The 918080-nt window shown below is 72.6% G+C and carries 837 protein-coding genes, 5 tRNA genes, 1 other RNA gene, 13 pseudogenes and 2 riboswitches (1 of these 858 only partly in view); of the genes and pseudogenes, 355 read left to right on the forward strand and 501 right to left on the reverse strand.

Translation table 11 applies throughout. The features are described 5' to 3' along the window. The first annotated feature begins 67 nt into the window (after window positions 1-67). The 5 genes from MICAU_RS19905 to MICAU_RS19925 are packed head-to-tail and all read left to right on the forward strand — an operon-like array spanning window position 68 to window position 5614. Window positions 68-1465, forward strand: coding sequence for an activator-dependent family glycosyltransferase (locus tag MICAU_RS19905; protein ID WP_244879630.1), 1398 nt, complete (start codon window positions 68-70; stop codon window positions 1463-1465). Window positions 1466-1510: 45 nt separating this feature from the next. Beyond that, window positions 1511-2131: a dTDP-4-dehydrorhamnose 3,5-epimerase family protein gene (locus tag MICAU_RS19910; protein ID WP_174361802.1), complete on the forward strand. Its 621-nt coding sequence runs from the start codon at window positions 1511-1513 to the stop codon at window positions 2129-2131. Beyond that, window positions 2128-3054, forward strand: a complete 927-nt coding sequence (locus MICAU_RS19915) for an NAD-dependent epimerase/dehydratase family protein (RefSeq protein ID WP_013287153.1) — start codon at window positions 2128-2130, stop codon at window positions 3052-3054. Before MICAU_RS19910 ends, MICAU_RS19915 begins: the two co-directional genes overlap by 4 nt. Window positions 3055-3088: 34 nt before the next feature. Further along, a complete protein-coding gene (locus tag MICAU_RS19920) occupies window positions 3089-4333 on the forward strand; it encodes a cytochrome P450 family protein (RefSeq protein ID WP_013287154.1) in 1245 nt (414 codons plus the stop codon). 18 nt (window positions 4334-4351) lie between these two features. Then, a complete protein-coding gene (locus MICAU_RS19925) occupies window positions 4352-5614 on the forward strand; it encodes an activator-dependent family glycosyltransferase (RefSeq protein ID WP_013287155.1) in 1263 nt (420 codons plus the stop codon). On the opposite strand, the gene MICAU_RS19930 is transcribed toward MICAU_RS19925, so the two are convergent. After that, the gene (locus tag MICAU_RS19930) at window positions 5595-6902 is read right to left on the reverse strand and encodes an activator-dependent family glycosyltransferase (protein ID WP_013287156.1); all 1308 of its coding nucleotides are present in this window, start codon (window positions 6900-6902) and stop codon (window positions 5595-5597) included. The genes MICAU_RS19925 and MICAU_RS19930 overlap by 20 nt on opposite strands. Before the next feature lie 112 nt (window positions 6903-7014). On the opposite strand from MICAU_RS19930, the gene MICAU_RS19935 reads away from it, so the two are divergent. From MICAU_RS19935 to MICAU_RS19945, 3 genes are read left to right on the forward strand one after another with little or no spacing between them, the layout of a single operon-like run. Beyond that, entirely contained in the window at window positions 7015-7824 is an 810-nt protein-coding gene (locus tag MICAU_RS19935; protein ID WP_425311433.1) for an SDR family NAD(P)-dependent oxidoreductase, read from the forward strand. An 18-nt stretch (window positions 7825-7842) separates the two neighbouring features. Then, window positions 7843-8775, forward strand: coding sequence for an aromatase/cyclase (locus MICAU_RS19940; RefSeq protein ID WP_013287158.1), 933 nt, complete (start codon window positions 7843-7845; stop codon window positions 8773-8775). A 2-nt stretch (window positions 8776-8777) separates the two neighbouring features. Then, entirely contained in the window at window positions 8778-10073 is a 1296-nt protein-coding gene (locus MICAU_RS19945; RefSeq protein ID WP_013287159.1) for an activator-dependent family glycosyltransferase, read from the forward strand. Window positions 10074-10116: 43 nt separating this feature from the next. On the opposite strand, the gene MICAU_RS19950 is transcribed toward MICAU_RS19945, so the two are convergent. Next, window positions 10117-11334 carry a class I SAM-dependent methyltransferase gene (locus MICAU_RS19950; protein WP_013287160.1) on the reverse strand — a complete coding sequence of 406 codons (1218 nt, stop codon included), beginning with the start codon at window positions 11332-11334 and terminating at the stop codon, window positions 10117-10119. Window positions 11335-11399: 65 nt separating this feature from the next. Then, window positions 11400-12605 carry an aromatic ring-hydroxylating oxygenase subunit alpha gene (locus MICAU_RS19955; RefSeq protein WP_013287161.1) on the reverse strand — a complete coding sequence of 402 codons (1206 nt, stop codon included), beginning with the start codon at window positions 12603-12605 and terminating at the stop codon, window positions 11400-11402. 204 nt (window positions 12606-12809) lie between these two features. On the opposite strand from MICAU_RS19955, the gene MICAU_RS19960 reads away from it, so the two are divergent. After that, window positions 12810-13571 (forward strand): phytanoyl-CoA dioxygenase family protein, encoded by a 762-nt coding sequence (locus MICAU_RS19960; RefSeq protein WP_232236803.1) that lies wholly within the window; start codon window positions 12810-12812, stop codon window positions 13569-13571. Here the strand turns inward: MICAU_RS19960 and MICAU_RS19965 are convergent. The 7 genes from MICAU_RS19965 to MICAU_RS19995 all read right to left on the reverse strand — a co-directional run bounded on the left by MICAU_RS19965 (window position 13561) and on the right by MICAU_RS19995 (window position 19740). Further along, window positions 13561-14301 carry an NAD-dependent epimerase/dehydratase family protein gene (locus tag MICAU_RS19965; protein ID WP_030275177.1) on the reverse strand — a complete coding sequence of 247 codons (741 nt, stop codon included), beginning with the start codon at window positions 14299-14301 and terminating at the stop codon, window positions 13561-13563. The two genes, MICAU_RS19960 and MICAU_RS19965, sit on opposite strands and share 11 nt — an antisense overlap. A gap of 14 nt (window positions 14302-14315) precedes the next feature. Next, window positions 14316-14600: an acyl carrier protein gene (locus tag MICAU_RS19970; protein ID WP_240638514.1), complete on the reverse strand. Its 285-nt coding sequence runs from the start codon at window positions 14598-14600 to the stop codon at window positions 14316-14318. Then, window positions 14597-15796, reverse strand: a complete 1200-nt coding sequence (locus MICAU_RS19975) for a ketosynthase chain-length factor (RefSeq protein WP_013287165.1) — start codon at window positions 15794-15796, stop codon at window positions 14597-14599. The genes MICAU_RS19970 and MICAU_RS19975 overlap by 4 nt, the downstream gene beginning before the upstream one ends. Beyond that, complete coding sequence (locus tag MICAU_RS19980; protein WP_013287166.1) at window positions 15793-17064, reverse strand: beta-ketoacyl-[acyl-carrier-protein] synthase family protein; 1272 nt, start codon at window positions 17062-17064, stop codon at window positions 15793-15795. The genes MICAU_RS19975 and MICAU_RS19980 overlap by 4 nt, the downstream gene beginning before the upstream one ends. 110 nt (window positions 17065-17174) lie before the next feature. Next, window positions 17175-18437 (reverse strand): activator-dependent family glycosyltransferase, encoded by a 1263-nt coding sequence (locus tag MICAU_RS19985; protein ID WP_013287167.1) that lies wholly within the window; start codon window positions 18435-18437, stop codon window positions 17175-17177. 54 nt (window positions 18438-18491) lie between these two features. Next, window positions 18492-19232, reverse strand: coding sequence for an SDR family NAD(P)-dependent oxidoreductase (locus tag MICAU_RS19990; RefSeq protein WP_013287168.1), 741 nt, complete (start codon window positions 19230-19232; stop codon window positions 18492-18494). A 67-nt stretch (window positions 19233-19299) separates the two neighbouring features. Then, window positions 19300-19740: a nuclear transport factor 2 family protein gene (locus MICAU_RS19995; RefSeq protein WP_013287169.1), complete on the reverse strand. Its 441-nt coding sequence runs from the start codon at window positions 19738-19740 to the stop codon at window positions 19300-19302. Window positions 19741-19893: 153 nt separating this feature from the next. Between MICAU_RS19995 and MICAU_RS20000 the strand changes: the two genes are divergently transcribed. Together MICAU_RS20000 and rfbA are read left to right on the forward strand one after the other, a co-directional pair. Further along, window positions 19894-20673 carry a cyclase family protein gene (locus MICAU_RS20000; protein ID WP_013287170.1) on the forward strand — a complete coding sequence of 260 codons (780 nt, stop codon included), beginning with the start codon at window positions 19894-19896 and terminating at the stop codon, window positions 20671-20673. A 16-nt stretch (window positions 20674-20689) separates the two neighbouring features. Continuing rightward, the gene (gene rfbA, locus MICAU_RS20005) at window positions 20690-21562 is read left to right on the forward strand and encodes a glucose-1-phosphate thymidylyltransferase RfbA (RefSeq protein ID WP_013287171.1); all 873 of its coding nucleotides are present in this window, start codon (window positions 20690-20692) and stop codon (window positions 21560-21562) included. A 58-nt stretch (window positions 21563-21620) separates the two neighbouring features. Here the strand turns inward: rfbA and rfbB are convergent, their stop codons facing one another. Beyond that, window positions 21621-22610 (reverse strand): dTDP-glucose 4,6-dehydratase, encoded by a 990-nt coding sequence (rfbB, locus tag MICAU_RS20010; RefSeq protein ID WP_013287172.1) that lies wholly within the window; start codon window positions 22608-22610, stop codon window positions 21621-21623. A 142-nt stretch (window positions 22611-22752) separates the two neighbouring features. On the opposite strand from rfbB, the gene metK reads away from it, so the two are divergent. Further along, window positions 22753-23943 carry a methionine adenosyltransferase gene (metK, locus tag MICAU_RS20015; protein ID WP_013287173.1) on the forward strand — a complete coding sequence of 397 codons (1191 nt, stop codon included), beginning with the start codon at window positions 22753-22755 and terminating at the stop codon, window positions 23941-23943. A 49-nt stretch (window positions 23944-23992) separates the two neighbouring features. Continuing rightward, window positions 23993-24690: pseudogene (locus MICAU_RS20020) on the forward strand (response regulator). A 91-nt stretch (window positions 24691-24781) separates the two neighbouring features. On the opposite strand, the gene MICAU_RS20025 reads toward MICAU_RS20020, so the two are convergent. The 6 genes from MICAU_RS20025 to MICAU_RS20050 all read right to left on the reverse strand — a co-directional run bounded on the left by MICAU_RS20025 (window position 24782) and on the right by MICAU_RS20050 (window position 31014). Beyond that, window positions 24782-25345, reverse strand: coding sequence for a dihydrofolate reductase family protein (locus MICAU_RS20025; protein WP_013287174.1), 564 nt, complete (start codon window positions 25343-25345; stop codon window positions 24782-24784). Then, entirely contained in the window at window positions 25333-25659 is a 327-nt protein-coding gene (locus MICAU_RS32955; RefSeq protein WP_013287175.1) for a helix-turn-helix domain-containing protein, read from the reverse strand. The genes MICAU_RS20025 and MICAU_RS32955 overlap by 13 nt, the downstream gene beginning before the upstream one ends. 517 nt (window positions 25660-26176) lie before the next feature. Further along, window positions 26177-26818, reverse strand: coding sequence for a hypothetical protein (locus tag MICAU_RS32010; protein ID WP_083791335.1), 642 nt, complete (start codon window positions 26816-26818; stop codon window positions 26177-26179). A gap of 151 nt (window positions 26819-26969) precedes the next feature. After that, complete coding sequence (locus tag MICAU_RS33180) at window positions 26970-27452, reverse strand: HAD domain-containing protein (protein ID WP_369830069.1); 483 nt, start codon at window positions 27450-27452, stop codon at window positions 26970-26972. 508 nt (window positions 27453-27960) lie between these two features. Then, on the reverse strand, window positions 27961-29334 hold the full coding sequence (locus MICAU_RS20045; protein WP_013287178.1) for a DUF4303 domain-containing protein: 1374 nt from the start codon (window positions 29332-29334) through the stop codon (window positions 27961-27963). Between the two features lie 363 nt (window positions 29335-29697). Then, the gene (locus tag MICAU_RS20050) at window positions 29698-31014 is read right to left on the reverse strand and encodes a DUF808 domain-containing protein (protein ID WP_244879632.1); all 1317 of its coding nucleotides are present in this window, start codon (window positions 31012-31014) and stop codon (window positions 29698-29700) included. On the opposite strand from MICAU_RS20050, the gene MICAU_RS31535 reads away from it, so the two are divergent. Further along, window positions 30980-31426: a hypothetical protein gene (locus tag MICAU_RS31535; RefSeq protein ID WP_030275198.1), complete on the forward strand. Its 447-nt coding sequence runs from the start codon at window positions 30980-30982 to the stop codon at window positions 31424-31426. The genes MICAU_RS20050 and MICAU_RS31535 overlap by 35 nt on opposite strands. A 133-nt stretch (window positions 31427-31559) precedes the next feature. Beyond that, complete coding sequence (locus MICAU_RS20060) at window positions 31560-31883, forward strand: pentapeptide repeat-containing protein (RefSeq protein WP_049794834.1); 324 nt, start codon at window positions 31560-31562, stop codon at window positions 31881-31883. A gap of 213 nt (window positions 31884-32096) precedes the next feature. Here the strand turns inward: MICAU_RS20060 and MICAU_RS20065 are convergent, their stop codons facing one another. The 5 genes and pseudogenes from MICAU_RS20065 to MICAU_RS32015 form a co-directional block, all read right to left on the reverse strand. Next, window positions 32097-32435, reverse strand: a complete 339-nt coding sequence (locus MICAU_RS20065) for a hypothetical protein (protein ID WP_013287181.1) — start codon at window positions 32433-32435, stop codon at window positions 32097-32099. A gap of 92 nt (window positions 32436-32527) precedes the next feature. After that, complete coding sequence (locus tag MICAU_RS20070) at window positions 32528-33523, reverse strand: hypothetical protein (protein WP_013287182.1); 996 nt, start codon at window positions 33521-33523, stop codon at window positions 32528-32530. 96 nt (window positions 33524-33619) lie between these two features. Continuing rightward, complete coding sequence (locus tag MICAU_RS20075) at window positions 33620-35149, reverse strand: tetratricopeptide repeat protein (RefSeq protein ID WP_013287183.1); 1530 nt, start codon at window positions 35147-35149, stop codon at window positions 33620-33622. A gap of 345 nt (window positions 35150-35494) precedes the next feature. After that, window positions 35495-36622: pseudogene (locus tag MICAU_RS20080) on the reverse strand (IS630 family transposase). After that, window positions 36592-37418 (reverse strand): IS5 family transposase gene (locus MICAU_RS32015; RefSeq protein WP_085985943.1). Its coding sequence is split into 2 segments (ribosomal slippage): window positions 36592-37055 and window positions 37055-37418, totalling 828 coding nucleotides; the frame shifts between segments, so codons are not numbered across the junction. The pseudogene MICAU_RS20080 and the gene MICAU_RS32015 overlap by 31 nt, the downstream one beginning before the upstream one ends. Before the next feature lie 97 nt (window positions 37419-37515). Between MICAU_RS32015 and MICAU_RS20095 the strand changes: the two genes are divergently transcribed. Then, window positions 37516-37974 carry a DUF3592 domain-containing protein gene (locus tag MICAU_RS20095; RefSeq protein WP_013287184.1) on the forward strand — a complete coding sequence of 153 codons (459 nt, stop codon included), beginning with the start codon at window positions 37516-37518 and terminating at the stop codon, window positions 37972-37974. A gap of 178 nt (window positions 37975-38152) precedes the next feature. Then, window positions 38153-38979 (forward strand): IS5 family transposase gene (locus MICAU_RS32020; RefSeq protein ID WP_085985943.1). Its coding sequence is split into 2 segments (ribosomal slippage): window positions 38153-38516 and window positions 38516-38979, totalling 828 coding nucleotides; the frame shifts between segments, so codons are not numbered across the junction. A gap of 115 nt (window positions 38980-39094) precedes the next feature. On the opposite strand, the gene MICAU_RS20110 is transcribed toward MICAU_RS32020, so the two are convergent. Further along, the gene (locus tag MICAU_RS20110; RefSeq protein ID WP_041799053.1) at window positions 39095-40096 is read right to left on the reverse strand and encodes a hypothetical protein; all 1002 of its coding nucleotides are present in this window, start codon (window positions 40094-40096) and stop codon (window positions 39095-39097) included. A gap of 356 nt (window positions 40097-40452) precedes the next feature. Here MICAU_RS20110 and MICAU_RS20115 point away from each other — a divergent pair, with 356 nt between their 5' ends. After that, window positions 40453-45564: a hypothetical protein gene (locus tag MICAU_RS20115; protein WP_013287186.1), complete on the forward strand. Its 5112-nt coding sequence runs from the start codon at window positions 40453-40455 to the stop codon at window positions 45562-45564. Between the two features lie 47 nt (window positions 45565-45611). Here the strand turns inward: MICAU_RS20115 and MICAU_RS20120 are convergent, their stop codons facing one another. From MICAU_RS20120 to MICAU_RS20145, 6 genes are all read right to left on the reverse strand, one after another. Continuing rightward, window positions 45612-46757, reverse strand: coding sequence for a DUF4238 domain-containing protein (locus tag MICAU_RS20120; protein WP_013287187.1), 1146 nt, complete (start codon window positions 46755-46757; stop codon window positions 45612-45614). Between the two features lie 196 nt (window positions 46758-46953). Continuing rightward, complete coding sequence (locus MICAU_RS20125) at window positions 46954-48123, reverse strand: hypothetical protein (RefSeq protein WP_157547414.1); 1170 nt, start codon at window positions 48121-48123, stop codon at window positions 46954-46956. A gap of 96 nt (window positions 48124-48219) precedes the next feature. Beyond that, window positions 48220-48819 (reverse strand): hypothetical protein, encoded by a 600-nt coding sequence (locus tag MICAU_RS20130; RefSeq protein ID WP_013287189.1) that lies wholly within the window; start codon window positions 48817-48819, stop codon window positions 48220-48222. Continuing rightward, window positions 48750-49310, reverse strand: coding sequence for a hypothetical protein (locus MICAU_RS20135; protein ID WP_145824182.1), 561 nt, complete (start codon window positions 49308-49310; stop codon window positions 48750-48752). Before MICAU_RS20135 ends, MICAU_RS20130 begins: the two co-directional genes overlap by 70 nt. Then, entirely contained in the window at window positions 49307-50305 is a 999-nt protein-coding gene (locus MICAU_RS20140; RefSeq protein WP_013287190.1) for a hypothetical protein, read from the reverse strand. Before MICAU_RS20140 ends, MICAU_RS20135 begins: the two co-directional genes overlap by 4 nt. 456 nt (window positions 50306-50761) lie before the next feature. Beyond that, window positions 50762-52273, reverse strand: a complete 1512-nt coding sequence (locus tag MICAU_RS20145) for a hypothetical protein (protein ID WP_145824183.1) — start codon at window positions 52271-52273, stop codon at window positions 50762-50764. 71 nt (window positions 52274-52344) lie between these two features. Between MICAU_RS20145 and MICAU_RS20150 the strand changes: the two genes are divergently transcribed. Next, the gene (locus MICAU_RS20150) at window positions 52345-53799 is read left to right on the forward strand and encodes a tyrosine-type recombinase/integrase (protein ID WP_013287192.1); all 1455 of its coding nucleotides are present in this window, start codon (window positions 52345-52347) and stop codon (window positions 53797-53799) included. Window positions 53800-53980: 181 nt separating this feature from the next. Here the strand turns inward: MICAU_RS20150 and MICAU_RS20155 are convergent, their stop codons facing one another. After that, a complete protein-coding gene (locus tag MICAU_RS20155) occupies window positions 53981-55045 on the reverse strand; it encodes an LLM class flavin-dependent oxidoreductase (RefSeq protein WP_013287193.1) in 1065 nt (354 codons plus the stop codon). Between the two features lie 31 nt (window positions 55046-55076). After that, window positions 55077-55223 (reverse strand): annotated as a pseudogene (locus MICAU_RS32250) (SCO5389 family protein); the annotation flags it as partial. Between the two features lie 212 nt (window positions 55224-55435). On the opposite strand from MICAU_RS32250, the gene MICAU_RS20160 reads away from it, so the two are divergent. After that, on the forward strand, window positions 55436-56479 hold the full coding sequence (locus tag MICAU_RS20160; RefSeq protein WP_013285064.1) for an IS110 family RNA-guided transposase: 1044 nt from the start codon (window positions 55436-55438) through the stop codon (window positions 56477-56479). Between the two features lie 2 nt (window positions 56480-56481). Here the strand turns inward: MICAU_RS20160 and MICAU_RS20165 are convergent. From MICAU_RS20165 to rpmB, 13 genes and pseudogenes are all read right to left on the reverse strand, one after another. Further along, window positions 56482-56748 (reverse strand): annotated as a pseudogene (locus tag MICAU_RS20165) (SCO5389 family protein); the annotation flags it as partial. Between the two features lie 264 nt (window positions 56749-57012). After that, window positions 57013-57666, reverse strand: coding sequence for a choice-of-anchor M domain-containing protein (locus MICAU_RS20170; protein WP_085985945.1), 654 nt, complete (start codon window positions 57664-57666; stop codon window positions 57013-57015). Beyond that, window positions 57663-58310 carry a choice-of-anchor M domain-containing protein gene (locus tag MICAU_RS20175; protein WP_013287195.1) on the reverse strand — a complete coding sequence of 216 codons (648 nt, stop codon included), beginning with the start codon at window positions 58308-58310 and terminating at the stop codon, window positions 57663-57665. Before MICAU_RS20175 ends, MICAU_RS20170 begins: the two co-directional genes overlap by 4 nt. Before the next feature lie 747 nt (window positions 58311-59057). Beyond that, window positions 59058-59996 (reverse strand): anchored repeat-type ABC transporter permease subunit, encoded by a 939-nt coding sequence (locus MICAU_RS20180; RefSeq protein ID WP_013287196.1) that lies wholly within the window; start codon window positions 59994-59996, stop codon window positions 59058-59060. Then, window positions 59996-60709, reverse strand: coding sequence for an anchored repeat-type ABC transporter ATP-binding subunit (locus tag MICAU_RS20185; RefSeq protein WP_174361803.1), 714 nt, complete (start codon window positions 60707-60709; stop codon window positions 59996-59998). The genes MICAU_RS20180 and MICAU_RS20185 overlap by 1 nt, the downstream gene beginning before the upstream one ends. A 26-nt stretch (window positions 60710-60735) precedes the next feature. After that, entirely contained in the window at window positions 60736-61716 is a 981-nt protein-coding gene (locus MICAU_RS20190) for a choice-of-anchor M domain-containing protein (protein WP_013287198.1), read from the reverse strand. After that, entirely contained in the window at window positions 61713-63317 is a 1605-nt protein-coding gene (locus tag MICAU_RS20195; protein ID WP_013287199.1) for an anchored repeat ABC transporter, substrate-binding protein, read from the reverse strand. Before MICAU_RS20195 ends, MICAU_RS20190 begins: the two co-directional genes overlap by 4 nt. Continuing rightward, the gene (locus tag MICAU_RS20200) at window positions 63314-64912 is read right to left on the reverse strand and encodes a TIGR03773 family transporter-associated surface protein (RefSeq protein WP_013287200.1); all 1599 of its coding nucleotides are present in this window, start codon (window positions 64910-64912) and stop codon (window positions 63314-63316) included. The genes MICAU_RS20195 and MICAU_RS20200 overlap by 4 nt, the downstream gene beginning before the upstream one ends. A 106-nt stretch (window positions 64913-65018) precedes the next feature. Beyond that, entirely contained in the window at window positions 65019-66233 is a 1215-nt protein-coding gene (locus MICAU_RS20205; protein ID WP_013287201.1) for a WxL protein peptidoglycan domain-containing protein, read from the reverse strand. Window positions 66234-66358: 125 nt separating this feature from the next. Then, window positions 66359-67831 (reverse strand): choice-of-anchor M domain-containing protein, encoded by a 1473-nt coding sequence (locus tag MICAU_RS20210; RefSeq protein ID WP_013287202.1) that lies wholly within the window; start codon window positions 67829-67831, stop codon window positions 66359-66361. A gap of 49 nt (window positions 67832-67880) precedes the next feature. After that, window positions 67881-68186, reverse strand: coding sequence for a 30S ribosomal protein S14 (gene rpsN / locus MICAU_RS20215; protein ID WP_013287203.1), 306 nt, complete (start codon window positions 68184-68186; stop codon window positions 67881-67883). Next, window positions 68186-68353, reverse strand: coding sequence for a 50S ribosomal protein L33 (gene rpmG, locus MICAU_RS20220; RefSeq protein ID WP_013287204.1), 168 nt, complete (start codon window positions 68351-68353; stop codon window positions 68186-68188). The genes rpsN and rpmG overlap by 1 nt, the downstream gene beginning before the upstream one ends. Next, window positions 68353-68589 carry a 50S ribosomal protein L28 gene (gene rpmB, locus MICAU_RS20225; RefSeq protein ID WP_013287205.1) on the reverse strand — a complete coding sequence of 79 codons (237 nt, stop codon included), beginning with the start codon at window positions 68587-68589 and terminating at the stop codon, window positions 68353-68355. Before rpmB ends, rpmG begins: the two co-directional genes overlap by 1 nt. A 303-nt stretch (window positions 68590-68892) precedes the next feature. Between rpmB and MICAU_RS20230 the strand changes: the two genes are divergently transcribed. From MICAU_RS20230 to MICAU_RS20250, 5 genes are all read left to right on the forward strand, one after another. Then, entirely contained in the window at window positions 68893-70194 is a 1302-nt protein-coding gene (locus MICAU_RS20230; protein ID WP_013287206.1) for a CobW family GTP-binding protein, read from the forward strand. Beyond that, the gene (locus MICAU_RS20235) at window positions 70191-70451 is read left to right on the forward strand and encodes a type B 50S ribosomal protein L31 (RefSeq protein ID WP_013287207.1); all 261 of its coding nucleotides are present in this window, start codon (window positions 70191-70193) and stop codon (window positions 70449-70451) included. Before MICAU_RS20230 ends, MICAU_RS20235 begins: the two co-directional genes overlap by 4 nt. After that, window positions 70448-71317 carry a class I SAM-dependent methyltransferase gene (locus MICAU_RS20240; RefSeq protein ID WP_013287208.1) on the forward strand — a complete coding sequence of 290 codons (870 nt, stop codon included), beginning with the start codon at window positions 70448-70450 and terminating at the stop codon, window positions 71315-71317. Before MICAU_RS20235 ends, MICAU_RS20240 begins: the two co-directional genes overlap by 4 nt. A gap of 6 nt (window positions 71318-71323) precedes the next feature. Then, window positions 71324-71833: a Fur family transcriptional regulator gene (locus tag MICAU_RS20245; protein WP_013287209.1), complete on the forward strand. Its 510-nt coding sequence runs from the start codon at window positions 71324-71326 to the stop codon at window positions 71831-71833. Between the two features lie 158 nt (window positions 71834-71991). Continuing rightward, window positions 71992-72876: an ATP-binding protein gene (locus tag MICAU_RS20250; RefSeq protein WP_244879635.1), complete on the forward strand. Its 885-nt coding sequence runs from the start codon at window positions 71992-71994 to the stop codon at window positions 72874-72876. 64 nt (window positions 72877-72940) lie between these two features. On the opposite strand, the gene MICAU_RS20255 is transcribed toward MICAU_RS20250, so the two are convergent. Then, window positions 72941-73345, reverse strand: coding sequence for a Fur family transcriptional regulator (locus tag MICAU_RS20255; protein ID WP_013287210.1), 405 nt, complete (start codon window positions 73343-73345; stop codon window positions 72941-72943). A gap of 656 nt (window positions 73346-74001) precedes the next feature. Here MICAU_RS20255 and MICAU_RS20265 point away from each other — a divergent pair. Then, entirely contained in the window at window positions 74002-75225 is a 1224-nt protein-coding gene (locus tag MICAU_RS20265; protein WP_013287212.1) for an IS110 family RNA-guided transposase, read from the forward strand. Between the two features lie 41 nt (window positions 75226-75266). On the opposite strand, the gene MICAU_RS32740 is transcribed toward MICAU_RS20265, so the two are convergent. The 10 genes from MICAU_RS32740 to MICAU_RS20315 form a co-directional block, all read right to left on the reverse strand. Then, window positions 75267-75602: a (2Fe-2S) ferredoxin domain-containing protein gene (locus MICAU_RS32740; RefSeq protein WP_041799056.1), complete on the reverse strand. Its 336-nt coding sequence runs from the start codon at window positions 75600-75602 to the stop codon at window positions 75267-75269. Next, a complete protein-coding gene (locus tag MICAU_RS20275) occupies window positions 75599-76333 on the reverse strand; it encodes a class I SAM-dependent methyltransferase (protein ID WP_013287213.1) in 735 nt (244 codons plus the stop codon). Before MICAU_RS20275 ends, MICAU_RS32740 begins: the two co-directional genes overlap by 4 nt. Continuing rightward, on the reverse strand, window positions 76330-77556 hold the full coding sequence (locus MICAU_RS20280; protein ID WP_013287214.1) for a GTP-binding protein: 1227 nt from the start codon (window positions 77554-77556) through the stop codon (window positions 76330-76332). The genes MICAU_RS20275 and MICAU_RS20280 overlap by 4 nt, the downstream gene beginning before the upstream one ends. Then, on the reverse strand, window positions 77553-77732 hold the full coding sequence (rpmF, locus tag MICAU_RS20285; RefSeq protein ID WP_013287215.1) for a 50S ribosomal protein L32: 180 nt from the start codon (window positions 77730-77732) through the stop codon (window positions 77553-77555). Before rpmF ends, MICAU_RS20280 begins: the two co-directional genes overlap by 4 nt. A gap of 423 nt (window positions 77733-78155) precedes the next feature. Continuing rightward, window positions 78156-78800, reverse strand: a complete 645-nt coding sequence (locus MICAU_RS20290) for an IS3 family transposase (protein ID WP_083791336.1) — start codon at window positions 78798-78800, stop codon at window positions 78156-78158. Next, window positions 78778-79704 carry an IS3 family transposase gene (locus tag MICAU_RS20295; protein ID WP_013285608.1) on the reverse strand — a complete coding sequence of 309 codons (927 nt, stop codon included), beginning with the start codon at window positions 79702-79704 and terminating at the stop codon, window positions 78778-78780. Before MICAU_RS20295 ends, MICAU_RS20290 begins: the two co-directional genes overlap by 23 nt. After that, complete coding sequence (locus tag MICAU_RS20300; protein ID WP_013283497.1) at window positions 79701-80012, reverse strand: transposase; 312 nt, start codon at window positions 80010-80012, stop codon at window positions 79701-79703. The genes MICAU_RS20295 and MICAU_RS20300 overlap by 4 nt, the downstream gene beginning before the upstream one ends. Before the next feature lie 23 nt (window positions 80013-80035). Next, entirely contained in the window at window positions 80036-80410 is a 375-nt protein-coding gene (locus MICAU_RS32495) for an IS3 family transposase (protein WP_049794835.1), read from the reverse strand. Then, window positions 80407-80724: a transposase gene (locus MICAU_RS32500; RefSeq protein ID WP_013287216.1), complete on the reverse strand. Its 318-nt coding sequence runs from the start codon at window positions 80722-80724 to the stop codon at window positions 80407-80409. The genes MICAU_RS32495 and MICAU_RS32500 overlap by 4 nt, the downstream gene beginning before the upstream one ends. Window positions 80725-81438: 714 nt before the next feature. Continuing rightward, entirely contained in the window at window positions 81439-82095 is a 657-nt protein-coding gene (locus tag MICAU_RS20315) for a hypothetical protein (RefSeq protein WP_218917873.1), read from the reverse strand. 534 nt (window positions 82096-82629) lie between these two features. Here MICAU_RS20315 and MICAU_RS20325 point away from each other — a divergent pair. Beyond that, window positions 82630-83301 (forward strand): IS5 family transposase, encoded by a 672-nt coding sequence (locus MICAU_RS20325; RefSeq protein WP_013287219.1) that lies wholly within the window; start codon window positions 82630-82632, stop codon window positions 83299-83301. Then, window positions 83298-83705, forward strand: coding sequence for a hypothetical protein (locus MICAU_RS20330; RefSeq protein WP_013287220.1), 408 nt, complete (start codon window positions 83298-83300; stop codon window positions 83703-83705). The genes MICAU_RS20325 and MICAU_RS20330 overlap by 4 nt, the downstream gene beginning before the upstream one ends. Here the strand turns inward: MICAU_RS20330 and MICAU_RS33685 are convergent. Further along, entirely contained in the window at window positions 83686-84258 is a 573-nt protein-coding gene (locus MICAU_RS33685; RefSeq protein ID WP_425311434.1) for a DUF6283 family protein, read from the reverse strand. The two genes, MICAU_RS20330 and MICAU_RS33685, sit on opposite strands and share 20 nt — an antisense overlap. On the opposite strand from MICAU_RS33685, the gene MICAU_RS20340 reads away from it, so the two are divergent. Together MICAU_RS20340 and MICAU_RS20345 are read left to right on the forward strand one after the other, a co-directional pair. Further along, the gene (locus MICAU_RS20340) at window positions 84169-84864 is read left to right on the forward strand and encodes a pentapeptide repeat-containing protein (protein WP_041799059.1); all 696 of its coding nucleotides are present in this window, start codon (window positions 84169-84171) and stop codon (window positions 84862-84864) included. The genes MICAU_RS33685 and MICAU_RS20340 overlap by 90 nt on opposite strands. Further along, window positions 84861-85493: a pentapeptide repeat-containing protein gene (locus MICAU_RS20345; RefSeq protein WP_013287223.1), complete on the forward strand. Its 633-nt coding sequence runs from the start codon at window positions 84861-84863 to the stop codon at window positions 85491-85493. Before MICAU_RS20340 ends, MICAU_RS20345 begins: the two co-directional genes overlap by 4 nt. Here MICAU_RS20345 and MICAU_RS20350 read toward each other — a convergent pair. The 4 genes from MICAU_RS20350 to MICAU_RS32505 all read right to left on the reverse strand — a co-directional run bounded on the left by MICAU_RS20350 (window position 85468) and on the right by MICAU_RS32505 (window position 90016). Next, entirely contained in the window at window positions 85468-87171 is a 1704-nt protein-coding gene (locus MICAU_RS20350) for a carbamoyltransferase C-terminal domain-containing protein (protein ID WP_013287224.1), read from the reverse strand. The two genes, MICAU_RS20345 and MICAU_RS20350, sit on opposite strands and share 26 nt — an antisense overlap. Further along, window positions 87164-88537: a B12-binding domain-containing radical SAM protein gene (locus tag MICAU_RS20355; RefSeq protein WP_013287225.1), complete on the reverse strand. Its 1374-nt coding sequence runs from the start codon at window positions 88535-88537 to the stop codon at window positions 87164-87166. Before MICAU_RS20355 ends, MICAU_RS20350 begins: the two co-directional genes overlap by 8 nt. Beyond that, entirely contained in the window at window positions 88525-89748 is a 1224-nt protein-coding gene (locus tag MICAU_RS20360; protein WP_013287226.1) for a radical SAM/SPASM domain-containing protein, read from the reverse strand. Before MICAU_RS20360 ends, MICAU_RS20355 begins: the two co-directional genes overlap by 13 nt. A 91-nt stretch (window positions 89749-89839) precedes the next feature. Next, entirely contained in the window at window positions 89840-90016 is a 177-nt protein-coding gene (locus MICAU_RS32505) for a hypothetical protein (protein WP_013287227.1), read from the reverse strand. A gap of 162 nt (window positions 90017-90178) precedes the next feature. On the opposite strand from MICAU_RS32505, the gene MICAU_RS20370 reads away from it, so the two are divergent. Further along, window positions 90179-91504 carry an NsdA family TPR-like regulatory protein gene (locus tag MICAU_RS20370; RefSeq protein WP_013287228.1) on the forward strand — a complete coding sequence of 442 codons (1326 nt, stop codon included), beginning with the start codon at window positions 90179-90181 and terminating at the stop codon, window positions 91502-91504. A 75-nt stretch (window positions 91505-91579) separates the two neighbouring features. Here MICAU_RS20370 and MICAU_RS31540 read toward each other — a convergent pair whose 3' ends face one another. The 13 genes from MICAU_RS31540 to MICAU_RS20435 all read right to left on the reverse strand — a co-directional run bounded on the left by MICAU_RS31540 (window position 91580) and on the right by MICAU_RS20435 (window position 104477). Further along, window positions 91580-92086 (reverse strand): hypothetical protein, encoded by a 507-nt coding sequence (locus MICAU_RS31540; protein WP_013287229.1) that lies wholly within the window; start codon window positions 92084-92086, stop codon window positions 91580-91582. Window positions 92087-92250: 164 nt separating this feature from the next. Then, window positions 92251-92889 carry a GNAT family N-acetyltransferase gene (locus tag MICAU_RS20380; RefSeq protein WP_013287230.1) on the reverse strand — a complete coding sequence of 213 codons (639 nt, stop codon included), beginning with the start codon at window positions 92887-92889 and terminating at the stop codon, window positions 92251-92253. A 131-nt stretch (window positions 92890-93020) separates the two neighbouring features. Further along, window positions 93021-93935 (reverse strand): hypothetical protein, encoded by a 915-nt coding sequence (locus MICAU_RS20385; RefSeq protein WP_013287231.1) that lies wholly within the window; start codon window positions 93933-93935, stop codon window positions 93021-93023. An 11-nt stretch (window positions 93936-93946) separates the two neighbouring features. Next, window positions 93947-94702, reverse strand: a complete 756-nt coding sequence (locus MICAU_RS20390) for a class I SAM-dependent methyltransferase (protein ID WP_013287232.1) — start codon at window positions 94700-94702, stop codon at window positions 93947-93949. A 31-nt stretch (window positions 94703-94733) separates the two neighbouring features. Beyond that, window positions 94734-95162 carry a hypothetical protein gene (locus tag MICAU_RS20395; RefSeq protein WP_013287233.1) on the reverse strand — a complete coding sequence of 143 codons (429 nt, stop codon included), beginning with the start codon at window positions 95160-95162 and terminating at the stop codon, window positions 94734-94736. 136 nt (window positions 95163-95298) lie between these two features. Beyond that, complete coding sequence (locus tag MICAU_RS20400) at window positions 95299-96819, reverse strand: ATP-binding cassette domain-containing protein (protein ID WP_013287234.1); 1521 nt, start codon at window positions 96817-96819, stop codon at window positions 95299-95301. Beyond that, window positions 96816-97694 (reverse strand): branched-chain amino acid ABC transporter permease, encoded by an 879-nt coding sequence (locus tag MICAU_RS20405; RefSeq protein WP_244879636.1) that lies wholly within the window; start codon window positions 97692-97694, stop codon window positions 96816-96818. The genes MICAU_RS20400 and MICAU_RS20405 overlap by 4 nt, the downstream gene beginning before the upstream one ends. Window positions 97695-97810: 116 nt before the next feature. Continuing rightward, window positions 97811-98689 carry a branched-chain amino acid ABC transporter permease gene (locus tag MICAU_RS20410; RefSeq protein ID WP_013287236.1) on the reverse strand — a complete coding sequence of 293 codons (879 nt, stop codon included), beginning with the start codon at window positions 98687-98689 and terminating at the stop codon, window positions 97811-97813. A gap of 31 nt (window positions 98690-98720) precedes the next feature. Further along, the gene (locus MICAU_RS20415) at window positions 98721-99536 is read right to left on the reverse strand and encodes a class I SAM-dependent methyltransferase (protein ID WP_013287237.1); all 816 of its coding nucleotides are present in this window, start codon (window positions 99534-99536) and stop codon (window positions 98721-98723) included. Window positions 99537-99555: 19 nt separating this feature from the next. Next, the gene (locus tag MICAU_RS20420) at window positions 99556-100896 is read right to left on the reverse strand and encodes an ABC transporter substrate-binding protein (RefSeq protein WP_013287238.1); all 1341 of its coding nucleotides are present in this window, start codon (window positions 100894-100896) and stop codon (window positions 99556-99558) included. Further along, window positions 100893-101522, reverse strand: coding sequence for an FAD-binding protein (locus MICAU_RS20425; protein ID WP_013287239.1), 630 nt, complete (start codon window positions 101520-101522; stop codon window positions 100893-100895). Before MICAU_RS20425 ends, MICAU_RS20420 begins: the two co-directional genes overlap by 4 nt. Before the next feature lie 16 nt (window positions 101523-101538). Next, window positions 101539-101949, reverse strand: a complete 411-nt coding sequence (locus MICAU_RS20430; RefSeq protein ID WP_013287240.1) for a roadblock/LC7 domain-containing protein — start codon at window positions 101947-101949, stop codon at window positions 101539-101541. Beyond that, complete coding sequence (locus tag MICAU_RS20435; protein ID WP_396854297.1) at window positions 101949-104477, reverse strand: sensor histidine kinase; 2529 nt, start codon at window positions 104475-104477, stop codon at window positions 101949-101951. The genes MICAU_RS20430 and MICAU_RS20435 overlap by 1 nt, the downstream gene beginning before the upstream one ends. Window positions 104478-104976: 499 nt before the next feature. On the opposite strand from MICAU_RS20435, the gene MICAU_RS20440 reads away from it, so the two are divergent. The 7 genes from MICAU_RS20440 to MICAU_RS20465 all read left to right on the forward strand — a co-directional run bounded on the left by MICAU_RS20440 (window position 104977) and on the right by MICAU_RS20465 (window position 110037). After that, complete coding sequence (locus MICAU_RS20440) at window positions 104977-105864, forward strand: helix-turn-helix domain-containing protein (protein ID WP_013287242.1); 888 nt, start codon at window positions 104977-104979, stop codon at window positions 105862-105864. Further along, complete coding sequence (locus MICAU_RS20445) at window positions 105861-106079, forward strand: DUF397 domain-containing protein (RefSeq protein WP_013287243.1); 219 nt, start codon at window positions 105861-105863, stop codon at window positions 106077-106079. The genes MICAU_RS20440 and MICAU_RS20445 overlap by 4 nt, the downstream gene beginning before the upstream one ends. Before the next feature lie 204 nt (window positions 106080-106283). Then, entirely contained in the window at window positions 106284-106712 is a 429-nt protein-coding gene (locus tag MICAU_RS32510; protein ID WP_157547416.1) for a hypothetical protein, read from the forward strand. A gap of 62 nt (window positions 106713-106774) precedes the next feature. Continuing rightward, complete coding sequence (locus tag MICAU_RS20450) at window positions 106775-107746, forward strand: IS481 family transposase (RefSeq protein ID WP_013287244.1); 972 nt, start codon at window positions 106775-106777, stop codon at window positions 107744-107746. Continuing rightward, on the forward strand, window positions 107650-108765 hold the full coding sequence (locus MICAU_RS20455) for an NsdA family TPR-like regulatory protein (protein WP_490387453.1): 1116 nt from the start codon (window positions 107650-107652) through the stop codon (window positions 108763-108765). The genes MICAU_RS20450 and MICAU_RS20455 overlap by 97 nt, the downstream gene beginning before the upstream one ends. 2 nt (window positions 108766-108767) lie before the next feature. Next, entirely contained in the window at window positions 108768-109346 is a 579-nt protein-coding gene (locus tag MICAU_RS20460) for a GNAT family N-acetyltransferase (protein WP_145824159.1), read from the forward strand. Window positions 109347-109578: 232 nt separating this feature from the next. Continuing rightward, the gene (locus MICAU_RS20465; RefSeq protein ID WP_013287247.1) at window positions 109579-110037 is read left to right on the forward strand and encodes a PPC domain-containing DNA-binding protein; all 459 of its coding nucleotides are present in this window, start codon (window positions 109579-109581) and stop codon (window positions 110035-110037) included. A gap of 21 nt (window positions 110038-110058) precedes the next feature. Here the strand turns inward: MICAU_RS20465 and MICAU_RS20470 are convergent, their stop codons facing one another. The 3 genes from MICAU_RS20470 to MICAU_RS20480 all read right to left on the reverse strand — a co-directional run bounded on the left by MICAU_RS20470 (window position 110059) and on the right by MICAU_RS20480 (window position 113716). Then, a complete protein-coding gene (locus MICAU_RS20470; protein ID WP_167545752.1) occupies window positions 110059-111300 on the reverse strand; it encodes an IS701 family transposase in 1242 nt (413 codons plus the stop codon). Window positions 111301-111608: 308 nt separating this feature from the next. After that, a complete protein-coding gene (ribD, locus tag MICAU_RS20475) occupies window positions 111609-112496 on the reverse strand; it encodes a bifunctional diaminohydroxyphosphoribosylaminopyrimidine deaminase/5-amino-6-(5-phosphoribosylamino)uracil reductase RibD (RefSeq protein ID WP_013287248.1) in 888 nt (295 codons plus the stop codon). Further along, on the reverse strand, window positions 112496-113716 hold the full coding sequence (locus MICAU_RS20480) for an NsdA family TPR-like regulatory protein (protein WP_145824154.1): 1221 nt from the start codon (window positions 113714-113716) through the stop codon (window positions 112496-112498). The genes ribD and MICAU_RS20480 overlap by 1 nt, the downstream gene beginning before the upstream one ends. 375 nt (window positions 113717-114091) lie before the next feature. On the opposite strand from MICAU_RS20480, the gene MICAU_RS32030 reads away from it, so the two are divergent. The 11 genes from MICAU_RS32030 (at window position 114092) to MICAU_RS20535 (ending at window position 128499) form a co-directional block, all read left to right on the forward strand. After that, window positions 114092-114226 carry an FxLD family lanthipeptide gene (locus tag MICAU_RS32030; protein ID WP_013287250.1) on the forward strand — a complete coding sequence of 45 codons (135 nt, stop codon included), beginning with the start codon at window positions 114092-114094 and terminating at the stop codon, window positions 114224-114226. A gap of 102 nt (window positions 114227-114328) precedes the next feature. Further along, on the forward strand, window positions 114329-117349 hold the full coding sequence (locus MICAU_RS20490; protein ID WP_013287251.1) for a lantibiotic dehydratase: 3021 nt from the start codon (window positions 114329-114331) through the stop codon (window positions 117347-117349). Next, complete coding sequence (locus MICAU_RS20495) at window positions 117346-118602, forward strand: lanthionine synthetase C family protein (protein ID WP_013287252.1); 1257 nt, start codon at window positions 117346-117348, stop codon at window positions 118600-118602. Before MICAU_RS20490 ends, MICAU_RS20495 begins: the two co-directional genes overlap by 4 nt. Window positions 118603-118616: 14 nt before the next feature. After that, a complete protein-coding gene (gene fxlM, locus MICAU_RS20500) occupies window positions 118617-120698 on the forward strand; it encodes a methyltransferase, FxLD system (protein ID WP_013287253.1) in 2082 nt (693 codons plus the stop codon). A gap of 52 nt (window positions 120699-120750) precedes the next feature. Then, window positions 120751-121926 (forward strand): hypothetical protein, encoded by a 1176-nt coding sequence (locus tag MICAU_RS20505; protein WP_013287254.1) that lies wholly within the window; start codon window positions 120751-120753, stop codon window positions 121924-121926. Window positions 121927-122201: 275 nt separating this feature from the next. After that, window positions 122202-123443: a methyltransferase, FxLD system gene (gene fxlM / locus MICAU_RS20510; RefSeq protein WP_013287255.1), complete on the forward strand. Its 1242-nt coding sequence runs from the start codon at window positions 122202-122204 to the stop codon at window positions 123441-123443. Continuing rightward, on the forward strand, window positions 123440-124045 hold the full coding sequence (locus MICAU_RS20515; RefSeq protein ID WP_013287256.1) for an AAA family ATPase: 606 nt from the start codon (window positions 123440-123442) through the stop codon (window positions 124043-124045). The genes fxlM (MICAU_RS20510) and MICAU_RS20515 overlap by 4 nt, the downstream gene beginning before the upstream one ends. A 141-nt stretch (window positions 124046-124186) precedes the next feature. Beyond that, complete coding sequence (locus MICAU_RS20520; RefSeq protein ID WP_013287257.1) at window positions 124187-125512, forward strand: MFS transporter; 1326 nt, start codon at window positions 124187-124189, stop codon at window positions 125510-125512. Next, the gene (locus MICAU_RS20525) at window positions 125509-126153 is read left to right on the forward strand and encodes a 3'-5' exonuclease (RefSeq protein WP_013287258.1); all 645 of its coding nucleotides are present in this window, start codon (window positions 125509-125511) and stop codon (window positions 126151-126153) included. The genes MICAU_RS20520 and MICAU_RS20525 overlap by 4 nt, the downstream gene beginning before the upstream one ends. Window positions 126154-126319: 166 nt before the next feature. Continuing rightward, window positions 126320-127357, forward strand: coding sequence for a protein-L-isoaspartate O-methyltransferase family protein (locus MICAU_RS20530; RefSeq protein ID WP_013287259.1), 1038 nt, complete (start codon window positions 126320-126322; stop codon window positions 127355-127357). A gap of 341 nt (window positions 127358-127698) precedes the next feature. Beyond that, window positions 127699-128499, forward strand: coding sequence for a hypothetical protein (locus tag MICAU_RS20535; protein WP_013287260.1), 801 nt, complete (start codon window positions 127699-127701; stop codon window positions 128497-128499). A 113-nt stretch (window positions 128500-128612) separates the two neighbouring features. Here MICAU_RS20535 and MICAU_RS20540 read toward each other — a convergent pair whose 3' ends face one another. Continuing rightward, a complete protein-coding gene (locus MICAU_RS20540) occupies window positions 128613-129137 on the reverse strand; it encodes a DUF5956 family protein (RefSeq protein ID WP_145824215.1) in 525 nt (174 codons plus the stop codon). Window positions 129138-130139: 1002 nt separating this feature from the next. Here MICAU_RS20540 and MICAU_RS20545 point away from each other — a divergent pair. Genes MICAU_RS20545 through MICAU_RS20555 form a run of 3 tightly spaced genes read left to right on the forward strand, consistent with a single transcriptional unit; the run spans window position 130140 to window position 132069 of the window. Continuing rightward, the gene (locus MICAU_RS20545) at window positions 130140-130562 is read left to right on the forward strand and encodes a hypothetical protein (protein ID WP_013287262.1); all 423 of its coding nucleotides are present in this window, start codon (window positions 130140-130142) and stop codon (window positions 130560-130562) included. A 35-nt stretch (window positions 130563-130597) separates the two neighbouring features. Continuing rightward, entirely contained in the window at window positions 130598-131719 is a 1122-nt protein-coding gene (locus MICAU_RS20550) for a Mom family adenine methylcarbamoylation protein (protein ID WP_145824214.1), read from the forward strand. After that, on the forward strand, window positions 131716-132069 hold the full coding sequence (locus MICAU_RS20555) for a hypothetical protein (RefSeq protein ID WP_013287264.1): 354 nt from the start codon (window positions 131716-131718) through the stop codon (window positions 132067-132069). The genes MICAU_RS20550 and MICAU_RS20555 overlap by 4 nt, the downstream gene beginning before the upstream one ends. A 61-nt stretch (window positions 132070-132130) precedes the next feature. Here MICAU_RS20555 and MICAU_RS20560 read toward each other — a convergent pair whose 3' ends face one another. Next, window positions 132131-132973, reverse strand: a complete 843-nt coding sequence (locus tag MICAU_RS20560; RefSeq protein ID WP_244879637.1) for a hypothetical protein — start codon at window positions 132971-132973, stop codon at window positions 132131-132133. Between the two features lie 164 nt (window positions 132974-133137). Between MICAU_RS20560 and MICAU_RS20565 the strand changes: the two genes are divergently transcribed. The 8 genes from MICAU_RS20565 to MICAU_RS20600 all read left to right on the forward strand — a co-directional run bounded on the left by MICAU_RS20565 (window position 133138) and on the right by MICAU_RS20600 (window position 142263). Continuing rightward, the gene (locus MICAU_RS20565) at window positions 133138-134016 is read left to right on the forward strand and encodes an IS5 family transposase (RefSeq protein ID WP_396854300.1); all 879 of its coding nucleotides are present in this window, start codon (window positions 133138-133140) and stop codon (window positions 134014-134016) included. Between the two features lie 381 nt (window positions 134017-134397). Continuing rightward, window positions 134398-134904: a hypothetical protein gene (locus MICAU_RS20570; protein ID WP_013287267.1), complete on the forward strand. Its 507-nt coding sequence runs from the start codon at window positions 134398-134400 to the stop codon at window positions 134902-134904. 598 nt (window positions 134905-135502) lie between these two features. Then, complete coding sequence (locus MICAU_RS20575; protein WP_013287268.1) at window positions 135503-136642, forward strand: hypothetical protein; 1140 nt, start codon at window positions 135503-135505, stop codon at window positions 136640-136642. Window positions 136643-136780: 138 nt separating this feature from the next. Continuing rightward, a complete protein-coding gene (locus MICAU_RS20580; RefSeq protein ID WP_013287269.1) occupies window positions 136781-137317 on the forward strand; it encodes a hypothetical protein in 537 nt (178 codons plus the stop codon). 17 nt (window positions 137318-137334) lie between these two features. After that, a complete protein-coding gene (locus MICAU_RS20585; protein WP_244879638.1) occupies window positions 137335-139179 on the forward strand; it encodes a ParB/RepB/Spo0J family partition protein in 1845 nt (614 codons plus the stop codon). A gap of 623 nt (window positions 139180-139802) precedes the next feature. Further along, the gene (locus tag MICAU_RS20590; protein WP_013287272.1) at window positions 139803-140648 is read left to right on the forward strand and encodes a cytochrome c biogenesis CcdA family protein; all 846 of its coding nucleotides are present in this window, start codon (window positions 139803-139805) and stop codon (window positions 140646-140648) included. A 146-nt stretch (window positions 140649-140794) separates the two neighbouring features. Continuing rightward, a complete protein-coding gene (locus MICAU_RS20595) occupies window positions 140795-141217 on the forward strand; it encodes a PadR family transcriptional regulator (protein ID WP_013287273.1) in 423 nt (140 codons plus the stop codon). Next, on the forward strand, window positions 141214-142263 hold the full coding sequence (locus MICAU_RS20600) for a GlsB/YeaQ/YmgE family stress response membrane protein (RefSeq protein WP_013287274.1): 1050 nt from the start codon (window positions 141214-141216) through the stop codon (window positions 142261-142263). Before MICAU_RS20595 ends, MICAU_RS20600 begins: the two co-directional genes overlap by 4 nt. Window positions 142264-142279: 16 nt before the next feature. Here MICAU_RS20600 and MICAU_RS20605 read toward each other — a convergent pair whose 3' ends face one another. Continuing rightward, on the reverse strand, window positions 142280-142924 hold the full coding sequence (locus MICAU_RS20605) for a hypothetical protein (RefSeq protein ID WP_013287275.1): 645 nt from the start codon (window positions 142922-142924) through the stop codon (window positions 142280-142282). Window positions 142925-143324: 400 nt separating this feature from the next. Here MICAU_RS20605 and MICAU_RS32035 point away from each other — a divergent pair, with 400 nt between their 5' ends. Beyond that, on the forward strand, window positions 143325-144149 hold the full coding sequence (locus tag MICAU_RS32035) for a hypothetical protein (RefSeq protein ID WP_244879639.1): 825 nt from the start codon (window positions 143325-143327) through the stop codon (window positions 144147-144149). Window positions 144150-144431: 282 nt separating this feature from the next. Here MICAU_RS32035 and MICAU_RS20620 read toward each other — a convergent pair whose 3' ends face one another. Beyond that, window positions 144432-145406: a hypothetical protein gene (locus tag MICAU_RS20620; RefSeq protein ID WP_013287277.1), complete on the reverse strand. Its 975-nt coding sequence runs from the start codon at window positions 145404-145406 to the stop codon at window positions 144432-144434. Between the two features lie 469 nt (window positions 145407-145875). Between MICAU_RS20620 and MICAU_RS20625 the strand changes: the two genes are divergently transcribed. Continuing rightward, window positions 145876-146754, forward strand: a complete 879-nt coding sequence (locus MICAU_RS20625) for an IS5 family transposase (protein ID WP_396854300.1) — start codon at window positions 145876-145878, stop codon at window positions 146752-146754. A gap of 230 nt (window positions 146755-146984) precedes the next feature. On the opposite strand, the gene MICAU_RS32040 is transcribed toward MICAU_RS20625, so the two are convergent. Beyond that, a protein-coding gene (locus tag MICAU_RS32040; protein WP_085985943.1) for an IS5 family transposase occupies window positions 146985-147811 on the reverse strand; the annotation gives its coding sequence in 2 pieces (ribosomal slippage) (window positions 146985-147448 and window positions 147448-147811; 828 coding nt in all). A 111-nt stretch (window positions 147812-147922) separates the two neighbouring features. Between MICAU_RS32040 and MICAU_RS32515 the strand changes: the two genes are divergently transcribed. The 4 genes from MICAU_RS32515 (at window position 147923) to MICAU_RS31550 (ending at window position 151497) form a co-directional block, all read left to right on the forward strand. Further along, on the forward strand, window positions 147923-148162 hold the full coding sequence (locus tag MICAU_RS32515; RefSeq protein ID WP_041799071.1) for a hypothetical protein: 240 nt from the start codon (window positions 147923-147925) through the stop codon (window positions 148160-148162). Beyond that, on the forward strand, window positions 148155-148760 hold the full coding sequence (locus tag MICAU_RS20645) for a sigma-70 family RNA polymerase sigma factor (protein ID WP_013287278.1): 606 nt from the start codon (window positions 148155-148157) through the stop codon (window positions 148758-148760). Before MICAU_RS32515 ends, MICAU_RS20645 begins: the two co-directional genes overlap by 8 nt. Before the next feature lie 14 nt (window positions 148761-148774). Beyond that, window positions 148775-149512 (forward strand): hypothetical protein, encoded by a 738-nt coding sequence (locus MICAU_RS20650; RefSeq protein ID WP_013287279.1) that lies wholly within the window; start codon window positions 148775-148777, stop codon window positions 149510-149512. Window positions 149513-150633: 1121 nt separating this feature from the next. After that, window positions 150634-151497, forward strand: coding sequence for a hypothetical protein (locus MICAU_RS31550; RefSeq protein WP_013287280.1), 864 nt, complete (start codon window positions 150634-150636; stop codon window positions 151495-151497). Between the two features lie 834 nt (window positions 151498-152331). Here the strand turns inward: MICAU_RS31550 and MICAU_RS20660 are convergent. The 3 genes from MICAU_RS20660 to MICAU_RS20665 all read right to left on the reverse strand — a co-directional run bounded on the left by MICAU_RS20660 (window position 152332) and on the right by MICAU_RS20665 (window position 156785). Next, on the reverse strand, window positions 152332-154521 hold the full coding sequence (locus MICAU_RS20660) for an nSTAND3 domain-containing NTPase (RefSeq protein ID WP_013287281.1): 2190 nt from the start codon (window positions 154519-154521) through the stop codon (window positions 152332-152334). Between the two features lie 327 nt (window positions 154522-154848). After that, entirely contained in the window at window positions 154849-155418 is a 570-nt protein-coding gene (locus tag MICAU_RS32045; protein WP_244879640.1) for a site-specific integrase, read from the reverse strand. A gap of 122 nt (window positions 155419-155540) precedes the next feature. Further along, window positions 155541-156785: an IS256 family transposase gene (locus MICAU_RS20665; RefSeq protein WP_013284934.1), complete on the reverse strand. Its 1245-nt coding sequence runs from the start codon at window positions 156783-156785 to the stop codon at window positions 155541-155543. A gap of 507 nt (window positions 156786-157292) precedes the next feature. On the opposite strand from MICAU_RS20665, the gene MICAU_RS32520 reads away from it, so the two are divergent. After that, window positions 157293-157499, forward strand: a complete 207-nt coding sequence (locus MICAU_RS32520) for a hypothetical protein (protein WP_157547418.1) — start codon at window positions 157293-157295, stop codon at window positions 157497-157499. A gap of 387 nt (window positions 157500-157886) precedes the next feature. On the opposite strand, the gene MICAU_RS20670 is transcribed toward MICAU_RS32520, so the two are convergent. Next, window positions 157887-157973 (reverse strand) — tRNA-Leu (locus tag MICAU_RS20670). A gap of 200 nt (window positions 157974-158173) precedes the next feature. On the opposite strand from MICAU_RS20670, the pseudogene MICAU_RS33690 reads away from it, so the two are divergent. From MICAU_RS33690 to MICAU_RS20705, 6 genes and pseudogenes are all read left to right on the forward strand, one after another. Then, window positions 158174-158347: pseudogene (locus tag MICAU_RS33690) on the forward strand (hypothetical protein); the annotation flags it as partial. A gap of 2958 nt (window positions 158348-161305) precedes the next feature. Next, complete coding sequence (locus MICAU_RS20685) at window positions 161306-162136, forward strand: fibronectin type III domain-containing protein (protein WP_244879784.1); 831 nt, start codon at window positions 161306-161308, stop codon at window positions 162134-162136. A gap of 206 nt (window positions 162137-162342) precedes the next feature. Next, window positions 162343-164907 carry a fibronectin type III domain-containing protein gene (locus tag MICAU_RS20690; protein ID WP_174361805.1) on the forward strand — a complete coding sequence of 855 codons (2565 nt, stop codon included), beginning with the start codon at window positions 162343-162345 and terminating at the stop codon, window positions 164905-164907. Window positions 164908-164931: 24 nt separating this feature from the next. Further along, entirely contained in the window at window positions 164932-165927 is a 996-nt protein-coding gene (locus tag MICAU_RS20695; RefSeq protein WP_013287288.1) for an AAA family ATPase, read from the forward strand. 2 nt (window positions 165928-165929) lie between these two features. Then, window positions 165930-167084, forward strand: coding sequence for a DUF58 domain-containing protein (locus MICAU_RS20700; protein ID WP_013287289.1), 1155 nt, complete (start codon window positions 165930-165932; stop codon window positions 167082-167084). Then, window positions 167078-169432, forward strand: coding sequence for a transglutaminase domain-containing protein (locus MICAU_RS20705; protein WP_013287290.1), 2355 nt, complete (start codon window positions 167078-167080; stop codon window positions 169430-169432). Before MICAU_RS20700 ends, MICAU_RS20705 begins: the two co-directional genes overlap by 7 nt. Before the next feature lie 82 nt (window positions 169433-169514). On the opposite strand, the gene MICAU_RS20710 is transcribed toward MICAU_RS20705, so the two are convergent. Together MICAU_RS20710 and MICAU_RS20715 are read right to left on the reverse strand one after the other, a co-directional pair. Beyond that, a complete protein-coding gene (locus MICAU_RS20710) occupies window positions 169515-170315 on the reverse strand; it encodes an SDR family oxidoreductase (protein ID WP_013287291.1) in 801 nt (266 codons plus the stop codon). A gap of 1 nt (window position 170316) precedes the next feature. Beyond that, the gene (locus MICAU_RS20715) at window positions 170317-171291 is read right to left on the reverse strand and encodes an LLM class F420-dependent oxidoreductase (protein ID WP_013287292.1); all 975 of its coding nucleotides are present in this window, start codon (window positions 171289-171291) and stop codon (window positions 170317-170319) included. Between the two features lie 144 nt (window positions 171292-171435). Here MICAU_RS20715 and MICAU_RS20720 point away from each other — a divergent pair, with 144 nt between their 5' ends. Both MICAU_RS20720 and MICAU_RS20725 read left to right on the forward strand, forming a co-directional pair. Beyond that, window positions 171436-172647: a low temperature requirement protein A gene (locus tag MICAU_RS20720; RefSeq protein ID WP_013287293.1), complete on the forward strand. Its 1212-nt coding sequence runs from the start codon at window positions 171436-171438 to the stop codon at window positions 172645-172647. 46 nt (window positions 172648-172693) lie between these two features. Beyond that, window positions 172694-173533 carry a DUF1028 domain-containing protein gene (locus MICAU_RS20725; protein ID WP_013287294.1) on the forward strand — a complete coding sequence of 280 codons (840 nt, stop codon included), beginning with the start codon at window positions 172694-172696 and terminating at the stop codon, window positions 173531-173533. Between the two features lie 2 nt (window positions 173534-173535). Here the strand turns inward: MICAU_RS20725 and MICAU_RS20730 are convergent, their stop codons facing one another. Both MICAU_RS20730 and MICAU_RS20735 read right to left on the reverse strand, forming a co-directional pair. Beyond that, entirely contained in the window at window positions 173536-174207 is a 672-nt protein-coding gene (locus MICAU_RS20730; protein WP_013287295.1) for a maleylpyruvate isomerase N-terminal domain-containing protein, read from the reverse strand. Between the two features lie 3 nt (window positions 174208-174210). Continuing rightward, window positions 174211-175092 (reverse strand): phosphatase PAP2 family protein, encoded by an 882-nt coding sequence (locus MICAU_RS20735; RefSeq protein WP_013287296.1) that lies wholly within the window; start codon window positions 175090-175092, stop codon window positions 174211-174213. A gap of 93 nt (window positions 175093-175185) precedes the next feature. Here MICAU_RS20735 and MICAU_RS20740 point away from each other — a divergent pair, with 93 nt between their 5' ends. Beyond that, entirely contained in the window at window positions 175186-175875 is a 690-nt protein-coding gene (locus tag MICAU_RS20740; RefSeq protein ID WP_013287297.1) for a DUF3159 domain-containing protein, read from the forward strand. A 288-nt stretch (window positions 175876-176163) separates the two neighbouring features. Here the strand turns inward: MICAU_RS20740 and MICAU_RS20745 are convergent, their stop codons facing one another. After that, window positions 176164-179061, reverse strand: coding sequence for a glycoside hydrolase family 48 protein (locus MICAU_RS20745; RefSeq protein ID WP_174361806.1), 2898 nt, complete (start codon window positions 179059-179061; stop codon window positions 176164-176166). Window positions 179062-179914: 853 nt separating this feature from the next. Between MICAU_RS20745 and MICAU_RS20750 the strand changes: the two genes are divergently transcribed. Further along, a complete protein-coding gene (locus tag MICAU_RS20750) occupies window positions 179915-181408 on the forward strand; it encodes a GH1 family beta-glucosidase (protein WP_013287299.1) in 1494 nt (497 codons plus the stop codon). Between the two features lie 46 nt (window positions 181409-181454). Here MICAU_RS20750 and MICAU_RS20755 read toward each other — a convergent pair whose 3' ends face one another. Genes MICAU_RS20755 through MICAU_RS20765 form a run of 3 tightly spaced genes read right to left on the reverse strand, consistent with a single transcriptional unit; the run spans window position 181455 to window position 185933 of the window. Then, entirely contained in the window at window positions 181455-181877 is a 423-nt protein-coding gene (locus MICAU_RS20755; protein ID WP_013287300.1) for a roadblock/LC7 domain-containing protein, read from the reverse strand. Then, window positions 181874-184531, reverse strand: a complete 2658-nt coding sequence (locus MICAU_RS20760; RefSeq protein ID WP_013287301.1) for a sensor histidine kinase — start codon at window positions 184529-184531, stop codon at window positions 181874-181876. Before MICAU_RS20760 ends, MICAU_RS20755 begins: the two co-directional genes overlap by 4 nt. A 31-nt stretch (window positions 184532-184562) precedes the next feature. Then, window positions 184563-185933 (reverse strand): FGGY family carbohydrate kinase, encoded by a 1371-nt coding sequence (locus MICAU_RS20765; protein WP_013287302.1) that lies wholly within the window; start codon window positions 185931-185933, stop codon window positions 184563-184565. A gap of 259 nt (window positions 185934-186192) precedes the next feature. Between MICAU_RS20765 and MICAU_RS20770 the strand changes: the two genes are divergently transcribed. Next, the gene (locus tag MICAU_RS20770; protein WP_013287303.1) at window positions 186193-188112 is read left to right on the forward strand and encodes a chorismate-binding protein; all 1920 of its coding nucleotides are present in this window, start codon (window positions 186193-186195) and stop codon (window positions 188110-188112) included. A gap of 66 nt (window positions 188113-188178) precedes the next feature. Here MICAU_RS20770 and wrbA read toward each other — a convergent pair whose 3' ends face one another. Then, entirely contained in the window at window positions 188179-188796 is a 618-nt protein-coding gene (gene wrbA, locus MICAU_RS20775) for an NAD(P)H:quinone oxidoreductase (protein WP_013287304.1), read from the reverse strand. Window positions 188797-188881: 85 nt separating this feature from the next. Here wrbA and MICAU_RS20780 point away from each other — a divergent pair, with 85 nt between their 5' ends. Together MICAU_RS20780 and MICAU_RS20785 are read left to right on the forward strand one after the other, a co-directional pair. Further along, window positions 188882-189373: a GNAT family N-acetyltransferase gene (locus MICAU_RS20780; protein WP_013287305.1), complete on the forward strand. Its 492-nt coding sequence runs from the start codon at window positions 188882-188884 to the stop codon at window positions 189371-189373. A 202-nt stretch (window positions 189374-189575) separates the two neighbouring features. Beyond that, window positions 189576-190679 (forward strand): winged helix DNA-binding domain-containing protein, encoded by a 1104-nt coding sequence (locus tag MICAU_RS20785; RefSeq protein ID WP_013287306.1) that lies wholly within the window; start codon window positions 189576-189578, stop codon window positions 190677-190679. A gap of 104 nt (window positions 190680-190783) precedes the next feature. Here MICAU_RS20785 and MICAU_RS20790 read toward each other — a convergent pair whose 3' ends face one another. Genes MICAU_RS20790 through MICAU_RS20805 form a run of 4 tightly spaced genes read right to left on the reverse strand, consistent with a single transcriptional unit; the run spans window position 190784 to window position 195121 of the window. Then, window positions 190784-191992 (reverse strand): ABC transporter ATP-binding protein, encoded by a 1209-nt coding sequence (locus MICAU_RS20790; RefSeq protein ID WP_013287307.1) that lies wholly within the window; start codon window positions 191990-191992, stop codon window positions 190784-190786. A gap of 9 nt (window positions 191993-192001) precedes the next feature. Beyond that, window positions 192002-192838: a carbohydrate ABC transporter permease gene (locus tag MICAU_RS20795; RefSeq protein WP_013287308.1), complete on the reverse strand. Its 837-nt coding sequence runs from the start codon at window positions 192836-192838 to the stop codon at window positions 192002-192004. Between the two features lies 1 nt (window position 192839). Then, a complete protein-coding gene (locus tag MICAU_RS20800; protein WP_013287309.1) occupies window positions 192840-193841 on the reverse strand; it encodes a carbohydrate ABC transporter permease in 1002 nt (333 codons plus the stop codon). Then, the gene (locus MICAU_RS20805; protein WP_013287310.1) at window positions 193838-195121 is read right to left on the reverse strand and encodes an ABC transporter substrate-binding protein; all 1284 of its coding nucleotides are present in this window, start codon (window positions 195119-195121) and stop codon (window positions 193838-193840) included. The genes MICAU_RS20800 and MICAU_RS20805 overlap by 4 nt, the downstream gene beginning before the upstream one ends. Window positions 195122-195518: 397 nt before the next feature. Here MICAU_RS20805 and MICAU_RS20810 point away from each other — a divergent pair, with 397 nt between their 5' ends. From MICAU_RS20810 to MICAU_RS20820, 3 genes are all read left to right on the forward strand, one after another. Continuing rightward, window positions 195519-195950, forward strand: a complete 432-nt coding sequence (locus tag MICAU_RS20810) for a RusA family crossover junction endodeoxyribonuclease (RefSeq protein WP_013287311.1) — start codon at window positions 195519-195521, stop codon at window positions 195948-195950. Window positions 195951-195997: 47 nt separating this feature from the next. Continuing rightward, window positions 195998-196273: a hypothetical protein gene (locus tag MICAU_RS20815; RefSeq protein WP_013287312.1), complete on the forward strand. Its 276-nt coding sequence runs from the start codon at window positions 195998-196000 to the stop codon at window positions 196271-196273. Between the two features lie 71 nt (window positions 196274-196344). Then, a complete protein-coding gene (locus MICAU_RS20820; RefSeq protein WP_225319692.1) occupies window positions 196345-196626 on the forward strand; it encodes an SCO0607 family lipoprotein in 282 nt (93 codons plus the stop codon). Window positions 196627-196664: 38 nt separating this feature from the next. Here the strand turns inward: MICAU_RS20820 and MICAU_RS20825 are convergent, their stop codons facing one another. The 3 genes from MICAU_RS20825 to MICAU_RS20835 form a co-directional block, all read right to left on the reverse strand. Next, window positions 196665-197366, reverse strand: a complete 702-nt coding sequence (locus MICAU_RS20825; protein WP_013287314.1) for an AMIN-like domain-containing (lipo)protein — start codon at window positions 197364-197366, stop codon at window positions 196665-196667. A gap of 389 nt (window positions 197367-197755) precedes the next feature. Continuing rightward, window positions 197756-198541: a DUF4184 family protein gene (locus tag MICAU_RS20830; protein WP_013287315.1), complete on the reverse strand. Its 786-nt coding sequence runs from the start codon at window positions 198539-198541 to the stop codon at window positions 197756-197758. A gap of 22 nt (window positions 198542-198563) precedes the next feature. Then, window positions 198564-199262, reverse strand: coding sequence for an HAD family hydrolase (locus MICAU_RS20835; RefSeq protein WP_013287316.1), 699 nt, complete (start codon window positions 199260-199262; stop codon window positions 198564-198566). A gap of 138 nt (window positions 199263-199400) precedes the next feature. Between MICAU_RS20835 and MICAU_RS20840 the strand changes: the two genes are divergently transcribed. Then, on the forward strand, window positions 199401-200726 hold the full coding sequence (locus MICAU_RS20840) for a hypothetical protein (RefSeq protein ID WP_244879642.1): 1326 nt from the start codon (window positions 199401-199403) through the stop codon (window positions 200724-200726). Window positions 200727-200827: 101 nt separating this feature from the next. Here MICAU_RS20840 and MICAU_RS20845 read toward each other — a convergent pair whose 3' ends face one another. After that, on the reverse strand, window positions 200828-203548 hold the full coding sequence (locus MICAU_RS20845) for an MGH1-like glycoside hydrolase domain-containing protein (protein WP_013287318.1): 2721 nt from the start codon (window positions 203546-203548) through the stop codon (window positions 200828-200830). A 42-nt stretch (window positions 203549-203590) separates the two neighbouring features. Here MICAU_RS20845 and MICAU_RS20850 point away from each other — a divergent pair, with 42 nt between their 5' ends. From MICAU_RS20850 to MICAU_RS20865, 4 genes are all read left to right on the forward strand, one after another. Then, entirely contained in the window at window positions 203591-205534 is a 1944-nt protein-coding gene (locus tag MICAU_RS20850) for an amylo-alpha-1,6-glucosidase (RefSeq protein WP_013287319.1), read from the forward strand. Window positions 205535-205661: 127 nt separating this feature from the next. Further along, window positions 205662-206987: a glycosyltransferase family 4 protein gene (locus MICAU_RS20855; protein WP_232236721.1), complete on the forward strand. Its 1326-nt coding sequence runs from the start codon at window positions 205662-205664 to the stop codon at window positions 206985-206987. Between the two features lie 80 nt (window positions 206988-207067). Next, the gene (locus MICAU_RS20860) at window positions 207068-209557 is read left to right on the forward strand and encodes a serine/threonine protein kinase (RefSeq protein WP_013287321.1); all 2490 of its coding nucleotides are present in this window, start codon (window positions 207068-207070) and stop codon (window positions 209555-209557) included. A 118-nt stretch (window positions 209558-209675) separates the two neighbouring features. Beyond that, on the forward strand, window positions 209676-210485 hold the full coding sequence (locus MICAU_RS20865; protein WP_013287322.1) for a metal-dependent hydrolase: 810 nt from the start codon (window positions 209676-209678) through the stop codon (window positions 210483-210485). A 1-nt stretch (window position 210486) separates the two neighbouring features. On the opposite strand, the gene MICAU_RS20870 is transcribed toward MICAU_RS20865, so the two are convergent. Then, window positions 210487-210972: a hypothetical protein gene (locus MICAU_RS20870; RefSeq protein ID WP_013287323.1), complete on the reverse strand. Its 486-nt coding sequence runs from the start codon at window positions 210970-210972 to the stop codon at window positions 210487-210489. A 376-nt stretch (window positions 210973-211348) separates the two neighbouring features. Here MICAU_RS20870 and MICAU_RS20875 point away from each other — a divergent pair, with 376 nt between their 5' ends. From MICAU_RS20875 to MICAU_RS20910, 8 genes are read left to right on the forward strand one after another with little or no spacing between them, the layout of a single operon-like run. Beyond that, window positions 211349-212395: a LacI family DNA-binding transcriptional regulator gene (locus MICAU_RS20875; RefSeq protein WP_013287324.1), complete on the forward strand. Its 1047-nt coding sequence runs from the start codon at window positions 211349-211351 to the stop codon at window positions 212393-212395. A 40-nt stretch (window positions 212396-212435) separates the two neighbouring features. After that, window positions 212436-214031 (forward strand): FAD-dependent oxidoreductase, encoded by a 1596-nt coding sequence (locus MICAU_RS20880; RefSeq protein ID WP_030272743.1) that lies wholly within the window; start codon window positions 212436-212438, stop codon window positions 214029-214031. A 21-nt stretch (window positions 214032-214052) separates the two neighbouring features. Beyond that, window positions 214053-215336, forward strand: coding sequence for an ABC transporter substrate-binding protein (locus MICAU_RS20885; RefSeq protein ID WP_013287326.1), 1284 nt, complete (start codon window positions 214053-214055; stop codon window positions 215334-215336). Window positions 215337-215347: 11 nt separating this feature from the next. Continuing rightward, window positions 215348-216295, forward strand: coding sequence for a carbohydrate ABC transporter permease (locus MICAU_RS20890; RefSeq protein ID WP_013287327.1), 948 nt, complete (start codon window positions 215348-215350; stop codon window positions 216293-216295). Beyond that, window positions 216285-217127 (forward strand): carbohydrate ABC transporter permease, encoded by an 843-nt coding sequence (locus MICAU_RS20895; protein WP_013287328.1) that lies wholly within the window; start codon window positions 216285-216287, stop codon window positions 217125-217127. The genes MICAU_RS20890 and MICAU_RS20895 overlap by 11 nt, the downstream gene beginning before the upstream one ends. Next, window positions 217124-218044: an ROK family protein gene (locus tag MICAU_RS20900; protein WP_013287329.1), complete on the forward strand. Its 921-nt coding sequence runs from the start codon at window positions 217124-217126 to the stop codon at window positions 218042-218044. Before MICAU_RS20895 ends, MICAU_RS20900 begins: the two co-directional genes overlap by 4 nt. Further along, a complete protein-coding gene (locus MICAU_RS20905; RefSeq protein WP_013287330.1) occupies window positions 218041-218754 on the forward strand; it encodes an N-acetylmannosamine-6-phosphate 2-epimerase in 714 nt (237 codons plus the stop codon). The genes MICAU_RS20900 and MICAU_RS20905 overlap by 4 nt, the downstream gene beginning before the upstream one ends. Beyond that, on the forward strand, window positions 218751-220394 hold the full coding sequence (locus tag MICAU_RS20910) for a DUF4127 family protein (protein ID WP_013287331.1): 1644 nt from the start codon (window positions 218751-218753) through the stop codon (window positions 220392-220394). Before MICAU_RS20905 ends, MICAU_RS20910 begins: the two co-directional genes overlap by 4 nt. A 36-nt stretch (window positions 220395-220430) precedes the next feature. On the opposite strand, the gene MICAU_RS20915 is transcribed toward MICAU_RS20910, so the two are convergent. The 9 genes from MICAU_RS20915 to MICAU_RS20955 form a co-directional block, all read right to left on the reverse strand. After that, a complete protein-coding gene (locus tag MICAU_RS20915; protein ID WP_013287332.1) occupies window positions 220431-221147 on the reverse strand; it encodes a VOC family protein in 717 nt (238 codons plus the stop codon). A gap of 94 nt (window positions 221148-221241) precedes the next feature. Further along, complete coding sequence (locus tag MICAU_RS20920) at window positions 221242-221574, reverse strand: TfoX/Sxy family protein (protein ID WP_013287333.1); 333 nt, start codon at window positions 221572-221574, stop codon at window positions 221242-221244. A gap of 39 nt (window positions 221575-221613) precedes the next feature. Continuing rightward, window positions 221614-222207, reverse strand: a complete 594-nt coding sequence (locus MICAU_RS20925) for a nucleotidyltransferase family protein (protein ID WP_013287334.1) — start codon at window positions 222205-222207, stop codon at window positions 221614-221616. Window positions 222208-222347: 140 nt separating this feature from the next. Further along, window positions 222348-224021: a bifunctional 3'-5' exonuclease/DNA polymerase gene (locus MICAU_RS20930; protein WP_244879643.1), complete on the reverse strand. Its 1674-nt coding sequence runs from the start codon at window positions 224019-224021 to the stop codon at window positions 222348-222350. Between the two features lie 134 nt (window positions 224022-224155). Continuing rightward, window positions 224156-225112 carry a carbohydrate ABC transporter permease gene (locus MICAU_RS20935; RefSeq protein ID WP_013287336.1) on the reverse strand — a complete coding sequence of 319 codons (957 nt, stop codon included), beginning with the start codon at window positions 225110-225112 and terminating at the stop codon, window positions 224156-224158. Between the two features lie 13 nt (window positions 225113-225125). Next, a complete protein-coding gene (locus MICAU_RS20940; RefSeq protein WP_013287337.1) occupies window positions 225126-226067 on the reverse strand; it encodes a carbohydrate ABC transporter permease in 942 nt (313 codons plus the stop codon). A gap of 22 nt (window positions 226068-226089) precedes the next feature. Continuing rightward, a complete protein-coding gene (gene ngcE, locus MICAU_RS20945) occupies window positions 226090-227502 on the reverse strand; it encodes an N-acetylglucosamine/diacetylchitobiose ABC transporter substrate-binding protein (protein WP_013287338.1) in 1413 nt (470 codons plus the stop codon). A gap of 23 nt (window positions 227503-227525) precedes the next feature. After that, window positions 227526-228275, reverse strand: a complete 750-nt coding sequence (locus MICAU_RS20950; RefSeq protein WP_013287339.1) for an SIS domain-containing protein — start codon at window positions 228273-228275, stop codon at window positions 227526-227528. Further along, a complete protein-coding gene (locus MICAU_RS20955) occupies window positions 228272-229219 on the reverse strand; it encodes a MurR/RpiR family transcriptional regulator (RefSeq protein WP_013287340.1) in 948 nt (315 codons plus the stop codon). Before MICAU_RS20955 ends, MICAU_RS20950 begins: the two co-directional genes overlap by 4 nt. 157 nt (window positions 229220-229376) lie before the next feature. Here MICAU_RS20955 and MICAU_RS20960 point away from each other — a divergent pair, with 157 nt between their 5' ends. Next, on the forward strand, window positions 229377-230366 hold the full coding sequence (locus tag MICAU_RS20960; protein ID WP_013287341.1) for an N-acetylglucosamine kinase: 990 nt from the start codon (window positions 229377-229379) through the stop codon (window positions 230364-230366). Between the two features lie 169 nt (window positions 230367-230535). Here MICAU_RS20960 and MICAU_RS20965 read toward each other — a convergent pair whose 3' ends face one another. The 4 genes from MICAU_RS20965 to ngcE (MICAU_RS20980) form a co-directional block, all read right to left on the reverse strand. Continuing rightward, window positions 230536-231228: a polyadenylate binding domain-containing protein gene (locus tag MICAU_RS20965; protein WP_013287342.1), complete on the reverse strand. Its 693-nt coding sequence runs from the start codon at window positions 231226-231228 to the stop codon at window positions 230536-230538. An 85-nt stretch (window positions 231229-231313) separates the two neighbouring features. Beyond that, complete coding sequence (locus tag MICAU_RS20970) at window positions 231314-232258, reverse strand: carbohydrate ABC transporter permease (RefSeq protein WP_013287343.1); 945 nt, start codon at window positions 232256-232258, stop codon at window positions 231314-231316. After that, window positions 232255-233163: a carbohydrate ABC transporter permease gene (locus MICAU_RS20975; RefSeq protein ID WP_013287344.1), complete on the reverse strand. Its 909-nt coding sequence runs from the start codon at window positions 233161-233163 to the stop codon at window positions 232255-232257. Before MICAU_RS20975 ends, MICAU_RS20970 begins: the two co-directional genes overlap by 4 nt. Beyond that, a complete protein-coding gene (ngcE, locus tag MICAU_RS20980) occupies window positions 233163-234578 on the reverse strand; it encodes an N-acetylglucosamine/diacetylchitobiose ABC transporter substrate-binding protein (protein WP_013287345.1) in 1416 nt (471 codons plus the stop codon). The genes MICAU_RS20975 and ngcE (MICAU_RS20980) overlap by 1 nt, the downstream gene beginning before the upstream one ends. 163 nt (window positions 234579-234741) lie before the next feature. Here ngcE (MICAU_RS20980) and MICAU_RS20985 point away from each other — a divergent pair, with 163 nt between their 5' ends. Then, on the forward strand, window positions 234742-236166 hold the full coding sequence (locus tag MICAU_RS20985; RefSeq protein WP_013287346.1) for an acyltransferase family protein: 1425 nt from the start codon (window positions 234742-234744) through the stop codon (window positions 236164-236166). A 3-nt stretch (window positions 236167-236169) separates the two neighbouring features. Here the strand turns inward: MICAU_RS20985 and MICAU_RS20990 are convergent, their stop codons facing one another. Further along, window positions 236170-237465, reverse strand: a complete 1296-nt coding sequence (locus MICAU_RS20990) for an aspartate aminotransferase family protein (protein ID WP_013287347.1) — start codon at window positions 237463-237465, stop codon at window positions 236170-236172. A gap of 103 nt (window positions 237466-237568) precedes the next feature. On the opposite strand from MICAU_RS20990, the gene MICAU_RS20995 reads away from it, so the two are divergent. Then, window positions 237569-238531, forward strand: coding sequence for a hypothetical protein (locus MICAU_RS20995; protein WP_013287348.1), 963 nt, complete (start codon window positions 237569-237571; stop codon window positions 238529-238531). Window positions 238532-238588: 57 nt separating this feature from the next. Here the strand turns inward: MICAU_RS20995 and MICAU_RS21000 are convergent, their stop codons facing one another. After that, window positions 238589-239275: a hypothetical protein gene (locus MICAU_RS21000; protein ID WP_013287349.1), complete on the reverse strand. Its 687-nt coding sequence runs from the start codon at window positions 239273-239275 to the stop codon at window positions 238589-238591. A 349-nt stretch (window positions 239276-239624) separates the two neighbouring features. On the opposite strand from MICAU_RS21000, the gene MICAU_RS21005 reads away from it, so the two are divergent. The 3 genes from MICAU_RS21005 to MICAU_RS21015 all read left to right on the forward strand — a co-directional run bounded on the left by MICAU_RS21005 (window position 239625) and on the right by MICAU_RS21015 (window position 241725). Continuing rightward, window positions 239625-240380 carry a TetR/AcrR family transcriptional regulator gene (locus MICAU_RS21005; protein ID WP_013287350.1) on the forward strand — a complete coding sequence of 252 codons (756 nt, stop codon included), beginning with the start codon at window positions 239625-239627 and terminating at the stop codon, window positions 240378-240380. A 183-nt stretch (window positions 240381-240563) separates the two neighbouring features. Further along, window positions 240564-241193, forward strand: coding sequence for a DUF6230 family protein (locus tag MICAU_RS21010; RefSeq protein WP_013287351.1), 630 nt, complete (start codon window positions 240564-240566; stop codon window positions 241191-241193). Window position 241194: 1 nt separating this feature from the next. Beyond that, window positions 241195-241725 carry a DUF6114 domain-containing protein gene (locus tag MICAU_RS21015; protein ID WP_013287352.1) on the forward strand — a complete coding sequence of 177 codons (531 nt, stop codon included), beginning with the start codon at window positions 241195-241197 and terminating at the stop codon, window positions 241723-241725. A gap of 1 nt (window position 241726) precedes the next feature. On the opposite strand, the gene murD is transcribed toward MICAU_RS21015, so the two are convergent. After that, a complete protein-coding gene (murD, locus tag MICAU_RS21020) occupies window positions 241727-243073 on the reverse strand; it encodes a UDP-N-acetylmuramoyl-L-alanine--D-glutamate ligase (protein WP_013287353.1) in 1347 nt (448 codons plus the stop codon). 83 nt (window positions 243074-243156) lie between these two features. Here murD and MICAU_RS21025 point away from each other — a divergent pair, with 83 nt between their 5' ends. Then, on the forward strand, window positions 243157-244506 hold the full coding sequence (locus MICAU_RS21025) for a MurL-like N-terminal domain-containing (RefSeq protein ID WP_013287354.1): 1350 nt from the start codon (window positions 243157-243159) through the stop codon (window positions 244504-244506). Window positions 244507-244649: 143 nt separating this feature from the next. Here MICAU_RS21025 and MICAU_RS21030 read toward each other — a convergent pair whose 3' ends face one another. From MICAU_RS21030 to MICAU_RS21040, 3 genes are all read right to left on the reverse strand, one after another. Further along, the gene (locus tag MICAU_RS21030; protein WP_041799304.1) at window positions 244650-246449 is read right to left on the reverse strand and encodes a PucR family transcriptional regulator; all 1800 of its coding nucleotides are present in this window, start codon (window positions 246447-246449) and stop codon (window positions 244650-244652) included. A gap of 145 nt (window positions 246450-246594) precedes the next feature. Continuing rightward, window positions 246595-248046 (reverse strand): argininosuccinate synthase, encoded by a 1452-nt coding sequence (gene argG, locus MICAU_RS21035; RefSeq protein ID WP_041799074.1) that lies wholly within the window; start codon window positions 248044-248046, stop codon window positions 246595-246597. A gap of 57 nt (window positions 248047-248103) precedes the next feature. Beyond that, on the reverse strand, window positions 248104-248916 hold the full coding sequence (locus MICAU_RS21040; protein WP_221488565.1) for a TrmH family RNA methyltransferase: 813 nt from the start codon (window positions 248914-248916) through the stop codon (window positions 248104-248106). A gap of 102 nt (window positions 248917-249018) precedes the next feature. Between MICAU_RS21040 and MICAU_RS21045 the strand changes: the two genes are divergently transcribed. Continuing rightward, window positions 249019-250851 (forward strand): thiamine pyrophosphate-requiring protein, encoded by a 1833-nt coding sequence (locus tag MICAU_RS21045; protein ID WP_013287358.1) that lies wholly within the window; start codon window positions 249019-249021, stop codon window positions 250849-250851. A 4-nt stretch (window positions 250852-250855) separates the two neighbouring features. On the opposite strand, the gene MICAU_RS21050 is transcribed toward MICAU_RS21045, so the two are convergent. Beyond that, window positions 250856-251416, reverse strand: a complete 561-nt coding sequence (locus MICAU_RS21050; protein ID WP_013287359.1) for a dihydrofolate reductase family protein — start codon at window positions 251414-251416, stop codon at window positions 250856-250858. 121 nt (window positions 251417-251537) lie between these two features. Between MICAU_RS21050 and MICAU_RS21055 the strand changes: the two genes are divergently transcribed. Beyond that, window positions 251538-252200 carry a nucleoside/nucleotide kinase family protein gene (locus MICAU_RS21055; protein WP_013287360.1) on the forward strand — a complete coding sequence of 221 codons (663 nt, stop codon included), beginning with the start codon at window positions 251538-251540 and terminating at the stop codon, window positions 252198-252200. A gap of 14 nt (window positions 252201-252214) precedes the next feature. On the opposite strand, the gene MICAU_RS21060 is transcribed toward MICAU_RS21055, so the two are convergent. The 4 genes from MICAU_RS21060 to MICAU_RS21075 form a co-directional block, all read right to left on the reverse strand. Continuing rightward, window positions 252215-254416: a transglycosylase domain-containing protein gene (locus tag MICAU_RS21060; protein WP_222947726.1), complete on the reverse strand. Its 2202-nt coding sequence runs from the start codon at window positions 254414-254416 to the stop codon at window positions 252215-252217. A gap of 102 nt (window positions 254417-254518) precedes the next feature. Then, window positions 254519-255322: a hypothetical protein gene (locus MICAU_RS21065; protein ID WP_013287362.1), complete on the reverse strand. Its 804-nt coding sequence runs from the start codon at window positions 255320-255322 to the stop codon at window positions 254519-254521. Window positions 255323-255451: 129 nt separating this feature from the next. After that, entirely contained in the window at window positions 255452-256558 is a 1107-nt protein-coding gene (locus MICAU_RS21070; protein ID WP_013287363.1) for an SPFH domain-containing protein, read from the reverse strand. A gap of 5 nt (window positions 256559-256563) precedes the next feature. Further along, the gene (locus MICAU_RS21075; protein WP_013287364.1) at window positions 256564-257037 is read right to left on the reverse strand and encodes an NfeD family protein; all 474 of its coding nucleotides are present in this window, start codon (window positions 257035-257037) and stop codon (window positions 256564-256566) included. 98 nt (window positions 257038-257135) lie between these two features. Here MICAU_RS21075 and MICAU_RS21080 point away from each other — a divergent pair, with 98 nt between their 5' ends. Beyond that, window positions 257136-258446 carry a serine hydrolase domain-containing protein gene (locus MICAU_RS21080; RefSeq protein ID WP_013287365.1) on the forward strand — a complete coding sequence of 437 codons (1311 nt, stop codon included), beginning with the start codon at window positions 257136-257138 and terminating at the stop codon, window positions 258444-258446. Between the two features lie 438 nt (window positions 258447-258884). On the opposite strand, the gene MICAU_RS21085 is transcribed toward MICAU_RS21080, so the two are convergent. Continuing rightward, the gene (locus tag MICAU_RS21085; protein ID WP_013287366.1) at window positions 258885-259697 is read right to left on the reverse strand and encodes a DUF3097 domain-containing protein; all 813 of its coding nucleotides are present in this window, start codon (window positions 259695-259697) and stop codon (window positions 258885-258887) included. A 161-nt stretch (window positions 259698-259858) separates the two neighbouring features. Here MICAU_RS21085 and MICAU_RS21090 point away from each other — a divergent pair, with 161 nt between their 5' ends. Beyond that, on the forward strand, window positions 259859-260653 hold the full coding sequence (locus tag MICAU_RS21090) for an Rv1486c family protein (RefSeq protein WP_013287367.1): 795 nt from the start codon (window positions 259859-259861) through the stop codon (window positions 260651-260653). Between the two features lie 104 nt (window positions 260654-260757). After that, on the forward strand, window positions 260758-261729 hold the full coding sequence (locus MICAU_RS21095; protein WP_013287368.1) for an IS481 family transposase: 972 nt from the start codon (window positions 260758-260760) through the stop codon (window positions 261727-261729). Between the two features lie 17 nt (window positions 261730-261746). Here the strand turns inward: MICAU_RS21095 and MICAU_RS21100 are convergent, their stop codons facing one another. From MICAU_RS21100 to MICAU_RS21135, 7 genes are all read right to left on the reverse strand, one after another. Then, entirely contained in the window at window positions 261747-262526 is a 780-nt protein-coding gene (locus tag MICAU_RS21100; protein WP_013287369.1) for an HAD-IIA family hydrolase, read from the reverse strand. A 33-nt stretch (window positions 262527-262559) separates the two neighbouring features. After that, the gene (locus tag MICAU_RS21105; RefSeq protein WP_013287370.1) at window positions 262560-263591 is read right to left on the reverse strand and encodes a ferrochelatase; all 1032 of its coding nucleotides are present in this window, start codon (window positions 263589-263591) and stop codon (window positions 262560-262562) included. Window positions 263592-263726: 135 nt separating this feature from the next. After that, a complete protein-coding gene (fabI, locus tag MICAU_RS21110; RefSeq protein ID WP_013287371.1) occupies window positions 263727-264494 on the reverse strand; it encodes an enoyl-ACP reductase FabI in 768 nt (255 codons plus the stop codon). Between the two features lie 23 nt (window positions 264495-264517). Next, the gene (fabG, locus tag MICAU_RS21115; protein ID WP_013287372.1) at window positions 264518-265222 is read right to left on the reverse strand and encodes a beta-ketoacyl-ACP reductase; all 705 of its coding nucleotides are present in this window, start codon (window positions 265220-265222) and stop codon (window positions 264518-264520) included. A gap of 567 nt (window positions 265223-265789) precedes the next feature. Next, entirely contained in the window at window positions 265790-266740 is a 951-nt protein-coding gene (locus tag MICAU_RS21125) for a VWA domain-containing protein (RefSeq protein WP_013287373.1), read from the reverse strand. After that, a complete protein-coding gene (locus MICAU_RS21130; protein ID WP_041799075.1) occupies window positions 266737-267684 on the reverse strand; it encodes a DUF58 domain-containing protein in 948 nt (315 codons plus the stop codon). Before MICAU_RS21130 ends, MICAU_RS21125 begins: the two co-directional genes overlap by 4 nt. Next, window positions 267663-268769 carry an AAA family ATPase gene (locus MICAU_RS21135; RefSeq protein WP_013287375.1) on the reverse strand — a complete coding sequence of 369 codons (1107 nt, stop codon included), beginning with the start codon at window positions 268767-268769 and terminating at the stop codon, window positions 267663-267665. The genes MICAU_RS21130 and MICAU_RS21135 overlap by 22 nt, the downstream gene beginning before the upstream one ends. A 254-nt stretch (window positions 268770-269023) precedes the next feature. On the opposite strand from MICAU_RS21135, the gene MICAU_RS21140 reads away from it, so the two are divergent. From MICAU_RS21140 to MICAU_RS21150, 3 genes are all read left to right on the forward strand, one after another. After that, window positions 269024-269233 (forward strand): hypothetical protein, encoded by a 210-nt coding sequence (locus MICAU_RS21140; protein ID WP_013287376.1) that lies wholly within the window; start codon window positions 269024-269026, stop codon window positions 269231-269233. A gap of 73 nt (window positions 269234-269306) precedes the next feature. Beyond that, window positions 269307-269834 (forward strand): PH domain-containing protein, encoded by a 528-nt coding sequence (locus MICAU_RS21145; protein ID WP_013287377.1) that lies wholly within the window; start codon window positions 269307-269309, stop codon window positions 269832-269834. A 332-nt stretch (window positions 269835-270166) separates the two neighbouring features. Continuing rightward, window positions 270167-271531, forward strand: a complete 1365-nt coding sequence (locus tag MICAU_RS21150; protein ID WP_049794889.1) for a PH domain-containing protein — start codon at window positions 270167-270169, stop codon at window positions 271529-271531. Window positions 271532-271607: 76 nt separating this feature from the next. On the opposite strand, the gene MICAU_RS21155 is transcribed toward MICAU_RS21150, so the two are convergent. Further along, window positions 271608-272678, reverse strand: a complete 1071-nt coding sequence (locus tag MICAU_RS21155; RefSeq protein ID WP_013287379.1) for a phosphatase PAP2 family protein — start codon at window positions 272676-272678, stop codon at window positions 271608-271610. Window positions 272679-272793: 115 nt separating this feature from the next. On the opposite strand from MICAU_RS21155, the gene MICAU_RS21160 reads away from it, so the two are divergent. Then, window positions 272794-273198: a thioesterase family protein gene (locus MICAU_RS21160; RefSeq protein ID WP_013287380.1), complete on the forward strand. Its 405-nt coding sequence runs from the start codon at window positions 272794-272796 to the stop codon at window positions 273196-273198. Continuing rightward, window positions 273195-274022 (forward strand): MBL fold metallo-hydrolase, encoded by an 828-nt coding sequence (locus tag MICAU_RS21165; protein WP_013287381.1) that lies wholly within the window; start codon window positions 273195-273197, stop codon window positions 274020-274022. The genes MICAU_RS21160 and MICAU_RS21165 overlap by 4 nt, the downstream gene beginning before the upstream one ends. Window positions 274023-274035: 13 nt before the next feature. On the opposite strand, the gene MICAU_RS21170 is transcribed toward MICAU_RS21165, so the two are convergent. Next, the gene (locus tag MICAU_RS21170; protein ID WP_013287382.1) at window positions 274036-274938 is read right to left on the reverse strand and encodes an aminoglycoside phosphotransferase family protein; all 903 of its coding nucleotides are present in this window, start codon (window positions 274936-274938) and stop codon (window positions 274036-274038) included. Window positions 274939-274945: 7 nt separating this feature from the next. Next, entirely contained in the window at window positions 274946-275455 is a 510-nt protein-coding gene (locus MICAU_RS21175) for a MarR family winged helix-turn-helix transcriptional regulator (protein ID WP_013287383.1), read from the reverse strand. 82 nt (window positions 275456-275537) lie between these two features. Here MICAU_RS21175 and MICAU_RS21180 point away from each other — a divergent pair, with 82 nt between their 5' ends. After that, complete coding sequence (locus MICAU_RS21180) at window positions 275538-276764, forward strand: multidrug effflux MFS transporter (protein ID WP_013287384.1); 1227 nt, start codon at window positions 275538-275540, stop codon at window positions 276762-276764. A gap of 98 nt (window positions 276765-276862) precedes the next feature. On the opposite strand, the gene MICAU_RS21185 is transcribed toward MICAU_RS21180, so the two are convergent. Further along, window positions 276863-277792, reverse strand: coding sequence for a carbohydrate kinase family protein (locus MICAU_RS21185; protein ID WP_013287385.1), 930 nt, complete (start codon window positions 277790-277792; stop codon window positions 276863-276865). Window positions 277793-278120: 328 nt separating this feature from the next. On the opposite strand from MICAU_RS21185, the gene MICAU_RS21190 reads away from it, so the two are divergent. Continuing rightward, a complete protein-coding gene (locus MICAU_RS21190) occupies window positions 278121-279254 on the forward strand; it encodes a lytic polysaccharide monooxygenase auxiliary activity family 9 protein (protein WP_174361809.1) in 1134 nt (377 codons plus the stop codon). Window positions 279255-279313: 59 nt separating this feature from the next. Here MICAU_RS21190 and asnB read toward each other — a convergent pair whose 3' ends face one another. Continuing rightward, window positions 279314-281275, reverse strand: coding sequence for an asparagine synthase (glutamine-hydrolyzing) (asnB, locus tag MICAU_RS21195; protein WP_036311876.1), 1962 nt, complete (start codon window positions 281273-281275; stop codon window positions 279314-279316). A 113-nt stretch (window positions 281276-281388) separates the two neighbouring features. On the opposite strand from asnB, the gene MICAU_RS21200 reads away from it, so the two are divergent. From MICAU_RS21200 to MICAU_RS21210, 3 genes are all read left to right on the forward strand, one after another. Then, complete coding sequence (locus tag MICAU_RS21200; protein WP_013287388.1) at window positions 281389-282864, forward strand: aminopeptidase P family protein; 1476 nt, start codon at window positions 281389-281391, stop codon at window positions 282862-282864. 267 nt (window positions 282865-283131) lie between these two features. Further along, on the forward strand, window positions 283132-284892 hold the full coding sequence (locus MICAU_RS21205; protein ID WP_013287389.1) for a hypothetical protein: 1761 nt from the start codon (window positions 283132-283134) through the stop codon (window positions 284890-284892). Between the two features lie 284 nt (window positions 284893-285176). Next, window positions 285177-287063, forward strand: a complete 1887-nt coding sequence (locus MICAU_RS21210) for a collagen-like domain-containing protein (RefSeq protein ID WP_013287390.1) — start codon at window positions 285177-285179, stop codon at window positions 287061-287063. A gap of 69 nt (window positions 287064-287132) precedes the next feature. Here MICAU_RS21210 and pulA read toward each other — a convergent pair whose 3' ends face one another. Beyond that, window positions 287133-292628: a pullulanase-type alpha-1,6-glucosidase gene (pulA, locus tag MICAU_RS21215; protein ID WP_013287391.1), complete on the reverse strand. Its 5496-nt coding sequence runs from the start codon at window positions 292626-292628 to the stop codon at window positions 287133-287135. A gap of 142 nt (window positions 292629-292770) precedes the next feature. Then, window positions 292771-293460: a cellulose binding domain-containing protein gene (locus tag MICAU_RS21220; protein ID WP_013287392.1), complete on the reverse strand. Its 690-nt coding sequence runs from the start codon at window positions 293458-293460 to the stop codon at window positions 292771-292773. A gap of 153 nt (window positions 293461-293613) precedes the next feature. On the opposite strand from MICAU_RS21220, the gene MICAU_RS21225 reads away from it, so the two are divergent. Next, window positions 293614-294213, forward strand: a complete 600-nt coding sequence (locus tag MICAU_RS21225; protein WP_013287393.1) for a GNAT family N-acetyltransferase — start codon at window positions 293614-293616, stop codon at window positions 294211-294213. Window positions 294214-294252: 39 nt separating this feature from the next. Here the strand turns inward: MICAU_RS21225 and MICAU_RS21230 are convergent, their stop codons facing one another. Then, on the reverse strand, window positions 294253-294906 hold the full coding sequence (locus tag MICAU_RS21230; RefSeq protein ID WP_013287394.1) for a GOLPH3/VPS74 family protein: 654 nt from the start codon (window positions 294904-294906) through the stop codon (window positions 294253-294255). Window positions 294907-295104: 198 nt separating this feature from the next. On the opposite strand from MICAU_RS21230, the gene MICAU_RS21235 reads away from it, so the two are divergent. Next, window positions 295105-296616: an APC family permease gene (locus tag MICAU_RS21235; protein WP_013287395.1), complete on the forward strand. Its 1512-nt coding sequence runs from the start codon at window positions 295105-295107 to the stop codon at window positions 296614-296616. A 52-nt stretch (window positions 296617-296668) separates the two neighbouring features. Here MICAU_RS21235 and MICAU_RS21240 read toward each other — a convergent pair whose 3' ends face one another. Together MICAU_RS21240 and MICAU_RS21245 are read right to left on the reverse strand one after the other, a co-directional pair. Further along, on the reverse strand, window positions 296669-297058 hold the full coding sequence (locus MICAU_RS21240; RefSeq protein WP_013287396.1) for a DUF6841 family protein: 390 nt from the start codon (window positions 297056-297058) through the stop codon (window positions 296669-296671). Window positions 297059-297098: 40 nt separating this feature from the next. After that, the gene (locus MICAU_RS21245; protein WP_013287397.1) at window positions 297099-297860 is read right to left on the reverse strand and encodes a hypothetical protein; all 762 of its coding nucleotides are present in this window, start codon (window positions 297858-297860) and stop codon (window positions 297099-297101) included. On the opposite strand from MICAU_RS21245, the gene MICAU_RS32530 reads away from it, so the two are divergent. Further along, a complete protein-coding gene (locus tag MICAU_RS32530; protein ID WP_139135452.1) occupies window positions 297859-298050 on the forward strand; it encodes a hypothetical protein in 192 nt (63 codons plus the stop codon). The genes MICAU_RS21245 and MICAU_RS32530 overlap by 2 nt on opposite strands. 41 nt (window positions 298051-298091) lie before the next feature. Continuing rightward, window positions 298092-298856, forward strand: a complete 765-nt coding sequence (locus tag MICAU_RS21250) for a hypothetical protein (RefSeq protein WP_244879645.1) — start codon at window positions 298092-298094, stop codon at window positions 298854-298856. Window positions 298857-299355: 499 nt separating this feature from the next. Here the strand turns inward: MICAU_RS21250 and MICAU_RS21255 are convergent, their stop codons facing one another. Both MICAU_RS21255 and MICAU_RS21260 read right to left on the reverse strand, forming a co-directional pair. Then, window positions 299356-300009 carry a DedA family protein gene (locus MICAU_RS21255; RefSeq protein WP_013287400.1) on the reverse strand — a complete coding sequence of 218 codons (654 nt, stop codon included), beginning with the start codon at window positions 300007-300009 and terminating at the stop codon, window positions 299356-299358. A gap of 24 nt (window positions 300010-300033) precedes the next feature. Further along, entirely contained in the window at window positions 300034-300390 is a 357-nt protein-coding gene (locus tag MICAU_RS21260; RefSeq protein WP_013287401.1) for a VOC family protein, read from the reverse strand. A 156-nt stretch (window positions 300391-300546) separates the two neighbouring features. On the opposite strand from MICAU_RS21260, the gene MICAU_RS21265 reads away from it, so the two are divergent. Next, window positions 300547-303402 carry an aconitate hydratase gene (locus tag MICAU_RS21265; RefSeq protein ID WP_041784228.1) on the forward strand — a complete coding sequence of 952 codons (2856 nt, stop codon included), beginning with the start codon at window positions 300547-300549 and terminating at the stop codon, window positions 303400-303402. A 66-nt stretch (window positions 303403-303468) separates the two neighbouring features. Here MICAU_RS21265 and MICAU_RS21270 read toward each other — a convergent pair whose 3' ends face one another. Further along, window positions 303469-303783 (reverse strand): hypothetical protein, encoded by a 315-nt coding sequence (locus MICAU_RS21270; protein WP_013287403.1) that lies wholly within the window; start codon window positions 303781-303783, stop codon window positions 303469-303471. 88 nt (window positions 303784-303871) lie between these two features. Here MICAU_RS21270 and MICAU_RS21275 point away from each other — a divergent pair, with 88 nt between their 5' ends. Next, entirely contained in the window at window positions 303872-304639 is a 768-nt protein-coding gene (locus MICAU_RS21275; RefSeq protein ID WP_013287404.1) for a DUF5753 domain-containing protein, read from the forward strand. Then, window positions 304630-304815 carry a DUF397 domain-containing protein gene (locus MICAU_RS21280; protein WP_013287405.1) on the forward strand — a complete coding sequence of 62 codons (186 nt, stop codon included), beginning with the start codon at window positions 304630-304632 and terminating at the stop codon, window positions 304813-304815. The genes MICAU_RS21275 and MICAU_RS21280 overlap by 10 nt, the downstream gene beginning before the upstream one ends. Window positions 304816-304821: 6 nt before the next feature. Here the strand turns inward: MICAU_RS21280 and MICAU_RS21285 are convergent, their stop codons facing one another. Then, the gene (locus MICAU_RS21285) at window positions 304822-305337 is read right to left on the reverse strand and encodes a GNAT family N-acetyltransferase (protein ID WP_013287406.1); all 516 of its coding nucleotides are present in this window, start codon (window positions 305335-305337) and stop codon (window positions 304822-304824) included. 278 nt (window positions 305338-305615) lie between these two features. After that, on the reverse strand, window positions 305616-306398 hold the full coding sequence (locus MICAU_RS21290) for an IS5/IS1182 family transposase (protein ID WP_013285023.1): 783 nt from the start codon (window positions 306396-306398) through the stop codon (window positions 305616-305618). 138 nt (window positions 306399-306536) lie between these two features. Between MICAU_RS21290 and MICAU_RS21295 the strand changes: the two genes are divergently transcribed. Together MICAU_RS21295 and MICAU_RS21300 are read left to right on the forward strand one after the other, a co-directional pair. After that, a complete protein-coding gene (locus MICAU_RS21295) occupies window positions 306537-307502 on the forward strand; it encodes a trypsin-like serine peptidase (protein WP_013287407.1) in 966 nt (321 codons plus the stop codon). 82 nt (window positions 307503-307584) lie between these two features. Continuing rightward, window positions 307585-307791, forward strand: a complete 207-nt coding sequence (locus MICAU_RS21300; protein WP_013287408.1) for a hypothetical protein — start codon at window positions 307585-307587, stop codon at window positions 307789-307791. A 64-nt stretch (window positions 307792-307855) separates the two neighbouring features. Here the strand turns inward: MICAU_RS21300 and MICAU_RS21305 are convergent, their stop codons facing one another. Further along, the gene (locus MICAU_RS21305) at window positions 307856-308260 is read right to left on the reverse strand and encodes an SRPBCC family protein (RefSeq protein WP_013287409.1); all 405 of its coding nucleotides are present in this window, start codon (window positions 308258-308260) and stop codon (window positions 307856-307858) included. Window positions 308261-308348: 88 nt separating this feature from the next. Here MICAU_RS21305 and MICAU_RS21310 point away from each other — a divergent pair, with 88 nt between their 5' ends. Together MICAU_RS21310 and MICAU_RS21315 are read left to right on the forward strand one after the other, a co-directional pair. Then, window positions 308349-308819: a YfbM family protein gene (locus tag MICAU_RS21310; RefSeq protein WP_244879647.1), complete on the forward strand. Its 471-nt coding sequence runs from the start codon at window positions 308349-308351 to the stop codon at window positions 308817-308819. Between the two features lie 111 nt (window positions 308820-308930). Further along, window positions 308931-309710 (forward strand): hypothetical protein, encoded by a 780-nt coding sequence (locus tag MICAU_RS21315; protein WP_013287411.1) that lies wholly within the window; start codon window positions 308931-308933, stop codon window positions 309708-309710. A 10-nt stretch (window positions 309711-309720) separates the two neighbouring features. Here MICAU_RS21315 and MICAU_RS21320 read toward each other — a convergent pair whose 3' ends face one another. Next, window positions 309721-310452, reverse strand: coding sequence for an SDR family NAD(P)-dependent oxidoreductase (locus MICAU_RS21320; protein WP_013287412.1), 732 nt, complete (start codon window positions 310450-310452; stop codon window positions 309721-309723). Window positions 310453-310547: 95 nt separating this feature from the next. On the opposite strand from MICAU_RS21320, the gene MICAU_RS21325 reads away from it, so the two are divergent. Then, window positions 310548-311396: a LysR family transcriptional regulator gene (locus tag MICAU_RS21325; protein WP_013287413.1), complete on the forward strand. Its 849-nt coding sequence runs from the start codon at window positions 310548-310550 to the stop codon at window positions 311394-311396. Between the two features lie 9 nt (window positions 311397-311405). On the opposite strand, the gene MICAU_RS21330 is transcribed toward MICAU_RS21325, so the two are convergent. The 8 genes from MICAU_RS21330 to MICAU_RS21365 all read right to left on the reverse strand — a co-directional run bounded on the left by MICAU_RS21330 (window position 311406) and on the right by MICAU_RS21365 (window position 319720). Next, window positions 311406-311885, reverse strand: coding sequence for a GNAT family N-acetyltransferase (locus MICAU_RS21330; RefSeq protein WP_013287414.1), 480 nt, complete (start codon window positions 311883-311885; stop codon window positions 311406-311408). Window positions 311886-311914: 29 nt separating this feature from the next. After that, window positions 311915-312523 carry a GTP-binding protein gene (locus MICAU_RS21335; protein WP_013287415.1) on the reverse strand — a complete coding sequence of 203 codons (609 nt, stop codon included), beginning with the start codon at window positions 312521-312523 and terminating at the stop codon, window positions 311915-311917. Next, complete coding sequence (locus MICAU_RS21340; RefSeq protein WP_013287416.1) at window positions 312504-312893, reverse strand: DUF742 domain-containing protein; 390 nt, start codon at window positions 312891-312893, stop codon at window positions 312504-312506. Before MICAU_RS21340 ends, MICAU_RS21335 begins: the two co-directional genes overlap by 20 nt. Then, window positions 312890-313315, reverse strand: coding sequence for a roadblock/LC7 domain-containing protein (locus MICAU_RS21345; protein WP_013287417.1), 426 nt, complete (start codon window positions 313313-313315; stop codon window positions 312890-312892). The genes MICAU_RS21340 and MICAU_RS21345 overlap by 4 nt, the downstream gene beginning before the upstream one ends. Before the next feature lie 66 nt (window positions 313316-313381). Beyond that, complete coding sequence (locus tag MICAU_RS21350) at window positions 313382-315874, reverse strand: sensor histidine kinase (protein WP_013287418.1); 2493 nt, start codon at window positions 315872-315874, stop codon at window positions 313382-313384. A gap of 80 nt (window positions 315875-315954) precedes the next feature. Further along, the gene (locus MICAU_RS21355) at window positions 315955-317514 is read right to left on the reverse strand and encodes a prenyltransferase/squalene oxidase repeat-containing protein (protein ID WP_013287419.1); all 1560 of its coding nucleotides are present in this window, start codon (window positions 317512-317514) and stop codon (window positions 315955-315957) included. Beyond that, window positions 317511-318386, reverse strand: coding sequence for a terpene synthase family protein (locus MICAU_RS21360; protein WP_013287420.1), 876 nt, complete (start codon window positions 318384-318386; stop codon window positions 317511-317513). Before MICAU_RS21360 ends, MICAU_RS21355 begins: the two co-directional genes overlap by 4 nt. Then, complete coding sequence (locus MICAU_RS21365) at window positions 318383-319720, reverse strand: cytochrome P450 (RefSeq protein ID WP_030274215.1); 1338 nt, start codon at window positions 319718-319720, stop codon at window positions 318383-318385. Before MICAU_RS21365 ends, MICAU_RS21360 begins: the two co-directional genes overlap by 4 nt. 311 nt (window positions 319721-320031) lie before the next feature. On the opposite strand from MICAU_RS21365, the gene MICAU_RS21370 reads away from it, so the two are divergent. Beyond that, entirely contained in the window at window positions 320032-320280 is a 249-nt protein-coding gene (locus tag MICAU_RS21370) for a DUF2630 family protein (RefSeq protein WP_013287422.1), read from the forward strand. Between the two features lie 51 nt (window positions 320281-320331). On the opposite strand, the gene MICAU_RS21375 is transcribed toward MICAU_RS21370, so the two are convergent. The 3 genes from MICAU_RS21375 to MICAU_RS21385 form a co-directional block, all read right to left on the reverse strand. Beyond that, window positions 320332-321261, reverse strand: coding sequence for a serine protein kinase RIO (locus tag MICAU_RS21375; protein ID WP_013287423.1), 930 nt, complete (start codon window positions 321259-321261; stop codon window positions 320332-320334). 212 nt (window positions 321262-321473) lie between these two features. After that, the gene (locus MICAU_RS21380; RefSeq protein ID WP_013287424.1) at window positions 321474-322118 is read right to left on the reverse strand and encodes an HAD family hydrolase; all 645 of its coding nucleotides are present in this window, start codon (window positions 322116-322118) and stop codon (window positions 321474-321476) included. Between the two features lie 59 nt (window positions 322119-322177). Next, window positions 322178-323023, reverse strand: a complete 846-nt coding sequence (locus MICAU_RS21385; RefSeq protein ID WP_013287425.1) for a carbon-nitrogen hydrolase family protein — start codon at window positions 323021-323023, stop codon at window positions 322178-322180. 104 nt (window positions 323024-323127) lie between these two features. Between MICAU_RS21385 and MICAU_RS21390 the strand changes: the two genes are divergently transcribed. From MICAU_RS21390 to mug, 6 genes are all read left to right on the forward strand, one after another. Then, a complete protein-coding gene (locus MICAU_RS21390; protein WP_013287426.1) occupies window positions 323128-323700 on the forward strand; it encodes a TetR/AcrR family transcriptional regulator in 573 nt (190 codons plus the stop codon). 104 nt (window positions 323701-323804) lie between these two features. Next, window positions 323805-324722, forward strand: coding sequence for a TIGR04222 domain-containing membrane protein (locus tag MICAU_RS21395; protein WP_013287427.1), 918 nt, complete (start codon window positions 323805-323807; stop codon window positions 324720-324722). Next, window positions 324719-325537, forward strand: coding sequence for an MbnB/TglH/ChrH family RiPP precursor modification enzyme (locus tag MICAU_RS21400; RefSeq protein ID WP_013287428.1), 819 nt, complete (start codon window positions 324719-324721; stop codon window positions 325535-325537). Before MICAU_RS21395 ends, MICAU_RS21400 begins: the two co-directional genes overlap by 4 nt. Continuing rightward, window positions 325534-325980, forward strand: a complete 447-nt coding sequence (locus tag MICAU_RS21405) for an SCO6045 C-terminal-like domain-containing protein (protein ID WP_013287429.1) — start codon at window positions 325534-325536, stop codon at window positions 325978-325980. The genes MICAU_RS21400 and MICAU_RS21405 overlap by 4 nt, the downstream gene beginning before the upstream one ends. Window positions 325981-326011: 31 nt before the next feature. Continuing rightward, a complete protein-coding gene (locus MICAU_RS21410) occupies window positions 326012-326773 on the forward strand; it encodes an SDR family oxidoreductase (RefSeq protein WP_013287430.1) in 762 nt (253 codons plus the stop codon). Between the two features lie 58 nt (window positions 326774-326831). Further along, a complete protein-coding gene (gene mug / locus MICAU_RS21415; protein WP_013287431.1) occupies window positions 326832-327452 on the forward strand; it encodes a G/U mismatch-specific DNA glycosylase in 621 nt (206 codons plus the stop codon). Here mug and MICAU_RS21420 read toward each other — a convergent pair. The 3 genes from MICAU_RS21420 to MICAU_RS21430 all read right to left on the reverse strand — a co-directional run bounded on the left by MICAU_RS21420 (window position 327449) and on the right by MICAU_RS21430 (window position 330602). Beyond that, window positions 327449-329431: an ABC transporter ATP-binding protein gene (locus MICAU_RS21420; RefSeq protein WP_041799076.1), complete on the reverse strand. Its 1983-nt coding sequence runs from the start codon at window positions 329429-329431 to the stop codon at window positions 327449-327451. The two genes, mug and MICAU_RS21420, sit on opposite strands and share 4 nt — an antisense overlap. A gap of 132 nt (window positions 329432-329563) precedes the next feature. Further along, the gene (locus MICAU_RS21425) at window positions 329564-330331 is read right to left on the reverse strand and encodes an enoyl-CoA hydratase/isomerase family protein (RefSeq protein ID WP_013287433.1); all 768 of its coding nucleotides are present in this window, start codon (window positions 330329-330331) and stop codon (window positions 329564-329566) included. A gap of 43 nt (window positions 330332-330374) precedes the next feature. Then, complete coding sequence (locus tag MICAU_RS21430; protein ID WP_007072022.1) at window positions 330375-330602, reverse strand: helix-turn-helix domain-containing protein; 228 nt, start codon at window positions 330600-330602, stop codon at window positions 330375-330377. Window positions 330603-330893: 291 nt separating this feature from the next. On the opposite strand from MICAU_RS21430, the gene MICAU_RS21435 reads away from it, so the two are divergent. Then, window positions 330894-331496: a cadmium resistance transporter gene (locus MICAU_RS21435; RefSeq protein ID WP_230650820.1), complete on the forward strand. Its 603-nt coding sequence runs from the start codon at window positions 330894-330896 to the stop codon at window positions 331494-331496. Window positions 331497-331612: 116 nt separating this feature from the next. Here the strand turns inward: MICAU_RS21435 and MICAU_RS21440 are convergent, their stop codons facing one another. Further along, window positions 331613-333220, reverse strand: a complete 1608-nt coding sequence (locus MICAU_RS21440; RefSeq protein ID WP_013287435.1) for an ABC-F family ATP-binding cassette domain-containing protein — start codon at window positions 333218-333220, stop codon at window positions 331613-331615. 247 nt (window positions 333221-333467) lie between these two features. On the opposite strand from MICAU_RS21440, the gene ypfJ reads away from it, so the two are divergent. Next, window positions 333468-334382 carry a KPN_02809 family neutral zinc metallopeptidase gene (ypfJ, locus tag MICAU_RS21445; RefSeq protein ID WP_013287436.1) on the forward strand — a complete coding sequence of 305 codons (915 nt, stop codon included), beginning with the start codon at window positions 333468-333470 and terminating at the stop codon, window positions 334380-334382. Window positions 334383-334452: 70 nt separating this feature from the next. Here the strand turns inward: ypfJ and MICAU_RS21450 are convergent, their stop codons facing one another. The 12 genes from MICAU_RS21450 to MICAU_RS21505 form a co-directional block, all read right to left on the reverse strand. Next, the gene (locus tag MICAU_RS21450) at window positions 334453-335670 is read right to left on the reverse strand and encodes an RCC1 domain-containing protein (RefSeq protein ID WP_013287437.1); all 1218 of its coding nucleotides are present in this window, start codon (window positions 335668-335670) and stop codon (window positions 334453-334455) included. Between the two features lie 163 nt (window positions 335671-335833). Beyond that, a complete protein-coding gene (locus tag MICAU_RS21455; protein ID WP_049794838.1) occupies window positions 335834-336472 on the reverse strand; it encodes an acVLRF1 family peptidyl-tRNA hydrolase in 639 nt (212 codons plus the stop codon). Between the two features lie 85 nt (window positions 336473-336557). After that, the gene (locus MICAU_RS21460) at window positions 336558-340262 is read right to left on the reverse strand and encodes a reprolysin-like metallopeptidase (protein ID WP_157547419.1); all 3705 of its coding nucleotides are present in this window, start codon (window positions 340260-340262) and stop codon (window positions 336558-336560) included. 350 nt (window positions 340263-340612) lie between these two features. Then, window positions 340613-341284 carry a LysE family transporter gene (locus MICAU_RS21465; protein ID WP_013287440.1) on the reverse strand — a complete coding sequence of 224 codons (672 nt, stop codon included), beginning with the start codon at window positions 341282-341284 and terminating at the stop codon, window positions 340613-340615. Window positions 341285-341736: 452 nt separating this feature from the next. Beyond that, window positions 341737-342183: a metal-sulfur cluster assembly factor gene (locus MICAU_RS21470; protein WP_013287441.1), complete on the reverse strand. Its 447-nt coding sequence runs from the start codon at window positions 342181-342183 to the stop codon at window positions 341737-341739. Further along, window positions 342180-342653, reverse strand: coding sequence for a Fe-S cluster assembly sulfur transfer protein SufU (gene sufU / locus MICAU_RS21475; protein ID WP_013287442.1), 474 nt, complete (start codon window positions 342651-342653; stop codon window positions 342180-342182). The genes MICAU_RS21470 and sufU overlap by 4 nt, the downstream gene beginning before the upstream one ends. Beyond that, window positions 342653-343957, reverse strand: a complete 1305-nt coding sequence (locus tag MICAU_RS21480) for a cysteine desulfurase (RefSeq protein WP_013287443.1) — start codon at window positions 343955-343957, stop codon at window positions 342653-342655. Before MICAU_RS21480 ends, sufU begins: the two co-directional genes overlap by 1 nt. Before the next feature lie 8 nt (window positions 343958-343965). Further along, window positions 343966-344739, reverse strand: a complete 774-nt coding sequence (gene sufC, locus MICAU_RS21485; protein ID WP_013287444.1) for a Fe-S cluster assembly ATPase SufC — start codon at window positions 344737-344739, stop codon at window positions 343966-343968. After that, entirely contained in the window at window positions 344739-345083 is a 345-nt protein-coding gene (locus MICAU_RS21490; protein WP_013287445.1) for a non-heme iron oxygenase ferredoxin subunit, read from the reverse strand. The genes sufC and MICAU_RS21490 overlap by 1 nt, the downstream gene beginning before the upstream one ends. Continuing rightward, window positions 345083-346225, reverse strand: coding sequence for a Fe-S cluster assembly protein SufD (gene sufD, locus MICAU_RS21495; RefSeq protein WP_013287446.1), 1143 nt, complete (start codon window positions 346223-346225; stop codon window positions 345083-345085). The genes MICAU_RS21490 and sufD overlap by 1 nt, the downstream gene beginning before the upstream one ends. Window positions 346226-346284: 59 nt before the next feature. After that, window positions 346285-347715: a Fe-S cluster assembly protein SufB gene (gene sufB / locus MICAU_RS21500; RefSeq protein ID WP_013287447.1), complete on the reverse strand. Its 1431-nt coding sequence runs from the start codon at window positions 347713-347715 to the stop codon at window positions 346285-346287. Further along, window positions 347712-348488: a helix-turn-helix transcriptional regulator gene (locus MICAU_RS21505; RefSeq protein ID WP_013287448.1), complete on the reverse strand. Its 777-nt coding sequence runs from the start codon at window positions 348486-348488 to the stop codon at window positions 347712-347714. The genes sufB and MICAU_RS21505 overlap by 4 nt, the downstream gene beginning before the upstream one ends. Window positions 348489-348586: 98 nt before the next feature. On the opposite strand from MICAU_RS21505, the gene MICAU_RS21510 reads away from it, so the two are divergent. Next, window positions 348587-349549 carry a COX15/CtaA family protein gene (locus MICAU_RS21510; protein WP_174361723.1) on the forward strand — a complete coding sequence of 321 codons (963 nt, stop codon included), beginning with the start codon at window positions 348587-348589 and terminating at the stop codon, window positions 349547-349549. 73 nt (window positions 349550-349622) lie between these two features. Beyond that, window positions 349623-351290, forward strand: coding sequence for a right-handed parallel beta-helix repeat-containing protein (locus MICAU_RS21515; RefSeq protein ID WP_013287450.1), 1668 nt, complete (start codon window positions 349623-349625; stop codon window positions 351288-351290). 25 nt (window positions 351291-351315) lie between these two features. On the opposite strand, the gene MICAU_RS21520 is transcribed toward MICAU_RS21515, so the two are convergent. Beyond that, window positions 351316-352032, reverse strand: a complete 717-nt coding sequence (locus MICAU_RS21520) for a CPBP family intramembrane glutamic endopeptidase (RefSeq protein WP_013287451.1) — start codon at window positions 352030-352032, stop codon at window positions 351316-351318. A 62-nt stretch (window positions 352033-352094) separates the two neighbouring features. On the opposite strand from MICAU_RS21520, the gene MICAU_RS21525 reads away from it, so the two are divergent. Further along, entirely contained in the window at window positions 352095-352688 is a 594-nt protein-coding gene (locus tag MICAU_RS21525) for a TetR/AcrR family transcriptional regulator (RefSeq protein ID WP_013287452.1), read from the forward strand. A 42-nt stretch (window positions 352689-352730) separates the two neighbouring features. Here the strand turns inward: MICAU_RS21525 and MICAU_RS21530 are convergent, their stop codons facing one another. From MICAU_RS21530 to MICAU_RS21540, 3 genes are all read right to left on the reverse strand, one after another. Continuing rightward, window positions 352731-353648 (reverse strand): ATP-grasp domain-containing protein, encoded by a 918-nt coding sequence (locus MICAU_RS21530; RefSeq protein ID WP_013287453.1) that lies wholly within the window; start codon window positions 353646-353648, stop codon window positions 352731-352733. Window positions 353649-353658: 10 nt separating this feature from the next. Then, the gene (locus MICAU_RS21535; protein WP_013287454.1) at window positions 353659-353991 is read right to left on the reverse strand and encodes a hypothetical protein; all 333 of its coding nucleotides are present in this window, start codon (window positions 353989-353991) and stop codon (window positions 353659-353661) included. A gap of 219 nt (window positions 353992-354210) precedes the next feature. Beyond that, window positions 354211-355170: a heme o synthase gene (locus MICAU_RS21540; protein WP_013287455.1), complete on the reverse strand. Its 960-nt coding sequence runs from the start codon at window positions 355168-355170 to the stop codon at window positions 354211-354213. 263 nt (window positions 355171-355433) lie between these two features. Between MICAU_RS21540 and tkt the strand changes: the two genes are divergently transcribed. From tkt to pgl, 6 genes are all read left to right on the forward strand, one after another. Beyond that, window positions 355434-357572 (forward strand): transketolase, encoded by a 2139-nt coding sequence (tkt, locus tag MICAU_RS21545; RefSeq protein WP_013287456.1) that lies wholly within the window; start codon window positions 355434-355436, stop codon window positions 357570-357572. A gap of 16 nt (window positions 357573-357588) precedes the next feature. Then, entirely contained in the window at window positions 357589-358767 is a 1179-nt protein-coding gene (tal, locus tag MICAU_RS21550) for a transaldolase (protein WP_013287457.1), read from the forward strand. A gap of 101 nt (window positions 358768-358868) precedes the next feature. Then, window positions 358869-360437, forward strand: coding sequence for a glucose-6-phosphate isomerase (locus tag MICAU_RS21555; protein ID WP_013287458.1), 1569 nt, complete (start codon window positions 358869-358871; stop codon window positions 360435-360437). A 50-nt stretch (window positions 360438-360487) separates the two neighbouring features. After that, window positions 360488-362002 carry a glucose-6-phosphate dehydrogenase gene (gene zwf, locus MICAU_RS21560; protein ID WP_013287459.1) on the forward strand — a complete coding sequence of 505 codons (1515 nt, stop codon included), beginning with the start codon at window positions 360488-360490 and terminating at the stop codon, window positions 362000-362002. Then, on the forward strand, window positions 361999-363015 hold the full coding sequence (locus tag MICAU_RS21565; RefSeq protein WP_013287460.1) for a glucose-6-phosphate dehydrogenase assembly protein OpcA: 1017 nt from the start codon (window positions 361999-362001) through the stop codon (window positions 363013-363015). Before zwf ends, MICAU_RS21565 begins: the two co-directional genes overlap by 4 nt. A gap of 69 nt (window positions 363016-363084) precedes the next feature. Further along, complete coding sequence (gene pgl / locus MICAU_RS21570) at window positions 363085-363855, forward strand: 6-phosphogluconolactonase (RefSeq protein ID WP_013287461.1); 771 nt, start codon at window positions 363085-363087, stop codon at window positions 363853-363855. Window positions 363856-363921: 66 nt separating this feature from the next. On the opposite strand, the gene MICAU_RS21575 is transcribed toward pgl, so the two are convergent. The 8 genes from MICAU_RS21575 to rapZ all read right to left on the reverse strand — a co-directional run bounded on the left by MICAU_RS21575 (window position 363922) and on the right by rapZ (window position 371013). Continuing rightward, entirely contained in the window at window positions 363922-364266 is a 345-nt protein-coding gene (locus tag MICAU_RS21575; protein ID WP_013287462.1) for an RNA polymerase-binding protein RbpA, read from the reverse strand. A gap of 130 nt (window positions 364267-364396) precedes the next feature. Beyond that, window positions 364397-364657 carry a preprotein translocase subunit SecG gene (gene secG, locus MICAU_RS21580; RefSeq protein WP_013287463.1) on the reverse strand — a complete coding sequence of 87 codons (261 nt, stop codon included), beginning with the start codon at window positions 364655-364657 and terminating at the stop codon, window positions 364397-364399. Window positions 364658-364752: 95 nt separating this feature from the next. Then, window positions 364753-365544 (reverse strand): triose-phosphate isomerase, encoded by a 792-nt coding sequence (gene tpiA / locus MICAU_RS21585; protein WP_013287464.1) that lies wholly within the window; start codon window positions 365542-365544, stop codon window positions 364753-364755. After that, window positions 365545-366744, reverse strand: a complete 1200-nt coding sequence (locus MICAU_RS21590) for a phosphoglycerate kinase (protein ID WP_013287465.1) — start codon at window positions 366742-366744, stop codon at window positions 365545-365547. It abuts the gene before it with no gap. 52 nt (window positions 366745-366796) lie between these two features. Then, complete coding sequence (gene gap / locus MICAU_RS21595; RefSeq protein ID WP_013287466.1) at window positions 366797-367801, reverse strand: type I glyceraldehyde-3-phosphate dehydrogenase; 1005 nt, start codon at window positions 367799-367801, stop codon at window positions 366797-366799. Between the two features lie 264 nt (window positions 367802-368065). Continuing rightward, the gene (gene whiA / locus MICAU_RS21600) at window positions 368066-369046 is read right to left on the reverse strand and encodes a DNA-binding protein WhiA (RefSeq protein ID WP_013287467.1); all 981 of its coding nucleotides are present in this window, start codon (window positions 369044-369046) and stop codon (window positions 368066-368068) included. 54 nt (window positions 369047-369100) lie between these two features. After that, complete coding sequence (locus tag MICAU_RS21605) at window positions 369101-370105, reverse strand: gluconeogenesis factor YvcK family protein (protein WP_013287468.1); 1005 nt, start codon at window positions 370103-370105, stop codon at window positions 369101-369103. Further along, complete coding sequence (gene rapZ / locus MICAU_RS21610; RefSeq protein WP_221488539.1) at window positions 370102-371013, reverse strand: RNase adapter RapZ; 912 nt, start codon at window positions 371011-371013, stop codon at window positions 370102-370104. The genes MICAU_RS21605 and rapZ overlap by 4 nt, the downstream gene beginning before the upstream one ends. Window positions 371014-371213: 200 nt before the next feature. Between rapZ and recQ the strand changes: the two genes are divergently transcribed. Continuing rightward, window positions 371214-373070 carry a DNA helicase RecQ gene (gene recQ / locus MICAU_RS21615; protein WP_013287470.1) on the forward strand — a complete coding sequence of 619 codons (1857 nt, stop codon included), beginning with the start codon at window positions 371214-371216 and terminating at the stop codon, window positions 373068-373070. Window positions 373071-373228: 158 nt separating this feature from the next. Here the strand turns inward: recQ and MICAU_RS21620 are convergent, their stop codons facing one another. From MICAU_RS21620 to rsgA, 5 genes are all read right to left on the reverse strand, one after another. Then, window positions 373229-373879, reverse strand: coding sequence for a C39 family peptidase (locus MICAU_RS21620; RefSeq protein ID WP_013287471.1), 651 nt, complete (start codon window positions 373877-373879; stop codon window positions 373229-373231). Window positions 373880-374638: 759 nt separating this feature from the next. Next, window positions 374639-376591, reverse strand: a complete 1953-nt coding sequence (uvrC, locus tag MICAU_RS21625) for an excinuclease ABC subunit UvrC (protein WP_013287472.1) — start codon at window positions 376589-376591, stop codon at window positions 374639-374641. 83 nt (window positions 376592-376674) lie between these two features. Beyond that, window positions 376675-377163 (reverse strand): Rieske (2Fe-2S) protein, encoded by a 489-nt coding sequence (locus MICAU_RS21630; protein WP_013287473.1) that lies wholly within the window; start codon window positions 377161-377163, stop codon window positions 376675-376677. Between the two features lie 118 nt (window positions 377164-377281). After that, window positions 377282-380224, reverse strand: a complete 2943-nt coding sequence (gene uvrA, locus MICAU_RS21635; RefSeq protein WP_013287474.1) for an excinuclease ABC subunit UvrA — start codon at window positions 380222-380224, stop codon at window positions 377282-377284. Between the two features lie 207 nt (window positions 380225-380431). Then, window positions 380432-381511: a ribosome small subunit-dependent GTPase A gene (rsgA, locus tag MICAU_RS21640; protein ID WP_013287475.1), complete on the reverse strand. Its 1080-nt coding sequence runs from the start codon at window positions 381509-381511 to the stop codon at window positions 380432-380434. Between the two features lie 237 nt (window positions 381512-381748). On the opposite strand from rsgA, the gene MICAU_RS21645 reads away from it, so the two are divergent. After that, the gene (locus MICAU_RS21645) at window positions 381749-382465 is read left to right on the forward strand and encodes a maleylpyruvate isomerase family mycothiol-dependent enzyme (protein WP_013287476.1); all 717 of its coding nucleotides are present in this window, start codon (window positions 381749-381751) and stop codon (window positions 382463-382465) included. Between the two features lie 8 nt (window positions 382466-382473). Next, window positions 382474-383127, forward strand: coding sequence for an MBL fold metallo-hydrolase (locus MICAU_RS21650; protein ID WP_041784581.1), 654 nt, complete (start codon window positions 382474-382476; stop codon window positions 383125-383127). Between the two features lie 45 nt (window positions 383128-383172). Here MICAU_RS21650 and MICAU_RS21655 read toward each other — a convergent pair whose 3' ends face one another. Together MICAU_RS21655 and MICAU_RS21660 are read right to left on the reverse strand one after the other, a co-directional pair. Continuing rightward, the gene (locus tag MICAU_RS21655; RefSeq protein ID WP_013287478.1) at window positions 383173-383781 is read right to left on the reverse strand and encodes a DedA family protein; all 609 of its coding nucleotides are present in this window, start codon (window positions 383779-383781) and stop codon (window positions 383173-383175) included. Window positions 383782-383880: 99 nt separating this feature from the next. Further along, complete coding sequence (locus tag MICAU_RS21660) at window positions 383881-384555, reverse strand: class I SAM-dependent methyltransferase (protein WP_013475868.1); 675 nt, start codon at window positions 384553-384555, stop codon at window positions 383881-383883. 180 nt (window positions 384556-384735) lie between these two features. Between MICAU_RS21660 and MICAU_RS21665 the strand changes: the two genes are divergently transcribed. After that, complete coding sequence (locus MICAU_RS21665; protein ID WP_013287480.1) at window positions 384736-384939, forward strand: cold-shock protein; 204 nt, start codon at window positions 384736-384738, stop codon at window positions 384937-384939. Window positions 384940-384988: 49 nt separating this feature from the next. Here MICAU_RS21665 and MICAU_RS21670 read toward each other — a convergent pair whose 3' ends face one another. The 5 genes from MICAU_RS21670 to MICAU_RS21690 form a co-directional block, all read right to left on the reverse strand. Next, window positions 384989-386263, reverse strand: a complete 1275-nt coding sequence (locus MICAU_RS21670; protein WP_013287481.1) for an MFS transporter — start codon at window positions 386261-386263, stop codon at window positions 384989-384991. Next, window positions 386260-386835 carry an ArsR/SmtB family transcription factor gene (locus MICAU_RS21675; protein ID WP_013287482.1) on the reverse strand — a complete coding sequence of 192 codons (576 nt, stop codon included), beginning with the start codon at window positions 386833-386835 and terminating at the stop codon, window positions 386260-386262. Before MICAU_RS21675 ends, MICAU_RS21670 begins: the two co-directional genes overlap by 4 nt. 97 nt (window positions 386836-386932) lie before the next feature. Next, window positions 386933-387841 (reverse strand): hypothetical protein, encoded by a 909-nt coding sequence (locus MICAU_RS21680; RefSeq protein ID WP_013287483.1) that lies wholly within the window; start codon window positions 387839-387841, stop codon window positions 386933-386935. Window positions 387842-388011: 170 nt separating this feature from the next. Continuing rightward, complete coding sequence (locus MICAU_RS21685) at window positions 388012-389661, reverse strand: CocE/NonD family hydrolase (RefSeq protein ID WP_013287484.1); 1650 nt, start codon at window positions 389659-389661, stop codon at window positions 388012-388014. Between the two features lie 2 nt (window positions 389662-389663). Continuing rightward, window positions 389664-390182, reverse strand: coding sequence for a MarR family winged helix-turn-helix transcriptional regulator (locus MICAU_RS21690; protein ID WP_030274141.1), 519 nt, complete (start codon window positions 390180-390182; stop codon window positions 389664-389666). Between the two features lie 136 nt (window positions 390183-390318). Between MICAU_RS21690 and MICAU_RS21695 the strand changes: the two genes are divergently transcribed. After that, window positions 390319-392445, forward strand: coding sequence for an MMPL family transporter (locus MICAU_RS21695; RefSeq protein ID WP_013287486.1), 2127 nt, complete (start codon window positions 390319-390321; stop codon window positions 392443-392445). Window positions 392446-392499: 54 nt separating this feature from the next. Here MICAU_RS21695 and MICAU_RS21700 read toward each other — a convergent pair whose 3' ends face one another. Both MICAU_RS21700 and MICAU_RS21705 read right to left on the reverse strand, forming a co-directional pair. Beyond that, the gene (locus MICAU_RS21700; protein ID WP_013287487.1) at window positions 392500-393369 is read right to left on the reverse strand and encodes a lytic transglycosylase domain-containing protein; all 870 of its coding nucleotides are present in this window, start codon (window positions 393367-393369) and stop codon (window positions 392500-392502) included. A gap of 32 nt (window positions 393370-393401) precedes the next feature. Next, entirely contained in the window at window positions 393402-394874 is a 1473-nt protein-coding gene (locus tag MICAU_RS21705; protein ID WP_013287488.1) for a DedA family protein, read from the reverse strand. 131 nt (window positions 394875-395005) lie between these two features. On the opposite strand from MICAU_RS21705, the gene typA reads away from it, so the two are divergent. After that, complete coding sequence (typA, locus tag MICAU_RS21710) at window positions 395006-396874, forward strand: translational GTPase TypA (RefSeq protein ID WP_013287489.1); 1869 nt, start codon at window positions 395006-395008, stop codon at window positions 396872-396874. Window positions 396875-397106: 232 nt separating this feature from the next. On the opposite strand, the gene MICAU_RS21715 is transcribed toward typA, so the two are convergent. After that, the gene (locus MICAU_RS21715; RefSeq protein WP_013287490.1) at window positions 397107-397772 is read right to left on the reverse strand and encodes a class I SAM-dependent methyltransferase; all 666 of its coding nucleotides are present in this window, start codon (window positions 397770-397772) and stop codon (window positions 397107-397109) included. A gap of 73 nt (window positions 397773-397845) precedes the next feature. Between MICAU_RS21715 and MICAU_RS21720 the strand changes: the two genes are divergently transcribed. Further along, a complete protein-coding gene (locus MICAU_RS21720) occupies window positions 397846-398712 on the forward strand; it encodes a serine hydrolase (RefSeq protein ID WP_013287491.1) in 867 nt (288 codons plus the stop codon). A 5-nt stretch (window positions 398713-398717) separates the two neighbouring features. Here the strand turns inward: MICAU_RS21720 and MICAU_RS21725 are convergent, their stop codons facing one another. Beyond that, window positions 398718-399515: a tyrosine-protein phosphatase gene (locus MICAU_RS21725; protein WP_013287492.1), complete on the reverse strand. Its 798-nt coding sequence runs from the start codon at window positions 399513-399515 to the stop codon at window positions 398718-398720. 44 nt (window positions 399516-399559) lie between these two features. Here MICAU_RS21725 and MICAU_RS21730 point away from each other — a divergent pair, with 44 nt between their 5' ends. Next, complete coding sequence (locus tag MICAU_RS21730) at window positions 399560-400657, forward strand: mandelate racemase/muconate lactonizing enzyme family protein (RefSeq protein WP_013287493.1); 1098 nt, start codon at window positions 399560-399562, stop codon at window positions 400655-400657. A 57-nt stretch (window positions 400658-400714) separates the two neighbouring features. After that, window positions 400715-401755 carry a C40 family peptidase gene (locus MICAU_RS21735; RefSeq protein WP_013287494.1) on the forward strand — a complete coding sequence of 347 codons (1041 nt, stop codon included), beginning with the start codon at window positions 400715-400717 and terminating at the stop codon, window positions 401753-401755. A gap of 59 nt (window positions 401756-401814) precedes the next feature. Here the strand turns inward: MICAU_RS21735 and MICAU_RS21740 are convergent, their stop codons facing one another. Next, window positions 401815-402813 (reverse strand): TerC family protein, encoded by a 999-nt coding sequence (locus MICAU_RS21740; RefSeq protein WP_013287495.1) that lies wholly within the window; start codon window positions 402811-402813, stop codon window positions 401815-401817. A gap of 390 nt (window positions 402814-403203) precedes the next feature. On the opposite strand from MICAU_RS21740, the gene MICAU_RS21745 reads away from it, so the two are divergent. Continuing rightward, the gene (locus tag MICAU_RS21745; RefSeq protein ID WP_013287496.1) at window positions 403204-403497 is read left to right on the forward strand and encodes an antibiotic biosynthesis monooxygenase family protein; all 294 of its coding nucleotides are present in this window, start codon (window positions 403204-403206) and stop codon (window positions 403495-403497) included. Window positions 403498-403605: 108 nt separating this feature from the next. On the opposite strand, the gene MICAU_RS21750 is transcribed toward MICAU_RS21745, so the two are convergent. From MICAU_RS21750 to uvrB, 4 genes are all read right to left on the reverse strand, one after another. Beyond that, window positions 403606-404505 carry a DUF5753 domain-containing protein gene (locus tag MICAU_RS21750; RefSeq protein WP_013287497.1) on the reverse strand — a complete coding sequence of 300 codons (900 nt, stop codon included), beginning with the start codon at window positions 404503-404505 and terminating at the stop codon, window positions 403606-403608. An 85-nt stretch (window positions 404506-404590) separates the two neighbouring features. Continuing rightward, window positions 404591-404959, reverse strand: a complete 369-nt coding sequence (locus MICAU_RS21755) for a VOC family protein (RefSeq protein ID WP_013287498.1) — start codon at window positions 404957-404959, stop codon at window positions 404591-404593. A 25-nt stretch (window positions 404960-404984) separates the two neighbouring features. Continuing rightward, window positions 404985-405821 (reverse strand): helix-turn-helix domain-containing protein, encoded by an 837-nt coding sequence (locus tag MICAU_RS21760; RefSeq protein ID WP_013287499.1) that lies wholly within the window; start codon window positions 405819-405821, stop codon window positions 404985-404987. A 25-nt stretch (window positions 405822-405846) separates the two neighbouring features. Continuing rightward, window positions 405847-407952: an excinuclease ABC subunit UvrB gene (gene uvrB, locus MICAU_RS21765; RefSeq protein WP_013287500.1), complete on the reverse strand. Its 2106-nt coding sequence runs from the start codon at window positions 407950-407952 to the stop codon at window positions 405847-405849. A 296-nt stretch (window positions 407953-408248) separates the two neighbouring features. On the opposite strand from uvrB, the gene MICAU_RS21770 reads away from it, so the two are divergent. Further along, complete coding sequence (locus MICAU_RS21770) at window positions 408249-409868, forward strand: hypothetical protein (RefSeq protein WP_244879648.1); 1620 nt, start codon at window positions 408249-408251, stop codon at window positions 409866-409868. Window positions 409869-409919: 51 nt separating this feature from the next. On the opposite strand, the gene coaE is transcribed toward MICAU_RS21770, so the two are convergent. Next, window positions 409920-411098 carry a dephospho-CoA kinase gene (coaE, locus tag MICAU_RS21775; RefSeq protein ID WP_013287502.1) on the reverse strand — a complete coding sequence of 393 codons (1179 nt, stop codon included), beginning with the start codon at window positions 411096-411098 and terminating at the stop codon, window positions 409920-409922. 161 nt (window positions 411099-411259) lie between these two features. Next, on the reverse strand, window positions 411260-412786 hold the full coding sequence (gene rpsA / locus MICAU_RS21780; protein ID WP_047893869.1) for a 30S ribosomal protein S1: 1527 nt from the start codon (window positions 412784-412786) through the stop codon (window positions 411260-411262). A gap of 312 nt (window positions 412787-413098) precedes the next feature. Here rpsA and MICAU_RS21785 point away from each other — a divergent pair, with 312 nt between their 5' ends. The 7 genes and pseudogenes from MICAU_RS21785 to MICAU_RS21815 all read left to right on the forward strand — a co-directional run bounded on the left by MICAU_RS21785 (window position 413099) and on the right by MICAU_RS21815 (window position 417268). Next, window positions 413099-413902: a class I SAM-dependent methyltransferase gene (locus tag MICAU_RS21785; RefSeq protein ID WP_013287504.1), complete on the forward strand. Its 804-nt coding sequence runs from the start codon at window positions 413099-413101 to the stop codon at window positions 413900-413902. A 107-nt stretch (window positions 413903-414009) separates the two neighbouring features. Next, a complete protein-coding gene (locus MICAU_RS21790) occupies window positions 414010-414561 on the forward strand; it encodes a Uma2 family endonuclease (protein WP_013287505.1) in 552 nt (183 codons plus the stop codon). A gap of 41 nt (window positions 414562-414602) precedes the next feature. Further along, window positions 414603-414821, forward strand: a complete 219-nt coding sequence (locus MICAU_RS21795) for a hypervirulence associated TUDOR domain-containing protein (RefSeq protein ID WP_013287506.1) — start codon at window positions 414603-414605, stop codon at window positions 414819-414821. Beyond that, window positions 414808-415152 (forward strand): annotated as a pseudogene (locus tag MICAU_RS21800) (DUF3140 domain-containing protein); the annotation flags it as partial. The gene MICAU_RS21795 and the pseudogene MICAU_RS21800, both read left to right, overlap by 14 nt. A gap of 44 nt (window positions 415153-415196) precedes the next feature. Next, window positions 415197-416063, forward strand: coding sequence for a CPBP family intramembrane glutamic endopeptidase (locus tag MICAU_RS21805; RefSeq protein WP_013287508.1), 867 nt, complete (start codon window positions 415197-415199; stop codon window positions 416061-416063). A gap of 40 nt (window positions 416064-416103) precedes the next feature. Next, a complete protein-coding gene (locus MICAU_RS21810; RefSeq protein WP_013287509.1) occupies window positions 416104-416853 on the forward strand; it encodes an SDR family NAD(P)-dependent oxidoreductase in 750 nt (249 codons plus the stop codon). Between the two features lie 7 nt (window positions 416854-416860). Further along, entirely contained in the window at window positions 416861-417268 is a 408-nt protein-coding gene (locus MICAU_RS21815) for a MerR family transcriptional regulator (RefSeq protein ID WP_013287510.1), read from the forward strand. Window positions 417269-417309: 41 nt separating this feature from the next. On the opposite strand, the gene polA is transcribed toward MICAU_RS21815, so the two are convergent. Continuing rightward, window positions 417310-420009, reverse strand: a complete 2700-nt coding sequence (gene polA, locus MICAU_RS21820; protein WP_013287511.1) for a DNA polymerase I — start codon at window positions 420007-420009, stop codon at window positions 417310-417312. A 624-nt stretch (window positions 420010-420633) separates the two neighbouring features. Here polA and MICAU_RS32535 point away from each other — a divergent pair. Further along, entirely contained in the window at window positions 420634-420894 is a 261-nt protein-coding gene (locus tag MICAU_RS32535; protein ID WP_167545743.1) for a hypothetical protein, read from the forward strand. A gap of 66 nt (window positions 420895-420960) precedes the next feature. Here MICAU_RS32535 and MICAU_RS21825 read toward each other — a convergent pair whose 3' ends face one another. The 10 genes from MICAU_RS21825 to MICAU_RS21870 form a co-directional block, all read right to left on the reverse strand. Further along, entirely contained in the window at window positions 420961-421713 is a 753-nt protein-coding gene (locus MICAU_RS21825) for an amino acid ABC transporter ATP-binding protein (RefSeq protein WP_167545759.1), read from the reverse strand. A gap of 53 nt (window positions 421714-421766) precedes the next feature. Next, window positions 421767-422744, reverse strand: a complete 978-nt coding sequence (locus MICAU_RS21830; RefSeq protein ID WP_013287514.1) for an amino acid ABC transporter permease — start codon at window positions 422742-422744, stop codon at window positions 421767-421769. A 4-nt stretch (window positions 422745-422748) separates the two neighbouring features. Then, window positions 422749-423654, reverse strand: a complete 906-nt coding sequence (locus tag MICAU_RS21835) for an ABC transporter substrate-binding protein (protein WP_013287515.1) — start codon at window positions 423652-423654, stop codon at window positions 422749-422751. Window positions 423655-423681: 27 nt separating this feature from the next. Continuing rightward, entirely contained in the window at window positions 423682-424392 is a 711-nt protein-coding gene (locus tag MICAU_RS21840; protein WP_013287516.1) for an ABC transporter ATP-binding protein, read from the reverse strand. Next, complete coding sequence (locus tag MICAU_RS21845) at window positions 424382-425227, reverse strand: ABC transporter ATP-binding protein (protein ID WP_013287517.1); 846 nt, start codon at window positions 425225-425227, stop codon at window positions 424382-424384. Before MICAU_RS21845 ends, MICAU_RS21840 begins: the two co-directional genes overlap by 11 nt. Next, entirely contained in the window at window positions 425220-426359 is a 1140-nt protein-coding gene (locus MICAU_RS21850) for a branched-chain amino acid ABC transporter permease (protein ID WP_013287518.1), read from the reverse strand. Before MICAU_RS21850 ends, MICAU_RS21845 begins: the two co-directional genes overlap by 8 nt. Then, window positions 426356-427306, reverse strand: coding sequence for a branched-chain amino acid ABC transporter permease (locus tag MICAU_RS21855; protein WP_013287519.1), 951 nt, complete (start codon window positions 427304-427306; stop codon window positions 426356-426358). Before MICAU_RS21855 ends, MICAU_RS21850 begins: the two co-directional genes overlap by 4 nt. Window positions 427307-427411: 105 nt before the next feature. Further along, window positions 427412-428572: a branched-chain amino acid ABC transporter substrate-binding protein gene (locus MICAU_RS21860; protein ID WP_013287520.1), complete on the reverse strand. Its 1161-nt coding sequence runs from the start codon at window positions 428570-428572 to the stop codon at window positions 427412-427414. A 257-nt stretch (window positions 428573-428829) separates the two neighbouring features. Beyond that, complete coding sequence (locus tag MICAU_RS21865; protein WP_013287521.1) at window positions 428830-430047, reverse strand: hypothetical protein; 1218 nt, start codon at window positions 430045-430047, stop codon at window positions 428830-428832. A gap of 37 nt (window positions 430048-430084) precedes the next feature. Further along, window positions 430085-430705, reverse strand: a complete 621-nt coding sequence (locus MICAU_RS21870) for an ANTAR domain-containing response regulator (protein ID WP_013287522.1) — start codon at window positions 430703-430705, stop codon at window positions 430085-430087. Between the two features lie 104 nt (window positions 430706-430809). On the opposite strand from MICAU_RS21870, the gene MICAU_RS21875 reads away from it, so the two are divergent. Further along, window positions 430810-430883 (forward strand) — tRNA-Leu (locus MICAU_RS21875). Window positions 430884-430918: 35 nt separating this feature from the next. Further along, window positions 430919-431668, forward strand: coding sequence for a helix-turn-helix domain-containing protein (locus tag MICAU_RS21880; protein ID WP_013287523.1), 750 nt, complete (start codon window positions 430919-430921; stop codon window positions 431666-431668). Between the two features lie 36 nt (window positions 431669-431704). On the opposite strand, the gene MICAU_RS21885 is transcribed toward MICAU_RS21880, so the two are convergent. Further along, entirely contained in the window at window positions 431705-432880 is a 1176-nt protein-coding gene (locus MICAU_RS21885; protein ID WP_013287524.1) for a trans-sulfuration enzyme family protein, read from the reverse strand. An 83-nt stretch (window positions 432881-432963) separates the two neighbouring features. Here MICAU_RS21885 and MICAU_RS21890 point away from each other — a divergent pair, with 83 nt between their 5' ends. Further along, the gene (locus MICAU_RS21890) at window positions 432964-433443 is read left to right on the forward strand and encodes an Lrp/AsnC family transcriptional regulator (RefSeq protein ID WP_013287525.1); all 480 of its coding nucleotides are present in this window, start codon (window positions 432964-432966) and stop codon (window positions 433441-433443) included. Between the two features lie 61 nt (window positions 433444-433504). Beyond that, the gene (locus tag MICAU_RS21895; protein ID WP_174361724.1) at window positions 433505-434500 is read left to right on the forward strand and encodes an LLM class flavin-dependent oxidoreductase; all 996 of its coding nucleotides are present in this window, start codon (window positions 433505-433507) and stop codon (window positions 434498-434500) included. A 167-nt stretch (window positions 434501-434667) separates the two neighbouring features. Here the strand turns inward: MICAU_RS21895 and MICAU_RS21900 are convergent, their stop codons facing one another. The 6 genes from MICAU_RS21900 to MICAU_RS21925 all read right to left on the reverse strand — a co-directional run bounded on the left by MICAU_RS21900 (window position 434668) and on the right by MICAU_RS21925 (window position 442076). Continuing rightward, the gene (locus MICAU_RS21900) at window positions 434668-436950 is read right to left on the reverse strand and encodes a rhamnogalacturonan lyase family protein (protein ID WP_013287527.1); all 2283 of its coding nucleotides are present in this window, start codon (window positions 436948-436950) and stop codon (window positions 434668-434670) included. A gap of 433 nt (window positions 436951-437383) precedes the next feature. Further along, window positions 437384-438427, reverse strand: a complete 1044-nt coding sequence (locus MICAU_RS21905) for a sulfite exporter TauE/SafE family protein (RefSeq protein ID WP_013287528.1) — start codon at window positions 438425-438427, stop codon at window positions 437384-437386. Between the two features lie 132 nt (window positions 438428-438559). Then, a complete protein-coding gene (locus MICAU_RS21910; RefSeq protein WP_013287529.1) occupies window positions 438560-439030 on the reverse strand; it encodes an RrF2 family transcriptional regulator in 471 nt (156 codons plus the stop codon). Between the two features lie 71 nt (window positions 439031-439101). Beyond that, window positions 439102-439971, reverse strand: a complete 870-nt coding sequence (locus tag MICAU_RS21915; RefSeq protein ID WP_013287530.1) for an acyl-CoA thioesterase — start codon at window positions 439969-439971, stop codon at window positions 439102-439104. Between the two features lie 11 nt (window positions 439972-439982). Further along, entirely contained in the window at window positions 439983-441431 is a 1449-nt protein-coding gene (gene pyk, locus MICAU_RS21920) for a pyruvate kinase (RefSeq protein ID WP_013287531.1), read from the reverse strand. Between the two features lie 279 nt (window positions 441432-441710). Further along, a complete protein-coding gene (locus tag MICAU_RS21925) occupies window positions 441711-442076 on the reverse strand; it encodes a YciI family protein (protein WP_013287532.1) in 366 nt (121 codons plus the stop codon). 164 nt (window positions 442077-442240) lie between these two features. On the opposite strand from MICAU_RS21925, the gene MICAU_RS21930 reads away from it, so the two are divergent. Next, on the forward strand, window positions 442241-443107 hold the full coding sequence (locus MICAU_RS21930; RefSeq protein ID WP_013287533.1) for an aldo/keto reductase: 867 nt from the start codon (window positions 442241-442243) through the stop codon (window positions 443105-443107). A gap of 91 nt (window positions 443108-443198) precedes the next feature. After that, the gene (locus tag MICAU_RS21935; RefSeq protein WP_013287534.1) at window positions 443199-444791 is read left to right on the forward strand and encodes a GMC family oxidoreductase; all 1593 of its coding nucleotides are present in this window, start codon (window positions 443199-443201) and stop codon (window positions 444789-444791) included. A gap of 59 nt (window positions 444792-444850) precedes the next feature. Here MICAU_RS21935 and MICAU_RS21940 read toward each other — a convergent pair whose 3' ends face one another. The 4 genes from MICAU_RS21940 to MICAU_RS21955 all read right to left on the reverse strand — a co-directional run bounded on the left by MICAU_RS21940 (window position 444851) and on the right by MICAU_RS21955 (window position 449530). Further along, on the reverse strand, window positions 444851-445654 hold the full coding sequence (locus MICAU_RS21940) for a lipase family alpha/beta hydrolase (RefSeq protein ID WP_013287535.1): 804 nt from the start codon (window positions 445652-445654) through the stop codon (window positions 444851-444853). 168 nt (window positions 445655-445822) lie between these two features. Continuing rightward, window positions 445823-446086, reverse strand: a complete 264-nt coding sequence (locus MICAU_RS21945) for a DUF6244 family protein (protein WP_013287536.1) — start codon at window positions 446084-446086, stop codon at window positions 445823-445825. A 151-nt stretch (window positions 446087-446237) separates the two neighbouring features. Then, window positions 446238-447017, reverse strand: coding sequence for a hypothetical protein (locus MICAU_RS21950; RefSeq protein WP_013287537.1), 780 nt, complete (start codon window positions 447015-447017; stop codon window positions 446238-446240). Continuing rightward, window positions 447014-449530: an FtsK/SpoIIIE domain-containing protein gene (locus tag MICAU_RS21955; protein ID WP_013287538.1), complete on the reverse strand. Its 2517-nt coding sequence runs from the start codon at window positions 449528-449530 to the stop codon at window positions 447014-447016. Before MICAU_RS21955 ends, MICAU_RS21950 begins: the two co-directional genes overlap by 4 nt. Window positions 449531-449713: 183 nt before the next feature. Between MICAU_RS21955 and MICAU_RS21960 the strand changes: the two genes are divergently transcribed. Next, window positions 449714-451126 (forward strand): alkaline phosphatase PhoX, encoded by a 1413-nt coding sequence (locus MICAU_RS21960; protein WP_013287539.1) that lies wholly within the window; start codon window positions 449714-449716, stop codon window positions 451124-451126. A 271-nt stretch (window positions 451127-451397) separates the two neighbouring features. Here MICAU_RS21960 and MICAU_RS21965 read toward each other — a convergent pair whose 3' ends face one another. Continuing rightward, window positions 451398-451979: a TetR/AcrR family transcriptional regulator gene (locus tag MICAU_RS21965; protein WP_030271987.1), complete on the reverse strand. Its 582-nt coding sequence runs from the start codon at window positions 451977-451979 to the stop codon at window positions 451398-451400. 274 nt (window positions 451980-452253) lie between these two features. On the opposite strand from MICAU_RS21965, the gene MICAU_RS21970 reads away from it, so the two are divergent. Further along, window positions 452254-453714, forward strand: a complete 1461-nt coding sequence (locus MICAU_RS21970; RefSeq protein ID WP_013287541.1) for an MFS transporter — start codon at window positions 452254-452256, stop codon at window positions 453712-453714. A gap of 175 nt (window positions 453715-453889) precedes the next feature. Here the strand turns inward: MICAU_RS21970 and MICAU_RS21975 are convergent, their stop codons facing one another. Continuing rightward, a complete protein-coding gene (locus MICAU_RS21975; RefSeq protein ID WP_013287542.1) occupies window positions 453890-456568 on the reverse strand; it encodes a type 1 periplasmic-binding domain-containing protein in 2679 nt (892 codons plus the stop codon). A 113-nt stretch (window positions 456569-456681) separates the two neighbouring features. Next, window positions 456682-457467 carry an SGNH/GDSL hydrolase family protein gene (locus MICAU_RS21980; RefSeq protein ID WP_013287543.1) on the reverse strand — a complete coding sequence of 262 codons (786 nt, stop codon included), beginning with the start codon at window positions 457465-457467 and terminating at the stop codon, window positions 456682-456684. A gap of 197 nt (window positions 457468-457664) precedes the next feature. Between MICAU_RS21980 and MICAU_RS21985 the strand changes: the two genes are divergently transcribed. Beyond that, window positions 457665-459200: a M1 family metallopeptidase gene (locus MICAU_RS21985; protein ID WP_013287544.1), complete on the forward strand. Its 1536-nt coding sequence runs from the start codon at window positions 457665-457667 to the stop codon at window positions 459198-459200. Between the two features lie 107 nt (window positions 459201-459307). Here the strand turns inward: MICAU_RS21985 and MICAU_RS21990 are convergent, their stop codons facing one another. Together MICAU_RS21990 and gltB are read right to left on the reverse strand one after the other, a co-directional pair. Beyond that, window positions 459308-460813 (reverse strand): glutamate synthase subunit beta, encoded by a 1506-nt coding sequence (locus MICAU_RS21990; protein ID WP_013287545.1) that lies wholly within the window; start codon window positions 460811-460813, stop codon window positions 459308-459310. Then, window positions 460806-465473 (reverse strand): glutamate synthase large subunit, encoded by a 4668-nt coding sequence (gene gltB / locus MICAU_RS21995; RefSeq protein ID WP_013287546.1) that lies wholly within the window; start codon window positions 465471-465473, stop codon window positions 460806-460808. The genes MICAU_RS21990 and gltB overlap by 8 nt, the downstream gene beginning before the upstream one ends. A gap of 145 nt (window positions 465474-465618) precedes the next feature. Between gltB and MICAU_RS22000 the strand changes: the two genes are divergently transcribed. Then, the gene (locus tag MICAU_RS22000; RefSeq protein ID WP_013287547.1) at window positions 465619-466461 is read left to right on the forward strand and encodes a GNAT family N-acetyltransferase; all 843 of its coding nucleotides are present in this window, start codon (window positions 465619-465621) and stop codon (window positions 466459-466461) included. Window positions 466462-466582: 121 nt separating this feature from the next. Here the strand turns inward: MICAU_RS22000 and MICAU_RS22005 are convergent, their stop codons facing one another. Further along, complete coding sequence (locus MICAU_RS22005; RefSeq protein ID WP_013287548.1) at window positions 466583-467770, reverse strand: FAD-dependent oxidoreductase; 1188 nt, start codon at window positions 467768-467770, stop codon at window positions 466583-466585. Window positions 467771-467781: 11 nt separating this feature from the next. Then, window positions 467782-469023: a prolipoprotein diacylglyceryl transferase gene (lgt, locus tag MICAU_RS22010; RefSeq protein ID WP_036310935.1), complete on the reverse strand. Its 1242-nt coding sequence runs from the start codon at window positions 469021-469023 to the stop codon at window positions 467782-467784. Between the two features lie 102 nt (window positions 469024-469125). Between lgt and MICAU_RS22015 the strand changes: the two genes are divergently transcribed. After that, window positions 469126-469677: an NUDIX hydrolase gene (locus MICAU_RS22015; protein WP_013287550.1), complete on the forward strand. Its 552-nt coding sequence runs from the start codon at window positions 469126-469128 to the stop codon at window positions 469675-469677. A 202-nt stretch (window positions 469678-469879) separates the two neighbouring features. Here MICAU_RS22015 and trpA read toward each other — a convergent pair whose 3' ends face one another. The 3 genes from trpA to trpC are packed head-to-tail and all read right to left on the reverse strand — an operon-like array spanning window position 469880 to window position 472752. Continuing rightward, window positions 469880-470683: a tryptophan synthase subunit alpha gene (gene trpA / locus MICAU_RS22020; RefSeq protein WP_013287551.1), complete on the reverse strand. Its 804-nt coding sequence runs from the start codon at window positions 470681-470683 to the stop codon at window positions 469880-469882. A gap of 4 nt (window positions 470684-470687) precedes the next feature. Continuing rightward, window positions 470688-471914: a tryptophan synthase subunit beta gene (gene trpB / locus MICAU_RS22025; protein ID WP_013287552.1), complete on the reverse strand. Its 1227-nt coding sequence runs from the start codon at window positions 471912-471914 to the stop codon at window positions 470688-470690. 34 nt (window positions 471915-471948) lie between these two features. Beyond that, window positions 471949-472752 carry an indole-3-glycerol phosphate synthase TrpC gene (gene trpC / locus MICAU_RS22030; protein ID WP_030271968.1) on the reverse strand — a complete coding sequence of 268 codons (804 nt, stop codon included), beginning with the start codon at window positions 472750-472752 and terminating at the stop codon, window positions 471949-471951. A 445-nt stretch (window positions 472753-473197) separates the two neighbouring features. Between trpC and MICAU_RS22035 the strand changes: the two genes are divergently transcribed. Beyond that, a complete protein-coding gene (locus tag MICAU_RS22035) occupies window positions 473198-473473 on the forward strand; it encodes a hypothetical protein (RefSeq protein WP_013287554.1) in 276 nt (91 codons plus the stop codon). Here MICAU_RS22035 and MICAU_RS22040 read toward each other — a convergent pair. The 5 genes and pseudogenes from MICAU_RS22040 to MICAU_RS22055 form a co-directional block, all read right to left on the reverse strand. Continuing rightward, a complete protein-coding gene (locus MICAU_RS22040; protein WP_013287555.1) occupies window positions 473466-474023 on the reverse strand; it encodes a Trp biosynthesis-associated membrane protein in 558 nt (185 codons plus the stop codon). The two genes, MICAU_RS22035 and MICAU_RS22040, sit on opposite strands and share 8 nt — an antisense overlap. Then, complete coding sequence (locus MICAU_RS22045) at window positions 474020-475573, reverse strand: anthranilate synthase component I (protein ID WP_013287556.1); 1554 nt, start codon at window positions 475571-475573, stop codon at window positions 474020-474022. Before MICAU_RS22045 ends, MICAU_RS22040 begins: the two co-directional genes overlap by 4 nt. Continuing rightward, a complete protein-coding gene (hisI, locus tag MICAU_RS33195) occupies window positions 475570-475983 on the reverse strand; it encodes a phosphoribosyl-AMP cyclohydrolase (protein WP_041799308.1) in 414 nt (137 codons plus the stop codon). The genes MICAU_RS22045 and hisI overlap by 4 nt, the downstream gene beginning before the upstream one ends. 189 nt (window positions 475984-476172) lie before the next feature. Next, window positions 476173-476814 (reverse strand): annotated as a pseudogene (locus MICAU_RS33200) (phosphoribosyl-AMP cyclohydrolase); the annotation flags it as partial. A 162-nt stretch (window positions 476815-476976) separates the two neighbouring features. Beyond that, on the reverse strand, window positions 476977-477366 hold the full coding sequence (locus MICAU_RS22055; protein WP_013287558.1) for a MerR family transcriptional regulator: 390 nt from the start codon (window positions 477364-477366) through the stop codon (window positions 476977-476979). A gap of 110 nt (window positions 477367-477476) precedes the next feature. On the opposite strand from MICAU_RS22055, the gene MICAU_RS22060 reads away from it, so the two are divergent. Genes MICAU_RS22060 through MICAU_RS22070 form a run of 3 tightly spaced genes read left to right on the forward strand, consistent with a single transcriptional unit; the run spans window position 477477 to window position 479544 of the window. After that, window positions 477477-478199 (forward strand): ABC transporter ATP-binding protein, encoded by a 723-nt coding sequence (locus tag MICAU_RS22060; protein ID WP_013287559.1) that lies wholly within the window; start codon window positions 477477-477479, stop codon window positions 478197-478199. Then, window positions 478196-478951, forward strand: a complete 756-nt coding sequence (locus MICAU_RS22065) for an ABC transporter permease (protein ID WP_013287560.1) — start codon at window positions 478196-478198, stop codon at window positions 478949-478951. Before MICAU_RS22060 ends, MICAU_RS22065 begins: the two co-directional genes overlap by 4 nt. Then, window positions 478948-479544 (forward strand): TetR/AcrR family transcriptional regulator, encoded by a 597-nt coding sequence (locus tag MICAU_RS22070; protein WP_013287561.1) that lies wholly within the window; start codon window positions 478948-478950, stop codon window positions 479542-479544. The genes MICAU_RS22065 and MICAU_RS22070 overlap by 4 nt, the downstream gene beginning before the upstream one ends. Window positions 479545-479584: 40 nt before the next feature. Here the strand turns inward: MICAU_RS22070 and MICAU_RS22075 are convergent, their stop codons facing one another. Next, window positions 479585-480316: a DUF2470 domain-containing protein gene (locus tag MICAU_RS22075; protein WP_013287562.1), complete on the reverse strand. Its 732-nt coding sequence runs from the start codon at window positions 480314-480316 to the stop codon at window positions 479585-479587. Between the two features lie 67 nt (window positions 480317-480383). On the opposite strand from MICAU_RS22075, the gene rpsD reads away from it, so the two are divergent. Beyond that, window positions 480384-480992, forward strand: coding sequence for a 30S ribosomal protein S4 (rpsD, locus tag MICAU_RS22080; RefSeq protein ID WP_013287563.1), 609 nt, complete (start codon window positions 480384-480386; stop codon window positions 480990-480992). 80 nt (window positions 480993-481072) lie between these two features. Here rpsD and MICAU_RS22085 read toward each other — a convergent pair whose 3' ends face one another. After that, complete coding sequence (locus tag MICAU_RS22085; protein ID WP_013287564.1) at window positions 481073-482854, reverse strand: ABC transporter ATP-binding protein; 1782 nt, start codon at window positions 482852-482854, stop codon at window positions 481073-481075. After that, a complete protein-coding gene (locus tag MICAU_RS22090; protein ID WP_041799077.1) occupies window positions 482851-484701 on the reverse strand; it encodes an ABC transporter ATP-binding protein in 1851 nt (616 codons plus the stop codon). Before MICAU_RS22090 ends, MICAU_RS22085 begins: the two co-directional genes overlap by 4 nt. 217 nt (window positions 484702-484918) lie before the next feature. Between MICAU_RS22090 and MICAU_RS22095 the strand changes: the two genes are divergently transcribed. From MICAU_RS22095 to MICAU_RS22105, 3 genes are all read left to right on the forward strand, one after another. Continuing rightward, complete coding sequence (locus MICAU_RS22095) at window positions 484919-485548, forward strand: TIGR03085 family metal-binding protein (RefSeq protein ID WP_013287566.1); 630 nt, start codon at window positions 484919-484921, stop codon at window positions 485546-485548. A 129-nt stretch (window positions 485549-485677) separates the two neighbouring features. Further along, complete coding sequence (locus MICAU_RS22100) at window positions 485678-486628, forward strand: terpene synthase family protein (protein WP_013287567.1); 951 nt, start codon at window positions 485678-485680, stop codon at window positions 486626-486628. Between the two features lie 138 nt (window positions 486629-486766). Next, window positions 486767-488593 carry an AMP-dependent synthetase/ligase gene (locus tag MICAU_RS22105; protein WP_013287568.1) on the forward strand — a complete coding sequence of 609 codons (1827 nt, stop codon included), beginning with the start codon at window positions 486767-486769 and terminating at the stop codon, window positions 488591-488593. Between the two features lie 63 nt (window positions 488594-488656). Here the strand turns inward: MICAU_RS22105 and MICAU_RS22110 are convergent, their stop codons facing one another. Next, on the reverse strand, window positions 488657-489928 hold the full coding sequence (locus MICAU_RS22110; protein WP_013287569.1) for a low temperature requirement protein A: 1272 nt from the start codon (window positions 489926-489928) through the stop codon (window positions 488657-488659). Between the two features lie 111 nt (window positions 489929-490039). Then, on the reverse strand, window positions 490040-491491 hold the full coding sequence (gene yczR / locus MICAU_RS22115) for a MocR-like transcription factor YczR (protein WP_013287570.1): 1452 nt from the start codon (window positions 491489-491491) through the stop codon (window positions 490040-490042). Window positions 491492-491550: 59 nt separating this feature from the next. Here yczR and yczE point away from each other — a divergent pair, with 59 nt between their 5' ends. Then, the gene (gene yczE, locus MICAU_RS22120; RefSeq protein ID WP_013287571.1) at window positions 491551-492186 is read left to right on the forward strand and encodes a membrane protein YczE; all 636 of its coding nucleotides are present in this window, start codon (window positions 491551-491553) and stop codon (window positions 492184-492186) included. Between the two features lie 116 nt (window positions 492187-492302). Beyond that, window positions 492303-492764: a hypothetical protein gene (locus tag MICAU_RS22125; protein ID WP_013287572.1), complete on the forward strand. Its 462-nt coding sequence runs from the start codon at window positions 492303-492305 to the stop codon at window positions 492762-492764. A gap of 8 nt (window positions 492765-492772) precedes the next feature. Here the strand turns inward: MICAU_RS22125 and hisF are convergent, their stop codons facing one another. The 12 genes from hisF to hisD all read right to left on the reverse strand — a co-directional run bounded on the left by hisF (window position 492773) and on the right by hisD (window position 501013). After that, the gene (gene hisF / locus MICAU_RS22130; RefSeq protein WP_013287573.1) at window positions 492773-493540 is read right to left on the reverse strand and encodes an imidazole glycerol phosphate synthase subunit HisF; all 768 of its coding nucleotides are present in this window, start codon (window positions 493538-493540) and stop codon (window positions 492773-492775) included. An 86-nt stretch (window positions 493541-493626) separates the two neighbouring features. Beyond that, window positions 493627-494634, reverse strand: a complete 1008-nt coding sequence (locus MICAU_RS22135) for an NADP-dependent oxidoreductase (RefSeq protein WP_013287574.1) — start codon at window positions 494632-494634, stop codon at window positions 493627-493629. Window positions 494635-494686: 52 nt separating this feature from the next. After that, a complete protein-coding gene (locus MICAU_RS22140) occupies window positions 494687-495112 on the reverse strand; it encodes an organic hydroperoxide resistance protein (protein WP_013287575.1) in 426 nt (141 codons plus the stop codon). Between the two features lies 1 nt (window position 495113). Continuing rightward, the gene (locus MICAU_RS22145; protein ID WP_013287576.1) at window positions 495114-495560 is read right to left on the reverse strand and encodes a MarR family winged helix-turn-helix transcriptional regulator; all 447 of its coding nucleotides are present in this window, start codon (window positions 495558-495560) and stop codon (window positions 495114-495116) included. Window positions 495561-495641: 81 nt separating this feature from the next. Further along, window positions 495642-496067: a Rid family hydrolase gene (locus tag MICAU_RS22150; protein ID WP_013287577.1), complete on the reverse strand. Its 426-nt coding sequence runs from the start codon at window positions 496065-496067 to the stop codon at window positions 495642-495644. After that, window positions 496064-496792: a bifunctional 1-(5-phosphoribosyl)-5-((5-phosphoribosylamino)methylideneamino)imidazole-4-carboxamide isomerase/phosphoribosylanthranilate isomerase PriA gene (priA, locus tag MICAU_RS22155; protein WP_013287578.1), complete on the reverse strand. Its 729-nt coding sequence runs from the start codon at window positions 496790-496792 to the stop codon at window positions 496064-496066. The genes MICAU_RS22150 and priA overlap by 4 nt, the downstream gene beginning before the upstream one ends. A 19-nt stretch (window positions 496793-496811) precedes the next feature. Beyond that, entirely contained in the window at window positions 496812-497132 is a 321-nt protein-coding gene (locus tag MICAU_RS22160) for a hypothetical protein (RefSeq protein ID WP_013287579.1), read from the reverse strand. Between the two features lie 31 nt (window positions 497133-497163). Further along, window positions 497164-497784: an imidazole glycerol phosphate synthase subunit HisH gene (gene hisH / locus MICAU_RS22165; RefSeq protein WP_013287580.1), complete on the reverse strand. Its 621-nt coding sequence runs from the start codon at window positions 497782-497784 to the stop codon at window positions 497164-497166. Then, entirely contained in the window at window positions 497784-497951 is a 168-nt protein-coding gene (locus MICAU_RS32750; RefSeq protein WP_013287581.1) for a hypothetical protein, read from the reverse strand. The genes hisH and MICAU_RS32750 overlap by 1 nt, the downstream gene beginning before the upstream one ends. A 58-nt stretch (window positions 497952-498009) precedes the next feature. Further along, window positions 498010-498621: an imidazoleglycerol-phosphate dehydratase HisB gene (gene hisB / locus MICAU_RS22170; protein WP_013287582.1), complete on the reverse strand. Its 612-nt coding sequence runs from the start codon at window positions 498619-498621 to the stop codon at window positions 498010-498012. After that, complete coding sequence (locus MICAU_RS22175; RefSeq protein WP_013287583.1) at window positions 498618-499691, reverse strand: histidinol-phosphate transaminase; 1074 nt, start codon at window positions 499689-499691, stop codon at window positions 498618-498620. Before MICAU_RS22175 ends, hisB begins: the two co-directional genes overlap by 4 nt. Further along, window positions 499688-501013: a histidinol dehydrogenase gene (gene hisD / locus MICAU_RS22180; protein WP_013287584.1), complete on the reverse strand. Its 1326-nt coding sequence runs from the start codon at window positions 501011-501013 to the stop codon at window positions 499688-499690. The genes MICAU_RS22175 and hisD overlap by 4 nt, the downstream gene beginning before the upstream one ends. A gap of 108 nt (window positions 501014-501121) precedes the next feature. Here hisD and MICAU_RS22185 point away from each other — a divergent pair, with 108 nt between their 5' ends. Continuing rightward, window positions 501122-501826 carry an LON peptidase substrate-binding domain-containing protein gene (locus tag MICAU_RS22185; protein ID WP_013287585.1) on the forward strand — a complete coding sequence of 235 codons (705 nt, stop codon included), beginning with the start codon at window positions 501122-501124 and terminating at the stop codon, window positions 501824-501826. Here MICAU_RS22185 and MICAU_RS22190 read toward each other — a convergent pair. From MICAU_RS22190 to mraZ, 25 genes are all read right to left on the reverse strand, one after another. Further along, entirely contained in the window at window positions 501792-502652 is an 861-nt protein-coding gene (locus MICAU_RS22190; RefSeq protein WP_013287586.1) for a DUF2567 domain-containing protein, read from the reverse strand. The two genes, MICAU_RS22185 and MICAU_RS22190, sit on opposite strands and share 35 nt — an antisense overlap. A gap of 48 nt (window positions 502653-502700) precedes the next feature. Further along, on the reverse strand, window positions 502701-504242 hold the full coding sequence (locus MICAU_RS22195; protein ID WP_013287587.1) for an ATPase: 1542 nt from the start codon (window positions 504240-504242) through the stop codon (window positions 502701-502703). Between the two features lie 140 nt (window positions 504243-504382). Continuing rightward, on the reverse strand, window positions 504383-505228 hold the full coding sequence (locus tag MICAU_RS22200) for a hypothetical protein (RefSeq protein WP_013287588.1): 846 nt from the start codon (window positions 505226-505228) through the stop codon (window positions 504383-504385). A gap of 1 nt (window position 505229) precedes the next feature. Next, window positions 505230-506174 carry an RluA family pseudouridine synthase gene (locus MICAU_RS22205; RefSeq protein ID WP_013287589.1) on the reverse strand — a complete coding sequence of 315 codons (945 nt, stop codon included), beginning with the start codon at window positions 506172-506174 and terminating at the stop codon, window positions 505230-505232. After that, window positions 506171-506773, reverse strand: a complete 603-nt coding sequence (gene lspA, locus MICAU_RS22210; RefSeq protein ID WP_013287590.1) for a signal peptidase II — start codon at window positions 506771-506773, stop codon at window positions 506171-506173. Before lspA ends, MICAU_RS22205 begins: the two co-directional genes overlap by 4 nt. A gap of 66 nt (window positions 506774-506839) precedes the next feature. Further along, window positions 506840-507259: a TraR/DksA family transcriptional regulator gene (locus MICAU_RS22215; RefSeq protein ID WP_013287591.1), complete on the reverse strand. Its 420-nt coding sequence runs from the start codon at window positions 507257-507259 to the stop codon at window positions 506840-506842. A gap of 224 nt (window positions 507260-507483) precedes the next feature. Next, window positions 507484-508989 (reverse strand): potassium/proton antiporter, encoded by a 1506-nt coding sequence (locus MICAU_RS22220; protein ID WP_013287592.1) that lies wholly within the window; start codon window positions 508987-508989, stop codon window positions 507484-507486. A gap of 22 nt (window positions 508990-509011) precedes the next feature. Next, a complete protein-coding gene (locus MICAU_RS22225; RefSeq protein ID WP_013287593.1) occupies window positions 509012-509317 on the reverse strand; it encodes a DUF167 domain-containing protein in 306 nt (101 codons plus the stop codon). A 2-nt stretch (window positions 509318-509319) separates the two neighbouring features. Then, window positions 509320-510156 (reverse strand): chromosomal replication initiator protein DnaA, encoded by an 837-nt coding sequence (locus tag MICAU_RS22230; RefSeq protein WP_013287594.1) that lies wholly within the window; start codon window positions 510154-510156, stop codon window positions 509320-509322. A gap of 72 nt (window positions 510157-510228) precedes the next feature. After that, entirely contained in the window at window positions 510229-511032 is an 804-nt protein-coding gene (locus MICAU_RS22235; protein ID WP_013287595.1) for a DivIVA domain-containing protein, read from the reverse strand. A gap of 41 nt (window positions 511033-511073) precedes the next feature. After that, window positions 511074-511379 carry a YggT family protein gene (locus MICAU_RS22240; protein ID WP_013287596.1) on the reverse strand — a complete coding sequence of 102 codons (306 nt, stop codon included), beginning with the start codon at window positions 511377-511379 and terminating at the stop codon, window positions 511074-511076. A gap of 28 nt (window positions 511380-511407) precedes the next feature. Then, a complete protein-coding gene (locus MICAU_RS22245) occupies window positions 511408-512109 on the reverse strand; it encodes a cell division protein SepF (protein WP_013287597.1) in 702 nt (233 codons plus the stop codon). Between the two features lie 193 nt (window positions 512110-512302). Next, window positions 512303-513049 carry a YggS family pyridoxal phosphate-dependent enzyme gene (locus MICAU_RS22250; protein WP_013287598.1) on the reverse strand — a complete coding sequence of 249 codons (747 nt, stop codon included), beginning with the start codon at window positions 513047-513049 and terminating at the stop codon, window positions 512303-512305. A gap of 9 nt (window positions 513050-513058) precedes the next feature. Further along, a complete protein-coding gene (ftsZ, locus tag MICAU_RS22255; protein ID WP_013287599.1) occupies window positions 513059-514174 on the reverse strand; it encodes a cell division protein FtsZ in 1116 nt (371 codons plus the stop codon). A 246-nt stretch (window positions 514175-514420) separates the two neighbouring features. Beyond that, complete coding sequence (locus MICAU_RS22260; protein ID WP_013287600.1) at window positions 514421-515239, reverse strand: cell division protein FtsQ/DivIB; 819 nt, start codon at window positions 515237-515239, stop codon at window positions 514421-514423. After that, window positions 515236-516717, reverse strand: coding sequence for a UDP-N-acetylmuramate--L-alanine ligase (murC, locus tag MICAU_RS22265; RefSeq protein WP_013287601.1), 1482 nt, complete (start codon window positions 516715-516717; stop codon window positions 515236-515238). The genes MICAU_RS22260 and murC overlap by 4 nt, the downstream gene beginning before the upstream one ends. Before the next feature lie 31 nt (window positions 516718-516748). Then, a complete protein-coding gene (gene murG, locus MICAU_RS22270) occupies window positions 516749-517855 on the reverse strand; it encodes an undecaprenyldiphospho-muramoylpentapeptide beta-N-acetylglucosaminyltransferase (RefSeq protein WP_013287602.1) in 1107 nt (368 codons plus the stop codon). Further along, window positions 517855-519270 (reverse strand): FtsW/RodA/SpoVE family cell cycle protein, encoded by a 1416-nt coding sequence (locus tag MICAU_RS22275; RefSeq protein WP_174361812.1) that lies wholly within the window; start codon window positions 519268-519270, stop codon window positions 517855-517857. Before MICAU_RS22275 ends, murG begins: the two co-directional genes overlap by 1 nt. A 231-nt stretch (window positions 519271-519501) precedes the next feature. Next, entirely contained in the window at window positions 519502-520629 is a 1128-nt protein-coding gene (gene mraY / locus MICAU_RS22280; protein ID WP_013287604.1) for a phospho-N-acetylmuramoyl-pentapeptide-transferase, read from the reverse strand. Further along, window positions 520626-522035, reverse strand: coding sequence for a UDP-N-acetylmuramoyl-tripeptide--D-alanyl-D-alanine ligase (locus tag MICAU_RS22285; RefSeq protein ID WP_013287605.1), 1410 nt, complete (start codon window positions 522033-522035; stop codon window positions 520626-520628). Before MICAU_RS22285 ends, mraY begins: the two co-directional genes overlap by 4 nt. Beyond that, complete coding sequence (locus MICAU_RS22290; RefSeq protein ID WP_174361726.1) at window positions 522032-523594, reverse strand: UDP-N-acetylmuramoyl-L-alanyl-D-glutamate--2,6-diaminopimelate ligase; 1563 nt, start codon at window positions 523592-523594, stop codon at window positions 522032-522034. The genes MICAU_RS22285 and MICAU_RS22290 overlap by 4 nt, the downstream gene beginning before the upstream one ends. A 52-nt stretch (window positions 523595-523646) precedes the next feature. Beyond that, entirely contained in the window at window positions 523647-525860 is a 2214-nt protein-coding gene (locus MICAU_RS22295; protein WP_013287607.1) for a peptidoglycan D,D-transpeptidase FtsI family protein, read from the reverse strand. 3 nt (window positions 525861-525863) lie between these two features. Then, window positions 525864-526445: a cell division protein FtsL gene (gene ftsL / locus MICAU_RS22300; RefSeq protein ID WP_013287608.1), complete on the reverse strand. Its 582-nt coding sequence runs from the start codon at window positions 526443-526445 to the stop codon at window positions 525864-525866. Then, on the reverse strand, window positions 526442-527551 hold the full coding sequence (gene rsmH / locus MICAU_RS22305; RefSeq protein WP_030271908.1) for a 16S rRNA (cytosine(1402)-N(4))-methyltransferase RsmH: 1110 nt from the start codon (window positions 527549-527551) through the stop codon (window positions 526442-526444). Before rsmH ends, ftsL begins: the two co-directional genes overlap by 4 nt. 204 nt (window positions 527552-527755) lie before the next feature. Further along, window positions 527756-528187, reverse strand: a complete 432-nt coding sequence (mraZ, locus tag MICAU_RS22310) for a division/cell wall cluster transcriptional repressor MraZ (protein ID WP_013287610.1) — start codon at window positions 528185-528187, stop codon at window positions 527756-527758. Between the two features lie 355 nt (window positions 528188-528542). Between mraZ and MICAU_RS22315 the strand changes: the two genes are divergently transcribed. Genes MICAU_RS22315 through MICAU_RS22325 form a run of 3 tightly spaced genes read left to right on the forward strand, consistent with a single transcriptional unit; the run spans window position 528543 to window position 531209 of the window. Beyond that, the gene (locus MICAU_RS22315; protein ID WP_013287611.1) at window positions 528543-529790 is read left to right on the forward strand and encodes a MurT ligase domain-containing protein; all 1248 of its coding nucleotides are present in this window, start codon (window positions 528543-528545) and stop codon (window positions 529788-529790) included. Continuing rightward, entirely contained in the window at window positions 529780-530502 is a 723-nt protein-coding gene (locus MICAU_RS22320) for a type 1 glutamine amidotransferase (protein ID WP_013287612.1), read from the forward strand. The genes MICAU_RS22315 and MICAU_RS22320 overlap by 11 nt, the downstream gene beginning before the upstream one ends. Further along, window positions 530499-531209, forward strand: a complete 711-nt coding sequence (locus MICAU_RS22325; RefSeq protein WP_013287613.1) for a TVP38/TMEM64 family protein — start codon at window positions 530499-530501, stop codon at window positions 531207-531209. The genes MICAU_RS22320 and MICAU_RS22325 overlap by 4 nt, the downstream gene beginning before the upstream one ends. Window positions 531210-531255: 46 nt before the next feature. On the opposite strand, the gene leuS is transcribed toward MICAU_RS22325, so the two are convergent. Then, on the reverse strand, window positions 531256-534096 hold the full coding sequence (leuS, locus tag MICAU_RS22330) for a leucine--tRNA ligase (RefSeq protein WP_013287614.1): 2841 nt from the start codon (window positions 534094-534096) through the stop codon (window positions 531256-531258). 397 nt (window positions 534097-534493) lie between these two features. On the opposite strand from leuS, the gene MICAU_RS22335 reads away from it, so the two are divergent. Genes MICAU_RS22335 through MICAU_RS22345 form a run of 3 tightly spaced genes read left to right on the forward strand, consistent with a single transcriptional unit; the run spans window position 534494 to window position 539331 of the window. Further along, window positions 534494-535549, forward strand: a complete 1056-nt coding sequence (locus tag MICAU_RS22335) for an AAA family ATPase (RefSeq protein ID WP_013287615.1) — start codon at window positions 534494-534496, stop codon at window positions 535547-535549. Between the two features lies 1 nt (window position 535550). Continuing rightward, the gene (locus MICAU_RS22340) at window positions 535551-536849 is read left to right on the forward strand and encodes a DUF58 domain-containing protein (RefSeq protein WP_013287616.1); all 1299 of its coding nucleotides are present in this window, start codon (window positions 535551-535553) and stop codon (window positions 536847-536849) included. A 16-nt stretch (window positions 536850-536865) separates the two neighbouring features. Further along, window positions 536866-539331 carry a transglutaminase TgpA family protein gene (locus tag MICAU_RS22345; protein WP_013287617.1) on the forward strand — a complete coding sequence of 822 codons (2466 nt, stop codon included), beginning with the start codon at window positions 536866-536868 and terminating at the stop codon, window positions 539329-539331. Between the two features lie 984 nt (window positions 539332-540315). Here the strand turns inward: MICAU_RS22345 and MICAU_RS22355 are convergent. The 9 genes from MICAU_RS22355 to MICAU_RS22395 all read right to left on the reverse strand — a co-directional run bounded on the left by MICAU_RS22355 (window position 540316) and on the right by MICAU_RS22395 (window position 550886). Continuing rightward, complete coding sequence (locus tag MICAU_RS22355; RefSeq protein ID WP_013287618.1) at window positions 540316-540717, reverse strand: SCO2097 family morphological protein; 402 nt, start codon at window positions 540715-540717, stop codon at window positions 540316-540318. 115 nt (window positions 540718-540832) lie between these two features. Then, complete coding sequence (locus MICAU_RS22360; RefSeq protein ID WP_013287619.1) at window positions 540833-542092, reverse strand: DNA polymerase IV; 1260 nt, start codon at window positions 542090-542092, stop codon at window positions 540833-540835. 102 nt (window positions 542093-542194) lie between these two features. Then, window positions 542195-543406 carry an alkaline phosphatase family protein gene (locus MICAU_RS22365; RefSeq protein WP_013287620.1) on the reverse strand — a complete coding sequence of 404 codons (1212 nt, stop codon included), beginning with the start codon at window positions 543404-543406 and terminating at the stop codon, window positions 542195-542197. Beyond that, window positions 543403-544134 (reverse strand): methyltransferase domain-containing protein, encoded by a 732-nt coding sequence (locus MICAU_RS22370; RefSeq protein WP_013287621.1) that lies wholly within the window; start codon window positions 544132-544134, stop codon window positions 543403-543405. Before MICAU_RS22370 ends, MICAU_RS22365 begins: the two co-directional genes overlap by 4 nt. 31 nt (window positions 544135-544165) lie before the next feature. After that, complete coding sequence (locus MICAU_RS22375; RefSeq protein ID WP_013287622.1) at window positions 544166-544345, reverse strand: hypothetical protein; 180 nt, start codon at window positions 544343-544345, stop codon at window positions 544166-544168. A gap of 96 nt (window positions 544346-544441) precedes the next feature. Next, complete coding sequence (locus tag MICAU_RS22380) at window positions 544442-547792, reverse strand: error-prone DNA polymerase (RefSeq protein ID WP_013287623.1); 3351 nt, start codon at window positions 547790-547792, stop codon at window positions 544442-544444. Between the two features lie 18 nt (window positions 547793-547810). Then, window positions 547811-549484 carry a DNA polymerase Y family protein gene (locus tag MICAU_RS22385; RefSeq protein ID WP_013287624.1) on the reverse strand — a complete coding sequence of 558 codons (1674 nt, stop codon included), beginning with the start codon at window positions 549482-549484 and terminating at the stop codon, window positions 547811-547813. Further along, entirely contained in the window at window positions 549481-550242 is a 762-nt protein-coding gene (gene imuA' / locus MICAU_RS22390; RefSeq protein ID WP_013287625.1) for a DnaE2-dependent mutagenesis accessory factor ImuA', read from the reverse strand. Before imuA' ends, MICAU_RS22385 begins: the two co-directional genes overlap by 4 nt. A 140-nt stretch (window positions 550243-550382) precedes the next feature. Continuing rightward, window positions 550383-550886 carry an SAV_6107 family HEPN domain-containing protein gene (locus MICAU_RS22395; RefSeq protein ID WP_013287626.1) on the reverse strand — a complete coding sequence of 168 codons (504 nt, stop codon included), beginning with the start codon at window positions 550884-550886 and terminating at the stop codon, window positions 550383-550385. 545 nt (window positions 550887-551431) lie between these two features. On the opposite strand from MICAU_RS22395, the gene MICAU_RS22400 reads away from it, so the two are divergent. From MICAU_RS22400 to MICAU_RS22425, 6 genes are all read left to right on the forward strand, one after another. Next, on the forward strand, window positions 551432-551920 hold the full coding sequence (locus MICAU_RS22400; RefSeq protein ID WP_013287627.1) for a YbaK/EbsC family protein: 489 nt from the start codon (window positions 551432-551434) through the stop codon (window positions 551918-551920). Continuing rightward, a complete protein-coding gene (locus tag MICAU_RS22405; RefSeq protein WP_013287628.1) occupies window positions 551917-552645 on the forward strand; it encodes a monooxygenase in 729 nt (242 codons plus the stop codon). The genes MICAU_RS22400 and MICAU_RS22405 overlap by 4 nt, the downstream gene beginning before the upstream one ends. Further along, window positions 552642-553196: a GNAT family N-acetyltransferase gene (locus tag MICAU_RS22410; RefSeq protein ID WP_013287629.1), complete on the forward strand. Its 555-nt coding sequence runs from the start codon at window positions 552642-552644 to the stop codon at window positions 553194-553196. Before MICAU_RS22405 ends, MICAU_RS22410 begins: the two co-directional genes overlap by 4 nt. Before the next feature lie 239 nt (window positions 553197-553435). After that, a complete protein-coding gene (locus MICAU_RS22415) occupies window positions 553436-554242 on the forward strand; it encodes a carotenoid biosynthesis protein (protein WP_013287630.1) in 807 nt (268 codons plus the stop codon). Then, window positions 554239-555366, forward strand: a complete 1128-nt coding sequence (locus MICAU_RS22420) for a glycosyltransferase family 2 protein (protein ID WP_013287631.1) — start codon at window positions 554239-554241, stop codon at window positions 555364-555366. Before MICAU_RS22415 ends, MICAU_RS22420 begins: the two co-directional genes overlap by 4 nt. A 12-nt stretch (window positions 555367-555378) precedes the next feature. After that, window positions 555379-556866, forward strand: a complete 1488-nt coding sequence (locus MICAU_RS22425) for a phytoene desaturase family protein (RefSeq protein ID WP_013287632.1) — start codon at window positions 555379-555381, stop codon at window positions 556864-556866. A gap of 96 nt (window positions 556867-556962) precedes the next feature. Here the strand turns inward: MICAU_RS22425 and MICAU_RS22430 are convergent, their stop codons facing one another. Together MICAU_RS22430 and metF are read right to left on the reverse strand one after the other, a co-directional pair. Further along, window positions 556963-557652: a CDP-alcohol phosphatidyltransferase family protein gene (locus MICAU_RS22430; RefSeq protein ID WP_013287633.1), complete on the reverse strand. Its 690-nt coding sequence runs from the start codon at window positions 557650-557652 to the stop codon at window positions 556963-556965. A gap of 44 nt (window positions 557653-557696) precedes the next feature. Next, entirely contained in the window at window positions 557697-558614 is a 918-nt protein-coding gene (gene metF, locus MICAU_RS22435) for a methylenetetrahydrofolate reductase [NAD(P)H] (RefSeq protein ID WP_013287634.1), read from the reverse strand. 226 nt (window positions 558615-558840) lie between these two features. Between metF and MICAU_RS22440 the strand changes: the two genes are divergently transcribed. Both MICAU_RS22440 and MICAU_RS22445 read left to right on the forward strand, forming a co-directional pair. Then, window positions 558841-560289, forward strand: a complete 1449-nt coding sequence (locus MICAU_RS22440) for a helix-turn-helix domain-containing protein (protein WP_013287635.1) — start codon at window positions 558841-558843, stop codon at window positions 560287-560289. 62 nt (window positions 560290-560351) lie between these two features. Continuing rightward, window positions 560352-561434 carry a polyprenyl synthetase family protein gene (locus MICAU_RS22445; protein WP_013287636.1) on the forward strand — a complete coding sequence of 361 codons (1083 nt, stop codon included), beginning with the start codon at window positions 560352-560354 and terminating at the stop codon, window positions 561432-561434. A 136-nt stretch (window positions 561435-561570) separates the two neighbouring features. Here MICAU_RS22445 and MICAU_RS22450 read toward each other — a convergent pair whose 3' ends face one another. Next, on the reverse strand, window positions 561571-561951 hold the full coding sequence (locus MICAU_RS22450; RefSeq protein WP_013287637.1) for an Rv2175c family DNA-binding protein: 381 nt from the start codon (window positions 561949-561951) through the stop codon (window positions 561571-561573). Window positions 561952-562093: 142 nt separating this feature from the next. Between MICAU_RS22450 and pknB the strand changes: the two genes are divergently transcribed. Further along, the gene (gene pknB, locus MICAU_RS22455; protein ID WP_013287638.1) at window positions 562094-564079 is read left to right on the forward strand and encodes a Stk1 family PASTA domain-containing Ser/Thr kinase; all 1986 of its coding nucleotides are present in this window, start codon (window positions 562094-562096) and stop codon (window positions 564077-564079) included. Then, entirely contained in the window at window positions 564076-564945 is an 870-nt protein-coding gene (locus tag MICAU_RS22460) for a deoxyribonuclease IV (protein WP_013287639.1), read from the forward strand. Before pknB ends, MICAU_RS22460 begins: the two co-directional genes overlap by 4 nt. A 43-nt stretch (window positions 564946-564988) precedes the next feature. On the opposite strand, the gene MICAU_RS22465 is transcribed toward MICAU_RS22460, so the two are convergent. From MICAU_RS22465 to MICAU_RS22480, 4 genes are all read right to left on the reverse strand, one after another. Next, window positions 564989-565963, reverse strand: a complete 975-nt coding sequence (locus tag MICAU_RS22465; RefSeq protein ID WP_049794891.1) for a threonine aldolase family protein — start codon at window positions 565961-565963, stop codon at window positions 564989-564991. A gap of 104 nt (window positions 565964-566067) precedes the next feature. Then, complete coding sequence (locus MICAU_RS22470; RefSeq protein ID WP_013287641.1) at window positions 566068-567474, reverse strand: class II 3-deoxy-7-phosphoheptulonate synthase; 1407 nt, start codon at window positions 567472-567474, stop codon at window positions 566068-566070. 57 nt (window positions 567475-567531) lie between these two features. Then, window positions 567532-568062 carry a hypothetical protein gene (locus MICAU_RS22475; RefSeq protein WP_013287642.1) on the reverse strand — a complete coding sequence of 177 codons (531 nt, stop codon included), beginning with the start codon at window positions 568060-568062 and terminating at the stop codon, window positions 567532-567534. Between the two features lie 173 nt (window positions 568063-568235). Then, window positions 568236-569870 (reverse strand): glycosyl hydrolase family 18 protein, encoded by a 1635-nt coding sequence (locus MICAU_RS22480; RefSeq protein ID WP_013287643.1) that lies wholly within the window; start codon window positions 569868-569870, stop codon window positions 568236-568238. A gap of 143 nt (window positions 569871-570013) precedes the next feature. On the opposite strand from MICAU_RS22480, the gene MICAU_RS22485 reads away from it, so the two are divergent. Beyond that, window positions 570014-570502 (forward strand): glutathione peroxidase, encoded by a 489-nt coding sequence (locus tag MICAU_RS22485; RefSeq protein WP_013287644.1) that lies wholly within the window; start codon window positions 570014-570016, stop codon window positions 570500-570502. A 73-nt stretch (window positions 570503-570575) separates the two neighbouring features. Here MICAU_RS22485 and MICAU_RS22490 read toward each other — a convergent pair whose 3' ends face one another. Next, window positions 570576-571379, reverse strand: a complete 804-nt coding sequence (locus MICAU_RS22490) for an SGNH/GDSL hydrolase family protein (protein ID WP_013287645.1) — start codon at window positions 571377-571379, stop codon at window positions 570576-570578. A gap of 215 nt (window positions 571380-571594) precedes the next feature. Continuing rightward, a complete protein-coding gene (locus tag MICAU_RS22495) occupies window positions 571595-571945 on the reverse strand; it encodes a DUF2203 domain-containing protein (RefSeq protein WP_041784221.1) in 351 nt (116 codons plus the stop codon). 215 nt (window positions 571946-572160) lie between these two features. Between MICAU_RS22495 and MICAU_RS22500 the strand changes: the two genes are divergently transcribed. Both MICAU_RS22500 and MICAU_RS22505 read left to right on the forward strand, forming a co-directional pair. Continuing rightward, window positions 572161-573849: an anti-phage phosphoesterase gene (locus tag MICAU_RS22500; RefSeq protein ID WP_013287647.1), complete on the forward strand. Its 1689-nt coding sequence runs from the start codon at window positions 572161-572163 to the stop codon at window positions 573847-573849. Beyond that, on the forward strand, window positions 573846-574772 hold the full coding sequence (locus MICAU_RS22505) for an HAD family hydrolase (protein WP_013287648.1): 927 nt from the start codon (window positions 573846-573848) through the stop codon (window positions 574770-574772). The genes MICAU_RS22500 and MICAU_RS22505 overlap by 4 nt, the downstream gene beginning before the upstream one ends. On the opposite strand, the gene MICAU_RS22510 is transcribed toward MICAU_RS22505, so the two are convergent. The 12 genes from MICAU_RS22510 to MICAU_RS22560 form a co-directional block, all read right to left on the reverse strand. After that, window positions 574730-575350, reverse strand: a complete 621-nt coding sequence (locus MICAU_RS22510) for an SLATT domain-containing protein (RefSeq protein WP_013287649.1) — start codon at window positions 575348-575350, stop codon at window positions 574730-574732. The two genes, MICAU_RS22505 and MICAU_RS22510, sit on opposite strands and share 43 nt — an antisense overlap. Before the next feature lie 245 nt (window positions 575351-575595). Beyond that, window positions 575596-577236: an ammonium transporter gene (locus MICAU_RS22515; RefSeq protein WP_013287650.1), complete on the reverse strand. Its 1641-nt coding sequence runs from the start codon at window positions 577234-577236 to the stop codon at window positions 575596-575598. Window positions 577237-577249: 13 nt separating this feature from the next. Continuing rightward, the gene (yut, locus tag MICAU_RS22520; RefSeq protein ID WP_013287651.1) at window positions 577250-578284 is read right to left on the reverse strand and encodes an urea transporter; all 1035 of its coding nucleotides are present in this window, start codon (window positions 578282-578284) and stop codon (window positions 577250-577252) included. An 18-nt stretch (window positions 578285-578302) separates the two neighbouring features. Next, window positions 578303-579220 (reverse strand): urease accessory protein UreD, encoded by a 918-nt coding sequence (locus MICAU_RS22525; RefSeq protein ID WP_013287652.1) that lies wholly within the window; start codon window positions 579218-579220, stop codon window positions 578303-578305. Beyond that, window positions 579217-579846, reverse strand: coding sequence for an urease accessory protein UreG (gene ureG / locus MICAU_RS22530; protein ID WP_013287653.1), 630 nt, complete (start codon window positions 579844-579846; stop codon window positions 579217-579219). Before ureG ends, MICAU_RS22525 begins: the two co-directional genes overlap by 4 nt. A 29-nt stretch (window positions 579847-579875) precedes the next feature. After that, window positions 579876-580553 carry an urease accessory protein UreF gene (locus tag MICAU_RS32260; RefSeq protein WP_244879650.1) on the reverse strand — a complete coding sequence of 226 codons (678 nt, stop codon included), beginning with the start codon at window positions 580551-580553 and terminating at the stop codon, window positions 579876-579878. A gap of 18 nt (window positions 580554-580571) precedes the next feature. Further along, the gene (locus MICAU_RS32265; RefSeq protein WP_013287655.1) at window positions 580572-581135 is read right to left on the reverse strand and encodes an urease accessory protein UreE; all 564 of its coding nucleotides are present in this window, start codon (window positions 581133-581135) and stop codon (window positions 580572-580574) included. A 59-nt stretch (window positions 581136-581194) separates the two neighbouring features. Continuing rightward, a complete protein-coding gene (ureC, locus tag MICAU_RS22545) occupies window positions 581195-582583 on the reverse strand; it encodes an urease subunit alpha (RefSeq protein WP_244879651.1) in 1389 nt (462 codons plus the stop codon). Beyond that, on the reverse strand, window positions 582580-582912 hold the full coding sequence (locus tag MICAU_RS33205; protein WP_244879652.1) for a hypothetical protein: 333 nt from the start codon (window positions 582910-582912) through the stop codon (window positions 582580-582582). Before MICAU_RS33205 ends, ureC begins: the two co-directional genes overlap by 4 nt. Window positions 582913-582953: 41 nt before the next feature. After that, window positions 582954-583457: an urease subunit beta gene (locus MICAU_RS22550; protein WP_013287656.1), complete on the reverse strand. Its 504-nt coding sequence runs from the start codon at window positions 583455-583457 to the stop codon at window positions 582954-582956. Between the two features lie 43 nt (window positions 583458-583500). After that, window positions 583501-583803 carry an urease subunit gamma gene (locus tag MICAU_RS22555; protein WP_013287657.1) on the reverse strand — a complete coding sequence of 101 codons (303 nt, stop codon included), beginning with the start codon at window positions 583801-583803 and terminating at the stop codon, window positions 583501-583503. Window positions 583804-583897: 94 nt separating this feature from the next. Then, complete coding sequence (locus MICAU_RS22560) at window positions 583898-585313, reverse strand: sugar porter family MFS transporter (protein ID WP_013287658.1); 1416 nt, start codon at window positions 585311-585313, stop codon at window positions 583898-583900. A gap of 137 nt (window positions 585314-585450) precedes the next feature. On the opposite strand from MICAU_RS22560, the gene MICAU_RS22565 reads away from it, so the two are divergent. After that, window positions 585451-586179, forward strand: coding sequence for a YoaK family protein (locus tag MICAU_RS22565; RefSeq protein ID WP_244879653.1), 729 nt, complete (start codon window positions 585451-585453; stop codon window positions 586177-586179). Window positions 586180-586214: 35 nt separating this feature from the next. On the opposite strand, the gene proC is transcribed toward MICAU_RS22565, so the two are convergent. The 4 genes from proC to MICAU_RS22585 form a co-directional block, all read right to left on the reverse strand. Then, on the reverse strand, window positions 586215-587033 hold the full coding sequence (gene proC, locus MICAU_RS22570; protein ID WP_013287660.1) for a pyrroline-5-carboxylate reductase: 819 nt from the start codon (window positions 587031-587033) through the stop codon (window positions 586215-586217). Between the two features lie 78 nt (window positions 587034-587111). After that, entirely contained in the window at window positions 587112-588140 is a 1029-nt protein-coding gene (locus MICAU_RS22575) for a 6-phosphofructokinase (protein ID WP_041799310.1), read from the reverse strand. A 178-nt stretch (window positions 588141-588318) separates the two neighbouring features. Further along, window positions 588319-588822, reverse strand: coding sequence for a pyridoxamine 5'-phosphate oxidase family protein (locus MICAU_RS22580; protein WP_013287662.1), 504 nt, complete (start codon window positions 588820-588822; stop codon window positions 588319-588321). A gap of 58 nt (window positions 588823-588880) precedes the next feature. After that, entirely contained in the window at window positions 588881-589384 is a 504-nt protein-coding gene (locus tag MICAU_RS22585) for a polyadenylate-specific 3'-exoribonuclease AS (protein ID WP_013287663.1), read from the reverse strand. A gap of 247 nt (window positions 589385-589631) precedes the next feature. Here MICAU_RS22585 and MICAU_RS22590 point away from each other — a divergent pair, with 247 nt between their 5' ends. After that, on the forward strand, window positions 589632-590324 hold the full coding sequence (locus MICAU_RS22590; RefSeq protein ID WP_013287664.1) for a Crp/Fnr family transcriptional regulator: 693 nt from the start codon (window positions 589632-589634) through the stop codon (window positions 590322-590324). A 78-nt stretch (window positions 590325-590402) separates the two neighbouring features. Here the strand turns inward: MICAU_RS22590 and MICAU_RS22595 are convergent, their stop codons facing one another. Further along, the gene (locus MICAU_RS22595; RefSeq protein ID WP_013287665.1) at window positions 590403-590645 is read right to left on the reverse strand and encodes a hypothetical protein; all 243 of its coding nucleotides are present in this window, start codon (window positions 590643-590645) and stop codon (window positions 590403-590405) included. A 139-nt stretch (window positions 590646-590784) separates the two neighbouring features. On the opposite strand from MICAU_RS22595, the gene MICAU_RS22600 reads away from it, so the two are divergent. Continuing rightward, window positions 590785-594252 (forward strand): ATP-binding protein, encoded by a 3468-nt coding sequence (locus MICAU_RS22600; protein ID WP_083791340.1) that lies wholly within the window; start codon window positions 590785-590787, stop codon window positions 594250-594252. 2 nt (window positions 594253-594254) lie between these two features. Here the strand turns inward: MICAU_RS22600 and MICAU_RS22605 are convergent, their stop codons facing one another. Then, a complete protein-coding gene (locus MICAU_RS22605) occupies window positions 594255-594950 on the reverse strand; it encodes a lysophospholipid acyltransferase family protein (protein ID WP_013287667.1) in 696 nt (231 codons plus the stop codon). Window positions 594951-595136: 186 nt separating this feature from the next. Here MICAU_RS22605 and MICAU_RS22610 point away from each other — a divergent pair, with 186 nt between their 5' ends. Both MICAU_RS22610 and MICAU_RS22615 read left to right on the forward strand, forming a co-directional pair. Continuing rightward, window positions 595137-595976 carry a DUF308 domain-containing protein gene (locus tag MICAU_RS22610; protein ID WP_013287668.1) on the forward strand — a complete coding sequence of 280 codons (840 nt, stop codon included), beginning with the start codon at window positions 595137-595139 and terminating at the stop codon, window positions 595974-595976. A gap of 170 nt (window positions 595977-596146) precedes the next feature. Next, complete coding sequence (locus tag MICAU_RS22615; RefSeq protein WP_013287669.1) at window positions 596147-597565, forward strand: alpha,alpha-trehalose-phosphate synthase (UDP-forming); 1419 nt, start codon at window positions 596147-596149, stop codon at window positions 597563-597565. Between the two features lie 15 nt (window positions 597566-597580). On the opposite strand, the gene MICAU_RS22620 is transcribed toward MICAU_RS22615, so the two are convergent. The 6 genes from MICAU_RS22620 to MICAU_RS22645 form a co-directional block, all read right to left on the reverse strand. Continuing rightward, window positions 597581-598408 carry an alpha/beta hydrolase gene (locus MICAU_RS22620; protein ID WP_013287670.1) on the reverse strand — a complete coding sequence of 276 codons (828 nt, stop codon included), beginning with the start codon at window positions 598406-598408 and terminating at the stop codon, window positions 597581-597583. Then, complete coding sequence (locus MICAU_RS22625; RefSeq protein ID WP_013287671.1) at window positions 598405-599811, reverse strand: flavin-containing monooxygenase; 1407 nt, start codon at window positions 599809-599811, stop codon at window positions 598405-598407. The genes MICAU_RS22620 and MICAU_RS22625 overlap by 4 nt, the downstream gene beginning before the upstream one ends. A gap of 488 nt (window positions 599812-600299) precedes the next feature. After that, on the reverse strand, window positions 600300-600998 hold the full coding sequence (locus MICAU_RS22630; RefSeq protein ID WP_013287672.1) for an endonuclease/exonuclease/phosphatase family protein: 699 nt from the start codon (window positions 600996-600998) through the stop codon (window positions 600300-600302). A gap of 1 nt (window position 600999) precedes the next feature. After that, window positions 601000-601947: an ROK family glucokinase gene (locus tag MICAU_RS22635; RefSeq protein ID WP_013287673.1), complete on the reverse strand. Its 948-nt coding sequence runs from the start codon at window positions 601945-601947 to the stop codon at window positions 601000-601002. A gap of 73 nt (window positions 601948-602020) precedes the next feature. After that, on the reverse strand, window positions 602021-602656 hold the full coding sequence (locus MICAU_RS22640; protein ID WP_013287674.1) for a hypothetical protein: 636 nt from the start codon (window positions 602654-602656) through the stop codon (window positions 602021-602023). 41 nt (window positions 602657-602697) lie between these two features. Beyond that, window positions 602698-603153 (reverse strand): SRPBCC family protein, encoded by a 456-nt coding sequence (locus MICAU_RS22645; protein ID WP_013287675.1) that lies wholly within the window; start codon window positions 603151-603153, stop codon window positions 602698-602700. Between the two features lie 166 nt (window positions 603154-603319). Between MICAU_RS22645 and MICAU_RS22650 the strand changes: the two genes are divergently transcribed. From MICAU_RS22650 to MICAU_RS22670, 5 genes are all read left to right on the forward strand, one after another. After that, window positions 603320-605122, forward strand: coding sequence for an AMP-dependent synthetase/ligase (locus MICAU_RS22650; protein ID WP_013287676.1), 1803 nt, complete (start codon window positions 603320-603322; stop codon window positions 605120-605122). Between the two features lie 14 nt (window positions 605123-605136). Further along, entirely contained in the window at window positions 605137-606831 is a 1695-nt protein-coding gene (locus tag MICAU_RS22655; RefSeq protein ID WP_013287677.1) for a sensor histidine kinase, read from the forward strand. Between the two features lie 7 nt (window positions 606832-606838). After that, window positions 606839-607507: a response regulator transcription factor gene (locus MICAU_RS22660; RefSeq protein WP_013287678.1), complete on the forward strand. Its 669-nt coding sequence runs from the start codon at window positions 606839-606841 to the stop codon at window positions 607505-607507. 196 nt (window positions 607508-607703) lie between these two features. Beyond that, on the forward strand, window positions 607704-608516 hold the full coding sequence (locus tag MICAU_RS22665) for an SAM-dependent methyltransferase (protein WP_013287679.1): 813 nt from the start codon (window positions 607704-607706) through the stop codon (window positions 608514-608516). 76 nt (window positions 608517-608592) lie between these two features. Continuing rightward, on the forward strand, window positions 608593-610269 hold the full coding sequence (locus MICAU_RS22670; protein WP_225319615.1) for a putative bifunctional diguanylate cyclase/phosphodiesterase: 1677 nt from the start codon (window positions 608593-608595) through the stop codon (window positions 610267-610269). A 98-nt stretch (window positions 610270-610367) separates the two neighbouring features. On the opposite strand, the gene MICAU_RS22675 is transcribed toward MICAU_RS22670, so the two are convergent. From MICAU_RS22675 to MICAU_RS22690, 4 genes are all read right to left on the reverse strand, one after another. Further along, a complete protein-coding gene (locus MICAU_RS22675; protein ID WP_013287681.1) occupies window positions 610368-611492 on the reverse strand; it encodes a glycosyltransferase family 4 protein in 1125 nt (374 codons plus the stop codon). After that, window positions 611489-612748: a M48 family metallopeptidase gene (locus MICAU_RS22680; protein ID WP_013287682.1), complete on the reverse strand. Its 1260-nt coding sequence runs from the start codon at window positions 612746-612748 to the stop codon at window positions 611489-611491. The genes MICAU_RS22675 and MICAU_RS22680 overlap by 4 nt, the downstream gene beginning before the upstream one ends. A gap of 315 nt (window positions 612749-613063) precedes the next feature. Next, complete coding sequence (locus MICAU_RS22685) at window positions 613064-613285, reverse strand: hypothetical protein (protein WP_013287683.1); 222 nt, start codon at window positions 613283-613285, stop codon at window positions 613064-613066. A gap of 210 nt (window positions 613286-613495) precedes the next feature. Further along, entirely contained in the window at window positions 613496-614893 is a 1398-nt protein-coding gene (locus tag MICAU_RS22690) for an NYN domain-containing protein (RefSeq protein WP_013287684.1), read from the reverse strand. Window positions 614894-615020: 127 nt separating this feature from the next. Between MICAU_RS22690 and MICAU_RS22695 the strand changes: the two genes are divergently transcribed. From MICAU_RS22695 to MICAU_RS22715, 5 genes are all read left to right on the forward strand, one after another. Further along, a complete protein-coding gene (locus MICAU_RS22695) occupies window positions 615021-616775 on the forward strand; it encodes a DEDD exonuclease domain-containing protein (RefSeq protein WP_013287685.1) in 1755 nt (584 codons plus the stop codon). A gap of 130 nt (window positions 616776-616905) precedes the next feature. Continuing rightward, window positions 616906-618693: a RelA/SpoT family protein gene (locus tag MICAU_RS22700; RefSeq protein ID WP_013287686.1), complete on the forward strand. Its 1788-nt coding sequence runs from the start codon at window positions 616906-616908 to the stop codon at window positions 618691-618693. 39 nt (window positions 618694-618732) lie between these two features. Next, window positions 618733-619260, forward strand: a complete 528-nt coding sequence (locus MICAU_RS22705) for an NUDIX hydrolase (RefSeq protein WP_013287687.1) — start codon at window positions 618733-618735, stop codon at window positions 619258-619260. Continuing rightward, entirely contained in the window at window positions 619257-620132 is an 876-nt protein-coding gene (locus tag MICAU_RS22710; protein ID WP_049794840.1) for a nucleotidyltransferase family protein, read from the forward strand. Before MICAU_RS22705 ends, MICAU_RS22710 begins: the two co-directional genes overlap by 4 nt. Before the next feature lie 52 nt (window positions 620133-620184). Next, entirely contained in the window at window positions 620185-620472 is a 288-nt protein-coding gene (locus MICAU_RS22715) for an Lrp/AsnC family transcriptional regulator (RefSeq protein ID WP_013287689.1), read from the forward strand. 61 nt (window positions 620473-620533) lie between these two features. On the opposite strand, the gene MICAU_RS22720 is transcribed toward MICAU_RS22715, so the two are convergent. The 5 genes from MICAU_RS22720 to ctaE form a co-directional block, all read right to left on the reverse strand. After that, on the reverse strand, window positions 620534-621202 hold the full coding sequence (locus MICAU_RS22720) for a DUF4142 domain-containing protein (protein ID WP_013287690.1): 669 nt from the start codon (window positions 621200-621202) through the stop codon (window positions 620534-620536). A gap of 210 nt (window positions 621203-621412) precedes the next feature. Next, window positions 621413-623044 (reverse strand): cytochrome bc1 complex cytochrome b subunit, encoded by a 1632-nt coding sequence (gene qcrB, locus MICAU_RS22725; protein ID WP_013287691.1) that lies wholly within the window; start codon window positions 623042-623044, stop codon window positions 621413-621415. Beyond that, complete coding sequence (gene qcrA, locus MICAU_RS22730; RefSeq protein WP_013287692.1) at window positions 623041-624129, reverse strand: cytochrome bc1 complex Rieske iron-sulfur subunit; 1089 nt, start codon at window positions 624127-624129, stop codon at window positions 623041-623043. The genes qcrB and qcrA overlap by 4 nt, the downstream gene beginning before the upstream one ends. A 67-nt stretch (window positions 624130-624196) precedes the next feature. Then, window positions 624197-625030, reverse strand: coding sequence for a cytochrome bc1 complex diheme cytochrome c subunit (qcrC, locus tag MICAU_RS22735; protein ID WP_013287693.1), 834 nt, complete (start codon window positions 625028-625030; stop codon window positions 624197-624199). Window positions 625031-625102: 72 nt separating this feature from the next. Continuing rightward, window positions 625103-625702, reverse strand: a complete 600-nt coding sequence (gene ctaE, locus MICAU_RS22740; protein WP_013287694.1) for an aa3-type cytochrome oxidase subunit III — start codon at window positions 625700-625702, stop codon at window positions 625103-625105. Window positions 625703-625810: 108 nt separating this feature from the next. Here ctaE and MICAU_RS22745 point away from each other — a divergent pair, with 108 nt between their 5' ends. The 4 genes from MICAU_RS22745 (at window position 625811) to MICAU_RS22760 (ending at window position 628750) form a co-directional block, all read left to right on the forward strand. Continuing rightward, window positions 625811-626764, forward strand: coding sequence for a cytochrome c oxidase assembly protein (locus tag MICAU_RS22745; RefSeq protein WP_013287695.1), 954 nt, complete (start codon window positions 625811-625813; stop codon window positions 626762-626764). A gap of 104 nt (window positions 626765-626868) precedes the next feature. Continuing rightward, window positions 626869-627267, forward strand: coding sequence for a response regulator (locus MICAU_RS22750; protein ID WP_013287696.1), 399 nt, complete (start codon window positions 626869-626871; stop codon window positions 627265-627267). A gap of 81 nt (window positions 627268-627348) precedes the next feature. Continuing rightward, complete coding sequence (trpD, locus tag MICAU_RS22755; protein ID WP_013287697.1) at window positions 627349-628395, forward strand: anthranilate phosphoribosyltransferase; 1047 nt, start codon at window positions 627349-627351, stop codon at window positions 628393-628395. A gap of 145 nt (window positions 628396-628540) precedes the next feature. Then, entirely contained in the window at window positions 628541-628750 is a 210-nt protein-coding gene (locus MICAU_RS22760; RefSeq protein ID WP_013287698.1) for a hypothetical protein, read from the forward strand. A 937-nt stretch (window positions 628751-629687) separates the two neighbouring features. Here the strand turns inward: MICAU_RS22760 and MICAU_RS22770 are convergent. Beyond that, a complete protein-coding gene (locus tag MICAU_RS22770; protein WP_013287699.1) occupies window positions 629688-630116 on the reverse strand; it encodes a cytochrome c oxidase subunit 4 in 429 nt (142 codons plus the stop codon). A 10-nt stretch (window positions 630117-630126) separates the two neighbouring features. Then, the gene (gene ctaC, locus MICAU_RS22775; RefSeq protein ID WP_013287700.1) at window positions 630127-631098 is read right to left on the reverse strand and encodes an aa3-type cytochrome oxidase subunit II; all 972 of its coding nucleotides are present in this window, start codon (window positions 631096-631098) and stop codon (window positions 630127-630129) included. A gap of 171 nt (window positions 631099-631269) precedes the next feature. Between ctaC and MICAU_RS22780 the strand changes: the two genes are divergently transcribed. Both MICAU_RS22780 and MICAU_RS22785 read left to right on the forward strand, forming a co-directional pair. Further along, the gene (locus tag MICAU_RS22780) at window positions 631270-632421 is read left to right on the forward strand and encodes a cysteine desulfurase family protein (protein ID WP_013287701.1); all 1152 of its coding nucleotides are present in this window, start codon (window positions 631270-631272) and stop codon (window positions 632419-632421) included. Then, entirely contained in the window at window positions 632418-632636 is a 219-nt protein-coding gene (locus tag MICAU_RS22785; protein WP_013287702.1) for a sulfurtransferase TusA family protein, read from the forward strand. Before MICAU_RS22780 ends, MICAU_RS22785 begins: the two co-directional genes overlap by 4 nt. A 66-nt stretch (window positions 632637-632702) precedes the next feature. Here the strand turns inward: MICAU_RS22785 and MICAU_RS22790 are convergent, their stop codons facing one another. The 4 genes from MICAU_RS22790 to MICAU_RS22805 all read right to left on the reverse strand — a co-directional run bounded on the left by MICAU_RS22790 (window position 632703) and on the right by MICAU_RS22805 (window position 636073). Continuing rightward, window positions 632703-633254 (reverse strand): P-loop nucleotide/nucleoside kinase family protein, encoded by a 552-nt coding sequence (locus tag MICAU_RS22790; RefSeq protein ID WP_013287703.1) that lies wholly within the window; start codon window positions 633252-633254, stop codon window positions 632703-632705. Next, window positions 633251-634225 (reverse strand): carbohydrate kinase family protein, encoded by a 975-nt coding sequence (locus tag MICAU_RS22795; protein WP_013287704.1) that lies wholly within the window; start codon window positions 634223-634225, stop codon window positions 633251-633253. The genes MICAU_RS22790 and MICAU_RS22795 overlap by 4 nt, the downstream gene beginning before the upstream one ends. A 178-nt stretch (window positions 634226-634403) precedes the next feature. Next, window positions 634404-634772, reverse strand: a complete 369-nt coding sequence (erpA, locus tag MICAU_RS22800) for an iron-sulfur cluster insertion protein ErpA (RefSeq protein WP_013287705.1) — start codon at window positions 634770-634772, stop codon at window positions 634404-634406. A 140-nt stretch (window positions 634773-634912) separates the two neighbouring features. Then, window positions 634913-636073, reverse strand: coding sequence for a glycerate kinase family protein (locus tag MICAU_RS22805; protein WP_013287706.1), 1161 nt, complete (start codon window positions 636071-636073; stop codon window positions 634913-634915). Between the two features lie 43 nt (window positions 636074-636116). On the opposite strand from MICAU_RS22805, the gene nadA reads away from it, so the two are divergent. The 3 genes from nadA to MICAU_RS22820 all read left to right on the forward strand — a co-directional run bounded on the left by nadA (window position 636117) and on the right by MICAU_RS22820 (window position 639582). Beyond that, window positions 636117-637292 (forward strand): quinolinate synthase NadA, encoded by a 1176-nt coding sequence (gene nadA / locus MICAU_RS22810; RefSeq protein ID WP_030273033.1) that lies wholly within the window; start codon window positions 636117-636119, stop codon window positions 637290-637292. A 214-nt stretch (window positions 637293-637506) separates the two neighbouring features. Next, the gene (murA, locus tag MICAU_RS22815; RefSeq protein WP_030273035.1) at window positions 637507-638862 is read left to right on the forward strand and encodes a UDP-N-acetylglucosamine 1-carboxyvinyltransferase; all 1356 of its coding nucleotides are present in this window, start codon (window positions 637507-637509) and stop codon (window positions 638860-638862) included. Between the two features lie 114 nt (window positions 638863-638976). Continuing rightward, entirely contained in the window at window positions 638977-639582 is a 606-nt protein-coding gene (locus tag MICAU_RS22820; protein ID WP_013287709.1) for a DUF3043 domain-containing protein, read from the forward strand. A gap of 70 nt (window positions 639583-639652) precedes the next feature. Here the strand turns inward: MICAU_RS22820 and MICAU_RS22825 are convergent, their stop codons facing one another. Both MICAU_RS22825 and MICAU_RS22830 read right to left on the reverse strand, forming a co-directional pair. Then, window positions 639653-639961, reverse strand: a complete 309-nt coding sequence (locus MICAU_RS22825; RefSeq protein ID WP_013287710.1) for an AzlD domain-containing protein — start codon at window positions 639959-639961, stop codon at window positions 639653-639655. Then, the gene (locus tag MICAU_RS22830; protein WP_013287711.1) at window positions 639955-640743 is read right to left on the reverse strand and encodes an AzlC family ABC transporter permease; all 789 of its coding nucleotides are present in this window, start codon (window positions 640741-640743) and stop codon (window positions 639955-639957) included. Before MICAU_RS22830 ends, MICAU_RS22825 begins: the two co-directional genes overlap by 7 nt. A 67-nt stretch (window positions 640744-640810) precedes the next feature. Here MICAU_RS22830 and MICAU_RS22835 point away from each other — a divergent pair, with 67 nt between their 5' ends. Beyond that, window positions 640811-641371, forward strand: coding sequence for a helix-turn-helix domain-containing protein (locus tag MICAU_RS22835; protein ID WP_013287712.1), 561 nt, complete (start codon window positions 640811-640813; stop codon window positions 641369-641371). On the opposite strand, the gene MICAU_RS22840 is transcribed toward MICAU_RS22835, so the two are convergent. From MICAU_RS22840 to MICAU_RS22855, 4 genes are all read right to left on the reverse strand, one after another. Beyond that, the gene (locus MICAU_RS22840) at window positions 641355-642332 is read right to left on the reverse strand and encodes an ABC transporter ATP-binding protein (protein ID WP_013287713.1); all 978 of its coding nucleotides are present in this window, start codon (window positions 642330-642332) and stop codon (window positions 641355-641357) included. The genes MICAU_RS22835 and MICAU_RS22840 overlap by 17 nt on opposite strands. Next, a complete protein-coding gene (locus tag MICAU_RS22845) occupies window positions 642329-643129 on the reverse strand; it encodes an ABC transporter permease (protein ID WP_013287714.1) in 801 nt (266 codons plus the stop codon). The genes MICAU_RS22840 and MICAU_RS22845 overlap by 4 nt, the downstream gene beginning before the upstream one ends. A gap of 28 nt (window positions 643130-643157) precedes the next feature. After that, window positions 643158-644009 (reverse strand): ABC transporter permease, encoded by an 852-nt coding sequence (locus tag MICAU_RS22850; RefSeq protein ID WP_013287715.1) that lies wholly within the window; start codon window positions 644007-644009, stop codon window positions 643158-643160. A gap of 1152 nt (window positions 644010-645161) precedes the next feature. Further along, on the reverse strand, window positions 645162-645746 hold the full coding sequence (locus MICAU_RS22855; RefSeq protein WP_157547420.1) for a hypothetical protein: 585 nt from the start codon (window positions 645744-645746) through the stop codon (window positions 645162-645164). Window positions 645747-648242: 2496 nt separating this feature from the next. Between MICAU_RS22855 and MICAU_RS22860 the strand changes: the two genes are divergently transcribed. Further along, window positions 648243-650108 (forward strand): WG repeat-containing protein, encoded by a 1866-nt coding sequence (locus MICAU_RS22860; RefSeq protein ID WP_013287718.1) that lies wholly within the window; start codon window positions 648243-648245, stop codon window positions 650106-650108. 80 nt (window positions 650109-650188) lie between these two features. On the opposite strand, the gene MICAU_RS22865 is transcribed toward MICAU_RS22860, so the two are convergent. Continuing rightward, on the reverse strand, window positions 650189-650668 hold the full coding sequence (locus MICAU_RS22865) for a cupin domain-containing protein (protein ID WP_013287719.1): 480 nt from the start codon (window positions 650666-650668) through the stop codon (window positions 650189-650191). Window positions 650669-650748: 80 nt separating this feature from the next. Here MICAU_RS22865 and MICAU_RS22870 point away from each other — a divergent pair, with 80 nt between their 5' ends. Together MICAU_RS22870 and MICAU_RS22875 are read left to right on the forward strand one after the other, a co-directional pair. Next, on the forward strand, window positions 650749-651408 hold the full coding sequence (locus MICAU_RS22870) for a TetR/AcrR family transcriptional regulator (protein WP_013287720.1): 660 nt from the start codon (window positions 650749-650751) through the stop codon (window positions 651406-651408). Between the two features lie 44 nt (window positions 651409-651452). Then, entirely contained in the window at window positions 651453-652451 is a 999-nt protein-coding gene (locus tag MICAU_RS22875; RefSeq protein WP_013287721.1) for an aldo/keto reductase family protein, read from the forward strand. A gap of 52 nt (window positions 652452-652503) precedes the next feature. Here the strand turns inward: MICAU_RS22875 and MICAU_RS22880 are convergent, their stop codons facing one another. Together MICAU_RS22880 and MICAU_RS22885 are read right to left on the reverse strand one after the other, a co-directional pair. Then, window positions 652504-653298, reverse strand: coding sequence for a site-2 protease family protein (locus MICAU_RS22880; protein ID WP_013287722.1), 795 nt, complete (start codon window positions 653296-653298; stop codon window positions 652504-652506). Further along, window positions 653295-653495 carry a hypothetical protein gene (locus MICAU_RS22885; RefSeq protein WP_013287723.1) on the reverse strand — a complete coding sequence of 67 codons (201 nt, stop codon included), beginning with the start codon at window positions 653493-653495 and terminating at the stop codon, window positions 653295-653297. Before MICAU_RS22885 ends, MICAU_RS22880 begins: the two co-directional genes overlap by 4 nt. Window positions 653496-653764: 269 nt before the next feature. Here MICAU_RS22885 and MICAU_RS22890 point away from each other — a divergent pair, with 269 nt between their 5' ends. From MICAU_RS22890 to MICAU_RS22900, 3 genes are all read left to right on the forward strand, one after another. Then, window positions 653765-655813: a bifunctional adenosylcobinamide kinase/adenosylcobinamide-phosphate guanylyltransferase gene (locus tag MICAU_RS22890; protein WP_013287724.1), complete on the forward strand. Its 2049-nt coding sequence runs from the start codon at window positions 653765-653767 to the stop codon at window positions 655811-655813. Beyond that, window positions 655803-656576, forward strand: a complete 774-nt coding sequence (cobS, locus tag MICAU_RS22895) for an adenosylcobinamide-GDP ribazoletransferase (protein ID WP_013287725.1) — start codon at window positions 655803-655805, stop codon at window positions 656574-656576. Before MICAU_RS22890 ends, cobS begins: the two co-directional genes overlap by 11 nt. 63 nt (window positions 656577-656639) lie before the next feature. Continuing rightward, window positions 656640-657929: a DUF2314 domain-containing protein gene (locus tag MICAU_RS22900; protein ID WP_013287726.1), complete on the forward strand. Its 1290-nt coding sequence runs from the start codon at window positions 656640-656642 to the stop codon at window positions 657927-657929. A 10-nt stretch (window positions 657930-657939) separates the two neighbouring features. Here MICAU_RS22900 and gcvT read toward each other — a convergent pair whose 3' ends face one another. Beyond that, window positions 657940-659064: a glycine cleavage system aminomethyltransferase GcvT gene (gene gcvT, locus MICAU_RS22905; RefSeq protein WP_041799083.1), complete on the reverse strand. Its 1125-nt coding sequence runs from the start codon at window positions 659062-659064 to the stop codon at window positions 657940-657942. A gap of 166 nt (window positions 659065-659230) precedes the next feature. Here gcvT and MICAU_RS22910 point away from each other — a divergent pair, with 166 nt between their 5' ends. Further along, a complete protein-coding gene (locus tag MICAU_RS22910) occupies window positions 659231-660799 on the forward strand; it encodes a leucyl aminopeptidase (protein WP_013287728.1) in 1569 nt (522 codons plus the stop codon). Between the two features lie 74 nt (window positions 660800-660873). Here MICAU_RS22910 and MICAU_RS22915 read toward each other — a convergent pair whose 3' ends face one another. After that, window positions 660874-661203, reverse strand: coding sequence for a hypothetical protein (locus MICAU_RS22915; protein ID WP_013287729.1), 330 nt, complete (start codon window positions 661201-661203; stop codon window positions 660874-660876). Window positions 661204-661382: 179 nt separating this feature from the next. Here MICAU_RS22915 and lpdA point away from each other — a divergent pair, with 179 nt between their 5' ends. Then, window positions 661383-662774 carry a dihydrolipoyl dehydrogenase gene (gene lpdA / locus MICAU_RS22920; protein ID WP_013287730.1) on the forward strand — a complete coding sequence of 464 codons (1392 nt, stop codon included), beginning with the start codon at window positions 661383-661385 and terminating at the stop codon, window positions 662772-662774. 66 nt (window positions 662775-662840) lie between these two features. Further along, window positions 662841-664703 (forward strand): 2-oxoglutarate dehydrogenase, E2 component, dihydrolipoamide succinyltransferase, encoded by a 1863-nt coding sequence (gene sucB / locus MICAU_RS22925; RefSeq protein WP_013287731.1) that lies wholly within the window; start codon window positions 662841-662843, stop codon window positions 664701-664703. A 62-nt stretch (window positions 664704-664765) separates the two neighbouring features. Here sucB and MICAU_RS22930 read toward each other — a convergent pair whose 3' ends face one another. Further along, window positions 664766-665701, reverse strand: coding sequence for an SDR family NAD(P)-dependent oxidoreductase (locus tag MICAU_RS22930; protein WP_013287732.1), 936 nt, complete (start codon window positions 665699-665701; stop codon window positions 664766-664768). 147 nt (window positions 665702-665848) lie between these two features. On the opposite strand from MICAU_RS22930, the gene MICAU_RS22935 reads away from it, so the two are divergent. The 5 genes from MICAU_RS22935 to MICAU_RS22955 all read left to right on the forward strand — a co-directional run bounded on the left by MICAU_RS22935 (window position 665849) and on the right by MICAU_RS22955 (window position 670861). Beyond that, window positions 665849-666415, forward strand: coding sequence for a TetR/AcrR family transcriptional regulator (locus MICAU_RS22935; RefSeq protein ID WP_013287733.1), 567 nt, complete (start codon window positions 665849-665851; stop codon window positions 666413-666415). Window positions 666416-666460: 45 nt separating this feature from the next. After that, window positions 666461-667792 (forward strand): low temperature requirement protein A, encoded by a 1332-nt coding sequence (locus MICAU_RS22940; protein ID WP_013287734.1) that lies wholly within the window; start codon window positions 666461-666463, stop codon window positions 667790-667792. An 83-nt stretch (window positions 667793-667875) separates the two neighbouring features. Then, window positions 667876-668823, forward strand: coding sequence for an LLM class flavin-dependent oxidoreductase (locus tag MICAU_RS22945; protein ID WP_013287735.1), 948 nt, complete (start codon window positions 667876-667878; stop codon window positions 668821-668823). 11 nt (window positions 668824-668834) lie between these two features. Next, window positions 668835-669845, forward strand: coding sequence for an aldo/keto reductase (locus tag MICAU_RS22950; RefSeq protein ID WP_013287736.1), 1011 nt, complete (start codon window positions 668835-668837; stop codon window positions 669843-669845). 116 nt (window positions 669846-669961) lie between these two features. After that, entirely contained in the window at window positions 669962-670861 is a 900-nt protein-coding gene (locus MICAU_RS22955) for a TIGR01777 family oxidoreductase (protein ID WP_041799084.1), read from the forward strand. Window positions 670862-670889: 28 nt separating this feature from the next. Here the strand turns inward: MICAU_RS22955 and MICAU_RS22960 are convergent, their stop codons facing one another. After that, window positions 670890-672131: an extracellular catalytic domain type 1 short-chain-length polyhydroxyalkanoate depolymerase gene (locus MICAU_RS22960; protein ID WP_013287738.1), complete on the reverse strand. Its 1242-nt coding sequence runs from the start codon at window positions 672129-672131 to the stop codon at window positions 670890-670892. 173 nt (window positions 672132-672304) lie between these two features. Here MICAU_RS22960 and MICAU_RS22965 point away from each other — a divergent pair, with 173 nt between their 5' ends. The 3 genes from MICAU_RS22965 (at window position 672305) to MICAU_RS22975 (ending at window position 675230) form a co-directional block, all read left to right on the forward strand. Further along, window positions 672305-674116 carry a DUF6311 domain-containing protein gene (locus MICAU_RS22965; RefSeq protein ID WP_041799085.1) on the forward strand — a complete coding sequence of 604 codons (1812 nt, stop codon included), beginning with the start codon at window positions 672305-672307 and terminating at the stop codon, window positions 674114-674116. A gap of 74 nt (window positions 674117-674190) precedes the next feature. Beyond that, window positions 674191-674832 carry a lipoyl(octanoyl) transferase LipB gene (gene lipB, locus MICAU_RS22970; protein WP_030273076.1) on the forward strand — a complete coding sequence of 214 codons (642 nt, stop codon included), beginning with the start codon at window positions 674191-674193 and terminating at the stop codon, window positions 674830-674832. A 5-nt stretch (window positions 674833-674837) separates the two neighbouring features. Continuing rightward, entirely contained in the window at window positions 674838-675230 is a 393-nt protein-coding gene (locus MICAU_RS22975) for a VOC family protein (RefSeq protein WP_013287741.1), read from the forward strand. 438 nt (window positions 675231-675668) lie between these two features. Here the strand turns inward: MICAU_RS22975 and aspS are convergent, their stop codons facing one another. Further along, window positions 675669-676955 carry an aspartate--tRNA(Asn) ligase gene (gene aspS, locus MICAU_RS22980; RefSeq protein ID WP_013287742.1) on the reverse strand — a complete coding sequence of 429 codons (1287 nt, stop codon included), beginning with the start codon at window positions 676953-676955 and terminating at the stop codon, window positions 675669-675671. A gap of 412 nt (window positions 676956-677367) precedes the next feature. Between aspS and lipA the strand changes: the two genes are divergently transcribed. Next, window positions 677368-678357 carry a lipoyl synthase gene (lipA, locus tag MICAU_RS22985; protein ID WP_013287743.1) on the forward strand — a complete coding sequence of 330 codons (990 nt, stop codon included), beginning with the start codon at window positions 677368-677370 and terminating at the stop codon, window positions 678355-678357. A gap of 60 nt (window positions 678358-678417) precedes the next feature. Continuing rightward, window positions 678418-680148, forward strand: coding sequence for a DUF423 domain-containing protein (locus MICAU_RS22990; RefSeq protein WP_167545744.1), 1731 nt, complete (start codon window positions 678418-678420; stop codon window positions 680146-680148). 144 nt (window positions 680149-680292) lie between these two features. On the opposite strand, the gene MICAU_RS22995 is transcribed toward MICAU_RS22990, so the two are convergent. Both MICAU_RS22995 and MICAU_RS32755 read right to left on the reverse strand, forming a co-directional pair. Beyond that, a complete protein-coding gene (locus tag MICAU_RS22995; RefSeq protein ID WP_244879656.1) occupies window positions 680293-683217 on the reverse strand; it encodes an ATP-binding protein in 2925 nt (974 codons plus the stop codon). Between the two features lie 212 nt (window positions 683218-683429). Continuing rightward, window positions 683430-683600: a hypothetical protein gene (locus tag MICAU_RS32755; protein ID WP_013287746.1), complete on the reverse strand. Its 171-nt coding sequence runs from the start codon at window positions 683598-683600 to the stop codon at window positions 683430-683432. Between the two features lie 213 nt (window positions 683601-683813). On the opposite strand from MICAU_RS32755, the gene MICAU_RS23000 reads away from it, so the two are divergent. Next, window positions 683814-684503, forward strand: coding sequence for a DUF4191 domain-containing protein (locus MICAU_RS23000; protein ID WP_013287747.1), 690 nt, complete (start codon window positions 683814-683816; stop codon window positions 684501-684503). Between the two features lie 61 nt (window positions 684504-684564). On the opposite strand, the gene MICAU_RS23005 is transcribed toward MICAU_RS23000, so the two are convergent. Then, window positions 684565-685020: an RDD family protein gene (locus MICAU_RS23005; RefSeq protein ID WP_013287748.1), complete on the reverse strand. Its 456-nt coding sequence runs from the start codon at window positions 685018-685020 to the stop codon at window positions 684565-684567. A 129-nt stretch (window positions 685021-685149) separates the two neighbouring features. Here MICAU_RS23005 and glnA point away from each other — a divergent pair, with 129 nt between their 5' ends. Both glnA and MICAU_RS23015 read left to right on the forward strand, forming a co-directional pair. Further along, window positions 685150-686574 carry a type I glutamate--ammonia ligase gene (gene glnA / locus MICAU_RS23010; protein WP_013287749.1) on the forward strand — a complete coding sequence of 475 codons (1425 nt, stop codon included), beginning with the start codon at window positions 685150-685152 and terminating at the stop codon, window positions 686572-686574. A gap of 164 nt (window positions 686575-686738) precedes the next feature. Then, a complete protein-coding gene (locus MICAU_RS23015; protein WP_013287750.1) occupies window positions 686739-687278 on the forward strand; it encodes an ATP-binding protein in 540 nt (179 codons plus the stop codon). Here MICAU_RS23015 and mptB (MICAU_RS23020) read toward each other — a convergent pair. Both mptB (MICAU_RS23020) and mptB (MICAU_RS23025) read right to left on the reverse strand, forming a co-directional pair. Then, on the reverse strand, window positions 687268-688749 hold the full coding sequence (mptB, locus tag MICAU_RS23020) for a polyprenol phosphomannose-dependent alpha 1,6 mannosyltransferase MptB (protein ID WP_013287751.1): 1482 nt from the start codon (window positions 688747-688749) through the stop codon (window positions 687268-687270). The genes MICAU_RS23015 and mptB (MICAU_RS23020) overlap by 11 nt on opposite strands. Window positions 688750-688760: 11 nt before the next feature. Continuing rightward, window positions 688761-690173 carry a polyprenol phosphomannose-dependent alpha 1,6 mannosyltransferase MptB gene (gene mptB, locus MICAU_RS23025; protein ID WP_013287752.1) on the reverse strand — a complete coding sequence of 471 codons (1413 nt, stop codon included), beginning with the start codon at window positions 690171-690173 and terminating at the stop codon, window positions 688761-688763. 36 nt (window positions 690174-690209) lie between these two features. Here mptB (MICAU_RS23025) and MICAU_RS33695 point away from each other — a divergent pair. Together MICAU_RS33695 and MICAU_RS33700 are read left to right on the forward strand one after the other, a co-directional pair. Continuing rightward, window positions 690210-691118: pseudogene (locus MICAU_RS33695) on the forward strand (hypothetical protein); the annotation flags it as partial. A 150-nt stretch (window positions 691119-691268) separates the two neighbouring features. Beyond that, a pseudogene (locus tag MICAU_RS33700) lies at window positions 691269-691973 on the forward strand (hypothetical protein); the annotation flags it as partial. A gap of 185 nt (window positions 691974-692158) precedes the next feature. Here the strand turns inward: MICAU_RS33700 and MICAU_RS23035 are convergent. Further along, window positions 692159-695182: a bifunctional [glutamine synthetase] adenylyltransferase/[glutamine synthetase]-adenylyl-L-tyrosine phosphorylase gene (locus MICAU_RS23035; protein WP_013287754.1), complete on the reverse strand. Its 3024-nt coding sequence runs from the start codon at window positions 695180-695182 to the stop codon at window positions 692159-692161. A 2-nt stretch (window positions 695183-695184) separates the two neighbouring features. Further along, on the reverse strand, window positions 695185-695952 hold the full coding sequence (locus MICAU_RS23040; RefSeq protein ID WP_013287755.1) for a type 1 glutamine amidotransferase: 768 nt from the start codon (window positions 695950-695952) through the stop codon (window positions 695185-695187). A gap of 112 nt (window positions 695953-696064) precedes the next feature. On the opposite strand from MICAU_RS23040, the gene MICAU_RS23045 reads away from it, so the two are divergent. Further along, window positions 696065-696946 (forward strand): S66 peptidase family protein, encoded by an 882-nt coding sequence (locus MICAU_RS23045; RefSeq protein WP_221488452.1) that lies wholly within the window; start codon window positions 696065-696067, stop codon window positions 696944-696946. Window positions 696947-697012: 66 nt separating this feature from the next. Here MICAU_RS23045 and MICAU_RS23050 read toward each other — a convergent pair whose 3' ends face one another. Next, window positions 697013-697906, reverse strand: a complete 894-nt coding sequence (locus tag MICAU_RS23050; RefSeq protein WP_013287757.1) for a Vgb family protein — start codon at window positions 697904-697906, stop codon at window positions 697013-697015. 181 nt (window positions 697907-698087) lie between these two features. Here MICAU_RS23050 and MICAU_RS23055 point away from each other — a divergent pair, with 181 nt between their 5' ends. Beyond that, the gene (locus tag MICAU_RS23055; RefSeq protein ID WP_013287758.1) at window positions 698088-698636 is read left to right on the forward strand and encodes a hypothetical protein; all 549 of its coding nucleotides are present in this window, start codon (window positions 698088-698090) and stop codon (window positions 698634-698636) included. 133 nt (window positions 698637-698769) lie between these two features. On the opposite strand, the gene MICAU_RS23060 is transcribed toward MICAU_RS23055, so the two are convergent. The 5 genes from MICAU_RS23060 to MICAU_RS23080 form a co-directional block, all read right to left on the reverse strand. Further along, entirely contained in the window at window positions 698770-701796 is a 3027-nt protein-coding gene (locus tag MICAU_RS23060) for a carbohydrate binding domain-containing protein (protein WP_013287759.1), read from the reverse strand. A 207-nt stretch (window positions 701797-702003) separates the two neighbouring features. Beyond that, complete coding sequence (locus tag MICAU_RS23065; protein ID WP_013287760.1) at window positions 702004-702369, reverse strand: VOC family protein; 366 nt, start codon at window positions 702367-702369, stop codon at window positions 702004-702006. Window positions 702370-702466: 97 nt separating this feature from the next. After that, on the reverse strand, window positions 702467-703159 hold the full coding sequence (locus tag MICAU_RS23070) for a helix-turn-helix transcriptional regulator (protein WP_013287761.1): 693 nt from the start codon (window positions 703157-703159) through the stop codon (window positions 702467-702469). A 32-nt stretch (window positions 703160-703191) separates the two neighbouring features. After that, on the reverse strand, window positions 703192-703617 hold the full coding sequence (locus MICAU_RS23075) for a DUF350 domain-containing protein (protein ID WP_013287762.1): 426 nt from the start codon (window positions 703615-703617) through the stop codon (window positions 703192-703194). Window positions 703618-703697: 80 nt separating this feature from the next. Then, the gene (locus MICAU_RS23080; protein ID WP_013287763.1) at window positions 703698-705047 is read right to left on the reverse strand and encodes a glutamine synthetase family protein; all 1350 of its coding nucleotides are present in this window, start codon (window positions 705045-705047) and stop codon (window positions 703698-703700) included. A gap of 204 nt (window positions 705048-705251) precedes the next feature. On the opposite strand from MICAU_RS23080, the gene MICAU_RS23085 reads away from it, so the two are divergent. Continuing rightward, a complete protein-coding gene (locus tag MICAU_RS23085; RefSeq protein WP_013287764.1) occupies window positions 705252-707012 on the forward strand; it encodes an NAD+ synthase in 1761 nt (586 codons plus the stop codon). A 119-nt stretch (window positions 707013-707131) separates the two neighbouring features. After that, complete coding sequence (gene panB, locus MICAU_RS23090) at window positions 707132-707977, forward strand: 3-methyl-2-oxobutanoate hydroxymethyltransferase (RefSeq protein WP_013287765.1); 846 nt, start codon at window positions 707132-707134, stop codon at window positions 707975-707977. Between the two features lie 86 nt (window positions 707978-708063). On the opposite strand, the gene npdG is transcribed toward panB, so the two are convergent. The 4 genes from npdG to MICAU_RS23110 form a co-directional block, all read right to left on the reverse strand. Then, the gene (gene npdG, locus MICAU_RS23095; protein WP_013287766.1) at window positions 708064-708762 is read right to left on the reverse strand and encodes an NADPH-dependent F420 reductase; all 699 of its coding nucleotides are present in this window, start codon (window positions 708760-708762) and stop codon (window positions 708064-708066) included. A 66-nt stretch (window positions 708763-708828) separates the two neighbouring features. Further along, window positions 708829-710265, reverse strand: a complete 1437-nt coding sequence (locus MICAU_RS23100; RefSeq protein ID WP_013287767.1) for an RNB domain-containing ribonuclease — start codon at window positions 710263-710265, stop codon at window positions 708829-708831. 62 nt (window positions 710266-710327) lie between these two features. Further along, the gene (locus tag MICAU_RS23105) at window positions 710328-711077 is read right to left on the reverse strand and encodes a histone (protein ID WP_244879657.1); all 750 of its coding nucleotides are present in this window, start codon (window positions 711075-711077) and stop codon (window positions 710328-710330) included. Between the two features lie 77 nt (window positions 711078-711154). After that, window positions 711155-711358 (reverse strand): hypothetical protein, encoded by a 204-nt coding sequence (locus MICAU_RS23110; protein ID WP_244879658.1) that lies wholly within the window; start codon window positions 711356-711358, stop codon window positions 711155-711157. A 143-nt stretch (window positions 711359-711501) separates the two neighbouring features. On the opposite strand from MICAU_RS23110, the gene MICAU_RS23115 reads away from it, so the two are divergent. Beyond that, on the forward strand, window positions 711502-712170 hold the full coding sequence (locus tag MICAU_RS23115) for a M48 family metallopeptidase (RefSeq protein ID WP_049794841.1): 669 nt from the start codon (window positions 711502-711504) through the stop codon (window positions 712168-712170). Window positions 712171-712187: 17 nt separating this feature from the next. Here the strand turns inward: MICAU_RS23115 and MICAU_RS23120 are convergent, their stop codons facing one another. Together MICAU_RS23120 and MICAU_RS23125 are read right to left on the reverse strand one after the other, a co-directional pair. Further along, the gene (locus MICAU_RS23120; RefSeq protein WP_244879659.1) at window positions 712188-713153 is read right to left on the reverse strand and encodes a hypothetical protein; all 966 of its coding nucleotides are present in this window, start codon (window positions 713151-713153) and stop codon (window positions 712188-712190) included. Beyond that, window positions 713147-713473, reverse strand: coding sequence for a PadR family transcriptional regulator (locus MICAU_RS23125; RefSeq protein WP_013287771.1), 327 nt, complete (start codon window positions 713471-713473; stop codon window positions 713147-713149). Before MICAU_RS23125 ends, MICAU_RS23120 begins: the two co-directional genes overlap by 7 nt. A gap of 238 nt (window positions 713474-713711) precedes the next feature. Here MICAU_RS23125 and MICAU_RS23130 point away from each other — a divergent pair, with 238 nt between their 5' ends. Then, window positions 713712-714083 (forward strand): hypothetical protein, encoded by a 372-nt coding sequence (locus MICAU_RS23130; protein ID WP_013287772.1) that lies wholly within the window; start codon window positions 713712-713714, stop codon window positions 714081-714083. Continuing rightward, the gene (locus MICAU_RS23135) at window positions 714080-714565 is read left to right on the forward strand and encodes a roadblock/LC7 domain-containing protein (protein WP_013287773.1); all 486 of its coding nucleotides are present in this window, start codon (window positions 714080-714082) and stop codon (window positions 714563-714565) included. Before MICAU_RS23130 ends, MICAU_RS23135 begins: the two co-directional genes overlap by 4 nt. A gap of 147 nt (window positions 714566-714712) precedes the next feature. On the opposite strand, the gene MICAU_RS23140 is transcribed toward MICAU_RS23135, so the two are convergent. From MICAU_RS23140 to MICAU_RS23165, 6 genes are all read right to left on the reverse strand, one after another. After that, the gene (locus MICAU_RS23140) at window positions 714713-715669 is read right to left on the reverse strand and encodes a threonine/serine dehydratase family protein (RefSeq protein ID WP_013287774.1); all 957 of its coding nucleotides are present in this window, start codon (window positions 715667-715669) and stop codon (window positions 714713-714715) included. Window positions 715670-715848: 179 nt separating this feature from the next. Next, entirely contained in the window at window positions 715849-716244 is a 396-nt protein-coding gene (locus tag MICAU_RS23145; protein ID WP_013287775.1) for a VOC family protein, read from the reverse strand. A gap of 68 nt (window positions 716245-716312) precedes the next feature. Beyond that, entirely contained in the window at window positions 716313-716657 is a 345-nt protein-coding gene (locus MICAU_RS23150; protein ID WP_013287776.1) for a DUF6331 family protein, read from the reverse strand. Between the two features lie 83 nt (window positions 716658-716740). Further along, the gene (locus MICAU_RS23155) at window positions 716741-717859 is read right to left on the reverse strand and encodes an IS630 family transposase (RefSeq protein ID WP_244879660.1); all 1119 of its coding nucleotides are present in this window, start codon (window positions 717857-717859) and stop codon (window positions 716741-716743) included. Window positions 717860-717945: 86 nt separating this feature from the next. After that, on the reverse strand, window positions 717946-718917 hold the full coding sequence (locus MICAU_RS23160; RefSeq protein WP_013285819.1) for an IS481 family transposase: 972 nt from the start codon (window positions 718915-718917) through the stop codon (window positions 717946-717948). Window positions 718918-719156: 239 nt separating this feature from the next. Next, a complete protein-coding gene (locus tag MICAU_RS23165; RefSeq protein WP_013287779.1) occupies window positions 719157-719495 on the reverse strand; it encodes an immunity 51 family protein in 339 nt (112 codons plus the stop codon). A gap of 99 nt (window positions 719496-719594) precedes the next feature. Between MICAU_RS23165 and MICAU_RS23170 the strand changes: the two genes are divergently transcribed. Beyond that, complete coding sequence (locus tag MICAU_RS23170; RefSeq protein WP_013287780.1) at window positions 719595-719972, forward strand: hypothetical protein; 378 nt, start codon at window positions 719595-719597, stop codon at window positions 719970-719972. 199 nt (window positions 719973-720171) lie between these two features. Here MICAU_RS23170 and rnpB read toward each other — a convergent pair. Beyond that, window positions 720172-720580, reverse strand: an RNA gene (rnpB, locus tag MICAU_RS31610) — RNase P RNA component class A. 233 nt (window positions 720581-720813) lie between these two features. Here rnpB and MICAU_RS23175 point away from each other — a divergent pair. Next, window positions 720814-721575: a sulfite exporter TauE/SafE family protein gene (locus tag MICAU_RS23175; protein WP_013287781.1), complete on the forward strand. Its 762-nt coding sequence runs from the start codon at window positions 720814-720816 to the stop codon at window positions 721573-721575. Window positions 721576-721599: 24 nt separating this feature from the next. On the opposite strand, the gene MICAU_RS23180 is transcribed toward MICAU_RS23175, so the two are convergent. Next, window positions 721600-722823, reverse strand: a complete 1224-nt coding sequence (locus tag MICAU_RS23180) for an MFS transporter (RefSeq protein ID WP_013287782.1) — start codon at window positions 722821-722823, stop codon at window positions 721600-721602. Between the two features lie 56 nt (window positions 722824-722879). Here MICAU_RS23180 and MICAU_RS23185 point away from each other — a divergent pair, with 56 nt between their 5' ends. Beyond that, a complete protein-coding gene (locus tag MICAU_RS23185) occupies window positions 722880-723347 on the forward strand; it encodes a MarR family winged helix-turn-helix transcriptional regulator (protein ID WP_013287783.1) in 468 nt (155 codons plus the stop codon). A gap of 55 nt (window positions 723348-723402) precedes the next feature. Here MICAU_RS23185 and mctP read toward each other — a convergent pair whose 3' ends face one another. The 7 genes from mctP to MICAU_RS23220 all read right to left on the reverse strand — a co-directional run bounded on the left by mctP (window position 723403) and on the right by MICAU_RS23220 (window position 730080). Beyond that, window positions 723403-725055 (reverse strand): monocarboxylate uptake permease MctP, encoded by a 1653-nt coding sequence (mctP, locus tag MICAU_RS23190; protein ID WP_013287784.1) that lies wholly within the window; start codon window positions 725053-725055, stop codon window positions 723403-723405. Beyond that, window positions 725055-725297, reverse strand: a complete 243-nt coding sequence (locus MICAU_RS23195; protein ID WP_013287785.1) for a DUF3311 domain-containing protein — start codon at window positions 725295-725297, stop codon at window positions 725055-725057. The genes mctP and MICAU_RS23195 overlap by 1 nt, the downstream gene beginning before the upstream one ends. A 127-nt stretch (window positions 725298-725424) precedes the next feature. Next, a complete protein-coding gene (locus MICAU_RS23200) occupies window positions 725425-726573 on the reverse strand; it encodes a bifunctional RNase H/acid phosphatase (RefSeq protein WP_041799089.1) in 1149 nt (382 codons plus the stop codon). A 5-nt stretch (window positions 726574-726578) separates the two neighbouring features. Beyond that, entirely contained in the window at window positions 726579-727316 is a 738-nt protein-coding gene (locus MICAU_RS23205; RefSeq protein ID WP_013287787.1) for a zinc ribbon domain-containing protein, read from the reverse strand. Continuing rightward, the gene (locus MICAU_RS23210; RefSeq protein WP_013287788.1) at window positions 727306-728178 is read right to left on the reverse strand and encodes a Nif3-like dinuclear metal center hexameric protein; all 873 of its coding nucleotides are present in this window, start codon (window positions 728176-728178) and stop codon (window positions 727306-727308) included. The genes MICAU_RS23205 and MICAU_RS23210 overlap by 11 nt, the downstream gene beginning before the upstream one ends. A gap of 94 nt (window positions 728179-728272) precedes the next feature. Beyond that, the gene (locus tag MICAU_RS23215) at window positions 728273-728854 is read right to left on the reverse strand and encodes a flavoprotein (RefSeq protein WP_013287789.1); all 582 of its coding nucleotides are present in this window, start codon (window positions 728852-728854) and stop codon (window positions 728273-728275) included. Next, entirely contained in the window at window positions 728851-730080 is a 1230-nt protein-coding gene (locus tag MICAU_RS23220) for a helix-turn-helix domain-containing protein (protein WP_013287790.1), read from the reverse strand. The genes MICAU_RS23215 and MICAU_RS23220 overlap by 4 nt, the downstream gene beginning before the upstream one ends. A gap of 217 nt (window positions 730081-730297) precedes the next feature. On the opposite strand from MICAU_RS23220, the gene MICAU_RS23225 reads away from it, so the two are divergent. Then, window positions 730298-730969, forward strand: coding sequence for a bifunctional DNA primase/polymerase (locus MICAU_RS23225; protein ID WP_013287791.1), 672 nt, complete (start codon window positions 730298-730300; stop codon window positions 730967-730969). A gap of 570 nt (window positions 730970-731539) precedes the next feature. Here MICAU_RS23225 and MICAU_RS23230 read toward each other — a convergent pair. The 5 genes from MICAU_RS23230 to MICAU_RS23250 form a co-directional block, all read right to left on the reverse strand. Continuing rightward, window positions 731540-732265, reverse strand: coding sequence for an FAD:protein FMN transferase (locus tag MICAU_RS23230; RefSeq protein ID WP_013287792.1), 726 nt, complete (start codon window positions 732263-732265; stop codon window positions 731540-731542). Between the two features lie 74 nt (window positions 732266-732339). Continuing rightward, the gene (locus MICAU_RS23235) at window positions 732340-732933 is read right to left on the reverse strand and encodes an FMN-binding protein (protein ID WP_013287793.1); all 594 of its coding nucleotides are present in this window, start codon (window positions 732931-732933) and stop codon (window positions 732340-732342) included. A gap of 14 nt (window positions 732934-732947) precedes the next feature. Beyond that, on the reverse strand, window positions 732948-734363 hold the full coding sequence (locus tag MICAU_RS23240; protein WP_013287794.1) for a ferredoxin reductase family protein: 1416 nt from the start codon (window positions 734361-734363) through the stop codon (window positions 732948-732950). Beyond that, on the reverse strand, window positions 734360-735733 hold the full coding sequence (locus tag MICAU_RS23245) for a DUF1501 domain-containing protein (protein WP_244879787.1): 1374 nt from the start codon (window positions 735731-735733) through the stop codon (window positions 734360-734362). The genes MICAU_RS23240 and MICAU_RS23245 overlap by 4 nt, the downstream gene beginning before the upstream one ends. A gap of 14 nt (window positions 735734-735747) precedes the next feature. Further along, window positions 735748-737793, reverse strand: coding sequence for a DUF1800 domain-containing protein (locus MICAU_RS23250; protein ID WP_013287796.1), 2046 nt, complete (start codon window positions 737791-737793; stop codon window positions 735748-735750). Window positions 737794-738243: 450 nt separating this feature from the next. Between MICAU_RS23250 and MICAU_RS23255 the strand changes: the two genes are divergently transcribed. Further along, entirely contained in the window at window positions 738244-738501 is a 258-nt protein-coding gene (locus tag MICAU_RS23255; protein ID WP_013287797.1) for a DUF3040 domain-containing protein, read from the forward strand. Window positions 738502-738552: 51 nt separating this feature from the next. Here the strand turns inward: MICAU_RS23255 and MICAU_RS23260 are convergent, their stop codons facing one another. Together MICAU_RS23260 and MICAU_RS23265 are read right to left on the reverse strand one after the other, a co-directional pair. Continuing rightward, window positions 738553-739689, reverse strand: coding sequence for an SWIM zinc finger family protein (locus MICAU_RS23260; RefSeq protein WP_013287798.1), 1137 nt, complete (start codon window positions 739687-739689; stop codon window positions 738553-738555). After that, window positions 739686-742922, reverse strand: coding sequence for a DEAD/DEAH box helicase (locus MICAU_RS23265; RefSeq protein WP_013287799.1), 3237 nt, complete (start codon window positions 742920-742922; stop codon window positions 739686-739688). Before MICAU_RS23265 ends, MICAU_RS23260 begins: the two co-directional genes overlap by 4 nt. 86 nt (window positions 742923-743008) lie before the next feature. Between MICAU_RS23265 and MICAU_RS23270 the strand changes: the two genes are divergently transcribed. Then, window positions 743009-743869, forward strand: a complete 861-nt coding sequence (locus MICAU_RS23270; RefSeq protein ID WP_013287800.1) for a carbohydrate kinase family protein — start codon at window positions 743009-743011, stop codon at window positions 743867-743869. Between the two features lie 4 nt (window positions 743870-743873). Here the strand turns inward: MICAU_RS23270 and MICAU_RS23275 are convergent, their stop codons facing one another. Then, window positions 743874-744395, reverse strand: coding sequence for a DinB family protein (locus MICAU_RS23275; protein WP_013287801.1), 522 nt, complete (start codon window positions 744393-744395; stop codon window positions 743874-743876). Window positions 744396-744480: 85 nt separating this feature from the next. Here MICAU_RS23275 and MICAU_RS23280 point away from each other — a divergent pair, with 85 nt between their 5' ends. After that, complete coding sequence (locus tag MICAU_RS23280) at window positions 744481-744687, forward strand: DUF8847 domain-containing protein (RefSeq protein WP_013287802.1); 207 nt, start codon at window positions 744481-744483, stop codon at window positions 744685-744687. Window positions 744688-744696: 9 nt separating this feature from the next. Here MICAU_RS23280 and MICAU_RS23285 read toward each other — a convergent pair whose 3' ends face one another. Both MICAU_RS23285 and MICAU_RS23290 read right to left on the reverse strand, forming a co-directional pair. Continuing rightward, window positions 744697-745842: a polysaccharide pyruvyl transferase family protein gene (locus MICAU_RS23285; protein WP_013287803.1), complete on the reverse strand. Its 1146-nt coding sequence runs from the start codon at window positions 745840-745842 to the stop codon at window positions 744697-744699. 74 nt (window positions 745843-745916) lie between these two features. Beyond that, window positions 745917-746495, reverse strand: a complete 579-nt coding sequence (locus MICAU_RS23290; RefSeq protein ID WP_013287804.1) for a TetR/AcrR family transcriptional regulator — start codon at window positions 746493-746495, stop codon at window positions 745917-745919. A gap of 92 nt (window positions 746496-746587) precedes the next feature. On the opposite strand from MICAU_RS23290, the gene MICAU_RS23295 reads away from it, so the two are divergent. Both MICAU_RS23295 and MICAU_RS23300 read left to right on the forward strand, forming a co-directional pair. Next, a complete protein-coding gene (locus tag MICAU_RS23295; protein ID WP_013287805.1) occupies window positions 746588-747163 on the forward strand; it encodes a dihydrofolate reductase family protein in 576 nt (191 codons plus the stop codon). Between the two features lie 40 nt (window positions 747164-747203). Next, complete coding sequence (locus tag MICAU_RS23300) at window positions 747204-748145, forward strand: phosphotransferase (RefSeq protein WP_013287806.1); 942 nt, start codon at window positions 747204-747206, stop codon at window positions 748143-748145. 161 nt (window positions 748146-748306) lie between these two features. On the opposite strand, the gene MICAU_RS23305 is transcribed toward MICAU_RS23300, so the two are convergent. Continuing rightward, window positions 748307-749521: an ROK family transcriptional regulator gene (locus MICAU_RS23305; protein ID WP_013287807.1), complete on the reverse strand. Its 1215-nt coding sequence runs from the start codon at window positions 749519-749521 to the stop codon at window positions 748307-748309. A gap of 149 nt (window positions 749522-749670) precedes the next feature. Between MICAU_RS23305 and MICAU_RS23310 the strand changes: the two genes are divergently transcribed. Further along, a complete protein-coding gene (locus tag MICAU_RS23310; protein ID WP_049794842.1) occupies window positions 749671-749955 on the forward strand; it encodes a sigma-70 family RNA polymerase sigma factor in 285 nt (94 codons plus the stop codon). A 307-nt stretch (window positions 749956-750262) separates the two neighbouring features. On the opposite strand, the gene MICAU_RS23315 is transcribed toward MICAU_RS23310, so the two are convergent. Then, window positions 750263-751138, reverse strand: coding sequence for a universal stress protein (locus MICAU_RS23315; RefSeq protein WP_013287808.1), 876 nt, complete (start codon window positions 751136-751138; stop codon window positions 750263-750265). A 104-nt stretch (window positions 751139-751242) separates the two neighbouring features. Here MICAU_RS23315 and MICAU_RS23320 point away from each other — a divergent pair, with 104 nt between their 5' ends. Further along, window positions 751243-751701, forward strand: a complete 459-nt coding sequence (locus tag MICAU_RS23320; protein ID WP_013287809.1) for a MarR family winged helix-turn-helix transcriptional regulator — start codon at window positions 751243-751245, stop codon at window positions 751699-751701. Window positions 751702-751775: 74 nt separating this feature from the next. Continuing rightward, a complete protein-coding gene (locus MICAU_RS23325) occupies window positions 751776-753203 on the forward strand; it encodes an MFS transporter (RefSeq protein ID WP_013287810.1) in 1428 nt (475 codons plus the stop codon). 1 nt (window position 753204) lies between these two features. Here MICAU_RS23325 and MICAU_RS23330 read toward each other — a convergent pair whose 3' ends face one another. Continuing rightward, complete coding sequence (locus MICAU_RS23330) at window positions 753205-754002, reverse strand: alpha/beta fold hydrolase (protein ID WP_013287811.1); 798 nt, start codon at window positions 754000-754002, stop codon at window positions 753205-753207. A gap of 56 nt (window positions 754003-754058) precedes the next feature. Next, window positions 754059-754643, reverse strand: a complete 585-nt coding sequence (locus MICAU_RS23335) for a helix-turn-helix domain-containing protein (protein WP_013287812.1) — start codon at window positions 754641-754643, stop codon at window positions 754059-754061. Between the two features lie 80 nt (window positions 754644-754723). Here MICAU_RS23335 and MICAU_RS23340 point away from each other — a divergent pair, with 80 nt between their 5' ends. The 7 genes from MICAU_RS23340 to MICAU_RS23370 all read left to right on the forward strand — a co-directional run bounded on the left by MICAU_RS23340 (window position 754724) and on the right by MICAU_RS23370 (window position 762113). Next, a complete protein-coding gene (locus MICAU_RS23340) occupies window positions 754724-755680 on the forward strand; it encodes an NAD(P)/FAD-dependent oxidoreductase (RefSeq protein ID WP_013287813.1) in 957 nt (318 codons plus the stop codon). A gap of 75 nt (window positions 755681-755755) precedes the next feature. Continuing rightward, window positions 755756-757603 carry a glycoside hydrolase family 15 protein gene (locus tag MICAU_RS23345; protein WP_013287814.1) on the forward strand — a complete coding sequence of 616 codons (1848 nt, stop codon included), beginning with the start codon at window positions 755756-755758 and terminating at the stop codon, window positions 757601-757603. 200 nt (window positions 757604-757803) lie between these two features. After that, window positions 757804-759516: an ABC-F family ATP-binding cassette domain-containing protein gene (locus tag MICAU_RS23350; protein ID WP_244879661.1), complete on the forward strand. Its 1713-nt coding sequence runs from the start codon at window positions 757804-757806 to the stop codon at window positions 759514-759516. 328 nt (window positions 759517-759844) lie between these two features. Further along, window positions 759845-760303, forward strand: coding sequence for a hypothetical protein (locus MICAU_RS23355; protein WP_013287816.1), 459 nt, complete (start codon window positions 759845-759847; stop codon window positions 760301-760303). Window positions 760304-760361: 58 nt separating this feature from the next. Then, window positions 760362-761174: a hypothetical protein gene (locus MICAU_RS23360; RefSeq protein ID WP_244879662.1), complete on the forward strand. Its 813-nt coding sequence runs from the start codon at window positions 760362-760364 to the stop codon at window positions 761172-761174. A gap of 131 nt (window positions 761175-761305) precedes the next feature. Next, complete coding sequence (locus MICAU_RS23365) at window positions 761306-761659, forward strand: hypothetical protein (RefSeq protein WP_013475631.1); 354 nt, start codon at window positions 761306-761308, stop codon at window positions 761657-761659. A gap of 55 nt (window positions 761660-761714) precedes the next feature. Beyond that, on the forward strand, window positions 761715-762113 hold the full coding sequence (locus MICAU_RS23370) for an Imm32 family immunity protein (protein WP_013287819.1): 399 nt from the start codon (window positions 761715-761717) through the stop codon (window positions 762111-762113). A 230-nt stretch (window positions 762114-762343) separates the two neighbouring features. Here the strand turns inward: MICAU_RS23370 and MICAU_RS23375 are convergent, their stop codons facing one another. Continuing rightward, the gene (locus tag MICAU_RS23375) at window positions 762344-762574 is read right to left on the reverse strand and encodes a hypothetical protein (RefSeq protein ID WP_221488010.1); all 231 of its coding nucleotides are present in this window, start codon (window positions 762572-762574) and stop codon (window positions 762344-762346) included. Window positions 762575-762677: 103 nt separating this feature from the next. Between MICAU_RS23375 and MICAU_RS23380 the strand changes: the two genes are divergently transcribed. Together MICAU_RS23380 and MICAU_RS23385 are read left to right on the forward strand one after the other, a co-directional pair. Beyond that, the gene (locus MICAU_RS23380) at window positions 762678-763010 is read left to right on the forward strand and encodes a hypothetical protein (protein ID WP_244879663.1); all 333 of its coding nucleotides are present in this window, start codon (window positions 762678-762680) and stop codon (window positions 763008-763010) included. A gap of 359 nt (window positions 763011-763369) precedes the next feature. Next, window positions 763370-764236: a hypothetical protein gene (locus MICAU_RS23385; protein WP_013287821.1), complete on the forward strand. Its 867-nt coding sequence runs from the start codon at window positions 763370-763372 to the stop codon at window positions 764234-764236. Between the two features lie 309 nt (window positions 764237-764545). Here the strand turns inward: MICAU_RS23385 and MICAU_RS23390 are convergent. The 5 genes from MICAU_RS23390 to MICAU_RS23410 all read right to left on the reverse strand — a co-directional run bounded on the left by MICAU_RS23390 (window position 764546) and on the right by MICAU_RS23410 (window position 768748). Further along, a tRNA-Val gene (locus tag MICAU_RS23390) sits at window positions 764546-764620 on the reverse strand. An 83-nt stretch (window positions 764621-764703) separates the two neighbouring features. Beyond that, window positions 764704-765171, reverse strand: a complete 468-nt coding sequence (locus MICAU_RS23395; protein WP_013287822.1) for a peroxiredoxin — start codon at window positions 765169-765171, stop codon at window positions 764704-764706. 81 nt (window positions 765172-765252) lie between these two features. Beyond that, entirely contained in the window at window positions 765253-765687 is a 435-nt protein-coding gene (locus tag MICAU_RS23400) for a DUF3052 domain-containing protein (protein ID WP_013287823.1), read from the reverse strand. Between the two features lie 110 nt (window positions 765688-765797). Further along, window positions 765798-768215, reverse strand: a complete 2418-nt coding sequence (locus MICAU_RS23405; RefSeq protein WP_041799090.1) for a transketolase C-terminal domain-containing protein — start codon at window positions 768213-768215, stop codon at window positions 765798-765800. A 62-nt stretch (window positions 768216-768277) separates the two neighbouring features. Next, entirely contained in the window at window positions 768278-768748 is a 471-nt protein-coding gene (locus MICAU_RS23410) for a MarR family winged helix-turn-helix transcriptional regulator (protein WP_013287825.1), read from the reverse strand. A 186-nt stretch (window positions 768749-768934) separates the two neighbouring features. On the opposite strand from MICAU_RS23410, the gene MICAU_RS23415 reads away from it, so the two are divergent. Beyond that, on the forward strand, window positions 768935-770578 hold the full coding sequence (locus MICAU_RS23415; protein WP_013287826.1) for an alkaline phosphatase D family protein: 1644 nt from the start codon (window positions 768935-768937) through the stop codon (window positions 770576-770578). A 41-nt stretch (window positions 770579-770619) separates the two neighbouring features. On the opposite strand, the gene MICAU_RS23420 is transcribed toward MICAU_RS23415, so the two are convergent. Continuing rightward, window positions 770620-771024: a secondary thiamine-phosphate synthase enzyme YjbQ gene (locus MICAU_RS23420; RefSeq protein ID WP_030271630.1), complete on the reverse strand. Its 405-nt coding sequence runs from the start codon at window positions 771022-771024 to the stop codon at window positions 770620-770622. A 189-nt stretch (window positions 771025-771213) separates the two neighbouring features. Here MICAU_RS23420 and aceE point away from each other — a divergent pair, with 189 nt between their 5' ends. Beyond that, window positions 771214-773958 (forward strand): pyruvate dehydrogenase (acetyl-transferring), homodimeric type, encoded by a 2745-nt coding sequence (gene aceE / locus MICAU_RS23425; RefSeq protein WP_013287828.1) that lies wholly within the window; start codon window positions 771214-771216, stop codon window positions 773956-773958. A 138-nt stretch (window positions 773959-774096) separates the two neighbouring features. Here the strand turns inward: aceE and MICAU_RS23430 are convergent, their stop codons facing one another. After that, window positions 774097-774543: an SRPBCC family protein gene (locus tag MICAU_RS23430; protein WP_013287829.1), complete on the reverse strand. Its 447-nt coding sequence runs from the start codon at window positions 774541-774543 to the stop codon at window positions 774097-774099. A 202-nt stretch (window positions 774544-774745) separates the two neighbouring features. Between MICAU_RS23430 and MICAU_RS23435 the strand changes: the two genes are divergently transcribed. The 3 genes from MICAU_RS23435 to gltX are packed head-to-tail and all read left to right on the forward strand — an operon-like array spanning window position 774746 to window position 778792. After that, entirely contained in the window at window positions 774746-776059 is a 1314-nt protein-coding gene (locus MICAU_RS23435; protein WP_041799091.1) for a GH1 family beta-glucosidase, read from the forward strand. Further along, window positions 776056-777333 carry an MFS transporter gene (locus tag MICAU_RS23440; RefSeq protein ID WP_013287831.1) on the forward strand — a complete coding sequence of 426 codons (1278 nt, stop codon included), beginning with the start codon at window positions 776056-776058 and terminating at the stop codon, window positions 777331-777333. Before MICAU_RS23435 ends, MICAU_RS23440 begins: the two co-directional genes overlap by 4 nt. 49 nt (window positions 777334-777382) lie before the next feature. Continuing rightward, complete coding sequence (gltX, locus tag MICAU_RS23445) at window positions 777383-778792, forward strand: glutamate--tRNA ligase (protein ID WP_030271635.1); 1410 nt, start codon at window positions 777383-777385, stop codon at window positions 778790-778792. Window positions 778793-778961: 169 nt separating this feature from the next. On the opposite strand, the gene MICAU_RS23450 is transcribed toward gltX, so the two are convergent. After that, window positions 778962-779564: a copper resistance CopC family protein gene (locus tag MICAU_RS23450; protein ID WP_013287833.1), complete on the reverse strand. Its 603-nt coding sequence runs from the start codon at window positions 779562-779564 to the stop codon at window positions 778962-778964. 192 nt (window positions 779565-779756) lie between these two features. Here MICAU_RS23450 and MICAU_RS23455 point away from each other — a divergent pair, with 192 nt between their 5' ends. Then, entirely contained in the window at window positions 779757-780419 is a 663-nt protein-coding gene (locus MICAU_RS23455) for a hypothetical protein (RefSeq protein ID WP_013287834.1), read from the forward strand. 36 nt (window positions 780420-780455) lie between these two features. Here the strand turns inward: MICAU_RS23455 and MICAU_RS23460 are convergent, their stop codons facing one another. Further along, a complete protein-coding gene (locus MICAU_RS23460) occupies window positions 780456-780785 on the reverse strand; it encodes a hypothetical protein (RefSeq protein WP_013287835.1) in 330 nt (109 codons plus the stop codon). 105 nt (window positions 780786-780890) lie between these two features. On the opposite strand from MICAU_RS23460, the gene MICAU_RS23465 reads away from it, so the two are divergent. The 5 genes from MICAU_RS23465 to fabF all read left to right on the forward strand — a co-directional run bounded on the left by MICAU_RS23465 (window position 780891) and on the right by fabF (window position 785929). After that, window positions 780891-782165: a PucR family transcriptional regulator gene (locus MICAU_RS23465; RefSeq protein ID WP_280512920.1), complete on the forward strand. Its 1275-nt coding sequence runs from the start codon at window positions 780891-780893 to the stop codon at window positions 782163-782165. Between the two features lie 97 nt (window positions 782166-782262). After that, entirely contained in the window at window positions 782263-783432 is a 1170-nt protein-coding gene (locus MICAU_RS23470; protein ID WP_013287837.1) for an acyltransferase domain-containing protein, read from the forward strand. Further along, window positions 783433-784377 carry a beta-ketoacyl-ACP synthase III gene (locus MICAU_RS23475; RefSeq protein ID WP_013287838.1) on the forward strand — a complete coding sequence of 315 codons (945 nt, stop codon included), beginning with the start codon at window positions 783433-783435 and terminating at the stop codon, window positions 784375-784377. Window positions 784378-784460: 83 nt separating this feature from the next. Beyond that, window positions 784461-784700 (forward strand): acyl carrier protein, encoded by a 240-nt coding sequence (locus MICAU_RS23480; RefSeq protein ID WP_007072348.1) that lies wholly within the window; start codon window positions 784461-784463, stop codon window positions 784698-784700. Between the two features lie 2 nt (window positions 784701-784702). Further along, window positions 784703-785929 carry a beta-ketoacyl-ACP synthase II gene (fabF, locus tag MICAU_RS23485; protein ID WP_013287839.1) on the forward strand — a complete coding sequence of 409 codons (1227 nt, stop codon included), beginning with the start codon at window positions 784703-784705 and terminating at the stop codon, window positions 785927-785929. A 101-nt stretch (window positions 785930-786030) separates the two neighbouring features. Here the strand turns inward: fabF and MICAU_RS23490 are convergent, their stop codons facing one another. The 3 genes and pseudogenes from MICAU_RS23490 to MICAU_RS23500 form a co-directional block, all read right to left on the reverse strand. Continuing rightward, window positions 786031-786252, reverse strand: coding sequence for a hypothetical protein (locus MICAU_RS23490; RefSeq protein ID WP_013287840.1), 222 nt, complete (start codon window positions 786250-786252; stop codon window positions 786031-786033). A gap of 71 nt (window positions 786253-786323) precedes the next feature. Then, window positions 786324-788058 (reverse strand): annotated as a pseudogene (locus tag MICAU_RS23495) (glycoside hydrolase family 3 protein). 24 nt (window positions 788059-788082) lie between these two features. Beyond that, on the reverse strand, window positions 788083-788574 hold the full coding sequence (locus MICAU_RS23500; protein ID WP_013287841.1) for a DUF3145 domain-containing protein: 492 nt from the start codon (window positions 788572-788574) through the stop codon (window positions 788083-788085). A 327-nt stretch (window positions 788575-788901) separates the two neighbouring features. Between MICAU_RS23500 and MICAU_RS23505 the strand changes: the two genes are divergently transcribed. Then, window positions 788902-789231, forward strand: a complete 330-nt coding sequence (locus tag MICAU_RS23505; protein ID WP_013287842.1) for a hypothetical protein — start codon at window positions 788902-788904, stop codon at window positions 789229-789231. A 37-nt stretch (window positions 789232-789268) separates the two neighbouring features. Here the strand turns inward: MICAU_RS23505 and MICAU_RS23510 are convergent, their stop codons facing one another. After that, complete coding sequence (locus MICAU_RS23510; protein ID WP_013287843.1) at window positions 789269-789892, reverse strand: carbonic anhydrase; 624 nt, start codon at window positions 789890-789892, stop codon at window positions 789269-789271. Between the two features lie 148 nt (window positions 789893-790040). Between MICAU_RS23510 and MICAU_RS23515 the strand changes: the two genes are divergently transcribed. The 4 genes from MICAU_RS23515 (at window position 790041) to MICAU_RS23530 (ending at window position 795565) form a co-directional block, all read left to right on the forward strand. Next, window positions 790041-790955 (forward strand): alpha/beta fold hydrolase, encoded by a 915-nt coding sequence (locus MICAU_RS23515; RefSeq protein ID WP_013287844.1) that lies wholly within the window; start codon window positions 790041-790043, stop codon window positions 790953-790955. Window positions 790956-791078: 123 nt separating this feature from the next. Further along, the gene (locus MICAU_RS23520) at window positions 791079-793193 is read left to right on the forward strand and encodes a HelD family protein (protein ID WP_013287845.1); all 2115 of its coding nucleotides are present in this window, start codon (window positions 791079-791081) and stop codon (window positions 793191-793193) included. A 104-nt stretch (window positions 793194-793297) separates the two neighbouring features. Further along, window positions 793298-794212, forward strand: a complete 915-nt coding sequence (locus MICAU_RS23525) for a cation diffusion facilitator family transporter (RefSeq protein WP_013287846.1) — start codon at window positions 793298-793300, stop codon at window positions 794210-794212. A gap of 144 nt (window positions 794213-794356) precedes the next feature. Then, window positions 794357-794487, forward strand: a riboswitch (cyclic di-AMP (ydaO/yuaA leader). A gap of 4 nt (window positions 794488-794491) precedes the next feature. Beyond that, on the forward strand, window positions 794492-795565 hold the full coding sequence (locus MICAU_RS23530) for a coiled-coil domain-containing protein (RefSeq protein WP_013287847.1): 1074 nt from the start codon (window positions 794492-794494) through the stop codon (window positions 795563-795565). 25 nt (window positions 795566-795590) lie between these two features. Here the strand turns inward: MICAU_RS23530 and MICAU_RS23535 are convergent, their stop codons facing one another. Further along, the gene (locus MICAU_RS23535) at window positions 795591-796043 is read right to left on the reverse strand and encodes an SRPBCC family protein (protein WP_013287848.1); all 453 of its coding nucleotides are present in this window, start codon (window positions 796041-796043) and stop codon (window positions 795591-795593) included. A 103-nt stretch (window positions 796044-796146) separates the two neighbouring features. Continuing rightward, window positions 796147-796506, reverse strand: coding sequence for an STAS domain-containing protein (locus MICAU_RS23540; RefSeq protein ID WP_013287849.1), 360 nt, complete (start codon window positions 796504-796506; stop codon window positions 796147-796149). Between the two features lie 418 nt (window positions 796507-796924). On the opposite strand from MICAU_RS23540, the gene MICAU_RS23545 reads away from it, so the two are divergent. The 4 genes from MICAU_RS23545 to MICAU_RS23560 all read left to right on the forward strand — a co-directional run bounded on the left by MICAU_RS23545 (window position 796925) and on the right by MICAU_RS23560 (window position 799272). Beyond that, the gene (locus MICAU_RS23545; protein WP_013287850.1) at window positions 796925-797329 is read left to right on the forward strand and encodes a hypothetical protein; all 405 of its coding nucleotides are present in this window, start codon (window positions 796925-796927) and stop codon (window positions 797327-797329) included. 160 nt (window positions 797330-797489) lie between these two features. Then, entirely contained in the window at window positions 797490-798164 is a 675-nt protein-coding gene (locus MICAU_RS23550; RefSeq protein ID WP_013287851.1) for a BON domain-containing protein, read from the forward strand. A 59-nt stretch (window positions 798165-798223) separates the two neighbouring features. Next, complete coding sequence (locus tag MICAU_RS23555) at window positions 798224-798721, forward strand: redoxin domain-containing protein (protein WP_013287852.1); 498 nt, start codon at window positions 798224-798226, stop codon at window positions 798719-798721. Continuing rightward, complete coding sequence (locus MICAU_RS23560) at window positions 798718-799272, forward strand: DsbA family protein (protein WP_013287853.1); 555 nt, start codon at window positions 798718-798720, stop codon at window positions 799270-799272. Before MICAU_RS23555 ends, MICAU_RS23560 begins: the two co-directional genes overlap by 4 nt. Before the next feature lie 3 nt (window positions 799273-799275). Here the strand turns inward: MICAU_RS23560 and MICAU_RS23565 are convergent, their stop codons facing one another. Further along, on the reverse strand, window positions 799276-802071 hold the full coding sequence (locus MICAU_RS23565; RefSeq protein ID WP_013287854.1) for a winged helix-turn-helix domain-containing protein: 2796 nt from the start codon (window positions 802069-802071) through the stop codon (window positions 799276-799278). A 155-nt stretch (window positions 802072-802226) separates the two neighbouring features. On the opposite strand from MICAU_RS23565, the gene MICAU_RS23570 reads away from it, so the two are divergent. The 5 genes from MICAU_RS23570 to serS all read left to right on the forward strand — a co-directional run bounded on the left by MICAU_RS23570 (window position 802227) and on the right by serS (window position 807889). Continuing rightward, a complete protein-coding gene (locus MICAU_RS23570; protein ID WP_013287855.1) occupies window positions 802227-802670 on the forward strand; it encodes a hypothetical protein in 444 nt (147 codons plus the stop codon). Next, window positions 802667-803803: an alcohol dehydrogenase catalytic domain-containing protein gene (locus MICAU_RS23575; RefSeq protein ID WP_013287856.1), complete on the forward strand. Its 1137-nt coding sequence runs from the start codon at window positions 802667-802669 to the stop codon at window positions 803801-803803. The genes MICAU_RS23570 and MICAU_RS23575 overlap by 4 nt, the downstream gene beginning before the upstream one ends. Window positions 803804-803834: 31 nt before the next feature. Continuing rightward, a complete protein-coding gene (locus MICAU_RS23580) occupies window positions 803835-805010 on the forward strand; it encodes a saccharopine dehydrogenase family protein (RefSeq protein WP_013287857.1) in 1176 nt (391 codons plus the stop codon). A gap of 31 nt (window positions 805011-805041) precedes the next feature. Further along, window positions 805042-806178, forward strand: a complete 1137-nt coding sequence (locus tag MICAU_RS23585) for a DNA polymerase III subunit beta family protein (protein ID WP_013287858.1) — start codon at window positions 805042-805044, stop codon at window positions 806176-806178. A gap of 427 nt (window positions 806179-806605) precedes the next feature. After that, entirely contained in the window at window positions 806606-807889 is a 1284-nt protein-coding gene (serS, locus tag MICAU_RS23590; RefSeq protein WP_013287859.1) for a serine--tRNA ligase, read from the forward strand. Here serS and MICAU_RS23595 read toward each other — a convergent pair. The 4 genes from MICAU_RS23595 to MICAU_RS23610 are packed head-to-tail and all read right to left on the reverse strand — an operon-like array spanning window position 807876 to window position 812625. Beyond that, a complete protein-coding gene (locus tag MICAU_RS23595) occupies window positions 807876-808862 on the reverse strand; it encodes a cytochrome c biogenesis CcdA family protein (RefSeq protein WP_013287860.1) in 987 nt (328 codons plus the stop codon). The genes serS and MICAU_RS23595 overlap by 14 nt on opposite strands. Then, window positions 808859-809446, reverse strand: a complete 588-nt coding sequence (locus MICAU_RS23600; RefSeq protein ID WP_013287861.1) for a TlpA family protein disulfide reductase — start codon at window positions 809444-809446, stop codon at window positions 808859-808861. The genes MICAU_RS23595 and MICAU_RS23600 overlap by 4 nt, the downstream gene beginning before the upstream one ends. 15 nt (window positions 809447-809461) lie before the next feature. Continuing rightward, window positions 809462-810928 (reverse strand): NADH-quinone oxidoreductase subunit NuoF family protein, encoded by a 1467-nt coding sequence (locus MICAU_RS23605; RefSeq protein ID WP_013287862.1) that lies wholly within the window; start codon window positions 810926-810928, stop codon window positions 809462-809464. Further along, window positions 810925-812625 (reverse strand): hypothetical protein, encoded by a 1701-nt coding sequence (locus MICAU_RS23610; RefSeq protein WP_013287863.1) that lies wholly within the window; start codon window positions 812623-812625, stop codon window positions 810925-810927. Before MICAU_RS23610 ends, MICAU_RS23605 begins: the two co-directional genes overlap by 4 nt. 290 nt (window positions 812626-812915) lie before the next feature. Between MICAU_RS23610 and MICAU_RS23615 the strand changes: the two genes are divergently transcribed. After that, window positions 812916-814361: an alpha-amylase gene (locus MICAU_RS23615; protein WP_013287864.1), complete on the forward strand. Its 1446-nt coding sequence runs from the start codon at window positions 812916-812918 to the stop codon at window positions 814359-814361. A gap of 73 nt (window positions 814362-814434) precedes the next feature. Further along, window positions 814435-815325 (forward strand): L,D-transpeptidase, encoded by an 891-nt coding sequence (locus tag MICAU_RS23620; protein WP_013287865.1) that lies wholly within the window; start codon window positions 814435-814437, stop codon window positions 815323-815325. A 40-nt stretch (window positions 815326-815365) separates the two neighbouring features. On the opposite strand, the gene MICAU_RS23625 is transcribed toward MICAU_RS23620, so the two are convergent. Continuing rightward, window positions 815366-816109 carry an SDR family NAD(P)-dependent oxidoreductase gene (locus tag MICAU_RS23625; protein ID WP_013287866.1) on the reverse strand — a complete coding sequence of 248 codons (744 nt, stop codon included), beginning with the start codon at window positions 816107-816109 and terminating at the stop codon, window positions 815366-815368. A gap of 139 nt (window positions 816110-816248) precedes the next feature. On the opposite strand from MICAU_RS23625, the gene MICAU_RS23630 reads away from it, so the two are divergent. From MICAU_RS23630 to MICAU_RS23640, 3 genes are all read left to right on the forward strand, one after another. Next, window positions 816249-817100: an alpha/beta hydrolase gene (locus MICAU_RS23630; protein WP_013287867.1), complete on the forward strand. Its 852-nt coding sequence runs from the start codon at window positions 816249-816251 to the stop codon at window positions 817098-817100. 88 nt (window positions 817101-817188) lie between these two features. Continuing rightward, window positions 817189-817398 (forward strand): type II toxin-antitoxin system VapB family antitoxin, encoded by a 210-nt coding sequence (locus MICAU_RS23635; protein ID WP_013287868.1) that lies wholly within the window; start codon window positions 817189-817191, stop codon window positions 817396-817398. After that, entirely contained in the window at window positions 817395-817814 is a 420-nt protein-coding gene (locus MICAU_RS23640) for a PIN domain nuclease (protein ID WP_013287869.1), read from the forward strand. The genes MICAU_RS23635 and MICAU_RS23640 overlap by 4 nt, the downstream gene beginning before the upstream one ends. 182 nt (window positions 817815-817996) lie before the next feature. On the opposite strand, the gene MICAU_RS23645 is transcribed toward MICAU_RS23640, so the two are convergent. Together MICAU_RS23645 and MICAU_RS23650 are read right to left on the reverse strand one after the other, a co-directional pair. Next, on the reverse strand, window positions 817997-818251 hold the full coding sequence (locus MICAU_RS23645) for a hypothetical protein (protein WP_013287870.1): 255 nt from the start codon (window positions 818249-818251) through the stop codon (window positions 817997-817999). After that, on the reverse strand, window positions 818248-818562 hold the full coding sequence (locus tag MICAU_RS23650) for a DivIVA domain-containing protein (RefSeq protein ID WP_013287871.1): 315 nt from the start codon (window positions 818560-818562) through the stop codon (window positions 818248-818250). The genes MICAU_RS23645 and MICAU_RS23650 overlap by 4 nt, the downstream gene beginning before the upstream one ends. A gap of 367 nt (window positions 818563-818929) precedes the next feature. On the opposite strand from MICAU_RS23650, the gene MICAU_RS23655 reads away from it, so the two are divergent. Together MICAU_RS23655 and MICAU_RS23660 are read left to right on the forward strand one after the other, a co-directional pair. Continuing rightward, entirely contained in the window at window positions 818930-819808 is an 879-nt protein-coding gene (locus MICAU_RS23655) for a helix-turn-helix domain-containing protein (protein ID WP_174361729.1), read from the forward strand. Next, entirely contained in the window at window positions 819801-820001 is a 201-nt protein-coding gene (locus tag MICAU_RS23660; RefSeq protein ID WP_013287873.1) for a DUF397 domain-containing protein, read from the forward strand. The genes MICAU_RS23655 and MICAU_RS23660 overlap by 8 nt, the downstream gene beginning before the upstream one ends. A 55-nt stretch (window positions 820002-820056) precedes the next feature. Here the strand turns inward: MICAU_RS23660 and MICAU_RS23665 are convergent, their stop codons facing one another. Both MICAU_RS23665 and MICAU_RS23670 read right to left on the reverse strand, forming a co-directional pair. Next, a complete protein-coding gene (locus MICAU_RS23665; protein ID WP_083791345.1) occupies window positions 820057-820338 on the reverse strand; it encodes a type II toxin-antitoxin system RelE family toxin in 282 nt (93 codons plus the stop codon). After that, window positions 820335-820604 carry a type II toxin-antitoxin system prevent-host-death family antitoxin gene (locus MICAU_RS23670; protein WP_174361730.1) on the reverse strand — a complete coding sequence of 90 codons (270 nt, stop codon included), beginning with the start codon at window positions 820602-820604 and terminating at the stop codon, window positions 820335-820337. Before MICAU_RS23670 ends, MICAU_RS23665 begins: the two co-directional genes overlap by 4 nt. A 94-nt stretch (window positions 820605-820698) precedes the next feature. On the opposite strand from MICAU_RS23670, the gene MICAU_RS23675 reads away from it, so the two are divergent. Further along, the gene (locus tag MICAU_RS23675; protein WP_013287876.1) at window positions 820699-821838 is read left to right on the forward strand and encodes a site-2 protease family protein; all 1140 of its coding nucleotides are present in this window, start codon (window positions 820699-820701) and stop codon (window positions 821836-821838) included. Window position 821839: 1 nt separating this feature from the next. Here the strand turns inward: MICAU_RS23675 and MICAU_RS23680 are convergent, their stop codons facing one another. Continuing rightward, window positions 821840-823066, reverse strand: a complete 1227-nt coding sequence (locus tag MICAU_RS23680; protein ID WP_013287877.1) for an FAD-binding protein — start codon at window positions 823064-823066, stop codon at window positions 821840-821842. 67 nt (window positions 823067-823133) lie between these two features. Here MICAU_RS23680 and MICAU_RS23685 point away from each other — a divergent pair, with 67 nt between their 5' ends. Further along, on the forward strand, window positions 823134-823589 hold the full coding sequence (locus MICAU_RS23685) for a hypothetical protein (protein WP_013287878.1): 456 nt from the start codon (window positions 823134-823136) through the stop codon (window positions 823587-823589). A 192-nt stretch (window positions 823590-823781) separates the two neighbouring features. Here the strand turns inward: MICAU_RS23685 and MICAU_RS23690 are convergent, their stop codons facing one another. Then, window positions 823782-824711: an LLM class F420-dependent oxidoreductase gene (locus tag MICAU_RS23690; RefSeq protein WP_013287879.1), complete on the reverse strand. Its 930-nt coding sequence runs from the start codon at window positions 824709-824711 to the stop codon at window positions 823782-823784. 87 nt (window positions 824712-824798) lie between these two features. On the opposite strand from MICAU_RS23690, the gene MICAU_RS23695 reads away from it, so the two are divergent. Beyond that, window positions 824799-825107: an ArsR/SmtB family transcription factor gene (locus MICAU_RS23695; protein ID WP_174361732.1), complete on the forward strand. Its 309-nt coding sequence runs from the start codon at window positions 824799-824801 to the stop codon at window positions 825105-825107. A 3-nt stretch (window positions 825108-825110) separates the two neighbouring features. Continuing rightward, on the forward strand, window positions 825111-825641 hold the full coding sequence (locus MICAU_RS23700; RefSeq protein WP_013287881.1) for an SRPBCC family protein: 531 nt from the start codon (window positions 825111-825113) through the stop codon (window positions 825639-825641). Between the two features lie 9 nt (window positions 825642-825650). Here the strand turns inward: MICAU_RS23700 and MICAU_RS23705 are convergent, their stop codons facing one another. Continuing rightward, entirely contained in the window at window positions 825651-826034 is a 384-nt protein-coding gene (locus tag MICAU_RS23705) for a hypothetical protein (protein WP_013287882.1), read from the reverse strand. A gap of 106 nt (window positions 826035-826140) precedes the next feature. Between MICAU_RS23705 and MICAU_RS23710 the strand changes: the two genes are divergently transcribed. Further along, window positions 826141-826833 carry a hypothetical protein gene (locus MICAU_RS23710; RefSeq protein ID WP_013287883.1) on the forward strand — a complete coding sequence of 231 codons (693 nt, stop codon included), beginning with the start codon at window positions 826141-826143 and terminating at the stop codon, window positions 826831-826833. A gap of 31 nt (window positions 826834-826864) precedes the next feature. Here MICAU_RS23710 and MICAU_RS23715 read toward each other — a convergent pair whose 3' ends face one another. After that, window positions 826865-827626 carry a GNAT family N-acetyltransferase gene (locus MICAU_RS23715; protein WP_013287884.1) on the reverse strand — a complete coding sequence of 254 codons (762 nt, stop codon included), beginning with the start codon at window positions 827624-827626 and terminating at the stop codon, window positions 826865-826867. 158 nt (window positions 827627-827784) lie between these two features. Here MICAU_RS23715 and MICAU_RS23720 point away from each other — a divergent pair, with 158 nt between their 5' ends. The 3 genes from MICAU_RS23720 to MICAU_RS23730 are packed head-to-tail and all read left to right on the forward strand — an operon-like array spanning window position 827785 to window position 829055. Beyond that, the gene (locus MICAU_RS23720) at window positions 827785-828252 is read left to right on the forward strand and encodes an SRPBCC family protein (protein ID WP_013287885.1); all 468 of its coding nucleotides are present in this window, start codon (window positions 827785-827787) and stop codon (window positions 828250-828252) included. Between the two features lie 50 nt (window positions 828253-828302). Continuing rightward, window positions 828303-828611, forward strand: coding sequence for a hypothetical protein (locus MICAU_RS32870; protein WP_013287886.1), 309 nt, complete (start codon window positions 828303-828305; stop codon window positions 828609-828611). A gap of 9 nt (window positions 828612-828620) precedes the next feature. Continuing rightward, window positions 828621-829055 (forward strand): hypothetical protein, encoded by a 435-nt coding sequence (locus tag MICAU_RS23730; RefSeq protein ID WP_013287887.1) that lies wholly within the window; start codon window positions 828621-828623, stop codon window positions 829053-829055. Between the two features lie 148 nt (window positions 829056-829203). On the opposite strand, the gene MICAU_RS23735 is transcribed toward MICAU_RS23730, so the two are convergent. Both MICAU_RS23735 and MICAU_RS23740 read right to left on the reverse strand, forming a co-directional pair. Continuing rightward, window positions 829204-829635, reverse strand: a complete 432-nt coding sequence (locus MICAU_RS23735; RefSeq protein ID WP_013287888.1) for a hypothetical protein — start codon at window positions 829633-829635, stop codon at window positions 829204-829206. Further along, entirely contained in the window at window positions 829632-830138 is a 507-nt protein-coding gene (locus MICAU_RS23740; RefSeq protein WP_013287889.1) for a SigE family RNA polymerase sigma factor, read from the reverse strand. The genes MICAU_RS23735 and MICAU_RS23740 overlap by 4 nt, the downstream gene beginning before the upstream one ends. 136 nt (window positions 830139-830274) lie before the next feature. Here MICAU_RS23740 and MICAU_RS23745 point away from each other — a divergent pair, with 136 nt between their 5' ends. After that, window positions 830275-831066 carry an AAC(3) family N-acetyltransferase gene (locus MICAU_RS23745; RefSeq protein ID WP_013287890.1) on the forward strand — a complete coding sequence of 264 codons (792 nt, stop codon included), beginning with the start codon at window positions 830275-830277 and terminating at the stop codon, window positions 831064-831066. A gap of 132 nt (window positions 831067-831198) precedes the next feature. Here the strand turns inward: MICAU_RS23745 and MICAU_RS23750 are convergent, their stop codons facing one another. Next, window positions 831199-831639 (reverse strand): DUF732 domain-containing protein, encoded by a 441-nt coding sequence (locus MICAU_RS23750; RefSeq protein ID WP_244879665.1) that lies wholly within the window; start codon window positions 831637-831639, stop codon window positions 831199-831201. A 73-nt stretch (window positions 831640-831712) separates the two neighbouring features. Here MICAU_RS23750 and MICAU_RS23755 point away from each other — a divergent pair, with 73 nt between their 5' ends. Further along, on the forward strand, window positions 831713-832183 hold the full coding sequence (locus MICAU_RS23755; protein WP_244879666.1) for a hypothetical protein: 471 nt from the start codon (window positions 831713-831715) through the stop codon (window positions 832181-832183). A 379-nt stretch (window positions 832184-832562) separates the two neighbouring features. Here the strand turns inward: MICAU_RS23755 and MICAU_RS33210 are convergent, their stop codons facing one another. Continuing rightward, window positions 832563-832817, reverse strand: coding sequence for a hypothetical protein (locus MICAU_RS33210; protein WP_244879667.1), 255 nt, complete (start codon window positions 832815-832817; stop codon window positions 832563-832565). Between the two features lie 4 nt (window positions 832818-832821). On the opposite strand from MICAU_RS33210, the gene MICAU_RS33215 reads away from it, so the two are divergent. Then, window positions 832822-833202, forward strand: coding sequence for a hypothetical protein (locus MICAU_RS33215; RefSeq protein ID WP_244879668.1), 381 nt, complete (start codon window positions 832822-832824; stop codon window positions 833200-833202). 883 nt (window positions 833203-834085) lie between these two features. Here MICAU_RS33215 and MICAU_RS23765 read toward each other — a convergent pair. From MICAU_RS23765 to MICAU_RS23780, 4 genes are all read right to left on the reverse strand, one after another. Beyond that, window positions 834086-834162, reverse strand: a tRNA-Ile gene (locus tag MICAU_RS23765). Window positions 834163-834282: 120 nt separating this feature from the next. After that, entirely contained in the window at window positions 834283-835518 is a 1236-nt protein-coding gene (locus MICAU_RS23770) for an NAD(P)/FAD-dependent oxidoreductase (protein WP_013287894.1), read from the reverse strand. Beyond that, window positions 835511-837646, reverse strand: a complete 2136-nt coding sequence (locus MICAU_RS23775; protein ID WP_013287895.1) for an MMPL family transporter — start codon at window positions 837644-837646, stop codon at window positions 835511-835513. The genes MICAU_RS23770 and MICAU_RS23775 overlap by 8 nt, the downstream gene beginning before the upstream one ends. 176 nt (window positions 837647-837822) lie before the next feature. Then, window positions 837823-837895: transfer RNA gene (locus MICAU_RS23780), tRNA-Asn, on the reverse strand. A gap of 267 nt (window positions 837896-838162) precedes the next feature. Between MICAU_RS23780 and MICAU_RS23785 the strand changes: the two genes are divergently transcribed. Together MICAU_RS23785 and MICAU_RS23790 are read left to right on the forward strand one after the other, a co-directional pair. Then, the gene (locus MICAU_RS23785; protein WP_013287896.1) at window positions 838163-838549 is read left to right on the forward strand and encodes a hypothetical protein; all 387 of its coding nucleotides are present in this window, start codon (window positions 838163-838165) and stop codon (window positions 838547-838549) included. 96 nt (window positions 838550-838645) lie between these two features. Further along, on the forward strand, window positions 838646-839830 hold the full coding sequence (locus MICAU_RS23790) for an ROK family transcriptional regulator (protein ID WP_013287897.1): 1185 nt from the start codon (window positions 838646-838648) through the stop codon (window positions 839828-839830). Window positions 839831-839834: 4 nt separating this feature from the next. Here the strand turns inward: MICAU_RS23790 and MICAU_RS23795 are convergent, their stop codons facing one another. From MICAU_RS23795 to MICAU_RS23875, 17 genes are all read right to left on the reverse strand, one after another. Continuing rightward, window positions 839835-840845 (reverse strand): sugar phosphate isomerase/epimerase family protein, encoded by a 1011-nt coding sequence (locus tag MICAU_RS23795; protein WP_013287898.1) that lies wholly within the window; start codon window positions 840843-840845, stop codon window positions 839835-839837. Window positions 840846-841017: 172 nt separating this feature from the next. Next, the gene (locus MICAU_RS23800; protein ID WP_013287899.1) at window positions 841018-843126 is read right to left on the reverse strand and encodes a ThuA domain-containing protein; all 2109 of its coding nucleotides are present in this window, start codon (window positions 843124-843126) and stop codon (window positions 841018-841020) included. Window positions 843127-843143: 17 nt separating this feature from the next. Continuing rightward, the gene (locus MICAU_RS23805) at window positions 843144-845978 is read right to left on the reverse strand and encodes an RICIN domain-containing protein (protein WP_013287900.1); all 2835 of its coding nucleotides are present in this window, start codon (window positions 845976-845978) and stop codon (window positions 843144-843146) included. 275 nt (window positions 845979-846253) lie between these two features. Continuing rightward, the gene (locus MICAU_RS23810; RefSeq protein ID WP_013287901.1) at window positions 846254-847321 is read right to left on the reverse strand and encodes a polyprenyl synthetase family protein; all 1068 of its coding nucleotides are present in this window, start codon (window positions 847319-847321) and stop codon (window positions 846254-846256) included. After that, window positions 847318-848712, reverse strand: coding sequence for an alkaline phosphatase family protein (locus tag MICAU_RS23815; protein WP_013287902.1), 1395 nt, complete (start codon window positions 848710-848712; stop codon window positions 847318-847320). The genes MICAU_RS23810 and MICAU_RS23815 overlap by 4 nt, the downstream gene beginning before the upstream one ends. Beyond that, the gene (gene eboE, locus MICAU_RS23820; RefSeq protein WP_013287903.1) at window positions 848709-849896 is read right to left on the reverse strand and encodes a metabolite traffic protein EboE; all 1188 of its coding nucleotides are present in this window, start codon (window positions 849894-849896) and stop codon (window positions 848709-848711) included. Before eboE ends, MICAU_RS23815 begins: the two co-directional genes overlap by 4 nt. Then, window positions 849896-850747, reverse strand: a complete 852-nt coding sequence (locus MICAU_RS23825; protein ID WP_013287904.1) for a TatD family hydrolase — start codon at window positions 850745-850747, stop codon at window positions 849896-849898. Before MICAU_RS23825 ends, eboE begins: the two co-directional genes overlap by 1 nt. A 1-nt stretch (window position 850748) precedes the next feature. After that, entirely contained in the window at window positions 850749-851354 is a 606-nt protein-coding gene (locus tag MICAU_RS23830; RefSeq protein WP_013287905.1) for an EboA domain-containing protein, read from the reverse strand. Window positions 851355-851388: 34 nt separating this feature from the next. Next, window positions 851389-852285: a sugar phosphate isomerase/epimerase family protein gene (locus MICAU_RS23835; RefSeq protein WP_013287906.1), complete on the reverse strand. Its 897-nt coding sequence runs from the start codon at window positions 852283-852285 to the stop codon at window positions 851389-851391. Further along, window positions 852282-853190, reverse strand: coding sequence for an SCO3242 family prenyltransferase (locus MICAU_RS23840; RefSeq protein ID WP_013287907.1), 909 nt, complete (start codon window positions 853188-853190; stop codon window positions 852282-852284). The genes MICAU_RS23835 and MICAU_RS23840 overlap by 4 nt, the downstream gene beginning before the upstream one ends. Then, on the reverse strand, window positions 853187-854335 hold the full coding sequence (locus tag MICAU_RS23845) for an inositol-3-phosphate synthase (RefSeq protein WP_013287908.1): 1149 nt from the start codon (window positions 854333-854335) through the stop codon (window positions 853187-853189). Before MICAU_RS23845 ends, MICAU_RS23840 begins: the two co-directional genes overlap by 4 nt. Window positions 854336-854545: 210 nt before the next feature. Further along, window positions 854546-855718: a Gfo/Idh/MocA family protein gene (locus MICAU_RS23850; protein ID WP_369752285.1), complete on the reverse strand. Its 1173-nt coding sequence runs from the start codon at window positions 855716-855718 to the stop codon at window positions 854546-854548. Between the two features lie 53 nt (window positions 855719-855771). Further along, a complete protein-coding gene (locus MICAU_RS23855) occupies window positions 855772-856824 on the reverse strand; it encodes a substrate-binding domain-containing protein (RefSeq protein ID WP_013287910.1) in 1053 nt (350 codons plus the stop codon). 93 nt (window positions 856825-856917) lie between these two features. Continuing rightward, on the reverse strand, window positions 856918-858006 hold the full coding sequence (locus MICAU_RS23860) for an ABC transporter permease (protein ID WP_013287911.1): 1089 nt from the start codon (window positions 858004-858006) through the stop codon (window positions 856918-856920). Next, window positions 858003-859571: a sugar ABC transporter ATP-binding protein gene (locus MICAU_RS23865; RefSeq protein ID WP_013287912.1), complete on the reverse strand. Its 1569-nt coding sequence runs from the start codon at window positions 859569-859571 to the stop codon at window positions 858003-858005. The genes MICAU_RS23860 and MICAU_RS23865 overlap by 4 nt, the downstream gene beginning before the upstream one ends. A gap of 58 nt (window positions 859572-859629) precedes the next feature. Then, window positions 859630-860808: an ROK family protein gene (locus MICAU_RS23870; protein ID WP_013287913.1), complete on the reverse strand. Its 1179-nt coding sequence runs from the start codon at window positions 860806-860808 to the stop codon at window positions 859630-859632. Window positions 860809-861016: 208 nt separating this feature from the next. Further along, window positions 861017-862108, reverse strand: a complete 1092-nt coding sequence (locus MICAU_RS23875) for a YihY/virulence factor BrkB family protein (protein ID WP_013287914.1) — start codon at window positions 862106-862108, stop codon at window positions 861017-861019. A gap of 1026 nt (window positions 862109-863134) precedes the next feature. Between MICAU_RS23875 and MICAU_RS23880 the strand changes: the two genes are divergently transcribed. From MICAU_RS23880 to MICAU_RS23900, 5 genes are all read left to right on the forward strand, one after another. Next, window positions 863135-865426: a TRAP transporter fused permease subunit gene (locus tag MICAU_RS23880; protein ID WP_013287915.1), complete on the forward strand. Its 2292-nt coding sequence runs from the start codon at window positions 863135-863137 to the stop codon at window positions 865424-865426. Next, window positions 865402-866421 carry a TAXI family TRAP transporter solute-binding subunit gene (locus MICAU_RS23885; RefSeq protein WP_013287916.1) on the forward strand — a complete coding sequence of 340 codons (1020 nt, stop codon included), beginning with the start codon at window positions 865402-865404 and terminating at the stop codon, window positions 866419-866421. The genes MICAU_RS23880 and MICAU_RS23885 overlap by 25 nt, the downstream gene beginning before the upstream one ends. A 64-nt stretch (window positions 866422-866485) precedes the next feature. Further along, complete coding sequence (locus MICAU_RS23890) at window positions 866486-868822, forward strand: sensor histidine kinase (RefSeq protein ID WP_013287917.1); 2337 nt, start codon at window positions 866486-866488, stop codon at window positions 868820-868822. Further along, window positions 868819-869211: a roadblock/LC7 domain-containing protein gene (locus tag MICAU_RS23895; RefSeq protein ID WP_013287918.1), complete on the forward strand. Its 393-nt coding sequence runs from the start codon at window positions 868819-868821 to the stop codon at window positions 869209-869211. Before MICAU_RS23890 ends, MICAU_RS23895 begins: the two co-directional genes overlap by 4 nt. Further along, complete coding sequence (locus MICAU_RS23900; RefSeq protein WP_013287919.1) at window positions 869208-870176, forward strand: TAXI family TRAP transporter solute-binding subunit; 969 nt, start codon at window positions 869208-869210, stop codon at window positions 870174-870176. The genes MICAU_RS23895 and MICAU_RS23900 overlap by 4 nt, the downstream gene beginning before the upstream one ends. A gap of 15 nt (window positions 870177-870191) precedes the next feature. Here MICAU_RS23900 and MICAU_RS23905 read toward each other — a convergent pair whose 3' ends face one another. Further along, complete coding sequence (locus tag MICAU_RS23905) at window positions 870192-870731, reverse strand: GNAT family N-acetyltransferase (RefSeq protein WP_013287920.1); 540 nt, start codon at window positions 870729-870731, stop codon at window positions 870192-870194. A gap of 78 nt (window positions 870732-870809) precedes the next feature. Here MICAU_RS23905 and MICAU_RS23910 point away from each other — a divergent pair, with 78 nt between their 5' ends. The 5 genes from MICAU_RS23910 to MICAU_RS23930 are packed head-to-tail and all read left to right on the forward strand — an operon-like array spanning window position 870810 to window position 873729. Further along, complete coding sequence (locus tag MICAU_RS23910) at window positions 870810-871733, forward strand: ABC transporter ATP-binding protein (protein WP_013287921.1); 924 nt, start codon at window positions 870810-870812, stop codon at window positions 871731-871733. Between the two features lie 36 nt (window positions 871734-871769). Continuing rightward, on the forward strand, window positions 871770-872561 hold the full coding sequence (locus MICAU_RS23915) for an ABC transporter permease (RefSeq protein ID WP_013287922.1): 792 nt from the start codon (window positions 871770-871772) through the stop codon (window positions 872559-872561). Next, window positions 872558-873070, forward strand: coding sequence for a TetR/AcrR family transcriptional regulator (locus MICAU_RS23920; protein WP_013287923.1), 513 nt, complete (start codon window positions 872558-872560; stop codon window positions 873068-873070). The genes MICAU_RS23915 and MICAU_RS23920 overlap by 4 nt, the downstream gene beginning before the upstream one ends. Window positions 873071-873103: 33 nt before the next feature. Beyond that, a complete protein-coding gene (locus MICAU_RS23925) occupies window positions 873104-873358 on the forward strand; it encodes a type II toxin-antitoxin system Phd/YefM family antitoxin (RefSeq protein ID WP_013287924.1) in 255 nt (84 codons plus the stop codon). Then, a complete protein-coding gene (locus tag MICAU_RS23930) occupies window positions 873355-873729 on the forward strand; it encodes a type II toxin-antitoxin system VapC family toxin (protein ID WP_013287925.1) in 375 nt (124 codons plus the stop codon). Before MICAU_RS23925 ends, MICAU_RS23930 begins: the two co-directional genes overlap by 4 nt. A 3-nt stretch (window positions 873730-873732) precedes the next feature. Here the strand turns inward: MICAU_RS23930 and MICAU_RS23935 are convergent, their stop codons facing one another. The 10 genes from MICAU_RS23935 to ppdK form a co-directional block, all read right to left on the reverse strand. Further along, window positions 873733-874275: a hypothetical protein gene (locus MICAU_RS23935; protein WP_013287926.1), complete on the reverse strand. Its 543-nt coding sequence runs from the start codon at window positions 874273-874275 to the stop codon at window positions 873733-873735. Further along, window positions 874275-876170, reverse strand: coding sequence for a DNA primase (dnaG, locus tag MICAU_RS23940; RefSeq protein WP_013287927.1), 1896 nt, complete (start codon window positions 876168-876170; stop codon window positions 874275-874277). The genes MICAU_RS23935 and dnaG overlap by 1 nt, the downstream gene beginning before the upstream one ends. Before the next feature lie 72 nt (window positions 876171-876242). Beyond that, window positions 876243-876488 carry a helix-turn-helix transcriptional regulator gene (locus MICAU_RS23945; protein WP_013287928.1) on the reverse strand — a complete coding sequence of 82 codons (246 nt, stop codon included), beginning with the start codon at window positions 876486-876488 and terminating at the stop codon, window positions 876243-876245. Between the two features lie 10 nt (window positions 876489-876498). Then, window positions 876499-877350, reverse strand: coding sequence for an ABC transporter permease (locus MICAU_RS23950; protein WP_013287929.1), 852 nt, complete (start codon window positions 877348-877350; stop codon window positions 876499-876501). Further along, entirely contained in the window at window positions 877347-878321 is a 975-nt protein-coding gene (locus MICAU_RS23955; RefSeq protein WP_013287930.1) for an ABC transporter ATP-binding protein, read from the reverse strand. Before MICAU_RS23955 ends, MICAU_RS23950 begins: the two co-directional genes overlap by 4 nt. Before the next feature lie 44 nt (window positions 878322-878365). Then, complete coding sequence (locus MICAU_RS23960; protein ID WP_013287931.1) at window positions 878366-880000, reverse strand: BCCT family transporter; 1635 nt, start codon at window positions 879998-880000, stop codon at window positions 878366-878368. 57 nt (window positions 880001-880057) lie between these two features. Then, entirely contained in the window at window positions 880058-880894 is an 837-nt protein-coding gene (locus tag MICAU_RS23965; RefSeq protein ID WP_013287932.1) for a siderophore-interacting protein, read from the reverse strand. Between the two features lie 48 nt (window positions 880895-880942). After that, the gene (locus MICAU_RS23970; RefSeq protein ID WP_013287933.1) at window positions 880943-882169 is read right to left on the reverse strand and encodes a deoxyguanosinetriphosphate triphosphohydrolase; all 1227 of its coding nucleotides are present in this window, start codon (window positions 882167-882169) and stop codon (window positions 880943-880945) included. Window positions 882170-882218: 49 nt separating this feature from the next. Beyond that, a complete protein-coding gene (locus tag MICAU_RS23975; RefSeq protein ID WP_013287934.1) occupies window positions 882219-882572 on the reverse strand; it encodes a VOC family protein in 354 nt (117 codons plus the stop codon). A 115-nt stretch (window positions 882573-882687) separates the two neighbouring features. Beyond that, window positions 882688-885396, reverse strand: a complete 2709-nt coding sequence (ppdK, locus tag MICAU_RS23980; protein ID WP_013287935.1) for a pyruvate, phosphate dikinase — start codon at window positions 885394-885396, stop codon at window positions 882688-882690. A gap of 310 nt (window positions 885397-885706) precedes the next feature. Between ppdK and MICAU_RS23985 the strand changes: the two genes are divergently transcribed. After that, entirely contained in the window at window positions 885707-887449 is a 1743-nt protein-coding gene (locus MICAU_RS23985; RefSeq protein ID WP_013287936.1) for a beta-N-acetylhexosaminidase, read from the forward strand. Window positions 887450-888296: 847 nt separating this feature from the next. Then, a complete protein-coding gene (locus MICAU_RS23990) occupies window positions 888297-888944 on the forward strand; it encodes a C39 family peptidase (RefSeq protein ID WP_013287937.1) in 648 nt (215 codons plus the stop codon). A 71-nt stretch (window positions 888945-889015) separates the two neighbouring features. Here MICAU_RS23990 and dusB read toward each other — a convergent pair whose 3' ends face one another. Beyond that, a complete protein-coding gene (gene dusB / locus MICAU_RS23995; protein ID WP_013287938.1) occupies window positions 889016-890179 on the reverse strand; it encodes a tRNA dihydrouridine synthase DusB in 1164 nt (387 codons plus the stop codon). Window positions 890180-890357: 178 nt separating this feature from the next. On the opposite strand from dusB, the gene MICAU_RS24000 reads away from it, so the two are divergent. Then, window positions 890358-891320, forward strand: a complete 963-nt coding sequence (locus tag MICAU_RS24000; protein WP_013287939.1) for a type IV toxin-antitoxin system AbiEi family antitoxin domain-containing protein — start codon at window positions 890358-890360, stop codon at window positions 891318-891320. Between the two features lie 65 nt (window positions 891321-891385). Here MICAU_RS24000 and MICAU_RS24005 read toward each other — a convergent pair whose 3' ends face one another. From MICAU_RS24005 to MICAU_RS24015, 3 genes are all read right to left on the reverse strand, one after another. Further along, entirely contained in the window at window positions 891386-892765 is a 1380-nt protein-coding gene (locus tag MICAU_RS24005; protein WP_013287940.1) for a glycine--tRNA ligase, read from the reverse strand. 113 nt (window positions 892766-892878) lie between these two features. Then, complete coding sequence (locus MICAU_RS24010) at window positions 892879-893352, reverse strand: hypothetical protein (protein WP_013287941.1); 474 nt, start codon at window positions 893350-893352, stop codon at window positions 892879-892881. 94 nt (window positions 893353-893446) lie between these two features. Then, a complete protein-coding gene (locus MICAU_RS24015) occupies window positions 893447-893788 on the reverse strand; it encodes an antibiotic biosynthesis monooxygenase family protein (protein ID WP_013287942.1) in 342 nt (113 codons plus the stop codon). A 27-nt stretch (window positions 893789-893815) separates the two neighbouring features. On the opposite strand from MICAU_RS24015, the gene MICAU_RS24020 reads away from it, so the two are divergent. From MICAU_RS24020 to MICAU_RS32760, 7 genes are all read left to right on the forward strand, one after another. Then, on the forward strand, window positions 893816-894079 hold the full coding sequence (locus MICAU_RS24020) for a DUF6703 family protein (protein ID WP_013287943.1): 264 nt from the start codon (window positions 893816-893818) through the stop codon (window positions 894077-894079). An 88-nt stretch (window positions 894080-894167) separates the two neighbouring features. After that, window positions 894168-895115, forward strand: coding sequence for a metal ABC transporter substrate-binding protein (locus tag MICAU_RS24025; protein WP_013287944.1), 948 nt, complete (start codon window positions 894168-894170; stop codon window positions 895113-895115). Beyond that, on the forward strand, window positions 895112-895876 hold the full coding sequence (locus tag MICAU_RS24030) for a metal ABC transporter ATP-binding protein (protein ID WP_013287945.1): 765 nt from the start codon (window positions 895112-895114) through the stop codon (window positions 895874-895876). The genes MICAU_RS24025 and MICAU_RS24030 overlap by 4 nt, the downstream gene beginning before the upstream one ends. Before the next feature lies 1 nt (window position 895877). Further along, window positions 895878-896753: a metal ABC transporter permease gene (locus tag MICAU_RS24035; RefSeq protein WP_013287946.1), complete on the forward strand. Its 876-nt coding sequence runs from the start codon at window positions 895878-895880 to the stop codon at window positions 896751-896753. 43 nt (window positions 896754-896796) lie between these two features. Continuing rightward, the gene (locus MICAU_RS24040; protein ID WP_013287947.1) at window positions 896797-897099 is read left to right on the forward strand and encodes an ArsR/SmtB family transcription factor; all 303 of its coding nucleotides are present in this window, start codon (window positions 896797-896799) and stop codon (window positions 897097-897099) included. A 52-nt stretch (window positions 897100-897151) separates the two neighbouring features. After that, complete coding sequence (locus tag MICAU_RS24045; protein WP_013287948.1) at window positions 897152-897757, forward strand: hypothetical protein; 606 nt, start codon at window positions 897152-897154, stop codon at window positions 897755-897757. A gap of 9 nt (window positions 897758-897766) precedes the next feature. After that, window positions 897767-897934: a hypothetical protein gene (locus MICAU_RS32760; protein WP_013287949.1), complete on the forward strand. Its 168-nt coding sequence runs from the start codon at window positions 897767-897769 to the stop codon at window positions 897932-897934. 51 nt (window positions 897935-897985) lie between these two features. Here MICAU_RS32760 and MICAU_RS24050 read toward each other — a convergent pair whose 3' ends face one another. The 4 genes from MICAU_RS24050 to MICAU_RS24065 all read right to left on the reverse strand — a co-directional run bounded on the left by MICAU_RS24050 (window position 897986) and on the right by MICAU_RS24065 (window position 902242). Continuing rightward, on the reverse strand, window positions 897986-899959 hold the full coding sequence (locus MICAU_RS24050) for an acyl-CoA dehydrogenase family protein (protein ID WP_013287950.1): 1974 nt from the start codon (window positions 899957-899959) through the stop codon (window positions 897986-897988). A gap of 108 nt (window positions 899960-900067) precedes the next feature. Further along, window positions 900068-900568 carry a DUF6328 family protein gene (locus tag MICAU_RS24055; RefSeq protein ID WP_013287951.1) on the reverse strand — a complete coding sequence of 167 codons (501 nt, stop codon included), beginning with the start codon at window positions 900566-900568 and terminating at the stop codon, window positions 900068-900070. 91 nt (window positions 900569-900659) lie between these two features. Beyond that, on the reverse strand, window positions 900660-901409 hold the full coding sequence (locus tag MICAU_RS24060) for a sugar isomerase domain-containing protein (RefSeq protein WP_013287952.1): 750 nt from the start codon (window positions 901407-901409) through the stop codon (window positions 900660-900662). Beyond that, the gene (locus MICAU_RS24065) at window positions 901406-902242 is read right to left on the reverse strand and encodes an alpha/beta fold hydrolase (RefSeq protein WP_174361733.1); all 837 of its coding nucleotides are present in this window, start codon (window positions 902240-902242) and stop codon (window positions 901406-901408) included. Before MICAU_RS24065 ends, MICAU_RS24060 begins: the two co-directional genes overlap by 4 nt. A 76-nt stretch (window positions 902243-902318) precedes the next feature. Then, window positions 902319-902425: riboswitch (TPP riboswitch) on the forward strand. A 75-nt stretch (window positions 902426-902500) separates the two neighbouring features. Between MICAU_RS24065 and MICAU_RS24070 the strand changes: the two genes are divergently transcribed. The 3 genes from MICAU_RS24070 (at window position 902501) to MICAU_RS24080 (ending at window position 905418) form a co-directional block, all read left to right on the forward strand. Further along, a complete protein-coding gene (locus tag MICAU_RS24070; protein WP_013287954.1) occupies window positions 902501-903091 on the forward strand; it encodes an ECF transporter S component in 591 nt (196 codons plus the stop codon). Window positions 903092-903187: 96 nt separating this feature from the next. Further along, window positions 903188-904621, forward strand: a complete 1434-nt coding sequence (locus MICAU_RS24075; RefSeq protein ID WP_013287955.1) for an ABC transporter ATP-binding protein — start codon at window positions 903188-903190, stop codon at window positions 904619-904621. After that, the gene (locus MICAU_RS24080) at window positions 904618-905418 is read left to right on the forward strand and encodes an energy-coupling factor transporter transmembrane component T family protein (protein WP_013287956.1); all 801 of its coding nucleotides are present in this window, start codon (window positions 904618-904620) and stop codon (window positions 905416-905418) included. The genes MICAU_RS24075 and MICAU_RS24080 overlap by 4 nt, the downstream gene beginning before the upstream one ends. A 253-nt stretch (window positions 905419-905671) precedes the next feature. Here MICAU_RS24080 and MICAU_RS24085 read toward each other — a convergent pair whose 3' ends face one another. Continuing rightward, complete coding sequence (locus tag MICAU_RS24085) at window positions 905672-905968, reverse strand: hypothetical protein (RefSeq protein WP_013287957.1); 297 nt, start codon at window positions 905966-905968, stop codon at window positions 905672-905674. A gap of 365 nt (window positions 905969-906333) precedes the next feature. On the opposite strand from MICAU_RS24085, the gene gnd reads away from it, so the two are divergent. Next, on the forward strand, window positions 906334-907776 hold the full coding sequence (gene gnd, locus MICAU_RS24090; RefSeq protein ID WP_013287958.1) for an NADP-dependent phosphogluconate dehydrogenase: 1443 nt from the start codon (window positions 906334-906336) through the stop codon (window positions 907774-907776). Between the two features lie 27 nt (window positions 907777-907803). Here the strand turns inward: gnd and MICAU_RS24095 are convergent, their stop codons facing one another. The 4 genes from MICAU_RS24095 to recO form a co-directional block, all read right to left on the reverse strand. Next, window positions 907804-908028: a hypothetical protein gene (locus MICAU_RS24095; RefSeq protein WP_013287959.1), complete on the reverse strand. Its 225-nt coding sequence runs from the start codon at window positions 908026-908028 to the stop codon at window positions 907804-907806. A gap of 121 nt (window positions 908029-908149) precedes the next feature. Continuing rightward, a complete protein-coding gene (locus MICAU_RS24100) occupies window positions 908150-908335 on the reverse strand; it encodes a hypothetical protein (RefSeq protein WP_013287960.1) in 186 nt (61 codons plus the stop codon). Between the two features lie 68 nt (window positions 908336-908403). Continuing rightward, complete coding sequence (locus MICAU_RS24105; protein ID WP_030274649.1) at window positions 908404-909180, reverse strand: isoprenyl transferase; 777 nt, start codon at window positions 909178-909180, stop codon at window positions 908404-908406. Between the two features lie 32 nt (window positions 909181-909212). Beyond that, window positions 909213-910085, reverse strand: coding sequence for a DNA repair protein RecO (recO, locus tag MICAU_RS24110; RefSeq protein ID WP_013287962.1), 873 nt, complete (start codon window positions 910083-910085; stop codon window positions 909213-909215). A 195-nt stretch (window positions 910086-910280) separates the two neighbouring features. Here recO and MICAU_RS24115 point away from each other — a divergent pair, with 195 nt between their 5' ends. Further along, the gene (locus MICAU_RS24115; RefSeq protein ID WP_232236785.1) at window positions 910281-911039 is read left to right on the forward strand and encodes a DUF4097 family beta strand repeat-containing protein; all 759 of its coding nucleotides are present in this window, start codon (window positions 910281-910283) and stop codon (window positions 911037-911039) included. Window positions 911040-911104: 65 nt separating this feature from the next. Here MICAU_RS24115 and MICAU_RS24120 read toward each other — a convergent pair whose 3' ends face one another. The 9 genes and pseudogenes from MICAU_RS24120 to MICAU_RS24150 all read right to left on the reverse strand — a co-directional run. Continuing rightward, window positions 911105-912280, reverse strand: coding sequence for an acyltransferase family protein (locus MICAU_RS24120; RefSeq protein WP_013287964.1), 1176 nt, complete (start codon window positions 912278-912280; stop codon window positions 911105-911107). Between the two features lie 151 nt (window positions 912281-912431). Next, window positions 912432-913328, reverse strand: a complete 897-nt coding sequence (era, locus tag MICAU_RS24125; protein ID WP_013287965.1) for a GTPase Era — start codon at window positions 913326-913328, stop codon at window positions 912432-912434. Continuing rightward, a complete protein-coding gene (locus MICAU_RS24130) occupies window positions 913325-913711 on the reverse strand; it encodes a hypothetical protein (protein WP_013287966.1) in 387 nt (128 codons plus the stop codon). The genes era and MICAU_RS24130 overlap by 4 nt, the downstream gene beginning before the upstream one ends. Beyond that, window positions 913704-915113 (reverse strand): hemolysin family protein, encoded by a 1410-nt coding sequence (locus MICAU_RS24135; protein ID WP_174361814.1) that lies wholly within the window; start codon window positions 915111-915113, stop codon window positions 913704-913706. The genes MICAU_RS24130 and MICAU_RS24135 overlap by 8 nt, the downstream gene beginning before the upstream one ends. Next, entirely contained in the window at window positions 915089-915562 is a 474-nt protein-coding gene (ybeY, locus tag MICAU_RS24140; RefSeq protein WP_013287968.1) for an rRNA maturation RNase YbeY, read from the reverse strand. Before ybeY ends, MICAU_RS24135 begins: the two co-directional genes overlap by 25 nt. Window positions 915563-915601: 39 nt before the next feature. Continuing rightward, a pseudogene (locus MICAU_RS33220) lies at window positions 915602-915964 on the reverse strand (PhoH family protein); the annotation flags it as partial. Between the two features lie 264 nt (window positions 915965-916228). Further along, window positions 916229-917047, reverse strand: a pseudogene (locus tag MICAU_RS33585) (LAGLIDADG family homing endonuclease); the annotation flags it as partial. After that, window positions 917036-917731, reverse strand: a pseudogene (locus MICAU_RS33230) (PhoH family protein); the annotation flags it as partial. The pseudogenes MICAU_RS33585 and MICAU_RS33230, both read right to left, overlap by 12 nt. Window positions 917732-917865: 134 nt before the next feature. After that, window positions 917866-918080, reverse strand: partial view of a serine hydrolase domain-containing protein gene (locus MICAU_RS24150; RefSeq protein ID WP_013287970.1) — the end only. Its footprint extends 1162 nt past the window's final position; the window shows 215 of its 1377 coding nt (coding positions 1163-1377); the start codon falls outside the window, past its right edge — the gene reads right to left on this strand; it ends in the stop codon at window positions 917866-917868.

Genomic DNA, 918080 nt, shown 5'->3' on the forward strand with positions numbered 1-918080 from the left:
CAGCCTAGCAGGATAGTGGCCCAGAGCGGAACATGGGTGCAACTAATTTGGAGATCGTACTCCACGATTGGCACATCCTGATCCCACTTCTCCGGCTCGAAAGCGGAGACGGAGTCATCGAGTCCGACTCGAGCGGATCGCAAGCGCCCGGTGCGAATCTCTGGGCCTGAGGCAGCCGCCGTCCGCATTCGAGGAGACCTTCATGCGGGTCCTGTTCACGACGTTCGCTGCCCCCTCGCACCTGCAGATCCAGGTGCCGATCGCGTGGGCGCTGCGCGCAGCCGGGCACGACGTCCGGATCGCGGGCCAGCCGGATCTCGCCGACGCCGTCGCGCGGACCGGCCATCTGTTCGTGCCCGTCGGCGAGCCGCTCGCCCTGTCCGAACAGATCGACCGGCCCGACGACGGCTCCGTCGACTTCACGGCACTGGCCGACCTGAGCTGCCGGCGGCCCGACCGGCGCACGCGCGAATACCTGCGCACCGCCCTGGCGATATCCACCGACGTCTACCGAGCACTGAACCCGGAGCCGATGATCGCACAGCTCGTCGACCTCGTCTTCGACTGGAGGCCCGACCTCGTCGTCTGGGACACGATGACGTTCGGCGGCGCCGTCGCCGCGATGGCCGGCGGCGCCGCGCACGCGCGGCTGCTGTTCGGACTCGACCTGATCGCCCGCGCACGGATGGAGTACCGGCGTCACGACGCACCCGACGACCCGTTCCGCGACTGGCTCGGCAGCGCGCTCGACAAGTACGGCGTCGCGTTCGCCGAGGAAGCCGTGGTCGGGCAGTGGACGATCGATCCCGTGCCACCCTCGGTCGGGCTCGCCACCGACCAGCTTCGCGTGCCGGTCCGGTACGTGCCCTACAACGGCGCGGCCACGGCGACGGAGATGACGTGCGCCCCGGCGCACCGGCCACGCGTGTGCCTGACGCTCGGTCAGAGCGGACGCGACGTGCTCGGCCGCGACCGCACCGCGAGCGCCGAACTGCTCGCCGCCGCGGCCGACATCGACGCCGAGATCGTCGCTACGCTCGACGCGCGGCAACTCGCCGGCCTCGGCCCGGTGCCGTCAAACGTCCGGGTCGTCGATTTCATGGCCCTTGACGTGCTGCTGCCAACCTGCTCGGCGATCATCAACCACGGCGGCTCCGGCTCGATGCAGACCGCGCTGCTGCACGGCGTACCGCAGGTCGTCGTGCCCGACCTGATGTGGGACACCGAATACAAGGCCGAGCTGATCGAACGTGCGGGTGCCGGGGTGTGGATCCGGGACCCGGACTTCCCCGCGCCGGCCCTGGCCGCGGCCGTCCGCCGTGTCTTGATCGATCCGTCGTACCGCGAGGCGGCGGCGCGGCTGCGACGCGAGGTGCTCGGCGCCCCGACACCGGCCGACATCGTTCCCGCCCTCGAACTGCTCACCGAGCAGCATCGTCGGCCGGTCACCGCCGGTCCGAACTGATCGTCCATCGCCCAACCGATTCGGGAGCACCGAATGTCATCCACCATGCAGGCCCGCGCACTGAAGGTCGAAGGCGCCGTCGAATTCACCCCACGGGTCTTCCCCGACGACCGCGGGATCTTCGTCTCACCCTTCCAGGAGACCGCCTTCGTCGAGGCGCTCGGCCACCCACTCTTTCCGGTGGCCCAGACCAACCACAGCCGCTCACGCAAGGGCGTGGTCCGGGGCGCGCACTTCACCCTCACCCCGCCCGGAATCGCCAAGTACGTGTACTGCGCGCGGGGCAAGACGATCGATTTCGTCGTGGACATCCGAGTCGGTTCCCCGACCTTCGGGCAGTTCGATCAGGTCCTGCTCGACCAAGAGGCGTTCCGGGCCGTCTACCTGCCGGTTGGCGTGGCCCACGCCTTCGCCGCGCTCGAGGACGACACCGTCGTGTCGTACATGCTCTCCGACGGCTACGTCGAGGCGCACGAAAAGGCGGTCAACGTGCTGGACCCGGCGCTGAATCTGCCGCTGCCGACCGGCGTCGAGCGGGTGCTCTCCGATCGGGACAGGTCCGCGCCCACGATCGAGGAGGCCCGCAGACTGGGCCTGCTACCGGACTACGCACAGTGCCAGAAGCTGGAGAGCGAACTGTTCGCCGCGCCCCGGGGTCGCGAGTGAGCACCGCGGTCGCGGTACTCGGGGCCACCGGTGGCGTCGGGCAGCACGTGTGCTCGGCGTTCCGTGCCTCCGGTGACCACGTGCTCGGCATCGCCCGGCGCCCATCCGCGGCGGGCTCCGCCCTCCGCCTCGACCTCGCGGAGGCTGCGCCGGCGCAGCTCGCCGCAGCGTTGACCGCACACCGCACCGAGATCGTGGTGAACGCGACGGGGGGCTGGGTCCTCAGCGCCGAGGCGATGCACCTCGCCCACGTCCAGATCGTCGAACGGCTGGTCGCCGCCAGCACACTCATGCCCGATCCGCCGCGCATCGTCCACATAGGCACCATCCACGAGTACGGCCCGGTGCCGGCCGGGACACTGATCGACGAAAGCCGCACGCCGGAGCCGCAGACCGGATACGCCCGGACGAAGCTGGCCGGTTCACAGGCGCTTCTGAACGCGACCGCCGCCGGCACCGCACGGGGCGTGGTCCTGCGCGCGGTCAACGTGTGCGGGCCGGGCACGACTTCCGCCAGCTTCCTCGGCGCGGTCCTCGACCGGATCCGCGACGTCCGGCCGGGCGACCGCGTGCCGATGACGATTGCCGACGCGCGCCGCGACTACCTCGACGTGCGGGACCTCACCGACGCGGTCGTCCGGGCGGCCCGCGCGCCCGAGAGCACGGTGGGTCAGGTCATCAACGTCGGCCGCGGCGAGGCGGTCGCCATGCGGCAGCTCGTCGACTGGCTCCTGGCCGCGGCCGGACTGCCGCCCGACACGATCGACGAGCAGGGCGCCGCGGTGCAGAGCAAGGGCGGAGACTGGACCCGGGCGGACAACCGCCGGGCGGCGCGGCTGCTCGGCTGGCAGCCGCGGACCGCGCTCGACGCGTCGCTGCGCGACATGTGGCACGACGCGGCAAGGCGGTACAGCGAAGCTTGAGGGCACCACGAGCGCGCGTTCCTAGCTTGTCCGCATGACGGCGACCAGCACAGACGACGCCCTCGGCTCGACCCTCATGACACTGCGCGGCTTCCAGTGGGTGTACGGGGCCCGGCAGGACCCCTACGCCCTCCTGCTCCGGGCAGAGAGCGACGACCCCCACGAACTCGGCCGGCGCGTACGCGCGAACGGTGCGCTGACCTGGAGCAGTGCCGAGGCCTGGGTCACCGCGACGCACGCCTTGGCCGTCCGGCTCCTCCGCGACGAGCGGCTCGGGCTGCGCAAACCGCCGCCCACCGACAGCGCACCGTCGTGGGCCATGCCGACCCTCGACGACGTGCTGCCCCTCGACGACGTGGGGCTCCAACTCGACCGGACGGACTGCGAACGCTTCGGGCGAAGCGTCGCGGCCGCACTCGCCGCACCACGCCTGAAAAAGGCACACACGGAGATCACCGTCCGGATCGACCGGCTGGCCGCCGGCCTCAACGGCACGTTCGACCTGACCTCGGACTACGCGGTGCCCGTCGCCACCATGGCCACCTCTGTCCTGCTCGGCGTGCCGGCAGCGCACCAGGAGGAGTTCGCGCGGCTGTGTGCGGGCGCCGCGACCGCCCTCGACGCCACGCTGTGCCCGCCGCGGTTGGACACCGCCCGGCTGCTGCTCGACTCGATCGCCGGGCTGCGGGAACTGCTCGTCTCGCTGCCGACCGGCGCCGGTGACGACCTGCTCGGCGAGCTGACGCGCACCGAGCCGGACAGCGTCCTGCCGGTGGCGCTGCTCCACTGTGCCGTCGGCGCCGACCTTACGGCGACGCTGATCGCCAACACCATGAGCGCGCTGCTCGCCGAGCCTGGGCGGTGGACAGCCGTGGCGACGGATCCGGGTCTCGCTGCCGCCGCGGTACGCGAAACCCTGCGCTTCGCGCCGCCCGTCCGGCTGCAACGCCTCGTCGCCCGCACCGACCTCGATCTGGACGGCACCGCGATCACGGCGGGCAGCGAGGTCGTGGTCCTGCTCGAAGCTGCCAATCGCGACCCCGCCGCGTTCGCCGACCCGGACCACTTCGATCCGGGACGCGAGCCGGCTGCCGAGATCCTCTGGGCGCACCCTGCGATGCCGGCCGGCGTCGTCGCCGAGACGGTACGCCGGCACGCCACCGTCGCCGTGTCCGCCCTCGCGGCACACCTGCCCACGTTGCGTGCCGCCGGCGAGGGCTACCGGCGGCTGCGGTCCCCCGTGACCGGCAGCCCGCTGTCGCGGCCCGTCGTTGCGTGAGCGAGAGGAGGCGCGGACATGCGAGTACTCATCACCTGCTTTGCCGTCGACAGCCACTTCAGCGGATGCGTGCCCCTCGCCTGGGCCCTGCGCACCGCCGGGCACCAGGTTCTCGTCGCCGGACAGCCGGCGCTCATCGAGGCCGTCGTGCGTGCCGGACTCACCGCGGCGCCGGTCGGCGTCGACCACGCCCACGATCAGATGCTCGCCAAGGTCGGCGCTGACATCCTCGCGCTGCACGACGACCGCGACTACCTGGAAAAGCGCCACGACAGGCTGGGCCTGGAGTTCCTCAGGGGCCACGAGACCGTGATGACTGCGCTGTTCTACTCCAAGGTGAACAGCGACTCGATGATCGACGACGTCGTAGACCTGGCCTACGGCTGGCAGCCGGACCTGGTGCTGTGGGAGCCGTTCACGTTCGCGGGTGCGGTCGCCGCCCGGGTCACCGGCGCGGCGCACGCCCGGCTGTTGACGATGCCGGACATGTTTCTCAGCACCCGTGAGCGACACCTGTCCATGCTCGACCGGCTACCTGCCGGGCGGCGCGACGACGTGCTCGCGTCCTGGCTCGACTCGACCCTTGCGCGCTACGGTCACGGCTTCGACGAGGAGATCGTCACCGGGCAGTGGTCCATCGACCCGATGCCCGAGGGCATTCGGATCGACACCCGGCAGCCGACCGTGCCGATACGCTACATCCCCTACAACGGCCAGGTGCCGTCGATCGTGCCGGACTGGTTGCGCGAGCCGCCCGGCAGGCCGCGTCTGTGCGTGACGCTCGGCATGACCGCCCGTACCAGCAACTGGTCGAACATGATCGCCATCGAGGACCTCTTCGAGGTCGTCGCGGAGCTCAACGTCGAGGTGGTCGCCACGCTCTCCGCCGAGGAGCAGGCCCTCGTGCCGGACGTGCCGGACAACGTCCGGCTGGTCGAACACGTGCCGCTCGACGTTCTGCTGCCGACGTGCGCCGCCGTCCTGCACCACGGGGGCCTGGGCACCTGGGCGACTGCTGCAGCGCTGGGCGTACCGCAGTTGTCGCTCGGATACATGTGGGACGCGGTCTACCGGGCCCAGCGCACCGAGGCGCTCGGTGCGGGACTGGCCCTGCACTCCTCCGACCTCACCCCGGCGAGGCTGCGCGGCCTCCTGGCCCGAATCCTCGACGAGGGCTCGTTTCGGCACCGGGCCGGACAGCTGCGCGAGGCCATGAGTGCGATGCCCTCGCCGAACGACGTGGTTCCAATGCTGGAGAAGCTCACCGCAGAGCGCGGGTGAGGCGCCGCAGCGCCGGCACCAGTTCGGCCGGTGCCGGCGCGGCGAGCATCTCGACCCGCAGCCGGGCGGCCGCGGCCGCGAAAGACGACTCCTCGAGCACTCTCGACAGCAGTGCGCGCAGCTCCCGCGCCGTGCACTTCTCGGCGCTGCCGCACAGTGCCGCTCCCGCCTCCGCCACCCGCCACGACTTCAGGTGGTTGTCGAGCAACACCGCCGGCACGATGACCTGGGGTACGCCGTGGATGAGTGCGGTCTGGGAGGTGCCTGATCCGCCGTGGTGGATGATGGCGGCGCAGGTGGGCAGGAGCACGTCGAGGTTGACGAACTCGACGGTGCGGACGTTGTCCGGTATGGGGTGGCCGGGCGGGATCTGGCTGTTGCTCAGGGTGGCGATGACGTCGACGTCGAGGGTGGCGACGGCGTCGAGGAGTTCGGTGACCGCGGTCCGGTCCCCGCCGAGGGTTTCGCGGAACGAGCGGCCCAGGGTGAGACAGACCCGGGGCCGGGTCGGTGGCTCGCGTAGCCAGTCGGGGACGGTCGCGGGCCCGTTGTAGGGGGTGTAGCGCATCGGCAGGTAGTGGTGGTCGACCGGCAGCCGGAGGGAGGCCGGGACGGGGTCGATGGTGAACTGTCCGAGGACGGCTTGCTCGGTGAACGGGTGGCCGTGTCGGGCCAGGACGTCGCCGAGCCACTCCTGCAGCGGGTCGTCGCGCAGGGCCGGCACCCGCCCTCGCAGCAGTTCGAGGTAGGTCGACCGCATGTGCCCGAAGACGTCGAGACCGAACAGCAGCCGCGCATGGGCGGCGCCGCTGGCGATCGCCGCGACCGAACCGGCGAAGGTCACCGGGTCGCGGACGACGAGATCCGGACGCCAGTCCTGGGTGAACGCAACCAGATCATCGATCATCCCGGCGGAGCAGGACAGTTGGTGGTCCAGCGACGTCCAGGCGGTCAGCACGGACTGGACGTAGTCGTACGTGAGCCGCTGCCGGCGCAGCTCGCACAGGTCGAACAGCTCCCAGCGCATCCGGCCGCCCGGGCCCCACAGCTCGTCGCCGGTGAACTCCCACCGCTCGGCCACCTCTTCCACGACGTCCTGTGACCACCGGTCCGCGCCGAGCGGCGGCCCGACCGCGACGGCTGTGAGCCCGGCGCCGGTGATCGCCTCCGTGAGATCCGGCTGGCTCGCCACCCGCACGTCGTGGCCGGCCGCACGCAATGCCCACGCCAGGGGCACCTGCGCGTGCAGGTGCGTCGGCGCGGCGATGGTCGTGAAGAGCACCCGCATGCCGGACACCTTGGACGTCACGGCTCGTGCCGGCCCTGAGCCCCGATGGAGCAGCGGGTTCAGCGCCGGTCCACCGATCGTCGACCGCCCCGACAGCGGCGATCGCCACGATGTGGCTCGGCACGAAGGACGGGAGAGAACATTGACGCAGGACAGCCTCGCTGTCGTTACCGGCGCGACGAGCGGCATCGGACACGCGGTCGCGACGTTGCTCGCCGAACGCGGATCGGCGGTCTACATCTGCGCCCGCGACGGCCACGCCGTCGACCTGACCGTCAAGGAGCTGCGCGCGAAGGGTCACGACGTCGACGGCCAGGCGTGCGACGTCCGCGACGCCGGCCAGGTGCGGGCGTTCGTCACCGCGGCCGTCGAACGGTTCGGACCAGTCGGCGTACTCGTCAACAACGCCGGCCGCAACGGCGGCGGGGTGACCGCCCAGATCACCGACGAACTGTGGCTCGACGTGCTGGAGACCAACCTCACCAGCGTGTTCCGGATGACCCGCGAGGTGCTCACCACCGGCGGCATGCTGGAGCGCGGGTGGGGACGTGTCATCAACATCGCGTCGACCGGCGGCAAGCAGGGTGTCGTGCTCGGAGCGCCGTACTCGGCGTCGAAGCACGGCGTCGTCGGCTTCACCAAGGCCCTCGGGTTGGAGCTGGCCAAGACCGGCGTGACGGTCAACGCCGTCTGCCCCGGGTACGTGGAGACACCGATGGCCGAGCGGGTCCGACGGGGGTACGCCGAGGTCTGGGACAGCACCGAGGACGAGGTGCTCGCCCGGTTCCAGGCGAAGATCCCGCTCGGCCGCTACAGCACTCCGCAAGAGGTCGCCGGCCTCGTCGGCTACCTCGTCACCGACACTGCCGCCCCGATCACCGCGCAGGCGCTCAACGTCTGCGGCGGACTCGGCAACTACTGACCCGAGGGGAGCGACGACATGTCGGAACAGCACACCGATCACCGGGTGACCGTGGCCGCACCCGTAGCGGTGATCTACGACCTCGTCGCCGACGTGAGCTGCTGGCCGGTGGTGTTCCCACCGACCGTGCACGCCGAACAGATCGAGCGCAGCGGCGACGGGGAGCGGATCCGGATCTGGGCCACCGCGAACGACGAGGTCAAGAACTGGACCTCGCGGCGGATCCTGGACCGGGCGGCACGCTCGATCACGTTCCGGCAGGACCGGCCGGCTCATCCGGTGGCGGCCATGAGCGGCGAGTGGCGGTTCGAACCGGCCGGACCCGACAAGACGGTCGTGCGGCTGCTGCACACCTACCGGGCGGTCGACGACGATCCAGGTCACCTCGACTGGATTCGGCGCGCCGTCGACCGCAACAGCGAGGCCGAACTGAGCGCGCTGGCCGCTGCGGCGGGGCGCGACGACGAGCTGCTGCTGTCCTTCGAGGACGCGGTGTCGATCAACGGAAGGGCCGCGGACGCGTACACCGTCATCGACGAGGCCGGGCTGTGGCCGCAGCGGTTGCCGCACGTCGCCCGGGTCGTCCTCGACGAGCGCGTACGCGGTGTCCAGAGCCTCGCCATGGACACCCGCACCGCGGACGGATCGGTGCACACGACCGTGTCGATCCGCATCTGCCTGCCGCCGGACCGCATCGTGTACAAGCAGCTGCAGACGCCGAAGCTGATGAGCGCGCATACCGGGTTCTGGTCGTTCCGCGAGCACAACGGCGACACCGAGATGGTGGCCGGACACACCGTCGTGATCAACGAGTCGGCGATCGCCGGCGTTCTCGGTGAGGATGCCACGGTCGCCGACGCTCGCTCGTACATCCGCGCCGCGCTCGGGCGCAACAGCGGCACCACGATGCGGCACGCGAAGGCGTACGCGGAGCAGGCCCGCCGAGGCTGACGATGCGGGTGCTCTTCACAACCTTCGCCCAGCCGACGCACCTGCACGCGCAGGTGCCCCTGGCGTGGGCGTTGCGTGCGGCCGGCCACGACGTGCGGGTGGCGAGCCAGCCGGATCTCACGGAGGCGATCACCGGCGCCGGGCTCACCGCTGTCGCGGTCGGCGAGCCGCTGAACCAGCAGGAGCAGGTGCGGGAGTTGGACGAGCAGCACCGGCGCGAGGTCGAGGAGGCGCCCGACGACGAGCCGGCGCCGGCGGACTACATCGAGTTGACCGACATCAGCGAGCTGCGCGACGAGATCCTCACCTACGAGTACGTGCAGAGGCAGCTGACGGCTGTGACGATGTTCGGCTTCCGGACGCTGTGCCCGGATCGGATGATCGACGATCTCGTCGCGTTCGCGAGGGACTGGCGTCCGGATCTCGTCGTGTGGGACTCGGTGACCTTCGCCGGTTCGGTCGCGGCGATCGCGAGTGGGGCGGCGCACGGGCGGCTGCTGTTCGGCCTGGATCTGGTCGGCCATGTCCGGCAGCGGCACCTGGAGCTGCTGCGAGGGCGGGTGCCGGCCCTGCGCGACGACCCGCTGCAGGAGTGGCTCGGCGACGTCCTGGCCCGACACGGCCACCCGTTCACCGAGCAAGCCGTCCTCGGACAGTTCACCATCGACCCCGTCCCGGCCTCCCTCCGGCTGCCGGTCGACCACCACTACCTGCCGATGCGCTACACCCCCTACAACGGGCCCGCGACCGTCCCCGACTGGCTACGCGAGCCACCGACCCGGCCCCGGGTCTGTCTCACCCTGGGCCGCTCGTTCCGCGAAACCCTCGGCGGGGACCGGACCGCGGTCACCGAACTCCTCGACGCCGTCGCCACCCTCGACGTCGACGTCATCGCCACCCTGAGCAGCAGCCAGATCCCGCCCGGCCACCCCATACCGGACAACGTCCGCACCGTCGAGTTCGTCAACCTCGACGTGCTCCTGCCCACCTGCGCCGCCATCATCCACCACGGCGGATCAGGCACCTCCCAGACCGCACTCATCCACGGCGTACCCCAGGTCATCGTGCCGTACAAGCTGTGGTGCAACGGCCCGCGGGCCGAACGCATGGAGCGTGCCGGGGTGGCGGTGTGCGGGGTCGCGGGACGGTCCGCGGCGAGCGAGGTGCGGGCGTTGATCCGACGCGTCCTCGACGAGCCGTCGTTCCGGGCCTGCGCCGGCGACCTGCGCCACGAGATGCTCGCCGCTTCGACCCCGGCGGAGCTGGTACCGGTGCTGCGGCGGCTCGCGCAGACCTGAACCGGCCGCCTCCCTGTCGGCTGCGGCCGGTTCACGGCCGGGCTCAGACCACCCGGACTTCCGGCACATACAGGATCCACTTGCCGCCGGCCTTCCGGAACTCCTGCTCCTTGGCGATGATCTCGTCGGCGTGGTTCCAGGCGAACAACAGCGCATAGTCGGGGTACGGGGCGGCGAACGCATCCCGCGACCGCACCGGGATGTGCGAACCGGGGGTCAGCCGGCCCTGCTTGTTCGGCGTCGTGTCGGAGATGAAGGAGATCAGGTCGGGTCCGATGCCGCAGTAGTTCGTCACCGTCGCGCTCTTCGCGGTCGCGCCGTAGCCGACCACCGTCTGGCCGTTGGCCTTCAGCTGCCGCAGCAGCGTGGTCAGTTCCTCCCTGGCCTGCTCCACCCGGCCGACGAACTGCTTCAGCGTACCTTGCCCGGCGAGGTCACGGCCGTGCTCCTCGGCCACCAGCGCGGCGACCCTAGCGGAGGCTGGACGGGCGCCGCGCCGCGCGATCGTGTACCGCACTTCGCCGCCGTGCACTGGCAGCCGCTCGACGTCGACCAGTTCGAACCCGAACCGTGCCGCCATCGCCTGCACCGACACGGCCGAGAAGAAGTAGAAGTGCTCGTCGTAGATCTGATCGAACGAGGTGCGGTCGACGATCTCGGCGAGGTACGGGTCCTCGAACACGAAGATGCCGTCGGGTGCCAGCAACTCGTCGACGCCGCGGAAGATCGAGTCGAGGTACGGGATGTGGCAGATGGTGTTCGCGGCGTAGATCACCTGCGCCGGCCCGGACGCGGCCCGGATCTGCTGTGCGGAGGACTCCTGGAAGAATTCGGTGGTCACCTGTACGCCGTAGGCGCGGGCGACCGCGGCGACGCTCTGCGAGGGCTCGACGCCCAGGTGCCGGATCCCGGCGTCGGCGATGACCTTCAGCATGACGCCGTCGTTGCAGCCCAACTCGACCAGAAACGCGTCGTCGCCGGTCAGCTCGGTGTCGATGAAGTGCTTGGCGGTCTGCTCGAAGTGCTTGCGCATGGTGGCCGAGCCCGACGACAGGTACGGGTAGTGCCCGTTGAACATCAGGTGCCGCGGAACCTCCTCGATCAGCTGCACCATCGAGCACTGCCCGCACACTCCGACGGCCAGGCGGAAGAAGAACTCGTCGCCGACGTAGTCCGGCTCCAGAAAGCCGCTGGACAGCGGCTGCGGGCCGAAGTCACAGAACTCGCGCAGTTCCCCACCGCACGTCCGACAACTCAACATGACCGGTATCCCCATTCTCGTGCGGCTGCTGTCGATCCGGTTACCGTCGGCCAAGGCGCTGGTCGTCAGCTCAACGACGACTGGACGGCGGCTAGCGGGCCGGCCTCCGCCGGTTCCCGGTACTCCTCGGCAAGCAGCGCGGCGGCGAGCTTGCGGTAGAAAACCGGCACCGCCGGCTCCTTCGGACTGAGGTGACCGCGTCCGGCAAAACGGGATCCGGCGGCCCGCTGCACCTCTTCGAGGCCACGCTGGTCCTCGCCGTTGATCACCGCGGCGTAGGCCTCGTTCCCCTCGCGGATCTGCTGAAGCTGCTCGGCGTCGGTGCCCTCGACGGTCTGACTCGGCGCCAGGATCCCGCCGCGCACCTCGGTCCGGTCGATCGCGGTCGGGATGAAGCTGAGCCAGATCACCGTCTCGCCGGCCGCGGCGAAACTCGTGCAGGGAAAGACCGAGACGTTGTAGACCTGGCGTCGCTCCTGTTCGGTCAGCCGGAGGAACTCCACATCCTGCGGCTCCTTGAACGGCACCGTGAACCGCAGCACCAGGGGTGAATCGTCGCGCACGTCGGTGTCGGAGCCGCCCGGCGTCGACGGCTGGATCGTCTCCGGGTGGAAGCCCATGACGTGATAGTTCTCGTGGACGTTCTCGACGGCGACCTTCCAGTTGCAGTGCCAGTCCTCGACGAACGAACCCACCTGCGTCATGGCGCCCAGCTCGTAATTACCCAGGTCCTCGCCGATGCGGCTCAGGTGGGTGCGCAGCGGCGGTGCGCCGCTGTCGAGGTTGACGAAGACGAAACCCTGCCACTGTTCGACGGCGAACCCGGGAAGCCGGCAGGTGCCGGGGTCGAAGGCGGGGTTCCCCCGCATGTGCGTCGCAGCGATCAGCTGGCCGTCCAGGCCGTAGCGCCACAGGTGGTACGGGCAGGTGAAGTGCTCGGCCCGCCCGGCACCGGCCGCGACGACCGGCATCATCCGGTGCCGGCAGATCGGCGACATCGCGTTGAGTGCGCCGGTGCGGTCGCGGGTCAGCAGCAACGGCTCCCCCGCGATCGTCAGCGCGAGGTAGTCGCCGGGCCCGGCGAGCTGGTCCGCCCGGGCCACCATGATCCACGAGCGGCGGAAGATCCGGTCCAGTTCCAGCTCATACAGCTCGGGCGAGGTGAACGCTCGTGGCGGCAGGCTGATCCACGGCGGCTGCGGCGTCACGTACTCACGTAACTGGTCCAGCAGGGCGTCGAGCTCGCCGCTGCCCCGGTTCGGTGTCGTCATCAGAACCCGACTCTCTTCCCGGTCGTAGGGCTGGAACTCCGGACGATCCCAGGCTGCGCTCGAAACGGACTCGGGCAGCGAGCACGCCGGGCCGGTGCGGGTCTACCGGCTGACGCGAAGGACTCGAGCGGCGCGCCGCACCCTGTGGGCGGCAGTCACCGTGACGGGAGGACGTAGTCCATGGGAGACACAGGCGCGCGAAGCATGATCGATCCGATTTCTGACGAGACCATCCGCCGCTACCGGGAACAGGGCTTCGTCCACGTGCCGGGCGTGCTCGACGCCGACGAGGTGGCCCGGTATGCCGAGGCGGCCGCCCAGCTCCTCGACAGCCACATGGAGATCTGGGACGGCGTCAACGGTGTCGAGGTCAACTACGTCGCGCAGGCCTGGCGCAAGAGCGACACGATCCGGGAACTGGCCCTTCACCCGGCGATCGGTTCGATCGCGCTGCAGCTCGCCGATGGCCCGATGCGGCTGTACACCAGCGAGGTGCTCGCGAAGGAGCCGCACAAGGCGGCGCCGACGCTCGTACACGACGACGAGACCGGGCTGCCGTTGTCGTCGTTGTCGCGGGCCTTGACCGCCTGGGTGGCGCTGTCCGACGTCCCGGTCGAGCGCGGTTGCCTGTCGTACGTGCCCCGTTCGCATCTGCGACCGCCGGAGCACCGGCAGGAGCACATGACGAGTTTCGAGGAGTTCGCCGACATCACCGACATCTGGCCGGAGTTCCCGTGGCAGCCGCGGGTGACCGTGCCACTGCGCGCCGGTGACGTGACGTTTCACCACTGCCGTACCGTGCATCTGGCCGGTAGCAACACGTCCGACGCACGTCGGATGGGCCACGGCATCGTGTACGTCAATGCTGACGCCACCTACCGCCCCGGCGTCCAGGACGGGCACATGGCGGGATTCGAGCCCGGCCAGCCGCTGGACGACGAGGGATTCCCGCTCATCACCCTGTAGCGCGGAGGGAGGAGAGGTAGCGGGCCAGGGCTACGCGATGGTAGCCCGGCCCGAAACCCAACGCCGTCACCTCCGGTACGAGCGTGCGCAGCTTGGCGATCGACGGGCAGTGCGACACTGTCGAGTCGAGGAGCACCCGCTCGGCCGTCACGCCGAGATGCCGCTCCAGCACGTCGATCACGGCCGCGATCTCAGCGCAGTCGCCCGACGCCACGTTGACGACCTCGTCGGTGACGCCGGTGGCGAGCAGCCGGTCGACGACCGTCATCCAGTCCTCGACGTGGACGATGTCGCGCCGGGCGCCTGGTTGGACCGTGACGCGTCCGGCGCGAAGCTGCCGGATGATGGCGGGCACGAGCCGGAACTCCGGTTCTCCGGGACCGAGCACGTACCCGAGGCGCAGGATCAGGTACGGAACGCCGCAGTCGCGGATCATCCCTTCCAGATCCAGCTTGTGCCGTCCGTACGGGAGGGCCGGCTCGACGGGGTCGTCTTCGCGTCCCTGGCAACCCGGCCCGCCGTACATGCTGACGGTCGAGAAGAACACCAACTGCCGGCCGTCGCGCACACAGTCCCGGAGTGTGTCGGCCACCAGCCGAGCCTCACGCTCGTGCTCGGCGTCCGGCAGCGGGTGCCTCGGTACCCCGGCAGCGAGCACGGTGACGCCGGGGTACGCGTCCGCGAGCGGCCGCAGATGCCGGGCGAGGAAACCGCTGCCGATCAGACGCATCGGGTCGGCACCGGTCACCGGACCTGGGCGAGGCGGTCATTGACCAGGTCGCCTAGCTGATTCAGCGTCCGCACCTCGGCCACCTCCTCCTCGGGCAGCGAGATACCGAACCGCCGTTCGACGGCGCTCGACGCTTCGAGCAACGCGAGGGAGTCGTAGCCCAGGTCGGCCAGCGGGACCTCGCCGAGGTCTTCGGCGGCCGCGTCGACGGGCTCCGCTTCGCCGGCGCAGGTGGCCAGGATGGTCAGCAGATCGGGAACGCTCAATCGGACGGATTGACTCATCAGCTTTCCTTTCATGGGGCACGTACAACCAGTGCGCTGTTGAAGCCCTGCCGGCCGCGGGCCAGCACCAGGGCAACCGACGCCGTCAGGGGCCGGGGGGCCTCGACCAGGTCGAGGGCGTAGTCCGCGACGACGTTCACGGTCGGCGGGATGACCTTGTCGCGCAGCGAGAGCAGCGCGGTCGCCACGTCGAGCGGGCCGGCGCCGGAGTACAGGCGACCGGTCATCGTCTTGGGCGCGGTGACCGGGACGCCACGCGGGCCGAAGAGGTCGACGATCACCTCGGCCTCCGCCCGGTCGGCGTCCGCATCGCCGGCTGCGTCGGCGAAGACCACGCCGACCTCGTCCGGGCCGACCCCGGCGTCGGCGAGGGCCGCCCGCACGGCACGCCCGAGGTTGCCCGGACGACCCGAGCCCGGTGAGGGATCGAACGTGGCGGCGTACCCGGCGATCTCGCCGTAGACGTGGGCACCACGCTCGCGGGCACAGTCGCCGTCCTCGACGGTGAGGATGGCGCCGCCCTCGCCGGGCACGTGGCCGTTCGCCTTGCGGTCGAAGGGAAGGTAGGCATGGCGCGGGTCGTCGGCGGTGGACAGCATGCCGCTGGAGATCAGCGCGGCCAGCCCGTACGGGGACAGCGCGGAGTCCATCCCGCCGGTGAGCACGAGCGGCGCGCCCTTTCGGACGGAGCGGCGGGCGTGCGCGATGGCGTCGAGACCACCGGCCTGGTCGGCGACGAGTACACCGATCGGGCCGCGCATGTCGTGCCGGATCGAGATCTGGCCGGAGTTGACGGCGTAGAACCAGGCAAACGACTGGTAGACGCTGACGTGGCTCGGTCCGTCGGCGCACAGGTGCTCGAGCTCTTTCTGTCCGAACGCGAATCCGCCCGACGCGCTCGCGGTCGACACGCCGAGGTCGGTCGCGGCCAGCGCCGACCGGTCGATGTCGGCGTCGGCGACCGCCCAGTCCGCGGCGGCCAGCGCGAACCTGGTCATGCGATCGGTCTGCGGCAGCAGCCGGCTGGGCAGGTGGTTCCCGGCGTCGAAGCCGGTGACCACGCCGCCGAGGCGGCTCGGGTAGTTCTCGACGTCGAACAGGTCGATTCTCCCGATCGCGCTGCGGCCCCGCAGGGTCGCCGCCCAGTAGTCCCCGGCACCGACGCCGTTGGGCGCGACGACGCCGAGCCCTGTCACCACGGCGGTGCTCATGCTGCCACCGCCTCGGGCGCGGCGAGCACCATCGCGCTTTGGAAGCCGCCGAAGCCGCTGCCCACGGTCAGCACTGTGGAAAGCTTGCGCTGCCTGGCCTCGCGTGGCACGTAGTCCAGGTCCAGCTCCGCGTCGGGGTGGTGGAGGTTGGCCGTCGGCGGCACGACGTCGAACTCGATCGCCATCGCGCTGGCGGCGACCTCGATCGCTCCGACGGCGCCGAGCGAGTGTCCGATGACCGGCTTGATGGAGCTGATCGGCACGTCGTAGGCGTGCATGCCGAGGCCCCGCTTGAGCGCCTCGGTCTCGTGGCGGTCGTTCTGTCTGGTCGCGGTGCCGTGCGCATTGACGTAGTCGACGGCGGTGGCCGGGATGCGGGCGGTGTCGAGGGCGGCTCGGATCGCCGCGGCCATCTCCTGCCCGTCGGGCCGCAGGCCGGTCATGTGGAAGGCGTTGCCACGGGAGGCGTACCCGCGGATCTCGGCGTAGATGTGCGCGTCGCGGCGGCGCGCGCTCTGCAGTTCCTCCAAGACCAGGACCGCCGAGCCCTCGCCGAGCACGAACCCGTTACGCGTACGGTCGAACGGCCGCGCGGCGGTGCCTGGATCGTCGTTGGTGTTGGACGTGGCCTTGATGGCGTCGAAGCAGGCAACCGTGATCGGCGCGATCGGCGCGTCGGTGGCGCCGGCGATCATCATATCGACCGATCCGTCGCGGATGAGGTCCCAGGCGTGTCCCACCGCGTCGATGCCGGAGGTGCACCCGGCCGACACGACGGCGTTGGGTCCTTCCGCGCCGGCGGCCCAGGCCACCTCGGCCGCCATCGAGCTGGGCACGAAGTAGTCGTACAGGTCGGGGCCGGCGAGCCGGTGGTCGACGAGCCAGTCGCGCCCTTCGTGGCTGACCGCGCGGTAACGCTCCTCCAACCGCAGCGTGGCGCCAACGGCGGTACCGAGACTCACCCCGACCCGGTGCGCGTCGTCGCGGTCGACGACGAGGCCGCTGTCGCTCATCGCCTCCCGCGTGGCGGTGAGCGCGAACAGGGCGGCCCGGTCCAAGCGCCCGATGTCGTGCTCGCTGAAGCCGTACTGGAACGGATCGAAGTCACACTCGGCAGCGATCCGCGACCGGAAGTCGGCGGAGTCGAAGGCGGTGATCAGGCGGGTCATCGGGGTGCCCGCCACGATGCGTTCCCAGAAGGCCTTCGCTCCCAACCCGCCGGGCGCGACGACGCCGATCCCGGTGATGACGACCCGACGTTGACTCACGCAGACTCCCCCGCTCTTGCGGACCTGCTCATTGGTGCCGGTCTCCTACGATCGACGATGGAGTCGCGGGCTCGAGCCGAGGTCGAGCGTGTCTGGAGCGGGTGTCTCTCTCAGCCCGCTGCCGTTGGCCGGTTCGCTGCCGTGAGTCGTTCGAGGAGAGCTACGACCTCGCTCGGCGCGGGCATGGCGAGCGCCTCCGATCGCAGGCGTCGGGCCGCCGCCGCGATCCCCCGATCGTGAAGCGCCCGGCCGACCAGGTCCCGCAGGCCGGTCAGGTCGTTGGCGTACAGGCCGGCACCGGCCCCGGCGAGACGGCGTGCCTTCAGACCGGTGTCCCACAGCATGTCCGGCACGACGACCTGCGGAACGCCGTGCACCAGCGCGGTCTGGAAGGATCCCGCTCCACCGTGCGACACGACCGCCGAGCACAGCGGCAGCAACACGTCCAGCGGCACGAAGTCCACGACCCGCACCCCGTCGGCCTCGACGTCGTCGAGGGTGGCGATCACCTCGACGCCGAGGTCCGCGACACCCTGGAGGATCCGGCCGACGGAGAGCCGATCGGTGCCCCACACCTCGCGATGCGCCATGCCCAGCGTGATGCACACGCGTGCGGTGCCGGCCTCCAGTTCGCCGATCCAGTCCGGCACGACGGAGGCGCCGTTGTAGGGCACGTACCGCACACCGACGCGCGGCAGTCCGGTATCCAGCGCGAGCGAGGACGGAACCGGGTCGAGGGTCCACTGACCGACCACAAGGTCCTCGGTGAACCCGGATCCGAACCGGCCGAGCCACTCGGCGAGAGGGTCCTCGCGCAGGATCGCGGGACGGGCCGCGAGAGCCGCGAGGTAGTGCCGGCGCAGGTTGCCGAGGACGTCGAGGCCGAACAGGAAGCGGGCGTGCGCGGCACCGCACGACTTCGCGGCAATCGCGCCGGCGAAGTACATCGGGTCCCAGATCACCAGGTCGGGGTGCCAGTGCGCGGTGAAGGCGACGAGTTCGTCGAGCGCCCGGCGCGGCATGGTGTTCTGCAGGACGACGTTCGTCCAGGCGGTCAGGGTGCCGTGGAGATAGTCGTAGGTCAGCGACTCGGTGCGGGTTTCGCTGATGTCGAAGGTGTCGAGCCACGACCCGGCCTCGCCGTCGGCGGGCGGGCGTTCCTCCTCGCGGGCCTCCGCGTCGCGAACGTGCTGCGCGACGTCGAGCATGTCGCCAACCGGCACGGCGGTCAGCCCTGCACCGAGGATGTCCTCGGTCGCGTCGGGTTGGGTCGCCATGCAGACCTCGTGCCCTGCGGCACGCAGCGCCCAGGCGAGCGGCACCTGATTGTTGACGTGGGAACTGGACGGAAACGGCGTGAACAGCACTCGCATGCGCGCACCATGCGGCCGCACGCTCGACGTGACGCTGAGCGACGCTGGAGCCGGTCAGGCCTCCAGGGGCTCCCGGATCGGCGGATCGGAGAGTCCCGCGATCTCCAGGATCCGGGCCGCCGACTTCCTGGTGCTGGCGACCGGTCCCAGCGGCGGGGCCTCGGCTGCCAGGCGGCGCCGCGTCCGGTCGTACACGTCCAGGCGCGGCGTCGACTTCATGGCGTTACCGAGAGTCGTCGCGTGCGGGCCGGGTTCCAGCATCGTGACCCGGACCCCGAAGTCGCGGCTCTCGTCGGCCAGGGCCTCGCTGAGGGCCTTCAGGGCGGCCTTGCCGGCGCCGTAGAGACCGTAGCCGCCCCGCCCCTCACCGGCTCCCTTCGATGTCACCTGGAACAGGTGACCGGCGCCACGGGCGCGCAGCCGCGGCAGCACCGCCTGCGACACCCACAGCGCGCCGAGGAAATTCACGGCGAGGTGATCATGCACCTGCTCCTCGGTGTACTCCTCGACCATTCCGGCGAGCAGCTCGCCGGCGTTGTTGAACACGACATCGAGGCCGCCGAGCTGGGCGACCGCGCGATCCACCGCGCCGAACACCGCCGCTCGGTCGGACACGTCGGTCGGCAGGGCGAGCAGCCGGCCCGGATACTTCCGGTCGAGCGCGGCCAAGGAGGTCACGTCGCGAGCCAGGCCGGCCACCCGGTCACCGGCTTCGAGGGCCGCCTCGGTCACCGCCCGGCCCAACCCGCGCGATGCGCCCGTGACGAGCCAGACGCGTTCCTCGTGTCGTGTCACATGACGACCCTGTCACACGCGGCCGGTGCCGCGCTCGCACCGCGCTCGACGACGACGGCCACGGCGCTCAGGGGAGGTCGTCGCGGGTGACCCGACGGTGCCGCACCAGCAACTCGTCGCCCGCGGCAACGAGTTCGTCCTCGCACACGCACATGATGTCCAACCGCGGCTTACCGCCCTGCGGCGTCACCACGACCTGCGTGTAGCTGCGCACGAAGAGCACACCGTCGGCGCGCGGCTCAACCGCCGCCATCGTCAGCAGGTGCCTGACCTGTTCACCCTTGTCCGCGAGCGCCGCGGCGGCGCTGCGCACGCCCGCCTCCAGCGCTTGGCGACCACGGATCGGCTCGGGCGCCGACGGCGGGACGAACACACCGTCCGGAGTGAACATGGCGGCCCACTCGGCCGCCTCGCCGGCATCGAGCAGGTGCATGTGCCGGGCGTAGAAGTCTTGGACCCGGGCGTACGTGTGGGTCGCACCCGCGGTCTGATCGGTGTCCAGCGGCATGGAGTCCTCCATCGGCTTTCTCGGCTTCCGCTCGACGGTGCCCGGTACACATCGAACTTCACTGGTTCCGGCCGCAAGCGACGCTCGACCGCCGTTCCGGCCGCCGCGCGCAGCATCGAGGCCATCCGACTGACGCGACCGCGGAGGTGCTGTGTGCGGCTGATCGACCTATCCTCAGCGATCGACGCATCGTCTGCCGAGCCCGACCCGGTGGTGCACAAAGTGCTCACCCCGCGCGAGGGCGCCGAACACATGTGCGCCGAGATGCGCAAGCACTTCGGTGTCGACTTCGACCCGCACGAGCTGCCCGACGGCGAGTTCCTGTCCCTCGACCGCCTCTCGCTGACCAGTCACACCGGCACACACGTCGATGCGCCGTCGCACTACGGTTCCCGTACCACGTACGGCGACGGGACGCCGAGGCACATCGACAGCATGCCGCTGGACTGGTTCTTCCGGCCCGGCATGGTCCTCGACCTCACCGACGCCGGGACGGGCGTGATCGACGTGGCCCGCATCGAGAAGGAGTTCGCGCGCATCGGCCGGCGTCCCGACCCGATGGACATCGTGCTGCTGCACACCGGTGCCGACGCCCGGGCGGGTACCCCGGAATACTTCACCCGGTTCGCGGGCCTCGACGGGCCCGCCACCCGGCTGCTGCTCGACCTGGGGGTGCGCGTCATCGGCACCGACGCGTTCAGCCTGGACGCGCCGTTCGGCGACATCATCGACCGCTACCGCAGGACCGGTGACCGGTCGGTGCTGTGGCCGGCGCACATGGTCGGGCGCGAGCGCGAGTACTGCCAGATCGAGCGCCTGGCCAACCTGGGCGAGCTACCCACGCCGTACGGCTTCCGGGTCGCGTGCTTCCCCATCCGCATCGCCGGCGCCGGTGCCGGCTGGACGCGCGCCGTCGCGTTGATCGACGACTGAGGACCGAGGTGGACCAGTGAAGGGCATCATCCTTGCCGGCGGCTCCGGAACCCGGCTGCGACCGCTGACGCTGGCCGTGTCGAAGCAGTTGCTGCCGGTCGGTGACAAGCCGATGATCTACTACCCGCTGTCGGTGCTCATGCTCGCAGGCATCACCGAGATCCTGCTCATCTCGACCCCCGCCGACCTCGTGCAGTTCCGGCGGCTGCTGGGTGACGGCGCGCATCTCGGGCTCCGGTTGAGCTACGCCGAGCAGCCGCACCCGGGCGGCATCGCCGAGGCGTTCCTGATCGGCGCCGACCACATCGGTGACGACGAGGTCGCCCTCGTGTTGGGCGACAACATCTTCCACGGGCTGCGCTTCTCCGACCTGTTGCTGGAGACTGCGCGCGAGGTGGACGGCTGCGTCCTCTTCGGCTACCCGGTACACGATCCGGAGCGCTACGGCGTGGCCGAGACCGACGGGGACGGCCGACTCGTGTCCATCGCGGAGAAGCCGGCGAAGCCACGTTCCAACCGGGCCGTCACCGGGCTCTACTTCTACGACAACGACGTCGTCAACATTGCCAAGAACATCGGACCGTCGCCGCGCGGCGAGTTGGAGATCTCGGGCGTCAACCAGGTCTACCTCGAACGCGGGCGGGCCCGGCTGGTCGACCTCGGCCGGGGCTTCGCCTGGCTGGACACCGGTACGCCGGAGTCGCTGCTCCAGGCGAGCCTCTACGTCGGCACGCTGGAGGCCCGGCAGGGCGTGCGGATCGCCTGCATCGAGGAGGTGGCGCTGCGGATGGGGTTGATCGACGCCGCCGCCTGTCACCGGCTGGGCGAGGCGATGGCTGGTTCGAGCTACGGCCGTTACGTGATGGACATCGCGGGTGAGCTGGCCTGAGCACGCCTGAGCCGGCCCGTTCCCGGGCCGGCTCCGCCAGGCGTCAGGACGGAGCCGGTCAGCGACCCAGTCGTCGGTAGCGCTCCTCCGTCGCGTCCTTCTGCGGCTTCCACCACCACCCGTTGCGGCGGTACCAGTCGATCGTGCCGGCCAGGCCGGCGGAGAGATCGGCGTACCGGGGCTTCCAGCCCAGCTCGGTCCGCAGCTTGTCGCTGTCGTTGGCATAGCGCGCGTCGTGCCCGGGGCGGTCCGTGACCAAGTCGAAGTCGTCCGCGGGCCGGCCCATCAACTCGAGGATCAGGCGCACGATCTGTCGGTTGTCGCATTCCTGCCCGGAGCCGACGAGGTAGGTCTCACCCATCCGGCCGGACCGCAGGATCGCGTCTATCGCCGTGTTGTGGTCGTCGACGTGGGTCCATTCCCGGACGTTGTCGCCCCGCCCGTAGACCTTCGGCCGGTCACCGGCGAGGACGTTGGTGATCTGCCGGGGGATGAACTTCTCGACGTGCTGGTAGGGACCGTAGTTGTTCGCGCAGTTCGAGATGGTGGCTCGCACCCCGTAGGAGCGCACCCAGGCGCGCACGAGCATGTCGGAGCCGGCCTTCGTGGCCGCGTAGGGGCTGGAGGGGTCGTAGCGGCTCAACTCGGTGAACCGCTCGTCGGAGTCCAGCGGGAGATCACCGAAGACCTCGTCGGTGGAGATGTGGTGTAGCCGCCGATCGTAGCGGCGTACCGCCTCGAGCAGGTTGAACGTGCCAACCAGATTCGTCTGCACGAACGGCGCCGGATCCAGCAGCGAGTTGTCGACGTGGGATTCGGCCGCGAAGTGCACGACGGTGTCGCTGGCCGCGACCAGCCGATCCAGCACTTCGGCGTCACGGACGTCGCCGTGCACGAACTCGATGTGATCGAGGATCGGCCGGAGGGAGCTGCGGTTCCCTGCGTAGGTGAGCGCGTCCAGCAAGATGATCCGGTATCCGGGATGACATCGGCGGACGTGGTGCGCGAAGTTCGCGCCGATGAAGCCCGCTCCGCCGGTGATCAGCATGGTCGTCATACGGGCACGCTAACGATCCCGGCCGCGACATCACTGGAACGCCGATGGACGCATCGTCCGCCCGCTCTTGAGCCTTCCTTGAGCCGGTGCCGCCAGGCTTCGGCGACCGAGTCCGCCACCCCCGAGGAGCACCGTGACACGTCGCCTCTTCACCTCCGAGTCGGTGACCGAAGGCCACCCGGACAAGATCGCCGACCAGATCAGCGACGCCGTCCTCGACGCCCTGCTCGCGCAGGATCCCCAAAGCCGCGTGGCGGTGGAGACGCTGATCACGACAGGTCAGGTCCACGTCGCCGGTGAGGTGACCACGCGGGCCTACGCGGACATCCCCCAGATCGTCCGGGACACCATCCTGAACATCGGGTACGACTCGTCGCGGAAGGGCTTCGACGGTCTGTCCTGCGGCGTGAACCTCTCCATCGGCGCGCAGTCGCCCGACATCGCACGCGGCGTGGACCGGGCGATCGAGCGGGTGGCCGGCGGCTCGGTGCACGCCCTCGACGCCCAGGGCGCCGGCGACCAGGGGATGATGTTCGGCTACGCCTGCTCGGAGACACCCGAGTTGATGCCGCTGCCGATCGCGCTGGCGCACCGGCTGGCCCGCCGGCTCGCCGCCGCGCGCAAGGATCGGACGATCCCCTACCTGCGGCCCGACGGCAAGACCCAGGTCACCATCGAGTACGACGGCTCGCGCCCGGCCCGCCTGCACACGGTGGTGGTGTCGTCCCAGCACGCCGCGGACATCTCACTCGATTCACTGCTGGCCCCGGACGTGCGCGAACACGTGATCGAGCCGGAGCTGACCGGCCTGGGCGTGGACGTCGAGGACTACCGGCTGCTGGTGAACCCGACGGGTAGATTCGAGATCGGCGGGCCGATGGGCGACGCAGGCCTGACCGGCCGCAAGATCATCGTCGACACCTACGGCGGATACGCTCGCCACGGCGGTGGCGCGTTCTCCGGCAAGGACCCCTCCAAGGTGGACCGCTCGGGGGCGTACGCGATGCGCTGGGTTGCCAAGAACGTGGTGGCGGCCGGCCTGGCCGAGCGTTGCGAGACGCAGATCGCATACGCGATCGGCAAGGCGCGCCCGGTGAGCTTCCTCGTGGACACGTTCGGTACCGAGAACGTCCCGACGCACCGGATCGAGCGCGCGATCGACGAGGTGTTCGACCTGCGGCCGGCCGCGATCATCCGCGACCTGCGCCTGCTCCGCCCGATCTACCGGCAGACCGCCGTCTATGGCCACTTCGGCCGGGAACTGCCCGATCTGCTGTGGGAGAACACCGATCGTGCGCAGGACCTCAAGGACGCCGCGGCCTGAACACAACGGCGGGAAAGCCTGCCACGCTTCCTCGGACGGCGCGCGCGTCATGACCATCCGCGTGCTGGTCGCTGACGACCAGGACATCGTCAGAGCAGGGCTCTGCATGATCCTGAACGCCCAACCGGGCATCGCCGTCGTCGGCGACGCCGCCGACGGCCGCCGGGCGATCTCCATGGCCCGTTCGCTACGTCCCGATGTGTGCCTGCTGGACATCCGCATGCGCCCGAGGTCGACGGGATCGAAGCCACCCGCCAGCTCGCCGGGGCCGACGTCGCCGATCCTCTGGCCGTCGTCGTCATCACCACCTTCGACCTCGACGAGTACGTCTACGGCGCGCTCAAGGCAGGCGCCCGAGGCTTCCTCCTCAAGGACGCCGGCGCCGAGATGCTCACCCAGGCCATCCATGCCGCCGCCCGCGGCGACGCCCTGATCGCACCGAACATCACCGCGAGGCTCCTGTCCTCCTTCGCGAACAGCCGCCCGCGCTCGGTGCCACCTGAACCTGTCGAGCCGCTGACCGCTCGCGAGGAACAGGTCCTGCTGGCTGCCGCTCGCGGGCGGACCAACAGCGAGATCGGCGATGAGCTGTCCATCAGCCTCAGCACCGTCAAGACCCACATCGCCGCCCTGATGCGCAAGCTCAACGCCCGCAACCGCGTCGAGATCGTGATGTGGGCCTACGAGACACGCCGCGTCGGCACCTGGTCGGCGCCCGCAGGCTCGAGTTGCGGAAACCAACGCTGACCACTTCGGTCTTCTCTGGGAGGTCTCCGGTCGGATCAGTAGTCAGCGCTCCGCCGTCATGCAAGCGCTGGCGATCGGGCGGGGCCGTCGTTCACTGCCCGAGAGGGCGGTAGCGGAGGTGTACGACGCCGTTTCGGAATCGGCGCTCATCGAGGAGCTCGAGGTCGACGCGCATGCCGGTCGGCAGGCCCGGCTTTCCCCCGCCGACGACCACGGGCCAGACGAACAGCTGGCACTCGTCGACCAGCCCGGCCTCAAGAGCCTGCGCCGCGAGGTTTGCACCTCCAACGGTGAGATCGCTGCTGGCCGTGGCCTTCAGTTCGTGTACCGCCTCGGGGTCGAAGCGGCGTTCGAGTCGGGTGTCTGCGGTCGACACCGCGGCGAGAGTCGTGGAGTACACGACCTTTCTCGCTGCCTGCCAGGCGCTTGCGAAGTCGGCCATGAGATCGGACTGCGCGGCCAGAGCGGCGTCGGTCTCCCAGACGGCCATCGCCTCGTACAGCCGCCGCCCGTAGAGGAACGTGCCCACGGACCGCAGGAGATCGGTGTAGAGAACGAATAGTTCGTCGTCCATCGGCAACCAGGCGAACGCGCCGCGTTCGTCCTCCATGTAGCCGTCAAGCGACACGTTATTCACGTAAATCAGCTTTGCCATGTCCCTACCTCTCGATGATCAACCGCAACAGCCTGGACGCTCATCAGCGTGGTGAACGCCTGGAGCCGGGCCACCGGCTCCTCCGGCCCAGCCAGCGCCCGGAGCCGGCAAACAGAGCCCGGCCCGCGGTCGGCGCGCTGACCGCGGCCCAGGTGGCAAGGCCGATCGGCCACCCGCACATTGCCGAAAACCGCGTGCATCACCTGCGCCGGTGCCAGCCCCAGCAGCGCGGCCCGGCCCGCGAAGTAGCCGCCCCAGCAGTCGCGCATACCGAGGGCCAGGAACGCCTCGTTCGGCACCTCGGAAAAGGTCACGGTGGCAATGGGCCGACGAGATCGAACATGCAGCGGACCTTGACGCACGGGCGCATCACCCATCACCTCCTGTGACCGCGACAGCACCCTCGTAGGCTGTCCCTCACACTGACTACGAACGCCCCTGCCCGAATCCGACAGCCGCTGCCCTACCTGTCAAACTTCCCGCGTCCGCCACCCTGCAAGCCAAGCGGGCCAGACGACCCCGCCTACCCGGCGAAAGTGCACGCTGAGCCCAGGCCGTGGCCCAGCACAGGGCCAAAGCACGGCAACTGGTGCCCCGGCTGGCGTCGACCAGCACACGAGGCCACCGACCTGACCGCAGACCACCCGCGGGCAGTCAGCCGGGGCGGAGGCGAACGCCAACCCCTCGCCGTCCTCTGCGTCTCTACGGTTCCCACACTCAGGGTGACGTCGCGCTGAGTGCGAATGCGGCGCGACCGATCGTCGTACAGGCGCCAGCTGGCGGCGGTCATCGAGACGGCGAAGAACAACGTCTTCGGGTCCGCGGTGATCTTCAGGTGGGCGAGGCCAGAGGGTGCGCCCGGGATCTCCTCCTGGCTGACCACGTTGATCGTGGCCCAAGAGTCGCCGTGGGCGATAGCGCTGCACATCTTCCACGTGTGCACGAACGGCACTCTGCCGCCCGGCATGGTGTCGCCAGCTGCTTCGACGATTTCCCGTACGTCAGCCGGCGCACAGCGGTCTTCGGATCGACACCTCTCCGCCGCGCGATTTCGCGCAGCTGCTCTATGCGGGCCTCCGCGGGTTTGCGTCCCTCCGGCGCACCGAGCAGTTCCCTGACCGCCTCGCCGCCCTTGATGTCCAGCGCAGCGAAGCGCAACCGCCGGCGGACTCGCTCGGCCCGGTCTTCCGGCGCGAGCAGCCATACCGCCGCGCTTGCGTTCTCCAAGGCGGCTCGGGCCAGCGAGTACGGGGCGTACATGTGCATGACGTGCGCGTCTTTCAGGACGGTGCGCAGGCAGTGCAGGTGGTCGACGGCGTGCGAGAGGGCGTGCCAGGCAGCCTGGCTGAGCTGGTACGGATGCATCTCCTTGTTGTCGCGGCTCAGCGTGCTGCGCTCCTGGGGGCGTTCGTGCGGCCCGGCAGGGTCCATGCGCTTCAGCCAGGGATCGATGCGGTCGAGGTGCCGGAACATCTCGGCGGACGGTGGCCCGCTACTGCCGGGCGACGGTGCGGGCCGAGTCGCCGGACGCATCGGCGGCGATCATGGGGCGGGCCACCGCGGTTACTCAGCGACACGACAACCGACTGGAGCCTGAGGTGGCTGGCACACCCTCTAGAGCGTCCTAGGACGTGGTCTCCTCGTTCATGCATGTGGAGCCGTCTTTCATCAGCCATCCTGCGATGGTGTTGTAGTCCGCATCGGTGAGGCCATGGCGTGGGTCGACACGATGCAGGAGCGCGGGAGAGCTGTGGTTCGCGGCCACCCAGGACCGGTCGGCGTCGGTGATCTCGTCGTCGACCCAGACGAACCGGCGTCCCGCGGCCCATTCGACGAGGTGGCGGGTCTTCCAGTGCAGCCGACCGTCGTCGTCATCTTCGTCCGGCCAGTCGACGATGGGCAGCTGAGGCAGGCCGAGCCGCGGCGCGAGTACCTCGTTCGCTTCGGCCATCCAGGTCGTGGCCCAGACCAGGTCGCACGGCAACGCGGCCAGGCGACGGCCGTGTTCAGGGCTGAGTCCGGCCAGCAACGGGTTGGGTTCGTCGTCCATCTGCCGCGCGGCGCCGGCGAACGGCAGGAGTGTTCCGTCCACGTCCAGGAACAACAGCGGACGCGTACCGATCCCGTGTGCGGCGAGGCGGCGTACGCTCGCCTCACCGAAATCCTCATCCGGCCAGATCTGGTCCGCGGCCCAGTCCAGCCACTGGTGCGGCGGCTCGTCGGCCTGGAAGTACGCGATCCGCGCCGCCTGGTCCATGGGGGCGGACTCCCACCAGTGCCACCAGAGCATCAGGTGCCATTCGCCGTAGCCCATGCGCCAGCCGATGCTGTACCGCTCGATCTCCGGGTGCGCTCGCCATGGCGGTAGAACCCGGCTGTGAGTGTCAAGCTGTTCGCGCACCGCGGCGTCGAGAAGTCCGCGGGTCCGTTCGTCCACTAATTAACGCTCCTTCACGGTCCGGCAGCTCAACCCGGCTCCACCCCATGGTGGGGGTCATTGCTTATCCGACGTCCGCGAGGGCCAGGTCGCGATTCAGCAGCTCTCACGAGTTGGCCGCGGCAGCCCAGGCATGGGCGCGCCAACGGCTGCCCACCCCACGTGAGCACATACGCGGTCACGCGGGTCGCCCGTTCTGTTCCCGTAGCCAGTAGGCGGCGGTTTCGCGGACGTCTTCGTTTGGGTCGTTGAGCGCCTCGCTGATCACGTTCGCGTGCCGGTAAGACTCCTTGCGCCAGCCACGCAGGGAAAGGATCGCCAGCCGTCGCACGGTGGCGTCCGGGTCCTGGCTGACCGTCTGTCCGAGTAGCGGAAGGACCCGCCTCGCGACGGCGGCACCGAGACGCCGTTCGCCGAGCACGCACACCGCGTGCCGGCGGATGACGACGTACGGCGAGGCCAGTCCGCGGATCGCTTCGTCGACCTCGCCGACGGTGATGTCGCAGTACCCCCGCCCTGGCTTGAGCTCCTCGGCCAGCGCCGGCACATACGCCGGCCGGCGCTCGATGACGTCCTGCAAGGGCCGGTAGTCCAACCGCCGTGCGATGACCGCCTGGTTGCGGAAGCTGGTGTACGGGGCGGCGACGGCGGTGATCACAACCTCCTGCGGAAGACGGTGGATCTGGTCGAGCACGAGATCGAGGCGGCCCAGCCGCGCCAGCGCACGGCCCGCCCACGACTGGTCCGGTCCTTCCCGCTCGGTCAGCGCCTCGTGCAGTGCCCGCAGGACGCCGCCGTCGGGTTGGCCGATGTCGGCTAGCAGCTTGGCGGCCCGCCACGCCCGGTCCTTGGCAGAGAGCAGGGGGATCAAGGCGGGAAACGCGGCCAGCCCGAGATCACGCAGCGCCACCTGGGCGTCCTCGCCGCTGATCGGGCCGTCAAACGCGTCCAGCCGGGCGACGTAGTACGCGGCGCGTCCGGCCTCCGGTAGTGCGGCGACCCGGGCCATCACGACCGCCCGCTGGTCGTACTCAGGGATGTGCCGGCTCACCTCACGTTCGGTGAGGACGCGTTTGATCAGCGTCTCGTGGTACTCGTCGTCGAGCAGCAGCACCACGAAGTCCCGGTCGGTGACGCCGCTGGTGCGAAGTGCGACCCTGGCTCGCTTACACACGCGCACGAGCATCGACAGGTACCGGCGGAACGTCGCCTCCCACTGCCGGGTCGTCCCTCGGCAGGCCTCCGCGGCCAGCTGCCGTTCCCAATCCCGGGTCAGGCCCTCGGCGAGCCACTCGTCGTCGTAGTGGTCCCAGTCGGCGGCGTTCCACCGCACATCCGTCTGCTCCTCGGCGGGAAGCTGCGCCAACGCTTCGACACTGTTCATCGCGAGGCTGGGCAGGGTGATCTGGCCATCGGTCTCGCGGTAGATCCGGTCCAACGCCGCGGCGTAGAACCGCTCGTCAGGATGTTCGGCGATGGTCGACCGGACGGCTTGCACCAGGGCGTCTACCAGCACGCGCTCGAAGCTCGCCCAGTCCAAGCCCACCGCCACCCCGCTATCCTGCCCGAAACGGCCGCTCCCCTCCCCGATGGCTGCCCCGCCAATCCCGTCCGGCCCGAGAACCGCCCGGGCCGAACCCGATGTTGGTAGCGCCCTGGCCTGGTCTTGCATCGCTCGGGATGCGGGCAGTAGGCGCGCGTGGAGTCAGTTAGCCGTTGGTCTTGGTGGCTGCGGGGACGCGGCCAAGGGCGCGGTCTTTGTGTCGGTAGGTCACGATGGCGACGACGACACCAATACCGCGTCAGAACGGCCCACTACCAGTGAAGACTCTGGCTCCACCAGGTGCGGCTGGAGTACTGAGCGGTTCAGCACCAGAACGCCTGACCCCCTGGTCGAATTGCGATGATTTTGCGGTCACCCGCGCGGCGCTCGGTCCACAGGAGCGTCGCGACGCTGAGCTGCACGGCTCGGCGGAGCGGGGATGATGCCGTCAGTACGAGTCGCGGCCGCCGCAGTCGCAGTCGCAGGCTTGGATTTGCGGCGGTGGAGCGTGAGAGTCATGACCAGCACGACCAGCGCTCCGACGATCAGCCCGAGGATCGCGCTGGCCACCGTGTTGACGAGCCAGCCGACGAGCCCGCCGAGAACACCCGTGGCGTCGTGGACGGCCACCTCCACGTGGTGCACGGCCTCGTACAGGAAGTGCAGGTTCAGCTCGTTCGTGCCCAGCAGCAGGATGTGCCCGCCCACCCACAGCATCGCCGCGGTGCCGACCACCGTCAGCACGGTGAGGACTACCGGCATCGCCCTCACCAGACCGCGGCCGAACGTGGCGACGGCGCCGGAACGTTGCGACAGGCGCAGTCCGGCGTCGTCCATCTTTACGATCAGGGCCACCACGCCGTATACCAGGACGGTTATGACGACGGCGACGACAGCCAGGATCGCCAGGCGGGACCAGAACGCCTCATCGATCACCTCGTTCAGGGTGATGACCATGATCTCCGCCGAGAGGATCAGGTCGGTCCGTACCGCCCCGGACACCAGTGTCGTCTCGTCCTGCACCTTCTCCTCGCCCGCGCCGTGGGCATCGTGATGGGCGATCTTGGCCCACACCTTCTCCGCGCCTTCGTAACAGAGGTAGGCGCCGCCGAGCATGAGGATCGGAGTGAGCAGCCAGGGCACGAACTGACTGAGCAGCAGCACCGCCGGCAGGATGATGAAGAACTTGTTGCGCAGCGACCCCAGGGCAATGCGCTTGATAATCGGCAACTCACGCTCGGCCGCCAGGCTCCGTACGTACTGCGGCGTGACGGCAGCATCGTCGACGACGACGCCCGCAGCCTTGGCGCCGGCCTTCGCGGCGGCCGCCCCGATGTCATCGATCGACGCGGCAGCGGCTCGGGCCAGCACCGCCACGTCATCCAGCAGGGCTACGAGTCCACCGGCCAAGGGAGGGGTCCTTCCAGGGTTGCGCAGAGTTCGAACTGGCCCATTCTCGCTCAGGTCCTTGCGCGCGGCACGCCACCGCCCGGGTCTTATATCGGGCGAGAGCTCGACCCAGTACGTGGCCGTAGAAGTACCTGCGTGTACTTCTGCCTCCAGTTCGCGGGTAAGGCCGTGTTCGGCGAGCAGTTCGGCGAGGTCTCCGGCGGCGAGTTCGTTGCCGGCGTCCAGGCGTTTGCGGTGCAGGCCGATGGCCTCCTCGATGCGACCGTGTTCGGCGAGCAACTTGGCCACACTTGCGGCAGCGCCCACCGCCGCCCCGACGGCGCTCGAAGGACCCACAATCGCCGGGTGCGACGCCAAACTGGCGCGCTACCGGGCGGCGCTCGACGCCGACGCCGACCCAGGCGTCGTTGCCGGCTGGATCGCCGAGACCCAGGCAGAACGCGAACACGCCGAACGGCACCAGCACACGCCAGCCGAAGAGAAGACCAACGCCCCTGCCCGCTACAGCGAGGAGCAGATCATCGCCGTCGTCGAGGAACTCGGAGACCTCGTGGCCGCCCTACGGAACGCACAGCCGGAACACAAACTGGAGGTCTACCGCAGCCCGTTACAAGATCATCCGTTGCTTCAGGCTCCGCCGGAGGCGGATCGCAGAGAAGAGACTCTGTGGCGGCCTGAGGTCTACGACTAACGGTCAAGCTCGGGTTGGCGCCCGCGCGTCACGACGTGCGGGCGAAGTAGCGGTCCTGCGCTACGGACTGCCCCGCAAGTGAGTGGGCAGAAACCGCTGGTTCGGCGACGGGCGACCACGCTACGGTTCGCGGGTGAGCACCCCGCTCCGCGCGACGAGGCAATCGTTCGCGGGTCGCGATCTTCGGCACCGCACCCTGGATGGGCACTCGTTCAAGTTGTGTGACTTCCGTGGCGCCGACCTTCGGGGCGCGTCTCTTCGCGGTGTCAGCTTTGCCGGCTGCGATCTGCGGGGCGCCGACCTGCGTGACACCGACCTGTCCTACGCGCGGTTCGGCTACGTCAGGACGCACGATCCGGAGTACGGACGCACGGACGTCACCGGGGCACGGTGGGACGGAGCCGACCTTCGAGGCGTCACCGCCGAGCGCGTCATTGGGTGGCCGAACGATCTCTAGATTCCGGGGTTACGTCCAGTTGATGTTGGGCCACCGAGCTGTCATCGCGTTCACCCGCCTAACCGCGCTACCCCAGCTAGCTGGCCCTGTTGCTGGACGTGCGCATCGTTGGGTGGCGTTTGACGGCCTAGAACGGATTGAGTAAGGGCTCAGCAATCTCGTGCTGGCTTGGCCGTGACGCCAGCGCGTGGACGCCATCCGCGATGGCCGTCACTACAACTCACGCCATCCTCCTGCCCGGCCAGGGTCGCCCGTCCGGACGAACTCCTCGACGACCTGCCAGGCGCCTTCGAGGTCGAGAATGAAGTCCGCGGCGAACTCGACCAGGTCGTCCAGCACCAGTACCTGCGCATTCATGCTCGCAGGTTCGTCGGCGGCCAGCAGGGATATGGCGTCCTCGCCTGTCATCAGATGGACGACCGCCGCGGACTCCGTGAACCCGAGCGTGAGCACAGGGAAAACATCGCCGGCCCGCACTTCGACGTACCCGCGCCCCTGGGTCCGCAGTCCATCGAACCGCTCGATGAGGCCAGCGATGCCCGAGCGCTCCACCGCTGCGAACGTCCCTGTCGTCGGAGACGTAGCACTCCACGAAATGTTCACCCGGCAACCCCCTCGATGATCACGACGACCCGCGCCCGTAGCTATTTCTCGTAGGGGTCCCAGTGAGCGGCGTAGTGCAGCAGCGAGCGTGCCAGCTCGGGATGGGTCGCCGCCCAGCGATTGTCGAACAGGATCCACTGGTCGAACCCGAAGAAGCCGTCGATGTATCGGGCGACCTGCGCGATGTGCGCATCCAGCCGTATCAGCGATTCGGCGAGACGCTCCGTGTGCAGCAGGTCGGTTATCTCCTGAAGAACGGCTTCATGCGCGGGGGCTCGGTCGAGACTGGCAGGTGATGGGGCGTAACCTGGCAGCTGGGCGTAGCGCTCCAATGCCCGACCCATATCGTGTTCCCCGGGAGCGACAAGCGCCCGTAGCAGCCGGACGTCGTGTGGCCATCGGTGGCTGCCGGGGCCATCGACGGCCAGGTGGGTGGCGAGGTCCGGCAGGCTCACGCCGGGAAACTGGATGGCACCGGTCAGATCCAGGTTCCGGTATAGGTCAGGCGACTGCCAGCACAGGCGGACCGAGAAGGTGCAGTCCGTGCCGGGCGGGGCGAGCCGGACGCTGCGGACGGGAACGCTGTGGCGGAAGACGGTCTCCGACCCGCCCGCGCCGGTGGGCAGCGGCCACGTGTCGTGCAGGAGGAACGCGAGCCGGTCAGGTGAGGCAGACGCCGCGTCGTCATCGACGAAGTAGTACGCGAGATCCACCTCGTCGTCATCGGTGCGAACCCTCAGGGCGTGCTCACCGAGCCGAATGAAGTCGCCCTTGTCGTCGCCCTCCACCCACAGGTACTCGGTCAGCAGCTGCCGCAGCTCGTCCACCGACTCCGGCGGCGGCAGGTTACGCTCCCCGGCCGCCTCAAAGATCGACTCCAAGCCGTACACATCGCCGCCCAGCTCACTGTCGATCCACCCCGTCGGGTCGTCGTGCTTCCAGCCGCGGCGAAACCAGTCGAGCACGTTCGCATCAGGCAGGGTGACAACGCGCTTACTGTATGGAGAATCCTCTCGCCAACGGCACACGAAGTACATGCGCTGACCCTAGGCAGCGGATCCGACAGGATCTTCCCGACCGCACCGAACGGCCGCTCCGGAACCACCACGCGATGACGCACGCTGTGGCGTCGCTTAGCCGGAGGCCGACGCACCTTGCTGGTACTCCGCCCACAACTCCTGCGCCTCGCGCGCCATCACCTGCGCACGGCGCGCCTTCTTCTTGCTGAAGCTTGGCGTGCCCCCGGGCCGTCGCGTCTGCCGCGATCCGCGACCGGACAGTTTCTCGAGCCGTGCCGCCTGATCCTCCAGCGCATACGACAAAATCTTGAGATTGGCGGCCCGGTTACCGGCGACGGCCTCGCGAGCGACCGCGATCGCTTCCTCGCCGAGCGCCAGCGCCTCGACCGTACGGCCGGCGTCGTCCAGCCACACCGCCTGCCGCCGCAGCATCTCCGCGTGTCGCGACAGGATTGCAGGCCGGTCGACCGTCGCTACCTCACGCTGCAGTTCAAGGGTCTCCTCGCCAACGGCCAGGGCCTCGTCGAGCCGGCCGGACCTGGCCAGGCCGTTAGCCAGGTTCAACAGCGACAGCGCCAGGTCCCGCAGGTGTCCGGCCCGGTTGTCCGCAACGAGTTCCCGACGCAACTGCACTGCCTCTGTCGTAAGGGCGAGGCTGGCCTGTCGATCCTCGGTGACGGCTCCCTGATTGCCCACCGCCTCGGCCAGCCTCGACAGGTATACCGCCCGGTCGACAGCGGCCAGAGCGCGATACAGCTTCACCGCCTCATCGGTCGCGGCCGCGGCCTCCGCCCGCCGGTCCATCTCGCTGAGCCGCCCGCCGTACGTGTCCAGACACGAGGCGAGGAGCGGATGATGCACCTCGGGCTGGGCTGCGACAAGTTCACGACTCAGTTCGACCGCCTCCGCGGCCGCCGCCAGAGCCTCCGCCGTCCGTCGTACTCCCGCCAGACAAACCGCCTGGTTCTTCAGAGCAGTCGCCAGGTAGCCGAGACGCCGCGGCTGGCTGCCCGTCATCGACTCACGGAAGTGCGCGACCGTCTCGGCGCCGACGTCGACCGCTTCCTCCCACCGCCCTGCCTCGAACAGCCGGTTCGCGTGCAGGCTCAAGACCCTGCCCAGGGCGTCGTGCATTTGCGAGCCGACCGGTTGATCCACAGCCAGCCTGCGCAGCAACTGCAGGGCACGGTCGCTGACCTGCAGCGCCTCGGCGTGCTGGCCGGTCGCCGCCAACGCCATCGCGTAGGGCTCAAGCAGGCGCGACAGCAGGACGTCAGGACATACGTCCATCAACGCCAACGCCTCACGGCCAGCAGTCAGCGCCTCCGGCGTTCGGCCACAACTCATAAGTCGCCTGGCGAGCGCGTCCAGGGCCTCCGCGAGCTGCTCCTCGTGACGGCGGTCGATGGCGTAAAGCTCCCGGGCCAGCCGGACCGCCTCCTCCGCACACTCCAGCGCCTCCGTCGGCCGGCCAGCGTCCGACAAGTAATAGGACAGGTTGCTGCATGCCAGGACGAGAGTGGGCAGAACCGTGCCACGGTCCCGTGCTGTCAAGCCAGACAACATCTCCACAGCCCGGCGGCCCGTCTCGACCGCATCGTCGAAACGACCAGCGCGCGACAGCTCCACCGCCTCATCGACCACCGCCCCGACCTGGCGCAGCGAAGCGTCAACCCGCGTCCCCCGCCGCAGCCATCTACGCCAACCCGTCGACTTCACTAGGGCGAATATAGGCCCAAATGATCAGCCCGTCGGCCCCCGTATGCCGAGCCGCAGACACTTCGGGCACGCCGAAGAGGTCACCGAGCAAGTGCCCTAGCCAGCAGGTATCCGGTGGGATTCGAGTCTCAGCGCGGACTACCACCCTTCCGCCATCTACGAGTTGACGACTCTCCGCGCGGAACAGCCGCCCCGATCCGCGGCCGGGGGGCGCCAGTCGGGTTCCACCAGCCCACCTAGTGCTCTGACCACAAACGTTGGCCGGGTTGGTCATGCGGCTCGGGTGGCGCGTTGGCCCCAGCGGCGTTGTCGTTCGCTGCGGATTTCGGCACGGTGGCGGCGTTGGGCGGTCAGGACATCGGGGTGGCGTGCGTTGGCGTTGCGCCAGCGCAGGTAGGCGTGCAGGTTGCGGGCCAGGACGGTGTGGTTGGGGTGATCCGAGCCCGCAATGACGAAGGTTCGTAGCGGCCCGAAGTGCGCCTCGATGGGGTTGGCACAGGAGGCGTAGGTCGGGGTGAAGCACATCTCGACCTTGTTCCGGGCCGCCCACTGCCGGATCTTGAACCCCTTATGGGCGGACAGGTTGTCCAGGATGCCGTAGATCGGTGCGCCGTCCGGGCGAGCGGCCCGGATCGACTTCAACGCGGCCAGGGTGTTCGCCGCGGACTTGCGGGTGCGAATGACGCCCCACAACTGGTCGTCGCCGATGCTGTAGCAGCCGTGGGACTGCCGCACGCCGTGCAGCTTGTGGTAGTTAGCCGGCAGCCTACGCGGGCGACCTTTCGGCGCCCAGCCGACGCCGCCGTGCGGTCGGACCGCCAGCGGCCCGAACTCGTCGAAGGCGAACGTGCGGTGCGGAAACTGCTCGATCACCTGCTCGATACGGGCCAGCTTGGCCTCGCGGTCGGGGTCGGTGGACTCCTTCCACGTCTTGGTGCGCTGGAAGGTGATCTCGTGTTTGCGCAGTAGTTGCCGCAGCCGCTCCCGGCCGACGACCACCCGCCGGTCCGGGTTGTGCGCCAGGTGCTCGGCGAGCTTGCGCACGCTCCATCAGGTGAAGGGCCGCCCCAGCTTCGCGGGGCGGGTGTTGGCCGTCACGACGATGAACGCCTCGTCGTCGCTACTGATCCGGCGGGGACGGCCACCCGCCCACTGAGGGTCCAGGCTGGCCATGCCGATCTCGTTGAACCGGTGGATCACCTGCCGCACGGAGTCCTCGTCGGCCTGCACGAGCCGGGCGATGACTGGCACGCTGTTGCCTCCCGCAGAGGCAAGCACGACCATCGCCCGCCGCAGCCGCACGGCCGAGCCCGTGCCCCGGCGCACAAGCCGTTGCAGCCGCTGTCCTTCTTGATCACTTAGAGCTCCTAACTCTTTAAGCGTTGGAGTCGGCGCCAGCAGATGATGGCGCAGGCGAGAGTGAGGAACGCTTCGTGGATGTCGTCGCGGATCTCCCAGCGGATGCGCAGGCGGCGGAACCAGTGCAGCAGGGCGATGGTCTGCTCGACGACCCAGCGTCGGGTGCCGAGCCCAGAGCCGTGTGGGACGCCGCGTCGGGCGATGACAGGTGTGATGCCGCGGGTCCGTAGCTCGCGGCGGTACTTGTCGAAGTCGTAGCCGCGATCGGCGTAGATGCGGTCGGGTCGCTGCCGGGGCCGGCCGCGGATGCCCTTGATGCGGGGGATCTTGTCGACCAGGGGCATGAGCTGGGTGACGTCGTGGCGGTTGCCGCCGGTCAGTGCCGTGGCGAGGGGGATGCCGCCCGCGTCGGTGATGACGTGGTGTTTCGAGCCTGGCTTGCGGCGGTCGACCGGGCTCGGACCGGTTTTGGGCCGCCCTTGAGCGCCCGGACGTGGGAGCCGTCGATCACCGCCCGGGACATGTCCAACTGGCCCGCGGCGCGGAGTCTGCCGAGCAACACCTCGTGCAGGCGCTGCCACACGCCAGCGTCGTTCCAGTCCCGCAACCGGCGCCAGCAGGTCATTCCTGAGCCGAAACCCAGCTCTTGGGGCAGGTACTCCCACGGGATCGCGGTGTAGAGCACGAACAAGATCCCGCACAGCACCTTGCGGTCATCGAGAGGCTTGCGGCCCGGGAACCGTCGCCGCCGGGGCGGACGGGGCGGCAGCAGCGGTGCGACCTCGGCCCAGAGTTCGTCCGAGACGACCCACGGCGGCTGCTCACCCCTCCTCACGTTCAGACAGAACGATCCTCGCGTCCCGAGGACACGCCCAACATCATTTCGTTAGGAGCTCTAAGCCAGGCCGCCGGACGAGACGCGAGGAGGGCCGGTGGTGGAGAGCCCGTTCGGCTGGCGAGAGTTGAAGCTGGTCCTCGCGGTTGTCCTCGGCACCCTTCTGATCGGCGTGGGGATGCTGCTCACCGTTCGGCTGAACGAGGCGATCGACGAGCGGGTTCGCGTCGGCGCCGAGACGACAGGCCAAGTGGTCCACGTCGAACGGTTCAGGATCACGCGTTCGTTCTCCGCCACGAGGCTGACTGTGGACTACACGTTCGACGGCGTGCGGTATCGGGAGCGGTTCTCCAGCGAACTCGACGAGAGTGAGTTCCGCGTCGGGGAGTTACTCGACGTACGCGTCGACAGGACGGATCCGACCCGGGCTGCCACGCCCGACGGGTACGCGACGGAGGATCTGCTCCTGCAGGCGCCGACTGTCCTGGCTGGCCTCGGCCTCGTCATGATCGTGATCTCGCTCGCGCTTATCAGAACGGGCCCTCGGCGCGGCTAGTGCTCGGACCACAAACGTTCGCGGTGTTGGTGACACGCCGGGCCTGGGTGGCGGTCGGGCTGGGGTTGCGGCGTCAGGCTGTCGGGGTGGCAGAGCCGGTTCGGGTACGTCGATTAAGAGCTCCTAACGAAATGATGTTGGGCGTGTCCTCGGGACGCGAGGATCGTTCTGTCTGAACGTGAGGAGGGGTGAGCAGCCGCCGTGGGTCGTCTCGGACGAACTCTGGGCCGAGGTCGCACCGCTGCTGCCGCCCCGTCCGCCCCGGCGGCGACGGTTCCCGGGCCGCAAGCCTCTCGATGACCGCAAGGTGCTGTGCGGGATCTTGTTCGTGCTCTACACCGCGATCCCGTGGGAGTACCTGCCCCAAGAGCTGGGTTTCGGCTCAGGAATGACCTGCTGGCGCCGGTTGCGGGACTGGAACGACGCTGGCGTGTGGCAGCGCCTGCACGAGGTGTTGCTCGGCAGACTCCGCGCCGCGGGCCAGTTGGACATGTCCCGGGCGGTGATCGACGGCTCCCACGTCCGGGCGCTCAAGGGCGGCCCAAAACCGGTCCGAGCCCGGTCGACCGCCGCAAGCCAGGCTCGAAACACCACGTCATCACCGACGCGGGCGGCATCCCCCTCGCCACGGCACTGACCGGCGGCAACCGCCACGACGTCACCCAGCTCATGCCCCTGGTCGACAAGATCCCCCGCATCAAGGGCATCCGCGGCCGGCCCCGGCAGCGACCCGACCGCATCTACGCCGATCGCGGCTACGACTTCGACAAGTACCGCCGCGAGCTACGGACCCGCGGCATCACACCTGTCATCGCCCGACGCGGCGTCCCACACGGCTCTGGGCTCGGCACCCGACGCTGGGTCGTCGAGCAGACCATCGCCCTGCTGCACTGGTTCCGCCGCCTGCGCATCCGCTGGGAGATCCGCGACGACATCCACGAAGCGTTCCTCACTCTCGCCTGCGCCATCATCTGCTGGCGCCGACTCCAACGCTTAAAGAGTTAGGAGCTCTTAGCTACGGCTTTGGAGTTCGATCAGCGACACTGGGCGACCGATGGTTGGCAGTGTGATGTGCTGCTCTCCCGGCGGCTGATCGAGCCACTGCCCCGCCGCAGCTTCCTCATGAGGTGATGAGTTGCCACGGCTTGCCGAGGGCGATACGACGGAAGGCGTCGATCTCGCGCAGGTGGGCGTCGTGTACGTACGGGACGAGAGCGGCCTCGCCGGCGTGCAGGCAGGCGCGGTAGCCGATCTCGCGTAGCGGGTGCCCGTCGGGCGGTGCCGGGCTCTCGGGGTCCCAGCCGACGATGGCGCAGATGCTCTGCGCGGTGCGCCGGGTGTGCGGGCGGGCGATGGCCCAGGCCGGCTCGGGGTACATGCCGCGCAGGCTCCACAGGTCGCTGCGGTCGGGGATGGTGGGGATCTGGTCGTGGTCGGTTCTGGTCCCGGCCAGCCTGTCGAGCCGGTTGCGTAGGCTCTCGCGGCGTCCGGCGATCGCAATGTTGTCGGTCAGGGCCGACTCGGTCAGCCACGAGACCGCGTCGCTGTGCTCAGACGGGCCGAGCCCGGCGGCGGCGACGGCCTGCGCCGCGGCGGCGTCGAAGTCCTGCCAGAACTCGTGCGAGCCGACCCCGCACGGCCACCAGTCGAGGTAGCTGTCCTGGTCGGTGATCGGCTGCCGCTCGCTGATAAGCGAGGCCACCTCGGGGAAGCCGGTCGAGGTGTACCAGTCGGCCAGCTCGACGCGGCCGAGCCAGTCAGTCAGTCGCCACCACGCGTCGCGCTTTGGGCGGGAGCAGGCCGCCGCGAGGGCCAGCTGCAGCACTACGGGACGTAGGTCGTCGGCGACGGTGTCGTACAGGTCCACACCCCAAGCCTCGAGGACCGGCGAGTGGTGCAGGTCGCCGGAGTGCACGCCGACGGGCAGGCTCAGCGCCTCGGCGTAGGCGGCCACGAACGGATGGGCATCACCGGGTGTCTCGTCGTCGTCGAGTACGACCAGGCGGCCAGTGAGGGTGCGGTGGATCGGCACGTTGAGCTTGCCGTTCTTGGCCCAGTTGTAGGCGGTACGGCGCGGCACACCGTTCTGGTCGGCCCATTGGGACAGCGGGATCGGAGTCATGAACTGACGATGGCACAGATGGCACAGTGCCACCCGGGAAAGCTGTGCCATTTGTGCTATCCGCAGCAATGGGCATATCCGACAGCCGACTTTGCGGCCGGGGTGGCCAGCGGTGCTCGCCAGCGACTGCGGGCCGCCGACGCGGCCGACCTATCCCTGGTACACCTCGCCGCCGCTCTCGGCTTCCAGGCCGCGCAAAGAGCGACGTCGGCCTGGGTCGCTACCGGGTGCGTCGCAATTAGGCTGGTACCGCCGCAACGCCCGCTAAGTGTCCCAACACCACGGTGGTCCTGAGGGGGTGGCTCGTCTCGGGCAGTGGAGCGGCCGGGTGGGATGCGGGCCGGTAGCCTCAGGCGATGTCGAGCAGAGAGGCGTCGGACGGGCGGTCGGTGGCGACGGCGTTCATCACGGGCGGTGGCGGCTTCACTTTCGAAGACCATGTTGGTGCGTGGCTCGTCGCTGCGATGGCCGCTGGCGAGATGCCGCTGGGCCTCGGGGTCGCGGTCCCGGCGGAGGTGCGGTTCCAGGGCAGTGCGTCGGGGTTCTTCCTCGATGACATGGTCGTCACCGGTGACGCCACCGGTGGGCCGCGGTGGTCGGCGTCGGTCAAGTCGTTCGACATGCTGACCGGAGCCAGGCTGCACACGGAGTTCGTGGAGGCCGCCTGGCGCGACATCCTTACCGACAGTTTCCGGCGCGCTGCAGACCGGGTCGGTCTCGTGTCAGGGTCTGCGGCGCAGGGCACCTGGGTCGAGCTCGCGGAGCTGATCGGGGAAGCCGCCGCCGACCAGGCTGGCATAGCCTCGCGGATCGGCGTGCCTGGCGCGTTCAACGAGACGAAGCGCTCGCTGTGGGAGTCGGCGAAGTGTCCGACGGCGCTCGCCGAGCAGCACGGGGTCAACGTGGACTCCTCTCCCGCCCGGCTGCTGGCCCTGCTTCTGCCTCTGCGCCTAGACTTCCTCACCCCTACCTCCCAGGCGATCGCGGACGCGATCCGGCGGTGCCGCGCCGCGCTCGTCCCGCAGCAGGCCGGGAGGGCTGTGGACCTGTGGACGGCGCTGCTCCAGGTGGTCGCCGACCTGCGACCCAAAGGCGGGGCAGTCACCTGGCAGCTTGTGGCTGACCGGCTGGGCGGTCAGTTTGCGTTCCAGCTGCGCCCGGATGTAGCCCCTGACTGGAGCCTGCTCACCGCCCACACCACCAACATGACGGCCCGGGTCCGGGACCGGCTCGGCGACGACGTGATCCTGGTCCGTGAGGACGTGACCGCCGTGCTCGCCAACGCCGGGGCGGTCAACGTGCTGTCCGGGCCGTCGGGCTGCGGCAAGACCGTGGCCGCCAAGAGGTGGCTGACCGCCTCGGGCACGCACCGGGCGGTTTGGCTGTCGGCCGCGGGCCTCGAGGCCGGCGTCGGCGCGCGACTCGGGCTGACCCGGCGCCTGGAGGAGGTGCTGACGCTTGCCCCCGGAGAGGTCCGCGTCGTCGTCGACGGCCTCGACCGGGTCTACACCGACGAGCCGTTCGCCGCGACGGCTGCCCTGGCACGCCTCGCGGCCGCCACCGGCGACCGGATCCGGTTGCTGATCACTTCGCAGCAGTCGGAGTTCCCCCGAGTGTCGGAGCGCTTGGTGCAGGCCAACGGCCCGCAGGCCGCCCCGCTCGTGATGGGGGACCTGTCTGACGCCGACATCAATCTGGTGTTACGCGGGCACCCGGACCTGGCCGCGGTGGTCGTCGCCGGTGGGCTCCGTGGTGTCCTACGACGCCCGAAGGTCCTCGACCTGGTGCTGCGGATGCCCGGGGCTACGGTTGCCGCTATCCGCGACGAGCCGTCAATCGCTGGTTTGTGGTGGCAGCGCCTGGCCGGCGGGGGCCCGAACGGCGCAACCCGCCAAACGTTGCTGCGGCGGATCGCCGTCGAGCAGGCCGACCGTTTGCGGGCCCACACTCTCCTGGACGACCTGCCGGTCGACTCCGTTGGGCTCGTCGACCAGCTGCGCGTCGACGGGATCCTCTCCGAGGTCGACGGCCGGGTCTCCTTCGCCCACGACCTGTTCGACGACTGGACGCTGTTGCATCACCTGCGCTCCCGTGACGACGTCATCGGCGTGATCGCGGAGAAGTCGGCGCTGCCGTCGTGGCACCGAGCGATCCGCCTGCACGCCGCCGGCGTGCTCCGCGAGCACGGTGTCGACCGGTGGGAGGCCGACCGTTCTGCCCTGGACGCCGCCGACCAGCCGCTCGTGGCGGACTTGTACCTCGATGCAGTGTTCTACGCTCACGACGCCGACCGGCTTTTGGGCGAGCTGTGGTCGCGCCTCGCCGCCGACAGCGCTCTGCTGGCACGGCTGTTGCGCAGGTTCAGGTTCTCCGCGACCGTTCCGGACTCAGGTTGGATCACTGTGTTTGCCGACATGCCGGACGTGGCGGTCTACGCCGCCGCGCAGTCGCGGCTGCCCGTGTGGCCGCTGTGGCTTCCCGTCCTACGCGTCCTCGCGGCGGAGCATGAGACCGCAGTCGCCTCGGCCGCCCCGGAGGTCGCCGCGATCGCCGACCTGTGGCTGCGGCACGCCCCCGACACGTGGCCGGCCCGCGATCAGGCTGCCGTGATCGGCCTGGCGGTCGGACGGCACATCGTCGCGCACATCGACGGCGGAGGCTTTTTCGACGACACGGTCGAGCCGGCGCTGTGGCGGTGCGTCATCGCCGCCGGCGCGGTCGAACCCGACGCCGTCGCCAGCTTCCTCGATACGCTGCTGCCCCCTATTGACAGCCAGCTCGAGCGCAGCGGCCAGATCAGTGGCCGCCAGCGTCGCGGCCATACAAGACTCCGTGCAGCCTTGCTGGACGTCGACACCGTGATGCCGTTGCTGCCGGCGTCCGCGCAGATGGCCCGGGACCTGGTGCTGCGGGCATCCATCGACTCCGACCGCCATCACCGCCGTTACGTCCATCACCGGCTGCGTGACGGCCTCGGCATCGCCAGCGCCCCGCGCTCCTTCGATCCGATACACGAGTGCGGTCCGTTCCGCGCAATGCTCATCAACGCTGAACCGCAGGGCGTCGACGTGGTGCTCGCCCTCATCGAGCACGCGACCACCCATTGGAGACGCACCTGCAACGCCCCGGTGTCAAGCGGCCAGGAACCCACGCAGGAGCGGCCGGCGTTCGAGCTGCTCATCGACGGCGCCCCTGTCGCGCTGGTCGGTGACGCCACCGTCCTGGCCTGGAGCCACGGTGGCCACCGGGTTCCGGACATCTTGGCGGCGGCGGTGATGGCCCTGGAGGCCCACCTCTACAAGGCCCTCGACGACGGCCGCGACATCACCGCGCTCCTCGTCCAGCTCACCGGCAGCCGATCGGTCGCGACATGGGGGCTGCTTGCCGATATCGCCCGCCACACTCCTGCACTGCTGGAAGGCCCGCTTGCTCCCCTGGTCACCAGCGCCGACCTGCTCGACGACGACCGGATGAGTGTCCAGATGCGCTCCTTCAGCGTGCTCCCGCTCGTCATGGATCCCACCCGAGCTGAGCGAGCCCGCAAGTGGCACACCATGGACCACCGCAAGATCCCGCTCCTGGACCTGGTGCACCTGGGCGCATTCGTCACTGGCCGGCTCACCGAGCAGCTCACTACCGCCCGAGAGCACTGGGCCGCGACAGACGCACACCGGTGGCGGGTGATGCTCGCTGCGACCGACATTGCGAACTACCACGCCGTCCGCGCCACGGACGGAAGGACCTACCTCGTGTACAACCCGCCGGCGGCCCTTGAGGAAGAAGCCCGCGAGATGCGGGATCACCTCGACCGCGACCGCGCCTGGATGATGTTCGCCCACACCATGCGCCGCAACATCACCGACCAGGTCCGCCCCAGCGACACCGAGCTCGAGGAACAGTGGGCCACCGTACAGCCCCAACTCGACGCTCTCGCCCCAGACGCTGAGTCGCCGAGCTCCATCAGCAGTGTGGAGGACCTCCGGTGCGGGTACGCGGCGTGGCTGGTGCTGTGCGCCCGCGACTGGCTGCAGAACCACCCCGACCGCGATGAGTGGTGCCGGGCCGTACTAACGCGCCCCCTTACCGACCCGACCGCCACGCGGTCCGACGCATACCCCGACAGCCCCTCCGACGATGAATGGGACGTCTTCTGCGCCGAAGCGCTCACAGCCCTGTGGGCCGAGACCCCCGACGACGTCACCGTGCGCGCGGCCATCGCACGGCTGCTGCTCGTTCCCCGCCGCCTCACCCTCACCACCGTGATGCGACTCGCCGCCGCACACCCCCACCTCACCGACGATCTGCGCAAGCTCGAGCACCTGACGCTGCACCGCGCGCGGCTGCCGATGTCGCACTACGACATCGACCCATACTTTGAAGAAGCCGACAACCTCGACTTCGACACCGACCCGGAGGAAGCCGATGGACTCGACGTGAACCAAGAGGACGACGAACCCGGCCACGGCCCGATCGACGGCCTCCCGGAGCTGGAGGCGGCCGCGGAGGCCGCATTCGACGCCTTTGCCAACGGCGGCCTGCCCGCCGAGGTGCCCCGGCTGGCGGACTGGATCGCCACCACCCTCACGATTAGATTCCCCGACGCCCGCGAAGCCCGCTCCCGCACACCGGGCACCCTCGACCTCGGCTACCTCGTCGCCTCCCGCCCGCACTTCACAGCCCTTGCTGCTGCGGCGGATACGCTCACGCGAGCACGAGCGGTCGAGTTCGCCGCCGACCTCGCGACGTTCCTCGCCTCCGGGCTGACCCCGACCGAGGCCGCCAATCGTTCCCCCCGCTACCCCAACGACGAGGAACGTAGCGCTCTTAAGCTACTCGCTGAGATCACGATCAGCGCCAACGCCACCCAGGCCCGGACGATCTGGGAGCCGATCCTCACCCTCGGCGCCACCGCACGTTCCTGGGTGGAGAACTACCTCAGCCAGGTCTGGAGAACCGCCTGCGCAAAGGACCCATGGCCAGAAGCCTTTCCCACCCTAGTCGCAGACATGCTCCACTTCGCCACCACCGCCAGCACTTGGCAGGGCCACTCCGGCAGAGGCGTCCTGGCGCTCGCCGTCGCCGGCCTCGGCGAGTGGGGGCACTCGCCGGTCAGCGAGCAGCAGACAGCCGCCCTCCGCGCAGCCGTGCCGACGTGGTCGACGTGGTTCGGCGAGCACATGGGCCACGACGACTTCGCCTACGCGGCCGTCCGCTTCTTCCAGGAGCCGGCTGCGGCAGCGTTCGTCCAGGACGCCGTCGGCTGGCTCGCCGCCCGCGAATGTTCTTCCAACCCCACCAGTGAGCGGATGGATACCGCAGTCACCGAGTTCCTGGTCACCATCTCCACTCGCACCCCGAACCCGCTGCGCGGCTCCGGCCCCACCGCAGACAATGGACGGCAAATCCTCGCCCGCCTCCACGGTCGAGGCAACGCCGTGGCCGGCCAGCTCCTCAGCAGCCTGACCTGACCACATCCCACCACCGGCCAGCTACATTGGCGTTCGTGGCCCTCCCCTCAACGACCACGGCGGCCCAGCAGCTCGGGTTGTCGAGGTGCGGGTGGCTGTTGCAGCTCACGGGCGAAGGTCGTGCCGCCGTCGCAGGCGTGGACGATGGGCCCGGGTTCAGGAAGTTCCATGTCCGTGAACGTCGGGTGGGCGGGGTGGGCAGCGACCCATTGGTAGGCGTGGGTGAGGAGTCTCGAGTTCACGTCGTTTGCGAGGGCGACGGCCGCTCCACCTTGCAAACGACGATGTGGTACGACGTGGGCGACGTGGGGCGGGCCGATGATGAGCAATGCTCGCGGTGTGAGCGGGAGGGCTACCTCGTGCGCTTGGGCCACGCCGGGTCGGCTGGGGTACACGTGGACCGTGTCGGCGTTGCGGGCGCGGCTTCTGCTGGGCTTACGTGCGTCCTTCTTCCGCCGCCGCTCGGGCTTGGCGCAGCTCGGCAGGTGCTGGACGTGGCTGACGTCGCCGCGGGTACGCAGGATCACCGGCTCGTCGCAGGTGATGAACAGCGGTTGGTCGATCGTGATGAGCGTCGTCGGGCGGCCGAAGAACACCTCGGCGACTTTGGGGGCGTTCTTGGTCAGGTAGTCGAGGTGCAGGTTCGGGTCCGGAACCACCCGCACCTCGGTGATCCCGCGGATGTCCGGCCGCGACGAGCGGATGAGGTAGTCGCCCATCAACTCGACCTCACGACGGTGTCGGGGCGTACGCAGCAGTTGAAAGCCGATGAAGATGCTCAGGTGCAGTGATTCCTCCGGCGTGAGCGGTCGCGGTGTCCGGAAGGGGTCGAGGATGCGGTCGACGACCGCGGTCGCCCCGTCCTCGATCACGCCGAGGATCCGTTCGAGTCGACCGTCTCGCTCACCGTCGAGGTTGATGAAGGTGTAGAAGTCGCGGATCGCGCCAACGTCCTTGATGTTGCGCACGCTCGCCCGTCCTGTGATCCGGTCGCGGACACGGATTTGACCTGAGGCGGAGAAGCGTTCGAGATAGCGGCGCGGGACGGTGTGGTGCCGGCTGCCGACCATCAGCACCGGCGAGGTCGTGTCCCACCACTGCTGGATCTCGTCGAGGATGCTCGGATCCGAGTCGATCATGTCGTCGACCCAGCACCGCCACGGCTCGTCATCCCGCCCGTTCTCGCCGATCATCTCGCCCTTCTCACCGCACGTTTCGCCGCGACGTGTTGGCCACTATCCCGATGGTCTACCTCGCGTCCGACATTCTCGGCCCGCTCACCGCCGCGCGCCTTGGCGCTGCTGGCAGTAAGCACCTCCCGTCGGTATCCGCCGGCCATGGTCCGCGGGACGGTCTCGACACCACCACCGACATCTGGGGCGGTCCAGCTCAGGACGTCGGCGTCGAACGTGTGACGAACGTGATTTCGTCCAAGCCCCGAGGATCGGTGCTGCCACGGTCGGTCAACTCCTGCAGGATCAGGGTCCGCAGGACGGCGCGCAGTTGGGCGGCGCTCAGGCGTGGACTTTCGCCAGCGGGTCGGTCCGTAGCCACGACAGTCGCGAACACGTCACCGGCGAACGAGATCGCCCGCTTGCCCGCGTGCAGGAACTGGGAGCGGAGCTTGTACGCGGTCTTAAGCGCCGCCTTCAGGACCGCCGGATCGTCGGCGAATACTGAGCCGCGCGGCTGCGGATCAGACCAGGAACCCTCCCGCGGGCGGGCGCTCATCGCGTCCACGCCCCAGGTGTAGGAGCGCACCGGCTCCTGCCAAAAACCGGCCGGCAGCCGCGTCACGGCGTACGTCGCGAAGGTCTCCGCGAGCTTGATGTGCTTGTCCTTCATCAGGCGGGCACGCAGGGCCGCGGCCTGGGCCTGGGTGAAGCCCTGGCGGGCGATGAACTTCTCCCAACTCGCCGACTCGTCCCAGTCCGCACACTCCGTCGGGGGACTGCCGAAGTGCTGCGCGAGGCACTCGATGCCCCCGACCATCAGCGCGTACGCACCGACAAGATCACGGGTGGTCAGCAGCGAGGCGCAGTAATGCATATGGATCGCCGCGCTGAGGGCCCGCATGTCATCGTCGGGGAGGCTGGTGAGCCGGGCTACCGCGTTGCGGAACCCCACGTCGACCTGCAGCCAGTCAGGCATAGGCGCACCGAGACGGGTATCCACCGCCCCGGCCAGCGGCAGCGCGACGGAATGCTCCTGCCCCTCGGCCCTCGCCATGACCTCCGGAACGACCTGGCAGCGACGGTCGGTCACCAAGGTCAGCAGGGCGCCGAACATCGCGTCCCAGCCGACGACGTCGAACTGCTCCGACGGTGAACCCGCGCGCATGTAGTGCAGGACCGACACCGACTGGATGTGCTCACCCGGAACCTCCAGCAGACCCTGACCGTCCGCGGCGAGCAACCCGTCCCCGTCCGCCGGCACCATCCCGGGGTGGATCATCCGCTGGAACTCGAACGTAGGCGGCGCGCCCGGCGGGAGTCCCCGCAGGCCGTCGGCCCATTCCTTCAGCCGCGCAGCGCCGGTCGGGTCCTTGTCGTCAAGCACTCCCACGTGTCCCCCGAAGGTCAACTCGCCACGGAGTACCCATCGTCGCGGTGTACAGGTCCCGCGGACAAGCCGAATACGCCGCCCGCGCCACGTCTATCGCTCTTCGCCTTCACCGGTCGCACGAGGAATCTGCGGTTGGTCGCTGTTGGCGGTGGGGAGGGTGGGCGCGCGGCGAGTTCGGTGTCGTCGCAGGGCTTCGCGCATCGTGGAGATGCAGGCCCCTCGGGCGGCATCGATCTGATCTCGGGGGTAGCGGACCTGCAGGTTCATGTCGGCGTCCGTGGTGAGCAGAGGCTGTTCCCACGCTTGCCGCATCTGCCCTCCAGCTTGAATCTTGGCGGCGCGGACGAGCGCGGCGTAGCTGGCGGCGACCTCGGGTGCCTCGATCTGCAGGAGTGCCTGGTGATACGCCAGCCGGGACTGAATCTTGCTGACTTCGTCGGTGAGGTCGTAGCGGGCCTCGGGGGTGTCTCGACGGCGGCGGATCCGGTACGGCATCTCGGCGTAGTCCTCGACGGCGTTGAGGGCTTCGGCGAACGCCTTGGCCTGCCGTTCCCGGCGGGTCGCGCGCTGGTTGAGCGTGTAGGTGACGGAGGCGGAGACGACGCCACCGAGGATCGCGATCACGGCGACGATGACGATCGCCGTCTGGGCGGCCGTCCAGCCGCTCTGCGCGGCTTGGGCGTAGGCCATGTGCTGTCACCTCCCTGGGTTCGCGGAAGACCGTGGGGTGCGTCTTCGAGCAGCCACACCCCGTCGTTCTGGCGCCAGTAGTTCTCGAGGAACAGGTGCTGGCGGATCAGCTCGACGAGTTCGAGCAGCCCTTTGTCGTGGGTCCACCGCCGCTGCGGCGGGTCCAGGGGCATCCACATGCACAACGCCCCGTCGGGCATGCGGTGCTTGGAAGTGGCGCCCGGCCTGGCGAAGACCCGGGGATAATCCTGCGGGGGCAGCCCGTACGTGTCGTACGGCGGCAGCTTGTGGAAGCGGATCGTCACGTCGACCGGCTCCGGGTCGCCGACCACCTCCAGCGCCTCGACGCGGTAGACGAGGATCTCACACTCCCTGCCGTAGCAAGCCGGCTCGAAGACGTACTGGTGGGACAGGGTGGGCCCAAGCCGCCGCCGGGCGGCGGCTTCCAGCGGGACCCACCACGACGCTCGCCGGCCGTACCAGTCGATCACCGCGGCGACCACGCCCGCGCGGAAGTCTCCGGCGCGGGAACGATCAGGCTGGCGGCCGACGCGCCGGTGGTCAGCAGCGCCTGCTCGGCCATCTGCGCGCCCTGGTCGCTGTCAGCAACCACGTGCGGCAGCACGCTGTGCAGGGCGTGCTGAGCCAGGGCGTGCCGGCCGGCCTGCTCGTGCTCGATGGCCGCCGCCACCTTGTCCCGCGCCAACCCCAGCCGCCAGGCCGCACCCTCGCGGGTCATCCCGGACGGCAGCTTGATCGTCCCCGCCACGTCCGCAGGGTCGTCGGTAAGTCCGACGGCCATCTCGTCGGCGGCGTAGGTGAAGAAGTCGTGCAGCGCCTGCAACAGGGGCCGCTTCTCGTCCGCGATGCAGCCCAGGGCCAAGGCCTTGATGTTCCACGAGCACAGCGGCTTGCCGTGGTGGGTGCGCCAGTGCTTGAGCAGCCGCACGGTGCGAGCGAACACGTTGCCAGTGTCCTCGTTGGCCTGCAGGACCAGCTCGGTGTGCTTCTCCGGGTGCGCCCGGTCCCACCCGGCCGCCATCGTGGTGTTCGGGATCCACAACCCCTTGTTCGGGTGGTCCAAGGCCACGATCACGTCGGCGGTGAAGTCCGTTTCGGGGGTGACCGGGGCGCCGAACCGCACCAGCACGGACCGCTTCTGACCCTCGACGGTGACCGTCAGGTTGTCGAACTCGTCCTCGAGGTGCTCCCGAATCGCGTCGCGGGCCTGCTCCATCAGCGGCAGCGGCCCGGAGCCGTCCGGCCCGTATCCGGCCACGTCGACCACGACCCCGAGGTCGACGTCGGTCAGCGGCGTGTTCGCGTCGCCGTGCGCAACCGATCCGTTGATGTAGGTACGGGAACCGGGGAACGCGTCGAGCAACGCAGCCGCCAGCAGCCCTCGCCGTCTGCGGGCCTCGCGCAGTTCCTCCAGCGTGACCTCGAGGGCCTTACGACCCTCTTCGAGCTGGTCCTCCAACGACATCGCGTCTTCCTCTCGGACCGGAGTCCGGCCGTGGCGTACCCGCAGGCACAGCACGAAGGAGGCGCGCGTGAGCAGGTTCGCCCGGCGGCGACATCATCTGCCGCCGGCAACCTTCACCGGGTATGTTCCTGAGTGCGAATCAAGAAACGACCCCGTAGCCCGTCGCCCCCGTGCGCCAGTGGCTGCGGGGTCTTCTGGTGACCGTCACCCTAACCAGCACCCCCGACACTCCCCCGTTGACGCAACGCGAGCGACCATCGCGCACCACGGCAGATCTGCCGGAGGCGGAGGCGGAGCACCGCGCCGATCATCAACCGCGGCGGCAGCGGCCCCAGGACTCCAAGGCACCCGTGACCGGTGTGGAGGCAATTCATCGGCACGGGTGGAGCTCTCAAGAACGATCGGCCCGGACCTCGCTGCACACGGTCCGGGCCCCGCTTTACATCCTCGCCGTGGTCAGGCCGTGACTGCCGTGTTGTTGTGGGCGGCGCGGGACGCGGCGATCAGTGACGCTCCGAGTTCCGCCGCCTTCTGTGGGGTGAGGCGCATTGTCGTGCGGTCCCAGCAGCCCGACAGTAGCGACGCGGCCAGGTTCCGGACCGTGCCGTGGTCCATCCCGTCGGTCTTGGCGATGTCGGCGGTGCGCGGTTCCGGGTTGTCGATGGCCAGCGTCACTGATGGCGGCTCGTCGTATCCGTCGGGCGAGTTGAACGCGGCAAGGTCGACGGTGACCACCTTGATGTCGTTGGCGTCGTCGCTGTGTTGCCCATGCACGATGGCCACGTGCCGGTCGTGCAGACGGACGCCGTCGTCGGCGCGGCAGTTCCCGGTGCACCACGCCGGGCACTCCGGATCGGAGGGCCGCGCGGGTGGGAGCAGGTAGCCGGCGTGCGACCACATCGCGAGGTCCACCACCGCGTCCATTGTCTGCTCCTCGGTGCAGTGCAACCGCGCGGCCTGCTCAGGGACGCTCAGGCCCTGCTCGGTCATCCTGGCGGCGACCGCGCCGCGAAGCACTCTGATCTTCTGTGCAGCCGTCAGGCCCTGGTCGTCAATCACTCGGTCGACCAGGGCCGGGTCGAGGCTGGGCCGGTCCGGCACCGGAATCGCCGGGGCTTGAGTGGCCTCGGTCGCTTGGCTGTCTGCGTCGTGCGCCATGGTCACCACTCGGTCAACGGCCGTCCGTACCTGCTCGGCCTCGTCGAGGGTGAGGCGCAACACCGCCGTGGCACCCTCGACCACGAACTTCACCACCGGCTCGACCGCGTCGGCGTGCTGTTCCAGGTCGATCTCCAACTGCGGCGGCCGGTACGCCTGACCGCGGCACGACTCACCGGCCGTACTCACCGCATCGTGCAGCGACAGCAGCACCGGTGGTGTGTCGTCTGGCCAGTGGAGTCGGTCATCGAGGTGGTCGCCGTCGAGGTGGGTCGCGTTGCACCAGGACGGACACGCCCGCTTCAGCCAGTACGGCCGGTGTGTCTGGCGGGCCAATGTGACCGCCGTGCGGATGGAGGTAGCGAGGTAGCTGGCGTCGGTGAGGTTGAGCGGCTCCCGGGCGGACACGAGCACCACCGTCGGTGCGCTCTCCTCGGGCCGCTCAAGGTACTCCAGTGCGCGGATCTCCACTGCTGTCCCGCCGGCCCCGCCGTCGAGGGTCTCCATGAACGTCCGGGAGTGCCGCCGGGTCCGCCCGCCCGTAGCACTCACCGCCTCCCCGGCGTGCACCTCGACGCACCACGGCGGGCAACCGTCGAGGCGTGTCGCCATGTGCGAACTGACGGTCGGTTTCAACAAGTCAACCATCCCGGAATGGTCACGCACGTTTCTCGCCCAACGACGGACAGCGTGTGCACGACCCTCGCAATGGGCCGGTTCGGTGGCGGACCGTTCGAGGGTCCGCGGACCATCGATCTGCTGCAGGCGCCTTTCAGCCCATTTCATCTCTACTCGGCGGATGCCGAACATCGAGACCGAAAGCGTCCCTCGTCATCGACGGTGTCGCGACGATGAGCCCACACCAGGTCAAGGGAGAGACCATGAACAGTCAGGGCGTCATCGGCAAGCGGTGCGGGTGCCTCGACACGGCGACGGGCCGCCGCCGGGGTAGTTCCTGCCCGCGGTTGTCGGAGCGTGAGCACGGCAGTTGGTACTTCCACTGCTCCACCCGCAACCTGCTCGGCCAGGCCGAGCGGATACGCCGGGGCGGTTACCCGTCGCAGGCGGCAGCCCGCCGAGCACGCGACGAGTTGCTGGCGCTGTCCCGGGAGGAGCAGGCCGGCCGGTCGTGGACGGTCACTCGCTGGTTGCGGTACTGGTTGTCGACCAGGACCCGGATCCGGCCGACCACACGGATGCACTACACCCGCGACATCGAGCAGTTCCTCATCCCGCATATCGGCCAGCTGATCCTCGGTGAGTTGACCTCGCGGCAGCTCACCGCCGCCTTCGCCGCGATCGCGGCCACCCGCAACCGTGCCGGGCAGCTGCGGTCCGCCTGCACCCTGCAGCACCTGCACACCACGCTGCGGGCGGCACTGACCGGCGCGGTCCGCGAAGGGCTGATCCGGGACAACCCGGCACGTCGCATCGAGCTACCCGCCCGCCCCCGCCCGCAGGCCCAGGTGTGGACCGAAGCTCGCGTCGCCGAGTGGCAGGCCAGCGGCGAGCGTCCCACCATCGCCGTGTGGACGCCGACGCAGCTTGCCGCCTTCCTCGACTACGTCCGCGACGACAGCCTGTTCCCTTTCTGGTGGCTGGTCGCCCTACGGGGGCTGCGCCGCGGTGAGGCCGCCGGGCTGCGCTGGACCGAAGTCGACCTGCACACCGGCCAACTATCGGTGGTACGGCAGCGCACGACCGCCGGCTACGACGTGCACGAAGGGCCACCCAAGTCACAGGCCAGCCGCCGCACCGTGGCGCTGGACCAGCACACCGTTCGGGTGCTGCGCCAGCACCGCGAGCGGCAGCGCCAGCGACGCGCCGCGCGAATCGACGCCGGGAAGGTGGGCCACGACAGTGGCTACGTGTTCACCGGTCCCGACGGGCTACCGATTCATCCCGGCTACCTCACCCAACGCTTGCGGCTGCTCGTCGGCCGGGCAGGGCTACCTCCGATTAGGCTGCACGACCTGCGGCATGGAGCCGCGACCCTCGCCCACGCCGCCGGCGCTGACCTCAAGACCGTCCAGGACCAGCTCGGGCACGCCACCATCCACCTGACCGCCGACACCTACACCAGCGTCCTGCCCGACACCCAACGCGAAGCGGCCGAGGCCACCGCGCGCCTCGTCCTCGACGCCGCCGCATCGGGCGATGAGATCCGACGCCAGGTCAGTGACCTGCGGGCTGAGTCGCCGGAGCAGGCCAAGCCTTCGGGTGTACGGGCTACGCGGGGATGCCAAGCCAGGTGGAGACTCGGCCGGACGGCAAGCGATGCCCGAATCCGGCGGGTCTCCAGGCGACTCATCGGCAGGGACCGCAGGTCGCTCTAGCCGCCGCACGACAGTCTGGTGTGCTCAGGCGGCGTGTGGTCGCGACTGTTGAGGTGCGGCGGCAGGGACGGGATTCACCTCTGGGGGGCGTAGGGGTGTCGGGTACCCGCCCCTGCCGCACGGACGCTCACAGCCGCATCCCTTCTGTAGGCGCCGACATGCGCTGCCCCGTTACAGACGTTCAGCGGCATGTGGCGGTTGAAGCCGCCGCCTGCGTTGTCGGCGCCGTCGGCTGGCTTCGAGACCGCTCGGGTGACAGGCCGAGCACATCCTGGGCGATGCGGTGGATCGTGCCGAGCGTACGGTCGCGTCCGCCGGCGCCTTCGACCATCAGCAGCAGGTGCCGCATGCCGGGCAGGGTGGCGGCCTGCTCCAGCGTTTCCGTGCAGCGGCGGGGCGAGCCGACGGGGTGGATGGCGACGAGCCGCTCCACGTACGAGGCCAGGTCCGAGGGACCGGCTGGAGTGCCGTCGAGGCGGACGTACTCGCGGGTGCCGGCCAGCAGCGCCGGGAGTCCGGCGCGTACGGCGTCGGCGGCGTGGGCGTCGTCGTCCTCGACGTGCGCTAGGTGCGCGCTGGCATGGTCGATGCGGTGCACGTCGTGGCCGTGCGCGGCGGCGGCCCGGGCGTAGCGGTCGAGGAGGCCGGCCTTCTCGTCAAGGTCGGCGTGCAGGCCGAGCAGCAGCGGCATGCCGTGCCGGGCGGCGAGGTCGACCGTCTGCGGTGAGGTCGCCGCGACCCACACCGGTATCCGCCGCGCGGGCCGTGGCACCACGGGCACGGGCCGGAACGGGAACCGGTCGTTGCCGGCGACCGTCGGGGCGCCGGACAGCCACCGGCCCAGAAGCTCCAGCGCGTCGTGGAAGCCGGTGTGGAAGCGGTCTAGGCCGGTGCCGAACACTTCCAGGTCGACCCACGGGCCGCCCCGGCCGACGCCCAGGCGGAACCGTCCGCCGGACAACTCGTCGAGCAGCACTGCCTCCTCGCCGAGGGCGACCGGGTGGCGGTTGGACAGGATGCAGGCGGCGGTGCCGACCGTGATGGTGCGGGTGGCGCCGAGCAGATGCGCGGCGAAGGTGATCGCCGAGGGGCACACGCCGTAGGAGATGAAGTGGTGCTCGGCGATCCACACCCCGGAGTACCCGGCGACCTCCGCGGCCCGGCCGTAGGCGTGGGCGTCGGCGAGAGCCGTGGCGTGGGTTGCGCCCGGGCGGTGCCCGGCGAGCAGGAACAGGTGGACGTCCACGTCGCGACCTGCTCGCCGGGCGGTGACCGGATCAGCAGTCACGCAGCTCGGGCGACTGGTTGAGCAGCTGACCACGGGTGGACACGAAGCGGCGGTAGGTGTCGGAGTCGACGGCGGCCAGCCGGAACGCCGCGACGCGGTGGCAGTTCTGGAAGGCCAGCTTCACACCGACTTGTTTCATGGTGGCCGGAGATCACGGTCTGCAGCCAGGATCTTCGAGGCGGTGGTCGGGGTCGCTCGCTTCACACCTGCCGCCTGTGGGCTGGCTTTTCTTCGGCCTGCGTCCCGGCCATCGCCGCTGGCGGGGAGTGGCTTGAGAGAGGCCTGTGGTGCTGAAAGTCGGTGTGCCCTCCTCGCTCGTCACAGGTTGTGGACGAGGAGAGGATACGGATGGCTGGCAAGGTCGTTATCGGCATCGATCCGCATAAGGCGAGTTGGACCGCGGCGGCGGTGGACAGCTCCCAGCGGGTGCTGGCTGTGGTGCGGGTAGAGGTTAATCGCGACGGCTACCGGCAACTACGCCGCTTCGCCCGCCGATTTCCTCGTGCTGTGTGGGCGATCGAGGGTGCTGGTGGACTGGGTGCGCCGCTGGTGACGCGGCTGGCAGCCGATGACGTCCAGGCGGTCGATGTGCCAGCCAAACTCGCTGCCCGGGTGCGCCTGTTGTCCACCGGCCACAACCGTAAGACCGACCAGGCGGACGCCGTCTCCGTCGCGATCGCCGCGCTGACCGCGCAAGGCCTGCGTAGCGTCGAGACAGACCAGACCACGGCGGCGCTACGGGCGTGGACCGAGCACCGGGAGGACCTGGTGCGCACCCGCACTCAGACCGTTAACCGGCTGCACGTCTTGCTCGCTCAGCTGCTGCCCGCCGGTGGCGCAGCCAACCTCACGGCCGACAGCGCCGCCGCCTTGCTGCGAACCGTGCGTCCCCGCGAGCTGCTGGCCCGCACGCAGCGCCAGATCGCGGTCGACCTCGTCGCCGAGATCCGGCGCCTGGACCGACGCATCAGCGCGGCCGGTGACGCCATCACCGCTGCCGTCGCCGCAGCCGGCAGCACTCTGACCCGCCTCTACGGCGTCGGCGACATCGTCGCCGCCATCGTGCTCGCGCGCACCGGCTCGGTCAGCCGGTTCGCCTCCTCAGCACACTTCGCGTCCTTCGCCGGCGTCGCCCCGATCGAAGTCTCCTCCGGCGACGTCGTTCGCCACCGACTCTCCCGGGCAGGGGACCGGCAACTCAACCGTGCTCTGCACGTCATCGCCATCACCCAAATCCGCGGCGACACCGCAGGCAGGGCTTACTACCAGCGCAAACGACAAGCCGGCAAAAGCCACCGAGAAGCACTACGCTGCTTGAAGCGCCGCCTCGCGGACGTGGTCTATCGAACCCTGCTCCACGACGCCAACACCTCCTTCGGGACTCCCTCTTGACACAGAGAGGCGCCGAAGTGGCGCTCAAGGCTGGACCGGATGGCGTCGCTGGCCAGGGCGCGCAGGAGCTGGCCCCGCTCGGTCTCGCTCGGCGGTGGCACGACGTTGTCGGCGAAGTCGGCGTCGGACGACTCCAGGTCGGCCGCCACGCGGCTGACGACCTGCCAGGCGTACGGCAGCGAGTCGCGGACACAGGCCACGAACGCCTCGTCGTCGACGGGACCTGCTTCGGCGGCTTGCAACAGGTTCGGTGGCACGGCGAGAGACATGCTCCTCCTCACACGATAACGATCACTGTTGTCGTTAGCGGCGCGTCATGAGCACACCACGCACCGTCTGTTGCGTCAATGGCCCCCGTCGGTCTCGACGACGTGGACCACTGTGTTCTTTCTGGTCGTGCAGACCGGCAGAGGTGGGGGTCGGCCGGCGCGAGGCCCGGGTGGGCGGTGGGCTCGCGCCGGCCGGGTCCGCCGGTTGCAGGTACCCCCTACCTCGGCGGACGGCTGTGTTGGACCACTACGGGGTGGCGGTGGTCAGGGGAGGACGTCGAAGGTCCAGGTCTTGGCGCCGGAGCTAATGGTGCTGCCGTTGGAGGCGAGTACGCCGGTGACTTCGAAGGTGACGCTGTAGGTGCCGGCGGCGTCGAAGCCCCAGTTGAGGTGGGCGTGGGTGTTGCGGTTGACGTTGAGGTTGTCGGGCAGTCCGTTGCCGCTGTCGAACAGCACGGTGGGGGTGCCGCCGGAGACGGTGTAGACGCTGAAGCCGGCCGGTCCGGTGACTTTGGTGAGTTTGAAGGTGACCCGGTTGTTCTGGAACACGCCGCTGGGCACCTCGGTGGTGTTCCAGCCGCCCCAGAGCAGTCCGGTGGTGCTGGCCTGGGGTAGCACCCAGGCCTGCCCGCTGGTGCCGAGGAACGACCAGGCGCTGCCGCTGGGGACGGTGAGCTTGGCGGTGTTGGGCACGCGCAGGACGACGTCGGCGGGGTTGCGCTCCACCGACGGGCTGACGGTGTCGTCGAGCAGGTTGACGCTCAGCGCGCCGCCGGCGTAGTCGACGTCGATGACGTCGACGTGGCCGCTGGACAGCACGATCGGCACCGCGGCGGCGGGGGCGGCGGTGCCGGCGAGCAGGGCGGCGGTCAGGGCGAGGCCGGCGAGGATACGGTTGCGGGTACGCATGGCGATCACGCCCTGACCACGACGTGGAGGGTGGCCGGCTCGCTGGTGACCTGCTGCCCGGTGGCGGCGAGGGTGCCGGTGGCCCGGAACGTGATGCAGTAGGTGCCGGCGCGGTCGAAGGCCCAGTTGGCGTGCAGGTGGTCGCCGGCGGTCAGGGCGATGGTGTCGGGCAGGCCGTCGCCGCTGTCGGCGAGGACGGTGGGCTGCCCTACGGCGTTCTCGGTGTAGATGGCGAGCTGTCCGGGCCCGCTGACCGACTGGACGCCGAGGGTGAGTGCGTCGGCGGTGAAGGTGCCCGGCTCGATCTCCTCGGCGGCGATGCCGGGCCAGATCAGGTCGGTGTTCTGGATCTCGGGCAGGATCCACACCTTCGACACCCCGGGGGTGCCGAGGAAGCCGAAGGCGGGATCGCTGGGGACGGTGACCTTGGCCTGTCGCTTGACGACGATCTTGACCTGGTCGGTGGCGTACTCGACGTCGTTGTCCTCGTCGTGGATGCCGAGTTCCAGCTCACCGGCCTCGTAGGCGATGTCGACGAGGTCGAGGTGTCCGGAGCTGAATGTCACGACGGTGGCCTGCGCCGGTGGCGCTGCCGCGAGCAGCGCCGCGGTCACCGCCCCGGTGGCGAGCAGCAGGCGGATGGGCTTGCGCACGAAGGACTCCTTCCCGCGATCCCCTGTGGACCGCAGTTATTGGAAATGATAGTCGTTAGCGATAATGGGGGGAAGGGCTGATCGGTGGAGGCGGTGACGGCCGCACCGGCGGTGCGCTTCCGGCGAGGCGTCACGGTGCGGCTGCGGCGGCGACCGCGGCCATGGTCGGCCCGCCCGCCGCTGTCGGCCTGCGTTGCCTTCCGGTACGTGATCGGTACGTGTCCAGGCGCAGGTACTCGCCAGCGCCGCTGGAACACCGGCCAGACCGTCTCAGCCTCTTTGTCCGGCGCCGCCGTCGCGGCATGCGAGGTGTGCGGGATGTCCGGCGCTACGCGGCTCGCACCTGGTCCGAGGTGACGAGGCGGCATGTCTGTAGGCGCGGCGGCGCGAAACAACGGAATGGGAAGCACGCGTCCTGGCGATGGCATTCGCAGCAGGCGGCCGGTTCATCTGGGTCGGCACCGGTACCGACGTGGCGGCCTCGTCACCGAGACCGCCACGTCTCCCCAGATCCGCCCACCGGAGGTACCACGCTCCTCGACGGATCACAGAAATGATAACCGGGTTCATGTAGCCCACGGTGGCTGGGCCACCGGACGGTCGTGCCGGGCAGGACACTGGAGGTCACCCACGCTCTGTTCCTTGAGAAGCCGCCCGGGCGCACCCCACGGGCCACCGGCGGGGAGGTCCGCTTCACGGGAAGCGTTGCCGGCTCCGGCGACCGGGTCACCCACCGGCGCCCGGCTTCTATCGCACGGCCGGTGACGGGTCCTGCGGGTGTGCGAGGTCAGACAGCGGCGCGGGTCGGGTGAGGTCAGCGGGATCCTGCCCACTCGGACGTCGCCGCCGTCTGGTCAGCAGGCCGTGTCGTGGGGCGATCAGCCAGGCGGCGAGGAAAACAGTGGTGGCGACCAGGACGATGGTGCCGCCGACGGGTGTGTCGTAGCTCCAGGACAGGTACAGCCCGACGGTCGCCGACGTGCCGCCGATCATGGGGGCGAGCAGCATCATCACGCCGAGCCGGTCGGTGAGCAGGCGGGCCGCCGCGGCGGGGGTGATCAGCAGGGCCAGGACGAGGATGGTGCCGATGGTCTGCAGGGAGATCACCACGGCGAGGGTGACCAGGACGTAGAGCACGATGTCGAGAAGGAAGACCGGCAGCCCCATCGCCCGGGACATCTCCCGGTCGAGGCAGACGGCGACGAATTCCTTGTGCAGGGCGAGCACCAGGCCGAGGATGACCAGGCCGGCGCCGCCGACGACGTATAGGTCCCGGTCGGGGATGCCGGTGATCGAGCCGAACAGGAACTGTTGCAGCGACCCGGCGTACCCGGGGGCCTGCGAGATGATCACGATGCCGAGGGCGAACGCGCCGACCAGGAAGACGCCGATGATGGAGTCCTCCTTGACGCGCCGGTTCTGCGCGAAGATCGCGATCAGCAGTGCGGTGGCGACACCGGCGACGGCGCCGCCGAGGACCAGGCTGCCCTGCAGGACGAAGGCGAGCGCGATGCCGGGGAAGACCGCGTGGGCCACGGCGTCGCCGATGAACGCCATGCCGCGCAGGACGACGTAGCAGCCGACGACGCCGCAGACGATGCTGGACATGACCGCGATGGCCAACGCCTTGGGCAGGAACGCGAGGTCGGGGTTGAGCAGGTCGGTGAGGAAATCGGTGATCGACATCAGGTCGCCCTCACGAGTTTCAGCAGGGGGGAAGTGGCGCTCACCCCGAAGGTCTTGGTCCACAGCTCGGCGTCCTGCAGGTCCGCCGGGTGTCCGTCGGCGATGATCCGGCCGTTGAGCAGCACCAGGCGGCTACAGGTGTCCACCGCGGCGACGAGGTCGTGGGTGGTCATCAGCACCGCGTGCTCCTCGCCGGCCAGGCTGGTGAACAACTGGCCCAGCAGTTCCTGGGTGGGCATGTCGAGGCCGGTGAACGGCTCGTCGAGCAGCAGGATGCGCGGCGCGAGGGCGAGGGCCCGGGCGACCAGGACGCGTTGGCGTTGCCCACCGGACAGCTCGCCGACCGGTCGGTGGCGCAGCTCGGTGAGCTGCACTCGGTCCAGCGCGTCGCCGACGGCCCGCCAGTCGGTGACGCCGGGGCGGCGCAGCAGCCCCATGCGGCCGGCCCGACCGGTCATGACGGCCTGCTCGACGGAGATGGGAAAGTCCCAGGTGAACTCGTGGCGCTGGGGAACGTAGCCGATGCCGGACCGGCCGGGCCGCGACGGCTTGCCCTCGACGAGCACCCGACCGGCGCGGGTGCGGGTCAGGGCCAGGATGGCGCGCAGCAGGGTGGTCTTGCCGGCACCGTTGGGTCCGAGCAGCCCGACCATCTCGCCCCGATCCAGCGTCAGGCGTATGTCCCGCAGGACCGGCCGGCCGCCGAGCTCCACGTCCAGCCCTTCGATGTCGAGCGCTCTCACAGCTTCTCCTTCGACGGTGAGGCGGCGCGTTCCCGTTCGGCTCGCCGCTTCGCGCCGCGCCCGCGCAGGAGCAGTAGGACCAGACCGACGGCCAGCAGGGCGGCTGCGACCGTCAGCCCCACCATCAGTGGCCTGTCGGAGCCGTCGGTCCGCTCGGCGGCTCCGGTCCGATCGCCGGCGGGCGATGCCTGCCCCGCTGGCACGGGGATGTCCGCGGTGGCGGCGTACGCCTCGTCGGTGCTGGTGGCGTCTCCCACGGCGAACCGCAACGTGCGGGTCGCTGTCACCGTCTCGCCGCTGATCAGGTCGGCGGAGACCTGCACCGCGATCAGGTAGACGCCAGGTGCGGTGAAGACCCAGTTGGCGTGGGTGTGGGTGTTGACCTCGGCCCAGAAGGGTTGCGCCTTTGGCTCGGTGGAGCGCCACAGCGGCTGCGGGGCGGCGAAGGTGCCCGACTGCAGGTACGTCGTGAGACTGCCTGGCCCGCGTACGCCGAGCAGGGTCAGGGTGACGCCGCGGTCGATGCTCTGCATCACCCGCGGGTCCTGGGTGTTCCAGCCGAGCCACACGACGTCGGGGTTCTGGACCTGCGGCACCACGTACACCCGTTCGCCGGCGTCGACGCCGAGGAAGGCGTACGCCGGGTCGTCGGGAACGGTCTGTAGCGCGGCGTCGGAGACCCGCAGCACGGTCTCGTCGGGGTTGCGCCACACCGGCCGGGCCTGGGTGCCGTCGTGGATCAGCAGCGTCCACTGGTTGTCGACGTAGCGGGGGCCGAGGTCGACGTGCCCGGCGGACAGTTCCGCCCGGTCGGTGGCGAGGGGCTGGTCGGCGGCGATCGACTGGCTCAGACCGGGGGTGGGCTCCTTGGCCGTCGCGGGCGTCTGCGTCATCGTCACTGCGATCAGCGTCGCCAGCGCGCACTGCGTCATCAGCTCGGTCGCGCGGGTGCGGTGTCGCGGCCGTCCTGCCGTCACTGGGTCCTCCCCTGCTTGTCGGTGGTCAGGCACTCGTGCAGCGACTCGGCGTTGAACCGCATCATCTGGACGTAGCTGGTGATGTCGCCGTCGAGGGTGTCGCCGTAGATCGCACACACGCGCAGCCCTTCCTCGCGGGCGACTTCATTCAGGGTGGTGGACCGGGCGGCGAGGCCGGGTTCCAGGAACACCGCGGGGATCCTCAGGTTGCGGATGGTCTCGACCAGGCGGCGCCGGTCGGCCAGGCTCGGCTCGACAGCCGGGTTCGGGGTGACGAACCCGGAGATCTGGATGCCGTACGCCTGTCCCAGGTAGCCGAACGCGTCATGGGTGGTGATCAGATGCCGCCGCGACGGCGGGATCCGGGCGATGGTGTCCCGGACGTAGGAGTCCAGTTCTTCCAGCTCCCGGATGTAGGCCGCGGCGTTCGACCGGTAGACCGGCGCGCCCTGGGGGTCGGCTGCGATGAGGGTGTCGCGGATGAGTTCGGTGTAGGAGATGGCGTTGCGGACGTTCTGCCACAGGTGCGGGTCGATCTCGCCGTGCACGTGCTTGCCAAGGACCGCCTGCGGAAGCTGGTAGACCTGGGTGCCGGGCCGGCCGAGGAACCGGAACCTTCGGTCACCGGGCACCTCGAGCAGCGCCTTGCTCGGGACCTCGATGACGGTGCGGGCCGGGTCGTAGACCCGCTGGCTGGCCTCGCCGCTGCCCTCGGGATCGGCGAACAGGTAGAGCCGCCGCTGGTCGAGGTCGACGGTGAGGTCGGCGTGCCCGGAGTTCAGAACCGCCGCGCCCGTCATGCCCGGCACCGAGTGCGGATCCACCCCCACGGCGAACGTGAACACCTGCTCGCCCATCGCCACCGGCGGCGACTGCGCATCGACGGCCAGCTGCGCCCGCATGGTCAGCCGGTAGACACCGGGCTTGGTGAACGCCCAACTCATATGCGTGTGCGCATCGGGCGGCAGCGTGGCGGTGTCGTCGCGGAAGCCGTTTGCGGGATCGAACCCGTCGGTGGAGTCGACGTAGAACGACGGGTTGCCGAACGACTCGGTCAGGTACGCGACCACCTCGCCCGGGCCGTCGGTGGAGGTGGCGCTGACCAACACGTCCGAGGCGCGGTTCGCCCCGAGCATCGCGCCGGTGCCGCGTACCCGCATGCCCAGCCAGATGGTGTCCAGCGACACGTCCTCCACCAGCGGGATGATCTCCGCGGCGTACTTCACCGCTCCCTCGGCCAGCGAGATGTTCGGGACGCCGTCGCGCAGGTTCGCATCCAGCGCCTTGATGATGGCCTGCTCCTCCAGCAGCAGGTAGTTGCTGAACGCGACGTCGGCGTAGACGACGTCGCGGATGTCCCGCAGCGACGGCTCGTAGCTGTGCGGATCGGCGCCGTCGGGCACCAACGAGCTGACCGCTACCCGGTCGCCGCCGACGTTGCTCACCAGGTCCCGCAGGATTCCGGTGGTCGTGATGACCTGCAGGCGCTCGTCGTTGGCGCTCAACGCCACCTCCGACCGGCAGCCGGCGACCAGCCCCACGATCAGCAGCGGCAGGATCGCCCGCCGCAGCCACAGCCGCGGCGCGACCAGCGGGCTCACGTGTTCACCGTCTCGGTGTCGGCGAGGCCGGCGCGGCGCCGACGGGTGAGCATCACCAGCACGGCCCCGGCGGCGACGAGGACCACGCCGGCCGCGCCGGCCGACAGCACCCACCCGGTGCCGGTACGCGGCAGACGGCCGGCACCGCCCTGCTCCTTCCCGTCGTTGTCTCCGCCGCCTGCGGAGCCGCTGCCCGGCCCGAAGCCACTAGTCGGGTCGGTGCTGTCGCCGACGGCGATGGTGAGCGTCCTGGTGTCGGTGACCGCCTTGCCCGCGGTGGTGGTGCCGCTCATCTGCACTGCGAGGCGGTACAGGCCGGGCTTGGTGAACGCCCAGTTGCCGTGCGCGTGGGTGTTCAGCGGGACGCTCAGCTGCTGCGGGAAGGGCTTGGCGGAGTCGAACAGCACGTCGGCCTTGCCGAAGGAGCCGGTCAGGAACAGGGCGTACCGGCCGGGCCCGGTGACGCCCTTGAGCGTCCAGGTAACGGTGCCCTTGATGCCGGACACGACCGACGGGTGCTGGGTGTTCCAGCCGGGCCAGACGATGCCGGCCTGCTGGGACTGCGGTAGCAGCCACACCGTGTCGCCCTGCTTGCCGAGGAACTCCGCGCCGGCCGGAACGGTGATCTTCGCGTTGTCCTTGACCTGCAGAACCACGTCGGCGGTCTCCCGCCACACGGCGGGGCTGGTGCGGTCGTCCTTGATCCGGATCGTCCACGCGTCGCCCGCGAGTTGCGGGCCCATGTCGACGTGCCCGTCGGCGATCACCTGCCGGGCGCCGGCCGCCGTGGTCGCCGCCTTCGCGGCCGGCGGTGGCGCGGCGGCGGGCGTCGGTGCCGCAGCCGGCTTCGCCTCAGCGGGAGCGGCGAACGTGCGCGCCGTCGGCTGCTCGTCCGGCGTCGTCCGCTGCGGCGCCGCCGGTGGCGGTACCTGCCCGGCCGGGACGATCGCCGGTACACGGATCCGGTAGGTCGCCTCCGCGTTGACCGTTCCACCGGAGCGCAGGGCCGCCGATGCGGCCAGGGTGAGCCGGTAGTCGCCGGCGGCGTCGAAGGCCCACACCACACCGGCGGTGCGCGTTGCCGCTGGCAGCTTCACCGACCGGGTCACCGTCGCGCCGCTGCCGAAGAGCGGGCTCGCCGTGCCGAGACCGGACAGGGTGTAGGCGGTGAACGTTCCCGGCCCCTCGATGTTGCCCAGGGTGAGGGTCACCGTGGCGTCGGCGAGGGCGTCGGGGCGTACGCCGGTGGTGTCCAGGGCCGGGAACCCAGTGTCCCCGGCGGACAGTGACCACACCGGCTGGCCCGCCGGTCCGAGGAAGGCGAAGGCCTTGCCGGGCGGTACCCGGCCGGCCAGGCCGCCTTCGGGGCCGAGTATCACCTCGGCCGGGTCATGCCCGGGCACGTCGCGAGCTACCTGCGCGGCGTCCCGGATGCGCAGCGACAGCGCGTCACCGTCGAGCGCCACCGAGACCAGGTCCGCGCCGACAGTGGTGATCGCGGCCGGTTCCGCGGCCGCCTGCGTCGTCCCTGCGGTCAGGGCCAGCACGGCCAAGGCGAGGCCGGCGGCGCCGGCACGCATGCTTCTCATCGTCATTGCTCGCTCCCCAGGCAACGTGGTGGTGTGTCGTCGTGCCCCGTCGCGACGGCGTGGCCGGTGCCGCTGCCCGACGCGGTCCGCAGGCAGATAGGGCGTGACCGGGTCACGGCGTGTCCCTCCCCGTGTGGTCGATGTCCGGTCGTCGGTTGTCGCGGCCCTGGTCGGGCCGATCGACCCGCGGCGTCGAACGGTCCGGCGTCGTCGCGTCGTCGCCGCCGGACGGGGCGCTCGCACCGATCGCGGCGGGAACCGCGGCGTCCCGGCCGCCGGAGGTCCGGTCGGTGTCCCGGCTGGCCTCCATGCGGCCCTGCTCCCGGGCCGTGGCCACCGCCCGCGCGATCTGTCGCGCCCGCCGCCGGCGAGCGGCGATCAGCGCCCAGACCGCGAGGGCGAGCAGGGCCAGCAGGACCAGCTGCGACCAGGGCACCGCCCAGACCGAGGCCCGCGCCGTGTCGACCCCCGGCGGCGGGTCGAGGACCTGGTCGCCCACGGCGGCGGGCGTGACAGCGCCGCTCGCGGTCAGCCGGAACAGCGGCGGGACACCCGTCATGCGTACGGTGGTGGTCAGCTCACCGCCAGGCAGGATCTCCGGCAGGGCCGCCGCGTCCACTGAGCGCCGGCCGAGACCGAAGAGACCCGCCACGCCGAGCGTTGGCCGGCCGGTGAGCCGGACGTTGCCGGTGTTCCGGACGGTGAAGGTGGCGGTGAGCGTGCCACCAGCCAGGGGGTTGAGCGAGCCGCTGTGCCGCACCCGCAGGTCTTCGACGGCCAGCGCCGGTTGCAGCTCACCGGTCACCCGCAGGTAGATCCGCGCGCCGACGCGGTGGTCGACGGCGACCTGGTTGCCCTGGGCGTCGGCCGTCGTGGCGGCCAGTGAGGCAACGATCCCTCCGGCGTGGTCACCCGGGGTGGCGTTGTCCGGCACCGTGAGGGTGAACGGAACGATCAGGCGGGACGTCGACGGAATGGTCACGCGGCGTTGCTTGAGGCGGACCCAGGCGCCGACATCGGTGGGCTGCCGGCCGCCGGCCAGCAGGTCAAAGCCGCCCTGGGCGGTGGTGAACGCGTCGCTGGCGTAGAGGTTCAGGGTGAGCGGGCGCGCCGAGTGGTTGGTGACCGCGACGTAGTCGGTCAGGGTGGCGCCCGGGTCAAGCTTGTAGGCGAACGCCGGTCGGCCATTCGGACCCTTCGCGCTCGACGGCGCCACCCCCCAGGTCACGGCGGACGGCGCCGACGATGCGCTCGGCGTCGGCACGGGCGGAGCAGGCGCCGCGCCGAGCAGGGCGATGCCGGTGGCGATGGCGGCGAGCAGGCGCATGGTGCAGACGGTTTCCGTTCCTGAGTGAGGGATGGGGCGGGGTGGGCGGCGCGGCAACGCCTCGCCCACCCCGCGGCCGTCCGGTGACGCGGCTCAGCGCCGGGTCACCGGACGGGTTCGGGCGATCAGATTGCGGTGAGGGTGAGGGTCGCGGTGTAGGTTCCCGCGGCGGTCTCCGTGGGCAGGCTCAGCCGCAGCCCCGCACCCAGCTGGGCGGTGCCACGCCCGGCGCCGGCCGGCGCTGAACCCAGCACCGCGCTGGTGCCGAGGCCACCGCCGCTACCGACGACGTACGGGGCCACCTGCGGGCCGGCGACCACGCCCTGCGCAGCGCCCTGGGTCAGGACCTGCGGGGTCCAGCCGAGGTAACCGGCGCTGAACGTCACACCGTCCGGGCCGGTGAAGTCGGCCGGGATCTGCCCGGAGGCGCTCCATCCCGGCTGACCGGCGCGGGTGTCGGTCACCGTGACCGGCCGCAGCTCCCCGGTGCTCTCCCACCGGTCGCCGCCTGCGGTGAGCTGCGCGGGCGGCAGCACCACGGCCCGGTCGTCCGGGTTGACGCTGATCACCAGCGCACCCTGCGTCTCGTCGATCGACGCGGTGATCGTCTGCGACGTGCCCGGCTCCTGCGGCGGGAACGCCACCCAGAGGGTCACCGGCTCGCTGGTCGCGGCCACGCCGTGGTCGTTGTCGTAGAGCTTGGCCACGTACTCGCAGGCGTTTAGCTCCCGGGTCGCGGTGAACGAGTAGCTCGCGCCCGCCTCGCCCGCGATGACCGTCCAGTCCGCCGCGCCCGGACACTTGCTGAACCAGTGGTAGTGGTCCAGCTCCGTCTGCGGCGTCTGCACCGCGGTGAGCGTCACCGTGTCGTTGGGCTGGTACTCGTCGGCCATGCCGCTGACCGACAGGCTCACCTCCGGCCCACCGCCGGACAGCTCGCCGACGACGAACGTGTAGTCGACCGGCCCGGTGCTGACCGTCGTGCCGTCGGTCAGCGTCGCATCGGCCTGGAACTTCAGGGTGTAGCTGCCCTGCGTGCTGAACGCCCAGTTCGAGTGGGCGTGGGTCTTCACTGGCACGTCGATCGCGTCGGGCAGCCCGTCGTCACCGCGGAACTTGACGATCGGACCGCCGAACGAGTCCTGCGTGAACAGCGTGACGTTGCCCGGCCCCTGCACGCCGACGAGGCTCAGCCGCACCTTGTTTCCCTCGAATACACCCGAGTCGAGCGTCGTGGTGTTCCAACCCGGCCACAGCAGATCCGGATCCTGGGTCATCGGCAGCAGCCAGACCTGGCTGCCGGCCGGCCCGAGGAAGGCGAACCGGGGATCGTCCGGAACGGCCATGGCCGCCTCCGGCAGGACCTGGAACGTCACATCCGCCGGGTCCCGCTTCATCGCGGGGCTGACCGTGTCGTCGTTGACCTTCAACGACAGCTTCCCGTCGCTGTAGTGCACGTCGACCGCATCGGTGTGCCCCTTGGACAGCACCACCTTCTCCGCCGCCGACGCAGCGGTCGGCGCGAGCACCGTGCCGGCGACCACCACCGCCCCGGCGAGCAGGGCCGCGAAACCGCGAGCCCTCACTGTCGCATTCATACCTCCCCTTTCACACCGCGCGCCTGGCGCGGTGGTTCATGTGGTGCCTTCACCACGAGGCCTTGCGCACTCCTGGCATCTCGCCGCGCAGGGCCAGCTCGCGAAACCGCACCCGGGACAGCCCGAACCGGGTCAGCACCCCGCGCGGGCGCCCGTCAATCTGGTCGCGTGACCGCAGTCGCACAGGGCTGGAGTCGCGCGGGAGTCGGCTGAGCCGGCGGACCGCCTCGGCGCGTGCGTCCGGGTCGGTGTCCGGATGGGCGACCAGCCGCTTCAGCGCCGCCCGCGCCTGCGCGTGCCGAGCGACCAGTTTCTCGCGGCGCGTCTGCCGGTTGACCAGGCTCTTCTTGGCCATCAGCGGGCCTCGCGGAACTCGACGTGGCGGCGTACGACCGGGTCGTACTTGCGCAGGACCAGGCGGTCGGGGTCGTTGCGGCGGTTCTTGCGGGTCACGTACGTGTAGCCGGTGCCGGCGGTGCTGCGCAGCCGCACGATCGGGCGGACGTCGGTCTGGCGGGCCATCAGAGCGTCACTCCCCGGGCGCGCATCTCGGCGACGACCTTCTCGATGCCCTTGCGGTCCACGGTCTTCAGCGCCTTGGCCGTCAGGTTCAGTCGCACCCAGCGGCGCTCCGAGGGCAGCCAGAAGCGGTGGTTCTGCAGGTTGGGGTTCCAGCGGCGGCGGGTGCGCCGGTGGGAGTGGGACACGGCGTTGCCGAAGCTCGGCTTCGCGCCGGTGACGTCACAACGTCGGGACACAGTGATGACTCCTCACTCAACTCGGTAACGGTAACGAAAACGGTTTTCAGTCTTACATCAGCTGTTCGGCCAGTTCCACGCCGGGGTCGTCGGCGATCTCGGCCGAGCGGTCGGCGCCCAGGCGGTAGCCCCAGCCCCGCAGCGTCGTCGCCACCGGTATATCGACACCGTGCCGACCGTGACGGTGGGAACGTCGTCGGCTCGTGGCGCCCTCGTCCGCGCACACCGGCACATCCCTGTCCCCGTCGCCACCTCGCATATGCTTAAATGACAATCATTTTCAACTGAGTCGAGGGGAAGCCGATGTCGTCCTCACCACAGGCACCGACCCGCGCCGTGACCGCCGACGCCGATACCCGCCCGTCGTTGACCGTGCTGTCCGGGTTCTGGCCGGCGGCGACCTTCGCCGTCGCGCGCACGCTGCTCGCCGCCGATGCGTCGCTGCTGCTGGTGCGGCACGACCTCGCCGGCATCCGCGACGGCGTCGTCCGCCGGGTGATCCGCTCCGGCACCGGCGTCATCGAGGACGAGCAGGTCGCGCTGCGGCACGGCTGCGCCTCCTGCACCCTGCGTGAGGACGTGCTGCCCACCCTCGCCCGGCTCACCCGCAGCCACCCCGGCCGGGACCTGGTGCTGATGCTGCCCGAGGTGGTGGAACCCGAGGCGGTCGCCGCCGCCTGCGCCCACTGCCTCGTCGACGGCGCACCCATCACCGACCTCATCCGGGTCGACTCCTACGTCACCGTCCTCGACGCCGAACACCTGCTCGACGGCCTGGCCACCACCGACGACCTGAGCACGCTCGGCATCCAGGCCGCCGACGACGACCACCGCGCGCTCGCCGACGTCGTCGTCCGGCAGATTGAGTACGCCGACACCCTGGTGCTCTGGGGACAGTCCCGCGGCGGAGAGTTCGACACCGGGCGGTTGGCCGTCCTGCTCCAGCGGATCGCCCCCTGGGCGACCCACCTGCGGGTCGACGGCGACCTCATCGATGCCGTCGCGCTGACCCGTCAGCTACGTCACACCCACCGGCACCGGCCGGAAACTCCGGGGGTGCTCGCCCGCGGCCTGCAGGGCTACACCCTCGGCGCGCACGAGCCGGAGCCCGACTGCGGTGTCGTCTCCGCCGCCTTCCGCGCCCGGCGCCCGTTCCACCCGCAGCGCCTGCACGACGTGCTGGAAGAGGTCAACGCCGAGGTGATCCGTTCGAGAGGTCACCTCTGGCTGGCCAGCCAACCCGACACCGTCATCGCCTGGGAGTTCGCCGGTGGCGGCCTGTCCATGGGATCCCTCGGGCACTGGCTGGTCAGCCTGCCCGAGGACCGCTGGGAGCACGTCGAGGACCAGCGCCGACTCGCCGCCGCCCTGGACTGGGACCCCTACTACGGCGACCGCCACCAGCATTTGGTCTTCATCGGCCTCGACGTCGACCCTGTCGAGCTGCACCGCACCCTCGCCGGCTGCCTGCTCACCGACGCCGAACTCGCCGACGGCGAGGACACCTGGCGCACCTACACCGACCCGTTCGCCGGCTGCTTCCCCCTCGTCGTGGAAGAACCGGCCGACACCGACACCAACACCGAAGGAGTACGACCCGTATGAAGCCCGGCATCCACCCCGAGTACCGGCCCGTCGTCTACCGCGACAAGGGCGCCGACTTCGCCTTCCTCACCCGCTCGACGGCCACCAGCGACCAGAGCATCGAGTGGACCGACGGCAACACCTACCCCGTCATCGACGTCCAGATCTCCTCGGCCAGCCACCCCTTCTGGACCGGCAAGCAGCGCCTGCTCGACACCGCCGGCCGGGTCGAGAAGTTCCGCGCCAAGTACGCCCGCCGCGGACCACAGGGCGGATGAGCACCGACCCGCCGGTCGACTGGACCGGACTGGCGCCGCAGCTGGTCGACGCCGCCCAGCAGGACCGGGCCTGGTACCTGACGATCGCCCGCGAGCTGGTCGCCCCCGGCGACCGGCTCGCGGTCGACATCGGCTGCGGCGCCGCCGGAATGGCCCTGGCCATCGCCCGGATGATGACCTGCGGCCGGGTCGTCGCGGTCGACGCGCATCCGGCAGTGCTCGACGCCGCACGTAGTCACATCCGCGCCGAGTGGGCGGATCCACGCGTCCGCGTCGAGCCGCTGCGCGCCGACATCCCCGCCCAGACGGACGCCCTACGCGAGACGCTCGGCGCTCCCGCCGACCTGGTCTGGGCATCGGCCTCGGTCCACCACGTCGGCGACCAACAGGCCGCGATCACCGCCCTCGCCGGACTGCTCGCCCCCGGCGGACGCCTCGCGCTCGCCGAGGGCGGACTACCGGAGCGCCACCTGCCCTGGGACGTCGGCCTGGGCGAACCCGGCCTGGAAGGCCGGCTGCACGCAGCCCAGGACCGCTGGTTCGCCCGGATGCGGGCAGGACTTCCCGGCAGCCGGCGGATGCCGTACGGGTGGACCGAAGCCCTCCAGCGGGCTGGTCTGTCGCCGGTCACGACCCGCACCACCCTCGACGAGCAGCCACCACCGCTGCCCGACAGCACCCGACGGACCGTCCTGGAAGCCCTCGCCGAACGGGTCGGCAGGCTGCGGCCCACCGGACTGCTCACCGCCGCCGACCTCGGCGCCTGGGACCGCCTCCTCGACCCGGCCGACGAGGAGTGGCTGGGCCACCGCGGCGACCTGTTCCGGCTGTCGGCCCGCAGCGTGCACCTCGGCGTCCGCCCCTGAGCCGCCATGACCACCTTCCTCGTGGCGGACGCGCAGCTGCGGGTCGTGGGTCTGGCGCCCACCGCGCAGCGCCGCGCCGTCCTGGCGCTGCTGGCCGGACGTTCCCGCCCGCTCACCGCCCAGCAGGTGCACGCCGAACTCACCAGTACCGTGCGGCACATCGGCCTGACCACCGTCTACCGCGCGCTGCACAGCCTCGCCGATGCTGGACTGCTGCACACCTTCGACCTCGACGGCCAACGCGCCTACCGCCACTGCGGAACGGCACCGCACCAGCACCTGATTTGCACCGGGTGCGAGACGGTGACCGAGTGCCCACCCGAGGTCGTGACGAGCTGGCTCACCGAACTGCACCAGCACACCGGTTTCACCCCGCACCCGGACCGACTCGACCTCAGAGGAATCTGCGCGACCTGCGCCAAACGTGACCATGGGTGCCGTGGCGCAGCCCGAGCAACGTCCCGACCGCGACACGCCGCCGAGCCACGATGGCCACAGGCCAGTCTCGGCACGTAGCACAGCCTTGGCCGCTACAGTGTCGTCAGTGGAAATGGTTTCCACTTACATCATCGTGGAGCAGGCTGAATGAAGATCGCGTTCGTCGGCAAGGGCGGCAGCGGCAAGACCACGCTGGCGGCCTCTTCGCTCGCCACCTCGCCGCCGGGAACCGGCCGGTGCTGGCCATCGACGCCGACATCAACCAGCATCTCGCGGTGGCGCTCGGCGCCGGCGAGGAGGTCGCGGCGCAGCTGCCAGCACTCGGTGACGCCCTGCCGCAGATCAAGGAGTACCTGCGCGGCGACAACCCGCGCATCGCCTCGGCGGCGGAGATGGTCAAGACCACGCCACCCGGTGCCGGTTCCCGGCTGCTGCGCGTCGTAGAGAGCAACCCGGTGTACGACCGGTGCGTCCGCGAGGTGGGCGGGGTGCGGCTGGCGGTCACCGGCGCGTTCCGGGAGGAGGACCTGGGGGTGGCCTGCTACCACTCCAAGCTCGGCGCGGTGGAACTGCTGCTCAACCACATGGCCGACGGCCCGGCCGAGTACGTGGTGGTGGACATGACCGCCGGCGCCGACTCCTTCGCCTCCGGCCTGTTCACCCGCTTCGACCGCACCGTCCTGGTCTGCGAGCCCACCGTGCGCAGCGTCGGCGTCTACCGCCAGTACGCCGGCTACGCCCGCGACTACGGCGTCGCCCTGTCGGTGGTCGGCAACAAGGTCGAGGACGCCGCCGACGTGGACTTCCTCCGCGAGCACGTCGGTGCGGACCTGCTCACCTGGGTCAGCCGGTCGGCGTACGTGCGCCGCGCCGAACGCGGGATCATCGGCGCCCTGGACGACCTGGAGCCCGCCAACCGTGCGGTACTGGCGCAACTGGCCGACGCCGTCGACGCCACCGACCAGGACTGGGAGGCGTTCACCCGCCACGCCCACGAGTTCCACCGCCGCAACGCCCACGCCTGGGCCAACGAGCGGGCCGGCACGGATCTCACCGCTCAGATCGACCCCGACTTCGTGATGGGGCCTGCGGCACGGCTTCCGGTACGGGCTCTCGGCTGAGCCGGCAGCGCGGTCGCGGATCGGGTCGGGGCAGTACCTACCGGCTTTCCCCGGCCGGCGTCGATCAGCGGGCGCACTCCGCGCAGACGCCGAAGATTTCCAAGGTGTGGCCGACGTCGGTGAAGCCGTGCTGGGCGGCCACCTGGTCGGCCCACCGCTCCACGGCGGGTCCGGCGACCTCCACCGTGCGTCCGCAGTCGCGGCAGACCAGATGGTGGTGATGTTTGCTCTGGCTGCACCGGCGGTACAGCTGCTCGCCGCCGGGCAGCCGGGTGGAGTCGATCTCGCCGGCGTCGACCAGTAGCTGCAACGTCCGGTACACGGTGGTGAGGCCGACCCGCGCCTTCCGGGACAGCAGCATCTGATGCAGGTGCTGCGCCGAATGAAACCCCTCCACCTCGCGCAGCAGCGCCAGCACCTCGCCACGCTGGCGGGTGTTACGTGTCGCATTCGGTATCACCTGGGTCACCGTGGTCGCATCCTTTTGTGTTGCCCGTCGCCTGACGTCTCACCATTCGTGTGCCGTACGGCTGTGCGTCGTGCGAGCACTTCCGCGCCCCCAGGCCTGCTCGGGAGCAGGCGGCACGCCGGACCGGGCCAAAGCCATCCACGGCCTGCGACTGGTGAGATCCCTCGGCAATTATGCCCGGTGTGCGGTACCGGACGGCAGCGCCGCTACTGCCACCCGGATCAGAGTGGTCGCGGTCGAGCTGGCGGACGGGACAACCGGGCTGCTCAGCGCCGCCGGCCATCGGCCGGGCCGGTGCAAGTAGCGTCCTCAGCGATACGCGCCACCATGGCCGCAGCGAGGTCGGCCCCGGTGACGCGGCCGTTCGGCCCGGTGGCGATCGGTGGCGCGTTCAAGGAGATCCAGAGTTCGCCGTCGCACCCGCCGGCGCTGGTCCCCCCCGTTACCTTTTTGATCGTCCCCAGCCGGGGAATCCTCGGTCGCCCGGCCCGGTATGACTTCCTGCCCCTGTCGTTCGGATGATCCGGGGGGTGTTGTCGCCGGGTCGGGTGGCGTCGGCGGACCGCTGATAGGGACACGGCCACCCGTATTGGGGTAGGTCTCTTCGTAACGTGGCTGCCGGCAGTCCGACGCCCTGACTGCGGCCGAGGGCCACGATGCGATGCGTGGAGGCGGGTCTGGTGCACGACGGATATGGCGTCTTCCTGGGCTTGGACGTCGGTAAGGGTGATCACCACGCGGTCGGGCTGGCTCCGGACGGCAAGCGGCTGCACGACGCGGCGTTGCCGAACACCGAGGCTCGGCTGCGGCAGCTGTTCGACAAACTCGCCCGCCATGGCCGTGTCCTGGTGGTGGTCGACCAGCCGGCCTCGATCGGCGCCCTGCCGGTCGCGGTGGCTCGGGCGGCCGGGCATCAGGTGGCCTACCTGCCTGGCCTGGCGATGCGGCGGATCGCCGATCTGCACCCCGGCAGCGCGAAGACCGACGCCCGCGACGCCTACGTCATCGCTGATGCGGCCCGCACCCTGCCGCACACGCTGCGCCGGGTCGACACCGGCGACGAAACTCTGGCCGAACTGGAGATCCTGGTCGGCTTCGACGACGACCTCGCCGGCGAAGCCACCCGCGTGTCCAACCGCATCCGAGGACTGCTCACCCAGATCCACCCCGCCCTGGAACGAGTCCTCGGCCCCAAGGTCCACCACAAGGCGGTCCTGGAACTGCTGTCCCGCTGCGGCGGCCCGGTCGGCCTGCGCAAGGCCGGCCGCCGCAAACTGCTCTCGATCGCCGCCGTCCACGCACCTCGCATGGGTGACCGGCTCGTCGAGCAGATCATGGCCGCTCTCGACGAGCAGACCGTCACCGTCCCCGGCACCCAGGCCGCGGAGACGATCCTGCCCCGCCTGGCCGACAGCCTCCGCGACATCCTGCGGCAACGCGACCAGGCCGCCGCCCAGGTCGAAAGGATGCTTGATGCGCACCCTCTTGCCCCGGTCCTGACCTCGATGCCCGGCATCGGCGTCAGGACCGCAGCCCGGATCCTGCTCGAAGTCGGCGACGGCACCGCCTTCGCCACCCCAGGCCACCTCGCCGCCTACGCCGGCCTCGCCCCCGTCACCCGACGATCCGGCAGCAGCATCCGTGGCGAACACCCACCCCGCGGCGGCAACAAGAACCTCAAACGCGCGTTCTTCCTCGCCGCGTTCGCAGCCCTGGCCGACCCCGTGAGCAGGGCCTACTACGACCGCAAACGCGCCGAAGGCAAACGCCACAACGCCGCCCTCATCTGCCTCGCCCGCCGTCGCTGCGACGTCCTATACGCCATGCTCCGCGACAAGATCCCCTACCAACCCCGCCCCACGACGCCGATCGCCGCTTGACGAACCCATAGGGACACCCCCCCGGGAACCCGCTGGTGGAGTCAGGGGTGCGGTCTGTCCGGGTGCCGAATGAGTTCGACAACCTCATCCATGTGCTGCGGATCCTCGATCGGGCCGAACAGTATTCCGCGTCGCCCCGCCGGTTCCGTTCCGCTGAGGAGCAGGACAGCGGGTGCGCGATGACAGGCGCCGAGGCACTCCGCCCGGATGAGGACGCCGCCCTGGCTGGAGCGCACCGCCTGCCGGAGGACGTCGGCGAGGTCCTCCGACTCGCCGTCAGCTTCTCCAGGGCGGCCACGGTGACGCAGGGCGCGGCACCGGTGGCCGTCGCAGTAGACGACGGTGACATCGGCATCGCGGAACGTGGGGATGCTCATTGGTCGTCGGGAGGCTCGAGGAACGCCATCAGGGCGTGGCCCGCCCGCCGGCGGACCACCGTGGCGTCGGTGAACCCGGCTGCCAAGGCCGTCTCGCGGTGCCAGTCGGGCGGCGCGACGAACTCCGCGCAGCCCAGATCACTCAGCGCGGCCGTTCGCTCGTGCAGCAGCGATGCCATCGCCGGATCCCGGGCCAGCATCGTCCACCAGGCGGTCCACGGGTCGCTGCCGCTGCGGTGCGCCCGCGCCGCGGTGGGGGCGTCAGGCATGGCGTCGCTGACGAGGAGCAGCGCGTTCGGGCTCAGCAGCCGGCGGGCCTCGGCGTACCAGTCGCGCACCCGGTCCTCGGGCAGGTAGTGCAGGGCCATCAGGGCCAGCACCAGGTCGTACGGGCCGCCGGCCGACGCAAGCCACCCTGCCGAGGAGATGTCGGCCCGCACGGCGCGTACCTGCGGCAGTGCGACGTCGGCCAGGGCCAGCAGGGCCGGGTCGACGTCGAGCACAGTGACATGCGCATCGGGCCACCGCCGCAGCACCGCCTCGGCCGTGGTACCCGGGCCGCCCCCGACGTCGAGCATCCGTTCGGGTTGACGACCGCGGATCTGCTCGGCGGCGGCAAGGCCGGCAGCGAGGAGATCGTCGCGGTCGGGGTGGTAGTGGCGCATCATGGTGTCCCAGTCGCGCCGCCACCGCGCGACGTCTTCCGGGTTGAGGGTGCTCGGCCTCGTCACGCCGGGACCGCTTCGGCATGGTCGTGGACGTCCCCAAGATCCCACTCCGGAAACGGGTCGGGCAGCGCCCGCCAGGCAGTCTCCCCGGCGGCGACCTCCGCGTCGGTGAGCAGGCACCCGTGCAGGGCGTCCCGCAGGCCGGCGCTATCCAGGCCGACGCCGATGAGCACAAGTTCCTGCTGCCGGTCCCCGAAGGTCGGATGCCAACGGGACTCCAGTTCGGCTCGCTCGTCCGGGTCCTGCGGCCACTGCCCGGATACCGCGACGGGCACGCCGACCGGGTCGCACCGCCCGGACGGGCCGGCCTGCGACCACAGTGCCTGCACGTCCGGACGGCTGGCCAGCCACAGGAACCCCTTCGAGCGCACCACGCCATAGCCGTCCAGGCCGCCGGTGAGCAGGTCCCACAGCCGCTGCGGGTGAAACGGCCGGTGGTCGCGGAAGACGATGCTGGAGATGCCGTACTCCTCGGTCTCCGGCACATGCCCGCCGTTGAGCTCCGCCACCCAGCCGGGCGCGGTCTCCGCCCGCTCCAGGTCGAAGCGTGCGGTGTGCAGGATCTCGGCCGGCGCAACCCGGCCGTGGACGGCACGGCCCTGCCGGGCGGCCGGGTTCAGGCGGGTCAGCAGCGCCTCGACCACGGCCAGGTTCTGCGAGCTGATCAGGTCGGTTTTGTTGACCACCAGCACGTCGGCGAACTCGATCTGGTCCACCAGCAGATCCGCGATACCGCGGTCGTCACCCTCGTAGGCCGCCAGGCCGCGCGCCTCAAGGCTCTCCCCCGCCTCGATCATGGCGAGCAGACCGGCCGCGTCGACGACGGTGACGGTGGTGTCCAGCCGGGCCAGGTCATCGAGGACCTGCCCGTCCTCCACGCCGAAGGCGAACGTCGCCGCGACCGGCATCGGCTCGGAGATGCCGCTGGACTCGATCAGCAGGTAGTCGAAGCGGCCCTGCCGGACCAGCCGGGCCACCTCGTCGAGCAGATCATCGCGCAGGGTGCAGCAGATGCAGCCGTTGGTCAGCTCGACCAGCCGCTCCTCGGTCCGCGACAACGCGCCGCCGTCGCGCACCAGCGCGGCGTCGATGTTGACCTCGCTCATGTCGTTGACGATCACCGCCACCCGCAGCCCGTCCCGGTTGGCCAGCACATGGTTGAGCACGCTGGTCTTACCGGCACCGAGGAACCCAGACAGCACGGTCACCGGCAGCCGGACGGTCACGGCTGGTCCACCACCTGACGACCCTTGTACAGGCCGCAGTGGGTGCAGGCCCGGTGCGGCACCACCATCTCCTTGCGCGGGCAGGGGCACGGGGTCAGCGGCGGAACGCTCGCCTTCCACTGCGCCCGCCGGTGCCGGGTGTTCGACCGCGACATCTTCCGCTTCGGTACGGCCATCACGCTCTCCTTCTCAAGGGGTCACGCCACAGCTTAACGATATTGATTTTCGTTTCGCTGTTCGGCCTGCGCCTGAGCGAAGGTGCCGCGCAACGGTGTCGATCACGCCCGGCCACCGCACGCCGCGTCCTCGACGCCGCCGCACCGGGCGACGAAATCCGACGCGAGGTCCGGTGCAGCCGACCAACGCCGCGGGATGATGCCGCTACCGCGAGAACACTGCCAACTGGGAGACGTCCACTGCAGCGGGGCGGGGAGGGAAGCCGCGGGCTTCGGAGAGTTGCAAGGTGCGAGCGTCGAAGCGCCGGCGCCTCGAACGCCGACAAGCTCCTTGGTCACGGATCACGGGTTACGGGCAAGCTTGGAAAGGCTGGCGGGAGGTTCCCAGGCATCTGTCAAGCCCCGGGTTTGATGGAGAGTTGGTTAGCTGGTTTTCAGGGGTGCGGTGACCGGGTGGGTGATCGCGTGTAGGGCCTCGTGCTCGGCCGGCGGGATGTGCCCGAGCTCGCCGTGTAGGCGGCGGTTGTTGTACCAGTCGATGTACTCGACGGTGGCCATCTCCAGGTCGTCGAGTCCACGCCACGGGCCTCGGTTGCGCACGAGTTCAGCCTTGTAGAGCGAGTTGAACGCTTCGGCCATCGCGTTGTCGTAGGAGTCGCCCTTGGACCCGACGGAGGCGACGGCGCCGGCCTCGGCGAGGCGCTGGGTGTAGCGAATCGCTCGGTATTGGACTCCCCTGTCCGAGTGATGCACGAGTCCGTCCAGGTCAGCGCCCTGGTTCTGACGACGCCAGATCGCCATCTTCAACGCGTCGAGCGCCAGATCCGTGTAGAGCGACGTGGACACCTGCCAGCCGACGATCATGCGGGAGTACACGTCGAGGACGAACGCGGCGTATACCCAGCCCACACTGGTACGCACGTAGGTCAGGTCAGCGACCCACAGCTGGTTCGGATGTTCCGCGGTGAAGTCCCGTTTGACCAGGTCAGCGGGTCGGCTGGTCTCGGCTGCGGGCTGAGTTCCCCCCGCTTTGATGGAGCGGTGGTTACCTGCTGCCGGCTGGCGCAGGGGTGGCGATAGGTGGCTCGGCTGGTTGCGTCTGGCGGGTGTGCCAGGCGGTCTCGTACTCGTTCGGGCTGAGGTAGTCCAGTTCCTTCTGGATGCGGCGGGTGTTGTACCAGCCGTCGATGTAGGCGAAGATCGCGTTCTCGGCCTCGTCGCGGGTCCGCCAGCTCGTGCGGTAGACGAGTTCGATCTTCAACGTCGACCAGAAGTTCTCCATCAGCGCGTTGTCGTAGGAGTCGCCGACGGATCCCATCGAGGGCAGGATCCCGTTGTCCTGTAAGCGTTCCGCGAAGCGAAACGACGTGTAGTTCGACCCGCGATCTGAGTGGTGGATCAACTGGCCGTCGCGGACGTCGCGCGACCAGATGCCGTATTCGAGGGCGGCGAGGATCAGGTCGGTGTCGCAGCGGTCGGAGGTCTTCCACCCAACGATCCGGCGGGAGAACGCATCGCGGACCGCAGCCAACCAGAACACGCCCTCACCGCAGGGGATGCGGGTGGCGTCGGCGACCCAGAGCCGGTTCGGCCCGTCGGCGGTGAACTGCCGGTTGACCAGATCCGGCGCCGGCGTGTGCCGGGGATCCTGCTTCGTGGAGCCGCCGCGCCAGCCTCGACGCAGGAACGCGCCCTGCCAGCCCTGCTGCGCCATCAACCGCTCGACCCGCTTACGGCCCACGCGGATGCCGTCACGGCGTAGCTGCCGGTGGACCCGGTCAGCGCCGTAGGTGCGCCCCGATGTCTCCCAGATCTCGTGGATGTTGGAGACCAGACCCAGGTCGACCACGTCGCGGTCGCAGGGCTGCTCGACCTGCTTCACCCACGCGTAGTAGGTCGAGGCGCCGATGTTGAGGACCCGTAGCAGGAGCGCGACCGCGAACTGGTCACGGTGTTCGTGGATGAACCTCATGACCGTCGCCGGGTCGGGTCGAGCTCCGCCGCGAAATACGCGCTCGCGGCCTTCAGGATCTCGTTCGCCCGCCGCAACTCGGCGACCTCCCTGCGCAGCCGGCGGTTCTCCTCCGCCATCTCGCTGGTCGGCCGGTCGTGACGCTCGTCGGCGTCGGCCTCGGCTTGGCGGATCCAGTTCCGCAACGCCTCGTGATGCACACCAAGCTGCTCGGCCAGGCGCCGGATCACCGGCTTCGGATCCGACTCGCGGTACAAACGCACAGCGCGCTGACGTAGCTCATCGGGGTACTTCTTCGGTGCTGCCACGGACAACTTCCTCCCCACGGCCATCAGACCATGATCAAGAAGCTCCATGAAAGCGGGGGTAGCTCAGGCCGGGTCGTGCGCGGCGACTTGTCACGCAGCAGCCCGCGCAGCCCGGACTCGCGCATCAGCCGCTCGACGGTGCACCGGGCCACCGGCACGCCTTGGCGGTGCAGCTCGTGCCAGAGCTTGCGGGCGCCGTAGACGCCGTAGTTCTCCGCGTGGATCCGCTCGATCATCGCGGTCAGCTCCTCGTCGCGCCGTGACCGGGCCGAGACCGGGCGGGTCTTGGCGGCGTAGTAGGTCGACGGTGCGATCGCCGCGGGCGTGTCTTGCAGCGCCTGCAGGACCGGCTGGACACCGTGTTCGGCCTTCTGGGAGTCGACGAAGTCGACCTTCATCGCGACGGGCGGTCCAGCTCCGCCGCGAAGAAACTCGCCGCGGACTTCAGGATCTGGTTGGCCCGCCGCAGCTCACGATTCTCCCGTTCCAACGCGGCGAGGCGTTCCGCGTCGCTGCTGCTCGTGCCCGCACGCTCCCCGACGTCGGTCTCGGCCTTCTTCACCCAGGTGCGCAGCGCCTCCGGGTGGATACCGAGCTGGCCGGCAATCCGGCGGATCGCGCCCACCGCGCTGGCCGGGTCCCGGCGGGCCTCGACCGCCAACCGGGTCGCACGCTCACGCAGCTCATCGTTGTACTTCTTCGGTGCGGGCATCGCTGGTGTTCCTCCCAGGTTTCGATGTCTCCATCAAACCCGGTGCGGGACAACGTCCGAGGCGGGGACGACACAGTCTGGCTGGCCGTGGAGCGTCTGCGACACGGCTCCCGTTCGGGCCGTGGCCCCTACGTCTCCAGAGCCGCCCCGGTCTGCGCGCAAGTCCTCCCTACCGGTGGCCGCTTCAGCTACCGGCTTCCTGGCTTGGTGTGAAACCAGAGGATTACGGTCGCGGCGAAGAACAGCAACACAAAAAACGCGCAGGGGCACAGCAGGAGCCACGCCAATCCTTGCATGCTGCACAGCCTAGGCTCGCCGGGAAACACGCCGAACTCGGCAACCTGCGAACGGCAGTAAGCCTTCTTGGATCGGTACTGGCAGCATCCGCACCTGCCGCTGTTAGCCTCCGTCTTTCGTTAGTTGTTGATCAAAGCGGTGGCCCAGGGCAGCTGCTCTGTCCGGTGGACCGTCAGGACGCGCGGGCATGCTGATTGGCCGGCGTTGCCCGACGTGGCGCAGGACGGCCCGGTCACCGACGCGGTAAGCGGCGTCCTCCAGTGCGGTGCTCGTCGTGGTTGGGGCGGGTGCAGGTGACTAGCTGAGGTAGCGCGGACAGGCGGGCGAACGCGGTGCCAGGTCGGTTGGTCCAACGTCAGCCGGACGTATCCGCGGATTCCGAGAGATCGTGCAGCCACCCAATGACGCGCTCGGCGGTTACGCCTCGAAGGTCGGCTCCGTTCCACCGGGCCCCGGGGACGTCCGTGCGAACGCGGGGTCCTCGAAGCCCAGGTCGCGCATCTTCTCGGCGGAGAAGACCACCATGATTTCGTCGCCGGGGATGAAGACGCCCTGAGGGTCGGGCAGCTGCGGGATGGCAGCGACGAACCAGATCGAACCTGCGGCGAAGTCCAGGCGCAACGCGACGGGCACGTCGACCGAATGCGCCGCCGCGGCGATGCTGCCGTTCGCCCGCCGGCTCGGCCCGATCTGGAGCTGCTCCCAGTGGCAGGCCGTGCTGTGCACCCTTGATCCGAGAAGTGGAGCCCAGCGGCTCTGGCCCTCGACCTCCGGGCCGACGCGGGCCGGACCGGATTCGCCGAGGACGAGGTGATGTCCGATCGGCTCGTGGAAGACCTCGACGCCATAGGGGTAGAACGTGTCGGTCCAGGTCACGGTCACGGCGCCGAGGTCGGTGCCGAGTTGCACGCCCATGACGGCGTGATGCCAGTCGCCATAGTCCCATGGCGCGCGTTCCGGGCCGAAGTTGTGCACGTCCCAGTAGTCGACCGACGTTAGGCGCCGCCCCCGCAGGTCGCGCAACGCGCCCTCGAAACGGCCGCGCAGACCATCGACCCCGCGCACCTTTCCCACCGACCGATCATCGCTGGTCATACCTGTGACCGCATCGTCTTTAGTTCGATCCTGTATCGCTACGCCGGCCGCTCATGCTGCGAGGCGCTCGTCACCCAAGTGCCGTCGGCGCCGTTCGACGGCGTCCGGATGCGCCGATGAGTGGATATCCGGTGACCCTGCCGCGGCAGTGATCACACCTGTGGGCAGGATGCTCATACTGGGGCTTATGGCCCCGGATGTTTCGTCGGTTGACGCTGTGCTGCGCTTCGCCGCTGCCCTGCACGGGATACGTGGTCGGCTGCTCGCCGGCTTGTCTCCCGTCGCAGACATCGCGAATCTTCTGGCAGCGGTCCGGTCGCGCCGGGAGTTGCCCCGGGAGGGCCTCACCCGTAGCGGCATCGAGTACACCGCGGTTCGCGGGCCTTCTGGTTGATCTATGCCTTGAGTCCGATTGAGTAGCCTTCGGTGGTCTCGTTTGTAGGTTGATGTCTCTCGATGCGGGAATGTGAGGGGCGGTCGTGACCGCCGAGCGGTAGCGGCGTTGGGTCGGTCATGGGTGATCGGAAGCCGTACCCCAGTGACGTCACCGATGCGCAGTGGGCGCTGATCGGGCCGTTCCTGCGGGCGTGGAAAGCCAGGCGGGTCTCAGCGTCGGGGCATCAGGGTGACTACGACCTGCGGGAGATCGTGAACGCGATCCTCTACCAGAACCGGACGGGTTGTCAGTGGACGTACCTGCCGCATGACCTGCCGCCGAAGTCGGCGACCTACTACTACTTCGCGCTGTGGCGCGACGACGGCACGGACCAGGCGATCCATGATCTGCTGCGGTGTCAGGTGCGGGAGAAGGCCGGCCGTCGTGAGGATCCGACCGCGGTCGTGTTGGACAGCCAGTCGGTGCGGGCCGCGAATCATGTGCCCGCGGCCACGACCGGCAAGGACGTCGGCAAGAAGGTGTCCGGCCGCAAGCGTGGCCTGGCCGTGGACGCCCTGGGGTTGATCATCGCGGTCGTGGTGACCGCGGCGTCGGTCACCGACTTCGTGCCGGTCCGCAAGCGGTGGATCGTAGAACAAACCTGCGGCACTTTGATGCTGCACCGTCGTCTCGTCCGCGAGTACGAGAGCCGCCCAGAATCGGCGGTATCCCGGACGTTGTGGGCGTCGATGGCGACCATCGTGCGTCGGCTGACCGGCTCCAGCACCCCGTCCTGGCGGCACCGGTGAACCTCACCGTGATTCTCGACCTGATCACCGCACGCGAAGCCACCGCCAGTCAGGCCGCCGGCCGGCTGCGCGAGCAGATCACCGCCCTCACCGCCGACCTCACCCGCATCGAGGGCGAACTGGCCGCACTGACGACCACCCGCACCACCCTGAACGCCCTCACCGCCGCCGAGTTCATCGCCGACGACCCGACCATCGCCAGCGCCCCCTACCAGCAGATCCTGGACGTCCTCACCACCGCGCCCGCCGGCATGCGAGCCAAAACCATCTGCATCGCACTCGACGTCGAGCCCTCACCGAACCACGTCGAGAGCACCCGCGCGAAGCTGAAACGAATGGTCAGCCGCAACATCCTGACTGAAGACGAACCCGGCGTATTCACCCTCATCTCGAAACGGACCTAACCCTGCGAACCGCCCTCTGACGCGGCGTCAGGGCGGCCGGGTCGATCAGGCCCCAGGCGATGCCGAGCCGGGCGATCGGGTGCTCCGCCCCGTGCGCCGCGAGCCACCCGGCGCACAGGTGCGCGTTGTCGTTCGGGATGCGGTGGCAGGCGAACATGGTCCCGAGCGCTGAGAGCGGGTCACCGTCGACCGGCTTCCCGAAGTCGGGCTCCCCCGGCACGGTCCCGGCTAGGTACTCGCGGAGGTTGGGATATCGGTAGCGGCGCGCGTTGTCCTTCCGCCACGGGCAGGACGGGCACGGCCACGAGCACGCCTGGACCGCGACGAGTGCGCCGACGCGGACCCGGGCCACCGTCGGCGCGGTGTGTGCCCCGTACGCCAGGCCGTCGCGGGTTGTACCTGACGTTCGACTCGCGGTCCAGCGGTGCCTGCAGATCGACCGAGGGTCTTTAGAGTAGGGGGCATGGCTGCGCGTCGATCGTCTGTGACACGTTCCTCTGCTGTTCGTGCTCGCGAGCCGCGAAAGCCGGTGCCGCCTGCGGAGGTGCGCCATTTTGAGGCGGCGGAGTTGGAACCGGAGGCGGAGCTGGAGGCGTCGGCGTTCTACGGTTCCCAGCTTGCGGGACAGGATGCGTTGTCGGTGTCGTTTTCCCAGTGCCGGTTTCAGGGCGCGGACCTTTCTGAGTGCCGGTTGGATCGGGTGTCGTTGACCGATTGCCTGCTGAAGGATTCGAATCTGGCGAATCTGCGCGCTGATGGTGGCGGGTTGACGCGGGTGCGGATCACGGAGTGCCGGCTGACGGGCCTCGTGTGGGCTGACGGCGTGGTGCGGGATGTGTCGGTACGCGAGTGTCGCGCTGACCTGTCGGCGTGGCGGATGACGACGTTCGACGCGGTGGAGTTCGTGGGCTGCAACCTCACTGGCGCGGACTTCACGAATGCTGATCTGCGCGGCGCGTCGTTCCGTGATTGTGATTTGACCACGGCGGTATTCCATCACGCCGACATGGCCGGTACGCGGTTCCGGGGCTGCAACCTCGCAGGCGTCGGTGATCTGTCAAACTGGCGGGGCGCGATCGTTCATTCTACTGATCTGATCAGTTTGTCTTTCGGCCTTGCTCGGGCGGCAGGCATTTCCATTGAGGATGAACAGTCATGACGTCGACCCGACGGGTATCGGCCCGGCAGGTGGTTACGGTTGCTGATTGGCCGTCGCCGAACGCGGATGCGGATGGGGCGGATTCGTTCGTGGGTCTGCGGTATGAGCAGGCCACCATCCGGGAGATCGATCTGTGCGGCGCGAGGCTCAAGGACTGCGTTTTCGAGTCGTGCACGTTCACCGCTGTCCGGTTCAATTGTGTCCGCGCTGAGGGTGTGGCATTTACCGGCTGCCGGTTCGCGGGCTGCAACTGGTGGGATGCGGAGTTGCCGGACTGCACGCTGACCGGGTCGGTGTTCGACCGGTGCAACCTGTCCGGTGTGGAGGTTACGGGCGGGGACTGGTCGGACGTCGAGCTGCTGGGCGCGGACTTGAGTACCGCGGAGTTCGTCCGGGTGCGGATGCGGGGAGCGAATCTCAGCGGTGCCCGGTGTCAGGGTGTGGTGATGCGGGATGTGGACCTGTCCGGTGCGAGCGTGCGGGAGGCGGACTTCGCTCGCGCGGACCTGCGGGGCAGCGTGTTGACCGCGTTCGACCCGCGGGAGGTGCAGCTGCGAGAGGCGATCATCACGGCCGATCAGGCGGTGGATATCGCGATGAGCCTCAGCATGTCGATACGGGTTTCGTGACGAGGTACGGGCCGAGTTGGAGGCAGGCCAGGTCGGAGCGCAGGAGCACGGTGACGGCGTCGGCGGCGGTGCGGGCGATGGGGTGGCCGTGCAGGTTCAGCGAGGTGTTGAGCAGCACGGCCCGGCCGGTGCGGGTGTGGTAGGCGCGCAGGATCGCGGCGAGGCCGGTGGCGTTGTCGTCGTCGACGATTTGGGGGCGGCAGCTCAGGTCGGCTGGGTGGATCGCGGCGATCATGTCGGTGGCGGCGTCCGGTTGGGTGTCGAAGCCGAGCATCATGTGGGGGCTGCGGAGCCCGTCGGGGTTGCGGATGTAGCGGTGCTGGTGGCTGCGCAGGAGCGCGGGCGCGAACGGCATCCAGAAGTCCCGCTGTTTGATGAGCTGGTTCAGTCGTCGGGGGATGTCGGCGTCGGCGGGGTTGGCGAGGATGGAGCGGTTGCCGAGGGCGCGGGCGCCGTATTCCATGCGGCCGGCGCAGCGGGCGACGATCTGTCCGTCGGCCAGCAGTCCGGCTACCACGTCCTCGATGCGGCCGGGTTCGTGCAGGTGCAGGCCGGTGCCGGCGACCGCCTGCTGGGCGTCGTCGCGCGTGATGTCGTCGCCGAGGTAGCAGTCGGTCAGCGGGCGCACGCTGTGGTGGCCTTGGGTGGCGGCGAGGTGGTGGTAGACGGCGCCGAGCGGGAGGCTTTCGTCGCCGCAGGACGGGAACGCGGCGAAGGTGTCGACGCAGTCCAGAGCGGCGATGCGCTGGTTGAGCTTGATGTTCATGAAGACGCCGCCGCCGGCGAGGACGTCTCGGATGCCGGTGGCGGTGACGGCGTTGCGGACCCATCGGGTGAGCAGGTGCTCGGTGAACAGTTGCAGGCCGGCGAACAGGTCGTCGAAGCGTCGGCCTCGCAGGTGTTGTTCGATGTCGGGCCAGGCCCGCTCGATGCTGACGGTGGTGGTGCGGTGCAGCCGCAGGCCGGTGGGGTCGAGACGGAGGTAGGTGTGCAGGATGTCGGCGACCTGCCGGGCCCGGTCGGGGCGGGCGTAGGGGGCCATGCCCATCAGCTTGTACTCGTCCTCGTGCGGGGTGAACCCGGCGGCGTGGGTGAACCAGAACCACAGCAGGCCGATGGAGTTGCGCATGTCGGTGCGGGCGATCTCGGTACGGTGCCCGGCGGTCCAGGTGGAGACGGTCGCGCAGGCGCCGTCACCGAACCCGTCGCAGGTCAGCACGAGATAGGGCCGGTCGGGGTCGGTGCGCAGCCCGTAGTAGGCGGCGGCGCCGTGCGCGGTGTGGTGGTCGACGTAGGTGACCCTCGCGCCGGTGAGGCCGTCGCGGCGCAGCAGCTCGGTGACCCGCTGCGGCAGCGCGCCGGGCGCGGCGGCCAGCAGGTGGTCCTCACTGTCGGCCAGGGCCGGCTGCCGGTGGAAGGCGGCGAGGCGGCGCAGCCATTCGTCGCGGGGGCAGTGGTCCACCGGTCCGGAGCGGCTGCCGTAGACGACTTCGGTGACGTCGCCGGGGTCGGCGCCGACCGCGTGCAGGCAGGCGGCGACGGCGTGGTGCGGGAAGCCCATGTAGCCCTTGATCCCGGTCAGGCGTTCCTCCTGCACGCAGTGCGTGAGGTGCCCGTCGACAGCGATGGCGGCGGTGGCGTTGGCGCCGCCGTGGATGCCGAGCAGCAGATCACCCATGGCAGGCGGCCTCCCGGTTGACGGTGTCGGTGAGCCAGGCCCACTCGGCGATCTTGAGTTGGGCGAGCCGGTCCAGGCTGCCGGGGTCGGCTTCGTGCAGGCCGGCGAGCACCGGCGCCGCGGTGGTGGCGAACCAGTCGGTGAGGGCGTCGGCCACGGCGGCGGCGGCCGGGTCCGCGATGGTGAACGCGCGGTGGAACGGCGCGGTGATGAGCAGCCCGTCGGCGGCGGTCTGCCGTTCGATGACGGTGCCGGGGATGACCTCCAGGCGGCTGCGGGCCATGAAGTGCGGGATCCGGTGACGGCCGAAGCGGTCCAGGGCGTCCAGCTCGGTGCGAAGCCCGTCGAGGGTCTGCCAGGGATGCCACAGGATGTAGCTGGCCACGGTCGTGACCGCGGCGTCGTCGGCGGCGGCCACCACCTCCCGCAGGTGGGTGAGGTCCTGACGTTTGCCGTAGATGCGGTGCAGGGTGTCCGGGTTGAACGACTCCACGCCGATGAGCATGGTGCGGACCCCCGCGTCGGCGAGCACGCCGACGGTGTGCGGGTCGAGGGTTTCCGCGCGCACGCTGATCGCGAACGTGAGCGTGCCCGCGAGCCCGGCCGCCCGCAGGCGGTCGCGTAGCTCGGCGGCGCGGCGGGCGCACTCTCGGCGGGTGCCGCCGAAGTCGGAGTCCGAGAACGCGAACGTCGTCGCACCGATGGCCTGGTGCAGGTGGGCGATGTCGTCCACCACCTGGGCCATGGGCAGGTCCCGCCAGCCACCGCCGGGCAGGTCGGCGTTGTAGGCGCAGAACGTGCAGCGGGACCGGCAGCCGCGGCTCGCGGCCACGGACACCACCGAGTCGGCGCCGTAGGGCAGGTCGGCGGCGGTGAGCGACCGCAGCGACGTGTAGACCGCCAGGTGCGCGCGCAGGTGCGTGAGGAGCCCGGCGACGAACGGGTCGGCCGCGACGGTGGTGGGACCGGCGACGACGTGGTCGACTGCGCCGTGCGCCATCAACTCCCCGGCGGCGGACACCGCCAGAGGCCCGACGCCGATGACGGTCAGCCGAGGGTGCCGCAGCCGGGCGGCCACTAGTTCGTCGGCGATGCCTCGCAGCCGGGGCCCGTACGCGTCCGAGGTGAACAGGTGCACCACGAGCACGTCGAACCCGGCGGCGTCGGCGAGGGTGCTGGCCAGGGTCGCGGCGGGCCGGCCCCGGTAGTAGGCGTCCAGCACGACGCTGTCGTAGCCGGCGGTGCGCAGGGACGCCTGCACCGCGAGGGCGTCACCGTCGACGTGGCGCTGTTTGAACCCGGACTCGTACAGCGTCGGCGCCCACACCAACACCCGCGCCTGGCCGGGGCCGGTCACCGCGGGCATGGCGCCTCGCATCGCCGGCACGGCGTGGCCGTCTCGCCGCGGAACTGCTCCCATACCGCCGCGCCGAACCACATGGTGTCCAGGTCGTCGGTGAGGAGGTTCCCGGCCCGCAGGGACCGGTTCTCCACGCCGAAGATGCACGGGTAGACGTCACCGCGCTGGTCGACGGCGAAGCCGATGCTGCCGCTGCCGCACCCCTGGTCCGGACTGATCGTCTCGATCTCCACCGCGTACGCCTCGGCCAGGCGCTGGCACTGCGGCAGCAGCACGGTCAGGATCGTGGCGTCGTCCAAGGTCACCGCCGGGTTGGAGCGCCCGACCGGTTTCTGCGGGAAGAACTTGAACCGGCGTACCCCGACGCCGAGCCCGGCCTGCACGACCTGTTCCAGTTCGCCCAGGTTGACGCGGTTGACCACGGTGTTGATGACGACCTCGGTGAACTCGCCGAGCGCCCGGATGCCGGCGAGGGTCTTGGGCCAGGAGCCGGGCGCGCCCCGGATCATCTCGTGCGTGGCGGCCTGCCCGCCGTCCAGCGACACCTGCACCGGGGACACCCGCAGATCGCGTAGCCGCTCCAGCCGGCCGGCGTTGAGCACCGTGGCGTTGGTCGACACCCCGAAGCCCAACCCCCGGCCGATGATGTCGGCCGCCAGGTCGAAGAACCCCGGCAGGAGCAGACTCTCCCCGCCGGTGATGTAGACGTCCGGCACGCCGTAGTCGTCGAGCCGGCGGATGATCTCGTGCCACTGCTCCACGGGCAGCAGGAACGGGTCCGCTTTCGGCCCGCCGGAGCAGTAGCAGTGCAGGCACTTCTGGTTGCAGACCGTGAACGGTTGCAGGTGCACCCAGAACGGCTTGAGCACCGGTGACCGGGGCCGGGCCGCCTCCGCTTCGTCGGCGACCGCATGGACACGCGCGTCGGTGAGCGGCTCAGCCGGCGCGTCGGCCGAGGTGAGCACGCCGGCCGCATGCAGCTCCCCGAGGATGGTGTGCCACCGGGAGGCGTCGAGACCGAAGCGATCGGCCAGCGCGGTCTGCGCCTGCTCCGGGTACTGCGGGGTGAGCGGCTCGCGGGCCAGCAGTGCGACCCCGGCCGCCGCGCCGGGCAACTCGAAGAAGCGTCGGGGCTGGGTGGTGCTCCACGCGAGAGCGCCGAAATGCTCGTGGCGAAACCGCAGGTCCGCCATCCGCAGCGCGGAGGGAAGTGTCATCACCAGGTGCCTCCCAGAGTGAGGGCTGCCGGCCCGCGGCGGGGCCGCGAGCCGGCAGCCATCTCGGACCGTCGATCGGGAACGGACGGTTCTACTGCGCCGGCGTCACGGTGGGGATCTCGCCGCCGCCCTGGGCGATGGTGCCGGTGTAGGTCTTGCAGCCCAGCGCGAGCGTCGCCTGCGCCACGGAGGAGAACTGCCGGACCTGGTCGGAGCGGCCGGTGGTCGGAACGCCCGCCGCGGAGGCGGTGGAACTGGTGGAGGCCATAGCCCTGCCTTCCTGAGAGGATTGCAACGACAGGAGCCACTACATCCCAGCCAACCCGCGGCGCGTAACCCTACGAGGGGGGCACCACTACGGGGGGTCACGCGGCCGGGGTGATCGGCGGTATATTCCATCGATTAGCGTCCGCGTCCATTGAGGAGCCTCGTGGAGTCGTCGGCGGCAGGTCGTGTCCTACCCCGCCGGCTGCTCCGCGACCCCATCGTGGTGCGCGCCCTGCGGGACCGCTCCTTCGACGCGGTCTTCGCCGCCGCGAAGGCCGCCGGCATGAGCTTCAACGCCATCGCCGGTGCGACGGGGCTGAAAGCCGAGCGCATCAGCCTGGTCGCCCGCGGAGAAGCGCGCATCACCGCCCTCGACACCATCGAGCGCATCGCCGACGGCCTGCGCATCCCGGGTGCCATGCTGGGCCTTGCCGCGCGATCCTGGGAAAGCGGCACCGACGCCGAGCCGCAGACCGCGAGGGAGGATGAATCCATGCATCGACGTGAACTCCTGCGGACCAGCCTCGCCGCCGGCCTGACTGCCACGCCCCTCAACCATCTCACCGACGTGCTGGCCAGGGCCGACCACGCGCTGGCCGCCGCAGGCCCGGCCGACCTCGGACGGCTGGAAGCGGCGACCGAACAGCACAGCTACGGCTACGGCGGGCGAGCACCCACCGACGTCCTGGCCGACCTGATCGCCGACTTCGCCGACGCCGTCCCCCTGCTCCAACGCCCTCAGCCAGCCGCGGCCCGCATCGCCCTGACGCGGATCATGGGGCAGCTCGGCGGCATGGCAGCCGTCGTGCTGCACGACCTCGGCAACCGCCGCGAAGCCGACAGCTGGTTCGCCACAGCGGCACGCTCAGCGCAGGAGTCCGGCGACCGGACCCTGCACGCCTGGATCCTCGCCCGCAAGGCCATGGTGCCCCTGAACTTCGGCGCCCCCCACGCCGCCGCGGCCCTCGCCGAACAGGCCCGGCACATCGCCGGCACCAGACCCACCGCCGCCGCCACCCTCGCAGCCGCGGTCACCGCACGCGCCTACGCACTGGCCGGCCGCCGCGACAAGGCAGACTCCGCGCTACGCGACGCAGACCACCTCGCCGGCAAGCTGCCCGAGAGCGAACGCGCCGACACCTGGTTCGGCCACTGCGAACAGAAACACCACGTCCACCTCTCCCACGCCCTGACCGCCCTCGGCGAAACACACCGCGCCCGCGAAAGCCAAGCCCACGCCCTTGCCCTATCCGCTCCCACCAGCACCCTGACCCGCACCCTGCTCCGACTGGACGCCGCTACCTGCCAACACCGCGACGGACACACCATCGACGCCTGCCACGCCGCCACCGCAACCCTGCTGGACGTCCCCGCTCGCTACCGCACCGGCCTCACCCGCCGCCGCGCCGTCGACCTCTACCGCAGCATCCCCGCCGACCTACGCACGACATCAGCAGCACGACGACTCGCCGACGCCCTCGCCGCATGACCTCCTGCCACATCCCGTGAAGCTCAGCCAGGTTGGCTCGACCGGCTGAGCACCGCATCAGCCCCGTACCAGCGGTCACCACGGCGCGTCCAGGTCGGACAGCAGCAAGATCCGGTCGCCCAGGCGCAGGCCGCCGGCGGGACCGCTGGTGGTGGTGAGCGCGGCGACCAGGTTGCGGTAGCGGGCGGCGGATTGGCGGGGACGGTGGTCGGCGAGCAGCGCGGCGGCGGCGACGCCGAGCGCGCGGATCGTCGTCGGATGGCCCGGGCCGCGGTCGCGGTGGCGGTGGCTGCGGGTGTGCGCCCAGCCGGCCCAGGCAGCCGCGACCGCGGGGTGGCCGGTGCCGGTGAGGGCGTGGGCGTAGAGGACGGCGGCGTCGAGAGCCTCGGCGGTGACCGCGTGGCCGCTCAGCTGCGCCAGCGCAGGCCGCAGCAGCGTGGCGACGTCGTGGAGACGGCCGGCGGCGGCCAGGTCCTCGGCCCGGTCGATGATCGCGCACACCGGCTTCTCTGCTGGTGCCGCCGCACTGCCGCCGGCGGCAGCGGTGACGGTGGTGCGGGCGCGCTGGTGCCCGGCGCCCATGGTGGTCCTCTTCGTCAGGGCGGGGGTGTGGCAGGCGGCGACGGAGCGGGGACGCGCGGATCGCCGCCCGCGACGCCGGCGGTGCGCCCTTCCCGGTGCGGAGGGACGGTCGCCCCGACTGACTGGTGGCCGCGCCTGGTCCATGGTGGCTGCGGCACCCGGCGTCAGACCTGTGAGCATCGCTGGCGACCGACCGGGTGGAGCACGGCGGCGGCCTCGCGTCGGCCGGGGCGCCGGATCATCGGTTGAATGGCCACGCCGCCGGCCGGGCGCACCATGCTGTGGTCAGTGTGGTAGCCGGCCTGGGTGAGGAGGCGTTGCCCGGCGGGGAGGGTGAGAGTCCAGGACGGCAGATCGATGAGGTCGAGCCGGCAGCGCAGGTGTTCCATCAGCGCCCGGCCCCGACCGGTCCGCTGGTGGGTGGGGCGCACAGCCAGGTAGGCGAGGTGGTAGTGCGCCGTGGTCGGCTGCCGGCTGTCCATGATGTCGTCCAGGACACGGAAGCGTTCGACGTGCGGGCCGGCGGCCGTGGCCAGGCGCGTGCTGTAGTCGGCCGGTGGTGGCACCGGCCCGTACTGGTGGAAGCAGACGGCCGCGGCGGTGACGTCGCTGGTGACGTGCACGTCGCCGTAGAACAGGGCGTGTTCGACCCAGATGGCGGCGACATCGGCCAGGACCCGGCCGCGCTGCTCCTCGTCCGGGACCAGCCACGCGGCGATGGCAGTGGGCTGCAGGGCCTCGGCGATCACCGCGGCGACAGCGTCTTTCTCCGCCCATCGGGCGCCCCGGATTCGATCCGTCACCTCATGCTCCTTGCTGCTGGTCGTCGTGCGGGGTGGGGTGGCCGGCGGCAGGGAACGGGGAACCCGCTGCCGCCGGGCCACAAGGGATCGGCCGCCGCCCCACCCCCTGGGCGCGGCGGCCGGCCGGCTTGTCAGCGCGGGCGGGTCACGGCTGCGGCGGTGCTGGATGAGACAGAGCTGCCGGTGCTGCGCGTGCGGCCGTGCTCCAGCACGAGGGTGGAGGAGTGCAGGCCGGGTCGGCGCCCGCCGTTGATCCATTCGGTCGCGGCGAGCAGGTCGCCGGTGGCCGGGTCGATGAGCAGCGTCGAGGTGGATCCGTCCGCGACGACCTGGAAGGCGAGTCCGGTCCGGCCGGCGAGGTCAGTGGTCGTGCCCTGGTAGGTGAGGTGGGCAACCGCCGCCAGGACGCGCAGGGTCGTCGCGCGCTGCCGCGGATCGAGGTGTTGGCTGGCGGCCAGCCCGACGATGCCGCTGGTCAGGATCCTCGGGTAGGCGGGCTCGCCGGCCAGCGCGGGCGGCGCGAGCAGTCGGGTCAGCTCGCGGGGGTCGGCCGGGATGTCTCCGGGCAGGTAGGGGTGCAGTTGACCGATGCCGTGTTGCACTGTGTGCGGCGTGGCCCGGCTGAGTTCCTGGCGGTCCCCGGGGGTGGGCTGGTGGTCGAGGCCGCGCAGGTCCGGTGCCCGGCGGATGGTCTCGCGGCCGGAGCCGTCCGCGTCGAGCCGCCAGCGCCGCACGTCGGTGCGGACGATCGTGGTACTCGCGCGTGCCCAGCACTGGAGATGCAGGTAGGTGTAGGGCAGTCCGTCGGTGGTGTCGGCGGGGGCGGTGCTGATGGTGTCGGCGATCAGGTTCAGGCGCTGCTGGGCGGTGAGCCCGGCAGCGGTGGCGGCCGGAGCTGGTGCGGCGGCCGGCGGCGAGGAGGCGGGCGGGCTGGCGTCCGGTCCTGCAGTGGCGGTGTCGGCGGGCTGGCAGGCGGTGAGCAGGATGAGGGCGGCACCGAGGAGCGCGGCACAGCGGCGGCGGGCGGGCAGGTGCGGGTGGGTCATGGTTCGTGCCTTCAGCAGGTGCCCTTGCGGGCGTGGATGGCCCTGCGCTCATACGAGGCCAGGAGTACACGGGTGTCGGTCATGAGATTGGCGAACCGGTCGGCGTCGGCGTCGCTGATGCTCAGGCGGGGCCGCAGGTGGGTGACGATGTCCGCGAGCAGGCGGCAGCCGGCGCCGCCTCCGGTCCAGGTTTCGGTGGCGGTGTGGGTGCAGTGCTGCACCATGCGGTGGCTCATCAGCAGGGTTTCGGGGTCGGCGGTCCAGGTCGTTCCGTCGGGGCCGGCGACAGTGCGGTGGACCTGCTGCATGACGGAGCGGATCAGGGCTGCGGACTCGTCGTCGGGGGCCCGGTAGATGCGGGGTGGGGTGGGGGTGATGTCGGCGAGGACGAGCCAGCCGCCCAGGCTCAGGCGGGTGATCATCTGTTCGATCAGGTCCGCCGGGTCCCGCAGGCCGCCGTGGGGCCAGCGGGCGAGGATGTAGTCGTAGCCGCCGGCGTGGCCGGGCACCGGGTCACGGTTGACGTCCAGCTGGTGGACGGTGATGACGGCGGTGCCGGTGAGGTGGCGGGTGTCGGCGTCGACGGCGGTGACGGACCCGTAGCGGCCGACGATGTCGGCCAGGCGGGCGGTGATCTCGCCGATGCCGGCGCCGATCTCCAGCACCCGCTGGTTGGTTCTGATGGCGAGCCGGTCCAGCTCCGCGTGGATGCTCGGGTTGAGCAGCTCGTGGATCGGCCCGGGATGGCCCGGCAGCGTGGTGGTCATGGTGTTCCTCCGGGTTGGCGCGGTGTCTCGGTCAGGGCTGGTAGACGGCGGTGGCGGCGGGTTGGGGATGCCAGCGCAGATCAACGCGGCGTGGTGTGTGGACCAGGGCGTGGTCGACCAGGCGGAGCAGGTGTTGGCGCAGGTCGGCCCGGGTCGCTTGGTGCCACCGCTGGTAGGTGATGAAGGGTCGTTCGGTGGCGGTGCGCCGGTCGTGGGCGGCGGCGTGTCCGACGACGAGGGCCTCCAGGTGCTGCGCGTCGTTGAGGGTGAAGCAGAAGCAGACGTAGAAGCGCCGGCGTGCGCAGGTGTAGGGCTGGAGTGTCAGCCAGCAGGTGGTGCAGGCGGCCAGGTCGGTGAGCAGCCACAGGCTGGTGTCATCGTCGCCGGTCACGGTGTCACCGGCCGGTTGGTGGCGGGTGGGGTGGTTGGCGACGGTGTTCGGGTCAGCGTCGCCAACCACCCACCACCGCCGCCGGCAGCCGGATTGGTGGTGCGGGCGGCGGTGTCCACCCGGTGCGGCCGGGCCGCCGCGGCGGGTGGACGGTGGCGAGGCTCGGGGGCGGCCTCGCCGGGTCGGTGCTGACCGCTGGTCGTGGTCATGACGGTGCCGGTGTGGTGGTCGGGACGGTGAGCAGGTCGTGCAGGTCGGTGGGGTACTCGCGGATGTCGGCGGTGGCGATGCGGCGGATGATGCGGGCCCGGTCGAGCACCGCGATGTCGTGCGCGACCTGGCAGGCCAGGGCGAGGTTCTGCTCGGCGAGCAGGACCGCGGCGCCGTCGTCGGCTAGGGCGGTGATGATCGCCGCGAGTTGCCCGACGACGGCGGGGGCGAGTCCTTCGGACGGCTCGTCGAGCAGCAGCACGTCCGGGGTGGCCAGCAGCGCGCGGGCCAGGGCGAGCATCTGCTGTTCGCCGCCGGAGAGCTGGTGGGGCTGGTGGTGGCGTCGCCGCGCGAGGGCGGGGAACAGGTCGAGCACCTGGCGGGCGTCGACCGTGCGGGGGCGGGTGGGGTGCGGCCGGGGCAGGGCGAGGTGTTCGTCGACGGTGAGTCCGGCGAACAGGCGGCGGCCCTGGGGAACGAGGCCGATACCGGCGCGGGCGCGGCGGCGGGTGTCACGCCCGGCCAGGTTCTGCCCGTGCAGGAGGATGCCGGTGCCGGGCTGGCTCGGGTGCAGGCCGGCGATGGTGTTGATCAAGGTGGTTTTGCCGGCGCCGTTGCGGCCGACGACCGCGGTCACCCGCCCAGCCCGCACGTCGAGGGTGACGTCGGTGAGCACCGGCGCCCCGGTGTAGCTCGCTTGCAGGTGGCGCACGCGCAGGACCGGCGTCCCGGCCACGGCCGCCACGTCCGCCGTGGTGGCCGAGTTGTCCGATGGGAGGCTGGTGGGTGCGTCGGCACCGAGGTAGACGCGGCGCACGTCGGCGTGCTCGCGGACCTGCGCGGGAGTGCCGGTGGTGATGTGCTGGCCGTGGTGCAGCACGGTGACGGTGTCGGCGACCGAGGCGACGAAGTCGAGGTTGTGGTCGACCAGCAGCACGGTGATGTCGTCCGGCAGCGTCCGGATCAGCTCGGTGAGGCGGGTGATCTCGCCGGTGGCCAGGCCGGCGGAGGGTTCGTCGAGCAGCAGCAGCCGCGGCCGGGCGGCGAGCGCGACGGCAATCTCCAGGCGGCGTTGGTCGCCGTAGGCGAGCTGGCCGGCGGTCCGCTCGGCGTGGCCGGTGAGGCCGACCTGGGCCAGCGCCGTGTGAGCGGCGGTCACCGCGTCCGGCTGCGGGCGTAGGGCGGTGAGGCGTTGTCCGGGCACGGCGAGCAGCACGTTCTGCACGGCGGTGAGCGGCCTGGCCAGGGCCGGGTGTTGCCAGGTGCGGGCGATCCCGGCGCGGGCCCGGCGGTGCGCCGGCCAGCGGCTGATGTCGTGGCCGGCGTAGAGGATGCGGCCGGTGGTGGGGCGCAGGGTTCCGGCGACGAGGTGCAGCAGCGTGGACTTGCCGGCGCCGTTGGGGCCGATGACCGCGTGCCGGACCCCGGCCGGCAGGTCGACGCTGACGTCGTCGACCGCCCGTCGGGCGCCGTAGGCGCGGCTGAGCGCTTCCAGGCGCAGGAGCGCAGCGGTCATGTCCGCCTCCCGGGCAGTCGGGTGGTGAGGCCGGCGAGGCGGTGCCGGGGCAGGTAGGCCAGCAGCAGGAACGCCAGGCCGAGCAGGGTGGGGCCGTGGCCCCCGAGCAGTCCGCCGGCCCAATCCCGGGCCGCGACGAGGAGGACCGCTGCGGCGCAGGCGCCGGTCATGCTCCCGGAGCCGATGAGCGCGGCGGCCAGGGCCAGGGCGGAGACGCCCATGGCCGCGTCGGCGGGCGACACGTACCGGGTGACCGCGATCAGCAGGGCTCCGGCCGCGCCGGCGATGCCACCGGCGAGCACGTAGGCGGTGAGCAGCAGCCCGCCGGTGTGGTGCCCGGTCGCCTGCACCCGGGGTTCGTGGGCGGCGATACCGCGCAGCAGCAGCGCGAAGCGGCTGCGGACGGCAACGGCGACGGCGACGCCGATGAGCAGGGTGCAGGCCAGCACGTACAGGTACACCCAGCCGGGCTGCACCATCGACGGCAGACCGGGCAGCGCCACGACGGGCGGGGCGTGGACGCCCTCGCTGCCGCCCGGTGCCCACTGGTTCGCCGCGGCGTGCACGAGTTCACCCAGACCGAAGGTGACCATGAGGAAGGTGGTGCCCCGGGCCCGCACCGCCAGCAGGCCGGTGACCGCGGCGGCGATCGCGCCGGCGGCGGCAGCCGCGAGCAGTTGGACCGGGCCGAGGCTGGTCAGCGCCGCGACGCTCGCGGCGGTGTAGGCGCCGACGGTCAGGTAGGCGGCCTGGCCCAGCGGCGCCAGCCCGGCGAGCCCGGCCAGGAGCTGGGTGCTCATCGCGAGCACGGCCATGACCAGGGCGGTGGCGGCGAGCGAGATCAGGTAGGCGTTGACCAGCCACGGCAATCCCACCGCCGCCGCCAGAGCACCGGCCGCCGCCGTAGGCAACAGCCACGCTGGCCCGAACCGGGAGCGGCGGATCGGCGTCTGCGCAACGGCCGTGTCGGGGCTTGAGGTGAGGGTGGTGGTCATGCGGGCCGTCCCGGCAGGGCGGTGCGCCGGCGGATGGTGAGCGCGGCGAGCATCGCGGCAGCGAGAATGAACGCGGCAGCCCCAGGGACGAGAGCGACGCCGAGGGTGAGGATCTGCCCGACGCCGAGCGCGGCGAGCAGGGCGCCGCGGATGCTGCCGAGGCCGCCGACGACGCAGACGATCAGCGAGTAGACCAGTATCGTGGTGTCCACCCCCGGCGATGGGCCGATGACCGGAGCGCCGAGCGCCCCGGCGGTCACGGCGAGGACTCCCCCACCGACCACCACCCCGGTCCGGACGGCGCTGGTACGCAGGCCGGCGGCGGCGGCCATGCCCGCATCGGCGACCACCGCCCGCACGACCGCCCCGACCCGGGACCGCTCCACGAACCAGAACAGGGCCGCCACCACGGCGAGGCCGACGGCGATGAACCCCAGCCGGTAGACCGGGTACTGGTAGTCGCCCAGGGTGACCGACCCGGCGGCTGCCTGGGGCGGGTCGACCGAGCGCGGTTCGGCGCCGAAGATCGTGGTGAACTGGTCGGCGGCGATGTAGGCGATGCCGAGGGTGGCCAGCACCTGATCGAGGGGCCGGCCGGTCAGCGGGCGCACCGCCGCGGCCAGAACTGTACCCCCGAGCACGCCCACCAGCACGGCAGCCGCGAGGGCGAGGGCGAGGCCGGTCCAGCCGCCGTCGGCGAGGCGCCAGGCGAGGTAGGCGCCGGCGAGGTAGAGGGTGCCGTGGGCCATGCTGAACACCCCGGCCACGCCGACGATCAACGTCAGGCCGGCGGCGATGGTGAACAGCAGCAGCCCGTACGCGACACCGTTCAGCGCGGTGATCGTGTAGGCGTTGACGAGCCCGTTCACGCCCACGGCACTCCTCCTTCTCGTCTACAGGGGTTGGTCAGGCCGTCGTGGGGCGGCGGCCGACGGTGGTGTGCATCAGGTAGCCCGACAGCAGCAGCTCCGGGTCCATCAACACCTCCCGCAGCTCGGCCAGGTCCTCGCGGGTCATCCCGGCGTCGAGCAACTCGGCTTCGCGCTGCAGGGAGTTGGAGCGGTGCAGCAGGCAGATGCCGGTGCCGCCGCGCCACGACCGGGACTCGATATGACTCTCGACGTCGACCAGGCCCGCGGCCTGCATCGCCGCCGGCGCCCGCTTGGCCCAGCCCATGTCCGCCCCCCGCGATTCACCGAAGGCGAGCAGGCCGTCGTGGAAGCGCTCGATCAGCTCGGTGGCGCGGGGGCTGGGGCTGTGGCGGATCATGTCCCGCCAGGTGCAGTCCCAGTCCGCCACCACGAGCACCCCGCCCGGAGCGAGAGCCTCCACCAGCCGGGCGAGAACCTGCTCCCGCTCGGGCAGGTGCATCAGCACCAGCCGCGCCACCACCGCCTGCTGCGAACCCTCCAGCGTGAGGTGGCGGATGTCGCCGGCCCGGACGGTGATGGTGGGTCCGGCCGGGAGGTGGCGGGGGTCGAGGTCCACGGCGGTGACGTGCCCGCCCGGGGCCACCTGGTCGGACAGCCAGGCGGTCAGCGTGCCCGCCCCGGCGCCGACATCCGTGACGGTCCAGCCCGGCGCCACACCGGCGTCGGTCAGAACCCGGCGGGTGCCGGGGTCGAGGATCTCCCCGAGGAACCGCAACTGGTTTCTCGCCTCGTCGGTGGCGTTGTCGAACATGTACCCGGCGGTCTGCTTGCCGGTGGTGGTCGTGGTCATCGTGTCTATCCCTTCCGGGTCAGGAGCCGAGGGTGGTCAAGGTCTGTACGGTGCGGTTGACCCACACCTGCCCGTCCTGAGCGACCTCGCGCAGGTAGTACGCCTGCACCGGGGTGTGATTCGTCTGCCCGAACTGCCAGGCGCCCCGGGGCGAGTCGATCGACCCAACCCGCGACAGCGCCGCCGTCAGCGACCGCCCGGTCAGCCCCCCGCTCCCCCCGCCCACCGCGGCAGCCGAGGAGGACGCGGCGGTCGGGCTGGCCGTCGTGGAGCTGCTGGGCACCGGCGAGCCCGTGGTGGAAGGTGTAGCCGCCGGGGCGTCCGGGCGGGCGAGCGCCTCGGCGATCGCCTTGTCCAGCACGAGCGCCGCGTCCCACGCGCACACGTGGTAGAGATTCGGCAGCTTCCCGTCGTTGGCCGCCGTGTAGCGGCGCACGAAGTCCCGGTTCGCGGCGTTGTCCAGCGTGGTGGAGTAGTTCAGGGCGGTGTAGATGCCCTTCGCCTGCGGCCCCAGTGCCGTCAGTGGCGCGCCTTCGGTGAGGAACCCGGAGGCGTACAACGGCACGTCCACGCCGTACTGCCGGTACTGCTTGACGAACTCGACCGCGGAGGCGCCGGCGTAGAAGGTGTACACCGCCGCCGGAGCGGCCTGCTTGATCTTCGTCAGGTACGGGGAGAACTCCGTGGTCGGGGCCGGCGCCCACGGCGTCCACGTCGGCTTCCCGCCGGGGTTGGCCAGCTGGCCGCCGGCCTTGCGGAACGCGTCGACGAACCCGCCGATCTGGTCGTGGCCGCCGATGTAGTCCGGGCCGATCACCCATACCCGGCCCTCGCCCACCGTCTGCCGCAGGTAGCCCGCGATCGACGCGCCGGTCTCCTGACTCAGCCACGACGTCGACCACAGGTACGTCGGATCGGCGACCGTGGAAGGCCGGCCGCCGGTTCCGATCAGCGGCACCCGGGACTCCTTCAACAGCGGATACAGGGTCTGCACCGTGTCCGCGGTTCCCCCGCCGACGAGGGCGAGGACCTTGTCCTGCTCGATCAGCTTCCGCGCCGATGCCAGGGCGGTCGCCTTGCCTTCGCCCTCGTCGCCCTCGATCACCTTCACGGGTCGGCCGCCGAGCTTGCCGCCCAGCTTGTCCAGGGCCAGCCGCCACCCGGCGGCCTGGTCGTCACCGATCGCCTTGTAAGGGCCGGATCTCGGCACGATCAGGCCGATGCGGATCTCCTCGCCGCTGGTGTCCGCGCCGTCGAGGCTGGAGCCGGAGCATCCGGTGACGGCGAGCAGCACGGCGGTGACGGCGGCGGCGAGAGCCAGTCGCCATCGGGATCGGCTGGTGCTCTGGTGAGGGGTCACAGGGTTCCTTTCGTCGATCGGTTCTGAGGGATGCGCCGGCGCTGGCCGGCGTGGTCGGGGGCGATGAGGTGGCTCCGCGCGGTCAGGGGTGATGCCGGCGGCACAGCGTGAGGGAGGCAGCCGGTGTGCACGGCAGTGATGAGGTGCTCCAGGACAGCCAGGACGGAGGCCGGCTCGGTGGCGTCGCACGTCAACACCGGCACCTGCACGCTCACCCGCAGGGCATCGCGGATCTCGCGCCGGTTGCGCGCCCCGCCCAGCGGCCGGTTGATCGCGACCAGATACGGCAGACCGCAGGCGTCGAGCCAGTCCAGCACCGGATACGAGGCGGACGGCCCGGTCATGTCGACCAGCACCACGGCACCGACCGCGCCGCCGGCGAGCCGGTCCCACATCCACCACCAGCGCCGCTGATCGGGAGTGCTGCGCAGGGCGACGGTGACACCGCTGGACAGGGTGGCAAAGCCGATCTCCCACGCGCTGCCCGGCTGGCCCGCCAGCACCGCCTGGCCGTGACTGGCGGCCCGCAGGAAACAGGTCTTGCCTGCTCCCGGGCCGCCGGCCACCAGGACCGTGCCTACCGAGGTCCGGCTGCCGGTCACACCGGTGTCCTGATCCACGCTCATCACCGTCCGCATCAGGTCAGCCGGCTGCGCGCGGTCCCGGCTTGACCTGCTCACCGATCCGCGCCGCGAGCGCCGCCAGCTCATAGGCGACCTGGGACGGGTCACAGTCGGTGCGGGCCAGGGCCGCCAGCGAGGTTCCGTCGGGCACCTGCTGCACGACGAGGATCCCCTCGTTCATGGTGAGCATCTGGAACTGCACACCGCCGGTCTCCAGCAGGTCGGTGGCGCCGCGGGCCAGGCTGACCAGACCGGACACGATCGCGGCGAGCTGATCGCCCCGGTTCCGGTCCAGACCGGCGGTGCTGGCCAGCAGCAGCCCGTCGCCGGACACCGCGACGACGTGCGCCACGGCCGGCATCTGCCTGGCCAGACCGTCCAGCACGACCGACAGCTGGGGATTGCGGGGGGTGGCAGTGGTGACGCTCATCAGCGTTCTCCTGTCGAAAGGGGGGATATAGGAGGGGCAACAGACGCAGCCCGCAGACCGCGTAACGTGCCGGCGACCTGCGCCCGGATCGCCGCAGGATCGATCGGCGCGGAAGGCTCGGAGCCGGTGCGCTGCGTCGGCGACCCGCCTGGCACCACGTGCGCCTGCGGGCGACGTCGTGGCAGCCCGGACGCGGTACGCCCGTCAGTGGCCGGCTCGGCAGTGGACGCTGCGGCCTGCCATCCGTCGTCGGCCGCGGTACGGAACCCGCCGGGGCCCTCGTCGTTCTGCGGCCACAGCCACGGTGACCGGGCCGCCATCTCCCGGAACATCGGTGTGTCCGCCGGCCGGGCGCTGCCCGCGGGCAACGGGAGCGGCCGTCGCTCGCGGCGCACGAGCGGCAGCTCCATCGTCGCGTCCACCGGCGGTGACGGCACCACCGGGGACGGCTGGGTCGGGCCGGTCCAACCGGTGCCGGTCCGGGGCATCGACGGCGGCGGCGCCGGGGTGGGAGCCGGGCCGGCCGGCGGCCCGGGGGCCGGCTGGACGCGTCGCTGGATCTGGCTGGGCACGACGATCTCGCGCACGTGCACCCGGGTCACATACTCCGCTGGCACGGTCACCTCGGCTGTGATGCCGGTCGGCCGGGTCGGGGTCAGGCGCACCCGCACGCCGAACTCCGCGGCGAGGCGGGAGATCACGACCAGGCCCATCTGGTCGGTGACCGCGACATCCACCTCCGCGCTCGCCAGCAACGCGTTGGCGCGCTCCAACTGCGCGGAGGGCAGCCCCAGGCCGGCGTCCGCGACGAGGATCTGCACGTCACGCCCGGCCCACTCGGCGAACACCCGCACCTGGTCGGCGGAGAACCGGGTCGCGTTGTCCAGCAACTCCGCCAGGATCGACTTGACCGCGTCGACCGCGCGGGCGTCGATCTCAACCTCGACCAGCCGCCCCAGACTGATCCGGGCGAAGCCCTCGGTCTCCGACAACGCCGCGTTGATGAGGTCGCCGAGCTCCACCGGCTGCCGCTGCGTCTGGCCCGGGCCGCCGCCAGCCACGATCAGCAGGTTCGCGCCGTACCGCCGCAGCCGGGTCGCCTGCTGATCGGCGGCGAACACCCGCGCCAGCCGATCCGGGTCTTCCTCGTCGCGCTCAAGATCGTCGATGCTGCCCAGCAGTTGCTCCGTCAGCGCCTGTACCCGCCGCCCGACCGACGTGATCATCGCGCTCACCAGGGCGCGGCCCCGCGCCTGATCCACCGTCGCGTCCACCGCCGACCGCAGAACCCCATTGAAGGCATCCGCGACTCGGCCCACCTCATCCCGGCCGACCACCGGCACCGCCACGCCGCCAGCACCCTCGGCTAGCCGCTGCGCCTCCGCGGGATCCGACGTCGCCCGCAGCCGCCCGACCAGCGCCGGCAGCTCGACGTCGGCGACCCGCCGCGCGCCCTGCTCCAGCGTTGACAGCTGCCCGACCAGCGACCGCGCCACCCGCAACGCGGTGAACACGGCAACCACGAGCATCACCGTCAGTACACCGGCCTGGAGCACGGCAGAGCGGACCTGCTCCATCCACAGGTCATCGGCGGCATTCCCGATGTCGTCGTTCACGGCTGCCTGCACCTGGGCCAGCAGGTCCGCCCGGCTGGTCATCACCCGGCTCCACTGCTCGGCGCCACCCGCCAGCCGCACTGGCTCGTACACGCCCGTGCCCGACACCGCTCCGTCCAACCGCACGCCGGCCAGCACGTCCGGGCCGGTCAACGTCCGGCCCAGCAGCGCCCGCCACGACGGCCGCGCGAGACCATCAAACTCGCGTAGCGCCTCGTCCTGGCTCGATCGCGCGGCAACGACTTCGGCATGCAGCGCCGGAGTCAACCGGCGTGCCGCCACCGCCTGCAACACCGCCACCTGCTGCTGACCCACCGACTCGCGGGCCCGCGACAACGCCGCCGACGCCCGAATCTCATCCGCGAGTTCAGGTGTCACCCCGCTCTGCGCCACCGCAGGAAGCACGCTGTCGAGGTCCGCGATCACGATCCGGTAGCCGAACGCGACTGCCGACAGCGATACCAGCCCGTCGCCGCGCACCCGCTGCCGCTGAGCGGCCACATCCGCCAAGCTGGCGTCTGCTCTGACTAGCACCGCCCTCACGGACTCCGGGACGTCGTCAAGCCGGTCGCGCTGCTCGTGGAACCGCGATACCGCGCGATCCGTGTCCTGAACCGCACGCTCGAAGGCAGCTGGAGTGACTTTCGAGCCGGGCAGCAGCAGACCCACCGCAGCGTTCCGCTCGGCCTGAAGCCGCTGCGTCACCTCCGCGCCGGCCGTACTCGCGGCAAACATGTCACCGGCGCGCTGCGCAGCTCCAGCCTCCCGGACAGAAGCCCAGAGGCCGAACCCTGTCGAGAGCACCGCGGCCAATACGGTCGGCACGACAATCAGTGCCGCCTTGAGCCGAACAGGAAGGTCCGCCAACGGACGCGTCCTCGCGGCGATGCCTCGTCTCGCAGCGCTTTCCAAACCCGTCACCTCTGCCCTGATTCTGCTGGTATTCCAACGTGCTGCTGACCTTCACGAATCAGCCGGCCACTGCCAGAGTCCGGTTCGCAGGTGGCGCAACGAAGAGAACCACCGCACCGGCCACACCACCGTCGGGAAGTCCGATAAGTGACCATCCCGGCCAGCCAGCCGATAGCCAGACTGACCAGGACGGCAATCGCCGATAGCAACACAGCGGCACCGCCCGTCTGAGTGACCGTCAATACCGATCGGCAGTGGAACGCTCTAGCTGAACCATTAGTCATTCACCGAAATCATGCCGAGCAGAGGTCAGCGCTGGGAATACCCACTTCCGGTCCGACTTGGCATACCGACTTGCGGTCCGACCAGCACCTGGCCTGCGCAAACAGCGGCGGACCGCGCGCTAGCTCAGAGTCCACCAAGCGATAGCGGGGTTACAGTGAGCACACCCGACCGACTGCACCGTCGACCGGGGTTGCGTGGTCCCTGGAGGCTGCCGGTGAATCGCCCTAGTCCGTATGTCCGCCGACAATGGCTCGGACGTGAAGTCCGCCGACTGCGGGAGGAGCATGACATCACGAGCGAGTCGATCGCCCGTGCGCTGAGATTTTCGCGGCAGCAGATCAGCGCGCTGGAGAACGGGCATCTCGGCCCGGACATCGATCTTGTCAGCGGAATCTGTGACTACCTCGCGGTCGGTGTGAATCGGCGGGCCGCGATTATGGACGCCGCCGCCGATGGTTGGGCGCGTGGGTGGTGGGTGGCCGACGCACAACGGATGGGAAGCCGACAGGCCGTCTACGCGGATCTGGAAAGCGGCACCAAGACGCTAACCGAGTACGCCATTTCACTGATCCCCGGCCTACTTCAGACTCCCGCCTACGCCGCTGCGCGGCTTCGCAGCGAACCGGCCCGCCACGGCGACGGGTTCGATCCCGCTACCGCAGTCGCCGCCCGCGCTCGCCGTCAGAGCCTGGTGCTCGCTGCCGGCGGGCCGCGCTACGAAGCCGTCATCGACGAGAGCGCGATCCGGCGACGCGCCGCTGACCCCGTCGTCGTCGCGGAACAGCTTCGACACGTCATCGCCGTATGCACGAACCACCCATCCGTGGTCGTCCAGGTGCCGCCGTCCGACACGTCGATCACAGGTCACAGCGCGCCCCGGTCGGCGTACTCGCTCTACCGCTATCGCGATCCGCAGGGCTCACAGGCTGTCGCGGTCGACACCCTGACCCGCGACATCATTCACACCGATCCGGATGAACTGGACCCCTACGTGAGCCTGCACAGCCGACTCAAGGCCGCAGCGCTCGATCCCGCGTCAAGCATCCGTCTCCTCCGCGCCGCGGCAGAGAGTCTGGCACCCACCGAAGGAGCCTCGATATGACCACCCGGCCCAGCACCCAGTCCAGCTGGCGCAAGTCCAGTCACAGCGACGAGGGCAACTGCATCGAAGTCGCCGACACCCACGAACCGATCCTGGTACGCGACTCCAAGAACAGCGCCGGACCGGTACTGCGATTCGCCCCCGAGCAATGGCACACCTTCACACAGGCCGTACGTGATCACGGCTTCTCTACTCCGACGGCAAGCAAGCAGTAGCAGAGCACCTCGCGACACTGCATCTCGGGCGGCCGAGGCCGGGCCTTCCGGTCTCGCGACGCCACTCAAGGCCGCCTTGACTCTGCGTGATCCTGACGCCACGATGGCAGCAGCCAGCCGCGCGATGTCTACGGCCTCGACTGAGGGACGCCCGGTGAGTTCGCACGTCTACTTGAGTCCGGTTGGGTCCACGGGAGGGTGTCGGTGCCTCGTCATCCGGACACGCAGATCACGCCGAACGCACAGCTCGCCGACAAACGCGCGGGCTTGCCGTCACCGCGGCGCCCCGGACAGCGCATGTCCCGGACCGAGCTGGCCGACGCCGTGAACACCGCCCTGGATCAGCTCTACCCAGACCGCGACCTCACCGCCCAATGTGTCGACCACCGGTGGATCGGCAAGCTGGAACGCGGAGAACACCGATGGCCCAGCGAAGAACGGCGTGCCGCGCTACGACTCGTCCTCGGCGCCGCACGTGACACCGATCTCGGCCTCTACAGCCCACGGCGCACCAGTGCACCGGCTTCTGCCGACCACGCCCGCGAGGTCCCGAACACCCCTTCACTCACCGATGAGACTGCCGAGCCGCTAGCTGTAATGCCCATGAGGGTTGTTGACGGCGTGGCGGCTTGAGACGAGGCGAGACCTCCGGCGAGGTGTGAGGTGCTGACGCCCACACGGAACCGGAGGTCTCCATGGCCCACCGTAATGCCCGGCTGACCATCCACGGCCGGCGGCTGCTCATCACGCGTGTCGTTGACCAGGGTCGGCCGGTGGCCCACGTCGTGAAGGAACTGGGCTGTTCTCGGGCCACCGGCTACAAGTGGCTACAGCGGTGGCGGGCCGAGGGCGACGCTGGTCTGCGGGATCGATCCAGCCGGGCTCACCACCAGCCGCACAAGACGCCCGCCCAGTTGGAGGCGCGGGTCTGCCAACTGCGCCAGGAACGCAAACTCGGAGCTCGCCGGCTCGGACCGTTGCTCGGGATGCCGGCCTCGACGGTGCACGCCGTTCTGACGCGGCACGGTCTACACCGCCTGGCCTGGCTCGACCGGCCCACCGGTCAGCTCATCCGCCGCTACGAGCGCGACCGGCCCGGCGAGCTGATCCACGTCGACGTCAAGAAACTCGGCCGGGTTCGCGACGGCGGCGGCTGGCGCATCTTGGGCCGCGACAGCCTGGAACACCGCCGTGCCCGCACCGCCGGCCGTGTCGGCTTCGACTACGTGCACTGCGCCATCGACGACCACACCCGTCTCGCCTACGCCGAGATCCACCCCGACGAGAAGACCGACACCTGTGCCGGCTTCCTCCGCCGCGCCGCCGAGCACTTCGCCACCCACGGAATCACCCGCGTCGAACGCGTCACGACCGACAACGCATTGACCTACCGCCGCGGCCGAGCCTGGCACCAGACCCTGACCGACCTCGGTGCCACCGCCCGCTTCACCCGCCGCTACCGACCACAGACCAACGGCAAAGCCGAACGCTTCAACCGCACCCTGTGCGACGAATGGGCCTACGCCCAACCCTTCACCAACAACCAGCAACGCGCTGACGCTCTACCCGCCTGGCTGCACACCTACAACCACCACCGCAACCACACCTCGCTCGGCGGCAAACCACCCATCAGCCGCGTCAACAACGCTGCTGGGCATTACAGCTAGCGCAGCCGCAGGGCGTAACGTCCGATGATGTGAGGCGAAGGACCGTGGTGGCGTTAGGTGTGATGGCCGCTCTCGCAGGCGCCGAACAGCGCCTACCAGACTTCACCAACGGCAGGGCACGCAAGATCGGTGTCGGCGACGTGGTGCCGTTGGAACACAGTGTGAGACATCTGTACAGCCTCGACTATCAGATCGGCGGCGGCAGCCTGTGGCAGGCCGCCGCCGCCAAAGTTCGCGACGGCTACTCGATGCTGGAACAAGGCTCCTACTCCCCTCCAACCGAGAGCCGGCTCCTCAGGGCCACCGCCCGACTGGAGATGTGCACCGGATGGCTCGCCCTCGACGCGGGCGAGCATGTCGTCGCACGCACACGCTTCACCGAAGCGCTGATCCTGGCGCGACAGGCGCAGGATCCAGAGGTCGAAACGGCAGCCCTTACCTACCTGGCAGGTCAGGCCAACTCACTCAACCGACCGCGAGAGGCCCTCCGCTTCGCCTCATCCGCCGCGCAGGTACCAACGATCAATCAGCACCCGCGCTTGGCCGCCATCCCCTGGCTGCGTCTCGCCGTCGCGTCATCGCTTACAGGCGATGCGCGCGCCTCCGAAACTGCCATCACGAACGCACGGAGGATCGTCGACCGCGACAGCGAGAAACCAGCCGCAGAATGGTGCTCCTTCCTGGGCCACACCGAGATCGATGGACTCCACGGCACATGCGAACTGACACTCGGCCGACCGGCCCGCGCGGAGAAGTTACTCGACAAAGCTGTCAGCGGCTACAGCGACGGTTACGCCCGAAACCGGGCGTTGTACCGCGTTCGGCTCGCCCATGCACGCCTCCTGCAGGGTGAACCGGTGGGTGCGGCCTACGCAGCGAAAGCCGCACTGGACGACATGGTTGGGGAAGTGGAAAGCTGGCGAGTCTCCACAGAAATGGCTAAGGTGTCACACCTTTTCGCAGCCCACCACGGCGTTGCCGGGGTTGACTCCTTTCTCGACCGATACCGAAAGACGTGACCATGGAGATAGACGAGCAGATCCATACCGTGCGAATCCGAAGGCTGAAACAAGATTCCTTCCACGAATACCGGGATGAGCTGATCGAGGTTTATGAAGAGGTATACGCGGAACAGCTGGATGATCCGTTCTTCTCGCCAGAGAGGTACTGGAGCCGGCTCAGGGCCTACGCGGCAAGGGACGGGTTTCGGGCTGTTGTCGGCGAGGTCGACGGAACGCTGATCGGATATGCCCTGGGATACAGGTTGCCCGCGGAGACGCGGTGGTGGCAAGGGCTGCGATCCGACGTGGACGTCAAGGCACTCGTTGAAACCGGCACCAGGACGTTTGCCCTCAACGAAATCATGGTGCGTAAGAGATGGCGGCGTCGTGGGATCGCACGACAGCTGCATGATTCCCTCATTGAGGAGGCTAGCGAGGAGAGAGCAACGCTACTCGTACTGCCCGACAATGTTGCCGCCCAGGCGGCATACCGCAGTTGGGGGTGGCAAAGGATCGGCGAACTTCAGCCCTTCGACGACGCCCCCGTATACGATTCGATGATTCTCGACTTCACTGAGTCGCGACCTGCGGCGGACTGATTGTGGCCGCGCCATCGACGTCTGAAAAGAATGCTGCTACTGTCTGCCATGGTGTTGATGGAACCCGCCGGAATCCACGCCGCGCTACCGATTGCCCCGGGGTACATCGCGCTGCCCGGGCTTGCTATGAACGAGAGGCGCCCGATCGCCATGACCTGGATTCCCGGTGGCGACATCTGGCACGGCGGTGTCACATCCTGGGCTGGCGATCGAGCGAAGGTCCCAGCAGCGCATGCGTAGCCACAATCTGACCCCAGGACGAATGATCAGTGTGGTTTTCGACCACAGTGACGACTTCTTCACCGCCCTCGCCGAAGCCTGCCGCGCCCACGACATCAAGCAGGGCTACATCCCGATGTTCATCGCCGGCTTGTCCACCGCCAAGATCGTCGGCACCTGTCAACGCCTCGACAATCCCAACGCCCCCGTCTGGACCCACGTCGACCTCACCAACGTCGAAGCACTCGGTGGCGGAACCATCGCCTGGGACGACACTAACCAGAAGATTCTCCCCCACATCCACATCACCGCCGGACTCAAGGAATACAGCGCTACCGCTCACACCAGCCATCTACTGGATGCCACCGTTCAATTCCTTACCGAAATGCTCATTATCGAGGTGGTCTCACCCGCCAGGCGTCGACTACCCAACAGCACCCTCTACGACGTGCCACAACTGCATCTCGACTAGTACTCCAGCCGGGGATTGTGATCACGGCTCGGTGAGGGCTTGCCGGGCGTAGTGGCTGGTCATGGCTCGTTGTTGGTGACGGCGTCGGCGTACGGACCAGAGCAGTGGGTCGCAGTGGCGGCGGGTGGGTTCGATGATCAGGATGTTGAACAGGTGGCGTAGTTCGTTGGCGGTCAGCGCGATCAGCCCGGCCGGGTCGGGACGGCTGCGGTGGGTGGTCGCGGCGGCGAGGAAGGCGTGGGCGAGGATCGCCAGGGTGGTCCAGCGGTGCCAGGACGTCCAGCGGCGGTTCTGGTGCTGGTCCAGGCCGAGTCCGGTCTTCGCGGCTTGGAACGACTCTTCGATCTTCCAGCGGCGGCCGGCCACCAGGACGAGGCTGCGTAGCGGGACGGTCTCGGATGCCCAGCAGCGGTAGAAGGCCAGCTCACCGGTGCGGCGGTTGCGGCGGATCAGCAGCCAGTGGTGCCCGCCGTGGGCGTCGGCGGCGTGTGGCAGTGCGGTGAAGGACCAGTCGTAGTAGCGGTAGCCTTTCGCGCCTCGACCCGCGGAGAGCCGCTGCCAGGCGGTGGCGGGAAGACCGGCGGCGAGGGCGTCAGCGCGGTAGACGCCAAGGCCGGTGGTCACCTGATGAGAGCAGGCCACGGCCAAGACGTAGCCCAGTCGCAGCTGTCGGAGCTGGGCTGCCAGGCGTGGATCGTTGCCGTAGGCCTCGTCGCCGGCTACCCATCGACACGGCAGCCCGGCGGTGACCGCTGCGGTGATCATCCGAGACGACAGCTGTGGCTTGGTCGCGAACCGCACCTGCTCAGGGACGCCGGCCTCGGCGCGGCGCTCAGGGTCGTCGCACCAGGATTTGGGGAGGTAGAGCGCCGTGTCGAGCATCGCGTGACCAGCATCGGTGGCGTAGACGAGGTGCACGGCCACCTGACAGTTCTCGATCTTCCCGGCGGTGCCCGAATACTGCCGCTGCACGCCGACGGTGTGCCGGCCCTTCTTCAGATCGCCCGTCTCGTCGATGACCAGCACAGCCTCAGCATCACCGAGGTGGTGGCCGACGAACTCACGGACATCGGCACGGACCTCGGCATCGTCCCACTTCACCCGGGTCAGCAGGTCCTGCATCCCATCCGGACCCGCGTCACCGGCATGCTCCGCGATCGTCCAGCAGTTTTTCCGCGGTAACGGCGCCAGCAAGCCCCGAACGAAGTCACACACCCGACGGCGAGGCTCTGGCCTGCGGAAACGCTGCCCGATCGTCAGCATCAGGTCGTCGAACAACACCCGCCACCGCTGGGCGTCTACCCTGTATCCGGCAGCCACCGCTGCATCATGGTCAGTCCACACAACCGCCCATGATCGACGGTGGCTGCCCTCGTTCCCGCACCACACCGAACCGCAGCTCAGCCAAGGTCAACAACCCCGGCTGGAGTACTAGCGCTCCCGGACCGGGCTTCGGATGGAGGCAGAGGCACAGGATGGCCCGCAACCTGGACACCATCATCACGCCCAACACGCTGCTCACGGAGGCCGGCGAGGGGCTTCCATCACATCGGCGGCCCGAGCAGCCGGGCTCAGGCGGAAGACGGCCTCTGTCGGCGGAGGCGAACACGCACGCCCGGACTTCCGGGGGAGATATCGGCCAACTCGAAGCCCGCGTGCGCGAGGTCTGCGGTGACTGCCGCGAGACCGCATCCCGGTGGTGCCTTTTCGACAGCAACCACGAGCTCGTCAACGCAGTTGAGGTTGTCTCGTAGTACACCGGCATGACGTCCGCCAGTGACGATGGCCGTGCGCGAGCCGGTGGCGTAGCAGGCCGACAGCCACCGTTGGAGATCGTCGCTCGGCTCCCCTGGCAGGGTGAAGTGTTGAGGGGTGTGTCCGCCCGGGGTGCCTTCTTCGATCGTCTTCTCGCCCAGAACGAGATCCGTCCCGCTGCGCAACTCCGCGGTTAGTTGCTCACAGCTGATTTGGCTGTCCTGGCCCTCGAGAGCGTAGGCCCAGGTCAGGTAGGGGCGGCGTCGGCGGATGGCGGTGAGCCAGGGACCGAGGACGGTAAGTGTCTCGTCGGGGAGCACGTTGGTTTCGACGTCGATGCCGTGGGCGGTGAGTACCGCGGCGCCGCCCTCGCCTCGGGAAGTCGGGTCGATGAGGCTGATGACGACTCGCGCGATGCCGGCGTCGATGAGTTCCTGACGGCAGGCTGGAGTGACGCCGACGTGGTTGCAGGGTTCGAGCGTGACGACAGCGGTGCCGCCTAGCGCGGCGGGGCCTGCTGCGCTTAGCGCGTTGACCTCGGCGTGTGCCTCTCCTTTGCGTCGGTGGTAGCCCGCGCCGACGGTCGCGCCGTGGCGGTCGAGGATGACGCAGCCGACGGGCGGGTTGGGGCTTGTGGTTCCCAGACCGAGCGACGACAGAATGATCGCTTGGCGCATCGCCGCGAGTTCGACGTTGGATGCCATCAGGTGACCTCCTGGAGATCATTGAGGAAGGCGTGGACCTCTGGCAGCTGCTGGTGCCCGCTGACTGTGGCGCCGAGTTGCGCGAGCTGATGCAAGACCCGTCGTGATCCTGCCCGGCGCGCGATGGGCAGCGCTTGGTGTGCCGCTGCCGCTGCCTGATCCGGTTGGTGTGCTGCGGCATGAGCCATCGCCTTGATCAGCAAGGCTGATGCGAAGTCCTGGCGGTGCCGGCGCGGAATCGCCGGAAGGGCTCGGTCGAGTACCTCGATCGCATCCTGGGGCTTGTGTGCCAGCCGAAGGCATGCCCCGCGGTGTACTTCGATATATCCGCTGGTGCAGTAGGAGCCGTGCTCGCCTTCCGGCTTTCCCGGGTAACGGTCCGCTGCCCAGCGGTGCGCGGCGTCCAGCAGACGCATGGCCGATTGGTGCTCGCCCGTCGCAGCGAGGGCGTGCGCGTGCTGCACGCGCAGCGCTGCACGCATTGGACGAGGGAGCTTCGGGTCGTGCAGCAGCGCGGCCTCTGCCTGCTCAACGGCTCGGGCGGCGCACCCCGATGACAACCATTGTTGACTGCTGCGGTACGTGGCCCAAGCGGTCATCGTCGAGTCCGCGATCTCGTCCGCCCAGGCGAGTGCCTGTCGTGTTCGGCGGTGGCCGGCGGCGTGGTCGTTGAGAGATTGGTGGAGCCATGCCGCGGATTCGGCGTACTGAGCGGCGAGGCGGATGACGGCGGGCCGAAGTGCTTCGGGCACCCTGGACAGGGTGTCCTCGATCGTGGCCAGTTGCCTCTTGACACCCATCAGTGTGTACTCGGGACCGAACATCTTGTCGTTCTGTACCAACAGATGCCACTGCTCGCGCAGGAGGTAGATGGCCTCGTCCCAACTACCCGGCTGAGGCTCGACCACCGGCCCTTGAGCTTCTACGCCGTCGCTGCGTCGAGGGCTGTAGAGATCGAGGTCTGCATCGGTGAGAGCACCGAGCACCTGGCGCAGAGCTTTCCGCCGCGCTTCGCTGGGCCAACGATGCTCGCCGCGTTCGAGCTTGCCGATCCAGCGGGAGTCGACGTATTGGGCGGTGACGTCGCGGCTGGGGTATATCCGATCGAGCGCCGCGTTGACCGCATCGGCCAATTCGCTACGGGACATGCGCTGGCCGGGCCGCACAGGTGAGGACAGCCGATGCCGGGCTTCGCTGAGCACGGTGTTCGGACTGATCATGGTGTCCGGATGACGAGGCACGACTTCCCCTTACCCAGCCTGCTGAGCCCTGCCGACTATGCCACCGGTTGTCTCGATCATCCAGCCTTCACACTGTCGCGCCGCGAGGGGGCGCGAAGTCGGACCGCAAGTCGGTATTCCCGCACTGTTAACCATGAGTGATCGTGTCATGTGTAGCTGGTAAGGCTTGGGGCGGCAGCCAGCCGCTTCGGAGCCGTCGTGGAGGTCACGGAAGACAAGTGTCGCTGCTCGGCCGGCAGCGGCAGCTCCCGCTACCCGATCCCGGCTGCGGAGGAAGCGCGAAGTAGCCGACGGGCTGGTGGCCGCGAGGTCTGCCTGCCCATCCACCCCGAAGTCTCGTTGGAGGGACCAGTCATGGAGAACCTGCTCGCCGTCAGCGGTGACCCGTTCCAGCTCGACGTGGAGATCGTCACGGAGGGCCCGGTCGCTGCCGCGTTGCTGGCCGACACGGACGACGGCTGCGACACCGTGAAGGGCAGCGACTGCTAGTTCGACGTACCGGCCGGTTCCGGTGGGTGGTCCCAGCCGCCCGCTGGAGCCGGCACCACGAGGCAGGTCCGCGGCAAGAAGACTCGACGACTGGAGGGCGGCATGTTTCGTATAGTTGATGCCGCCACCATTCGCATCGCGGCTCGCGTCTCGCCGGATCGTGAAGTGCCCTGGCCGCAACGGCATGATCCTGCCGGTGTCGAATCTTGGCTTCGAGCGACCTGGCGTCAGATAGGCGTCGCGGAAGCGGTCTGGGTAGCAAGTCCCGACTTCGCCGACCGTGTCGAGGCGACTCTCGCTGGCGCGAGGTTCGACGCCCGCCAGGCGTGGCGGACGGCGTTGGCATTGGCGCGGTACCTGGTCCGCGCACGCGGTCGAGCTACGCCGTTCGGGTTGTTCTCGGGAGTCGCGCCACTACGCCTCGACGCGGTAGCCGCAGTGACGCCGTCGGAGCAGTCAGCGATTTGTGTGCGGCCGGACGCAGAATGGCTTGCGTCGTTAATCGCGCGCCTTGAGACCGACCCGAACGTGCGCAACGGGCTGTTCGTCCAGGCCAACAACCTGGCGCGGGTGTCGGGGCTTCGGATCATCGTGCAGTGTCGGCCCCACGCCTCCGCGCCCGTCGACGGGGTTTCTTCGGTAAGGCGTACCGAGGCGGTGCGGCTGGCGATGTCTCTGAGTGCCGAGCCGGTGCGGTGGACCGAGCTCGTCGAGAAGATCGCTGTCGGCTATCGGGAGTTCCCGCGTGCGTCGGTCGAGGCTTTGGTCGCCGGCCTGGTCGAGCAGGGTGTATTGATCTCGGCCCTTAAGCCGCCGTCTACCTGCACCGACCCGATCAAGCATCTCCTGGACCAGCTGGACGCAGCCCCCCACATCGGATACGTCGGGCAGACGGTTGAGCAGCTTCAGGCGCTGCAGCGTCGCCTCGGTGCCACCGCAGGCCAGGCGATAGATCTTCGTGGGCTGGCCGCTCGGATGCGGGAGATGGCGGTAGGTACTCAGCCGTTGGCGGTGGATCTTCGGCTCGCGGATGAAGTCGTCGTGCCGCATCAGGTCACCGCGGAGGTCGTCGCATCGGTGGAGGTTCTGCGGCGGCTGACGCCACATCCAGAAGGGCGGCCGGAGTGGCGTGGATACCATGCTCGGTTTGTCGATCGGTACGGGATGGCGGCGGTGGTGCCGCTTGCCGAGGTGGTCGATCCGGTGGCCGGTCTGGGCTACCCGGAGCACTTCGACGGTGCCGACCGGGCGACGCCGTTGTCCGGCCGGGATGAGCGCTTGTTGGTGTTGGCGCAGCAGGCGGTGCTCGACGGCATCCGTGAGGTGGTCCTCGATGATGCGGCCGTGCGGGCGCTCGCTGGCCCAGATCACGACGAGGACAGTGTCAGTCCGCATGTCGACGTGTCGGCGGAGGTGCGTGCGGTGTCGTTGCGCGCACTGGAGGAAGGCCAATTCCTGGTCGTGGTGACGGGTATGGGCCGGTCGGCGATGGCGACGAGCGGACGCTTCCTCGACGTGCTGCCATATGCCGAGCGGGAGTTGATGCGCGGGAAGTTCGCGCGCCTTCCGGTCGCCGTGGAGGGGGCCATGCCGGCACAGGTGAGCTTCCCCCCGAGGAGGCTGCACGCCCAGAATGTACTCCGGTCCCCGCAGATTCTTCCGTGGCTGGTGAGCATGGCCGAGCACCGCCCGGTTGCCGGGGATGTAATTGGCCTCGATGACCTCGGCGTGGCGGCTGGTGCCGACAGGTTGGTCCTGGTGTCGATGTCACGGCGGCGGGTGGTCGAGCCGACTGTGGCGCACGCTGGCGCCGTGCACACCATGCCGCTGCTCGCCCGGTTCCTTGTCGAGCTGCCGCGGGCTTTGGACGCCCGGCTCAAGCCGTTCGATTGGGGCGCGGCGTCCTGTCTGCCGTTTCGGCCCGCCGTGCGGTACGGCCGGGTTGTCCTGTCTGCGGCGCGGTGGCGGATCGACCCGGCGCGGCTGCCCGGCGCCGACGCGAGCGACGGGGAATGGTCGGCGGCGTGGGCGGCGCTGCGGGAGAGGCTGCGGCTGCCGAGGTGGGTGCAGGTCGGCAGCGGCGACCAGCGGCTGCGGCTCGACCTCGATCAGGCCATGGACCGGTCGCTGTTGCGCGCCCACCTGGACGCCACCAGCGACGGGGCGGTCACCATCGTTGAGGCGGCGGGGCTGGAGGACTTCGGGTGGCTGTCCGGCCGCGCGCACGAGATCGTCGTACCGGTCGCCTCCACCGCGGCTCCGGCTGCGGTGCCGGCCGCGGTCGCGGCCCGGGGCTCGTGGCCGCCTCCGGTGCCCGCGGGCCCGGTTCTGCCCGGGTCGAGCGGCTTGTTGTCCGGATCTCTCGCTGTTGAGCCGTCGATGGTGGAGTTGGTGTTGTGGCGAGGGCTGCCGGCGCTGTTCGCCGACTGGCCTGAGTCTCCGATGTGGTGGTTTGTCCGGCTGCGCCGTCCGTACTCGCACGTGCGGCTTCGGCTGCACACCGACGACTACGGCGACGCGGCGGTCAGAGTCGGCCGGTGGGCTGCGGCGCTGCGGCGGCAGGGACTCGCGGGTGATCTGCGCCTCGACAGCTACCGACCCGAGACCGGCCGGTACGGCGACGGCCGGGCCATGTCCGCCGCCGAGGAGTTGTTCGCTGCGGACTCCCGCGCCGCCGTGGCCCAGGTAGCGGCGAAGGACGACTCTCCGCTCGACCGGCGGGCGCTGACCGCCGCGAGCATGCTCGACCTGGCCGCCGCGATGCTCGGCAGCCGCGACGACGGGTGCGAGTGGCTTGTCGCCCGGCCGGCACACCCCGGCCGAGCACCGATCGACCGAGGCGTCCTGCGGCAGGCGGTCACCGTCGATCCGACGTCCGTGCCGGAGCTGGTTCAGCGCGCATGGCAGGAACGATCGCGGGCCGCCTCCCGGTACGCCGCTGCGCTGTCCGCCTCCGGCAGCCCGCTGACTCCCGCGCAGGTGCTCACGTCGCTGGTGCATCTGCACTTCGTTCGCGCGCATGGTCCGGACGATGCTGCCGAGCAGGTCACGTATCGGCTTGCCCGCCACATCGCGCTGGCGGCGGTCCGCCGCCGTGCTCGCACCGCAGGAGCTGGCCGATGACTGTCACACTGCTCGCCACGCCGCTGCTCCGAGCGGCCGAGACGATGGCCTCCTGCATCACCGACACCCTGCTCCAGCCGCCCGCGCAGCCCACCGGTGTCGACTACGGGCCGCGGAGCACGCGTTGGTACGGCCAATCGCTGTCCAAAGGGGCCGCCGGCGTGGCGATCCTGCACGGGGTGCGCGCTCAGACGGAGCACGGGGGGTGGGAGCCGGTCCGCGCCTGGCTGCGCCGCGCGAGCGCGGAAACGCTGAACAACGGCACCGGAGCGGGCCTGTGGTTCGGCGCACCTGCTGTCACCCACGCATTGACCACGGCCATGCCGCACGCCCAACCGGCTGACCTGGACGCCCTGGATCACGCCGTCGCGGACCTGGCCGAGCGTCGGTTGGCCGCTGCCGAGGCACGCCTCGCGGCCGGCGCCCGGCCTGCGCTGTCGGAGTTCGACCTCGTCCGCGGGCTGACCGGCCTGGGCGCCCACCTGGTACGCCGTTTCCCGGACGGTGACCTGCTGCGCCGAGTGCTGGCGTACCTGGTGCGGCTCACCGAGCCGGTCGACGCCGACGACGCCGCCGGCCGGCTCGCGCCCGGTTGGTGGAGCGCGGACCCACCCGACGACGGAACGGAGCGGGGCGGACAGGCCAACGTCGGCATGGCGCACGGCATCACCGGCCCTCTGGCCCTGCTGGCGCTGGCCCTGCGTCAGGACATTCGGGTGCCGGGACAGACCGAGGCGATCGGCCGGATCTGCTCGTGGCTGGACAGGTGGCAGCAGACGAGCCCGGCCGGCCCGTGGTGGCCGGAGAAGATCACCATGGCGGAGTTGCAGGCCGGGCAGCTCGCCGTGAGCGAACCGGCGCGGCCGTCCTGGTGCTACGGCACTCCGGGGATCGCCCGCGCCGGGCAGCTCGCCGGGATCGCCCTCGGCGACCCCGGCCGGCAGAAGGCGGCAGAAGACGCGCTGTTCCGCTGCCTGACCGATCCCGTCCAGCTCGGCCGGATCATCGATCCATCGTTGTGTCATGGCTGGGCGGGGGTTGCCGCCACGCTCTGGTACGCCGCCGCTGACGCCCGCGATACCCGCCTGCCCGCCACCGTGCCCTACCTGATGCGCCTGCTGGTCCAGCACGCCACCAACGCGACTCCCGCGCCATCCGGTTTGATCTCTGGCCCGGCCGGCATCGCCCTCGCCCTGCACACCTTCGCGACCGGCACCGATATCCATTGGTCCACGAGCCTGCTGATCACCTAGACGAGGAGCACGTCATGGACCTCGATCCCGAACCCGACGCCGAGCGGCCATCGGGCGCAGGGCCGGTCAGTCGGTGGCGCCAGGTCAACCTGACCTTCACGAGCTGGCGGACAGCTGAGGAGTACGCCGCAACCCGGCTTGCCCCGGCGCTCGCCGTCGCCGAGGACGACGGTGCGATCGCCGCATTCTGGTTCATCCGCAAGGCCGAGACGTGGCGACTGCGGCTGCTGCCCGGTAGCCGGCTCGCTCTGGTCTACGCTCTGCTCGCCGACATCACCGCCGACGACCGCATTCGCGATGTCGCCGAGCCGATCTACCGGCCCGAGGCGTACGCCTTCGGCGGCGACCAGGCGATGACGATCGCTCACACCTTCTTCCACGCCGACAGCCGCCACGTCCTCGGCCACCTCGCCGCCGGCGGCGACCACCGACGAGAGCTTGGTGTGCTGCTCGCCACCCGCCTCATGCGCGCCGCCGGACTGGAATTCTCCGAACAAGGCGATGTCTGGCGGCACATCGTCACGCGTCGGCACCAACCCCACGCGCCCACGCCGAGCCCCGGGCTGATCGCCGCTGTGCAGCGTCTGGTCACCGCCGGCGACGACACGCCGCGCAGCCCGTTGAGCGTCAATCCGTCATGGTCGGAGGCTCACGAGCAGGCCGGCCGAGACCTCCGGTTCCTCGACCGGCACGGAACACTGACCCGCGACCTGCGCGGCGTGCTGACCCATCACGTCCTGTTCCTGTTCAACCGGCTCGGCATCTCGGCCACCGATACCTGGCTCCTGGCCACGGCCGCCGTGCACGTCACCTTCCACGCGTCCGACATCTCACCCGGCGACCGCTGCGCCGGGATCACCGACAGTAGGGTAAAAGCAGTGAAAACCTCCCAAACTGGGTATGAAGGTTCCCACGCAGCCGCGCTGCGCGAACAACTCGTCACCATCCTCAAGCAGCGCGGCCACATCCGTTCCGCCCCTGTCGAGAAGGCCTTTCGGACGGTGCTCCGCGAACAGTTCCTTCCCGGCGTCGACCTGGAGACCGTCTACACCCGCCGCCAGATCGTCACCAAACGCGACCCCGACGGCGCCGCGCTGTCGTCGGCATCGAGCCCCAGCCTCGTCGCGGACATGCTCGAACAACTCGACCCGCAACCCGGCGACCACGTCTTGGAGATCGGCGCGGCCACGGGCATCAACGCCGCCCTCCTCGCCGAAATGACCAGTCCTGGCGGCACGGTCACCACGATCGAACTCGACCAGGACCTCGCCGACGGCGCCCGCGCCGGCCTCGATCGCGCCGGCTACCACACCGTCGAGGTGATCTGTGGCGACGGAGCCCTCGGCCACCCCGAATCCGCGCCCTACGACCGGATCATCGTCACCGCTGGCGCGTGGGACATCTCCGCGGCCTGGTGGGACCAACTCGCCGAGCAGGGCCGCGTCGTCGTGCCCCTGCGGGTGCACGAGAGCGGCCTGACCCGGTGCTTCGCCTTCGACCGCACCGGCCCCACGACGCTGGTCAGCACCACGACGCCGCTGGTCTGCGGATTCGTGCCCATGCGCGGCACGGCCGAGCACACCGACCAGCACGTACGCCTCGACAGTGACGTGGTCCTCAAACTCGACGCCGGCGACAAGCCCGACCGCGCCGCTCTCGCCCGCGCCCTCAGTCACCCCAGGCACGTGCGCTGGACCGGCATCCAAGTCACCGACGACGACGCCATCGGCCACCTCGACCTGTGGCTCCTCAACCACACCAGCACACCGTTCGGCCGCCTCCGCGTCGGTGACACCGCCCGCGCCAGCGGGCTGGTTGCCCCCGCCTACCGCTGGGCCGGAGCCGCCATCTACCACGGCAGCACGATCGCCTACCTCGCCTTCCGAGAGACCGGCGACCGCCGCCTCGAAGTCGGCGCCATCGCCTACGGGCCGGACGCCGACAATCTCGCTGTGGAACTGACGGATCTACTCGGCCAGTGGGACGAGGCGGGCCGCCCCAACCAGCCCACCCTCACCGCTCACCGTGCCGGAACCCGCCCGGTCCGGACCGGCGACATCAGCCGGCCCGACACGGTCTTTGCCCTCTCCTTCTGACTGGGATGCCGGGGCGTTGCCCGGCCCGGCATCCGAAGGGGGCGCGGCCGGCATGCGGAGCACCACCGACAGCCGTCTGTTCCCCCTCGTCGCCCACGGCACGGCCCTTCCGCAGCAGATGAGGACACCCATGCCTCTGTCCCTCGCGCCCACCATGGCCACCCGATTCCCCCTCGTCGCCCGCAAACGCCCGCCGGCCAAACCGCTCGACGCACGGGTCACGCGCCTCGCCGGGCTCGCCGAGGCCGCCCACCGCGAACACGACCCGGAGAAGGCGTCCATGGTGTTCAACGGAGCCGCACTGGTTGCCTCCGACTGCGCCGACGCAGAACTCGCCGAACTCTGGTGTCACCGTCACGCGAACCTCTACCTCGACCGCGCCCCCCTCAACGGATACACCACCCGGTTTGCTCTCGAACCAGTCGTCAATCTCGCCCGCCTGCACATTCGCGCCGGCGACGGAGAACGCGCGTACCTGCTGCTCACCGGGCTCCACGATGCGGTCATCAACAGCGCCCCCATCGTCATTGGCCGATTAGAGATACAGCCTCGACAGCTCCCCGAGGAGGCTGAGGAACGCCAACAGATCAGCAACTGGCTCCGCAACGTCCTGCTTGCCGATGGAACCCGCGCCCTCACCGTCGCCGGCCACTGGACCGACGCCCTGACGCATGTCCAACGCTTCGACGGAATCGGGGCCGCTCTGCACGACGGGCGACAGGTCGCGGTCGTGGCCCACCTCGTCGACGGCAACATCCCCGCAGCTACCGCCGTCCTCGACCGGACCACGAGCGAGCAACCGTGGGAGGAACTGGTACGCGATCTGCTCTACATCTGGAGCGCAGCCATCGCCGGTGATCGAAGTCGAGCCGACCACTTGGAATTAATCGGCCGAGCATCAAAGTTGGCACCAGGTTCCGGACGTTCGGTATTTCGCACCCGGCTAATCCTCACCGCCCTCGACCTCGCCCCTAACCTTCCCACGACCGCCGCAGCCGGCCTGATCGATCGTCTAGCCGCAGAGGTAATCCAGGAACAGGACGCCAACGCGGCGCGTGATCTCCTCAACCACCCAGCCGTTGACCCCGAACACTACCGAATGCTTAGACAGATGATCAGCGCAAGCGGCCTCGGCATTGGACAACTCCCGAAAACCGCCCACCGCACCCTCTCGTCGGCACTCAACCTCGCCGAAACCGTGATACGCAACAACCAAGCCAACCGTTGAGTCCTTTTCCGAGAACACTGCCAACATGACGCACACCTTGCAGGAGCGCTATCGAAATTCTGGGCCATGCACGGAATGCCGAAGTTCCCACCGACTTCACATCCTGCGCGACGGCAAGGCTCGTGTTGGCAGCCAGCCTTCCCGGTAGGGCGACGGTGCAGGGGCCGACGCCTTCCAAGAGCGACTCCATGCCCGGCATGTTTTGTCGCATGCGCCCAATATTGTCGGTCCGCGCCTTCACATCCCCCTGATGCCTACCTACAGGAGGTCAGACCATGGTTGGTTCCGTGCTCGACACCAGCTCCGCCGATGAGGCCCGTGCCCGGCTCGCCGACCGGCTCGTTGCCGGCCGGAGGATCACCTCGCCGGCGGTGGAGGCGGCGTTTCGCCGGGTGCCTCGACATCTGTTCGCCACCGACGGCGTCAGCGTCGACGCCGCGTACGCCGATGATGTGGTCATCACCAGACGCGACCGGGACGGGCGGGCGACGAGTTCGATCTCCGCGCCGTGGCTGCAGGCGTACATGCTGGAACAGGCCGGGCTGCGGCCCGGCGCCCGGGTTCTTGAGATCGGCTCCGGTGGCTACAACGCCGCGCTGATCGCCGACGTCGTCGGCCCGGACGGCATGGTCGTCACCGTCGACATCGACGCCGACGTCATCGACCGCGCCCGCACCGGCCTGGACCATGCCGGCTACCGGCAGGTGACGGTCGTACACGGTGACGGCGAGTACGGACACCAGCCCGGCGCCCCGTATGACGCCATCATCGTCACCGTGGAGACACCGGATGTTGCACCGGCCTGGCTCGACCAGCTCGCCCCGGCCGGTGCGCTCCTCGTGCCGCTGCGGATACGCGGCATGACCCGGTGCCTCACCCTGCGACGCCACGAGGATCATCTTCGGGCCACTGCGGCGCTGCAGTGCGGGTTCGTGCCGATGCAGGGCGACGGACGCCATCCCACCCGCCGCCTGGCCCTGCGCGGCGACGACATCGTCGTGCACCTGGACGACACCAGCACCGAGGTGAGCCGGGACGCCCTCACCGCGGCGCTACACACGCGCCGGCTGGACGCCTGGTCGCCGGTCACCATCGCCATCAGTGACGGGTCTTCGTTCGAGTCGCTGCACCTGTGGCTGGCCAGCCAGCCCCGGCCCTTCGGCACGCTCACCGTCGACCGCGAACGCGCCGCGGGCCTGGTCGACCCGCAAGACCGGTTCGTCTGCCCGACCCTGCTCACCACCGGCAGCTTCGCCTACCTCGCGATGCGCACACTCGACGACACCACCTGGCAGTTCGGCGCCCACGGCTTCGGACCCGACGCCGACACCCTGACCGCCGACATGCTCGACCTCATCACGGTCTGGGACCACCACCACCGACACGGCCCCGGCCCGACCATCACCGTGCACCCCACCGGCACCCACCCGCCCACACCCGATGGATCCCAACTGCTCGTCACCCGCCGCCACGCCGCGATAACCGTCACCTGGTCCGCTCCGGAGCAGCCGCAGTGACCGCCGATCTGTCGCGCATCCAACGCGATTCCCCGGGGCCGCCGACGTTGGTGATCATTCGGGGTAACTCCGGCAGCGGAAAGACCACGGCCGCCCGCGAGACTCGGCGGCGCTTCGGTCGCGGAGCCGCCCTCTTGGAGCAGGACTACCTGCGGAGAACCCTGCTCAGGGAACACGACAGCGCCCACATCCAACCGGTCGCCCCGACGTTCATCACCGCAACCGCCCGCACCGCCCTCGACCTGGGCTACCACGTCATCGTCGAAGGCATCCTGCACACCGAGCGCTACGCCACCGTCCTGCACCACCTCATCGACTGGCATCCCGGACCGGTAGCCGTGTTCTACCTGGACGTGTCCTTCGACGAAACCGTCCGCCGCCACCTCAACCGCGACGAGCCCATCCCCGTCACCCCCGACGAGATGCGCCGCTGGTACACCCACCGCGACCTGCTCGACGTTCCCGGCGAAACCGTCATCGGCGAAACCAGCACCGTCGAGCAAACGGTCACCACCATCCTGCACACCAGCGGCCTCACCACCGCGACACCGCAGACGCCCTGCCCACAGCGTTGCCGGCACTGCGCCCGCAAAACCAACTAGGCCGCTGCCCCCACCGCAGCGGTCTGCTGACATCACGTGCGGACTCAGGCCGTGCCTCAACACGCTCAGACCCGCCCACGGGGACAGACCACAGCCCGGCGGCTGGCTGGTGCCTGGGCGGCACGGGCGTGGGGCGCGGATGTGCGTCGCCTGTGGCAGGCGTACTCGATCAGTGAGCTGGGCTCCGCCGTGGGTGCCGGCGCCCTGCCGCTGGTCGCGGTTGTGCTGCTGGACTGCTCCGCGCTGCAGGTGTCGCTTCTCGCGGTGGCGTCCGGTGTCGCCAGCGCCGTCGTCGCGCTGCCCCTGGGGCCGTGGGTGGAGTTTCGCCCGAAACGGCCGGTCATGATCGGCGCGGACGTTCTGCGGTTCGCGGCCCTGGCCAGCGTTCCCGCTGCCGCGCTGCTCGGCCGGCTCACCTACGGGCAGTTGTGCGTGGTCGCCGTGGCGCAGACGGCGGGCGGCATCGTGTTCGCCGCTGCCAGCGGCGCCCACCTGCGGGATCTGGTGCCCGCCGCGCATCGGGTCACCGTCTACGGGCGGTTCGAGACGTCTCAGTGGATGGCCCATAGCGCCGGCTCGCCCGCCGGCGGTGTCCTGGTGTCGTGGCTCGGCGCCACCGCGTCCGTCGCCGTGGACGCCGGCAGCTTCCTGCTGTCCGCCGTCGCTGTTCGCCGGCTGCGCAGTCCGGAGCCACCGCCACCGGTACGGCCCGCGAGGGCAAGCCGGGCGCGGGAGGCCGTCAAGGGCTGGCGGTACATCCTCGGTCATGGCGGGCTGCGTGCGCTGCTGGTCAATGCGGTGATCTTCGGGGGTGGCATCATGGCCGCCGCCCCGGTCGTCGCGGTGTACATGCTCCGCGACCTGCACCTGCCGCCATGGCAGTACGGTCTGGCGTTCGGACTGCCCTGCCTCGGCGGCATCCTCGGCTCCCACGCCGCCGGACCGCTGGTGCGCCACTACGGTCTGCGGCCGGTCCTGCTGGCCACCGGAGCCGGCCGCGCCCTGTGGATGGGCCTCATCCCCGCCGCCCCGCCCGGCACCCCCGGGCTGGTCGTGATCGTGATCGCGGAGACACTGCTGCTGTTCTTCGCCGGCTCATTCAACCCCGTCTTCGCCGGCTACCGCGCGAACCACACCACCGCGCAGCGGATGTCACGGGTGATCACGGCCTGGTCGATCACCTCGAAACTGACCCAGCCCGTCTTCGTCCTGGCCACGGGCATCATCGTCGCCGCTACTGATGCCCGCACCGCCATCACCGCAACCGCCGCGCTCACCCTCACCAGCGTGGCGTTCCTGCCCTGGCGGCGCGCCCCGGACCGACTCGACCAGACCGACCCGCCGCCCTGCGCCTCCGCCGAGCGCACACCCGCCATACGCCAGCCGCCCGCAGTCACCGCCCCCGTGCAGGGCGGGGAGCACGAAGGACCGCCGACCGCATCTCACCGGAACGAGAACCGCCGATGAGCGACACCGCGACCTGCTGGACCAACGCCGCTCTGGTCGGTGTCGACCTGGAAGGCACCGGAGGGCAGGACCGGGACGAGGAGGCCATCCTCGAAATCGCTCTCGTCCCCCTGCACCACGGCACGCCACAACCAGACGCGGCTCTCGCCACGCTGGTCAATCCCGCCCGCCCACTGGATTACCGGACCCGGCTGCCACCCGGCGTGAGCCGGGCCGCCCTGCGCGCGGCACCGACCCTCGCCGACCTCGAACGTGACGTGACCGACCGGGTTACCGGCCGGTACCTCATCGGCCATCACGTGGCCGTCGACTGGCGTCTGCTGCGGCGACAGCTACCCCGCCTGCGCCCAGCCGGCCTCCTGGACACCCTGCGCCTGTCGCGCGCAATCGCCGCCGGCGCCGGGCACAGCCTGACCACCGTCATCGACCGGCTCGGCCTGACAACCCGCGTCGACACGGCCGCGGCCGGTAGCCGGCCGCACCGGGCTTTATGGGACGCCACCGCAGCCGCCCTCCTGCTGCCAGAACTCGCCGCCCGGCTGTGGGACACACCACCGTCCCTGGCACAGCTCATCCGGCGAGCCGGAATCCCGGTAACTCCCGGCACCCGCCACACCGACGTACAGCCTCGCCTGTTCTAACCGGGCACCGACACCCGGGCGGGCCGCCGACGCGGTCGACCACCGCAGCGACCTACGCCGGTCAAAGGCCAGCCCCTCGACCCGGCACGGAAGTCGGACCAGATCCGCACCCCGATCAATTGAAACCGCCCGGCCCACGCCATCGTCCATTCCGGAAGGAGTACCTGTGACCATCACCGATCCGCCGCTCAGCAGCGTCTCCGAGTCCTACTACGTTCACAACGAGGAGCGCGGTGAAACCCTGCACCGGTCCGCGCCGGAAGCCATCCAACGCGACGTGACCGCCCTGAAGGTCCGCGACGGCGACCACGTGCTGGAGATCGGCACCGGCACCGGATACTCCGGCGCGCTGCTCGCCGCCCGAGCCGGCGCGTCGGGGCGCGTCACCAGCATCGACATCAGCGACCACCTCGTCACATGGGCGAACCGGCTGCACGGCCGACGCGGCGTCACCACGATCACCTGCCACCCCGCCGACGGCATGAACGGCTACCCGCCGCACGCCCCCTACCAGCGCATCGCAGCCTGGTGCGCACCCCCACGGCTGCCCCGGGCGTGGGTGGATCAACTCACCCCGGACGGCCGGATCGTGGCCTGCCTGCCCATCGCCGTCCAGCCGTCCACCACCCTGATCGCCACCATCACCCTGACCGCGGCACAACCGCACGTCGAGACCGTCACCTTCGGTGGCTACGCCCAGAGCACCACCATCGCCGTCGACGACGCCCTGACCCTGCCCGGACGCTGGGTGGACCACCACACCGACCAGCCGCAACCGGCATGGATATCCATCGGCTGGCGCGAGCACGACGACCCGCACCACACCGGCGCCCGCACCGCCCTGCACCTGCTGCTCAACCCCGGCCACACCGAGACCTACCACCGCGCGCCCCTGGACTGGCTGTCCTGGACGGCCTACTCCGTCATCGCCGGCGGCCCGCACCGCACCTTCGTCGCCCTGCGCGACGGCGCACGCGGCATCGGGCACACCACCGCGACCACCGCCGCGGTCGTCCTCACCGACGGCACGATCCTCGCCGACGCCCCGGGATCCCCGTCCCTGACCGCGCTGCGGACCTGGCTGCACCACTGGGAACAGGCAGGACGACCCGACGCCGCATGGTTCGACACCAGACTCGTCCCCAACGACGAGGACGACCCGCCCGGCTGGGACCTCCGGATCACCGCCGGCGCCCGCCGATGACCGGATTCCGGCGCCGACGCACGGTGTGCGGCGAAGCCTTCGCCGTCCCGGTCGCCGCGGTCCTGGTGCTCTGCCCGTGGTGCATGACCCGGCAGGCCGGGCCTGGTCGCAGCCCGGGGCAGGCGACGTAGTGACGGGTGGCTGTTTAAGGCAGGCGTGAAACACCTGGTCCGGGCAGGTGCCGGCGTGACGGACGGATCGGCATATGTCAGCGCGACGACCCGCTCGGTCGTCGGTGGTGAAAGTTGCAGGATCTGCCGCTATCGATCCTTGTTGTCGATCGGCACCGATGGTTACGGTGCGGTGTCTGGTTGTAACCGAGGAGCCTTAGGGGAGGTCTCATGAGGATCACCAGAGCACTACTCGCCGGCGGGCTAGCCGTCGTGTCGATCGCGGCGGTCCCGCCCGGCGCGGCGTCGGCCGCGCCGTCGTGGCAGGGCCTGACCGGCCCGGCCGGAACCGGGTTGCAGTCCTGCGTGGCGCAGGCCAAGACGCAGCGCCCGGCGTCCTGGACGTGCATGGGTGGGGCGTTGACCACCGCCGGCGCGAGCGGCAAGCCGACCACCACGGTCGTGGCCGACGACTTCCAGCAGACCACGTCGGTCGCCGACCGGGTGGGCATCGCCGCCGACGACTACGACAGCTGGTGCGAGTCCGGATCGGTGTGCGGGCGCACCGTGGGCGGCAACTACATCGCCGAGGTCAAGGGCAACGCCGCCTACGGCAACGCCGCCGGAGTCATCGGCGCGTTCGACTTCATCGTCCGCCAGGCGTTCGAGGGCACCCGGCCGCGGTGGCGCAACACACTGATCTGGGACTACGGCCCGCAGATGCAGCCGCAGGAGTTCACCAACAACTGCCGGACCAACGTCACCGGCCCGGACGGCTACTGCGGGCAGAACCCGTTCTACTTCGCCAACGTCAGCTCCGGCAGCTGGCGCAGCGACAAACCCAGCACCACCGGCTACTACTACAACAGCCAGCTCACCGCCGGCAGCGGCAAGTACCACGACGACAACTACGGCTCGTTCTTCGCCTTCGGCTACTCGCAGCTGTTCTACGCCCCGACCATCCATACCGGCCGCTGGAACCAGTGCACCGTCAGCCCCGGCTGCCGCTACTACCAAGTCCCCTGGGCCTGAACCATCACCGACGCAGAGCCGGGTGCCGCCTTCGCGGCCACCCGGCTCTGCATGATGCCGGCGGCATCACACCAGCAAGATGACGCCTCCTGCCGCAAGGCACACGGCGTTAGTCATGGCGGCGGGGCCTCGCCGCGCACGGTGCGCCCGGTCAACTGCACGAACGGCTCGCTCAGCGTCAGCTCGATGCCCTGCTGCTGCGCGCGGTGCCACACCTGGTCGAGGACGGCGTCCACGCTGTCGTACCCGGGCGGCGGCTTGAGCAGCCAGAGACGCCCCCGGGGGCGCCCGCTGATACCGACCCTGGCCAAGGCCCAGTCATGGTCGTCGTCGATCTCCGCCATCATCGCCGGACCGGCCTCGCGGGTTTCCGTACGCAGAACGGCGTGCGTCTTCGGCTCCTGCTCGTACCACGTGTCGTAGCGGGTGGCCCGGTCCGGCACCCAGGTACGCAGCTCGCGCGGCCACACCGCCGGCAGGAACGCGTACAGCGGCGCGTCGGGGGCCAACTGCCAGCCCCGCGCGACCAGCTCCCGCACCTCCGGCAGCTCCTCCGGGCCGAGCCCAGCCGCCGCGCCCGCATCCTCAGCGGCCGGATCTGGCGGCTGGTCAACGCCCCAGTCGTAGGCGATAGTCACCCCCGCACTGTACGACCGGTCCGCCCGGCGGCGTCGCTGTTGAACCAGTTCAGGCGACGTCAGTCAGCGGGTTCGGGCAGGCGCAGGGGCCGGCCTAGATCAACTGCTAGAGTTGTTTGGTCGGTCGGGCGGGCTGCGTCGGAGCCCCCACCAGGCCGGTCCGGACATCGCCCGGATGATCCGCCGCTGGTCCGCCGATCCCGGCCAGGTCCGCGCGGCGGTCAGCCTGGAACGCAACGCCCGGGCCATCAACCCGCGCACGATGCTCTTCGGCGACCGCACCGCCGAGCAGGTCGCCCGCAGCGCCGGCCCCGGGCGAGGCCGTCGCGCAGGCCGCCGCCTAGCTGGACGCCGCCCGGCCGAGCTGTACGAGGTGCGGTGCATCTACCGCCGTCGCGGCGACCGGCGCCTCAGCACCGGCCGCGGCTGGAGGGCTCGGCCCCGACCCGGCCGACAAGGGCCGAGACGTGTGGCGGTCGCTACGCGCGATCGCCGCCGGATCCCCTGCCGAGATGTTGGAGCCGCTCACCGCCCAGCAGGCACCCGGGGCGGCACCATCGAGACGGTCGACGGCGCGCCCCGCCTCGTGCTGCAGCGCGCCGCGCCGCCGTATCCCACGACCGAGTTCTACCTCGCGGTCGCCGTCGCCGGCGCCACCAAGCGGCGCCCCCACCTTCGACGAGCTGTGGCGCTGGGTTCCCCACCTCGACCTGCCCCGCCAGCTCGACGCCCTCGGCGCGCGGTGAGCGTTTGCCCAGGTTCGTAGACCCTTCGAGACACCTTTCACGCAGCTTAAGGGGTATCATTATGGGTGTGCGAGGGTCGACAACCCGGACTCCACCAGAAACCTGACGCACCCCGAGGAGAACCCTTGATCGCGCACCCCATCCCACCGGCCGGATCCTCCCTGGTCGTGCACCCGGCGGCGTCGTCGACATCGGACACCTGGTCGACCTCTCCCGCCCGGCTGGCTACCGACTACACGTCACCAACCGCCTCGCCGTGCCGGACGCCACCGGGTTCACCGCCCTGCGCGGCTGGGTCCTCAACCGCTCGGGCGCCCGACGGCGCACCCGCGACGGGCAGCCCCGATCCTGCTGGGTGCCGCTGGACCGTCTCGTCCTGGCCACGATCGAGGTGCTGATCGCCGGTGAGCTTCGGCCGGCGCCGCTGGCCGTCGGCCCCGGTGAGGATCTGCCGCTGCCGCTGCTACCTGTCCTGTCCTGTCAGGAGTCCATCGCCGTCTTCGGCTCGGGCGGCGCCTACCTCGACGCGCACCTGCACCGGCGCGAGCAGTGCGGACACCTGAGCCGGTGCGGCTTCCCCGACCGGGACGAGCCGTGCCAGGCGGTGGAGTGCTACACGCCGCTGTGCGGGGACTGCCCCGCCACCCCGGCCGAGATCCCGGCGGACGTCGCGATCTGAACGGGCCTCGCCCGTTGCCCGCGTCGGCTGGTCGGATGCGTGATCAGATTCCGCCCGACCAGCCGGCCGCACCTTCCACCCCGCGCCCCCGCCGCCGTCCTGCGGCCCTGCCAGACCTGGTGATCCCTGTGGACCAACTGACCATCCCCATTCCTCTGGCCGACCCGACCCCGACAGCGGCCCCGGCCGCCGCGCCCCGCAGGGCGCGCCGTCGCCGCCCGGCCCGACAGCCGATGCTGGAGTTCGACCCGTCGTCGCTGTGGTGCCAGCGCTGGACCGCCACACGCCAGCAGAAGTGGAGCCTCGCCGCTCCCGAGGACCGGCTGCGCACCGACCGCTACGAGGTGCGGCCCATCGACCGGTCCACCGCCGCGGCCTTCGTGATCCCGCGCCACTACAGCGGGTCGCACGTCGCCTGCCGCCGCCGCTTCGGGCTCTACCGCGCCGACGCCCTGGTCGGCGTCTCCGCCTACTGCGTCACCAGCAAGGACGCTCTGCGGCTGGCCTATCCCGAGCTGGAGCCGGGCGTCGAGTCGCTGGAATGCGGCCGGTTCGTGATCGCCGAGGACGAGCCCGGGAACGTCGAGAGCTGGTTCGACGCCCGCTGCCGCGAACTGCTGTTCGCCGCCGGCGTGCAGGCCGTGCTGTCCTTCGCCGACCCGTGCCCCCGCGTCGACGCGACCGGGCGGGTGATCTTCCCCGGGCACGTCGGCTACATCTACCAGGCCGGCGGCTACCTGGTCGCCGGGCGAAGCGAACGCCGCACCCAGTGGCAACTGCCCGACGGCACGTTCCTTAACGGCGTCACGATGCAGAAGATCCGCCGGCAGCGCTCCGGGCACGAGGCGGCCGAGCGGCGCCTGGTCGACCAGTACGGCGCCCGCCCGATGCGCGCCGGGGAACGGCCGGCGGACTGGCTGCGCGACGCGGTCCGCGACGACCCCACCGTCGGCGTCAGCCTGATCCGCCACCTCGGCTGCCTGCGCTACCTCAAGCCCCTCGGCACCCGCAAGCAGGCCAAACAGTTCAAGATCGAGCTGAAGCCGGTGACGATCAACCGGGAGCTGCGGGCGGACTGGGCCGACCTCGCCGACGACGCGGTCCTGCCGTTCGGGCCGTACCCGAAGGTCCCGGACCTCACGAGGGCCCCCGCATGAGCCCGCTGCGCACCGCGGCGGACCTGCTGCGCACGCTGGAGTCCGGCTGCTACCGGCTGCCGGAGCTCTACCAGCTCGCCGAGCAGGCCGGCCTCGCGGACCGGGCCGACGGGCGCCGGGTCATCCAGGACGGGCAGGAGCAGTACAAGCGGCGGATCCGCTCGGCCCTGCAGGCGCTGCGCCGCCAGGGCCGAGCCCGCCCGCACGACGACCGGCGGGCCGCCTGGCTCATCGAGGGCGTCGCCGCCACCGTGCTCGCCCGCGCCGACCACCGGCCACCAGCCGGCCCCGTCTGCCCAGCCGCAACACCCATCCCGGTCGAGGCGCGGCAGCCGCCCGCGGAAAGTTGACCCGGCCCAGCTCACACTGTTCGACGGGTGAATCGCCCGGCCGGCGAGGCTCCGAGCCGGCTCAGTCCTCGCCGGCCGGCCGGGCCGGCAGCCCGCGCAACCGGCGCTGCACAACCTGAGGGCTGACCTCACCGAACCGCTCCGACAGCGCCGCAGCGATCGCCCGCACCGTCGGCCGGCGCCCCGGCCCGGCGTCGTCGATGACCTGCTGCACATCCGCGGCGGTAGGACGCGGACCCGCCGTGCGACCACCCTTGCGCCGCGGCCTCGCCGCCGCATACGCGCTCGCCCTGGACTGCCGCCACCGATAGGTCGTGCGCTGCGGCCCGACCCTGATCTCGTCGGGCCGCAGCAGGTAACCGTCCTCGCCACGGTCCCAGGCGTCCCTTGAATCCTGCGCGTAGCCCTTGACAGTGTCCGGCTGCAGGCCGAGCATCCGGGCGAACGCGCCAACACCGATCAACGCGTCCTGGCTGACGCTGCTGTCGGCGTCGACACCGAAGTCACCGCCGGTCGGCTCCTTCTCGACCTGCGCGAGCGGCGGCCGACCCGGGCGGCCCCGCTCGGCCGTGAACGCGTCGAGGTCGGCCAAGGCGTACACCTCCTGGCCGTCCACCCGCTCCGGCAGTGGATCCGGCCAGCCGTAGCGGGCCCGGCCGTACGGCGAGGCGTACTCGGCCACCGTATTGACCGACAGGCCCGTACGCTCGGCGGCCCCGGCACGGTTGGTGACCGTCACGCCGTCCACGGTCCAGGTCTGCACGGCCCCTCCGGCGGTCACATAGCGATGGCCGGGGCAATCCACCCGCAGAACGAGTGGCGGCAAGCCCCGGCCACCATCCAGAAGCCCGACCCGGAACAAGCCCGTGTCGGCAACGACCACTGTAGCGGTGCCGCCGTACATCCGCCGATGACCAGCCGTGAGCCCGCCTAAGGCGTGTTTCGTAAGTCAGGCTGGCGGTGTCGAGGCCACGGCGTGGCGGTGATCGATAGCTGAAGAGGTCTCCGGTATCTGGTTCTGCGACCAAGCAAGAACTTCATACCGGAGACCTCGTGGCCAGCGTAGCGGTGACGAGGCGGCATGACCTGACCGACGGGCAGTGGGCTGTTCTGGCTCCCCTGTTGCCTGCACCGTCGGCCACGGGTCGTCCGCCGAAATGGGAAAAACGGCAGCTCATCGACGGGATCCGGTGGCGGATCCGGATCGGCGCCCCGTGGCGGGACGTGCCGGCCGAGTACGGGCCCTGGCCGACCGTCTACGGCCTGTTCCGGCGGTGGCAGCGCGACGGCACGTGGGACAAGATCCTGTCAGCGTTGCAGGCCGCCGGTGACAGGCAGGGCCGGATCGGTTGGACGGTCAGCGTGGACTCGATGACCAGCCGCGCGCACCAGCACGCCGCGGGTGCCCGCACCGACGGGCATCTGCAGAAGGAACCGCCCGGCGGGGTGCACGACGAGCCCGCGGACCACGCGCTGGGCCGATCACGCGGCGGCCTGACCACCAAAACCCACCTGGCCTGCGAACAGGGCCAGAAAGTCCTCTCCCTGACCGTGACCGCCGGGCACCGCGGTGACAGCCCGCAGTTCATCCCCGTCCTGCGCCGCATCCGCGTGACCCGCCTCGGCGTCGGCCGGCCCCGCACCTGCCCCGACCTGGTCCTGGCCGACAAGGCCTACACCAGCCGCGGCAACCGCCGATACCTGCGCTCACGCGGGATCAAGACCTGCATCCCCAGCAAGAGCGACCAAGACGCCCACCGCAAAGCCAAAGGATCCAAGGGCGGACGCCCACCCGCCTTCGACAAGGATCTCTACCGGCTACGCCACGCCGTCGAGAACGGCATCAACCGACTCAAACGCCACCGCGGCGTCGCCACCCGCTACGAAAAGCTCGCAGTCCGCTTCCAAGCCGTCCTAACCATCACGATCATCACCGAGTGGCTCTGACCGGCTTATGAAACACGCCTTAGCAGTCAGGCCGAGCGAAGGCGGTGCTGCTCGCACGGGGGAACGAGCAGCACCACTCCAACAACGGTAGCCCCAACCTTCGCCCGTCCGCTGCCCCGCCGATACGGCCGGCGAAGGCCACGCGAGCGGTCACGCCCTGATGTAGCTGAGCGGCGCCGACGATGTCGCTCCGCTACGGAGCCCAGTGACCCGGCAGCCACAGAGCCGGCTGCTAGCATCAGAATCTCTTCGGCCTCACGGCGTCCGCGACGTGGGGTGGGGATTGTGGGTTGTTTCAGGCGACCGGGGGGTTGCCACTTCGTCCACCGATGAAGTCCCCCGGTCGTTTCAACCGCCGGTCAGTCGCGCGCAGGGACAGCCATGGAAATCCGGAGCATCGGTGGCCAGCCGCACACCGACATCGCCGGGGCGGCTGAGTTCACTCGTCGGTCCGAGGCGACAGTTCGGCTCAAGACCTCGCCCAAGCAACGACGACAGGGCTCGGGCTGGCCCGCGCCGGTCAAGCTAGACAAGAAGTCATGGTTTCCCCTCGAAGAGTTGAAGCGCGTCCGAGACGTCCTCTTGCCGCAGATCGTCGAGTCCGCCAGAGCACGCGTCCATCACGTGGACCTCGCCGGCGATCCGGATGAACTGATCTCCGCCACCGAGTTTCGAAAGATCCTAGAGGTCAGCCAAGGCGCATGGGATAGGTACGTTGACCTCAGCCGAATGGCATGGCGTCGCCACGAGGACGGCTACCTCCCCTTCTTCGATCACGAGGAACCGGCGGCCGGGCCGGGCATGGTTCGTTACTGGAAGCGCCGTCGCGTGCAGGAGTGGATCAACAAAAGAGGCACGGGCGATCGGGAGCACGCGCAGTGCGAGTGACAGCGGCAGCTCCCGGGGGCCCGCCCATCGCCGGTCCGCGACCCCGGCTGCTTGACGAGCCAACGGTGATCGTCCGTCGCAGCCCCGTCCGCTACGGGCGCGTTCCCGCTTCCGCCAGCTGAAATCGGCCTGCGGCCGATGGCCTCCGGCCCGGTCAGCGTCCCGCCGCTGAACCGCGGCGCCTCGCCGGCGAGGCAGGCTCCGGGAAGGAACAGAGCAGCGTCCGATTCTTCCCAGCAACCTGCCCAAGGGCAACCATTTTTTGTGGTGGGGGGAAAGCCACACACCAGCTTGCCCCCCACCACAAAAAATGGTCGATCGCAGATCAGGCCGCCGGGAAGAATCTCCGAGCCGCAGGAATATGCGCGGACCGCGCCGCACTCGGCAACATGCAACGACCGAGCTAACTCCCGGTCACTTGCGCATCACTCGCCATGACGGAGATGAACCTGGATCAAGGTCGGACCACTTGTCGCCAGCGCCCACAGATTGAGCCATCCGACTAGACATCAAAGGCGACGTCATGTACCATTAAATACATGAGGGAGGGGCGGCAACCCCCGACCGAATAGCCAACAACCCAACCGAAGGAATCATCGTGAGTGACACGATCAGCGCTATTCCTCTGACTGCTCGGAACGCCTCGCTGGCGGACCTGACCACCATCCTCAACCAGCAGCAGGGGCACAAGCTCGACATCGTCGCCGGAACGGGAATGTTGCGAGCCGAAGCCGGTAACCTGCGTATCACCGGCGCAGAGCCGATCCTCACCGACACCGGGGTCACCTCCTCCGACGGGCTGTACCTGCCCACCGAAATCGGTGATAACGGGCTCGGCGAGAAGCTGGGCATCCCCACTGGCTACCTGCGCAAAACCCGCACTCAGGCCCTGCACCTCTACGACGCCAACGTCAACGGCTGGCTCGACCTTCAGCACGGCAAGCGATTTCTTGCCCGCTGCCTGTCCGACGGCAACGGCAGCGGCATTCTGCGCGCCTTCCTCAGCGACGGATACAAAATCATCGACCACCTCGACGTTCTGATGTCCGTGCTGTCCGGAATCCGTGAGTCCGGGCTGCGGGTAAACCTTGCGTGCGACCTGAGTGAACGGCGCATGGTCGTCCGGGTTCACTCCGAGGCCATTAAGACCCTCGCTCCGACTCTGCTGCGCAATTACCGCAGCCCCTTCACCGGAGCGACCGGCGCGGACAACCCGGTTGTCTTCGCCGGTCTCGTCTTCACCAACAGCGAAACCGGCTCGGGCGCGATGACCATCACTCCGCGCATCGTTGTTCAGGTCTGCGACAACGGCGTCACCATCACCAAGGATGCCCTGCGCGCGGTGCACCTCGGCGCGAAGATGGACGAGGGCACGATCCGGTGGAGCAACGACACCCACGAGGCGAATCTCAGCCTCATCGGCAAGCAGGCCCGCGACGCCGTACGCCGCTTCCTCGACGTTCACTACGTCCGCCGGAAGATCGAGGAGATCGAGGAGAAGGCGGGCCGCCGCATTCCCGACCCCGACCACACCATCCGAGTCGTCGGGCAGCGACTTCGCTTCACCGAGGACCAGCAGCGCCTGATCCTCAACCACTTCATCGACGGCGGGGACCGCACCGCCGGGGGCATGCTGCACGCAGTCACCAGCGCCGCGCAGACCTTCAGCGACCCCGACACCGCGTTCGACATGGAAAACGTCGGCATCCGCGCCATGGAGATCGCTGCCACGCTCTGACCGCTGGCCGGGTGCCGCCACCAGCGGCACCCGACCCGCAGCGGCCCGAACCGGCAAGACCTCGCCGGTGCCCCCGCCGGACACGCTCGATCCTCGCGTGCCGTCTCATGCCGATCCCCTTCGATCGATGGAGCAACCATGTCCATGTTCATCGGGCTGCCTCACGGCGTATCACTGCCGCGACACCTCGCGGAGCCCGACGCACGACACCTCGTATCCGTACTCGCCCGCACCTTCCAATGGACCGGCCCCCTGTTCGGCCGCGCAGAGGTCGAGGCTTACCTACACGCCCAGGCCGACGACCCCGCCACCCTGCCCCGTCCCGCCCTGAGCGACGAGGACTGGCAGCGCCTGCAGAAGACCGCCGCATGGAAGGGCCTCGCCGCCGACGCCCGCCGCGCAATCGCCACGGCGGACGTCATCGGTCAAGCCCTCCGACAGGCTGGCTGCCGCTGCGGGCACTGCGACACCCCGATCTCCGGCCCGCCAACCGCCAATTGGGGTCTCTGCCCCGTCTGCCTCAACCGCGCACACCTCGCTGACCTCCAGCTCCTGCCCTGCCCGGCAGGCGACGGTGCCAGCCCTCACCGATGGAACGGCGGAACCTGCACCGACTGCACCATGCCGTCACCGCCCGGTCGGCCACACCTCACCGCTGTCGCCACCGCCGCCTAACTGATCAGCACCGTTCCTTGACAACTCCACAGCGATCCGCGCGAAAACCGCCGCTACCGCTATCGACAGCGGCCCCACGAACCACCGGAGCGCTCTGGACGGCAACCCCAGACACGCCCCGGACAACCAACAACACCCGCAACCCGAAGGGAACACGAACCGTGCTTACGGAAACCGCACCCGCACCGCAGATCGACAGCGAGGCCCCCGACGACTCCCCGGAAGCCACCAACCTTCCCGAGGCCGCCGAGGCAGTCACGACCGACACCGACACCGACGCCAGCGCCCAGGCCACCGACGACGCCCAGGACATGCCCGAGCTGCCCGGTCGGCACCGCATGGTCGAAGTCAAGAACATCAAGCCGAATGCCAACAACGCCCGCGACGACGCGCAGGCCCTGCCCGGCATCGTGCAGAACCTGCACCAGGACGGCGTTCGCGGCCTCCTCTCGCCGCTCATCGTCACGCCGCTCGGGCTCGTCGACGAAGGCCCGTACCTCATCATCGACGGCGAGCAGCGGTACTGGTCCGCCGTCGAGGCAAAGCAGAAGTGGATCCAGGTCATCATCCGTGACGACCTGGCCGCCAACCGGGAACAGCTCATCAGCATGCTCCGGCAGGTCCACCGCACCGAACTCACCGCAGCCCAGCAGGCCCGAGGCATCCAGCAACTCGCCCTCGACGGCATGGATGACGAGGACATCGCCCGGCGCACCGGCTACCAGCCGGAACAGATCAGGGCTGGGCGGCAATTCGCCACCCTGGACAAGCGCTCTGCCGAGCGCACGCAGACCCTCGGGCTCGACCTCACCCAGGTCGCGGTGCTCGCCGAGTTCGCCGACGAACCCGAATGCGTCGAAATGCTGCTGGACGAGGCCGAGAACGGGCCGTTCGCCTTCGCCCGTGCCGTCGAGCAGTATCGCGGCACGCGCGCCGCGATCGCAGCAGAGGCCGCCCGACGCGCCGAGCTTGCCGACGCCGGGGTCACGCTGCTGTCCGAGCACCCCGGGTACAACGACCCCAAGATCAAGGAGGTCAGCGACCTACGCGACGCCGAGGGCAACCGCCTCGACGCCGAAGGGCACAGCGGCTGCCCCGGACACGCCGTGCGGCTGTTCCTCACCTACGACGACCGGCTGACCGAAACCTACTACTGCACCGACTGGCGCGCGCACGGCCACGCCCTGCCCTCCTACGCCGTGACCCCCACTCGCGGCGGCTCCATGACGGAGCAGGAGAAGGCCGAACGGCGACTGGTCATCGAGAACAACAAGGCCATGGAGGTCGCCAACACGGTCCGCCGTGAATGGCTGACGACGTTCCTGACCGCCAAGACCCCGCCGAAGGGCACGGCGAAACTGATCGCGGAGATGCTGGCCGACTCCGGCTACACCCTTTCGACCTGGATCAACGGCGGCCGGAAGATGCTCGACGAACTCCTGTCGCCGGGCAAGACCAAGCGGCCCGGCACCAAGCGCGTCCCCGCACGCGGTGTCAGCGACGGCCGGTACTCGGTCATCTCGCTCGCCGCCATCGCCGCCGCCAACGAAAGCGCCATCACCCGATCCTCCTGGCGGGCACCCGACCCGGCGGTCGCCAAGTGGTTGCAGTGGTGCGTCTGCAACGGCTTCCAGGTCGGCGACGTCGAACAGCTCATCATCGACGCCGTCGCCAACCGCACCAAGCAGCGCGCCGACCTGACCGTCATCACCGCCCCGAAGCCCGACGAGCCACTGTCCGGACTCGACACCGACACCGCCGACAACAAGACCGAGCCCCGACCGGACGAGGGGACGCCCGGCACCTCGGACAACACCGACGAACCCGCCGGGTCCGAGCCCGAAAGCCGTCTCGCCGCCTGATCCAGCCGGTCGGGGGCCACACCAGGCCCCCGACCGGCATCCCCCTACACCCCAGGCACGCCCGAATCTCGCCTCCAGGCCCCACCGCCCGACGAAGACCACCAGCCCTCCGACGAGCAATAGCCAAACAGCGACGACGACCGCCGTCCTCGACCACCTACCAGCCAGCCATCACCGCTCGCCCGCGCGCGGTGCCCGGATCAGGGCGCATCGAGCGCCCGGCTCCGGACGAGGGGCGCTCACGCGCCGCCCCCTCGCCTCCCCCGGCTCGCCACTCACCCTCCGTCCGCCCCGAGAGGCACGACGAACACCCACCCCATCAGGATCCACCGCCGACGACCCCGAAGCGGAGCCCCATGCCCACACACGCCCCGAACCCGCGGCGAGCACACAGCCCCGACGAACACCTGCACGTCGTTCAATACTCCGGAGGCATCGGGAGCTGGGCCGCCGCCCAACGCGTCGCCGCCCAGCACGGCACCAAACGGCTCGTGCTCCTCTTGTGGGACAAGACGTGAGTTCATACGCACTGGTCGCGTCGCCGTGGTGTTCCGCACAGCGCTGGTGCGAACGGAACTCGAACCTGTCATCACGGACCTCGCCGCCGAGAAAGCCTGACAACAGTGGGATCCACCCTCGCCGACATTGCCGCGACCGGCCCGCTGCTGCTCGCCGTCCTGGTCGCCGCCACCGCTGGGCTGGTCAGTTTCCTGTCACCGTGCGTGCTACCCCTGGTACCTGGCTACCTCTCCTACGTCACCGATCTCGCTGCCGACGACCTCCGCGCAGCCCATCAACGCGACACCGCACCACCGGACCCCGGCTCAGCGCCCGCCGGCACCGTCGCCACCGCCAAGGCGACCGGCACCAAGTCCCCCTCAGCGGCCCGACGCCAGGTCCTGCTCGGCACCGCCGGCTTCACCGCAGGGTTCACCATTGTGTTCGTCACCATCACTATCGCGTTTACCGCCGTCGGCCGGACGCTGCTGGTCAACGCCCGCACCATCGAAATGATCGCCGGAGCCATCGTCATCGTCCTCGGCGCCGGCTACCTCGGACTCATCCCCGCCCTGCAACGCCAAGCCCGCATCAACCGGCTACCCGCCGCCGGCCTGGCTGGCGCCCCCCTGCTCGGCGCCACATTCGGGCTGTCCTGGACCCCGTGCGTCTCACCGACCCTCGGCGCGGTACTGGCCCTTGCCGTCACCGACGGCACCACCGGCCGCGCCGCCGCGCTCGCCACCGCCTACTGCCTCGGCCTCGGCCTCGGACTGCCCTTCGTCGGCGTCGGCCTCGGCCTACGCCGCGTCCTGACGCTGACCGCCACCGTGCGGCGTCACCACCAATGGATAACCCGCATCGGCGGACTACTACTCATCACCATCGGACTCGCCCTGCTCACCGGCGGCTGGACCACCTTCATCAACTGGCTACGCGCCATCGTCGGCCCCGCCCAGATCGGTATCTGAAATCAGGAGCTTCAGGCTGTGACCGGAGCTGGGCAACCCCTCCGATAACCAGCACAAAGGATCTCCATCCCCTGCAAGCTAGGACTGGGGCGGCGTTTCTCACCGCCTGGCCACCGATATAGCTTCATCACCGGTATATTGAGGCCATGGCCACACCCACGCCGCTTCGGGAGCCCACCTTCCTGATTCTTACCGCGCTTGCGCGAGAGCCCATGCACGGTTACGGCATCATCAGCGACGTCGCCGCGCTCTCCGGCGGTCGGCTGGCGCTGCGGCCCGGCACCCTCTACGGCGCGCTTGATCGCCTCACCGACGAAGGGCTGGTCGAGCGGGACCACGAGGAGGTCGTCGAGGGACGGCTGCGCCGCTACTACCGGCTCACCGAAGCGGGCCGGTCCGTGCTCACCGCGGAGACCGAGCGACTGCGCCGCAACGTCGAGGCCGCCAGCCAACGGCTACGGATTCGGCCCGCAGGCATCCCCGCCGCCGGCGGCACCTCACGCGCCCCTGTCAACCTCCCGGGGGCGATCGCCCGCCCCACCCTACGACCGACCGGAGGCCTGGCATGAACCAGCCCAACCCCGCGCCGGAGCAAGCCGGATCACCGCTGGAGTCCCGCTACCGGCGACTGCTGCGGGCCTACCCGGGTGACTACCAGGCCGAGCGAGGCGACGAGATCGTCGCAACGTACCTCGACACGGTCAGACCAGGGCGACGCTGGCCCTCCCCACACGACGCCCTCGACCTCCTCGGTGCCGGACTCCGGGAGCGACTGCGCGGGTACGGCGCCTTTGGGCTGGCCGCGGCCTTCCCCCTAGCCGCGACCGCCGCGCTGAACACCCTCGTCGCGGTCGCGACCTTCCTGCTCCTGCAGGTCGAGTTCGAAGACCCCTACTTCGCCAGGCTGGACCCGGTTGGTCCCTTCCAGACTCTCGGCGCTGCCATCTGGCTGGGCTGGCTGATCGTCGGCCTCACCGCCACCGCGCTACCCGGGGCCTGGACCCGCACCGCTGCGGCCGGTGGTCTCCTGCTGACTGTCGCCGTGCCACTCGTTGCTGCTCTCATCGGACAACCCCGGCCGCCGCTGTTCGTGCTGCTTCCCGCCGTCGCGCTTGGCCTGGCCACCCTCGCGCTGCCCTCCCACCCCGGCTGGGTAGCACGTAGCCTGCCGCTGCTCACGGCCGGCTGTGTAGCAGCCTTGTCCGTGGCATTCAGCGCCGCTGAGAACGGCGGAAATATGTTCACCTCGTACAGCTCGACTCCCGAGCTGTTGGCGATGGCCGGTGGGCTGATGTTCGCACTGGTCCTACTCGTCGGCATCGGCCGCGCCCTGCGAGCCGACGACGCCGGCCTCTGGGCGACCCTGCTCCTCGCCACACCGGCCGGCCTGCTCGGCGCCAACCAGCTCAGCCAGGGAATCTGGGGCAGCCACGGCGGCGGGCCTACTCCGGCGGCACTCGCCGCCACGACCGGTTCGATCATGCTGGCCGGTGCGGCGCTGCTAACGGCAGCCCTCGCCGGGCAAGCCTCCCGACACCGGACCATACGCCGACGAGTACGCGGCAACGCCTGCCCGACCTGCGGACACCAGCCGGAGGCGACAGCAGAGGCCTGACCATCCCACAACCTGGCTACCCCCGGAGGTGATCAGGCGGTGTCGGCGGGTTTGGGTGCGGATAGTTGGTCGTCTCGTCGGTGTCGGGCCAGAGCCGGACCGCCCGCGCGGCGGCGTCCAGAATCACCTGGGCACTGACCTGCACCCGCGACTCGGGGATGTCATACGCCGGCCACTCGCAAACGAAGGCCACCGGCCCGGCCGGCGGTAGCGGCCAAACCCAGTAGTGGGCCACGTGCCGCCGGGCGTCCGACTCCGCGCTGCCCGGAAACAACAACGGACCAGGTGGCTCGGTGTCCAGCGGTGTGAACGCGTGCCGGTCCATGTTGGTGACGCTGCTCCCGTCGGCGAAAAGCACACCGACCCGGAGGAACTCGGCCGGCAAGGGCGTACCCGCCCAATACCCGATCCGGTGGTGGTGCGAAAGATCGGCCCGGTGGTCCGGCGTACGCAGAACCGCAGTCACGCTGAACTCCAAGCCTGTGGGGTAAGCGAGTAAGCCGCTGATCGCGACCGCCGCGCGGTCGGTGTGGACCAGCAGATGGTTTTCAGCCACGACACCGGGGATCACGTCCTCGGGTTTCATCCAGGCAGGACGGGGCGGTCTGAGCGGTTCTGGCTTGACGTCCGGTGCCGCTACCCGGCGATCGAAGAAGCCCATACGGCCCACCTTCGCACAAACCCACGCCGTCGTCGGACCGTCGTGCACCACCGAAGTCAGTTCCGGCACACACCCGACGGCGCCCCGAACGGGCACCCATCGGTGGCCGGCAGGGCGTCAGCAGGCGTCGACTGATCTGCGATGCGTCGGTCACGAAGTGATGCCTCGCGTGCATACGCGGACACCCTGACATCTCAACTGGCCGCCAGGAAGCGCCAACGCAATCGACGCACCACGTAGGCAAACCCCTGCGGGACCGAGTCTGCAGAACTCTCCTGGCTCCCTCGCCGCCCTGAAGCTCCAGAGCCAAACAGAGAACACCTAGCCCATCACCACCCAGTACCAAGCGCCTCTGCCACCCGGCAGGGGCGCTTTTGCATGCCCGGAGAATGAGGAATCAGTGCAAGACCACCAAAGCCATTCAACTCGACCCGCCCATCAACACTCTCAACCTGTCGACCAAGCCGCTCACGTGGTTAGCTCTCGGCCGCCGGCTCCCGCGAACCCGACGCACAACCGCCCGGCCGATGTCGAACACACTCCCCAGTTCGCCAAACGAGGCCTTCAGAATTCCCGAACTCACGGCGGACTCGCCGACGTCCTCACCGAAGACCCCGACCTCTACCGCTGGCTGGGCGACAGCAGCGCACAACTCGGCGTACCCATCACCCGCGTCGCGGACGGCCGCACTCCCTGGCAGCTCTTCCACGACGTCCACTACCTCGGCAACAGCCGCATCGCGCCCTGCACCGTCACGCTGAAGATCCGGCCATGCCGACGATGGCTCGACGCCCACGCCGACCCCGCATCCACCACCCTGTACATCGGCCTCGACGCCTCACCCCGCGACCGCCGCCGCGCCCCCGCCATCGCCACCGGCTGGCGCCCCTGGACCAGCCGCTTCCCCCTGCTCGACCCGCCGCAACTCACCAAGCAGGAACAGTTGGACTACGCCCGGCAACTCGGACTACACCCACCACGGCTCTACGACCTCGGCCTACCACACAACAACTGCGGCGGAGCATGCGTCCGCGCCGGCAAACACCACTGGGCGCGGCTGCTCCACGTCCTCCCCGACCACTACGCCGCCGCCGAAGCAGCCGAAAACCAGCTACGCAACCAACTCGGCAACGTCACAATCCTCACCGAACAACGCCAACGACAACGCCACCGGCTCCCCCTGTCCGAACTGCGCCGCCGCCTCACCAGCGGACACCAGCCATGACCTCAACCACCGACACCATCGAAGATCCGACGAATGGCACCGCCACTGGCGCATACCGCGCCCAGCAGCGCGCGACAGCTCCGGCCTAAGCCTGACCGCTACAACGCCACACCGACCGCCTCTATCGCCCACCAATTCGCCCTTGCGGGGAAAATCAAGATGCGGCGGCCGCGCCAAATTAGCCTGACTTCGTCGCACATGTCCCACACTCGACTCAACGACAAGTCGCGGTCGGCTTCCAATCCCTCCTCGACAAGCTGGGCATCATCGACACCATCGCTCTCAGGACCGCAGCACCCACTCCCCGCCGCCAGGCTCCCGTTCGCCCGTCCTAAGGATTCGTCCGTGAGCGCCAAGAAAATCGATCATCACCTGCACCGCACTACCGACATCCCAATCGCCTGGTGCCGCACCACGATGCACAGCGTCGTTGCGAAGGGTATTCAGCCACCGCAACCGGTCGACCGGAACAGCGACCTGAAGGCCCGAGTCCTCAACGATCGCGATGTAGCCGCCGAGAGCTGTCCGCTCGCCGATGCGTCTTTGCTGCCCTTCGGGCAGTTGGTCTCTGTGGCTGCGGACGTGCCGGCCGAGAGCAATCTCAAGAGCGATGGCTGCGTCGATAATCGCGCGCCGATTAGCGCCGCGCCGCTGCGCAGCCCGCGCATCACGGCTGAGCACCTCCTCCAGCGGCGGCTCCAAGCCGTCACGGACGAACCCGAGAATGGCAGCCCACTCCTGCGCGCGCAGTGGACGGACGCGAGGTGTAGTGACCTTGACGCCTAATGCACCATCGTGAGGTGGTTCGATGAATCTCAGCCCTTCGCCGACCGACTCTGCGTCGTAGACACGGTGATTGGGGTCGAGGTCCTGGCCAGTCAGGATCTCAGTCCAGGTACGCACGTCGTCGAACCACTTGTTGATGTATTCACCGAGCTGATGCTCAGGAGTAAACCACGACATGTGGTCGTAGCTCGGGCCCTCGACGTCGGTCACAACCACGCGATGCAGCGCGGTGGCTGGCCGAAGCGACTCGGGAATGAAGGCGCTGTACTCCTGCACCCAGACGACCTGCTCACCGACGTCAGACCGCGACTCGACGCCAGGCACGGGAGGAGGCCCACCCACGGGCGGCCGGCCGTCGGGCATCACGACATTGAACCGGAGCTCACCATAGCCAGTCGGACACGTCGCATCGAGCGCGTCGCACATCACCCAGATGTGCACCGGCAGCTCAAAGATCGCCGTCACCTCCATGCCAATCTCCTTACAACACACCTGGCTGTGGCCCGGTCGCCTCAGCCTGGCCGCCCATTCTCATAGGTCGGGCAGGGTGAGGCAGACCGCCTGCACCGTAGTCGGCTCTGCAACGACAGTTCATCGGAGTACCCGTAACGTCCAATGGCCGGCCCTCACCGTCGGCGATTCGAGACGAGGCGGCTTCCGGAAACAACGCGAACCGGCGAGCTTCACCTGCCCGCTGACGAACTGGACAGCGCGTGGACCAGGCCGTCGAGCACGCAGAGCCGCCAGGACGGCAGCGCTATAGGCTGGTACCGGCAGCCGACAGATACGGTCCCGGCATGAACTAAGGCGTGTTTCGTAAGTCAGGCTGGCGGTGTCGAGGCCACGGCGTGGCGGTGATCGATAGCTGAAGAGGTCTCCGGTATCTGGTTCTGCGACCAAGCAAGAACTTCATACCGGAGACCTCGTGGCCAGCGTAGCGGTGACGAGGCGGCATGACCTGACCGACGGGCAGTGGGCTGTTCTGGCTCCCCTGTTGCCTGCACCGTCGGCCACGGGTCGTCCGCCGAAATGGGAAAAACGGCAGCTCATCGACGGGATCCGGTGGCGGATCCGGATCGGCGCCCCGTGGCGGGACGTGCCGGCCGAGTACGGGCCCTGGCCGACCGTCTACGGCCTGTTCCGGCGGTGGCAGCGCGACGGCACGTGGGACAAGATCCTGTCAGCGTTGCAGGCCGCCGGTGACAGGCAGGGCCGGATCGGTTGGACGGTCAGCGTGGACTCGATGACCAGCCGCGCGCACCAGCACGCCGCGGGTGCCCGCACCGACGGGCATCTGCAGAAGGAACCGCCCGGCGGGGTGCACGACGAGCCCGCGGACCACGCGCTGGGCCGATCACGCGGCGGCCTGACCACCAAAACCCACCTGGCCTGCGAACAGGGCCAGAAAGTCCTCTCCCTGACCGTGACCGCCGGGCACCGCGGTGACAGCCCGCAGTTCATCCCCGTCCTGCGCCGCATCCGCGTGACCCGCCTCGGCGTCGGCCGGCCCCGCACCTGCCCCGACCTGGTCCTGGCCGACAAGGCCTACACCAGCCGCGGCAACCGCCGATACCTGCGCTCACGCGGGATCAAGACCTGCATCCCCAGCAAGAGCGACCAAGACGCCCACCGCAAAGCCAAAGGATCCAAGGGCGGACGCCCACCCGCCTTCGACAAGGATCTCTACCGGCTACGCCACGCCGTCGAGAACGGCATCAACCGACTCAAACGCCACCGCGGCGTCGCCACCCGCTACGAAAAGCTCGCAGTCCGCTTCCAAGCCGTCCTAACCATCACGATCATCACCGAGTGGCTCTGACCGGCTTATGAAACACGCCTTAGTCTTCTATCCTCGCGTCCGGGTCTGGTTGCCGCCGTCGCGACCGCGCTCATCAACGGCCTCACGGCTTGGCAACGGCTTCGCGCCGAGGCGAGAGATCGGAAGACCGCATCCCAAGACGAGCACCTTCGTACGGCTGTGGCGGACTTCCTCACCGCCGGTTCCGGCACGACCGGGAGGCCCGGCATGTCATCGACGACTTAGAGCTCCTAACTCTTTAAGCGTTGGAGTCGGCGCCAGCAGATGATGGCGCAGGCGAGAGTGAGGAACGCTTCGTGGATGTCGTCGCGGATCTCCCAGCGGATGCGCAGGCGGCGGAACCAGTGCAGCAGGGCGATGGTCTGCTCGACGACCCAGCGTCGGGTGCCGAGCCCAGAGCCGTGTGGGACGCCGCGTCGGGCGATGACAGGTGTGATGCCGCGGGTCCGTAGCTCGCGGCGGTACTTGTCGAAGTCGTAGCCGCGATCGGCGTAGATGCGGTCGGGTCGCTGCCGGGGCCGGCCGCGGATGCCCTTGATGCGGGGGATCTTGTCGACCAGGGGCATGAGCTGGGTGACGTCGTGGCGGTTGCCGCCGGTCAGTGCCGTGGCGAGGGGGATGCCGCCCGCGTCGGTGATGACGTGGTGTTTCGAGCCTGGCTTGCGGCGGTCGACCGGGCTCGGACCGGTTTTGGGCCGCCCTTGAGCGCCCGGACGTGGGAGCCGTCGATCACCGCCCGGGACATGTCCAACTGGCCCGCGGCGCGGAGTCTGCCGAGCAACACCTCGTGCAGGCGCTGCCACACGCCAGCGTCGTTCCAGTCCCGCAACCGGCGCCAGCAGGTCATTCCTGAGCCGAAACCCAGCTCTTGGGGCAGGTACTCCCACGGGATCGCGGTGTAGAGCACGAACAAGATCCCGCACAGCACCTTGCGGTCATCGAGAGGCTTGCGGCCCGGGAACCGTCGCCGCCGGGGCGGACGGGGCGGCAGCAGCGGTGCGACCTCGGCCCAGAGTTCGTCCGAGACGACCCACGGCGGCTGCTCACCCCTCCTCACGTTCAGACAGAACGATCCTCGCGTCCCGAGGACACGCCCAACATCATTTCGTTAGGAGCTCTAAGAGACGGAGCGGCGCGACGGGCGTCGGCGGGAGCAGAGCGAGGTGCAGTGGAAGACATCAGCTGGGGGTGGATCGCCACGGCGGTCATCGTCAACCTCACCGGGCTGGCTGGCCTGTGGATCCGCGCTCGGTGGCGTGCCCGCGCCGAGAAAGCCCGCGGTGACTCTCTCATCGCGATCGCCGAGGCACTGCCCGGCGGCGGCCGGCTGCGCGACCAGCGTGCCGACGGGTCGTGCACCACACTGACGGTGCCCGTTGCCGCTGGCCAGGGAGCCCGTCGTGGATGAACGAACTGCCGACCAGGCGAACCGCCCAGAAGCCAAGCAGCTCCTCGGGATCGTGAATCAGTTCAGGGGTCTCAACAGCGACGTTCCCCCGGCGCTCACCGAAGCGGTAGCGGTCGTCGACCGGCGCCAGATCGTCGAGGAGTTCAGCGCCTTCTACCGCGACTATGCAACCCGCCTGGCGGCCTTCCTGATCAGCATCGGCGTGCCCCAGTCCGACGCTCTGGACATCATGCAGGAGACGATGCACAAGGCGTACCAGCGTTGGTGCAGGATCGAGCACCCGAAGGCATGGGTGAAAGCGACCGCGTCCAAGGCCTATGCCGAGCGCCTCGCCAAGCTGGACCCGGTGCCAGTCGAGGACATCGCCGATCGGCTGCCAGCCGTCCCAAGCGGCGCCGACGTCGCCGACACCAAACACGCCATCCTCACGGCGCTGCGGCAGCTGCCGATGCGGCAGCGGCAGGTGCTCGCCTGGTCGTTCGAGGGCCACACGCCAGCAGAGATCGCCGACCAGTTGCGCATGACCGCCGAGGCGGTCCGCAGCAGTCTCTACAAGGGCCGCAAAAAGCTCGACGAGCTTCTGGGCGGCGACCAGTGAGCGAGGGGGCGATCATGAACGACAACGCCACGGAGGCCCTGGACCAGCTCACTGCGGCTGCTCGCGCCGAGCTGGACGACATTCAGCGCCGGATCAAGGCGACATGGGACGTTGAGGCGGGTCTCCGGGAAATCCTTCTTGATGAGCACTACCACCGATTCACCGAACAGCCCGTGAGCGGATTCGACGTTGAGACTGGCTTGGCCGCCGTGCTCGCCGGCGACGCCCACCACGACACCCCGGATAATGTCGACAGCACCCCCTTTGTTCGGCACGATGCTCTGATCAATCAGCTCTTCGCCCACGCCCACGCTGATGTCCTGAGGCCTCCGCAGGAGACCACCTTCGACCGGGTACGCCGCATCGGGCACGAGGTGAAGCAAACCGCAGCGATCCTCGTCCTGCAGGCGATCGAGGGGCTCCTACCCGACGACGACGGTCTCAAGGGACAGCTGGCACAGGCGATGATTCATGGAAACTTGCTCACCGCGCTGGCCGACGACCTCGCGGACGGGCTGGTAGGACTGAAGGACGCCCTCCAGGTGGTAACCGAGGCGGCCGACGTGCTGATGGCGACCTACGAGACTCTGATTGACCTGCGGACCACGCGCAGGACGAAGGGCGGGGGCGCAGTTCAGCCACCGGCGACCAGAGCCAAGGTCCTTGATCTGGCGATCGCCGTGAGCAGGCTGCAGCAGCCGATCAGGCGCCTGTTCGATCCGTCGGAGGAAACGGTGGGTTCGCTGCTCTGACCGGCCGGAGCGGGAAGGCATGCCCCGCTCCGGCCGATCCCGGCTACCCGACCTCGAAGCCCTTGCTGGCGTCCCTGTCAGGGGCGCTACATAGGTGTCGCCGTCCTCCCAATCGGCGGCCCAGTCGTCCATGCTGCTGGTGTGGTCCTGCACCGCCTCCAGGGCGCTCCGCGTCCTCGACGAGTGCTGTGCTCGATCGAGCCATTCGAAGAGCTCACCGAAAAGCGCGGTGCCTCTTGATTCTCCGTGGCCCAGCGAGAACCATGACCTACTCGGGCTCCGGCGGCGGCGGGTCGGCGAGGTCAGGGGAATCCATGGCGCGCCCACGGGATCCGGGCTGTCCGACGAGAACTGGCCCATACCACACAGAGCAGCTGCTAGTTCCTGCTTGAGGGCTTGTCGCCGGCGGTACCGCCGGTCTGCCGGGCACCAGGCTTGCCCGGGACGGGCGGTGTGGTCGCGGGTGAACGCAGCGGCGACCGAGAGCACCTTCCTGCCGGTGGCGGGGTCGATGCGGGCTTCTCGCTCCTGCCGCGCCCGTGCGGCGCGGGCGACCAACTGCTGGTGCTCGTCGCGCGGCAGTAGCAGTTCGGAATCGTGGCGGCGGCCACGCAGGCGCTTGACCTCAGCGCGCTGGGCGAGGGTTTAGCGAGCGGCATGGCCGGCCGATAAGGCCCCGCCCGTCTGGTTGCGGCATGGCCTGCCGGGGCCCGCCAGGCACCTGGACACGTCAGAGCCCGGACCTGCTCGATGGTGACCCTCACGTCCGGGGTATAGCGCCCTCGCCACTCGGTCGGCTTGGCCTTGCGCACCCCGCCCCGGTTCGCCCCGGCGCCGCCGGCCGCGCCACCCGAGCCCCCCGGCTTCGGTACCTTCCCGCCGGCCGGGATACCCAGCACCTCGCGCCACACCGCAACGGTCCCGCCGCGGCTCGCCGCCCGCTGCTTCTTCCCCTTGCTCACCCCGCGCAGCGTACGGCTCGACCAGCCCGTGACGGTGCTACGACGCGTCAGCCGCGCACCTGCAGCGTGCCGGGCTTCCATCGGCGGCAGCAAAGGTTGCGGAACCGTGCATCCAGCCCCACTCGGATGGCCTGACCGGCAGAGTTCTAGCCTGCCGGAGTGGTGGACGAGGAGGCGCGACCGGAGTTCAGGCAGTGGTACGACCGGGTGCTCGACGTTGGCCTGGCCGGCAACCAGGCATTCTTCGGCCGTGACGTGCTGGCAGGCCTGGTGCAGGGAATCCGGGACTTCCGGGAACACCGCCAGCAGCGGTGGCAGCAGTACCGCGGGCACGGGACCACGCTGCTGGGCTGCGCGATGTGGATGGACGACCCAGAGCTGCTCGACGAGCTCGATGCGTTGGAGGCGGCCTGCGTGGTGGTCAGCAAGCAGTCCCGTGACAAGCACGTGCAGCCGCCGGACCTGCCGTACAAGCTGCGCCGCCTGGACGACCTCAACGCCCGCACGCCCGGCCTCCCGGTCTGTTACTTCCCTCCGCTGGAGCAGCTGACCTCCCTGGTGGACGGCAAGGCCCCGGTGATCGGGCCCGGGTGGTCACTGCCGGACCGGGATGAGGTGATCCCCACCGTACGGACGATCGGCTTCCGCAAGGGCGCGGGCACCAACGGCTCGATGCCGCCGATCCTGCACGCCAAGCTCGCGCTGCTCGGCCGCCTCTGGGAGCACGACGAGGACGACTTCGGGCCGGCCGACGTCACCGCGTTCACGCCGAAGCGGCTGTGGATCGGATCGGCAAACTTCACTGCATCGTCACGGCGCAGCCTCGAGTTCGGCTTCTGGACCGAGGACCCGGTGCTGCTGCGCGGCGCCGAGGAGTTCCTGCTGGACCTGATCGGCAACTCCGAGGGCATCGACCCGGACGCCGACGTGCACATGCCAGAGCGGGTGCTGCCAGACTACGACGACGCGGCCATGGCGGAGGCGGCGGCCGAGCTACGGTTCGCCGACCTCGACGACGACTGACGGATCCGCGCACGACGGGCCTCAAGCGGGGCACGAGCCCGGGAGCCACCCAGGACCAGCATCGTCCTGGCCATACCAGAGCCGGCGCGTTGGGCCGGAACAGAGGGACGAGGACGAGATCCCACCAGCGGCGCGTCTGGTCGAACAGCCCGTCGAGGTCGTCGTGGCGGGCGGGTAAGAGCTGCTGCATCTCGCGGATCACGTCCCCGGAGATCCGGTCGAATCCGCCGGTAGCCTCGTCGAGCCGTCGACGGGCAGCGGCGATCTTGTCGACGGCGCCGTCCTTGTAGCCCGTGTCAGCCGGCCGCGGTCGGCTGACACCCGGACGTCCGACCGCCGGCGGCAGAGCACGCTGCTCCTGCCGGGCGGCGGCAACCGCGCCCTTCGCCTGGCTGACGGCGACGCGGCCGTGCAGATCGGCGGCCTCGGAGTCGCGGGTTGTGACCAGCGCGTCGAGGTCCGGCCGGGTCGTGGTGACAGAGGGCCACACGACCCCGTCGTCACCGATCCCGGTGTCGGCTGGTTGGACGTGCTCAGCTTCGTACAGCCCGAACGAGCTCAAGTCAGGCGGAGAGGCATGGGTGGACCGCTGCACAGGTATCGGCCTTACTTCGGTCGATTCCGTCCTCCCTCAGGCACGGCCCTGACCCCAGGGCACACAGGTCGCTCACATCGACCCGCATAAGGCTGTGTGGTGGCACATGGGTCGCTGCGCTTTCGATCTCTGGTGCCCGCCGCTGGAAATCATCTGCCTTCTGCAACGTCGTCGAACTCGTCTCGCCGGCCGAGCGTACTGAGATCTGAGATTGAGCGTTCTGCAAGTCGCGAGGACGCCTACGGCTCGAAATCACTTTCGGCCATGTCGATTCGTTCCGCCAAGTATCGTTCTGCGTCGTCGAGCAACGAACCAATCCGCGGGTCGCCCGAAAACTCCCGCCTGTAGGCGGCGATTGCGTCCTTGGCTTTTGAGTACCGGTGTTCTGGTTCGACATCATCCGAGTAACCGTCGCCCGACATGTCAATTTCGTATTCAAGGTTTGGCAGGACCTCGTCACGAATGCGTTCAAGCAGATCTTCACGCTCAGTGTCGGTGAAAAGCCGACAGACCGGCTCTTTCACCCACCCACTGTCGAGCATATCGAGGGCCAGCTCCTCAAGTCGCTCGACCGCCTTCCTGCGGACCGATTCAGGTAGCGCCCCTGCCTCCTGCATCCGGCCAAGGACCCGTGGCTCCCAGTGGGCGTCGATATATCCACCGAATCGCGTCAGGTGATCGAGATCCTGCTCGTGCTGTGCTGCCCACGCGCGCAAGAAGGCCGGTGAGCACCTGTTCAACAAGAACTCAGCAAATGGGTTAGTGAAGGACACTGTAGTTGCAGCCGGGACAGTCACTCGAGGGATAACACGCGCGTACAGGCTGGCGGGCACACGGACGAGCGTGCCCCGTGTGGGTGCGCCGCCGCAGTCGACCTGCTGCAACAACTCGTCGTTATCAAGGCCATCAAGAAATACGCTTACGGCGTTAACATCTTCGGCGATGACAGCGGCGAACCCCTCACGGATTGTCGGGTGACGAAATCGCCAGACCGGGTCGCCGTGCGTGTCGGCAGCCTGTCGTAGGAACGTGGTGTCCAGTGTTGGGAAAGCGCGCAAGACGTCGTGTTCAGTTGCGCCGAGCCGAGTCACGGCCTCCGCAAGCGCTGGTGTGAAGTGGACCGGCGCTGGGAGTTGGTTACCTGAGAGGTAGACGCACGCGAGTGCCGCACGGGGGCCGGGCTCCAGCTGGCGGAGGACATCACTCAGGAACGCAACCGGACGCTCGACGTACCGGACAAGGTCGTCTTCGGTGGTCAGACGTATACGGCGGGTGAAGGCACGCCACGCGAGGCGGCGGGCGACTTCTGGCTGGAACCGCGCGACCGCTGCGGCGCGACGCAAATGAGGACGCCACTGTTCGAGGATCTGCCGGGGTTGGTCACCCGCACGAAGGTGGTTATAGAGAATCTGCCGTTTCTCCGCGGCCGTAAGGTCCGTGACGTCGATGACCACCTTGCGTTCCCGAAGCCGTGGGTAAGAGTACTCCTTTAGGTAGGGTCGAGCGTCGCGATAGATGTAGTCGCGGCTGGTCAGAATCACGCGAGCACCCTGACCCACGGCCGTCATCACCTGATCCATCCGGCGCGACCAACCGTCGGTGAGGGCCGCATCGTGGCGAATGCCACCGAAGGCGTCATCGACCCAGAACAGTTGGCGAGGTTCGTCCGGATCCCACGCGGCGACAAGTTCATCCGCTGAGTCGACCCGGCGGACGCTGCACCCCCAGTTGTCAAGAGCGGCCATCGCAAGCGTCGCCGCGATTGTCGACTTGCCGCACGCCGGCTCGCCCAGTAATAGAACAAACCCGTGTTCGGCCACCGCGTCTGCGGCACGTCGGTACGCCTCCGTCGGCACGAATGTCGCGAGGTCCGCCTCCAGCCGACTCAATAAGGCGCGAGCTTGGCGCAGGCGCCGGTCGTCCAGGATCTTGCCGAGATCGCCCAGCCCATAAACGCGCGGCACATACCGTCGAAGGTCTGGACGCTGACTGATTTGCTGGCAAACCCATCGACCGTCGAGGACAAGGCACTGCTGCACACCATAGGTGTGGAGTTGTTCCTTCAGCCATGCCTCTGTCTGCCCCGTAACCGCGAGGTTAGTAAGGAGTAGATAGGCGTCACACAGGCCCCGTGCTCGCAGCTTCCTGACCTTGGCGATCTCGTCTTTGAGCATCGACGGCGTGAGCGTCCCGGAACCGTGAACGCTGAACTTGCACTGCGCGACTGTCGCGGTGCTCGCGCCGATCCCCGACAGCCCGATCGTCGCCTGAGTTGCCCAATGACCATGGAAAGCGCCGTCACGGCCGGCATCGTTGCTATCGGCGAATGTGTGGAATGTCTGCCCGAGAACGTGCTGCAAGATCACCGCACACAGATCCTGGAAGGCGCGCCAACCCAGCTTGTGCAAGTCGTAGTCGAGGAGGGCCACGTCGCCATCATCCCGTACCGGCTTGCGTCGCACCGCTTCGCGTAGCCATGCGCCCGCAGCGTCACCAGCATCGGCCGCGCCAGGCCCGGTCGAGACCTGTGGGCGAAGTCTGTGGAACTCCCGGCCGTGGTTGAGTCCCGGCGCTCGTCGATGCGCGACGTTGGGGCACGTTCGGTGTCGTCGCACCCACCTGCGCACGCCGATCTGAGCACGACAGCCAGCGCGATGCCGTCGACCTCGCTCATCGTCTGCAGTATGAGAAGGCGGTGGGCTCAACCGCGGTGGGACCCAGCCTTACGGACGGACTGAGCCCCACCCACCCAAAGATCAGCTCAAAGGATGGGGCTCGTTGGTAAGCGCCGACAGAGCCGTGGCAATCTCCTGCAATGTCGCTCGCACGTAGGTAGCCGTAGTACCAGCATCACCGCCACCTTCCGAATGACCGGCGTAGGCTCGTGCGATAGCATAGCCGAAGTTTCTTTCGACCCACGTCAACGTTGTGTGACGCAACCAGTGCGTGCTGATCTGTTGCACATAAACCCAGGGCAGATGCTCGCCGATGCGTACCCATAGATAGTCGTATCGCCGGTACGTGATGCGCTGGCCATTCCGGTAGCGCAGCAGCTGCCCTGTCTGTGTCGCCCCCCGCTCCTCAGCATGCCGCTGCAGATAACGCATTAGTGTCGGCGAAACTGGCTGCCAACGCATTGTGTCCGCCTTCTCCCGAAGCAAGATCAAGCATTGGTCGGGGTCCAGATCAGCTGGACGAAGCGCCAGCGCCCCACCGCGCCGACACGCTGTCTCGGTGTGCAGCCGCAAGAGCAAGGTGTCGAGCGCCGGATCGTCGCCTGTGCTGGCTGCGACCTCGTTGATCTCGGCCAGGCGCGTATCCGCCACCGCCCGTCGTGTACTCGGGAGGCGCCGTGGCTTTGCCACTTTCGACGCAGGGTTGTCCGCAGCGGCGGGTCGCGTCCGCGCTGGTGGTGTAGGAGACGGCCATCGCGTGATCCGGTCTGATGTTATGCGGCGATCGAGGTCGGGTCGGTCTGGTCGGTGGCGTGTTGGTCTGTGTCGATGGTGATCAGGCGGGCTTTAGCGAGTAGTTCGAGGCCCATGTAGCGGCGTCCTTCGGTCCACTCGTCGGTCTGCTCGGCCAGGACGGCGCCGACGAGGCGGATGATCGCCGCCCGGTTCGGGAAGATCCCGACGACGTCGGTGCGACGGCGGATTTCCTTGTTGAGCCGCTCCTGTGGGTTGTTCGACCAGATCTGGCGCCAGATCTCGCGGGGGAAGCCGGTGAACGCCAGGAGGTCGTCGCGGGCGGCGTCGAGGTGCTCGGCCGCGGCCGGGAACTTCGCTTCGATCGTGGTCACGACCCGGTCGAACTGGGCGCGGACAGCGTCGGCGTCGGGCTGGTCGAAGATCGTGCGGACCAGGGTGGCGATCCACGGCTGCGCCGACTTGGGCACCTTCGTCAGCAGGTTGCGCAGATAGTGGGTCCTGCACCGCTGCCACGAAGCTCCCGGCAAAGCCGCCCCGATCGCGGCCACGAGGCCGGCGTGGGCGTCGGAGATGACCAGGCGGACACCGGACAGGCCTCGGGCGGTCAGGCTGCGCAGGAACGCCAACCAGCCGGCGCCGTCCTCGTCGGAGGCCACGTCCAGGCCCAGCACTTCACGGCCGCCGTCGGCGTTGACCCCAACCGCGATCAGGGCGTGGACGTTGACGGTCCGGCCGTGCTCGCGGACCTTCATCGTCAGGGCGTCCATCCACACAAACGTGTAGTGGGCGGCGTCCAAGGGTCGGTTGCGGAACGCCTCCACCTGCGCGTCCAGATGCGCGGCCATCTCCGAGACCTGCGACTTGGACAGCTGCCGGATCCCGAGCTGCTCGACCAGCTTCTCCACCCGCCGAGTCGACACCCCCAGCAGATAGCTCGTGGCCACGACCGAGACCAGGGCCTGCTCGGCCCGACGCCGGTGGGTCAGCAACCACTCCGGGAAGTAGCTGCCGTGTCGCAGCTTCGGGATCGCCAGGTCGATCGTGCCGGCGCGGGTGTCCCATTCCCGAGGCCGGTAACCGTTGCGCGAGTTGACCCGCTCATCGCTGCGCTGCCCGTACCCGGCGCCGCAGATCGCGTCGGCCTCGGCGGACATCACCGCCTGCACGAACGTCTTGATCATCGCTTGCAACACGTCCGACGACGCGCCCTCGATCTGCTCGCGCAGCAGGTCAACAGGGTTCACACTCTCTGAAGCGGCCATCGCGTCCTCTTCTCCTTCTCTGACTTGGTCGTCTTGAAGGATCGACGCGATGGCCGTCTCTCATCTACGCAACACGCCCATCACGGGCAAGTCGTACACCACTCCCGTGGACGCAACCCAGCGGCGATCAACCCATCGGCGACCGCTCTCTTATACAGGCAGCGCAAGGCGGCAATCAGGTGCTCCGCCGCGCTCCGACCTCCACGGGCATTCCGTCGAGATACGACATGCGCCTTGACGTACTCCGCTAACTGCTCGATCTCCGACGGCGTGGGCTCATCGAGCCTTCGCTGCCCCCAGTGCTCCACCACGCGCTTCCAGTAAGAGCCGTAGGCACGCCGAGTACCTGCCGTAACCGCTGCAGCCACCACGGGGACGTACTCTGCGAAGGTCGGCGCCGGAGGCCGAGCCACGGCAGCTTCCAAGAGATCAGCAGGCGATATACCCATCCGAGCAAGAAGCAGCCGAGCAGCGTCCACCTCAGCACGATTCGCTGCGCCATCACTCATGACCGCTCCCGAACGCCGCGCCATGGGCCTGCGTGATCATCTCGTCGAGCTTCGCTGGCGGGTGTACAACCAATCGACGGTAAGCCGGCTCAGCCACGATAAGAACCCGGTCGCCGGCGGCAAGGCCACACCACTGGCGAACCACTGCGGGCAACCGAAGGTGTCCTTCTTTTGTGACACTGAAGACGCCCTGCTCATCAGCTGACACGACGATCAGCCCATGGCGCTCCCGGATACTCACTCGTAGCCCGGGAGCCCAATCGAGAACCTTCATCGTGGCCTGATCGGCGATCCGACCCCGCGAATTGAGGGTCACGAGGCCATAGACGTCTGCACGGCTGCGTGCGACGGCAAGAGTCGGAAGTGGCAGCGGAGGCCGCCTCATGGCCGCTGCGGGAGAGTCAGGCGTGCTGCGTACGCGAGCCGCTTGGCCGGGCATCACAACGGCGGGGATCACTAACGAGGTACGGCGCGTCGCCGTACCTCGCGACCCGTCACTGGGAGTAACGCCGGAGGCGGCGTAGGAGGGATTTGACAGGTGGTCAAGCATGCTTGACCACCGCTACGTTGTTGTGCCACACATGACACGTACTGGTGTCCGAGGGGGGACTTGAACCCCCACGCCCTATACGGGCACTAGCACCTCAAGCTAGCGCGTCTGCCATTCCGCCACCCGGACCTGCACGTACCAGCCTACCCGGTCGACCAATGTGAGCTACTCACCGCATCGGTCGGCCCGGCGGGCCGCACGGGGCATTACTGTACACGGCCCGGAACGATCATGCACATCAGCTCCAGCGCGGCACGTTTGCGCAGGTCAGCGGCCACAACGATCGTGTGGGTAGCGCGCAACAGGCGATTCCGGGCAGCATTGCTCACGTGTCCCACCCCTCCCCGTTGATCGCCACTCAACACCAGGCCCTCGCGCTACGCGCCGCGGGTGACCTGACAAGCGCCCGCCGCCTGCTCGCCGACGCGATCATCGCGGCCCGCCCGGCGTACGGCGAGGACCACCAGGACGTCCTGGCCACCGGTCACCTGCTGGCCCGGCTGCACCGCGAGGCCGACGACCCGGCCGCCGCCCGGCGCGTACTCGAGGAGGCCTACGCGGCCGGAGAGCGCCGCCGCGGCGAGGCCGACCCGCTGATGCTCGCGCTCAGCTTCGACCTCGCCGGGGTCTCCGAGGAGCTGGGCAACCGGCACGAGGCCCGCCGCAACTACAGCCGCGTGGCGACCGCCGGGTCCGCCGTGCTCGGTCCGGACCACCCCGCGGTACGCGCAGCCCGCCAGTACCTCGGCGGCTCCGCCGCCGCTCCCGCAGGCTATGGCCCCTCCCCCGGCGGCTCCGCCGCCGCTGCCGCACCGCATCCCGCTCCGCCCCCGCCCGGATACCCGAATGCGGGCCGTCCCGGGCACCCCCATCCGTCAGTGCCCGGACATGCCGATCCGGCGTTGCCCGGGAGCCCCGGCCCGGTCCGGCCCGGCCAACCCGGTCCCGCCTCCTCCGGGTACCCCGGGCACGGAGTGTCCGAACCCACCGTCTCGCTGCGGCCTGTCCCACCGCAGCACCCACACGCTCCGGCACCGCCCCGGCCCGTCGCCCCGGGTGCGCCCGCAGCGAATCCGCCGGTACCCGGCTCACAGTGGGCTCCCCACCCGGGCCCGGCACCGCATGCGCCCCACGCCGGGCAGCCACCTCAGTCCGCGCCGATCATCCCTCCGCCCCCGGTGGCGCCTGCCCCGCCGCACCACCCTCCCGCCGCCGGGCCGAGCGGACCCGCGAGTCCGTGGGCGCCGCCCTCGCCGGCTGCCTCGGAGGCGACGACCCGGTTCGCGCCCATCACGGAGGAGGCCACCTCCCGGTTCCCGGTAGTTCCCGTCGAACCCACCGCACCAGCGACGCCGCCGACTGCCGGGACAGCCCCGCAGATTCCCGGTGTCCGCCCGCTGGCCCCGGCTCAAGGCGTCATCCCGGTTCCGCCGGCTCAGGGCGTGACCGCGGTTCCACCGGCCCAAGGTGCGACCCCGCTTCCGCCGGGAACCTACGGTCGACCGGCCGTCGCTCCCGGCGTGACGCCGGTACCGCCCCGCGTCCCCGTTGCCGCACCCCTGGACCCGGCGACCTCCGGCATGTCCGTGCCCCCGCCGCCCCCCGGAGCCCCGGCGGCAACCCCGGGAACACCGCGAACGCCGGGAACGCCGGGAACGCCGGGAACGCCGACGACGGCACCCACGGCCGGCGCGCCGGTACCCGCGAGGCCGGCGGTGCCTCCGATGCCGGGCCCGGCGTCCTCGGCCGCCGCAGCGCGTGTCGCGCCCGTCTCGGCGCCGTCCGCCCCCGCACGTCCGGTCCCGCCACCACCGAGCGTGGCCGGCGCGCCTCCAGTCCCGCCACCACCGGCGCCGAGCGTGGCCGGCACGCCTCCGATTCCGCCTCCGCCGGTGCCGGGCACCGCTGGGAGACCGCTACCGTCCCCGCAGACACCCGGCACTGCCGGCGCCCCGCCGCAGACGTCCGGCACTGTCGGCGTCTCGCCGCAGACGCCGGGTAAGGCGGTTACGCCGCCCTCACAGATGCCCGGGACAGTCGGCGCGTCTCCGCTACCGCCCCCGCCGGTCATCCCGCCCCCGCCCGCAACGCCGGTCGTCGAGACGCCGCCCTCCACCGGAGGCACTCCGCCTGCGTCACGGACGCCATCGGGAGTCCTGCCACCGCCACCTTCGACCGTCCTCCCGCCGGCGCCGCGCGTGCCGTCGACGGAGCGCGGTGTCCTGCCACCACTGCCGGCCGTTCCGGTCGCCCCGCCGGTCCCCGCGCCGGGGTCGACCCCGTCCGCCCCGCCACCGGGCACCACTGCGGGCTCGACGGCGCCTCCGGTGCCGGTTTTCCAGCCGGTGGCGGAATCCGCTGCGGCTACTGCCACCCCAGCGGCACCCCCCGTGGCGCCCCGACCGGCACCGGCCCAACGGGCGACACCGACGACCGAGGCCGTCCCCGCTCCCCCACGCGCCGATACGAGCCGAGCCGCCGATATGGATCGGACTGCCGATACGGACCCGGCCGATACCGAGACGAGCAGAGCCAGCGCCACTACTGTGCCGCCCGTCCCCGGTGGACCGGGCTGGGACAAGCCGACGATCCAGGTGCAGCAGATCGGCCCGCTGCTGGAAGAGGAGGCGGAACGCAACGCCGCAAAGGCAGCACGCGACGCTTCGGCGAACCCCGCAGCGACCGCTTCCGCCGACGAACCCCCTGTCAGCGCACCACCGGCCAGCAAATCCCCTGCTAACACGCCCTCGGCCGGCTCAACCGGGATGATCGCGCCCGCAGCGAGCGCGCCACCGCTGAGCACGTCCCCGGTCAGCGGACCGCCGGTGAGCCCGTCGGATACGAGTGAAGGCGGCTCGGATGGTGCACCGGTCACCGACGCCGCCGCGAGCGTGAAGCATCCGGGCGCCCCCTCCGCAGGCGCGTCGGGCACCCTCGGCACGCCCGACGCCGGTGCGCCTCCGGCAGGCCGAGCACCGCTGCCCGCCGCACCCCACATCAGCCCACCGCCCACCAGCGCCGTGCCCGTCAGTGCCGCACCCGTCAACCCAGCACCCATCAGCGCACCGCCGGTCAGCACACCGCCCGCCGGATCACCCCCGACGTCGCCGGTCAGCGCGCCGCCCACGCACCCGGTCAGTGGCCCTCCCGGACAGCCGGTCAGCGGACCGGCCGACTACCCGGTCAGCGGAGTTCCGGTAAGCGGTTACCCGCCACCGGTCAGCGGCCCGCCCGCCGCGCCGGTCAGCGCCGCACCGGCAGTGGGTTACCCGCCACCGGCCGGCGGACCCGCGCCCGCCTATCCGCCGCCGATCAGCGCACCACCCGCACCCGGCTACCCGATGCCGGCAGGCGGACCACCCGCCCCACCCGTCAGCGGGCCTCCGGGCCCTCCGATCAGCGGACCACCCGGACCCGGCTACCCACCGCCGGTCAGCGCGCCGCCCGCCGGACACCCACCGGTGAGCGCTCCCCCCGGCACCTATCCACCGCCGGTCAGCGGACCACCCGCGGCACCGGTCAGCGCGGCACCCGTCAGCGGTTCCTCCGTACCGCCGTGGGGCATGGTCGCGCCGCCGTGGAGCAGCGCCGCCCCGTCCCAGCCGGTCGACCGGCCCACCGACCCGGAGCCGGAGGATGACGAGCCGGCGCCCGCCGACGCGGCAGGCGAACCGGAGCAGGACGCGCCGGAGCCGAACCGGCCGATGACGATCTACGAGGACCTGCTGGACTTCCCCGAGTCCACCCGACCGGAGCCGCCGGCCCAGCCGGATCAGGGCGCGTGGCCGGCGACCCCGCCGATGTTCCACCAGCCGCCGACTGCGTACCCCGAGACGGAGGAACCGGAGCACGGCCGCAACCGGACGGTGCTGGCCCTGGTGGTCGGGGGTGCGGTGCTCGCGGTGGTCGCTGCGGTCGGTGTCGGCGTGGTGTTGCTGAACCGGGAGGCGGCGCCGCCTCCGGCTCCCGTGCCCGCGTCCGGCGCCGCGTCGCCGAAGGTGGCCGGGCCGCCGCCGGGGGACCTGAAGCTACGCGACGACACCACCACAGTGACGGTGACCTGGACCGACCCGACGAACGGCGGGGTGCCGTTCGTGGTGGCGGGTGGCCGGGCCGGGCAGAAGCTCGGGGTGATGGCGACTGTGGACGCCGGACAGACCCGGTACACGGTGAACGGGCTGAGCGCGAAGCTGGACTACTGCTTCACGGTGCTGGCTGTCTACTCGACCGACTCGTATGCCACCTCGGGTCAGGTCTGCACGGACCGGGAGGGCGGCGGCACGCCGAACTGAGCGTCCACGGACGACACGCTCGGTGTCCACAGGAGGACGGTGCGGGTTTCACCGGCTCCGGACGGCACCTATGATGGCTCCCGGCTCTGGGGAGGGTCGGCCGTGCTCGGCGTCTCTCCCCCACCGACACGGGGAGGCAGCCGGCAGTGACCACCATCGAGGACGTCACGGGCACCGGGCCGGAGCAGGCTCGTCCACGGTCGCGGATGCGGGGCGGGCTGGTCACCATCGGCACGGTGGCCGCGCTGCTGGCCGCGATGGGCCTCACGGTGCTCGGGCTGGGCGCGGCCGACAACGCGGTGGCGAGCTTCGACGCGTCGTCCTGGTTGTGGAGCACCACCCGCAGCGAGCTGGCCCGGGTCAACGGCGTCACCGCGCGGGTGGACACCCGGATGGAGGTGCCGGGTGGGCGGCGGCACCAGATGCAGGTGGCGCAGACCGACCGGCTGCTGATCCTGCGCGACCTCAACACCGGCCGGGTCAGCTCGCTGGACCTGGCGACGTTGCAGATCACCGCGACGACGCCGACCGCGCCGGGGTTCGGGGTGAGCGTGGCGCTGCACGAGGATTCCGCGTTCGTGGTGGACGCGGTGCAGGGCATCGTCCGGCAGCTCGACCCGCGGGCGCTGACGCCGGTGGGCGAGCCGGTCCGCTACCCGCCGGGCATCACCGGCGGCACGTTCGACGGTGCCGGCAAGCTGTGGGTCGCGGTGCCGAGCGAGGGCACCGTCTCGGCGGTGACCGCCGCCGAGCTGCCGGAGACGCCCGGTGACGCGCCACCGGCCGGGATCAGCCCGAAGCTGGTCGAGACGTACGACGTGGCCGAGCCGGCGCACGAGCTGGTGGTGTCCACGCTGGACGAGGGTGTCGCCGTGCTGGACCGCACCTCGGCGTCGCTGGTCACTGTGGTCGGCGGTCAGACCCAGCGGGCGGAGCTGAGCATGAGCGCGCCGGGGAACCTGCCGACGCGTACCAGCGGGCCGCAGGTGCCGGTCACGGTCCCCGGTGACCGGTCGGTGCACGTGGTGCGGGACAGCCGCGAGGTGAAGCGGTTCACGGTGCCCGGCACCGGCGCGCGGCTGAGCCCGGCGGTGGCCTGGGCAGGCCGGTTCTACTGCGCCGACGAGACCACCGGCACGGTGTACGCCTTCGACGCCGAGGGTCAGCTCGTGCAGACCGTCAAGGGCTCCGGCCGGCCCGGCCCGGTCGAGCTGGAGGTGCGAGAGAACCACCTGTTCATCAACCCGCCGGACTCGTCCACCGCGCAGGTGGTCGACGACCGCAACCAGGTGCGTGAGGTCGACAAGTACGCCAACGACGTGCTGGGCGGCGACCCGCCGCCGGTGGCTCCGCCGCCGCCCCCGCCGAAGAAGCCGAAGGTGTCCAAGCCGGGTGCACCGAAGTCGGTCACCGCCGCCGCCGGTGACGCGTCGGCGCGGGTGAGCTGGCAGGCCGCCGCGTCGAACGGCGCCGAGATCACCCGGTACGTGGTGGAGGGCGCCGGTCAGACCCACCAGGTCGGCGCGAACCAGCGCGCGCTGGAGGTCACCGGTCTGACCAACGGTGAGACGTACACGTTCTCGGTGCACGCGGTGAACGCCAAGGGTGAGGGGCCGCCGCGGCGCAGCAACCCGGTGGTGCCGACCGCCGAGGTGCCGGACCCGCCGGCGTCGGTGACCGCCGAGGCGCGGCCGGACGGCACGGTGCGGGTGAGCTGGCCCGAGGCCGACGGCCAGGGCAACACGATCGCGAAGTACGCGGTGACGGCGACCTCGGCCGGTGCGAGCGCCCCGGCCGGCGAGTCGGCGAAGACGGAGCTGGTGGTGCCGGCCGGGCAACTGGAGTACGGCACCCAGTACGCGTTCACGGTGACCGCGGTGAGCGACAAGGGCGCCGGGTCGAAGGCGTCTCCGGTGAGCAACACTGTGGTGCCGTTCACCGTGCCGAAGGCACCGACCGAGCTGCGGGCGTCGACTGTCGCCGACCAGCCGGGCACGATCGCGGTGCAGTGGTCCCCGGCGGTGGACAACGGCCGGCCGGTGACGAAGTACGTGGTGGAAGCCGCCGGGAAGTCGGTCGAGGTGACCGACGTGCAGGCCACTGTGGGCGGCCTGGGCAACGGCCAGAACGTGACGGTGAAGGTCAAGGCCGTGAACGAGGCCGGGCCGGGACCGGAGGCGAGCACCACCGCGCGGACGGTGGCCGAGCCCCGGATCACGGTGACCGGCTCGTCGGCGGACGCCACGTCGGTGACTGTGACGTTCACTGTGGACGCGGGCGGCGGGCGCGCCTCCTGCACGGCGGCGACCGGCGGGAAGACGGCGACCGGAAGCTGTTCCAGCCTGCGGGTGACCGGGCTGACGCCGGGTACCGCGTACACGGTGACGCTGACCGCATCAAACGCCGCCGGCAAGGGCACCGCCTCCCGCGCCCAGACCACCGACCCGGTGTACGGCGTCGCCACGTGCAAGAACGGTCCGGACGGCGACCAGCGGACGTACTGCGACAGGGACGTGCCGGGCCGCAACGGCAACGAGATCTTCGAGGTCCCGCGGCAGGACAACGACCGTCAGGCCGGCTGGGTGCCGGACGGCCGGCGGCTGCGCACGTACTGCAAGGTGAAGGGCGAGGACGTGGACGCCTGGATCTACAACAACAACAAGCAGAGCACCTGGTGGGTCCAGGTGGAGTACAAGGGCAAGACGTACATCCCGTGGGCCTGGCTCAACCTGGAGGGCGGCGACGACCTCAACGTGCTGCCCGCCTGCTGACCGCACCGTCCGAGAGGCGCATCCGTGAACACGCACGAACCGCTGAGCCAGCCGGAGGTGCAGGGCTTCGCCGCCCTGGCCGCCCGGCTGGCCGACAACGTCAACGCGGTCGTGCTGGGTAAGCCGCAGGTGGTGCGGCTGGCGCTCACCGCGCTGTTCGCGCAGGGGCACGTGCTGCTGGAGGACGTGCCGGGCGTCGGCAAGACCACGTTGGCCCGTGCCGTCGCGGCGACGGTGAAGGGGCAGTGGCGGCGCATCCAGTTCACGCCGGACCTGCTCCCCTCCGACGTGTCGGGGGTGACCATCTTCAACCAGGCCAGCCGGGGCTTCGAGTTCCACCCGGGGCCGGTGTTCGCCAACATCGTGATCGCCGACGAGATCAACCGGGCGTCGCCGAAGACGCAGTCGGCGCTGCTGGAGGTGATGGAGGAGCGGACCGTCACGGTGGACGGCGTACGGCATCCGGTGCCGCAGCCGTTCCTGGTGGTGGCCACGCAGAACCCGGTGGAGATGGACGGCACGTACCGGCTGCCCGAGGCCCAGCTCGACCGGTTCCTGGTGAAGCTGTCGGTCGGCTACCCGGACGAGGCGGTCGAGGTGGAGGTGCTGCGCGGCGCCACGGTCCGCTCCCCCGACTCGCTGACCGCCGTCACCGACACCGCCACCGTGGGCGAGATGGTGAAGATGGCCCGGCGGGTGCACATCGCCGAGCCGCTCTACGCGTACGCGGTGCGGCTGGCCGCGGCGACGCGTACCCATCCGCAGGTTCGGGTCGGGGTGAGCCCGCGCGGGGTGATCGCGCTGACCCGGGCGGCGTGCGCGTACGCGCTCATCGACGGCCGGGGCTGGATCATGCCGGAGGACCTGAAGGCGCTCGTCGAGCCGGTGTTCGCGCACCGGCTGCTGCTCACCCCGGACGCGCAGGTGCGTGGTGTCACACCCGCCGAGGTGCTGCGGCAGGCGGTCGCGTCGGTGCCGGTGCCGCTGCCGTCGGGCCAGGCCACAGCGGTGCACGGCTGAGCGTGGGGATCACCGCCCGTGGCATCGGGCTGCTCGTCGCCGCCCTGGTGCTGCTCGGCGTGGGGTTCCGGTACGCGTACCCGGAGCTGACGGTGCTCGGCGCGGCGGCCGCGGTGGCGGTCGGCTACGCCGTGGTGAACGCGGCCTGGCGGCCCCGGCTGAGCGTTCAGCGGCGGGCCGACCCGGACCGGGTGGCCCGGGGTGAGCCGGCGGCGATGGAGCTGACGGTGCGAAACAGCGCGCGGCTGCGGGCGGCGAACCTGGTGGCCGAGGACCGCTGCGCCGGGGCGCTGGTGCCGGTGCCGCTGCTGCGGTTGCGTCCGGGCCGGGACACTGTGGTGCGGTACGACGTGCCGACGCACCGGCGTGGGGTGGTGCCGGTGGGGCCGCTGCGGGTGGTGCGCCGGGATCCGCTGGGCCTGGTGGCGTTGGCGCGCGGCTACGGCGGCACCGTGCCGGTGTGGGTGCATCCGCGCATCCACCCGCTCTCCGCGGTGCCGACGGGTGCCGGACGCAGCCTGGACGGGCGTACCGACAGCGTGCCGCACGGGTCGATCACGTTCGACTCGCTGCGGGAGTACGTGGTGGGCGACGAGTTGCGCCGCGTGCACTGGCGCACCAGCGCCCGGGTGGGTGAGCTGATGGTGCGGGAGAACGTGGACACCAGCCTGCCGCGCCTGGTGGTGGTGCTGGACAACCGTGCGTCCGCGCACCCGGACCGCGCGGGCGGTGTCGCGGAGTCGTTCGAGTCGGCGTGCGAGGCGGCGGCGTCGGTGGTGGCCGCAGCGGTGCGGGAGGACCTGCCGGTGCAGATGCTGCTCGTCGTACCGGCCGAGGTGGAGCCCGCCGGTGCGGCCGGGCCACTGGACCGGCTCGCCGCGGTGGAGCTGGCGGACGCCGGGCCGGACGTGCTGCCCGCCGCGACCGGGCGACTGCGCCGGGACCGGCTCGGCGACACGCTCGTCTTCCTGACCGGGCCGGGTGGCCGCGACGACCTGGGGCACGTCGGCGCGCTGCGCGGCGCGTACCCGTCGGTGGTGGTCGGGATGTTCGGCGCGGACGGGCCCACGGCGGCCGGCGCGGCGGGCCTCACGGTGCTGGACGCCGCGGACGGCGCGGCGTTCGCCGCCGAGTGGGACGGGGTCCGCCGGTGGTGACGCCGCCGCGGACCGGAGCGGCGGCGGAGCGGGCGGTCCGGGCGTTGCGGGCCGCGCCGGTCCCGGCCGCGCTGATCGTGCTGGTCGCGCTCTGCGGCGTGGTGCTGGGCCGGGTGTACGCGGACCCGCTGCTGACCCGGCTCATGGCCGGTGCGGCGGCCGGGTCGGTGCTGGTCAGCGTGGCCGCGCGGCGGCTGCCGTCCTGGCTGGTGGCGCCGCTGTCGGTGGCCGCGCTGACCGGATGGACGCTGCTGTCGCTGCGGCTGGCCGCCGCGCACGCGGCGCTACCGGGCGGGCTCGGCGAGGTGGCCGCCGACGCCGCCCGCAACGCGATCCCGCGGCTGCTCACCGCGATGATCCCGGTCGAGCCGGCGCCGGACACCGTGCTGGTCCCGGTGGTCGCGGCGTGGCTGGCCGGGCTGACCGCCGCCGAGGTGGCGCTGCGGACCGGGCGGGTGCTGCTGGGCTACCTGCCGCCGGCGCTGCTGTACGCCGGCGCGCTCTACGTGGTGGGGCCGAACGCGGATCCGGCGATCGGCCCGACGGTGCTGTTCGCGGCAGTCGCGGCGGCCGGCCTGGCGACGCCCGCGCGCCGCGACGGCCCGGCGCCCGATCCGGTCGCCGGTCTCACTCCTGCGGTACGCGCGGCGGTGCGGCTGCGGCTGGTGGCGGCGAGCGCGGCCGGGCTGGCAGTGGTGGTGGCGCTGGCGGCGCTGCTCGCCCCGGTGGTGGCCGCCCAGGTCGACGAGCGGCCGGTCGACCCGCGCCGCTACGTGGAGCCGCCCCGGGTGGAGTCGCTGGACGAGAACCCGCTGATCCGGATCTCCGGGTGGGCGCTGAACCCGGACCAGCGGCTGCTCGACGTACGCACGGTCGCGGGCGCGGGTGACGGCGGGTCGCCGCGGATCCGGCTGGCGGTGCTCAGCGACTACGACGGGGTGACCTGGCGGGTCGGCGCCACGTACCGCAACGCGGGGCGGATCCTGCCCGCCGCCGAGCCCGCCCCGGACGCGGCCACCGACGAGGTGCGCCAGGAGATCACCGTCGGCGACCTGACCGGGCGGCTGCTGCCGGCGGTGCCCACGCCGCGCGAGGTGACGGGCGCGCGGGTGGCGTACGACCCGGCGACCGGGACGCTGATCCGCCCGGAAGGGCTCGCGCCGGGGCTGCGGTACGAGGTGTCGTCGGTGCGGGAGCGCCCGGACGCGAACCTGCTGCCCACCGCGAACGTGCCCGCAGGGGACGAGGTGGCCCGGGTGCTGCGGGTGGCCGACGGGGCGCCGGAGCCGGTGCGCCGGCTCGCCACCCAGCTCGCCGAGTCGAACGGCGCCCCGTACGCGCGCGCCGACGCGATCGCCACGTTCCTGGCCGAGCACTACCGGGTGACAGCCGACGCGCCGAGCGGGCACGCGTACCCGAACCTGGCGTTCTTCCTGTTCGGACCGCGTAACGGCGGCGGGCAGAGGGGCACCTCGGAACAGTTCGCCGCCGCGTTCGCCGTGCTCGGCCGCCTCGCCGGCCTGCCGACCCGGGTGGTCGTCGGGTTCGAGCCCAAGGGCGACGGTCCGGTGCGGGCCGCCGACGCGTACGCCTGGCCAGAGGTGCTGTTCGACGGTGTCGGCTGGGTGCCGTTCGACCCGATGCCCCGTCCGGATGAGGAGCCCCGCCCGGTGGAGGAGGACTTCCGGCCGCAGCCGGAGGACCCGCCGCCGTCGGAGGTGCCCGCGCCCACCGAAGAGCCGAGCGTCACGCCCCCGGCCGCCGCGCCCGCGCCCGGCCGGGCCGACGGCGGGCTCGGGACGCCGGTGCTGGTCGCCGGCGGCGTCGGCGGGCTGGCGTTGCTGGTCGGCACGGTGCTGGCCGCCCTGTACGCGGCGCGCCGCCGGCTGACCCGCTCCCGTCTGGACGCCGCCGACCCGGGCGAGCGGGTCGCGGGCGCGTGGCGGGAGCTGACCGACGCACTGCGGCTGGCCGGGCACCCGGCCGGGCCGGACCTGGCGGCGGCGGAGGTGGCCGAGCGGGCCCGCCGCACGCTCGCCGAGGCCCGCGCGGCGCGGTCCGGAGACGGTGCGGCCGGACCCACGGACCGGCCCGGGGACGGCGCGGCCGGTCCCACGGACCGGGCCGGGGAGGGTGCGGCGGCCGGCGGCCCGGACGAGGCGGCGGTCGACGATCTGGCCGCCCTGCTCAACCAGGCGGGATTCGCGCCGGGCAGTGTCACCCCGGAACAGGCGGAGCGGGCCGCACGGCTGAGCCAGGGCTTCGGCGACGCGCTGCGCTCGGCCCGCTCCCGGTGGGGGCGACTGTTGTGGACGGTCCACCCGGGGCCGCTGCGGTGGCGCCGCTGACCGGACCGGCCGGGCCTCGGCGCGCGGCCCGCTGCCGCGGTGCTGCCCGCCACGCCCGAGGGAACCGCCGCGACGGCCGGGCTCAGCGGTCGGCGGCGCGCAACTTCCGGACGAGCTTGCGCAGCCCGGCCTGCCAGCCGTCCGGGTCCTCGGCGCGGCGCCGCGCGTAGTCGGCCACCTCTGGGTGCGGCAGGATCAGGAACCGCTCCTCGGCCAGCCCGGCCACGACCACGTCGGCGACCTGGTCCGGCGTGAGGATCGCCCCGGACGCGGCGATCACCCGGGCGCCCAGGTGCCCCTCGGCGAGGCCGTCGGCGAGCATCGGGGTGTCCACGCCCTGCGGGCACAGCGCGCTGACCCGGATGCCGGCGTCCCGGTAGGTGATCGCCAGCCACTCGGCGAGACCCACGGCGGCGTGCTTGGTGGCGGTGTACGGGGCGTCCCCGACCGCCGTGAGCACACCCGCCGCCGAGCAGGTGAGCAGCAGGTGCCCCTGGCCCCGGCTGAGCATTCCCGGCAGCACCGCGCGGGCGCTGTGCAGGTGCCCGAGCACGTTCACCCGCCACGCCCGGTCCCAGTCCGCGTCGGGCGCGTCGATGCCGCCGCCGGTGGCGACGCCCGCGTTGGCGCAGAACAGGTCGATCCGGCCGTGGCGGCGCTCGGTCTCCTCGACGAGCGCGCGTACCGCCGCCTCGTCGGTGACGTCGAGCCCGACGCCGCTGGCCACCGGGCCAATCGCGTCGGCTGCGGCGCGGGCCGCGTCGGCGGCCAGGTCGGCCAGGACGATCGCGGCGGCGCCCTCGGCGGCGAACCGTCGGCCAAGGGCCGCCCCGATCCCACCGGCCCCGCCGGTGATCACCACCACCCGGTCGGTCAGGTTCATCTCAGGCCGCCTTTCCGGGGGCGAGCCGGGGCAGCAGGTCCATCCAGGCCGCCGCGCCGCCCTCGGTGATCTCGGGCGTGGGCAGCACCGCGATGACCGGTACGTCGACGCCGTTGTCGGCGTACCGGCGGACGGCCGCCACGCACTGCTCGGGCGAGCCGTGCAGCACCAGCGCGTCGACCACCTCGTCCGGTACGGCTGCGGAGGCGCCCCGCCGGTCCCCCGCGGCCCACGCCTCCCACATCGGGCCGAGCGAGTCCTGGCGGCCCAGCCACCTGTGGAAGGCGGCGTACGCGGGCACCGTGAGGTAGCCGGTGATCATGCGGCGGCCCAGCGCACGGGCGTAGGCGGTGTCCTCGGTGGGGCAGACGAAGATGCGGGCGGCCACGTCGAAGCCGGGCCGCCGCTCGCCCACCTCGGCCAGCGCGGTCGGCACGTCGTCGGCGGCCAGCCAGTTGAGGATCACCCCGTCGGCCTCGGCGGCGGCCAGGCGCAGCATGCCGGGGCGCAGCGCGGCCAGCAGGACCGGCGGCGGCACGCTGGGCGGGCGCTCCAGCGTGAACCGCCGGACCGCGAACGTGTCGAACGCGCCGTCGACTGTCTCGCCGCGCAACGCGGCCCGCAGGAAGCGCAGCACGTCCCGGGTCCGCTTGAACGGCTCGTCGAATCCGATCGCGTTCCAGTCCCGCACCAGCACCGGCGACGAGGCGCCGACGCCGAGCGCGAAGCGGCCCGGCGCGGCCTCGGCCAGTGCGGCGGCGCTCATCGCGAGCAGTCCCGGCCCCCGGGTGAACACCGGCGTGATCGCAGTGCCGAGGCGCAGCCGCGGCGACCAGGCGGCGGCCAGGGCCAGCGGGGTGAACGCGTCGGCGCCGGCCACCTCCGACGACCACACGTCGGTGAACCCGGCGTCGTCCAGGGCCGCGTAGACGGCGGCGTGGTCGGCGAGCGGGATACCGCCCAGCGGCACGGTCATGCCCCATCGGTTCGTCACCCGTCGATGGTGCCCGTCCGGCACCGCCGGGAGCAAGATCCAGGCGGATATGGGTGATCCGCACCGAGACGCCGGGAAAGAGTGTTACGACTGCCGCATGAGTCGGACCGGGGACGGGGCTCGGCGGTGAGGACCGCCGAGCCAGCCGCGCTGCGCTCGTCCGGCGGCGGACCCGACCGGGCCACGTTCCTGGAGCTGTTCTTCGACCTGGTGTACGTGTTCGCGCTGACCCGGATCTCGGCGCGCGCTTTCGAGGACCTGGTGCTGGAGGGCGGGCAGACCGGCTGGTCGGCGGTGACCGGCGGCGGCAAGACGCTGCTGTTGCTGCTCGCGCTCTGGGCCGTGTGGCAGGGCACGGCGTGGACGACCAGCCGCTACGACCCGCATCACCTGTGGTTGCAGGTCATCGTGATCACCGCGTTGATCTCGGCGATGGTGATGGGGGTGGCGATCCCGCGCGCGTTCAGCCACAGCGGCCTGATCTTCGCCACCGCGTACGTGGTGGCCCAGGTGAGCCGGCCGGCGATCCTCGTGCTGGTGCTGCACAAGCAGCAGTACCGGCGACTCAAGCTGCGCATGCTGATCACGTTCTGCGCCACGGGTGTGCTCTGGCTGGCCGGCGCGCTGCTGCCGGGCAGCGCCCGGGTGGTGCTGTGGACCACGGCGCTGCTGCTGGAGTACCTCGCCGCCCGGTTCGGCTGGCCGCTGCCGGGCCTGGGCCGCTCGACGGTATCCCGGTGGGACATCCACGGCGAGCACCTGGCCGAGCGCTACCAGCAGATCTTCCTGGTCGCGCTCGGCGAGACGATCCTGCTCGCCGGCCTGTCGTTCACCCGCTCCTCCACCAGCCCGGGCATGGTCGTCGCGTTCGCCGTCGCGCTGGCGACCTCGGTGCTGCTGTGGCGGATCTACGTGCAGCGGGCCGGGCAGATCCTCGGGGAGGCGGTGACCCGGGCCGCGCACCCGGCCACCATCGGGCGGTCCGCCGCCGACACCCACCTGGTCATGGTGATCGGCGTGGTCGCCACCGCGATCGGCTACGAACTGGTCATCGAGCACCCGGCCGGGCACAACGAGCTGCCCTGGATGGCCGTCGTCCTCGGCGGGCCCGCCGTGTTCCTGGCCGGCCGGGCCCGCTTCGAGTACGAGGTGTTCGGCCGCGTCTCCCCGTCCCGGCTGGTGGGGATCGCCGCGCTGCTGCTGCCCGTACCGCTGCTGGTGCGCCTCGCGCCGCTGGTCGCGGCGATCCTCGCCGCGGTGGTCCTGACGGCGGTGGCGGTGGCCGACGCACGCCGCGCCTGGGGCCGCCCGCCGGAGGAGGCGGCGACGCCGTTCTGAGCGGCGACGCCGGTGCGGCACACCGCGACCGGGCTACGATCCGCGCGTGACCTTCTCGCTCGTCGCCCGCTCCGCCGACGGGCACCTGTACGGGGTGGCGGTGGCCAGCCGGTTCCTCGCCGCCGGGGCGCTGGTGCCTGCGGCCGAGGCACTGGTGGGCGCGGTCGCCACCCAGGCGCACGCCAACCTCGCCTACCGGGCGCAGGCGCTCGCGCTGCTGCGTACCGGCGTCACCGCCGGCGACGCGGTGGCCGGGCTGGTCGCCGCCGATCCCGGCCGCGACGACAGGCAGCTCGCCGTGGTGGGGGCGACCGGCGACGGGGCCACCTGGACCGGGCCGCGCTGCCATCCGTGGGCCGGCGGGCAGGCCGGCGACGGCTGGGCCGCGCAGGGCAACATCCTGACCGGCCCGCAGGTGATCGACGCGCTGCGCGACGCCTGGCTGGCCCGCGACGACCTGCCGTTCCCGCAGCGCCTGCTGGCCGCACTCACCGCCGGTGACGCGGCCGGCGGCGACCGGCGCGGCCGGCAGAGCGCCGCGATGCTCGTGGTGCAGCGCCACGGCGGCTACGCCGGCACCGGCGACGAGCTGGTGGACCTGCGCGTGGACGACCACGTCGACCCGGTCGCCGAGCTGCGCCGCCTGCTCGGCATCCACCACATGCTGTTCGGCCGCCCCGACCCGGCCACGCTGCGTGACCTCACCGGCCCGCTCGCGGCCGAGGTGACCGAGCTGCTCGCCGCCACCGGCCACCCGGTCGGCCCGGCCGGCCTGGACGACGCGCTGGCGGCCTGGACCGGCCTGGAGAACCTGGAGGAACGCTTCGTGCCCGGCCGGATCGACCCGATCGTGCTGGAGCACCTGCGGCGGTGCGCCGGGCGCTGAGGTCAGCCGCCGAAGGCCAGCCGGCCGATGCCGGCCCGCGTCAGCTCGGCGCGCTCGTCGCCGGTCAGCGGCAGCCGCCCGGTGGCCTTGCGCAGCACGGTGAGCGCGTCCCACCGCAGGCCCGGCGGCACCGGCACGCCGCCGGTGAGCACGCCCACCACCACGTCCGCCGCGGCCGGGGTCAGCCACGGCGGCCGGTCCAGCGCGTCGGCCAGGTCCAGGCCGTGCACCGCGACCTCCACCACGCGGGTACGCAGGAACTCCGGCAGCGCCATCGCGTCACCGTGCCGGGTGCGCACCACCCGGCCGGGCGGCGCTGCGGCGACCGCCTCGTCGGTGGCGCGCCAGGCTCGGGCGAACTCGTCGGCCACCTCGGCCGCGCCCGGGTGCTCCCGCGCGGCCCGGCGGGCCGAGTCGATGCGGTCCCGGTCGACCGGCGGGCTGAACTTGGCCGCGCCGAAGTAGGCGGCGGCGTCGACCTCGGCGCGGGGCGGCGCGGGTTCGGCGAGCATCCCGGCCAGGCGACCGGCTCCGGTGCTCACATGCGCGATCAGGTCGCGCACCCGCCAGGGCGGGCACGGGGTGGGCCGGTCCAGCGCCGCGTCGTCCAGGTCGCGCAGCACCCGTTCCAGGCGTTCGCACTCGGCCCGGAACGCCTCCCGTACGGTCCGCACCGGTCAGCCCTTCCAGCGGGGCACCAGCCGGTGCACCACGACCAGCACCAGCGCCGCCACCACGGCGATCGTGCCGACGATGCCGGCCGCGCTGCCCGCGTACCCGATGAACAGCGGACGGCGGCCGAGGCTCTCGACGGGGATGGTGGAACGGTCCACCAGCCAGGACAGCGCCACCGCGGAGGCCAGCAGGGCCACCACGCCGACGCCGCCGAGCACGGCCCCGGCCACCCGGTGCGCGTCGCCCGGCTCCACCACCGCCTGCTCCCGCTGGAAGAACAGCAGCACCAGCCCGGCGACAGCGGCCCACGCGCCCACCACCAGGTACGCGGCGACCGCGTCGCTGGGCCGGTGCCAGCCGGCGGAGAGCGTGGCGACACCGGCGGCGGCGGCGTACCCGGCACCGAGGAACGCCCCGGCGACCCGCAGCTTGCGCGGCAGCACCAGGATCAGCGCGATCGCCACCGAGGCGGCCACTGCGGTGTGCCCGCTGGGCAGGCTGTTGCCGGCGGCGGCCCGTTCCGGGTCGATGCCGAAGTCGGGACGGACCAGGTAGTACTTGAGCAGCTGCGTGGTCACGTTCGCGCCTGCGATGAGCAGCGTCGCGGTGACGGCGAGCGCCTTGCGCCCCCGGATCAGCGCGATGAAGCCGATCACGGCGGTCGCGGCCAGCAGCGACACCACCGACATGGCGTTGAGGATCGTGTCCACCGGACCGTCGATGCGGTCCTGGCCGATCCGGTTGCCGGTGAGCGCCACCGTGTCCAGCCACTGGCCCAGTTCGGTGTGTACGGCGAAGCGCCACACCAACCCGAACGCGGCTGTCTGGATCAGGGCCAGTACGACCAACCAGACTGCCGTCCAACCCCTCGCCGTCTCCCGCACCCGGACAACTTAACGGTAGGTCCGCTCCGGCGCGCGGCGGAGCGCCATCGGCGGCGGCGTACGGTGAGGCGGGCGATTTCGAGGAGGTGGCGCGTGACCGGCACGCCACAGCGGCAACCGGAGGACGGGCCGCGGCCGGAGTCGCTGGCCGACCTGCTCGGCGGCCGGCGCGGGGCGGTGGACGCGACGCTTCCCCCACTGGCGTTCGGGCTCGGCTGGGTGCTCGGCGGGCTGGGCGGCGGCGTGCTCGCGGCGGTGCTGACCGGCACGGCGGTGGCCGGCTGGCGGTGGCGGCGCGGCGACCGTCCCCGCTCGGTGCTGGTCGGGCTGCTCGCGGTCTGCGTGGCAGCGCTCATCGCGTTGCGCACCGGCAGGGCCGCCGACTTCTTCCTGCTCCAGATCGCCGCCAACACGGCAAGCGCGCTGGCCTGGGCGGTGAGCATCGTGGTGCGGTGGCCGCTGCTGGGTGTGGTGGTCGGCACGGCGCTGGGCCAGCGGACCCGGTGGCGGCGTGACCCGGCGCTGCTGCGGGCGTACGGCCGGGCCAGTTGGGTGTGGGCGGCCACCTACGTGCTGCGGGTCGCGGTGTTCGTCCCGCTGTGGCTGTACGGGCAGGTGGTCGCGCTCACCGTGGCGCGGGCGGCGCTGACCTGGCCGCTGATCGCGGCGGCGCTGGCGGGGAGCTGGGTGGTGATCCAGCGCTCGCTGCCGGCCGGTCATCCGGGGCTGCGGCACCCGATGGACCCGGCGGGCACTGACGGTGTGGCGGCGAGCACAGAATAATGGAGAGGCCGCCACGGGGGGAGCGGCCTCTCCGTCAATTACGTTACTCCGTCCAGGGCCCGGATGTGATCCCGTGGACCGCTGAATTTTCCGTGCCTTTTCGCGCCATGGGTCGTCACCGGGCGGAGTGGTGGGCCGGCCGGTCCGCTGCGTCGGCCGGACGGCCGGCCCACCCGGCCTGACCGTGGGCGTCAGGCCGTTCGCCGACCCGGCCGCTCCGTTCCCCCATCGGCCGGGTCGGCCTCCTCCGCAGGCGGGCTCTCACCCGCCTGCGGAGGAGGGGTCACCTCACCCCTGCGGGAAGTAGGTGCCGTAGTCGGCGTACGCCATGGCGATGTCCGCCTGCGCCCAGAACCGGTGGTAGTTGAAGACCGGCTCGGGACCGCCGTCCAGGTACGCCTGCACCTTCGGCCAGTCCGGGTCGTTCTTGTAGAACGAGCGGATGTCCAGGAAGCTCTTGCCCGGGGCGATCGCGTCGCCGTTGGGCATCTTCCCGGTCCAGCCGTTGGGGATGTAGAGACCCTGGCCGTCGGCGGCGTTGTAGACGTCGTCGAAGCGCTTGTAGTCGCCGCGCTTCTCCGGCGTCGAGACGCCCTTGCTGTCGGCGGACGCCGAGAGCGCGTCCAGCAGGCCCTTGGCGGTGTTCTTCGCCGCGGTGTTGCCGGACTTGGCCGCGTACGCGATGAGCGTGCGGGCGTAGGCGCCGGCGACGCCGACGTCCTGACCCTTGACCGTCACCTCGACGTGCAGGTTGGTGTTCGGCTGCGGGCTGCTCGGGTTCCAGTTGGCCGGCTGGCCGGTCCACTTCATGTCCGACGGGATCGACCAGTTGGTGCCGACCGTGGTGTTGGCGATGGCCCACGGCACCCACTTGTCCAGCAGCGCCTTGGCCTTCGCGTTGCCGGTCTCCAGGTAGAGCTCGGCGATGCGCTGCATCGACCAGGCCTGCATGCCGAACCACTGGTTCGACGGCGGGTCGTTGTAGACCGGGTCGACGTCGTAGTACATGCCGTAGAAGGTGGCGGTGCCGGCCGGCGGCTGGGCGTAGCTGCCGTCCCAGCTGTTGGTGGCGCCACCGGCGATGCCGCCCTCGGCGGACTGGAGCCAGGTGTAGAACTCCAGCTGCCGGTCGAGGCTCTTCTGCCAGTCGGAGACCGCGGTCGGCGACTTCGGCTTCAGCTCCGCGACGTTGGTCATGGCCCAGGCCGCGAACGGATTCTGGTAGCCGAAGTGGCTGTGGCTGGAGCCGATCCGCCACGACCAGTTCTGCGAGGCGTCGTACGCGCCGCCCCAGGCGTAGTACCAGGAGAGCAGGTAGTGCGCCGAGTCACGGCCGCTGCCGGCCGGGCAGGTGGACGCCCCGACGCAGTTGCCGATCTTCTTGAAGTACTTGTCGAACAGCGCGTAGCGCAGGTAGTCGCCCATCTTGGCGGCCTTCGCCACGGTGGCCGCCACGTCGGCCTGCTTGCCCTGCGCCTTGGCCCAGGTCAGCGCCCAGTAGGCGGCCTGGACGGCACGCGCGTCGGCGTCCGGAGCGTTGGTGTACTTCCACTGCTTGGCCGGGGCGCTGGACTCCTTGACGAACAGGTCCAGGTAGCCGTTCGGGCCGCCGTGCTTGAACGTGTCGCAGGACGGCTGCGGCACGGTCTCCCACACCGACTCCTGGGTGCCCCGCTGGAAGGTGTTGATGTACGCGGGCCGGGTGGTGCCGTCGCCGCAGCGGCCGTAGCCGTAGGTGTTGTCCACGTCGAGCAGCCAGTGCATGCCGTAGATGTCACCGGTGCCGTAGGTGGACTGCAGCTCCGAGCGCAGCGGGTCCTGGCCGACCGGGACGCTGGCCTCCAGCGCCGACGGGTACTGGCTGGGCAGGTTGTGCTCGGCGGCGTACTGCGGGGTGCCGGGCGAGCCGGCGGTGGCCTGGTCGGCGTGCGACGGGATGATGTACTTCTCCATCACCGTCCAGGCGTTGTTGAACGGGGCCCAGTTCTGGGTGACCCGGCCGTACTGCGCCTCCAGCCAGAGCCAGAAGCTGAACGCCTCCGAGGTGGTCTCGTGGCCGTGGTCGGGCGCCTCGACGATCAGCGTCTCGATCGAGTGGTACGGCACGCCCTCGGGGCTGAAGTAGCCCGAGTTCTTGATCTTGCCGTACTGGTCGAGGAACTTCTTGATGTAGGCGTTGTCGCCGCCGGGGGTGTCGTTGTCCGCCTCGGTGGCGACGACGGAGATCGGGGCGTAGCCGGTGGCCGACGCGGTGATGGTGGCGGTGCCGCCGACCGTGTCGGAGTCCTCCGCGGCCGAGACCGTGGCGGTGACGCCGGTGCTCCAGTTGCTCGACGTGAGCGTCAGCGTGGACGGCGAGACGGTGATGTCGCTGTCACCGGTGACGGCGAGGGTCACCGGCACGCTGGCGGTGGGCGCCGCGCTGAGCGTGTACCGGACCGTGGCGCTGCCGCCCTCGGCCACGGTGACCGCCGACGGGCTGGCGACCAGCTTCGGCCCGCTCGCCGCGGTGACCGTGAACGACTTCTCCGAGACGGCCGTGCCGCCCGCGTTGTCGTACGCCTTGGCCTGCACGGTGTAGCTGCCGGCAGGCAGGTCGAGCAGGTCGTAACCGTACGGCGCGGTGGTGTCGGTGTTGACCAGCAGGCCGTTGCGGTAGAACTCGACCTTGCTGATGGTGCCGTCGGCGTCGCTCGCGGTCGCGGTCAGCGGCACGTCCGCCGGCGCCTCGAACGGGCCGGACGGCACGCTCAGGGAGACCGTCGGCGGCTGGTTGGTCTGCGCGCCGTTGCAGGCGACCCCGTTGAGGGTGAACGCGGTGGGCTTCGGGTTGCTGCCGCTGTAGCTGCCGTTGAAGCCGATGCTGGTGGACGCGCCGGTGGGCAGGCTGCCGTTCCACGACTCGTTCGTCGCGGTGACCTCGCTGCCGGACTGGCTCCACCGGGCCGACCAGCCCTGGGTCACGCGCTGGCTGCTGTTCGGGAAGGCGAACTTCAGCGACCAGTTGTTCAGCGCGTCACCCAGGTTCTTGATGGTGACGTTGGCGGTGAACCCGTTGTTCCAGTCGCTCGTCGCATAGGTCACGTCGCAGGCGGGCGCGGCCTGTGCGGCGCCCGCGGGCAGGGCCACCCCGCCTATGACGAGGGCGGTGGCGGCGACCATCGCCGTACGGCGACGTCTGGCCAGAAGTCTCATGTGGGCGGTGTCTCCTCGGACCGGGCCGGGGACCGTGGGCCCCGGCAGGGCGCCTCCACGCGCCGACGGGGCGTACGCGGGGGGACGGAGGCGTCCGGAAAGGTGGTCGTCCCGGCCGTGCCGGGGATCGGGGCGCCGCACCGGTTCGTCACCGGGTGCCCTCGGCGGCCCGCGCTCGCGTTCACTGGCTCCGCGTGGCGTGACGAGAGTGTGACATGGAAGCGCTCCCACCACAACGGCCAGCGCAGATACGCGCTTCCATGTTTCGATCTCGTTTAGGGGCTTTTCCAAACCCGTGACGGGCGTTACAGTCGCAGCATCGCCGATGGGAGCGCTTCCATCGACGGTGATACAAGTACTGGATCGCCGGGTGCACCCGTGCCCGGCGCGGCCCAGAGGCCGACGGCGGACCAGCCCGGACGCCGCCGCCGGCCGTCACCCGCCAGACGGAGGGAGGTGGAACCAGAGCCACTCGCGTGGCCCGGCTCCCGCGCGACGCGCACGACGGACGCCAATTCCACTTCGTGCGTGTGTGCACCATCGTTGGGGACGGGGGTTGCCCTCCCCCGTCCCCACACTAAACCCCCGTTGTCGACGGCAAAAGAGGCCGACGGGACAGGCGTGACACGCCACCCGGACGGCCTTTCTCGCTATCCGCCCCACCCCTCGCCGCTCACGCCGCCGCGAGCGACGTTCCCGAGCGACGCCCCCGCCCACCCACTTTCCGGCCGCCCGCCGGCCGCGCCGCACCTCGCCGCGACCGCCGGATCGGGGCCGGCCGCTCCCTGGCTATGATGGGAGCGCTCCCGGCCCAGGGCGGCCCGTCACTCCGAGGAGAAACCTCATGTCGTTACTCACCCGACGGCGCCTGCTCCGCCGCGCCGCCCTGTCCGCGACCGCGGCCGGCGCGGCCCGGACCGGGCTCGCCGGCACCACCGCGGCGGGGGTCGCCGCAACCACAGTCGCGCTCGGCGGCTGCGACAGCCCGCCCGAGCGCACCACCGACCCGGAGCCGGACCGCGGGCTGCGTTTCCCGGACGGCTTCGCCTGGGGTGCGGCGACCTCGGCGTACCAGATCGAGGGGGCCGCGAAGGAGGACGGGCGGGGTGAGTCCGTCTGGGACACCTTCAGCCGCACGCCGGGCCGGATCCGCAACGGCGACACCGGCGACGTCGCGGCCGACCACTACCACCGGTACGCGCAGGATCTGGACCTGATGCGCGACCTCGGGCTGCGCAGCTACCGCTTCTCCATCTCCTGGCCCCGCATCCAGGCCGACGGCTCCGGCCGCCCCAACCAGCGCGGCCTCGACTTCTACCGCCGCCTGGTGGACGGGCTGCACGAGCGCGACATCGCGCCGATGGCCACGCTGTTCCACTGGGACCTCCCCCAGGCCCTCCAGGACGCCGGCGGCTGGGAGAACCGGGACACCGCCGAGCGCTTCGCCGAGTACGCCGACGTGGTGTTCCGCGCCCTCGGCGACCGGGTGCCGGTCTGGCTGACCGTCAACGAGCCGAAGACCGTGGTGCAGAACGGCTACATCTGGGGCCACCATGCGCCGGGCATCCGCGACGAGGACGCGGCGTACCTGGTCGCCCACCACCTGCAGCTCGCCCACGGCCTCGCCGTGCAGGCGCTGCGCGCCACCGGCCTCACCGGCCGGATCGGCCCGGCGCTCAACCTGCACCCCTGCTACCCGGCCGACGACTCCGCCGAATCGGCCGCCGCGACCCGGCTCCACGACGGCTACGAGAACCGCCTCTACCTCGACTCGATCTTCAAGGGCGCGTACCCGCAGGACGTGCTGGACGACCTCGGCCCGGACAGCCGGATGGTCCGCGGCGTCCGCGACGGCGACCTGAAGATCATCTCCAGCCCGGTCGACCTGCTCGCCGTGCAGTACTACACGCCGATCTACGTCACCGGCGACGGCGGCACGGTCCGCAAGTGGCCCACCTCCGAGGCGGAGTGGCAGCAGATCTACCCGGAGGGCATGTACGACATCCTGACCCGGGTCACCCGCGACTACGGCCGGGTGCCGATCACCATCACCGAGAACGGCCTGCCCTGCCCCGACGTGCCCGGCCCGGACGGCAACGTCGACGACGCCGGGCGGGTCGCCTTCCTGCGCGACCACTTCGCCGCCGCGCACCGGGCCGTCGGCGACGGGGTGCCGCTGGAGAGCTACCACGTCTGGTCGCTGCTGGACAACTTCGAGTGGGCCGAGGGGTACGAGCAGCGCTGGGGCCTGGTCTACGTGGACTACGCGAGCCAGCGGCGGGTGCTCAAGCGCAGCGCCCACTGGTACCGCGACGTGATCCGCCGCAACGGTCTGTAGGCCACGGCTGCCCGGCCGGCGCGACGCCGGCCGGGCACCGGTCACCTCAGCGCGGCAGCGCCTGCTGGAGTTCGGCGCGCAGCGCCGGGGTGAGCATCTCGCCCGCCTGCTTGGCCAGCCGCGCCATCTCGTAGCCGACCACGCCGATGTCGGCGTCCGCCCCGGCCAGCGTGGCCAGGATCGAGCCGTCCCGGATCTGCATCACCAGGAAGTAGCCGCGCCCCATCTCGACCACCGTCTGCTTGACGACGTCACCGTCGAACATCTGGGCCGCCCCGGCGGTGATGCTCATCAGGCCGGAGGTCACCGCGGCGAGCTTGTCCGCGTGGTCGCGCGGCAGGTGCGCCGAGATCGCCACCAGGAGGCCGTCGGAGGACACCACCACCGCGTGCGCCACCCCCGGAACCCGCTCGGCGAACGCGTTCACCAGCCAGCTCAGGTCGCGTGCCTCCTGGCTCAACGTCGTCACTGTCGTCGTCCTCCTTCATCGCGCGGCAGGTACATCTCGGTGGTCTCCTCGGCCTCGGCCCGCCGTACCCCGCTGTAGAGGCGCGACAGCATGCCGCCGACCGCCTCCGGGTCCGGCTCGTGCCGCACCGCCGGACGGTCGGCCGGGGCGGCCGAGGCGAGCTGGGCCATCGGAACGCGTACCGGCAGGCCCCGCTCGTTCATCCCTCCGGTCACCGGCGTCGCCGCCGGTGCCGGCGTCACACCCGGCGCCGGCGCGGCCGGCCCCTGCCGGCTGAACCACCCGCCGCCGGCCGCGCCGGCGTCCGGCGTGAGCACGTCCTCGGCCCGCCCCGGGCGCGGACGCGGCACGGTCACCGGCGCGGCGGCCGGTACCGGCGCGGCGGCCCCGGCATCCGTCCCGTCGCCCAGCGGCCGCCCGGTCAGCGGGGACATCGGCAGCGCCGCGGGCCGGCCCGGCGCCGGACGCCAGCCGGCCACCGGCAGCTCGGCCGTCGCCGCGGCGAGCGCACCGGACGCGGCGACCGGGCCGGTGAGCGCCGGCTGCGACGTCCCGCGCGCGAGCCGGGCCGGCGTCGCCTGGACCACCTCCGGCGCGGGCGCCTCGGCCAGCAGCTCGACCGGGATCCGCACCCGGGCCACCAGGCCCTCCCGGCCCGCGCTCAACCGCACCCGTACGCCGTGCCGGGCGCTGAGGTGGCTCACCACGAACAGACCCATCCGTTCCGAGGCCGACACGTCGGCGGCCGGCGGCTCGGCGAGCACCGCGTTCGCCTCGGCCAGCGCCGACGGGCTCATGCCCAGCCCTTCGTCGACGATCTGCACGAGCGCGCCCCGGCCGTCGGGCTCGACGACCACCCGCACCGCGGTGTCCGGGCGGGAGAAGGCGGTGGCGTTCTCCAGCAGCTCCGCGAACAGGTGCACCAGGTCGCCCACCGCGTGCCCGACGACGTGCAGGTCGGTCCGGTTCTCGTGGCGCACCCGCTGGTACTGCTCGATCTCCGCGCTCGCGGCCAGCAGCACCGCGCCCAGGCCCACCGGGCGGTTCCACCGCCGGGTCGACTCCGTGCCCGCGAGCACCAGCAGGCTCTCGTCGTTGCGGCGCATACGGGCGGCGAGGTGGTCGAGCTTGAACAGGTTCTCCAGCTGTTCCGGGTCGCTCTCCTCGCGTTCGAGTTCGTCGAGCAGTTCCAGTTGCCGCTCGACGAGCACCTGGCTGCGCCGGGCCAGGTTGACGAACATGGCGTTGACGTTGCGCCGCATCATCGCCTGCTCGACCGCCACGTCGACGGCGCTGCGGTGCACCGCCACGAACGCCTCCGCCAGCTCGCCGATCTCGTCCTGCGAGTCGATCACCGAGGGCGGTACGTCGATCGCGCCGATCGGGCGGTCCACAGTGCGCAGCCGTTGCAGAGTCAGCGGCAGGTCCACCTGCGCGATCCGCAGCGCCTGGCCGCGCAGCTGCCGCATGGCGCGGGCCACCGACCGGCCGACCAGCAGCGAGATCAGCACCGCGACCAGGAGCACAGTGGCGATCCCGCCGGCCACCAGCAGCGTGTCGCGCAGCTGGCGGGCGCTGGCGTCGTCGGCCTGGCGTACCGCGTCGGCCACGATCTCGCTCTCCAGCTGGCGGAACAGCTCCTGCCGCTGCTCGCTGGCCGCCCACCACTGGGTCGCGTCGAGCAGGACCGGCTTCGCGTCACCGCCGGGCAGCGTCCGCTCCTCCAACCGGGTCGCGGCGACGAAGGCCGGGTCGACCGAGGTGCGGTCGTAGCGGCGGATCTGGTCGGCGGTCGCCGCGACCCGGAACGCGCCGAGCGCGGTGAGCTGCTGGGCCCGCAGGTCGCTGAGCGTCACCTGGTCGTCGGCCTCGTACCGGCCGGACCGGGCGGCGGCGTAGAGCTCGGCGCGGATGCGGGAGGACAGCTCCTTCACCCGGGACAGCTGCACGTACCGCAGCACCGCCTCGGTCAGCTCCTGCCGGCCGCTGCCGGGCGACGGCTCGGCCAGCAGGCTCAGCAGCGCCGCGATCGACCGGTGGTAGTTGCTCAGCACGGTGTCGCTGGAGAGCACCGCCGGCGCCACCGCCGCCCGGATGTTCACCACCTGGTCGTACGCCTCGAGCGCCTCGGAGTAGGAGACCCGCCAGGCGGCGTCCGCGTCGGCCAGCGGCGCGGCGGCGGCGCGCAGCTCGGCCATCGCCCGGTCGGTGGCCTCCTGGAGCGGCTTGAGCGCGGCGACCGCGGCGTCCCGGTCCGCGCCGGTGCCGGCGCGGCGCAGCGCGGCCAGTTCGCCCGCGGTGCGGTCCCGTTCGTGCTGGAGCCGGTCGACGGCGGTGGAGATCTGCCGGCCGATGCCGACCTGCTCGGCGAAGGCGCTCAGCGTGGTGGTCTGCCCGACCAGCCCTCGGGTCTGGATGCCGGCCAGGACGAGGAACGCCAGAGAGGGGATCACCAGCACCGTGGCGAGCTTGGTTCCCATCCGCCAGTCCCGCAGCCGGAACCCGGAGCGCCGCCGGTGCGGCGCAGGGGCCGCACCGCGAGCCGGGTCGGGAGCTGCGCCCACGGTTGCCTCCTCGTCCCGCCCCACCACGTCGGGGAGCGGAGTCCATCCAATCAGGCCGTCGGTCGGTGTCAACGGCCGCCCGGACGGCATGACCAGGACGGTCAGCGCCTCGGGTGGACGGTCACGCGTGCGAGGCGGCCTCGTCCGTCCGGCCGATCCCGGCGATCTCGTCCGCCTCCGTGAGCCGGCCGAGCGCGACGAGCGCGGCGCCGGTGGCGCCGATCTCCGGGTTGCGTTGCCAGCACACCCGGCGGGGCGCGAGCACGTCGAGGAACGCCCCGCGCCACCACGGCGAGGCGGTCAGCGCCCCACCGCCGAGGATCACCTCCATCGGCTCGCCGATACCGGCCTCCAGCAGCGTCAGGTCGTCCGCGACGAGCCGGCACAGGCCGCTCATCAGCCCGGCCAGGATGTCCACGGCTGTGGTGCCGAAGCTGAGCCCGCGCAGCTCCCCCGAGCCCGCCGGGGCGACCCCCGGTGGCCGGTCGCCGCCGAAGCGGGGGTTCGCCCGCACCGAACCGGCGACGCGATCGAGCGCCGCCTCCAGCTCCGTGCCCTCCGGCAGCCGCAGCTCGCGCGCCGCCCAGGCGAACAGGTTCCCGCCGCTGGAGTACGCCGCGCCGGTCACCACGTGGTTGTGGTCGACCCGGTACCGCCAGAGCTGCTCCGGCAGCGGCGGCGGCTCCGCACCGGCCGGCACGGCCTGGATCATGCGGACCGCCGCGGAGGTGCCGACTGTCACCGCCGCGCGGGTCGGGTCGACGCAGCCCGAGCCGACGTTGGCGGCCGCGCCGTCGCCGACCGGCGGCGCCCACCGCGCGCCGGCCAGCTGCGGCCAGCGCCGCGCGTACGCCGCGTTCAGCCGGCCGTGCCAGCCGTCCGGGGCCAGCCGCAGCATCTGATCCGGGCGTACGCCGGCCAGCTCGCACGCCTCCGGATCCCAGTCCAGGCGGCGCAGATCGAGCAGCCCGGTGCCGGAGGCCAGCGAGATCGACATCGGCGCGTCGTCGAGCAGCGTGCCGAGCACGTACTCGGCGAGCCCTGTGAAGCGGGCGGACCCGTCGACGCGCTCACGCAGCCAGGGCAGCCGCACCGACCAGTAGCAGCGGTGCCACCAGGTGCCGGTACGCCCGTGGAAGTCCGCCGGGTCGGCCGGCCCGGTCGCTCCGGGAAGCGGCTCCGGCCGGGTGTCCAGCCAGGTCAGCACCGGCCCCGACGGTGTGCCGTCGGGCGCCACCGGCAGCACCGAGTGCCACTGCGCGGAGGTGGCCACGAGGTCCACGTCCCGCAGGTGCCCGCCGGCGGCCAGCTCGTCCAGGCACTCCACCAGGCACGCCAGGTAGGCCGGGCCGTCGAGCGTCCCGCTGCCGTCGTCCCCGGTGACCAGGCGCACCCGGCGCCGGGCCAGCGCGCCCGGGCGCGGCACGGCGTCCGCGTCGAGCACCAGGCCGCGCACCGAGGAGGTGCCCAGGTCCAGAGCGAGAATGTCCATCGCCGGTCAACCTACCCGGCGGGACCGGCGGTCACGCCAAGATCCGTACCCGGTGACGCGCGATCGGGTTCCACGGCGCCTGCCGATCGCGTACAGTGATCGTCATGCCCGCGCACCTGTCCTGCTGGTGGCCCGCCGACCCGGCGGCCCACCCCCGCGCGTAGCTTCCCCACGCGGCCGCCCGACGAGGCGGCCGCCGGTCTTCCCCGGCATCCCGGGTCGCCTTCACCGGCGGCCACCGGCCCACCGAGGAGACCCGATGACCCGCCTGTCCGACCCGCTCGCCGCCGTCGCGGCCGGCCGCGACCCCGGCCCGTTCGCGCTCGTCCGCCGCGAGGGCGCCGACCACGTCGACCTGTTCACCGGCCCGGTACGCACCGCCGGCCGGCTCGCCGACCTGCCGCTGCCCGAGGACGGCGCCGGTCCGCACACGCTGGCCCTGGTGCCGTTCCGGCAGGTCACCGAACGCGGTTTCGAGTGCGTCGACGACGGGCTGCCGCTGGAGTTCCTGGCGGTCGAGGCGCACCGGCGGATACCGCTGGCCGAAGTGCTCGACGACCTGCCCGACGCCGAGGTGCGCACCCGCGACGCCGGCTTCGACATCGCCGACGACGAGTACGCGGCGATCGTGGAACGGGTGCTGGCCGACGAGATCGGCCGGGGCGAGGGGGCGAACTTCGTCATCCACCGCACCATGCGCGCCACAGTGCAGGGCGACCCGCTTGCGGCGGCCCTGGCCGCGCTGCGCCGGCTGCTGCTGCGCGAACGGGGCGCGTACTGGACGTTCCTGGTGCACACCGGCACCCGCATCCTCGTCGGCGCCAGCCCCGAGCGGCACGTCAGCGTCGCCGACGGGCTGGTCGAGATGAACCCGATCAGCGGCACGTTCCGGCACCGGGGCGAGACGGTCGACCGGGCTGAGCTGCTGCGCTTCCTACACGAGGAGAAGGAGGTGGAGGAGCTGTACATGGTGCTGGACGAGGAGCTGAAGATGATGGCCGTGGTCGCCGAGCACGGCGGCCAGGTGGTCGGGCCGTACCTGAAGGAGATGGCGCACCTGGCGCACACCGAGTACCTGCTGGCCGGGCGCTGCTCCCGGGACGTACGCGACGTGCTGCGGGAGACCATGTTCGCGCCCACCGTCACCGGCAGCCCGATGGAGAACGCCTGCCGGGTGATCGCCCGGCACGAGCGCACCGGCCGGCGCTACTACGCCGGGGTGCTCGCACTGCTGGGCCGCGACGAGCAGGGCCGGCAGATGCTGGACGCGCCGATCCTGATCCGTACCGCCGAGATCTCCCCCACCGGCGCGCTGCGGGTGCCGGTCGGCGCGACGCTGGTCCGGCACTCGACCACCGCCGGGGAGGTGGCCGAGACGCACGCGAAGGCCGCCGGTGTGCTGGCCGCGCTGGGTCTCGGCCCGGACGCGCCGCGCTCCGCCGGCGAGCCGGCCGTCCGGTACGCCGACGACCCCGAGGTACGCGCCGCGCTGGCCGCCCGCAACGCCCCGCTGGCCCGGTTCTGGCTGGAGCAGCGGGAACCGGGCGCGCTCGCGCTGCGCGGGCTGGCCGGGCGCCGGGCGCTGATCGTCGACGGCGAGGACACGTTCACCGGCATGCTGGCCCACCAGCTCGGCGCGCTGGGCCTGGCGGTGACCCGCCGGGACTGGCCGGACCCGGGCCCGCTGGACGGCTACGACCTGGTGGTGGTCGGCCCCGGGCCGGGTGACCCGCGGGACGCGACCGCGCCGAAGATGGTGGCGCTGCGGACGCTGCTGACCGAGCTGCTCGCGTCGGGCCGGCCGACGCTCGCGGTGTGCCTGGGCCACCAGTTGCTCGCCGGGCTGCTGGGCCTGCCGCTGCACCGCCGCGACGCCCCGTACCAGGGGTTGCCGCGGGACGTGCCGGTGTTCGGGACGACCCGCCGGGTCGGGTTCTACGCCAGCTTCACCGCGCTCGCCGACGCCGACCGGGTGGCCGGCCCGTACGGCCCGGTCGAGGTGTCCCGCGACCCGGCCGACGGCGCGGTGCACGCGCTGCGCGGCGCGGGCTTCGCCGGGGTGCAGTTCCACCCGGAGTCGGTGCTGAGCCAGGACGGTACGAGGGTCCTGGCTGACCTGCTCGGGCATCTGCTCGACCGGCCGGCGCTGAGCGCGCATGGAGCGGCCGATCGCGGGTAGGGCTCTGGCGACCGGTGGTCCGGACGGGTTCGAGAGCCCCCGTCCGGCCACCGGTCGCCAGTCGGGTCAGCCGGCCATGCCCCGCTTCAGCGCGGCGCCCATCAGCACGGCCCGCTTGGCGGTGAGCGCGGTGGCCGCCAGTGCCACGTGGTCCGGTGCGACCTCACCGTTGTTGCTGGTGTGCGAGGCGCCGTACGGGTTGCCGGCGACGAACTGGCTCGGGTCGGTGTAGCCGGGGGTCACCACGATGCCGCCCCAGTGGTAGAAGACCGTGTACAGCGACAGCAGCGTCGCCTCCTGACCGCCGTGCAACGTCGCGGTCGAGGTGAACCCGCTGTAGACCTTGTCCGCGAGCGCGCCCGCTGCCCAGAGCGGGCCGGTGGTGTCGATGAACTGCTTGAGCTGGGCGGCGATCATGCCGTACCGGGTCGGCGAACCCATGATGACCACGTCGGCCCAGGACAGGTCGTCCGGCTGCGCCTCCATCACGTCCTGGGTCTCCAGCCGGTGCGCCTGCCAGCCGGAGTTGGAGCGGATCGCCTCGTCGGGCGCCAGCTCACGTACCTTGCGCAGACGCACCTCGGCGCCGGCCTCGCCCGCCGCCTCGACCGCCGCCTGCGCCATCTGGTAGGTGATGCCGGTCGCGCTGTAATAGATCACCGCGACCTTGACCTGGCCATCCATCAGACGTTCCCTCCTCGTTTCGGGTCAGCTCCGGCGACTACCCGTTACTTGTTCCGTCAAACTCCGGGCGTGGCATGCTCTCCGGGTGGAGATCCGCACCGCCACGCCGGCCGACTGGCCGCTGATCTGGCCGTTCCTGCGTGCGATCGTGGCGGCCGGCGAGACGTACACCTGGCCCCGGGACGTCACGGAGCAGCAGGCCCGCAGGCTCTGGATGCCGGCCCCGCCGGCGCGGACGGTGGTCGCGGTGGCGCCGGACGGCGCGGTGCTCGGCTCGGCCAAGCTGGCGCCCAACCAGGGCGGTCCCGGCGACCACGTGGCGAACGCCTCGTTCATGGTCGCCCCGGCCGCCGCCGGGCGCGGCGTCGGCCGGGCGCTGGCCGCGCACGTGCTCGACGCGGCCCGGGCCGACGGCTACCGCGCCATGCAGTTCAACGCCGTGGTGGCCACGAACACACGGGCCGTCGAGCTGTGGCGGTCGCTGGGCTTCGAGGTGATCGGCCGGGTGCCGGAGGGCTTCCGGCACCCCACCCGGGGGTACGTCGATCTGCTGGTCATGTACCGGCGCCTGGACTGAGCCGGCTCAAGATTTGCGCAAGTTCCGCCGGCAACCGCTGTACCGGCCCAGCTCACACGGGATGCTGGTCGAACCGGCGTCGGCCGCAGCGGCCGCCCCCACGCCGGGAACCTGAACGGGGGATCGCGCTGGTGTCGGCAGCGCCGCCGGCGCAGCGCGATCAGGGGCCGCGTTGTCGTACCCCGGGCCTACGCTGACGCCCGTGACCGTACGCCTCAACCGCGCCGAGGCGCTCGCGCTGCGCATGACCGGCCTGCTGTTGCGCCCGCACCCCACCACCCGCCCGCAGGGCGTCGCCGACGTGGTCGAGTGGTTCGGCGCCATGCAGGCGCAGGACGCGGCGAGCGGGCTGTGGTCGCTCGGCGTACGCCTTCCCGGCGCCACCCAGGACGACGTCCGCGCGGCGCTGGAGCGGCGCGAGGCGCTGCGCACCTGGCCGATGCGCGGCACCGTGCACCTGGTCCCGGCGCGCGACGCGCGGTGGATGCTGGAGCTGACCGGGGTGCGGACGCTTGTGGGCATCGCCGGTCGGTGGCGGCAGCTCGGGCTGACCGTCGCCGACGGCGAGCGGGCCTGTGACGTGCTGGGCGCGGCGCTGACCGGGGGCGGCCGGCTCACCCGCGCCCGATGCGTTGCCGCGTTGCGCGCCGCCGGGCTGGACACGGGCGATCAGCGCGGCTACCACCTGCTCTTGTTCACCAGCCTGCGCGGCGTCACCTGCATCGCCCCGCACGTCGGCACCGAGCAGACGTTCGCGCTGCTCGACGAGTGGGCGCCCGAGCCGCACCGCCCGGAGCGGGACGAGGCGCTGGCGTTGCTGGCGCACCGCTTCGTACGCGGCCACGGCCCGGTGAGCCGGCACGAGCTGGCCCGCTGGACCGGCCTGACCGTCACCGACGCGACCCGGGCGATCACGCTGGCCGGTGACCTGCTCGCCCCGGTCGAGGTCGACGGCGAGCCGGCAGTGGTCGACACCGCGCTGCTCGACGCGCCCCGCGCGCCGGTCGACGACCTGCACACGCTGCCCGGCTTCGACGAATACCTGCTCGGCTTCAAGGACCGCTCGCTGATGCTCGACCCGGCGCACGCCGCCGCCGTGGTCCCGGGCAACAACGGGGTGTTCCGGTCGACTGTGGTGCGCGGCGGGCGGGTGGTCGGCACCTGGACGCGGACGCTCGGCGCGAGGGCGGTGACGGTGAAGGTGCAGCAGCTCGTGCCGTTCGACGCCGCGCTGCGCGCCCGGGTGGACGCCGCGCTCAACGCTTACGCCCGCTTCCTCAGCCTGGAGCTGCGCCACTCCTGGTGACCACGCCCCGCGGACCGGGCACGCTGAGCGGAACGCCATGGGTGTCAAAGCGGTGCCGAAGCACCCATGGCGTTCCACTCAGCCCGATGAGGGGCGGGGGCGGATCAGTCGGCCAGCGCGCCGGCGGAGCGGCCCTCGTGCAGCGTCAGATTGCGGCCGCTGCCCGGGTCGAACAGGTGGATCTTCTCCAGGTTGAACCAGACCCGGCGGGACTCGCCCTCGCGTACCGGCGACTCCGCCGACAGCCGGGTGACCAGGTTCGACCCGGCGCCGGCGAAGTCCGCCGCACCCGTGTCGGCGGCCAGCTCCTCCAGCTCGGCGGCGGTGGCCCGCTCCCCCTCGACGGTGAAGTAGACGTACTTGTCCGAGCCCATCGACTCGACGATGTCCACCGGCGCCTCGAACTCCATGCCCCGGCGGCGGGTCTCGTCGTCGATCAGCGCCGCGTCCTCGAAGTGCTCCGGGCGGATGCCCAGGATCAGCTCCCGGGGCGCGTCGCCGCCTTCCAGCTCGCGGCGGATCCGGTCGCCGACCGGCACGTCACCGAGCGCGGTCCGCAGCCGGCCGTCCTCCACGACGGCGTGCACGAAGTTCATCGAGGGCGAGCCGATGAACCCGGCGACGAAGAGGTTGCGCGGGTGGTCGTACAGCTCCTGCGGCGGCCCGACCTGCTGCACCGCCCCGCCCCGCATGATGACCACCCGGTCGCCGAGCGTCATCGCCTCGGTCTGGTCGTGGGTGACGTAGACGGTGGTGGTGCCGAGCTGCTTCTGGAGCCGCGACACCACGGTGCGCATCTGCACCCGCAGCTTGGCGTCCAGGTTCGACAGCGGCTCGTCCATCAGGAACGCCTTGGGCTGCCGGACGATCGCCCGTCCCATCGCCACCCGCTGCCGCTGGCCGCCGGACAGGTTGGCCGGCCTGCGGTCCAGCAGCGCGGTCAGCTCCAGCACCTTCGCCGCCTCGTCGACCTTCTGGTTGATGGTCTCCTTGTCCATCTTCGCCAGCCGCAGCGGGAACGCCATGTTCTCCCGCACGGTCATGTTCGGGTAGAGCGCGTACGACTGGAAGACCATCGCGATGTCGCGGTCCCGGGGCGCCTTGTCGTTGACCCGCTCGCCGCCGATGCGCAGCTCACCGGAGCTGATGTCCTCCAGCCCGGCGATCATGTTGAGCGTGGTGGACTTCCCGCAGCCGGACGGGCCGACCAGGATCACGAACTCGCCGTCGGCGATCTCCAGGTCGACGTCCTGTACGGCGGTGGTCCCGTCCGGGAACCGCTTGCTCACCTTGTCCAGCACGATGTCGGCCATTGCTACCACCTATCCCTTGACTGCGCCGGAGGTCAGACCGGAGACGATGCGGCGCTGGAAGAAGAGCACGAACAGGATGATCGGCACGGTGATCACCACGGCGGCGGCGCAGATCGCCCCGGTGGGGTCCTCGAACTGCGACTCGCCGGTGAAGAACTGCAGCGCCACCGGGACCGTGCGGGACCGCTCGGTCGAGGTGAGCGTGATCGCGAACAGGAAGTCGTTCCAGCAGAAGATGAAGACCAGGATGGCCGTGGTGAACACGCCGGGCGCGGCCAGCGGGGCGATCACCCGCCGGAACGCCTGTCCCTGGGTGGCGCCGTCCATCTTCGCCGCCTTCTCCAGGTCCCACGGGATCTGCTTGAAGAACGCCGACAGCGTGTAGATCGCCAGCGGCAACGCGAACGTGATGTACGGCAGGATCAGTCCGGGCCAGGTGTCGAACAACCCGAGCTGCCGCTCGATCTCGAACAGCGGCGACACCAGCGACACCTGCGGGAACATCGCGATCAGCAGCGAGACTCCGACCAGCAGCTTCTTGCCGGGGAAGTCGAGCCGGGAGATCGCGTACGCGGCCATCGTCCCGAGCACCACGGCGATCGCGGTGGCGATCAGCGCGATGCCGATGGAGTTGACCAGGGCCCGGACGAACTGGTCGGTGTCGAAGATGGTCCGGTAGTTGTCGAGCGTCCACTCCCGCGGCCAGAACTTGCCGTCGGTGAGCGTGGCCGGGGTCTTGAACGACAGCGAGGCGATCCAGAGCACGGGGACCAACGCGAAGACGACGACCACGACGTCCAGCAGGCCCCAGCGCAGCTTCGCCCGCGTGGTGGTTTCCACTGCCATGTCAGCGCCTCTCCCCATCGTCGCTGCCCGGGGCAGCGGTGCCGAACAGCTTCACGAACACGAAGGCGATGATCGCCACGGTGATGAAGATCAGCACCGACATCGTGGAGCCGATGCCGAGGTTCAGGCCCCGGATCAGGTTGTTGTAGGCGAGCATCGACACCGACGACGTCTCGTTGCCGCCGTTGGTGAGCACGAAGATGTTGTCGAAGACGCGGAACGCGTCGAGCGTGCGGAACAGCAGCGCGACCAGGATGGCCGGCTTCATCACCGGCAGCATCACCTTGGTGAACCGCTGCCACGCCGTCGCACCGTCGGTGGAGGCCGCCTTGAGCAGGTCCTCCGGCACCAGCGCCAGCCCGGCCATCAGCAGCAGCGCCATGAACGGGGTGGTCTTCCAGATCTCCGCCAGCATGATGATCGCCAGCGAGCTGGCCCGCTCGGTCAGCGGGGCGCTGCCGTCGAACAGGTTCGCCAGGTAGCCGGTGCCGGGCGTCCAGGCGTACCGCCAGGAGAAGGCCGCGACCACCGTGACGATGCCGTACGGGATCAGCGCGGCGGTGCGGACGATGCCGCGGCCGACGAGCGTCCGGTGCATGATCAGCGCCAGGCCCATGCCGAGCACCAGCTCGACCGCGACGGTGACCACCGTGATCAGCGCGGTCACCCCGAACGCGGTCCACCAGAAGTCGTTGGTCAGCACGGTGACGTAGTTCTCCAGGCCGACGAACTCCCGCTCGTCGGGGAAGCGCAGGTCGAAACGCTGCAGCGACAGCCAGACCGAGTACAGAATCGGGTACGCGGTGACCAGCACCATGACCAGCGCGGCCGGCGCGCACAGCAGCAGGCCGAGGCGCCGCTCGGCGCGCTTGTTGTCACTCAGCGGGGCGCGGGAGCCGCGCCGGGACCGCTGCTCCGGTACGGCGGCGTGCCGGCCGCCGGGCTGCTCGGCCTCGGCCTCGGCGGCGGCCTGCGCGCCGGCCGGGGTGGCGTTCACGCTCATGGCAGAACCCCCTTGGACTCCAGCGCGTCGGAGATCGCCTTGCGCAGCTCGTCAGCGGTCTGCTCGGGCCGGATCGCCGACGGCGGCGACAGGATCGCCGACATCACCGTGGAGATGCTCTGGTACGCCGGGGTCAGCGGCCGCACCGCCGGCTCCTTCAGCTCCTCCAGGATGGTCTCCTTCATCGGGTACGCCTCGGTCATCTCCGGGTCGTCGTAGACGGCCTCGATGGTGGGCGGCACGCCGTCGTTGACGGCGGAGAACTTCTGGTTCTCGGCGTTACGCAGGCAGCGGGCCGCCTCGAACGACTCCTCCGGGTGCTTCGAGTAGGTGCTGACCGCCAGGTTGACCCCGCCGATGGTGACCTTGCTGGGGGTGCCCGGGTCGATGCCCGGCACCCGGGCCCACTTGACGTTCTTCGCCAGCTCGGGGTTGGCCTCCTGGAGCGCCGGATAGACGAACGGCCAGTTCACCTGGAACGCGCCCTTGCCGGACTGGAACTCCAGCCGCACCGGGTCCTCCAGCGCGTTGCTGAACGACGGCGAGGTCACGCCCGACGTGGCGAACTTCTTGAGCTGGTCGAGTGCGCGTACCGCGCCGGCGTCCATCTCCGCCTTCTTGCCGTCGTCACTGAGGATCTTGCCGCCGGCGCTCTCGGCGAGCGTGTTGTAGAGCACCACCAGGCCCTCGTACTGGGCGCCCATGGTCAGCACCTGGTACGGCTTGCCCTGCTCCTTGAGCTGCTGGGCGGTCGAGATCATCTCGTCCCAGGTCTTGGGCGGCTGCGACACCAGGTCGGACCGGTACCACAGCAGCTGCACGTTGGTGTTCTTGGGCGCGGCGTAGAGCTTGTCCTCGTACCGGGCGGTGTCCAGCGGGCCGCCCAGCGTGCCCTGCTCGACCTCGGCCTTGTCCTGGCCGGTCCACTCCCGGATCCACTTCGCGCTGGCGAACTCCTGGGTCCACGTGACGTCCAGGCCGAGCACGTCCATCCCGTTGTCCTGCGCGGCGAGCCGCCGCACCATCTGCACCCGCTGCTCGTCGGCCTCGCGCGGCAGCACCCGGTAGTCGATCCGGTACCGCCCCTGGGCCTGCGTGTTGCAGGTGTCGACGACCTTCTGCAGGTTCTGCTCCGGCGGGTAGTACAGGTTGATCGTGGGGACGCCGCCGTCGCCGCCGGTTCCGCAGGCGGCCAGCGGGGCCACCAACGCGAGCGCGGCGGCCGCTGCCGCCGCGCGTCCGGCCGGCCGCCGTGCGGCCGTGTCGGGGACTGTCGTCATCACCCTCCCCCTCTCTTCGGCGAAGATCCGGGGAGTGAGCCGCGCCCCGGTGCACGGCGAGACGACCGGGGCATCGGCCCGATCGCCCGACGCCCCGGGCGTGTCGTGCGGCTGAACGTGCCCGACCTGCGACGGAGCGAAACATCACGGACATGTGACGGCGACGGCACGAACCGGGCCGGGGCGATCGACACGTCGTCCCACGTAGTGAAACGGCGAGGCTACCCAGCGTCAGCGGTCTGCACTAGCGTGGGGCTGGCTCCGTAGCCGGCGCGTCGCCGTCGACGCCGATGCGCCTCCGGCCGTCCCCCATCGCCCGCCCGATCGGTTGGTTCTGACGGGAAGTGCCGTGCGCGCGTTCCCCGGTTGGGCAGGATTCCCCCGAGGAGGTGCCGTCGTGCAGGACACCCGCGCTCTCGCCCTGACGTTCGAGGTGAGCGGCCTGCCCCCGGTCAAGACCGAGGCCCTGTCCATCTTCGCCGCCGGGCACCGGCAGGCGACGAGGGTCCGCACCCTGCTCCAGGCCGCCTGCACGGCGGCCCAGCGCACCGGGTGGACCCCGCTGACCGGGCCGGTCGAGGTGGACCTGACCCTGCGCTGTCCGCCCGGGCACCGCACCTCCGACGCCAGCACGCTGCTGGGCGGCGTGTGCGCGGTGCTCCAGGACAAGAAGCGGGTCTCCAGCATCGGTCTCGCCCACCTCGGGGTGCTGGTCGACGTCGCGCTCTGGTCCGACGACCGGCAGATCCGCCGGCTGTCGTACGTCGAGGAGCCGGCGGAGGATTTCTCGTATCGGGTCCGGGTGTCGGCCGTACCGACGATGGTTTGACCGACGTCCGCGGTGGGGTACCGCGGACGACGAGGAAGGGAGTGCCGATGTCGGAGCCACACGTCACGCTCGATCCGAGCGGGCTCGACCCTGTGCAGCAGAAGCTGCGCGGCCCGCTTGAGGATCAGCTGACCTCGGCCCTCCAGGCGGCCGCCGACCGGGTCCGCGCCGGCTACGCGGGCGAGCCGGTGGAGGACGTCTGCCGTCGGTTGCTCGACGAGACCCGCTCCGGCCTGCACCCGGACATCGCGGCCGGCTTCCAGCCGGACATGGACGAGTTCTGCCGGGTGGCGGTGGCGATCGTGCGGGGCGAGCTGACCTGAGTCACCGACGTCACGAGAATTGAGTACCCGTACCGATGGCGGGGCCGCCCGCGGCGACGACAATTCTCCCCGTGCGAACTCGAATCATGGTCGTTCTTGCCGTCCTCGGGCTGGCCGGGCTGATGGCGACCACCGGTTGTTCCCTGCGGCAGAGCATCTGCGGCAGCGACGAGTACCCGGTGATCGCGGTCGGCCCGCAGGGCGGCAGCTCCTGCGTGCCGGACGGTGAGGAACCGACGCCGCCGTACGTGCGCTACCCGGAGGGCAAGGTGCCGAAGCACGTCGACGACGAGTGGGACGTCTACTGGCGTACCCACGGCATCGACGAGAACAACAACATCATCGACCGCTGACCCGTCGGCCCGCACCGGTCCCGCCGGTGCGGGCCGCGTCAGCTCCGCCGCACGTCGACCGAGACGACGTGCGTGCCGTCCGGGCGGTCGCCCTCCCCCAGCCGCACCGGCAGCCGGCCGCCCTCGGGCGGTCGCAGGCCGAGCCCGAAGCTGAGGTGCCCCTCGAAGTCGCCGGCCACGGCCCATCCGCGCAGCGTCGGGAAGCGGATGGCCGCCGGTGGCAGGTCCGCCGTACCGCCGCCGCGGGCGTCGTGCGCCTGGGCCGGCTCGAAACGCACCGACAGGTACGCCGTGCCGGGCAGCGCGACCGGTGCTCCACGCCCCTCGGTCACCACCTGCGGCACGTAGGCGACCTCGTAGGACGGTGTGGGTCCGCGGAAGGCGAACGTGATCCGGCTGAACCCCTCCGCCGGGTGGTCGCCGACGTCGACCGCCACCAGGACGGGCAGCGGTTCCCCGGGCGGCGGGGTGACCGGCACCCGTACCCGATGGGTCACCCGGGCGGGGCCGCCGGGCACCGCCCAGCCCCAGGTGACGCGCCAGGATCCGGCGGTCGACGCGGCCTCGGTCGGCACGGGCGGGGTGGGCGTGGCTTCCGGCGCATCGGTCCCGGCCGGCGCGGACGCCGCCGCGACCGTCGGGGTGGGCGCCGGGGACGCGCCGTCGTGGCCGGTCGCCGTGCAGGCCGCCGCGAACAGCACGACCAGGCCGGCGAGCAGCGGTACGCGCTGAGGTGTCATGACTCAGTGTCGCTCCGTGACCGGCCCGCGCACCAGAGGTGTCCCACCGGCAATCCGGGCGGCGGTGAGGGGTGCCGGACGGGTCAGGACCGGGTCCGCAACTCCCCGGTCCTGACCCCGGCCGTCCGGTTCGGTAGCGGTCTGCGCCGCGGGAACGCGGCAGGCGTGGCACGACGCCTTCCGCCGGGCTCCGCACGGCGAGCCGGTATGCCCGCACTCAGCTCCACGGTGCTCTTACCACCGGACTCCGGTGCGCCCCCGTCTCACCCCGACGAGACGTGGGCGCCGGCTCAGGTTAGGCGCGTCCGCGCAGGCCGGACAAGCGATGACCGGCGACCGCGCTTGTGATTGATGTCTATGCCGAATTGCGGCATGTCGGCGTAACGGGGTCAGCCGGTTTCGCGCTGTTCGACTTCGAGACGCGGACTGCGCCCGGCCGGTCGCGGCGGGACGGTCCGGGCCGCGACGGCCCCGGCGACGAGCGCCAGCGCGGCCACGTGCAGCGCCCGGATGCCCGCCGGGGCGGGGACGCCGGCCGCCGGCAGCGCGGGCATCAGCAGCGCGCCGAGCCCGGTGACCGCCAGCGCCACCCGCCAGAACACCAACGGGTTCGCCTCCGGCACGGGTTCGCGTACGCCACCGGTCCGCACGCCGCGGCGGGCCTCGGAGACGGCCAGGACGACCACCAGCAGCGCACCGGCGAGACCGGCCACCACGTCCACGAACCGGTACCAGTACACGCCGGTCACGGCGTGGAAGTCGGCGATCCCCAGCAGCCGGGGCAGCCGCTCGCTGTCGCTGACCCGGTCCCACGCCACGTGGCTGAACGCGCCGATGAGCACCGAGCAGACGGTGACCTGCCAGGGGTGGCGTACCCGGGCCAGGCTCGCGTACCAGGGCCAGCCGAACAACCGCTGCCCGGGCAGGTGCACCGCAATGCCGGCGATCACGCGGCGCACCACCCAGGCGTACACGAGAGCGACCGGCAGGCACCACCAGAGCAGGCCGCCGAGCGTATGCGTGCGCAGGTTCTGGGCCGGCGCCGTGCCGGTGAACAGGTACGCGACGTCCGGCGCCACCGCGCCGGTGCACAGCGCCACCCCGTCGAACCAGCCCGGCCGCCACAGCTTCAGCGGCAGCACCGGCGCCAGGTGCGACGGGAAGGTCAGCGGCACGTCCCGGACGTTACCGGCCCGGTCAGAAGTGGTGGACCAGGTCGGGGAACGCGGCCAGCCGGATCACCCACTGGTCGGACGGGTCCAGCTCGTCGTGCTCCAGGACCCACGTGTTCTCGTTCGGGATGAAGACCGCGTTCATCCCGGCCGCCCGCGCGGGCAGGATGTCCGAGCGCGGCGAGTTGCCGATCATCCAGGCGGCGGCCGGGTCGAAGGCGTGCTCGCGGGCCAGCCAGCGGTAGGTGTCCGCGTCCTTCTCCGGCACGATGTGCGCGGCGCGGAAGTGGTGCAGCAGCCCGCACGCGTCCAGCTTGCGCTGCTGCTCCTCGCGCTCGCCCTTGGTCAGCAGCAGCAGCTCGTGCCGCCCGGCCAGGTCGTCGAGCGTCTCGGCCACGCCCGGCATCAGCTCCACGTGGTGCCCGACCAGCGCCGCGGCGAGCTGCTCGATCTCGGTGCGCTCCCGCGCGGTGGCCGGACGCTCGCGCAGCTTCTCCAGGCACTCGCCGAGGCTGCGCAGGAAGACCTTGCTGCCGTAGCCGTGCGCAACGGCGTTCGCGCGCTCGATGTCGTCGAGCACCGCGCGGATCCGGGCCCGGTCCAGCGTGGGGTGGTCGAGCCAGGTGAGGAAGTCGTCGATGACGCGCTCGAACAGGACGTTGTTCTCCCAGAGCGTGTCGTCGGCGTCGAAGACCAGCACGGCGGCGTCCCGGCGCGACGGCATCGCGTCCCCCTCCCCCTCGCGGACCTCGCACACCGTACTGTCCGACCGCCGGACGGGCCACGCGGATTATCCGGTCGGCGGCCCGTTACCGGCGGCTACCCGACTGCGGAATCCCTGGTCCGACGGCATGCTTCGGCCATGACGATCTCACCCGATCATCCACCTGGACGACGGCGCCGGCGGCGCGCCGCCGTCGCGGTGGCCGCGACGCTCGCCGTCGCGGGCGCGGCGCTGCCGGGATCCCCGGCGCTGGCCGTCAACGCCTCACACACCACAGAGGTCGGCACCAACCCGGTCGACTGGACGCCGCACGCGCTGGACGGCACCGTCCACCGCATCCTCCAGATCGGCACCCGCGTGTACGTGGCAGGCACGTTCACCAAGGTGCGCAACGCCGGCCAGTCGGCCCAGCTGGCGATGCCCCGGCTGGTGGCGCTGGACGCGACCACCGGCCGGATCGACACCACGTTCCGGCCGCAGGTCAACGGCGCGGTCAAGGCGCTCGCCGCCGCGCCGGACGGCCGCTCGCTCTACATCGGCGGCGCGTTCACCACTGTCAACGGCACGGCGGCGTCCCGGCTGGCCCGGATCGACGCGGCCACCGGCGCCCGGGTCGCCGGTTTCACCACGCCGGCGCTGAACAACCAGGTGAACGACGTACGCCTGGTCGGCAACCGGCTGATCGTCGGCGGCGCGTTCCAGACCGTCGGCGGGGTGACCCGGCGTGCCCTGGCGGCGGTGAACGCCACCACCGGGGCGGCCGACGCGTCGGTCAACCTGAACCTGGCCGGCCCGCGCAAGACCACGTCCGGCGCCACCGCGCCGGTGAAGGTCGAGGCGCTGGACGTCTCCGCCGACGGCACCCGGCTGGTGTTCGCCGGCAACTTCAGCACGGTGGCGGGGGTGGCCCGGCACCAGCTGGCGGTGGCGAACCTGTCCGGCGCGGGCGCCACGCTCTCCGGCTGGGCCACCGACCGCTACCAGCCGCAGTGCGCGCGGTCGATGCCGTCGTACCTGCGCGGGGTGGACATCTCCCCGGACGGCACCTGGTTCGCGGTGGTCACCACCGGCGCGGCGTTCCCCGGCACGCTCTGCGACGCCGCGGCACGCTTCGAGTTCGGTACGGCCACCGGCGGCAAACAGCCGACCTGGGCCAACTACACCGGCGGCGACACGCTGCTGTCGGTGGCGGTGACCGGCACGGCGGTCTACGTCGGCGGGCACCAGCGCTGGCTGGACAACCCGCAGGGCCGCAACTCGGCCGGCCCGGGCGCGGTGTCCCGGCCGGGCATCGGGGCGATCCACCCGACCACGGGCAAGGCGCTGCCCTGGAACCCGACCAAGGACCGCGGGGTGGGCACCGGCGAGCTGTACGCCACCGACCGGGGTCTGTGGGTCGGCAGCGACACGGTGACGGTGGCCGGCGAGTACCACGCCCGGCTGGCGTTCCTGCCGCTGCCGTGAGCGTGCGGGGCTCGGCGGGGCTTCCCGTCGCGCCCCGCGCGTCAGCGACGCAAGGTGAGGGTTCGGCCGCGTCAGCGACGCAAGGTGAGGGTTCGGCCGCGTCAGCGGCGCAAGGTGAGGATCAGGTCGGCGACCAGCGCGGTCCACCCGGTCTGGTGCCAGGCGCCCAGGCCGGCGCCGTTGTCGCCGTGGAAGTACTCCGGGAAGCAGATCAGGTCGCGCCAGTCCGGGTGCGTCTGGAACAGCTGGGCGGCCCCGTAGATCGGCCGCCGACCCCAGCCGTCGCGGGTGAACAGCGAGATCAGCCGCGCGGACAGGTCGTCGGCGATCTCGTCGAGCGTGCGCTTCACGCCGGACCGGGTCGGGTACTCGACCTGGAGGTCGTCGCCGAAGAACGCGGCGTAGTCGCGCAGCGCGCTGATCAGCAGGAAGTTCGTCGGCATCCAGATCGGGCCGCGCCAGTTGGAGTTGCCGCCGAACAGGCCGCTGGTCGACTCGGCCGGCTCGTAGCCGACGCTGAACTCCTGCCCGCCGAGCGTGACGGTGAACGGCTTGTCCAGGTGGGCCCGGGACAGCGTGCGCAGCCCGTACTCGGAGAGGAACTCGTCGGTGTCGAGCATCCGGGCCAGCAGCCGTACCACCTGGTCCGGGGCGACCATCGACAGCAGCCGCTGCTGACGGCCGTCGGGCCCGATCCGGCGGGCGCCGATCACCTCGGCGTACTCGGGGCGGTTGGTGAGGAACCAGCGCAGCCGGGCGCCCAGCTCGGGCAGCCGCCGCATGGTCCGGGCGGTGAGCCGGGTGACGGCTGCGAGCGGCAGCAGCCCGACCACCGAGCGCACCTTCAGCGGCACCTTCGTCCCGTCGGCCAGGCGCAGCACGTCGTAGAAGAACGCGTCCTCGGCGTCCCACAGCCCCTGGTGGTACGCCGCCGCGGCGATGTACGCGAAGTGCTCGAAGAACTTGGTGGCGGTGTCCACGTACGCACGGTCGTGCTCGGCCAGCACGATCGCCATGTCGAGCAGGTTGAGCGCGTACATGGCCATCCAGCCGGTGCCGTCGGACTGCTCCAGCACCCCGGCGACCGGCAGCGCGGCCGAGCGGTCGAACGGGCCGACGTTGTCCAGCCCGAGGAAGCCGCCCTCGAAGACGTTGTTGCCGCCGGTGTCCTTGCGGTTGACCCACCAGGTGAAGTTGAGCAGCAGCTTGTGCATCACCCGGGCGAGGAACTCGTGATCCCGGGAGCCGTCGATCTCGAAGACCTTCAGCGCGGCCCAGGCGTGCACCGGCGGGTTCACGTCCCCGAACGCCCACTCGTACGCCGGGATCTGCCCGTTGGGGTGCAGGTACCACTCGCGCAGCAGCAGGAGGATCTGCTCCTTGGCGAAGCCCGGGTCGACCCGGGCGATGGTGACGCAGTGGAAGGCCAGGTCCCAGGCCGCGTACCAGGGGTACTCCCACGGGTCCGGCATGGAGATCACGTCGAAGCTGTTCATGTGCCACCAGGCGCTGTTGCGCCCGTGCCGGCGGCCGGACGGCGGGGGCGCGGAGCCGGGGTCGCCGGCGAGCCAGCGTTCGACGTCGAAGTGGTAGAACTGCTTGCCCCACATGAGCCCGGCGATGGCCTGGCGCGCGACCAGGGCCTCGTCGGCGGTGGCGGCGGCCGGGATGACGCTGTCGAAGAACCGGTTCGCCTCGGCCCGGCGCGCCCAGAGCACGGTGTCGAACCCGTCGCCCAGGTCGGCCGGGGCGGGTGGCGCGGCGGCCGGCGGCGGCGCGGTACGGGTCAGCCGCAGCCGGATCTGCCGCTGCTCGCCAGCCGGTACGTCCAGCACGTAGTGCAGCGCGCCCTTGGTGCCGGTGCGGTCCGGGTTGACGGTGGCCGCGCCGGCCACGACGTGGTCGTTGATGCCGTCCTTCGGGTACGCCGACCGCCCGGGTAGCCCCCAGAGCCGCTCGGCGTTGGTCTCGTTGTCGCACAGCAGCGGCACCGGGTCGCCGTCGCCCTCCAGCAGGATCTGGCCGAGCACCCAGTGGTCACCGACGAGCCGGGCGCCGCCCCGCTCCCCGGCCTCCTCGCCGGTCAGCTTCGGCATCCGGTCGGTGCCCGGCAGGCCCCACGCCCAGGTGTTGCGGAACCACAGCGTCGGCAGCACGTGCAGCGTCGCGTCCTCGTCGCCCCGGTTCGCCACTGTGACCAGCACGCACATGTCCGTCGGCGACGCCTTGGCGTAGTCGACAGTCACCGCCCAGTACCTGTCGTCGTCGAAGATGCCGGTGTCCACCAGCTCGTACTCGGTGTCGTCCCGGCCGCGCAGCGCGTTCACCGCGACCAGCTCGTCGTACGGGAAGGCGGCCTGCGGGTAGTGGTAGCGCCAGCGCATGAAGGAGTGCGTCGGCGTGCTGTCGAGGTACCACCAGTACTCCTTGACGTCCTCCCCGTGGTTGCCGCCGTCGCCGCCGAGGCCGAACATCCGCTCCTTGAGGATCGGGTCGCGCCCGTTCCACAGCGCGAGCGCGAAGCAGAACGTCTGCCGGTCGTCGCAGACGCCCGCCATGCCGTCCTCGTTCCACCGGTACGCTCGGGACCGCGCGTGGTCGTGGGGGAAGTAGTCCCACGCCGTGCCGTGTTCGCTGTAGTCCTCCCGGACCGTCCCCCACGCCCGCTCGGACAGATAGGGGCCCCATGCGCGCCAGTCCTGCTCCCCGGCGTCGGCCTGGGCGAGCCGGTGCCGCTCGGGGTCGGGGGACGCGGAGGTCGACCGGTCGGTGATCACTGGCACATCTTCGACGCCGCCGGGGTACATCTCCACAGCGGCCATTGTCGCCGTGGCATGTCACACCTCGCTGCCGGTGGAGGAAAGTTGATCGACATCCGTTTCGGGCCGCGGGTCTGCGGCGAGCTGTCCGCCGCCGCCGCGCGGGAATGGCTGGTCACGGACGGGCGCGGCGGGTACGCCATGGGCACCGTCGCCGGACTGCGTACCCGCCGGTATCACGGGCTGCTCGTGGTGGCCGGTGACACGCCGGCGTCCCGCAAGGTGGGACTCGTGAGCCTCGACCCGGCGGTGACACTGCCGTCGGGGCGGCAGGTCCGCCTCGGCGCGCACGAGTGGTCCTCCGGCGTGGTCGACCCGCGCGGCTTCGAGCTGCTGGAGCGCTTCGACCTGGCCGACGGGGTGCCCCGCTGGCGCTGGCGCATCGGCGACGTGGTGATCGAGCGGGAGATCGCCATGACGTACGGCCGTTCCTGCGTGGCGGTGGTGCACCGGCTGATCTCCGGCGGCCCGGTGCGGCTGGACCTGGCCGCGGCCTGCACCTGGCGCGACGCGCACGGCGAGCGGCGCGCCGACGGCCCGGCGCCCCGGCTGGAACCGGCGGCCGGCGGCGCGGTGATCGACGGCGCGTACCGCCTGGCCGGGCCGGACTGGACCCCGGAGGGGCAGTGGTGGCACGGGGTGCGCCACCGGACGGAGGCCGAGCGCGGCCTGCACCCGGACGAGGACCTCTGGTACGCGGGCCGGTTCACCGGCGCGCTCGACGAGCCGGGCGCGACCGTGTCGGTGCTGGCCTGGGCGGACGAGCTGGCCGAGGAGCCGCCACCGGCGACCGCCGTGGTCGAGGCGGCCCGGCGGCGCAGCCGTGCGGTGGTCGCGGCGGCGGAACCCGGCGACGCGGTCGAGGCGACGCTCGCGCTGGCCGCCGACGCGTTCGTGGTACGCACCGCCACCGGCCCCGACGTGGTCGCCGGCTACCCCTGGTTCGGGGCCTGGTCGCGGGACACGATGATCTCCTACGAGGGCCTGTTCCTGTGCACGAACCGGGCCGACGAGGGCCGGGACCTGCTGCGGGCGTACGCGGCCACGCTGAACGAGGGCATGCTGGCGAACACGGCCGACACCGGCCGGGTCGAGTACAACACCGTCGACGCGACGCTGTGGTTCCTGCACGCGGTCCACCGCCACGTCACAGTCACCGGCGACACCGACCTGGGCGACGAGCTGCTGCCCGCGCTGCACGGCGTGGTCGAGGCGCACGTGGCGGGCACCCGGTACGGCATCGGCGTCGACCCGGCCGACGGGCTGCTGGCCCAGGGCGGCCCGCCGGACGTGGCGCTCACCTGGATGGACGCCCGGGTGTACGGGGTGCCGGTGACCCCGCGTACCGGCAAGCCGGTCGAGGTCAACGCGCTGTGGATCAACGGGCTGGCCGGGCTCGCCGAGCTGACCGAGCTGGCCGGACGCGACGCCGCCGGGCTGCACGCCCTGCACCACCGGGCCACCACCGCATTCCGGGAGCGGTTCCCCGCCCCGGCCGGCTGGCTGCACGACGTGGTCGACGCCCCGGCGCCCGCGTACCCGCTCGGCGGGGCCGCGCACCACGACGACGACCTGCTGCGTCCCAACCAGCTGCTCGCCTGGTCCCTTCCGCACGCCCCGCTGGAGCCGGACGAGGCCACGCTACGACGGATCACCGAGGCGCTGTTCACCCCGCTCGGACCGCGCAGCCTCGCCCCGGACTCCCCCGGCTACACCGGACGGCACCGGGGCGGGCCCGCCGAGCGGGACTCCGCGTACCACCAGGGCACCGTCTGGCCGTGGCTGACCGGGCCGCTGCTGGACGCGTACCGCCGGGCCGGGCTGCCCACCGACGACCTGCTGGTGGGGCTCGTGGGCCACCTCGCCGAGGACGGCCTGGGCTCGGTGAGCGAGACAGCCGACGGCGCGGCGCCGCACGCGGCCACCGGATGCCCGTTCCAGGCGTGGTCGGTGGCCGAGCTGCTACGCGCCCGGCGGATGCGCCGGTAACGCGTTACAGACCGGCAACCGGCGCGTCGCCGCCGGTTATCGACCCCTCGGCAGGATGGGCGGCGACCCCACCCGGCACCGCGGCGACGCCGCCGGGGTGGGGACGCCACAACTCAAAGGGGGCCGCGTGTCAGCTGACGCCGAAGTGATCGACATCCAGCCCGCCCGGCGCCTGCGGTTGCTGCTGCTCTCCTGGGAGTACCCGCCGGTGCTCGTCGGTGGCCTCGGCCGCCACGTCCACGCGCTGTCAGTGGCGCTTGCCGCCGCCGGGCACGAGGTCACAGTCGTCACCCGCCACGCCGAGGGCGCTCCCCTGGAGGAGTACGCCGACGGCGTCCGCGTCGTCCGCGCCGCCGAAGATCCGGTCCGGTTCCCGCTCGCCACCGATTCGCTGCTGGCCTGGACGATGGCGTTCAACCACACCCTCACCCGGGCCGCGCTGCGCGCCGCCTCCTCCGGCACCTACGACGTGATCCACGCCCACGACTGGCTGGTCGCGCACACCGCCGTCACGCTGGCCGAGCACCTGGACGTGCCGCTGGTGACCACCATCCACGCCACCGAGGCGGGCCGGCACCAGGGCTGGCTGCCGGAGGAGATGAACCGCACCATCCACGGCGTCGAGCACTGGCTGAGCAACGCCTCCGGCCGGGTGATCGCCTGCTCCGGGTACATGCGTGACCAGGTGGCCCGGCTGTTCGGCGTACCGGCCGGACGCATCGACGTGGTCGCCAACGGCGTCGACGACCGGGCCTGGCGGGCGCGGCCGCACGCGGTCGCCTCCGCCCGGGCACGCTTCGCCGCGGGCGGGCCGCTCGTCGGGTACGCCGGTCGGCTGGTCTACGAGAAGGGCGTGCAGCACCTCGTGCACGCCGTGCCGCACCTGGCGAAGCGGCACCCCGGCCTGCGGGTGGTGATCGCCGGGGACGGGCCGTACCGCGACGAGCTGGTCGACCAGGCGCGGCGGCTGCACGTGGGAGACACGGTCCGGTTCGCCGGTTTCATGGACGCCACCCAGCTTCCCGCGGTGCTCGCCGCCACCGACGCCACGGTGATCCCCAGCCTCTACGAGCCGTTCGGCATGATCGCGCTGGAGGCGGCTGCGGCCGGAGCGCCGCTCGCTGTGGCGCGTACCGGCGGGCTGGCCGAGATCGTCGAGCCCGGCGTCACCGGGGTGACGTTCCCGCACGGCGACCCGGACGCGCTGGCCGGCGCCGTCGACCGGCTGCTCGGCGACGAGGTCTTCGCCCGGCGGGTGGCGCGCAAGGCGCGCAGCATGGTCAGCCGGCGCTACACCTGGTCGGCGATCGCCGCCCGGACCGCCGCCGCCTACGCCACCGCCCGCCGCGACCACGACGCGTTCCAGACCCGCCGGGCCACCGCCCTGCTGGCCGGTGACCGGTCCCCGATCGCCGTCCCCGAGGGGAACCTGCTCGCCGGCGCGGCGAGTTAGGAACAGGACGCGCTGACATGCGATAGGTACCGTCCGATCCGTTGGCTATTGTGGACCACTGACCAGCGGTGAGGAGTGCGGTGCAGGAGGTAGTGATCGCCGGGCGGTACCGCCTGCTCGAACTGGTCGGCCGCGGCGGGATGGGCCAGGTCTGGCGGGCGCGCGACGAGGAGCTGCAACGCGAGGTCGCGGTGAAGCAGGTCGTGCCGCCGAACTGGCTCGCCGAGAACGAGCAGGACGAGCTGCGCGCCCGTACGCTGCGCGAGGCGCGGACGTCCGCGCGGCTCAACCACCCCAACGTGGTGCGGGTCTACGACGTGGTCCGGGTCCAGGGCGAACCCTGGCTGATCATGGAGTACGTCCCGTCGCGCTCGCTCCAGGAGATCATCGAGACCGACGGGCCGCTGCCGCCCGGCCGGGCCGCCGAGATCGGCCTGTCGGTGCTCGCCGCGCTGCGCGCCGCGCACGACGCCGGGGTGCTGCACCGGGACGTGAAGCCCGCGAACGTGCTGCTGGCCCGGGACGGGCGGGTGCTGCTCACCGACTTCGGGCTGGCCGTGTTCCAGGGCGGCGACGGCGCGATGACCCGGCCCGGCCTGGTCCTCGGCTCCCCCCAGTACGTCGCACCGGAGCGGGCCGCCGAGGGTGTGTCGAGCGTCGAGGCGGACATGTGGTCGCTCGGTGCCACGCTGCACGCCGCGGTGGAGGGCCGCTCCCCGTACGCCCGCAGCACCGCGATGGCCACGCTCGCCGCGCTCGCCACCCGGCCGCCCGACCCGGCCCCGCACGCCGGCCCGCTGGCGCCGGTGCTGGCCGGGCTGCTGCGGCGCGATCCGCGTACCCGCCTGGGGCACCGCGAGACGGCCCGCCTGCTCGGCGTCGCCGCGGTGTCGGAGGCCGACGCGGAGGCCGCCGGCTCTGCGGGCCGTACCACCGCTGCGTCGTCCGACCGGCCGGCCGGCGGCCGCGATGCCGACGTCCCGGCGGGTGACGAGCCGGGGTCACCGGGGAACCCGGCGGCTCCGGGCGGCATCTACCCGGACCTGATGCCGCCGGCCGCCGCCGCCCGCGCGTGGAGCCGGGCGGCGAAGCGCAGCGAGTGGGCCCCGCCCGCCGAGGGCGACCGCGCGCCACCATCCGGGGACGCGGCCGGCGCGGCTGGTCCGGCCGGTCCCTCCGGTACAGCCGGGCGCTCCGTCCCGGCCGCCCGCGCGGAGGCAGGGAGGACGTCGTCCCCGGCCGGCGGCTCGGGGGCGGTCGGGCGCGTGGACGCAGGCGGTCCCCCGTCCCCGGGCAGCCGGTCGGATGCGATCAGCCGTCCGGACGCGAACGGCGGCTCGGGTGCGGTCGGCGGCTCGGGTGTCATCGGCGGCCCGGCCGCGGCCGATGGCTCGGGTGCGGCCGATGGCTCGGGTGCGGTCGGCGGCTCGGGTGCGGTCGGCGGCTCGGGTGCGGTCGGTCGCTCGGCGGCGGTGGGCCGGGCGGCGCCACCGGGCCGCGCCCGGACCGGTGACCCGGAGCGGAGCCGGACCGGTGACCCGGAGCGAGGCCGCACGGGTGAGCCGGAGCAGGGCGCCCCGGACGCGACCCCGGACCCGCGCCGGAGCGGGCCGGCCCGCCCGGGTCCGATCAGCCTCGGCCCCACCGTCCTCACCAGCTTCGTCGACCCGGGCAGCCCGGCCGGCCCCGAGTCGGCGCCCCGCGCCGACGCCCTCAGCCCGGTGCACATCGTCGGCCACGGCGCCGCGCCGGTCGCCAAGCCTCCGCCGGTCGCCCACAGCGGACCGGTCGACAGCGGCGCGGTACATCCCGCCCCGCCCCGGCCCGCCGGGGTACCCCGCCCCGCCGATCCCCCGCTCACCTCCGGGGACGGGAACCCGCTGCACCGCTGGGGACTGGTGCTGGGAGCCGTGCTGCTGGCCGTGGTGACGGGTGTGGGCACCGCGCTGGCGATCACCAGTGGTCGCGACGAGACGCCGCAGGCGGGCAGTTCCACCGAGGCCGTCGCCCGCCCCTGGGACCGCCCGCCCGGGCCGGGCGTGCCGCCTCCGCCGTTCCCCTGCGTCCGGCCCGACGTGGCTGGCACGCCGGTCCGCAAGGGGCCGCCACCGGACGACCCGCCGGTGACCGTTCCGACCGGCTGGGTCTGGCCCGCCGACACCGGCGGCTTCCGCATCGCCCTGCCCGCCGGCTGGCTGCAACTGCGCTCCGGCGACACCACCTGCTTCCAGGACCCGGAGACGCGGCGCATCCTGGGCGTCGAGCCGTACCCGGGCGGTGATCCGGTGGGCCGGCTGAAGTCGTCCGAGCGGGATCTGACCTCGGCCGGCCGGCTGCCGCATTACCAGAAGGTCCGGCTGGAGTCCGACGGTCCCGGCGCGGCGTGGGAGTGCCGCTGGACCGCGCCCTACGGGGAACGGATGCGCGCGTTGCGTGTCCTGCCCGGCGAACGGGCCGGCTGGACGCTCGGCTGGACCACCTCCGACGCCGACTGGCCCGCCGCCTCGAAACAGTTCGCCGTCATCCGCGCGAGCCTCGGCACGGTCCGGCCCACCCGTACCGCGGGCTGATGCGGCGGCCGCGGCGCGCCTTCCCCAGTGGACCGTCCGGCTGATGCCCCGCTGTCACACGGGCTGACTACAGTGGCGTAGTTTTCTGGATCAAGATCTTCGGGAAGGGCGAGCCGAGATGATGGGACCGTCCCACGCGCTCTCGGGCGCGGCGGCGTGGCTGACCGGCTCCTGGGCGATGGCCCAGTTCGCGGACTACCACCAGACACCGCTGGCCCTGGCGGTGGGCACCGCGGTCTGCGCCGGTGGGGCGCTCTTCCCCGACCTCGACCTGTCCGGGAAGGTCACCCGCAACCAGGGCGGCGCCACCGTGGCCCGCACGTTCGGTGTGGTCAGCCTCTTCGTCGCCGAGGTGATGGAGAAGATCTCGCTCGGCGTCTACTACGCCACCAAGCTCAGCAAGGATCCCCGCCGCAACAACGGGCACCGCACGCTGACCCACACCATCCCGTTCACCGTGCTCGTCGGCTGGGGCACCACCGCGCTCTGCGCCCACTACGGCAAGTGGGCGGTGGTCGGCATCCTCTTCTTCATGATCGGCCTGGCGCTGCGCGGGCTGTTCGACCAGTGGGCCGAGCGCGCCGGCTGGGTGGTGGTCACGCTGGTGTCCGCCGCCGCGGCCTGGTTCACGTTCGCCAACCTGCCCGGCGACCGGGGCTATCCGATGATCGGGCTCGCCGTCGGCGTGGGCTGTTTCGTGCACATCCTCGGCGACATGATCACCCGGGCCGGGGTGCCGATCCTGTGGCCCATCCCGATCAAACGCCGGATGTGGACGATGATCGGCCTGCCCAACAAGATCGCCCTGCGTACCGGCAGCAAGGCCGAGACGGTGGTGCTGCGCACCGCGATGACGATCCTGGCCGTGCTGGCCGCGGTGGGGCTGGTCGCCCCGTCGGTGCTGCAGCGCTTCGACATCCAGGTGTAGGTCAGCCCGCCTCGGCGCGTACCGGGCGGGCGGTGGCCGTCCGGCGCCGGATCAGGCAGGCGGTCCAGCCCACGCCGCGGGCGGTGAGCGCGTACGCCGCCGTCGGCGGGAGGACCAGCAGCGCGGCGATCCCGGCCACCAGCGGCACCCGGGCGCCGGGCACGTCCGTGGCGACCGCCACCGCGGCTGCGTACCCAGCGGCCAGCACGACCGCGACGAGCCCGGCGAACGCGAGCGCCGGACCGGTCCGCCGCCTGCCCGCCGCCTCACCGAGCGCGACGGCCGGCGCGAACAGCAGCGGCAGCGCGGCCACGCCGAGCAGCGCCGCGATCAGCACCAGCAGCGGCCCGGCCAGCGGGCCACCCGGGTCGGCGCCGGTGACCAGCGCGTACGCCAGCAGACCGAGGTAACCGGCGACCGCCTCCGCGACGACGACGAGCCAGGCCGCCGTGGCTCCGGCGAGATGACGAGCGACAGTGGTGCCCACGTTGTCCCCTCCCCCGTGCGGACGGCGCCCGTCCCATGGGAACGGTAGCGCCCGGGGTGGCAGCAGGAAGGGGCCACCCAGCATCACTCTGGGTAGGGAAGCAGGCATCGTCGATCACCCGGGCGGACGATCGACGACACGCTAATGCGCATTAGTGCCGAGGTTCGCCTACTGTCGCTCGCCCGGTCGGCCCTTGTCAAGATCCCCGCCCGAACAGCTGCCAGAGAGAGTCGAGCGCGGCTACTAATGCGCATTACTCCAGGGAGTTCATCGAACGGAAATCTTCCGGCCACCCCTTGACAGGACGCCGGGACAGCAGAGAGGCTCCATCCCGACCCGATCGCTAATACGCATTAGCGGAAGTGGAAGGACCGACGTGACCCCTCCCCCCAGGCGTGTCACCCAGCGTGACATCGCGCGAATGGCCGGCGTCAGCCAGGCGACCGTGTCGCTGGTGCTCAACAACCGCACCGACGCCGACGTCCGGATCGCGCCGGAGACACGGGACCGGGTGTTGCAGGTCATCGCCGAGACGGGGTACGCCGCCGACCCGGCCGCCCGCCGCCTCGCCTCCGGGTTCAACCGGATCATCGGCGTCTTCACCTACGAGCCGGCCTTCCCCAGCGGCAGCCGGGACTTCTTCCACCCGTTCCTGCTCGGCATCGAGGAGTACGCCGAACGGGTCGGCTGCGACCTGCTGCTGTTCACCAGCGCCCCGGTGGTGGACGGCCGGCGGCGCATCTTCCACCAGGACAACCGGCTGCGGCTGGCCGACGGATGCATCCTGCTCGGCCGGGAGATCGACGGCGCGGAGCTGCTCCGGCTCAACCGCGACGGGTTCCCCTACGTCGCCGTCGGGCGCCGCGACGACGCCGGCGGGCCGGTGCCCTACGTCGGCGCCGACTACGCCAGCGCGGTCCACCGGCTGGCGGAGCGGGCGCTGGACCTGGGGCACCGGCGCCTGACGTACGTGGGCATGGGCACCGCGGCCGAGTCCTCGCACGACCGGCGCAGCGGTTTCCACGCCGGCGCGGCCGGCGCGGAGAGCGCCCGCCAGATCACCGCGACGGCGGAGACCGCCGACGCCACAGTGGACGACCTGCGGGCCGACGGCAGCACCGTCGCCTTCGTGGAGGACTTCGCCACCGCTGTCGCGCTGGAGTCGGCCGCCCGCCGCAAGGGACTGACGGTGCCCGGTGGCCTGTCCGTCGTGACACTCGGCGACCCGACCGTCCCGGTGCCCACCGACATCACGTTCACCGGGTTCCGCATCCCGCGCGAGGAGATGGGCCGCCAGGCCGTCGAGGTGCTGACCGGCGTCATCGACGGCAGCGCCGGCGGCCTCCAGCAACGGCTCCTGCCCTGCGAACTCGTCGAGGGCGACACCCTCGGCGTCCCTGGATCGGCGGCCGACCGGCGCTGACACGCCCGGCCGCGCAACTGGAAGGAAGCAAGTGGTACTAATGCGTGCGGACGTCCTCGTCGTCGGGGGCGGACTGGGCGGTGTCGCCGCGGCGCTGGCCGCGGCCCGTGCCGGCCGGTCCGTCATCCTGACCGAGGAGTTCGACTGGCTCGGCGGGCAGCTCACCAGCCAGGCGGTCCCGCCGGACGAGCACTCCTGGATCGAGCAGTTCGGCGCCACCGCGAGCTACCGGGAGCTGCGCGACGGCATCCGCGACTACTACCGCCGCCACTACCCGCTGACCGAGCGGTCCCGGGCGTGGACCGACCTGAACCCGGGCGCCGGCTGGGTGAGCCGGCTCTGCCACGAGCCCCGCGTCGCGGTCGCCGTCCTGGAGCAGATGCTCGCGCCGTACCGGGGGTCCGGGCGGCTGACGGTGCTGCAGCCGTACCGGCCGGTCGCGGCCGAGACAGACGGCGACCGGGTCACCGGCGTGACGCTCGCCCACCGGGACCGCGACGAGCGGATCGAGGTGGAGGCGCCGTACGTCCTGGACGCCACCGAGACCGGTGAGCTGCTGCCGCTGACCGGCACCGAGTACGTGACCGGGTTCGAGTCGCAGGCGCAGACCGGTGAGCCGAGCGCGCCCGCCGAGGCGCAGCCGCTGAACATGCAGGCGGTGTCCGTCTGCTTCGCGCTGGACCACGTCGACGGCGACCACACCATCGACCGTCCCGCCGGTTACGACTTCTGGCGCGACTACAAGCCGGACTTCTGGGGCGACCGGCTGCTGTCCTGGCGGTCGCCGCACCCGCGCACGCTGGAGATCGTGGAGCGCAGCTTCACGCCGAACCCGGACGACGACCCGCTGGGCGTCAACGCCGACCAGCGGCTCAACCCGGGCGACGGCAACCTGTGGACGTTCCGGCGCATCGCGGCGCGGCGCAACTTCGTCGACGGCGCGTACGGCAGCGACATCACGCTCGTCAACTGGCCGATGATCGACTACTTCGAGGGCCCGGTCATCGACGTGCCGAACGCGTCCTGGCACCTGTCCCAGGCGCGCGAGCTGTCGTACTCCGTCCTGTACTGGCTGCAGACCGAGGCGCCCCGCCCCGACGGCGGCACCGGCTACCCGGGGCTGCGGCTGCGCGGCGACGTGACCGGCAGCCCCGACGGGCTGGCGCAGGCGCCCTACATCCGGGAGTCGCGCCGCATCCGCGCCGAGTACACGGTGGTCGAGCAGGACCTCTCCCTCGCGGTACGCGGCGAGCACGGCGCGGTGAGCTACCCCGACTCGGTCGGCGTCGGCATGTACCGCATCGACCTGCACCCGTCGACCGGCGGCGACAACTACATCGACGTCGGCTCCTGCCCGTTCGAGATCCCGCTCGGCGCGCTCATCCCGCAGCGGATGGAGAACCTGCTGCCGGCCGGCAAGAACATCGGCACCACGCACGTCACCAACGGCAGCTACCGACTGCACCCGGTCGAGTGGAACGTCGGTGAGGTCGCCGGCCTGCTGGCCGACTTCTGCCTTGCGCGGGGCGAGTCCCCGCGCGCGGTCCGCGGCACCCCCCGCCTGCTGGCCGAATTCACGGACCGCATCTCGGCCGCCGGCGTGGAATGCCGCTGGCCGCAGATCGCGGGCTACTGAACCCCCGGTGAGGAGAAGAAAGTGAGATACGGAAGACTGTCCGGCCTGGTCGCGGCGACCATGACCGGTGTGCTCGCCCTGACCGCCTGCGGCGGTGGCGGCGACGCCAAGGACGACGGTCCGGCGAGCCTGCGGATGACCGTCTGGTCGGCGAACGAGGCGCACCTCAAGCTGTTCAACGAGATCGCCGACGAGTACCGCAAGAACAACCCGGACGTCGCGGAGATCAAGTTCGACCCGCTGCCGTTCGAGAACTACACCACGACGCTGACCACGCAGATCGCCGGCGGCAACGCGCCGGACCTCGCGTGGATCTTCGAGAACTCGGCGCCGGACTTCGTCGCCTCCGGCGCGCTGCGCCCGCTCGACGACACGCTGAAGAAGGCCGACGGCTACCAGTACGACGACCTCTCCCCCGCCACGCTGAAGCTCTGGCGAAACGACGGGAAGCTCTTCGCGTACCCGTTCTCGACCTCGCCGTTCGGCGTGTTCGTCAACAACGACATGCTCAAGAAGGCCGGGCAGAAGACCCCGGCCGAGCTGATCGCGGCCGGGCAGTGGAACTGGGACACCGCGCTCGCCGCGGCCGGCGCCACAGCGGCGAAGTCGGGCAAGGCCGGGCTCGTGGTCCGCGACTTCGACTACAAGGGCTGGGACAACCTGGCCACGTTCTGGACCGGCTGGGGCGCCCAGGCGTGGAGCGAGGACGGCCGCAGCTGCGGGTTCAACAGCCCGGAGATGGTCGAGGCGATGACCACGCTGCACAAGGCGATCTTCACCGGCAAGGCGCTGCCCGGTCCGGGCACGACCGCCGACTTCTTCGCCGGTGACGCCGCCATGACCGTCACCCAGATCTCCCGCGCCTCGCTGCTGAAGGAGAACGGCTTCGACTGGGACCTGGTCCCGCTGCCGGCCGGCCCGAAGGGCCCGTACGCGGTGGTCGGCCAGGCCGGCATCGGCGTGATGAAGAAGAGCCCGCACGCCGAGCAGGCCGCCGACTTCCTGGCCTTCTTCACCAACCCCGCCAACTCGGCGAAGCTGGCCCAGTTCTTCCCGCCGCCGCGGCAGTCCCAGCTGACCGCCGAGACGCTGGCCAAGACGAACCCGAAGCTCAAGCCGGAACAGCTGCAGAAGGTCGTCATCGACGGCATCACCAACGGCACTGTCAAGCCCAGCCACTCCGGGCAGGCCGAGCTGAGCCAGCAGGTGCGCGCCGCGCTCGACCCGCTGTGGAAGGCGGACGCGGACGTCAAGGGCGTACTCGACGGCGTCTGCTCCAAGATCCAGCCGCTGCTGGCGAAGTAGGGCCGAGGATCATGACCCAGACGGACACCAGGGTGGGCCCGGCTGCTGCCGGGCCCGCCCCGGGCCGGGCCCGGCCGTTCTGGACCACCCGCCGCCGGGACCAGCTCACCGGATACCTGTTCATCACCCCGCAGCTGCTCGGCAGCGTGGTCTTCGTGATCCTGCCGCTGGTCCTCGTGGTCTGGTACAGCCTGCACGAGTGGAACGTGCTGGCCGGCAGCTTCGACTACATCGGCACCGACAACTACGCCGCGCTGGCCGACGACCCCAACCTGGGCCCGGTGCTGCGGTCGACCGGCCTGTTCTCGGTCGGCCTGGTCGTGTTCAACCTCGGCCTGGCGTTGCTGCTGGCCGTCCTGCTCAACCAGAAGCTGCGCGGGACCATCGTGTTCCGCACCCTGTTCTTCTCCCCCGTGGTGGTCTCGCTGGTCGCGTGGACCATCGTCTGGGGCTTCCTGCTGCAGGACAACGGCGGCATCAACGGCCTGCTCGACACCATCGGCGTCGACGGCCCCAACTGGCTGCGCGGCGAGGGCACGGCGATGCTGTCGGTGATCGTCGTGCAGGTGTTCAAGAACGTCGGCCTGAACATGGTGCTGTTCCTGGCCGCCCTGCAGGGCGTGCCGGCCGAGCTGTACGAGGCCGCCGAGGTCGACGGCGCGAGCCGGATGCGCCAGTTCTGGCGCATCACCGTGCCGCTGATCAGCCCCACGATCATGCTCACGTCGATCATCACGGTGGTCGGCTCGCTGCAGGTCTTCGCGCAGATCGCGGTGCTCACCCAGGGTGGGCCCGGCACCTCGACCACTGTGCTCGTCTACTACCTCTACCAGCAGGCCTTCCAGTTCCATCACTTCGGCTACGGCGCCACGCTGTCGATCCTGCTGTTCGTCATCGTGCTCGCGCTGACAGTGCTGCAGTGGCAGATGCGCAAGAGGTGGGTCTTCCATGAATCGTGACCTGTCCCGGCGGACCAAGCTGGTGCTCTACGGGGTGCTGATGGTCCTGGCCGTCCCGTTCGTGTTCCCCACCTGGTGGATGGTCACCTCGTCGCTGAAGCCGGTGGCGGACATCTTCTCCTTCCCGCCGCAGCTGCTGCCGACCGACCCGCGGCTGGACGCGTACCAGCGGGTGTTCGAACTGCAGCCGTTCGGGCAGCAGTACCTGAACAGCCTCTACATCGCGCTGCTGGTCACCGTCGGCACGCTGGCCGTGGCGTCGCTGGCCGGGTACGCGTTCGCGCGGATCCGGTTCCGGGGACAGAACGTGCTGTTCCTGGTCGTCCTCGCGGGCCTGCTCATCCCGAGCGAGGTGACGATCGTGCCGCTGTTCCAGATGTTCTTCAAGCTCGACCTGATCGACACCCACTGGCCGCTGATCCTCGTGCCGATCTTCGGGGCACCGAGCGTGCTGGCGACGTTCATCATGCGGCAGTTCTTCATCAGCCTCCCCGGTGAGCTGGAGGAGGCGGCGCGGGTCGACGGGCTGGGACGCTTCGCCACGTTCTGGAAGATCGCGCTGCCGCTGTCCCGGCCCGCGCTCGGCGCGGTGGCCATCTTCACGTTCCTGCACAGCTGGAACCTGTACCTGGAACCGATCGTGTTCCTCTCCTCGCCGGACAAGTTCACCCTGCCGCAGGCGCTCACCCAGTTCGTCGACGCGTACGGCGGTCCGATGTGGGACGTCCAGCTCGCGGCGGCGTCGATGACCGCGCTGCCGGTGCTGGCGGTGTTCGTCATCGCGCAGAAGCAGTTCGTCGAGGGCCTCGCGCACACCGGTCTGAAGGGATGACCGGTCCGGTCGTCGGGATCGACATCGGCGGCACCAAGACCGCCGCCGCCCTGGTCGGTCCCGGTGCGCGGGTGCTCGGCCGCCGCGAGGCGCCCACCCCCGCGCGCGGCGGGCCGGCCGCGGTGCTGGACACCGCCGCCGGCCTGGCCGCGGACCTGCTCGCCGCCGCCGGCCCCGGGCCGGTCGGGGTGGGCACCGCGGGCACCGTGGACCCGGCGACCGGCGTCATCCGGTACGCGACCGACAGCCTGCCCGGATGGGCCGGCACCCCGGTCGCGGACGAGCTGGCCGCGCGGCTGGGCCGGCCGGTGCGCGTCACCAACGACGTCGCCGCGGCGGCGCTCGGCGAGTGCTGGGCCGGCGCCGGACAGGGCCGGGGGCACGTGCTGCTGGCCGCCGTCGGCACCGGCCTGGGCGGCGCGATCGTCAACGACGGGCGGGTCGAGGGCGGCGCCCGGGGCGCGGCCGGCCAGCTCGGGCACCTGCCGGCACCGGGCGCACAGCGGCTGCGCTGCGGCTGCGGCCGGTACGGGCACCTGGAGGCGATCGCCTCCGGCACCGGCCTGGCCGCCGCGTACGCGCTCGCCGGCGGTGACCCGGTCACCGGCCGGGAGGTGGCGCGGCGCGCGGCGGCCGGTGACGCGACAGCCCGGCAGGTCGTCGACCGGGCCGGCGCCGCGCTCGGCGCGGCCCTGGCCGGGCTCGTCGCCCTGCTCGACCCGGACGCGGTGGTGGTCGCGGGCGGCGCCGCCGCCACAGTGCTTCCCGCCGCGACGGCCGCCTACCGGGCGGAGCTACCAGGCGGCTGGGCGCACGTGCCGCTGCTTTCCGCGGCGCTGGGCGCCGACGCGGTGGTGGTCGGCGCCGCCCGGCTCGCCACCGCACCGATCCACCACGACGGAGGAACAAGCACGTGAGTGTCCTGGACGAACTGGCCGGCGGGCTGGTCGTGTCCTGTCAGCCCCTGCCCGACGACCCGGACGACCCGATGCGCGACCCGTACGTCCAGGCCCGCGTGGCGGCCGCCGTGGTGCGCGGCGGCGCGGTGGCGGTCCGGGTCAACGGTCCCGACGACGTGCGGGCGGTACGCGCCGCCGTCGACGTGCCGGTGATCGGGTTGTACAAGCACGGCACGCAGGGCGTGTTCATCACCCCGACCGCCGGGCACGCGCTGGAGGCGGTGCGGGCCGGGTCGCACGTCGTCGCGGTGGACGCCACCGACCGCCGCCGGCCCGACGGGCGGACCTTCGCCGACACCGTCCGCGCGGTGCACGAGCAGAGCGACGCGCTGGTCCTGGCCGACGTCGCCACTGTGGCCGAGGGTGTCGCCGCCGTCGAGGCCGGCGCGGACGCGGTCGCCACCACGCTGTCCGGCTACACGCCGGCCGGCCCACCGATCGACGGGCCCGACCTCGGGCTCGTGGCGCGACTCGCCGCGCTGCTGCCCGTACCGGTGATCGCCGAAGGGCGCTACCGGACCACGGAGCAGATCAGCCGGGCCTTCGAGGCGGGCGCCCACGCGGTGGTGATGGGCAACGCCGTCACCTCACCGCTGTGGATCACCCGCCGGCTGGTTCCGGCCACCCCCCGGGCGGCGAGCGCGCCGGAGAAAAGGGAGCATCGATGAAGAGAAGAACCCTTCTTGCGGCCACCGGCGCGGCCGGCCTGGCCACAGTCGCCCTCGGCGGCCCCGCGTTCGCCCGGCCCGCCGGCCGGCGGCCGAGCGTGGCGCTGGTGCCGCTGGACGACCGGCCGGTCAACACGTACTGCGCGGAGATGACCGGTGCGAGCGCCGACGCCGAGGTGCTGCTGCCGCCGCGGAACCTGCTGGGCCGTTTCTTCACCCCCGGTGACGGCGCCGGCATCGCCCGCTGGCTCGACGGCACCGACGGCACCGACGGGTACGTGATCTCGGTGAGCATGCTCGCGTACGGAGGGCTGATCGCCTCGCGTACCGCCGCACCGGCCCTGGCCGACGCGTTGCGCAACCTGGAGGCGATCCGGCGGCTGCGCGCACGCCGGTCCGACGCGGTGATCGAGGTGCACGACACGATCCAGCGGCTCGCCATCACCAGCACCGGCACCGACCTGGACAACTACCGTGACCTGCTGGTCCAGTGGGCCAAGCTGTACGACCAGGTGGTCAACCTGGGCCAGGAGTCGCTGCGCGGCCAGCTCGACGCCGTGCGGGCGCGCATCCCGGACGCCGTGGTCGAGGACTACCTGGCCGCGCGGGCACGCAACCACCAGGTCAACCGGCTGATGGTGGAGTGGGTCGCGGACGGGACGATCAGCCACCTGGTGCTCTCCGAGGACGACACCGCGCCGGTCGGCCTGGCCCGCGCCGAGCGGGTCGAGCTGGAGGCGCTCGTGGCGCGGCTCGGCGTCGGCGACCGGGTGGAGATCTTCCCCGGCGCCGACGAGGTCAACGCGCTGCTCGTCGCGCGGGTCGTCGCCGCCGGCGCCACGCCCACCTACCGGGTGGAGTACGCCGGGGTGTCCGGCGAGGGCTGGACCGCAGCGCTGGAGGGCATCCCGTTCGCGGAGAACATCCGCCGGCACGTCACCTCGGTGGGCGGCCGGATGGTGACCGGCGACGCGGACATCGTCCTCGCGGTGAACACCCCCTCGGCGGCGGCCGGACAGCGGGCCGCCGACCTGGACGCCTTCGTCGGCCGCATCGGTGAGCTGCTGGCCGCCGGCACCCCGGTGATCGTGGTGGACCCGCTGATCGTCAACAAGGGCGACCACGACCTGGTGTCCCGGATGGAGGCCCGCCTGGACCTGCCGGCGCTGCTGTCGTACTCGGGATGGAACACCGGCGGCAACGCGCTCGGGCTGGCGCTCGCGCACGGCACCGCGCGGTGGGCGTACCTGCGCTCGTCCGGCAGCGGCTTCGGCGTGCCGGAGCTGCGCGGACCGGCCCAGGCGCACGCCGAGTACCTGCTCTACCGGTTCGTCAAGGACGACCCGTGGAAGAACGTGGTGCAGGTCGAGGCGTACGCGCACGCCCGCGCGCAGGGCTGGGATCCGCTGGCGCTGACCGCCGAGCAGAAGCGCTACTTCGACGGCTGGGTACGTGACCGGCTGGTACCGCTGACCGAACGGTACTTCGCCGACCACTTCGCCGGGCGCGAGCTGGTGCTCGGGGTACGCGGACGCAGGACGTTCACCGCGACGCTGGACCGGGTCACCGCGGTGCGGGTCGAGCTGCCGTGGGACCGGCTGTTCGAGGTCACGCTGGAGCCGAGCCTGCGACTGCGCTGATCGGTGCGGGTGCGGTCCCCCGGGGCCGCACCCGCCTCAGCGGGGCGTCAGGAGGCAGAACTCGGTGCCGTCCGGGTCGGCCAGCACCACGTCGTCAGCGGTGTGTTCTCCCATACCGACCCGGGCCGCGCCGAGCGCCAGCAGCCGGTCGACCTCCGCGTCCCGGTCACCGTCCGCGACCAGATCCAGGTGTACGCGGTCCCGCCCGCCGCTGGGCATCAGCGGCGGGCCGCTCCAGGTGACCTTCGCGCCCCCGCGCGGCGACTGGATCGCTGTCTCCTCGTCCTGGTCCCAGACCAGCGGCCAGCCCAGCGCCTCGCTCCAGAAGAGGCCTGCCGCCCGGGTGCCGTCGCAGTTGACAGCGCCGACCGGGCCGCAGCCGGCGAGGAAGTTGTTGCCCGCCTCGATGACGCAGAACTCGTTGCCCTCCGGGTCGGCGAGCACCACCTGGTCGTCGTCCGGCCCCTGGCCGATGTCGATGTGCTGCCCGCCCAGCGTCAGCGCCCGGTCGACGGTGTCCCGCTGGGCCTGCGGCGAGGCGCTGGTCAGGTCGAAGTGGATCCGGTTCTGCACTGTCTTCGGCGCAGTGCTGGGCAGGAACCGGATGCGGAAGTCGCTGTGGGCGTCGCCGCCCAGCGCCACGCCTTCGCGCGGGTCGTCGAGGATCTCCCGGCCGAGCACCCCGGACCAGAACCGCGCGAGCCGCCGTGGGTCGCCCGCGTCGAGGCTGACCGCGTAGAGGTGAACCGCCATCCGCCCGTCTCCGATCCGCCGCCGTCGTCGGCGGCAGGTCAGGAGCGTAGGCCGGGCGGCCCGGCCGCGCAGCCGGATTTCCCCCGCTGTCGCGTTACTTCGCCGGGAGGGTGCGCGCGAAGCGGACGCCCCTGCCGACCCAGCGGGTCAGGTCCGGGTCGCGCTCGCAGGCATCGGGCGACACGGTGACCCAGCCCCGCATCTCCCGGCCCCGCATGACTGTCGCCTCGGCGCCGGGCTCGGCCAGCGCGCGCTCGGCCTCGGCCGGGTCGACCCGGACCATCAGGCCGCCCGCGCCGCGCACGACCACCGCCATGTTGCCGCGCAGCATCATCGCCAGGCCGCCGAACATGCGCCGCTCGGTGATGCCGGGCTCGTGCCCGAGGGCTTCCCGTACCCGGTTCGCCAGGTCCTCGTCGTAGGCCATGACGGCATCGTGGCATCCGGGTCCGACAGCGGGCGCGCCTCAGGCGCCCACGCGCTGTTCGGGGATGGACAGGCCGTACAGCGCCATCAGCTCCGGGCTGTCGATCCGGCTGCCGTCGGCCACCGCGTCGCAGGCGATGTCGACGATCTGGTCCTTGTGCGCCAGCAGGTACGGCCGCGCCCCCACGTCCGCGCTGGCCAGCGTGGCGATGCCGGACCAGTGCCGGCGGCCGAACAGCATCGGGTAGCCGCGCAGCCCGTCGTAGGTGGCGCAGACCAACACGTCCGGGTACGGCAGCGCGGTCACCCGGCGGACCGCCGCCGCGGTGAGCCCGGGCATGTCCACAGGCACCACGACGACCGCCTCGATGTCGTCGTCGGTGAGCGCGGCGAGCCCGGCCCGGATCGAGGAGCCCACCCCGGTGCCCCAGGCACGGTTGACCACCACAGTGGCGCCGCTCAGGTCGGTGGTCTGCCGCACCTGCTCGGCCGCCGCGCCCAGGACGACCACGACCTGTGCGCAGCCCGCCTCGGCCATCGTGTCGATCATCTGGCTGACCAGCGGCTTCTCGCCCTGGTGCAGCAGCGCTTCGGGTCCGCCGATGCGGCGGCCGCCACCGGCGGCGATGATCATTGCAGCGATCCGGTTCAGCGGTGCCCCCTCGATCAGGGGACGGACCGGGCACAGCCGCCCGGTCCGTCCCGTCGTACGCACACCGGGCCCAACGAGCGCGGCCGGGGGCGGGTAGCGGGGCAAAACGGAAAATTGCGTGACTATGCCGCGTCCGCGTAGCAGTCCACTGTCGACAGGTCGAGCGGGAACCGGACCGGGGTGTCGCCGAACAGCAGGCGGGTGGCCCGCACGCCGGCAGCGGTGACCGCCTCGGCGACGGTTGCCGCCTGCCCGGCCGGGCAGTGCACCATCACCTCGTCGTGCTGGAAGAAGACCAGCTCCGCCTCCGTGCCGGCCAGCTCGGTGCGCAACGTGGCCAGCAGCGTCGAGGCCCACTCGGCAGCAGTGGCCTGGATGACGAAGTTGCGGGTGAAGCGCCCCCGCGAGCGGGCCGCCCGAGCCGACGGGCTGTGCGGATCGGCCCCGCCGTCAGGCATCGCCTCCTCCCCCTCGGCGAACCCCGCCGACCCGGGCGGGCAGGTACGCCCCAGCCAGGACCGGACCAGCCCGCCCGCCTCACCGGTGCGCGCCGCCGCCTCGACGTAGCCGAACGCGGTCGGATAGTTCTTCCGCAGCACCGCCAGGGCCGGCACCGCCGCCCCGCCGGTCTGCCCGTACATCGCCCCGAGCAGGGCCACCTTGGCCTTCGCCCGGTCACCGGCGAACGCGTCCCGGGCCAGCGCCGCGTACAGGTCACCGGCGCCGCCCGCCGCCGCCAGCCGCTCGTCCTCGGAAACCGCCGCGAGCACACGCGGTTCGAGCTGACCCGCGTCGGCCACCACGAACGTCCAGCCCGGGTCCGCCACCACTGCCTGCCGGATCACCTTCGGGATCTGCAACGCCCCACCGCCCCGGGTCGCCCACCGGCCGGAGACCACGCCGCCCGGTACGTACTCCGGGTGGAACCGGCCGCCGGAGACCCAGGCGTCGCGCCAGGCCCAGCCGTGCGCCGTCCAGATCCGGTACAGCTCCTTGTATTCGAGGACCAGCGGCGCCGCCGGGTGCTCCACCCCGCGCAGCACCCAGGCGCGCGTGTTCGGCAGATCCACGCCCACGCGGGCGAACGCCCGCAACAGCTCCGCGGGCGAGTCGGCGTGCACCTGGCGTACGCCGAACGCGTCAGCGATCCGGGCCTGCAACTCGGCCAGCCGGCGCGGCGGCCCACCGACCGGGGACGGCTCGCCGAGCAGGTCGGCCAGGATGGCGTCGTGCACGTCAGCGCGCCAGGGCAGACCGGCCGCACCCATCTCGGCGGCCACCAGCGCGCCCGCCGACTCGGCGGCCACCAGCAGCCGGAACCGGCCGGGGTGGGTGGTCGCGGCGATCCGGGCGAGCTGGTCTGCGTACACCCGGGTCAACGCCGTGATGCCCGGACCGGGCGGGCCCGACGGCGGCTCGAAGAGCGCGGCCTGGGCGTGGCCCGGCGGCTCCGGCGGGCGGGGCGCCGGGTCCGGCGGGACCGGCGCGCCGGTGACCCGGGCCCAGGCGGCTGGTAGCGCGCGGGGCTCGCCCCACCGGCCCGCGTGCCCGAGCAGCAGCGCCTCGGTCAGCTCGACGTCGTGGCAGCGGTCGAGCCGCACCCCGGCGCGCAGCAGCGCCGGGTAGGCGCCCGCCCAGGCGGCCCAGACCCAGCGGGGGTGCCCGGCGCCCTCCCGGGCGGCCACGGCGGCGGCCAGGTCGGTGACCTCCTCGGCCGGGCCGGACGGGGTGCCGTCGGCGTGCAGCGGTTGCAGCACGCCGCCGCCCCGCTCGTCCGCCACCACCGCCACCAGCACGGACGCATTCTGCCCCCTCCCCCTGACACGCTCCGCGTGTAAGGAAGGGCCCCCTCTTAACGCCTGCGGTAGAGGAAGGGCCCCTTGTTAACGCTGCGCGTTAACAAGGGGCCCTTCCTTACACCCCCGGAGGGTTACTTGCCGACGCCGGCGGTGAGGCCGGACTGCACCTGGCGCTGGAAGACGATGTACACGATCAGCACCGGAAGCATCGCCATGGTGACACCGGCGAAGAGTCCGGACCAGTCGGACTTGTAGCCCTGGTTGACCGACAGCTCGATCAGACCCTGGGCGATCACCTGGTTCTTCGGCTCGCCGGACACCGACTGCATGAGCAGCGTCGGGAGGTACCACTGGTTCCACTGGCCGAGCACGTTGAAGATGCCGATGCTGATCAGGCCCGGCTTGGCCATCGGCAGCATCACGCTGAAGAACGTGCGGGTGTGCGAGGCCCCGTCGACCTGGGCCGCCTCGGCGATCGAGTCGGGCAGCGTCCGGAAGAACGAGTGCATGAAGAAGATCGTGAACGACAGCGACCAGGCCACGTAGACCAGGATCAGCATGAGGTGCTTGTTCGGGCCGAGCAGCGGGAGGCTCACCCCGGTGTTGTAGACGCCCTTGAACAGCGGCACAGCGGCCAGGTAGATCGGCAGCGTCAGCCCGGACAGGAACATCCAGTAGATCAGCCGGTTGCCGCGGAACTCGTAGCGCGCCAGGGCGTACGCGGCCATCGAGCCCAGCAGCATCGTCAGCGTCACGCTGAACACGAGCACGAGCAGCGTGTTCAGGAAGAAGCTGTCGATCCCGGCGGTCCAGGCGCGGGCGAAGTTGTCCCACTGCAGGGCGTCGGGGATCAGCGACAGCGGCTCGCGGATCACCTCGGAGTCGGTCTTGAGCGCCGACATCACCACCCACAGCAGCGGGTAGACCACCATGATCGCCCAGACCGCGAGGAACAGGTGCGAGAAGCCGTTGAAGATCCGGCCGCCGAAGCCGTTGCCGACGTCCTTCGGCCGCCGGTCCGCGGGCGGCCGGTCCGGCGGTGCCGTGTCGGACCGGGCCGGGCCGGAGGTGTGGGTCACAGTGCTCATCGTCCAGACCTCCTCAGTACTCGATCCGCTCACGGCGGGTGATCCTCAGCTGGAGCGCGGCCAGCAGGATGGTGAAGATGGCCAGCGCGACGGCGATCGCGCAGGCGTAACCGAACTGGCCCTTCTGGAACGCGTTGAACTGGATCACCGAGGCGAAGATCTCGCTGGCGTGGTTCGGCCCGCCCTGGCTCGGCGTCATGACGAAGACCAGCGCGTACATGTCCAGCGCGATGAAGCCCAGGTAGACCCAGGCGACCGAGATGCTGTCCCGCAGCAGCGGCAGGGTCACCCGGAAGAACGTGTGGAACCGGCCCGCGCCGTCGAGGATCGCGGCCTCGTAGATGTCCTTCGGGATGGACTGCATCGCGGCGGAGAACAGCACCATGTAGAAGCCGGCGCCGCTCCACACCGCGATGAACAGCAGCCACCAGAGCACCGCCGGCACACCGAGGAACGGCTCCGGGTCGGCGGTGAAGGCGATCGGGTTGTCCGCGTCGACCAGCCCGATCTTGATGAGCAGGCCGTTGATCAGGCCCTGCCCGTCGGTGCGGTAGATCTGCTGCCACATGACGGCGATGACCACCAGCGACAGCACCTGCGGGAAGAAGAAGATGACCTTGTAGAGCCCGGAGCCGAACACCCCGCGGATGCCGGCCCTGTCCTCGCGTCCGCCCACGTTGAGCAGGAACGCGAGGAACAGGGCCAGCGCGATCGTGAACAGCGGCACGGTGACCAGGAAGAACACGTTGTGCCAGAACGCCTTCCGGATCAGCTCGTCGGAGAACAGCCGGACGTAGTTGTCCAGCCCGACGAAGCGCTGGGAATCGGAGTACCCGCCCCAGTCGGTCAGCGAGTAACCCGCCGCCTGGGCGAACGGCCACACCACGTAGAACAGGTACAGCGCGACGGGCAGGGCCAGGAAGCCCGTGACGAAACGCGCGACTCCGTGCCGCATTGGACTCACTTCCTCGCGGTGATCAGGCGGTGCGGGTCTGCTTCTTGATCGACGAGTCCTTGGCGACCTTGTCGGCGGCCGCCTGCATCTTGTCGACGAACTGCTGCGCGGTCAGGCGGCCGGCCATCAGCTCCTCGGAGAGGTTCTGGCTCTCCTTGTCCAGGTCGGCGTAGAAGTCCGGGAACTTCACCGAGATCAGGTCCGAGCTGCCGTTCTTCATCAGCGAGTTCGCCGACGCCAGCGCGGTGTCCTGGACGTTGTCGCCGGAGCCCTTGGTGGAGGCCAGCGACTTGGTCAGCTCGGCGAACTTCGCCGAACCGGCCTTGGAGAGGATGGCCCGCAGGAACTCCTTCGCGGCCTCCTTGTTCGGTGCCTTGCTCGGCACCACGAAGCCCTCGCCGGAGGAGGCGAAGACGTCCTTGGCGGCCTTGTCCCCGCTCTTGCTCCAGTAGTCGGAGATGGTCATCTCGAAGCCCGGCGGGATGGTCGCGGCCATCTCGTTCTTCAGCCAGGTGCCGACCTGGATGAAGGCCGCCTTGCCGTCCAGGAACGCCTGCTGCGACTGGGTGTGGTCGAGCTTGCCCGGCAGCAGCAGCTTGTCCTTGACCAGCTTCTCCCACGGCTCCAGCGCCGCGACGATGCCGTCGGCCTTCCAGGCGCCGTCCTTCAGGTTGTCGATGTCGACGACGGCCTGCTTGCCGACCGCCTTCCAGATGCTGGCGAACAGCGCCCAGCGCGGGTAGTAGCCGTGCACCGCGTCGTGCACGTACGGCGCCATGCCCTTGGCCTTGATCTTCGGCGCGAGCGCGAAGAACTCGTCCCAGGTGGTCGGCGCCGTCCAGCCCTCCTTCTTGAACAGCGCGGCGTTGTACCAGTTGCCCCACACCGTGTACGCGACGTTCACGACGTAGAACTTGCCGTTCTGCGTACCGTCGGCGACCGTGCCCGGCAGCAGGCTGTCGGCCACAGTCCCCTCGCTGTCCCAGGCCGGCGCGGTGAGCAGGTCGTCCAGCGGCTCGATCGCGCCCTCGTTGATCAGCGTGCTGCGGTCCATCATGTCGGCGCCCGAGTTCATCACCAGATCGCTCGGCTGCGTCGCCATCTTGGGCTGCTCTTCGGTCTTGATCTTCTGGGTCGAAGACATGTTGACCGTGATGTTCGGGTGCTTGGCGTTGAAGATGACCTTGTCTTCCTTGGCCCACTGGTCACCCAGGCCACCGTTGAAGACGACCACCTTGACCGCGCTGCCGTCCTTGACGCCGAACGGGTTGTCCTTGCTCTTGGCCGCGCCGCCGCCGTCCGACTTGCTCGGCTCGCTGCCGGCGCACGCGCTCAGCAGACCCGCCGCCGGTACGGCCAGCAGACCGGCCGCCGCGGCGCGCCGCAGCAGGGTCCGACGGCTGACGTCGCCGAACTTCTCGGGGGAAACCGACATCTTGTCTCTCCTTGTGGGTCGGGTCAGGCGGTCCGCCGGAGACGCCCGGCGTACCGCGACTCGAGGGCGAGGTTGTGCTCGTCCCCACCGGGGACGTTGGCGGAGAGGTAGACAGGGGGTACCTCTCCGGCCTGGTGGAACCGTCGTACGACCTCGGCGGTCAGCAGCTGCGCCAGCAGCGCCGCGGTGACCGACGAGACCGCACAGACCGCGCCGCCGCCCTCGAGCGGCAGCAGTGCGTCGCCGTACGGCGCGCCGTTGTCCAGCACGACGTCGGCGAGGTCGGCGAGCCGGTGCCCGGAGGGGTGCCGAGGAGCTACCCGGGCGGTGTGCTCGACCGAGGTGACAGCGATCAACGGATGGCCGCCGCGCTTGACCAGCGTCGCCAGCTCGACCACCGAGCCGTTGATGCCGGACTGCGAGGCGACCACGAACACGTCCCCCGGCTGCGGCGCCGCCAGGGCGTAGAGCTGGTGCGCCACGGCCGGGTCGCGTTCCAGCTTCGGGTCGGCGAGCACGTCGCGGGGCGCGTCGCCGTGCAGCACGAGGTCGTGCAGGGAGAGCCGGTTGGCGGGGACCAGGCCACCGGCCCGGGCGACCAGCTCGGCGGCGAACGCCTCCGAGTGGCCGGCGCCGAACGCCTGGAGCACGCATCCTGCGCGCAGCCCGGAGGCGATCAGGTCGGCCGCGCGATCCACCGCCACGGCCTGGCTGTCCACCAGCCGGTCGAGCACCGGGCGGACCGCGTCGGCGTACCGCTGGGCACTGATCATGAGAGGGCCCCCTTCGCGGCCTTGTGCCCGTCGACGGCCTGGGCGGTACGCCGGAAGGCCGCGTGGGCGCGGTCGTGGGTGCGCTGCGCCACCGCGATGTAGAGCAGGTCGAGCACGACGAGCTGCGGGTGCCGGGCGGAGAGCGCGTCCGGCCGGAACGTGGTGGCCTGGCTCGCGGTCACCAGCACGATGTCGGCCAGCTCGGCCAGCGGCGAGCGGGGGAAGCCGGTCAGCGCGACTGTGGTGGCCCCGCGACTGCCCGCCTCGGCGAGCAGCTCGATCGTCTCCCGGGTCTGCCCGGTGTGCGAGATGCCGAGCGCCACGTCCCCGGCGCCCAGCAGCGCGGCACTGGCGAGTCCCTCGTGCACGTCGCTCCAGGCCCACGCGGCGACGCCGATGCGGTGCAGGCTGAACTGCATCTCCTCGCCGACGAGCGCGCTGCCGCTGGCCCCGAAGATGTTCACCCGGCTGGCCCCGGCGATGGCGACCGCCGCGCGTTCCACCTCGGCCAGGTCGAGCAGCGCGGCGGTGTCGTGCATGGCCCGCGTGTCGGCGGCCATGATCTGGTCGAGCACCCGGGACAGCGGGTCGCCGGGCTGGATCTCCCGTCCGATGTCGACGGTCCAGCCGGCCGAGCGGGCCCGCCCGGTCTCGGCGGCGATGCCGAGCCGCAGGTCGGCGTATCCCTCGAAGCCCATCGCCCGGCAGAACCGGGTGATGGTCGCCGGTGACGTGCCGCTGCGCTCGGCCAGCTCGACGATGGTGGCCCGGGCCGCCGCCTCCGGGTCGCTGAGCACGTGCTCGGCGACCCGGCGCAGCGCCCCGGTCAACTCCCCCGTACCGGCCCGGACCCTGGCCAGCACCCCGTCGGCGCCCAGCCGGTCGGCCGGACCGGCATCGACCACCGCGGTCGCCGCGGAAGTCTCCACCTCGTGCTCGACCATCGGCGGAAGCCTTTCGGAAAAGAGTGTTAACTGTTAGTGGTAAAAGTTCTTACTGAAGGGCCCTCCGTGTCAAGGGCGTGGGCGAAGTTTTCAAACTGTTACCTGGCGCACCGGCGCGATCTTGCGCCCGGCGACGCGGCCGACCAGCATGAGGACCATGTCGGACACCGTCGTGCTCGGCCTCGATGTCGGGGGCACGTCCACCCGCGCGACCGCGCTGAGCCTCGACGGCACGCGTCTGGGCGCCGGCCGGGCCGGCGGCGGCAACCCCACCAGCCACGGCGCCGAGCGGGCCGCCGCCGAGCTGCTCGCCGCCCTGCGTGCGGCGCTCGCCGACATCGACCCCCATCGGGTACGCGCCGGCGTCATCGGCCTCGCGGGGGCCGGCCGCCTCCTGGCCGACCCGCGCGGCCGGGACGCGTTCGACCACGCGTGGGCCGAGGCGGGGCTGCGATGCCCGTACGCCGTGCACGGCGACGCTCTCGTCGCCTACGCCTCCGGCACCGCCGCCCCGGACGGCACGGTGCTCGTCGCCGGCACCGGCGCCATCGCCGCCCAGGTACGCGACCTGCGGCTGGACCGCACCGCCGACGGCCACGGCTGGCTGCTCGGCGACGCGGGTTCCGGGTTCTGGCTCGGCCGCGAGGCGGTCCGGCGGCTGCTGACCGACCTGGACCGCGCGGAGACTCCCGGTGAGCTGGGACGCCGGGTGCTGGCGGAGCTGACCGGCACGACCGCTGTGGACGCTCAGCCGCGCGCGACGGCCGGAGCCGTGGTGCAGGCGGTGACCCGGCGGCCGCCTGTGGAACTGGCCCGGCTCGCGCCGCTCGTGGTGTCGTCGGCACGGGACGGGGAACCGGCAGCCGCCGCGCTGATCGCCGAGGCCGCGGCGCTGCTGGCGGAGAGCGTGTCCCGCATCCGCCCGCCGGGCGCGGCCGATCCGGTGGTGCTCGGCGGCGGGCTGCTCACCGGTGACACCCCGCTGGCCGGCGCGGTACGCGCAGAACTGGCCGAACGGTGGCCCGGCGCACCGCTGCACAGCGCCGGGGACGGTGCGGCAGCCGCAGCCTGGCTCGCCGCCCGGGACCTGCCCGAGGTGACCGACCCGACCGCACTGCACACCCGCCTGGTGCCCCCGCCCACCTGACCCGCCCTGCTGGCCGCCCCGCCGCGCTGGCCCTGCCGCGCTGGCCGCCGCGCTGCGGCGGCCGCTGTTGGGTGGAACGCCATGGGTGTCAAAACGGCGGTTTGACACCCATGACGTTCCACTCGCGGCTTCCGGCAGTTCTCGGCGTGAGCCGGGGCGCTCCGGCTGATCAGTATCGGTCCTGCGAACCCGGCTGAGCCTGGTGCCAGCCCTGCGGCGCGGGCTGACCCGGGTGCCCCTGCGGCGCGGCGCCGTACTGCGTGGGCTGACCAGGGTGGCCCTGGGGCGCGCTGCCCTGAGGCGCGGGCGGATTCGGGTACCAGCCCTGCGGGGCGGGCTGACCCGGGTGCCCCTGCGGCGCGGCGCCGTACGGTGCGGGCTGACCCGGGGCGTGCTGGCCCTGGGCGGGCGGGAACGCCGGGCCGGGCTGACCGTGCCCCGCCCCCGGGTACATGCCGGGCTGCTGCTGCCCACCCGGGTACTGCGGCGCGCCCGCGAACTGCTGCTGCCCGCCCGGGTGCTGCTGACCACCCGGGAACGACGGTCCGCCCGGGTACTGCTGGCCGCCCGCGAACTGCGGTCCGCCCGCGAACTGCTGCGCCGCGGCCTGCTCGCGCGCTTCCTTGCGTGCCTTCACCGCGCGCACGATCAGCAGGATCGGCAGCACGAAGACGTAGAAGAAGATCCGGTAGCTGTCGCCGTCGAAGAGGAACAGCAGATAGAAGCCGTACCCGAAGAAGGCCAGGCCGATCACCACGTTGAGGATCCGGGAGCCGGTCCCCTGTTCCTTGACCGCCACACCGACGGCGATCATCGCGATGCCACCGAGCAGCAGCAACAGCGTGTAGAGGAGGAAGAACATGAGATTCCTGTCGATAGATGAGCGTGCCGGCCCACCCTAGGTCAGCTCGATCTTCCCCACTGTCCCGTTGCCTGTGGCAACCACCTCACTTGAGCTGCCCGGCGGTCAGTCCGGACTGGACCTGACGCTGGAACGCCACGTACACCACGAGCACCGGCAGCACCGCGATGGTCAGGCCGGCGAACAACTGGGCGTAGTCACCGGCGTAGCCCTGGCTCACCGCGAGCGAACTCAGCCCCTGGGCGAGCATCCGGTCCTGGCCGTCGCCGGGCAGGAGCACCTGCGGCAGCAGGAACTGGTTCCAGTGGCTGAGGAAGTTGAAGATCCCGACACTAATCAGTCCCGGTCTCGCCATCGGCAGCATCACCCGGAAGAACAGCCGGAAGTGCCCACACCCGTCGATCAGCGCGGCCTCCGCCACCGACGTCGGCAGCGTCCGGAAGAACGCGGTCAGGAAGAACACGGTGAACGGCAGCGAGTACGCGGTGTAGACCAGGATCAGGCCCGGCCAGGTGCCGAGCAGACCGACGCTGCGGACCACGAAGAACAGCGGCACCAGCGCCAGGAAGACCGGGAACATCATGCCGCCGACGAACAGGTAGTAGACGACCTGCCGGCCGCGGAACTCGTACCGCGCGAAGACGTACGCGGCGGTGGCGCCGAGCAGCATGGTCAGGCTCAGCGAGCCGGCCACCACGACCAGGCTGTTGAAGAAGAACCGGCCGATGTGGGCGCTGGTCCAGGCGCGCGACCAGTTGTCGAACCGCAGCGCCTCGGGCAGCCCCCACGGCTCGGCGATGATCTCGCCGTTGCTCTTCAGCGAGCTGAGCACCATCCAGGCCAGCGGCAGGACGGTCATCGCCGCCCAGAGCAGCAGGAAGCCGTGCGAGAAGACGTTCGCCACGCCCAGCTCGCGGCGCGGCGGCCGGTCGGCGGATCGGCCCGCGCCGGCCGGGTGGGTCGCGTCGTCCGGGCGGGTCGTGCCGGCGGTCGTGGCGCCGGTCGCCGCACCGGGGTCCACTGTGGTCACGAGTACTCGATCCGATCACGCCGGGCGGTGCGCAGCGCCAGCACCGCCACCGAGAGGGTCAGGAAGAACATCGCCACGCCGATCGCCGAGGCGTACCCGAACTTGTTCTCGCTGCCGAACGACGTGTCGTACATCCGCAGCCCGATCACGTCGGAGGAGAAGTTCGGTCCGCCGTTGGTCATGAGCTGGACCAGGATGAAGCCGTCCAGCGCGGCGATGGCGAGGTAGATCCAGGCCACCTGGATGGTGTCCCAGAGCAGCGGAATGGTGATCTTCCGCAGCATCGTGGTGCGGGACGCGCCGTCGAGCAGCACCGCCTCGTAGATGTCACGCGGGATGGCCTGCATGGCGGCGCCGAAGAGCACCACGTAGAAGCCGACGTTGCTCCACACCATCACCGCCAGCACGCACCAGAACGCGAAGCGCGGGTCGCCGAGCCAGGCCGGGGTGGCCAGCCCGACGGCGCGCAGGGCGCCGTTGAGCAGGCCACTCGTCGGACTGTAGATCTCCTTCCAGAGCAGCGCGATGATCACCACCGAGAGCACCTGGGGGAAGAAGTAGACGAGCCGGTAGACCGAGGTGCCGCGCACCCCGGTCACACCGGCCCGGCCCTTACGGCCGCCCATGGTGAGCATGCTGGCGAAGAACAGGCCCAGCCCGATCGTCACCACCGGCACCACGGCGAGCAGGATCGCGTTGTTCTTCAACGCGTTCCACACGTACCCGTCGTGCAGCAGCGTGCGGAAGTTCGCCATGCCGACCGGGTCGGCCTGCGCGGAGTAGCCCATCCAGTCGGTGGTGGAGATCTGAAAAGCCTGGAGGTACGGCGACAGCACGAAGATGCCGTACAACGCCAGTGGTGGCAGCAGGAACGTGAGGATCAGGGGGAGGCGGCCCTGTCGCATCACGCGGACCGCTTGTACTTCTTGACCGAGTTGTCCTGGGCGATCGAGTCGGCGCCCTTCTGGCACTGGTCGAGGAACTCGGCCGGGGAGATCCGGCCGCTGAAGAACTCGCCGCAGGCCGCGTCGACCAGGTTGCGCTCCAGCTTGCGGTAGTAGTTGTTGTAGACCCAGTTGAAGCCGTTGGACCCGGACGCGTCGAGCGCCTTGACCACGGTGCTGAGCCCGTACGGCAGGTCGATGCCCTCGGTGGCGCCGGCGACCACGGGCAGGCTGGCGACCTTCTTGGTGAAGTCCTGGGCGCCCTTGCGGGACAGCATGGTGCGGAAGTACTCCAGGCCGCCGGCGACGTTGCGCGCCTTCGCCGGCACCATGAACGGCTCGCCCGCGGTGCCGCGGATCGCCTCGTACGGCAGCTTGTCGCCGCTGCCCAGGCTCGGCGTCGGCGCGACCGTCATGTTGAAGCCGGCCGGCGTGACGTCCTTCTGCTCGCTCTCCAGCCAGGAGCCGCAGGAGATGAACGCGGCCTTGCCCTGGCACCACGCGGTCTGCGACTGCTTGTGGTCCAGGCCCGGGGATCCGTCGAGGATGAACTTGTCCTTGACGATCTGGTGCCAGGCGTCGGCGGCGGTCTTCATGGCGTCCGACTTCCAGGCGTTCGGCTCCAGGTTGTCGATCGCCAGCGCCACGGACGGGCCGCCGAGCTTGATCGCGGTGGAGATCAGCGGCCAGCTCATGTAGCGGGGGTGCACACCGGCGTACGTCCAGGGGGCGATGCCCGCGGCCTTGATCCGGCGGCAGAGCGCGATGTGGTCGTCCCAGGTCTTGGCGTCCTCCCAGCCACGGTCGGCGAACAGCTTGGTGGAGTGCCAGATGCCGTACACCGTGTAGGTGTAGTTGAGCACCAGGAACCGGCCGTCGTAGGAGCCGACCTCGACGGTGCCGGGCAGCAGCGTGTCCTTGACCGTCTTGCCGGGCGTGTCGAGGCTCGGCGCGGCGAGCAGCTCGCCCAGGTCGGCGAGCGCGTTCTGGGAGACCAGGCCGTTGAAGTCGATCTGGCCGGCGCCGGAGTTGTTGACCACGTCCGGCGGGCTGCCGTCGACGAAGCGGGGCTGGAGCGTCTTGCTGATCTCCGCGGTGGCCGAGTGCTTGATCTCCGCCTTCGGGTAGCGCTCCTTGTACATGGCCTCGTGGGCCTTGGCGTAGTCCTCCCCGAACCCGCCGTTGAAGATCACCACCTCCAGCGGGGCGTCCTCGGCCACGCCGAGCGGGTTCTGCTCGCTCTTGGTGCCCTTGTACGCGCCCTTGTCGCCCTCATCGCCCCCACCCGACGTGGCGCAGCCGGCGAGCAGCCCGGCGGCGGGGGTGGCCAGCAGACCGGCGGCGGCGCTGCGCCGTAGGATCTCACGCCTGTTCATCGCATCTCCTCGGTCCGGGTACGCGCGGTGAGCACCCTGTCGCTTGTCTTCACAAGACGCATTTCCAATGAAGAATTTCTACGACAGTGCGACGGGGACCACAAGACCTCTCGACCGATCCGTTATCCGTACCGGTCGGGCCCGGCTGGCCTAGCCTGAGCCCATGCGCCGCCTGCGGCAGCTCGCGCAACGCACGCCGCCGGGGCGGGAGCGCTACATCGACCTGCTCCGGGCGCTGGCCATCACCATGGTCGTGCTCGGCCACTGGGGTGTCACAGCCATCGGGTACGACAACGGCCGCCCCGCCGGCCACTCCGCGCTGGCCGACCTGCGCTGGGCCTGGCCGCTGACCTGGGTGGCCCAGGTGATGCCGGTGTTCTTCCTGGTCGGCGGCTACGCCAACGCCGCCTCGCTGGCCGCCCGCCGGCGCCGGGGCGGGTCGGCAGCCGGGTGGCTGGTGGACCGCAGCGCCCGGCTGATCCGCCCCACCACCGTGTTGCTGCTGGTCCTGTCAGCGGGCGCGGGGATCGCCACGCTGCGCGGCGCCGACGCGGGGCAGGTGCGCACAGTGGTCTGGTTCGCCACCATCCCGCTGTGGTTCCTGGTCGCCTACGTCGCGGTGGTGGCGCTGACCCCGCCGATGTACGCGCTGCACCGCCGGTTCGGGCTCGCCGTGCCGACGGCGCTCGTGGTGCTGGTCGCGCTCGGCGACCTCGGCCGGCTCCTCGGCCCGGCCGCGCTCGCCGACGGCAACTACCTGTTCGGCTGGCTGGCCGTCCATCAGGTCGGTTTCGCCTGGTACGACGCCGCCCGGGCGGACGCCCGCCGCACCGGCGACGCGGCCGGCGCCGACGCGGCCGATGCTGGTGAAGCCGGACCTCGGGGCCTGTTCCGCCGCGGGCTGCCGCTGTCCGGCCGGGCCGGCGCGGTCCTGCTGGGCGGTGGCCTGGTCGCGCTGGTGCTGCTCACGGTGGCCGGGCCGTACCCGGTGGCGATGCTCCACGTGCCGGGTGAGCGACTGGACAACGCGGCACCGCCGAGCCTGGCGCTGATGGCCGCGGCCGCCGCCCAGCTCGGCCTCATCCTGCTGCTGCGACGCCCGGCCGGGCGCTGGCTGCGCCGGTCCGGCCCCTGGCAGGCGGTGCTCGCGGTCAACGCCGTGGTGCTCACGCTGTTCCTCTGGCACCTGACCGCCGCGGTGCTGCTCGTCGGCCTGCTGGACGCGCTCGGCGTGCTGCCTGCTCCCCCGGTCGGTTCGGCGGCCTGGTGGGCGTGGCGCGTACCGTGGCTGCTCGCGCTGGCCGCGGTGCTGGCCGTGTTGGTCGCCGTCTTCGGTCCGGTCGAGGCCCGCACCCGCCGCCCGGCCGCGACCGGGCCGGCCGGGGCGGGTGGCCGGCGGCTGCGCGCCGGTCTGGCCGTCGCCGGGTACGCGGGCGTGCTGGTCGGCCTGCTGCTGAACAGCCTCGCGCCCAAGACGGCGCCGGAGCCGCTGGGCCTGCCCGCCCCGGCGCTGGTGGCGTACCTGGCCGGGGCGGGTCTGCTGCGGCTGCTCAGGTCCGGACGGGCGGGACCGCGCCGGCCGGGTTGACGCTCACGCCTCGATCGAGGCGCGGATCGCGTCGACCATGATCGCCAGACCCTCCCGGGCCTCGTCCTCGGTGAGCGTCAGCGGCGGGCCCATCCGGATCACGTTGCCGTACAGGCCGCCCTTGCCCACGAGCAGGCCGCTGGCCCGGCACGCCTCGAAGACGCGGGTGGTCAGCTCCGCGTCCGGCTCGACGGTGCCCGGGTGGACGAACTCGACGGCGAGCATCAGGCCCTTGCCGCGTACCTCGGCGACCTGGTCCAGTCCGGCGACGGCCGCGCGCAGGCCGTCGCCCAGGATCGCGCCGACCCGGGCGGCGTTGCCCTGCAGGTCGTGGTCGAGCAGGTAGTCGAGCACCGCGTTGCCGGCGGCGGTGGAGACCGGGTTGCCGCCGAACGTGGAGAAGCTGATCGCCGGCACCGACTCCAGCACCTCGGCCCGGCCGACCACCCCGGCGAGCGCGAACCCGTTGCCGATGCCCTTGGCGAACGTGAGCAGGTCCGGCGTGACGCCGTGCGCCTGGTAGCCCCAGAAGTGCTCGCCGGTACGCCCCCACCCGGTCTGCACCTCGTCGCTGATCAGCAGGATGCCGTGCTCGTCGAGCACCTTCTTCCAGGCGGCGAAGAGCCCGTCCGGTCCGTGCACGAAGCCACCGACACCCTGGACCGGCTCGGCGATCAGGCAGGCCACGTCGCCCGCGGTCTGGGTGGCGAGCACCTCGCGCAGGTCCTCGACCGCCGCGTCGACCCGGTCGGCGGCGTCGAGCCGGGCCAGCAGTCCGCGCAGCCGTTCACCGGAGTGCAGCCAGGCCACCTGCAACGGGTTGAGGGCGCTGGCCGACCAGCCGCGGTTGCCGGTGACGCCCATCGTCGCGTACGACCGGCCGTGGTAGCTGTTGCGCACCGCGAGGATCTGGTGCGAGCGCCGGTGGTTCGTGGCGACCAGCAGCGCGGCCTCGTTCGCCTCGGTGCCGGAGTTGGTGAAGAACACGCGGGCGTCCGGGATGCCGGAGAGCCGGGCGATCTTCTCGGCCAGCTCGACCTGCTGCCGGATCAGGTAGAGCGTCGAGGTGTGCACGAGCCCGGTCCGCAGCTGTTGTTCGACCGCCTCCCGGATCTCCGGGATGTCGTGGCCGACCATCGTGGTCAGCACCCCGCCGAAGAAGTCCAGATAGGTCCGGCCAGCCGCGTCGGTGACCCGGCGGCCGGAACCGGCGACGAGTTCCAGCGGTTCGGCATAGTAGAGCGGCATCCAGGAGGGGAGCACGGCCCGGTGCCGGGCCAGCAGGTCGTCGGAGGTCATCGGCGCACCCTTCAGCGGAGGTGGATCCCCGCACGCTCCCACCGCGACCGGGGCAGAAACAACTGTCCCGGGCGGTAGCATCCGCCGGGTGCGGACGGATCAGGTGACGCTGCCGGGCGGCGCGGCGGGCACGACGCGGGCGCAACTCCTGGCCGGGGTCCGGTCCTGGGTGGAGTCGGCGCCGGTGCGGCGTCTCGTGGCGCACTTCGGCGGCGACTGGCCCGGCGGCGACCTGGCGGCGGTGCTGGCCGGGCTGGACGCGTTCTCCGCCCACCGCTGGGACTTCCGGCAGGGACGGGAACGCCCGGACGCCCGGGAGCCGGCGTTCGACCCGGCCACCGCCGGACTGGTGCTGAGCGCCGCCGCCGCGCTGGGCCTGGTCCGCGCCGTCGCGCCGGCCCGATCCGGGTACGCGCACCTGCTGGTGCTCGGCGGGCTGGCGCACGCCTGCCTGCGGCGTACCGCGTACGCGGCGAGGCTGGCCCGGACGGCAGCCGAGGTGACCGGCGAGGTGGCCGTGCTCGGCAGCTACCGGCCGCTGTCAGCGGCCGAGTCCCGCACGCTCGACGCCGCCGGCCTGTCCGGCTGCGACACCGAGGTGGACGTCCTCGACGCCGGGGTGCGGCTGGCGTTCGGGGTGGACGAGCCGGACGACGAGCGCGGCGAGCCGGCCGATCATCCGCATCGGGCCTGGTCCTCGCGCACCTACCGGCCGGCCGGGCTGCCCCCGGTACGGGTGCTCGCCGCGCCGTCGAGCGAACCGGACCGCCGTCGCGCGCACACCGCCGACACGCAGCGGTTCTGGGCCGAGCATGTGCGGCTGCGCGCGGACGACCCGGTGCTGATGGTGACCGCCCCGATCTACGTGCCGTTCCAGCACTGCGACGCGCTGCGGACGCTCGCCGTGCCGTACGGGTGCGGCATCGAGACGGTCGGGGTGGACCCGGCCGCGCGTGCCGCGGTGGCGGTACCGGAGCCGACCCTGACTCCGGGCCGCTACCTCCAGGAGATCCGGTCGGCGCTGCGGTCGATGCGCGCGCTGCACGCGACGCTGACGGCCGGCTGAACCGGCGTGCGGGCCGGCGCCCGGCGAATCGCCGCGCACCGGCCCGAGAGCCGGGTGTCAGTTGACGTAGACCGCCGGGCTGCCGGTCTTGCTGGTGTCCTTCACCGGCGAGTACGACGCGGTGAAGTACGCGGTGCCGAAGCACAGCGACGGGCCGGAGAACTTGGTCAGGGGCTGGTTGGTGAAGCTGATCGAGTTGGTGGCGTTGGACGCCGTGCCGGTCAGCGAGTTCGTGCTGGTGCGGTAGACGCAGGTGATCGCGCCGAGCAGCGAGTTGAGCACGACGGTGCTCTGGATCGGCGCCGCCGTCGTCCCGGAGATCTTGACCACGCCGGCGCTGGTCACCGAGGTGGTGTACGGCAGGTTGTTGACCGTGACGCTCTGCACGCCGGTGGTGCCGAAGACGTTCGTCGTGCAGCTGGTGAACGACTGCGCGGTGAGGCTCTCGGTCGCGGTTCCGGGTGCGGTCGGGTTGGTCAGCACCTTGGCGCTGAAGCTGGACGCGGCGCACTTGATGCCGGTGGTGCCGCTGGTCGAGGAGTAGAACGTGGCGTTGGTGCCGCTGCGCAGGCTGGCCTGGATGACGTCGCCCACCGACACGGCGGTGCCGGCGACGGTCGGGTAGGTCAGCACGGCGCTGGCGAGCGAGGTGGAGGGTGCGGCGGTGGCGGGGGCGGCGCCGACCAGACCGGTCAGCAGCGCCAGGGCGGCGAGGCCCGCGCCGATGCGTCCGTACCTGGGCATGGTTGTTCCTTCCGGCGGTGGGACAGGAAACGGTGCCGGCGGCGTCCGGCATGGACGGAGCCGGTGGGTGCGGCGGCCGGGATCGGGCCGCCGCAGGTGGTGGTGCGCCGCTGCGGCCTCAGCGGGCCGGGCGGCGTGGCGCAGTGCGGCGACGCCGCGTCACCTGGATCTCTCCGGCCTTGGGGGGACGGGTTCGCGCGGCGATAATGGCAGCCATCCGGCCCTCCTTCGACGCGTTCGGGTGACCGACGAGAAGAGATCACCAGCGGTGACGAGGCGTGAACTGAGCGTGTCGAAAGTTATAAACCTCGGAGGGTCGTAAAGTCAACGCATCAAGAAAGGTCGATGAGTGACAGTCCCGAGCCCGCCGTCGCCGGCGCCCGTACCCCTGCCGGGTGCCCGCCACGGCCGCGACCCGGACCGCGCCATCAAGCGCGGCCCGCGACGCGTGCCGGCCGAGGAGGTGGCGGCGACCCAGCGCGACCGCCTCTTCGACGGGCTGGTCCGGGAGGTCGCCACCCGGGGGTACGACAACGCCCGGGTCAGCGACATCTGCCACGCCGCCGGGGTCACCCGGCCCGCGTTCTACGCGCTGTTCAGCGGCAAGCAGGACGCGTTCCTGGCCGCGTACCGGCACGGCATCGCGGTGGTGTCGCACCTGATGGAGGACGCCTACCGCGACGCCGGCCCGGACTGGCCGGAGGCCGCCCGGGCGGCGCTGCGCACGCTGCTCGACGTGCTGGCGAGCGTGCCCGCCTTCGCCCGGATGGCGCTGGTCGAGGTGGACGCGGCCGGCCCCGACGCACGCCGGGAGCGCGACGCGCTGCTGAGCAGCTTCCGCCGGTTCTTCGCCGACGCCGGGCCGGATCCGGCCGGCGTGGACCGGGACGCACTGTTGTCCATTGTGGTCGGCGGCATCCACGCCACCATCCGTGAGCGGGTGGCGCAGGGGCGGGCCGAGGAGCTGCCGCTACTGCTGCCGGCGCTCACGTACGCGGCCACCGCGCCGTTCCTCGGCCCGCGGGAGGCGGGCCGCGTCGCCCGGGCGGCCCGGGCGGACGACGGCCCGGCCGCGACCGCGCCCTGCGCGCCCGGCCAGCCCTGAGCGGTGGAAAACCGCAGCGGTTTTTCACTTTGGCCGCTTTTGGCAAATACCGCCCAACGATCTGCTACAGGCAGTTGACCGCCCCTTTACTCAGCGGTAACTTCGGCCTGCGCCCCTCGGCGCGCACATCCTGCGAAGCCAATTCACATCGTCGCAGATGAATTGATCTCGAAAGGGGCCGGCATGTCGGAGCAGATCGAGCAGATCGAGACCGATCAACCGAGAAGCGGCGTACGCTGGCGCCGGTTCGCTGTCACGTTCGGCGCCGTGGCGGCCGGCGCGGCCGGCATGGTGGTGCTGACCGCGCAGGGTGTGCTCGGCGCGCAGTTCGCCATCTCGGGCATGCCGTTCACTGTCACCGCCGACAAGCTGGAGGGCACCGGGTTCGAGCAGTTCGCCACGCTCGACCAGATGATCCCGGACAGCCCCAACCAGGGCGACACCGGCGGGCAGGTGCTCGTGATCGTCTCGGCGATCGACAAGGCCGAGCTGACCAATCTCTGCCAGAGCATCAACCTGGGCGGGACCAACCTGCGGATCACCGCCGGCAATTCCGGCAAGCCGGTGACCGCCCGCACGCTCGTGGTCGACGGCGACGAGATCGCCGGTAACGCCTCCTTCAAGAACATCGACGTCGGGCAGGACGCCAGCACCGTCGACAAGGTCCCCGGAGTCAAGGGCAACCCGGGCGTGTTCGCCCAGCAGGCCGACACCGTGACCATCACCAACCTGCGGCAGAACAACTACGCCACCACCGCCGCCGTCTTCACGCTGCCCAACCTGCGCATGGGCTTCAGCTCCGAAGGGTGCTGACGTGACCGCAGGACAGCACTCGGCGCCCGCCGCCGGCGTCCGTACACGCTGGCGGCGCTGGCGCCGGGCGCGGCCGTTCACCGCCGGGCTGCTCATCGCGCTCGGCGGCGCGGAGATGCTCGTGACGCTGCGCGCGCCGCTCGGGGTGCTGCTGCACGTCGGGCCGCAAGGGCTGGCCGCGTACCTGGTCCCCCTGGTCCTGGTGATCTGCGGCGTGCTGCTGATCACCACGCCGCAGCAACGCGTCTTCTACGCGGTGCTCTCCCTCGTGCTCGGGCTGGTCTCCTGGCTCACCTCGAACCTGGGCGGGTTCCTGATCGGCATGCTGCTGGCGCTCGTCGGCGGCGCGCTCGCGTTCGCGTGGACGCCGGTCAAGCGGCGGGCGACCGACGTCGGCCCGGCGGCCGCGCCCACCGAGGTCGCGCCGGCACCGCGCGAGCCGGTCGACAGCTCGGCGCCCACCGAGTCCCTCGACGCGATCCTGTCGGCCGAGCCGGGGCCGCCGCGGCACACGCGGGCGGAGCGCGGCTGACTCAGCGGGCGGTGTCGGCGACCGCCTGCGCGAACACCTCGGATCGGTGCTCGAAGTTGCGGAACCGGCCGTAGCTCGGCGCCGCCGGGGACAACAGCACCACCCCGCCGGCCGGGGTGAGCTTGCGGGACAGCCCGACGGCGGCGACCAGGTCGTCGGCCAGTTCGGTACGCACCGACGGCAGCCCGGACAGCGCCTCCACGATGCGGGGGCCGCTGTCCGGCACGCCGATCACTCTGATCTCCCGGCCGGCCAGGTGTGCACGCAGCGGGCTGTAGTCCAGCCCTCGGTCGGCCCCGCCGACGATCACGGTCAGCGGCCGTCCCTCGTACGCGTCGATCGCGTGCATGGCCGCGTACGGGCTGGTGGCGAGCGTGTCGTCGACGAACGTCAGCCCCGACGGATCGGCGATCTCGGTGAGCCGGTGCGCCAGGCCCTGGAACTCGGCGACCGCCACGGCGAGGCTGTCCTTGCGCGCCACCACGTCCACGCCGAGCGCGTCCAGCACTGCGAGCGCGACGCAGAGGTTGCCCTCGTTGTGCCGCCCGACCAGCGGCAGCACGGCGCGCGGGAACAGCGGCGTGTCCCGCAGGTGGAACCACTGCGTGCCGTCCGGCCCGGTGGCCACATGCGTGGTGTCCGGCGAGCCGGCGCGTACCGCCGCACGGTCGCCCAGCTCCGCCGCCAGCCGCGGGTCGGCGCCGTTGACCACCACGGCGTGCGGGCCGTGCGCGATCAGGTTCAGCTTGTCCCGGTAGTACTCCCGCTCACCGCCGTGCGCGTCCAGATGCTCCGGGAACAGCGCGGTCACCACCGCCACCCGCGGCGAGTCGGTCAGGTCGGAGCACTGGTAGCTGGACAGCTCCAGCACGTACAGCTCCGCCTCGGGCAGGTCCAGCAGCGGCACCCCGATGTTGCCGCCGAACACGTTCGGCCGGTCCATCGCGGTGAGCAGGTGACTGATCAGGCTGGACGTGGTGCTCTTGCCCTTGCTGCCGGTCACCCCGACGGTCCGGTCCGCGTGGTCGGCCATCCACAGCGCGCTGCCCTGCGTGACGGGCGCTGACCGGCGGCGCAGCTCCACCATCCACGGGTGGGTGTTCGGCACACCCGGCGAGCGGACCACCACGTCGGCGGCTGCGAGGCGTTCGAATCCCTCCTCGCCGGTGACGAGCGGCGCGGCGGCGGCCAGCGGACCGTCCCAGGGCAGGGTGAGGAAATTGGCGCTGTCGTCGACGACGACCAGGCCGGCCGGCCCGTGCGCGGCGATCGCGGTCACCGCGGCCCGGCCCTCGCGGCCGGCGCCCCAGACGGCGACATGACGTCCGCGCAGATCAGACAGGCGCACGGGCTCTCCTCGGACTCGGTCGACGGCGGGCAGGGTCCGGCCCAGCCGGACACGGACGGACGAACCAGGGCCTAGTATGGCGTGTGCCCAACGAGCAGCTGCGGCGGATGGACGCCTTCACCTTCCCGTCCTACTCGATCGACTTCGCCACCGGTGAGGTCCTGTTCGACTACGCCCTGACCGGTCCCGACGGCGAGCAGCGGTTCACCGAGGTGATCACGCTTCCGCTGCCGGCCGAGCCGGTCTCCGACGCCACAGCGGCCACCCTGGCCCGGGTGCTGGAGCTGCTGCACGTGGTCGCCGGCGTCAGCTACTACAAGGCCGCCGCGCCGCCCCGGCTGGTGCTGCCCGCACCGCTGGGCGCCGCCGCCGTCGCGCTGGTCACCGCCGTCTACACCAAGGGCCTCGCCGAGTACGCGTACCGCAACGAGCTGCCGCACGTGCTGGAACTGCGTCCCGAGGTGCCGTCGGGCACCGTGGACCCGGCGGTGCCGGTGGACAACTCCGACCGTCGTCCGCTGTCGGCGGTGGGCGGCGGCAAGGACTCCATCGTCACGCTGGAGGCGCTGCGCCGCGCCGGCCTCGACCCGGTGCCGTTCTCGGTCAACCCGAACCACGTGATCGTGTCGGTGAACGAGGCGTCCGACCTGGTGCCGCTGGCCGCCCGGCGGCGGCTCGACCCGGTGCTGTTCGAGCTGAACGCGGCAGGCGCGCGCAACGGGCACATCCCGGTCACCGCGATCAACTCGCTGATCGCCGTGGCCACCGCCGTCCTGCACGGGCTCGGTCCGGTGGTGATGTCGAACGAGCGTTCCGCGTCCGACCCGAACCTGATCTGGAACGGCCACGAGATCAACCACCAGTGGTCGAAGGGCGTCGAGGCGGAAGGGCTGCTGCGCGCGGCGCTGGCCGAGCACGCCGGGCTCACCGAGCCGTACTTCTCGTTGCTGCGCTCCCTGTCCGAGCTGCACATCGCCCGGCTGTTCGCCGAGATCGACCGGTACGACGCGGTGGTGACCAGCTGCAACGCGGCGTTCAAGCTGCGCGACGCGAGCGAGCGCTGGTGCCGCGACTGCCCGAAGTGCCGGTTCGTGTTCCTGGCCATGGCGCCGTTCATGCCCCGGGAGCGGCTGACCGGCATCTTCGGCGGTGACCTGCTGGCCGACGAATCCCAGATCCCCGGCTACCGGGAGCTGCTCGGCATCGACGGGCACAAGCCGTTCGAGTGCGTGGGCGAGGTGGAGGAGTCGGTGGTCGCGCTGAGCCTGCTCGCCCAGCAGGACCAGTGGCGCGACGTCCCGGTGGTCCGCGCCCTGGTGGCGGCGCTGCCCGACACCGCCTGGCAGGCGGCGGCCACCTCCGACGTGTTCACCCCCGGCGGCGACAACTTCGTCCCCGCCCTCTACGCCAAGACCCTGACCGCCCTGACCTGACCGCCCACACGTCATCGATCTTGGAGTTGTGGCACCGCGCAGACCTCGCTTCAGGGGCATTACGGGCGCCACAACTCCAAGATCGGCGCGGGACAGCGCGGAGGGACGGAGGGCGGGACGGGCAGGGTTTGGCCCGGGCGGCGTCAGGGGGTGCGGATGGCGTCCAGGGCGAGCAGGGCCACGTGCAGGGACAGGCACCTGTCCACCGAGTCGAGGTCGGCGTCGAGGATGCGGCCGATGCGGGCCAGCCGTTCGTAGAACGCCGGCCGGGACAGGTGCGCGGCGGCCGCGCCGGCCGACTTGTTGCGCCCCTGCTCCAGGTACGCCCGCAGCGTACCGAGCAACTGCTCCCGCGGGTGCTGGGCGTCGTAGGCGAGCAGCGGCCCGAGTTCACGCTCGACGAACGTCTGCAACCGGGGCTCGTCACGCAACAGGTGCAGCAGTCCGGCCAGCCCTACATGCGGCAGCCGGTAGCAGGGCAGATCCCGGGGATCCCGCCGCGCCGCCTCCGCCACCTGCCGCGCCTCGATCAGTGACCGGCGTGCCTCGCGCAGGCTGCTCACACCGGACCCGGCCGCCACCACGATCGCGGCCCGGGGCGGCGCGTCGACCGGCCGTGCGCTCCCCGATGTCACGGCCCGTCCGGCGGGCCGGTCAGGTGACTCCGACGGGCGGGACGCCGGGCGGGCGGCGGGGGCGGCGTCGAGGCGTACCCGGCGCAACGCCGCGGCGAACGCGGACAGTGCCTTCTCCTCGGCGGCCGGGTCGGGGAGCGCCAGCAGCGCGCCCACGGCCTGGTCGTCGAGCGGGCTGGTCAGCGCGGTGAGCTTGGCGTCCCGGACGGCCTGGCTGACCGCCTCGGCGAGGTCGCGCAGCCGGGCCGGGCCGGTTTCCGGGTCCTCGGCGTCGGTGTCGCGGCGTCCGCCGCGCCGGGCGGCGGCGGACTCGTCGTCGGGGGCGCCCGCGTCACCGGACGGCTCCTCGGCGCGGTGCCGGACCACGACGCCGACCAGGTGGCGGCGGTCCAGGACGACGCCGAGCGCCTTGGCGCGCAGCGCCACCTCGTCCACCGGACGGGTGTGGTCGATCAGGGCGGTCAGCAGCGTACGGTGGATCTGCCGTTCCAGGCCCTCGGCGTCGCGCCGGATCAGCCGGCCCAGCGCCAGCGTGGAGGCGGCCCGTTCGATCAGGATGGTCAGCCGGGTCGGCGGGGTGGACTCGGTCGCCGGCCAGCGCAGCAGCAGCCGTCCCCAGTCCTGTCCCCGCGCGCCCACTGTGGTGACGAGCCAGCCGCTGTCCGGGTCGTACGCGGTGCGCCCGGGCGGGCGGATCTGCCGCGAGTGCCGCTCCCAGCCGTCCAGCAGCAGTTGGGCGTTCTCCCCCGCCGGGTCGTACGCGAGCACCTGCCGGGACAGGTTCTCCAGCACCATCGGGCAGCCGGCCAGTTCGGCGGCCTGCCGCAGCACCTCGGCCGGTTCGGCGCCCTCCACCGACAGTTCGGTGAACCGCTGGTGGATCTCCTCGGTGGCGCGCAGCTCGGTGAGCTGGGCGTCGACGATCAGCGCGTGCACCGCCTCGGTGATCCGGACGAACGGTGTGCCCCGGCGCAGCTCGATCAGGGGCAGGCCACGTCGCTCGGCGGCGGCGGCCATCACGCGTGGCACTCCGCTGACGTAGCGGCGGCCCAGTTCGACCACCAGCCCGGAGACGCCGACGTCGGCCAGCGCGCCGATGAACTCGCGGAGCCCGGCGTCGTCGCCGGGAAGGCCGATCCCGGTGGTGAGGACCAGTTCCCCGCCGCCGAGCAGGGTGGCGATGTCGGGCACCTCGGCGATGTGCACCCAGCGCACCGACCGGTCCAGCCCGGCGTTCCCCGCGACCAGGCGCGGCGCGCCGTGGCGCACGGGCACCAGGTCCAGCACCTCACGCACGGTAGGGAACACGGGCGACACGCTACCCTGCGTCACCACCGTTGCCGAAAGCCACACCGCCCGCCGGCCCGCGGGGAGGCGGGACCGGCGGGCGGTCACAGGTGAGACGAGCCGCGGACCGCTGCCCGGAGGGACGACGGTCCGCGGACGGCGGCGATCAGTCGACGCCGAACTCCATCGCGGCCCGATCGAGCGCCTCGTCCTCGGCGGTGGGCACGCCCCGGGAGGCGATGGCCTCCGCGCCGCCCTGCGGCATGGCGCCGATCAGCCCGGTCGAGGCCGCCTGGGCGGCGCCGACGATCCGTTGCGGGGTGCCGCCGCCGACCATGCCGACGGAGGCGTACTGCTCCAGCTTGGCCCGGGAGTCGGCGATGTCGAGGTTGCGCATGGTGAGCTGGCCGATCCGGTCGGCCGGGCCGAACGCCGAGTCCTGGGTGCGCTCCATCGACAGCTTGTCCGGGTGGTAGCTGAACGCCGGGCCGGTGGTGTCCAGGATCGAGTAGTCCTCGCCCCGGCGCAGCCGCAGCGTGACCTCGCCGGTGACCGCCGTGCCGACCCAGCGCTGCAGCGACTCGCGCAGCATCAGCGCCTGCGGGTCCAGCCAGCGGCCCTCGTACATGAGGCGGCCGAGGCGGCGGCCCTCGTTGTGGTAGTTCGCGAGCGTGTCCTCGTTGTGGATCGCGTTGACGAGCCGCTCGTACGCGGCGTGCAGCAGCGCCATGCCGGGGGCCTCGTAGATGCCGCGGCTCTTGGCCTCGATGATCCGGTTCTCGATCTGGTCGGACATGCCCAGGCCGTGCCGGCCGCCGATGGCGTTGGCCTCCAGCACCAGGTCGACGGCGCTGCCGAACTCCTTGCCGTTGATCGTCACCGGGCGGCCCTGGTCGAAGCCGATGGTGACGTCCTCGGTGGGGATCTCCACGGACGGATCCCAGAACTTCACGCCCATGATCGGCTCGACGGTCTCGATGCCGGTGTCCAGGTGTTCGAGCGTCTTGGCCTCGTGGGTGGCGCCCCAGATGTTGGCGTCGGTGGAGTACGCCTTCTCGGTGCTGTCCCGGTAGGGCAGGCCGCGCTCCAGCAGCCACTCCGACATCTCGGTGCGGCCGCCCAGCTCGGTGACGAAGTCGGTGTCCAGCCACGGCTTGTAGATCCGTAGCTGCGGGTTCGCCAGCAGGCCGTACCGGTAGAACCGCTCGATGTCGTTGCCCTTGAACGTCGAGCCGTCGCCCCAGATCTGCACGTCGTCGGCGATCATCGCGCGGACCAGCAGCGTGCCGGTCACGGCCCGGCCCAGCGGCGTGGTGTTGAAGTAGGCCCGCCCGCCGGAGCGGATGTGGAAGGCGCCGCAGGTCAGCGCTGCCAGCCCCTCCTCGACCAGGGCGGCGCGGCAGTCGACGAGGCGGGCGACCTCGGCGCCGTAGCTGAGCGCGCGGCCGGGCACCGAGGCGATGTCGGGCTCGTCGTACTGGCCGATGTCAGCGGTGTAGGCGCAGGGGACGGCGCCCTTGTCGCGCATCCACGCGACGGCCACCGAGGTGTCGAGGCCGCCGGAGAAGGCGATGCCGACACGTTCGCCGATGGGCAGGGAGGTGAGAACCTTGGACACAAGGAAGATTATGCACACCATCGCATGGTCATGCAAGCCGGTCGGGAGAGCGGGTCGTCAGAGCGCGTCGTCCCGCCCCAGCTCCCAGAACGCCACCGCCGCGGCGGCCGCCACGTTCAGCGAGTCCACGCCGCGCCGCATCGGGATCACCACCCGCACGTCGCTGGCGGCCTGCGCCGCCGCGGTCAGCCCCGGCCCCTCCGCCCCGAGCAGCAACGCCGCCCGCTCGCGCTGCGCCGGGGTCAGCCGCTGCATCGGTACGGCATCAGGCGCCGGCGTCATCGCGAGCACGGTGAACCCGGCCGCCCGGACCTGGTCCAGCCCGCCGGGCCAGCTGTCGAGCTTGGCGTACGGCACCGCGAACACCTCGCCCATGCTGACCCGTACGCTGCGCCGGTACAGCGGGTCGGCGCAGGTCGGGGACAGCAGCACCGCGTCGACGCCGAGCGCTGCGGCGCCCCGGAAGATCGCGCCCAGGTTCGTGTGGTTGTTGACGTCCTCCAGGATCACCACCCGCCGGGCGGCGGCGAGCACCTCGTCGGCGGAGCGCAGCGGCTTGCGGTGGAACGAGGCGAGCACGCCCCGGTGCACGTGGAAACCGGTGGCGCGCTGGAGCACGTCCGGCGTCGCCGCGTACACCGGCGCGTCACCGGTGTCCAGGTCGGCGAGCTGGTCCACCCGCTTGGCGTCGACCAGGTACGACCGGGCCGGGTAGCCGGCCCGCAGCGCCCGCCGCAGCACCAGCTCCCCCTCGGCGATGAACAGCCCGTGCGGCGGTTCCCAGCGGGTACGCAGCTCCACGTCGGTGAGCGCGCGGTAGTCGGCGATCCGGTCGTCGTCGGGGTCGGTGATCTCGTGGACGGGCACCAGGCGATTCTGCCCGGCCCGCCCGGTCGCTCCGGCGCGGGCCGGGTTTCCGTCGTCCCGGGCGGGGAACGGAGCCGGAAGGCCGACGGTGACGGAGGGACCACGATGGGCGCGGATCACGACGGCAACCTCCCCCGCGACGCCACCGTCTCCGACTACCTGGTGGCCCGGCTCGCCGAGTGGGGCGTGCACCGCTACTACGGCTACCCGGGCGACGGGATCAACGGCATGACCTCGGCGTTGCAGCGGGCCGAGGGGCGGGCCCGGTTCATCCAGGTCCGGCACGAGGAGACGGCCGGTTTCGCGGCCGGCGCGCACGTCAAGTACGGCGGCGGCCCGCTCGGATGCGTGGTGGTGACCAGCGGCCCCGGCGCGATCCACGCCCTCAACGGCCTCTACGACGCGAAGCTCGACCACCAGCCGGTGGTGGCGCTGCTCGGGCACACCGCGCTGCCCGCCGAGGGCGGCGGCTACTACCAGGAGGTGGACCTGCTCTCCCTCTACAAGGATGTGGCGTCGGCGTTCCTGGCCCAGCTCGACGACCCGTCGCAGGCCCGGCACCTGGTCGACCGGGCCTGCCGGACGGCGCTGGCCCGGCGTACCGTGACCGCCCTGGTCCTGCCCTCCGACGTGCAGGACCTGCCGGCGGTGCCGCACCCGCCGCACGCCCACGGCTACTACCACACCAGCGCGGTGCCGAGCAGCGAGCCGACGGTGCCGCCGGAGGCCGACGTGCGCCGCGCCGCCGAGGTGCTGCGCGGCGGCGAGCGGGTGGCGATGCTGGTCGGGCAGGGCGCGCTGGGCGCCGAGGACGAGGTACGCCGGATCGCCGACCGGCTCGGCGCCGGGGTCGCCACCGCGCTGCTCGGCTTCACCGCCGTCGACCACCGGCAGCCCTGGGTGACGGGCGCGATCGGCCTGCTCGGCAGCCGCCCGAGCTGGCAGCTCATGCGCGAGTGCGACAGGCTGCTGATCGTCGGCAGCCAGATGCCGTACTCGGAGTTCTACCCGCCGGAGGGCCAGGCCCGGGCGGTGCAGATCGACATCGACGGCACCCGGATGGGGTTGCGGTACCCGACCGAGGTGAACCTGACCGGTGACGCCGGGCCGACGCTGCGCGCCCTGCTCAAGGAGCTGGGCCCGGGTCCGGGCCCGACCGCCTGGCGGGCCACCCTCGCCGACGCCACCGGCAAGTGGCGGGCCTCGCAACGCGAGGTCGCCGCCCAGCCGGCCGACCCGGTCAACCCGCAGTCGCTGTTCACCTCGCTCGACGACGCGCTGCCGGGCGACGCCATGCTCGCCGTGGACTGCGGCACCGCCACCGCCTGGTACGCCCGGCACGTGCGGGTCCGTCCCGGCATGCTGGCCAGCCTCTCCGGCACGCTGCTCTCAATGGGCGGCGGCATGCCGTACGCGCTGGCGGCGAAGTTCGCCCACCCGGACCGCCCGGTGATCGCGCTGCTCGGCGACGGCGCGATGCAGATGAACGGCGTCAACGAGCTGATCACGGTGGCGAGGTACTGGCGGGAGTGGGCCGACCCCCGGTTCGTGGTGCTGGTGCTCAACAACCGGGATCTGGCCTTCGTCAGCTGGGAGCAGCGGTCCGGCGAGGGCACGCCGATGTTCCCGGACAGCCAGGACCTGCCGGACGTCGCGTACCACAGGTGGGCCGAGGTGCTGGGCCTCGGCGGTGAGCTGGTCGACTCCCCCGACCGGGTGGACGGCCTGTGGCAGCGGGTGCTCGACGCGGACCGCCCGGTGGTGGTGAACGCCGTGGTGGACCCGGCCGAGCTGATGCTGCCGCCGCACTTCACCGTCGAGCAGGCCCGCAAGACCGCCGCCGCGGTGCTGCGCGGGGACAGCGACCGGGCCGGCATCATGCGGCGCGGCGTGCCGGCCGCGCTCGCCACGTACCGGCCCCGCCGCCGGGGCCGCTGAGGCGTCAGGCCCGCCCGTAGCGCAGCAGCACCGACCGTCCGTCGAACGTGCGCGTCTCGACCAGCCGCAGGCTCTGCCGGGCCAGGCCGGGCAGCACCTGCCGTCCGCCGCCGAGCACCACCGGGTGCACGATCACCTCGTAGGTGTCGACGAGCCCGAGCGCGGCCAGCGCCGTCGCCGCGCCGGTGCCGCCGGTGACCAGCAGGTCGCCGGGGAACCGCTCACGGACCTCGGCGAACTCCTTCGCCAGGTCGCCGCCGCCGACCACCACGGCGCCGTGGGAGGCCTCGGCGAGCGTGCGGGAGACCACGATCTTCGGGGTACGCCGCCAGATCGGCGCGAACGCCAGGTCGTGCGGGTGGTCGGAGATCGACTCGACCTGCGGCCAGTAGGAGGACATCATCTCCCACACCCGCCGCCCGTAGACGAAGGCGTCGGCCCGCTCGGCCAGCCCGATCGAGTACGCGGACAGCTCCTCCCCCATCTCCGGCCAGTCGAACTCGCCGTTCGGGCCCTCGATGAAGCCGTCGACCGACGTGTGCACCCCGTAGACGACGTTGCCCATGCGCTGCTCCTCCGCGTATCGGCGCGTCCCGGTCGGACACGCTCACCGGTGGGTCGGAGCCGCCGGGCCGGATCCGACACGTCGCGCGCATCGTTGTCCGGGTGCGTTAGCGTCCGGGCCCATGGGCCGCCCCGTGATGATCGCGCTGATCGGCGTCGACGGCTCCGGCAAGACCACCCAGGCCAGGGCTTTGGCGGCGCGGCTGCGCGAGCAGGGCATCCGGGCGCGGTACTTCGAGAACGCCGGTGGGCGGCCGCTGTGGAACCGGCTGGCGCAGGCGCTCGGCCGCGCCGACGGGACGGCGCTGTTCGGCCGTACCGTCTATCCGGCGCTGGAGGCGACGGTGCGCGCGGCGGCGATGGCCCGGACCGTCGCGGTGGCCCGCCTGACCGGACGGGTGGCGGTGCTGGACCGGTGGACCTGGTGCCAGGACGTGATCATGGCGGCCCGCGGCGACCGGGGGCGGCGCGCGGTACGCGCCGTCTACGCGGTCTTCCCGCGCCCGGCGGTGGTGTGTTTCCTCGCCACCTCGCCCGGGGTGGCGCAGTGGCGGGTGGCCGCGCGGGGCATCGACACCGAGGAGCTGGCGCACCTGCGCGCGCTGGACGCCGCCTACCGGGCACTGCCGGAGTTCGGCTCGTTCGTCACGCTCGACGGCGACGGCACCCCGGACGAGGTGGCCGCCGCCCTCGACGCGGTCGTGGACGCGGCCGTCGACGCGGTTGCGGGTCCGGCGCCGCGGCGCGGCGTTAAGAAGGGGCCCTTCCTCTACCGGAGGCGTTAAGAAGGGGCCCTTCCTTACCCGCGGCCGCGCAGCCAGCGCAGCACGTCGGAGGGCAGCTCGCTCTCCTGGCGCTGCTCGCGGCGGTCCGGCTCGGTCCGGCGGGGCGGCTGCGGGCGCTGCGGGTCGCCGACCAGCGCCCGGCTCGGCGCGGTGAAGTCGGCCACCGGCTTGCCGGCGAGCGCCGTCTTGATGGTCCGGGCCACCGCGTCGATCACCTTGGCCTGCACGGCGGAGCCGACCAGGTCGGTGACGTCGTCCGGGTTGGCGGCGATGCCGGCGACCGCGACCTGCGGGGTGTAGCCGACGAACGTCTCGGTGGCGTTGCGCTCCGAGCTGCCGGTCTTGCCGGCCACCGGGCGGCCGACGATCCGGTCGACGGCGGTGGCGGTGCCGCCGTTGCACTGGTCGAACGCGGACTGCTGGCCGACCGGGCAGCGGGCCGCGTCGGTGGCGGCGCGGGCCACGTCCGGTTCGAGCACCCGCTTGCAGGACGGCTGCGCCACGTCGACGGCGCCGCCGTCCGGCGCGGTCACGGAGACCACCGGCAGCGGCGTGCAGTACGTGCCCTCGGCGGCCACCGTGGCGTACGCGTTCGCCAGGTCCAGCGGGGTGGTGGCGGCGACGCCGAGCGTGAACGCGCCCCAGTTGGCGGCGTTGTCGCGGGCGAACGCGGCGTCGGAGTCGGCCCGGAAGGTGATGCCGAGGCGCTGGGCCATCTCCACCACCTTGTCCTCGCCGACCTGCTCGGCCAGCCAGACGAAGTACGTGTTGACGGAGCGGCCGAAGCCGTCCCACATCATCCGGTAGCCGTCCATCCACTGCGGGTTGGCGTTCGCCGGGCACCACGTGCCGTCGCAGTTGCCCTCGTCGTCCGAGGCGTACCGGGTGGGCAGCCTGCTGGGGGCGTCGAAGCCGGTGGACAGCGGCTTGCCGGCCTCCAGCGCGGCCAGCATGGTGAACATCTTGAACGTCGAGCCGGCCTGGTAGCCGTCGACGCTGGCGCCGCCGGAGATCAGCGGGTTGACCGTGTTCGGGTGGTTGGCCTGCCCGTCCGGGTTGGCGTCGAGGCTGTAGTGCCGGTTCACCGCCATGGCGAGCACCCGGCCGGTGCCGGGCTCGACCGCCGCGATCGGCAGCGCCCGCTTGTTGCCGTACCCGTAGACCTTGGTGGCCTGCTCCTGCGCGGTCTGCTGGATCTCCGGGTCGAGCGTGGTGACGACGCGGTAACCGCCCCGGCGCAGTGCCTGCTCCCGCTCCTCGGGCGTGCTGCCGAAGGCCGGCTGGGTGAGCCACCAGCGGCGCAGGTAGTCGCAGAAGAAGCCCCAGTCGTCGTGCCCCTGGGCGGTGGCGGTGCAGCCGTTGGGCTGGGCGGTCGGGCGCAGCGTCAGCGGCTCGGTCTTCGCGGCCGCGGCCTGCTGCGGGGTGATCGCGCCGGTCTCGGCCATCGCGTCGAGCACGTACCCGCGCCGGGCCAGCGCCTGGTCCTTGTCGCCGTCGATCGGGCTGTACGCGTCGGGCGACTGCACCAGGCCGGCGAGCAGCGCCGCCTCGCCCAGCGTCAGGTCGGCCGGGGCCTTGCCGAAGTAGCGCTGGCCGGCGGCGGCGACGCCGTACGCGCCGGAGCCGAAGTACGCGATGTTGAGGTAGCGGTTGAGGATCTCGTCCTTTGAGAGCGACTGCTCCAGCGCGTTCGCGTACCGGATCTCCTGGAGCTTGCGCCCGACGGTCTGCTCGGTGGCGGCCTGCCGCTCCTCCGGGGTGCGGTTCGGGTCGGTCTTGAGCACGTTGCGGACGTACTGCATGGTCAGCGTGGACCCGCCCTGCTCGGTGCCGCCGCCCTTGACGTTCGCCACCAGCGCGCGGGCGATGCCGCGCAGGTCAGCGCCGCCGTGCGAGTAGAACCGCCGGTCCTCGGCCGCGATGATCGCCTGCCGCATCACCGGGGCGATCTCGTCCAGCGACACGTCGGTGCGGTTCACGTCGTAGAACGTGGTGATCAGGGTGGTGCCGTCGTTGGCGTAGAGGTAGGAGCGCTGCGGCTGCACGGGGGTGCGCAGCGCGTCGGGCAGGTCCGCGTACGCGCCGAGCGCGGCCCGCGCGGCGAACCCGCCGAGCAGGCCGCCGGGAAGCGCGGCGAGCGCGAGGACGAGCCCGGCGAGCAGGCCGGCCAGCAGCACGGTGAACAGCCGCGACAGCGGCGACCTGGGAGACGGCATGGACTCCAGGATTGCCACGAAAGCCGCCTACCGGCCACCTCGCCAGGCAACTGTCAGTTACCTCACGGCAACCGTTCAGCTCCCGGCGGCCGGACGAACCGGTCATCCGGCGCCGAGTGGGCCCTTCGGTGACGTCGGCGGCACCGGTGCGGCGGCGACGCTGGCGGCTGCGGCGTCCCGGGCGATGGTCTCGGGCACCAGGCGGCCGCTGCGGTAGCCGATGCCGATGCCGGCGACCAGCACGAAGATCACGCCGAACGTCTGGAGCGAGCCGATCAGCGCGCCGCCCAGGCCGAGCAGCGGGGCGGCGATCATCAGCATGGTCCCGTCGCCGTAGGAGAACATCCCGGACCGGGCGACCGACCAGCCGGTCAGGAACCAGCCCACGCTGTAGAGGGTGGCGCCGAACAGCACGATGCCGCGCGCGGTCACGCCGAACACCGGCGTCTGCTCGGCCAGCCCGGCGAACGGCAGCATCAGCACCATCCCGCCGATGCTCGCCAGCAGCCCGGCCAGCGCGACGCGGCGGCAGCGGGTGGCGGCGAGCAGGCCGGTGAGCGCGAGCAGGGCGAGCAGCCCCAGCCACACCGAGGCGACCCAGCCGACCAGGTAGAGCGGCCGGCCGTCGGCCGGATACGGGTCGTTGCCCACACCGCCGTCGCTGGCCATCGCCACCAGGCCGTAGAGGACCGCGTACGCCGGGAGCAGCCAGACCGCCGCGCGGGCGAACCGGCGGATCGACCAGGCCCAGGTCGCGTCGGTCGCAGGCGCTCCCGGGCCGGGTTCGGAGACGAACGGCAGGACCCCGAAACCCCCTCCGGTACGCCGGGAGCCGATCGGACCGGCGGGGTCGTGCGCGCCGGGGACCGGGGTACGGGAGAACAGCCGGTTCGCCGGGTCCTTCATGCCTCACCTCGTTCGCGCCACGGGCGGCCCGGGACGCGCAAACGGCGCTCCGGCCCTGCTCACCACCCGTCCTGGAACCGATGGTGGCAGTCGCCGGAGCGCCGTATGAGGGATTCTCGGATTTGCCGGTCAGCCCCGCTCGCGCTGGTCCGCCGGGTCGTTCACCAGGCTGGCCGGGGACACCGGCTCCGGCGCGGGCAGACCCTTCGGGTTGTTGCCGCCGGTGGCCTGCGCCTCCGCCACGCGTACCTCGTCGTGGATCTCCTGGGCCGCGACGGCCGCGGCCTGGGCGGCCTCGGCGGCCTCCCGCTCGACCTCGCCGGCGCTCTTGGCGGCCTCCGGCGACGGCACGTCGCCAGCCATGTTCGCGAGCCCGCCCAGCGCGCCGCCCATGCCCTCCAGGGCCTTGGTCAGCTCGGTCGGGACGATCCAGACCTTGTTGGCGGTGCCGTTGGCGATCTGCGGCAGCGCCTGGAGGTACTGGTACGCCAGCACCTTCTGACTCGGGTTGGCGGTGTGGATCGCGTCGAAGACGGTACGGATCGCCTTCGCCTGGCCCTCCGCCTGGAGGATCCGGGCCTGCCGGTCACCGTCGGCACGCAGCACCGCGGCCTGCTTCTCACCCTCGGCGGTGAGGATCTGCGACTGCTTGTGCCCCTCGGCGTTGAGGATCGCGGCACGGCGGTCCCGCTCGGCGCGCATCTGCTTCTCCATCGAGTCGCGGATGCTCGGCGGCGGCTCGATCGCCTTGATCTCGACCCGGGTCACCTTGATGCCCCAGCGGCCGGTGGTCTCGTCCAGCACGCCGGACAGGTGCCGGTTGATCTCCTCGCGGCTGGTCAGCGCGCGCTCCAGGTCGAGCGAGCCGATCACGTTACGCAGCGTGGTGACGGTGAGCTGCTCGATGGCCTGGAGGAAGTTGGAGATCTCGTAGGTGGCGCGAACCGAGTCGACCACCTTGAAGTAGAGGACCGTGTCGATCGAGACGACCAGGTTGTCGGAGGTGATCACCGGCTGGGGCGGGAAGCTGACCACCTGCTCGCGCATGTCGACCTTGGTGCGCACCGCGTCGACGAACGGCACCAGCAGGTTGAGGCCCGGGTTCAGCGTGCGCTTGTACCGGCCCAGCCGCTCCACCACGTCCTGACGCTGCTGCGGCACGATCCGCACCGCCTTGAACAGCGTCACCACACCGATCAACGCCACCGCGATCATCAGGATCGCCAGAAACTCCATACCGTTCACCTTTTCGCTTCGGGCAGCTCACCCGGGGTGGAAATGTCGTCCTGCCATACCAGGGCGGTAGCGCCCCGGACCTTGATCACCTGCACCCGCTCACCCTCGGCGTACGTGCGCGTCGCGTCGTACGAGCGGGCCGTCCACAGCTCACCATCGATCTTGACCATGCCCCGGTCGGCGTCGACCGGCTCCAGGACCACAGCGGTGGCCCCCTCCAGCGCCTCGACCCCGAACGGCTGCTCCCCGGTCTCCAGCGTCGGCCGGGCGTGCCGCCGGACCACCGGACGGACCACCGCCACCGACAGCGCCGACACCGCCGCGAAGACCACCGCCTGGAGCGCCACCGGCGCACCGAGCGCCGCGGCGCCGGCGGCGGCGAACGCCCCGACCCCGAACATGATCAGGAAGAGCGTCGTCGTGAAGATCTCGGCGACCGCTAATACCACACCCAGAACGATCCAGAACACGGCGTCCACGAGAACAATCCTGACACGTCAACGCACGTGTCATCGAACTGTCATGATCGCTAGGCTCGGCACGGCGTACCGCGGCACCCGCCGACGAGGAGGACGACATGCCCCTGCTGCCCGAGACCGCGCGTCAGGTGGACCTGCTGGTCGCCCGGGCCCAGGCCGAGGGGCGTGGTCCCTCGCTCGCCCTCGGCGTGGTCCGCGACGGCCGGCTGGCGCACCTGGCGGTCGCCGGTGCGACGCCCCGCCCGGACGGCGACCTCCAGTACCGGGTCGGCTCGATCACCAAGACCATGACCGCGGTGCTGGTGATGCAGCAGCGCGACGCCGGCCGGCTGGCGCTCGACGACCCGCTCGACGCCCACCTGCCCGGCACCCCGGTCGGCACGGTGACGGTGCGCCACCTGCTCGGGCACGTCAGCGGCCTGCAACGCGAGCCGGACGGCGACTGGTGGGAACGCGCCGAGGGCACGGACCTGGACACGCTGCTGGCCGGGCTGACGCCGGACAAGATCGCCCATCCGCCGCACTTCGTCTACCACTACTCGAACCTGGCGTACGGGCTGCTCGGCGCCGTGCTGGAACGGATCACCGGCACCCCGTGGGCGGACCTGCTGACCGAGCGGCTGCTGACACCGCTGGGCATGCGCCGCACCACGTACCACCCCACCGAGCCGTACGCCCCCGGTTACGTCGTGCACCCGTGGCACGAGACGCTGCGGGAGGAGCCGCGTACCGACACCGGGGCGATGGCCCCGGCCGGGCAGCTCTGGTCGACGGTCGAGGACCTGGGCCGCTGGGCGGCGTTCCTGGCCGACCCGGACCCGGCGGTGCTCTCCCCCGCCACGCTCACCGAGATGTGCGCCCCAGTGGTGATCAACGACCTGGACTCGTGGACCGGCGGCCACGGCCTCGGCGTGGAGCTCTACCGGGTCGGCGACCGGGTGTACGTCGGGCACGGCGGCTCCATGCCCGGGTACGTCGCCGGCCTGGCCGTGCACCGGCCCACCCGCACCGCCGTGGTCAACTTCGCCAACGCGTACGGGCTGCGCGGCCACCACGTCGGCGCGCTCGGCCGGGAGGCGCTCACGCTGGCGCTGGACGCCGAACCGGCCGCGCCCGCCCCCTGGCGCCCGGCCGGCCCGCCCGCCGCCGACGTGGCCGCGCTGACCGGCCGCTGGTGGTGGATGGGCGGCGAGTACGAGTTCCGCGTCGACGCCGCCGGTGACCTGGTCGGCGGTCAGGTGGGCAGGCCGGTGCTCCGGTTCACCCCGGAGGGCCCGGAGCGGTGGCGGGGCCGCTCCGGCTCCCAGGACGGCGAGATCCTCACCGTCATCCGAGACGGTTCCGGCACCCCGACAGCCCTGGACATAGCCACCTTCGTCCTGACCCGCACCCCCGACGAACTCCCCTGACAGCCCCACCCGCCCCGCCCGCGGCCGCCCCCACCCGCGCCCGCCCCACCCCGCCCCGCCCAGCCCCGCCTCGCCCCCGTCGATCTTGCACTTGCGGCCCGCACTTCGCCCCATATGCCCGATCCACGCGGACCGCAACTGCAAGATCGACGCACACTCCGGCCACCCCCACCCCGGTGATCAAGGAGTTTGTGTCGGCGTTGATCTCCGATACGCCCACAAATTCCTTGATCAACCAGGCGAGAGGCGCCCGGGACCGGGACGGGGGTTCGGGGCGGGCGGCGTTGGTGCACGGCGGGTCCGGGGGCGACCGTGACCGGCGCAGGGATCAAGCCTGACCGCCCGGAGCCGGGCACGGTCGCCCCCGGACCCCAACCGCAACCACAACCCTGACAGCAAGCACAGCCCGGAGAGCGACCACGACCGGGCAGCGACGGATCACCCGGGCTCGGTGACGAAATCGATCAGGCGCTCCATCGCGTTGATCAGCGGCGTCTCAACGTCGGCGAAGCTGTCCACCCGGGACAGGATGTGCCGCCACATGTCGGCCGGCTCGCCCACCCCGAGCGCCGCGCAGACGCCCTCCTTCCAGGGCTGCCCCGGAGGCACCACTGGCCACACCGCGATGCCGAGCGCCGCCGGGCGTACCGCCTGCCACACGTCGACGTACGGGTGCCCGGTGACCAGCACGTGCGGCGAGTTGACGCGGGCCACGATCCGGCTCTCCTTCGAGCCGGGCACGAGGTGGTCGACGAGCACGCCGAGCCGGCGCCCCGGGCCGGGGCCGAACGCGCGTACCTCGTCGGCGAGCGCGTCGATGCCGTCCAGCGGTTCCACCACCACGCCCTCGATGCGCAGGTCGTCGCCCCAGATCCGCTCGACCAGCGCGGCGTCGTGCACGCCCTCCACCCAGATCCGGCTGGCCTTGGCGACCTGCGCCCGTACGCCGTCCACAGCGATCGACCCGGACGCGGTACGCCGGCGCGCGGCGGGCACCGGGACGCGGACCGGCCGTCGTAGCGTGACCGGCTTGCCGTCGAGCAGGAACGCGGCGGGCAGCAGCGGGAAGTTGCGCCGCCGGCCGTGCCGGTCCTCCAGCACCACCGCGCCGGAGTCGAAGCCGACGACGGCGCCGCAGAATCCGGAGTCGGCGTCCTCGACCACCAGGTCGGGTTCGGCGTCGACCTCGGGGGTCACCTTCCGTCGTCGCCAGTCGCCGGCCAGCACGTCCCCGTCGTATCGCCCCGCCATGCCGCTGACGCTAACCAGTGCCCCGGCGTGTCGCCCGGCGACGCGCCGACCGGGCCGTCATCCGTCGGCACGAAACGGTGCGAAGGGGGTAGTTGGGGCCAGGTCGCGCCGCCGGTGCGGCAGCCGAGACAGCAGCGGCGCGGAGCACGTACCCTTTCCGCATGTCCTCCCCCGCAACGGGCGCGGCCACGCTGGCTGCGCGCCGGTCGAGCCGGTTCGTCGCCTGGGTGCGTGCCTGGCGCGCCGGCCTGGTGCCGTTCGACGAGGTGGCCGACGCCGTCGCCGGCGACGAGGAGCACCTCGTCGCCGACGCCCCGGGCACCTGGACCGACGTGTCGCTGCGGGAGGCCCTGCCCAGCCTCGCCAAGCATTCACCCGACGACATCCGCCTGGTGCTGCCCGCGCCCGGCGACCCGCGCGGCCTGCCCGGCCCGGGCGCATTCGCCGGGGCGGCGCTGGTGGCGGGCGAGGCGGTGGTGGCGAGCGGGATGGGGCTGGTGCCCGAGGTCCGTACGCACACGTCCGGCTCGGGGATGACCTGGGAGACGGTGCTCTGGCGGGTCCATCCGCTGCCGGCGGACGCACCGAAGGCGTCTCTGGCCACGCCGGGTGCGGCGGAGGCCGAGGCCGAACTCGCCGCCGTGCTGGCCGAGACCACCGCGACGCTGACCCGGCTGGACGTCGCGCAGTGGCGGCCGGAGCTGGCCGGTGCGCTCGCCGCGCTGCGCCGCCCGGACGGCGCCACCGACCTGCCGCCCGGCTTCGATCCGCGGGCCCGCCGCCTGTTCGCCCGCGCCGCGGTGCTGGACCGGGTGCTCGCGCTGGCCGGCGAGAGCGCACCGGGCGGCGCGGTCAACACCTACGAGGCGCAGCAGCGGGACGCGGCGCTGCGTCCGCTCACCACCGCGTGCCGGCAGGCCCTGGTGGCCGCCTGCAACGCGCCGCTGCGGCTCTAGCTGTAATGCCCATGAGGGTTGTTGACGGCGTGGCGGCTTGAGACGAGGCGAGACCTCCGGGCGAGGTGTGAGGTGCTGACGCCCACACGGAACCGGAGGTCTCCATGGCCCACCGTAATGCCCGGCTGACCATCCACGGCCGGCGGCTGCTCATCACGCGTGTCGTTGACCAGGGTCGGCCGGTGGCCCACGTCGTGAAGGAACTGGGCTGTTCTCGGGCCACCGGCTACAAGTGGCTACAGCGGTGGCGGGCCGAGGGCGACGCTGGTCTGCGGGATCGATCCAGCCGGGCTCACCACCAGCCGCACAAGACGCCCGCCCAGTTGGAGGCGCGGGTCTGCCAACTGCGCCAGGAACGCAAACTCGGGGCTCGCCGGCTCGGACCGTTGCTCGGGATGCCGGCCTCGACGGTGCACGCCGTTCTGACGCGGCACGGTCTACACCGCCTGGCCTGGCTCGACCGGCCCACCGGTCAGCTCATCCGCCGCTACGAGCGCGACCGGCCCGGCGAGCTGATCCACGTCGACGTCAAGAAACTCGGCCGGGTTCGCGACGGCGGCGGCTGGCGCATCTTGGGCCGCGACAGCCTGGAACACCGCCGTGCCCGCACCGCCGGCCGTGTCGGCTTCGACTACGTGCACTGCGCCATCGACGACCACACCCGTCTCGCCTACGCCGAGATCCACCCCGACGAGAAGACCGACACCTGTGCCGGCTTCCTCCGCCGCGCCGCCGAGCACTTCGCCACCCACGGAATCACCCGCGTCGAACGCGTCACGACCGACAACGCATTGACCTACCGCCGCGGCCGAGCCTGGCACCAGACCCTGACCGACCTCGGTGCCACCGCCCGCTTCACCCGCCGCTACCGACCACAGACCAACGGCAAAGCCGAACGCTTCAACCGCACCCTGTGCGACGAATGGGCCTACGCCCAACCCTTCACCAACAACCAGCAACGCGCTGACGCTCTACCCGCCTGGCTGCACACCTACAACCACCACCGCAACCACACCTCGCTCGGCGGCAAACCACCCATCAGCCGCGTCAACAACGCTGCTGGGCATTACATCTAGCGCCGCAGACCCCCGGCTCAGACCTCGTCGATCAGGTCGGCCACCGAGTCGACGATCCGCGACGGACGGTACGGGTACCGCTCCGCCTCGGTCCGGCTGCTGATGCCGGTGAGCACCAGGATCGTCTCCAGCCCGGCCTCCAGGCCGCACAGGATGTCGGTGTCCATCCGGTCGCCGATCATCGCGGTCGACTCGGAGTGCGCGTCGATGGTGTTCAGCGCCGAGCGCATCATCATCGGGTTGGGCTTGCCCACGAAGTACGGGTCGACGCCTGTCGCCTTCGAGATCATCGCCGCCACCGAACCGGCAGCCGGCAACGCGCCCTCCACCGACGGGCCGGTGGCGTCGGGGTTGGTGCAGATGAACCGGGCGCCGTCGTTGATCAGCCGGATCGCCTTGGTTATCGCCTCGAAGCTGTAGGTGCGCGTCTCCCCCAGCACCACGTAGTCCGGGGCGAAGTCGCTCAGGATGTACCCCACCGCGTGCAGCGCCGTGGTCAGGCCGGCCTCACCGATCACGTACGCGGTGCCGCCCGGCCGCTGGTCGGCCAGGAACTGGGCGGTGGCCAGCGCCGAGGACCAGATCGCCTCCTCCGGCACGTCCAGCCCCATCCGGGCCAGCCGGGCCTGGAGGTCGCGCGGGGTGTAGATGGAGTTGTTCGTCAGCACCAGGAACGGCTTGCCGGAGGCGCGCAGCTTCTTGACGAACTCCGGGGCGCCGGGCACCGGCTGCCCCTCGTGCACCAGCACGCCGTCCATGTCGGTGAGCCAGCTCTGCACCGGCTTGCGGTCAAGCATCGTGTCGTCCCCAGGGGTGTCGTCGGGTCGGGCTCAGGGCCGGCGGGCCGGGGGCACGCAGCACAACGCCGGGCAGGTGTCCCAGGCGGGCAGCTCGCCGAGTCGGCGGCGCAGCCGCTCCCCGTCCGGGGCGGTGCGCTCTCCGACCAGCTCGCGGACCATCGCCACGAACCGCGGGTCGACCCCCGGGGTGCCGGCGCGGACGAAGTCCAGGCCGAGCTGCTTGGCCGTCTCCAGCGCCTCGGTGTCCAGGTCCCACACCACCTCCAGGTGGTCGGAGACGAACCCGATCGGGCTGACCACCACGCTCGTCACGCCCTGCTCGGGCAGTGTGGCCAGGTGGTCGTTGACGTCCGGCTCCAGCCACGGCACCTGCGGCGGCCCGGACCGGCTCTGCCAGACCAGGTCGTACGCCAGGTCGGGCGCGGCTGCGGCGTGCACCAGCCGGGCGACCTCCTCGAGCTGGGCGGTGTAGCGGCCGCCGTGCGGGCCGGCGGTGGCCGCCGCCGACATCGGTACGGAGTGCGCGGTGAAGACCAGCCGGGTGCTGTCCCGCTTCGCCGGGTCGAGCTGGGCCAGCGCGGCGCGGACCGCGTCGGCGTGCGGCTCGATGAAGCCGGGGTGATCCCAGAACTGGCGCAGCTTCTCGATCAGCGGGGCGTCCGGGCCGACCGCGGCGCGGGCCGAGGCAATGTCCTCCTGGTACTGCCGGCAGGACGAGTAGCCGCCGTACGCGCTCGTCACGAACGCCAGCGCCCGGGTGATCCCGTCGTCGCGCATCCGCGCGACGGTGTCGGCGAGCATCGGATCCCAGTTGCGGTTGCCCCAGTAGACCGGCAGGTCGACGCCGTTGGCGGCGAAGTCCTCGCGGATCGCGGCGAGCAGGTCGCGGCACTGCTGGTTGATCGGCGACACCCCGCCGAAGTGCAGGTAGTGCTCGGCGACCTCGGCGAGTCGCTCCGGGGGCACCCCCCGCCCCCGGGTCACGTTCTGCAGGAACGGGAGAACGTCCTCGGGCCGCTCCGGGCCACCGAAGGAGACCAGCACCAACGCGTCGTACGCCATGAGGCCATTCTTCCTCGCCCGCCGTCACGGCGTGGCGACGCCCCCTGGTCGGTGTGGTGACCAACCGGGCCGCGACGTGTTAAGAAGGGCCCCTTCCGCTGCACGAGGCGTTAAGAAGGGGCCCTTCCTTACATCTCAGGCGCCGATGGCGTGGTAGCCGCCGTCGACGTGGACGATCTCGCCGGTGGTGGCCGGGAACCAGTCGGACAGCAGCGCCAGGCAGGCCCGCGCGGCGGGCTCCTGGTCGGTGAGGTTCCAGCCCAGCGGGGCGCGCTCGGTCCAGGCGTCCTCGAACCGGTCGAAGCCGGGGATGGACTTGGCCGCGATGGTCCGCAGCGGGCCGGCCGCGACCAGGTTGCTGCGGATGCCCTGCTTGCCCAGGTGCAGCGCCAGATAGCGGGAGGCGGACTCCAGCCCGGCCTTGGCCACGCCCATCCAGTCGTAGACCGGCCACGCCTTGGTGGCGTCGAACGTGAGACCCACCACGGCGCCCCCGGCGGACATCAGCGGCAGCGCTGCCATGGCGAGGGACTTGTACGAGTAGGTGGAGACCTGGAGCGCTGTCGCCACGTCCGCCCAGGGGGCGTCGAGGAAACCGCCGCCGAGGCAGCTCTGCGGGGCGAACCCGATCGAGTGCACGACGCCGTCCAGGCCGTCGACGTGCTCGCGCACCTTGTCGGCCAGCCCGGCCAGGTGCTCCTCGTTGCTGACGTCCAGCTCGATCACGGGCGCCGGCTCGGGCAGCCGCTTGGCGATCCGCTCCACCAGGGAGAGCCGGCCGTAGCCGGTGAGCACGACCTGGGCGCCGTTCTCCTGGGCGAGCTTCGCCACCGAGAAGGCGATCGACGCGTCGGTGATGACGCCGGTGACCAGCAGCCGCTTACCGGCGAGAAGTCCGGACATTGCGTGTCTCCTCCGTGCTCTGCTCAGTGGCCCATGCCGAGGCCGCCGTCGACCGGGATGACGGCGCCGGTGACGTATCCGGCCGCGTCCGAGGCGAGCCAGGTGACGACGCCCGCGACCTCGTCCGGGGTGGCCATCCGGCCGGCCGGGATCGACTTGCGGATCTCCGCCTTGCGCTCCTCGGGCAGGCCCGCTGTCATGTCGGTGTCGATGAAGCCGGGCGCCACCACGTTCGCGGTGATGTTGCGGGTGCCCAGCTCGCGGGTGATCGAGCGGGCCACGCCGACCAGGCCGGCCTTGCTGGCCGCATAGTTGACCTGGCCCGCGCCGCCGGAGAGGCCGACCACCGAGGAAATGAAGATCATCCGGCCCCAGCGGCCGCGGAGCATCTTCGTCGAGGCCCGCTTGGCGACCCGGAACGAGCCGGTCAGGTTGGTGTCGAGGACGCGCGCGAACTGCTCCTCGGACATCCGCATGATCAGCGTGTCGTCGGTGATGCCGGCGTTGGCGACCAGCACCTCCACCGGGCCGAGTTCGGCCTCGATCGCGGTGAACGCGGCGTCGACCGACTCGGCGTCGGTCACGTCGCACCGCACCCCGAACAGGCCGTCGGGAGCCTCGCCGCTCCGGTACGTCACCGCCACCCGGTCGCCCTGCTTGGCGAACGCCTGCGCGATGGCCAGGCCGATCCCCCGGTTCCCGCCGGTCACCAGCACGGTTCGGGCCACGGATCCCCCTCTGCTCCAGTGATCTCTCGGTCGGTCGGAGCCTAGGGGTTACCGACAGGTAAGCGCTAACCCGCGCAGGTCACAGGGCCCACCCCGGCCGACGTCGGCGGGGGTCCGCGGAGACTGCCGGCCGCGCGCGCGACACCCACACCCCCGGTGTACGATGATCGCGTCTACGGGCCGCTCCGTGCCCGCTCCGGGCCCCGCCGACCGCAGGAGGTGATCGCTGTGCGAGATAGCGATCCTCCCAGTCGTGGCCGGGCCCACCGTCAGCCCCGCTGAGCCACGGCTCGGTCCACCCGGCTGACCCGCTTCCCGCCCTCCGCACCGCATCCGCTTCCCGGCGACCACGCCGGGGTGTGGCCTGCCGCGCGGCGGAGCACCCGGTCACGACTTCGTGCGCGTACGCCCCGACCCCCCACGGCCCTCACCGGCCGACCGTCGCCACGGAGCACACTCATGAGCCGTTACGTCGCCCCGCTGGGCTTCACCCTCGCCGCCGTCTGGGTGGCCGTCCTGTTCGTGCTGGCCGGCGGCGGTCACTGACCACCGCCGGCCGGTTCCGGCTCAGACCAGCCGGGACGTCCAGAGCAGACTCAGCCCGCCCGCGCACAGCGCCAGCAGCAACGCGATCCCCGCGTACCACTGGGTGATCTCGCGCGGCTCGGTCCGGTAGCCGATCGAGCTGCCCATGTCCTGGTAGACCTGCTTCAGTTCGCTGGCCGACGCGGCCTCGTAGAAGAAGCCCTGCGTGGTCTCCGCGAGCTGGGACAGCGCGGTGCGGTCCACCGGCACCCGCTGGAGCTGCCCGCCGATGTCGACCTGCCCGGAGTCGGTGCCGAACGCGATGGTGGACACCGGCACGTTCGCCGCCTGCGCCGCCGCGGCGGCCTCCTCGACCGAGCGGCCCGACGTGCGGTAGCCGTCGGACAGCAGCACGATCCGGGCCGGCGGGATGCCGGCGGCGCCGTCGGCCGGCACCGAGCGGATCGCCTCCAGGCAGGTGAAGACCGCCTCGCCGGTGGCGGTCGCCTCGGCCAGCACCAGCCCGTCGATGGCGGTGGTGACGGCGGCCCGGTCCTTGGTCGGCGGCACCAGGACGTTCGCCGACTTGGCGAACGAGACGAGCCCCAGGTTGTAGCTCTCCGGCAGCTCGCCGACGAACTGCTTCGCAGCCTCCTGGGCCGCCTCCAGGCGGTTCGGCGACACGTCGTCGGCCTGCATCGACAACGACACGTCGATGGCGAGCATCACCGTGGCCCGCTCCAGCGGCTCCCGGGTGTCGATCGCCGGCCGGGCCAGCCCGGTCGCCAGCACCAGCAGGCAGAGCAGGAACGCGGTGGCCGCGACGTGCCGCCGCCAGCCCAGTCCCTTGGGCGCGACGGTACGCAGCAGGTCGACGTTGGTGAACCGCAGCGCGTACTGCCGGCGGTGCAGTTGCCGCCAGACGTACGCGGCGGCGAGGGCGAGCACCGGCAGCACGGCGAGCAGCCACCACGGTTGCAGAAAACGGATCATCGCGTCGTCCCTCTGGTGCGGGCGTGCCGCTGCGCGGCGACGAAACGCACCATGTCCAGCAGCCAGTCTCGGTCGGTACGCAGGCGCAGGTGGGCCGCGCCCGCGGCGCGCAGCTCGGCGGCGATCGCCCCGCGCTGGGCGGCCGCCGCCTCGGCGTACCGGCGGCGCAGGCCCGGGTCGGCGGTCTGCACCTCGTGCAGTTCACCGCTCTCCGGGTCGACCACCGGCAGCACCCCCACGTCGGGCAGTTCCAGTTCCCGCGGATCGACCACCTCGACGGCCAGCACGTCGTGGCGGACCCGCAGCTTACGCAGCGGCCGGCCCCACTGCTGCGGCGGCGCGAGGAAGTCGGAGATCACCACCGCCACGCCGCGCCGCCGGGGCGGGCGGTTGAGCATGTCGACGAGCGCGCCGAGGTCGCTGCGGCCGGGCCGGATCTCGGCGCCGGCGACCGCCCGCAGCAGCCCCTGGGCCTCCTTGCGGCCGGAGCGGGCGGGCAGCCGCAGCATCGTCCCCGGCCCGCCGGTGCCGACCACCGCGCCGATCCGGTTGCCGCCCCGCACGGTGAGGTGGGCCAGCGCGGCGACCGCGGCGACCGCCACGTCCCGCTTGAGCCACCGGCCGGTGCCGAAGTCCAGGCTGGCCGACATGTCCACGGCCAGCCAGGTCTCCAGTTCGCGGTCGGCCACCGTACGCCGGACGTGCGGCATGGTGGTGCGGGCGGTGACGGGCCAGTCCATCCGGCGCACGTCGTCGCCGGGCCGGTACTCCCGGGACTCCCCCGCCTCGCTGCCCGGTCCGGGCAGCAGCCCGGCGTAGTCGCCCTGGAGCAGCCCGTCCAGCTTCCGGGTGACCATGAGCTGGAGCCGGGCCAGCACGGCCCCCGAGCGGTCGCCGGCGGCGCTCAGCGGGGTGGGCGAGGTCACGGCCGCTGCCCGGGCCATCCGTTGTGCGGGACGGCCGGTGGCGGCGGTGTGGCCTGCTGACGGGGCGCGACGGCGGGCAGCGGGATGGTCGACATCACCCGGTGCACGATGTGGTCGGCCGGTACGTCGTCGGCGAGCGCGTCGTAGCTGAGCACCAGCCGGTGGCGCAGGATGTCCGGCGCGATGTCCTGCACGTCCTGCGGCAGCGCGTAGTCCCGCCCGCGCAGCAGCGCCAGCGCGCGGGTGGCCCGGACCAGGCCGAGCGAGGCGCGCGGGCTGGCGCCGTACTGGATGAGCTGAGCCACGTCGGGCATGCCGTGCTCGGCCGGCGCCCGGGTCGCGAGCACCAGCCGGACCGCGTAGTCGACCAGCGCGTTGTGCACGAACACCTGGTCGGCCTTGTGCTGGAGGGCGACCAGGTCCGGGGTGTCGAACACCCGGGCCGGCTCGGGCGGTGCCACGCCCATCCGGTAGACGATCTCGCGCTCCTCGGCGTCGGTCGGGTAGCCCACGACGATCTTCATGAGGAACCGGTCCCGCTGCGCCTCCGGCAGCGGGTAGACGCCCTCCTGCTCGATCGGGTTCTGGGTGGCCATCACCAGGAAAGGGTCCGGCACCCGGTGGCTCTCGCCGCCGATGGAGACCTGCCGCTCGCTCATCACCTCCAGCAGCGCCGACTGCACCTTGGCCGGCGCGCGGTTGATCTCGTCGGCGAGCAGGAAGTTGACGAAGACCGGGCCCAGCTCGACGTCGAACTTCTCGCTGGACTGCCGGTAGATCCGGGTGCCCATGATGTCGGCGGGCACCAGGTCGGGGGTGAACTGGACCCGGGCGAACGAGCCGCCGACGACCCGGGCCAGGGTCTCCACGGCGAGCGTCTTGGCCACACCCGGCACGCCCTCCAGCAGGCAGTGCCCCCGCGCCAGCAGCGCGACGAACATCCGCTCGACCATCCGGTCCTGGCCGACGATCACCCGCTTGGTCTCGAACAGCGCCCGCTCCAGCAGCGTGGCGTCCTGTGCCGGGGTGGTGCCCGCCGGGGGCGGCGCGTCCGGCGCCACCTCGGTCGGGTTCGGCACGTCGGGTGTGGTCGGCTGGGCCACCGGTCCTCCACAGCAGGTTCGTCGTCGCGGCGTGGTGCGTATCAAGACTGTCATGCCTCGCTGAGAGCCGAGGGTGGGAGAGGCACGATTTTCGCCGCGCCGTCCGGCCACGCCGTCCCGCCGCGCGGGAAACGCTGAACACGGGTGGACAACAAGGGGTCCGCAGTGTGTACGATTCACCCCGTCGCCGGGCGGCTCCCCCCGTGGCCGCCCGGCGCTAAAACTCCCGGCGTGCGGCCTCTAGACTCGCCCCGGTGACGACTCCCACCACCCCGGACGAGACGCTGATCTGCTCGGCACGGGGGTGTCGCGCGCCCGCCGCCTTCCAGCTCCGCTGGCACAATCCCCGCCTGCACGCGCCCGACCGGCGCAAGACCTGGCTGGCCTGCCCGGACCACCGGGGCTCCCTCGGTGACTTCCTCGACGCACGCGGCTTCCTCCGCGAGGTGGTCCCGCTGCCCTGATCGCCTACGCTCGAAGCGTGAGCGAGCAGATGACCCGAGCCCGTACCGGCGGCGAGCACGGCAGGTCCTCCCGGTGAGCGGTGACGGCCCGGCCGGCCTCCCGCCCGCCTCGCGCAGCGCGTTGGAGCCCTGGCCGGACACGGTCCGCTGGCAGCCGATCTCCCGCGACCTGATCTGGGTGGAGCTGATCCGGCTCGGCATCGGGCTGGCCGTGGCGCTCGTGGTGCTCGGCGTGGCCTGGGCGCTGTCCGGGCACTGGCTGCTCGGCGCCGCCGTCGGCGTGGCGGTGCTGATGGGCGTCTGGCGGTCGGTCACCATCGTGCGGGCGGTCCGCGCCTGGGGGTACGCCGAGCGCGACGACGATCTGCTCGTGCGGCACGGCCTGCTGGTGCGGCGGTTGTCCATCGTGCCGTACTCGCGGATGCAGTTCGTCGATGTGAGCGCGGGTCCGCTGGAGCGCGCCTTCGACCTCGCCACCGTGCAATTGCATACGGCCGCGGCCGCGAGCGACGCGCGGGTGCCCGGGCTGCGTCCGGCCGAGGCGTCCCGGCTGCGCGACCGGCTGACCGCTCTGGGCGAGGACCGGGCGGAGGGCCTGTGAGCGAACGGAGCGACTCCGGCGCCCCGCCGCCCCACGACGACCGGCCCGAGCCGACGCCCGGCCCGCCCACGCCGGCCGACGCGGCGCACCCACCGGCTCCGGGTCAGCAGCCCAACGGGTATCCGTGGCCGCCCGCGCCGGGATACGGACCGCCGCCCGTCCCCGGACCACCATCCGGGTACGGGCCACCTCCCGGCTACGGACCTCCGACCGGGTACGGGCCACCTCCCGGGTACGCACCGCCACCCGGCTACGGGCCGCCCGGCTCGGCGGCACCCGGGTACGGGCCGCCGCCCGGACCCGACACGGCGCCCGGGCCGTGGCCCGCGCCGCTGCCGCCGTACCCGGGACCGTGGGGTCCGGCGGCCGGGCCGCCCGCCGGTGGTGAGGAGCCCCGGCAGCGGCTGCATCCGCTCAGCCCGGCGCTGCACGGCGCGAAGTCGCTGTTCGTGGTGATCGCCGGGCTCTCCTGGTCGACGCTGTCGCGGGTCGGGTTCGGCTGGTTCGCGGTGCTGGTCACCGTCTTCGTGCTCGGCGCCACGGTGCTGTCGGTGGTGAGCTGGTGGAACACCGGCTACCACCTGGTCGGCCGCGAGCTGCGGGTCTACGAGGGCCTGCTGTGGCGGCGTACCCGGGCCATCCCGCTGGAGCGCTTGCAGGCGGTGGAGGTGGTCCGGCCGCTGCTGGCCCAGCTCACCGGCCTGGCCGAGCTGCGGCTGGAGGTGGTCGGCGGGGGCAAGACCGAGGCGCCCCTGGCCTACCTCAGCGTCGCCGAGGCCACCGCGCTGCGGCAGCGTCTGCTCGCGGTGGCCGGTCGCTCCGCCCCGGCGCCGGTTCCGGCGGCCGAGCCCGGCGCGCCGGTCGCGCCCGTGCCGGAAGGGCGCCGGCTGCACGCGGTACGCAACCAGGACCTGCTGATCAGCCAGTTGCTCACGCCGCAGGCGTTCCTGCTGCCGTTGGGCCTGGCGTTCGTCGGCGCCCAGTTCCTCTCCGAGGGCTCGTGGTCGTTCATCGCGGTGGCGAGCACGCTCACCGCGATGGCGGGCGTGGTGCTGCAACCGATCCGCCGGGTGCTCGACGACTGGAGCTTCCGGCTCGACCGGGACGACGGCACGCTGCGCGTGCACAACGGGCTGCTGGAGACGCGGATGCAGACCGTGCCGCTGCACCGGGTGCAGACCGTACGGGCGACCTGGCCGCTGCTCTGGCGGATGAAGGGGTGGTTGCGGCTGCGGCTGGAGGTGGCCGGCTACTCGGCCGGTGAGCCGGACGACCGCAACCGCCCGGACCGGCTGCTGCCGGTCGGCGACGCGGGCACCGGCGCGATGGTCGTGGCGGAGGTGCTGCCCGGCGTACGGCTGGACGCGCTGCCCGCCACGCCGCCCCCGTCGCGGGCCCGGTGGCTGCGCCCGCTGAGCCGCAAGGTGGTCGGCGCCGGTCTCGACGAGCGGGTCTTCGTGGCCCGCTCCGGGCTGCTGACCAGGCAGTTGACGCTGGTGCCGTACGCCCGGATCCAGAGCGTGCGGGTCACCCGCGGTCCGGTGCAGCGGCTGCTGCGGCTGGCCACCGTGCACGCGGACACCGCCGGTGGGGCCGGGGCTGCGGCTGTCGACCGGGATCTGGCCGACGCGTGGGAGCTGGCCGCGGAGCTGACCGAGCGGTCGCGCGCCGCCCGCCGTACCGACAGCGGCCGCTGACCCCGGCGGCCGCGACGCCACGGCGAACCACGGCGGCGCGCAGACGACCCGGCCGCCCGTGACGGCGGCGGGGGGCCTACCGGCGCTCGGCGGGCACCGCGTCCCGGTCGTCGGCGGCGCGGTCCGGGGTGTCGGCGGCGGTGTCGCCGTCGGCGGACGGGGCACCTGCGGCGACGGCGGGCTCACCGGCACGCCGGGCCTGCCGCGCCGCCCACCAGCGCTCGGCCAGGCCGACCACCAGGAACGTCATGCCCACGTACGCCCAGCCGACCAGCACGTCGATCAGGTAGTGCTCGCCGCTGTACATCAGCGTGAACGTCATGGCCAGCGGATACGCCAGCATCAGCGGCCACCAGCGCTTGCGCACCGACCGCATGAAGAACAGCACCACGAACAGCGCGAACGCGGTGTGCAGCGACGGCATCGCGGCCACCGGGTTGGAGGCGATCTGCCCGGCGTTGAGCAGGTTGCCCGCGCCGTGCATGCCGATCTCCTTCCAGCCCCGGGTGGAGATCCGCGCGACCTCGGTGAGCAGGCCGTTCTGCGCCGCCCACCACGGCGGCGCGGCCGGGTAGGCGAAGTAGGTGACCAGGCCGGCCGCGCACAGGAAGCCCCAGCGCGACATGTACGCGATCCAGCGCCGCCGGTTGCGCATCCACAGCACCGCGGCGGCGGCGAACGTCGCCACGAAGTGCGAGAAGTAGATCCAGCTCACCAGCACGTCCCACCAGCGCACCTCGGACGCGTCGTACAGGCGCTCCTGGAGCCAGATCGTCGGCACCTCGCCGCCGGTGAGCCACCCGGTGAGGAAGCGGTCGGCGACGATCAGCTCCATCGCGTGCGGGGTGGCGCCGTTGTCGGCGAACCCGCGGGACAGGTTGTACGCGGCGAGCAGCAGCACCACCGGGATCCAGTCCCGGGCGAAGCGCAGGTGGCTGCGCCACGGGCGGGCCGAGTTCCACGCGACGGTGCCGGCCCAGATCCACAGGAACGCGTACGCCGGGTCGGTGGGCAGGCCGATGGCGAGCCAGGCGACGACGAAGGCGACGCCCCAGATGGTCATCGCGATCACACGGCGGCGCCCACCGTCGGGCGATTCGGTGGTCGCGTCGGGGGCGGGGGTCGGAGATTGTGTCAGCTCGGCCATCGCGGACAAGGTTAACGGCGGGCGACGGGCGGGCATGCGGGCGGGCGGTGGCGACCGGACCGGCGGCGGCCCGGACGCCGGACGGCCGCGGGTCGGCTGCACTAGGCTCGGCCGCATGCAGGAGCAGCCGGAGTCGCCCTTCACGCCGGGCCTGACCGCCCGGGTCGAGCTCACAGTGACCGACGCCGACACCGCGCAGGCGGTCGGCTCGGGGGACGTGCCGGTGCTCGGCACACCCCGGGTGCTGGCGCTGGCCGAGGCCGCGACGGTGGCCGCCACCGCGACCCGGATGCCGTCCGGGTCGACCACTGTCGGCGTGCGGGTGGAGCTGGAGCACCGCGCGGCCACGCCGGTCGGTCGTACCGTGGCCGCCCACGCCGAGCTGGTGAAGGTCGACGGGAAGCGGCTCGTCTTCGACGTGACAGTCACCGACGGGCCCACCGTGGCGGCGCAGGGCCGGGTCGAGCGGGTGCTCGTCGACCGGCAGCGCTTCGTCGAGCGGGCCGTGCGCCAGTCATGACGGCCGGGTTCTCCGAGGTCGCCGCCGGGGTGCACGTGCTGCGCGAGCCGACGCTCGCGGTGAACGTCGTGCTGGTGGCCGGTGACGGCGCGGCGCTGCTCGTCGACACGCTCTCGACCGCCCGGCAGGCCCGGGAGCTGGCGGAGGCGGCGCGGGCGGTGACGCCGTACCCGTGGACGATCGTGAACACGCACCACCACTTCGACCACTGCTTCGGCAACGCCACGCTGGCCGGGCCGGACACGGCGATCTACGCGCAGGCCCAGGCCGCGGCGGCGCTGCGGGACCGGTCCGACGCGGTGCGCCGCGCCGCGTACGAGGAGATGCGTGCCGGGCACCCGGCGCTGGCCGAGGAGCTGGCGCGTACCGAACTGCGGGCGCCGACGCACGAGGTGCACGAGGAGACGGTGCTCGACGTCGGCGGCCGGCGGGTGGTGCTGCGCCATCCCGGGCACGGGCACACCGACGCCGATCTGGTGGTGCACGTGCCCGACGCGGACGTGCTGGTCGCCGGCGACCTGGTGGAGCAGAGCGGGCCACCGGCGTTCGAGGAGTCGTACCCCCTGAAGTGGCCGGACGCGCTGGCCGACCTGCTGCGGCTGACCACGCCCGCGACGGTGGTGGTGCCCGGCCACGGCGAGCCGGTCGGCGTGGACTTCGTCCGCGAGCAGCACGCGCAGCTCGCGCGGCAGGCGTGGCTGATCCGCGCCGGGCACACCGGCAGCGCCCCGCCGGAGCGGGTGGCGGCCGAGTCGCCGTTCGGCGCCCGGCCGGGCCTGATCGCCGCCCGCCGCGGCTACGCGGAGCTGGACGGCACGGCCTGACCGGCGGCCGCGCTCAGCCGGCGTCGGCGAGGATCTCGCGGAGACGGTTGCGGCACTCGGCGACGAACGCCGGGAACGTGTCCCAGTAGTAGGAGACGCCGCTGGCCGCCACCCCGAGCGCCCAGGCGCGGGCCCGTGCCCAGGTCACGTCGTCCACGCCGAGCGCCTCCCGGTAGGCGTGCCGGGCCCGCGGCGGAAGGTCCCAGATCGGCGCGTGTTCCGCGTCGGGGTGCCCGACGGTCAGGCCGCCGAAGTCGATGACCGCCCGCAGCCGTCCGCCGTGCACCAGCAGGTTGGTGGGCTTGAGGTCGCCGTGCAGCCAGACGTGCGGCCCGGCGGGTTCGGGCAGGGTGAGGGCGTCCCGCCAGAGCCGGACCAGGGTGTCGACGTCCGTCTCGTCGCCGATCCGGCTCCGGCAGTCGTCGAGCGCCGCGGAGATCCAGGCGTCGCAGGGGTGGAGGCTGCCGCCGCGGTATCCGCTGAGCGGGCCCGCGCGGGTCGCGCCGAGCAGGTCGGTCGCGTGCAGGCGCCTGACGAATACGGCCAGGTCGGCGCCGAGGGCGGCCCAGTCCTCGACCGTGCCGGACCGGACCTCGTCGCCCGGTATCCACCGCTGCACCGACCACGGCAGCGGGAAGGCGTCGGCCGGGACGCCGGCGTACACCGGTTCCGGCACCCGGTACGGCAGCAGCGGCGCGAGCCGGGGCAGCCACTGCTGTTCCTTGCGCAGGGCACCGGCCTTCTCGGCGGTGCGCGGCAGCCGGACGAGCAGGTCGGCGCCGAGGCGGTACATCGTGTTGTCGGTCCCGGCCCCGGCCGGGGTCAGCGGCAGCGCGGCCCACTCGGGGCGCTGGTCGGCCAGCAGCGCCCGGACGACCTGCTCGTCCACGGGTATCTCGTCCTGGTGCAGGGCCATCCGGTGATCATGCGGGGCGGGACGGCGCGACGGCCACCGGGTTTCCGGGGGCCCGTCCGGGCGGTTCCGGCCGGGCATGGCCCCGCAGTGCGCCGAGCAGCGCGTCGAGGTGCGGGGCGGCGGCCAGGATCGCCTCCCTCGCCGCCGGGTCCAGCTCGGCCAGTGCCTCGTCGAGCAGCGCGGCGCGGTTGGTCTCGTAGTCGGCCATCCGGGCCCGGGCGGCCTCGGTCACGCGCAGCCGCAGCACCCGGCGGTCGCCGGGGTCGCGGTCACGGGCCAGCAGCCCGGCGTCGGTGAGGTCGCGGACCAGCGTGCTCACCGTGTTGGGCGCGGTGCAGAGGCGCCGGGCCACCTCCTTGCCGCTGATCCCCGGCGTCTCCCGGACCAGCAGCAGCAACTCCACCTGCGCCTCGGGCAGCGGGTCTCGTCCGACGCGCGCCCCGGTCCGGCGGCGCAGGAGGCGGTGCAGCTCCCCCACGACCGCTCCGACGCGCGCGACCTGCTCGTTCGTCGCCACGGGGTCACCCGCCTCACATCGCAATAGTTCTGACTACAGATGTAAGGTACCCGGACGCACCGGATCCAGGGGGTACCCACTCGTGAGCAACGCCGCGCCGACCGCCGCGCGCCCGGCCGCCGACCGCACCACCGCGTCCACCGGCGGCGTGACGCTGCTGGTGCTGCTCGGCACGCTCACCGCGATCGGTCCGCTGTCGCTGGACATGTACCTGCCGGCGTTCCCGGCCATGACCCGCGACCTCGGCGCCGACCAAGCCGGCATCCAGCTCTCGCTGACCACCTGCCTGATCGGCCTCGCCCTGGGCCAGCTCGTCACCGGTCCGCTCAGTGACCGCTGGGGGCGCCGCCGCCCGGTGCTGGTCGGCGTGGTCGCGTACACCGTGCTGGCGCTGGCGTGCGCCGCGGCGCCGAACGCCCCGCTGCTGGCCGCCGCGCGGTTCGCCCAGGGCGTCGCCGGCGGCATGGGCGTGGTGGTCGCCCGCGCGGTGGTCCGCGACCTCTACTCGGGACGGGACGCCGCGAAGTACTTCTCCCGGCTCACCCTGGTCTTCGGCGTGGCACCGGTGGCGGCGCCGGGCGTGGGCAGCCTGGTGCTGCGGTTCGGCTCGTGGCGGGCGGTCTTCGTGGCGCTCGCCGTCATCGGGGCGGTGCTCGCCGTGGCCGTCGCGCTGCGCCTGCCGGAGACGCTGCCGGCCGAGCGCCGCAGCACCGGTGGCCTGGGGGCCACCGTCCGGACCATGCGGTCGCTGCTCGCCGACCGGGTCTATCTCGGGTACGCGCTGACGCAGGGCTTCGCGTTCGCCGGGCTGTTCGCGTACATCTCCGGGTCGTCGTTCGTGTTCCAGGACGTCTTCGGCGTCTCCGCGGCCGTGTTCAGCGTGATCTTCGGCGTCAACGCGCTCGCCCTGGTCGCGGTCGGGCAGGCCAACGCCCGGCTGCTCGACCGGTTCACGCCGCGCCGGCTGCTGGTCACCACGCTCGTGGTCGGCCTGGTCACCGCGCTCGGCGTGCTGAGCGGCGCGCTGGCCGGCAGCCTGGCCGTGACGGCGGTGGCGCTGTTCGCCTTCGTCGGCTCGCTCGGCATGGTGATGCCGAACAGCACCGCGCTGGCGCTGGACGCGCACGCCCGGCACGCGGGCACCGCTGCGGCGCTGATGGGCGGCATCCAGTCGGTGGTCGGCGCGCTCGCCGCGCCGCTGGTCGGGCTCGGCGGCGAGGGCAGCGCGCTGCCGATGGCTGTGGTCCTGGCCGGCGCCGCGTTCCTGTCCCTGACCGCCGTCCTGACGATGACCCGTCCGCGCGCCTGAGCTCGCCCTCCGCGCGTGACGCCGGCCTCCGCGCGTGGGGGCGGGTGTTAAGAAGGGGCCCCTCCTCTACCGGAGGCGTTAAGAAGGGGCCCTTCCTTTCACGCGAAGCGGGCTTCGACCGCGGTGCGGGTGGGCATGGCGGTGGCGCCGCCCGGTGACTCGCACACCACCGCCGCCACCCGCAGCGCGAACGCGACCCGCTCCCGCCACCCGGCCGGGTCGGCCGGCTCGCCGGCGGCCAGCAGGTCGGCCACCAGCGCGCCCATGACCGAGTCGCCCGCGCCGGTGGCGTCCACCGCGTCCACCTTCGGCGCGGGCACGCGTACCACGTCGTCGGCGGCGGCGACCAGGGCGCCGTCCGCGCCGAGCGTGACCACGACGGTGCTCGCGCCCAGTTCCCGCAGGTACGCGGCGACGCCCTCAACCGGCTCGTCCGGGTAGAGCAGCCGCGCGTCGGCGCTGCTGAGCTTCACCAGGTGCGCGGCGGCCGCGAACTCGGCGACCACCGCCCGCAGCCCGTCCAGCGCGCCCGGCGTGGTGAGCAGGCGGGGCCGCACGTTCGGGTCGAACACCCGCAGCGCGCCCGCGATCGACCAGGCGCGCCGGGCGGCGGCCAGCACCGGCGGGTCGAGCAGCACGATCGAGCCGCAGTAGAGCACGTCCGCGCCCTCGACCAGCGCCACGTCCAGGTCGTCCGGGCCGAGCAGCGCGTACGAGCGGGGTTCGCCGTAGAAGCGGAAGTCCGGCTCCGCGCCGGCGAACGTCGCCACGGCGAGCGCTGTGGGCGCCGGCACCGTGACAGTCCCGCTCACGTCCACACCCGCGTCGGTGAGGAACGCGCGGATCCGCCCGGCCAGCGCGTCGTCGCCGAGCGATCCGACGAACCGCGCGTCTCCGCCGAGCCGGGCGATCGCCACCGCCACGTTGAGCGGGCCGCCGCCGATCGCCTGCCGGTAGACGGGTTCTCCGTCGTGCTCGGCGTCGAGCAGGTCCACCAGCGCCTCGCCGAGCACCACCGCGTACCCCATCCTGGCTCCCCTCGTCGTCCTCCCCCGATCCTGGCGCATGGCGGGGTCGCGGCGCGCCGCGACCCGGACATCGAGCAGCACCTATTGCGGGCGGCGTCCGGACGTGGTGGGATGGCGATGCCGGGTAACGACGCGGGGGGCTGCCGCGTCGCCGGCCGCCGGGTCGAGCCGACGCGAGGGCATCCACGGTCCGTGGCAACGGACCGCAGGCGGTGCGCGCCCGCCGACGGCCCCGGCCGCACGCCGACCGGGCGCGGGCACCGCGATCGTCGCATCCGCTCGTCGCAGCGGGGCGGGCCGAACCGGGCCACGCTCCGCGAGTCAGGAGATCCCCGTGCACCGATCCCGTACGGCCGCGTTGCTCACCGCGGCCGCCACCCTGGCCCTGGGCGCGTTCGCCCTGGCCACCAACTCCGGACCGGCGGCCGCGCACGGCGCGGCCATGACGCCGGGCGCCCGCACCTACCTGTGCTGGAAGGACGGCCTCACCGGAACCGGTGAGATCCGGCCGAACAACCCCGCCTGCTCGTCGGCGGTGGCCGCGAACGGGGCGAACTCGCTGTACAACTGGTTCAGCGTGCTGCGCTCCGACGCCGGCGGGCGGACCGTCGGGTTCATCCCCGACGGCAAGCTGTGCAGCGGCGGCAACCCCGGCTTCAGCGGGTACGACGCGGCGCGCAACGACTGGCCGATCACTCACCTGACGGCGGGCCGGTCGATGGAGTTCCGGTACAGCAACTGGGCCCACCACCCGGGCACGTTCTACTTCTACGTGACCAAGGACAGCTGGAGCCCGAACCGGCCGCTGGCCTGGAGCGACCTGGAGGAGCAGCCGTTCCTGCAGGTGACCAACCCGCCGCAGCGCGGCGCGGTCGGCACCAACGACGGTCACTACTACTTCACCGGTAACCTGCCGTCGAACAAGAGCGGCCGGCACATCATCTACTCGCGCTGGGTCCGCTCGGACAGCCAGGAGAACTTCTTCGGCTGCTCCGACGTGACGTTCGACGGGGGCAACGGCGAGGTGACCGGGATCGGCTCGGGCGGCAGCCCCGGCCCGACCACCCCGGCGCCGACCACGCCCGCCCCGACGACGCCCGCGCCGACCACCCCGGCCCCGACCACGCCCGCGCCGACGACGAGCCCGACCATGCCGTCCGGCACCTGCATGGCGGTGTACAAGGTGGTCAGCGCCTGGAACGGCGGCTTCCAGGGCGAAGTGACGATCATGAACCACAGCACCCGGACGTACTCCGGGTGGACCGCGAACTGGACCTGGCCCAGCGGTCAGACCATCAACCAGGTGTGGAACGGCACGTTGAGCGGCAGCGGGGCGTCGGTGAGCGTCTCCAACGCCGCCTACAACGGCAGCGTCCCGCCGGAGGGCACCACGACGTTCGGCTTCACCGCGAACTTCTCCGGCACCAACTCCCTGCCGACGGTCACCTGCACCGGCAGGTGATCCCGTAGCGGGAAGGGCCCCCGGGGGCGTACCCCGGGGGCCCTGTCATGTCTGGCGGGTCAGCGGACCATGCTGCCGACGACCGGCTTGGTGAGCAGCGCGGACTGGTTGCGCTGGATGCCCGGGTCGAGCGTCTTGGCCACGAAGATGGCGTGCCAGATGCAGAAGATCAGCACGGTCCACACCTTGCGGGAGTGGTCGGCCTCCTCCCGCTTGTGCTCGTCGAGCAGGCGCATCGCGTACGACAGGTCGATCAGGTCGCCCGCGCCCGAGGTGGCCAGCACGTGCCGCGCCCACTCGTACATCTCGCCGCGCAGCCAGACCCGGGTCGGGGTCGGGAAGCCCAGCTTCTTGCGGTTGACGATGGCCGGCGGCACGACGCCCTGGAGCGCCTGGCGCATCGCGTACTTGGTGGCCTCGGAGCGGGGCGGCAGCTTCAGGTCGACCGGGATGCCGGCGGCGACGTTGAACACCTCCCGGTCCAGGAACGGCACCCGCACCTCCAGCGAGTGCGCCATCGAGATCCGGTCGGCCTTGACCAGGATGTCGCCGCGCAGCCAGGTGTAGAGGTCGACGTACTGCATCTTGGTGACGTCGTCCAGCTCGGTGCACTCGGCGTAGATCGGCGCGGTCACGTCCGTGTAGCGCACCGAGGGGTCGTAGCGGCGCAGCAGGTGCTGCTTCTCCTCCTCGGTGAACATCCGGGCGTTGCCGTAGTAGCGCTCCTCGATCGGGGTGGTGCCGCGCTCCAGGAAGCTCTTGCCCTTGACGCCCTGCGGGATCGCCTTGGACACGGCGCGCAGGCCCTTCTGCACACCGTCGGGCAGGCTGTTGACCGCGTTGAGCGACAGCGGCTCCCGGTAGATCGTGTAGCCGCCGAAGAACTCGTCCGCGCCCTCGCCGGAGAGCACCACTGTGACGTGCTCGGCGGCCTTCTTCGCCACGAAGTACAGCGGCACCAGCGCCGGGTCGGCGACCGGGTCGTCCAGGTGCCAGACGATCTTCGGCAGCGCGTCGATCATGTCCTGCGGCCCGATCTTGGTCGGGATGGTGGTCACGTCGAGGTGCCGGGCCGAGTCCTGGGCCACGTCGATCTCGGAGTAGCCGGGCACGTCGTAGCCGACCGTGAAGGTGAGGATGTTCGGGTTGAACTCGCGGGCCAGCGCCACCACCGCTGTGGAGTCGATGCCGCTGGACAGGAACGAGCCGACCGGCACGTCCGAGCGCATGTGCATCCGTACGCTCTCGCGCAGCGTCTCCCGGATGTCGTGGTAGAGCCGCTGCTCGTCGGAGACCGGGGCCGGCCGGAACACCGGGCGGTACCAGCGGCGCACCTCGATCCGGCCGCCAGGGGTCCAGGTCAGGTACTCCCCCGAGCCGATCCGGCTGATCCCCTTGTGCAGGGTGCCCGGCTCGGGCACGTACTGCAGCGTCAGGTAGTGGCTCAGGTTCGCGGTGTCGATACCAGCGTCGCCCTGGTACGCCGAGTGCGCGAACGGCAGCAGCGCCTTCTTCTCCGAGGCGAGGTAGAGGCCGTCCTGTGTCTCCAGGTAGTGCAGCGGCTTGATGCCGAAGTAGTCCCGCGCGCCGAAGGCCCGCCGCTCCTGCCGGTCCCAGATCACGAACGCGAACATGCCGCGCAGCTTGGTGAGCACCTGCTCACCCCAGTAGTGGTAGCCGGCGACGATCACCTCGCCGTCGCCGTTGGTGGCGAACTGGGCGCCGTAGTCGCGGATCAGCTCCTCGCGCAGCTCGATGTAGTTGTAGATCTCGCCGTTGAAGGTGAGCAGGTACCGCCCGCCCGCGTACGGCAGGGGCTCGTGGCTCAGCGCCACGTCGATGATCGCCAGGCGCTTGTGCGCGAACACGCCGTCCGCGTACCGGCCGGAGGCGTCGCCGACCACCTCGACCCCTGTCTCGTCCGGGCCGCGGTGGTGCAGGCACTCCAGTGCGCCGGCGATGTTGTCGCGGTGGGCGGCGGCGTCGCCGCGCGCGCTGAAGAAGGCCAGGAGTCCGCACATGGCCGCCATCTTTCCACGCGCCGGAAGCCACCGTCGCGGCACCGCAGGCACCTCCCGCTGTCGTGCGCGCGGTACCGTCGGGACCAGCGACGAGGCTCAGGGAGGGGCGGATCATGGCCGAGGAGCGGACCGGGCAGGGCAAGGCGGCGGACGGCACGGAGTCGCACGACCCGGATTTCCCGGAGGCGTTCCTGTCGTTCATGCGGCAGGGCTGGCGGGACACCGAACTGCCGGTCACACCGCGCGCAGAGGTGCCCAACCACGCCAAGCGCCGGGCCGCGCTAGCCGAGGCCTTCCCGGGCGAGACGCTGGTCATCCCCACCGGCAACGAGAAGGTACGCGCCAACGACACCGACCACCGGTTCCGGCCGGGCAGCGACTTCGCGTACCTGACCGGCGACCTAGAGCCGGACAGCGTCCTCGTGCTGCGGCCGGGCGGCGAGGCCACGCTGTTCATGCGGCCCCGGTCGTCCCGGGCGACCGACGAGTTCTTCCGCAGCCGCCACGGCGAGCTGTGGGTGGGCCGCCGGCCGACGCTGCGGGAGAAGTCGACCGAGCTGGGGCTGCCGACGGCCGACCTGAGCGAGCTGGACGCCGCGCTGGCCGAGCTGGCGCCGGGGCGTACCCGTGTGCTCCGCGGTTTCGACGCCCGGGTGGACGCGGCGGTGCGTCAGTACGACGGCGCGCGCGCCGAGGGGCAGCCCGGCCGCGACCGGGAGCTGGCGATCGCGATCGCCGAGCTGAAGCTGGTCAAGGACGAGTGGGAGATCGCGCAGCTCCAGGAGGCGTGCGACGCGACGGTGCGCGGCTTCGAGGACGTGGCGCGGGCACTGCCCGCCGACCGCGGGGTCTCCGAGCGGCTGCTGGAGGGCGTCTTCGCGCTGCGTGCCCGGCACGACGGCAACGACGTCGGCTATGGCTCGATCGTCGGGGCCGGCGAGCACGCCACGATCCTGCACTGGGTGCACAACCACGGCGCCACCCGTCCGGGTGAGCTGCTGCTGATGGACATGGGCGTGGAGAACCGCAACCTCTACACCGCCGACGTGACCCGGGTGCTCCCGGTCGACGGCCGGTTCACGCCGTTGCAGCGTCAGGTCTACGACGCGGTGTACGCCGCGCAGCAGGCCGGCATCGAGATGTGCCGGCCCGGCGTGGCGTTCCGGGACGTGCACCTCGCCTCCATGCGGGTGCTGGCCGAGGCGTTGAAGGATCTCGGGCTGCTGCCGGTCAGCGTGGACGAGGCGATGGACCCGGCCTCCACGGTCTACCGGCGGTGGACGCTGCACGGCACCAGTCACATGCTCGGCATCGACGTGCACGACTGCGCCAACGCCCGCAAGGAGACCTACCGCGAGGGGCCGCTCGGCGAGGGGTACGTGCTCACCGTCGAGCCGGGGCTCTACTTCCAGCCGGAGGACGAGCTGGTCCCGGAGGAGTTGCGGGGCGTCGGCGTGCGGATCGAGGACGACATCCTGGTCACCGCCGACGGCCCGGTGAACATGTCGGCCGGGCTGCCGCGCGCCTCCGCCGAGGTGGAGACCTGGCTGGCCGAGCAGCGTGAGGCGGGCCCCCGCCTGCCTGGCTGATCCCCCGCGGCCGCGAACTCCCTCGGGCCCCACCACCGCGCCTTTCCGGCAGGTGGTGGGGCCCGCCGCCGTACCGGGCCGTTCCCGTACCGCTCACGTGGTTGGTCACCGACCGCCGTTCGTGGGAGGAATGCGGGCTTTTTTCGGATAAGTCTTCCTCGCGAGGAACCTTCTCATACGGTGCTGATCAGAGGCTACAACCGGTTTGTAGCTGGTCGCCCGGCCTGGGGCGGTGCGACCCGTTTGGGAAGAACCGAAAGGGCTCTCATGTCGAACGACGTAACGACACCCGACGGCGGCGCGCCGATGGCGCCCCCGCCGCGGACGAGCAAGCGGCGGGCGCTCTGGGTCGCCACCGGCGTGGCCGGGCTGACCGGCGTCGTCGGGCTGGCGGCACTCGGCGGTCTCGCCGCCCGCGACGACAAGTCCGGCACCGAACCGGTGGCGGAGAACCACGCCGCCGCGCCGCAGAACGCCAGCGACGACTCCCGCGCCGAGGGCGGGAAGGGCGGCGAGAAGGGCGAGGACGGATACGGCAAGGACGGCCGCGACCGCGGCGAGTGGGGCCCGGACAAGGGCGAGTGGGGCAAGGACGGCAAGGACGACCACGGCAAGACCCGCGAGGTCCCCTGCAAGGACGACGCCCTGATCGACGCCCTCGAACTGGCCAACCGCGACCACGGCGGCACCATCAAGCTCGCCGAGAACTGCACCTACGAACTCGGCGTCAAGGACCGCAAGTTCGGCTCCGCCCTGCCCGAGATCAAGCAGGACGTCACCATCAAGGGCAACAACTCCACCATCAAGCGCGACGCCGAAGACACCTTCCGCATCTTCCGCGTCGTCGACGGCGGCGACCTCACCCTCAAGGACCTCACCGTCAAGGGCGGCAACGCCAACGAGTTCAAGTACCCCGGCGGCGGTGGCCCCGCGCCGACGGCGCTCGTCCCGGACGGCAAGGACGACGACAAGCGGTTCGAGGGTGACGGCGGCGCGCTCCTGGTGGAGCGTGGCGGCAGCGCGCACCTGTCGAACGTGAAGCTCGTCGACAACAACGCCGAGGGCGACGGCGGCGCCATCGCCAACTACGGCCGCACCTGGCTCAAGGAGAGCAAGGTCGTCGGCAACCACGCCCAGGGCGACGGCGGCGGCGTCTACAACGAGGGCATCCTCAAGGTCGAGGAGACCCACGTCGACGACAACACCGCAGGCGGCAACGGCGGCGGCATCGCCAACGGCGGCGGTGAGCACCACGACGGGCCGGTCGACCTGACCTCGGCCGCGAAGCCCGGCAAGGGCGACAAGGGCGAGCACGGCAAGCACCACGCGGGCACGGTCGAGATCATCGGGGCGCACGAGGGCAAGGACGCCTCGCTGAGCACGCTGAGCCACAACCGGGCCGGCCACAACGGTGGCGGTCTGTTCAGCAGCGGCGGCTGGGTCACCGTCTCGTTCACCGCGATCGGCGGCAACGTCGCCTGCGAGAACGGTGGCGGCGTGTACGCCGAGAACACCGACCTGCTCCTGGAGAAGGTCCACGTGGCGGGCAACCACGCCGACGGCGACGGCGGCGGCGTGGTGACGACCGGTGGTCGGGACTGGGCCGGTAACGGCGCCGAGAAGGACGGCCTCGCGGGTAGCGCCACGATCGCCGACAGCGCCGTCGTGGACAACACGGCCGGCCGGTTCGGTGGCGGCATCTTCAACGGTGAGTGGCTCGTCAAGATCGAGGACGGCTTCATCGTCCGCGACCACGACAAGGACGACAACGCCACCCTCACCATCCGCGACACCGACATCAAGGGCAACACCGCCCTCAACGGCGGCGGCATCTTCAACAACAAGGCGAAGATCACCCTGACCAAGACCCACGTCACCAAGAACACCGCCACCGACTCCAGCAAGCTCCACCGGGTCGCCGGCGGCGTCCTCAACAACGAAGGACGCGTCAAGCTCGACGACAAGTCCCTCATCAGCAACAACGACCCCACCAACTGCGCCAACACCGTCGAGGACTGCTTCAACTGACGGAACCACCACATAACCGGGAAGCCCTCCTCGCGCCGTGTCGCGAGGAGGGCTCCCACCCCGGACAGCCCGGCTGGCCGTGGTGTCCCCCGCCGGGGCATCCGGGCCGCACTGCGCCCGCCCATCCCACCTACACCCTTATGCGGGTTTTTTTCGTGTATGACCACGAGGCGAAGAAGGTTCTCATACGGTCATCTTCAGCAGCTACAACCGATTTGTAGCGAAGGCCGCCTCGCCAGGGCGAAGCGACCTTGTCAGGTACAAGGAGAGGGCAGAGAGCTCCGATGTCCAACTACCTTCGCAATAACGATGACGCCACCAGCAAGACCATCTCCCCGCTCCGGCGTCGCCGGATGTGGCTCGCCACCGGCGTTGTGGGCCTGACCGGAGCGGTCAGCCTCGCCGGCGTGGCCTACGCGACCACCGGGGCCACCGGCCCGCACCGGCTCGCCGACGTCAAGTGGTCGACCACGCAGCAGCTCAGCGACGGCGACTACGGCGACAAGGGCGCCGAGGGCGAGTACGACAAGGACGGGTACGACAAGGACGGGTACGACAAGGACGGGTACGGCAAGGACGGCAAGGACCGCGGCAAGGAAGGCCGCGACCGCGGCGAGTGGGGCCCGGACAAGGGCGAGTGGGGCAAGGACGGCAAGGACGACCACGGCAAGACCCGCGAGGTCCCCTGCAAGGACGACGCCCTGATCGACGCCCTCGAACTGGCCAACCGCGACCACGGCGGCACCATCAAGCTCGCCGAGAACTGCACCTACGAACTCGGCGTCAAGGACCGCAAGTTCGGCTCCGCCCTGCCCGAGATCAAGCAGGACGTCACCATCAAGGGCAACAACTCCACCATCAAGCGCGACGCCGAAGACACCTTCCGCATCTTCCGCGTCGTCGACGGCGGCGACCTCACCCTCAAGGACCTCACCGTCAAGGGCGGCAACGCCAACGAGTTCAAGTACCCCGGCGGCGGCCAGCCGCCGGCCGCCGCCCCGGCTGTCGCGGCCCCGGCTGTCGCGGCCCCGGCTGTCGCGGCCCCGGCTGTCGCGGCTCCGGCCGCGGCGACCACGGCCGCCGCTGTCACGCCCGTCGCGGACGGCATGAACGGCGGCAAGGACGACGACAAGCGGGTCGAGGGCGACGGCGGCGCGCTGCTCGTCGAGCGTGGCGGCAGCGCCTACCTGGACAACGTCAAGCTCGTCGACAACAACGCCGAGGGCGACGGCGGCGCCATCGCCAACTACGGCCGCACCTGGCTCAAGGAGAGCAAGGTCGTCGGCAACCACGCCCAGGGCGACGGCGGCGGCGTCTACAACGAGGGCATCCTCAAGGTCGAGGAGACCCACGTCGACGACAACACCGCAGGCGGCAACGGCGGCGGCATCGCCAACGGCAGCGGCCTGTCCGGTGGGCACGGCCCGGCGGCCTCCGCCGCGCCGAAGGGCTACGACCCGAAGGGCAAGCACCACGAGGCCGGCATCGTCGAGATCTTCGGCTCCGACCACGGCAAGGACGGCGTCAAGTCCACCCTGTCGGACAACCGCGCCGGCAAGAACGGCGGCGGTCTGTTCAGCAGCGGCGGCACCGTCACGGTCTCCTTCACCGCCATCACGGGCAACACCGCCTGCGAGAACGGTGGCGGCGTGTACGCCGAGAACACCGACCTGCTCCTGGAGAAGGTCCACGTCGCCAAGAACCACGCCGACGGCGACGGTGGCGGTGTGGTGGTCACCGGTGGCAAGCACTGGGGCTACCCGGACAACAAGGAGCACGCCAGCGCCACGATCGCCGACAGCAAGATCGTCGACAACACCGCCAACCGCTTCGGCGGCGGCATCTTCAACGGTGAGTGGCTCGTCAAGATCGAGGACGGCTTCATCGTCCGCGACCACGACAAGGACGACAACGCCACCCTCACCATCCGCGACACCGACATCAAGGGCAACACCGCCCTCAACGGCGGCGGCATCTTCAACAACAAGGCGAAGATCACCCTGACCAAGACCCACGTCACCAAGAACACCGCCACCGACTCCAGCAAGCTCCACCGGGTCGCCGGCGGCGTCCTCAACAACGAAGGACGCGTCAAGCTCGACGACAAGTCCCTCATCAGCAACAACGACCCCACCAACTGCGCCAACACCGTCGAGGACTGCTTCAACTGACCTGACGGCCCGGGGTACGCGACCGGCCCCCTGCCACGAAACGTGGCAGGGGGCCGGTCGGCCGTGCGGTCAGCTCTGGACGAACACCGCCACGCTGCGCGCGGGCACGGTGAACGTGCCGGCGGCCCGGTCGAACGACGCGGTACGCAGCGCCGGGTCGGCCGAGTCCCGCAGCACCGGATGCAGTGCCACGTTCGCCCCGCGCAGCCCGGTGACTGTCTGCTTCGCCGTCTCCGGCGTGGCGTTGAAGACGACTGTCACCGACTTCCACCTCCCGTCCAGCCCTCGCGCGTCGAGGGTCATGGTGAGCACGCCCGGGGTCTCCTTCGTCCCGGACAGCGGGAACGCCACCCGCTTCTGCACCTGGGCGGCGGTGTCGAGCCCGAACACCGGCGAGGACCGGCGGACGCGCAGCAGCTCCGCGTACCGGGCGTCGGCCAGGTCGATCGCCGCGCAGTCCGGCACCAGCGACGGATCGGCCAGCAGCGGCTTCGCGTACGACCACTTGTCCTTGTTGTCGGCCTCCGGCGGCAGGCCGGCGCCGAACCCGTTGCCCTGGGCGCAGTCCCACCGGATCTGGTTGAACCAGTCACCGGAGTTGTACGAGTTGCGGTCCAGCGACTTCGAGCGCAGCCGCTCCGAGCCGGTGGTCACGAACCCGGCACCCTGCCCGAGCGCGGTGGTCGCCAGCGCGAGCACCTGCATCCGGGCCCGGTCCTGCGCCGAGGTCCCCTGCGGCAGCTTGTACGCCAGCGCGTCGTACAGGATCTCGTTGTCGTGCGCGTCGACGTAGGTGACCGCCTCGCCCGGCGCGGCGGTGTACCCGGCCGGGGCGCCGTTGTAGTCGACCTGCGCCCCGGTGACCCGCTTGCCGGTGGAGTCGGTGAACCGGTAGCCGCGCAGGTTCCCGGTCAGCCCCACCTTGATCAGGTCGTGCTGGTGCAGCAGCCGGGCCCGCTGCTCGGCCGCCGAACCGTTGACGTCGTCGCCGTTGGGGTCGGTGTAGAGGCCGGAGGCGAAGCCCTGCGCCCGCGGGTTGGCGTCGAACGGGCCGCCGCCGCGCACCGCGTCGCGGAGCCGGTCGTTGAATGTGCCGACGCCGGTGCCGGCCATGTTGGCCTGGGTGGCCTGCGTGAACCGGGCGTCGTCGGCGACCTCGCCGAAGTTCCAGCCCTCGCCGTACAGCAGGATCTTGCGGCCGTCCACGCCGTCGCGGGCGAGCGTGAGCTTGTCCAGCGCGGCCCGTACGGCGAGGATGTTCGCCCTCGGGTGGTGGCCCATCAGGTCGAACCGGAAGCCGTCGACCTTGTACGCCTTGGCCCAGGTCACCAGCGAGTCCACCACGAGCTTGCCCATCATGGCGTGCTCCGGCGCGGTGTTGGCGCAGCAGGTGGAGTTGGCGACCGTCCCGTCCTCCAGGAGCCGGTGGTAGTAGCCCGGCACCACCTGGTCGAGCACCGACTTCGGGTCGGCGCCGGCGGCCGAGGTGTGGTTGTAGACCACGTCCATGACCACCCGCAGCCCGGCCTTGTTGACTCCGGCGACCATCTGGCGGAACTCGGTGGTGCGCTTCGCGCCGTTCGGGTCGGTGGCGTACCCACCCTCGGGCACCGTGTAGTGCAGCGGGTCGTACCCCCAGTTGTAGCCGTCGGTGCCGGCGACCGCCGCGACGCACTTCTGCTGCTCGTCGGAGTCCGGCGGCAGCGCGGCCAGGTCGCAGTTCGGCCGGGCCTGGTCGGCCCGCTTCTCCGGGATGGTGGCGAAGTCGAAGGCCGGCAGCAGGTGCAGGTGGTTGACCCCGGCGTCGCCGAGCTTGCGCAGGTGCTTCATGCCGGCGCTGTTCGGGTCGGTGAACGCCAGGTAGGTGCCCCGCCGGTCGGCGGGGACCGTGGTGTCGGCGATGGAGAAGTCCCGTACCGACAGCTCGGAGATCTGGACCTTGGACGCCGGCGGCGCGGCCGGCTTGCGCAGGTTCGCCCAGCCGGCCGGCGCGAGCGCCGGGTCGGTCAGGTCGACGATCTGGCTGTGCGTGGAGTTCGGCGCGAGCGCCACCGAGTACGGGTCGGTCACCGACGCGGTGACCATCTTCTGCGTGGCCGGCTGCCACGCCTGCACCCGGTAGCGGTAGTAGCGGCCGTTCCACGCCTTCGTGCCGCGTACCGACCAGACGCCGGTGCGGTCGTCGCGGCGCATCGCCACGGTGGCCGGCTGGGCCGTGGGCGAGTCGAACAGTTCCAGCGACACGGTCCGCGCGGTCGGAGCCCACACCGCCAGGGTGGGCACCCGGCCGGCGAACGTCGGCCCGAGCTTCGCGCCGGTCGCCGCCGCGTAGACGTCGTCGAGCACGCCGGGGATCTGCACGCCGGTGGCGGCGAGCAGCGCGCCCTCGGCGTCCCGCTCGGTCACCACGATCTGGCCGCGCAGCGCCGCCGGCACCCGGGCCAGGTCGGCGCGGTCCAGCGAGAAGGCGCGCGAGGCCCAGAGATGGGGGTACGCCTGCCGTTGCGCCTCGGTCAGCCCGTTGCGCTGCGCCCGCAGCGCGATGGTGGTGTACGTGCCGGTCAGCTCACCGTCGGCGAGGCCGATCCCACCGGCCGGGGCGACTGCCAGCGCGTACCGCCTGCCGTCGGTCGGCCCGGTCGCCCACGCCACCGTGGACCTGTCGATCCACTGCGCCTTCTGCTTGGTCAGGTCGAGATCCTTGGCGGCGCCGGACGTGGTGGTCGGCAGCAGCCGTCCCTTCACGCCGGCGAGCAGCCACACCTCGCGCCCGGCGGTGGCGAAGTCGAGCCGCTGGTCCTCGGGCTGATCCTTCTCGTCGCCTCGGTGGATGATGTAGCTCAGCCCGGTCGCCCCGGCGGCGAGGGGCACCCGGAACACCGCGCCGTACGCGTCGGTCTTCTCCGGCTTGAGCGGGGCGGCCCAGTCGGTCGGGTTGGCCGCGCCGTCCCACAGGTGCAGGCCCCAGCCGTCGTAGTTCCCGTCGGCCTTGCGCCAGTGGATCAGCGCGGTGTCCTGGGCGACGGGCGGGTCGGGTTCGCCGGTGGCGGCCTGCCGCGTCGGGTAGACCGCCGGGTCGCCCTGCTTGACCCAGATCTCGCCGGTCGCAGTCACGTCGATGGTGCGGTCGTTCGCGACGTCCTTGTTGCCGTCGCCGTCGATCACGAGGAACCCGACCGTCTTCGCACCGGGCTTGAGCTTGACCCAGGCGAACCGGCCGTACGAGTCCTCACCGGCGAACGGCTGCCCGGCGGGCCATTCCGTCACGTACGCCGGGTCGATGTCGCCCCAGGCGTAGAGCCGCCAGTCGTCGTACCCGCCGGCCGGACGCTGGTAGTGCACGATCGCCCAGTCCCGCGACGCGCCCTGGGCGGGGGTGCCGACGGTGCCGGTGGCCCGGGCGGTGGCGGTGCGGCCCTTGCCGTCGCGGACCACCGCCTTGTACTCCACGCGGGTGCCGCCGGGCAGGCCGGTCAGGTCGTGGTGCACGGTGTACGGCGCGCGGTGCGCGGTGCCCAGCAGCGTCCACTTGCCGCCCGCGACCCGGGCGGCGAACGTGACGGTGGCGAGCGGGTCGCCGGTCACCTGGGCGGTGACGGCGGCCTTGCCGGGGACCGGGGTGTCGCCCGGCTCGGTGATCGTGATCTTCGGTGCCCCGGCCTGCGGGATCGCCCGGTCGGCCTTGAGCACCAGCGCCGACATGGCCGGCACGGTGACGCTCAGCTTGCCGTCCGCGCCGGCGGTCGCGCCGGTGGCGCCGCCGTACACGCCGGTGAAGCGGGCGCCGGCCGACCAGGTGTCCACTGTGACAGTCTGCGGCGTCGCGGCGTTGTTCACCGCCGCCACGTACTCGATCCGGTCGGTGGGCAGGACGCGGGAGAACGCGAAGACGCCCGGCCCGTCGGCCGCGTACCGGGTCACCTGCACGCCGTCGCGCAGCGCCGGGTGCGCCGTCCGCAGCTCGCCCAGCTCGGCGATGGTCCGGTAGAGCGGGTGGCGGGTGTCGTACTGGTCGGCGGCGTGGGTGCGGGTGGTGCCGATCAGGTCGTCGTCGAGGTAGTCGGCGGTCCGCGAGGCGAACATGTCCTGCCGGGCGTCCTTGTCGCCGCCCGGTCCGGTGAAGCCCTGCTCGTCGCCGGAGTAGACGACCGGCTGGCCGCGGGTGAGGAACATGAGCTGGTGGGCGAGCCGGCTGCGGTTCAGCTGGGTGGCGTCGTCACCGCCGGCGGCGGCGACGAACGAGCCGATCCGGCCCATGTCGTGGTTGCCCAGGAACGTGGTGAGCCGGTTGGCGTTCGTGTCCCGCGCGGAGTACAGGTCGTCCTTGGCGTAGACGTCGGCGAGCGTCTTGGCCGAGCCGTCGGCGGCGGCGTACCCGCGTGCCGCCTCCTGGAACGAGAAGTCGAGCGTGGCGGGTAGTCCGCCCTGCCGAACGTAGGTGGACTGGATCTCCTGCTCGGCGCTGTAGACCTCGCCGAACATGAAGAAGTCCTTCTTGCCGGCCTTCGCGGCGGCGGCGTCGATGCCGCGGGCGAACTGCGGCCAGAAGTCGAGGTTGGCGTGCTTGACCGTGTCGAGGCGGAACCCGTCCACGCCGGCCTTGCCGATCCACTGGGCGTAGATGTCGGTCATGCCGCGGACCACCTCGGGACGCTCGGTCCACAGGTCGTCGAGGCCGAAGAAGTCGCCGTACTCGCTGTTCTCCCCGGCGAAGGTGGAGTCACCGCGGTTGTGGTACATGGTCGGGTCGTTCAGCCACGCCGGTACCTTGACCTTCGCGTCGGCCGGGGTGGCGAACACCGGGGTGTACGGGAACGACGTCGAGTTCACCGCCGGGAACTTCCGGGTGCCGTCGGCGTAGTTGCGGTCCTCGAAGGGACGCCCCTGCGCGTCGCGGTACGGCGCGGACTTCTTGTCCACGTAGCCGTACTTGTCCTCGGCGTACCGGATGACGTCGGCGGTGTGGTTGACGATGATGTCGAGGTAGACCTTGATGCCCCGCCGGTGGGCCAGGTCGACCAGCTTCTTCAGCTCCGCGTTGGTGCCGAAGTGCGGGTCGACCTGGGTGAAGTCGGTGATCCAGTAGCCGTGGTAGCCGGCCGAGACGTCCGCGCCGGTGCCCTGCACCGGCCGGTTCTTGAAGATCGGCGCGAGCCAGATGGCGGTGGTGCCGAGCCCCTGGATGTAGTCCATCCGGTCGATCAGGCCCTTGAGGTCGCCACCGTGGTAGAAGCCCTTGTCGGCCGGGTCGAGGCCGGTGGTGAGCCGGCCGCCGGTCAGACCGCCGGTGTCGTTGCGCTTGTCGCCGTTGGCGAACCGGTCGGGCAGGACGAAGTAGAACTGCTCGGCCTTGGCGGTGCCGGTGCCGGCCTTGAGGAGCGCGTCGGGGGACGGCTCGCGGTTCCACTGCGGAGCATTGCCGGCGGCCAGGACGTCGGGGGTGGCGGCCGGGGCGGTGGCGTCGGCGCCGAGCTGGTGGAGGGCCACCGGCACGCCGACGAGAGTGAGTACGAGGGAGGTGACCAGGGCGAGCAGCGCCTTGGGGGATATCGGCGGCGGTTTCATCGACGGCCTTTCTCTGGTCGCTGATTCGCCCGCACGCTAGCCCTTGCCGAAACATTCTGCAATACCTTGCAAACCATGCCGCAACAAAGCAGTCACCTTGCAAGAGGAGACACTCGCGCCGGCCCCGACCGGACCGCCGGATCTAGCGGTCGGTGCAGGGCGTGCCGTCGACAGTGCAGCTCACCGGCCGGGTGCCGGCCCGCTCGATGTGGAACCGCACCGGCACGGACTGCCCGGGGGCCAGGTCGAACCCGCTGCGGTAGGTGAACACGCCGTCGTCGAAGCGGAACACGCCCTGCTCGGCGCCCTCGACCCAGGCGGTGACCAGCCGGCCACCGGGGAACACCGCGCGCACCGTCCAGCCCTGCGGCGTACGCGCGGTGTTGACCAGCAGCACCTCGCCGATGAAGCCGCCGTCGAAGGCGCTCATCACGCTGTACCGGCCGGTCACCGCGGACGGCGGCGGCGCGGGAGGCGGCGGCGGGGGCAGCACCGGCCGGGCCACGCCCCGAGGGCTGGGGGTCGGCGCGGCCGGCGTCGGCCGGGCGGGCAGCACCGTGGACCGGGGAGACAGGCCCGGCACCACCGGAGCGGTGGCGGCCACCGGCGACGGGCCGGTGGCGCTGACCGCCGTGGGCGTCAGCGGGACGTGCGGCAGCGACATCACCGGATCCGCCGGACCGGCCGCCGGGAACGTACGCCGGCCCCGCACCGAACCGAGCGCCACCACCAGCAGGACCACCATCACGACCACGCCCGCGGCGACGAGGATCCAGGGGGACGAGGTCATGGCGGTCCCGGGCTGCGGGCCGGGACGACGCGTGCGGGACATGGTCCTCCTGTCGGGGTCCGGGCCAGCGTAGCCACACGGACCGGGTCGCGGCGAGCACTCCGATCGGGGCCTGCCGCACGGCGCGGGCACCTGATACCTTGCACGCCGATCAATGACCACAATGGCTCGTCGAGCCGGTAGGACGGTTGGCCAGTGAGTGAGTGGCAGGGCAACATCCGGCGGGCGTCCACGGCGGACGCAGCCGTCGTGACCGCGATCCTCGCCGAGGCGTTCATGCGGGATCCGGTGAGCGGCTGGGTCTTCCCGGCCGACGACCACCGCGCCCGGGTCCATCCCGCCTTCTTCGGACCGTTCGTCGCGCTGGCGCTGCGCACCGGTGAGGTGCACGTCGCCGGCGACGGCCTGGGCGCCACGCTCTGGCTGCCCACCGGCGAAGGACACGACGCCGACGAGGGCGACGAGTTCGACGAGATGGAGGCCGCGATCGGCGCGGAGGCCATGAAGCGGTTCGGTGTGCTGGACGAGATGATGAGCGCCCGGCACCCGGCTGAGCCGCACTGGTACCTGCCCTTCATCGCGGTACACCCCGACCATCACGGCAAGGGCGTCGGCTCGGCGCTGCTGCGTAACAAGCTGGCCGAGCTGGATCAGGCCGGCACCGCGGCGTACCTGGAGGCCAGTTCGCCGCGCAACGCCGCGCTCTACGAGCGGCTCGGATTCCGGCGCCGCCCGCTCACGCTGGACCTGCCGGAGGGCCCCAGCCTCTACCCGATGTGGCGCGACCCGGCCTGACCGGTACCGTCCCGCCCCGGCTCGGCCCGGGGCGGGACGTCATCGCCGTACCGTCGTGGTGGTGACGTCGAGCGCGCCCACGACGGCGGCGAGCAGCCCTTCGAGCTGAGCCGGCAGGAACCGGCGGCAGTCGCGCATCCGCGTGGCCACCTGCGGATCGAAGATGTGCGTGGCCAGCCCGACCGCCTCGGCGAGGGTCGCCAGCAGCAGCGTGCCCGGGTCCAGTTCGGCCGGGGACGAGTGCATCAGCATCGCGGTCAGCCGCACCCGCGGTGAGGCCGCCTGGTTCGGGTCGATGGCCGGCCAGCGCACCATCCGGCCGATCAGCTTGCCCTGCTCGCGCCGCAGCACGCCGGCGGTGACCAGCCGGGTGCCGACGCGCTCGTTGATGTTGAGCTGGGTCCGCAGGTAGCGGATCCACAGCCGGGCCGGATGCGCACCCTCGCGGCGCAGGATCTCGGTGATCAGCAGGTCGGTGAGCGGCTCCTGCCACAACCGCGGATCGACAGCGGCGATCCCCCCTCCGTCGAGGGCGATCCGGCCCTCGAACATCAGCTCGGCGAGCGCGGCGCCGGCCAGCCCGCACTCCAGCCGGTCGACGGCGACATGTGGCTTGCCGGTGAACTCGTCGTGTCCGATAAGGAACAGCGCATCCGCAAGCCGGTAAGTGGCCTGCGCCCCGGGGTAGGTCATGGTCCATCCTCGAACGGTGGCCGTGATCGTCGACACGGGACGGTACGGCATGACCACGCACAGCTCAATTCCGGCCGATCACGCGCACCCCAATCGATATCGAAGCGGGGTTGTCACGATCAGTGATCACCAATACCCTGCTTCAGGTTGTTCCGAAGTAGACACCTCAATCCCCTCACCCCCTCCCCTGGAGAAGCCTTGTCCTCCGATCCGTTCTTCTCCGACGGTGGGCTGCGCCGCGGTCGTCTCGGCACCGCCCACCTCGTCTTCTTCACCGTCGCCGCGTCCGCCCCGCTGACCGTTCTCGGCGGTGGTGTCACCACCATGTACGCGGTCAGCGGCAACATCGGCGCCGCGCTCGGATACGTGCTCCTCGCCGCCGTGCTGGCCGTCTTCGCCACCGGCTACGCCGCGATGAGCCGGTACGTCGCCAACGCCGGCGCGTTCTACGCGTACATCGCCAACGGTCTCGGCCGGGCCGGCGGGGTGGCCGGCTCGGCTGTCGCACTGGCGGCGTACAACGCGATCCAGATCGGTCTCTACGGCCTGCTCGGCGCGATCCTGGGCGACTTCATGGACGCCAAGACCGGCATCAGCCTCGACTGGTGGGTCTGGGCGCTGCTGGCCTGGGTGTTCATCGGCGCGCTCGGCGTCCTGCGCATCGACCTCAACGCCACGGTCCTCGCGGTGCTGCTCATCCTCGAGTGCGTGGCCGTGCTGATCTTCGACCTGGTCGCCTTCGCCAACCCCGACGGCGGCACCGTCACCACCGCCGGCATCAGCCCCGGCCACCTGTTCGGCGCCGGCTTCGGCGCGGTGCTCGCGTTCACCATCGCCTCCTTCACCGGCTTCGAGAGCGGCGCCATCTACAGCGAGGAGGTCAAGGACCCGCGGCGCACGGTCGCCCGGGCCACCTACATCGCGGTCGCGTTCACCGGCCTGTTCTACGCCTTCTCCGCCTGGGCGCTGACCGTGCTCACCGGTCCGGAGAACGCCCCGGCGGCCAGTGCCGAGGCGGGGCCGGGCATCATCTTCGGCGCACTCGACCAGTACACCGGCGCGGTCGTCGCGGACATCGCCAACGTCCTGTTCATCACCAGCGTGCTGGCCGCCCTGCTGTCGTTCCACAACGGCGTGGCGCGTTACCTGTTCGCCCTGGGCCGGGAGCGGGTGCTGCCGGGCTTCCTCGGCGCCACCTCCAGCCGCAGCGGCGCGCCCGTCGCGGGCTCGCTCGTGCAGAGCGTCCTCGCAGTGGTGGTGTTCCTGGCGTTCGCGATGACCGGCCGTGACCCGGTCATCGACCTGTTCACCTGGCTGTCCGGCGCCGCGGCCGTCGGCGTCGTGCTGCTGATGACACTCACCTCGGCCTCCGTGGTGGGCTTCTTCCGGGGCCGTCCCGGCCCGGAGAGCGCGTGGCAGCGGGCGATCGCCCCGGCGCTCGGCACGGTCCTGCTCACCGCCGTGCTGCTGGTGCTGCTGTTCAACTTCGACGCGCTGCTCGCCCCCGACACCGCGAGCTACCTGAAGTGGCTGCTGCCGGCGATCCCGGTGGCGGCGGGCGTGGTCGGCCTGATCTGGGGCGCGATCCTGCGCACCAGCCGACCGGAGACGTACCGCCGGATCGGCCAGGTCACCGAGGAGGGCCTGCACGAGCCCGGCCTGCACCCGGCCCCCGAGGCCGACCGCTGGGCCGGCGCCCACCACCGCTGACGCCCGTCGGTGCGGCGGCCGGCCACGCGGGCCGGCCGCCGCACCAGCACGATCAGGCGGTACGGATGACGGTGCAGATGACCGGGCCGTCCTCGGTGGTGCGCAGCAGGTAGCGGTAGCGCTCGCCGGGCACCGCACCGCCCTGGCTGTCCAGGAACTCCCAGCGCACCGCCACCTCGGTGAGCAGCGCCGAGATCTGCTGCACGTCCTCGATCTGCGCGTTCGCGGCGACGAGTTCCCGCTCCTGGTAGTCCGGTGCGGCGCCGACGAAACTGAGCGCCACGGCCGCCGGCGAGGTGAACAAGAAGCTGTAGGTGTCGGCGACCACCAGCCCGGGCAGGGCGTAGCAGCCGGCGATGGCCGGCACGTCGGCGGTGGTCAGCGCCACGCCGTACCGGTCGAAGAAGTCGGTGAGCGTGTCGAGGTCGGTGGAAGCCGTCACGACGCTCCTCATTACCGGCACGCCCCGGCGGCAAACCTGGTCAGCGCGGCGGGATCCGCACCTCGATCTCGGCACCGAGGTGCGCGCCGCCGTTGAGGGCCAGGTCGTCGCCGCTCCAGAACCGCCCCGGGTCGTACCAGTTGGGCCGTCGCCCGGCGGGCAGCAGGCCCATCGCCTCGTAGGTAACAGCGACCACCTCGGCGCAGTACGCCGTCTCCAGTGCTGCGGCGTTCTCCCTGCTGGTGTCGCCGATCCTGCTCGTGTCGGCGGTCCTGCTGGTGTCGGCGGTCCTGCTGGTGTCGGCGGTCCTGCTGGTGTCGGCGGTCATGGTGGTGTCGGCGGCCCTGCCCCGGAGGCCGCCGAGGCTCAGGCGGGGCGGGTGCGGCAGCCGCCCCCGGGCCCACCGCCAGGCGAGCTGCGCGGTGGACGGGAACGGCGTCCCGTCCAGACGAGCCACGGTACGCAGCACCGCCTCCTCCATCGCCGTGTCGGCCGGCGGTTCGAGCTGGCGCAGCCAGCCCCGCTGGCCGTACCGGTTGCCCCAGACGCAGACCGCGTCCCGGAGGTCGTGCAGCTGCACGCCGCGCTGGTGGGTGCCGGTCCACATGTCCGGCAGCGAACGGCCCAGCTCGGCGTGCCACATCAGCGGCGGCATGTCGTCGAGCACCACGGCCATGCCCACGTGGTTCACCGGGCTGTTCGTGGTGAGCTGGATGGCCCGGTCGGGCACGCTACGTCCGCGGAACACCCACAGATCGCCGGTGCGGGTCAGCTCCACGGCCTCGTCCAGGCTGATGCTCATGGAGGACTACCCTATGCGGATGCGGCAACGGATGCGGTGGTGGAAGGTACTCGGGCTCGCGGGTCTCGCCGGCGTCGCGGCGACCGGCGTGGTGGTGGCGCGGGCCGAGCGGCGGCGCCGGGCGTACACCCCGGAGGAGATCCGGGACCGGCTGCGCGAACGGCACGCCAAGGCGTCCTCGTCGTCCTGACCGGACAGTCGCGGGCGGCGGATTCTCCTACCATCGCCATGATGGGAACCGTTTTCTGGGAGGGCCCGTTCGTCCTCGATCCCCCGCCCGCCGCCGTTAAACGGCACGGCGACGTCGACCTGCACGTGCCCGCCGGCGACGGCCGGCATCCCGCGGTCGTCGTCGTGCACGGCGTACCGGGGCCGCCCGAAGCACCCGACGCGCGGGACTGGCCGCTCTACCGCGGCTACGGCGCGCTGCTCGCCGAGGCAGGCGTGCTGACCGCGATCCCCCGGCTCACCGTCGCGAGCCCGGACGACCTGTACACGGTCGCCGCGCGGGTCGCCGCCGCCGCCGAAATGCTCCGCGCCGACCCGCGCGTCGACGCCGACCGGCTCGGGCTGTGGTTCTTCTCCGGCGCCGGCCTGCTGCTCGGCGACTGGCTCCGCGACCCGCCCGCCTGGCTGCGGGGCGTGGCCGCCACCTATCCCCTGCTGGCGCCGCTGCCCGGATGGCCGCCGGTGGACCCGCGCTTCCGCCCGATCGACGCCCTCGACCTGCCCGCCGGCGCAGGTGTCGGAGCCGCGCAGACGGAGGGCGCGGCACGGCCGACGCTCGTGCTGACCCGGGCCGGGCGGGAGCGGCCCGAGGTCGCCCCGACGATCGAGGCGTTCACGGCTGTCGCGCGGCGGCGAGGGATCCCGCTGTGCGTGGTGGACGTGCCGAACGGGCAGCACGGATTCGACGCGCTGGACCACACCGAGGAGTCCCGCGACCCCGTCCGCACCGCCCGCGACACCCTGCTCACCCTGCTCACCGCCCCCTGACCGCCGGCACGCACCCCGCCCCGTCGATCATGAAGTTGACGGCGTTTCCTGTCCGTTCTGTCGCCGCCAACTTCATGATCGACGCTCTGGAGTGGTCGGGTCGGGTGCGGCCGGCCGAGATCTTGGTAGGAAACGGCTTCTCTGAGGGCCTTTTCCTACCAAGATCTCGTGGGCCTTCCCGCTGCGGGACATCACGCCCCCGGTCCACCCGGGCATCGCGCCCACCCGGTCCACCGTGACCCCGCACTGCTCGCCGCCCCACCCACCCACATCGGTGATCAAGGAGTTTGTGCCACTGCGGGAGCTGCTGCAGGACACAAACTCCTTGATCAACCGGGTGGGGGCGGGCAGCGCAAGGGTGAGGCGGGGCCTGGCGAGGGCAGGCAGCGCAAGGGCGAGTGCCGGGCCGGGCGAGAGCGGGACCAGGCGAGGGCGGCGGCGCAGAGGCGAGGGCACACCGGGGCAGAGGCAGAGGCGAGGGAAGGCGCTGGGGCGGGGGTCAGCGGTCGGCTGCGGGGACCGGGGTGGGCTGGTCGGAAGGCTCGGACACGTGCAGGCGCTTGGCCCGGCGGCGCAGCCACGCGGTACTCACCACGCCGGCCAGCACCGCCAGCACCAGTCCGGCCCAGGAGATGTCCTTGAGCCAGTGCTCGGCGGCCTGCCCGAGGTAGAACAGCAGGTAGGTGGTGCCGAACGCCCACACCAGCCCGCCCGCGGCGTTCGCGACCAGGAACCGGCGGTACGGCACGCGCAGCGCCCCGGCGAGCGGCCCGGCGAGGATGCGCAGCAGCGCGACGAACCGCCCGAAGAACACGGCCCAGACGCCGTGCCGGGCGAAGCTCAGCTCGGCGCGGGCCAGGTGTGCCGGGCCGAGGTGTTTCGGGAAGCGCCGGCCGAGCCGTTCCAGCAGGGGGCGGCCACCACGGCGGCCGACGGCGTACCCGACGGAGTCGCCGATGATGGCGCCTGTCGCCGCGGCGGCGGCCACCCACTCGGGCCCGACGACGCCTGTGGCGGCGAGCAGGGCGGCGCTGACCAGCACGATCTCGCCGGGCAGCGGGATGCCCATGCTCTCCACGCCGATCACCCCGCCCACGAGCAGGCAGATCAGGGCCGGTGGGAGCGCGGCGAGCCAGTGCTGTACGTCGACCACCCGCCCGACCCTACCCGCGCCGGGTCAGCCCGCGGGGGCCAGAAACTCCAGCCGGTTGCCGTGCGGGTCGTACGTGTGGAACCGACGCATGCCGGGAATCTCGTCGTCGCCCCAGGTCACTGTGTGTCCGGCGGCGTCGAGGCGGGCGGCCAGCTCGTCCAGGTCGGTGCGCAGCAGCGCGGGGTGCGCCTTGCGGGCCGGGCGGAAGTCGTCCTCGACGCCCAGGTGCAGTTCGGCGTCGTACCCGGTGAACCAGCAGCCACCGCGGGCGGCGAGGGCCGGGGGTTTGGGCTTCTCGGTGAGGCCGAGCAGGCCCGCGTAGAAGGAGCGGGACGCGTCCTCGGAGCCGCGAGGGCAGGCGAGCAGGACGTGATGGATCATGGTGGCACCTCCTCGTCCCGCAGCGTGGCACGAGGTTGCACGAATAGCAAGACGGACGTACGGTTTTGTAGAGACCGACGCAGGTAAGTGTTGCCTAAGCACGGCAGCGCCCCGGCCGGTGCGACAAACTGCTCAGGACTACTCACGGTCGCTGGTGTGAAGGAGTACGACGTGGCGAGCCTCGACACCTTCGGTGCGAAGACCCAGCTACGCGTCGGAGACGCGAGCTACGAGATTTTCAGGATCGACAAGGTGGAGGGCCACGAGCGACTGCCCTACAGCTTGAAGATCCTGCTGGAGAACCTGCTGCGGACCGAGGACGGCGCGAACATCACCGCCGACCACATCCAGCAGCTCGGCGCGTGGGACGCCACCGCCGACCCGAGCGTGGAGATCCAGTTCACCCCGGCCCGGGTGCTGATGCAGGACTTCACCGGCGTGCCCTGCGTGGTCGACCTGGCCACCATGCGCGAGGCGGTCCGTGACCTGGGCGGCGACGCCACCAAGGTCAACCCCCTGGCCCCGGCCGAGCTGGTCATCGACCACTCGGTCATCGCCGACCTGTTCGGCCGCGAGGACGCCTTCGAGCGCAACGTCGAGCTGGAGTACGAGCGCAACAAGGAGCGCTACCAGTTCCTGCGCTGGGGTCAGACCGCGTTCAACGAGTTCAAGGTCGTCCCGCCGGGCACCGGCATCGTGCACCAGGTCAACATCGAGTACCTGGCCCGTACGATCATGGAGCGCAACGGCCAGGCGTACCCGGACACGGTCGTCGGCACCGACTCGCACACCACCATGGTCAACGGCCTGGGCGTGCTGGGCTGGGGCGTCGGCGGCATCGAGGCCGAGGCCGCGATGCTCGGCCAGCCGGTCAGCATGCTGATCCCCCGGGTCGTCGGCTTCAAGCTCTCCGGCGAGATGCCGGCCGGCACCACCGCCACCGACCTGGTGCTGACCATCACCGAGATGCTGCGCAAGCACGGTGTGGTCGGCAAGTTCGTCGAGTTCTATGGCCCGGGCGTGAGCGCGGTGCCGCTGGCGAACCGCGCCACCATCGGCAACATGTCGCCGGAGTACGGCTCGACCGTGGCGATCTTCCCGATCGACGCCGAGACCGTCCGCTACCTGGAGCTGACCGGCCGCGACGCGTCTCAGGTGGCGCTGGTCGAGGCGTATGCCAAGGAGCAGGGCCTCTGGCACGACCCGGAGCGCGAGCCGGAGTACTCCGAGCGCCTGGAGCTGGACCTCGGCACCATCGAGCCGTCGCTGGCCGGCCCGAAGCGCCCGCAGGACCGGGTGCCGCTGGGCAGCGCCAAGACGCTGTTCCGCGCCGCGCTCAGCGACTACGTGGCAGCCGACGAGACCGGTGGCGACCCGGGCCGCAAGCCGGGCGTGCCGCAGCAGGAGAAGCCGTTCGGTGCCGACGGCCCGGCCGACGAGGCGTCGGCCGAGTCGTTCCCGGCCAGCGACTCCCCCGCCAACGGCGTCAACGACCCGGCGGACGCGCCGCGCGACCTGGAGACCGCCGCGGTGGGCGCGGGCGGCCGGGCCAGCAATCCGGTACGCGTGACCGGCGCCGACGGCGTCGAGTACGAGCTGGACCACGGCGCCGTGGTGATCGCCGCGATCACCTCCTGCACCAACACCTCGAACCCGCAGGTCATGATCGGCGCCGCGCTGCTGGCCCGCAACGCGGTGGACAAGGGCCTGGCCCGCAAGCCGTGGGTGAAGACCACCCTGGCGCCGGGTTCGAAGGTCGTCATGGACTACTACGACCGCGCCGGCCTCACGCCGTACCTGGAGAAGCTCGGCTTCAACCTGGTCGGCTACGGCTGCACCACCTGCATCGGCAACTCCGGCCCGCTGCCGGAGGAGGTCTCCGCCGCCGTCAACGACGGTGACCTCGCAGTCGTGTCGGTGCTGTCCGGCAACCGCAACTTCGAGGGCCGGATCAACCCGGACGTCAAGATGAACTACCTGGCGTCCCCGCCGCTGGTGGTCGCGTACGCGCTCGCCGGCACCATGGACATCGACCTGGCGAACGAGCCGATCGGCGAGGACGCCCAGGGCAACCCGGTGTTCCTGCGGGAGATCTGGCCGAACAGCGCCGAGATCCAGGACGTCATCGCCTCGGCGATCGGCGCGACCGGCTTCAGCGCCGCGTACGCCGACGTGTTCGCCGGTGACGAGCGCTGGCAGTCGCTGCCGACCCCGACCGGTGACACGTTCTCCTGGGACGGCGAGTCGACGTACGTGCGCAAGCCCCCGTACTTCGAGGGCATGCAGCAGGAGCCGGCCCCGGTCCAGGACATCGCCGACGCGCGCGTGCTGGCGAAGCTGGGCGACTCGGTGACCACCGACCACATCTCCCCGGCCGGTTCGATCAAGGCGGACTCCCCCGCCGGCAAGTACCTGGCCGAGCACGGCGTGGCCCGGCACGAGTTCAACTCGTACGGCTCCCGCCGCGGCAACCACGAGGTGATGATCCGGGGCACGTTCGCCAACATCCGGCTGCGCAACCAGCTCGTCCCGGGTGTCGAGGGCGGCTTCACGGTCAACCACCTGACCGGCGAGCAGACCTCGATCTACGACGCCTCGATGGCGTACCAGGAGGCGGGCGTCCCGCTGGTCATCCTGGCCGGCAAGGAGTACGGCTCCGGCTCGTCGCGTGACTGGGCGGCCAAGGGCACCATGCTGCTGGGCGTGAAGGCGGTCATCGCCGAGTCGTACGAGCGGATCCACCGCTCGAACCTGATCGGCATGGGCGTGCTGCCGCTGCAGTTCCCGGGCGGCGAGACCGCCGAGTCGCTGGGCCTCACCGGCACGGAGACGTTCTCGATCAGCGGCGTCACCGCGCTGAACGACGGCGACACCCCGCGCACGGTGAAGGTCACCACCGACACCGGCGTGGAGTTCGACGCCGTGGTCCGCATCGACACCCCGGGTGAGGCGGACTACTACCGGCACGGCGGCATCCTGCAGTACGTGCTGCGCCGCATGATCGCCAGCTGAGTTCTTCATGTAAGGAAGGGCCCCTTCTTAACAGACGTCTGTTAAGAAGGGGCCCTTCCTTACATCTCAGCGGAGGCGGAGCGCGACGGCGCGTGCCTCGGAGTCGGTGAGCGGCAGGAACCACAGGAAGCGCCGCACGATCGCGATCGGGTCCGGGCCGTCGGGGCGGCCGCGCAGGTCGCGGATGGCCTGCCGGGTGAGCCGGGAGAACTCGGGGATCATCGTGGCGCGGCGGGCCGCGTCGGTGGGCGCGGCCCGCAGGGTCGGGCACGGCCAGGGCTCGCCGCAGCGGTCGCAGCGCCAGGCCGGACCGCACGCGCGGTGGCCGGTCAGCGGCAGCACCACCCGGGGGTACGCCGATGTGGGTGTCGGTTCGGTCATGCCTCCACCGTGCCGAGGGTGGCCGAACAATCACACAGCGTTGTGTAATCTCCTTCGGACGGTTCTTTTGCTCCGGGGAGGAATGGGCATGAACCACGCCTTCGTCACCGCGCTGGCCGGCGCCGGCCACACCGCCGAGAGCCTGGCGGAGCGGCTCGGCCTGCACCCGAAGACGGTGGCCCGGTGGGCGAACCCCGGGCACATCCCGCAGAGCCGGCACCGCGCGACTGTGGCGAACCTGCTGGGCCAGCCGATCGAGGCGCTCTGGCCCGACGCGGTCCGCCGCCGCGAGCCCGTCTGGTTCCGCCCGTGGGTGGACATCGAACGCGAGGCGGTCGCGCTACGCACGTTCGAGCTGGCGTGGGTGCCGGGTCTGTTGCAGACCGAGGCGTACGCCCGGGCCACGTTCATCGGCCAGCCGCTGACCGCCGACGAGATCACCGACCTGGTCACCGCCCGGCTGGACCGGCAGGGCATCCTCACCCGGCCGCGCGGGCCGCTGTACGTCGTGGTGCTCGACGAGCAGGTACTGCGCCGCACCGCCGCCGGCGACCGGGCGCTGATGGCCGCGCAGGTGACCCACCTGCTCGCCTGCGCCGAGCTGCCGAACGTGCAGCTCCACGTGGTGCCGGCCGACACACCGACCTATCCCGGGCTGGACGGGCCGTTCGTCATCGCGGAGCTGCGCGACGGCAACCGCGTGGCGCATGTGGACAGCCAGGCCCGCGCGCAGATCATCGAGCAGCCCTCGGAGATTGCTACCCTGGAGCGTCGGTGGGAACGCATCCGGGGCGAGGCGCTGCCCCGCGCGCGGACCCTGGAACTGCTGAGGGAAGTGGCGGCGGCATGGACCTGAGCGGCGCCCGGTGGCGCAAGAGCACCCGCAGCGGCGGCAACGGCGGCAACTGCGTCGAGGTCGCCGGCAACCTGCCCGGTGTGGTCGGCGTCCGCGACTCGAAGGACCCGGCCGGGCCGGTGCTCACCTTCACCCCGGCCGCGTGGACCCGGTTCGTGACGTCGACCCGCCGCTGAGCCCGGTCAGGCCAGACGCGCGGCGTACACATGCACCGGATCCCCCGATTCGGACGTCGTCGCACGCTCGAAGCTCAGCCCGATCCGCTCCGCGACCCGCTGTGAGGGCATGTTGTCCGGGTGGATGATCGCGACGAGACGGTCGACGCCCAGCCGATCGCGCGCGTGGTCGCGACACGCGGCCGCCGCCTCCGTGGCGAATCCGCGACCCTGCATCCCGGTCCGCAGGTGGTAACCGACTTCGACCTCCATCACCCCGTCCACCGGCTGCGGAGTGAGACCGCAGTCGCCGACGAACTCGCCTGTCGCCCGTGACCTGAGCACCCACAGTCCGAAGCCGTGGCCGCGGTAGAGGCCCTCGTTCCAGCGGATCCAGTCCAGTGCCTCCGCCCGGATCTTCGGTCGCGGGTAGTAGCGCATCACGACCGGGTCGCCGAGAAGGGCGGCCATGTCGTCGAGGTCGTCGACGGTCATCTCGGCGAAGGTCAGTCGTCCGGTGGCGGGCGGCGGATCAGCAGTCATGGTGGCCCCGGCCCCTTCGTCACGGCTTCGAGGCTACCGAGGCCGAGCGCCGCTCACGAACCGGCGGCAACGAACGACCGCTGAAGCCGGCATCCCACTCATCGCGAAATTGCAATTCGGTGATGTCCCTCGCCCCCCCGATCGCACATCCGACACCGCAAACAATCGACGTCCATGATTCGTTGACACGCTCCGAAGCCCGTCGATACGTTGCCGATATCGCGATGAACAACGGGGGCGCTCCAGTTTCGATCCGGGAATCGAACACTGAGCCATTTTCATCCTGCGTGGCGGTCGGCTTCGACGCGGTGCAGGACGAGGATGGCCTGCACGATCGCGGTCGCTCGGCGTGGGCAGCAGCGCAGCTTGACCAGGATTTTCCAGGTCTTGAGGGTGGCGATCGCGCGTTCGCCGCGGGCGCGGATCTTCGCGTGCGCTCGGTTGACGGCCTTCTGCCGGCGTGACAGCTTCGGCCGGAAGCGGCGCCGCTTGAACGGGGTGCGCACGCTGCCGGGGGCGCCTTGATAGCCCTTGTCCGCGAAGGTCATCACGTCGGTGCTGGCCAGGGCGTCGATGATGCCGTGGGTGCGGGCGGCGGTCAGGTCGTGCGTCGAGGCGGGCAGCGCGGCCGAGGCCCAGACGAGACGCCCGGCCGCGTCGGCGATGACCTGCACGTTCACGCCGTGACGCTTGTGTTTTCCGGAGTAGTACGGCTTCTGGTTGGCGACCCGGTCGATCGGGATCAGGGTGCCGTCGAGGATTGCGTAGGCGAGCAGACGGATCCTGGTCATGGCCGTGGCCAGGTCGTCGGCGGTCGCGGCGAGCAGGTCGATGGCCTCGCGGACATAACGCCAGGCGGTCGTGACGCCGATGTCGAATCCGGCGGCCAGGCGGGTGTAGGTGTCGCCGTTGCGCAGGTGGGCCAGGGCGAGCAGGGCTTGCCGGCCGGGGTCGAGGCGTCGCCACCGAGACCGTTGCTGCTGGCGGCGGGTTCGGATGAGGGCGGCGAGGTGGTTCAGGCTGCGGGTGGACAACGGAATCGCGGCAGGGTAAGACAGCACAGCGAGGCTCCCGGTTGGGGCATCTGATCTTGGTCGATTGCTGTCTTACCGGGAGCCTCGTCCTACCTGGACACCGGCCTCCCACACCGCCCGTGACCTGCGCCGTCACGATGAAAATGGCTCACTGGGAAGGATTTCATGAAGACGACGATCAGACTTCTGGCCCTGCCGGCCCTGATCCTGCCGGCGATCCTCGCCGGCACTCCGGCACTGGCCGGCACCGGCACCGCCGCAGGCACGGCCGCTCCGGCTGCTGTCACGTCGATCGAGCGCAAGGCGGGGTCGTCCTCGCAGGCCAGGGCCTACTGGACGGCCGAGCGCATGGCGGCGGCCACTCCCGCCGACGAGGTGGAGAAGGCCGCCGGCCCGGTCACCCAGAGCCCCACCGCGGAGCGGGTGCGGCGCTTCGCGGAGGCGGTGGCACCGAAGGACGGCAGCGGCTTCGGCACCCAACTGAACGAGTCGATCACGGTGGGGAAGATCTTCTACACCAGTTCCACCGACGGTCTCGGCCACTACTGCTCGGCGAGCGTGGTGAACAGTCCGGCGCGCAACATGGTCTTCACCGCCGCGCACTGCGTGCACGACGGGCCGGGCCGGGACTGGCACACCGCGAACTGGATGTTCGTGCCGTCGTACCGCAACGGCGCGCAGCCGTACGGCACCTGGGACTGGTCCACGCTCGCGGTGCCGAGCGGCTGGATCAGCACCCGTGAGCGGCAGTACGACGTGGCCGTCGCGCTCGTCTACGGCAGCCGGTCGATCGTGGACGCGGTCGGCGCCAACGGGCTGCTCACCGGCGGTGGCCGGGCGTACCACTACGACATCTTCGGCTACCCGAGCAACAAGGACAGCGGCGAGATCCAGTGGGTCTGCTCGGGCACGTCGAGGGACGCGGGCAGCAACCGGATCGAGATGAACTGCGGCTTCGGGGGCGGTTCGAGCGGCGGCCCGTGGTACTACAGCTACGACAACACCACCAGACGTGGTGACGTGCACGGGGTGATGAGCTACTCGAGCGGCTCGAACACGAACGGCTCGCCGTACTTCTCCGCCGCGGTGGTGGGGACGCTCTACAACACGTACGCGAACGACACCTGGTGAACGACGGTCCGCCTGGTGTGCCACCCGGCGCACCAGGCGGGCCGGCACCAGGCGGACCGGCACCCGGCCCGGAGGAGGCGACATGTCACATCGTGTGCTGCTCGGCGCGGCCGCCGTCGCGGCGCTCGCCGTCGCCGCGGCCGTCGTGGTCCTCGCGGCGCGCGAGGGCGACGCGGGGCGACCGGCGCCGCCCGGCCCGGTGGTCGCGACGCACAATCCGAGCCCCGGCGCCACCGACCCGTCCGAATACTGGACGAGGGAACGAATGCGGGACGCCATCGGCGACTGATTCACCGAATTGCATTCACCGGCCACCACAGCTGTTATTCGCCGCAGCGCAATTCCCATTCCGGTCAGCCGGCGGCGCTCTCCAGTACGGCCTTGAGCCGGGCCAGGTCCGCCTCCACGAGCGCGGTGTCCCGGTCGAAGTCCGCGTCGCTCATGCCTGGCATCCGCCGCAGGCTGAACACCACCTCGGTGGCGTCGCCGTCGGCGATGGCGCGCAACGGCACGTACACCGTCTCGCCCGACGGCGTCCGCACCTCGTGGTCGAGCACGCCGTACTCGTTGGCAGGGGCGAACGTGAGCCGCGCCCGCCCTTCGGGTGTGTCCACGAACCAGTGGCCGTCGACGGACACGACCGAACCGCCGAGGCCCGGCGCCCAGCGGGTCAGGTTCGCCGGGTCGGCGGCGAAGGCGTAGACCTCCGCCACCGGACGATCGATGTGGACGCTGAGGTGCCGGGTGTCAGTGGCCATACGCCGATGATCACACGGCTGTCGGACGCCTGCGTTACGCTGCCGCCGATTCCCACAGACACCCCCCCGGAGAGACGACCACATGGGCATGGTGTTCACCGCACGCCGGCTGTCCGGCGCGGAACTGGCGACGGTGCTGGCCGATCCGGACACGGTCGGCGCGCTGTTCCAGGGCGGTCCGGACGAACTCGACCTCGACAAGGCGTGGCACGGGCTGCACTACCTGCTGACCGGCACCACGTACGAGATCCGGGGCGACGCCGGGCCGGCGATCGTCGGCGGCGACCCGATCGGGCCGGATCTCGGCATGGGCCCGGCCCGGCTGCTCATGCCGGATGCGGTCCGCACCGTGGCCGCCGGGCTCGACGCGGTGGACGACGCGACGCTGCGGGCCCGCTTCGACCCGGAGGCCATGTCGGAGGCCGAGATCTACCCGCACATCTGGGACGACGGCGACGACGAGTTCGACGGCTACCTGCTGCCCTACTTCACCGCGCTGCGCGACTTCTACCGCGACGCGGCGGCGAGCGGCGACGCCGTGCTGCTCGCCGTCACCTGAGCCGCCGCGAATCGGCGCGCGGGCACCCGAGCGGTCGCGAGCCGGTGCGCGGGCACCTGAGCCGCCGAAACCGGCGCGCGGCGCCGGGGCGGGCGCCGGTAGCGTGCCGGCGTGGGACTCGACGCGTTCGTGTACTGCCGGTGCTGGCAGGACGGCCTCGCCACGCCGTGCCCGATCGGGCCGGTCGGCTACGACGAGGACGGGTGGCTCGCGCTGGTGCAGGCCGGCGAGTACGACGGGGCCGCCGACAACGCCTTCTACGCGTGGATGACCGGGGACGCCTGCCCGCACCGGCACATGGAGCTGGTCAGCGAGCGCGTGTCCAACTGGGCCGGCGTACGCCTGTTCCAGCAGGCGTTGCGCGCGGCCGGCGAGCACCGTTTCCCGACGCTCGCCGCCGCGCTGCCGGACGCCAACGGCGGCTCGCTGCCCGCCGACCGGGCAGCGGTCGCGCTCGCCGAGCTGGACGCGATCGCAGGCACCGACCAGATCACCGACGAGGTCGAGCTGATCGACGAGGCGACTGGCGCAGTCGTGATGCAGTACGTCGAGGCCTACCGCGGGTTGTTCATGTTCGGCCCCGGCTTTCAGGCGGGCGTCGACCCGGACGGCTTCTTCGTCCTCGACCGCGCCGACCCGCCGGTGACGCTGTTCCGGGCCGTCCGGTTCGGCCAGCGGCCGCTGCCCGGCGACCGGGTGGAGTTCACCGCCGGCGGGACGCGGACGGTGGTGGCGATGCGGCCGGTGGGCGAGCACGGCGAGCCGCCGCCCGAACGGCTCGCGGTGCGGACCCGGAGCCGGCCGGGCGAGGACTTCGCCTACATCGTGGAGCCGCTGCGCCGGCTGTGCGCGGCGTCGGTGGCCACCGGCAACCCGGTCATGTGGTGCTGACGGGCGGCGCTCACCACGGGATCGTGCCCGCGTCCTCGACGTAGCCGCCGGTCGGCCCGTCGTCGGGGAGCGTCGCCAGCCGGATCGCGACCGCCGCGCCCTGCTGTGGGGTCCGCACGCCCCGGAAGCCGTTCAGGTCGGTCGCGGTGAAGCCGGGGCAGCCGGCGTTGACCAGGATGTTCGTCCCGGCGAGCGCCCGCGCGTACTGGATCGTCACCGCGTTGAGCATGCTCTTGGACGGCGCGTACGCGACCGACAGCGGACCGGTCTGGTCCTCGCCTGTGGATGCGCTCTGCCTGGTCAGCGAGCCGACGCCGCTGGACATGTTGACGATCCGCGGCGAGGCCGAGCGGCGCAGCAACGGCAGCATCGCCTCGGTCACCCGGACCACCCCGATCACGTTCACCTCGACGGCGGCCCTGATGGTCGCGACGTCCACGTCACCCGGGTGCTGGGGCACGCCACCTGTCACGCCCGCGTTGTTGACGAGCACGTCCAGGCCACCGGCCTCCGTCTCCAGCAGCCGGGCGGCGGCGGCCACGCTCGCGTCGTCGGTCACGTCCAGCGGTACGGCGAACGCGTCCACGCCGCCCGCGCGCAGCTTCGCCACCGCCTCGGCGAGCCGCTGCCCGTCCCGGGCGCCGACGCCCACCCGCCAGCCGAGCGCGCCCAGGCCGGCCGCGATCTCGTACCCGATTCCCTTGTTCGCGCCGGTCACCAGCGCGATCGTCCGTTCACTCATGGTGTCGATCCTGTCCGCGCAGCGGGCGGGCCTCCAACACCACCTCGGTAGCGGGCGATACCCGACGGGTATCAATCCGGCGGTACGGTGGCGGGATGGAGACGCGGGAGCTTCGCTACTTCGTCGCGGTCGCCGAGGAACTGCACTTCGGCCGCGCCGCGCGACGCCTCGGCATCGCCCAGCCGCCGCTGTCGCGGGCGATCCGCCAGCTCGAACGGCGCCTCGGCGTGACGCTGCTGGAACGGGACAGCCGCCGCGTCGCGCTCACCGGGGCCGGATCGGTGCTGCTCCGTGAGGGCCGGGCGGCCCTGGACGCGGTGGACGCCGCGGACCGCCGTACCCGCCGCGCCGGTGAGGCCGCGAACGGCGGCGCCGGGCTCGTGCTGGCGACGAAGGCGGGGGCGTCGAGCGAGCTGCTGCCGAAACTGCTCGACGCGTACGCCGCCGAGCCGGACGCGGTCCGGGTGGAGGTGCTGCTGTCCGGCATCGGTGAGCAGGAACGGCTGCTGCGCGACGGTCGGGCCGACGTGGCGCTGCTGCACCTGCCGTTCGACTCGACGACCGGACTGGACACCGAGGAACTGGTGACGGAACAGCAGGTCGTGGTCCTGCCGGCGGGGCATCCGCTGGCCGGGCGGGCGCAGCTGCGGATGGCCGACGTCGAGACGCTGCCCGGCCTGCCGCTGCCGCGCTGGCCGCTGCGCGACGGCACCTACCCGGACGGGCCGGGCCCCGAGGTGCGGGACCACTCCCAGTTGCTCCAGCTGGTCGCGCTCGGGCGTACCGCGGTGCTGCTGCCGGAGTCGTGCCGGTCGCTGCTGTGGCCGGACATGGCCGCCGTGCCGGTGCCGGACGCGCCGACGGTGACCACCGTGATCGCCTGGCCGCCGCACAGCCGGTCCCGGGCGCTGGCCGGACTGGTCCGCACCGCCACCCGCCTGTGAGGACCGGCGTTAGGACAGATCCTTGCGCATCTGCTGGGTGACCACCCGGTAGCCGGACGTCTCGTACAGCTTGCGGGCCGTCTCGTTGGCGCCGAAGACGTTCAGCTCCAGCGCCTGGGCGCCGTGCTCCCGGGCCGCCCGCTCCCCGGCCGCCAGCAGCGCCCGCCCGAGGCCCCGGCCCCGGTGCCCGGCGGCCACCTCGATGTCGTAGAGGAACGCGCAGTCGGCGAGACCGCGCGGGTGGGTCAGGCCGATCCACAGCCGGCCGACGGGTGAGCCGTCGGCCAGCTCGCCGACCAGGAACAGCATGCCGGGCGTGGCAATGCCCTGCGGCAGGAAGCCGACGGTGGCCTCCCGGGCCCGGCCGAGCGCCTCCTCGGGCGTCCAGTTGCCGGCCGTGACGTGCTCCCGCGCGTACCCGGCGGCCAGCTCGTCCTGCCATCTGTCGAACTCGTCCGGGTTCATCGCCCGGACCGTCACCTCGGTCATCGCCACTCCCCCGTCGATGTTGTGACCGCTCAGTCCTCGGCGGCGCGGCGGCGCGCCTCCCGCAGCTTCATGGCGTGCTCCAGCAGCGTGATCAGCACCTCCTTGGCCGACTCCCGCTTGCGCGCGTCGCACAGCACCACCGGCACACCCGGGTCCAGGTCGAGCGCGGCCTGCACCTCGTCCAGACGGAACGTCTTGGCGCCCTCGAAGCAGTTCACCGCCACCACGAACGGCGTACCGCGCCCCTCGAAGTAGTCGATCGACGGGAAGCAGTCGGCCAGCCGGCGGGTGTCGGCGAGCACCACCGCGCCGAGCGCGCCGAGCGCCAGCTCGTCCCAGACGAACCAGAACCGGTCCTGCCCGGGCGTGCCGAACAGGTAGAGCACCAGGTCGTCGCTGATGGTGATGCGGCCGAAGTCCATCGCCACGGTGGTGGTCGACTTCTCCTCGATGCCGGACAGGTCGTCGATGCCGATCCCGGTCTCGGTCAGCACCTCCTCGGTCCGCAGCGGGCGGGTCTCACTGACCGCGCCGACCATTGTGGTCTTGCCGACGCCGAACCCGCCCGCGATCAGGATCTTGATCGCGGTGGGCAGCGGCGCGGCGCCCGCCGGCCGCTCAGAGCGCCCGTAGTCCATTGATAACCGCCTCGAAAACGTGCTCGTCGGGAAGGCCGGCGGTGGTCGCGCGCGGCTCGCGTACCTGTACCAGGCTGCGGGCGGCCAGGTCTCCGAGGAGGACCCGGACCGTGCCCACCGGCAGGTCGAGATGGGCGGCGATCTCGGCCACGGAGAGGATCCGCTGGCAGAGGCCGACGATCGCCACGTGCTCCGGGCCCAGCCCGGACTCCGACCCGACATCGGTGCGGGTCGAGGTGACCAGCGAGATCAGGTCGAACGTGCCGGTGACCGGGCGGGCCCGGCCTCCGGTCACCGCGTACGGGCGCACCACCGGGCCGGCGTGGTCGTCCACCCACTCCTGCTCCGCGGAGTCCCCCCGGCCGGTCATCGTGCCGCGTTCTCGCCGAGGGGCTGTTCCCGGGTCGGTGACGCGACGAACCGGCCGACCCGGGTGACGAGCATGGCCATCTCGTACGCGATCAGGCCGACGTCCGCGTCCTCCGAGGCCAGCACCGCCAGGCAGGCGTTGCGCCCGGCCGCGGTGACGAACAGGAAGGAGGACTGCATCTCGATGATGGTCTGCTGTACGTGCCCGCCACCGAACCGCTTGCCCGCGCCGCGGGCCAGGCTCTGGATGCCCGCCGCCATCGCGGCCAGGTGCTCGCCGTCGTCCCGGCTCAATCCGCGGGACGAGGCCATCAACAGTCCGTCGGTGGAGAGCGCCACGGCGTGCTCCGCCTGCTTGACCCGGCCGACCAGGTCATCCAGCAGCCACGTCAGATCCGCGCTCGAAGCCGTCTTCTGCGCCACTCGTCGTCCTCATCTTCCCGGCTGGTGTGCCGTCAGCTTCCGGTTTCCGTCGCGTCGACGTCCCGGTCAGGTAACCTGCTCGTCCGCGTCGGCCGGCCCACCGCCGGCCCCCTGCGCTCCGCCGAGCAGGCGCGCGGCATCGGTACGGCCGCGTCGGGTGCCGCTCTGGTAGGAGCTCATCATCCGGCGCACCTGCTCCGGTGCACGCGCCGTGTCGTCGTCGGCGGCGTCGTCGTCCGCCCCGGTCTGGTCGTGCCGCAGCTCCGGCACGAGGCTGGCCTGGCGTACCCGGACCGGCAGTCCCGCGTCGGTGACCGGCGCCGTCTCCGCCTCGGTCTCCGGCTCCGCCGGTGATGCCTCTGCCGCGTCCGTCGTGGCGGCGGGCCGACGCTCCACCACCGCGAGCTCCGTGGTGGGCCCCGCCACCGCGGGCTGCCGCTTGCGGGTACGGGCGGGCAGCCCGGAGGGGGTCAGCCGAGGTGCCTGGGTCACCGGCTCCGGCGCCTGCGGGGCGGGCTCGGCCGGCTGGTCCGGTTCGGCGCCGCCGTCCGGGCCGGACGGGATCGCCGGCCCGTCGCCGTCGCCGGCCGGCGTGCTCCGTGCCGGAGCCGGCGCGGGCGCCGCGGGCAGGGCCGTCCCGGGTGCGGGCAGGCCGTCGGCCTCGTCGGCGCCGTCGGCGCCCTCGGCGGTGATCAGTTCACGCGGGATCAGCACCACTGCGGTGGTGCCGCCGTACGCGGACTCCTTGAGCTGCACCTTGACGCCGTGCCGCTCGGTGAGCCGGCTGACCACGAACAGGCCGAGCCGGGCGGCGTCGGCGAGGTTCAGCTCGGACCGGTCGACGATGCGCGCGTTGGCGGCGGCCAGCTCGTCGGCGCTCATGCCGAGGCCGCGGTCCTCGATCTCGATGGCGAAGCCGTTGACCACGAGCTGACCGCGGACCTCCACAGTGGTCTGCGGCGGCGAGAAGGAGAGTCCGTTCTCGATCAGCTCGGCCAGCAGGTGGATCACGTCACCGACGGCACGGCCGGTGAGCGACACCTCGCCGAGCGGGAACACGGTGACCCGGGTGTAGTCCTCGACCTCGGCGACCGCGCCGCGGACCACGTCGACCATGGGGACGTTGCGCCGCCAGGCCCGGCCCGGCGTCGAGCCGGAGAGCACGATCAGGTTCTCCGCGTTGCGCCGCATCCGGGTGGCCAGGTGGTCGACCCGGAACAGATCCTCCAGCTCCTCGGCGTCGTGTTCCCGGCGTTCCATCGCGTCCAGCAGCGTCAGCTGCCGGTGCACGAGCGCCTGGGTACGCCGGGCCAGGCTGAGGAACACGTCGCGGACGCTGCGGCGCAGTTCGGCCTGCTCGACGGCGGTCCGGACGGCGGTCTCCTGCACGACGTTGAACGCCTTGCCCACCTGGCCGATCTCGTCGTCGCCGAACTGCAGGGGTGGCGCCTCGCGGGCGACGTCCACCTCCTCGCCGCGGCCCAGGCGCTCCACGACGCTCGGCAGCCGTTCGTGCGCCAGCTTGAAGGCGGCCTCGCGGAGCCGTTCGAGCTGGCGGACGAGCGCCCGCGCCGTGGTGATCGACACGACCACGGAGGCGATGACGGCGATCAGGCCGAGACCGGCGGCGAGCACCAGCCGCACGATGACGCCCACCGCGACCGGCGTGGCCCGGGAGACGATGTCCTCACCGCCGGCGAGGATCACCTCGCGCAGGTCGGCCATCGCCTTCTCGGCGGCGGCCTGCCAGGCCGCGGCGGTCACCGGCGGGCGCACCTCGGCGCCCTTGGCCGCGAGCACCTGGTCCTGGAGCGTGCGGAGCTGCTGGAACGCGTCGCCCTCGACCATCCGCTCGAAGCGGGCACGGTCGCCGGGGGCGAGTTCGCGGGCGGTGCGGTCGGCGAGGAACCACTGCGCGCCGACCAGGCGGGCGAACGCGGTCTGCTCGCCGACGGTGATCCGGTTGGCCGCGATCGCGCCGGTGAGCAGCGCGTCCTGTTGGGACAGCAGCTCCCGGGACCGGTTGAGGTCGATGAGCGCGGCGGTGTCCTCGGCGATCTCGTCGTCGTCGAGGCCGCCGAGGGCGTCGAAGACCGCGAAGATCCCGTCGACCGCGTCGTCGTACGCGATCAGCGTGGTGGTCCGGTCGATGGTCTTGCGGCTGACGTCGGCGCGTACCTGGCCGAGCTGGTCCAGCTCGGCCTTCAGCTCGTCGAGCCGCTGCATCAGCTCCTCGCTGGCCGGGATCTCGGTGCGCCAGTCCCGCACCGAGCGCCACAGCGCGCCGGCGGTCTCGTCGGTACGCGCGCGCTGGGCCTCCAGCTCCTGCAACCGGCTCGGGTCGGACTCGCCGAGGTAGCGCAGCGACAGCCGCCGCTCGGCCTGCAGCTCCAGAAGCAGCGGGTCGCTCGGTTCGAAGACGCGCGCGTTGAGCGTCTGCACGCCGAGCAGGTTGAATCCGTCCCGTACGGTCACCCATGCGGCGAACGCCCAGAGCGCGGTCAGCGACGCCAGCAGCGCGATGATCTTCGTACGGAGATTCGTACTGCGGGAACCCATCACACCGTCCTGGCCCGGTCTTCGGTCGGTCCGAAATCCGATCGACTCCGGCGCACGCTAGCAGCCGTCGGGAACCTCATTCAAGCGATCCTGATCATGGTAGGTGCGGCCCCGGTCCGGGTCGCCCCGGCACGGCCGGAGGCCGCCAGCACCGCGGCGCGCACGATCCGCGTCGGGCGGTAGAGGTCCTTGTCGTGCCATAGTGCCGGTTCACCGTCGCATCCGTCCAGCTCGGACAGTCGGCGACGCCCCCGCGCCAGCGCCGACGTGATCCGGGAGTCGCCGGACCGGCCCGCGTCGGCCAGGGCGAGCACCGCGTACGCGGTCTCCTCGGCGGTGCCGTCCCACCGTCCCCAGGAGCCGTCCGGGCGCTGCGTGTCCAGCAGCCAGGCCACCCCCCGCTCGACCGCGGCGCGCGCCGCGCCGTCCGGCGCGTGGTCGGCGAGCGCCAGCAGCACCGCGTAGGTGGCGTAGTACGGCGAGGCGTGCCAGCGGTCCTCCCACCGCCCGTCCGGCTCCTGCCGGCCCAGCAGCCACTCGGTGACCCGGCGCCGGGCGCCGGTGACGCCGGGCGCGCTCGGTTGCTCGCCGAGCGCGTCGAGCACGTGCGCGTTCGTGGTCAGCGACGCCCCGTCCTCCCCCGGCCAGGTGCAGAAGTGCCGTCCGGTGTCGAACCCGGCCAGCGGCGCGACGCCGGGCGCGCGGCCCAGCCGGGCCAGCGCGTAGAGCGTGACCGCCGTGGTGTCGGCGTCGGCGGGCAGGCCGGGCGCGGTGGCCGCACCGGCCGGTCCGACAGCGGCGCGCAGCTCGGTCAGCACCGGGTCGGGCGCGCCGACCGGCACGCCGGCCCGGACCAGGATGCCGAGCACCCAGGCCCGTTCGAAGACGGTGATCGGGCTCGCGCAGGGCACCGGACCGGGCCGGGCGACAGCGTTCAGGTAGTCCAGTGCCGGCCCGGGCTCCGGACCGCCCAGCCAGGCGGCGGTCGCGGCGGGTGAGGCGCCGACCGCGCCGCTGGCCGAGGGACGCACCCCGGGCGCGCGGTACGCCAGCTCGCCCGCCACCTCCAGCGCGTGCGCCAGCTTCTCCGGTACCGGCCTCCCGGTGGCGAGCAGTCCGCGTACCCGGGTCAGCCGGGCCGCGTCGAGACCGGCCGGCAGCGGCAGACGGGGCCGGCCGGCCCACTCGGCCAGCCCGGGTGGCGGACCGGCCGGCCCGTCGAGATGCCGGTCCACAGCGGTCAGCAGCGCCGGCACGATCAGGTCGGTGGCCGGCAGGTCCGGCGGGGCGCCGGCGCGCAGCGCGCCGGTCAGGTACGCCAGCCCTCGGTGCGCGGCGGCGGCGGGCGCGGCGGCCGGGCCGTCGCGGTGCAGCACGGTCAGCAGCGCCTCGATCGCGCTCAGCGTCGGCACCAGCGCGTACCCGCCGGCACCGCCCCAGCCGCCGTCCGGACGCTGCCGGTCCAGCAGCCAGGCCACGCGCCGGTCGTGGCCGTCGAGCCAGGGCGCGAGCGCGACCAGCCGTCCGGTCTCGTAGACCGACGGCGACGTCTGCCCCTCCGGTTCACCGCCGAGCGCCGTGATCAGGTCGTGCGTGGTCCCGGACCGGGTGGCGGGCACCGATCCGGCGGTGAGCGTCACCGCACGCCCCAGAAGTCGGTGTTCCGGTAGAAGCCGGTGGTGAAGCCGAGCTGCCGGGACAGGAAGTCGGCCTCCCGCGGCACCTCGCCGGCCAGCTTCGCCAGCAGGACGCGGCAGTGGTCGACCTGCTCGGCGAAGCGCCGCTCGACCTCGGCCGGGTCGTCGACCAGCAGCAGCGCGTTGAGGTCGCCGGACTCGGCGTCGCGGCGGTGGGTGCCGAGGTCGTTGACCAGGCGCAGGGCCCGCTGGACCTCGTCGCCGACCTGGATCAGCCGCTCCAGCGTGCCGGCGTCGGACACCGATCCGGTGTGGATCCAGTGCGCCACGTTCACCACTGTGGCGGCGAGGTTGTCGGCGTTGGCCAGATAGTCGTCGAGGGTGGGGCGGCCGGTGCGCCGCCAGTCCCACTCGCGGGCCATCGCGTCGAGCGTGCGTGCCATCGTGTCCCGCCAGTGGCCGCGCAGCGCCGGATAGGCGGGCGCGGCGGCGACGTCGTCCCGCAACTCGGCGAGGAACAGGCCCAGCGGGTCGGCGGACTCGCCGCCGTCGAGCACGTCCAGGCAGACGCCGGTGATCCGGTCGACCTCGGCCCGGCTGGTGGCCTGGTGGTCGACCAGCCAGTCGACGGCGAAGCCCCAGAGGACCGCGCGGTTGGTCACCGCGAGTTCGGCGGCGGTGTGCCAGGGGGCGCTGAACGCCATCGCCTGCGCGATGCTGCTGAACAGCGTCGCGTCGAACGGGTCGCCGGGGAACAGCTCGGGGTGCGCGGCGGCGGCCCTGCGCAGGCCGCGCTGGCCCTGCGCGGCGAGCGCGCAGACCCGGCCCTGCTCCGCGGCGACCGCAAGCGGATCGGGTGTCGGCCCGTCGGTCATGCCGGCTCCGTCCGCCCGGCGGCGACGAGCGTCAGCTCGACGCGTTCGCGCGGCCGCAGGGCCGCGGCCAGCCGCAGTCCGGGTACGCCGGGGCGGTGCAGCCGGAACCGGTAGCGGCTGAGCATGGTGGCGAGGATGAGCTGGGCCTCCAGGTAGAACAGGTACATGCCGAGGCACTGGTGCGGGCCGCCGCCGAACGGGAAGTGGGCGTACCGGTGCCGGGCCCGGACCCGCTCGGGGCGGAACCGTTCCGGGTCGAACTCGTCCGGACGGTCCCAGAACTGCCGCATCCGCTGGGTGATCAGCGGGCTGACCGCCATCGTGGCGCCGGGCTCGATCGGCACGCCGTCGATGACGTCCTCGGCGACCGCGCGGCGCGGGATGATCCACCCGATCGGGTAGAGCCGCAGCAACTCGTCGAGCACCATCCGGGTGTACGTGAGGCGGCTCAGGTGCTCGCGGCGTACCGGCTCGCCGCCGACCACCTCGTCGATCTCGGCGTAGAGCCGCTCGGCCACCTCGGGGTGCTGGTCCAGGTGCGGCCAGGCCCAGGTCAGCACGTTGATGGTGGTCTCCGTGGTGGCGGCGAACATCGCCACTGTGTCGTTGCGGACCTGCCGCTCGTCGAGCTGCCGCCCGTCGTCGGTGCGGGCCTGCCAGAGCGTCGAGATGACGTCGTCGCCCTGGTCGGCGGACTCGCGTGTCTCGCGGACGATCGGCACCAGCACGTCGTCGACGATGCGGACGGCGCGGGCGAACGTGCGGTCCCCCGGCATCGGCAGGGACAGAGGCGCGAACGGCACGATGATCCGGGGGATGACGGCGGTGGCGATCCGGTCCTGCGCCTCGATCACGCGCATCGCGTCCGGCACCGAGATCCGGTCGGCGAAGAGCACCTTCATGATCGCCCGGCTGACGATCCGCGCCTGCTCCACGCCGATGTCGACCGGCTGCCCGGCGCGGGCCGGCTCGTCCAGCTCCTCCACCGCGTCGCGGATCGCGTCGGCCATCCCGTCGACCAGCGCCTCGACCCGCTTGGCGGTGAACATCGGCTGGAGCATCCGGCGGCTGGCCGACCAGATCTGCCCCTCGCCGAGGATCCCCTCGCCGAACAGCCGCTTGACCGGGCGCCAGAACAGCCCGTCACCGGCCCGTTCGTAGTTGTCCGCCCGGTCGCGCAGGACGTGCTGCACGTGCTTGGGGTGGGTGACCAGGTAGGGACGGAACGAGCCGAGGTTGAGCCGGACCAGGTCGCCTTCGGTACGGTTACCGATGTCGATGAGGGCCCGGGCGGGGTCGCGGAGCACCGCCGGCAGGATCTGCCGCAGCGGCACGGTTCGGGGTCGGCCGGTGGGCCTCGGTGTGTCCGTTGGTTCGGGCACCTGAACGCTCCCTCGGTTGACTCAGGGTCGCGACTCCGTATCGACCCGTGACGTTGCTCGCGAGCATGCCATCCTGAGCCGCAGATCAAAAGGCAGGTCGGAGGATATTTCACGTAGCAACAATCTCTTTGTCGAGAATGGAGCCGGTGGGATATGCGTCACTCGCGTACACAGTGGCCGTTGCGGAGAGCGAGCAACGCTCACCTCCGGCGGACGGCGGCAGAACGCGGGCGCGGACCCGTCCGCTGTGCCAAGCTTCGGGCATGGACGACAAGACCATCCTCAGCCGGATCTCGGAACTCGTCGACGAGGAGCACCGGCTGCGTGCCGACGCGCAGCAGCACGAGGCCGGCACCGACGACGAGGCGCGGGAGCGGCTGCGCGCGCTGGAGGAGTCCCTGGACCAGTGCTGGGACCTGCTGCGCCGCCGCCGGGCCGCCCGCCAGGCGCACGGCGACCCGGACGCCCAGGGCGAGCGCCCGGTGCCGGAGGTCGAGCGCTACCTCCAGTGACCCGGACCGGCGGGCGTCCCGGGCGGTCTCCCGCCCGGGACGCCCGCCGGGTCAGCGGATGCCCGCCTCCCGCAGCAGCGCCTCGGTCAGCGCCATCGGGTCGGTCACCGTCGCGGGCATCCCGCGGGCGGTGAACCAGGCGGCCACCACCCGCACGTCGCGGGCCAGGAAGTCGGCCCCCTGCGGGTTGGCCACCACGTCGACCACCTGCGGCAGGTCGATCATCACCAGCCGGCCCGCGTGCACCAGCAGGTTGTACGGCGACAGGTCGCCGTGTGCGTACCCGGCCCGGGCGAGCACAGTCAGCGCCTCCACGAGCTGGTCCCACAGGTCGCGCAGCTCGTCGTCGTCGGGCCGGACCTGGGCCAGCCGCGGCGCGGCCTCCCCCGCCTCGGCGTCGCCGACGAACTCCAGCATCAGCTCGGTGCCGAGCAGCTGCACCGGGTAGGGCACGGCGATCCGCCCGGAGGCGGCCCCGATCTCCCAGAGCTGGGACAACGCGGCGAACTCGGCCGCCGCCCACTGCCCGGCGATCATCTGCCGGCCGAACGCGGTGCGGCCGGTCATCGCCCGCATCTCACGGGACCGGCGTACCCGGCGGCCCTCCAGGTAACCGGCGTCCCGGTGGAACAGCCGGTGCTGGGCGTCGCGGTACCGCTTGACCGCCAGCAGGCACGCGCGGTCGGTGCCCGGCACGGCGCGGCGGACCAGGTGGACGTCCGCCTCCTTGCCGGTCTTGAGCACCCCGAGCTCGGTGTCCCGGGCGGCCAGTTCGGTGACCAGCCACTCCGGGTGCGGCTCGGGGCCGTGGACGGCCTGGTCCCAGGAGGACCAGGCGTCCTCCGCCTCGGGCTCGGCGTCCGGGTCGGTGAGGGTCGGCGGGGTGTGCCGCCCCCGCTTCAGGAAGTCGGGTTCGTCGTCGTCGAAGCGGCTCTTGCCGCGGCCACGGCGCTGCGGCGCCGGGATGTCGTGATCGCGCACGGGTGGATCTGTCCTTCGATCGAGGCTGGTGGAGGCAGGTGGTACGACCCTGCGAAAACGGCCATGACCGACCCCCTCTCCTCGACCGGGCACACCCGGCTGCGCACTCGCGCGGCACCATGCTCGTGCCCCGCCCGCGGCGGGTCAACGGATTTTCCGCGTGGTGCGCCGCTGTGCCGCCGCGCTGCCTGCCGGCCGCGCCGCTGCCGCCGTCAGCCGGCCAGTACGGCCGCGACGGCCGCGATCAGACCGTCCTCGATCCGGGTGGGCGCGAACCTCGGGTCGGACCAGCGGCGTCCCCGGTGCAGCCAGACGCTGGGCAGGCCCACGGCGGTCGCGCCGCCGATGTCCGCCTCCGGACTGTCGCCGACCACCCACGCGCCCCGTAGCGGCATCCGGGCCCGCTGGGCGGCGAGCGCGAAGATCCTCGGGTTCGGCTTGCTGACGCCCGCCTCCTCGGAGATCACCCAGTCGGCGACGTACCGGTCCAGGCCGGTCTTGCGGATCTTGGCGTCCTGTTGACGGGACGCGCCGTTGGTGACCACCACCGGCACCCAGCCGGCGTCGGCCGCGATCCGCAGCGCGCAGGCCACCAGCGGATCGAGCCGCATGTGGGCCACCACGCCGTCGTGCAGCTCGTCGACCAGGTCGATCGAGGGGATGCGCAGCGCGTACCGGTCGCGGATCGCATCCGCCACGTCCCACCTGTTGGTCAGCCCGTCCGCGTCCACGGACACCAGCCAGTCGAGGTCGGCCCGGGGCGCGCCGATGCCGTCCAGGAAGCGTTCTCCCCAGGCGCGGAACGGCCCGTCGCGGTCCAGCAGGGTGTTGTCCAGATCGAGCAGGAGCAACGGCACCTGGGCACCCTACGGGAACGGCTGGAGCACCGACAGGGCCGAGGGCCCCGCCACGGCGATCAGGCGACGAGGACGGCGCGATCCGCCCCGGCGTCGAGCGGGCGGTCCAGCAGCATCGTGTGCGCCGCGCGGGTGGCGGCCAGCGCGTCCGGGTCGAGCGTGGCCACCAGCACGTCCTCGCCGGTGTCGGCGCCCCGGGCCAGCGGCCGGCCCTCCGGGTCGTACACCGCCGCGCCGCCGTTGAAGCGCCACGGATCGGTGCCGCCGACCGAGTTGGCGAACACCACGTACATCGTGTTGTCCAGCGCCCGGGCGGCGTAGTAGAGGTCGCGGCGGTGCGCCGAGCCGGCCAGGTAGCCACTCGGGCAGAGGTAGCCGTGTGCGCCGTCGCCGGCGGCGGCCCGCGCGTGCTCCGGGAAACAGCCGTCGTAGCAGACGCCCAGACCCAGCCGCCACGTGTCGACCTCGATCGTGGCGCCCCGGCGTCCGGCGTCGAACAGCTCCCGCTCGCCGCTCCAGAGCTGCTGCTTGTCGTACGCGGCGGTGACAGTGCCGGCCGGGTCCACGACGAGCGAGGAGATGGTGCGCCGCCGGTCGGGGTGGCGGACGGCGGCGCCGATCACCACTGCCGCGCCCGCGTCGGCGGCGGCGGAGCGCAGCGGGTCCAGCCGGGTGTCGGTCACCCGGCCGTCGGCGTCGGCAGCCACGTCCGTGGCGTCCGGATCGGCGCCGAGCGTCGGCGGGTGGTACGCCGGCAGGAACAGCTCGGGCAGCACCACGACGCGGGCGCCCTCGGCCCGGGCGACGAGGCGGGCGGCGGCACCGGCGTTGCCGGCGACGTCGCCGGGGACCGGCTGGGCCTGGACGGCGGCGACGGTGAGCGGGCGCGCGGGAGGGGCGGTCACCCGCCGATCGTAACCACCGGACGGCGGCAGATGATCAAGCGTCGGAGCATCTCAAGCCGTACGTACGGTTTGCATCGGCCGCTTCCACCTGCGACGATCCGTTCGTGCCCAGAGTAAGTCAGGACCAGCTCGACGCGCGCCGGCAGGAGATCCTCGCGGCGGCGCGGGCGTGTTTCGCCCGGCACGGCTACGAGGGCGCCACCGTGCGGCGGCTGGAGGAGGCCACCGGCCTGTCCCGGGGCGCGATCTTCCACCACTTCCGGGACAAGGACTCCCTCTTCCTCGCCGTGGCCGAGGACGACGCCGCCGCGATGGTGGAGACGGTGGCCCGCAACGGCCTCGTGCAGGTCATGCGCGACCTGCTGGCCCGGGCCGTCTCGCCGGACACCACCGGCTGGCTCGGCAGCCAGCTGGAGGTCTCCCGCCGGCTGCGCACCGACCCCGCCTTCGCCAAGCGCTGGGCGGAGCGTTCCGAGGCCATCGCCGGGGCCACCCGGGAGCGCCTGCTGCGCCAGCGCGAAGCCGGCGTGCTCCGCGACGACGTGCCGATCGACGTGCTGGCCCAGTTCCTGGAGCTGGCCTACGACGGGCTGGTGCTGCACCTGGCGATGGGCCGTCCGGCCGGCGACCTGGCCCGGGTGCTCGACCTGGTCGAGGAGGCCGTCCGCCGGCACTGAACCGGCGCCGGTCTCGGTCCGGTAACTACCCCGCTCCAGGAGATCGACTCTGGCGCGCCTGCTCCACAATGAGCCGCGACCCCTCCGCGCGACAGGAGCAGACGATGACCCCTTCCGACACCTGGGGCATCCCCGGCCCCGTCTTCCTGCGCTGGTACCTGCTGCTCGCCGTCGTCCTGGTGGTCGGCGCGATCGTCTACCGGCGGCGGATGCTGGCGGGCACGGCGGTGACCGTGAACGGCGACCTGGGTCCGCAGCAGGTCGCGTACCTCAACGGTGGTGACCAGCTCGCCGTCTGGGCCGCGCTCGGCGGGCTGCGCCACTCCGGCGCGGTCGGCGTACGACCGGACCGGCGGCTCACCACGGGCGGCCCGCTGCCGGCCGGGGCCACCCCGCTGGACCAGGCGGTCCACCACGCGGCGAGCCGGGGTCTGCGTACCCGGGAGCTGGCCGCCGACGAGTGGGTCCGGCGCGCGCTCGACGACCTGCGCGACGGCCTGGTACGCCGGGGCCTGGCACTGGACCAGGAGCGGCGCCGGACGCTGCGGCGCGGCGCGCTGCTGGTCGGAGCCCTGCTGGCGATCGGCATCGTGCGCGCGGTCTCCGGGCTGCTCAACGACCGGCCCACCGGCTGGCTGCTGCTCAGCCTGTTCCCGCTCGGCCTGGCGTTCGTGCTGCTCAACCGCGTGCCCTGGCGGACCCGGGCGGCCACCGCCGCGCTGAACGACATGCGCCGCCGGCACGCCTGGCTGCGGCCGGCCGCCGGACCCGCGTACTCCACGTACGGCGCGACCGACGTGGCGCTGGGCGTGGCGCTGTTCGGCACCGCCACGCTCTGGACGATGGACCCGGGCTTCGCGGAGCAGGCCGAGATCCAGCGGCAGGCGATGGGCAACGCGGGTGGCGCCAGCTCCGGCACCTCGTGCGGCGGCGGAGCGACCGCCGGCGGCGGCTCCTGCGGGGGCGGCAGCTCGTGCGGCGGGGGTGGTGGCTGCGGCGGGGGCGGCGGGTGCGGCGGATGAGCGGCCCGTCCGGCGTCGGCATCGGCTGGCGCCCCGAGATCGCCGGTTTCGTCGCCGGGCTGCCGGGGCTGCGCTTCGTCGAGGTGGTCGCGGAGGCGGTCGCCCCGGCCGGGCCGCTCCCGGACGGGCTCGCCGAGCTGCGCGGACGCGGCGTCGACGTCGTACCCCACGGGGTGCGGCTGTCCCTCGGCGGCGCCGAGCCGGTCGACCCGGCGCGGGTGGCGCACCTGGCCGGGGTGGCCGCGGCCCTGGACGCGCCGCTGGTGAGCGAGCACATCGCGTTCGTGCGGGCCGGCGGCCTGGAGGCCGGTCACCTGCTGCCGCTGCCGCGCAGCCGCGAGGCCGTGGCAGCGGTGGTGGCGAACGTCCGGCGGACGCAGGCGGAGCTGCCGGTGCCGCTGGCCCTGGAGCCGATCGCGGCGCTGTTCGACTGGCCGGACGACGAACTGGACGAGGCGGACTTCCTCACCGAGATCCTCGACGCCACCGACGCGCTGCTGCTGCTCGACGTGGCGAACGTGCACGCCAACGCCCGCAACCGGGGCGGCGACCCGGCCGCGCTGCTGGACCGGCTGCCGCTGGAACGCATCGCCTACGTGCACGTCGCGGGCGGCGCCGAGCACGGCGGCTTCTACCACGACACGCACACCGATCCGGTGCCCGAGGCCGTGCTGGACCTGGTCCGCGAGCTGTGCGCCCGGCGCCGGCCGCCCGCGCTGCTGCTGGAACGCGACGGGCACTACCCGCCCGCCGCCGAGCTGCGCGGCGAGCTGGACGCGCTGGCCGCCGCCTCCGGCCACCCGGTGGTCACGTGAGCGGCGACCTGGCGGCCCGGCAGGCCGAGCTGGTCGCCGCGCTCGTCGCCGGTGGACCGCTGCCGCCCGGCTTCGCCCCGGCCCCGGTCGAGGCGGCCCGCCGAGCGCTGCTGCGCAAGCGGGCCGGGGACGTGGCCCGGCACTGGCCGCTGGTCGCCGCCGGCCTCGGACCGGACTGGCCGGCCGCGTTCACCACGTGGGCCGACGGCCGTCCCACGAACGGGTCGCTGCGCGACGGCTGGGACCTGGCCCGCGACCTGCGCGACCGGGACGCGCTGCCGCCGCTGGGCACGGAGGAGCTGGCCGTGCGCGAGGCCGCGAGCCGCTACGACGGCCGCCGTCCGCCCCGGCCACGCCGGCTGCCGGCCCTCGCCCGCGTCGGCGGCGCCGTCGCGGTCCAGGTCGCCGGCCGGGTACGCCTGGTGCGGCCCGCCCCGCGCTGACAGGCACCCGCCGGTACGGCAGGATCGGTGCATGGATCTCGGACTCGCCGACCGGGTGTACGTGCTCACCGGCGCCTCCGGCGGCCTCGGCTTCGCCACCGCCGAACACCTCGTCGCCGACGGCGCCCGGGTGGTCGTCTCCGCGCGTACCCCGGAACGGGTGGCCGCCGCCGTCGAGGCGCTCGGCGACCCGCAGCGGGCGATCGGGCTGACCGCCGACCTCGCCGACCCCGCCACCCCGGAGCGGCTCGTCGCCGCCGCCCGCGAACACTTCGGCCGCCTCGACGGCGCGCTGATCTCGGTCGGCGGCCCGCCGCCCGGCACCGCCGCCACCGTCACCGACGAGCAGTGGCGGGAGTCGTTCGAGACGGTCTTCCTGGGCAGCGTCCGGCTCGCCCGCACGGTGGCCGGCGCGCTCACCGACGGCGGCGCGATCGGGCTGGTGCTGTCCACCTCGGTACGCGGACCACTACCAGGGCTCGGCATCTCCAACGGCCTGCGGCCGGGTCTGGCAGGCGTGGCCAAGGACATGGCCGACGAGTTCGGCCCGCGCGGCATACGCGTGGTCAGCCTGCTGCCGGGACGGATCATGACCGACCGCAACCGGGAACTGCTGGCCGGTTCCGGCGATCCCGAGCGGGCCCGCGCGCAGGCCGAGGCGGCGATCCCGCTCGGGCGCATCGGCGACCCGGCGGAGTTCGGCAGGGTGGCCGCGTTCCTGCTCTCCCCCGCCGCCGGGTACGTCACCGGGATCACCGTTCCGGTCGACGGCGGCGCGCTGCGCGGGCTGTGACGGTGGCTGCGGTGGTCGGGCTTCCCGCGGCGGGCCGGTCACCCGGGACGGTGGGCCGGTGAGCGATCGACGGCGGCCGGCCGGTGGGCGGCCCGAGGCCGCGCCCGGACCGGGCACGCCCGCCCGCCGCCACCCCCGGCCCAGCCGCGAGCAGCTCGCCGCGGCGGCCGACCGGCTGCTGCCCGACGTGATCGCGCCCGGCCTCGACGTGCTGTTCGTCGGCATCAACCCGGGCCTGTGGTCGGCGGCCACCGGCTGGCACTTCGCCCGCCCGGGCAACCGGTTCTGGCCCGCCCTGCACCGGGGTGGCTTCACACCACGCCTGCTGCACCCCAGCGAACAGGACACGCTCCCGGCGCTGGGCCTCGGGATCACCAACATGGTGGCCCGGGCCAGCGCCCGCGCCGACGAGCTGACCGCCGACGAACTCGTCGACGGCGCCGCCACGCTCACCGCGAAGGTCGAGCGCTACCGGCCGCGCTGGGTGGCTGTGGTCGGTGTGACCGCGTACCGGATCGGGTTCGCCCGGCCGAAGGCCGGTTTCGGGCCGCAGCCGGAGACGCTCGCGGCGGCCCGGCTCTGGGTGCTGCCCAACCCGAGCGGCCTGAACGCCCACTTCACGCCGGAGACGCTCGGCGCCGCGTTCGCCGAGCTGCGCGCCGCGGTCGCCGCGGGCTAGTTGGCGGCCGCCGGGGGCATGGCCTCGTGGGCGACGTAGGTGCCCATCGGCACCGTGGTCACCACCGGCTCGGGCTGCTCGGCCTCGGTGTGGGGCGCCGGCGAGTCGGTGACCGCGAACTGGGTGCGGTACAGCTCGGCGTACAGGCCGCCGACCGCCACCAGCTCGTCGTGCCGGCCGCGCTCCACGATCCGGCCCTCGTCGAGCACGAGGATCTGGTCGGCGTCGCGCACTGTGGAGAGCCGGTGCGCGATCACCAGCGCGGTACGCCCGGTCAGCGCCACGGACAACGCCCGCTGCACCGCAGCCTCGCTCTCCGAGTCCAGGTGGGCGGTGGCCTCGTCGAGGATCACGATCGACGGGGCCTTGAGCAGCAGCCGCGCGATGGCGATGCGCTGCTTCTCGCCGCCGGAGAAGCGGTAGCCCCGCTCGCCGACCGTCGTGTCGAGCCCGTCCGGCAGCGCCCGGACCAGGTCGGCGACCTGCGCGCCGGCCAGCGCCGCCCAGATCTCGTCGTCGGTGGCGTCGGGCTTGGCGTAGCGCAGGTTCTCCCGGATCGTCTCGTGGAACAGGTGCGAGTCCTGGGTGACCACGCCGATCTCGTCGCGCAGCGAGGCGAGCGTCGCGTCCCGCATGTCGACGCCACCGACCAGCACCTGGCCGTCGCTGACGTCGTAGATCCGGGAGATCAGCATGGACAGCGTCGACTTGCCCGCCCCGGAGGGGCCGACCAGTGCCACCATCTGCCCCGGCTCGACGGCGAACGAGACACCCCTGAGCACCGGCTCGTTCACCGTGCGGTCGAGGGTCGAGACCTCCTCCAGGGAGGCGAGCGACACCTCGGCGGCGCTCGGGTAGCGGAAGCGCACGTCGCGGAACTCGACCCGGCCGTTGCCGCGCGGCACCGGTACCGCGTCGGGCTTCTCGGCGATGGACGGGCGCAGGTCGAGCACCTCGAAGACCCGGTCGAAGGAGACGAGCGCGCTCATCACGTCGACCCGGACGTTGGACAGCGCGGTCAGCGGGCCGTAGAGGCGGGTCAGCAGCAGTGCGAGCTTGACGACGGTGCCGGCGCTGACCGCCCCGGTGACCGCCAGCCAGCCGCCCACGCCGTACGTCAGCGCCTGGGCCAGCGACGCGACGAGCAGCATCGCGACGAAGAACGTCCGCGAGTACATCGCGGACTGGATGCCGATGTCGCGTACGCGCTCGGCCCGGCGGGCGAACCGGTCGGCCTCCACCTCCGGCGCGCCGAACAGCTTGACCAGGAGCGCGCCCGCGACGCCGAACCGCTCGGTCATCGTGGCGTTCATCTTGGCGTCGAGGTTGTACGACTCGCGGGTGATCTCGGCCAGCCGCCGGCCGACCCGGCGGGCCGGGATGATGAAGATCGGCAGCAGCACCAGCGCCATCACGGTGATCTGCCAGGACAGCACGAGCATCGCCCCGGCGGTGAGCACGAGCTGGATGACGTTGCTGACCACGCCGGACAGCGTCGAGGTGAACGCGCGCTGGGCGCCGAGCACGTCGTTGTTGAGCCGGCTGACCAGGGCGCCGGTCTGGGTGCGGGTGAAGAACTGCAACGGCATCCGCTGGACGTGGTCGTACACCCGGGTGCGCAGGTCGAGGATGATGCCCTCGCCGATGCGGGCCGAATACCACCGCTGGACCAGGGAGAACAGCGCGTCGGCCACGGCGAGCGCGGCGATGATCAGGGCGAGCCGGACCACTGTCGAGCGGGCGTCCGGGCCGCCCCCGGCGATCGCGTCGATGACGTCGCCGGCGAGCAGCGGCGTGGCCACGCCGATCACAGCGGCGACGATCACGGTGATCAGGAAGACGACGATGTCGCGCCGGTAGGGCCGGGCGAACGCGACGATCCGCCGGGCGGTGCCGCGCTTGAGCTCGTGGGCGGAGACCTCGTCACGGTTACGCAGCGACCGGAGCATGCTCCAGCCGCCCATGCCGCCGCCGGCCATCGGGTGGGACACTCGTCACCTCCGGGTCGTCGGGGCAGCATGAACCGTCGGAGTCCATTCTCCCGACGCCTGTGACAACCTCGCGAGTAACCCGGATCTTCCCGAACGGTCCTTACGAAATCGCCGTACCGGCTATTCGCCCCGCCCGGCCAGGTCCCGGATCCGCCGGGTCTGCGCCTCGCGCTCGGCGCGCTGCTGCTCGGCGTGCGAGCGCACGGCCGCGCCCGCGAGCAGCGCCTTGATCTCGATGATCGCGTCCCGGTTGTTGGCGAGCAGCCCGGCGGAGAGATCACGCACCGCGCCGTCCAGCTCGTCGTTCGGCACCACGAGCGTGGCCAGACCGATCCGGTCCGCCTCGGCGGCGTCCATCCGCCGGCCGGTGGCGCAGATCTCCAGCGCCCGGGAGTAGCCGACCAGCTCGACCAGGCGGCGCGTGCCGGCCAGGTCGGGAACCAGGCCGAGGGTCACCTCGGCCATCGAGAGCTTCGCGTCGGCGGCGAGCACCCGCATGTCGCAGGCCAGCGCCAGCTGGAAGCCGGCGCCGATGGCGTGGCCCTGAACCGCGGCGATCGACACCACGTCCGGCCGGTGCAGCCAGGTGAAACCGTCCTGATAGCCGGCGATCCGGTCGGCGCACTCCGCCTCCGGCATCGCGGCCAGCTCGGCGAAGGAGCCCGGCCCGGTCGCACCGGCGACCGCCAGGTCCAGGCCCGCGGAGAAGGCGCGCCCCTCTCCGCGTACGACGACGACGCGTACGTCGCCGGGCAGGTCGCGGGAGAAGTCGCTCATCGCGCGCCACATCGCCGGGGTCTGGGCGTTGAGCACGTCGGGCCGGCACAACGTCACCGTCGCGACCGGCCCGTCGCAGTCGAAGCGCACTCCGGTCGTCTCGGCGGTCACCGGACACCCCGGAACGCGCTGATGGACGACGCTGGGGGGCGGGTCACGCCTTCTTCCGGCGCCGGGCGCCGCCGCGCTGCCGCAGCTGCACCCCGGACTCGGTGAGCACCCGGTGGATGAACCCGTAGGAACGGCCGGTCGAGGCCGCCAGAGCACGGATGCTCTCTCCGCCGGTGTACCGCTTTACCAGGTCTTTGGCGAGCGTCTGACGCTCGGCCCCGACGATCCGGCGACCCTTCTCAGTGCTGGTGGCTGTGCCGGTGGCTGCCATGCTGATTCCTCACGTCCCAGACTGTGCGGTTCGGATACGGTCCCACCTATTAGACCGCCTCGGACGATCATGCGCCAGATATCAACTATTCGCCAACCGACACGCTACGCAATGTCAGCTTCCCGATAGAGTGATCCTTCCGGCCGGCTGATCCGTACCGGCCCGCCGGACGAACCCGCCGGCGCCACTTCGGCGAAGTGGCGGCATCGCCGCGCTCCGGACACCTCCACTTCGGCGAGCTGGTGTGGATCATGCGGATGACGGGTGCGCGGGGGCCGTATCGTGCCCGGGGTGTTCGACGTGATCACGGCCGCGGCGGGTGCGGCCGGCGTGTTCGCCGCCACCAACCTCGACGACATCGTCGTGCTCACCGTGCTGTTCGTGGCGGCCCGGCACAACGGCCGGCCCCGGCCCTGGCAGATCGTCGCCGGGCAGTACGCGGGCATCGGCGCGCTCGTCGCGGTCGCGGTGGTGGCCGCCGCCGGGCTGCTCGTGGTGCCGGATCCGTGGCCCGGCCTGCTCGGGTTGCTGCCGGTCGCGCTCGGCGTCCGCGCGCTGCTGACCCGGCGCGACGACGACGAACCGCCGGCGGTGGTCGGCAGCCTGCTCGGCGTCGCCGGGGTGACGATCGCGAACGGCGCCGACAACATCGCCGTCTACGTGCCGGTGTTCCGCGCCCTCGACCCGGTCACCGGGCTGATCTGGCTGCTGGTGTTCGCCGTGCTGGTGGCCGTGTGGTGCGCGGTCGCCGCCGCGCTCGGCGGGCACCCCCGGGTGGTGGCGCTGGTCGGCCGCGCCGGCCACTGGCTGGTCCCGGCGATCTTCATCGCCATCGGCGCGACCATCCTGCTCACCTCCGGCGTCCTCCCCCACCTGGCCGCCCTCCTGCCCTGACCGACCGCCCCACCCACCCCGCCGCCCCACCCCGTCGATCATGAAGTTGACGGCGATCTGGATCTCCAGAAGTGCCGTCAACTTCATGATCGACCGGCAAGAAAGGGGGTGGGGGGTCAGGCCAGCTCCACCAGCTCCAGCAGGTCGTCGGACCAGGCGTCCTCGTCGCCGTCGGGCAGCAGGATGGCGCGGTCCGGCTTGAGCGCGGTGACCGCGCCCGGGTCGTGCGTGACCAGCACGATCGCACCCGGGTAGCGGGCGATCGCGTCGAGCACCTGCTCGCGGCTGACCGGGTCGAGGTTGTTCGTCGGCTCGTCCAGCAGCAGCACGTTGGCACCGGAGCAGACCAGCGTGGCCAGCGCCAGCCGGGTCTTCTCGCCGCCGGAGAGCACACCGGCCGGCTTGTCCACGTCCTCGCCGGAGAACAGGAACGCGCCGAGGATCTTGCGCAGGTCGGTGTCGGTCTGGTCGGACGCGGCGCTGCGCATGTGCTCCAGGATCGTCCGGTCCACGTCGAGCGTCTCGTGCTCCTGGGCGTAGTAGCCCAGCCGCAGCCCGTGCCCGGGGCGTACCTCGCCGGTGTCCGGCTCCAGCAGCCCGCCGAGCATCCGCAGCAGCGTGGTCTTGCCGGCGCCGTTGAGGCCGAGGATGGCCACCCGGGAACCCCGGTCCACAGCCACGTTCACGTCGGTGAAGATCTCCAGCGACCCGTACGACTTCGACAGGCCGTTCGCGGTCAGCGGCGTCTTGCCGCACGGCGCGGGGCTCGGGAACCGTACCTTCGCGACCTTGTCCGCGACGCGGACCTCGTCCAGGCCGGAGAGCAGGCGCTCGGCGCGCCGGGCCATGTTCTGCGCGGCGACGGTCTTGGTGGCCTTGGCCCGCATCTTGTCCGCCTGCGCCATCAGCGCGCCGGCCTTCTTCTCGGCGTTGGCCCGCTCCCGGCGGCGGCGCCGCTCGTCGGTCTCCCGCGCCTCCAGGTACGCCTTCCAGCCCAGGTTGTACGTGTCGACCACGGACCGGGTGGCGTCCAGGAACCAGACCTTGTTGACCACCGCCTCCAGCAGCGAGGCGTCGTGGGAGATCACGATCAGGCCGCCCTTGTGGTTGGCGAGGAAGCCGCGCAGCCAGGTGATCGAGTCGGCGTCGAGGTGGTTCGTGGGCTCGTCGAGCAGCAGGATGCCGCCGCCGTTCTCGCCGGCGTCGCGGAACAGGATCCGGGCCAGCTCGATGCGGCGGCGCTGACCGCCGGAGAGCGTGCCGATGGTCTGCGCCAGGGCGCGGTCGGGCAGGCCGAGGTTGGCGCAGATCCGGGCCGCCTCGGCCTCGGCCGCGTAGCCGCCGAGCGAGGCGAACTGGTCCTCCAGCGCGCCGTAGCGGCGGACCAGCCGCTCGTCGTCGGCACCCTCGGCGAGCTTGTCCTCCAGCTCCTTCATCTGCGCCATGAGCACGTCCAGGCCACGGGCGGAGAGCACCCGGTCCCGGCCGGTGACGTCCAGGTCACCGGTACGCGGGTCCTGCGGCAGGTAGCCGATGGCGCTGCGCCGGTCGATCTGGCCGCCGTACGGCTGTCCCTCCCCGGCGAGCACCTTGAGCGTGGTGGTCTTGCCGGCGCCGTTGCGGCCGACCAGGCCGATCCGGTCCCCCGGCTGCACCCGCAGGGTGGTGTCGGACAGCAGGATCCGGGAACCGGCGCGCAGTTCCAGGCCGGTGGCAGTGATCATCTCGGAGTACTCGCTCTCGGGTCCGGAAGGGCTGACTCAGGGCACGCGAAAGCGCCGGCGGGTGGTGATTTCCCGTCGGCGCGGGGCCGTTCAGCCTTCGCAGCGCAGCACGGGGGCAAGTGTACCGGGCTCCGCGGGGCCACTCCCCCGGATTACCGTGCAAGATCATCGGGTACGGAAACCGCCGTCCGGACCCGGTCCGGTACCGCAACCACCACATACGGACACATCGGTGATCGGGGTCAACATGGAGCTGAACGAGAACGCGCGGGTCGACACCAGCCAGGTGGACGACCGGCGAGGGTCCGGCGGGGGCGGCGGGATGGGCATTCCGATCCCGATCGGCGGCGGCCGGGGCGGGATCGTGGGCATCATCATCGCCGTGCTCGTCGCCCTGGTGGGCGGCGGGTTCGGCCTCAACGCCGCCACCAACGGCGGCGGTTCCGAGCAGGGCGACAACACCTCGCTGGAGCAGAAGTGCTCGGCGCAGGACGCGCTGAAGCAGCTCGACTGCCGCAACGCGCTCTACGTCAACTCGATCCAGGCGTACTGGCGTACCGCCATGCCGGAGGCGTTCGGCGAGCAGTACCGGCCGTCGAAGACGGTGTTCTTCAGCCAGAACGTGAGCACCGCCTGCGGCGCTGCCGACTCGGGCGTGGGCCCGTTCTACTGCCCGGCTGACGACCTGGTCTACATCGACCTCAGCTTCTACAAGCTGCTCGCCGATCAGCTCGGCGCGGAGGGCGAGTTCGCCCAGCCGTACGTGCTGGCCCACGAGTACGGCCACCACGTGCAGGACCTGCTCGGCACCGAGGCGCAGATGCGCCGCCAGCAGCAGCGCGACCCGCAGAGCGCGAACGCGCTCTCGGTCAAGCTGGAACTCCAGGCCGACTGCTACGCCGGGGCCTGGGCGAAGAACGCCACCGGCACCGCCGACGACAAGGGGCAGAAGATCTTCACCAGCATCACCGAGCAGGACATCTCGCAGGCCATCGACACCGCCGAGAAGATCGGCGACGACGCGATCCAGCAGCGGTCCGGCCGGCCGGTGAACCCGGACGAGTTCACCCACGGCAGCTCGGAGCAGCGCAAGCAGTGGTTCACCAAGGGCTTCACCACCGGCGACCCGAAGTCCTGCGACACCTTCGGTTCGGGGGCCTGAGCCGCTCCGCGCACCGGCCCGCACCGCTGACCAGGTCAGCGGTGCGGGCCGGTGCCGTTGACCGGGCCGGTCAGGCGGGCAGGGTCACCTGACCCGGGGTGGACCGGTTGACAGTCGTCCCGTCGCCCAGCTGGCCACCGCTGTTGTCACCCCAGCACCACAGGCCGCCGTCGGTGCGGATCCCGCAGCCGTGGTCGGTGACCGCGAGGCCGCCGGTCCAGGTGGTGGCCGTGCCGACCTGGGCGGGCGCGGACCGGTGGGTGGTGCTGCCGTCGCCCACCTGTCCGGCCGAGTTCTTGCCCCAGCACCACACGCTGCCGTCCGTACGCGACGCGCAGGACGTATCGCTGCTGGCGGCGATCCGGCTCCACGTGGTGACGGTGCCGATCTGCACCGGCGCGGTACGGTACGTGCCGCTCACGCCGAGCTGCCCGTATCCGTTCTCACCCCAGCACCACAGCGCGCCGGAACGGACCCCGCACGTGTGCGCGTACCCGGCCGCGACGCCGGTCCACCCGGTCGTGGTGCCGACCTGCGCGGGCGCCGTCTGGGGCGCCAGGTTGCCCAGGCCGAGCTGGCCGTCCGAGCTGGACCCCCAGCACCAGAGCGTGCCGCCGGTCCGGATACCGCAGGTGTGCCCGAAGCCGGTCGAGACGCTCACCCAGTCGGTCGCCGTGCCGACCCGCAACGGGGTGTTGGCGACGTACGGCGAGGCGCCGACGCCCAGCTGCGTGGTCCGGTTGAATCCCCAGCACCAGAGCGTGCCGTCGGTGCGGATCCCGCAGGTGTGCGAGGGGCCGGCGTCGACTCTGGCCCAGCTGGTCGCGGTGCCGACCTGCACCGGGGCGCTGCGGCTGGTGGTGGTGCCGTCGCCGAGCTGGCCCCGGAAGTTCGAGCCCCAGCACCACAGCGTCCCGTCCGTGCGGACCGCGCAGGTGTGCCCGGAGCCGGCGTCGACATTCGTCCAGGTGGCGGTGCCGACCCGCGCCGGGGCGCTGCGGTTCGTGGTGGTCCCGTCGCCGAGCTGGCCGCCGTAGTTCGAGCCCCAGCACCACAGTCCCCCGTCGGTGCTGATCGCGCACGTGTGCGCCCCGCCCGCGGTGACGCTGGTGACTGCGGGCGCGGCGAGCGCGGCGCGCTCGACCGGGCCGGCGGCCGCGTTCGCCGTGCCGGCCGTCAGTGTCGCGGTGAGCACGAGGCTTCCGGCGCTCATCGCCGCCGCCGCGACGAGGAGCCTCGTCGCACGGCGCCACCGGGTCCGCAGCCGGCCGTCCTGATATCCGCTCATGAAGTTGTTCTCTCCCAACGATGTCGGCGTGATGGCGGAGGCGAAGCTGGCCCTGCGGGTCGCCCGGAGACCCGCCGCTTCATGACACCGACCTTATGCATCGAGTCGATTCGATGCATCATCGACGAGCGGGATTGCGCCGTCTTGAGGTGATCTTTCCTGTTCAGCGGACCAGGATGTGGACCGCCCGGGCGGCGGCGACTGCCGCCACCAGCACCGCGTGCCGGGGCTCCGGCACGTCGAGCAGGCGCGGCGCGCGCAGTGCCGCGAGCGGGGCCAGCCGCCGGTCGGCCAGCACCGTGTCCACCGCGCGCCGGTCGCCGCCGCACACCAGCGCCGCCAGCGTGCCCGCCTCCGGCAACAGCAGGCGTACGGCCAGCTCGGCCGCGTCGCCCAGGGCGGCCTTCGCCTGGTTGTCGCGCCGCCTGGCGAACCGCTGCTGGGACCAGCCGCCCGCCGCGGTACGCCCCTGCACGTACCGGGTGTCCACCTTGGAGACCACCAGGTCGGTGCCGTCGGCGACGCCGACCGCGACAGCGCCCTTGCGGGCCAGCAACAGGCCGAGCCGGCGGGCCGCCGTGGCGGAGGCGACGAATCCGGGTACGTCCGCCGACGCGCTCGCGCCGGGCGGGGTGTGCAGCTCGGCGGTGGCGCCGTCCGGGGCGGTGAGCAGGAGCCCGTACTCCTGCGCGGTCGTCGTCGGCGGGCCGTGCCGGCCGGTGAAACCCTCGACCCAGCGGGCGACGCGGCCGGGGTCGACCTCGACCCACCGGCCGCCCCCGGCGGCGGGTCGGCTGCTCATGGCCCGACGGTACGCCATCGACGGACCCGGGAACGCAACGCGGGAGGACACCGCTGCCGGTGCCCTCCCGCGTCAACCGCGTGGATCAGTGGACGGTGAGGTTGCCGCCCTTCAGCTTGACCTCGGCGGTCGCGCCGCCCGTCCAGTCGGACGAGAAGAGCAGGGAGCCGCCCTTCCACAGCGTGACCCCGACGGTGTCGTTCCTACCGGGGGCGCCCCGGTCGGTCACCGTCACGGCCAGGGTCAGGCCGGAGGCCACCAGCTTGCCCTTGTTGTCGTACAGGGCGGCCTGGTAGCGCACCTGGGCGGTCCGGCCCGCCGAGGTGACGCCGAGCGCGTCGACGGTGCCGGCCTTGATCGTGTACGACTTCCCGCCGGAGCGGAACTCGACCTCGGCCCTGCCCGTGGCGGGCTTGTTCGCCTTGCCCGGCTTCGCGTTCAGCTCCACCTCGACTGTGGAGTTCACGTCGGCCGGGTAGGTCCCCGCCGAGCGGGTGGCGGTGAACTCGCCGCCGCCGGTGAGGAACCCGCCGTCGGAGACGGCGACCGTGACCTGGGCGGTGGTGCTGCCCGTGTAGTTGCCGCCCACCGTCGCGGTGACGGTGTGCGTGCCCTTCGGCAGGGTGGCCGTGCACGCCGCGGACGCGGTGGTGGTGGCCGTGCCGAGCAGGGCCGGCACGGCGGTGCACAGCGTCACGCCGTCCCTGGTGAAGGTGACTGTGGCGGTACGGATGTCACCGGCTGTGGTGTCCGTGGCGCCGGGCAGCACCGAGCCGTCCCGGAGCACGGCCCGTAGCAGCGCCTGGCCGGACGCGCCGCCGGTCGCGGTGTTCACGAGCGTGTCACCGGCCCAGCTGACCGCCGCGTCCTCGGCGGCGACGGTGACGGTGAACGAGGTGCTGCCGGTCAGCCCGGAGCCGTCGGACACGGTCACGGTGACCGGGTAGTCACCCGGGGCCGCCGTGGTCGTGCCGGCGCCCGTCCAGGTACGCGTACCCGGACGGGCGTCCGTCGCCGAGGTGCTCGTGACGGCCAGGGACAGGCCGGCGGGCAGCCCGGTGGCGGCGGCGGTCAGGTCCGCGCCGGTGGTGTCGCCGTCGGTCGCGGTGACGGTGACGGCCGGCGAGAGCGCGTCGCTGTACTGCACGCTCACGCCACCGCCGGGGGCGGTGCTGGTGACGACCGGGGCGGACCGGATGGTGAAGTCGGCGTCGTTGACGTCGAAGAAGACGTTTCCGACGGCCTCGATCTTGATCCGGGCCTTCTCGGTCGCCACGTTCGGCAGCGTCACAGTCGCGGTGCCGGTGTTGGCGGTCTGCTCGGCCAGCACGTACGGGAAGGTCAGCCCGCCGTCGGCGGACAGCGAGATCTTCACCTGCGCGGCGTTCACCGGCGCCACGTCGGTGCCGGCGACGTCCCACGTCACGGTCCGGGTCGAGCCGCCGTCCAGGACCGCGGCGGTGTCCTGGGAGGTCACCAGGAACGGACCCGCGTCCGGTGCCAGCACCACGGCGACGTCGGCGCTGCCGATGCCGCCGCCACCCAGCCGCCCGTCCCGGGCGGTGAGCTTGAAGTGCAGGGTCCGGTCACCGGCGATGCCGACCCAGTCGCGGGTGGGCAGGAACTCCGAGTAGCAGTCGACCAGCCCGGCCGGCACGTTCGAGGCGCCACCGGTGGCCGGCGGTGCCGGGGCCGCCGGGCAGGTGCCGGTGGCGGCGTTGGTGTTGCCGGCCAGGATCTGCCTCATGTCGGGGAAGACCCGGGTCGAGTCGGTGGTGACCGAGTTCAGACCCGGCGAGTAGTACTTCAGCGTGTCGGTCGGCGACACGATCGCCGCCTCGCTGAACACCCGGAACAGCGGACCGTTGACCTTCGTGTTGTTCGTCAGCGCGGTGCCGGTCGTGGCGCCCCTGTCGTTCTGCTCCCACAGGTACGTGACAGTGTCCCCGTCGGCGTCGGTGGCGCTGCCGGTCAGCGCGAACGGCGTCCGCACCGGGATGGTGACGGTGTCCGGGACGGTGACCACCGGGGCGTGGTTGGAGGTCTCCTCGACCAGCCAGCCGCCGTTGTCGACGGCGCCGCCCTTGGCCGTCTCGCCGACGAACCCGGAGGCGCCGGAGGCGTTCGTCAGCTCCAGCGACGCCACGTTCGTGGTCGCCAGCGTGCCACCGAAGGTCACCTGGAAGCCGTTGTCGTTGAGCGTGCCGCTGCCACCGAACGCGGCCACCGTGACCGTCGCGCCGGCCGGCCAGCCGGCGATGCCCTCGACGGCGGCCTTGATGCCGGCGGTGGTGTAGTTGACGCCCCGCACGATCGGCGCCGAGTCGGCGCCCGCGTAGCGGACGGTGAACGAGTCACCGTCGGCGTCGAACCCGTACAGCGAGACGTTCTGCACCTCGTTGATCGCCGGGCGGTTCGACGTGACGTAGTTGGTGATCTCGGTGTAGCTGCGGTGCGACCAGTACGGGTCGCTGTGCGGCTGGAGGTTGTCCTGCTGGCAGATGCCCGCGTACGCCATGATCGACGAACCGCTGCCCGGCTCGTACGAGTTGGCCGCGCTGCGGTTGCCGCCCGAGCAGTTGTACTGCGTGCCGTTGAAGGTGTGGTTGCCGGCGAACTGGTGACCCATCTCGTGCGAGACGTAGTCGACCGCGTAGAAGTCGCCGACCGGTGTCGGCAGGCCGGTGCAGCCCTGCGCCTTGCCGTTGCCGCCGATCACGCCGAGGCTGGCCACACCGCCGCCGTTGACGCCCAGGCCGACGTGGCCCACGTCGTAGTTGCTCGCGCCGACGAGTTGGCCGAGCACGATCCGGTTACGGCTGAGCGTGCCGCCGCCGCAGGAGGTGAGCTGCGCCGGCGTGAAGCAGGCCGCCGCGCCGCACGGGCCGTTCGGCTCGGTGGCCCGGGCCGGCGTGTTCAGGTTGGTCTTGTCGGTGTCGTTGATCAGGACGAGCCGGATCGCGGTCTCGTCCTCGTAGATCTGGGTGACCCGGTTCATCAGTGTCACCTTCGCGGCGGTGACGTTCTCCGCGCCGAAGTAGGTGGCGTACGACGGGTCGGTCACCAGCGCCACCCGGTAGGTGCGCAGCTTCACCAGCGGCCCGGCCGGCACCTCCGCCTCGGCGATCTCCTCGGCCAGCGCGTGCGCCTCCTGCGTGACGTCCTCACGCTCGACGAACTCGCCCTCCGGGTGCTCCAGGTCGCGGGCGAAGTAGCTCGCGTACAGGCTCTGGTCGCGCTGGTAGTACGGGTCGATGTACCAGTTGCCCTCGGCCGAGCGGACCGAGGCGTGGAACCCGAGCGGGGTGAGGTCCGCGCGGATGGTCGCGGTCGGGTCGTCCAGGCCCTTGCCGGCATACGTGGTGATCTCCGGGTGCTTCGCGGCCAGGCCCGCCTCCATGACCGGCGAGTCGACCAGCTCGAACCGTTGGAACGTGCCGTCCGGAGCGGGCAGCGACACCACCTGCTTCGCCACGCGGGCCACCGCGACGCGCTTCTCGGCTGGCGCCTTGTCCAGCAGGCCCTTCATGCTGCCGCGGTCCAGCTTGTACGCGGTCAGCCGCTTGGCCTTGACGGCGGCCTTGCGGCCCGCCTTGGTAGCGGCCGGCTTGCTGTCCACCTTCTGCCACGGTCCGTGGACAGCGGGTGCGGCGGAGACGGGCGCGGGCGCGGCGAGAACGGGAAGTGTCGCCGCGGCCAGCGCGGCGACGAGGAGGGCAGCGGTCCGTCCGCGCCGAGCCCGGCCGGCGGGTTGCCGGTCGCGCGGCGGACGCCCCAGGGTGATCCTCAAGTCTTCTCCCTGCGGTCGGGTGTGGACTGATGCACGACCGGCGGGGATGACCGGGCGTACGTGAACGGTCCACGGATTGTTCCGTGACCCTAGGACCACTCGTGACCTCGAACATCAACCGGAAAGACGATGCGGTTCTACCTGGACGGTGATCCGCGCCGTCCCGGCCTGCGGGATCCACGCTTCGCAAGGGCGAGCCGGCCGGCCTGACGGCCGAGGACACCTGCGGTCGGACGCCGGGCCGGGAATGGATCTTTCCGTCGCCCGGGACTGCCGGTTCGGCCGATCCCCCGGTGACGGATCGCGAACGGCCCCGTCATCGGCCCGACATGTCGGGCCGTCCCCATCGGTCAGACGCCGAGCACAGTGGCAACCGCGAGAGCCGCGATGATGACGCTGGACAGCAGCGCGGTGACCCGCCGCCCACGGGGACCGGTGAGGGCCCGGCCGATCAGCGTGCCGCCCCCGGCGATCAGCAACTGCCAGCTCGCCGACGCGAGGAAGACCCCGGCGGTGAAGGCGGCAGCGCCCGCCGGGCCGGAGCCGAGCACGTCACCCCGGCCGAGGACGAGCGCCACGAAGTAGACCACAGTGGCCGGGTTGAGCAGGGTCAGCGCGAGAACCGCGGCGAACGCGCGCACCGGCGTGTCCAGACCACCTCGCGCGCCCGGCTCCTGCGTCGTGCCCGACGGATGCGTGGTGGCCGACGGGCTCGGCGGGTGCGTTGTGGCCGGTGGACGCAGCGCGCGCCGGGCGGTGAGGCCGGCGAGAGCCAGCAGCACCCCCGCGGCGACCAGCCGCAGCGGACCCGCGAACGGCGCGAGCCCGCTCGCCACCGCGGCCCCGCCGAGCGCCGCCAGCGCCGCGTAGAGACCGTCGGCGCTGGCCACGCCGAGTGCCGCCGCCGCACCGACCCGGAACGAGGTACGCGCGCTGAGTCCGAGACTGAGGATCGCGATCGCGCCGACCGGAATGGCGACGCCGTAGCCGGCGACCAGGCCGGCCAGGAACGCCCCGGTCACGACGACGGGTGACGGGTCGAGGCGGCCGAGGGCAGGGTGCACTGTCGACGCGCGGCGGTGGCCGCACGGACAGGAGCCTGCTTCGGGTACGCCTCGATCACCCGCTCATCCTGCACCCGGCTCCCTCACTCCGCGACCGCTTTTCCCGCGCGCCCGCACGCGCACCCCACGGCTGGGCTGGGCTGGGCTGGGCTGGGCTGGGCTGGAGATCTTGGTACGAATCTGCCTCCTCCGGGGCGATCTCATACCAAGATCTCGCCGTTCCTCGCCCCGCCGCCGATGGCAGTGCCGTCAGCCCACCTTGATCGACACCACTACGCCGAGGTGGCGGCATCAGAGCCACTCCGACCACACCACTTCGGCGTAACGGTGTCGATCAAGCCCGCAGACACTACGGGCGCGGCAACCCCTTGGCAGGGGTGCCGCGCCCGTTGCGGTGACCGGGAGAACGGTCAGACGTTGAAGCCGAGCGAGCGGAGCTGGTCGCGCCCCTCGTCGGTGATCTTGTCGGGGCCCCACGGCGGCAGCCAGACCCAGTTGATCCGGATGTCGTTGACCAGGCCGCCGCCGGGACCGGTGGTCAGCGCCTGCCGCGCCTGGTCCTCGATCACGTCGGTCAGCGGGCAGGCCGCCGAGGTCAGCGTCATGTCCAGGGTGGCGACGTTCTCGTCGTCGACGTGGACGCCGTACACCAGGCCGAGGTCGACCACGTTGATGCCCAGCTCGGGGTCGACGACGTCCTTCATCGCCTCCTCGATGTCACCGATCGCGGCCTTGCCGCCGGCCGGCGCCGCCGCACCCGCGGCCGCACCGTCAGCTCCGTTGACGGCCGCGCCACCGGCAACCGTGCCGTCGGTCGCCACCGCGCCGGTCTCCGAGGTCATGTTCTCGTCGCTCATGCCTTCACCTCCGGGCTCACGCCCACCCCGGCGCGTGCCGCGGCGTCCTTGAACGCCATCCACGACAACAGCGCGCACTTCACCCGGGCCGGGTAGCGCGCGACACCCGCAAACGCCACCCCGTCTCCGAGCACGTCCTCGTCCGGCGTGACCTGGCCCCGCCCGGACATCAACTCCACGAACGCCTCGTGCACCACAGCGGCGTCGCTCGCGGCCTTGCCGCGCAGCAGCTCGTGCAGGATGCTCGCCGACGCCTGGCTGATCGAGCAGCCCATCCCGTCGTACGAGATGTCGGTGAACACGCTGCCGTCGGTCGCCACCCGCACGGTGATCTCGTCGCCGCAGGTCGGGTTGACGTGGTGCGCCTCGCCGACCCGGGCGGCCGGATCCGCCGCCTCCCGCAGGCCACGGCCGTGCGGGTGCTTGTAGTGGTCCAGGATGATCTCCTGGTAGAGGGATTCGAGCTGCATCACTGGAACACCTTCCGCACCCGCTCCAGACCCGCCACCAGGGCGTCGATCTCCGCGGTGGTGGTGTAGAGGTAGAACGACGCCCGAGTCGTGGCCGGCACCCCGAAGCGGGTGCACACCGGCTTGGCGCAGTGGTGGCCCACCCGCACCTGCACGCCGAGCGAGTCGAGCACCTGCCCGACGTCGTGCGGGTGCACGTCACCGAGCGCGAACGAGATCGTCCCGCCCCGGCCGACAGGCACCGTCGGGCCGAAGATCCGCAGGTCCGGCACTGTGGCGAGGGCATCGAGCGCGTACGCCGTCAGTTCCTTCTCGTGCCACTGAACAGCCGGCATGCCGATCGCGGTGAGGTAGTCCACGGCCGCGCCGAGCGCCACCGCCTCGGCGATCGGCGGGGTGCCCGCCTCGAACCGGGCCGGCGGCGCGGCGAACGTCGAGCCCGCCATCGTCACCGTCTCGATCATCGAGCCGCCACCCATCACCGGGGGCATCGCGGCGAGCAGCTCGCCCCGGCCCCAGAGCACGCCGATGCCGGTCGGCCCGCACATCTTGTGCCCCGTGAAGACGATGAAGTCGGCGTCGTAGCCGACCACGTCCATCGGCAGGTGCGGCACCGACTGCGAGCAGTCGAGCAGCAGCAGCGCGCCGACCTCGCGGACCCGCGCGGTGATCCGCGAGGTGGCGTTGACGGTGCCCAGGATGTTCGACATGTGCACCAGCGAGACGATCTTCGTCCGCTCGGTGACCAGGTCGTCCAGGCCGGACTCGTCGAGCCGGCCCTGGTCGGTGACGGGGAACCAGCGCAGCGTCGCGCCGGTACGCTCCGCCAGCAACTGCCACGGGACGATGTTCGAGTGGTGCTCCATCTCGGAGATCACGATCTCGTCGCCGGGGCCGAGCCGGAACCGCGGGTCACCGTCCGCGCGCAGCGAGGCGTTGGAGAACGCGTACGCCACGAGGTTGATCGCCTCGGTGGAGTTCTTGGTGAACACCACCTCGTCCACGCTCGGCGCGTTGATGAACGCGGCGATCTTCGCCCGCGCGCCCTCGTACGCCTCGGTCGCTTCGGTGCCCAGCGTGTGCACCGAGCGCGACACGTTGGCGTTGTGCAGCGCGTAGTGCTCGGCGAGCACGTCGAGCACCTGCCGCGGCTTGTGCGAGGTGTTCGCGCTGTCCAGGTAGACGAGCGGGTGACCGTTGACCTCCCGGTCGAGGATCGGGAAGTCGGCCCGCACCTTCGCCACGTCGAAGCGCGGCACGTCGTCGTACTGCGGCATGCCCGCCGGGATGGCCATCGAGGTCATGTCGAGTCTCAGGCCCGCGCCGCGCCGGCCCCGGCGACGTACCGCTCGTAGCCCTCTTCCTCGAGCTTGTCGGCCAGCTCCCGGCCGCCCTGCTCGACGATCCGGCCGGCCACGAAGACGTGCACGAAGTCCGGCTTGATGTAGCGCAGGATGCGCGTGTAGTGGGTGATCAGCAGCAGGCCGGTGTCGCCGGTGTCGCGCACCCGGTTCACGCCCTCGCTGACCACGCGCAGCGCGTCCACGTCCAGGCCGGAGTCGGTCTCGTCGAGGATCGCCATCTTCGGCTTGAGCAGCTCCAGCTGCACGATCTCGTGCCGCTTCTTCTCGCCGCCGGAGAAGCCCTCGTTGACGTTGCGCTGGGCGAACGCCGGGTCCATCTGGAGCTTCTCCATGGCGCCGCGCAGCTCGCCGGCCCAGGTGCGCAGCTTCGGCGCCTCGCCGTCGATGGCGGTCTTGGCGGTACGCAGGAAGTTGGCCACCGACACGCCGGGGACCTCGACCGGGTACTGCATGGCCAGGAAGAGGCCGGCGCGGGCCCGCTCGTCGACGGACATGGACAGCACGTCCTCGCCGTCGAGGGTCACCTCGCCGCCGGTGATCTCGTACTTCGGGTGACCGGCGATCGAGTACGCCAGCGTGGACTTGCCGGAGCCGTTCGGGCCCATGATGGCGTGCGTCTCGCCGGAGCGCACGGTCAGGTCGACCCCGTGCAGGATCGGCTTGAGCTCACCCTCGGGCAGCTTGACCGACACCTTCAGGTCGCGGATCTCCAGGGTGCTCATCAGCGGGTCACTCCATTGCTCGGCAGCGGACGGCCGTCGCCGTCCACGGAAAGGTAGATGTCGCCGTCGCGGACTTCGACGGGATAGACGGGTACGGGTTCGGTCGCGGGCAGCCCGGTGGGCTCACCGGTACGCAGGTCGAAACGGGATCCGTGCAGCCAGCATTCCAGCGTGCAGCCCTCGACCTCGCCCTCGGACAGCGCCACGGCGGCGTGCGAGCACTCGTCGTGCACCGCGTAGAACACGTCGTCCTCGCCGTGCACGATCGCGACCTGCACGCCGTCCACGTCGGCGCTGATCACGGTGCCCTTCGGCACGTCCTCGGTGGAGCAGATCTTGAGCATCAGGCGCCCGCCTTGGCCAGCCGCGCCTCGATGGCGTCGCCGAGGCGCTCGCGCAGGTCCTCGACCGGGATCTTGTTGATCAGCTCGGCGAAGAAGCCGCGCACCACCAGGCGCCGCGCCTCGGCCTCCGGGATGCCCCGGGCCATCAGGTAGAACAGCTGCTCGTCGTCGAACCGGCCGGTCGCGCTGGCGTGCCCGGCGCCGGCGATCTCGCCGGTCTCGATCTCCAGGTTGGGTACGGAGTCGGCCCGCGCGCCGTCGGTGAGCAGCAGGTTCCGGTTGATCTCGTACGTGTCGGTGCCAGTCGCCTCGGCGCGGATCAGCACGTCGCCGACCCAGACCGTGTGCGCGTCGTCGCCCTGGAGTGCGCCCCGGTAGCCGACGTTGCTGCGGCAGTCCGGCACGGTGTGGTCGACCAGCTGCCGGTGCTCCAGGTGCTGGCCGGAGTCGGCGAAGTAGACGCCGTACAGCTCGGCCTCGCCGCCGCGCTGGGTGTACTCCACCGACGTGTACTGACGGACCAGGTCGCCGCCGAGGCTGACCTGCACGTGCAGGATCCGGGCGTCGCGGCCCAGCCGCACCTTGAGGTGCTGCGCCTGCACCGCGTCGTCGGCCCAGTCGGCGACGGTGACCAGGGTCAGCTTCGCCCCGTCGCCCACAGTCACCTCGACGTTGTCGGCCAGCGTGGCCGAGCCGACGTGCTCGATCACCACTGTGGCCTCGGCGAACCGGTCCACCTCGACGAACGTGTGACCGAAGGCGAGCGCCTCGGCGTTCTCGCCGACCACCCGCAGGCGCACCGGCTGCTCCACCACCGCGTCGCGGTCGACGCGCACCAGCAGCGCGCCGTCGGCCCCGCCGTACGCGAGCGCGCTGACCCGGTCGAACGGGGTGAGCACGCTGCCCACCCGGGGGTCGTCCCGGCCGATCCGGTCGACGGTGACGCCCTCGGGCAGGTCACCGTACTCGTGCCGGACCGCGCCGGTCGCGCCCTGCGCCGACGCGGTCAGGCCGCGCAGGCGCTTGAGCGGGGTGAAGCGCCACTCCTCCTCCAGGCCGGTCAGGGCCGGGAAGTCGGCGACGTCGTACGAGCGGAGCGCCTGCGACTTGGTCGTGGGCGGCGCGGAAGCCTGGGTAGTCATCTCTTCCTTGGTCTGTTCTGCGACGAGGTGTCAGTGAGTCGGAGGGCGGGCGGCCGGCGTCAGCCGACCGCGCCCTCCATCTGCAGCTCGATCAGGCGGTTGAGCTCCAGCGCGTACTCCATCGGAAGCTCCTTGGCGATCGGCTCGATGAAGCCGCGCACGATCATCGCCATCGCCTCGTCCTCGCTCAGGCCCCGGCTCATCAGGTAGAAGAGCTGGTCCTCGCTGACCTTGGAGACGGTCGCCTCGTGCCCCATCGACACGTCGTCCTCGCGGATGTCGACGTACGGGTAGGTGTCGGAGCGGGAGATCGTGTCGACCAGGAGCGCGTCGCACTTGACGGTGCTCTTGCTGCTGGTCGAGCCCTCCAGCACCTGCACCAGACCGCGGTACGAGGTGCGGCCGCCGCCCCGGGCGATCGACTTCGACACGATGGTCGAGGAGGTGTGCGGCGCGGCGTGCACCATCTTGGCGCCGGCGTCCTGGTGCTGGCCCTCGCCGGCCATGGCCACCGAGAGCACCTCGCCCTTGGCGTGCTCGCCGGTCATGTAGACCGCCGGGTACTTCATGGTGACCTTGGAGCCGATGTTGCCGTCGACCCACTCCATGGTCGCGCCCTCGTGGCACACGGCGCGCTTGGTGACCAGGTTGTAGACGTTGTTCGACCAGTTCTGGATGGTCGTGTACCGGCACCGGGCGTTCTTCTTGACGATGATCTCCACGACGGCGCTGTGCAGCGAGTCGGAGGAGTAGATGGGCGCGGTGCAGCCCTCGACGTAGTGCACGTACGCGCCCTCGTCGACGATGATCAGCGTCCGCTCGAACTGGCCCATGTTCTCCGTGTTGATCCGGAAGTAGGCCTGCAGCGGGATGTCCACGTGCACGCCCTTCGGCACGTAGATGAACGAGCCACCGGACCAGACGGAGGTGTTCAGCGCGGCGAACTTGTTGTCGCCGACCGGGATCACCGTGCCGAAGTACTCCTTGAACAGGTCCTCGTGCTCCTTGAGCGCGGTGTCCGTGTCCAGGAAGACGACACCCTGCTCCTCCAGGTCCTCACGGATCTGGTGGTAGACCACCTCGGACTCGTACTGCGCCGCGACACCGGCGACCAGGCGCTGCTTCTCCGCCTCCGGGATGCCGAGCTTGTCGTAGGTGTTCTTGATGTCCTCGGGCAGGTCCTCCCAGGAGGTGGCCTGCTTCTCGGTGGACCGCACGAAGTACTTGATGTTGTCGAAGTCGATCCCGGTGAGGTCGGCGCCCCAGTTCGGCATCGGCTTGCGGCCGAACAGCCGCAGGCCCTTGAGCCGCAGGTCGAGCATCCAGGCCGGCTCGTTCTTCTTGGCCGAGATGTCCCGCACCACCGCCTCGCTGAGGCCGCGCTGGGCGGACGCCCCGGCGACGTCGGGGTCGGCCCAGCCGTACTCGTAACGGCCGAGGGCCGCGAGCTGCTCCTCCTGGGTCAGGGGCTGGACGATCTGCTCGGTCATCTATCTGTCCTCACAGTGGTGACGGTGGAACCGGACTGGGCGGGAATGTGCGTGGTGCACACGCCGTCGCCGTGCGCGATGGTGGCCAGGCGCTGTACGTGAGTGCCGACCAGACGGGAGATCACTTCGGTCTCGGCCTCGCACAGCTGAGGGAACTCGGCGGCCACGTGCGCCACCGGGCAGTGGTGCTGGCAGAGCTGGCCGCCGGAGGCGATCGTGGACGCGTTGGCAGCGTAACCCTCGGCGGTCAGCGCGCCGGCGAGCGCCTCCGCCCGCGCGAGCGGGGCGTCTCCGGCGTCCTCCATGGCCGACCGGCAGCGGGCCTCCAGCGCGGAGACCTGCTCGGCCGCGAACGCCGCGACCGCCTCGGTGCCGCCGGTGCGGGCGATCCACCGCAGCGCGGCGGTGGCCATGTTGTCGTAGTGGTGGGTGCCGCAGCGACCGCGGCCCGCCTCGGTGAGCGCGAAGACCTTGGCCGGGCGGCCGCGCCCGCGGCTGCCGCGGACGGTCTGGTCGCGGGCGACCACGTCACCGTCGGCGAGCATCGCGTCGAGGTGGCGGCGGATCGCGGCCGGGCTCAGGCCGAGCGCCGAGCCGAGCTGCGCGGCGGTGGTGGGGCCACGCTCCAGCAGCAGCTGGGTGACCCGGTCGCGGGTCGACAGGTCGGCCGGAGCGGTCTCCCGCTCGCCGGGCCGTACGCCGCGACGTGCGCGCGAGCCACCGGCGACCGGACCGGTCACCGGCGTTCGGGAGAGCGCCGCCGCGTTTTTCACAACGGCAACGTTACGTAATTCGCCGAGGGCCTGCAAACCCGGGGTCCGGTGATCCCGACCACCGGGGTGCCGGAGTCACCCGATCGGGATCAACTACGGTGCGTAGGATTCGCTTCGTGAAGCGATCCGTCCGGTTTCCGGTCTCCGCCACGCTGCTGCGCCGCCTCGCGCTCGCCTCGATCATCGCGAACGTCGCGATCGTGGTCACCGGCGGGGCCGTCCGGCTCACCGCCTCCGGCCTCGGCTGCCCCACCTGGCCCCGGTGCACCGAGGACTCCTACACCACGACACCCGAGATGGGCGTGTACGGGGTGATCGAGTTCGGCAACCGGCTGCTCACCTTCGCGGTCGGGATCATCGCGCTCGCCGTGGTGCTGGCCGTGCTGGCGCACCGCCCCCGCCGCCGCGGGACGCTGCCGCTGGCCGTGGGCGTGCTGTTCGGCATCCCGGCCCAGGCGATCATCGGTGGCATCACAGTGCTCACCAACCTCAACCCGTGGGTGGTCGGGCTGCACTTCCTCGCCTCGATGGCGGTGATCGCGGTCGCGTACGCGCTCTGGCGGCGCATCAAGGACCCGGACGGGCCGGTGGCGCCGACCGTGCCGGCGCCGCTGCGTACGCTCGCCTGGATCACCACGGCGGTGAGCGCGTCGGTGCTGGTCGTGGGCACCTGGGTGACCGGCAGCGGACCGCATGCCGGCGACCACGGCGCGGCCCGCAACGGCCTGGACCCGGCGGCGATCTCCCAGGTGCACGCCGACGGCGTCTTCCTGCTGATCGGCCTGTCGGTCGCGCTGTACTTCGCGTTCCGGGCGGTCGGCGCGGCGCGGGCGGCCCGGGCCGCCGCGGTGCTGATCGCGGTCGAGCTGGGCCAGGGCGTGATCGGCTTCGTCCAGTACTTCACCCACCTGCCCGCCGTGCTGGTCGGCGCGCACATGCTCGGCTCCTGCCTGGTGCTGCTGGCCACCCTCGGCGTGCTCTGGGCCACCCGGGAGCGGCTGCCGGCCGCCCCGGAGGCCCCGGCCGCGCCTGCCGCGCAACGGGTGGGCGCCGCCGCCTGAGCGCGGGCGTTACCGCGCGGCGGGAGCGGGAAAGCGGCACGGGCCACCGACAGTCGCCCGAGGGGAGCTCCCCGTGTCGCGCAAGAGCCTCTCCACCACCACCCCGCAACGGCTGACCCCGGTCGCCGGCGCGCCGCTGTGGTGCGACGCCCGCGAGTACGGCCTCACCGGCGACGGGGTCACCAACGACCAGCCCGCCCTGGCGGCGCTGGTGGACCGCCTCGGCGCCGGGTACGACGCCGACGGCCGGGCCCGGGTGATCTACTGCCCGCCCGGCCTGTACTCGATCCGCGACGCCGGCACCGTCTGGCGCAGCGGCGTCTCGCTGATCGGCGCCGGACCGGCAGCGACCCGCTTCCTGCTCAGCAACGAGGGCAACCGCAGCGCACCGGTCCCGCTCGCCTTCTGGACCACCGTGCAGCACGGCGCGGACCGGGACCGGCACATCGCCGACTGCTCGTTCGCCGACTTCGAGATCGACGGCTCCGGCGTGGCCCAGACGTCCTACGACTACCTGGCCAAAGGGCTGGGCCTGCAGTACGTGGTGCGCGGCGTGTTCCGCAACCTCTACATCCACCACACCGGGGCGACCGGCCTGGGCTGTGACTTCCTCCAGGACAGCCTGATCGACGGCGTGGTCGTGGTGGGATGCGGCCGGCTGGACAACGGCGACCAGATGGGCGGCGCGGGGATCGGCGTCGGCATCGGCGGCTGGGGCGACGTGGAGCGCCTCACCATCGCCAACTGCACCACCATCGGCAACGGCACCAACGGCATCTTCCTGGAGCTGCAGAAGGACTACTGGACCCCGCCGCGCGGCATCCGGATCGTCGGCTGCCACAGCCAGGCCAACCGGTTCGGCATCTCCGACTGGGGAGCGGACGGGCTGATCGTCTCCGCCTGCACCATGACCAACAACCTGGAGGCCGGCTTCGACGTGTCGGGCAACGGCACCGCCGGGGTCGCCGGGCGCGGCGGCCTGGTCACCGGCTGCGTGATCGACTACAACGTCGGCGACGGCATCAGCATGGGCAACACCCCCGGCCCGTACGCGGTGCAGGCCAACCGGATCAGCCGCAACGGTGGCTTCGGCTACCACGAGCACGACCTGGGCCACGGCTACCGGGGCGCGGCGGCCGACGTGGTGATCCAGGACAACGACATCCGGGAGAACGCGCTGGACGGCATCCGGATCGACCGGCCGATGCTCGACACGTCGATCGTCGGGAACCGGATCCGGGACAACGGCCGCCGCTCCGCCCCGGCCTGCTCCGGCTCCGGCGAGGCGGTGCGGTACGGCCCGCGCGAGGTCGCCGACGGCAACGCCGACTGGCCGGCCGGCGGGCACCGGGGCAAGGTGGTCCGGGTCGGCTCGCGGGACGCGGTGGTGTCCGACAACAGCGCCACCGGGCTCTCCCTGGCCGAGGTACGCCCGGACGGCTCCACCGGCTGGAGCGCGGACACACCGGGGCCCGGCACGGCGTACGAGCTGCCCGACTCGCCACCGGCGTGCGGCGGCATCACGATCGCCGCGCCGTTCGACTCGGCCACCGTGCGCGGCAACCGGATCTGGCACCGGGACGCCGACACCCAGGCGTACGGGATCTGGGTCACCGAGGCGGGCAGCTGCGTGTCCTGCGCGTTCGAGGACAACGACCTGGCCGGCACCGAGGCCGCGCTGCGACTGGACACGCCGCCGATCGGTGGTCGCTGGGCACGTAACCACAGCGACCGCGACTGAGCGGGCTGTCGCCGCCTCCGGGCGGTCAGGCGGACGCCTCGGCGGCGAACGCCAGCGCGACGAGCGTTCCGTTGCTGACGGCATGGGCGAGGATCGGCACCCAGAGGTTGCGGTGGCGGTGCAGCAGCCAGGCGAACAGCAGCCCGGCGAAGAGCGCGCTGACGGTGTTGAAGACCCGGGGCAGGTGTACGACGGCGAAGAAGGCCGCCGACAGCACCACGGCGGCCACGGCGGGCAGCCGCGCGGCCAGCCCCTGGTAGAAGACACCCCGGTAGAGGATCTCCTCGTAGAGCGGGGAGACGACGGCGCCGAAGGCGAACGCGAAGGCGAACTGCGCGAGCAGGCTTCCGGCGGGGTAGCCGCCCTCACCACCGCCGCCCTCGACGAGCGCCGCGGGCAGCGCCACCACGAGCACGAGGGTGAGCGCGGCCTTGGCCAGGCCCCAGCCCACCGCGGCGCCCACCTGGCGGCCCGCCGGGCGGACGAGCCGCAGCGGCCGGGCGATCTCGCCGAAGCGGTGGCGCACCACCGCGAGGCCGACAGCGAGCTGGGTGCCGTTGATCAGGGCCCAGGCGATGGTGGACGCCGCCGTCTCCGGCATGCCCAGCCGCGCCGGTCCCCGGGCCAGCAGGTCCGCGACCGCCGAGTTGGCCAGGCCGACGCCGACGGCGAGCACGAGCGCCATGTCGAGGTAGCTGAACCGGCGGGTGTCGCGTGCGGTGTCGGTGAGGGGTGCGGTCATGCCGGGCAACGTTAGGCGGCCGACCTATATCGGTCAAATGACCGACCATCTATGATCACCTCGTGCCCAAGGTTGTGGACCACGAGGAGCGGCGGCGTCATCTCGGCGCGGCGGCCTGCGTCGTACTGGCGCGGGCGGGGTCGGCCGGGATGACGGTGCGGGCCGTCGCCGCCGAGGCCGGCATGCCGCTGGCGACCGCGCAGCACTACCTGCCGGCTCGGGAACTGATGGTCCGGGCGGCAATGGACCACCTGGCCGGACGCGTGGTGGCGCGGGCCCGGACGATCCCCGCCGACCCGGTCACGCCGGAGGTGATCCGGCAGGCGGTGCGCCAACTCGTCCCGCTGGACGCCGAACGGGCCTTCGAGGCCCGCGTCTGGCTGGTCCTCACCGCCGAGGCGCTCGTCGACGAGCAGGTCGCGGCGATCCTGGCGGAGAGCGAGGCGCAGATGCGGGCCAACGTCGAGCGGCTGCTCACGCTCGGCCGGGCCGCGGGTGGCATCGCCGGGCACGTGGACGCGCGGGCCGAGGCCGCCGCGCTGGCGACGCTGCTGGACGGCGTCACGGTACGGATCCTGACCACCGGCCTGGATCCCGCGGACGCACGCGCGGAGATCGACGCCCACCTGGCCCGGCTCACGGCGGCCGTCGCCTGAACCGGCCGGCATCCGCGACCCGGCTCGGCCGGGCCCCGGAGGTCAGCGGCGGCGGGCCAGGTGGGTGAGCACCGCGTCGGCGAGCCGGTCCGGGGCGCCGTCGGCGTACCCGACGAACAGACTCGGCTCGGTCAGCTCCAGCTCGACCAGCACGGGCTCGCCGTCCGGGCCGGGGATCAGGTCGACGCGGGCGTAGAGCAGGCGGTCCGGGCCGCCGGGCACCACCGCGAGCACCTTGTCGGCCACCGCGCGCTGCTCCGCCGTGGCGACGCGGGCGTCGATCCGCTCCTCCTTGTAGAGCGCGGCCTCGCCCAGGTCCGGCCCGGTCAGCATCGGGCCCTTGCGGATCGCGTGGCTGAACGCCAGGCCGCCGGGCCCGGCCAGGAACAGCAGCGCGGTCTCCCCGGCGGTGTCCACCGCGTCGAGGTACGGCTGGACCATGGTGACCCGCCCGGCGTCGGAGAGCCGCCGGACGTGGGCCGGCGCCAGCTCGCGGTGCTCCCTGTCGGTCAGGTCGTAGCGGCCGGTGTCCTGGCTGCCGGCGCTGACGGCCGGCTTGATCACGTACTCGCCCCCGGACGGCGGCGTCCACGCCTGTCCCGGCTCGACCCACTCCGTCGGCACGGTGGGCACCCCGGCGGCGGACAGCTCGGACAGGTAGCGCTTGTCGGTGTTCCAGGCGACCACGTCGGCCGGGTTGACCAGGGCCGGCACGGTACGCGCCCAGGCCACGAACTCGTCCCGCCGCAGGGCGTAGTCCCACGGGGAGCGGAGCACGACCAGGTCGTACCCGGACCAGTCGACTGCCGGGTCGTCCCAGACGGCGATCTCGGCGGTGACGCCGCGGGCGGCGAGAGGGCCGAGCGCGAGCCGGTCGTCCGGGTCGAGGTCGGGCAGCTCGGCGCAGGTGACGAAAGCGACCCGGGGTCTCCCCCGGGTCGACTGGTGGTGGTCGGTCATTCGGTATATGTCAACGGGCCATCGTGCGCCGGGCCATCGACCGCCACAGGTCGTTGCTCGGACGCATCTGGTCCATCAGTTCACGCTCCCAGGCGTTCTCGACGTCGACCCCGGCCTTGGCGCAGGCCTGGCGTGCGACGTCCGTGCCGTCGGCGAACTGGTCCGCCCATACCCCGTCGGAACCCACGAGGACGATCCGTGCGCCGCGCTTGCCGACGTACTCGATGACCGCCTTCGCGCCGCCGTGTCCGGCGGCGAACGACTTGATGCCCGCGACCAGGCCGTTGGGGGCCTGCTCGGCGGTCTTGTCAGCCGTCAGCGTCGTATCGGAACCATCTGCCATGACGCGAAGCCTAAGCAGAGTTCCACCCGGATGTGCGAGAACCATGAACTGAATGTGATGCCAATTACCCATCGGTTTAAGAAGAACCACAGGTAATTTGCCCGCACATGTCGCTTATATCTGGGCGAAGCGGACGGGCGGGATCGTCACAATCTGTCCGGGTTGAACACGTCCGGGGAAGCCCGAAAAAAATTTCTGATGAACCGCCGGACGGGCGGGTCAGAGCAGCGCGTCGAGCGCGACGGCCGCGAAGAGGATCGTGAGGTACGTGGTGGACCAGTGGAACAGCCGCATCGGCTTGACCGCCTCGCCGCGCGTCGCGCGCCGGCACAGCTTGTGCGCCTCGACGAGGAAGATCCCGCCGACCACGAGCGCGGTGACGCCGTAGATCGGGCTCATCCCGAGCGGCCACACCGCCAGCGAGGAGAGCACCGTCAGCCAGGAGAAGCCGATGATCTCCGCGTTCACCCGCCGGACCGAGGCCACCACCGGCAGCATCGGCACACCGGCGCGGGCGTAGTCGGCCTTGTACTTGATGGCCAGCGCGTAGAAGTGCGGCATCTGCCAGAAGAAGACGACAGCGAACAGGCCCCACGCGGCCGGTGCCAGCGTGCCGGTGACAGCGGCCCAGCCGATCAGCACCGGAGCGGCGCCGCAGATGCCGCCCCAGAACGTGTTGGCGGCGGTGGTCCGCTTCAGCCACAGCGTGTAGACCAGGTCGTAGTAGGCGATCGCGGCGACCGTCAGCACCGTCGCCAGCCAGTTCGTCGCCACCGCCATCAGCGCCACCGACACGGCCGCCAGCACCAGGCCGAAGACCAGCGCGCTGCGCGGCGACACGGTGTGCGCGGGCAGCGGGCGGCGCTTGGTGCGCCGCATGAGCTGGTCGATGTCGCGGTCGATGTAGCAGTTGATGACGCTCGCCGCACCGGCCGCGAGCGACCCGCCGACCAGCACCACGGCGACCAGCCACAGCGACGGCATCCCGCCGTGGGCCAGCATCATCGCCGGCACTGTGGTGACCAGAAGCAGCTCGACGATCCGCGGCTTGGTCAGCGTCACGTACGCCGCCACCACGGCGCGTACGTCCCGCCGGCCGCTCGCCGGCGCCTCCGCCACCGCGCCCACCGGCGACTGCCCGGCAGGGTTGCTGACGGGGCGCTCGGTGATCATGCTCACGGATTGCCACCTTCCGGCATCGGCGGGGGAGGTCGTTCGGCCCGGACCGCTGCGGGTCCACACACCGCCCCACACACTACGCGGCGTCGTTTTCGCTGCCCCGTGGACCCGGCAACGGTGCGAGCCGTCACACCTGGGGTTGAACGACCGGACGTCCGCGATCCGTACAGAACAGCATGCTGAGATCCCCGGGCGGACGTTTAGCACCGCTCGATAGGGTCATCAGTGAGGGTTCCGCCCATCTGCCGAGGAGCACAACCATCGTGGCTGCCAACCGACCCGAGCTTCCCGCTCTCAACTGGTCCGACCTCGACCGCAGGGCCGTCGACACGGTCCGCGTGCTGGCCATGGACGCCGTGGAGAAATCCGGCAACGGCCACCCGGGGACGGCGATGAGCCTCGCCCCGGTGGCGTACCTGCTCTTCAACCGGGTCATGCGGCACAACCCCGCCGACCCGAACTGGGCCGGACGCGACCGGTTCGTGCTGTCGGCCGGGCACTCCAGCCTGACTCTCTACATCCAGCTCTTCCTCTCCGGCTACCCGCTGGCGCTGGACGACCTCAAGGCGCTGCGCCAGTGGGGCTCGCTCACCCCGGGCCACCCGGAGCACGGCCACACCCCGGGCGTGGAGACCACCACCGGTCCGCTCGGCCAGGGCCTCGGCAACGCGGTCGGCATGGCGATGGCGGCCCGCCGCGAGCGCGGCCTGTTCGACCCCGAGCCGGACCGCGCCGACTCGCCGTTCCGGCACGACATCTGGTGCATCGCCTCCGACGGTGACATCGAGGAGGGCATCACCCACGAGGCCAGCGCGCTCGCCGGTCACCAGCAGCTCGGCAACCTCTGCGTGATCTACGACGACAACGAGATCTCGATCGAGGACGACACCCGCATCGCCAAGAGCGAGGACGTGGCGGCCCGCTACGAGGCGTACGGCTGGCACGTCCAGACCGTCGACTGGCGCCGCGGCGACGCCGACCAGGGCGACTACCACGAGGACGTGGAGGCGCTGTACGAGGCGCTGCTGGCCGCCAAGGCGGAGACCGGCCGGCCGTCGTTCATCGCGCTGCGCACGATCATCGGCTGGCCCGCGCCGAACAAGAAGAACACCGGCAAGATCCACGGCTCGGCGCTCGGCGCGGACGAGGTGAAGGCCACCAAGGAGATCCTCGGCTTCGACCCGCAGCGCACCTTCGAGGTCGACGAGGAGGTGCTCAAGCACGCCCGTCAGGTGCTGGAGCGCGGCGCGCAGGAGCAGGCCGAGTGGACCACCGGGTTCGACGCCTGGGCGCAGGCCAACCCGGAGCGCAAGGCGCTGTGGGACCGGATGGCCAGCCGTACGCTGCCGACCGGCTGGACCGACGCGCTGCCGACCTTCCCGGCGGACGCCAAGGGCGTCGCCACCCGGGCCGCCTCCGGCAAGATCCTGGAGGCCCTGGCGCCGGTGCTGCCCGAGCTGTGGGGCGGCTCGGCCGACCTGGCCGAGAGCAACAACACCACGATGAAGGGCGAGCCGTCGTTCGTCCCGGCCGCGCACGCCACCAAGGACTTCCCGGGTGACGAGTACGGCCGCACGCTGCACTTCGGTATCCGCGAGCACGCCATGGGCGCGATCCTCAACGGCATCGCCCTGCACGGCGGCACCCGCCCGTACGGCGGCACGTTCCTGGTGTTCAGCGACTACATGCGCCCGGCGGTGCGGCTGGCCGCACTGATGAAGCTGCCGGTGACGTACGTCTGGACGCACGACTCGATCGGCCTCGGCGAGGACGGCCCGACGCACCAGCCGATCGAGCACCTGACCGCGCTGCGGGCCATCCCCGGCCTGGACGTGGTCCGCCCGGCCGACGCCAACGAGACGGTCTGGGCGTGGCGGCAGGCGCTGGAGCACACCGACCGGCCGACCGCGCTGGCGCTCAGCCGCCAGGCGCTGCCGACGTTCGACCGCACCGACCTGGCCGGCGCCGAGGGCGTCGCCAAGGGCGGGTACGTGCTGGCCGAGGCGTCGAACGGCAAGCCGCAGGTGATCCTCGTCGGCACCGGCTCGGAGGTGCAGCTCTGCCTCACCGCGCGGGAGCGGCTGGAGGCCGACGGCACCCCCACCCGGGTCGTCTCCATGCCCTGCCAGGAGTGGTTCTTCGCCCAGGACGAGGCGTACCGGGAGTCGGTGCTGCCTCGCGGGGTAAAGGCACGGGTGAGCGTGGAGGCGGGTATCGCCATGTCGTGGCGCGCGATCGTCGGCGACAGCGGCGAGTGCGTGAGCATCGAGCACTACGGCGCCAGCGCGCCGCACACCGTGCTCTTCGAGCAGTTCGGGTTCACCCCCGACCGGATCGTGGCCGCCGCGCACGCGGCGCTGACCCGGGTGGGCGACATCACCGGTTTCACGACCGGCAACTGAGGGGAGCGTGGACGGCATGACGGACAGGCTGAAGGAGCTCCAGGGCGCCGGTGTGGCGATCTGGCTCGACGATCTCTCCCGGGTACGGCTGACCTCCGGCGGGCTGGACAAGCTGCGCCGGGAGAGCCACGTAGCCGGGGTGACCACCAACCCGACGATCTTCGCGAAGGCGTTGAGCGACGCCGACGAGTACGACTGGCAGCTTCGTGACCTCGCCGTACGCGGCGTGGACGTCGAGGAGGCGGTCCGCATGCTCACCACGTACGACGTGCGGTGGGCCTGCGACGTGATGCGACCGTCGTACGACGTCAGCGGCGGCGTGGACGGCCGGGTGTCGATCGAGGTGGACCCGCGCTCGGCGCACGACGCGGCGAAGACCGTCGCCGAGGCCAAGGCGCTGTGGTGGCTGGTGGACCGGCCGAACCTGTTCATCAAGATCCCGGCCACCGAGGAGGGCCTGCCCGCGATCACCGCGGCCCTGGCCGAGGGGATCAGCGTCAACGTCACGCTGATCTTCGGTCTGGACCGGTACTCGCAGGTGATGGACGCCTTCCTGGCCGGCCTGGAGCAGGCGCAGGCCAACGGGCACGACCTGTCGAAGATCGGCTCGGTCGCCTCGTTCTTCGTCTCCCGGGTCGACACCGAGGTGGACAAGCGGCTGGAGAAGATCGGCTCGGACCAGGCCAAGGCGCTGCGCGGCAAGGCCGCGGTCGCCAACGCCCGGCTGGCGTACGAGCGCTACGGCGAGGTGTTCTCCTCGGCGCGCTGGCAGAAGCTGGCCGACGCGGGCGCCCACCCGCAGCGCCCGCTGTGGGCCTCCACCTCGACGAAGAACCCGGACTACCGGGACGTCATCTACGTCGAGGAGCTGATCGCGCCCGGCACCGTCAACACCATGCCGGAGCCGGTCGTCCACGCCTACGCCGAGCACGGCGAGACGAAGGCGGACACCGTCACCGTCGCGTACGACGACGCCCGCAAGGTCTTCGACGACCTGCTGGCGGTGGGCGTGGACCTGTCCGACGTGATCGCCACGCTGGAGCGCGAGGGCGTGGAGAAGTTCGAGGCGAGCTGGGTGGAGCTGCTGGAGGGGGTCAAGAAGTCCCTCGCCGAGGCGGCCAAGGGCTCGGGCAGCCCGCACCGGGCCGCCGGGAAGAACGCGCAGGCGGCGCAGCAGGCCGGCGGCAACGCGTGACCGACGGCGTCCGACGCGTCCCGGGGCCGGGCCCCGGGACGCGTCGCGCCGTACCGTGGACCGGGTGAGGTGGTCTGCCTTGAGCGAGCCGAGGTGGCGCGGTGAGTGACCTGCTGGCCGGGCGGGCGGACATGGCCGCCGGCCTGGCCGTGCGCGGCGCGGACGCTCTCGGCGCGTCCACGCGCGCCACGCTCGTCTCCCACGACGTCCCGGCCCGGCTCGCCGCCGCGGACCCGGCCCTCTGGGGGCCCGCCGCCGAGCCGGCGGCCCTCGACCGGCTGGGCTGGCTGCACGCTCACCGGCGCAGCCGGGACCTGCTCCCCCAGCTCGCCGAACTGGCCGCCGAGCTGGGCGACCTGGACCACGTGGTGCTGGCCGGCGCACACGACGACACGCTCGCCGCGGAGGTGCTGGCCGAGTGCCTGGGCCGGCCGCTGACGGTGCTCGACACCGCCGACCCGGGACCGATCCGGGCCGCGCTCGCCGATCGTCCGGCGCGTACCCTCCTGGTGCTCGCCGCCCGGCACGGCCTCGACCCGGCCACCGACGCCCACCTGCGCGCCTACCGGCAGGCGTGGGCGGACGAGGGCCCGGACGCCGCCCGGCACGTCGTGGTGGTCACCGAACCCGGCTCGGAACTCGCGGCGCGCGCCGACGAGCTGGGCGCGATGGTGATCCCGGCCGAGCCCGGCGTGTCCGGGCCGTGGGCCGCGCTCACCGCGTCCGGCCTGGTCCCGGCGGCGCTGGCCGGCGCTCCGGTGGCCGAGGTGCTGGACGAGGCCGAGGCGCTCACCGGCGCGCTCGACCGGGACCGGGACAATCCGGCCCTGGCGCTCGGCGCGGCACTGGGCGCGGCGCCCGGCTCCGGCCGGGACACGATCGCGCTGGTTCCCGACGGCACCGGCCTCGACGGTCTGGGCCGCTGGGCCGGCGCGCTGCTCGCCGACGCGACAGGTGGACGGCTGCTGCCCGTGGTCGCGGAGTCCCCCGACTCCCCCGGCGCCACCGGGCCGGGCGTGCTGACGGTCGGTCTCGGTGGCGCCCTCGGCGCCGGTGTCGGACCGGGCGTGTCCGCCGACGTCGCGGTCAACGGACCACTCGGCGCGCACCTGCTCACCTGGGCCTACGCGGCGGCGACCGCCGCGGTGACGCTGCGGACCGACCCGTTCGCGTCGCCCGCCGCCGCAGTGGCCGGCGACGCGCCGGAGAGCGGGCCGCCGTCGTCGGTCGACGGCGCGATCGAGGTGTACGCCCCGAGCGGCGCCCCGGCCGACCTGACCGGCGCGCTGCGCTGGCTGCTCGACGGGCTGGGTGAACGGGAGCACCTCGTGGTGACCGCGTACCTCGACCGGCACGCCGACGCGGCGGTCGCCGGGCTGCGCCCGCTGCTGGCGCGGGCCGCCGGACGGCCGGTCACCTTCGGCTGGGGACCGCGCCGGCCGCAACACACCGACATCCACGGCCGGCACCTCCAGATCACCGGTGCGGTCACCGATGATCTGGAGGTGCCCGGTCGTCCGTACACCTTCGCGCAGCTCCAGGCGGCCCAGGCCGCCGGCGACCGGCGGGCCCTGGCCGGCCGGGAGCGACCGGTGCTGCGACTGCACCTGACCGAGCGGGCGACGGGCGTCGCCCAGCTCCTGGAAACGGCCGGACGGACACGCACGTGACGATCAACGACCTGGAATCAGCGGACCGAGACGCAGGAGGAGGTGGCCCGGTGAACCCGCTGCGCGATCCGCAGGACCGGCGGCTGCCCCGGATCCCCGAGCCGTGTGCCCTGGTGATCTTCGGGGTGACGGGTGACCTGGCCCGCAAGAAGCTGCTGCCGGCGGTCTACGACCTGGCCAACCGAGGGCTCCTGCCGCCCGGCTTCGTGGTCCTGGGCTTCGCCCGCCGCGACTGGGGCGACGGCGACTTCGAGTCGGTGGCGCACGACGCGGCCAAGAAGCACGCCCGCACACCGTGGCGGGAGGAGGTGTGGGCCCGGCTCGCCGGCAACATCAAGTTCGTCGGCGGCTCGTTCGACGACGACGCGGCGTTCGACCATCTCGCCGCCACGCTCGACGAGCTGCGCGGCTCGCACGGCATCCCCGGCAACGCGGCCTTCTACTTCTCCATCCCCCCGGCGGCCTTCCCGGTGGTGCTCAAGCAGCTCGCCCGCACCGGCATGGCGGACAACGCCAAGTCCGGCGGCTGGCGGCGGGTCGTGGTGGAGAAGCCGTTCGGCAACGACCTGCCCTCGGCCAAGGCGCTCAACGACCTGGTCGACGACGTCTTCACCCGCCAGGACGTGTTCCGGATCGACCACTACCTGGGCAAGGAGACGGTCCAGAACATCCTGGCGCTGCGCTTCGCGAACAACCTGTTCGAGCCGCTGTGGAACTCCAAGTACGTCGACTCGGTGCAGATCACCATGGCCGAGGACGTCGGCATCGGCACCCGCGCGGCCTTCTACGACTCGGTCGGCACCGCCCGCGACGTGCTCCAGAACCACCTGCTCCAGTTGCTCGCCCTGGTCGCGATGGAGGAACCGACGAGCTTCGACGCCGACGAGATCCGGGCCGAGAAGCTCAAGGTGCTCAAGGCGATCACCGTGCCGCGGGACGTCTCCGAGGACACCGTGCGCGGCCAGTACCTGCCCGGCTGGGTGGGCGGCGAGCGCGCCAAGGGCTACCTGGAGGAGGAGGGCGTCCCGGAGGGCTCCACCACCGAGACGTACGTGGCGGTGAAGCTGGGCATCCAGAACCGCCGCTGGGCCGGGGTGCCGTTCTACATCCGGGCCGGCAAGCGGCTGCCCCGGCGGGTCACCGAGGTGGCCATCATGTTCAAGAAGGCGCCGCACCTGCCGTTCAACGCCGCCGACATGGAGTCCCTCGGCCCCAACCAGCTCGTCATCCGGGTACAGCCGGACGAGGGCGTGGTGCTGAAGTTCGGCTCCAAGGTGCCGGGCACCACGATGGAGGTCCGCGACATCGCGATGGACTTCCAGTACGGCGAGGCGTTCACCGAGTCCAGCCCCGAGGCGTACGAGCGGCTGGTGCTGGACGTGCTGATCGGCGACCGGACGCTGTTCCCGGACGCCGCCGAGGTGGAGCAGAGCTGGCAGGTCGTCGACCCGCTGGAGCACGCCTGGGAGGGCACGACCCCGGAGCCGTACCGGGCCGGTGAGTGGGGGCCCCGGGCCGCCGACGAGATGCTGGCCCGCGAGGGCCGGGCTTGGAGAAGAGCATGATCGGGCTGTGGGACACCACCGGCAACGAGGTGGTCAAGGCGCTGGCCGCGGAACGGCGCAGCGCGGGCGGGGTGGCCAGTGGCATGGCGCTCACGCTGATCGTGGTGGTGGACGAGAAGCGGGTACGCGAGGCCGAGGCGGCGGCCACCATCGCCGCGGCGGCGCACCCGTGCCGGCTGCTCGTGGTGGTCCGCTCCGACGTGGAACGCGACCGCAACCGGCTGGACGCGGAGATCGTCGTGGGTGGCCGGCTCGGGCCGTGCGAGGCGGTGGTGACCCGGATGTACGGGCGGCTCGCGCTGCACGCCGAGTCGGTGGTGATGCCGCTGCTGGTGCCGGACGTACCGGTGGTGACGTGGTGGCACGGCGAGCCGCCGGAGGAGATCTCCACCGACTTCCTCGGCGTGGTCGCGGACCGGCGGATCACCGACGCGGCGCAGGCGGCCGACCCGATCGCCGAGCTGCGGCAGCGGGCCCACGACTACGCCCCGGGCGACACCGACCTGGCGTGGACCCGGATCACCCCGTGGCGCACGCTCGTGGCGGGCGCGTTCGACACCACCCAGGCCCGGGTCACCGAGGCGAGCGTGGTGGCGCCCCCGTCGGACCCGACGGCGGCGCTGATGCGCGGCTGGCTCAAGGCCCGGCTCGGCATCGACCCGGTCCTGACCGCCACCGAGGAGTTCCCGCGGATGCGCCAGGTGCAGCTGCGCTGCGCCAACGGCGACGAGCTGACGCTCACGCGGGACGACAGCGTCGCGGTGTTCCGGCGTACCGGGCAGGAGGACCGCACGCTGCCGCTGGTGCGCCGGCCGCTCGGCGACGAGCTGGCCGAGGAGCTGCGCCGCCTCGACGCCGACCAGGTCTACGCGGAGGCGCTCGGCGCTGCGGCCGGGATCACCGGCCTCGACCAGCGTCCGGCCCAGCGGGTGCACGTGTGGAAGGATCCGGCGACCGCCCAGCGGGCCGAGGCCGGCGTGACCGCGCACGCGGGCGCGACCGCGAACGAGTGACCGCCCGGACCGGGTGGTCGGAGGCACAGGTGACCGCCGGTGGGCGGTCGGAGCACGAGGGCTCGACGGATGACTGAGGCGAGTGTCGCCGTACACGCCGACCCCGACCTGCTGGCGCAGGCGGTGGCGGCCCGGTTGGTGGTGAAGCTGCTCGACGCGCAGGCCGAGCGCGGCCAGGCGTCGGTGGTGCTGACCGGCGGGCGGATCGCCGCGGCGGTGTACCGGGCGGTCGGGCAGCTGCCCGCCCGGGACGCCGTCGACTGGTCCCGGGTCGACGTGTGGTGGGGCGACGAGCGGTTCCTGCCCGGCGGCGACCCGGAGCGTAACGAGACGCAGGCACGGGCGGCGCTGCTGGACACGGTGCCGCTCGACCCGGCCCGGGTGCACCCGATGCCGGCGTCGGACGGCCCGGCCGGTGAGGACCCGGAGGCGGCTGCCGCCGGGTACGCGCGGGAGCTGGCCGCCGCGGCCCGGCCCGGAAACGCGGTGGTGCCGCACTTCGACGTGCTGATGCTCGGCGTCGGCGAGGACGGGCACGTCGCGTCGGTGTTCCCGGAGCACCCGGTGCACCACGACAACCGGCCGGTCAGCGCCGTGCGGGGCAGCCCGAAGCCGCCGCCGGTGCGGACCACGCTGACGCTCCCGACCATCAACACGGCCGAGGAGGTCTGGCTGATCGCCGCCGGGGCGGACAAGGCCCGGGCGGTGGGCATGGCGCTGGCCGGGGCCGGGCCGGTGCAGCTGCCTGCCGCCGGGGTGCGGGGCGTCTCCCGTACCCTCTGGCTCCTCGACCGGGCCGCGGCGGCCAGCGTGCCGCCGCGGCTGCGCAGCCTGCGCTGAGCATGTAAGGAAGGGCCCCTTCTTAACGTCTCCGGTAGAGAAGGGGCCCCTCCTTAACACCTCGGGTCAGGCGCGACCGCGGCGACGCCGCAGCGCGTCGAGGGCCTCGGCGAGCAGCGCCTCCCCCTCCTCCGGCGTACGCCGCTCCTGCACGTACGCCAGGTGGGTCTTGTACGGCTCGGCGCGCTGGCGGCCCGGCGGGTCGCCCGGGTCGGGGCCGGCCGGCTCGCCGCAGCGGGGGCACTCCCAGGCGGCGGGCGTCTCCGCCTCGGCGGCGATCAGGAACTCGACGCGGTGCCCGTGGCGGCACCAGTAGACGACCGGCCGGCGCGGCGCGGGCTCGACCCGCTGGTCGAACCGCTCGGGGGCGGACCCGATCCGGGTGCCGCGGATGACGTTGTTGCTGGGCACGGTTGCTCGCTCCCTGTCGTCGGAGGGGACCGCCGCCGGAGGGGGTGGGCGACGGGCGACGTGCGGAGAAACAAAACTGCGCGCGGTCCGTGACGGACCGCGCGCAGATTGTACGCTTCTCAGCGTCGGCTCAGGTGCCGCTGGCCATCTGCAGCCGCAGCCAGAGCCCAAGCCCGACGATGCACGCGAACCAGACGATTCCCACCAGAACGGTGTAGCGGTCGAGGTTCTTCTCGGCCACCGACGAACCGGCCAGGCTGGAGCTGACGCCGCCGCCGAACATGCTCGACAACCCGCCGCCCTTGCCGCGGTGCAGGAGGATCAGCAGGGTGAGCAGGACGCTCGTGATGACCAGCAACACGATCATCGTGTAGGCGAACCAGATCGGCATGGCGGGGGTCAGTCCTCTCGTTGCGATCACTGCCCGGACCTGTCGGGCACGGCGGCACCGACCGGTGGACGGGCAGCGTCAAGGATAGCGAGCGATCAGCGGGTGATGTGCTCCGGGAACCGGCAGATCTGCGCGAACTCCTCCGCGTCCAGGCTGGCGCCCCCGACCAGAGCCCCGTCCACGTCCGGCTGCGCCATGATCGCGGCGACGTTCGACGCCTTGACCGACCCGCCGTACAGGATCCGGACCTGCTCGGCGGTGCCCTCGTCGTAGGTCTCGGCGATGCGCTTGCGCACCGCGCCGCAGACCTCCTGGGCGTCGTCCGGGGTCGCCGTCTTGCCGGTGCCGATCGCCCAGACCGGCTCGTACGCCACGACGACCTTGGTGACCTGCTCGGCGGTGAGCCCCTTCAGCGCGCCGTCGAGCTGGTCGCAGCAGTGCCGCACCTGACCCGACTGCTCCCGGACCTCCAGGCCCTCACCGATGCAGAGGATCGGGGTGAGCCCGTTCGCCAGCGCCGCCGACACCTTCGCGTTGACGAGCGCGTCGTCCTCGTTGTGGTACTGCCGCCGCTCGGAGTGCCCGACCACCACGTAGCCGCAGCCCAGCTTGGCGAGCATCGGCCCGGCGATGTCACCGGTGTACGCGCCGGACGGGTGCGGCGACAGGTCCTGCGCGCCGTAGCCGATCAGCAGCTTGTCGCCGTCCACGGCGGTCTGCACGGTACGCAGGTCGGTGAAGGGCGGCAGCACCACGCACTCGACGTCGGTGAGCTGCTTCTCGTTCAGGCTCGCGGCCAGCTTCTGCACCAGCAGGTTGGCCTCGAGGTGGTTCAGGTTCATCTTCCAGTTGCCGGCCATCAGCGGCCGGCGGGTCGTGCTCGCCATTCAGTTCTCCAGGGCCGCGATGCCGGGGAGGGTCTTGCCCTCCAGGTATTCCAGGGAGGCGCCACCACCGGTGGAGATGTGCCCGAACGAGGACTCGTCCAGGCCCAGCGCGCGCACCGCCGCGGCCGAGTCGCCGCCGCCGACCACGCTGAACGCGTCGGCCTTGGTGATCGCCTCGGCCACGCCGCGGGTGCCGTTGGCGAACGCCGCCATCTCGAACACGCCCATCGGGCCGTTCCAGAAGACGGTCTTCGCCTGCGACAGCGCGGCGGCGAAACCGGCCACCGTCTCCGGGCCGATGTCCAGGCCCAGCCGGTGACTCGGGATGCCGTCGGCGGGCACGGTGTCGTGCGCGGCGTCCGGCGCGAACGCGTCGGCGACCACCACGTCGACCGGGAGCATGATCTTGCCCGGCGCGCGCTCCATCAGGTTGCGGCAGGTCTCGACCATGTCCTTCTCCAGCAGCGACGTGCCCACCTCGTGGCCCTGGGCCTTGAGGAAGGTGAAGCACATCCCGCCGCCGATGAGCAGCCGGTCCACGGTCGGCAGCAGCGCCTCGATCACTGCGAGCTTGTCCGAGACCTTCGAGCCGCCCAGCACCACCACGTACGGCCGCTCCGGCTCGCCGGTGAGGCGGCTGAGCACCTCGACCTCGCGCAGCACCAGCCGGCCCGCGTATTGCGGCAGCCGGGCCGCTACGTCGTGCACGCTGGCGTGCTTGCGGTGCACCGCGCCGAACGCGTCGTCCACGTAGGCGTCGCCGAACGCCGCGAGCTGGTCGGCGAATGCGCCCCGCTCGGCGTCGTCCTTGCTGGTCTCGCCCTTGTTGAAGCGCAGGTTCTCCAGCAGCGCGACCTGGCCGTCGGCCAGGTCGGCCACGGTGGACCGCGCCGAGTCGCCGACGGTGTCCTCGGCGAAGTGCACCGGGGCACCGAGCAGCTCACCGAGCCGCCCGGCGACCGGGCGCAGGCTGAACTGCGGGTCCGGCGCGCCCTTCGGGCGGCCCAGGTGCGAGCAGACGACCACCTTCGCGCCGGCCTGCACCAGCGCGCTCAGCGTCGGCAGGACGGCCCGGATCCGGCCGTCGTCGGTGATGTCCCCGGTCTGCTTGTCGAGCGGGACGTTCAGGTCGGCGCGCACCAGCACGCGCCGACCCGACACCCCCTCGGCGAGCAGGTCGTCGAGGTTACGGATCGTCACAGAGCTAGCCCTCCGTTCGTGACTGCGGGGCTCGCAAGCTCGCTCCTCGCACTCACAGGGACTGACCGACCAGCTTGACCAGGTCGACCAGGCGGTTCGAGTAGCCCCACTCGTTGTCGTACCAGCCGACGACCTTGACCTGGTTGCCGATCACCTTGGTCAGCGGCGCGTCGAAGATGCACGACGCCGGGTCGGTCACGATGTCGGCGGAGACGATCGGGTCCTCGTTGTAGGTGAGGATGCCCCGCAGCGGGCCCTCGGCGGCGGCCTTGAGCGCGGCGTTCACCTCGTCCACAGTGGTCTCCCGGCCGACCTCGACGGTCAGGTCGGTGGCCGAGCCGGTCGGGATCGGCACGCGCAGCGCGTAGCCGTCCAGCTTGCCCTTGAGCTCCGGCAGGACCAGGCCGATGGCCTTCGCGGCACCGGTCGAGGTCGGCACGATGTTGAGCGCGGCGGCCCGGGCCCGGCGCAGGTCCTTGTGCGGCGCGTCCTGCAGGTTCTGGTCCTGCGTGTACGCGTGGATGGTGGTCATCAGACCCTGCTTGATGCCGAACGTGTCCTGCAGGACCTTCGCCATCGGCGCGAGGCAGTTGGTGGTGCAGGAGGCGTTCGAGATGATGTTGTGCTTGGCCGGGTCGTACTGGTCCTGGTTGACGCCCATGACCACCGTGACGTCCTCGTTCTTCGCCGGAGCGGAGATGATGACCTTCTTGGCCCCGCCGTCGAGGTGCGCCTTCGCCTTGGTGCCGTCGGTGAAGAAGCCGGTGGACTCGATGACCACGTCGGCGCCGACCTCGCCCCACGGCAGCTTCGCCGGGTCCTTCTCGGCGTACGCCTTGATGGTCTTGCCGCCCACGGTGATCTCGTCGGCGGTGGCCTTCACCTCGTGCGGGAGGCGGCCCAGGATGCTGTCGTACTTGACAAGGTGGGCGAGCGTCGCGTTGTCGGTCAGGTCGTTGACCGCCACGACCTCGATGTCAGCGCCGGACGCCAGCACTGCCCGGAAGAAGTTGCGGCCGATCCGGCCGAAGCCGTTGATGCCAACCCGGATGGTCACAGGTCCCATCTCCTCGCGTTCTGGTCCGCCGGCGCCAGACCGCTGCCGGCGGAGGTGTGTGCGCCGACCGTTGGAGCCGGCCGTCGACATGTCATCTCGGCCACCCCGCCGCGGTCACGGAGACCTGACCGCCCGAGGCGGTGAGCACGGCGAGGAGCGCCTGTTCCGGCCCCCTTGCCGTACGCAGCGACCATATCCGAGCGCGCGGCGTCGCGCTGCGGCGGGTGGTGATCCCGCTCGCGGTGCACTGCCGCCCGAGTCCTATCAGACCACGAGCATGTCCGGCGTGACTGCCGCTTCCGTATCCGGGATGCCCAGGTCACGGGCACGCTTGTCGGCCAGCGCGAGCAGCCGGCGGATCCGGCCGGCGATGGCGTCCTTGGTCAGCGGCGGCTCGGCGAGCGCGCCCAGTTCCTCCAGCGAGGCCTGACGGTGCTCCAGGCGCAGCCGCCCGGCCGAGGTCAGGTGGTTCGGCGCGTCGTCGGCGAGGATCTCCAGCGCGCGGGTCACCCGGGCGGCGGCGGCCACCGCAGCGCGCGCGGAGCGGCGCAGGTTGGCGTCGTCGAAGTTGGCCAGCCGGTTCGCTGTGGCGCGCACCTCCCGGCGTACCCTCCGCTCCTCCCAGGCCAGCACGCTGGAGTGCGCACCTATGCGGGTGAGCAGCGCGGCGATCGCGTCACCGTCCTTGACCACCACCCGGTCCACGCCGCGCACCTCGCGGTTCTTGGCGGTGATGCCGATCCGGCGGGCGGCGCCGACGAGCGCCAGCGCCGACTCCGGGCCGGGGCAGGTGATCTCCAGCGCGCTGGAGCGGCCCGGCTCGGTGAGCGAGCCGTGCGCCATGAACGCGCCCCGCCACGCCGACACGGCACAGCAGACGTTCGCGGCCACCACGTGCGGCGGCAGGCCGCGCACCGGGCGGCCCCGCACGTCGAGCAGGCCGGTCTGCCGGGCGAGCGCCTCGCCGTCCTTGACCACCCGCACGATGAAGTGACTGCCCTTGCGCAGCCCGCCGGAGGCGAGCACGTGGATCTCGCTGGAGTAGCCGTACACCTCGGCGATCTCCCGCCGCAGCCGGCGCGCGACCGCGCCGGTGTCCAGCTCCGCCTCGACCACCACGCGGCCCGACACGATGTGCAGGCCGCCGGCGAAACGCAGCAGGGCGGCCATCTCCGCCCGCCGACAGCAGGGCTTGGGCACGTCGACCCGACTCAGCTCGTCCTTGACCGCAGCCGTCATCGCCATAGTGCGCCCCCTCACGGACCGGTTCCGGCGTGTCGCCGGTGATTACGTACGTGTCTAACGATCGGCGCGCAGGACAGGCACCAGCGCGGCGCCCAGGGCGGCTGGATCATGACGGGGCGTGCCGTCCAGGACGGCGACGGGAGCGAGGACCAGCCGGGCACCAAGCGATTCTGCCGCACGTTCGACCGCCGCGGGATCACCCACCGCCGTGGAGTCGGCGAGCACCCGGTCCACCTTCAGCTCGGGCAGATAGCGCCGCAGTGTGTCCAGATGGTCGGGCAGGGAGAGCCCCGAGGTCTCCTTCTCGGCCACCAGGTTGAGCGTCACCAGCCGCCGCGCCGGGCTGGACACGATCGCGTCGGCCAGCCCCGGCACCAGCAGGTGCGGCAGCACGCTCGTGTACCAGCTGCCCGGCCCGAAGATCAGCCAGTCCGCGGCGCGTACCGCCGTCACCGCCTCGGCGCACGCGGCCGGCGCCGACGGGTTGAGCCGCAGCGACTCGACGGTGCCCGGGGTGACCGCGACCTGGTGCTGGCCGCGCACCGTGGACACCTCGTCCGGGTGCTCCGGGTCGGCGCCGCGGACCCGGGCCTCGATGCCCACCGGCTGGCGGGACATCGGCAGCACCCGCCCCACCGCGCCGAGCATCGCCCCGGCGTGGTCGAGCGCGGCCACCGGGTCGCCGAGCAGCTCGGTGAGCCCGTGCAGCAGCAGGTTGCCGACCGCGTGGCCGGCGAGCGAGTCGCCGACCGCGACCGGCACCGGCGCGGCCGGCGTCGGCGCCTGCGGCACGGCGGCGGCGAAGCGGTGCTGGAACAACGCCGCGCTGCGCCGGGTGGCCGGATGGTCACCGGCCAGCGCGACGAGCGCCTGCCGCAGGTCGCCCGGCGGCAGGCCGCCGCGCTCGGCGCGCAACCGGCCGCTGGAGCCGCCGTCGTCACCGACGGTGACCACCGCGGTGATGTCCAGGTCCAGTTCGGGTACGCAGTGACGCAGCGCCCGCAGCGACGCCGAGAGCCCGTGCCCGCCGCCGAAGGCGACCACCCTGGTCAGGGTCACTCCCGCCCCAGGTCCCGGTGCTGGGCGTTCGCGGCGATACCGGAGTGACGCAGCCGGGAGGCCAGCTCCTCGGCGATCGCCACGCTGCGGTGCTTGCCGCCGGTGCAGCCGACCGCCACGGTCAGGTAGCGCTTGCCCTCCCGCTCGAACCCGGCGGTGGTGGCGTTGACCAGGTCGGCGTACCCGGCCACGAACGCGTCGGCGCCCTCCTGGCCCAGCACGTACGCGCTCACCGCCTCCTCGCGGCCGGTGTGCTCGCGCAGCTCCGGCACCCAGTACGGGTTCGGCAGGAACCGGGCGTCCATCACGAAGTCGGCGTCCGGCGGCAGGCCGTACTTGAAGCCGAACGAGATCACGGTGATCCGCAGTCGGCGGGCGTCCTCGCCGCCGAACAGCTCCTCGACCCGGCGGCGCAGCTGGTTCACGTTCAGGTGGCTGGTGTCGATGATCACGTCGGCCTGCTCGCGGGCCTCCTCCAGCAGCGCCCGCTCGACAGCGATGCCGTCGGCCAGCCGCCCGTCGCCCTGCAACGGGTGCGAGCGGCGCACGCTCTCGAACCGCCGGATCAGCACCTCGTCGTCGGCGTCGACGAAGACCACCCGGGGCTGGAAGCCGCGCTCACGCAGCTCCCGGATCGCCCCGGCCAGGTCGGTGGAGAACGCGCGCGAGCGCACGTCCAGCACCATCGCCGTACGCCGGGCCGCGCCACCGGCCTTGAACGCCAGCTCGGCCATGTCCAGCAGCAGCGCCTGCGGCAGGTTGTCGACCACGTAGTAGCCGACGTTCTCCAGCGCCCGCGCCACGGTGCTGCGCCCGCCGCCGGACAGGCCGGTCACCACCACCAGGGAGGTGTCCGACTCGGCCGGCGCCGGTCGCACCGGCGTCGTCTCCGCCTCGGTCGGCCCCAGGTCACCCGCTGTACGCGCCTCGCTCACCCGCTACCCCCAGCCGTGGCGCCGCGGCCCGGTCGGCCGCGCATGGTCAATCAGCGACTCTAACGGCTGCGACCCGGCCCGGGATTCCACGGGGTGACGACCGGAACAAGTCGCCGCGCTCGTGACGGCTCGCCGGGACGGTCGGTGTCGGGGGACGCTCGTAGACTGCGCGGATGGTCTCCCCCACCGACGAGCGGACCACCTCCCCACCGGCCGGCGACGCGCTCGACGTGTTGCGCCGCGTCTTCGGGTACGACGCCTTCCGCGGCTTCCAGCAGGAGGTCGTCGAGCACGTGGTGGCCGGCGGCGACGCGCTGGTGCTCATGCCCACCGGTGGCGGCAAGTCGCTGTGCTACCAGATCCCCGCGCTGGTCCGCGACGGTGTGGCGGTGGTCGTCTCCCCGCTCATCGCGCTCATGCAGGACCAGGTCGACGCCCTGACGGCGGTCGGCGTCCGGGCCGGGTTCCTCAACTCGACCCAGGATCCCGCGCAGCGGCGCCGGGTCGAGGCGGCCTACCTCGCCGGCGAGCTGGACCTGCTCTACCTCGCCCCGGAAGGGCTCGCGGTGCGGTCCACACTCGGCCTGTTGGAACGCGGCCGGGTCGCGTTGTTCGCGATCGACGAGGCGCACTGCGTCTCGCAGTGGGGGCACGACTTCCGCCCCGACTACCTCAACCTGTCGATGCTGCACGAACGCTGGCCGGACGTGCCGCGGATCGCGCTGACCGCCACCGCGACGCAGGCGACCCGCACCGAGATCGCCACCCGGCTGCGGCTCACCGAGGCCCGGCACTTCGTGGCCAGCTTCGACCGGCCCAACATCCAGTACCGCATCGTGCCCAAGCGGGAGCCGCGCCGCCAGCTGCTCAGCCTGCTGCGCGACGAGCACTCCGGCGACGCCGGCATCGTCTACTGCCTGTCCCGCGCCTCGGTGGAGAAGACCGCCGAGTTCCTGGTCGCCAACGGCATCCCCGCGCTGCCGTACCACGCCGGGCTGGACGCCTCGACCCGCGCCGCCAACCAGCAGCGTTTCCTGCGCGAGGACGGTCTGGTCATGGTCGCCACCATCGCGTTCGGCATGGGCATCGACAAGCCCGACGTGCGCTTCGTCGCCCACCTGGACCTGCCGAAGTCGGTGGAGGGCTACTACCAGGAGACCGGCCGCGCCGGGCGCGACGGGCTGCCGTCCACGGCCTGGCTGGCGTACGGACTCCAGGACGTCGTGCAGCAGCGCAAGATGATCGAGACGTCGGAGGGCGACCTGGCGCACCGGCGCAACCTCGCCGCCCACCTGGACGCCATGCTGGCGCTCTGCGAGACGGTCCGCTGCCGCCGCTCCCAACTGCTCGAATACTTCGGCGAAACCGGCGTGGCCGACTGCGGCAACTGCGACACCTGCCTCGAACCACCGGAGTCCTGGGACGGCACCGTCGCCGCGCAGAAGCTGCTGTCCACCGTCTTCCGGCTCGACCGCGAGCGCAACCAGCGGTTCGGCGCCGGGCACAGCATCGACATCCTGCTCGGCAAGCACACCGACAAGATCGACCAGTACGGCCACGACGCGCTCAGCACGTTCGGCATCGGCACCGAGCTGCGCGAGGCCGAGTGGCGTGGGGTGGTGCGGCAACTGCTGGCCGAGGGTCTGCTCGCGGTCGAGGGCGACTACGGCACGCTGGCGCTGACCGAGGCGAGCGCGGACGTGCTCGGCCGGCGCCGTACCGTCACGCTGCGCAAGGAGCCCGAGCGCCCGGCCGCCGGCCGGTCCGCCAAGCCGCGGGGCGCCGCCACTGTGGTCGCCGACCTCTCCCCCGCCGCCGCGCCCGTCTTCGAGCGGCTCCGCGCGTGGCGCGCGGCCACCGCCAAGGAGCAGGGCGTCCCGGCGTACGTCATCTTCCACGACGCGACCCTGCGGCAGATCGCCGCCGAGCCGCCCACCTCCCTCGCCGAGTTGTCCCGGTTCAACGGGGTCGGCGAGAACAAGCTCGCCAAGTACGGCGAGGCGATCCTGGCCGTCCTCGCCGAGTCCTGACGCACGCGGGAGGGCCCGACCCCGTGGTGGGGGTCGGGCCCTTCCGGTGTGCTGTGGCCTCGCTGGGGTTCACGCGGTGGTGCTCTGGTCCGCGAGGTCGTGCTGGCCGCGTTGGCTGCGTTTTCTTGCTCTGCAGCCATCGGCGCGGCGGTGTTGTCTTAGCTGGTGCTGTAGCCGCGGGTGGCGATCCAGTCGGCGAGGTTGTCGATGTTCATGCGGTAGGTGGCGGTGGTGGGGTCGGCGCTGTCGGCGATGGTGACGGTGTTGCCGTTGTCGCGGTAGCCGATGACGCTGATGTAGTGGCCGCCTTCGAAGGAGTGGGTGGTGCCGTCGGTGTCGGTGGCGGTGCCGGCGATGTTGGCGACCACGGCCCGGCCGGCGTCGACGGTCTTGACGACGTCGGCGCGCAGGGTGTCGGTCTGCTTGTCGTCGGCCTTGGGGGTGCTGATCTCGACCGACTTGTAGGCGTCCTTGGTGCCGGTCTCCTTGTTCAGTACGGGGGTGATGTCGTTGATGCTGTTGGTGCCGGCCTCGGTGGTGCCCATCTCCTTGGCCATGGTGTGTACGTCGATGTTCTTGCCCTGCACGCTCAGGGCGTTGCGGGCGGCGGCGGGGCCGCAGAAGTAGAAGTTGGGCTGCGCCTCGTAGCGCACGTCGAGTTCCCGCTCGCCGTGGCCCTTGCGGTCCGCCACCACGCTGGTGGTGGTGGGGGCGGCGTGGGCGGCGATCGCGGGGCCGGCGATGCCGCCGGCGGTGGCGGCGATACCGGCAGCGGTCAGAACGGTCTTACGCAGCAGAGTGGTAGCCATGATGGTTGCCTCCCTGAAGTGGGGGATGACGCGGCGAAGGGGACGCCGCGCGAAAGGGGGGAAAGTCTTTGGGGGTGCCCGTCGATAGGGCTGGCGCGCGGGCGACCCTGGGGGGGCCTGCTCCGCGGCTCGGGGATGTAACGACGACCGGGCCAGGCCGATTCCCTGACCTGGCGATCCGCTCCCGGGTGCCGGGCGGGCCGGTGTCCGGCGCTCGACCCGGTTCCTCGGCGGTCAGCCATGTACAACGCCCCGCGCCGCCCACCGATTCCACGCTGACGATGGCACCGACCACAGCCAGGCCCCCGCCCATCGCAGCGAACCGGACACCGCTCACCAAACCACCCGCGCCGCGCGGATGGGTGCACGGAGATCTCCGCTCCGAACACCAAGATCCACCCCTGCCCGCGCGCGATCTTGCACTTTGGTGCCGGATATGCCTCGCGAAACGGGCATCCCACGGGCCCAAAGTGCAAGATCGCCGGGGCCGAGGCCGGGGCCGGGGCCGAGGCCGAGGCCGGGGCGGGAGGGCGGGGACGACGGGTCACCCGCCCTCGCGTGGCGACACAACCCCCACCAAACCACCCGCGGAACCCTCCCAGGAGGTGGAATGACGCTTCCGCCCATCGGGACCAGCGCCGTCGGTGGAACGTCATGGGTGTCAAATGCGGGCGGAGACACCCATGGTGTTCCACTCGGGCGTTGCCGGCGGGCCGGACAACGGGCGCGAGCAGGAACGGGCAGGAGCCGGGGAACGGGTCAGGGGCGGGGGGCGGCTTCGGTGGTGGTGGTGGTGGAGCCGTCCAGCGCGGCCAGGATCGCCTCGGCCGTACGCCGGCCCACCCCGGGCACTTCGGTGATCTCCTCCACCGTGGCGGACGACAGCCGCTTCAGTGAGCCGAAGTGCCGCAGCAGCGCCTTGCGGCGTACCTCGCCGAGGCCGGGGACGTTGTCCAGCGCCGACTCGGTCATCCGCTTGGAGCGCCGCTGCCTGTGGAACGTGATGGCGAAGCGGTGCGCCTCGTCGCGGACCCGTTGCAGCAGGTAGAGCGCCTCGGAGGTGCGCGGCAGGATCACCGGGAACTCGTCGTCGGGCAGCCAGACCTCCTCCAGCCGCTTCGCCAGCCCGCACAGCGCCACGTCGTCGATGCCCAGCTCGGCGAGCGCCTTCGCGGCGGCGGCGACCTGGGGCGGGCCACCGTCGACCACGACGAGCTGCGGTGGGTACGCGAACTTGCGCGGTCGCCCGGTGGTCGGGTCGATGCCGGGCCGGTCGGGGTCGGAGGCGGTCTCCTCGCCCAGCTCACCGGTCTCGGCGCGGGCGTCGAGGTAGCGGGCGAAGCGCCGCCGCAGCACCTCGGACATGGCCGACAGGTCGTCGGTGGCGCCGCGCACGATGAACCGGCGGTATTCGCTCTTGCGGGGCAGCCCGTCCTCGAACACGACCATGCTGGCGACCACGTCGGTGCCCTGAATCTGGGACACGTCGAAGCACTCGATGCGCAGCGGTGAGGTGTTCATGGCGAGCGCGTCGGCGATCTCGTCGAGCGCCTGGCTGCGGGTGGTCAGGTCACCGGCCCGCTTGAGCTTGTGCCGGGCCAGCGCGTCCCTGGCGTTGCGCTCGACAGTCTCCAGCAGCGACCGCTTGTCGCCGCGCTGCGGCACCCGCAGCGACACCCGGCTGCCCCGGCGGGCGGTGAGCCAGTCGGCGAGCGCGTCGGCGTCGCCTGGTAGCTCGGGGACGAGCAGCTCGCGGGGCACGTCGGCCTCGCCCTGCTCGCCGCCGTACACCTGGGTGCAGAAGTGGTGCACGAGGTCGCCGGTGGTCAGCTCCTCGGTCTTCTCCACCACCCAGCCGCGCTGGCCGCGCACCCGGCCGCCGCGGACGTGGAAGACCTGCACGGCGGCTTCGAGCGGGTCGTCGGCGAACGCGACCACGTCGGCGTCGGTGCCGTCGCCGAGCACCACCGTCTGCTTCTCCATCGCCCGGCGCAGCGCCGCGACGTCGTCGCGCAGCCGGGCGGCCCGCTCGAACTCCAGCTGCTCGCTGGCGTCGAGCATCTCCTTCTCCAGCCGCCGGACCATGGTGTCGGTGCGGCCGGCCATGAAGTCGCAGAAGCCGTCGACGATCTCCCGGTGCTGTTCTGCGGTGACGCTGCCGACGCACGGCGCCGAGCACTTGCCGATGTAGCCGAGCAGGCAGGGCCGGCCGACCTGGCCGGCCCGCTTGAACACCCCGGACGAGCAGGTCCGCGCCGGGAAGACCCGCAGCAGCAGGTCGAGCGTCTCGCGGATGGCCCAGGCGTGGGAGTACGGCCCGAAGTAGCGCACACCCTTGCGCTTCACGCCGCGCATCACCTGCAACCGGGGGTATTCCTCGTCGAGCGTGACCGCGAGATAGGGGTACGACTTGTCGTCGCGGTAGCGGACGTTGAACCGGGGGTCGTACTGCTTGATCCAGGTGTATTCCTGCTGGAGCGCCTCGACCTCGGTGGCGACGGTGATCCAGTCGACCGACTCGGCGGTGAACACCATCTGCCGGGTGCGCTGGTGCAGGCCGACCGGGTCGGCGAAGTAGGAGTTGAGCCGGCTGCGCAGGTTGCGCGCCTTGCCGACGTAGATCACCCGGCCGGTGCCGTCGCGGAAGCGGTAGACCCCTGGCGACTCCGGGATGGTGCCGGGCGCGGGACGGTAGGTCGAGGGGTCAGCCACGGCGTCAAGCCTAGTCCGCACCCCTGACACGCGACCGTCACCGCGCCCCCGCCGACGACCGGCCGGCGGGGGCGCGGAACGGGTCAGGCCAGCGTGATCTGGTCGCCGTCGACCTTGATCTCCTTCGCCGCGAGCGGCTTGGTGGCCGGGCCGCCCTTCACCGAGCCGTCGACGATCGAGAACCGGCTGTTGTGGCAGGTGCAGTTGATCGTGCCGCCGTCGACGTTCGACACCGGGCAGCGCTGGTGCGTGCAGATCGGGTCGAACGCCTTGAACTGGCCGGCCTCGGGCTGCGTGATCACCACGCCCTGGCTGGCGAAGACGGCGCCGCCGCCCACCGGGATGTCCGAGGTGCGCGCCAGCGCGCTGCCGCCGTCACGGTCGCCGCCGCCGGCGTCGCCGGTCGCGGTGGCGCCGGGCGGGCCGCCGCTGGTCGGGGCGAGCCCGGGGGACGCGTCGTCGTCGCTGCCGCAGCCCGCGAGCACCACGGCCGCGCCGATCGCTCCGGCTCCGGTGAGCAGGGTACGGCGGCTCTGGGTGACCGGTCGGGTCAGCGCCTGATCATCACTCATATCCGGCCTTTCTCTCGGCTTACTGCGGAAACACGCACCAGCGTGGGGCACGGTTCATACTGGCGCGTCACAGACCGGGCACCGACGGCCCGGCCTGCGAAAACGCGTACCGGATGGGTCAGCGCGCCCCGGCGGGGACCTTGCGGGTCCGCGTCTTGGCGCTGCCGTTGGCCTTGGCCGCCCGGGTGGTGGCCGCCTTGGCGCCCTTGGCCTCGCCGTCGAGCTTGAGGATCGGCCGCAGGAACTGCCCGGTGTGGCTCTCCGGCACCTCGGCGACCTCCTCCGGCGTGCCGGTGGCGAGCACGGTGCCGCCCCGGTGGCCGCCCTCGGGGCCCATGTCGATGAGCCAGTCGGCCGTCTTGATCACGTCGAGGTTGTGCTCGATGGTGATGACCGTGTTGCCCTTGTCGACCAGGCCCTCCAGCACCATCAGCAGCTTGCGGATGTCCTCGAAGTGCAGGCCGGTGGTGGGCTCGTCGAGCACGTAGACGGTGCGGCCGGTGGAGCGCTTCTGGAGTTCGGAGGCGAGCTTGACGCGCTGCGCCTCACCGCCGGACAGCGTCGGCGCGGGCTGGCCGAGGCGGACGTAGCCGAGGCCGACGTCGACGAGCGTCCTGAGGTGCCGGTGGATGGCCGGGATGGCGGAGAAGAACTCGGCCGCCTCCTCGATCGGCATGTCCAGCACCTCGGCGACCGTCTTGCCCTTGTAGTGCACCTCGAGCGTCTCGCGGTTGTAGCGCGCGCCCTTGCACACCTCGCAGGGGACGTAGACGTCCGGCAGGAAGTTCATCTCGATCTTGATCGTGCCGTCACCGGAGCACGCCTCGCAGCGCCCGCCCTTGACGTTGAACGAGAACCGGCCCGGGCCGTACCCGCGCACCTTGGCCTCGGTGGTCTCGGCGAAGAGCTTGCGGATGTGGTCCCAGACACCGGTGTACGTGGCGGGGTTGGAGCGCGGCGTCCGCCCGATCGGCGACTGGTCCACGCCGACGACCTTGTCCACGTTCTCCAGGCCGGTGATCCGGGTGTGCCGGCCGGGCACCAGCCGGGCGCCGTTGATCTGGTTGGCGAGCACGGTGTAGAGGATGTCGTTCACCAGCGTCGACTTGCCCGAGCCGCTGACGCCGGTGACCGCGATGAGCTGGCCGAGCGGGAAGCTCACGGTGAGGTTGCGCAGGTTGTGCTCGCGCGCGCCGTGCACCACCAGCTCGCGCCCCGGCGTCTGCGGCCGGCGGGCGGCCGGCGTCGGGATGGACTTCCGCCCGGCCAGGTACGCCCCGGTGACCGACTCGGTGTTGTCCAGCAGCGCCGGCACCGACCCGCTGTGCACGATCTTGCCGCCGTGCTCGCCCGCGCCCGGGCCGATGTCGACGATCCAGTCCGCCACCCGGATGGTGTCCTCGTCGTGCTCGACCACGATCAGCGTGTTGCCCAGGCCGCGCAGCCGCAGCAGCGTCTCGATGAGCCGGTGGTTGTCGCGCTGGTGCAGGCCGATCGACGGCTCGTCGAGCACGTAGAGCACGCCGACCAGGCCGGAGCCGATCTGGGTGGCCAGCCGGATGCGCTGGGCCTCACCGCCGGAGAGCGTGCCGGCCGGGCGGTCCAGCGAGAGGTAGTCCAGACCGACGTCGAGCAGGAACTTCAGCCGGGCGTTGATCTCCTTGAGGACCCGCTCGGCGATCATCTTCTGCCGGTCGGTCAGCTCGATGCCGGCGAGCAGGTCGGCCGCCTCGCCGACGGAGAGGTTGCAGACCTCGGCGATGCTCTTGCCCGCCAGGGTGACCGCGAGCACCTCCGGCTTGAGCCGGGTGCCGCCGCAGGCCGCGCAGGGCACGTCCCGCATGTAGCCCTCGTACTTGTCCCGGGACCACTCCGACTCGGTGTCGGTGTGCCGGCGCTCGATCCACTGCACCACGCCCTCGAAGCCGGTGTAGTAGGAGCGCTCACGGCCGTACTTGTTGCGGTAGCGCACGTGCACCTGGTCGTCGGAGCCGTGCAGGATCGTCTTCTGCGCCCGCGACGGCAGCGCCCGCCACGGGGTGTCGATGTCGAAGTGCTCGGCCTCGCCGAGCGCCTCCAGCAGCCGCAGGAAGTATTCGAGGTTGTGGCCGGTGGCCCAGGGCTGGATCGCGCCCTCGCGCAGCGTGCGCTCCGGGTCGGGGATGACCAGCTCGGGGTCCACCTCCTTCTTGGTGCCGAGGCCGGTGCACTCCGGGCAGGCGCCGTACGGGGCGTTGAAGGAGAAGACGCGGGGTTCCAGATCCTCGATCGCGAGGGGGTGGTCGTTCGGGCAGGCCAGGTGCTCGGAGTAGCGGCGCTCCCGGGCCGGGTCGTCCTCCGGCAGGTCGACGAAGTCGAGCAGCACCAGGCCGCCGGACAGGCCGAGCGCGGCCTCGACCGAGTCGGTGAGCCGCTGCTTGGCACTCGGCTTGACGCTGAGCCGGTCGATCACCACCTCGATGGTGTGCTTCTCCTGCTTCTTGAGCTTCGGCGGCTCGGTCAGCGGGTGCACCACGCCGTCGACCCGGGCGCGGGCGTAGCCCTTGGCCTGGAGTTCGGCGAACAGGTCGACGTACTCGCCCTTGCGGCCGCGCACCACCGGCGCGAGCACCATGAACCGGGTGCCCTCGGCCATGGCCAGGACGCGGTCGACGATCTGCTGCGGGCTCTGCTTGGAGATCCGCTCGCCGCAGATCGGGCAGTGCGGCTCGCCGATGCGGGCGAACAGCAGGCGGAGGTAGTCGTAGACCTCGGTGATCGTGCCGACGGTGGAGCGCGGGTTGCGCGAGGTGGACTTCTGGTCGATGGAGACGGCGGGACTGAGGCCCTCGATGAAGTCGACGTCGGGCTTGTCCATCTGGCCGAGGAACTGCCGGGCGTACGACGACAGCGACTCGACGTAGCGGCGCTGGCCCTCGGCGAAGATGGTGTCGAACGCCAGGCTCGACTTGCCCGAACCGGAGAGCCCGGTGAAGACGATCAGGGCGTCCCGGGGCAGGTCGAGACTGACGTCACGCAGGTTGTGCTCGCGCGCGCCACGGATGATCAGTCGGTCGGCCACGGTGCGTGTGCTCCCGGAAGAAGAATATGAGGCGGATCTGTGCACCAGACGCCGGGTCTGGGTGGTTTTCACAGGTTGTCGGGCGCAGAAAAGACGCCTCGGCAACTCTAGCCCCGACGTATGACAACTTCCGTCGCGCGAACATTCCCCCAGCTCAGGCCGGTCGGGCGGGAACCACGCAGGTCCACCCGACCGGCCCGGGCCGGCTCAGAATGCCCCGGGTGTGGGCGGGGTCGCCGGACGTCCGGTGCGTCGCCGCCCGGCCCGCCATCCGCCCCGCCGTTCGGCCGCCAGCCGGGCCGCGCGGCGACCGCCCTCGTGCTCGATCTCCCGCTGCAACCGGCGCCAGCTCTCCCAGCGGCGCACCGGCAGCTCGCCGTCGTCCATCGCGGCCCGCACCGCGCAGCCCGGCTCGGCGTCGTGGGCGCAGTCGGCGTACCGGCAGCCGGCGGCCAGCTCGGTGATGTCGGCGAACGCCCGGTCCAGGCCGGCCGCGCCGTCGAGCAGGCCGACCGCCCGTACGCCCGGGGTGTCCAGCACCGCTCCCCCACCCGGCAGCGGCACCAGCGACCGCCAGGTGGTGGTGTGCCGGCCCTTGCCGTCGACCCGGCGGATCGCCTGGGTGCGCATCACGTCCGCCCCGGCCAGCGCGTTGACCAGGCTCGACTTGCCGGCGCCGGAGGGGCCGAGCAGGCCGAGCGTGCGCCCCGGGGCGACGTGCCTGCGCAGCGGCGCCAGGCCGGTGCCCCGCTCCGCGCTGACCGGCAGCACCGGCACCCCCGGCGCGAGGTCGGCCAGTTGCCGGGCCACCGCCGCCGGGTCGGCGGCCAGGTCGGCCTTGGTGAGCACGACGAGCGGCTCCGCCCCGGATTCGTGCACCAGGGAGAGCAGCCGTTCGATCCGCGCGGCGTCCGGTTCCGGGTGCACCGGCTCGACCACCGCGGCGGCGTCGAGGTTGGCGGCCAGCACCTGGCCGCTGGCGTCCTTGCCCGCGGTACGCCGCACCAGCGCGGTACGCCGCGGCAGCACCGCCTCCACCGTGACCGGGCCGTCCGGCCAGGTGGACAGCAGCACCCAGTCACCCGCGCAGGGCAGCGCGGTCAGGTCGCGGGCGGCGGCGGACAGCACGCCGCCGCCGAGGCTGGCCCGCACCGGCCCCTGCGGGCACAGCACGGTGCAGACGCCCCGGTCCACCCGGGCGACCCGCCCGGGACGGTGGCCGGCGCGCCGGTCGAGATGGGCCGCCCAGCCGGCGTCCCAGCCGAGGGCGGTCAGATCGAGAGTCATGGTGTCCTCATCGGTGTCGAGGGGAGGTACGGCGGAACACACGCGCTGCGACCGGCATGCGCACCACCTCCCCTCCGACTCCCGGTGCCGCGTACCCGACGACGTGGAGCCCGGCGCGTCCGGCGCCGGCCCTATGTCGTCGGCCCCGACGGTAGGTGGCACGCCGACGCGCCGAAAGCGATTTCCCCCCGGGCACGGCCCGGTCCGGCCCGCTAGGGTCGGACGGGTGAGAACGCGATGACCGCCGACCCCCTGCTGCTGACCGGCGCGCTGGCCGAGGCGAACGACCGGCTGCTGCGTACCGTGTCCGGTCTGACCGCCGCGGACGTCGCGGCGCCCTCGCTGCTGCCGGGCTGGACCCGCGCGCACGTGCTCACCCACCTGGCCCGCAACGCCGACGGGTTCGTCAACCTGCTCACCTCGGCGCGCACCGGCGAGGAGATCCCGATGTACGCCTCGGCGCAGGCCCGCGCCGACGACATCGACGCCGGCGCCGACCGCGGCCCGGCCGACCTGCTGGACGACGTACGCCGCAGCGGCCAGCGCTTCGACGCGGCGGTCGCGGCGATGCCCGTGGACGCCTGGGGCGCCACGGTGCAGACCCGGCGTGGCCCGTGGCCGGCGGCGATGCTGGTCTGGGGGCGGCTGCGCGAGGTCGAGGTGCACCACGTCGACCTGGCGGCCGGTTACCGGCCCGCGGACTGGCCGGAGGCGTTCGCCCAGCGGCTGCTGCACGAGGTGGTGACCGGGCTGGCCGGCAACCCGGCCGCACCGGCCATGGTGCTGCGTTTCGACGGCGCGGCGTCCGAACTCGTCGTGGGTGACCCGGAGGGGGCGCCCACGGTCACCGGCCCCGCGCCGGAACTCGCCGCCTGGCTGACCGGCCGGGGCGCGGGCGAGCTGCTCACCGTCGAACCCGACGGCCCCCTGCCGAACCCACCGGAATGGATCTGAACATCGTCATGACCTACACCGGAGACGTCACGCCCGGCGGTCCGCCGGCCGTGCGCGAGCTCGACCGGCTCACCGTCACCAAGCTGTCGGTGGGCCCGATGGACAACAACGCCTATCTGCTGCGCTGCAACGCCACCGGCGAGCAGGTGCTGATCGACGCCGCGAACGAGGCGCCGCGCCTGCTGGAGCTGGTCGGCGACGGCGGGCTGGCCGCCGTGGTGACCACCCACCAGCACATGGACCACTGGGTCGCGCTGGAGGAGGTGGTGGCCAAGACCGGGGCGCGCGCGCTGGTGCACGCCGACGACGCCGAGGGCCTGCCCATCGAGGCCGAGCGGCTCGCCGACGGCGACACGGTGCCGGTCGGTGACTGCGGGCTGGAGGTCATCCACCTGCGCGGGCACACACCGGGCTCGATCGCGCTGCTCTACCGCGACCCGGCCGGCACCCCGCATCTCTTCACCGGGGACTCCCTCTTCCCGGGTGGCGTGGGAAACACGGACCAGGATCCGGAGCGCTTCGGCCGGCTCATCGACGACGTCGAGGCCAAGCTGTTCGACCGGCTGCCGGACGACACCTGGTTCTACCCGGGCCACGGCAAGGACAGCACCATCGGCGCCGAGCGGCCCGCGTTGCCGCAGTGGCGCGCCCGCGGCTGGTGAGGACGCCCGGCCCGGCCTCCCCCGTGACGGCCGGGCCGGGCGCGGTCAGGCAGTGAGCGCCCGCAGCCGGCGCCGGGTGGCGAGCAGCACCGGGCCGGCCAGCAGCAGCCCGACCGCCATGGTCAGCACCGTGGGGTTGAGCGCCCCGGGGAGCAGGCCGGTCAGCGCCCGCGCGGCGAGCCCCAGCGCCACGTAGAGCCCGGCCCACGCGGTCGCCCCGGCCGCCGCGCAGACCAGGAACCGCCGGTACGACATCCGCAGCCCGCCCGCGGCCAGCGGCAGCAACGCGTTGAACACCGGCAGGAACGGCGCCACCAGCACGATCCGTCCTCCGCCGCGGTGCAGCAGCGTCTCGGCTGCGGCCCAGCGGGACTCGCCGATCCAGCCGCCCACCCGGCTGTCCCGCAGCCGCCCGCCCCAGCGCCGGCCGGCGAAGAAACTCAGCGACCAGCCGACCAGGCAGCCCGCGACCACCGCCGCGACGGTGAGCGCCCCACCGGCCGGACGACCCGCGCCGACCGCGGCCAGGACCGCGGCGTCGCCGGGCACCAGCACCCCGATCAGGGGTACGGCGTCGGCGAGCATGACCACGCCGAGCAGCCCCATCAACAGGGTGGTGGGCAGCTCACCGGCGGCGGCCACGAGTTCGTTCATGAGCTGCACGCTATGCGGCGGCGGCACGCGGGCGCATCGGGCATGATCCCCCAGTGGTCCCCGACACCCGGCCGGGGAGACCCCTAGGGTCAGCCGGGCTCATCGGGGCCGGAGCACCTGCACCCGGCGTACCGGGGAGTCGACCGAGGGTTCGGTGGTCGGCACCGGGTAGCTCGCCACCAGTTCCAGCCCGTCCGGCGGCAGGTGGCCCCGGTCCGGGTCACCGACCAGCACCTGCACGCCGTGCGCGGCGCAGCGCCGCAGGTAGGGCAGGACCCGGGCGGCCAGGCCCGCGTCGTAGAGGGCGTCCCCTGCCACCAGCAGGTCGGCGCCGGTCACCCCGTCGAGCAGGTCGGCGCCGTCGGCTGTCACCCGGACCCGGTTGGCCCGGGCATTGACGGTGACCGCCGCCACCGCGTACGGGTCGATGTCGTTGGCGATGACCTGGTCGGCCCCGGCGAGCGCGGCGGCGATGGCGACCAGCCCCGAGCCGGCCCCCAGGTCGAGCACCCGCCGCCCGGCGGCCAGCTCCGGGTGGTCCAGCAGGTGCCGGGCGAGCGCCTGGCCACCGGCCCAGACCGACGCCCAGTACGGCGGCGGCAGCGACCGCCCGGCGGCGGCCTCCATCCGGGCCCACCACAGGATGGCGTCCTCGGCCAGGTACAGGCGCACCTCCGGCACGAACGGCGTACCGACCAGGCGCAGGCGGTCCGGGCCCCCGCCGGGCGCCGCGATCTCCTGCTCCAGGTCGGCCAGAGCCGTCTGCCTGCTCATCGGGGCAAGCATGCCGTGCCCGGCCCGACGGCGGGGTCTTTTTCCGGTCGCGCACGTATTCACGGGCGCGCCGCGCGCTTCCGGCAGCGGATTCCGGTCCGGACGGTTACTGTCAGGGTGGTACAGGGCGATCACCGGCCGCGGAGCCGGTGCTCGCTCGCATTGAACAGGGAGAGACGCATGGCAACCGGCACGGTCAAGTGGTTCAACTCGGAAAAGGGCTTCGGCTTCATCGAGCAGGACGGCGGAGGCCCGGACGTGTTCGTCCACTACTCGGCCATCCAGAGCAGTGGCTACCGCGAGCTGAACGAGGGCCAGAAGGTCGAGTTCGAGGTGACCCAGGGGCAGAAGGGCCCGCAGGCGGACAACGTTCGTCCGATGTAACGCGTGCCGGTGGCGGCGGTCGGGCTCCGACCGCCGCCGCAGTGCATCCTCAGAACGGCGCGGCCGGCAGGTCGCGCCGTTTCCGTAGTGGCCCGGCCAGCAGGATCAGCGGGGTCAGCGCCAGCCAGGCGGTCATCACCCGGATCGCGCCGCCCGGCCCCCACGCCGCGCCCAGCGCCCCGGCGAGCAGGGCGGCCAGCGGAATCGTCCCGTAGTTGAGCAGCTGCATGCTCACCGTGACGCGGCCGAGCAGCCGGTACGGCGTGTACGTCTGCCGGAAACTGCCCTTGACCACGTTGCCGACGGCGACGCCGAGGCTCACCAGGATCCCGCCGAGCACCAGCCAGCCGGTGCGCGCGCCGGGCCCGGCGAGCGGGATCAGCAGCGCGGGCGGGCCGGTGAGGGCACCGGCGACCAGCAGCGTCCGGGCGCTGCCGAGCCGCCGGGACAGGCGCGCGGCCAGCGCGGCGCCGATCACGCCGCCGAGGCTGGCGAGTCCGATCAGGAGGCCGACCAGCCCGGCGGGCAGCTCGGCCGAGCGGACCAGGAACACCACGAGCACGGCCTGGTAGCCGGTGAGCCCGATGTTGCTGGCCGCCCCGAAGACCGTCAGCACCCGCAGGTACGGGTCGCGGACGACGAACCGCAGCCCGGCGGCGACCTCGCGGCGCAGCGACGTCGTCCCGGCGGGACGGTGCGGCCGGGGTTCGGCCGCGCGGATGCGGCGCAGGCACAGCGCGGAGAGCAGGAAGCTCAGCGCGTCCAGCGCCACCGCGGCCACCGCGCCGACGAGCTGGGCGACCAGGCCGGCCAGCCCGGGCCCGACCAGGTAGCTCGCGGTCTGGGTGGCGTGCAGGCGGGCGTTGGCCTCGGGCACCTGCCCGGGACGCAGCAGCGTGGGCAGGTAGACCTGGTCGGCGGTCTCGAAGAAGACCCGGGCCAGTCCGGCGCCCAGCGCCACGACCAGCAGGTGGCCGACGGTGAGCAGGCCGAGCAGGGCGGCCACCGGCACGCTCGCGAACAGCGCGGCGGCGACCAGGTCGGCGGCGATCATCACGGGCCGGCGGCGGACGCGGTCGACCCACGCCCCGACCGGCAGCCCGGCGAGCAGCCACGGCAGCCACGCCGCCGCGGTGAGCACCGCCACCTGGAACGTGGTCGCGTCGAGCACCGCGACCGCGACCAGCGGCAGCGCCACGACGGTCATGTTGTTGCCCACGGCGCTGACCGTGTGGGCGGTCCAGAGCAGCCGGAAGTCGCGGTGCCGGAACAAGCCGCCGGGCGGCGCGTCGACCGGGCCGGACGTCCGCGCGGTGGCGGTCACGGCCGGCCCGGGACGCCGTGGGCGAACACGAAGACCGGTTCGCGGCGGCGCCCGTCGTCGGGCACCGTCCGGTCGGCCCACCGGGCCAGCAGCTCGATCACCTCGCGGCTGAGTTCGGCCAGCTCGTCCGGGGTCAGGTGCAGCCACTTGTCGGTGCTGAACGGCCCTTCGCCCCACGCGGCGTGCGCCTCGTCGGGCGCCGCCTGCCAGGCGCGGACCAGCTCGGCGTGCCGCTCCAGGTTGAGTGAACTGGCCGCGTCGGCCACCACCCGGGCCGCCGGGTCGTCGTCGAAGTCGCTGTTGGACCAGCGCACCCCCCGGTCGCGCAGCCGCCACCAGCGTTCCCGGCGGTCGCGGGCCAGCTCGGGCGCCTCGACCAGCAGGTCCGCGGCGGCGAGCACCTTGAGGTGGTGGCTCACGTTCGCCGGCGCCTGGCCGGTGTGCTCGGCGAGCGTGCCGACTGTGCACGGGCCGTACACCTTGAGCACGTCCATGAGCCGGCGGCGCAGTGGGTGGGCGAGCGCGGCGAGCACCCGCGAGTCGGTGACCTGCCGGACCGTGGGCTGTTCCATCCGGCGAGTCTGACATTCGCAAGAGCTGTTGCGCAATATCTCTTGCCGAATGAGCCGGACCGGGGCGCCGCGACACGACGGTCGCGGCGCCGGACGGTCAGGCGGTCAGCCGGCGGGACAGTTCGTCGGCCACGTCCCGGGCGATCTGCGGCGGGATGGCCTCGGCGATCTTCTCCGGCGGCAGCCCGGCCAGCACCCCGGAGACGATCTGCTGCTCGTCGGTGAAGTCCTTGCCGGACAACTCGTTCACCTGCGCCACGAGTGCCGGCCAGGCGCGCAGCATCGCCAGCATCTGCTGCAACGGCGAGTTCGCCATGGGCGGGTTGACCAGCCCGGTGGTGTTCGCCGGCGAGATGAGCCAGTTGCGCAGGTTCTGCAGGTCGGCCAGGACGTCGCCGACCGTACGGCTCTTCGAGCCGGTGTTCCCGATGAGCTTGTCGGTCTGTTCCATGTCGTCCTCCGGTTTCACGACGGCGATCATCCCGATCGCGGTGAGGTAGCGGCGGAACAGCGGGGTCTGGTCCCGCCCCGCCTTTGTGGAGTCGCGGAAGAAGCTGAAGTGGGTGTGGAACAGGTGGCTGCTGTCGCCGCCGGTCCGCCGTCCCAGCCGGTCCCAGCGGCGCACCGTCCGCCCGTCCGGGGAGTAGATGATCTCCCGGATGTCCCGGGTGTCGGCCGCGTTCGCGGCGCACTGCGCCACCATCCAGGCGGAGAAGGTCCGCAGGTTGTGCGTGCCGCCGCCGGAGCGGACCGAGAACGTGCCGACGTCCAGCGCTGACGCGTACAACGTGAGCCCGGACCGGTCCCGGCTGGACTCCACCACCGAGTAGTCGTTCGTGACGACCCGGTCGGAGCCGCAGTGGTAACCGCCACGGTGGTTCACGTCGCCGACGATGCCGACCTCCGCCGGCTCCAGGTCGTCGGCGCGTACGGCGTTCTTGTCGACGTTGAGATAGGTGAGTAACAGGTTCCGGACGGCCAGCAGGTTCGCCGGGGCCGACGTCATGGCAGCTCCCCTTCCGATCGATGACCGGCGAGGGCACGACAATCACACCGCGTGATGACATGCGATCCGCGGACGCGCCCCGCCGGATAACTGCACGGCACCGGGCACTTGCTCCGAGCTTAACCACGGTTAGGCAGAAGTGCCCAGCTCAGGGGCGCTTTTTTGAACTATCAGCCCGCTGTGGACGGTGCCGGCACGAGCGGCAGCACCAACACCGAGGGATGCTCACGATCGTGGAGGATCTCCCGCCAGCCAGCACGGAGGGTCACAGCGGTGCCGAGCGGCTCACCGGTGCCGGGGTTGCGCGCGTAGCGGGGGTGGGCGCCACCGGAGACCTGCACCCGCAGCCGGTGCCCGGACGCGAAGCGGTACGCCGTCGGCCAGAGCGTCACCGGCACGGTGACCACTCCGGACGGATCACGCGGGAACCGCCCGGGCTCGACGCGGACCAGGCCGTCGCAGACGTTCCAGGAGCGCCCGCGCCGGTCCACGTCGCACAGACGCACGAACACGTCCAGGTACGACAGTTCGCTGCGCAGGTGGATCTCGGCGCGTACCGGCCCGGCCACCTCGACCGGGTCGCGCAGCGGCTCGCTGGTGTAGGTGAGCACGTCCGGGCGCGCCTCGACCGGCCGGTTGTCCACCGCGCCGGCCCGCTGGGCCACCAGCAGCGGGCCACCGAGCGACGGGGTGGGGTCGGCCGGGTCGTACCAGATCCGGTCCGGTGCGCCGTGCTCCTGCGGTTCCGGGGCCAGCCCGCCGGCGGATCGCAGGTGCCATCGCGCGGGTGTGGCCGGTGGCGGCCAGTCCGGCAGGTCGCGCCAGCCGCCGCCGTCGCCGCCGACGTGCACCCGTACCGGCGCGCGTTCCGGCCCGGGCCGCCCGGCCAGGTGGGTGTCGAGCCAGTCCAGGCCCTCCCGCAGCGACGCCAGGAGCAGCCCCGGGCTGCCGTGCGTCCACGGCCCGACGACCAGGCGGGTCCGCGTCCCGGCGGCCCGCAGACGGGCGTAGTCGTCGAGCTGGGCCGGCAGGAAGATGTCCTGCCAGCCGCTGACCATCGCCACCGGGGCCCGGACCTCGGTGATCCGGTCGCCGAAGACCCGGGTACGCCAGTAGTCGGCGTCGGGGGTGTGGTGACGCAGCCACTCCTGGAAGAACGGCACCGTCACGCCGGTGGCGACCCGGTCCGCCTCGGCCAGCGGCAGGTGCGCCAGGGCGCGGGCGAGCCGGGGCTGGCCGCGTTTGAGCTCCCACTGCCGAGCCAGCCAGGGCACCGTCTGCGCCTGGAGCAGCTCGGCCCAGGTGAGCACCGTGTCCAGCGCGAACGACTCCCCCGCGTACGTGGAGTCGCGGGTGGCCGACGCGGTCACCACGGCGACCATCGCCCGCAGCTCGTCGCCCGCCTCGGCGGCGAGCGCCCACTGCACGAAGCCCTGGTAGCTGGCGCCGAACATGCCGAACGCGCCGGTCCACCACCGCTGGCGGCGCAGCCAGTCCAGCGTGTCCAGGCCGTCGTCGCGCTCGTGCACGAGCGGCGCGAACTCGCCGCCGGAACCGAACGTGCCGCGGCACGACTGGATCACCACGTGGAAACCCCGCTCGGCGATCAGGCGGCCCAGCAGCCGGACCGGCCCGCCCCGCCCGTACGGGGTGCGGATCAGCACGCACGGCGCGGCGGGCAGACCGGGCGCGTAGTGGTCGGTGCGCAGCGTCACCCCGTCGCGTACCCGGACCGGGATGTCCCGGGTGACGGCGACCCGCCCGGTGCGGGCGGCGGGCAGTCGCAGCGCCGCGGTGGCGGCCCGGGTGACCAGCCGCATGATCAGTCGGCCGGGCCGGAGGCGTCGCCGCGACGGGGAGCGGCGCGGATCTCGTCCCGGTGGGTACGCATGGAGTGCACCATCTCGGCCATGAACCGGTGCACCACGGCCAGCTCGTCGTCGCTGAAGCGGTCCATCACCTCGTCGGTACGGCGACCCAGCGGCCCGAAGAAGCTCTGCGCCAGCGTCGCGCCGCGGTCGGCGTAGTGCAGGAGGATCTTGCGACGGTCGGCGGTGTCCCGGTCGCGCCGGATGTGGCCGCCGCGCTCCAGCCGGTCGACCAGCGCGGTCACCGAGCCGGAGGAGAGGTTGAGCGCCTCGCCGAGCCGGCCGGGGGTGATCGGGTCGCCCACCAGCTCGGCCTCCATGACCGCGATCAGGGCGTACAGGTCGGTGGCGTTGAGTCCGTGCAGCCCGGCGAACGCGTGCCCGATGTGCTGCGCGTCGACCGAGTAACGACGCAGGTCGTTGGTGATGTCGGCCACCATGCGCCCGCGTGGGTCGTCACGTCGCCGGTACATCCTGTGCGCCGCCACCGCTTGCCGCCACCCCCTGTCGAACAGTTCCGGTTGCAGCATAGAACCACCGCGGATAATCTCGCTCATCAAGATACTCGTTAAGAGAGAATCCCCCGCGACCAATATGTGAGGGCATCAGATGTCTCTGTTCACCCGCGTCGTCCGGGGCCGGCTGGCCGCCTGGCTCACGCTGGCCGCCGCACTCGTCGTCGGCGTGGTCGCCTTCGGGCTACCGAAGCCGGACAATCCGGCGCCCGTCTCCGACACCGGCCTGTCCGTGGAGTGGCAGTCGACGCAGGTCGAGCGGCTCCAGGAGCAGTTGCCCTCCAAGGACGCCCAGACCGCCCTGGTGGTGGTCAGCCGCGCCGACCGGGCCCCGTTGAGCGGGGCCGACCGCAGCGTGCTCGACGGCCTCGGCGGCGAGTTGAGCTCGCTCGCCGCCGGCGGGCGGGTCTCCCCCGCCCAGGTCTCCCCGGACGGCACTGTGGCGCTGGTCGCGGTGCCGCTGTCCACCGAGGGCGGCCCGTCGGCGGTGGTCGACGAGGTGGAGAAGCTCCGCGAGGCCGTCGGTGACCTGCCCGGCGAGCTGACCGTCGAGGTCACCGGCGGGCCCGCGTTCACCGCCGACCTGGGCAAGGTGTTCCAGGGCGCGGACACCACCCTGCTGCTGGTCACCGCCGCCGTGGTGGCGGTGCTGCTGCTCGTCACCTACCGCAGCCCGTTCCTGTGGCTGGTACCGCTGCTGGTGGTGGGCGCCACCGAGCAGATCACGCTGCGCGTGGTGGAGTCCCTCGTCCCCGCCTTCGGCATCTACCTGCCCAGCGGGCAGGTCACCGGCATCGCCAGCGTGCTGGTGTTCGGCGCCGCCACCAACTACGCGCTGCTGCTCATCGCCCGCTACCGGGAGGAACTGCGCCGCGAGGAGGACCGGTTCGCCGCCATGCGGTCGGCGCTGCGCCGCACCGCCGAGCCGATCCTGGCCAGCGGCAGCACCGTCGTCCTCGGCGTGCTCACGCTGCTGCTGTCCGAGCAGGAGACCAACCGGGCGCTCGCCCTGGCCTGCGCCACCGGTGTGATCCTCGCCATGCTCTCCGCCCTGTTCGTGCTCCCCGCCGCGCTGCTGCTGTTCGGCCGGGGCCTGTTCTGGCCCTTCGTCCCCCGCGTCGGCAGTGCCGCCCGCGAGGGCCGGATCTGGGGCCGCCTCGGCGAGCTGGTGGTCCGCCGGCCGCTGCCGGTCGCCGCGCTCGCAGTCCTGCTGCTCGCCGGCCTCGCCCTCGGCGGCCTGGGCATCCGCACCGGGCTGTCCGAGACCGAGCAGTTCAGCGAGAAGCCCGAGGCGGTCGCCGGAGCCGAGACGCTCGCCCGGGCGTTCCCGGCCGGCAGCACCCAGCCGGTCGCGGTGCTCACCACCCCGCAGGCCGCCCAGGCGGTCCTCGCCGCGGCGAGCGGCGTCGACGGGGTCGCCTCGGCGCGGCCCGGCGCCGCCGGGGACCGGGTCGCCCAGATCGACGTGGTGCTCACCGCCGAGCCGGGCAGCGCCGCCTCCGACCGGGCCGTGGTGGCGCTGCGCGACGCCGTGTCCGCCGTACCGGACTCGGCACCGCCCGCCGTGGAGGGCGCGGACGCCCCCGACGGTGCCCTGGTCGGTGGCTCGGTCGCGGCCACCTACGACTCGAACGAGGCCAACACCAAGGACCTCCAGCTGATCCTGCCGCTCATCCTGCTGCTGGTCGGCGCGGTGCTGGTGCTGCTGCTGCGCGGGCTCCTGGCGCCGCTGCTGCTGGTGCTCACAGTCATCGGCTCGTTCTTCGCCAGCCTCGGCGCGGCCTGGTTGCTCTTCGACCACGTGCTGGACTTCCCGGCGCTGGACAGCGGGGTGCTGCTGCTCGCGTTCGTGTTCCTGGTGGCGCTCGGCGTCGACTACAACATCTTCCTGGTCACCCGGGCCCGGGAGGACGCGCGCCGCACCGGCACCCGCGACGGCATGCTGTCGGCGCTGCGGGTCACCGGCGGCGTGATCACCAGCGCGGGCATCCTGCTGGCCGCGGTGTTCGCGGTGCTCGGCGTGCTGCCGCTGATCACGCTCACCCAGATCGGCATCATCGTCTGCATCGGCGTGCTGCTGGACACGCTGCTGGTCCGTACCGTCCTGGTGCCGGCGCTGGCGTTCCTGCTCGGCGACCGGTTCTGGTGGCCCGGACGGATCACCCGGGACGCCGACGCGCCCGCCGCGACGCCGGCCGAGCCGGTCGCCGCGCGGGACTGACCAGACGGGCGGGGGCCGGCGCGTACGCCGGCCCCCGCCCGTCCGTCCGGTCGCTCAGAAGCTCAGGCACTCGCACTCGGTCATCAGCGCCCGCACGTTGCGCACGTACTGCGGGTTGGGGATGGTCAGCGGCTGATCCTCCCGCGCGACCGCGCCGTGCCCGTAGTTGTAGGCAGCGATCACGGCGTTGAGCAGGCAGGAGTTCAGCTCGGCGGTGCACAGCGAGGCGTCGAGCCGGTAGTCGGACTCGAAGTACATGTCGCCGATGTACTTGGTCAGCCAGGCCAGGTAGGTGCCGCCCAGATAGGCGTTGTCCCGGTAGGCGTCGATGTCGTACGACTGGCCGAAGCGCTGGTTCATCCACTCCGCCGTGGCCGGCATGACCTGCATCAGCCCGACCCCGCCGTCACAGGCGATGATGTTGGACTGCCACCCGCTCTCCTGCCAGGCGGTGGCCTTCAGCAGCGCCGACGGGATGCGGATGTCCGGCGCCGACGTCGGCCAGTACGTCCGCGCCGCCGCGTCGGCGAGCGCCGCCTTCACCTGACTCTGGCTGGCCTTGGTGCCCCGGTAGCTCGGCTTGCAGCCGTCGTCCACCGGCTTCGGCGGCGCCGGTGGCACCTGGGTCTCGGTCGGCGGCTTCGGCCGGGCCAGCGGCGCCGTGGTCGTGCGCGACGGCTTGGCCCGCGGCTTCGGTTTCGCCGACGCGCTCGGGCTGGGCCGGCCGCCCATCGCCGCGACCGCCGGTGGCTCCTCGCTCGGCGCGTCGGCGGGCGCCTCCTGCGGTTGCTCCGCCGGGGCCGCCGTGGGCAGGTCCGCAGCGACCTCCCGGACCGGCCGTTCCTCCTCGCCGCACGCCGTCAGCGTGGCCGCCGCGAGCAGCGCCACCACTGTCACGGCCCATCGGCCGAGTCCTCGCCGCATCGGACCTCCCCGTAGTCCCCCGTCGGCGCACCCTAGCAAGGATCGACGGGTCCGGGGGGTACCCGCGACGCGGACCGGCGGCGCCGGGGCCGGGGCGGCGACTCCCCCGCCACCGCGTCGGCCGGCCGTTCGCCGCGGTCCGCGCCGGCCGGTCGCTCGTCCCGGTCGGCCAGCCGGTCCCGGGTCGCCCACGCCACCACGAAGACGGTCGTCCACGCGAGGCCCAGCAGCACCGCCGTGACGGTGCCGCTCGCCGTACTGAAGCCCAGGTAGAGCCGCGCGCCGGTGACAGTGACCACCCCCGCCGACGCGGCCGTCCACACCGCCGCGCCCACCGGCCAGCGGGCCCCCCGCGACAGCAGCCAGGCGAGCGTGCCGAAACTCGCGGTCACCACCGCGTTCTGGGTCGGGAACAGGTCACCGGGGCGGTCCGGGCCACCCGGGCCGGTCAGGTCCGCGACGACGACGAGCAGCACCAGCGGCACGGCGGCGCCGACAGTGCCCAGCACGCCGAGCGGGTCGGCCCGCCACGACCGGCCCCGCCGCGCCACCACCGCGGCGACCAGGGCGACCGCGGCGATCAGCACCCAGCCGCGCAGCACCGACACCGCCAGCAGCGCCGTGTCGACCACCCCGGGGGTACGCCGGGCGGCGAACCAGTCGGCGACCAGCCCGTCGAGGACCCCGAGCCCGCTGTGCGCGACGACCGCCTCCAGCAGGACCGCCACGGCCAGCCCGGCGACGAACAGCAGCGCCAGTCCCAGCGCCAGGTTGATCAGCAGCGTCCAGGCCGGGCCGACCCGCATGGCGACCAGGAAGAACAGCACCCCGTACCGGGCCCGCACCCAGCGCAGCGGCGGCAACGCGGCGGCCCGCGCCGTGAGCGCGCGTACCGGGTCCGGGTTGCGCCCCAGCCAGCGGCCCGCGAGGACCACGGCGAGCAGGCACAGCAGCAGGGCCAGCACCGCGCCGGTGGCCCGGCCGAGCAGCTTCGACACCCGCTCGTACGACTCACCGGCCAGGTAGCCGGCCAGCACCGAGGCGCCGACCCAGCTCGCGACCCCGGCGAGGTTCCACGGCGCGAACCGCCGGTACGGCATCCCCGCCGACCCGGCCAGCCGGGGCGCCAGGGTGCGGGCGAACGCGATCCAGCGGGCCGCGAGGACGCCCCGGCCGCCGAGGCGCTCCAGCAGCGAGTCGGCGCGCCGCCACCGGTGCGCGCCGATCCGGGCACCCACGCCCGAGGCGCGCAGACGGGGGCCGTACCGGCGGCCCGCCCGCCACGCGAGTGTGTCTCCGATCACGGCGGCGGCGGTCATGGCCACCAGCACGGGCGCGAGGCGCAGCGTCCCCGCGTACGCTAGGAAGCCGACCAGAAGCAGGGTCGCCTCGCCGGGCATCAGCAGCCCGACGATCACCGCGGTCTCCGCCGCGACGATCGCCGCGGCGGCCACGTAGATCAGCAGGGGCGGCAGCTCCTGCAGCCAGCTCAGCAGGTCAGGCATCGGACACCCCGCACGGGTGTCAGCATGCCAGTCGCTGGAACGGTCGGCACAGCACTTTCGACGCAGATCCGGGTTGTCTCGGGGTGACCCCGAGGCGTGCCCCGGCAACCGCAGACAGGAGTATGGAGGGTATGCAGCTACGCACCGACCTCCGCAACGTCGCCATCATCGCCCACGTCGACCACGGCAAGACGACCCTGGTCGACGCCATGTTGCGGCAGGCCGGCGCCTACGGCGCCCGTGGTGAGACCACCGAGCGGGTCATGGACTCGATGGACCTCGAGCGCGAGAAGGGCATCACCATCCTCGCCAAGAACACCGGCGTGCGGTACCTGCCGGCGGACGGCTCGGAGGCCGTCACCATCAACATCATCGACACCCCCGGTCACGCCGACTTCGGCGGCGAGGTCGAGCGCGGCCTGACCATGGTCGACGGTGTCGTGCTGCTCGTCGACGCCAGCGAGGGTCCGCTCCCGCAGACCCGGTTCGTGCTCCGCAAGGCGCTGCGCGCCCGGCTGCCGATCATCCTGGTGATCAACAAGGTGGACCGTCCGGACGCCCGGATCAAGGAGGTCGTGGACGACACCTACGAGCTGTTCCTCGACCTGGACGCCGACGAGGAGCAGATCGACTTCCCGATCGTCTACGCCTGCGCCCGCGACGGCATCGCCTCGCTGACCCAGCCCGCCGACGGCGCGGTCCCGGACGACAGCAGCAGCCTGGAGCCGCTGTTCCGCACCCTGCTGGACACCATCCCCGCGCCCGCGTACGACGAGGGCGCGCCGCTGCAGGCGCACGTCACCAACCTCGACGCCTCGCCGTTCCTGGGCCGGCTCGCGCTGTGCCGGGTCCGCCAGGGCACGATCAGCAAGGGCCAGACCGTGGCCTGGTGCCGCACCGACGGCAGCACCCAGCGGGTACGCATCTCCGAGCTGCTGATGACCGAGGGCCTGGAGCGCAAGCCGGCCGAGTCCGCCGGGCCGGGCGACATCATCGCCGTCGCCGGCATCCCGGAGATCATGATCGGGGAGACGCTCGCCGACGCCGAGAACCCGGTGCCGCTGCCGCTGATCACCGTGGACGAGCCGGCCATCTCGATGACCATCGGCACCAACACCTCGCCGCTCGTCGGCCGGGTCAAGGGCGCCAAGGTCACCGCCCGGATGGTCAAGGACCGGCTCGACAAGGAGCTGATCGGCAACGTGTCGCTGCGGGTGCTGCCCACCGAGCGGCCGGACGCCTGGGAGGTGCAGGGCCGCGGCGAGCTGGCCCTGGCGATCCTGGTCGAGCAGATGCGCCGCGAGTCCTTCGAGCTGACCGTCGGCAAGCCGCAGGTCGTCACCAAGGAGATCGACGGCAAGACCTGCGAGCCGGTCGAGCGGCTGACCATCGACTCCCCGGAGGAGTACCTGGGTGCGATCACCCAGCTCCTGGCCACCCGCAAGGGCCGGATGGAGCAGCTGGTCAACCACGGCACCGGCTGGATCCGGATGGAGTGGCTGGTCCCGGCGCGCGGCCTGATCGGCTTCCGGACCGAGTTCCTCACCGAGACCCGCGGCACCGGCATCCTGCACCACGTCTTCGAGTCGTACGAGCCGTGGTTCGGCGAGCTGCGCACCCGCAACAACGGGTCGCTGGTCGCCGACCGGGCCGGGGCGGTCACCGCGTTCGCGATGACCAACCTCCAGGAGCGCGGCCAGCTCTTCGTCGAGCCGGGCACCGAGGTGTACGAGGGCATGATCGTCGGCGAGAACTCCCGCTCCGACGACATGGACGTCAACATCACCAAGGAGAAGAAGCTCACCAACATGCGCTCGTCGACGGCCGACGAGACCGAGAAGCTGATCCCGCCGCGCAAGCTGTCCCTGGAGCAGGCGCTGGAGTTCTGCCGCGAGGACGAGTGCGTCGAGGTCACCCCGGCCGCGGTGCGCATCCGCAAGGTGGTGCTGGACCAGACCCAGCGCGGCCGGATGGCCGCCCGCCGCAAGCACGCCGGCTGATCCACCAGCTCACCAGCCCCACCCGGAGCCCGGCCCGCCCTAGGCGGACCGGGCTCCCCCCGTCCCCACCGTCCCCACCGTTCCCCTCACCCGTCTCCGCCCGCCCCGCCGCTGCCCGCCGCCGGACGATCATGAGGTTGGCGGCAGTCAAGGAGATCAAATCCGCCGCCAACTTCATGATCGACGGGGTGGGCGCGAGGCGGCGAGGGCGAGGGTGGGGGTGGGGGTGGGGTCAGTGGGGTTTGGTGGCCTCCAGGGCCAGGACGTCGGGGATCGGGCCGGAGCCGGACTCGACCACCCGGGTCAGCCGCAGGCCGGCGGCCGCCACGGCGTCCAGCAGGCCGGCCAGGGGCAGATGCCACGCGCCCACCCGCGCCCGCACCCCGGTCGCGTTCCACGAGCGGACCGTGCGGTCCCGCGAGGCGTACCCGCCGTCGATCACGATCCGCTCCGGCTCGGACCGGTCGGCGAACGCGCCCACGAAGCACGGGTGCACCCCGACGTGCAGCAGCCGGCCGCCGGGCGCCAGCACCCGCGCCGCCTCGGCGACCGCCGCCGGATAGTCCGGCATGTCGGTGTGCGCGAGCACGCAGACCACCGCCGGTACGGCGCCGGTGGCGAGCGGCAACGCGGTCGCGTCGGCGCGGGCCACCGGCAGCCGGGCGCGGGCGTGGCGTAGCTGCCCGCCGGACAGGTCCACTCCCACCGGTGTCCACCCGAGACGCCGCAGCTCGGCCGCGTGCGCCCCGGTGCCGCAGCACAGGTCCACGCACCGCCCCGGGCCGTCACCGAGCAGGTCGGCCAGCACCGACCGGACCCGGTCCATGTAGACCGACGAGGTCTCGCTGGCGTACTCCTCGTACCAGTCGGCGATGTCGTCGTACAGCGGGGTCGTCATCTCCGCACGCTAGCCCCGCCCCCGTGGTCGCCGCTGCCCCGCGTACGCCCCGAAGATCGGCTACGGTGCGCACATGATCTGGGAGGACCTCGACGCGCACCTGGACCGGGTGCCCGGCACCGTCTCCGCGTACGTGGGCCGCCCCGGCGCGCGGCCCACGTGGACGCGGCGGGCCGACGCCACCCACTACGCGGCGAGCACGATGAAGCTCGCCGTGCTGGTGGCGCTGTTCCGCGCCGCCGAGGCCGGCCGGCTCGACCTGGACGCGCCGGTGCCGGTGCGCAACTCGTTCGACTCCGCGCTGCCGGGCGTGCCCCGGTTCGCCAACGACCGCGACTACGACAACGACGAGGCGGTCTGGGACCGCGTCGGCGGCGAGGCGCCACTGCGCTGGCTCGCCGAACGGATGATCATCCGGTCCAGCAACCTCGCCACGAACATCTGCATCGGCCAGGTGGGGCTGCCCGCGGTGGCGCAGGCGTGGGCGCTCGCCGGGGCGCGGCACAGCGTCACCGGCCGCGGCATCGAGGACTTCGCCGCCCGCGACTCCGGCATCGACAACCTGGTCACCGCCGCCGACCTGGCCGCCGTGCTCGGTGAGCTGGCGCTCGGCGCGACCCGGCCCGGCCGGCTCGCCTCGCCGGCCGGCTGCGCCGCCATGCTCGACGTGCTCGTCGCGCAGGAACACCGCGAGGACCTGGCCGCCGGGCTGCCCGACGGCACCCGGATCGCGCACAAGAACGGCTGGGTACGCGGCGTACGCCACGGCGCGGGAGTGGTGTTCCCGGACGACGCGCCGCCGTACACGATCGTCGTCTGCACCACCACCGACCTGGCCGACGGCGGCGCGGACGGCGACGAGGTCGAGGACGACGCCTGCCGGCTGATCGCGCACGTCTCCGAGCGGGTCTGGGCCGCCCGGCACGACCTGGCCGGCTGACCCGGCTACTCCAGCAGCCGCTCGCGCAGCGCGGCGCGGTCCGCGTCGGTCACCCCCAGACCGTCCCGCAGGTACGCGTCGAACGAGCCGTGCGCGCGGCGCACCTCGTCGTAGGCGGCGTCCAGGTATTCCGGGCGCACCTCCAGCAGCGGCCGGGCCACCGCCGGGTCCAGGTCCGGCCGGCGCTGGATCATCGCGGACAGCAGCACCTCGCGCAGGCTCTCGGTCAGCTCGTTGTGCACCAGGTAGTCGGCGCGGATCGCCTCATCCTCCACGCCCAGCGCGGTCAGCAGCACCACCGACAGCCAGCCGGTGCGGTCCTTGCCGGCCGAGCAGTGGAACAACAGCGGCAGGTTCGCGCCTTCGGCGGCCAGCCGCACCGCCGCACCGAACCCGGCCCGCGCCGACTCCCCGGTGACGAACCAGCGGTAGATCGCCGTCATCGCCCCCGGCATGCCCTCGCGGGCCAGCGCCGCGTACGCGTCCAGGTCGTGGCCCTGCAACACCGCCGAGACGTACGTGAACACCGGGTGTGCCGCGTCGTAGACCGGCAGGTGCACGGTGCGGGGCTCCCCGACCAGCCGGTCCGGCGGGGCCACCGCCTGCTCGTGGACGTCACGCAGGTCCACCACGCACGCCGGTCCCAGCTTGCCCAGCACCGGCAGGTCCTCGTCGGTGAGCCGGCCCAGCGCGGGCGTGCGGATGAGCTGCCCCGCCCGTACCCGCCGCCCGTCGGTCGTCGGCAGTCCACCCAGGTCACGCGCGTTCGGCGCGCCCACCAGCTCCCATTCCCGCCCGGCCATCGGCCCTCCCCTGCTCGCCGCCAGTTGGCTATAGGGTGCCCCACATGACGATCGCCGCGGTACGCACCCACCGTCTGTCGGCCCCCTTACACACCCCGTTCGTCACCGCGCTGCGCCGCACCACCACCGTGGACACCCTGGTCGTGGAGGTGGTCGACGGCGACGGCCGGTCCGGCTTCGGGGAGGCGCCGCAGGTCTGGCAGGTCACCGGCGCGTCGGTGGCGGGCGCCGAGGCGTGCGTACGCGAACTGCTCGCGCCGCTGCTGATCGGCCGCGACGCCGACGACCTCCAGGCCGCCTGTGCCCTGGTGCACCGCGCCGTGGTGGGCAACGAGTCGGCGAAGGCGGCGCTCGACGTGGCGCTGCACGACCTGGCCGCGCGGCGGCTCGGCGTACCCCTGGTGCGTCTGCTCGGTGGCACGGCGCTGCGCGTGCCGACCGACGTCACGCTGGCCGCCGGTGACGCGGTCGACCTGGCCGCGACGGCGGCGCGGCGCGGCGCCGAGGGGTTCACGGTGCTCAAGCTCAAGGTCGGCACGGACGCCCGCGGCGACCTGGACCGGGTCCGCGCGGTGCGCGCCGCGGTCGGCCCGGACGTACGGATCCGGCTGGACGCCAACCAGGGCTGGACGCCCCGGGAGGCGGTGCGGGTGATCCGCGCGATCGAGGACGCGGGGCTCGACGTGGAGCTGGTCGAGCAGCCGGTGCACCGCCGCGACCTGGACGGGCTGGCCTGGGTCAGCGACCGGGTGGACCTGCCGATCCTGGCCGACGAGTCGGTCTTCGACGTGCGCGACCTGGTCGAGGTGATCCGGCGGCGGGCCGCCGACATGGTCAACGTGAAGCTGGCCAAGTGCGGCGGCCTGCAACCGGCCCGCACGCTGCTCGACCTGGCCGCCGCGCACGGCATGGGCACCATCGTCGGCTCGATGATGGAGGGCCCGGTGGGGGTCGGCGCCGCGGCCAGCCTGGTCGCCGCCTACGGCACCACTGCCGTGTCGGACCTCGACGCCGCCTGGTGGCTGGCCTGGTCGCCGGTCAGCGGCGGCATCCGGTACGAGGGCGCGAGCGTGCTGCTGCCGGACGCGCCGGGCCTGGGAGTCACCGGACTGCGTGAAGCTAAAATTCAGACACATGCTTGAGCAACGTCAGAATTTTTCATATGGTCGCCCCGACGACCACCGCAGAGAGGGGTACGCGTGGCGCCTCAGCCCGGCCGCCGGGCCGTCGTACGGGTACCGGTGGCGACCCTCTGGACCGCGCCCGAGGCGGTACGTCCGATCGACTGCCCCGCCCTCGCCGGCTCCCCCGACGTGGCCGCCTGGATCGCGGGCATGGACCGCGACCAGCTCGTCGGCGACTGCGTCCTGACCCAGCTGCTGCTCGGCGAGCCGGTGCGCGTCACCGAGACCCGGCCGGACGGCTGGGTGCGGGTGGTGGCGCTGGGCCAGCCCGCGGCGAAGCTCGGTGCCGACGGCTACCCGGGGTGGCTGCGGGCCGCCCACCTGGCCGATCCGGCCGACGCCGACCCGTCCTCCCCTGATCCGACCGACGTCGGCCCGGCCGGCCCCGCTCTGTCCGGCCCCGCTTCGGCCGCACCGGCACCGGCCGGTGCTGGTCCGGCCGGTCCTGGTCCGGCCGGTTCCGGCTCGGCCGCCGACGCCCCGCTGACTGTCGACGTCGCCCACACCGCGTTGCGCGCCGAGCCGGACGGCGACGCGGCGCTCACCGGCGTGGTCCTCGGCACCCGGCTCACCCCGGCCGGCCCGCCGGTGGACGGCAGACGCCCGGTCCGCGTACCCGGGCGGGCCGACCCGCTCTGGGCCACGGAGGACGACCTGGTGCCGCTGCCCGCCGAGCGTCCCGAGGCCGAGCAGGTGCTCGCGGTCGCCGAACGGCTGCGTGACCTGGTCTACGTCTGGGGCGGCATGTCCACCGACGGCATCGACTGCTCCGGGCTGGTGCACCTGGCCTGGCGGCGGTACGGGATCACGCTGCCGCGCGACGCCGACGACCAGGCGGCGGCGACCTCGCGGGTGCCGCTGGACGCCGAACGCCCCGGCGACCTCTACTTCTTCGCCCGGCCCGGCCGGCGCATCCACCACGTCGGGATCGTGTCGGCAGAGCCGCGCGGCGGCCGGCGGCGGATGCTGCACGCCTGCTACCTGACCCGCCGGGTGGTCGAGGAGGAGCTGCCGGCCGACCGGACCGCCACCCTCGTCGGCGCCTACCGCGTCTGACCCCTGACACGCCGCGGGGCGCCCCCCGGGGATGGGAGCGCCCCTACGGTACGGGTGGGTCAGCGGCGGGCCTGGGCCAGTTCCCGGCGCCGGTCCCGGGACGACTTCGCCAGGCTGGCAGCGGTGGCCACGGCCAGGGTGCCGAGGATGACAGTGAGCGAGAGCCAGATCGGGATGTGCGGGGCCCACGCCACGTGCTCGCCGCCGTTGATGAACGGCAGGTTGTTCTCGGCCAGCGCCTCCAGCACCAGCTTCACGCCGATGAAGCCGAGCACCACCGCCAGGCCGTAGCTGAGGTAGATGAGCCGGTCCAGCAGGCCGCCGAGCAGGAAGTAGAGCTGCCGCAGTCCCATCAGCGCGAACACGTTGGCGGTGAAGACCAGGTACGGCTCCTGGGTGATGCCGAAGATCGCCGGGATCGAGTCCAGCGCGAAGATCAGGTCGGTGGTGCCGATCGCGATCATCACGATCAGCATCGGGGTGAACAGGCGCCGCCCGTGCTCGTGGGTGGTCATCCGCGCCCCGTCGTAGTCCCGGGACAGCGGGAGCGCCTTGCGGCTCCACCGGATCAGCAGGTTCTCGCTGAACTCGTCCTCGTCCGGCTCGCCCTGCCGGGCCAGGTTCACCGCGGTGTAGATGAGGAACGCGCCGAAGATGTAGAACACCCAGGAGAACTGGGAGATCAGCGCCGCGCCGGCCGCGATGAAACCACCACGCATGATCAGCGCCAGGATGATGCCGACGAGCAGCACCTTCTGCTGGTACTGCCGGGGCACCCCGAACCGGGCCATGATGATCACGAAGACGAAGAGGTTGTCCACCGAGAGGCTGTACTCGGTGAGCCAGCCCGTGTAGAACTCGCCTGCGACGCGGCCACCCGCGGTCAGCCAGAGCACCACGCCGAAGAGCAGGGCCAGGCCGACGTAGAAGCCCACCCACAGGCTGGACTCGCGGACGCTCGGCTCGTGCGGCCGCCGGCCGATGATGAACAGGTCGGCGAGCAGGACCGCGATCATCGCGATCAGCGTTACCGCCCACACCAATGCGGACACGTTCAAATCCATCCTCCGGCAGACACGCTGCGTCGGGCACACCGTACGCCGGGTGTGGTGCCGGGGTGCGTCGACGCTGACAGGGGTGACTGTCGGAGGTCTCTTCCGCCGGAGCCCGGGTGCCGGGTTCCGACCGACGGAGCCGGGTCGGGCCACCGGGGGTGCCGGCGCTCTTCCGTGCTGACGACTCCGTCGCGGGGGAATACTCCCCTCCTCGGCCGCCATTGTTCACCATCGCACCCAGGTGGCGCATCTCCGGGCCACCCGTCGATCTCTCGACGTGCTGCGGCTCACGTCGCGCGGCGCGTCCTAGGAGGCTAGCCATCCCTCGTGGGCGGCGCGCCGGGACGTCACCCGGGACGTACCGGCGGCGGGCCGGCATGGCAGGCTGCCTGCATGGTTCTTGAGGTCGCGCTGATCGATGTCACGCCCGGACACGAGGACGAGTTCGCCGCCGCCTACGCGCAGGCGCGGCCGATCCTCGCCGGCGCCGAAGGCTGCCGCTCCGTGCGGATGACCCGGGGCGTGGAGTCGCCCACCCGGTTCGTGCTGCTCGTCGAGTGGGACTCGGTGGAGGCGCACGACGTGAACTTCCGCCAGACCGAGCGGTTCGCGCAGTGGCGCGGGCTGATCGGCCCGCACTTCGCCGGCCCGCCGCTGGTCGAGCACTTCATCGACGTTCCGGCCTGAACTGTCGTACCCCTGCCGTAGCCTGCGCGCTGCGCGGCCACCGGTCCCGACGGGCATCGGGGGCGCCGGGCCCGGTGGTCGCGCCTCACCGGCGGCGGGCCGTGCGGCTCACTCCAGCTCGTGCGGATCGCGCGGCCGGGGCACCGGCGCCGCACCGAGCCGCCGGGCCACCAGCTCGGCGGAGGCGTCCGCCGGCAGCGCCGCCGCCAGCAGCCGCTCGATGACCCGCTCGTAGTGGGCCACATCCGCCTCGGCGACCAGCCGCAGGTCGGTGGTGAGCGTCTCCACCAGCACCGTGCGCGGGTCCTCCGGATCCGGGTAGGCGTAGTACGAGAACGGCGCCAGCGGGTGCGGCCCGCCGCCGCTCGACGCCGCGGAACGCAGCACCCGGACGGTGACGCGTGACCGTTCGCCGAGCGCGAGCAGATGCCGCATCTGGTCGCGCCACACGTCCGCGGGCAGGCCGTCCGGGTCGCAGACACGCTCGTCCAACAGTGCGGTGTAGTGCGGCGGGTCCGGCCGGATCAGCAGTTCCTGGCGTGCCACCCGGGCGCGCACGTCGGCCTCCACGTCCACCTCCCCGCCGAGTGCCGCACCGGCCGACACGCACAGGCGGGCGTACGCCGGGGTCTGGAGCAGGCCGGGCACGAGCACGCACTGGTACTCCACGATGCGCTCCGCGCCCGCCTCCAGCTCGGCGTACGCCCGCTGGCGCTCCCCCATCTCGCCGAGCGCCTTCGACCAGCCCCGGCCGGTGGCGGCGTCGCGGGCGATGACGATCAGCTCGTCGCGCTGCGGTGACGGCACCTCGTAGACGTCGAGCAGGTCGAGCACGTCGGCCAGGTCGGGCCGGCTCTGCCCCAGCTCGATGCGGGACAGCTTCGACGTGGACGCCCAGCCCAGCCGGGCGCAGACCTGTTCGAGTGTGAGCGACTCGCGACGACGCAGCCGGCGCAGCTCCACGCCGAGCCTCGCCCTCCGGACCACAGGACTTGCTGACAACGGCATGCACGCCTCCCGGGAGGGAGCGTACGCATCACCGTCACGCTCGGCAATACCTCGCCCACACAGCGCAACCGTACGGGCTGAGCGCTCAGGGGCGGTAGGTGCCGAACGACCACACCAGCCCGGCCAGGTCGCGGGCGGCGTAGTCACGGGAGCCGTAGTCGGTGTCGAACGGCGCCCGGACGATCTCCGCCCCGGCCGCCCGGGCCCGCTCGTGATGCGCGTCCACGTCGTCGAGCGCCACGTAGACGCGGTAGTCGTCGTCGGCGGGCCGGGACCGCGGCGCCGGGCCTGGGCCGAGCATCACCAGGTCGTCGCCGTACGCCAGCTCGGCGTGGCCGATCGTGCCGTCGGGGAGTTCGTGGGCCTCGCGCACCGTGAAGCCGAACGCGGAACAGAGGAAGTCGGCGGCGGCTCGCACGTCGGGATACCGCAGGACCGGATAGATGCTTCGCATGAACGTCAGTCTGCCGCCGGGGCGGTCAGGCCGGATTGGACGAATGCGATCCGGGTGCGGTCAGCGCGGCCGGAGTGGCGCCGGCGAACTCGCGGAACTCCCGGATCAGGTGCGACTGGTCGTAGTAGCCCCACCGGGCGGCCCGCTCCGCCCACCCGGCGTCGTCCGGCACGGCGGCGTCCGCGGTGAGCAGCGTCCGGCCCAGGCTCGCGTACGCCCGCTCGAAGCGCAGCAGGCGGGCGACGGTCTTCGGCGGCAGGCCGAACTCCCGCCGGAACCGGACCGACAGGTGGCGGCGGGACCAGCCCAGTTCCCCGGCGAGCGTGGTCACGCCGACCGCTCCCCCGCTGCCGTCCAGACGCCGCCAGGCCGCCGCCAGGTGCGGGTCCAGCGGCGCGGTCGCCGCCAGCCGTGCGGCCAGGGCGGCGTCGAGCCGGGCGAAGCGCTCCGGCCAGCCCGGCTCGCCGGCCAGCTCGTCGCGCAGCCGGGCCAGCCAGCCCGCCACCGCGTCGAGAGGCACCACCCGGTTGGTCAGCTCGGCCAGGGGCAGCCCGAGCAGGCGGCGTGCCGCCGGGGCGGTGAGCAGCACCTGCACCCCGGTGCCGGTTCCGGCCGTCCGGGTGGCGCACCAGCCGTCGAACGGGCCGGCCAGGAAGGCGTTGGCGGCGTACGCGCCCTCACCGGGGGCACGCGGGTCGGTCACGTCGAGGGGGTCGCCCCAGCCGAGGATCAGCACCACGAACGCGCCCGCCACCTCCCGGCGTACGAGCGGGACGGGCGCGTCCTCGCGGTAGCCGAGGTAGCGGTCCACCCACTGGCGCAGCCGCGGGTCGGGCCGCCCGATGACGGCCTCGGTCAGCATCGCGCCGCCTCGGCCGTCACGCCGGTCACCGGACCCCTGCGGCGTCCATCCCGCGCAGCTCCTTCTTGAGGTCGGCCACCTCGTCGCGGATCCGCGCGGCCAGCTCGAACTGCAGCTCGCGCGCGGCGGCGAGCATCTGGTCGTTGAGCTCCTGGATGAGGTTGGCCAGGTCGGCCCGGGCCATCCCCTCCCGCGACGGGGTGGCCGCGGCGCCCCGGCGGCTGCGGGTCTCCTTGACCGGCGCCTTGCCCCGCGACAACTGCCGCACGGCCCCGCCGACGTTGCTGTTCTCGGTGTCCTCCGCCTCGCGATAGATGTCGTCGAGGATGTCGTGGATCTTCTTGCGCAGCGGCTCCGGCTTGATGCCGTTCGCCTCGTTGTGCGCGATCTGCTTGGCCCGGCGCCGGTTGGTCTCGTCGATCGCGTCCGCCATCGACGGCGTGATCTTGTCGGCGTACATGTGGACCTGGCCGGAGACGTTACGGGCCGCGCGACCGATGGTCTGGATCAGCGACCGGCCGCTGCGCAGGAAGCCCTCCTTGTCGGCGTCGAGGATCGCCACGAGCGAGACCTCGGGCAGGTCGAGACCCTCCCGGAGCAGGTTGATGCCGACCAGCACGTCGTAGTCGCCCTTGCGCAGCTCGCGCAGCAGCTCGACACGGCGCAGGGTGTCGACCTCGGAGTGCAGGTAGCGCACCCGGATGCCGTTCTCCAGCAGGTAGTCGGAGAGGTCCTCGGCCATCTTCTTGGTGAGCGTGGTGACGAGCACCCGCTCGTCCCGCTCGGTACGCAGCTTGATCTCGTGCATGAGGTCGTCGATCTGCCCCTTGGTCGGCTTGACCACCACCTCGGGGTCGATCAGGCCGGTGGGCCGGATCACCTGCTCGACGAACTCGCCCTGCGCCTGCTCCAGCTCCCACGGGCCGGGGGTGGCGGAGAGGAAGACCATCTGGCCCACCCGCTCCAGGAACTCGTCGAAGCGCAGCGGCCGGTTGTCGGCGGCGCTGGGGAGCCGGAAGCCGTGGTCGATGAGCATCCGCTTGCGGGAGGCGTCGCCCTCGTACATGCCGCCGATCTGCGGGATGGTCACGTGCGACTCGTCGACCACCGTGAGGAAGTCGTCGGGGAAGTAGTCGAGCAGGCAGTGCGGCGGACTGCCCGGCAGCCGGCCGTCGATGTGCATGGAGTAGTTCTCGATGCCGGAGCAGAAGCCCACCTGGCGCATCATCTCGATGTCGTAGGTGGTGCGCATGCGCAGCCGCTGGGCCTCCAGCAGCTTGCCCTGCCGTTCCAGCTCGGCCAGCCGCTCGCCCAGCTCGGCCTCGATGTCGCGGATCGCCCGTTCCATCCGCTCGGGACCGGCGGCGTAGTGCGTGGCCGGGAAGATCATCAGGCTGTCGACCTCGCGGACCACGTCACCGGTCAGCGGGTTGAGGTAGTAGAGCTTCTCGATCTCGTCACCGAACAGCTCGATCCGGACCGCCAGCTCCTCGTACGCCGGGATGATCTCCAGCGTGTCGCCGCGGACCCGGAAGGTGCCGCGCTGGAAGGCCATGTCGTTGCGCGCGTATTGAATGTCGACCAGCCGGCGCAGCAGCTGGTCACGGTCCAGCTCCTGCCCGACCTTGACCCGCACGGCCCGGTCGAGGTATTCCTCCGGCGTGCCCAGGCCGTAGATCGCCGAGACGGTGGCGACCACGATGACGTCCCGCCGGGTGAGCAGCGACATCGTGGCCGAGTGCCGCAGCCGCTCCACCTCCTCGTTGATCGAGGAGTCCTTCTCGATGTAGGTGTCGGTCTGCGGGATGTAGGCCTCGGGCTGGTAGTAGTCGTAGTAGGAGACGAAGTATTCGACCGCGTTGTGCGGCATCAGCTCGCCGAACTCCTTCGCGAGCTGGGCGGCGAGGGTCTTGTTGGGGGCGAGCACCAGGGTCGGCCGCTGGAGCCGCTCGACCAGCCACGCCGTGGTGGCGCTCTTGCCCGTGCCGGTCGCGCCGAGCAGCACCGTGTTGCGGTCGCCGCGCCGCACGCGACGCTCAAGCTCGTCGATGGCAGCCGGCTGGTCACCGGCCGGCTGGAACTCACTGACGACCTGGAAGCGGCCGTCGAGCCGGGGAATGTCGAGCGCCATGACACCAACCGTACGCCCGCGGTCCGACACTTCCGGCCACGACCACCGACCGTCCCTGATCGGCTTCGATATTCCCATTGTGTGGCTCATCTCACCGGTCTACCCTCGTACCGTAGGCCGCTCGCGGCGGCCGACCGGGCCGGTGATCGCCCCTCGCGGGCCGGTCGCCCCCGGCGCCAGGGCCGCAGCACCCGGGACGACCGGCGTGCGCGCCGACGGTGGTCGCGCGCAGCGCTGACCGGCCGCCGCGAGCGCCCCTGCTCGTCACCGAACCCCCGCTCTCGCGTTCTCCACTCGTGGGGACCTCTCCCGACCGCCGGCCGCGACGCGAGCCCGGCACGCCCCCGCCCGCCGACGAGCCGGGCCGCCAGCGCGGCGTGAGCCGCCCGCACCGGCTCTCCGCACGTGGCGACGGCGACCAGGCCGTACCCCGGGAACCGGGTCGCGGCCACCGCCGCGGCCGCACCGGCGCACCGACCCGGCCCGCCACCGTGGCCGGCCGGCGCCGCCGCGCCGACCCGCTCGCCGGCCGCCGTCCCACACTCACCACCCGGCCGGGCGGCGACCCGGAACTGGACGGCGCCGACGACCCGCCGGACGGGCCGGACCGGCGCCGGATCGCGCTCGCCGCGCTCGTGGCAGCCGCCGCGCTCTCCGCCGCGACGCTCGTCGCCGGGCTGCTGACCTGGGTACCCGGCCGCGGCGACGACACCGGGACGGCACGCCCGCTCACCGCCGCCGAGGCCGACCGGGTGGCCGCGCTGCGGGTCACCAACCTGCGCGACGTACGCGCCGGCGTCCGGGTCACGGTCGGCGCCGGCGGCGCCCGTACCGAACTGGTCGGCTGGGTCGACTGGGCCCGCCCCCTGGTCTATCTGGACGTCGGCGGCCCGGGCGCGGGCGACGACCGGGGCCTGGTCCAGGCCACCGCGTCCGCGCTGCTGGTGCGGCCCGACCCCGGCGCGCTGCCCACCCCGGCCCGGCCCCCGCTGGTGCCGCCGGCGGACCGGTGGCGGATGCGGTCCCCGGCCGGCGGGCACAGCCTCGGCGCGGTACGCGACCTGCTGATCGGGCTCGGCGCCGACCGGGTCGACAGGCCCGCCGCGGACGGCCGGTGGCTACGCGCCGACCGGGTCGGCGGCATCCCGGTGGACGTGCTCCAGGCACCCCTCGCACCGCCTGGTGACCCGCGGCCGACGCTGTGGGTGGACGCCGACGCCCGGCTGCACCGGCTCACCGGCCGGCTGGCCGACGGCACACCCGTCACCGTCGACCTGACCCGCGCCGACCGGCCCACACTGCATCCGGTGGACGCCCTCGGCGGCCGGCCCGGGCAGCCCCGGGCGCTCACCGACGACGAAATCGCCCGGCTGGCCGCGCTGCCCGCCCGGCTCCGGGCACTGCGCGGCGCGGCGGTGACGGTGGCCGCTCCGCTCGCCCCGTCGGCGAACCTGCGGGCCACCGGCACGGTGGACTGGACGAGCCCGTCGGCGTACCTCGCGGTGACCGAGGAGGGCAGCGGCAGGCGTACCCTCCGGTGGGTCCGGCCGGGACGGGTGGCCGAGGTGCAGCGATCCCCCGACGGGCCCGCCACTCCCCCGGCACCGGTGCTGGCCGCGCTGCTCGCGGCCCCCGCGCGCCCGCCCGGCGACGACCTGGACCGGCTGCTCGACGCGGCGCTGCGGGCGGCCCGGCGCGCGCCCGCCGGTGACACCGTCCGGGTCCGGGAGGACCGGCTGGGCGACCGGACGGTCGACGTGTTCGAGGTGCCGGGCGGCAGACGCCTGTGGCTGGACCGGGGCGGTGTGCCGCACCGGATGGAACTGCGGACCGGGCCGGGCGTGTGGATCCGGCTGGACCTCACGCCGGGCCGTGCGGCGGGCAGCGGCGGATCGTCGGCCTCGACGTCGCGCTGAACCGGCGCGGCCTCCGCGGTCCGCCGAACCGGCGCCGCCGGGACGGCCCGGTCAGGGCCGCCAGCCGGTCTGCGCGGCCCACTCCTCGGCACGCAGGTGCTCCTCGTCGAACCAGGGATCGGTCACCGTGCCCCAGGCGGCGTGCTCCGGCGCGGCGGCCGCCAGCTCCCGCTTCACCTGGAGGTAGTCGGCCCGCCGCGCCGGGTCGGCGCGCAGGTGGTCGCGCATCAGCAGCGCGTACCGCCAGCCGGGCGAACCGGCCTCCCGCAGGTGCAGGCGCACCGGACGCGCCGGGTCCGCGCCGCCGTGCAGCCGCTTGGCCCAGCGCACCGGCTCCGGCTGTCGCGGGGCGTCCCACCACTCGCCCGGCAGCCGCGGGAAACCCGCCTCGGCCAGCCGCTGCGCGAGCGGCCCGTCCGCCTCGTTCAGCGAGGACACAGTCACCTGGATGTCGATCACGTCCGGCGCGGCGAGTCCCGGCACGGCGGTGGAGCCGACGTGGTCGACCCGGATCTCACCGCCGGCCGCGTGGCGGATCCGGGCGGCCAGCCGGGCGTACTGCTCGGGCCAGGTCGGGTCCGGTCCGGCGAGCGCCGTCGGGTCGGGCGGGACGGCGCGGCGTTCGCGGACGTTGCGCTCGTAGGGCGACAGGCGGTCCCGCCAGAGGGCGTCCACGGCGGCGTGCAGGTCGGTGAGCGTGCCGTCGTTGGTCAGGAGCACGTCGGCGATCGCACGGCGGGTGGCGTCGTCGGCCTGTGCGGCGATGCGCCGCTGCGCCTCCGCCGGGGCCATGCCCCGGTCGCGGGTCAGCCGGGCCATCCGGGTCGGCACGGCCGTCTGCACCACGACCACCAGGTGGTACGTCGGCGCGAGTCCCACCTCGGCCAGCAGCGGTACGTCGTTCACCACGATCGCGGCGGCGGGGGCGGCGGCGGCCAGCTCGGCGCTGCGCGCGCGTACCCGGGGGTGGGTGATCCCTTCGAGCGTGCGGCGGGCGGCCTCGTCGCCGAAGACCAGCGCGCCGAGGGCGGCCCGGTCCAGCGCCCCGTCGGCGTCCAGGACCTTCTCGGAGAAGGCGGCGACGACCTCGGCCAGCCCGTCGGTGCCGGGCGCGACGATCTCGCGGGCGATGCGGTCCGAGTCGACGATCACCGCGCCCAGCGTGGCGAGCCGGCTCGCCACCGCGCTCTTGCCCGATCCGATTCCGCCGGTCAGCCCCACCTTCAGCACCCGGACAGTCAACCGGATCTGCCGTCCGCATGCCAAACCCTTCCGGCGTACGACGCGGGCCCCGCCCCCGGCGCTCCGCTGGTGCGGAACGCGGGGACGGGGCCCGTCGTCAGAGGCAGTCGCGGGTTCGTCCGGTGGGACGAACAGGCGTCAGCGTCCGGTCACTTGCCGCCGGCGAGCTTCTCCCGCAGCGCGGCGAGCGCCTCGTCGGTCGCGAGCGTGCCGGCCGGCTCCTCGGCCTGACGGCTCGGGGCCGAGGTCGAGGTGGTGGTGCCGGTGGTGGCCGGAGCCGGGTTGGCGGCGGCCTCGGCGTCGGCGGCGCGGGAGGTCTGCACCTGCTTGGTGTGGGCCTCCCAGCGCTGACGCGCCTCGGCGTACTGCTGCTCCCAGGTCTCGCGCTGCTTGTCGTAGCCCTCGAGCCACTCGCCCGTCTCCGGGTCGAAGCCCTCCGGGTAGATGTAGTTGCCCTGGTCGTCGTACGTCGCGGCCATGCCGTAGAGGGTCGGGTCGAAGTGCTCCTCGCCCTCGACGAAGCCCTCGTTGGCCTGCTTGAGCGACAGCGAGATCCGGCGGCGCTCCAGGTCGATGTCGATGACCTTGACCATGACCTCGGAGCCGACCTGCACGACCTGCTCCGGGATCTCCACGTGGCGCTCGGCCAGCTCGGAGATGTGGACCAGGCCCTCGATGCCGTCGTCCACGCGGACGAACGCACCGAACGGCACCAGCTTGGTGACCTTACCCGGCACGATCTGCTGGATCGCGTGGGTGCGGGCGAACTGACGCCACGGGTCCTCCTGCGTCGCCTTCAGCGACAGCGAGACCCGCTCGCGGTCCAGGTCGACGTCCAGGACCTCGACCTCGACCTCCTGGCCCACCTCGACGACCTCGGACGGGTGGTCGATGTGCTTCCAGGACAGCTCGGAGACGTGCACGAGGCCGTCCACGCCGCCCAGGTCGACGAACGCGCCGAAGTTGACGATCGAGGAGACGACGCCCTTGCGGACCTGCCCCTTCTGGAGCTTGTTGAGGAACTCGGTGCGCACCTCGGACTGCGTCTGCTCCAGCCAGGCACGGCGGGACAGGACCACGTTGTTACGGTTCTTGTCCAGCTCGATGATCTTGGCTTCGAGCTCGCGGCCGACGTACGGCTGCAGGTCACGCACACGCCGCATCTCGACGAGCGACGCGGGCAGGAAGCCACGCAGGCCGATGTCGAGGATGAGACCACCCTTGACGACCTCGATGACCGAACCGCGGACGACGCCGTCCTCGTCCTTGATCTTCTCGATCGTGCCCCAGGCCCGCTCGTACTGCGCCCGCTTCTTGGAGAGGATCAGCCGACCCTCCTTGTCCTCCTTCTGGAGGACGAGGGCCTCGATGTGGTCACCCACCGAAACGACCTCGGCCGGGTCCACGTCGTGCTTGATCGACAACTCCCGAGAGGGGATGACACCCTCGGTCTTGTAGCCGATGTCGAGCAGGACCTCGTCCCGATCGACCTTGACGACGGTGCCTTCGACAATGTCGCCGTCGTTGAAGTACTTGATGGTCTCGTCGATCGCGGCGAGGAAAGCTTCCTCAGAGCCGAGGTCGTCGTGGGTGACCTTGTTGGCGCTCGAGGTGGCCTCGATGCTGCTCGTCATGTGGGCGGTTGCTCCGGTCGGATGGGTTGTCACAGCGGGCATGGGTGTCGCGGTGACTCTGCCGCGCCAACGGATCCGTCGCCGGGCACACCGAACGATCGACGCGAGAAGATCATTAGTGGCTCCGGTGACCGCGCACCTGCTCCCTGCCGAGGCACACGATCCGCGAGCGCATCGTCTAGCCTACCCGCTGCATTACCACAGCGTGCAAGCCCTCCCGGGTCCGCGCGAACTCATCCGCTGCGAAAGCGGAGATTTTGCGCGGTAAGGTGCCACAGCTGTCTCGTCCGTCACATCCGCCCCAGCCACCACCCCACCGCACCGGGTCCGGGCCGCCGGACCTAGCGTGAACCCGTGGACGACGACAGGGTGACCCGCCGACGGGTCGACGCCGGGGAGATCCGCCGCGCGAACCGCGGATGGTGGGACACCGACGCCGACACGTACCAGGCCGAGCACGGCGCGTTCCTCGGCGACGCCGACTTCGTCTGGTGCCCGGAAGGGCTGCGCGAGGCCGACGCCCGGCTGCTCGGCGACGTCGCCGGGCGGCGGATCCTCGAACTCGGCGCCGGGGCGGCCGCCGCCGCCCGCTGGCTCGCCGCCCAGGGCGCCCGGCCGGTCGCGCTGGACCTGTCCGCCGGCATGTTGCGGCACGCCGCCGAGGCCGCCGGGCGCACCGGGGTACGCGTGCCGCTGGTGCAGGCCGACGCGCTCGCCCTGCCGTTCGCCGACGCGGCGTTCGACACCGTCTGCACCGCGTTCGGCGCGATCCCGTTCGTGGACGACTCGGCGGCCGCGATGCGCGAGGTGGCCCGGGTGCTGCGCCCCGGCGGCCGATGGGTCTTCTCGGTCACCCACCCGATGCGCTGGATCTTCCTGGACGACCCGGGCGAGGGCGGGCTGACCGCCGTGCACTCGTACTTCGACCGCTCCCCCTACGTCGAGCAGGACGAGCACGGGGTGGCCACGTACGTCGAGCAGCACCGCACCCTGGGCGACCGGATCCGGGAGCTGGTCGGCGCCGGGTTCCGCCTGCTGGACCTGGTGGAGCCGGAGTGGCCGGCCGGGCACGAGGGGATCTGGGGGCAGTGGAGCCCGCTGCGCGGGCGGCTGTTCCCCGGCACCGCGATCTTCGTCGCGGAGAAGCCGGCGGACTGAGCGCGTCGCACGTCCGGTGCGACACGGGCTCCGGCACCCGGCGGTACGCTCGCCGCATGAGCGCCGAGCCCATCCCGGCGTCACCTGGCCCCTGGTGTCCGGACCCGATGCGGCAGCAGCGTGCGGACTACACGCTGGAGGATCTGCTCACCCTGCCGGACGACGCCCCCCGCGTCGAACTCGTCGACGGAGTCATCCAGGCGACACCCTCCCCCACCCTGGGCCACCAGACAATCTCCAGCCTGCTGTGGCTCTGGCTTCGATCGCACGCACCGGTTCACCTGCGGGCGTCCCAAGCCGTCGGGGTCGGGCTCAGCCCCAACACCAGCCGCCAACCGGACGTCCTGCTCCACCACGCCGGGCTGCCGAGCGACAGGTCCCTCCTGCGACCGGCGGACGTCGTCCTGGCCGTCGAGATCGTCTCCCCCGGCACCCGGCGGGTCGACCGGTTCGCCAAGCCGGGCGAGTACGCCGCCGCGGGGATCCCGTTCTACTGGCGGATCGAGCAGGATCCGGTGCACCTCTACGCGTACCGGCTCGGTGACCGGATCGGCCCCGGCGGCGAGCGGCAGTACGAGCTGGTGGACGACAGCAGCGAGGTGATCGAGCTGTCCGAGCCCTTCGCGATCAAGCTGCCGATCGCGGAGATCCGGCCCTGACCACGCCGTTACTCGGTACCCGCCGCGGGTAACCGGGCGGCATGGCCGAGAACGAGTTCCGCGCCGGCGACCACGTCTCCTGGGCCAGCCACAGCGGCCGGGCGTACGGCGTCGTCAAGGAGAAACTGACCGAGCGCACCCACGTACGCGGGCACACGGTGAACGCCTCGCCCGAGCAACCGCAGTACCGGATCACCAACGACGACTCGGGCCGCGACGTGGCCCACCGCCCGGAGGTGCTGCGCCATGAGTCGCGCTGAGGACCCGCAGCAGACGTACCGGGAGTTCACCGACGCGGTGAACATGAAGCCGGGCGAGCTGTCCCGCTGGCTGGAGAGCGAGGAGTCCAAGCACGTCGGCTGGCACAAGAAGGGCACCCAGGGCGGCGAGTCGGTCGGCCACGACTCCGGCCGGCGCATCGTCGACCTGCTGCGCCGCAAGCGCGCCGACCTCACCGCCGCCGACTACAAGCACATGCGCAAGGTGATCGGGTACGTCCACCGCCACCTGGCGCAGCGGCCCGCAGGCGACGTCCGGGACACCAGGTGGCGCTGGTCGCTGATGAACTGGGGTCACGACCCGCTCAAGGGCTGAGCCGCCCGGTCCGTTAGCCGCGCGTTGGTACCGTGCCGGCGATGACGACAGACGTCCCGACCGCCGGCCGTCATCCCCGCGCCGGGCGGGTGGTCCTCGTGGCGGGCCTCGGGCTCGTCGCCGTCGCGGCGCTCCTCCTGGTGGTGACCGGGAACACCGGCATCCGGTACAGCGCCGACCACGACGGCACCGTACCGATGTGGAGCCGGTGGATACCGGCGCTGGCCGGGATCGCGCTGATCCGGCTGATCCCGCCCGCACCCGACCCGAGATGGCCGGACCCGGTCGCGCCCTACCGCGAGGCGGTGCCGCTGCTGCTGGCCGGGATCGCGTTCGCCGCCGTCATGCCGCTGCTGGGCGGCGAACCCGCGTACACCGTGTTGAAGCTGGCGCTGCTGCTCGGCGTACCCACCGTGGTGTTCCTGGTCGCGCGCCGGTGGCCGCCGCGGTGGCGGCCGGGCCCGGCCCCGGCGGACGCCGCCCACCGGTGGGGTCCGGCGCTGCCGGTGGCGGTGTGGCTGGTGCTCAGTTACGCGACGCCGCTGGCCGTGCCGGCGAGCGACTGGGGGCGGACCGTCAAGCCGGTCGAGCTGGCCGTCACGCTGCTGGTGGCCTTCGCGGTGAACGCGCTGCTGGAGGAGGTCTTCTACCGGCGGTGGCTGCAGACCCGATGGGAGTCGCTGCTGGGACGCTGGCCGGCGATCGTGCTCGCGTCGCTGGTGTGGGCGGCCTGGCACGTGGCCATCCAGGGCAGCGGCCGGCCCGCCGTCGACCTGGCGTCGGTGATCGTGAACCAGGGGGTCGCCGGGCTGTTCCTCGGCTACCTGTGGTCGCGGTACCGCCGGATGTGGCCGCTGCTCGTGGTGCACGGCGCGGTCAACGCGATGCCCGTCCTGCTCGGCCTCTGACTTGACCCTGCCGCCGGCGGCACTGTCGGACGATGCCGGCATGGAACGCCGCACGCCACGCGTCGCCGTGGTCACCGGTGCGGGCACCGGCATCGGCCGGGCCACCGCACATGCCTTCGCCACCGCCGGGTACGCCGTCGTCGCGGTCGGACGGCGCGCCGCGCCGCTGTCGGACACCGCCGCCGGCTGGCCGGACATCACCCCGCTGACCGCCGACGTCACCGCGCCCGACGGTCCCGGCCGGATCGTCGGCGCCGCGCTCGACCGGTACGGCCGCCTGGACGTCCTGGTCAACAACGCCGGAGTGGCCGGCGGCGGGCCGCTGGCGGACCTGGACGAGGACGCCGCCCGGCGGCAACTGGAGACGAACCTCCTCGCACCCGTTCGGCTGGCGCACGCCGCCGTCGAGGCGCTCGCCGCGACACGCGGCGTGCTGGTCAACGTCACCACGTCCGTCGGCCTGCGCGCCTGGCCGGGCAGTTCGGTGTACGCGGCCGGCAAGGCCGCGCTGGACTCGCTGACCCGCAGCTGGGCGGTGGAACTCGCGCCGCGCGGCGTCCGGGTGGTGGCCGTGGCGCCCGGCGCGATCGACACCCCGATCGGCGTGCACAGTGGCCTGTCCCCCGAACGGCGGGCGGCGGTGCGGGACTGGCAACTCGCGCACACCCCGGCGGGCCGGATCGGCCGCCCGGAGGACGTAGCCTGGGCGATCCGGCGGCTCTGCGAGCCGGAGGCGGGCTTCGTCACCGGCGTGGTGCTGCCGGTGGACGGGGGCGCGGTGGTCGCGTGAGAGGACGGTGACGGCGGTGCGGATCGGCGCGGTGGCGAAGGCGACGGGCTGCACGCCGCGTGCCCTGCGGCACTACGAGGAACACGGTCTCATCGCCTCGGCCCGGGCGGCGAACGGCTACCGCGAGTACGACGACGCGGTGGTCACCCGGGTCCGCAACATCCGTCACCTGCTCGACGCCGGGCTGACGCTCGACGACGTGCGGGTCTTCCTGCCCTGCCTGGACGGGGACGTGGCGTCCGCGCCGCCGTCTCCGGCCGGGCTGCGGGTCGGCCGGGAGCGGCTGGCCGTGCTGGACGCCCGGATCGCCGCCCAGGTGGCCGTCCGCGACCGCCTGGCCGCCGCCCTCCAGGCTGCCGCCCCTGCGCCCCCGCCCCTCCTCTCGCCGCCGCCTCCTCGTGTGCGGGACGGGTGAGCGGGCGGGTGGTGGCCGGCGCGGGTGGGGCGGCGGTGGGGTCAGTGGTCGGCGCTGTTCCAGTCGTGGCCCTCGCCCACCGACACCTCCAGCGGCACCGACAGCGGGTACGCCTCACCCATCTGCTTGCGCACCAACGCCTCCAGCGTCTCGCGCTCGCCCGGGGCGACCTCGAAGACCAGCTCGTCGTGCACCTGCAGCAGCATCCGGGACCGCAGCCCGGCGTCGCGCAGCGCGCTGTCAACGTGCAGCATCGCGACCTTGATGATGTCGGCCGCCGAACCCTGGATCGGGGCGTTGAGCGCCATCCGCTCGGCCATCTCGCGGCGCTGCCGGTTGTCGCTGACCAGGTCGGGCAGGTAGCGGCGGCGGCCCAGGATGGTGGAGGTGTAGCCGTCCTGGCGGGCGCGGGCCACCACCTCCTGGAGGTAGTCGCGGACCCCGCCGAACCCGGCGAAGTAGTTCTCCATCAGCCCGCGCGCCTCCTCGGCGCTGATGCCGAGCTGCTGGGACAGGCCGAACGCGCTGAGCCCGTACGCCAGGCCGTAGTTCATGGCCTTGATCTTGCGGCGCTGGTCGGCGGTCACGTCGCCGACCTCAACAGTGAAGACCGAGGACGCGGTGGCGGCGTGGAAGTCGTGCCCGGAGTTGAACGCCTCGATCAGCGCGTCGTCCGAGGACAGATGCGCCATGATCCGCATCTCGATCTGGCTGTAGTCGGCGGTGAGCAGGCACTCGTAGCCCTCGCCGACCACGAACGCGCGCCGGATCCGCCGCCCCTCCTCGGTGCGGATCGGGATGTTCTGCAGGTTCGGCTCGGTGGAGGACAGCCGCCCGGTCGCCGCCACGGTCTGGTTGAACGTGGTGTGGATGCGGCCGTCGTCGGAGACGGACTTGAGCAGCCCGTCGACAGTCGACTTGAGCTTCGCGACGTCACGATGCCGCAGCAGGTGGTGCAGAAGCGGGTGCTCGGTCTGCGCGAACAGCCACTGGAGCGCGTCGGCGTCGGTGGTGTAGCCGGTCTTGATCCGCTTGGTCTTGGGCAGGCCCAGCTCGGTGAAGAGGATCTCCTGCAACTGCTTCGGCGACCCGAGGTTGAACTCCCGGCCGACCACCTCGTACGCGCCCTGGGCGGCGGCCTTCACCTCGGCGGCGAAGTGCGCCTCCAGCTCGGAGAGGTAGTCGGTGTCGGCGGCGATGCCGGTGCGCTCCATGGTGGCGAGCACCCGCATCAGCGGCAGCTCCACGCCGGCCATCAGCCGGGCCGACTGCTCGCCGTCGCGGGACAGCTCGGCGTCGATCGCGTCGGCCAGGTCGAGCGTGGCGCGGGCCTGGAGCATGAGGTTCTGCTCGGCCACGCCCTCGTCGCCGAGCCCGTCGAGAGTGAGCTGACCGGTCTCCGGCGCGTCGACGCGCAGCTCCCGGTGCAGGTAGCGCAGCGCCAGGTCGGTCAGGTCGTAGGAGCGCTGGTCGGGGCGGGCCAGGTAGGCGGCGATCTGCGTGTCGCGGGCGATGCCGTGCAGCTCCCAGCCGTGCGCGGCGAACGCCAGCACCGCCGGCTTGCTGTCGTGCAGCACCTTCGGGCGCTCCGCGTCGGCCAGCCACCCGGCCAGCGCGGCCTCGTCGTCGGCGTCCAGCCGGCTCGGGTCGAACCAGGCGCCCGCGCCGGCGGCGGTGGCCAGCGCCATCGCGGTGACCGTGGCGGTGTGCCGGCGGTTGGGGCCGGTGTCGAGCGTGACCGCCAGGCCGACCGGTGCGCCCGCCGGGGCGTGCGTGCCGAGCCAGCCCGCGAGCGCGCCCGGCTCGGTGAGCACCTCGCCTGCGAGATCGAAGCCCGCCTCGGCCTCCGGCTCGACCGCTTCCAGGTATTGGTAGAGCCGGTCACGCAGGATGCGGAACTGAAGCGTGTCGAAGACCTGGTGCACCGCTTCGCGGTCCCAGCCCTGCCAGCGGGCGTCCTCGGGGCGGACCGGCAGCTCCAGGTCGGAGACCAGGCAGTTGATCTCGTAGTTGCGGATCACGTCGGCCAGCCGCTCGCGCAGGCTGTCGCCGGCCTTGCCCTTGATCTCGTCGGCGCGGGCCACCACGCCCTCGACGCCGCCGTACAGGTTGATCCACTTGGCGGCGGTCTTCGGGCCGACGCCGGGCACGCCCGGCAGGTTGTCGCTGGTCTCGCCGACCAGCGCGGCCAGGTCGCGGTAGCGGTCCGGGGTGACGCCGTACTTCGCCTCGACCGCGGCCGGGTCCATCCGGGCCAGGTCGGAGACGCCCTTGCGCGGGTAGAGCACCGTCACCCGCTCGCCGACGAGCTGGAACGCGTCCCGGTCGCCGGTGGTGATCAGCACGTCCATGCCCTGGTCGCGGGCCTGGCAGGCGAGCGTGGCGATGACGTCGTCGGCCTCGTAGCCCTCCTTCTCGACCACCGGCACGCGCAGCGCGGCGAGGACCTCCTTGACCAGGCTGACCTGGCCCTTGAAGTCGGTCGGGGTCTCGCTGCGGCCGGCCTTGTACTCCGCGTACCTGTCGGTGCGGAAGGAGCGGCGGGAGACGTCGAACGCCACGACGATGTGCGTCGGCTGCTCGTCGCGCAGCACGTTGATCAGCATCGAGGTGAAGCCGTAGACGGCGTTCGTCGGCTGCCCCGTGGTGGTGGAGAAGTTCTCCACAGGCAGGGCGAAGAACGCCCGATATGCCAGGGAATGTCCGTCGACGAGGAGCAGGCGCGGCGTCGTAGCTGTCACGGCTGCGACTCTAGTCCGTACGCCCGACAACCTCGTGCAGCACGGCTGGTAGAGAGCCTAAGCAGGTCAACCAGTCTCACCACCGACCGCGCTTGCCTCCACAACCGCAGGTGCGCATTACTTCAAAGGGACGAGTTCAGAACCACCAAAATGGGCGAATGACTTCCGCCAGCAATTATCACGGATAAGGAGATATGTCAATGCTTGATAATATTCAATGCGCAAATTAGCTAACGTTCATGAAGGTCAAGATTGCGGCCACAGCGGCCACTGCAGCGCTCGCAGCTACCGGCCTGATGGGTGTCACTACTGAAAGCGCGTCCGCCGATCCGGGACATTGTTGGGTGTCAGGGGCGATCGCAGATGCCAACCCATACGCCCTTTACCAGATCCGGAACAAGTGCGGAAGCTCCATCCGAGTCCGAATCGTCTGGCAGTACGAGACCACAGGAGCGACACGAAAGGGTTCCTGTAAAACGATTCCGGCCTATGGTGACGCATGGTGGAGCGACACCTGGGCCTTCCGGTACTTCTGGGCAGAAAACTGCTAACTAGGCATTGGAGACGACTCCAGGAGGGAATAGGCAATTGGGGAACGGCAAGGCTGTAATAGCGGCCGCCGCAATGACGGCATCGCTCATCGCCATTCCAATGGGCGCAAGCCCGGCAAAAGCTGATCCTGGCACCTGCGGGATCCGCCATGACTTCGGCACCAGCCAGGACGGCATCTATCAGTACATAGTACGTAACCAGTGCTCGCGCGTCGTCAATATGAAGATCCGCACCCAGGGGCACTGGCTATATTGCAAACCCGTGCCCGCCAACGGCTACGCTGGATGGGTGAGCATCTATTTCGACAATAATTGGATCATCGGCTACTGCTGATCGGTGCAGGCAGGTACTCCGGATTTCACCGGCGCGGGGAGCGCCTGCCTGCACCTCCAAACCTCCCTACAGAACCTTGGCCAGGAACGCCTTGGTCCGCTCGTGCTGCGGCGCCGAGATCACCTCGCGCGGGTCGCCCTGCTCGACCACCACGCCGCCGTCCATGAACACGAGATGGTCACCCACCTCCCGGGCGAAGCCGATCTCGTGGGTCACCACGATCATCGTCATGCCGTCGCGGGCCAGGTTCTTCATCGTGTCCAGCACCTCGCCCACCAGCTCCGGGTCGAGCGCGCTGGTCGGCTCGTCGAACAGCATCAGCTTCGGCCGCATGGCCAGCGCCCGGGCGATCGCCACCCGCTGCTGCTGGCCGCCGGAGAGCTGACCGGGGTACGCGCCGAGCTTGTCGCCCAGCCCCACCCGGTCCAGCAGCTGCGCGGCGTGTTCCCGGGCCTGCGCCTTCTTCGCCTGGCGCAGCAGCACCGGCGCCTCCATGACGTTCTGCAGCACCGTCATGTGCGGGAACAGGTTGAACCGCTGGAACACCATGCCGATGGCACGGCGCTGCGCGGCGACCTCCTTGTCCCGCATCTCGTACAGCTTGCCGCCGCGCTCCCGGTAGCCGATCAGATCGCCGTCCACCCAGATCCGGCCGGCGTCGATCTTCTCCAGGTGGTTGATGCAGCGCAGGAACGTCGACTTGCCGGAGCCGGAGGGCCCGAGCAGGCAGCACACCTCGCCGGAGCGGACCTCCAGGTCGATGCCCTTGAGCACCTCCAGCGGCCCGAACGACTTGTGCACCTGCTCGGCCCGCACCATCAGCCCGGACTCGGCGCTCGGCGCGGTGCCCTGCGCGGGTACGGTCAGCTCGGTCACTTCACCACCCCCGCGCCGCCGCCGGCCTCAGCCGTCATCCCCCGCAGCTTCAGCCGGGCCCGTCCGGTCACGCCGTAGCCCTTGCCGAAGTGGCGTTCCAGGTAGTACTGCCCGACGAGCAGGATGCTGGTCAGGAACAGGTACCACAGACAGGCCGCGACGTACATCGGGAAGATCTGGAACGTCCGTTTACCGACGGCGTCGAGCTGGAAGAACAGCTCCACGCTCACCGGTACGTAGAGCAGCAGGGACGTGTCCTTGAGCATGGCGATGGTCTCGTTGCCGGTCGGCGGGATGATCACCCGCATCGCCTGCGGCAGCACCACCCGGCGCAGCAGCTGGGCGCGGCTCAGGCCGAGCGCCTGGGCGGCCTCGGTCTGGCCGGGGTCCACCGACTGGATGCCGGCCCGGACGATCTCCGCCATGTACGCGGCCTCGGAGAGCGCGAGGCCGAGCAGACCGGCCATGAAGCCGGTGAGGATGTCACGGGAGGAGAACCCGAACAGCCGCAGTTGCAGGTTGTCGATGCCGAACAGCTGGCCGATCTGGGTGTCGAACGGCACCCCGAACTCGACCCGGCTCCACAGGATGCCGATGTTGCCGAAGACGGCCAGCAGGACCAGCCGGGGCACGGCTCGGAAGAACCAGGTGTAGAGCCAGGCCACGCCGCGCAGGATCGGGTTGTCCGACAGCCGCATCACCGCGATCACCACGCCGAGCGTGACGCCGATCAGCATCGCGCTGACGGTCATCAGCACGGTGCCGCGCAGCAGGCCCTCGATGATCGGCGGCCGGAACATCTTGTCGACCATGAAGGACCAGTTGAAGGCCTCGTTTGTGACCAGCAGGTGGACGAACATCGCGGCCAGGACGGAGAGCACCGCCACCGCGACCCATCGTCCGGGGTGCCGCACGGGCACGGCCTTGATCGGTTCCGGCCGTGCCCGTGCGGTTGTCGCTTCCTCGGTGGTCATGTCGTCACGGGTTGATCGCGGGGTCCGTGATCGCGCCGTCTCCCACCTTCCACTTGTCGAGCACCTGCTTGTACGAGCCGTCGGCGATCACGGCCTTGGTCGCGTCGCGCACCGCCTCGGCCAGCTGCGTCTGCTCCTTGGCCAGCACGTAGCCGTACGGCGCCGCCTCGTACTGCTTGTCCAGCAGCTCCAGGGCGTCGTTGGACTGCGTCACCGCGTACACACCGACCGGGTAGTCGGCGAGCATCGCGTCGTCCTTGCCGGACACGACGGCGGCGGTAGCGGCGTCCTGGCCCGGGAACTGGTCGATGGTGATCGCCGGCTTGCCCGCGTCGGTGCACGCCTTGGACCGCTTCTGGATGTCCTCGACCTGGACCGTGTCCTTCTGCACCGCGATCTTCTTGCCGCAGGCGTTGTCGAGGGTGACGCCGGCCGGGTTGCCCTTCTTGGTCACCCACTGGGTGCCGACCTGGAAGTAGCTGACCATGTTCGCCTGGCCCTTGCGCTCGTCGTTGATGGTGAACGACGAGACGCCCGCCTCGTACTTGCCCGAGTTGACGCCGTTGATGATGTCGCCGAACGGCGCCGAGACGAACTCCGCCTTGAGGCCCAGCTTGGCCGCCACGGCGGTGAACAGCTCGACATCGAAGCCGACCACGGTCTTGCCGTCGGTGTCCAGGAACTCCGCCGGGGCATACGTGGAATCGGTGCCCACCACGATCTTGCCGTCCGACTTGATCGCGTCCGGAACCTTCGCGGCCAGCGCGGCGTCCGCCGACGACGAGACGCTGGGGCCGTCACCGGGCTGCGTGGTGCTCTCCTCCTCGCCGCACGCGGCGAGGGAGAGCAGCAGGACGGCCGCACCGGCGACGCCGAGCGCCGCCCGCCGTCCGGGGTTGGGGTGGAACATGGCTGTACTCCTTTTGCGAGGGGTCGGTCAGGCCACGCCGAGGTAGGCCTCTTTGACCGAGGGGTCGTGCAGCAGGTCCGCGCCGGAACCGCTCTTGACGATCCGGCCGGTCTCCAGCACGTACGCCCGGTGGGCCCGCGCCAGCGCCTGCTGGGCGTTCTGCTCCACCAGCAGGATTGTGGTGCCCTGCTGGTTGATCTCCGTGATGATCGTGAAGATCTGCTGGATCAGCATCGGCGCGAGACCCATCGACGGCTCGTCGAGCAGCAGCAGCTTCGGCCGGCTCATCAGCGCCCGGCCGACCGCGAGCATCTGCTGCTCACCGCCGGAGAGCGTGCCGCCGGGCTGCTTGCGCCGCTCGGCCAGCCGCGGGAACAGCTCCAGCACCCGGGCCAGGTCCTGCGCGATGCCGGCCTTGTCGCGCCGGGTGTACGCGCCCATGTCCAGGTTCTCCAGCACCGACATGCCGGGGAAGATGCCCCGGCCCTCGGGCGCCTGGCACAGCCCGCGCCGCACCCGCAGGTCGGCCCGGAGCTTGGTGATGTCCTCACCGGCGAACTTGATCCGGCCGGAGGCGACCGGCCGGATGCCGGAGATCGCCCGCATGGTGGTGGACTTGCCGGCGCCGTTCGCGCCGATCAGCGCGACGATCTCCCCTTCGTCCACGGTCAGGCTGATGCCGTGCAGCGCCTGGATCCGCCCGTAGAGCAGGCTCACGTCCTCGATCTCAAGCAGCATCGTCCGGCACCCCCAGGTACGCCGCGACCACCTTCGGGTTGTCCCGCACCTCGGCGGGCAGCCCTTCGGCGATCTTCTTTCCGAACTCCAGGACCACGATCCGGTCGGTCACGCCCATCACCAGGCGCATGTCGTGCTCGATCAGCAGCACCGTCACGCCCTGGTCCCGGATCTGCCGGATGAGCTGGAGCAGCTCTTCCTTCTCCGCCGGGTTGAAGCCGGCGGCCGGCTCGTCCAGGCAGAGCAGCTTCGGGTCGGTGGCCAGCGCGCGGGCGATCTCCAGCCGGCGCTGCTCGCCGTAGGACAGGTTGCGGGCGAACTCGTGCATCCGGTTGCGGATGCCGACGAACTCCAGCAGGCGCTCGGCCTTCTCCCGGCCCTCGCGCTCCTCCTTCCAGTGCCGCGGCAGGCGCAGCAGGGCGGAGATCACGCTGGTCTTGTGGTGCGCGTCCGCGCCGACCTGGACGTTCTCCAGCGCGGTCATCTCCGGGAAGAGACGGATGTTCTGGAACGTACGGGCCATGCCCATGCGGGTGATCTGGTGGCGCTTCTTGCCACTGATCTTCTGGCCCAGGAACCGGATCTGCCCCTCGGTGGGCTGGTAGATGCCGGTCATCGCGTTGAAGCAGGTGGTCTTGCCGGCGCCGTTCGGGCCGATGAGACCGAGGATCTCACCCTTGTAGAGGGTGAAGTCCACGTCGTTGAGGGCCACCACACCGCCGAAGCGCAGCGTGACGTGGTCGACCTCCAGCAACGGCTCCCGCTCGTTGACCGTCTCGACGGCGGGGGCCGCCGCCTGGGCCGGAACGGCCGGGGTCTGCTCGGTGTCACTCACCGACGATCACCTCCTTGCGGCGGTCCTTGAACTCCGCCGCTCGTCGCCGGTTCGGGATCAGGCCCTGCGGCCGGAAGATCATCATCACCACGAGCACCAGGCCGAAGAAGAGGAACCGGTACTCGTACAGCTCGATGCCGAACAGCTCGATGCCACGGAACCGCTCGATCATGTACGCCACCAGGCCACCGCCGACGATCGCACCGACGATGTTGCCCGAGCCGCCGAAGATGACAGCGGCCAGGATGATGATCGAGTTGAGCAGCTCGAAGTTCTGCGAGTTGACGAAGTTCTGCTTACCGGCGAACAACGCGCCGGCCAGGCCGGCGATGGCCGCGCCGGAGGCGAACGCCCACAGCTTGAACTTGAACGTCGGCACACCCATCAGCTGGGCCGCGTCCTCGTCCTCGCGGATCGAGATCCAGGCCCGGCCGACCCGGCTGTGGGTCAGGTTCCGCACCCCGATCACCACCAGGATGATCAGCGTGAGCACCAGCCAGTAGTACGGGCGGGCGTCGAGCACGCCGAACCACGGCCGGCCGTCGGCGTACTGGCCGGGCGGGTGCGGGATCTCGCTGAAGCCCCGCTGTCCCCTCAGGAACTCGGAACTGACCGCCGCGATCCGGATCATCTCGGCGAAGCCGAGCGTCACCAGCGCCAGGTAGTCACCGCGCAGGCGCAGCGTCGGCGTACCCAGCATGACGCCCGAGACCATGGTCAGGCCGATCGCGATCGGCACCACCAGCAGCCACGGCCACAGCGTCTTGAGGTTGCTGCTCGGCGAGGTCAGCACCGCGACCGTGTACGCGCCGACGGCGAAGAAGCCGAAGTAGCCGAGGTCGAGCAGGCCGGCGAAGCCGACCACGATGTTGAGCCCGACCGCCAGCAGCACGTAGATCGAGACCGTGAACAGCACCTGGGTGAAGTTCGCCCCGGGCGTCGGGATCGGCCCGAGGTACTGGTAGAACTCCTTGTTCGGCAGCGCGTAGAAGAACACGATGACCGCGGCCAGCAGCACCCAGCGCACCCAGCGCGGTGCGTGATGCCAGCGCTCCGAGATCGCGCGCCGACCCTGCCGCAGCTTGTCCGCCGCCGTCTCCCGCCGCTCCGGCGGGTCGATGGTGGTCGTCATGCGCGTGCCCTCCCCAGTGATTCGCCCAGCAGACCGGTCGGCCGGAACATCAGCAGCACGACCAGCACCGCGAACGCGGCGAAGTCCTTCCACTGACTACCGAACAGGCCCGAGGCGTAGTTCTCCACGACGCCGAGCAGCAAGCCGCCGACCAACGCGCCGCGCAGGTTGCCGATACCACCGAGCACCGCCGCGGTGAACGCCTTGAGGCCCAGCAGGAAGCCGACGCTGTAGGTCAGCGTCTGGATCCGCACGTCGTAGAGCAGGCCCGCGACACCGGCCATGGTGCCACCGGCGATGAAGACCATCAGGATGATGCGGTCCTTGTTGACGCCCATCAGGGCCGCCGTGTTGGCGTCCTGGGCGACCGCGCGGATGCCACGGCCGGTACGGCTGCGGTTGATGAACTGGTCCAGCGCGAACATCATCACCAGCGCGGACCCGATCGTGAGCAGCTGCACCGCGTCGATCGGCACGCCGGCGATGTGGAACAGCGGCTCCGAGCTGACCAGCCGGGGCGCGCCCTCCGGCAGACGCCGGGTGTAGACGCCGAACGCCTCGGAGATGGCGATCGAGGCGCCGATCGCGGTGATGAGGAACGCCAGCGGCGGCGCGTTGCGCTTCCGCAGCGGCCGGTACGCCACCCGTTCGATCACAGTCGCCGTGCCCGCCGAGGCGATGGCCGCCACGATCATCGCCACCAGCAGGTAGAACAGGATCGAGCCGATACCGCTTACCTGCGAGTTCTGGTCGAGTCCGAAGCCGTTCCAGGTCCAGATCGCGGCGAAGGCGCCGGCGATGAAGACCTCGGAGTGGGCGAAGTTGATAAGCCTGAGCACGCCGTAGACAAGCGTGTAGCCGAGCGCGACCAGGGCGTAGATGGCGCCCTGCGTCAAGCCGGTCGTGGTGAGTTCCCCGAAGTTGGAGAACAATCCGTCGAAGTCCAAGGGAGGGACGCTCCGTCGCTCAAGAGAAAAAGAGGGTGCGGCCGGGAGCCAGCTCCCGGCCGCACCCGCGATCACAACTCAATCGCCAGCCCAGCGATCGACCGATCAGGACTTGGGGATCTCCTGGTCCGGGACGACCTTGCCGCCCTGCACCTTGAACGCCCAGACCTTGACCTGCGCCGGGTCGAGCTCGCCGCCCTCGACGAACTTGTAGGTGGACGCCACGCCCTCGCCGCTGTAGCCCTTGACGAACTCCAGCAGGTCGGCACGGCTGGTCTTGCCGGCCTTGATGCCCGCCAGCAGGATGTTCGCCGCGTCGAACGCGGTGTCGCTGTAGGTGCCCGGCTCGGTGCCGTTGAGCGCCTTGAAGTCGGCGGCGAAGGTGCCGCGCGCCTCGGTGGACGGCTGGCAGGGGCAGGTGAGGATGGTGCCCTCGGCAGCCGCCTGGCCGGCGGAGGTGATGTAGGCGCCGTCGTTCACGCCGTCACCGGCGACCAGCGGAGCGGTGACGCCGGCAGCGGTGAGCTGCTTACGGATCAGGCCGGCCTCCTGGTAGTAGCCGCCGTAGAAGACCGCCTTCACGTTGGCGGCCTTGACCTTGGTGACCACACCGGAGAACTCGACCTGCTTGCCCTCGCCCTGGACCTTGTCGCTGCCCACGACCGCGGGGCCGAGCACCTTCTTGACCTCGTCGGCCAGGCCGGCACCGTAGGCGGACTGGTCGTCGATGACGTAGACCCGGTCGGCCTTGAGCACGTTCTTCATGTAGACGCCGGCGGCGGGGCCCTGGCTCAGGTCGTTGCCGACCGCACGGAAGAACGTCTTCCAGCCCTTGGTGGCCAGGGTCGGGTTGGTCGCGGAGGGGGTGATGGTGACCAGACCGGCCTCGTTGAACAGCGGGCCGGCGGCCTCGGACTCACCCGAGTAGGCCGGACCCACGACACCCAGGATCTTGGTGTCGTCGATCGCCTTCTGGGCCAGACCCGGCGCCTGGTCCGGGCTGCCCTGCGAGTCGAGCTCGGCGAGCTCGACCTTGCAGTCCGGGTTCTCCTTGTTGTACTTGTCGACGGCCAGCTTGACGCCGTTCTTCTCGTTGATGCCCAGCGCGGCCGAGCTACCGGTCAGCGCGCCGAAGAAAGCGATCTTGCTCCCGCAGGCGCTGCCCCCGGAACCCTCATCGTCGCTGCCGCTGGAACAAGCGGTGCCACCGGCGACGAGCGCCAGCATGGCGACCCCGCCGATCACGCGTGCGAGCTTCTGCCTCAAGGCCCGAACCCTCCTCCGTCCATGATCCGAACCACCCGCCGCTGATTGGCCCTTGCGGGGTGGACGAACCAAGACCGTCGTCGCCGGTCTGGGCCGGGACGTTATCCCACCGCGAGCGGTGGCGTAAGACCTGGAAAGCGGGGTTGACCGAACCGTTACACGCCGTGGCGGATTCAAGCCCATCGGCGTAAGAAGCGAAGGCGGGCAAAGGCTTTCACCGACTATTCCTCGGTAACGGGCCAGGCCCTCCCCACCCGCTACCGATCGACGGCGGACAACGCCCCCCACCAGGCACGGGATGTTTTTCCGTCGTCGGCGACCACGAGCAGCCCGTCGTCGCGGACGGCCACCGTCAGCGCCGCGTCGCCCCCGTCCGGCACCGGCACCGGCGTGATCACCGGAAGCCACGACGCACCGCCGTCACGCGACATCCAGAGCCGTCGCTGACCCCCGTCCCCGGTCACCGCGACGAGCCGCCCACCGGACGCCGCGAGCGCGTCCACCGACGACACCCCGGGGCCCGCCGAGCCGAACCCGCCGACCCGCCGCCACCCCTGCGCCGCACCCGCCGAACCGGCGGACGGCGAGCCGCAGTCGTCGCACCCGCGCCACACGGCGAAGCGGTCACCCACCGGGCCGACCGCCACCGGCCCGCCGTCGGCCGGCACCACCCGCTCCGCCGCCCCGGAGGTACCCGCCGGCATCGGCAGAGCCACCCGCCGCCACACCCGGCCGTCGGCCGAGAACCACGAAAGCGGCGTCCGGGACGTACCGCCGGGCGGCAGCAACGACCCCACCACCAGCCAGCCCGGCCCCACAGCCGCCACGTCGTACGCCGCCGTCCGGCCCCGGCCGTCGCCGGCCAGCTCCGCGACCCCCTCGCGCAGGACGAACCCCTCCGCGTCCGGCGACGACCACACCGCCGCACCGTCCGCGCGCGCCCCGGCGACCAGCCAGCCGGCCGGACCCGCCGCCAGCCGCGACGCGCTCACCGCGCGCGGGCCGCCGAACAACTCGAACGCCGCCGGAATCTCCCGCAACGGCCCACCCGGACGCCACACCCACGTTCCGGTACGCGGATTGCCGTGCACGCCACCGGTCTTCGCGCCCAGCGCCGCCATCCCGTCGTCGCGGCACGCCACCGCGTAGAGCACGTGCTGGCGGCCGTAGAACGTCTGCGCGCGCACCGGAATCGGCGACCAGGTCACGCCGTCCGATGAGGACCACGCAGCCGGGCGGGTCTCCCCCGCCGGATCGACCAGCCCGCCCACCACGTACCACCGGCCGGCGCACCGCGCGACGTCGCGCAGCACCGGACGTCCGGTGGCGCCGGCGGGAAGGGCCAGATCGACGGACTGCCACTGCGGTCGTACGGGGGCAGGCTCGGGCAGCGGTCGCGGAGTCGCGTGGCAGGCCACCAGGAGCAGCGCGGCGACGACGGCGACGAGGACCGGCCGGGCGCGCGCGGAAGGCATGGATCCGATCCTATCGATCGGACGCCTCCGCGGGAGGTCAGGACGCGGGCTGCTCCACCTCGCCGCCGGCGGTCTCCGCGAGGATCCGCTCGGCGACCTCCTTCATGGTCATCCGGTGGTCCATCGCGGTGCGCTGGATCCACTTGAACGCCTGCGGCTCGGTCATCCCGTACGTGGTCATCAGCGCACCCTTGGCGCGCTCGACGGTCTTGCGGATCTCCAGCCGGTCGGTGAGACCGGCGACCTCCGACTCCAGCGCGGCGATCTCGGAGTAGCGGGACAGCGCGATCTCCACCGCCGGCACCAGGTCGCTCTTCTGGAACGGCTTGACCAGGTACGCCATCGCGCCGGCCGCCCGCGCCCGCTCCACCAGGTCACGCTGGCTGAACGCGGTCAGGATGATCACCGGGGCGATGCGCGCGCCGGCGATCCGCTCGGCGGCGGCCAGCCCGTCCATGATCGGCATCTTGATGTCGAGGATGACCAGATCCGGCTTGAGCTCCTCGGCGAGCTTGACGGCGGTCTCGCCGTCACCGGCCTCGCCGACCACCTCGTAGCCCTCTTCGACAAGCATCTCGGCCAGGTCCAGCCGGATGAGCGCCTCGTCCTCGGCGATCAGAACGCGCTTGCGCTCGGCGTCCGCCTGCATCTCGCCCACGAGCCACTCCCACCGGTTCGAGCCCGACACCCGCCGTGCCGGGTGTCGCCGCCCCTAGCGTAGTAGGTAACCTATGGCACGACGCGAGAGCGTCGCGCGAGCCTGTCCCCGTATTCCAATCGGCAGAGAAACGGAGCTCAAACCTCCGACAGTGTGGGTTCGAGTCCCACCGGGGACACCGAAGTTGTCGTACGGGCGTTCGAAGATGCTCTCGTGCACCCACCCGAGATCCGCGCCCGAGCACGTCAGGCCTTTCTGTCCGGGGCGACCGTCGCGGAGGCGGCCCGCGCCGTCGGCCTCAACTACCGCACCGTCTGGCACTGGTGCAGAGACCGCCCGACCGCCGCGGTTCTAGGCACCGCACTGCGGTGTTTCCGTTGCCGCGACGATGTCAGCGTTCCGACAGATCCGGCGGCCTACGCCTATCTTCTCGGGCTCTACCTTGGCGACGGGCATCTCGTGACCAGGGCGCGGGTGCCGGTGCTCCGGATCTCCTGCAGCAACAGCTGGCCCGGACTGATCGAGGCGTGCGACGACGCCATGCGCGCGGTGCTGGCGGAGAAGGTGCAGCGCGTCCGGCATCCGGGGTGCGTCAGCGTGCAGAGCTACGGCAAGCACTGGCCGTGCCTGTTCCCCCAGCACGGCCCTGGCAAGAAGCACCAACGCCCGATCGTCCTGGCCGACTGGCAGCGCCCCATCGTCGAGGCCCACGCGGGCGACTTCCTCCGCGGCCTCTTCCATTCCGACGGCTGCCGCTTCGCCAACCGGGTCGTCGTCCGGGGCAAGGAGTACGTCTATCCCCGTTACATGTTCCACAACGAGTCGGGCGACATCATGGGCCTGTGCCAGCAGGCCCTCGACCGGCTCGGCATCGCCTGGCGGATGAACCGCCGCAACTCCCTGTCGGTGGCCCGCCGGGAAGCCGTCGCCGCACTCGACCGGCACGTCGGCCCGAAGTCGTGACCCGGCGACGCCGCGCACGCGGCCTGCCGACGGGCGTCAGATCCGCGACAACGCCCGCGCGAGATCCGCCCGCAGGTCCTCCGGGTCCTCCAGGCCGACCGAAACCCGCAACAGCCCGCCGCACGGCTTGGCGTCGCCCTCGACCGGCCGGTGGGTGAGCGAGGCCGGGTGCTGGATCAGCGTGTCGACGCCGCCGAGCGACACGGCGTGCGTGATCAGCTCGCAGGCGCCGGCGACCTCGGCCGCGGCGGGCGCGCCGCCGCGTACCTCGAAGGCGAGCAGGCTGCCGGTGCCGGACATCTGGCGGCCGACCAGTCCGGCCGGGTCGTGCAGCGACGGGTGGTGGACGCGCTCGACGGCGGGGTGCCCGGCGAGCCAGGCGGCGAGCTTCTCCGCGCCGGCCTGCTGGGCGCGGACGCGCAGCGGGAGGGTCTGGATGCCGCGGTGCAGCAGATAGGCGCCGAGCGGGTGCAGGACGGCGCCGGTGACGGCGCGGACCTGACGCAGCCGGGCGGCCCACTCGGGTCCGCAGGCGACGACGCCGGCGAGGACGTCGCCGTGGCCGCCGATGCTCTTGGTGGCGCTGTGCAGCACGAGCGCGGCGCCGTGGCGGGCGGGCTGCTGGAGCACCGGGGTGGCGACGGTGTTGTCGACGAGCAGCGGGACGTCACCGGCGGCATCGGCGAGCGCGGCGATGTCGACCAGGTCGAGGCTGGGGTTGGCAGGCGTCTCGACCACGACCAGGGCGGTGTCGGGGCGGATCGCGGCGGCCACGTCGGCGGTGGTGGCCCAGGTGACAGCGGTGCCGAGCAGGCCGGTGGCGAGGACGTGGTCGGTGCCGCCGTAGAGGGGGCGGACGGCGACGACGTGACGCTTGCCGTCGCGGGTGGCGGCGAGCAGGGTGGCGGTGAGCGCGGCCATGCCGCTGGCGAACGCGACGGCCTCGGCGGTGCCTTCGAGCTCAGCGAGGGCGGTCTCGAACCGGGCCACAGTGGGGTTCCAGAGGCGCTGGTAGACGGCGCTGCCGCCGGCCGGGAGGGTGCCGCCGGTGGCGAGTGTCTCGTAGTCGTCACCGCCGCCGGCCACCGAGGGCAGCGGGTTGGTGGTGGACAGGTCGATCGGCGGGACGTGGACGCCGAGCCCGGCGAGGTCGGCGCGCCCGGCGTGTACGGCTGCGGTGTCCACGGAAGTCATGGGGGAAGCGTCGAACATGACGACGGCTAGAGGCAATAGCAGCGAACAAGATTCTGACGATCACGCTTTCGCCCGGCTGCGATTCGGTGAAGGATGGTCGCATGCCTGCCGCACCGAATGATGTACGGCCGTTCGCCGGCCTGGACGACACCGACCGCGCGATCCTCAGCGAGCTGGCGGCCGACGGCCGACTGCCGAACAACGCGCTGGCCGAGCGGGTCGGGGTGGCGCCGTCGACGTGCCTGACGCGTACCCGGGCGCTGCGCGAGTGCGGGGCGATCCGCGGGTTCCACGCCGAGGTGGACCCGGCGGCGGTGGGCCTGCCGTTGCAGGCGCTGGTGTCGGTGCGGCTGACCGCGCACGAGCGGGCCGCTGTTGACGCGTTCCGCGCCCGGTCGGTACGGCTGCCCGGCGTGGTGTCGGTGTTCCACGTGGCGGGCGCTGAGGACTACGTGCTGCACGTGCGCGCCGCCTCCGGCGACGCGCTGCGGGACTTCGTCCTGGATCATCTGGCTGTCGATCCGGCGGTGCAGCACACGCAGACCAGCCTGATCTTCGAGCAGGCCCGCGGTATGGGGTAACGCACCCGGCGGAACAATTCCGGCACGTCACGGGTTGCACCTGCCTGTGATCGACGTACCCATGTCTGTTCTTGATCTTGCCCCGGTGGCGGCGACCGGCAACGCCGGTGAGGCGCTGCGGTACACCACGGAGCTGGCCCGCCGCACCGAGGAGCTGGGCTACCGCCGGTTCTGGGTGGCCGAGCACCACAACATGCCCGCCATCGCGAGTTCCGCCCCGGCGGTGCTGCTCGCGCACCTGGCGGCGAACACCAGCACGATCCGGCTCGGCTCGGGCGGGGTGATGCTGCCCAACCACGCGCCGCTGGTGGTGGCCGAGCAGTTCGGCACGCTGGAGGCGCTGCACCCGGGCCGGATCGACCTGGGCATCGGCCGGGCGCCGGGCACCGACCAGGTGACCGCGCTGGCGCTGCGCCGCACCATGGAGGGCCTGTCCGCGGAGCACTTCCCGCGCGAGCTGGCCGACCTGATGAACTACTTCTCCGGCGCCGAGCCGGGCCCGATCACCGCGACGCCGGGCCGCGGCCAGTCGCCGCAGGTGTGGCTGCTCGGGTCCAGCGGGTTCAGCGCGCAGCTGGCCGGTCTGCTCGGGCTGCCGTTCTCGTTCGCGCACCACTTCAGCTCGCAGAACACGATCCCGGCGTTGCAGCTCTACCGGCAGAACTTCCGGCCGTCGCAGTGGCTGGACCGGCCGTACGCGATGGTGGCTGTCAACGCGGTCTGCGCGGAGACCGACGAGCGGGCCGAGTGGCTGGCCGGGCCGTCCGGGCTGTCGTTCCTGAAGCTGCGGTCGGGGCGGCCGGAGCCACTCGTCACGCCGGAGGAGGCGGCGGCGTACCCGTACTCGGAGTTCGAGCGGGAGTTCGTCGCCCAGCGCCGCGACGGCCAGGCGACCGGTTCGCCGGAGACGGTGGCCCGGCAGCTCGGTGAGTTGCTGGAGCGCACCGGCGCGGACGAGCTGATGCTCACCACGATGGTGTACGACGTGGCGGACCGGGTCCGCTCGTTCGAGCTGATCGCCGAGAAGGTGGCGGGCGGGCTGCGCCGGGAGGGCTGAAACACGCTCTTCATAGCGACGTCACCGCACCGTCGCGTGGGACGCATAACTTTGTCCCCGGTGGTGGTACGGCATTCCCGGTCGGGACGGGTCGGGAATGCTGCGGTGTGGTGCACCGGGTCGCCGGCGGAGCGGATTCCGCGGCCGGCGACCCGGTGCCTGCCGTTTCAGCGCAGGTAGATGTTCGGCGCGGGCGGGGTGCTCATGCCGTCGCCCAGGAAGTAGCCGGGGTGCGGCGGCTGGTTGTAGGCGGTGTTCTGCCAGGCCACCGCCACCCGGTACTGCGGGTCGTGCATCAGCGTCGGCAGGCGCAGCCCGGTGGTCACAGGCGTGCTGTAGATCCGTAGCGCGGTGCTGTCGGAGGTGCGCCAGACGACCTCCTCGCGCCAGTCGCCGAGCAGGTCCGCGGAGAGCGCCGGGGTGGACTTGGTGCCGTTGTTCGAGGCGACGCCGCTGCCGGTGAGCAGCCGGGTGTCGCCGCCGGTGCCGTACTTGTCGATCTTCGTGGCGTCGAGCAGCTCCCGGACCGGGTCGCCGTCCCACCAGATCAGGAAGTTCGCCGACGACGGTTTGCGCCCGACGTTCTGGCCCCGGGTGTTCAGAAGCCCGTCGACAGCCGACGACCAGGACTCGGCACCCGGGCTGCCCGCCCAGACGTCGCCGGAGACGCCGCGGCCGTTGTCGCCGCTCGGCGCGGTCTGCCAGATGATCTGCCCGGTACGCGCGTCGGCCATCCAGGAGCTGGGCTTGCTGCCGTCCTCGTCGACCTTGAACACCTCCAGGCCCGCGCGGGAGGGGTCGAGGTCGCCGACGTGCAGGGCGTCGCCGTGGCCGTTGCCGGTGGAGTACAGCAGCCGGCCGTTGTCGTCGATGGTGGCGGCGCCGTACACGATCTCCTGGCGGCCGTCGTTGTCCACGTCGGCCACGGAGAGCTGGTGGTTGCCCTGGCCGGCGGCGGCGCCGTTGCCGGAGGCGTTCGAGTCGAACGTCCAGCGCTTGCGCAGCGTGCCGTCGCGGAAGTCCCAGGCCGCGACGACGGCCCTGGTGTAGTAGCCGCGCGCCATGATCAGCGAGGGGCGCTGCCCGTCCAGGTACGCGGTGCCGGCGAGGAACCGGTCGACCCGGTTGCCGTACGAGTCGCCCCAGGACGAGACGGTGCCGCGCGGCGGGTCGTAGTCGACAGTGGACAGCGCCGCGCCGGTGCGGCCGTCGAACATGGTCAGGTACTCCGGTCCGGCGAGCACGTAGCCGCTGGAGTTGCGGTGGTCGGCCGAGCCGTTGCCGATCACCTGGCCGGTGCCGGAGCGGGTGCCGTCGGCGGTCTTCACGGCCACCTCGGCGTCCCCGTCGCCGTCGTAGTCGTACACCTGGAACTGGGTGTAGTGGGCGCCGGCGCGGATGTTGCGGCCGAGGTCGATGCGCCACAGCCGGGTGCCGGTGAGCGTGTACGCGTCGATGTAGACGTTGCCGGTGTAGCCGGACTGCGAGTTGTCCTTGGCGTTCGACGGATCCCACTTGAGCACGAACTCGTAGCGGCCGTCGCCGTCGAGGTCACCGACGCTCGCGTCGTTCGCCGCGTAGCTGTACCCCTCCCCGGACGGGGTGGTGCCGCCGGGCGGCGGCTGGATCGGCACGTCCAGGTAACCGTTGGCGAACTGGAGCGCCGGGGCGGACGCCGCCTGCTCGGCGCCGTTCACCACGGCCCGCACGGTGTACGCCGATCCGGCCGCCGCGCCGCTGTCCAGGTACGTGGTGGCGCCGGTGATCGGACTGCCGTTGACCTTGGTACCGCCCCGGTAGAGGTTGAACGAGACCCCCGTCGTCTCGGTGCCGAGCAGCCGCCAGGAGACCAGGTTCCCGCTGCCGGAGCGGACGCTGATCAGGCCCCGGTCGAGGTCCTCCATCTGCTTCGCGCCGGCCGGCGGGGTGGTCGGCGGCGGCGTGGTGGGCGGGGGTGTGGACGGCGGTGGCGTGGTGGGCGCGGGCGTGCTCGGTGGTGGCGTCGACGGTGGCGCGCTGGTGGACGGCGCGCCGGTGCAGGCGGTGCCGTTGAGCGTGAACGCGGCCGGAACCGGGTTCGACGCGTTGTTCCACGAGCCGTTGAAGCCGAAGTTCGCGGTGCCGCCGGTGCCGATGGCCGCGTTGTAGCCGGCGTCGCGGGCGCTGACCTGGGCGCCGGACTGGCTGACAGTCGCGTTCCACGCCTGGACGACCTGCTGGCCGGCGGCGAAACTCCAGCCGAGGGTCCAGCCGTTGACCGGATCGCCGAGGTTCGTCACTGTCACGTCGGCGCCGAAGCCGCCGCTCCACTGGTTGGTGATCCGGTAGTCGACCCGGCAGGCGGCGGCAGCCGCCGCGGCGGTCATCGTGGTGAGCGCGCCGGCCGACAGGGTGACCGCCGAAGCCGCGGCGAGCAGCGCGATCCGGCGGCGTGGGGTGGTGAGGTGCACGGGGAATGCCTTTCGCGGAGGTCAGGCACGGGGCGAGCGCCGGCCTGCCCGGACCGGCGAATTCGTGCCCTGACGCGACGAGCGACGTCAACACATCGACGTCCATGATTCGGCTCCGCGCTCCGTCAGCCTAGGTCACCGCTGGACACACCCACAAGCGCCGGACTCACCGGGCACGTCGCACGCGCCCTTCACCCCGTCCCGTCGCGGTGGCGGCCGGCGCGGCGGCACGGCAGGTCGGCGGCACGGCAGGTCGGCGGCACGGCAGAGTCGCGGCGGGCGGCGAGAAGGGACAGCCGACAACCGATATGCCTCTCGGTCATATTTATGACCGAGAGGCATATCGGTTGGAGTGCTTGTGTCTCCGGAGGGCGACACGCCGAGGAACACCCCTCGCGGGTGCGGGGGGCGCGCCCCGGAAAGGCCTGAGGGCTCAGCCTTCGACGGCGGCGGCGAGCTTCCGCGACTCCGCGGCCTCGGCGGACTCCCCCGACGCCGCGGGCTCCGCCGGCGCGGCGGACTCACCCGGCTTGGCGAACTCCGCCGGCTCCGCCGACGCGGCAGGCTCTCCCGCCGGAGCAGGGCCCTCGGCGAGGGCCGCCTCGACTGTGGCGCGTGCCCGGCGGGTACGGCGCAGGGCGCGCACCGCCAGCCCGACGGCGACCAGCCACGCGACGCCGAGCAGCACGTACACCACCACCGGCACCGAGCCGCCCACGCCGCCGGCGCTCAGCAGCGTGCGGGCGTTCGTCAGCACGATCACGCCGCCGATCACGGCGCCGAGCAGCTGGGCGGGGACGATGCGGACCAGCCAGGCCGCGATCGGCGCGGCGATCAGGCCGCCGACCAGGAGAGCGGCCACAGTGGGCAGCAGGAAACCCTCGGAGCCCAGGCCGATGAGGAAGCCGATGCTGGCCGCGCCGGCCACCACGAACTCGGAGGTGTCCACCGAGCCGATGACCTTGCGGGGTTCCATCCGGCCGGAGACGAGCAGCGCCGGGGTGGCGACCGGCCCCCAGCCACCGCCGCCGGTGGCGTCGACGAAGCCGGCGACCAGGCCGAGCGGGGCGAGGAAGCGGCTGCGCAGCCGGCCGGCCGCGCGGTTGGCGCGCAGCGGCCGGGAGAACCGCACCAGCAGGTACGCGCCGAGCGTGAACAGGATGGCGGCCATCCACGGCGCCGCGGCCTCGGTGGAGATGGAGCTGAGGAACGTCGCCCCGGCGAACGCGCCGATCGCGCCGGGCAGCGCGATGCGGCCGACCACCCGCCAGTCGACGTTACCGAATCGCCAGTGCGAGACGCCCGCGGCGAGCGTGGTGCCGATCTCGGCCAGGTGCACCGAGGCGGACGCGGCGGCCGGTGCCACACCGGCGAACAGGAGAAGCGTCGAGGAGGTCAGCCCGTACGCCATGCCGAGCGCGCCGTCGACGAGTTGCGCGGCGAGCCCGACGAGGGCGAGGACCAGCAGCTTGCGCACGAGCGCCCCCTGACTTTTCGGTATCTCCTATCAACTTGGTCGACAATGCGGCACGGAGGCGCCCCGGGTCAAGTCCCCCATCCGGTTGGTAGGAGACGCCGGACGGTGTGCCGGGGTGTGCGGAAGCCGGCGTCAGCTCCAGGCGCGCGGGTCGGCGGCCAGCTCGTTGACCCGGCCGGGCAGCGCGCCGGCGGCCACGTCGGCGATGGTGACCAGCTCGAGGATCTCCCGCTCGCTGGCCCGCAACGCGATCCAGACGTCCTGCAACGCGCGGGCCGCACCCTGGTAGCCGAGCTGTTCCGGGCGCTGCCCGCGTACGTGCGCGAGCGGACCGTCGATGACGCGGATCACCTCGGCCAGGGAGATCTCCCCGGCCGGCCGGGCCAGCCAGTAGCCGCCCTCGGGGCCACGCTGGGCGTGCACGATGCCGCCCCGGCGCAGTTGCAGCAGGATGCTCTCCAGGAACTTCGGCGGGATGTCCTGCGCGCGGGCGATCTGCTCGGCGGTCACCGGCCGGCTCCGCCCAGTGGTCCCCCCGACCGCGACCGAGGCCAGCTCAGCGGCCGCGCGGAGGGCATAGTCGACCCGGGCGGAGAGACGCATACGGCCAGGTTAGTCCGCTGCGGTGCGGGCCGGCCCCCCGACCCGCACCCGGACGATCACCGATCGGGCTCTCAGCCGCCGACGCGCCGCAGCAGCCCCTCCTGGACGGCGCTGGCGATGTGCCGGCCGTCGGTGGTGAACATCCGGCCCGTGGCCAGGCCGCGGGCGCCCGATGCGGACGGGCTCCAGCAGTCGTACAGGAACCACTCGTCGGCGCGGAACGACCTGTGGAACCACAGCGCGTGGTCGAGGCTCGCGCCGACCACACCGCCCGGGCCCCACACCTCGCCGTGCACCGACAGCACCGAGTCCAGCAGGGTCAGGTCGGAGGCGTACGTGAGGGCGCACGCGTGCAGCAGCGGATCGTCCGGCAGCTTGCCGTCCAGGCGCATCCACACCCGCTGGTGCGGTTCGGCCGGGCGGTCGCCGGGGCGGACCCAGCCGGGCTCGCCGACGTAGCGCACGTCGATCGGGCGCGGGATCATCCCCCAGATGCCGAGGCGCTCCGGGTAGCGGGAGAGCCGGTCGGTCATGGTCGGCACGTCGTCCGGGCCGGGTACGTCCGGCGGGAGCGGGGCGTGGTGGTCCAGCCCTTCCTCCTGGCGCTGGAACGACGCCGACATGAAGAAGATCGGCTTGTCGTGCTGCAACGCCACCGAGCGACGCACCGAGAAGGAGCGGCCGTCACGGACGTTCTCCACCTGGTACTCGATCGGCTCGGCCGGGTCGCCGGGGCGCACGAAGTAGCCGTGCAGGGAGTGCACGGCCCGCTCCGCGTCGACGGTGCGGCCGGCTGCGACCAGGGCCTGGCCGGCGACCTGCCCGCCGTAGACCCGCTGCGGACCCACCTGCGGGCTCATCCCCCGGAAGGTCATCTCCCCGGTACGGGCGAGGTCGAGCACCTCCAGCAGCTGGTCGACCGCCGCCTGCCCGGTCGCCACTGCGCCACCACTCACTGGAGGGCTCGCGCCGAAGCGGCGTCGACCAGCGAACCGAGCTGGTGCACGCGCAGCGTGTTGGTGGAGCCGGGGGTGCCGGGCGGGCTGCCCGCCACGATCACCACGTAGTCGCCCGGGTTGGCCCGGTTGAGGCCGAGCAGCGCCTGGTCGACCTGGCGGAACATGTCGTCGGTGTGCTCGACGAACGGCATCAGGAACGTCTCCACGCCCCAGGAGAGCGCGAGCTGGTTGCGCACCTCCGGCACCGGCGTGAACGCCAGCAGCGGCAGGTCGCAGTGCAGCCGGGCCAGCCGCTTGACGGTGTCACCGGTCTGCGAGAACGCGACCATGGCCTTGGCGCCGATGGCCCGGGCGATCGACGAGGCGGCGACCGTGAGCGCGCCGCCGTGCGTACGCGGGTCGTGCTGCAACCGGGGGACGGCGATCGAGCCGGCCTCGGTGGTGGTGATGATCTTCGCCATGGTGCTGACGGTGAGCACCGGGTACTTGCCGACACTCGTCTCGCCGGAGAGCATCACCGCGTCCGCGCCGTCGAGCACCGCGTTGGCCACGTCGGAGGCCTCGGCGCGGGTCGGGCGGGAGTTCTCGATCATCGAGTCGAGCATCTGGGTGGCCACGATGACCGGCTTGGCGTTCTCCCGGCACAGCTGCACGGCACGCTTCTGCACCAGCGGCACCTGGTCCAGCGGCAGTTCGACGCCGAGGTCGCCGCGGGCGACCATGACCCCGTCGAAGGAGAGCACGATCGCCTCCAGGTGATCGACCGCCTCCGGCTTCTCGACCTTGGCCAGGACCGGGCGGCGCACGCCCTCCTCGTCCATGATCGAGTGGACGAGCTTGATGTCCTCCGGCGAGCGGACGAAGGAGAGCGCGACCAGGTCGACGCCGAGGCCGAGGGCGAAGCGCAGGTCCTCGGCGTCCTTGTCGGACAGGGCCGGGACGCTCACCGCGACGTTCGGCAGCGAGACACCCTTGTTGTTGGAGACCGGGCCGCCCTCGGTGACCAGGCACCGGATGTCGTTGCCGGTGACGTCGCTGACCTCGACCGCGACCCGGCCGTCGTCGATCAGCAGCCGGTCGCCCGGCTTCACCTCCTGCGGCAGCTTGCGGTAGGTGCAGGAGACCCGCTCCTTGGTGCCCACCACCTCGTCGCCGGTGATCACGACGGAGTCGCCGGTGCGCCACTCGTGCGGGCCGTCGGCGAACCGGCCCAGCCGGATCTTGGGCCCCTGGAGGTCGGCGAGCACCGCGACCGGGCGCCCGGACGCCTCGGCGGCCTCCCGGACCAACCGGTAGACCGATTCGTGGTCGGCGTGACTGCCGTGGCTGAAGTTGAGCCTCGCCACGTTCATGCCGGCTTCTACGAGCCCGCGGATACGCTCCGGGGAGGCGGTTGCGGGGCCGAGAGTGCAGACGATCTTCGCGCGGCGTGTCACGCCCATCAGGCTAGTCTCTCCTCCGGATCGGCCTCCCGGCCGACCCCTTGCGGACTGCGGAACATTTGTCCAACGACGCGCGTCAACCGCGTGGGCGGGCGGTAGGCGTACCGCACCGGAACGTCGTGTGGCGGGCATCGGCGACCGCGCGGTGAGAAATCGTACCGCTCCCCGTCACGGGCCGGCCGGGGGCACTGTGGGGCCGCCGCGCCCGGCCGTCCGGCCGTGGGCGGGCACTGGGTACGCGGCAGTGGGCGGTGCCGTCGGAGGGGCTCGCTCGGAGCCTCAGCTCTCCGTCTTGACCAGCGGGAACTCCAGTGAGCCGGCCGGGCAGAGGAAGGTGAGCACCTCGACCCGGTAGAGCCCGGCCTGCACCGCCGGGTCGGCCTCCATGACGCTGCGGACGTCGTCCACCGAGCCGGTCCGGGCCAGGCCGAAACCGATCGGCGGGTCGGGTTCCCGGGCCGGGCCGTCGACCGACCCGTCCACGAGCACGATGCCGCGCCGTTGCAGCGCCCGCATGTGCTGGAGGTGCTCGGCCTGCAACCGCTGCACTGTCTCGTCCGGCAGGGCCCGTCCCGAGGGCCCCGGGTAGAGCACGATGCACTCGTACGTGTCCAGCGCGAAGTCGAGCCGTGGCGTCGCGGCCATGCGCACCTCCTGACCACCGTCCCGCCCAGCCTCCCACGGCGGCCCGGTGCGCCGGGGCCGCTCGCCGCAACTGCCGGTGCTTCGCCGCCACGATTCGGGGAATGTCCAGGGGTCGGGGCGCAGCACCGCCCCGCGAGGTACGTACGAGCACAGGAGGACCGCGAATGGCCACCAGCACCCAGCCCGCCAAGGCGTCGGGCAGCTACCGGATCGGTGGCGACCTGCCGGTCGACCGCCTCGGCTACGGGGCGATGCAGCTCACCGGCCCCGGCGTGTGGGGCGACCCGAAGGACCCGGCCGAGGCGGTGCGGGTGCTGCGCCGCGCGTACGAGTTGGGCGTCACGTTCATCGACACCGCCGACTCGTACGGGCCGTTCGTCAGCGAGCTGCTGATCCGCGAGGCGCTGCACCCGTACGCCGACGACCTGGTCATCGCGACGAAGGCCGGGCTGACCCGCTCCGGCCCGGACGACTGGCGGCCGGTGGGCCGCCCGGAGTACCTGCGCCAGCAGTGCGAGCTGAGCCTGCGCCACCTGGGCCTGGACTGCATCCCGCTCTACCAGCTGCACCGCATCGACGCGAAGGTGCCACTGGCCGACCAGCTCGGCGAGCTGGCGCTGCTGCGCCAGGAGGGCAAGATCCGGCACCTCGGGCTGTCCCAGGTCAGCGTCGAGGAGATCGAGGCGGCCCGGGCGATCGCGCCGATCGTGTCCGTGCAGAACCTCTACAACCTGGCCGACCGCAGCGCGGAGACCGTGCTGGAGCACTGCGAGCGCCACGACCTGGCGTTCATCCCGTGGTTCCCGATCGCCACCGGCAACCTGGCCCGGCCCGGCGGCCCGCTCGACGCGATCTCGACCTCGCACGGCGCCACCCCGGCGCAGCTCGCGCTGGCCTGGCTGCTGCGCCGGTCGCCGGTGATGCTGCCGATCCCCGGTACCTCGTCGGTGGCGCACCTGGAGGAGAACGTGGCGGCGGCCGAGGTGGAGCTGACCGACGACGAGTTCGAGGCGCTGGCCAAGGCAACCTGAGCCGGCCGCCGTACCTCCGCCGACCCGCCCCTTTCGCGGACTGTGATCGAGCAACTACTGTCAGAGGGATTCTCGCGAGTGGGGGTCCGCTGTGGAGGAGTTCGACTACGTCATCGTGGGGGCCGGCGCGGCGGGGTGCGTGCTGGCGAACCGCCTCACCGAGGATCCGGGGACGCGGGTGCTGCTGCTGGAGGCGGGCGGCTGGGACCGCAGCCCGTACGTGCGGGTGCCGAAGGCGTTCTCCCGGCTGATGGACGACCAGCGCACCGCCTGGCACTACCCGGCCACCACCGGGCCGGGCCGCCAGGAGATCTGGCAGCGCGGACGGATGATCGGCGGCTCCACGTCGGTGAACGGCATGATCTGGAGCCGCGGCGCGGCCCGGGACTGGGACGCCCTCGAACCGCTGGGCTGGGGCTGGTCGGCGATGCGGCGGGTGTTCCCGCAGTTGGAGGACCACCCGCTCGGGCCCGCGCCGCATCGGGGCACCGGCGGTCCGGTGCGGCTGTCCGTCGCCACCGGCACCGACCCGCTCGCCGAGGAGATGGTGGCCACCGGCGCCGAACTGGGCTGGCGCCGCGCCGACGACCTGGACGCCCACGACGACGAGCGGATCGGCTACCCCACCGCCACGATCCGCGCCGGACGCCGGGTCAGCGCCGCGGACGCGTTCCTCCACCCGGTGCGGCGCCGGCCCAACCTGACCGTCGAGGTCGGCGCCGTCGTCCTGCGGGTGCTCGTCGAGGGCGGCCGCGCCACAGGTGTACGGGTGGCGCGCGGCGGCGGGGAGACCACGTACCGGGCGGCGGGTGAGGTGATCCTCGCCGCGGGCGCCCTGGCCACCCCGCACCTGTTGCAGGTCTCCGGCATCGGCCCGGCGGACACGCTGCGCGCGGCCGGAGTGCCGGTACTGCTCGACCGGCCCCGGGTCGGCGCAGGGCTGCGCGAGCACCGGTCGATCGTGCTCCAGTACCGCCTCGCCGAACCCGGCGGCCACAACATGACCATCGGCAGCCCGCTCGGGCAGGCCCGGGCGACGCTGCGCTGGCTGCTCACCCGGGGCGGACCGCTCGCCCTGCCGGTGCTGGACGTGGCGGCCCACCTCAAGTCCCGGCCGGAGCTGGATCGCCCGGACGCGCACCTGCTGATGGCGCCGTTCTCGGCCGCCCCGCCGCGCCCCGGCAAGGCGCTGGAGCTGGAGCGGGAGCCGGGCCTGATGTGCCTGGGCACCGTCACCCGGCCGGACAGCGAGGGCAGCCTGACGATCACCGACGCGGACCCGCGTACGCCGCCGGCCATCGTGGCGAACTACCTCACCACGGAGCACGACCGGCGGGTGGCGGTGGACCTGTTCCGCCGGATGCGGGAGTTCTTCGGCACCGGCCCGATCGCGAAGCGCATCCAGGCCGAGACGGTGCCCGGAACGGCGACCACTACCGACGCGGAGATCGTCGAGGCGGCTGTGGCACGCGGCTACTGCGGTTACCACGCGATCGGCACCTGCGCGATGGGCACCGGCGACGAGCACGTGGTCGACCAGCGGTTGCGGGTACGCGGCGTGGACGGGCTGCGGGTGGTCGACGCGTCGGTGCTGCCGGTGATGGTGGCCGGCTGGACCAGCGCCCCGGTGACCGCGCTGGCCTGGCGGGCCGCCGACGTGATCAGGGGACGGGACGCGGACTGACCGCCCGGACCCGGGCGGACGTGCCCGGACCCGCGCGACGGCGGGTCCGGGCACGTGGCTCAGACCGCGAAGCAGTTCGGCTGGACCGGGGCGCCGGCGAGCACCTGGCGCACCGCCGTGTACGTGGTGCCGTCCAGCACCAGCCCGAGGTGGCCGACGACCCGCAGCGGGCACCAGGCCTGCACCAGGATGTTCGTCGCGCCGTCGGCGAGCACGGCGTTGTCGACCGGCCGGACCAGCTCGTCCTGCCAGGTGCGCACGGTGGCCCAGCGGACCGGGCCGGGCGTGTCGTCCCCGGCGTTGAGGTCGGCGAGGAAGCTCGACCCGATGGTCATCTGCTGGCAGGCGATCACCCCGGCGCAGCTGCCCAGCCCGAGGACGGCGACCAGGTTCGCGACGTAGGTCCCGTACTGCGGGCTGCCCAGGCTGACGTACTGGTCGACGGTGGCCGCGCCGCCGAGGTACTTGACGTACCAGCGGCTGACCAGCCCGCCCTCGGAGTGGCCGACCAGGTCGACGCGGGCCGCGCCGGTGGTGGCGCGCACTCGGTCCACGTAGGACGACAACGCCCGGGCGGACTCGCGGATGTCGCCGAGACCGAGGTTCGGCAACTGGAAGATCGAGACCCGGTAGCCGTCGGCGCGCAGCCGGGCAGCGATCGGCTCGTACGCGATGGAGATTCCACTCAGGCCACCGACCACGATCACCGGGTCGGCGGCCGCGGCGGCGGCCCGTTGCGCGGCGGTGGCGGCGGCGGCCGTGTTCGACGGGGCGGCGGGTTCGGCGGTGGCGGCCTGGGCGGCGGCCGGGACGAGCAGGACGGTGGCGGCGGTGGTGGCGGCCAGGATCGTTCGGAGCAGCATGGGCTGCACCTCCGGGGGGAGGCACCCGGGCGGACCCGGGGGGGACGGGTGGGATCCGATCGATCGTGGTCACGATGATGCGTGTCCGATTTCACACACGTCAATGAAAAGTTACGCCCCGGTAACCCTTGTCGCGCCCTCAGCGCAAACCGGCATGCCGGACCGGGCTCAGTTGCCCAGCGCCTGGACCTTCGCGATGGTCTCCTGCACGTGCTGCCGGGCCGGCTCCCCGCCCTGCGCGGCCTGCGCCAGCGCCTGCCGGTAGGAGTCGATGACCCCGATCAGCGGGCCCGCCGTGGCCCCCTCCAGCGCGCCCGCCACCAGCGCCCGCGCCTCGGCCGCGTCCTGCGCGGCAGCGGCGGTGCGCGCCTTGGCCTCGTCCAGCTTCTGTGCCGCCGCCGCCAGCCTGGCGATGATCTCCGCCGCGCTCACACGCCCTCCCCCAGCTCACCCGCCCCGGAAGCCTACCTCCCCACCCCGCCCTCCCACCTTCGCGATCTTGCAGTTTCCGCCCGTCCAAAAGCCACCAATGCCGCACCTCGGGGGCCGCAACTCCATGATCGACGGAGCGGTAGGGGCGAGGTCAGCGGAGGAGGCGGAACAGGAGGAGGTAGAGGCAGAAGAAGGACGGGGAGACCAGCGCGCAGATCACGAAACCCAGCGGCACGTACCGTCCGGCCGGGGGCGCGTCGCCCTCCACCGCCGGGCGGCCCCAGCGGGCGAGCACCACCTGACCGGCCACGAAGGACATCAACGGCACGCCCGCGCAGCTCAGCGCCGCCACCAGGTCCAGCCCGCTCACCGGCAGCGACGAACCCACTATCGCGATCAGCATCAGCAGCGAACCGGCGAGCGCGCAGCCCGCGTACACCACCACCGCCCGCGCCGGCGCGGACCAGGTGGGCAGCAGCACCGGCGTGCGGGCCAGCGCGTCGGCCTGCTGCCCGAACACGTCGGCCTCCTCGGCGAGCCGCCCCGCCGCCGCCAGCTCCCCCGCCGGATCGCCGGCCCGCGGCGCCGGAACACCACCCGATGGGTACGCCCCGACCTCCGGCCGCCCCGGCACGTCGGCTACGCCGCCGGTCACCCCGTCCCCCGGTCCGGGCGCGGGACCTGGTGCTCCCCCACCGGCCACCATCGCCGGTGCCGGCGCCTCCGCCGGGACCGACGTCATCGGCACGCCGATCGCCTGCCCGAGCCGGTCGAGGTGCTGGCCCTGGGCGGTGAGCCGCTGCCCGAGCGTGTCGACGGCGGACTGGAGGCCGCGGCGGCGCTCCGCCTCGGCGGCGATCTCCCGCTCCCCACCCCGCTGCCGGGTGGACAGCTCCCGCAGCAGCGCCGCGTACTCGTCGAACCCACTCATGTGCTGTCCCCCCCGGCCGCGAACGGCACGATCAGCGCGGTGCGGTGCTCGTGCCGGTCGACGAGCAGAGCACGGCCCTCACGCGGGACGTACGCGAGGTCGTGCACGCCGAGGTGCAGGCCCAGGTCGGCGGCGGGCACGTTGAGCGCGACCAGGCCCGTCACGTCGTCACGGTGCCCGCTGCCGCCGAGGTCGTCGGCGAGCCGGCGCAGCCCGCGCCACCAGCCGAGCACGTGCACACCGCGCGCGGGGCCCTGGCGCAGCACGGCGCGCAGGTCGTCGTACCCGGAGCGGAACGTCGCCGGGTCGGAGGCGGCCAGCGTCGTGGCGGCGGCGTCCATCCCGAACACCACCAGGTAGGTGCGCCCGGAATCCGGGGCGTCGCCGGTCGCGGCCTCGGCGAGCTGGGCGCGCAGCGCGGCGGCGTCCAGGCGCCGGACCTGGTGCCCGGCGGCGGCGAGCGTCATGGCCAGGTCGTCGGCGGCGTCGGTGGTGCCGGGCGCCAGCGGCGCGAACAGGAACCGGGCGGCGCCGGGTGCGTGCTGGCGGGCGAGGGACAGGGTCGCCGACCGGAGCACGTCCGCGCCGGCCGTCGACGTGCCGACCACTGCCAGGTGCCGGCCCGGGCTGGCGTCGAGCGCGAAGCCGGCCGGGCTGCCGGGGACGTCGACCACGCGGCCGACGAGCGCGTACGGCGGGCCGGCGCCCGGCGTCAGCGCCGTCCAGGCGGGGTCGCCGGTGAGCCGGGGCGTCTCGTGTCCCCGGAAGACGGCCGGCGGGCGCGCCCCGGCCGGGCGGGCCGCGTGCAGCTCGTGGCGCAGCGCGGCGAGGTCGGCCGAGGCGGCGTGCGCGTCGGGGAACCGCACCTCCACGTCCGCGCCGGGCGCGCCCGCGCCGGTGTTCACCACTGCCGTGCCGACTGTGAGCCCGCGCGCGGCGTCGTTGCGCGGGTCCAGCACGGCGTCGCCGCCTGGTAGCGCGATCCGCAGCGGGAACTGCCCGAAGATGGCCTCGGCCCGGCCGTAGAGCGCCTCGATCCCGGTGGTGCTCTGGCTCGCCAGCACCAGGTGCAGGCCGTACGAGCGGCCCTTGCGGGCCAGTTCCTCGATCAGGTCGACGGCCTGCCGGGCCAGCGCGTCGTTGCCGGCGAACAGCACGTGGAACTCGTCGACGACTGTGACGATCCGGGGTGGCCGGGCGTTCGGCGGCAGATCCGCGAGCCGGCTGACCCCGTGCCGCTTGAGCAGGTCGGCGCGGCGGCCCAGTTCGGCGCGCAGCTCGCGCAGCACCGCCACGCCGTACTCGCGGTCGGACTCGATGCCCACCGCGTCGGCGTGCGGCAGCCAGGACGGGTCACGGTCGGTGGGCACGAACTCGGTGAAGCTGACGCCCTCCTTGAAGTCGAGCAGCATCAACCGCAGCTCGGCCGGGGAGTAGCGGGCGGCCAGCCCGTAGAGCACGTCGAGCAGCAGGACGGTCTTGCCGGCGCCGGTCCGCCCGCCCACCAGCCAGTGCGGGGTGGCGTCGTCGAACGCGACGCTCAGCGGCCGGCGGCCGGCCCGACCGAGCACGGTACGCAGCCCGGAGGCGGCGGACCCGGCCCAGCGCTGCGCGGGCAGCAGGTCGGTGAACGTGACGCCGTCCTGATCGGCGGCCTCGGCGTACCGGCGGGCCAGCGCGGTCACAGTGGCGTGCGACGGGTCGCCGTCGAGCACCACCGGAGCGGCCAGCCCGCTGCCGTCGGTGCTGAACGGACGCCCCGGCGGGTCACCGACGAGCGTGTACCGCTCGGTGACGCGCAGCTGGGTGGTGGCGCCCAGCGGCGGAGCCGCGCTCGGCCCGGCCGGTGGGTGGCCGGCCAGCAGCACGCAGACGGCTGCGGCCGGGCCGGCGTGGGTGAGCGCGGCGAGCCGGGCCAGTTCCCGGGGCGGTGGCGCGGACGCGGCGACCACCACCAGCAGCTCGCGGTCCTCCGGCGCGGACCGCTGGGCGGTACGTGCGTGCCGCTCGGCCAGGTCGAGCAGGGCCGTCGTCTCCGCCTCGGTGGTCGCCGCCGCGGCGAGCACCCCGGCGTCCTGGAGCGGGCGCAACGGCAGGAACGCCGCGCCGAAGGCGGCCTGGTCGATGCCGGCCACCCGGATCGCGCCGGCCGGAGCGGCGGTCAGCAGCCGTACCACCACCGCCCGCAGCAGCTCGCCGACGCGCGGGTCACGGGCGTCCGCGTCGACGGCCAGGTGCGCGCCCGCGCCGACCGGCACGAGCACCGGGAACGCGCCGTCGACAGTGGTCGCGGCGCCGAGGCGTACCGGAACGGGGTGGGTGGCGACGCGGGCGGTGCCGGGCACCGCGGCGGCCAGCTCACCGCCGAGGCGGGCCAGCCGCGCGACCAGCTCGGGGCTGCCCACCGGCGCCGGGCCCGCGGCGCCCAGCAGCCGCCGGGCCGCCTCCCAGTGCCGCACCGCCTGCCGATGCCGATCGACCGCCTGCCGGTACGCCGCCGCGAGTCTGCCCACCGTCCGCCCTCCGACGTTTGCGATCGAAGGGAACCCTAACGGACGCGCGCCGCACCGGCACGGGGCGCTCCGCACCGGGGATTCGTCCACTGTTCACCCGGCTACGGACGGGCGCGCCGCACGCCGTTCCCCCGGCCCGGTTTGCCTTCCCCCAGGCAATCGTGCGCACAGGAAGGCGACGACGTGACCACCTCACCTCTTCCCCGGCGGTCCCTGCTGCGCGGCGGCGTGGTCGGCGGACTCGGCATCATGGTGGCCGGCAGCCTGGAGGCGATCGCCGGACCGGCGGCGGCCCGGCCCGCGTGCCGCCCCGCCGTCGGCTACGGCGACCTGGTGCCGGACCCGGCCGGCCTGCTGGCGCTGCCGCCGGGCTTCTCGTACACGGTCGTCGCGCAGGCGGGCGCGACGCTGCTGGAGTCCGGGCAGCCCACCCCGAGCGACGCGGACGGCACCGGCTGCTTCCGCGGCCCGCACGGCTCGGTGCTGGTGAACAACCACGAGATCGGCGGCGACGAGCCGTACCCGGTGCCGGCGCTGCCCGGCCTCACCTACGACCCGGGCGCCCGCGGCGGCACCACCACCATCGAGGTGGACCGGCACGGGCGGCGGCTGCGCGAGTACGTGAGCGTGGCCGGCACGCACAACAACTGCGCCGGTGGCATCACCCCGTGGGGCACGTGGCTGACCTGCGAGGAGACCGAGCAGCGGGCCGGTGGGCGGTTCCTGAAGGACCACGGGTACGTCTTCGAGGTCGACCCGCACGACCGGTCCGCCAACACCGACCCGGTGCCGCTGACGTTCCTCGGGCGGTACTCGCACGAGGCGGTGGCCGTCGACCCGTACACGCACTCGATCTACCTGACCGAGGACGCGAGCGGGCCCAACGGCCTGTACTTCCGGTGGACGCCGCCGCCCGGCTTCCGGGCCGGCAAGGGCGCGCTGCGGGCGCTGGCCCAGCGGCCCGACGGCGGCACCGCCGGCAGCCTCGCGGCGATGCGCTGCCTGCGCGGCGACGACCACGTGGCCGACCTGTCCGAGGCCACCACGCCCGGCACCCGCTACCGGGTGGAGTGGGTCGAGGTGCCGGACCGCGACGCCCGGACCGTGTCGGTACGCAAGCAGTTCACCGACGCCGAGGTGACCCGCAGCCGCAAGCTGGAGGGCGCCTGGTGGGGCGACGGCGGCGCGTACTTCGTGGCCAGCTACGCCCGACACGACGACGGCAGCGCCAACGAGCACGACGGGCAGGTGTGGTTCTACGACCCGCGCCGCCAGACCGTGACGCTGAAGACCATCTTCGGGGTGAACACCGACCCGGAGGCCGACACCGGCAACTACGACGGGCCGGACAACATCACCGTGTCGCCGTACGGCGGGGTGATCCTGGCCGAGGACGGCGAGGGCGTGTCGCACCTGGTCGGCGTCACCGAGCAGGGCAAGGCGTATCCGCTGGCCCGCAACGAACTGAACGACAGCGAGTTCACCGGGCCGACGTTCAGCGCGGACGGGAAGACGCTGTTCGCCAACATCCAGTCACCGGGGTACGTGTTCGCGATCACCGGACCGTGGGGGCGGCCTGGTAACGGGCACCGCTGAGCGGGTGGCCGGCGGTTCCCGGGCGGGAGCCGCCGGCCGATCCGCCTCTCCTCGGCGATCTTGCACCTGCGGCCCCGAAGAATGGGTGCATGAGCCGCATTTCGCCGCCCGAAAGTGCAAGATCGGCGCACTGGACCGCGCCGACGGTTGTCCGCGCGACGCTCTCGGCGATCGCGGAGTACGGCGGGGTCGGCTGAACCCGGCCGCACCCGCCCCTTCCTCCCGCACAGAGCAGCCCTTGATGCGTCACGTCAACAAACGGCCGGACGTATCAATTCATGCCCGCCGGCGGGCGCAGGCCGTCCAGCGCGATGGCCAGGACGCGGTCCCGCTGGGCCGGGTCCGGGAACTGGTACGCGGCGAGGCCGCTGATCAGCCGGATCACGTCGTCGAAGCCGGCGTCCGGCCGAGCTTCCCCGGCGGCCTGGGCGCGGCGCAGCAGCGGCTCGCCGGTCGCGTAGATCTCGGTGCGGCAGCTGCGGAACACCTCGGAGTCGTGCACCAGCTCCTCGGCCAGCGCCCGCTTGGTGGCCACGTAGGCGACGAACCGGTGCAGCCAGCCGACCAGGGCGTCCCACGGGGGCTCGTCGGCCAGGTCGGCGGCGGAGGCGCTGAGCGCGCGCACCTCCTCGACGTAGACCGCCTCGAAGAGGTCCCGCCGCTGCGGGAAGTTGCGGTAGAGCGTGCCGATGCCCACGCCCGCCCGGCGGGCGATCTCCTCCAGCGACGCGCCCGCGCCGTGCTCGCCGAAGACCTCGCGGGCGGCGGCGATCAGCGCGTCGTAGTTGCGGCGGGCGTCGGCCCGCTTGGGGCGGCGCGCGAAGACCTCGCCGGACACGTCGGCGTCAGCCATGAGGCGCGTCACCCCTTCCGCCTTGCAACCGGAGGCACCCCTCCGCTAGGTTAATGGAGGCAAGCCTCCGGTTACTGACCGGAGCCACCCCTCCGGATAGCTTACTCCGGACTTCCGGCCGCCCTCCGGCCACGCGATCCTCGCGCCACGACACGGACCCGGGAGGTCCCACCATGCCCGCCGACCGCTGAGCGCCCGCACGACCCGGCCGCCACCGCCGCACGACTGCGCGAGCGGCCGCCAGTCTCGTACCGACAACGGGGAGTTCTCCCACATGATCCACTCATCAGGGCGCGGCTCGCGCCGACTCACCTTCCTCGTGCTGGCCGCCGGCACCGGATTCTTCGCGATGCTCCAGTCGCTGATCACGCCGGTGCTGCCCACCATCCAGCACGACCTGCACACCTCGCCCAACACGGTGACCTGGGTGCTCACCGCGTACCTGCTCTCCGCGTCCGTCTTCACGCCGATCGTCGGCCGCATCGGCGACATGGTCGGCAAGGAGAAGACGCTCGTCTTCTCGCTCGCCGCGCTCGCGCTGGGCTGCCTGCTGGCAGCCGTCGCCCCCAGCATCGGCGTGCTGATCGCCGCCCGCGTGGTGCAGGGCATCGGCGGCGCCGTCTTCCCGCTCTCGTTCGGCATCATCCGCGACGAGTTCCCGGCCGCCCGGGTCAGCTCGGCGGTGGCCTCGATCTCCGCGGTCGTGGCAGTCGGCGGCGGGCTGGGCGTGGTGCTGGCCGGGCCGATCGTGGCCACCCTGGGCTACCGGTGGCTGTTCTGGATCCCGCTGGTGGTGGTCGGGCTGACCGCGCTCGCCGCGCACCGGTTCGTGCCGCGCTCGCCGGTACGCACCCCGGGCCGGATCAACTGGCTCAGCGCCGTACTCCTGTCCGGCTGGCTGGTGGCGCTGCTGCTGCCGGTCAGCAAGGGCGCCGCGTGGGGTTGGGGCTCCGGCCGGGTGGTCGGACTGCTGGCGCTGGCCGCGGCGCTCGCGGCCGCCTGGCTGGCGACCGAGGCCCGGGCCGCGAACCCGCTGATCGACCTGCGGATGATGCGCCTGCCCGCGGTCTGGACCACGAACCTCGTCGGGCTGCTCTACGGCGCCTCGATGTTCGCCGTCTACGCGTTCCTGCCGCAGTTCGCGCAGATCCCGACCAGCGCCGGCTACGGCTTCGGCGCCAGCGTCACCCAGGCCGGGCTGCTGATGCTGCCGATGCTCGTCGGCATGTTCGTGGCCGGCCTGCTGGCCGGACGGCTGCAGTCCCGGTTCAGCGCCAAGGCGCAGCTGAGCACCGGCGCGGTGTTCAACGTGGCGGCCGCCGCCATGCTGACCGTCGCGCACGACACCCGCTGGCAGGTCGGGATCGCCGGCGGTCTGGTGGGCCTCGGCATCGGGCTGGCGTTCGCCTCGATGGCCAACCTGATCGTGGCGAACGTGCCGGCCGGGCAGACCGGCGCGGCGACCGGCATGAACGCCAACATCCGTACCATCGGCGGCGCGATCGGCGCGGCGCTCGCCAGTGCCGTGATCACCGCGAATCCGCAGCCGAGCGGGCTGCCCCGGGAGGCCGGTTTCACGGCGGGCTTCCTGCTGCTCACCGGCATCTCGGTGGCCGCGGCGCTGGCCGCGCTCGCCGTACCCTCCGGTCGCCGCCGGTGGCCCCGGCGGCGGATCGGGCCGGCGGTGCCGGACCTGGCGCCGGTGCCGGCCGCGGAGCTGGTCCCGGCCCGCTGACCTCAAGGGGTACGAGCAGACGAGAGCCCCGCCCGGCGCGTGCCGGGCGGGGCTCCGCGGTGCCGGCCGCCTTCGCGGCTACGGTCCGAGCGGCGCGAGAAATGATCCTTGCCTCCCTGGCTGCCCAGCACGGCGACCTCGAACCCCAACCATGATCACGAATGGCGGCTGCGCACTAGCGTGGTGCGACGCGGCAGCCGGGGTCGGGGCCGGTGTCGGCCACGCCGCAGTGGAACACCTCGACCGGGGCGGCGTCCACGTCGGGCACCTTCGCCACGGTGAGCAGCGCCAGCCGCTTCGCCACCGGTTCGCCTGAGTCCGGGGCGTACCGGATGAGGCCGCTGACCCCCGGGTAGCCGCCGGCGGCGTTCTGCCGCAGCACCTCGGCGTGCACCCCGACCGGGTTGACCGAGCGGGGCTCCCAGCGGCGGCCGGTGTCGGCGTGGCGCAGGCGGGCGGCGAGGCTCTCCAGCGCGCGTACCGTCATCATGGTGGCGTCGTAGGCCAGGCTGACCCGCTCGCCGACCGGCGGGCCGGTCCCGGCGCGGCATCGGGGCGGGTCGAGCAGGCCGTCCGCGCCGATCCAGGTGAGGAAACTGCCCCGGGCGTCGTCGCGCCCGGCCTGCGCGGACCGCAGCGACGCGCAGGTGGCCAGCGCGGCCTTCGACACGTACGTGACCGGCAGGTTGCCCGGCGCGCTGGCGCGCAGCCCCGGGTTGGCCATGTAGCGGTTCACCGAGTCGTCGGCGACCAGGTGCCGGGGCGGGTTCGCGCCGCACTCCTTGAGCGCGCGCATGAACCCGTCGAACTCCGACCAGCGGCCGGCGAAGAAGAGCATCCCCGGGTAGCCGCACTCCTGGGTGAGCCGCCGCCCGCTGCGCCACTCGTCGAGCCGGGTGATCCGGTCGCCGAAGCGTTCCCGCAGGCCGTCGACGAGGGTGGCGACGTACAGGTCGTCGGTGAGCGAGCTGCCCTCGCCGGTGGTCCAGTAGACGTGCGCCTCCCCCACCCGCAGCACCTGCCGGGCGTACGCCTCGACCATCCGGGCCTGGTCCCGGTTCGGCGCCGACATGGCCAGGTAGAGGCTGGAGTTGGCGTCCATCCGGTCGGCCGACAGCGTGGGGGCGAGCACCGGCAGGCCGACCCGGTTGAGTTCGCGCAGCGCCGCCGCCGTGCTGGTGCGGCTGTCCACCAGCCCGACCACGCCGAGCACTGTGGGGTCGTCGCGGGCCAGCCCTTCCAGCATCCGCACCGCGTCGTCGGCGTGCCGCATCTGCCGCCCGGCGTTCGCCACCACGATGTGCAGCAGCGCCGCGTCGTCCGCCGCCGCCGACTCCTGGAGCAGGGCGTACTGGGCGGTGGCCATGCCCTCCAGTTCCTCCCGCTCGGAGACGTAGGACTCCTCGTCCGCGCGGGTCCGGTTGCCGGTGAGGCTGCCCAGGTAGACAAGCGTCAGGTAGGGGCGGCGGTGCTCGCTGCGCCGCCACACCTCCTCGGCGGCCCGGTTCTGGGCGAAGATGCGCCGCTGCACGGCGCGCAGCCGGTCCTGCCCGGGTTCGCTGTTGAAGACCTGCCCGGCGGTGTCGCTGTAGCCGACGCACTCGCCGCCGACGAGCCGGACGGTGACCCGATCGGTGGGCCAGGGGCGGCAGTCAGGCGCCCACCGCCCGTGCGCCCACACGCCCAGCCCGGCGACGAGCGCCAGGGCCACCGCGGCGGGCAGGAACCGCCGCGCCCACCAGGGCGGGTCGGGTGCGACAAGGGCCGGCGGGACGCCTCCCACCGGCGCGTCGACGTCCCGGTCGTCCGCCTCCAGCAGCATCAGCCAGGCGCCGGAGCGACGCAGCCGGCGGTTCTCCGGCAGCGCCTCGGCCCACTCCTCGTACGCCTCCTCGGCCTCGGCCAGCGGCCGGGAAGCGGCCGGTTCCGGCGGCGGGTCGGCGGCGACCGCGACGACGAGCAGCGGGTCGTTGCGGCCGGTCTCGTTGCGCACCTCGTCGACGAGCCGGACCAGCGTGTGCCCGACGTTGTCCGGCCGCGCGCCGTCGAGCACCAGCACCGGATAGGCGGTGCGGCGCCAGTCCCCGGGCCGCCAGAACCGCCGCCGGTACGCCAGGCGCAGGTCCTCCAGGAACGCGTGCAGCAGCAGCTTCTCCACCTGGGCCGGGTGTTCGCCGTCGCGCCAGCCGGCGGTGAGCCGCTCGGCGAAGCCGAGGAACGTCACCGACTGCCGGGGCGCCAGGTACTGCTGGCGCATGAACCAGCGGTACTGCCGTCCGACGAGCGGCACCCGGCCGGAGACGGCGATCCGGAACACGACGCCGGGCACGGCCCGCCACAGCAGCCAGAGCAGCAGGTGCAGCGCGGCGCCGAGGCCGGAGTCGCCGCCGACCTGGGGGTCGTCACCGGTCCGCCGTCCCCGCCAGTCCCGCAGCCGGCGGACCAGCGCGGCCCGGCCGCTGTCGGCGGCGTCCAGGTCCACGGCGAGCGTCTGGTGCATCAGCCAGTCGGCCAGCGGGTAGTGCCGGAACCGCAGCCGGGGCGCGCCGAACGCCTCCACTGAGAGTTGCCGGTGCAGTTCGCGCAGCACGGCTGCGACGTCGTCGCCGGCCGGGCGGCCGGTCAGGTCCAGCACTACGTGCGGCACCCGGCGCCCGGCCCGGCGCGCCGCGAAACGCCGTAGCAGGGCCGCGACCGCGCCGTCCCCGGTGGGCCGGACCAGCCAGAGCAGCGGGAGCCGGCGGTCGCCGCGGCGTGGACGCCGCAGCAGCCGGGCCAGCAGGGTGAGCAGTTCCGGGCCACCGGCCGGGAGTTGCTCGCGGACCGGCCGCGGCCGGGTCGCCGGTTCACGCATGGTCACCTCCGGGTCGCATGCGGTGTCGCACCATTGTCGACGTTCGATGCAACCCGGCACGGCGGGGCCCCGCTCGACGGACGGGTGTCGAGCGGGGCCTCCTCGCGTGCGGATCAGCCGATGGCGGCGGTCAGCGCGGCCAGGTAGCCGTAGCGGTAGCCGTTCGCGTTCGGGTGGTACGCCTCGATGACGCCGCTGACGTCGCGGATCCACGGCTCGGCGGCGCACACGCCGTGCCCGGCGAAGAACGGCCGCGCGTCGACGAAGGTTCCCCCGGCCGCGGCCGCCCGGCCGGAGATGACGCCGTTGAGCGTGTCGGCGGCCTGGTTGAGGATGGTGCGCTTGTAGCTGCTCATGGCGAGCAGTCCACAGGAGCCGGTCTCGAACAGCCGCGGGTAGCCGAGCACCACCAGCCGGGCGTTCGGGGCCCGGTTGCGGATCGCGGTGTACGTGGCGTCGAGCCGGGCGGGCAGCGTGGCGGTGGCGAACGCCTTCGACTCGTTCACCGCGCTCTCGCAACTGGACGTGCTGCCGAAGCGGCAACTGGTCATCACGTCGGCGAAGCCCGCGTCGTTGCCGCCGATGGTGATGGTGACCAGCGTGGTGCTGCTGCTGAGCTGGCCGACCTGGTTGGCCAGCACGTCGGCGGTGACCGCGCCTCCGCAGGCCGGGAACTTGAAGCTGGTGACCGAATGGGCGGCCGCCCAGAGCGGGGCGTACGACTTCTGGCTGCGCAGGCAGGTGGACAGGTCGTACGGGCCGGCGCCGACCCCGGAGGAGTAGGAGTCGCCGAGGGCGACGTAGTTGACGGTGGCCGCCCGGGCGGCGCCGGGCAGGAGCACGGCGCCGAGTACGGCCGCCAGGAGGGCGGCAAACACGGTACGGACGCGACGGGGCATGGCAGAGCCTCCACGGGGCAGGGGTGGTGGAGCCCGTTGACCGCGCGCGTGGCCGAGGGATCGGTGCTGTTACTGGTCGGTAATGCTATCGAAACATTCGTCGAAATTGAATAGCCCCGATCGGCCGGACAGGACAGATACGTTCACATGTGTCGATTAGTTTGACGGTGACGACACCCGACGGAGGGAGTCCCACCGTGCGACGCGCACTCACGGCGGCCATCGCCGCCCTGACCCTCACCGCAGCCGGCACCACAGTGACCGGTGCCCCCGGCCAGGCCGCCCCCACCGGCTGGGGCCGGCCGCAACCCGCGGCGGCCACCCCGACGCCGGGCAGTCCCGGGCTGGGCGACAGCTACTTCCCCGACTACGGCAACGGCGGCTACGACGTCGGCCACTACGACATACGGCTGCGCTACGAGCCGGCCACCGACCGGCTCAGCGGCACCACCACGATCCTCGCCACCGCCACGAAGGACCTGTCCCGGTTCAACCTGGACTTCGCCCTCGACGTCGAGTCGGTGCGGGTGAACGGGTGGGCCGCCGGGTTCGCCCGGGCCGGCGACCACGAGCTGGTCGTCACCCCGGCCCGGCCGCTGGCGAAGGGCCAGCAGCTCACCGTCGTGGTGAGGTACGCCGGCGTGCCGTCGCAGACCACCGTCTACGGCTACACGGCGTGGACGCGTACCGCCGACGGGGCGCTCGCCGTCAACGAGCCTGAGTCGGCCTGGTGGTGGTACCCGAGCAACGACCACCCGAAGGACAAGGCCACCTGGGACGTCTCGGTGTCGGTGCCGACCGGCGTCGAGGTGATCAGCAACGGCGTGCAGCCGCGCGACCCGCTGCCCGAGGCCGGCAACCGCACCCGGTGGAGCTGGCGCAGCGTCAAGCCCGGCGCCACGTACCAGGCGTTCCTGGCCATCGGGCAGTACGACATCGTCACCGACACCGCGCCGAACGGGCAGCCGGTGGTCAACGCGTACAGCACCACGCTGGGCGAGCGCCTGCCCGCCGCGCGGGCCAGCATCGAACGCACCGCCGAGATCGTCGACTGGGAGAGCGGGCTGTTCGGCCCGTACCCGTTCGAGGCGCAGGGCGGCGTGGCCGGGCCGGTCGACGGCATCGGGTTCGCCCTGGAGACGCAGACCCGCCCGGTCTACGGCCCCGGCTTCTGGCGGCGCGGCGCCAACACGTACGTGGTGGTGCACGAGAACGCCCACCAGTGGTTCGGCGACTCGGTGTCGGTGGCGGACTGGCGGCACATCTGGCTCAACGAGGGCTTCGCCTCGTACGCCGAGTGGCTCTGGTCGGAGGAGCAGGGCGAGGGCACCGCGCAGGAGCTGTTCGACTTCACCTACGACAGCTACCCGGCCGACTCCGAGTTCTGGCAGGTGCGCCCCGGCGACCCGGGGCCGAGCGGGATCTTCGACGCCGCCGTCTACGACCGGGGGGCGATGGCGCTGCACCAGATCCGGCTCGCCGTGGGCGACGCCGCGTTCTTCCGCATCCTGCGCACCTGGACCGCCAAGCGGCAGTACGGCAACGGCACCGTCGCGCAGTTCCAGGCGCTCGCCGAGCGGATCTCCGGACGGGATCTCGACGCGGTGTTCACCACCTGGCTGTTCACGCCCGGCCGGCCCGACGTGGCGACCGCCGCGCGGACGACAGCCGCACCGGCGCAGCCGGCCTCGTGGGCGAAGATCCGGGCCGCGCACGACCTGCTCGGCCGCTGACATCCGCCGCCGCGCGGCGCGTCGTCCGCGGACAGCGCGCCGCGCGGCGGCGGATGTTAAGAAGGGCCCCCTCCTCTACCTGAGGCGTTAAGAGGGGGCCCTTCCTTTCACCTGGCGGCGAGCGGCTGGCGGGCCGGGTCGACAGGGGCGGGCAGCTCGCCCACCCCACCCAGGTACGCGTGGATCGCCGCCGCCGCGGCGCGTCCCTCGGCGATCGCCCAGACGATCAGCGAGGCGCCCCGGTGCATGTCACCGGCGACGAAGACACCGTCGGCGGCCTGCCAGTCGGGGCCGGAGTCGATCGCGCCCCGGCGGTTGCGGGTCACCCCGAACTGGGCCAGCAGCGGCTGCTGCTCGGTGCCCTCGAAGCCGATGGCGAGCAGCACCAGGTCGGCCGGGATCTCCCGCTCGGAGCCGGGCTGCGGGGTGACGATGCGGCGACCGTCCACCTTCTCCACGGTCACCTCGGCGATCCGGACCGCGCGGACCCGGCCGGTGCCGTCGTCCACGAACTCCTGCACCGCGACGGCGAAGACCCGCTCGCCGCCCTCCTCGTGCGCCGGGTAGTTGCGCAGCACCCACGGCCAGGTCGGCCACGGGTCGCGCTCCGCGTCCCGCTCCGACGGCGGCTCCGGGTAGAGGTCGAGCTGGTGGACGCCGGCCGCGCCCTGCCGGTGCGCCACACCGAGGCAGTCGGCGGCGGTGTCGCCACCACCGATGATCACCACGTGCTTGCCGGCGGCGTCGATCGGCGTACCGTCGGGCAACGTGGCGAGGGCGGGCCGCCCGTCCCCGGCGGCGGCCACCACCCGGTTCGCGGCGACCAGGTGCGCCATCGCCTGGTGCACGCCGCGCAGCTCCCGGCCGGGCGTCTCCGGGGTGTCCCGGCCCTGCAACGCGCCGCAGGCCAGCAGCACCGCGTCGTGCTCGGCGCGCAACTGCTCGGCGGTCACGTCGACGCCGACGTCGACGCCGGTCCGGAAGCGCACACCCTCGGCGGTGAGCTGGGCCAGCCGCTTGTCGATGTGCTGCTTCTCCAGCTTGAAGTCGGGGATGCCGTAGCGGAGCAGGCCGCCGATCGCGTCGTCGCGCTCGTACACGGTGACCGTGTGACCGGCGCGGGCGAGCTGCTGCGCGGCGGCCAGCCCGGCCGGGCCGGAGCCGACCACCGCCACCGACCGCCCGGTCGGGGTGGACGCGGGCCGGGGCCGCAGACCGTCGCGGGCCACCGCCGCGTCGGCGATCTCCACCTCGACCTGCTTGATGGTGACCGGCTGCTGGCCGCCGAGGCCGAGCACGCAGGCCGCCTCGCACGGCGCCGGGCAGAGCCGGCCGGTGAACTCGGGGAAGTTGTTCGTGGCGTGCAGCGACTCCACCGCGGCGTCCCAGTTGCCGGTGCGGACCAGGTCGTTCCAGTCCGGGATGCGGTTGCCCAGCGGGCAACCGTCGTGGCAGAACGGGATGCCGCAGTCCATGCACCGGGTGGCCTGCTCGCGGATCAGCTCCTCACCGGCCGGCGGGTAGACCTCCCGCCAGTCGGAGATGCGCACCGGCACCGGACGGCGGGCCGGCAGCCGCCGGTCGTAGCGCAGGAAACCGTTCGGGTCAGGCACGAGCCACCTCCTGGGCGACCACCCGGGGCGCGGGCGGTACCGGCGCGGCCGACGGCACGCTGAGCGCGCTCATCACCGCGTCGTCGACGTCTCGGCCGGCGGCTTCGGCGGCCCGCATGATCTCCATGACCCGGCGGTAGTCCCGGGGCACCACCGCGGTGAACTCCTCCACCGCCTGCGGCCAGCGCTTGAGCAGGTCCTCGGCGACGGCCGAGTCCGTCTCGGCGAAGTGCCGCTGGACCAGCTCGTGCAGCCGGTCGCGTTCCTCGTCGCGCAGCGGCGACAGGTCGACCAGCTCGGCGTTCACCAGCCGCTGGTCGAGCCGGTGCACGAACGCGGTGCCACCGGACATGCCGGCGGCGAAGTTGCGCCCGGTCGGCCCGAGCACCACGACGGTGCCGCCGGTCATGTACTCGCAGCCGTGGTCGCCGAGGCCCTCGACCACCGCGACCGCGCCGGAGTTGCGCACCGCGAACCGCTCCCCCACCCGGCCGCGCAGGTACACCTCGCCGCCGGTGGCGCCGTACAGGATGGTGTTGCCGGCGATGATCTGGTCCTCGGCACGGCGGCCCGGCGTGGCGTCCACGCCGACGAACGGCGCGTCGGCGTCCGGCCGGACCACGATCCGGCCGCCGGACAGTCCCTTGCCGACGTAGTCGTTGGCGTCGCCGTACAGGCGCAGCGTGACCCCGCGCGGCAGGAACGCGCCGAACGACTGGCCGGCGGTGCCGCGCAGCCGGAACTCGATCGTGTCGTCGGGCAGCCCGTCGCCGCCGAAGCGGCGGGTCACCTCGCCGCCGAGCATCGCGCCGACGCTGCGGTGCTCGTTGCGGACCTCGACCTCGACCCGCACCGGGGTACTGTCGCGCAGCGCCGGCCCGGCCAGCTCGATGAGCCGGTTGTCCAGCGCCGCGTCGAGGCCGTGGTCCTGGGCGCGTACGCCCCGGCGGGCCGCGCCCTCGGGCAGCTCCGGCAGGTGCAGCACGCGGCTCAGGTCGAGCCCGTGGCCCTTCCAGTGGTCGATCGCACCGGCCACGTCGAGCAGCTCGGTGTGGCCGATCGCCTCGTCGATGCTGCGGAAGCCCAGCTCGGCCAGGTAGCCGCGGACCTCCTCGGCGAGGAACAGGAAGAAGTTCTCCACGAACTCCGGCTTGCCGGTGAAGCGCTCACGCAGCACCGGGTTCTGGGTGGCGATGCCGACCGGACAGGTGTCCAGGTGGCACACCCGCATCATCACGCAGCCCTCGACGATCAGCGGCGCGGTGGCGAAGCCGAACTCCTCGGCGCCGAGCAGCGCCGCGATGAGCACGTCCCGGCCGGTCTTGAGCTGGCCGTCGACCTGCACCGTCACCCGGTCGCGCAGCTTGTTGAGCAGCAGCGTCTGCTGCGCCTCGGCCAGGCCCAGCTCCCACGGGGTGCCGGCGTGCTTGAGCGAGTTGAGCGGGGACGCGCCGGTGCCGCCGTCGTGCCCGGAGATCAGGATGACGTCGGCCTTGAGCTTGGCCACGCCCGCCGCGACGGTGCCCACGCCCACCTCGCTGACCAGCTTGACGTGCACCCGGGCGGCCGGGTTGACGCACTTCAGGTCGTGGACGAGCTGGGCCAGGTCCTCGATGGAGTAGATGTCGTGGTGCGGCGGCGGGGAGATCAGGCCGACGCCGGGGGTGGCGTGCCGGGTCCGGGCGATCCACGGCCAGACCTTGTTGCCTGGTAGCTGCCCGCCCTCGCCGGGCTTGGCGCCCTGCGCCATCTTGATCTGGAGGTCGTCGGCATTGACGAGGTATTCGCTGGTCACGCCGAACCGGCCGCTGGCGATCTGCTTGACCGCGGAGCGCCGCGCCGGGTCGTGCAGCCGCTCGACGTCCTCGCCGCCCTCGCCGGTGTTGGACTTGCCGCCGAGCCGGTTCATCGCGATGGCGAGCGTCTCGTGCGCCTCCGCCGAGATCGACCCGTACGACATGGCGCCGGTGGCGAAGCGCTTGACGATCTCGGTGGCCGGCTCGACCTCGTCCAGCGGCACCGCCGGGCGGACGCCGGTGCGCAGCGTGAACAGCCCGCGCAGCGAGCCCGCCTGCGCGGCCAGCTCGTCGACCTTGGCGGTGTACTGCCGGAACACGTCGTACTGGCGGCTGCGGGTGGCGTGCTGGAGCAGGAAGACCGTCTCCGGGTTGAACAGGTGCAGCTCGCCCTCGCGGCGCCACTGGTACTCGCCGCCGACCTCCAGCCGGTCGGTGGCCTGCGCGCCCGGCGCCGGCCAGGCCCGCGCGTGCCGGGCCGCCACCTCGGCGTGGATCTCGTTCAGGCCGATGCCGCCGATGGTGCTCGGGGTGCCCCGGAAGTACCTGTGGACCAGGCGGGTGTCCAGGCCGACCGCCTCGAAGACCTGCGCGCCGCAGTACGACGACACGGTCGAGATGCCCATCTTGGACATGATCTTCAGGACGCCCTTGCCGAGCGCCTTGACGTAGTTGCGGACGGCCTTGACCCGGTCCACGCCGGCCAGCACGCCGGTGGAGATCATGTCCTCCACCGACTCGAAGGCCAGGTACGGGTTGACCGCCGCCGCGCCGTACCCGATCAGCACCGCCGCGTGGTGCACCTCGCGGCAGTCGCCGGACTCGACGATCAGCGCCACCTGGGTACGGGTCTGCTCGCGGACCAGGTGCTGGTGCACCGCGGCGGTGAGCAGCAGCGACGGGATCGGCGCCAGGTCGGCGTTGGAGTCCCGGTCGGAGAGCACCAGGATGCGGACGCCGTCCTCGATCGCCTCGGACACGTGCCGGCAGATCTCGGTCAGCCGCGCCTTGATGCCGGCGCCGCCGTCGCGCAGGCGGTAGAGCCCGGAGACCCGGACCGCCTTGAAGCCGGGCAGGTCGCCGTCCTCGTCGATGGACAGGATCTTGGCCAGCTCGTCGTTGTCGATCACCGGGTACGGCAGCACGATCTGCCGGCAGCTCGCCGGGCCCGGGTCGAGCAGGTTGCCCTCCGGCCCGATGGTGGACGCCAGGCTGGTCACCAGCTCCTCCCGGATGGCGTCCAGCGGCGGGTTGGTGACCTGCGCGAAGAGCTGATGGAAGTAGTCGTAGAGCAGACGCGGCCGGGTGGACAGCGGGGCGATCGGCGTGTCCGTGCCCATCGAGCCGATCGGCTCGGCGCCGCTGCGGGCCATCGGGCCGAGCAGGATCTTCAGCTCCTCCTCGGTGTAGCCGAACGTCTGCTGGCGGCGGCGTACCGAGTCGTGGGTGTAGACGGTGTGCTCGCGCGGCGGCAGGTCGTCCAGCTCGATCAGGCCGGCGTGCAGCCACTCCTGGTACGGCTGCTCGGCCGCCAGCTCGGTCTTGATCTCGTCGTCGGAGACGATCCGGCCGTTGACGGTGTCGACCAGGAACATCTTGCCCGGCTGGAGGCGGCCCTTGGCGACCACAGTGGCCGGGTCGAGGTCGAGCACGCCCGCCTCGCTACCGAGCACCACCAGGCCGTCGGCGGTGTGCCACCAGCGGCCCGGGCGCAGGCCGTTGCGGTCCAGCACCGCGCCGACGATCTCGCCGTCGGTGAACGCGACCGACGCCGGGCCGTCCCACGGCTCCATCAGGCTGGCGTGGAAGCGGTAGAACGCGCGCTTGTCGGCGCGCATGTCCGGGTCGTTCTCCCACGCCTCGGGGATCATCATGAGCACCGCGTGCGGGAGGCTCCGCCCGGCCAGGTGCAGCAGTTCGAGCACCTCGTCGAAGTTGGCCGAGTCGGACGCCGCCGGGGTGCACACCGGGAAGACCCGGCGGATGTTGCCCGGAATGCTCGGGCTCCGGAGCAAGGCCTCGCGGGCCTGCATCCAGTTCCGGTTGCCGCGGATCGTGTTGATCTCGCCGTTGTGCGCGATGAAGCGGTACGGGTGCGCCAGCGGCCAGGACGGGAACGTGTTCGTGGAGAAGCGCGAGTGCACCAGCGCGATGGCGCTGACCACCCGCTCGTCGGTCAGCTCCGGGTAGAACGCCGGGAGCTGGTCCGGGGTGAGCATGCCCTTCCACACCATGGTGCGGCCGGACAGCGACGGGAAGTACGCCGGCACGCCCCGCTCGGCAGTCTCCCGCTCGACCTGCTTGCGCAGGCAGAACGCCACCCGGTCCAGGTCGAGCCCGGTCAGCGGGGAGCCGGCCGGGCCGTCCGGCGAGCCGGTCAGCCGGTGCGCGGCCACGAACAGCTGCCGGACCCGGGGCATCGCCGCGAGCGCGGTCTCGCCCAGGCCGGACGGGTCGGTCGGCACCTCGCGCCAGCCGAGCACGTCGGCGCCCTCGACCAGCGCGTACTTGTCGACCACCTGGCGGGCGCGGGCCTCGGCCGCGTCGTCGTCGGGCAGGAACACCAGGCCGGTGGCGTACTGGCCGGCCGGGGGCAGCGGGAAGTCGACGATGCCGCGCAGGAACGCGTCCGGCACCTGGATCATGATGCCGGCGCCGTCTCCGGTGTTGTGCTCCGCGCCCCGGGCGCCCCGGTGGTCCAGCCGGCACAGCGCCCCGAGGCCGTTCGCGACGACCTGGTGCGAGCGCCGCCCGTGCAGGTCGGCCACGAAGGCCACACCGCAGGCGTCGTGCTCGTACGCGGGGTCGTAGAGCCCGGTCGCCTGTGGGGCCGACTGCGGGCTGTGAGGGTACGGAAAGGCCACCGGGCCTCCTGTCGTCACTCAGGATGGATCATGATGGGGACGACGTCGGCCCTCTGCGGTTTATTGAGTCTACGTTAGGGCTTCCGGCGCAAGGCCAGTTCAGATTGATCACACTTCCAGATGCTGGGACGTGTAGTCTCGCGCGGTGGATCTCGCACGCGCTGACGTACTCGACCGGTTGGAGCGGTTCTACGACGCGGTGCCCCGCGACGGGGCCCGGACCGAGGATTACGGCGCCCTGGTGCTGTTCGTCCGCGACGGGGACGGCTGGCCGTTCTACGCCCGGCCCCGGATCGACGCCACCGAGCGTCCCACGCTCGCCGACGTGACAGCGGTCCGCGCCCGGCAGCGGGAGCTGGGCCTGCCGGAGGCGTTCGAGTGGGTGCACGAGCACCAGCCCGACCTGCTGGCGGTGGCCCGCTCGGCCGGGCTCAGCGTGCTGGAGGCGCCGCTGATGCTGCTGGAGCCGGAGCGGCTGCCCGATCCGGGGACGTTCAGCGACGTACCGGTGCGGGTGCTGGACCCCGGCGACCCCGGCTTCGCGGCGGACATCGCGCTGCGACGGGCCGTCGCGGCGGTCGGCTTCGCCAACGGCGGCACCGCGCGCGGCGACGCCGGACCGGCCGAGCGGGACGCCGCCCTCGCCCAGCTGGACGTGGCGGCGCTGGAGGAGGAGGCGACCCGGGTCGCCGACGGGCGGCGTATCTCGGTGCTCGCCGAGACGCTCGACGAGGGCGCGCTCGCCAGCGGGATGGCGATGCGGGTCGACGACGTGGCGGAGATCGCCGGGGTGGCCACGCTGCCGTCCGCCCGGCAGCGCGGACTGGGCGCGGCGGTGACCGCCACGCTCGCGCGGGAGCTGCGCGCCGCCGGCACCGACCTGATCTTCCTGAGCGCCGGCAGCGAGGACATCGCCCGCGTCTACCTGCGGGTCGGATTCCGCCGGATCGGCACCGCCTGCATCGCCGAGCCCGCCGCCGTCATCTGACTACTTACCCGGCTGTCGGGCCGGGCCGGTCGCCCGGGGACCGCGCCGACTGAGGGCCGGGCCGCCGGGGAGCCGGGCCGCCCGAGGGACGTCCGCACGCGGACAGGCCGCGCGCGGACGGTCAGGACGGCGGCTGCCAGGCGGCGGCCGCCGCGGCGGCGGTGTTGCGCAGGCGCGGGCTGATCGTGCCCAGAGCCGCGTCCCGCGCGCGCAGCGCCAGCCGGCCCCGGGCCTGCAGGACCGCCGACATCCGCCGGGTCTGCCGGACCATCGTGGCCGCGCGGGGGCGGCGCAACCTGTCGTACGCGGTCACCGCGTCAGGCAGCCGCGACTCCCGTAGCAGCCCGGCCAGCGTCGCGGCGTCCTCGAACGCCAGGCAGGCGCCCTGGCCGAGGTGCGGCGGCATGGCGTGCGCGGCGTCGCCGAGCAGCACCACGCCGCCCGGACCGGCCGGGAAGCCGTACGCCTTCGGTAGCGGGCGCAGCTCGCGGATCTCCTGCTGGACGACGTCCTCCGGGTCGGTCGCCTCCAGCAGCGTGCCGATCGGGGCGGGCCAGCCCGCGAACCAGCGCTTCAGCAGCGCGAGCTGGATCTCCGGCGGCTCGGGGCGGGGCGCGCCCGCGGCGGTGGCGACCCAGTAGACGCCGCCCCGGCGGGACGCGCCCGCGGTGCCCCGCTCGCCGAGCGAGGCGGCCAGGAAGCGGTATCCGGCACCGAGCGTCTCGCCGTGCACCGGCTGGTCGTCGGGCAGCTGCGGGGCCCGGTACCAGGGGATGACCGCCCGCCAGGCCGCGCACCCGGAGCTGACCACGGCGGTCTCCGGGGCGAGGTGCCGCCGGATCTCGCTGTCGGTGCCGTCGGCGGCCACCACCAGGTCCGCCTCGTAGGTGTGCCGGCCGTCGCCCACCGCCGGGCGCTCGCCCGACGCCGCGCGTACGGTCCGCACTGTCACCCCGGTACGCAGCTCGACCCGGTCACCCAGGCCGGCGATCAGCGCGTCGTGCAGGTCCTCCCGGTGCACCACCACCGGCATCCGCTCGGCCGGCGTGGACCGGGCCTGCACCAGCCAGTGCCCGTCCGGGCGGCGCACGCCACCGTCGGGCAGCGGGGTGGCGATCGCGTCGAGCCCGTCGCCCAGACCGAGGGCGCGCAGCGCGCGTACCCCGTTGGGCCAGAGCACCACGGCGGTCGCCTCCGGGCGGACCCGGTCGGCGCGTTCCAGCAGCGTGACCTGCCAGCCCGACCGGGCCAGCACACCGGCCGCCGCCATTCCGCCGAGGCCGGCGCCGACCACCACCGCGCTGCGCATGACTCCCCCGCTCAGCTGTCCCGGTCCGCCGGGCGCCCGCCGCTGTCGGCCCGGCCGGCGTTCGTGCGCTCCGCGTCGGCCCGCTCCGGGTCCGTGTCGTCGCCGTCCGCGTCCGCGCGGCCGGTGGCGTCCGCACCCTCGGTGGCGGCGGAGCCGGTGCTCGCGCGTCCGGCCTCGTCCGCGTCGTCCGTGGCGGCGTCGGCCCCGGTGGTGACCTCCGGCCGTTCGTCGTCGACCGGGGGCAGCACACCGGTCTGCCGGTACGCGTCGAACTGTTCCTCGGTCACCACCCGGTAGCCCTCGGGCGCGGCCGGCCGTTCGGCGGCCTCCCGGGCGGAGAGGTCCACCTGGGACACGTCCCCGGCCGGGCCGGTCGCAATGGCCGGCTCGCCCACCGGCACCAGGTATTCGCGGGGACCGCGGACCCGGATGAAGTAGGCGAGCGCGCCGAGGAAGACCAGCGCGGCGGTCCAGACGTTGAGGCGTACGCCGAGGATCAGGTTCGCCTCGTCGGTGCGCATCAGCTCGATCCAGAACCGGCCCGCCGTGTAGCCCATCACGTAGAGCGCGAACGCCCGGCCGCGGCCGAGCCGCAGACGACGGTCGAGGAACAGCACCAGCGCGGCGACGCCGACGTTCCAGAGCGCCTCGTAGAGGAACGTCGGGTGGTAGAGCCCGGGCTGGAGCACCGGGTTGCCGGCGTCGTCGCGCAGCGCGTGACCCGGGTTGTCCGGGTCCATCACGTGCACTTCCAGGCCCCACGGCAGCGTGGTCCGCCCGCCGTACAGCTCGTTGTTGAACCAGTTGCCCAGGCGGCCGACAGCCTGCGCCAAAGGCAGACCCGGCGCCAGCGCGTCGGCGATCACGGTGAACGGGATGCCGAGCTGCCGCGCGGCGAGCCACGCGCCGACCGCGCCACCGGCCACCGCGCCCCAGATGCCGAGGCCGCCCTCCCAGATGTAGAGCGCCTTGATCGGCTCACCGCCGGCGCCGAAGTATTTCTCCGGCGAGGTGATCACGTGGTAGATCCGCGCGCCGATGATGCCCGCGGGCACGGCCCAGACGGCGATGTCGAGCACCGCGCCCGGCGCCACACCGCGGCGGCGCAGCCGGTACTCGGTGACCACGCAGGCCACCACGATGCCGAGGATGATGCAGAGCGCGTACGCCCGGATCGGAACCGGACCGAGCTGCCAGACGGCGGTGCTGGGGCTGGGCATGGCCGCCAGTGGGGTCATCGGGGCGAGGGTCACGGGTGCACACGGTACCGGTGCGGACTGTGTGTGCGGCACCCCGGGCCGCCTGCCGCGCGGGTCGGATGACTTCTGTTTTGCACGGTCGTAGGCTGTTTGTCCATGAGCCCGCTCACCTGGGCGGTCGCCGCTGTCGTCACCGACGGGTCCGGCCGGCTGCTGCTCTGCCGCCGGTCCGAGGGGGCCCGGCGCTGGGGCCTGCCGGGCGGGCGGCTGCGTCACGACGAGAGCCCGGCGGACGCCGTCGTCCGGGCGGTCCGTGCGGAGACCGGCTGGGCGGTGACGCCGGTCGACCTGGTCGGCCTCTACCGGGTCACCGACCCGCAGGCGCCTTCGCCGCCGGCCGGGCGCTGCGGCGGGCGCCCGGACGTGCTGGTGCACGTGTTCCGCGCGGAGCCGGCCGGCGCCGAGCCCGCGGGCGATCCGGTCGCCGGATGCCTGGTGGAGTGGTGGTCCGCGGAGGGGTTGCCCGGCGCGCTGACCCCCGCCACGCGCGCGGCGGTCGGGGACGCGCTCGCCGGTCACGCCGGCGTGCTGCGGCACACGACCGCCGCCGACGCGCTCACGCCACCCGGCGACGGACAGCCCGGCGACGGGCAGCCCGCCCCGCCCGGCCAGCGCGCGTCCGAGCAGACCGACAGCAGTAGCCGCTGACCACCCTCCCGCTCACGCGGAACGCCTTCAAGATCTTGGTAGGTTTCGGCCCCTGTGAGGGCCGTTTCGTACCAGGATCTCGGGCGGCCGGGTCGCGCTCGCGCATGATCGACAGCAGTTCGGCGAAGTGGCGGGGTCCTGGCGTCTATGACCACGCCAGCTCGGCGTAATGGAGTCGATCAAGGGCATGGCGAGCCGGCGGTCAGCGAGCGGGGTTGCGGACGCCCTCGGCGAGTTCGGCGCTGAGCTTGCGCAGCGCGGTCAGGCCGGCAGCCTGGTCCGGAGCGTCCAGCACGCAGCGGACCAGCGCGCTGCCCACGATCACCGCGTCGGCGTACCCGGCGACTGTGGCGGCCTGCGCGCCGGTGCCGACGCCCAGCCCGACGCCGACCGGGATGTCGGTGACCTCGCGCAGCCGGGAGACCAGGATCGGTGCCGCCTCGGAGGTCTGCGCGCGGGCGCCGGTGACGCCCATGATCGCGGTGGCGTAGACGAAGCCGCGGCAGTGCTCGACTGTCATCCGCAGCCGCGCGTCGGTCGAGGACGGCGAGACCAGGAACGTGCGGTCCAGGCCGTGCGCGTCGGAGGCGGCCAGCCACTCGGCGGCCTCGTCCGGGATCAGGTCCGGCGTGATCAGGCCGGTGCCGCCGGCGGCGGCCATGTCGCGGGCGAACGCGTCCACGCCGTACTGCTCGATCGGGTTCCAGTAGGTCATGGTGACCACGCTCGCCCCGGTCGCCGCGACCGCCTCGACGACGCGCAGCGCGTCGGCGACGCGGACACCGCCGGCGAGCGCGATGTCGCTCGCCTTCTGGATGACCGGGCCGTCCATCACCGGGTCGGAGTACGGGATCTCCACCTCGATGACGTCCACGCCCGCCTCGACCATGGCCTTCATGGCGGCGATGCTGCCCTCGACGGTCGGGAAGCCCGCCGGCATGCAGCCGACCAGCACCGCCCGCCCGTCCGCCCGCGCCTTGTCGAAGGCGACCCCGATGCGGCTCACGCTGTCACTCCTTGTCGAGGATGCCGAAGTACGCGCCGGCGGTGTGCACGTCCTTGTCGCCCCGCCCGGACAGGTTGACCACGATCACCGGCTCCCGGCCCAGCTCCTCGGCGAGCCGGGGGGCGATCGCGCGGGCGCCGGCGAGCGCGTGCGCGCTCTCGATCGCCGGGATCACGCCCTCGGTGCGGCAGAGCAGCTCGAACGCGGCCATCGCGTCGGCGTCGTCGACCGGCAGGTAGGTGGCCCGGCCGGTGTCGTGCAGCCAGGCGTGCTCCGGCCCGACGCCCGGGTAGTCCAGGCCGGCCGAGATCGAGTGCGACTCGATGGTCTGGCCGTCGGCGTCCTGGAGGACGTACGTGCGGGTGCCGTGCAGCACGCCGGACGAGCCGCCGGTGATGCTGGCGGCGTGCCGGCCGGTGTCGACGCCCTCGCCGCCGGCCTCGAAGCCGTAGAGCCGGACCCCGGCGTCCGGCACGAACGCGTGGAAGATGCCCAGCGCGTTGGAGCCGCCGCCGACGCAGGCCGCCACCGCGTCCGGCAGCGCGCCGGTCAGGTCCAGGCACTGCCGGCGCGCCTCCTCGCCGATGCCGCGCACGAAGTCGCGGACCATCTCCGGGAACGGGTGCGGCCCGGCGGCGGTGCCGATCAGGTAGTGGGTGCTGTCGACGTTGGCGACCCAGTCCCGCATCGCCTCGTTCATCGCGTCCTTGAGCGTGCGCGAGCCGGTGGTCACCGGGACGACAGTGGCGCCGAGCATCCGCATCCGCGCCACGTTCAGCGCCTGCCGCTCGGTGTCCACCTGGCCCATGTAGACGACGCATTCCAGGTCGAACAGCGCGGCGGCGGTGGCGGTGGCGACGCCGTGCTGGCCGGCGCCGGTCTCCGCGATGACCCGCCGCTTGCCCATCCGCCTGGTGAGCAGCGCCTGGCCCAGCACGTTACGGACCTTGTGCGCGCCGGTGTGGTTGAGGTCCTCCCGCTTGAGCAGGACCCGCGCGCCGATCTGCGCGGAGAACCGCCGGGCCTCGTAGAGCATCGAGGGCGTGCCGGCGTAGTCGCGCAGCAGCGCGTCGAACTCGGCGAGGAAGTCCTCGTCGCCCATCGCCTTCCGGTACGCCGCGTCCAGCTCGTCGAGCGCGGCGACGAGCGCCTCGGGGACGAACCGGCCGCCGAACCGGCCGAAGTGACCGGCGGCGTCGGGGACCTGGCCGGTTGCGGGTGCGGCGCTCATCGCGGGCGTCCTCTCGGATCGGGTGCCCGGCGGCTCAGCGCACCGGGCGGGGCGTGGCCGGGTGGTTACCGGCGTTGACCAGCTCGGCGACGGCTTCGCGCGGGCTCTTCTGGGTGACCAGGCCCTCGCCCACCAGCACGGCGTCGGCGCCGGCGGAGGCGTACCGGATCAGGTCGTGCGGACCGCGCACCCCGGACTCAGCGATCTTGACGACGCTGCTGGGCAGGCCGGGCGCGATCCGCTCGAACACGGAGCGGTCGACCTCCAGGGTACGCAGGTCGCGGGCGTTCACGCCGATGACCTGCGCGCCGGCCTCCAGGGCGCGGTCCGCCTCCTCCTCGGTGTGCACCTCGACCAGCGCGGTCATGCCGAGCGACTCGATCCGCTCCAGCAGCCCGACCAGCACGTTCTGCTCCAGCGCGGCCACGATCAGCAGCACCAGGTCGGCGCCGTGCGCGCGGGCCTCGTGCACCTGGTAGCTGGAGACCACGAAGTCCTTGCGCAGCACCGGCACGTTCACCGCGGCCCGCACCGCGGCGAGGTCGTCGAGCGACCCGCCGAACCAGCGGCCCTCGGTCAGCACGCTGATCGCCCGCGCGCCACCGGCCGCGTAGTCACCGGCCAGGTCGGCCGGGTCGGCGATCTCGGCCAGCCGCCCCTTGGACGGCGACGAGCGCTTCACCTCGGCGATCACGGCCACGCCGGGGCGGCGCAGGGCCGCGTACGCGTCGAGCGGTGGCGGCGCGGCGGCGGCCAGTTCACGGATCCGCTCCAGCGGAACCTGCTCCTGGCGCCGGGCCACGTCCTCGCGCACGCCGGCCAGGATCTCGTCGAGCACCCCTGCGGACGGCGCCGCTCCGGCGTCGTCCCCCTCCGCGTGCGCATGCTCAGCAGTCACCAACGGACTCCCCTCTCCGGGCGTCATGGGCCGATGCTAGGGGGCGCCACCTGGCGACGAGTGCCGGGGGGTATGGCGCACCTCACGACATGGGCTGTGGCATGATGGCCGACTTCCGGTGAACGCCATGTCACGCAGCGCCACCGCTGGCATCGACCGTCACCCATCCCCTATCTCACCACGATCGTTCCGGCCCCGCAGGACGGGTTCCGGCCGTGGGCTGTGACCAAGCTCAAGGACCTCCGGCCCTGCCCAGGTCGTCCCCGGTGCGACAGCGTTGACCTGTGCTTCACGGCGGCGAAACGTCCGCCCGGAAGCATCGTCGTCGGGCACACTCGACGGCGGCGGCTGCCGACCGTCGCCAACGATCTCGTATGGGGTGACCATGAGCGCCAACGGGCCGACCCAGACCATCGGCTTGACCACCATCTCCCGTACCGTCGCCTCCCTCGCCGTCGGCGTGGTGGACACGCTCGAACGCGCGGTCGCCGGCGACGGCCGGACGCGTACCGCCCGCGGCAACGCCTGGGAGGCGGTCTGCGCCGACCGGGCCCGCGCCGCCCAGCGCCGCGAGCTGGAGCGGCTGGTGGCCGAGCTGGCCGCCGCGCGGGCCGCGGCCCGGCAGCGGCGCGACGCCCGCGAGGCGCAGCCGGTCAGCTGACCGTCGGGTCCTCGCCCCGGTCCAGCGCGTCCCACGCGTCCCGGGTGCCACGCTCGACGGCCGGCCGGCCGGGCTCGTCCGCCGGGGCGGACCGCCGCTCGTACCGGGCGCCCATCGCCGGCCAGCCGTCGCCGCGCAGCGCGGTGAACGCGCCGCCGGCCGCCAGCGCCAGGCCGCCGGCCAGCACCAGCGCAGGCCACTGCCGGCTCACCCCGGCCTCGGTCAGGCCGATCCCGCCGCCGACCGTCACGGCCACGCCGACACCGGCCAGCAGCACACCCAGCAGCCGGCGCAGCCGGCCCCGGGTGGCGAGCACCGCGCCACCGCCGGCGAGTCCCACGTAGGTCAGCGCCAGCACCCAGGGCAGCAGGTCCGTGCCGGTGCGCTCGGCCCGCCCGGACGGCAGCGACCCCCGGGCGGTCACCTCCACCGCCCAGGTCCGGGTCACCGCCCAGCAGGCCAGGCCCGCGCCGGCCAGGCAGAGCAGCACCGCGTACGCGAGTTCGCGCCGGCCGCGGGCCGCCGGCGCGGTGGTGCCGGGCGCGCTCACCGGGCCGCCCGCAGCGTCTCGGCGGCCGCGATGGCGGCGAGGACGGCGGCGGCCTTGCTCCGCGTCTCCTGGTCCTCGGCGGCGGGGTCGGAATCGGCCACGATCCCGGCGCCGGCCTGCACGTACGCGCGGCCGTCGCGAATCAGCGCGGTCCGGATCGCGATGGCCATGTCCAGGTCGCCGCCGAAGGCGAAGTAGCCGACGGTGCCGCCGTAGACGCCGCGCCGCACCGGCTCCAGCTCCTCGATGATCTCCATGGCGCGCACCTTGGGCGCGCCGCTGAGCGTCCCGGCCGGGAACGTCGCGGCCAGCGCGTCGAACGCGGTGCGATCGTCGCGCAGCTCGCCGACGACAGTGGAGACGATGTGCATGACGTGGCTGTACCGCTCGATGGTGGCGAACTCGGGCACCTCGACGGTGCCCGGCCGGCACACCCGGCCCAGGTCGTTGCGGCCCAGGTCGACGAGCATCACGTGCTCGGCGCGTTCCTTGGGGTCGGCGAGCAGCTCGGCGGCGAGCTTCGCGTCGCCGTCCGGGGAGCCGCCGCGCGGCCGGGTGCCGGCGATGGGGTGCAGCAGCGCCCGCCGCCGCCCGTCCGGCCCGGCGCTGACCTTGAGGTGCGCCTCCGGGGACGACCCGACGATGTCGAAGCCGTCGAAGCGCAGCAGGTACATGTACGGGCTGGGGTTCGTGGTGCGCAGCACCCGGTAGACGTCGAGCGGGTCGGCGTCGGTGGGGCGCTCGAAGCGCTGGCTGAGCACGATCTGGAAGCACTCGCCGGCCCGGATCGCCTCCTTGGCCACCTCCACCGCCTCCGGGTAGCCGCCCTCCGGGGTGCGGCTGACCACCTCGCCGACGCCGGGCCGGCCGACTGTCGAGACCATGGGCGGAATCGGTCGGGACAACGCTGTGGTCATCGCGTCGAGGCGGCCGACGGCGTGGTGGTACGCGGCCTCGACCCGCTCCGCCCGGTCGGAGTCGTCCAGCGGCGGCAGCACCGCGTTGGCGACCAGGATCGCGGACCCCTCGTAGTGGTCGAGGACCACCAGGTCGGTCGCGAGCATCATGCCCAGCTCGGGCACGTCCAGCTCGTCCTCGGTCAGCTCGGGCAGGCGCTCGAAGCGGCGGACCAGGTCGTACCCGAGGTAGCCGACCAGGCCGCCGGTCAGCGGCGGCATGTCACCGGCCGGATCCCAGCCCGGCCCGGCGAGCGCGGCGACTGTCTCGCGCAGCACGGTGACCGGGTCGCCGCCGGTGGGCACGCCCGCCGGTGGCGTGCCGGTCCAGCTCGCCGCGCCGTCGCGCTCGGTGAGCGTGGCGCTGCTGCGGACGCCGATGAAGGAGTAGCGCGACCAGGCCGTGCCGGCCGAGCCGACGCCCTGCTCGGCGGACTCCAGCAGGAACGTGCCGGGGCCGCCGGCCAGCTTGCGGTAGACCCCGACCGGCGTCTCCGCGTCGGCGAGCAGCCGCCGGGTCACCGGCACGACCCGCCAGCGGGCGGCCAGGTCGGCGAAGGTGGACCGGTCCGGGCTGACCGTGCCGTCGGTCACGGGGTCGCCTCCGGGGTGCTGACCGGCAGTTCGGTGAAGAAGCAGGTGCGCTGCCCGGTGTGGCAGGCCGCCCCGACCTGCTCCACGCTGACCAGCAGCGCGTCGCCGTCGCAGTCGAGCGCCACCGAGCGGACGTACTGGTGGTTGCCCGAGGTGGCGCCCTTGACCCAGTACTCGCCGCGGCTGCGCGACCAGTAGGTGGCCCGGCCGGTGGTGAGCGTCCGGTGCAGCGCCTCGTCGTCCATCCAGGCGACCATCAGCACCTCGCCCGAGTCGTGGGCGCGGACCACGGCGGCCACCAGGCCGTCCGGGGTGCGGCGGAGCTTGGCCGCGACGGCCGGGTCGAGCCGGGACGGACGGGCCGGTCCGGGAGCGGGGGCGCCGGTCAGCGGCGCGTCAGGGGCGGGCACGGTTGACCATTCTCCCGCACGCGGCCCGGGCACCGCCGACGTGTCCCGGGAGGCGGGCGTCACCGTCCCCAGCGCCCGGCCCAACCGGCCGAGGTAGCGGTCCACCCGGCCGTCGACCAGCGCCTCGGCCAGGTCCGCCCCGTGGGTGGCGGCGATCTCGTCGGCGTACGGGCGGATCAGCGGCAGGATGCCGGTGACCAGCCGTCCGGCGGCGGCGCCGACCTCGGCCGGGTCACCGGCGCGCAGCCCGAGGCAGAGCAGCATGTCGTGGCGGTAGCCGGACGGGGCGACCGGCAGGTCCAGCGCAGCGGCCAGGGCGGCCCGGCGGGACACCACGCGCACGCTCGGGTTGGCCGGCCGCAGCACCGAGGGGCAGAGCCGGGCCAGGTCGGCCGCGGCGAGCCGGACCCCGACCGGGTCGTCGGCCACACGGGCCGCGGCGACCTTGCCCAGCGTCGCGATCAGCTCCTCCAGGCGCGGCTCGTCGGCGGGCTGGCAGAGCACCGGCAGGTCGATCCGGCGGCGCCATTCCGGTACGGCCCACAGCAGCCGGGCGGGCGCGGTGACCGGGAGGCCGAACGCCCAGTCGGCGGGCTGGCCCAGCCGGCGCACCCACGAGCGGACGTCACGGGCGGCCACCGACACGTGCACGAGGCGACCGGCGAACTCGGTCAGGTACGCCCGCCGGGCCGCGTACGGCGTGCCGCGGCGGGACGCGGTCTGCCGGGCGCCCGTGCCGGCGGTCCGTCCGTCGTCGGCGACCACGAGCACGTCCACGTCCACGTCGCTGTGCTCGGTGGCGGCCCGCCGGGCATGGCTGCCGCGCAGCATGATCCCGACGACCGGCCGGTCGGCGGCCTGCCGCAGGCGGGCGGCCCAGTCGTCGAGGAACGCGGTGTCGGGCAACTGCGCTGGACCCACGGCGCCATGGTGCCGAAATCCGATCTTCACCGCAATGACCGTTGCCGGACCCACTGTCCGCCACTGGGGCGTTCAGCCTGATTCCTCCTCGGCCCGGCGGTACGCGTCGATCTTGTGTTCGAGGACCTTCAGGTCCTCCTCCAGCTCGGCCATCCGGGCCAGCACGCGGGCCCGGTGCGCCTCGAACAGCGCCCGCCGCGCGCCGAGCGTGCTGTCCCCGTGCCGGGCCAGTTCGGCGTAGCGGCGCATGTCGCGAACCGGCATCCCGGTGCGCCGCAGCCGGGTGAGCAGGAACAGCCAGTTGACGTCGGACTCGGTGTAGCGCCGGCGGCCCGACGAGTCCCGCCCGACGCGGCCCACCAGGCCCTCCTGCTCGTACCAGCGCAGCGTGTAGGTGGTCAGGCCGACCCGTTCCGCCGCCTCACCCACGGTGAGGCTCATCTCCCGCGTGCTGATGTCCACGCCCTCCAGGCTTCCAGTTCGAGCACACTCGAAGTCAAGTCCCTCATTGCCAGGCGCACGCAATTCACCTACCGTTGAGTTCAACGGGTGATGAATTGATGGAGGCGAGCATGGACGACGCGGTGTCGGTCCGCGAGCTGGTGGTCGACCGGGGCGGGCGGCGGGTGCTGCACGGCATCAGCTGCGAGGTGCCCCGGGGCACGGTGACCGGGCTGCTCGGGCCCAGCGGCAGCGGCAAGACCACGCTGATGCGCGCGGTGGTCGGCGTGCAGACGGTCGGCTCCGGCACCGTCGACGTGCTCGGCCGCCCGGCCGGCTCGGCCGACCTGCGCCGCCGGGTGGGCTACCTGACCCAGGCCCCGAGCGTCTACGCCGACCTGACGGTGCGGGAGAACGCCCGCTACTTCGCGGTGCTCCAGGGCCGGGGCCGCGCCGAGGCCGACCGCGCGGTGGCCGACGTAGGCCTCGCCGAGGCGGCCGACCAGCTCGTCGGCACGCTCTCCGGCGGCCAGCGCAGCCGCGCCTCGCTCGCCTGCGCGCTCGTCGGCGAACCCGAGCTGGTGATCCTCGACGAACCGACAGTCGGCCAGGACCCGGTGCTGCGGGCCGACCTGTGGGCCCGGTTCCACGCCATGGCCGCGAACGGCACCACGCTGCTGGTCTCCAGCCACGTGATGGACGAGGCCGCCCGCTGCGACCGGCTGTTGCTGATCCGCGAGGGACGGCTGGTCGCCGACGACACCCCGGCCGCGGTCCGCGCCGCCACCGGGACCGACGACCTGGAGGAGGCGTTCCTGCGCCTGATCCGCGACGCCGAGGGAGAGGCGCGATGAACGGACGGATCCTGGCCGCCACCACCGGGCGCATCCTGCGCCAGCTCCGGCACGACCGGCGGACCGTGGCGCTGCTCGTGGTGGTGCCGTCGGTGCTGCTCACGCTCGTCTACTTCATGTACGTCGACCAGCCCGCCCCGCCCGGCGGGCCCAGTACGTTCGACCGGGTGGCCCTGATCATGCTGGGCTTCTTTCCGTTCATCATCATGTTCCTGGTGACCAGCATCGCCATGCTCCGCGAGCGCACCACGGGCACGCTGGAGCGTCTGCTCACCACGCCGCTGGGCAAGCTCGACCTGCTGTTCGGCTACGGCATCGCGTTCGGCCTGGCCGGGGTGCTTCAGTCCACAGTCGCCTCGGTCGTCGCGTACCGGGTGTTCGGGCTGGAGACCGCGGGCAGCGCGTGGCTGGTCGTGCTGATCGCCGGGGTGAACGCGGTGCTCGCGGTGGCGCTCGGGCTGTTCTGCTCGGCGTTCGCCCGCACCGAGTTCCAGGCGGTCCAGTTCATGCCGGTGGTGGTGGCGCCGCAACTGCTGCTGTGCGGCCTGTTCGTGCCGCGCGGCGAGATGGCCGGCTGGCTCCAGGCGGTCAGCGACGTGCTGCCGCTGTCGTACGCGGTCGAGGCGTTGCAGGAGGTCGGCGCGCACGCCGAACCGACCGGGACGATGTGGCGGGACCTGGCGATCGTGGCCGGGGCGGCGGTGGCGGCGCTGGTGCTGGCCGCCGCGACGCTGCGCCGGCGCAGCGGGTGAACGCGCGGCGCACCGGGCGGCGGCCCGGCACTCCGGACACCCGCGAGGCCATCCTCGCCGCGGCGCGGGAGGCGTTCGCCGAACGCGGCTTCGACGCCGCGTCGATCCGGGCCATCGCCGCCGCGGCCGGCGTGGACCCGGCGCTCGTGCACCACTACTTCGGCGGCAAGGAGGAGCTGTTCCGGGCCGCGACGGCGTTCCCGGCCGACCCGGGACGGCTGCTGCCGGCGGTGCTCGCCGGCGGCCCGGACGCGCTCGGCGAGCGGATGGTCCGGGTGTTCCTGGAGGTCTGGGACTCCCCCACCGGCACGGCGGCGGTGGCGCTGCTGCGGTCGGCGGTGAGCAACGACTGGACCGCGCGCCTGCTGCGCGAGTTCCTGGTCACGCAGGTGCTGCGCCGGGTGCTCGACCAGCTCGACGTCGACCCGGGGCAGCGCGCGCTGCGCGGCGGGCTGGTCGCCACGCAGCTCGCCGGGCTGGCCATGATGCGGTACGTGCTCCGCCTCGACGCGATCGCCACCGCCGAGCCGGCGACGCTGGTGGCAGCCATCGGCCCGACGGTCCAGCGGTACCTGACCGGCGACATCACCTGAGCCTCCCGGCCGCCGGCTCCGGCAGCCGGGACGGCGCCGCTCAGGCCGCGGCCCGGGGGCAGAGCATCGGGTGCAGCAGGCGGGAAAGCTCCGCCACGTCGGCGACGGGCCGCGGGAAGGCGAGCCGGGCCCGCCGGGTCGCGCCGGGCCGCCCGTGCGCGACCAGCAGCCCGTACCTGTCGATCCGGACCACCCGGGGAACCTGGTCGCCGGGCAGGGCGAGCCGCCGCCGCAGGTAGTCGCCGACCTGCTCGGCGTGGTGGTCTGCCAGGTCGGCCAGCAGGTCGGCCTCGACCGGGTGCAGCGGGTCGGGCTCGGCCTCCGCGAACGCCTCCGGGTCGACCCGGCGCACACGCCCGGCGCGCTCCCAGCGGGCCTCGGCCACCTCGAAGCGGTGCAGGTGGAACCGGCGGCCCACGTCGAGCAGGTCGCCGACCGGGTCGGTGGCGGCGAAGTCGACCGCCGCGTCGCGCGCCTCGTCCCCGTCCAGCCGGGCGGCCCAGCCGGACACCCAGGCCCGGCCGAGCGAGGGCGCCCCGGCCGCGGGCGGCAGGTCGAGCACGTCGAGCACGGTGGCCACGTCGGTGTCGCCCGCCGGCGGCACGAGCGCCGCGGCCAGGTCACTGACCACGGGTACGAGCAGCAGCACCCGCCCGTCCGGGTCGACGGCGTGCCGGACCTGGTGCGGGCCGGGATGCCGGGCCAGGTGGACGAGGGCGGGCAACCGGCCCGCGACCAGGGTTCGCACGATCTCCGCCGGGCTGGGCCGCATGATCCCGACCTCCTCAATATAGGTTAGGCTTACCTAAGAAGCAGGCTAGACGATCGGAGACGTCGACGTGAACCACCCCCGGCCCAAGGCCCGGCTCTCCCGCGCCCTCGGTATCCCGCTGACCCGCAAGTGCGTGCGGTACTTCGAGCGGCGCCCCTATCCCCCGGGCGTGCACGGCCGGTCCCGCCGCACCACCTCCGACTACCAGGTGCGGCTGCTGGAGAAGCAGCGGCTGCGCCACCAGTACAACGTCAGCGAGGCCCAGCTGCGCCGGTTGTTCGACGAGGCGGCCCGGGGCGCCGGCAAGACCGGCGAGACGCTCGTCGCGCTGCTGGAGCGGCGCCTCGACGCGGTGGTGCTGCGGGCCGGGCTGGCGCGCAGCGTCTACCAGGCCCGTCAGCTCGTCGCGCACGGCCACATCACCGTCGACGGGCGCAAGGTCGACCGGCCGTCGTACCGGCTGCGTCCCGGCCAGGTGGTCGGCGTACGCGAGCGCAGCCGCGCGCTGCCGCCGTTCCAGCTCGCCGCCGCCGGCGCGCACGCCGACGCCCAGCCCCGGCCGTACCTGTCGGCGCAGCCGGCCGAGCTGCGCGCCACGCTGGTGCGCGAACCGGCCCGGCACGAGGTGCCGGTGGTGTGCGACGAGCAGCTCGTGGTGGAGTTCTACTCCCGCTGACCGGTTACCGGGTCTGCTCCAGCCCTGGCGGACCCGCCAAGATCAGCGGGTCTGCTCCAGCCCTGGCGGACCCGCCAAGATCAGCGGGTCTGTTCCAGCCAGGAGGCGTACAGCAGGGCGTAGACCGAGTCGGTGTCGCGGACCAGCTCCTCGTGCGGGCCGCGCTGCACGATCCGGCCCCGGTCCACCACGATCACCTCGTCCGCCGCCTGCGCGGTGGACAGCCGGTGCGCGATGGCGAGCGTGGTCCGGCCCCGGGTCACCGCGTCGAGCGTCCGTTGCAGGCGGACCTCGGTGGCCGGGTCGACAGCGCTCGTCGCCTCGTCCAGCACCAGCAGGTCCGGGTCCGCGACGTACGCCCGGGCCAGCGCCACGAGCTGCCGCTCCCCGACGCTCAACGCCTCCCCGCGCTCGCCGACCGGCGTGTCCAGCCCGGACGGCAGCCCGTCCAGCCAGTCGGACAGGCCCAGCTCGCCGAAGGCGGCGGTGAGCCGCTCGTCGGTCAGGTCGGGGCGGGCGAAGCGGACGTTCTCCCCGACCGTGGCGTCGAACAGGAAGCCGTCCTGCGGCACCATCACCACCCGGGAGCGCAGCGAGTCGAAGCGCACCTGCCGCAGGTCGACCCCGGAGAGCAGCACCGCGCCCTCGGTCGGGTCCATCAGGCGGGTGAGCAGCTTGGCGAACGTGGTCTTGCCGCTTCCGGTCTCGCCCACCACCGCCACCCGGCTCTTGGCCGGGATGTCCAGCGTCACGTCGTGCAGCACCGGCGGCCCGCCCGGGTAGGCGAACGTCACGCCGGCGAACCGGGCGTCCAGCGGCCCCGGCGGCAGCTCCCGCCCCTGCTCGCCGGGGTCGGCCACGTCCGGGGAGACGTCCAGCACGTCCAGCACCCGGCGCCAGCCGGCGATCGCGTTCTGCGCCTCGTTGAGCACCTCGGTGGCGATCTGCACCGGCTGGATGAACAGCGTGACCAGGAACAGGAACGCGGTGAGCTGGCCGACCGACAGCGTGCCGTCGACGCCCAGGCTGACCCCGACCACCACCACGCCGGCCAGCGCCAGCCCGGCGGCCAGCTCCCCCACCGAGCTACCCATGATGCTGATCCGGATGGCCCGCTGCTGGGCCACCCGCTGCCCGTCGATGGCCGTGTCCAGGCGCCGCGCGGTGCGCCCGGCGATGCCGTACGCCCGGATCACCGGCGCGCCCACCACGCTCTCGCCGATCGCGCCGAGCAGCGTGCCGGTGCGCTGCCGCACCAGCCCGTACGCCCCGGCGAGGCGGCGCTGCAACTGCCGGATCACCAGCACCGCCGGCGCGAACGCGACGAGCACCACGAGCGTCAACTGCCAGGAGTACGCGAGCATCACGGCGGTGGTGACCAGCAGCTGGCCCAGGTTGACGATGAGGATCACGCCGCCCCACTGGAGGAACTGGGTGATCTGGTCGACGTCGCTGGTGACCCGGGAGACGAGCGAGCCGCGCCGCTCGGACTGCTGGTGCAGCATGGACAGGTCGTGCACGTGCCGGAACGCCCGGGTGCGCACGCCGGCCAGCGCGGTCTCGCTGACCGTGAACAGCCGGCGCATCATCAGGTAGCCGCAGATGGTGGTGACCACCAGCACCCCGGCGGTGATCGCCACGGTGAGCGAGATGACGTCCAGGTCGAGCCCGCCGACGATGCCGTGGTCGATGCCGCGCTGCACCGCCACCGGCACGGCGACCCGGCCGACCATGTAGACCAGCGCCAGCGCCAGCGTGCCGGCGAGGCCGGTGCGCAGCTCCGGGGAGAGCGCCAGCCCGCGCCGCAGCGTCTGCCAGGTGGTCTCGGTGCTCTCGGTGTTCTCCCCCGTGGTCGTACTCACCGGTCCACCTCGATCTCCAGGCCCGAGGTCAACGGCGTGACCTCGTCGTACGTCCGATTCTGCTCGCGCTCCTGCTCGGCCTGCTCGTACGCGGTGACCAGGTCGGCGTAGCCGGGCACGGTGGCCAGCAGCTCGGTGTGGGTGCCGCGGGCGACCACGCGGCCCTGCTCCACGTAGATCACCTCGTCGGCGAGCGCGATGGTCGCCCGGCGGTACGCCACCACCAGGATCGACGCCGGGGCGCCGCCGTCGGTCGGCGCGCGCAGCCCGGCCAGGATGGCCGCCTCGACGCGCGGGTCGACAGCGCTCGTGGCGTCGTCGAGCACCAGCAGCCGGGGGCGTCCGGCGAGCGCCCGGGCGAGCGTGAGCCGCTGGCGCTGCCCGCCGGACAGCGACGTGCCCCGCTCGCCGACCATGGTGTCCAGCCCGTCCGGCAGCGCGGCCACGAAGCCGTCCGCCTCGGCCAGCCGCAGCGCCGCCCACACCTCGTCGTCGCCGATGCCGGCGCGGTCGAGCGCGATGTTGGCCCGGACCGTGTCGTCGAAGACGAACGGCACCTGCGCCACGAGCGCCACCGTGCCGGCGAGCGAGGCGGCGGTCAGCTCCCGCTCGTCCACGCCGTCCAGCGTGACCCGTCCGGCGCCCGGGTCGACCAGCCGCACGGCCAGCGACGCGATCGTCGACTTGCCCGCGCCGGTGGGCCCCACCAGGGCGACCGTCTTCCCGGCCGGCACGGTGAACGTCACCTCGCCGAGCACCTGGGCCCCGGGCAGGTGCGCCTCGGCCGGCTCGTACGCGAAGTGCACGTCGTCGAAGGCGAGCGTGGCCGGCTCGCGGGTGGCCGGGTCGAGCGTCCTCGTGCCGTACGGCATCTCGCCGGTGGCGTCCAGCACCCGGCGGACCCGGTCCCAGCCGGCGACGCTGCGCGGCAGTTCGGCCAGTACCCAGCCGATGGCGCGGACCGGGAAGGCCAGCACGGTGAACAGGAACGCGACGCTGACCAGCTCGGTCACGCTGATCGCGCCCTGCCGGTACCGGATCGCGCCGACCACCAGCACGGCGAGCGTGCCGAGGCTGGGCAGCGTCTCCAGCAGCGGGTCGAACACGCCGCGCAGCCGGCCGACCGAGATCAGCGCGTCGCGCAGCTCACCGGCGCGGGAGGCGAAGCGGGCCGTCTCCTGCGCCTCGCGGCCCATCGTCTTGACCACCAGCGCGCCGTCGAAGCTCTCGTGCGCGATGCCGCTGACCTCGGCCCGCAGCCGCTGCGCCCGGGCCTGCCGCGGCGCCATCCGGCGGGAGTAGACCACGTTGAGCGCGAACAGCGCGGGGAACACGGCGAGGCCGACCAGGGCCAGCGCCCAGTCGGTGAAGAACAGCGAGGCCACCGCGCCGACGAGCATCACCAGCGTGCCGACCGCGAACGGCAGCGGCGCGATCGGGTACCAGGCCGCCTCCACGTCGGAGTTGGCGTTGGACAGCAGCGTGCCGGTGGAGTTGCGGTGGTGCCAGGCCAGCGGCAGTTCCAGGTAGCGACGGGTGACCCGGCGACGGTAGGCGGCCTGGAGCCGGTACTGCATGTAACCGGCGCCGAGCCGTCGGCCGAAGATGCCGACGACGCGCAGCACGCTGATGCCGAACAGCGCCGTCGCGGCCAGCGCCAGCGCCCCTTCCGCCACCTCGCCGCGCTCCACGGCCGGCACGACCACGTCGCCGACCACCCCCCCGACCACGTACGCGCTGGCGATAACCAGGAGGCCGAACAGCACGCTGCCGCTGACCGCGACCGCGAAGATCCGTGGCTGTTCCCGGATGGCCCGGCCGAGCACCCGTAGCCCCCTGCCGAGCACGTCCCGACTTGTCCCGCTCGCCACGCTCTCCCCCGCCGTAAGCCGCAGTTTTCTCCCCCATCCTTACCGCTCGCCGCCGGTCCCGCCGACCCGGCCGGGATATGTCCGCCGTCACGTTCCCGCCGGACCCGGCTGGAGGGCGGCCGGAACCGGTCCGGCGGCGCGGTCCCGCCGGGCGTGGCGCGCCGATCGGCCGGAACGAGCCTACGATCGGGCCATGCCGCGGTACGCCCGAGCGGAGCGCGAGGCGCTCGCCGACCTGATGCTGGAACTGGGACCGGACGCACCGACTGTCAACGAGGGGTGGACCACCCGTGACCTGGCGGCGCACCTGCTGGTGCGGGAGCGCCGGCCGGACGCGGCGGGCGGGATCCTGCTGCCGCCGCTGCGCGGCTACGGCGAGTCGGTCCGCCGGCGCATCGCCGCCGGGCCGTACGCCGACCTGATCGCCCGGGTACGCCGTCCCCCGGTGTGGAGCCCGGTCAGCAACCCGCTCACCGACGAGCTGGCCAACGGGATGGAGTTCTTCATCCACCACGAGGACGTGCGGCGCGCCCGGCCGGGCTGGCACCCGCGCGACCTGCCCGCCGGGCAGCAGGCGGTGCTGTGGAAGCGGGCGTCCCTGCTGGCCCGGATGGCGCTGCGGCGGTTCCCGGCCGAGGTGCTGGTGCAGGCCCCGGGGCACGGCGAACTGCGGGCCGGCGCCGGCGGCGAACGGCTGCGGGTGGTGGGCGCGCCGGGCGAGCTGGTGCTGTTCCTCACCGGACGGCAGCGGGTGGCCCGGGTCCAGGTGGACGGTCCGGCCGATCGCGCCGAACGTCTGCGTACCGCCGAGCTGGGCTTGTGACCGAGGGTGTGCAGCCGATCGCCGGCTGACAGTGGACAGTGGACACCCGAACGTCGATAACGGTTACGTCCTCCCGTACGCTCCTGCGCACCGGCCCGACCCCGCGGGGCGGCGGACAGGGGGACGACGATGCGCGACTTCGCCCTCTCGGCACTGCACGAACCGCCCTTTCCCTCCCGGCGTCACCCCGCCGCCGACCAGGCGGCCGCGGAGAGCGCCGCCTGGGTACGTGACTTCGGCCTGGTGGAGGACCAGGCCGGCCGCCGGCGGCTGGCCGGAGCGCACGCGGCGGAGCTGGCCGCTCGCGCCTGCCCCGAGGCGTCGCCGTACGGGCTGCGCCTGCTCACCGACCTGATCAACTGGCTGTTCGTGGTGGACGACGCCTGCGACGACGACGGGCTCGGAGCGACGCCCACGCTGCTGGCGCCGACGCTCGCCGCGCTGCTGGCGGTGCTCGACCGGCACGGCGACCCGGACGCGCCGGCGCCCGCCGACGGCGGGCCGATCGCCCTGGCGCTGCACGACCTGTGCCGGCGGGCCCGCGGCCGGGGCCGGCCGGCCCACCTGCTGCGCCTGGTCAGCCAGTTGCGGGAGTACCTGCTGGCGCTGCTCTGGGAGGCCGCCAACCGGGAGCGCCGGCGGGTGCCGGGGGTGGCCGAGTACACGCAGATGCGCCGCCACACCGGCGGGGTGCGCCCCAGCTTCACGGTGACCGACCTGGCCCGCCCGTCCGCGCCCCGCGCCGACCAGCGGGTCGCACCGGCGCTCACCGCCCTGGACACCCTCGCCACCGACCTGGTCTGCTGGTGCAACGACCTGTTCTCCTACGGCAAGGAGCGCGGCGCCGCCCCGGAGGCGCACAACCTGGTCACCACGATCGCGGGTGAGACCGGGCAGGACGAGTCGGCGGCGCTGTACGCAGCGGCGGACCGGTTCAACAAGGCCCTCGCCACGTACGCGGAGCGGGACGCGGCGCTGAGCGTCGTGGCCGACGAGGGGATGCGGGTCTTCCTGGACACCCGCCGGGACTGGATCAGGGCCACCTACGACTGGTCCCGCGCGGCCAGCCGGTACGCCTGAGCGGTTCCAGCAGGCGGGACCGGTGGCGACTCGACCGATCGGGGCTAGCCGCTGGCCGGGTGCAGGCAATACCCTTCGGTAACCGCAGACCGGCGTGACCCCCGTCACGTCCCTCCACCCCTGAAGGCGGCTACAGCGATGGCTCTCGATGTACCGTACCGTTCCGTACCGGACATGTTCCTCAAGCGCGTGGCGGACTCCCCCGACCGGCACGCCTTCGCCCACCCCGCACCCGACGACTCGGGCCCGGTCTGGCTGACGTGGGAGCAGGTCGGGCAGCGCGCCAAGGCGATCGCCGCCGGGTTGCACGGGCTCGGTGTCGGCCTGGAGAACCCGGTCGCGATCCTGGCCAACACGCGCCTGGACTGGGTGCTCGCCGACTTCGGCATCATGTGCGCCGGTGGGGCGACCACCACCGTCTACCCCACCACCGAACCCGACGACGCGGTCTACATCATCGCCGACTCCGGCTCGAAGGTGCTGTTCGCGGAGAACCCGGCCCAGGCGGCGAAGATCGCCGGGGCGGACCTGCCCGCGCTGACCCACGTCGTGCTCTTCGACGGCACGCCCGACCCGGCGGCGGCCGTCCCGCAGCTCACCCTGGCCGAGCTGGAGGAGCGCGGCGCCGCCGCGCTGAGCGCCGAACCGGACCTGATCGACATGCTGGTCGCCGGCATCGGCCCGGACCACCTGGCCACGCTGATCTACACCTCGGGCACCACCGGCCGCCCGAAGGGCGTGGAGTTGCTGCACGGCGGCTGGTGCTGGGAGGGCGTGGCGCAGGCCGAGCTGGGCCTGCTGCGCGTCGACGACCTGCAGTACCTGTGGCTGCCGCTGTCGCACTCGTTCGGCAAGACGCTGCTCTGCGGCGCCACGCACGTCGGCCTGCCCACGTACGTCGACGGCCGGGTGGACAAGCTCGTCGACCTGCTGGGCGTGGTGCAGCCGACGCTCATGTGCGGCGCGCCCCGGGTCTTCGAGAAGGTCTACAACAAGGCGGTCACCACCGCGCAGGGCGCGGGTGGCGCCAAGGCCAAGATCTTCGCCTGGGGCGTCGGGGTCGGCAAGGAGAAGGTCGCGCTGGAGCAGGCCGGCAAGCCGGTCCCGGCCGGGCTGCGGATGAAGTACGCGCTGGCCGAGAAGCTCGTGTTCAGCAAGCTCCAGGCCCGGCTCGGCGGCCGGATGCGGGTGCTGGTCTCCGGCGCGGCGCCGCTGAGCAAGGAGATCGCCACCTTCTTCGCCGCCGCCAACCTGCCCATCTCCGAGGGCTACGGCCTGACCGAGACCAGCGCGGGCGCGTTCGTGAACCCGCCCGACGGGCTGAAGATCGGCAGCGTGGGCCGGGCCATGGGCGACCTGGAGTGCCGGATCGACACCGACGGCGAGGTCCTGCTGCGCGGCAAGCCGGTCATGCGCGGCTACCACAACCTGCCCGAGGAGACCGCCGCCGCGTTCACCGAGGACGGCTTCTTCCGCACCGGTGACATCGGCACGCTCGACGCCGACGGCTACCTGCGCATCACCGACCGGAAGAAGGACCTGGTCAAGACGTCCGGCGGCAAGTACGTCGCGCCGTCGCACATCGAGGGCATGTTCAAGGCGGTGTGCCCGTACACCTCACAGGCCGTGGTGATCGGGCAGGCGCGCAACTACTGCACCATGCTCGTCACGCTGGACCCGGACGCGATCAAGGGCTGGGCCGCCGGCACCCCGCTGGAGGGCAGCGACTACACCACGATCGTCACCTCGCCGCAGGCGCGGGAGATGGTCGAGGGGTACGTGGCCGAGCTGAACGCCAAGCTCAACCGCTGGGAGACGATCAAGAAGGTGACGATCCTCCCCCGCGACCTGACCATCGAGGACGGTGAGGTCACGCCGTCGCTGAAGATCAAGCGCCGCAGCGTGGAGACGAACTTCGCCTCCGAGATCGACAAGATGTACGAGGGCACGCTCGCCGAGCTGTAGCCCGTACCGCCACACGGTCGCGCCGGCCGTGCCCCACCGTCCCGGGGCACGGCCGCACGCCGTTCACAGGTGCCCCCGCCGCCACCGGCTCTGTTCGGCCTCGGCGGCGATCTGCTCCTCCAGCGCGAGCCGGCGTACCCGGCGCCGGAGGCCGTCCTCGCGGCGCGTCTCCCAGGTGACACCGGCGCCGGTGATCACCGCGAGCACACCGAGCGCGATCAGCTCCGGGATACGGAAGACGAACGGGCCGACCACGGCCAGCGCCACCACCGTGAGCAGCAGCGGCCGGTGCACCTCGCGCAGCGCGAGCCACCAGCACCCGGCGAGGCTGAGCAGGTGCAACGCCACCCCGCCGAACAGGATCGCGCCCCAGAAGTCGCCCAGCGGCAGCCCCCAGGTGGGCGTGGCCGGGTCGGCGGCCTCGGCCAGCAGATCCTTGAGGCCGAGCGCGTAGAGGATGATCCCGGCGACCATCGGCAGGTGCATGAACGTGTAGACGTCCCTGGCCAACCGGAGCCGGGTGGCCTCGTCCCGGGCGTGGTGCAGCGCCTGTTCCAGCGCGAACGCGAGCGTGTCGAAGTACGCCCACCACAGCGCCGCGACGACCACGATGCCGAGCAGCGCCGACACCGCCACCGGCCCGGTCAGCGGCAGCCCGTGCTTCGGGCCGAAGCCGAGGGCGATGATCGACTCACCGAGCGCGACCAGCACGATCAGCGCGTGCCGTTCGGCCCAGTGCCCGGCCGAGACCACCACCCACCACTGACGGGCGAGCGTCACCCCGCCGACGTACTCGACGAGCAGCGCCAGCGTCCAGAGCGCCAGTTGCAGCGGGATCGCGAACCGCTCCTGCGGCAGCCGCGTCGGCACGGTTCCGGCGATGACCAGCAGCACCGTGGCGGCGGCCGGGAACGCGGCGCGCAGCAGAAGCCGGCGGCGCCGGACCGGGTCGGCGCGGTCCACCCAGCCGAAGACGGTGAGCTGGGCCATCCGGATCACGAAGTAGCAGCCGGCGAAGACCAGCGGGCCGGGCAGCCCGCCGGGGAGGTCCTCGAACGCGCTGGGCTCGCTGAGCACCAGCAGGAACGTCGCCGCCACCGTGACGAAGCCGACCAGCGGCAGCATGCCCTGGTCGGCGCGGAAGAAGTTGCCCATCCGGGCGAAGCCGGTCCACGACCACCAGAGCAGCGCCAGCACCAGCAGGAAGCGGTAGAGGTTGGCCGGCGTGAGTTCCGAGGCGGTGAGCGTGGTGACGTTCAGGAACGCGAAGACGAAGACCAGGTCGTAGAAGAGTTCCAGCCGGGTGGTGCGGGATCCCGGGGCGGCGGACCGCACGGTCCACGACCGCCGGACTCCCCTCCCGTTCCCCACTGGGGCAGTGTGCGGGCACCGTCCGTCCCGCAGCCGTCGTTCGGCGCATTCACCACCGGAACGGGCACCAGGCGCTCAGGCGATGACGCTCGGCTCCCGCCACTGCGGGCGGCTGGTGCGGTCCAGGTCGTAGCGGACCGCCGCGAGGCGCCCGACCGCCTCCACCAGCTCGTCGGCGGGCAGCGTGAAGGGCAGCCGCAGGAAACGTTCCAGCGTCCCGTCCAGGCCGAACCGGGGTCCGGGCGCCAGCCGTACGCCGACCTCCTCGGCCGCGCGGGCCAGCGCGCTGGAGATCGGGCCGTCCAGCTCGGCCCAGAGCGTGACACCGCCGCTCGGCACGCGTACGCGCCAGTCGGGCAGCCGGTCGGCGAGCGCCGCGACCAGGGCGTCCCGCTGGGCGACGAGCTGGGCCCGGCGGGCCGCCACGATGGCCGGCGCCTCGGTGAGCAGGTGCACGGCGACGAGCTGGTCGAGCACCGGGCTGGCCATGTCCACCCCGACCCGGGCCGCGGCCAGCCGCTGCACCTGGGGCGCGGAGGCGCGTACCCAGCCGATCCGCAGCCCGCCCCAGTAGGGCTTGCTCATGCCGCCGATGCTGATCACCCGGGAGTGCCTGTCGAAGACGGCCACCGGCGGCGGCAGCGTGGTGTCGTCCAGCGGCAGGTCGACGAAGGACTCGTCGACCACCAGGTCGGTGCCGGCCGCGTGGGCCGTGCCGACCAGCCGCTCGCGCAGGTCGGCGGCCATGAGGTGGCCGGTCGGGTTCTGGAACTCGGGGATCACGTACGCGAGCTTCGGCCGGGTCTGCCGGAGGCTGCCGAGCAGAAGTTCGGCGTCCCAGCCCTCGTCGGACAGGCCGTGCGTGGCGATCCGGGCCCGCCGGGCGGACAGCGCGGCCAGCGCGTTGGGGTAGGTGGGCGACTCGACGAGCACGGCGCCGCCGGGCGACGGGGCCAGCCGCAGCACCAGGTCCAGCGCGTGCTGGGTGCCGCTGGTGACCATGATCTGCTCCGGGCTGGTGGGCAGACCGCGTTCGGTGTAGGCGCGGGCCACCGCCTCGCGCAGCTCGATGATGCCGGTCGGGTGGTAGCCGGCGCCGCCGAGGTAGCGGGGCAGGTCCTCGGCCGCGGCCCGGGCGGCGGGGACGAGCTGCGGTGGCGCGGACAGCGCGGCCACGCCGAGGTCGATCATGTCGCGGTCGTCGAGCGGCGTCCACAGGCCGGTGCTGGCCACCCGGTGCCCGCCGGGCAGCATGGTCCAGCTCCCCGCGCCCCGGCGGCTGGCCAGGTGGCCGCTCTCCCGCAGTTCCCGGTACGCGGCGGTGACAGTGGTCCGGCTGATCCGCAGCGCCTCGGCCAGCTCCCGCTCGGCCGGCAGGCGTACCCCGAGAGGCAGCCGCCCGTCGGCGAGCAACCCGCGGACGGCGCCGGCGAGCGCGGCGTAGTCGGGGCTGCGCCGGCGGCCCGGCAGGGCATGCCACTGGCCGAGGAGTCGCGCCAATTGGACGCCGCGCACCTGGCTGGTCATGGCCACACCTCCGAAATTGGCACCCTTGAGAGCCGCGATTGGCCCCTAGGGTGGCATGCATGGCACAGCTTGGCAATCTCCGGCACCGACCGGTGCGACGGCTCACCCAGCTCTACGCCGGGCTGGTCCTCTACGGCGTGAGCATGGCGCTGATGATCCGGTCGGAGCTGGGGCTGGACCCGTGGGACGTGTTCCACCAGGGGCTCGCCCGGCAGACCGGCCTGTCCTTCGGCACCGTCACCATCGCCGTCGGAGCCCTCGTGCTGCTGCTCTGGATCCCGCTGCGGCAGCGGCCCGGCCTCGGCACGGTCAGCAACGTCGTGGTGATCGGACTGGTCGTCGACGCCACCCTGACCGTGCTGCCGCCCGGAGAGGGCATGCCGGCACGCGTCGCGCTGCTCGTCGCCGGGATCGTCGCCAACGGCGCCGCCACCGGCCTCTACATCGGCGCCGGGCTCGGCCCCGGCCCGCGCGACGGGCTGATGACCGGCTTCGTCGCCCGCCACCCCCGCTTCTCGGTCCGGCTGGTCCGCACCGTCATCGAGATCACCGTGCTGGCGCTCGGCTGGCTGCTCGGCGGCACCGTCGGCCTCGGCACGGTGGCGTACGCGCTCACCATCGGCCCGCTGGCCCAGTTCTTCATCCCGGTCTTCGCGCTGCCCGCACGGCCGGCGGCCGGTGCGTACGCTACGTGACCGCAGCCGGGCCGACCGCCACGGCCCGGTACCGACCGCAACGCGCTGAGCTGCGACGACGCACAACCGGGAAACCAGGTGTTTCCTCCGCCGTCGCGGCCGGGCATCATTCCTGCATGGGGGAGAACGGATGGCGTTGGAGCGACGCCTGGATCTTCGTCGCGCTTGTCATCGCCAGTGGCGCCGGCCGGCACCGGCGGGCCGCCGCGACACGCCGCCCCGAAGGCGTACGGCTGGCCGACGTCCTCTCCACAGCCGACCACCTCAACCAGGCCATCCCGGAGCGGCACGAGGTGGAGGGCGCAGTCCGGCGGCTCGTCGGCGCGGGCCTGGTCAGCGTGGCCGACGGCTGGTTCCGGGTCACCCCGGACGGTGAGCGGCTCTGGCGCACCCGGCCCAGCGCCGGTCTCGGCACCACAGTGGACACGGTGCAGGGCGTGCTGACCCGGCGGCACCCGCCCGCCGAGTCCGAGTGGCACCTCGACGAGGACGACCACGCCGCCGCCGTGCAGGAGTACGTGGTCCGGTCGATCCCGATGCCGCGCCGCTCCCCCGAGGGGCACTCCGGCCGGCAGTGACCGCCGCCTCAGCGCACCGGGTGGCCCGCGCCGCGCAGCGCGTCCTTGACCTCGCCGACTGTGAGTTCGCCGAAGTGGAAGACGCTCGCCGCGAGCACCGCGTCCGCCCCGGCGCCGACGGCCGGCGGGAAGTGGGCCACCTCGCCCGCGCCGCCGCTGGCGATCACCGGCACGTCGACCACCTCGCGGACCGCCTGGATCAGCGGCAGGTCGAATCCGGCCTTGGTGCCGTCGGCGTCCATCGAGTTGAGCAGGATCTCGCCCGCGCCCAGCTCGGCGCCGCGCGCCGCCCACTCGACCGCGTCCAGCCCGGTGCCCCGCCGGCCGCCGTGCGTGGTCACCTCGAAACCGCTCGGCGTCGTGCCGTCCGGTGCGCGGCGCACGTCCAGCGAGAGCACCAGGACCTGCCGGCCGAACCGGTCGGCGATCTCGGCGATCAGCTCCGGCCGGGCGATGGCCGCGGTGTTCACGCCGACCTTGTCCGCACCGGCGCGCAGCAACGTGTCGACGTCGGCGACCCGGCGGACACCGCCGCCCACTGTCAGCGGGATGAAGACCGACTCGGCGGTGCGCCGCACCACGTCGAGCATGGTGCCCCGGTCGCTGGACGAGGCGGTGACGTCGAGGAAGGTCAGCTCGTCCGCGCCGGCCCGGTCGTACGCCGCCGCCAGCTCCACCGGGTCGCCGGCGTCACGCAGGTCGAGGAAGTTGACCCCCTTGACCACGCGCCCGGCGTCCACGTCCAGACACGGGATGACCCGTACCGCCACCGTCATGCCCCGAGCCTAACGAACGCGCGGGCGGTGGTGACCCGCCGGTGAGGCCGGTCACCACCGCCCGCGGTGGAGTGCGTTCGCACCGGTCAGAGACGGACCAGCATCTTGCCGAGGTTCTCGCCGCGCAGCAGGCCGAGGAACGCCTCGGGGGCCTGCTCGATGCCGTCGACGATCGTCTCGTCGTACGACAGCCGGCCCTCCCGCAGCCAGCCCGCCACCTCCTGCACGAACTGCTCCCGCAGGTGACCGTGGTCACCGACGAGGAAGCCGCGCAGCGTCAGCCGCTTGCCGATCACCAGCGCCAGGTTGCGCGGCGCGGCGGGCGGCTCGGTGGCGTTGTACTGCGCGATCATGCCGCAGATGGCGGCCCGGCCGTGCAGGTTCATCGCCCCGATCGCGGCCTCCAGGTGATCGCCGCCGACGTTGTCGAAGTACACGTCGACGCCGTCCGGGGCGGCTGCCTTGAGCTGCTTGTACACCGGGCCGTCGTGGTAGTCGAAGGCGGCGTCGAAGCCGAGCGCGGTGAGTCGTTCCACCTTCGCCGCGGAACCGGCGCTGCCGATCACCCGGCCGGCGCCGCGCAGCTTCGCGATCTGGCCCACCATGCTGCCGACCGCGCCGGCCGCGCCGGAGACGAACACGGTCTCCCCCGGCTTCATCGCCGCCACGTCGAGCAGCCCGGCGTACGCGGTCAGCCCGGTCATGCCGAGCACGCCCAGGTACGCGGTGACCGGCGCCAGGCCGGGGTCGACCTTGCGCACGCCCTTGGCGTCCACCAGCGCGTACTCGCGCCAGCCGAACCCGTGCAGCACCGTGTCGCCGGGCTTGACGCCACCGGCCTCGCCGGCCACCACCTCACCGATGGCGCCGCCGTCCAGCGGGGCGTCGAGCGCGAACGGCGGCACGTACGACTTGACGTCGTTCATCCGCCCGCGCATGTACGGGTCGACGGACATGAACCGGTTGCGGACCACTACCTGTCCCGGGCCCGGCGTCGGCACCTCGGTGGTGACCAGCCGGAAGTTCTCCGGCGTCGGCCAGCCGTCCGGCCGGGACGCCAGATGGATCTCCCTGTTGACGCGCGCCTCACTCATCGGGCCTCCTCGGTTCGCACTGCGGGGCTCCGCTGCGCTGCACTCCTCGTGCTCACAGGGCCTCGCGGACCGTGCGGGTCACCTCGACGTTCCCACGGGTCGCGTTGGAGTAGGGGCAGACCTGGTGGGCCGCGTCGACGAGCTGCTCGGCAGCCGCGCGCTCGACAGCGGGCAGGTCCACCACGAGCGTCACGGCCAGGCCGTAACCGCCGCTGCCGTTCGGGCCGATGCCCACCTCGGCCTCGACGACGGAGCCGGAGACGTCCGCCTTGGCCTGACGGGCCACCACGCGCAGCGCGGAGTGGAAGCAGGCCGCGTAGCCGGCCGCGAAGAGCTGCTCCGGGTTGGCCGCGCCGCCGGCGCCACCCATCTCCTTCGGTACGGCGAGGTCCAGCTCGACCGTGCCGTCGGAGGTCCGGACGTGACCGTCGCGGCCGTCGCCGGTGGCGCGGGCGGAGGCGGTGTAGAGCACCTGCATGTCACTGCTCCTTCTGTCGGTGGATCGTCTCGGTGACCCGGGTGAGGATGCCGTGGAGGAAGACCAGCTCGGCCTCGGTGAGCCCGGTGGCGGATGCCACCTGCCGCGGCACGTCACCCATCCGCTCCCGCAGCGCCCGGCCCCGGTCGGTGAGGCCCACCTCGACCCGGCGCTCATCCGCCGCCGAGCGGGTACGCACCACCAGACCGGCCGCCTCCAGCCGCTTGAGCAGCGGGGAGAGCGTGCCGGAGTCGAGCCGGAGCGCAGCGCCGAGCTCGGAGACCGTGGGGGCGTCGTCGTCGTGCTCCCAGAGCACCAGCAGCACCAGGTACTGCGGGTAGGTCAGCCCGTGCTCGTCGAGGATGGGCCGGTAGACGTCGGTCAGGGCGCGCGACGCCGCGTAGAGCGCGAAGCACACCTGCCGGCGCAGTACCAGATCATCGGTCACGCCCTGAACCGTAGCGTGCAATCAAGTTGTGCACAACTCATCGGGGCGTGGAGCGGTGCGGCGCCGGTCACCCGGCACCGCTCAGCGCTCCGGCAGGTACGCCTCCAGCTCGACCTCGACCAGGAGATCCGGGTCGATCAGCCCGGCCACCACCACCATCGTGGCGACCGGGCGCACCGGGCCGAACACCGCGTTGTGCGCCCGGCCCACCTCGTCGGCGTAGATCCGGTCCGTCACGTACATCCGGGTCCGCACCACGTCCCCCGGCCCGGCGCCGACCTCGGCCAGCGCGTCCAGGCCGATCCGGATCGCCTGCGCGGTCTGCGCCGCCGCGTCGCCGGCGTGCGCGACCCGGCCGTCGACCGTGGACGTGCAGCCGGCCGTGATCGCCAGTGTGCCGGCCCGGACCACCCGCGAGTAGCCGTAGAGCGCCTCCCACGGGCCGCCCGAGCCGAGCCGGGTCACCACCCCGGCGTCCACCGGCCTCTCGGCCGGCTCGGCCGTCACGCGCCGGCCCGCAGCGCCGCCAGCGCCTCGGCAACGGTGAACGCGCCCGCGTAGAGCGCCTTACCGGCGATCACGCCCTCCACCCCCACGGGCTCCAGCGTGGCCAGCGCCCGCAGGTCGTCCAGCGTGGACACACCACCGGAGGCGATCACCGGGGCGTCGGTGCGGGCGCACACCTCGCGCAGCAGGTCCAGGTTCGGCCCGCGCATGGTGCCGTCCTTGGTGATGTCGGTGACCACGTACCGCGCCGCGCCCGCGGCGTCCAGCCGGGCCAGCACCTCGTAGAGGTCACCGCCGTCGCGGGTCCAGCCGCGCGCCGACAGGGTACGGCCGCGCACGTCCAGCCCGATCGCCACCCGGTCGCCGTACTCGCCGCAGATCCGGTCGCACCACTGCGGATCCTCCAGCGCGGCGGTGCCGATGTTGACCCGGGCCGCCCCGGTGCCGAGCGCCGCCCGCAGCGACTCGTCGTCACGGATGCCGCCGGACAGCTCCACCTTCACGTCCAGCTTGCCGACCACCTCGGCGAGCAGCGCGGCGTTGGAGCCCCGCCCGAACGCCGCATCCAGGTCGACCAGGTGGATCCACTCCGCGCCGTCGGACTGCCAGGCCAGCGCCGCGTCCAGCGGATCGCCGTACGCGGTCTCGCTACCGGCGGCGCCCTGCACGAGCCGGACGGCCTGGCCGTCGGCGACGTCCACGGCGGGCAACAGGGTGAGGCTCAACGCTTCTCTCCTCGGATCCTCAACGACGGTCCAGCGCGATCACCACGATCGCGGGCAGGACCAGCAACAACAACACGACCAGCACCAGCCGCAGCGCGAGGTCGTCCACCAGACTCCAGATGGCGGCCACCGCCACCGCGGTGAGCACCAGGATCGTCGCCCGCTCGCGGCGGGTGTGCCGACGCAGCCGGCCGGTACGGCCGCGCCGCAGCGACGGCGTCAGCCGGCGTACCAGAGAACGACGCCGCTCCCGGCGTGCCACCCGGCGGGCGCGGACGGCGCGCGCCCGCTCCTGCTCGGCCTCGCGCTCCGCGCGGCGGCGGGCCCGCTCCTTGCTCACGCGGACGCCCGCGTGCCCGCCAGCGGGCCGGTCACAGCGTGCCGAGCCAGTTGCGCAGCAGCGCGGCACCGGCGTCGGCGGACTTCTCCGGGTGGAACTGCGCGGCCGAGAGCGGCCCCCGCTCCACCGCCGCGACGAAGTCCGCGCCGTGGTGCGCGGTGGTCACAGTGGCCCCCGCCTCGGCCAGCGCCGCCGGGTCGGTCACCCCGTAGGAGTGGACGAAGTAGAACCGGGTGCCCTCCGGCAGTCCGGCGAACAGCGTCGAGCCGGCCGGCGGCCGCACGGTGTTCCAGCCCATGTGCGGCAGCCGCCGCGCGGGCAGCCGGGTCACGCCGCCGGGCAGCAGCCCGAGCCCCTTGGTGACCACGCCGTGCTCCTCGCCGTGCCCGAAGAGGATCTGCATGCCGACGCAGATGCCCAGCACCGGCCGCCCGGCGGCGACCCGGTCGGCGATGACCGGCCCGGCGCCCAGCGCCTCGATCCCGGCCATGCACGCGGCGAACGCGCCCACGCCCGGCACCACCAGGCCGTCGGCCGACGCGGCGGCGTCGAGGTCGTCGGTGACAGTCACCTCGGCGCCGGCGCGCGCCACCGCGCGCTCGGCCGAGCGCAGGTTGCCCGAGCCGTAGTCGAGCACCACCACCCGTGCCATCAGCTCTCCCCCGGCAGCAGCCAGAGCACCCCGGCGACGGTGGCCAGCACGGCCAGCAGGCCGGTGATCACCACGGCGGCGCGGGGGGCGCCCTGCTTGAGCAGCGACCACGTCCCGCCGACCAGCAGGCCGGCCAGGATCAACAGAAGCGTGGGCAGCACCTTCATCAGAGCCACCTTCCATTCGCGACTGCGGGACTCCGCTGCGCTGCGTTCCTCGCGCTCATCAGAGAGCGCCCTTCGTCGACGGCACCACACCCGCGTTACGCGGATCGATCGCGGTGGCCTCGCGCAGCGCGCGGGAGACGGCCTTGAACTGCGCCTCGACCACGTGGTGCGCGTCCGGGTGGCCGCCGGGACGAGCCGCGCGCAGCACGTCCACGTGCAGCGTGATCCGGGCCGACTGGCCGAACGACTCCCAGATGTGCCGGGTCATGCTCGTCGGGTAGACCGGCCCGATGTACGGGGCCAGCGCCGGCTCGTCGTGCACCACGTACGGGCGGCCGGACAGGTCCACCGCGGCCCGGACCAGCACCTCGTCCATCGGGACGGTGGCCGAGCCGTACCGCCGGATGCCGGCCTTGTCACCCAGCGCCCGGTCGAACGCCGCGCCCAGCGCGAGCGCCGTGTCCTCCATCGTGTGGTGCGCGTCGATCTCCAGGTCGCCGACGGTGTGCACGGTCAGGTCGAAGCCGCCGTGCCGGGCGATCTGGTTGAGCATGTGGTCGTAGAAGCCGACGCCGGTCTCGATGTCGGCCTTGCCGGTGCCGTCGAGGTCGATCTCGACGAGCACCTTCGTCTCGTTTGTGACCCGCTCGATCCGGGCGATCCGGCTCATGAAACTGTCTCCATCGCGGTGAGGAAGGCGTCGGTCTCGGTCGGGGTTCCGGCGGTGACGCGCAGCCAGCCGGGCAGGCCGACGTCGCGCACCAGCACGCCGGCATCGAGCAGGGTACGCCAGGCCACCGCCTGGTCCCCCTCGACGGCGAACAGCACGAAGTTGGCGTCGCTGTCGGCCACCCGGTGGCCCCGGGCGCGCAGCTCGGCGACGATCCGGTCCCGCTGCTCCTTGATCGCGGCCACGGTGCCGAGCAGAGCATCCCGGTGCGCCAGCGCCGCGCGGGCGGCGGCCTGGGTGAGTGCGGACAGGTGGTACGGCAGCCGGACCAGCTGCACCGCGTCCACCACCGCCGGGTCGGCCGCCAGGTAGCCGAGCCGGCCGCCGGCGAACCCGAACGCCTTGCTCATGGTGCGGGTCACCACCAGCCGCGGGTGCCCGGGCAGCACGGCGAGCGCGCTCACCGTGCCGGGACGGGCGAACTCGGCGTACGCCTCGTCCACGATCACCATGCCCGGTGCCTCGTCCAGCACGGCGGCGACCACCGCCGGGTCGAGCGCGGTGCCGGTCGGATTGTTCGGCGAGCAGAGGAACACCACGTCCGGCCGGTGCTCGCGGACCTGGGCCACCGCCTCGCCGGCGGTGAGCCCGAAGTCCTCGCCGCGCCGGGCGGGCACCCACCGGGTGCCGGTGCCGAGCGTCAGCAGCGGGTGCATCGAGTACGCCGGGGTGAACCCGAGCGCGGTGCGCCCCGGACCGCCGAACGCCTGGAGCAGCTGCTGCTGGATCTCGTTGGAGCCGTTCGCCGCCCACACGTGGTCGGCGGTGAGCCCGTGGCCGAGGTAGGCGGCCAGGTCGGCGCGCAGCGCCACCGCGTCCCGGTCCGGGTAGCGGTTGAGGTCGCGCAGCTCGGCGGCGACCGCCTTGCCGATCGCCTCCACCACCGGCTCGGGCACCGGGTAGGAGTTCTCGTTGGTGTTCAGCCGCACCGGCACGTCGAGCTGCGGTGCCCCGTACGGCGTCCGTCCGCGCAGGTCGTCGCGGATCGGCAGGTCGTCGAGCGTGGTCACGACGCCCCGCCCCCGGGGAACCGGACGCTGACCGCCTGGCCGTGCGCGGGCAGGTCCTCCACGGTCGCCAGCGTGACCACGTGCGGCGCCACGTCGCGCAGCGCGTCCTGGGTGTATTCGACCAGGTGCACGCCGCGCAGGAACGACTGCACGGACAGCCCGGAGGAGTGCCGGGCGCAGCCGCCGGTGGGCAGCACGTGGTTGGAGCCCGCGCAGTAGTCGCCGAGCGACACCGGCGACCAGGCGCCGACGAACACCGCCCCGGCGTTGCGGACCCGCAGCGCCCACTCGCGGGCGTTCTCGGTCTGGATCTCCAGGTGCTCGGCCGCGTACGCGTCGACCACCCGCAGCCCTGCCTCCAGGTCGTCGACCAGGACCACGCCGCTCTGCTCGCCGCGCAGCGCGGTGCCGATCCGCTCGGCGTGCTTGGCCGCCGGCGCCTGCCGGGCCAGCTCCGCGTCGACCGCGTCGGCCAGCGCCGTGGACGGGGTGACCAGCACGCTCGCGGCCAGCGGGTCGTGCTCGGCCTGGCTGATCAGGTCGGCCGCGACGTGCGCCGGGTCGGCGGTGTCGTCGGCCAGGATCGCGATCTCGGTCGGGCCGGCCTCGGCGTCGATGCCGACCACGCCGCGCAGCAGCCGCTTCGCGGCGGTGACCCAGATGTTGCCCGGACCGGTGATCATGTCGACCGGCTCGCAGCGCTCGTCCCCGGCCGGGTCGACGCCCGCGCCGTACGCGAGCATGGCGACCGCCTGGGCGCCGCCGACCGCGTACACCTCGTCCACGCCGAGCAGCGCGCACGCCGCGAGGACCCGCCGGTCGGGCAGCCCGTCGTTGTCCTTCTGCGGCGGGCTCACCACCACCAGGGAGCGCACCCCGGCCGCCTGGGCCGGGACCACGTTCATCACCACCGTCGACGGGTACATGGCCAGGCCGCCGGGCACGTAGAGACCGACCCGGTCGACCGGCACCCACCGCTCGGTCACAGTGCCGCCGGGCACCACAGTCGTGGTGTGGTCGGTGCGGCGCTGGTCGGCGTGGACCTTGCGGGCCCGGGTGATCGACTCCAGCAGCGCGGCGCGTACCTGCGGGTCCAGCTCGTCCTCGGCGGCGCGGATCGTCTCGACCGGCACCCGCAGCCGCTCCGGCGAGACGCCGTCGAACCGTTCGCTCGCCTCCCGGATCGCCGGGTACCCATGGTCCCGGACCGCCTCCACGAGCGGGCGGATCCGCTCGACCGCCACGGAGACGTCGAGCTGGGCACGGGGCAGCAGGCGGCGCGGGTCACGGGCCCCGCCGCGCAGGTCGATCCGATTCAGCACGCCTGCGAGTCTAGGCCGCCGCCGGTGTCACCGGCCGGGGCCGCCCGCACGCCGGGACGGTGAGCCGGGACACGCGCGGGCGGGCGGGTTGGCGATACGCTCGATCACGTGAGCGCACGGCTGCCGGTGTTCCCGCTCGGGACCGTCCTCTTCCCCGGGCTGGTCCTTCCGCTGCACATCTTCGAGGAGCGCTACAAGGCGCTGGTGCGCCACCTCGTGGGCCTGCCCGAGGGCGCGCCGCGCGAGTTCGGCGTGGTGGCGATCCAGGCCGGCTGGGAGGTCGCGCCGGCCGGGCCGCCGGGGCGTTCCGGGCCGCCCGGCGGCGACGTCACGCTGCACGAGGTGGGCTGCACCGCCGAGCTGCGGCAGGTCACCGAGCTGGCCGACGGCGGCTTCGACATCGTCACCGTCGGGCGGCGGCGGTTCCGGGTCGCCGAGGTGGACGCCTCCGCCGAGCCGTACCTGACCGCCGAGGTGGAGTGGCTGCCGGAGCCGGACGGCCCGGACGAGGTCTCCGACCTGCTGGCGGCCCGGGTGATCTCGGTGTTCCGGCAATACCTCGGCCTGATCCGGCCGGACCAGCAGGAGATCACCGAGCAGCTGCCGGAGGATCCGACGGTCCTGTCGCACCTGGTCGCCGCGACCGCCGCGCTGACCGTCGCCGACCGGCAGCGGCTGCTCGCCGTCGACGACACCGCCGGGCGGCTGCGCGCCGAGCTGCGCCTGCTCAACCGGGAGACGGCGTTGCTGCGGCAGGTGCGCGCGGTGCCGGTGCCGCTCAGCGAGCTGGCTGGTCCCCCGGCGCCGAACTGAACCCGGGCGGGGGCGGCGGCCAGGCCGCGTCGGGCTCCGGCTCCGGCCGCAGCGACGGCCACCGCGACCAGCCCGCCAGCAGCGTGTACGTGACGGCGGCGCCGAACGCGGCGAGCAGCAGGTTCCCGTGCGGCACCGGCAGCGGGCCGTACCAGTCGACGCCCCCGGCGCGCAGGTCGACGGGCTTGGTGAAGGCGGTGCCCGGCGGCGCGGTCTCCACCAGCCGCTGGAACGTCGACAGCCCGATCCGGCGGCCGACCTGCCAGGCCACCACCGCCGCGCCGAGACCGCCGAGCGTCACCGCGAGCAGGCCGGCCGGGCCGCGCCGGCGGCGCAGCAGCACCCACAGGGCGATCGCGGCGAGCACGCCGAAGCCGAGCGTCAGGAGGCTGAACCAGCCGTCCGCGGCGATCGGCTGCTCCGGCTGCGTGGTCGCGTAGACCGTGCCGGCGGGGGTCTGCCGGACCGGGGTGGCGGGCGCCGCCCATGCCCACAGCAGGCCCAGCGGCGCGCCGAGCGCGGTGAGCAGCGCGACCACGCCGAGCGTGGTGAGCAACGGGCGGCCGGATCGGGTGGCGTCGGCGCCGGGTAGCTCCGCCACCACGCCCGGGTATCCGGCGAGCGGGTCGGCGCCGGGCGCGGTGACCGGCGTGCCGGCGGGTACCGGCAGGCCGCCGGGCCAGCCGGGCGGCTGCTCGCGCTCGGGCCACGCGCCGCCGGGAAGCGGGGCCGCGTCGCCGGTACGCGCGTCGGTGCCGTCGGTGCGCGCGTCGGTGCCGTCGGTGCGCTCGCGCGCCCGCTCGGGCTCAGGGGTGTCCGGACTCACCCGTTGATCCTCTCAGGCCCGGGCACGGCTCGGGGCGGTGGTCGGCGCTCAGCGCGCGAACGGTTCCAGCATCACCGCTGCCGCCTTGAGCCAGGCGTTGCGGGTCTCGGCCTGGAGCTGGTGGTACTCGATCGAGGAGCCGGTCTCCAGCGCCGGGTCGTAGGGCACCACGGCGACCGCCCGGGTCCGGGTGGCGAAGTGCCGTTCCAGGTCGTCCTGCAACGAGGTACGCCCCGGCGTGGGGCAGGAGATCAGCGTGACCGCGTTGTCGGCCAGCTCGCCCATGCCCACCTCGTGCAGCAGGTCGAGCATCCAGTCCGCGCTGAACGCCGCGTCCTCGCGCGGCACAGTGGTCACCACGAGCTGGTCGGCGGCCTGCATGACGGTGCGCCAGTTCGGGCTCTCCACGTTGTTGCCGGTGTCCACGCAGACCACCTCGTGGGTGCGGCGCAGCAGCTCCAGCACCCGCTTGACGGTGAACTGGTCGAGCCGCTGGGCGAAGCGTGGGCTCTCCTCGCCGGCCAGCACGTCGTACGAGCCGTCGGAGGCGTGCCGCAGGTAGTCGTCGAGGTGCGACAGCAGCGTGTTGCCTTCGAGGATCTCGATCTGCGCCAGGTCGTGGATCAGGTGGCGGATGGTGCGGGCGTGCCGGGCGCTGCCGGCCCGCAGACCGAGCGTGCCGCGCAGCTCGTTGTCGTCCCAGGCGAGCACGCCGCGCCCGCGGACGCTGCCCACCGTCGCGGCGGCGAGCACGGTGGCTGTGGTCTTGTGCACCCCGCCCTTGGGGTTGGCGAAGGCGAGCACCCGCGGGGTGCCCAGCTCGCGGCGCAGCACGCTGGTGGCCCGTTCCAGTTCCGGGTCCGGCTCCGGGGCGCGCCACTGCACCTGGGCCGCGTCGACCCGGCCGGAGCGGCCCTCCAGCGGGCGGCGGGGCGCGGGCACCACCGGCTCCGGGGCGGGCGGCGTGTCCGGCCGGTAGCGGCCCCGGTCGAGCAGCGCGTAGCGGGACTCGGGCGGGGGCGGCGCGGGCCGGTAGCCGCCGTCGAGAAGGGAGTACCGGGACTCGGCCGGCGCCTCGGCCCGGCCGCGCGGCTCCGGACGGGCCGGGTCGGGCCGCCAGGACGGTTCCGGGCGCGGCTCGGCGGTGAACGGCTGCTCGGGGCGCGGGTCGGGCGCGAACGACGGGTCGGCGCGCCAGGACGGGTCGGGCGGATAGGGCTGCCCGGCGCGCCAGGACGGCTCGGGGTCGCTGCGGTAGGCCGGTTCGGCCTGGTAGGCCGGCTCGCCGTCGTGCCGGGGATCGGCGCGGAAGGCCGGGTCGACCCGGAACGTGGCCTCGGCCCGGTAAGCGGGCTCCGCGCCGTACGACCCGTCGGGGGCCCGGCCGACGGCGGTGGCGCGGCCGGTCCACCCGGTGCCCGCGCCACGGCGGGGCAGCGGGTCGGGCGGCGGCGCCGGTTGCTCCTCGACGTGCCGGTCGGCGTCGGCGTGCTCCGCGCCGCGACCGCCGAGCCGGGCCCGGTCGAGCAGCGCCCGCCACCGCGGTGCCGGCTCGCCCTGCCGACCCCAGCCGGTCTCGCTGCCGTCCAAGGATTCGCCCTCCCCCAGCCCATCGATCTCCGCCTGACAGGCTACGAACGAAACCCTATTCGGACCACTCCCCGCGCCGCACATCGCCCGGTGGCCCGCCGCACCATGGGATCGGCCCGGTCGCCGTGTGCCCCGATGTCTCAGGAGGTGGGAGCGGGATTGGGCGCCCCGGAGCCGGTGACGGACCCGGGGGCGGTGGGTGAAGGTCCGCTCACCGTCCGTGCGGCTTCCGACGAATCGCCCATTCCGCCTGCCTCGGCCGGCCCGGTGTCGGCCGGCGGCCGGACCACGTCACGCTGCTCGGGAAGCGGCGGGGTGAACACGGTCCGGTCCAGACGTGTCACCTCCGGCGCCGGGTCCACCACCCGCACGCCCGGACGACCGGCCAGCCCGCGCAGGGCGTCCGGCGGGGCACTGACGACCGCGGCGTAGACGCAGGCGCAGCCGGTCCGGTACGCCTCCGCCTCGCGGGCGGCGACCTCGGCGCCGCTGTCGTACACCCGGCGCAGTTCCGGATCGGCGGTGGCGGCGGCGCGGGACCGGTAGTCCGCGGTCTCCCGGTCCTTGCGCGTCGCGACGCCGGCCATCCCGGCCACCACGTCCCGGGGCAGGGTCAGCGCCGCGATCCGGACGATCTCGGTCTGCCGGCCGGGCAGCGGCACCCGTGCCACCACCGCCGAGACCCGCGTGCCGTCCAGCGCGGCGGCCGCCCGCGCCGGGGTCAGGTAGCCGTCGAACGAGACCAGCGCGTAGCCGTCGGGCGCGTCGAGGCGGGCCAGTTCGTCCCCGGCGGCGCGCAGGTACGCCGGGATGCTCGCGCCGCCGGTCACACCGACCCGGGTCACCTCGCCCACAGTACGGTCGCTCACCGGGCGGTCCCGCCGCTGTGCCACCGCCACCACGAGCACCACCAGCGCGCAGGCCAGCGCGAGCCAGGTCAGCGCGGCGGACCGGGACCGGCGGGGCCGCGCGGCGTCGTCACTCACGTCAGTCGCGCAGGATCTCCAGCGCCCGGGCCAGGTCGTCCGGGTACTCGCTGACGAACGTCACCTCGTCGCCGGTGCCCGGGTGCGCGAAGCTCAGCGAGCGGGCGTGCAGCCACTGCCGGGACAGACCGAGCCGGGCCGACAGCGTCGGGTCCGCGCCGTAGGTCAGGTCGCCCACGCAGGGGTGCCGCATGCTGGAGAAGTGCACCCTGATCTGGTGCGTACGCCCGGTCTCCAGCCGCACGTCGAGCAGGCTGGCGGCGGGGAACGCCTCGAGCGTGTCGTAGTGCGTGATGCTCGGCTTGCCGCCGGAGACCACGGCCCAGCGGTAGTCGTGGTGCGGGTGCCTGTCGATCGGCGCGTCGATGGTGCCGCGCAGCGGATCCGGGTGACCCTGCACCACGGCGTGGTATCGCTTCTCCACCTCGCGGTACTTGAACGCCCGCTTCAGCGCGGTGTACGCGCGCTCGCTCTTGGCCACCGCCATGATGCCGGTGGTGCCCACGTCGAGCCGGTGCACCACACCCTGCCGCTCCGCGGCGCCGCTCGTGGAGATCCGGTGGCCGATGCCGGCCAGCCCGCCGATCACTGTGGGGCCGGTCCAGCCCGGGCTCGGGTGCGCCGCCACCCCGACCGGCTTGTCGACCACCACGATGTCGTCGTCGGCGTACACCACTGTCAGGCCGGGCACGGCCTGCGGCACCACCGCGGGCGGCGCGGCCGGCGCGGGCAGCGTGACCTCCAGCCACGAACCCGCCTTGACCTTGTACGAGTTGGGCCGGGCCACGCCGTCGACGAGCGCGTCGCCCGCGTCGATCAGGCCGGCGGCGGCGGTACGGGAGAGCCCGAGCAGGCGGGACACGGCCTGGTCCAGGCGCATGCCGTCGAGGCCGTCCGGCACGGGCAGGGAACGGGTGTCGCCGCCGGCGGCGAACGCGGAGGTCACGCGCTCTCCCGCTGCTCGGCCGGGGCGGCGTCGTCGCGCTTCTCGTCGCGCAGCCGGGAGCCGTCGCGCTGCCGGCCGGTCAGCTCCAGGAAGACCGCGAGCACCACGCCGCACACCAGTGAGCTGTCGGCCAGGTTGAACACCGGCCAGACCTGGCCGTACGGGTCGAAGAGGCTGATCATGTCGACCACGTGGCCGACGAAGTGCCCTGGAGCGCGGAAGATCCGGTCGATCAGGTTGCCGAGCGCGCCGCCCAGCACCAGGCCCAGCGACACCGCCCACGGCAGCGAGCGCAGCCGCAGCGCCATCCAGGCGATCCACCCGATCACCACGAACGTGATGATCGGGAAGATCCAGGTGTGGTCGGAGCCGATGCTCCAGGCCGCGCCGCTGTTGCGGGTCAGGCTGAGGTAGACCGCGCCGCCGAGCAGCGACACCGGCTCCCGGCCGGTCAGCTCGGCCAACGCGAGCTGCTTCGTGCCGAGGTCCGCCAGCAGCGAGAACAGGGACACGCCGAGCAGCAGGCCGACGGCCTTACGGCGGGGCGCGCCGGCGCCCGTCTCGGTGGTGCCGGACCCGGCGGGCGGTGCTGCGGTCATCTGCTCCCCATCGACGCTTGCGACGGCGTGGTCACCGTCTGCCGTACGGCCGCCGGGGAGCGGTGATCAGCGCCGCTCCGCCAGCTGCTTGCACGTCACGCAGAGGGTGGCCGACGGGAACGCGGCGAGCCGCTCCACCGGGATCGGGTTGCCGCACCGCTCGCACCAGCCGTAGCCACCCTCGTCGAGGCGCTCCAGCGCGCGCTCGACCTGCGTGATCCGTTCCTTGATGCTGTTGGCGAGAGAGATCTCCTGCTCCCGCTCGAACGTCTTGGTGCCGGTGTCGGCCTGGTCGTCCCCGGCCGAGTCGGTCAGCCGGTCGCGCTGCAGCTCGGTGATCTCACTCAGCGTCTGATCGTACTCGGCGTTGAGCTCGTCCCGCCGTGCCGCCAGGGCGGCCCGGATCTTCTCGGTCTCCGCCGCGCTGCGGGTGGCCTTCGCCACCGGCTTGCGACCGGCGGTCCTGGTGTCGGCTGGCTTCGCCATCGTCAGCTCCCTCAGCCGCGTGGCGCGGCGGTCAGCGGTGCGTGGGCGGGACGCCGTCGTCGGCGTCGTCCGCGTACGGAAGGGTGCACGGCGAGCGGGCCCGCCGTGCACTCCGGAGGTTGGCAAGAATACGGAACGTACAGGCGTCCGACAACGTGCCGCACCGTCGTCCCACGTATCCGCCCCGGACTGCCATCAATCGGGGCAAAAGGAACGGTAGCAGATCAGCGGGCCGGCTCCTCGCCGTACTCCCCGAACCACCTCGCCAGCCGGCCCCGGCGGCTCACCGCCCGCAGCCGCCGCTCGGTCTCGTCCCGTACGCCCGCGGTGGCGACGATGAGCAGGCTGTCCCCGACCTTGAGCCGGGTGTCGGCGCCCGGCACGAAACCGGCACCGTCGCGCAGCACGAGCGTCACCGCCGCGCCGACCGGCAGCCGCAGCTCGTCCACGTGCACCCCGGCCAGCCGCGACCCGGCCGGCACCTCCATCTGGAGCAGGTCGGCGCGCATCCGTTCCAGCGGGGCGGTCTCCAGCAGGATCTCGCTCGCCTCGGCCGGCGCGGTCACCCCCAGCCGGCGGGCCGCCGGCGCCAGCGTCCCGGCCTGGAGCAACGTGAAGATCACCACCAGGACGAAGACGGCGTCGAACAGGCGGGCCGCGCCCGGCACGTGCAGCGACAGCGGGATGGTCGCCAGCACGACCGGCACCGCGCCGCGCAGCCCGGCCCAGGACAGGAACAGCTGCTCGCGCAGGCTCACCCGGAACGGCAGCGCGGAGACCGCCACCGACAGCGGCCGGGCGAGCAGCAGCAGGGCCAGCCCGGTGATCACGGCCGGCAGCACCGCCGCGTCCAGCCGGCTCGGCGAGACCAGCAGGCCGAGCAGCACGAACAGGCCGATCTGGGCCAGCCAGGCCAGCCCGTCGGCGAAACCGAGGATGGCCTGGCGGTGCGGCAGCCGCGAGTTGCCGAGCAGCACGCCCGCGACGTACACCGCGAGGAAGCCCGAGGCGTGCAGCACCGAGCCGGCCGCGTACGCCAGCACGGTGAAGCCGACCACCGCGATCGGGTACAGGCCGGCCGACGGCAGCGCGGCCCGGCGCAGCGCGTACCGGCCGGCCAGGCCCGCGCCGACACCGACCGCCGCGCCGGCGCTCAGCTCGTAGCCGAGCAGCAGCACCTCGTACCACCAGGGGTGGGCGGCCTCGACCCCGGCGCGGGACAGCAGCAGCACCAGCAGCACGACCGGGGCGTCGTTCACCCCGGACTCGGCCTCCAGCGCGGCCACCAGCCGGGGCGGCAGGCGCAACCGGCGCAGCGTGGCGAACACGGCCGCCGCGTCGGTGGAGGAGAGCACCGCGCCGTAGAGCAGCGACAGCCGCCAGTCCAGGCCGAGCAGCAGGTGCACCACCACGCCGACGACCACGATGCTGACCACGACGCCGACCGTGGACAGCGCCGCGGCCAGGCCCAGCACCGGCCGCAGCGTGCTCCACCGCGCGGTCAGCCCGCCCTCCGCGATGATCACGATGAGCGCGCAGAAGCCGAGCACCCGGGTCAGTTCGACGTCGTCGAACCGGATGCCCAGGCCGGCCTCGCCGAGCAGCACGCCCAGCGCCAGGTAGACCAGCAGGCTCGGTACGCCGAGCCGGGTGGAGAACCGCACCGCGCCCACCGCGACCAGCAGCACGGCAGCGCCCACGAGCAGCGCGACGTCGAGCCCCGGGGTCATCGCCGGCCGGCCGGACCGGACCTCACGCCGTGCTGCCGTCGCGCAGCCGGCGCAGCACCTCGGGCAGCCCGTCGTGCGGGCGCTCGACCAGGAACAGCTTGTCCCGGCTGGCCGCGCCGGACCGCAGCGACACGGTCGCCGGCCGGATGCCGAGCGCGTCGGCGAGCGCGCGCCGGGCCGCCTCGGTGGCGCGGCCGTCCACCGCGGGCGCGTGCACCGCGACGACGAGCGCCGGACCGTACGGCCCGTCGAACCGCCCGCCCACCCGGGCGCGGGCCGCCCCGGGCTTCACCCGCACCGCGACGGTGAGTGTGTCCGCGATCGTCATGGTCAGCGCGGCCGGGCCTCGGCGAGCAGGGTGGTGGCGGCGGCGCAGTGCGCGCACGGGGTGAAGCCCAGCGCGACCGCCTCGGCGACCGGCAGCGGTTCGTCCTCCCGGCCCACCAGGTGCGGGCAGCCGGGCAGGTGGAAGCGGGGATGGCCGTCGACCACCAGGACCTCGTCGGGCAGCCGGACCAGCCGGGCGACCTCACCGGTGGAGAGGAACTCGGCCGGCGGGTCGCCGTCGAACGCCTCGCCCGGTGCGGGCGAGGTGGGCCGTGCGGTCTCCGGCACGCGCGGGCCGGGCGGCGAGTAGGGCGCCGCGTCCGCGGCCACCGGATCCGGCGCCGCGTACGGCCCGGCGGCGGGCTCGCCGTCGAACGCCGGCGTGTACGGCCCGGCAGCGGGCTCGGTGCCGGACACCGGCGTGTACGGCCCGGCAGCGGGCTCGGTGCCGGACACCGGCGTGTGCGGCCCGGCGTCGAACGGCTCGGCCGGCGGTGAGTACGCGGCCGGCGGCGGGGCGTCGTCCGGCTCGGTCACCGGCGACCCGGGCGGTTGCCGCCACCCGGATCCGCCGGCGCCGAACGTGGACGTGTGGTGCGGGACCGGGCTCACCGGCTCGTCCGGGGACGGGACGGTGTGCGCGGTCCGCAGTCGCGGCCCGGTCTCCCGGCCGGCCGTGGCCCGCGCCGCGGCGGCCTGGCGGGCGAACGCGACGAAGGCGACGGCGGACAGCAGGCTGGCCGCGATCGAGACGATGAGCAGGAGGCTGGATCCGCCGGCGAGGCCGGCGATCAGCAGCACGACCGCGACGAGGATGAGCAGGATGCTGGCGGCTACCACGGCTCACCCCCGGCCGCGTCGTGTCGGTCTGGGCGGTCGGTGGCCGTCACGGGGACGGCCACCGACGCGGGATCAGCGGCCGGACTCGAGCGAGCCCGCGCGGCCACCGCCGTAGGAGCCGGCGAGACCGGCCGCGGCGAGACCGTTGCTGCCGGCGGCACGGGTGCCCTCGGCGCGGTTCATCTCCACCTCGAGGCCCTGGCCGCGACCGTCGAGGTCACGCAGCTGGCTCTCCAGGTACGCCTTGAGGCGGGTGCGGTACTCGCGCTCGAACTGCTTGAGCTCCTCGATGTGCTTCTGCAGCGCGGTGCGCTTGGCGTCCAGGCCGCCCATGGCCTCCTGGTGCCGCTGGCGGGCGTCCCGCTCCAGGGCGTCGGCCTTGGCGCGCGCCTCCCGGGTGACCTCCTCGGCCTTCGAACGGGCCTCGGAGAGCAGCTGGTCGGCCTCGCGACGGGCGTCGGAGACGTGGTCGTCGGCGGTGCGCTGGGCCATCATGAGCACCCGCAGCGCCTGCTGCTCGCCGTCACCGGTCACGCCGGCCGGGCCGCCCTGCGTGCGCACCTGCTCCAGCTCGGCCTGCATCGCGCGGGCCGCCTGCTCGGCGGCCGCCTTGTCGCGCTGCACCCGGTCGAGCTGGGCCTTGACGTCGTTGAGCTCCGCCGCGAGGCGGGCGTCACCGCCGGGGCCGGCGGGAGCGCCACCCCGACCGCCGCGCTCCACCTGGGCGCGCAGCTCGTTGTTCTCCTCGATCAGACGGGCCAGCTCGCGCTCGACCTCGTCCAGGAAGGCGTCGACCTCCTCCTCGTCATACCCCCGCTTGCCGATCGGCGGCTTTTTGAAGGCGACGTTGTGAACGTCGGCCGGGGTCAGCGGCATCGAAACTCCTCGGGTCAGTTGCGGCCGCGAAAGCGCTCTGGTCAGGCAAACGCGAAGATCAGGCGCCTAAACACGAACTCCATCAGCACGAACAGGATAACCAGGAGCACAAGGGAGGCCAGGTCGATGCTCACGGTACCAATTCGCAGTGGCGGGATCACACGCCTCAACGCTCGCAGGGGCGGATCAGTGACGCTCCACACGACTTCCAGTCCCGCCGACGCTCCCCGCCCCGGTTGCCAGCGGCGACCATAGGCCAGCACCGCCCCGAGAACAAATCGCGCCAAAAGGACAATTAGGAAGATGTACAGCAGCAGGTAGAGCACCTGGAACAGGATCGACAACACGGCAGGCGACGTCCCTCGGTCGTGCGGCTCAGCTCAGGCTGAAGAAGCCGCCCTCAGCGATCTTGGCCTTGTCCTCCGCGGTGACCTGGACGTTGGCCGGTGAGAGCAGGAACACCCGGTTGGTCACGCGCTCGATCGTACCGCGCAGACCGAACGCGAGCCCGGCGGCGAAGTCGACGAGCCGGCGGGCGTCCGCCTCGTCCATCTCGGTGAGATTGATGATCACCGGTACGCCGTCGCGGAAGTGCTCGCCGATCGTCCGCGCCTCGCGGTACGTGGTCGGGTGCAGCGTGGTGATCTGGTAGCGCTGCTCGTCCTCCGGCGCCACGCGCTCCCGCTCCCGCGGCTGGGCCTGCGGCGCGAGCGCGAGGTTGTCCCGGGTGTGGTAGGTCAGCGCGCCCGAGGTGTCACCGGCGGAGGACCGGGTGATCGACCGGACGCTGGACCGCTCGGCCCGCTCCGGGCGCTCGGCCTCGGCCCGGTCGGCGTCGACCGCGCGGCTGGAGGCGCGCTCGGACAGCCGGCCCCGGTCGCCGAGCCGGCTCCGCGTCGTCGGCGGCTCCTCGGCCTCGTCGTCGTCCTCGTCGGCGAACTCCTCGGCGTACCGGCTCGACCGGTAGCGCGACGATTCCCGGTAGCCACCCTTGTCGTAGCCACCGTCCTCGTACGCCCGCTCGTCGTCCTCCTCGACGAGACCGAGCCAGACCCCCGCCTTGCGCAGTGCACCCATCCCCGCGCCCTTCCGTCCGCCGTGCGGCACGCGCCCCCGTGCCGTGTCGCTTGATCACGAGTGGACGATCATGCCCACCGGACCGGATCGGCAATCCCCTGACGCGCGGTTCGCGGTCCGCCCGTCACGGCCCCCGGCTACGGGAACGCCGTCCTGAACAACACTGATGTAATTTGCTTCCGTCGTGGTGAGGCTACCGCAGCGCAGGGCGCATTCCGAGCAACGCGCTGCCGACACGGACATGTGTCGCGCCGTGCCCGATCGCGCTCTCCAGGTCTCCGCTCATGCCCGCCGACAGCACCGTCGCGTCCGGATGATCGGCCCGCAGTGCCGCTGCCACCTCGGCCAGCCGGGCGAACGCCCGGTCCGGCTCCCAGCCCAGCGGCGCCACCGCCATCAGGCCCGCCAGCCGCAGACCGTCGGCGCCGGCCACCGCCGCGGCCACCGGGTCGAGCCCTCGCTGCGGATCGGCCGCGCCCGGCAGCGCCCCGCCCCGGGCCGGGTCGCCGTCGATGCTCACCTGCACCAGCACGTCCAGCGGCCGGTCCCGGACCGCGCCGGCGGCGGCGTCCAGCGCGGCGGCCAGCCGGACGCTGTCCACCGACTGGACCACGTCGGCGTACCGGACCACCGAGCGGGCCTTGTTGCGCTGCAACTGGCCGATGAAGTGCCAGCGCGGCGCGGCCCCGGCGGCGGCGACCGCCTCCGCCTTCGGCGCCGCCTCCTGGTCGCGGTTCTCCCCGACGTCGCTCACGCCGAGCCCGGCCAGCGCGACCACGTCCGCCGCCGGGTACGTCTTGGTCACCGCGACCAGTGTGACCTCGTCGCGCTGCCGCCCGGCCGCCGCGCAGGCGTCGGCGATGCGGGCCCGGACCCGGGCCAGGCCGGCCGCGAGTTCGGCACGCCGCTCGGGCCGCACCGCCGTCTGTGACTCCGTCATCGGCGCGGCTCAGGACCCGTTCTTCAGGAAGTCGGGCACGTCGACGTCGTCGAAGAGCACCCGGCGCGACGGCTGCTGCGGCGCCGGCATGGTGGCCGGCGGGCTCACCGGCGCGTTCGGCTGGGCCGGCGGGTTCTGGTTGCTCTTGCGCGGCGCTTCCACCGCCTTGTACGCCGGCGTGCCCCCGTCGAAGCCCGCCGCGATCACGGTGACCCGCACCTCGTCGCCGAGCGCGTCGTCGATGACCGCACCGAAGATGATGTTCGCGTCCGGGTGGGCCGCGTCGGTGACCAGCTGCGCCGCATCGTTGATCTCGAACAGGCCGAGGTCCGATCCGCCGGCGATGGAGAGCAGCACGCCGCGCGCGCCGTCCATGCTCTGCTCGAGCAGCGGGCTGGAGATCGCCGCCTCGGCCGCCTCGACGGCGCGGTTCTCGCCCCGCGCGCTGCCGATGCCCATGAGCGCGCTTCCGGCGCCGCTCATCACGCTCTTCACGTCGGCGAAGTCCAGGTTGATCAGACCCGGCGTCGTGATCAGGTCGGTGATGCCCTGGACACCGGAGAGGAGCACCTGGTCGGCGGTGCGGAACGCGTCCATCATGGAGATGTTGCGGTCGCCGAGCGCGAGCAGCCGGTCGTTCGGGATCACGATGAGCGTGTCGCACTGGTTGCGCAGTTCCTCGATGCCCGCCTCGGCCTGGACCTGCCGGCGCTTGCCCTCGAACGAGAACGGCCGGGTGACCACACCGATGGTGAGCGCACCGAGCTTGCGGGCGATGTTCGCCACGACCGGCGCGCCGCCGGTGCCGGTGCCGCCGCCCTCGCCGCAGGTCACGAACACCATGTCGGCGCCCTTGAGGACCTCCTCGATCTCGTCGCGGTGGTCCTCGGCGGCGTTCTTGCCGACGTCCGGGTTGGCGCCCGCGCCCAGTCCCCGGGTCAGCTCCCGGCCCACGTCGAGCTTGACGTCGGCGTCGCTCATCAGCAACGCCTGCGCGTCGGTGTTGATCGCGATGAACTCGACGCCCTTGAGCCCAACCTCGATCATCCGGTTGACGGCGTTGACGCCGCCGCCCCCGATGCCGACGACCTTGATGACCGCCAGGTAGTTGTGCGGAGGTGTCATCTCCGGTCCTTTCCCTTCGAGATTGGCATGGGCCGACCCCACACGGCTTGGCCGGATCAGCGGTCGAGCACTCCCCCGTGGCCTCCGACGGCTGAACTCTCACCCTCTACTAGAGGCTTAGAGTTATGTCAACCACTGATCTCTTCGGGGCAACGTATGCGCCGCCGCGCCAGGAGCCAAGGACCTGTTCCGGCGTGTCGCCGACCGAGCGACAGGGGACACAGCGCGGGCTCGCTGAGCCACGGGTCACTCGAACGTGACCACGTCCGGCGCGCTGACGTCGATCCGGTCCGCCTTTCGGCTCAGCAACGAGGTGGCCACTGTCGACTTGTCGGTGCCGCGGGAGGCGTCGCCCCAGAAGACCTGACGCTCGCCGCGCAGCAGCAGCGTGATCCGGGCCAGGCCGGCCACGTCCACCGCGACCAGCTCCGCGCGCAGCTTCTCCCCCAGCGCGGCGAGCACCGCCAGCCCGGCCCGCGTACCCGGGTCGTCGGGGCCGGGCCGGGCGACCCGGACCTGCGGCAACCCGTCCGGCGCCCGGTCCAGTCGCTGGAAGACCACACCCGAGCCGTCGACGACCACGAAGCCGTCGCCCTGCGGCACCGCCGCCACCGCGGTGCGCTCCTGCACCCGGATCACCAGCGTGTCCGGCCACTGGCGCTCCACAGTGGCGCGGGCCACCGGCGGCAGCGTGCCGACCTTGCGCGCGGTCGCGTCCAGGTCCACCCGGGCCAGCGGCTCGTTGTCCGGCACCGCCGCGGCGTCGCGGATCTGCACCGGGGTGACCAGTTGCGCGCCGACCACCCGCACCTCGCGTACGCCGAACAGGCCGGTGCCCAGCACCGTCCACGCGACCAGGCCCGCGACGGCGAGCACCGCCGCGGCGACCGCCCAGGGCAGCGCGGCCCGCATCCGCCGTTGCCGGGCCCGGGCCATGAACCGGCGGGTCGACGGCGGCACGGCGTCCGCGTTCGCCCGCACGAGCTGCCAGCGCCGGGCCGGGCTGCGCCGCCCCGCCCCGCCGTCCGGTCCGGGGGTACGGCCGCGGGCCGGACCGGGACTCATCCGGCGGGGGTCGCCGCGCCGTCCGGGTCGACGCCGGCGCCGAGCCCCGTGCCCCCGGCGGAGCGGGCGAGCAGGGCGTCGAGCAACTGGTCACCCATCAGCGAGATCGGCGGCGCGCCCATCGTCACCACCACGTCGCCGGTCCGCGCCCGCCGGGCCACCTCGCCCGGCACGTCGTCCCACGCCTCGACGAACACCTTGCGCTCGGCCGGCAGCGGCACCTCCTGGATCAGCGCGGCCGAACCCTCGCCGGGACGGCGCGTCTCGCCGGGGCCGAAGACCTCCAGCAGCACCACCTCGTCGGCGATGCCGAGCGCGGCGGCGATCTCCGCCTGGTTGTCGCGGGTGCGGTAGAGCCGGTACGGCTGGAACACCACGATCAGCCGGCCGTCGCCGGCCACCTCGCGCAGCGTCTGCAACGCCAGCGTCATCGAGGTCGGGTGGTAGGCGTACTCGTCGTAGACCAGCACACCGTCCGCCGCGCCCTTGCGCTCGAAGCGGCGCCGCACGCCGGGGAACGTGCCGAGCGCGGCCTCCGCCGCGGCCACCGGCAGGTCCAGCAGGTACGCGGCGAGCACCGCGGCGGCGCTGTTGAGCGCCATGTGCCGGCCCGGTACGGGCAGCCGGATCTCGCCCAGCGGCCGGCCCTCGACCTCGGCCTGGAAGCGCACCCCGTGCGCGGACGACACGACCTCGCTCATCCGCAGGTCCGCGTCGGCGGACTCGCCGTACGTCCAGACCCGGCGGCCCTCGGCACGCAGCGTCTCGGCCAGCCGGCGCCCGCCCGCGTCGTCGGCGCAGGTGATCACGAAACCGGCCGGATCGGTGAGCCGGGCGAACTCGGCGAACGCCGCCTCCAGGGTGGCCAGGTCGCCGTAGGTGTTCAGGTGGTCCGCCTCGATGTTCGTGACGATCGACACGAACGGGCGGTAGATGAGGAAGGAGCGGTCGCTCTCGTCCGCCTCGACCACGAAGTGCTCGCCGGTGCCGTGGTGCGCGCCGGAACCCACCTCGGAGATCTCGCCGCCGATCACGAACGACGGGTCGGTGCCGGCCTGCTGGAGCACCATGGTCACCATCGAGGTGGTCGAGGTCTTGCCGTGGGTGCCGGCGACCGCCACCGTGCGGCGGCCGGTCATCGCGGCGGCGAGCGCCTCGGAGCGGTGCAGCACCCGCAGGCCCCGGCGGCGCGCCTCGACCATCTCCAGGTGGTCCTGCGGGATGGCGGAGGAGTAGACCACCGTGTCCACCCCGTCGAGGTTGGACACCTCGTGGCTGGAGTGGATGGTGCCGCCGAGTGCCCGCAGGCCGGCCAGCGACGGCCACTCCCGCAGCTCGCTGCCGGAGACCGGCAGACCCCGGGTGAGGAACAGCCGGGCCAGCCCGGCCATCCCGACCCCGCCCACCCCGATCAGGTGGATCCGGCCCAGGTCCTCCGCCGTCATGGTGCCGGCGGGCGTGAACTGCGCGGTGTTCATGAGACGTACCTTCCCGTCGCGGTGTCCCTCATCAGCGGGAGACCGCCTCGTAGACGAAGTTCAGCAACGCCACGTCGCCGTCCCGGCGGCCGTACCCGGCAGCGGCGTGGCTCATCGCGTACAGCCGCTGCGGGTCCCGGATCAGCGGGATCACCGTCCGCTCCACCCAGGCCGGGGTCACCTCGGCGTCGTCGACCAGCAGACCGCCACCCGCCTCCACCACCGGCAGCGCGTTGCGCTTCTGCTCCTGGTTGCTGTGCGGGTACGGCACGTAGACGGCGGGCAGGCCGATCGCGGCCACCTCGGCGCAGGTCATCGCGCCGCCCCGGGCCAGCATCAGGTCGGCCGCTGCGTAACCCAGCTCCATCTCGGACAGGTACGGCAGCGTGACGTACGGCACCGGCAGGTCGGTGGGCACGGAGACCGGCTCGTTGCGGGCGCCGATGACGTGCAGCACCTGCACACCGTTGCGGGCCAGCTCCTTCGCGGCGCCGGAGACGGCCAGGTTGATCGAGCGGGCGCCCTGCGAGCCACCGGCGACGAACAGCACCGGCAGGTCGGGACGGAGTCCGAAGTGGGCGCGGGCGGCGTCGCGCAGCGCGGCCCGGTCCAGCCCGGCGATGCCCCGGCGCAGCGGCACACCGACCACGCGGGCGTCGCGCAGCGCCTCGGCCTGGGCCGGCTGGTGCGGGAAGCCGACAGCGACGTTCTTGGTGAACTTCATCCCGAGCCGGTTCGCCACGCCCGGCGGCACGTTCACCTCGTGGATGACGATGGGCAGCTCCCGCCGCCACGCGGCCAGGTAACCGGGCACCGAGACGTACCCGCCGAAGCCGACCACGGCGTCGGCCTGGACCTCGTCGATCACCTTGCCCGCGGCGCGGGCCGCCTTCCACATCCGGTCCGGGGTACGCACCAGGCTCATGTTCACCGACCGGGGAAGCTGGTACGCCGGGATCTGCCGCAGGTCGTAGCCGGCCGGCGGGATCAGCTCGTTCTCCAGCCCCTTGGGTGTGCCCAGACAGGTGATCCGGACGCTCGGGTCGTGTCGGCGCAGGCAGTCGGCGAAGGCGAGCAGCGGATAGATGTGCCCGCCCGTACCCCCTCCGCAGAGCACCACCGAACGCAGCGGACCCATCAGCGTCTCCTCTCGCTCGCCGCGCCGGCGCGCGCCCGGTCGGGCCGGGCGCCGCGGGGCGCGGCCTGGTCGTCCTGCCGCCGCTGCCGGGACCGGGGCACGGACCCTCGGTCGGCCGGCGGCGGCGTCGCACTGCGGCGCCGGCCGGGAAGCGGCGGCAACGGGGCCCACACTAGTCGGACCCATCGGGCGGGCGGACGGGCATGCAGCGCTCGCGCCGCGTCCGGCTCGGCGCGGGCGAACGAGGCGAGCATGCCGATCGCGGCGAGCGTCACCACCAGGGCGCTGCCGCCGTCGGAGATGAACGGCAGCGGTACGCCGGTCAGCGGCAGCAGCCCGGTCACGCCACCGATGTTGATGACGGCCTGGCCGACCAGCCAGGCGGTCACACCGGCGGCGGCGAGCCGGCGGAACGGGTCCTCGACCCGGCGGGCGATCCGCATCCCGGTGTACGCCAGCACGGCGAACAGCACCAGGATCACGGTGCAGCCGACAACGCCCAGTTCCTCGGCGAGGATGGCGAAGATGAAGTCGTTGTGCGCCTCGGGCAGCCAGCCGTACTTGAAGCTGCTCTGGCCCAGGCCGACGCCGAACCAGCCGCCGTTGCCGATCGCGTAGCGGGCCTGCACGAGCTGGTAGCAGTAGTCCAGCTCCTGCTCGAAGCACGTCCGCGGGGAGGGCGGGTCGAGCCACATGGTGAGGCGGCCGAGCCGGTAGTTGTCGGCGCCCCGGGAGCCGGAGCCGGCGCCGAGCGAGGCCGCCGCCACCAGCAGGCCGACGCCGGCCAGGCCGATGGCGGTGAGCGCGGCGAAGACCCGGGCCCGCACGCCGGCCGCCCAGAGCATCCCGACCACCAGTGCCAGCAGGCAGAGCATGCTGCCCAGGTCGTTGTAGCCGACGAGAACGAACAGCAGGCCGACCACCGGGAACAGCGGGGTGGCCAGTTCCTTCCACCAGCCCAGCGCCGCGCCCTTGCGGGCCAGCACGTGCGCACCCCACAGCACCAGCGCGAACTTCGCCACCTCGACCGGCTGTACGGAGATCGGGCCCAGGTAGAGCCAGAGCAGCTGCGCCTTCAACGGCCCGATCGACGTCACCCCGAACAGCGAGTTCAGCGCCACCAGCAGGTTGAGCAGGAGCAGCAGCGCCACCGCCACACCCAGCGCCGGGCGGCTGACCGCCCGGAACGTCCGCGCGGGCAGCCGCTGGCAGGCCCAGAACGCGCCGATCCCGATCACCGCGAAGACGGTCTGCTTGGTGAGCGAGGCCGCCGCGTCGCCGTCCATGACGTAGTCCCGCACGCTGGTCGCGGAGAAGACCATGGTGAGGCCGATCAGCAGCAGCAGGCCGGCGCTGGACAGCAGCAGATAGTAGGAGGCCAGCGGCCGGGCCAGCAGGCCGCGCAGCGCGGCCAGGCCACCGGCCGGATCCCAGCGCGCGGCCGGCGGGTCGGCCGGAGGCGTGGCCGCCGGGGCACGGCGGGCCGGCGGATCGCTGGTCACCTGGATGTCTCGTCCCTCCCCCACAGGCCCATCATGGCCGCTCGACCCGCCCGCCCGTGGCGCAACCGCCCGGTCGGCGTGTCGGATCTGAAGGAAGGGCCCCTTATTAACAGACGTCTGTTAATAAGGGGCCCTTCCTTGCACCTAGCTCACCGCGGCGAGGAACTCGCTGTAGAACAGGCCCAGCGCGATGGCCACGCCGATACCGGCGATGATCCAGAACCGGACCACGATGTTGACCTCGCTCCAGCCCGCCAGCTCGAAGTGGTGCTGCAACGGCGACATCCGGAACACGCGCTTGCCGGTGGTACGGAAGGAGATGATCTGGATGACCACGGACATCGTGATGATCACGAAGAGGCCGCCCAGGATCGGCAGCAGCAGGATGGTGCGGGTGGACATCGCCATGCCGGCGATCAGGCCGCCCAGCCCGAGCGCGCCGGTGTCGCCCATGAAGATCCGCGCCGGTGACGTGTTCCACCACAGGAAGCCCACGCAGGCGCCGGCCGCCGCGCCGGCGATCAACGCGATCTCCAGCGGGTCGCGCACGGTGTAGCAGTACGACTCGGTGTAGTTCGGGTCGGCGCACCAGTGCCGGTACTGCCAGAACGCGATCAGCGCGTACGCCGCCAGCACCATCACCGAGGCGCCGGTGGCCAGGCCGTCCAGGCCGTCGGTGAGGTTGACGCCGTTGGTGGCCGCCATGACCACCATGATGATGACGATCACCGCGCCGATCTTGCCGATCTCCAGCGCCGGGATGTCCCGGATGAAGCTCAGCGTGGTGCTGCCCACGGTCTCGGTGTTCGTCGCGTTGCCGCCGGCGTCGGTCATGCTGGACGGGAAGTAGACCGCCACCGCGCCGAAGACCGCGCCGACCAGGATCTGCCCGGCCAGCTTGCCCCGCTTGTTGAGACCGCCGCTGTGCCGCTTGCGCACCTTCAGGAAGTCGTCGATGAAGCCGACCGCGCCGGAGAACACCATCAGCCCCAGCAGCACCAGCGCCGTGATGGTCGGCTCGACCTGGGCGATCTGCGCGTCCGGCAGCGTGGTCAGAGCCAGGTGCCCGGCCACGTACGCGATGACTGTGGCCAGGATGAAGACCACGCCGCCCATGGTCGGCGTGCCCTTCTTGCCCTCGTTGCTGGCGAGCCCGAGGTTCGATCGGATCGGCTGGCCGGCCTTGAGCCGGGCGAACACCTTGATCGCGATCGGGGTGCCGAACAGCGAGATCAGGAACGCGACCCCGATGGCGACGATGACCGCCCTCATGCGGCGCCGCCCTCCGTCGCACCCTCCCGGGCGTCCGCGCGCAGCGCGTCGGCCACCTCCCAGGTCCGGTACCGGGAGCCCTTCACCAGCACCACGTCTCCCGGACGCAGCTCGCTCCGCAGCACCTCGACGGCCGCCGCCTGATCGGTGAGCAGCACCGACTCTCCTCCCCAATTACCTACCGCTGTCGCGCCCTCGTGGATCGGCGCCGCCGGCTCGCCCACCACGAGCAGCCGGTCCACTCCCAGTTCGGCCGCGAGCCGGCCGACCTGCTGATGCCCCTGAAGTTCGAAGTCACCCAGCTCGGCCATGTAGCCGAGCACCGCGACGGTACGCCCCTCGCCACGCATGCTGGCCAACGCCCGCAGCGCCACGCCGGTGGAGGCGGGGTTGGCGTTGTACGAGTCGTCGATCACGGTCACCCCGTCGGGACGCTCGAAGACGTCCATCCGCCGGGTCGAGACCAGGCCCAGCTCGTTCAGCGCCGCCGCCAGGTCCGGCAGCGGCAGGCCCAGCTCCCGGCCGACAGCCGCGGCGGCGAGCGAGTTGGAGACCTGGTGCCGGCCGGTCAGCCCGAGCCGCACGGGCGCGCTGCCCTCCGGGGTGACGAGGGTGTACGAGGGCCGTCCCCGGCCGTCGAGCGTCACGTCCACGGCGCGTACGTCGGCGCGCTCCGACTCGCCGTAGCGGACCACCCGGGCCCGGGTACGCGACGCCATCGCGTCGACCCGCGGGTCGTCGGCGTTGAGCACCGCCAGCCCGTCGGAGGGCAGCGCCTCGACCAGTTCGCCCTTGGCGAGCGCGATGGTCTCCACCGAGCCGAACTCGCCCAGGTGCGCCACGCCCACGTTGAGCACCACGGAGATCCGCGGCGGCACCACGTCGCACAGGTAGCGGACGTGCCCGACCCCGCGGGCGCCCTTCTCCATCACCAGGTAGCGGGTCTCCGGCGTGGCCTGCAACGCGGTGTACGGGTGCCCCAGCTCGTTGTTGAACGAGCCGGGCGGCGCCACCGTCGGGCCGAGCCGCACCGCGAGCTGGGCGATCAGGTCCTTGGTGGTGGTCTTGCCGGACGAGCCGGTCAGCCCGATCACGGTCAGCCCGGGCAGCCGGTCCACCACCGCGCGGGCCAGCCGGCCCATCGCGTCGAGCGCGTCGCCGACGAGCACCATCGGCACGCCCGACACCTCCCGGGTGCCGAGCACCGCCACCGCGCCGGCCGAGATCGCACCGGCCGCGTAGTCGTGGCCGTCGACACGCTCGCCGGGGAAGGCGACGAACAGCCCGCCCCGGTTCACCTTGCGGGAGTCGAACTCGACGGTGCCGGTGACCCGGGCGTCCGGGTCGGCGCCGACGAGCCGGCCGTCGACGGCGGCGGCCACCTCGGCCAGCGTCAGCGGGATCACCGCTGACCCACCAGGTCACCGAAGCGGGCGCGCAGCGCCGCCGCCAGCTCCACCCGGTCGTCGAACGGCAGCACCTCGCCGCCGATCTCCTGGCCGCGTTCCTGGCCCTTGCCCAGCACCGCCACCACGTCACCCGGTTCGGCCACCCGGACCGCCTCCTCGATCGCAGCCCGCCGCCCGGGCACCTCGATGACGCGGGCCGGGGTCGCGGCGGCGTACGCGCCGGCGAGCACCTCGGCCCGGATCGCGGCCGGGTCCTCCGTCCGCGGGTTGTCGTCGGTCACGAGCACCACGTCGGCGCCGCGCGCGGCCACGCCGCCCATCACCGGCCGCTTGCCCCGGTCCCGGTCGCCGCCGGCGCCCAGCACGCAGATCAGCCGGCCTTCGGTCAGGTCGCGCAGCGCGATGAGCACCGCCTCGATCGCGTTGGCCTTGTGCGCGTAGTCGACCACCCCGCGCACCGGGGCGTCGCCGCTGACCAGTTCCAGCCGGCCGGGCACGCCACCGCAGGCGGCCACGCCGCGCGCCGCGGTCTCCGGGTCCACCCCGACGGCGACCAGCAGCGCCACCGCCAACAGCGCGTTCGCCACGTTGTGCCGGCCGGGCAGCGCCACGCCGGTGGGCAGCGCCAGACCGTCCGGCCCGTGCAGCGTGAAGCGCTGCGCGTAGCCCTCGCCGTCGATGCCGTCGGCCCACCAGGTCGCGTCCGGGTCGCCGGCCGCCGAGTAGGTGACGGTGCCCGGCTTGTGCAGCGGACGCAGCGCCGGGTCGTCGTGGTTGAGCACCTCGACCCGGCAGCGGCCGTCGAACAGCTTGGCCTTGGCCGCGAAGTAGTCCGCCTCGTCGGCGTGGAAGTCCAGGTGGTCGGAGCCGAAGTTGGTGTAGCCGCCGACGTCGAACCGGACGCCGCCGACCCGGCCCATGGCGAGGGCGTGGCTGGACACCTCCATGACCACCGTGTCCACCCCGTGCTCGCGGGCCACCGCGAGCATGGCGTGCAGGTCGGTGGCCTCCGGGGTGGTCCGGACGCTGTCGATCACCAGGTCGCCGAGGCGGGTCTCCACGGTGCCGATCAGCCCGGTGACGTGCCCGGCAGCCCGCAGCCCCGACTCGACCAGATAACTGGTGGAGGTCTTGCCGGCGGTGCCGGTCACCCCGATCACGGTCAGGCCGGCGGTCGGGTCGCCGTAGACGGTCGCGGCCACCTCGCCGAGCGCGTCGCGCGGGTCGGCGACGACGAGCACGGGCAGGCCGGTCCCGGCGGCCAGCGCCACACCTGCCGGGTCGGTCAGCAGGGCCACCGCGCCCGCCTCCGCCGCCGCTGCGGCGAACTCCGCGCCGTGGCGCCGGGCACCGGGCAGGGCGGCGTACAGGTCGCCGGGGCGTACCTCCTGGCTGGCGTGGGTCACGCCGGTGACGGCCAGGTCGGCGGCCTCCTCCGGCGGGGTCGCCGCCACGCGGTCGGCGAGGTCGCCGAGCCGTACGGGACGCACGGTTGTGGGACGTGGATTGCCGGGCACGGCGTCAGACCCTACCCGGTCGTCCGGTTCCGACCGCACAGCCGCCCCGGTGGTTCGTCGCCACTCACCGATGATGTCCCGCCGTCCCCGCTCAGCGCGGAAAGACCTCGAACTTCGGGGACTTGTTGGTGAGCGACGGCGGCACCCGGTAGTGGCGGAGAGTGAAGCCCATCATCTCCCGGAAAGCCGGCGCGGCGACCGCGCCGCCCCCGCCGCCGGGGCTCCACACGAACACCGCGACCACGTACCGGGGGTTCTCCGCCGGGGCCATGCCGATGAACGAGCCGACCTCGCCGGGCTGCTGCTTGCCGCCGTCGTAGCGCAGACCGGTGCCGGTCTTGCCGGCCACCCGGTATCCGGGTACGGCGGCGGCCAGACCGGTCGCCCGGCCGTCCGGGCCGTCGACCGTGGTGACCGCCTCCATCATCCGGCGCAGCGCCGCTGCGTTGGCCGGGCTGAGCACCGAGCGGGTGGTGGGCGCCGCGGCGGGGCTGCGCTCGCCGTCCGCGCCGATGGTCTCCTTGACCAGGTGCGGCTGCACGTACGTGCCGTTGTTGGCGATGGTGGCGTACGCGGCGGCCATCTGCAGCGGCGTGGCGTCCACGCTGTGCCCGATCGGCACCGACCCGTACGCCGAGCCGCTCCACTGGTCCGGCGGCAGCAGCCGGCCGGCCGCCTCGCCGGGCATGCCCTCACCGGTGGCCTGGCCCAGCCCGAACCGCTTCTGGTAGTCGAACAGCCGGTCCTTGCCCAGCTTCTCGGCGATCTCGATGGTGCCGACGTTCGACGAGAAGGCGAGCATGCCGGGGATGCTCATGGTGCGGCCGCCGACCGGGTGGGTGTCGCGGAAGGTGACGCCGCCCCGGACGATCGTGTCGGCGACCGGGAACGCGGTGTCCGGCGTGATCACGCCCTCCTGGAGAGCCGCGCCGTACGTGATCGCCTTGTGGATCGAGCCGGGGTCGACCACGAACGTGGTGGCCGCGTCGTCCCGGTCGGCCGGGGAACCGACCTTGGTGGGGTTGGCCGCGTCGTACGTCGGCTGGCTGGCCTGCGCCAGCACCTCACCGCTCGGCACCTCGATGATCACCGCGGCGCCGACGCTGCCCTTCACCTTGGCCGTCTGCTTCGCCAGGATCCGCTGCGTCATGAACTGGAGGTCCCGGTCGACGGTGAGCTTCAGCGAGCTGCCCGGCTGCGGCTGGGTGGTGCGGCTGTAGCCGCCGGGGATGGGCGCGGCCAGGTCTCCGAGGCCCACCTCGTAGGTCCGCTTGCCGGCCTGTCCGCGCAGCACGTCGTCGTACTTGGCCTCCAGCCCCTCCAGGCCGTTCATGTCCTGGCTGACGAAGCCGATCAGGTTCGCCGCCAGGTCGCCGCCGGGCACCTCGCGCCGCTCGTCGCGGTGCACGTTGATGCCGGCCAGGTCGAGTTCCATGATCCGCTTGGCGGTGCCGATCTCCACACCGCGGGCCAGGTAGACGAACTGCAACGGGGTGTCGGTGCCGGGCAGGGTGCGCTTGTGCATCTTCTCGGCCAGGTCGGACACGGGCACGCCGAGCAGCGGGGAGAGCAGGCGCGCGGTGGCGAACCGGTCCTTGACCCGGGTGGGGTCGGCGAACACGTACCGGGCCTCGACGCTGTGCGCCAGCGGCTCGCCGCCGCGGTCGAGGATCGCCCCGCGCGGGGCCGGCAGCTCGACCACGGCGAGCCGGTTGGGCAGGCCGCCGTCGGCGTACGCCGGGGTGTCCACGGTCTGGAGGTAGACCAGCCGCACGCCGATGCTGGCGAACAACGCCAGCGCCAGCACGGTGCCGAGCCGCAGCCGCCGGCGCGGGTCGCCGAGTCGCGGCGGCCGGCGCGGCTTGCGTACCGGCCGGCGGGGCTGCGCGGCCGGGCGGCGCGGCTGGGACCGGCGGCGCGGCGGCGCGTCCTCGTCGTCGTCGTCGAACGGTTCCCGCACCGGCCGGGACGAGACGGTCCGCACCACGCCGGCCCGGCCGCCCGCGGCGGTGGACCGGCGGCCGGACCGGGCGCCGTCGGTCGCGGGCTCGCGGGTGCCGGCACGCCCCGCCCGGCCGCCGTCGAGCACCTGCAACGCGGGCCGGAACGGGTCGCCGGACCGGTTGCTGCGGGGGGTACGCCGTTGCTCCGCGCCGCCGCCCTCGCGCACGGTCCGCCCGCGCGGCGTGTACGCGCGGGCGTCGGAGATCCCGCCGAGGCCCGGCTCGCGCGGCTCCGACCCCCGCGACGATCCGCGCCGGGAGCCCGTGGCGTCCCGGCGCGGATCATCCGATCTCGGCGGCATCGCTCAGCCTCCGTTGCCCTGCTGGCTGGTGACCGACGGGGCACCCTGCGCGGGGTGCGGCACCCCGATGGTCTGCCCGTCCGGCAGCCGGATGTAGGCCGGGTCCTCGGACTCGACGAGGCCGAGCCGCCGTGCGTTGGCGGTCAGGTTGCCGGGCGCCTCCTGCTTCGCGATCTCCTTCTTCAGCTCCTGCTCGTCCACGTCCAGCTTGGCCTGCTGCTGCTGGAGCTTCTCCAGCTTGAACGCGTTCTCGTTGATCTTGGTGTTGACCGCCAGGATGCCCAGCACCCCGCCGACCACCAGCACCAGGATCAGCGCGACGAACGGTGCCCGGGGCACCCGGATCGGCGCCGGCGGGGCGACCCGCAGGCGCGGCGCGGGCGCACCGGTGACCCGGGTACGCTCGGCCGGCCGCAGGGCGGCACTGCCCTGCGTCGGGAACTCGCGCGCCCCCCGGGCGCGAGTTGCCTCCCGGCGGTCGGTCGCCGTCGTGTCCCGCGTGGTGCGCTGCGCCGCGGTCCGGCCCCCCGACCGCGGTGCGCGCTGCCCGACGGCTCCCCGGCCGTCGCGCTTCTCGACGTTCATGTCCCCTCCCCCTCCTCGTCCGTCCCGTTCGCGTCCCCCGGGGCCGACCGCGGGTCCTTGCCGGACCCCGGTGACCCCGTCCCCGGTTGGTGCATCGCCTTCACCCGGCGGCGGTACCGTTCGCGGTCGGTACGCCCCTGCCGGGCCGCCTCCGGGTCGAGCCGTTCCGCGGCCCGCAGCCGCACCGAGGCGGCACGCGGGTTCGCGGCCACCTCCGCCTCCCCGGGCAGCTCGGCGCCCCGGCTCAACAGCCGGAACGTCGGGCCCGACCCGGGCAGTTCGACCGGGAGGTCGACCGGGCCCTTACTGCGGACCCGGTCGGCGAGCGCCTGCTTGGTGAGCCGGTCCTCCAGCGAGTGGTAGGACAGGACCACCATGCGGCCGCCCACTGTGAGCTTGTCCAGAGCAGCCGGCAGCGCCGTCTCCAGCGCTGCCAGTTCTCTGTTTACCTCGATCCGCAAAGCCTGAAACGTTCTCTTTGCCGGGTGTCCACCGGTTCGTCGGGCCGGTGCCGGAATGGCGTCCCGGACCAGCTCGGCCAGCCGGGCCGAGGACGTGATCCGGTTGCGCTCCCGTTCCCGGATGATCGCCGAGGCGATCTTCCCGGCGAACTTCTCCTCGCCGTACACCCGCAGCAGGCGGGCCAGGTCCGGGTGGGAGTACGTGTTGACCACCTCTTCGGCGGTCACCCCCCGGGTCTGGTCCATCCGCATGTCCAGCGGCGCGTCCTGCGCGTACGCGAACCCGCGGTCGGGCGCGTCGAGTTGCAGGGACGAGACGCCGAGGTCGAACAGCACCCCGTCGATCGCCGGGTAACCGAGCCGATCGAGCACCTCGGGCAGCTCGTCGTAGACGGCGTGCTCCAGGTGGATCCGGTCGGCGAACCGGGCCAGGCGGACCCGCGCGTGGGCGAGCGCCTCGGTGTCCCGGTCCAGGCCGATCAGCACCGTGTCCGGATGCGCCGAGAGCACTGCCTCGGCGTGCCCGGCCAGGCCGAGCGTGGCGTCGACGTGGACGGTGCGACCGGGCCGGCCCAGTGCGGGGGCCAGCAGCTCGAGACACCGCTCGAGCAGCACCGGCACGTGCGTGCCGCGTAGCTCCCCCATCTCGACCCCCACCCCGTTCGCCAACCGTTCCGTCACGTGTCCGTCGTCGCCACGACGCCTCGCCATACCGCCAGATCCCCATCCGCTCCCGCCCGCCGGAGGCCGCGGCCCTCCGTGTCGGATCGTGCGCCTGGCACCGGGGAAGGGGTGCCAGGAACTCGAAAGCGGCTGGAGATCTCGCAGTACGTCGGGCGCCGTCACGCCCTACAGACCGCCGGGCAGCACCCCCTCCTCGATGTCGGCGAAGTCGTCTTCGCTCTCCGCGAGGTAGGCCTCCCAGGCCGCCTTGTCCCAGATCTCCACCCGGGTGCTCGCTCCGATCACGACCAGATCCCGGTCCAGTGCCGCGTACGACCGCAGGTGGCCGGGAATGGTGACCCGCCCCTGCTTGTCCGGCACCTCGTCGTGCGCGCTGGCGAAGAAGACCCGGCTGTAGGCCCGGGCCGCCTTGCTCGTCATCGGCTGCGCGCGCAACTGGTCGGCGATCCGCTGGAACTCGGGCATCGGGAAGACGTAGAGGCAGCGCTCCTGCCCTTTGGTGATCACGACACCCCCCGCCAGTTCGTCCCGGAACTTCGCCGGCAGGATCAACCGGCCTTTGTCGTCCAGGCGCGGAGTGTGGGTGCCGAGGAACATCGGCCCAACCCCCTCGCCCTGAGCGGCGTTCGCGGCGCCGCTGACCCCCCGGGCCGGTGTGGCCCTCCCGGCCTCACCATCGCGCCCCACTCTACTCCACTTCCCTCCACCTGCAACCAGAATCGCCCGCGCGGCGTGGCGTTTCCGCGCGCAAAACCGCACGTCAACGCGGGTGGGGCGGAGTGGAGGGGGTGGGGCGCACCCCACACCGTCCGCTACCCGACATCGACCGCCGCCGTCCGGCCCCGCGCGCTCCGCCCGTCCGCCGGGCCGTCCCCGGCCGAACGGTTCGCCGTCGGCGGCGATCTGGTGGAGGTGGCGGTCCGGTAACCTCGCTCGGGTGACGGACGCGAAGATGCCCTTGCGGGCAAAGGTGGCCAGCTCCGTGTCGCGCACCGCCGCGGCGCTGTCGCGGGCCGCGGGCCGTGGCGACGGCTCGGTGATCGGCGGCTGGATCGGCCTCAAGATCGACCCGGACCTGCTCGCCCATCTCTCGGCCGGGCGCGCCATCGCCCTGGTGTCCGGCACCAACGGCAAGACCACCACCACCCGGCTCACCACCGCCGCGGTCGGCGTGCTGGGCCGGGTCGCCACCAACTCCTTCGGCGCGAACATGCCCACCGGCCACACCTCGGCGCTCGCAAAGGCCGGCAGCACGCCGTACGCGGTGCTGGAGGTGGACGAGCACTACCTCGCCCAGGTGCTGGAGGCGACCGAGCCGCACGTGGTGGCGCTGCTCAACCTCTCCCGCGACCAGCTCGACCGCGCCAAGGAGGTCGCCATGATGGCGCAGCTCTGGCGCGCCGCCCTGGTCCGGCACCCGCGGGTACGGGTGGTCGCCAACGCCGACGACCCGATGGTGGTGTGGGCCGCCTGCCCGCCGGCCGACCCGGCCCAGGGCCACGTGCCGCCGCACGTCACCTGGTTCAGCGCCGGGCAGCGCTGGCACGACGACTCCTGGGTCTGCCCCGAGTGCGGCTCCACCATCCAGCGCTCCGGCGAGCAGTGGTGGTGCACCGGCTGCCCGCTGCGCCGCCCCGAGCCGCACTGGACGGTCGAGGACGACGGCGTGCTCGACCCCACCGGCGCCTGGCACAAGATCCAGCTCCAGCTCCCCGGCAAGGTCAACCTCGGCAACGCGGCCACCGCGCTGGCCGTCGCCGCCGAGTTCGGCGTACGCCCGGTGGACGCGGTGTCCCGGCTCGGCACCGTCACCTCGGTGGCCGGCCGCTACGCCCAGGTGGACCGCGACGGGCGCAACATCCGGCTGCTGCTGGCGAAGAACCCGGCGAGCTGGCTGGAGGCGTTCGACATGGCCGACGTCGCGCCGACACTGCTGTCCATCAACGCCCGCGACCCCGACGGGCTGGACACCTCGTGGCTGTTCGACGTGGACTTCTCCCCGCTGACCGGCCGGCAGGTGCTGATCACCGGCGACCGGGCGTACGACCTGGCGGTGCGACTGGAGGTCAACGGCGTGCCGTTCCAGCACGTCCGCAGCTTCGACGAGGCCGTCCGCGCCGTGCCGCCGGGCCGGCTGGAGGTCATCGCCAACTACACCGCCTTCCAGGACATCCGAGCGGAGCTGGACCGTGTCAACTGAGAGCCTGCGCATCGTCTGGATCTATCCCGACCTGCTGTCCACATACGGCGACCGGGGCAACGCGCTGATCCTGGCCCGCCGGGCCCAGCTGCGCGGCATGCCGGTCGAGGTGCTCGAGGTTCGCTCCGACCAGCGGCTGCCCGCCACCGCCGACATCTACCTGCTCGGCGGCGGCGAGGACGGCCCGCAGGCGCTCGGCGCCCAGCGTCTGATCGCCGACGGCGGCCTGCACCGGGCGGTGGCCCAGGGTTCGGTGGTGTTCGGCGTCTGCGCCGGCTACCAGCTTCTCGGCACCTCGTTCTTCGCCAAGGGCACCCGGTGCGCCGGGCTGGAGCTGCTCGACCTCTCCTCCGACCGCGGACCCACCCGGGCGGTGGGCGAGCTGGCCGGCGAGGTCGACCCGCGGCTCGGCATCCCGCACCTGTCCGGGTTCGAGAACCACGGCGGCCGCACCCACCTCGGTCCGGGCGTGTCCCCGCTGGCCCGGGTCACCACCGGGGTCGGCAACGACGGGGCCACCGAGGGCGCGTGGCGGGGCAAGCTGCTCGGCACCTACTCGCACGGCCCGGCGCTGGCGCGCAACCCCGACCTGGCCGACCTGCTGCTGCGCTGGGCGACCGGCATCCACCAGCTCCCCCCGCTCGACGACACCTGGGCCGACCGCCTCCGCTCCGAGCGCCGCACCGCGGTGGCCGCCGCACCGAGGCCGTGACCGACGCCGCCCGGCCGGGGCGGCGACCGGTGGCCCGCCGGCTCGCCGGGTTGCTGCGGCAGCCCTCGGCGCGCCGGTTCGGGCTGCTCCTGCTGCTGCTCGCCGGGTTCGGCGTGACGCTGCTGCTGGTGCCTCGGCCGGACCCGGCCGACCTGCCCCGGCTCGCCGACTCGCTGGGTGGCTACGGGCCGCCCGCGGCTGTGGTCGGCGGCGCGCTGCTGCTGGTGGCGCTGGTGCCCCGCACGTTCGTCACGCTGGCCGCGGGCGCGATCTTCGGGCCGGTGCAGGGCGCCGCGTACGCGCTCGGTGCGGCGCTGCTCGCTGCCGCCATCGGCTTCACGGTCGGCCGGGTGCTCGGCCGCGACTTCGTCGCCGAGCGGGTACGCGGCCGGCTGGCCCGCCTCGACGGCTGGTTCGCCCGGCAGAGCGTCTTCGGCGTGATCACCGTACGGCTGCTGCCGATCGCCGGATTCGGGCTGGTCAGCTACGGCTACGGCACCACCGCGGCCCGGGTCATGCCGTTCCTGGCCGGCAGCGTGATCGCCTCCGCCCCCACCGCCATCGGCTACGCGGCGATCGGCGCGGCCGTGACCACACCCGGTTCGATCAACTGGTACGCGGCCGCGCCTGCGAGCCTCGGCCTGATCGCCAGCGTGCTGATCATCCACCGCTGGTGGCGGGCCGAACGACGGCGTCGCGCGCCCTGACCGTCGGTGGGCGTGTCCCCGAAGTGGACACGCCCACCTGCGGGCGTCAGGCGACGACCGAGACCATCCGGCCCTTCACCACGATCACCTTGCGCGGCTCCTTGCCGCCCAGCGTGCCGGCGACCGCCTCCAGCGCCGCCGCGCGGACGGTCTCCTCGGACGCGTCGGCGGGCACCTCGACCCGGCCCCGGACCTTGCCGTTCACCTGCACCGGGTAGGTGACCGACTCGGCCACCAGCAGGGCCGGGTCGGCGACCGGGAAGTCCGCGTACGCCAGCGACGTGTCGTGGCCCAGCTTGCGCCACAGCTCCTCGGCCATGTGCGGGGCGAACGGGGCGACCATCAGCACCAGCGGCTCGGCCACCTCGCGCGGCGTACGCGCCAGCCGGGTCAGGCCGTTGGTCAGCTCGATCAGCTTGGCGATGGCGGTGTTGAACCGGATCCCGTCCATGTCGGCGCGGACCCCGTCGATCGCCTTGTGCAGCAGCCGCCGGGTCGCCTCGTCGGCCGGCTCGTCGGTGACCCGCAGCTCACCGGTCTGCTCGTCGACGACGGTGCGCCAGACCCGCTGCAGGAACCGGTACGAGCCGACCACCGCCCGGGTCTCCCACGGGCGGGACACCTCCAGCGGGCCCATCGACATCTCGTACACCCGGAACGTGTCCGCGCCGTACGCCGCGCACATGTCGTCCGGGGTGACCACGTTCTTCAGCGACTTGCCCATCTTGCCGTACTCGCGCCGCACCTCGGTCTCGCCGTGGAACCAGCGGCCGTCGACCTCGACGACCTCCTCGGCGGGCACGTAGGCGCCGCGCGGGTCGACGAACGCGTACGCCTGGATCATGCCCTGGTTGAACAGGCGGCGGAACGGCTCGAACGACGAGACGTGGCCCAGGTCGTACAGCACCTTGTGCCAGAAGCGCGCGTACAGCAGGTGCAGTACCGCGTGCTCGGCGCCGCCGACGTACAGGTCCGTGCCACCGCAGTCGCCGTCGCGGCGCGGACCCATCCAGTACGCCTCGTTCTCCGGGTCGGCGAAACGCTGCGGGTCGGTCGGGTCCAGGTAGCGCAGCTCGTACCAGCAGGAACCGGCCCACTGCGGCATCACGTTGGTCTCGCGGGTGTAGCGCTTGGGCCCGTCACCCAGGTCCAGCTCCACCTCCACCCAGTCGCGCCGCCTCGACAGCGGGGTCTCCGGGTTGCTGTCGGCGTCGTCGGCGTCGAACGTCTTCGGCGAGAAGTCCTCCACCTCGGGCAGCTCGACCGGCAGCATCGACTCGGGCAGCGCGATCGGCGCGCCGGTGGAGTCGTACACGATCGGGAACGGCTCGCCCCAGTAGCGCTGCCGGGAGAACAGCCAGTCGCGCAGCCGCCAGGTGACCGCGCCGGCGCCGTGCCCGTTCGCCTCCAGCCACTCGATGATCCGCGCCTTGGCGTCGGTGACGCCCAGGCCGTCCAGGTCGATGCCGCGCTCCGGCGCGGCGCTGTTGATCGCCGGGCCGTCACCGGTGTACGCCTTGCCGTCGAAGCCCTCCGGCGGCTGCACGGTCCGCACGATCGGCAGCTCGAAGACCTCGGCGAAGTCCCAGTCCCGCTCGTCCTGGGCGGGCACCGCCATGATCGCGCCGGTGCCGTACCCGGCCAGCACGTAGTCGGCGATGAAGATCGGGATCTGCCCGCCGGTCACCGGGTTGGTGGCGTAGGCGCCGACGAAGACGCCGGTCTTCTCCTTGCTGTCCGCCTGCCGCTCCACGTCCGTCTTGGCCGCGGCGGCCTTCCGGTACGCCTCGACGGCCTCACGCGGGCCGGCGTGCCCACCGGTCCAGGCGTCCCGGGTGCCCTCCGGCCAGGCGGCCGGCGTCAGCACGTCGACCAGCTCGTGCTCGGGCGCCAGCACCATGTAGGTGGCGCCGAAGACGGTGTCCGGCCGGGTCGTGAACACCCGCACCGGGGCGGCGTCGGTCGGGAAGTCGATGTGCGCGCCGGTCGACCGGCCGATCCAGTTGCGCTGCTGCAGCTTGATCGGCTCCGGCCAGTCCAGTGTGTCCAGGTCCTCCAGCAGCCGGTCCCCGTACGCGGTGATCCGCATCATCCACTGCTTCAGGTTGCGCTTGAAGACCGGGAAGTTGCCGCGCTCGGAACGGCCGTCGGCGGTGACCTCCTCGTTCGCCAGCACGGTGCCCAGCCCCGGGCACCAGTTCACCGGCGCCTCCGAGACGTACGCCAGGCGGTGGTCGTCGACGACGCGCCGCCGCTCCCCCACTGACAGCTCGGCCCACGGACGTCCGTCCGGGGTGGCGCGGGTGCCGCCCTCGAACTCGGCGATCAGCTCGGCGATCGGCCGGGCCTTGCGCGCGTCCGCGTCGTACCAGGAGTTGAAGATCTGCAGGAAGATCCACTGCGTCCAGCGGTAGAAGTCGGTGTCGATGGTCGCCACCGACCGCCGCTCGTCGTGGCCCAGCCCCAGCCGGCGCAGCTGCTCCCGGTACCGCTCGATGTTGGCCTCGGTGGTGGTCCGGGGGTGGGTGCCGGTCTGCACCGCGTACTGCTCGGCGGGCAGGCCGAACGCGTCGAAGCCCATCGCGTGCAGCACGTTGCGCCCGGCCATCCGCTGGTAGCGGGCGTAGCAGTCGGTGCCGATGTAGCCCAGCGGGTGCCCGACGTGCAGGCCGGCGCCGGACGGGTACGGGAACATGTCCAGCACGTACAGCTTCTCGGCGCCCGCCCGCGGGTGGCCCGGGTCGGCCAGCGGACCGACCGGGTTCGGCGCGTGGAAGGTGCCCTCCCGCTCCCAGGTGTCCTGCCAGCGGTGCTCGATCTCGTCGGCCAGGGCGGCGGTGTACCGGAACGGGGGGATGTCGGTCGCCGGTGCGGCTGCCTCACTCATGGCGTCTCCTCGGCGCGGATCGATTCGAAAAAGATGTGGGCGGTCTGCTGCGGGCACAAAAAAGCCCCTCGCGCAGGAGGGGCGGCCGTGCTGTCGCGCGTTCAGCGCATCAACACGGCTCGGTAAGAAGCAGGAAGAACCCGGCCATGCAGGCAGTGTACCTCGCACCCCTCGGCGGCGGCGCGCCCGTTCCACCCGCGGCGGCCGGTCCCCCGGTCCGGCGAATATTCCGGGCGTAACCGACCGACCACCTGCGGGAGTCGGCAGTAACGACAAACATGGTTAGCCTGAGATACCAATGAGATTTCTGCGGCAGACGAGGCTCGGCGTCGCGAACCCAACGGCGGGTCCAGGTGCTCTATAAAGAGCTGCCGTCCAGGCGACGAGGAGGAGGCCCGTGACACAACAGACCTGGGACGAGGTGGGCGGTCTGCTGCCGCACGACGAGTTCCGCGCCGCCAGCGAGGCCATCGTGGCCAACATCGAGCAGGTCATCGAGGGCAAGACCGCCACCGTCCGGCTCGCCCTGGCGGTGCTGCTGGCCGAGGGTCACCTGCTCATCGAGGACGTGCCCGGCGTCGGCAAGACCAAGCTCGCCAAGGCGATGGCCCGGTCCATCGACTGCTCGGTCCGGCGGATCCAGTTCACCCCCGACCTGCTTCCCAGCGACGTCACCGGCGTCAGCGTCTACAACCAGGAGACGCACGACTTCGAGTTCCGCCCCGGCGCGGTCTTCGCCAACCTGGTGGTCGGCGACGAGATCAACCGGGCCTCGCCGAAGACCCAGTCGGCGCTGCTGGAGTGCATGGAGGAGCGGCAGGTCACGGTCGACGGGGTCACCTACCAGTTGCAGACGCCGTTCATGGTGATCGCGACGCAGAACCCGATCGAGATGGAGGGCACCTACCCGCTGCCCGAGGCGCAGCGCGACCGGTTCACCGCCCGCATCGCCATGGGCTACCCGGACCCGCGCGCCGAGCTGGCCATGCTCGACGGGCACGGCGCCACCGACCCGCTGCCGGGGCTGCGGCCGGTCTCCGACGCGGCCACCGTCCGCCGGCTGATCGGCCACGTCCGGCAGGTGCACGTCGCCGACGCCGTCAAGCAGTACGCGATCGACCTGGTCACCGCCACCCGGGAGGCGCCCGACCTGCGCCTCGGCGCGTCCCCCCGGGCCACGCTCCAGTTGCTGCGCACCGCCCGCGCGGTGGCCGCCCTGGAGGGCCGCGACTACGTCCTGCCGGACGACCTCCAGGTCCTCGCGGTGCCGGTGCTGGCGCACCGGATCATCCCGACCGCCGACGCGCAGCTGGCCCGGCGCACCACCGACGCGATCGTCTCCGAGCTGGTGCACCGCCTGCCGCTGCCGCACGACCGGCAGCGGTCGCCGTACGACACCCGCCCCGGCGGCGGCAACAACGGCCGCGGGCCGTACGAGCCGCGGAGGCCGTGACGTGCGCGACGGCCTGCGTGGGCTGACCACCCGCGGCCGCTCCTTCCTGGCGGCCGCGGTGGCCGCCGCGATCTCCGCCGGCATCCTCGGCGAGAAGGACCTGCTCCGGGTGGCGGTCCTGCTCGCCGTGCTGCCGCTGCTGGCCGCCGCGTACGTCGGGCGCAGCCGGTACAAGCTGGCCTGCAACAGGTCGCTGGAGCCGCACCGGGTGCCGGTCGGCGCCAGCTCCCGGGTGGTGCTGCGGCTGCAGAACCTGTCCCGGCTGCCCACCGGCACGCTGCTGCTGGAGGACCGCCTGCCGTACGCGCTGGGCAGCCGGCCCCGGGTGGTGCTGGAGCGGCTCGGCGCGCACCAGGCCAGTTCGGTGGCGTACACGGTCCGCGCGGACGTGCGCGGCCGCTACGAGGTGGGGCCGCTGGTGATCCGGCTGACCGACCCGTTCGGCCTGTGCGAGCTGACCCGGTCGTTCCCCAGCACGGACCACCTCACGGTGATCCCGCAGGTCACCCCGCTGCCGTCGGTCCGGCTGCCCGGTGAGTACGCCGGCAGCGGCGACAGCCGGGCCCGCTCGGTGGCGGTGCACGGCGAGGACGACGCCGCCACCCGGGAGTACCGGATGGGCGACGACCTGCGCCGGGTGCACTGGAAGTCCACCGCCCGCACCGGTGAGCTGATGGTGCGCCGCGAGGAGCAGCCGTGGGAGAGCCGGGCGACGGTGGTGCTGGACACCCGCGCCGCCGGGCACCGGGGCGAGGGCCCGACGGCCAGCTTCGAGTGGGCGGTCTCGGCCGCCGCCAGCATCGCCGTGCACCTGCGCGAGGCCGGCTACAAGCTCCGGCTGGTCACCGGCAACGGCGCCGACGTCGGCGCCGCCGAGGCAGGCGGCGAGGGACTGCTGCTCGACCACCTCGCCGACGTGCACCTGGACCGGCGCGGCGAGATCACCACGCTGGTGCAGCAGGTCCGGCAGCGGGCCGACGGCGGTCTGATCATCGCGCTGATCGGCACGCTCGGCACCGCCGAGGCGGAACTGCTGGCCGGGCTGCGCGGCAACGGGGCCACCTGCGTGGCGTTCCTGCTCGACAGCAACACCTGGCTCAACCTGCCCCCGAACGCCCGGACCGAGGCGGAGCGGGCGCACGGCGCCGCCGCGCTCGCGCTGCTGCGGAGCGGCTGGCGGGTCATCGGGGTGGAGCACGGCACCCGCCTGCCGATGCTGTGGCCGCAGGCCGGGCGGGGCTCGCAGGGCTTCGCGCTGCGGGCGGCCATGGCCGAGACGGTGGCCGGCGGACGACGATGACCGGAGGGATGGTCCTGTGACCCCGCACCGCAACATCGGGTTCGTCGCCGCGGCGGCGACGCTGCTGGCGGCGGCCCCGCTGTCGGCGATCTTCGAACGCTGGACCTGGCTGATCCAGGCCGCCGTCGTGGTCGCCGTGGTGGCCGGCTCGGCCGCGTTGAGCCGGCTGGGCCGGATGCCGCTGTGGGGGCAGGTGCTGGCCATGCTGGCCGGGCTCACCCTGGGCCTGACGTGGGTCTTCCCCGGCGGCACCGAACTGCTCGCGTTCGTACCGACCCCGGCCACGTTCGCCCACTTCGGCGACCTGCTCCAGACGTCGTTGCAGGACATGCGCTCGTACGGCGTGAAGGTGCCGGACGTCGACTCGCTGCTGTTCCTCGCGGTGCTCGGCATCGGCGCGGTCGCTGTGGTGGTGGACGTGCTCGCGGTCGGGTTGCGCCGGCCGGCGCTGGCCGGCCTGCCGATGCTCGCCATCTACTCGGTGCCGGTCGCGGTCTACGTGGACAGCGTCCCGGCCACCCCGTTCGTGGTGGGCGCCGCCGGTTACCTCTGGCTGCTGGTCACCGACAACGTCGACCGGGTACGCCGGTTCGGCCGCCGGTTCACCGGCGAGGGCCGCGACGTGGACGTCTGGGAGGCGTCCCCGCTGGCCGCGGCCGGACGGCGGCTCGCAGTGGTCGGCGTGATCGTGGCGGTGGCGCTGCCGCTCGCAGTGCCCGGAATGACCGGCGGGCTGCTGAACAACGTCGGCGCCGGGCCCGGCGACGGCAGCGGGCGGCCGGGCCAGGGCGGCAGCTCCGGCCGGGTCGACCTGTTCGCGGCGCTCAGCGGCCAGCTCAACCAGAGCGAGGAACTCGATCTGGTCAAGGTCAGCACCAACGAGACGACGCCGTTCTACCTGCGCCTGGGTGTCGTCGACGACCTGCGCCCCAGTGGCTTCCAGGCACGCGTGCCGACCGGGCGGCCGATCACCCGCCCGCTGCCCGACCCCGGGGAACGCGCCCCGCGCGGCGTCGACCAGCAGCGCTACCGCGCCACGGTCGAGGTGACGAAGAACCTGAACATGCCGTTGATGCCGGTCTACGCCGAGCCGGTCAAGACCGACGACCTCAACGGCAACTGGCTGTACGACCCGAACCAGCAGGTCGTCTTCTCCAACCGGGACAACGCCCGCGGCAAGAGCTACTCGTTCGACTACGTACGGTCCACATTCAGCCCGGCGGCGCTGCGCGCGGCCCCGTCGCTGCCCTCGGACAGCCCGGTGATGCGGCAGCAGACCGAGCGGCCGTCCGTCCCGGCCGTCGAGGAACTGGTCGCGCAGCTGGTCAAGGGCAAGTCGAACGACTACGACAAGGTCCGGGCGATCTACGACTACTTCTCCGTGGAGAACGGCTTCACCTACGCGCTGTCCACCCGCAACGGCAGCAGCGGCGAGGACATCACCGACTTCCTCGCCACCAAGGTCGGCTACTGCCAGCAGTACGCGGCGGCGATGGCCTGGCTGGTCCGGGCCGCCGGCATCCCGGCCCGGGTCGCCGTCGGGTTCACCAACGGCAGCAAGGCCGACAGCGGCACGTACGTGCTGACCAACCGCAACCTGCACGCCTGGACCGAGGTCAACTTCAGCGGGATCGGCTGGGTGCCGTTCGACGCCACCCCGGCGGCGGCCGTGACGGGCTCGGTCCGCTCGGCCTGGGCGCCGGACATCGACGCCCCCGAGGAGGTCACCCCCTCGACCGGCAGCACGAGCGCTCCCGACGCGGCCGGCCCGTCGGCCGGGCCGAACGAGGCGGACCGGCTCGACAAGGACACCGACCAGGGCCTGACGCTGAACCAGGGCGGCCCGGCCGAGGAGAGCCCGGTCTGGCCGTGGTGGCTGGCCGGTGCGCTGGCGCTGCTGGCGCTGCTCGCCGTACCGGCCCTGCGCCGCTCCGCCCTGCGCCGCCGCCGGCGCGTCCGGGCGGTCACGCCCGCGGCCACCGCGCTGCCGGTGCCGGGCCAGCGCGGCGAAACACGGCAGGTCGTCGTCGGTGTCGACGCCGAGGCGGCCCGCGCCGACGCGCACGCCGCCTGGGACGAGCTGCTCGACACGCTCGTCGACTTCCACGTCCGGGTGGACCGCACGGAGACCCCACGGGCCACCGCCGAGCGGCTGGCCCGGGAGGCGCTCGCCGAGAGGGGGGACGCCGCAACGGGGGTACGCCTGCTCGGCCGCGCCGAGGAACGAGCCCGTTACGCCCGTGACCCGCTGACCGACACGGAGTTGCAGCCGGCGCTGCGTACGGTCCGGGGCGCGCTGGCGGCGGGCGCGGACCGCCATACCCGGCTGCTGGCCGCGCTGCTGCCTCCGTCGGTGCTGCAGCGTTGGCGTACCGGCCTGGCCGAGCGGTCGGCGAGGGTGGTCACCACGAGCGGCCAGGTCCGGCAGCGCATGTCGCGTTGGAGCCCGCGCCGCCTCCTGGCCCACCGCCCCGCCCGCTGACCCCCGCCCGCCCACCTCTCCCTGCCCTCCCCGCCCCGTCCCGCCCCGCCCACCCCCACGGCGTTGATCAAGGAGTTTGTGTCCAAATCCAGCCCTGCTAAAGACACAAACTCCTTGATCACCGCTTCTGGACCGGATGCGCACGAGATCTTGGTACGAAATGGCCCCCATAGGGGCGCTTTCCTTCCAAGATCTACGGCGGCTCCCGGGATACGGGAAGCGAATCCCGCCTGCCGAGCGAGCAGGGCTGATCAGGCGAGCTGGGCACACCGCCCCGCCTCGGCGATCTTGCAGTTTGTGCCCGGGTGAACGGGACATTCTGGGCACCGCTCTGGCCGAAAGTGCAAGATCGCGGGTGAGGGCGGGTGTGCGCCTGCTGGTGAGCGGCGGGGAGGTGCTCGCCGTGCGCTGAGGCGGGGAGGCTTGGGCACGAGGGGGTGAGCTGCCCTGCCGCGACCCGGGCGCGGTGCACATGCTCACGTGGCGGGGCGACCCGGGCGCGGTGCACACGCTCACGTGCGGGGCGATCCGGGCGCGGTGCACACGCTCACGTGCGGGGCGATCCGGGCGCGGTGCACACGCTCACGTGCGGGACGGACCCGGGCGCGGTGCACACGCTCACGTGCGGGACGGACCCGGGCGCGGTGCACACGCTCACGTGCGGGACGGACCCGGGCGCGGTGCACACGCTCACGTGCGGGACGGACCCGGGCGCGGTGCACACGCTCACGTGCGGGACGATCCGGGCACCATGTGCTGACGGAGGCGCCGGCGGTGTGCAGAGGAGGCGGACCGCCGGGGGCGCGCCGAGCGGCGGTCCGGACGGTGAGTGGCGGGACGGTGGGACCGATTGCGGGCATGGCTGAACGCGGGCTCTCCCCCGCGCTCAGCCCGGCGACCAGCAGCAAGACGCCCCGGCGGCGCTTGCTGGCCTGTTACGGAGGCGCCGCCGGTTTCCCGCCCCGGGTCAGGGGCGGGACGCGGTCAGCGGTGGCCCTCCGGGCGCTGCCGCCAGCGGTCCTCCATCCGGTCGAGGAAGGAGCCCCGGCGACCACCACCACTGCGGCCACGGGGACGACGCCGGCTCGTTGTGCCGCCGACCACGTGCAGGTCGGGCGACTGGGATCGGCGGTGCGACTGCACCGCGTAGCCCAACGAGCCCAGCATGACGACGAAACCCGCCACGGCCACCGCGGGAATCTTGATCACGGCACCGTAGATCAACAGGGCCAGACCAGCGACGACCACGCCGGCAGCGACGAGCACGCGACGCCGCGCGTGGAAACGCGGGTCGCTGGCGCGCACGGCCGAGGCGAACTTGGGGTCCTCGGCAAGCGACCGCTCGATCTGCTCGAACAGCCGCTGCTCGTGCTCCGAGAGCGGCACGGCACTCCTCCCCGGTCACGTTGGTCGGCCCGGGCGGGCCGACAGACCGTGGCAGCCAACCGGCTGCTTACCCGCAAGTCTACGAGGGCCCCCGCGCGTCGGAAAGCGGGACGACCTACGGCCGGGTCGGTTTTTCGACTTGTCGTGTATCACGACGGCCGAGAAGACTGGCCGGACCTATGACGGACCGCCCGAATCGGGCAGCCGCCGCATCGGCCGCCGCCTCCGCCTCGCGCCAGCCGCGCTCGGGCGCACCCAGGGTGAGCTGCTGCGGGGTCTCCCCTGCGGGGGCGAGACCTTCCATCCGGACCCCGACCAGCCGAACCGGCTCGCCGGGGGCCAGCGCGCCCCACAGCGCCCAGGCCGTGTCGAACATCTCCCGGGCGGTGTCGGTGGGCACGGCGAGCGTGCGGGAGCGGCTGATCGTCCGGAAGTCGGCGAAGCGGACCTTGAGCGACACGGTACGGCCCACCTGCCCGGCCGCCCGCAGCCGAGCGCCGGCCTTGTCGGCGAGCGCGAGCAGGGACCGCCGGATCTCGTCCGGGTCGCTCACGTCGGTGTCGAACGTGACCTCCGCGCCGATCGACTTCTCCACCTGCTCGGGCGTGACCCCGCGCGGGTCACGCCCCCAGGCCAGCTCGTGCAGGTGGGCGGCGGACGCCTCGCCCACCGCCCGGCGCAGCAGGCCGGCCGGTGCCTCGGCGAGGTCGCGTACGGTGCGCAGACCGAGGCGGCGCAGCGCGTCCGCGGAACGCTCCCCCACGCCCCACAGGGCGGACACCGGCAGCGGGTGCAGGAACTCCAGCACCCGGGCGGCCGGGACCACGAGCAGGCCGTCGGGCTTGGCCCGGGTGGAGCCGAGCTTCGCCACGAACTTGCTCGGCCCCACGCCCACCGAACAGGTCAGCCGCTGTTCCTCGGCGACCCGGCGGCGGATCAGCGCGGCGATGTCGGCGGGCCGGCCGAACAGCCGTCGGGCGCCCGCCACGTCGAGGAACGCCTCGTCCAGAGACAGCGGCTCGACCAGCGGCGTGACGTCCCGGAAGATCCGCATGACCGCCCGGGACGCCTCGGTGTAGGCGGTGAAGTCGGGCGGGAGGTAGACCGCGCCGGGGCAGAGCGCCCGGGCGCGGGCGGTGGGCATCGCGCTGCGGACGCCGTACCGCCGGGCCTCGTAGCTGGCGGAGCTGACCACGCCGCGCGGGCCGACGCCACCCACCACGACCGGCCGGCCGCGCAGCTCGGGGCGGCGGCGCACCTCCACGGAGGCGTAGAACGCGTCCATGTCGACGTGCAGGATGGTGCAGCCGGTGTCGTCGGCGTCCGGCCCGAAGCGGGGGTCACCGCCTCGGGGCAACGACTGGCTGCGGCCCATGCCAGCAGGCTAGCCCGCCGGTCCGACAACCCCACCGCCCGCCGACCCCGCACGAGGCGGGGCCGACCCGGACCCGCGGCCACCAGCACGGACGAACCGGGATCAGCCCCGGACCACCAGCAGCGGGACCGTCATCTCGGCGGCGGTGTCCGCACCGTGGTACGCCACCAGCCGCGACGCCATCGGCGGTTCGGAGCGGGTGGCGACCACCGCGTACGTGTCCCGGCAGACCACCACCACGTCGCCGATCCGGGTCAGGTGTGCCTCGGGCACCGGCCCGAACCAGCCGGTCGCCATCGCCTCGGCCCGGGTCAGCACCTGCGCGGCCGGGCCCAGCACCTCGGCCCAGGCGGCCACCACGTCGGCCTCGGCGCCCGGCTCGACGTGCAGGTAGCGGACCCGGGGCTCACCGGCGACCACCCGTACCCCGGCGCGCAGCCGGGGGTCGGTGTCCAGGTCGATCCGGTGCCCGGCGGGCACGTCGAGCTGGCCGTGGTCGGCGGTGACCAGCAGCGCGGCGTCCGGCGGCAGCCCGTCGACGAGCCGGGCCAGCAGTACGTCCACCTCGGCGGCGGCGGTCCGCCAGGGCGCGGAGTCGACGCCGCTGAGGTGCCCGTGCCGGTCCAGGTCGGGGTGGTAGCCGGAGACGAGCGCGGGCCCGTCCCCGGCGGCCAGCGCCGCCAGCATCCGGGCGGCGAGCGCGTCGACGCCTGCCGCACCCCGGTAGTCGCCGCCCCGGTTGGCGGCGAGCGTCAGGCCGCTGCCGGCGAACTCGGGACGGCTGACCACAGTCACCGCGACCCCGGCGGCGCGCGCCCGCTGGTACCAGGTGGGCACCGGCTGCCAGCTCGCCGGGTCCGGGTCGCCGGTCCAGTCGACGTGGTTGAGCACCCGATCGGTGCCGGGCACCCGGACCGTGAAGCCGAGCACGCCGTGCGCGCCCGACGGGGTGCCGGTGCCGAGGCTGACCAGGCTGGTCGGGGTGGTGGACGGGAAGCCGGTGGTGAGCGGCCGGCCGACGGTGGCGGCCAGGCCGGCGAGCGTCGGGGCGTACGGGGCGGCGGTGGGGATCTGGTACCAGCCGAGGCCGTCGACGAGCAGCACCGCGATCCGGCGTACCCCGGCCAGGCGCGGGGCCAGGCCGAGCCGGTCGGCGGCGCCCGGTACGCCGAGCAGCGCCAGCGCGCTGGGCAGCACGTCGATCATGCTGCCGCCGTCGTAGCGCGGCGCCACCCGGTCGAGCGGACCGGGCGTCGGGCCGGGCGTCGGGCCGGGCGTCGGACCGGGCGTCGGATCGGGAGCCGGACCGGTCATGCCGGGCGGCGGGCGAACAGGTGCAACTGGGCGGCGAGATCGCGGTACGGGGACCGGGCGGCGAGGGCGCGCTCCAGCTCCACCAGTGCGGTCTGCTGGCCGTCGGCCACCGCGGCCGGGAGCAGGTCGGCGAGCACCCGTACCCCGTGGATCTCCTCCACGACGAGGCCGGCGGCGGTGAGCAGCGCGCTCGCGTCGGCGGCGTCGTAGCGGCGGCGCAGCGTGTCCCGGCCGCCGGTGGTGCCGTGCGGGTCGGCGGCGAGCGCGGCGGCGGCGTCCAGTTGCCCGTTCATCGCCCGGCCGAACACGGCGGCGGCCCGGCCGGCGACCAGCACACTCGCCGCGCCATCCGGGCGCAACGCGGTGACCAGCGCGGACATCACCGGTTCCGGGTCGTCGACCACCTCGAGGACGGAGTGGCAGAGCACCAGGTCCACGGTGGCCGGCTCGACCAGGCCGGTGAGCGCGTCGGCGTCGCCCTGCGTCGCGCGTACCCGATCGGCGACCCCGGCCTCGGCGGCCCGGCGGGTCAGCGCGGCGAGCGCGTCGGGGCTGGCGTCGACCACTGTGACCCGGTGACCGGCCTCGGCGAGCGGGACGGCGAAGCCGCCGGTCCCGCCGCCGACGTCGAGCACGGAGAGTCGTTCGCCGGCCCGCCGGTCCAGCTCGGCCCGGAGCACCGACCAGATGACGGCGGTGCGGGGGGTGAGGGTTCGGATCTGCTCCACGCGCCGAGCCTAGTCACCCCCCGGCCCGGGTTCAGGACTCGCCGCCGCCGGCGGGGTCGTCCTCGGCGCGGGAACGCTGGTGGTTGGCCACCGGGCCGTCGGTCACCTGGTATTCCCGCGGCTCGGCCTCGTGGGTGGGCGCCCAGTCGGCACCGAGGCGGGTCCGTCGGGCGTTCGCCACGCCACCGGCGTTCGTGCGGTGAAAGGTCATCGGTTCATCCCCCATACCCCGGGTGGGCCACTCTGCCCACCCGCGTCGGGAGTCTCCCGCCTCCGGCTCGGAGAAACCGTAATGTGGATCACTCCATCAACGGAAATCCCTGGATGCCGGTGTGACGGGGGGCTCGATCGCGTCCAGCCGGTCCGCGGTGAGGTTCGTGACGCCCTCGTGCCGCTGCAGCCGGCCCCGCACCACAAGTGCTCCGCTGGTGCGGGCGATTCGCCGGTATCTCTGCCACAACCCCGGGGAGCAAGTGACATTGAGCATCCCGGTCTCGTCCTCCAGGTTGAGGAACGTGACGCCGCCGGCGGTCGCCGGGCGCTGCCGGTGGGTGACGATCCCGCCGACCCGGATCCGCTGTCCGGGTGGCACCTGGCCGAGGCGGGCGATCGGCACCGCGCCCAGTTCGTCGAGGCGGTCCCGGATGAACCGGGCCGGGTGGCTCTCCGGGGACAGGCCGGTGGCCCAGACGTCGGCGACCAGGCGGTCCACCGCGGCCATGCCGGGCAGGGTGGGCGGGTCCGCGCCGGTCACCGTGCCGGGCAGCCGGCCGGGCCGGTCCTGGGCCGCCGCGCCGGCGGCCCAGAGGGCCTGCCGCCGGGTCAGCCCGAAACAGGCGAACGCGTCGGCGGTGGCCAGCGCCTCCAGCTGCGCGGCGGTGAGACCGACGCGGCGGGCCAGGTCCGGCATGTCCCGGTACGGCCCGTGCGCGGCGCGTTCCGCCTCGATCCGCTCGGCCACGTCCTCGCCGAGGGTACGGACGCTGCCCAGCCCGAGCCGTACCGCCGGGCCGCCCAGTCCCCAGGCGTGCGGCGGCTCGCCCGGCACGCTTCCCCACCGGGTCTCCGGGGTGGACTCCAGCACCGCCTTGGCGCCGCTGGCGTTGATGTCCGGCCGGCGTACCTCGACGCCGTGCCGGCGGGCGTCGTCGGCGAGCGTCTGCGGCGAGTAGAAGCCCATCGGCTGGGCGTTCAGCAGCGCGGCCAGGAACGGGCCGGGGTGGTAGCGCTTGAGCCACGAGCTGGCATACACCAGGTAGGCGAAGCTCATCGCGTGGCTCTCCGGGAAGCCGTAGCTGGCGAACGCGGTGAGCTTGCGGTAGACGTCGTCGGCCAGTTCGCCGGTGATGCCCCGCTCGGCCATCCCGGCGTAGAGCCGGTCGGCGATCTGCGCCATCCGCTCCACCGACCGCTTCGCCCCCATGGCCCGGCGCAACTGGTCGGCGCCGGCCGCGTCGAACCCGGCCAGGTCGATGGCGAGCTGCATGAGCTGCTCCTGGAACAGCGGTACGCCGAGCGTCTTCTCCAGCGCGTTGCGCATCAGCGGGTGCGCGTACGTGACCGGTTCCTGGCCGTTCTTGCGCCTGATGTACGGGTGCACCGAGCCGCCCTGGATCGGGCCGGGCCGGATCAGCGCCACCTCCACCACCAGGTCGTAGAACTCGCGCGGCTTGAGCCGGGGCAGCGTGGCCATCTGGGCGCGGCTCTCCACCTGGAACACGCCCACCGAGTCGGCCCGGCAGAGCATGTCGTAGACCTCGGGGTCGTCCAGCGTCATGTCGCCCAGGTCGAGGCGGGAACCGATCAGGTCGTAGCCGTAGTGCAGCGCCGAGAGCATGCCGAGACCGAGCAGGTCGAACTTGACCAGGCCCACGGCGGCGCAGTCGTCCTTGTCCCACTGGAGCACGCTGCGGCCGGGCATCCGGCCCCACTCCACCGGGCACACCTCGATCACCGGCCGGTCGCAGATCACCATGCCGCCGGAGTGGATGCCCAGGTGCCGGGGGAACGTCTGCAGCTCGTTGGCGTACGCGACCACCTGCTCCGGGATGTCCGCCACGTCGACCGCGGCGACCGAACCCCACCTGTCGATCTGCTTGCTCCAGGCGTCCTGCTGGCCGGGTGAGAAGCCGAACGCCTTCGCCACGTCCCGCACCGCCGACCGGGGCCGGTACGAGATGACGTTGGCGACCTGGGCGGTGTGCTCCCGGCCGTAGCGGGCGTAGACGTGCTGGATCACCTCCTCCCGGCGGTCGGACTCGATGTCCACGTCGATGTCGGGCGGGCCGTCGCGTTCCGGGGCGAGGAACCGTTCGAACAGCAGCCGATGCCGGACCGCGTCCACGTTGGTGATGCGCAGCGCGTAGCAGACCGCCGAGTTGGCCGCCGAGCCCCGGCCCTGGCAGTAGATGTCCTGCGCGCGGCAGAACGCGACGATGTCGTAGACCACCAGGAAGTAGCCGGGGAAACCGAGGTCTTCGATCATCCGCAGCTCGTGTTCGAGCTGCGCGTACGCCTCCGGGTGCGCCTCGGGCGGGCCGTAGCGCTCGCGGGCGCCGTCCATGGTCAGCCGGCGCAGCCAGCTCATCTCGGTGTGCCCGGGCGGCACCGGGTACGCCGGCAGCCTCGGCGCCACCAGCTGAAGGTCGAAGGCGAGTTCCGCGCCGTACTCGGCGGCCCGCGCCACAGCGCCCGGGTACGCGGCGAACCGCGCCGCCATCTCCGCGCCGCTGCGCAGGTGGGCGGTGGCCGCGGCGGGCAGCCAGCCGTCGATCTCGTCGAGGCTGCGCCGGGCCCGGACCGCCGCCACGGTGGTGGCCAGCCGACGCCGTCCCGGGGTGGCGTAGTGCACGTTGTTCGTGGCGACGGTGGGCAGCCCGGCCGCGGCGGCCAGGTCGGCGAGCGCGTCGTTGCGGTCGGCGTCGACCGGATGGCCGTGGTCGGTCAGCTCCACCGCCACCGTCTCCGCGCCGAACAGCGCGGTGAGCCGGTCCAGTTCCCGGGCCGCCGCGTCGACGCCCTCGGTGAGCAGCGCCGCGGGCACGTGCCCCTTGCGGCAGCCGGTGAGCACCAGCACGTGGTCGCGCAGCTCGGCGGCGAGTTCCTCCAGCTCGCCGTAGACCGGGCGGCCCTTCTCCCCGCCGCGCAGCTGGGCCCGGGAGATGGTGGCGGCCAGGCGCGCGTACCCCTCGTGGCCGTGCGCGAGCACCAGCAGGTGCCGGCCGAGCGGGTCGGGTTCGCCGTTCTGCGGGCCGGGCAGCCCGAGGGACAGCTCCGCGCCGAAGATCGTCGGCAGCCGCAGCGCGCGGGCCGCCTCGGCGAAGCGCACCACGCCGTAGAAGCCGTCGTGGTCGGTGACGGCGAGCGCGGTGAGCCCGAGCCGGGCCGCCTCCTCGGCCAGTTCCTCCGGGTGGCTGGCCCCGTCGAGGAAGCTGAAGTTGGAGTGCGCGTGCAGCTCCGCGTAGGGCACCACGCCGTCCGGGCGGGCCAGTTCCGGCGGCCGGTACTCCTGGCGCTTGCGGCTCCAGGCCGGTGAGTCGCCGCCGTCGGCGTCGACCGCGAGCGGGTCGACCACGTGCAGGTGCCGCTCGCCCCCGGCCCGGCCGGAGAGCACCTGCTCCAGCTTCGACCAGGGCATCTTCGGGTTGTGGAAGCTCACCCCGCGCTCCCCCGGCGCTCAGTCATAGATCGCCTCCACCAGCCACTGCCCGCCCTCGACCGCGAGCAGCAGGGCGGCGCCGTCGGCCAGGCACACCTGGAACCGGGCCCGGCGGCGCGCCTCGGCCGGCGCCCACCAGCGTTCGTCCACCGGCCACGGGCCGGCCCACCCGGTGATCTCGGCCGGGCGGCCGTCGCCGACTGTGAGCCGGGCCGGCGCCGCGCTGACCGCCAGCCGCGCGCTCACCACGACCGGTTCCCCGGCCGCGTCGCGCACGTCGGCCGGCAACGGGGTGGGCAGCACCACGGCCGGCGACGGTGGCGGAATCCGCCCCGGCCACGGCGGCTCGGCCACCGCCCGGCCCCGCCCGGCCCGTCGCCCCGCACCACCCCCGGCGGGTACGACGACAGGGGCGGACACGGCACCCGGAGCGGCCCCGGCGGGCGGCAGGGGTGGCGGGCCGGGACGTGCGGGCGCCCGCTCGTCGCCCCACGGGACCAGGCGCACCTGGTCGGCCGGGGACCGCCCGCCGCCGAGCACGGCGGTGACCACCGCCTCGGGGCCGAGGATGCCCTGCACCCGGCTGAGCGCCCGGTGCGCCCGCTCCCGCTCCTCACCGGTCTCCCCCCACAGCCCGGGTTGCAGGCCCGCCTGGGCGAGCACCCCGTCCGGCACCAGTCGCAACCGGACGATCCCGGCGGTGGGCCGGGCCGGACGCGTCCCGCCCCGGCCGTTGCTGCCGGAGAGCCAGCCGTCGAGCTGCCAGCGGACCCGGTCGGCGATGGCCGCGGCGGTGAGCAGGCCGTCGTGCCGCCAGACCCGGTGCAGCTCCTGGCCGTGGGCGGTGACCGCCTCGATGCCGAGGCGGGTGCAGGCCAGCCCGTACCCGGCCAGCCGTTCGTGCAGCCGCTCGGCGAGCATGCGGGCGGCGAACGCGGCGGCGTCGACCCGGTCGACCGGCTCGTCGTAGTCGGCGGTGACGGTCAGGTCGGCGGGCGGCTGCCGGACCGCCAGCGGACGGTCGTCCCGGCCACCGGCGAGCCGGTGCGCCAGCGCCCCGTCGAAACCGAACCGGGCAAGCACGTCCCCGGCCGGCAGCGCCGCGAACTCGCCGAGGGTACGGACGCCGAGCCGGCGCAGCAGGTCGGCCAGCGCGGGCCGGCCGAGCGCCTCGACCGGCCGGGCGGCCAGGAACTCGCGGGTGCCGCCGGGGGCCACGATCCGGCCCTCCCGGGCGGCCAGCCCGGCCGCGAACACCCCGTCGGCGATGCCGGCCTGGCTCTCCACCGCGCAGCTCTGCGCGACGTGCTCCACGATCCGCTCGGCCGCCGCCTCCTCACCGCCGAGGTAGCGGCTCGGCCCCCGGGCCGCCGTCGCGCAGGCGCCGGGCCGGATCACCTCGACGCCGGCGACCACCTCCTCCACGGCGGCCACCACCGGCTCGAACGCCCGCACATCCCGGCCGGGGTCGTGGTCGACCACGGTGAGGTGCGGGCAGCGCCCCTGCGCCTCGCGGCGGCGCAGCCCGCGCCGGATGCCCTCGGCGCGGGCCCGCTCGGAGCAGGCGATCACCCGGTTGGCGTGCAGCACCACGACCGGGTCGGTGGCGGGCACCCCGTCGACGATCTCGGCGGCGAGGACCGGCCAGTCCGGGCACCAGAGCAGCAGCGTCCGCTGCGGTACGCCGCTCACGCCGGACCGGCCGCGGCGAGCGTACGGGCGGGTGGGGCGACCACGCGCAGCCGGCGCGACGGCGCGGCGGACGGGGCGCCGAGCCCGGCCGAGCGGGGGATCACCCGGGTCAGCTCGTCGCCGGGCAGCCACACCTTGATCTCCTTGGGACGGGCGGCGGCGCCCCGGCCCCGGGCCGAGACGGTCACCTCGCGGCGGCGCAGCCGCCCGCGACCGGCGCCGAGCCCCTGCCAGACGCCCCGGACCACCTGGAGTGTGACGTCCGCGCCGTCCCACCGCCCGTACGGGACGAGCACGCTTCCGCGCTGCCGGGCGCGGGCGGCCAGCCGGGTGGCGACCGAGGCGGAGACGGTGGCCGGCACGGCGGTGACCACCACGTCGACCCCGTCGATGAGCGCGGCGACCACCGTGGGCCACTCCGGGCCGGGGTCGGGCACCAGGGCCAGCCGGTCCAGGGCGATGCCCGCCTCGGCTGCGGCGCCCGCCCCGAATGTGGGTACACCGACCACCGCGCACCACGAGCCGGCCCGGGACGCCTCGGCGAGCAGCGCGAGGATCAGCGAGGTGGCGCCGCTGCGCCGGGGCTGGCCGGCGCCGACCGCCACGGTGCTGCCACGCCGCAGACCGCGGTTGGGCAGCAGCCCGGTCAGCTCGGCCCGGACGGGCAGCACCCGGTGACCGCCGGCCGGGTCGGGCGCGCTCGCCGGACGGACCAGATCGGCCAGGGCGGCGGAACCGACCACCATGCGGCCCGCCATCGGACCAACCCCCCGTCGTGTTTCGCCACGGGCCTCGCCCGTGGATGGTGCTGTGGATCGTGTCGTGCGCGGCACGCGTGTGCCGTGGGTGCGGCGCCCGGCCACCCGGGGTCCCGCCGGTGGTGGCCGGGCGCCACGAATCAGGCGGCGGCTGCTCCGGGCCGGGGCGGTGAGTCGGAGGCGCCGAGCCGCAGCGGGCGGGGCAGGCCGTCGAGTGCCGGCTGGTGCGCCAGGCCGAGGGCGGTCTCCACCACCGTCACGAACTCCTCGGCGGCGCGCAGCAGGTCGTCGGCCTCCCGGGCGGTGACCACGCGGGGGATGCCGGCCTCGGCGGCAGCCCGCTTGCTCGCGCCGGCGGCGAAGTAGGCAGCCCACTCGTCCAGCTCGGGGGCGACGGTGGCGAGCAGCACCCAGACGCTGGTGATCCGGTGCCGGCGGGTGGGCGCGGGACGGGCCCGGGCGGCGAGCACGGCGGCGGCGGCGCGCAGCGCCGCCAGGTGGGCGGCGGCGTACCGGAGGCCGTCGGGGCGGGTGCGGGCGGCCTCGGCCAGCCCGTCGCGGGCCACCGCGAGCAACTGGGCGGGGGTGCGGTGCGGCAGCACGTGCGCGGGCACCGTGGGCGCCTGGGCCGGACTGATCGGCATGGGTCTCTCCTCCGCGTGTGGCCGGGGCGGGCGGTCGCGCGACGGGGAACGTCGCCCGGTCGCCCGGAGCGGTCGGTGCGGAGGAAGACGCACCTTTCAGGTGGCGGCCGGCCGGATGTGGACGCTTCCCCACACCCACACCCGGCCGGCGTGCCGGCGGGTCCGTCGCCCGCCGCCCGGGGGTCGTGGGCGGCGGGCGACGACCTGCCTGACGGGCCCGGACTCGCGACTGTCCGAGACCCGGTGCGGCCCGCGGTGCCGCACCTCCCGGAAGCCGGTGCCGCGAAACACCGCTTCCGGAGCGTTCGACGAGTGCGCGACCGGCTCGGATCAGGCCGGGCCAGCCGGGGAGCTGAGCCGCTTGCCGTTCGGGTCGAACCGAACGTCGAGCGAACCTGACTTCGAGCCGGAATCGAACACTCGTTCTAACTACCCTGACAGTACACCTCCCCACCGACGAAAACGCAACGTGTGACGCGCCGGGGACGCACGGGAGGGCGACGGCCCCCGGCGAGGCCATCCCGGGGTGGGGGAAGAATGGGTACATGCAGCCACACCCGAACGTGCAGGCGGTGCAGCGCGCGCTCGACGACGCGGGCGCGCGGAACGGATCGGGCGAGGCCAGCCTCGTCCGACTGCTGCCCGACGCGGTGCACACCGCCGCCGCGGCGGCCGAGGCGCTCGGTGTCGCCGTCGGCGCCATCGCCAACTCGCTGATCTTCGACGCGGACGACGCGCCGCTGCTGGTGCTCACCTCCGGCGCGCACCGGGTGGACACCGCCGGGCTGGCCGCCACGCTGGGCGTGACCCACCTGCGCCGGGCCACCCCGGAGTTCGTCAAACAGCACACCGGGCAGGTGATCGGCGGCGTCGCACCGGTCGGCCACCCCGCTCCGCTGCGCACCGTCGTGGACACCGCACTGGCCGGGTACGACGAGGTGTGGGCCGCTGGCGGCGTACCCCGGGCGGTGTTCCCCACCACGTACGCGGAACTGCTGCGGATCACCGCCGGCACCCCGGCCGAGGTGGCGTGAACCCCGGACTCGTCACGCTGCACGTGTGGCGTGTGCCCCGCCGGGCCGTACCCGGTGTGCTGGGCCGGATGGCCACCCACCCGGCACGGCTGCGCCGGCTGCCGGGCGTCCGCTTCGCCAAACTGCTCGGCACCGGGACCGGCACCGGCTTCGGCCCCGGCGACGCCGACCTGACCCGGTGGGCCGCACTCGTGGTCTGGGACTCCCCCGCCGACGCGGCCGGCTTCGACGCCTCCCCGGTCGCCCGCTCCTGGGCCCGGATCGCCCGCGCCGCGGTACGGGTGGACCTGCGCCCGCTGACCAGCCGCGGCCGATGGTCCGGCCGCGAGCCGTTCGGCACGCCGTCCGGCGGACGGGTCACCGGGCCGGTGCTGGCGCTGACCCGGGCCCGGCTGCGGGCCCGCCGCGCGGCCACGTTCTGGCGGGCGATCCCGCCGGTCGCCGGCGCCCTGCACGCCGCGCCCGGCCTGCTCGCCCGGTTCGGCGTCGGCGAGGCGCCGCTGGGCTGGCAGGGCACTGTGAGCGTGTGGCGCGACCCGGCGGACCTGGTCGCGTTCGCGTACCGTTCCCCGGAGCACCGCGCCGCGATCACCCGTACCCCCACCGAGGGCTGGTACGCGGAGGAACTGTTCGCGCGGTTCGCGGTGGGCGACGTGGTCGGCGACCGTACGGTGCTGGGCTGGGCCGCCGAGGGCGCCCCGGAGACGGCGAGAGGGCACGCATGAGGCTGGTGCGGTGGACACCGGACGACCTGGTCCGGCGGCTGGACGACGTGGTGGCCGTCTACGGCGAGGCGATGGGCTACCGGCCCGACCTGCTGGAGGCCCGCCGCGGCTACATCGCCACCCACGTCCGCCGGCCCGGCTTCCGCGCCGTCGCCAGCCTGACCAACGAGGGACACCTGGCCGGTTTCGGGTACGGCTACCGGGGCGCCACCGGGCAGTGGTGGCACGACCAGGTGCACCGGGCGCTGAACGCGCAGGCCCGGCAGCGCTGGCTGGCCCACCCGTTCGAGGTGGTGGAGCTGCACGTCCGCCCGCCCGCGCAGGGGCACGGCCTGGGGGCCCGCCAGTTGCGCGCGCTGCTCGCCGTGGCCGAGGGCGACACCACGCTGCTGTCCACGCCGGAGGCCGACGAGGAGAAGTCCCGGGCCTGGCGGCTGTACCGCCGGTTCGGCTTCGTCGACGTCCTGCGCCACTTCCACTTCCCCGGCGACGAGCGGCCGTTCGGCGTGCTCGGCCGGGACCTGCCGCTGCCCCCGCCGGATGCCCCGTGAGCGCGAGGAGTGAGCCGGGTTTGCGAGCCCCGCAGTCGCGAACGAAAGGGCGACACCGTGAGCGCGAGGAGTGAGCCGGGTTTGCGAGCCCCGCAGTCGCGAACGAAAGGGCGACACCGTGAGCGCGAGGAGTGAGCCGGGTTTGCGAGCCCCGCAGTCGCGAACGAAAGGGCGACACCGTGAGCGCGAGGAGTGAGCCGGGTTTGCGAGCCCCGCAGTCGCGAACGAAAGGCGGCACAGTGAAAGCCGCCCGGCTGCCCTGGGCGCTGCTGGCCGTGCTGGTGCTCGCCCAGATCTGCTACCCGCTCACCGGCGGCGCGACCCGGGCCGGGCTCACGGTGGCCACCGTGGTGCTCGGCTGGCTGCTCTCGGTCGGCCACGCGCTGCTCACCCGCGGCGTCCGTACCGCCGTCGCGCTGGTCGCGGTCGTCACCGGCGGCGGGTTCGCGGTCGAGGCGATCGGCGTGGCCACCGGGTTCCCGTTCGGCAGCTACGACTACTCCGGGGAGCTGGGCCCGAAGCTGGCCGGGGTGCCGCTGATCATCCCGCTCGCCTGGACCTGGATGGCCTGGCCGGCCTGGCTCACCGCGGTCCGGCTGGTCCGTTCCCGCATCGCGCGGATCGCGCTCTCGGCGGTCGGACTGGCCGCCTGGGACCTGTTCCTCGACCCGCAGATGGTGGCCGAGGGCTACTGGACCTGGCTCGACGCCACCCCGGCGCTGCCCGGGCTACCCGGCATCCCGGTCAGCAACTACCTCGGCTGGCTGGGCTTCGCGGTGCTGCTCGCAGTCGCGCTGCGCCCGCTCGCCGGGCCGTCGGCGGACCGGGTCGACGGCCGGGACGCCCCGATGTTCGCGCTCTACCTCTGGACGTACGCCTCCAGCGTGCTGGCGCACGCGGTGTTCCTGCGGCTGCCCGCGTCGGCCCTGTGGGGCGCGGCCGGGATGGCGGTGGCGGCGGTGCCGCTGGCGGTGACGCTGTGGCGGGCCCGTCAGGACCGGACCGGCACGCCGGAGCCGGCGCCGCGCGTCGACGCCCCGGCATGATCGCCGCCCTCGCGCTGGCCGTGGCGGTCGCCGCGCTCACCGGGCACACGCTCGTCAACGCGCTCGCCTGGCTGCGCCGCCCGGCCACCGGCCCGGCCGAGGTGGACGAGCCGGTGGCGGTGTTGCTGCCGCTGCGCGACGAGGCCGAACGGGTCACCCCGTGCCTGCGCGCGCTGCTGGCCCAGCGCGGCGTACCGGACCTGCGGATCGTGGTGCTCGACGACGGATCGACCGACGGCACCGCCGACGTGGTCCGCGCGGTGGCCGGTGACGATCCCCGGGTCACGCTGCTCACCGGCGTCGCCCCGCCGCCGGGCTGGCTGGGCAAGCCGCACGCCTGCTGGCAGCTCGCCACCCGTACCGGCCCGGAACCGGCAGTGCTGGCCTTCGTCGACGCCGACGTGGTGCTCACCCCGTACGCGGTGGCGGCGGCCGTGACCGAGTTGCGCGCGGCTGACGCGGCGCTGCTGTCGCCGTACCCCCGGATCGTGGTGCGGACGGTGGGCGACCGGCTGGTGCAGCCGCTGTTGCAGTGGTTGTGGCTCACGTTCCTGCCGCTGCGCGCGATGGAGCGCTCGCGGCGGCCCTCCCTCGCGGCGGCGGGCGGGCAGTTCCTGGTCGTGGACCGGGCCGGCTACCTGCGGGCCGGCGGGCACGCGGCGGTGGCCGACAAGGTGCTGGAGGACATCGAGCTGGCCCGGGCGGTGAAGCGGGCCGGCGGGCGGATCGCGCTCGCCGACGGCTCCCGGCTGGCGTCCTGCCGGATGTACGACACCTGGCCGCAGCTGCGCGACGGCTACACCAAGTCGCTGTGGGCGACGTTCGGGCACCCCACGGCGGCGGCGGCCGTGCTGGCGCTGCTGGTCGCGCTCTACGTCGCGCCGCCGCTGCTGGCCGCCGGGGCGCTGCTCGCCGGCGCGCCGGCGGTGGCCGCCGTGGCGTTCCTGGCCTACCTGGCCGGCGTCGCCGGGCGGGTGGTCAGCGCCCGCGCCACCGGCGGGCGGGCGTGGCCCGACGCGCTGGGCCACCCCGTGTCGGTCGTGGTCCTCGGTTGGCTGACCGTCCGGTCGTACCATCTGCGGAAGCGACGCCGGCTCACCTGGCGGGGTCGCCCGGTCACCTAGGAGGGGCACGCCATGGCGCGCATCGTGGTCATCGGCGCCGGGGTGGGCGGGCTCGCCACCGCCGCCCGGCTCGCGGTCACCGGGCACGAGGTCACCGTCCTCGAACGGGCCGGCACGGTCGGGGGCAAGCTCGGCCGGTACGCCCACCACACCCCGGAGGGGGTGTGGCACTTCGACACCGGGCCGAGCCTGTTCACCCTGCCGCAGGTCTTCCACGACCTGTTCGAGGCGACCGGGGCGAAGCTCGACGAATACCTCGACCTGGTCCCGCTGGACCCGATCGTGCGGCACGTCTTCCCCGGCGGCGGGCAGGCGCTCGACTCCTGCGCCGACCCGGACGAGTTCGCCGCCCGGATCGGCGCCGCGTTCGGGGACCGCTCCGCCGCCGACTGGCGCGGGCTGTGGCGGCGCGCCGGCCGGGTGTGGGCGGCCTCGCACCGGGACATCCTGCGCCGTACCGTCGACTCGCCCCGCGACCTCGCGGCGCTGGCCTGGCGGCTGGACGACCTGGCCGCCATCGGCCCCGGCCGCAGCCTGCGCGGGCTGGGCCGCCGGCACCTGTCCGACCCGCGGATGCGGATGCTGCTGGACCGGTACGCCACGTACACCGGCGCCGACCCGCGCCGCGCCCCGGCCGCGCTCGTCGCCGTCCCCTACGCCGAGCTGGCGTACGGCGGCTGGTACCTGCGCGGCGGGCTGGGCACGCTCGCCGACGCGCTGCTGTCGCGCTGCCTGGACCTGGGCGTGGTGGTGCGCACCGACGCCACCGTCACCCGGATCGACGCCGCGGGCGGGCGGGTGCACGGGGTACGCGTGGCCGGGGCGGCCGCGCCGGTGCCCGCCGACGTGGTGGTCGCAAACGTGGACGCGCTCACCGTCTACCGGGACCTGCTGCCCGACCCGCGCCGCCTGGCCGCGCTCACCGACCGCAGCCTGGCCGGGTTCGTGCTGCTGCTGGGCGTACGCGGCGACTCCGGGCTGGCCCACCACACCGTCTTCTTCCCCCGCGACTACGACGCCGAGTTCGACGCCGTGTTCGGTGACCCGGGTCGCGGGGTGCGGGCCCGCCCGGCGCCCGACCCGACCGTGTTCGTCACCGCCGCCGACGACCCGGCGGTCCGCCCGGACGGCCACGAGGCGTGGTTCGTGCTGGTCAACGCGCCCCGGCACGGCACCGCCGCGAGCGCCGTGAACTGGCGGCGGCCCGGCCTGGCCGAGGCGTACGCGGACCGGATCCTCGACGTGCTGGCCGAACGCGGTGCCGACGTGCGGGACCGGCTGGTGTTCCGGGAGATCCGCACCCCGGCCGACCTGGACGCGGCCACCGGCGCGCCGGGCGGGGCGATCTACGGCACCGCGGGCGGGCTGCTGCGCCCGGCCAACCGGGGTCCGGCGGCCGGGCTCTGGCTGGTCGGCGGCTCCAGCCACCCGGGCGGCGGGCTGCCCATGGTCACGTTGTCCGCGGAGATCGTCGCCGAGGCGGTCGGCCCGGCCTGGTGAGGGTGTAAGGAGGGGGCCCTTATTAACGCCTCCGGTAGAGGAAGGGCCCCTTATTAACACGGGCTGACCGCCGCGCCGGCTACGCGGGCGCGGCGGTCAGCCGGCGTCGACCAGGGCGCGGCGGACGGCGGAGAGCAACTGCCCCAGGCCGAACCCGGCGAGCAGCACCCAGACCGTGGTGGCCATGGTGATGGTGCCGGCGGTCAGGTCGGCGTCGATCAGCCCGGTGAGCCCGGCGACCAGCAGCCCGACCAGCGCGACGCAGACCCGGGTCGGCCGCTCCCCCACAGTCACCGCGCCGATCTCCCGCATCCCGGCCGAGACCGCGCGCGCCCGCACGTACTCGTGCAGCCAGGACAGCCCACCGGCCGCCGCGACCAGCGCGCCCGGCGCGCCGAGCAGCCAGAACGCGACCAGCCAGGCCACCTCGCCGAGCCGGTCGGCGACCGAGTCGTACACGTAGCCCAGCCGGGTGGTGCGGCCGGTCGCCACCGCCACCGCGCCGTCGACGCTGTCGGCCACGGCCGCCAGCAGCACGAACAACGCGCCCAGGAACGGCCCGTTGCCGGGCCGCTCCACGAACAGGGGTACGCAGAAGCAGAGCAGCACCCCGAACACGGTCACCGGGGTCGGGCCGACGCGCAGCCGGCCCAGCACGTAGCCCACGTGGTAGGCGAAGCGCAGCCAGGCGCGCACCACCGGCGCGGCGGTACGCGGATCGAAGCCGCCGTGCAGCCGCGCCCACGCGGTCGCGTACTGGTCCCAGTTCAGCTGTGTGCCCACCACGGATCAACCGTAGAAGCACGGCGCGGGTGTCGTGTGGCGGGTGGTCACACCCGTGCGGCGGCGCGCAGCCGCTGCCACACCTCCCGGGTCGCAGTGGACCGGTTGAGCGTGATGAAGTGGATCCCCGGCACGCCCTCGTCGAGCAGCTTCTCGCACATCTCGCTCGCCTGCTCGACGCCGAGGCGGCGGACCGCCTCCGGGTCGTCGGCCACCTGCTCGAACCGCTCGGCCAGCGCCGGCGGGAACGGCGCGCCGGACAGCTGCACCGAGCGTTCGATGGTGCCGATCTGGGTCACCGGCATCACCCCGGCCAGGATCGGCGTGTCGCAGCCGGCGGCTGCGACCCGGTCGCGCAGACGCAGGTAGTCGTCGGCGTCGAAGAACATCTGGGTGATCGCGAACTCCGCGCCGGCCCGGCACTTGCGGACGAAGTGCGCGGTGTCGCTGTCCACGTCCGGCGAGCGCGGGTGCTTGTACGGGAACGCGGCCACGCCGACGCTGAAGTCGCCGCTGTCGCGGACCAGCCGGACCAGGCCCTCGGCGTACCGGACGCCCTCGGGGTGGGCGATCCACTCGCCGCCCGGGTCGCCCGGCGGGTCACCCCGCACGGCCAGCACGTTGCGCACCCCGACCGAGGCCAGCCGGCCGATCACGTGCCGCAGCTCGGCCACCGAGTGGTTCACCGCGGTCAGGTGCGCCATCGGCAGCAGCGTCGTCTCGGTGGCGATCCGCTCGGTCACCGCGACAGTGGTGTCGCGGGTCGAGCCGCCCGCGCCGTAGGTGATCGACACGAACGAGGGCCGCAGCGACTCCAGCTCGCGGATGGCCTGCCAGAGCAGTTTCTCCCCGGCCGGGGTCTTCGGCGGGAAGAACTCGAAGGAGAACGTGGGGCGGCCGTCACGGATCAGCTCCCCGATGGCCGGCTGGGGATTGGGAAGGACCGAGGGAAGACCGAGCGCCACGGACCGACTGTAACCGGGACGGCACGCCGCATCGGGAATCTTCCCAGCCCGCGAACACCTGTCCCGGCGCGACGTCGTACCCCGGGGGTAGAAATGCGGCAGCGCGGTGGGGCGGCCGACGGCCGTTCCGGGGGCCCGCGCGGGGGTCGCCACGACGGCGACGCGCCGGCGCCACCACTGGCCGGGCGTCCGCGTCGCCATCCGCGCCGTCGCCCCGGAGGTTCCGATGATCCCGTCCCCGCCGCCGGGCCCGCGCCTGCTCGGGCCGCTGCTGGCCGAGTTGCGGGCCGCCCGTGGCTGGAGCCAGCAGCGGCTGGCCGCCGAGCTGTGCGCCGCCTCCGGCGTGCCCACGCTGACCCGCAACGAGGTGTCCCGCTGGGAGCGCCAGCTGCGGCTTCCCGGCGACTTCTGGTCCGCCTGGCTGGCGACGGTCCTGGGGGTGCCGGGCGAGGTGCTGGCCGGGGCCGCCGCGCGCAGCCGCCGGCTGGGCGTGGCGCCTGCGGTGGTCGACCCGGCCGGGTCCAGGGCCCGGCTGGCCCTGCTCACGCTCGCGTACCGCTGGGCGGCCGACCCGGGCGGCCGTACGCCGGCCGGCCCGTTCGCCGCCGCGCCAACGCCGCTGCCCGGCCGTCCCGGACGGGACGACGAGCACCGGACCGGCCGTCCCGCCCCGCGCATGTCCGTCGCGGACGAGTCCGGGCCGCTCGGCGTCCACGTCCTGCGCGGGCCGGACGACGAGCCCACCGGTTCCGGTCGTGGTCACCCGGCGGACGGGGTGACGCTCGCCACGCTGCGGCGCTGGGACGACCTGCTCGGCGGCGGCGACCTCGCCGGGCACGGCGCCCGCCGGCTGCGGCAGGCGGTCCGCGGCTACCGGCGCGCCGGGCCCGCCGGCCGTCGCGCGATGCTGCCCGCGCTCGCCGAGTCGGCGCAGCTCGCCGGGTGGCTGGCCGCCGACGCGGGCGACCTCGGCGGGGGCCTGGTCGCGTACCGGCTGGCGCTGCGGGCGGCGGTGGCCGCCGGGCAGGCGCCGCTGGCCGGGCACGTGCTCGCGTCGGCCAGTCACCTGCTGGCCGACGCCGGCGACCCGGCCGGCGCGCTGGTCCTGGCCCGGATCGGGTACGCCGCCGGCCGTGCCACCGCCTCGCCCGGCCTGCGGGCGCTGCTGCTGCACCGGGTGGCGCTCGCCGCCGCGCTCGCCGGGCGTCCCCGCACGGCCGGGCAGGCGCTGGCCGGTGCCGATCGGGCCGGCACGCCGGAGCCCGGCCGGGAGCCGCCCTGGCTCTACTGGCTCGACGCGGCCGAACTGGCGGCGATGACCGGGCGCACGCTCGTCGCGCTGGGCCGTCACGCCGCCGCAGTGCCGCTGCTGACGCCGGTGGTGGGCGCGCGGGGCCGCCCGCGCCGGTCGGCCGTGTACGGCGGCTGGCTGGCCCGCGGGCACCTGGGCCTGGGCGCGGTGCCCGAGGCGTGCGCGGTGGCCGGCGAGGCGCTGCTCGACGCGGTCCGGTCCGGATCCCCGCGGGCCGTCGGCCAGCTCACCGCGTTCCGTCGCGGCCTGGCGCACGCGCCGCCCGGTCCGGCCACCCGGGGGTACGCGCGACTGGTCACCGCGGCCCGCCCCTACCTGCCGTCCGGCGTGCCGCGCCACCTGCGCGACAGTCCGCGCCGGTGAGCCACGAGGCACGCCGGGGCGGGGGCGCGGCGGGAACGGGTGCGAACCGCTAGCGTCGTGGCGTGACCCACGCTGCTCCCGTATCCCCCGTCGACCGTGCCGGCCTGCGCCAGCGGATCGACAAGGCGCTCACCGAGTTCCTCGCCGGCCAGCGCGGCTGGCTGACCGCCGTCGACGACGGCCTGCTGCCCGTCGCCGAGGCGATCGAGGCGTTCGTGCTGGGCGGCGGCAAGCGGCTGCGTCCGGCGTTCGGCTACTGGGGTTACCGGGGCGCCGGCGGGGTCGACTCCGACCAGGTCGTCGCCACCCTTGCCGCACTGGAGTTCGTGCAGGCCAGCGCGCTGATCCACGACGACCTGATGGACCGGTCGGACACCCGGCGCGGCGAGCCGGCGATGCACAGGCGGTTCGCCGCCCGGCACCGCACGGCCGGCTGGGGCGGCGACGCGGACTCCTTCGGCGACGCCGCGGCGATCCTGCTGGGCGACCTGTGCCTGGTCTGGTCCGACGAGCTGCTGCACTCCTCCGGCCTGCCGCCGGCCACCGTGGCCCGGGCCCGGCCGGTCTTCGACGAGATGCGTACCGAGGTGACCGTCGGGCAGTACCTGGACGTGCTGACCCAGGCCACCGGGGACACCTCGCTGGACCGGGCCGCCAAGGTGGCCCGGTACAAGTCGGCGAAGTACACGGTCGAGCGTCCGCTGCTGCTCGGTGCCGCGCTGGCCGGCGCGCCGCCCGAGGTGCACGCCGCGTACTCGGCGTACGGGCTGCCGCTGGGTGAGGCGTTCCAGCTCCGCGACGACGTGCTGGGGGTGTTCGGCGACCCGGAGCGCACCGGCAAGCCGGCCGGCGACGACCTGCGCGAGGGCAAGCGGACGTACCTGGTGGCGGCCGCACTGGAGGCGCTCGACCCGGCCGGCCGGGAGGCACTGCTGGCCGGTCTCGGCGTACCGGACCTGGACGCGGCCGGGGTGGACCGGCTGCGTGAGCTGATCACGACGAGCGGCGCGCTGGATCGGGCCGAGCGGCACATCACCGCGCTCACCGAGAGCGCCCTGGCCGCGCTCACCGCTGTCGACCTGGACACCGAGGCCCGCCAGGCCCTGGTCGACCTGGCCATCGCCGCCACCCGCCGCCCCGCCTGACCGCCCCCTCGCCCACCTGCCCCACCCGCCCCACACCCGCCCCCGAAGCGGTCGATCATGAAGTTGGCGGCATTTTCGGAGATCGACTCCGCCGCCAACTTCATGATCGACGAGAACGGTGAGGCGGTCCTCGGGGTTAGAAGGCGACTGCCTGGGCTCGGCGTTTCACCTCTCGGGCCAGGTCGCCGCCGAGGGCTACGGCGGGGGTGCCGGGAAGAGTGGGGTCCTCCCGGTAGAGCCAGCGCAGCGCCTCCTCGTCGTCGTAACCGGCGTCGGCGAGCAGGTTGAGCACTCCGGGCAGGTGCTTGAGCACGGTGCGGTTGGCCACCAGGTCGGCCGGGATCCGGCGGACGCCGTCGCGGCGCACCGCGATCAGCTCACGGTCGCGGATCATCTGGTGCACCTTGCTGATCGACAGGTCCAGGCGCTCGGCCACGTCGGGCAGCGTCAGCCATCCGGCCGGGTCGGCCGGTCCGGCCAGCTCGGGGCCGGTCTCGGCGGGTACGGAATCGGTCACCCGACCACCCTGCCACGTGCCCGCCGGACCCGGTGCACGGCACCCCGCACCGCCGCCGGGAGCGCGGCGGTCCCCCCTTGTCGCAACCCGGCGGTAGCATCCTGTTCTACCTTCATCCCTCCGACACATAGACTGCCTGCCGATGGACACACAGGTCGCCGACACGTTGCTGGGCTCGCTGATCGAGGGGCGCTACCGCATTCGCGGGCGCGTCGCCCGTGGCGGCATGGCGACCGTGTACACCGCCACCGACGAGCGCCTGGAGCGCACCGTGGCGGTCAAGATCATTCACCCGACCCAGGCGCCGCAGGCCAAGGCCCGGATGGCCGGCTTCGTCGAACGCTTCACCGACGAGGCGAAGACGATCGCCCGGCTCACCCACCCGAACGTGGTGGCGGTCTACGACCAGGGCATCCACGCCGGCCTGCCGTACCTGGTGATGGAGTACGTCCGCGGCCGCACGCTGCGCGACGTGCTCGCCGAGCGCCGCCGGCTGAACCCGGACGAGGCGCTCGCGATCACCGAGCAGATGCTCGCCGCGCTCGCCGCCGCGCACCGGGCCGGCCTGGTGCACCGCGACGTCAAGCCGGAGAACGTGCTCGTCGCCGAGGTGCCCACCGGCGGGAGCCGCAACCTCGTCGACAGCGTGGTCAAGGTGGCCGACTTCGGGCTGGCCCGGGCCGTCGAGGCCAGCGCCGAGGACGAGAACGGCAACCAGCTCATGGCGACGGTGGCGTACGTGGCGCCGGAGCTGGTCACCCAGGGCCACGCGGACCCGCGCACCGACGTCTACTCGGCCGGCATCGTGCTGTTCGAGATGCTCACCGGCCGGGTGCCCTACGACGGCGACCGTCCGGTGGAGGTCGCGTGGCAGCACGTCGACCGGGACGTACCGGCGCCGTCGACGCTGGTGCCGACGCTGCCGCCGGCTCTCGACGCGCTCGTCGCCCGGGCCACGCGGCGCGATCCGGCCGGCCGCCCGGCCGACGCCGCGGCGCTGCTGAGCGAGGTGCAGGCGGCCCGCGAGGAGCTGGGCAACCCGCACGCGCACACCACTGTGCTGCGGCAGCTCAGCGACGACACGGCGGTCCTGAGCCAGCCGACCCAGGTGGTGGCCGCGCTCCAGCCGGTCGAGCGCCCGGCGTGGGCACGGCTGCCCGAGAGCGGCGCCGCGCAGCGCCCGCACCGGCGCCGCGCCGTCGAGGAGGACGGCCCGGGGACCGGGTTCGCCGCCCTGCGTACCCGGATCATGGGCTCGCCGCGCGGACGGCTGGCCGTCGCCGCGGCGGTCGTGGTGCTCGGCCTGGTCGCCGCGGTGGGTGGCTGGTGGTTCGGCGTGGGCCGCTACACGGTGGCGCCGCAGATGGTCAGCCTGACCAAGGCCGACGCGGAGGCGCAGGCCCAGCGCGGCGGCTTCACGCTGAAGTACGCCACCCCGCGCCACGACGAGAACGTCCCCAAGGACACAGTGCTCGGGCAGTCCCCCGGCTCGGCCGCGCGGATCGTCAAGGGCGGCACGATCACGCTGACCCTGTCGCTCGGTCCGGAGCGGCTGCCGGTGCCGGACGTGGTGGGCAAGGACTACGCGCTGGCCCAGGCCGAGCTGGAGGGCGCCAACCTGGTTGTGGCCAAGGGCTCCTCCCGGTACGACGACACGCTGCCCGCGGGTGTGGTGCTGGCCACCGACCCGAAGGTGGGCACGGTGGTCAAGCCCGGGGCGAAGGTGACGGTGATCCTCAGCAAGGGTCGCGCGCCGGTGACGGTGCCCAACCTGGTCGGCAAGAGCCTCACCGAGGCGCGCACCATCCTCGCGCAGCTCGGGCTGAAGCCGGTGGAGAACGTCAAGGACTCCGACAAGCCGAAGGACGAGATCCTCGGCCAGAGTCCGGCCGACGGCACCGGCGTGGAGAAGGGCGCCCAGGTCAAGCTGGAGATCAGCAAGGGCCCGCCGCAGGTGGCCGTCCCCCGGGTGGTCGACATGCCCTGCCAGCAGGCCAAGCAGACGCTGGAGAGCCAGGGCTTCCCGGTCAACGTCCAGCTCAACCCGAACGGCATCGTCCGGATCCAGAACCCGGTCGAGAACACGCCGGTGCCGCCGGGTACGACGATCACTGTGACGTGCCTGTGAGCGGATGTGACGGACGCCGGCGGGTGGGGTCGCACACCCCCACCTCCGGCGGTCTGGCCCGGGCGGCCCTGCCGTACGCGGACGCGGCCGAGTCCGAGGTGGTGCAGGTCTACGTCTCGAACTCGCGCGGCTGGGCGCTGCCGGCCGGCGACCCGGCGCAGGACGCGCTGTTCCGCGACGGGTGCGGCGAGCGCGGGCTGCCCGTGTTCATCCACGCCTCGCTGCTGGTCAACCTCGGCTCCCCCACCCCGGCGACCGTGACCCGGTCGGCGGAGACGCTGGCGCACGCGCTGCGGCGGGGCCGGGCGATCGGTGCCGAGGGCGTGGTGTTCCACGCCGGCAGCGCTGTCGACGCCGGTCACGCCGAGGTGGCCCTGCGGCAGGTCCGCGCGGCGCTGCTCCCGCTGCTCGACGAGATCGCCGCCACCGGCGGGCCGATGCTGCTGGTCGAGCCGAGCGCCGGGGGCGGCCGGTCACTGGCGTCCCGGGTCGAGCACCTCGGCCCCTACCTGGACGCGGTCGACCGGCACCCGATGCTCGGGGTCTGCTTCGACACCTGTCACGCCTGGGCGGCCGGTCACGACCTGGCCGCCGAGGGCGGCATGACCGCCACGCTCGACACGCTGGTCGCCACGGTGGGCGCGGACCGGCTGCGGCTGGTGCACGCGAACGACTCGAAGGACCTGTGCGGCTCCACCCGGGACCGGCACGAGAACATCGGCAAGGGCACCATCGGCGAGCCGGCGTTCGCCGAGCTGATGCGCCACCCGGCGACCGCCGGGGTGCCCGTGCTGGTGGAGACCCCCACGGAGAAGCACATCGGCCACGCCGCCGACATCGCCACCCTGAAGCGCCTCCACCCCTGACGGGTCCGCCCGCCCCCTCGCGGGGCGCAGTGGGGCCCGCGGGTCAGGCGCGCAGGGCGGTGTTCAGGATGGTGGCGGCGCGGTCGATCTGCGCGTCGGTGACGTCCAGGTGGGTGACCAGCCGGGCGGTACGCGGGCCGAGCACCGAGATCAGCAACCCCTCCGCCCGCGCGGCAGTCGCCAGCGCGTGCGCGTCCAACGGGTGCTTGGTCAGGTCCAGCGGCACGATGTTGGTCCGCACCACCGACGCGAGCACGCCGTGCGGGGCGACCGCCTCGGCCAGCCGGGCCGCCTTCACGTGGTCGTCGGCGAGCCGCTCGACGTGGTGCGCCAGCGCGTACCGGCCGGCGGCGGCGAGGATGCCGACCTGCCGCATGCCTCCGCCCATCCGCTTGCGCAGGAACCGCGCCCGGGCGATCTTCTCGGCACTGCCCACCACAAGCGAGCCGACCGGCGCGCCGAGGCCCTTGGAGAGGCACACCGAGAGCGTGTCGAACAGCACGCCGTACTCGGCCAGCGGCACCCCGTCGGCGATATGCGCGTGCCAGATCCGCGCGCCGTCGCAGTGCAGGGCCACCCCGTGCTCGTCGGCGACCTCACGCATCCGGCGCAGCGTCGGCAGCGGGATCACCCCACCGCCGCCCCGGTTGTGGGTCTGCTCCACGGCGATCGCCCGCGTGGGCACCGCGAAGTAGCCGTCCGGCCGGATCATCCCGGCGACCACGTCGGGGTCCAGCTCCGCGCCCACCGCGGGCCAGGTCCGCGAGGAGATCCCGCCGTACGCGGCGGCGGCGCCGACCTCGTACGTGACGACGTGCGCGTCGGCGTCGCAGAGCAGCTCGTCGCCGGGCGGTACGTGCAACTGGAGCGCGATCTGGTTGGCCATCGAGCCGCTCGGGGCGAACAGCGCCGCCTCGTGACCGAACAGCGCGGCCACCTCGGCCTCCAGCGCGGTGACCGTCGGGTCCTCGCCGTAGACGTCGTCGCCCACTTCGGCGGCGGCCATCGCCTCCCGCATCCCCGGCGTCGGCCGGGTCACGGTGTCCGTCCGCAGATCGATGACCTCAGCCACTGTGCCTCCTCCGGCTGCCGACTGCGGGGCTCGCAAGCTCACTCCTCGCGTCAGCCACGGAGCATCTCCGCCACCAGGAACGCCAACTCCAGCGACTGCTGGGTGTTCAGCCGGGGGTCGCAGGCGGTCTCGTACCGGTCGGGCAGGTCGAGATCCTCGATGCCCTGGGCACCGCCGAGGCACTCGGTGACGTCCTCGCCGGTCAGCTCGACGTGCAGGCCGCCCGGGTGGGTGTCCAGGCCCCTGTGCACCTCGAAGTAGCCGAGCACCTCGTCGACGATCCGGTCGAAGTGCCGGGTCTTGTAGCCGTTCGAGGACTCGTGCGTGTTGCCGTGCATCGGGTCGCACTGCCAGACGACCTTCGCCCCGGCGGCGGTGACCTTGGCGACGATCGGCGGCAGCGCGTCGCGGACCCGGTGGTTGCCCATCCGGCTGATCAGCGTGAGCCGGCCGGGGACGTTGTCCGGGTTGAGCTTCTCGCAGAGCTCGATCGCCTCGTCCGGCGTGGTCGTCGGGCCGAGCTTGACGCCGATCGGGTTGGCGATGCGGGAGATGAAGTCGATGTGCGCCCCGTCGATCTGCCGGGTCCGCTCGCCGATCCAGAGGAAGTGCCCGGACAGGCCGTACGCCTTGCCGTTGGAGATCCGGGTCAGCGCCCTGTCGTACTCCAGCGCCAGCGCCTCGTGCGAGCAGTGCAGCGTCACGGTGCGCAGCGCCTCGTCGTCGGTCATGCCGCAGGCGCGGATGAAGGCCAGCGCCCTGTCGATCTCGCGGGCGATCGCGTCGTAGCGCTCGCCGGCCGGGGACCGCCGGACGAAGTCCTTGTTCCAGTCGTGCACGGCGTGCAGGTCGGCCAGCCCACCGGCCAGGTACGCCCGGAGCATGTTCATCGCGGCGGCCGAGTTCGCGTACGCCCGGATCATGCGCTGCGGGTCGGCGACCCGCGCCTCCGGCGTGGCCTCCAGGGAATTGATCATGTCGCCGCGGTAGGCCGGCAGGCCCCGGGCGTCGGTCGGCAGCGACCGGGGCTTGGTGTACTGGCCGGCGACCCGGGCGACCTTGACCACCGGCAGCGACGCGCCGTAGGTGAGCACGATGGCCATCTGGAGCAGCGTGCGGGCGTTGGCGAGCAGGTGACTCTCGGTGTTGTCGGCGAAGGTCTCCGCGCAGTCACCGCCCTGGAGCAGGAACGCCTTGCCCTCGCAGACCAGCGCGAGCCGCTGCCGCAACTGGTCGACCTCGTAGGGCGCGACCACGGAGGGAACCGTGTCCAGCACCCGGCAGACCTCGGCGACCTGGGCCGGGTCGTCCCAGGGTGGGGTCTGCGCGCGCGGCAGCTCCCGCCATCGGTCGAGGCCGAGGGCCGCGTCCTCGGCGGAGTCGGCGGTCGGGCGGCTGGTCTGCAGACCAGGGCTGCCCACGGCGGGGTGACTCAGCTGATGCCACTCATGGCGCATGAAGGAAAGCGTACGGCGACCGTCGCGATCACTCACCGCCGAGGGGGATGGTTCCGGTCACTGGGAGGACACCGGTGAGGGCGCCATCGCCGGCGGCGGCGGCCCCGCCGGGTCGGCGGTCGGCTCGACCGCGCGCTCGCCGGGCGCCTCGCCGGAGATGCACCAGTCCGCGCCGTTACGGGTGACGGTGAACAGCAGCGACCGGGCGGCCTTGCGCGAGCCGGCGGCAACAGTGATCGAGGCGCTGACCTCCTGGCCGTTCGGGCCGGAGCGGACCTCGGTGATCGTCGCCTCGGGCACCGTGAAGTGGTCGGCGAAGTCGCCGTTCGGGCCGGTGGCGGCGGAGTCGAAGGCGGCGTGCATGGGCGCGCAGAGCTGGCTGCGGCCGGCGGCGGCGTCGCGGGCGGTCAGCGCGTCCAGGTACGCCTGCACGCGTTCCCGGCTCTTGGCCGCCGCCTCCTCGGCCGGCGCTTTCCCGCTGGGCGGGGTGTCGCCGCCCTGGCCGCCCGAGCCGCAGGCGGCCAGGGCGGCCGGCAGGAGCGCGAGGAGGGCGAGCCCGGCGAACCGGCCCCGGTGGCTGCGACCCATCTGTCCTCCCGTCGCGTGGACTCGTCGAGCGGCGAGTGTGCCACATCCGGCCAGATCGGTCGGATGACTCCCCATCCTGACCCGGATCGGCGCGCTCGGCCAGGACGGCACGCGGGCGGGGAGGGGCCGGTGCGGCCCCTCCCCGCCGGGTGGGTGGTGCGTCGGCCCTCGGCTCAGCCGAGACCGCCCTTGATGGCGCCGATCAGCTCACCGTTGCTGGTGTCACCGGAGAGCTCCCAGAAGAACGCGCCACCGAGGCCCTGGCTGTTGGCGTAGCTCATCTTCCCGCCGATGGTCGACGGGGTGTCGTAGCTCCACCAGTTGCTGCCGCACTTGGCGTACGCCGTGCCGCCGACGGTGCCGGTGGCCGGGCAGCTGTTCTTGAGCACCTTGTAGTCCTCGATGCCGGCCTCGTAGGTGCCCGGGGCCGCGCCGGTGGCGCTGCCGCCGGGTGCGGCCTGGGTCACACCGGTCCAGCCGCGTCCGTAGAATCCGACGCCGAGCAGCAGCTTGCTGGACGGTACGCCCTTGGACTTGAGTTTCTGGATCGCCGCGTCCGACCAGAAGCCCTGCTGTGGGATGCCCGCGTAGGAGTAGAGCGGCGAGTGCGGCGCGGTCGGCCCCTGGGCGTTGAAGGCGCCGAAGTAGTCGTACGTCATCGGCATCAGCCAGTTGAGGTTGTTCGCGGCGCCGGCGTAGTCGGTGGCGTCGATCTTGCCGCCGTTGCTGCCGTCGGCGGTGATCGCCGCGGTGACCAGGAAGCTGGAGCCGAACTTGCTCCGCAGCGCCGAGATCACGTTCTTGAACGCGTTCGGGCCGCTGCTGTCGCACTGGAGGCCGCAGGCGTTCGGGTACTCCCAGTCGATGTCGATGCCGTCGAAGACGTCCGCCCAGCGCGGGTCCTTGACCAGGGAGTAGCAGGAGTCGGCGAACGCGGCCGGGTTCTGCGCGGCCTGGGTGAAGCCGCCGGACCAGGTCCAGCCGCCGAAGGACCAGAGCACCTTCAGGTTCGGGTACATCTTCTTCAGCTTGCGCAGCTGATTGAAGCTGCCGCGCAGCGGCTGGTCCCAGGTGTCGGCGACGCCGTCGACGCTGTCCGCCGCGGTGTACGCCTTCTCGTAGTCGGCGTAGCTGTCCCCGATGCTGCACCGGCCGCCGGTGGTGTTGCCGAAGGCGTACAGGATGTGGGTCAGCTTCGCCGCCGAGCCGCTCGTGTGGATGTTCTTGACGTGGTAGTTGCGGGCGTAGACGCCCCACTCGGCGAAGTAGCCGACGATCTTCTTGCCGCCGGGCGGCGGCGTGGTCGGCGGCTGCGTGGTCGGCGGGGTGGTCGTCGGCGGCGTGGTGGTGGGTGGCGTGGTGGTCGGCGGCGCCGTGGTCGGCGCGGTGGTCGTCGGCGTACCGCCGCCGGTGCAGGAGCCGCCGTTGATCGTGCAGCTCACCGGTGCCTTGTACGCGCCGGTGCCGTTGTAGCCCCAGCTGAAGCTGGCGCCGGGGGCGAGCGTCGACGCCCAGCTCTTGTTGACCGCCACGTAGCGGTCACCGCTGCGGGTGATGTCGGCGTCCCAGGAGCTGCTGATCGAGGTGCCGGAGGGCAGCGTGAACTCGATGCGCCAGCCGTTGAGGGTGGAGCTGGTGCCGTTGGTGACTGTCACCCGCCCCTCGTGGCCGGTCCCCCAGTCCTGCACCTTGGCGAACGTGGCGGTGACGCTGCCGGCGGCCGACGCGGTGGTCATGGGCACCGCGGCGACCGCGAGCGCGACCACGGCGCCGGTGGCCCACAGGGCCCGGCGGAGCGATCTCTTCATACGGCGTCCCTCCAATAGTTAGGAAACTTTCCAAATTGATTGCTGAGACGCTACTCACGCCGTCACCACTTCGTCAAGATGTAGATGCATCGATTTCACGGGTGACGCGGGACGGTGGGCGCGAGGGGTCGTAGCCTCGTCCCATGACCGTTTTCGACGTCCAGATCGACGCCCTCACCGGCGGCCCGGCCGACCTCGGCCGCTACCGCGGCCGCGCCCTGCTCGTGGTCAATGTGGCCTCCCGCTGCGGCCTCACCCCGCAGTACGCGGGCCTTCAGGAACTCGCCGACACGTACGCCGGACGCGGGCTGACGGTGCTCGGGGTGCCGTGCAACCAGTTCGCCGGCCAGGAGCCGGGCAGCGCCGCCGAGATCGAGGAGTTCTGCCAGGTCAACTACGGCGTGACGTTCCCGCTGACGGAAAAGGTCGACGTCAACGGGCCGGACCGGCACCCGCTCTACGCGGAGCTGGTGTCCACGCCGGACGCCGAGGGGCACACCGGCGACGTGCGCTGGAACTTCGAGAAGTTCCTCGTCGCGCCGGACGGCACGGTGGCCGCCCGGTTCGGCCCGCAGGTCACACCCGAGGATCCCGAGCTGCGCGCGGCGATCGAGAAGGTCCTGCCGGCCTGACCGGCGCACCCGCCGCCGGGCACGGCGAAGCGGCACGCCCCCCGGGGGAGGCGTGCCGCTGCCGCGGATCGGGTCAGCCGGCGGCGGCCCGGAACACCGGGTAGTAGCCGCCGGACTGCCCGGCGGCCGTCGGGTGGTACGACTTGCTCAGGCTCAGCACGTTGAGCGCGTGCAGCCACTTCGTCCCGTAGCTGCACAGCTGGTGGCCGACGAAGATGGAGCGGACGTCGGCGAAGGTGAAGCCGGCCGAGACGGCGGCCGTGCGGGTGATGTCGTCGAGCAGGTTGATGCCCTCGTTGATCTTCGCCCGGGACGTCGCGCTGAGCCCGACGCAGGGAGTGCCGAGCTGGTAGAAGACCGGGTAGCCGACCACCACGACGCGGGCCGAGGGCGAGCGGCTCTTGATGCCGTTGTAGACGTTGGCGAGCCGGCCCGGCATCGAGGTGCGGGCCACGTTCATGGCGGACTGCACGGCCGCCACGCACTGGGTCTCCCCCTGGAGCACGCAGGTGCTCATGATGTTGGCGAAGCCGACGTCGTTGCCGCCCACAGTGACGCTGACCAGCGTGGTGGTCGACGAGAGCGCGGAGAGCTGACTGTTGATGACGTCCGCCGTGGTGGCGCCGGAGCAGGCGACCGAACGGTACGACGCGGGCTTGATGTTGGTGTTGTAGAGCGCCGGGTAGGCGTTCGTGCTGCGTAGACAGTTACCGCTCTCGGAGGTGTAGCTGTCGGCGCCGACGCCGGAGGCGTACGAGTCGCCGAGCGCGACGTAGCGGTCGGACGGGGCCGCCTGGGCGGGGGCGGCCAGAGACAGAGTGACCCCGACCGAGGCGGCCAGGGTCAGGGCGAGGGTGGCAAGACGGGATCTCCGCACGTCGCACTCCTGGGGGCGTGAAGTGGTGGTGAGAGATAGATATCAACAAGATCACAGGGTATGGAAGATCACCGATTTGCGGTCCGGCGCGCATAGCGACTTACGCCTACAAATCGCTGCCGGTTTCGCGGAGCGGGCTGAAGGATTCCGCCAGTGGGGGCAGATCGACGCAGATCAGGCGCGGACGGGTCGACTCAGACCGGGCGGCGGCCCGCTCAGACCGGACGGCGGCCGGCGAACCCGCACTCGACCCGGTGATACCACCGGATGTCGGTGTCGCCCTCCAGCCAGCACCAGAGCACCGCCCGGCCGTCGCGCTCACCGGGGAAGTCGAGCAGCACCGGGGCGATCCCCTTGACCGCGATCTCATGCTGGTGGAACTCGTCCACCACCACGTGCAGCCGCGCCTCCAGCGCCTTCACCTCGGCGAGCCCGCCGAGCGCGCTGACGCCGTGGTCGGCCAGGTCGACCCGCAACTCGGCCAGGTCGGCCCGCAGCCGGATCAGCTCGTCGACGCGCGGCCGCAACGTGGCCACCAGGTGACGCGCCTGGGCGAGAGTGAACACCGGGCCAGTATGCGGCACGACCGTCCAGAGGGAAGCTTCCACACGGCACACGCCGCACCTCGATGCACGTCGTGGAACGCCGGGGCCTGGGCGTCACCGCCGCAGACCGGCACCGGGTATCGGGCATGGTCGCGCTCGGGTATACAGATGGTTCCTCCCGGATCGGCCATCGGCTTGCCCGGACGCCCCTCGCCCGTCGTCGGAGGCTCACTGGCATGAGCGATCGTTCGCCCAGCTCCAGCACCCCGGCCCCGCGGTACCTGTTCCGGTACCGGGACCTGGTCGCCGACACCCTGCCCGAGCATCGCGCCGTCCTGCAGGAGCGTGGTTGGTGCTGGTGGGGCTGGTGGAAACGACCCAACGAACCCGGCCGGCTGGAGGTGTGGAGGGCGCTCGAACGCGAGACGCTGGAGGGACGTCGGGTGCCGATCGGGCTGTTCCACTCCGGGACGGGCCTCGTTCATCCCGCCATCGTCGAACGCGTGATCCTGCCGCAGCCGGACGAACTCGGGGCCTTCACCTCGCTCAGTCCGCCCGACGCCGAACGGGACGGCGTTCCACCCTACTATCGGGCGAGTCGGCACAGCCGGGGCTGGCTACGGCTGGTGGCCCTGGCCGAGGAGCCGATGGAATTCTTCGGGAGGTTCTCCTTCGCCTCCGCACCGCCGTTGCCCCATCATCCACGGAGCCAACTGGAGCGGCTGGTGGGTAAGCGGATCCTGGACGCTGACGAGCTGCGCGCGATGGACACCACCATCTGGGAGATCCGGCCGGCCCAGCCGGCTGACTCCAGCGAGCGGTTCCTGACCGCGTCGCCACGCCAGGACGGCGCGCTGTCCCCCGAGCCGATCGCCTGCCCGGGGCCGTGGCTGCTGCACGTCACCGATCCGCACTATGCGACGGGGCGGTTTCGGTCGGAGCATCAGTGGCGGCTGGAGACCGAGGACGGCGCTACCCGCCCGACCATGGTCGACGCGATCTCCGATGCCCTGGCTCGTGACCAGCGGTCGGTCGGAGCGGTCCTCGTCACAGGCGATCTCACCTATGTCGCCCACCGCGACGAGTTCGCGGCGGCGCGGGCTGGCCTCTTCAAGCTCACCAATGGGCTGCTCGGGCTGGGCATGGAGCACCTCGTCGTCATACCCGGCAATCACGACATCGCCTGGACCCGCGGTGACTCGTACGAATATGGAGCACCGGTCGAGGTGGCTCCGGCGGCGGCAACGGCCAACTACCGGGAGTTCTTTCGAGCGCTCTACGGATACCCGGCCTCGCCCCACCTCTCGATGGCTCGCCGTTTCATCTTCCCTGGCGGCAACCTTGTCGACATCGCCGCGGTCAACTCCAGCTCACTGGAACAGGGGCAGTCGTTCCTGGCGGGCATGGGCCGGGTGCAGGAGTCCGCGTACCGCGAGGTGACCAGCGCGCTCGCCTGGTCGAACCCTGGATCAGCCCTGCGCGTGCTCGCGCTGCATCATCATCTCGCGCTGACCGAGGACCTCGAATCGCCCGACGAGTACGCGACCGGTTTCGGGATCGCCATCGACGCACCCAGGATCCAGCGCCTGGCCGCCCGTGACGGGGTGCACCTCGCGGTGCACGGGCACAAACACCGCGCGTTCGTCTGGCGTACCGAGGCGTACCATCTCCCCGAATACAGCAACGAACGCTGGGACCTGGGACGCTTCAACATCGTCGGTGGTGGGAGCAGCGGCTCGAGATCGTCAGACGGGCGGCGTAACTTCTTCAACCTGATCCGGATGGCGGGTCCCGTCGTGGAGTTGGAAATGTACCGGAGTCAACAGCAGGGCTCATTCGAGCGCTTCATGACCTGGCGGGCCCCGCTGGTAACCGGGGCAGACGGCCGACTCGAGATTGCTCCCTGGAAGGTCGTTTCCCCATGACCACCAGGCGCCAGGTCGTGCACGCCCTCATCCTCGACATGGACAACACGCTGTACGACTGGGTGGCGTACTTTGTGCCCGCAGTGCGGGCGATGGTGGCCGTGGCCGCCGAGATCCTCGACGTGTCCGAGGACGAGTTGCGGAGCGACCTCCAGGCCGTGCACCGCAACCACGGCAATACCGAGCACCCCTTCGCGCTGCTCGAGACCTCGGCCGTCGAGCGACGCCTGCCCGGGATGAGCCAACGAGCACGACACGAGCACCTGCTTCCGGCCTTCGCCGCCTTCAACGAGGTCCGGCGACGCCACCTCCACCTCTACCCGGACGTGGAAAGCACGCTCCAGACCATCAAGGCCACAGGTTGTCACGTTGTGGGGCACACCGAGGCCAAGGACGTGAACATCAGCAGTCGAGCGAGGTCGCTCGGGTTGGACGCGATGTTGGAGGCGATCTACGCGCCCCGGTTCGTCGGGCCGCCTCACCCTTTGGGCGCCGATCGACGGTCTGTTCCGGCCGCAATCGAGGTTCGGGTACTGCCACCGACGGCACGCAAGCCCAATCCGGAGATCGCCCGTCAGATCGCCGAGCAGCTGGGCGTTCCAGCCGCCCACTGTCTGTACGTGGGCGACAGCTTGAGCAAGGACGTGGCAATGGCCAAGCGAGCGGGGATGCTCGCCGCCTGGGCCCGCTACGGCACCCACCACGATTCCGACCTCTGGCGCGGCTTGGTCGCGCTGTCCCATTGGGACCCCGCAGCCGTCACCGCAGCAGAAGCCAAGAGCGATGATCCGCCGCAATACGAGCCGGACGTAACGCTTGACGCATTTCACGAGTTACGCGAGCACTACACATTCCGTGCAGCATCGCAACCGAGGCGGCCTCAAGTGATATCGGCCTGCTTGCCGTCAGGGCCGGCCGATTGACCCGCTCCGACAGAGGGGTGACCCGTTGCGGGCGACCATCCGTTCCGCCGGTTCAGGTCGCCGATGTTGCTCCGGAACTCACTCAGCCACTCGCCGGTCTCCGCCTCGACCAACTCGGCCGTCCGCAGCACGAGCACGCGGATCAGTTCCTCGCGCCGCCGTAGCACCGCTTCCTCAGTGGCTGAGGTGCGCAGTTCCGTGGTCACCCAGTCCAGCCGGAACTCGGTGAGCGCCCGCTGAAGCGCCTGCGCGGTAGCGATGTCGCGCATCCAGGCCGAGGACAGGCCGAAGAAGTGATCGAAGGCCAGACAGCCACCGGCCATGGCGAGCAGGACATATCCCCAGCTGGCGCCGCTCCCAGCGCTCGCCGCGCTAACCAGGGGTACGACTCCGCCGGCGATCCCCAGCAGGATGGCGCAGCCGCGCAGCAGGCGGGAAATCGTGCGGCGCACCGCCTTGTCGCGCAGGTACCAGGCAACCGCGTCCTCGGCCTGCCCCTCCGCCCACCCACGCAAGCGATCCAGGACGGCCTCAGGCGGTTGGTCCGCCGCCAAGACGGGGAATGGGCGGATGATCATGTCCCGCCGCGGGACTCGACGGCTTGACCTGTCGAGTCGGCCATTGCTCGTTAGCACGAGCCGTCCGATCCCAGCGCACGGCGAGGGCCGTATCCGGGTGGCGGGTCGAGGTTCGGCAGATGCTGTCGCCCCATACGCACAGCCTGCGTCATCGCGTTCCAACACTCAAGGATCAGACGTCTCGATGTGCTTGCCGAGTGAGGGGACGGGTTACCAGACTCGAATCGATGGCAGGCACCCGCCTGTCAGGGTTGGACGCGTTCCGCCTCCTGCACGAAGGTATCGCTCCGCCGGGCCCCCATCCGGTCCAGTTCGTCCAGCACCGCACCCACCCCGTCCGCACCCACCAGCACTGTGACGCGCAGCCGGGCCGACAACGGCTGGTCCTGCCAGTAGCCGCGCGGCAGCAGGCTCGCCTGTGGCGTCGTCGTCGCCACGGCGGCGTCGCTGACGATGACCGAGATCGCGCCCGCGCGCAGCAGCGCGTCGCGCAGGTCGGCGCTGTTCGCGGCCGGGTCCGGTTCCAGCAGCGCGGTGACCACCCGTACCCGCTGACCGGGTGGCACGGACGGTTCGCCGGCCGGCGCCGCCGCGCTACGGCGCCGGGGCGCGCCCGGCGCGGTCAGGCTGGTCACGCCACCAAGGTGGTACGCGTCGGCGCCCTGCTGCGCCTGGTCCAGGCGTTCCTGATCGGCCGGCGGCACACGCAGGCCGATGAGCGCCTGCACCCCGGCGGCGATCAGCCAGGTCAGGACGAACGAGAACGCGACCACGCTCACCACGCCGACGAGCTGGCGCCACAGCAGGCCGCCTCCGCCGCCGAGGAACAGCCCGTCGGCGCCGAGCGGGTTGACCCCGCGGTTGCCGAACAGGCCGAGCAGGAGCGTGCCGAGCATGCCGCCGACGAAGTGCACGGCGAGCACGTCGAGCGCGTCGTCGAGGCGTAGCAGGTACTTCAGCTTCAGCGCGAAGTGGCAGACCAGGCCGGCCAGCGCGCCGATCGCGACGGCCGAGGCCGCGTTGACGTACCCGGCGGTCGGGGTGACCGTCGCCAGGCCCGCCACCGCGCCGGAGACCGCGCCCACGACGGTGCTGTGTCCGTCGGTGACGCGTTCCAGCGCCAGCCAGACGAGCATCGCCGCGGCGGCGGCCAGGTGCGTGTTGAGGACGGCCTGGGCGGCGAGACCGTTGGCCTGGAGGCCGTCGCCGCCGTTGAAGCCGAACCAGCCGAACCAGAGGATGCCGGCGCCGACGATGGTCAGCGGGATCGAGTTCGGTGGTGCGGCGGTGTGCGGCCAGTCCCGGCGTCGGCCGACGACGAGCAGGACGGCGAGGACGGCGGCGCCGGCGCTGGCGTGCACGACCAGCCCGCCGGCCCAGTCCTGGGTGCCGAACTTCGCCAGCCACCCGCCGGGGTGCCAGAGCCAGTGCGCGATCGGCGCGTAGACCACTATCGACCAGACCGCGAGGAACAGCACCCAGCCGCCGAAGCGCAGCCGGCCCGCGGTGGCGCCGGCGACGAGCGCGGGTGTGATCACCGCGAACATCATCTGAAACAGCACGAACGCCAGCGTCGGGATGGTGATCCGACCGTCGACCACGTGCAGGTTGGGTGCGGGCGGCACCTTCAGGTCGGTGAGCCCGAACAGTTCCAGGTTGCCGAACAGCCCGCTGCCGGCGTCGTCGCCGAAGGCGATCGTGTAGCCGACGAGCACCCAGGTCAGGCTGACCACGCCGAGCGCGATCATGTTCTGCTGCAGCATCGCCAGCACGTTGCGGGTGCGGACCATGCCGCCGTAGAACGCGGCGAGCCCCGGCGTCATGAACAGGACGAGGCCGGCGCAGACGAGCACCCAGGCGGTGTCACCCGCGTTCGGAGCGGACACGGTTTCCCTCCTTCTATCGCAGGTTGACGGAGTCGCGGACGGTGTGCAGCACGGTGTCCTTCACCCGTTCGTGGTTCGGTACCGGCGCGAAGTGCCGGTCCGGCAGCAGCAACAGCCAGGTCGCGATGTTGAACGGCCCGGTCAGCACCGGGATGCCGAGCGGCGTGAGCATGGTGGTCAGCGCCATCTGCACGAACAGCGTCAGCGCGATGCCGAACAGCGTGTAGACGGTCACCAGCGCGCCGGGGCGGTTCGCGACAGCGCCCACCACGATCGCGGTCAGGACCGCGTTGAAGGCGAACAGCCCCTTGTCCAGGGACGCGCCGTCGGCGCCGAACCAGAGCGCCAGCAGTGTCGCGCCGACGGCGCCGATCACCGCGAACAGCGCCGACCACCGGGAGTTGATCAGCAGGGCGACGAGGATGAGCAGGCCGGTGACCCAGCTCTCGATCAGGTAGACCTGGGACACGCCCTTGAAGAAGACGGGGATGAGGCCCCAGTCGAACGTGCCGCCGGTCAGCGATCCCTCACCGGGGAACTTCGGCGTCAGCTTGGTGAGCACTGTGAACCTGTCGAACTGGTACGCCGCCATCAGCAGGAACCAGGTCGTGAGCACGAACGGGAACGTGTAGGCGGTCAGGTTCCAGCGTTTGAAGACGGCGTTGAGGGCGAGCGTGACCACCACCGTGCCGATCGCGCCGAGCACGAGGTAGAGCCACATCAGCGGGCGCTGGTCGAGGAACGTGGGTACCGCGAGCCCGGTCAGCAGCGGGCTGAAGCCGAACAGGCCCTTGCGCCAGCTGGACATGTCGACCCGTAGCGCCAGCGCGGTCGCGGTGCCCACGACCAGGCCGAGCACACCGCCGCCGAACACGCGGGGCGTCCCGTTCTCGAACGCGCCCCAGGCGAGCGCGATCAGGATGAGCAGGCCGCTGAGCGGGTTGTTCTGGAGCACCACCTGCGCGGTGCCGCGCAGGCCGGCGTCGACGAACCGGACCATCGGGTTCCGGTCGGCCAGGTGGCGCCAGCCTCGTCCGATGTCGGCCATGTCGCTGCCCTCCTCGCCTCAACGCCAGCTGAAGACCGGCGGGAAGGTGCAGCCGGTCACCTCTTCGCGGGCGGCAGTGCAGAACGCGCGTACCGCGGCGCGGACCGGTTCGGTCTCCTGACCGAGCACCTTGAACACCAGGCCGGCGTCGTTCGGCAGCCGGCTGACCGCGGTGGCCAGCGGTGTCTGCTCGTCCCACACCGGTGTCGCGGTCCGCTCGAAGACCCGGGCCGCCCGGTCCGGGTCGGTGAGCAGCACGACGTTGCCGAAGACGTGGAAACGGTCCATCATCCCGATCCGCGACACCGGGAAGCGGCCGGGCGTGATGACGAACTTCTCGACGAACAGCGGCCGTCCGTCGGGCCGCTGCGCCCGCAGGGTGGTGGAGAACAGGTCGTACGCGAAGATCTCGCCGTCGCGGTAGTACTTGCGGCCGGGCTGGAGCACCTCGGCGTACAGCATGGTGGCGGTCTCCGGCAGCCGGGCCACGGTGTCGGAGACGAACCGGCTGCGCCGGAACGGGATCACCGGCTCGGGCAGGAACTCCAGGTAGGCGTCCTCGGCCAGGGTGAAGCTCTGGGCCTGGGTGCCGTAGTTGGCGTCCATCTCCTGGATCTTGGTGGCGGCCTGGGTGACCAGGTGCGCCTGCGCGCCCGGCCCCAGGTCGACGTCCATCCGCAGCCGGTCGCCCTGGAGCACGCCGCCGGAGGTGGTGAGGATCATGACGCAGGGCAGGCCCGGCATCTCCTCGTCCCAGTACAGCGCCCGCTGCACCAGCAGCGGGGACTGCCGGAAGACGTCGCGCATGATGGTCCGGTCCTCGCGCCGTTCGAACCCCAGCCGGAGGATGCCCACCTTGCCGTTCGCGGCAGCCGGCAGCTGCGCCGGCTGATCCTGGTACGGCGCGAGTTCCCGGACGGAGTCCAGAGTGGTCATGCGAGGACTTCGGCGTCGAAGAGCGCGTTGCGGCGGACCAGGTCCACCAGGTCGTCGATGCCCTCGCCGGTCTTGCAGTTGGTGAAGACGAACGGCTTGCCGCCGCGCATCAGCTCGGCGTCGCGGGCCATCACGTCCAGGTCGGCGTCGACGTACGGGGCCAGGTCGGTCTTGTTGATCACGAGGATGTCGGACTTGGAGATACCGGGGCCGTTCTTGCGCGGGATCTTGTCGCCGGCCGCCACGTCGATCACGTAGATGAAGTAGTCGACCAGCGCGGGGCTGAAGGTGAGCGTGAGGTTGTCGCCGCCGCTCTCGATGAGCACGACGTCGCTGTCCGGGAACCGCGCCTCCATGTCCTCGACCGCGGCGAGGTTCATGCTGGGGTCCTCGCGAACAGCGGTGTGCGGGCAGGCGCCGGTCTCCACGCCGACGATACGTTCCTCCACCAGCACGCCGGTCAGGGCGCGGCGGACGTGCTTGGCGTCCTCGGTGGTGACCACGTCGTTGGTGATGACCAGGATGCGCAGGCCCTGTTCGACCAGGCGGGGCACGACGGCCTCGATGATGGCCGTCTTGCCGCTGCCCACCGGGCCGCCGACGCCGATCCGACTCGCTGATTTCATTTCCGAAAGCCCTTCAGGTGGGTGAGCGCTCAGCTCATGAACATCCGTACGTGTGCGTGCTGGTGCGCGCCGGCCAGCACGTCGAGGTGCGGTGCGAAGCTCTGCATGTCGTCGAGCCCGGCGGTGTGCACCTCCTCGTAGTCCTCGCCGACCCGCTCGTTGACCGCGAAGAGGATCGACTGGGTGTCGAGGTGGTCCACCCGCATGAGCCGGACCGCCGCGCCGAGCACCATGGAGGCCGCGCCGTACTGGTGGGCGGCGAACGCGTCCGCCTCGCCCACGCCGAGTTCGGCGAAGAGCACGCCGAGCGCGACCGGGTAGGTGACCGGGACGCCGCCGCCGTCCTCCGCGACGCGCTTGCGCAGCAGGGACTCCCCCACCACCCGTTCGGCGGCCTCGGCCAGCTTGCGCCCCATGCGGACGGTCATCGTCCGCGTCTCCTCGTTGATCTTGCGCAGGTGTACGGCCTCGTCGGCCGCCCGGATCCGGTCGAGGTCGCCGGCGCGGGCGGCGCGGTGCGCCACGAGCAGCGCCACCCCGTCGCCGGTGGCGGCGGCGCGCGTGACGGTACGCACGAACTCCTGCAACGTGGTCCGGTCGTGCACCGCCCCCTGCTCGACCGCCGTCTCCAGCCCGTTGGAGAAGGAGAAGGCGCCGACCGGGAAGACCGAGTCGCCGAACTGGAGCAGTTTCAGTGCCTCGGTCACCGTGGACACCCCGGCCCCTCAGTTCAGGTCGGCGGGCAGATGCGTGTGCGGGGTCGAGTCGGCCCCGCCGAACAGCCGCCGCGACTCGTGCGGGGCCAGGTACGCGATGATCTCGGTGCCGGGCATGAACTCGTGGGTGAGACCGGTGAACGCGTGGGTCCGCATCACCGAGTCCATGACCTTGCGGTCCACAGTCAGCGGGACGTACATCTTGGTGCCCTTCACCACCGCCGGCCAGTGCTGGTTGCCGATCGCGTGGCCCAGTTCGACGGCCGAGCGGATCACCATGTCCAGCGACTCCCCGTGCAGCGTGTCGAGGTGCACGACCATCACCTCGCCGAGCGCGATCCGGGCCACCACCGCGGTCGCGGTGGCGTCGTCCCAGGCCAGCACATCGCCGTCGCGCAGCCGTACGCCGCGGGCCAGGGACAGCGCCAGTTCGGTGCCGAGGCTTGTGGTCCGGCGCAGCCGGCTCTTCTGGGCGTCCCACTGGTCGAGGACCAGGTCGTCGACCTTGGCCTCCCGGAGCCGCTCGGTCCAGGCCGGCTCGTTCACGTTGCCGAGTACCGTTTCGACGAGCATGTGTTCTCCTTTCACGCGACCCCGCCACCGGCCCGGCCGGGGGCGGGCGCCGTGCCGGGTCAGCTGAAGAAGTAGAGCTGGCTGAGGGGGAGGTTCTTGGCCGCCGGCACTGTCGCGTGCACGCCGTCCATCTTCACGGCGAAGGTCTCCGGGTCGACTTCGAGCTTCGGCGTACGGTCGTTGCGCACCATGTCGCGCTTGGTCAGGTTGCGGCAGCCGTAGACCGGCATGACCTGCCGTTGCAGACCGAGCTGTTCGGCCACCCCCGACTCGTGCGCAGCCCGGGACACGAACGTCACGCAGTTCTTGGCGACCTGGGAGCCGGTGGCGCCGAACATGGGCCGGTAGTAGACCGGCTGCGGGGTGGGCAGCGACGCGTTCGGGTCGCCCATGATCGACCAGGCGATCATGCCGCCCTTGAGCACCATCTTCGGCTTCGTGCCGAAGAACGCGGGCTCCCAGAGCACCAGGTCGGCGAGCTTGCCGGGACTGACCGAGCCGATGACGTGCGAGACGCCCTGGGTGATCGCCGGGTTGATGGTCATCTTGGCGACGTAGCGCAGGACGCGGAAGTTGTCGTTGGCGTCGGAGTCCTCGGCCAGCTTGCCGCGGACGTTCTTCATCTGCCCGGCGAGCTGGACGGTGCGCAGCCAGGTCTCGCCCACCCGGCCCATGGCCTGCGAGTCGCTCTGCATCATCGAGATGACGCCCTCGTCGAGGAGCACGTCCTCGGCGGCGATCGTCTCGGTGCGGATCCGGCTCTCCACGAAGGCGACGTCCGAGGGCACCTTCGGGTTGAAGTTGTGGCAGACCATGATCATGTCGTACAGCTCGGACTGGCTGTTGATGCCGTACGGCACCGTCGGCGTGGTCGATGCGGGCAGCACGTTCATCTGGCCGGCGACCTTGATGATGTCCGGCGCGTGCCCGCCGCCGGCACCCTCGGTGTGGAAGGTGTGGATGGTCCGGCCCTCGAAGGCGGCGATGCTGTCCTCGATGTAGCCGCTCTCGTTGAGCGTGTCGGTGTGGATGCTGATCTGGACGTCGTACTCGTCGGCGACGGCCAGGCAGGACCGGATCACCGCGGGCGGCGCACCCCAGTCCTCGTGGATCTTGAAGCTGGGCACCCCGGCCATGATCTGCTCGACGAGCGGCGCCCGGCCACTGCTGTTGCCCTTGCCCAGCAGGCCGATGTTGATCGGCAGGTTCTCGAACGACCGCATCATGTTGTGGATGTTCCAGGGACCGGGCGTGATGGTGACGCCGTTGGTGCTGTCGGTGGGCCCGGTGCCGCCGCCCCAGAGGGTGGTGACGCCGTTGCTGAGCGCGGCGTACACCTGCTGCGGGGTGACCAGGTGGACGTGCGCGTCGATGCCGCCGGCGGTCAGGATCAGGTGCTCACCGGAGATCGCGTCGGTGCCCGGACCGGTCACCAGGCCCGGGGTCACCCGTCCATGATGTTGGGGTTGCCGGCCTTGCCGATCCCGGCGATCCTGCCGTCCTTGATCCCCACGTCCGCCTTGACCACGCCGAGCAGCGCGTCCACGACTGTCACGTTGGTGATCACCAGGTCCACCACGCCCTCGGCGCTCGTGGCCTGGCTGGCACTGCCCATGCCGTCGCGCAGGGTCTTGCCACCGCCGTACATGACCTCGTCGCCGAGGACCCGCAGGTCCTTCTCGATCTCGATGTAGAGGTCGGTGTCACCCAGACGGATCTGGTCGCCCGTGGTCGGGCCGTACATTCCGGCATATTCCTGCCGTGAGATCTGACTCATGCGTTGTCGCTCCAGCTCTGGCACGTCGAAGGATTGCCGGGCTACCTGTCGCCCTTGCCGCTCTTGTCCTGGCCCTTGCCCTGGCCCTTGCTCTGGCCCTTGCCCTGGTCCTGCTGCTGCGACGTGGTCTTGAAGCCGCGCGTCTGGGCCTGGTGGAGCGCCTCGGCCCGGTCCGGCCGGTAGCCGGGGATCGGCCCGTCGCCGGTCCAGCCCTGGACCAGGCCGTTGAAGCCGTACACCCGCTGGGAGCCGCCGTACGGGACGAGCTGGACGGTCTTGCGGTCGCCGGGCTCGAACCGGATCGAGGTCGTGGCCGGGATGTTCAACCGCTTGCCGAACGCCGACGGACGGTCGAACTCCAGGAAGCGGTTGGCCTCGAAGAAGTGGAAGTGGGAGCCGACCTGGATGGGCCGGTCACCGGTGTTGTGCACGACCACCTCGGTCACCGGCCGCCCGGCGTTGAGTTCCAGAGGTTGGTCGCTGAGCTTGTAGCCGCCGATGGGCCGAAGGTGCTTGGAGTTCGGTCCCGGGTGTTGCTTCGCCATGTCGCCCCCGCTCTGCCGGAGACCGTGGCCTCCGGTCGCTGCTCTACTGGATGGGTGAGTGGACGGTGATCAGCCGTGACCCGTCGGTGAAGACCGCCTCGACCTGGAGCATCGGGATCATGTCCGCCACGCCGGGGATCACGTCGTCGGCCGTGAGCACGTGGCTCGCGTCGTTCATGACCTCCTCGACGGTCTTGCCCTCGCGCGCGCCTTCGAGCGCCGCGGCGCAGATGACCGCCACCGCCTCGGGGTGGTTGAGCTTGACCCCGCGCGCCTTGCGGGCGTTTGCCACCATCGCCAACGAGTGGATCGTCAGCTTGTCGAATTCCTTCGGCGTGAGATGCACTTCGCGATCCCTTCGTCCGCACCTTATGTACGGTTTCAGCTATTCCGTCACGGTAAGAGCGCTTTGGTCCGCCCGCAGCCCGTTCAGGGAGATTTCAGGAACCGGTGTGGGCCCGCTCGCGCCGGTGGTAGTCGGCGACCCACATCTGCTGGATCTGCTCCAGCGTCCGGCCCTTGGTCTCCGGCAGGTAGCGCCGGACGAACAGGAAGCCGAGCACGCACAGCCCGGCGAAGAGCGCGAACACGCCCGACCGGCCCAGCGCGTCGAGCAGGCTCAGGAAGAACTGCGTGATCAGGTACTCGGTGCCCCAGTGGGTCGCGGACGCGATCGCCACGCACCGGCCGCGGATCGGACCGGGATAGATCTCGTTGATCACGGTCCACGCGCCCGGCCCGATCGACACCGCGTAGAACGCGACGAAGAAGACCACGCCGACCAGCAGGAACAGGCCCGAGGTGGTGATCCGGCCGTCGCCGCGCCCGGTGCCCGCGCCCAGGAAGCTGACGCTCACCACGGCGAGCGAGACCGCCATCCCGGCCAGGCCGACCAGCAGCAGCGGCCGGCGGCCGACGCGGTCGAGCAGGCCCACCGCGACGAGCGCGAACGCCGCGTCCACCGCGCCGATCGCCCAGGTGGTCGCGGAGAGCTGCGCCTCCGGGGTACGGAATCCGGCCGCCGAGAAGATCGAGTCGGCGTAGTAGATGATGCCGTTGATCCCTGTCGTCTGCTGGAACAGCGCCAGCCCGACGCCGAGCGCGAGCGGACGCCGCCACTGCGGTGACAGCAGCTCCCGCCAGCTCGCCGTGCGGCCGTGCAGACTCTTCTCGATCTCGCCGAGGCGCTGCTCCACCCGCTGCTCGGGAACGGTCCGGCACAGCGACTCCCGGGCGCGGCGCCGGTCGCCCCGCTTGAGATACCAGACCGCCGAGTCCGGCACCACCACTGTCACCAGGATCAGCGCCACGCCCAGCACGACCGCCGCGCCGAGCAGGTAGCGCCACGACTCGCCGCCGGTGAACAGCTCGTCCGCCAGGTAGCCGATGAAGATCGCGAAGGTGGTCGAGAACTGGTAGACCGCGAGCAGGCCGCCGCGGATCCGTTCCGGCGCCGCCTCGGCCGCGAACATCGGCCCGGCGACCGAGGCCACGCCGATGCCCACGCCGAGCAGCAGCCGCGCGCCGAGCAGGGCGCCGATGGTCGGCGCCGCGGCCTGCACGATCGTGCCGACGACGTACGCCCCGGCGGCGACCCACAGCGCGCCCCGCCGACCGATCCGGTCGGCGAGGTGACCACCGGCGAGCGCGCCGGCCAGCGCGCCGAGCGTCACCCAGCTCGCCGCCACCTCCACCTCGAAGGTGTCCACGTCGAACGTGTGCCGGATGTCGTGCAGGGCGCCGCTGATGACGCCCTGGTTGTAGCCGAAGAACGCGCCGGACAGGACGACGATCGACACGATCGCCACGAGGTTGTGGCGGGGCGGCCGGCCGGCCGCGCGTCCGCTCGCCGCCATGTCACCCCGTCCGCCGGCGACCGCCCACCGAAACGGCCGAACACCTACATATGCGACATATAGTAGGTTCGCCGCAGCGGTCCGACAGCGAAACGATGACGCTGCCGGGGTCGCTCCTGCACACGGACGGGGGAAGGGTGAACCGGTCGGCGCCGTACGGCCCCGCGGACTCCTACCGCGAGTTCCGGCACCCGCTCGCAGCACTCGTGCTCGCCGTCGTCACCGCCGGCGCGCTGGACGCCTTCGCGTTCCTGCGGTACGGCGCGTTCGTCGCCAACCAGTCCGGCAACGCCATCTTCCTCGGCATGGGACCGGCCGGCGGGCACCCCACGTGGCCGGTCTCGGCGGCCTCGATCGTCGCGTTCGCCACCGCCGCCGGGCTGGTGAATCTGCTCCGCCGCCGAACCCGGCCGGCGGTGGCGCCGCTCGTCGACATCGCGGTCACCGAGGCCGCCATGATCGTCTGGGCGGTGCTCAACCTGGTGCTCGCGTACGGCCGGCACGGCACGGCGTCCCGGGTGCTGCTCGCCGCCGCGGGCGCGGTAGCCATGGGCAGCCTCACCACCCTGGCGAGCCGGACCGCGGGCATCGCGACGCCGATCACGTACCAGTCGGACACCACGACGAAGACCGGTGAGCGGGCCGCCCGCTGGCTGCTCGGCCCCACCGCCGGCCGGGGCCGGGCCCGGCGGGGCACCCTGCTCGGACTGCTCGCCCTGGTCAGCTACAGCGTCGGCGGCGCGGTCGGCACACTCGCCCAGCACCGGCCCCGCTGGGTGCCGCTGTGGGGGACGCTCGCGCTGGCCGTACTGATCCTGCTGCTGCGCCGGCACCGGCGACCAGGACCGGCGTCGCGGCCCGGCTGAGCGTCAGTCCGCCTGGGCGTCAGTCGGCCTGGGCGTCAGTCGGCCTGGGCGGCGAGTTCCCGCGCCCGGTCCCGGGCCGCCTCCAGCGCCGCCAGCATGGCCGCGCGTACGCCGTGGTTCTCCAGCTCACGGATCGCCGAGATGGTGGTGCCCGCGGGCGAGGTGACCGCCTCGCGCAGCTTCACCGGGTGCTCGCCGGAATCGCGCAGCATCACCGCCGAGCCGATCGCGGTCTGCACGATCAGCTCGTGCGCCACCTGGCGCGGCAGGCCGAGCAGGATGCCCGCGTCGATCATCGCCTCGACCAGGAGGTAGAAGTAGGCCGGGCCGGAGCCGGACAGCGCGGTGACCGCGTCCTGCTGCGACTCGGGCACCCGGACGGTGGCGCCGAGCGGGGAGAACATCTCCTCGGCCAGCGCCAGATGCTCGCCGGTGGCGTACGCGCCCGCCGAAATGGCGCTCATCGCCTCGTCGACGAGCGCCGGGGTGTTCGTCATGACCCGGACCACAGGGGTGCCCTCGGGCAGCCGGCGGTTGAAGAAGGCGGTCGGCAGGCCGGCGCAGAGCGAGATGACCAGCTTGTCGGCCGGCACCTTCGGGCCGATCTCGTCCAGCAGCGCGGCGGCGTCCTGCGGCTTGACCGACACGGCCAGCACCTCGGCCTCGGTCACGGCGGTGAGGTTGTCCACCACCCGTACGCCGTAACGGTCGGCCAGCTCCCGCGCCCGCGCCGGCCGCCGCGCGGTGGCGAGCAGCCGCTCCACCGGCCAGCCGGAACGCAGCAGCCCGGAGAGCATCAGCTCACCGATCTTGCCGGCGCCGATCACCGCGACCGTGTGCACCTCGCGTGCCATCAGCCGTACCCCTTCCCGGGTCACGTGGGCACGGCGTGGCGGGCCGGGTCACCGGCCCGCCACGCCGTGCGCCGTCGATCAGCTGCCGAAGAAGACCTCGGCCTCGGCGTACCGCTCCAGCGGCACGGTCTTCAGCTCGCGGGTGGCGTCGGCGAGCGGGACGCGGACGATGTCCGTGCTCTGCATCGCGACCATCTTGCCCCAGTCGCCCTCGTGCACGGCGTCGATCGCGTGCAGGCCGAGCCGGGTGGCCAGCACCCGGTCGAACGCGGTCGGCGTGCCACCGCGCTGGATGTGGCCGAGCACCACGGTGCGGGCCTCCTTGCCGGTCTTCGCCTCCAGCTGCTCGGCCAGCCACTGGCCGATGCCGCCGAGACGGACGTGACCGAACGCGTCCAGCTCCTGGTTGTGCAGCACCATCTGGCCGTCGAGCGGCTGGGCGCCCTCGGCGACCACGACGATCGGGGCGTACTGGTGCTGGAAGCGCTTCTCGACGTAGCCGGCGACCTGCTCGACGTCGAACTGCCGCTCCGGCAGCAGGATCACGTTGGCGCCACCGGCGAGACCGGCGTGCAGGGCGATCCAGCCGGCGTGCCGGCCCATGACCTCGACCACGAGCGTGCGGTGGTGGCTCTCCGCCGTGGTGTGCAGCCGGTCGATCGCCTCCATGGCGATGTTGACGGCGGTGTCGAAGCCGAACGTGTAGTCGGTCGCACCGAGGTCGTTGTCGATCGTCTTCGGCACGCCGATGACGTTGACGCCCAGCTCGTGCAGCTTGGTCGCGACGCCGAGCGTGTCCTCGCCGCCGATCGCGATCAGCGCGTCCACGCCCTGGGCGGCGAGGTTGTCCTTGATCCGCTCCACGCCGTTCTCGATCTTGAACGGGTTGGTGCGGGACGAGCCGAGGATGGTGCCGCCACGGGGCAGGATGCCGCGCACCTCGGCGATGCCGAGCGGCTTGGTCAGGCCCTCGAGCGGGCCCTTCCAGCCGTCGCGGAAGCCCACGAACTCGTGACCGTAGGTGGCGACGCCCTTGCGGACCACCGCCCGAATCACCGCGTTGAGACCTGGGCAGTCGCCGCCGCCGGTGAGCACGCCGATACGCATGATCTGCTCATCCTCCTGGAGCATCAGGTGAAGCCCGGATAAGCCCCAGGATATGTGTCAGATCAGACCATCGGCGCCGTTGCCGGCCCGGGGCGGGCCGTCACTGCGCACTGTAGTCGGCGCAGGTGTACGCCGGCACCGCACCCCGGGCCGTTCCGGACGGCGGACGGGCTACCCGTCAGTAGCCGACCTCGTGGTTCTCCCCCGCCTTCGGCGGCTTGCCGGTCACCGCCGCCTTGGCGAAGCCGAGCAGGTTGACCACGGTGCTGCCGGGCGAGTCCCAGTACTCCGCCGACCCGGCGTGCACCTTGATCAAGGTGATCCCGGGCGTGTCCAGCCCGTCCGGGAACCACGCCTTCAGCAGCGGGCTCCACAGCTCCTTCGCCCGGCCGGCGTCCCACTCCTCGGTGGCGGTGCCGGCCACCGACACCCAGGCGTGGTGACGCTGGTCGGAGAAACCGACGTTCACCTGCGGGTTCACCCGGATCTGCCGGACCTTCGCCGAGTCGGCGTACGCGAAGAACCACAGGTCGCCCTCGAAGTCCGCCTCCTGCAACCCCATCGGACGGCTGACCAGACGCCCGTCCACGCCGGTGGTGGTGAGCAGGCAGATCCGGGCGTCCCGGATCAGCTCGGTGACCCGGCGGCGGGCGTCCGCGGCGTTGGTCGGCTCATTGCTCATGGGGCACTCCTGTCTCGGATCGGCGCAGATGCCGCTCCGGTGCCCTGGGCGGAACCGGTCAAACCTCCCGCGCCGTCATCGCCCGCCACCGCGCCAGGTTGTGCCGGGCGTCGACCAGCGCGTCGTGCCGGTCGGCCTCGGCGTCCGGCAGCCGGGGGCGCCCCCGGTCGTCCCAGAGCTGACGCAGCTCCTTGGTGAAGCGGGGGATCTCCCGCGGCAACGCCGGCATCGCGCCCCAGAGCTGGGCCAGCACGACGTGGTCGTAGGCGGCGTACCAGGCCCACAGCTCCAGCTGCTCGCCCGGCCGGTCCCGCACCGGCTCCAGCAGGAACTCGTGCAGGTCGTCGCGGATGCGCGCGCGGGAGCGCCAGGCCCGGTCGGCCGGCGACGGGAGCTTGTCCAGCACGTTGCGCCGCACCCAGGGCACCGCCCGGGAGTCGTCGAACTCGGTGGAGACCGCGTAGAACTCGCGGCCGTACTCGTCGACGACGCCGATCGACACCAGGTCGACGATGCGGCCGTCCTCGATGAATTCGCAGTCGTAGAAATAGCGGTAGACCATCGCCCCCATCCTCACCCATCACCGGCACGCGCCGGTCGCCGGGGCGTCCGCCGAGGTCGGCGGGCGTGCCGTCGGCGGCCGGGCATGGTCACGGAAGTGTTTCCGGGGGTGTACAGCACGCGACGAGAGCGTCATGATCTGATGTGTACCGCCGTCGGGCGCCGAACCGGTTGAGCTGCCTCGTACCGGGACTGACAGCTTCACCCGGTGTGCGAGTCGTGACTTCTGACCGGGGAGGGGTTGAGCCGTGGAGTCTCGCCTGCCGGAGCCGGGTGACGCGCTCACGGGTGTGGAGATGTTCGCCGGGCTTGAGCCGGAGGTGCGGCAGCGTGTCATCGCCGCGGCCGTACCGCGCACCTACCGCAAGGGCCAGCTGCTCTTCGTCGAGAACGACCCCGGCGAGTCGCTGATCGTGCTGCGCCGCGGCGCGGTGGCGGTGTTCCGCACCGCCCCGACCGGCGAGCGCGCGGTGCTGTCGGTGATCCGACCCCCGGACGTGCTCGGCGAGGTGTCCCTGTTGGACGCCTCCACCCGCTCGGCGTCGGCCGAGGCGATCGAGGACTGCGCCGCGCTCGCGCTGTCGCGGCCCGCGTTCATGGAGCTGGTGCACTCCAACCCGCGCATCCTGGACGCGGTGATGCGCTCGCTGGGCCAGCTGATCCGCCGGCTCACCGAGCAGAACGCCGACCACGTCTTCCTCGACCTGCCCGGCCGGGTGGCCAAGACGCTGGTCCGGCTGGCCGGCGAGAGCCAGGCCCCGATGATCACGATCGAGCTGAACCAGAGCCAGCTCGCCGAGATGGCCGGCGGTTCCCGGCAGAGCGTCAACCAGGCCATCGGCTCGTTCGCCAGCCGGGGCTGGCTGCGGACCGAGGGACGCCGCATCGTGGTCACCGACGTGGCGGCGCTGCGCCGCCGGGCCGGCATGAACGACCGCTGACACGACGACGGCGGGGGCCGGCGGTCGTCCCGCCGGCCCCCGCCGCGTTCGTCGTACGCCCGTTAGTCGTACGCCCGGTCAGTCGTTCGTGGTGTCGGCCGGGGGCGAGCTCGGCCCCGGGCCGATCTTCGACGGGTCGGTCTTCTTCGGCGGGGTCGTCGTGGTGGTCGTGGTCTCGGTCGATCCGCTACCCGCGGGCTGCTCCACCATGCCTTTTTCCTCCAGTTCGGCGAGGGTGACAGCGTCCACGTCGACCGTGTCACCGACGGCCCACACCGTCCCCCGTGGATCGGTCCATGAGGCGGACAGCCGGACGTGCACGGCAATCTCCCTGTCGACGGGACTTCCTGCTAGGGGAGACTAGACCCGGCCGAACAGCCGTGACGTCCCGCCGACCCGTCGGGTACCCGACTGCGCGGCCGCGCGGGACACTGGGGACCTCACGCGTACGGAGCCGGACATCGACCTCACCTGTGGACACTGCGCCCGGACCGCCGGGCCGGACGACCGTTTCTGCGGTGGGTGCGGCCGTCCGCTGGCCGCGGCCTGCCCAGGCTGCGGCCACGCCAACGACACCGGCGCCAACTTCTGCACCAACTGCGGTCAGCCGCTGCGCGACCACGCGGTCACGGTGCAGGAGGACCGCCGCCAGGTCAGCGTGCTCTTCATCGACATCGTCGACTTCACGACATACGCCGAGCGGGCCGACCCGGAACAGGCCCGCAGCCTGCAACAGGTCTACTTCGCCACGGTGCGCCGGCTGGTGCACCAGTACGGCGGCGTGGTGGAGAAGTACATCGGCGACGCGGTCATGGCGTTGTTCGGCGCGCCGGTGGCCACCGACAACGACGCGCTGCGCTGCGTACGCGCCGGGCTGGAGCTGCAACGCAGCCTGGCCCGGCAGCCGGCCGGACCGCATCCGCCGCTCGGGTTCCGGGTCGGCATCGCCACCGGCGAGGCCCTGGTCGACCTGGCCGCGGCGCGCGACGGCGGCCAGGCGTTCGTCACCGGCGACGTGGTGAACACCGCCAGCCGGTTGCAGGGGCTCGCCCCGGTCGGCGGCGTGGTGGTCGACGAGAGCACCTGGGCGGCCACCCGGCGCGAGATGGAGTACGACGACCAGCCACCGGTGACGTTGCGCGGCCGGTCGTCGGTGAGCCGGATCTGGCTGGCCGTACGGGCCCGGCCCCGGCGCGACGGGCAGACCGCCGAGCTGACCCCGATGGTCGACCGGGACCACGAGCGGGGCCTGCTGGTCAGCGCGTTGCACCGCACGCTGACCGAGCGCACCTCGCAGCTGCTCACCGTCTTCGGCCCGGCCGGGGTGGGCAAGAGCCGGCTGCTGCGCGAGCTGGCCCGGCACGCCGCCAGCCTGCCCGGCACCCGGGTCACCTGGCTGACCGGCCAGTGCCCGCCGTTCGGCGAGAACGTCACCTACGCGGCGCTGGCCGACATCGTCCGGAGCTGGGCCGGGCTGACCGGCGCCGACGACCCGGCCACCATCCGGGACCGGCTGCGCGAGCGACTGGGCCACCTCGCCGACCCGCACGCGATACGGCTGGCCGAGGCGCTGGGCCCGCTCGTCGGCGTCTCCGGCGAACGGCTCACCTCGGCGGAGACCGAGGCGGCGTGGCGGCGCTTCCTGCTCACCCTGGCCGCGACCGGCCCCACGGTGCTCGTCTTCGAGGACATGCACTGGGCCGACGAGGCGATGCTGTCCTTCGTCGAGCAGCTCGGCGCGGCGGCCCGCAACGTGCCGCTGCTGGTCGTCGCGACCGCCCGGCCGGAACTGCGCGAGCGGCACCCGGCCTGGACCGGCACGATCAGCGGGGCGATGTCCATCTCGGTGCCGCCGATGCACGACGGGGACATCGACACGCTCTACTCGCTGCTGCTCGGCCAGGCCACGCTGCCGCAGGACGCACGGGCGCCGCTGATCGAGTTCGCCGACGGCAACCCGCTCTACGCCCAGGAGTACGCGCGGATGCTGCTCGACGGCGGGCTGGCCGAGCGGACCGCCGGGCTGGCGCTCGTCGACCCGGCCGGGGGCGCCGAAATGCCGCGTACCGTGCAGGCGGTCATCGCCAACCGGCTGGACCTGCTCGACCCGGCCGACCGCGCGGTGCTCCAGGCCGCCTCCGTCGTCGGCGTGCAGTTCTGGGCCGCGCCGGTGGCGCTGGCGCTCGGCCGCCCGGCGGAGTGGGTCGAACGCGCGCTGCACCATCTCCAGCGCCGTGACCTCGTCTACGAGCTGCCCGTGTCGACAATGCCCGGACAGGCGGAGTACCGGTTCCGGCACGTGCTGGTCCGGGACGTCTGCTATCAGCGGCTGCCCCGGGCCGAGCGGGTCGCCCGGCACCAGCGCACCGCCGACTGGCTGGAGCAGCTCGCCGACGGCCGGCAGCACGACCTGGCCGAGGTGCTGGCCAACCACAGGTGGGCGGCGCACGAGATCGCCCGTACGGTCGGGCTGGACCAGACCCCGCACGCCGCCGCGACCCGGTCCGCGCTGCACCGGGCCGCACGCCGGGCGTACGACCTGCACGCGCTGGAGACCGCGGCCACGCTGGTGGACCGCGCGTTGAGCGTGGAGTGCGGTCCGGACCCGGCGCTCGAGCTGTTCCAGGCCGAGCTGGCGTTCTACCGGGACCGGGACGGCTTCCTCGACGGCGGCGGGACGGCGCTGCTCACCACCCTGGCCGGCCGGCTGGCCGGCGCGGGTGACCGGCCCGGTGCGGCGAAGGCGTGGCGGCTGCTGGCCACTGCCGCCTTCGCGCGGGCCGACCGCTCGGAGTTGATGCGCTGCCTGGACCGGGCGATCGGGCTGCACGCCACGCTGCCGGACAGCGAGGACAAGGTGGGCGTGCTGCTGGAGCTGGCGCGGGCGCACATGCTCGACGCGGAGACCGAGCCGGCGTGCGTGGCCGCGCGCACCGCCGCCGAACTGGCCGAGCGGCTGGAGCTGCGCGAGGCGCGGGCGAACGCGCGCATCACGCTGGCGGTGGTCCGTTACCAGGCCGGTGCCGAGGAGGCGTACGCCGAGCTGGCCGACGTGACCGAGGAGTGCCGGGTGGAGCGGCTGACCAGCCGCCGCCGCGCGGTGCACAACCTGGCCTGGGTGCTCCAGGAGGAGGGCGACCTGACCGGCTCGGCCCGGCTGGTCGACGAGCAGCGCTCGCTGGACCTGGCCGGCGAGCACGCCCTCACGGTGAGCTTCAGCGACCAGTGGGCCCGCTCGTACTACAGCGGGGACTGGACGTCGGCGCTGCGGATGGCCGAGGGGTCGACGCGGCGCCCGACCGACGAGTGGGACCTGCACATCGTGGCCGTGTCCGGCTGGATCCGGGCGCTCGGCGACGACCCGGCCGGGCCGGGCACCGGCGAGGACCTGGTGGACCAGGCGCTCGTCGCGGCCCGGCGCAGCGGCTTCCAGCGCGTGCTGCGCTCCACGCTGGCGCACGCCGCGCTCTGCCGCGCGGTGCAGGGCCGCCGGGACGAGGCGATGGCGCTGCTGACCGAGCTGGACGAGGACTGGCGGCAGACCAAGATGATCCCGTTCGCCGAGTGGGTGCCGGCGGTCGGTCACGTCGCCGCGCTGCTCGGCGGCGACGCCGCGGTGCTGGTGCGCGACCTGCTGGCCCACGCGCCACGGGTGACCCGCTGGGCACGGGAGGCCGGGCGGTCGGCCGAGGCGGCGCTGGCCCGGGGCGACGGGGACGCCGCGCGGGCGGGCCGGCTGCTCACCTCCGCCGCCGAGGGGTACGCGGAAATGACCGACGTCACCGACCAGATGATCGCGTCCGCGCTGGCGGTCGGGCCGCTGACCGAGGCGGACCCGCCGGCCGCGGCGGCGACGCTGGCCCGGGTACGCGCGTTCGCCGGCCGGCACGCCGCCACCGGGCTGCTCCGGATCGCCGGGGCGGGCTGAGGTCAGGCCGGGACCGGCTGCCCCACCGCGGCGCTCTTGGCCTTCTGGGCGTACGTGTCGACGTACTCGCGGCCGGACAGCTCCATCAGCTCGTACATGATCTCGTCGGTGACCGCCCGCTCGACGAACCGGTCGCCGGCCATCCCGGCGTAGCGGGAGAAGTCCAGTGGCGGGCCGAAGCGGATCCGCACCCGGCCCAGGTTCGGGACGATCTGGCCGGTGGGCTGGATCGCGTCGGAGTTGAGCATGGCCATCGGGACGACCGGGGCGCCGCTCTCCAGCGCCAGCCGCGCCACGCCGGTCTTGCCCCGGTAGAGCCGGCCGTCGGGCGACCGGGTGCCCTCCGGGTAGATGCCGGCGATGCCACCGGCGCGCAGCACGGAGAGCTGGGTGTCGAGGGCGGCCCGGGCGGCCCGTCCGCCGGAGCGGTCGACCGGGATGGTGCCGGAGCCGACGAAGAACATCTTGGTGAGCCGGCCCTTGAGGCCCTTACCGGTGAAGTATTCGGCTTTCGCGATGAATGTGACTTTTCGCTTGACGATCAGCGGTGTGAAGATCGAATCCGAGAAGGAGAGGTGGTTGCTGGCCAGGATCACCGGCCCGATCTCCGGAACGTGCTCCAGCCCTTCGACCTGCGGGCGGAAGATCAACCTCAGCAGTGGGCCGAGAACGACGTACTTCAGCAGCCAGTACAGCACCGGCGTCCTTCCCGTGTCGGTGGCGGCGGACGGGTCGCCGCGTGGCCCCGGAGGCGCCGGCGGCGCCCACGGGAGTCCGGGAAGAGGGTACGAACGACGAGCGGCACGCCACAACGCACTCCCGGAACCGGGTGCCGACGTGTCACGATTCAGGGCACGGGCAGGGATCGGCGAAGGGGGTGTCCGGTGTCAGGGGGCGGGCCCCGTCGGGGACGACGGGACAACGGGCTCGACGCGGCCGAGTACGCGATCGCGGGCGACGTCGATCCACGCGTCGGCGAGCATCTGCTCGACGTGCTCGCCGCCGGTGGCATCGCGGCCTACCTCCAGCCCTCGGCCGACCTGAACCCGGTGACCCGCACCACCACCGTCCCGGCCCGCCCGGTCGACCGGCTCTACGTCGACAGGTCGCACCTGACCACCGCCCGCGACTACCTGACCCAGCTCGCCGACGAGGGCGGGGGCGACCCGCCGCGCGCCGACGAGCCGGACATCGAGGCCGAGTGGGCGAAGATCGTCGCCGGTTTCCACACCGCCCCGAGCGCCGGCAGCCACCCCTGGCCCGCCGCCGAGGACGTGGACGACCCGCCCGCGCCGGGCACCGCCGCCGGCGGCCGGGCCGAGGAGCCCGCCGGCCCGACCGCCACCGACGTGCGCCGGCTGCCGTACGCCGCCGACGTCTCCGGTGTCTCGCTCAGCCGGGACCGGCACGACGAGCCCTCGCTGCTCGACGGCCTGGACACGTTCGGCGCGAACCTGCCCGACGAGGCGTCGGACGAGGAGCACTACACCCCGCCCCCGCCGCCCCCGCTGCCCCGCTTCTCCAAGTACGCGGTGCTCGGCGTGGCCTGCATCGTGCTCGGCTTCCTGCTGTTCCTGTCCCCCACCGTGGTGTCGCTGGTCGACCCGTCGGTGGTCACCCTGCTCGGCTTCACCGGCATCCTGGCCGGCTTCGTCATGCTGATCTGGCGGCTGCGCCCGGGCGACCGGGACGACCACGACCCGGACGACGGCGCGGTCGTCTGACGCCGCGCCGGACGCTGCCCGGATGGCGGGACGCCGCCCGCCCTGGGCGGGGGCGTAACAAGCGTGTAACTTACAGTCAGTAGGAATAGGCCGAACGTCACGTCCCGCACCGGCTGTCCGGCTTGCGACTCCTCCGGGTTGCCGGTCCCCTGCTGAGCGGAATGCCCGAGATGCGACAGAGCCCCCTCGTGGTGGTGGCCAACCGCCTCCCCATCGACGACAGCGTGGCGCCCGACGGCGCCTTCGAGTGGCGCCGCAGCCCCGGCGGCCTGGTGAGCGCCCTGCACCCGCTGCTGCGGCACACACCCGCCACCTGGGTGGGCTGGGCCGGCGGCACCGGTCCCGCGCCCGACCTGCCGGACGTGGACGGCGTCCGGATGCACACCGTGCCGCTGAGCGCCGAGGACTTCCGCGACCACTACGAGGGCTTCGCCAACGCCACCCTCTGGCCGCTCTACCACGACGCCGTCGAGCAGCCGGAGTACCACCGCCGCTGGTGGGAGGCGTACCAGCGGGTCAACCAGCGGTTCGCCGAGGCCGCGGCCCGGGTGGCCGAGCCGGGCGGTCTGGTCTGGGTGCAGGACTACCACCTCCAGCTGGTGCCGGGTCTGCTCCGCGAGCTGCGCCCCGACCTGCGGATCGGGTTCTTCCTGCACGTGCCGTTCCCGCCGCCGGAACTGTTCATGCAGCTGCCCCGCCGGGCCGAACTGCTGCGCGGCATGCTCGGCGCCGACCTGGTCGGCTTCCAGCGGGCCCAGGCCGCGCACAACTTCGCCCAGCTCGCCGCCAAGGTGCTCGGCCTGCCCGCCACCGACCGGCGGATCGGTGTGGACGGCCGGGTGGTGCGCATCGGTGCCTTCCCGGTCGCCATCGACACCGCCGAGATGTCCGCGCTCGCCGCCCGCCCCGAGGTCGCCGAGCGGGCCCGCCGGCTGCGGCAGGATCTCGGCCGGCCCGAGCAGGTGATCCTCAGCGTCGACCGGATGGACTACACGAAGGGCATCGAGCAACGCCTCAAGGCGTACCGGGAGCTGCTCGCCAACGGCGACATCAAGGTCCGCGACACGGTGCTGGTCCAGGTGGCGGTGCCCAGCCGCGACCGGGTGGCGCAGTACCAGATCCTCCGCGACCGGGTGGAGCACCAGGTCGGCCGGATCAACGGTGAGTTCGGCCGGGTCGGCGAGCCGGCGATCCACTACCTCACCCAGCCGTTCGACCGCGCCGAGCTGGTGGCGCTCTACCGGGTCGCGGACGTGATGGCGGTGACGCCGCTGCGCGACGGCATGAATCTGGTCGCGAAGGAGTACGTGGCGGCCCGGGTCGACGGCACCGGCGCGCTGCTGCTGAGCGAGTTCGCCGGCGCCGCCTCCGAACTGGAGCAGGCGTACCTGGTCAACCCGCACGACCTCGACGGCCTGAAGCAGGGGCTGCTGGCCGCGCTGCGCGCCGGCCCGGAGGACGTCGCGGCCCGGATGCGCGCGATGCGCGAACACCTGGCCCACAACGACATCCACGCCTGGGCGGCGTCCTACCTCAGCGCACTGGAGGAGAGCGGAACGCTCGTCGGCCGCCGCCCCGCCACCCGGTGACCCGAGCCCCGGCGCTCACCCCTGGGCGGGCGCCGGGTCCTTGTCCAGCCAGTCCAGGATCGCGTCGATCGGCTCGCGCCAGCGGGCGTCGAGCATCAGGTCGTGCCCCATGCCGGGGAACAGCAGCGGCGCCGAGGCGTACCGCCGGGCGGCCCTGGTCAGCGCCGTGGCCGGCAGCACCCGGTCGTCCGGGCTGCCGAGCACCAGCACCGGCGGGCGGCCCACCGCAGGCTCCGGCGACCGGCCGGTCAGCAGCTGCCACTGCGCCCGCCGCCCGGCCCGGCCCAGCCGGGCCAGGTGCCGCCGCGCGTCGGTGTCCGGCAGCTCCCGGCTGAACAACTGCCGCCGGTTGAGTCGCAGTCCGGCGCCGAAGACCGCAGGCACCGTGCCGACCGGGTTGCGCCGCAACGCCGTCCCGAACGTCCCCCAGCCGCCGAGCACCGGCGCCACCAGCACCGCGGCCCGCGCCGGGTAGCGGGCCATCGCGTGCGCCACGACCCGGGCGCCGGCGCCGTGCCCCACCAGCACCGCCTGCCGCGGCAGGCTCGCCGCCACCTGCGTCACGTCATGGGTGTACGACCGCAGCGTCGCCTCCGGCGCCGGCTCGCTGCCGCCGTGCCCGCGCAGACTCAGCGCGTACGCCGGGAAGCCGCGACCGGCGGCGTGCCCCAGCCAGTGCTCGGCGAACGCCCACGCCCCGTGCCCGAACCCGGGCACGAACAGCAGCGGCGGCTTCGCCTCCTCCCGCTCCGGCAGGGCGGCGAGCACCTCGCGGCGGGCGGGCCGCTCCGGCCGGGCCCACTCCCAGGACCGGACCACCCGCACCTGCTCGGCCGCCGTCATTTACCCTCCTCCAGCTCGTGCAGCGCCCGCTGGAGCGCGCGCAGGTAGTCGGCGTGCCCGACCTCGAACCAGTGCCGGGTGCTGTCCTTGACCTTCGCCGAGTACCGCTCGCCCAGGCCGGCCCGGACCTTGCGGTCGAACGCGGCGGCCCGCTCCGGCCGGGTGGCGCGCAGCGTGAGCAGCCGGGCGAACAGCACGCTCTGCCAGTGCGAGATCGGGAAGATGCCGGAGTCCGGCTGCACCAGGCCGACCACCGCGAGCGTGGGGTGACCGGCGGTGAACGCGTTGAGCCACAGCCGGGGCCGCCCGGAGCCGTCCTCGTCGCCGAGCACCCGGCCCTTGAGGAACTCGAAGCGCGGCAGGTAGCCGGTGGCGAAGACGACCAGTTCCGGGTCGATCCGGCGGCCGTCGGTCAGCTCCACCGCGCGGTCGTCGAACCGGGCCACGTCCGGCACCGGGGTGACCTCGCCGTGGCCGACGTAGTAGACGAGCTGGCTGTTGGCGATCGGGTGCGTCTCGTAGACCCGGTGGTCGGGCTTGGGCATGCCGAACCGGGTCAGGTCGCCGACGGTCAGCCGCAGCGTCCAGTGGTAGAGCCACTGCCGTACGCGCAACGGCACCCGCAGCGCCAGCAGCGTGTCGTTCACCTGGTCGGCGGGGCGGCCGAGGACGTACTTGGGGGCGTACCAGTAGCCGCGGCGGGTGGAGTGCCAGCAGTGTGACGCCTGCTGGGCCGCCTCCACCGCGATGTCGCAGCCGGTGTTGCCGGCGCCGACCACGAGCACCCGCTTGCCGCGCAACTGCGCCGGGTCCTTGTAGGACGAGGCGTGCATGACCTCGCCGCGGAACTCCTCCAGCCCCTCGTAGCGGGGCAGCTTGGGCGACCAGTTGTGGCCGTTGGCGAGCACCACGGCGGCGTACCGGGAGGTGCGCTCGGGGCCGTAGCCGCCGGTGCTGCGCGTGGTCACGTCCCAGCGGTCCCCCTCGACCGGCTCGACGCGAACCACCTCGGTGCCGAACCAGACGTGCTGGCGCAGGTCGAAGTGGTCGGCGTACCGCTCGAAGTAGGACACCAGCTGGCTGTGGTGCGGGTAGTCCGGCCAGTCGTCGGGCATCGGGAAGTCGGGGAACTGGGTGAACGGCCGGGACGAGATCAGGTGGGTGCTGGCGTACACCGGGCTGCGGTCGTGCCGCCAGTTCCAGGCGCCGCCGACGCCGGTCTCCCGCTCGTAGCAGTCCACGCCGAAGCCGGCCTCGCGCAGGTTCTTCACGGCGGTCAGGCCGCTGGCGCCGGCGCCGATCACGCAGACCGTGTCGCCCCGGTCGGAGACCGGGCGGTCGTCGCGGACCGGGACGTCCGTCCGGTCCGGATCGGGGCGGCCGGGGTCGGTGGAGGAGGACACCGCGAATTCTCCTTTGTGCGGCACGCGTGCCGGGTCGGAGCGAAATCCTGCCGAGAATGCCCGCCGTTGTCCAGCCACCGGATCCGGCACCCGGCCCCGCCCGGCTCCCCTGACTCAGCGTCACCGCAGAGCCGGTCACCGAGCGTGAGTGGACCGGCGGCGCGGGAGGCGCACCCTGTTTCGCCCTTTGCTCTGCAGCCACGGACGCAGCACCGCCGGGAGCTGCGCCGATGTCTCGCGGCCGTCCGGCCGGGACGCGGCCCGCCGGTCACGGTGGGTAGCTGGTGCGCATATGGCGGCAGAGCAAAGGCGGCGAAGCGGTTGTCCTGCCGACCGCCGGGCACCTGACCGTGCGTCACGGCCCGGCGGTCCGCCGCTGCGCAAGCGCGGGCGGACGCGCGGCGCAGGCGGGCGCGCGGCGTGGGCGCGGACAGGCGTTCGACGCGGGTGGACCGCCGGACGAGGTGCGGCCCGGCGGTCCTCGCCGGTCAGGCGGTGGGCAGCAGCAGGTCGACCAGGACCGGGAAGTGGTCGCTGGCCCGGCGGGCCGCCGGCGTGTCCACCACGTCGTAGTCGACCACCGTGATCCGGGGGTCGACGAACAGCGCGTCGATGCGGCGGCGCGGGTCGGCGCAGGAGAACGTGTGCCGGTCGGCCCGGTCGGCGGCGAGCGCCGTGTCGGTGAGCCCTTCGGCGAGCGTCTGCCAGGCCGGCCCGTCCGGGCCCTCGTTGATGTCCGCGCCGGCCACCACGGGCAGCGTGGACGCGGCCAGCTCACGCTTGAACGCCGCCGCCTGGGCGGGCCGCTCGGCCGGGTCGGTGGACAGGTGCGAGCCGGCCAGCAGCACGTCGACGCCGCCGACCCGGCAGTGCGCATACGCGGCGCCGCGCATGTGCCGTCCCGGCGTCAGCGGGTACCGCTGGCAGCTGGTGTCGACGACCCGCAGCCGCAGGCTGGTCAGCAGCACGTTGCCCAGCGACGGCAGGCCACCGGCCGCCACGACCATGCCGAACGACTCGGCCAGCGCGGCGGTCTTCTGCCGCCACCGGAACCGGCGCGGTCCCTCCTGGACGATCACCACGTCCGGGGCTGCCGTCCGGACCACCTCGGCCAGCGCGGCCGTGTCGTCGCGCTGGCTGTGGATGTTGTACGACACGACCCGCAGCGGCACACCCGCATCAGTCATGTCAGATCCGCCGGGCCAGGTCGGCGGCACCGATCACACCGGCGGTGTTGCCCAGCTCGGCCGGGCGCACCTCGGCGACGGGCAGGCGGCTGCGCTGGGCCAGCGCGTCGGCGAACGACCGCCGGGTCGGGCCGAGCAGCAGGTCACCGGCGTCGATCACGCCGCCGCCCACCACCAGCACCTGCGGGTCGAGGATCTGCGCCATGTCGGCGAGGCTGGTGCCGAGCCAGCGGCCGACCTGGGCGAACGCCTCGGTGGATACCGGGTCGCCGCCCTTCGCGGCGGCGGTCACCATCGGACCGGTGATCGTCTCGGCCTCGCCCCCGGCCAGCTCCAGCAACGCGGCCGCCCGGTGCGGCTCCTGCCGGGCGGCGGCGCGGGCGAAGCGGACCAGCGCGCTGCCGCTCGCGTACTGCTCGATGCAGCCCAGCCGGCCGCAGCCGCACTGGTGGCCGTCCGGCACGGTGAGCATGTGGCCCAGCTCGGCGGCGATGCCGTTGGCGCCGCGGACCAGGCCACCGCCGAGCACGATGCCGCCGCCGACACCGGTGCCGATGGTGAACATGACCATCGAGTCGTCGGCGTCGCGGGCCGCGCCGTAGCGGAACTCCGCCCAGGCGGCCACGTTCCCGTCGTTCTCCACGATCACCGGCAGACCGGTGGCGTCGCCGACGTACGTGCGCAGCGGCTCGTCCCGCCAGGCCAGGTTCGGGGCGAACAGCACGGTGGAGCGGGAGGCGTCGATCCAGCCCGCGGCGCCGATGCCGACCGCCTCCACGGCGTGACCGGCGGCCAGTTCGGTGACCACCTCGATGATGACGTCGCGGGTCTTGGCCACGTCGTCGGCGGGGGTGTCCCGTCGCGTCTGCACGAGTACCGTGCCGGCGTCGTCCACGACACCGCCGGCCACCTTCGTGCCACCGACGTCGACTCCGATGGTCAGCGTCACCGCTGCCACTCCCCTCTGCTGTGCTGCCCGGGGACCGGCCGAACCGGCCGTACGGTCCCGGGATGTCCGGTGGTCAGGCCCCGTCGCCTGGTGCGTCCGCGCCCACCTCTCCGGACGCCCGCGAGGCGGGCACCACGGGACGGCCGGCCGGTGTCCGGCTCGTGTCCGGCTCCGGCGGCCCGGCGGCGTCGGCGGTGGCACCCGAATCGGCCGCGCCCTCCCCCCGGGTGGCGGCGGACCACACGTCCTGCTCGGGTGCCGGCTGAGAATCATGCCCGGTACGGGTCGCCTCGCGCCACACGTGGTCCCCGGATCCGGCCGGTGCGGCGGTGCCGGCGTCGGCGGTTCGCTCCGGCTCGGCCGGGGTGAACGCGCGCAGCAGGCTGGCCACCCCGGCCGCCAGGTCCCCGGCGCCGGTGGCAAGCCGCTCGGCGAACTCGGGACTTGGATCCCGCAACGCGGCGATACCGCGACAGACGGGGCAGACACAGCATTCCGGCGAGCCGGTGGCGAAACCGGCGAGCGCGGGCGTCTCCGGAGCGGGGCCGGCGCCGGGCGGGGTGTGACCGAGGACACCGGAGAGGATCCCACCGAGCGGACCCCAGGCGCCGGAGCCGGGTGCGGCGGCGGCCATCTTCGCGCCGGCGAGCAGTGTGGCGACGAGGCGCTCGGCCTCTTCCCGGGCCGAACCCGGATCAGTGGTGCCCATGGTTCGGCTCCTCCAGCGTGACTACCGGGACGACGGTCGGGTCATTGCGCCGCACCGGGTGCTTCTACCCGGCGCTTGAGCTGCTTCAACGCCGCGTCCATGATCATTTTCTCGGCCTTGCGGCGGAACATGCCGAGCATCGCCACGGACAGCTCCACCTCAAGGGTGTACGTCACCGTGGTCGTCCCGTCCGGGTTGCCCACCAGGTCGTACGACCCGCGCTGGGAGCGCTGCATCTTCGACGGGGCGACCAGGTGCCACTCGATCCGGGAGATGTCCTCGGCGTACTCGTAGGCCAGCACGTACTCGTCGGCCATCACGCCCGCGTCGAGGGTGAACCGGACCTGGCTGGCGTAGCCGTCCTCGTACTCCTCGATCACCTCGGCCCGGCGTACCGCCTCGGCCCACTCGGGATAACTCGGGAAGTCGCAGATGACGGCCGCCACCCGGTCCGGTGACGCGCCGACGATGATCGACTGGGTGGAGGAGTCCGCCATGTGGGGAGGCTACCCGGCCGCCTCCCGGCCGGTCCCGCTCCACCCGCCGGACGGCGTCCCACCAGCCGGGCGGGCAACCTCCCTGGCAGACCCCCCGGGGTGTGCGGGTAGGTTTCGACAGAGCCGACCAGGCCGGCCCCCGCCGGTAGAGCACGAGGGAGTGCAGGTGCGCGAGTTCTCCGTCCCGCCGATCGTCACCGTCGGCGACGCGGCCAACCTGACCGACCCGGTCTGGGAAAACGCCGAGGTCGCCCCGGACACCGTGCAGTTCGTCCGCCCCGGCGCGGGAACGGACGCGCGCGAGGATGTCACCTGCCGCCAGTTCCGCGACGAGGTGGTTGCGGTGGCGCAGGGCCTGATCGCCGCAGGCGTCTCCCCCGGCGACCGGGTCGGCCTGATGAGCCGCACCCGCTACGAGTGGACCCTGTTCGACTACGCGATCTGGGCGGCCGGCGCGGTGACCGTGCCGATCTACGAGACCTCCAGCGCCGAGCAGGCCGCCTGGATCCTCGGCGACTCCGGCGCCGTGGCGGTGGTGGTGGAGAGCACCGCGCACGCCACCATGGTCGCCGGCGTCCGGGACCGGCTGCCCGAGCTGCGCGAGGTGTGGCAGATCGACCTGGGCGCCGTCGACGACCTGGTCGCCGCCGGTGCGTCGGTGGACCGGGCCGAGGTGGAGACCCGCCGCTCGCTGCTCAAGGCCGACGACGTCGCCACGATCATCTACACCAGCGGCACCACCGGCCGGCCCAAGGGCTGCGTGCTGACCCACCGCAACATCTACTCCGACATCGCCAACGCGGTGCCGGTGCTGCCGAACCTGTTCCGCCAGGGCGCCTCCACCCTGCTGTTCCTGCCGCTCGCGCACGCCTTCGCCCGGCTCATCCAGGTCGGCGTCGTGCACGCGCGGGCCACCATGGCGCACTGCGCGGACACCAAGAACCTGGTCGCCGAGCTCCAGGACTTCAAGCCGACGTTCGTGCTCTCCGTACCCCGGGTCTTCGAGAAGGTCTACAACGGCGCGCGGCAGAAGGCCGAGTCCGAGGGGAAGGGCAAGATCTTCGACCGCGCGGAGAAGGTCGCCATCGCGTGGAGCGAGGCCCAGGAGCTGCCGGGCGGTCCCGGCCTCGGGCTGCGCGCGCAGCACGCCCTCTTCGACAAGCTGGTCTACCGCAAGCTGCGGGCGGCGATGGGCGGCCTGTGCCGCGACGCCATCTCCGGCGGCGCGCCGCTGGGCGCGCGGCTCGGGCACTTCTTCCGCGGCGTCGGGGTGACCATCTGCGAGGGGTACGGCCTCACCGAGACCTCGCCGGCCGCCGCCGCCAACCTGCCCACCGGCACCCGGATCGGCACCGTCGGCCGACCGCTGCCCGGCGTGACCATCCGGATCGACGACGACGGCGAGGTTCTGATCGCCGGCGACATCGTCTTCCAGGGCTACTGGCACAACGACGCGGCCACCGCCGAGGCGATCAGCACCGACGGCTGGTTCCGCACCGGCGACCTCGGGCACCTGGACGACGACGGCTACCTGAGCATCACCGGCCGCAAGAAGGAGATCATCGTGACCGCCGGTGGCAAGAACGTCGCCCCGGCGGTGCTGGAGGACCAGGTGCGGGCGCACCCGCTGATCAGCCAGTGTGTGGTGGTCGGCGACCGGCAGCCGTTCATCGCCGCGCTGGTCACCATCGACGAGGAGGCGCTGCCGAAGTGGCTGGCCGGGCAGGGGCGTCCGGAGACCACGAGCATGGCCGAGCTGCGCGACGACGCGGCGCTGCGTGCCGAGGTGCAGTCCGCGATCGACCAGGCCAACCAGGCGGTCTCCAAGGCCGAGGCGATCAAGGTGTTCCGGATCCTGCCGCATGACTTCACCGAGACCACCGGCGAGCTGACCCCGTCGCTGAAGGTCAAGCGTCAGGTCGTGCACAAGACGTACGCCTCGGAGATCGCCGAGATCTACCGGGGCTGACTACCATCCGTCACGTGCCCGCCTCCACATCCCGCCAGCCGTCGACGCAGCCCCTCGCGGCGGCGGCTCGCGCGGTCCTCCTCGCGCTGGTCGCCGCCCTGACCCTGTTCGCCACCCGCGACGCCACCCAGCTCTGGTGGATCGCGCTGCTGGGCGTCGCCGGCCTGCCCGCCGTGCTCGCCCCCCAACACCGGCTGCTCGCCCCGATCAGCCGCTTCGCCGAGGTGGTGGTGCTCGGGCTGGCCGCCAGCCAGGTCGCCGCCGACACCCATCTGTCCGGCGTGACCGGCGGGGTGGGCGCCTCGGCGGTACTGCCGTACCTCGCCGTGCCGGTCACCGTGACCGCGCTGAGCCGCCGGTTCCGCGAGGGCGCCGCGCTGCTCGCCGTGGCGGCGGCGACGCTGCTGGCCAGCGCCGCGTTCACGCAGGTCGACGGCGGGCCGCAGCTCGGCCAGGTCGGCTACCTCGCGGTCTGCGCCCAGTGGCTGATCCTCGCCGGGCTCGGCCTCTACACCGCCGGCACGCTCCAGCGCGTCATGCGGGTGCGCGGCGAGGGCAAACCCCAGCCGTACGCCGAGGCGACCCGCCTGCTCACCCAGCTCCGTACGGTCGCCCGCCAGCTGCCCGGCGCCACCCTCGACCCGGGCGGCATCTCCGAGCACCTGCTGGAGGAGCTGCGGGTGGTGGCCAAGACCGACCGGGGCGCGGTGCTGTCCGCCAGCGGCGGCGGCCGGCTCGTGGTGCTCGCGCAGATCGGCGCGGACCGGGTCGACTGGGAGACCACGCTCGACGCCGACTCCGCCATCGCCGACGCCTGGGCCAGCCAGCAGCCGACCGTCTCGGCCCGCTCGCAGGCCCGGTCCCGGCGCTCCGGCGAGGTCTCCGCGCTGATCGTCCCGCTGGTGGCGGGCGTACGCACTGTCGGCCTGGTGGTGATCGAGGCGGACACCGCCGCCGCGTACCCGCCGCCCGTGGTGTCCCGGGTGACGGCGCTGACCGGCCCGGCGGCGCTGCGGCTCGAAGCCGCGCTGCTCTTCGACGAGGTGCGCTCGCTGGCGACCAACGAGGAGCGGCAGCGGCTGGCCCGGGAGATCCACGACGGGGTCGCCCAGGAGCTGGTCATGGTCGGGTACGGCATCGACAACGCGCTCGCCACCGTGCACGAGGACGCGGAGGAAACCGCCGACTCGCTGCGCACGCTGCGCCAGGAGGTCACCCGGGTGATCACCGAGCTGCGGCTGAGCCTGTTCGAGCTGCGCAGCGAGGTGGACCGGCACGGTGGCCTGGCCGCCGCCATCGCCGAGTACGCCCGCACCGTCGGCGCGTCCGGCGGCCTGCGGGTGCACCTGTCGCTGGACGAGTCCACCGCCCGGCTGCCGGCCGCCACCGAGGCCGAGTTGCTGCGCATCGCGCAGGAGGCGGTGACGAACGCGCGCAAGCACGCCGGCGCGTCGAACCTGTGGGTCACGTGCGAGGTGGATCCCCCGTACACCCGAATCGAAGTGTCGGATGACGGTCACGGCATCGGTGACCAGCGCCCGGACGGGCACTATGGCCTTGCGATCATGGCCGAGAGGGCGGAACGTATCCGAGGCCGGTTGGAGATCAGGCCGCGGCAGCCGAGTGGGACGACTGTGGCGGTGGTGCTCGGTTCGTCGCCCCGGCGCGATAAGGTGCGCGGCAGCGCCGCAGCAGCAGAAGGGGAGTAACCCGAGGATGACCAGCAGTCCGACACCGGCCACCCGTACCAAGGTTCTCCTGGTCGACGACCACGACCTCATCCGCAAGGGGCTGCGTCACGCGTTCGAGCGCGACCGTCAGTTCGAGGTCGTGGGCGAGGCGGCCACCGCTGCGGAGGGCGTGCGCCAGGCCGGCGCGCTCCAGCCCGACGTGGTGATCATGGACCTCCGCCTGCCCGACGGCAGCGGCCTGGAGGCCACCCGCGCCCTGCGCAAGTCCAGTGCGTCCATGGGCATCGTCGTGCTCACCATGTACGCCGGTGACGACCAGCTCTTCGGCGCCCTGGAGGCGGGTGCGAGCGCGTTCGTGCCGAAGACCGCCCCGGCCGACGAGGTGGTGGCCGCCGCCCGGCACGCCGCCTCCTCCCCCAGCGCGTTCACCGCCGCCGACCTGGCCGAGGCGATGAAGCGCCGGCTGGCGCCGTCCGGCCCGCAGCTGTCCCCCCGTGAGGGCCAGGTGCTGCGGCTGCTCGCCGACGGCATGAGCGTGGCCGGCATCGCCAAGCAGCTGTTCGTCAGCGAGTCGACCGCCAAGACCCACATCTCCAAGCTCTACGAGAAGCTGGGTGCCGCCAACCGGGCGCAGGCGCTGATGACCGCGCTGCGGCTGGGGCTGCTGGAGGCCCCGGACGCCCCGAAGTTCTGAGGCGTACCGCCGGAAGAGGCCCCGTCCACCACGGACGCGGGCCTCTCGGCGTTCCCGGCCACGTGTGGTCGCGTACGGTGAGCAGCCGGACGCGTAGCGACGGCGGTCTTTGCACCGCGACGGCGGAGGGGCAGAATACCCGGGTGATCCGCGCGGCGGTGACGACCGCGTGTCGCCGACACCCGAGGGGCAGGACATGCAGCGGCCGGACTGGGCACCCGAGACGATCGACATCGAGCGCCCCAGCGTCGCCCGCATGTACGACTACTACCTCGGCGGCTCGCACAACTTCGCCGCCGACCGGGCGGCCGCCCGCGCGATGGTGGAGGCGGTGCCGGAGGCGCCGCTGATGGCGCAGGCCAACCGCGCGTTCCTGCGCCGGGCGGTGCAGTACCTCGCCCAGGCCGGCATCCGCCAGTTCCTCGACATCGGCTCCGGCATCCCGACCGTCGGCAACGTGCACGAGATCGCGCAGCGGATCGACCCGGAGTCGCGCGTGGTCTACGTCGACGTGGACCCGGTGGCGGTGGCGCACAGCCAGGAGATCCTGGCTGGCAACGAGCACGCCGCGGTGCTCCAGGAGGACCTGCGCAACCCGGAGGCGATCCTCGCTCACCCGGAGGTCACCCGGCTGCTGGACTTCACCCGGCCGGTCGCCGTGATGGTCGTGGCGGTGCTGCACTTCATCCCGGACGCCGACCACCCGGAGGAGATCCTGCGGACGCTGCGCGGGGCGCTGGCGCCCGGCAGTCACCTGGTGCTCTCCCAGGCCAGCGAGGACGGCCGTGCCGGCACCGGCGAACGGGCCGAGGCGGAGCGGGTCTACCGGCGTACCGACAGCCAGCTCTGGATCCGCAGCCGGGCCGAGATGACCGCGCTGTTCGACGGCTTCGAGCTGGTCGACCCGGGCGTGGTGTGGGTGCCGCAGTGGCGGCCGGACTCCCCCGACCAGGCGGAGAACGCCGAGCGGGCCGTCTTCATGGGCGGGGTCGGGCGGCTCGGTGGGTGACGACGCGGCCCGCAGCAGGCCCGGCGTCTTCGCCCGGGCCTGGGCCAAGGCGGTGTCCGGCACCAGCTACCTGCCGATGACCCAGTCGCAGCTGGAGGAGATGCTGCAACGGCTCACCGACCGGCTGGCCCAGGCGCTGCGCGCCGAACCGTTCGACCTGCGGATCGGCCAGCAGGTCGGCGCGGAGCTGGTGCAGGCGCACATCGCCTCCGCGGAAGGGCTGGGCCGCACCGTCGAGGTGATCCAGCTGCGCCTGGTTCGCGACCTCGACCTGGTCGTCGACGACGTCGAGGACCGGATGGCCCGGCTGCTCGCCACGGTCGCCACCGGGTACGCCCGCGCCCTGCGCGACCGCACGCTGGACGAGCAGGAGTCCATCCGCCGGGCCGCCATGATGGCCCGTGCGCAGGCGGAACGGGCGCTGCGCGACAGCGAGGCCCGGTTCCGGCACCAGGCCACTCACGACCCGCTCACCGGCCTGCCGAACCGCACGCTGTTCACCGAACGGCTGACCGCCGCGATCACCGCGCCGGGGCGGGGCGCCGACCGGGTCGGTGTCTGCTTCCTCGACCTGGACCGGTTCAAGGTCGTCAACGACTCCCTCGGCCACCAGATCGGCGACTCGCTGCTGGTGACGGTGGCGCAGCGCCTGCACCGGGCGCTCGGCGAGCACCTGGTGGCCCGGCTCGGCGGCGACGAGTTCGTGATCCTGGTCGAACGCACCGCCGGCACCGACGACGCGGTGAAGGTCGCCGAGGCGGCCCTCGCCGCGGTACGCGAACCGGCGCTCGTCGACGGCCACGAGCTGACCGTCTCCGCCAGCATCGGCATCGTGGAGCGCCCGGTCGCGGGCACCTCGCCGATGGACCTGATGCGCGCGGCCGACAGCACGCTGCACTGGGCCAAGGCCGCCGGCGGGGCCCGCTGGTCGCTGTTCGACGCCGACCGCAACCGCCGCGACCTGGCCCGGTACGCGCTGTCCGCGGCGATCCCCGCCGCGCTGGACCGGGGCGAGTTCTACCTCGACTACCAGCCGCTGACGTCGTTGCGCGACGGGCGGGTGCTCGGCATGGAGGCGCTGGTGCGCTGGCGTCACCCGGAGCTGGGTGTGCTGCGGCCGGACAGCTTCATCCCGCTGGCCGAGGAGACCGGGTTGATCGTCCGGCTCGGCAGCTGGGTGCTGGCCGAGGCGTGCCGCGAGGCGGGCACCTGGCCGGACGCGGAGGGCGACGCGCCGTTCGTCAGCGTCAACCTCGCCGTCCGGCAGTTGCACCGCACCGACCTGGTGACCGAGGTACGCGGCGTGCTCGGGCGCACCGGCCTGCCGCCGCACCGGCTGCAACTGGAGATCACCGAGAGCACCATGATGAGCACAGTGGTCGAGCCGGTGCGGGCCCTGCGGGTGCTCGGCGACCTCGGTGTCCGGGTCGCCATCGACGACTTCGGAACCGGCTACTGCAACCTCGCGTACCTGCGGGACCTGCCGGTCGACGAGCTGAAGGTGGCGGGCGAGTTCGTGACCGGCCTGCGCGCGCCGGGCAGCGGCACCGACGAGCGGATCCTCGCCTCGCTCGTCTCGCTGGCGCACGCGCTGGACCTCACAGTCACCGCCGAGGGCGTGGAGACGGCCGACCAGGCCGACCGGCTGCGCGCGATCGGCTGCGACGCCGGGCAGGGCTGGCACTTCGGCCGTCCCGGCCCGGCCGCGCCGCACCTGGGCCGGGTGCCCGCCCACGTCGACGCGGCCTCCTGACGCGGCCGTCGCCCTGACCCGGCCGCCGCCTGACCCGGCCGGCCCGCAGTTGCCCTGATCCGGCCGGCACGCGGCCTGGCGGCCCGGCCCGTGCGAGGTCAGCCGGCCAGCAGGGCGGCCATCCGTTGCGCCTGCGTCTCCCAGCGCCACTCCCGCTCCACCCAGGCGCGCCCGGCGGCGCCGAACTGCCGGGCCAGATCCCGGTCGGCGAGCAGCGTGGCCACCCGGTCGGCGAGCTGTGCCACGTCCCGGCCCCCGACCACGTACCCGGTCTCCCCCTCGCGGACCGCGTCCGGCGCGCCGCCGGAGTCTCCGGCCACCACCGGCAGCCCGGTCGCGCTCGCCTCCAGGTAGACGATCCCGAGGCCCTCCACGTCCAGCCCGCGGTTGCGGGTACGGCACGGCATCGCGTAGACGTCGCCGGCCGCGTAGTGGGCGGGCAGCTCGGCCGAGGGCACCGAGCCGGTGAAGACCACGTCGCGTTCCAGCCCGGCCTGCCGGGCCAGCTTCTCCAGCGTCGACCGGTACGGGCCGCCGCCGACCACGAGCAGCGCGGCGTCCGGCACCCGGCGGCGGATCTCCGGCAGCGCGCGGATCAGCATGTCCTGGCCCTTGCGGGGCACCAGCCGCGACACGCACACCACCACCGGCCGGTCGGCCAGCCCGAGCCGTGACCGGACCCGCCCGCCGTCGACGTCCGGGTGGTAGGTGTCCACGTCCACGCCGGGCGCGAGCCGCCGCAGCTCGGTGAGCCCGTCCAGCACGCGGGCCAGCCGCGCCCGGGTGTACTCGCCGAGGTAGGTGGTCACGTCCACGCCCCGCCCGATCCGGCGCAACGCCGACCGGGCGCCTGGGAGCGCCGCCCAGCCGACCTCGTGGCCGTGGGTCAGCGCCACCGCCCGGCGGATCCCGGCCCGCCGCCGCAGGCCCGCGGCGAGCAGCCCCAGCGGGGCCGCCGCGCCGAACCACACGGTGTCGCAGTCGTACGCGCGCGCCAGCCGCGCCGCCCGCCGGGCGATCAGCGGGGTGGGCAGCAGCACCCGGGTCCGCTCCCGGACCACCTCGAACGGCTGGTCGGCGTCGAACTTCTCCGCCCCGCGCCAGCTCGACGCGTACACCACCACCGAGCCGGGCTGCTGGCGTACCGCGAGGTTGTGCACGAACGACTGGATGCCACCGGGGCGCGGCGGGAAGTCGTTGGTGATCAGCAAGGTGCGGCTCATCGGCCGGACTCCCTGGCGTAGGCGCGGGCGGCGGCCATCCGCTCCACGGTGGACGGGTGGGTCGCCGACCAGAGGCGCTCCCAGCGCGGCGGGTCGGGGTCGGCCAGGTTGACCCCGGCCAGTCGCCGCTGCATCGCCTCGAACGTCGCGGGGTCGCCGGTGAGCGCCAGCGCGTGGGCGTCGGCGCGGGCCTCGATCCGGCGGGAGACGAGCGCCTGCACCGGGGTGGAGAGCAGGCCGGCGACCGTGACCAGCACGATCAGCAGCGGGAACGCCCGCGGCTGGGCGATCGAGTCGACGCCGGCGAGCCGCAGCAGCGGCGTCCACGAGCCGATCAGGTAGAGCGCCACCACCGCGGCGGCGGCGCCGAGCGCGCCGAGCACCGTGCCGGTCCACACGTCCCGGTCCTTCGCGTGCCCCAGCTCGTGGGCGACCACGCTTGTCACCTCGGCCGGTTCCGCCTCGCGCAGCAGCGTGTCGTAGACGACCACCCGCCGGGTCGGGCCGAGCCCGGAGACGTACGCGTTCACCGCACTGGTGCGCCGGGACGCGTCGGCGACGAGCACGTCGCGCACCGGTACGCCGTCCCGGGCGGCCATCGCGGTCAGCTCGCTGCGCAGCGGGCCCGGCTCCATCGGGGTGAACCGGTTGAACACCGGCTCGACCAGCACCGGCAGCACGAACGACAGCACCACCACCAGGACCGCCGCGCCGGCCGCGCCGAACGCCCACCACCAGCGCGGGGCGAGCCGTACCACTGTGTAGAAGCCGAGCAGGACCAGCGCGCCGATCACCGCGCTGACCGCGTACGACTTGAGCAGGTCGACCGCCCAGCCGCCCCAGGTCTGGGTGCTCAGCCCGTAGCGGACCAGCACGGTCCGGCGCCAGGCCGCGAACGGCAGCGTGAGCAGGTCGGCGAGGAACATGACGGCGAGCCCGCCGAGCACGGCCTGCGCGATCCAGTGCCCGCCGAAGGGCCGGCCGACCAGTTCGACAAGACGCCCGCCCAGCGGGGTCAGCCCGAGCAGCAGCGCCACCACCAGCCCTACTGCGAGCGCCGACCAGGCCGCCGGGCGCAGCGCGCCGTGGAACGCCCGGCCCCGGGTCACCTGCTCGGCCGGGAGGTCTCGCAGTGCCGCGAGCTGGTCGGCGCGGGGCGCCGGCGGGCGGCTCCACGGCACCAGCAGCGCCACCGCCACGAGCAGCGCGACCACCAGGCCGCCCAGGGTCAGCAGCGCCCAGGCGCGCGGGGTCACCGACCCACCCCGCCGTCGTGCCCCGTCCGCGTCATGCCGCTCCCCTCCCGCCGTGACCGCCCATCCTATTGCCCGGCCCTCGATCGGGACCGCCGTGCCCGACGCGCGACCCGACAGCGTGGCCCGGCATCAGTCGGGCAGGGCTCAGGCACGGCACCGGGGCCGGAGCCCGGGCCGGGGCCGAGGGCCGGGCCGGGGCCGAGGGCCGGGGGTGGTCGGGGCCGGGGGCCGAGGGTCGGGGGCCGAGGGCCGAGGGCCGGGCAGCGAACGGCCGACAGAGCCCAGGGTCGACAGAGCCCGGGCAGGCAGGCGGTGTCAGGCGATTCGGCGACGGCCGCCACGGCGGGGCGCCGGTGCCCGTGTCTCAGCCGGTGGGGACGGCAGCACCTCCACGTCGAATCCGGCCCGCGCGAACACCTCGATCGCCCGGTGCTCGGCCGGGCCGAGATCGGCCGGGCCGGAGTCGAACAGGGCGGTCACCAGGCAGCCGGAGCAGCCGGCACCACGGTTGCCGCAGGTGTCGCAGTCGATCAGCATCAACGCCTCCTGACGGGTCGCCGGTGGCGGCCGGGGAAGGAGCCACCACCGTCGGTCACCACGACGCTAACGCTCGGGTACGACAGAACCGGACATCGAGGCAGCAGCCGTCGCGAACCCGAACCAGTACGCCGAAGTGGCGTGATCAGCACGCGCGCGACCCCGCCACGTCCCCGAACTGGAGTCGATCAAGCGGCAGAAAGGACGGGCTCAGGAACGCGCCAGGCGCCGCAGCAGCGAGTCGGCGCCCAGCGGGTACGCGCCGTGCCGGCGTACCCCGTCGGCGACCTCGCGGTCCGAGGAGACCACGACCACCGGCCGCCCGGCCGGCTCGGCGCGGACCAGCCGGCGGATCAACTCGTCGGCGGTCTCCCCCTTGCGGGAGAACAGCACCCGCACGCCGCGCGGCGCCGGTGGCAGGCCGTGGATCCGCTCGGCGCCGTCGAAGACGACTGTGACCTCGTCCCCGGTCTGCGCGGCGATCCCGCCCAGCCCGGTGATGAGCCGCTTGCGCTGCTGCTCCAGGGACATCTCGCCGAAGCCGCGCTTGGTCACGTTGTAGCCGTCCACCACGAGGTGCGCCCGGGGCAGCGCGAGCAACTGGTCGAGGCGGGCCGGGTCGTCGGTGTCGCGGGCCCGCGTCGACGGGCCGGCCGGTGCGGTGCCCGGCTGCTCGGCGAACGCGTCGGCGACGAAGTCGGCCGGGAGCTTGTCCACCGGGTCGAGCGCCAGCTCGCGGCGCAGCCCCACGGCGGCCTGGCCGATCGTCTCCAGCAGCAGCCACAGCCGCGCGTCGTCGACCGAGCGGGCCTCCTTGGCGCTGGCCCGGGCCACTCCGGCGGCGGCCTCCGCCTCGGCCAGCCGGGCCCGGGCGCGGCGCAGTTCGGCGTCCGCGTCGGCGGCGGCGCGGGCTGCCCGCCCCCGCTCGGTGGCGAGCATCTCGGTGGCCTTGCGTTCCCGGGCCTGGGTCTCCCGCAGGGTACGGGTCAGCTGGCGGGCCTCCTCGCGGAGCTGCCCCAGCTCCTCCCGGACCCGGGCCAGCTCGTCGCGCAGTTTCTCCGCCTCGACCCGGGCCACCGCACGGTCGTGCTCGGCGCGGGCGGCCCGCTGCTCGGCCTCGCGTACCAGTTCGGCCACTACCGCGCTGTCTGCTTCGGCGCGTACCGCCTCGCCGCTGGCGTCGATGAGTTCCCGCCAGCCGCGGGGCCGGGCCAGGTAGGCCAGGGCGGCCACCTCGACCGGGTCGGCGGCGGCCGGTGCGGTGCCCTCGACCACAGCCGCGCCCAGGTCACCGGCGTCGGCGAGGACCCGGGCGGTGATCCGCTGCCGGAACAGCGGGTCGGCGGTGAGCTGCGCGGCGATCGCGGGCGCGCCGAGGCGGGCGCGGCGGTTGGGGGCGAACTTGGCGACCCGCCGCAGCGGCACCGGCACCTCGTCGGCGGGCAGGCCGGGCAGCACGGCGGCGGTCAGCGTGACGATCCGCTGCCGGACCGGCTCGGGCAGCACGGGCTCGGGCTCGATCGCGGGTGGCGCGTCCTCATCGGCGGGCACGCCGACCACCGGCTCCTCCACGGAGGAGTGGTCGTCGTACGGCTCGGTGAGGGGCATGAGGCAAGTCTCCCACCCCGAACGGGCCCACCGCCCGGTGAGTGAGCCGATCTCTCATCGTACCCCCGTGGTATCTCCTGGGGCGGCAGTGACAGGAGTGTCGGACCGTGCCGCTAGCGTCCCGCGGGTGACACGAGCGGAGTACGTCCAGGAGTCGCTGGCCGGCCTGGACCCGGCGGGCAGCGGTGTCGACCCGGCGCTGCCGCTCTACGCGACCACCTTCGTGGTGGTCGACCTGGAGACCACCGGCGGCGCGCCCGACGGCGGCGGGATCACCGAGATCGGCGCGGTGAAGGTCCGCGGTGGCGAGGAGCTGGGCGTGCTCGCCACGCTCGTCAACCCGGGCGTGCCGATCCCGCCGTTCATCACCGTGCTCACCGGCATCACCCAGGCCATGCTGCTGCCCGCCCCGCCGATCGAGCAGGTGCTGCCGAGTTTCCTGGAGTTCGTCAGCGACGCCGTGCTCGTCGCCCACAACGCGCCGTACGACGTGGGTTTCCTCAAGGCGGCCTGCGCGAAGCACGGCTACCGCTGGCCCAACCCCCGGGTGCTGGACACGGCCGCGCTGGCCCGGCGGGTGCTCACCCGCGACGAGGTGCCCAACCGCAAGCTGGGCACGCTCGCCGCCTACTTCCGCACCGCGACCCAGCCCACCCACCGCGCGCTCGACGATGCGAAGGCCACAGTCGACGTGCTGCACGGGCTGATCGGCCGCCTCGGCGGGCACCGGGTCGGCACGGTCGGCGAGGCGATCGAGTTCGCCCGCGCGGTCACCCCCACCCAGCGCCGCAAGCGGCACCTCGCCGACGGGCTGCCGAAGGTGCCGGGCGTCTACATCTTCCGGGCCGCCGACGACCGGCCGCTCTACGTGGGCACGTCCGGCGACATCGCCACCCGGGTCCGCAGCTACTTCACCGCCGCGGAGAAGCGGGCCCGGATCTCCGAGATGCTCGCCGCCGCCGAGCGCGTCGAGGCGGTCGAGTGCGCGCACTCGCTGGAGGCGGAGGTCCGCGAGCTGCGGCTGATCGCGGCGCACGCGCCGCCGTACAACCGCAGGTCGAAGTATCCGGAGCGCCAGGTGTGGCTGAAGCTCACCGACGAGGCGTACCCCCGGTTGTCGATCGTGCGCGACATCGCGCCCACCGACACGGCCTACCTGGGGCCGTTCCGGTCCCGGCAGGCGGCGGAGCTGGCCGCCGCCGGCTTCCACGACGCGGTGCCGCTGCGGCAGTGCACGCACCGGCTCTCCCGGCGCACCACCATGCCGGCCTGCGCGCTGGCCGAGCTGGGCCGCTGCCCGGCGCCCTGCGAGCACCGGATCACCCCCGAGGAGTACGACGACGCAGCGGCGACGCCGTTCCGCACCGCCACCAGCGACGACCCCGGAGTGGTGGTGGACGCGCTGCTCGCCCGCATCGAGGTGCTGTCGGCCGCCGAGCGGTACGAGGAGGCGGCCGTGGTCCGCGGCCGGCTGGTGGCGGTGCTGCGCGCGGCGGTCCGGATGCAACGGCTGGCCGCGTTGACCGGCATCGCCGAGCTGGCCGCCGCCCGTCCGGCCGCCCGGGGCGGCTGGGAGCTGGCGCTGGTGCGGCACGGCCGGCTCGCCGGGGCCGGGGTGTCCCCGCCGGGTGTCCACCCGCGACCCACCATCGCGGCGATCCGCGCCACCGCCGAGACGGTGCTGCCCGGGCACGGTCCGGTGCCGGCCGCGACCGCCGAGGAGACCGAGCGGATCCTGTCCTGGTTGGAACGACCGGAGACCCGGCTGGTCGAGTCGACAGACGGCTGGGCCTCGCCGGTGGCCGGCGCGGGGCGTTTCCGCGACCTGCTGACGAAGGCGGAGAACGGCGGATCCGCCAAACTCTCGACCGAACGCTCATGACCAACTGACCGATCGGACTACCTCGACTCCCTTAGTCTGTTAAAGGAGTGCAGACCTGCCCGATTCGCGGGCTCTGCTCCCGGTCGCCGGTTCCCGGTGGCCGAGGGCCGGGGTGAGGGAGGTGTCCCAGGTGGACGTCGACGCCGGACACGGCGCCGCCCTGGGTGGCGCGCTCCCGACCCAGGGCGAACTACCGCTCACCCGCCGCCTGCGTTCCCTGCTCACCTGGCCGACGGCCGACGGCGACCCGGTCACCACACTGGTCCGCGCCCACCGAGGCATCCACGCGAGCGCCGACGCCTCGGTGCTGCGCCGGGCCTACACGATCGCCGAGAACATGCACCGCGGCCAGTTCCGCAAGAGCGGCGAGCCGTACATCACCCACCCGCTGGCGGTGGCGCAGATCTGCGCCGACCTCGGCATGGACACCATCACCCTGGTCGCCGCGCTGCTGCACGACACGGTGGAGGACACCCGCTACACGCTCCAGGCGCTCCAGGAGGACTTCGGCCGCGAGGTCGCCCACCTGGTCGACGGCGTGACCAAGTTCGACAAGGCGTTCTACGGCAAGGCCGCCGAGGCGGAGACCGTCCGCAAGATGATCGTGGCGGCCGGCAAGGACGTCCGGGTGCTGGTGATCAAGCTGGCGGACCGGCTGCACAACATGCGTACGCTCGGCGTCCGCTCGGCCGCCTCCCGGGAGCGGATCGCCCGCAAGACCCAGGAGGTGCTGGTCCCGCTCTGCGACCGGCTGGGCATCCAGACGCTCAAACGCGAGCTGGACGACGTGGTGCTGCTGCACCTGCGGCCGGAGGAGCACGCGCGGATCGCCCGGTTCGTGCACGACCGGCCCGGCTGGGACGCCTACCTGGCCGACGTGGTGGCCCGCACCCGGGCGGCGTTGCGCCGCAACCGGGTCGACGCCGACGTCTCCCCCCGCCCCCGGCACCTCTACTCGATCTGGAAGGACACGGTCGCCGGCGACCACGCCGCCCCGTTCGACCTGCCCCGCATCGCGATCGTGGTGGACGGTCCGGCGACCGACTGTTACGCCGCGCTGGGCGCCGTGCACGGGCTCTGGCGGCCGGTGCCGGGCCGGTTCAAGGACTTCATCGCATCCCCGAAGAACAACCTCTACCGGTCGTTGCACACGAGCGTCTGCGGCCCGCAGGACCGCACGGTCGAGGTGCTGATCCGCACCACCGAGATGCACCGCTCCGCGGAGTACGGCGTGGCCGCCCACTACCGCTTCCCCCGGGCCGCGGGCCGGGGCGCCGACCGGGCGGACGAGCTGGCCTGGCTGCGCCGGGTGCTCGACTGGGAGCAGGAGACGGTCGACCCGACCCAGTTCATGGAGTCGCTGCGCTGTGATCTGTCCGAGGCGCAGATCCAGGTGGTGGCCGACGGGCGGCAGGTGGTGCTGCCGGCCGGGGCGACACCTGTCGACCTCGCGTACGAGCTGGGCACCGAGCGCGGCGACCACTGCCTGGCCGCCCGGATCAACGGCCGGCTCGCGCCGCTCTCCTCCGAACTGGAAGAGGGCGACGTGGTGGAGATCTTCACCGAGAACGACGCGGAGAGCGGCTTCGAGGCGGACGTGGCCCCGCGCGGCCCGCGCCGGGAGTGGCTGGGCTTCGTGAAGTCCCCGCACGCCCAGATGCAGATCAACCGCTGGTTCGCCGAGCACACCGAGCCGGGCATCTCGATCGCCGACAAGGTCCGGCTCGGCCGGGCCTCGATCGGCCTGGCGTTGCGCAAGCACAACCGGGGCCTGGCCAGCGACCTGCCGCTGCTGCGGCTGTCCGAGGAACTGGGCTACCCCGACCTGGAGACGCTGCTGGTGGCGGTCTTCGACCGCACCGTCGAGCCGGACACCGTGGTCCAGCAGTTGATCGATCTGGTCGACCACAGGCAGTAGACGGAGCCGGTCCGCGCCGGGACCACTAGCCTGGACGGCATGATCCCCCGCGCGCGTGCCACCGGACGGGCCCTCGGCTACCAGATCTTCTACCGGCTTCCGGTCCCGCTGCGACGGCGGCTGGTCCGGCTGGCCGTACCGAAGTACATCGTCGGCGCGGTCACGCTGGTCAAGGACACGGAGGCCACCGGCGCGGGCCGGATCCTGCTGCTGCGCCAGCCGCCCGGCTACAGCTGGACGCTGCCGGCCGGGCTGCTGCAACGCGGCGAGGCCCCGGTGGTCGGCGCCGCCCGCGAGCTGTACGAGGAATCAGGCGTCCGTCTGTCCCCCGACGCGCTGCGCCCGGCGGTGCCCAACGCGGTGGTGCACGCCAAGGGCTGGGTCGACGTGGTCTTCGAGGCGGAGGTGCCGGCGTCGACCACCGAGCTGAAGGTGGACGGCGCCGAGGTGTTCGAGGCCGCCTTCCATCCGCTCGACGACCTGCCCCGGCTCAGCCGCGCCACCGCCAATCTGCTCGGCTACTACGGCATCGGCCCGCGCGCCGGCGAGCACCCACCGGCCGCGTGAGCACCCCGTACGCGGGCACTGCGGCACCCGGGGTCGAGGTGTGCGCGGTGGTGCTGGCCGCGGGCGAGGGCACCCGGCTGCGCCCGCTCACCGAGCGGGTGCCGAAGGCGCTCTGCCCGGTGGGAAACGTCCCGCTGCTGGACCGGGCGCTGGCGCGGCTGGCCGGGCTCGGCCTGACCGGCCCGGAGCGGGTCGCGGTGAACGCCTGCTACCTGGGTGACCAGGTGGTCGCGCGGGTGGGCGGACGGGCTCACCTGTCGGTCGAGCCGGACGCTCCACTGGGCACCGCCGGGGGTGTGGGCCGGCTGCGGGACTGGATCGACGGCCGGGGCGTGCTGGTCGGCAACGCCGACGCGTACCTGGCCGACCCGCAGGCCCCGCCCGGGCCGGACATCGCCGCGCTGCTGGACGGGTGGGACGGGCACGGCGTACGCCTGCTCGGCCGTCCCGCCGACGACCCGCACGCCCCCGGGACCTTCGACGGCCACGAGTTCGTGGGTTTCTCGCTGCTGCCATGGCGGCTGGTCCGCGACCTGCCACCCACGTTCGGCGACCTGGTCCGGGCGGTGTGGCGGCCCGCGGAGGCCGCCGGGGCGCTCACAGTCGTGCCCTACCGGGGGACGTTCTACGACACCGGCACCCCGGCCGACTACCTGGCCGCCAACCTCCACGCGGCCGGACCGGACGGACTGGTGGACCCGGCCGCGACGGTGGACGGCCGGGTCACCGGCTCGGTGATCGGCGGGGGCGCGCGGGTGCACGGCGACGTGGACCGGTCGGTGGTGTGGCCTGGTGCGACAGTCGCGGCCGGGGAACGCCTGCGCGAGGTGATCCGGGCCGGGGACGACCTGACCGTCCCGGCGGCGCGGTGAGGGGCGCGGGCTCTAGCATGGGCCTCGTCGCCGACGAACGGAGAACCGTCCCGTGATCACCGCGATCGTGCTGATCGACTGCGCCACCGACTCCATCCCCGAGGTGGCCGAGACCCTGGCCAACCTGCCCGGCGTCAGCGAGGTCTACTCGGTGGCCGGGCACGTCGACCTGATCGCCATGGTCCGGGTCCGGGAGTTCGAGCAGATCGCCCAGGTCATCGCCGGCAGCATCTCGAAGGTGCCGGGCGTGCTCAACACCGAGTCGCACATCGCGTTCCGCGCCTACTCCCAGCACGACCTGGAGGAGGCGTTCGCGATCGGGCTGGCGAACGCCGACTGACACGAGCCGGTGACCGGCCTGCCCTCGCGGGCGGACCGGCCACCGTCGACCGTGCGGTACGTCAGCTCTGGCTGGGCACCGGGGTCTCCGTGGTGCCCGGAGCGGGCTCCTCGGTCTCGGTGCCGCCCGGAGCCGGCGACTCGGTGCCACCCGGGGACGTGGTGCCGCCCGGGCTGGGCGTGCCGCTGGCGCTGGTCTGCGGAACCGGGACGCCCAGGGTCTGGGCCAGGGCCACAAGCGCGTCGTAGTGCGCCTGGAGGACCGGCAGCGCGTCCTGCGCGATCTGCACCACCGACTGCTCCGAGCCCTGCGAGATCTCGGTCTGGGTGGCCTGGATCGCCTGGACGTGGCCGGCGAGCTGCGCGGTCACCCACGCCTTGTCGAACTCGGCCCCGCTGAGGTTGTTCAGCTTGTCCAGGACCTTCTGCTGGTCGGCGGTCGGGTCGGCCGGCAACTGCACGTTGAGCTGCTGCGCGGTCGACTGCACCGTCTGGTCCAGCTGGGTGTGGTCCGTCACGAACATCTTGCCCAGGTCCTTGACCTGCTGGTTCTGACCCTTCTGCTGGGCCAGGTTACCGGCGGTGATCTCGAACAGGTTGACCTGGTGAACCGCCTGCAGGTACTGCGTGTCCTGCGTCGACGGCTGTGCCGCCGCCTGCGCCGCGGCGGCGGGCGCCAGCCCCACGACCACCAGCGCGGCCAGCAGGCCCAGGCGTTTGATTCCCAACATTCGTTCCTCCCCCATGAGACGTCGGACCGCACGGATACCCGGCTGACCGGGGTTATTCCTGCGATTCCACCCGTCCGTGTCGGGGGCGACGGCCGTCGGCGCACCGGCCTCCCGCCGTACGCGGGAGGGAACGGGACGACCGGTGCGGAAACGGCAGTGGCGCCCGCCGGAAGATCCGGCGGGCGCCACTGTCAGTCGTACCGGGGAGGGTCAGCGACGGCTCTCGCCGCTGCCGATCTCCTCCCGCTCCGGCCGGGCCTCGACCGGCGGGTGCCCCGGCGAGACCGGCGCCTCGGCCGGCTTCTCGATCGGGTAGAAGAAGCCCCGGATCGCCGGGCCGAGGGCACCGAGCCGGTTCATCTTCTTCGGCACCACCCAGCCGACGTAGTCCAGCGCCGGCGGGTGACCGTCGTGGCCGTCGGCCGAGGTGAGCGGCTGGTGGACCTCGACGAACCGGCCGTCGGGCAGCCGCTTGATGATGCCGGTCTCCACGCCGTGGGCCAGCACCTCCCGGTCGTGCTGCTGCAGACCCAGGCAGATCCGGTACGTGATGTAGTACGCGATCGGCGGCAGGATCAGCAGGCCGATCCGGCCACCCCAGGTCATCGCGTTCAGGCTGATGTGGAACTTGTCCGCGATGACGTCGTTGGCGCCGGAGAGGGTCAGCACGACGTAGAAGGCGAGCGCCATGGCGCCCACGGCGGTGCGGGCCGGAACGTCCCGGGGCCGCTGGAGCAGGTTGTGGTGCTTGTAGTCCTTGAGGCGGCGCGCCTCCAGGAACGGATACATCGTCGACAGGCCGACCAGGATTCCGGGTAGCACCACAGTCGGCCAGAACAACGGTGGGATGACGTACCCGTTGCCGATCGGGATGTGGATCTCCCAGCCCGGCATGAGGCGGGTCGAGCCGTCGAGGAACATGACGTACCAGTCGGGCTGGCTGGCCGCCGAGACCACCCACGCCTCGTACGGGCCGAACAGCCAGATCGGGTTGATCTGGAACATGCCGCCCATCAGCGCGATCACGCCGAAGACGACCATGAAGAAGCCGCCCTGCTTGAGCGCGTAGCGCGGGAACATCCGCTCGCCGACCACGTTGGAGTTGGTCCGGCCGGGGCCGGGCCACTGGGTGTGCTTCTGCTTGAACACCAGGCCGAGGTGCACGCTGATCAGCGCCACCAGCAGACCCGGGACGAGCAGCACGTGGGCGATGAAGAAGCGGCTGATGATGATGGTGCCGGGGAACTCCCCGCCGAAGATCGACGAGCTGACCCAGGAGCCGATCACCGGGATCGACAGGATGATCGCGGAGGCGATCCGCAGACCGGTGCCGGACAGGCCGTCGTCCGGCAGCGAGTAGCCGGTGAAGCCAGCCAGGAAGCCGACCCAGAACAGCAGCGAGCCGATGATCCAGTTGGTCTCACGGGGCTTGCGGAACGCTCCGGTGAAGAAGACCCGCAGCATGTGGACCACGATGGCGGCCATGAACAGCAGGGCCGACCAGTGGTGCATCTGCCGCATGATCAGACCACCGCGGACATCGAACGAGATGTCCAGGCTGGAGGCGTAGGCGGCCGACATCGGGGTGCCCCGCAGCGGCGCGTAGCTGCCGTTGTAGATGACCTCGGTCATCGCCGGCTCGAAGAAGAACGTCAGGAAGACGCCGGTGAGCAGCAGGACGATGAACGAGAACAGCGCGATCTCGCCGAGCAGGAACGACCAGTGGTCGGGGAAGACCTTGTTCAGCAGCTTGCGCAGGGGCGTGGCCACCTGGAAGCGGTCGTCCACCGCCCGCGCGCTCTTGGCCGGCAGCGCTGCTGCATCAAACTTTCGGCGCTTCATGGCCGCTCCCAGAAGTCGGGACCGATGGTCTCGGTGTAGTCGGACTTCGCCACGAAGAAGCCCTCCTCGTCCACCTCGATCGGCAGCTGCGGCAGCGGCCGGTTCGCCGGGCCGAAGATCGGCTTGGCGTTGTCGGTGATGAGGAACTGCGACTGGTGGCAGGGGCAGAGCAGGCGGTTGGTCTGCTGCTCGTAGAGGCTGGCCGGGCAGCCGGCGTGCGTGCAGATCTTGGAGAACGCGACGTAGTTGCCCCACATGTAGTCGCCGTGGCCCTTGCGCTCGTTCGCGGCGCGCGACTTCTGCGCGTCGTCCTCCCGCAGGTGGATGAGCAGGGTCGGCGAGTCGGCGTGCAGGTTGCTCACGCCGCCGTCGATGCCCGGGAACACGGTGAGCTGGCCGCCGACGCTGACGTCGGCCGGGCGGATCGGACGGCCGTCCTCACGGATCAGCCGGATCTTCTTGCCGCCCTCGCCCGGCTGGAAGCCGGTGGTGAACATCTGGTTGTTCTTGTGCGGCTGCTCGATCAGGCCACCGATCAGCGGGGCCGCGGCCACCGCGCCCACCGGCGCCAGGCCGGCGAGCAACGAGATGCCGAGCAGCGGCCGGCGACGGACGCCCATCTCGTCGGCCAGGTAGAGCATGGTCTCGCCGGTGATCTTGCGACCCTCCGGGTCGTCGGCCTGGTCGTGCCGGTCCTGGATCGAGACCTCCTTGGGCAGCAGCTTCTTGCCCCAGGTCAGGATGCCGAAACCGATGCCCAGCAGCGCCAGGCCCAGCGTCACGCCGAGCAGCGGCGTGTAGAGCTTGTCGCCGCCGGTACCCGGCTCCCACTGCCACGGCCACCAGATGTAGACCACCAGGAAGGCGGTCGCGAAGACGCCGGTCAGCAGGAACATCAGGGCGACCGTGCGGGTCAGCCGGCGCTCGGCCTTGCTGCCCGGGACCACCTGCGGCTCGTAGTGGACGATCTCGATGTCGTCCCGCCGCGCGCCCTCCTGGACGATGTCGAACCGGGAGAGCCGGGGGTCGTTCACGTCGAGCGGCTCCGGGCCCTGCTGGGCCTGGTGCTCGGTGTGGGTGCTCATGCCGTCACCTCGCTACGGGTGACGCCGGGGGTCGGCGCCACAGCACTGGAAGCATTGATCCGTCCGGTCACGACTTGCCCGCGATCCACAGGCTCGCGAAGACCAGCGCGACGATGCCGACCAGGAAGATCGCGAGACCCTCGGTCGACGGGCCGTAGCGGCCCAGGTTGAAGCCGCCCGGATCGCCGTCGTGCTTCAGCGTCTCCTGGATGTAGGCGATGATGTCCGCCTTCTCCTCGGGCGTGATCTGGTTGTCGCCGAACACCGGCATGTTCTGCGGGCCGCTCAGCATCGCGGCGTAGATCTGCCGGTCGCTGGCCGGCGCCAGGCTCGGCGCGTACTTGCCGGAGGACAGCGCGCCGCCGCCGCCGCTGAAGGCGTGGCACTGCGAGCAGTTGATCCGGAACAGCTCACCACCGGTGGACAGGTTGGCGCCCTCACGCAGGTCGCCGTTGGGGACCTCCGGGCCGCCGCCGAGCTCCTGGATGTACTGCCCGAGCTGGCGCACCTGCTCGTCGGTGAACTGCGGCGGCTTGCGCATGGCCTGGGCCTCCTGCCGGGCCATCGGCATGCGACCGCTGCTGACCTGGAACTCGACCGAGGCCGCTCCGACGCCGATCAGGCTCGGACCGCGGCCCTCGACGCCCTGGGCGTTGCGACCGTGACAGGTCACACAGCTCACGTCGAACAGCGCCTTGCCCTCGTTGCCTGCGGCGGTCAACGGAGGGTTGTCCTGCGCCTGCACGCCGGGGGCGAAGACGGTGTAGGCACCGCCGGCCAGCATCAGCGCGGCGAACAGCCGGACCGCGGCACCCAGCCGGCGGCGGCCCCTGCTGCGCGCTACGGGCCGCCCGCGCAGCCGCGCGAGCAGACCGCGTCGGCGGTCGTTGTCAGAAGTCATGACCTGTGTCCTTAACCGGTTGGACCTTGTCTCAGGGGACGGAGCAGCGGCGCGGTTCGTGACGCGCCAAGATCACTGGAGCCAGTAGATCATGGCGTAGAGCCCGATCCACACGACGTCCACGAAGTGCCAGTAGTAGGACACGACGATCGCCGAGGTCGCCTGGGCGGGGGTGAACCGGCCCATCGTGGTACGGATCATGAAGATCACGAAGGCGATGAGGCCGCCGGTCACGTGCAGACCGTGGAAGCCGGTGGTGAGGTAGAACATCGACCCGTAACCGTCTTCGTTGATCTTCACACCCTCGTGCACCAGGGTCCGGTACTCGTTCAGCTGACCGAGCACGAAGATCAGACCCATCACGAAGGTGATCGTGAACCACCGGCGCAGAGCGTGGACGTCACCGCGCTCGGCCGCGAACACGCCGATCTGGCAGGTGATCGAGGAGAGCACCAGGATCACCGTGAACGTGGTCGCGTACGGGATGTTCAGCACCTCGGTGTGCTTCTCCCACTGCTCCGGCGCCGCCGCGCGGATGGAGAAGTACATCGCGAACAGCGCCGCGAAGAACATGAGTTCGCTGGAGAGCCACACGATCGTCCCGACGCTGACCATGTTGGGTCGGGTCAGGGAGTGGATCCGGCTCTTGTCAATGGCTGGGGCCGCAGTCACGCGGTCATTATTGCCCCTGACCGGGACCGACGATCAGCGGGGTGCCAAACCGGTCCCTTCCGTGGCCCGATCGTGGTGGTCCGCTTCGCCTGACCTACCCTGAAAAGCGTGCTGCACGTCGATCAGATCCGCGCCGTCACCTCGGCTGTTCCGGCGACACTGGCGGCGGGAGGCGAGGGCGCCCCGCCACCGTTCACCGTGACCCGGGTCCTCACCGAGACCCGCCTGGACAGCTGGCTCACGCTGGGCATCGTCCTGGCCGCCGGCCTCTACCTCTACGGGGTGCACAGGCTGCGGCTGCGCGGCGACCGCTGGCCGGTCATCCGTACCGTGTCGTTCCTCGGCCCCGGCCTCGGCGGCATCGCCCTGGTCACGCTCACCGGCCTCGGCGCGTACGACACCGCCCTGCTCTCGGTGCACATGGTGCAGCACATGGTGCTGTCCATGATCGCGCCGATCTTCCTGGCGCTCGGCGCCCCGGTGACGCTGGCGCTGCGCACGCTGCCGGTGCGGCCCCGCAAGCGGCTGCTCGCGATCGTGCACAGCAAGGTGATCCGGATCTACAGCTTCCCGCTCGTGGCGTTCGCCATCTTCGTGGTGAACCCGTTCGCGCTGTACTTCACCGACCTCTACGAGTTCACGCTGCGCCACGAGTGGGCGCACGAACTGGTCCACGCGCACTTCATCGCCACCGGCTGCGTCTTCTTCTGGCCGCTGCTCGGCCTGGACCCGCTGCCCGGCCGCTGGCCGTACCCGGGGCGCGCGCTGCTCATGCTGCTCTCGGTGCCGTTCCACACCGTCCTCGGCCTGACCATCATGCAGAGCACCACGCTGTTCGGCGGCGACTGGTACCCGTCGCTCAACCTGTCCTGGTCCGACCCCTGGAACGACCAGGTGGTCGCCGGCGGCATCCTGTGGGCCGGCGGCGAGTTCGTCAGCGTCACCATGCTCGCTGTCCTGGTCGTCCAGTGGGTCAAGCAGTCCGAGCGCGAGGCCCGCCGGCTCGACCGCGAGCTGGACCGCCAGGAGGCCCGCCAGCGCGCCGCGGAGGCGAGCACCTGACGGCACGTTCCGGGGTACGCCCCGAGCCCGCCGGGCGGGGCGACGGCCCGGATGTGACGACCGCTACGATCAGCGGGCAGCTACGAGGTGGGAGCCACGTCACGATGAGCGATCGTCTTTGCACCGTCCTGCTCTACAGCGACGACCCGAAGGTCCGCGACCGGATGCGGCTCGCCGTGGGCACCCGGCCGGCGCCCGGGATCGAGATCGAGTTCGTCGAGGCCGACGACTACAACGCCTGCATCCGGCTGGTCGACGACTACGAGATCGACCTGCTCCTGCTCGACGGCGAGGCGACCCCGGGCGGCGGCATCGGCATCGCCCGCCAGATCAAGGACGACCGGGACGACGCGCCGCCGACCTGCGTGGTGCTGGCTCGCGCCGCCGACCGCTGGCTGGCCGCGTACGCCGAGGTCGACGCCACGCTGACCCACCCGCTGGACCCGGTGGTCGCCGGCAGCACCGTGGCGGAGCTGCTGCGCCGCACCCACGCCGCGGCCTGACCCCTCCGGTCCTCGCGCGCCACGGCCACGCGGCCGTGGCGCGCCCCAACCGCATTCCTCACGCCGCTCGGGAGGCCCGCCATGGGCGAACGGACCTGGCCGCTTCTGCTCAACGCGCTGCTGCGCGGCGAGGAGCTCTCCACCGCCGACACCGCGTGGGCGATGGGCGAGATCATGGCCGGCTCGGCCACCCCGGCGCAGATCGCCGGGTTCGCCGTGGCGCTGCGCACCAAGGGTGAGACCCCCGCCGAGCTGGGCGGCCTGGTCGAGGCCATGCTGACCCGCGCGGTGCCGGTGCACCTGCCCGAGGACGTACGCGCGACCGCGCTGGACGTGGTCGGCACCGGCGGAGACCTCGCGCACACGGTGAACATCTCCACCATGGCGGCGCTGGTGGTCGCCGGGGCCGGGGTCCGCGTGGTCAAGCACGGCAACCGGGCCGCCTCCTCCTCGTGTGGCACCGCCGACGTGCTGGAGCAGCTCGGCGTACCCCTCGACCTGGCACCGGAGCAGGTGGCCCGCTGCGTCACCGAGGCCGGCATCGGCTTCTGCTTCGCCGCCCGCTTCCACCCCGGCATGCGCCACACCGGCCCGGTCCGGCGCGAGATCGGCGTACCCACCGCGTTCAACTTCCTCGGCCCGCTGACCAACCCGGCGCGGCCCCGCGCGGGCGCGGTGGGCTGCTTCGACAAGCGGATGGCCCCGGTGATGGCCGCCGTCTTCGCGGCCCGTGGCGACTCCGCGATCGTGGTACGCGGCGAGGACGGCCTGGACGAGTTCAGCACCGGCGCCCCCACCCGGGTCTGGGTGGCGCAGCAGGGCAGCGTCACCGAGGCCGTGCTGGACGCGACGGACCTCGGCGTGCCCCGGGCCACCCTGGCCGACCTGCGCGGCGGGGACGCGGTCTACAACGCCGACGTCGTCCGCCGCCTGCTCGCCGGTGAGACCGGCCCGGTGCGGGACGCGGTCCTGGTCAACGCCGCTGTCGCGCTTGCCACCCAGGGGCCGCTCGACGGCGATCTGCACGAGGTGCTGCGGGCCAATCTGGACCGGGCCGCCGAGGCTGTCGACTCGGGCGCCGCCGCGGCCGCGCTGGAGCGCTGGCTCGAGGTGGCGCGCACCGCCTGACGGCGGCCTGGCGCGGGTGTTGTCGTACCCGCGTGCCAAACTACACGGGAGTTATTTTCCGTTTTCGGTCTTTCGTTTTCGGTCTCTGGTCCGCCGGCCGGCGTCTCACCGCCTGGGCCGGTGCCCGGAGCGAGAGGAGCCTCCCGTGTCTGACCGCGAGCTGCACTGTGACACCTGCGAGGGCGTCGTGCTGTTCGAGGCGCCGCCGTGCGGCGACGGGCACGGCGCCGACTGCCCGGAGCTGATCTGCACCGGTTGCGGCGCGGCAGTGGTGATCGCCACGTTCACGTTCCGCGAGACCCGCCTGGCGAGCCGCCGCACACCCCGCCGGCCGTCCCACCCCCGGGCCGCCTGACCGCCGCTCCTTCCCCTCCGGCCATCCCGCCCTCCCGCCCTTCCGCCCGTCCGCGCGCCGCGCCTGTCCGCGCCTCTTTGCGCCCCCGCGCCTGTCCGCGCCTCTTTGCGCCTCCGCGCCTGTCCGCGCCTCTTTGCGCCCCCGCGCCTGTCCGCGCCTCTTTGCGCCTCCGCGCCTGTCCGCGCCTCTTGCGCCCTCGCGCCTCTTTGCGCCCCCGTGCCGCGCGCGGCCGCCCACCCTTCTCCACTCCGCCCCGCCCCACCCCACCCCGCCCGCCAGCCCAACCGTCCGCCGCTCGTGATCAAGGAGTTTGTGTCCCCCACGGTCGCCCCGGTGGACCCAAACTCCTTGATCACCGCTTGGTGGCCGGGGTGGCGAGGGCTCTCCCCGGCCGAACCGGTGATCAAGGGGTTTGTGTCATCGACGGCGCGCGAAAGTGCCTCAAACTCCTTGATCAACGAGGCCGGGCCGGCGCGGGAGCGCACGGTGGCCGGCGCTCGCCTGGGCGGTCGGCGGTGCGCGTAAGGCGTGAGGGCGGGCGTCGGGCCTTCGGGCGTGAGTGTCGGCGCTGACCCGTCACGGCACCCGGCCTTGAACGCGGACAAGCGGTGGTGAGCGAGATCTTGGAAGGAAAGGGCCCCTATGAGGGCGCTTTCCTTCCAAGATCTCCTGTGGTCCTGGCAAGTGGAACGGCGCTCCCGGTGAATGGAACGGCCCGGTGAGCGAGAACCCGGGTGGTGCGTGTCGGAGGTGGAGCGGGCACCAGGCCGACCGCACGGGCGGCGATCATGAGGTTGGCGGGGACAAAGAGGACCGCCAGCGCCGTCAACTTCATGATCGACGGGGACGGGCGGAGGGCGGGAGGCGGAGGGTGGGGGAAAGCGGCAGGCCCGCCTCCCCCGGTGGGGGGGGTGGCGGGCCTGCGGCGGTGGGTCTGTCAGTGCTCGGCGGTACGGCGGGTGCCCGAGTAGTACTCGAACAGCAGCCCGCAGGTGGCGAGGACGACCGCCACCAGGCCCAGTCCCAGCAGCCAGAACTGCCAGAACACCAGGCCGAGACCGGCGATCGCGGCGGCCAGCGCCAGCCCGAACGGCCAGTAGCTGCCAGGGCTGAAGAAGCCGACCTCACCGGCGCCGTCGGCGATCTCGCCGTCCGGCCGGTCCTCGGGGCGCAGGTCGATACGGCGGGAGACGAACCAGAAGAAGCCGCCGCACATCGCGCAGAGCAGGAAGGACAGCAGCAGCGCCACCGTGCCGATCCACTCGACGTGACCGCCGCTGTCGGCGTACGTCCAGGCGCCGTAGAGGATCGTCGCGCCGAGGAGGAACGTGGCGATGGTCAGGAAGATCTTCCACTCGGTCTTCATGCCGGACCCCTCAGCTTCCCGCGCCGGCCGTCGCGTCGGACGGGTTGAAGTTGTTCACGTCGCGCCGGGTGTCGAACGGCTTCGTCTCGGTGGCGTACTCTTCCTCACCGATCGCGCCGAGCGCCTCCTGGGTCGACTTGCCGGCCTTCTTGGCCGCCAGGAACTGGTCGTACTTCTCCGGCGAGACGACCCGCAGCTCGAAGTTCATGAAGGCGTGGTAGCTGCCGCACAGCTCGGCGCAGCGGCCGACGAACGCGCCCTCCTGGTCGATGCTGGAGACCTCGAACGTGTTGCGCACGTTGCCCGGCATGACGTCCCGCTTGAACAGCAGCTCCGGCACCCAGAACGAGTGGATGACGTCACGGCTGGTCTCCTCGAAGCGGATCGAGCGGCCGCTGGGCAGCACCAGCACCGGGATGACCTCGCTGGTGCCGAGCACCGAGGCGACGGTGTTGGCCTCGGTGCCCTGGCCGTCGCGGTAGTTGAACTGCCAGTTCCACTTGAACGCGACGACCTCGACGGTGACGTCCGGGTTCTTCGACTGCTTGTTCACGTCGGTCTGCACGACCGCCGTGTAGTAGAAGAGCACGGAGACCACGAGGATCGGCGCGATGGTGTAGAGGAACTCCATCGGCAGGTTGTAGCGGGTCTGCACCGGCAGCTCGTTGCCGCGCTTGCGGTAGCGGACCACGCACCAGAAGATCAGGCCCCACACGAACACGCCGACGGCGAGCGCCGCGATGCAGGACGCGATCCACAGGTCGTACATGCGGTGCGACTCGGGCGTGATGCCGCCCTGCGGCCAGCCGAACCCGCCGAACGCCTTACCGACGTCACAGCCGGTGAGCGAGACCAGCAGCGCCGCCGCGCCGAGACCGAGCCCGGCGATTCGACCAGCACCACGCCGCCGGCGTCCACCGGCCCCCGGGGAAGCGCTGTGCCGTACGGCCGAGCGCCGTACCTCCGAACTCCTTGCGACCACCTGGTCCTGCCTCCCTAGCGCGCCGCGGCGGTTGTTCTCCTTGACACCGACGGCAAAGGCGTCACCGACGGTCGCAGATTACTCGACCATGACCGGCCAGGCCGTCTTGGGGTCGCTGTCCACCCCCATCGGGGGGATCTTGGGCGTAACCGGGCGATAGCGTGGAGCCTCATGAGCGTCTCCCCGGTCTACCTGGACGCCGCCAGCGCGGCGCCGCTGCATCCGGTCGCGCGGCAGGCGATGCTGGCCGCACTGGACGACGGCTGGGCGGACCCGGCCCGGCTCTACTCGGCGGCCCGCCGGGCTCGCCAGCTCCTCGACGCCGCGCGCGAGGCCGCCGCGCAGACGCTCGGCGTCCGCGCCGACGAGCTGTCCTTCACCCCCAGCGGTACGGCGGCAGCGCACGCCGCCGTACTCGGAGGCCTGGCCGGGCGGCGGCGGGCCGGGGCGACGCTGGTGCACTCGGCGATCGAGCACTCGGCGGTGCTGCACGCCGCGGAGCGGCACACGGCAGGTGGCGGCGCGGCGGTGTCCGTACCCGTGGACCGGTCGGGCCGGGTGGACCTGGACGCCTGGGCGGCGGCGGTGGCCGCGCCCGGCGTGGCCCTCGCGGCGTTGATCGGGGCCAGTCACGAGGTGGGCACTGTGCAGCCGGTGCCCGCGGCGGCGGAGCTGTGCGCCGAGGCGGGCGTGCCGCTGTACGTGGACGCGGCGCAGCTGGCCGGGCGGGCGCCGCTGCCGTCGGGCTGGTCGGTGCTGACCGCCAGCGCGCACAAGTGGGGCGGACCGCCCGGTGTCGGACTGCTCGTGGTGCGCAAGGGCACCCGGTGGGAGTCGCCGTACCCGGCCGACGAGCGGGAGTCGGGGCGTACCCCCGGGGTGGTGAACCTGCCGGCGGTGGTCGCGGCGGCGGCGAGCCTGCGCGCGGCGGCGGCCGACGCGGCGGCGGAGGCGGCCCGGCTGGGTCCGCTTGTCGACCGGATCCGGGCGCGGGTGGCGGCCGAGGTGCCGGACGTGGAGGTGGTCGGCGACCCGGTGGACCGGTTGCCGCACCTGGTGACCTTCTCCTGCCTGTACGTCGACGGCGAGGCGTTGCTGCACGCGCTGGACCGGCGCGGGTTCGCGGTGTCCTCCGGCTCGTCGTGCACGTCGTCGACGTTGCGCCCGTCACACGTGCTGGAGGCGATGGGGGTGCTGTCGCACGGCAACGTGCGGGTGTCGCTGCACCGGGAGACCACCGAGGCGGACGTGGAGCGGTTCCTGGCCGAGCTGCCCGGGATCGTGGCGAACCTGCGGGCGGAGGCGGGGGTGACGGACCTGTGAGCGAGCCGGACGAGGTGCTGGACTGCCGGGGGCAGCGCTGCCCGCTACCGGTGATCAATCTCGCCCGGCTGGTGCCCGGCCTGCCGGCCGGCGCGGTGGTACGGGTGCTGGCCGACGATCCGGCGGCGGCGGTGGACATCCCGGCGTGGTGCCGGATGCGCGGCCACGAGTTCCTCGCCGAGCGCCCGGGGCCCGCCTACGACGTCCGGGTGTAAGGAAGGGCCCCTTCTTAACGCCTCAGGTAGAGGAAGGGGCCCTTCTTAACGCCGGCCGACCGGCCGTCAGCGCAGGTACGCGAGGATGCCCGGCAGCGGGTCGGCGGCCACGGCGGTGTCGACCACCAGGCGCGGGCCGATCAGCGGCTCGTACTCGGCCCGGCGGCGCAGCGTCTGCTCCCAGGTGCCGTGCTCCTCGGGCGGGCGGGCCTCGACCCGGCGGCGGTGCTCCGCCTCGTCGCCGCAGTGCACCTCGATCACCCGCAGCGGCACGCCGGCCCGTTCGGCCACGTCGTGCCAGAGGCCCCGGGCGCTGGCGACCGGGTTCACCGCGTCGACCACCACGCTGAGCCCGAGGCCGAGCTGCACCTCGGCCAGCCCGGCGACCGCGCCGTAGGCGGCCATGCCGGGTACGTCGCCGGTGAGGCCGTAGCGGTGCAGGGCGCGCTCGACCGGGTCGACCGGCAGGACCGGGGCGCGCAGGGCGGCGCCGACCCGGGCGGCGAGCGTGGTCTTGCCCACGCCCGGCAGCCCGGCGAACGCGACGAGCACCGGACCGCCGCCGCCGGGGCGGACCTCCGGGTCCACCCCTCCGGCCGGGGCCGCCGGGCCGGTCACAGCAGGTGCGGCCGGACGTCCTCGGCGGCCGCGTCACCGTACGACTCGGCGAGTCGCTTCACGAACAGGTCGCGGCGGACCTCGTACTCCTGGCCGCCGAAGTTCTCCAGCACGAGCGTGGCCAGCAGGCAGCCGACCTGGGCCGCCCGCTCCAGGCCGACGCCCCAGTCGAGCGCGGCGAAGAAACCGGCCCGGAAGCCGTCGCCGACACCGGTCGGGTCGACCGCCTGCATCTCCCGCGCGATCGGCACCCGGATCGTGCCGATCTCCCGGCCGGCGATCTCCACACCCTGCTTGCCCAGCGTGGTGACCCGCACCTTGACCCGGTCCAGCAGTTGCTCGTCGGTAAGGCCGGCCTTGCTCTGGAGCAGCGACTTCTCGTACTCGTTGGTCATCAGGTAGTCGGCACCGTCGATCAGGCCGAGCACGTCCTCGCCGTCCATCCGGGCCAGCTGCTGCGACGGGTCGGCGACGAAGGAGTAGCCGCGGTCCCGGCACTCGCCGGAGTGCCTGATCATCGCGGCCGGGTCGTTGGCGCTGACCAGCACCAGGTCCAGACCGCCGAGGCGCTGCGCCACCGGGGCCAGCTCGATGTTGCGGGCCTCGCTCATCGCCCCGGCGTAGAAGGAGGCGATCTGGCACATGTCGGTGTCGGTGGTGCAGACGAAGCGTGCGGTGTGCGCGACCTCGCTGACGTGCACCGAGTCGCAGTCGACGCCGTGGCGCTCCAGCCAGGAGCGGTAGTCGGCGAAGTCGGCGCCGACCGCGCCGAGCAGCACCGGGCGCAGCCCGAGCTGGGCCATGCCGAAGGCGATGTTCGCCGCGGTGCCGCCGCGGCGGAGCACCAGCTCGTCGACGAGGAAGGACAGCGAGACCTTGTCGAGCTGGTCGGCGATGAGCTGGTCGGCGAATCGGCCGGGGAAGCTCATCAGGTGGTCGGTCGCGATCGAGCCGGTCACGGCGATCTTCATGTCAACCCTCGGGGTCGGGAGCACGGCGCGGTCAGCCTACCGGCCCCCGGGCCGCACGGACGGCGGTCGGTCACCAACCGGTCGATCGGCGCACATCCGGACGTCACGCGCAGGGGTACGACGAAACGGCGGGCCGCCCCATCCGGGACGGCCCGCCGTTGTCGGTCGGTCTGTCGACTCAGCTGAAGGAGTCGCCGCAGGCGCAGGAGTTGCCCGCGTTCGGGTTGTCGATGGTGAAGCCCTGGGCGTCGATCCGGTCGGCGAAGTCGATGGTGGCGCCGGCCAGGTAGGGGGCGCTCATCCGGTCGACGACGACCTCGACACCGTCGAAGTCGGTGACGACGTCACCGTCGAGCGAGCGCTCGTCGAAGAACAGCTGGTACCGCAGGCCGGAGCAGCCACCCGGCTGCACGGCGACCCGGAGCCGCAGGTCGTCGCGGCCCTCCTGCTCGATCAGGGCCTTGACCTTCTGCGCCGCGACGTCGGTGAGGACGACGGTGCTGGGGGCCTTGGCCTCGGTCGACTCGGTCTGCGCTGGCGTGGTCACGTGGAAGTCTCCCTGCGCGGTATGAGGTCCGGACGTCCTGGCCAACGCCGCACGTCCGCCAGTGATTCCCGGTGTGGTCCGTCTTTCGATCGTACGCCGCCTCCGGCGTCACCACCCGGCGGCGTGACCAGCGGAACCGGTCAGCGGCTCCATTGCCGCGCCAGGCGGGCGCCGAGCGCGCGCAGCCCTTCGGCCGGGCGGGCCATCGCCGCGTCCACTCCCCCGTGCTCCTCGCCGCCGAAGTGCTCCACGAGGCTGTGCGCCTCGGTGACACCGGCCGCCGCCGCCTCCCGCCGCCCGGTGCTCACCCGTCCCGCCAGCACCACGCAGGGCACGCCCCGGTCCCGGGCCGCCCCGGCCACACCGGCGACCACCTTGCCGCGCAGTGACTGGTGGTCGAACGAGCCCTCGCCGGTGATCACCAGGTCGGCGGCGTCGAGCGCGGCGTCCAGCCCCACCGCGCGGGTGACCAGGCCGATGCCGGATTCGCACCGGCCGCCGAGCGCCAGCACCGCCGCACCGAGGCCGCCCGCGGCGCCGCCGCCGGGCAGCGCGCCCAGCCCGGACGGGCAGCCGGGCAGGCGCTCGGTCAGCACCTCCGCCCAGCGGGTCAACGCGGCGTCCAGCAGCAGCACGTCGGCCCGGTCGGCGCCCTTCTGCGGGCCGAAGACGCTGCTCGCGCCGTGCAGCCCGAGCAGCGGGTTGTCCACGTCGGTGGCGGCGACGAGCGTCGCGCCGCGCAGCCGGGGCTCCCCGTCGAGCGCGGCCACATCGGCGAGCGCCGCGCCGCCGTACGGCAGGGCCCGGCCGGCGCCGTCCAGCGGCGTGACGCCCAGCGGGACGAGCATCCCGGCGCCCCCGTCGTTGGTGGCCGAGCCGCCCAGCCCCACCACCACCGTCCGCGCGCCCGCCTCGACCGCGGCGGCGACGAGCAGCCCCAGCCCGTACGAGGTGGTGGCCTTCGGGTCGCGTTCGGCGGCGGTGAGCAGGTGCAGTCCGCACGCCTGCGCGCTCTCCAGGTACGCCGTGCCGTCGTCGGTGAGCAGGATCTCACCGGCGGCCGGGCGGCCCAGCGGGTCGACGGTGGGCACCGGCACCCGGCGTCCGCCGAGCGCCCCGGCGAGCACGTCGACGAACCCCGGCCCGCCGTCGGCGAGCGGCCGGGCCAGCAGGTCGTCGCCGGGCGCGACGTCACGCCAGCCGTCGGCCACCGCGGCGGCCACGTCGGGGGCCGACAGCGTGCCGGCGAACTTGTCCGGACAGAGCAGCACGCGCATGCGCAGCAGTGTGGCAGGCCACATCGGGGACGGCTGCGCGGTGGTCGCGCTGTGGGACCATGGGGGCGTGACTTCGACCTGGGTTGAGCCGTCCAACACCGCCACGGCGCTGCTGCTCCTCGGCCGCGGCAGCGACCCCGCCACCGAGCGTGGCGTGGAGTGTCCGGGTGATCTCCCCGCGCCGAGCGACCCCGACCTGGTGGCCCGTGCCGCCGCCGCGAAGGCCGCGCTCGGCACGAAGGTGTTCGTCCTGGGCCACCACTACCAGCGCGACGAGGTGATCCAGTTCGCCGACGTGACCGGCGACTCGTTCAAGCTGGCCCGGGAGGCGGCCGCCCGCCCGGACGCGGAGTACATCGTCTTCTGCGGCGTGCACTTCATGGCCGAGAGCGCGGACATCCTCACCTCGGACGCGCAGAAGGTGATCCTGCCCGACCTCGCCGCCGGCTGCTCGATGGCCGACATGGCGGTGCTGTCGCAGGTCGAGGCCGCGTGGGACACGCTCACCGATCTGGGCATCGCGGCGGAGACCGTGCCGGTGACGTACATGAACTCCTCGGCGGACATCAAGGGCTTCGTCGGCCGCAACGGCGGCGTGGTCTGCACCTCGTCGAACGCCAAGCGGGCCCTGGACTGGGCCTTCGAGCAGGGCCGCAAGGTACTGTTCCTGCCCGACCAGCACCTCGGCCGCAACACCGCGGTGCTGGAGATGGGCTTCTCGCTCGACGACTGCGTGCTCTACGACCCGCACAAGCCGAACGGCGGGCTGACCCCGGAGCAGCTGCGCGACGCGAAGATGATCCTGTGGCGGGGTCACTGCTCGGTGCACGGCCGGTTCACGCTCGACAGCGTCAACGACGTACGCGAGCGGGTGCCGGGCGTGAACGTGCTGGTGCACCCGGAGTGCCGCCACGAGGTGGTGAACGCCGCCGACCTGGTCGGCTCGACCGAGTTCATCATCAGGACCATCGAGGCGGCCCCGGCCGGCTCGGCGTGGGCGGTGGGCACCGAACTGAACCTGGTGCGCCGGCTCGCGCTGGCCCACCCGGACAAGCAGATCATGTTCCTCGACCGGGCGGTCTGCTACTGCTCGACGATGAACCGGATCGACCTGCCGCACCTGGTCTGGGCGCTGGAGGAGCTGGTCGCCGGACGCGTGGTCAACCAGATCACCGTCGACCCGGAGACCGCCCGACACGCCCGGTCGGCGCTGGACCAGATGCTCGCCCTTCCGGGAGCCTGATCACCGTCGGTGACCCCGCTGGCACGGAAACGCACCGGACACCCCGGTTCGTGCCCTCGCTGGCGATGTGACCGATTCCATTCCCGTCACGGAGGGCTATGCTGCCGGGGCGACGACACACGCGGCCCGTTTTCCCATGACCGCGTTCCGGGTAGCGATGAACTTCGTGCACCCATCACTAGACACGGCAGCACCCAACGCGCTGGAGGTTGCGTTGACCGACGACGTCCTGGTCGTACACGGAGGCACTCCGCTTGAAGGGCGGATCCGCGTGCGCGGCGCGAAGAACCTGGTGTCCAAGGCGATGGTGGCCGCCCTGCTGGGCGACACACCGAGCCGGCTGTTCGACGTGCCGCGTATCCGTGACGTCGAGGTGGTCCGCGGTCTGCTCGGCCTGCACGGCGTGAAGGTCAGCGATGGCGTGGAGGAGGGCGAACTCGTCTTCGACCCCACGAACGTCGAGAGCGCCAGCACCGACCAGATCAACGTGCACGCCGGGTCCAGCCGGATCCCGATCCTGTTCTGCGGCCCGCTGCTGCACCGGCTCGGCCACGCCTTCATCCCCGACCTGGGCGGCTGCCACATCGGCCCGCGCCCGATCGACTTCCACCTCCAGGCGCTGCGCGAGTTCGGGGCCACCGTCGAGAAGACGCCGGAGGGCCTGCACCTGTCCGCGCCCAACGGGCTGCACGGCACGAAGTTCGCGCTGCCGTACCCGAGCGTGGGCGCCACCGAGCAGGTGCTGCTCACCGCGGTGATGGCCGAGGGCGTCACCGAGCTGCGCAACGCGGCGGTCGAGCCGGAGATCATCGACCTCATCTGCGTGCTCCAGAAGATGGGCGCGATCATCAAGGTGCACACCGACCGGGTGATCGAGATCCAGGGCGTCAAGAAGCTGCACGGCTACACCCACCGGCCGATCCCGGACCGGATCGAGGCGGCCAGCTGGGCGGCGGCGGCGCTGGCGACCCGCGGTCACGTCGAGGTGCTGGGCGCCCAGCAGGCCGACATGATGACCTTCCTGAACATCTTCCGGTCGGTCGGCGGCGAGTACGAGGTCACCGACCTGCGTCCGCCGCGCGGCGGCAGCCCGGGCCAGGAGGGCGGCATCCGGTTCTGGCACCCGGGCGGTGAGCTGAACGCGGTGGCGCTGGAGACCGACGTGCACCCCGGTTTCATGACCGACTGGCAGCAGCCGCTGGTGGTCGCGCTCACCCAGGCCCGGGGCCTGTCGATCGTCCACGAGACGGTCTACGAGCAGCGGCTCGGCTACACCGAGGCGCTGAACACGATGGGCGCCAACATCCAGGTCTACCGGGACTGCCTCGGCGGCACCCCGTGCCGCTTCGGCCGGCGCAACTTCAAGCACTCCGCGGTGATCGCCGGGCCGAGCAAGCTGCACGCAGCCGACCTGGTCATCCCGGACCTGCGGGCCGGGTTCAGCCACCTGATCGCGGCGCTGGCCGCCGAGGGCACCTCCCGGGTGTACGGCGTGGACCTGATCAACCGCGGCTACGAGGACTTCGAGGCCAAGCTGGCCGACCTCGGCGCCCACGTCGAGCGTCCCTGACCGTCCCGTTCCGCGTCGCGACAGCGCCCCTGTCGCGGCGCCGCGACCGGAAGCGGCCGCGCCCGGTGCACCCGTGATGTGCACCGGACGCGGCCGGTTGGCTACCCTTGCCGCGTGCCGTCGCTGTTTCGCCGCAAGCCCGCCGACCTCGTCGAGGATTCCGTCACCACTGTGACGACCGACGAGGAGTCCGCCGCCCGCCCTCGGGGCTACACGCCCAGCAAGAAGGAACTCGGGCAGGTCACGCCGAAGCGTCCGGTCGCCGGTCGCCGGCCGACCGCGCCGGCGAAGCCGCTGACCAAGGAGGAGGCCCGCGCGCAGCGCCGCGCCGCCCGCGCCGAGGCCGCCGCCGAGTTCCGCCGCGAGGGCGGCCCGCGTGACCGGGGCCCCGAGCGGCTGCTGGCCCGCAACGTGGTCGACTCCCGCCGTACGATCGGCACCTGGTTCTTCGGCGGCGCGCTGATCGTGCTGTTCGGCTCCAACCAGGCCATGCCGCCGATCGTGCGGCTGCTGTCGAACGTGCTCTGGGGCGCGCTGGCGCTCGGCGTGCTGATCGACTCGATCCTGATCTCCCGGAAGATCAAGCGGCTGGTCCGCGAGCGCTTCCCCAAGAGCACCGAGAAGCTCGGCTCGCTCTACTTCTACGCGATCATGCGGTCGATCACGTTCCGCCGGATGCGCGCGCCCGCGCCCCGCGTGAACATCGGCGACAAGGTCTGACCGGACCGGCCCCGACTCGGCCCCTCCCCGCCCCCGGCGGTGAGGGGCCGTTCTCGTGCGAGGACCGGCCTCAGGCCACGCCGAGCAGGCGCAGCACCGCGGTGGTGGCCGCCGCCGCGACCACGACCAGCACGAACGGCGCCCGGCGCCAGGCGAGCAGCAGGCCGACGAGCACCCCGGCGGGCCGGGCGTAGCCGGCGAAGCCGCCGGCCTCGGTGAGCGCCGCGGTGGCGGCGAGCGCGGCAAGCAGCGTGGCGGCGCCGATCGGCAGCAGGTGACGGGACCACTCCGGCAGGTCCAGCCGGTCCCGCAGCAGCACCCCGGCGACGCGGAAGCCGTAGGTGCCGGCGGCCAGCGCGAGGATCACGGCGATCAGCACGAGACCTCCCCGGCCCGTACGCTCCGGCCGTCAGCCGCTTCGTCAGCGGTCCCGTCCGGCGCGGCATCCGGATCGGGCGACGCAGCCGTCACATCGGACGGCGCGGCGGGTAGCCGGCGGCGGGCCAGTAGCGGCAGGGCCAGCGCGGCGAGCGCGAGCAGCACCGGCAGCCCGGCCGGCAGCAGCGGGGTCGCCAGCACGGCGAGGCCGGCGCCGAGGAGCGCCACCCGGCGGGTCTCCCGGTCGCGCAGGCTGGGCAGCAGCAGTGCTGCCAGCCCGGCGGGGAACGCGGCGTCGAGTCCCAGCGTCGCCGGGTCGCCGGCCGCGCCGCCGGCGAGCACGCCGAGCGCGGTGCCGGCGTTCCAGGCCAGGAACAGCAGCACCCCGGCGAGCCAGAACGCCCGGCGCCGCTCCGGCCCGGCCGGGCGGGCCAGCGCGAACGCTGTGGCCTCGTCGGTCATCAGGTGGCTGCCGAGCAGCCGTTGCGCGCGCCGCGGACCGAGCGCACCACCGAGGGCCAGGCCGAACGGCAGGTGGCGGGCGTTGAGCAGCAGACCGGCGAGGACCGCCGCGAGCGGGCTGCCGGCCGCGACGAGCCCGACGGCCATGAACTGGGCGCCGCCGGCGTAGACGACCGCCGACATGGCGAGCGTGGCCCAGACGGGCAGGCCGGCGGCCACCGCCACGGCGCCGAACGACGCGCCCACGGCGAGCATCGCCGCGCCGATGGCGGCGACGTCGCGGAGCACCCGGGCGTCGCCCGTTCGGTATGCCGTACGCATGTCCATTATCCTGAACGGAAGCACGCTGGTTCGTCAAACCGAACAAACCGACCGATGGAGCGAACATATGGCGATCGACCCCGCTCCCCCGCTCGCCACCATCGCCGCCGCGCTGCGCCGCGAGCGTGAACGGGCGGGCCTGTCGCTCACCGAGCTGGCCCGCCGCGCCGGGATCGCCAAGTCCACCCTGTCCCAGCTGGAGTCCGGGTCCGGCAACCCCAGCGTGGAGACGCTCTGGGCGCTCGGCGTGGCGCTGGACGTACCGTTCAGCCGCCTGGTCGAACCACCCACCGCCGCCGTCCGCGTGGTCCGGGCCGGGCAGGGGCCCCGGATCCGGTCCGAGCACGCCGACTTCTCGGCCACCCTGCTCGCGGCCGGGGCGCCGCACGCCCGGCGCGACGTCTACGTGATGGAGCTGGAACCCGGCGCGGTACGGCTCGCCGAGGCGCACACCCCGCGCAGCGTCGAGCACGTCGTGGTAGCCGCCGGGCGGATGCGGGTCGGCCCCGAGACCGACCTGGTCGAGCTGGAGCCGGGCGACTACGCCACCTTCCCCGGTGACACCCCGCACCGGTACGAGGCGCTGGCCCCCGGCACCTTCGCCGTACTCGTCATGGAGCACCCGTGACCGCTGACGGCGCGCGGTAGAGCCGGGTCACCACCTCCTCGATGTCCGGCTCCACGATCGAGATGTCCCGCAGCGTGGTCAGGCCGGCCAGCCCGGCCACCACCTCGGCGACGCTCGCCCGTTCCAGCGCGAAGACCAGCCGCCGCCCGTCCGCCTCCACCCGCTGCACCGGCGCGCCGGGCAGCACCGGCGGCTCGGGCAGCGCCGCGTCCAGCTCGGCGACCACCATGCGGCGCGAGCCGTACCGGCGGTGCAGCTCCGCGATCGACCCGTCGTGCACCACCCGCCCGTGGTCGATCACCACGAGCCGCCGGCACAGCCGCTCGATGTCGGCCAGGTCGTGCGTGGTGAGCACGAGCGTGGTGTCCCCGGCCCGGCCCAGCTCGGCCAGGAAGCCGCGCACCGCCTGCTTGCTCACCACGTCCAGGCCGATCGTCGGCTCGTCCAGGAACAGCACCTCCGGGCCGTGCAGCAGCGCCGCGGTTAGCTCGCCGCGCATCCGCTGACCCAGCGAGAGCTGCCGGACCGGCGTGTCCAGGAACCCGTCCAGGTCGAGCAGCTCCCGGCAGCGGGCCAGCCGGGCCGCGTGCTCGCCGGCCGGCACCCGGTAGACGTGCCGCAACAGGTCGAACGAGTCCCGCAACGGCAGGTCCCACCAGAGCTGCGAGCGCTGCCCGAACACCACCCCGATGCGCAGCGCCAGCCGGGTCCGGTCGGCCACCGGACGCAGCCCGCACACCCGGGCCCGCCCCGCCGACGGCGTCAGCACGCCGGTGAGCATCTTCAGCGTGGTCGACTTCCCGGCGCCGTTCGGACCGATGTAGCCGAGCATCTCGCCGCGCTCCACCCGCAGGTCGACCCCGTCGACGGCGGTCACCGTCCGCTTCTCGCGCCGCAGCGGCCCGGCCTTCACCCGTACCGTGAACTCCTTGCGCAGCCCGTCCATCTCGATGACGCTCATGACCCCGTACTCCGGTAGTGACGGACCCCGACGCGCCAGGCCAGGGCGGCCAGCGCCGCGGCGACCACCGCGACGCCCGGCGCGGCCCACCCCGTCCAGGGCGGCAGGCCGAGCGGGTCGGCGCGGCCCAGCAGCGCCAGCGCCGGGTGGTAACTGACGAAGGCGAACCCCATCCCGTACGCGAACAGCGCGCGGAACCAGCCGCCGTACACGGTGATCGGGTACGAGGTGAAGTCGCGCCCGCCGTAGGTGACCGCGTTCGCCAGCTCGCCCGAGTCGACCCAGTAGAACGACACGGTCGCGGTCAGCACGAAGACCGAGCCGAAGAAGACCACGGCGGCCGGCGGGGCGACCACCGCCAGCGCGACCCGCCCCGGCGTCCAGTCGATGCCGGCCGAGACGAGCGCGAACAGCAGCACGGCGAGCCCGAACACGGCCCGGGACAGCTTGCGCAGCGGCAGGTCCATCAGCAGCAGTTGCGGCAGCGCACCGAGCGGGCGTACCAGCACCGCGTCGAAGAGGCCGGTGCGCACGTACCGGGGAAGCCGTTCGATGTTGCCGACCAGCAGGTCGGCGGTGGCGAAGCCGCACGACGACAGGCCGACCACGACGAGCGTCTCGCGCAGCGTGAAGCCGCCCAGCTCCCGCGTCACGCCGAAGATCACCAGGACGGTGACCACGTCGAACACGGTGGCGCCCACGTTGCCGACCAGGTCCACCACGAACGACGTGCGGTACGCCGCCTGCGAGCGCGCCTGCGCACCGAGCAGCGCCCGGTACGCCCGTAGTTCACCCACCTCAGCCACCCTGGGGGCGCTCGCGCGCTCAGCCACCCTGGACCACCAGGCGGCGCTCGGCGCGACGCTGCACCAGCCGGCACAGCGCCAGCAGCAGCACCGCCCAGCCGGCCTGCACCGCGACCAGGGTGAGACCGGTGGCCATCGGCTCCCGCTCGACGAGCACGTCCAGCGGCACCTGGAGGATGCTGGGGAACGGGGTGGCGTACCGCAGGACGGTCTCCAGCGGGCCGGGCAGGAAACCGAGCGGGAAGTAGAGCCCGGCCAGCACGCCGGAGCCGAGCGTCCACAGGATCATCGGGCCCCGCACGTCCTGCAACCAGTACGCGGTGGCGTTGACCAGGTAGCGGCAGCCGAAGCAGACCACCACCGCGAGCAGCGCGGAGAGCAGGAACAGCGGCACCGTGGCCCAGTGCCGGGGCACGTACACCGCGAAGAAGAACGGCCCGACCACCAGCGGCGGCACCAGCCGGGCCAGCGACGCGAACCCGGCCCGGCCGAGGTCGGTGGCGAGGTAGCTGGTCACCGGGTGCACCGGCCGCAGCAGGTCGGCGGCCACCTCACCGGTGCGGATCCGGTCGGCCAGATCGGTCCAGCCCCAGATGGCGATGACCGCCAGCAGCCCCTGGCCGGCCCAGACGAACGTGGCGAGCTGCGCCCTGTCGTAGCCGGCCACGGTGCCCGCCGCACCCGTCGCCGCGAGGAAGATGTAGCAGCGCAGGAAGCCGAACACGGTGTTGGTGCACAACCCCGCCACGGCGGCCTGCCGGTAGGTCGCGTGCCGCCGGAACCCGGCCGCCGCGATCGCGCCGAATGTCCGAAACCATGGGGTAACGTGTGCGCCGGTGGGTGGTGCCACAGTGGCGGTGACCGAGCCCACGCCGTTACCCTCCTTCCGCAGCCACGACGTGCTGGACCGGGCGACTGTACCGGCACGTCCGGCGCCCCAGCGCGAGAATTTCCAATGAGGTGACACCGCCGTGAGCGAGCGACGCGAGCCGGCCCCGGGGCCGTCCCGCGCGAGCGGCCGGAGGGGTTGCCGATGAGTGGCTGGGGCAGCTGGCGCGAGCCGGCCGAACCGGCCTGGGCCGCCGAGCCAACCCACGAGTGGCAGCCGCAGTTCCCCGGGCAGCGCTACCCGGGTGACATCGGCATCGAGAACCTGACGCCGCGTCCGCGCCCCGTTGTCGGCCGCGCCGAGGTACGGCCGGTCAGCCCCGCGCCGGACGAGGACACGTACCCGGTGAGCCCCGCCGGTTTCCGGCCCCCCGGGCACGAGGGCGGACGCCCGGCGGGTCCGGCCGGTCCACGCGACGCCTACCCGGTCAGTCCGGCCGGCGGTCATCCGGTCAGCCCGGCCAGCCCGCGCGGCGGTGAGCCCGTCAGTCCGGCCGGCCCGCACGGCACATACCCGACCAGTCCGGCCGGCCCGCACGGCACATACCCGGTCAGCCCGGCGGTCCCGCGCGTTGGGTACCCGATCAGTCCCGCGGCCCCGCCCGGGGTGCACCCGACCAGCCCCGCCGGGCCACGCGGCGGGCACTCGAACACGCCAGCGCCGCGCGGCGTGCATCCGGGCGGATCGGCAGGGCCGCGCGGCGGGCACTCAGACGGGCCGGCAGGACCACGCGGCACGTACCTGGACGGGCCGGCCGCCTCGCGCGGGGCGTACCCGATCGGTTCCGCCAGTTCCGGCGGACAGCGCCCCGCGGGGCCGGACGAGCGGCGCGGGCATCCCGACGGCCCCGGCGCGGACGGCCGTCGGCCCCACCGCCCCGGTCCGCCTCCGGAGCGGCTCGACCAACGCTGGGTACGCCCCGACGGCCCACCGCGCCAGACCGTCCAACCGGGCTGGATGGCGGAGCCGAACGAGACCCCGCACCCCGCTCCGCGCAGGCACGCCCCGGCCGACGGTCGTCCGGCGGCTTCCGGTGAACGATGGGGCACGCCACCCGACGCTCGCCAGGACCACTCCCCCGGCGGACGCCGCGAACCCCTGCCCGATGGTCGTCGCGGCCCCTTCGTGGAGCCGTCACCGGACGATCCGGCCCGTGGTCGGCGCGGTCCCGGCATCGACGGGCGTGACCAGGCCGTGCCGCCGTCGGAGCGGAGCACTGCCGGCCAGGGCGAGCCGGGCCGACGTGAGCCAGGCCGGGCCGAGCCCGGCCGCGACGGCCGGCGCGAACCAGGCTGGAGCGAGCCGGGCCACGACGGCCGGCGTGAACCCGGTCGGGCCGGTTCGGGCCACGACGGCCGGCGTGAGCCCGGGCGTGACAGCTGGCGCGAGCCCGGCCCACGTCCCCCGGCGAACCGGCGCGACCCGGCCGGTGGCCGGTGGGACGATCGTGCGCCGGGCCGCGAGGCCGCCGCCTACCCCGAGACCCAGCGCCGGGCACCCGAGAACGGGCGGCCCGCGCAGCAGGGCGAACCCGGCCGGTACGGCGCGCAGGGGCACCGTCCGGCTGACCCGCAAGCCTCCGCCCCCGTGCGGCCGGGCGCCGACCAGCGTTGGCAGCGCCCGCCGGCCGATCGTCCCCGCCCGCACCAGGGCGAGTGGCCCGTCATCGAGCCCCGCCCCCGGCCGGAACCCGACGCGTACCGGCCGGACGACCGGCACCGCCCACCCGTGGACCGGCCGATGCCGCCCCGGCACCCGATGCCGCCCCCCGACGGTCCACGCCCCGACGCGCGCCGTCCCGAGCAGGACGGTCCCGTCCGTCCGGACCCACGCGACGCTCGGCCCGCCGGTCCGGGCGCGCAGCCCGACGGCACCGGTCCGCGTCCCCACGCCACCCGGCCGCCCATCGCCCCGTCGCGCCCCGACGCCGCCCCGACGCGCCCCGACGCCGCCCTGTCGCGCCCGGAAGCCGGTCGAGCGCAGCCCGAGCAGGAGCGTCGCCGGCCGGACGAGGTCGCCGCGCGTTCCGACGATTCGCGGACGGCGCGGCCAGACGAGCGCCGGACGCCGCCGGACGCACCGGGGACGACGCGGCCTGGGCGATGGCCCGATGCTCATCCGGTCCGCGGCGCCGAGGGCAGGAGCACGGCCCCGGCCGGGTCGGCCGGGCACCCGCGCCCCGACGACCGTCCCCGCCCTGTCCCGGCGGTGCCGGATCCGCTGTCGACACCGCGCACGCCCGCGCACTCCGGTGACGGCTCGCCGTCGACCGGCCAGGCCCCGCTGCGGCCCGTGCCACCAGCTGGTACGGACGAGCAGCACCGGATGCCGGCGCCGGGTCGGTACGAGGCGACCCGTCCGCCGGTGACCGAGCCCGGCCGACGCGTCGTCGACGGTGCTTCCGCACCGGCCGTTCCCGTCCGAGACGAGCCCGGTGCGTCCGTCTCGGGTGCGCCCGCCTCGGGTGCGCCCGTTTCCGGCGCACCGGTCTCCGGCGGGGTCACTCCCCCTGCGTCGGCTGTCGGCACGCCCAGAGGCGATGCGCAGGCTCCGACAGGCACGGGACGAGCGGAGCCCGTCCACCCCACGCCGCCGCATGGGCGGACCGAGGAACGTCAAGAGCCTCCTTCGGCCGGTCCCGTCCAGCCGACCGAGGCCGCGCCGGCTCGTCCCGCTCCGCCCACCTATCCGGGCCCTGCCCCGGCCCGGCCGACCACGCCACCACCGGTCGTCCCGGCGATGGGCCCTGCCGCCCCGGAAGCACAGGCGGCTCGGCCCACGACCGGCACGGGCAGCCGACCCGCTCCGCACACGGACGCCAACCGTCTCGAAGCCGACGCCGGAGCGACCTCCGGAGTAGGCATCCGACCAGCGCCGGGCACGGGCACGAATACGGGCACGGGCACGAATACGGGCACGGGCACGGATACGGGCACGGGCACCACGGGCACCGGCACCACGGGCACGAGCACGAGCACGAGCGCGGGCGCGGGCGCGGGCGCGGGCGCGGGCGCGGGCGCGGGCGCGGGCGCGGGCGCGGGCGCGGGCGCGGGCGCGGGCGCGGGCGCGGGCACCAACGGTCCCGGATCCGGCGCGTACTCCGGAGCGACGCCCGGCACCAGCACCCGTGCGGTCCCGGGCGCGGACGCCGATCGCCCCGTAGCCGACCCGCGTCCCCGGACCACGCCCGGCACCCCGATCACGCCGAGCACGGACGCCGACCATCCGGTGGTCGACCGTCCGGTGGTCGACGCGCACGCCGGGACGACGTCCCGGACCGCCACCCACGCCACGCCGACCACCGGCCGGCCGCAGGCCGATGTGGACGTCCCAGCAGAGGAGGGCGGCCGGGGAGCCGACGCAGGCATACGGCCCGAGTCCCGCTCGGACGGAAGCCGGCCCGATGCCGGAGTGGACGTCCAAGCTGTGTCCGGGGCGGACCTCGTCCGTCCGGAAGCCGACGCGGACACCCGGCCCACACAGGGCACGGAGCGCCTCGGAGCCGGCACGTCCTCTGTCCGGAGCGACATGCCGTCGGAGAACGGCCGACCGGCGGAGACGACGCCTCCACCGTCCCCCGGCGCCGAGGCGTGGTTCCGCCCGAACCAGCCCGCGGAAGCCCCGAAACCGCCGGAGATCTTGGACGATTTCGGCCCCTCTGGGGGCCCTTTCGTACCAAGATCTCTACCCGGCCAGGACTCGATCGCACCGTCGGGTGGCGAGCGCAGTGGGGTGCCGTCCGTCGAGACGCCGGCGGCATCCCTCGGCGCGCCAACGCTGGGCACGCACCCGACCGTTGACGACGGGTCTCCAGCGGTGGCGGAGGCTTCGGAATCGGCGGCGAAGGGGCCGGAAGCCGCAACGGACCAAGCGGAGACGAACGCAGCGGACGCGAGGAGGACTCCGGAACTCGATGCCGCGGTGCCGCCAGGCGCTGCCGTGCTCGCCGTGCCCGGTGCGAGCGGCGGTCCAGCACCGGCGTCCACTGCCGATGCGAACGCACCCGCACCCACCAGCACCAGCACCAGCACCAGCACCAGCACCAGCACCAGCACCAGCACCAGCAAACCCGCGGGCACCCTCGACGCACCGCCGGCACCCACACCCACGCCGGCACCGGCACCGGCACCTATCGTCACCGCCTCGGCCGTGGACGCGTCGACCGCCGGCGCATCGGCCGATGCCGCAACGACCACCGACGCACCGGCCGTACCCGTGCACGCGCCGATCACCCCGCCGCCGGCCGAGCCGACGACGGCGGACACCAGCGTTCCCGTACCCGACGGTCCGCGCGCCGAGCCCGAGCCGCACGGCGCGATGGCTGCCGCACCCGAGCGGCTCAGCCCTGCGCCGGAGCGCACTCCGAACGATGTCGCCGCCTCCGGCACCACCGAGACCCGGCAGGACGACGCGGCACCGGAGAGCACTGCCGACGAGACGACGCGCGAGACCATCGCCGACGGCACAGCCCAGGGACCAGCGGCGGCCGACGGCACCGGCCACTCCGCGCCCGCACCGTCCACCCCGGAGCCGGTCGACACGGCCGCTGATACGGACGCCACCGTTGCCGCACCCGCACGACAGGCGCAGGCCGACGACGCCGAACCGACGCCGACAAGCACCGAGCACGACGCCGACCACGCCGGCGGCGCCGAGCACACCAACAGCACCGAGCACGCCGACGCCAACGACGCGCAGGATCGGCGTACCCCCGAAGAAGCCGGAACCGACGACGGCGCCGAACCTGCGGCGGACGCCGAGCCGCAGCCTCCTGTCGACCCGGAGCAGGCCCTCGCCGCGGTCGGCTGGGAGCTGGATCCGCTGACGCTGCGCGAGCAGGCCCCCGACCCGGCCCAGTTGCGGGTCATCCGGGACGGGCTCACCGGCAAACTCGACACCACGCTCGACAACCGCAGCCGGGCCCGGCTGCTCAGCCTGCGCGCGGTGGCGTCCCGGGTCCTCGGTGACCTGGACGACGCGCTCGGTGACGCGCGGCTCGCCGTCACGTACGCGGAGGCCACCGGCGAGTTCCGGCGGACCGCGCTGGCCCGCGCGCGCCTCGCCGAGGCGCTGCGGTGGCGGGGTGAACACGCGGAGGCGGACCGGCTCTTCGCGGAGACGAACTCGCCGGAGCTGCCGGACCGGCTGCGTGCGCTGCTGCACGAGCACGCCGGGCGGTGCTGCTACGACCAGGGCCGGCTGACCGAGGCGTGCCTGCACTTCGAGCGGGCGCTGGACCTGCGCCACGGCGAGGACGCGCAGCTCAACGCCCGGGTCGAGGTCGCGCTGGACGCGGTCGCGGAGCGGGCCGCCGCCGACGGCTTCGGGCCCGCGCCGCGCCGGCCCGAGGAGGTGCTCGGCACGCCGCGTCCGCCGATGCCGACGTTCGACGAGGAGCAAGAGCTCTGGGGGTACGCGGACGCCGACGGCGAGATGGTCATCGCGCACCGGTACGCCGAGGCGCAGCCGTTCCACGAGGGAATGGCCTGGGTACGCCGGCCGGAGGCGTCCCGGTGGGCGCTCATCGACACGTCCGGCGCGGCGCTGATCGAGGCGAACAACGGCTACCGGGCGGTGGTGCCCTTCTCGGAAGGGCTGTCCTGGGTGTCGATGGACGGCAAGGGCCGGTGGATGGCCGTCGACCGGATGAACATCGTGAAGATCCCGCCCGGGTACGAGGAGGCCAGGCCGTTCCGCAGCGGCCTGGCGGCGGTACGGCAGAACGGCGGCTGGGGCGCGGTGGACCTGACCGGCGAGGTGGTGGTGCCGACCCGCTACCACCGTCTCGGCACGCCGCTCGCGGACGGTCGCGAGGTCGACGGGTTCACCGCCGACGGACTGGCGGTGGTCGAGCTGGCCGGTCGCCGGGGCGTGGTGGACCGGGCCGGCCGGGTGGTGGTGCCACCGGCGTACCCGACGGTGGTGGTGCATCCGGTGGCGTTCCTGGTCGCCACCGAGTCGGGCCGGTGGGGCGCGCTGGACCGGCGCGGCGAGCCGCTCATCGACCCGGTGCATCCGGGGCGCGCGGCGGTGGTCGCGGAGATCGACCGGCTGCTCGCCGACGCCAGCCCGGTGCTCTGACCCGCGCCCGGCACGCCACCTTGCGCGGCGGCGACCCGGCCCGTCAGCGTCTGGCCGCCCCGGCGACCCGGCTCGGCCGCTCACGCCGTCGGCGGAGGGCCCAGCAGTTCGATGCCGTTGCGGGCTGCGGCGTGCCCGAGCGCTGCCGGGTCGATCGGCGCCGGGTCGGGCAGCCGGCGGTGCGGAGCCGGTACGCCTGCTTCCGCGGCGAACCGCTCGAACCCGGCCGGGGTGGTGATCTGGAGCGCGCGCAACGGCTCGTCCGGGCCGACCACGAACGTGTGCGCCAGGCCCACCGGCAGCAGGACGAAGTCACCGGGACCGGCGGTGAGCGTCTCGCCGTCGCAGTGGAACCGGGCGGTGCCGGAGAGCAGGTAGAACATCTCGTCCTCGACCTGATGGCGGTGCAGGGGCGGGGCGAAGCCCGGCGGGTTCACGAACTCGGCGACGGTGAGGCGGTCCCGGGTGTGCCGGCCACCGGCCTTCAACGTGCACAGGTTGCCGAGGAACCAGTACGCCTCGCCGTCGTCGGGGCCGAGCAGGTAGGGGCGGACGGACATGGGTGGCCTCCGATTTCAGTGAACGCGGGAACATTCGATAGCCGGGAGTCTAGTGAATAGATTGTTAGTATCGCGAGGTCATGGCTGGAGTCAAGGACGGCAAGTCGACGCGCCCCTACCGCTCGGCGGTGCGCGAGGAGAGCGCCCGGCGTACCCGTCAGGCGGTCGTGCGGGCGGCGACCGACCTGTTCGTGACGCGCGGCTACGCGGCGACGTCACTGGCCGACGTGGCCGCCGAGGCGGGCGTCGCCCGGCCCACCGTGTTCGCCGCATTCGGCTCCAAGGCCGCCCTGCTGCGCCAGGTGCTCGACGAGGCGCTCGCCGGCGACGACGAGCCGGTGCCGGTGGCGCGCCGCCCCTGGTTCCAGCCGGTCTGGGAGGCGTCCGACCAGGGCGCGGTGCTCGACGCGTACGCCGGGGTCTGCACGCTGATCGGCCACCGCGCGGCCGGCGCCTTCGAGACGGTCCGCCGCGCGGCGGACGAGGCGCCCGAGGTGGCCGAACTGTGGGAGACGCTGCTGCGCAACCGCCGCGCGGGCGCCGCCATGGTGGTCGACCGGCTGCTCACCCTGGACGGCCCGCTCCGGCCGGACGCGGGCACCGACCGCGCGGTCGACGCGCTGTGGTTCTACAACGACCCGGCGCACTACGCGGCGCTGGTGCAGCGGTGCGGGTGGACGGAGGAGAGTTTCCGGCAGTGGCTCGCCGTCCGGATGCGCGACGCGCTGCTGGGGGCGTGAACGCCGGACGGCGTCCGCGACCGGGCGGGTCTAGGGTCGGGAGCATGGAATTCCGTCACCTGGGCCGCTCCGGCCTGATGGTCAGCGAGATCTCGTACGGCAACTGGATCACCCACGGCTCGCAGGTCGAGGAGGACGCGGCGGTCGCGTGCGTCCGCGCCGCGATCGACAGCGGCATCACCACCTTCGACACCGCCGACGTGTACGCGGGCACCCGCGCCGAGTCGGTGCTCGGCCGCGCGCTCAAGGGCGAGCGTCGCGAAGGGCTGGAGATCTTCACCAAGGTCTACTGGCCGACCGGCCCCGGTCGCAACGACAGGGGTCTGTCCCGCAAGCACATCATGGAGTCGATCGACGGCTCGCTGCGCCGCCTCCAGACCGACCACGTGGACCTGTACCAGGCCCACCGCTACGACTACAGCACTCCGCTGGAGGAGACGATGGAGGCCTTCGCCGACGTCGTACGCTCCGGCAAGGCGCACTACATCGGCGTCTCCGAGTGGAAGGCGTCCCAGCTGCGCGAAGCGCACGCGCTCGCCCGTGAGCTGCGCATCCCGCTGATCTCGAACCAGCCGCAGTACTCGATGCTGTGGCGGGTCATCGAGACCGAGGTGATCCCCACCAGCGAGGAGCTGGGCATCGGCCAGATCGTCTGGTCGCCGATGGCCCAGGGTGTGCTGTCCGGCAAGTACCTGCCGGGCCAGCCGCCGCCCGCGGGCTCCCGCGCCACCGACGAGAAGTCCGGCGCCGGGTTCATCGCCCGGTTCATGACCGACGACGTGCTCACCCGCGTGCAGCGGCTCAAGCCGCTGGCCGAGCAGGCCGGGCTGACCATGCCGCAGCTCGCCGTCGCCTGGGTGCTCCAGAACCCGAACGTCTCCTCGGCGATCGTCGGCGCGTCCCGGCCGGAGCAGGTGCACGACAACGTGAAGGCGGCGGGCGTGAAGCTCGACGCCGACCTGCTCAAGGCGATCGACGAGATCGTCGAGCCGGTCACCGAGCGGGATCCGGCGAAGACCGAGAGCCCGGCTCAGCGCCCGTGACGTCGCGTCGTTCCCGGGCCGGCTCGGAGCGGCCCGGGAACGACGGAGCCGGCTACTCCCAGAAGCGGATCAGTGCGTAGCCGATCTGGTACAGCTCGCGCGGCAGGCCGAGCGTGTCGCCGACGGCGAAGACCGCGCCGAAGAACACCCGGTTGATCTGCGGGCTCCACAGCAGCGCGAAGAGCAGGATGAAGCCGTACGGGGCGAACAGGTCGTACATCCGCCGGTAGGCGGGGCTGAGCCAGGGCTGGAGCATGTTGCCGCCGTCCAGGCCGGGCACCGGCAGCAGGTTGAGCACGCTGGCGGTGAGCTGGAGGAACGCGAGCAGCCCGACGCCGGCCCAGAACTCCAGCGGCCCGCCCAGTTCCGGCCCCCATGCCACCGCCGCGACCAGCACCAGCGTGAACAGCACGTTGGTGGCCGGACCGGCCAGGCTGACCAGCGTGTGCCGCAGCCGGCCGGGGATCGCGTGCCGGTCCACCCAGACCGCGCCGCCGGGCAGGCCGATGCCGCCGAGCAGCACCACGACCACCGGCAGCACGATCGACAGCAGCGGGCTGGTGTACTTCAGCGGGTTGAGCGTGAGATAGCCGCGGTGCGCGATGTCTCGGTCACCGGACCGGTACGCGACCACGGCGTGCGCGTACTCGTGCAGGCACAGCGAGACCAGCCAGCCCGAGACGACGAAGAGGAACACGTCGAAGCCGACGTTGCCGTACCGGTTCCACGTCATCACCCCGGAGGCGACGAAGAGTGCCACCAGGGCCAGGAAGATCGGGCTGGGCCGGAACGCCGCCCGGGGCACGCCGAGGATCAGCGGCTCGCCCGGGCGGTCGTAGCCCGTCATTCGGCCGGGGGTTGCAGGCTCATCCGGTAGTCCACCCGGTCGTCCTCGACCAGCACGACTGTGGTGACGCCGGATGCCGCGAGCTCCCGCCAGGCCTGGCCGATCCACGACTCGGCGTCCGCCTGGCTCGGGAACGACTCGGCCGGCCCGTCGGCCGCGTCGCCGTTCGTGCCCTCGTACCGCCAGCTCCACGCCATGCCGCGTCTCCCCTCGCCGCCGTCGTCCCGTGGGACGCCAAACCTCCGCAAGCCTAGTCGGCCCCGCCGACGACGGCCCGCCACCACATGGATCATGCCCACCCCCACCGCCGGGCCGCACCCGCGATCTTGCGGTTAGCGCCCCGACAGAGCGGTCATTCCCGGCATCCCGGGGGCCACAAGTGCAAGATCAGCGCCGCGAGAGGGCGGGGCGAGGGCGGGGAGGGGCGAGCTGCCCGGAACGCGGGCGGGCGAACTAAGGTACGGGCATGTCCGTTGACGGGTGGCACACCCTCCTGGTGCTCGGCGGTATCCGCTCCGGCAAGTCCGAGTTCGCCGAGTCTGTGGTCGCCGACGCGCCCACGGTCCGGTACGTGGCCACCGCCCCGGCCGGGGATCCGGAGGACACCGAGTGGGCGACCCGCCTCGCGGCGCACCGCGCCCGCCGCCCGGGGAGCTGGAGCACCGAGGAGACCGCGGCGGATCCGGGCCGGCTGGTCGAGGTGATCGTCGCCGCCGGGCCGAACGAGACGCTTCTCGTGGACGACCTGGGCGGCTGGGTGACGGTGCTGCTCGACCCGGCCCACCAGCCGGCCGACGACACCGCGACGATCGCCGAGCTGGCAGCGGCGGTGCGCTCCAGCACGGCCCGGCTGGTGCTGGTGAGCCCCGAGGTGGGCCTGTCCCTGGTGCCCACCACGCCCCTGGGCCGGGCGTTCACCGACGCGCTCGGCGCGACCAACCGCGCGGTCGCCGACGCCTGCGACGCGGTCGCGCTCGTGGTGGCCGGTCAGACGGCGTGGCTGAAGCCGGCCACTTCGGCCCCCGCGCACGCCGTGCCGCCCGCGGCCACGTCGCCCGAGACCGAGCCCGGCCGCGCCGCCGCGCCCCATCACGCGGCGGCCCAGCCCGCAGCGCACCAGACCGCGCCGCGCCAGACCGCGCCGACCCAGGCCGTACCGGCCGACCTCGGCGCCGGGGACGTGACGCTGCCCGAGGTGCTCACCCCGGCCGCCGCCCCGGTGCCCACCCCGGCCACATCCGACGAGCCCGGTACGGGCGACTGGGCCGCCCCCACCATGGCGCTGCCGATGATCGCCACCGGCCTGGTCATCCAGCCGGGCATGGAACTGCCGATGCCCGACGACTACACCGGACCGCAGGCGGTCGACCGGCTCGCCACCCTCGACATCCCCGGTGCCGGTCTCGGCGTGCTGGAACAGGTGGTCGGCTTCGCGGCCGCCACCCAGGGCACCTCGACGCCGCGTCCGTGGGACTCGGTGCGCGTCCTGCTGATCCAGGGCGACCACGAGGGCGGCGCGTCGGCCGGCGCGACGCCCGGTGAGTCGGGTCGTCGCGCCCGGCAGGCGCGGGCCGGCCGGGGCCCGCTGGCCCGGCTCGCCGCCGAGAACCGGGCCGGCCTGCAGATCGTCGAGGCGCCCGTCGCGGCGCCGATGGAGGACGGCCCGGCCCTGTCCGCCGACGAGGTCGAGGCGGCGCTGGGCTACGGCTGGCGGCTCGCCGAGCAGGCCGCCGACGCGGGGGTGCAGCTGCTGGTGCTCGCCGCGTGCGGTGCGGGGGCCGAGGCCGCCGCCGCGGCGGTACTCGCGGCCACCGCTGGCGCGGAGCCGCCGATGGTGCTCGGCCGGGTGGTCACCGAGCAGGGCGAGATCGACGACACCGCCTGGATGGTCCGCTGCGCGGCGGTGCGGGACGCGCTGCACCGCACCCGGCGCTCCGCCCGGGAGGCCAAGGACGTCCTGGCCGAGCTGGGCGGTGGCGACATCGCGCTGGCCACCGGCGTACTGCTGGGCGCCACCGCCCGCAAGGTGCCGGTGCTGCTGGACGGGCCGGTCGGCACCGCCGCCGCCATGGTCAGCCGCGACCTGGCCGGGCAGGCCCGGCACTGGTGCCTGCTGCCCGACCACGGCGGCCGTCCGGGTGTACGGCTCGCCGCCGACGTGCTCGGTCTGACCCCGCTGGTGGACCTGCGGCTCGACCTGGGTGAGGGGGCGACCGCGCTGGCCGCGCTGCCGCTGCTGCGCTCCGCGTTGACGCTCGCCGCCACGCTGCCGGTGCACCCGTCGCTGGCCGGCCCCGACCACAGCGGCACCGACGACGACAGCGGCACCGACGACGACGCCGGCGACCGCACCGACACCGGCACCGGCACCGGCGAGCCCACCGGCGACGACGGCAGCGGCGACGGCCGGACCGGCGACGACGAACCGGACTTCGCCGAGCCGGAGCCGGCCGGGCCGGGACCGACCACGATCGGGTCGGACGAGCCGGTCTCCCCCGGCCGACGTGCCGACTGAGGCGCGGCTCGCCGACGGCATCCGGCTGGCGCTCACCACGTTCACCACCCTCCCGGTACGCGCCGGACGGGTCGACCGGGCCGCCGCGGGCATCGCGATGGCGCTCGCGCCGCTGGTCGGGGCGCTGCTCGGCGCCGTACTCGGCGGGGTGCTGCTGCTCACCGGCGCGCTCGCGCCACCGCTCGTCGCCGCGGTGGTCACAGTGGGGCTGGGCGCGCTGCTCACCCGGGGCCTGCACCTGGACGGGCTGGCCGACACCGTCGACGCGCTCGGCTCGTACCGGCGTGGTCCGGCCGCGCTGGAGATCATGAAGCAGCCGGACGTCGGCCCGTTCGGGGTGGTCGCGCTCGTGGTCGTACTCCTGCTCCAGAGCGCGGTGCTCGCGGAGCTGGCCGGCCGGGACGCGCTCGCCGCGTTCGCCGCCGTGGTCGCCGCGACCGCGGCCGGGCGGCTCGCCGTCGGCCTGGCCTGCCGGCGCGGCGTGCCGGCCGCGCGGCCGGAAGGGCTGGGCGCGCTCGTCGCCGGCACTGTCGGGTGGGGCGCGCCGGCGGTCGGCGCGGTCGCCGTCGCGCTGGCGGCAGTGCCCGCCGTCGCGGACCGTCCGTGGCAGGGACCGCTCGCCGTCCTCGCCGCGCTCGCCGTCGCGGCCGGGCTGCTGCGGCACCTGGTACGCCGCTTCGGCGGCATCACCGGCGACGTGCTCGGAGCGCTCGTGGAGATCGTCACCACGCTGTCCTACCTGGGACTGGTGCTGACCGGCTGAGCGTCACCGGTCCGGGCGGGTAGCGTTCGGGGCGAGTGCACCGGCGCGGTCGAGGGGGACGGCATGCTCATCACGGACGACTTCCTGCCGGTACCGGTGCCCGAGTCGCTCGACGCGACCTATCTGGTGCCGATCACCGGGCTGCCCAAGGTGAGCCCGAAGACAGCCGTGGAAGGGCTGGCCGGCCGGCTCTCCGAGCCGGTGCACGGGCTGGCCAAGCAGATGCTCGACAGTCCGCTGATGACCGTGGACACCCGCACCGTGGACGAGTTCCCCGAGCTGCCGCCGGACCTGCTCACCGCGTTCGGCGCCACCGAGGAGCAGCTGGCCCGGCTGGCCGCCGCCACCCACCTCGTGGTGGTGCAGGCCGAGTACCGGCCGGGCTGGCCGCCCGCGCACGAGTGGGCCGCCCGCGCCGTGGCCGCGGCGGTGGCCGAGACGGTCGGCGGGGACGTGGTGGACGTCTTCGGGCTCCAGTTCCTCGACCCGGCGGCGGCGCTGCGCTCGCTGCCCGACGAGCAGGGCCGGATCCGGCTCGTCGACTGGGTGCTGGTGCCCTACTCCTCGGACTCCGACGGGCTCTGGTTCACCACCAAGGGACTGCGCCGGTTCGGGCTGCTGGAGTTGCAGGCGCAGGGCGTACCGGACCACCTGACCCGGGCGTGGGGCGCGGTGATGACCGGCGCGGCCCGGCGGCTGCTGCGGGACTGGACCGACGGGCTGGCAGGCGAGGAGGTGCCGGCGTTCGTGCAGCTTCCGGTGCTGGCCACGGTGACCGGGCACGACATCGCCGTGGCGTACGGCAATCCGGAGCAGCACGGCGCGACCGCGCCGGTGCTGCTGCGGCTGGAGCTGGACCCGGCCACCGACCCGGACGCTGACTCGTTCCTGAGCCTCAACCCGCCGCCCGGGCATCCGGGTCCGCCCGGCCGCTACTTCGCCGCCGCCTGCGCGACGCTGTTCAACGGCATCCAGCCGGACGTGCGCTACACCCGAACCGGGGACGCGATGAGCCGCGCGGTGGAGACCGCCCGGGAGGCGCTGGGCGACATCCGGGCCCGGTTCCTGGCCGGGCGGCTGCCCGAGGAGAGCCAGCTCGTGGTCAAGTACGGCCTGCCCGGCGACGACGGCCCCGAGTACGTCTGGGCCGGGGTGACCTCGTGGGACACCCCGGAACGGATCGTCGGCGCCAGCGCCAGCGACGCCAACACCGACCCGAGCGTGCGGATCGGCTCGCCGGTGGTGGTGGAGGCGTCGGACGTGGTCGACTGGGCCGTGCTGGACGGCACCGGCGTGCTGGAGGGCGGCTGGACGCAGGCAGTCCTCGACGCCGGGGAGCGCGGCGAGGACTGACCCGCGCGGCTCAGCGCACCGAGGGCTTGACGAACGGCGGCCTGGTCAGGCGCATCCGGGCACGGCGGCCCCGGATGTCCACCTCCAGCTCGTCGCCGTCGGCCAGCTTCGGGTCGGTGTCGACCAGCGCCAGCGCGACGCCGTGCTTGAGCGTCGGGCTGAACGTGCCGCTGGTGACGGTGCCGACCTGCCGGTCGCCCGCGTACACGGCCATGCCGGGGCGCGGGATGGCCCGGTCGACGGCGGTGAGGCCGCGCAGCGTACGGGCCGGGCCGGCGGCCTTCTCGGCGCGCAGCGCGTCGCGGCCCCAGAACGCCGGCTTGTCCCAGCCGACCGCCCAGCCGGAGCGGCCCTGCACCGGGGTGATCTCCGGGGACAGGTCCTGCCCGTGCAGCGGGTAGCCCATCTCGGTGCGCAGCGTGTCCCGGGCGGCCAGGCCGCAGGCGCGTACGTCGTCTGCGGCGGCGAAGAGCGCGTCCCAGACGGCGACCGCGTGCTCGGACGCCACGACCAGCTCGTAGCCCAGCTCGCCGGTGTAGCCGGTGCGGCACACGGTCAGCTCCACCCCGTCGAGCGTGGCGGTGGAGAAGCTCATGTAGTCGTGCCCGGTGGGCAGGCCGAGCACGCCCAGCAGCTCCGCCGAGCGCGGTCCCTGCACGGCGAGCACCGCGTACGCCTCGTGCTCGTCGGTGACTGTGACGCCCTCGGGCGCGGCGGCGCGCAGCCGGCGGGCCACCTCGGCGGCGTTGGCCGCGTTGGGCACCAGGAAGACGTGGTCGTCGGCGTGCAGGTAGGCGATGATGTCGTCCACCACGCCGCCGGTGGCGTCGTCGCAGCAGAGCGTGTACTGCGCCTGGCCGGGGGTGATCCGGCCGAGGTCGTTGGTGAGGCAGGCGTTGACGAAGTCCGCCGCGCCCGGCCCGGTGACCCGGATCTTGCCCAGGTGCGAGACGTCGAACACGCCGACGCCCTCGCGGACTGCCGTGTGCTCCTTGAGCACGCCGCCACCGGCGTACTCCAGCGGCATCTGCCAGCCCCCGAAGGGGGCGAACTTCGCGCCGAGCGCGGTGTGCCGCTCGTGCAGCGGGGATCGGCGCAGCCGGGTCTCGGCGGCGTCGGAGGTCACCTCGGTCATGGGTGGCAACTTACCGGCCCGGACCGCTGTGGTTAGCATCGGCGGGATCCCGTCGGCACGCATCGGCGGGACAGCCACGCCTCCCGGCGGGTAGGTTGCCGCCGGAGAGACCTTCATCGCCGGTACGCGACGACGCGGCCGGCCCGGCCCGCCCGGAGTAGCTTTCGTGACATCGCCCCGCACCACCCTCAGCCTGGTCGACACCGACCCCGCCGAACTCGCCGTCGACGCGATCGTGATCGGCGTGCACAGCCAGACCACCGAGCCGGGCAGCGGCGCACCCGCCCACGCCCTGCTGCTGGCCACCGGCGGGGAGAGCATCGCCGCCGCGTTCGACGGAAAGCTGACCGAGACGCTGGCCCTGCTCGGCGCGACCGGTGGCCCGGGCGAGGTGATCAAGCTGGCCACGCTGGGTACCGTGACCGCGCCGCTGGTCGTGGCGGTCGGCCTCGGCCCGGAGCCCTCGGGCGCCGCTCCGGCCCCGGAGTCGCTGCGCCGGGCCGCCGGTGCCGCGGTGCGGGCGCTGGCCGGTGCCCCGCGCGTCGCCCTGGCCCTGCCGCTGCCCGACGACGCCGACGCCCCGGCCGCGCTGCGCGCGGTCGCCGAGGGCGCGCTGCTGGGCGGCTACCGGTTCGCCGGCTACAAGACCAAGCCGCAGCCGGCCCGGCGCGAGCCGGTGGCCGAGGTGCTGGTGGCGGTGCCGGACGCGGCCGACGCGACCGCCCAGGCCGAGATCGCGCGGGCACAGGCGGTGGCCGGTGCGGTGCGGACCAGCCGGGACTGGATCAACACCGCCCCGAACGAGCTGCGTCCCCCGGCGTTCGCCGACGTCGTCTCCGCCGCCGCCCGCGAGGCGGGGCTGGAGGTCGAGGTGCTGGACGAGGCGGCGCTGGCGGCCGGCGGCTACGGCGGCATCCTCGCCGTCGGTCAGGGCTCCGAGGCCCCGCCGCGGCTGGTGAAGCTCACCTACACGCCCGCCGGCGGCAGCAACGGCAAGCGGGTCGCGCTCGTCGGCAAGGGCATCACGTTCGACACCGGCGGCATCTCGATCAAGCCGGCGCAGGGCATGTGGGAGATGAAGTCGGACATGGCCGGCGCGGCGGCGGTCGGCGCGGCCATGCTGGCGGTCGCGGCGCTCAAGCCGTCGGTCACCGTCACCGGCTACCTGCCGATGGCGGAGAACATGCCGTCGGGCACCAGCTACCGGCCGGGTGACGTGATCAGCATGTTCAACGGCAAGAAGGTGGAGGTGCTCAACACCGACGCCGAGGGCCGGATGGTGCTGGCCGACGCGATGGCGCGGGCCTGCGCGGACGGCGCGGACTACCTGTTCGAGACCTCCACGCTGACCGGCGGCCAGGTGATCGCGCTGGGCAAGCGGATCGCCGGTGTGATGGGCACCCCGGAGCTGTGCGAGCGGGTGCGGGTGGCCGGTGACGCGACCGGCGAGCCGGCCTGGCCGATGCCGCTGCCCGACGACGTGCGCAAGGGCATGGAGTCGGACGTCGCGGACATCTCGCAGGTCAACGCCGGGATGGACCGGGCCGGGCACATGCTCCAGGGCGGCGTGTTCCTGCGCGAGTTCGTGACCGACGACGTGGCGTGGGCGCACATCGACATCGCCGGTCCGGGCTACCACTCGGGCGAGGCGACCGGTTACTGGACCAAGGGCGGCACCGGCGTGCCGGTGCGCACGCTCGTGCACCTGGTCGAGGACGTCGCCACCAACGGCTGACGGGTAAGGAAGGGCCCCTTCTTAACGCCTCGCGTTGTAGAAGGGGCCCTTTTTGACACCCGCGCGCAGATAGCTCAGAACAGCTCGGGGCGGCGCTTGCGGCGCTCGTTGTAGTCGCGCATGCGCTGCGGATAGCCCATCAGCCGCACGTCGTAGATCGGGATGGCGATCCGGTGCGCCCAGCGACGGGCCTCGTCCGGCCCGCCGACACGCCGCCGGGTCCACTCGCCGTCGTCGGCGATCAGCATGATCGTGGTCTCGGTGACCGTCGTACGGGGCTCGATGTACGCCTCGACGCCCTTGCGGGTCCGGACGAAGTTCTCCAGATGGTCCAGATCGGCGCGGTCGGCGGCGCGGTCGCGGCTCGCCGGGGCCGCCCGCTTACGTCGTCGGAACAGCCCCACCGAATCCACTCCTCCCCCAGCGCCGTCATCGAAGACGGTGCCAAGGGTACGTGTCACCGACGTGTCGTTGGGCACCTCGGTACGCGCTCGGTCCGTGGTGGTGACAAGATGACCGAGGTGGGGTGTGCCTGTTACTCCGCCGTAACCCCCGATGCAGTGACGCGACCTGGGAGTTGGATGTGAGCGAGCCGAACGACACGACCTTCGACATCGTCATCCTCGGAGGTGGTAGCGGCGGCTACGCGGCGGCGCTGCGTGCCGCCCAGCTGGACCTCTCCGTCGCCCTCATCGAGAAGAGCAAGCTGGGCGGGACCTGCCTGCACAACGGGTGCATCCCGACCAAGGCGCTGCTGCACGCCGCCGAGATCGCCGACCAGACCCGCGAGTCCGAGCAGTTCGGCGTGAAGGCCGAGCTGGTCGGCATCGACATGAAGGCCGTCAACTCGTACAAGGACGGCGTGATCTCCCGCCTGTACAAGGGCCTCCAGGGCCTGGTGGGCGGCAACAAGAAGATCACCTTCGTGGCGGGCGCCGGCAAGCTGGTCGGCAAGAACGTCGTCGAGGTCGACGGCAAGCGCTACACCGGCCGCAACATCGTGCTGGCCTCCGGCTCGTACGCCAAGAGCCTGCCCGGCCTGGACGTCGACGGCGAGCGGATCATCACCAGCGACCACGCGCTGACGCTGGACCGGATCCCGTCGTCGGCGATCGTGCTCGGCGGCGGCGTGATCGGCGTCGAGTTCGCCAGCGTCTGGAAGTCCTTCGGCGTGGACGTGACCATCGTCGAGGCGCTGCCCCGCCTGGTCGCCGCCGAGGACGAGGAGTCGTCGAAGGCGCTGGAGCGGGCGTTCCGCAAGCGGAAGATCAACTTCAAGGTCGGCAAGCCGTTCGAGAAGGTCGAGAAGACCGACAAGGGCGTGAAGCTGACCATTCAGGGCGGCGACACGGTCGAGGCCGAGCTGCTGCTGGTCGCTGTGGGCCGCGGCCCGAACACCGCCGGCCTCGGCTACGAGGAGCAGGGCGTCAAGATGGACCGCGGCTACGTGCTGACCGACGAGCGGCTGCGCACCAGCGTGCCGAACGTCTACGCGGTCGGCGACATCGTGCCCGGCCTGCAGCTCGCGCACCGCGGCTTCCAGCAGGGCATCTTCGTCGCCGAGGAGATCGCCGGGAAGAACCCGGCCGTGATCGACGAGGCCGGCATCCCGCGCGTCACCTACTGCGACCCGGAGCTGGCGTCGGTCGGCCTGACCGAGGCGAAGGCCAAGGAGCAGTACGGCGCCGACAAGATCAAGACCTACAACTACAACCTGGGCGGCAACGGCAAGAGCCAGATCCTCAAGACCGCCGGCCACGTGAAGCTGGTCCGGGTGGACGACGGCCCGGTGGTCGGCGTGCACATGGTCGGCGCCCGGGTCGGTGAGCTGATCGGCGAGGCGCAGCTCATCTACAACTGGGAGGCGTACCCGGCCGAGGTGGCGCAGCTCGTGCACGCCCACCCGACGCAGAACGAGGCTCTGGGCGAGGCGCACCTGGCCCTGGCCGGCAAGCCGCTGCACGCGCACGCCTGACACGACAACCGCGGCGTCCGGCGACGGGCGATGATCCCACCAGGGGAATGAAGGAGTCTGGAGAACATGCCGGTATCGGTCACCATGCCCCGGCTCGGCGAGAGCGTCACCGAGGGCACCGTCACGCGCTGGCTCAAGCAGGAGGGTGACACCGTCGAGGTCGACGAGCCCCTGCTCGAGGTGTCGACCGACAAGGTCGACACCGAGATCCCGTCCCCCGCGGCGGGCGTGCTGAGCCGGATCGTGGTCGGCGAGGACGAGACCGCCGAGGTCGGCAGCGAGCTGGCGGTCATCGCCGGCGAGGGCGAGGACGCGGGCGCGGCTCCCACGGAGAAGGCCGAGCCGGCCACCGAGCCGACGGCCGCCGCCGAGGGCACCGGCCCCGAGCCGGAGCAGGCCCAGGAGGCCGAGGAGGCCGCCGCCGAGCCGGGCGCCGAGGCCGAGCAGCCGGCCGTCGAGGAGCCGGCCGAGCCCGCCGCGCCGTCGGGCGAGGGCACGCCGGTGACCATGCCGGCCCTGGGCGAGAGCGTCACCGAGGGTACTGTCACCCGCTGGCTCAAGCAGGTCGGCGAGACCGTCGAGGTGGACGAGCCGCTGCTGGAGGTCTCCACCGACAAGGTCGACACCGAGATCCCGTCGCCGGTCGCCGGCACGCTGCAGGAGATCAAGGTCGCCGAGGACGAGACCGCCGACGTCGGCGCCGTGCTGGCGATCGTCGGGGTTGCCGGCGCCGCGCCCGCGAAGGCGGAGCCGAAGCCCGAGCCCAAGCCGGAGCCCAAGGCCGAGGCGAAGCCCGAACCGAAGCCGGAGCCGAAGGTCGAGGAGCCCACGCCGGGCGCGTCCTACAACGAGCCGGCCGCCGAGGCGGAGCAGGCCGCGCAGCCGGCCAAGGCCGAGCAGGCGGCCCAGCCGGCCGAGCAGGCGGCCCAGCCGGCCGCGCCGGCCGCCGCGCAGCGCCCGAGCGTTCCGTCCGAGTACGGCGAGGACGCCGCCGGGTACGTGACGCCGCTGGTGCGCAAGCTCGCCGCCGAGCACGGCGTGGACCTGGGCTCGATCAAGGGCACCGGCGTGGGTGGCCGCATCCGCAAGCAGGACGTGCTGGAGGCGGCCGAGAAGGCGAAGGCCGCCAAGCCCGCGCCGGCCGCCGCCGCTGCCCCGTCCGCACCCGCCCCGGCCAAGCCGGCCGCCAAGCCGGAGCCGAGCGCCAAGCGGGGCACCACGGAGAAGCTGCCGCGGATCCGTTCAATCATCGCCAAGCGTCTCCAGCAGTCGCTGCACGAGACGGCGCAGCTGACCACCGTCGTCGAGGTCGACGTCACCAAGGTCGCCAAGCTGCGGGCGCGGGCCAAGGACTCGTTCCAGGCCAAGCACGGCGTGAAGCTGTCCTTCCTGCCGTTCTTCGCGGTGGCCGCGATCGAGGCGCTCCAGACGTACCCGATCATCCAGGCCAGCATGGACCTGGACGGCGGGACGATCACCTACCCGGGCGCCGAGCACCTGGGCATCGCGGTGGACACCGAGCGCGGGCTGCTCACGCCGGTCATCCACAACGCCGGTGACCTGAACATGGGTGGCCTGGCCAAGCGGATCGCCGACCTGGCCGAGCGCACCCGGGCCAACAAGATCACCCCGGACGAGATGGCCGGGGCGACGTTCACGCTCACCAACACCGGCAGCCGGGGCGCGCTGTTCGACACCCCGATCGTGCCGTCGCCGCAGTCGGCGATGCTCGGCACGGGTGCCGTGGTGAAGCGCCCGGTCGTGGTGAACGACGCGGAGCTGGGCGAGGTCGTGGCGATCCGCTCGATGGTCTACCTGGCTCTGTCGTACGACCACCGGCTGATCGACGGCGCCGACGCGGCCCGCTTCCTCACCGCGGTGAAGGAGCGGCTGGAGGGCGGCAACTTCGAGGCCGAGCTGGGTCTGTAGATCCGAGACGGCGAGGGGGCGCGCGGCGACATGCCGCGCGCCCCCTTCCTCGTTTCCGCGGGTCAGCCGCGCAGGTGCGCCTCGGAGACGGTCCAGAGCTGCTCGGCGGCCTCCGGGTCCCGGGCGTACTCGGCCCAGCCGGTGCGGGTGCCCGGCTGGTTCGGCCCGGCCTCCTGGCAGTCCTCGAAGTACCGGCCGCCGACGCCGTCGAGCAGCGGCGAGGTGGCAACCAGCACCGAGGTCGCCGCGCCCTGCTCCGGGGTCTTGAAGGCGGCCGCGTTGCCGCTGCGCATCCGCGCCAGCTCCTCCTCGCTGATGTAGCGCTGGAGGTTGGTCCGGATCGCGCCCGGCATCAGCGCGTTGGTGTAGATACCGTCGTCGGCCCAGCGGCGGGTCGCCTCCACCGCGAACAGCACGTTCGCGGTCTTGGACTGCCCGTACGCCAGCCACGGGTCGTACGGCCGCTGCCGGAAGTGGATGTCGGAGAACACCACCGGCGAGCGCAGGTGCGCCGCCGAGCTGACCGAGACGATCCGCGCGCCGTCGGCCGCGGCGAGCGCCGGGCGCAGCCCGGTGGCGAGCGCGAAGTGCCCGAGGTGGTTGGTCGCGAACTGCATCTCCCAGCCTTGCTCGGTGCGCATCTCGGGCGAGGCCATGATCCCGGCGTTGTCGACGAGCATGTGCAGTGGCCCGTCCCAGGTGCGGACGAACGCGGCCACCGAGGCGAGGTCGGCGAGGTCGAGCGGGGCGACCAGGATCCGGTCGTTGCCGGTGGTGCCGATGATGTCGTCGGCGGCGCGCTGTCCGGCCTCGGTGTTGCGGACGGCGAGTGTGACGTCGGCTCCGGCGGCGGCGAGCGCGCGGGCGGTCTCCACGCCGATCCCGGAGGCGCCGCCGGTGACGACGGCCCGCCGGTCGGTCAGGTCCAGGTCGCGGACCACCTCCAAGGCTGTTGTCTCGGCGGAGAACGGGGTGGTGACTGGTGTCGAGCTGGTCATGGTCCATCCTTGTCGACGGCGACGCGGACCGATGTCCGCCCGCTACGATGAGAAGCGGAGGATCCTCCGTTACTCCGCCAGCATAATCGGAGGGGGCTCCGGTTACCATCGTGCCGGGCCGGCGACCCGGTCGAGGGAGGAGTGCCCGTGCCCGACCGACAGCTGCGCGCGGACGCGCTGCGCAACCGGCAGCGGCTGCTGGACGCCGCGGTCCAGGCGTTTTCCCAGGACGGCCCGGAGGTAACGCTGGACCGGGTCGCCAAGGACGCCGGCGTCGGCATCGGCACGCTCTACCGCCACTTCCCGAGCCGGGAGGCACTGATCGAGGCGGCGTACCGCAACGAGCTGGAGAAGCTCTGCGACGCTGCCCCGGCGCTGCTCGCGGCCCAGCCCGCCGACGCGGCGCTACGCGCCTGGATGGACCGGTTCGTCGACTACCTCGCCACCAAGCGGGGCATGGCCGACGCGCTGCGGCTGGTGATCGCCTCCGGCGCCAACCCGTACGCGCAGAGCCGCGACCTGCTGCTCGCCGCGCTCGGGGCGCTGCTCGCGGCGGGCGCCGCAGCGGGCGTCGTACGCGCCGATGTGGCCGCCGCCGACGTGCTCGCCAGCCTCAGCGGGGTCTCCCTGGTGGCGGGCGAGCCGGACCAGCGTGCCCAGGCCGGACGCCTGCTCGACCTGCTGATGGACGGGTTGCGCTACCGGCCGGGCTGACCGGAATCGGCCCGCGGCCCGGACCGGCGCTGACAGACTCGGCCGGTGGGCTCGTACGGGTGGCGGGGACGCCTGGGGCCGGCCGTGCCGGTGGCCCCGGGCGCCCGGGTCGACCGGTTCGAGATCTTCTTCGACCTGGTCTTCGTCTTCTCGTTCTTCATCATCACCCGGGCCACCGCGCTCGAGGTGACCGGCGGGGCGCTGCTGCACGCGCTGCTGGTCCTCGCCGTGCTCTGGTGGTCGTGGGTGGTGCACAGCGTCGTCGCCACCCGGGTACGCCTCGGCGAGGGCTTCGTCCCGGTGCTCATGACAGTCGGCATGGCCGCGCTGTTCACGTTCGCGCTGTCGCTGCCGCACGCGTTCCGCGACCCGCGCGGCAACGAAGCCGGGCCGATGGTCGCGGCGCTCAGCTACACCGTCCTGCGGCTGGTGCACCTGCTGCTCTACCGGCACGCTGTCCGGGACAGCCCGAACGAGCGCCGGCAACTGATCCGGTTCGCCCCCGAGGTGGTCGGCAGCACCGCGCTGCTGCTGGTCGCCGCGCTGCTGCCGCCGAGGATCGACGACCTGTTCTCGGCGGCGGTGCTGCGGGACGTGCTGTGGGCCGGCGTCATCCTGCTCCAGTACGGCACCGGCATCCTCGCCGGCACGTGGGGCTGGGGCGTCGCGTCCGCCGAACACTGGACCGAGCGATACGACCTCATCCTGATCATCGCGCTCGGCGAGTCGGTCATCTCCGTCGGCGTGGGCAGCAACCTGCTCGGCCAGCCGCCCACCTGGCCGGCCGTGGCGGCGGCGGTGCTCGGCATCTTCTTCACCGCCGCGCTCTGGTGGGCGCACTACGACATGGTCGGGCCGGCCGCCCGGATCGCCCTGCACGTCGCGCAGGACGGTCCCCGGGTGGCGATGGCCCGGGACGCGTACGCGTACCTGTTCCTGCCGATGATCGCGGGCATCATCCTGTTCGCGCTCGGCGCCGAGACGATCGTGCACGGGATCGCCGACCCGAACGTGCCGCCGAGCGAGCCGGCACACGGTCCGGGCGTGCCGCTGCTGTACGGCGGCGTGATCTGCTACCTGTGCGGCAACATGCTGTTCCAGCTGCGTACCCTGCGCACGGTGAGCTGGACCCGGGTCGGGACGGTGCTGCTGCTCGGCGTGGCCATCCCGGTCGCGGAGCGGGTGCCGGGGCTGGCCGCGCTGGGCATCCTGACCGCCCTCACAGTGGGCATGGTGGCCGTCGAGGTGATCGTCTTCGCCGAGGGCCGGCAGGCGCTGCGCAAGCTGGTCTTCGAGGAGCGCGCCAGCCACGAGGCGCACGAGGCGGCCTGGCGGGCCCGGTGGCACGAGCAACCCGAGGACCGCGACGCGGGATGAACCCCGCCGTGTGACGTTCGGCCGTCGGCAGAATCGGCGCGTGCGGGGTGGCCGGCGGGGCGGCGTGCGCCGATGCTGAGGCGATGGCGACCTTCTCCGTACAGGCGCAGCCCACCGACGCGGCGAGCTGGACCGAGCTGGCCCGTACCGTCGAGGCGGCCGGCTTCGACGCGCTGTTCGCGGCCGACCACCCCGGCTCCTGCGCGTCGCCGTTCGTCGCGCTGGCCGCCGCGGCGGCCGTGACCAGCAGGCTGGGCCTCGGCTCGTACGTCGCGAACGCCGGCGTCCGCGAGCCGATCCTGCTCGCCGCCGACGTGGCCACCCTGGACGTGGTCTCCGGCGGACGGGCCCGGTTCGGCGTCGGCGCCGGCCACACGCCGGCCGAGTGGCGGGCCGTCGGGCGCGAGCGACCGGACGTCGCCGGCCGGGTACGCCGCTGCGTCGAGGTGGCCGAGGCGGTCCGGGCGCTGCTGGCCGGCGACGAGGTCACCGTGGACACCGGGGACCTGACGACGTACGCGGCACGGCTCGACCGGCCCCGCCCGGTCCAGGACCGGATCCCGCTGACCGTCGGCGCTTCCAACTCGACGCTGCTGCGCTGGGCCGGAAGGCACGCCGACGTGGTCGGCCTGGCCGGCTTCGGCCGTACGCTGCCCGACGGCCACCAGCACACCGTCCGGTGGCGGGCCGACCAGATCGAGGCGCAGCTCGCGCACGTGGCGGCCGGAGCGGCCGGCCGGGAGACGCCGCCGGTCCTGGAGGCGCTGGTCCAGCACGTCGCCGTCACCGACGACGCGGAGGCGGCCGCCGCCGGGACGGCCGCCGAGACCGGGCTCACCCCGGCGGAGGTGCTGGCCACCCCGTTCGTGCTGGCCGGGACGCCCGACGAGATCGTCTCGGCCGTGGCCGGGCACCGGCGCCGCTGGGGCGTCACCCGCTTCGTGGTACGCGCCGGGGCCGTCGACGCGCTCGCCCCGCTCCTGCCCCGGCTGGCGGGAAAAGAGCTGGACTTCGAGCACACTCGAAAGTGAACACTGGGCGCATGACGACGACACGACGGCTGGGCCGCAGCGGCATCGAGGTCAGCGCGATCGGTATGGGCTGCTGGGCGATCGGCGGCCCGCTCTGGGACGGCACCCAACCGCTCGGCTGGGGCGAGGTGGACGACGACGAGTCGGTGCGTACCGTCCACCGGGCGCTCGACCTGGGCGCGACGCTGTTCGACACCTCCAGCAACTACGGCGCGGGGCACAGCGAGCGGGTGCTCGGGCGCGCGCTCGCCGGCCGCCGGGACCGCGCGGTCATCGCCACCAAGTTCGGCTATCCCACCGACGAGGCGACCCGCCAGGCGCTCGGCGAGGACGCCAGCCCTGAGTACGCACGGCGCAGCCTGGAGGGTTCGCTGCGCCGGCTCGGCACCGACCACGTCGACCTCTACCAGCTCCACCTGGGCGGCCTGCCGGTGCCGCGGGCGCTGGACCTCGTCGGCACCCTGGAGGACCTGGTCGCCGAGGGAAAGATCCGGGCGTACGGCTGGAGCACCGACGACCCCGCCTCGGCGCGCGCCTTCGCCGAGGCCGGACCGCACTGCGCGGCGATCCAGCACGACCAGTCGGTGCTGCGGGACAACGCCGCCATGCTCGCGGTCTGCGCTGAGTTCGACCTGGCCGCTCTGAACCGGGGGCCGCTGGCGATGGGCCTGCTCACGGCGAAGTACCAGGATGCTCCCACCGCCCGGGGCGACGACGACGTGCGCGGCGTGGCCCCGGAGTGGCTGGACTGGTTCACCGGCGGCGTACCGCGCGCCGAGTGGGCCGAGCGGGTGGCCCGGGTCCGTGAGGCGCTGACCGCCGACGGCCGCACGCTCGCCCAGGGCGCGCTGGGCTGGCTGCTCGCCCGCAGCCCGCACACCCTGCCGATCCCCGGCTGCCGGACCGTCGGGCAGGCCGAGGAGAATCTCGGCGCGCTGGCGTACGGGCCGCTGCCGCAGGACGCGTTCGCCGAGGTGGAGCGCCTGCTCGCCGACCTGCGCACCGCCAAGGCCGACGCCTGACCAGCCAGGCCGGGCCGGCCGGCTGAGGGCGGCGCCGGTACGCAACCGGTGGGCGTGACGAGTGAGTGATTTCGCTCAACGCATCCGAATCGCGCCGCGTACTCGAAGATGTGAGCATGCGGATCCTCATGGCCGGCGCGTCCGGTTTCCTCGGCACCCGACTGGTCGACTGCCTCACCGCGGACGGCCACCAGGTCACCCGCCTGGTCCGCCGCCCGCCACGCACACCCGTCGAACGGCAGTGGAACCCCTCCGCCGCACAGATGGACCCGCAGTGTGTCGCCGACGCCGACGTGGTGGTGAACCTGGCCGGCGCCGGGGTGGGCGACAAGCGCTGGAACGACGAGTACCGGAAGGTGATCCGGACCAGCCGGGTGGACAGCACCACCACGCTCGCCATCACGATCGCCGGCCTGCCCGCCGCCGACCGTCCGACGGTGCTGCTGAACTCCTCCGCCGTCGGCTGGTACGGCAACACCGGCGACCGGACGGTAACCGAGGAGGCACCTGCGGGTGAGGGGTTCCTCGCCGACGTCTGCCGCGTCTGGGAGGCCGCGACCCGCCCGGCCGAGGACGCGGGCGTACGGGTGGTGCGCCTGCGTACCGGACTGCCGCTGCACCGCAACGGCGGCCTGCTCAAGCCGCAGTTGCTGCCGTTCCGGCTCGGCGTCGGCGGCAAGCTGGGCAACGGGCGGCAGTGGCTGCCGTGGATCTCGATGCGGGACTGGCTCGACGCCGCGAAGTTCCTGCTGAACCGCGACGGCATCGCCGGCGCGGTGAACGTGGTCGGCCCGGCGCCGGTCACCAACGCCGAGTTCACCAAGGAACTGGCCCGCCAACTGCACCGCCCGGCGATCATGCCGATCCCGGCGGTGGCGCTGAAGGTGGCGCTCGGCGGTTTCGCGCAGGAGGCGCTGACCAGCGCGCGGGTGCTGCCCGCCGTGCTCGACAAGGCCGGCTTCTCCTGGGCGCACCCGGACCTGGCGGGCGCGCTGCGCGCCGCCCTCTCCGAGTGACCGGCCGAGGGCGGCGCGACGCGGCGGATCAGCAGCCGATCACCCAGTACGCGGGCCCGGTCTGCTTCAGCCTGCTCGTGTAGAAGGTGTTGTAGAGGCCCATCCGCTGCCCGCTGCCGAGCGCGTAGGCGTACCCGCCGGACTGGTAGGCCCGCCCGGCCACCACGTGCGCGTAGTTGCTGGCGGTGACGCAGACCGGCGCGCTGGTCGGCGTGGGCGAGGCGGTCGGCGTGGGCGAGGCCGTCGGCGTGGGTGACGCAGTCGCCGTCGGGGTCGGGCTCGGCGAGGCGCCGCCACCGCCGAGCCCGAAGAAGACCGCGTCCCGGTACGTCGAACAGATGGTGTCCAGGAAGTACGCCCCGGCGGTGCCGCACTGGTCCGCGCCCGTACCCGGGTCGACGGGGGTGCCGTGGCCCATCCCGGAGACCCGGTAGAGGCGGACCTGGTCGGTGCCGTAGACCTCCAGGCTCGTGCCGGCCGGCAGCGTGGACGTGCTGGTCGGGGTGGTCGACACGCCCAGCACGTTCGTCCACTGGTCCCGCGACTCGGCGGCGTTCGCGGTCGCCACGGTGGTGTCGCTGGTGCCGTGCCAGATCGCCACCCGGGGGCGCTTGCCGGTGTACCCGGGGTACGCGCCGCGGACCAGGTCGCCCCACTGCGCCGGGGTCTTGTCCACGCCCGGGTTCATGCAGCTGAACGCGGTGACGGTGCTGGTGGCGCAGCGGTACGGGATGCCGGCGATGATCGAGCCGCCGGCGAAGACGTCGGGGTAGGCGGCAAGCATGGCCGCGCTCATCGCGCCACCGGCGGAGAGGCCGCTGACGTAGACGCGGGCGCCGTCGGTGCCGTAGGTGGTCTTGGCGTAGTCGACCATCTGCTTGATCGACAGCGCCTCGCCCTGGCCGCGTGCGGTGTCACCGGTCTCGAACCAGTTGAAGCAGGAGTTGGCGTTGTTGCCGCTGGGCTGCTGCGGCGCGATGAGCGTGAACTTCCACTGGTCGGCGTACTTCTGCCAGCCGGAGTTGGTGACGTAGGTCGAGGCGTTCTGCACGCAGCCGTGCAGCAGCACCACGGCGGGCGCGCCGGTGGGCAGGCCGTCCGGGCGGTACGCGTACATGGCCAGGTTGCCGGGGTTGGAGCCGAACCCGGTGACCTGGGTCAGCGAGGCGGCCTGGGCGGGAAGGGCGGCGACCAGCGCGGTGGCCGCGGCCAGCACGACCCCGGCCGCCGCCCCGGCGACGCGGGCGATGAGGGATGAGGAGCGGGGCACGGGGACCTCCCGATCGTGGAATGTGAACTGAGTCACCTCCGAGTTGCCGAGACGTTACGGCCGCGTTTCGTCACACCGGAATGGCCGCCGCTCACACATTCACGGTCACCGAAGTGTGCGGCGAGTTCCGTGTCCGGGCGGTCTGCCCAGGTCCGGTTGGTAACGTCCGCTGCGTGCCCTCCTCCCCGTCCCCGGCCGCCGGCCCGGCGCCGACGCGCGTCCGCGACCGACGCGCCGACCTGCTGGTCACGCTCGCCGCGCTGGCCCTGGCCCTCTGGGTGACGAGTGGCATGTGGCGGGATCCGAACAGCCGCGCGATCACCGTCAACTCCAGCGACCAGGCGCTGTTCGAGTGGCTGCTGGCCTTCGGCGGGCACGCGCTGACCCACGGGCAGAACCCGCTGTACACCACCTTGATCAACGTCCCGGACGGGGTGAACCTCGCGGTCAACACCTCGATCACCGTGTACGCGGCGGTCTTCGCGCCGCTGACGTACCTGATCGGGCCGCCCGCGACGTTCCTGGTGATCCTCACGCTCAACCTGGCCGCGACGGCGGTGGCCTGGTACTGGCTGCTCAGCCGGCACCTGGTGCGCAGCCGGCTGGCCGCCGGGGTGGGCGCGCTGTTCATCGCCTTCTGCCCGGCGATGGTGTCGCACGCCAACGCGCACCTGAACTGGACCGCGGGCTGGCTGGTGCCGCTGCTGATCTGGGGCGTGTTCCGGCTGCGCCGTCCGGGCCGGGCGGTCACCGGCGGGATCGTGCTCGGCCTGCTGGTGGCTGTCGCGTTCTCGATCGCCGCCGAGGGTCTGTTCTTCACCGCGCTGGCGCTCGGCGTGTTCCTCGTGGTGTGGGCGCTGCACCCGGCCCGCCGGTCCGAGGTACGCGCCGCGCTGCCCCGGATGGCGGCCGGGCTGGGCGTGACAGCGCTCGTCGCCGGGGCACTGCTGGCGTACCCGCTCTGGCTGCACTTCCTCGGACCGCAACGGTTCCACGGCACCGGGTTCGACCCGTTGATCCACTCCGAGGACATCGCCGCGTACGGGTCCTACCCGCGCCGGTCGCTCGCGGGCTGGGCCGGGTGGGGCACCTCGCTCGCGCCCAACCCGACGGAGGAGAACTCGTTCTTCGGCGTACCGCTGCTCCTGCTCGCCGCCGCCTGCTTCGCGCTGCTGTGGCGGCGCGCGGACCGCGCGTTCCGGGCCACCCTCGCGGCGCTCGGGGTGACCGCAGTGGTCTTCGCGGTGCTGTCGTGGGGCCCGACTGTGAAGTGGAACGGCCGCCGCTTCGACCAGACGCTGCCGTTCGGGGTGCTGGACAACCTGCCGGTGATCAACGCGGCGTTGCCGTCCCGGCTGGCGCTCGTGGTCGCGCCGGTCATCGGTCTGCTGCTGGCGTACGCGATCGACTCGCTGCATGCCCGGCCGCCACGGCACCGGGTAAGCGGGCTCGCCTGGGCGCTGGGCTTCGCCGCGGCGCTGCTGCCGCTGGTGCCCACGCCGCTGCTGACCAGCGTCCGCGAACCGATCCCGCAGTTCATCACCAGCGGCGCCTGGCAGCGCTACGTCCCGCCCGACGGGGTGCTGACGCCGCTGCCGCTGACCGTGGACGTCTACCCGGACGGGCAGCGCTGGCAGGCGTACGCGCTCGCCCACCGGCAGGGTGAGTTCCGGATCCCGTCCGGCTTCTTCCTCGGGCCCGGCGGGCCGGAGGGCCGGGGCCGGATCGGCCCGGTGCCGCGCACCTTCGACTCGCTGATGGACCAGGCGGGCCGGACCGGGCTGGTGCCGATCATCACCGACGGCAGCATCCGCGAGTCCCGGGCGGACCTGCGCTACTGGGGGGTCCAGGCGGTGGTGCTGCCGGACCGGGTGCACGGCGCCAAGTTCGACGTCGACGAGGAGGCGCTGCGGCGCACCGCCACCGCGCTGCTCGGCCCGCCCGAGCGGGTGGAGGACGTCTGGCTGTGGCGGGTGCCGGCCTGACCGTCGCCGTGTCCCCCGCGATGGCGACGAGGCTCACGGGTCCGGTTCCCGGAGGACGGGACTAGGCTGGACGGGTGAGCGTGACGACTTCCGGGCTGACCGCCGTCCGCGCAGGCCTGCTCGACTACCAGGCCGCCTGGGACGAGCAGCGTCGGCTGCACGAGGCGGTGGTGGCCGGCGAGCAGGGCGACACGGTGCTGCTGCTGGAGCACCCCAGCGTCTACACCGCCGGCAAGCGCACCGAGCCGTGGGACCGGCCGATGGACGGCACCCCGGTGGTGGACGTGGACCGCGGCGGGAAGATCACCTGGCACGGTCCGGGGCAGCTCGTCGGCTACCCGATCGTCCGGCTGCCCGACCCGGTCGACGTGGTCGCGTACGTCCGGCGCACCGAGCAGCTCCTGATCGACGTCTGCGCCGAGTTCGGGCTGTCCGCCGGCCGGGTCGAGGGACGCAGCGGCGTGTGGGTGCCGGAGGACGACCGGGGCCCGGCCCGCAAGGTCGCCGCCATCGGCATCCGGGTGGCCCGCGGCGTCACGCTGCACGGCTTCTCCGTCAACTGCGACTGCGACCTGGGCTTCTTCGACCGGATCGTGCCCTGCGGCATCCGCGACGCCGGGGTCACCTCGCTGACCGCCGAGCTGGGCCGGCCGATCACCGTCGCCGACGTGCTGCCGGTGGTCGAGCGGCACCTGCCGACGTTGACGCAGGTCTGAGCCCCGTGCGGCTCGACCTGGTCACGCTCGTCGTGACCGAGTACGACCCCGCGATCGCCTTCTTCACCGAGGTGCTCGGGTTCGAGCTGGCCGAGGACAAGCCGTCGCTGACGAACGACGGCCGGCCCAAGCGCTGGGTGGTCGTACGCCCGCCGGGCGGCGGCACCGGCCTGCTGCTGGCCCGTGCCGACGGCGAGCACCAGGCCGGCGCGGTCGGCGACCAGACCCACGGCCGGGTGGGCTTCTTCCTCCAGGTCGACGACTTCGAGGCGGTGCACCGCCGGATGGTCGACGCGGGCGTCGAGTTCGTCCGGCCGCCCCGCACCGAGCCGTACGGCCGGGTCGCGGTCTTCCGCGACATCGCCGGCAACTCCTGGGACCTGCTCGGCCCGGCCTGACCGCTCGGCGGCGCGGTGTGCGACCGGTCCGGATCGCCGCCCGCCCAGGGCCACCGCCCGCCCAGGCCCGCCGCCCACCCAGGCCCCGCCTCGCCGTCGGTCACGGTGAGTAACAAGGCTGCGCCCGCAGCATGTGGCCTCCCGCCGACTTTGCTCTGCAGCCGGATCCGCAACGGTCACTCCCGGTCAACCGCTGCGCCAGTGGCTGCAGAGCAAAGGGCGCAGACACCCTTCCCTCCCTCCCGAGGCCCGTCCGCCATAACCCCAGCTCAGCGCAATGCGTTGGCGTCGAGGGCAGCTCGACCACCCCGAAACAACCCTCACCGAGCGTGACCGCAAGGCCGAGCGACCTATCGTCACTCTCAGTGGCAGATTCGAGCCGATTCCGGAGAGCGGCGGCGAGACCGACGGTCCCGATGGCGAGCCCGCGCCCCGCCGTCAGGGCGTGAGGCGGTGCAGGTCGCGCGGGAAGGCGGTCACCTCCCGGACGTTCGCCGCCCCGGCCAGCCGGGCGACGAACCGCTCCAGCCCGATCGCGAAACCGCCGTGCGGCGGCATGCCGTGCCGGAACGCGTCCACGTACCCGGCGTACGGCTCCACCGGCTCGCCCCGCGCCGCCAGGGCGGCCAGGTAGTCGGCGTGCCGGTGCAGCCGCTGCCCGCCGGTCACCAGCTCCACGCCCCGGAACAGCAGGTCGAAACCGTTGGAGTACGCGGGCCGGGCCGGGTCCGGATGGGTGTAGAAGGGGCGCTTCGCCATCGGGTACCCGGTGACGAAGAGGAAGTCGCTGCCGTGCTCGCGGAGCGCCCACTCCCCCAGCGCCCGCTCGTGCGCCGGCGCAAGGTCGGGTTCGTCCGCCGGCGCTCCGGCGATCTTCAGCGCGTCGGTGAAGTGCACCGCCGGGATCTCGGCCGGCACCTCCGGCACCGTCACGCCGAGCGTCGCCAGCGCGCCACCGGCCCGCTCGCCGACCGTCGCCACCATCCCGGCCAGCGTCTCCCGCAGCACCGCCATGACGTCCCGGTGGTCGGCCACGAAGCCCAGCTCCACGTCGAGCGACGTGTACTGGGCCAGGTGGCGCACCGTGTCGTGCGGCTCGGCGCGGAACACCGGCCCCACCTCGTACACCCGCTCGAAGACGCCGACCATGAGCTGCTTGTAGAACTGCGGCGACTGCGCCAGGTAGGCCGGCCGCCCGAACCAGTCCAGCGCGAACACGTTAGCTCCGCTCTCGGTGGACGAGGCGACCACCTTCGGCGTGTGCACCTCGACGAAGCCCCGCCCGTCGAGCGTGGCCCGGAAGCCGGACACGGCCGCCGCCGAGATCCGCAGCGCGGCGGAGCGGACCGGGTGCCGCAGCGCGACCGGCGCGTGGTCGAGCTGGGTGGGCAGGGTGGCGGTGAGCACCGGCCGGTACAGGTCGAACGGGGGCGGGACGGCGGGCGGCCCGAGCGGACGTACCGTCGGCTCGACGACCTCGACCCCGGCGGGCGCGGTGGGGTTCGCGACCACCGTGCCGACGACCTCGACGACAGTCTCCTCGGTGAGCGCCTCGACCTGCTCCCGCACGGCGGGCGCGGCGACCACCACCTGGGCGAGCCCGGCGGCGTCCCGGACGATCAGGAAGGCCACCGACTTGAGCAGCCGGCGGCGGTGGACCCAGCCGGCGAGCCGCACTGTGGCGCCCACACGGGCGGGGAGTTCTGTGGACAGGATGCGTTGCACGACGACTACCTCCTTGACCAATCGCAACGCGATCCCCAGGGAGGTGTGGGCGAGCGGGAACCTCGCGGTGCCACCACACCTTCGCCCCCGCCAGGGCGGGAGCCTCGTTCGTCGCCTTTTCACCGGGGCCGGCCGGGCGGGCTCTACTGGGCGCGAAACGCCGTTCTTCCCGCAGCTCGGGAGGGTCTTCACGGACCGGCGCCAGGCCGCCTCACAGCAACCGGCGGCTCTCTCGACTGGCGGATCGGCCCGTTACTCGGCTCCGTCACAGCTCTGCCCGGCACGCTAGCACCGCACGCGCCGCGCTGTGACCGGGTTTTTTCGCCCCTGGTGTCCGGTGTCACAGCCATTCCGGCGTGACGGCCGTCGCCCTCGTTCATCGACCGGCACCGACCGGCGTACGCTCGGTTTTGTGACGATCGAGCAATCCGCGCCGACGACTGAGCAGCCAGCGCGCACCGCGACTGTCGCCCCGGAGGGGCGGCGGATGCTGCGGATCGAGGCGCGCAACGCCGAGACGCCGATCGAGCGCAAGCCGCCGTGGATCAAGGTCAAGGCCAAGATGGGCCCGGAGTACACCCAGTTGCGCGGGCTCGTCTCGCGCGAAGGGCTGCACACCGTGTGCCAGGAAGCCGGCTGCCCCAACATCTACGAGTGCTGGGAGGACCGGGAGGCCACCTTCCTCATCGGTGGTGACCAGTGCACCCGGCGCTGCGACTTCTGCCAGATCGACACCGGCAAGCCGGCCGAGTTCGACGCCGACGAGCCGCGGCGCGTCGCCGAGTCGGTCGCCGCGATGGGTCTGCGCTACGCGACCATCACCGGTGTCGCCCGCGACGACCTGCCCGACGGCGGGGCCTGGCTCTACGCCGAGACGGTCCGGCAGATCCACGCGCTTCAGTCCGGCTGCGGTGTCGAGCTGCTGATCCCCGACTTCAACGCCGTGCCCGAGCAGCTCGCCGAGGTCTTCGGCTCGCGGCCCGAGGTGCTGGCGCACAACGTGGAGACCGTGCCGCGCATCTTCAAGCGGATCCGCCCGGCGTTCCGCTACGAGCGTTCGCTGGACGTGATCCGCCAGGCGCGGGCCGACGGCCTGGTCACCAAGAGCAACCTGATCCTCGGCATGGGCGAGGAGCGCGCCGAGGTGTCCCAGGCGCTGCGAGACCTGCACGAGGCGGGCTGCGAACTGATCACCATCACGCAGTACCTGCGCCCCTCCCCCCGGCACCACCCGGTGACCCGCTGGGTCAAGCCGGAGGAGTTCGTCGAGCTGCGCGAGGAGGCCGAGGAGATCGGCTTCGCGGGCGTGATGAGCGGTCCCCTGGTCCGCTCGTCGTACCGCGCGGGCCGCCTCTACCAGCAGGCGCTCGACGCCCGCCGGGAGGTCACCGTCGCCGGCTGAGGCCGGCCGACCACCGCGTCACCCGCCGCCGGCCGCCTGCCGGATGCCATGATCACAGGCATGACCGCCGGGGTACGCGAGGAGCCACGCGAAGCCGTGCGCCCTCGTACGCCCCGGCGGCTGCCGTTTCCCACTCTGCTCGCCCTGCTCGTCGGGTTCGCCGGTGTGGGCTACCGGCTGGCGCTGCTGTTCGCCGACGCGCCGCCCACCAACAGCGACGAGGCGACGATGGGGCTGGCCGCCCTGCACATCGCCCGCGGTGACGGCTTCCCGGTGTGGTTCTACGGCCAGGCGTACATGGGCACGCTGGAGGCGTACCTGGCCGCGCCGCTGGTCGCGCTGGCCGGACCGTCGGTGCTCGTGCTGCGGGTGCCCACGCTGGCGCTGTACGCGTTGTTCCTGCTGCTGTCCTGGCGGCTGACCCGGCGGCTCGGCGGTGACCGCTGGTACGCCCTGCTGGTGGTCGCCGTGCTGGCGCTCGGCGCGGACCGGGTGGTGAAGAACCAGCTGATCGCCGGTGGCGGCTACCCGGAGCTGAACCCGGCCGGTGCCGCGCTGGCGCTGCTGACGGTCGGGCTCTGCCTGACCGGGGCGGGCGCGCGGCTGCCCCGCTGGGCGGCCTGGGGACTGGTCGCCGGAGTGCTGCTCTGGGTGGATCCGCTGATCCTGCCGTACGTGCTGACGCTCGGCGCGCTGCTCGTAGCCCGCCGGTGGCGGGAGCTGGCCGGCCGGGCCGGGGTGGTGCTGGCCGGCGCACTGCTGCTGGGCGCGGCGCCGATGCTCGTGGACAGCATCCGGCACGGCCGCAACCCGGTGACCGCGGTACTGGCGGCCGGTGGCACGGGCACACCGGCCGACTGGGCGGACCGGCTGCACGGCGCGCTGGTCCTCGGGCCGCCGCTGGCGATGGGCTTCTGCTCCCCCGGCCGGTGTGCCACCTGGCAGCTCTGGTGGGCCGTCGTCTTCCCGGTGCTGCTGGTGCTCGCCGCGTTCACCGCGTGGCACACGCTTCGCCGTACCTCGGGCGGGCCGGGCTCACCGGAGCGGGTGCAGGCCGGGGTGCGGCTCGCGCTGCTCGGCGGCGCGGCGGGTGTGCTCGGCGCGTACGCGGTGAGCAACGCGGCCGGGCAGACGCCGATCGAGAGCAGCCGCTACCTGTCGTGCCTGGCGGTCGCCGTGCCGGCCCTGCTCTGGCCACTGTGGCAGGCCGCCCGCCCGCTCGCTGCTCACCCGTTCGCCGCCCGCCGGCTGACGGCGCGCCGCCAGCTCGCCGAGGTGGCGGCATCGGAGGAGGGTGGATACCGCCATCTCCCCGAAGTGGAGTCGATCAAGGCGGCGGGCGGGCTGCCGGCTGGGCGGAGGGCCCGGATGGCGGGGGTCGGGGCGCTGGCGGTTATCGCGGGGGTGCTCGGCACCGGCGTGGCGGCCACTGTGGACGTGGCGCGGACCGCGCCGGGCGTGCACGCCGAGGCGGACCGGCACCGGTCGCTCGTGGACACGCTCGGCGCGCTCGACGTGCGGAACGTCCGCGGCGGCTACTGGACGTGCAACCGGCTCACCTACGCGACAGGCGAGAACGTGCTCTGCGCCGTGGTCGACGACGACCTGACCCCCGGTTTCGACAGGCTGCCCGCGTACCGGCGGGAGGTGGCCGCCGACCCGGACGCGGCGTGGGTGGCACCGGCCGGCTCGCCGCTGGCCGCGCGGCTGGACGAACGCGTCGGCGCCGAATCGGGGACGCTCGACGTCGTCACCGTGGCCGGCTGGCGGATCTACCTGCCCCGCCGCTGACGCAGGCCCGGCACGGCTACCGGCCCGGCCCGGCGCTCGGCTGTGACGGTCGGCTGGCCCGGCGTCCGGCCGGCCCGACGCTCGACCGGCCCGACGCTCGACCGGCCCGGCGCGTCCTGACGCGAAGCGGGATGGTCCGGCGCGCTACCTGGCGCGGCGCTGTGCCGGGACGGGTGGCTGGGGGTCGAGCAGGCCGAGGCGGTGCGCCAGCGCGGCGGCCTCCACCCGGTTGGTCACGTCGAGCTTGGCGATGATCCGGGAGACGTGCACGCTCGCCGTCTTCGGCGAGATGAACAGGCGCTCGGCGATCCGGCTGTTGCTGTGCCCCTCGGCGACCAGCCGCAGCACCTCCTGCTCCCGGCTGGTCAGCAGGTCCGGCCCGGGGCGCCCGGTGCCGCGCAGCCCGACCCGGCGGGCAAGCGTCGCCGCCTGCTCGCCCAGCGGGGTGGCACCCAGCCGGGCGGCCAGCTCGGCCGTCTCCCGTACCGCGGCGGCCACCTCGTCCCGCTCGCCCGCTGCCGCGGCCGCCTCGGCCAGCCCGAGCAGCGCCCGGCCCAGCGGGTACGGCTGCCCGGCCGTCCGCCACGCCGCCACCGTCGCCCGCCACGCGGCGAGCGCGTCGGCGGGACCGGTGGGCGCCGTCCCGCCGAGGATCGCGGTGACGTGGGCGGCGTGGGCGTGCTCGGCCGGGTGCCGGGCCGGCAGCGCGGCGGCCACCGCCGACACGTCGGCGGCGAGCGTCGCGTCCCCGGTCAGCGCGGCGGTACGCGCCAGCGCGTTCAGCACCGGCCAGCCCTCGCGGGGCAGGTCGGCCAGGTGCGCGTCGGCCAGGGCGGCGCGCGCCGCGCGTACCGCCTCGGGCTTGTCGTCGGCGGCGAGCGCCGCCTCCACGCGCAGCTCGTGCAGCGGCAGCCGGTGGTTCGGCCAGAGGTACGGGCGGCCGAGGAACGCCAGCGCCCGCCCGACGACCTCGTCCGCGCCCGGATGGGCGCGGGCGAGGTGGAGCCCGGCGCGCAGTTGCAGCCAGTGCAGCCCGGACACGCCGGGCGGGTCGATGCGGGCGGCCTCGGCGCAGGTGGCGTCCGCCTCGTCCCAGCGGCCCAGCGCGATCAGTGCCTCGGCCCGGTTCGACAGCAGGTACGCCCCGATCGAGCGGCTGATGCCGACCCGGCGCGCCTCGCTCACCCCGGCCGCGGCCGCCTGTTCGGACTCGTCGTAGCGGCCCAGCTCGTAGAGCACGTCGGAGAGGAAGACCAGTGCGCTGACCAGGGCCCACGAGTCGTCGGCCGCCCGGGCCCGCGCCTCCACCCGGCGCAGCTCGGCCAGCCCCAGCTCCGGCGTGCCGTCGATGCGGTGCAGCAGGGCGATCCGGGTGGGCAGCAGCACCAGGTCGGTGCCGACCTCGGACGCGCCGGCCGCGGCCTCGGTGGCGACCGAGGCGGCCTCCCGAGGGTCGACCTTCATCAGGTGCGACGCGATGTCGGCGAGCACGCCGAGACGTTCCGGGCCGTGCGGCGCACCCGCCGCCAGCCGGTACGCCTCGCGCAGCTCGGCCGCGCCGTCGCTCTTGCCGAGCAGCGCGAACAACCGGCCCCGGTGGTCGAGCAGGCGCGCCGCGCGCAGCGGTTCGGCGTCGGAGTCGACCTCGGCCAGCGCGGCCCGGGTGAGCGTGAGCGCCCGGCTGAGGTCTCCGGCGGTCACCGCCGCGGTGAGCGTGTCCTCCAGCACCCGCAGGTGGTCCATGCCGAGCCGGTCGGCGGCGTCGGGCACCTGCTCCCAGAGTTCGAGGACGCGCTCCAGCAGCCGGCTCTGCTCGGCGTACGCGTACCGCTCGGCCGCCGCCTCGGCGGCGACCCGGGCCGCGGTGAGCGCGCGCGGGTGGTCGTGTGCCGCGTACCAGTGGTGGGCGATCTCAGCCGGCGCGCGACCGGCGGCGACCAGGTGCGGCTGAGCCTCGATCGCCGCGGCGTACCGGGCGTGCAGCCGCGCGTGCTCGCCGGGCAGCAGGTCGTCGTGCACGGCCTCGCGGACCAGCGCGTGCCGGAACTCGTAGTCGCCGTCCGGGTCGGCCACCACGAGCTGACCGGCGACGGCGGCGCGCAGCGCGTCCTCCAGTTCGGCCTCGGGCAGGCCGGCCACCTCGGCGAGGAGCTGGTGGGCGAACCGGGTGCCCCCGGCGGCGGCGATCCGCAGCACCCGCTGGGCCGGCTCGGGCAGCCGGTCGACGCGGGCCAGCAGCAGGTCGCGCAGCGTCTCCGGGATGGCCGCGCAGCCGACCGGGCCACCGGCGGCGGCCAGCTCCTCGATGAAGAACGGGTTGCCCTGGGTGCGTTCGTGCACGTCGTCGACGGTCCGGGCGACCTGCTCGGTGCCGAGCAGGTCGGCCAGCACGGCGGCGGTGCCGTCGCGGTCGAGGCGGCCCAGCTCGATCCGGTCCACGCCGCGGACCCGGTCCAGCTCGGCGAGGAACGGCCGCAGCGGGTGCCCCCGGTGCAGCTCGTCGGTGCGGTACGTGCAGACCACCAGCAGGCGGGTGGCGCGGGCGGCCCGCACCAGGAAGCCGATCAGATCCCGGGTGGACCGGTCGGCCCAGTGCAGGTCCTCGATCACCAGCACCAGCGGGCGTTCCTCGGCGATCCGCCGGAACAGCTCGGCGACCAGGTCGAACAGGTAGCCGCGCGGGGTGTCGGCGAGGGCCGGCCCGGCGGGCGCGGCGACGCCTGCGGGCATCCGGGCCAGCTCCGGCAGCAGCCGGGCGAACTCCGCCTCGTAGCCGGCGAAGGCGGCCGGCCCGTCGTGGCGCAGCACGTCGCGCAGCGCGGCGGCGAACGGGGCGAACGGGAGGCCCGCCTCGCCCAGCTCCAGGCACTGGCCGACGAGCAGGCGCGCGCCGGCGGCGTCCACCTGCGTGCCGAACTCCTCCAGCAGCCGGGTCTTGCCGACGCCCGCTTCGCCGCCGACGAGCACCGTCGCCGGCTCGCCGGTCCGGGACCGGGCCAGCGCGTCGCCGAGCGCGGCCAGCTCGGGCCGGCGGCCGACGAGGACGGTGCTGGCGGCGCGTACGGTCACGCCGTCGAGCATGCCACGGCCCTCCGACGGCCCTACCGGGCCGATCGGACGGCGGAAGGCCGCCGGTCCGGCCGCCCCCGTGACGGCCGGACCGGCGAACTCCCCCACGGCACCGGCCGCGCCCACATTCCCGGGGACGGCCGGACCGGCGAACTCCCCACGACCCACAGCACCGGCCGCACCGGCGAGCCCGGCGACGGCCGCCGGTGTGGTCACCGGCGGGCGTCGGCGGGGCGGGCGTTGTGCTGGCGGCGGCTGAGCCAGCCGCGCGGGTGCCGGCGTGGCAGCGACCGGGCAAGCCGGTCCTGGGCCGCGTCGGCCTGCAGCTCGGCGGCGTGGCTGCGGTGGATGCTGAGGATGAGGTCTGCGTCGTTGCCGAACATCTCGGATCTCCCTGTCGTGCGGTGTGTCCCTGTCGAGATCGACTCTCCACGCGAAGGTGCCCCCGGGGCATGGGTACGCCGCCTGATCTTCGGCCGTCCCGCCTCCTTACCGGCGGGCCGATTCGGGACGGCGCGGCGGTAAGGTACTCAGCCCACGGCGCAGGGGGCGGCCACGGATCAACGGGGTGCGCGCCGACCACTAGACTCTGCGGTATGGCAAAGCCCCAGGAGAAGGTCTCGTTCGGCCAGCGGCTGAAGCAGATCGGGATGGTGTTCCGGTTCACCGCCAAGCAGGACAAGTGGTTCGCGCCGCTGACCGCGGCGGCGGTGCTGATCCCGCTCGCGCTCACCGTGGTCGCGGTGATCGCCTGGGGCTGGATCTGGTTGCCGATCGGCATCCTGCTCGCCCTGCTCGCCGTGCTGATCGTGCTCAACTTGCGCTCCAACAAGGCGATGATGAACGCCGCCGAGGGGCAGCCGGGTGCGGCGGCGCAGATCATGGAGAGCATGCGCGGCGACTGGCGGGTCACCCCGGCGGTCAGCTCCACCACCCAGATGGACATGGTGCACCTGGTGGTGGGCCGGCAGGGTGTGATCCTGCTGGCCGAGGGCAACCCGCAGCGCGTACGCGGCCTGCTCGGCCAGGAGAAGCGCCGCCTGGCGAAGGTGATCGGCACCGCCCCGCTGCACGACTACGTGATCGGGCAGGGCGAGGGTGAGCTGCCGGTCCGCAAGCTGCGGATGACGCTGATGCGGCTGCCCCGCGCCCTGTCCCCCAAGGACGTCAACGCGCTCGACAAGCGGCTCAAGGCGCTCACCGCGCGGCCGCAGATGCCCAAGGGCGCGATCCCGAAGAACATGCGGCCGGCGCGTGGCGCGTTCCGGCAGACCCGGGGTCGCTGACTTCCGGCGTACGCGAGAAAGGAGCCGGTCCCGTGCGGGGCCGGCTCCTTTCTCGTGCGGGTCAGCGGCGCGGGGCGTCGGTGACGACGGACCCGGCGAGCCGGTCGTGCAGGCCGCGCCGGTGCTCGTCCATCAGCAGGGCCGGCACCACGAGGGCCAGCAGGAAGCCGCGCAGCAGTCCGCGGAGCAACCCGATCCGGCCGCCGTCGGCCCAGGACACGCAGCGCAGCCGGGTCAGGTACATGCCGGGGGTCTGAGCGAACAGGCCGATGAAGAAGCCGTACTCCAGGATCAGCACCAGGACCGGCGGCCAGCCGTCGCGCACCGGGTCGGAGAAGGCCCGGGCGACCATCAGGCACAGCACCCAGTCGATGATCAGGGCGCCGAAGCGGCGGCCGAGGCTGGGCGGGGTGAAGGCGGGATCGGTGGCGGGCGGCACCGGTGTGGCGGCGGTATCGGTCACAGCGGCCAGGGTAGCGCCGCCGCGACCCCTGACGAAAAATACGACATTCGGCATCAGAGGGTGCCGGGATGACGCTCCGCAAGCGACGTAACACGGCGGAAACAGACGAGACACGGCCGGGCAACCCCCCGGCCATAGCGTCGCCAGTAGCCAGCTAACGGAGTGGACCTGCCAGGAGGACGTGTGTTCGCCAATTCCGAGGAACTCCTGCGATACCTCGCCAACGAGGACGTGAAGTTCGTCGACGTACGTTTCTGTGACCTGCCCGGCGTGATGCAGCACTTCAACCTGCCGGTCGAGTCGTTCGACGACAGCGTCTTCACCGACGGCCTCGCCTTCGACGGATCCTCGATCCGCGGCTTCCAGGCCATCCACGAGTCCGACATGCTCCTGCTGCCGGACGTCGCCACCGCCTTCATCGACCCGTTCCGGGCCCAGAAGACGCTCGCGCTCAACTTCTTCATCCACGACCCGTTCACCCGCGAGGCGTACTCCCGCGACCCGCGCAACGTGGCGAAGAAGGCCGAGGCGTACCTGGCGGCGAGCGGCATCGCCGACACCGCCTACTTCGGCGCCGAGGCGGAGTTCTACATCTTCGACTCGATCCGCCACGAGACCTCGGCACACCAGTCGTTCTACTACATCGACTCGATCGAGGGCGCCTGGAACAGCGGCCGGATCGAGGAGGGCGGCAACCGCGGCTACAAGACCGCCTACAAGGGCGGCTACTTCCCGGTGCCCCCGGTCGACCACTACGCCGACCTGCGCGACCGGATCGTGCGGCGCCTCGTCGACGGCGGCTTCACGGTCGAGCGGTCGCACCACGAGGTCGGCACCGCCGGCCAGTCGGAGATCAACTACAAGTTCTCCACGCTGCTGCACGCCGCCGACCAGCTCCAGCTGTTCAAGTACATCGTCAAGAACGAGACCTGGGCCGCCGGCAAGACCGCGACGTTCATGCCGAAGCCGCTGTTCGGTGACAACGGCTCCGGCATGCACACCCACCAGAGCCTGTGGCGTGGCGGCGAGCCGCTGTTCTACGACGAGACCGGCTACGCCGGCCTGTCCGACACCGCCCGCTGGTACATCGGCGGCCTGCTGCACCACGCCCCGTCGCTGCTGGCCTTCACCAACCCGACGGTGAACTCCTACCGTCGTCTGGTGCCGGGCTTCGAGGCGCCGGTCAACCTGGTCTACTCGCAGCGCAACCGCTCCGCGTGCACCCGCATCCCGGTGACCGGCAGCAACCCGAAGGCCAAGCGCGTCGAGTTCCGGGTGCCGGACCCGTCCAGCAACCCGTACCTGGCGTTCTCGGCGATGATGATGGCCGGCCTGGACGGCATCAAGAACAAGATCGAGCCGCCGGCGCCGATCGACAAGGACCTCTACGACCTGCCGCCGGAGGAGTGGGGCGACGTCAAGCAGGTCCCGGGTTCGCTGCCGGAGGTGCTCAACGCGCTCGAGGCCGACCACGACTACCTGCTCGACGGCGGCGTGTTCACGCCGGACCTGATCTCCACCTGGGTCGACTGGAAGCGGGCCAACGAGGTCGACCCGGTGCGTCTGCGCCCGACCCCGCACGAGTTCGCGATGTACTTCGACTGCTGAGGTAGATCAAGGCGCCGACCCGCACGAATCGGGTCCGACCTGACGGACGGCGGTCATGCCGGCTCACAGCCGGCGTGGCCGCCGTTTCGTGTCGAGCGGTCGCGTGCTGATCGTGGCATGGCCGGATGTCAGCGATGATGAGGCGACCGCTCGTAGGGGTAGTGATGACAACACGACCGACGCTGTTCCTGACCGTAGGACTGCCGGGCACCGGGAAGACCACGGAGGCGCGGCGCATAGAGGTCGAGGAGAAGGCCCTTCGTCTGACGAAGGACGAGTGGGTGAAGGCCCTCTACGGGCTGGCGAACCCGCCGTCGGCTTCGGACGTCATCGAGGGACGGCTCATCGAGATCGCGCTGCGGGCGCTCGAACTCGGCGTCAACGTCGTCATCGACTTCGGCCTCTGGGGCCGAGATGAGCGCTCGGCTCTACGACAGGCAGCAGCCGACCTCGGAGCGTCGGTGACGATGCGCTACTTCCAGCTCACACCGGCCGAGCAGCGGCAACGGCTTGACCGGCGGCAGGCCGAGGAGCCGCACACGACCTGGCACATGTCCGACGAGGAACTCGCCACGTGGGCTGCCGTCATGAGCATCCCGACGCCGGGGGAACTGGACGGCAGTGAACCTGTCGACGATCCACCGGCCGGGTTCGCCACCTGGGACGAGTGGCGCAGGCACCGCTGGCCTGCCGTCATCTCCTAGAACCGCGTGGGAACGTCCACACGACCGCCACGACCACCACCAGCGCCGTCATCAGCACCGCGCCCGGCGCCTTGCTGAACCGGGCCAGGTTGGATCCGTCCGGCAGGGTGAGCGCCGAGGCCACCGCGCAGGGCGCCACGAACCAGACCTGCCGGGCCAGCGGCACCGCCGCGACCGCGAGCAGGGTCAGCGGCCAGATCGCGTACCAGGGGTGGAAGACCGGGGCGAGCAGCACCGTGGCGGCGAGCGCCAGCCCCGCGCCGAGCAGCGCCACCCGGGGGCGGGCCAGCGTCAGCCGGGCCACCCGCTGCCGGGTGTCGTTGAGCCGCCGCAGCGCCGTCCACGCCTGCCACCACAGGGCGACGAGCGTCCCGGCGAGCAGCACCAGCGCGACCCCCCGGGTCACCGGCACCGCCTGCGGTCGTAGGCCGGCCAGCTCACCGCCGTAGTCGATGACGAAGCCGACGGCTGTGGGCGGGGAGGTCCACTGCTGCGAGTCGCCGCTGTGGCCGAGCCCCTCCACCCAGCCCAGCCCGAGGCCGGTGGCGAGCGACACGACCAGCAGCGTGCCGAGCACCGAGGCGGCCAGCTGCCCGCCGTCGCGCAGCAGCGCCCGCCAGGTGTAGCGGCCGAGCACGGCGGCGAGCGCCGCGAACGGCAGCGCCACGACGGCGACCGCCTTCACCGCCACGGCCAGGCCGAGCAGCACCCCGGCCACCAGCAGCGCGCGCGGCTTGCCCGGCAGGCGGACCAGCACCAGCAGGCCGAGCAGGAGCAGCCCGAGCGCGAGCGCGTCGTTGTGCGCGCCCGCCACCAGGTGGATCCCGACCAGCGGGCACGCGAGCACCAGCCAGGCGGCGCGGCGGGTGGGCACCCCGGCGGCGCGGGCCAGGCCGGGCAGGCAGAGCGCGGCCAGCAGCACCCCGGCCACCGCGACCAGCCGCAGCGCCACGACCGTCCCGATCAGGCCGCCACCGGCGAGGACTGCGAGCCCGGCCAGCAGCACGAAGAACGGCCCGTACGGCGCCGGGGTGTCCCGCCAGATCGGCGACACCGAGTCGGTCCACGGGCAGTTAGCGGCGGCGACCCCCACCCGGTACGGGCTGAGCCCCTGCGTCCACGTCCAGCCCTGGCAGGCGTACGAGTAGACGTCGCGGCTGCCGATCGGCGGCGCGGCGAGCAGCGGCAGCGACCAGAGCCCGGCGGTCACGTACGCCCACCGGCCGGACGGGGCGCCCCACCGCAGCGACCACCAGGCGCCCACGAGCAGCAGCGTCCCGGCCAGCCAGCAGCCGAGCGTCACCGGCCCGTGCGGTGCGGCCCAGATCGCGGCGAGCGTGCCGCGCGGTGGTGTGCCCGGTAGCGCGCCGCCGAGCCATCCGGCGACGGTGAGCAGTACGGCACCGGCGAGGCCGGCGTAGCGGGCGAGACCGGCGGCGATCGGCCGGACGGGTCCGTCGGGCTCGCTCACCGGCACACTCCTCAGTCCACGGGAACCGGCTGCCGGCCCTTGCGAGCCGACCGTACCAACCACACGACCACCCCGATCACGAACAGGGTCATCAAGGGCGCACCGGGCATCTTGGTGTACCGGGGTAAACCGGTGCCGTCGGCCAGCACCAGGAACGACGACACCACTGTGACGATCGAGAACCAGAGCGTGCGGTGCGCGGTGGCGGCGAGCACGGCCAGCGGCCACAGCCAGTACCAGGGGTGGAACAGCGGGGAGAGCGCGACGGTGGCGGTCAGCGCCAGCCCGGCGTGCCAGAACGGCTCACCGCGACGGAACGACCGGAACCAGAGCCAGATCAGCACGGCGACCAGCACGACCATGCCGATCGCCCGGGTCACCGGCAGTGCATCGACGTGCACGCCGAACGGCGCGAGCAGGTAGCCGACGGTCTGCCCCACCGCCGTCGGCGGCGACGTCCAGGCCACCACCAGCCCGCCCTGTTCCAGCCCGCCGACGAACCCCAGCCCCAGCCCGGAGGCGAGGGTCACGGCGGCGAGCGCGGCGAGCGAGCCGCCGACCACCCACCCGCCGTCGCGCACCAGCGTCCTGATCCGGTACGCCCCGACGATCGCGGCCAGCGCGGCGAACGGCATCACGACCAGCGCGGTGATCTTGACGGCGGCGGCAAGTCCGAGCAACGCCCCACCGGCGAGCAGCGGTCCGGGCCGGCCCGGCCGGGCGGCCACCACGGCCAGCCCGGCCACGAGCAGGCCGATCATCAGCGCGTCGTTGTGCGCGCCGGACACCAGGTGCACGGGCACCAGCGGGCTCGCCAGCGCCAGCCAGAGCGCCCGCCGTGGCGGCACCCCGCAGCGGCGGGCCAGCACCGGCAGCGCCCACGCGGTGAGCGCCACCCCGGCCACGGCCAGTACCCGGAACAGCGCGACGGCGGCGAGCAGCGAGCCGGTGGCCTCCACCACCGCGCCGGCGAGCAGCACGAACAGCGGCCCGTACGGCGCCGGGGTGTCCCGCCAGATGTAGGAGATGGTGTCCAGCCAGGGGCAGGGCAGCGCTGAGACGCCCTGCTCGTAGGGGTTGATCCCGGCCGAGAAGCTGGCGCCCTGGCACGCGTACGCGTACACGTCCCGGCTGCCCAGCGGCGGCGCGACCAGCATCGGCAGCAGCCACAGCGCGACTGTGACCAGCACCCACCGGGACGACGGCACCCGGTCCCGCAGCGACCACCAGGCCCACGCCAGCAGCGCGGTGCCGACCAGCCACAACCCGATGATCAGCGGCCCGTTCGGGCCCTGCCAGATGCTGAGCGGCGTGGGACGCAACTCGCCGTCGGGCAGGGCGCCGCCGAGGAACGCGGCCACGGCGAGCAGCACCGAACCCGCCAGGCCGATCCAGCGCGAGAGGTGGTGAGGCACGTCCGACATGCTGCCAGTACGGTGGTTCGCGATCAGGAGGTGGGCATGCGGGGCGGTCGGGTGGTGGCGGTCTCCGCCGTGTCGGCGCTCGTCCTCGCCGTGCTCTACCTCACGCTGCCGGCCACCGGCTCCGACCTGTCCGCGCAGGTCGCCCGCGCCGGGTTCTTCGCCGACCACGGGGCCGCCCTGGTCGACCTGCGCTGGTACGGCGGCGTGCACCCGTGGGGCTACAGCCTCGTCTCACCGCCGCTGATGGCACTGCTCGGGGTACGCGTCACCGGCGCGCTCGCCCTGCTCGCCTCCGCCACCGCGTTCGCCGCCCTGCTGGTACGGACCCGGGTGCCCCGCCCGCTGCTCGGCAGCCTGGTCGGCGTGGTGACGATCGCCGGCAACCTGGTGTCCGGCCGGGTCACGTACGCCCTCGGCGTCGCGTTCGGCCTGGCCGCGCTGCTCGCGCTCACGGTCCCCGCCCGCCGAGCCCGGCTCGTCGCCGCCGGTGCCGATGGTGTCGCTGCCGGGCCGGCCGGTCCCGGCGCTGCCGGTGGCGGCCGGAACGTCTGGGCGGCCGTCGCCGCCGGTGCCGCCGCGCTGCTCGCATCGGCGGCCAGCCCGGTGGCCGGGCTGTTCGTCGGGCTCGCCGGCGTCGCGCTGCTGCTGTCCCGCCGGTACGCCGACGGCCTGCTGCTCGCCGTACCGGCCGCGGTGCCGCTGGCGGTGACCGGGCTGCTGTTCGGCGAGGGCGGCTGGATGAACATCAGCACGGCCGACACCGTGCACGCCGTGGTGACGAGCCTGGTCGTGGCGGCTCTCGTGGCGTACCGGCCGGTGCGGGTGGGCGCGCTGCTGTCCGCGGCCGGGGTGCTGGCGTCGGCGCTGCTGCACACACCGGTCGGGCTGAACGCCACCCGCCTGGTGGTGATGTTCGCGCTGCCGCTGCTGGCCGCCGCGGCGACGCCCCCCGCATGGTTCACCGCGAGCCGCCTCGGCGGCCGACTCGGCGGTCGACTCGGCGGCCGACTCGGCGCGGGCCGTCTCGGCGCGGGCCGACTCGGTGCGGGCCGTCCCGACAGCGACGCGCATGGCATTGGCCGGCTCGGCCAGGGTCGGTCCCGCCGGGCTGTCGGAGTGGCCGGGCTGGCCGCCCTGCTCGCCGTCGTCTGCTGGTGGCAGCCGCCGGTGGTCACCGCCGACCTGCGCAGCGCCGACGATCCGACGGCCGACCCGGCGTACTTCGCTCCGCTGCGCGCGGAACTGGCCCGGCGCGGGCTCACCGGACGGGTGGAGGTGCCGCCGACCCGCAACTACTGGGAGGCGGCCCGGATGGGTGAGGTGCCGCTGGCCCGGGGCTGGCTACGCCAGGCCGACATCGACCGCAACCCGCTGTTCTTCACCACGGTGCCCGGCGCGGACGGCACCGGCATTCCGCTGACCTCCGTTACCTACCGGGACTGGCTGGCCGACAACGCGGTGCAGTACGTGGCAGTGCCCGATGCCGAGTTCTCCTGGGTGGGGCGATCCGAGGCGAAGCTGGTCGAGCTGGGCCAGCCGTACCTGACCGAGGTCTGGTCGAACCGGCACTGGAAGCTGTACGCGGTGGCCGAACCCACCCCGATCGTCGGCGCGCCGGGTGAGCTGATCAGCCAGGACGGCGCTTCGATCACGTTCCGCGCCCTCGCCCCCGGCCCGATCCCGATCCGGGTACGCCACGACCGCTGGCTCACCGTCTCCAACGGCGCCACGGTCACCCGAGCCGGTAAGTGGACCACCGTAACGGTCCCCCAACCCGGCACCTACACCCTCACGAGCTGACCCGGCTAGAGATCTTGGTACGAAAAGGCCCTCATAGGGGCCGTTTGCTACCAAGATCTCTCGGCGCTCCCGAGATGCGGAACGCATGGCTCGCGTGTCGGGACAAGCCTCGGTAGAGGAGCAGCGAAGGCGGTCAGCGAGGCCCCGGCACGCCGCGGCACCCGGGCCGGCATCCGGGCCCGGGTCTAGAGGGGGGACTCCAGGATTCGCTGGACGACTGTGCGGGAGTGGCGGCCGGTGCGCAGGTACTCGTCGAGGAACTCGCCCTGGTCCTCGCGCCCCAGCAGCCGCACCACACCGGCCAGCTCCACCCCGTGCCGGGGCAACTGGTCACCGGCCCGGCCGCGTACCAGCATCAGCGCGTCGCGCACCTCGGCGGCGAGCGTCCAGCCGGCTGCCAGCTCGGCGGCGTCGGAGGCGTCGAGCAGCCCGGCGTCGCGGGCGGCGGCGAGGGCGTCGAGCGTACGGGTGCCGCGCAGGGCGGGCACCTGACCGGCGTACCGGAGCTGCAGCAACTGCACCGCCCACTCGACGTCGGCCAGCCCGCCCCGGCCCAGCTTGGTGTGGGTGGCCGGGTCGGCGCCCCGGGGCAGCCGCTCGGTCTCCACCCGCGCCTTGATCCGGCGGATCTCGACCACCTGCTCGCGGCTCAGCCCTTCGGCCGGATAGCGCACCGGCTCGATCATGGCCTCGAACTCGGCGCCCAGGTCGGCGTCGCCGCAGACGAACCGGGCGCGCAGCAGTGCCTGCGCCTCCCACACCCGGGACCAGCGCGCGTAGTACTGCGCGTACGCGGCCAGGCTGCGGACCAGCGGGCCCTGCCGGCCCTCGGGGCGCAGGTCGGCGTCGACGCCCAGCGGCGGGTCGGGGGCGGGCGCGGACAGCAGCCGGCGCAACTCCTCGGCGACGGCGTGCGCTGCTGCGCTCGCCGCGCTCTCCTCCACCCCGGGCGGCGGGTCGTAGACGAACAGCACGTCGGCGTCGGAGAGGTAGTTCGACTCGTACCCGCCGAGCCGGCCCATGCCGATCACCGCGAAGCGCAGGCCGGACGGTCCGGGGTGGACGGTACGGGCGGCGCGCAGCGCGGCGGCGAGCGTGGCGTCGGCGACGTGCGACAGCGCGGTGCCGACAGCCGTCACGTCCACCACTGTGGGCCGGCGTTCCCCGCCGCCGACCGGGCGCGGGGTGAGCGGGGCGAGCGAACCGGCGCGGCTGAGCACGTCGGCGGCGGCGATCCGGACCAGTTCCCGGCGGCGCAGCGCGCGGACCGCCCGGATCGCCTCGACCGGGTCGTCGTGGCGGGCGGCAGCGGCGGCGAAGCCGTCGACGAGCGTCTCCCGTGGACGCGGGGTCAGTTCGCTGTCCTCGGCGAGCAGCCGCAGCGCCTCCGGTTCGCGGGCCAGCATGTCGGCCGCGTACCGGGACGAGGACAGCACCCGGGCCAGCCGGCGCGCCACCGGGCCGGAGTCGCGCAGCAGGCGCAGGTACCAGGGGGTGCTGCCGAGCTTGTCGGAGACCTGCCGGTAGTTGAGCAGTCCGCGGTCCGGTTCGGGGGCGTCGGCGAACTCGTCGAGCAGCACCGGCAGCAGCGTGCGCTGGATGGCGGCGGTCCGGCTGACCCCGCCGGTGAGCGCCTGGAGGTGCCGCAGCGCGCCGGCCGGGTCGGCGAAGCCGAGCACCTCCAGCCGGTGCCGGGCCGCCTCGGGCGTGAGGCGCAGCCCTTCGGCCGGTACGCGGGCCACGGATTCGAGCAGCGGCCGGTAGAGCAGTTTGGCGTGCAGCCGGCGTACCTCGGTGGCGTGGGTGACCCACTCGGCGCGGAACTCCTCGACGGCGCTGCGGCCCGGCGTGGCCGCGTAGCCGAGCGCGGCGGCGAGCCAGCGCAGCGCGGCCGGTTCGGTCGGCACGGTGTGGGTGCGGCGCAGGGCCTGGAGCTGGAGCCGGTGCTCGACGGCGCGCAGGAAGCGGTAGCCGCGCAGGAGAGCCTCCCCGTCGGCGCGGCCCACGTAGCCGCCGGCGACGAGCGCGCGCAGCGCCGGCACGGTGCCGGGCACCCGCAGCGACTCGTCGCCCCGGCCGTGCACGAGCTGGAGCAGCTGGACGGCGAACTCGATGTCGCGCAGCCCGCCCGGGCCGCGCTTGATCTCGCGTTCCAGCTCCTTCGGCGGCACGTTGTCGAGGATCTTGCGGCGCATGGACCGGACGTCCTCGACCGCCTCGGGGCGCTCGGCGGCGGTCCACACGAGCGGGGCCAGCGCGTCGATCCACTCCTTTGCGAGTTCCAGGTCTCCGGCGGCCGGGCGGGCCTTGAGCAGCGCCTGGAACTCCCAGGTGCGCGCCCAGCGCTTGTAGTAGGCGAGGTGGCTGGCGAGCGTGCGCACCAGCGGCCCCCGGTTGCCCTCGGGACGCAGCGCCGCGTCGACCGGCCACGCCACCAGCCCGCAGATCTGGATCAGCCGGGTGGCGATCTGGGTCGCGGCGGGCAGGTCGTCGTCGGTGGCGGAGACGAAGATGACGTCGACGTCGGAGACGTAGTTCAGCTCGTCGCCACCGCACTTGCCCATCGCCACCACTGCGAGCCGGGGGCGCGGCGTGCCCTCCGGCAGCTCGTCGGCGGCGATGTCGTAGGCGGCGGCCAGCGTGGCGTCGGCCAGCCCGGACAGCGCCGCCATGGTCTGCTCCAGGCCGCGCCCGCCGGTCAGGTCGGCCGCCGCGATCCGCAGCAGCGCGAGCCGGTACGCCTGCCGCAGCAGCGGGACCGCGCCGGTGACGGTGGTGAGCCGGGCGGCGACGCCGAGGTCGAGCCGCCCTTCCGCGGTGGGGGCGAGCCCGTCCGGCTCGGTCGCCAGCACCGCCCACTGCCCGGGGTTGGCGACCAGATGGTCGCCGAGCGCGGACGAGGCGCCGAGCACCGCGATCAGCCGGCGGCGCAGCCCGGGGTCGGCGGCCAGGGCGTCGCGTACGGCCACCTCGTCGCCGGAGCGCCGCTCGGACTCGACCAGCCGGTGCAGCTGACGCAGGGCCAGGTCCGGGTCGGCGGCGCGGGACAGCGCGGCGAGCAGTTCGGCGGCGCGTTCGTCGGCGGGTTCCTGGGTGTCGGGCCGCCACAGGGCAAGCCCGTCCGGGCCGAGCAGGTCCGCGGCGCGGGTGGCGCCGTCGCCCTCGGCGAATCCGTAGCGGGCCAGGCGCCCGCGGGCCGGCCGGGTCACCGTCAGGCCCCGAGCAGCGGCAGGCTACGGCGCGGGTTGTCGTCGCCGAGTTCGCCGAGCGCGAGCGCGGCGAACCGGATCGCGAACGGCTGCCACGCCTCCTCGACGTCGGCCATCACCCGGTCGCAGGCCGCCACCACCAGCTCCGGGTCGTAGCCCAGCTCGGCCAGCACGGCCGAGTCGCGGGACCACTCGGCGATCATCGCGGTGTCGCACTCGATGTGGAACTGCAGGCCCCAGGCCCGGTCGCCGAGCCGGAACGCCTGGTGCGGGTAGCGGGTGGACGCGGCGAGCAGCGTCGCGCCGTGCGGCAGCTCGGTGATCTCGTCGGCGTGCCACTGGAGGACGTCGGGCATCAGCGGCACGTACCGGAACAGGGGGTCGTCCTCGGCGGCGTCGCGCCGCCCGACGAGCGCCGGACCGACCTCCGGACCGGACGGGCTGCGTTCGACCCGGCCCGCGTGCGCGGTGGCCAGCAGTTGCGCGCCGAGGCAGACGGCGAGCGTGGGCACGCGCCCGCGGACCGCCTTGCGCAGCAGCCCCTCCAGCGCCGGGAACCAGGGCGCGCCGGGGCCGCCGTCGGACCCCGGGTATGCCTGCTGGTCGCCGCCGAGCACCACGAGCGCGGCGTACCCCTCCAGGTCGCCGGGGAGCGGGTCACCGGCGTGCGGACGCAGCACGCGCAGCTCAAGGCCCCCTTCGCTGAGCCACTCCCCCAGGCGGCGGAGGTCGTCGGTCGGGTCGTTTTCGATCACCAGCGCGGTCGCCACGACGTCGAGGCTAACCGGTACGCCCGACAGGGCACGGTCCGGCAGGCCCTAGGCTCCGATCGTGCCTGACGACTGCCTGCGCCCACCGGCCCTGCGTCCCGGCGACGCGGTGATGCTGGTGTCCCCGTCCGGGCCGACCCGTCCCGAACGGGTGGCCCGCGGCATCGAGCTGCTCACCGGCTGGGGGCTGCGGCCGGTGCCCGCGCCGAACGCGTACGCCAGGCGGGGTTACCTGGCCGGCGACGACGCGCTGCGGGCCGCGGACCTGAACGCGGCGTTCGCCGACCCGGAGATCCGCGGGGTGATCTGCACCCGGGGCGGCTACGGCGCGCAGCGGGTGGTCGACCTGATCGACATGGCGGCGGTACGCCGGGATCCGAAGGTGGTGGCCGGGTTCTCCGACATCACCGCGTTGCAGTTCGCGCTCTGGCGGGGCGCCCGCCTGGCCGGGGTGCACGGGCCGGGCGCCGCGTGGCGGGACGAGCGCACGCCGATCCGCTCGGCGGAGTCGCTGCACGCCGCGCTGACCAGCGCCGAGCCGGTGACGGTGACGGCGGTCGAGGCGGAGGAGACGTTCCCGGTGCGGGTGCCCGGCCGGGCCGAGGGCCGGCTGCTCGGCGGCAACCTGTGCCTGATCACCGCGTCCATCGGCACCCCGGACATGCCCGACCTGACCGGGGCGATCCTGCTGGTCGAGGAGGTGCAGGAGCCGCCGTACAAGATCGACCGGATGCTCACCCACCTGCGCCGCTGCGGTGCGCTGGACGGGATCGCCGGGGTGGCTGTCGGCCAGTTCACCGAGTGCGCGGACGGCTGGGACACCACGGTCGTGGACGTGCTCACCGACCGCCTGGGCGACCTGGGCGTGCCGGTCCTCGGCGGCCTGCCCATCGGCCACGGCCCCAACCAGCTCACCGTCCCGGTGGGTACCCCCGCCACCCTGGACGCCACCACAGGCACCCTGACGGCGACCGCCGCCGTCCGCCAAGGCTGAGGCCCACCCCGGCGATCATGAGGTTGGCGGCAGTTCAGAGATCCACAACTGCCGCCAACCTCATGATCAACGCGGCGAGGGCGTGAGGTGGGCCACGGCGCCGATCTCCAAGGCGGCCCAGACCGCGCCGTCGGGGGTGACCGTGAGGCCGTGGGGTTCCGAGGCCGGGGTGGGCAGGGTGTGGGCGGTGATGTGGCCGTCCGGGTCGATGTGGCCGATGCGGTTGGCGCCCCACTCGGTGAACCAGCAGCCACCGGCCGGATCGGCGACGATGGCGTGCGGGCGCGCCGCCCGGTCCGGCAGCGGGAACTCGTCGATCCGCCCGTCCGGCGTGATCCGGCCGATCTGCCCGGCGACGATCTCGACGAACCAGAGCGCGCCGTCACCGCCCCGGGTGATGCCGACCGGCCCGGCCGCCTCGGTGGGCAGCGGATGCACAGTCACCGACCCGTCCAGGCCGACCCGGGCGATCGCGTTCGCCTGGTTGAGCGTGAGCCAGAGCGCGTCGTCCGGGCCGGCCGCCAGCATCGACGGGAAACCCTTGGTCACCGGCAGCGGGAAGGACGTCACCTCCCCGTCGACGCTCACCCGGCCGATCGTGTCGTCGCTCATGCCGGCGTACCAGAGCGCGCCGTCCGCACCGACCACCAGCCCGCAGGGGCCGCAGCCGGGCGGCAGCGCCACCGAGCCGGTCTCGCCGTCGACTGTGATCCGGCCGAGCCGGTCGTCGCCCGAGCGGGTGTACCAGAGCGCGCCGTCGGGGCCGCCGACGATGATCAGCGGGCGGCTGCCGGGCGGGTCGTCGCGGTAGGTCCGTACCTCACCGTCGAGGCCGAGCCGGGCGACGCCGCCGGAGCCGGCCAGCGCCAGCCAGAGCGCGCCGTCGGGCCCCACCGTGATCGAGTACGGCCCGGAGCCCGGCCCGGTGAGCGGGATCTCGCGGATGGCGGGCTGTGTCATCGAGTGGCCTTTCGTCGGGTTTCGCCTAGCCTCGCGGGCGCTCCGGCACCCCGGCAACACGAATAATTCGGGCCTTCCGGACGGGATTGCCAGCTCGCTGACAGGTTCGCCACGGGTGGCCCTCAGTTCCGGCGACCACTGTCGGTGACGTCATCGCACCACCACCGAACAGGAGAATCGCATGATCCGCACGATGTCGAAGAAGCACCTGCTGGCCGGCCTGGCCGCCGCCGGCGTGCTCGGCGTCGGGATCGCCGCCCCGACGGTGGCGCTCGCCGACGACAAGAGCCCGAACCCGTCTTCGAGCGCCAGCAGCACCACCGACCAGGGTGACGACCGCCGCCAGAAGCACGCCGACCGGCAGGCCGAGTTCGCCGAGGCGCTCGCCAAGGAGCTGGGCGTCTCGACCGACAAGGTCACCACGGCGCTGGAGAAGCTGCACGAGCAGCGCCAGGGCGATCGCCCGGAGCGGCCGGAGCGGCCGTCGACCGAGGACCGGCAGGCCGCGCTGAAGGAGCGGCTGGACCAGGCCGTCACCGACGGCAAGCTCACCCAGGAGCAGGCCGACGCGGTGCTCAAGGCCGCCGAGGCGGGCGTGTTCCCGGGCCCGGGCAAGGGCGGCCCGGACGGCAGGCCCGGCCACCACGGCAAGGGTGGCGACAAGGGCGGCCCGGAGGGCAAGGCCGACCAGGGCGCCGAGGCCGAGCAGGAGGGCCAGGGCGGCAAGTGACGCGGTGGCCCCGCCGCCCCTCACCGGCCGTTCCCTCCTCCTGGCCGGCGCCCGGCGGGGCCACCCACGCCTGATCCCCTCGGACCGCGGCGGGGTGGTGGTGCACTCGCACCGCCACCCCGCCGCGCCCGTGTCAGCGCAGGTACGGCCCGTCCGCGCCGATCTTGCCCGGCGCCGGGTTGCCGGGCAGGTCGAGCACGTAGACCCGGAGGTTGCCCTTGCCGCCGACCGCGGCGGTGAGCGTGCCGTCGGTGACCGTCTTCACGTCGCCGGTGACCGCGTCCACGTACCGGCCGTTCGGCACCCCGCGGAACGTGGCGCCGCCGGACACGGTGACCAGCGCGAAGCTGTCCACCGTGCCCTGGGTGAAGCGCCGCTTGTACGCCATCGCGCCGCTCACACCCTCGGTCGAGTACTGCCCCTTCTGCAGGGCCGGCACTGCCCGCCGGATCAGGTTGAGCCGCTGCACGTGCTTGACCAGCGGCTGGGCGAGCGTGGTGGCCACCGCCCCGCCGGCCGAGCCGACCACCCCGAAGTCGCTCGCGGTGACGCTGCCGGCCAGGTGGTCGCCGTAGTAGGCCCGCCCGGTGGTGGCGAGCGGGCAGGTCGGCCCGCAGTCGATCCGGGCGCCCTTGCGGAACTCGATCTCCGAACCGTAGTAGAGCGTCGGGATGCCGCGGAACGTCCACATCAGGCTCATGTTCTCCGCCCAGGCGTCGGTGCCGCCGGTGTACCGGGTGGAGGACTTGTTCGGCCCGTAGTCGTGGCTGTCGACGTAGACCACGTTGTACGTGGCGTCGTTGTAGCTGTCGTCGGAGTCCTTCCCGTTGCCGAACGCGTTGCCGGCGTCGGAGAAGTTCATGTGCATCCGCATGTCGATGACGTTCATGCCGGAGAACTGCGAGCGGTCCGGCGCGTGGTACGTGTTGCCGCGCAGGAACGCGTTGTCGGTGGTCGGCTGCCCGTTCGGGCCGAGCAGCTGCTCGTGGTCGTACTGCTCGATCGCGGCGCGGACGTCGTCCGGGCTGTACTCCTTGCGCTCCTTCCAGGTGAAGAACTGCGCGGAGTGGTTGACCGAGCCGCGGTTCCACTTGTCGTTGACGAACGCGGCCACCTCGCCGAAGACGTAGAAGTCCTTGCCCTTCTCGCCGAACCGGGCGACCGCGTGCTGCTGGATGGCGGGCAGGAAACGCCGGTTCCAGGTGACCCGGGGGATGTGCACGGCGGTGTCGATCCGGAAGCCGTCCACACCCATGTCGATGAACCGGTTGTACGCGTCGATCAGGTACTGCTGCACGGCGGCGTTCTCGGTGTTGAAGTCGGCCAGGTCCTCGTGCAGCCAGCAACTGCGTGAGTCCTCACCCTCCCAGTTGCCGATCCAGCACTGGTGGTACTTGTCGGCGGGGAAGAGCTTGCTGGTCGGGACCGGCCACTGGCACTGGTGGAGCGTGTAGCCCTCGGGGCTGCGCCCGCCGGTCGGCGTACCCCAGTTCAGGCACTGGTTGCCGGCCGGCGCGGCGGACGACCACACGTCGCCGTTGTAGGGCCGGCCCTTGGCCTTGGCGTTCTGCGCCGGGGTGAGCGCCGGGTCGTTCCCGGTCGCCTCGACCATCGGGTCGTACTCCCGGCCGGCCTGCGGCTGGTCGTAGTACCACTTCCACTGGTCGTCGCGGGTGCCGTAGACGGTGGGCGTGAACAGGCCCTTGGCGCCCCACCGGGAGCTGTGGTTGTAGACCACGTCCTGGAAGATCTTGATGCCCTTGGCGTGCGCGGCGTTGATCAGGTCCTGGTAGGAGGCGCCCGCGCTCTCCAGCCGCGGGTCCACCCGGTAGAAGTCCCAGCCGTGGTAGCCGTGGAAGTCGTAGTCGGACCGGTTGAGCACGACCGGGGTGATCCAGAGCGCTGAGAAGCCGAGCGCCTTGATGTAGTCGAGCTTGTCGACCAGCCCCTTGAAGTCGCCCCGGAACATCGGGTCGTCGTTGGCCGCGTTGCCGGAGGCGACGTGCTGGCTGCCGCCGCGGTTGTTCGTGGGATCGCCGTCGGCGAACCGGGCGGTCATCACGAAGTAGATGGTGTCCTCGCGCGGGTCGCCGCCCAGCGGGGCGCCGCCGGTCTGCGGGGCGCCGGTGGTCGCGGAGGCGGGCGCACTCGCCGCCGACCGGTTGCCGGCCGCGTCCAGGGCCCGCACGGTCCAGGTGTACGCGGTGCCGGGCCGCAGGTCGTACGCGACGTGCCGGGTGGTGGCGCTGGTGACCGTGGTGCCGCCGGCTCCCCCGGTGCGGGTCAGCTCGTACCCGGTGACGCCCCGGTCGTCGGTGGCGGCGGTCCAGGTCAGGGTGACCGCCAGACCGTCGGCGACGGCGGTGAGGCCGCCCGGCGTGGACGGCGGGGTGGTGTCCGGGGTGACCGGCGCGCACGGGTCCGCGGCGGCGGCGGTGACCCGGCCGTTGTCGACGACGCTGCGCCCCGCGCCCAGGGTGTAGTCCGCGCCGCCGTTGTTGTCCCAGGCGCCGGCGGTGTTGTTGAACGCGGCGGTCAGGCCGGTGGCCGTGCCGAGGTCGACGATCCGGCGGGCCCAGCCGGCGCAGCGCGTCTCCATGGCCACGCCCGGCGCGGTGGTCCAGGCGCCGCCGGCGGGCCGGTAGTGCAGGTTCGCGGCGGTCCAGCCACGCGGCGTGAGGTGGTACCAGACCTCGGCGGTGTTCCCCGGCGTCGGGCTCGGCGCGACAGTGGCGGACGGGCTCGGAGTCGGGGTGCCGGACGGCGACGGGGTGGCGCACGGGTCGCCCGTGCCGATCCGGCCGGCGGCGACGGTCACGGTGCCGGCGCCGAGGCGGTAGTTGGCAGCGTTGTTGTTGTCCCAGACGCCGCTGCCGTTGGTGAAGACGACCTGGGCGCCGGTGGCAGCGCCCAGGTCGACGGTCTTGCGACGCCAGCCGGCGCAGGCGGTGTCCATCGGCACGCCGGGCACCGGCGTCCATGCCTGCCCGTCCACGCCGTAGTGGATGTTGACGGACGTGCCCCAGGCGGCCGGTGGCTGGTAGTAGACGGTGACGGTGTTCGCCGCCGCGGCGGCGGTGAACGGCAGCAGCGCGGCGAGCACGCCGGCGGCGAGCGCGAGCGCTCCCCACCGGCGGCGGTTGGTGGTGGTGCCCCTCATGGCGCTCTCCTGACACCCACGCCCGCACGACGGGCGCAAGGGGATGAAGGCGTTGCAAGAACTTGCGACGCGTGGTGCCAGGAAGTTACCAGCTTCGATTCCACGAAACCAGTGGTTCACAGTAGACATGGGCGTAACGGATTGCACGGCCCGCAACGACTTGCTCCCGGTCGGCGACCAGCCGGGCCGGGAGCAAGGGCGCGGCGCTCAGCCCTCGGCGGGCGGGGTGAACACGCCGAGCAGGTTGCCCGACGGGTCGCGCAACAGGGCACGCACCAGACCGGTCGGTGTGGTCACCGGCGCCGTCAGAACGGTGCCGCCGGTCGCCTCCGCCCGGCGGCAGGTCTCCGGCACGTCCGTCACCTCGGCGTAGAAGATCGCGTAATTGCCGGTGTCCGTGTCCCGGATCGCGCCGCCGATCCCCCGCTCACCGCCGGCCGCCGTCTGCCGGTACGACAGGCCCGGGCCGCCCTGCTCGTCGAAACTCCAGCCGAACAGCTCGGAGTAGAACCGCTGCGCCTCGTCCGGGCGGTCGGAGCCGATCTCGAACCAGGTCACGGGCGTGCTGGACATGCTTCCTCCTGAGGTTCGCGCCGGCGGTCGGCCGGCGTCGTCAGGATTCAGCCTCGTATCGGGCCACGACAGCGTCCTGTCGGTGTTTCCACCCGGATCAGACCAGGGTGAGCGGACGCACCCGATCGACCGGCACGTCGAGGTCGCCGGGACGCAACTCCCGGGTCACCGGCTCGGCCAGCGGATGCACCGACAGGATCCGGTCGGTGCGGAAACAGCGCAGACCGTCGCGCAGCCGGCACCAGGCGACCAGGTACCAGTGCACCGAGTTGCCCAGGTAGGCCAGCGGCTCCACGTCGCGCGCCGAATCGGCACCGCCGCGGTCGGCGTACCGCAGGCGCAGCACCCGCCCGGCGGCGACCGCGTCGGCGACGGCGGCCGGGACGGGTGTGCCCGGCCCGTCGCCGACCAGGTGCACCCGGCCGGCGAGGCGGTGCGCCTCGGCCACCGCGGCGGGCGGCATCACCGCGACCAGCTTGCGCAGCGCGGCGCCGGCCGCCGGGGCGAACGGTGAGCCGCCGAGGCGGTGCAGCGCGACGGCCATCGCCACCGCCTCGGCCGCTGTCAGGTTGACCGGCGGCAACGTGCGCGCCCGGTCGACCACGTAGCCGCCGGTGCGGCCCGGCTCGGCCCAGATCGGCACCCCGGCGCCCTGCAACGCGGAGATGTCGCGCTCGACGGTGCGGGTGCTCACCTCGAAGCGGCGGGCCAGCCAGGTCGCGCTGCGCGGGCGCGGCGAGACCGCCCGCAGCTCCTCGACCAGGGCGTAGAGGCGGTCGGTGCGGTTCACCCCCGGACGCTAACCCGGGGGTACGACACCCCTCAGGCGATGCAGGCGCAGACGATCAGCGCGGCGCCGAAGTGGGTGGCGGCGCTGACCCGGGCCGCCGGGTGCGGCTCGTCGGCGGCGATGACGTCGCCCAGCTTGCCCGGGGTGAGCAGGTCCAGCACCAGGAACGCCAGCGCCATCACCAGCAGGCCGACCAGCCCGAACACCACAGTGGACGCGAGCCCCTTGGTGAACGAGCTGTAGCTGGTCAGCACGGCGGTGAAGACGATGCCGGCGATGCCGAGCTGGTTGGCGGCGAGCAGCAGCGCGGCGTTGCCGTTGCGGCGCACCCAGATCAGCTCCCGCAGCTTGCCCGGGGTGAGCAGGTCGACGAGCAGGAATCCGGCGGCCATCAGGGCGACCCCGACCATCCCGAACACGATGCTCTGCCACGCCCCGTCGAGCAGATCTCCCAGCACCAACGCCTCCCCGGCTCACGCCGCCCGGCGGTGGTGCCGGGGCGGTGCCGCAGACGATAGCGGCACCGCGCCAGCGTGATCTAGAGCGAGAGGTAGCGCTGCCGCTCGTACGGGGTGACCTCGCGGCGGTACTGCTCCCACTCGGAGCGCTTGTTGCGCAGGAAGAAGTCGAAGACGTGCTCGCCGAGCACCTCGGCCACCAGCTCGGAACCGGCCATCACGTCGATCGCCTCGGCCAGGTTCTCCGGCAGCGCCTCGTACCCCATGGCGCGGCGCTCGGCGCTGCTCAGCGACCAGACGTCGTCCTCGGCGCCCGGGGGCAGCTCGTAGCCCTCCTCGATGCCCTTGAGGCCGGCGCCGAGCATCACCGCGAACGCCAGGTAGGGGTTGGTCGCGGAGTCCAGCGAGCGGACCTCGACCCGGGCCGAGTTCGGCTTGCCGTACGCGGGCACCCGCACCAGCGCGGACCGGTTCAGGTGACCCCAGCAGACGTACGCGGGGCTCTCGGTGATCCGGTCCGGCAGCGCCTGCGGGAACAGCCGCTTGTACGAGTTGACCCACTGGTTGGTGACGGCGGTGTACTCCCGGGCGTGGGTGAGCAGCCCGGCGATGAACGACTTCGCGACCTTGGAGAGCTTCATCGGGTCGCCGGCGTCGTGGAACGCGTTGCGCTCCCCCTCGAACAGCGACAGGTGCGTGTGCATGCCGCTGCCCGGCTGGTCGGTGAACGGCTTCGGCATGAAGCTGGCCTGCACGCCGGTGGAGAGCGCGACCTCCTTCACCACGTGCCGGAACGTCATGATGTTGTCGGCGGTGGTGAGCGCGTCGGCGTAGCGCAGGTCGATCTCCTGCTGGCCCGGGGCGACCTCGTGGTGGCTGTACTCCACCGAGATGCCGATCCGCTCCAGCGCCAGCACGGCCTGGCGGCGGAAGTCCCGCGCGACGGCGTGCGTGGTGTGCTCGAAGTAGCCGCCGGTGTCCACCGGGGTGGGCACCGAGCCGTCCTGCGGACCGTTCTCCAGCAGGAAGAACTCGATCTCCGGGTGGGTGTAGAAGGTGAAGCCCTTGTCGGCCGCCCGGGAGAGCATCCGGCGCAGCACGTGCCGCGGGTCGGCCCAGGACGGGCTGCCGTCGGGCAGCATGATGTCGCAGAACATCCGGGCGCTCTCGCCGCTGACCCCGCCCTCGAACGGGAAGACCTGGAACGTGGTCGGGTCCGGCATGGCCACCATGTCCGACTCGAACACCCGGGCGAAGCCCTCGATCGCTGAGCCGTCGAAGCCGATGCCCTCCTCGAAGGCCGCCTCCAGCTCCGCCGGGGCCACCGAGACGCTCTTGAGCGTGCCGAGCACATCGGTGAACCACAGCCGGACGAAACGGATGTCCCGCTCTTCCAGCGTGCGGAGGACGGACTCCTGCTGACGGTCCACTTCCACCCCTCGTGACACGTACGTCCGCACCGGTCGGGCCGGCCCGGCCTGACCGCCCAGTCTCCACCGGGCTCGTTACGCCGACGTTACGCCTTCCCCGGCCGGCCGTCCCGCCGTGTCCGGCCGGGCGGGACGCGCGCTGCGCCGCCCCGGTCTCCCGCGACCTGTCGGATTCGGCCCGGACGGCTGGGGGAAGATAAACGCATGCCCACCCTGCGTCTCGCCCTGTGCCAGGTCAACCCGACGGTAGGCGACCTCGCCGGAAACGCCGGCCTGGTCCGCTCGTGGACACGTCAGGCCGCCGACGCCGGCGCCCAGCTCGTCCTGTTCCCCGAGCTGATGCTCACCGGTTACCCCGTCGAGGACCTGGTGTTCCGCCGCTCGTTCGTGGCCGCGTCCCGCGCCGCGCTGCACCGGCTCGCCGCCGACCTGGCCGCCGACGGCCTCGGTGACCTGCCGGTCCTGGTCGGCTACCTGGACGCGGACGGCCCGCCGCAGGTCAGCTCGGACGCGGAACCGGGCCGGGGCGCCCGCAACGCGGCGGCGGTGCTGCACCGGGGCGAGGTGGTGGCCACCTACTTCAAGCATCATCTGCCCAACTACGGCGTCTTCGACGAGGACCGCTACTTCGTCTCCGGTGACACGCTGACAGTGGTGCGCGTCGGCGGGGTGGACGTGGCGCTGACCATCTGCGAGGACCTGTGGCAGGCCGGCGGGCCGTTCGCGGTGGCCCGGGAGGCGGGCGTCGGGCTGGTGCTGAGCATCAACGGCTCGCCGTACGAGCTGAACAAGGACGACGTGCGGCTGCCGCTGGTGCGCCGGCGCGCCGCCGAGGCCGGGGCCGCCATCGCGTACGTGAACATGGTCGGCGGCCAGGACGAGCTGGTCTACGACGGCGACTCGATGGTCGTCGCCGCGGACGGCACGCTGCTGACCCGGGCGCCGCAGTTCGTCGAGCACCTGCTGGTGCACGACCTGGAGCTGCCGGCGGCGACCGGGGCGCCGGGCGGGACCGTCGCGCCGGCCGACGGGATGCGGGTGGCCCGCCACGAGATCCCGGCGATCCCGGCCGCGCCGTCCGGTCCGGCTGCGGACGGCGGGATCATCGAGCCGGTCGCCGACGAGGCCGAGGTGTGGCACGCGCTGGTGCTGGGCCTGCGCGACTACATCGACAAGAACCGCTTCCCCTCGGTGGTGCTGGGCCTGTCCGGTGGCATCGACTCGGCGGTGGCGGCGGCCATCGCGGTGGACGCGGTGGGCCCGGAGCGGGTCGTCGGCGTCTCGATGCCCAGCCAGCACTCCTCCGAGCACTCCCGCACCGATGCCGAGGACCTGGCGAAGCGCACCGGCCTGGACTACCGGGTCGAGCCGATCCAGCCGATGGTGGACACGTTCCTGGCGAACATGTCGCTGTCCGGGGTGGCGGTGGAGAACCTCCAGGCCCGGGTCCGCGGCGTGATCCTGATGGCGCTGTCGAACCAGGAGGGCCACCTGGTGCTCACCACCGGCAACAAGAGCGAGCTGGCGGTGGGCTACTCGACGCTCTACGGCGACTCGGTGGGTGGATACAACCCGGTCAAGGACGTCTGGAAGACGCTCGTGTGGCGGCTGGCGAAGTGGCGCAACACGGACGCGGTGCGGCGCGGGCAGACGCCGCCGATCCCGGAGAACTCGATCGGCAAGCCGCCGTCGGCCGAGCTGAGCCCCGGCCAGCTCGACAGCGACACGCTGCCCGACTACGACGTGCTCGACCCGATCCTGATCGGCTACGTCGACGGCGACCTGGGCCGCGACGGCCTGGTCGAGTCCGGCCACGACCCGGCCGTGGTGGACAAGGTGCTGCGGATGGTGGATACCGCCGAGTACAAGCGACGGCAGTCCGCGCCCGGCACCAAGATCTCCATGAAGGCGTTCGGGCGGGACCGGCGGCTGCCGATCACCAACCGGTGGCGCGAGGACGGCTGACCGCTCCCCCGGCCGGGGAGTGACATCCTCCACTCCGACCTGCCCGCGGCCCGCCGCCCGGTGCGACGATCGCGGGGAACCCGGGGACCGCGTGCGCGGCCTCGAGGAAGGAGATTGTCATGGTGGAGTCCACCCCGGCCGAGGTGGCCGCCCTCTACGGCGGGCCGGCCACCCGGCGGGTACGCACCCGCGACCTGATCGCCGCCAAGGAGCGCGGCGAGCGGTGGGCGATGCTGACCTCGTACGACCAGTACACGGCCTCGATCTTCGACCAGGCGGGGATCCCGGTGCTGCTGGTCGGCGACTCGGCGGCGAACAACGTCTTCGGCTACGAGACCACGCTGCCGGTGACCGCCGAGGAGCTGCTGCCGCTGGTGCGTGCCGTGGTACGGGCCACGAAGCACTCGCTGATCGTCGGTGACCTGCCGTTCGGCTCGTACGAGGAGGGGCCGGCGCAGGCGCTGCGCACCGCTGTGCGGTTCATGAAGGAGGGCGGCTGCCACGCGGTGAAGCTGGAGGGCGGGCGGCGCTGCGCCGCCCAGATCGAGGCGATCACGGGCGCCGGCATCCCGGTGATGGCGCACATCGGCTTCACCCCGCAGAGCGAGCACACGCTCGGCGGCTACCGGGTGCAGGGCCGGGGCGAGGCCGCCGAGGAGGTGCTCGCCGACGCGCGGGCGGTGGCCGAGGCGGGCGCGTTCGCGGTGGTGCTGGAGATGGTGCCGGGTGAGGTGGCCAAGCGGGTCACCGCCGAGCTGCCCATCCCCACCGTCGGCATCGGGGCCGGTCCGGACACCGACGGGCAGGTGCTGGTCTGGCAGGACATGGCCGGGTTGCGGACCGGCCGGGCGCCGCGCTTCGTAAAGCGGTACGCCGACCTGGCGGGCGCGCTCACCGACGCCACCCGCCGGTTCGCCGACGAGGTACGCGGCGGCGAGTTCCCCGCGGCCGAGCACACCTTCTGAGGTGTAAGGAAGGGCCCCTTCTTAACGCCTGGCGTAGAGAAGGGGCCCCTTTTTAACACGCGCCGCCGCGACGGCGGCGCGACGCGTCAGAGGTCGGTGACCCGGATGCCGGCGTGCGCCTTGTAGCGCTTGTTGATCGCGATCAGGTTGGCGGTGAACGCCTCGATCTGGTGGGCGTTGCGCAGCCGCCCGGCGTAGATGCCCCGCATGCCGGGGATCCGCGCGGCCAGCGCGCCGACCACGCCCACCAGTTCCCGGTCCTCGGTGCAGATCAGCACGTCCAGGTCGATCCGGTCGATCTCCGGGTCGGCCAGCAGCGGCGCGCTGACGTGGTTGAACGCGGCGCAGACCCGGGACTCGGGCAGCAGGGCGGCGGCCTGCTGAACGGCGCTGCCCTCGGCGACGGTGAGCGCGTACGGGCCCTGCTTGTCGAAGCCGAGCGGGTTGACGCAGTCCACCACGATCTTGCCGGCCAGCGGTCCGGCGAGCGCGGCGACTGTGGCCGCGTGCCCGTCCCACGGCACCGCCACGATCACCACGTCGCTGCGCCGGGCGACGTCCTCGTTGTCGCCGCCGGAGACGACGGCACCCTCCGGTACGTACGGCAGGGCGGCGATCTCGGCGGCGGCCTGGGTGGCCCGCTCGGCGGTGCGGGAGCCGATCAGCACGGTCTGCCCGGCCCGGGCGAACCGGTAGGCGAGACCCCGTCCCTGGTCGCCGGTGCCACCGATGATGCCGACGGTCAGCCCGGAGACGTCGGGCAGCGTGGTCGCGTCGTAAGCCATGCGCTCATCCTCGCAAAGCGGGGCCGCGAGCGGTGCATCCCGATGCTGTGACAATCGCCGCGCTGGTCACGCCCGTTCGAAGGCCACCCGGCGCTGGGCCGGGTCGGCGGCGGTGAGGCGTACCCGGACGCGTTCGCCCAGCGGCAGCTCACCGGTGCAGCGGGCGCGCACCGACGGCTCGTCGAGCGCGATCGTGCCGCCGGGCGGACGGCCGGGACGGCCGTTACCCGCCGGACGCGGTTCGTCCACGTCGAGCACCGCCGCCTCGAACGTCTCCCCCACCCGGTGCGCGAGCAGCACCGCCTCGGCCAGTTCCACAGCGCCCCGGGTGGCGGCGCCCGCTGTGCGGTCGGTCGCGGCCATCACCTCGGGCAGTTTCGGCAGCGCGGCCCGTACCTGCTCGGGCACCTCGCGGCCCTCGTGCAGCGCCAGGCAGACCTCGGTGGCGTAGCGGTCGGCGAGGCGGCGCAGCGGCGCCGTGACGTGCGCGTACGCGGCCGCCACCCCGCCGTGCTCGGGCTGCTCGGGCAGGTCACCGTCGAACGCGGTGTACGCGGCGCCGCGCATCAGCTCGGCGGCCTGGTCGACGAAGGCGGCCACCCGGGGGTGGGAGGTGTCCAGCCCGTCGAGCACCTGACCCACGGGTGTGCCGTCCGGCCAGGGCACGCCGAGCGGGCCGGCGGCGAGCCGCAGCCGATCGACCGCCTCCGGGCGGGGGCGCGGCATGGTGCGCAGCAGCCCGATCCGGCCGGCCAGCATGATGTCGGCCGCGGCCATCCCGGTCAGCAGCGAGATCTGCGCGTTGTGCTCCTCCATCGGGCCGGGGCCGCGCAGCACCAGCCGCCACCCGTCGCCGTCGGGCTCGACGTCCTGCTCGGGCAGCGGCAGGTTGATCGCGCCCCGGCTCAGGCCCCGCGCGGTGAGCAGCGCCCCGATCTCGGGCAGCAGGGCGATCGGCTCGGGCAGCCGTCCGGCGTCGGCGTCGCGCTGCACGCCGCCGTAGTCGAGCTTGGCCCGGCTGCGCACCAGCGCCCGCTCCAGCGTGACCGCGGCGGTGCCGCCGTCGGCGTCCAGGTCGACGGTCCAGAGCACGGCGGCCCGGTCGGCGTCGGGCAGCAGGCTGGCCGCCCCCTCGCTGAGCGTGTGCGGGTGCAGCGGCACGTTGCCGTCGGGCAGGTAGACCGTCTGCCCGCGGCGCCACGTCTCGGCCTCCAGGTCACCGCCGAGGCGTACGTGGGTCAGGACGTCCGCGATCGCGTACCGGACGCGGTAGCCGCCGCCGGGACGGCGGGTGAGGTGCATGGCCTGGTCGAGGTCGCGCGAGGTCGCCGGGTCGACGGTGACGAACGGGATGTCGGTCCGGTCGGCGACTGCGGGCGGCGGCGCGGCGGCCGCCAGGTCGGCCTCGCGCTGCGCCGCGGCCGGGAAGCCCTCGGGCAGTCCCAGCTCGCGGCGCAGCGCGCCGAAGTCGATACGGGGCGCCAGTACGCGTCGGATCACCACGCGGTCAATCCTGACAGCGCCCCGCACGTTCCGCTCCCCGGGAGGGAGCGGTGTCCGCGGCGTCAGGCGCGGCGGGCCGGCGCCTTACGTGCGGTGGTGCTCTTGGCTGCGGTGCTCTTGCGGGCCGGCGCCTTCTTCGCGGCGGTGGTCTTCTTCGCCGTCGTGGTGGTCTTGCGCGCGGTGGTGGTCTTGCGGGCGGGCGCCTTCTTCGCCGCCGCCTTGCGCGCCGTGGGACGCGTCGAGGCTGTGGTCTTCTTCGCCGCTGTGGTCTTCTTGGCGGCGGTCGTCTTCTTCGCCGCCGAGGTGACCTTCCGCGCGCCGGTGGTCTTCTTGGCCGCCGCCGTCGTCTTCTTCGCCGCCGTCGTCTTGCGGGCCGGCGCCTTCTTCGCGGTCGCGGTGGTCCGGGGCATCGCGGTGGTCCGGGGCGTCGTGGTCTTCCGGGCCGCTGTGGTCTTCTTCGCCGCCGTCTTCTTGGCCGCTGTGGTCTTCGTCGCGGTCGCCTTCTTCGCCGTGGTCTTCTTCGCCGGCGCGGTCTTGGCGGTGGCCCGGCCGGCCGGCGCCGTACGAGCGGCGGTCTTCTTCGCCGTCGTCCTGCTGGTGGTGGCCTTGGTGGCCGGCGCCTTACGAGCCGCCGACACGACCTTCCTGGCGGCCGCCTTCTTGGCCGCCGCCTTCTTCGCCGGTGTCCGTCCGGCGCCGGCGCCCGAGGCGTTCGGCGACGCCTTGGTGACCGTCGTCGTCCTGCCCGCGGCGGTCCTCTTCGCGGTCGTCCGTTTCGCGGCCGGGCGGGTGGCCTGCTGTGCTTCGGCCATCTCGGTTCCCTTTCCTGGGGACGTGCTCTCGCCCTCGCGGAGCACGGATCACCTCGACGCGGGCCCTCCCGCGCCGTCTAGCGGCCCTCCCCGGCCCAACGGGCGTCCTCGGCGTCCCACGCGTCGTTACGCTCCCGCACTGTCTGCAGGGCGTTGTCCGCGTCGGCGGCTGAGGCGTACGGTCCGAGAACGTGCTTGGCGGGGCACACGTCGGCATCGGCCTCGACCCGGTGGTGTCGCGTGCACCAGTAGTAGTGCCCACCACTTCCGTCGTCGCTCATGCGATCACTGTGCACCGGGAACCGCCCGGCCGCCACCGGAACGGCACAAATAGTCACGTCCTTCTCCACATTAGACCTGGTCGGGGCGGTTGCGGCGGGGAACGGCGGAAGACCCCGGACATGCCCGCCCTCGTCCGAACGGGGTGTGGCTGCTGTTCGCGTACCCCTTCCCGAACCTCGCGGTGGTCGGCGGCGTGGCGCTCATCGCGCTCGCGGTGGCGCTGCGGCCGCGTTTCGGCCGGCTCGACCGGGACCTGGACGTGCTCACCGAACGGGATGCGCCGGAGCTGCACGCCCTGGTCCGGGAGGTGGCCACGGCGGTGGGCGCGCCGATGCCGCACGTGATCGGCGTCGACGGCGGCATCAACGCGTACGCGACGTCGGTGGGGCTGCGCCGGCGGCGTGTGCTCGGCCTCGGGCTGCCGCTGTGGGGCGCCCTGGACGGGCCGGCGCGGGTCGCGCTGCTCGGCCACGAGCTGGGCCACTTCGTCAACGGCGACGTCCGCCGTGGGCCGGTGACCCAGCCGGCGCTGACCATGCTCGGCAACGCCGCCGACCTGTTCCGGCCCCGGGGCGGGTCCGACGGCGGCGGGCTGCTGGTGATGGTCGGCGAGTGGCTGGGGCACCTGGCGTCCTGGGCGCTGTCGCGGCTGCTGGACACGCTGCTGCGGACCGGCTCGGTGGCCACGGCGGTACGCAACGCGGTACGCGGCGGCCACGGGCCGGGCACCTGGCGGGTGGAGACGGGACGCGCGCCGCGCGGATCGACGCCGAGCTGGCCGGGCACTACGAGCGGGCCGGCCGGGCGCTGAGCTGGAACGCCTGACGCTCAGGCGGGTGCCGGGACGGGCTCCGGACCGGGTACGGCGGCGGGCGCCGGGCGGGCCGCCACGATCGCGTACGCGAGGGCGTAGGGCGTGCAGGCCAGATGGAACATCGGCTCGACGAGCACCCGGTCGGTGATGAGGAACCGTTCCCACCCGGTCGGCCGGGGCAGCCCGAACGACGAGTCGGTCCAGCAGGTGAACAGCCAGAGCGGCGCGGAGATCCGGTTCACCGCGTCCGGCGGCAGGCCGTCCGCCACCGGCGCGGTGGCCGGGATCGAGGTGACCACCGCGAGCACCACCGCCGCGTCGGCCGCCATCAGCGCGCCGAGCAGCCCGGCCGACCACGCGAGCCGGACCCGGCCCCGGCGGGCCAGCGCCCCGGCGGTCCAGAGCGCCGCCGTCAGCAACGCCAGCCAGAGCAGCAGCCCGGGCACCGTCTCCCACACCCGGCTCTCACCTCGCGCGGCGAGCAGCGCGAGCGTCGCGGTCACCGTCGCGGCGATCGGCAGCACCACGCCGAGCGCGGTGGGCAGCGCCCCCACGCGTACGGTCCGGCGTGCGGCCCGGGTGACTCCGAGCGCGAGCGCCGTACCGAGCAGCGCGGTGAGCGCCGACCAGGTCGGCAGCTGCGCGGCGGCGGCCCACGGCACGCGCATCTCCAGCCACCCGTGGGTCAGGGCCATCACCGCGCCGGCGAGCACGAGCACCGCGACGCAGGCCGGCGGCGCGAGCAGCAACACCCCTGCGGTACGCCCCAGCCGCCGCGACCCGGCCCGGCCGGTCAGTGGTGTGGCCGCCCGGCGGGCCGCCAGGCTCGCGGCGAACCGGAGCATCCCCCAGCGGCGGCCGGTGCGGGCCAGCTCGTGCAGCTCGGCGGCCCATTCCCGGGCCAGGCCGGCACGCAGCTCCGCCGGCCACCGGCGTACCGCGACCCGCAGCAGCAGCGCCGCCACCCGCCGGGTCACCACGCCGGCGCCCCGGCCGGGTCCGCGCCGCCGGCACGTTCGGAGGGTACGAGGGCACGCAGCTCGGCCAGCGCCAGCCGGGCCGACCGGATGCCCTCGCCGGTGAGGCGGTAGTAGCGGCGGGCCGGGCGGCCGGCGGTCACCGGGTCGACGTCCTCCCAGTCGGCGGCGAGCCAGCCCGCCGCCTGGAGACGGTGCAGCACCGGGTAGAGCGTCCCGCTGGGCAGGCCGGTGAGCCGCATCAGGTCGAGGCCGTAACGCGGCGCCTCGGGCTCGGCGAGCAGCGCCGAGAGCACCTTCGCCACCGGGATGGTCAGTCGCACAGCGGCACTCTATCGGAACTCTACATAGGGCGGGTGCACCCGAGGTAGCAGGACGAACGGTGATCGACAATGGGACGGTGTGTCCCCTTCGGCGGAACCGGTGGCCGGTCCGGCAGGGCCCGCTCAGGTGGATCACCGGTGGCCCGGGTGCATCGCGCGGCTCCATATGCGAGCCTCGACGGACGAATCCGCTGTCGCGTTTCCAGCGGACAGCGACCCGAGCTGGGGAGAGAAAATCGTGGGCAACCTTGACATCGCGCTGAAGAACGCGATGAACATCGACGGCGCGATCGGGGCCGCGCTCGTCGACTACACAAGTGGCATGACCCTCGGCGTCGCCGGCGGCACCGGCGAGATCGACCTGACGGTCGCCGCCGCCGGCAACACCGACGTCGTACGCGCCAAGCTGCGCACCATCGAGATGCTCAAGCTCGACGACGAGATCGAGGACATCCTGATCACGCTCGGCAGCCAGTACCACCTGATCCGCCCGCTGAGCAACCGCACCGGCAAGGGCCTGTTCCTCTACCTGATGGTGAGCAAGAGCCGGGCCAACCTCGCGATGGCGCGGCACCAACTGCGCACGATCGAGGAGAGCCTGGAACTGTGAGCCGGGTGGACGACCTCCCCCGCCGTACGCGCGCCCAAGCCGGCACCCTGCCGCCACCACGGGCGCTTCCACAGTCGCTGGCCGGCAACCCGGCACTGCCGTACCCGGCCATCGCCCAGGAACTCTCCGCGCTGCGGTTGCAGATCCCCGGCGTGCACGGCTGCGTCCTCGGCGGCGTCGACGGCCTGCTCGTCACGCACAACCTGCAGAACGGCGCCGACCCGGACGACCTGGCCGCGCTCGCCGCCACCACGTACGGACTCGGCCGCCAGGTCGGGTTCCGGCTCGGACAGGGCGACTTCCAGCAGTCCACGGTGCGCAACGCGGGCGGCTACCTCAGCGTGTACGCGATCAACGGAGAGGCGCTGCTCGCCGTGGTCGGCACGGACAGCATCAACGTGGCGCGGCTGCACCTGCACGCCCCGACCACCGCGGCCCGGCTCGCCGAACTGCTCGACGGCGTCAGCCCGGCCACGTCCTGACGTACGCCGGTCGTCCCGGTCCCACCCGTCCGGACCGGAGGCGGCCGGCGTACCCCCGGGTTCTGTCGTTCGTGTGGCGCGGCGGTCGAGCGGCGCGGTCGCGCGCTTGCCGCGGCGGTCGCGGCCCGGCCGTCGCGGCGCGGCGGGTCAGAGGCCGAAGCGGCCGGCCCACGCGGTCACGTCGGCCACCGTGGCGTTGCCGCCGCAGACCACCAGGCCGATCCGGGCGTCGGCGCCCACCCGCTCGACCACCCGGCGGGCGGCAGGCAGCAGGCACCCGGCGGCGGGCTCGGCCCACACCTTGGCGTGCTCGGCCAACTCCAGCGTGCCCCGCACCGCCTCGGCGTCGGACACCACGAGGACGTCGCTGACCAGCGCGGTCACATGGTCATAGGTGAGCTGCGAGACGCTCGGCGCGCTGAGCGTGGTGACGATCGACGACAGCGGCACCTCGACCGGGCCGCCCTTCGCCAGCGCCTGCGACATCGCCTGCGCGCCCTCGGTCTCGACGCCCCAGATCCGTACCCCCGGTCGCCGCGCCCGCAGCGCCGCCGCCACGCCCGAGATCAGCGCGCCACCGCCGATGCTGACCAGCACGTCGGTCAGCTCACCGGCGTCGTCGGCGAACTCCAGCCCGACAGTGCCCTGCCCGGCCAGCACAATCGGATCGTCGAACGGGTGCAGCAGCGTGACGCCCTCATCCCGCAGCCGGTTCATCAGCGCGAACGCGCCGGCCATGTCCTCGGTCAGGCGCACGTCGGCCCCCGCGGCGCGGGCCACCTCGACCGCGCGGGCGGGCGCCGTCCGGGGCATGACCACTGTCGCCGCCACCCCGAGCGCGCCGGCCATCACCGCGACCGCGATGCCGTGGTTGCCACCGCTGACCGCTACCACCCCGGCCGCCCGCTCCGCGTCGTCGAGCGCGAGCAGCTTGGCCGCCGCACCACGGGCCTTGAACGAGCCGGTACGTTGCAGCAGCTCCAGCTTGGCGGTGACCGGTACGCCGAGCAGCTCGGTCAGTCCCGGGCTGGGCACGGTCGGAGTGTGTACGACGACGTCGGCGATCCGGTCGGCGGCCGCCTGGATGTCCGCAAGCTCGATCACCCCCGCAGCGTCCCACACCGGCCCCCGTGCCCCGCGCCGTGCCACCGCGCGGCGCCCCGCCGCTCCGCCGCCCCGCGCTCCGGCACTCGTCGATCTTGGAGTTGTGGCACCTCGCAAACTGCGCGGAAGGGCTGTTCCGGGCGCCACAACTCCAAGATCGCTGGAGGGGGACGGACCTGTCACGGTCGGCTGGCGGCCACCTCGGCGTCGCTGCGGAGGATGCAGAACTCGTTGCCCTCCGGGTCGGCGAGCACCACCCAGCCGGTGCCGTCGCTCTCTCGCCGGTCGGCCACCACTGCCGCGCCCAGCCCGGTCAGCCGGGCCAACTCCTCGTCGCGCGTCCCCTCGACCGGGCGCAGGTCGAGGTGGATGCGGTTCTTGACCTGCTTGGCGTCCGGCACCTCGATGAAGAGCAGGCGGTGCCGCCCGTCCCGCGAGTAGATCATGCACTCCTCGTGGCCCGGCTCGTTCGGATCGTCCGGGTCCTCCCGGTAGTCGAGGACGGCTTCCCACCAGCGGGACAGGGCGTAGGCGTCGGCACAGTCCACGGTGGTGTGGGACACGTAGGAGGTCATCACCGGATCATCGCAAGTCCTGATGGCCCCCGGGCTACCCAGCCGTTCCCGGACCGGCCACCGGCTCCCTAGGTGTCAGCGCCGCTCACGGACGCATCGCCGGCAGCCAGTCCGGCGTCGAGCGCGGCCAGGAAGTCCAGCAACTCACGCCGCGCGGCCTCGTCATGCGTGCGGTGGTTCAGGACGTCCGACGCGACGCAGCGGGAGCGGTCCTCGACCACCTCGATCAGCTCGATGAGTTGAAGCCGAGCCTCGATCACCGCGGCCGAGCCCACCTGGCGACACCATTCCTCGATCAGGTCGGGGTCCGTGGAGACGGCATCGATCCCGCAGCATCCGACAACGCACTCGACCTCGCAGAAGGCGATGCACGTACGCAGGGGCGACGGCACATCGACCGATACGTCCGCCATCGCCTCTCCTCCCCTGAGCCCGCCGCGACAGTGACGGGTGGCCGATGCTAGTGCCTTGACCACGAAGGTTTGGGGTGTTGGGGTCAGGCTGCGCGGGTGGCGGGTTGGCCCCAGCGTCGTTGGCGTTCGCTGCGGATGCGGGCGCGTTCTCGGCGTTGAGCGGCCAGGACGTCGGGGTGGCGGGCGTTGGCGTTGCGCCAGCGAAGGTAGGTCTGCAGCCGCCGGGTCAGCGCCGGGTGGTTGGGGTGGTTGGAGCCGGCGATGACGAAGGTGCGCAGCGGCTCGAACTGGGCCTCGATGGGGTTGGCCCAGGAGGCGTAGGTCGGGGTGAAGCAGAGCTCGACCTTGTTGCGGGCCGCCCATGCCCGGATCTTGCGGCCCTTGTGCGCGGACAGGTTGTCCAGGATGACGTAGATCGGTGCCCCGTCCGGGCGAGCGGCGCGGATCGACTTGAGTGCGGCCAGGGTGTTCGCGGCGCTCTTGCGGCGCCGGACGACGCCCCAAAGCTGGTCGTCGCCGACGCAGTAGCAGCCGTGGAACTGCCGGACGCCGTGCAGCTTGTGGTAGTTCGCGGGCAGCCGGCGCGGATGACCGGTGGGTGCCCACCCGGCGCCGGCCTGGGGGCGGATCACGAGGGGTCCGAACTCGTCGAACGCGAACACCCGCTGCGGGAACTGGCTGGTGACGTATTCGATCCGGGCGAGTTTGGTGTCCCGGTGCGGGTCGGTGGACTCCTTCCACGTCTTGGTCCGCTGGAAGGTGATCCGGTGCTGGTGCAGGATCTGCCGCAGCCGTTCCCGCCCGATCCGGACCCGGCGGGTGGCATGCAGGCGCAGGTGGTCGGCGAGCTTGCGGATGCTCCACCGGGTGAACGGCCGCCCCAGCTTCTCGGGGCGGGTGTTGGCCGTCTCGACGATGAAGTGTTCCTCGTCAGGATTAATCTGGCGGGGACGGCCACCCGCCCACTGAGGGTCCAGGCTGGCCATTCCCATCTCGTTGAACCGGTGGATGACCTGCCGGATCGTGTCCTCGTCGGCTTGAACCAGCCGGGCGATCGCCGGCACTGTGTTCCCGCCGGCCGAGGCGAGCACGACCATCGCCCGTCGCAGTCGGATCGGGGAACCGGTTCCCCGGCGGGTAATTCTGAGCAGCTGCTGACCTTCCTGATCACTCAGCCGCCGCACACGTACAAGATCTGCCACCGCCACAGCCTGACCGGCACAACGCCGCCCGGCCGACAGGCCACACGGCGTGTCAACCAACACCGTGAACGTTCGTGGTCACGGCACTAGCTGTAATGCCCAGCAGCGTTGTTGACGCGGCTGATGGGTGGTTTGCCGCCGAGCGAGGTGTGGTTGCGGTGGTGGTTGTAGGTGTGCAGCCAGGCGGGTAGAGCGTCAGCGCGTTGCTGGTTGTTGGTGAAGGGTTGGGCGTAGGCCCATTCGTCGCACAGGGTGCGGTTGAAGCGTTCGGCTTTGCCGTTGGTCTGTGGTCGGTAGCGGCGGGTGAAGCGGGCGGTGGCACCGAGGTCGGTCAGGGCCTGGTGCCAGGCTCGGCCGCGGCGGTAGGTCAATGCGTTGTCGGTCGTGACGCGTTCGACGCGGGTGATTCCGTGGGTGGCGAAGTGCTCGGCGGCGCGGCGGAGGAAGCCGGCACAGGTGTCGGTCTTCTCGTCGGGGTGGATCTCGGCGTAGGCGAGACGGGTGTGGTCGTCGATGGCGCAGTGCACGTAGTCGAAGCCGACACGGCCGGCGGTGCGGGCACGGCGGTGTTCCAGGCTGTCGCGGCCCAAGATGCGCCAGCCGCCGCCGTCGCGAACCCGGCCGAGTTTCTTGACGTCGACGTGGATCAGCTCGCCGGGCCGGTCGCGCTCGTAGCGGCGGATGAGCTGACCGGTGGGCCGGTCGAGCCAGGCCAGGCGGTGTAGACCGTGCCGCGTCAGAACGGCGTGCACCGTCGAGGCCGGCATCCCGAGCAACGGTCCGAGCCGGCGAGCCCCGAGTTTGCGTTCCTGGCGCAGTTGGCAGACCCGCGCCTCCAACTGGGCGGGCGTCTTGTGCGGCTGGTGGTGAGCCCGGCTGGATCGATCCCGCAGACCAGCGTCGCCCTCGGCCCGCCACCGCTGCAGCCACTTGTAGCCGGTGGCCCGAGAACAGCCCAGTTCCTTCACGACGTGGGCCACCGGCCGACCCTGGTCAACGACACGCGTGATGAGCAGCCGCCGGCCGTGGATGGTCAGCCGGGCATTACGGTGGGCCATGGAGACCTCCGGTTCCGTGTGGGCGTCAGCACCTCACACCTCGCCGGAGGTCTCGCCTCGTCTCAAGCCGCCACGCCGTCAACAACCCTCATGGGCATTACAACTAGCGCCACGACCGCCTGGCACTCCTGCGAATTCGGCGGCCACTCCGGAGCCAGAGCCTCGCGATCGTCGAGGAGGTTGCCGGTGGACACCGCGTGGAGCGCCACGTCTCCCTCGTCAACCGCCCGCTTCAGCTGTCAGTCGTCGAACTCGAACCCGCGCGCTTCGGCGTCGTTGACCAGCCGCCGCATACGTTCGCCGCCGGTGGCTACCACCTTCATCAAGGCCTCCAGCTCTTGCAGCGCGCCTCGATCGGTGCCGTAGGCGCAGAACATGCCGGCCTCAGGGTCGTAGGCGAATCGACCTTCGAGCGTCGGGGCCTCGGTGCTGACAAGAACCTCCGCGACACCTGCCCAGAAGTACCCGTTGGGCTCGTGACCAAGCTCCCCGATCACACTGTCGACTGGAGTGGTCCCGGCATCCAGCAGCAGCGAATACTGTCCGGGAGTGGTCTCGATCAGTCTGAGCAAGGTCATCTTCGAAGCCTGACAGTGGTCGGTGCTCGTGGCAAGATCCGAAGTCTCCGTCACGCGCTCAGTTCCGCTCCTCCATTCGATCCGGCGGGACTGTCCGGTATGACGACCGATCAAGGCAGCGGGGGCGACGTGAGCAGCGACGTAACCACAGTGCTGTGGCGCCCCCTGGGACAGCAGGAACTCGACCTCGTCCGCGAGGCAGGGGGGCGCAGGTGGCCGCTACTCTCGCCGGAGCAAACTCACTTCTTCCCGATGCTCGACGAGGCTTTCGCGGTCAGGGCTGCGCAGAACTGGAACCTGTTCGGACCCGTGCGCTACGTGGCCCGCTTCCACGTCGAGACGGGTTTCCTGGGCCGCTACTCGACACGGTCCTTCGGCGGATCCGCCGCTCCGATGCTGTGGGTTGCGGCCGACGAACTCGACGAGTTCAACGCGCACATCGTCGGTTCGATCGAGGTCATCCACGAGTTCCGATAGCGGGTGACCGGTACAGACGGCGGTCATCGGAGGATCCCGACGACGTGCGGCCGGTTTGGCTGGACGACGCCGCGGGGAGGCAGCACCGCCGGGACGACGGGCGACGTCGGCACCGCGAGAGCTTGCTGACCAACGACGACCGTCGACGTTACTAGAACCAGCTCAGAACCTTGATCAAAGCTCTGAGCTGGGTGGGCGACGGACGAGTCGACCTGTACGCCGGATTCTGTGACCGGCACGCCCGTAGGCGCACCGGCGGCGGCCATCCATCTCGGCCTGCCGTTGCCGGCAGGCTCCAGCGGCCTACCCGCAGACATCGGGCGGGCAGCCCTCAAGCGTCTGCGCGGGTCGTCATCTTGCGGTGACGGCCCTTTCTTGGCCTTGCTCCGGGTGGGGTTTACCGAGCCACCCCGGTCACCCGGGGTGCTGGTGGGCTCTTACCCCACCGTTTCACCCTTACCGTCCCGTTACGGGCCGGCGGTCTGTTTTCTGTGGCACTGTCCCGCGGGTCACCCCGGGTTGCCGTTAGCAACCACCCTGCCCTGTGGAGTCCGGACGTTCCTCGGCGACGGGCCGGAGCCCGTCGACGCGACCGCCCGGTCGACTCGTCCGTCGCGCCCTCATCCTAACGACGCACCCGCCGCGCCCATTTCCACCCCGCCCACCATCTCGTCCGCCACTTCGGGGAGGTGGCGGCATCAACCGGCCCGGGATACCGCCACTTCCCCGAACTGGCGCGATGCGCGCCCGAACGGGCGCGATGCGCGCCCGAACTGGCGCGATGCGCGCCCGAACTGGCGCGGTGCGCGCTCGCCGCCCGACCGACTAGCCTCGGGGGACCATGGATCTCTCCGACGCCGCGCTCCTGCTCGCCGCCGGTCTCGCCGCGGGCACTGTGAACGCGGTGGCCGGTGGTGGCTCACTGATCACGTTCCCGGCGATGATCGCCACCGGCCTGCCGCCGGTGGCGGCGAACGTCTCGAACTCGGTGTCGGTCTTCCCGGGGTACGTGGCGAGCGTGGCGGGCAGCCGGGTGGACCTGCCGCGCGGGCGGGAGCTGTGGTCGCTGCTGCCCACCGCCGTCCTCGGCACGATCGCCGGGTGCGCGTTGCTGCTGGCGACTCCGGCGCGCGCGTTCGAGCTGGTGGTGCCGTTCCTCGTGCTGGGCGCTACCGCCGTACTCGCGTTCCAGGGTCCGCTGCGCCGGCTGGTCGGCCATCCGGAACGGTTGGGCGCGCGCCGCCGTACCGTCACGGTGCAGACCATGGTCGCGCTCGGCACGGTGTACGGAGGCTACTTCGGCGCGGCCCTCGGGGTGATGCTGGTGGCCGGGTTGGCGCTGGTGCTGGACGCGACGCTGGCCCGGGTGTCGGCGATGAAGAACCTGCTCTCGGCAGTGGTGGGGCTGACCACGCTCGTGGTGTTCGCCCTGTTCGGCCCGGTGAACTGGGCGGCCGTCGCGGTGGTCGCGCCGGCCACCCTGTTCGGCGGGTACGCGGGCGCGCGGCTGGCCCGCCGGCTTCCGCAGGTGGTGTTGAAGACGGTGATCGTGGTGTTCGGCACCGCCATCGGGTTCTACCTGCTGTGGCGGGCGCTGACCTGACGCCACCCGGCAAGACCGGACCCCTCAGTAGGCCTCCCCCACCGGCTCCTCCGGTGCGTGCTCGGCGCGGCGGGCGGCCCGGTTCCAGATGACCCGTTCGCCGTAGCCGGCCGCCATCAGGTGACCGAACGCGAGGTACGCGAGCACGCCGGCGGCGAGCACCCCGAAGCCGACCCAGAACGGCAGCGCCAGGCTGTGTTCGGCCAGCTTGCCGGAGATGATCGGCGCGGGCGCGGCGGCGCCCCAGCGGACCAGGTTGAACGCGCCGGTGGCGACGCGCCGGTCGGCGGAGCCGAGCCCGAGCGCCAGGTCGGTCAGGTTGGCGTTGGCGAGGCCCATGAACAGGCCGGCGACGACGAGGACGACGAGCGACATGGCGGTGCCGGTGGAGGTGGCGAACAGGACCATGCAGACCAGCAGGCCGAGCAGTGCGACGCCGACTGTCTGCACCGCGCCGATGCGGTGGGCCAGCCGGTGCCCGATCAGCAGGATGCCGGCCGCCAGGCCGAGGCCCCAGCCGGTGAACGCCAGGCCCAGCGGGATGACGTCGAGGCGCAGGAACAGCGGCGTGTAGCCGAGCACGACGAAGAAGACGAAGTTGTACGCGGCGGTGACCACGCACAGCGTCACGAACGCGGGTCTGCGGTAGGTGGCGAAGATCTGGCCGAGGCGTACCGGCTGTTGCTTGTTCACCGGTTCGCGCAGCTTGCGAGCGGCGACGCCGAGCGCCAGCACCATGAACACGCCGCAGACGAAGAACGGCAGCCGCCAGCTCACCTCGCCGAGCAGGCCGCCGATCAGCGGGCCGACCGCGAAGCCGAGCCCGAGGGCGGTCTCGAACAGGCCGACCACCCATTCCCTGTCGTTCGCGAGGTTGACCAGCACGACCATGGCGGTGGCGAAGAACATCGCGTTGCCCAGGCCCCAGACGCCGCGCAGCACGGAGAGCTGCACGATGTCGTTGCTGAACGAGGCTCCGATGGCGGCCAGGCCGACGACCGAGACGCCGGTGACGAGCACCGGCTTGAAACCGAACCGCCCGCTGGCGAGCGTCGCCGGGATCATGCCGACGGCCATGACCGCGATGTACGCGGTAAAGAGCAGCTCGACCTGCCAGGCGGTGACGCCGATCGCCTCGCCGATGGCGGGCAGGATCGGGTCGACCACGGCGATGCCGGCGATCGCGAGGAACGCCACGAGCGTGGTGGCGTAGATGGCACTGCGGTTGGGCTCGGATCGGTGATCCACTCCGCAACCTCCCAGATAGCTGTATCGTACAGGTATTTTTCTTGTATCATACAGCTATGAGTGACGACGTCCACGCTCCCGAGGTCACCCTCGGCCGGATCGAAACCGAGGTCGCGTTGCTGATGCGCCTGGGTGAGGCCACCCGCCGGGGCACCGGCACGATGGAGCACCGGCTGCTGGACCGCGCCGCGTACGTGATCCTGCGGCACCTCGACGCGGCCGGCCCGCAGAACGTCTCGGCGCTCGCCGCGCGGCTGAACCTGGACGGCTCCACCGTCACCCGGCAGGTCTCCGCGCTCCAGCGCGACGGGCTGATCTCGCGTACCCCCGACCCGGCCGACGGGCGCGGCACGGTGATCTCCGCGACGGCGGCCGGGCTCCAGCGGATGGCCGCCGTCCGGGCGGCCCGCACCCGGTTGTACGGCGACATCCTCGCCGCCTGGCCCGAGGCGGACCGGGAGACACTGGCGGACATGTTGCACCGCCTCAACGAGGCGCTCGACGCGCGCAACCGCCGCCGCTGAGGCGTTAGGAAGGGCCCCTTATTATGCAGAATGCGTTAATAAGGGGCCCTTCCTTTCACGCCACCGGCTCCCGCGCGGAGTCTCCGCGATCGGCGGTCGCCGTCACGCGCGGGTCGCCCTCGTCGGCGAAGTAGTCGTCCGGCGTGGTGCCGTCCGGCCCGTCGGCCACCCTGGCGGCGCGCAGCACCAGCGTGAGCAGCGCGGCCACCACCAGGTTCACCAGCACCGCAACGATGCCCACGTAGATGGTCTTCGGCGTGTCGAAACCGAACTTCTCCAGCGGGAACGCCGACCCGGCGAAGTGCTTCTTCCCGGTCGCCGGGTTGCCGATCTGGTAGAGCATCCACATGCCCAGGCCCATGCCGGCCGCCCAGCCGGCGATCAGCGCACCCCTGTGGAACCAGCGGGTGTAGAGGCCCAGCGCCACCGCCGGCAGCGTCTGCAGGATGATCACGCCGCCGATGAGCTGGAGGTCGATGGAGAACTGCGGGTCGAGGAAGACGATGCAGGCCACCGCACCGACCTTCACCACCAGCGAGGTGATCTTCGAGACGTTCGCCTCCTGCGCCGGGGTGGCGTCCCGCTTCAGGTACTCCTTGTAGATGTTGCGGGTGAACAGGTTCGCCGCCGCGATCGACATGATCGCCGCCGGCACCAGCGCGCCGATGCCGATTGCGGCGTACGCCACCCCGGCGAACCAGTCCGGGAACTGCTGGTCGAACAGCAGCGGCACCACAGTGTTGCCGTCGGTCGTGCCCTCCTTCGCGCCGGGCAACGGCTTCACGTTCGCCGCGATGGCCATGTAGCCGAGCAGCGCGATCAACCCCAGCAGCAGGCTGTACGCGGGCAGCGCGGACATGTTCCGCTTGATCACGTCGCGGTTCCGGCTGGCCAGCACACCGGTGATGCTGTGCGGGTAGAGGAACAGCGCCAGCGCGGAGCCGAACGCCAGCGTCACGTACTGGATCTGGTTGTTCTGGTTGAGCAGGATGCCGTCGCCGGGCGCGGGTGACGCCTGGAACTTCGCGTCTGCCGCGTCGAAGATGGCGCCCCAGCCGCCGAGCTTGTACGGCAGCCAGATCACCGCGACCAGGATCACGATGTAGATCAGCGAGTCCTTGACGAACGCGATCAGCGCCGGGGCGCGCAGCCCGGACTGGTACGTGTACGCGGCCAGGATCGCGAACGCGATGATGATCGGCAGGTGCCGGGCCAGCGCGCTGTCCCCTGTGACGCCCATGGTCTTGAGCACCGCCTCGATGCCGACCAGTTGCAGCGCGATGTACGGCATGGTGGCGACGATGCCGGTGATCGCGACCAGCAGCGCCAGGATCGGCGAGCCGAACCGGTTGCGGACGAAGTCGGCGGGGGTGACGAATCCGTGCCGGTGCGAGACCGACCAGAGCCGGCACAGCACCAGGAACACCAGCGGGTAGATGACGATCGTGTACGGCACCGCGAAGAAGCCCGCCGCGCCGGCCCCGAAGATCAGCGCCGGGACCGCCACGAACGTGTACGCGGTGTAGAGGTCACCGCCGACCAGGAACCAGGTGATCCAGCCGCCGAAGCTGCGCCCGCCCAGTCCCCACTCGTCCAGGTGGGCCATGTCCGTCGGTCTGCGCCACCGTGCAGCCACGAAACCCATGGCGCTGACCAGCAGGAACAGCAGCGTGAAGACGATGATCTCGGTGAGGTGGTCCCGCCACATCAGCGGTCACCCCGCTTCTTGGTCATCTGGTAGACCAGCGTGGTGGTGCCGACGCCGAGCAGGATCCAGACCAGTTGCAACCAGTAGAAGCGCGGGAAGCCGAACAGCCGGGGCGAGTCGGCGTTGAACAGTGCCGGGATCAGCGGCACCACGATCGGGATGAAGAGCAACCAGTTCCAGGGACTCTTGTCCTTCGCCCTGGATCGCGCCGTGTCGAGCGCCTCCGGTTCCGGTGCGGACATGTGACACCCCTCCGGGCATTCGTAGCGGGCCATGTGACGGCCGGAGGCTACGACCCTGTGACGGGGATCACGTCCGATCGGGTGATGTCGATGCGCCGAGCGGCCGCCGGCATGCGCCGAGCGGCCGTCAGACGTCCGCGAGGTGCGAGGTGTCGTTGACCGAGCGGACCGCGACGCCGCCGTCCGGGTACAGGTCCAGCACCGAGATGCCGGCCGTGTCCAGGTAGAGCCGGTGCAGGAACGCGTCGCCGGCGGCGAGCGCGTCGCGCAGCACCAGCTTGATCGGCGAGACGTGGGAGACCACCACGACCGTCTCCCCCGGGTACGCCGACCGCAGCCGGTCGACCGCCCGCCCGGTCCGCTCGGCGACTGTCACGAACGACTCGCCCCGCGGCGGCGCGACCCGGGTGGAGGCGAGCCAGGCGTCCAGCTCGGCCGCCCAGCCCTCGCGTACCTCGGCGAACGTGTGCCCCTCCCAGACGCCGAAGTCGCACTCGATCAGGTCGTCGTCGGTGCGTACCGGCGGGTTGCCGACCTGCGCGGCGACCGCCTCGGCGGTGGCCGTACACCTCGACAGCGGGGAACTGACCACTGCGGCGACGGACGGCGCCAGCGCGGCCACCCGGGCGGCGGTGGCCCGGGCCTGGGCCCGGCCGCGCTCGGTGAGCGGCACGTCGCCCCGGCCGGAGTAGCGCTTCTGCACGGTGCGCTCGGTCTCGCCGTGCCGCACCAGGATCAGCCGGGTGGCCTCCTCGGTCGGGCGCGGCTCCCAGGAGGCGGGCGTGGTGGCCGGGTCGGTGCCGGTGGCGCGCACGACAGTCGCCTCCCGCGCCTCGGCCGCCGCCGCTGCCGGTGCGGCGCCGGACGCGGCGGCGTCCATCGCCGCGTTGGCGAGCGCGTCGGCGTGCCGGTTGCGCTCCCGGGGCACCCAGGTGAACCGTACGGCGGCGAACCGGCTGACCAGCCCGGCCGCCTGGGCGGCGAGCGGACGCAGCCCGGGGTGCTTGATCTGCCAGCGGCCGCACATCTGCTCGACCACCAGCTTGGAGTCCATCCGCGCCTCGACCTCGGCCGCGCCCAGCTCGGCGGCGGCCTCCAGCCCGGCGATCAGGCCCCGGTACTCGGCCACGTTGTTCGTCGCCGTACCGATCGACTCGGACCGTTCGGCCAGCACCTCACCGGTCTCCGGGTCGCGGACCACGGCGCCGTAGCCGGCCGGGCCGGGATTGCCCCGGGAGCCGCCGTCGGCCTCGATCACCACCGCGCGCACCGCCACGACGGCTACAGCCCCGACTCGTTGGTCCGGACCATGATCCGCCGGCACTCCTCGCAGCGGACCACGTCGTCCGGGTCGGCCTTGCGGATGCGGGCCAGGTCGGCGCCGGACATCTCCAGCCGGCAGCCGCCGCAGCGGCCACCGGTGAGCAGCGCGGCGCCCATGCCGGTGTCCTCGCGGATCTTGTCGTAGAGGCCGATCAGGTCCGCCGGGAGGTCACCGGCGAGCGGCTGGCGGGCGGTGCGCTTGAACTCCTCCTCCTTGCTGATCTCGGCGAGGGTCTCGTCGCGGCGCTGCTCGGTCGCGGCGCGGCGCTCACGGGCCTCGGCGAGCCGGCTCTCGATGCCGTCGAGCACGCCCTGCGCGGTCTCCCGCTGCTCCATCAGCTCCAGCTCGGCGTCCTCCAGGTCGCTCTGCCGGCGGTTCAGCGAGACCAGCTCGTGCTGGATCGCCTCCAGCTCGCGGGCCGGGCCGCTGCCCGAGGCCAGCCGGGCCTCGTCCTTGCTCTTGCGCGCCCGCACCTGGTCGACGTCCTTCTCGATCCGGGCGATGTCCCGGTCCAGGTCGTCGACTGCCACCTGGGCGCGGACCCGCTCGTCCTCCAGCGCGGACAGCTCACGCGCGAGGGCCTCCAGCTCGGCGCGCTCCGGCAGGGTGCGGCGGCGGTGCGCGAGCTGGGCCAGCGCGGTGTCGATCGCCTGGAGGTCGAGCAGGCGGCGCTGCACCTTCGGGTCAGCCTTCACGTCGGGGCTCCTTGTCGTCCGGCCGGGGCGCGGCGGCGTGCACGGTCCACGGGTCGGTGTCCAGGTCGGACACCACGGTCTCGACGTCCAGCTCGGCGGCCAGGTAGGCGGCCAGGTCGTCCAGCCAGGGTCGCTCCGTCGCCCAGTGGGCGGCGTCCAGCAGCGCCGGGCCACCGGCGGCGAGGTGTTCCCCGGCCGGGTGGTGGCGCAGGTCCGCGGTGAGGAACGCGTCCACCCCGGCCGCGGTCGCCTCGGCGAGGAAGCCGTCCCCCGAGCCGCCGCTGACGGCGAGGGTACGAACCATACGCCCGGGATCCCCGGCGGCGCGAACTCCCCAGGCGGTGACCGGGAGCACGGCGGCGGCCAGCCGGGTCAGCTCGGCGAGCGTCATCGGGGTGGGCAGCTCGCCGATGCGGCCGATGCCCCGGCCGGGCCCGGCGGCGGGCGAGCCGGGGCGGGGCGGGTGCAGCGGACGCAGCCCGGTGAGCCCGAACCGGGCGGCGAGCGCGTCGGAGACCCCCGGGTCGGCCACGTCGGCGTTGGTGTGCGCCACGTGCAGCGCGACGTCCGCCTTGATCAACCGGTGCACGATCCGGCCCTTGTACGTAGTGGCGGCCACCGAGGAGACGCCACGCAGCAGCAGCGGATGGTGCGCGACGATCATGTCCGCGCCGGCGTCGAGTGCCTCGTCCACGGTCTCCGGGACCACGTCCACCACGCAGGCGACCCGGCGTACCGGGTGGTCGGGCTCGCCCAGCACCAGGCCGACCCGGTCCCACTCCTCGGCCCACGCGGGCGGGTAACGGCGGTCCAGGGCGGCCACCACGTCGGCGACGGTGTGCGGCGATCCGGTTGTGCTCACGGGCGGCCAGCTTACCGGCGTCCGGGCCGGTACACGCCGACCGTCGCCGGGCGCGGCCCCCGGCGTCTGCCGGGGGCCGCGCCCACCGCGCCTCTCAGCCGACCGGGGCGACCGGCCGGTCCGCGCCGCGCAGGGCGGCCAGGCCGGCGTCCCAGGGGAAGGCGTCCGCGCGCCGGTCCCCCGTGCCGGGCGGGTGCAGGCGTACGACGTGGTCGCCGAAGACCATCCGGACGCCCCACTGCACGAGCCGGTCCAGGCTGGCCCGGAACGCCGGGTGCGCGGCCATCGCCTCGTTCGTGTATGGGACGGCAGCGATCGGCACCCCCATACCCTGCGCCTCGATCAGCAGGCCCAGCGCCAGGGTGTCCGTGATGCCGACCGCCCACTTGTTGATCGTGTTGACGGTGGCCGGGCACACCAGCATGGCGTCGGCCGGGGGCAGCACGTCCGGGTCACCCGGGTTCTTGTAGTGCGTACGGACCGGGTGGCCGGTCTGCCGGGCCAGCTCCGTCCGGTCGACGAACTTCGCGCCGTCCGGCGTGGTGACCACGCAGACCGTCCATCCCTCCCGCTGGGCGAGGTCGACCAGCCGGCCGACGTGACGGGCCAGCGGCGAACCGCAGGCGATGACGTAGAGCACCCGCCGGTGCCCGTTGGCGGTCTTCGGACCGCTCATACTCCGACTCCCATGTGTTCAGCCAACTCCGCGATCGGCGGAGGCGGCGCACCACGTGTGCGACGGAGAATCTCGGACATCAATTCGTGCGCTATCGGCCGGCACCGGATCTCGGAGGGCGCGAGCCGGTCACCGCGCAGCAGCATGTCCCCGGCGTTGGCGACGTCACCGATCTGGGAGTAGCCGCGGGCCAGGTCGAGCAGGTGGTGCGCGCGCCGCTCCGGCAGCAGCGCGTTGAACGCCGGCTCGGACAGCCGCATGTGGGTCTCCACCGCCCGGCCGCCGTCGCCCAGCTCGACCGCCGCCGCCGCGCGGTGCAGCTCCAGGTTGGTCGGGCCGAAGGAGGTCCAGTAGTGGTTGTGGTCGCCGCCGAGCATGGTGGCCGCCTCACCCGCGCCGGCGAGCAGGTCGTCCACTGTCGCCGAGTCACCGATCCGGGCGGCGGCCATCGCGCCCTGGAGCAGCAGCATGCCGTACACCGAGAGCCGTTCCGGCCGGACGTCGTTGTCGCCGCCGGGCGCGAGCCGCCCCGCGATGCGGACGTTCAGCTCCAGCGCCGGGCGGGGGCGGCCCATCGCGACGAGCGCGTTGCAGACCCGCGTGGTGGCGATGCCGGCCAGCAGCGGGTCGTCGGCCCGCTGGGCCACCGCCATCGACCGGTCGGCGGCGAGCCAGGCGAGGTCGCACTCGCCGAGCTTGCGCAGCACCGAGGAGGCGATCTGGTAGACCTGCCCGAGCAGGTGGGCGGCCTCGCGTACCTGGTCGCCGGCGGCGTAGCCGGCGTCCGCCGCCTGGGCGTCGCGCAGCAGCTTGGGCAGCGCGCGGGTGAGCATGCCGTAGCGGCCGTACTGGTAGGTGAGCCAGGCGTGGTTCACGGCCTTGCGCATGTCGGCCAGCGGCGGGGGGTAGGGCGCCGCGTCGAAGTAGGCGCTCATCGAGTCGTACCGCTCCAGGGCGGTGCGGATCTCCTCCACCTCGACCTGGTCGATGCAGTTGAGCGCGTCGGTACGCCGTTCCGGGTCCTTGCCGTGCAGCAACTGCACGTCGATCTGGAGGATGTCGGCGATCTCGTAGAGCACGGAGAACTTGTCCAGCCGGCGGACGCCGCGCTCCACCTTGTCCACCCAGCTCTTGGACTTGCCGAGCCGGTCGGCGAAGACCTGCTGGGACATCTTGCGGCGGCTCCGCCAGTACGCCACCCGCCGGCCTATGGGCAGTTCGTCCATTCCCGTTCCCTCCCCCTCACGGCGCCGGCCGGTCCCCCCACGTCCCTCAGGCTCGCGCCGATCGCACAGGTTGTGCGTCCACCGTCCAGCCAGTTCTCGTAGTTTTCGTGCAAGTTGCACCGACCGTTAGTCACCTCAACGAGCGTGGGTTACGGCAGTGACGGCTTTCGACGTGTGGCTTGTGGACGGTTCGGCGGGACCAGAGGGGACGACAGACATGTGGAGGAACGTCCGACCGCGCGTCGCTCACCTCTCGCCGCTGGAACGGGTCCGGCTGCGCCGCGTCGCGGTGCGGTACGCGCTGCACGGCTGGCCGGTCACCCCCGGCGCCTGCCTGGCGAACAGCCGCTTCGTCTGCGGGCGGGCCGGCTGTCCCACAGTGGGCTGCCACCCGGCACTGGAGGACTGGGAACACGCCGCCAGCGCCGACCCGGCCCGGGTGGCCACCTGGTGGCGCAGCCGCCCGCACGGCATCCTGCTGCCCACCGGCCGCGCCTTCGACGTCCTGGAGGTCGCCGCCCACCTGGGCCGGCAGGTCCTGGAAGCGGTCGCCACCCACCCCGCCGGCTTCGGCGTACGCGGCCCTGCGCTGGTCACCCCGACCGGCCGCTGGATGTTCCTGGTACGCCCCGGCGACCCGCTGCGGCCCGAGCTGGAGCACTGCTTCCACATGGTACGCCACGGACCCGGCTCGTGGATCCCCGCGCCACCGACCCGGCTGCCCGAGGGGACGGTGCGCTGGGTGGTCGCGCCCGAGCAGGCCCGGTGGCAGCTACCCGACTCGTACCTGGTGCAGAACGCGCTGATCGCCGCGTTACGGGCGGCCGGGGTGACGCTCGGCGCCGACCTGTTCCCCGGTCATCTCCCGCTGCCCCGCCGCGGCCGCTGACCTCCCAGCACCCGGCCGGTGCTTCCGCAACGCGTGCTCCGACGCCGAGCGTTCTCCCTGGTCACAGCGGGTCCGGTGACCCGGACGGGTGGCCGACAGCGACCTCCCCGGCACCGGGCTCGTTGTTCCTGGCGAGGGCGCGTCCGCGCCAGAGCGGGGGTTGACCATGTCCAGGGACGACGCTGCCCGCCACACCGGCGGTACCGAGCCGGCGCGGCCCCGCCGCCGCCTGCACCCGTGGGCCTTCACCCGACCGCTGGGCGTGCGCCCCGGCCGTCCTCGCCCCACCGGCTCCCGCCCCGCCATCCTCCACCGCCCCCTCCGCTGACCCCGCCTGCACCCTTCCCTCCCCCCTCTCCCTTCCTCCCCCACCAGCCCACCGCCGGTTGATCAAGGAGTTTGCGTCCGCCCAGCACGTTCTGGAGGAACAAACTCCTTGATCACCGCACCAAGGGCAGGCGGAGGGAAGGGCAGCACGCAAACGCACCGTCGATCATGAAGTTGGCGGTGCGACACGCCGGGAGGCGGTGCCGCCAACTTCATGATCGACCGCGCAAGGGGAGGCGGCGGTCAGGGCAGGGTGGGGAGGGTTCGGGAGTGGTGTTGGTGGGCGTCGTCCGTGACCACGGCGTGCTGCCACGGGGACGGTAGGCGGTCCAGCCAGGCCAGGCCCGATGCGCCCATCGCCACCGCCGCTGTCGCATACGCGTCGGCCACGCCCAGGTCCGCACCCACCACAGTCACCGAGCGCAAACCCGTCGCCGGTACGCCCCGGCGCGGGTCCAGCACGTGGTGGCCGCGCTCGTACACGCCGGAGGTGGCGACCGCCATGTCGGTGCCGGTCAGCACCAGACAGGTCGCCCCCGCGTCCCAGGGATGCCGCACCCCGATCCGCCACGGCTCACCGGCCGCGTCGTGGCCGCGTACGCGCACGTCGCCGCCCGCGTTCACGCAGTGGTTCGGCGCGCCCGCGGCCACCAGCCGGTCCGAGGCGACCTGCGCCGCCCAGCCCTTCACGTAGCCGGACGGGTCGAGGCGACCGGTCGCGTACGCGTCGAAGAACCCGTCGGTGGCGGTCCACAGGTCGGCGCAGGCGGCCAGCACGGCCCGCAGGTCGGCGGAGGCGTCGGCGACCCGCAGCTCGCCCCGGTCGATCCGGCACACCTCGCTGTCGTCGCGGTACGTGCTGAACCGCGCGTCCACCTCGCGCAGCCAGCCGAACGTGTCCTCGGCCAGCTCGTGCAGGGTCTCCGGGGGCAGGTCGTCGGCCAGGTCGAGGCTGATCGCCGTACCCATGATGTGTTCGACCCGGCGAAGGCCGCGCCGGGCGGACGGACCGGGACCGACGGCACCGGCATGAGCCGGCACGGTCACGCCTTGTCCAGCGCGGCCTGCAACGACTGCTTGTACGCGGTGCTGGTGTAGGTGGCTCCGGACACGGTGCTCAGGTTGGCGCTCTGCCGGGCCACCACCTCGCCGGAGGTGCCGCTGTAGCGGGCCTGCACGTCGTCGCTGCGCTGCCCGGACTGCCCGCCCAGCGGCAGCCCGATCGCCGTGGCGTCGACGATCCGGCTTCCACTGAGCGTGATCCGGACCTGGAGCGAGCCGTACTCGTAGGTGACCGACGGCCCGGTCACCGTGCGGGTGGTGGCCTTGGGCGCGCTGGTGGTGGTGCGGGGCGCGGCCGGTGTGGTGCGCGTGCGGGTGCCACCGCGGCTGGCCGCGCTGCGGTCGGCGGACGGCTTCGGGGTCGGCTTCGACGAGGCGCGCGGCGACGGGGTGACGCCGGGCGCGGAGCCGGTGGGCGAGGGCGGCTCGGGCGCGGCGGAGCCGCCCGGGGCGACCGGGGCCAGCGCGGCCGGTACGTCCGCTCCGGCCTGCCCGGCGCCCGGCGCGCCCTTGAGCACCACCAGTGCGGTGGTGCCGGCGGCCAGGCCGGTGATCGCGAGCAGCGCGCGACGCATGGGCGGTGCCTCTCCTACAGCTCGAACGCGGTCAGGTGGATCTGGCGGCGGGGCACGCCTGCCGCACGCAGCGCGGCGACTGCCTCGTCGACCAGACCGCCGGGGCCGCACAGGTAGACGTCGCGGCGGGTCAGGTCGGGCACGAGCCGGCGCAGGCCCTCGGGGTTCATCACCTGGCGGGGGCCGGGGTCGTCGCGGCGGCCGACGACGTACCAGACGGAGGTCTGCCGGGCCTGCGCGAGCCAGTCCAGCTCCTGGTGCAGCAGCACGTCGGCGGGGGTACGCGCCCGGTAGATCAGCGCCGCGCCGGGCGGCAGCTCCTCCAGCATCGCCCGCAGCGGCGCGATGCCGCTGCCCCCGGCGATGAGCAGCGCCCGTTCCCGGGTGCGGTGCGCGGCGGTGAACGTACCGGAGGGGCCCTGCGCCCAGACCCGGGTGCCGGGCGTGAGGTCGCGCAGCTCGGCGGTGTACCCGCCGACGACCTTGACGGTGATCCGCAGCCACCTGTCGTTGGCGGCGGCGGAGACGGAGAACGGGTGCGACTGCCACCAGCAGCCGGGGTTGAGGAAGCGCCAGCGGAAGAACTGGCCGCCGAGCAGGTCGATCTGGTTGAGCCGTTGCCCGGTCAGGTAGACCGAGACGGTGTCCGGGCTCTCCGCCACCACGTCGGCGACGCGCAGCCGGTGCCGCAGGTTGAACACCAGCGGGGCGAGCATCCGGCCCCACACCAGTGCGGCCACGACCAGCAGGTACGCGGCGATCCAGCCGGTACGCACCGGGCCGGGTTCGTAGAGCTGCGCGCCGTTGCTGAACTGGTGCGCGTACCCGAGCAGCAGCGTGAGGTAGCTGGCGGCGTGCAGCAGGTGCCACAGCTCGTACGGCAGGCGGCGGCGCACCGCGCGTACCGCGGTGAACGCGACAGCGACCAGGATGCCCGCGGCGACGAACGCGGAGACCATGTCCTCGTAGTCGGTCAGCAGCGCGCCGACCTCGCCGAGCACCGTCTTGCGTTCCTGGCGGGAGTAGCCGACCACCAGCAGCGACATGTGCGCGAGCACCGCCACCAGCAGCGTCGCGCCGAGGTCCCGGTGCAGCCGGGAGATCCGCTCGCCGCCGAGCGCGCGTTCCAGCACGCCGAGTCGGCTCATCATCAGCACCTGGACCAGCAGCAGGTAGCCGGCGAGCAGCCCGGTGATCCGGCCACCGGCGGTGAGCAGGTCGGCGGTGTCGGCGAGCGATCCGGCCGGGGTGTCCAGCCACCACGGCAGGACCGCGGCGACCAGGCCCAGCCAGAAGAGCGCGGCCAGCGCACGCCGGCCGCCGGGTCCGCGGCGCGGACGACCCGGGGGTACGGGGGCAGCCGGACGGCCGCCGTACGGGGCGGGATGCCCGGTACGGCGGCCGGCAGCGCGGGTGTCCTGGTACGTCACGCGTAGATCTTGACCGGGGTGAACTTCTGCCGGGGGAAGACCTTGTCCACCTGGGCGGTGGTCAGGCCGAAGCGTCCCTGCGCGACCGATCCGTAGACGTTGAACATGTTGTTGTACTCCGGCACGTCGCCGCTGTCCAGCTTGTCCAGTCCGTTCCAGGTGCCGAGCAGCGAACCGGCCAGCTTGCGGCCGGACAGCACGGTGACCACACCGCCGTGCCCGTGGTCGGTGCCGCCGCCGTTCGAGCCGACCCGCCGGCCGAACTCGCTGGACACCATGATGGTCACGTCCGCCGACCGGTCGCCCAGGTCGGTGAAGAACGCGGCCATCGCGTTCGCCAGTTCGTTGAGCCGCCGCCAGAGCTGGCCGCCCTCGCGGGTGCCCTGGTTCTCGTGGGTGTCGTAGCCGCCCATGCCGACCGTCGCCACCCGCACGTTCGCGCCGCCCTTGATGAGCTGGGCGAGCTGCTTGAACGCGTTCCCGACGCCCTGGTACTCGACGCCCTCGGCGGCGGCGTACGGCTTGGCGGCGAGCTTCTGGGCGGTGGCGAGCGCGCCCATGCCCTCGATGACCGCCTCCTCGACCGGGTGGTTGATGCCGGTGAACAGGCCGCGGATCGCCTTCTCGGTGGCCGCCCGGAACTTGTCGTCGCCGTTGAGCCGCAGGTCGCCGACGCTGTTGAGGGAGATCGCGCCGTTCACGCCGACGAGCGAGCGGGGCAGCGTGCTGCCGATGCCGACGCTGCGGAACGCGGTGCCCTTGCCGAGCGAGTCGACCAGGCTGTCCAGCCAGCCCCGGCCGCCGGTCTCGCCGGGCAGGCCGCCCAGGTTGCACGCGTCGGCGGCCTGGAAGTGGCTGCGGGACAGCCGCGGGTCCGACACGGCCGGCACGAAGCCGAGCTGCCCGGCCTTGAGCCACTTCTCCAGCGGCGCGAACGCGCTGGTCAGCTTGAAGCCGCGGGCCAGCGCCAGCGAGTCGTCACCGAGCAGCAGGTCGGGGCGCGCCTTGGCGAGCACCGGGTCGTCGGCGGGTGCGACCAGGCTCAGCCCGTCCAGCCCGCCGTAGAGGAAGACGTGGATCAGCGTGCCGGTCTTGGTCGCGGCGAACGACGCCGAGGTGGTGACGAACTGCGCCGTCGCGAGCGCGGTCGCGGTCGCGGCGGCGCCGGCGACGAAGGTACGCCGGGTGACGCCCCGGCCGTCCTGCTGCGCCTCCTCGATCTCCTCCAGCCGGCGGTACCGGTCGGTCTCGGCCGCGTTCTCGGCCGCGACGATGTCCGCCTCCGCGCGCAGCAGCGCCTCGGCCGGGTTGTCGGCCAGCCGCCGCAGGTCGGGGCACTCGGGGTGCAGGGGGTACGGGTTCACGGTCATCTCCATCGAATGCCTCACCGGAGGTGGTGCTGGGGGGACGCGAGGATCGTCCGCGCGACAGCGGCGATGGCCCCGTTGAAGGTGGCGTCGACCTTGGCGCTCTCGGCCACACCGGCCACGGCGAGCACGAGCTTCTTCTCCTTGGCGCTGAGCTTCTGCTGCACCAGCCGCTGAGCCAGCGCGTCCACGTACGCCCCGGCGGTGGCCGGCGGCTTCGCGACCAGCTTCTCCGGCTTGACGAAAGTGAACTGCTTGCGCCAGCCGCCGATCAGGTCACCGGCCTCGTTCCAGCCGTCGATCATCGTCCCGGCCGAGGTCCAGGCCAGGTAGACGTCGGCGTAGCCGTCCGGGGTGGGCTTGCCCATCGGGTACTGGCCGAGTTCGCGCATCTTGTCCTGGATCTGCCGCAGGCCCTGGGCGAACGGGGTGCGCCGGTTGTCGCCGGTGAAGCCGGGGGCCGCGTCCGGCGAGACACCGAGCACCCGGTACGTGGCGACCAGGTACTCCATCGGGCGGCGTACCTTCTGGCCGATCGCCGCCCAGAACTCCGAGGAGCTGAACAGCGTCGCCAGCACCGGCCGGATCTGTCCCTTGTTCGTGGTGTACGCCTTCGCGAGCCGGTCCACCACGGACTTCGGCGGGGTGTCGGAGACGAACCGGGTGGCGAGGTTCTGTGCCACGTACCGGGCGGTCGACGGGTGCATCGCGATGTAGCGGATGTACGAGTCGATGACCTTGTCGGCGGCCACCGGGTCGTCGGAGTTGTTGGCGTGGCTGAACCCGAGGATCTTCACCTTGCCGAGGTAGTGCCGCTCGGCGAAGAACTTGTACTTGCCGTCGGCGACACCCCGTCCGGTCTGGAGCAGCGCAGCCTGGCGGACGTCCTTCTCGGTGTAGCCGCCGTCAACGCCGACCGAGTACAGCTCCAGGTTCTCCCGGGCCAGGTTCTCGTTGACCGCGTCCTTACGCGAGTCGACCTGGTTCAGGTAGAGCAGCAGCGCCGGGTGCTTGTTCGCGGCGACGAGCATCTCCGGGTAGCTGCCCAGCGCGTGCTTGCGGATGACGTCCCGGTCGAACGCGTTGCGGTAGTTCTCCCCGCCGTCGAAGTCGGCGGCGACGTGCAGGAAGTCGTTCCAGAAGTCGACCATCACCTCGAACAGCTGCCGGTCCGACCAGATCTGCCGGGCGATGGTGGCGTCCACCGTCTCGCGGGCCGGGTCGACGCCCTTCTCGTTGAGCTGCTCGCGCTGGTCGCGCAGCTGCGTCGGGCTGAGCTTGAGCGACTGCAGCTCGGCCAGCTTCAGCTCGGCCTTCGTCGGGGCGATCTTCTCCGGTTCGAGCTGCTGGCGCAGCCAGTCGTCGATGCCGAGCCGCTTGATGTCGGCCATCACCTTCGGGGTGGCGGCGAACGTGGTGCGGGTGGCGAGGTGCCGGATCGGGTCCTTGGCGAGGACCGTCTTCACAGTCACCTTGGTCGCCTCGGCGGCGGCGGCCGGGCTGCCGTAGAGCCGGCCACCGGACGGCGCGTTGCGCTTGAGCGCCTCGCCGGCCCGGGAGCCCATGTAGCTCTCGTTCTGCTCGGTGTAGGTCCGTACCGTGCTGGGCTGCTGGCCGCTGGGCCGGGCCGCGTTGCCGTCGGTGGTCACCGTACCGGTGGCGTCACCGGCCGGCGCGTCACTGAACAGGCCGCGCACCTGCGGGGACATGGCCAGGGCGGCGCCACCGGCGACCACCACGGCACCGCCGAGGGTGGCCAGCGCCCGGCGCCGGCCCCGCTTCGGGGCCTCGTCGCCGTCGTCGTCCAGGTCGGGCAGTCCACCGCCGGGCGGCGGGCCGTACCCGCCGCTGGGCTGGCCGTAGCCGCCGGACTGGGGGTAGCCGGCGGGGGCCGGCGCGGCGGGGGCGAAGCCGTTCGGCCCGACCCACTGCGGGCCCTGGGCGGGGTGGGCGCCGGGGTGCGGCGCGTGCGGGTCGCGGTACCCGTCCGGATGGGGGTGCTGGTATCCGTCCCAGCCGCGGTCGTCCCGGGGTCGACGCGGTGGCACGTTCAGGTCGGCCATGTACCTATCCCGTTTTCTTCGAGCGCCGGCACGCCTGCCACCCGATGGGGGTCGGGGTGGCGCAGGGGCGGCGACGGTTGCCGGAGAAGTTGCCTACGGGAAAGTAGCCATGCCGTCCCGGCCGCTCAAGGCGCGCCGAACGCGCTCGTGAGCGCACTTAAGACGGTGCTCAGGCCCGCCGCGGAGGGCCCGCCGCGGCGGCGGGGGCGCGGCGGCGTCCGGAGCAGGGCCGACCCGGACGCGCACCGCCCGGATGCGAGGTTTCGCACAGCGGCGACGCCGCCGGGGGCGTTCATTGCCTCACCGAAAATTAAGGTACGGATAAGCCTGCGCTGAGAACCTCGTTCCGCCTGTCCGGTCCGCCGAAACAGCAGCAGCGGCGGCGCGTGACCGGCCTCCGATCCGGGTATGCCGCCGAACCGCTGAAGCCGTGAGGGGAAGGGCACCGCCATGCTCAGCCAAGAGGATCAGCGCAGGTTCGAACAGATCACCCGTCATCTGCGGGAGAGTGATCCACGCTTCTTCGCCCGGTTGGACAACCGGATCAAGGGCCGCCGGGGCCGGTACATGATGCTGTTGACGATCGTGCTGTGGGCGTCGCTGCCGGCGATGACAGTGCTCGTCGGACGGCTCGCCGGGGCGATCTGCGCGGTGGTGCTCGTCGCCAACGCCGCAGTGATGTGGCGCTTCCGCCGCCGCCTCCTTTAGGTGCAAGGAAGGGCCCCTTATTAACGCTTCTGGTAGAGGAAGGGCCCCTTATTAACGCTCGCCTGCGGCCTCGCCGCGACCGAACTCCCTGGGGGACGCGGCCTCGCCGCGACCGAACTCCCGGTACGCCCGGCGCAGCCGCTCGGCCAGGCCCGGCCCACCGATCATGGCGCCGGGTGAACCGAGCTGGCGCAACAGCAACTCCGAGCCGGTGGCGAGCGTGGGCGGCCGGTCCGGCAGCGGCACCGGCGACAGCCAGAACCGGTCCGGTTCGGCGTCCGCCTCGACCGGCGGCAACCCGGCCAGGGCCCGCGCCGCGCCGACCACCGGCACACCGGTCGTCCCGGGCGGCTCCGGCCCGGCGCCCGACTCCGGCCCGGCACCCGGGCCCGGCTCCGCGCCCGCACCGCCGTTTCCGTCCGCGCCACCGGCTCCGCCCGCGCCACCGGCTCCGCCCGCGCCACCGGCTCCGCCCGCGCCACCGGCTCCGCTCGCACCACCGGCCCCGCTCGCACCACCGGCCCCGCTCGCACCACCGGCCCCGCTCGCACCACCGGCTCCGCCGGCACCACCGGTTCCACCTGAGCTGCCGGCGTCGGCGCCGCGCAGCGTACGCAGCCGGTCCAGCAGTTCGGCTCGGGACCGGCCGCGCCAGTGCAGCAGGTGGAACGGGTCGGCGTCGAACGCCTCGGCGAGCAGGTAGAACGTCGCCGCCAGATGTTTGCACGGCACCGCGAAATCAGGGCAGCCGCAGCGCTGGTCCAGCTCGCCGACAGCGGCCGGGAACAGCGGCGCGCCCGCCTCGGCGAACAGCTCCTCCAGTTCGGCCGGCAGGTCACCGGCGAGCAGCCGGGCGCTGAAGAACGCCTGCCCGGCCAGTTCGGCCTCGATCCGCCGCCATGTCTCCTCCGGGTACGCGGCCAGCCCGATCCGCACCGGGTAGGGCCGCGGCCGGGATCCCTGCACCTCGGCGGTGACAGTCCCCGGCGACACGTCCAGCCGGAGCACCTGCCCCCGCCGCGCGTACGCCCGCCCACGGGTGAGCCGGGAGCCGAGCGCGAACGACTCCAGCACCTCGACGAACCGCCGGGACCACCAGGACTGCCCGATCGCGCCCCGGGTGCTGCGCGCCCGCAGGCCACCCTCGACCCGCACCGGCGGGCCGTAGTCGTCAAACCCGGGGCTCACTCGACCACCGCCCCGGACTCCAGCCGGAACAGGTCGCGCAGCGTGTCCGTGGACAGCTCGGTGACCCACTGCTCGCCGCTGCCCACCACCGACCGGGCCAGGCTGCGCTTGTCGGCGATCATCGCGGCCACCTTCTCCTCGACCGTGCCGGCGCAGACGAACTTGCGTACCTGCACGCGGCGGCGCTGTCCGATCCGGAACGCCCGGTCGGTGGCCTGGTCCTCGACTGCGGGGTTCCACCACCGGTCCACGTGCACCACGTGGTTGGCGGCGGTCAGAGTGAGCCCGGTGCCGCCGGCCTTGAGCGACAGGACGAACAGCGGCGGACCCTGTGGCGTCTGGAACCGGGTCACCATGGCGTCCCGTTCGGCCTTGCCGACGCCGCCGTGCAACAGCAGCACCTCCCGGCCGGTACGCGCCGACAGGTGCCCACGCAGCATGCCGCCGAACTCGGCGTACTGGGTGAACAGCAGCGCCTTCTCCTCCGCCGCGAGTACCTCGTCGACGATCTCGTCGAGGCGTTCCAGCTTGCCGGACCGGCCGTCCAGCGCGGAGCCGTCGTGCAGCAGCTGGGCGGGATGGTTGCAGACCTGCTTGAGCCGGGTCATGGTGGCGAGCACCAGTCCGCGCCGCTCGATCCCGTCGCTGGACTCGATCTTCGCCATCATGTCGTCGACCACTGCGCGGTAGAGCGCGGCCTGCTCGGCGGTGAGGTTGCAGACCACCTCCATCTCCAGCTTCTCCGGCAGGTCGGTGATGATCGACGGGTCGGTCTTGAGGCGGCGCAGCACGAACGGGCCGGTGATCCGGCGCAGCCGCTCGGCCACCTCGGCGTCGCCGTGCCGCTCGATCGGTTCGGCGAAGCGCTTGCGGAACGTCGCGGCCGGCCCGAGCAGCCCCGGATTCGCGAACTGCATGATCGACCAGAGGTCGGCGAGCCGGTTCTCCACAGGCGTACCGGTGACCGCGACCCGGTGCCGCGCGGGCAGCGACCGGACCGCCTCGGCCTGGCGGGTCGCGGCGTTCTTGATCGCCTGCGCCTCGTCCACCACCACCCGGTGCCAGTCGACGCCAGCCAGCTCGAACGCGTCCCGGGCGGCCACCGAGTACGTGGTGAGCACCAGGTCCGCCTCGCCCACTGCGGCGGCGAAGCCCTCGCCGCGGGTGCGCTCGGCGCCGTGGTGCACGTGCACGCGCAGCCCTGGCGCGAACTTCGCGGCCTCCCGCTGCCAGTTGCCGACGAGCGACATCGGACAGACCAGCAGTGTGGGCCCGGCCTCCGGCGGGTCACCGGCGAGCAGCGCGAGCAGCTGCACGGTCTTGCCCAGACCCATGTCGTCGGCGAGGATCCCGCCGAGTCCGAGCGACTGGAGGAACGCCAGCCAGGCCAGCCCGCGCCGCTGGTACGGCCGCAGCGTCCCGCTGAAGCCCGGCGGCGGGTCGGCCGGGGTGAGCCGCCGTTCCGCCTCACCTGCCAGCAGTTCGCCGAGTGCGCCGTCGGCGACCACGTCCAGCACCGGCAGCTCACCGGCCCGGTCGTCACCGGACAGTCCCATCCGCAGCAGGTCGGCCACTGTCAGCTCACCGGAGGAGCGCAGCAGCTTCAGCCCGGCCTCCAGCCGCTGCGGGTCCAGCTCGACCCACCGGCCGCGCAGCCGGACCAGCGGCGACTTCAGGTCGGCCAGCGACGCCAGTTCCTCGGCGGTCAGCGGCTCGTCGCCGAGCGCCAGCTCCCAGCGGTAGTCGACGAGCGCGTCCAGCCCCAGCTTCCCGGCGGTGGTGGCGACAGCGCCCGGGGCGGTACGGCTGCGTGCCCGCAACCGCGCCCCCAGCCGCGACGAGGACCGCCGCCACCACGAGGGCAGCAGCACCCCGAACCCGGCCGCGTGCAGCACCGGCGCGCCCTCGCGCAGGAACCGGTGCGCGCCCTCGGCGTCCAGCTCCATGCCCTCGGGCGCAGCGGTACGCAGCGCGGCGTCCACCTCGGGCCACAGCCGGCTGGCCCGGCCCAGCTCGGCGAGAAGCGTCTCCTGCGGTTCCACGCCCCGGGCGGCGAGCGCCGGCGCGGGCCGCTGCCAGATGTGTGCGGCGTCCACCACGAGCCCCGGCTCGTCGGCCGGGTGCAGGCCGAACTCGACCCGCCAGGCGGCGTCCTCGACCAGTTCGGCGACCGGGTCGACGGCCGGCTCGACGAGGCGGAACGTGGCCCGTACCGCGCCGCCCGCGGCGTCGCGCTGCCAGGCGTCCAGCTCGTCGCGCAGCGTCGCCAGCGCGTCCGGCTCGGCCGGGAAGGAGCGCTCCGGGCCGGTCAGCGCGGCCAGCCAGCGCGGCACCGCGCCGACCGGGCGCATCCCCCGGTGCAGCCGGGTGTCGGCCAGCGCCACCCGGGCGGCGGCGTCGACCAGCGCGTCCAGCGCCTCCGCGACCAGCTCACCGGCCCCGATGTCGTCGGCCCGCCCGCCCCACGCGTCCTCCACCGGACCGCCCGCCCCGACCGGTGCCGCCGCGACGGCCACCGGCGCACCCCAGGGCTCGGGCCGCCATTCCCGGGCGGCGCGAGCCGCCGGTGGCAACGCCATCGCCAGGTCACGCGCCCAAGTCGCGTCGGTGCCGGTGAGCAGCGGCCGCCAGAGCGCCCACCCGGTCGCCACGTCGTCCGCCCCCACGGCACGCAACCGCCGCCCGGACCCCGCGACGCCCGAGGCCGCCGGCACCCGCACCGCCGAGGTCCGCCGGCCGGTCGCGGCCGGTCCACCGTCGGGAACACCACCGGGGTACGCCTCCAGCACGCCCGGCAGCAGCCGCCCGCGTACGACCAGGTCGGCGGCGAAGTCGGCCAGCTCGCACAGGTGCCGCAGGCTCGCCCCGACCGGGCCCGGCATCGGCGCGCGCAGCAACGCGTACGCGTCGTCCGGGGCGTACCCCAGGGCGGGAGCCCGCCATCCGGCGCGGGTGACCGGGCCGCGGACCGGTTCCCCGACGGTGGCCCGGACCAGTTCCGGCGAGTCCAGCGGCGAGCCGGCCCGGGTCGGCAGGTCCAGCAGGACGGAGATCGGCTCGCCCGGCATGCCGTCGAGCGCGGCGGCGAGCGCGGCGTGGCCGGCGGCGAACGGGTGCGGGCGCTCGCGCGGGACGCGGCCGGGACGGCGGGGCGCGCGGGCCGGAAGCGTGCTGTCCTCGGCCCACAGGGCGAGCCCGGCGCCGGGCAGCCACAACCCGTGGATGACCAGCACTGTTCCCCCTCGACGACGTCCCCGGGGCCGGAAGACGGCGCCCGGGGAGCCAGGATAGGCCGCCGGACGCCGCTATCGTCGGCGCCATGGTCGACCTTCTCGTGATCGGCGGGCTCGGCGTGGACATCCGCGCCCGGGTGCCCGCCCTGCCGCCGCCCGTCGCCGACTCGCTGCTGGTGCCGCCGATCGACCTGCGGATCGGCAACACCGGCGCCGGGGTCGCGCTGGCCGCGCACGCGCTCGGCCTGCGGGTGGCGCTCGTCGACGTGCTGGGCGCCGACCCGGCCGGCGACGTGGTGCGGGCGGCGCTGGCGCGTACCTCGATCCGGACCATGCTCGCCGACGCGCCGGCCGGCACCCGCCGGTCGGTGAACCTGGTCGACCCGGCGGGGCGGCGGATGTCGCTGCACGACCCGCGTCCCTGGTCGGGGCCGGCGCCGTTCGGCGAGGCGGAGCTTGCCGCGCTCGTCGCCGAGGCCACCCACATCCACCTGTCGATCATGGATTGGGCACGGGACTCGCTGGCGGTGCTGCGCGCCGCCACGTCGATCTCCACCGACCTGCACGACTGGGACGGCGAGAACGACTACCACCGCCCGTTCGCCCGGATCGCGGACCTGGTCTTCGTCAGCGACACGCGGCTCGGCGAGCGGGCCGCGAAGGAGGCGGCCGAGCTGGCGCCGCGCACGGTGCTGGTCACCGGCGGGGCGGCCGGCGCGACGCTGCACACCCCCGGCGTGCCGCCGACGCACGTGCCCGCCGCCACCCCGCCAGGGCCGGTGGTGGACACCAACGGCGCCGGGGACGCCTTCGCGGCCGGGGTGATCGCCGCCCGGCTGCGCGGCGCGGGCATCCTCGACGCGGCCCGGTACGCCGCCCGGGTGGCGGCTGCCGCGTGCACGTACGACGGGATGGAGTACCCGGACGGGCTGCTGCCCCGCGAGTGACCCGTCAGATCGAGCCGGTCTCGCCGTCGGTCAGCTCGCGCAGGATGTCGGCGTGCCCGGCGTGCCGGGCGGTCTCCTCGATCAGGTGCACCAGCACCCAGCGCAGCGACACCTCGCCGAGCTGCGGGTGCGGCACCACGTGGTCGAGGTCGAACCGCTCGGCGACCCGGCGGGACCGCTCGCAGGCCGCCTCGTACGCGGCGGCGAGTGTCTCGACCGTCTCGCCGGCGCCCAGCGTGAAGCTGGCGTCGGCGTCGGCCTGGGAGGTGACGTAGACGTCGCCCGGCTCGGGGGCGAACAGGCAGCGGAACCAGTTCCCCTCGACCAGGGTCAGGTGCTTGAGCAGCCCGGCCAGTGTGGTCAGCGAGGGCACCAGGCGCCGGGCGGCGTCGGCGTCGGTCAGGCCGCGCGCCTTGCGCAGCACGTTGGCACGGTGGAAGTCGAGGAACGCGTCGAGGATCGCCCGTTCGTCGCCCGTGCGGGCGAGGACCGGACCGAGTGCCGGATCGATCGTCGGGTGCGCCATCCCCGGACCCTAGTACGCGGTGTGTACGGTCCGCTGCCCCGCGTGATCCCCTGCGCGGGCGGGCCGGCCGGGGCAGGATGGGCGCATGGCTTCCTCGGTGCAGATCCCTCTGGTGGGCGGCGCGGCCGACGGCGAGACCGTCACCGTCGAGCTGGACGTCAACGGCCGTCCGCCGCTGACCCACCACCACCTCGGGTCGAACGGCCTCGCGGAGGCGCAGATCTACGAGCTGGAGTCGGACGACCAGCCGGGCCGGGAGTGGGTCTACGCCTGGCGCGGCCCGGCGGTCTGACGGCCCGGCTCACACCGCCGGCGTCAGCGTGCGGGCCCGGATGCTGTCCAGCACGCTGCGGGTCACCTGCGAGGTGCCGCGCGCCTGCTCGCAGACCTCAGCGACCCGGCGCGCGGTCTCGTCGGCCCGGGCCGCCCGTTCGTCCCACAGCCGGTCCACCTCGGCCAGCAACGGGCCCTCCACCTCCCGCTCCACGCCGCGCAGCGCCGGCACACCGAGCCGCTGGGCCAGGTCGAAGACCTTTCCGGCGTACGGCAGCGGCAGGAACGGCGTGCCCATCATGGCCGCGAAGATCAGGAAGTGCAGCCGCATGCCGACCGCGAGGTCGAAGTGGCGCATCAGCCCGAGGATCTGCGCCGGACGGTAGTCGCCGTGCAGGATCCGGCCCCGGTCGGCGGCGGTCATGTGCGACAGCACGCCGTGGGAGTGCCGGATGTCGTCGCGTTCCATCGGCACGAACAGCACGTACGCGTCGATCCGGTGCACCAGGAAGTCACCGATCTGGGCGAGCAGGCGGTGGTAGCCGTCCACGTCGAGCCGTTCGGCCGCCCGGCCCGGTTCGCGCACGCTGAGCCCGACCAGCCGGGAGCCGGCCGGTACGCCCTCCTCGCGCAGCCACTGCTGGGGGAACTCCTCCGGTTCGAGCAGGAACGCCGGGTCGGCGGTGACGGTGATCGGGTTGACCAGGCCGGCCTCCTCCAGCACCATCCGTGACTCCTGGTCGCGGACTGTCACCTCGACGGCCTGCGCCAGCGTCTCGCGCACCATGCCGCTGTCGAGCGTGTCGGTGAGGGGGCCGACCCCGACCGCGTACGTGATCAGCGGTAGCCCGCGCTCCTGGGCGACCCGGACCACCCGCAGGTAGCGCCGGGCCTCCTTGTCGTAGAGGATCCCGCCGCCGCCGAGGATGAGCAGGTCGAGCTGGTTGAGCACCGGGGACGAGTCGACCCGGCTGACGCCCTCCCACGGCACCGCCTCGACCTCGGGGTGGGCCAGCGCGGTGTGCGCCGGGTTGCGGGAGAAGACGATGATCCGGGCGTTGGGCTCGTGGCGGCGCAGATCGTCCAGCAGACCCGTGAGGATCGCCTCGTCGCCGAGGTTGCGACCGCCGTAGGAGCCGAGCACGCCGATGGTCAGTCCGGTGCGTTCCCTCATCCGTTGCTCCTTCCCAGGGGCGTCCGCGCCAGCGTTCCCGCTGGCCGCCCCGGGTTAACGCACGGCGAGGAGGCTCAACCGGCGGCGTCGGCGACCAGACGGGAGACGAGGTCCGAGACCACCTGATCGGTGTCGAACCCGGCGTCGATCGAGGTGGTGAGCAGGTCGAGCAGGAGCCCGTCGACCGCGTAGTGCAGCAGCGCCACCTCGTACGCCCCGCCCGGTAGTCCGGCGGCGGTGTGGTGGGCGACGTCGTCGGCGTACCCCCGGCGCAGCACGCCGCCGAGCGCGGCCCGCAGCTCCGGGCGGCGCGCGGCCTCCAGCCGCAGCTCGAACAGCGCCCGGGTGAGGCCCGGCTCGCGGGTGGTGCGGGCGACGATGTCGCGCAGGTAGTCGGTCATCAGCGCGAGCGACGGCTCCCGGCGGCCGAGGTCGGCCAGCACGGCCGGGTCGGGCGCGATCCGGTCGAAGATGCGTTCGGTCAGGCCGGCGAGCAGCGCCGCGCGGGACGGGAAGTAGTTCGAGGCGGTGCCGGTGGGTACGCCCGCCTCGGCGTCGACCGCCCGGTGGGTCAGCCCTCGCGCGCCCGCGTCGGCGAGCACCCGCAGCCCGGCGTCGGCGAGCAGGGTACGGCGTTCCGGATTCCTGGCCACGCGAAAACACTAGCAGCAACCACGACAGGTGTTGTACATTCATCGCCGAACCACGACAGCCGTCGTGGATAAACTCGGACATCGGAGCCGGCTTGCGCAAGCTCGTGTACTTCGTCGCCAGCACCCTCGACGGCTTCATCGCCGCACCCGACGGGTCGTTCGACTTCCTCCCGCTGACGCCCGACCTGGCGCCCTACCTGGTGGCCGAGTGGCCCCAGACGCTGCCCACGTTCGCCCACGCCCAGCTCGGCATCGACTCCCCGCCCGGCGGCCGCTTCGACACCGTGCTGATGGGCCGCGGCAGCTACGAGCCGGGTCTGAAGGTCGGCGTCACCAGCCCGTACGCCCACCTGGAGCAGTACGTGTTCAGCCGCTCCCTGCCCCCGGCCGACTACCCGGACGTGCACGTCGTCGACGGCGCCCCGGCCACCCTCGTCCGCGAGCTGAAGACCCGGCCCGGACGTGACATCTGGCTCTGCGGCGGCGGTCAGCTCGCCGGTCAGCTCGTCGACGAGATCGACGAGCTGGTGGTCAAGCTCAATCCGGTGATCGTCGGAAGCGGCATCAAGCTCGTCGACAGCGGCTTCGATCCGCGGCGGCTCACGCTCACCTCGGCGCGCCCGTTCGACGCCGGCGTGGTCGTCCTGCGCTACACGCGCAACGATTAACCCGGTTGCCCGGACGGCGGGCGGCACGCACCGTGGGACCGTGACGACTCAGACGAAGACCCGGCTGCACTGGCACGAACTGCCCGCGCACGTCCGCGACGCCGTCGAGGGCGTCCTCGGCGACCGGGTGGTGGCGGCGCGGTCGCAGCCGGGCGGCTTCTCCCCCGGCACCGCCGACCGGGTCCGTACAGCAGGTGGTGACCGGGCCTTCGTCAAGGCGGTCAGCCCGGCGCAGAACGACCGCAGCCCCGACCTGCACCGCGCCGAGGCCCGGATCGCCGCCGCCCTGCCGCCGGACACGCCCGCGCCCCGGCTGCTCGGCAGCTACGACGACGGCGACTGGATCGCACTCGTCTTCACCGACGTGGAGGGCCGGCACCCGGTCACCCCGTGGCGGGCCGACGAGCTGACCGCAGTGCTGTCCACACTGGAGACGATGGCCGCCGCGCTCACCCCGGCGCCCGCAGCCGCGACCACACCCACTGCCGCCGAACGGCTCGCACACGACTTCGGCGGCTGGCGGCGCCTCACGGCCGACCCGCCGCCCGACCTCGACCCGTGGGCCCGGTCCCACCTGCCCGAGCTGTGCGCCGCCGCCGACCGGGGACTGGCCGCACTCGACGGCGACACGCTCTGCCACGTCGATGTGCGCGCCGACAACCTGCTGCTCGGCCCGGACGGATCGGTCACAGTGGTCGACTGGCCCTGGGCCTGCCGCGGGCCGGCCTGGCTGGACACGCTGCTCACAGTGGTCAACGTGCAGGTGTACGGCGGACACGACCCGGACGCCCTGCTGGCCGCCCGACCACTGACCGCCGACGTCGACCCGGCCGACCTGACCGGAGTGCTCGCCGGGTTCACCGGGTTCTTCCTCGACGGCGCCCGCCAGCCACCGCCTCCCGGCATCCCGACCGTACGGGCATTCCAGCGCCTACAGGGCGAGTCCCTGCTCCCGTGGCTGACCCACCGCCTGAAGCCCTGACCGCCCCTCCCTGGCCCGGCCCGGCCCGGCCTGGCCTGGCCTGGCCCGGCGATCTTGCAGTTTCGGCCTCTGGGACGCCGCTTTGGCGCGCTTTGTCGGGGCCGGAACTGCAAGATCAACGCGATCGAGAGGGCTGGAGGCGCGGCGGTGCACGGCGCGGCTCACCCGGCAGTGGGGACGCCCAGGGGGTCGGCGAACAACGGGGAGAAGCCCAGTTCGGCGGCGCCGATCAAGGTGGCGTCGTAGCCGAGTGCGGACACGCGCAGGCGGGCCTTGTCGCGGGAGATGGGCAGCACGTTCGCGGCGATCCGGCTGCGGACGTGGCTGGCGCAGACCGGGAAGACCTCGCTGAGCGTGCCCCCGAAGATCACCACGCCGGGGTTGAACAGGTTGATCACGTTCGCCACGCCGATGCCCAGCCAGTCACCGATGTGCCGCAGCGCGTCCCGGGCGGCCGGCTCTCCCTGAGCGGCGGCGGCGACCACCGCACGTACCGCCTCGCGCCCCTTCTCCTGCGCCGGGCGGCCCGCGACGTCGAGCAGCGCGCGCTCGCCGACCTCGGCCTCCAGGCACCCGCGCGAGCCGCAGCCGCACGGCCGCCCCTGGTACGGGTTCACGAGCATGTGCCCGACCTCGGAGGCGTACCCGCCGTCGCCGTCGAGCAGTTCGCCGCCCACGATGATCCCGCCGCCGACACCCACGTCACCGTGCAGGTAGACGAGGTTCTGGACGCCGACACCGGCACCGCGCTGATGCTCGGCCAGCGCTCCGAGGTGCGCCTCGTTGCCGACCAGGACGGGCAGGCCCAGATCGAGCCGCCGGGCCAGCTCGGCGCCGAACGCCTGGTCCACCCACCCCATGTCCGGTCCGAAGCGGACCATCCCGTCGCCCGGCCGGATCATGCCGCAGTAGGAGGCGCCCACGCCGACGCAGACCGATCCGGGTGGCGCGGCGTGGTGCAGGGCCCGCCCGAAGTCAGCGAGCACCGAGACAACGGAGTCGAGGTCGGCGCCGGCCCGTGGCCGTTCGGCCTCCAGCCGCGCCGCCACCACACCGCCGAGCCCGACGCGGGCGGCGACGAGCCGGTCCACGGCGATGTCGAAGGCGAGGACGTAGACGGTGTCGGAGGCGGGACGCACCACACGCGAGGGACGCCCGGCCCGCCCGCTGCCACCCGCCGTCACCTCGCGGACCAGGCCGGCCGCCGCCAGTTCCGCGGTGAGCGCCATGACCGTGCTGCGGTTGACGCCCATCCAGTCGGCCAGCTCGACGCGCGTGACCGGGCCGGTCAGGTGGACGCGCCGCAGCAGCGCGCCGAGGTTGAGCCGGCGGCTGTCCCCCTGCGCGTGCCGGTCTGCTGCCAGACCTTTCAGCATCGACAACTCCGTCGGATGGCGACTGGCTCGTGGCCCCAGGGTAGTTCCCGCACATCGACGGGTGCCAGCGCCCGCCGAAGGGACGGCCGTCTCAACCATCCTGGGCCCGACCGGCGTTCCAGCAGGTCTCCTGGTGGCGCCGCCGGCGGGTGGCCGAGCGGCTGGACGCGACGCCGGCCGAGCGCGGCGGCGGCGACCACACCGACGAGACGGCGTTGCGGCTGAGCGTGGTGGGGGCGCTGCGGCGGCTCACCACGCGGCAGCGGGCCGTGGTGGTGCTGCGGCACTACGAGGACTTGACCGAGGCGCAGGTGGCCGAGGTGCTGGGCTGCTCGGTGGGCACCGTGAAGCGGCACGGGCACGAAGCCGTACGCCGGCTCCGCAATCTGGTCCCCGAACTTCTGGAGCGGACTCCGGAGAGGAGCGAGCGGTGAGCGTACGGCTGCGGGAGGCGTTGCGGGAGGCGGCGGCCGGGGTGCCCGCGTACCCGGTGCACGACCGGGCGGTGCGGACCGCGCGGCGCACGCGGTGGCGGACCGTCGCGGTGGTCACGGCGGTGCTGGCGCTGGTGGCGGCCGTGCCGCTGACGGTACGCGGGGACGGCCGGCCCGCCCCGGCGGGCTCGCGCGGGGCGGCGCTGCCGGACCGGCTCGGGCTGCCGCCGCAGGCGTCAGTGACGCGGGTGAAACGCCACGGGTGTCTCCCCGGCCGGGGAGACACCCGTGAGGTCGGCGCGGAGGACTACTCGGCTTCGCGGACCGGGCTCTGCGGCACCACCATCACCGGCCGGTGGGCGCGGTGCAGCGTGGCCATGGCGACGCTGCCGAGCAGGATCTTGCGGACCGCCGTGCGGCCGCGCGAACCGACGACGACCACGCTCGCCTTGCGCTCGGTGGCGACGACGGAGAGCGCGTCGGCCACCGCGCGGCCCGGGGCGCCGCCTCCGGCGCGGACGCGCACCGTGGTCACCGGCTGCCCGTCGACAGTCTCCGGCGCATCCCCCTCGTCGCCGTCGACGGCGACCAGGACGACCTCCCGCTCCAGGAAGAGGCGACGGGCGGCGGCGAGCGCGGCCTCGGATCCGGCCGAGGCGTCCCAGCCGACCACCACCGGCCCGGCGGCGAGCGCGTCGTACTCGTCGGTCAGCAGCGGGTGCGGCACGACCAGCACGGGACGCGGGCTGTAGTGCACGGCCATGTCGGAGACGCTGCCGAGCACCGCGCGGGCGCCGCCGAGGCCCCGCGAGCCGAGCAGCAGCACGTCGGCCTGCTTCTCGTCGGCAAGCTCGGCGAGCCGGAGCCCTTCGCCGCCGTAGCTGCGGCACACGAGCGGCTCGGCGTCCCAGCCGGCGGCCCGGCCCAGCATCACGCCGACCGCCGTCATCCGGTCGGCCTCCCGGCCGCCCTCGCGCTCGATCGCCTCCACGAACACGTTGATGTTGCGGGTGCCGGTCCAGAGCCGCTTGCGCAGTTCCTCGCTGGCGAACGGAGGCGTCCACAGATGCCCGATCCACGCGTGCGCGCCGGGAAACAGCAACGCGCCCACCTCGATGGCGGCGCTAGCGGCCGGAGACCCGTCGTAACCCACCACCACTTGCCTGCCGTGCTCGTCGCTCACCGCACCCAACCTCTCTCACCGACGACATCTCACAAGATCGTATCCGGGCCCGGACCGGATCCGAGCCGGATCATCCGCCACGGAATCATCGGTACGCTGGGCGGATGAGCACCCCGGACCTGTCGTACCTCCTCGACCACACCAGCCACGTGTTGCGTACCCGGGTGGCGGCGGCGCTCGCCGAGATCGGGCTGACCGCACGGATGCACTGCGTGCTCGCGCACGCGCTGCCCGAGGAGCGTACGCAGATCCAGCTCGCCGAGATGGGCGACATGGACAAGACGACGATGGTGGTGACGGTGGACGCGCTGGAGCAGGCCGGGCTGGCCGAGCGGCGTCCGTCGCGTACGGACCGGCGGGCGCGGATCATCGCGGTCACCGAGGAGGGCGCCCGGGTGGCCGCGCGCAGCCAGGAGATCGTCGACCGGGTGCACGCCGAGGCGCTGGCGAGCCTGCCCGACGACGAGCGGAAGGTCTTCCTGCGCGCGCTGGAACGCCTGACCGCAGGCCACCTGGCCACGCCTGTGCAGAGCCCGAAGCCGGCCCGACGGGCCCGCCAATAGTCCCTCAATAGATTGTCTGTAACGGAACTATCCGCTACGGTCTCTCCTGTCGCACCTCTCGACAGGAGGACTCCATGTCCGCTCCCCGCTCCCGGCGGCTCGCCCTCGGCGTGCTCGCCACCGGCGCCCTGATGACCATCCTCGACGGCAGCATCGTCACCGTGGCGATGCCGGCCATCCAGCGCGACCTGCGCTTCTCCCCGGCCGGCCTGAGCTGGGTGGTGAACGCGTACCTGATCGCGGTCGGCAGCCTGCTCCTGCTCGCCGGCCGGCTCGGCGACCTGATCGGGCGCCGGACGATGTTCCTCGGCGGCACCGCGCTGTTCACCGCCGCCTCCGTGCTGGCCGGGGTGGCGGCGAACAGCGCCACGCTCGTCGCGGCCCGCTTCCTCCAGGGCGTCGGCAGCGCGGCGGCCACGGCGGTGAGCCTCGGCATCCTGGTCACGCTCTTCCCCGACGCCGCCGGGCGGGCGCGGGCGTTCGCCGTGTTCGCGTTCACCGGCGCCGCCGGCGCGGCGATCGGCCAGGTCGCCGGCGGCCTGCTCACCGACGCACTGGGCTGGCACTGGATCTTCCTGATCAACCTGCCGATCGGCCTGGCGACGATCGCGCTCGCGGTCCGTACGCTGCCCGCCGACCGGGGCCTGGGCCTGGCCGCCGGAGCCGACGTGGCGGGCGCGCTGCTGGTCACCGCCGGGCTCGTGCTGGGCATCTACACGGTGGTCACGATCGAGCGGTACGGCGCGACGTCGGCGCACACGCTCGGCCTGGGCGCGCTCGCCGCCGCGCTGGTCGCCGGGTTCGTGCTCCGGCAGGCCACCGCGCGCCGCCCGCTCATGCCGCTGCGGCTGCTGCGCTCGCGCGGCGTCGCCGTGGCGAACGTGGTGCAGATCCTCACCGTGGCCGCGACGTTCGCGTTCCAGGTCCTCGTCACGCTCTACCTCCAGCAGGTGCTCGGCTACGACGCCACCCGCACCGGGCTGGCGCTGCTTCCGGCCGCTGTCGTCATCGGCGCGGTGTCGCTCGGCGTCTCGGCCCGGCTCAACGCCCGCTTCGGCGAGCGGGCCGTGCTGATCGCCGGGCTCGTGCTGCTCGCCGCCATGTTCGCGTTGCTGGCCCGGGTGCCGGTGGACGGCCGCTACCTGCCCGACGTGCTCCCGGTGATGCTGCTCGCCGGCGGGTTCGGGCTGGTGCTGCCGGCGCTCACCGCGCTCGGCATGTCCGCCGCCCGCGCCGAGGACGCCGGTCTCGCCTCCGGGCTGTTCAACACCACCCAGCAGCTCGGCATGGCGTTCGGCGTCGCGGTGCTGTCCACGCTGGCCGCCGCCCGTACCGCCGACCGGGTCGCGCTCGGCGACGACAGAGCAACGGCCCTGACCAGCGGCTTCCACGCGGCGTTCGCGGTCGGCGCGGGGCTCGTGGTGGTCGCCGTCGTGCTCGCGTACGCGCTGCTGCGCCCCCGCACGGCCGAGCGGGCCGAGGCTCCGGCGCTCGTGGGGTGAGTCAGCCGGGGGCGCGCGCCGGATGGGTGAGGAACGGCAGCACCGCCGCCGGCAACGCCGGTGAGGCCACCACGTCGTAGTGGGTGAGCCCCGGCAGCACCGCGAGCCGGGACGCGGGACGGTCGGCGCCGTCGCCGCCCGCGTCCCGGTGGCCGCCCCCGAGCAGGCCGAAGAACTCCGCCGCGTGACCGACCGGGATCGCGTCCGCGTCGGCGAAGACCAGCAGCACCGGCATCGGCAGCGCGGCCACCTCGGCGGACCAGTCGTAGTCGCGCCGCAGCAGGTCCCCGCTGCGGGCCCAGAGCAGGGGCCAGTCCTGCGGGCGGGGCGCGACCCGCGCGTACCGCTCGTACGGCGGGGTGCCGCGCATGCGTTCGGCGGCGCGCTCGTCGTGGGCGGACATCGCGGCCAGCGTCTCCGGGTACCAGCCGTGCCGCCGGAACGGCGTGGAGACGAGCACCAGGCGGCGGACCAGGGCGGGGTGCTGGATCGCGGTACGCAGGGCCACCCCGCCGCCGAGCGAGTAGCCGAGCACGTCGGCGCGCGGCAGGCCGAGGTGACGCAGCAGCCCGGCGACGTCGTCGGCCATCGACTCGTACCGCAGCGGCCGGTCCAGACCGCCGGTGCGGCCGTGGCCCCGCAGGTCGACGGCGATCAGCCGGCGGCGCGCGGCGAGCGCCTGCCGCACCGGCGCGAACGTCTCCGTCGACCCGTATCCGCCGTGCAGCAGGACCAGCGGCTTGCCGGTGCCGTGCTCCTCGTACCAGATCCGCAGCCCGCCGACGTCCGCATAGGTCACCCGCCGATCGTCGCGCCCCCGGCGGCGTGGCGGGCGCGTTTACCGCCGCGGCGGTCTCAGCGGGACGCGCGGGGGCGGGCGCGCAGGTGGGCGCGTTCGCCCTGGCTGCCGAAGAGGCTGAGGAACTCCACCCCCTCGCTGTCGGCGCGGCCGAACCAGTGCGGTACGCGGGTGTCGAACTCGGCCGCCTCACCGGGTTCGAGCACCAGGTCGTGCTCGCCGAGCACGAGCCGCAGCCGCCCGTTGAGCACGTAGACCCACTCGTACCCCTCGTGGGTCTTCGGCTCGGGCTCGGACCGCCCGCCGGCCGGAATGATCAGCTTGTACGCCTGGATGCCGCCCGCGCGGCGGGTGAGCGGCAGCATGGTCATCCCGTACGCGGCGACCGGCCGCAGGTGGACGCGCGGGTCGCCGGTGGGTGGGGCGCCGACCAGTTCGTCGAGCGTGACGCCGTGCGCGCGGGCCAGCGGGAGCAGCAGTTCCAGCGTGGGCTTGCGACCGCCGGACTCCAGCCGGGACAGCGTGCTCACCGAGATGCCGGTGGCGGCGGAGAGGTCGGTGAGGGTGGTCTCCCGCTCGCGGCGGAGCGCGCGCAGCCGGGGGCCGACCGCGTCGAGGGCCTGGTCGAGGTCGTCGTCCATGCCGGCCAGTTTGCCACATCAGCAACGGAGTTTGCAGTTCTGCCGGGTCCGGCCGCAGTCTGGTCGCGGAGGTGGTCACGATGACCGAGAACTACGAGGTACTGGTGATCGGCGGCGGCGCGGCCGGGCTCAACGGCGGGCTGATGCTGGCCCGGGCACGCCGCTCGGTGCTGGTGGTGGACGGAGGCGAGCCCCGCAACGCGCCCGCCGACGGCGTGCACGCGCTGCTGGGGCACGACGGCGTGCCGCCGGCCGAGCTGCTGGCGCGCGGCCGGGACGAGGTGCGCCGCTACGGCGGGCACCTGACCGAGGGCCGGGTCGAGACGGTGGACCGCGACGGCGACGGGTTCGCGGTGGCGCTCGCGGACGGCCGCCGGGTACGCGCCGGGCACGTGCTGGTCGCCACCGGCCTGGTCGACGAGCTGCCGGATGTGCCCGGCCTGCGCGAGCGCTGGGGGCGGGACGTGGTGCACTGCCCGTACTGCCACGGCTGGGAGGTACGCGAGCGGCCGATCGGGGTGATCGGCAGCGGCCCGATGTCGGTGCACCAGACGCTGCTGTTCCGGCAGTGGAGCGACGACGTGGTCTACCTGCGGCACACGGCGCCACCGCTCACCGACGAGCAGGCCGAGCAGCTCGCCGCGCGCGGCGTGCCTGTGGTCGAGGGCGAGATCGCGGCCGTCGAGACGGCCGGGGACCGGCTGACCGGGGTACGCCTGCGCGACGGCCGCACCGTCGACCGCGAGGTGCTCACAGTCGCGCCCCGGATGGTGGCGCGCGCCGGGTTCCTGGCCGGGCTGGGCCTGCGTCCGCAACCGCACCCCAGCGGGATGGGCGAGTACCTGCCGGCCGACGAGTCGGGGCGTACCGATGTGCCTGGGGTGTGGGTCGCGGGCAACGTGACGAACCTGTCGGCGCAGGTCGGCGCCGCCGCGGCGGCGGGCGCCTGGACCGCGGCGATGATCAACGCGGACCTGGTGCAGGCGGAGACCCAGCGGGCGGTCGAGGCGCACCGTGGCGCGCGGGCGGGTGGGTGACCACGAATCACCCCTAACCTGACAATTCTTCCCCTAGGTTGAGTCGGAGAGGGCAGTCGGAACCTGGGGGGCGATGTGAAGGGTTATCCGGCGATCGAGGATCACGGGCTCATCGGCGACCTCCAGACCGCCGCGCTGGTGACCTGTGACGGCACGATCGACTGGTTCTGCGCTCCGCGCTTCGACTCGCCGAGCATCTTCGCCGCGCTGCTGGACAAGGAGAAGGGCGGCTTCTTCCAGATCGCCCCGCACGAGGTCCGGTACGTCACCAAGCAGCTCTATCTGCCCGGCACACCGATCCTGATCACCCGGTTCATCAGCGCGGACGGCGTCGCCGAGGTGATGGACTTCATGCCGGTCACCGGCGAACGGGTCACCGACTCGCACCGCATCGTGCGCATGGTCAACATGGTGCGCGGCAGCATGCGCTTCCGGGTGGAGTGCCGGCCCCGGTTCGACTACGCACGCGAGCGCCACGACCTGGAGCGGCACCGCAACGGCTACCTGTTCCGCAGCCCGTCGGCGACGCTCACCTTCAACCCGATCGACCCCGTGCGGCAGCTTTGGGCCCAGACCGGCGAGATCCGCATGGAGGGCGGCGACCTGATCGCCTACGGCACCCTGAAGGAGGGCGACACCGGCGGGGTGATCCTGGAGACCGGCAGTGAGGAACCCCGGATCATCCCGCCGGAAGAGGTCCAGGGCATGTTCGAGTGGACCCGGGACTACTGGCGGCGCTGGGTCGAACGCTCCCGCTACACCGGGCGCTGGCGGGAGATGGTCGAGCGCTCCGCCATCACGCTCAAGCTCATGACGTACGCGCCGACCGGCGCGATGATCGCCGCACCGACCGCCGCGCTGCCCGAGCTGGTCGGCGGCTCCCGCAACTGGGACTACCGCTACACCTGGGTACGCGACACCTCGTTCTCGGTGCACGCGCTGCTCGGTCTCGGGTTCACCGAGGAGGTCAGCCGGTACATGGACTGGCTGGACGAGCGCATCCGCGAAGCAGGCGACCACCAGGACCCGCTGAAGATCATGTACCGGGTGGACGGGTCCTCGGACCTGCACGAGGAGGTGCTCGACCATCTGGAGGGATACCGGGGCTCCCGCCCGGTTCGGATCGGCAACGGCGCGGCCGACCAGCTCCAGCTCGACATCCACGGCGAGGCGCTCTACGCCATGCACCTCGCCGACGAGCAGGGCATCCGGGTGTCGCACCAGGTGTGGAAGAGCACCGTGCGCCTGGTCGACTGGCTCTGCCACAACTGGGACAAGCGCGACGCCGGCATCTGGGAGAGCCGGCACCACCCCCGCAACTACACGTTCGGCCGGGTGATGTCCTGGGTGGCGCTGGACCGGGCCATCCGGCTGGCCACCCGGACCGGCCGGCCCGGGGACATGAGCTGCTGGACCGAGCAACGCAACCGGATCTACAACCAGGTCATGGCCCGCGGTTTCCACCGGGAACGCGGCAGCTTCGTGCAGGCGTACGACGAGAACGTGCTCGACGCCGCCCTGCTCTACATGCCGGCGGTCGGCTTCGTCACGCCCAGCGACCCGCTGTGGCTGTCCACCCTGGAGTCGATCGAGCGGGATCTGGTCTCGGACAGCCTGGTCCACCGGTACGACCCGCTGCACTCCCCCGACGGGCTGCCCGGCCACGAGGGCACGTTCAACATGTGCACGTTCTGGTACGTCGAGGCGCTGGCCCGCTCCGGCCGGCTGGACGACGCCCGGCTCACCCTGGAGAAGATGTTCACCTTCAGCAACCACCTCGGCCTCTACGCCGAGGAGATCGCCTCCACCGGTGAGCAGATCGGCAACTACCCGCAGGCGTTCAGCCACCTCGCGCTGATCAACTCGGCGCTGGCGGTGAACGACCTGCTCGACGCCGAGGCCGACGCCCGCCTCCGCCGGTAACTCCGGTGATCTCCGGCCCGGCCCCGGGTAGCCTTGACCGCATGAGGTTCCACGCCGCCGTCATGAAGCCCTGGTCCCTCCGCTGACGGCGGCAGGGTGACCGGCTTCTTCTGACGTACCAGCTCTGCTCCGCCGTCCTGGCGTTCCCGCCGGGCGGTGTCCTCGCGCTGCCCGGCTCCACGACGAGCCGAGAGCGGACTGTGAACAACCTCGACCACGTACCTTCATCCCCATCCACCTCAGGCGGTTCGCTGCCCGCCGGGCACCGGGCGCACGTCCGGGCCGACGGCGTTCGCGTCGTACGCGGCGGCCGGGTCGTGCTGTCCGACGTCGGCGTGACCGTCTCCGCCGGATCCCGCCTGGCGATCGTCGGCGAGAACGGCCGCGGCAAGACCACCCTGCTCCACGTGCTGGCCGGCATCCTCGTGCCCGACCAGGGCACCGTGGAACGGCTGGGCACGATCGGCGTCGCCCGGCAGAACCTGGAGGCGCGCAACGGCGAGACGGTGGGCACGCTCGTCCACGGGGCGATCCGTGAGTCCGAACGCGCACTGCGGGCGCTGGACGACGCCGCCGACGCGCTGGCCGAGGGCCGGGCGGGCGCGGACGACGCGTACGCCACAGCGCTCGACGCGGCGACCCGGCTGGACGCCTGGGACGCGCAGCGTCGCGTCGACGTGGCGCTGGCCGGTCTCGACGCCTGCCCGGACCGGGACCGCCCGCTGGCGACGCTGTCGGTCGGCCAGCGCTACCGGGTCCGGCTGGCGTGCCTGCTCGGGGCCCGGGTCGACCTGCTGATGCTGGACGAGCCGACCAACCACCTCGACGCGGCCAGCCTGGCCTTCCTCACCGCGCGGCTGCGTGAGCACCCGGGCGGCGTGGTGCTGGTGACCCACGACCGCGCCCTGCTGCGGGACGTGGCCACGGAGTTCCTCGACCTCGACCCCAGCGCGGACGGGCGCCCGCGCCGCTACGCCGGGGCCTACGCGGCCTGGCAGGACGGGCGTCGCCGCGACTTCGCGCACTGGGTACGCGACCACGAGGCGCAGCAGGCCGAGCACCAGCGGCTGGCCGACGCGGTACGGGAGGCGCAGGGCCGGCTCAGCACCGGCTGGCGTCCGGAGAAGGGCCACGGCAAGCACCAGCGCCAGTCCCGCGCCCCCGGCCTGGTGCAGGCGCTGCGACGCCGGCAGGAGGCGCTCGACGAGCACCGGATCACCGTCCCGGAGCCACCTCAGCCGCTGCGCTGGCCGCCGCTGGACACCCGGGCCGGACTGCCGATCCTGCGGTGCCACGACGTGACGGTGGCCGGGCGTCTGCGTACCCGGGTCACGCTCACGCTCGACGGCGGGGACCGGCTGCTGGTGACCGGGCCCAACGGCGCGGGCAAGTCGACGCTGCTCTCCGTGCTGGCCGGCGACCTCGTGCCGTCGACCGGGGAGGTCCGCCACCCGTCCGGGGCGCGGGTGGCGTACCTCGGTCAGGAGGTGCCCGACTGGCCGCCCCTGATGCTCGCCCACGACCTATACGAGCAGCACGTGGGCCGGCTGCGCTCCACCGGGCGCCTCGGCTCCGGCACGGCCCTGCCGCTGGGCGCGACGAACCTGCTCGACGCCGAGGCCCGGCGTACCCCGGTCGGCCGGATGTCGCACGGACAGCAACGGCGGCTGAACCTGGCGCTGCGCCTGGCCGAGCGTCCCGACCTGCTGATCCTCGACGAACCCACGAACCACCTGTCGGCGCCGCTGGTCGACGACCTCACCGCGGCCCTGCTGACGACCAGGGCCGCGGTGGTCGTCGCCACCCACGACCGGCAGATGCTCCAGGACCTGGCGGCCTGGCCCACGCTGCCCCTCACCGCCGACGACGCCGGGCCGTCCGGTCACACAGGGTCATGCCTGCCTGAAGGTTGATGACTTCGAGCGATATGACTGAGAGGCATAAATATGCCTCTCAGTCATATCGCTCGTGCGGACGGACCTCCCGGGTCCACCCGACGAAGCGGCGGTGCAGTGCGCCGGCCGGCGCAAGGCCAGACCCGGCATGACCGGGCCGTGGGTGGTCACCGCGCGTCCTCCAGGAACCGCGCGGTGACCGCCCGCGCCTGCCGGCTGGTCGCCCATTCCACCTGCCAGCAGGGGTACGGAGTCAGCCGCGCCCACCACGCGCATCCGCTGACCCCGCGCTACGCCGCACCGCGACGGCCGACGCTGCCCTCGCAAATCGCCTAGCCTCTCGGGCGTGGAGCACCTGCGCGATCTCGCCGTCCGGCTGGCGATGGACGAATCCGTCGGCGACGACCTGCCGATGGCGGCTGCTCACGCTCTGATCCGAGGCGTCGACTCGCCGGGCCTGATTGAGCTTGCCGGCCTGTCGAAGGGCCAATCGCGGGAGGCCGTCGACCTGTTCCGGCAGGCGATGGACGAACTCGGCTCGCCGGTGCCGGACGAGCGCGGCGCCCGACTGCATCTCATGCGTCAGGCAGCGGCGGACATCGTTACGGGAGACGGTGACGCCGAGGACCTGGCGTACGAGATCTACTGGCACGCGGCCTATTCCCAGTTGCCGGAACTGCGACCCGTGGCCGATCGTTTCCTGGAGCTGTACGTCGGATGGGGCCCGGCCTTCGACCAGACCGAGGAGGCGACTGCGGCCGCTAAGGTGGCGGCCCAGTCGTTCCTGCGCGACCATCCAGCCTGAGCGGCTCCCGCGTGTCTCGTCTACCGCAGCGACCGCGCACGGGCAAACGCCAGACGTGATGAGCCATATGCTGCACCCCGAGTGGAAGCGGGGATTCGTGAGGATCGTTGATCGGGTTCGCGGCGGATCCTTCGTCGCCGGTGTACTGGTGGTACTGGGCCTTGCCGGCTGCGTCACACGAGCCGACCCGCCACCGCCTCCGGCGCCCTCCGTGAATCCCGCGCCGTCGGCATCGCCCACCGAGCAAGAGGCGCTGATGGCGACGATTCGCCAGCTGGTCGAGCGGGCCGACGTCGGCGACGACATCCGGGAGCGCACGATCGAGGTCGGCGAGCCCTATGAACCCTGCGACCTGCTCATTGCCGACCCCGACCGGTCGAACGGGGGCGGGTTGGAGTTCGATCAGGTGTGGGGCGCGGGCCTGGAGGTCAATCCCGTAGGGATCTTCGCCGACGTCCAGCCCCCGACAACCCTTATGAACATCACGGTGATCGGTCTGCGCGATGCCTCGGCGGCCGCTGCGGCCGCGCGTAGGGCGCGCACCGCACGTTGCCCGAGTAAGGAATTCCGACTCAACATCGGGATGGCCACCGCCCGGTGGGGCGCACGCACGATGACCATCGGATCGACGAGCGCGCGGCTGACCACGGCGACGGTGAGCCGGGTGAACCCTGAAAACGCGGAAGGAATGCCGTTCCTGCCGGGCAACGCGCGGCTGATCTTCGCGCACGGCTCGCTGCTCATCAGTGTCGAGGCGCTCACCTTCTGGCCGCCCAAACGGAGCACCGCCGCCGACGTCACCGCAATCGCTCAGGAGAAGGCGACGTCCCTGGCAACGGCGATCGTCGAGACCGTCTCCACGCCAGGTTAGAACCGAGCCGCCCCGCCGCCGTCGACACACGCCGGCCGGGCGACTGGCATCAGCGACTGTCATCTATGTTCGCTCAAAAGACCGCAACCCCGAACCACAAGGTGCATTCTCAGCCCACGGCAGAAGACGAGATGGACAACCGTACCGACCCGATCGAAATCATCGCCCGGGTATCAGAGAACCAGGGCATGCAACGGGCCTTAGAGGTCTGGCTCTACAAGACCCACCAGGAAGGCTGGCCTGTGACAGTGGAGTCGTCCTCCGTCGACCAGCCGCGCAACGACTGCGGAGTGGTGGCCGTCGAGGGCCTGGAGTACCGGATCCGTCACACGAAGCGAGTCCGGCGACGGGTCGCCATCGTGCCCGCAGGGCAGCATCTGATCGCCGCTGCCGTCGACTCGGCCACGGGCAGGTCCGACGGCATCACCTGGACCTGGGAGTTCGACCACGCCGCGTGGGCCGAGCCGATGATCGACGATCACTAGCGCGGGCGACGCACGAACAGGCATGAGGATGAGCCGGGAGCGATGGAGATTCCGCATGAAGATCCTTTTCTATCCAGCGTCCGGTGAAGTCGACATCTCCGGAACCGCCGGTGAATACCACGCCTTGGCCGCGCTGATCGTGGCCGGAAGCGGAGGCCATGCTGCGGAGCCTGACGCCACGGACGACTTCGGCGGCACCGCACTCTCCGGCCTCCAGGTCTCGACCGCAGCCCACCGCATGGTCCTCATCTCGATAGACGACGCACGCGGTCTTCTCCAGATTTCCGGCGCCTCCGCCCCGCTGGCCGTCCTCGCGTCGAACGTCGAGGCAATGGCGGCCGACCAGGGCGGCGGCCACCTGCACATCGACTACTTCCCGGATCACCCCTACCTAGCCCCGACATCGGTCAGCTTGATCGTCAACAGCCCTCACGGTGGCATGCCGACGCGGTAGCCCCACAGCCTGGGCCAAATAGGAGCATCGGGGATTCTGGTGAGGTGTTCCCCGCTGCCCGGGCCTGACCCGAGTTCGAACCGGCTCCGTGCCTTGAAGTCGACCCGTCGACCCAGCAGGCGGGGCACCGTTCTCGGCACACCGCCGGCGACCGATGCCACCAGCACTTGGTCGTCGACTGAGCCCTTCTTACGCCCGCCCGTGCTGTCAGCGACTCCCAGCGCGGGGACTCAGATCCGGCGACGAGGTTCTCTGCCGCTGACACCACCGTACGGAAGCGGGACGCCCAAGGCTCGCCAGAGGTCACGGAGCACCCGTCCGAGCCGCTCGCTGTCGTCCATCGACAGCTCAGCGATGGCCATGCCGGCGGCCTGGTGCTCCCCGACGTTGTAGATCAGGTCGGCAAGCGCCGTCGCTGACGGTCGGTCGAGACGAAGAACGACTTCCTCTTCCTCAGGCATGTCCGGCACCCTACGGCTCCAGCAGCATTCGACGCTCGTCCGTCGTCCCACCAGAGGTGTCTCGTGCGGCCAAGGTCCCCACGTGATGTGGAACCATGACCGCATGGACCAGGAGACTGCGCCACAGGGGTGGATGCAGCAGCACATGGCCTCCTGGCTCCGCCTCGCCACCACCTTGCAAAGCGAAGGCTGGGAGGCGCAGATGACGTGTGAGGCAGCTCCGGTGCAGATGGAAGGTCACTTGCCGAGTGGCGAGCGGTTCTACTTCCGTGCCCGTCACAGCGAGGTATGGCTCGGCATCGGAGGCGAAGACCCTTCCGACATCCCTGAGTGGGAAGAGAGCGAATCACACGAGGAAGCAAGCTGGCTACCAGCTACCGACGGGAAGGCCATCATCCGACGACTCGCGCTCCGATATGCGGGGCGGAAGCGTTGAGGTGTGGCCGGGATTCGCTTCGCGTGGTGGCACCCTTCCCTTGATGGTGGGAGCGGCAGGTTTCGAACCTGCGACCCTCGCTTGTAAGTTCTGGGCGCTCCGTCTGCACGGTCACCGCTGCTGTCGGCAGCCGCGCCCTGGCCCGTCTCACGTCTAGGAGTTGCCGGTCATGGCCGTAGGCAGCTTGCCGCAGCGAGCCTGGCGCGGCTGTGGTTCAGCGGTTGCTGGGCGACACGTCCGCTGAACGCCGATCAGTGCAGGCGGCCGATTGGACCGGTGCTCTTCACATGACTTGGCGGTGCTCTTAACATGATCGGCCGCCGGTCGCGTAGCCGGCGGGCATCGGCCGGGGGTGTGGCGTGGGCAAGCGATCACGTGTCGAGTGGCACGACAACGGCGCGCTCATCTGGACTTGGGGGCTGACGCTGATCGTGTCGGGCGTCGGGCTGCTGCTGTTGGCCGTTGCGGCGGTCCTCTGGGCGGTCCGCACCCCGGCCGAGGTCGCCGATGGAGGCGGCAGATTCATGGTCCCGGCGATATTCGGTGCCGTCGCGCTTCTGGTAGCGGTGGCTGGACGAATCACCTCGGCCAACGCCCTGAGGTACGCAGACTCGACCCTGCCGAAGGTTCCCCACGAACTGGGGGTGACACACCACGTCGGGAGGCAGCGGCGCTCGCTACGACGTAGCAGCGGCATTGCCTACCTGTATATGGCGGTCATCGCTGGCGGGCTCGCCGGCGCCGCTCTGGTGAACTGGGATGAGCAGCCCCGCGCTGGCAGCCTGCTTGAACTGGCGCTCGCCGCGAGCGGCGTTGCCGGCTGCTACCTGGCCGGGCCGGCCGCCCGGTTCGTCGTCACACCGGAATATCTCCGCATCGAGACGGCGCTGCGCCGCATATCGATACCCCGGCACATGCTCGGCGACTTCTCCCAGCGCGGCGTAAAGATCCGTCTCGACCTGAGCAACGGCGACTACGTCCAGTTCCGGGTCGACTCACCCATATTGGACGCCGGCAACAGCAGGTACCGAACCAACGGGCGGACCCAGGCGCGCACCGTCGAGCGAATCGTGGCGATGCTGCGCGACGTGACCAGCGCCGGTAGCACCGACAGTCAGGTCGTAAGAGCGCCGAGGTGGGCCATGATCACCCTCGCCGTCGCCGCCGGGCTGGTGTCGGTCGCAGCGTTCATCGCGCCAGTCTTGCTACCGGCGCTTAGACCCTGACCGAGAGACGCTGCACAGCCTCATCCCAGGAGCGCGCCGCTACAGCCACCGAACGCCGATATCGGTGCAGCAGACCCTTCTTGGCTTCGCGCTGGTGATCTCGCCCTGCACTTCGCCGGCCTCCGAGAGAAAGCCGGCTGCCCGAGGTCCGGCTGCACGACCTGCGGCACACCGTCGTCTCGCTGCTGACGGAGTTGCGCGTCCCGCCGCACGTCGTCCAGGCCATCGCCCGGCACGCCGACGTAAGCCCCTGTTGCTGTCACCGCCCCGAGGAATGATCTTCTCGGGACGGTTTTCACTGCTGGTGGGTGGTGGGCGCGGCAGGTTTCGAACCTGCGACCCCTCGCTTGTAAGGCGAGTGCTCTCCCACTGAGCTACGCGCCCGGAACGCCCGTACGGCGGGCCGGAGCGGCCAGCTTACCTGCCCGCCTCCGGCCCCGCGCAACGACGTGCCTGGGGTGTGGGACTCAGGCGGCGACGGCCTCGGCCAGTGCCTTGCGCCAGCCCTGCTGGTCGCGCGCCTCGCCGGGCATGTTCATCTCGGCGAACCGGACCACGCCGGCCTTGTCGATGACGAAGGTGCCCCGGTTGGCGATGCCCGCGACGTCGTTGAAGACGCCGTACGCCTGCGCCACCGCGCCGTGCGGCCAGAAGTCGGACAGCAGCGGGAACTGGTAGCCCTCCCGGTCGGCCCAGATCTTGTGGGCGTACACGGAGTCGACGCTGACGGTCAGCACCTGGACGTCGTCGTTGACGTACTCGTTGAGGTTGTCCCGCACCTCGCACAGCTCGCCCTGGCAGATGCCGGTGAAGGCGAGCGGGTAGAAGACCAGCAGCACGGTCTTGCTACCGCGGAGGTCGGAGAGCCGGACCTCCTGGTTGTTCTGGTCCTTGAGCAGGAAGTCGGGCGCCTCGGCGCCAACCTCGATGGGCATGCGTGCTCCCTCGGGATCGGGTCTGGAGATGATCAGCCTGCCACACCCGGCGACCGCGGTCGCCGGGTGTGCGGCGCCGCCCTACTTCTTGCTCTTGGACCCGCGACGCATGACGAGGCGGGCCCCGCTCCAGTCGCGGCCGGCGTTGATGGTGGAGGTCTGCTGGAGCCCGGCGGTCTGCGCGCTCTCCGCGACCTCGCTCGGCTCGACGTGACCGTCGCGGCCGGCCTTCGGGGTCAGGAGCCAGACCACGCCGTTGTCCGCGAGCGGCCCGAGGGCGTCGACGAGGAGCTCGAACAGGTCACCGTCGCCGTCGCGGTGCCAGACCAGAACCGCGTCGACCACCTCGTCGGTGTCCTCGTCGACGAGTTCCCCACAGCGGTCGGTCAGGGCGTCCCGGAGATCGGTGTCGACGTCGTCGTCGTAGCCCATCTCCATGACGACCATGCCCGGCTCGATACCGAACCGGTCCGCCAGGCTGCGTACCCCGTCGGCCTGGCCAGCGGTCGCGCTCACTGTCGAGTGCCTCCTCATCTATCCCTGCTCGTGGCGTCGGGTGACACCGTCGGGCTCAGTCCACACAGTTGCGGCTCGCCGCGCAAGTGGCGCACCGGGTGGAACGGAATTTACCGTGCCAGCAGCGTACGGGCACCCTGGGTGATGGCTTCCGCGGAGACCAGAACCTGACGGGCAGCCGGACCTAATGGTACAAACGAGTCAAGTGCGGCTACGCGGCGTGCAGCGCCCACGTACCCGGTGTCGACGAGCGCGGACAGGACGCCCTCGCCCACCCCGCCGGTTCGCCGCGTCTCGTCCACCACCAGCACCCGGCCGGTCGCCGAGGACTCCCGGATGATGTCGGCCACCGGCAGCGGGGCCAGCCAGCGCAGGTCCACCACCCGGCTGCCCACGCCCTCCTCGGCCAGCGTGGCGGCGGCACGCAGCGACATCCGCACCCCGTTACCGAACGTGATGATGGTGAGGTCCTCGGCGGAGCCGATCCCGTAGACGCGAGCCCGCCCGATCGGCACGTGCCGGTCCGCCCAGGTGCCCGGCTCGGCGTACTCGGCGGTCCACTCGTCGTCACCGTCCGTGTACAGGTCGCGCACGTGGTAGAGCGCGATCGGCTCCACGAACACGCAGACGCTGCCGTCCACCCGGGCCGCCGCCAGGCAGGTCCGCAGCATCGGCGCGGCGTCGTCCGGCCGGGCCGGCACGGCCACCACCAGCCCCGGCACGTCCCGCAGCGCCCCCAGCGAGTCGTCGTTGCGGTCGTGGCCGCCGAGTCCTTCCGGGCTCGCCAGGCCGGGCACCCGCACCACCATCGGGTTGCGGAACTCGCCCCGGGACAGGAACCGCATGGTGGCCGCCTCGCCGCGGAGCTGGTCCTCGGCGCCGTGCAGCGATGTGAGGTGGCGGATCTCGGGCACCGGCAGCAGACCGGCCAGCCCGGCGCCCAGCCCGAGCCCGAGGATCGAGGTCGCGTCCGGCAGCGTGTCGAACACGCGCGCCGCCCCGAACCGGTCCCGCAGCCCCTCGGTCACGCCGTACACCCCACCCTGTGCGGCCACGTCGTGGCCGAACACCGCCGTCCCGGGGTAGTCGAGCATGCCGTCGGCGAGCGCGGCGTTGATGCTCTGCGCCAGCGTGAGCGGGCCGGTCAGCTCCGGCGGCTTGCCGCCGAACGCCTCCGCCCGCGCTCCCGCGCCCGGCCCGGCCGCGTGCGCCGCCGCCTCGGCGACCGCGCGGGACACCCGCACCGGCCGGCGCGGCGCCAGCTCCCGCACGATCTCGACCGGGGAGGCGAGCTTCGGCTCGTCCAGCACCTCCTCGGCGACGCGGCGCAGTTGCCAGCCCCGCTCGTCGTAGCGGGCCAGCAGTTCCTCGCCACTGGCGTACCCGGAGGTCACCAGCAGCCGCGCGGTGGCCAGCAGCGGGTCGCGGGCCGCGTCGCCGTCACCCTGCTCCATCAGGCGGACCGCGCTCAGGTGCAGCACGGCGGGCCGGCGCTGCCGGCGTACCCACTCCGCCGCCTCCGCCGCGACCCGGTAGGTCGCGGCCACGTCCGTGCCGTCGGCGGCGAAGTACCTGATGCCAGGCCGGGCCCGCAGCGTGGCGGCCACCCAGCCCTCGGCGGAGGTGCCGCCGTCGGCGCAGACGAACAGCACCGGGATGCGCAGGCCGGTGTGGTCGTACCAGCCGGTCGTGTTCAACGCGGCCGTGGCCGCGGCGTGGTCGGCCGCGCCGTCGTCGAAGGCGCAGACCACCACGGCGTCGGCGGGCCAGGGCGCCGCCTCGGCCTCGCCGTCGGCGGGCCGCGTGCCGCGGCGCAGCCGCTCCAGCGCCAGCCCCAGGCCGACGGCGCGCGGCAGGTGCGAACCGGCGGCCGACGTGGTCGGCACGACCGCCAGGTCGGCGCGGCCGAAGACCTTCGCCCGCCCGCCGGCCGCGGGCTCCTCGGCGGAGGCGACGATGCCGCGCAGCACGTCGCGCGCCGCCGCCGCGAACGCGTCGTCGGGCGCGGGCTGCGGCAGATCGGGTACGACGACAGTCGCGTCCCCGTCCGCGTCCACGACGATCCCGGCGCCCACGGGAAGACTCCCCGCCTCCGTCTCCCCCGCGCCCGGCCCTTCGAGATCTTGGTAGGAAACGGCCCCCGTAGGGGCACTTTCGTTCCAAGATCTTCCCGGTTCCGGGGCGGGGAAGGCGCTGGCGGCCTGGGCGGCGCGCAGGCAGTAGAACGCGCCGGAGCGGGCGTGCAGCAGCGCGGGATCGGTCGGCCGCAGCGCGGCTGCCACCGCGGCGTCGCCCTCGTGACCGGCCGACTCGACAGTGAAGTACCCCTCACCGAAGCCCGACAGCCACCGCCCGGCCAGGTCGAGCAGCCGGCTGGTCAGCTGCGCGTCGAACAGGGCCAGCGCCTGCGCCCCGGTCAACGCACCGCCGTCGGGCAGCGGTTCGCCCAGGTCGCGCCGCTGGTCGGGCGCCCCGAGCGCGGCCAGTTCGGCTCGGAGCCGGTCGTCGAGATCGTGCGGGGTGGTCACGCGGACAGCATTACCGACTCGGGCCCGCCTCGCCCACTCGGACACGTTCCGCCCGGCGTGGCTCAGACCTGGCCACACTCCTGCGGACAGCCTCCGTCGGACACCTTGAGCACCAGGTCCCGCAGTGTGGCCAGTTCGTCGGTGCTCAGGGCGTCGAGGAGTCGGGAGTCCGACATCACCTGGCGGACCCGGTCGCGTACCTGCCGCCCCCGCCCGGTGACCACGAGCGCCTTCTGCCGCCGGTCGGCCGGATCGGTACGCCGTTCCACCAGCCCGGCCTGCTCCAGCTTGTCGGCCAGGCCGGTGACGTTGGACCTGTCGCAGCCGAGCTGCTCGGCGAGGTCACGGGCCGGGAGCGGGCGGTCCGGGTCCAGCTCGTGCAGCGCCCTGGCGACCGCCGGGGTGAGGCCCAGTGCCGCGATCCCCTCGTCCTGGTGGTGCCGCAACGCGGCGGCGACGTGCAGGATCCGGCGCACGGTCTCCCCGGCCAGGTCCGCCCGGTCACGGACGGTGGGAACGGTGGATTGCGCCATCCGATCATCGTATGGGCGAGTCGATCTTCGATCAGCCGAACGGTCAGGCACCTCCTGCAACCGATTGCCGATCATGAAGCGCTGTTCGGCGGAAATTCCCGGCCGGTCGTCCGCCCTTCACCTGACGGCCATCGACGTCCGTGAGGCTGCCGGGAGTCGACGAACCGGACTCCGGGGAGGAAAACCGTGGCTCTGTCCCGACGTACCATCCTGCTCAGCGGCGCGGCGCTCGGCGCCGCCGGCGCGGCAGCCGGCCTGCCGGTCGCGGCCGCCGCGTCGCCCGGCCCGCTGCGCCGCGACCCGTTCACGCTCGGCGTGGCCTCCGGCGACCCGGACCACGAGGGCTTCGTGCTCTGGACCCGGCTGGCGCCGGAGCCGCTGGCCGAGGACGGCCTGGGCGGCATGCCGTCGCGGGTCGTGCCGGTGTCCTGGGAGGTGGCCGCCGACGAGCGCTTCCGGCACGTGGTGCGCCGCGGCGTACGGCTGGCCCGGCCGGAGTCCGCGCACAGCGTGCACGTCGAACTGGACGGCCTGCTGCCCGGACGGGAGTACTTCTACCGGTTCCGGGCCGAACGCTGGGCGTCCCCGGCCGGGCGCACCCGCACCGCCCCGGCGCCGTGGTCGATGCCCTCCGCGCTCGCCATGGGCTTCGCCTCCTGCTCGCAGTACGAGCACGGCTACTTCACCGCGTACCGGCGGCTGGCCGAGACCGAGCCGGAGCTGATCCTGCACCTCGGCGACTACCAGTACGAGTACGCCAAGGACACGTACAACGTCCCCGGCGGCAACCCGCGCGACCACGAGGGCCCGGAGACCCGGACGCTGGCGAACTACCGGCAGCGGCACGCCCAGTACAAGACCGACACCGACCTCCAGGCGGCGCACGCGGTCGCGCCCTGGGTGGTGGTCTTCGACGACCACGAGGTGGAGAACAACTGGGCCGACGAGGTGCCCGAGGCGCCCGACCCGGAGTTCCCCGCACGGCGGGCGGCGGCGTTCCAGGCGTACTACGAGAACATGCCGCTGCGCCGCACCTCGATCCCGCGCGGCATCGACATGCAGCTCTACCGGCGGGTGCGCTGGGGCCGGCTGGCCACCTTCCACATGCTCGACACCCGGCAGTACCGGGACGACCAGGCGTGCGGTGACGGCTACAAGAGCTGCGCCGAGGCGTCCGACCCGACCCGCTCGATCACCGGCGCCGCGCAGGAGGCGTGGCTGCTGGACGGCTTCCGCCGTTCCGAGGCCCGCTGGGACCTGCTCGGCCAGCAGGTGTTCTTCGCCCAGCGGGACAACAACTCCGGTCCGCTGACGGTGACGAGCATGGACGCCTGGGACGGGTACGTCGCATCCCGGGACCGGATCACCCGGGGCTGGACGGCCGCCGGGGTGCGCAACCCGGTGGTGCTCACCGGCGACGTGCACGCGCACTGGGCCAGTGACCTGAAGCTGGACTACGCCGACCCGACCTCGCGCACCGTCGGCAGCGAGCTGGTCTGCTCGTCGATCACCTCGACCGGGGACGGCGCCGACTCGCCGACCGGCTCGCACCCGTGGCTGGCGTTCAACCCGCACCTGCGCTTCCAGAACAACCTTCGGGGGTACGTCCGCACCACGATCACCCCGACCGAGCTGACCGCCGACTTCGACGTCCTGCCGTACGTGAGCCGACCGGACGCGCCCGCGTACACCCGGGCCACGTTCGTGATCGAGGACCGCGTACCCGGGCTGAACCTGACCCACGACCGGCCGCCGGCCGCGGCGCGCACCGCCGCCCCCGGCGTCGACCAGGGCCGGCAGACGGTGGAGGCGGAGACGGTCCGCCCGTGACGGCGCGGCCGGGCCGGGCGTCACACGCCCGGTCCGGCCGGTCAGCCGGCCAGGAACGAGAAGCGCACCTGACGGTCGGGGTTGTCGCCGTTGGTGTCGACCAGGCAGATCGACTGCCAGGTGCCGAGCTGGAGCCGCCCGCCGAGCACCGGCAGCGTCGCGTACGGCGGCACGAACGCCGGCAGCACGTGGTCGCGGCCGTGCCCGGGAGAGCCGTGCCGGTGCCGCCACCTGTCGTCGGTGGGGAGCAGGTCGTCGAGCGCCCGGAGCAGGTCGTCGTCGGAGCCGGCACCGGTCTCGATGATCGCCAGCCCGGCGGTGGCGTGCGGGACGAAGACGTGCAGCAGGCCGTCGCCGGCCCCGGACACGAACCGCTCGGCCTCGCTCGTGATGTCCCGGACGGTCGGCCGGGAGCCGGTCCGGACGGTGATCACCTCACTGCGCATACGGCGCATTCTGCCGCAGTGCCCGGTTCACCGCCCCGCCCGCCGATAGCGCATCCGGCGATAGCGCAAAGTTACTGATGGGTACCTGTGTTCAGCGTCGCGTCTGGGGGTGGGAGAGGTGACGGCACACGCCACCAGGGGGCAGGATGGCGCTAGAGACCTATCCCACACGAAACCGAGGGAACGCCTGTGGCTACGGAACGCAAGCGCCCGGTGATCACCGCTGGTCTGCCGAGCCAGCTTCCGGACATCGACCCTGAAGAGACCAGCGAATGGGTCGAGTCACTCGACGGTGTCATCGACGAGCGCGGGACAAAGCGAGCCCGGTACGTCATGCTGCGCCTGCTGGAGCGGGCCCGCGAGCGGCAGGTCGGGGTGCCGTCACTGACCACCACCGACTACATCAACACGATCCCGCCGGAGCGCGAACCGTGGTTCCCGGGTGACGAGCACGTCGAGCGGCGGCTGCGGGCGTACATCAGGTGGAACGCCGCGATGCTGGTGCACCGGGCGCAGCGCCCGGAGATCGGCGTCGGTGGGCACATCTCCACGTTCGCCAGCTCGGCGTCCCTCTACGAGGTGGGCTTCAACCACTTCTTCCGGGGCAAGAACCACCCGGGCGGCGGTGACCAGATCTTCTACCAGGGTCACGCCTCCCCCGGCATGTACGCGCGGGCGTTCCTGGAGGGCCGGCTCAGCGAGAGCCAGCTCGACGGCTTCCGGCAGGAGCTGTCGCACCCCGGCGGCGGGCTCCCGTCGTACCCGCACCCGCGGCTGATGCCGGACTTCTGGGAGTTCCCCACCGTCTCCATGGGCCTCGGCCCGCTGAACGCGATCTACCAGGCGCGGTTCAACCGCTACCTGCACCACCGCGGCATCAAGGACACCTCCCAGCAGCACGTCTGGGCGTTCCTCGGCGACGGTGAGATGGACGAGGTCGAGTCGCTCGGCGCGATCGGCGTGGCCGCCCGCGAGGAGCTGGACAACCTCACCTTCGTGATCAACTGCAACCTCCAGCGCCTGGACGGACCGGTCCGCGGCAACGGCAAGGTCATGCAGGAGCTGGAGGCGTTCTTCCGGGGCGCCGGCTGGAACGTCATCAAGGTGGTCTGGGGCCGCGAGTGGGATCCGCTGCTCGCCGCGGACACCGACGGCGCGCTGGTCAACCTGATGAACACCACGCCCGACGGTGACTACCAGACCTACAAGGCGGAGTCCGGTTCGTACGTGCGGGAGCACTTCTTCGGCCGCGACCCGCGGACCCGCAAGATGGTCGAGCACCTGTCCGACGACGAGATCTGGAACCTCAAGCGGGGTGGCCACGACTACCGCAAGCTCTACGCGGCCTACAAGGCGGCGATGGAGCACACCGGCCAGCCGACGGTGATCCTCGCCAAGACGATCAAGGGCTGGACGCTCGGCTCGCACTTCGAGGGCCGCAACGCCACCCACCAGATGAAGAAGCTGACGCTGGAGGACCTGAAGCTCTTCCGCGACCGCCTCTACCTGGACATCCCGGACAAGCAGCTGGAGGAGAACCCGTACCTCCCGCCGTACTACACCCCGGGCGAGAAGTCCGACGAGATCGCGTACCTGAAGGACCGGCGTCAGCAGCTCGGCGGCTACCTGCCCACGCGCAGCACCGCGCGCAAGACGCTGGCCATCCCGGGCACCGAGCGGTTCTCCGACGTCAAGCGCGGGTCGGGCAAGCAGAAGGTCGCCACCACGATGGCGTTCGTCCGCCTGCTCAAGGACATCATGAAGGACAAGGAGTTCGGCAAGCGCTGGGTGCCGATCATCCCGGACGAGGCCCGTACCTTCGGTATGGACTCGCTGTTCCCGACCCAGAAGATCTACTCGCCGCACGGCCAGCGCTACACCTCGGTGGACCGAGAGCTGTTCCTGTCCTACAAGGAGTCGACCACCGGCCAGATCCTGCACGAGGGGATCAACGAGGCCGGTTCGGTGGCCTCGTTCACGGCCGCGGGCACGGCGTACGCCACCCACGGCGAGCCGATGATCCCGCTGTACATCTTCTACTCGATGTTCGGCTTCCAGCGCACGGGCGACGGGTTCTGGGCGGCGGCGGACCAGATGGCGCGGGGCTTCGTGCTCGGCGCGACAGCCGGCCGGACCACGCTCAACGGTGAGGGCCTCCAGCACGAGGACGGCCACTCGCTGCTGCTCGCCGCCACCAACCCGGCGGTGGTCTCCTACGACGCGGCGTTCGCCTTCGAGCTGGCGCACATCGTGGAGAACGGCCTGCACCGGATGTACGGCGAGGCGCAGGAGAACATCTTCTACTACCTCACCATCTACAACGAGCCGATCTTCCAGCCGGCCGAGCCGGAGGGCGTGGACGTCGAGGGCATCCTCAAGGGCATCCACCGCTACTCCCCCGCGCCGCAGGTCGGTGACGACGCGCCGAAGGCGAACATCCTCGCGTCCGGCACCGGTATGCAGTGGGCGCTCAAGGCCCAGCAGCTGCTCGCCGAGGACTGGGGCGTGTCCGCCGACGTGTGGTCGGTGACGTCCTGGACCGAGCTGCGCCGCGACGCGGTGGAGTGCGAGGAGCACAACCTGCTCAACCCGGGCGAGGAGCCGCGCGTGCCGTACATCGCGCGGAAGCTGGCCGACGCCGACGGGCCGAAGGTCGCTGTGAGCGACTGGATGCGCGCGGTGCCGGACCTGATCGCGCGCTGGGTGCCCGGGGACTACACCTCGCTCGGCACCGACGGCTTCGGCATGTCGGACACCCGGCACGCGCTGCGCCGCCACTTCCACGTGGACGCCGAGTCGGTGGCGGTCGCGACGCTGCGCCAGCTCGCGCTGCGCGGCGTGGTGCCGGCGCACGTGCCGGCCGACGCGGCCCGCAAGTACGCGCTGGACGACGTCAACGCCGCCCCGGTCGGCGAGACCGGCGGCGACAGCTGAAAGGAAGGGCCCCTTCTTAACGCCTCCGGTAGAGGAGGGGCCCCTTCTTAACACCTCGGGCACAGACGACGACGGCCCGGCGTCCCTGGCGGGAACGCCGGGCCGTCACCATCGCGGGCGACGCCGGGACGGGCTCGGTCAGCCGACGGCGGCCAGGTCGGTCAGCCGGGCCAGCGAGTCCTCCAGGTCGGCGCCGACCCGGCGCAGGCCGAGCCGGAGCAGGGCCGCCTTGACGGGTCCGGCGGGCCACCGCACGACGATCAGGCGTACGACGGTGCCGCCACCCTCCTCGTCCGGGGTCAGCTGGACGTAGATCTCGGTGCGCGCCTCGGCCCGGGCGCCGGCGCCCTTCGCGCGTTCGCGCCAGCCGATCAGGGTCGGCTCCTGGAAGGCGATCACCTCGGCCTCGTGCGCGGCGCCGCGTCCGGCCTGGACCAGCTGCCGCCGCCCGAATCCCTCCCCGGACAGGACCTCGGCCGCGCGGACTCCCGCCAGCCAGGCCGGCAGCTGCTCGGCGCGCTGCACGACGTCCCAGACCACATCCACCGGCGCCGCCACGTGCGCGCTTCGTTCCACGAGGATCATGAGTATCTTTCCCCCACTTAAATCACATCCGCGATATTTGGCACTCTATGTGTAAATCGGACTTAAGCGGACGGGTTCGGAAAAGACACGCCGAACTCCCTTGCGTCACCCAGTCATCTCGGCCTATGGCGCGTCGGTCCGCAGAGCCCTAGAGTCGCGAGCACGCTTCACGTTCCTGGAGGGTGACTTGACGACCGCGCCGATGCCCGAGTTCCCCGCCGGCTTCCGCTGGGGGGTCTCCACCTCCGCGTACCAGATCGAGGGTGCGACCACAGTCGACGGGCGTGGTCCGTCCATCTGGGACACGTTCGCCCACGACCCGGGCCGGATCGCCGACGGCAGCACCGGCGACCAGGCGTGCGACCACTACCACAGGTACGCCGAGGACACCGCGCTGCTGGCCGGGCTGGGGGTGTCCGCGTACCGGTTCTCGATCGCCTGGCCCCGGATCCAGCCGGCCGGCACCGGCCCGGCGAACGCCGCCGGGCTGGACTTCTACGACCGGCTGGTGGACGGACTGCTCGCCGCCGGTGTGGACCCGGTCGCCACGCTGTTCCACTGGGACCTGCCGCAGGCGCTGGAGGACGCCGGCGGCTGGCTCAACCGGGACACCGCCGCCCGCTTCGCCGAGTACGCCGACCTGACCGCGGCCCGCCTCGGCGACCGGGTGAAGCTCTGGATCACGCTCAACGAGCCGTTCATCCACATGAGCCTCGGCCACGGCATGGGCGAGCACGCGCCGGGCCGCACGCTGCTGTTCGACGCCTTCCCGGTGGCCCACCACCAGTTCCTCGGGCACGGCCTCGCGGTCGCCGCGCTGCGCGCCCGCAGCACGTCCCCGGTGGCGATCGCCAACAACTACTCCCCGGTGCGCCTGGCCGGCGACACCGACGCGGACCGGGCCGCCGCCGCGGCGTACGACGCGCTGCACAACCGCCTGTTCACCGATCCGCTGCTCGGACGCGGCTACCCGGACGCGCTCGGCCCCGACCCCGCAGTGGTACGCGACGGCGACCTGGACGTGATCGCCGCCCCGATCGACGTCCTCGGCGTCAACTACTACAACCCGACCGGCATCCGGGCACCGGAGGCGGGCTCGCCGCTGCCGTTCGAGATCGTGCCGCTGGACGGCTACCCGCGTACCGCGTTCGACTGGCCGGTGGCCCCGGACGGGCTGCGCGAGCTGCTGCTCCTCCTGCACGAGCGGTACGGCGACGCGCTGCCGCCGATCCAGGTCACCGAGAGCGGCTGCGCGTACGACGACGCGCCGGACGCCGACGGCCGGGTGCACGACCCGGAGCGGATCGCGTACCTGGACGGGCACATCCGCGCGGTGCGCGAGGCGATGGCCGGGGGCGTGCCGGTGACCGGGTACTTCGTCTGGTCGCTGCTGGACAACTGGGAGTGGGCCGAGGGCTTCACCAAGCGGTTCGGCCTGGTGCATGTCGACTTCGACACCCAGCGGCGGACGCCGAAGTCGTCGTACACCTGGTTCCGGGATCTGGTCCGGCGGTGACCACTGTGAACCCGACGCCGGCCTCGCTGCCGGCGGCGCTCGCCGAGCCGACCGTCCCGGTACGGCGGAGCTGGATCGCGCTGATCTTCGCGGCCAACCTGGGCGTCTGGATGGCGTTCTTCACCCCGATCCAGGTGCTGCTGCCGCAGCAGGTGGAACGGATCGCCCCGGCCGACAAGGAGGCCATGCTGGCGGTGGTCACCGGCATCGGCGCGCTCGCCGCGGTGCTGGCGAACCCGCTCGCCGGGGCGCTGTCCGACCGCACCTCGCTGCGGCTGGCCAACCGGCACTTCGGCCGCCGCCACGTCTGGACCGCGCTCGGCGCGGTCATCGGCGCGCTCGCCCTGGTGCTGCTGGCCCGGCAGAACACCATCGCCGGGGTGGCGGTGGCCTGGGTCGCAGCGCAGGTCTGCTTCAACGCGATGCTGGCCAGCCTCACCGCCGCGATCCCGGACCGGGTGCCGGTGGCGCAGCGCGGCGGCGTGTCCGGCTGGGTAGGCATCCCGCAGGCGCTGGGTCTGGTGCTCGGCGCGGTGCTGGTCACCGCCGTGGTCACCGGAAACGCCGCCGGGTACGCGGCGATCGCGCTCGCCGTGCTGCTGCTGTCGCTGCCGTTCGCGCTGCTGACCCAGGACGACCACCTGCCCCGGGAGCACCGCTCACCGCTGCGGCTGCGCTCGCTGTTCGCCTCGATGTGGATCAGCCCGCGCCGCCACCCCGACTTCGCCTGGGCGTGGTTCACCCGGTTCCTGGTGCAGACCGGCAACGCGCTGGGCACGCTCTACCTGCTCTACTTCCTCACCGACGGGGTACGGGTGGCCGACCCCGAGGGCTCCCTGCTGGTGCTGATCCTGCTCTACACGCTGGGCATGATGCTCACCGCGGTGGTCGCCGGGCGCATGTCCGACCGCTCCGGCCGGCGCAAGGTCTTCGTGATCACCTCCGGGCTGATCATGGCGGTGGCGGCGGTGCTGCTGGCGGCGGCGCCCACCTGGCCGATGGCGATCGTCGCGGCGCTGCTGCTCGGCGCGGGCTACGGCGTCTACCTGTCGGTGGACGCAGCCCTGATCACCCAGGTGCTGCCCGCCGCGACCGACCGGGCCAAGGACCTCGGCGTGATCAACATCGCCAACTCGGCGCCGCAGGTGCTCGGGCCGGCGCTGTCCGCGCCGATCGTCGTGCACCTCGGCGGCTACCCGACGCTGTACGCGGTCACCGCGGCGGTCACCCTGCTCGGCAGCGCCCTGGTCGTGAAGATCAAGTCGGTGCCCTGACCCGGCCCCCTGCCGGAAACCCCTCGCGGTCCGCCGTAGGCTGGGGGGCGTGACGGTACGTGTACGCTTCGCCCCTTCCCCGACCGGTATGTTCCACGTCGGCGGCGCCCGTTCGGCGCTGCAGAACTGGATCTTCGCCAAGCAGCAGGGCGGGGTGTTCGTGCTGCGCATCGAGGACACCGACGCGGCACGTAACCGGCCCGAGTGGACCGAGGGCATCCTGTCCGCGCTCGACTGGATCGGCATCGCCCGGGGCAGCTACGAGGGCCCGTACTTCCAGTCCTCGTACGCGGGCGAGCACCGGGCCGCCGCGCAGCGGCTGTACGAGGGCGGCCGGGCCTACTACTGCGACTGCACCCGCGAGGACGTGCAGGCGCGTACCGGCCCGCAGCAGCGCGGCTACGACGGCTTCTGCCGGGACCGCGGCCTGGAGCCGGGCGAGGGACGGGCACTGCGTTTCCGGACGCCCGACGAGGGCGAGACAGTGGTGGTCGACCTGGTCCGCGGCGAGCCGACGTTCGAGAACAAGCTGATCGAGGACTTCGTCATCGCCCGTGGCGACGGCTCCCCGGTGTTCCTGCTGGCGAACGTGGTCGACGACATGAGCATGGGCATCACCCACGTGATCCGGGCCGAGGAGCACCTGCCGAACACCCCGAAGCAGCAGCTGCTGTGGGACGCGCTCGGCGTCAAGCCGCCGATCTGGGCGCACGTGCCGGTGGTGGTGAACGAGAAGCGGCAGAAGCTGTCCAAGCGGCGGGACAAGGTCGCGCTGGAGGCGTACCGGGACGAGGGCTACCTCGCCGACGCGATGCGCAACTACCTGATGCTGCTGGGCTGGGCGCCGTCGGGCGACCGGGAGATCGTGCCCTGGTCGGTGATCGAGGAGGAGTTCCGGCTGGACGAGGTGAACCCGTCCCCGGCGTTCTTCGACGAGAAGAAGCTGCGCGCGTTCAACGGCGACTACATCCGGGCGCTGCCGGTGGAGGACTTCGTCGAGGCGTGCCGGCCGTGGCTCACCGGTACCGAGACCATCGCCCCGCCGCCGTGGCAGCCCGACGAGTTCGACCCGGCCGCGTTCGCGGCGGTGGCCCCGCTGGCGCAGACCCGGATCGCGGTGCTCAGCGAGATCGTGCCGAACGTCGACTTCCTGTTCCTGGCCGACCCGCTGATCGACGAGGCGGCATGGGCCAAGGCGATGAAGGAGGGCGCCGCCGACCTGCTGGACGCGGCGATCGTGGCGTTCGAGGCGCTGGAGTCCTGGGACGCCGAGTCGCTGAAGGCCACGCTGGAGGCGGTCGGCGCGGAGCGCGGGCTGAAGCTCGGCAAGGCGCAGGCGCCGGTACGCGTCGCGGTCACCGGGCGCACCGTCGGCCTGCCGCTGTTCGAGTCGCTGGAGGTGCTCGGCCGCGACCGTACGCTGACCCGGCTGCGCGCCGCACGCGTACGCCTGGTCTGAGCCGCGGCACGGCGCCCGTTCCCGACGCTCGGGCGTGTCGTGGCCAGAAAGCGGTTCCTCTATTGGCCGATATGCCTCTGAGTCATAATTATGACTCAGAGGCATATCTGTTTTCGGCGATCATTGCGCCAGCAGTGTCACGCAGAGTGGTCCCGCGCACTGGCCACGATCACCGGCGGGTGGCCCGGCGGCGCAGCAGCAGCCCGCTGCCCAGCGCCGCGAGCACCACCACCGTGCCGGCCGCCCACAGCCAGCCCGTACCCCCGTCATCGTCCGCCCCGGCGGCGGCCGGGGTGGGGCTCGGCACCGCGCTGGTGGGCAGAGCGGCGGAAGTGGCGGGGGCGGCGCTGGTGGGCGGCACCGTCGCCGACGGCGACTCGGCCGGGGTGCCGGTGGTCAGGGTGAACCGGACCTCCCCCTTGATCGGGTGGCCGTCGTCGGAGGCCAGCCGGTAGGTCACGATGTAGAGGCCAGCCGCGCCCGGCCGGAACGGCACGATCACGCGCTTGCCGGAGAACGTCGGCGCGCCGCCGGTAGCGGCCACGTTGTCCGGGCCGGTGACTGTTACCTCGGTCGTCGCCTCCTTCGGCGTGGCGAGGAACCGCAGCTCGATCCGCTCCGGCGCGGCGGCCAGCCGGGCCCCGTCGCGCGGATCACTGCCGGTCAGCGAGTTGTGCGCGGCGGCGGGCGCGGCCGGCAGCAGCGCGAACGCCGCGACCACCCCGAGCACCACCGCCCAGGTACGCGCCACACGGGCGACCCTGCCCCCCATGGTTCCCTCCGTCCGGGTAGGATCCGGCCGATGATCATCGACCGCTCATTGGTCGGTCTCAGCTCGCAGATAGTTCCAAATACTCTTCCACCAGCTGCAACCGAGCGCCGTTCTGCGGAGTCTTTGTGGTGGACACCGGTCCAGTGTGACCTGCAGCGGAAGCCAGCCATCGAACGGGGCGAGGAGGCGGCGATGATCCGAAGGGTGAAACGGCTGCTGGTCGCCGTGACCGGGAGCGTGGCGGCCCTGGCGTGCACGCTGGCCCTGACCGGCACCGCGGCGGCCCAGGCGGCGCCCAAGCCGAAGCCGGCCCCGACCGGTGTCGACATCAGCGGCGAGCGGCTCGACGCGCCGCTGAAACTACGCGCCGACACCAGCCCGAACGAGGTCAACCTCGTGATCGACCAGGTCAAGTGGCTGGGCACGACCGGCCAGCTGCGCGGCCCGGCCGCGAAGGATCTCGGTCCGAAGTACACGGTGGTGGTGCTCGCCGCCGCCGGCCCGCAGCGCACCTACGACCTGTTCCCGCTGGCCAAGGGCGGTCCCCGGATCTACCGGCCGGGCAAGCAGCCGGACCTGAGCAGCACCCGGGCCGGCTGGTTCTTCGGGCGGCTCAACATGCCCGAGACGCTGCGCTCGGTCGGCGTGCCGATGCCGGCGCAGTTCGACACGCTCGCCGGAGGCGTCGGCGGCGGCGAGCGGGTGCTTCCGGAGGAGGCACTCGACCCGGTGCAGAACATCGACACCGCGCTCGGCGAGCTCCAGCGGCTGCTGCTGCTCAACGTGGGCATCGTGCTCGTCATCACCGCCGGGCTGGCCGGCATCGCGCTGCTGGTCCGCCGCCGCACCCGCTGAGCCCGGCCGCACCCGGTCAGCCCGGCAGGCGGCGCGTCAGCACCAGCGGCGCGGCGGGCGCTCCCGGCGTGTGGTGCGGCTGCGCGGGCGTACCGCGCCGTGACGGTGGGCTCCCGCCCAGCCCGACAGGTCGCTGCGGCAGCTCCGGTCGGCCGGCTCGTCGTCGGCCAGGTGCGCCGGCTCCGCCGCCCGCTGCCGGGGCACGCCCGGCTCGTCCTCGGCACGCTCCGGCACCCGGCCGGCCGACTGCTCCCCCTGGTGGTTCAGGCACGGCCGACGCGGGTGCGTGGCAGTCGCCGGCTGGTCGTGACCCCGCCGGCAGGCCTCACCCTGGGCGCAACCGTGCTCGGCCTCCCCCTGCGCCATCCCCGGCCCCCCTCACGCGTCGCCCTCGCCCGCCCGGCCGGAGTCTGGCCCGGCGTGCCCTGACACCGTACTGGCCCGGCCGGACGAGATCGTCAGCGCGTACCGGTGGAGATCGTCACGCCGCGGCGAGGGCGTCACCTCGAAGTGGATCCGCTGGTCACGCCGTGTCAGGCTGGTGCGGTGAGCGAACCGGGCGGAACGGAGACGTCGGCGACGCTGCGTCGCATCGAGCGGGCGGCGGGCGGCCTGGCCACCGCCAGCGTGGCGCGGATGGACGAGACGCTGCCGTGGTTCCGTGAGCTGCCCGCCGACCAGCGCTCCTGGGTCATGCTCGTCGCCCAGGCCGGCGTGCGCTCGCTGGTGCTGTGGCTGCGCCAGGGCGGCGGCGCGACCGACCGCACCCAGGAGGTGTCGGACGAGGTCTTCGCCGCCGCACCGCAGGCGCTGGCCCGCTCGATCAGCCTCCAGCAGACCGTGGCGCTGATCAAGGTGACCATCGACGTGGTCGAGGAGCAGGTGTCGGAGCTGGCCGTACCGGGCGAGGAGCAGTCGCTGCGGGAGGCGGTGCTGCGCTTCTCCCGGGAGATCGCGTTCGCCGCCGCGCGGGTCTACGCCCGGGCCGCCGAGAGCCGCGGCTCCTGGGACGCCCGGTTGCAGGCGCTTCTGGTCGACGCGCTGCTGCGCGGCGACTCCCCGGACGTGCTGGCCAGCCGCGCCGCCGCGCTGGGCTGGACGGACGCGCCGCCGGTGGCGGTGGCGGTGGGCCGCTCCCCCGGCGGCGAGGTGGCAGCCGTGCTGCACACCGTCTACCGGCAGGCCCGGCGAATCGGCGTCGAGGTGATCGGCGGCGTGCACGGCGACCGCCTGGTCATCGTGCTGGGCGGGGCTGCCGATCCGGTGGCGGCCACGGAGAAGCTGCGTACCGCCTTCGGTGAGGGGCCGGTGGTGGTCGGGCCGGCGGTGCCCAGCCTGGACGAGGCCACCGAGTCGGCGCGGGCCGCGCTGGCCGGGTTCCGGGCCGCGCCGGCCTGGCCGACCGCGCCGTGCCCGGTCGCCGCCGACGAGCTGCTTCCGGAACGCGCGCTGGCCGGTGACACCGAGGCCCGCCGCCGGTTGCGCCACGACGTGTACGCGGCACTGGCCCGCTCCGGCGGCGAGCTGCTGGAGACGCTCGACGCGTTCTTCGCCGCCGGCGGCACGCTGGAGAGCGCGGCCCGGGCGCTGTTCGTGCACCCGAACACCGTGCGCTACCGGCTGAAGCGGATCGCCGAGGTGACCGGATTCTCGCCGCTGGCCCCGCGCGACGCGTTCGCGTTGCAGGTCGCGCTGACAGTGGGACGCCTCGACCCGGTGGTGCCGACGGCCTCCGACCGGCGATGATCGCCGACAATCTTTGTAGGATTCCTCTAAAGGTTCTAGTGCGGTTTGGTGCCGTACGTTACAGCGCGGCACGCCGGTATCCGTCAGAGTCGTACACGTGCTCGCCGTACTCTCTCCCGGACAGGGTTCGCAGAAGCCCGGCTTCCTCGCGCCGTGGCTCGACCTCCCCGGCGCCGAGGCGCGTCTGCGCTGGTGGTCGGCGCTGGCCGGGGTGGACCTGATCCACCTGGGCACCCGGGCGGACGCGGACGAGATCAAGGACACCGCCCGTACCCAGCCGCTGCTGGTCGCCGCCGCGCTGCTCGCCGCCGAGCACCTGCCCATGCACGACGTCGGGCTGGTCGCCGGGCACAGCGTCGGCGAGCTGGGCGCCGCCGCGCTGGCCGGGGTGCTGCCGGCCGAGGCCGCCGTGACGCTCGCCGGCGTACGCGGGCGGGAGATGGCCGCCGCCTGCGCGCTGGAGCCGACCGGGATGGCCGCCGTGCTCGGCGGCGACCCGGACGAGGTGCTCGCCGCGCTGACGGCGCACGGGCTGCACCCGGCCAACCGCAACGGCGCCGGTCAGATCGTGGCCGCCGGCGCTGTCGACGCGCTGGACAGGCTCGCCGCCGAGCCGCCGACCCGCACCCGGGTCATCCGGCTCCAGGTGGCGGGCGCGTTCCACACGCCGTACATGGCGCCGGCCGAGACCGCGCTCGCCGCGGTCGCCGCCGGTGTCCCGGCCTCCGCCCCGGCCCGGATCCTGCTGTCCAACCTCGACGGCGCACCGGTCGGGCACGGCCCCGAGACGGTACGCCGGCTCGTCCGGCAGGTGACCGCTCCGGTCCGCTGGGACCTGTGCACGCGTACGCTGGCCGACCTCGGCGTCACCGGCGTGATCGAGCTGCCGCCGGCCGGCACCCTGGCCGGGCTGGTCAAGCGGGAGCTCAAGGGCGAGGGCGCGCCCGAGATCGTCACCCTGAACACGCCGGCCGACCTGCCCGCCGCGCGCCGCCTGATCGCCCGGCATGCCGGTCCCGCCGCCCGGCCGACCGCGCCGTCGTTCCGGGTGGTCGTCTCCCCCGCCGCCGGCCGCCTCGACCTGTCGGCCGGACCGGCCGAGGGTGCCGGGGTACGCGCCGGACAGGTCCTCGGCCACGTCACCACGGGCCGGGGGCCGGTCGAGGTGACCGCGCACGACAACGGGCCGCTCGTCGAGTGGCTCGCACACCACGACGACCCGGTCGCACCGGGCCAGCCCCTCGTCCGTATCGGAGGAACGCACTAAATGGCCGGCAGCCGGATCGTCGCGATGGGGCACTACCAGCCCTCCCGCGTCGTCACGAACGACGAGATCGCCCAGATGGTCGACACCAACGACGAGTGGATCCGGGACCGGGTCGGCATCGTCACCCGGCGGATCGCGGGCGACGAGACGGTGGCCGACATGGCCACCGCCGCCGCCGGCAAGGCGCTCGCCAACGCCGGGCTGACCGCCGCCGACATCGACCTGGTCGTGGTGGCGACCTGCACGTCCGTGGACCGCAGCCCCAACGTGGCCTGCCGGGTCGCGGCCAAGCTGGGCATCAACGCGCCCGGGGCGTACGACCTCAACACCGCCTGCTCCGGTTTCGCGTACGCGCTGGGCACCGTGGACCACGCGATCCGGGCTGGCGCGGCGCGCAACGCGATCGTCATCGGCGCGGAGAAGCTCTCCGACTTCACCGACTGGACCGACCGCTCGACCTGCATCATCTTCGCCGACGGCGCCGGGGCGGCGGTGGTCAGCGCGACCGCCGACGACGAGCCGGCCGGGATCGGGCCGGTGGTCTGGGGCTCCGCGCCGGAGAAGAGCGACGCGGTCCGGATCGAGGGCTGGCAGCCGTACATCACCCAGGAGGGGCAGTCGGTGTTCCGGTGGGCCACCACCGCGCTGGCCCCGCTCGCGCTCCAGGCGTGCGAGCGCGCCGGGGTGGACCCGTCGGAGCTGGCCGCGTTCGTGCCGCACCAGGCCAACGCCCGGATCATCGACGGCATCGCCAAGCGGCTGAACATCCCGGACGCGATCATCGCCAAGGACATCGTCGAGTCCGGCAACACGTCGGCGGCGAGCATCCCGCTGGCCCTGTCGAAGCTGGTCGAGCGGCGGGAGGTGCCCTCGGGCGCCCCGGTGCTGCTGTTCGGTTTCGGCGGCGGCCTGACCTACGCCGGTCAGGTCGTGCGCTGCCCCTGAGACCCCCTCGGGCGCGAACGCGCCGAGGTGTGTGACCGGCGACGCCGGTCACCGGTAACCCCCGATGAGAGGAACCAACCGCAATGACCCGTGACGAGATCACCGCCGGCCTCGCCGAGATCCTCGAAGAGGTTGCCGGGGTGAACCCGGACGACGTGGCCGAGGGGAAGTCCTTCACCGACGACCTCGACGTCGACTCGCTCTCCATGGTCGAGGTCGTGGTGGCGGCCGAGGAGAAGTTCGGCGTCAAGATCCCGGACAACGAGGTGCAGAACCTCAAGACCGTCGGGGACGCGGTCAGCTACATCGAGGCGCAGTCCTGATCATGAGTCGTCCCGACGTCGTCGTCACCGGGCTCGGCGCGACGACCCCGCTCGGCGGGGACGTCGCGTCGACCTGGGACGCCATGCTCGCCGGCCGCTCCGGGGTGGGTGCGCTCACCCAGGAGTGGGCCGCGCAACTGCCCGTCCGGATCGCCGCCGAACTGGCGGTCGACCCGTCCGAGGTGCTGGACCGGGTGAAGCTGCGCCGGCTGGACCGCTCGGAGGCGATCGCCATCATCGCCGCCAAGCAGGCGTGGGCAGACGCCGGTCTGGACGAGGCCGGGCCGGACCCGGAGCGCCTGGCGGTGAGCGTCGGCTCGGGCATCGGCGGCGCCACCACCCTGCTCGCCCAGGACGACATCCTGGAGGCGTCCGGACCGCGGCGGGTCTCCCCGCACACCATCCCGATGCTGATGCCGAACGGCCCGGCCGCCTGGGTCGGTCTGGAGCTGGGCGCCAAGGCCGGGGTGCACACCGTGGCCAGCGCCTGCGCGACCGGCGCGGAGGCGATCGCGCTGGGGCTGGACATCATCCGCGCCGGCCGGGCCGACGTGGTGGTGGCCGGCGGCACCGAGGCGGTCATCCACCCGCTGCCGATCGCCGGCTTCAGCTCGATGCGGGCCATGTCGACCCGCAACGACGAGCCGGAGCGGGCCTCCCGGCCGTGGGACTCGGGTCGCGACGGCTTCGTGCTCGGTGAGGGCGCGGGCGTGGTGATCCTGGAGCGCGCCGACCACGCCGCCGCCCGGGGCGCCCGGGTGTACGCGCGCCTGGCCGGCGCGGGGATCACCTCGGACGCGTACGACATCGTGCAGCCGCACGCCGAGGGTGAGGGCGCCATCCGGGCCATCGCCCGGGCGATCGCCGACGCGGACGTGGCCCGTACCGACATCGTGCACGTCAACGCGCACGCCACCTCCACCCCGGTCGGGGACATGCTGGAGATCGGCGCGCTGCGTCAGGCGGTCGGCGACCACCCGGTGCTCACCGCCACGAAGTCGATGACCGGGCACCTGCTCGGTGCGGCCGGCGCGCTGGAGTCGATCGCCACCATCCTGGCCATCCGGGACGGCGTGATCCCGCCGACGATCAACCTGGACGACCCGGACGAGGGCCTGACGCTGGACGTCGCGGCGCACAAGGCACGTCACATGGAGATCCCGGCGGCGCTGAACAACGCGTTCGGCTTCGGCGGGCACAACGTGGCGCTGGTCTTCACCCGCCCCTGAGGTTCCGCCCTGAGGTAAGGAAGGGCCCCTTCTTAACAGTAACTGTTAAGAAGGGGCCCTTCCTCTACCGCAGGCGTTAAGAGGGGGCCCTTCCTTACACCTCAGCCGCGGTTGCGGGGGTGCTGCCGGGCGGTCCGCTCGTTGCCGCGCCGGTAGTTGCCGGTCCACCGGGCCATGGCCAGCTGCGGGTCGTCGCCGACCTCGGCCAGGAACTGCGCGGCCCGGCCGCCGCGCAGCGTGCCGGCGACCCGGCCGTGATGCGTGATGACCACCGTGCCGTCGGCGCGCTCGACGTAGCGGAAACCCTGTGCTGCCTCTCCCATGGGCGCCACCCTGCCAGCCGGGGCCGCCCTGACGCATCCGGGTTTCGGCGCGATCCGGGCGGGCGGCCGGGTCAGGTGCGGCAGGTGGTGGCCGGCAGGCCGGAGACCGGCACCGGGGAGCGGCCGGCCGGGCGGGCCTTGCCGGCGAGCACCGCGGCGAGCCCGGTCATCGAGGCCCGGGTGGACGAGTAGGTCGCCATCAGCGTCGGGGACTTCGCCCCGGACAGCACGTACGGCGTGTCCATCGCCACCGTCACGGCGGCGCCGGCGCTCAGGTCCTTCGCGCCGTCGCCGTAACCGACCAGGTGCACCACCGTGCCGCCGGAGGGCACCACCTTGACCCCGGCCGCGGTGAGCGCCTCGGTCAGCAGCTTGCGGGTGCGCTCCCGGCCGCCGGAGGAGGTCACGCTCACCGGGCCGGTCACCGCCCCGCCGCACTTGCCGCGCAGCACAGTCACGGCGGCGGTGGCCAGGTCGTCGGCGGCCTTGCGGTGGGCTGCGCCGTCGAGCGTGGACAGCGCCGGGGTGTCCCGCCCGGCCAGCCGGAACTTCATGGTCAGCACCCGGGTGACCGCCTCGACCAGGCGGGCGCGGGGCAGCGAGCCGTCCTTGAGCGCGGCGCGCAGCCCGTCGTACGCCTGGGTGACGTTCGGGGTCATCAGGATGAGGTCGTTGCCGGCGTTGAGCGCGCGTACGGCGGCCTCGCCCGGCGACCACTTCTTCGCCGGGGCCATGTTCATCCCGTCGGTGATCACCACGCCCTGGAAGCCGAGCTGGCCGCGCAGCACGTCGGTGAGCAGCTTGCGGGAGAACGTGGCAGGGGTGCCCGGGTCGACTGCCTTGACGTCCAGGTGGGCCGACATCACCGCCATGGCCCCGGCGCCGATGCCGGCCCGGAACGGCGGGAACGCGAGGCGGTCCAGCTCGGCGCGGGACTGCTTGATCACCGGCAGTTCGGTGTGCGAGTCCTCGGCGCTCAGGCCGTGCCCGGGGAAGTGCTTGACCGCGGCACCGACGCCCTCGGCCTGCAGGCCGCGTACCGCACCCGCCACCTGGGGGGACGCGGTCGCCGGGTCGGCGCCGAAGGACCGGGAGCCGATCACCGCGCTGCGGGTCGCCAGCACGTCGGCGACCGGCGCGAAGTCGAGGTTGACGCCCATGGCGGCCAGCTCTGCCCCGGCGGCCCGCCAGGCGGCCTCGGTCAGCGCCGGGTTCCCGGCGGCGCCGGCGGCGAGCGGGCTGGGCAGCAGCGTCACCCCGTCGGTGATCCGGGTGACCACGCCGTACTCCTGGTCGGTGCCGATCAGGAAGGGCGCGGCACCCGCGGGCAGCTTGCCGGCGGCGGCGCGCAGTCCGTCGGTGAGCGCACGGACCTGCTTGGGGTTGTCCACGTTCGTGGTGGGCCTGGTTGCCCGAGGTCGGGTCGTCGGCGCTGAAGCCGACCAGGATCAGCCCGCCGAGCCGGTACTTCGCCACCATCTCGGCGGGGGTGTCGACCCCTGCCAGCGCCCGGTTCCCGGCGGCCGACCCGGCCGACACCTCGGTGGCCGAGCTGCCGTACGCGTACGGCATCAGCACCTGCCCGACCAGGTCCTCGTCGCTCAGCGTGCCGACGAGCGCGGCCGCGCGGGCGGCTGGATCGGCGGCCGGCGGGTCACTCGGCGCGGGCGCTGCGGACGACGGCGCCGGGCTCGTCGGGGCAGGTCGGGGCCGGTCCGGCCCGTCCGAGCACCCGGAGACGAGCAGCGCGGTCAGTGCGGCGAGCGCGACGGCGGAGCGCCGCGGGGAAATCGACACGCGGCCCACCGTATCGGGGCAACTCGGCCGCCGTCACCCGACCCGGGTGAGCAGCGTCACCGGCGCACCGTCCCCGGCGTACCGGTAGGGCTCCAGTTCGGCGTCCCAGGCGGTGCCGAGCGCCTTGTCCAGGGCGTGGGCCAGCGCCTCCGGGCTGCGTGCGGCGGCCATCAGGCTGCGGAGCCGGTCCTCGCCGAGCTGGATGTCGCCGGCCGCGCCGACAGCGGCGCGGAACAGGCCGCGGCCCGGTACGTACATGAAGCGCTCGCCGTCGACGCCGGGACTGGGTTCCTCGGTGACCTCAAAACGGATCATGGGCCACTGCCGGAGGGCAGCGGCCAACTCCGCGCCGGTCCCCGGGCTGCCGGTCCAGCCGCACTCGGCGCGACGGGCGCCCGGATCGGCGGGCTGCGCCGTCCAGTGCAGGTTGACCGGCGCGGCGAGGACGCGCGCGATCGCCCACTCGACGTGCGAGCACACGGCGAGCGGGGTCGAGTGGACGTATACGACGCCACGCGTTGGCACGGTGACCTCCCGATGAGCCGAGGTGCGTCTTCCCCTACGACCTCGTCCTACCGAGTGGTACCTGGCACACATGATGACCCGTGTGACTGGTGGTGCGCCAGCGAATCGGAAAATTCGCCGGCCCCCGGAGCGGGAAATACCCGGGTGGTGGACCTGGTTGTGCCCTCTGACGCCGCGACGACCAGCCAGGTGTCGTGGTCGTGTACAGTTCTCTGGGCGGTTCTGTGCCGCCGTACATCTTCGCGGGCCGGCGCCCACCCGGGCGTCATCCGCATACAGCCCCCGGACGGCTTCCGTCCCCACCGTACGTCTGCAAGGAGTACCTCCGTGGCGAGCAACACCTCTAAGACCGCGCGCGCGTCCGTCCGGGCCGGCCAGGCTGGCCAGGGTGGCGCCCTCAGCGTGCTGGGCGAGTTCAAGTACCTGATCCCGCTCAACGGCGGCAAGCACGCCTACGTGCGCAACCTGACCAACGGCAAGACCGCGCACCTGCGCACCGACTCCGACGCCTTCGTCGAGGAGATCCGCGTGCTGGCCGCCGCCGGCCACGCCGCCAAGATCCGCGCCGAGATCAACGGCCTGGCCGCGTCCTACCCGGACCACGGCTGGGACGCCACCGAGAAGCGCCTCGTCGAGGCCGGCGTCTTCGAGGGCTGAGCGCCCTCACCCGCACCGCCGCGACCGCCCGCCGGGATCACCCCGGCGGGCGGTTTCGCGTCTGCTCCTGCGGCAGCAGCGTCACCTCGCCCGTGGCCAGGTCGTAGAGCGCGCCCTCCACTGCCAGCTCACCCGCGTCCACCGGCCCGGCCAGCCGTTCGTCGCGGCGCAACGCCGCCACCGTGCGCCGGACGTGGCGGCGGATCGCCAGCGGATGCGCGTCCGGGTCGTCCACCCCGACGTCGGTGACCGCCGGGGCGATCCGGTCCACCACGTACGCCAGGTCCCCGCCGGGCCGGCGTCCGGTGCGCAGCGCCTCGACGGTCGAGCCGACCGCGCCGCAGCGCTCGTGGCCCAGCACCATCACCAGGCGTACGCCGAGTTGCTCCACCACGTACTCGATCGAGCCCCGGACGGCCCGGTCCAGCACGTGCCCGCCGGTACGGATCACGCAGATCGAACCGAATGTCTGGTCGAAGATCGCCTCCAACGGCACCCGGGAGTCGATACAGCCCAGCACCACCGCGTACGGCTGCTGGTCGCCGGAGGCCACCGCCGCGGCGGCGGTGACGTCGTGCCCGTGCACCGGCTGCCCGCTGACGAAACGGCGGTTGCCGGAGAGCAGCTCGGCCAGCGCGGCGCGCGGGCTGGTGGACGGCATGCCTCCCAGCCTGGTCACCGATCCGACCTCGTGGGGCCGGACGGGAATCTTCTCTCCGGGCCGGTTGCCGTGGTCTCATGGCGGGTAACGCCGGTGTCACCGCCGGGTCATCCGGTGGACATACATCGGCGGGCCCGGGAGGTGGACGATGCCGGACCTGGAACTGCGGCTCCCCGACGACGTACGCCTGCACGTCAGCGTCACCGGGCCGGTCGACGCCGCGGTGACCGCCGTCCTGCTGCACGGCTGGACGCTGGACGGGCGCAGCTGGCACCGTCAGGTCGCCGAGCTGCGGGAACGCTTCGGCGGCCGGGTCCGCCTGGTCACGTACGACGCGCGCGGCCACGGCCGGTCGAGCTGCCTGGCGCTGCGCGACGCCACCCTCGCGCAGCTCGGTGACGACCTGGCGGCGGTGATCGACGAGATCGTCCCGTCCGGTCCGATCGTCCTGGTCGGGCACTCGATGGGCGGGATGACGGTGATGGAGTACGCCCACCGGCACCCCGGCCGGTTCGCCGCGCGTACCGCCGGGCTGGTCTTCGTCTCCACCACCGCCGAGGGGCACACGCACACCGCGTACGGCCTCTCCCCCCGGATCACCCGGCTGATCCGCCTGGCCGAGACCACAGGCGCCGGGGTGCTGGCCCGCTGCGGCGGCTGGCGGCCCCCGCACGCGCTGCTGCGCGCGCTGCGCCCGAGCATCCGCTGGATGCTGTTCGGCGACCGCTGCGACCCGGCCGACATCCGGCTGGTCACCTCAGCGGTGGCCCGGGCCACGCTGCGCTCGATCGGCGGTTTCCGCGCCTCGATCGGCGCCCAGCACCGGCTGGAGACGCTCGCCGCGCTCGGCGGGCTGCCGGCCGCCGCGCTGGTCGGGGACCGGGACCGGCTCACCCCGCCGCCCTGCGCCGAGTCGATCGCGGCGGCGCTGCCCACCACGGAGCTGACCGTCTGCCCGGGTGCCGGGCACATGCTCATGATGGAGCGCCCCGACGAGGTGAACGCCGCCCTCGCCGGCGTGCTGGACCGGGTGCTGGCCGGCCGCCCGGCGACCCGCCTCTGAGCGTCTCCGCTCGCGAGCGGCACTGACGTACGCCACGTGCGCGGCATGCCCCGGCGTGCCGGTTGCCGGCGGCCCGTACCCTCATTCAGCCCGTCGTGCCCTCCGAACACAGGAGCATCCGCGTTGACCGACCAGACCACGCTGGACCGGGAGATCGCCGCCGAGCAGCGCCACCTCGACCGGGTGTACGCCCGGCTGGCCGAACTGCGCCGGTCGGCGGCCGACGCCGAGCGGGAGGGCTACCGGCTGGCCCGGGTCGGCAACTTCGGTGCGCTGGTCGAGCGGGACGCGATGGTCTTCCACGCCGCCCAGCGCCGGCACGTGCTGGACGCCGAGCACGAGGGGCTGGTGTTCGGCCGGCTGGACCTGCGTACCGGGCAGGTGCTGCACGTCGGCCGTCTCGGCGTGCGGGGCGTGGACGCGGAGACGCTGGTGGTGGACTGGCGGGCACCCGCCGCCGCCGCGTTCTACCAGGCCACGCCCGCCGAGCCGCGCGGTGTGGTGCGCCGGCGCACGATCCAGTCCGCGTCCGAGAAGGTCACCCGGATCGAGGACGACCTGCTGGACCCGGAGGCCGCGCCGCCGGACATGGCGGTGGTCGGTGACGGGGCGCTGCTTGCCACGCTGTCCCGGGCCACCGGCCGGGGCATGCGCGACATCGTCGCCACCATCCAGCGCGAGCAGGACGAGGCGATCCGTTCCCCCGGCAACGGCGTCACGATCGTCTCCGGCGGCCCCGGTACCGGGAAGACGGCGGTGGCGCTGCACCGGGCCGCGTACCTGCTCTACTCCGACCGGGCCCGGTACGCCGGCGGCGGCATCCTGGTGGTCGGCCCGTCCGGTGTGTTCGTCGAGTACATCGCCTCGGTGCTGCCGTCGCTGGGCGAGGAGACCGCCACGCTGCACTCGCTGGGCTCGCTGTTCCCCGGCCTGTCCGCGTCCCGGACCGACCCGCCGGACGTGGCGGCGGTGAAGGGGTCGCTGCGGATGCGCCGGGTGCTGGAACGCGCGGTACGCGACGCGGTGCCGGACTCCCCCGCCGAGCTGCGCCTGCTCTACCGGGGCGAGCTGCTGCGCCTGGAACGCCCCGCGCTGGACGCGATCCGGGACCGGACGCTGGCCCGTGGGGCGCGCCGCAACGAGGTACGCCGGGCGGCGTTCGACGCGGTGCTCGCCGCGCTCTACACGCAGGCCCGCACGCTGCGGGTGGGCCGGCTGCCGGAGCAGCCCGCGTTCGAGGACGAGATCATCGAGCGGCCGGAGTTCCGCGAGTTCCTCAAGGCCTGGTGGCCCCGGCTGCACCCGAGGCACGTGCTGGACTGGCTGGCCCGCCCGGACCGGCTGCGCCGCTACGCCGGTGGGATCCTCTCCTCGGCGGAGATCCGGCTGCTCGGCGACGCGTACCGGAGCCTCGCGACCGAAGGGCTGACGGTGGCCGACATCGCGCTGCTGGACGAGCTGGACGCGCTGCTCGGCAAGCCGGTGCGGCGGGCCCGCCCCAAGCGCGACCCGTACCAGCTCGCCGGTGGCGTGCGCGAGCTGAGCACGTACGCCGATCGGCAGCGCGCCGCCCGCGCGGCGGCGCGGGAGCGTCCGGACGACTACCGCGACTACGCGCACGTGGTGGTGGACGAGTCGCAGGACGTCTCGCCGATGCAGTGGCGGATGGTCGGCCGGCGCGGGCGGCTGGCGTCCTGGACGGTGGTCGGCGACCCGGCGCAGACCGCCTGGACCGGCGACCCGCAGGAGCTGGACCGGGCCCGGGACCAGGCGCTGGGCCGGCGCAAGCGGCACCGCTACGAGCTGACCACCAACTACCGCAACTCGGCGGAGATCTTCGCGGTGGCGGCGGCGGAGATCCGCCGGCTCTACCCGGACCTGCCGCTGCCCGACGCGGTGCGGTCCACCGGCGTGCCGCCGGTCGAGCGCACGGTGCCCGCCGCCGACCTGCCGGCGGCCACCGTCGAGGCGGCCGAGGCGCTGCTCGCGCAGGTGGAGGGCACCGTCGGCGTGATCACGCCGGTGCCGCGCCGGGACGAGGTGGCCGGCTGGCTGGGCGGGCTCGGCCCGGGCCGCCTCCAGGTGGTGACCAGCCTCCAGGCCAAGGGCATGGAGTACGACGGCGTGGTGCTGGTGGCGCCGAGCGAGATCCGGGCCGACCCCGGCTCGGGTGTCCGCACGCTCTACGTGGCGCTGTCCCGGGCCACCCAGCGTCTCACCACGCTCGACCCCTCCTGACGGACACCCGACCGTGACCCGGCTGTCACCCATCGTTCAGTTGCATACATAGCGATGTGAACATACATTGGGCCTGGCCGGTACGGGGCAGGAAGGGTGTTGGCGTGGGCGCAGGTCATGACCACAGCGGCGCGGTGACCAACGCGGCGCACCGCCACCGGGGCCGCCTCTGGGCCGCCTTCGCGCTGCTCGCCGCCCTGATGGTGGTCGAGGCGGTGGCCGCCTTCACGACCGGCTCGCTGGCGCTGCTCTCCGACGCCGGGCACATGTTCACCGACGTCCTCGGCATCGGCATGGCCCTCGCCGCGATCACCGCGACCCGCCGCGCCGGCACCGACCCGCAGCGCACGTTCGGGCTCTACCGGCTGGAGGTGCTCGCCGCCCTCGCCAACGCCGTGCTGCTCGGCGCCGTCGCCATCTACGTCCTGGTCGAGGCGGTACGCCGGTTCGGCGAGCCGCCGGAGGTGCTGGCCGGCCCGATGCTCGTGGTGGCGGTGCTCGGCCTGCTCGCCAACATCGTCGCGTTCGCGCTGCTGCGCGCCGGGTCGAAGGAGAGCATCAACCTGCGCGGGGCGTACCTGGAGGTGCTCGGCGACCTGCTCGGCTCGCTCGGCGTGATCGCCGCCGCGCTGGTCATCGCGGCGACCGACTGGTGGTGGGCGGACCCGCTGGTCGCCGTCGGCATCGGCCTGTTCATCCTGCCGCGCACCTGGCGGCTCGGCCGGGCCGCGCTGCGCATCCTGGTGCAGGCCGCGCCGGAGCACCTGCAGGTCACCGCCGTGCACGACCGGCTGGCCGCCGTACCGGGCGTGGCCGAGGTGCACGACCTGCACGTCTGGACGCTCACCTCGGGCATGGAGGTGGCCTCGGCGCACCTGACCACCGATCCGGGCGTGGACCCGGGCGTGGTGCTGGCCGCCGCGCGGGCCGCCCTGCACGAGGACTTCTCCATCGATCACGCCACGTTGCAGGTCGAACCCGGAGCGTCCGCCGGAGTGTGCGGACAGACCGAGTGGTGATTAGGACACACTTAAATCACTGTGGCTAATGTAGTCTTATGCCGGTTTTGCCCCGCCTAGTGGCACTGCTCCACGGAGCCGTGCCCGGGCAGCGCCGGTAGTCTCGGTCGCGGCCGCACCCGCGGGCGCCACCCGGCCCCGGTGGGGCGGCCGTCGCCTAATCGTCCGCAGGGACGAGCCGGGGAACCACGTACGTGGGGTGCATCCGCGTCAGCGGTAGGGATCTTCCGTCCCGAACCCGTCAGCTAACCCGGTCGGCGTTGACGGAAGGACGTGTGAATGCCCCCAGTGGCACCTGTACGACGGACGGCCGCCCGGTTGGCGGCCCTGCTCGTCGCGACGCTGACCCTCGGCGTCGCGACCGTTCCGGTCTCCCCCGCCTCGGCGGCGCCGGTGACCGGCCTGCTCGCCGCAGCGCCCGGCGACGACGAGGGTGGCACGCCCGAACTGCGTGCCCAGCTCGACGCGGCCAGCAAGGGCTGGCTGGAGGCGAAAGCCGCGCTGAACCGGTCGGTGAGCCGCCAGAAGCAGCTGAACGAACAACTCAAGACGGTCGGCGCCGAGCTGGCCGTACGCGACGCCAAGGTCGGCGAGATCGCCGCCGTGGCGTACCGCAACGGCCGTCTGGGGACCGCCGGGGCGCTGCTCGGCAGCAGCAGCCCGGAGGGCTTCATGGACCGGGCCGCCGCGCTGGAGCAGGTCGCCGCGCACGAGGACCGTACGCTGCGCGACCTGATCACCACCCGGGACGAGGCCACCCGCACCCGCGCCCAGCTCGACGGAGAGATCCGCGAGCAGCGCAAGCAGGTGACGGTGATGGCCAAGCGCAAGGAGCAGGCCGAGCGCGCCCTGGAGGTGGCGAACGACCGGGCCTCGCGCAGCAGCAGCGGCGGTGGCAGCGTCCAGGGCACCTCCAGCAAGAACGCGAAGCCGGCACCGCGCAACTCGGACGGCTCCTGGCCGTCGGAGTCGTGCAGCGTCAACGACCCGACCCCGGCGAACGGCTGCATCACCCCGCGCACGCTGCACGCGCTGCAACAGGCCAAGGCGGCGGGCTTCACCCGGTACGTCTCGTGCCACCGGCCCAGCGGCTCTGGTGAGCACCCGAAGGGGCGGGCCTGCGACTTCGCCGCGCAGAAGAACGGCTTCGGCGGCGTGGCCACCGGCGGTGACCGGACGTACGGCAACAACCTGGCCGCGTACTTCGTGCGCAACGCCGACCCGCTCGCCGTGCTCTACGTGATCTGGTTCAAGCAGATCTGGCTGCCCAGCAGCGGGTGGAAGTCGTACAGCGGCGGCAACGGCGACCCGTCCAGCGACCACACCAACCACGTGCACCTGTCGGTGTACTGAGCGCGCCCCGAGAGGGCCGGCCGGATCAGGCCGGCCGGCCCTCCAGGGTCGCTCCGAGACGAGCCGCCAGGCCCAGGTGAGCCGCCCGGGCCTGGCGGAACGCGTACCCGAACAGTGGCGCCGGAGCGGTGAGCGTGATCTCCACGTCGATGCGTACCGTGCCGTCCGGCTCGTCGCGCAGCCGGGTGTGGTTGCGGACCGTCGTCGCGGGCTGCTGACGCGCCACTGTGACGACCTCGTCCTCGCCGGCGATCAGCACGTCCGCCTGGTACGTGACCGGGAAGTGCAGCGGGCCGAGTTGCAGCCGGTCGGTGATCGCGTAGCTGGCCAGCGCGCCCGGCCGGGCCGGCAGCTTCCGGACCCGGACGATCAGCGGATGCAGCTCGCCCTGGCGACTCAGGTCACCCAGTAGCGCCACCGCTTCGGCCCGGGTGCACCGGGCCTGCACGGTGTAGCTGAAGCTGTCGCTGCTCTGCAAGCGGGCCCCCTCGCCGTCGTGCGTCGCGACGATCGTCCCGTACCGACGCCGGACTGGCAACGGGTAGAAAGTCCCCTGGCTGCAGGGGGTGTGAACGGCGCGCTCAGGCGCCGGGCAGCACCTCGGGGGTGTCGTCGGCGAACCACGGCTCGGGCGCGCCGAACAGGCCGAGCAGGCCGGTCACCCAGAGCTGCCGGTGCACGAACCGGCTCGGCTCGGTGACCACGAGCTTGACGCCGCTGACCTCGCAGGTCTGGAAGCCGGCGACCATGGCGCTGATGCCGACCGAGTCGATGAACGTGACGAGCCGCATGTTCAGCTCGATTCGCGAGGGACGGCCCTTGGCGAGCACTTCGGCGATCGCTTCCCGCACCTCGTACGCGGTGTCGACGTCGATCTCCCCACGGGGCGCGATCTGGACGACACCACCCGGCCGCACCGACTTCACGATCGACAGGCTCACGCGAGCACCTCCACTCGCCCATGACGGGCGCCTCATCAGTACGCGGGCCGCGACCGAGAGTATTCCTCCAACGGCCCGGTCGCCACCCCCCGGGATGAGCAATTCGCGAACTGGGCACACCTGGGCGTACCCAATCCGGACCTCCGGGTTCCAGTTTCCCCTGTATGGCGGGTCGCGGCCAACCGTGCGACCGGGCGGGCCCGCCGATCCGCCGACCAGGGTAGCGGGCGCACGCACGTCCCGTGGGCACCGGTCCCGGCGCGTTCGGGTGGTTCGTCCCGTTCGCTGCTCACGGCCGGGAACCACGGCGTGGTTTGCCACGCGCCCCGGTGGGGCACTGCCCGAGACAGTGAACCCGCCGGATGGACACCGGAGTCCGAAGTGGCCGCCGGCCTTCGGCACCCGAGGAGGTAGAACGATGTTCGGATCCAACCTGCTGGACCGCCGGGGCAAGGCCGAGCGGGTCGCCGACCAGGCGTGGCAGAACCTGCTCTCCGCCGCCGGTTCCGCCGGTGACAGCGTGCGCGACGCCACCCGGACCGCCCGCCGCAGCTCCTCCGGCCTGGCCGACGACGCCACCGACCTGGTCGGCTCCGCCGCCGACGAGGCACGCCGCCGGGCGTCCCTCGCCTTCGACGCGCTCGCCGGCCGCCGGCCCGCCCTGCCCTGGACGCTGCTGATCGCGGCGGCGCTGGCGGGCGCGGCGATCGGCTGGGCCGCCGGCACCGCGGCGCGCGCCGCCGGCAGCCGGGACCGGGCCGCGGACGAGATCGAGTTCGTGGACGTGGACCGGCCGAACTCGCCGGCCGGCCTGGACGGCTGACCCGCCCGTACGACACGACGACGGCCGCCCCCGGGACTCCCGGGAGCGGCCGTCGTGCTGCCTCACCCGCCCCGGGTGAGGCCCGCTCACCCGGGGCGCGCGCAGGATCGCGGGTGCGGGACCACGTGCCCGCGCCGCGATCGACGGGAGGGGGAGCCGGATGGCCACCGACACGATCACGCGTACCGACCGGGACATCCAGTCCGCCGTGCTCGACGAGCTGACCTGGGAGCCGCGGGTCGGCCCGGACGAGATCGGGGTGACCGTCACCGAGGGCGTGGTGACGCTCACCGGCCGGGTGGACAGCTACGCCAAGAAGTGGGCCGCCGAACGGGCCGCGCACCGGGTCGCCCGGGTCCGCGCGGTCGCCAACGACCTCGCCGTCCGGATCGACACCGGGGCCGGACGGGATGACCCGGAGATCGCCGTCGCGGCCGTACGGGCGCTGGAGTGGGACGCGTTCGTACCGATCGAGGCGTTGCAGGTGACCGTGGCCGACGGCTGGGTCACGCTGCACGGCGAGGTCGAGTGGGAGTACCAGCGGCGGGCCGCCGAACGGTCGGTCGCCCGGCTCACCGGCGTACGCGGGGTGAGCAACGGGATCGCCGTGCGCCCCGCGGTGCACGCCGACGGCCGCGACCTGGCCGAGCGGATCGTGGACGCGCTGGCCCGCAACCGCGCCACCGAGGCCGAGGAGGTCGACGTACGGGTGCACGGCGACACGGTGCTGCTGGACGGGCAGGTCCACTCGGCCGGCGAGCGCGAAGAGATCGAGCGGGTGGTGTGGAACGCCCCCGGCATCCGGGAGGTGCACAACCACCTCGTCGTGCGCTGACCGGAACCACCCCGCCCGGGTGAGCCCGCCTCACCCGGGCCGCGGCCAGGGTGGGAGGCATGAGTGATCCGAACGGGCTGATCACACCCGGGCAGGCCGCGCCCGGGTTCACGCTGCCGGCGGCGCCGGACGGGCGCGAGGTGGGCCCCGGGCAGTTCCGGGGCCGTCCCGTGGTACTGGCGTTCTACCCCGCGGACTGGTCACCTGTGTGCGGCGAGCAGATGGCCCTGTACCAGGCCGCCCTGCCGGAGCTGGAGCGGTACGACGCGGTGCTGCTGGGCATCTCGGTGGACAGCGTCGACTCGCACCGGGCGTTCGCCGAGAGCCGGGGCATCCGGATCCCGCTGCTCGCCGACTTCGAGCCCAAGGGTGAGGTGCCGCGCCGGTACGGGGCGTACGCGCCGCACGGGCAGTCGGAGCGGGCACTCGTGGTGGTCGGCCCGGACGGCCGGGTGGCCTGGAGCCACCTCTCCCCGCCCGAGGTGAACCCGGGCGTGGACGGCATCCTCGACGCGCTCGAGAGCCTGGACTCGGATCGGCGGGTGAGTGCCGCATGACCACGCCCCTCCAGGTCACCACCGCACGGCTGCGGATCCCGGTGACCGAACGCGACCATGTCCGCGGGCCGGTGGACGCGCCGGTCACGATCGTCGAGTACGGCGACTTCCAGTGCCGGTTCTGCGGCGCCGCCTACCCGAACCTGACCGAGGTGCTGCGCCAGCGGGCCGACACGGTGCGGCTGGCGTACCGGCACTTCCCGATCACCAACGTCCACCCGTACGCGGAGAGCGCCGCGGAGACCGCCGAGGCCGCCGCCGCCCGGGGCCGGTTCTGGGAGATGTACGACTGGCTCTACCAGCACCAGGACCAGCTCGACCAGGTGCACCTGTCGCTCGGCGTCGAGCAGATCGGCCTGTCGCCGGAGGAGATCGCCGCGGAGGTCGGCCGGCAGGAGTACGCCGACCGGGTCCGGCAGGACTTCGTCGGCGGCATCCGCAGCGGCGTCAACGGCACCCCGACGTTGTTCGTCAACGACGTCCGGCACGACGGCGGCTACGACCTGGCCGAGCTGCTGGCAGTGGTGGACGCCGCCACCGACGACGGCTGACTGTCAGATCAGCCGCAGCTCGCGCGCCCGCCGGACGGCGTCCCGCCGGCGGGTCGCGTCGAGCTTGCGGTAGATGTTGCGCACGTGCGTCTTGACCGTGTTGACCGACAGTGACAGCTCGGCGGCGATCTCCACGTTGGACAGGATGCTCTGGAGATAGCGCAGGATGGTCAGTTCCCGCTCGGTGAGCGGCTCGTCGAGCGACCGGGCCGGACCGTCGGCCGGTGCCGCTGCCGGTTGCGCGTCCACGCCCCGGACCAGCTCGCTCACCGTGGCCCAGTACGCGGTGCCCGAGTCCAGGCGCGCGGCGAGCAGGTCCCGTACCCCCGGGTCGGCCCGGGTGAAGACGCGCCGGAAGCCGTCCGGCTCGGCGAGTGCCAGCACCTCCTCCAGCAGCCGTCCGGCGCGCCGAGCGTCACCGGAGGCGTCGGCGAGCGCCGCGTCGAGCAGCCCGGCGCCCAGCCGCACCGGCAGCGGCCAGTCCGCCGCGTCGGACGCGGTCCAGTCGGGAAGTGCACGCTCGGCCGCGCGGGCGTCACCGGCGCGCAGCCGCAGCCGCGCGGCCACCAGCGCCGGCGCCGGCGCGTCACCCGCCGCGTCGAGCAGCGTCCGGGCACCGTCGACGTCGCCGACGGCGGCGCGTACCTGGGCCTCGTCGGCGGCGAGCCATTCGCCGAGCTCCGCGCCGGGCGCGACGGCGCGCGCCCCGGCGAGCGTGCGCAGCGCGCCGCCCGGGTCGCCGCCGTCGGCCAGCAGCCCGGCCCGGCACAGCGCGGTGAGCGCCGCGCCGCCCGGCTCCGCACCGGCCGGCCCGGCGAGCGCCAGGTGGGCCGTGGCCTCCGCCGGCCGGTCCCGCTGCCAGTCCACGAACGCCAGCGCCAGGTACGCGTAGCCGCAGTCGGACCGCGACGACCAGCCCTGACACGGCGGCATCGCCAGCGCCTCCCGGGCCAGTTGCTCTGCGGCCCGCAGCGCGCCCCGGGCCGCCTCCAGCAACGCCGAGCGGCTGACGCAGAGCAGTTCGGTACGCGGCCGCCCGGCCCGCCGCGCCGCCTCCCGCGCGGCGGCGAACCGGTCCCGGGCGGTGGACAGCTCCCCCTCGGCCAGCGCGACCAGCCCGTGCGCGGCGCCGGCCACCGCGCGCACGTCGTGCCGCTCGGCCGTCCCGGCGCGCGGATCGCCGGCATCACCGGCAACGGCACTGTCGGCGTCCGGGCCGCCCCGGGACTCGTCAGCGGCGATGGTGGCCAGCAGGCGGTCGGCGGCCCGGCGTACCTCCTCGTGGTCGCCGCCGAGCCGGGCGAGGCTCAGCTCCACGGCGGCGGCCAGCCGGCCGAACCGGTCACGGCGGGGCGCGGGCAGGCCGGCGGCCTCGGCCAGCGCCCGCCGCAGCTGCGCGTCGGCGGCGGCCCGATCCCCGGCGTACGCCCGTTCGGCGGCGGCGGCCAGCGCCAGCTCCGGATCCCGGCGGACCGCCTCGGCGGGCGGCTCGGGCGGAGCGGGTACGGCGGCCGGTTCGTCCGGCGCCAGCTCGGGCCAGCGGGTGACGAGCAGTTCGGTGGCGTCGGCCCACTCACCGGCGAGAAGCGCGTGCCGCAGCGCCTCGGCCGGACGGTCGTGGGTGCCGTACCAGCCGGCGGCCCGCCGGTGCAGTTCCCGCACCTCGTCGGCGGGCAGCCGGTCCAGCTCGTCGCGCAGCACGTCGGCCAGCAGCGGGTGCGGCCGGTACCAGGGTGGGCTGCCGCCGTCCTGGTGGAGGAAGCCGCCCTCCCGGGCCGCCTCGGCGAGCAGGTGCCCGGCGTCGGGCCGCCCGGTCAGCGCGGCCGCCAGGTCGGCGTGGACCGCGACGGCCACCGCCACCCGGCGCAGGACGTCGCGGGTCGCCGGTTCCAGCGGGGCGAGCACCTCGTCCCGCAGGTACGCGGCGACGTCCGGCTGGTCACCGGCGAACCGTTCCACGGTGCGCGCCGGGTCGGCGCCGTCGCCGAGCGCGAGCGCGGCGAAGCGCAGCCCGGCCGGCCAGCCGGTGGTCCGTTCGACGAGCCGGGTCACGGCCGGGGCGGGTACGGCCACGCCGTGCGCGACGAGCAGGTCGGCCACCTCGTCGGCGGTGAACGCCAGGTCGTCGGCGCCGATCACGGTCAGCTCGCCGGCCAGCCGCCAGCGGTGCAGCGCCAGCGGTGGTTCGCCGCGCGCGCCGGCCACCAGCCGCAAGCGGCCGTCGGAGTGCCGGAGCAGGAACTCCAGCCCGGTCAGGGCGGCCGGGTCGGTGACCCGGTGCAGGTCGTCCAGGACCAGCAGCACGGGTCGTTCACGGGTGGCGAGCGCGGCGGCGAGCGTTTCGAGCTGCTCGGGCCGGGGCGGCCCGTCCGGCATCGGTGGAGGGCCGTCGTCCGGATCGTCGGCGGCGGCGGTACGCAGGGCCGCCGCGAGGTAGCCCCAGAGCCGCCGGGTGGTCTCCCCCTCGGCCACCGTGACCCAGGCCGGCGCCGGCCCGTCCCGTTCCCCCTGCGCCCAGGTCGACAGCAGCGTCGTCTTGCCCCAGCCGGCCGGCGCGCAGACGAGCGTCACCGGCCCGGACGCGCCCTGTTCCAGCCGGTCGAGCAGCCGGGGACGCAGCAGGACCGGCTCGGGCGGCACGGGCGGCGTCAACCGGGACGCCAGCAGCGGCGGGCCACCCGGCAGCGCACCACCGGCGACATCGGGCGAATCGAGGCCGGTGGTGAGCAGATCGGGCGTACCGGTGATGTCGCTTGTGCCGCTCGGTGCGGTGACGACCTGGTCTGCCTCCTCCGGCATGCGTCCCTCCCCCCGTCGGTGCGGGCAGCGGTTACCCGCAGCGCGCCGGTTCACCCCTTCGGGGCGAACCCCGCTCACCCGGGCGGCGCGCACCCTGTAGGCACGCGGGGTGGCCGGCCGGGTTGGCCGGCCACCCGGGGACGGCGGGAGGTCAGGTGGCGCGGAGCGGGCGGCTGGCGGCGGGCGTGCTGGTGCTGGCGGGGGTACGGGTGCTGGCTCCGGCGGGCGCGCGGGTGCTGGCCCGCCGCCGGGCGCGGCGGTCCGGCGCCGACCCGCGGCCGGGCCGGTGGCAGGTGGTGACGATCGCCGGGGCGCCCGAGCAGGTGCTCCCGGCCGGGCGGTGGCCCGAGCCACTGCGCCGCCTCGACGGCGCGGTCGAGCTGTGGGCCCGTCCGGCCCCCGGCGGTCGCGGTACCGAGCTGGCGGTCCGCCCGCTGGGCGGGGAGTGCACGCTCCCGGGGTTCGCCGCACACCTGGTCGGCGACGACCCGGGCCGGTTCCTGCGCCACGTGCTGCGGCAGACCAAGCAGCTCCTGGAGACCGGTGAGGTGCTGCGGGCGGACCGTTCGCCGCTGGACCGGCCGGGGACCGTGACGTGAGGGCGCTGTGCTGGGCGGGAGCCGGCCTCGTGGAGGTGCGCCGCGTCCCGGACCCGGAGCTGCGCAACGCCCAGGACATGATCGTCCGGGTCCGGCGGAGCACGACCTGCGGCGCGGACCTGCCGCTTCTGGCCGGGCAGGTGCCCGAGGCGTCCGCCGGGGAGGTGCTCGGACGCGAGTTCCTCGGCGACGTGGTCGAGGTCGGTCCGGAGGTACGCCGGCACCGGGTCGCCGACCGGGTGGTGGTGGGCGCGGCGGTGGCCTGCGGGGCGTGCTGGTTCTGCCGGCAAGGGCTGCCGGCGTGCTGTGACAACGGCACGAGCGGCGTGGTGGCCGAGCCGGAGTGGGGGCAGCCGCCCGCCGGCGGGTACGGCCGCCCGGCCCGGCTGGGCGGCTTCGCCGGTGGTCACGCCGAGTACGTGCGGGTGCCGTACGCCGATGTGGGCGCGTTCGCCGTGCCGGAGTCGGTGAGCGACGAGCGGGCGGTGTTCGCCGCCGACGCCGCACCGGCCGGCTGGTACGGCGCCGAGCTGGGCGAGGTCGCCCCCGGCGACGTGGTGGCGGTCTGGGGCGCGGGCGCGGTCGGCCAGCTCACCGCCGACGCGGCGGTGGCCCGGGGCGCGGACCGGGTGGTGGTGGTCGACGACCGGGACGACCGGCTGCGGATGGTCACCGGGCACGACGGCGTGGAGGCGCTCAACCACAGGTACGTGGACGTGCTCGCCGAGCTGCGCGAACGCAGCGGCGGCCGGGGCCCGGACGTGTGCGTCGACGCCTCCGGGGCGCCGGCCGCGCCGGGCCGGTGGCCGGTGGCCGAGCCGGACGGCGGGGCGGCGCTGCGCGAGGCGGTGCACGCCTGCCGCAAGGGCGGCGTGGTGGTGGTGCTCGGCGCCCGGCCCGGATTCGTGGACCGGTTCCCGCTCGGCCCGTTCGCCGACAAAGGGCTCGCCGTCCGCGCCGCCCGGCGCCGGGGCAGTGCCGCGATCCCGGCGCTGCTGGAACGGATGGCCCGCGACGAGCTGGTCACCGAGCACCTGGCCACCCATCGGATGCCGCTGGAGCGCGGCGCCGAGGGGTACGCGTTGTTCCGGGACCGGGCCGACGGCTGCGTCCGGGTGCTCTTCACCCCGTGAAGGTGAGCGCCGTGGATGGCACACTCGGCGGATGCGCGCAGACCGTCCGTACGACCTCGTCCTGTTCGGCGCCACCGGCTTCACCGGCGGACTGACCGCCGAGTACCTGGCCCGGCACGCGCCGGACCGGCTGCGCTGGGCACTCGCCGGGCGCAACCCGGACAAGCTGGCCGCGGTGCGGGACCGGCTGGCCGCGATCGACCCGGCCCTGGCCGACCTGCCGCTGCTCACCGCCGACGTGACCGACCCGGCGTCGCTGCGGGCGGTGGCGGAGAGCGCCCGGGTGGTGGCCACGACCGTCGGCCCGTACGTGCACCACGGCGAGCCGCTGGTGGCCGCCTGTGCCGCGGCCGGCACCGACTATCTCGACATCACCGGCGAGCCGGAGTTCGTCGACCGGATGTACGTGCGGCACCACGCCGAGGCGGTGCGCACCGGGGCACGCCTGGTGCACGCCTGCGGTTTCGACTCGATCCCGCACGACCTGGGCGTCTGGTACACGGTCAAGCAACTGCCCGCGGACGGACCGATCGCCGTGGACGGCTACGTGCGGGCCGGTGGCCGGTTCTCCGCCGGGACGTACCACTCGGCGCTCACTGCGTTCTCCCGTACCGGTGAGATGAGCCGCGCGGCGCGGGCCCGCCGGGCGATGGAGCCCGGCCCGCACGGACGCCGGGTCCGCGCGGTGCCGGGCAAGGTCGGCCGGGTACGCGAGTTCGGCCAGTGGGCGGTGCCGCTGCCCACCATCGACCCGCAGGTGGTCCGCCGGTCCGCGGCGGCCCGCCCGGAGTACGGCCCGGACTTCCGCTACCGGCACTTCGCGGCGATGAAGCGGCTGCCCACTGTGCTGGTCGCCGGCGTCGGACTGGCCGGTGTGGTGGGGTTGGTGAAGGTGGCGCCGACGCGGCGCTGGCTGCTCGGGCGGCTCGCCTCCGGGCAGGGCCCGACCGCCGAGCAGCGGGCCAAGTCGTGGTTCCGGGTGCGGTTCGTGGGCACCGCCGGCGACCGGCGGGTGGTGACCGAGGTGGCCGGCGGCGACCCGGGTTACGACGAGACGGCCAAGATGCTCGCCGAGTCGGCGCTCTGCCTGGCCTTCGACGACCTGCCGGAGACCGCCGGGCAGGTCACGCCGGTCACGGCGATGGGTGACGCGCTGCTGGATCGGCTGGTACGCGCGGGCATCACGTTCCGCACGCTGCCGGCGTGAGGTTGACCCTCGACCCGCTTGAGGTCACAGGATGACGGCCGTGGAGAGCGAGCTTCGCAGCATCGGCGAACTGGCCCGGGCCAGCGGGTTGACGGTCAGCGCGCTGCGGTTCTACGACCGTTCCGGCGTGCTGGCCCCGGCCCGGGTGGACCCGGTGACCGGCTACCGCTGGTACACCGAGGAGCAGGTGGACCCGGCCCGGCTGGTAGCAGGGCTGCGCCGGGTGGGGATGCCGCTGGCCGGCATCGCCGAGGCGCTGCGGAACCGGCACCGGCCGGCCGAGGTGCACCGGCTGCTGGACGCGCACCTGCGCCGCCTGGAGGACGGCCTGGCCGACGCGCGTCGCGAACTCTCCCGGATCCGTAGCCTGATCGACCCGGAGGAGATCACAGTGACCACCCGCCTCGTGCTGTCCCGCACCGACCTCGCCGCCGCCGTGGACGCCGTACGCTTCGCCGTCGGCGCCGACCCCGGCCTGCCGGTCCTGTCCGGCGTGCTGGTGGAGGTCGAGCCGGACGGTGTCCGGCTGGTCGCCACCGACCGGCACCGGCTCGCCGTGGCCCGGGTCGGCGGCACCGTCGACGGCCCGCCGGTGAGCGCGCTGCTGCCGGTGGCCGCCGTCGACGAACTCCGCGCGCTGCTGGACCTCGACGGCGCCGACACCGCCGAGGTCGTCGTCGCCACCGACCGGGTGACTGTCACGGTGGCGGGCCGGCCGCTGACCGCCGTCCCGTTGCCGTACGACTTCCCCGACTACCGGCGGCTGCTGCGGGCGCAGCTCGGCGACGTGCCCACGTACCGGATCCCGTTCGACGGCGCGGCGCTGCGCGCGGCGCTCACCGCCGACGGCGTCCCGGTCTGCCACCGCGCGCACGAGGGAGTCGAGCACGAGGTGGTGGCGCTCGGCCTGGACGGCCGGGGTGAGCTGCGCCTGGTCGACCCGAACGGCGTGGTCGCCGCCGGGGGCGTGGAGGGCGGGGCGGGCGCGGCGGGCGCGGGCGGCCCGGATGCGCTTCGGGTGGCGGTGAACCGCGAGTACCTGCTGGACGCGCTGGGGTCCGGCGACGGCCAGCTCGTGCTGGAGCTGGACGGCCCGATCGCCCCGCTGGCCGTACGGCGGGCCGACGACGCGCACGCCTTCTCGGTCCTGATGCCGGTACGCCTCTGACGTTCCGCGCTCGCCGGCGTCGGTACCGCTCTGCGGCAGGCATCCGTGACTGTGCGTGACGCCGCCGCCCTCCTGGGTGCGTCACCCCTCGCGCACTTTGCTCTGCAGCCATCCGCGCGACGCTGACGCTCCGTCGAACGCCGCGTCGGTGGCTGCAGAGCAAAGTCGCCGGAGGGACATGTCCGCCGGAGAGCGGGTCCGCGAGATTGACCAGGTCAGCGAGCTAGCGAGCCGCAGCGGGGCGGCACGAGCACCGGAGCACCATCACGGAAAGTGAGAACGGCGCACCGACGGCGGCACCATCACGCACCGTCACCGGAAAGGGCCTCGCGGCGGCGGGCTGCGCGGGCCGGGCCGGGGCGGCGGGGGCGCGACGGTAGCATCTGGAGGTCCCACCTGACTGCCTGGACGGAGGCGTACGAGCAGCATGCTCGACATGGAGTTGATCCGGAAGGATCGCGAGGCGGTGGCGACCGCGCTGGCGAAGCGTCTGGATCCCGCCGAGGTCACCCGGGCGCTGGACGACATCCAGCGGCTCGACCAGGAACGACGCGCCCTGATCACGGAGATCGACGCCGAGCGGCAGCGCCGCAAGGCCGAGGCGCGCGCGTACGCGGAGGCGAAACGGTCCGGCGGCACGCCGCAGCCGGTCGCCCCGGAGGCCGAGCGCAAGCAGCTCGCGGAGCTGGAGTCCCAGCTCGACGAGGTGCAGTCCCGGCTCCGCTCGGCGATGAGCGAGCTGCCGAACCTGCCCGCCGAGGACGTGGTCCCCGGCGGCAAGGAGGCCAACCGGGTGGTGCGGACGTTCGGCGAGGCGCCGGCCATCGAGAAGGTACGCGACCACGTGGAGCTGAGCCGCGCGCTCGGCCTGGTCGACCACGAGCGGGGCGTGAAGCTCGGCGGCTCGGGCTTCTGGATGTACACCGGTCTGGGCGCCCGGCTGGAGTGGGCGCTGGTGAACTGGCTGATCGAGCAGAACATCCAGGCCGGCTACGAGTTCCTGCTCCCGCCGCACCTGCTGCTGGACAGCGCCGGTTTCGCCGCCGGGCAGTTCCCGAAGTTCCACGACGACGTCTACCACATCGACAAGCAGTCGTCCTCGCGCGGCCAGTTCCTGCTGCCCACCGCGGAGACGGCGATCCTCGGCGCGTACCAGGACGAGATCCTGGAGACGCCGAAGCTGCCGTTGAAGGCGTTCGCGTACACGCCGTGCTACCGGCGCGAGGCGGCCGGTTCGCACTCCGACGAGCGCGGCACCGTACGCGGCCACCAGTTCAACAAGGTGGAGATCTTCCAGTTCACGCTGCCGGAGCAGGCGGGCGAGGCGCTGGAGGCGATGGTCGGGCACGTCGAGGGCCTGGTCGGCAAGCTCGGTCTGCACTTCCAGACCAGCCTGCTCGCCGCCGGTGACGCGAGCGCCTCGATGAAGAAGACGCTCGACGTCGAGGTGTGGATGCCGAGCACCGGCAAGTACAAGGAGGTGTCGTCGGTCTCCTGGGCCGGTGACTACCAGGCCCGCCGGGCGGCGATCCGCTACCGCGAGCCGGGCGCGAAGCAGACCCGTTTCGTGCACACGCTCAACGGGTCTGCGCTCGCCACCAGCCGCCTGTTCCCGGCCATCCTGGAGCAGTGCCAGCAGCCCGACGGCTCGGTGGTGGTCCCGGAGGTCCTCCGCGACAAGCTCGGCACCGACCGCCTCACCCCGCGCTGACCCGCGTCCCCGTCCCCGTCCCCGCCCCACCCGCCTCTCCCCCGCGATCTTGCACTTCCGGCCCGCGAGAAGTCCGCTTCACCCCTTCCGCCCGGGCACCAACTGCAAGATCGCGGGAGAGGGGGCGGGGGCGGGAGCGGGGGCGGGGGCGGGAGCGGCGGGTGAGGGCGGCGAGGAGCAGCGCGGCGAGGAGCAACGCCGCGAGGACGGCGGGGCCTAGCGTGTCGACTGTGCTCACCACTGACTGCTGGATGCGGGCGGCGGTGCGGATGACCGGGTCGGTGAAGGCGTCGTAGCGGCCCTGGGCGAGGCGTACCTCGTACCAGCCGTACCAGGCGACGTAGCCGCCCGCTACCAGCAGCACCAGGCCGCTCAGCCGCGGCACCCACGCGCCCGCGCCGCGCAGCCGCGCCACGACCCGGCCGCGCAGCAGCGCCACGGCGAGCGCGGCCACGCCGACCACGAGCGCCATCCCCAGCGCGTACGCGCCGAACAGCGCCAGGCCGCGCAGCGGCGACCCGGCCCGCAGGCTGGTCACCACGATCGCCAGGAACGGCGCAATCGCGCAGGTCAGCGACGTGAGCGCGTACGCCGCGCCGAACAGCGCCATGGACGGCCAGGTACGGGTGAGCCGGGGCGCGACACGCAGCGGGCGCGGCGTGGGCAGCCGCCGGCCGGCGAGCAGCCAGCACCCGGCCAGCGCCAGCAGCACGCCGAGCGTCACCGTCAGCCACGGCAGCCGGGGCCGCAGCCAGTCCGCCGCCGGTGCCAGGGCGAGCCCGAACGCGCCGAACACCAGCACGTACCCGAGGGTGAGACCGGCCGTCGCGGTGAGCGCGCGTCCGACCGCGCCGCGCCCGCCGTCGGGGCCGGCGACGAGCAGCGAGAGGTACGCGGGCAGCATCGCGAAGCCGCACGGGTTGACCGCGCCGAGCATGCCCGCGGTGAGCGCGAGCAGCAGCGCGCCGGTCATCCCCGGGCCAGCGTCTCGACCTGCCGGGTCAGTGCCTCGCCGTCCAGGAATCCCTGGTGGACGACCCGGCCGGTGCGGTCCAGGACGACGAATGTGCTCTGCTCGGCCACCTTGAACCGGCGCCACAGCGCGCCCGCCCGGTCGTCGATCTGTGTCGTGCCGCCCAGGTCGAACTCGGTGACGAACGACTTCATCGCCTTCTGCTCGCCGAGTCCGGCGACGCCGACGATCGGGACCGTGTCGCGGTAGGTGGGGGCGATCTCGGCCACCGTCCACGCCTGGCTGGCGCAGGTGGCGCACCAGGGCGCCCAGAACCAGAGCACGACCGGCCGCCCGGCCAGGGCGGCGGCGTCGAACGCCGTACCGTCGAGGGTCTTGCCGGTGAACGACAGCGCGGCCGGCACCACGGCCGGTGACGCGGACGCCGGACCGGATGCCGGCCCGGACGGGGACGCGGCGGCCGGGGGTGCCGGTGCGACCGCTCCGGCCCGGTCCCCGGGCTCGGGCCCGGCGGCGCAGGCGGTCGCGGCGGCGAGCGTGGCGGCCAGTACGGCGGCGGCTGTCACACGAGCGGCGGTACGCATCGGCGGCTCCTGGTTCTACTCGGCCCGGACCAGGCGGAGCGCGAGTTCGGGACAGACCTTGACCGCCTTGAGCGCGCCCTCGCGCAGCCACGTCGGCACCGGGGTGGGCGGGAACGCCGGGTAGCCGTTGCCGTCGAGCCGGATGAAGTCGGGTACGACGTGCGCGCACAGCCCGTGGCCGTCGCAGCGTGACCAGTCCAGGGTGAGCTTCTGCGGGTTGGCGTCCGGCGCGCCCGGCAGGCCCATCATGCCCTTGACGCGTTTGCCGCAACCCTCGCCGGTGGCGTGCAGCCGCAGGTCGTCGGCGAACACCTCCATGGCGGACAGCGCGAACCGGGCGGTGCCGTCCGGGTGGCTGCACGCGCCGCGTCCCTTGACGTCGCCGGCGGCGGCCCGGACCAGCTCGACGGGTGCGCTGCCGGAGACCGCGAGGTCGACCGAGCGGGCCAGGTCGGGCAGGCCCATCTTGCACGGGCCGCACTGCCCGGCGGACTCGCCCGCCAGGTAGCGCACCACCTGCGCGGCCTCGCCGAGCGGGCAGGTGTCGGCGCCGAGCGGCACGATGATGCCGGCACCGAGCGTGCCGCCCACTGCGGTGAGCCCTTTGCGGGACACCTCGGCCCGCTCGGCGGCCGCCGCGGTGATCCACTTGCCGTGGTAGCCGCCCATCAGGATGCCCGGGCCGGGCGGCACCTCGCACAGGTCGAGGATCTCCCGCAGCGGGGTGCCGGCCGCGCACTCCACAACGGCGGGGCGCTTCGCCGACCCGGTGACTGTGAGCAGCACGGTGCCCGGCTCGTCGTCGGTGCCGAGCGCGGCGTACTCGTACGGGCCGATCCGGGCGGCGACGGCGAGCTGGGAGTACGTCTCGGCGTTCGACAGCAGTGTGGGCAGACCGCCGACGCCGGAGTCGCTGGAACGCTTCTTCGTGCCGGGCGGGATGTGCGGCAGGCCGTTGATGCCGTTGACCAGCGCGCCGCCCTCACCGGAGATGAACCGGTGCGGCACCGTGACGATGGTGGTCGGCACCGGCATCCGCCGTTCCTGCAACGCCTCGGTCAGCGAGGGCCGGCCCACGTCGTCGTCGGCCACCCCGATCACGATCTCCTCGGCGTCGAGCGCGAACGCGGCGAGCGCGGCGCCGTCCAGGATGAGGTGCGGGGCGCGGGTGAGCAGCACCTTGTCCTTCCAGCTGGCCGGCTCCCCCTCGGTGGCGTTGACCACCACCACGGCGCCGAGGTCCTGCCGCTCGCAGGACTCCAGCACGGCGCGCAGCTTGCGGGCGAACGGGAAGCCCGCGCCGCCCTTGCCCTTGAGGTCGATCGCCTCGGCGAGTCGCAGCAGCGCCGCCGGTTCCATCGGGCCGATCGGGCCGTGCACCTCCTCGTGGGCCAGCAGGTCGAGCCGGCCGAACTCGGCGAACCCGGCGGTCAGGCGGGGCTCGCCGACACAGGCGACCGGCGGGACCGTCGTGCGCGTCACCGGGCCTCACCTCGCAGCCCGGCCCAGTACGCGCCGTCGACCGCGTCCGCGTCGGCCCGCTTGCGACGGCCGGACCGGCTCTCCTTGCCCGCGCGCATCGCCCGGCGGGAGGCGAGGTCGACGAGCGTCGGGGTGTCGTCCACGAACGCCTCGTCGGCGGCGTAGCGGGCCGGCGGGCGCCAGTAGTCCGGCTCCTCCGGCACGTCCTCCTCGTCGCGGTAGCGGCGGCCGGACCCGCTGAGCGGTTCGGCCGAGAGCGGGGTGCCGGAGATCGGGCCGGCCGAGATCGGCTCACCGGAGATCGGGCGGCTCTCCCAGCGGCGCGGGCTGTCCCACGGCTCCTCCGGCTCGTCGGTCGCGCGCGGCGGCGCGGAGTAGCGGGCAACCTCGGCCGCGGTGGCGTACCGGCTGCTGTCCGGGGGTGCGGAGTGGCGGCCGCCGGTGTCCGGCGGCGCCGAGTGCCGGCCGCCGCTCTCCGGCGGAGCCGAGTACCTGGCGACCAGATCCTCGTCGTCCCGGGACCGGCGGCTCACCCGCTCCTCGTTCCGGGACCGGCGGGTCACGCGCTCCTCGTCGTCGCGGCGACGGCGGCGGGGCCGCTCGCCGTCGGTCCGGCGGGCCGGCGCCGCCTCCTCGTCGCGGGCGCGGACGACGGGCTCGCGCTCCTCGTCGCGGCGGCGGGCGGGCGCCTCCTGGGTGCGGGCGCGCCGGGCAGGCGCGTCCGGTTCGGCGTCGCGCCGCCGGGCGGCTGCCGCGCGGACCGGCTCGCGCAGCGACCCGGGTTCCGGCACCACGGGTACGGCGAACCGCTCCGGGTCGCGCCGCCGGGCGGTGCCCGCCGGTGCGGTCCAGGTGGCTGTCGCCTCGGCCCAGCGGCCCCGGCCGGTGCCGCTGTCCTCCTTGTCCGCGGCCTTCTTCCGGGTGAGCGCGGCGAACACGCCGGTACGCTCCTCGCCCTTGCCGGCCATCGCCTTGTTGAGCGCGACGGCCTGGTGCTGCTCGCGGCTGCGCTTGCCGAGGTGGACCGAGACGCGGACCAGCAGCGCCATCACCACCAGCACCACGCAGGCGAGGTAGCTCAGCACCACCCAGCCGGCGGCGGGCCGGCCGGCGTTGAGGCCGTGCACGAGCGCGAACGGCCAGGACACGTACGCCATCGAGTGCAGTCCGCGCCAGAACCACTTCGGGCCGACGCCGGCGAACCGGACCCGGATCAGGCCGGTCCAGAGCACGCCCACCATCAGCAGCGCGGCGACGGTGCCGAGCCCGATGTAGAGGCCGCTGCCGCTGATGAACGGCACCACCGCGTCGGTCGGCCCGGCCCGGCCGATCGCGACCTTGGTGATGACGTGGAAGACCAGCCCGGCCACGCCGAGCACGCCGGTGGCGCGGTGCGCCGACTGGAGCAGCACGCGGTGCCGGATGAGCAGCACCAGGCGGTCGGTGGCGAGCAGGCCCAGCATCACGGTGATGCTGAGCGAGACCAGGGCGACCACCCCGGCGAAGAACTCGGTGAAGAAGAATCCGTACGAGTACATGACGCCGCCGGCGCCGGCCAGCTCCACCCCGGCCCACGCGAGGCCGAGCGCGGAGGCGGTCAGCGCCACCATCGCGGACTTCGACATCGTCCGGGCACCACGACTGGTGGTGGTGGTCCGGACGGTCGTCGCCTTCTCGTTCTGCTGTGCCCGGGCCATCTGCTCCTCGATCGTCTCGCGGCGGCGCCCCCACCGGCCGACCCTGCTCCCACCTCAGGTACGGAGGGACGGCTCGGACGGATCACCTCCGGTGGCGAATTTCTCGGCCGGATTCTCGAACCGTCCGGACCGGACGCGCGTGTAGCGCCTGACGCAACGACGGATGCCCATGCGTTGACAGACTTTGCAACAGGCTCGTAACCTTGCCGCAAAATTTCAGGCTGGTTGCAAGAAGCCAGCACTGATACAGGCTCCACTCCCCCGCATCCCCGCACCCCGCAGGAGTCCTGATGCATCGACGCCGATGCCGCGCCGCCGCGCTCGCCCTGGGTCTGGCCGCGAGTCTGCTCGTCCCCCTCACCGCGGCGGCACCCCCGGCCGCCGCCGCCACCCCCGGCGCCAAGAAGGTCATCGTCCAGCTCTTCGAGTGGAACTGGACCTCGGTTGCCGCCGAGTGCACCAGCACGCTGGGCCCGAAGGGCTACGGCTACGTGCAGGTGTCCCCGCCGCAGGAGCACGTCAACAGCAGCCCGTGGTGGGTGTCGTACCAGCCGGTCAGCTACCGGATCGAGTCCCGCAAGGGCACCCGCGCGCAGTTCCAGTCCATGGTGAACACGTGTCACGCCGCGGGCGTCAAGGTGATCGTCGACGCCGTGGTCAACCACATGTCCGGGCAGGACAACGGCGGCACCGGCTGGGCCGGTTCGTCGTACGGCCACTACAACTACCCGGGCGTCTACTCGGCGCAGGACTTCCACTACTGCGGCCGCAACGGCAACAACGACATCGCCAACTACAACGACCGGTACGAGGTGCAGAACTGCGAGCTGGTCAACCTCGCCGACCTCAAGACCGAGTCGGAGTACGTGCGCGGCCGGCTGGCCGCGTACCTCAACGACCTGCTCTCGCTCGGCGTCGACGGCTTCCGGCTGGACGGCAGCAAGCACATGCCGGCGGCCGACATCGCCGCGATCAAGGCCAAGCTGTCCCGCAGCGCGTACCTGGTGCAGGAGGTCATCTACGGCGCCGGTGAGCCGATCCAGCCGACCGAGTACACCGGCAACGGCGACGTGCACGAGTTCCGGTACGGCAAGGACCTGGCCCGGATGTTCAACAACGAGCGCCTCGCGTACCTGCGGAACTTCGGCGAGTCCTGGGGCTACCTGTCGAGCGCGAAGGCGGTGGTCTTCACCGACAACCACGACACCCAGCGCGAGGGCGGCGTGCTCACCTACCGCAACCGCGGCACGTACGCGCTCGCCAACGCGTTCATGCTGGCCTGGCCGTACGGCACCCCGGCGGTGATGTCGAGCTTCACCTACAGCGGCCGGGACCAGGGCCCGCCCGCCGACGGCAGCAACCGGATCACCAACGTCACCTGCTACTCGGGCTGGGAGTGCGAGCACCGCTGGCCGGTCATCGCCAACATGGTCGGCTTCCGCAACGCCACCGAGGGCGCCGGGGTCTCCAACTGGTACGACAACGGCTACCAGCACATCGCGTTCAGCCGCACCGGCAAGGGCTACCTGACGATCAACGACGAGGACAGCGCGGTGAACGGCCGGTCGTACTACACCGGGCTGCCGGCGGGCCGCTACTGCGACGTCATCCACGGCACGTTCAGCAACGGCTCGTGCAGCGGCCCGGTGATCACCGTGGACTCGTCCGGCTGGTTCGCCGCGAACATCGCCCCGCACGACGGAATCGCCATCCACATCGGCGCGAAGCTCAGCTGAGCCACCCGGGCCGCGAAGCCCCCGTACCCGCAGTACCGGGTACGGGGGCTTCCGGTCGGTTACAGTCGGTTTCGTGCTTTTCGACCGGTTCGCCACGCGCCGGCCTCCCGGCTGGCTGATCGCCGCGCTCGCCGTACCGCTGCTGCTCGTCACCGCGCTGCTGGTCGGCCGCGCGCTCACCGCCGCGCCCGCGCGCCAGGCGGCGCCGCCCGCCGCCGCGCCCCCGGCCACGACCGCCGCGCCGAGCCCGTCGCCGGTGGAGTCGGTGCCGCCCGCCGCGCCGGCACCGGACGACCTGCCCGTGGTCACCTACGACCCGGCGCCGCGCGGCTTCCCGCCCGACCCGGACCCGGCCGACACCCGCCCGCTGAGCGAGGGGCTGCGCCCGAACCGGAACGTGGCCGCCTACGACGCACCGGGCGGCCGTCCGCTGGCGTTCCTCGCGCCGACCATCAGCGGCGTACGGCTCACCGTGCCGATCGTCGACCGCCGCTCCGGCTGGACGGCGGTGCTGCTGCCGTCGGCGAACCGCACCATCGCCTGGCTGCCGTCCGGCGGCTGGACCACTGTGGTGCTGCGCGACCAGATCGTGGTGGAGCGGCGCACCCACCGCCTCACCTGGAGCCGGGACGGGCGCGCGATGCGCACCTGGCCGGTCAGCCTCGGCATGTCCGGGCAGCTCACCCCGCTGGGCCGTACGTTCGTGCTGGGCCGCACCCCGCCTCCGGAGGCCGTCTACGGCGGCGTCGACATCTTCGCCCTCGGCGCGATCCCCGACGACCCGGGCGCGGTGCCGACCGGGCTGCGCGGGGCCCACATCGGCCTGCACAGCTGGTACAACGACGACACGCTCGGCAAGAACGTCACGAACGGCTGCATCCGGCTGACCCGCAGCGCCCAGCGCCTGCTGCTGACCGAGGTCGAGCCGGGCACCGCCTTCGTGGTGGTCGACCGCCTGCCCTGACCGGGCTCGGCCCGGCAGCCGGCCGTCGGCCCGGATCCGCTCAGGCCGTCGCGCCGCCGTCGACCGCGATCGACGCGCCGGTGATGTGCCGTCCGCCGGCGCCCACCAGGTGACTGACGGTCGCCGCCACGTCGTCCGGATCCGCGTACCGGCCGAGGGCGATGTGCGACCGCTGCCCGTCCGCGCCCGCGCTGTCCGCCGGGTTCATGTCGGTGTCGGTCGAGCCGGGCAGGATCAGGTTGACCGTGATCCCACGCGGACCGAGCTCGCGGGCGAGCGCCCGGGTCAGCCCGTTCACGGCGCTCTTGGTCATCGCGTACGCGCTCACCCCGGGTGCCGGGACACGGCTGGCGAAGCTGCTGCCGATGTTGACGATCCGCCCACCCGCGCCCATGTGGCGTACCGCCGCCTGGGTGACGAGGTAGACCCCGCGCACGTTCACCGCGATCGCCCGGTCCAGGGCCTCGAGGCTGACCGACTCGATCGGCCCACCCGCGAACACCCCGGCGTTGTTGACCAGGATGTCCAACCGCCCCAACTCGGCGACGGTCCGCTCCACGGCGCCGACCACGGCCGTCGCGTCGGTACTGTCCGCATTGATCGCCAGCCCGGTCCGGCCGTACGCCTCGATCTGGCTCACCACGGACTTCGCGCTGTCCTCCGCGGTGCGGTAGGTGAACGCGACGTGGATGCCGTCCTCGGCCAGCCGGCGCGCGACGGCGGCGCCGATACCCCGGCTCCCGCCCGTCACCAGGGCAACCCTGTCGGCAAGTCTGACCGTCATGCCGTCATCCTGACAGTCGACTCAGGACGCTGATCATCCGGGCCACCCGTCCGTTGCCTGTCCGTTCGATCAGACAGGATTGCCGGCACCCAGTCCGGGTACGCGCGGGCCGTCCAGCGGCGAAACGGGGAGACTAGACATGAGCGCACCGACGGGACGGGTCGACACGATCGTGCTCATCCACGGGCTCTGGATGACCTCGCGGAGCTGGGAGCACTGGGCGCAGCGGTACGCCGCGCGCGGCTTCCAGGTGCTCACGCCCGCCTGGCCCGGCATGGACCGCGAGGTGGAGGAGCTGCGGGCCGACCCGGCGCCGATCGCCGCGCAGCGGATCGCCGACATCGCCGACCACTACGAGGCGATCATCAGGGACCTGCCGCGCCCGCCGATCATCATGGGCCACTCGTTCGGCGGCCTGATCGCCCAGTTGCTGGCGGACCGCCGCCTCGGCGCCGCGGTGGTCGCCGTGCACCCCGCGCCGGTACGGGGCGTGCTCAAGCTGCCGCCCAGCACGCTGCGCTCCGGGTACTCCATCCTGCACAACCCGGCGAACCGGCACCGCGCGGTGCCGTTCACCCCGGAGGACTTCCGGTACGCCTTCGGCAACACCATCAGCCAGGAGCAGTCCGACGCGGCCTGGGAGCGGTACGCCGTACCGGGCGCCGGGCACGTGCTGTTCGAGGCGGCGTTCGCCAACCTGGATCCGAACTCGGCCACCGAGATCGACAAGAAGCGCAGCGACCGCGCCCCGCTGCTCATCACCGCGGGCGGCGAGGACCACGTGGTGCCCGCATCGCTGGCCACCAGCATCTCCAACCTCTACCGGAGTTCGACGGCGCTCACCGGCTACCGGGAGTTCCCCGGCCGGTCGCACTTCGTCGGCGGCGAACCGGGCTGGGAGGAGGAGGCGGACTTCGCGCTGGAGTGGGCGGTGGAGGCGGCGAACGAGTTCTCCCCGACAGTGGTCGCCGAGGCCCCTCGACGACGCTGACCACGCCCGACACCGCCGCAGACGTATATCAAGAAGCCGAGAAATTGATATCATCGCCTCGTTCGCCTGCTGGACGAGGAGGCACGCCATGTCCCGCACCATTCTCGATGTCGACGACGACCTCCTGGCCGAGGCCGCCGAGATCCTCGGCACGGGCACCAAGAAGGCCACTGTCAACGCCGCGCTGCAGGAAGTGGTCAACCGTGAGAAGCGCCGGGATTTCGCCGACTGGCTCAAGAGCGGCGGCCTGCCGGACCTCACCGACCCGGGGCAGGCGTCGAAGCCCGAAGCGGCATGACGCGGGAGCGCTACCTCCTCGACAAGTCGGCGCTGGCCCGGTGGCCGAAGCCCGCCGTGGCGCCGGTCCTGGACGAGTTGTCCGATCGCGGTCTGCTGGCGGTCTGCGGCGCCATCGAGATCGAGGTCATACACAGCGCCCGCTCGGCCAAGGACGCGAAGCGCGCTCGATGGCTGCTCCGCGGTTTCGACTGGCTCGCCATGCCCGACGACATCTGGGATCGTGCGATCGACATCCAGGTGCAGACGCTGCACAAGGGCAACCACCGCGCGCTCTCGATGGCCGATCTGCTGATCGCCGCGACGGCCGAACGGCATGGCGTGACCGTTCTGCACTACGACGGTGACTTCGACCTGATCACCGCGATCACCGGCCAGCCGACGACGTGGGTCGTCCCAGCCGGGAAGGCCGACTGACCGACTCCGGCCCTCGATGCCGGGTGGGCCGCCGGGAGCAGCGCCGAGGTGTCCAGGACGAGCCCGTTCACGCGCTGGCCGCCCCGTCGTCCCCGAACTGGCGCAGCCACTCACGTTCTCGACCACGGCTCGTGGATATTCCGCTTCCGGTTGCGGGCGTCCGACGCTGCTCCGGCGCATGCTCATCGCGGCCGGAACCGCCGAGAGCACTCACCGTCGTGTCCGGGCCGGAGCAGACACCGCTGCCCACCGGGCAGCAACCGGTCGCAGAACACCCAGTGCCGGACGTTCTGGTCGTCCTCCGCCGAGACAGTGGTGCCGCCGGGCTCGGTCTGTGGCAGGACGTGGGTCCAGTGCGCCACCACGCGGGCCAGCCGCTGAGCGGAGAGCAGGTCGTTGACGACGACCGGCAGGTGGATCACCCAGCGTTCGGTCACCTGTCGTATCCCCGTTCGTTGCGCGCCCGGGCCTGCTCCGACTGCCAGCGGCGCAGCGCGTTCTTGATCCGGTCCGTCTCGCGGCGGCTCTGCGCCAGCGCGTCGTAGACAGCGGCCAGGTCACCGGCGACGCGGTCGAGGAACTCCCGCACCTCCTGCGGGTCGAGCCCGCGCCGTCCCAGCGGGGTCGGCCGGAAGCTCCGCTCACGCACCTGCCAGGGGCGCAACGGACGGTAGGCCGACGAGCGGTAGCAGGTCGATCCGAGGACCGACCGCCGGCTACCTCGTCCCCGCCGAAGGAAGACGCGCATGACAAGACCTGCCTCTCACCATCGAGATCGAACCGTGGAAGGGGTGGGCCCACCGGCCCGCCCCGCACCGGCGGACCCACCCCGGCACCTGCCACCGCAGCCTTCGACCAGCAGTACGTCAGCAGGGCTCACATGGCCACTGAGCAGCAATAACTCCACAGTGGCCGCAGAGGCAGTGAAGCACCGCATCGGATCGAATGCAACGTCTAACAAAAGGTGTACTAGCAGCGCTGGACATCATTCATAGAACTCAGCGTGACGTGTCTATTGTTTCTGATACATGGGGGGCGCTAAATTGAGCGAGCGCGCGTCAACCGCTACCTGACCATCGGAGGCAGGGGTGTCACAGGCCGTAACGGGATCCACGATGCTTCGACGGCAGCTCGGCAGGAAGCTCGAATCACTTCGCAAGGCTGCCGGGCTGACGATGGAGAAGGCGGCCGAAGAACTGGACCGGGCGCGGGCAACCCTTTACCGCATTGAGAGCGGTGCCGAGAACGTCCGCTTCCGCGCAGCGGACGTCAAGGAGATGCTCAAGCTCTACGGAGCTTCCGAGGAAGACACCGAACTGGTCCTCGCGATGGCATCGGCCACGCGAGAGAACAAGAACTGGTGGCACGACTACATCGGCTCGGGCCTTCCGCGCTGGTTCCAGCTCTACATCGGCCTTGAAGCAGCGGCGTCCAGCATCCGGCAGTACCAAGCCGAGTTGGTTCCCGGCCTACTCCAGACCCGCGCCTACGCAGAGCAGCTCTTCCGGATGCCCGGCGGCGCCATCGAGGCAGGTGACCGCGAGGGCCAAGAGCGAGCCATCCAGCTCCGCGTGGAGCGGCAGGCACTTCTCACCCGCTTCTCCGCCCCACAACTCAGCGTGATAATCAACGAGGCGGTGTTGCGGCGTCCGGTTGGTGGAGCGACCATCATGACCGAGCAGCTACACCAGATCCTGAAGGCCGCAGAGCTACCCAACGTAACCGTGCAGGTTCTAGCTTTTTCTTCCGGGCTGCACGCCGGAGCGATGGCCGGGGCTTTCTCGATCCTGGAATTTCCGCGAGACAGCAGCGGCAAGGAGGTGGAACCGCCGGTGACATACCTGGAAGCCGCTACCGGTGCCATCTACCTCGACAAGCCACACGAGACCGACGCCTACAACACCATCTGGACTGACATAGCGAGCCGCGCGCTGAGCGAGTCCAAGTCGAAGAGCCTGATCCAGCATGTCGCAGAGGAGTACTCCCGTGCCTGACCTGACCGGCGCCGCCTGGCGCAAGTCGACCCGCAGCAACAACGGCGGGGAGTGCGTGGAGGTGGCCGACAATCTCCCCGACGTGGTCGGCCTGCGCGACAGCAAGAACCCCGCTGGCCCGGCCCTCGCTTTCCCGCCGGGCACTTGGGCCGCCTTCATCCGGGCCGTCAAGAGCGAGACGCTGAGCCGCTGACCGTTGCCCGCGCCTACACCGGAGCGGCGGCATCATGATCTCACCGGACTCAGGCTCAGAGCGTGTCATAGACATCGCCACGATGGCCGAGGTGAACCACGAGGACGATCAGTTCACGATCGCGGACGGTGTAGATAATGCGGTAGTCACCGACCCGTACGCGCAGTAGACCGGGATGCCCGGCTAGCGCCTTCACCCCGGCCGGACGGGGCTCGATGGCCAGCGAGGCGAGGACGTCGACAAGGCGGGCCTGCACGGGTCTATCGAGTTTGCGCAGCAGCTTGGCAGCGGCTCGATCGACCCGGACGGCGAAGACCGGCTCCGGTGGCAGCGTCACAGGCCGAGCTCGTCGCGCAGGTCGGCCAGCGGGACGGGGGTGTCGCCGGCGTCGATACGGGCCAGGGCATCGCGGGCCGCCGAGACATCTGCGGCGTCCTCGGCTCGCTCGATCGCTTCGGCAAGCTCGGCGGGGACGATGGCCGCCAAGCGCTGCCCCCGGCGGGTCACGTAAGTGATCCGCCCGGCGTAGTGGGCACGCGACACGACATCCGCGAGGCTGTCTCGGGCATCGGAGATCGGCAGTTCGGCGGCGGGCTCACTCATATCCCGATCGTACAGCTCGTACGACTCGTACAAGTGCAAAAGTGCCGCCTGCCGGCCCTGGTGTGCGGGTGGGTGCGCCGGGTATGACGGGAACATGAGGGCGAGTTTCCGTCTGGGTCGAATCGCCGGCGTACCGGTCGGCGTCAACTGGAGTGTCCTGGTCATCTTCGTGCTGATCGCGTGGGCGCTGTCGGCGAGCCTGTTCCCTTCCTCGTACCCCGGTCACTCCCCCGTCGCCTACATCGCGGCCGGCCTGGCCGCCGCTGTGGTCTTCTTCCTCGGCCTGCTCGCCCACGAGGTGGCGCACGCGGTGGTCGCCAAGCGCAACGGCATCGAGGTCGAGGGCATCACGCTGTGGCTGTTCGGCGGCGTCGCCGAGCTGAAGGGCGAGGCGAAGAACCCCGGCGCCGAGCTGCGGATCGCCGGGGTCGGGCCGCTGGTCAGCCTGATCATCGGCGTGGTCTTCGCGGCTATCGCGGTGGCGGTCGCGGTGACGGCCGGGGACGGCCTGCTGCTCGGCGCGCTGTCCTGGCTCGCGGGCATCAACGTGCTGCTGGCGATCTTCAACGTGCTGCCCGCCGCCCCGCTCGACGGCGGGCGGCTGCTGCGCGCGGCGGTCTGGAAGTTCACCGGCGACCGGACCAAGGCGTCTGTGGTGGCGGCCCGCGCAGGCTGGGTGCTCGGTGTCGTGCTGATCGGGCTGGGGCTGTGGCGGTTCTTCACCGGCGCCGGGTTCGGCGGGCTCTGGCTGGCGCTGATCGGCTGGTTCCTGCTCGGGGCCGCCGGCCAGGAGGAACGCGCCGCCCGGATGGGCGACGCGCTGCGCGGCATCCGGGTGGGCGACGTGATGACGCCGCAGCCGCAGACCGCGTCCGGCGACGTCACAGTGGCCGACTTCGTCGACCACTACCTCTTCGCGTACCGGCACTCGGCGCTGCCGCTCACCGTCGACGGCAGGCCGGTCGGTCTGGTCACGCTCGATCGGGTACGCGGCATCGCGGCGGACCGCCGCGCCTCGACCACGCTGGCCGAGGTGTCCTGCCGGGCCGACGAACTGGTGCTCGCCCGCCCGGACGAACAGCTCACCGACCTGCTCCCCCGGCTCAACGAGTGCACCGACGGCCGGGCGCTCGTGGTGGTCGACGACCAGCTCGTCGGAATCGTCTCGCCCAGCGACATTAGCCGGGCGGTCCAGCGTGGCAGCCTCCGCCAGCAGGTGCCGGCCAGGCGGTAACTCAGTCCCGGGGGAAGTAGCGGTCCATCTCGGCGGTGCGGAACTTCCCCTTCGGGTCGAACTCGCGCAGCAGCGCGGCGAAGTCGGCGTGCCGGGCGTACGCGGCGGCGGGATCGCGCTCGAACAGCTTCCCCCAGTGCGGGCGCGGCGCGAACGGGGCGAGCCGCTCCTCCACCTCGGCCAGCACCGGCGCGACAGCCACCGGGTCACCGATCCAGGTGAAGTGCAGCGCCAGCGAGTCGCGCCGGAAGTTCGGGCTGAGCCACAGCTCGTCGGCGGCGATCGTCCGCAGCTCGCAGATCTGGAGCACGGCGGCGATCCGGTCGGCGACCGGGTCGAGCGCGGCGAGCGCCGCCGACGCGTCGGCCCGGGCCACGTGCCACTCCGACTGCAACTCGTCGCCGCTGCTCGGGGTGAAGCCGAGCCGGAAGTGCGGCAGCCGATCGTGCCACGGCCCCGGCTCACCGAGCTGCGCGGTGCAGTGCTCCGGCGACATGCCGGGCACCGGGTGCCGGGGCGAGTCGGCGGCCACCGTGTCCAGCCAGTCGGCGGGCGGCGGGGCCTGGTCGGCGTACTGCTTGACCCACACCTGGTCGAAGCGCTCCGAGCGCCACGAGGTGAAGACGCTGACGCTGTACGCGGCGTCCAGCGCCTCGTCCAGCGCCGCGCGGGGCAGGCCGAGACGGACGTGCTGGCGCACCGCGTACGTGGGCACCACGTCGAGCGTGAGCCGGGTGACCACGCCCAGCGCGCCCAGGTTGACCACCAGCCCGGCGAACCGCGGGTCACCGCGGTCCACGGTGATCAGGTCGCCGTCGGCGGTGACCAGTTCCAGCGCGGCGACGGCGGCGGCGAGGTTGCGGTTCCGCGCTCCGGACCCGTGGGTGGCGGTGGCGACCGAGCCGGCCACCGAGATGTGCGGCAGCGAGGCGAGATTCGCCAGCGCGTACCCCTGAGCCTGGAGCGCGGTGGCCAGGTCGCCGTAGCGCAGGCCGGCCGCGACGGTGACCGCGCCGCGGTCGGGGTCGAGCGCGACGGTGGGCGGCAGGCCGTCCAGCGCGACCTGGGTGCCGGTGGTGTCGCCGAGCCGGTTGAACGAGTGGCCGGTGCCGACGGCCCGGACCAGGTCGGCCTCCGCGACCAGCCGGCGCAGCTCGTCGGTCGAGGTCGGCCGCGATCGGGTACGCGCCGACCAGCTGACGTTTCCGGCCCAGTTGGTGTCCGTCATGCGCTGCATCATCCGCCATCATGCGGCGGCAGGGTTGCCCCGGCCACTCGGCGGGAATCCTGGCGGGATGAGCAGCTACCGCGACCCGAGCCTCCGCGGCGACGTGTACCCGTCGGAGGAGGAGATCGACCCGACCGGCGTGGACCCCGACGCTGCGGAGATGCCGCCCGCCGCTGTGGGGATGGCGCCCGCCGCTGCGGGGATGCCGCCCGCCGCCGTGGGGGTGACGCCTGCCGCTGTGGGGATGGGGCCTGCCGCGACCGCGCCGGTGCCGGGGCCCACGCCGGAGCCCGAGCCGGACCCGGTGCCTCATCCGGGGCCGCCGCCGCGCCAGGCGTCGGGCCGGTCGATCGTGACCCGGCACCTGGACGGTTCCGTCGAGGTGGTGACCGACCTGGACGGCGACGGCGTGGCCGACGTGGTGCAGGTCGACCTGGACGGCGACGGAGTGCCCGACGTGACGTACCTGGACAGCAACCGCGACGGCCGCCTCGACACCGTCCGCCGCGCCACAGCGAGCTGACCCGTCCGCCGCCCGCCCTCACGCCCCGCCCCGCCCCGCCCCGACCGGCTCGGCCCGCCCCGGCTCGTCGATCTTGGAGTTGTGGCGCCCGGATTGTCGCTCAGGCGAGGCTTGTCAGGTGCCACAACTCCAAGATCGACGGGGACGGCCGGGGCGGCGGGGCCGGGCCGCAAAGGGGCGGGCGAGCCCGGGTCAGAGCTGGGGCATCACCTCGGCGGCTACCAGCTCCAGGTGGTCCAGGTCGGTCAGGTCAAGCACCTGGAGGTAGGCGCGCGAGCTGCCCGCCTCGGCGTACCGGCCGAGCGTGTCGACCACCTCGGCGGGCGTGCCGGCGGCGCCGTTGGCGCGCAGCTCGGCCGGGTCGCGCCCGATCGCCTCGGCGCGGCGCTTCACCTCGGCCTCGTTGCGGCCGCAGCAGAGCACGAGCGCGTTGGACCAGGTCATCGTGGACGGATCGCGGTCGATCTGGGCGCACGCGTCGCGTACCCGCCCGAACTGCGCGACGGTGTCCTCGACCGAGGCGAACGGCAGGTTGAACTCGTCGGCGTACCGGGCGGCCAGGCGGGGCGTGCGCTTCGGGCCCATGCCGCCGAGCAGGATCGGCGGGCGGGGGCGCTGCACCGGCTTGGGCAGCGCGGGCGAGTCGCTGACCGGGTAGTACGTGCCGGGGAAGTCGAACGTGGAGCCCGCCGGGGTGGACCAGAGCCCGGTGATGACGGCGAGCTGTTCCTCCAGCCGGTCGAACCGCTCCCCCAGCGACGGAAACGGGATGCCGTACGCGGAGTGCTCCTCGGCGTACCAGCCGGTGCCGATGCCCAGCTCGACCCGGCCGCCGCTCATCTGGTCGACCTGCGCCACGGTAATCGCCAGCGGGCCCGGCAGCCGGAACGTGGCGGCGGTCATGAGCGTGCCGAGCCGGATCCGGGTGGTGTCGCGGGCCAGCCCGGCGAGCGTGGTCCACGCGTCGGTCGGGCCGGGGTCGCCGCTCACCGAACCCATCTTCAGGTAGTGGTCGGAGCGGAAGAACGCGGCGAAGCCGGTCTCCTCCGCGCGGCGGGCCACGGCGAGGAGCTGGTCGTATGTGGCCCCCTGCTGGGGCTCGGTGAAGATCCGCAGTTCCATCCCCCGAGCATATGGAGCCCGCCGGGCCGGGGCGGCGCGACCTGTCATTCCTTGCCAGGCATATAACCGATGAGGCATATTGCGAGGGTGACCGTCGACGCCTTCACCGTGCTGGCCGAGCCCTCCCGGCGCCGCATCCTCGACCGGCTGCGCCGGGCGGAGAGCAGTGTCGGCGAGCTGGTGGACGCGCTGGGCATGAGCCAGCCGACGGTCTCCAAGCACCTGCGGGTGCTCCGCGACGCCGGCCTGGTCACCTGCCGTACGGCGGCGCAGCGTCGGATCTACCGGGTCAACGTGGCGCCGCTACGCGCAGTCGACGACTGGCTCGGGCCGTACCGGTCGATGTGGACCGCGCATCTCGACGCCCTGGAACGCCATCTCGACAGTCAGGAGTGACAGATGGACCGCGACACGTTCCGTCCCGGCCCGCTCGCCCGGGTGCATCTGGAACCCGCGAACGACAGGTGGGACCTGGTCTTCGTCCGCGCCCTGCGGCACCCGCCGGAGACGGTGTGGGCCGCGCTCACCGACCCGGATCAGCTCGCCGCGTGGGCGCCGTTCCTGGCCGACCGCGACCTGGGCCGCACCGGTGACGCCGTACTCAGCACCGTCGACGGCGAGCAGGCCCACCCGGCGCCGGCCCGGGTGCTGCGCGCGGACCGGCCGCACCTGCTGGAGTACACCTGGGGCGACGACCTGCTCCGCTGGGAACTGGCCCCGACCGGCGACGGCACCACGCTCACGCTGCGGCACCGGGTCGGCCGGCCCGACCTCGCCCCGATGACTGCCGCCGGCTGGCACCTCTGCCTGGACGTCGCCGCCCATCTGCTCGACGGCGACCCGGTCGGCCCAATCCGGGGCGCGGAGGCCAAGGACTTCGGCTGGGCGGAGCTGCGCGACGCGTACGCCGAACGCCTGAACCGCGACTGACAACGGTCGTCACGCGGTCCGGCGGCGCAGCCACCCGGCGGCGCCGCCGACCAGCGTCGTCCCGATGGTCGTGCCGATGGCCACCAGCGCCGCCCCGACCGCCCACAGGCCGGTGTCGTCGGTCGAGGCGGCGTGCACCGCCCACGGGACGGTGAACGCCACTGTCATCACCGTTGCCACCAGCCAGATGTTCAGCCACCAGCCGCCTACCGCGGCCAGCGCGCCCAGGGTCAGCACCGCGGCGGCGACCTGCCAGACCGCGTACGGCCCGCTCATGTCGCCGGTCTGCGGGTCCACGGTCCAGCCGGACTCCCAGCTCAGCCAGGCCACCCAGGCGCCGGCCGTGGCCAGTGCCAGGAGCAGACCGCCGAGCAGCGTACGTCTCGTTGTCACGCATTCGATCCTGCCCGGCCGACGGGCCGGGCGAATGAGCACGCGTACTCGATTCCGCCGCCGCTCTCTCATCCCCCGTCCGCCGCAACGTGGCAAGATCGCGGGCGTGACGAGTGTGTCCCGCCCGCTGCCACGGCTCGTGGAGGCGGAGGCGTTCGCGGACGTACCCGCCGAACGGCTCCTGGCGGTGCTGGAGGCGGTCACGATGGTCCTCACGCTCCCCCACCGCGCCGCCGAGCGGGTGGACGCGCTCGTGGTGCCCACCGGCCAGGGCGAGGACTGGCGTCTCACCGACGCGATCCGTGCCTGGGAGACCGGCCCGGCGCTGCGGCACCTGCTGGTGGCGAACACCGATTCGGCCGAGCGGACCTACCGCCCGCTCACGCTCGACCGGTTGCGCGGGCTCGGTCTGCGCCGGACCGGCGGGGTAGTTCTCCAGGCCGAGCCGGTCACCGGCACCGGCCGGCAGGCCACGTGGATCGCGGAGCAGGTGCGGGCGCTCGGCGTCGGCAGCGTCGCGCTCGTCGTCTCGCCGTACCACCTGGTCCGGGTCTATCTCACCGTGCTGCGGGCCTGCGACGACGCCGGTCTGCGGATCCCGATGGTCCCGCTGCCCGTGGCTGTCGCACCGGACGCCCCCGTGCCGGAGACCGGCGCGGCCGGGTACGACCTGGTGGCCGGCGAGGTCAGCCGACTGCTCCGCTATCCCGGCCAGGGCTGGATCGCCACCCCGGAACGGCTACGCGACTACCTGCGCTGGCTCTGGTCCGAGCACCGCCCTCTGCTCACCGGCGCCTGAGGGTTCGCCACCTCGGGACGCATCGAGCGGGCTACGCGTCGGGGATGCGAACCGTGAGCACCCGGGTGAGGACGCGGAAGCCGGCCGCGTCGTACATGCGGCGGGCCGGGTTGCCGTCGACCACCGACAGGCCGACTGACGGCAGCCCGACCTCCCGCGCGCCGCGCAACGCGTGCACGAGCAGCGCCCGGCCGAACCCGCGCCGCTGTGCGCGGGGCGCCACACCCAGGTTGAGGATCCAGACGCAGTCGTCGTCGGTCCACGGCACCGGCCCGGCGCACAGCACGTGCCCGGCGCTGCGGCCGTCCGGGTCGATCAGCCGGGCCGAGGCGGGCACCAGGGGTGGCACCGGCTCGCCGGTGTCGAACATCGCCCGTACCTCTTCGGTATCGCTCGGCTGCCAGCGGCCGTCCGGGTGGTCCGGGCCGTACGCCGCGTCCAGCCCTTCGGCGAGGTCGTCGTCCCAGCCGGGGGCGCCGAGCGACCAGCCGTCCGGCAGCGCCACCGGTTCGGGTACGCCGGTCAGGTCGTGCCGCATGTCGGTGGCGGCCCGGTCCAGCTTCAGCCCGTCGGCCACCAGTGCCGCCGCCAGCGCCTCGTCCGGCGTCTCCAGCCGGTGCCCGGCCAGGTCGCGCCGCACCTGCGCGACGAGCCGGGTGAGCGGCGCCTCGGGCAGCGGCCGGACGTCGGCCGCGACCGCCGTGCCGTCGTCGTCCCGCAGCCGCATCCGGGCCAGCGGGGTGTCGTCGTCACCGAGCAGCAGCGAGTCGTGGAGGTGTTGTCGTACCGGCATTCGCGGCAGCGTACCGGGCGCGCCCCGCTCCCGCTCCCCGCCGATCTTGGACTTGTGGCGCCTGAATCGCCCGTCTCAGCCGCATTCGTTCACGACCACAACTCCAAGATCGACGAGGAGCACCCGCGGGCGGGAGGGTGCGGGCCTAGGGTTGGGGGGTGAGCAGGATCGATCGGGGCAGCAGGACGATCGCCGCGCCACCGGCGGCGGTGTACGACGCGCTCGTCGACCGGGCCGCCCTGGAGGCGTGGTTGCCGCCGGACGGGATGCGCGGGCGGATCGAGCGCTGGGATCCACGGCCGGGCGGCGGGTTCCGGATGGTGCTCACCTACCTCGACCCGGCCGGCAGCCCCGGTAAGACGTCGGACGCGACGGACGTGGTCGACGTCGGGTTCGCCGAACTCGTACCGGCACGCCGGGTGGTGCAGACGGCCGTGTTCCAGGCCGACGACCCGGCCTACGCGGGCACCATGACCATGACCTGGCACCTCGCGGCGGCAGGCGACGGCACCGCTGTGACGGTCACCGCCACCGGTGTGCCGCCGGGCATCGACCAGAGGGTGCACGAGGAGGGCATCGCGTCCTCGCTGGCACACCTGGCCGCGTACCTCGAACCGGGCGCCTGACCCCGGCGGAGGCCGGGAATGGCGGCGGCTTTTGCGGGTAGCCGCCGGCGGTGACCGGGCAGCGGGCGGGGCGCGGCGGCCGGCGGGGGTCGTCGCGGCGCGCCGGCCTGGACGCGGAACGGTTCGACGAGGCGTGGGAACGCGTGAACGAGCGCGGCCGGGCCGCCGGGCGGGACCGGATGCAGCAGTTGCGGATCAAGTCCGTACTCGCCGTGCAGGCCGGACTGGCGGCGGCGCTGGCCTGGGCCGCCGCGCGCTGGCTCACCGGCATGCCGAGCCCGATCTTCGCCCCGGACGCGGGCGTGCAGGTGCATGTCGTGTCGTCCGTCGTCGTGCACGGCCGCGCTGCGTTCGGCTAGGGTGCGCCTGTGGCAGTGACGGCAGCGGGCGTCTTCCGGCGTACGCCGCAGGAACGGGCCGACCAGCGACTCGCCTGGGAACGCGCCGACCAGCCGTTCTTCGCCGCCGGGGCCTGCCACATCCTGGCCTGGGTGTGCCGGGACACCTACCCGGATCGGCCGATCGGTCTCGCGGGGTTGCGGTTCGCGGGTCAGAGCCAGGTCTTCCACGTGTACGCGACCTGGGCGGACCGGGCGTTCGACCACGCCGGCTGGAACCCGGAGGCGGATCTGCTCGCGGCCAACCGGGAGTTCGAACGGCGCCCCCTGGAGCGGATCGCGATCGTCGACGATCTCGCCACCTTCTGCCGGGAGCACTTCTCCCGCATGCCACACCAGTACTGGGGTGATCCGCTCCCCCGCGCCCGCGACTACGTGAACCGGCACGCCCCACCGTGGGAGTGACGCCGAACGTCGGTAGGGCCGTCTCTCTCCCCCCGGCTCGGATCGGCCGGGCGTACCCGCATGGACTGACCGCGCCGAGGGCCGGGCCCGCCACGGTCGGGGCGGGCCCGGCTCTCGCACCGGCCCGGAGGGTGCCGGCGTACGACGGTCAGCGCCTGATGGGGCTGGGCGACGGCATCGCACCGCCCGGCGGGCTCGTGCCCTCCGGGCCTACCGGGACGGGCGACGGTGCGCCCGGGCGAGTCGGGTCCGCGCCGTCCGGCATCCGCCGGCCGTCCGGGCCGACCGGGACGGGCGACGCCAGGCCCGGTGGGGCCGGAACGGGCTCGGTCCGGTCCGGCTGCGGGGCGCTCGTGCCCGGCTGCGGCGAGATCACCGGATCGTCGCCGCGGCCGGCGTAGGCGAACGGCGCGCCGATCACCAGCACCGCCAGGATGCCCGCCGCACCTGCCGCCACCGTGTTGCGTCGACGGTTACGCACGCGCCGTTCCGCCCTGGTCAATGAGTCCTGCACAGTCGGTGCCTCCTCGGCGATGTCGGTGAGGGTGGAGCGGAGCAGACCTTCGAACGGATCACTCATCGCCGCATCTCCAGAAGCTCGCTGTCCGGCAGGATCTGACGCAGTCGGGTGACCGCCCGGTGGGTCCGGCTGCGCACCGTCCCGACCGAGCAGCCCAGCAGTTCGGCGACCTGGGCCTCCGGCAGGTCCTCGTAGTAGCGCAGGACCACGACGGTGCGCTGCGCGGGCGGCAACTCCCACAGCGCCGCCCGCAACGCCAGCCGGAGATCCGTACCGCCGGCCGGGTCGGCCACCACCGGCTCGTGCACGCCGGCCGGTGACTCCCGGCGACGACGCAACCGCCGCCACCAGCTCACCTGCTCCCGGTACATGACGGCACGGAGGTAGCCCTCCGGGTCGGCGTGCCGGATGCTCCGCCACTTCGGAATGATCTTCGACAGCGCCGACTGGAACAGATCCTCGGCACTGCTGCGATCACCGGTGAGCAGGTAGGCGACCCGTATCAGCGCCGGGGCACGGCTCGCCACGAACTCGGCCAGCACCGCCCGCTCGTCCTCGTCCACCGCACCACCCTCGTCTCCTCGTTCACCAGTGACAGACGCCGGACGGCACCGCCGCTATCCCGGGATCGGCGAAACGGTTTCCGCGAGCGTCGGCACCGTCCCCGGTCCAGGCTCGGCCCCGCCTACACTGCGCCGCGTGGACCAGACCGCACCGCACACCGTCAGCTCGATCGCGTACGACCTGCGCGCGCTCGGCATCGTCCCGGGTGACGTTCTGCTGCTGCACTCGTCGTACCGGAGTCTCGGGTTCGTCGCCGGTCGCACCGAGGCGGTGGTGCGGGCGCTGCTGGCGGCGCTCGGGCCGGAGGGCACCCTCGTCGTGCCGACGCACACCCCCGAGAACACCGACCCGGCCGAGTGGCGGCATCCGCCCGTACCCGAGGCGTGGTGGCCGGTCATCCGCGAGCAGACGCCCGGCTTCGACCCGGCGTGCACGCCGAGCCGGTGGATGGGCGCCGTCGCCGAGACGGTACGCACCTGGCCGGGCGCCCGCCGCAGCGACCACCCGCAGGTGTCCTTCGCCGCGCTCGGCGCGCACGCCGCCGACGTCGTGGAGGGACACCGCCTCGACGACGCGCTGGGCGAGCACTCACCGCTCGGCGCGGTGTACCGGCTCGACGGCAAGGTGCTGCTGCTCGGCTGCGACCACAGCTCCAACACCTCGCTGCACCTCGCGGAGTGGCGGCAGGCGTCGCCGCCGCGGGCGGTGACGGGCTCGGCGGTACGGCTGCCGGACGGCACGAGCCGGTGGACCACGTGGACAGACGTCGTCACCGACGAGGACGACTTCGACCGGCTGGGCGCCGACTTCGAGGCGACAGGCGGCGCGACGACCGGCCAGGTCGCCAGCGCGACGGCACGGCTGATGCGCCAGCGCGCCCTGGTCGACTTCGCCACCGCCTGGATGGCCACGAACCGCGCGCACTGACCTTCCGCCTCGGGCGGGCTTTTCGTCGATCTTGGAGTTGTGGCGCCTCGGATGTCCCGCACGCGGCTTTTGTGAGGTGCCACAACTCCAAGATCGATGTAGCGAGGGCGCCGGGAACGACGGGCTGCGCGTTCAGTCCGGCGGCTTGGGGGCGAAGGGGTTACGGCGGGGCTGGCGTAGTTCCCACTCCGCCGGGCAGAGGTGGGTCCACGCGGCTCCCGTCACCGATCGCCGGTCGGGCAGCTCGTTGCCCCAGGCCGGCAGGCGGTTCTCGACCTGCCGGACGTAGCGCTCGTAGACGACAAGCTCGCGGTACTCCGGATCGTGCCGCCAGAGCGCGTACGGCTGCTCGCGCAACCAGTCGCATGCCGCGTCGCCCTCGGCGACCAGATCCGCGGTCGGCGGCAACACCGCCAGCGGCCGACCGTTCTGCCGGTCGCCGTACTGCTTCAGGTACGCCAGGTATCCGTCCTCGTCCCGAGGGTGGGTCACGTGGACGCCGACGACGGTCACCGGCAAGGCGAGCAGCGCGGTCACGGCCAGTGCCGACACCACCCACAGGCGTCTGTTCACGCGGCAACCATAGACTGCGGTGCATCTGTCCGCCGCCCCCTGGCAGCGGCGCGCCACGCCTACGATCTCGCGCATGAAATCGCCGCGCCTGCGCCTTCTCAGCTGCCTCGCCGTTCCGTTGCTGGCAGCCTGCGCCGCCGAACCGTCCGAGATGGTGGCGGAGGTGCCGCCGACGTACACCTGCTGCGAGGACCTGGACGTCGACAAGCCGTACCAACCGGGCCAGACCCTGACCGTCCACTGGACGGTCGAGTCCCCGGACGAGCCGGGCTCCACCTCGCCGCAGGTCGAGTTGACCGCACGGCTGACGGGCCCGTACGGCACTGTGGACGACCTCAAGGCCGCTTCGGCGGTGCCCGGGCTGGTCACCTTCACGGCGACACCGGTCCGGCCGACCGGCACTCCGGGCGAGCGTCCCGTCAGCACGATCGTGATCGGTCCCGACGCCGAGCCGGGCTTCTACGACCTGGTCACCTCAGTGATCGACGGAGGCAACGCCACGTCCAGTGGCAGCAGCATCGTGCGGGTCGTGCCCGAGCGATGAGCGCCGGCTTCCAGGAGCAGGCATCTCCCGAGGTGGCCCCGGCTCGGCGCGGCACCAACCGCAGGCGTGAGTTGGGTAGAGCGCTTCCGACGGGCCCGGCCCTCGCCGTGGTAGAGGTCCGCCCGGTCCTGGAAGCCCATGACCCGGGCGAGTTCATCAGTGGAATGCGCGGGGCCACCCCACTCGGCCAACCCGCGCCGTAGCAGGAACCGCTGATCCGAAGTGAGATCAACCGTTACGACGTCAGCAGCGCTCATGCGCGCGATTGTCACCCGGGCGGTCCATCTGGTTGATGGCCGCCACTGCGTCCGACATGTATCGTCACGCTCCCGCAAGATCGCGAGATGGGATACGACGTGACGGTACGACGGTTCGGGCTCTACGTGGCGGTCGCTGCGATGCTGCTCACCGCCTCGGCGTGTGGCCGCGCCGACGAGACGCCGGGCACGCCCACCGCCGTGGCGGCGAGCACCGATACGGAGTCACCCACTCCCATGCCCTCGGCGCCGACGGCCACACCGAGCCTCGCGCCCGAGCCCTCGCCGACCCTCCGCCCCTCGCAGACCTCACGGTCCTCGGGGACTCCCCGGTCCTCGACGGCCCCCGCGGCCGCGCCCACGACCAGGAAGGCCACGCAAGTGGCCACCACCAGCAGCAAGGCGGCCTGCACCACCGTCAGAGGTCCCTTGGAGAAGGCCATCGCCGGCCTGATCATCCTGGTCGGGGTCGCCTCCAGTTCGACAGTGGAGGCCGAGCTCGTCAACGCCCGGGCGGAGGCGTCCACCCGATTGGTCAACCTCGAGGCGGTGGCGAACAGGGTGGCCGGCGAGCAGACCGACCGCACGCTGCGGAAGAAGTTCCAGGTGCTCACCATGGCCGCAGGCCGGAAGGACGTCGAGGTCCGCTCGATCAAGCCCAAGCTCGAATATGCGGAAGCGATCGTGAAGGTGGCGAGCGACACAGGCGACCTGGAGAGCGCGGTCGACAAGCTCGAGCCGGACTGCGGCAGGTACTGGTAGCTCGGCTGAGCAGGGCGTTTCGCGTGGCGGGGCGGGCGGCATCGAACGCATCCCGCCTTTCGGTACGGTGACGCTTCACGGGTCGCGCCCCAACCGTCGAAGGCATCGCCGTTCAGGAGGTGACGCGCGTGCGATGGACCAGCCGCATGTTGTGGTGGCCGCTCAGCGTCTGCCTGATGGTGACGCCAGCAGCCTGTACGTCCTCAAGCGGTTCCGGCCAGGGTGAGGCCCGACCACCCGCACCAACTGCATCTCTGGGTACTGACCCGAGCGCGTCCCCGTCAACTGACGGGAGCGCCAGGCAGGAGTCATGCACCGTATCGGTCGATGCGATGCAGGAACCGCCGGCGGGTTATCGGCTCGTGGGAGAGGACGTCGCGGTACCTGACCGGCCGGTGCTTCAAGCAGAGGAATCGGGGCAACCGGACCCGGCAGCCCGGCTGTTCGCCAAATGGGGATTGGTCGTACGCGGCGGCGCAGTGGTCGATCTTCGGGTGGCATCCGGCTGGGAGGACAGGGCGCGTCTCGGATGGGGCTCGTCAGTGGTGCCGGCCGTGCGCGCCCGTGTGCGCGCCTGCGCACCTGTCGACGACCAATCTCAGTGGCTGGCCTTCGTCGGCGGCACGTGGGTTGCGCGGGCGACCTGCCTACCGCTCACAATTCGGTCGCGGGGGCAGACGGCGCAAGTACAGCTAGGTATCGGTGTCCCGTGCGACGGAACCGACCCGCCAAGTTCCTAGGAAGGCTCGCCAGGGACTTCGCTGTAAGGCGGATCTCCTCGTCGCAGTCGTAGACCGGCCTCAGTGCGGACCGAGAGCGTCGGACCGGACCTCGACGCGGTGCGTCCGGGTCGCCGCCAGCATGGCCGACCAGGGAAAACGGGTGGTGGGGCGGGCGGGGTTCGAACCCGCGACCGAGGGATTATGAGTCCCCTGCTCTAACCGGCTGAGCTACCGCCCCGTGACCGCGCCGGATCGTAACCCGCCGATCGCTGCGCGGACCACCACCTACCGGGCGGAAACACGGCCGCGACAGCACGATGGGCAACGCGAGGATAACAACGCGCTACCCGCCGATGGCTCACCCGCGCCGCAACTCCGCGAGGACCGCGCCGACCGTACGCCACCCGCTGGCGAGCGCCCCCTGGATGGACGGGCTGTCCCGGTGGTCCCCGGCCACGTACAGGCCGTCTCCGAGCACCACCGGCTTGCGCAGCCGGCCCTGTGGTGGCGGTGCGGCCGGGAGCGCGTCCGGCACGGCGACTGTGGTGAGGTGGGTCCAGTCGGCGGTGGAGCGGCCGTAGAGGCGGTCCAGTTCGCGTCGGATCACCGGTTCGGGCGGCGCCTGCGGGCCGACCACCGAGGTGGCGACCAGGTGCTGGCCGCCCGGCGCGTACGTGGGCGCGGCCCGGCTCACCACCACCGTGTTGGCGATCAGTTCCCGCCGGTCGCCGTCGAGCAGCAGGATCGGCTCGTCCAGCGGCGCCGTGTCGGTGCGGTGGTAGTAGGTGGTGTACGCGTGCATGCGTACCCTCGGCAGCCCTGGCAGCAGCGTGGCCGCCGTGGGCGGGTCCACCGCGACCACGACGGCGCGGCAGGTGATCTCGCCGGACGGGGTGCGGACCCGGCCGGGCGCGACGTCGGTGACCGGGGTGTTCAGTTCGATCAGCTCGGCGGGCAGCGGCGCGGCGAGCGCCTTCGGCAGCGCCTGCATCCCGTCCGCGGGCAGGCCGATCCGGCCGCGGGCGAAGGAGCGCATGACGACCGCGAGGACGTGGCTGGAGGTGGCCAGCTCGCGGTCGAGCAGCACGCCGGACAGGAACGGCCGGAGCAGTTCCTCGATGATCGCGTCGGAGAGCCCGGCCCGGCGCAGCGCCTTCTCGGCGCTGGTCTCGGGTGTGTCGAGGAGCCGCCCGACCGGCACCGTGGCGTAGCCGGCGGCGAGCGTGGCGAACCGCAACCGATCGGTCAGCGATCCGATGCCGGCGGTGAGCGTGCCGGGTGCGCCGGTGGGTTCGCGCAGCGGGTTGACCAGGCGTTCCAGCCGGTCGCCACGGCGCACCAGCACGCCGGAGGTGAACCAGCCCATCGTGAGAGTGCCGACGTCGACCAGTCCGGTGAGCCGCGGGTACGCGGTGTTGAGCACCTGGAAGCCCCGGTCCAGCAGGAACCCGTCGACGCGGTCGGTGGCGACCCGCCCGCCGAGCCGGTCGCCCGCCTCCAGCAGCCGCCACGGCACGCCGGCGCGGTGCAGCCGCCGGGCGGCGGCGAGCCCGGCCAGGCCGCCGCCGACGATCACCACGTCCGTGTCAGGCACGGTCCACCCCCGGCCCGGCCCGGTCGCCCTCGCGGTGCGACCGCGACAAGCGGCCCGGCCACCAGACCTTCGGCCCGATGTCGTACGCGAGCGCGGGCACCAGCAGCGAGCGGACCACGATGGTGTCCAGCAGTACGCCGACGGCGACCGCCACGCCCAGCTCGACGAGCACCACGAGCGGCAGGACGGCGAGCGCGGAGAACGTGGCGGCGAGCACGATGCCGGCGGAGGTGATCACGCCGCCGGTGACGGCCAGCCCGGCGAGCACACCGGCGCGGGTGCCGCGGCGCACCGACTCCTCACGGACCCGGCTCATCAGGAAGATGTTGTAGTCGATGCCGAGCGCGACCAGGAACACGAACGCGAACAGCGGGAACGACTGGTCGACGCCGGGGAAGTCGAAGACGTACCGGAACAGCAGCGCGCACAGGCCCAGCGTGGCCAGGAACGACAGCACCACGGTGGCGATCAGCAGCACCGGGGCGACCAGGGCGCGCAGCAGCAGCGCCAGGATGACCGCGATGACCAGCAGCACCACCGGGATGATCACGTCGCGGTCGCGTACCGAGGCGTCGGCGGTGTCCACGTTGATCGCGGTGAAGCCGCCGACCACGGCGTCGGCGCCGGGTACCCGGTGCACCGCCTCGCGCAGGTCGCGGATGGTGCGTTCGGCGCCGTTGCTGTCCGGCGGGTCAGCGAGCGTGACGTTGAGCTGCACCCGCCCGTCGACCACCTTGGGGGGCGCGTTCGGGTCGGGCGGCGCGTTCTCGCCCCGCTCACCGAGCGGCAGCACCGAGGCGACTCCCGGTACGCCCTGCGCCACCTGGGCGACCTGCCGGGCGGTGCCCTGGGTGGTGAAGATGGTGGCGGGGCTGCCGGTGCCGGCCGGGAAGTGCCTGTCGATGACCTCCTGCCCGGCCACCGAGTCGGTGCGCTGGGTGAACAGCTGGGACTGGCCGAGCGTGGTGGCGCCGAGCTGGGTCACCCCGATCGCGAGGGCCGCGAGCACCACGGCGGTGACGACCCAGACGGTACGCGCGCGGCGCGCCACGAAGCCGGCGATCCGCCCCCAGATGCCGTGCTCGGTGCGCGGGTCGGCCTGGTCGTAGCGGGGTCGCCGGGGCCAGAACGCCCACCGGCCGCCGAGGACCAGCAGCGCGGGCAGGAAGGTGAGCATGACCAGCAGCGTGGCGGCGATGCCGACGGCGCTGACCGGGCCGAGCGCGCGGTTGGAGTTGAAGCTGGACAGCAGCAGGCAGAGCAGGCTCACGATGACTGTGGCGCCGGAGGCGATGATGGCCGGGGCGGCGCCCTTCCAGGCGGTCCGCATGGCGTCCCACGGGCGCTCGTGCCGGTGCAGTTCCTCCCGGTAGCGGGCGATGAGCAGCAGCGCGTAGTCGGTGCCGGCGCCGAAGACGAGCACGGTGAGGATGCCCTGTGCCTGCCCGTTGAGCTTGACGATGTCGTGGTCGGCGAGCAGGTAGACGAAGACGGCGGCGAGCGAGTACGACATCCCGGCGGCCAGCAGCGGGAAGATCCAGAGGACCGGGCTGCGGTAGACGACGAGCAGGATGACCAGCACCACTGTCAGCGTGACCAGGAGCAGCGGCCCGTCGATCGCGCCGAACACCTCGATCAGGTCGCCGAGCAGCCCTGCGGGTCCGGCCACGTCGACGGTGAGCCCGTCGCGGTCCGGGCCGGCGATGTCGCGCAGGCGTTCCACAACGGACCGGATCTGTTCACCCTCGGAGCTGTCGATCGGCACGATCACCTGGGCGGCCTGCTCGTCCTGGCTGACGACCGGTGGCGGCAGCGGACCGACCACGCCCGGCACTTCGGCGAAGCGGGCCGCGTCGGTCCGGATGCGCTGCTGGTCGGCGGGGGTGAGGCCGCCGGGTCGTTCGTAGACCACGAGTGCCGGGGTGGTCTCCCGGTCGACGAATCCGGCGGCCAGGTCCTGCGCCCGGGTTGCCTCGGCGTCGGCCGGGAGGAAGGAGGCGTTGTCGTTGGTGGAGACCTCGCCGAGCTTGCCGGAGTAGGGGCCGGCGATGCCGCCGACGATCAGCCAGCCGAGCACCACCGCCACCGCGATCAGCGTCGCGGTCCAGCGGCTGCGTCCTGCGGCCATCTCCACCGTCCTCGAATCGACGCATCAATCGACGCAGCGGGAGTCTAAGTCGACGCCGACCATCCTGCCGGGCGAACGAGGACTCGGGGGCGAAAACCGGGCAGCCCGGCACGCGAAGGGGACCAGCGACGACTAACGCCCGCCGGCGATGCCGACGGGCGTGACGTGGAGCGAAGCTCCCCCGATTGGACTCGAACCAATAACCTGCCGGTTAACAGCCGGCTGCTCTGCCAATTGAGCTACAGGGGACCGTGCACCGCTCGGTTCGGATCTCTCCGCTCCGTGCGACGGGGACAAGAGTACAGGACATCGGGGGGTGGTGCGCCAGGGGGTTACCGGAGGAGGACCGGACCGGCTGACGCGCCAGGATTACGGACAAATCGTCATCTCGGCACAGGGAGGCATGAGCGGAGAGCAGGATGGGTAGTTAGCCGTCGACAGAGAAGCAGGCGCGAGACGGTCATTCCGCCGAGCTGGCGGAAACCGGCGAGAGCGTCAGGTACGGAAGGAGCCGCCATGCGCGGAAAGATCATGTTTCTTGGCGGGCTGGCTGCGGGATTCGTCCTGGGCGCCCGTGCCGGCCGGGAGAAGTACGAGGAGCTGGTGGTCCGCGGGCGCAAGGTGCTCGACCACCCGACCGTCCAGGAGGCGGCCGGGGTCGCGCAGGCCCAGGCGACCCGGCTCTACTCGGAGGGCAAGGACAAGCTGGGGCAGACCAAGCTCGGTGAGAAGCTCGCCACCAACGGCGGCAAGCCGGGCATGACCGACGCCGACAAGCCGTTCGCCGGCACGCCGGCCGCGGTCGGCAGCCGCAGCGCCAACGGGACGGGCTCGACCAGCGCGTCCGGCTCGACCACCACCGGCACGAGCACCAAGCCGTCCAGCACCGGCAACACGCTCTGACACCAGCGGACAGCGGGCCGGTCACCTCCGGGTGACCGGCCCGCTCCCGTGTGCGCGGGCGGCGATGTGGCACATTCTCCGTGGGGAGGTGACCAGATGCCGATGGTCGGACCGGAGACGGCGGATCAGGCGCGACTGCTGCGCCTGCTGCGCGACGACGGCCCACGCTCCCGGGTCGAGCTGGCCGACCTCCTCGGCCTGCCCCGGGCCCGGTTCGCCGCCGAGGTCGACCGGCTGACCACGCTCGGCCTGGTGGAGACCGCCGGACCGGCCGCGTCCCGGGGCGGACGCCGCTCGTCGCTGCTGCGCATCGGCGCGCAGGTCCGGTTCGGCGCGGTGCTCGTCGGCGACGGCCTCCTGCGGGTCGCGCTCACCGACGGCGAACTGAACCCGCTCGCCCGGCACGACGAGCCGGTGGACGTCCGGCTCGGCCCGGACGTGGTGGTCGGGCGCATCGTCGAACTGCTCGGCAAACTGCGTGTCGAGGCGGGACTGTCGTCGCTCACCGGCGTCGGCGTCGCGCTGCCCGCGCCGGTCGAGGTCCGCGACGGCACGCCGGTGTCCGCGCCGGCCCTGCCCGGCTGGCACCGCTTCCCGGTACGCGACACGCTCGCCGCCGAGCTGGGCTGCCCGGTGCAGGTCGACAACGACGCCAACGCGATGGCCCTCGGCGAACGGCACGCCGGCACCGGCCGCCCGTTCGACGACTTCCTCTACGTCAAGCTGGGCGAGGCGATCGGCTGCGGGCTGGTGCTCGCCGGCGCGCTCTACCGGGGTGCGGCCAGCGGGGCCGGCGACATCGGCCACTTCCAGCTCACCGAGGACGGGCCGCTCTGCGGCTGCGGCAACAACGGGTGCGTCGAGGCGTACTGCGGGGATGTCGCACTGGTGCGCGAGGCGGTGAGCGCCGCGCGGGCCGGGCGCTCGACGGCGCTGGCGGACCGGCTGGCCGCGGCCGGGACGCTGTCGGTGGCCGACGTGGCGGCGGCGGCCACCGAGGGCGACCCGGCGGCGCAGACGCTGGTGCGCGACGCCGCCCGCCGGCTCGGGCGGGTGCTGGTCGGGCTGGTCAGCTTCGTCAACCCGGCCATCGTGATCATCGGCGGCGCACCCGGCGGGATCGGGCCGGTGCTGCTCGCGGAGATCCGGGGCGTGGTCTACCGGCGCTCCACGCCGCTGGCCACCGGCAGCATGCCGATCGTCCTGTCCGACCTCGGCGACACCGCCGGCCTGGTCGGGGCGGCGCGCCTGGTCAGCGACCAGGTCTACGCCGCCCGCTGACCGGTCAGTCGCGGCTGCTGCTGAAGGCGGCGTCGAAGGCCGCGGACGGGGCGTCGAACGCCAGGCGGCGGACGAACTGGAGCGCCTCCGGCGCGCCGACCAGGCGGTCCATGCCGGCGTCCTCCCACTCGATCGAAATCGGGCCGTCGTAGCCGATCGCGTTGAGCGCCCGGAAGCAGTCCTCCCACGGCACGTCGCCGTGGCCGGTGGAGACGAAGTCCCAGCCGCGCCGCATGTCGGCCCAGGGCAGGTGGGAGGAGAGCCGGCCGCGCCGCCCGTCGCCGGTACGGACCTTCGCGTCCTTGCAGTCGACGTGGTAGATCCGGTCGGCGAAGTCGAAGATGAAGTTCACCGGGTCCAGTTCCTGCCAGACGAAGTGCGACGGATCCCAGTTGAGCCCGAACGCCTCCCGGTGCCCGATCGCCTCCAGCGTGCGCTTCGTCGTCCAGTAGTCGTAGGCGATCTCGCTGGGGTGCACCTCGTGCGCGAACCGCACCCCCACCTCGTCGAAGACGTCGAGGATCGGGTTCCACCTGTCGGCGAAGTCCTGGTAGCCGCGCTCGATCATGGCCGGCGGCACCGGCGGGAACATCGCCACCGTGTGCCAGATGGACGAGCCGGTGAAGCCGACGACGGTGTTCACGCCGAGCTTCGCCGCCGCCCGCGCGGTGTCCTTGATCTCCTCGGCGGCCCGCTGCCGCACCCCCTCCGGCTCTCCGTCGCCCCAGATCCGGGCCGGCAGGATGTCCTGGTGCCGCTCGTCGATCGGGTGGTCGCAGACGGCCTGCCCGACCAGGTGGTTGGAGACGGCGAACACCTGGAGGTTGTGCTTGGCCAGGGTGGCCCGCTTGCGCTCCACGTACGAGTCGTCGGCGAGCGCCTTGTCCACCTCGAAGTGGTCGCCCCAGCAGGCGATCTCCAGCCCGTCGTAGCCCCACTCGGCGGCGAGCCGGCAGACCTCGTCGAACGGCAGATCGGCCCACTGGCCGGTGAAGAGCGTGATGGGTCGCGCCATTGTCCTTCTCCCCTGTGGTGATGGGGGATTCCGTCGCGGACCGGGCGAGGACGACCGGAGGCGGCGGCGCGTGGGAACCGGTGGACGCCGGAGCGTCTGCTCCCGGACGGGTTGCGCCTCCCGCCGGGTCACCGGCCACCTCGCGGTCGCCGCCTCCACTCTATGGCCTCCGTCAGGGCAGGGTCCAGCGCTGGTTCGCCGCGCCCGTGCACGTCCACAGGTGCACCGCCGTGCCGTCGGCCGAGTTGTTGCCGGACACGTCCAGGCACTTGCCCGACTGCGGGTTACGTACCGTGCCGTCCGCCTGCGCCGACCAGTTCTGCGCCCCGGTGCCGTTGCACGTGTAGAGCTGGATCTTCGTGCCGTCCGCACTGCCGCCGCCCGACACGTCCAGGCACTTGCCGAGCGCCTTCACCGGCCCGTTCGGCGTCACCGTCCACGACTGCGCCGACGAGCCGTTGCAGGTGTAGAGCTGGATCTGGGTGCCGTCGGCCGACGATCCGCTCCGCACGTCCAGGCACTTGCCGCCGAGGCCCTTGATCGGGCCGGCACCGCCGGTGCCGGTCGAGCGGACCAGCGTGAAGTCGTCGACGTCGAACAGCCCGGAGCCGCTGCCGGTGAACGTCAGGTGGACCGTCTGCGTACCGGACGGCACGCCGGTGAGCGCGGTGCTCACGTCGGCGAACGTGGTCCAGCTACCGGTGTTCGGCACCGCCACCTGGCCGAGCACCGGGCCGCCCGGCGAGCCGGTCCGCACCTGGAGTGTGCCGCCCGGGCCGCCGGAGACCACCCGGGCGCGCAGCGACGTCACACCGGTCAGGTCCAGACCCGGGTACGCGGCCCAGTCGCCCGGGTCCACGTACCCCAGGGTCTGGCCGCCGTTGGCACCGGCCTTGGGGTACGCGCTGACGCCGCTCGCCGAACCGAACGCCTCGGCCTGGACGGTGGTGTTGCCGGTCGGCGGCGGCGTGCCGCCGAGTTCCTTGATCCGGATGTTGCGGAACGACACGTCGTCGCCGGTGCCGTGGTTCTGGATGCCGACGTGCCCGGCGAGCGACCGCACCGGGTCGGTGTTCGTGAAGTCGTTGATCCGCACGCCGTTGAGGAAGACCTGGAGCCGCTCGGACTCGACCAGGATCTCGTAGGTGTTCCACTCCCCCGCCGGGTTGAGCGCCGCGTCCCGGGCCGCCAGGTCGGCGGACTTGAAGCCGTAGACCGCGCCGGTGGTCCGGTCGGCCGCGTCGGTGGGGTCGATCTGGATCTCGTAGCCGTTGTTCACCGCCGAGTTCGGGTCGCTCGACGGCGGGAAGCCGACGAACACGCCCGAGTTGTCGTCACCGGCCAGCCGCCAGTCCAGCTTCAGCGAGTAGTTGGTGAACTGCTTCGCGCTGTACCAGTACAGGCCCATGCCGCCGACCGAGGTGAGCGTGGCGTCGGCGTTGGTGAAGCTGCCCGGCCCGGCCTGCGACCAGCCGGTGGTGCCGCCGTTGTAGAGCGCGGTGTAGCCGGTCTCCGGCCGGCAGTCGGCCTTCGTGCGCCCGGCGGCGTAGCGGATGCCGCCGAGCAGGTGCGCCCGGAACGCCGCGTCGGCGTAGGACGCCTGGGTGTGGCCGCCGCCGGTGTAGAAGGACCGGCCGCCGCTGTACGTCTTGCACCAGGCGTGCGGGTGGTCGCCGCCCATCGAGCCGCCGGAGTACGTGGACTCGTCCAGGCTGGCCAGCACGTGCGCGGTGGAGCGGGCGTTGGTGCGGTAGTCGTACCACTCGTCGGTGCGGTTCCACCGCTGCGGCAGGTGCGCGGTGGCGGCGTGCGCCCGGTCCTCCACCTTCACCGTGGCCGGCTGGATGGCCGGGTGGGAGGCGAACCAGGCGCCGACCAGGTTGCCGTAGAACGGCCAGTCGTACTCGGTGTCGGCGGCGGAGTGCACGCCGACGTACCCGCCGCCGGCGCCGATGTACGCCTCGAACGCCGACTGCTGGCTGGCGTTGAGGACGTCCCCCGTGGTGTTGAGGAAGATCACCGCCTCGAAGCGGGCCAGGTTGGCGGTGGTGAACTGGGCGGCGTCCTCGGTCGCGGTGACGGTGAAGTTGTTCGCCGCGCCCAGCTCCCGTACGGCCTGCGTGCCGACCGCGATGGAGTCGTGGCGGAAGCCGGCGGTCTTGGAGAAGACGAGCACGTCGTAGGGGGCGTCGGCGGCGGCTGCCGGGCCCGCGGGGACGGTGCAGGCGATGGTGGCGAGGACGGCGGTCACCGCCCCCAGTGCGGTACGCACGAGTTTCATCTGGTTCTCCTTCATCCTCACGGCAGGGTCCAGCGCTGGTTCGCCGCGCCGGTGCAGGTCCACAGGTGCACCGCCGTGCCGTCGGCCGAGTTGTTGCCGGACACGTCCAGGCACTTGCCCGACTGCGGGTTGCGCACGGTCCCGTCGGCCTGCGCGGACCAGTTCTGCGCCCCGGTGCCGTTGCACGTGTAGAGCTGGATCTTCGTGCCGTCCGCGCTGGCCCCGCCGGATACGTCCAGGCACTTGCCCAGCGCCTTCACGGTGCCGTTCGGCGTCACGGTCCACGACTGCGCCGTCGTGCCGTTGCAGGTGTATAGCTGGATCTGGGTGCCGTCGGCGGTGGCGGCGTTGCGCACGTCCAGGCACTTGCCGGCCAGGCCCTTGACCGGGCCGGTGCGCACGGCCGACGTGGTGAGCGTGAACGCGTCCAGGTCGTAGAGCGCCCCGGTGCCACCGGCGAACGTCAGGTAGAGCGTGGTGGTGCCGGCCGGCGGATTGGCGATCGTGCCGGTGACTGTGGTGAACGTGTCCCAGGCGCCGGTGACCGGGACGGTGGCCGAGCCGAGCACGGTGCCGGTGGCCGAGCCGGCCCGCACCTGGAGCGTGCCGCCGGCTCCGGCGGACGACACCCGGGCGGTGAACCCGGTGGCGTCGGCGAGCAGGTACGGCTGGAACGCGATCCAGTCCCCGTTGTGGATGTCGCCGACGGTCTTGCCGCCCTCGGCGGTGGCCTTGTCGAACGTGTTGATCCCGGACGAGGTCTTGAAGTGCTCGGCCTGGCGGTGCCGGGGCTGGAGCGTGTGCTGGGTGTGCGTGGTGAGGCCGCCGGAGTCGGTGTACTCGGCGTCGAAGACGGCGAAGATGTTCGCCGCGTCGTCGTGCTCACCGTCGACGGGTACGGCGATCGAGCCGGTGCAGCCGGTCGCCGAGGTGATCTGGTGGCCGTGCTGGTCGTGGCCGAGCACGTAGGTCATCTTGACCTTCGTGCAGTCGATCGTGGCGTCCTCCGGGTCGGTGACGGTGATCCGGAACGGCACGGTGTCGCCGAAGGAGAACAGCTTGCCGTTGCCGGGCGTCTCGATGACGACTGTCGGCGCGGTGTTGCCCACTGTGACCGTCACGCTCGCGGTGCCGGTGGCGCCCTGCGGGTCGCGCACGGTGAGGGTGGCGGTGTACCTGCCGTTGGTGGTGTAGGTGTGCGAGGGGTTCGCGGCGGTCGAGGTGCCGCCGTCGCCGAACGTCCAGGCGTACGTCAGCGCGCCGCCCTCCGGGTCGGACGAGCCGGCCGAGGAGAAGGCCACAGTCAGCGGCGCGGCGCCGGAGGTCCGGTCGGCCGCGGCGCGGGCCACCGGGGCGCGGTTGGCGCCGCCCAGGTAGTCGAAGCGGTACAGCGCCGAGTTGGCGTCGCCGTTGAAGTAGCCGGTGCCGTAGTCGAGCACGTAGTACGCGCCGTCCGGGCCGAACGCCGAGTCCATCACCTGCTTGCCGGTCCACGGGAAGCTGTCGATGGTGCCGGGTGAGCCGTCCGCGCCGACGTGGATCGGCTTGATCCAGCCCCGGCCGAACTCGGTGGCGAAGAACTGCCCGTCGAAGGACTGCGGGAACTTCGTGGTGGACGGGTTCGCCGCGTCGTACCGGTAGACCGGGCCGCCCATCGGCGACTCGGAGCCGCCGCCGAACTCGGGCGGGCTGCCGGCGTCACCGGCGTAGCGGATCCAGGACGGCTTCGCCGCCGGCAGCGTGGCCAGGCCGGTGTTGCGGAACGAGTTGTTCGTCGGCCCGCCGGTGCAGTTGAACTTCGGGCCGGCGGTACCGGCGGCGAAGTCCCACTCGGCGTACGTCTCGGCGGCGGTGTTGGTGCCGGTGCAGTACGGCCAGCCGTAGTTGCCGGGCCCGGTCACCCGGTTGAACTCGACCTGCCCGGACGGGCCGCGGGCCGTGGTGGTGCCGGCGTCCGGCCCGTAGTCGCCCACGTAGACGATGCCGGTGGCCTTGTCGACGCTGATCCGGAACGGGTTGCGGAAGCCCATCGCGTAGATCTCCGGGCGGGTCCGCGCGGTGCCGGGCGCGAAGAGGTTGCCGGCCGGGATCGAGTAGGTGCCGTTGGCGTTCACCTTGATCCGCAGGATCTTGCCCCGCAGGTCGTTGGTGTTGCCGGCGCTGCGCTGCGCGTCGTACCCGGGGTTGCGGTTGGTGCGCTCGTCGATCGGCGCGTAGCCGGCCGAGTCGAACGGGTTGGTGTCGTCGCCGGTGGACAGGTAGAGGTTGCCCGCGGCGTCGAAGTCGATGTCGCCGCCGACGTGGCAGCACAGCCCCCGATCGGCCGGTACGTCGAGCACGTCGACCTTGCTGGCCTGGTTGAGCGTGAAGTCGGCGTTGAGGGTGAACCGGGAGAGCCGGTTGACGCCCTGCCAGGCGGAGAAGTCGGTGCCGGTGGCGGGCGCGTCGCCGGCCGGGGTGGACAGCGGCGGCGCGTAGTAGAGGTAGATGTGCCGGTTGGAGGCGAAGCCGGGGTCGACGCCGACGCCCTGGAGCCCCTCCTCGTCGTGGGTGTAGACAGGCAGCGTGCCGATAACCGTGGTGGCGCCGGCCGCGTCGGTGCGGCGCAGCGTGCCGTTGCGGGCGGTGTGCAGGACCGACCGGTCGGGCAGCACCGCGAGCGACATCGGTTCGCCGGTCTCGGCGACACCGCGGGCGAGTTCGACCTGCTGGAAGTCGCTCGCCGGGATCGGGTGGGCGGACGCCGGGACGGACGCCGCGGCCACTGTGACGGTGCCGGCGGTGGCCGCGAGCAGCAGCGCTGCGGCAGCGGCGAACGGTCGTCGGGCACGGGGGTGGTGGTGGCTGGACATGCTGTGCTGTCCCTTCCTGACGCGCGCAGCCAGGAACGGGCGCGCGTCGCGCCGGATGCCGAGCAGGGGGATGCTGCGCCGGCCTGCCGGGGAGGTCGGCGGGCCGCGACCTCCGGTCGGGACCGGAGGTCACCTCGCCGAGGCGGGCGGTGCGGGGCGGTCGCCTCGGCGAAACAGCGTTGTGCTGTGCACGACATTAAGACCTTTCGATCAGCCTGTCCATAGCTTCTGATCGATTGGCTTTGACTTTCGGCGCTCAGCGACAAAAGTAGGTGTCACTCGTGGCGGTCGACCGCCCGCTCCGCGAGCGCCGCCAGCACCCGCCGCGCCGGTTCCGCCAGCGGCAACGCGTCCAGCGCGACAAGTGCCGCGTCGGCCCGGGTACGGATCATCCGCTCCACCGCCTCCCGGGCACCGGACTCCTCGACGATGCCCCGCACCTCGGCCGCGGCCGACTGGTCGAGGCCGGGATCGCCGACCAGCTCCCCCAGCCGGGCCGCACCGGCCGGCGAGGCGGACGCCCGGGCCAGCGCCAGCAGCACCGTCGGCTTGCCCTCACGCAGGTCGTCCAGGTTGGACTTGCCGGTCACCGACGGGTCACCGAAGACGCCGAGCAGGTCGTCGCGCAGCTGGAACGCGTCCCCGAGCGGGTCGCCGAACCCGGCCAGCGCGGCCACCTCCTCCGGCGCCGCACCGGCGAGCGCGGCACCGATCTGCACCGGACGGGTCACCGTGTAGCGGGCCGTCTTCAGCCGTACCACTGTGAGCGCGTTCGCCACCGAGCCGTCCCCGGCCGCCCCGACCACGTCCAGGTACTCCCCCGCGATCACCTCCGAGCGCATCCGGGCCAGCAGCACGTGCCCCCGGCGCAGCCGCTCGGGCGGCAACCCGCACCCGTGGAACATCTGCGCCGACCAGGTGGCGCAGAGGTCGCCGCAGAGCACCGCGGCCTGTCGCCCGTACGCCACCGGGTCGCCCGGCCAGCCGGACGCGGCGTGCAGCTCGGCGAAGAACCGGTGCAGCGTCGGCGCGCCCCGGCGGCGGTCGCTGCGGTCCACGATGTCGTCGTGGATCAGCGCGAACGCGTGGAACAGCTCCAGCGACGCCGCGGCGACCACGATCGGCGCGGCGTCCGGGCCACCGAACCCCCGCCAGCCCCAGTAACAGAACAACGGCCGCATCCGCTTACCGCCGGCCAGGACGAACCAGCGCACAGCGGTGTGGACGGCCCCCGTACCGTCGTCCGGCCGATCCGGCTCTCTCGCGTCCAGGAACGCGGCTAGCGCGGCGTCGAAGCGGCCCCGCAGCAGGGCCGGATCGGTCGGTGCGACGGTTACGGTCATGGTGCCTCCCTGGCCAGTCCGGCGAGTTCGAGCAGCAACGCCTTCACATCGGTGGCCTCCACCCGGGGCCGGATCGCGGCCCGGTCGGAGCAGAGCAGCACCGGGCCGTCCGCCGGGTCGACGGGCAGGCGCCCGTGTGAACCACGCACCGCACGCGCGCCCGCGTCCAGCCCCACCACTGACATCAGGTAGCGCAACCCGAGCTTCTTGCGGGCCAGCGCCACCGCCGCGCGGCGCTTCGCCGCACCCGGCGCGGCCGGGTCGAAGAACAGCTCGGCCGGGTCGTAGCCGGGCTTGCGGTGGATCTCCACCAGCCGGGCGAAGTCGGGCGCCCGCGCGTCGTCGAGCCAGTAGTAGTACGTGAACCAGGCGTCCGGCTCGGCCACCAGCACCAGCTCACCCGAGCGGGGGTGATCCAGCCCGTACCCGGCCTGCCCGGCGGCGTCGAGCACCTCGGCCACGCCCGGCAGCGACGCGCAGAGCTTCGCCACCGCCGGCACGTCCGCCGGATCCTCGACGTAGACGTGCGCCACCTGGTGGTCGGCCACCGCGAACGCCCGCGACGTCCACGGGTCGAGATATTCCATCCCGGCCTGGGTGTAGACCCGCAACAGCCCTTCGGCGCGCAGCATCCGGTTCACGTCCACCGGGCGGGACACGTCGGTGATGCCGTACTCGGACAACGCCACCACTGTGGCGTCCCGCTCCCGCGCGGCGTCGAGCAGCGGACCGAGCACGGTGTCCAGCTCCGCCGCCGCGGCGGCGGCCTGCGGGCCGGACGGGCCGAAGCGTTGCAGGTCGTAGTCCAGGTGCGGCAGGTAGACCAGCGTCAGGTCGGGAGCGTGATCGGCGAGGATGCGCTGCGCCGCCCGGCTGATCCACGCCGAGGACGGCAGCCCGGCACCCGGCCCCCAGTAGCTGAACAGCGGGAACGTGCCGAGCGCGTCGGTGAGGGTGTCCCGCAGCTCGGGCGGGTCGGTCCAGCAGTCGGGCTCCTTGCGCCCGTCGGCGTGGTAGACCGGGCGCGGCGTGACCGTCCAGTCCACGTCCGCGCCCATCGCGTACCACCAGCAGACGTTCGCCACCCGGTAGCCCGGCTCGACGCGGCGGGCCGCCTGCCACACCTTCTCGCCGCCGACGAGCCCGTTGTGCTGCCGCCAGAGCAGCACCTCGCCCAGGTCGCGGAAGTACCAGCCGTTGCCCACCACGCCGTGCCCGGCGGGCAGCTCGCCGGTGAGGAACGTGGACTGCGCCGAGCAGGTCACCGCCGGCAGCACGGTGCCCAGCTCGGCGGCGAACCCGGCGTCGGCCACTGCGCGCAGCCGGGGCATGTGCGCCAGCAACCGCGGCGTCAGACCGACCACGTCGAGCACCACGAGCCGCCGGCTCACGAGGGCGCCCCCACCGTCGTGGCCAGGCCGAGCGCGGTCAGCTCGTCGCGGGCGAACGCCAGCTCGGCGGCGATGCCGGCGGCCAGCTCCGCGTCGCCGCGCGGCCGCCGCGCCTCCGGCAGCACCCCCCAGGTGTACGTCTCGACGTCGAGGTGGTCGCAGCCGGCGACGGGACCGGCGTACAACGCGGCCAGCGCCTCGCGCAGCACCGGCGCTGTGGAGCGCAGCGGCGGCTCGGGCGGTGCGTGCAACGGCACGTGGTAGTGCACCCGCCACGCCCCGGGCAGCCGCGCGTCGAGCGCGGCGTCGAGGTCGTCGGCCGCGTACGCCGGATCGGCCGGATCGGCGGCGCCTGCGCAATCGGCAGCCCGCGTCTGGTGCAGGAAGCGCGGTTCGACGAACCGGCGCAGCGCCGCGTTCGCGGCGGGCGGGTCAGGGGCCTCGACCGCTGCGGACACCTGGACCTTCACCACGGGGAGACCGGCGGCACGCAGCCCGGCCAGGGCATCCGCCGGCTGCTCCCAGGCACACGCCAGGTGCGCGAGATCCACGCAGATCCCGAGCCGGTCGGTATCCATGTCTGAGAATACCTCGCGTGCTTGTCCCGTCGACTCCACCAGACAGCCCGGTTCCGGTTCGAAGCCGACCCGGATCACCCGGCCGGTCTCCCGCTGCACGGCGGCCAGGCCCTCGGCCAGCGCGTCCAGGCGACGCCGGGCGGTGGCGGCCCGCCCGGCGTCCCACGGGGTGCGCCAGGCGATCGGCAGCGTCGAGATCGAACCCCGGACGGCGTCGTCGGGCAGCAGGTCGGCGAGAACCCGGGCCAGGTCCAGCGTGTACGCCGACCGTTGCGGCGTGGTCCAGTCCGGGTGGTACACCGCGCCCTTGACCACAGGGGCCTGGAACGCGGCGTACGGGAAGCCGTTGAGCGTGACCACCTCCAGCCCGCGTACCGCCAGCTCGTGGCGCAGCCGGCGCCGGGCCGGCGGGTCGGCGGCGAGCGCGGCGGCCACCGGCGCGGCCAGCCAGAGTCCGAGCCCGAGCCGGTCCACGTCGAGCGCCCGGCGGACCGCCACCGCGTACGTGTCGAGCTGGGCGACGATGCCCGGCAGGTCCTCGGCCGGGTGCACGTTCGTGCAGTAGCCGAGATGGACGGTCGTGCCGTCGGCGTGGCGCAGCCGCATCACTGCCCCCCACGGGCGATCGAGTTGCCGGCGAAGGTGGGGTCGCTCGTCTCCAGGTCGGTCAGGTCGAGCCGGCCGGACTGGCCGTAGAACTCCACCGGGTTGCGCCACAGCACCCGGTCCACGTCGTCGGCGTCGAACCCGGCCAGCAGCATCGCCTCCCCGGTGGCCCGGGTCAGCAGCGGATCCGACCGGCCCCAGTCGGCCGCCGAGTTCACCAGCATCCGTTCGGTGCCGTACCGCTTCAGCAGCTCCACCATCCGCGGCGGCGACATCTTCGTCTCCGGATAGATCGAGAAGCCCAGCCAGCAGCCGGTGTCCCGGACCAGCTCGACGGTCACCTCGTTGAGGTGGTCGACGAGCACCCGTCCCGGCGCGATGCCCGACTCGGCGACCACCGCGAGCGTCCGCTCGACGCCGCGCGCCTTGTCCCGGTGCGGCGTGTGCACCAGCGCCGGCAGGTCGTGCGCGACGGCCAGGGCGAGCTGACCGGCCAGCGCGGCGTCCTCGGCCGGCGTCATCGCGTCGTAACCGATCTCGCCGACCGCCACCACGCCGTCCTTGTCCAGGTAGCGGGGCAGCAGGTCGAGCACCGGGCGGCAGCGCGGGTCGTTCGCCTCCTTCGGGTTCAGCGCCACAGTGGCGTGGTGCCGGATGCCGAACTGGCCGGCCCGGAACGGCTCCCACCCGATCAGCGAGTCGAAGTAGTCCACGAAGCTGTCCACGCTCGTACGCGGCTGGCCCAGCCAGAACGCCGGCTCGACCACCGCGCGGACGCCCGCGGCGGCCATCCGCTCGTAGTCGTCGGTGGTGCGGGACGTCATGTGGATGTGCGGGTCGAAGATGCGCATGTCACGCCTCCGTCGTGGGGATGGTCAGCCGGCGCAGCAGGTCGGTCGCGTCGGCGGGCATGTCGCGGCCGGCGGCGTGCCGTTCGGCGGCGAACGCGGCGAGCATCCGGGCCAGCTCGCCGTCGGCCCGCTCCGGCAGGCCGTCGACAACCGCCAGCGGCACGCCGGTGAACACGCACTTGAGCACCGCCTGCCGCCAGGTCGCCTGCTCCAGGTGCCGGGCGTACGGGCCGAGCGCCGCGGCCACCAGCCGGGTGTCGTTGGTGCGGGTCGCGTCGTGCAGCAGCGGCACGCACTCCGCGCCGATCGGCAGCAGCGGCAGCGCACGCAGCACGGCGCGTTTCTCGGCGGCGTCGCCCTGCCGGTACAGCGTCTCCGCGGCGGCGGCGTGGCCGTGCGGCAGCGCGGTCAGCAGCAGCGCCCGGGCCGCCTCGTCCGCCGTCCAGCCGGGCGGGTCGGGCAGCGGCAGGCGACCGCACCGCCGGGCGGCGGCGGCGAAGAACCGCCCGATCGCCGTGGGTTCGGTCGCGACGCGGCGCAGCGCCGCGTCCAGCCACTGCGGATCGGGTACGCCCCGAAGCGCGGCGCGCAGTCGGTCGGGTGTCATGCCGTCTCCCCTCTGCCGGGTGGAAGGTGGTGGGTCACCGCCCCTCGCCGCGCGAGGCGGCGGCGCGCAGGAAGTCCAGTGAGCGGGCGGCGACGGCCGGTGCGGCGTGCGAGTGGCGGGGCAGTTCCACGGCCACCAGCCCGCGGTAGCCGGCGTCGGCCAGGGCGCGCAGCACCGGCGGGAAGTCGATCTCGCCGGTGCCGAACTCCAGGTGCTCGTGCACGCCCCGGCGCATGTCGTCGATCTGCACGTTGACCAGATGCGCGGCGACCGCCGACACGCACTGCGGCACCGGCATCGGCTCCAGGCAGCGACAGTGCCCGATGTCGAGCGTGATGCCGAAGCCGGGCGGCGCGCCCAGCGCCTCGCGCAGCCGCCACCACCCGGCGATGTCCTCCACGAACATGCCCGGCTCCGGTTCGAAGCCCAGCGGCACACCCGCCTCCGCCGCCGCGGCGCACACCGTCGCGCAGCCCGCCACCAGGCGGTCGGCGGCGACGCCGGGTGGTACGCCGGGTGGGCGTACCCCGGCCCAGAAGGAGACCGCCTCCGCGCCCAGGTCGGCGCCGATCCGGACGGCCCGGCGCAGGAACTCCACCCGCCGGGCCGGGTCGTCGTGCAGCAGCGTCGGCGCGTGCTTGTGCCGCGGGTCGAGCAGGTACCGGGCGCCGGTCTCGACCACCACGGCCAGCCCCAGCGCGTCCAGCCGTCGACGAACGGCGGCGACCCGGCGGGCCAGGCCGGGGGCGAACGGGTCCAGGTGGTCGTGGTCGAGGGTGAGCGCGACGCCCACGTAGCCGAGGTCGGCGAGGACCGCGAGCGCGTCCCCGAGCCGGTGGTTGGCGAAGCCGTTGGTGCCGTACCCGAAGCGCAGCGCGCCCGGCCCGGACAGCGGGCCGGCGGTGGGCCGGGTGGCCGGCGCGGCGGTCATGTCGGTGAGATCAGTCGGGCCAGGCGGCGGCCGAGCGGCGCGGCGCCGGCCACGGCGAGGCCGAGCAGCCGGGCCCCGGCGCGGGCGGTGAGCGCGCCCTGCAACGCGGGCAGCCCGGTGATCCCGGCGCCGACCGCGGCTCGCACCCGGGCCGGTGACGGGTCGGCGAGCACGCGGGCCTGCGCCCGGCCGTAGCGGACGGCGTACCCGGCGGCGAGCACCGCCGGAACCAGCTCCCCGAGCCGAAGGAAGGGCCCCCTCTTAACGCATCCGGTAGAGGAGGGGGCCCCGCTTAACACGGTCGGCCGGGCCGAAGTGGTGAGCGCGATCAGCGCGGTGCCGGCGAGCGTGAGGCCGGGCAACCGCCGGTCCGCGCCGGTCACCTCGCGGCGGGACAGCGCGGTCACGGTCCAGGTGTGCGCGGCGACTGTGAGCGCGGCCGGGAGCGCCCGGACCACCCGCCCGCCGGACGCGCCGAGCAGCACGTCCAGCCCTCGGCACGCGGCCATCACCGCCGGCCCGGCGGCGGTGTTCTTCGCGCGCAGGTCGTACCCCCAGATCGTGGCCGCGAGCGGCAGCGCGACTGCCGCCGCCCGGCGGCCCCCGGCGGCGGTGGCGACCGCGAGCCCGGCGGCGGTCAGGCCGGACGCGACGCCGAGCGCGACCGACGGGCGCACCCGGCCGGACGGGATCGGCCGCTCCGGCCGCTCGACCGCGTCCAGCCGCCGGTCAGCCCAGTCGTTGGCGGCCATCCCGGCCCAGTACAGCAGCACCGACGCGCCGGCCAGGGCCGGTGTACGCGGACCGAGCGCACCGGCGGCCGCCGCGCCGGAGAGCACGTCCCCGGGTACGGAGAGCGCGGCGGGCGCCCGGACCAGCTCGGCCAGGTCGGCCAGGCGGGTCACGGCGTCACCCGGGCGTGCAGGGCGGCGGCGAACTCCCGCAGCACCGTCCACTGTTCACCGAGCGCGTGGCCGGTCGCGCCGAGCGGGTCCTTGAAGAAGAACGCCAGCTCGGTCAGCGGGCCGTGGCGGCCGGCGGCGTGCGCGGCGGCGGTGAGCCGGGCCAGGTCCAGCACGAGCGGCGCGGCGAGCGCCGAGTCGCAGCCGTGCCAGGTGAACTCCATCCGCATTCCGGTGCCCAGGAAACCGGCGAACGTGACCAGGTCCCACGCGGTCTTGAAGTCGCCGAGTTCCTCGACGTACTCGATCCGGGTGTGGCCCTGCGGCAGGTAGCCGAGCGTCTCGGCGAGCACCCGCTGTTTGCTGCCCACCTTCGCGGCGTTGGCGGCCGGGTCGGCGAGCATGGCGCCGTCGCCGCCGCCGAGCAGGTTCGTGCCGGACCAGGAGCGCACGGCCAGGTGCCGCATCGCGAACATCGGCGCGAGCACCGACTTGAGCAGCGTCTCGCCGGTCTTGCCGTCGTGCCCGGCGTACGGCAGCTTTCGTTCGGCGGCGAGCGCGGCCAGGGCCGGCAGGCGGGCGCCCGTGGACGGGGTGAAGTCCACGTACGGGCAGCCCGCGGTGAACGCCGCGTACGCGTATCCGGAGCTGGGCGGCAGCACGTCGGCCGGGCCGGTCAGCGCGTCGCGCAGCGCGGCCAGGTCGCTGTGGGCCGGGTGCGGGGCGGGCGCCGGTTCGGTGGCGGCGACGTTGACCACCACCACCCGGTCCAGCCCGTTCCGGCTGCGGAAGTCGGTCAGGTCGCGCACCACCGCGGCGATCCGCTCGCCCTGGCCGCCCTCGGTGGGCGCGGGCCGCAGCGACGCCTCGACGGCGGCCAGGTCGGGCGCCACGGCGTCGGCCAGCCGGGCGGGCAGCACGCCTGCGGCGGCGAGCGCCTCGGCGCGTTTGGTGAGCGGGGTGGTGACCACGTCGTGGCCGCCGAAGACGAGATCGGCGAAGCCCGGCAGGGCGGGCCCGCGCAGGTCGGGCAGCTCGGTCACGCAGCCGGTCGGCGCGGTGAGCCCGGCCCGCAGGGCCAGTCCCCCGACCACGCTCGTGGTGGCGACCGAGCCGCGCGCACCCACCAGCCAGACACCCGTACGCATTCGCGCTACCTCCCCAGGTATGGCCGGTCCACCGGTGCGGCCGGGGAATCCCGGTCCGGCCGCACCGGAGGGCCGTGCTGGTCGTGCCGGCGGACACCGGCGGCACGCTCCCCGGAGCCGGCCTCGTCCCCGCCGCGGGGCGCAACCGCGGCGGGCCCTCGCCGGCCGGCGCCGGTGAGTGTCGACGGACCCCGTAGGGGCCGTCTCGGGTCAGGCGGAAGCTTCGGCCAGAGCGGGCTCCACCTCCGTCCAGGCGGCCCGCTCGGCCGAGCGGGTCACCGCGTCGAGCACGAGCTGGACCTGCAACGCGTCGGCGAACGACGGGGCCGGGTCGGCGCCGGTGGCGACCGCCTCGACGAAGTCGCGCGCCTGGTGGGTGAAGGAGTGCTCGTAGCCGATGATGTGGCCGGGCGGCCACCACGCACCCAGGTACGGGTGGTCCGGCTCGGTCACCAGGATCCGGCTGAAGCCCTGCTCGGCGGCCGGCCGGGTGGCGTCCAGGAACTCCAGCTCGTTGAGGCGTTCCAGGTCGAACACGACGCTGCCGCGCGAGCCGTTGATCTCGACCCGCAGGGCGTTCTTGCGGCCGGTGGCGAACCGGGTCGCCTCGTACGTGGCCAGCGCTCCCCCGTCGAGCCTGGCCACGAACACCGCCGCGTCGTCAACTGTCACCTGGCCCGTCGCGCTGCCGTTGCCGTCGGCCTGCGCGGCCAGGCCGCTCGACCCGGCGACGAGCGGCCGCTGACGCACGAACGTCTCGGTGAGCGCGCTGACCCCGGTGACGAGCTGGCCGGTGACGTACTGGGTCAGGTCGATGATGTGCGCGCCGATGTCACCGAGCGCGCCGGAGCCCGCCCTGTCCTTCTGCAACCGCCACACCAGCGGGAACTGCGGGTCGACGATCCAGTCCTGGAGGTAGGTCGCCCGGACGTGCCGGATCTCGCCGATCCGCCCGTCGGCCACCAGCTGCCGCATCAGGGCGACAGCGGGCACCCGCCGGTAGTTGAAGCCGCACATCGCGCGTACCCCGGACTCGCGTGCCCGGGCCGCGGCCTCGGTCATCTCGCGGGCCTCGGCGACGCTGTTCGCCAGCGGCTTCTCGCACAGCACGTGCTTGCCCGCGGCGAGCGCGGCGAGTGCGATCTCGCGGTGGCTGTCCCCCGGCGTGCAGATGTCGACCACGTCGATCTCGTCGGACTCGACGAGCCGCCGCCAGTCGGTGGTGTAGCCGTCCCAGCCGAGCCGGTCGGCGGCCTCGGCCACCTTCGGCTCGTCGCGGCCGCAGACGAGCGCCATCCGCACCCGCGCCGGCAGGTCGAACACCCGGTTCACGGTGCGCCACGCCTGGGAGTGCGCGGCGCCCATGAACGCGTAGCCGACCATGCCGACCCGAAGGATGCTGTCGTGACTGGACAAGGTGGGTCTCCCCCCGTGTGTCAGAACCCGAGCTTCAGGTAGTCGCTCGCGTTCTCCTTGGTGATCGTCTCGGAGGCGAGCACGATCTCCTTCGGTACCTGGAGTTCGACCAGGTCGGACATGCCCTTGCCCTGGCCGATCAGGCGGGCCAGGGAGATGGCCGAGGAGGCCATCGACGGGCTGTAGGTGACTGTGGCCTTGAGGACCGTGTTGTCGGCGGCGATGTCCTCCATGGCCTTCTTGGAGCCGGCGCCGCCGACCATGACGAATTCCTTGCGGTTGGCCTGGTTGACCGCCGCGAGCACACCGATGCCCTGGTCGTCGTCGTGGTTCCAGACCGCGTCGATCTTCGGCAGCGCCTGGAACAGACCGGTGGCGGCCTGCTGCCCCGAGTCCACTGTGAACTCCGCGGGCCGCCGGTTGGCGACCTTGAACCCGTACGAGGCGAGCGTGTCGGCGAACCCCTTCGACCGTTCCTGGGTCAGCTCCAGCGACTCGATGCCGGGGATCTCGCCGATCACCGGGTTGCTGACGCCCTTGGCCTTGAGCTGCTCGGCGATGTAGGTGGCGGCGGCCACCCCCATGCCGTAGTTGTCGCCCTTGATCTGCAGCCGGTAGGCCCGCGCGTCCGGGAAGGCCCGGTCCAGGTTGACCACCGGGATGCCGGCCTTCATCGCCTCCAGGCCGAACGCGTTGAGTTCCTTGCCGTCGTGCGGCAGCAGCACGATCACGTCGGGCTTCTGCGAGATCAGCGTGGACAGCGCCGCCCGCTGGGCCGCCGCGTCCGCGCCGGCCTCGACCGACTTCAGCTCCACGTCCTGGTACGCCCCGGCCTGCGCCTTGGCGTTGTTGGTGATGGCGGCGATCCAGCCGTGGTCGGCGGCCGGGGCGGAGAAGCCGATGCTCACCTTCTTGCCCGTCTCGGTGTTGGCGCCGGAACCGGCCGCCTTGGTCTGCGCCTCGGTCGGGTTCTGCTCGTTGCTGGTGCAGCCGGCGAGCAGCACCCCGGCGGAGACGGCGGCCCCGCCGAAGAGCAGCCGGCGGCGGGACAGGTCATGGCGCGGTGTTCTCATGACGCCTCCTGGGATGAGGTGGTGGGGTGGTTTCGGGTGTGGCGGGCCGGACCACAGTCGGTACGACGGCAGCCGGGGTGTGCGCGGGTGGGGTCAGGTGGTGGTGGCCCGGTTGCGGGCGAGGAACTGGGTGAGACTGCCGAACTGCACCTGCTGGACCAGGACGGCGGCGACGATGATGCCGCCCTTGACCATGTTCTGGGCCTCGGCGGAGAGGTTGTTGATGGCGAACAGGTTGGTGATGGTGGAGAAGATGATCACCCCGAGCAGGGAGCCGATGATCGTTCCCCGCCCGCCGCTGAGCAGCGTGCCGCCGATGATCGCGGCGGCGATCGCGTCCAGCTCGTAGAGGTTGGCCATCGCCGCCTGCGCGGAGGTGGCCTGCGCGGTCAGCATGACCGCGGCGATGCCGCAGCACAGGCCGGACAGCGCGTAGAGGAGCACTGTGTGCCGGCGGACGTTGATGCCTGCCAGCCGGGCCGCCTCCGGGTTGCCGCCGACCGCCACCGTACGGCGGCCGAACGTGGTCCGGTTCAGCAGCACCCAGCCGGCCGCCACCACCGCCACCAGGATGTAGACCAGCAGCGGGATGCCGAGCACGTTCGTGCTGGCGATGCCGTTGATGAACGTGTTGCCCGACACCTGGGTCTGCTTGTCGGAGATCTCCGCTGCCAGCCCCCGGGCGGCCACGAGCATGGCGAGCGTGGCGATGAACGGCACCAGCCGCCCGTACGAGACGAGCAGCCCGTTCACCACGCCGACGGCGAGCCCGACTGTGAGCGCGGTGAAGATCATGCCGCCCGCGCCGTAGCTCTGCGTGGCCACTGTGGTGCACCAGACCCCGGCGAGGGCGACGATCGCGCCGACCGACAGGTCGATGCCCCCGCCGATGATCACGAAGGTCATGCCGACGGTGACCACGCCGACCACCGAGGCGAGCTTGAGGATGGTGAGCGTGTTGCCCCACACCCAGTTCGGGTCGCCGTAGAGGTCGGGGCGGGTCAGGACGCCGATGACCACCAGCACGACGAGCGTGGCGAGCAGGCCGAGGTTGCGCTTGACGCCCTCCCCGCCGTCACCGCGCCACCAGGAGAGCTTCGCCGGCGCGCCGGCCTTCGCGGTCTCCGTCCGCTCCACCGGCGGCGACTGCGCGGGCAGCGAGGATTCTCTGACATCGCTCATGCCGGTGCGCCTTCCATGAGAGACCCCGCCATGACGAGGTCGAGCACTGTGTTCTCGTCCAGTTCGCCGGCCGGGGCCTCGCGGACCACCCGGCCCTCCCGCATCACCAGCACCCGGTCGGCCAGGCCCAGCACCTCGGGCACCTCGCTGGAGACCAGCAGCACCCCGACGCCACGGGCGGCCAGATCGCGGATCACCTGGTACAGCTCGGCGCGGGCGCCCACGTCCACGCCCCGGGTCGGCTCGTCGAGCAGCAGCAGCCGGGTGTCTCCGAGCAGCCACCGCCCGACCACCACCTTCTGCTGGTTGCCGCCCGACAGCGTGCGCACCGGCCGGCGTACGTCCCGGGGCCGCAGCTCCAGCGACGCGGCGATCCGGTCCGCCTCGGCGCGTTCCCGTCCGGTGTCGGTGAAGCCGAGGCGGGCGTACCTGCTGAACGTGGCGAGCGTGACGTTGCGGTAGATCGGTTCGCCGAGCAGCAGCGCCTGACTCTTGCGCTCCTCCGGCGCCATGCCCATCCCGGCCCGTACCGCCGCGCCCACACTGCCGGGACGCAGCGCACGGCCGTCCACCCGGACCGTCCCGGCGTGCGCCCGGCGCGCGCCGAAGATGGTCTCCAGCAGTTCCGACCGGCCGGAACCGACCAGCCCGGCGATGCCGACGATCTCTCCCGCCCGGACCCCGAGCGAGACGTCGGCGAACTCGCCGTGCCGGGTCAGCCCGTCCACCCGCAACAGCTCCGCGCCGCCCCCGTGGTCGGCCGGGCGCTGCGGGAAGACGTACTCGATGGTCCGCCCGGTCATCCGGGCGACCAGGTCGCGGGTCGGCGTCTCGCGGGCCGGCAGGCTCGCCGCCGTGGTCCGGCCGTCCTTGAGTACGGTGACCCGGTCGCCGATCTCGCGGATCTCCTCCAGCCGGTGCGAGATGTAGATGACCGCGATGCCCTGCGCGGTGAGTTCCCGGATGATCCGGAACAGGTTCGCCACCTCGTCGTGGGCCAGCACCGCGCTCGGCTCGTCCATGATGATCAGCCGCGCCTCGTGGGACAGCGCCCGGGCCATGCTGACGATCTGCTTCCCGGCGGCGGGCAGGTGCCGCACCAGCCGTCCCGGCGGGATCTCCGGGTGGCCGAGCCGTGCCAGGATCTGCCGGGTACGCCGGGCCATGTGCCCCCGCCGGACGAAGCCGAACCGGCGCGGCTCGTGGCCGAGGAACGCGTTCTCCGCCACCGACAGGTCGTCGACCAGGTCGAGTTCCTGGTAGATCGTGGCGATGCCGGCACGCATGGCGGCCTGCGGGTTGGCGAACGAGGCCGGCTCGCCCCGCCAGAGCACCTCGCCGGAGTCCGGCCGGTGCACCCCGGCCAGCACCTTGATGAGTGTGGACTTACCGGCGCCGTTCTGCCCCAGCAGGCAGTGGACCTCTCCGGCCCGCACCTCCAGTTGCACGCCGTCGAGCGCGCGTACCCCCGGGAACGTCTTGACGACGTCGGTGAGGCGCAGGACCACCTCGCCCGCGACGGCGTCCGCGGGCGCCTCGACGAGCGGCTTGCCGGTGTCGTTCACGCTGCACCGCCTTTCGTTCGCGACTGCGGGGCTCGCAAGACCGGCTCACTCCTCGCGCTCACGCTGCCTCCCCGAATGCGAGGTCACTGGCCAGCACCGCCGCGCCGGCGACGCCGGCGCGCGGGCCCAGCTCGGACAGGACGACGGGCAGGTTGCCGGTGGCGAGCGGCAGCGAGCGGCGGTAGACCACGCTGCGGATCTCGGCCAGCAGGATGTGCCCGAGCTGGGCGAGCCCGCCGCCGATCACGATCATCGACGGGTTGGTGAAGCTGACCAGCCCGGCCAGTACGCTGCCGACCCGCCGGCCGCCGTCGCGGATGAGCTGGATGCAGGTGACGTCCCCCTCGATCGCCCCCTGCGCCACGTCGAGCGCGGTCACCACCCCCCGGGCCGCGAGCCGCTCGGCCAGTGCCGGGGACACCTCGGTGCGGGCCGCGACTGTCGCCTCCCGGGCCAGCGCGGCGCCGCTGAACACCGCCTCCAGGCAGCCGAGGTTGCCGCAGCTGCACATCGGGCCGTTCGGGTCGACCTGGATGTGGCCGATGTCCCCGGCGCAGCCGTCGGTGCCCCGGTAGACCTCGCCGTGCAGGTAGATGCCGCAGCCGATACCAGTGCCGATCTTGATGAACAGGAAGTCGTCGACCGAGTGGGCCACGCCGCCGTGCCGCTCGCCGATCGCCATGATGTTGACGTCGTTGTCGACCACGGCCGGGCAGCCGTGCTCACGGGTGAGCAGCTCGCGGACCGGGAACCGGTCCCAGCCCGGCATGATCGGCGGGGAGACCGGCACGCCGTCGCGGAAGCTGACCGGCCCCGGTACGCCGATGCCCACCGCGTCGAGCCGCTCGTACGCGCCGTCCACCTTGGCCTTGTGCAGCAGCTCGTTGACCCGCTGGAGCGTCACCTTCGGGCCGGAGCGGATGTCGGCGGTCTCGGTGTAGGCGGCCACCGTCTCCAGCCGGCCGTTCACCACCTCCACGTCGATCGAACTGGCGCCCAGGTCGACGGCGGCGAACCGCAGGTGCGGGCTCAGTTCGACGAGGGTGGAGCGCCGCCCGCCCCGGGAGGCGGCCAGCCCCGCCTCGGCCACGTAGCCGAGGGAGACCAGGCGCTCCAGCTCGGCGAGCAGGCGCGGGCGGGGCATCTGGAGCCGGTCGCCGAGTTCGGCGCGGGACACCGCGCCCTCGTCCCGGAGCAGTCGCAGAAGCCGTACGTGCAGGGGGTCGACCGTCCGCACCGGCAGTCACCTCCGCATCGGAAGTCCGTCACATCGACGACAGCGATGTGTGTTGTGTCCGACACAGTAGGAGCCTTCCGGGCCGCATGTCCATAGCTTCGGCACGTCTGATGCAAACTTTTGTCCATACGAACAAAAGCGAGTTCCGGATCATGAAAACGCATCGCCCCGCCGGGGATTCTTCCGGGCGGGGCGATGCGTTTTCGGGTCAGCGGGAGTGCGCGCGGCCCTTCTTGCGCAGCTTGCGGTCGTCGCGCAGCTCGACGTAGGGCTCCTCGTCGGCCGGGTGCCCGGCGGCGATGGCGCGGCTGCGCTCCAGCTCGGCGTCGAACTCGGCGCCGAGCAGGATGGCGACGTTGCTCAGCCAGAGCCACACCAGGAAGATGATCACGCCGGCCACCGCGCCGTACGTCTTGTTGTACGAGCCGAAGTTGCTGACGTAGAGCGCGAACAGGCCGGAGACCACCAGCCAGAGCACCACCGCGAGCACGCCGCCGGGGCTGACCCAGCGGAAGCCGCCGTGCCGGGCGTTCGGCGAGGCCCAGTAGAGGATCGCGAACATCAGGCTCACCAGCACCAGCAACACCGGCCACTTGGCGATGTTCCACACCGTCACGGCGGTCTCGCCCAGCCCGATCGCGTTCCCGGCCTGCTCGGCAAGTCCGCCGGTGAACACCACGATCACGGCGCTGATCAGCAGCATCACGCCGATCACCGCGGTCACGCCGAGGCGCACCGGCAGCGTCTTCCAGATCGGCCGCCCCTCCGGCACGTCGTAGATGCTGTTCGAGGCGCGCATGAACGCGGCGACGTAACCGGACGCCGACCAGAACGCCGCCACCAGACCGACGATCGCCGCGATGCTCGCCAGCCCGCCGGACTGGCCCGCCTGGTCGATAGCGCTCTCGATGATGCGGCGGATGTTCTCCTCCGGCACCGCCTGCCCGACGGTGTCCCGCACCCCCTCGGTGGCCCGTTCCCCGAGCAGGCCGAGCACCGAGATCAGCACCAGGACGCCCGGGAAGATGGAGAGCACGCCGTAGTAGGTGAGCGCGGCGGCCCAGTCGGTCAGGCTGTCGTCCTGGAACTCCTGCACCGTCCGCTTGAGGGTCGCCATCCAGCCCGTCGCCGACAGGTCGGCCGGGCTGTCCGGCCCGTCGTCCGGCCCCACCGGTCCGGCGTGCTTCCGCCCGTCCGGCCGGTCGTGCCCGGCGCGGGCGTCGTCGCGCGTGGTGGGGGCGTCCTTGCGCCCGTCGCGGGTGTCCTCGTGGACGTCGTGGGCGTCGTCGCGGGCGGCCATGGCACCTCCTCGTCGTCATGTCGTCCCGCACGACATGCCCTGACGAGGGCAGCGATAACCACCGCACCCGCAAACCGGCCACTCGACCGCCGGCGACCGTCCCCACCCACCTCCCTGCCGGCCCCTTCCACGGCCGCGCCCGGCCCTTAACTCCCACCCGCTCCACTGCCCGCGCCCTGTCGCCGCCTCCCCCGTCGGCACCTTCCGCCCGCTCGCCGCCTCTGGCTCTGCAGCCACGCGCGCGACAGACACGCTCCGTAACCATGTGCGCCGATGGATGCAGAGCAAAGGCGGCGGGAGCAGCGCTCCCACCGTCGCCCCGCCACTCCCCACCCGAAATCCCGGAGAGCCGTCGCGCCACCGCGACCACCGATCGCCGCCATCACGACGACCGTCACGACGAGTGGAACGTCATGGGTGTCAAACGGGGCCGGAAGCACCCATGACGTTCCACTCACCGAGGGTCGGCCACCGGTCGACCGGCCGCCTGTGCGGAAGCGAGAGCGCGGTGTGCGGGCGGCGAAGGCCAGGGCGCTGAGGTAACGCGTGATCCGTCTTCCGATGCCACCACCTCGGCGAAGTGGAGTCGATCGTGGAAACGCGAGACGGCGAAGACGCTTTCCAGCCATTTCCCAACCGGGTGAGCGTGGCGGGCGCGAGCGCACACAGCACGGCGCGAGCGGGGTGCTACGGGCGCCGTCCGCGCGAGCCGCCACGAAAGACGCACCCACCTCAGCGGACACGTTGCGTGACGACAAGCATCCCCGGCACGTTCATTCTTCATCGTTGTAAGTGATATCGGGAGAGAGCCGGGAGAACCCTTCTCCCGCCATTGCGAAACAGTTTCAAGAAATAAGTGACGCGAGTGAGCGAAGCTCCATTCCGTCACTCATTGCAATCACGATCGGCAATGTTCCCAACATGCGCGCTATTCGCGTATCGTGCCCCCTCGTGCCGCCCGTTCGCCCCTCCGACGCGACTCCCCCCAAACCCCGGCCGCCGTCCGGCGGACGACCGGGGTCCGACGTGGACGCCGAGGTGGTGTCGCTGCCGCCGGACGACGGAAGCGTCGCCGGACCCGAGTGGGCCGACGACGGGCCGGGCGAGACCCACCACCACAGCCGAGCAGCGCACCACACCGCAGGCGAGCACCACACCGCGGACGAGCACCACACCGCAGGCGAGCACGACACCACGGGCGAGAACGAGACCCGCGACAAGAGCGAGAGCCCGGAACAGACCCAGGACGCCCGCGAACTGGCCGCCCGGTTCGAGGAGGAGAAGCCGGGACGCGTACTCGCCGGACCGGTCGGTGTCCTCTTCACCGGCATCACCGTCGCGGTCGGGCTGCTGACGCTCTGGCAGGTGTTCTTCCCGCTGGCCCAGGGCAGCAAGTACTACCTGATCTTCTTCCTGGCCGGCGTCCTGCCGATCGTGTTCCTCGCGTACCCCTCGGGGGTGCGGCTGCGACGCGCCAAGGCTGACGCGGCCGACGCGGACGACCGGCGCGGACCGACGCCCGTGGACTGGCTGCTGGCCCTCGCGGCGCTCGTCGTCTGCCTCTACCCGGTGCTGCCGGTCACCATCGGCGCCGGTGGCGGCGGGTATGACGCCTTCCTCGACCGGCAGGGCCTGCTCGATCCGCTGGACGTGGCGTTCGGCACCGGGCTGCTGCTTCTGCTGCTGGAGGCGTGCCGGCGCACGACCGGATGGATCCTGCCGGCGGTCTGCGTGCTGTTCCTCGGGTACGGCTACTACGGCGGGCTGCTGCCGCAGTCCTGGCCGGTGGCGCACGCGGGGCTCGACTTCGGGCAGCTCGTCGACGCGTTCTACAACTCCGACAGCGGCTTCTACGGCACCCCGCTGGACGTGGCCGCCTCCTACATCGTGCTGTTCACCATCTACGGCGCGGTGCTCAACCTGTCCGGCGCGGGCCGGTTCTTCGTGGAACTGTCCGCCGCCGCGTTCCGCCGCTCCCGGACGGCCGCCGGGCGCACCGCCGTCGCCTCGGGTTTCCTGCTCGGCACGGTCTCCGGCTCCGGCGCCGCCACCACGGTCAGCATCGGCGCGGTGACCTGGCCGATCCTGCGCCGCGCCGGCTACCCGGCCGAGCGGGCGGGCGGCATGCTCGCCGCCGCCGGTGTGGGGGCGATCCTGTCGCCGCCGACGCTGGGCGCCGCGGCGTTCATCATCGCCGAGTACCTGGGCGTCTCCTACCTCCAGGTGCTCGGCTGGGCGACGGTGCCGACGATCCTCTACTACCTGGGCATCCTGCTCTCCGTCGAGATCGACGCCCGGCGCTCCGGGGTCCGCCCGGTGGTCATCGACACCGGCTCGGCCTGGCGGCTGCTGGCCCGCTTCGGCTACCACTTCCTCTCGCTCTTCGTGATCATCGTGGTGCTCGCACTCGGCGCGTCGGCGATGCGCGCGGTCGTCATCGCCACCGTGCTCGCCGCCGTGCTGTCCTTCCTGGACCGGCGGCACCGCCTCACGCCGGCCCGGCTGGTGGAGGCGCTGCGCGACGGCGTACGCGGGGTGCTCGCGGTGAGCGCCGTCTGCGCCGCGGCCGGCATCATCACCGCCACCACCACGAAGACCGGCCTCGGGCCGCAGGCCGCAGCGCTGCTGATCGACGGCGCGCAGGCGGTCAGCTCCGAGCCGGCAGTGGTGCTGGCCCTCACCGCCGTGCTCGCCGCCGTCGCGCTCAGCCTGCTCGGCCTCGCCGTGCCGGTCACCGCCTCGTTCGTCATCGGCTGGGTGATCATCGGTCCGGCGCTGCTCAACCTGGGCGTCGAAGCGCCCGCCGCGGCCATGTTCGTCTTCTACTTCGCGGTGCTGTCCGAGGTCTCGCCGCCGACCGCGCTCGCAGCTGTCGCCGCCGCCGCGGTCACCGGCGGCCGGCTGGTGCCGACCATGTGGCAGACCCTGCGGTACGCGCTGCCTGCGTACCTGATTCCGCTGGCCTTCGTGATCACACCGACCGGTCTCGGCCTGCTCGGCATCGGCGGCGCCGGGCGGATCGTGACGGCCGGCCTGGTGTCGGCACTGGGTGTCGCGGTGCTGGCGGTCGCGGCCGGCGGCTGGCTACCCGGTGTGGGCCCGGCCGGCGTGCCGGAGCGGATCGTCGGCGCGATCGCCGGGCTGGTGCTGCTCTGGCTGGAACCACTGCCCATGGCGATCGGCGCGGCGCTCGCCGCGCTCGCGGTCGCGGGCGTGTACGTCCGACGTGGCGCCGCCGGGCACCCCGGCCGCCCGGCGGTCGAAGAATCCGTGGACCTTGGGGAGGAGAGAGAGTGGGACGGATCGACGCGAGGATAGTGGCGGGTGTCGGGGCACTGGTCCTGGTCGCCGCCGGTGCCGCCGGCTGCGGGGGCCGTCAGGACGGCGCGGCGAAGGACGACGCCGCCCGCGAGGTCAGCTGCAAGGTCACCAAGGACACCCGGGTCGGCATCGCCACCGGCAACGCCACCGGCGTCTACTACGTGGTCGGCAACGCGCTCGCCGGTGAGCTGAGCAAGACCACCGACGGCAAGCTCACCGGGACGGCCGCCGAGACCGGCGCCTCGGTGCAGAACGTCGAGCAGCTCGTCGCCGGCCAGTACGACGTGGCGTTCTCGCTGTTCGACACCGCCGTCAACGCGGTGCAGGGCAAGGGGAGCTTCAGCTCGCCGCAGCCGGTGAAGGCGCTGGCCCGGATCTACGACAACTACACGCAGGTGGTGGTCCGCGCCGACGCGGGGATCACGTCGGTGGCCGACATGAAGGGCAAGAAGATCTCCACCGGCTCGCCCAAGTCCGGCACCGAGGTCATCGCCAACCGGCTGCTCACCGCCGCCGGACTGGACCCGGCCAAGGACATCCAGGCGCAGCGGCTGGACCTCACCAAGACCGTCGACGGCATGAAGGACGGCAGCATCGACGGCTTCTTCTGGTCCGGCGGCGTGCCGACCGGCGGGGTCACCGACCTGTTCACCACGTCGGGCGACAAGGTGAAGTTCGTCGACATCAGCCCGCTGCTGCCGAAGATGGCCGAGCTGAACCCGGCGTACCAGGCGGGCACCATCGGCAAGGACATCTACCGGACCCCGGCCGACGTGCCCACCATCGTGGTGCCGAACGTGCTGCTGGTGCGGGACAACCTGGACGCCGACGTGGCCTGCGCGATCACCCGGACGGTGTTCGACTCCAAGGACGCCCTGGCCCAGGCGAACCCGGCGGCGAAGGGCATCGAGCTGGGCAACGCCCGCAAGACCGACCCCGTGCCGCTGCACCGCGGCGCGGAGCGGGCGCTGAGCGACCTCGGCGCGAGCTGACCCGAACGGGCCGGGCCCGGACGCGCGTCCGGGCCCGGCCCACCGACCCGACCCGGAGACCCCCGTGCCGCTGCCCCACCCGGCCCGCGTACGCCGGCATCACCGCTCCGCGGACCGCACCGGACGCCTCCGCTCGGTCCGCGTCCAACTGCTGGCCCCGATCCTGGTGGCCACTGCCGGTCTGGTCGTGCTGGGGGCGGCGCAGACCGGCGCCGCGCTCGACGCGTCCGCCGACGCCGACCGGGCCCGCGTGCTGGCCGGCACCGCCACCGCGACCGTACGGCTGGTGCACGAGCTGGAACGCGAACTGGCCGAGACGGCCGCGTTGCGCCAGCGCGGCGGTACGTCCGGCCGCCCGCTCGTGGACGCGCAGCGCCGGCGGGTGGACACGGCGGTGGAGCGCTACCGCTCGGCGCAGGGTGACGCGCGCCGGGCCGCCCCGGATCTGGCCGGGGTGCTCGACGACGTGGGCGGGCGCCTGGCGCAGCTCGCACCCACCCGGGACCTGGCGTTGGCCGGTGAGCGCGGCGACCCGGCGTACGTGTCGCTCGTGGAGTCGCTGCTCGCGGTCGCGGACGCGCTGCCGAGTCAGCTCCGCGACGCCGACCTGGCCAACCAGGCGCGCGAGGTGGCAGCGGTGGCCGCCCAGGAGCACCTGTCCGCGCTGGAGCGCGACCTGCTGCGGGCGGTGTTCGTCAGGGGTGGACTGCAAAGTGGCGAGCTGGCCCGGCTGGGCCGGCTGCGGGGTGCCCGGGAGCAGCGGCAGGCCGAGTTCCTGCGGATCGCCTCCGCCCCGGCGAACAGGGCCTGGTACCGGCTGGTCGACGGCACCGACGTGACCACTGCCCGCCGGATGGGTGACGCCGTGCTCGACTCCGACGGCGCGCCGGGCACGGTGAAGACCGACGGTGACGCCTGGTACGTGGCGCAGAGCGGCGCGATCCGCCGGTACAACCTGCTCGGCCGGGACCTGACCGACGGGCTGGACCGGGACGCGGCGGACCTGGCCGGGACGGCCCGGTTGCGTGCGGTGCTGACCGCCGGCGCGACGAGCACCGTCGCACTCGGCTCGCTCGTCACCGCAGTGCTGCTGGCGGTACGCACCAGCCGCCGGTTGCGTCGGCTGCGGGTGGCCGCGCTCACCATGGCGAACCGGGAGCTGCCGGAACGGATCACCGCGATCGCGGCGGGCGAGCGGACCCCGGCGGAGGGTCCGGCGACCCGGATGACCGACGGGATCAGGCGCGGCAAGGACGAGGTGGCGCAGGTCGCCGAGGCGTTCGACACGGTGAACCGGGCCGCGTTGCGGCTGGCCGGGCAGCAGGCCGAGTTGCGGCTGGACGTGACCCGGATGGCGGAGGCGCTGGCCCGGCGCATCCGTACGCTCATCACCCGGCAGCTGCGGCTGCTCGACGACTTCGAGCGCGAGGAGACCGACCCGGACGCGCTGGCCCGCCTGTTCGCGCTGGACCACCTCGCCGCCCGGTTGCGCCGCAACGGCGAGAACCTGCTGGTGCTCGCCGGTGGCGAGCCCGGCCGGGGGCACGAGGGCGCGTTGCTGCTGGACGACGTGGTGCGGGCGGCGGCCTCCGAGATCGAGGACTACCCGCGGGTCGAGATCGACGTGCCGACCGCTGCGGTGCACGGCGCGGCGGCCGGCAACCTGGTGCACCTGCTGGCCGAGCTGCTGGAGAACGCCACCGTCTACTCGCCACCGGAGGCCCGGGTGCTCGTCGACGGGCGGCGCACCGTCGACGGGCTGGTGCTGCGCGTACACGACCAGGGCATCGGTGTCAGCGAGAGCCGGCTGACCGAGATCAACGATCGGCTGGCCGCGCCGGCCACGCTGTCCAGCGCGGCGGCGGGCAGCATGGGCCTGCACGTGGTGGCCCACCTGGCCGCCCGGCACGGGATCCGGGTGCAGTTGCACAACCCGGGCACCGGCACTGTGGCACAGGTCGACGTACCGGAATCGGTGCTGACCCGGGTCGAGTCGGTGGCGTCCCGGCCGACGGCCGAGCGGCGACAGCGCGCCGCGGCCTGGTTCAAGTCCGGGCCGGCCGGTGGCCGCAGTCTCGTCACCAGCGCCACGACCGTCGGCCCGGTGCGCGGCGTCGCCGCCGTCCGCACGCCCGGTGGCGCGCTGCTGGCGCCGAGCGCGGCGCGGATCCGGCCGGTGAGCGTGCCGCCGACGCCCGTCCCGACCACCGCCGCCGGGCTACCACGGCGGCAGGTGGGCGGCCACCTGCCCGAGCCGATGCCGGACACCACCGCGCCGCCGCCGGCGATCGACCTGCTCGACCCCGAAGTGGTACGTGCCCGGCTGTCCGCCCTCGCCGAGGGGGTGGCCAGCGCGACCCGCCGTGCCCCGAACACCACACCCAACGGGAGAAGACCATGACCTCATCGTCCTCCGCCGGCCTGGACTGGCTGCTGGCGAACTTCGCCGAGCAGGTGCCGGACGTCTCGCACGCGCTCGCGGTCTCCGAGGACGGGCTGCGGCTGGCGTCCTCACCCGACCTCGCCCCCGACCAGGTCGACCAGCTCGCGGCGGTGATCAGCGGGCTGGCGAGCCTGACAGTGGGCGCGGCCCGGCTGATGTCCGCCGGCCGGGTACGCCAGCAGATCGTGGACATGGACGGCGGGGTGATGCTGGTGATGGCCGTGGGTGAGCGGGCGCTGCTCGGCGTGCTGGCCGCGCCCGGCTGCGACCTGGGGCAGATCGGCTACGAGACGGCGACGCTCGTGCAGCGGGTGGCGGAGGCGCTGGAACCGGCGGTGCGACGGTGACCGGCCGCCCGCTGCGGCTGCTGGCCGCGCTGATGACGGCGGTGCTGGTGGTCGGCTGCGCGGCCGAGGACTCCGCCCCGGAGGCGTGGCACGGCGGGCGGATCTTCCTGGCCACCGGCAACACCACAGGCGTGTACTACCAGCTCGGCGGCGGGTACGCCGACCTGATCACCCGCCACCTGCCCGGGTACGAGGCGCGGGCGGAGCCGACCGGCGCGTCGGTGGAGAACATCACCCGGGTGGCGAGCGGGGACATGGAGATCGCGTTCAGCCTGGCCGACACGGCGGCGGACGCGGTCGACGGGCGAGGGGCGTTCGACAAGCAGCCGCAGCCGGTACGGGCGCTGGCCCGGGTCTACAGCAACTACACGCACGTGATCGTCCGCGCCGACGGAAAGATCGGCAGCTTCGCCGACCTGCGCGGCAAGCGCATCTCCACCGGTTCGCCGAAGTCCGGCACCGACATCATCGCCGGGCGCCTGCTCACCGCCGGCGGCATCGACCCGAACCGGGACATCCAGCGGTTCAACCTGTCGCTGCCGGAGACGGTCAAGCGGATGCGCGCCAAGGGCCTGGACGCCATGTTCTTCTCCGGCGGTCTGCCCACTCCCGGTGTCAAGGATCTGCTCTCGTCCGCACCGGGCACGTTCCGGCTGCTGCCGATCGACGAGCTGATCGAGCCGCTGAGCGCCCGCTTCGGCGCTGTCTACACCACCGCGACGCTGCCGAAGGAGGTCTACGACACGCCCGAGCCGACGCCGACTATCACCGTGTCGAACGTGATCCTGGTGGCGGCGGACATGCCGGAGCAGCTCGCGTACGACCTGACCCGGGTGCTGTTCACCTGGCAGGGCGAGTTGATCCAGGTGCACCCGGAGGCGGCGAACTTCAACCGGTCCAGTGCCGCGGCGACCCGCCCGATCCCGTTGCACCCGGGCGCGCAGCGGTTCTACCGCACCGGCTGAGCGCGGGACCGCCTGCTACGGCGTCCAGTCGCGCCGCAGCAGGCCGTAGATCACCAGGTCGGTGAAGCCGTCGCCGTCGTACTCGCGGTCCCGCTGGGTGCCCTCGTGGACGAAGCCGCACCGCTCGGCGGTACGCCGCATGGCCGTGTTGCCGGCGAGCGTCTCGATCTCCAGCCGGCGCAGGTTGCGGTTGCGGAAGCCGTACCGGCAGAGCAGCCGGATCACCTCGGTGCCGTAGCCCTGGCCGCGCGCCTCCGGCAGCAGCGTGATGCCGAGGTGGGCGTACCCGTTGAAGGCGTTGATGCCCCAGAGCACGCCGGTGCCGAGGAACGTGCCGTCGGCGACGGTCTCGGCCAGCAGCGACACCGGAGCGGCGGCCTCCGGCTGCTCGGCGGCACGCTTCTCCAGCCGGGCCCGGACCTGCCCGACGTGGTGCGGCAGGAACGGCTCGTCGTCGGTGACCAGGTGCAGCTCCGGGTCGCTGTGCAGCCGGAACATGTCCGGCGCGTCGTCGGGGGTGGGCGGACGCAGGCGGACCCGGTCGGTGGCGAACATGCCGCGACGCTAACGGCGGACGGGTGGGCCGACAACCGGATTCGGCCTCCCTACCGACCGGTCGGTAGGGAGGTGCGTATGACCCCGCTCGTGCTCGCCACCGCCCTGACCAAGACCTACGGGACGCGCGACGCCCTGCGCGCGCTCGACCTGACAGTCGCGCCGGGCAGCCGGTTCGTCGTGCTCGGCCACAACGGCGCCGGCAAGTCCACGCTGCTGGAGATCATCGCGACGCTGCGCACCCCGACGTCCGGCTCGGTACGCGTCGGCGGCTTCGACACCGTCACGCAGGCGCGGGACGGCCGGCGCCTGATCGGCCTCGCGCCGCAGTCGAACGCCCTGGACCCGCTGGCCACCCCCACCGAGGTGCTCGACTTCCACGGCGTGGCGCTCGGGCTCGGCCGCCGTGGGCGGGCCCGCCGTACGCGGGAACTGGTCGACCTGTTCGGCCTGGGCGAGCACCGCGCGGCCCGGGTCGCCACGCTCTCCGGCGGCACCCGCCGCAAGCTCGACCTGGCAGTGGCGCTCGTCGCCGAGCCCGCCGTGGTGATCCTGGACGAGCCGACCACCGGCCTGGACCCGCTCGCGCGCATCGACTTCTGGACCGAGCTGACCCGCCTCAACCAGGCCGGCACGTCGCTGCTCATCTCGACCCAGGACCTGCACGAGGCGGACGTGCTCGCCACCGAGATCGCGGTGCTCCGGGACGGCCGGGTGGTCGCCCAGGGTTCACCGGCGTCGCTCAAGCAGCGCGTCGGTGCCCGTACGCTCACGCTCGACCTGTCCGGCGCCGCCGCCGCTGCCGCGTTCGCCGCCGCGTCCGAGGCCGGGTTCCGCGCCGACCCCGACCGCCCGGACCGGGTACGCCTCAGCGTTCCCGACGATCCGCGCGCCCTGGCGAAGGCCCTGGTCGAGGCCGGAGACGCCGCCGCCGACATCACCCGGCTGCACCTCGCCGAGCCCTCCCTCGACGACGTCTTCGTCGCCCTCGCCGCCCGCTGAGGCGTGATCCCACCGCACCCCGAAAGGCCCGAACCCGTGCTCCCGCTCGCAGTCGCCCCGCCCCGCCACTCCCCGGCCCCTGTCGTCCTCGCGGCGATCAGACGTTCCACGCGCGCCGTGCTCCGTACGCCCGCACTGCTGGTCGCCCCGGTCGCCCAGTCCCTGTTCTTCCTGCTCGTCTACGCCGGGCAGCTCGACGCCGTCGGCAGCACCTACCTGGACGGGACGAGCTTCATCGCGTTCCTGCTGCCGCTGATCCTGCTCACCGGCGTCGCCACCGGCGCGGGCGCCGCCGGCACGCTGGTGCTGGGCGACCTCAGCAGCGGATACCTCGACCGCCTGCGGCTCGCCCACGGCACCACGACACCGTTCCTCGTCGGCCCGGTCGTCGCCGCGCTGATCGCCGTCGTCCTCCAGATGGCGGTGACAGTGGCCGGGGCCGCGGCGATCGGCTACCGGCCGGCGAGCTGGTCCGGCGTCGCCGGGATGCTGCTGCTGATGCTGGCCCTGGGCGTCGGTGTCGCGCTGCTGAGCACGGCGCTCGCGATCCGGTCGGCCTCGGCGTCGGCCACCAACCTGGTCACGCTCGCCGTGTTCGGCCTGTCGTTCTTCACCGGCGTGTTCGCGCCGGTCGACGAACTCGCCGGCTGGATGCGGGTGATCGCCGTGGCCAACCCGCTCACCTATATCGTCGACACCGCCCGCCAGCTCGGCGGCGACGCGGCGCTCACCGCGGCCCCGATCGGCGTGGCGGCGATCGTCACCCTCGCCGTCGCCGGGACCGCGGCCTGCGCCCTCGCCCTCCACCACGCGAGGAAGAACCGATGAGCCCAGCCGACACCCGCACCCAGATCATGGACGCCTTCGCCGAGCAGCTCGCGGCGACCGGCTACCGGGGCATCTCCCTGGTCGGCGTGGGCCGCAGCGTCGGCATCCAGAAGCCGTCCATCTACCACCACTTCCCCGGTGGCAAGGAGGATCTCTACATCGCGGTGGCGGAGCGGTACATCCGGGACGTCGGCGCCCGGATCTCGGCGGCGCTGGCCGGCCCCGGCGACGTGCCGCACCGGCTGCACGCGCTCGCCACCGTCGCCGCCGGTCAGCACGGCGACGCCGTCACGTTCGAGCAGCGCGTCTCGGGACTCTACGTCGCCCTGATGCTGGCGCCGGTGACCCGGTTCTTCGCCGACGCCCGGTCCGAGGGCGTCGTCACCGGCGAACCGGAGTTCCTGATGAACGCGTTCCTGCACCTGGCCCGCGCCGCCGACCTCACCGACGAGACCGGACCCGCCCGGATCGTCGCGCTCTTCCTCGACGGCGCCCGCCCACGTGCCTAAACTAAGGACTTAGCTAACCGAGGAGGTCGCGCAATGTCGGCTGAGGCTGTGCACTACAACATGCATGACGCCAAGACCCACCTGTCGCGCATCATCGAGCGGGTGGAACGCGGCGAAGAGATCATCATCGACCGGGCGGGCACCCCCGTGGCGAAGGTCGTGCCGCTCGTGCGCCGCGCCAACCGCACGGCGGTCGGCTCCCTCGCCGGGCAGGTGGACCTCTCCGGTGACTGGGACTCGCCACAGACCAACGCCGAGATCGCCGCCGACTTCGGAATCGGCGCATGACCCTGCTGCTGGACACCCACGTCGCGCTCTGGGCCATCACCGGCGACGCCACCCTCGGTGTCGAGTTCCTCGACCGGCTACGCCACGACCCAGATGTCTTCCTCTCCCCGGTCAGCCTCTGGGAGATCACCATCAAGCAGCAGGCGGGGAAGCTCTCCGGCCCGCCCGATCTGGCCGAACGGGTACGCGACATGGGTTTCCGTGAACTACCGGTGACCCACGACCACGCCATCACCGCGGGCCGCCTGCCGCCGCATCACCGTGACCCCTTCGACCGCATGCTGGTGGCTCAGGCGATCACGGAGAATCTGACCCTGGCCACGCGCGACGCTTCCATCCCGCTCTACGAGGTCGACGTCCTCAAGGTGTAGGTGTCAGGCGTCGGCGGGGGTGGTGGCGGCCCGCGCCGCCGCGACCAGCCGGGCGGTCTCGTCGGTCACCGCCTGGTCGTCGGTCGGCGTCCCCGGGTCGTAGCGGACCGTCCAGGTCAGGCCGTCGACCCCGGGCACCCGCCGGGCCGCGATCCGCCCGGAGCCGCCGGGCACCTCGTGGTGCGAGGTGTACGCCACCGAGCCGGTGACCCGGGCCCGGACCTGGTGCGGCAGGTCGCCCGGGTCGACGAGCAGGTAAGTCTCGGGGAGGCCGTCCGCGACCACCAGGTAGCCGTCGCGCTCGGCGACCGGCTCGGCCGGGGTGACTGTCAGCTCGCGGCCGGACCAGACCGCCTTGAGGATGTCGTGCCAGCCGAGGCGCTCCACCCGGCCGGGCAGCCAGAGCCCGCGGTTGCTGGCGACCAGCACGCCGTCGTTGCCGCCCTCGCCGGTGCCGGCGGCGGCCCAGGCGAGCACCCGCTCGTCGGCGGCCAGCGGCGGCCGGTCGGCCGACGGCAGTTTCGGCCGGCGGTTGAACAGACCCATCACAAACCTCCGGCGGCCTGCTCGCGCAGTGCCCGTGCGTGCTGTTCCAGCGAGAGCAGTTCTCCGAACAGGGCGAAGTACTCGTCCTTGTTGCTCACCGGGTTGACTCGCTGGATCTTCGACTTCAGGTCGCGGATGCGGCCCGTGACCGAACTCCACTGGAGCCGGGCCATGGTGATCGAGACGTACCGCGGGTCGGGCTCGCCGTCAATGCGCAGCGGCTCCACCGCCAGCTCACCGATCAGCGCCTGCCCGGCCAGGTCGTCGCAGGCGTCGCGGACCCGCTCGATCCAGACGGCGCCGCCGGTGGCGCCGGACGCGCCGCCGGCCGCTGCGACTGCGGCGCGTACCGCGACGTGCACCGGGTGCTGGTAGTCGGTCGCCTCGACCGCGTCGAACATCGGGCCGGCCAGGACCGGCTCCTGCAACGCCAGCTTCAGCGCTTCCCGCTCCACCATGGACCGCGGACTGTCCACGCTGGGCGCCCCCGGGCGGGGGCGCGCGGGTGCGGCGGGCGTACCGGGCGCCGGTTGCCCGTTCGCGGCGGTGAGCACCGCACGCTGCACCGGCTCGATCTCCATGCCGAGGTCACCGGCGAGCTTGCGCACGTACTCCGGGCGCTTCTCCCGGTCCTTGATCTTCGCCACCAGCGGCGCGGCGCGGCGCATGGCCTCGACCCGGCCGTCGACGGTGTCCAGGTCGAACCGGCTGATCACGTGCCGGAGGGCGAAGTCGACGAGCGGCTCACGGCGGGCCACCAGGTCACGCACGGCCAGGTCGCCCTTTGCCAGGCGCAGCTCGCACGGGTCCATGTTGTCGGGGCTGACCGCGATGAAGGTACGCCCGACGAAGCGCTGGTCGTCTTCGAAGGCGCGCAGCGCCGCCTTCTGCCCGGCCGCGTCGCCGTCGAATGTGAAGATGATCTCCCCGGCCCGCTCGTCGCTGTCGAACAGCACCCGGCGCAGCACCGAGATGTGGTCACCGCCGAACGCCGTGCCGCAGGTCGCGACCGCTGTCGGCACGTCGGCGAGGTGGCAGGCCATCACGTCGGTGTAGCCCTCGACCACCACCACCTTGCCCTGCTTGGCGATCTCCCGCTTGGCCAGGTCGATGCCGTAGAGCACGTGCGACTTCTTGTAAATCGGCGTCTCGGGCGTGTTGAGGTATTTCGGGCCGTCGTCGTCGTCGAAGAGCTTGCGGGCGCCGAAGCCGATCACGTCGCCGGTGATGTCCCGGATCGGCCACATCAGGCGGCGGCGGAACCGGTCGATCAGCGAGCCGGAGCGGGCCGGGCGGGACAGGCCGCCGATGACCAGCTCGTCGTGGGTGAAGCCCTGCTGGCGCAGGTGCTTGGTGAGCAGGTCCCACCCGTCGGGGGCGAAGCCGCAGCCGTACCGCTCGGCGGCGGCCCGGTCGAAGCCGCGCCCGGCGAGGAACTCGCGGGCCGGGCGCGCGCCGGCGGTGGTGAGCTGGGCCCGGTAGAACTCGACGGCGGCGGCGTGCGCGGCCACCAGACGCTGCCGCTGCCCCTGCTGCGGGCGGGTACGCGGCGTGGACCGGTCGTCCTCGACGTAGCGCAACTGGATGCCGGCGCGGGCGGCGAGCCGCTCGACGGACTCGACGAAGCTGAGGTGCTCGGCGTCCATCAGGAACTTGATCGCGTCGCCGCCGACCCCGCAGCCGAAGCAGTAGAACACGTTGCGGGCGGGCGAGACGTTGAACGACGGGCTCTTCTCGTCGTGGAACGGGCATAGCCCCTTGAGGTTGCCGCCGCCGGCCGACTTGAGCGTCACCACCTCGGAGATGACGTCCGCGATGGCGGTGCGCTCGCGGACGAGCGCGATGTCCTCGTCCCGGATCCGCCCCGCCATGACCGCCACCCCCTCGGCGTACATCCTGCCCTGCCGGACCGACGTTGCGACGGCCGGGGGGACGGGCGTGTGGCCGGCCACGCCCGTCCCCCCGGCTCAGGCCGAGCGGGCCGCCGCGGGGTCGCCGATGCGCGGGAACGGCTCGATGGAGAAGACCACCTCGACCGGCACCTCGAAGTACGCGGCGATGCGCAGCGCCAGGTGCAGGCTGGGCCGGAACTCGCCGCGCTCCAGGTAACCGACGGTCTGGTAGTGCACACCGAGCGCGTCGGCCAGTTGCCGGCGGGAGATGCCCCGTTCGGCGCGCAGCACCGCGATCCGGTTGTGCACGGTCTCGCTCATCGACGCCCTCTCATCCGACCCGCTGCATGGCCCGTTCCCGCCGGGCCGCGACCCGCGAGCCGGACTCCCGGCGGGCCATCCGGCGCAGCACCACCGGGGCCAGCACGAGCCCGAGCACCGCCCAGGCTCCGAGCACGCCGACCGTCTCCAGGTGCCGCCAGGAGCCGCCGAGTTCGACAGCCGCCAGGTCGCCCGGGAGCAGCGCCGAGCGCATGCCCAAGCCTAGCCAGTAGAGCGGGAAGACCTGGGCGACGCCCTGGAGCCAGCCGGGCAGGCCGTTGATCGGGTAGAAGATGCCGGACAACGCGATGAGACCGAAGATCGGCATCACCACCAGGCCCATGTTGCGCGGGTTCTCGACCAGCGAGCCGATCACCGCGCCCAGCGGCAGCGTCGCCACCAGCCCGAGCGGCACCACCCAGGCCAGCGTGAGCCAGGCGCCGGGGTCGCCGAGCCGCAGCCCGTCGAGGAAGAACAGGCCGGGCGTGAGCTGGATGACGACGCCGATCAGCGCGACCGCCGACACCAGCACGATCTTGCCGACCAGATAGCCGAGCATGCCGTCCGGGATGGCCTTGGCGCGCAGCAGCGTGCCGTCCTCCCGGTCGATGACGAGCTGGTTGGCCAGCCCGAGCAGGCCGCCGAAGAGCAGGCCCATGCCGAGCGCGCTGGGCAGCGTACGGGCGCCGAGGGAGAAGTCGGTGCCGGGCACCGTCGAGCCGCGCATCCAGAACACGGCTACCAGCAGCACCACCGTGGGGAAGAAGTAGGTCCAGAGATCCTGGCCGTTGGTGAACGTGGCGCGCAGCTCGATCACGCCGCGCCGCAGCCCGGCCCGCAGCGCGTTGGTGGTCGGGTTCATCGGTTCGCCTCCTGCTGCCACACCCGCTCGGCCCGGCCGGTACGGATGCCGGTCTCCTCCTCGTGCACCAGCGCCAGGTACGCGTCCTCCAGGCTGGCCCGGCGCACCTCCAGCTCGCGTACCCGGTCGCCGTGCTCGCGGAGCAGGTCGCGCAGGAACGCGGTGGCGTCGCCGGTGGCGTGCACGTACCGCTCGCCGTCGCGGGTCCAGCGCACCTCGGCGTCCCCCGCGACGCGCCGGGCGAGCTGGTCGGGCGACCCCTCGGCGATGATCCGGCCGCCGGCCAGGATGAGGATGCGGTCGGCCAGCTTCTCCGCCTCGGCCAGGTCGTGCGTGGTCAGCACGATGGTGGTCTCGTCCAGGTCGGCCAGGCGGTGCACCAGCTCGTGGAACTCGCGCCGGGCGGCCGGGTCGAACCCGACGGTCGGCTCGTCCAGGAACAGCAGTTCGGGGCGGCCGACGATGCCGACAGCGACGTCGAGCCGACGGCGCTGACCACCGGAGAGCCGGGCCACCCGGCTGCCGGCGTGCGCGCTCAGGCCCACGGTCTCCAGCAGCTCGTCGACCGGCCACGGGCGCGGGATCCGGTCGGTGGCGTACGGCGCGTAGAAGTCGCCGAGGTGTGCGAGCAGCTCCCGCACCCGCCACTTGCCGTGGTCGCGCCAGGACTGGAGCACCACGCCGAGCCGCGCGCGCCACCGTTCGTCGCCGCGGGCCGGGTCGGTGCCGAGCACGCGCACCGTGCCGGCCGAGGGCAGCCGGAAGCCTTCGAGGATCTCGATGGTGGTGGTCTTGCCCGCGCCGTTGGGCCCGAGCAGCGCCACCACCTCGCCCCGCCGGGCAGTCAGGTCGACGCCGTGCAGCACGTCGACGGCGCCGTAGCGCATGCGCAGATCCCGCACGTCGAGGACGAGATCCTCGTCGGGAGGTCGGGGGGACGCGACGGCCCCCGGGAGTTCGACCGCAGTCATGCCCCGGAATGTAGCATCTCTACTACAATACGAGGTACCCCCACTCAGGGGCGGGGGCGATGGAACCAGCGCGTGACGGGAGCCGGATCCTCCTCCTCGTACGACCGGGCCGCGTTCACCGCGGCGGCCAGGCCGGAACGGCGGGGCCGGGGCCCGGCGCGCAGCATCGGATCGGCGGCCATCTCCCGGAGCACCGCGACGGCCAGGCCCAGCATCACCACGACGAACGGCAACGCGACCAGGATGGTCGCCTGCTGCAGCGCGGCCAGGCCACCGGCCAGCAGCAACGCCGCCGCGACCGCGCCGATCAGCACGCCCCAGAGCACCACCACCCCGCGATGTGGCCGCAGCGCGCCGCGCGAGCTGAGCGAGCCGAGCACCAGCGACGCGGAGTCCGCGCTGGTGACGAAGTAGAGCGCGATCAGCACCATGGCGAGCACGCTCGTCAGCGTGGCCAGGGGCAGCGCGTCGAGCAGCCCGAACAGCGCCTGCTCGGAACCGGCGCCCACGTCCGCCACCAGGTCCCGGGTGCCAGTGGTCTGCGTACGCAGGGCGGTCCCGCCCATCACCGCGAACCAGACGGTGCTCGCGCCGCTGGGTATCAGCAGCACCCCGATCAGGAACTGACGGACCGTACGGCCGCGCGAGATGCGGGCGATGAACGTGCCCACGAACGGCGCCCAGGAGATCCACCACGCCCAGTAGAAGACGGTCCACGAGCCCAGCCAGGCCGGGTCGGAGAACGCCCCGGTACGCGTCGACATGCGCACCAGGCCGCTCAGATAGTCACCGACCGAGGCCGGCAGCACCTCCAGCGTGTAGACGGTCGGACCGACCACGAACACGAACAGCATCAGCGCGACGGCGATCAGCACGTTCGTGGTGGACAGCCACTTGACGCCCCGGTGCAGTCCGGAGAAGGCGGACACGACGAAGGCGAGCGTGAGCGCTCCGATGATCGTCAACTCGACGGCCCGGCTGTCCGGCACCCCGGCCACCAGGTCGAGGCCGGCCGCCACCTGGAGCGCACCCAGCCCGAGACTGGTCGCGGAGCCGAACACGGTGGCGAAGACGGCGAGCAGGTCGATCCCGCGGCCGAGCGGGCCGTCGGTCCGGTCCCCGAGCAGCAGCGCGAACGCGGACGAGATCCGGTTGCCCCGCCCCTTGCGGAACGTCGAGTACGCCAGGGCCAGCGCCGCGATCGCGTAGATGCCCCACGGGTGCAGCGTCCAGTGGAAGAGCGTGTACTGCATGGCCGCCGAGGCGGCGGCGCCGGTCTGCGGCTCGACTCCGGAGGCCGGCGGCGGCGTGGCGTAGTGCTGCATCGGTTCCGCGACGGCGAAGAACACCAGGCCGATGCCCATGCCGGCGCTGAACATCATGGCGACCCAGGCCAGGGTGTTGAACTCCGGCTCGTCGTCGTCGGCGCCCAGCCGGATCCGGCCGAACCGGGAGGCGGCCACGACGACCGCCAGCACCAGAAAGGCGTCGGCCGCGACCACGAAGAACCAGCCGAACGTGCTCACGGCCCAGGCCAGGCCGGACTCACCGAACCGGGCCAGTGAACCCCGGGCGAACACGCCCCACAGCACCACCGCGAGCACACCGGCTACACCGGCGCCGAGCACCACCCGGTCTACCCGCTGGGCAACGGCCCGCCGCCCCGATTGTCCCGTCATGCCTCCATCGTCGGCGGGCCGGGCGCACCGCCGCGCCGGAATGCCGCAGGAACCACGTCAGGACACGACGGCGGCGGCCTCCTCGGCCTCCACTGCGGCGTTCCAGGCCGGCTTGGTGGACCGCCAGCCCTCGTCGTCCATGCCACGCCGCCAGTAGCCGGAGATGGACAGGTCACCCCGGGGCACGCCGCGCTCGACGCGCAGCAGCCGCCGCAGCTCCTTCATCGCCCCGGCCTCACCGTGCACGAACGCGTGCACCCGGCCGGGCGGGAACGCCAGCGCCCGGACCGCCTCGACCAGCGGCTCGCCGTACGGACGCCCGTCGCGGTGCAACCAGCACACCTCGACCTCACCCGCGCTGGTCAGGGGCAGCTCGTCGGCCGGGCCGCCGACCTCGACGTACACCTTCGCGGGCGCGCCCACCGGCAGCCGTTCCAGGGCGGCGGCGATGGCCGGCAGCGCGCTCTCGTCGCCCGCCAGCAGGTGCCAGTCGGCAGCCGGGTCCGGCGCGTACGCGCCGCCCGGCCCGGTGAACAACACCCGGTCGCCGGGACGCAGCGCCGCCGCCCACGGCCCGGCCAGACCCTCGTCGCCGTGGTGCACCACGTCGACAGTCATCTCACCGGCCGCGGCGTCCCAGGCCCTGATCGTGTACGCGCGCAGGCGCGGCCACTGCTCCGCCGGGAACTCCCGCTTGATCGTGGCCAGGTCGACCGGGTCCGGGTAGGTCACCCCGGCCGGCGGGAAGACGAACTTCACGTAGTGGTCGGTGTACGCGCCCACCGGCAGTCCGGCCAGCTCGGCGCCGCCCAGGACCAGGCGGATCAGGTGTGGGGTGGGCCGCGTGGTCCGGACGACCGTGGCGGCGGTGAGCTTCTTCGGGCGATCCGTCATGCGCTTAGGCTAGCCTAAGTTCGATGGCTCGCCCCGGGCACGATGCGGTCAGCTCGGCGACACCAGGCGGGCGTGCCAGGCCAGCGCGGCCGGATCGGTGAGCGAGGCGACCTGGTCGATCACCACGCGCAGCCGCGCGGCGTCGTCCGCCGCGTCACGCCACAGCGGCGCGAACACCGGGTCGAGCGCATCCGGCGCCCGGTCCAGCAGCGCCGCGACCAGCCCGGTCAGGACGTCGCGCTGCCGCGCGTAGCGGTCCCCGGCGCCGGGGCGGCGCATCACGTACCGCAGCGCGATGCCCTTGAGCAGCGCGCACTGCGCCCGGATCCGGCGCGGCACCTCCAGGTCGGCGTCGTAGCGGCGGTGCGGGCCGGGCCCGTGGCGCTGCTCGGTCGCGGCCACCACGCCGGCGACGAACCGGCCGGTGAGCACGCTCGTGGTGGCCTTCAACGCGGCGAGCGCGCGGTGGCTGCCGTCGTACGCGGCAAGCGGGGCGAGCACCGGATCGGCCAGCAGGCCGGCGAGCACCTCGCCCAGATCCTCCGGCGCCTCACCCGAGTAGGCGGCGGACACGTCGGCGCAGAGCGCCCGCCGCTCGTCCGCGTCGGCCAGCAGCGGGCGCAGGTCGACGTACCCGCCGTGGATGCCGTCCTCGACGTCGTGCACCGAGTACGCCACGTCGTCGGCCCAGTCCATCACCTGGGCCTCCAGGCAGCGCCGGTCGCCCGGCGGGGCGCCTTCGCGCAGCCAGTCGAAGACCGGGCGGTCGTCGGCGTACACGCCGAACTTGCGCTCGCCGGGGCGGCGCGGCCACGGGTACTTGCTCACCGCGTCCAGCGCGGCCCGGGTCAGGTTCAGCCCGGCCGAGCGCCCGTCCGGGGCGAGCACCTTCGCCTCCAGCCGGGTGAGCACCCGCAGCGTCTGCGCGTTGCCCTCGAAGCCGCCGCAGTCGGCGGCCAGCTCGTCCAGGGCGTACTCGCCGTTGTGCCCGAACGGCGGGTGGCCCAGGTCGTGCGCCAGCCCGGCGGTGTCCACCACGTCCGGGTCGCAGCCCAGCCGGGCGCCCATCTCGCGGGCGATCTGCGCGACCTCCAGCGAGTGGGTCAGCCGGGTACGCAGGAAGTCGTTCGTCCCGGCGGTGTGCACCTGGGTCTTCGCGGCGAGCCGGCGGAACGCCGCCGAGTGCAGCACGCGGGCGCGGTCCCGCTCGAACGGCGACCGGCCGTACCCTGTGTCCTTGGGCGCCTCGTCGACCAGCCGCGCCGCGTCGCTCATTTCTCCCGGACTGGCAGAGGGTCGCGACTGCGGGGCTCGCAAGACCGGCTCACTCCTCGCGCTCCCGGAGCACGCAGAACTCGTTGCCCTCCGGGTCGGCGAGCACCGTCCACTCCACGTCCCCCTGGCCGATGTCGACGTGCCGGGCGCCCATGTCGACGAGGCGCTCCACCTCGGCCTCCATGTCGGCCGGGCGCAGGTCGATGTGCAGCCGGTTCTTCCCCTCCTTCGGCCCGGAGACCGGGACGAAGACGAGACCGGGCGTCGTGTCGGGGGTCCGGCGGATCTCCACCTCGTCCGGCTTGTCGGTGATCACCTGATAGCCGAGGGCCTCCGCCCACCAACTGGCGAGCCGGGACGGATCCCGGGCGTCGATGGTCAGGTTCTCCCAGACGGCGGTCATGCGGCCACCCCTCCTGATCGACACGTGGCGGAAGCTCAGGCTACGCCGAGGAGGCCGGAAAGGCGCGCCGGGCGTACGCGGGGCCGCCGGCGAGCACCGGCGGCCCCGCGCCGCGTCAGCGGGAGTCCGAACCGGTGGTGGTGATCGACGCGCGGCCTGCCTCCAGCCGGGCCACCGGCACCCGGAACGGCGAGCAGGAGACGTAGTCCAGGCCGACCTCGTGGAAGAAGTGCACCGAGTCCGGGTCGCCGCCGTGCTCGCCGCAGACGCCGAGCTTGAGGCCCGGACGGGCCGCCCGGCCCTCCTCGGCGGCGATGCGCACCAGCCGGCCGACGCCGTCGGTGTCGATCGACTCGAACGGCGAGATACCGAAGATGCCCAGCTCCAGGTAGCGCCAGAAGAACGCGCCCTCCACGTCGTCGCGGGAGAAGCCCCAGCCCATCTGGGTCAGGTCGTTGGTGCCGAAGGAGAAGAACTCGGCCGCCTCGGCGATCTGCCCGGCGGTCAGCGCCGCCCGGGGCACCTCGATCATCGTGCCGATCAGCACCTCGACGCCGCTGTCCCCGACCACCTCGGCGATGATCCGCTCGGCCTCGGCGCGTACCGTCTCCAGCTCCTGCACGGCCCCGACCAGCGGCACCATGATCTCCGGGCAGGCCTTGCCGCCGTCGCGGACGACCGCGACGGCGGCCTCCGCGATCGCGCGGACCTGCATGGCGAACAGGCCGGGGATGACCAGGCCGAGCCGGACGCCGCGCAGGCCCAGCATCGGGTTCTCCTCGTGCATCCGCCGCACGGCGGCGAGCAGCGCCTCCTCCTTGGCGACGTCCTCGCCGCGCTCCTGTGCCACCGCGACGTTGACCGCGAGCTGTTCCAGCGGGGGCAGGAACTCGTGCAGCGGCGGGTCGATCAGCCGCACGGTGACCGGCAGGCCGTCCATCTCGCGGAAGATCTCGATGAAGTCGGCCCGCTGGAGCGGCAGCAGCGCGGCGAGCGCGTCCTCCCGCTCCCGCTCGCCGGATGCCAGGATGAGCCGCTCGACCAGCTCGCGCCGGTCGCCGAGGAACATGTGCTCGGTGCGGCACAGGCCGATGCCCTCGGCGCCGAAGCGCCGCGCCCGGGCCGCGTCCGCGCCGGTGTCGGCGTTCGTGCGTACCCGCAGCCGCCGCGCGGCGTCGGCGTGCGTCATGATCCGGTGTACGGAGCGGACCAGCGCGTCGTCGGTGTTCTCCGGGTCGAGTTCGCCCTCGAAGTACTGCACCACCTCGGACGGCATGACCGGCACCTCGCCGAGGTAGACCTTGCCGGTGGTGCCGTCGATCGAGACCACGTCGCCCTCGTTCACCACGTGGTCGCCCACAGTGAACTTCTTCGCCGGTACGTTCACTTCCAGCTCGTCGGCACCGGAGACGCAGGTCTTGCCCATGCCGCGGGCCACCACGGCGGCGTGGCTGGTCTTGCCGCCCCGGGAGGTGAGGATGCCCTTGGCGGCGATCATGCCGTTGAGGTCGTCCGGGTTGGTCTCCCGGCGGACCAGGATCACCGACTCCCCCTCGGCGGCCAGCTCGACCGCCCGGGCCGAGGTGAAGACGACCTTGCCGGACGCGGCACCCGGGGAGGCGCCGATGCCCTTGGCCACCGGCTCGAACTCGTGGTCGAGCTGGAAGCGCGGGAACATCAACTGGGCGAGCTGCGCGCCGTTGACCCGGTGCAGCGCCTCGTCCAGGTCGATCAGACCCTCGTCGACGAGCTGCCCGGCGATGACGAACGCGGCGGCGGCGGTGCGCTTGCCGACGCGGGTCTGGAGCATCCAGAGCTTGCCGCGCTCGATGGTGAACTCGATGTCGCAGAGGTCCTTGTAGTGCTCCTCCAGCCGGGCCATGATGCCGAGCAGCTGGTCGTAGGAGGTCTTGTCGAGCTGCTCCAGCTCCTGCAACGGCACCGTGTTGCGGATGCCGGCGACCACGTCCTCACCCTGGGCGTTGGCGAGGTAGTCGCCGTAGATGCCCTGCGCGCCGCTGCCCGGGTCGCGGGTGAACGCGACGCCGGTACCGGAGTCGGGACCGAGGTTGCCGAAGACCATCGTCACCACGTTGACGGCGGTGCCCAGGTCGGCCGGGATGCGCTCCTGGCGGCGGTAGAGGATCGCCCGCTCCGCGTTCCACGAGTCGAAGACCGCGCGGATGGCGAGGTCGAGCTGCTCGCGCGGCTCCTGCGGGAACTCGCGGCCGGTGTGCTTGGCGAAGATCTGCTTGTACGCGTCGACAAGCCCGCGCAGGTCGTCGGCGTCCAGGTCGAGGTCGTTGTGCGTGCCCTTGGCGCGCTTGATCTCGTCGAGCGCGTGCTCGAACTCCTCGCCCGGCACCTCGCAGACGGTCTTGCCGAACATCTGGATCAGCCGGCGGTACGAGTCCCAGGCGAACCGGTCGTTCCCGCCCGCCTGGTTGCTCAGGCCGACCACGCTGCGGTCGTTGAGGCCGACGTTGAGGACGGTCTCCATCATGCCCGGCATGGAGAACTTGGCGCCGGAGCGCACCGAGACGAGCAGCGGGTCGTCCGGGTCGCCGAGGCGCCGGCCCATCTCGCGCTCCAGGGACTCCAGGTGCGCCTCGATCTGGGCGGCCAGGCCGTCCGGCTCGCGCCCGGTCGTCAGGTACGCCTTGCAGGCCTCGGTGGTGATCGTGAAGCCGGGCGGAACCGGCAGGCCGAGATTCGTCATCTCGGCCAGGTTGGCCCCCTTGCCGCCGAGCAGATCCTTGAGATCCTTGTTGCCCTCGGCGAAGTCGTAGACGTACTTCTGCTCGACCGGATCGTGCGCTGCCACCAGAGCCTCCCACGCGCGCCATTGACACTTAACGAAGGTTCAGTTCGGACATACCCCGGTAGTGACCACCGGTAATCCCGGCTCGTCAGCGTCGGTGGGGCGAAGGCTAGGCGAGTTTCGAGAAACCTGGGAGCGTTCGGTGACTTTCGGCACAACGGTCACCACAATCCGCGTTCGTACGGGTTTTTGGGAACGCTTCCACGAGCACGATCACGCAATTCCGATCCCCCTCGTACTCTTGACGTCACTGCATCTCGCGGAACCTGACCTTTGCCATATCCCGCGCGAATACACCCTCGGAGCCGTCGCCGTGCCGACCAACCCCGCCGCCCCGGAGACCGGGCCGGAGCCGACCGACACCCGTCCCACCAGCCCTTCCATCGACGTACCGGCTGTGCCGCTGCCCGGTGTGCCGGCACCCGCGGCCGAGCTGGCCCGCGACGCCGCGGGCCGGGCCGCCGAGGCGCTCGCCGGACCGGCGCCGGTCCGGCTCGGCGACGTGGTGCCGGCGCCCGAGCACGTGCGCCCGGACCCGGCCGGCGACTTCACGCTGAGCGCGGACGCGGTGCTGCGGGTCAGCCCCGCCGGGCGGGACGTGGCCGAACAGCTCGCCGGCTGGCTGCGCCCGGCCACCGGCTTCCCGCTCCCGGTCGCCGACACCGGCGAGGACGGCCCGCTGACGCTCACGCTGTCCGCGGCGGTTCCCGCCCGGCCCGGCGAGCCGGACGACGCGCGGCTCGGAGACGAGGGCTACCGCCTCGACGTGACCACCGGCGGCGTCCGGATCACCGCCGCCACCCCGGCCGGGCTGTTCCACGGCGCGCAGACGCTGCGGCAGCTGCTACCCGCGCCGATCGAGAGCCCGACCGCCGTCGCCGCGCGCTGGGCGGTACCCGGCGGCACGATCGTCGACCGGCCGCGCTTCCCCTACCGGGGCGCGATGCTCGACGTCGCCCGCCACTTCTTCGCGGTCGAGGACGTGCTGCGGGTGGTCGACCACCTGGCCCGCTACAAGCTCAACCACCTGCACCTGCACCTCACCGACGACCAGGGCTGGCGGATCGCCGTCGACTCCTGGCCACGGCTCGCCGAGGTCGGCGGCACGACAGCGGTCGGCGGCGGCCCCGGCGGCTGGTACACACGTGACGACTACCGCCGCATCGTCGCGTACGCCGCCCGCCGCCACGTCACAGTGGTGCCCGAGATCGACCTGCCGGGCCACACCAACGCGGCGCTCGTCGCGTACCCCGAACTGGCGCCCGGCAAGATCGCGCCACCGCCGTACACCGGCACCGAGGTCGGCTTCAGCTTCGTCGACCCCGCCGACGAGCGGACGTACGCCTTCGTCGCGGACGTGGTCGGCGAGGTGGCCGCGTCGACGCCCGGGCCGTGGCTGCACCTCGGCGGCGACGAGGCGTTCAAGGTGCCGGCCGACAGCTACCGCTCCTTCGTGGAGCGGGCGCAGCGGCTGGTGGCCGCCACCGGCAAGACCGTCGTCGGCTGGCACCAGCTCGCCCCGGCCGCACACGTCGACGGGCGCGTCCTGCAGTGGTGGGGCACGAACGGTGACGACCCGGAGACCGCCGACGCGGTACGCCGTGGCGCCCGGCTGATCCTCTCCCCCGGCAACCACGCGTACCTGGACATGAAGTACGCCCCGGACACCCCGATCGGACACGACTGGGCCGGTCTGATCGACGTGCGCCGGGCGTACGAGTGGGATCCGGGCAGCCACGTGCGGGGCGTACCGGCCGAGGCGGTGCTGGGTGTGGAGGCGCCGCTGTGGACCGAGTCGATCACGACGCCGGCCGAGGTCGAGTTCATGCTCTTCCCGCGCCTGCCCGCCGTCGCCGAACTCGGCTGGTCACCGCGCGAGACGCACGACTGGTCCCGGTTCCGCAGCCGGCTGGCCGCACACGGCCCGCGCTGGTTCACAGCTGGCATCGCCTTCCACCCCTCCCCCGAGATCCCCTGGCCCACCACCCCAGCCCAGATCCCCACCCAGCCCACCCCCACCCCCACGCCCACGCCCACCTCCCCCACCACCCCCTGACCGCACACCGGGGCGCCGAACCCCGTCGATCATGAAGTTGACGGCGACAAACCGGACACAAAACGCCGTCAACTTCATGATCGACGCCCTCATCCCCGGGCGGCGACATCCAGCCGCCCCTCGCCGTCGCGCACTCCCTCCCGAGCGCCCCGAGCGCCCCGAGCACCCCGAGCACCCCGAGCACCCCGAGCACCCCGAAGATCTTGGTACGGAACGGCCCTCGGAGGGGCGCCGATCTACCAAGATCTCGAAGCTCACCCCGCCCAGAGCCCGACATCGGGCACCAAGGCGACTCACCCCCCTCCCATCGGACCGGTGATCAAGGAGTTTGTGCCCGGTGCACGGCCTCAGACGGACACAAACTCCTTGATCAACGGGGTGGGGGGTTGGGGGGAGCCCTCGAGGTGGCCGGGCCGGGGTGGCTGCGGCGAGGGCGGGCGGGGTTCGGTGTCGGCGGCAGCCCTGATGGGCTCGGTGTCCGGATCCGGGGTGGTCGGGGTCACCCGTGAGGTGGAATCGGGGGTGGGTGCGGGGCGTTGTACATGGCAGACCGCGCCGCACCCGCCGACCGCCCGCCCCCTCGGGCCGGGAATCAGGCCGGGACGCCGGTCGTTACATCCCCGGAGCCGCAGAGCAGGCCGACAGCGCCTGTCGAGCCGGCCCCACCGCCGGGCAGCGCCCCCGGGAATGACCCCGGACCCCGGTCGTTACATCCCCGAGCCGCCGGAGCAGGCCGACCCCCTGGCCGCCCGTGCAGGCCACCGGCCCGACGCACATACCGGGCCACCTGATCTTTATTCGCGGCATCCCCCATCGCCGCGTACCCCCGACAGAGAGGCAACTGATCATGGCTACCACTCTGCTGCGCAAGACCGCTCTGACCGTCGCCGGTATCGCCGCCACCGCCGGTGGCATCGCCGGCCCCGCCATCGCCGCCCAGGCCACCCCGGCCGAGCGCGCCGCCCAGGTCGTCACCACCGACCGCAAGCACGGCGAGCGTGAGCTGGACGTGCGCTACGAGGCGCAGCCCAACTTCTACTTCTGTGGCCCGGCCGCGGCCCGTAACGCGCTGAGCGTGCAGGGCAAGAACATCGACGTGGACGCCATGGCCAAGGAGATGGGCACCACCGAGGCCGGCACCAACTCCATCAACGACATCACGCCGGTGCTCAACAAGGAGACCGGTAAGGACGTCTACAAGTCGACCGAGATCCCGGTGGACAAGGTCGGTGACAAGGTGGAGAAGCTTCGTGCCGACGTGGTGCGCACTGTGGACGACGGCCGGGCCGTGGTGGCGAACATCGCCGGCACCGCGACCGACACCGACGGCACCACCCACTCGTTCGAGGGTGGCCACTACATCAGCGTGGTCGGCTACCGCGACGGCGGCAAGGTCGTGACGATCGCCGACTCGGCGAACCCGGACCAGGCCTCCTACCGGATCGACGTGGACGAGCTCGCCCGCTGGATCGCCAGCCGCGGCTACAGCTCCTGACCGAGTGACCATGGCGAAGGGCCCGACCCCGGAACGGGGGTCGGGCCCTTCGGCGTGTCCGGGGTCAGCGGTCAGCCGCCGGAGTCGTCCAGCTCCGCGCCGTCGGGCGGGGTGTCGTCGTCGCGGCTGGCCAGCCAGCCGTCGGGCAGGAAGACCTTGCCCGGGGAGTTGGTGCGGCCGCGCGGCTGGCCGAGGTTCTCCACCGGGAACGGTACGGCCGGGTCGAGCTTGCCGAGCAGGTCGTCGAGCTGCGCCAGGCTCTCGATCATGGCGAGCGAGCGGCGCAGTTCGCTGCCGATCGGGAAGCCCTTCAGGTACCAGGCGACGTGCTTGCGGAAGTCGGTGCAGCCGTCCCGCTCGCCACGGGCCGGGTTGCGCGCGCCCGCCACGAACTGCTCCACCAGCAGCTCGGCGTGCCGCCGCATGGTCACCGCCACCTCGCCGAGGCTCGGTAGCCGCCGCTCGGCGCTCCCGTTGAACGCGGCCTCCAGGTCGGCGAACAGCCACGGCCGGCCCAGGCAGCCGCGCCCGATCACCACGCCGTCGACGCCGGTGTGCGCGACCATCCGCAGCGCGTCGTCGGCCTCCCAGATGTCGCCGTTGCCGAGCACCGGCACGTCGAGCGCCGACTTGAGCGTGGCGATCGCATCCCAGTCGGCGGTGCCGGAGTAGCGCTGCGCGGCCGTACGCCCGTGCAGGGCGACCGCCGCGACGCCCGCGTCCTGGGCCGCCAGCCCCGCCTCGACGTACGTCAGGTGGTCGTCGTCGATGCCCTTGCGCATCTTGACGGTGACCGGCACCCCGGCGGGTGACGCGGCGTCCACCGCGGCCCTGACCAGCCGGGCGAACAGCCGGCGGCGCCACGGCAGGGCCGAGCCGCCGCCCCGGCGGGTCACCTTGGGCACCGGGCAGCCGAAGTTCAGGTCGATGTGGTCGGCCAGGTCGCGCTCGACCACGATCCGCACGGCGGCGGCGGTGATCTCCGGGTCGGTGCCGTAGAGCTGGAGGCTGCGGGGCTTCTCCTCGGCGCCGAAGGCGATCATGCGCAGCGTCTTCGGGTTCCGCTCGACGAGCGCGCGGGTGGTGATCATCTCGCAGACGTAGATGCCGCCGCCCTGCTCACGGCAGAGCCGGCGGAAGCCGACGTTGGTGATCCCGGCCATCGGCGCGAGCACCACCGGCGGCCACACCCGGTGCGGGCCGATGGTCAACGCGGGCAGGGTCGGGGCAGTCACCGCACAAGTGTAAGGAAGGGCCCCCTCTTAACGTCTCCGGTAGAGCAGGGGCCCCTTGTTAACAGGGCACATATCACAGCCCGCCCGCCCGGCGGGCATTCTCCACAACCGGGGAGGCTGTCCACAGGCCGGGCGAACGGGCAGGAGGAGCAGCGGTCGAGCCCGCACGCTGCCGGGCATGCGCGAACAGCCACCCGAACTCAGCGACCTGGCCGAGCGCCAGCAGCAGATCGTCACCCGGACGCAGCTGCTCGGCGTCGGATACGACGACATGTACCTGTACCGGCAGACCCGGCGCGGCCTGTGGCAGCGCGTGCTGCCGGCCACGTACGCGCTCGTCACCGGCACCCTCACCGACGAGCAACGACGAATCTCGGCGGCGCTCTACGCGGGCGCCGACGCCCAGCTCACCGGCCTGGCCGCCCTGATCTGGTACGGCTTCCGGCACAGTCCGCGCACCGCTGACGTACACCTGATCCTGCCGCACCACGTGCGGCGCCGCTCGGCCGGTCACGCGGTGATCGCGCGGGCCCTGGAGCTTGATCCGCGGGCCCGGCGGACCGCGCTGTACCCGGTGTGCTCGCCGGCCAGGGCGGTCGTGGACGCGGCCCGCGACCTGCGCCGGCTGCGGCCGGTACGGGCGACGGTGGCCGAGGCCGTGCAGCGCGGTTTCACCGACCTGGACAGCCTGGACGCGGAGATCCGCCGGGCCCGGCGCAGCCGCACCGCCCTGATCCGGAAGGCGTTCGCGGAGATCACCGACGGGGTCCGCTCGGCGCCGGAAACGGAACTGCGGGAGTGCCTGGGCGGCAGCGGCGTGCTCGGCGGGATCCTGTGGAACCCGCGGCTGTCGGCGGCCGACGGCACCCGCCTGCCGACGCCGGACGGCTACCTCGCCGACTGCGCGGTGGCGCTGGAGGTCGACTCGCGGGAGTACCACCTCAGCCCGAACGACTGGGCGCGGACGCTGGACCGGCACAACGAGCTGAGCCGGTACGGGGTGCTCATCCTGCACTTCACGCCGGCGCAGATCCGCCGGGAGCCGGGCCGTGTGCGGCGGATGGTGGAGGACGCGTACGCGGCCCGGCGCGGGCTGGGCGCCGGGACCGGCGTACGGGCGGAGCCGATCTCCCCCGGATGAGGGGTGTTAAGAAGGGGCCCCTTCTCTACGCGAGGCGTTAAGAAGGGGCCCTTCCTTACATCAGCTCAGCAGCCGGGCAGGCGCTCGATCAGGTAGCGCTCGACCTGGTCCAGGGAGACGCGCTCCTGGGTCATCGTGTCCCGGTTCCGGACCGTGACCGCGTTGTCGTCGAGCGTGTCGAAGTCGACTGTGACGCAGAACGGCGTGCCGATCTCGTCCTGCCGGCGGTAGCGGCGGCCGATCGCCTGCGAGTCGTCGAACTCGACCACCCAGCGCTTGCGCAGGTCGGTGGCGAGCTGCTTGGCCTTCGGCGACAGCGCCTCGTTGCGCGACAGCGGCAGCACGGCGACCTTGACCGGGGCCAGGCGCGGGTCGAACCGCATGACGGTGCGCTTGTCCACGCCGCCCTTGGTGTTCGGCGCCTCGTCCTCGTCGTACGCCTCGAGCAGGAACGCCAGCACCGCGCGGGTGAGGCCGGCGGCCGGCTCGATCACGTACGGCATCCAGCGCTCGCCCTTGCCCTGGTCGAAGTACGACAGGTCGACGCCGGAGTGCTTGCTGTGCGTGGCAAGGTCGAAGTCGGTGCGGTTGGCGATGCCCTCCAGCTCGGCGAACTCGCTGCCGCCGAACCGGAACCGGTACTCGATGTCGACGGTGCGCTTCGAGTAGTGGGAGAGCTTCTCCTTGGGGTGCTCGTAGAAGCGCAGGTTCTCCTCGGACAGGCCCAGGTCGAGGTACCAGTTCCAGCGCTCGGAGAGCCAGTACTCGTGCCACTGCTCGTCGGTGCCCGGCTCGACGAAGAACTCCATCTCCATCTGCTCGAACTCACGGGTCCGGAAGATGAAGTTGCCCGGGGTGATCTCGTTGCGGAACGACTTGCCGGTCTGCGCGATGCCGAACGGCGGCTTCTTGCGGGCGACCGTCTCCACGTTCTTGTAGTTGACGAAGATGCCCTGGGCGGTCTCCGGGCGCAGGTAGTGCATGCCCTCGTCGCTCTCCACCGGGCCCAGGTAGGTCTTCATCAGGCCGTTGAACATCTTCGGCTCGGTGAAGGTGCCCTTGTTGCCGCAGTTGGGGCAGTTCAGCTCCGTCAGCGAGGTCAGCGGCTTGCCGTGCTTGGCCTCGTACGCCTCTTCCAGGTGGTCGGCCCGGAACCGCTTGTGGCAGGACTGACACTCGGTCAGCGGGTCGACGAACTCGGCGATGTGGCCGCTGGCCTCCCAGACCTTGCGGGCCAGGATGACCGCCGAGTCGAGGCCGACGACGTCGTCGCGCTGCTGCACCATGGTCCGCCACCACTGCCGGCGGACGTTCTCCTTCAGCTCGACGCCGAGCGGACCATAGTCCCACGCCGACCGGGTGCCCCCGTAGATCTCGCTGGAGGGAAAGACGAAGCCCCGGCGCTTGGCGAGGCTGGTGACGGCGTCGATACGGTCGGCTGGCATGTTTCCTCCTACGCCGGCTGGCGGTCGGCGCGGTTGAGATGGATGGAACCGGGCTGTTCGGGACAACGGTACGACCGTGTCCGTCCCGAGCCCAGCAGAATACCGGGGGCCGGTCAGCTCACCCCGCAGACCTCCACGCCGCCCGTCTGCTGGTCCGGCGCGAGCGTCACGGTCTGCGCCTCCCGCCGGCCGCCGGCGAGCGTGACGTCCACCGGCACGGTGAGCGTGGTGAGGTCGACCTCGCCCACCCGGTAGCCGGAGATCTGCGGCTCGGTCGCCACCCGGCGCTCGAACTCGCGCCGGGGCTCGCGTCGCCGGATGTCGTCGCAGAGCGTGTCGTACGCCTTGGACCACTCCCGGGCCACGAGCGCCTGGTAGTAGTCGTTCGTGACCGCCCGGCCCTGCTCACCGATCGCCTGGGCGTTGCTCACCGCCAGGCCGACCACTGCCGCCCCGCCCCCACCGCAGCAGATCAGCACTGCGAGCGCGCCCGCGCCGAGGCCGAGCCAGAGCCGGGTCCGCCCGCCCTCGGTGGGCGGGGCGGCGAACGGCGGCGCGGCGCCGGGCCCCTGCGGCGGCGCGGGCACCCCGTGTTCCGCCGGCAGCGCGGGCGGAACGGATGACGGGGGTGGCGCGGCCGGTCCGGGAGCGGTCATACGCGCCAGGGTAGTGCCCCGGCACTCAGCGATACGGACCTGCGGCGCGATCGCTGGCGACGACGACGATCTCACCCTCGGGGGCGGCGCTGGCGAGCGTCTCGTACGCCGACGGCTCGTCCACCGATCGGGCGAGCAGCGGCACGGCGGTGACCTTGACGTCGAATCCGCCGAGCGCCCGCCGGTACGCACCGACCGACTCCCACTCGGTGATCAGGACCCAGTGGTCCGGGTCGTCGAGCGCCCGCAGCAGTTCACCGCGCAGGTAGCCGGGGCGGGCGGCGAGCGCGGCCAGCGCGGCGTGCGCCGCACGGGTGAACTCATCCACCGTTTCGGCTTCCACCACGAAGCGGTTGGTGACCAGCACGGGGTTCCTCCTCGTAGAGTTTGTGGCATGCAGCGTACGCAGAGTCCTGTGCTGTCCCGGTTGGCACGGCTCAACCCGACGGCGGTGTTCCTGGCCGCGCTGGCCCTGGTGCTTGTCGGCCTTTTCGCGCCCGGCCCGGCGGGCGGCGTCCTGCTGCTCGTGCTGGCCGGCGTGCTGGTCTGGCTGATGTCGGTCACCTGGCCGGTGCAGGCCCCGGCGACCCGGATGCTCCGGCTGGTGATGCTCACCTTGTTGATCGCGGTGGCGCTGGCGAAGCTCATGGTCGGCTGACTCGGGAAAGCAGAACCGAGCTGACCTGCGCTGACATGCAATCATGCGTTTTTGACAATAGTTTTCGTTGTCGCGGACAGTTGAGCCCATGACCGTTCGTGCACCTCGCCGTATCCTGACCGCCGCAGCCGCCGCCCTGCTCGCCGCCGCCGGCCTGACCGCCTGCGCGGACGGCACAGGCGGCGCGAGCGAGCCGGGCAGGGTCGACGTGGTGGCCGCGTTCTACCCGCTCCAGTTCCTGGCCGAGCGGATCGGCGGCGACACGGTCGCGGTCAGCAACCTGACCAAGCCCGGCGCCGAGCCGCACGACCTGGAACTCAACCCGCGGCAGGTCGGCCAGGTCGTCGACGCCGACGTGGTCGTCTACCTCAGCGGCTTCCAGCCGGCGGTGGACGAGGCGGTGGAGCAGAACGGCGGCGACCGCGCGTTCGACGTGGCGGGCGTGACGCCGCTGCGGGACGCGGCCGCCGGTGGCCACGACCACGATCACGAGGGCGAGGCCGGGCACGCCGAGGAGGGCGGCGGCAAGGACCCGCACGTCTGGCTCGACCCGACCCGGCTGGCCACCATCGGCGACAAGCTCGCCGAGCGCCTCGGCAAGGCCGACCCGGACCACGCCGCCGACTACACCGCCCGCGCCGGCGCGCTGCGCACCGAGCTGACGAAGCTGGACACCGAGTACGCCGACGGCCTGCGCACCTGCCAGCGCCGGGAGATCGTCACCAGCCACACCGCGTTCGGCTACCTGACCGAGCGCTACCAGCTGGAACAGATCGGCATCAGCGGGCTCACCCCGGAGTCCGAGCCGTCCCCGAAGCGCCTCGCCGAGGTCGCCGAGGAGGCCCGGGAGCACCAGGCCGGCACGATCTTCTTCGAGACCCTGGTCAGCCCGAAGGTCGCCGAGACGATCGCGCGTGAGGTCGGGGCGAAGACGGCCGTCCTGGACCCGCTGGAGGGCCCGCCCGCCGACGGCGACTACCTCTCCGCGATGCGCACCAACCTGCAGACCCTGCGAACCGCTCTGGACTGTTCATGACCTCACCCGTGATCGAGATCGCGCACGCCACAGTCGGCTACGACGGCCGCCCGGTGCTGCGGGACGTCTCGTTGACAGTGACCGCCGGCGAGGTGGTCGCCGTGCTCGGCGCCAACGGCTCCGGCAAGTCGACGCTCGTGCGCGCCGCGCTCGGCCTGGTGCCGGTCGGCGCCGGGTCGGTCGCCCTGTTCGGCACGCCGCAGCGCCGCTTCCGGCAGTGGCACCGCATCGGGTACGTGCCGCAGCGGCTCGGCGCGGGCAGCGGAGTACCAGCCACCGTGCGCGAGGTGGTGGCGTCCGGGCGGCTGGCCCGCCGGGGCGTGCTGCGTCCGGCCGGGCGGGCGGACCGGGAGGCGGTGGCGGCGGCGCTGGACGCGGTCGGGCTCGGCGACCGGGCCGGTGACCCGGTGTCCACGCTCTCCGGCGGCCAGCAGCAGCGCACCCTGATCGCCCGCGCGCTGGCCGGCGGGCCGGAGCTGCTGGTGCTGGACGAGCCGACCGCCGGGGTGGACGCGGCCAGCCAGGAGGCGTTCGCCGGGGCGCTGCGCGCGTTCCGCGACGGCGGCGGCACGGTCGTGCTCGTCGCGCACGAGCTGGGCCCGCTGCGCCCGCTGATCAGCCGGGCCGTGGTGGTGCACCAGGGCGGGATCGCCCACGACGGCGCGGTGCCCGAACCGGCCGGCCACCACGCCGACCCGGACCACGAGCACGTGCACCCGCACTGCGACGAGGAGCCCGCCCGGCTCTGGACAGGCATCTGAGATGGATCTCTTTCAGTACGACTTCATGCTCCGCGCCCTGGTCGGCGCGCTGATCATCGGGCTGGCCGCCCCGGCGCTCGGCATCTACCTGGTGCAGCGCCGGCTGGCGTTGATCGGTGACGGGCTCGGGCACGTGGCGCTCACCGGCGTCGGCGCGGGACTGCTGCTCAACCGCTCCCCCGTGCTGGTGGCGGTGATCGCCGCGACGCTCGGCGCGGTCGTGATCGAGCTGGTCCGCGCGTACGGGCGCACCTCCGGCGACCTGGCGCTGGCGTTGCTGTTCTACGGCGGCATCGCCGGTGGCGTGATGCTGGTCGGGCTGTCCGACGCCAGCAGCGGGTCGCTCAACGCGTACCTGTTCGGGTCGCTGACCACCACCTCCCGCACCGACCTGATCACCATCGGGGTGCTCGGCGTGGTGCTGCTGGTGACCATGCTGGTGCTGCGCCCGGCGCTGTTCGCGGTCTGCCACGACGAGGAGTACGCCCGGGTGTCCGGCCTGCCGGTGCGGGCGCTGAACCTGCTCATCGCGGTCGGCACCGCGGTCACGGTGACCATCGCCATGCGGGCGGTCGGGGTGCTGCTGATCAGCGCGCTGATGGTGGTGCCGGTGGCGACCGCGCAGCAGGTGACCCGGGGCTTCCGCTCGACCATGACGGCGGCCATGGCGCTGGGCCTGTTCGCGGCCGGCACCGGGGTCTGGGTGGCCGCCACCGCCGACACCGCGCCCGGCGCGTCGGTGGTGCTCGTGGCGATCGGCTCGTTCCTGCTGGTCGCGCTGGCGGCGGCCGGTGTGCGGGCGCTGCGGCGGCGGGTGCGGGCCGACCGGGCCACGCCGCCGCCCGAGCCGGTCGAGCACGAGGTGCTGCTGCGGTGAGGCCCTGCCCGCCGGCGCAGCTGGGATTGGTTACCGTTACAGGGTGACCGGCACGAACGGGTACGACGCCTTCGAGGGTGCGGGTGACCTGCTGCGCGCGCTCTCGGCCCCGATCCGGCTCGCGATCGTCAGCGAGCTGGCCGAGGGCGAACGCTGCGTGCACGAGCTGGTCGAGAAGCTCGGCGCGCCGCAGCCGCTGGTCTCCCAGCACCTGCGGGTGCTGCGGGGCGCCGGGGTGGTGCGCGGGTCGCGGCGCGGCCGGGAGATCGCGTACGCGCTGGTCGACGACCACGTCGCGCACATCGTGGCGGACGCGGTCAGTCACGCCGGTGAAGGGTCGCACTGAGCGGGAAATCGGCCACGTGCCGACGCGCCCGCGCCGTGGGACGCTATCCGGCGTGAAGATCTACGCCGACCGTTTTCCCACCGCCGTCCGCCAGTTCCTCACCGACCTGCTCGTGGTCGTCTGGGTGTACGCGGCGATCCGCTTCGCGCTGTGGCTGCACGACGTGGTCGAGAAGCTCGCCGTACCGGGGCAGAAGCTGGAGGGGGCCGGCGGCGGACTCGCCGACAACCTGGCCGACGCCGGCGGCAAGGTCGGCCGGGTGCCGATCGTCGGCGACGAGCTGACCGCGCCGTTCACCCGGGCCGCCGACGCCGCCCGCTCGGTCGCCGAGGCGGGCCGCGACCAGCAGGAGCTGGTCGGGCAGCTCGCGCTCGGGCTGACCGTCGCGGTGCTGGTGTTCCCGCTCGGCCTGGTGCTGTTCGGCTGGCTGCCGCTGCGCCTGCGCTGGATGCGCCGGGCCGGCGCGGCGAAGGCACTGGCGGGCGTCCCGGCCGGCCGGGACCTGCTGGCGCTGCGCGCGCTGGCCGGTCAGCCGCTGTCGAAGCTGACCCGGATCGCGCCCGACGTCGCCGAGGCGTGGCGGCGCGGCGACGACGCGACCGTCGACGCGCTCGCCGCGCTGGAGCTGCGCGAACTGGGGCTGCGCGGCGGCCGGTAAGGTGTGCCGGTGCTGTACTTCCTGATCGTCGTCGCCGTGCTGCTGCTGGGGTACGCAGGCGTGCTGGTGAGTTTCGTCCGCAAGGGCCGCAAGATCCCGCCGTCGGCGTACCTGGTGCTGGCCGGCCTCAACGGCCTGATCCTGGCCGGCATCCTGGCCTGGGCGATCGCGCGCTGACCGCCCAGGCGGCCGTCCGGGTGGGACGACCGCCGGGCGGGCGGAGCGGGGTCAGCCGGCGGGCGGGATGCGACGGCGTACGTCCTGCTCGGTGGACGGCCCCGGCTCCCAGCGGGCCACCCAGGGCAGGTCGGCGGGCGGGGTGACGACACCCTCCTCCACCGAGGCGTACCGGCCGGCGACGATCCGCTTGGCGGCGGCCACGTCGACCGAGTCGGTGTTCGACCACAGGCCGGTGAACAGCTCGTCGACGCGCAGCCGCGCCTGCCGGCAGAACAGGTCGGCCAGCTCGACGTTCTCCGGGTGCGCGTCCCGCTCGGCGTAGGCCCGGACGCAGACCGCGCTCATCGCGAACAGCTCCGCGCCGATGTCGACCACCCGGCCGAGGAACGCCTGCTTGCGCTCCATCTTCCCCTGCCACCGCGACATCGCGTAGAACGTCGACCGGGCCAGCTTGCGGGAGGCCCGCTCGACGTGGCGCAGGTGCCCGGCCAGCGGCCCGAACTCCTGGTACGCCCCGGGCGTCTGCCCCTTGCCGACGGCGAGCGTGGGCAGCCACCTCGCGTAGAAGGCGCCGGCCCGCGCACCCGCCTTCGCCTTGCGGCCCAGCCCCGCGTCGGGGTCGATGATGTCGCCCGCGACGGACAGGTGCGCGTCGACCGCCTCGCGGGCGATCAGCAGGTGCATGATCTCGGTGGAGCCCTCGAAGATCCGGTTGATCCGCAGGTCGCGCAGGAGCTGCTCGACAGCGGCCGGCCGTTCCCCCCGGGCGGCGAGCGAGTCGGCCGTCTCGTAGCCGCGCCCACCGCGGATCTGGATCAGCTCGTCGGCGATCCGCCAGGCCATCTCGCTGGCGTAGAGCTTGACCAGCGCCGCCTCGATCCGGATGTCGTTGCGGTCGTCGTCGGCGAGCATGCAGGACAGGTCGAGCATGGACTCCATGCCGTACGTGGTGGCGGTGATGAAGGCCAGCTTCTTCGCCACCGCCTCGTGCTCGCCCACCGGGCGGCCCCACTGGACCCGGTCCGCCGCCCACTCGCGGGCCACGTTGAGCGCCCACTTCCCGGCGCCGACGCACATGGCAGGCAGCGAGAGCCGGCCGGTGTTCAACGTGGTCAGCGCGATCTTGAGGCCCTTGCCCTCACCGCCGATCACGTTCTCCTTCGGCACGAACACGTCGTGGAACCGGGTGAGGCTGTTCTCCAGGCCGCGCAACCCGACGAAGGAGTTGCGCCGCTCCACGGTGATGCCGTCGCTGTCGCCCTCCACCACGAACGCGGTGATGCCGCCGCGCCGCCCCTCGCCGGCCGGCACCCGGGCCATCACCACCAGCAGCGTGGCGAGCGTGCCGTTCGTGGCCCAGAGCTTCACCCCGTTGAGCCGGTAGCCGGTGCCGTCGGCGGTCGGCTCGGCGGTGGTGGCGAGCCGGGCCGGGTCGGAGCCGACGTCCGGCTCGGTGAGCAGGAACGCGGAGACCTCACCGGCGGCGAGCCGGGGCAGGAACCGTTCCTTCTGCTCGGGCGTGCCGAACATCTTCAGCGGCTGCGGCACGCCGATCGACTGGTGCGCGGAGAGCAGCGCGCTGACCGCCGGGTTCACCGAGCCGACGAGCATCAGCGCCCGGCAGTAGTGCAGGTTACTCAGCCCCAGCCCGCCGTACTTACGGTCGATCTTCATGCCGAACGTGCCGAGCCCGGCCAGGCCGTGGAACACCTCGTCGGGGATGCGCGCGTCCCGCTCGATCGCCTCGCCGTCCACCTCGGACGTCAGGTACGCGCGCAGCGAGCCGAGGAACTCGTCGGCGCGGGCCACCTCGGCCGGATCGGGGCGGGGCCACGGGTCGATCAGGTCGAGCCGGAATCGGCCGAGGAACAGTTCCTTGCCGAAGCTGGGCCGGTCCCAGGCCGACTCGCGGGCCGCCTCGGCTACCTGCCGGGCCTCCTTCTCGGAGACCTGGCCCGCCTCGGCGGGCAGCGGCCCCGCGCCGTCTGGTGACTCGGGCCGGCTGTTCTGTGTCGTGGTCACGGCTGCCTCCTCGTCGGTCCGGCTGCGTCGACGCGTTCGACGAAAACGACGCTACCCCCGGGTGTTACCCAGGGGTAGCGCTGCGTGCACGTCCGATTTGGCGGACGGTCAGTCGGTGAGCGTCTGCGGGTTGTCGTCCTCGTCGTCGATGTCGTCCTCACCCCAGTTGCGCCGGCTGAACGGCAGGATGGCCCAGAAGATCAGGAACCAGAGGCCGGTGAGCGCGCTGAGCAGGAACGCGATCGGCCGGTCCAGCACGAAGTCGGTGACCAGCAGGACCGAGCTGACCATCGCGATCAGCATGAAGAACAGGCCGCCGGTGGCCATCCGGTGGGCGAACCGGACCAGCTCCGGCTTACGCCCCTGCCGGAACAGCGCCCGGTGGAACGCGACCGGAGAAATGATCATCGCGGCGGACGCGGCGGCGGTCAGCAGCGCCACGATGTAGACGTCGCGCTGGAACTCCGTGGTCCGGCCGAACCCGTTGCTGAACGGCAGCGTCAGCAGGAAGGCGAAGAGGATCTGCACGCCGGTCTGCGCGACCCGCAGCTCCTGCAACAGATCGGCGAAGTTGCGCTGCCAGCGCTGCTTCTCGGATTCCTTGGACACTCGCGGACCTCCCCGGGAGACGGCACGGCCGGCGGGTGAACGCCCACCGGCAGGACCGCCTGTGCCCCGTACGGATGATCACGAAACCGGTTCAGGAACCGCGGCGGATCCGGCCCGCGTACCGTGCCTCCAGTTCGGCGTTGTGCTCGTCGCCGCCGGTGATGTTCGCGGACAGGTAGACCGGCGGGCGCTGCCCCGCCGCGACCAGCCGGGCCACCACCTCGGCGACGATCTGCTGGGCGAGCAGCGCCGCGGTGATCGAGGAGACCGCGCCGACCGCGCCGCCGCCCGGCAGCGGCAGCGTGGCGTCGCCGTACGGGGCGCCGTTGTCCAGCACCACGTCGGCGAAGTCGGCCAGCTTGCGGCCGGACGGGTGCCGCGAGGTCATCCGCGCCGAGTGCTGTGCCGACGTGATCGCCACCAGGCCGTGCCCGCGTTCCTTCACGATGGACGCGAACTCGACCATCGCCCCGTTCACGCCCGAGTTCGAGGCCAGCACGAACACGTCCTGCGGCCGGATCGGCGCCAGCTCGTAGAGGCGGTGCGCCACCGCCGGGTCGCGTTCCAGCTTCGGGCCGAGCACGTCGGCCGGGTCGCCGCCGATCAGCACCAGGTCACGCAGCGCGATCCGGTTGGTGGGCACCAGCCCGCCGGCCCGGCCGGCGATCTCCATGGCCAGCGCCTCGGAGTGCCCGGTGCCGAACGCGTGCACCACACCGTCGGCGCGCAGCGCCGCCGCGATCAGGTCGGCCGCGTCGGCCACGTTCTGCCGCTGCTCGGCGGCGACCCGGCCGATCGTCTCGGTCACCACCGCCAGGTACGCCTCGGCGCTCACCGTCATGCCTCCTCCGTTCCCGCGCACCGGGCGAGGATCGCCTCGGCCAGCGGGCCGGGCGCCTCGTCCGGGATCCAGTGGCTGACGCCGGACAGCGTCACGAACCGGTAGTCACCGGTGACGTGCGCGGCGCACGCCTGCGCGGCCGTCCGGCCGATCGCCACGTCCTTGTCGCTCCACACGAACGTGGTGGACACCCCGACCGGGGCGACCGCCTTCATGTCCGCACCGGTCATCGCGCGGTACCAGTTCAGCGCCGCCGTCAACGCGCCCGGCTCACGCATCGGCTCGGCGTACCGGGCCACCACGTCGGCGTCGCCCACTCCGCTCAGCAGCTTGCGCAGCGTGGCGCCGTTCCACGCCAGCAGCACCTTCTCCGCCGTACCGGGCTTGCGGAACAACGCGATGTAGGCGGACTTGACCTTCTGCCGCGGGTCGGTGGCGAGCGCGTGCCCCATCGCGGCCGGGTGCGGCACCGACACCGCGGTCAGCGTCCGCACCCGCTCCGGGTGCGCCGCCGCCAGCCCCCACGCCACGATCGCGCCCCAGTCGTGGCCGACCACGTGCGCGCATGTCACCCCGAGCGCGTCGAGCACCGCGGCCGCGTCGGCCACCAGCTCCGGAATCCGGTACGCCCCGACGTCCGCCGGACGCGCGCCGGGCGAGTAGCCGCGCTGGTCGAGCGCGTACGTGCGCAGCCCGGCGGCGTGCAGCGCGGGCGTGACCGCGTCCCACTCACCGGAGTGCTGCGGAAAGCCGTGCAGCAACAGGACCGGGTCACCGTCCTCGGGGCCGCCGGCGCGTACCTCGAACGTCAGTCCCCGCGCATCCACCAGCATGATCGCCACCATACCGACACTCGCCCTGCTGGGCCGGGGCCCGTGGTCGGTGCTAGCGTCTGCGACGAGACAACTTCACATCCGACAGGGGAGCGCACAGCGCTGAGAGTGCGGGCCGGTGCCCGCAGACCCTCGAACCTGATCTGGGTAATGCCAGCGCAGGGAGTTCGGTCGACCTCCAGCCGCGTCGCCGTCCGGTGACCACCGGGCGCGGCGTGCGTCTTCTCCTGGTTCACCTCGACGAACTGGGAGCCAACCGTGAACCACACCGACAGCAACCGCTGGCGTACCGTCGACATCGTCGTCGCCTCGGTCATCGCCGTCGCCTTCGGCGTCGTCTTCTGGGCCTGGGGCCTGCTCTGGAGCGCCACCGACGCGGCGTTCGCGTTCTTCCCGCCGGCACAGGCCGTGCTCTACGGCGTCTGGCTGATCCCGGCGGTGCTCGCCGGCCTGATCATCCGCAAGCCGGGCGCCGCGCTGTACTGCGAGACGGTGGCCGCGATCATCTCGGCCCTGCTGGGCAGCCAGTGGGCGAGCATCGTGATCCTCCAGGGCCTGATGCAGGGCATCGGCGCCGAGCTGGCCTTCGCCGCGTTCCGGTACCGCTCGTTCCGACTGCCGGTGGCGGTGCTGGCCGGCGCGCTGACCGGCCTCGGCGCGGCGATCTTCGACTTCGTCTACTGGAACAAGGCGTTCGACTTCGCCTCCTACCGCCTCCCGTACGCGCTGATCACGATCGTCAGCGCCACGATCGTCGCCGGTTTCGGCGCGCACGTCCTCACCCGCGCGCTGGCGAACACCGGCGTCCTGGACCGCTTCCCCGCCGGCCGCGACCGAGCCCTGGTCTGACGCCTCCATCGTGTCGATCATGAAGTTGGCGGCCGTTTCGGCACCCGTCATCGCCGTCAACCTCATGATCGACGGAGAAGAGGGGGTGGGTGGGCGGTGAGCGGGGTGGTGCTGCGGGGGTTCGGGTGGCGGCACGGGGGACGGAAACGCTGGGCTCTGCGCGGGGTGGATCTGCGCGTGGAGAGCGGCGAGCGGGTGCTGCTGCTCGGACCCTCCGGCGCCGGTAAGAGCACGCTGCTGGCCGCGCTGGCCGGGCTGCTGCCGGAGGACTCCGGCGAGCAGGAGGGCACCGTCGAGATCGACGGGCTGGACCCGCGCAAGGCCCGCGAGCGCGTCGGCATCGTCTTCCAGGACCCGGAGACCCAGCTCGTGATGGCCCGCTCCGGCGACGACGTGGCGTTCGGGCTGGAGAACCGTGGCGTACCCGCCGGGGAGATCTGGCCCCGCGTCGACGAGGCGCTGCACCGGGTCGGCTTCCCGTACGACAGGGACCGCCCCACCGCAGCGCTCAGCGGCGGCGAGCAGCAGCGGCTGGCGCTGGCCGGCACGCTCGCGCTGCGTCCCGGGCTGCTGCTGCTCGACGAGCCCACCGCCAACCTCGACCCGGCCGGTGCCACCCTGATCCGCCGGGCCGTCGCGAACGCGCTCGACCCGGACACCACGATGGTCCTGGTCGAGCACCGGGTCACCGAGGCACTGCCGCTGGTCGACCGCGTCGTGGTGCTGGAACCCGGCGGCGGGGTGCGCGCCGACGGGCCGCCCGAGGCGGTCTTCGCCGCGCACGGCGACGCGCTGGCCACCGCCGGGGTCTGGGTACCCGGCCACGTCGCGCCACCCCGGCACGCCACCACGCCGCCCGGCGACGTGCTGCTCACCGCGGAGCGGCTCGGCCTGCCGCCCCGGCTCGACCCCACCGATCTCCGGGTACGCGCCGGCGAGGCGCTCGCCGTCCTCGGCCCCAACGGCGCCGGCAAGTCCACACTGGCGCTGCTCCTGGGCGGCCTGCTGAAGCCCGGCACGGGCGCCGTCACCGCGTCGGCGGCACTCGCCGGGCGGGACGCGCGTACTCCCCCGCACCGCTGGCGGGCACCCGCGCTGGTACGCCGGATCGGTTCGGTGTTCCAGGACCCGGAACACCAGTTCGTCACCGCCACGGTCCGCGACGAGCTGGCGCTCGGCCCGCGCCGCACCGGCCGGCCCGAGTCGGCGGTGACCGCCACCGTCGACGAGCTGCTGCACCGGTTGCGGCTGGACCGGCTGGCCGGCGCCAACCCGTACACCCTCTCCGGTGGGGAGGCGCGGCGGCTGAGTGTGGCGACGGCCCTGGCCACCGCGCCCCGCCTGCTGATCTGCGACGAGCCCACGTTCGGCCAGGACCGGCGGACCTGGCTGGAGCTGGTCGACCTGCTCGCCGAGCTGCGCGACGCCGGGCACGGCGTGGTCGCGGTGACCCACGACGAGGACTTCGTCGCCGCGCTGGCCGACACGACGCTCACCCTGCACCGCTCCCCCGCCGGGGTGGCCACGTGATCGGCCTCGAACCGGTCGCCGCACCCGGCGCCCCGCTGGCCCGGCGCAACCCGGTGGCGAAGCTGGCCGCCGCTGTGGTCTTCACGCTGATCCTGGTGGCGACGCTCGACCCGGTGGCCCCGGCCATCGCCATCGCCGTCGAACTCGCGGTGCTGCCGCTGTTCGGGGTCCGCTATCGGGTGCTGGCCCGCCGGGCCTGGCCGCTGCTCGCCGGCGCCGTCGGCATCCTGATCACGCTGGTGCTCTTCGCGGCCGACCGCTCCGGCCGGGTGCTGGTCGAGGCCGGTCCGGTCCTGGTCACCGAGGGCGTTCTCGTCACCGCGCTGGGCCTGGTGCTGCGGATGCTCGCCGTGGCGCTGCCCGGCATCGTCGTGTTCGCCACCACCGACCCGACGGACCTGGCGGACGCGTTGATCCAGAACGCGAAGACGCCCGCCCGGTTCGCCATCGGGGCGCTCGCCGCGTTCCGGATGGTGCCGCTGCTGGAACAGGAGTGGCGGATGATCAGCATGGCCCGCCGGGCCCGCGGCGTGGACGCCGGCCGCAACCCGGTGGCGAAGCTGCGGCTGTTCGCGTCCACCGCGTTCACGCTGCTGGTGGGCGCGATCCGGCGGGGTACCCGGCTGGCCGTGGCGATGGACGCCCGGGGCTTCGACGCGGGTACGCCGCGCACCGTGGCCCGCCCGCAGCGCTTCACCCGCGCCGACGCCCTGCTCGTGGCGGGCGCCGCGCTGCTGGCCGGCGGTGCCCTGGCCACAAGCATCGCCCTGGGCACCTTCCGCCCCTTGATCGGCTGACCCCGGGCCCGCCCCGCCTCCCCGTCCCCGCCCACCCTCACCCTGCCCACCCTCGCCCTGTTGATCATGAAGTTGACGGCACCGGTTGCCCGTTTTGTCGCCGCCAACTTCATGATCGACACGGCTGGAGTGGATCTTGGTACGGGATGGCGCCTCTAGGGGCCGGAATCGTCCAAGATCTCCGGGGGGACGCCCGGGCAGGCCCCCGATGAGGGGCCTGCCCGGTGAGCGGCTGGCCGGGAAGGGCTGTCGGTCAGCTGCGGCGGAAGGCGTAGAACCGGGTCTGGCCGGCGCGCTGACTACGCCCGGTGAACCGGGCCTGCCGCCCTGCCGGTGGGCCGGACCGGGGCGGCGTCGCGGATGCGCCCGGCAGCACCGGGATCTCCGGGGAATCCGAGGGCGACACCGAGTCCGGGGACACGGCGGACGCCACCGGCTCCGTGGGGAGCACCACCGCGGGTGGCGTCACCGTGAGCGCGTCGAGCTTCGGCGGGGTCACCTGCGGCGACGACTGCTTGCGGGACTTCTTCGGATTGCGCTTCGCGGGCATTCGCGGGCCTCCTGTCGTGCGGGCGCGCCGACCGGGACGCGCCGAGCGGGGGCTCCGGTGCGTTCCGATCACGACAGACACCGCGACCGACGGTGGCGGGAAGGAATGCGGACGCCCGGAGCAGGACGGGTCCACGGCACTGGCGGCGGTGGACCGGGCTCGGAGGTGGGGCGTCACTTACGCATGCGGCAACGCTATCCCGCCGCCCGGAAACCCGCACCCGATTTACCGGGAGAGAACGCGAACGCGCCCGCGCGAGACGCACGGCCACCCGGCGATCACGCCCTGTTGACGTCCCCGCCCGCTCCCCCGGCGACCGCGATACGGTCGCAGAACGGCAGCACGAACGAGAGGTGGCGGTACGCATGGCAGAGCAGGCGACGGCGCAGATCGGGGTCACCGGTCTGGCGGTGATGGGCCGCAACCTGGCCCGGAACCTGGCCCGCAACGGCTTCGCCGTGGCGGTGCACAACCGGTCGCCGGAACGTACCCGCAGCCTGGTCGCCGAGCACGGTGACGAGGGCACGTTCGTGCCGTCGGAGTCGCTCGCGGACTTCGTCGGCTCGCTGGAGCGGCCCCGCGCGGTGATCGTGATGGTGAAGGCCGGCGCGCCCACCGACGCGGTGATCGACGAACTGGTCCCGCTGCTGGAGGAGGGCGACATCGTCGTCGACTGCGGCAACGCGCACTTCGCCGACACCCGCCGCCGGGAGGAGGCGCTGCGCGCGCACGGGCTGCACTTCGTCGGCACCGGAGTGTCCGGCGGCGAGGAGGGCGCGCTGCTCGGTCCGAGCATCATGCCCGGCGGGTCGGCCGAGTCGTACCGCAAGCTCGGGCCGATCTTCGAGAAGATCGCCGCGCAGGTGGACGGTGAGCCCTGCTGCCGGCACATCGGGCCGGACGGCGCGGGCCACTTCGTGAAGATGGTCCACAACGGCATCGAGTACGCCGACATGCAGCTCATCGCCGAGGCGTACGACCTGTTGCGGGCCGGTCTGTCGGCGAGCCCGGCGGAGATCGCGGAGATCTTCCGGGAGTGGAACGGCGGCGAGCTGGGGTCGTTCCTCATCGAGATCACCGCCGACGTGCTCGGCCACACCGACGCGGCCACCGGCCAGGCGTTCGTGGACATCGTGCTCGACCAGGCCGAGCAGAAGGGCACCGGCCGCTGGACCGTGCAGAGCGCGCTCGACCTCGGCATCCCGATCACCGGCATCGCCGAGGCCACATTCGCGCGGTCGCTGTCCGGGCACGCCGACCAGCGCGAGGCAGCCCGCCGGGTGTTCGCCGACGCGGGTGAGAAGTGGCAGGTGGACGACCGGGACGCGTTCGTCGAGGACGTGCGCCGCGCACTGCTCGCCAGCAAGATCGTCGCGTACGCGCAGGGGTTCGACCACATCCGGGCCGGCAGCCGGGAGTACGACTGGGACATCGACCTGGGCGGTACGGCCACCATCTGGCGGGGCGGCTGCATCATCCGGGCCGGTTTCCTGGACCGGATCCGGGAGGCGTACGACGCGGAGCCGGACCTGTCGACGCTGCTCGTCGCGCCGTGGTTCGCCGAGCGGGTCAGCGACGGCGTACCGGCCTGGCGACGGGTGGTGGCCGACGCGGCCCGGGCGGGCGTGCCGGCCCCGGCCTTCGGGTCGTCGCTGGCCTACTTCGACGCGCTGCGGGCGCAGCGGCTGCCGGCCGCGCTGATCCAGGGCCTGCGGGACGACTTCGGCGCGCACACCTACCACCGGGTGGACCGGGCCGGTTCGTTCCACACCCTCTGGGCGGGCGACCGCTCCGAAGTGGAGGCGTGAGCCGCGCAGACAGCCCCGCCGGACGGTTCACCAGGCCCGCTGACCGTCCGGGTCGGGCGCCCAGCCGGCGGCCGGCTCACCCGACGCCAGTTCGCCGATCTCACCGGAGCGGACCGCCGGGGTGTGCCCGAGGTCCGCGCACCACCGCTGGGCGACGTCGGCGCACAGTGCGGCCACCGCGTCCCGGCGGGCCGGCTCCACCAGGTCGGCGGCGGCCAGGGCAGCAGTCATCTCGTACCGGAGATCGCGCATCCTCCACCCCCGTGGCGGGCGCGCACCCGGCGGCGCGCCCTGCGCCGATCGTAGAGCGGAACGCCCCGCGCCCGGCGGGAAAGCCGGATGCGGGGCGTCACGGTCGGGCCGGACGTCGCGGTCAGAAGAACCGGCGACGCCTGGCCTTCTGCGGCCGGATCAGGTCGGCGCCCTTGGTCAGCAGACGGCTCACCCCGGACGGGCCACGACGGGCCTCCAGGGTGTGGCTGAGCCGGCGCGCGCCGGCCGCCGCCAGCGGCACGGCGACCGCCATGACCGCCCACTGCGCGATCCGCTTCTGAATCATGTGGTTCACCTCCGCGTTTGCTGTCTGGAGGTATCGGTACCCAGCGCGGCCCGTCGGTAAGCGTGACCTCAGGCGCCCGGGGCGACCGGGTTGGGCAGGGCGCCGCCGAAGCGGCGGTCGCGCTGGGCGTACAGCTCGCAGGCGTACCAGAGGTGGCGGCGGTCGAAGTCGGGCCAGAGCGTGTCCAGGTAGACCAGCTCGGCGTACGCGGTCTGCCAGAGCAGGAAGTTGGAGATGCGCTGCTCGCCGGAGGGGCGCAGGAACAGGTCGACCTCGGGCACCTCGGGGTGGTAGAGGTAGCGCGCCACCGTCTTCTCGTTCACCTTGGCCGGGTCGAGCCGGCCGGCCGCGACGTCGCGGGCGATCCCGGCGGCGGCGTCGGCGATCTCCGCCTGGCCGCCGTAGTTGACGCAGAACTGCAGCGTCAGCGTCGAGTTGCCGCGCGACATCTCCTCGGCGGTCTGCAACTCGGAGATGACGCTCTTCCACAGCCGGCCGGCACGGCCCGACCAGACCACCCGGACGCCCAGGTCGACGAGCTGGTCGCGGCGGCGGCGGATGACGTCCCTGTTGAAGCCCATCAGGAAGCGGACCTCGTCCGGCGAGCGCCGCCAGTTCTCGGTGGAGAACGCGTACGCCGACAGGTAGGGGATCCCCATCTCGATCGCGCCCTCGACGGCGTCGAACAGGCTGTGCTCGCCCTGCTCGTGCCCCTTGGTGCGGGGCAGCCCGCGCTCCTTGGCCCAGCGGCCGTTGCCGTCCATCACGATGGCGACGTGCCGGGGCACCGCGGCGGGCGGCAGCGCCGGCGGACGGGCTCCGGAGGGGTGCGGGGTCGGCGGCACCGGCTCGCGGCGGGTCGCCCTCGTCGATCGGATCACTCGGTCATCTCCCTGTTCACTCCGGCGACGGGCCCGGCGCCGGAGCGCGGCGGGACCACATCCGGCCCCGCGCCGCCGGGCGACGGGACCGCGCCGGCCGCCGGGGCACCCCGGTCGACCAGCGGCAGCGAGCGTAGCGCGCGCTCCAGATGCCACTGGAGGTGCGCCGCGACCAGTCCGCTGCACTCCCGGCGTACGCCGGTCTCGGCGGCGTCGGCGTACCCCCAGTCGCCGGAGGTCAGCGCGGACATCAGCTCCAGCGTGGCGGGCGCGGGGTGGGCGGCGCCGGGGGGCCGGCAGTCCGGGCAGACGGCGCCGCCGGCCGGTACGGAGAACGCGCGGTGCCGGCCCGGTTCGCCGCACACCGCGCAGGCGGCGAGCGCCGGCGCCCAGCCGGCGAACGCCATGCCGCGCAGCAGGTACGCGTCGAGCACGAGCGTGGTGGCGTGTTCGCCCCGGGCCAGCGACTTCATCGCGCCGAGGGTGAGCTGGAACAGCCGCAGCGACGGCTCGCGTTCGACCGGGGTGAGTCGCTCGGCGGTCTCGGCGATCGCACTGGCCGCTGTGTAGCGGGGGTAGTCGCCGAGGAACCGCTTGCCGTACAGCTCGATCGCCTCGACCTGGCTGACGGTGTGCAGCGAGCTGCCCTGGTTGCCCTTGGGATCACCGGCGAGCTGGAGGTCGACGTGCCCGAACGGCTCCAGCCGCGCGCCGAACCGGCTCGTGGTGCGCCGCACGCCCCGGGCGACCGCGCGCAGCCGCCCGTGCCGGCGGGTGAACAGCGTGATGATGCGGTCGGACTCGCCCAGCTTCTGCACACGCAGCACCACCGCGTCGTCGCGGTAGAGCTGTCGGCGGTACCCGGCCATCAGGCCATTCTCCCTCCGGGTGCGATCTCAGGGTCGGCTCGGGGTGGACGGTCGGGCGATCCCCGATGTGCCGGGCGTCGGGCCGGACCTAGTGTGCTGGCCATGGCTTCGCTCCACACCGCTCCCCGGCTACGCAGCGCTTTCCGGCTACGTGGCGCTTTCCGGCTACGTGGCGCTTTCCGGCTACGTGGCGTGGTGGCCGCCACCGCGGCCAGCGCCCTCATCGTCCTCGCCGGGTGTGACACCCTCTCGTTCCGCCGCCTCGACTTCGACCAGACGGAGCGGACGAAGATCACGAAGATCACCGTGGACGACGACGGCGCCGGCGACGTCGTGGTCCGGGCGAACGGCCCCGCCGACCAGGTACGCATCAAGCGCGTGGTCCGCTACCAGGGCGACGAGCCGACCAGCCGGTACGAGATCAAGGGAGACGAACTCGTCCTGCCCACCGACTGCGGGCACCGGTGCAGCATCTCCTGGGAGGTGACCGCGCCGCCCGGCGTGGTGGTGCACGGCGGCACCGGCTCGGGCAACGTCGACCTCAGCGACGTCGGCGCGGTGGAGTTCACGCTCAGCTCCGGCGACCTGACCATCAGGGGCGCCACCGGCGAGGTCCGCGCCTCCACCACGTCGGGCAACATCCGGGTCGTCGAGGCGGCCGGCCCGGTGCGGCTGCGTGCCCGCTCCGGTGACATCGAGGCCCGCCGGCTCGCCTCCGCGATCGACGCCGAGACCACGTCCGGCAACATCGTCGTCGAGCTGGACCAGCCGGCACCGGCCCGGGTGCACGCCACGAGCGGAGACGTGGACCTGGCCGTGCCGGCGGGCCGCTACCGGGTGCGCGCCACCGCGACGTCCGGCGACACCGACGTGCGCGTCACCGACGACCCGACAGCGTCGGTGCAGCTCGAAGCGTCCGCCACCAGCGGCAACGTCACGGTCAGCACCCGCTGAGCGGACGGCGCACCTGGGCGGGCCGCGCCCGGTGGCCGCTCAGTCGGGCCGCGCCCGGTGGCCGCTCAGTCGCCGCCGGGCGTGTCCCGCCGGGCCGCCCGGACGCCGTCGCCCCGGCCGGGGTCCTCGGCCGGGCGGCGCGGCGCCGGCACCCGCGCCCCGACGCTCACCAGCGCGTCCTCCGCCCCGGCGGGGGCCGGGCTGGCCGGGGCGGCCGCCGCCCGGTCGGCCACGGTCCGCCGCGGCTTGCCGGGGACCAGTTCGGGGGTACGCCGGGCTGCGACGTCCTCGACCCAGCCGACCAGAAGCGTCACCACGCCGACGAGCGCGAAGACCAGCCCCACCCGCAGCCACAGGCCCACCGGGTCGCGCGGCGACCAGCCGACCAGGCCGACGAGCGGGGTGAGGAGCACCACGAACGGCATGTGCCAGAGGTAGATCGTCAGCGCACGCCGGTTCACCACCGTCACCGCCCGGCCGAGCGCCGGCACGCGGTCGACCCAGGTCACCCCGGCCGGGGCCCGGCCGATCGCCACCAGGATGAACGCGGCCGACCAGAGCGCGTTGCCCAGCGGGATGTCGTTGATGTCGAATCCGCGCGGGCCCGGATGGGTGACGATCCAGGCCAGCCCGGCGGCGCCGACCACGGCGGCCACCGGCAGCAGCACCCGGTTGCGCATCCGGCGCAGCAGCCCGTCGTGGTGGGCGAAGCCGAGCAGCCAGGCGCCGAAGTAGAGGCCGAACTCGCGCAGCACCGTCGGCGGGTTCGCCAGGACGCCGATCTCGATCGCGACCAGCAGCAGGTACGGGGCGGCGAGCGTGGGCAGCGGCGCCCGGCGGAACAGCCAGAGCACGAACGGCGAGGCGAGCACGAACCACAGGTAGTCCCGCAGGTACCAGATGGGGCTGAGCGCCAGCCCACCCCAGTAGTTGGCCGGCGGGTCGCTGATCGGGAAGAGCCAGAGCAGCACCTTCGGGCTGAACGTCAGCCCGGTGAGCAGCATGGCCGGCACGAAGACCGCGGCCACCACCCACAGCGACGGCAGGAGGCGGCGCAGCCGGCGCCCGACCGCGCGTACCCCGCTGCGGTCGAGTGACGCCGCCATCAGCGACCCGGCCAGGGCGAACATCACCGACATCGCCGGAAACACCAGCGTGAGCGTGGCGTAGCCGGTGACGTGGTAGGTGACGACTCGCAGGATGGCCAGGAAGCGGAGCAGGTCCAGATAGCGGTTTCGCATCAGCTCACGGCGGGGTCCGGGGGCAGAGACAATGGTCCCTACCCTGCTCCGGGACGCTGTGAAACAGCCAAGAACACCTATGGAAAGTGAGATGTCCCATAGGTCTGGCTGATCCTGATCACCGACCCCCGGGGCCCGCCCCGGCCGCCTGTCAGAAGCCCAGCTTGCGCAACTGCTTCGGGTCGCGCTGCCAGTCCTTCGCCACGCGTACGTGCAGGTCGAGGTAGACCCGGGTGCCGAGCAGCTCCTCGATCTGCCGCCGGGCGGTGGTGCCCACGTGCTTGAGGCGGCTGCCCCGGTGGCCGATGACGATGGCCTTCTGGCTCGAACGCTCCACGTACACGTCGGCGTAGATCTTGGTGAGGTTGCCCTCCGGGATCATCTCCTCGACCACCACGGCGATGGAGTGCGGCAGCTCGTCGCGTACGCCCTCCAGCGCCGCCTCGCGGACCAGCTCCGCCACGAGCACCTGCTCCGGGTCGTCGGTGAGCATGTCGTCCGGATAGAGCTGCGGCGAGGGCGGCAGGTAGCCGGTCATCACGTCGACGAGCGTGTCGACCTGATGGCCGGAGACCGCGCTGACCGGCACCACGTCGGCGAACTCGCCCAGCTCGCTCACCGCGAGCAACTGCTCGGCCAGCCGCTTCTTGTCGACCAGGTCGGTCTTGGTGACCACCGCCAGCACTGTTGCCTTGAGGCTGGCCAGCTCGCCGGTGATGAAGCGGTCGCCCCGGCCGACCGGCTCGTTCGCCGGTACGCACAGGCCGATCACGTCGACCTCGCTCCAGGTCTCCCGGACCAGGTCGTTGAGGCGCTCGCCGAGCAGCGTGCGGGGCCGGTGCAGACCCGGGGTGTCGACGAGCACGAGCTGCGAGTCCGGCCGGTGCAGCACCGCCCGGATGATGTGCCGGGTGGTCTGCGGCTTGTTCGAGGTGATCGCGATCTTGGTGCCGACGATCGCGTTGGTGAGCGTCGACTTGCCGGCGTTCGGCCGCCCGACGAAACAGGCGAAACCGGCCCGGTAGGGGCGCGCCTCGGGCGTGGTCACTCGACCACCGTGCCGAGGACGGTGCCGTCCGGCGCGGCCACGTGGACCGGCGCGTCGGCGGAGAGGTCACGCACCGCGGCGTGCCCGGCCCCGTCCAGCGTCGACGCCTCGGTCACCACCACAGCGGCCTCCAGCCGGCTCGCGCCCGCCGCCACCGCCGAGGCGACAGCGAGCTGGAGCGCGGTCAGGGTCAGCGACGGCAGCGCCACGCTCGCCGCCGCGTACGTCCGGCCGTCCTGGTCGCGGACCGCGGCGCCCTCCACGGCCGCCACCCGGCTCCGCGCCCCCCGGGCCAGGACGACCAGCTTGGCGTCCTCGGCGCTCAGCTCGGCCGGATCGGCGGGGGTGGGCATGGCGGCCGGTACGGCGGGTGACTCAGGCATCGGCGGGTTGCCTCTCCTCGGAACGGTTGTTGTCGCCACGGGAATCGGGCGGATCGCTTCGGTTGGTGCCCTCCGGCGCGTCACCCCGGTCGACCCGGCTCACCAGAACCGTGTCTATCCGGTTGCGCCGGCCGGTCGTGCCCTCGGCCACCAGCCGCAGGCCGGCCACCTCGGCCTCGGCGCCCGGGATGGGCACCCGGCCGAGCGCCTGGGCGAGCAGGCCACCGACCGTCTCCACCTCGTCGGTGGGCAGCTCGGTGTCGAACAGCTCGCCCAGATTCTCCACCGGCAGCCGCGCGGTCACCCGCACGGCCCCGTCCGGCAGGTGCTCGACCGGCGGGCGCTCGACATCGTACTCGTCGGTGATCTCCCCGACGATCTCCTCCAGGATGTCCTCGATGGTGACCAGCCCGCCGGTGCCGCCGTACTCGTCGACCACGATGACCAGGTGGTTGCGGGCCGCCTGCATCTCGGAGAGCAGGTCGTCCACCGGCTTGGACTCCGGCACGAACGTGGCCGGGCGCATCAGCTCGGCCACCGGCATCTGCCGGGCGGCCTGGTCGCCCTGCACCCGCCGGATCAGGTCCTTGAGGTAGAGCACACCGAGCACGTCGTCGACGTTCTCGCCGATCACCGGGATGCGGGAGAACCCGGAGCGCAGGAACAACGCCAGCGCCTGCGCGAGCGTCTTGCGTTCCTCGATCCACACCATCTCGGTACGCGGAACCATCACCTCGCGGGCGATGGTGTCGCCGAGCGCGAAGACCGAGTGGATCATCTGACGCTCGCCGTGCTCCACCACGCCGCGCTGCTCGGCCAGGTCGACCAGCTCCCGCAGCTCCACCTGGGTCGCGAACGGCCCCTCACGGAAGCCCTTGCCGGGGGTGACCGCGTTGCCGATCAGGATCAGCAGCGAGGCCAGCGGGTTGAGCGCGCGGCCCAGCCAGCGCACCAGCGGCGCGACCGCGCGGCCGACCGCGTACGCGTGCTGGCGGCCGATCGTCCGCGGGCCGACACCGACCACGACGAAGCTCACCACTGTCATCGCGCCGGCGGTCACCAGCGCCGCCCGCCAGCCCGCGCCGAACGTGTCGACAGCCACCAGCGCGACGAGCGTGGTGGCGGTCAGCTCGGCCAGCAGACGCAGCAGGAGCAGCAGGTTCAGATGACGGACCACGTCACCGGCGACCGCCTGGAGAGCACGCCCGCCGCGGGCACCGTCCCGGGTCAGCTCCGCGGCACGGGCCGGCGAGACCGCTGCGAGCGCCGCCTCGGTCATCGCGATCAGGCCGGCGAGCACCACCAGCCCGGCGGCGAAGACCAGGAGTTGAAGATCAGGCAGACCGGCGGGGGTGCGGACCGCCGCCAAGGTGTCCATCACCGCGACCGGGTCGACCGCCAGCTGGCCAGCAGCCGGGCCTGGAGACCGAACATCTCCCGCTCCTCCTCGGGCTCGGCGTGGTCGTAGCCCAGCAGGTGCAGCACGCCGTGCACGGTGAGCAGGTGCAGCTCGTCGGCGGCCGAGTGCCCGGCCACGGCGGCCTGCTTGGCCGCCACCTCCGGGCAGAGCACGATGTCGCCGAGCAGGGCGGGCTCGCCGCCGGCCGGGTTGCTCTCCCCCGGGCCGTGGTCGACGCTGCCCTCGTCCATGGGGAAGGCGAGCACGTCGGTCGGGCCGTCGCCACCCATCCAGCGGTGGTTCAGCTCCGACATGTATTCGATGTCGACGAGCAGCACGGACAGCTCGGCGAGGGGGTTGACCCCCATCTCGTCGAGGGCGTGCCGCGCGACGGCGAGCACGGCGTCGGTGTCGACGTCGACACCCGACTCGTTGGCGATCTCGATGGACAACTGTCTTCCTCTGATGATGTGACGGCTTCCGCCGGTGGGTCAGCGGCGCCGGCCGGCCCGGCCGCCCTGGGCGGTCCGCCCAGGTACGGCGTGCACGCTCTGCGCCTGCTGGGTCTCCCGCTCGGCGTCCCAGCGGGCGTACGCGTCGACGATGTCGCCCACCAGCTTGTGACGCACCACGTCGGAGCTGGAGAGCTGGGCGAAGTGCACGTCCTCGACGTTGTTCAGGATCTCCCGGACCACCCGCAGGCCGCTGGTCGTCCCGCCGGGAAGGTCCACCTGGGTGACGTCACCGGTGACGACGATCTTGGAGCCGAAGCCGAGCCGGGTGAGGAACATCTTCATCTGCTCGGGCGTGGTGTTCTGCGCCTCGTCCAGGATGATGAACGCGTCGTTAAGGGTGTTGTGAGTCACCAGGAAGTCGTCGGTGACGTAGAGCGAGTCCTCCGCCGCGACCTGGATGCACATCGTCTCCCGCACCCCGGCCGGGATGATCGAGTCGATGAACCGCATCGGCCGGCCACCGCCGTGCTCGTCGTAGAGCCGGCGCTTGCGCGACAGGCGGAACGGCGCGACACCGGCGGGTAGCCGGATCTCCACGACGTAGGCATCGGACCGGTACGGAACCGGCCGGCCCTTCGCCAGACCGGGCTTGCGTCCCTCGGCCGGACGAACCCGCGCCGTGGCCACCCCTCCGAGCGACTCGACCAGGTGGACCACGTCGTCGCACAACCGGGGGGAAGTGGTCGAGTACTGCACACGGCACGTGCGCCCGGCCTGGGTGACCGGCCCTCCGTCGGTGTCCAGCAGCCCTTGCAGGACCGCCAGCCGGACGCCCACGCTGTTGTTCTTGTAGACCTCGGGGACGAACTTCGTGCCCGAGGTGGCTCCGGCCAGCCCCAGTTCGCGGACGGCCACCGTCACCGGGTTCGCCACGATCACGCCGCCGCGGTGCCCGTTGACGTGCCGGAGGACGTAGTCGTAGTCACCCTTGCGGACCAGTTGGATGTCGACCAGCGCCTCCTCCAGTGCGGTCGCCAGCTCCGGGTCGGCGGTGGAGAAGGCGGGCGTGGCGCGGGACGAGATCGCGCCGTCGCCGAGCAGCAGCCCGAGCGCGTACGGGTCGAGCGGAACCGTCTGCGGCTCCATCTGCACCGGGGCGACGAGCGGGAGTTCGTAGCGACGGGTGTGGCCCCGCCACTCCTTGCCGATCATCTCCTGCGTCTCGATCGTGCGCCGCCGGCCGCGACGCTTGTCGTCCGGCGTGGCTACGGTCCACAGGTGCTCGCCGCAGCAGAGCGTGGACGCGCCGTCCTGGGTGGTGACCCGGTAGGTCTGCTTCGGCCCCTGCGGGTAGATGCCGATCACCGGTGTGGGCGTCCCGTTCGAGCCGATGACCAGGTCACCGACCTGGAGCGAGCCGAACGGCCGGAAGCCCTCCGGGGTCAGCACCCGGGCGTCGTACGGCTGGGCCCGCCCGCGCATGTACGCCAGCGGCGCCACCTCGATCGTGCCGGCGGCCATCAGCTTCGGGATGGTCTCCGGGTCGAGCATGTCGTGCAACGCGTCGTAGAGCGGGCGCAGGTAGGGGTCGATCTTCTCGTTCAGGGTGCCGGGCAGGAAGCCCAGCCGCTCCCCCGCCTCGACCGCCGGCCGGGTCAGGATGATCCGGTTGACCTGCTTGGCCTGGAGCGCCTGCACGGCCTTCGCCATGGCCAGGTACGTCTTGCCGGTACCCGCCGGGCCGATGCCGAAGACGATGGTGTGGGCGTCGATCGCGTCGACGTACTTCTTCTGCCCCAGCGTCTTGGGACGGATGGTGCGGCCGCGCCGGGAGAGGATGTTGAGTGTCAGGACCTCGGCGGGCCGCTCGGCGCCGCCCTGTTCGAGCATGCCGACGGTACGCCGTACCGCGTCTGTGGTCAGGGTCTCGCCTTTCTCGATCAGTTCGAGCAGCTCACTGAAGAGACGCTCGGCGAGGGCGTTGTCGGCGGGGGCGCCGGTGATGGTGATCTCGTTGCCGCGGACGTGGACGTCGCTGTCGATCGAGCGCTCGACGAGCCGCAGGATCTCGTCGCCCGCGCCGAGCAGGTTCACCATGATCTTCTGGTCGGGGACCGTGATCCTGGTCTGCACACGCGGCGTGCCGGGAGGTGGGGTGCCGGTCATAGGTCGGGCCGTCGGGCCCTGCGCCACCTGCTCTCCGCTTCTCGGGCGCCGGGCCCTGCCGGCGCGGCGTTCGGTTACCTCCATCGTATCGGGTCGGCACCGTACGCACCGCGCCCATTTCCGGTGGCCGGCGGTCAGTCGCCGGCGCGGAAGTCGTACCCGTCGAAGGTCTCCTGGGTGCGGGTGAAACGGTAGGTCGCCCAGTGCATCCGGACCACCACGCCCCGTTCGTCGCGGGTCAGCCGCAGCAGCTCCCCCACCTCGCGGCCGGAGACCGTGCGGAACACGTCCGGCCGGTCCGGCAGCGGCGCGAACACCGCCGGCGGCTTCCCGGCCGGGTCGTCCGCGC

It is taken from the genome of Micromonospora aurantiaca ATCC 27029, assembly GCF_000145235.1.
Lineage (GTDB): Bacteria > Actinomycetota > Actinomycetes > Mycobacteriales > Micromonosporaceae > Micromonospora > Micromonospora aurantiaca.

Coding starts and splice junctions, on each gene's coding strand:
- MICAU_RS19910 (WP_174361802.1), top strand. CDS start 1,511: ATGCAGGCCCGCGCACTGAAGGTCGAAGGCGCCGTCGAATTCACCCCA.
- MICAU_RS19920 (WP_013287154.1), top strand. CDS start 3,089: ATGACGGCGACCAGCACAGACGACGCCCTCGGCTCGACCCTCATGACA.
- MICAU_RS19925 (WP_013287155.1), top strand. CDS start 4,352: ATGCGAGTACTCATCACCTGCTTTGCCGTCGACAGCCACTTCAGCGGA.
- MICAU_RS19930 (WP_013287156.1), bottom strand. CDS start 6,902: ATGCGGGTGCTCTTCACGACCATCGCCGCGCCGACGCACCTGCACGCG.
- MICAU_RS19940 (WP_013287158.1), top strand. CDS start 7,843: ATGTCGGAACAGCACACCGATCACCGGGTGACCGTGGCCGCACCCGTA.
- MICAU_RS19945 (WP_013287159.1), top strand. CDS start 8,778: ATGCGGGTGCTCTTCACAACCTTCGCCCAGCCGACGCACCTGCACGCG.
- MICAU_RS19950 (WP_013287160.1), bottom strand. CDS start 11,334: ATGTTGAGTTGTCGGACGTGCGGTGGGGAACTGCGCGAGTTCTGTGAC.
- MICAU_RS19955 (WP_013287161.1), bottom strand. CDS start 12,605: ATGACGACACCGAACCGGGGCAGCGGCGAGCTCGACGCCCTGCTGGAC.
- MICAU_RS19960 (WP_232236803.1), top strand. CDS start 12,810: ATGATCGATCCGATTTCTGACGAGACCATCCGCCGCTACCGGGAACAG.
- MICAU_RS19965 (WP_030275177.1), bottom strand. CDS start 14,301: ATGCGTCTGATCGGCAGCGGTTTCCTCGCCCGGCATCTGCGGCCGCTC.
- MICAU_RS19970 (WP_240638514.1), bottom strand. CDS start 14,600: ATGAAAGGAAAGCTGATGAGTCAATCCGTCCGATTGAGCGTTCCCGAT.
- MICAU_RS19975 (WP_013287165.1), bottom strand. CDS start 15,796: ATGAGCACCGCCGTGGTGACAGGGCTCGGCGTCGTCGCGCCCAACGGC.
- MICAU_RS19985 (WP_013287167.1), bottom strand. CDS start 18,437: ATGCGAGTGCTGTTCACGCCGTTTCCGTCCAGTTCCCACGTCAACAAT.
- MICAU_RS19995 (WP_013287169.1), bottom strand. CDS start 19,740: ATGCCGCTGGACACCGATCAGACCGCGGGTGCGACCCACACGTACGCC.
- rfbB (WP_013287172.1), bottom strand. CDS start 22,610: ATGCTGATCACCGGCGGAGCGGGCTTCATCGGCGCGAACTTCGCGCAC.
- MICAU_RS20025 (WP_013287174.1), bottom strand. CDS start 25,345: ATGGCAAAGCTGATTTACGTGAATAACGTGTCGCTTGACGGCTACATG.
- MICAU_RS32010 (WP_083791335.1), bottom strand. CDS start 26,818: ATGTTCCGGCACCTCGACCGCATCGATCCCTGGCTGAAGCGCATGGAC.
- MICAU_RS31535 (WP_030275198.1), top strand. CDS start 30,980: ATGGCCTCCTCGATGCGACCGTGTTCGGCGAGCAACTTGGCCACACTT.
- MICAU_RS20070 (WP_013287182.1), bottom strand. CDS start 33,523: ATGTACTTCGTGTGCCGTTGGCGAGAGGATTCTCCATACAGTAAGCGC.
- MICAU_RS20110 (WP_041799053.1), bottom strand. CDS start 40,096: ATGACTCCGATCCCGCTGTCCCAATGGGCCGACCAGAACGGTGTGCCG.
- MICAU_RS20115 (WP_013287186.1), top strand. CDS start 40,453: ATGTCGAGCAGAGAGGCGTCGGACGGGCGGTCGGTGGCGACGGCGTTC.
- MICAU_RS20120 (WP_013287187.1), bottom strand. CDS start 46,757: ATGATCGGCGAGAACGGGCGGGATGACGAGCCGTGGCGGTGCTGGGTC.
- MICAU_RS20130 (WP_013287189.1), bottom strand. CDS start 48,819: ATGGCCTACGCCCAAGCCGCGCAGAGCGGCTGGACGGCCGCCCAGACG.
- MICAU_RS20140 (WP_013287190.1), bottom strand. CDS start 50,305: ATGTCGTTGGAGGACCAGCTCGAAGAGGGTCGTAAGGCCCTCGAGGTC.
- MICAU_RS20145 (WP_145824183.1), bottom strand. CDS start 52,273: ATGTTCGGCATCCGCCGAGTAGAGATGAAATGGGCTGAAAGGCGCCTG.
- MICAU_RS20150 (WP_013287192.1), top strand. CDS start 52,345: ATGAACAGTCAGGGCGTCATCGGCAAGCGGTGCGGGTGCCTCGACACG.
- MICAU_RS20160 (WP_013285064.1), top strand. CDS start 55,436: ATGGCTGGCAAGGTCGTTATCGGCATCGATCCGCATAAGGCGAGTTGG.
- MICAU_RS20180 (WP_013287196.1), bottom strand. CDS start 59,996: ATGTCGATCACCGATTTCCTCACCGACCTGCTCAACCCCGACCTCGCG.
- MICAU_RS20200 (WP_013287200.1), bottom strand. CDS start 64,912: ATGACGATGAGAAGCATGCGTGCCGGCGCCGCCGGCCTCGCCTTGGCC.
- MICAU_RS20205 (WP_013287201.1), bottom strand. CDS start 66,233: ATGCGCCTGCTCGCCGCCATCGCCACCGGCATCGCCCTGCTCGGCGCG.
- MICAU_RS20210 (WP_013287202.1), bottom strand. CDS start 67,831: ATGAATGCGACAGTGAGGGCTCGCGGTTTCGCGGCCCTGCTCGCCGGG.
- rpsN (WP_013287203.1), bottom strand. CDS start 68,186: ATGGCCAAGAAGAGCCTGGTCAACCGGCAGACGCGCCGCGAGAAACTG.
- rpmG (WP_013287204.1), bottom strand. CDS start 68,353: ATGGCCCGCCAGACCGACGTCCGCCCGATCGTGCGGCTGCGCAGCACC.
- MICAU_RS20230 (WP_013287206.1), top strand. CDS start 68,893: ATGTCGTCCTCACCACAGGCACCGACCCGCGCCGTGACCGCCGACGCC.
- MICAU_RS20235 (WP_013287207.1), top strand. CDS start 70,191: ATGAAGCCCGGCATCCACCCCGAGTACCGGCCCGTCGTCTACCGCGAC.
- MICAU_RS20240 (WP_013287208.1), top strand. CDS start 70,448: ATGAGCACCGACCCGCCGGTCGACTGGACCGGACTGGCGCCGCAGCTG.
- MICAU_RS20245 (WP_013287209.1), top strand. CDS start 71,324: ATGACCACCTTCCTCGTGGCGGACGCGCAGCTGCGGGTCGTGGGTCTG.
- MICAU_RS20265 (WP_013287212.1), top strand. CDS start 74,002: ATGCGATGCGTGGAGGCGGGTCTGGTGCACGACGGATATGGCGTCTTC.
- MICAU_RS32740 (WP_041799056.1), bottom strand. CDS start 75,602: ATGAGCATCCCCACGTTCCGCGATGCCGATGTCACCGTCGTCTACTGC.
- rpmF (WP_013287215.1), bottom strand. CDS start 77,732: ATGGCCGTACCGAAGCGGAAGATGTCGCGGTCGAACACCCGGCACCGG.
- MICAU_RS20295 (WP_013285608.1), bottom strand. CDS start 79,704: ATGAGGTTCATCCACGAACACCGTGACCAGTTCGCGGTCGCGCTCCTG.
- MICAU_RS32495 (WP_049794835.1), bottom strand. CDS start 80,410: ATGAAGGTCGACTTCGTCGACTCCCAGAAGGCCGAACACGGTGTCCAG.
- MICAU_RS32500 (WP_013287216.1), bottom strand. CDS start 80,724: ATGCCCGCACCGAAGAAGTACAACGATGAGCTGCGTGAGCGTGCGACC.
- MICAU_RS20325 (WP_013287219.1), top strand. CDS start 82,630: ATGGGTGATCGGAAGCCGTACCCCAGTGACGTCACCGATGCGCAGTGG.
- MICAU_RS20340 (WP_041799059.1), top strand. CDS start 84,169: ATGGCTGCGCGTCGATCGTCTGTGACACGTTCCTCTGCTGTTCGTGCT.
- MICAU_RS33685 (WP_425311434.1), bottom strand. CDS start 84,258: ATGGCGCACCTCCGCAGGCGGCACCGGCTTTCGCGGCTCGCGAGCACG.
- MICAU_RS20345 (WP_013287223.1), top strand. CDS start 84,861: ATGACGTCGACCCGACGGGTATCGGCCCGGCAGGTGGTTACGGTTGCT.
- MICAU_RS20350 (WP_013287224.1), bottom strand. CDS start 87,171: ATGGGTGATCTGCTGCTCGGCATCCACGGCGGCGCCAACGCCACCGCC.
- MICAU_RS20355 (WP_013287225.1), bottom strand. CDS start 88,537: ATGCCCGCGGTGACCGGCCCCGGCCAGGCGCGGGTGTTGGTGTGGGCG.
- MICAU_RS20360 (WP_013287226.1), bottom strand. CDS start 89,748: ATGACACTTCCCTCCGCGCTGCGGATGGCGGACCTGCGGTTTCGCCAC.
- MICAU_RS32505 (WP_013287227.1), bottom strand. CDS start 90,016: ATGGCCTCCACCAGTTCCACCGCCTCCGCGGCGGGCGTTCCGACCACC.
- MICAU_RS31540 (WP_013287229.1), bottom strand. CDS start 92,086: ATGGGCGCCGGGCACCAGCGCGCCCGCACCACCGTCACCGCTGCCGCC.
- MICAU_RS20385 (WP_013287231.1), bottom strand. CDS start 93,935: ATGACCCACCCGCACCTGCCCGCCCGCCGCCGCTGTGCCGCGCTCCTC.
- MICAU_RS20390 (WP_013287232.1), bottom strand. CDS start 94,702: ATGACCACCACGCTGCCGGGCCATCCCGGGCCGATCCACGAGCTGCTC.
- MICAU_RS20400 (WP_013287234.1), bottom strand. CDS start 96,819: ATGACCGCTGCGCTCCTGCGCCTGGAAGCGCTCAGCCGCGCCTACGGC.
- MICAU_RS20415 (WP_013287237.1), bottom strand. CDS start 99,536: ATGACCACGACCACCACCGGCAAGCAGACCGCCGGGTACATGTTCGAC.
- MICAU_RS20425 (WP_013287239.1), bottom strand. CDS start 101,522: ATGAGCGTGGATCAGGACACCGGTGTGACCGGCAGCCGGACCTCGGTA.
- MICAU_RS20430 (WP_013287240.1), bottom strand. CDS start 101,949: ATGAGCGTCACCACTGCCACCCCCCGCAATCCCCAGCTGTCGGTCGTG.
- MICAU_RS20445 (WP_013287243.1), top strand. CDS start 105,861: ATGACCACCCGGCCCAGCACCCAGTCCAGCTGGCGCAAGTCCAGTCAC.
- MICAU_RS20450 (WP_013287244.1), top strand. CDS start 106,775: ATGGCCCACCGTAATGCCCGGCTGACCATCCACGGCCGGCGGCTGCTC.
- MICAU_RS20460 (WP_145824159.1), top strand. CDS start 108,768: ATGGAGATAGACGAGCAGATCCATACCGTGCGAATCCGAAGGCTGAAA.
- MICAU_RS20465 (WP_013287247.1), top strand. CDS start 109,579: ATGCGTAGCCACAATCTGACCCCAGGACGAATGATCAGTGTGGTTTTC.
- MICAU_RS20470 (WP_167545752.1), bottom strand. CDS start 111,300: ATGCTGACGATCGGGCAGCGTTTCCGCAGGCCAGAGCCTCGCCGTCGG.
- ribD (WP_013287248.1), bottom strand. CDS start 112,496: ATGGCATCCAACGTCGAACTCGCGGCGATGCGCCAAGCGATCATTCTG.
- MICAU_RS20480 (WP_145824154.1), bottom strand. CDS start 113,716: ATGATCAGTCCGAACACCGTGCTCAGCGAAGCCCGGCATCGGCTGTCC.
- MICAU_RS32030 (WP_013287250.1), top strand. CDS start 114,092: ATGGAGAACCTGCTCGCCGTCAGCGGTGACCCGTTCCAGCTCGACGTG.
- MICAU_RS20490 (WP_013287251.1), top strand. CDS start 114,329: ATGTTTCGTATAGTTGATGCCGCCACCATTCGCATCGCGGCTCGCGTC.
- MICAU_RS20495 (WP_013287252.1), top strand. CDS start 117,346: ATGACTGTCACACTGCTCGCCACGCCGCTGCTCCGAGCGGCCGAGACG.
- fxlM (WP_013287253.1), top strand. CDS start 118,617: ATGGACCTCGATCCCGAACCCGACGCCGAGCGGCCATCGGGCGCAGGG.
- MICAU_RS20505 (WP_013287254.1), top strand. CDS start 120,751: ATGCGGAGCACCACCGACAGCCGTCTGTTCCCCCTCGTCGCCCACGGC.
- fxlM (WP_013287255.1), top strand. CDS start 122,202: ATGGTTGGTTCCGTGCTCGACACCAGCTCCGCCGATGAGGCCCGTGCC.
- MICAU_RS20525 (WP_013287258.1), top strand. CDS start 125,509: ATGAGCGACACCGCGACCTGCTGGACCAACGCCGCTCTGGTCGGTGTC.
- MICAU_RS20535 (WP_013287260.1), top strand. CDS start 127,699: ATGAGGATCACCAGAGCACTACTCGCCGGCGGGCTAGCCGTCGTGTCG.
- MICAU_RS20550 (WP_145824214.1), top strand. CDS start 130,598: ATGCGTGATCAGATTCCGCCCGACCAGCCGGCCGCACCTTCCACCCCG.
- MICAU_RS20555 (WP_013287264.1), top strand. CDS start 131,716: ATGAGCCCGCTGCGCACCGCGGCGGACCTGCTGCGCACGCTGGAGTCC.
- MICAU_RS20560 (WP_244879637.1), bottom strand. CDS start 132,973: ATGTACGGCGGCACCGCTACAGTGGTCGTTGCCGACACGGGCTTGTTC.
- MICAU_RS20570 (WP_013287267.1), top strand. CDS start 134,398: ATGGAAATCCGGAGCATCGGTGGCCAGCCGCACACCGACATCGCCGGG.
- MICAU_RS20580 (WP_013287269.1), top strand. CDS start 136,781: ATGTCCATGTTCATCGGGCTGCCTCACGGCGTATCACTGCCGCGACAC.
- MICAU_RS20595 (WP_013287273.1), top strand. CDS start 140,795: ATGGCCACACCCACGCCGCTTCGGGAGCCCACCTTCCTGATTCTTACC.
- MICAU_RS20600 (WP_013287274.1), top strand. CDS start 141,214: ATGAACCAGCCCAACCCCGCGCCGGAGCAAGCCGGATCACCGCTGGAG.
- MICAU_RS20605 (WP_013287275.1), bottom strand. CDS start 142,924: ATGGGCTTCTTCGATCGCCGGGTAGCGGCACCGGACGTCAAGCCAGAA.
- MICAU_RS20620 (WP_013287277.1), bottom strand. CDS start 145,406: ATGGAGGTGACGGCGATCTTTGAGCTGCCGGTGCACATCTGGGTGATG.
- MICAU_RS20650 (WP_013287279.1), top strand. CDS start 148,775: ATGAACGACAACGCCACGGAGGCCCTGGACCAGCTCACTGCGGCTGCT.
- MICAU_RS20665 (WP_013284934.1), bottom strand. CDS start 156,785: ATGGCCGCTTCAGAGAGTGTGAACCCTGTTGACCTGCTGCGCGAGCAG.
- MICAU_RS32520 (WP_157547418.1), top strand. CDS start 157,293: ATGACCGCTCCCGAACGCCGCGCCATGGGCCTGCGTGATCATCTCGTC.
- MICAU_RS20690 (WP_174361805.1), top strand. CDS start 162,343: ATGCGGGGCGGGCTGGTCACCATCGGCACGGTGGCCGCGCTGCTGGCC.
- MICAU_RS20710 (WP_013287291.1), bottom strand. CDS start 170,315: ATGAACCTGACCGACCGGGTGGTGGTGATCACCGGCGGGGCCGGTGGG.
- MICAU_RS20715 (WP_013287292.1), bottom strand. CDS start 171,291: ATGACCGTGCCGCTGGGCGGTATCCCGCTCGCCGACCACGCCGCCGTC.
- MICAU_RS20750 (WP_013287299.1), top strand. CDS start 179,915: ATGTCGTTACTCACCCGACGGCGCCTGCTCCGCCGCGCCGCCCTGTCC.
- MICAU_RS20760 (WP_013287301.1), bottom strand. CDS start 184,531: ATGCCGTCCGGGCGGCCGTTGACACCGACCGACGGCCTGATTGGATGG.
- MICAU_RS20765 (WP_013287302.1), bottom strand. CDS start 185,933: ATGGACATTCTCGCTCTGGACCTGGGCACCTCCTCGGTGCGCGGCCTG.
- MICAU_RS20770 (WP_013287303.1), top strand. CDS start 186,193: ATGACCCGCCTGTCCGACCCGCTCGCCGCCGTCGCGGCCGGCCGCGAC.
- wrbA (WP_013287304.1), bottom strand. CDS start 188,796: ATGGATGGCCAGGTCAAGGTCGCGGTGATCTATTACAGCGCGACCGGC.
- MICAU_RS20790 (WP_013287307.1), bottom strand. CDS start 191,992: ATGGCCGACATCGTGCTGGACAAGGTGAGCAAGCGGTTCCCGGACGGG.
- MICAU_RS20795 (WP_013287308.1), bottom strand. CDS start 192,838: ATGGCAGTGGAAACCACCACGCGGGCGAAGCTGCGCTGGGGCCTGCTG.
- MICAU_RS20800 (WP_013287309.1), bottom strand. CDS start 193,841: ATGAGCGTGAACGCCACCCCGGCCGGCGCGCAGGCCGCCGCCGAGGCC.
- MICAU_RS20805 (WP_013287310.1), bottom strand. CDS start 195,121: ATGACGACAGTCCCCGACACGGCCGCACGGCGGCCGGCCGGACGCGCG.
- MICAU_RS20815 (WP_013287312.1), top strand. CDS start 195,998: ATGTCGGAGCCACACGTCACGCTCGATCCGAGCGGGCTCGACCCTGTG.
- MICAU_RS20825 (WP_013287314.1), bottom strand. CDS start 197,366: ATGACACCTCAGCGCGTACCGCTGCTCGCCGGCCTGGTCGTGCTGTTC.
- MICAU_RS20835 (WP_013287316.1), bottom strand. CDS start 199,262: ATGCCGTCGCGCCGGGACGCCGCCGTGCTGGTCTTCGACGCCGACGAC.
- MICAU_RS20840 (WP_244879642.1), top strand. CDS start 199,401: ATGACGATCTCACCCGATCATCCACCTGGACGACGGCGCCGGCGGCGC.
- MICAU_RS20845 (WP_013287318.1), bottom strand. CDS start 203,548: ATGGCCGCTGTGGAGATGTACCCCGGCGGCGTCGAAGATGTGCCAGTG.
- MICAU_RS20865 (WP_013287322.1), top strand. CDS start 209,676: ATGATGGGACCGTCCCACGCGCTCTCGGGCGCGGCGGCGTGGCTGACC.
- MICAU_RS20880 (WP_030272743.1), top strand. CDS start 212,436: ATGCGTGCGGACGTCCTCGTCGTCGGGGGCGGACTGGGCGGTGTCGCC.
- MICAU_RS20890 (WP_013287327.1), top strand. CDS start 215,348: ATGACCCAGACGGACACCAGGGTGGGCCCGGCTGCTGCCGGGCCCGCC.
- MICAU_RS20895 (WP_013287328.1), top strand. CDS start 216,285: ATGAATCGTGACCTGTCCCGGCGGACCAAGCTGGTGCTCTACGGGGTG.
- MICAU_RS20900 (WP_013287329.1), top strand. CDS start 217,124: ATGACCGGTCCGGTCGTCGGGATCGACATCGGCGGCACCAAGACCGCC.
- MICAU_RS20910 (WP_013287331.1), top strand. CDS start 218,751: ATGAAGAGAAGAACCCTTCTTGCGGCCACCGGCGCGGCCGGCCTGGCC.
- MICAU_RS20915 (WP_013287332.1), bottom strand. CDS start 221,147: ATGGCGGTTCACCTCTACGCGGTCAGCCTCGACGCGGGCGACCCACGG.
- MICAU_RS20920 (WP_013287333.1), bottom strand. CDS start 221,574: ATGGCCTACGACGAGGACCTGGCGAACCGGGTACGGGAAGCCCTCGGG.
- MICAU_RS20925 (WP_013287334.1), bottom strand. CDS start 222,207: ATGATCATCGCCGCCGGTGGCGGCCGCCGCATCGGCGGACCCGAAGCG.
- MICAU_RS20935 (WP_013287336.1), bottom strand. CDS start 225,112: ATGAGCACTGTGACCCACACCTCCGGCCCGGCCCGGTCCGACACGGCA.
- MICAU_RS20940 (WP_013287337.1), bottom strand. CDS start 226,067: ATGCGGCACGGAGTCGCGCGTTTCGTCACGGGCTTCCTGGCCCTGCCC.
- ngcE (WP_013287338.1), bottom strand. CDS start 227,502: ATGTCGGTTTCCCCCGAGAAGTTCGGCGACGTCAGCCGTCGGACCCTG.
- MICAU_RS20950 (WP_013287339.1), bottom strand. CDS start 228,275: ATGATCAGTGCCCAGCGGTACGCCGACGCGGTCCGCCCGGTGCTCGAC.
- MICAU_RS20955 (WP_013287340.1), bottom strand. CDS start 229,219: ATGGTCGAGCACGAGGTGGAGACTTCCGCGGCGACCGCGGTGGTCGAT.
- MICAU_RS20960 (WP_013287341.1), top strand. CDS start 229,377: ATGTCGGACACCGTCGTGCTCGGCCTCGATGTCGGGGGCACGTCCACC.
- MICAU_RS20965 (WP_013287342.1), bottom strand. CDS start 231,228: ATGTTCTTCCTCCTCTACACGCTGTTGCTGCTGCTCGGTGGCATCGCG.
- MICAU_RS20975 (WP_013287344.1), bottom strand. CDS start 233,163: ATGCGACAGGGCCGCCTCCCCCTGATCCTCACGTTCCTGCTGCCACCA.
- ngcE (WP_013287345.1), bottom strand. CDS start 234,578: ATGAACAGGCGTGAGATCCTACGGCGCAGCGCCGCCGCCGGTCTGCTG.
- MICAU_RS20985 (WP_013287346.1), top strand. CDS start 234,742: ATGCGCCGCCTGCGGCAGCTCGCGCAACGCACGCCGCCGGGGCGGGAG.
- MICAU_RS20990 (WP_013287347.1), bottom strand. CDS start 237,465: ATGACCTCCGACGACCTGCTGGCCCGGCACCGGGCCGTGCTCCCCTCC.
- MICAU_RS21000 (WP_013287349.1), bottom strand. CDS start 239,275: ATGCCCAGGTACGGACGCATCGGCGCGGGCCTCGCCGCCCTGGCGCTG.
- MICAU_RS21010 (WP_013287351.1), top strand. CDS start 240,564: ATGTCGGAGCAGATCGAGCAGATCGAGACCGATCAACCGAGAAGCGGC.
- MICAU_RS21045 (WP_013287358.1), top strand. CDS start 249,019: ATGGGCGCGGATCACGACGGCAACCTCCCCCGCGACGCCACCGTCTCC.
- MICAU_RS21050 (WP_013287359.1), bottom strand. CDS start 251,416: ATGGGCAACGTCGTCTACGGGGTGCACACGTCGGTCGACGGCTTCATC.
- MICAU_RS21055 (WP_013287360.1), top strand. CDS start 251,538: ATGGGCCGCCCCGTGATGATCGCGCTGATCGGCGTCGACGGCTCCGGC.
- MICAU_RS21060 (WP_222947726.1), bottom strand. CDS start 254,416: ATGCCGTCTCCCAGGTCGCCGCTGTCGCGGCTGTTCACCGTGCTGCTG.
- MICAU_RS21065 (WP_013287362.1), bottom strand. CDS start 255,322: ATGAAGGACCCGGCGAACCGGCTGTTCTCCCGTACCCCGGTCCCCGGC.
- MICAU_RS21070 (WP_013287363.1), bottom strand. CDS start 256,558: ATGGAGTTTCTGGCGATCCTGATGATCGCGGTGGCGTTGATCGGTGTG.
- MICAU_RS21080 (WP_013287365.1), top strand. CDS start 257,136: ATGCCCCTGCTGCCCGAGACCGCGCGTCAGGTGGACCTGCTGGTCGCC.
- MICAU_RS21085 (WP_013287366.1), bottom strand. CDS start 259,697: ATGGCGGGGCGATACGACGGGGACGTGCTGGCCGGCGACTGGCGACGA.
- MICAU_RS21090 (WP_013287367.1), top strand. CDS start 259,859: ATGTCCTCCCCCGCAACGGGCGCGGCCACGCTGGCTGCGCGCCGGTCG.
- MICAU_RS21095 (WP_013287368.1), top strand. CDS start 260,758: ATGGCCCACCGTAATGCCCGGCTGACCATCCACGGCCGGCGGCTGCTC.
- MICAU_RS21100 (WP_013287369.1), bottom strand. CDS start 262,526: ATGCTTGACCGCAAGCCGGTGCAGAGCTGGCTCACCGACATGGACGGC.
- MICAU_RS21105 (WP_013287370.1), bottom strand. CDS start 263,591: ATGGCGTACGACGCGTTGGTGCTGGTCTCCTTCGGTGGCCCGGAGCGG.
- fabI (WP_013287371.1), bottom strand. CDS start 264,494: ATGTCCGGACTTCTCGCCGGTAAGCGGCTGCTGGTCACCGGCGTCATC.
- MICAU_RS21125 (WP_013287373.1), bottom strand. CDS start 266,740: ATGATCCGTTTTCTGCAACCGTGGTGGCTGCTCGCCGTGCTGCCGGTG.
- MICAU_RS21130 (WP_041799075.1), bottom strand. CDS start 267,684: ATGGCCCGGGCAGCGGCCGTGACCTCGCCCACCCCGCTGAGCGCCGCC.
- MICAU_RS21155 (WP_013287379.1), bottom strand. CDS start 272,678: ATGGCCGAGCTGACACAATCTCCGACCCCCGCCCCCGACGCGACCACC.
- MICAU_RS21160 (WP_013287380.1), top strand. CDS start 272,794: ATGCAGGAGCAGCCGGAGTCGCCCTTCACGCCGGGCCTGACCGCCCGG.
- MICAU_RS21165 (WP_013287381.1), top strand. CDS start 273,195: ATGACGGCCGGGTTCTCCGAGGTCGCCGCCGGGGTGCACGTGCTGCGC.
- MICAU_RS21170 (WP_013287382.1), bottom strand. CDS start 274,938: ATGGCCCTGCACCAGGACGAGATACCCGTGGACGAGCAGGTCGTCCGG.
- MICAU_RS21185 (WP_013287385.1), bottom strand. CDS start 277,792: ATGGGGTACGCGGTGGTGCTCGGCGAGGCGCTGGTGGACCTGCTCGAC.
- asnB (WP_036311876.1), bottom strand. CDS start 281,275: ATGTGCGGACTCCTGGCCTTCTTCAGCGCGCGCGGCGACGCCGCCGCC.
- MICAU_RS21200 (WP_013287388.1), top strand. CDS start 281,389: ATGGCCGAGGAGCGGACCGGGCAGGGCAAGGCGGCGGACGGCACGGAG.
- MICAU_RS21205 (WP_013287389.1), top strand. CDS start 283,132: ATGTCGAACGACGTAACGACACCCGACGGCGGCGCGCCGATGGCGCCC.
- MICAU_RS21210 (WP_013287390.1), top strand. CDS start 285,177: ATGTCCAACTACCTTCGCAATAACGATGACGCCACCAGCAAGACCATC.
- pulA (WP_013287391.1), bottom strand. CDS start 292,628: ATGAAACCGCCGCCGATATCCCCCAAGGCGCTGCTCGCCCTGGTCACC.
- MICAU_RS21220 (WP_013287392.1), bottom strand. CDS start 293,460: ATGTCCCGCACGCGTCGTCCCGGCCCGCAGCCCGGGACCGCCATGACC.
- MICAU_RS21230 (WP_013287394.1), bottom strand. CDS start 294,906: ATGACCTACCCCGGGGCGCAGGCCACTTACCGGCTTGCGGATGCGCTG.
- MICAU_RS32530 (WP_139135452.1), top strand. CDS start 297,859: ATGGAGGACTACCCTATGCGGATGCGGCAACGGATGCGGTGGTGGAAG.
- MICAU_RS21245 (WP_013287397.1), bottom strand. CDS start 297,860: ATGAGCATCAGCCTGGACGAGGCCGTGGAGCTGACCCGCACCGGCGAT.
- MICAU_RS21250 (WP_244879645.1), top strand. CDS start 298,092: ATGGGAACCGTTTTCTGGGAGGGCCCGTTCGTCCTCGATCCCCCGCCC.
- MICAU_RS21260 (WP_013287401.1), bottom strand. CDS start 300,390: ATGATCCATCACGTCCTGCTCGCCTGCCCTCGCGGCTCCGAGGACGCG.
- MICAU_RS21270 (WP_013287403.1), bottom strand. CDS start 303,783: ATGACCGAACCGACACCCACATCGGCGTACCCCCGGGTGGTGCTGCCG.
- MICAU_RS21275 (WP_013287404.1), top strand. CDS start 303,872: ATGAACCACGCCTTCGTCACCGCGCTGGCCGGCGCCGGCCACACCGCC.
- MICAU_RS21280 (WP_013287405.1), top strand. CDS start 304,630: ATGGACCTGAGCGGCGCCCGGTGGCGCAAGAGCACCCGCAGCGGCGGC.
- MICAU_RS21285 (WP_013287406.1), bottom strand. CDS start 305,337: ATGACTGCTGATCCGCCGCCCGCCACCGGACGACTGACCTTCGCCGAG.
- MICAU_RS21295 (WP_013287407.1), top strand. CDS start 306,537: ATGAAGACGACGATCAGACTTCTGGCCCTGCCGGCCCTGATCCTGCCG.
- MICAU_RS21300 (WP_013287408.1), top strand. CDS start 307,585: ATGTCACATCGTGTGCTGCTCGGCGCGGCCGCCGTCGCGGCGCTCGCC.
- MICAU_RS21305 (WP_013287409.1), bottom strand. CDS start 308,260: ATGGCCACTGACACCCGGCACCTCAGCGTCCACATCGATCGTCCGGTG.
- MICAU_RS21310 (WP_244879647.1), top strand. CDS start 308,349: ATGGTGTTCACCGCACGCCGGCTGTCCGGCGCGGAACTGGCGACGGTG.
- MICAU_RS21320 (WP_013287412.1), bottom strand. CDS start 310,452: ATGAGTGAACGGACGATCGCGCTGGTGACCGGCGCGAACAAGGGAATC.
- MICAU_RS21325 (WP_013287413.1), top strand. CDS start 310,548: ATGGAGACGCGGGAGCTTCGCTACTTCGTCGCGGTCGCCGAGGAACTG.
- MICAU_RS21330 (WP_013287414.1), bottom strand. CDS start 311,885: ATGACCGAGGTGACGGTCCGGGCGATGAACCCGGACGAGTTCGACAGA.
- MICAU_RS21335 (WP_013287415.1), bottom strand. CDS start 312,523: ATGGACTACGGGCGCTCTGAGCGGCCGGCGGGCGCCGCGCCGCTGCCC.
- MICAU_RS21340 (WP_013287416.1), bottom strand. CDS start 312,893: ATGACCGGCCGGGGGGACTCCGCGGAGCAGGAGTGGGTGGACGACCAC.
- MICAU_RS21350 (WP_013287418.1), bottom strand. CDS start 315,874: ATGGGTTCCCGCAGTACGAATCTCCGTACGAAGATCATCGCGCTGCTG.
- MICAU_RS21360 (WP_013287420.1), bottom strand. CDS start 318,386: ATGACCGACGGGCCGACACCCGATCCGCTTGCGGTCGCCGCGGAGCAG.
- MICAU_RS21370 (WP_013287422.1), top strand. CDS start 320,032: ATGGACGACAAGACCATCCTCAGCCGGATCTCGGAACTCGTCGACGAG.
- MICAU_RS21395 (WP_013287427.1), top strand. CDS start 323,805: ATGACCCCTTCCGACACCTGGGGCATCCCCGGCCCCGTCTTCCTGCGC.
- MICAU_RS21400 (WP_013287428.1), top strand. CDS start 324,719: ATGAGCGGCCCGTCCGGCGTCGGCATCGGCTGGCGCCCCGAGATCGCC.
- MICAU_RS21410 (WP_013287430.1), top strand. CDS start 326,012: ATGGATCTCGGACTCGCCGACCGGGTGTACGTGCTCACCGGCGCCTCC.
- MICAU_RS21420 (WP_041799076.1), bottom strand. CDS start 329,431: ATGGCCGGCGGCGGCATGGGCGGCTGGAGCATGCTCCGGTCGCTGCGT.
- MICAU_RS21430 (WP_007072022.1), bottom strand. CDS start 330,602: ATGGCAGCCACCGGCACAGCCACCAGCACTGAGAAGGGTCGCCGGATC.
- MICAU_RS21440 (WP_013287435.1), bottom strand. CDS start 333,220: ATGATCACTGCCACCGGCCTGGAACTGCGCGCCGGTTCCCGGATCCTG.
- ypfJ (WP_013287436.1), top strand. CDS start 333,468: ATGGAGCTGAACGAGAACGCGCGGGTCGACACCAGCCAGGTGGACGAC.
- MICAU_RS21450 (WP_013287437.1), bottom strand. CDS start 335,670: ATGAGCGGATATCAGGACGGCCGGCTGCGGACCCGGTGGCGCCGTGCG.
- MICAU_RS21455 (WP_049794838.1), bottom strand. CDS start 336,472: ATGAGCAGCCGACCCGCCGCCGGGGGCGGCCGGTGGGTCGAGGTCGAC.
- MICAU_RS21470 (WP_013287441.1), bottom strand. CDS start 342,183: ATGAGCGACGAGAACATGACCTCGGAGACCGGCGCGGTGGCGACCGAC.
- sufU (WP_013287442.1), bottom strand. CDS start 342,653: ATGCAGCTCGAATCCCTCTACCAGGAGATCATCCTGGACCACTACAAG.
- MICAU_RS21480 (WP_013287443.1), bottom strand. CDS start 343,957: ATGACCTCGATGGCCATCCCGGCGGGCATGCCGCAGTACGACGACGTG.
- sufC (WP_013287444.1), bottom strand. CDS start 344,739: ATGAGCACCCTGGAGATCCGCGACCTGAAGGTGTCGGTCAAGCTGCCC.
- MICAU_RS21490 (WP_013287445.1), bottom strand. CDS start 345,083: ATGCTCAAGATCTGCTCCACCGAGGACGTGCCGAAGGGCACCGTGATC.
- sufD (WP_013287446.1), bottom strand. CDS start 346,225: ATGACTACCCAGGCTTCCGCGCCGCCCACGACCAAGTCGCAGGCGCTC.
- sufB (WP_013287447.1), bottom strand. CDS start 347,715: ATGACCGAGCAGATCGTCCAGCCCCTGACCCAGGAGGAGCAGCTCGCG.
- MICAU_RS21520 (WP_013287451.1), bottom strand. CDS start 352,032: ATGACCGCACCCCTCACCGACACCGCACGCGACACCCGCCGGTTCAGC.
- MICAU_RS21530 (WP_013287453.1), bottom strand. CDS start 353,648: ATGACCGACCACCACCAGTCGACCCGGGGGAGACCCCGGGTCGCTTTC.
- MICAU_RS21535 (WP_013287454.1), bottom strand. CDS start 353,991: ATGGCAGATGGTTCCGATACGACGCTGACGGCTGACAAGACCGCCGAG.
- tal (WP_013287457.1), top strand. CDS start 357,589: ATGACGGACAGGCTGAAGGAGCTCCAGGGCGCCGGTGTGGCGATCTGG.
- MICAU_RS21565 (WP_013287460.1), top strand. CDS start 361,999: ATGATCGGGCTGTGGGACACCACCGGCAACGAGGTGGTCAAGGCGCTG.
- pgl (WP_013287461.1), top strand. CDS start 363,085: ATGACTGAGGCGAGTGTCGCCGTACACGCCGACCCCGACCTGCTGGCG.
- secG (WP_013287463.1), bottom strand. CDS start 364,657: ATGCCGATCTGGTTCGCCTACACGATGATCGTGTTGCTGGTCATCACG.
- tpiA (WP_013287464.1), bottom strand. CDS start 365,544: ATGGCGAGCACGACCCGCCGGCCGCTGATGGCCGGCAACTGGAAGATG.
- whiA (WP_013287467.1), bottom strand. CDS start 369,046: ATGGCGATGACGGCTGCGGTCAAGGACGAGCTGAGTCGGGTCGACGTG.
- recQ (WP_013287470.1), top strand. CDS start 371,214: ATGGTCTCCCCCACCGACGAGCGGACCACCTCCCCACCGGCCGGCGAC.
- MICAU_RS21620 (WP_013287471.1), bottom strand. CDS start 373,879: ATGGCTACCACTCTGCTGCGTAAGACCGTTCTGACCGCTGCCGGTATC.
- MICAU_RS21630 (WP_013287473.1), bottom strand. CDS start 377,163: ATGAGTGATGATCAGGCGCTGACCCGACCGGTCACCCAGAGCCGCCGT.
- rsgA (WP_013287475.1), bottom strand. CDS start 381,511: ATGACTCTCGATCTGACCGCCCTCGGCTGGGACGCCGGCTGGGCGGCC.
- MICAU_RS21645 (WP_013287476.1), top strand. CDS start 381,749: ATGACCGCCGACCCCCTGCTGCTGACCGGCGCGCTGGCCGAGGCGAAC.
- MICAU_RS21650 (WP_041784581.1), top strand. CDS start 382,474: ATGACCTACACCGGAGACGTCACGCCCGGCGGTCCGCCGGCCGTGCGC.
- MICAU_RS21655 (WP_013287478.1), bottom strand. CDS start 383,781: ATGAACGAACTCGTGGCCGCCGCCGGTGAGCTGCCCACCACCCTGTTG.
- MICAU_RS21660 (WP_013475868.1), bottom strand. CDS start 384,555: ATGAGCAGGCAGACGGCTCTGGCCGACCTGGAGCAGGAGATCGCGGCG.
- MICAU_RS21665 (WP_013287480.1), top strand. CDS start 384,736: ATGGCAACCGGCACGGTCAAGTGGTTCAACTCGGAAAAGGGCTTCGGC.
- MICAU_RS21675 (WP_013287482.1), bottom strand. CDS start 386,835: ATGGAACAGCCCACGGTCCGGCAGGTCACCGACTCGCGGGTGCTCGCC.
- MICAU_RS21680 (WP_013287483.1), bottom strand. CDS start 387,841: ATGACGTCGGCCCCGGCGAACCTGCTGGCCGTCCGGAACCTGTTACTC.
- MICAU_RS21685 (WP_013287484.1), bottom strand. CDS start 389,661: ATGCGGCTGGTCACCCGGGCCGCCACCGCGGCGCTGCGACTGCCCGCC.
- MICAU_RS21690 (WP_030274141.1), bottom strand. CDS start 390,182: ATGTACCGGCGACGTGACGACCCACGCGGGCGCATGGTGGCCGACATC.
- MICAU_RS21695 (WP_013287486.1), top strand. CDS start 390,319: ATGTCTCTGTTCACCCGCGTCGTCCGGGGCCGGCTGGCCGCCTGGCTC.
- MICAU_RS21700 (WP_013287487.1), bottom strand. CDS start 393,369: ATGCGGCGAGGACTCGGCCGATGGGCCGTGACAGTGGTGGCGCTGCTC.
- MICAU_RS21705 (WP_013287488.1), bottom strand. CDS start 394,874: ATGCCTGACCTGCTGAGCTGGCTGCAGGAGCTGCCGCCCCTGCTGATC.
- typA (WP_013287489.1), top strand. CDS start 395,006: ATGCAGCTACGCACCGACCTCCGCAACGTCGCCATCATCGCCCACGTC.
- MICAU_RS21715 (WP_013287490.1), bottom strand. CDS start 397,772: ATGACGACCCCGCTGTACGACGACATCGCCGACTGGTACGAGGAGTAC.
- MICAU_RS21720 (WP_013287491.1), top strand. CDS start 397,846: ATGATCTGGGAGGACCTCGACGCGCACCTGGACCGGGTGCCCGGCACC.
- MICAU_RS21725 (WP_013287492.1), bottom strand. CDS start 399,515: ATGGCCGGGCGGGAATGGGAGCTGGTGGGCGCGCCGAACGCGCGTGAC.
- MICAU_RS21730 (WP_013287493.1), top strand. CDS start 399,560: ATGACGATCGCCGCGGTACGCACCCACCGTCTGTCGGCCCCCTTACAC.
- MICAU_RS21745 (WP_013287496.1), top strand. CDS start 403,204: ATGGTTCTTGAGGTCGCGCTGATCGATGTCACGCCCGGACACGAGGAC.
- MICAU_RS21750 (WP_013287497.1), bottom strand. CDS start 404,505: ATGCCGTTGTCAGCAAGTCCTGTGGTCCGGAGGGCGAGGCTCGGCGTG.
- MICAU_RS21755 (WP_013287498.1), bottom strand. CDS start 404,959: ATGCGAAGCATCTATCCGGTCCTGCGGTATCCCGACGTGCGAGCCGCC.
- MICAU_RS21760 (WP_013287499.1), bottom strand. CDS start 405,821: ATGCTGACCGAGGCCGTCATCGGGCGGCCCGACCCGCGGCTGCGCCAG.
- uvrB (WP_013287500.1), bottom strand. CDS start 407,952: ATGGCGCTCGACATTCCCCGGCTCGACGGCCGCTTCCAGGTCGTCAGT.
- rpsA (WP_047893869.1), bottom strand. CDS start 412,786: ATGCCCGCTGTGACAACCCATCCGACCGGAGCAACCGCCCACATGACG.
- MICAU_RS21790 (WP_013287505.1), top strand. CDS start 414,010: ATGCGGCAGCAGCGTGCGGACTACACGCTGGAGGATCTGCTCACCCTG.
- MICAU_RS21795 (WP_013287506.1), top strand. CDS start 414,603: ATGGCCGAGAACGAGTTCCGCGCCGGCGACCACGTCTCCTGGGCCAGC.
- MICAU_RS21805 (WP_013287508.1), top strand. CDS start 415,197: ATGACGACAGACGTCCCGACCGCCGGCCGTCATCCCCGCGCCGGGCGG.
- MICAU_RS21810 (WP_013287509.1), top strand. CDS start 416,104: ATGGAACGCCGCACGCCACGCGTCGCCGTGGTCACCGGTGCGGGCACC.
- MICAU_RS32535 (WP_167545743.1), top strand. CDS start 420,634: ATGACGGCATCGCTCATCGCCATTCCAATGGGCGCAAGCCCGGCAAAA.
- MICAU_RS21825 (WP_167545759.1), bottom strand. CDS start 421,713: ATGGTGCGGGCCGAGCAGGTGCACAAGTCGTTCGGGCCGCTGGAGGTG.
- MICAU_RS21830 (WP_013287514.1), bottom strand. CDS start 422,744: ATGACCACCGAGGAAGCGACAACCGCACGGGCACGGCCGGAACCGATC.
- MICAU_RS21835 (WP_013287515.1), bottom strand. CDS start 423,654: ATGTTCCACCCCAACCCCGGACGGCGGGCGGCGCTCGGCGTCGCCGGT.
- MICAU_RS21840 (WP_013287516.1), bottom strand. CDS start 424,392: ATGCTGCTTGAGATCGAGGACGTGAGCCTGCTCTACGGGCGGATCCAG.
- MICAU_RS21850 (WP_013287518.1), bottom strand. CDS start 426,359: ATGACGACCACCATCGACCCGCCGGAGCGGCGGGAGACGGCGGCGGAC.
- MICAU_RS21865 (WP_013287521.1), bottom strand. CDS start 430,047: ATGCCTTCCGCGCGCGCCCGGCCGGTCCTCGTCGCCGTCGTCGCCGCG.
- MICAU_RS21885 (WP_013287524.1), bottom strand. CDS start 432,880: ATGTTCGACGCTTCCCCCATGACTTCCGTGGACACCGCAGCCGTACAC.
- MICAU_RS21890 (WP_013287525.1), top strand. CDS start 432,964: ATGCCTGCCGCACCGAATGATGTACGGCCGTTCGCCGGCCTGGACGAC.
- MICAU_RS21895 (WP_174361724.1), top strand. CDS start 433,505: ATGTCTGTTCTTGATCTTGCCCCGGTGGCGGCGACCGGCAACGCCGGT.
- MICAU_RS21910 (WP_013287529.1), bottom strand. CDS start 439,030: ATGCGTCTCTCCGCCCGGGTCGACTATGCCCTCCGCGCGGCCGCTGAG.
- pyk (WP_013287531.1), bottom strand. CDS start 441,431: ATGGGCGTGACACGCCGCGCGAAGATCGTCTGCACTCTCGGCCCCGCA.
- MICAU_RS21925 (WP_013287532.1), bottom strand. CDS start 442,076: ATGGCCGCGACGCCACGGCTCGACTTCGCGCTGGACACGTACGAGTGC.
- MICAU_RS21930 (WP_013287533.1), top strand. CDS start 442,241: ATGGCCACCAGCACCCAGCCCGCCAAGGCGTCGGGCAGCTACCGGATC.
- MICAU_RS21940 (WP_013287535.1), bottom strand. CDS start 445,654: ATGCTGCTCCGAACGATCCTGGCCGCCACCACCGCCGCCACCGTCCTG.
- MICAU_RS21950 (WP_013287537.1), bottom strand. CDS start 447,017: ATGAGTGGGTTCGACGAGTACGCGGCGCTGCTGCGGGAGCTGTCCACC.
- MICAU_RS21965 (WP_030271987.1), bottom strand. CDS start 451,979: ATGGCTGACGCCGACGTGTCCGGCGAGGTCTTCGCGCGCCGCCCCAAG.
- MICAU_RS21970 (WP_013287541.1), top strand. CDS start 452,254: ATGATCCACTCATCAGGGCGCGGCTCGCGCCGACTCACCTTCCTCGTG.
- MICAU_RS21975 (WP_013287542.1), bottom strand. CDS start 456,568: ATGCGTGAACCGGCGACCCGGCCGCGGCCGGTCCGCGAGCAACTCCCG.
- MICAU_RS21980 (WP_013287543.1), bottom strand. CDS start 457,467: ATGCCCCGTCGCGTCCGTACCGTGTTTGCCGCCCTCCTGGCGGCCGTA.
- MICAU_RS22005 (WP_013287548.1), bottom strand. CDS start 467,770: ATGCGCAGCGCGGTGGTGGTCGGCGCCGGCCTCGGCGGAATGGCGGCG.
- MICAU_RS22015 (WP_013287550.1), top strand. CDS start 469,126: ATGAGCCCGCTCACCTGGGCGGTCGCCGCTGTCGTCACCGACGGGTCC.
- trpB (WP_013287552.1), bottom strand. CDS start 471,914: ATGAGCGCCGCACCCGCAACCGGCCAGGTCCCCGACGCCGCCGGTCAC.
- MICAU_RS22035 (WP_013287554.1), top strand. CDS start 473,198: ATGAGCGCCAACGGGCCGACCCAGACCATCGGCTTGACCACCATCTCC.
- MICAU_RS22060 (WP_013287559.1), top strand. CDS start 477,477: ATGGACGACGCGGTGTCGGTCCGCGAGCTGGTGGTCGACCGGGGCGGG.
- MICAU_RS22065 (WP_013287560.1), top strand. CDS start 478,196: ATGAACGGACGGATCCTGGCCGCCACCACCGGGCGCATCCTGCGCCAG.
- MICAU_RS22075 (WP_013287562.1), bottom strand. CDS start 480,316: ATGCGGCCCAGCCCGGCGGAGATCGTGCGAACCCTGGTCGCGGGCCGG.
- MICAU_RS22095 (WP_013287566.1), top strand. CDS start 484,919: ATGCCGCGGTACGCCCGAGCGGAGCGCGAGGCGCTCGCCGACCTGATG.
- MICAU_RS22100 (WP_013287567.1), top strand. CDS start 485,678: ATGCGCGACTTCGCCCTCTCGGCACTGCACGAACCGCCCTTTCCCTCC.
- MICAU_RS22105 (WP_013287568.1), top strand. CDS start 486,767: ATGGCTCTCGATGTACCGTACCGTTCCGTACCGGACATGTTCCTCAAG.
- yczR (WP_013287570.1), bottom strand. CDS start 491,491: ATGACCAGCCAGGTGCGCGGCGTCCAATTGGCGCGACTCCTCGGCCAG.
- yczE (WP_013287571.1), top strand. CDS start 491,551: ATGGCACAGCTTGGCAATCTCCGGCACCGACCGGTGCGACGGCTCACC.
- MICAU_RS22125 (WP_013287572.1), top strand. CDS start 492,303: ATGGGGGAGAACGGATGGCGTTGGAGCGACGCCTGGATCTTCGTCGCG.
- hisF (WP_013287573.1), bottom strand. CDS start 493,540: ATGACGGTGGCGGTACGGGTCATCCCGTGTCTGGACGTGGACGCCGGG.
- MICAU_RS22135 (WP_013287574.1), bottom strand. CDS start 494,634: ATGAGTGAGGCGCGCGTCAACAGGGAGATCCATCTGGCGTCCCGGCCG.
- MICAU_RS22140 (WP_013287575.1), bottom strand. CDS start 495,112: ATGCAGGTGCTCTACACCGCCTCCGCCCGCGCCACCGGCGACGGCCGC.
- hisH (WP_013287580.1), bottom strand. CDS start 497,784: ATGGCACGGGTGGTGGTGCTCGACTACGGCTCGGGCAACCTGCGCTCG.
- MICAU_RS32750 (WP_013287581.1), bottom strand. CDS start 497,951: ATGAAGGTGCTGCCCACGCTTCTGTTGATCCTGGCCGGCCTGCTGGTC.
- hisB (WP_013287582.1), bottom strand. CDS start 498,621: ATGAGCCGGATCGCCCGGATCGAGCGGGTCACAAACGAGACGAAGGTG.
- lspA (WP_013287590.1), bottom strand. CDS start 506,773: ATGACCGCAGCACCGCCCGCCGGGTCCGGCACCACCGAGACGGGCGCC.
- MICAU_RS22215 (WP_013287591.1), bottom strand. CDS start 507,259: ATGGCGAAGCCAGCCGACACCAGGACCGCCGGTCGCAAGCCGGTGGCG.
- MICAU_RS22220 (WP_013287592.1), bottom strand. CDS start 508,989: ATGACCCCGGGGCTCGACGTCGCGCTGCTCGTGGGCGCTGCCGTGCTG.
- MICAU_RS22225 (WP_013287593.1), bottom strand. CDS start 509,317: ATGACGATCGCGGACACACTCACCGTCGCGGTGCGGGTGAAGCCCGGG.
- MICAU_RS22235 (WP_013287595.1), bottom strand. CDS start 511,032: ATGCCGCTGACCCCGGCCGACGTTCACAACGTCGCCTTCAAAAAGCCG.
- MICAU_RS22245 (WP_013287597.1), bottom strand. CDS start 512,109: ATGGGTGCACTGCGCAAGGCGGGGGTCTGGCTCGGTCTCGTCGAGGAG.
- MICAU_RS22250 (WP_013287598.1), bottom strand. CDS start 513,049: ATGACGGAGTCACAGACGGCGGTGCGGCCCGAGCGGCGTGCCGAACTC.
- ftsZ (WP_013287599.1), bottom strand. CDS start 514,174: ATGACACCTCCGCACAACTACCTGGCGGTCATCAAGGTCGTCGGCATC.
- MICAU_RS22260 (WP_013287600.1), bottom strand. CDS start 515,239: ATGAGTCCCGGTCCGGCCCGCGGCCGTACCCCCGGACCGGACGGCGGG.
- murC (WP_013287601.1), bottom strand. CDS start 516,717: ATGAACACCGCGCAGTTCACGCCCGCCGGCACCATGACGGCGGAGGAC.
- murG (WP_013287602.1), bottom strand. CDS start 517,855: ATGGGTCCGCTGCGTTCGGTGGTGCTCTGCGGAGGGGGTACGGGCGGG.
- mraY (WP_013287604.1), bottom strand. CDS start 520,629: ATGAGGGCGGTCATCGTCGCCATCGGGGTCGCGTTCCTGATCTCGCTG.
- MICAU_RS22295 (WP_013287607.1), bottom strand. CDS start 525,860: ATGCCGCCGAGATCGGATGATCCGCGCCGGGACGCCACGGGCTCCCGG.
- ftsL (WP_013287608.1), bottom strand. CDS start 526,445: ATGAACGTCGAGAAGCGCGACGGCCGGGGAGCCGTCGGGCAGCGCGCA.
- rsmH (WP_030271908.1), bottom strand. CDS start 527,551: ATGGGGGAGCTACGCGGCACGCACGTGCCGGTGCTGCTCGAGCGGTGT.
- mraZ (WP_013287610.1), bottom strand. CDS start 528,187: ATGTTCCTCGGCACCCACACTCCGCGCCTGGACGACAAAGGCCGGTTG.
- MICAU_RS22315 (WP_013287611.1), top strand. CDS start 528,543: ATGCCCTTGCGGGCAAAGGTGGCCAGCTCCGTGTCGCGCACCGCCGCG.
- leuS (WP_013287614.1), bottom strand. CDS start 534,096: ATGAGTGAGGCAGCCGCACCGGCGACCGACATCCCCCCGTTCCGGTAC.
- MICAU_RS22360 (WP_013287619.1), bottom strand. CDS start 542,092: ATGGGCCGCAGCCAGTCGTTGCCCCGAGGCGGTGACCCCCGCTTCGGG.
- MICAU_RS22365 (WP_013287620.1), bottom strand. CDS start 543,406: ATGACCGGTCCGGCTCCCGATCCGACGCCCGGTCCGACGCCCGGCCCG.
- MICAU_RS22375 (WP_013287622.1), bottom strand. CDS start 544,345: ATGACCTTTCACCGCACGAACGCCGGTGGCGTGGCGAACGCCCGACGG.
- imuA' (WP_013287625.1), bottom strand. CDS start 550,242: ATGGCGGGCCGCATGGTGGTCGGTTCCGCCGCCCTGGCCGATCTGGTC.
- MICAU_RS22395 (WP_013287626.1), bottom strand. CDS start 550,886: ATGCCGATCAGTCCGGCCCAGGCGCCCACGGTGCCCGCGCACGTGCTG.
- MICAU_RS22400 (WP_013287627.1), top strand. CDS start 551,432: ATGCAGCCACACCCGAACGTGCAGGCGGTGCAGCGCGCGCTCGACGAC.
- MICAU_RS22410 (WP_013287629.1), top strand. CDS start 552,642: ATGAGGCTGGTGCGGTGGACACCGGACGACCTGGTCCGGCGGCTGGAC.
- MICAU_RS22420 (WP_013287631.1), top strand. CDS start 554,239: ATGATCGCCGCCCTCGCGCTGGCCGTGGCGGTCGCCGCGCTCACCGGG.
- MICAU_RS22425 (WP_013287632.1), top strand. CDS start 555,379: ATGGCGCGCATCGTGGTCATCGGCGCCGGGGTGGGCGGGCTCGCCACC.
- MICAU_RS22440 (WP_013287635.1), top strand. CDS start 558,841: ATGATCCCGTCCCCGCCGCCGGGCCCGCGCCTGCTCGGGCCGCTGCTG.
- pknB (WP_013287638.1), top strand. CDS start 562,094: ATGGACACACAGGTCGCCGACACGTTGCTGGGCTCGCTGATCGAGGGG.
- MICAU_RS22465 (WP_049794891.1), bottom strand. CDS start 565,963: ATGCGGGAGGCGATGGCCGCCGCCGAAGTGGGCGACGACGTCTACGGC.
- MICAU_RS22470 (WP_013287641.1), bottom strand. CDS start 567,474: ATGCGCCATGAGTGGCATCAGCTGAGTCACCCCGCCGTGGGCAGCCCT.
- MICAU_RS22475 (WP_013287642.1), bottom strand. CDS start 568,062: ATGGGTCGCAGCCACCGGGGCCGGTTCGCCGGGCTCGCCCTCCTCGCG.
- MICAU_RS22480 (WP_013287643.1), bottom strand. CDS start 569,870: ATGAAGAGATCGCTCCGCCGGGCCCTGTGGGCCACCGGCGCCGTGGTC.
- MICAU_RS22485 (WP_013287644.1), top strand. CDS start 570,014: ATGACCGTTTTCGACGTCCAGATCGACGCCCTCACCGGCGGCCCGGCC.
- MICAU_RS22500 (WP_013287647.1), top strand. CDS start 572,161: ATGAGCGATCGTTCGCCCAGCTCCAGCACCCCGGCCCCGCGGTACCTG.
- MICAU_RS22505 (WP_013287648.1), top strand. CDS start 573,846: ATGACCACCAGGCGCCAGGTCGTGCACGCCCTCATCCTCGACATGGAC.
- MICAU_RS22510 (WP_013287649.1), bottom strand. CDS start 575,350: ATGATCATCCGCCCATTCCCCGTCTTGGCGGCGGACCAACCGCCTGAG.
- yut (WP_013287651.1), bottom strand. CDS start 578,284: ATGGCCGACATCGGACGAGGCTGGCGCCACCTGGCCGACCGGAACCCG.
- MICAU_RS22525 (WP_013287652.1), bottom strand. CDS start 579,220: ATGACCACTCTGGACTCCGTCCGGGAACTCGCGCCGTACCAGGATCAG.
- ureG (WP_013287653.1), bottom strand. CDS start 579,846: ATGAAATCAGCGAGTCGGATCGGCGTCGGCGGCCCGGTGGGCAGCGGC.
- MICAU_RS32265 (WP_013287655.1), bottom strand. CDS start 581,135: ATGCTCGTCGAAACGGTACTCGGCAACGTGAACGAGCCGGCCTGGACC.
- MICAU_RS33205 (WP_244879652.1), bottom strand. CDS start 582,912: ATGAGTCAGATCTCACGGCAGGAATATGCCGGAATGTACGGCCCGACC.
- MICAU_RS22550 (WP_013287656.1), bottom strand. CDS start 583,457: ATGGCGAAGCAACACCCGGGACCGAACTCCAAGCACCTTCGGCCCATC.
- MICAU_RS22560 (WP_013287658.1), bottom strand. CDS start 585,313: ATGGCGGCGAGCGGACGCGCGGCCGGCCGGCCGCCCCGCCACAACCTC.
- proC (WP_013287660.1), bottom strand. CDS start 587,033: ATGGCACGCGAGGTGCACACGGTCGCGGTGATCGGCGCCGGCAAGATC.
- MICAU_RS22575 (WP_041799310.1), bottom strand. CDS start 588,140: ATGCGTATCGGCGTGCTCACCGGCGGCGGCGACTGCCCAGGTCTCAAC.
- MICAU_RS22580 (WP_013287662.1), bottom strand. CDS start 588,822: ATGAGCAATGAGCCGACCAACGCCGCGGACGCCCGCCGCCGGGTCACC.
- MICAU_RS22585 (WP_013287663.1), bottom strand. CDS start 589,384: ATGGTCTACCGCTATTTCTACGACTGCGAATTCATCGAGGACGGCCGC.
- MICAU_RS22615 (WP_013287669.1), top strand. CDS start 596,147: ATGCGACAGAGCCCCCTCGTGGTGGTGGCCAACCGCCTCCCCATCGAC.
- MICAU_RS22620 (WP_013287670.1), bottom strand. CDS start 598,408: ATGACGGCGGCCGAGCAGGTGCGGGTGGTCCGGTCCTGGGAGTGGGCC.
- MICAU_RS22630 (WP_013287672.1), bottom strand. CDS start 600,998: ATGACTGATGCGGGTGTGCCGCTGCGGGTCGTGTCGTACAACATCCAC.
- MICAU_RS22640 (WP_013287674.1), bottom strand. CDS start 602,656: ATGGGCACCACTGATCCGGGTTCGGCCCGGGAAGAGGCCGAGCGCCTC.
- MICAU_RS22645 (WP_013287675.1), bottom strand. CDS start 603,153: ATGGCGGACTCCTCCACCCAGTCGATCATCGTCGGCGCGTCACCGGAC.
- MICAU_RS22660 (WP_013287678.1), top strand. CDS start 606,839: ATGACCAGCAGTCCGACACCGGCCACCCGTACCAAGGTTCTCCTGGTC.
- MICAU_RS22665 (WP_013287679.1), top strand. CDS start 607,704: ATGCAGCGGCCGGACTGGGCACCCGAGACGATCGACATCGAGCGCCCC.
- MICAU_RS22670 (WP_225319615.1), top strand. CDS start 608,593: ATGACCCAGTCGCAGCTGGAGGAGATGCTGCAACGGCTCACCGACCGG.
- MICAU_RS22675 (WP_013287681.1), bottom strand. CDS start 611,492: ATGAGCCGCACCTTGCTGATCACCAACGACTTCCCGCCGCGCCCCGGT.
- MICAU_RS22685 (WP_013287683.1), bottom strand. CDS start 613,285: ATGCTGATCGACTGCGACACCTGCGGCAACCGTGGTGCCGGCTGCTCC.
- MICAU_RS22690 (WP_013287684.1), bottom strand. CDS start 614,893: ATGCCCCTCACCGAGCCGTACGACGACCACTCCTCCGTGGAGGAGCCG.
- MICAU_RS22705 (WP_013287687.1), top strand. CDS start 618,733: ATGATCCCCCGCGCGCGTGCCACCGGACGGGCCCTCGGCTACCAGATC.
- MICAU_RS22720 (WP_013287690.1), bottom strand. CDS start 621,202: ATGTTGGGAATCAAACGCCTGGGCCTGCTGGCCGCGCTGGTGGTCGTG.
- qcrB (WP_013287691.1), bottom strand. CDS start 623,044: ATGAAGCGCCGAAAGTTTGATGCAGCAGCGCTGCCGGCCAAGAGCGCG.
- qcrA (WP_013287692.1), bottom strand. CDS start 624,129: ATGAGCACCCACACCGAGCACCAGGCCCAGCAGGGCCCGGAGCCGCTC.
- qcrC (WP_013287693.1), bottom strand. CDS start 625,030: ATGACTTCTGACAACGACCGCCGACGCGGTCTGCTCGCGCGGCTGCGC.
- MICAU_RS22750 (WP_013287696.1), top strand. CDS start 626,869: ATGAGCGATCGTCTTTGCACCGTCCTGCTCTACAGCGACGACCCGAAG.
- trpD (WP_013287697.1), top strand. CDS start 627,349: ATGGGCGAACGGACCTGGCCGCTTCTGCTCAACGCGCTGCTGCGCGGC.
- MICAU_RS22770 (WP_013287699.1), bottom strand. CDS start 630,116: ATGAAGACCGAGTGGAAGATCTTCCTGACCATCGCCACGTTCCTCCTC.
- MICAU_RS22780 (WP_013287701.1), top strand. CDS start 631,270: ATGAGCGTCTCCCCGGTCTACCTGGACGCCGCCAGCGCGGCGCCGCTG.
- MICAU_RS22795 (WP_013287704.1), bottom strand. CDS start 634,225: ATGAAGATCGCCGTGACCGGCTCGATCGCGACCGACCACCTGATGAGC.
- MICAU_RS22805 (WP_013287706.1), bottom strand. CDS start 636,073: ATGTGGCCTGCCACACTGCTGCGCATGCGCGTGCTGCTCTGTCCGGAC.
- MICAU_RS22830 (WP_013287711.1), bottom strand. CDS start 640,743: ATGCGTACGGCATACCGAACGGGCGACGCCCGGGTGCTCCGCGACGTC.
- MICAU_RS22835 (WP_013287712.1), top strand. CDS start 640,811: ATGGCGATCGACCCCGCTCCCCCGCTCGCCACCATCGCCGCCGCGCTG.
- MICAU_RS22840 (WP_013287713.1), bottom strand. CDS start 642,332: ATGAGCGTCATCGAGATGGACGGGCTGCGCAAGGAGTTCACGGTACGG.
- MICAU_RS22865 (WP_013287719.1), bottom strand. CDS start 650,668: ATGTCCGTCCGCCCCTACCTGCTCGGCCCCGACGACGGCGAGGCGTAC.
- MICAU_RS22870 (WP_013287720.1), top strand. CDS start 650,749: ATGGCTGGAGTCAAGGACGGCAAGTCGACGCGCCCCTACCGCTCGGCG.
- MICAU_RS22875 (WP_013287721.1), top strand. CDS start 651,453: ATGGAATTCCGTCACCTGGGCCGCTCCGGCCTGATGGTCAGCGAGATC.
- MICAU_RS22880 (WP_013287722.1), bottom strand. CDS start 653,298: ATGACGGGCTACGACCGCCCGGGCGAGCCGCTGATCCTCGGCGTGCCC.
- MICAU_RS22885 (WP_013287723.1), bottom strand. CDS start 653,495: ATGGCGTGGAGCTGGCGGTACGAGGGCACGAACGGCGACGCGGCCGAC.
- MICAU_RS22890 (WP_013287724.1), top strand. CDS start 653,765: ATGTCCGTTGACGGGTGGCACACCCTCCTGGTGCTCGGCGGTATCCGC.
- MICAU_RS22900 (WP_013287726.1), top strand. CDS start 656,640: ATGCTCATCACGGACGACTTCCTGCCGGTACCGGTGCCCGAGTCGCTC.
- gcvT (WP_041799083.1), bottom strand. CDS start 659,064: ATGACCGAGGTGACCTCCGACGCCGCCGAGACCCGGCTGCGCCGATCC.
- sucB (WP_013287731.1), top strand. CDS start 662,841: ATGCCGGTATCGGTCACCATGCCCCGGCTCGGCGAGAGCGTCACCGAG.
- MICAU_RS22930 (WP_013287732.1), bottom strand. CDS start 665,701: ATGACCAGCTCGACACCAGTCACCACCCCGTTCTCCGCCGAGACAACA.
- MICAU_RS22945 (WP_013287735.1), top strand. CDS start 667,876: ATGGCGACCTTCTCCGTACAGGCGCAGCCCACCGACGCGGCGAGCTGG.
- MICAU_RS22950 (WP_013287736.1), top strand. CDS start 668,835: ATGACGACGACACGACGGCTGGGCCGCAGCGGCATCGAGGTCAGCGCG.
- MICAU_RS22955 (WP_041799084.1), top strand. CDS start 669,962: ATGCGGATCCTCATGGCCGGCGCGTCCGGTTTCCTCGGCACCCGACTG.
- MICAU_RS22990 (WP_167545744.1), top strand. CDS start 678,418: ATGACCGCCGGGGTACGCGAGGAGCCACGCGAAGCCGTGCGCCCTCGT.
- MICAU_RS32755 (WP_013287746.1), bottom strand. CDS start 683,600: ATGTTCGGCAACGACGCAGACCTCATCCTCAGCATCCACCGCAGCCAC.
- MICAU_RS23000 (WP_013287747.1), top strand. CDS start 683,814: ATGGCAAAGCCCCAGGAGAAGGTCTCGTTCGGCCAGCGGCTGAAGCAG.
- MICAU_RS23005 (WP_013287748.1), bottom strand. CDS start 685,020: ATGCCGAATGTCGTATTTTTCGTCAGGGGTCGCGGCGGCGCTACCCTG.
- MICAU_RS23015 (WP_013287750.1), top strand. CDS start 686,739: ATGACAACACGACCGACGCTGTTCCTGACCGTAGGACTGCCGGGCACC.
- mptB (WP_013287752.1), bottom strand. CDS start 690,173: ATGTCGGACGTGCCTCACCACCTCTCGCGCTGGATCGGCCTGGCGGGT.
- MICAU_RS23045 (WP_221488452.1), top strand. CDS start 696,065: ATGCTGGTGTCCCCGTCCGGGCCGACCCGTCCCGAACGGGTGGCCCGC.
- MICAU_RS23050 (WP_013287757.1), bottom strand. CDS start 697,906: ATGACACAGCCCGCCATCCGCGAGATCCCGCTCACCGGGCCGGGCTCC.
- MICAU_RS23055 (WP_013287758.1), top strand. CDS start 698,088: ATGATCCGCACGATGTCGAAGAAGCACCTGCTGGCCGGCCTGGCCGCC.
- MICAU_RS23060 (WP_013287759.1), bottom strand. CDS start 701,796: ATGAGGGGCACCACCACCAACCGCCGCCGGTGGGGAGCGCTCGCGCTC.
- MICAU_RS23065 (WP_013287760.1), bottom strand. CDS start 702,369: ATGTCCAGCACGCCCGTGACCTGGTTCGAGATCGGCTCCGACCGCCCG.
- MICAU_RS23085 (WP_013287764.1), top strand. CDS start 705,252: ATGCCCACCCTGCGTCTCGCCCTGTGCCAGGTCAACCCGACGGTAGGC.
- panB (WP_013287765.1), top strand. CDS start 707,132: ATGGTGGAGTCCACCCCGGCCGAGGTGGCCGCCCTCTACGGCGGGCCG.
- npdG (WP_013287766.1), bottom strand. CDS start 708,762: ATGGCTTACGACGCGACCACGCTGCCCGACGTCTCCGGGCTGACCGTC.
- MICAU_RS23105 (WP_244879657.1), bottom strand. CDS start 711,077: ATGGCCGAAGCACAGCAGGCCACCCGCCCGGCCGCGAAACGGACGACC.
- MICAU_RS23110 (WP_244879658.1), bottom strand. CDS start 711,358: ATGAGCGACGACGGAAGTGGTGGGCACTACTACTGGTGCACGCGACAC.
- MICAU_RS23145 (WP_013287775.1), bottom strand. CDS start 716,244: ATGACCTCCTACGTGTCCCACACCACCGTGGACTGTGCCGACGCCTAC.
- MICAU_RS23150 (WP_013287776.1), bottom strand. CDS start 716,657: ATGGCGGACGTATCGGTCGATGTGCCGTCGCCCCTGCGTACGTGCATC.
- MICAU_RS23160 (WP_013285819.1), bottom strand. CDS start 718,917: ATGGCCCACCGTAATGCCCGGCTGACCATCCACGGCCGGCGGCTGCTC.
- MICAU_RS23165 (WP_013287779.1), bottom strand. CDS start 719,495: ATGACCTTGCTCAGACTGATCGAGACCACTCCCGGACAGTATTCGCTG.
- MICAU_RS23170 (WP_013287780.1), top strand. CDS start 719,595: ATGACGACCGATCAAGGCAGCGGGGGCGACGTGAGCAGCGACGTAACC.
- MICAU_RS23175 (WP_013287781.1), top strand. CDS start 720,814: ATGGATCTCTCCGACGCCGCGCTCCTGCTCGCCGCCGGTCTCGCCGCG.
- MICAU_RS23185 (WP_013287783.1), top strand. CDS start 722,880: ATGAGTGACGACGTCCACGCTCCCGAGGTCACCCTCGGCCGGATCGAA.
- mctP (WP_013287784.1), bottom strand. CDS start 725,055: ATGTGGCGGGACCACCTCACCGAGATCATCGTCTTCACGCTGCTGTTC.
- MICAU_RS23195 (WP_013287785.1), bottom strand. CDS start 725,297: ATGTCCGCACCGGAACCGGAGGCGCTCGACACGGCGCGATCCAGGGCG.
- MICAU_RS23215 (WP_013287789.1), bottom strand. CDS start 728,854: ATGAGCGGTCCGAAGACCGCCAACGGGCACCGGCGGGTGCTCTACGTC.
- MICAU_RS23220 (WP_013287790.1), bottom strand. CDS start 730,080: ATGGACGAACTGCCCATAGGCCGGCGGGTGGCGTACTGGCGGAGCCGC.
- MICAU_RS23225 (WP_013287791.1), top strand. CDS start 730,298: ATGTGGAGGAACGTCCGACCGCGCGTCGCTCACCTCTCGCCGCTGGAA.
- MICAU_RS23230 (WP_013287792.1), bottom strand. CDS start 732,265: ATGGGTACGGCGATCAGCCTCGACCTGGCCGACGACCTGCCCCCGGAG.
- MICAU_RS23235 (WP_013287793.1), bottom strand. CDS start 732,933: ATGCGTCGCGCGCTGCTCGCGATCACCGGCCTGGCCGCCGGCACCACC.
- MICAU_RS23245 (WP_244879787.1), bottom strand. CDS start 735,733: ATGACCGTGAACCCGTACCCCCTGCACCCCGAGTGCCCCGACCTGCGG.
- MICAU_RS23250 (WP_013287796.1), bottom strand. CDS start 737,793: ATGGCCGACCTGAACGTGCCACCGCGTCGACCCCGGGACGACCGCGGC.
- MICAU_RS23255 (WP_013287797.1), top strand. CDS start 738,244: ATGCTCAGCCAAGAGGATCAGCGCAGGTTCGAACAGATCACCCGTCAT.
- MICAU_RS23270 (WP_013287800.1), top strand. CDS start 743,009: ATGGTCGACCTTCTCGTGATCGGCGGGCTCGGCGTGGACATCCGCGCC.
- MICAU_RS23275 (WP_013287801.1), bottom strand. CDS start 744,395: ATGGCGCACCCGACGATCGATCCGGCACTCGGTCCGGTCCTCGCCCGC.
- MICAU_RS23280 (WP_013287802.1), top strand. CDS start 744,481: ATGGCTTCCTCGGTGCAGATCCCTCTGGTGGGCGGCGCGGCCGACGGC.
- MICAU_RS23285 (WP_013287803.1), bottom strand. CDS start 745,842: ATGAGGGAACGCACCGGACTGACCATCGGCGTGCTCGGCTCCTACGGC.
- MICAU_RS23305 (WP_013287807.1), bottom strand. CDS start 749,521: ATGCTGAAAGGTCTGGCAGCAGACCGGCACGCGCAGGGGGACAGCCGC.
- MICAU_RS23320 (WP_013287809.1), top strand. CDS start 751,243: ATGAGCACCCCGGACCTGTCGTACCTCCTCGACCACACCAGCCACGTG.
- MICAU_RS23325 (WP_013287810.1), top strand. CDS start 751,776: ATGTCCGCTCCCCGCTCCCGGCGGCTCGCCCTCGGCGTGCTCGCCACC.
- MICAU_RS23335 (WP_013287812.1), bottom strand. CDS start 754,643: ATGGACGACGACCTCGACCAGGCCCTCGACGCGGTCGGCCCCCGGCTG.
- MICAU_RS23340 (WP_013287813.1), top strand. CDS start 754,724: ATGACCGAGAACTACGAGGTACTGGTGATCGGCGGCGGCGCGGCCGGG.
- MICAU_RS23360 (WP_244879662.1), top strand. CDS start 760,362: ATGAGCCATATGCTGCACCCCGAGTGGAAGCGGGGATTCGTGAGGATC.
- MICAU_RS23365 (WP_013475631.1), top strand. CDS start 761,306: ATGGACAACCGTACCGACCCGATCGAAATCATCGCCCGGGTATCAGAG.
- MICAU_RS23370 (WP_013287819.1), top strand. CDS start 761,715: ATGAAGATCCTTTTCTATCCAGCGTCCGGTGAAGTCGACATCTCCGGA.
- MICAU_RS23375 (WP_221488010.1), bottom strand. CDS start 762,574: ATGCCTGAGGAAGAGGAAGTCGTTCTTCGTCTCGACCGACCGTCAGCG.
- MICAU_RS23380 (WP_244879663.1), top strand. CDS start 762,678: ATGGACCAGGAGACTGCGCCACAGGGGTGGATGCAGCAGCACATGGCC.
- MICAU_RS23395 (WP_013287822.1), bottom strand. CDS start 765,171: ATGCCCATCGAGGTTGGCGCCGAGGCGCCCGACTTCCTGCTCAAGGAC.
- MICAU_RS23410 (WP_013287825.1), bottom strand. CDS start 768,748: ATGGCGCAATCCACCGTTCCCACCGTCCGTGACCGGGCGGACCTGGCC.
- MICAU_RS23420 (WP_030271630.1), bottom strand. CDS start 771,024: ATGCGCAGTGAGGTGATCACCGTCCGGACCGGCTCCCGGCCGACCGTC.
- MICAU_RS23430 (WP_013287829.1), bottom strand. CDS start 774,543: ATGATCCTCGTGGAACGAAGCGCGCACGTGGCGGCGCCGGTGGATGTG.
- MICAU_RS23435 (WP_041799091.1), top strand. CDS start 774,746: ATGCCCGAGTTCCCCGCCGGCTTCCGCTGGGGGGTCTCCACCTCCGCG.
- MICAU_RS23450 (WP_013287833.1), bottom strand. CDS start 779,564: ATGGGGGGCAGGGTCGCCCGTGTGGCGCGTACCTGGGCGGTGGTGCTC.
- MICAU_RS23455 (WP_013287834.1), top strand. CDS start 779,757: ATGATCCGAAGGGTGAAACGGCTGCTGGTCGCCGTGACCGGGAGCGTG.
- MICAU_RS23460 (WP_013287835.1), bottom strand. CDS start 780,785: ATGGCGCAGGGGGAGGCCGAGCACGGTTGCGCCCAGGGTGAGGCCTGC.
- MICAU_RS23475 (WP_013287838.1), top strand. CDS start 783,433: ATGGCCGGCAGCCGGATCGTCGCGATGGGGCACTACCAGCCCTCCCGC.
- MICAU_RS23480 (WP_007072348.1), top strand. CDS start 784,461: ATGACCCGTGACGAGATCACCGCCGGCCTCGCCGAGATCCTCGAAGAG.
- fabF (WP_013287839.1), top strand. CDS start 784,703: ATGAGTCGTCCCGACGTCGTCGTCACCGGGCTCGGCGCGACGACCCCG.
- MICAU_RS23490 (WP_013287840.1), bottom strand. CDS start 786,252: ATGGGAGAGGCAGCACAGGGTTTCCGCTACGTCGAGCGCGCCGACGGC.
- MICAU_RS23510 (WP_013287843.1), bottom strand. CDS start 789,892: ATGCCGTCCACCAGCCCGCGCGCCGCGCTGGCCGAGCTGCTCTCCGGC.
- MICAU_RS23515 (WP_013287844.1), top strand. CDS start 790,041: ATGCCGGACCTGGAACTGCGGCTCCCCGACGACGTACGCCTGCACGTC.
- MICAU_RS23530 (WP_013287847.1), top strand. CDS start 794,492: ATGCCCCCAGTGGCACCTGTACGACGGACGGCCGCCCGGTTGGCGGCC.
- MICAU_RS23545 (WP_013287850.1), top strand. CDS start 796,925: ATGTTCGGATCCAACCTGCTGGACCGCCGGGGCAAGGCCGAGCGGGTC.
- MICAU_RS23550 (WP_013287851.1), top strand. CDS start 797,490: ATGGCCACCGACACGATCACGCGTACCGACCGGGACATCCAGTCCGCC.
- MICAU_RS23555 (WP_013287852.1), top strand. CDS start 798,224: ATGAGTGATCCGAACGGGCTGATCACACCCGGGCAGGCCGCGCCCGGG.
- MICAU_RS23560 (WP_013287853.1), top strand. CDS start 798,718: ATGACCACGCCCCTCCAGGTCACCACCGCACGGCTGCGGATCCCGGTG.
- MICAU_RS23565 (WP_013287854.1), bottom strand. CDS start 802,071: ATGCCGGAGGAGGCAGACCAGGTCGTCACCGCACCGAGCGGCACAAGC.
- MICAU_RS23580 (WP_013287857.1), top strand. CDS start 803,835: ATGCGCGCAGACCGTCCGTACGACCTCGTCCTGTTCGGCGCCACCGGC.
- MICAU_RS23585 (WP_013287858.1), top strand. CDS start 805,042: ATGACGGCCGTGGAGAGCGAGCTTCGCAGCATCGGCGAACTGGCCCGG.
- serS (WP_013287859.1), top strand. CDS start 806,606: ATGCTCGACATGGAGTTGATCCGGAAGGATCGCGAGGCGGTGGCGACC.
- MICAU_RS23595 (WP_013287860.1), bottom strand. CDS start 808,862: ATGACCGGCGCGCTGCTGCTCGCGCTCACCGCGGGCATGCTCGGCGCG.
- MICAU_RS23600 (WP_013287861.1), bottom strand. CDS start 809,446: ATGCGTACCGCCGCTCGTGTGACAGCCGCCGCCGTACTGGCCGCCACG.
- MICAU_RS23610 (WP_013287863.1), bottom strand. CDS start 812,625: ATGGCCCGGGCACAGCAGAACGAGAAGGCGACGACCGTCCGGACCACC.
- MICAU_RS23615 (WP_013287864.1), top strand. CDS start 812,916: ATGCATCGACGCCGATGCCGCGCCGCCGCGCTCGCCCTGGGTCTGGCC.
- MICAU_RS23625 (WP_013287866.1), bottom strand. CDS start 816,109: ATGACGGTCAGACTTGCCGACAGGGTTGCCCTGGTGACGGGCGGGAGC.
- MICAU_RS23630 (WP_013287867.1), top strand. CDS start 816,249: ATGAGCGCACCGACGGGACGGGTCGACACGATCGTGCTCATCCACGGG.
- MICAU_RS23635 (WP_013287868.1), top strand. CDS start 817,189: ATGTCCCGCACCATTCTCGATGTCGACGACGACCTCCTGGCCGAGGCC.
- MICAU_RS23640 (WP_013287869.1), top strand. CDS start 817,395: ATGACGCGGGAGCGCTACCTCCTCGACAAGTCGGCGCTGGCCCGGTGG.
- MICAU_RS23650 (WP_013287871.1), bottom strand. CDS start 818,562: ATGCGCGTCTTCCTTCGGCGGGGACGAGGTAGCCGGCGGTCGGTCCTC.
- MICAU_RS23655 (WP_174361729.1), top strand. CDS start 818,930: ATGCTTCGACGGCAGCTCGGCAGGAAGCTCGAATCACTTCGCAAGGCT.
- MICAU_RS23670 (WP_174361730.1), bottom strand. CDS start 820,604: ATGAGTGAGCCCGCCGCCGAACTGCCGATCTCCGATGCCCGAGACAGC.
- MICAU_RS23675 (WP_013287876.1), top strand. CDS start 820,699: ATGAGGGCGAGTTTCCGTCTGGGTCGAATCGCCGGCGTACCGGTCGGC.
- MICAU_RS23680 (WP_013287877.1), bottom strand. CDS start 823,066: ATGACGGACACCAACTGGGCCGGAAACGTCAGCTGGTCGGCGCGTACC.
- MICAU_RS23685 (WP_013287878.1), top strand. CDS start 823,134: ATGAGCAGCTACCGCGACCCGAGCCTCCGCGGCGACGTGTACCCGTCG.
- MICAU_RS23690 (WP_013287879.1), bottom strand. CDS start 824,711: ATGGAACTGCGGATCTTCACCGAGCCCCAGCAGGGGGCCACATACGAC.
- MICAU_RS23700 (WP_013287881.1), top strand. CDS start 825,111: ATGGACCGCGACACGTTCCGTCCCGGCCCGCTCGCCCGGGTGCATCTG.
- MICAU_RS23715 (WP_013287884.1), bottom strand. CDS start 827,626: ATGCCGGTACGACAACACCTCCACGACTCGCTGCTGCTCGGTGACGAC.
- MICAU_RS23735 (WP_013287888.1), bottom strand. CDS start 829,635: ATGAGTGATCCGTTCGAAGGTCTGCTCCGCTCCACCCTCACCGACATC.
- MICAU_RS23755 (WP_244879666.1), top strand. CDS start 831,713: ATGAAATCGCCGCGCCTGCGCCTTCTCAGCTGCCTCGCCGTTCCGTTG.
- MICAU_RS23775 (WP_013287895.1), bottom strand. CDS start 837,646: ATGGCCGCAGGACGCAGCCGCTGGACCGCGACGCTGATCGCGGTGGCG.
- MICAU_RS23785 (WP_013287896.1), top strand. CDS start 838,163: ATGCGCGGAAAGATCATGTTTCTTGGCGGGCTGGCTGCGGGATTCGTC.
- MICAU_RS23790 (WP_013287897.1), top strand. CDS start 838,646: ATGCCGATGGTCGGACCGGAGACGGCGGATCAGGCGCGACTGCTGCGC.
- MICAU_RS23795 (WP_013287898.1), bottom strand. CDS start 840,845: ATGGCGCGACCCATCACGCTCTTCACCGGCCAGTGGGCCGATCTGCCG.
- MICAU_RS23800 (WP_013287899.1), bottom strand. CDS start 843,126: ATGAAACTCGTGCGTACCGCACTGGGGGCGGTGACCGCCGTCCTCGCC.
- MICAU_RS23805 (WP_013287900.1), bottom strand. CDS start 845,978: ATGTCCAGCCACCACCACCCCCGTGCCCGACGACCGTTCGCCGCTGCC.
- MICAU_RS23810 (WP_013287901.1), bottom strand. CDS start 847,321: ATGACCGTAACCGTCGCACCGACCGATCCGGCCCTGCTGCGGGGCCGC.
- eboE (WP_013287903.1), bottom strand. CDS start 849,896: ATGCGGCTGCGCCACGCCGACGGCACGACCGTCCATCTCGGCTACTGC.
- MICAU_RS23825 (WP_013287904.1), bottom strand. CDS start 850,747: ATGCGCATCTTCGACCCGCACATCCACATGACGTCCCGCACCACCGAC.
- MICAU_RS23830 (WP_013287905.1), bottom strand. CDS start 851,354: ATGACACCCGACCGACTGCGCGCCGCGCTTCGGGGCGTACCCGATCCG.
- MICAU_RS23835 (WP_013287906.1), bottom strand. CDS start 852,285: ATGACCGCCGCGCCGGCCACCCGGCCCACCGCCGGCCCGCTGTCCGGG.
- MICAU_RS23845 (WP_013287908.1), bottom strand. CDS start 854,335: ATGCGTACGGGTGTCTGGCTGGTGGGTGCGCGCGGCTCGGTCGCCACC.
- MICAU_RS23850 (WP_369752285.1), bottom strand. CDS start 855,718: ATGGTCGGCTACGCGTTCATGGGCGCCGCGCACTCCCAGGCGTGGCGC.
- MICAU_RS23855 (WP_013287910.1), bottom strand. CDS start 856,824: ATGAGAACACCGCGCCATGACCTGTCCCGCCGCCGGCTGCTCTTCGGC.
- MICAU_RS23860 (WP_013287911.1), bottom strand. CDS start 858,006: ATGAGCGATGTCAGAGAATCCTCGCTGCCCGCGCAGTCGCCGCCGGTG.
- MICAU_RS23875 (WP_013287914.1), bottom strand. CDS start 862,108: ATGGCCGCCCGCGACGACGCCCACGACGTCCACGAGGACACCCGCGAC.
- MICAU_RS23895 (WP_013287918.1), top strand. CDS start 868,819: ATGACCTCATCGTCCTCCGCCGGCCTGGACTGGCTGCTGGCGAACTTC.
- MICAU_RS23905 (WP_013287920.1), bottom strand. CDS start 870,731: ATGTTCGCCACCGACCGGGTCCGCCTGCGTCCGCCCACCCCCGACGAC.
- MICAU_RS23910 (WP_013287921.1), top strand. CDS start 870,810: ATGACCCCGCTCGTGCTCGCCACCGCCCTGACCAAGACCTACGGGACG.
- MICAU_RS23920 (WP_013287923.1), top strand. CDS start 872,558: ATGAGCCCAGCCGACACCCGCACCCAGATCATGGACGCCTTCGCCGAG.
- MICAU_RS23925 (WP_013287924.1), top strand. CDS start 873,104: ATGTCGGCTGAGGCTGTGCACTACAACATGCATGACGCCAAGACCCAC.
- MICAU_RS23930 (WP_013287925.1), top strand. CDS start 873,355: ATGACCCTGCTGCTGGACACCCACGTCGCGCTCTGGGCCATCACCGGC.
- MICAU_RS23935 (WP_013287926.1), bottom strand. CDS start 874,275: ATGGGTCTGTTCAACCGCCGGCCGAAACTGCCGTCGGCCGACCGGCCG.
- dnaG (WP_013287927.1), bottom strand. CDS start 876,170: ATGTACGCCGAGGGGGTGGCGGTCATGGCGGGGCGGATCCGGGACGAG.
- MICAU_RS23945 (WP_013287928.1), bottom strand. CDS start 876,488: ATGAGCGAGACCGTGCACAACCGGATCGCGGTGCTGCGCGCCGAACGG.
- MICAU_RS23950 (WP_013287929.1), bottom strand. CDS start 877,350: ATGAACCCGACCACCAACGCGCTGCGGGCCGGGCTGCGGCGCGGCGTG.
- MICAU_RS23955 (WP_013287930.1), bottom strand. CDS start 878,321: ATGACTGCGGTCGAACTCCCGGGGGCCGTCGCGTCCCCCCGACCTCCC.
- MICAU_RS23960 (WP_013287931.1), bottom strand. CDS start 880,000: ATGACGGGACAATCGGGGCGGCGGGCCGTTGCCCAGCGGGTAGACCGG.
- MICAU_RS23965 (WP_013287932.1), bottom strand. CDS start 880,894: ATGACGGATCGCCCGAAGAAGCTCACCGCCGCCACGGTCGTCCGGACC.
- MICAU_RS23970 (WP_013287933.1), bottom strand. CDS start 882,169: ATGAGCGACGCGGCGCGGCTGGTCGACGAGGCGCCCAAGGACACAGGG.
- MICAU_RS23975 (WP_013287934.1), bottom strand. CDS start 882,572: ATGACCGCCGTCTGGGAGAACCTGACCATCGACGCCCGGGATCCGTCC.
- MICAU_RS23990 (WP_013287937.1), top strand. CDS start 888,297: ATGGCTACCACTCTGCTGCGCAAGACCGCTCTGACCGTCGCCGGTATC.
- MICAU_RS24000 (WP_013287939.1), top strand. CDS start 890,358: ATGCGCGAACAGCCACCCGAACTCAGCGACCTGGCCGAGCGCCAGCAG.
- MICAU_RS24005 (WP_013287940.1), bottom strand. CDS start 892,765: ATGCCAGCCGACCGTATCGACGCCGTCACCAGCCTCGCCAAGCGCCGG.
- MICAU_RS24020 (WP_013287943.1), top strand. CDS start 893,816: ATGCAGCGTACGCAGAGTCCTGTGCTGTCCCGGTTGGCACGGCTCAAC.
- MICAU_RS24025 (WP_013287944.1), top strand. CDS start 894,168: ATGACCGTTCGTGCACCTCGCCGTATCCTGACCGCCGCAGCCGCCGCC.
- MICAU_RS24030 (WP_013287945.1), top strand. CDS start 895,112: ATGACCTCACCCGTGATCGAGATCGCGCACGCCACAGTCGGCTACGAC.
- MICAU_RS24035 (WP_013287946.1), top strand. CDS start 895,878: ATGGATCTCTTTCAGTACGACTTCATGCTCCGCGCCCTGGTCGGCGCG.
- MICAU_RS24060 (WP_013287952.1), bottom strand. CDS start 901,409: ATGACGGTGAGCGCCGAGGCGTACCTGGCGGTGGTGACCGAGACGATC.
- MICAU_RS24065 (WP_174361733.1), bottom strand. CDS start 902,242: ATGCTGGTGGATGCGCGGGGACTGACGTTCGAGGTACGCGCCGGCGGC.
- MICAU_RS24085 (WP_013287957.1), bottom strand. CDS start 905,968: ATGCCCGCGAAGCGCAATCCGAAGAAGTCCCGCAAGCAGTCGTCGCCG.
- gnd (WP_013287958.1), top strand. CDS start 906,334: ATGGCAGAGCAGGCGACGGCGCAGATCGGGGTCACCGGTCTGGCGGTG.
- MICAU_RS24095 (WP_013287959.1), bottom strand. CDS start 908,028: ATGCGCGATCTCCGGTACGAGATGACTGCTGCCCTGGCCGCCGCCGAC.
- MICAU_RS24100 (WP_013287960.1), bottom strand. CDS start 908,335: ATGATTCAGAAGCGGATCGCGCAGTGGGCGGTCATGGCGGTCGCCGTG.
- recO (WP_013287962.1), bottom strand. CDS start 910,085: ATGGCCGGGTACCGCCGACAGCTCTACCGCGACGACGCGGTGGTGCTG.
- MICAU_RS24120 (WP_013287964.1), bottom strand. CDS start 912,280: ATGCGAAACCGCTATCTGGACCTGCTCCGCTTCCTGGCCATCCTGCGA.
- MICAU_RS24130 (WP_013287966.1), bottom strand. CDS start 913,711: ATGCCTGAGTCACCCGCCGTACCGGCCGCCATGCCCACCCCCGCCGAT.